This window comes from Flavobacterium oreochromis (assembly GCF_019565455.1).
Classification (GTDB): Bacteria; Bacteroidota; Bacteroidia; order Flavobacteriales; family Flavobacteriaceae; genus Flavobacterium; species Flavobacterium oreochromis.
This window is the reverse complement of record NZ_CP067377.1, coordinates 230687-1153432: the sequence shown is the minus strand read 5'-3', so window position 1 is coordinate 1153432 and position 922746 is coordinate 230687. Positions and strand designations below refer to the sequence as shown.

788 protein-coding genes, 19 tRNA genes, 1 other RNA gene, 111 pseudogenes and 2 riboswitches (2 of these 921 only partly in view) are annotated in these 922746 nt (G+C 30.5%); of the genes and pseudogenes, 482 read left to right on the top strand and 437 right to left on the bottom strand.

What is annotated here, in order from left to right:
• The 3 genes in view from JJC03_RS18680 to JJC03_RS05565 are tightly spaced (at most 48 nt apart) and all read left to right on the top strand, a layout consistent with a single transcriptional unit that may run on beyond the window.
• Window positions 1–321 carry the 3' portion of a hypothetical protein gene (locus JJC03_RS18680; RefSeq protein WP_309597756.1) on the top strand. It extends 51 nt beyond the left edge of the window, so only the last 321 of its 372 coding nucleotides appear in the window; its start codon lies beyond the left edge, outside the window; the stop codon is at window positions 319–321.
• Window positions 318–1226, top strand: coding sequence for an MATE family efflux transporter (locus JJC03_RS05570; RefSeq protein WP_309597755.1), 909 nt, complete (start codon window positions 318–320; stop codon window positions 1224–1226). The genes JJC03_RS18680 and JJC03_RS05570 overlap by 4 nt, the downstream gene beginning before the upstream one ends.
• Window positions 1227–1274: 48 nt before the next feature.
• On the top strand, window positions 1275–2450 hold the full coding sequence (locus JJC03_RS05565; protein ID WP_088400611.1) for a glycosyltransferase: 1176 nt from the start codon (window positions 1275–1277) through the stop codon (window positions 2448–2450).
• A 93-nt stretch (window positions 2451–2543) separates the two neighbouring features.
• On the opposite strand, the gene JJC03_RS05560 is transcribed toward JJC03_RS05565, so the two are convergent.
• The 3 genes and pseudogenes from JJC03_RS05560 to JJC03_RS05550 all read right to left on the bottom strand — a co-directional run bounded on the left by JJC03_RS05560 (window position 2544) and on the right by JJC03_RS05550 (window position 8292).
• Window positions 2544–4007: a glycoside hydrolase 5 family protein gene (locus tag JJC03_RS05560; protein WP_258932351.1), complete on the bottom strand. Its 1464-nt coding sequence runs from the start codon at window positions 4005–4007 to the stop codon at window positions 2544–2546.
• Window positions 3991–5208, bottom strand: a complete 1218-nt coding sequence (locus tag JJC03_RS05555; protein ID WP_235874156.1) for a hypothetical protein — start codon at window positions 5206–5208, stop codon at window positions 3991–3993. The genes JJC03_RS05560 and JJC03_RS05555 overlap by 17 nt, the downstream gene beginning before the upstream one ends.
• Window positions 5205–8292 (bottom strand): annotated as a pseudogene (locus tag JJC03_RS05550) (hypothetical protein). The gene JJC03_RS05555 and the pseudogene JJC03_RS05550 overlap by 4 nt, the downstream one beginning before the upstream one ends.
• A gap of 174 nt (window positions 8293–8466) precedes the next feature.
• Here JJC03_RS05550 and JJC03_RS05545 point away from each other — a divergent pair.
• Window positions 8467–9669: a glycosyltransferase gene (locus tag JJC03_RS05545; RefSeq protein WP_088400603.1), complete on the top strand. Its 1203-nt coding sequence runs from the start codon at window positions 8467–8469 to the stop codon at window positions 9667–9669.
• A 663-nt stretch (window positions 9670–10332) separates the two neighbouring features.
• Here JJC03_RS05545 and JJC03_RS05540 read toward each other — a convergent pair.
• From JJC03_RS05540 to dprA, 13 genes and pseudogenes are all read right to left on the bottom strand, one after another.
• Window positions 10333–11694 carry a hypothetical protein gene (locus JJC03_RS05540; protein WP_174647548.1) on the bottom strand — a complete coding sequence of 454 codons (1362 nt, stop codon included), beginning with the start codon at window positions 11692–11694 and terminating at the stop codon, window positions 10333–10335.
• Window positions 11695–13536: 1842 nt separating this feature from the next.
• Complete coding sequence (locus JJC03_RS17440) at window positions 13537–14070, bottom strand: class I SAM-dependent rRNA methyltransferase (RefSeq protein ID WP_258932587.1); 534 nt, start codon at window positions 14068–14070, stop codon at window positions 13537–13539.
• Window positions 13985–14704: a class I SAM-dependent rRNA methyltransferase gene (locus tag JJC03_RS17435; protein ID WP_258932348.1), complete on the bottom strand. Its 720-nt coding sequence runs from the start codon at window positions 14702–14704 to the stop codon at window positions 13985–13987. The genes JJC03_RS17440 and JJC03_RS17435 overlap by 86 nt, the downstream gene beginning before the upstream one ends.
• 76 nt (window positions 14705–14780) lie before the next feature.
• Window positions 14781–17489 (bottom strand): M4 family metallopeptidase, encoded by a 2709-nt coding sequence (locus JJC03_RS05530; protein ID WP_235874155.1) that lies wholly within the window; start codon window positions 17487–17489, stop codon window positions 14781–14783.
• Between the two features lie 173 nt (window positions 17490–17662).
• Entirely contained in the window at window positions 17663–18316 is a 654-nt protein-coding gene (locus tag JJC03_RS05525) for a CoA transferase subunit B (RefSeq protein WP_088400332.1), read from the bottom strand.
• Between the two features lie 38 nt (window positions 18317–18354).
• Window positions 18355–19052 (bottom strand): annotated as a pseudogene (locus tag JJC03_RS05520) (CoA transferase subunit A).
• An 8-nt stretch (window positions 19053–19060) separates the two neighbouring features.
• The gene (locus tag JJC03_RS05515) at window positions 19061–21394 is read right to left on the bottom strand and encodes a penicillin-binding protein 1A (RefSeq protein ID WP_088400328.1); all 2334 of its coding nucleotides are present in this window, start codon (window positions 21392–21394) and stop codon (window positions 19061–19063) included.
• 2 nt (window positions 21395–21396) lie between these two features.
• A complete protein-coding gene (locus JJC03_RS17430) occupies window positions 21397–22125 on the bottom strand; it encodes a gliding motility lipoprotein GldH (protein ID WP_508623375.1) in 729 nt (242 codons plus the stop codon).
• A 23-nt stretch (window positions 22126–22148) separates the two neighbouring features.
• Window positions 22149–23262 (bottom strand): annotated as a pseudogene (locus tag JJC03_RS17425) (PSP1 domain-containing protein); the annotation flags it as partial.
• Window positions 23263–23435: 173 nt separating this feature from the next.
• The gene (locus JJC03_RS05505; protein WP_088400322.1) at window positions 23436–23666 is read right to left on the bottom strand and encodes a ferredoxin; all 231 of its coding nucleotides are present in this window, start codon (window positions 23664–23666) and stop codon (window positions 23436–23438) included.
• A pseudogene (locus JJC03_RS05500) lies at window positions 23666–24906 on the bottom strand (peptidase U32 family protein). The gene JJC03_RS05505 and the pseudogene JJC03_RS05500 overlap by 1 nt, the downstream one beginning before the upstream one ends.
• Entirely contained in the window at window positions 24906–26276 is a 1371-nt protein-coding gene (gene trhO, locus JJC03_RS05495; protein ID WP_088444822.1) for an oxygen-dependent tRNA uridine(34) hydroxylase TrhO, read from the bottom strand. The pseudogene JJC03_RS05500 and the gene trhO overlap by 1 nt, the downstream one beginning before the upstream one ends.
• A 77-nt stretch (window positions 26277–26353) precedes the next feature.
• Window positions 26354–27454, bottom strand: a complete 1101-nt coding sequence (gene dprA / locus JJC03_RS05490) for a DNA-processing protein DprA (protein ID WP_088400316.1) — start codon at window positions 27452–27454, stop codon at window positions 26354–26356.
• Window positions 27455–27663: 209 nt separating this feature from the next.
• On the opposite strand from dprA, the gene JJC03_RS05485 reads away from it, so the two are divergent.
• Both JJC03_RS05485 and JJC03_RS05480 read left to right on the top strand, forming a co-directional pair.
• Entirely contained in the window at window positions 27664–28623 is a 960-nt protein-coding gene (locus JJC03_RS05485; RefSeq protein WP_088400314.1) for an HU domain-containing protein, read from the top strand.
• 82 nt (window positions 28624–28705) lie between these two features.
• On the top strand, window positions 28706–29218 hold the full coding sequence (locus JJC03_RS05480; protein WP_088400312.1) for an acyl-CoA thioesterase: 513 nt from the start codon (window positions 28706–28708) through the stop codon (window positions 29216–29218).
• 47 nt (window positions 29219–29265) lie between these two features.
• Here JJC03_RS05480 and JJC03_RS05475 read toward each other — a convergent pair.
• From JJC03_RS05475 to JJC03_RS05460, 4 genes and pseudogenes are all read right to left on the bottom strand, one after another.
• Window positions 29266–31167: pseudogene (locus JJC03_RS05475) on the bottom strand (S9 family peptidase).
• A gap of 86 nt (window positions 31168–31253) precedes the next feature.
• Window positions 31254–32159: a DMT family transporter gene (locus JJC03_RS05470; protein WP_235874153.1), complete on the bottom strand. Its 906-nt coding sequence runs from the start codon at window positions 32157–32159 to the stop codon at window positions 31254–31256.
• Window positions 32159–32980 (bottom strand): Rossmann-fold NAD(P)-binding domain-containing protein, encoded by an 822-nt coding sequence (locus JJC03_RS05465; protein ID WP_088400306.1) that lies wholly within the window; start codon window positions 32978–32980, stop codon window positions 32159–32161. The genes JJC03_RS05470 and JJC03_RS05465 overlap by 1 nt, the downstream gene beginning before the upstream one ends.
• Before the next feature lie 3 nt (window positions 32981–32983).
• Window positions 32984–33331: a hypothetical protein gene (locus tag JJC03_RS05460; RefSeq protein WP_088400304.1), complete on the bottom strand. Its 348-nt coding sequence runs from the start codon at window positions 33329–33331 to the stop codon at window positions 32984–32986.
• Between the two features lie 710 nt (window positions 33332–34041).
• On the opposite strand from JJC03_RS05460, the pseudogene JJC03_RS05455 reads away from it, so the two are divergent.
• A pseudogene (locus JJC03_RS05455) lies at window positions 34042–34375 on the top strand (single-stranded DNA-binding protein).
• Between the two features lie 77 nt (window positions 34376–34452).
• Here JJC03_RS05455 and JJC03_RS05450 read toward each other — a convergent pair.
• The 11 genes from JJC03_RS05450 to JJC03_RS05405 all read right to left on the bottom strand — a co-directional run bounded on the left by JJC03_RS05450 (window position 34453) and on the right by JJC03_RS05405 (window position 48395).
• The gene (locus JJC03_RS05450; protein ID WP_088400300.1) at window positions 34453–35313 is read right to left on the bottom strand and encodes a carboxypeptidase-like regulatory domain-containing protein; all 861 of its coding nucleotides are present in this window, start codon (window positions 35311–35313) and stop codon (window positions 34453–34455) included.
• Window positions 35314–35753: 440 nt separating this feature from the next.
• The gene (locus JJC03_RS05445) at window positions 35754–36842 is read right to left on the bottom strand and encodes an SH3 domain-containing protein (protein ID WP_165764256.1); all 1089 of its coding nucleotides are present in this window, start codon (window positions 36840–36842) and stop codon (window positions 35754–35756) included.
• Window positions 36843–36877: 35 nt separating this feature from the next.
• Window positions 36878–38611 carry a glycoside hydrolase family 19 protein gene (locus JJC03_RS05440; RefSeq protein ID WP_235874152.1) on the bottom strand — a complete coding sequence of 578 codons (1734 nt, stop codon included), beginning with the start codon at window positions 38609–38611 and terminating at the stop codon, window positions 36878–36880.
• Window positions 38590–39174, bottom strand: coding sequence for a hypothetical protein (locus JJC03_RS05435; protein WP_235874151.1), 585 nt, complete (start codon window positions 39172–39174; stop codon window positions 38590–38592). The genes JJC03_RS05440 and JJC03_RS05435 overlap by 22 nt, the downstream gene beginning before the upstream one ends.
• A gap of 18 nt (window positions 39175–39192) precedes the next feature.
• Window positions 39193–39990, bottom strand: a complete 798-nt coding sequence (locus JJC03_RS05430; RefSeq protein ID WP_088400386.1) for a PAAR-like protein — start codon at window positions 39988–39990, stop codon at window positions 39193–39195.
• Window positions 39991–40036: 46 nt separating this feature from the next.
• The gene (locus JJC03_RS05425; RefSeq protein WP_235874150.1) at window positions 40037–40834 is read right to left on the bottom strand and encodes a hypothetical protein; all 798 of its coding nucleotides are present in this window, start codon (window positions 40832–40834) and stop codon (window positions 40037–40039) included.
• Window positions 40789–41073 (bottom strand): LysM peptidoglycan-binding domain-containing protein, encoded by a 285-nt coding sequence (locus JJC03_RS05420; RefSeq protein ID WP_235874149.1) that lies wholly within the window; start codon window positions 41071–41073, stop codon window positions 40789–40791. Before JJC03_RS05420 ends, JJC03_RS05425 begins: the two co-directional genes overlap by 46 nt.
• 810 nt (window positions 41074–41883) lie before the next feature.
• On the bottom strand, window positions 41884–42201 hold the full coding sequence (locus tag JJC03_RS18675) for a hypothetical protein (protein WP_309597754.1): 318 nt from the start codon (window positions 42199–42201) through the stop codon (window positions 41884–41886).
• Window positions 42202–42338: 137 nt separating this feature from the next.
• Window positions 42339–46265: a type II CRISPR RNA-guided endonuclease Cas9 gene (gene cas9, locus JJC03_RS05415; RefSeq protein WP_309597753.1), complete on the bottom strand. Its 3927-nt coding sequence runs from the start codon at window positions 46263–46265 to the stop codon at window positions 42339–42341.
• 154 nt (window positions 46266–46419) lie between these two features.
• On the bottom strand, window positions 46420–47913 hold the full coding sequence (locus JJC03_RS05410; protein ID WP_235874148.1) for a GH3 family acyl-acid amido synthetase: 1494 nt from the start codon (window positions 47911–47913) through the stop codon (window positions 46420–46422).
• Window positions 47913–48395, bottom strand: coding sequence for a peptidase (locus tag JJC03_RS05405; protein ID WP_088400394.1), 483 nt, complete (start codon window positions 48393–48395; stop codon window positions 47913–47915). The genes JJC03_RS05410 and JJC03_RS05405 overlap by 1 nt, the downstream gene beginning before the upstream one ends.
• Before the next feature lie 149 nt (window positions 48396–48544).
• On the opposite strand from JJC03_RS05405, the gene tatA reads away from it, so the two are divergent.
• Genes tatA through JJC03_RS17415 form a run of 3 tightly spaced genes read left to right on the top strand, consistent with a single transcriptional unit; the run spans window position 48545 to window position 49203 of the window.
• Window positions 48545–48721: a twin-arginine translocase TatA/TatE family subunit gene (tatA, locus tag JJC03_RS05400; protein WP_088400396.1), complete on the top strand. Its 177-nt coding sequence runs from the start codon at window positions 48545–48547 to the stop codon at window positions 48719–48721.
• A gap of 21 nt (window positions 48722–48742) precedes the next feature.
• A complete protein-coding gene (locus tag JJC03_RS17420; RefSeq protein ID WP_258932333.1) occupies window positions 48743–49000 on the top strand; it encodes an Lrp/AsnC family transcriptional regulator in 258 nt (85 codons plus the stop codon).
• Between the two features lie 5 nt (window positions 49001–49005).
• Window positions 49006–49203: an Lrp/AsnC ligand binding domain-containing protein gene (locus tag JJC03_RS17415; RefSeq protein ID WP_258932331.1), complete on the top strand. Its 198-nt coding sequence runs from the start codon at window positions 49006–49008 to the stop codon at window positions 49201–49203.
• Window position 49204: 1 nt separating this feature from the next.
• Here JJC03_RS17415 and argH read toward each other — a convergent pair.
• From argH to JJC03_RS05355, 8 genes and pseudogenes are all read right to left on the bottom strand, one after another.
• Window positions 49205–50507, bottom strand: a pseudogene (gene argH, locus JJC03_RS05390) (argininosuccinate lyase).
• A gap of 76 nt (window positions 50508–50583) precedes the next feature.
• Entirely contained in the window at window positions 50584–51669 is a 1086-nt protein-coding gene (locus tag JJC03_RS05385; protein WP_235874147.1) for a M20 family metallo-hydrolase, read from the bottom strand.
• A 3-nt stretch (window positions 51670–51672) separates the two neighbouring features.
• Window positions 51673–52446 carry an acetylglutamate kinase gene (gene argB, locus JJC03_RS05380; protein ID WP_103715247.1) on the bottom strand — a complete coding sequence of 258 codons (774 nt, stop codon included), beginning with the start codon at window positions 52444–52446 and terminating at the stop codon, window positions 51673–51675.
• 3 nt (window positions 52447–52449) lie between these two features.
• Window positions 52450–53397: an N-acetylornithine carbamoyltransferase gene (locus tag JJC03_RS05375; protein WP_088445273.1), complete on the bottom strand. Its 948-nt coding sequence runs from the start codon at window positions 53395–53397 to the stop codon at window positions 52450–52452.
• Between the two features lie 67 nt (window positions 53398–53464).
• Window positions 53465–54586: pseudogene (locus JJC03_RS05370) on the bottom strand (aspartate aminotransferase family protein).
• A gap of 32 nt (window positions 54587–54618) precedes the next feature.
• Complete coding sequence (argC, locus tag JJC03_RS05365; RefSeq protein ID WP_088400408.1) at window positions 54619–55578, bottom strand: N-acetyl-gamma-glutamyl-phosphate reductase; 960 nt, start codon at window positions 55576–55578, stop codon at window positions 54619–54621.
• Window positions 55579–55612: 34 nt separating this feature from the next.
• Window positions 55613–56818 (bottom strand): argininosuccinate synthase, encoded by a 1206-nt coding sequence (locus JJC03_RS05360; protein WP_088445274.1) that lies wholly within the window; start codon window positions 56816–56818, stop codon window positions 55613–55615.
• Window positions 56787–57359, bottom strand: coding sequence for an N-acetyltransferase (locus JJC03_RS05355; RefSeq protein WP_235819398.1), 573 nt, complete (start codon window positions 57357–57359; stop codon window positions 56787–56789). Before JJC03_RS05355 ends, JJC03_RS05360 begins: the two co-directional genes overlap by 32 nt.
• A gap of 637 nt (window positions 57360–57996) precedes the next feature.
• Here JJC03_RS05355 and JJC03_RS05350 point away from each other — a divergent pair.
• The 3 genes from JJC03_RS05350 to JJC03_RS05340 all read left to right on the top strand — a co-directional run bounded on the left by JJC03_RS05350 (window position 57997) and on the right by JJC03_RS05340 (window position 60421).
• Window positions 57997–58953: a CZB domain-containing protein gene (locus JJC03_RS05350; RefSeq protein ID WP_235874146.1), complete on the top strand. Its 957-nt coding sequence runs from the start codon at window positions 57997–57999 to the stop codon at window positions 58951–58953.
• Window positions 58954–59231: 278 nt separating this feature from the next.
• Complete coding sequence (locus JJC03_RS05345) at window positions 59232–59843, top strand: oligosaccharide flippase family protein (RefSeq protein WP_235874145.1); 612 nt, start codon at window positions 59232–59234, stop codon at window positions 59841–59843.
• Between the two features lie 263 nt (window positions 59844–60106).
• Entirely contained in the window at window positions 60107–60421 is a 315-nt protein-coding gene (locus JJC03_RS05340) for a hypothetical protein (RefSeq protein WP_235874144.1), read from the top strand.
• A 202-nt stretch (window positions 60422–60623) separates the two neighbouring features.
• Here the strand turns inward: JJC03_RS05340 and JJC03_RS05335 are convergent.
• Window positions 60624–62750 (bottom strand): annotated as a pseudogene (locus JJC03_RS05335) (Tex family protein).
• 127 nt (window positions 62751–62877) lie between these two features.
• Between JJC03_RS05335 and JJC03_RS05330 the strand changes: the two are divergent.
• Entirely contained in the window at window positions 62878–64203 is a 1326-nt protein-coding gene (locus JJC03_RS05330; RefSeq protein ID WP_235874143.1) for a hypothetical protein, read from the top strand.
• A gap of 36 nt (window positions 64204–64239) precedes the next feature.
• Here the strand turns inward: JJC03_RS05330 and JJC03_RS05325 are convergent, their stop codons facing one another.
• Window positions 64240–65151, bottom strand: a complete 912-nt coding sequence (locus tag JJC03_RS05325) for a DUF4249 domain-containing protein (RefSeq protein WP_088400368.1) — start codon at window positions 65149–65151, stop codon at window positions 64240–64242.
• Complete coding sequence (locus tag JJC03_RS05320; protein ID WP_235874142.1) at window positions 65063–67303, bottom strand: TonB-dependent receptor plug domain-containing protein; 2241 nt, start codon at window positions 67301–67303, stop codon at window positions 65063–65065. Before JJC03_RS05320 ends, JJC03_RS05325 begins: the two co-directional genes overlap by 89 nt.
• Before the next feature lie 92 nt (window positions 67304–67395).
• Between JJC03_RS05320 and JJC03_RS05315 the strand changes: the two genes are divergently transcribed.
• The gene (locus JJC03_RS05315) at window positions 67396–67656 is read left to right on the top strand and encodes a DUF1294 domain-containing protein (RefSeq protein WP_088400364.1); all 261 of its coding nucleotides are present in this window, start codon (window positions 67396–67398) and stop codon (window positions 67654–67656) included.
• On the opposite strand, the gene JJC03_RS19390 is transcribed toward JJC03_RS05315, so the two are convergent.
• Window positions 67569–67811 carry a hypothetical protein gene (locus tag JJC03_RS19390; RefSeq protein ID WP_445297850.1) on the bottom strand — a complete coding sequence of 81 codons (243 nt, stop codon included), beginning with the start codon at window positions 67809–67811 and terminating at the stop codon, window positions 67569–67571. The two genes, JJC03_RS05315 and JJC03_RS19390, sit on opposite strands and share 88 nt — an antisense overlap.
• Window positions 67812–68025: 214 nt before the next feature.
• On the opposite strand from JJC03_RS19390, the gene JJC03_RS05310 reads away from it, so the two are divergent.
• Together JJC03_RS05310 and JJC03_RS05305 are read left to right on the top strand one after the other, a co-directional pair.
• A complete protein-coding gene (locus JJC03_RS05310; protein ID WP_258932320.1) occupies window positions 68026–69012 on the top strand; it encodes an SPFH domain-containing protein in 987 nt (328 codons plus the stop codon).
• A gap of 244 nt (window positions 69013–69256) precedes the next feature.
• Window positions 69257–70447 carry a TIM44-like domain-containing protein gene (locus JJC03_RS05305; protein ID WP_235874141.1) on the top strand — a complete coding sequence of 397 codons (1191 nt, stop codon included), beginning with the start codon at window positions 69257–69259 and terminating at the stop codon, window positions 70445–70447.
• Window positions 70448–70540: 93 nt separating this feature from the next.
• Here JJC03_RS05305 and JJC03_RS05300 read toward each other — a convergent pair.
• Window positions 70541–71586, bottom strand: a pseudogene (locus tag JJC03_RS05300) (hypothetical protein).
• A 96-nt stretch (window positions 71587–71682) separates the two neighbouring features.
• Between JJC03_RS05300 and JJC03_RS05295 the strand changes: the two are divergent.
• Complete coding sequence (locus JJC03_RS05295; protein ID WP_088400356.1) at window positions 71683–72285, top strand: trimeric intracellular cation channel family protein; 603 nt, start codon at window positions 71683–71685, stop codon at window positions 72283–72285.
• Window positions 72286–72355: 70 nt separating this feature from the next.
• On the opposite strand, the gene JJC03_RS05290 is transcribed toward JJC03_RS05295, so the two are convergent.
• Both JJC03_RS05290 and JJC03_RS05285 read right to left on the bottom strand, forming a co-directional pair.
• Window positions 72356–73270 (bottom strand): cation diffusion facilitator family transporter, encoded by a 915-nt coding sequence (locus JJC03_RS05290; protein WP_088400354.1) that lies wholly within the window; start codon window positions 73268–73270, stop codon window positions 72356–72358.
• A gap of 91 nt (window positions 73271–73361) precedes the next feature.
• Window positions 73362–73793, bottom strand: a complete 432-nt coding sequence (locus tag JJC03_RS05285; RefSeq protein ID WP_088400352.1) for an RpiB/LacA/LacB family sugar-phosphate isomerase — start codon at window positions 73791–73793, stop codon at window positions 73362–73364.
• An 810-nt stretch (window positions 73794–74603) separates the two neighbouring features.
• Here JJC03_RS05285 and rnr point away from each other — a divergent pair.
• From rnr to JJC03_RS05260, 5 genes and pseudogenes are all read left to right on the top strand, one after another.
• Window positions 74604–76785, top strand: a pseudogene (rnr, locus tag JJC03_RS05280) (ribonuclease R).
• Window positions 76786–76824: 39 nt separating this feature from the next.
• Entirely contained in the window at window positions 76825–77508 is a 684-nt protein-coding gene (locus tag JJC03_RS05275; RefSeq protein ID WP_088445240.1) for a head GIN domain-containing protein, read from the top strand.
• 114 nt (window positions 77509–77622) lie between these two features.
• Complete coding sequence (locus JJC03_RS05270) at window positions 77623–78309, top strand: LysE family translocator (protein ID WP_088400346.1); 687 nt, start codon at window positions 77623–77625, stop codon at window positions 78307–78309.
• A gap of 99 nt (window positions 78310–78408) precedes the next feature.
• On the top strand, window positions 78409–79074 hold the full coding sequence (locus JJC03_RS05265; RefSeq protein WP_088400344.1) for a GldM family protein: 666 nt from the start codon (window positions 78409–78411) through the stop codon (window positions 79072–79074).
• Between the two features lie 147 nt (window positions 79075–79221).
• Window positions 79222–79309 (top strand) — tRNA-Ser (locus tag JJC03_RS05260).
• A 245-nt stretch (window positions 79310–79554) separates the two neighbouring features.
• Here JJC03_RS05260 and JJC03_RS05255 read toward each other — a convergent pair.
• Together JJC03_RS05255 and folB are read right to left on the bottom strand one after the other, a co-directional pair.
• Window positions 79555–79625, bottom strand: a tRNA-Cys gene (locus JJC03_RS05255).
• A 57-nt stretch (window positions 79626–79682) separates the two neighbouring features.
• The gene (folB, locus tag JJC03_RS05250) at window positions 79683–80039 is read right to left on the bottom strand and encodes a dihydroneopterin aldolase (protein WP_088400342.1); all 357 of its coding nucleotides are present in this window, start codon (window positions 80037–80039) and stop codon (window positions 79683–79685) included.
• Window positions 80040–80147: 108 nt separating this feature from the next.
• On the opposite strand from folB, the gene JJC03_RS05245 reads away from it, so the two are divergent.
• Both JJC03_RS05245 and JJC03_RS05240 read left to right on the top strand, forming a co-directional pair.
• A complete protein-coding gene (locus JJC03_RS05245) occupies window positions 80148–81827 on the top strand; it encodes a glutamine--tRNA ligase/YqeY domain fusion protein (protein WP_088400340.1) in 1680 nt (559 codons plus the stop codon).
• An 85-nt stretch (window positions 81828–81912) separates the two neighbouring features.
• Window positions 81913–82671 carry a T9SS type A sorting domain-containing protein gene (locus tag JJC03_RS05240; protein WP_088400338.1) on the top strand — a complete coding sequence of 253 codons (759 nt, stop codon included), beginning with the start codon at window positions 81913–81915 and terminating at the stop codon, window positions 82669–82671.
• Window positions 82672–83401: 730 nt separating this feature from the next.
• On the opposite strand, the gene JJC03_RS05235 is transcribed toward JJC03_RS05240, so the two are convergent.
• Window positions 83402–84388 (bottom strand): SPFH domain-containing protein, encoded by a 987-nt coding sequence (locus tag JJC03_RS05235; protein ID WP_088400984.1) that lies wholly within the window; start codon window positions 84386–84388, stop codon window positions 83402–83404.
• Between the two features lie 106 nt (window positions 84389–84494).
• Here JJC03_RS05235 and JJC03_RS05230 point away from each other — a divergent pair, with 106 nt between their 5' ends.
• Window positions 84495–85154 (top strand): hypothetical protein, encoded by a 660-nt coding sequence (locus JJC03_RS05230; RefSeq protein WP_088400986.1) that lies wholly within the window; start codon window positions 84495–84497, stop codon window positions 85152–85154.
• Window positions 85155–85197: 43 nt separating this feature from the next.
• Here the strand turns inward: JJC03_RS05230 and gltX are convergent, their stop codons facing one another.
• On the bottom strand, window positions 85198–86700 hold the full coding sequence (gltX, locus tag JJC03_RS05225; RefSeq protein ID WP_235874140.1) for a glutamate--tRNA ligase: 1503 nt from the start codon (window positions 86698–86700) through the stop codon (window positions 85198–85200).
• Between the two features lie 167 nt (window positions 86701–86867).
• Between gltX and JJC03_RS05220 the strand changes: the two genes are divergently transcribed.
• From JJC03_RS05220 to JJC03_RS05205, 4 genes are all read left to right on the top strand, one after another.
• Window positions 86868–90227 (top strand): DUF4175 family protein, encoded by a 3360-nt coding sequence (locus JJC03_RS05220; protein WP_088400988.1) that lies wholly within the window; start codon window positions 86868–86870, stop codon window positions 90225–90227.
• Window positions 90214–90636 (top strand): rRNA maturation RNase YbeY, encoded by a 423-nt coding sequence (gene ybeY / locus JJC03_RS05215; protein WP_088400990.1) that lies wholly within the window; start codon window positions 90214–90216, stop codon window positions 90634–90636. Before JJC03_RS05220 ends, ybeY begins: the two co-directional genes overlap by 14 nt.
• 137 nt (window positions 90637–90773) lie before the next feature.
• Window positions 90774–92645 (top strand): tRNA uridine-5-carboxymethylaminomethyl(34) synthesis enzyme MnmG, encoded by a 1872-nt coding sequence (gene mnmG, locus JJC03_RS05210; RefSeq protein WP_235874139.1) that lies wholly within the window; start codon window positions 90774–90776, stop codon window positions 92643–92645.
• Window positions 92646–92737: 92 nt separating this feature from the next.
• Window positions 92738–93589 (top strand): class I SAM-dependent methyltransferase, encoded by an 852-nt coding sequence (locus JJC03_RS05205; protein ID WP_088400994.1) that lies wholly within the window; start codon window positions 92738–92740, stop codon window positions 93587–93589.
• Window positions 93590–93762: 173 nt separating this feature from the next.
• Here the strand turns inward: JJC03_RS05205 and JJC03_RS05200 are convergent, their stop codons facing one another.
• Window positions 93763–94026, bottom strand: coding sequence for a hypothetical protein (locus tag JJC03_RS05200; protein WP_235874138.1), 264 nt, complete (start codon window positions 94024–94026; stop codon window positions 93763–93765).
• A gap of 1805 nt (window positions 94027–95831) precedes the next feature.
• Between JJC03_RS05200 and JJC03_RS05195 the strand changes: the two genes are divergently transcribed.
• Complete coding sequence (locus JJC03_RS05195; RefSeq protein WP_235874137.1) at window positions 95832–96455, top strand: OmpH/Skp family outer membrane protein; 624 nt, start codon at window positions 95832–95834, stop codon at window positions 96453–96455.
• A 4-nt stretch (window positions 96456–96459) separates the two neighbouring features.
• Here JJC03_RS05195 and JJC03_RS05190 read toward each other — a convergent pair whose 3' ends face one another.
• Both JJC03_RS05190 and JJC03_RS05185 read right to left on the bottom strand, forming a co-directional pair.
• The gene (locus JJC03_RS05190) at window positions 96460–96843 is read right to left on the bottom strand and encodes a DoxX family protein (RefSeq protein ID WP_088401116.1); all 384 of its coding nucleotides are present in this window, start codon (window positions 96841–96843) and stop codon (window positions 96460–96462) included.
• Window positions 96844–96847: 4 nt separating this feature from the next.
• The gene (locus JJC03_RS05185; protein WP_088401114.1) at window positions 96848–97996 is read right to left on the bottom strand and encodes a DNA polymerase III subunit; all 1149 of its coding nucleotides are present in this window, start codon (window positions 97994–97996) and stop codon (window positions 96848–96850) included.
• A 599-nt stretch (window positions 97997–98595) separates the two neighbouring features.
• Here JJC03_RS05185 and JJC03_RS05180 point away from each other — a divergent pair.
• From JJC03_RS05180 to JJC03_RS05130, 12 genes are all read left to right on the top strand, one after another.
• Complete coding sequence (locus JJC03_RS05180) at window positions 98596–99033, top strand: hypothetical protein (protein WP_103715644.1); 438 nt, start codon at window positions 98596–98598, stop codon at window positions 99031–99033.
• 72 nt (window positions 99034–99105) lie between these two features.
• Entirely contained in the window at window positions 99106–100005 is a 900-nt protein-coding gene (locus JJC03_RS05175) for a beta-helix domain-containing protein (RefSeq protein WP_309597752.1), read from the top strand.
• Window positions 100006–100046: 41 nt separating this feature from the next.
• Entirely contained in the window at window positions 100047–100388 is a 342-nt protein-coding gene (locus tag JJC03_RS18670; RefSeq protein ID WP_309597751.1) for a hypothetical protein, read from the top strand.
• 97 nt (window positions 100389–100485) lie between these two features.
• Entirely contained in the window at window positions 100486–101496 is a 1011-nt protein-coding gene (locus JJC03_RS05170; protein ID WP_235874136.1) for a hypothetical protein, read from the top strand.
• Between the two features lie 136 nt (window positions 101497–101632).
• On the top strand, window positions 101633–101965 hold the full coding sequence (locus JJC03_RS05165) for a T9SS type B sorting domain-containing protein (RefSeq protein WP_235874135.1): 333 nt from the start codon (window positions 101633–101635) through the stop codon (window positions 101963–101965).
• A gap of 17 nt (window positions 101966–101982) precedes the next feature.
• Complete coding sequence (locus tag JJC03_RS05160) at window positions 101983–106053, top strand: PorP/SprF family type IX secretion system membrane protein (RefSeq protein WP_235874134.1); 4071 nt, start codon at window positions 101983–101985, stop codon at window positions 106051–106053.
• Between the two features lie 95 nt (window positions 106054–106148).
• The gene (locus JJC03_RS05155; protein WP_235874133.1) at window positions 106149–106736 is read left to right on the top strand and encodes a hypothetical protein; all 588 of its coding nucleotides are present in this window, start codon (window positions 106149–106151) and stop codon (window positions 106734–106736) included.
• Window positions 106720–120432, top strand: coding sequence for a T9SS type B sorting domain-containing protein (locus JJC03_RS05150; RefSeq protein ID WP_235874132.1), 13713 nt, complete (start codon window positions 106720–106722; stop codon window positions 120430–120432). Before JJC03_RS05155 ends, JJC03_RS05150 begins: the two co-directional genes overlap by 17 nt.
• 15 nt (window positions 120433–120447) lie before the next feature.
• On the top strand, window positions 120448–121440 hold the full coding sequence (locus JJC03_RS05145) for a PorP/SprF family type IX secretion system membrane protein (protein ID WP_088397491.1): 993 nt from the start codon (window positions 120448–120450) through the stop codon (window positions 121438–121440).
• Between the two features lie 102 nt (window positions 121441–121542).
• A complete protein-coding gene (locus JJC03_RS05140) occupies window positions 121543–122730 on the top strand; it encodes a phosphoglycerate kinase (protein ID WP_088397490.1) in 1188 nt (395 codons plus the stop codon).
• Between the two features lie 103 nt (window positions 122731–122833).
• On the top strand, window positions 122834–124879 hold the full coding sequence (locus JJC03_RS05135) for a LysM peptidoglycan-binding domain-containing protein (RefSeq protein ID WP_235874131.1): 2046 nt from the start codon (window positions 122834–122836) through the stop codon (window positions 124877–124879).
• Window positions 124880–124928: 49 nt separating this feature from the next.
• Window positions 124929–125384 (top strand): GNAT family N-acetyltransferase, encoded by a 456-nt coding sequence (locus JJC03_RS05130; RefSeq protein WP_088397488.1) that lies wholly within the window; start codon window positions 124929–124931, stop codon window positions 125382–125384.
• Window positions 125385–125423: 39 nt separating this feature from the next.
• On the opposite strand, the pseudogene JJC03_RS05125 reads toward JJC03_RS05130, so the two are convergent.
• The 4 genes and pseudogenes from JJC03_RS05125 to JJC03_RS05110 all read right to left on the bottom strand — a co-directional run bounded on the left by JJC03_RS05125 (window position 125424) and on the right by JJC03_RS05110 (window position 130171).
• Window positions 125424–127055, bottom strand: a pseudogene (locus JJC03_RS05125) (S41 family peptidase).
• Between the two features lie 153 nt (window positions 127056–127208).
• Complete coding sequence (gene mtgA / locus JJC03_RS05120; RefSeq protein ID WP_309597785.1) at window positions 127209–127856, bottom strand: monofunctional biosynthetic peptidoglycan transglycosylase; 648 nt, start codon at window positions 127854–127856, stop codon at window positions 127209–127211.
• Between the two features lie 60 nt (window positions 127857–127916).
• Window positions 127917–129029 (bottom strand): NAD(P)/FAD-dependent oxidoreductase, encoded by a 1113-nt coding sequence (locus tag JJC03_RS05115; RefSeq protein WP_088397485.1) that lies wholly within the window; start codon window positions 129027–129029, stop codon window positions 127917–127919.
• Complete coding sequence (locus JJC03_RS05110; protein WP_235874129.1) at window positions 129020–130171, bottom strand: sensor histidine kinase; 1152 nt, start codon at window positions 130169–130171, stop codon at window positions 129020–129022. Before JJC03_RS05110 ends, JJC03_RS05115 begins: the two co-directional genes overlap by 10 nt.
• Before the next feature lie 95 nt (window positions 130172–130266).
• Here JJC03_RS05110 and JJC03_RS05105 point away from each other — a divergent pair, with 95 nt between their 5' ends.
• From JJC03_RS05105 to aat, 3 genes are all read left to right on the top strand, one after another.
• Window positions 130267–131139, top strand: coding sequence for a flavin reductase family protein (locus JJC03_RS05105; protein ID WP_088444261.1), 873 nt, complete (start codon window positions 130267–130269; stop codon window positions 131137–131139).
• A 15-nt stretch (window positions 131140–131154) separates the two neighbouring features.
• Complete coding sequence (locus JJC03_RS05100; RefSeq protein ID WP_088397482.1) at window positions 131155–131544, top strand: DUF3127 domain-containing protein; 390 nt, start codon at window positions 131155–131157, stop codon at window positions 131542–131544.
• A 101-nt stretch (window positions 131545–131645) separates the two neighbouring features.
• Window positions 131646–132287 carry a leucyl/phenylalanyl-tRNA--protein transferase gene (gene aat, locus JJC03_RS05095; RefSeq protein ID WP_088397481.1) on the top strand — a complete coding sequence of 214 codons (642 nt, stop codon included), beginning with the start codon at window positions 131646–131648 and terminating at the stop codon, window positions 132285–132287.
• Between the two features lie 10 nt (window positions 132288–132297).
• On the opposite strand, the gene JJC03_RS05090 is transcribed toward aat, so the two are convergent.
• The 10 genes from JJC03_RS05090 to JJC03_RS05045 form a co-directional block, all read right to left on the bottom strand.
• Window positions 132298–133008 carry a HesA/MoeB/ThiF family protein gene (locus tag JJC03_RS05090; RefSeq protein WP_235874128.1) on the bottom strand — a complete coding sequence of 237 codons (711 nt, stop codon included), beginning with the start codon at window positions 133006–133008 and terminating at the stop codon, window positions 132298–132300.
• A 127-nt stretch (window positions 133009–133135) separates the two neighbouring features.
• The gene (gene thiH / locus JJC03_RS05085) at window positions 133136–134257 is read right to left on the bottom strand and encodes a 2-iminoacetate synthase ThiH (RefSeq protein ID WP_088444259.1); all 1122 of its coding nucleotides are present in this window, start codon (window positions 134255–134257) and stop codon (window positions 133136–133138) included.
• A gap of 53 nt (window positions 134258–134310) precedes the next feature.
• Window positions 134311–135069: a thiazole synthase gene (locus tag JJC03_RS05080; RefSeq protein ID WP_165782018.1), complete on the bottom strand. Its 759-nt coding sequence runs from the start codon at window positions 135067–135069 to the stop codon at window positions 134311–134313.
• Window positions 135062–135694, bottom strand: coding sequence for a thiamine phosphate synthase (locus JJC03_RS05075; RefSeq protein ID WP_103714311.1), 633 nt, complete (start codon window positions 135692–135694; stop codon window positions 135062–135064). The genes JJC03_RS05080 and JJC03_RS05075 overlap by 8 nt, the downstream gene beginning before the upstream one ends.
• Complete coding sequence (locus JJC03_RS05070; RefSeq protein ID WP_235874127.1) at window positions 135684–136436, bottom strand: hydroxymethylpyrimidine/phosphomethylpyrimidine kinase; 753 nt, start codon at window positions 136434–136436, stop codon at window positions 135684–135686. The genes JJC03_RS05075 and JJC03_RS05070 overlap by 11 nt, the downstream gene beginning before the upstream one ends.
• Window positions 136403–136975: a thiamine phosphate synthase gene (locus JJC03_RS05065; RefSeq protein ID WP_088397476.1), complete on the bottom strand. Its 573-nt coding sequence runs from the start codon at window positions 136973–136975 to the stop codon at window positions 136403–136405. The genes JJC03_RS05070 and JJC03_RS05065 overlap by 34 nt, the downstream gene beginning before the upstream one ends.
• A gap of 336 nt (window positions 136976–137311) precedes the next feature.
• Window positions 137312–139126: a phosphomethylpyrimidine synthase ThiC gene (gene thiC / locus JJC03_RS05060; protein ID WP_235874126.1), complete on the bottom strand. Its 1815-nt coding sequence runs from the start codon at window positions 139124–139126 to the stop codon at window positions 137312–137314.
• 72 nt (window positions 139127–139198) lie between these two features.
• Window positions 139199–139405, bottom strand: coding sequence for a sulfur carrier protein ThiS (gene thiS, locus JJC03_RS05055; RefSeq protein WP_235874125.1), 207 nt, complete (start codon window positions 139403–139405; stop codon window positions 139199–139201).
• A 56-nt stretch (window positions 139406–139461) separates the two neighbouring features.
• A riboswitch (TPP riboswitch) is annotated at window positions 139462–139556 on the bottom strand.
• Window positions 139557–139606: 50 nt separating this feature from the next.
• Window positions 139607–139852: a VF530 family protein gene (locus JJC03_RS05050; protein WP_165624149.1), complete on the bottom strand. Its 246-nt coding sequence runs from the start codon at window positions 139850–139852 to the stop codon at window positions 139607–139609.
• A gap of 32 nt (window positions 139853–139884) precedes the next feature.
• Window positions 139885–140442 (bottom strand): DNA-3-methyladenine glycosylase I, encoded by a 558-nt coding sequence (locus tag JJC03_RS05045; protein ID WP_088397473.1) that lies wholly within the window; start codon window positions 140440–140442, stop codon window positions 139885–139887.
• Between the two features lie 146 nt (window positions 140443–140588).
• Here JJC03_RS05045 and JJC03_RS18665 point away from each other — a divergent pair, with 146 nt between their 5' ends.
• Both JJC03_RS18665 and JJC03_RS18660 read left to right on the top strand, forming a co-directional pair.
• Window positions 140589–140822, top strand: coding sequence for a hypothetical protein (locus JJC03_RS18665; protein ID WP_309597750.1), 234 nt, complete (start codon window positions 140589–140591; stop codon window positions 140820–140822).
• Between the two features lie 35 nt (window positions 140823–140857).
• Window positions 140858–141214, top strand: a complete 357-nt coding sequence (locus JJC03_RS18660) for a thioredoxin family protein (protein ID WP_309597784.1) — start codon at window positions 140858–140860, stop codon at window positions 141212–141214.
• A gap of 55 nt (window positions 141215–141269) precedes the next feature.
• Here the strand turns inward: JJC03_RS18660 and truB are convergent, their stop codons facing one another.
• The 4 genes and pseudogenes from truB to JJC03_RS05020 all read right to left on the bottom strand — a co-directional run bounded on the left by truB (window position 141270) and on the right by JJC03_RS05020 (window position 143992).
• The gene (truB, locus tag JJC03_RS05035) at window positions 141270–141971 is read right to left on the bottom strand and encodes a tRNA pseudouridine(55) synthase TruB (protein ID WP_088397471.1); all 702 of its coding nucleotides are present in this window, start codon (window positions 141969–141971) and stop codon (window positions 141270–141272) included.
• Between the two features lie 4 nt (window positions 141972–141975).
• Window positions 141976–142784 (bottom strand): annotated as a pseudogene (locus JJC03_RS05030) (undecaprenyl-diphosphate phosphatase).
• Window positions 142785–142855: 71 nt separating this feature from the next.
• Window positions 142856–143080, bottom strand: coding sequence for a DUF3098 domain-containing protein (locus JJC03_RS05025; RefSeq protein ID WP_088397469.1), 225 nt, complete (start codon window positions 143078–143080; stop codon window positions 142856–142858).
• A gap of 35 nt (window positions 143081–143115) precedes the next feature.
• A pseudogene (locus JJC03_RS05020) lies at window positions 143116–143992 on the bottom strand (cell division protein FtsX).
• Between the two features lie 120 nt (window positions 143993–144112).
• Here JJC03_RS05020 and JJC03_RS05015 point away from each other — a divergent pair.
• The 5 genes from JJC03_RS05015 (at window position 144113) to JJC03_RS04995 (ending at window position 150877) form a co-directional block, all read left to right on the top strand.
• Complete coding sequence (locus JJC03_RS05015) at window positions 144113–145114, top strand: phosphatase PAP2 family protein (protein ID WP_088397467.1); 1002 nt, start codon at window positions 144113–144115, stop codon at window positions 145112–145114.
• Between the two features lie 9 nt (window positions 145115–145123).
• Window positions 145124–145879, top strand: coding sequence for a phosphatase PAP2 family protein (locus JJC03_RS05010; RefSeq protein ID WP_088397466.1), 756 nt, complete (start codon window positions 145124–145126; stop codon window positions 145877–145879).
• Window positions 145880–145948: 69 nt separating this feature from the next.
• Window positions 145949–148810 carry a leucine--tRNA ligase gene (gene leuS / locus JJC03_RS05005; protein ID WP_088397465.1) on the top strand — a complete coding sequence of 954 codons (2862 nt, stop codon included), beginning with the start codon at window positions 145949–145951 and terminating at the stop codon, window positions 148808–148810.
• Window positions 148811–149218: 408 nt separating this feature from the next.
• Entirely contained in the window at window positions 149219–149941 is a 723-nt protein-coding gene (locus JJC03_RS05000) for an alpha/beta hydrolase (protein ID WP_235874124.1), read from the top strand.
• Between the two features lie 237 nt (window positions 149942–150178).
• Window positions 150179–150877 (top strand): zinc metallopeptidase, encoded by a 699-nt coding sequence (locus JJC03_RS04995; RefSeq protein WP_235874123.1) that lies wholly within the window; start codon window positions 150179–150181, stop codon window positions 150875–150877.
• Between the two features lie 82 nt (window positions 150878–150959).
• Here the strand turns inward: JJC03_RS04995 and JJC03_RS04990 are convergent, their stop codons facing one another.
• Together JJC03_RS04990 and JJC03_RS04985 are read right to left on the bottom strand one after the other, a co-directional pair.
• Window positions 150960–151430 carry an Lrp/AsnC family transcriptional regulator gene (locus tag JJC03_RS04990; protein WP_088397462.1) on the bottom strand — a complete coding sequence of 157 codons (471 nt, stop codon included), beginning with the start codon at window positions 151428–151430 and terminating at the stop codon, window positions 150960–150962.
• Between the two features lie 143 nt (window positions 151431–151573).
• Entirely contained in the window at window positions 151574–152926 is a 1353-nt protein-coding gene (locus tag JJC03_RS04985; RefSeq protein WP_235874122.1) for a saccharopine dehydrogenase family protein, read from the bottom strand.
• Between the two features lie 119 nt (window positions 152927–153045).
• Between JJC03_RS04985 and JJC03_RS04980 the strand changes: the two genes are divergently transcribed.
• Together JJC03_RS04980 and pckA are read left to right on the top strand one after the other, a co-directional pair.
• The gene (locus JJC03_RS04980) at window positions 153046–153432 is read left to right on the top strand and encodes a DUF423 domain-containing protein (protein WP_103714295.1); all 387 of its coding nucleotides are present in this window, start codon (window positions 153046–153048) and stop codon (window positions 153430–153432) included.
• Window positions 153433–153499: 67 nt separating this feature from the next.
• Window positions 153500–155125, top strand: coding sequence for a phosphoenolpyruvate carboxykinase (ATP) (gene pckA, locus JJC03_RS04975; RefSeq protein WP_088444247.1), 1626 nt, complete (start codon window positions 153500–153502; stop codon window positions 155123–155125).
• A 62-nt stretch (window positions 155126–155187) separates the two neighbouring features.
• On the opposite strand, the gene dusB is transcribed toward pckA, so the two are convergent.
• Window positions 155188–156174 (bottom strand): tRNA dihydrouridine synthase DusB, encoded by a 987-nt coding sequence (gene dusB, locus JJC03_RS04970; RefSeq protein WP_088397458.1) that lies wholly within the window; start codon window positions 156172–156174, stop codon window positions 155188–155190.
• Between the two features lie 166 nt (window positions 156175–156340).
• On the opposite strand from dusB, the pseudogene lepA reads away from it, so the two are divergent.
• Window positions 156341–158136 (top strand): annotated as a pseudogene (gene lepA / locus JJC03_RS04965) (translation elongation factor 4).
• 747 nt (window positions 158137–158883) lie between these two features.
• On the opposite strand, the pseudogene JJC03_RS04960 reads toward lepA, so the two are convergent.
• The 3 genes and pseudogenes from JJC03_RS04960 to uvrC all read right to left on the bottom strand — a co-directional run bounded on the left by JJC03_RS04960 (window position 158884) and on the right by uvrC (window position 164459).
• Window positions 158884–160328: pseudogene (locus tag JJC03_RS04960) on the bottom strand (amino acid permease).
• A 97-nt stretch (window positions 160329–160425) separates the two neighbouring features.
• Window positions 160426–162666: a patatin-like phospholipase family protein gene (locus tag JJC03_RS04955; protein ID WP_088444246.1), complete on the bottom strand. Its 2241-nt coding sequence runs from the start codon at window positions 162664–162666 to the stop codon at window positions 160426–160428.
• Window positions 162667–162670: 4 nt separating this feature from the next.
• Window positions 162671–164459: pseudogene (gene uvrC, locus JJC03_RS04950) on the bottom strand (excinuclease ABC subunit UvrC).
• A 718-nt stretch (window positions 164460–165177) separates the two neighbouring features.
• Here uvrC and JJC03_RS04945 point away from each other — a divergent pair.
• Window positions 165178–165745 (top strand): annotated as a pseudogene (locus JJC03_RS04945) (5-formyltetrahydrofolate cyclo-ligase).
• Between the two features lie 25 nt (window positions 165746–165770).
• Here the strand turns inward: JJC03_RS04945 and JJC03_RS04940 are convergent.
• The gene (locus JJC03_RS04940) at window positions 165771–166376 is read right to left on the bottom strand and encodes a superoxide dismutase (protein ID WP_103714291.1); all 606 of its coding nucleotides are present in this window, start codon (window positions 166374–166376) and stop codon (window positions 165771–165773) included.
• 164 nt (window positions 166377–166540) lie between these two features.
• Between JJC03_RS04940 and JJC03_RS04935 the strand changes: the two genes are divergently transcribed.
• The 6 genes and pseudogenes from JJC03_RS04935 (at window position 166541) to JJC03_RS18650 (ending at window position 175283) form a co-directional block, all read left to right on the top strand.
• Window positions 166541–168640, top strand: a complete 2100-nt coding sequence (locus JJC03_RS04935) for a UvrD-helicase domain-containing protein (protein WP_309597749.1) — start codon at window positions 166541–166543, stop codon at window positions 168638–168640.
• Window positions 168637–169698: a 3'-5' exonuclease gene (locus JJC03_RS18655; protein WP_309597748.1), complete on the top strand. Its 1062-nt coding sequence runs from the start codon at window positions 168637–168639 to the stop codon at window positions 169696–169698. Before JJC03_RS04935 ends, JJC03_RS18655 begins: the two co-directional genes overlap by 4 nt.
• 141 nt (window positions 169699–169839) lie before the next feature.
• A pseudogene (kbl, locus tag JJC03_RS04930) lies at window positions 169840–170954 on the top strand (glycine C-acetyltransferase).
• 105 nt (window positions 170955–171059) lie between these two features.
• A complete protein-coding gene (locus JJC03_RS04925) occupies window positions 171060–172466 on the top strand; it encodes an OmpA family protein (RefSeq protein WP_088397450.1) in 1407 nt (468 codons plus the stop codon).
• A 61-nt stretch (window positions 172467–172527) separates the two neighbouring features.
• Window positions 172528–174324, top strand: a complete 1797-nt coding sequence (locus tag JJC03_RS04920; RefSeq protein ID WP_309597747.1) for a hypothetical protein — start codon at window positions 172528–172530, stop codon at window positions 174322–174324.
• Window positions 174325–174374: 50 nt separating this feature from the next.
• A complete protein-coding gene (locus JJC03_RS18650) occupies window positions 174375–175283 on the top strand; it encodes a RecB family exonuclease (RefSeq protein WP_309597746.1) in 909 nt (302 codons plus the stop codon).
• A 6-nt stretch (window positions 175284–175289) separates the two neighbouring features.
• Here JJC03_RS18650 and JJC03_RS04915 read toward each other — a convergent pair whose 3' ends face one another.
• The 4 genes and pseudogenes from JJC03_RS04915 to JJC03_RS19470 all read right to left on the bottom strand — a co-directional run bounded on the left by JJC03_RS04915 (window position 175290) and on the right by JJC03_RS19470 (window position 179166).
• Window positions 175290–176063: an alpha/beta fold hydrolase gene (locus JJC03_RS04915; RefSeq protein WP_235874120.1), complete on the bottom strand. Its 774-nt coding sequence runs from the start codon at window positions 176061–176063 to the stop codon at window positions 175290–175292.
• Window positions 176064–176099: 36 nt separating this feature from the next.
• A pseudogene (locus tag JJC03_RS04910) lies at window positions 176100–177070 on the bottom strand (DUF2891 domain-containing protein).
• Window positions 177071–177362: 292 nt separating this feature from the next.
• Window positions 177363–178656, bottom strand: a pseudogene (locus JJC03_RS04905) (aminopeptidase P family protein).
• An 87-nt stretch (window positions 178657–178743) separates the two neighbouring features.
• Window positions 178744–179166 carry a Crp/Fnr family transcriptional regulator gene (locus JJC03_RS19470; RefSeq protein ID WP_508623374.1) on the bottom strand — a complete coding sequence of 141 codons (423 nt, stop codon included), beginning with the start codon at window positions 179164–179166 and terminating at the stop codon, window positions 178744–178746.
• A 235-nt stretch (window positions 179167–179401) separates the two neighbouring features.
• Between JJC03_RS19470 and JJC03_RS17400 the strand changes: the two genes are divergently transcribed.
• The 14 genes and pseudogenes from JJC03_RS17400 to JJC03_RS04840 all read left to right on the top strand — a co-directional run bounded on the left by JJC03_RS17400 (window position 179402) and on the right by JJC03_RS04840 (window position 191828).
• Window positions 179402–180676, top strand: coding sequence for a WD40/YVTN/BNR-like repeat-containing protein (locus tag JJC03_RS17400; RefSeq protein WP_258932281.1), 1275 nt, complete (start codon window positions 179402–179404; stop codon window positions 180674–180676).
• Window positions 180677–180732: 56 nt separating this feature from the next.
• Window positions 180733–182064 carry a VPS10 domain-containing protein gene (locus JJC03_RS17395; protein WP_258932279.1) on the top strand — a complete coding sequence of 444 codons (1332 nt, stop codon included), beginning with the start codon at window positions 180733–180735 and terminating at the stop codon, window positions 182062–182064.
• Between the two features lie 156 nt (window positions 182065–182220).
• Window positions 182221–183050, top strand: a pseudogene (locus JJC03_RS04890) (succinate dehydrogenase cytochrome b subunit).
• A gap of 18 nt (window positions 183051–183068) precedes the next feature.
• Window positions 183069–185078, top strand: a complete 2010-nt coding sequence (locus tag JJC03_RS04885; protein ID WP_088397442.1) for a fumarate reductase/succinate dehydrogenase flavoprotein subunit — start codon at window positions 183069–183071, stop codon at window positions 185076–185078.
• Between the two features lie 87 nt (window positions 185079–185165).
• Window positions 185166–185927 carry a succinate dehydrogenase/fumarate reductase iron-sulfur subunit gene (locus JJC03_RS04880; protein WP_088397441.1) on the top strand — a complete coding sequence of 254 codons (762 nt, stop codon included), beginning with the start codon at window positions 185166–185168 and terminating at the stop codon, window positions 185925–185927.
• 87 nt (window positions 185928–186014) lie between these two features.
• Entirely contained in the window at window positions 186015–186407 is a 393-nt protein-coding gene (locus JJC03_RS04875) for a thioredoxin family protein (RefSeq protein ID WP_309597745.1), read from the top strand.
• Between the two features lie 146 nt (window positions 186408–186553).
• Complete coding sequence (locus tag JJC03_RS04870) at window positions 186554–187267, top strand: hypothetical protein (RefSeq protein ID WP_088397439.1); 714 nt, start codon at window positions 186554–186556, stop codon at window positions 187265–187267.
• Window positions 187268–187425: 158 nt separating this feature from the next.
• Window positions 187426–188064 carry a hypothetical protein gene (locus JJC03_RS04865; protein ID WP_235874119.1) on the top strand — a complete coding sequence of 213 codons (639 nt, stop codon included), beginning with the start codon at window positions 187426–187428 and terminating at the stop codon, window positions 188062–188064.
• Between the two features lie 107 nt (window positions 188065–188171).
• Window positions 188172–188735: a hypothetical protein gene (locus tag JJC03_RS04860; protein ID WP_088397437.1), complete on the top strand. Its 564-nt coding sequence runs from the start codon at window positions 188172–188174 to the stop codon at window positions 188733–188735.
• Between the two features lie 37 nt (window positions 188736–188772).
• A complete protein-coding gene (locus JJC03_RS17390) occupies window positions 188773–189027 on the top strand; it encodes a hypothetical protein (RefSeq protein WP_258932274.1) in 255 nt (84 codons plus the stop codon).
• 247 nt (window positions 189028–189274) lie between these two features.
• Complete coding sequence (locus JJC03_RS17385) at window positions 189275–189934, top strand: tetratricopeptide repeat protein (protein ID WP_258932272.1); 660 nt, start codon at window positions 189275–189277, stop codon at window positions 189932–189934.
• A 3-nt stretch (window positions 189935–189937) separates the two neighbouring features.
• Window positions 189938–190579 carry a hypothetical protein gene (locus tag JJC03_RS04850; protein ID WP_235874118.1) on the top strand — a complete coding sequence of 214 codons (642 nt, stop codon included), beginning with the start codon at window positions 189938–189940 and terminating at the stop codon, window positions 190577–190579.
• Complete coding sequence (locus JJC03_RS04845) at window positions 190573–191040, top strand: polysaccharide deacetylase family protein (RefSeq protein WP_235874117.1); 468 nt, start codon at window positions 190573–190575, stop codon at window positions 191038–191040. The genes JJC03_RS04850 and JJC03_RS04845 overlap by 7 nt, the downstream gene beginning before the upstream one ends.
• 23 nt (window positions 191041–191063) lie before the next feature.
• On the top strand, window positions 191064–191828 hold the full coding sequence (locus JJC03_RS04840; RefSeq protein ID WP_088444235.1) for a nitrilase family protein: 765 nt from the start codon (window positions 191064–191066) through the stop codon (window positions 191826–191828).
• A gap of 210 nt (window positions 191829–192038) precedes the next feature.
• Here the strand turns inward: JJC03_RS04840 and JJC03_RS04835 are convergent, their stop codons facing one another.
• Both JJC03_RS04835 and JJC03_RS04830 read right to left on the bottom strand, forming a co-directional pair.
• Window positions 192039–193637, bottom strand: coding sequence for an Ig-like domain-containing domain (locus JJC03_RS04835; protein WP_205729675.1), 1599 nt, complete (start codon window positions 193635–193637; stop codon window positions 192039–192041).
• 87 nt (window positions 193638–193724) lie between these two features.
• Window positions 193725–194408: a ComF family protein gene (locus tag JJC03_RS04830; protein ID WP_235819314.1), complete on the bottom strand. Its 684-nt coding sequence runs from the start codon at window positions 194406–194408 to the stop codon at window positions 193725–193727.
• A 68-nt stretch (window positions 194409–194476) separates the two neighbouring features.
• Between JJC03_RS04830 and JJC03_RS04825 the strand changes: the two genes are divergently transcribed.
• Both JJC03_RS04825 and JJC03_RS04820 read left to right on the top strand, forming a co-directional pair.
• Entirely contained in the window at window positions 194477–194761 is a 285-nt protein-coding gene (locus tag JJC03_RS04825) for a hypothetical protein (protein ID WP_235874116.1), read from the top strand.
• A gap of 510 nt (window positions 194762–195271) precedes the next feature.
• Window positions 195272–196814, top strand: a pseudogene (locus JJC03_RS04820) (glycine--tRNA ligase).
• Between the two features lie 374 nt (window positions 196815–197188).
• Here the strand turns inward: JJC03_RS04820 and thiL are convergent.
• The 13 genes from thiL to JJC03_RS17380 all read right to left on the bottom strand — a co-directional run bounded on the left by thiL (window position 197189) and on the right by JJC03_RS17380 (window position 208964).
• Window positions 197189–198235: a thiamine-phosphate kinase gene (gene thiL, locus JJC03_RS04815; RefSeq protein ID WP_088397430.1), complete on the bottom strand. Its 1047-nt coding sequence runs from the start codon at window positions 198233–198235 to the stop codon at window positions 197189–197191.
• 108 nt (window positions 198236–198343) lie between these two features.
• On the bottom strand, window positions 198344–198676 hold the full coding sequence (locus tag JJC03_RS04810) for a hypothetical protein (protein ID WP_088397429.1): 333 nt from the start codon (window positions 198674–198676) through the stop codon (window positions 198344–198346).
• Window positions 198677–198694: 18 nt separating this feature from the next.
• Entirely contained in the window at window positions 198695–199024 is a 330-nt protein-coding gene (locus tag JJC03_RS04805; RefSeq protein WP_258932585.1) for a hypothetical protein, read from the bottom strand.
• A 218-nt stretch (window positions 199025–199242) separates the two neighbouring features.
• Entirely contained in the window at window positions 199243–199551 is a 309-nt protein-coding gene (locus JJC03_RS04800; protein ID WP_235874115.1) for a hypothetical protein, read from the bottom strand.
• A gap of 3 nt (window positions 199552–199554) precedes the next feature.
• Entirely contained in the window at window positions 199555–200382 is an 828-nt protein-coding gene (locus JJC03_RS04795; RefSeq protein ID WP_235874114.1) for an RHS repeat domain-containing protein, read from the bottom strand.
• A 133-nt stretch (window positions 200383–200515) separates the two neighbouring features.
• Window positions 200516–201094: a DUF6939 family protein gene (locus JJC03_RS04790; protein WP_103715730.1), complete on the bottom strand. Its 579-nt coding sequence runs from the start codon at window positions 201092–201094 to the stop codon at window positions 200516–200518.
• A 307-nt stretch (window positions 201095–201401) separates the two neighbouring features.
• Window positions 201402–202070, bottom strand: a complete 669-nt coding sequence (locus tag JJC03_RS04785) for an RHS repeat-associated core domain-containing protein (protein WP_235874113.1) — start codon at window positions 202068–202070, stop codon at window positions 201402–201404.
• Window positions 202071–203639: 1569 nt separating this feature from the next.
• On the bottom strand, window positions 203640–204365 hold the full coding sequence (locus tag JJC03_RS04780) for a hypothetical protein (protein WP_235874088.1): 726 nt from the start codon (window positions 204363–204365) through the stop codon (window positions 203640–203642).
• Window positions 204366–204455: 90 nt separating this feature from the next.
• Window positions 204456–204977, bottom strand: a complete 522-nt coding sequence (locus tag JJC03_RS04775; RefSeq protein WP_235874093.1) for a tyrosine-type recombinase/integrase — start codon at window positions 204975–204977, stop codon at window positions 204456–204458.
• Between the two features lie 176 nt (window positions 204978–205153).
• On the bottom strand, window positions 205154–205396 hold the full coding sequence (locus tag JJC03_RS04770; RefSeq protein ID WP_235874092.1) for a hypothetical protein: 243 nt from the start codon (window positions 205394–205396) through the stop codon (window positions 205154–205156).
• Window positions 205347–205583 carry a hypothetical protein gene (locus JJC03_RS04765; RefSeq protein WP_235874086.1) on the bottom strand — a complete coding sequence of 79 codons (237 nt, stop codon included), beginning with the start codon at window positions 205581–205583 and terminating at the stop codon, window positions 205347–205349. The genes JJC03_RS04770 and JJC03_RS04765 overlap by 50 nt, the downstream gene beginning before the upstream one ends.
• Before the next feature lie 10 nt (window positions 205584–205593).
• A complete protein-coding gene (locus tag JJC03_RS04760; RefSeq protein ID WP_235874085.1) occupies window positions 205594–206415 on the bottom strand; it encodes a tyrosine-type recombinase/integrase in 822 nt (273 codons plus the stop codon).
• A gap of 95 nt (window positions 206416–206510) precedes the next feature.
• Entirely contained in the window at window positions 206511–208964 is a 2454-nt protein-coding gene (locus JJC03_RS17380) for a CHC2 zinc finger domain-containing protein (protein WP_258932250.1), read from the bottom strand.
• 143 nt (window positions 208965–209107) lie between these two features.
• On the opposite strand from JJC03_RS17380, the gene JJC03_RS04740 reads away from it, so the two are divergent.
• A complete protein-coding gene (locus JJC03_RS04740; RefSeq protein WP_235874084.1) occupies window positions 209108–209467 on the top strand; it encodes a helix-turn-helix domain-containing protein in 360 nt (119 codons plus the stop codon).
• Window positions 209468–209593: 126 nt separating this feature from the next.
• On the opposite strand, the gene JJC03_RS04735 is transcribed toward JJC03_RS04740, so the two are convergent.
• The 13 genes and pseudogenes from JJC03_RS04735 to JJC03_RS04675 all read right to left on the bottom strand — a co-directional run bounded on the left by JJC03_RS04735 (window position 209594) and on the right by JJC03_RS04675 (window position 217360).
• Window positions 209594–210061: an imm11 family protein gene (locus tag JJC03_RS04735; protein WP_235874112.1), complete on the bottom strand. Its 468-nt coding sequence runs from the start codon at window positions 210059–210061 to the stop codon at window positions 209594–209596.
• Window positions 210062–210071: 10 nt separating this feature from the next.
• Complete coding sequence (locus JJC03_RS04730) at window positions 210072–210434, bottom strand: AHH domain-containing protein (RefSeq protein WP_235874111.1); 363 nt, start codon at window positions 210432–210434, stop codon at window positions 210072–210074.
• A gap of 18 nt (window positions 210435–210452) precedes the next feature.
• A pseudogene (locus tag JJC03_RS04725) lies at window positions 210453–210578 on the bottom strand (RHS repeat-associated core domain-containing protein); the annotation flags it as partial.
• Between the two features lie 109 nt (window positions 210579–210687).
• The gene (locus JJC03_RS04720) at window positions 210688–210858 is read right to left on the bottom strand and encodes a hypothetical protein (protein ID WP_235874110.1); all 171 of its coding nucleotides are present in this window, start codon (window positions 210856–210858) and stop codon (window positions 210688–210690) included.
• A 134-nt stretch (window positions 210859–210992) separates the two neighbouring features.
• Window positions 210993–211616, bottom strand: coding sequence for a hypothetical protein (locus JJC03_RS04715; protein ID WP_235874109.1), 624 nt, complete (start codon window positions 211614–211616; stop codon window positions 210993–210995).
• A 6-nt stretch (window positions 211617–211622) separates the two neighbouring features.
• On the bottom strand, window positions 211623–212117 hold the full coding sequence (locus JJC03_RS04710; RefSeq protein ID WP_235874108.1) for a hypothetical protein: 495 nt from the start codon (window positions 212115–212117) through the stop codon (window positions 211623–211625).
• Between the two features lie 858 nt (window positions 212118–212975).
• The gene (locus JJC03_RS04705; RefSeq protein WP_235874101.1) at window positions 212976–213170 is read right to left on the bottom strand and encodes a hypothetical protein; all 195 of its coding nucleotides are present in this window, start codon (window positions 213168–213170) and stop codon (window positions 212976–212978) included.
• A 53-nt stretch (window positions 213171–213223) separates the two neighbouring features.
• Complete coding sequence (locus JJC03_RS04700; RefSeq protein ID WP_235874100.1) at window positions 213224–214039, bottom strand: tyrosine-type recombinase/integrase; 816 nt, start codon at window positions 214037–214039, stop codon at window positions 213224–213226.
• 2 nt (window positions 214040–214041) lie between these two features.
• Window positions 214042–214302 (bottom strand): tyrosine-type recombinase/integrase, encoded by a 261-nt coding sequence (locus JJC03_RS04695; RefSeq protein ID WP_235874099.1) that lies wholly within the window; start codon window positions 214300–214302, stop codon window positions 214042–214044.
• A complete protein-coding gene (locus JJC03_RS04690) occupies window positions 214262–214495 on the bottom strand; it encodes a tyrosine-type recombinase/integrase (protein ID WP_258932583.1) in 234 nt (77 codons plus the stop codon). Before JJC03_RS04690 ends, JJC03_RS04695 begins: the two co-directional genes overlap by 41 nt.
• Before the next feature lie 38 nt (window positions 214496–214533).
• The gene (locus JJC03_RS04685; RefSeq protein WP_235874098.1) at window positions 214534–214869 is read right to left on the bottom strand and encodes a site-specific integrase; all 336 of its coding nucleotides are present in this window, start codon (window positions 214867–214869) and stop codon (window positions 214534–214536) included.
• Between the two features lie 327 nt (window positions 214870–215196).
• Window positions 215197–216831, bottom strand: coding sequence for an MTBMA_p00010-related P-loop-containing protein (locus JJC03_RS04680; protein ID WP_235874107.1), 1635 nt, complete (start codon window positions 216829–216831; stop codon window positions 215197–215199).
• A gap of 76 nt (window positions 216832–216907) precedes the next feature.
• A complete protein-coding gene (locus JJC03_RS04675) occupies window positions 216908–217360 on the bottom strand; it encodes a CHC2 zinc finger domain-containing protein (RefSeq protein WP_235874106.1) in 453 nt (150 codons plus the stop codon).
• A gap of 157 nt (window positions 217361–217517) precedes the next feature.
• Between JJC03_RS04675 and JJC03_RS04670 the strand changes: the two genes are divergently transcribed.
• On the top strand, window positions 217518–217847 hold the full coding sequence (locus tag JJC03_RS04670; protein WP_235874105.1) for a helix-turn-helix domain-containing protein: 330 nt from the start codon (window positions 217518–217520) through the stop codon (window positions 217845–217847).
• 141 nt (window positions 217848–217988) lie between these two features.
• Here JJC03_RS04670 and JJC03_RS04665 read toward each other — a convergent pair whose 3' ends face one another.
• From JJC03_RS04665 to JJC03_RS04600, 13 genes are all read right to left on the bottom strand, one after another.
• On the bottom strand, window positions 217989–218423 hold the full coding sequence (locus tag JJC03_RS04665; RefSeq protein WP_235874104.1) for a hypothetical protein: 435 nt from the start codon (window positions 218421–218423) through the stop codon (window positions 217989–217991).
• Between the two features lie 19 nt (window positions 218424–218442).
• Window positions 218443–218994, bottom strand: coding sequence for an RHS repeat domain-containing protein (locus JJC03_RS04660; RefSeq protein WP_309597783.1), 552 nt, complete (start codon window positions 218992–218994; stop codon window positions 218443–218445).
• An 86-nt stretch (window positions 218995–219080) separates the two neighbouring features.
• Window positions 219081–219575 carry a hypothetical protein gene (locus tag JJC03_RS04655; RefSeq protein WP_235874103.1) on the bottom strand — a complete coding sequence of 165 codons (495 nt, stop codon included), beginning with the start codon at window positions 219573–219575 and terminating at the stop codon, window positions 219081–219083.
• A gap of 1 nt (window position 219576) precedes the next feature.
• Entirely contained in the window at window positions 219577–220080 is a 504-nt protein-coding gene (locus JJC03_RS04650) for a hypothetical protein (protein WP_235874102.1), read from the bottom strand.
• Between the two features lie 858 nt (window positions 220081–220938).
• Entirely contained in the window at window positions 220939–221133 is a 195-nt protein-coding gene (locus JJC03_RS04645; RefSeq protein WP_235874101.1) for a hypothetical protein, read from the bottom strand.
• Between the two features lie 53 nt (window positions 221134–221186).
• The gene (locus JJC03_RS04640) at window positions 221187–222002 is read right to left on the bottom strand and encodes a tyrosine-type recombinase/integrase (protein WP_235874100.1); all 816 of its coding nucleotides are present in this window, start codon (window positions 222000–222002) and stop codon (window positions 221187–221189) included.
• 2 nt (window positions 222003–222004) lie between these two features.
• Complete coding sequence (locus JJC03_RS04635) at window positions 222005–222265, bottom strand: tyrosine-type recombinase/integrase (RefSeq protein ID WP_235874099.1); 261 nt, start codon at window positions 222263–222265, stop codon at window positions 222005–222007.
• Window positions 222225–222458, bottom strand: coding sequence for a tyrosine-type recombinase/integrase (locus tag JJC03_RS04630; RefSeq protein ID WP_258932583.1), 234 nt, complete (start codon window positions 222456–222458; stop codon window positions 222225–222227). The genes JJC03_RS04635 and JJC03_RS04630 overlap by 41 nt, the downstream gene beginning before the upstream one ends.
• A 38-nt stretch (window positions 222459–222496) precedes the next feature.
• Window positions 222497–222832, bottom strand: a complete 336-nt coding sequence (locus JJC03_RS04625) for a site-specific integrase (RefSeq protein ID WP_235874098.1) — start codon at window positions 222830–222832, stop codon at window positions 222497–222499.
• Between the two features lie 121 nt (window positions 222833–222953).
• Window positions 222954–223442 (bottom strand): hypothetical protein, encoded by a 489-nt coding sequence (locus JJC03_RS04620; protein WP_235874097.1) that lies wholly within the window; start codon window positions 223440–223442, stop codon window positions 222954–222956.
• 25 nt (window positions 223443–223467) lie between these two features.
• The gene (locus JJC03_RS04615; protein ID WP_235874096.1) at window positions 223468–225327 is read right to left on the bottom strand and encodes an MTBMA_p00010-related P-loop-containing protein; all 1860 of its coding nucleotides are present in this window, start codon (window positions 225325–225327) and stop codon (window positions 223468–223470) included.
• A gap of 818 nt (window positions 225328–226145) precedes the next feature.
• Window positions 226146–226388 carry a hypothetical protein gene (locus JJC03_RS04605; RefSeq protein ID WP_235874095.1) on the bottom strand — a complete coding sequence of 81 codons (243 nt, stop codon included), beginning with the start codon at window positions 226386–226388 and terminating at the stop codon, window positions 226146–226148.
• A 19-nt stretch (window positions 226389–226407) separates the two neighbouring features.
• Window positions 226408–227025 carry an RHS repeat domain-containing protein gene (locus JJC03_RS04600; RefSeq protein ID WP_235874094.1) on the bottom strand — a complete coding sequence of 206 codons (618 nt, stop codon included), beginning with the start codon at window positions 227023–227025 and terminating at the stop codon, window positions 226408–226410.
• A 780-nt stretch (window positions 227026–227805) separates the two neighbouring features.
• On the opposite strand from JJC03_RS04600, the gene JJC03_RS04595 reads away from it, so the two are divergent.
• Entirely contained in the window at window positions 227806–228213 is a 408-nt protein-coding gene (locus JJC03_RS04595) for a hypothetical protein (RefSeq protein WP_235874089.1), read from the top strand.
• Window positions 228214–228595: 382 nt separating this feature from the next.
• Here JJC03_RS04595 and JJC03_RS04590 read toward each other — a convergent pair whose 3' ends face one another.
• The 6 genes and pseudogenes from JJC03_RS04590 to JJC03_RS17375 form a co-directional block, all read right to left on the bottom strand.
• Complete coding sequence (locus JJC03_RS04590; RefSeq protein ID WP_235874088.1) at window positions 228596–229321, bottom strand: hypothetical protein; 726 nt, start codon at window positions 229319–229321, stop codon at window positions 228596–228598.
• Between the two features lie 90 nt (window positions 229322–229411).
• The gene (locus tag JJC03_RS04585; protein WP_235874093.1) at window positions 229412–229933 is read right to left on the bottom strand and encodes a tyrosine-type recombinase/integrase; all 522 of its coding nucleotides are present in this window, start codon (window positions 229931–229933) and stop codon (window positions 229412–229414) included.
• A gap of 175 nt (window positions 229934–230108) precedes the next feature.
• Complete coding sequence (locus JJC03_RS04580) at window positions 230109–230351, bottom strand: hypothetical protein (protein ID WP_235874092.1); 243 nt, start codon at window positions 230349–230351, stop codon at window positions 230109–230111.
• Window positions 230302–230538, bottom strand: coding sequence for a hypothetical protein (locus JJC03_RS04575; RefSeq protein WP_235874086.1), 237 nt, complete (start codon window positions 230536–230538; stop codon window positions 230302–230304). The genes JJC03_RS04580 and JJC03_RS04575 overlap by 50 nt, the downstream gene beginning before the upstream one ends.
• Window positions 230539–230548: 10 nt before the next feature.
• Window positions 230549–231369: pseudogene (locus JJC03_RS04565) on the bottom strand (tyrosine-type recombinase/integrase).
• A gap of 95 nt (window positions 231370–231464) precedes the next feature.
• Complete coding sequence (locus JJC03_RS17375; RefSeq protein ID WP_258932250.1) at window positions 231465–233918, bottom strand: CHC2 zinc finger domain-containing protein; 2454 nt, start codon at window positions 233916–233918, stop codon at window positions 231465–231467.
• Window positions 233919–234061: 143 nt separating this feature from the next.
• Between JJC03_RS17375 and JJC03_RS04545 the strand changes: the two genes are divergently transcribed.
• Window positions 234062–234421 carry a helix-turn-helix domain-containing protein gene (locus JJC03_RS04545; RefSeq protein WP_235874084.1) on the top strand — a complete coding sequence of 120 codons (360 nt, stop codon included), beginning with the start codon at window positions 234062–234064 and terminating at the stop codon, window positions 234419–234421.
• A 31-nt stretch (window positions 234422–234452) separates the two neighbouring features.
• Here the strand turns inward: JJC03_RS04545 and JJC03_RS04540 are convergent, their stop codons facing one another.
• Together JJC03_RS04540 and JJC03_RS04535 are read right to left on the bottom strand one after the other, a co-directional pair.
• Window positions 234453–235016, bottom strand: coding sequence for an Imm43 family immunity protein (locus JJC03_RS04540; protein WP_235874083.1), 564 nt, complete (start codon window positions 235014–235016; stop codon window positions 234453–234455).
• A gap of 10 nt (window positions 235017–235026) precedes the next feature.
• Window positions 235027–235692 (bottom strand): AHH domain-containing protein, encoded by a 666-nt coding sequence (locus JJC03_RS04535; RefSeq protein WP_235874090.1) that lies wholly within the window; start codon window positions 235690–235692, stop codon window positions 235027–235029.
• Window positions 235693–236472: 780 nt separating this feature from the next.
• Here JJC03_RS04535 and JJC03_RS04530 point away from each other — a divergent pair.
• Window positions 236473–236880, top strand: coding sequence for a hypothetical protein (locus JJC03_RS04530; protein WP_235874089.1), 408 nt, complete (start codon window positions 236473–236475; stop codon window positions 236878–236880).
• A 382-nt stretch (window positions 236881–237262) separates the two neighbouring features.
• On the opposite strand, the gene JJC03_RS04525 is transcribed toward JJC03_RS04530, so the two are convergent.
• From JJC03_RS04525 to JJC03_RS17370, 5 genes are all read right to left on the bottom strand, one after another.
• Window positions 237263–237988, bottom strand: a complete 726-nt coding sequence (locus JJC03_RS04525) for a hypothetical protein (RefSeq protein ID WP_235874088.1) — start codon at window positions 237986–237988, stop codon at window positions 237263–237265.
• Window positions 237989–238078: 90 nt separating this feature from the next.
• Window positions 238079–239017, bottom strand: a complete 939-nt coding sequence (locus tag JJC03_RS04520) for a tyrosine-type recombinase/integrase (protein ID WP_235874087.1) — start codon at window positions 239015–239017, stop codon at window positions 238079–238081.
• Window positions 238968–239204 carry a hypothetical protein gene (locus JJC03_RS04515; RefSeq protein ID WP_235874086.1) on the bottom strand — a complete coding sequence of 79 codons (237 nt, stop codon included), beginning with the start codon at window positions 239202–239204 and terminating at the stop codon, window positions 238968–238970. Before JJC03_RS04515 ends, JJC03_RS04520 begins: the two co-directional genes overlap by 50 nt.
• 10 nt (window positions 239205–239214) lie before the next feature.
• Entirely contained in the window at window positions 239215–240036 is an 822-nt protein-coding gene (locus JJC03_RS04510) for a tyrosine-type recombinase/integrase (protein WP_235874085.1), read from the bottom strand.
• 95 nt (window positions 240037–240131) lie between these two features.
• Window positions 240132–242585 carry a CHC2 zinc finger domain-containing protein gene (locus JJC03_RS17370; protein ID WP_258932250.1) on the bottom strand — a complete coding sequence of 818 codons (2454 nt, stop codon included), beginning with the start codon at window positions 242583–242585 and terminating at the stop codon, window positions 240132–240134.
• A 143-nt stretch (window positions 242586–242728) separates the two neighbouring features.
• Here JJC03_RS17370 and JJC03_RS04490 point away from each other — a divergent pair, with 143 nt between their 5' ends.
• Window positions 242729–243088, top strand: a complete 360-nt coding sequence (locus tag JJC03_RS04490) for a helix-turn-helix domain-containing protein (RefSeq protein ID WP_235874084.1) — start codon at window positions 242729–242731, stop codon at window positions 243086–243088.
• Window positions 243089–243119: 31 nt separating this feature from the next.
• Here the strand turns inward: JJC03_RS04490 and JJC03_RS04485 are convergent, their stop codons facing one another.
• From JJC03_RS04485 to JJC03_RS04445, 10 genes and pseudogenes are all read right to left on the bottom strand, one after another.
• Entirely contained in the window at window positions 243120–243683 is a 564-nt protein-coding gene (locus JJC03_RS04485; RefSeq protein ID WP_235874083.1) for an Imm43 family immunity protein, read from the bottom strand.
• A 10-nt stretch (window positions 243684–243693) separates the two neighbouring features.
• Entirely contained in the window at window positions 243694–244203 is a 510-nt protein-coding gene (locus tag JJC03_RS04480; RefSeq protein WP_235874082.1) for an AHH domain-containing protein, read from the bottom strand.
• Between the two features lie 1105 nt (window positions 244204–245308).
• Window positions 245309–246043, bottom strand: coding sequence for a hypothetical protein (locus JJC03_RS04475; protein WP_235874081.1), 735 nt, complete (start codon window positions 246041–246043; stop codon window positions 245309–245311).
• A 129-nt stretch (window positions 246044–246172) separates the two neighbouring features.
• Window positions 246173–246367 carry a hypothetical protein gene (locus JJC03_RS04470; RefSeq protein ID WP_235874075.1) on the bottom strand — a complete coding sequence of 65 codons (195 nt, stop codon included), beginning with the start codon at window positions 246365–246367 and terminating at the stop codon, window positions 246173–246175.
• 53 nt (window positions 246368–246420) lie between these two features.
• Window positions 246421–247236, bottom strand: a complete 816-nt coding sequence (locus tag JJC03_RS04465) for a tyrosine-type recombinase/integrase (protein ID WP_235874074.1) — start codon at window positions 247234–247236, stop codon at window positions 246421–246423.
• 2 nt (window positions 247237–247238) lie between these two features.
• Entirely contained in the window at window positions 247239–247556 is a 318-nt protein-coding gene (locus JJC03_RS04460) for a tyrosine-type recombinase/integrase (RefSeq protein ID WP_374226244.1), read from the bottom strand.
• Window positions 247557–247599: 43 nt separating this feature from the next.
• Window positions 247600–247692, bottom strand: a pseudogene (locus tag JJC03_RS19095) (hypothetical protein); the annotation flags it as partial.
• Between the two features lie 38 nt (window positions 247693–247730).
• Window positions 247731–248066 carry a site-specific integrase gene (locus JJC03_RS04455; protein WP_235874080.1) on the bottom strand — a complete coding sequence of 112 codons (336 nt, stop codon included), beginning with the start codon at window positions 248064–248066 and terminating at the stop codon, window positions 247731–247733.
• Between the two features lie 123 nt (window positions 248067–248189).
• Window positions 248190–249704 carry an MTBMA_p00010-related P-loop-containing protein gene (locus JJC03_RS04450; RefSeq protein WP_508623373.1) on the bottom strand — a complete coding sequence of 505 codons (1515 nt, stop codon included), beginning with the start codon at window positions 249702–249704 and terminating at the stop codon, window positions 248190–248192.
• A gap of 44 nt (window positions 249705–249748) precedes the next feature.
• Window positions 249749–250600, bottom strand: a complete 852-nt coding sequence (locus JJC03_RS04445) for a CHC2 zinc finger domain-containing protein (protein ID WP_235874072.1) — start codon at window positions 250598–250600, stop codon at window positions 249749–249751.
• A 161-nt stretch (window positions 250601–250761) separates the two neighbouring features.
• Here JJC03_RS04445 and JJC03_RS04440 point away from each other — a divergent pair, with 161 nt between their 5' ends.
• From JJC03_RS04440 to JJC03_RS04430, 3 genes are all read left to right on the top strand, one after another.
• Window positions 250762–251097: a helix-turn-helix domain-containing protein gene (locus tag JJC03_RS04440; RefSeq protein WP_235874071.1), complete on the top strand. Its 336-nt coding sequence runs from the start codon at window positions 250762–250764 to the stop codon at window positions 251095–251097.
• A 34-nt stretch (window positions 251098–251131) separates the two neighbouring features.
• On the top strand, window positions 251132–251326 hold the full coding sequence (locus JJC03_RS04435) for a hypothetical protein (protein ID WP_235874079.1): 195 nt from the start codon (window positions 251132–251134) through the stop codon (window positions 251324–251326).
• A 71-nt stretch (window positions 251327–251397) separates the two neighbouring features.
• On the top strand, window positions 251398–251799 hold the full coding sequence (locus JJC03_RS04430) for a hypothetical protein (protein ID WP_235874069.1): 402 nt from the start codon (window positions 251398–251400) through the stop codon (window positions 251797–251799).
• 97 nt (window positions 251800–251896) lie between these two features.
• Here the strand turns inward: JJC03_RS04430 and JJC03_RS04425 are convergent, their stop codons facing one another.
• The 10 genes from JJC03_RS04425 to JJC03_RS04380 all read right to left on the bottom strand — a co-directional run bounded on the left by JJC03_RS04425 (window position 251897) and on the right by JJC03_RS04380 (window position 259450).
• Window positions 251897–252130 (bottom strand): DUF2158 domain-containing protein, encoded by a 234-nt coding sequence (locus JJC03_RS04425; RefSeq protein WP_235874068.1) that lies wholly within the window; start codon window positions 252128–252130, stop codon window positions 251897–251899.
• Between the two features lie 74 nt (window positions 252131–252204).
• On the bottom strand, window positions 252205–252537 hold the full coding sequence (locus JJC03_RS04420; RefSeq protein ID WP_127823429.1) for a hypothetical protein: 333 nt from the start codon (window positions 252535–252537) through the stop codon (window positions 252205–252207).
• Between the two features lie 6 nt (window positions 252538–252543).
• Window positions 252544–253050 carry a hypothetical protein gene (locus JJC03_RS04415; protein ID WP_235874078.1) on the bottom strand — a complete coding sequence of 169 codons (507 nt, stop codon included), beginning with the start codon at window positions 253048–253050 and terminating at the stop codon, window positions 252544–252546.
• A 1107-nt stretch (window positions 253051–254157) separates the two neighbouring features.
• Window positions 254158–254769 carry a hypothetical protein gene (locus tag JJC03_RS04410; protein ID WP_235874077.1) on the bottom strand — a complete coding sequence of 204 codons (612 nt, stop codon included), beginning with the start codon at window positions 254767–254769 and terminating at the stop codon, window positions 254158–254160.
• On the bottom strand, window positions 254753–254893 hold the full coding sequence (locus JJC03_RS04405) for a hypothetical protein (RefSeq protein ID WP_235874076.1): 141 nt from the start codon (window positions 254891–254893) through the stop codon (window positions 254753–254755). The genes JJC03_RS04410 and JJC03_RS04405 overlap by 17 nt, the downstream gene beginning before the upstream one ends.
• Before the next feature lie 129 nt (window positions 254894–255022).
• Window positions 255023–255217, bottom strand: a complete 195-nt coding sequence (locus JJC03_RS04400; RefSeq protein ID WP_235874075.1) for a hypothetical protein — start codon at window positions 255215–255217, stop codon at window positions 255023–255025.
• Between the two features lie 53 nt (window positions 255218–255270).
• Complete coding sequence (locus JJC03_RS04395) at window positions 255271–256086, bottom strand: tyrosine-type recombinase/integrase (RefSeq protein ID WP_235874074.1); 816 nt, start codon at window positions 256084–256086, stop codon at window positions 255271–255273.
• 2 nt (window positions 256087–256088) lie between these two features.
• Window positions 256089–256916, bottom strand: coding sequence for a tyrosine-type recombinase/integrase (locus tag JJC03_RS04390; protein ID WP_235874073.1), 828 nt, complete (start codon window positions 256914–256916; stop codon window positions 256089–256091).
• Between the two features lie 123 nt (window positions 256917–257039).
• Entirely contained in the window at window positions 257040–258554 is a 1515-nt protein-coding gene (locus JJC03_RS04385; protein WP_508623373.1) for an MTBMA_p00010-related P-loop-containing protein, read from the bottom strand.
• A gap of 44 nt (window positions 258555–258598) precedes the next feature.
• Complete coding sequence (locus JJC03_RS04380) at window positions 258599–259450, bottom strand: CHC2 zinc finger domain-containing protein (RefSeq protein WP_235874072.1); 852 nt, start codon at window positions 259448–259450, stop codon at window positions 258599–258601.
• Window positions 259451–259611: 161 nt separating this feature from the next.
• Here JJC03_RS04380 and JJC03_RS04375 point away from each other — a divergent pair, with 161 nt between their 5' ends.
• Genes JJC03_RS04375 through JJC03_RS04365 form a run of 3 tightly spaced genes read left to right on the top strand, consistent with a single transcriptional unit; the run spans window position 259612 to window position 260650 of the window.
• Window positions 259612–259947, top strand: coding sequence for a helix-turn-helix domain-containing protein (locus JJC03_RS04375; protein WP_235874071.1), 336 nt, complete (start codon window positions 259612–259614; stop codon window positions 259945–259947).
• Between the two features lie 34 nt (window positions 259948–259981).
• The gene (locus tag JJC03_RS04370; protein WP_235874070.1) at window positions 259982–260188 is read left to right on the top strand and encodes a hypothetical protein; all 207 of its coding nucleotides are present in this window, start codon (window positions 259982–259984) and stop codon (window positions 260186–260188) included.
• A 60-nt stretch (window positions 260189–260248) separates the two neighbouring features.
• The gene (locus JJC03_RS04365) at window positions 260249–260650 is read left to right on the top strand and encodes a hypothetical protein (RefSeq protein ID WP_235874069.1); all 402 of its coding nucleotides are present in this window, start codon (window positions 260249–260251) and stop codon (window positions 260648–260650) included.
• 97 nt (window positions 260651–260747) lie between these two features.
• Here the strand turns inward: JJC03_RS04365 and JJC03_RS04360 are convergent, their stop codons facing one another.
• The 13 genes from JJC03_RS04360 to tssD (JJC03_RS04300) all read right to left on the bottom strand — a co-directional run bounded on the left by JJC03_RS04360 (window position 260748) and on the right by tssD (JJC03_RS04300) (window position 271617).
• Window positions 260748–260981, bottom strand: coding sequence for a DUF2158 domain-containing protein (locus JJC03_RS04360; RefSeq protein WP_235874068.1), 234 nt, complete (start codon window positions 260979–260981; stop codon window positions 260748–260750).
• Window positions 260982–261055: 74 nt separating this feature from the next.
• Window positions 261056–261388, bottom strand: a complete 333-nt coding sequence (locus JJC03_RS04355; protein WP_127823429.1) for a hypothetical protein — start codon at window positions 261386–261388, stop codon at window positions 261056–261058.
• Window positions 261389–261394: 6 nt separating this feature from the next.
• The gene (locus tag JJC03_RS04350) at window positions 261395–263257 is read right to left on the bottom strand and encodes an RHS repeat domain-containing protein (protein ID WP_309597744.1); all 1863 of its coding nucleotides are present in this window, start codon (window positions 263255–263257) and stop codon (window positions 261395–261397) included.
• Entirely contained in the window at window positions 263178–263726 is a 549-nt protein-coding gene (locus JJC03_RS17365; protein ID WP_508623372.1) for an RHS repeat domain-containing protein, read from the bottom strand. The genes JJC03_RS04350 and JJC03_RS17365 overlap by 80 nt, the downstream gene beginning before the upstream one ends.
• Before the next feature lie 242 nt (window positions 263727–263968).
• Window positions 263969–265705: a DUF6531 domain-containing protein gene (locus JJC03_RS04340; RefSeq protein ID WP_235874067.1), complete on the bottom strand. Its 1737-nt coding sequence runs from the start codon at window positions 265703–265705 to the stop codon at window positions 263969–263971.
• A complete protein-coding gene (locus JJC03_RS04335; RefSeq protein ID WP_235874066.1) occupies window positions 265692–266285 on the bottom strand; it encodes a hypothetical protein in 594 nt (197 codons plus the stop codon). Before JJC03_RS04335 ends, JJC03_RS04340 begins: the two co-directional genes overlap by 14 nt.
• Window positions 266216–266644, bottom strand: coding sequence for a hypothetical protein (locus tag JJC03_RS04330; RefSeq protein WP_235874065.1), 429 nt, complete (start codon window positions 266642–266644; stop codon window positions 266216–266218). Before JJC03_RS04330 ends, JJC03_RS04335 begins: the two co-directional genes overlap by 70 nt.
• Window positions 266645–266669: 25 nt before the next feature.
• Window positions 266670–267020, bottom strand: coding sequence for a hypothetical protein (locus JJC03_RS04325; RefSeq protein ID WP_235874064.1), 351 nt, complete (start codon window positions 267018–267020; stop codon window positions 266670–266672).
• A 6-nt stretch (window positions 267021–267026) separates the two neighbouring features.
• Entirely contained in the window at window positions 267027–269111 is a 2085-nt protein-coding gene (locus tag JJC03_RS04320) for a type VI secretion system Vgr family protein (protein ID WP_235874063.1), read from the bottom strand.
• 51 nt (window positions 269112–269162) lie between these two features.
• Window positions 269163–269549 (bottom strand): type VI secretion system tube protein TssD, encoded by a 387-nt coding sequence (tssD, locus tag JJC03_RS04315; RefSeq protein ID WP_088397406.1) that lies wholly within the window; start codon window positions 269547–269549, stop codon window positions 269163–269165.
• Between the two features lie 11 nt (window positions 269550–269560).
• Entirely contained in the window at window positions 269561–270271 is a 711-nt protein-coding gene (locus JJC03_RS04310; protein ID WP_235874062.1) for a hypothetical protein, read from the bottom strand.
• The gene (locus JJC03_RS04305) at window positions 270268–270951 is read right to left on the bottom strand and encodes a hypothetical protein (RefSeq protein ID WP_088397404.1); all 684 of its coding nucleotides are present in this window, start codon (window positions 270949–270951) and stop codon (window positions 270268–270270) included. The genes JJC03_RS04310 and JJC03_RS04305 overlap by 4 nt, the downstream gene beginning before the upstream one ends.
• A 279-nt stretch (window positions 270952–271230) precedes the next feature.
• The gene (gene tssD, locus JJC03_RS04300; RefSeq protein ID WP_088397403.1) at window positions 271231–271617 is read right to left on the bottom strand and encodes a type VI secretion system tube protein TssD; all 387 of its coding nucleotides are present in this window, start codon (window positions 271615–271617) and stop codon (window positions 271231–271233) included.
• A gap of 943 nt (window positions 271618–272560) precedes the next feature.
• Between tssD (JJC03_RS04300) and JJC03_RS04295 the strand changes: the two genes are divergently transcribed.
• From JJC03_RS04295 to JJC03_RS04280, 4 genes are all read left to right on the top strand, one after another.
• On the top strand, window positions 272561–273655 hold the full coding sequence (locus JJC03_RS04295) for a site-specific integrase (RefSeq protein WP_235874061.1): 1095 nt from the start codon (window positions 272561–272563) through the stop codon (window positions 273653–273655).
• A 346-nt stretch (window positions 273656–274001) separates the two neighbouring features.
• Window positions 274002–275066 carry a hypothetical protein gene (locus JJC03_RS04290; RefSeq protein ID WP_235874060.1) on the top strand — a complete coding sequence of 355 codons (1065 nt, stop codon included), beginning with the start codon at window positions 274002–274004 and terminating at the stop codon, window positions 275064–275066.
• A gap of 165 nt (window positions 275067–275231) precedes the next feature.
• On the top strand, window positions 275232–275534 hold the full coding sequence (locus JJC03_RS04285) for a helix-turn-helix transcriptional regulator (RefSeq protein ID WP_235874059.1): 303 nt from the start codon (window positions 275232–275234) through the stop codon (window positions 275532–275534).
• Between the two features lie 103 nt (window positions 275535–275637).
• On the top strand, window positions 275638–277071 hold the full coding sequence (locus JJC03_RS04280; RefSeq protein ID WP_235874058.1) for a hypothetical protein: 1434 nt from the start codon (window positions 275638–275640) through the stop codon (window positions 277069–277071).
• A 42-nt stretch (window positions 277072–277113) separates the two neighbouring features.
• On the opposite strand, the gene JJC03_RS04275 is transcribed toward JJC03_RS04280, so the two are convergent.
• The 7 genes from JJC03_RS04275 to JJC03_RS04245 form a co-directional block, all read right to left on the bottom strand.
• A complete protein-coding gene (locus JJC03_RS04275) occupies window positions 277114–277548 on the bottom strand; it encodes a hypothetical protein (RefSeq protein WP_235874057.1) in 435 nt (144 codons plus the stop codon).
• A 12-nt stretch (window positions 277549–277560) separates the two neighbouring features.
• Entirely contained in the window at window positions 277561–277959 is a 399-nt protein-coding gene (locus JJC03_RS04270; RefSeq protein ID WP_235874056.1) for a hypothetical protein, read from the bottom strand.
• Window positions 277960–278050: 91 nt separating this feature from the next.
• Window positions 278051–278449 (bottom strand): FEKKY domain-containing protein, encoded by a 399-nt coding sequence (locus tag JJC03_RS04265; protein WP_235874055.1) that lies wholly within the window; start codon window positions 278447–278449, stop codon window positions 278051–278053.
• Between the two features lie 11 nt (window positions 278450–278460).
• Window positions 278461–279021 (bottom strand): S1 family peptidase, encoded by a 561-nt coding sequence (locus JJC03_RS04260; protein ID WP_235874054.1) that lies wholly within the window; start codon window positions 279019–279021, stop codon window positions 278461–278463.
• A 10-nt stretch (window positions 279022–279031) separates the two neighbouring features.
• Complete coding sequence (locus JJC03_RS04255) at window positions 279032–279538, bottom strand: serine protease (RefSeq protein ID WP_235874053.1); 507 nt, start codon at window positions 279536–279538, stop codon at window positions 279032–279034.
• A gap of 7 nt (window positions 279539–279545) precedes the next feature.
• A complete protein-coding gene (locus JJC03_RS04250) occupies window positions 279546–279902 on the bottom strand; it encodes a hypothetical protein (protein WP_235874052.1) in 357 nt (118 codons plus the stop codon).
• A gap of 34 nt (window positions 279903–279936) precedes the next feature.
• Window positions 279937–280332, bottom strand: coding sequence for a hypothetical protein (locus tag JJC03_RS04245; RefSeq protein ID WP_235874051.1), 396 nt, complete (start codon window positions 280330–280332; stop codon window positions 279937–279939).
• Window positions 280333–280488: 156 nt separating this feature from the next.
• On the opposite strand from JJC03_RS04245, the gene JJC03_RS04240 reads away from it, so the two are divergent.
• The gene (locus JJC03_RS04240) at window positions 280489–280710 is read left to right on the top strand and encodes a helix-turn-helix domain-containing protein (protein ID WP_240601641.1); all 222 of its coding nucleotides are present in this window, start codon (window positions 280489–280491) and stop codon (window positions 280708–280710) included.
• Window positions 280711–281001: 291 nt separating this feature from the next.
• Here JJC03_RS04240 and JJC03_RS04235 read toward each other — a convergent pair.
• Window positions 281002–281083 (bottom strand) — tRNA-Leu (locus JJC03_RS04235).
• A gap of 186 nt (window positions 281084–281269) precedes the next feature.
• Here JJC03_RS04235 and JJC03_RS04230 point away from each other — a divergent pair.
• Window positions 281270–282658: a dipeptidase gene (locus JJC03_RS04230; protein WP_235874050.1), complete on the top strand. Its 1389-nt coding sequence runs from the start codon at window positions 281270–281272 to the stop codon at window positions 282656–282658.
• A 148-nt stretch (window positions 282659–282806) separates the two neighbouring features.
• Here JJC03_RS04230 and JJC03_RS04225 read toward each other — a convergent pair whose 3' ends face one another.
• Complete coding sequence (locus tag JJC03_RS04225; protein WP_309597782.1) at window positions 282807–284720, bottom strand: TonB-dependent receptor plug domain-containing protein; 1914 nt, start codon at window positions 284718–284720, stop codon at window positions 282807–282809.
• Between the two features lie 80 nt (window positions 284721–284800).
• On the bottom strand, window positions 284801–285064 hold the full coding sequence (locus JJC03_RS04220) for a hypothetical protein (protein WP_235874049.1): 264 nt from the start codon (window positions 285062–285064) through the stop codon (window positions 284801–284803).
• Window positions 285065–285158: 94 nt separating this feature from the next.
• On the opposite strand from JJC03_RS04220, the gene JJC03_RS04215 reads away from it, so the two are divergent.
• The 3 genes and pseudogenes from JJC03_RS04215 to JJC03_RS04205 all read left to right on the top strand — a co-directional run bounded on the left by JJC03_RS04215 (window position 285159) and on the right by JJC03_RS04205 (window position 288079).
• Window positions 285159–285812 carry a metal-dependent transcriptional regulator gene (locus JJC03_RS04215; RefSeq protein ID WP_088397400.1) on the top strand — a complete coding sequence of 218 codons (654 nt, stop codon included), beginning with the start codon at window positions 285159–285161 and terminating at the stop codon, window positions 285810–285812.
• A gap of 2 nt (window positions 285813–285814) precedes the next feature.
• Window positions 285815–287687 (top strand): annotated as a pseudogene (locus JJC03_RS04210) (Nramp family divalent metal transporter).
• 29 nt (window positions 287688–287716) lie between these two features.
• Window positions 287717–288079, top strand: coding sequence for a hypothetical protein (locus JJC03_RS04205; RefSeq protein WP_235874048.1), 363 nt, complete (start codon window positions 287717–287719; stop codon window positions 288077–288079).
• Window positions 288080–288427: 348 nt separating this feature from the next.
• Here the strand turns inward: JJC03_RS04205 and JJC03_RS19385 are convergent.
• From JJC03_RS19385 to hemA, 16 genes and pseudogenes are all read right to left on the bottom strand, one after another.
• Window positions 288428–289006: pseudogene (locus JJC03_RS19385) on the bottom strand (transposase); the annotation flags it as partial.
• Window positions 289007–289403: 397 nt separating this feature from the next.
• A complete protein-coding gene (feoB, locus tag JJC03_RS04195) occupies window positions 289404–291497 on the bottom strand; it encodes a ferrous iron transport protein B (RefSeq protein ID WP_088397395.1) in 2094 nt (697 codons plus the stop codon).
• Window positions 291497–291733 carry a FeoA family protein gene (locus JJC03_RS04190; RefSeq protein WP_088397394.1) on the bottom strand — a complete coding sequence of 79 codons (237 nt, stop codon included), beginning with the start codon at window positions 291731–291733 and terminating at the stop codon, window positions 291497–291499. The genes feoB and JJC03_RS04190 overlap by 1 nt, the downstream gene beginning before the upstream one ends.
• Before the next feature lie 158 nt (window positions 291734–291891).
• Window positions 291892–293330: pseudogene (locus JJC03_RS04185) on the bottom strand (spore maturation protein).
• 55 nt (window positions 293331–293385) lie between these two features.
• On the bottom strand, window positions 293386–293880 hold the full coding sequence (locus JJC03_RS04180; protein ID WP_235874047.1) for a hypothetical protein: 495 nt from the start codon (window positions 293878–293880) through the stop codon (window positions 293386–293388).
• 130 nt (window positions 293881–294010) lie between these two features.
• The gene (locus tag JJC03_RS04175) at window positions 294011–294724 is read right to left on the bottom strand and encodes a 3'-5' exonuclease (protein ID WP_088397391.1); all 714 of its coding nucleotides are present in this window, start codon (window positions 294722–294724) and stop codon (window positions 294011–294013) included.
• Between the two features lie 67 nt (window positions 294725–294791).
• Entirely contained in the window at window positions 294792–295262 is a 471-nt protein-coding gene (locus JJC03_RS04170) for a methylated-DNA--[protein]-cysteine S-methyltransferase (protein ID WP_235874046.1), read from the bottom strand.
• A gap of 87 nt (window positions 295263–295349) precedes the next feature.
• Window positions 295350–295730: a c-type cytochrome gene (locus JJC03_RS04165; protein WP_088397389.1), complete on the bottom strand. Its 381-nt coding sequence runs from the start codon at window positions 295728–295730 to the stop codon at window positions 295350–295352.
• Window positions 295731–295926: 196 nt separating this feature from the next.
• Window positions 295927–296925, bottom strand: coding sequence for a porphobilinogen synthase (gene hemB, locus JJC03_RS04160; RefSeq protein ID WP_235874045.1), 999 nt, complete (start codon window positions 296923–296925; stop codon window positions 295927–295929).
• A gap of 17 nt (window positions 296926–296942) precedes the next feature.
• Complete coding sequence (locus JJC03_RS04155) at window positions 296943–297977, bottom strand: DUF4421 family protein (protein ID WP_088397387.1); 1035 nt, start codon at window positions 297975–297977, stop codon at window positions 296943–296945.
• 1 nt (window position 297978) lies between these two features.
• On the bottom strand, window positions 297979–298884 hold the full coding sequence (hemF, locus tag JJC03_RS04150; protein WP_088444205.1) for an oxygen-dependent coproporphyrinogen oxidase: 906 nt from the start codon (window positions 298882–298884) through the stop codon (window positions 297979–297981).
• A gap of 67 nt (window positions 298885–298951) precedes the next feature.
• Window positions 298952–299539, bottom strand: coding sequence for a DUF3575 domain-containing protein (locus JJC03_RS04145; RefSeq protein ID WP_235874044.1), 588 nt, complete (start codon window positions 299537–299539; stop codon window positions 298952–298954).
• A 284-nt stretch (window positions 299540–299823) separates the two neighbouring features.
• Window positions 299824–300849 (bottom strand): uroporphyrinogen decarboxylase, encoded by a 1026-nt coding sequence (gene hemE, locus JJC03_RS04140; protein WP_088397384.1) that lies wholly within the window; start codon window positions 300847–300849, stop codon window positions 299824–299826.
• 60 nt (window positions 300850–300909) lie between these two features.
• Complete coding sequence (locus tag JJC03_RS04135) at window positions 300910–301584, bottom strand: uroporphyrinogen-III synthase (RefSeq protein WP_088397383.1); 675 nt, start codon at window positions 301582–301584, stop codon at window positions 300910–300912.
• 3 nt (window positions 301585–301587) lie between these two features.
• Window positions 301588–302514: a hydroxymethylbilane synthase gene (hemC, locus tag JJC03_RS04130; RefSeq protein ID WP_088397382.1), complete on the bottom strand. Its 927-nt coding sequence runs from the start codon at window positions 302512–302514 to the stop codon at window positions 301588–301590.
• Between the two features lie 298 nt (window positions 302515–302812).
• Entirely contained in the window at window positions 302813–304060 is a 1248-nt protein-coding gene (gene hemA / locus JJC03_RS04125; protein WP_088397381.1) for a glutamyl-tRNA reductase, read from the bottom strand.
• 229 nt (window positions 304061–304289) lie between these two features.
• Here hemA and JJC03_RS04120 point away from each other — a divergent pair, with 229 nt between their 5' ends.
• The 6 genes and pseudogenes from JJC03_RS04120 (at window position 304290) to JJC03_RS04095 (ending at window position 310270) form a co-directional block, all read left to right on the top strand.
• Window positions 304290–305156: an AraC family transcriptional regulator gene (locus JJC03_RS04120; RefSeq protein WP_088397380.1), complete on the top strand. Its 867-nt coding sequence runs from the start codon at window positions 304290–304292 to the stop codon at window positions 305154–305156.
• A 71-nt stretch (window positions 305157–305227) separates the two neighbouring features.
• Window positions 305228–306237 (top strand): annotated as a pseudogene (gene hemH, locus JJC03_RS04115) (ferrochelatase).
• 125 nt (window positions 306238–306362) lie between these two features.
• Window positions 306363–306911 (top strand): CopD family protein, encoded by a 549-nt coding sequence (locus JJC03_RS04110; protein ID WP_088444204.1) that lies wholly within the window; start codon window positions 306363–306365, stop codon window positions 306909–306911.
• Window positions 306911–308388, top strand: a pseudogene (locus JJC03_RS04105) (sensor histidine kinase). The gene JJC03_RS04110 and the pseudogene JJC03_RS04105 overlap by 1 nt, the downstream one beginning before the upstream one ends.
• Before the next feature lie 4 nt (window positions 308389–308392).
• The gene (locus JJC03_RS04100) at window positions 308393–309175 is read left to right on the top strand and encodes an enoyl-CoA hydratase/isomerase family protein (protein ID WP_088397377.1); all 783 of its coding nucleotides are present in this window, start codon (window positions 308393–308395) and stop codon (window positions 309173–309175) included.
• 321 nt (window positions 309176–309496) lie between these two features.
• The gene (locus JJC03_RS04095; RefSeq protein WP_235874043.1) at window positions 309497–310270 is read left to right on the top strand and encodes a T9SS-dependent choice-of-anchor J family protein; all 774 of its coding nucleotides are present in this window, start codon (window positions 309497–309499) and stop codon (window positions 310268–310270) included.
• A gap of 99 nt (window positions 310271–310369) precedes the next feature.
• On the opposite strand, the gene JJC03_RS04090 is transcribed toward JJC03_RS04095, so the two are convergent.
• The 13 genes from JJC03_RS04090 to JJC03_RS04040 form a co-directional block, all read right to left on the bottom strand.
• Window positions 310370–311014, bottom strand: coding sequence for an HD domain-containing protein (locus JJC03_RS04090; protein WP_088444202.1), 645 nt, complete (start codon window positions 311012–311014; stop codon window positions 310370–310372).
• 215 nt (window positions 311015–311229) lie between these two features.
• The gene (locus tag JJC03_RS04085) at window positions 311230–312231 is read right to left on the bottom strand and encodes an acyl-ACP desaturase (RefSeq protein WP_235874042.1); all 1002 of its coding nucleotides are present in this window, start codon (window positions 312229–312231) and stop codon (window positions 311230–311232) included.
• 14 nt (window positions 312232–312245) lie between these two features.
• Window positions 312246–312977, bottom strand: coding sequence for a lysophospholipid acyltransferase family protein (locus tag JJC03_RS04080; protein WP_088397373.1), 732 nt, complete (start codon window positions 312975–312977; stop codon window positions 312246–312248).
• Between the two features lie 183 nt (window positions 312978–313160).
• Window positions 313161–313571: a BrxA/BrxB family bacilliredoxin gene (locus tag JJC03_RS04075; protein ID WP_088397372.1), complete on the bottom strand. Its 411-nt coding sequence runs from the start codon at window positions 313569–313571 to the stop codon at window positions 313161–313163.
• A gap of 86 nt (window positions 313572–313657) precedes the next feature.
• The gene (locus tag JJC03_RS04070) at window positions 313658–314872 is read right to left on the bottom strand and encodes a murein hydrolase activator EnvC family protein (protein ID WP_088397371.1); all 1215 of its coding nucleotides are present in this window, start codon (window positions 314870–314872) and stop codon (window positions 313658–313660) included.
• A 14-nt stretch (window positions 314873–314886) separates the two neighbouring features.
• Window positions 314887–315672 (bottom strand): lipoprotein insertase outer membrane protein LolB1, encoded by a 786-nt coding sequence (gene lolB1 / locus JJC03_RS04065; RefSeq protein WP_088397370.1) that lies wholly within the window; start codon window positions 315670–315672, stop codon window positions 314887–314889.
• The gene (locus JJC03_RS04060) at window positions 315669–316580 is read right to left on the bottom strand and encodes a tetratricopeptide repeat protein (RefSeq protein ID WP_258932205.1); all 912 of its coding nucleotides are present in this window, start codon (window positions 316578–316580) and stop codon (window positions 315669–315671) included. The genes lolB1 and JJC03_RS04060 overlap by 4 nt, the downstream gene beginning before the upstream one ends.
• Before the next feature lie 59 nt (window positions 316581–316639).
• On the bottom strand, window positions 316640–317014 hold the full coding sequence (locus tag JJC03_RS17350) for a tetratricopeptide repeat protein (RefSeq protein WP_258932202.1): 375 nt from the start codon (window positions 317012–317014) through the stop codon (window positions 316640–316642).
• Between the two features lie 148 nt (window positions 317015–317162).
• Entirely contained in the window at window positions 317163–318173 is a 1011-nt protein-coding gene (locus JJC03_RS04055; RefSeq protein WP_088397368.1) for a sugar phosphate nucleotidyltransferase, read from the bottom strand.
• Between the two features lie 118 nt (window positions 318174–318291).
• Window positions 318292–318726 (bottom strand): dUTP diphosphatase, encoded by a 435-nt coding sequence (gene dut / locus JJC03_RS04050; protein WP_088397367.1) that lies wholly within the window; start codon window positions 318724–318726, stop codon window positions 318292–318294.
• 112 nt (window positions 318727–318838) lie between these two features.
• Window positions 318839–319777, bottom strand: a complete 939-nt coding sequence (locus tag JJC03_RS18645; protein ID WP_374226259.1) for a lipopolysaccharide biosynthesis protein — start codon at window positions 319775–319777, stop codon at window positions 318839–318841.
• Window positions 319778–319848: 71 nt separating this feature from the next.
• Window positions 319849–320172 carry an oligosaccharide flippase family protein gene (locus tag JJC03_RS18640; protein ID WP_309597742.1) on the bottom strand — a complete coding sequence of 108 codons (324 nt, stop codon included), beginning with the start codon at window positions 320170–320172 and terminating at the stop codon, window positions 319849–319851.
• Between the two features lie 77 nt (window positions 320173–320249).
• Window positions 320250–320732, bottom strand: a complete 483-nt coding sequence (locus JJC03_RS04040) for a hypothetical protein (RefSeq protein WP_123867127.1) — start codon at window positions 320730–320732, stop codon at window positions 320250–320252.
• Between the two features lie 384 nt (window positions 320733–321116).
• On the opposite strand from JJC03_RS04040, the pseudogene serS reads away from it, so the two are divergent.
• The 7 genes and pseudogenes from serS to JJC03_RS04010 all read left to right on the top strand — a co-directional run bounded on the left by serS (window position 321117) and on the right by JJC03_RS04010 (window position 328027).
• A pseudogene (gene serS, locus JJC03_RS04035) lies at window positions 321117–322387 on the top strand (serine--tRNA ligase).
• Between the two features lie 76 nt (window positions 322388–322463).
• Window positions 322464–323483, top strand: coding sequence for a tetratricopeptide repeat protein (locus JJC03_RS18635; RefSeq protein ID WP_309597741.1), 1020 nt, complete (start codon window positions 322464–322466; stop codon window positions 323481–323483).
• Between the two features lie 8 nt (window positions 323484–323491).
• Complete coding sequence (locus tag JJC03_RS18630) at window positions 323492–324304, top strand: tetratricopeptide repeat protein (protein WP_309597740.1); 813 nt, start codon at window positions 323492–323494, stop codon at window positions 324302–324304.
• Window positions 324305–324393: 89 nt separating this feature from the next.
• Window positions 324394–324705, top strand: coding sequence for a DUF4286 family protein (locus tag JJC03_RS04025; RefSeq protein WP_088397362.1), 312 nt, complete (start codon window positions 324394–324396; stop codon window positions 324703–324705).
• A 202-nt stretch (window positions 324706–324907) separates the two neighbouring features.
• Window positions 324908–325687, top strand: a complete 780-nt coding sequence (gene rsmA, locus JJC03_RS04020; protein ID WP_088397361.1) for a 16S rRNA (adenine(1518)-N(6)/adenine(1519)-N(6))-dimethyltransferase RsmA — start codon at window positions 324908–324910, stop codon at window positions 325685–325687.
• Window positions 325677–327028, top strand: a pseudogene (mgtE, locus tag JJC03_RS04015) (magnesium transporter). Before rsmA ends, mgtE begins: the two are co-directional and overlap by 11 nt.
• 30 nt (window positions 327029–327058) lie before the next feature.
• Window positions 327059–328027, top strand: coding sequence for a 2-hydroxyacid dehydrogenase (locus JJC03_RS04010; RefSeq protein WP_235874041.1), 969 nt, complete (start codon window positions 327059–327061; stop codon window positions 328025–328027).
• A gap of 132 nt (window positions 328028–328159) precedes the next feature.
• Here the strand turns inward: JJC03_RS04010 and JJC03_RS04005 are convergent, their stop codons facing one another.
• Window positions 328160–330442, bottom strand: a complete 2283-nt coding sequence (locus JJC03_RS04005; protein ID WP_235874040.1) for a TonB-dependent receptor — start codon at window positions 330440–330442, stop codon at window positions 328160–328162.
• Between the two features lie 315 nt (window positions 330443–330757).
• Between JJC03_RS04005 and JJC03_RS04000 the strand changes: the two genes are divergently transcribed.
• Entirely contained in the window at window positions 330758–331756 is a 999-nt protein-coding gene (locus JJC03_RS04000) for a phosphatidylinositol-specific phospholipase C domain-containing protein (RefSeq protein ID WP_088397357.1), read from the top strand.
• Window positions 331757–331787: 31 nt separating this feature from the next.
• Here the strand turns inward: JJC03_RS04000 and JJC03_RS03995 are convergent, their stop codons facing one another.
• The 4 genes and pseudogenes from JJC03_RS03995 to JJC03_RS03980 all read right to left on the bottom strand — a co-directional run bounded on the left by JJC03_RS03995 (window position 331788) and on the right by JJC03_RS03980 (window position 338025).
• The gene (locus JJC03_RS03995; protein WP_088397356.1) at window positions 331788–332549 is read right to left on the bottom strand and encodes a UDP-2,3-diacylglucosamine diphosphatase; all 762 of its coding nucleotides are present in this window, start codon (window positions 332547–332549) and stop codon (window positions 331788–331790) included.
• 26 nt (window positions 332550–332575) lie between these two features.
• Window positions 332576–333790 (bottom strand): TCR/Tet family MFS transporter, encoded by a 1215-nt coding sequence (locus tag JJC03_RS03990; protein ID WP_103714262.1) that lies wholly within the window; start codon window positions 333788–333790, stop codon window positions 332576–332578.
• A 171-nt stretch (window positions 333791–333961) separates the two neighbouring features.
• Window positions 333962–335173 (bottom strand): annotated as a pseudogene (odhB, locus tag JJC03_RS03985) (2-oxoglutarate dehydrogenase complex dihydrolipoyllysine-residue succinyltransferase).
• Window positions 335174–335262: 89 nt separating this feature from the next.
• On the bottom strand, window positions 335263–338025 hold the full coding sequence (locus JJC03_RS03980; protein WP_088444191.1) for a 2-oxoglutarate dehydrogenase E1 component: 2763 nt from the start codon (window positions 338023–338025) through the stop codon (window positions 335263–335265).
• Between the two features lie 137 nt (window positions 338026–338162).
• On the opposite strand from JJC03_RS03980, the gene JJC03_RS03975 reads away from it, so the two are divergent.
• Window positions 338163–338684 (top strand): hypothetical protein, encoded by a 522-nt coding sequence (locus JJC03_RS03975; protein ID WP_088397352.1) that lies wholly within the window; start codon window positions 338163–338165, stop codon window positions 338682–338684.
• A gap of 206 nt (window positions 338685–338890) precedes the next feature.
• Here the strand turns inward: JJC03_RS03975 and JJC03_RS03970 are convergent, their stop codons facing one another.
• The 3 genes from JJC03_RS03970 to JJC03_RS03960 form a co-directional block, all read right to left on the bottom strand.
• A complete protein-coding gene (locus JJC03_RS03970) occupies window positions 338891–339697 on the bottom strand; it encodes a DUF8428 domain-containing protein (protein ID WP_088397351.1) in 807 nt (268 codons plus the stop codon).
• 86 nt (window positions 339698–339783) lie between these two features.
• Window positions 339784–340335 carry an MFS transporter gene (locus JJC03_RS03965; protein WP_258932580.1) on the bottom strand — a complete coding sequence of 184 codons (552 nt, stop codon included), beginning with the start codon at window positions 340333–340335 and terminating at the stop codon, window positions 339784–339786.
• Window positions 340336–340355: 20 nt separating this feature from the next.
• Window positions 340356–340775 (bottom strand): MFS transporter, encoded by a 420-nt coding sequence (locus tag JJC03_RS03960; protein ID WP_258932579.1) that lies wholly within the window; start codon window positions 340773–340775, stop codon window positions 340356–340358.
• 493 nt (window positions 340776–341268) lie between these two features.
• Between JJC03_RS03960 and JJC03_RS03955 the strand changes: the two genes are divergently transcribed.
• Window positions 341269–342588: an alkaline phosphatase D family protein gene (locus tag JJC03_RS03955; protein ID WP_235874039.1), complete on the top strand. Its 1320-nt coding sequence runs from the start codon at window positions 341269–341271 to the stop codon at window positions 342586–342588.
• A 4-nt stretch (window positions 342589–342592) separates the two neighbouring features.
• Here the strand turns inward: JJC03_RS03955 and JJC03_RS03950 are convergent, their stop codons facing one another.
• Window positions 342593–342943: a hypothetical protein gene (locus tag JJC03_RS03950; RefSeq protein WP_088444190.1), complete on the bottom strand. Its 351-nt coding sequence runs from the start codon at window positions 342941–342943 to the stop codon at window positions 342593–342595.
• Between the two features lie 69 nt (window positions 342944–343012).
• Window positions 343013–343988 (bottom strand): annotated as a pseudogene (locus JJC03_RS03945) (polyprenyl synthetase family protein).
• A 189-nt stretch (window positions 343989–344177) separates the two neighbouring features.
• Between JJC03_RS03945 and JJC03_RS03940 the strand changes: the two are divergent.
• The 5 genes from JJC03_RS03940 to JJC03_RS03920 all read left to right on the top strand — a co-directional run bounded on the left by JJC03_RS03940 (window position 344178) and on the right by JJC03_RS03920 (window position 351589).
• Window positions 344178–344957 (top strand): SDR family NAD(P)-dependent oxidoreductase, encoded by a 780-nt coding sequence (locus JJC03_RS03940; protein ID WP_088397347.1) that lies wholly within the window; start codon window positions 344178–344180, stop codon window positions 344955–344957.
• Between the two features lies 1 nt (window position 344958).
• On the top strand, window positions 344959–345555 hold the full coding sequence (locus JJC03_RS03935; RefSeq protein WP_088397346.1) for a TetR/AcrR family transcriptional regulator: 597 nt from the start codon (window positions 344959–344961) through the stop codon (window positions 345553–345555).
• A 66-nt stretch (window positions 345556–345621) separates the two neighbouring features.
• Complete coding sequence (locus JJC03_RS03930; RefSeq protein ID WP_258932191.1) at window positions 345622–346878, top strand: TolC family protein; 1257 nt, start codon at window positions 345622–345624, stop codon at window positions 346876–346878.
• 18 nt (window positions 346879–346896) lie between these two features.
• Window positions 346897–348036 (top strand): efflux RND transporter periplasmic adaptor subunit, encoded by a 1140-nt coding sequence (locus JJC03_RS03925; protein WP_088397344.1) that lies wholly within the window; start codon window positions 346897–346899, stop codon window positions 348034–348036.
• Between the two features lie 91 nt (window positions 348037–348127).
• The gene (locus JJC03_RS03920) at window positions 348128–351589 is read left to right on the top strand and encodes an efflux RND transporter permease subunit (RefSeq protein ID WP_235874038.1); all 3462 of its coding nucleotides are present in this window, start codon (window positions 348128–348130) and stop codon (window positions 351587–351589) included.
• A 162-nt stretch (window positions 351590–351751) separates the two neighbouring features.
• On the opposite strand, the gene JJC03_RS03915 is transcribed toward JJC03_RS03920, so the two are convergent.
• From JJC03_RS03915 to JJC03_RS19080, 5 genes are all read right to left on the bottom strand, one after another.
• The gene (locus tag JJC03_RS03915) at window positions 351752–352699 is read right to left on the bottom strand and encodes a type II secretion system F family protein (protein ID WP_258932578.1); all 948 of its coding nucleotides are present in this window, start codon (window positions 352697–352699) and stop codon (window positions 351752–351754) included.
• 175 nt (window positions 352700–352874) lie between these two features.
• Window positions 352875–353354 (bottom strand): hypothetical protein, encoded by a 480-nt coding sequence (locus JJC03_RS03910; protein ID WP_088444187.1) that lies wholly within the window; start codon window positions 353352–353354, stop codon window positions 352875–352877.
• Entirely contained in the window at window positions 353341–353685 is a 345-nt protein-coding gene (locus JJC03_RS03905) for a hypothetical protein (RefSeq protein ID WP_088444186.1), read from the bottom strand. Before JJC03_RS03905 ends, JJC03_RS03910 begins: the two co-directional genes overlap by 14 nt.
• A complete protein-coding gene (locus JJC03_RS03900; protein ID WP_088397339.1) occupies window positions 353660–354874 on the bottom strand; it encodes a hypothetical protein in 1215 nt (404 codons plus the stop codon). Before JJC03_RS03900 ends, JJC03_RS03905 begins: the two co-directional genes overlap by 26 nt.
• A gap of 177 nt (window positions 354875–355051) precedes the next feature.
• The gene (locus tag JJC03_RS19080; protein ID WP_374226258.1) at window positions 355052–355282 is read right to left on the bottom strand and encodes a toxin-antitoxin system YwqK family antitoxin; all 231 of its coding nucleotides are present in this window, start codon (window positions 355280–355282) and stop codon (window positions 355052–355054) included.
• A 289-nt stretch (window positions 355283–355571) separates the two neighbouring features.
• Here JJC03_RS19080 and JJC03_RS17345 point away from each other — a divergent pair, with 289 nt between their 5' ends.
• From JJC03_RS17345 to JJC03_RS03820, 14 genes are all read left to right on the top strand, one after another.
• Window positions 355572–357185, top strand: a complete 1614-nt coding sequence (locus JJC03_RS17345; RefSeq protein WP_258932186.1) for a hypothetical protein — start codon at window positions 355572–355574, stop codon at window positions 357183–357185.
• A gap of 265 nt (window positions 357186–357450) precedes the next feature.
• On the top strand, window positions 357451–357738 hold the full coding sequence (locus tag JJC03_RS03880) for an OmpH family outer membrane protein (RefSeq protein ID WP_235874335.1): 288 nt from the start codon (window positions 357451–357453) through the stop codon (window positions 357736–357738).
• Complete coding sequence (locus JJC03_RS03875) at window positions 357722–358330, top strand: hypothetical protein (protein WP_088397336.1); 609 nt, start codon at window positions 357722–357724, stop codon at window positions 358328–358330. Before JJC03_RS03880 ends, JJC03_RS03875 begins: the two co-directional genes overlap by 17 nt.
• On the top strand, window positions 358327–360126 hold the full coding sequence (locus JJC03_RS03870) for a hypothetical protein (RefSeq protein WP_235874036.1): 1800 nt from the start codon (window positions 358327–358329) through the stop codon (window positions 360124–360126). The genes JJC03_RS03875 and JJC03_RS03870 overlap by 4 nt, the downstream gene beginning before the upstream one ends.
• A gap of 688 nt (window positions 360127–360814) precedes the next feature.
• Window positions 360815–363907 (top strand): hypothetical protein, encoded by a 3093-nt coding sequence (locus tag JJC03_RS03865; protein WP_235874035.1) that lies wholly within the window; start codon window positions 360815–360817, stop codon window positions 363905–363907.
• A gap of 30 nt (window positions 363908–363937) precedes the next feature.
• Window positions 363938–365311, top strand: a complete 1374-nt coding sequence (locus tag JJC03_RS03860) for a leucine-rich repeat domain-containing protein (protein ID WP_235874034.1) — start codon at window positions 363938–363940, stop codon at window positions 365309–365311.
• Between the two features lie 8 nt (window positions 365312–365319).
• Entirely contained in the window at window positions 365320–366600 is a 1281-nt protein-coding gene (locus JJC03_RS03855) for an immunoglobulin domain-containing protein (protein ID WP_235874033.1), read from the top strand.
• 88 nt (window positions 366601–366688) lie between these two features.
• Window positions 366689–368821, top strand: a complete 2133-nt coding sequence (locus JJC03_RS03850) for a hypothetical protein (protein WP_235874032.1) — start codon at window positions 366689–366691, stop codon at window positions 368819–368821.
• A gap of 16 nt (window positions 368822–368837) precedes the next feature.
• On the top strand, window positions 368838–369530 hold the full coding sequence (locus JJC03_RS03845; protein WP_123895728.1) for a LolA3 family protein: 693 nt from the start codon (window positions 368838–368840) through the stop codon (window positions 369528–369530).
• 12 nt (window positions 369531–369542) lie between these two features.
• A complete protein-coding gene (locus JJC03_RS03840) occupies window positions 369543–378164 on the top strand; it encodes an RHS repeat domain-containing protein (protein ID WP_235874031.1) in 8622 nt (2873 codons plus the stop codon).
• Window positions 378148–378828 (top strand): 3-coathanger stack domain-containing protein, encoded by a 681-nt coding sequence (locus JJC03_RS03835; RefSeq protein ID WP_235874030.1) that lies wholly within the window; start codon window positions 378148–378150, stop codon window positions 378826–378828. The genes JJC03_RS03840 and JJC03_RS03835 overlap by 17 nt, the downstream gene beginning before the upstream one ends.
• Window positions 378803–379141, top strand: coding sequence for a hypothetical protein (locus tag JJC03_RS03830; protein WP_235874029.1), 339 nt, complete (start codon window positions 378803–378805; stop codon window positions 379139–379141). Before JJC03_RS03835 ends, JJC03_RS03830 begins: the two co-directional genes overlap by 26 nt.
• Window positions 379111–380895, top strand: a complete 1785-nt coding sequence (locus JJC03_RS03825) for a thrombospondin type 3 repeat-containing protein (RefSeq protein ID WP_235874028.1) — start codon at window positions 379111–379113, stop codon at window positions 380893–380895. Before JJC03_RS03830 ends, JJC03_RS03825 begins: the two co-directional genes overlap by 31 nt.
• Window positions 380896–380898: 3 nt before the next feature.
• Complete coding sequence (locus JJC03_RS03820) at window positions 380899–381360, top strand: hypothetical protein (RefSeq protein WP_235874027.1); 462 nt, start codon at window positions 380899–380901, stop codon at window positions 381358–381360.
• A 42-nt stretch (window positions 381361–381402) separates the two neighbouring features.
• Here the strand turns inward: JJC03_RS03820 and JJC03_RS03815 are convergent, their stop codons facing one another.
• Window positions 381403–381594, bottom strand: a complete 192-nt coding sequence (locus JJC03_RS03815; protein ID WP_235874410.1) for a hypothetical protein — start codon at window positions 381592–381594, stop codon at window positions 381403–381405.
• 309 nt (window positions 381595–381903) lie between these two features.
• Here JJC03_RS03815 and JJC03_RS03810 point away from each other — a divergent pair, with 309 nt between their 5' ends.
• From JJC03_RS03810 to JJC03_RS03780, 7 genes are all read left to right on the top strand, one after another.
• A complete protein-coding gene (locus JJC03_RS03810) occupies window positions 381904–382686 on the top strand; it encodes an MTBMA_p00010-related P-loop-containing protein (RefSeq protein ID WP_235874026.1) in 783 nt (260 codons plus the stop codon).
• 20 nt (window positions 382687–382706) lie between these two features.
• Entirely contained in the window at window positions 382707–383489 is a 783-nt protein-coding gene (locus tag JJC03_RS03805; protein ID WP_235874025.1) for a hypothetical protein, read from the top strand.
• Between the two features lie 465 nt (window positions 383490–383954).
• Window positions 383955–384467 (top strand): tyrosine-type recombinase/integrase, encoded by a 513-nt coding sequence (locus JJC03_RS03800; RefSeq protein WP_235874334.1) that lies wholly within the window; start codon window positions 383955–383957, stop codon window positions 384465–384467.
• A complete protein-coding gene (locus JJC03_RS18625; protein ID WP_235874014.1) occupies window positions 384358–384630 on the top strand; it encodes a tyrosine-type recombinase/integrase in 273 nt (90 codons plus the stop codon). The genes JJC03_RS03800 and JJC03_RS18625 overlap by 110 nt, the downstream gene beginning before the upstream one ends.
• Window positions 384623–385432 carry a tyrosine-type recombinase/integrase gene (locus tag JJC03_RS03790; RefSeq protein ID WP_235874024.1) on the top strand — a complete coding sequence of 270 codons (810 nt, stop codon included), beginning with the start codon at window positions 384623–384625 and terminating at the stop codon, window positions 385430–385432. The genes JJC03_RS18625 and JJC03_RS03790 overlap by 8 nt, the downstream gene beginning before the upstream one ends.
• 1212 nt (window positions 385433–386644) lie before the next feature.
• Entirely contained in the window at window positions 386645–387688 is a 1044-nt protein-coding gene (locus tag JJC03_RS03785) for an RHS repeat domain-containing protein (RefSeq protein WP_258932576.1), read from the top strand.
• Window positions 387685–388194, top strand: coding sequence for an Imm42 family immunity protein (locus JJC03_RS03780; protein ID WP_235874022.1), 510 nt, complete (start codon window positions 387685–387687; stop codon window positions 388192–388194). Before JJC03_RS03785 ends, JJC03_RS03780 begins: the two co-directional genes overlap by 4 nt.
• Window positions 388195–388320: 126 nt before the next feature.
• On the opposite strand, the gene JJC03_RS03775 is transcribed toward JJC03_RS03780, so the two are convergent.
• Complete coding sequence (locus tag JJC03_RS03775) at window positions 388321–388680, bottom strand: helix-turn-helix domain-containing protein (RefSeq protein ID WP_235874021.1); 360 nt, start codon at window positions 388678–388680, stop codon at window positions 388321–388323.
• A gap of 141 nt (window positions 388681–388821) precedes the next feature.
• Here JJC03_RS03775 and JJC03_RS03770 point away from each other — a divergent pair, with 141 nt between their 5' ends.
• The 4 genes from JJC03_RS03770 to JJC03_RS03755 all read left to right on the top strand — a co-directional run bounded on the left by JJC03_RS03770 (window position 388822) and on the right by JJC03_RS03755 (window position 390518).
• Complete coding sequence (locus JJC03_RS03770) at window positions 388822–389394, top strand: hypothetical protein (protein ID WP_258932166.1); 573 nt, start codon at window positions 388822–388824, stop codon at window positions 389392–389394.
• A 205-nt stretch (window positions 389395–389599) separates the two neighbouring features.
• Window positions 389600–389965 carry a helix-turn-helix domain-containing protein gene (locus JJC03_RS03765; RefSeq protein ID WP_103714222.1) on the top strand — a complete coding sequence of 122 codons (366 nt, stop codon included), beginning with the start codon at window positions 389600–389602 and terminating at the stop codon, window positions 389963–389965.
• Window positions 389966–389975: 10 nt separating this feature from the next.
• The gene (locus tag JJC03_RS03760) at window positions 389976–390221 is read left to right on the top strand and encodes a hypothetical protein (protein WP_103714224.1); all 246 of its coding nucleotides are present in this window, start codon (window positions 389976–389978) and stop codon (window positions 390219–390221) included.
• 3 nt (window positions 390222–390224) lie between these two features.
• Entirely contained in the window at window positions 390225–390518 is a 294-nt protein-coding gene (locus JJC03_RS03755; protein WP_235874020.1) for a type II toxin-antitoxin system RelE/ParE family toxin, read from the top strand.
• Between the two features lie 120 nt (window positions 390519–390638).
• On the opposite strand, the gene JJC03_RS03750 is transcribed toward JJC03_RS03755, so the two are convergent.
• Entirely contained in the window at window positions 390639–391127 is a 489-nt protein-coding gene (locus JJC03_RS03750) for a hypothetical protein (protein ID WP_235874019.1), read from the bottom strand.
• Window positions 391128–391139: 12 nt separating this feature from the next.
• Entirely contained in the window at window positions 391140–392105 is a 966-nt protein-coding gene (locus JJC03_RS03745) for an RHS repeat domain-containing protein (protein ID WP_235874333.1), read from the bottom strand.
• Window positions 392106–393051: 946 nt separating this feature from the next.
• On the opposite strand from JJC03_RS03745, the gene JJC03_RS03740 reads away from it, so the two are divergent.
• Entirely contained in the window at window positions 393052–394200 is a 1149-nt protein-coding gene (locus tag JJC03_RS03740; RefSeq protein WP_235873494.1) for an IS4 family transposase, read from the top strand.
• A gap of 20 nt (window positions 394201–394220) precedes the next feature.
• Here JJC03_RS03740 and JJC03_RS03735 read toward each other — a convergent pair whose 3' ends face one another.
• The gene (locus JJC03_RS03735; RefSeq protein ID WP_235874332.1) at window positions 394221–395390 is read right to left on the bottom strand and encodes an IS256 family transposase; all 1170 of its coding nucleotides are present in this window, start codon (window positions 395388–395390) and stop codon (window positions 394221–394223) included.
• Between the two features lie 1383 nt (window positions 395391–396773).
• Between JJC03_RS03735 and JJC03_RS03730 the strand changes: the two genes are divergently transcribed.
• Together JJC03_RS03730 and JJC03_RS03725 are read left to right on the top strand one after the other, a co-directional pair.
• Window positions 396774–397835 carry an RHS repeat-associated core domain-containing protein gene (locus JJC03_RS03730; protein ID WP_235874331.1) on the top strand — a complete coding sequence of 354 codons (1062 nt, stop codon included), beginning with the start codon at window positions 396774–396776 and terminating at the stop codon, window positions 397833–397835.
• 3 nt (window positions 397836–397838) lie between these two features.
• Window positions 397839–398123 carry a hypothetical protein gene (locus JJC03_RS03725; protein ID WP_235874018.1) on the top strand — a complete coding sequence of 95 codons (285 nt, stop codon included), beginning with the start codon at window positions 397839–397841 and terminating at the stop codon, window positions 398121–398123.
• Window positions 398124–398306: 183 nt separating this feature from the next.
• Here the strand turns inward: JJC03_RS03725 and JJC03_RS03720 are convergent, their stop codons facing one another.
• Both JJC03_RS03720 and JJC03_RS03715 read right to left on the bottom strand, forming a co-directional pair.
• Complete coding sequence (locus tag JJC03_RS03720) at window positions 398307–399305, bottom strand: IS110 family RNA-guided transposase (RefSeq protein WP_235873460.1); 999 nt, start codon at window positions 399303–399305, stop codon at window positions 398307–398309.
• Window positions 399306–399688: 383 nt separating this feature from the next.
• The gene (locus JJC03_RS03715) at window positions 399689–400036 is read right to left on the bottom strand and encodes a helix-turn-helix domain-containing protein (RefSeq protein ID WP_235874017.1); all 348 of its coding nucleotides are present in this window, start codon (window positions 400034–400036) and stop codon (window positions 399689–399691) included.
• A gap of 347 nt (window positions 400037–400383) precedes the next feature.
• On the opposite strand from JJC03_RS03715, the gene JJC03_RS03710 reads away from it, so the two are divergent.
• From JJC03_RS03710 to JJC03_RS03690, 5 genes are all read left to right on the top strand, one after another.
• Window positions 400384–400572: a hypothetical protein gene (locus tag JJC03_RS03710; RefSeq protein ID WP_235874016.1), complete on the top strand. Its 189-nt coding sequence runs from the start codon at window positions 400384–400386 to the stop codon at window positions 400570–400572.
• 74 nt (window positions 400573–400646) lie between these two features.
• Window positions 400647–401582 (top strand): MTBMA_p00010-related P-loop-containing protein, encoded by a 936-nt coding sequence (locus JJC03_RS03705; protein WP_235874012.1) that lies wholly within the window; start codon window positions 400647–400649, stop codon window positions 401580–401582.
• A gap of 285 nt (window positions 401583–401867) precedes the next feature.
• Window positions 401868–402743, top strand: coding sequence for a tyrosine-type recombinase/integrase (locus JJC03_RS03700; RefSeq protein ID WP_235874015.1), 876 nt, complete (start codon window positions 401868–401870; stop codon window positions 402741–402743).
• On the top strand, window positions 402634–402906 hold the full coding sequence (locus tag JJC03_RS18620; RefSeq protein ID WP_235874014.1) for a tyrosine-type recombinase/integrase: 273 nt from the start codon (window positions 402634–402636) through the stop codon (window positions 402904–402906). Before JJC03_RS03700 ends, JJC03_RS18620 begins: the two co-directional genes overlap by 110 nt.
• A complete protein-coding gene (locus JJC03_RS03690; protein ID WP_235874008.1) occupies window positions 402899–403675 on the top strand; it encodes a tyrosine-type recombinase/integrase in 777 nt (258 codons plus the stop codon). Before JJC03_RS18620 ends, JJC03_RS03690 begins: the two co-directional genes overlap by 8 nt.
• A 62-nt stretch (window positions 403676–403737) precedes the next feature.
• Here JJC03_RS03690 and JJC03_RS03685 read toward each other — a convergent pair whose 3' ends face one another.
• The 4 genes from JJC03_RS03685 to JJC03_RS03670 all read right to left on the bottom strand — a co-directional run bounded on the left by JJC03_RS03685 (window position 403738) and on the right by JJC03_RS03670 (window position 407574).
• The gene (locus JJC03_RS03685; protein ID WP_088401338.1) at window positions 403738–404940 is read right to left on the bottom strand and encodes an IS256 family transposase; all 1203 of its coding nucleotides are present in this window, start codon (window positions 404938–404940) and stop codon (window positions 403738–403740) included.
• A gap of 319 nt (window positions 404941–405259) precedes the next feature.
• On the bottom strand, window positions 405260–406090 hold the full coding sequence (locus JJC03_RS03680; RefSeq protein ID WP_235874013.1) for a tyrosine-type recombinase/integrase: 831 nt from the start codon (window positions 406088–406090) through the stop codon (window positions 405260–405262).
• 285 nt (window positions 406091–406375) lie between these two features.
• Entirely contained in the window at window positions 406376–407311 is a 936-nt protein-coding gene (locus tag JJC03_RS03675) for an MTBMA_p00010-related P-loop-containing protein (RefSeq protein WP_235874012.1), read from the bottom strand.
• A 26-nt stretch (window positions 407312–407337) separates the two neighbouring features.
• On the bottom strand, window positions 407338–407574 hold the full coding sequence (locus tag JJC03_RS03670; RefSeq protein WP_235874011.1) for a hypothetical protein: 237 nt from the start codon (window positions 407572–407574) through the stop codon (window positions 407338–407340).
• Window positions 407575–407916: 342 nt separating this feature from the next.
• Here JJC03_RS03670 and JJC03_RS03665 point away from each other — a divergent pair, with 342 nt between their 5' ends.
• Complete coding sequence (locus tag JJC03_RS03665) at window positions 407917–408255, top strand: helix-turn-helix domain-containing protein (RefSeq protein ID WP_088400566.1); 339 nt, start codon at window positions 407917–407919, stop codon at window positions 408253–408255.
• Window positions 408256–408626: 371 nt separating this feature from the next.
• Here JJC03_RS03665 and JJC03_RS03660 read toward each other — a convergent pair whose 3' ends face one another.
• From JJC03_RS03660 to JJC03_RS03625, 8 genes and pseudogenes are all read right to left on the bottom strand, one after another.
• Complete coding sequence (locus JJC03_RS03660) at window positions 408627–409484, bottom strand: hypothetical protein (RefSeq protein ID WP_235874010.1); 858 nt, start codon at window positions 409482–409484, stop codon at window positions 408627–408629.
• Between the two features lie 78 nt (window positions 409485–409562).
• Complete coding sequence (locus tag JJC03_RS03655) at window positions 409563–409898, bottom strand: hypothetical protein (RefSeq protein WP_235874009.1); 336 nt, start codon at window positions 409896–409898, stop codon at window positions 409563–409565.
• 264 nt (window positions 409899–410162) lie between these two features.
• Window positions 410163–410591: a DUF6896 domain-containing protein gene (locus JJC03_RS03650; protein WP_088400572.1), complete on the bottom strand. Its 429-nt coding sequence runs from the start codon at window positions 410589–410591 to the stop codon at window positions 410163–410165.
• A gap of 2 nt (window positions 410592–410593) precedes the next feature.
• Window positions 410594–411517 (bottom strand): annotated as a pseudogene (locus JJC03_RS03645) (ParB N-terminal domain-containing protein); the annotation flags it as partial.
• A 1173-nt stretch (window positions 411518–412690) separates the two neighbouring features.
• Window positions 412691–413467, bottom strand: coding sequence for a tyrosine-type recombinase/integrase (locus JJC03_RS03640; RefSeq protein ID WP_235874008.1), 777 nt, complete (start codon window positions 413465–413467; stop codon window positions 412691–412693).
• Complete coding sequence (locus JJC03_RS03635) at window positions 413460–414503, bottom strand: tyrosine-type recombinase/integrase (RefSeq protein ID WP_235874007.1); 1044 nt, start codon at window positions 414501–414503, stop codon at window positions 413460–413462. The genes JJC03_RS03640 and JJC03_RS03635 overlap by 8 nt, the downstream gene beginning before the upstream one ends.
• A gap of 18 nt (window positions 414504–414521) precedes the next feature.
• Window positions 414522–415652 carry an MTBMA_p00010-related P-loop-containing protein gene (locus tag JJC03_RS03630; protein WP_235874006.1) on the bottom strand — a complete coding sequence of 377 codons (1131 nt, stop codon included), beginning with the start codon at window positions 415650–415652 and terminating at the stop codon, window positions 414522–414524.
• A 16-nt stretch (window positions 415653–415668) separates the two neighbouring features.
• Window positions 415669–416106 (bottom strand): hypothetical protein, encoded by a 438-nt coding sequence (locus JJC03_RS03625; RefSeq protein ID WP_235874005.1) that lies wholly within the window; start codon window positions 416104–416106, stop codon window positions 415669–415671.
• Window positions 416107–416257: 151 nt separating this feature from the next.
• Between JJC03_RS03625 and JJC03_RS03620 the strand changes: the two genes are divergently transcribed.
• The gene (locus JJC03_RS03620) at window positions 416258–416596 is read left to right on the top strand and encodes a helix-turn-helix domain-containing protein (protein ID WP_088400566.1); all 339 of its coding nucleotides are present in this window, start codon (window positions 416258–416260) and stop codon (window positions 416594–416596) included.
• Window positions 416597–416710: 114 nt separating this feature from the next.
• Here JJC03_RS03620 and JJC03_RS03615 read toward each other — a convergent pair whose 3' ends face one another.
• The 3 genes and pseudogenes from JJC03_RS03615 to JJC03_RS03605 all read right to left on the bottom strand — a co-directional run.
• The gene (locus tag JJC03_RS03615) at window positions 416711–417859 is read right to left on the bottom strand and encodes an IS4 family transposase (protein WP_235874004.1); all 1149 of its coding nucleotides are present in this window, start codon (window positions 417857–417859) and stop codon (window positions 416711–416713) included.
• 122 nt (window positions 417860–417981) lie between these two features.
• Window positions 417982–418500, bottom strand: a complete 519-nt coding sequence (locus tag JJC03_RS03610; protein WP_088444179.1) for a hypothetical protein — start codon at window positions 418498–418500, stop codon at window positions 417982–417984.
• Window positions 418501–418502: 2 nt separating this feature from the next.
• Window positions 418503–419552, bottom strand: a pseudogene (locus JJC03_RS03605) (RHS repeat-associated core domain-containing protein); the annotation flags it as partial.
• A gap of 185 nt (window positions 419553–419737) precedes the next feature.
• Here JJC03_RS03605 and JJC03_RS03600 point away from each other — a divergent pair.
• Genes JJC03_RS03600 through JJC03_RS03590 form a run of 3 tightly spaced genes read left to right on the top strand, consistent with a single transcriptional unit; the run spans window position 419738 to window position 420778 of the window.
• On the top strand, window positions 419738–420364 hold the full coding sequence (locus tag JJC03_RS03600) for a site-specific integrase (protein ID WP_235874002.1): 627 nt from the start codon (window positions 419738–419740) through the stop codon (window positions 420362–420364).
• A gap of 10 nt (window positions 420365–420374) precedes the next feature.
• Complete coding sequence (locus tag JJC03_RS03595) at window positions 420375–420593, top strand: hypothetical protein (protein WP_235874001.1); 219 nt, start codon at window positions 420375–420377, stop codon at window positions 420591–420593.
• Entirely contained in the window at window positions 420590–420778 is a 189-nt protein-coding gene (locus JJC03_RS03590) for a hypothetical protein (RefSeq protein ID WP_235874000.1), read from the top strand. The genes JJC03_RS03595 and JJC03_RS03590 overlap by 4 nt, the downstream gene beginning before the upstream one ends.
• 412 nt (window positions 420779–421190) lie before the next feature.
• Here JJC03_RS03590 and JJC03_RS03585 read toward each other — a convergent pair whose 3' ends face one another.
• The 52 genes and pseudogenes from JJC03_RS03585 to JJC03_RS17295 all read right to left on the bottom strand — a co-directional run bounded on the left by JJC03_RS03585 (window position 421191) and on the right by JJC03_RS17295 (window position 462283).
• Window positions 421191–421364 (bottom strand): hypothetical protein, encoded by a 174-nt coding sequence (locus tag JJC03_RS03585; protein ID WP_235873999.1) that lies wholly within the window; start codon window positions 421362–421364, stop codon window positions 421191–421193.
• Window positions 421365–421367: 3 nt separating this feature from the next.
• Window positions 421368–422327 carry a fibronectin type III domain-containing protein gene (locus JJC03_RS03580; protein ID WP_088400580.1) on the bottom strand — a complete coding sequence of 320 codons (960 nt, stop codon included), beginning with the start codon at window positions 422325–422327 and terminating at the stop codon, window positions 421368–421370.
• Window positions 422314–422835: a hypothetical protein gene (locus JJC03_RS03575; protein ID WP_088400582.1), complete on the bottom strand. Its 522-nt coding sequence runs from the start codon at window positions 422833–422835 to the stop codon at window positions 422314–422316. Before JJC03_RS03575 ends, JJC03_RS03580 begins: the two co-directional genes overlap by 14 nt.
• Before the next feature lie 15 nt (window positions 422836–422850).
• Window positions 422851–423873, bottom strand: coding sequence for a hypothetical protein (locus tag JJC03_RS03570; RefSeq protein WP_235873998.1), 1023 nt, complete (start codon window positions 423871–423873; stop codon window positions 422851–422853).
• A gap of 131 nt (window positions 423874–424004) precedes the next feature.
• Window positions 424005–424139 (bottom strand): annotated as a pseudogene (locus JJC03_RS17330) (secretin GspD/PilQ domain-containing protein); the annotation flags it as partial.
• A gap of 106 nt (window positions 424140–424245) precedes the next feature.
• Window positions 424246–425367, bottom strand: coding sequence for a type II secretion system protein GspD (locus JJC03_RS17325; RefSeq protein ID WP_258932153.1), 1122 nt, complete (start codon window positions 425365–425367; stop codon window positions 424246–424248).
• Between the two features lie 182 nt (window positions 425368–425549).
• Window positions 425550–425933, bottom strand: a complete 384-nt coding sequence (locus tag JJC03_RS17320; RefSeq protein WP_258932151.1) for a hypothetical protein — start codon at window positions 425931–425933, stop codon at window positions 425550–425552.
• A gap of 6 nt (window positions 425934–425939) precedes the next feature.
• Window positions 425940–427349, bottom strand: a complete 1410-nt coding sequence (locus JJC03_RS03560) for a GspE/PulE family protein (protein ID WP_088400588.1) — start codon at window positions 427347–427349, stop codon at window positions 425940–425942.
• Between the two features lie 485 nt (window positions 427350–427834).
• The gene (locus JJC03_RS17315; protein ID WP_258932149.1) at window positions 427835–428554 is read right to left on the bottom strand and encodes a type IV pilin protein; all 720 of its coding nucleotides are present in this window, start codon (window positions 428552–428554) and stop codon (window positions 427835–427837) included.
• Between the two features lie 132 nt (window positions 428555–428686).
• Window positions 428687–429094, bottom strand: coding sequence for a hypothetical protein (locus JJC03_RS03550; protein ID WP_235873997.1), 408 nt, complete (start codon window positions 429092–429094; stop codon window positions 428687–428689).
• Window positions 429095–429278: 184 nt separating this feature from the next.
• A complete protein-coding gene (locus JJC03_RS03545; RefSeq protein WP_235873996.1) occupies window positions 429279–429704 on the bottom strand; it encodes a hypothetical protein in 426 nt (141 codons plus the stop codon).
• Between the two features lie 186 nt (window positions 429705–429890).
• A complete protein-coding gene (locus JJC03_RS03540) occupies window positions 429891–430061 on the bottom strand; it encodes a hypothetical protein (RefSeq protein WP_165782045.1) in 171 nt (56 codons plus the stop codon).
• Between the two features lie 144 nt (window positions 430062–430205).
• Window positions 430206–430790 (bottom strand): hypothetical protein, encoded by a 585-nt coding sequence (locus JJC03_RS03535; RefSeq protein ID WP_103715390.1) that lies wholly within the window; start codon window positions 430788–430790, stop codon window positions 430206–430208.
• Window positions 430791–430879: 89 nt separating this feature from the next.
• A pseudogene (locus JJC03_RS19075) lies at window positions 430880–431140 on the bottom strand (peptidase associated/transthyretin-like domain-containing protein); the annotation flags it as partial.
• Window positions 431141–431304: 164 nt separating this feature from the next.
• Window positions 431305–431751, bottom strand: coding sequence for a hypothetical protein (locus JJC03_RS03525; protein ID WP_123895767.1), 447 nt, complete (start codon window positions 431749–431751; stop codon window positions 431305–431307).
• 181 nt (window positions 431752–431932) lie between these two features.
• Window positions 431933–432427: a hypothetical protein gene (locus JJC03_RS03520; RefSeq protein ID WP_088400597.1), complete on the bottom strand. Its 495-nt coding sequence runs from the start codon at window positions 432425–432427 to the stop codon at window positions 431933–431935.
• Window positions 432427–432561 (bottom strand): hypothetical protein, encoded by a 135-nt coding sequence (locus JJC03_RS17310; protein ID WP_258932141.1) that lies wholly within the window; start codon window positions 432559–432561, stop codon window positions 432427–432429. Before JJC03_RS17310 ends, JJC03_RS03520 begins: the two co-directional genes overlap by 1 nt.
• A 5-nt stretch (window positions 432562–432566) precedes the next feature.
• Window positions 432567–434225 carry a hypothetical protein gene (locus tag JJC03_RS03515; protein ID WP_235873995.1) on the bottom strand — a complete coding sequence of 553 codons (1659 nt, stop codon included), beginning with the start codon at window positions 434223–434225 and terminating at the stop codon, window positions 432567–432569.
• On the bottom strand, window positions 434204–434596 hold the full coding sequence (locus JJC03_RS03510; RefSeq protein WP_235873994.1) for a hypothetical protein: 393 nt from the start codon (window positions 434594–434596) through the stop codon (window positions 434204–434206). Before JJC03_RS03510 ends, JJC03_RS03515 begins: the two co-directional genes overlap by 22 nt.
• Window positions 434597–434601: 5 nt before the next feature.
• Entirely contained in the window at window positions 434602–434934 is a 333-nt protein-coding gene (locus JJC03_RS03505) for a hypothetical protein (RefSeq protein ID WP_235873993.1), read from the bottom strand.
• A gap of 4 nt (window positions 434935–434938) precedes the next feature.
• Window positions 434939–435319, bottom strand: coding sequence for a hypothetical protein (locus tag JJC03_RS03500; protein ID WP_235873992.1), 381 nt, complete (start codon window positions 435317–435319; stop codon window positions 434939–434941).
• Between the two features lie 180 nt (window positions 435320–435499).
• Window positions 435500–436792 carry an OmpA family protein gene (locus JJC03_RS03495; RefSeq protein ID WP_235873991.1) on the bottom strand — a complete coding sequence of 431 codons (1293 nt, stop codon included), beginning with the start codon at window positions 436790–436792 and terminating at the stop codon, window positions 435500–435502.
• Between the two features lie 13 nt (window positions 436793–436805).
• Window positions 436806–437333 (bottom strand): hypothetical protein, encoded by a 528-nt coding sequence (locus tag JJC03_RS03490; RefSeq protein ID WP_088401166.1) that lies wholly within the window; start codon window positions 437331–437333, stop codon window positions 436806–436808.
• A gap of 101 nt (window positions 437334–437434) precedes the next feature.
• Complete coding sequence (locus JJC03_RS03485) at window positions 437435–438505, bottom strand: hypothetical protein (protein WP_235873990.1); 1071 nt, start codon at window positions 438503–438505, stop codon at window positions 437435–437437.
• A gap of 57 nt (window positions 438506–438562) precedes the next feature.
• Window positions 438563–438826, bottom strand: coding sequence for a hypothetical protein (locus JJC03_RS03480; RefSeq protein WP_235873989.1), 264 nt, complete (start codon window positions 438824–438826; stop codon window positions 438563–438565).
• Between the two features lie 6 nt (window positions 438827–438832).
• The gene (locus JJC03_RS03475) at window positions 438833–439300 is read right to left on the bottom strand and encodes a lipoprotein (RefSeq protein WP_235873988.1); all 468 of its coding nucleotides are present in this window, start codon (window positions 439298–439300) and stop codon (window positions 438833–438835) included.
• Window positions 439242–441125, bottom strand: a complete 1884-nt coding sequence (locus tag JJC03_RS03470) for a DUF2207 domain-containing protein (protein ID WP_235873987.1) — start codon at window positions 441123–441125, stop codon at window positions 439242–439244. The genes JJC03_RS03475 and JJC03_RS03470 overlap by 59 nt, the downstream gene beginning before the upstream one ends.
• A gap of 12 nt (window positions 441126–441137) precedes the next feature.
• Window positions 441138–441686 carry a LemA family protein gene (locus JJC03_RS03465; protein ID WP_088445415.1) on the bottom strand — a complete coding sequence of 183 codons (549 nt, stop codon included), beginning with the start codon at window positions 441684–441686 and terminating at the stop codon, window positions 441138–441140.
• Between the two features lie 160 nt (window positions 441687–441846).
• Entirely contained in the window at window positions 441847–442125 is a 279-nt protein-coding gene (locus tag JJC03_RS03460; RefSeq protein WP_235873986.1) for a hypothetical protein, read from the bottom strand.
• A 176-nt stretch (window positions 442126–442301) separates the two neighbouring features.
• The gene (locus tag JJC03_RS03455; protein WP_235873985.1) at window positions 442302–442619 is read right to left on the bottom strand and encodes a hypothetical protein; all 318 of its coding nucleotides are present in this window, start codon (window positions 442617–442619) and stop codon (window positions 442302–442304) included.
• Between the two features lie 286 nt (window positions 442620–442905).
• Window positions 442906–443199: a hypothetical protein gene (locus JJC03_RS03450; RefSeq protein ID WP_235873984.1), complete on the bottom strand. Its 294-nt coding sequence runs from the start codon at window positions 443197–443199 to the stop codon at window positions 442906–442908.
• A 7-nt stretch (window positions 443200–443206) separates the two neighbouring features.
• Complete coding sequence (locus tag JJC03_RS03445; protein WP_235873983.1) at window positions 443207–444484, bottom strand: hypothetical protein; 1278 nt, start codon at window positions 444482–444484, stop codon at window positions 443207–443209.
• Window positions 444485–444681: 197 nt separating this feature from the next.
• Window positions 444682–445440 (bottom strand): LemA family protein, encoded by a 759-nt coding sequence (locus tag JJC03_RS03440; protein WP_258932130.1) that lies wholly within the window; start codon window positions 445438–445440, stop codon window positions 444682–444684.
• A gap of 227 nt (window positions 445441–445667) precedes the next feature.
• A complete protein-coding gene (locus JJC03_RS03435; protein WP_235873982.1) occupies window positions 445668–446585 on the bottom strand; it encodes a hypothetical protein in 918 nt (305 codons plus the stop codon).
• A 35-nt stretch (window positions 446586–446620) separates the two neighbouring features.
• Window positions 446621–447703 (bottom strand): hypothetical protein, encoded by a 1083-nt coding sequence (locus tag JJC03_RS03430; protein ID WP_235873981.1) that lies wholly within the window; start codon window positions 447701–447703, stop codon window positions 446621–446623.
• Window positions 447704–447722: 19 nt separating this feature from the next.
• Complete coding sequence (locus JJC03_RS03425; protein ID WP_235873980.1) at window positions 447723–448391, bottom strand: hypothetical protein; 669 nt, start codon at window positions 448389–448391, stop codon at window positions 447723–447725.
• A gap of 11 nt (window positions 448392–448402) precedes the next feature.
• On the bottom strand, window positions 448403–449542 hold the full coding sequence (locus tag JJC03_RS03420) for an OmpA family protein (protein WP_235873979.1): 1140 nt from the start codon (window positions 449540–449542) through the stop codon (window positions 448403–448405).
• Window positions 449543–449697: 155 nt separating this feature from the next.
• Window positions 449698–450417, bottom strand: a complete 720-nt coding sequence (locus JJC03_RS03415) for a hypothetical protein (RefSeq protein ID WP_235873978.1) — start codon at window positions 450415–450417, stop codon at window positions 449698–449700.
• A gap of 5 nt (window positions 450418–450422) precedes the next feature.
• Window positions 450423–450914: a DUF4280 domain-containing protein gene (locus JJC03_RS03410; protein ID WP_088444452.1), complete on the bottom strand. Its 492-nt coding sequence runs from the start codon at window positions 450912–450914 to the stop codon at window positions 450423–450425.
• 27 nt (window positions 450915–450941) lie between these two features.
• Window positions 450942–451508, bottom strand: a complete 567-nt coding sequence (locus JJC03_RS03405) for a hypothetical protein (protein ID WP_235873977.1) — start codon at window positions 451506–451508, stop codon at window positions 450942–450944.
• Window positions 451469–452101: a LysM peptidoglycan-binding domain-containing protein gene (locus JJC03_RS03400; protein WP_235873976.1), complete on the bottom strand. Its 633-nt coding sequence runs from the start codon at window positions 452099–452101 to the stop codon at window positions 451469–451471. Before JJC03_RS03400 ends, JJC03_RS03405 begins: the two co-directional genes overlap by 40 nt.
• Window positions 452102–452216: 115 nt before the next feature.
• Window positions 452217–452723, bottom strand: a complete 507-nt coding sequence (locus tag JJC03_RS03395; RefSeq protein ID WP_235873975.1) for a hypothetical protein — start codon at window positions 452721–452723, stop codon at window positions 452217–452219.
• A 701-nt stretch (window positions 452724–453424) separates the two neighbouring features.
• Window positions 453425–453928 carry a type VI secretion system baseplate subunit TssF gene (locus tag JJC03_RS03390; protein ID WP_235873974.1) on the bottom strand — a complete coding sequence of 168 codons (504 nt, stop codon included), beginning with the start codon at window positions 453926–453928 and terminating at the stop codon, window positions 453425–453427.
• A 31-nt stretch (window positions 453929–453959) separates the two neighbouring features.
• On the bottom strand, window positions 453960–454391 hold the full coding sequence (locus JJC03_RS03385) for a GPW/gp25 family protein (RefSeq protein WP_088397720.1): 432 nt from the start codon (window positions 454389–454391) through the stop codon (window positions 453960–453962).
• A 307-nt stretch (window positions 454392–454698) separates the two neighbouring features.
• Window positions 454699–455085, bottom strand: coding sequence for a hypothetical protein (locus tag JJC03_RS17305; RefSeq protein WP_258932129.1), 387 nt, complete (start codon window positions 455083–455085; stop codon window positions 454699–454701).
• The gene (locus JJC03_RS03375; protein ID WP_088397718.1) at window positions 455085–455606 is read right to left on the bottom strand and encodes a hypothetical protein; all 522 of its coding nucleotides are present in this window, start codon (window positions 455604–455606) and stop codon (window positions 455085–455087) included. The genes JJC03_RS17305 and JJC03_RS03375 overlap by 1 nt, the downstream gene beginning before the upstream one ends.
• 18 nt (window positions 455607–455624) lie before the next feature.
• A complete protein-coding gene (locus tag JJC03_RS17300) occupies window positions 455625–455852 on the bottom strand; it encodes a hypothetical protein (RefSeq protein WP_258932127.1) in 228 nt (75 codons plus the stop codon).
• Between the two features lie 289 nt (window positions 455853–456141).
• Window positions 456142–457299: a hypothetical protein gene (locus tag JJC03_RS03365; protein WP_088397717.1), complete on the bottom strand. Its 1158-nt coding sequence runs from the start codon at window positions 457297–457299 to the stop codon at window positions 456142–456144.
• 195 nt (window positions 457300–457494) lie between these two features.
• Window positions 457495–458858, bottom strand: a pseudogene (locus JJC03_RS03360) (DUF5458 family protein).
• Window positions 458859–458869: 11 nt separating this feature from the next.
• Window positions 458870–459319 (bottom strand): hypothetical protein, encoded by a 450-nt coding sequence (locus JJC03_RS03355; protein WP_088397715.1) that lies wholly within the window; start codon window positions 459317–459319, stop codon window positions 458870–458872.
• 13 nt (window positions 459320–459332) lie between these two features.
• Window positions 459333–461801 carry an AAA family ATPase gene (locus JJC03_RS03350; protein ID WP_088397714.1) on the bottom strand — a complete coding sequence of 823 codons (2469 nt, stop codon included), beginning with the start codon at window positions 461799–461801 and terminating at the stop codon, window positions 459333–459335.
• A 50-nt stretch (window positions 461802–461851) separates the two neighbouring features.
• Window positions 461852–462283, bottom strand: a complete 432-nt coding sequence (locus JJC03_RS17295; RefSeq protein ID WP_258932124.1) for a hypothetical protein — start codon at window positions 462281–462283, stop codon at window positions 461852–461854.
• 868 nt (window positions 462284–463151) lie between these two features.
• Here JJC03_RS17295 and JJC03_RS03340 point away from each other — a divergent pair.
• The 6 genes and pseudogenes from JJC03_RS03340 to JJC03_RS03315 all read left to right on the top strand — a co-directional run bounded on the left by JJC03_RS03340 (window position 463152) and on the right by JJC03_RS03315 (window position 466512).
• Window positions 463152–463649, top strand: a complete 498-nt coding sequence (locus JJC03_RS03340; protein WP_258932123.1) for a C40 family peptidase — start codon at window positions 463152–463154, stop codon at window positions 463647–463649.
• Between the two features lie 5 nt (window positions 463650–463654).
• A complete protein-coding gene (locus JJC03_RS03335) occupies window positions 463655–464059 on the top strand; it encodes a hypothetical protein (RefSeq protein ID WP_235873973.1) in 405 nt (134 codons plus the stop codon).
• Between the two features lie 52 nt (window positions 464060–464111).
• Window positions 464112–464585 carry a hypothetical protein gene (locus tag JJC03_RS03330; protein WP_235873972.1) on the top strand — a complete coding sequence of 158 codons (474 nt, stop codon included), beginning with the start codon at window positions 464112–464114 and terminating at the stop codon, window positions 464583–464585.
• A gap of 3 nt (window positions 464586–464588) precedes the next feature.
• Window positions 464589–465593: pseudogene (locus JJC03_RS19070) on the top strand (TssN family type VI secretion system protein).
• A gap of 4 nt (window positions 465594–465597) precedes the next feature.
• A complete protein-coding gene (locus tag JJC03_RS03320) occupies window positions 465598–465834 on the top strand; it encodes a hypothetical protein (protein WP_088397712.1) in 237 nt (78 codons plus the stop codon).
• A gap of 15 nt (window positions 465835–465849) precedes the next feature.
• The gene (locus JJC03_RS03315; RefSeq protein ID WP_258932119.1) at window positions 465850–466512 is read left to right on the top strand and encodes a DUF2931 family protein; all 663 of its coding nucleotides are present in this window, start codon (window positions 465850–465852) and stop codon (window positions 466510–466512) included.
• Window positions 466513–466711: 199 nt separating this feature from the next.
• Here the strand turns inward: JJC03_RS03315 and JJC03_RS18615 are convergent, their stop codons facing one another.
• Both JJC03_RS18615 and JJC03_RS03305 read right to left on the bottom strand, forming a co-directional pair.
• Window positions 466712–470035 carry a PA domain-containing protein gene (locus tag JJC03_RS18615; protein WP_235873971.1) on the bottom strand — a complete coding sequence of 1108 codons (3324 nt, stop codon included), beginning with the start codon at window positions 470033–470035 and terminating at the stop codon, window positions 466712–466714.
• 137 nt (window positions 470036–470172) lie between these two features.
• Complete coding sequence (locus JJC03_RS03305; RefSeq protein WP_103715206.1) at window positions 470173–470934, bottom strand: lysophospholipid acyltransferase family protein; 762 nt, start codon at window positions 470932–470934, stop codon at window positions 470173–470175.
• A 72-nt stretch (window positions 470935–471006) separates the two neighbouring features.
• Between JJC03_RS03305 and trpS the strand changes: the two are divergent.
• From trpS to JJC03_RS03280, 5 genes and pseudogenes are all read left to right on the top strand, one after another.
• Window positions 471007–471977 (top strand): annotated as a pseudogene (gene trpS, locus JJC03_RS03300) (tryptophan--tRNA ligase).
• A gap of 333 nt (window positions 471978–472310) precedes the next feature.
• Window positions 472311–473077 (top strand): annotated as a pseudogene (locus JJC03_RS03295) (DUF3108 domain-containing protein).
• An 18-nt stretch (window positions 473078–473095) separates the two neighbouring features.
• Complete coding sequence (locus JJC03_RS03290) at window positions 473096–474019, top strand: tryptophan 2,3-dioxygenase family protein (RefSeq protein WP_088397708.1); 924 nt, start codon at window positions 473096–473098, stop codon at window positions 474017–474019.
• 86 nt (window positions 474020–474105) lie between these two features.
• Window positions 474106–475746 (top strand): glucose-6-phosphate isomerase, encoded by a 1641-nt coding sequence (gene pgi, locus JJC03_RS03285; RefSeq protein WP_235873970.1) that lies wholly within the window; start codon window positions 474106–474108, stop codon window positions 475744–475746.
• 117 nt (window positions 475747–475863) lie between these two features.
• Window positions 475864–478668, top strand: coding sequence for a TonB-dependent receptor (locus JJC03_RS03280; RefSeq protein ID WP_235873969.1), 2805 nt, complete (start codon window positions 475864–475866; stop codon window positions 478666–478668).
• Between the two features lie 321 nt (window positions 478669–478989).
• Here the strand turns inward: JJC03_RS03280 and JJC03_RS03275 are convergent, their stop codons facing one another.
• The 5 genes from JJC03_RS03275 to ruvC all read right to left on the bottom strand — a co-directional run bounded on the left by JJC03_RS03275 (window position 478990) and on the right by ruvC (window position 482352).
• The gene (locus JJC03_RS03275; protein WP_088397705.1) at window positions 478990–479355 is read right to left on the bottom strand and encodes an MmcQ/YjbR family DNA-binding protein; all 366 of its coding nucleotides are present in this window, start codon (window positions 479353–479355) and stop codon (window positions 478990–478992) included.
• Window positions 479356–479390: 35 nt separating this feature from the next.
• Window positions 479391–479786, bottom strand: a complete 396-nt coding sequence (locus JJC03_RS03270; RefSeq protein WP_088397704.1) for a GNAT family N-acetyltransferase — start codon at window positions 479784–479786, stop codon at window positions 479391–479393.
• A 17-nt stretch (window positions 479787–479803) separates the two neighbouring features.
• The gene (locus tag JJC03_RS03265) at window positions 479804–480547 is read right to left on the bottom strand and encodes a cyclase family protein (protein ID WP_235873968.1); all 744 of its coding nucleotides are present in this window, start codon (window positions 480545–480547) and stop codon (window positions 479804–479806) included.
• A gap of 50 nt (window positions 480548–480597) precedes the next feature.
• Window positions 480598–481731: a radical SAM family heme chaperone HemW gene (gene hemW / locus JJC03_RS03260; protein ID WP_088444442.1), complete on the bottom strand. Its 1134-nt coding sequence runs from the start codon at window positions 481729–481731 to the stop codon at window positions 480598–480600.
• Between the two features lie 66 nt (window positions 481732–481797).
• The gene (ruvC, locus tag JJC03_RS03255; RefSeq protein WP_235874330.1) at window positions 481798–482352 is read right to left on the bottom strand and encodes a crossover junction endodeoxyribonuclease RuvC; all 555 of its coding nucleotides are present in this window, start codon (window positions 482350–482352) and stop codon (window positions 481798–481800) included.
• A gap of 53 nt (window positions 482353–482405) precedes the next feature.
• Between ruvC and JJC03_RS03250 the strand changes: the two are divergent.
• Together JJC03_RS03250 and JJC03_RS03245 are read left to right on the top strand one after the other, a co-directional pair.
• Window positions 482406–483361 (top strand): annotated as a pseudogene (locus JJC03_RS03250) (hypothetical protein).
• Window positions 483361–484263: a glycosyltransferase gene (locus JJC03_RS03245; RefSeq protein ID WP_309597737.1), complete on the top strand. Its 903-nt coding sequence runs from the start codon at window positions 483361–483363 to the stop codon at window positions 484261–484263. Before JJC03_RS03250 ends, JJC03_RS03245 begins: the two are co-directional and overlap by 1 nt.
• A 211-nt stretch (window positions 484264–484474) precedes the next feature.
• On the opposite strand, the gene JJC03_RS03240 is transcribed toward JJC03_RS03245, so the two are convergent.
• Window positions 484475–484951 (bottom strand): hypothetical protein, encoded by a 477-nt coding sequence (locus tag JJC03_RS03240; protein ID WP_235873967.1) that lies wholly within the window; start codon window positions 484949–484951, stop codon window positions 484475–484477.
• Between the two features lie 56 nt (window positions 484952–485007).
• On the opposite strand from JJC03_RS03240, the gene JJC03_RS03235 reads away from it, so the two are divergent.
• A complete protein-coding gene (locus tag JJC03_RS03235) occupies window positions 485008–485505 on the top strand; it encodes a DUF456 domain-containing protein (protein WP_235873966.1) in 498 nt (165 codons plus the stop codon).
• 111 nt (window positions 485506–485616) lie between these two features.
• Here JJC03_RS03235 and pth read toward each other — a convergent pair whose 3' ends face one another.
• The 3 genes from pth to JJC03_RS03220 form a co-directional block, all read right to left on the bottom strand.
• The gene (pth, locus tag JJC03_RS03230; RefSeq protein WP_088397697.1) at window positions 485617–486183 is read right to left on the bottom strand and encodes an aminoacyl-tRNA hydrolase; all 567 of its coding nucleotides are present in this window, start codon (window positions 486181–486183) and stop codon (window positions 485617–485619) included.
• A 93-nt stretch (window positions 486184–486276) separates the two neighbouring features.
• Entirely contained in the window at window positions 486277–486885 is a 609-nt protein-coding gene (locus JJC03_RS03225) for a 50S ribosomal protein L25/general stress protein Ctc (RefSeq protein WP_088397696.1), read from the bottom strand.
• A 32-nt stretch (window positions 486886–486917) separates the two neighbouring features.
• Window positions 486918–487859: a ribose-phosphate pyrophosphokinase gene (locus JJC03_RS03220; protein WP_088397695.1), complete on the bottom strand. Its 942-nt coding sequence runs from the start codon at window positions 487857–487859 to the stop codon at window positions 486918–486920.
• Between the two features lie 195 nt (window positions 487860–488054).
• On the opposite strand from JJC03_RS03220, the gene JJC03_RS03215 reads away from it, so the two are divergent.
• Window positions 488055–488134, top strand: a tRNA-Leu gene (locus tag JJC03_RS03215).
• 416 nt (window positions 488135–488550) lie between these two features.
• Window positions 488551–488724, top strand: coding sequence for a hypothetical protein (locus tag JJC03_RS17265; protein WP_258932118.1), 174 nt, complete (start codon window positions 488551–488553; stop codon window positions 488722–488724).
• Window positions 488725–488800: 76 nt separating this feature from the next.
• Here the strand turns inward: JJC03_RS17265 and JJC03_RS17260 are convergent, their stop codons facing one another.
• Entirely contained in the window at window positions 488801–489328 is a 528-nt protein-coding gene (locus tag JJC03_RS17260) for a DUF3078 domain-containing protein (RefSeq protein WP_258932117.1), read from the bottom strand.
• A 55-nt stretch (window positions 489329–489383) separates the two neighbouring features.
• Window positions 489384–489457: transfer RNA gene (locus JJC03_RS03205), tRNA-Ala, on the bottom strand.
• 59 nt (window positions 489458–489516) lie between these two features.
• Between JJC03_RS03205 and JJC03_RS03200 the strand changes: the two genes are divergently transcribed.
• On the top strand, window positions 489517–489849 hold the full coding sequence (locus tag JJC03_RS03200; protein ID WP_088397693.1) for a 2Fe-2S iron-sulfur cluster-binding family protein: 333 nt from the start codon (window positions 489517–489519) through the stop codon (window positions 489847–489849).
• Window positions 489850–489930: 81 nt separating this feature from the next.
• Here the strand turns inward: JJC03_RS03200 and JJC03_RS03195 are convergent, their stop codons facing one another.
• The 4 genes and pseudogenes from JJC03_RS03195 to rbfA form a co-directional block, all read right to left on the bottom strand.
• A complete protein-coding gene (locus JJC03_RS03195) occupies window positions 489931–490704 on the bottom strand; it encodes a DUF3050 domain-containing protein (RefSeq protein ID WP_088397692.1) in 774 nt (257 codons plus the stop codon).
• 80 nt (window positions 490705–490784) lie between these two features.
• A complete protein-coding gene (locus JJC03_RS03190; RefSeq protein ID WP_088444439.1) occupies window positions 490785–491963 on the bottom strand; it encodes an acyl-CoA dehydrogenase family protein in 1179 nt (392 codons plus the stop codon).
• 496 nt (window positions 491964–492459) lie between these two features.
• Window positions 492460–493668 (bottom strand): annotated as a pseudogene (locus tag JJC03_RS03185) (ABC transporter permease).
• Window positions 493669–493672: 4 nt separating this feature from the next.
• A complete protein-coding gene (gene rbfA / locus JJC03_RS03180; RefSeq protein WP_088397689.1) occupies window positions 493673–494065 on the bottom strand; it encodes a 30S ribosome-binding factor RbfA in 393 nt (130 codons plus the stop codon).
• 84 nt (window positions 494066–494149) lie between these two features.
• On the opposite strand from rbfA, the gene mce reads away from it, so the two are divergent.
• From mce to bioB, 8 genes and pseudogenes are all read left to right on the top strand, one after another.
• Window positions 494150–494554 carry a methylmalonyl-CoA epimerase gene (mce, locus tag JJC03_RS03175; RefSeq protein ID WP_088397688.1) on the top strand — a complete coding sequence of 135 codons (405 nt, stop codon included), beginning with the start codon at window positions 494150–494152 and terminating at the stop codon, window positions 494552–494554.
• Between the two features lie 87 nt (window positions 494555–494641).
• A tRNA-Ile gene (locus tag JJC03_RS03170) sits at window positions 494642–494715 on the top strand.
• Between the two features lie 239 nt (window positions 494716–494954).
• Window positions 494955–499493, top strand: a complete 4539-nt coding sequence (dnaE, locus tag JJC03_RS03165; protein ID WP_103714461.1) for a DNA polymerase III subunit alpha — start codon at window positions 494955–494957, stop codon at window positions 499491–499493.
• 215 nt (window positions 499494–499708) lie between these two features.
• The gene (locus tag JJC03_RS03160) at window positions 499709–501478 is read left to right on the top strand and encodes a M43 family zinc metalloprotease (protein ID WP_235873965.1); all 1770 of its coding nucleotides are present in this window, start codon (window positions 499709–499711) and stop codon (window positions 501476–501478) included.
• A gap of 61 nt (window positions 501479–501539) precedes the next feature.
• The gene (locus tag JJC03_RS03155; RefSeq protein WP_235873964.1) at window positions 501540–502460 is read left to right on the top strand and encodes a bifunctional riboflavin kinase/FAD synthetase; all 921 of its coding nucleotides are present in this window, start codon (window positions 501540–501542) and stop codon (window positions 502458–502460) included.
• A 237-nt stretch (window positions 502461–502697) separates the two neighbouring features.
• Window positions 502698–503374 (top strand): annotated as a pseudogene (gene aqpZ, locus JJC03_RS03150) (aquaporin Z).
• Between the two features lie 291 nt (window positions 503375–503665).
• Window positions 503666–504646: a porin gene (locus JJC03_RS03145; RefSeq protein ID WP_235819331.1), complete on the top strand. Its 981-nt coding sequence runs from the start codon at window positions 503666–503668 to the stop codon at window positions 504644–504646.
• A gap of 106 nt (window positions 504647–504752) precedes the next feature.
• A complete protein-coding gene (gene bioB / locus JJC03_RS03140) occupies window positions 504753–505835 on the top strand; it encodes a biotin synthase BioB (RefSeq protein WP_088397650.1) in 1083 nt (360 codons plus the stop codon).
• A gap of 292 nt (window positions 505836–506127) precedes the next feature.
• Here the strand turns inward: bioB and recA are convergent, their stop codons facing one another.
• The 3 genes and pseudogenes from recA to greA all read right to left on the bottom strand — a co-directional run bounded on the left by recA (window position 506128) and on the right by greA (window position 508035).
• Entirely contained in the window at window positions 506128–507132 is a 1005-nt protein-coding gene (recA, locus tag JJC03_RS03135; protein ID WP_014166107.1) for a recombinase RecA, read from the bottom strand.
• A gap of 25 nt (window positions 507133–507157) precedes the next feature.
• A pseudogene (locus tag JJC03_RS03130) lies at window positions 507158–507546 on the bottom strand (HIT family protein).
• 12 nt (window positions 507547–507558) lie between these two features.
• Window positions 507559–508035, bottom strand: a complete 477-nt coding sequence (greA, locus tag JJC03_RS03125; RefSeq protein ID WP_235874329.1) for a transcription elongation factor GreA — start codon at window positions 508033–508035, stop codon at window positions 507559–507561.
• Window positions 508036–508191: 156 nt separating this feature from the next.
• Here greA and JJC03_RS03120 point away from each other — a divergent pair, with 156 nt between their 5' ends.
• The 3 genes and pseudogenes from JJC03_RS03120 (at window position 508192) to hppD (ending at window position 511238) form a co-directional block, all read left to right on the top strand.
• Complete coding sequence (locus JJC03_RS03120; protein WP_088444436.1) at window positions 508192–508617, top strand: Rieske (2Fe-2S) protein; 426 nt, start codon at window positions 508192–508194, stop codon at window positions 508615–508617.
• 190 nt (window positions 508618–508807) lie between these two features.
• A pseudogene (locus JJC03_RS03115) lies at window positions 508808–509964 on the top strand (homogentisate 1,2-dioxygenase).
• Window positions 509965–510076: 112 nt separating this feature from the next.
• Window positions 510077–511238, top strand: a pseudogene (gene hppD / locus JJC03_RS03110) (4-hydroxyphenylpyruvate dioxygenase).
• 70 nt (window positions 511239–511308) lie between these two features.
• Here the strand turns inward: hppD and JJC03_RS03105 are convergent.
• The 3 genes and pseudogenes from JJC03_RS03105 to JJC03_RS03095 all read right to left on the bottom strand — a co-directional run bounded on the left by JJC03_RS03105 (window position 511309) and on the right by JJC03_RS03095 (window position 513158).
• Entirely contained in the window at window positions 511309–512013 is a 705-nt protein-coding gene (locus JJC03_RS03105; RefSeq protein ID WP_088397643.1) for a tRNA1(Val) (adenine(37)-N6)-methyltransferase, read from the bottom strand.
• Between the two features lie 79 nt (window positions 512014–512092).
• Window positions 512093–512619, bottom strand: a pseudogene (gene rimM, locus JJC03_RS03100) (ribosome maturation factor RimM).
• A gap of 17 nt (window positions 512620–512636) precedes the next feature.
• Window positions 512637–513158, bottom strand: coding sequence for a 30S ribosomal protein S16 (locus tag JJC03_RS03095; RefSeq protein WP_088397641.1), 522 nt, complete (start codon window positions 513156–513158; stop codon window positions 512637–512639).
• 165 nt (window positions 513159–513323) lie between these two features.
• Between JJC03_RS03095 and JJC03_RS03090 the strand changes: the two genes are divergently transcribed.
• The 5 genes from JJC03_RS03090 to JJC03_RS03070 all read left to right on the top strand — a co-directional run bounded on the left by JJC03_RS03090 (window position 513324) and on the right by JJC03_RS03070 (window position 516763).
• Entirely contained in the window at window positions 513324–514013 is a 690-nt protein-coding gene (locus JJC03_RS03090) for a DUF6252 domain-containing protein (RefSeq protein WP_088397640.1), read from the top strand.
• A gap of 248 nt (window positions 514014–514261) precedes the next feature.
• The gene (locus JJC03_RS03085) at window positions 514262–515122 is read left to right on the top strand and encodes an outer membrane beta-barrel protein (RefSeq protein ID WP_088397724.1); all 861 of its coding nucleotides are present in this window, start codon (window positions 514262–514264) and stop codon (window positions 515120–515122) included.
• Between the two features lie 163 nt (window positions 515123–515285).
• The gene (gene trxA / locus JJC03_RS03080; RefSeq protein ID WP_088397639.1) at window positions 515286–515603 is read left to right on the top strand and encodes a thioredoxin; all 318 of its coding nucleotides are present in this window, start codon (window positions 515286–515288) and stop codon (window positions 515601–515603) included.
• A gap of 75 nt (window positions 515604–515678) precedes the next feature.
• Window positions 515679–516605, top strand: a complete 927-nt coding sequence (locus JJC03_RS03075; RefSeq protein WP_088444432.1) for a DUF58 domain-containing protein — start codon at window positions 515679–515681, stop codon at window positions 516603–516605.
• A gap of 84 nt (window positions 516606–516689) precedes the next feature.
• Window positions 516690–516763: transfer RNA gene (locus tag JJC03_RS03070), tRNA-Asp, on the top strand.
• A gap of 537 nt (window positions 516764–517300) precedes the next feature.
• Here the strand turns inward: JJC03_RS03070 and JJC03_RS03065 are convergent.
• A complete protein-coding gene (locus JJC03_RS03065; RefSeq protein ID WP_235873962.1) occupies window positions 517301–517873 on the bottom strand; it encodes a TlpA family protein disulfide reductase in 573 nt (190 codons plus the stop codon).
• 158 nt (window positions 517874–518031) lie between these two features.
• Complete coding sequence (locus tag JJC03_RS03060; protein ID WP_235873961.1) at window positions 518032–518280, bottom strand: hypothetical protein; 249 nt, start codon at window positions 518278–518280, stop codon at window positions 518032–518034.
• A 144-nt stretch (window positions 518281–518424) separates the two neighbouring features.
• Here JJC03_RS03060 and aspS point away from each other — a divergent pair.
• The 5 genes and pseudogenes from aspS (at window position 518425) to JJC03_RS03035 (ending at window position 522228) form a co-directional block, all read left to right on the top strand.
• A pseudogene (gene aspS, locus JJC03_RS03055) lies at window positions 518425–520180 on the top strand (aspartate--tRNA ligase).
• Between the two features lie 422 nt (window positions 520181–520602).
• A complete protein-coding gene (locus tag JJC03_RS03050) occupies window positions 520603–520767 on the top strand; it encodes a hypothetical protein (RefSeq protein WP_235873960.1) in 165 nt (54 codons plus the stop codon).
• Window positions 520768–520827: 60 nt separating this feature from the next.
• Window positions 520828–521382, top strand: a complete 555-nt coding sequence (locus JJC03_RS03045) for a Crp/Fnr family transcriptional regulator (protein WP_088397634.1) — start codon at window positions 520828–520830, stop codon at window positions 521380–521382.
• 29 nt (window positions 521383–521411) lie between these two features.
• Window positions 521412–521954: a DinB family protein gene (locus JJC03_RS03040; protein WP_088397633.1), complete on the top strand. Its 543-nt coding sequence runs from the start codon at window positions 521412–521414 to the stop codon at window positions 521952–521954.
• 76 nt (window positions 521955–522030) lie between these two features.
• Window positions 522031–522228, top strand: a complete 198-nt coding sequence (locus JJC03_RS03035) for a cold-shock protein (protein ID WP_014166123.1) — start codon at window positions 522031–522033, stop codon at window positions 522226–522228.
• A gap of 106 nt (window positions 522229–522334) precedes the next feature.
• Here the strand turns inward: JJC03_RS03035 and JJC03_RS03030 are convergent, their stop codons facing one another.
• Window positions 522335–522775 carry a nucleoside deaminase gene (locus JJC03_RS03030; protein WP_088397632.1) on the bottom strand — a complete coding sequence of 147 codons (441 nt, stop codon included), beginning with the start codon at window positions 522773–522775 and terminating at the stop codon, window positions 522335–522337.
• 152 nt (window positions 522776–522927) lie between these two features.
• Between JJC03_RS03030 and JJC03_RS03025 the strand changes: the two are divergent.
• Window positions 522928–524696 (top strand): annotated as a pseudogene (locus JJC03_RS03025) (1-deoxy-D-xylulose-5-phosphate synthase).
• Window positions 524697–524837: 141 nt separating this feature from the next.
• Here JJC03_RS03025 and JJC03_RS03020 read toward each other — a convergent pair.
• The 9 genes and pseudogenes from JJC03_RS03020 to JJC03_RS02990 all read right to left on the bottom strand — a co-directional run bounded on the left by JJC03_RS03020 (window position 524838) and on the right by JJC03_RS02990 (window position 534417).
• Window positions 524838–525851, bottom strand: coding sequence for a M36 family metallopeptidase (locus JJC03_RS03020; RefSeq protein WP_309597781.1), 1014 nt, complete (start codon window positions 525849–525851; stop codon window positions 524838–524840).
• A gap of 5 nt (window positions 525852–525856) precedes the next feature.
• On the bottom strand, window positions 525857–527566 hold the full coding sequence (locus JJC03_RS03015; protein WP_235873958.1) for a M36 family metallopeptidase: 1710 nt from the start codon (window positions 527564–527566) through the stop codon (window positions 525857–525859).
• 48 nt (window positions 527567–527614) lie between these two features.
• A pseudogene (gene dgt, locus JJC03_RS03010) lies at window positions 527615–528954 on the bottom strand (dGTP triphosphohydrolase).
• A gap of 53 nt (window positions 528955–529007) precedes the next feature.
• Window positions 529008–529298: pseudogene (locus JJC03_RS17255) on the bottom strand (GNAT family N-acetyltransferase); the annotation flags it as partial.
• Window positions 529299–529321: 23 nt separating this feature from the next.
• Window positions 529322–529450, bottom strand: coding sequence for a hypothetical protein (locus JJC03_RS17250; protein ID WP_258932115.1), 129 nt, complete (start codon window positions 529448–529450; stop codon window positions 529322–529324).
• A pseudogene (locus JJC03_RS17245) lies at window positions 529450–529673 on the bottom strand (hypothetical protein). Before JJC03_RS17245 ends, JJC03_RS17250 begins: the two are co-directional and overlap by 1 nt.
• Window positions 529674–529900: 227 nt before the next feature.
• Window positions 529901–532312, bottom strand: a complete 2412-nt coding sequence (locus JJC03_RS03000; protein WP_088397626.1) for a ribonucleoside-diphosphate reductase subunit alpha — start codon at window positions 532310–532312, stop codon at window positions 529901–529903.
• 140 nt (window positions 532313–532452) lie between these two features.
• Window positions 532453–533430 (bottom strand): ribonucleotide-diphosphate reductase subunit beta, encoded by a 978-nt coding sequence (locus JJC03_RS02995; protein ID WP_088397625.1) that lies wholly within the window; start codon window positions 533428–533430, stop codon window positions 532453–532455.
• 420 nt (window positions 533431–533850) lie between these two features.
• A complete protein-coding gene (locus tag JJC03_RS02990) occupies window positions 533851–534417 on the bottom strand; it encodes a DUF3109 family protein (RefSeq protein WP_088444426.1) in 567 nt (188 codons plus the stop codon).
• A gap of 115 nt (window positions 534418–534532) precedes the next feature.
• On the opposite strand from JJC03_RS02990, the gene JJC03_RS02985 reads away from it, so the two are divergent.
• The 3 genes from JJC03_RS02985 to JJC03_RS02975 are packed head-to-tail and all read left to right on the top strand — an operon-like array spanning window position 534533 to window position 535967.
• On the top strand, window positions 534533–535108 hold the full coding sequence (locus JJC03_RS02985; protein WP_088397623.1) for a MarC family protein: 576 nt from the start codon (window positions 534533–534535) through the stop codon (window positions 535106–535108).
• A 39-nt stretch (window positions 535109–535147) separates the two neighbouring features.
• Entirely contained in the window at window positions 535148–535351 is a 204-nt protein-coding gene (locus tag JJC03_RS02980) for a hypothetical protein (RefSeq protein ID WP_088397622.1), read from the top strand.
• A gap of 4 nt (window positions 535352–535355) precedes the next feature.
• On the top strand, window positions 535356–535967 hold the full coding sequence (locus tag JJC03_RS02975) for an FAD-dependent oxidoreductase (protein WP_103714453.1): 612 nt from the start codon (window positions 535356–535358) through the stop codon (window positions 535965–535967).
• Window positions 535968–536014: 47 nt separating this feature from the next.
• On the opposite strand, the gene JJC03_RS02970 is transcribed toward JJC03_RS02975, so the two are convergent.
• From JJC03_RS02970 to JJC03_RS18605, 4 genes are all read right to left on the bottom strand, one after another.
• Window positions 536015–536443, bottom strand: a complete 429-nt coding sequence (locus JJC03_RS02970) for a deoxycytidylate deaminase (protein WP_088397620.1) — start codon at window positions 536441–536443, stop codon at window positions 536015–536017.
• A gap of 1 nt (window position 536444) precedes the next feature.
• Window positions 536445–537038 (bottom strand): HupE/UreJ family protein, encoded by a 594-nt coding sequence (locus tag JJC03_RS02965; protein WP_088397619.1) that lies wholly within the window; start codon window positions 537036–537038, stop codon window positions 536445–536447.
• Window positions 537039–537697: 659 nt separating this feature from the next.
• Window positions 537698–538453: a universal stress protein gene (locus JJC03_RS02960; protein WP_309597736.1), complete on the bottom strand. Its 756-nt coding sequence runs from the start codon at window positions 538451–538453 to the stop codon at window positions 537698–537700.
• Window positions 538398–538523, bottom strand: coding sequence for a universal stress protein (locus tag JJC03_RS18605; RefSeq protein ID WP_309597735.1), 126 nt, complete (start codon window positions 538521–538523; stop codon window positions 538398–538400). The genes JJC03_RS02960 and JJC03_RS18605 overlap by 56 nt, the downstream gene beginning before the upstream one ends.
• 174 nt (window positions 538524–538697) lie before the next feature.
• Here JJC03_RS18605 and rimP point away from each other — a divergent pair, with 174 nt between their 5' ends.
• Genes rimP through infB form a run of 3 tightly spaced genes read left to right on the top strand, consistent with a single transcriptional unit; the run spans window position 538698 to window position 543388 of the window.
• A complete protein-coding gene (gene rimP / locus JJC03_RS02955; protein WP_088400520.1) occupies window positions 538698–539162 on the top strand; it encodes a ribosome assembly cofactor RimP in 465 nt (154 codons plus the stop codon).
• An 18-nt stretch (window positions 539163–539180) separates the two neighbouring features.
• Window positions 539181–540425 (top strand): transcription termination factor NusA, encoded by a 1245-nt coding sequence (nusA, locus tag JJC03_RS02950; RefSeq protein WP_088400518.1) that lies wholly within the window; start codon window positions 539181–539183, stop codon window positions 540423–540425.
• 47 nt (window positions 540426–540472) lie between these two features.
• Window positions 540473–543388, top strand: a complete 2916-nt coding sequence (gene infB / locus JJC03_RS02945) for a translation initiation factor IF-2 (protein WP_103714455.1) — start codon at window positions 540473–540475, stop codon at window positions 543386–543388.
• A 475-nt stretch (window positions 543389–543863) separates the two neighbouring features.
• Here the strand turns inward: infB and JJC03_RS02940 are convergent.
• Window positions 543864–545269 (bottom strand): annotated as a pseudogene (locus tag JJC03_RS02940) (APC family permease).
• Window positions 545270–545357: 88 nt separating this feature from the next.
• Here JJC03_RS02940 and ruvB point away from each other — a divergent pair.
• The 9 genes and pseudogenes from ruvB (at window position 545358) to remB (ending at window position 561238) form a co-directional block, all read left to right on the top strand.
• A complete protein-coding gene (gene ruvB, locus JJC03_RS02935) occupies window positions 545358–546380 on the top strand; it encodes a Holliday junction branch migration DNA helicase RuvB (RefSeq protein WP_088400512.1) in 1023 nt (340 codons plus the stop codon).
• A gap of 15 nt (window positions 546381–546395) precedes the next feature.
• Window positions 546396–547322: a tRNA epoxyqueuosine(34) reductase QueG gene (gene queG, locus JJC03_RS02930; RefSeq protein ID WP_235873957.1), complete on the top strand. Its 927-nt coding sequence runs from the start codon at window positions 546396–546398 to the stop codon at window positions 547320–547322.
• Between the two features lie 68 nt (window positions 547323–547390).
• Window positions 547391–549727: an NADP-dependent malic enzyme gene (locus tag JJC03_RS02925; protein WP_235873956.1), complete on the top strand. Its 2337-nt coding sequence runs from the start codon at window positions 547391–547393 to the stop codon at window positions 549725–549727.
• Between the two features lie 33 nt (window positions 549728–549760).
• Complete coding sequence (gene ruvA, locus JJC03_RS02920) at window positions 549761–550342, top strand: Holliday junction branch migration protein RuvA (protein WP_088400506.1); 582 nt, start codon at window positions 549761–549763, stop codon at window positions 550340–550342.
• A gap of 134 nt (window positions 550343–550476) precedes the next feature.
• Window positions 550477–557528, top strand: a pseudogene (sov, locus tag JJC03_RS02915) (T9SS outer membrane translocon Sov/SprA).
• Between the two features lie 67 nt (window positions 557529–557595).
• Window positions 557596–557976, top strand: coding sequence for a glycine cleavage system protein GcvH (gene gcvH / locus JJC03_RS02910; protein WP_088400502.1), 381 nt, complete (start codon window positions 557596–557598; stop codon window positions 557974–557976).
• A 16-nt stretch (window positions 557977–557992) separates the two neighbouring features.
• Window positions 557993–558403 carry a VanZ family protein gene (locus JJC03_RS02905; RefSeq protein WP_235873955.1) on the top strand — a complete coding sequence of 137 codons (411 nt, stop codon included), beginning with the start codon at window positions 557993–557995 and terminating at the stop codon, window positions 558401–558403.
• Window positions 558393–559136 (top strand): deoxyribose-phosphate aldolase, encoded by a 744-nt coding sequence (deoC, locus tag JJC03_RS02900; RefSeq protein WP_088400498.1) that lies wholly within the window; start codon window positions 558393–558395, stop codon window positions 559134–559136. The genes JJC03_RS02905 and deoC overlap by 11 nt, the downstream gene beginning before the upstream one ends.
• 11 nt (window positions 559137–559147) lie before the next feature.
• Window positions 559148–561238, top strand: coding sequence for a gliding motility outer membrane protein RemB (remB, locus tag JJC03_RS02895; protein ID WP_103714459.1), 2091 nt, complete (start codon window positions 559148–559150; stop codon window positions 561236–561238).
• A 297-nt stretch (window positions 561239–561535) separates the two neighbouring features.
• Here the strand turns inward: remB and JJC03_RS02890 are convergent, their stop codons facing one another.
• From JJC03_RS02890 to JJC03_RS02870, 5 genes are all read right to left on the bottom strand, one after another.
• Window positions 561536–563491 carry an OmpA family protein gene (locus tag JJC03_RS02890; protein WP_088445493.1) on the bottom strand — a complete coding sequence of 652 codons (1956 nt, stop codon included), beginning with the start codon at window positions 563489–563491 and terminating at the stop codon, window positions 561536–561538.
• 10 nt (window positions 563492–563501) lie between these two features.
• The gene (locus tag JJC03_RS02885) at window positions 563502–564416 is read right to left on the bottom strand and encodes a PorP/SprF family type IX secretion system membrane protein (RefSeq protein ID WP_088401289.1); all 915 of its coding nucleotides are present in this window, start codon (window positions 564414–564416) and stop codon (window positions 563502–563504) included.
• A gap of 54 nt (window positions 564417–564470) precedes the next feature.
• Window positions 564471–564896: a T9SS type B sorting domain-containing protein gene (locus JJC03_RS02880; RefSeq protein ID WP_258932113.1), complete on the bottom strand. Its 426-nt coding sequence runs from the start codon at window positions 564894–564896 to the stop codon at window positions 564471–564473.
• A gap of 118 nt (window positions 564897–565014) precedes the next feature.
• Entirely contained in the window at window positions 565015–568869 is a 3855-nt protein-coding gene (locus JJC03_RS02875; protein WP_235873954.1) for a beta strand repeat-containing protein, read from the bottom strand.
• The gene (locus tag JJC03_RS02870; RefSeq protein WP_235873953.1) at window positions 568851–570560 is read right to left on the bottom strand and encodes a GEVED domain-containing protein; all 1710 of its coding nucleotides are present in this window, start codon (window positions 570558–570560) and stop codon (window positions 568851–568853) included. The genes JJC03_RS02875 and JJC03_RS02870 overlap by 19 nt, the downstream gene beginning before the upstream one ends.
• Window positions 570561–570751: 191 nt before the next feature.
• Between JJC03_RS02870 and cyoE the strand changes: the two are divergent.
• The 8 genes and pseudogenes from cyoE to JJC03_RS02830 all read left to right on the top strand — a co-directional run bounded on the left by cyoE (window position 570752) and on the right by JJC03_RS02830 (window position 575905).
• A pseudogene (gene cyoE / locus JJC03_RS02865) lies at window positions 570752–571656 on the top strand (heme o synthase).
• Complete coding sequence (locus JJC03_RS02860) at window positions 571656–572237, top strand: cytochrome c oxidase subunit 3 (protein ID WP_088398817.1); 582 nt, start codon at window positions 571656–571658, stop codon at window positions 572235–572237. The pseudogene cyoE and the gene JJC03_RS02860 overlap by 1 nt, the downstream one beginning before the upstream one ends.
• A 43-nt stretch (window positions 572238–572280) precedes the next feature.
• Entirely contained in the window at window positions 572281–573258 is a 978-nt protein-coding gene (locus JJC03_RS02855) for a cytochrome c oxidase subunit 3 (protein ID WP_088445380.1), read from the top strand.
• A gap of 19 nt (window positions 573259–573277) precedes the next feature.
• Window positions 573278–573628, top strand: coding sequence for a cytochrome C oxidase subunit IV family protein (locus JJC03_RS02850; RefSeq protein ID WP_088398816.1), 351 nt, complete (start codon window positions 573278–573280; stop codon window positions 573626–573628).
• A gap of 75 nt (window positions 573629–573703) precedes the next feature.
• Complete coding sequence (locus JJC03_RS02845; RefSeq protein WP_235873952.1) at window positions 573704–574396, top strand: hypothetical protein; 693 nt, start codon at window positions 573704–573706, stop codon at window positions 574394–574396.
• Between the two features lie 2 nt (window positions 574397–574398).
• Window positions 574399–575082, top strand: a complete 684-nt coding sequence (locus tag JJC03_RS02840; protein ID WP_088445377.1) for an SCO family protein — start codon at window positions 574399–574401, stop codon at window positions 575080–575082.
• A 51-nt stretch (window positions 575083–575133) separates the two neighbouring features.
• The gene (locus tag JJC03_RS02835) at window positions 575134–575673 is read left to right on the top strand and encodes a DUF420 domain-containing protein (protein ID WP_088445378.1); all 540 of its coding nucleotides are present in this window, start codon (window positions 575134–575136) and stop codon (window positions 575671–575673) included.
• Window positions 575663–575905: a CAMCR motif-containing small membrane protein gene (locus tag JJC03_RS02830; RefSeq protein ID WP_088398812.1), complete on the top strand. Its 243-nt coding sequence runs from the start codon at window positions 575663–575665 to the stop codon at window positions 575903–575905. Before JJC03_RS02835 ends, JJC03_RS02830 begins: the two co-directional genes overlap by 11 nt.
• A 40-nt stretch (window positions 575906–575945) precedes the next feature.
• Here the strand turns inward: JJC03_RS02830 and JJC03_RS02825 are convergent, their stop codons facing one another.
• Window positions 575946–577343: a DUF4403 family protein gene (locus JJC03_RS02825; RefSeq protein WP_088398811.1), complete on the bottom strand. Its 1398-nt coding sequence runs from the start codon at window positions 577341–577343 to the stop codon at window positions 575946–575948.
• A 103-nt stretch (window positions 577344–577446) separates the two neighbouring features.
• Here JJC03_RS02825 and JJC03_RS02820 point away from each other — a divergent pair, with 103 nt between their 5' ends.
• The 3 genes and pseudogenes from JJC03_RS02820 (at window position 577447) to tsaB (ending at window position 581049) form a co-directional block, all read left to right on the top strand.
• On the top strand, window positions 577447–578874 hold the full coding sequence (locus JJC03_RS02820) for a TolC family protein (protein WP_088398810.1): 1428 nt from the start codon (window positions 577447–577449) through the stop codon (window positions 578872–578874).
• 84 nt (window positions 578875–578958) lie between these two features.
• Window positions 578959–580327: pseudogene (locus JJC03_RS02815) on the top strand (efflux RND transporter periplasmic adaptor subunit).
• Window positions 580328–580380: 53 nt separating this feature from the next.
• The gene (gene tsaB, locus JJC03_RS02810; RefSeq protein ID WP_088445379.1) at window positions 580381–581049 is read left to right on the top strand and encodes a tRNA (adenosine(37)-N6)-threonylcarbamoyltransferase complex dimerization subunit type 1 TsaB; all 669 of its coding nucleotides are present in this window, start codon (window positions 580381–580383) and stop codon (window positions 581047–581049) included.
• A 178-nt stretch (window positions 581050–581227) separates the two neighbouring features.
• On the opposite strand, the gene JJC03_RS02805 is transcribed toward tsaB, so the two are convergent.
• Together JJC03_RS02805 and JJC03_RS02800 are read right to left on the bottom strand one after the other, a co-directional pair.
• The gene (locus JJC03_RS02805; protein WP_088398807.1) at window positions 581228–581980 is read right to left on the bottom strand and encodes a mechanosensitive ion channel family protein; all 753 of its coding nucleotides are present in this window, start codon (window positions 581978–581980) and stop codon (window positions 581228–581230) included.
• A 326-nt stretch (window positions 581981–582306) separates the two neighbouring features.
• A complete protein-coding gene (locus JJC03_RS02800) occupies window positions 582307–583200 on the bottom strand; it encodes a NifU family protein (protein ID WP_088398806.1) in 894 nt (297 codons plus the stop codon).
• Window positions 583201–583394: 194 nt separating this feature from the next.
• Here JJC03_RS02800 and JJC03_RS02795 point away from each other — a divergent pair, with 194 nt between their 5' ends.
• On the top strand, window positions 583395–584381 hold the full coding sequence (locus JJC03_RS02795) for a PorP/SprF family type IX secretion system membrane protein (protein ID WP_088398805.1): 987 nt from the start codon (window positions 583395–583397) through the stop codon (window positions 584379–584381).
• A gap of 118 nt (window positions 584382–584499) precedes the next feature.
• Window positions 584500–585012 (top strand): gamma carbonic anhydrase family protein, encoded by a 513-nt coding sequence (locus JJC03_RS02790; protein WP_088398804.1) that lies wholly within the window; start codon window positions 584500–584502, stop codon window positions 585010–585012.
• Window positions 585013–585021: 9 nt separating this feature from the next.
• On the opposite strand, the pseudogene murI reads toward JJC03_RS02790, so the two are convergent.
• The 8 genes and pseudogenes from murI to JJC03_RS02750 all read right to left on the bottom strand — a co-directional run bounded on the left by murI (window position 585022) and on the right by JJC03_RS02750 (window position 593328).
• Window positions 585022–585800, bottom strand: a pseudogene (gene murI, locus JJC03_RS02785) (glutamate racemase).
• Between the two features lie 79 nt (window positions 585801–585879).
• Entirely contained in the window at window positions 585880–586368 is a 489-nt protein-coding gene (locus JJC03_RS02780; protein ID WP_235873951.1) for an OmpH/Skp family outer membrane protein, read from the bottom strand.
• A gap of 28 nt (window positions 586369–586396) precedes the next feature.
• Window positions 586397–586984 carry a hypothetical protein gene (locus tag JJC03_RS18590; protein ID WP_309597732.1) on the bottom strand — a complete coding sequence of 196 codons (588 nt, stop codon included), beginning with the start codon at window positions 586982–586984 and terminating at the stop codon, window positions 586397–586399.
• Window positions 586981–587436, bottom strand: coding sequence for an OmpH/Skp family outer membrane protein (locus JJC03_RS18585; protein WP_309597731.1), 456 nt, complete (start codon window positions 587434–587436; stop codon window positions 586981–586983). Before JJC03_RS18585 ends, JJC03_RS18590 begins: the two co-directional genes overlap by 4 nt.
• 64 nt (window positions 587437–587500) lie before the next feature.
• The gene (gene bamA, locus JJC03_RS02770) at window positions 587501–590812 is read right to left on the bottom strand and encodes an outer membrane protein assembly factor BamA (protein WP_258932110.1); all 3312 of its coding nucleotides are present in this window, start codon (window positions 590810–590812) and stop codon (window positions 587501–587503) included.
• Window positions 590813–590903: 91 nt separating this feature from the next.
• Window positions 590904–591587 (bottom strand): type IX secretion system protein PorG, encoded by a 684-nt coding sequence (porG, locus tag JJC03_RS02760; RefSeq protein ID WP_088398798.1) that lies wholly within the window; start codon window positions 591585–591587, stop codon window positions 590904–590906.
• A gap of 122 nt (window positions 591588–591709) precedes the next feature.
• Window positions 591710–592594 carry an NAD kinase gene (locus tag JJC03_RS02755; protein ID WP_088398797.1) on the bottom strand — a complete coding sequence of 295 codons (885 nt, stop codon included), beginning with the start codon at window positions 592592–592594 and terminating at the stop codon, window positions 591710–591712.
• 74 nt (window positions 592595–592668) lie between these two features.
• Window positions 592669–593328, bottom strand: a complete 660-nt coding sequence (locus tag JJC03_RS02750; RefSeq protein ID WP_088398796.1) for a CBS domain-containing protein — start codon at window positions 593326–593328, stop codon at window positions 592669–592671.
• Window positions 593329–593452: 124 nt separating this feature from the next.
• Here JJC03_RS02750 and JJC03_RS02745 point away from each other — a divergent pair, with 124 nt between their 5' ends.
• The 6 genes and pseudogenes from JJC03_RS02745 (at window position 593453) to clpX (ending at window position 599631) form a co-directional block, all read left to right on the top strand.
• Window positions 593453–594184, top strand: coding sequence for a pyridoxine 5'-phosphate synthase (locus tag JJC03_RS02745; RefSeq protein ID WP_235873950.1), 732 nt, complete (start codon window positions 593453–593455; stop codon window positions 594182–594184).
• Between the two features lie 619 nt (window positions 594185–594803).
• Complete coding sequence (locus JJC03_RS02740; protein WP_088445193.1) at window positions 594804–595601, top strand: alpha/beta fold hydrolase; 798 nt, start codon at window positions 594804–594806, stop codon at window positions 595599–595601.
• Between the two features lie 48 nt (window positions 595602–595649).
• Complete coding sequence (locus JJC03_RS02735) at window positions 595650–595988, top strand: phage holin family protein (protein ID WP_088398793.1); 339 nt, start codon at window positions 595650–595652, stop codon at window positions 595986–595988.
• 94 nt (window positions 595989–596082) lie between these two features.
• Window positions 596083–597407 (top strand): annotated as a pseudogene (gene tig / locus JJC03_RS02730) (trigger factor).
• 257 nt (window positions 597408–597664) lie between these two features.
• On the top strand, window positions 597665–598321 hold the full coding sequence (gene clpP / locus JJC03_RS02725; RefSeq protein WP_014165004.1) for an ATP-dependent Clp endopeptidase proteolytic subunit ClpP: 657 nt from the start codon (window positions 597665–597667) through the stop codon (window positions 598319–598321).
• An 80-nt stretch (window positions 598322–598401) separates the two neighbouring features.
• Window positions 598402–599631, top strand: a complete 1230-nt coding sequence (clpX, locus tag JJC03_RS02720; RefSeq protein ID WP_235873949.1) for an ATP-dependent Clp protease ATP-binding subunit ClpX — start codon at window positions 598402–598404, stop codon at window positions 599629–599631.
• A gap of 80 nt (window positions 599632–599711) precedes the next feature.
• Here clpX and JJC03_RS02715 read toward each other — a convergent pair whose 3' ends face one another.
• Window positions 599712–601223: a GH3 auxin-responsive promoter family protein gene (locus JJC03_RS02715; protein WP_088398790.1), complete on the bottom strand. Its 1512-nt coding sequence runs from the start codon at window positions 601221–601223 to the stop codon at window positions 599712–599714.
• 97 nt (window positions 601224–601320) lie between these two features.
• On the opposite strand from JJC03_RS02715, the gene JJC03_RS02710 reads away from it, so the two are divergent.
• Window positions 601321–602115, top strand: a complete 795-nt coding sequence (locus JJC03_RS02710) for a DUF2797 domain-containing protein (RefSeq protein WP_088398789.1) — start codon at window positions 601321–601323, stop codon at window positions 602113–602115.
• A gap of 201 nt (window positions 602116–602316) precedes the next feature.
• Here the strand turns inward: JJC03_RS02710 and JJC03_RS17240 are convergent, their stop codons facing one another.
• From JJC03_RS17240 to sppA, 4 genes and pseudogenes are all read right to left on the bottom strand, one after another.
• Window positions 602317–603198 (bottom strand): AsmA-like C-terminal region-containing protein, encoded by an 882-nt coding sequence (locus tag JJC03_RS17240; RefSeq protein ID WP_258932108.1) that lies wholly within the window; start codon window positions 603196–603198, stop codon window positions 602317–602319.
• 71 nt (window positions 603199–603269) lie between these two features.
• On the bottom strand, window positions 603270–604493 hold the full coding sequence (locus tag JJC03_RS17235) for an AsmA family protein (protein WP_258932107.1): 1224 nt from the start codon (window positions 604491–604493) through the stop codon (window positions 603270–603272).
• On the bottom strand, window positions 604490–604942 hold the full coding sequence (locus JJC03_RS17230; protein ID WP_258932106.1) for an AsmA family protein: 453 nt from the start codon (window positions 604940–604942) through the stop codon (window positions 604490–604492). The genes JJC03_RS17235 and JJC03_RS17230 overlap by 4 nt, the downstream gene beginning before the upstream one ends.
• A gap of 111 nt (window positions 604943–605053) precedes the next feature.
• Window positions 605054–606768, bottom strand: a pseudogene (gene sppA, locus JJC03_RS02700) (signal peptide peptidase SppA).
• 174 nt (window positions 606769–606942) lie between these two features.
• Here sppA and folK point away from each other — a divergent pair.
• On the top strand, window positions 606943–608079 hold the full coding sequence (folK, locus tag JJC03_RS02695) for a 2-amino-4-hydroxy-6-hydroxymethyldihydropteridine diphosphokinase (protein ID WP_088398785.1): 1137 nt from the start codon (window positions 606943–606945) through the stop codon (window positions 608077–608079).
• A 274-nt stretch (window positions 608080–608353) separates the two neighbouring features.
• Here folK and JJC03_RS02690 read toward each other — a convergent pair whose 3' ends face one another.
• A complete protein-coding gene (locus JJC03_RS02690; RefSeq protein ID WP_088445198.1) occupies window positions 608354–608887 on the bottom strand; it encodes an RNA methyltransferase in 534 nt (177 codons plus the stop codon).
• A 106-nt stretch (window positions 608888–608993) separates the two neighbouring features.
• Window positions 608994–609512 (bottom strand): DUF1573 domain-containing protein, encoded by a 519-nt coding sequence (locus JJC03_RS02685; RefSeq protein WP_088398783.1) that lies wholly within the window; start codon window positions 609510–609512, stop codon window positions 608994–608996.
• A 139-nt stretch (window positions 609513–609651) separates the two neighbouring features.
• On the opposite strand from JJC03_RS02685, the gene mutS reads away from it, so the two are divergent.
• The 6 genes from mutS (at window position 609652) to JJC03_RS02655 (ending at window position 612959) form a co-directional block, all read left to right on the top strand.
• On the top strand, window positions 609652–612237 hold the full coding sequence (gene mutS, locus JJC03_RS02680) for a DNA mismatch repair protein MutS (RefSeq protein WP_374226257.1): 2586 nt from the start codon (window positions 609652–609654) through the stop codon (window positions 612235–612237).
• 134 nt (window positions 612238–612371) lie between these two features.
• Window positions 612372–612444, top strand: a tRNA-Gly gene (locus tag JJC03_RS02675).
• Between the two features lie 18 nt (window positions 612445–612462).
• A tRNA-Leu gene (locus tag JJC03_RS02670) sits at window positions 612463–612546 on the top strand.
• Window positions 612547–612640: 94 nt separating this feature from the next.
• Window positions 612641–612724: transfer RNA gene (locus JJC03_RS02665), tRNA-Leu, on the top strand.
• 59 nt (window positions 612725–612783) lie between these two features.
• Window positions 612784–612856, top strand: a tRNA-Gly gene (locus tag JJC03_RS02660).
• A gap of 19 nt (window positions 612857–612875) precedes the next feature.
• A tRNA-Leu gene (locus JJC03_RS02655) sits at window positions 612876–612959 on the top strand.
• Window positions 612960–613214: 255 nt separating this feature from the next.
• Here JJC03_RS02655 and fbp read toward each other — a convergent pair.
• Window positions 613215–614225, bottom strand: a complete 1011-nt coding sequence (fbp, locus tag JJC03_RS02650) for a class 1 fructose-bisphosphatase (RefSeq protein ID WP_235873947.1) — start codon at window positions 614223–614225, stop codon at window positions 613215–613217.
• Window positions 614226–614526: 301 nt separating this feature from the next.
• Between fbp and JJC03_RS02645 the strand changes: the two genes are divergently transcribed.
• The 9 genes and pseudogenes from JJC03_RS02645 (at window position 614527) to JJC03_RS18560 (ending at window position 621094) form a co-directional block, all read left to right on the top strand.
• On the top strand, window positions 614527–615351 hold the full coding sequence (locus JJC03_RS02645) for a M48 family metalloprotease (RefSeq protein ID WP_088398781.1): 825 nt from the start codon (window positions 614527–614529) through the stop codon (window positions 615349–615351).
• Window positions 615351–615833, top strand: a complete 483-nt coding sequence (locus JJC03_RS02640; protein ID WP_088398780.1) for a GNAT family N-acetyltransferase — start codon at window positions 615351–615353, stop codon at window positions 615831–615833. Before JJC03_RS02645 ends, JJC03_RS02640 begins: the two co-directional genes overlap by 1 nt.
• A gap of 53 nt (window positions 615834–615886) precedes the next feature.
• On the top strand, window positions 615887–617140 hold the full coding sequence (locus JJC03_RS02635; RefSeq protein ID WP_088398779.1) for an aspartate kinase: 1254 nt from the start codon (window positions 615887–615889) through the stop codon (window positions 617138–617140).
• 626 nt (window positions 617141–617766) lie between these two features.
• Complete coding sequence (locus JJC03_RS18580; protein ID WP_309597730.1) at window positions 617767–618492, top strand: hypothetical protein; 726 nt, start codon at window positions 617767–617769, stop codon at window positions 618490–618492.
• Window positions 618456–618656, top strand: a pseudogene (locus JJC03_RS19465) (DUF8818 domain-containing protein); the annotation flags it as partial. The gene JJC03_RS18580 and the pseudogene JJC03_RS19465, both read left to right, overlap by 37 nt.
• A gap of 27 nt (window positions 618657–618683) precedes the next feature.
• On the top strand, window positions 618684–619214 hold the full coding sequence (locus JJC03_RS18575) for a hypothetical protein (protein WP_309597729.1): 531 nt from the start codon (window positions 618684–618686) through the stop codon (window positions 619212–619214).
• 181 nt (window positions 619215–619395) lie between these two features.
• On the top strand, window positions 619396–620010 hold the full coding sequence (locus JJC03_RS18570; protein ID WP_309597728.1) for a hypothetical protein: 615 nt from the start codon (window positions 619396–619398) through the stop codon (window positions 620008–620010).
• Window positions 620011–620036: 26 nt separating this feature from the next.
• On the top strand, window positions 620037–620633 hold the full coding sequence (locus JJC03_RS18565) for a hypothetical protein (protein WP_309597727.1): 597 nt from the start codon (window positions 620037–620039) through the stop codon (window positions 620631–620633).
• Entirely contained in the window at window positions 620621–621094 is a 474-nt protein-coding gene (locus JJC03_RS18560; protein ID WP_309597726.1) for a hypothetical protein, read from the top strand. Before JJC03_RS18565 ends, JJC03_RS18560 begins: the two co-directional genes overlap by 13 nt.
• Before the next feature lie 175 nt (window positions 621095–621269).
• Here JJC03_RS18560 and JJC03_RS02625 read toward each other — a convergent pair whose 3' ends face one another.
• A complete protein-coding gene (locus JJC03_RS02625; protein WP_088398777.1) occupies window positions 621270–621683 on the bottom strand; it encodes a hypothetical protein in 414 nt (137 codons plus the stop codon).
• Window positions 621684–621891: 208 nt separating this feature from the next.
• Complete coding sequence (locus JJC03_RS02620; protein ID WP_235873946.1) at window positions 621892–622410, bottom strand: helix-turn-helix domain-containing protein; 519 nt, start codon at window positions 622408–622410, stop codon at window positions 621892–621894.
• Window positions 622411–622798: 388 nt separating this feature from the next.
• On the opposite strand from JJC03_RS02620, the gene JJC03_RS02615 reads away from it, so the two are divergent.
• From JJC03_RS02615 to JJC03_RS02485, 27 genes are all read left to right on the top strand, one after another.
• The gene (locus JJC03_RS02615) at window positions 622799–622975 is read left to right on the top strand and encodes a hypothetical protein (RefSeq protein WP_235873945.1); all 177 of its coding nucleotides are present in this window, start codon (window positions 622799–622801) and stop codon (window positions 622973–622975) included.
• Between the two features lie 119 nt (window positions 622976–623094).
• Window positions 623095–623856 carry a hypothetical protein gene (locus tag JJC03_RS02610; protein WP_235873944.1) on the top strand — a complete coding sequence of 254 codons (762 nt, stop codon included), beginning with the start codon at window positions 623095–623097 and terminating at the stop codon, window positions 623854–623856.
• A gap of 24 nt (window positions 623857–623880) precedes the next feature.
• Entirely contained in the window at window positions 623881–624705 is an 825-nt protein-coding gene (locus tag JJC03_RS02605; protein WP_235873943.1) for a hypothetical protein, read from the top strand.
• 47 nt (window positions 624706–624752) lie between these two features.
• Window positions 624753–625229 carry a DUF4280 domain-containing protein gene (locus tag JJC03_RS02600; protein ID WP_088398818.1) on the top strand — a complete coding sequence of 159 codons (477 nt, stop codon included), beginning with the start codon at window positions 624753–624755 and terminating at the stop codon, window positions 625227–625229.
• A gap of 2 nt (window positions 625230–625231) precedes the next feature.
• Complete coding sequence (locus JJC03_RS02595) at window positions 625232–628069, top strand: hypothetical protein (protein ID WP_235873942.1); 2838 nt, start codon at window positions 625232–625234, stop codon at window positions 628067–628069.
• A gap of 235 nt (window positions 628070–628304) precedes the next feature.
• Window positions 628305–628463, top strand: a complete 159-nt coding sequence (locus JJC03_RS02590; protein ID WP_235873941.1) for a hypothetical protein — start codon at window positions 628305–628307, stop codon at window positions 628461–628463.
• 339 nt (window positions 628464–628802) lie between these two features.
• The gene (locus JJC03_RS02585; protein ID WP_235873940.1) at window positions 628803–629267 is read left to right on the top strand and encodes a hypothetical protein; all 465 of its coding nucleotides are present in this window, start codon (window positions 628803–628805) and stop codon (window positions 629265–629267) included.
• Window position 629268: 1 nt separating this feature from the next.
• The gene (locus tag JJC03_RS02580) at window positions 629269–630066 is read left to right on the top strand and encodes a hypothetical protein (protein ID WP_088398771.1); all 798 of its coding nucleotides are present in this window, start codon (window positions 629269–629271) and stop codon (window positions 630064–630066) included.
• 92 nt (window positions 630067–630158) lie between these two features.
• Window positions 630159–630350 (top strand): hypothetical protein, encoded by a 192-nt coding sequence (locus JJC03_RS02575; RefSeq protein ID WP_235873939.1) that lies wholly within the window; start codon window positions 630159–630161, stop codon window positions 630348–630350.
• A 159-nt stretch (window positions 630351–630509) separates the two neighbouring features.
• Window positions 630510–631433 carry a hypothetical protein gene (locus JJC03_RS02570; protein ID WP_235873938.1) on the top strand — a complete coding sequence of 308 codons (924 nt, stop codon included), beginning with the start codon at window positions 630510–630512 and terminating at the stop codon, window positions 631431–631433.
• Between the two features lie 121 nt (window positions 631434–631554).
• The gene (locus JJC03_RS02565) at window positions 631555–632778 is read left to right on the top strand and encodes a hypothetical protein (RefSeq protein ID WP_235873937.1); all 1224 of its coding nucleotides are present in this window, start codon (window positions 631555–631557) and stop codon (window positions 632776–632778) included.
• A gap of 117 nt (window positions 632779–632895) precedes the next feature.
• Window positions 632896–633399: a hypothetical protein gene (locus JJC03_RS02560; RefSeq protein WP_235873936.1), complete on the top strand. Its 504-nt coding sequence runs from the start codon at window positions 632896–632898 to the stop codon at window positions 633397–633399.
• Window positions 633380–633751, top strand: a complete 372-nt coding sequence (locus JJC03_RS02555) for a hypothetical protein (RefSeq protein WP_235873935.1) — start codon at window positions 633380–633382, stop codon at window positions 633749–633751. The genes JJC03_RS02560 and JJC03_RS02555 overlap by 20 nt, the downstream gene beginning before the upstream one ends.
• Entirely contained in the window at window positions 633739–633993 is a 255-nt protein-coding gene (locus tag JJC03_RS02550) for a hypothetical protein (RefSeq protein WP_235873934.1), read from the top strand. The genes JJC03_RS02555 and JJC03_RS02550 overlap by 13 nt, the downstream gene beginning before the upstream one ends.
• A 1-nt stretch (window position 633994) precedes the next feature.
• Window positions 633995–634792: a hypothetical protein gene (locus tag JJC03_RS02545; protein WP_088400290.1), complete on the top strand. Its 798-nt coding sequence runs from the start codon at window positions 633995–633997 to the stop codon at window positions 634790–634792.
• 92 nt (window positions 634793–634884) lie between these two features.
• The gene (locus tag JJC03_RS02540; protein ID WP_235873933.1) at window positions 634885–635892 is read left to right on the top strand and encodes a hypothetical protein; all 1008 of its coding nucleotides are present in this window, start codon (window positions 634885–634887) and stop codon (window positions 635890–635892) included.
• Between the two features lie 12 nt (window positions 635893–635904).
• Window positions 635905–636513, top strand: a complete 609-nt coding sequence (locus tag JJC03_RS02535) for a hypothetical protein (RefSeq protein WP_235873932.1) — start codon at window positions 635905–635907, stop codon at window positions 636511–636513.
• 4 nt (window positions 636514–636517) lie between these two features.
• Window positions 636518–637315, top strand: a complete 798-nt coding sequence (locus tag JJC03_RS02530) for a hypothetical protein (RefSeq protein ID WP_235873931.1) — start codon at window positions 636518–636520, stop codon at window positions 637313–637315.
• An 819-nt stretch (window positions 637316–638134) separates the two neighbouring features.
• Window positions 638135–638530, top strand: coding sequence for a hypothetical protein (locus JJC03_RS02525; protein ID WP_235873930.1), 396 nt, complete (start codon window positions 638135–638137; stop codon window positions 638528–638530).
• Between the two features lie 654 nt (window positions 638531–639184).
• The gene (locus tag JJC03_RS02520) at window positions 639185–639355 is read left to right on the top strand and encodes a hypothetical protein (RefSeq protein ID WP_165624188.1); all 171 of its coding nucleotides are present in this window, start codon (window positions 639185–639187) and stop codon (window positions 639353–639355) included.
• Window positions 639356–639576: 221 nt separating this feature from the next.
• Window positions 639577–639852, top strand: coding sequence for a hypothetical protein (locus JJC03_RS02515; RefSeq protein ID WP_235873929.1), 276 nt, complete (start codon window positions 639577–639579; stop codon window positions 639850–639852).
• 90 nt (window positions 639853–639942) lie between these two features.
• On the top strand, window positions 639943–640182 hold the full coding sequence (locus JJC03_RS02510; RefSeq protein WP_235873928.1) for a hypothetical protein: 240 nt from the start codon (window positions 639943–639945) through the stop codon (window positions 640180–640182).
• Window positions 640183–640207: 25 nt separating this feature from the next.
• Complete coding sequence (locus JJC03_RS02505) at window positions 640208–640420, top strand: hypothetical protein (protein WP_235873927.1); 213 nt, start codon at window positions 640208–640210, stop codon at window positions 640418–640420.
• Window positions 640383–640850, top strand: coding sequence for a hypothetical protein (locus JJC03_RS02500; protein WP_235873926.1), 468 nt, complete (start codon window positions 640383–640385; stop codon window positions 640848–640850). Before JJC03_RS02505 ends, JJC03_RS02500 begins: the two co-directional genes overlap by 38 nt.
• Window positions 640851–641024: 174 nt before the next feature.
• Window positions 641025–641981: a hypothetical protein gene (locus JJC03_RS02495; RefSeq protein WP_235873925.1), complete on the top strand. Its 957-nt coding sequence runs from the start codon at window positions 641025–641027 to the stop codon at window positions 641979–641981.
• A 115-nt stretch (window positions 641982–642096) separates the two neighbouring features.
• The gene (locus JJC03_RS02490; RefSeq protein WP_235873924.1) at window positions 642097–642510 is read left to right on the top strand and encodes a hypothetical protein; all 414 of its coding nucleotides are present in this window, start codon (window positions 642097–642099) and stop codon (window positions 642508–642510) included.
• A 159-nt stretch (window positions 642511–642669) separates the two neighbouring features.
• Window positions 642670–643593: a hypothetical protein gene (locus JJC03_RS02485; RefSeq protein ID WP_235873923.1), complete on the top strand. Its 924-nt coding sequence runs from the start codon at window positions 642670–642672 to the stop codon at window positions 643591–643593.
• A gap of 540 nt (window positions 643594–644133) precedes the next feature.
• Here the strand turns inward: JJC03_RS02485 and JJC03_RS02480 are convergent.
• Window positions 644134–648156, bottom strand: coding sequence for a LamG-like jellyroll fold domain-containing protein (locus JJC03_RS02480; protein ID WP_235873922.1), 4023 nt, complete (start codon window positions 648154–648156; stop codon window positions 644134–644136).
• Between the two features lie 137 nt (window positions 648157–648293).
• Between JJC03_RS02480 and JJC03_RS02475 the strand changes: the two genes are divergently transcribed.
• The 12 genes and pseudogenes from JJC03_RS02475 (at window position 648294) to JJC03_RS02425 (ending at window position 659428) form a co-directional block, all read left to right on the top strand.
• Window positions 648294–648683 (top strand): hypothetical protein, encoded by a 390-nt coding sequence (locus JJC03_RS02475; protein WP_258932104.1) that lies wholly within the window; start codon window positions 648294–648296, stop codon window positions 648681–648683.
• A 35-nt stretch (window positions 648684–648718) separates the two neighbouring features.
• Window positions 648719–648829 carry a hypothetical protein gene (locus JJC03_RS19065; RefSeq protein WP_374226243.1) on the top strand — a complete coding sequence of 37 codons (111 nt, stop codon included), beginning with the start codon at window positions 648719–648721 and terminating at the stop codon, window positions 648827–648829.
• A 148-nt stretch (window positions 648830–648977) separates the two neighbouring features.
• Complete coding sequence (locus tag JJC03_RS02470; RefSeq protein WP_088400276.1) at window positions 648978–650381, top strand: alpha-amylase family glycosyl hydrolase; 1404 nt, start codon at window positions 648978–648980, stop codon at window positions 650379–650381.
• A 31-nt stretch (window positions 650382–650412) separates the two neighbouring features.
• Window positions 650413–651075 carry a glycerophosphodiester phosphodiesterase gene (locus JJC03_RS02465; protein ID WP_088400274.1) on the top strand — a complete coding sequence of 221 codons (663 nt, stop codon included), beginning with the start codon at window positions 650413–650415 and terminating at the stop codon, window positions 651073–651075.
• The gene (locus tag JJC03_RS02460) at window positions 651072–652286 is read left to right on the top strand and encodes a BaiN/RdsA family NAD(P)/FAD-dependent oxidoreductase (protein ID WP_088400272.1); all 1215 of its coding nucleotides are present in this window, start codon (window positions 651072–651074) and stop codon (window positions 652284–652286) included. Before JJC03_RS02465 ends, JJC03_RS02460 begins: the two co-directional genes overlap by 4 nt.
• A 42-nt stretch (window positions 652287–652328) precedes the next feature.
• Window positions 652329–653407, top strand: a pseudogene (locus tag JJC03_RS02455) (diphosphomevalonate decarboxylase).
• Window positions 653408–653659: 252 nt separating this feature from the next.
• Window positions 653660–654598 (top strand): annotated as a pseudogene (locus JJC03_RS02450) (mevalonate kinase family protein).
• An 86-nt stretch (window positions 654599–654684) separates the two neighbouring features.
• Window positions 654685–655580 (top strand): annotated as a pseudogene (locus JJC03_RS02445) (geranylgeranylglycerol-phosphate geranylgeranyltransferase).
• A gap of 66 nt (window positions 655581–655646) precedes the next feature.
• Window positions 655647–656512, top strand: a pseudogene (locus tag JJC03_RS02440) (pseudouridine synthase).
• A 203-nt stretch (window positions 656513–656715) separates the two neighbouring features.
• Complete coding sequence (locus JJC03_RS02435) at window positions 656716–657159, top strand: AsmA family protein (protein ID WP_235873921.1); 444 nt, start codon at window positions 656716–656718, stop codon at window positions 657157–657159.
• Between the two features lie 104 nt (window positions 657160–657263).
• Entirely contained in the window at window positions 657264–659009 is a 1746-nt protein-coding gene (locus tag JJC03_RS02430) for a hypothetical protein (RefSeq protein ID WP_235873920.1), read from the top strand.
• Complete coding sequence (locus tag JJC03_RS02425; protein WP_235873919.1) at window positions 658955–659428, top strand: AsmA-like C-terminal region-containing protein; 474 nt, start codon at window positions 658955–658957, stop codon at window positions 659426–659428. The genes JJC03_RS02430 and JJC03_RS02425 overlap by 55 nt, the downstream gene beginning before the upstream one ends.
• Before the next feature lie 834 nt (window positions 659429–660262).
• Here the strand turns inward: JJC03_RS02425 and JJC03_RS02420 are convergent.
• Window positions 660263–661297, bottom strand: coding sequence for a hypothetical protein (locus JJC03_RS02420; RefSeq protein WP_123902205.1), 1035 nt, complete (start codon window positions 661295–661297; stop codon window positions 660263–660265).
• 375 nt (window positions 661298–661672) lie between these two features.
• On the opposite strand from JJC03_RS02420, the pseudogene JJC03_RS19380 reads away from it, so the two are divergent.
• Window positions 661673–661933, top strand: a pseudogene (locus tag JJC03_RS19380) (IS982 family transposase); the annotation flags it as partial.
• A 488-nt stretch (window positions 661934–662421) separates the two neighbouring features.
• On the opposite strand, the gene JJC03_RS02415 reads toward JJC03_RS19380, so the two are convergent.
• Complete coding sequence (locus JJC03_RS02415) at window positions 662422–663444, bottom strand: hypothetical protein (protein ID WP_123895814.1); 1023 nt, start codon at window positions 663442–663444, stop codon at window positions 662422–662424.
• Window positions 663445–664215: 771 nt separating this feature from the next.
• On the opposite strand from JJC03_RS02415, the pseudogene JJC03_RS02410 reads away from it, so the two are divergent.
• A pseudogene (locus JJC03_RS02410) lies at window positions 664216–664335 on the top strand (transposase); the annotation flags it as partial.
• A gap of 161 nt (window positions 664336–664496) precedes the next feature.
• Here the strand turns inward: JJC03_RS02410 and JJC03_RS02405 are convergent.
• Window positions 664497–664569 (bottom strand) — tRNA-Phe (locus JJC03_RS02405).
• Between the two features lie 36 nt (window positions 664570–664605).
• Window positions 664606–664678: transfer RNA gene (locus tag JJC03_RS02400), tRNA-Phe, on the bottom strand.
• A gap of 120 nt (window positions 664679–664798) precedes the next feature.
• Between JJC03_RS02400 and JJC03_RS02395 the strand changes: the two are divergent.
• From JJC03_RS02395 to JJC03_RS17225, 6 genes and pseudogenes are all read left to right on the top strand, one after another.
• Window positions 664799–665537, top strand: a pseudogene (locus JJC03_RS02395) (type III pantothenate kinase).
• Window positions 665538–665601: 64 nt separating this feature from the next.
• A pseudogene (gene bamG, locus JJC03_RS02390) lies at window positions 665602–666747 on the top strand (BamG family beta-barrel-assembly machinery protein); the annotation flags it as partial.
• Complete coding sequence (gene lptC / locus JJC03_RS02385; RefSeq protein WP_088401124.1) at window positions 666740–667294, top strand: LPS export ABC transporter periplasmic protein LptC; 555 nt, start codon at window positions 666740–666742, stop codon at window positions 667292–667294. The pseudogene bamG and the gene lptC, both read left to right, overlap by 8 nt.
• A 96-nt stretch (window positions 667295–667390) precedes the next feature.
• Entirely contained in the window at window positions 667391–667582 is a 192-nt protein-coding gene (locus JJC03_RS02380) for a hypothetical protein (RefSeq protein WP_165624190.1), read from the top strand.
• Window positions 667583–667681: 99 nt separating this feature from the next.
• Window positions 667682–669772 (top strand): peptidylprolyl isomerase, encoded by a 2091-nt coding sequence (locus tag JJC03_RS02375; RefSeq protein WP_088444891.1) that lies wholly within the window; start codon window positions 667682–667684, stop codon window positions 669770–669772.
• Window positions 669773–670187: 415 nt separating this feature from the next.
• Window positions 670188–670316 (top strand): hypothetical protein, encoded by a 129-nt coding sequence (locus JJC03_RS17225; protein ID WP_258932101.1) that lies wholly within the window; start codon window positions 670188–670190, stop codon window positions 670314–670316.
• A 279-nt stretch (window positions 670317–670595) separates the two neighbouring features.
• On the opposite strand, the gene JJC03_RS02370 is transcribed toward JJC03_RS17225, so the two are convergent.
• Together JJC03_RS02370 and JJC03_RS02365 are read right to left on the bottom strand one after the other, a co-directional pair.
• Complete coding sequence (locus JJC03_RS02370) at window positions 670596–670904, bottom strand: hypothetical protein (protein ID WP_235873917.1); 309 nt, start codon at window positions 670902–670904, stop codon at window positions 670596–670598.
• A 1282-nt stretch (window positions 670905–672186) separates the two neighbouring features.
• Window positions 672187–674356 (bottom strand): annotated as a pseudogene (locus tag JJC03_RS02365) (carboxy terminal-processing peptidase).
• A gap of 131 nt (window positions 674357–674487) precedes the next feature.
• Here JJC03_RS02365 and surE point away from each other — a divergent pair.
• The 5 genes and pseudogenes from surE (at window position 674488) to JJC03_RS02335 (ending at window position 678758) form a co-directional block, all read left to right on the top strand.
• Window positions 674488–675261: a 5'/3'-nucleotidase SurE gene (gene surE, locus JJC03_RS02360; protein ID WP_235873916.1), complete on the top strand. Its 774-nt coding sequence runs from the start codon at window positions 674488–674490 to the stop codon at window positions 675259–675261.
• Window positions 675254–675526, top strand: a complete 273-nt coding sequence (locus tag JJC03_RS02355) for a hypothetical protein (RefSeq protein ID WP_088399511.1) — start codon at window positions 675254–675256, stop codon at window positions 675524–675526. The genes surE and JJC03_RS02355 overlap by 8 nt, the downstream gene beginning before the upstream one ends.
• Window positions 675527–676646: pseudogene (gene lpxB, locus JJC03_RS02350) on the top strand (lipid-A-disaccharide synthase). It begins immediately after the preceding gene.
• Between the two features lie 81 nt (window positions 676647–676727).
• Window positions 676728–678526, top strand: a pseudogene (locus JJC03_RS19060) (ComEC/Rec2 family competence protein).
• Window positions 678513–678758: a hypothetical protein gene (locus tag JJC03_RS02335; RefSeq protein WP_235873912.1), complete on the top strand. Its 246-nt coding sequence runs from the start codon at window positions 678513–678515 to the stop codon at window positions 678756–678758. Before JJC03_RS19060 ends, JJC03_RS02335 begins: the two are co-directional and overlap by 14 nt.
• 15 nt (window positions 678759–678773) lie before the next feature.
• On the opposite strand, the gene JJC03_RS02330 is transcribed toward JJC03_RS02335, so the two are convergent.
• From JJC03_RS02330 to JJC03_RS02300, 7 genes and pseudogenes are all read right to left on the bottom strand, one after another.
• The gene (locus JJC03_RS02330; RefSeq protein ID WP_088399517.1) at window positions 678774–679280 is read right to left on the bottom strand and encodes a thioredoxin family protein; all 507 of its coding nucleotides are present in this window, start codon (window positions 679278–679280) and stop codon (window positions 678774–678776) included.
• Between the two features lie 4 nt (window positions 679281–679284).
• On the bottom strand, window positions 679285–679743 hold the full coding sequence (locus tag JJC03_RS02325; RefSeq protein WP_088399519.1) for a thioredoxin family protein: 459 nt from the start codon (window positions 679741–679743) through the stop codon (window positions 679285–679287).
• 51 nt (window positions 679744–679794) lie between these two features.
• The gene (locus tag JJC03_RS02320) at window positions 679795–681273 is read right to left on the bottom strand and encodes a peptide MFS transporter (protein ID WP_174647545.1); all 1479 of its coding nucleotides are present in this window, start codon (window positions 681271–681273) and stop codon (window positions 679795–679797) included.
• A 2-nt stretch (window positions 681274–681275) separates the two neighbouring features.
• The gene (locus tag JJC03_RS02315; RefSeq protein WP_235873911.1) at window positions 681276–682253 is read right to left on the bottom strand and encodes a PDDEXK nuclease domain-containing protein; all 978 of its coding nucleotides are present in this window, start codon (window positions 682251–682253) and stop codon (window positions 681276–681278) included.
• Window positions 682253–683905, bottom strand: coding sequence for a peptide MFS transporter (locus JJC03_RS02310; protein ID WP_235873910.1), 1653 nt, complete (start codon window positions 683903–683905; stop codon window positions 682253–682255). The genes JJC03_RS02315 and JJC03_RS02310 overlap by 1 nt, the downstream gene beginning before the upstream one ends.
• Before the next feature lie 162 nt (window positions 683906–684067).
• The gene (locus JJC03_RS02305) at window positions 684068–685624 is read right to left on the bottom strand and encodes a peptide MFS transporter (protein WP_088399527.1); all 1557 of its coding nucleotides are present in this window, start codon (window positions 685622–685624) and stop codon (window positions 684068–684070) included.
• Window positions 685625–685704: 80 nt separating this feature from the next.
• Window positions 685705–687875, bottom strand: a pseudogene (locus JJC03_RS02300) (S9 family peptidase).
• Between the two features lie 155 nt (window positions 687876–688030).
• On the opposite strand from JJC03_RS02300, the gene JJC03_RS02295 reads away from it, so the two are divergent.
• The 5 genes and pseudogenes from JJC03_RS02295 to JJC03_RS02275 all read left to right on the top strand — a co-directional run bounded on the left by JJC03_RS02295 (window position 688031) and on the right by JJC03_RS02275 (window position 691346).
• The gene (locus JJC03_RS02295) at window positions 688031–688270 is read left to right on the top strand and encodes a hypothetical protein (RefSeq protein ID WP_235873909.1); all 240 of its coding nucleotides are present in this window, start codon (window positions 688031–688033) and stop codon (window positions 688268–688270) included.
• Window positions 688254–688535, top strand: coding sequence for a type II toxin-antitoxin system RelE/ParE family toxin (locus JJC03_RS02290; protein WP_165624192.1), 282 nt, complete (start codon window positions 688254–688256; stop codon window positions 688533–688535). Before JJC03_RS02295 ends, JJC03_RS02290 begins: the two co-directional genes overlap by 17 nt.
• Before the next feature lie 21 nt (window positions 688536–688556).
• Window positions 688557–689874: pseudogene (locus tag JJC03_RS02285) on the top strand (hydroxymethylglutaryl-CoA reductase, degradative).
• Window positions 689875–690076: 202 nt separating this feature from the next.
• The gene (locus tag JJC03_RS02280) at window positions 690077–690418 is read left to right on the top strand and encodes a hypothetical protein (protein ID WP_235873908.1); all 342 of its coding nucleotides are present in this window, start codon (window positions 690077–690079) and stop codon (window positions 690416–690418) included.
• A 16-nt stretch (window positions 690419–690434) separates the two neighbouring features.
• On the top strand, window positions 690435–691346 hold the full coding sequence (locus JJC03_RS02275) for a GYDIA family GHMP kinase (protein WP_088444886.1): 912 nt from the start codon (window positions 690435–690437) through the stop codon (window positions 691344–691346).
• Here JJC03_RS02275 and JJC03_RS02270 read toward each other — a convergent pair.
• Window positions 691341–691607 (bottom strand): hypothetical protein, encoded by a 267-nt coding sequence (locus tag JJC03_RS02270; protein WP_235873907.1) that lies wholly within the window; start codon window positions 691605–691607, stop codon window positions 691341–691343. The two genes, JJC03_RS02275 and JJC03_RS02270, sit on opposite strands and share 6 nt — an antisense overlap.
• 88 nt (window positions 691608–691695) lie before the next feature.
• A complete protein-coding gene (locus tag JJC03_RS02265) occupies window positions 691696–691902 on the bottom strand; it encodes a hypothetical protein (protein WP_235873906.1) in 207 nt (68 codons plus the stop codon).
• A 74-nt stretch (window positions 691903–691976) separates the two neighbouring features.
• Here JJC03_RS02265 and JJC03_RS02260 point away from each other — a divergent pair, with 74 nt between their 5' ends.
• Window positions 691977–692603 carry a DNA/RNA non-specific endonuclease gene (locus JJC03_RS02260; protein WP_309597724.1) on the top strand — a complete coding sequence of 209 codons (627 nt, stop codon included), beginning with the start codon at window positions 691977–691979 and terminating at the stop codon, window positions 692601–692603.
• Window positions 692604–692762: 159 nt separating this feature from the next.
• Here JJC03_RS02260 and rodA read toward each other — a convergent pair whose 3' ends face one another.
• The 7 genes and pseudogenes from rodA to purH form a co-directional block, all read right to left on the bottom strand.
• Window positions 692763–694019 (bottom strand): rod shape-determining protein RodA, encoded by a 1257-nt coding sequence (gene rodA, locus JJC03_RS02255; protein WP_235873905.1) that lies wholly within the window; start codon window positions 694017–694019, stop codon window positions 692763–692765.
• Entirely contained in the window at window positions 694019–695968 is a 1950-nt protein-coding gene (gene mrdA, locus JJC03_RS02250) for a penicillin-binding protein 2 (RefSeq protein WP_088399543.1), read from the bottom strand. The genes rodA and mrdA overlap by 1 nt, the downstream gene beginning before the upstream one ends.
• 3 nt (window positions 695969–695971) lie before the next feature.
• Window positions 695972–696478 carry a rod shape-determining protein MreD gene (locus JJC03_RS02245; RefSeq protein ID WP_088399545.1) on the bottom strand — a complete coding sequence of 169 codons (507 nt, stop codon included), beginning with the start codon at window positions 696476–696478 and terminating at the stop codon, window positions 695972–695974.
• Window positions 696471–697301 (bottom strand): rod shape-determining protein MreC, encoded by an 831-nt coding sequence (mreC, locus tag JJC03_RS02240; protein ID WP_235873904.1) that lies wholly within the window; start codon window positions 697299–697301, stop codon window positions 696471–696473. The genes JJC03_RS02245 and mreC overlap by 8 nt, the downstream gene beginning before the upstream one ends.
• Window positions 697302–697364: 63 nt before the next feature.
• The gene (locus JJC03_RS02235; protein WP_014164948.1) at window positions 697365–698393 is read right to left on the bottom strand and encodes a rod shape-determining protein; all 1029 of its coding nucleotides are present in this window, start codon (window positions 698391–698393) and stop codon (window positions 697365–697367) included.
• Window positions 698394–698514: 121 nt separating this feature from the next.
• A pseudogene (locus JJC03_RS02230) lies at window positions 698515–699164 on the bottom strand (peroxiredoxin).
• A gap of 380 nt (window positions 699165–699544) precedes the next feature.
• Entirely contained in the window at window positions 699545–701077 is a 1533-nt protein-coding gene (gene purH, locus JJC03_RS02225; RefSeq protein ID WP_235873903.1) for a bifunctional phosphoribosylaminoimidazolecarboxamide formyltransferase/IMP cyclohydrolase, read from the bottom strand.
• Between the two features lie 111 nt (window positions 701078–701188).
• On the opposite strand from purH, the gene JJC03_RS02220 reads away from it, so the two are divergent.
• Complete coding sequence (locus tag JJC03_RS02220; RefSeq protein WP_088444882.1) at window positions 701189–702445, top strand: ABC transporter permease; 1257 nt, start codon at window positions 701189–701191, stop codon at window positions 702443–702445.
• A gap of 328 nt (window positions 702446–702773) precedes the next feature.
• Here JJC03_RS02220 and accD read toward each other — a convergent pair whose 3' ends face one another.
• From accD to JJC03_RS17210, 4 genes are all read right to left on the bottom strand, one after another.
• Window positions 702774–703628, bottom strand: coding sequence for an acetyl-CoA carboxylase, carboxyltransferase subunit beta (gene accD, locus JJC03_RS02215; protein WP_088399555.1), 855 nt, complete (start codon window positions 703626–703628; stop codon window positions 702774–702776).
• Window positions 703629–703711: 83 nt separating this feature from the next.
• Entirely contained in the window at window positions 703712–704779 is a 1068-nt protein-coding gene (fbaA, locus tag JJC03_RS02210; RefSeq protein WP_088399557.1) for a class II fructose-bisphosphate aldolase, read from the bottom strand.
• Window positions 704780–704819: 40 nt separating this feature from the next.
• Entirely contained in the window at window positions 704820–706511 is a 1692-nt protein-coding gene (gene tamL, locus JJC03_RS17215) for a translocation and assembly module lipoprotein TamL (RefSeq protein ID WP_445297852.1), read from the bottom strand.
• A 470-nt stretch (window positions 706512–706981) separates the two neighbouring features.
• Entirely contained in the window at window positions 706982–707383 is a 402-nt protein-coding gene (locus tag JJC03_RS17210) for a hypothetical protein (RefSeq protein ID WP_258932097.1), read from the bottom strand.
• A gap of 29 nt (window positions 707384–707412) precedes the next feature.
• Here JJC03_RS17210 and JJC03_RS02200 point away from each other — a divergent pair, with 29 nt between their 5' ends.
• Window positions 707413–708141, top strand: coding sequence for a TrmH family RNA methyltransferase (locus JJC03_RS02200; protein ID WP_088444881.1), 729 nt, complete (start codon window positions 707413–707415; stop codon window positions 708139–708141).
• On the opposite strand, the gene porT is transcribed toward JJC03_RS02200, so the two are convergent.
• The 11 genes and pseudogenes from porT to JJC03_RS02150 all read right to left on the bottom strand — a co-directional run bounded on the left by porT (window position 708138) and on the right by JJC03_RS02150 (window position 717620).
• Complete coding sequence (gene porT, locus JJC03_RS02195) at window positions 708138–708842, bottom strand: type IX secretion/gliding motility protein PorT/SprT (RefSeq protein ID WP_088399563.1); 705 nt, start codon at window positions 708840–708842, stop codon at window positions 708138–708140. The two genes, JJC03_RS02200 and porT, sit on opposite strands and share 4 nt — an antisense overlap.
• Before the next feature lie 3 nt (window positions 708843–708845).
• Window positions 708846–709575, bottom strand: a pseudogene (gene ubiE, locus JJC03_RS02190) (bifunctional demethylmenaquinone methyltransferase/2-methoxy-6-polyprenyl-1,4-benzoquinol methylase UbiE).
• A gap of 93 nt (window positions 709576–709668) precedes the next feature.
• Window positions 709669–710286, bottom strand: a pseudogene (locus tag JJC03_RS19375) (hypothetical protein).
• Window positions 710287–710678: 392 nt separating this feature from the next.
• Window positions 710679–710867: a hypothetical protein gene (locus JJC03_RS02185; protein ID WP_235873902.1), complete on the bottom strand. Its 189-nt coding sequence runs from the start codon at window positions 710865–710867 to the stop codon at window positions 710679–710681.
• 186 nt (window positions 710868–711053) lie between these two features.
• Window positions 711054–711203, bottom strand: a complete 150-nt coding sequence (locus tag JJC03_RS02180) for a phage baseplate assembly protein V (RefSeq protein ID WP_258932096.1) — start codon at window positions 711201–711203, stop codon at window positions 711054–711056.
• Between the two features lie 42 nt (window positions 711204–711245).
• Window positions 711246–711668: a type VI secretion system tube protein TssD gene (gene tssD / locus JJC03_RS02175; RefSeq protein ID WP_235873874.1), complete on the bottom strand. Its 423-nt coding sequence runs from the start codon at window positions 711666–711668 to the stop codon at window positions 711246–711248.
• A gap of 242 nt (window positions 711669–711910) precedes the next feature.
• Window positions 711911–712297, bottom strand: coding sequence for a type VI secretion system tube protein TssD (gene tssD / locus JJC03_RS02170; RefSeq protein WP_088401344.1), 387 nt, complete (start codon window positions 712295–712297; stop codon window positions 711911–711913).
• 496 nt (window positions 712298–712793) lie between these two features.
• The gene (locus JJC03_RS02165) at window positions 712794–713324 is read right to left on the bottom strand and encodes an inorganic diphosphatase (RefSeq protein WP_088400998.1); all 531 of its coding nucleotides are present in this window, start codon (window positions 713322–713324) and stop codon (window positions 712794–712796) included.
• Window positions 713325–713438: 114 nt separating this feature from the next.
• Window positions 713439–714047, bottom strand: coding sequence for a DNA-3-methyladenine glycosylase family protein (locus tag JJC03_RS02160; protein ID WP_088401000.1), 609 nt, complete (start codon window positions 714045–714047; stop codon window positions 713439–713441).
• A 2-nt stretch (window positions 714048–714049) separates the two neighbouring features.
• The gene (locus JJC03_RS02155; RefSeq protein WP_235873901.1) at window positions 714050–716551 is read right to left on the bottom strand and encodes a DUF5686 family protein; all 2502 of its coding nucleotides are present in this window, start codon (window positions 716549–716551) and stop codon (window positions 714050–714052) included.
• 88 nt (window positions 716552–716639) lie between these two features.
• Window positions 716640–717620 carry a pyruvate dehydrogenase complex E1 component subunit beta gene (locus tag JJC03_RS02150; protein WP_088401004.1) on the bottom strand — a complete coding sequence of 327 codons (981 nt, stop codon included), beginning with the start codon at window positions 717618–717620 and terminating at the stop codon, window positions 716640–716642.
• A gap of 181 nt (window positions 717621–717801) precedes the next feature.
• Here JJC03_RS02150 and JJC03_RS02145 point away from each other — a divergent pair, with 181 nt between their 5' ends.
• From JJC03_RS02145 to JJC03_RS02120, 6 genes are all read left to right on the top strand, one after another.
• Window positions 717802–718548 (top strand): electron transfer flavoprotein subunit beta/FixA family protein, encoded by a 747-nt coding sequence (locus JJC03_RS02145; RefSeq protein ID WP_088401006.1) that lies wholly within the window; start codon window positions 717802–717804, stop codon window positions 718546–718548.
• Between the two features lie 97 nt (window positions 718549–718645).
• A complete protein-coding gene (locus tag JJC03_RS02140; RefSeq protein ID WP_088401008.1) occupies window positions 718646–719614 on the top strand; it encodes an electron transfer flavoprotein subunit alpha/FixB family protein in 969 nt (322 codons plus the stop codon).
• A 106-nt stretch (window positions 719615–719720) separates the two neighbouring features.
• On the top strand, window positions 719721–720338 hold the full coding sequence (locus JJC03_RS02135) for a bifunctional nuclease family protein (RefSeq protein ID WP_088401010.1): 618 nt from the start codon (window positions 719721–719723) through the stop codon (window positions 720336–720338).
• Between the two features lie 79 nt (window positions 720339–720417).
• The gene (locus JJC03_RS02130) at window positions 720418–721242 is read left to right on the top strand and encodes a thymidylate synthase (protein ID WP_088401012.1); all 825 of its coding nucleotides are present in this window, start codon (window positions 720418–720420) and stop codon (window positions 721240–721242) included.
• A gap of 13 nt (window positions 721243–721255) precedes the next feature.
• Window positions 721256–721582, top strand: coding sequence for a 2TM domain-containing protein (locus JJC03_RS02125; protein WP_088401014.1), 327 nt, complete (start codon window positions 721256–721258; stop codon window positions 721580–721582).
• Window positions 721575–722069 (top strand): dihydrofolate reductase, encoded by a 495-nt coding sequence (locus JJC03_RS02120; RefSeq protein WP_235873900.1) that lies wholly within the window; start codon window positions 721575–721577, stop codon window positions 722067–722069. Before JJC03_RS02125 ends, JJC03_RS02120 begins: the two co-directional genes overlap by 8 nt.
• Window positions 722070–722316: 247 nt before the next feature.
• Here the strand turns inward: JJC03_RS02120 and JJC03_RS02115 are convergent, their stop codons facing one another.
• The 3 genes and pseudogenes from JJC03_RS02115 to metK form a co-directional block, all read right to left on the bottom strand.
• On the bottom strand, window positions 722317–722931 hold the full coding sequence (locus tag JJC03_RS02115) for a deoxynucleoside kinase (RefSeq protein ID WP_060383322.1): 615 nt from the start codon (window positions 722929–722931) through the stop codon (window positions 722317–722319).
• A complete protein-coding gene (locus JJC03_RS02110; RefSeq protein ID WP_103714429.1) occupies window positions 722931–723719 on the bottom strand; it encodes a hypothetical protein in 789 nt (262 codons plus the stop codon). Before JJC03_RS02110 ends, JJC03_RS02115 begins: the two co-directional genes overlap by 1 nt.
• Before the next feature lie 76 nt (window positions 723720–723795).
• Window positions 723796–725069, bottom strand: a pseudogene (gene metK, locus JJC03_RS02105) (methionine adenosyltransferase).
• Between the two features lie 559 nt (window positions 725070–725628).
• On the opposite strand from metK, the gene JJC03_RS02100 reads away from it, so the two are divergent.
• From JJC03_RS02100 to metF, 30 genes and pseudogenes are all read left to right on the top strand, one after another.
• A complete protein-coding gene (locus tag JJC03_RS02100) occupies window positions 725629–726798 on the top strand; it encodes a trans-sulfuration enzyme family protein (protein ID WP_088444643.1) in 1170 nt (389 codons plus the stop codon).
• A gap of 4 nt (window positions 726799–726802) precedes the next feature.
• The gene (locus tag JJC03_RS02095; RefSeq protein ID WP_235873899.1) at window positions 726803–727270 is read left to right on the top strand and encodes a hypothetical protein; all 468 of its coding nucleotides are present in this window, start codon (window positions 726803–726805) and stop codon (window positions 727268–727270) included.
• On the top strand, window positions 727267–728289 hold the full coding sequence (locus JJC03_RS02090; protein ID WP_235874326.1) for a PLP-dependent transferase: 1023 nt from the start codon (window positions 727267–727269) through the stop codon (window positions 728287–728289). The genes JJC03_RS02095 and JJC03_RS02090 overlap by 4 nt, the downstream gene beginning before the upstream one ends.
• Before the next feature lie 145 nt (window positions 728290–728434).
• The gene (locus tag JJC03_RS02085) at window positions 728435–728647 is read left to right on the top strand and encodes a hypothetical protein (RefSeq protein ID WP_235873898.1); all 213 of its coding nucleotides are present in this window, start codon (window positions 728435–728437) and stop codon (window positions 728645–728647) included.
• Between the two features lie 107 nt (window positions 728648–728754).
• The gene (locus JJC03_RS02080; RefSeq protein ID WP_235873897.1) at window positions 728755–729570 is read left to right on the top strand and encodes a hypothetical protein; all 816 of its coding nucleotides are present in this window, start codon (window positions 728755–728757) and stop codon (window positions 729568–729570) included.
• Between the two features lie 71 nt (window positions 729571–729641).
• Complete coding sequence (locus JJC03_RS02075; RefSeq protein WP_088398613.1) at window positions 729642–731084, top strand: glycosyltransferase family 2 protein; 1443 nt, start codon at window positions 729642–729644, stop codon at window positions 731082–731084.
• A gap of 12 nt (window positions 731085–731096) precedes the next feature.
• The gene (locus tag JJC03_RS02070; RefSeq protein ID WP_235873896.1) at window positions 731097–731342 is read left to right on the top strand and encodes a hypothetical protein; all 246 of its coding nucleotides are present in this window, start codon (window positions 731097–731099) and stop codon (window positions 731340–731342) included.
• A 62-nt stretch (window positions 731343–731404) separates the two neighbouring features.
• Entirely contained in the window at window positions 731405–732973 is a 1569-nt protein-coding gene (locus JJC03_RS02065; RefSeq protein WP_235873895.1) for a tetratricopeptide repeat protein, read from the top strand.
• Between the two features lie 126 nt (window positions 732974–733099).
• Complete coding sequence (locus JJC03_RS02060; RefSeq protein WP_235873894.1) at window positions 733100–733861, top strand: YaiO family outer membrane beta-barrel protein; 762 nt, start codon at window positions 733100–733102, stop codon at window positions 733859–733861.
• Between the two features lie 340 nt (window positions 733862–734201).
• A complete protein-coding gene (locus tag JJC03_RS02055; RefSeq protein WP_235873893.1) occupies window positions 734202–735950 on the top strand; it encodes a DUF4838 domain-containing protein in 1749 nt (582 codons plus the stop codon).
• Window positions 735951–736020: 70 nt separating this feature from the next.
• Window positions 736021–736572 (top strand): DUF1573 domain-containing protein, encoded by a 552-nt coding sequence (locus JJC03_RS02050; protein ID WP_103714423.1) that lies wholly within the window; start codon window positions 736021–736023, stop codon window positions 736570–736572.
• Window positions 736573–737018: 446 nt separating this feature from the next.
• Window positions 737019–737714: a phosphoadenylyl-sulfate reductase gene (locus JJC03_RS02045; RefSeq protein ID WP_235873892.1), complete on the top strand. Its 696-nt coding sequence runs from the start codon at window positions 737019–737021 to the stop codon at window positions 737712–737714.
• Between the two features lie 114 nt (window positions 737715–737828).
• The gene (cysD, locus tag JJC03_RS02040) at window positions 737829–738734 is read left to right on the top strand and encodes a sulfate adenylyltransferase subunit CysD (RefSeq protein ID WP_235873891.1); all 906 of its coding nucleotides are present in this window, start codon (window positions 737829–737831) and stop codon (window positions 738732–738734) included.
• 80 nt (window positions 738735–738814) lie between these two features.
• A complete protein-coding gene (locus tag JJC03_RS02035; RefSeq protein WP_235874325.1) occupies window positions 738815–740047 on the top strand; it encodes a sulfate adenylyltransferase subunit 1 in 1233 nt (410 codons plus the stop codon).
• A gap of 1 nt (window position 740048) precedes the next feature.
• Complete coding sequence (gene epsC, locus JJC03_RS02030; RefSeq protein WP_235873890.1) at window positions 740049–740864, top strand: serine O-acetyltransferase EpsC; 816 nt, start codon at window positions 740049–740051, stop codon at window positions 740862–740864.
• Window positions 740865–740986: 122 nt separating this feature from the next.
• Window positions 740987–741894, top strand: a pseudogene (gene cysK / locus JJC03_RS02025) (cysteine synthase A).
• Between the two features lie 113 nt (window positions 741895–742007).
• Window positions 742008–742862, top strand: a complete 855-nt coding sequence (gene cobA / locus JJC03_RS02020) for a uroporphyrinogen-III C-methyltransferase (RefSeq protein WP_258932095.1) — start codon at window positions 742008–742010, stop codon at window positions 742860–742862.
• The gene (locus JJC03_RS02015) at window positions 742852–743070 is read left to right on the top strand and encodes a hypothetical protein (protein WP_235873889.1); all 219 of its coding nucleotides are present in this window, start codon (window positions 742852–742854) and stop codon (window positions 743068–743070) included. The genes cobA and JJC03_RS02015 overlap by 11 nt, the downstream gene beginning before the upstream one ends.
• A 91-nt stretch (window positions 743071–743161) precedes the next feature.
• Window positions 743162–743986, top strand: a pseudogene (locus JJC03_RS17205) (flavodoxin domain-containing protein); the annotation flags it as partial.
• Between the two features lie 102 nt (window positions 743987–744088).
• Window positions 744089–744520, top strand: a complete 432-nt coding sequence (locus JJC03_RS17200) for a flavodoxin domain-containing protein (RefSeq protein WP_258932573.1) — start codon at window positions 744089–744091, stop codon at window positions 744518–744520.
• A 53-nt stretch (window positions 744521–744573) separates the two neighbouring features.
• Entirely contained in the window at window positions 744574–746217 is a 1644-nt protein-coding gene (locus JJC03_RS02005; RefSeq protein WP_235873887.1) for an NADPH-dependent assimilatory sulfite reductase hemoprotein subunit, read from the top strand.
• Between the two features lie 213 nt (window positions 746218–746430).
• On the top strand, window positions 746431–747150 hold the full coding sequence (locus tag JJC03_RS02000; protein ID WP_235874323.1) for a DUF2490 domain-containing protein: 720 nt from the start codon (window positions 746431–746433) through the stop codon (window positions 747148–747150).
• Between the two features lie 5 nt (window positions 747151–747155).
• Window positions 747156–747767, top strand: a complete 612-nt coding sequence (locus JJC03_RS17195) for a precorrin-2 dehydrogenase/sirohydrochlorin ferrochelatase family protein (protein WP_258932093.1) — start codon at window positions 747156–747158, stop codon at window positions 747765–747767.
• A gap of 29 nt (window positions 747768–747796) precedes the next feature.
• Window positions 747797–748633, top strand: a complete 837-nt coding sequence (locus tag JJC03_RS17190) for a sulfite exporter TauE/SafE family protein (protein WP_258932092.1) — start codon at window positions 747797–747799, stop codon at window positions 748631–748633.
• A 404-nt stretch (window positions 748634–749037) separates the two neighbouring features.
• Entirely contained in the window at window positions 749038–750033 is a 996-nt protein-coding gene (locus JJC03_RS01990) for an alpha/beta fold hydrolase (RefSeq protein ID WP_235873886.1), read from the top strand.
• Window positions 750021–752438 carry a bifunctional aspartate kinase/homoserine dehydrogenase I gene (thrA, locus tag JJC03_RS01985; protein ID WP_235873885.1) on the top strand — a complete coding sequence of 806 codons (2418 nt, stop codon included), beginning with the start codon at window positions 750021–750023 and terminating at the stop codon, window positions 752436–752438. The genes JJC03_RS01990 and thrA overlap by 13 nt, the downstream gene beginning before the upstream one ends.
• Window positions 752439–752573: 135 nt before the next feature.
• Window positions 752574–752678: riboswitch (SAM riboswitch) on the top strand.
• A gap of 64 nt (window positions 752679–752742) precedes the next feature.
• Entirely contained in the window at window positions 752743–753729 is a 987-nt protein-coding gene (locus tag JJC03_RS01980; protein ID WP_235873884.1) for a homocysteine S-methyltransferase family protein, read from the top strand.
• 27 nt (window positions 753730–753756) lie between these two features.
• Window positions 753757–754122 carry a four helix bundle protein gene (locus JJC03_RS01975; RefSeq protein WP_235873883.1) on the top strand — a complete coding sequence of 122 codons (366 nt, stop codon included), beginning with the start codon at window positions 753757–753759 and terminating at the stop codon, window positions 754120–754122.
• A complete protein-coding gene (locus tag JJC03_RS01970) occupies window positions 754112–757273 on the top strand; it encodes a vitamin B12 dependent-methionine synthase activation domain-containing protein (RefSeq protein ID WP_258932571.1) in 3162 nt (1053 codons plus the stop codon). The genes JJC03_RS01975 and JJC03_RS01970 overlap by 11 nt, the downstream gene beginning before the upstream one ends.
• A gap of 36 nt (window positions 757274–757309) precedes the next feature.
• On the top strand, window positions 757310–758266 hold the full coding sequence (gene metF / locus JJC03_RS01965) for a methylenetetrahydrofolate reductase [NAD(P)H] (protein WP_235873881.1): 957 nt from the start codon (window positions 757310–757312) through the stop codon (window positions 758264–758266).
• A gap of 66 nt (window positions 758267–758332) precedes the next feature.
• On the opposite strand, the gene JJC03_RS01960 is transcribed toward metF, so the two are convergent.
• Window positions 758333–759193: a hypothetical protein gene (locus JJC03_RS01960; protein WP_088398629.1), complete on the bottom strand. Its 861-nt coding sequence runs from the start codon at window positions 759191–759193 to the stop codon at window positions 758333–758335.
• Window positions 759194–759306: 113 nt separating this feature from the next.
• Here JJC03_RS01960 and JJC03_RS01955 point away from each other — a divergent pair, with 113 nt between their 5' ends.
• From JJC03_RS01955 to dnaG, 6 genes are all read left to right on the top strand, one after another.
• Window positions 759307–760287: a polyprenyl synthetase family protein gene (locus tag JJC03_RS01955; RefSeq protein ID WP_088444630.1), complete on the top strand. Its 981-nt coding sequence runs from the start codon at window positions 759307–759309 to the stop codon at window positions 760285–760287.
• A 92-nt stretch (window positions 760288–760379) separates the two neighbouring features.
• A complete protein-coding gene (locus JJC03_RS01950; protein ID WP_088398631.1) occupies window positions 760380–760946 on the top strand; it encodes an RNA polymerase sigma factor in 567 nt (188 codons plus the stop codon).
• Window positions 760927–761634: a hypothetical protein gene (locus JJC03_RS01945; protein WP_235873880.1), complete on the top strand. Its 708-nt coding sequence runs from the start codon at window positions 760927–760929 to the stop codon at window positions 761632–761634. Before JJC03_RS01950 ends, JJC03_RS01945 begins: the two co-directional genes overlap by 20 nt.
• Window positions 761635–761667: 33 nt before the next feature.
• On the top strand, window positions 761668–762474 hold the full coding sequence (locus tag JJC03_RS01940) for a hypothetical protein (protein ID WP_235873879.1): 807 nt from the start codon (window positions 761668–761670) through the stop codon (window positions 762472–762474).
• 373 nt (window positions 762475–762847) lie between these two features.
• The gene (locus tag JJC03_RS01935; protein WP_103714389.1) at window positions 762848–764086 is read left to right on the top strand and encodes a beta-helix domain-containing protein; all 1239 of its coding nucleotides are present in this window, start codon (window positions 762848–762850) and stop codon (window positions 764084–764086) included.
• A 115-nt stretch (window positions 764087–764201) separates the two neighbouring features.
• A complete protein-coding gene (dnaG, locus tag JJC03_RS01930; protein ID WP_235873878.1) occupies window positions 764202–766181 on the top strand; it encodes a DNA primase in 1980 nt (659 codons plus the stop codon).
• A 190-nt stretch (window positions 766182–766371) separates the two neighbouring features.
• On the opposite strand, the gene JJC03_RS01925 is transcribed toward dnaG, so the two are convergent.
• From JJC03_RS01925 to nadE, 3 genes are all read right to left on the bottom strand, one after another.
• A complete protein-coding gene (locus JJC03_RS01925; protein ID WP_088398636.1) occupies window positions 766372–767313 on the bottom strand; it encodes an NHL repeat-containing protein in 942 nt (313 codons plus the stop codon).
• Window positions 767314–767409: 96 nt separating this feature from the next.
• Window positions 767410–768039, bottom strand: a complete 630-nt coding sequence (locus JJC03_RS01920; RefSeq protein WP_088398637.1) for a response regulator transcription factor — start codon at window positions 768037–768039, stop codon at window positions 767410–767412.
• Window positions 768040–768136: 97 nt separating this feature from the next.
• A complete protein-coding gene (gene nadE / locus JJC03_RS01915; protein WP_088444628.1) occupies window positions 768137–768943 on the bottom strand; it encodes an NAD(+) synthase in 807 nt (268 codons plus the stop codon).
• 95 nt (window positions 768944–769038) lie between these two features.
• On the opposite strand from nadE, the pseudogene gldB reads away from it, so the two are divergent.
• A pseudogene (gldB, locus tag JJC03_RS01910) lies at window positions 769039–770006 on the top strand (gliding motility lipoprotein GldB).
• A 77-nt stretch (window positions 770007–770083) separates the two neighbouring features.
• Window positions 770084–770422 (top strand): gliding motility protein GldC, encoded by a 339-nt coding sequence (gene gldC, locus JJC03_RS01905; RefSeq protein ID WP_235873877.1) that lies wholly within the window; start codon window positions 770084–770086, stop codon window positions 770420–770422.
• A 38-nt stretch (window positions 770423–770460) separates the two neighbouring features.
• On the opposite strand, the pseudogene yihA reads toward gldC, so the two are convergent.
• The 4 genes and pseudogenes from yihA to JJC03_RS01885 all read right to left on the bottom strand — a co-directional run.
• A pseudogene (gene yihA, locus JJC03_RS01900) lies at window positions 770461–771077 on the bottom strand (ribosome biogenesis GTP-binding protein YihA/YsxC); the annotation flags it as partial.
• Between the two features lie 39 nt (window positions 771078–771116).
• A pseudogene (locus JJC03_RS01895) lies at window positions 771117–771883 on the bottom strand (alpha/beta fold hydrolase).
• 229 nt (window positions 771884–772112) lie between these two features.
• Window positions 772113–773387: an adenylosuccinate synthase gene (locus JJC03_RS01890; protein WP_088398661.1), complete on the bottom strand. Its 1275-nt coding sequence runs from the start codon at window positions 773385–773387 to the stop codon at window positions 772113–772115.
• A 19-nt stretch (window positions 773388–773406) separates the two neighbouring features.
• A complete protein-coding gene (locus JJC03_RS01885; protein WP_088398642.1) occupies window positions 773407–773865 on the bottom strand; it encodes a Fur family transcriptional regulator in 459 nt (152 codons plus the stop codon).
• A gap of 458 nt (window positions 773866–774323) precedes the next feature.
• On the opposite strand from JJC03_RS01885, the pseudogene mraZ reads away from it, so the two are divergent.
• From mraZ to JJC03_RS01810, 15 genes and pseudogenes are all read left to right on the top strand, one after another.
• Window positions 774324–774796: pseudogene (gene mraZ / locus JJC03_RS01880) on the top strand (division/cell wall cluster transcriptional repressor MraZ).
• Window positions 774771–775679, top strand: a complete 909-nt coding sequence (gene rsmH / locus JJC03_RS01875; RefSeq protein ID WP_174647542.1) for a 16S rRNA (cytosine(1402)-N(4))-methyltransferase RsmH — start codon at window positions 774771–774773, stop codon at window positions 775677–775679. Before mraZ ends, rsmH begins: the two are co-directional and overlap by 26 nt.
• 33 nt (window positions 775680–775712) lie before the next feature.
• A complete protein-coding gene (locus JJC03_RS01870; RefSeq protein ID WP_088398645.1) occupies window positions 775713–776054 on the top strand; it encodes an FtsL-like putative cell division protein in 342 nt (113 codons plus the stop codon).
• Window positions 776045–778045, top strand: coding sequence for a PASTA domain-containing penicillin-binding protein (locus JJC03_RS01865; RefSeq protein WP_235873876.1), 2001 nt, complete (start codon window positions 776045–776047; stop codon window positions 778043–778045). Before JJC03_RS01870 ends, JJC03_RS01865 begins: the two co-directional genes overlap by 10 nt.
• Before the next feature lie 52 nt (window positions 778046–778097).
• Window positions 778098–779558, top strand: a complete 1461-nt coding sequence (locus tag JJC03_RS01860; protein WP_088398647.1) for a UDP-N-acetylmuramoyl-L-alanyl-D-glutamate--2,6-diaminopimelate ligase — start codon at window positions 778098–778100, stop codon at window positions 779556–779558.
• 69 nt (window positions 779559–779627) lie between these two features.
• A complete protein-coding gene (gene mraY, locus JJC03_RS01855; protein WP_088398648.1) occupies window positions 779628–780857 on the top strand; it encodes a phospho-N-acetylmuramoyl-pentapeptide-transferase in 1230 nt (409 codons plus the stop codon).
• Between the two features lie 3 nt (window positions 780858–780860).
• Window positions 780861–782191 (top strand): annotated as a pseudogene (gene murD / locus JJC03_RS01850) (UDP-N-acetylmuramoyl-L-alanine--D-glutamate ligase).
• 49 nt (window positions 782192–782240) lie between these two features.
• A pseudogene (locus JJC03_RS01845) lies at window positions 782241–783535 on the top strand (FtsW/RodA/SpoVE family cell cycle protein).
• A gap of 67 nt (window positions 783536–783602) precedes the next feature.
• Window positions 783603–784696 (top strand): annotated as a pseudogene (gene murG, locus JJC03_RS01840) (undecaprenyldiphospho-muramoylpentapeptide beta-N-acetylglucosaminyltransferase).
• Window positions 784697–784784: 88 nt separating this feature from the next.
• Window positions 784785–786124, top strand: a pseudogene (gene murC, locus JJC03_RS01835) (UDP-N-acetylmuramate--L-alanine ligase).
• Window positions 786117–786838, top strand: a pseudogene (locus JJC03_RS19460) (cell division protein FtsQ/DivIB). The pseudogenes murC and JJC03_RS19460 overlap by 8 nt, the downstream one beginning before the upstream one ends.
• Window positions 786839–786844: 6 nt before the next feature.
• On the top strand, window positions 786845–788221 hold the full coding sequence (gene ftsA, locus JJC03_RS01825; protein ID WP_088398654.1) for a cell division protein FtsA: 1377 nt from the start codon (window positions 786845–786847) through the stop codon (window positions 788219–788221).
• Between the two features lie 47 nt (window positions 788222–788268).
• Window positions 788269–790353, top strand: coding sequence for a cell division protein FtsZ (gene ftsZ, locus JJC03_RS01820; RefSeq protein WP_235873875.1), 2085 nt, complete (start codon window positions 788269–788271; stop codon window positions 790351–790353).
• Between the two features lie 174 nt (window positions 790354–790527).
• Window positions 790528–790977 carry a GatB/YqeY domain-containing protein gene (locus JJC03_RS01815; RefSeq protein WP_088398656.1) on the top strand — a complete coding sequence of 150 codons (450 nt, stop codon included), beginning with the start codon at window positions 790528–790530 and terminating at the stop codon, window positions 790975–790977.
• 52 nt (window positions 790978–791029) lie between these two features.
• A tRNA-Arg gene (locus tag JJC03_RS01810) sits at window positions 791030–791102 on the top strand.
• A 398-nt stretch (window positions 791103–791500) separates the two neighbouring features.
• Here the strand turns inward: JJC03_RS01810 and JJC03_RS17185 are convergent.
• The 7 genes from JJC03_RS17185 to JJC03_RS01775 all read right to left on the bottom strand — a co-directional run bounded on the left by JJC03_RS17185 (window position 791501) and on the right by JJC03_RS01775 (window position 797369).
• Window positions 791501–791653 (bottom strand): hypothetical protein, encoded by a 153-nt coding sequence (locus tag JJC03_RS17185; protein WP_258932089.1) that lies wholly within the window; start codon window positions 791651–791653, stop codon window positions 791501–791503.
• Between the two features lie 42 nt (window positions 791654–791695).
• Window positions 791696–792118: a type VI secretion system tube protein TssD gene (tssD, locus tag JJC03_RS01800; RefSeq protein WP_235873874.1), complete on the bottom strand. Its 423-nt coding sequence runs from the start codon at window positions 792116–792118 to the stop codon at window positions 791696–791698.
• A gap of 242 nt (window positions 792119–792360) precedes the next feature.
• Window positions 792361–792747: a type VI secretion system tube protein TssD gene (gene tssD, locus JJC03_RS01795; RefSeq protein ID WP_088401344.1), complete on the bottom strand. Its 387-nt coding sequence runs from the start codon at window positions 792745–792747 to the stop codon at window positions 792361–792363.
• A gap of 481 nt (window positions 792748–793228) precedes the next feature.
• Window positions 793229–794092 carry a sigma-70 family RNA polymerase sigma factor gene (locus JJC03_RS01790; protein WP_014164868.1) on the bottom strand — a complete coding sequence of 288 codons (864 nt, stop codon included), beginning with the start codon at window positions 794090–794092 and terminating at the stop codon, window positions 793229–793231.
• Between the two features lie 121 nt (window positions 794093–794213).
• The gene (locus JJC03_RS01785) at window positions 794214–796265 is read right to left on the bottom strand and encodes a polyribonucleotide nucleotidyltransferase (RefSeq protein ID WP_374226242.1); all 2052 of its coding nucleotides are present in this window, start codon (window positions 796263–796265) and stop codon (window positions 794214–794216) included.
• Window positions 796266–796541: 276 nt separating this feature from the next.
• Window positions 796542–796811: a 30S ribosomal protein S15 gene (gene rpsO, locus JJC03_RS01780; protein WP_088398283.1), complete on the bottom strand. Its 270-nt coding sequence runs from the start codon at window positions 796809–796811 to the stop codon at window positions 796542–796544.
• Between the two features lie 102 nt (window positions 796812–796913).
• The gene (locus JJC03_RS01775; RefSeq protein ID WP_088398284.1) at window positions 796914–797369 is read right to left on the bottom strand and encodes an XrtF-associated fRMsr-like GAF protein; all 456 of its coding nucleotides are present in this window, start codon (window positions 797367–797369) and stop codon (window positions 796914–796916) included.
• Window positions 797370–797443: 74 nt separating this feature from the next.
• Between JJC03_RS01775 and xrtF the strand changes: the two genes are divergently transcribed.
• The 26 genes and pseudogenes from xrtF (at window position 797444) to JJC03_RS17160 (ending at window position 822187) form a co-directional block, all read left to right on the top strand.
• Window positions 797444–797980, top strand: a complete 537-nt coding sequence (xrtF, locus tag JJC03_RS01770; RefSeq protein ID WP_088398285.1) for an exosortase family protein XrtF — start codon at window positions 797444–797446, stop codon at window positions 797978–797980.
• Complete coding sequence (locus JJC03_RS01765; RefSeq protein ID WP_088398286.1) at window positions 797967–798404, top strand: exosortase F system-associated membrane protein; 438 nt, start codon at window positions 797967–797969, stop codon at window positions 798402–798404. The genes xrtF and JJC03_RS01765 overlap by 14 nt, the downstream gene beginning before the upstream one ends.
• Window positions 798405–798455: 51 nt before the next feature.
• Window positions 798456–798617 carry an HYC_CC_PP family protein gene (locus tag JJC03_RS19370; RefSeq protein WP_445297849.1) on the top strand — a complete coding sequence of 54 codons (162 nt, stop codon included), beginning with the start codon at window positions 798456–798458 and terminating at the stop codon, window positions 798615–798617.
• Window positions 798599–798859, top strand: a pseudogene (locus JJC03_RS01760) (HYC_CC_PP family protein); the annotation flags it as partial. The gene JJC03_RS19370 and the pseudogene JJC03_RS01760, both read left to right, overlap by 19 nt.
• A 93-nt stretch (window positions 798860–798952) precedes the next feature.
• Window positions 798953–800949 (top strand): annotated as a pseudogene (locus JJC03_RS01755) (TonB-dependent receptor plug domain-containing protein).
• Window positions 800950–800989: 40 nt separating this feature from the next.
• Entirely contained in the window at window positions 800990–801358 is a 369-nt protein-coding gene (locus JJC03_RS01750; RefSeq protein ID WP_088398289.1) for a heavy-metal-associated domain-containing protein, read from the top strand.
• 651 nt (window positions 801359–802009) lie between these two features.
• Entirely contained in the window at window positions 802010–802888 is an 879-nt protein-coding gene (locus JJC03_RS01745; protein ID WP_088398290.1) for a carbonic anhydrase family protein, read from the top strand.
• A gap of 398 nt (window positions 802889–803286) precedes the next feature.
• On the top strand, window positions 803287–803511 hold the full coding sequence (locus JJC03_RS01740; RefSeq protein WP_088398291.1) for a hypothetical protein: 225 nt from the start codon (window positions 803287–803289) through the stop codon (window positions 803509–803511).
• Window positions 803512–803570: 59 nt separating this feature from the next.
• Complete coding sequence (locus JJC03_RS01735) at window positions 803571–805172, top strand: SulP family inorganic anion transporter (RefSeq protein WP_088398292.1); 1602 nt, start codon at window positions 803571–803573, stop codon at window positions 805170–805172.
• Between the two features lie 2 nt (window positions 805173–805174).
• Window positions 805175–805858: a carbonic anhydrase family protein gene (locus JJC03_RS01730; protein WP_088398293.1), complete on the top strand. Its 684-nt coding sequence runs from the start codon at window positions 805175–805177 to the stop codon at window positions 805856–805858.
• Between the two features lie 4 nt (window positions 805859–805862).
• On the top strand, window positions 805863–806498 hold the full coding sequence (gene can / locus JJC03_RS01725) for a carbonate dehydratase (RefSeq protein ID WP_088398294.1): 636 nt from the start codon (window positions 805863–805865) through the stop codon (window positions 806496–806498).
• A gap of 84 nt (window positions 806499–806582) precedes the next feature.
• Window positions 806583–807259, top strand: a pseudogene (locus tag JJC03_RS01720) (DedA family protein).
• 56 nt (window positions 807260–807315) lie between these two features.
• Window positions 807316–807702 carry a hypothetical protein gene (locus JJC03_RS01715; RefSeq protein ID WP_235873872.1) on the top strand — a complete coding sequence of 129 codons (387 nt, stop codon included), beginning with the start codon at window positions 807316–807318 and terminating at the stop codon, window positions 807700–807702.
• Between the two features lie 61 nt (window positions 807703–807763).
• Window positions 807764–810252 (top strand): annotated as a pseudogene (locus JJC03_RS01710) (YbcC family protein).
• Window positions 810253–810528: 276 nt separating this feature from the next.
• Window positions 810529–810651, top strand: a complete 123-nt coding sequence (locus tag JJC03_RS17180; RefSeq protein ID WP_258932088.1) for a hypothetical protein — start codon at window positions 810529–810531, stop codon at window positions 810649–810651.
• Between the two features lie 68 nt (window positions 810652–810719).
• Window positions 810720–812132 carry a proton-conducting transporter transmembrane domain-containing protein gene (locus tag JJC03_RS01705; protein WP_258932087.1) on the top strand — a complete coding sequence of 471 codons (1413 nt, stop codon included), beginning with the start codon at window positions 810720–810722 and terminating at the stop codon, window positions 812130–812132.
• A 17-nt stretch (window positions 812133–812149) separates the two neighbouring features.
• Window positions 812150–813763 (top strand): SulP family inorganic anion transporter, encoded by a 1614-nt coding sequence (locus tag JJC03_RS01700; protein ID WP_235873871.1) that lies wholly within the window; start codon window positions 812150–812152, stop codon window positions 813761–813763.
• Between the two features lie 42 nt (window positions 813764–813805).
• Complete coding sequence (locus tag JJC03_RS01695) at window positions 813806–814573, top strand: DUF2490 domain-containing protein (protein WP_088444478.1); 768 nt, start codon at window positions 813806–813808, stop codon at window positions 814571–814573.
• Window positions 814574–814731: 158 nt separating this feature from the next.
• Complete coding sequence (locus JJC03_RS01690; RefSeq protein ID WP_235873870.1) at window positions 814732–814920, top strand: hypothetical protein; 189 nt, start codon at window positions 814732–814734, stop codon at window positions 814918–814920.
• Between the two features lie 5 nt (window positions 814921–814925).
• Window positions 814926–815891 (top strand): TolC family protein, encoded by a 966-nt coding sequence (locus JJC03_RS01685; protein ID WP_235873869.1) that lies wholly within the window; start codon window positions 814926–814928, stop codon window positions 815889–815891.
• A 12-nt stretch (window positions 815892–815903) separates the two neighbouring features.
• On the top strand, window positions 815904–816071 hold the full coding sequence (locus JJC03_RS17175; protein ID WP_258932086.1) for a hypothetical protein: 168 nt from the start codon (window positions 815904–815906) through the stop codon (window positions 816069–816071).
• Entirely contained in the window at window positions 816068–817000 is a 933-nt protein-coding gene (locus JJC03_RS01680) for an efflux RND transporter periplasmic adaptor subunit (protein WP_258932085.1), read from the top strand. Before JJC03_RS17175 ends, JJC03_RS01680 begins: the two co-directional genes overlap by 4 nt.
• Window positions 817000–817857 carry a carbohydrate porin gene (locus JJC03_RS17170; protein WP_258932084.1) on the top strand — a complete coding sequence of 286 codons (858 nt, stop codon included), beginning with the start codon at window positions 817000–817002 and terminating at the stop codon, window positions 817855–817857. The genes JJC03_RS01680 and JJC03_RS17170 overlap by 1 nt, the downstream gene beginning before the upstream one ends.
• Entirely contained in the window at window positions 817827–818339 is a 513-nt protein-coding gene (locus JJC03_RS17165) for a carbohydrate porin (protein ID WP_258932083.1), read from the top strand. The genes JJC03_RS17170 and JJC03_RS17165 overlap by 31 nt, the downstream gene beginning before the upstream one ends.
• A gap of 10 nt (window positions 818340–818349) precedes the next feature.
• A pseudogene (locus tag JJC03_RS01670) lies at window positions 818350–821447 on the top strand (efflux RND transporter permease subunit).
• 605 nt (window positions 821448–822052) lie between these two features.
• A complete protein-coding gene (locus JJC03_RS17160; protein ID WP_258932081.1) occupies window positions 822053–822187 on the top strand; it encodes a hypothetical protein in 135 nt (44 codons plus the stop codon).
• Window positions 822188–822225: 38 nt separating this feature from the next.
• Here the strand turns inward: JJC03_RS17160 and JJC03_RS01665 are convergent, their stop codons facing one another.
• Complete coding sequence (locus tag JJC03_RS01665; protein ID WP_103714637.1) at window positions 822226–823479, bottom strand: NAD(P)/FAD-dependent oxidoreductase; 1254 nt, start codon at window positions 823477–823479, stop codon at window positions 822226–822228.
• A 106-nt stretch (window positions 823480–823585) separates the two neighbouring features.
• On the opposite strand from JJC03_RS01665, the pseudogene flxA reads away from it, so the two are divergent.
• The 41 genes and pseudogenes from flxA (at window position 823586) to JJC03_RS01485 (ending at window position 856944) form a co-directional block, all read left to right on the top strand.
• Window positions 823586–825104: pseudogene (gene flxA / locus JJC03_RS01660) on the top strand (flexirubin biosynthesis tyrosine ammonia-lyase FlxA).
• Window positions 825105–826127: 1023 nt separating this feature from the next.
• Window positions 826128–826859 carry a flexirubin biosynthesis SDR family reductase FlxB gene (flxB, locus tag JJC03_RS01655; RefSeq protein WP_088398307.1) on the top strand — a complete coding sequence of 244 codons (732 nt, stop codon included), beginning with the start codon at window positions 826128–826130 and terminating at the stop codon, window positions 826857–826859.
• Window positions 826860–826878: 19 nt separating this feature from the next.
• The gene (locus tag JJC03_RS01650) at window positions 826879–828102 is read left to right on the top strand and encodes a beta-ketoacyl-[acyl-carrier-protein] synthase family protein (RefSeq protein ID WP_235873868.1); all 1224 of its coding nucleotides are present in this window, start codon (window positions 826879–826881) and stop codon (window positions 828100–828102) included.
• 1 nt (window position 828103) lies between these two features.
• Window positions 828104–828352 (top strand): acyl carrier protein, encoded by a 249-nt coding sequence (locus tag JJC03_RS01645; protein ID WP_088398309.1) that lies wholly within the window; start codon window positions 828104–828106, stop codon window positions 828350–828352.
• Between the two features lie 6 nt (window positions 828353–828358).
• Window positions 828359–829236, top strand: a pseudogene (locus JJC03_RS01640) (lysophospholipid acyltransferase family protein).
• Window positions 829237–829248: 12 nt separating this feature from the next.
• Window positions 829249–830146 (top strand): annotated as a pseudogene (locus JJC03_RS01635) (dialkylresorcinol condensing enzyme DarA).
• Between the two features lie 4 nt (window positions 830147–830150).
• Entirely contained in the window at window positions 830151–831284 is a 1134-nt protein-coding gene (gene darB / locus JJC03_RS01630; RefSeq protein WP_088398312.1) for a dialkylresorcinol biosynthesis protein DarB, read from the top strand.
• Complete coding sequence (locus JJC03_RS01625; protein ID WP_088444473.1) at window positions 831284–831730, top strand: hotdog family protein; 447 nt, start codon at window positions 831284–831286, stop codon at window positions 831728–831730. Before darB ends, JJC03_RS01625 begins: the two co-directional genes overlap by 1 nt.
• The gene (locus JJC03_RS01620; RefSeq protein WP_088398314.1) at window positions 831723–832184 is read left to right on the top strand and encodes a hotdog family protein; all 462 of its coding nucleotides are present in this window, start codon (window positions 831723–831725) and stop codon (window positions 832182–832184) included. The genes JJC03_RS01625 and JJC03_RS01620 overlap by 8 nt, the downstream gene beginning before the upstream one ends.
• Window positions 832185–832186: 2 nt before the next feature.
• Window positions 832187–832591: a flexirubin biosynthesis protein DarG gene (gene DarG / locus JJC03_RS01615; RefSeq protein ID WP_088398315.1), complete on the top strand. Its 405-nt coding sequence runs from the start codon at window positions 832187–832189 to the stop codon at window positions 832589–832591.
• On the top strand, window positions 832591–833571 hold the full coding sequence (gene darH / locus JJC03_RS01610; RefSeq protein WP_235873867.1) for a BtrH-related acyltransferase DarH: 981 nt from the start codon (window positions 832591–832593) through the stop codon (window positions 833569–833571). Before DarG ends, darH begins: the two co-directional genes overlap by 1 nt.
• A 20-nt stretch (window positions 833572–833591) precedes the next feature.
• A pseudogene (locus JJC03_RS01605) lies at window positions 833592–834346 on the top strand (ABC transporter ATP-binding protein).
• Window positions 834339–835619, top strand: coding sequence for an ABC transporter permease (locus JJC03_RS01600; RefSeq protein ID WP_088444469.1), 1281 nt, complete (start codon window positions 834339–834341; stop codon window positions 835617–835619). The pseudogene JJC03_RS01605 and the gene JJC03_RS01600 overlap by 8 nt, the downstream one beginning before the upstream one ends.
• Window positions 835594–836043 (top strand): acyl-CoA thioesterase, encoded by a 450-nt coding sequence (locus JJC03_RS01595; RefSeq protein WP_235873866.1) that lies wholly within the window; start codon window positions 835594–835596, stop codon window positions 836041–836043. Before JJC03_RS01600 ends, JJC03_RS01595 begins: the two co-directional genes overlap by 26 nt.
• A 1-nt stretch (window position 836044) precedes the next feature.
• A complete protein-coding gene (locus JJC03_RS01590) occupies window positions 836045–837160 on the top strand; it encodes a beta-ketoacyl-[acyl-carrier-protein] synthase family protein (RefSeq protein WP_235873865.1) in 1116 nt (371 codons plus the stop codon).
• Window positions 837161–837162: 2 nt separating this feature from the next.
• Complete coding sequence (locus tag JJC03_RS01585) at window positions 837163–837777, top strand: 3-oxoacyl-ACP synthase (protein ID WP_088444467.1); 615 nt, start codon at window positions 837163–837165, stop codon at window positions 837775–837777.
• A 1-nt stretch (window position 837778) separates the two neighbouring features.
• Entirely contained in the window at window positions 837779–838036 is a 258-nt protein-coding gene (locus JJC03_RS01580; RefSeq protein ID WP_088398322.1) for a phosphopantetheine-binding protein, read from the top strand.
• A gap of 78 nt (window positions 838037–838114) precedes the next feature.
• On the top strand, window positions 838115–839308 hold the full coding sequence (locus JJC03_RS01575) for a beta-ketoacyl-[acyl-carrier-protein] synthase family protein (protein ID WP_088398323.1): 1194 nt from the start codon (window positions 838115–838117) through the stop codon (window positions 839306–839308).
• A gap of 4 nt (window positions 839309–839312) precedes the next feature.
• Window positions 839313–839894 (top strand): beta-ketoacyl synthase chain length factor, encoded by a 582-nt coding sequence (locus tag JJC03_RS18540; protein WP_309597721.1) that lies wholly within the window; start codon window positions 839313–839315, stop codon window positions 839892–839894.
• A 145-nt stretch (window positions 839895–840039) separates the two neighbouring features.
• Window positions 840040–840372 (top strand): hypothetical protein, encoded by a 333-nt coding sequence (locus JJC03_RS18535; RefSeq protein ID WP_309597720.1) that lies wholly within the window; start codon window positions 840040–840042, stop codon window positions 840370–840372.
• Between the two features lie 35 nt (window positions 840373–840407).
• Window positions 840408–840872 (top strand): polysaccharide deacetylase family protein, encoded by a 465-nt coding sequence (locus tag JJC03_RS17155; RefSeq protein ID WP_258932079.1) that lies wholly within the window; start codon window positions 840408–840410, stop codon window positions 840870–840872.
• Between the two features lie 53 nt (window positions 840873–840925).
• Window positions 840926–841111, top strand: a complete 186-nt coding sequence (locus tag JJC03_RS17150; RefSeq protein ID WP_258932078.1) for a polysaccharide deacetylase family protein — start codon at window positions 840926–840928, stop codon at window positions 841109–841111.
• Window positions 841112–841126: 15 nt separating this feature from the next.
• Entirely contained in the window at window positions 841127–841750 is a 624-nt protein-coding gene (gene lolA2, locus JJC03_RS01560) for a flexirubin biosynthesis/transport protein LolA2 (protein WP_235873864.1), read from the top strand.
• The gene (gene lolB2, locus JJC03_RS01555; RefSeq protein WP_103714624.1) at window positions 841716–842348 is read left to right on the top strand and encodes a flexirubin biosynthesis protein LolB2; all 633 of its coding nucleotides are present in this window, start codon (window positions 841716–841718) and stop codon (window positions 842346–842348) included. Before lolA2 ends, lolB2 begins: the two co-directional genes overlap by 35 nt.
• A 5-nt stretch (window positions 842349–842353) precedes the next feature.
• A complete protein-coding gene (locus tag JJC03_RS01550; RefSeq protein WP_088398352.1) occupies window positions 842354–843019 on the top strand; it encodes an outer membrane beta-barrel protein in 666 nt (221 codons plus the stop codon).
• A 3-nt stretch (window positions 843020–843022) separates the two neighbouring features.
• Complete coding sequence (locus tag JJC03_RS01545; RefSeq protein WP_235873863.1) at window positions 843023–843394, top strand: ApeI family dehydratase; 372 nt, start codon at window positions 843023–843025, stop codon at window positions 843392–843394.
• 310 nt (window positions 843395–843704) lie between these two features.
• Window positions 843705–843953 carry a hypothetical protein gene (locus JJC03_RS01540; protein ID WP_235873862.1) on the top strand — a complete coding sequence of 83 codons (249 nt, stop codon included), beginning with the start codon at window positions 843705–843707 and terminating at the stop codon, window positions 843951–843953.
• Between the two features lies 1 nt (window position 843954).
• A pseudogene (locus JJC03_RS01535) lies at window positions 843955–845135 on the top strand (DUF2062 domain-containing protein).
• Window positions 845136–845378 carry a hypothetical protein gene (locus JJC03_RS17145; protein ID WP_258932077.1) on the top strand — a complete coding sequence of 81 codons (243 nt, stop codon included), beginning with the start codon at window positions 845136–845138 and terminating at the stop codon, window positions 845376–845378.
• Between the two features lie 29 nt (window positions 845379–845407).
• Window positions 845408–845701 (top strand): hypothetical protein, encoded by a 294-nt coding sequence (locus JJC03_RS17140; protein WP_258932076.1) that lies wholly within the window; start codon window positions 845408–845410, stop codon window positions 845699–845701.
• Window positions 845683–847584, top strand: a complete 1902-nt coding sequence (locus JJC03_RS17135) for an MMPL family transporter (protein ID WP_258932075.1) — start codon at window positions 845683–845685, stop codon at window positions 847582–847584. Before JJC03_RS17140 ends, JJC03_RS17135 begins: the two co-directional genes overlap by 19 nt.
• A 110-nt stretch (window positions 847585–847694) precedes the next feature.
• Complete coding sequence (locus tag JJC03_RS17130) at window positions 847695–848801, top strand: lysophospholipid acyltransferase family protein (protein ID WP_258932074.1); 1107 nt, start codon at window positions 847695–847697, stop codon at window positions 848799–848801.
• A gap of 6 nt (window positions 848802–848807) precedes the next feature.
• Window positions 848808–850328 (top strand): annotated as a pseudogene (locus JJC03_RS01525) (phytoene desaturase family protein); the annotation flags it as partial.
• A 34-nt stretch (window positions 850329–850362) separates the two neighbouring features.
• Window positions 850363–851979: a C45 family autoproteolytic acyltransferase/hydrolase gene (locus JJC03_RS01520; RefSeq protein WP_309597719.1), complete on the top strand. Its 1617-nt coding sequence runs from the start codon at window positions 850363–850365 to the stop codon at window positions 851977–851979.
• The gene (gene flxY / locus JJC03_RS01515; protein ID WP_088398333.1) at window positions 851976–853265 is read left to right on the top strand and encodes a flexirubin biosynthesis putative acyl-CoA ligase FlxY; all 1290 of its coding nucleotides are present in this window, start codon (window positions 851976–851978) and stop codon (window positions 853263–853265) included. Before JJC03_RS01520 ends, flxY begins: the two co-directional genes overlap by 4 nt.
• Before the next feature lie 3 nt (window positions 853266–853268).
• Window positions 853269–854080: pseudogene (locus JJC03_RS01510) on the top strand (SDR family NAD(P)-dependent oxidoreductase).
• 625 nt (window positions 854081–854705) lie between these two features.
• Window positions 854706–854939: a thioredoxin family protein gene (locus tag JJC03_RS01505; RefSeq protein ID WP_088398335.1), complete on the top strand. Its 234-nt coding sequence runs from the start codon at window positions 854706–854708 to the stop codon at window positions 854937–854939.
• A 66-nt stretch (window positions 854940–855005) separates the two neighbouring features.
• Entirely contained in the window at window positions 855006–855743 is a 738-nt protein-coding gene (locus JJC03_RS01500) for a hypothetical protein (protein WP_088444462.1), read from the top strand.
• Window positions 855744–855849: 106 nt separating this feature from the next.
• A complete protein-coding gene (locus JJC03_RS01495) occupies window positions 855850–856110 on the top strand; it encodes a DUF2024 family protein (protein ID WP_088398337.1) in 261 nt (86 codons plus the stop codon).
• Complete coding sequence (locus JJC03_RS01490) at window positions 856110–856466, top strand: gamma-glutamylcyclotransferase family protein (RefSeq protein ID WP_088398338.1); 357 nt, start codon at window positions 856110–856112, stop codon at window positions 856464–856466. The genes JJC03_RS01495 and JJC03_RS01490 overlap by 1 nt, the downstream gene beginning before the upstream one ends.
• A 79-nt stretch (window positions 856467–856545) precedes the next feature.
• Entirely contained in the window at window positions 856546–856944 is a 399-nt protein-coding gene (locus JJC03_RS01485) for a MarR family winged helix-turn-helix transcriptional regulator (protein ID WP_258932072.1), read from the top strand.
• A 294-nt stretch (window positions 856945–857238) separates the two neighbouring features.
• Here JJC03_RS01485 and JJC03_RS17120 read toward each other — a convergent pair.
• The 8 genes and pseudogenes from JJC03_RS17120 to miaB all read right to left on the bottom strand — a co-directional run.
• Window positions 857239–857589, bottom strand: a pseudogene (locus tag JJC03_RS17120) (transposase); the annotation flags it as partial.
• A gap of 114 nt (window positions 857590–857703) precedes the next feature.
• Complete coding sequence (gene groL / locus JJC03_RS01475) at window positions 857704–859335, bottom strand: chaperonin GroEL (RefSeq protein WP_088398340.1); 1632 nt, start codon at window positions 859333–859335, stop codon at window positions 857704–857706.
• An 88-nt stretch (window positions 859336–859423) separates the two neighbouring features.
• Window positions 859424–859699, bottom strand: coding sequence for a co-chaperone GroES (locus tag JJC03_RS01470; protein ID WP_014166401.1), 276 nt, complete (start codon window positions 859697–859699; stop codon window positions 859424–859426).
• Window positions 859700–859828: 129 nt separating this feature from the next.
• Window positions 859829–860212: a preprotein translocase subunit SecG gene (gene secG / locus JJC03_RS01465; protein ID WP_235873860.1), complete on the bottom strand. Its 384-nt coding sequence runs from the start codon at window positions 860210–860212 to the stop codon at window positions 859829–859831.
• A 3-nt stretch (window positions 860213–860215) separates the two neighbouring features.
• Window positions 860216–861397: a tetratricopeptide repeat protein gene (locus tag JJC03_RS01460; RefSeq protein WP_235873859.1), complete on the bottom strand. Its 1182-nt coding sequence runs from the start codon at window positions 861395–861397 to the stop codon at window positions 860216–860218.
• Between the two features lie 3 nt (window positions 861398–861400).
• Window positions 861401–861904 carry an LptE family protein gene (locus tag JJC03_RS01455; protein ID WP_088398343.1) on the bottom strand — a complete coding sequence of 168 codons (504 nt, stop codon included), beginning with the start codon at window positions 861902–861904 and terminating at the stop codon, window positions 861401–861403.
• Between the two features lie 71 nt (window positions 861905–861975).
• Complete coding sequence (locus tag JJC03_RS01450) at window positions 861976–863238, bottom strand: sigma-54 interaction domain-containing protein (RefSeq protein WP_088398344.1); 1263 nt, start codon at window positions 863236–863238, stop codon at window positions 861976–861978.
• 63 nt (window positions 863239–863301) lie between these two features.
• Window positions 863302–864750, bottom strand: coding sequence for a tRNA (N6-isopentenyl adenosine(37)-C2)-methylthiotransferase MiaB (miaB, locus tag JJC03_RS01445; RefSeq protein ID WP_088398345.1), 1449 nt, complete (start codon window positions 864748–864750; stop codon window positions 863302–863304).
• Between the two features lie 247 nt (window positions 864751–864997).
• Here miaB and topA point away from each other — a divergent pair, with 247 nt between their 5' ends.
• From topA to JJC03_RS01365, 17 genes and pseudogenes are all read left to right on the top strand, one after another.
• Window positions 864998–867511, top strand: coding sequence for a type I DNA topoisomerase (gene topA, locus JJC03_RS01440; RefSeq protein WP_235873858.1), 2514 nt, complete (start codon window positions 864998–865000; stop codon window positions 867509–867511).
• Window positions 867501–868645, top strand: a pseudogene (locus tag JJC03_RS01435) (formimidoylglutamase). Before topA ends, JJC03_RS01435 begins: the two are co-directional and overlap by 11 nt.
• A 107-nt stretch (window positions 868646–868752) precedes the next feature.
• A complete protein-coding gene (gene porK / locus JJC03_RS01430; protein WP_088398348.1) occupies window positions 868753–870138 on the top strand; it encodes a T9SS ring complex lipoprotein PorK/GldK in 1386 nt (461 codons plus the stop codon).
• Window positions 870139–870203: 65 nt separating this feature from the next.
• Window positions 870204–870839, top strand: coding sequence for a type IX secretion system motor protein PorL/GldL (porL, locus tag JJC03_RS01425; RefSeq protein ID WP_088398349.1), 636 nt, complete (start codon window positions 870204–870206; stop codon window positions 870837–870839).
• A 51-nt stretch (window positions 870840–870890) separates the two neighbouring features.
• Window positions 870891–872420, top strand: a complete 1530-nt coding sequence (gene porM / locus JJC03_RS01420) for a type IX secretion system motor protein PorM/GldM (protein WP_088398350.1) — start codon at window positions 870891–870893, stop codon at window positions 872418–872420.
• Window positions 872421–872468: 48 nt separating this feature from the next.
• Entirely contained in the window at window positions 872469–873464 is a 996-nt protein-coding gene (gene porN, locus JJC03_RS01415) for a type IX secretion system ring subunit PorN/GldN (protein WP_088398351.1), read from the top strand.
• A gap of 267 nt (window positions 873465–873731) precedes the next feature.
• On the top strand, window positions 873732–874787 hold the full coding sequence (locus JJC03_RS01410; protein WP_088400446.1) for an NAD(P)/FAD-dependent oxidoreductase: 1056 nt from the start codon (window positions 873732–873734) through the stop codon (window positions 874785–874787).
• Window positions 874788–874832: 45 nt separating this feature from the next.
• The gene (locus JJC03_RS17115; RefSeq protein WP_258932070.1) at window positions 874833–875093 is read left to right on the top strand and encodes a DUF3492 domain-containing protein; all 261 of its coding nucleotides are present in this window, start codon (window positions 874833–874835) and stop codon (window positions 875091–875093) included.
• Window positions 875094–875134: 41 nt separating this feature from the next.
• Window positions 875135–876295, top strand: coding sequence for a GT4 family glycosyltransferase PelF (gene pelF / locus JJC03_RS01405; protein ID WP_258932068.1), 1161 nt, complete (start codon window positions 875135–875137; stop codon window positions 876293–876295).
• Window positions 876292–876537: a hypothetical protein gene (locus tag JJC03_RS01400; RefSeq protein WP_235873857.1), complete on the top strand. Its 246-nt coding sequence runs from the start codon at window positions 876292–876294 to the stop codon at window positions 876535–876537. Before pelF ends, JJC03_RS01400 begins: the two co-directional genes overlap by 4 nt.
• A 364-nt stretch (window positions 876538–876901) precedes the next feature.
• Window positions 876902–877882 carry a hypothetical protein gene (locus JJC03_RS01395; RefSeq protein WP_235873856.1) on the top strand — a complete coding sequence of 327 codons (981 nt, stop codon included), beginning with the start codon at window positions 876902–876904 and terminating at the stop codon, window positions 877880–877882.
• Complete coding sequence (locus tag JJC03_RS01390) at window positions 877869–878594, top strand: endo alpha-1,4 polygalactosaminidase (RefSeq protein ID WP_235873855.1); 726 nt, start codon at window positions 877869–877871, stop codon at window positions 878592–878594. Before JJC03_RS01395 ends, JJC03_RS01390 begins: the two co-directional genes overlap by 14 nt.
• Before the next feature lie 59 nt (window positions 878595–878653).
• The gene (locus JJC03_RS01385) at window positions 878654–879640 is read left to right on the top strand and encodes a hypothetical protein (RefSeq protein WP_235873854.1); all 987 of its coding nucleotides are present in this window, start codon (window positions 878654–878656) and stop codon (window positions 879638–879640) included.
• Between the two features lie 28 nt (window positions 879641–879668).
• Entirely contained in the window at window positions 879669–879914 is a 246-nt protein-coding gene (locus tag JJC03_RS01380) for a hypothetical protein (RefSeq protein ID WP_235873853.1), read from the top strand.
• A 26-nt stretch (window positions 879915–879940) separates the two neighbouring features.
• Window positions 879941–880594, top strand: coding sequence for a hypothetical protein (locus tag JJC03_RS01375; protein ID WP_235873852.1), 654 nt, complete (start codon window positions 879941–879943; stop codon window positions 880592–880594).
• 7 nt (window positions 880595–880601) lie between these two features.
• A complete protein-coding gene (locus JJC03_RS01370; RefSeq protein WP_258932568.1) occupies window positions 880602–881615 on the top strand; it encodes a DUF2194 domain-containing protein in 1014 nt (337 codons plus the stop codon).
• Between the two features lie 16 nt (window positions 881616–881631).
• Window positions 881632–884364: a DUF2194 domain-containing protein gene (locus JJC03_RS01365; RefSeq protein WP_235873850.1), complete on the top strand. Its 2733-nt coding sequence runs from the start codon at window positions 881632–881634 to the stop codon at window positions 884362–884364.
• Between the two features lie 48 nt (window positions 884365–884412).
• Here JJC03_RS01365 and JJC03_RS01360 read toward each other — a convergent pair whose 3' ends face one another.
• Entirely contained in the window at window positions 884413–884805 is a 393-nt protein-coding gene (locus tag JJC03_RS01360; protein ID WP_088444458.1) for a DUF983 domain-containing protein, read from the bottom strand.
• Between the two features lie 67 nt (window positions 884806–884872).
• Here JJC03_RS01360 and abc-f point away from each other — a divergent pair.
• Window positions 884873–886805 (top strand): annotated as a pseudogene (gene abc-f / locus JJC03_RS01355) (ribosomal protection-like ABC-F family protein).
• Window positions 886806–886894: 89 nt separating this feature from the next.
• Here the strand turns inward: abc-f and JJC03_RS17110 are convergent.
• The 4 genes from JJC03_RS17110 to JJC03_RS01340 form a co-directional block, all read right to left on the bottom strand.
• Window positions 886895–887245, bottom strand: coding sequence for a hypothetical protein (locus tag JJC03_RS17110; RefSeq protein WP_258932065.1), 351 nt, complete (start codon window positions 887243–887245; stop codon window positions 886895–886897).
• Complete coding sequence (locus JJC03_RS01350) at window positions 887242–888042, bottom strand: hypothetical protein (RefSeq protein WP_258932064.1); 801 nt, start codon at window positions 888040–888042, stop codon at window positions 887242–887244. The genes JJC03_RS17110 and JJC03_RS01350 overlap by 4 nt, the downstream gene beginning before the upstream one ends.
• Window positions 888043–888103: 61 nt before the next feature.
• Window positions 888104–888580 carry a DUF1761 domain-containing protein gene (locus JJC03_RS01345; protein WP_088400428.1) on the bottom strand — a complete coding sequence of 159 codons (477 nt, stop codon included), beginning with the start codon at window positions 888578–888580 and terminating at the stop codon, window positions 888104–888106.
• 53 nt (window positions 888581–888633) lie between these two features.
• A complete protein-coding gene (locus JJC03_RS01340) occupies window positions 888634–889104 on the bottom strand; it encodes an Lrp/AsnC family transcriptional regulator (RefSeq protein WP_088400426.1) in 471 nt (156 codons plus the stop codon).
• Between the two features lie 206 nt (window positions 889105–889310).
• Here JJC03_RS01340 and JJC03_RS01335 point away from each other — a divergent pair, with 206 nt between their 5' ends.
• The 11 genes and pseudogenes from JJC03_RS01335 to JJC03_RS01290 all read left to right on the top strand — a co-directional run bounded on the left by JJC03_RS01335 (window position 889311) and on the right by JJC03_RS01290 (window position 898821).
• Window positions 889311–890129, top strand: a complete 819-nt coding sequence (locus JJC03_RS01335) for a DUF1338 domain-containing protein (protein WP_088400424.1) — start codon at window positions 889311–889313, stop codon at window positions 890127–890129.
• An 18-nt stretch (window positions 890130–890147) separates the two neighbouring features.
• Window positions 890148–891572 (top strand): hypothetical protein, encoded by a 1425-nt coding sequence (locus JJC03_RS01330; protein WP_123867140.1) that lies wholly within the window; start codon window positions 890148–890150, stop codon window positions 891570–891572.
• A 70-nt stretch (window positions 891573–891642) separates the two neighbouring features.
• Window positions 891643–893535, top strand: coding sequence for a phosphoglycerate dehydrogenase (gene serA / locus JJC03_RS01325; protein ID WP_235873849.1), 1893 nt, complete (start codon window positions 891643–891645; stop codon window positions 893533–893535).
• Between the two features lie 58 nt (window positions 893536–893593).
• Window positions 893594–896510, top strand: a pseudogene (locus JJC03_RS01320) (FAD-binding and (Fe-S)-binding domain-containing protein).
• Between the two features lie 221 nt (window positions 896511–896731).
• Entirely contained in the window at window positions 896732–897490 is a 759-nt protein-coding gene (locus JJC03_RS01315; protein WP_258932062.1) for a histidine decarboxylase, read from the top strand.
• A 68-nt stretch (window positions 897491–897558) separates the two neighbouring features.
• Window positions 897559–897849: a PLP-dependent aminotransferase family protein gene (locus JJC03_RS17105; protein WP_258932061.1), complete on the top strand. Its 291-nt coding sequence runs from the start codon at window positions 897559–897561 to the stop codon at window positions 897847–897849.
• A gap of 88 nt (window positions 897850–897937) precedes the next feature.
• Window positions 897938–898010, top strand: a tRNA-Met gene (locus JJC03_RS01310).
• 33 nt (window positions 898011–898043) lie between these two features.
• Window positions 898044–898116, top strand: a tRNA-Met gene (locus tag JJC03_RS01305).
• A 33-nt stretch (window positions 898117–898149) separates the two neighbouring features.
• Window positions 898150–898222, top strand: a tRNA-Met gene (locus JJC03_RS01300).
• A 33-nt stretch (window positions 898223–898255) separates the two neighbouring features.
• Window positions 898256–898328: transfer RNA gene (locus tag JJC03_RS01295), tRNA-Met, on the top strand.
• Window positions 898329–898375: 47 nt separating this feature from the next.
• A pseudogene (locus JJC03_RS01290) lies at window positions 898376–898821 on the top strand (KTSC domain-containing protein).
• Between the two features lie 132 nt (window positions 898822–898953).
• Here JJC03_RS01290 and JJC03_RS01285 read toward each other — a convergent pair.
• A complete protein-coding gene (locus tag JJC03_RS01285) occupies window positions 898954–900159 on the bottom strand; it encodes an NAD(P)-dependent oxidoreductase (RefSeq protein ID WP_088399745.1) in 1206 nt (401 codons plus the stop codon).
• A gap of 215 nt (window positions 900160–900374) precedes the next feature.
• Between JJC03_RS01285 and JJC03_RS17100 the strand changes: the two genes are divergently transcribed.
• The 3 genes from JJC03_RS17100 to ssrA all read left to right on the top strand — a co-directional run bounded on the left by JJC03_RS17100 (window position 900375) and on the right by ssrA (window position 902034).
• Entirely contained in the window at window positions 900375–900713 is a 339-nt protein-coding gene (locus tag JJC03_RS17100; RefSeq protein WP_258932060.1) for a hypothetical protein, read from the top strand.
• Window positions 900680–901579 carry a serine hydrolase domain-containing protein gene (locus tag JJC03_RS01280; RefSeq protein WP_309597776.1) on the top strand — a complete coding sequence of 300 codons (900 nt, stop codon included), beginning with the start codon at window positions 900680–900682 and terminating at the stop codon, window positions 901577–901579. Before JJC03_RS17100 ends, JJC03_RS01280 begins: the two co-directional genes overlap by 34 nt.
• Window positions 901580–901636: 57 nt before the next feature.
• Window positions 901637–902034: a transfer-messenger RNA gene (ssrA, locus tag JJC03_RS01275) on the top strand.
• A gap of 123 nt (window positions 902035–902157) precedes the next feature.
• On the opposite strand, the gene JJC03_RS01270 is transcribed toward ssrA, so the two are convergent.
• Window positions 902158–903006, bottom strand: a complete 849-nt coding sequence (locus JJC03_RS01270) for a hypothetical protein (RefSeq protein WP_235873848.1) — start codon at window positions 903004–903006, stop codon at window positions 902158–902160.
• A 317-nt stretch (window positions 903007–903323) separates the two neighbouring features.
• On the opposite strand from JJC03_RS01270, the gene JJC03_RS01265 reads away from it, so the two are divergent.
• From JJC03_RS01265 to JJC03_RS01210, 13 genes are all read left to right on the top strand, one after another.
• Window positions 903324–903470 carry a hypothetical protein gene (locus tag JJC03_RS01265; protein ID WP_235873847.1) on the top strand — a complete coding sequence of 49 codons (147 nt, stop codon included), beginning with the start codon at window positions 903324–903326 and terminating at the stop codon, window positions 903468–903470.
• Window positions 903471–903579: 109 nt separating this feature from the next.
• Window positions 903580–904212: a tetratricopeptide repeat protein gene (locus tag JJC03_RS01260; RefSeq protein WP_235873846.1), complete on the top strand. Its 633-nt coding sequence runs from the start codon at window positions 903580–903582 to the stop codon at window positions 904210–904212.
• On the top strand, window positions 904212–905039 hold the full coding sequence (locus JJC03_RS01255; protein ID WP_235873845.1) for a hypothetical protein: 828 nt from the start codon (window positions 904212–904214) through the stop codon (window positions 905037–905039). Before JJC03_RS01260 ends, JJC03_RS01255 begins: the two co-directional genes overlap by 1 nt.
• 5 nt (window positions 905040–905044) lie before the next feature.
• Window positions 905045–905266 (top strand): sensor histidine kinase, encoded by a 222-nt coding sequence (locus JJC03_RS01250; protein ID WP_235873844.1) that lies wholly within the window; start codon window positions 905045–905047, stop codon window positions 905264–905266.
• Between the two features lie 11 nt (window positions 905267–905277).
• Window positions 905278–905946 carry a response regulator gene (locus tag JJC03_RS01245; RefSeq protein ID WP_088399755.1) on the top strand — a complete coding sequence of 223 codons (669 nt, stop codon included), beginning with the start codon at window positions 905278–905280 and terminating at the stop codon, window positions 905944–905946.
• A 130-nt stretch (window positions 905947–906076) separates the two neighbouring features.
• Window positions 906077–906352, top strand: coding sequence for a hypothetical protein (locus JJC03_RS01240; protein WP_088399757.1), 276 nt, complete (start codon window positions 906077–906079; stop codon window positions 906350–906352).
• 231 nt (window positions 906353–906583) lie between these two features.
• Entirely contained in the window at window positions 906584–906844 is a 261-nt protein-coding gene (gene yidD, locus JJC03_RS01235) for a membrane protein insertion efficiency factor YidD (RefSeq protein ID WP_258932059.1), read from the top strand.
• Between the two features lie 35 nt (window positions 906845–906879).
• Entirely contained in the window at window positions 906880–907086 is a 207-nt protein-coding gene (locus JJC03_RS01230; protein ID WP_088399769.1) for a hypothetical protein, read from the top strand.
• Between the two features lie 8 nt (window positions 907087–907094).
• The gene (locus JJC03_RS18520) at window positions 907095–907289 is read left to right on the top strand and encodes a hypothetical protein (RefSeq protein ID WP_309597716.1); all 195 of its coding nucleotides are present in this window, start codon (window positions 907095–907097) and stop codon (window positions 907287–907289) included.
• A gap of 32 nt (window positions 907290–907321) precedes the next feature.
• Complete coding sequence (locus JJC03_RS01225) at window positions 907322–908152, top strand: type I restriction enzyme HsdR N-terminal domain-containing protein (protein ID WP_309597715.1); 831 nt, start codon at window positions 907322–907324, stop codon at window positions 908150–908152.
• A gap of 867 nt (window positions 908153–909019) precedes the next feature.
• Window positions 909020–909172: a hypothetical protein gene (locus JJC03_RS01220; RefSeq protein ID WP_235873843.1), complete on the top strand. Its 153-nt coding sequence runs from the start codon at window positions 909020–909022 to the stop codon at window positions 909170–909172.
• 340 nt (window positions 909173–909512) lie between these two features.
• Window positions 909513–909854: a hypothetical protein gene (locus JJC03_RS01215; protein WP_088399765.1), complete on the top strand. Its 342-nt coding sequence runs from the start codon at window positions 909513–909515 to the stop codon at window positions 909852–909854.
• A 233-nt stretch (window positions 909855–910087) separates the two neighbouring features.
• The gene (locus tag JJC03_RS01210; protein ID WP_088401338.1) at window positions 910088–911290 is read left to right on the top strand and encodes an IS256 family transposase; all 1203 of its coding nucleotides are present in this window, start codon (window positions 910088–910090) and stop codon (window positions 911288–911290) included.
• Between the two features lie 125 nt (window positions 911291–911415).
• Here the strand turns inward: JJC03_RS01210 and JJC03_RS01205 are convergent.
• Together JJC03_RS01205 and gcvP are read right to left on the bottom strand one after the other, a co-directional pair.
• Window positions 911416–912473, bottom strand: a pseudogene (locus JJC03_RS01205) (3-oxoacyl-ACP synthase III family protein).
• 206 nt (window positions 912474–912679) lie between these two features.
• Window positions 912680–915528 (bottom strand): annotated as a pseudogene (gene gcvP / locus JJC03_RS01200) (aminomethyl-transferring glycine dehydrogenase).
• 158 nt (window positions 915529–915686) lie between these two features.
• On the opposite strand from gcvP, the pseudogene JJC03_RS19365 reads away from it, so the two are divergent.
• Both JJC03_RS19365 and pbpC read left to right on the top strand, forming a co-directional pair.
• Window positions 915687–921402: pseudogene (locus tag JJC03_RS19365) on the top strand (alpha-2-macroglobulin family protein).
• A gap of 17 nt (window positions 921403–921419) precedes the next feature.
• Window positions 921420–922746 carry the 5' portion of a penicillin-binding protein 1C gene (gene pbpC / locus JJC03_RS01190; protein ID WP_235873842.1) on the top strand. The gene runs 1064 nt beyond the window's last position, so 1327 of the gene's 2391 nt are visible here — the first part of the coding sequence; the start codon lies at window positions 921420–921422; its stop codon lies beyond the right edge, outside the window.

Sequence of the window (922746 nt, the reverse complement as noted above, 5' to 3'; positions counted from 1 at the left end):
AAGGACAGGTACTTTATGTTTGTGATGCTTATTGTAAATTTAGGAAACTATTTTTATAACTTAGTTTTAGGAAGGATACTAGGACCTCAAATTTTTGCTGATACGGCAATTTTAATTACCCTTTTATTAGTTTTATCATTTATAGGTATGACTTTTCAAATTGCAACAACTAAGTTTACGGTTACTTTACAAGAAGGGGACCGTGATGCTTTGATCGTTTTCTTTAATAAAATTGCCATTTTTTTAGGTATTATAATAGGTCTTTCATTTTTTCTTTTTCAAAAAATCTACAAGAGCTATTTCAAACAGAAACAGCATTGATGTTTGTAATTTTTGGTTTTGCAATTCCTTTTTATTTTTTAATGAGTGTAAAACGAGGAATAGAGCAAGGTAAAAGTTATTTTTATAATTTATCTAAATCCTATTTATATGAAATGTTAAGTAGGTTAATCGTTACCTATGTATTCCTATTTGCTTTTCCAGAGATAGCGATATCAAATGTTGTAGCATTAGGTATTTTTATATCAATAATTTGTGGTTTATTCCCTTACAAAAAAATTGAATTAAAAAAATATTTTCAGATTACTAAAACATCATCTTGGATTTGTGAAGTACGGTTATTTTTTATAATAACTGCTTTTTATGAATTTACTCAAATTATTATTAATAATAGTGATATAATTTTAGTTAAGCATTATTTTCCAAATTATGAAGCGGGATTATATTCGTCAATTGCATTAATAGGTAGAGTCATTTATTTCGTCTCTTGGATGTTTATAATGCTCTTATTACCTAAGGTAATTTTATTAAAAAAGCAAGGAAAAGAAACAAGAGGTGTATTATTTAATTATGTTTTTTATATAATCATATTGTCCTTTTTAATCATAGTTTTTTCTGCTCTTTTTTCAAAAGAAATTTTATTAATAATGTTTGGACAAAAATATTTAGTAATCGCTTCTATCTTATGGAAATATGCCCTAGCTACTACGATTTTTGTTATTGCAAATCTTTTAACATATTACTATTTATCCATAAATAATTATATACCTGTTTTTATTTCGGCTTTTTTTGGATGTATTCAAGTTATATTAATTACTTTTTACCATCAATCTCTAAATCAAGTTGTCCATGTTCAGATAGTTACTATGCTTTTTTTACTATTATTTCAAGTGATTTATTCATTAGTTAGTGTTAAATTTAAAGTCATTAAATCAAATAATATATAAATATTTTTTATTAACACAAAGTGATTAAAAACTAAAGTAAAACAAACTATGAAACTAGCAGTTATAACATCTTTTCCTCCTAGTAAAGTTACGCTTAACGAATATGGCTATCATTTAGTGAAAAATTTTGTTCAAAAAGAGGAAGTTTCTGAACTAATCTTGATGTGTGATAAGACCAATGAAGCTAAACAGCTTGATTTTGATCATTATGAAAAAGTAAAAGTCAATGAATGTTGGTCATTTAATAGTTACAAAATTATTTTTACTATTTGTAAAGCTGTTATAACTAGTAAACCTGATGCTATTTTATTTAACCTCCAATTTGTAAAGTTTGGCGATAAGAAAATACCTGCTGCATTAGGATTATTATTACCTTTTATTTTACGAATATTAGGATTTAAAACAATGGTATTAATGCATAATATCTTAGAACAAGTAGATTTAGACACTGCTGGTTTTACAAAAAACAAATTGATGCAAAATATTTATAACGCCATAGGAAGTAGTTTAACTTTTTTTATTTTAAAATCAAATAAGGTTTCTGTTACTATAAATAAATATGTTGAAATCTTAAAATCTAAATATAAGGTAAATAATGTAATTTTAATCCCTCATGGTTCATTTGAAACTATCTCTAAACCTAATTTTGATTTACCGTCAGGACCAAGAAAAATAATGGCTTTTGGAAAATTTGGAACCTATAAAAAAGTTGAAATTTTAATTGAAGCTCTACAAGAAATTAGAAAAATCTATAATGACCCCATAGAAGTCGTAATTGCGGGTACTAACAGTCCTAATACACCAGGATATCTTGAAAATATTCAAAAAAAATATTCAGATATAAAAGGCCTAATTTTTACAGGTTATGTTCAGGAAAATGATGTAGAAAAAATTTTTACAGAAAGTACTGTAGTTGTTTTTCCTTATACATCAACTACTGGTAGTTCAGGAGTATTACATCAAGCCGGAAGTTATGGTAAAGCTGTTGTATTGCCTAATTTAGGAGATTTAGCTTTACTTATAGAAGAAGAAGGGTATAAAGGAGAGTTTTTTGAATCAGAGTCTGTTGAATCACTCACAAAAGCGATCCATAAAATTTTAAAAGATGATAACTATCGAAAAGAACTAGCATACAATAATTATAAGGTAGCTAGTACTTTAACAATGGATAAAATAGCTGATAAATATTTATATGAAATAAACCAATTAATTAATACTGTATAAAAAATTTAATGTGATAGGAATAAAAAAGAAGGTTTCTTTTTACCACTTTTATCAATAAAACCAAAGTTTTTTTGTTTATTTTCTATCCAAAACTTATTCCCAAAAAATAAAATCAGGCACAGTAGAAAAATCATAAAGAGTCCAAGAAATAAATGAAATATCGTTCCCCTTAAAATATTCTTGCATTTCTTTATGATATTTTGCCTGATTTTCTTTAGAATTACCAAACCAGTTCCAAAAATTTTTATTTGATGATAATCCAAATTCCTCCAATATTACAGGTTTGTTAACTGCTTTTACTAATCCATGATACGTTTTTAAAAAATTACTAGGATTATCATAATAATGAAAGGAAATAAAATCTACTTTATTTTTAAGTATTTCTGCAGACTCTCTATTAGAATAACCAATTGTTACCAAATGTTTTGTATCTAATTCTTTTATTAGATCAATCATATTTTCTAACCAAGGGATAACATTTTGTTTTTTTCTATTCTCAAAATCTAAATTAGGTTCATTTTTTATATCCCAAGCCAGAATATTTTCAAATTCAATACATTCCATAATAATTTTTTCAGCATGACGATGGGTTAATGTCCAGCTTTCAACGGAATAATCAGTATAAAAATCAAATAAGGTTACAATTACAAATAAATTATTGCTTTTTGCAATTTTTATAATTTGTTTTAACCTATCTAATCTATCTTTTTTTATTTCTGCTTTTCCAAAATCTTCATATGGAACAAAAATTCTAATTGTATTCAAATTAGCATTTTTTATAATTTTAAAGTCTTTTTTAATAGCTATAGAATCATATTTTTTTCCGTACATATCCCAAGGAGAATCTTTAGGATAGTAGTTAATCCCTTTTATTTTAAAAGGGATTCCTGATTTATAAATCTTTTTATTTTGAATAGTAAAAATTCCGTTCTCTTTTAGAATTTTATTTTCTGGCTCTTTCTTCATTTTTAGTAAATGCCTGACTCTCCAGTAACCATCTTCTAATAATAAGATCACTTTATACAAAGAGGTATCTTTAACTGAAGCAATAAATTTATCATTCTGATAAACATTTTGAAATTCAACAACATTTTTATCTGTTATAACAACTTGCTGTCCATCTTCGCTATAAAATTCTAATTTTAAATTATGTTTTAAAGTAGTATTATCTACTGTAATCTTTTGGGATCTATTTTCGCTTACTACTTTAATCAATTGATTGTAACTATTTTGAGTAAAATAATCAGCTAATCCTTCTTTTCTATTTTTATTTAAAGCGTTATTCCGTACATACCATGAAAATAAATAATGTTTTTCTATTTTCTTAACCGTTTGAGGTTCTATTTCTCTACCTTCATTTTCATTTTTTTCCCATGTAACTTTGGGAAGGTAAGTATTTATAGGTTCTTTATCTAAATGAAGCATAGTAGTCCTGTCTGCCCCTGAATTCATAAAGGCAATTATAGAACTTAATCCATATAATATTAATAAGTTGAGCAAAATAAAAGAGCTTATTAAAATGAAACGATAACTATTTTTATTATTTATAATTGGCATATAAAATTTTCTGTGTTTTTATTGTCTTCCCTAAAACGGATATCTCAAATGAATAGGCATCAGGCCTAAATTCCTCTTCTTGGAAATTAAAATTACTAATACCTTTAAAAGTATTTTCTATAATTTCTGCAACTAACTTATTTTTTCTATATACTTTAACTGTAACGGTAATTCCATCAGGAATTAATTGATGCATGTAACTTTTTATAGGTCCTACTTGTAAGTATCGATTACGAATAAAACTATAAGGTATCTCTGCTGTAATTTCCTTATAATTAATATTAATAACATTACTTTCTGCCATACCATCTACAAAAGCTTTTATTTTGTAGTTTTCTTTATGGTCAGGATGTAATATTTGAGCTGTAGCAATGCCATTTAAGGTATTTCCTTGTGTAGTAAGGTATGTCCCGTTTTGACTAGATATCAAAAAATTCACTTGTGTAGCATCACTAATTAAATTTCCATACTTATCTTTTATTATACTTGTATATAAACTTGTTATTTGATTTCCATCGGCAAAAGAATGTCTTCTTGAATAATTTATTAAAAAGTTAGTTGGAATATTTGGAAATATAATAGCTTCAAATTCTTTTGATATAGATGTTTTAACCATAGCTGATAAAAATATCTTACCGGACTTTGTTGGTGCAAATATATTTTTCCAAGCTATCAAGTTCTTTGTTAGCACTATATTATTTTGAATATTATCAAAGAAATTTTCTTTATAATTTACGCTTGTATTTGTTGGTAAAGGATTATCATAAATATCAGAGGGTATTGTAACAAACATTACAAAATGAGGAGGTCCTGCTAAAGTACTTGGAGGACCTAAATAAGATTCTAAAGGTTTTTGAGAAATAATAGAAGGGTAAATTTCAGTATTTCCTTTTAAGAGTACAACTTCATCATGTATAAGAAACCATGAAATATTTCCTGTTTTTTTTGTGTAAATTTCTGGTATTTCAAAATGTAATAAATGACCTTTTTTCTTTCCAGATAAAATTGTTTTTCCATATGAATGGTTAATAAAAAGTTGACTATTATCAGGAGCTATAAATTGAAAATAAAGCTTCTTACCTGCTTCACTTTTTATTATTGGATTAAGACATAAATATTTTTTAGTGGTATTATACCAATTAGTAAACCCACAAAATAGGACGAAAATAATGAAAACAAGAATATTTTTTTTTTGTTTCATAACCTTGGATTACCAATAAAGTTATTAAAATTAATTTTAATAAACGAAAATCCTTTTCCTTCTATTTTCTGCAGTTGATTTAATTCATTTCCATTATTTTTTTCAAAAACGGATCGAGCAATAGATTGATTTGAGATACCATTTATAAAACAGTTTTTAATATTTGAGTTAATAATTTTTATCTTAGTTAAATCTAATAATTTATAATCAAAATATTGTTTTCTTTGAATACGTATACCTTCATTTATAAAATTGTGATCTACATAAATGAGTTCTTTTTTATCATTATAATACGAAATGATTAATTCCGAAATTGTAACTTCCTGTGTTCCAAAGTTAAAAAGAGATCCTTTTATTCTTCCTTTTTCTTTTTCTAAATCATTTAATGCTACAGAATTATATAAATCAGTAGTAACAACATTCCCTTCTCCATGTAGATTAAAACTAACTGGTTTTGATTTAAAATATTTTGGTGAAAATTGATCCGGATTAAAAGTTTTAGGTTTAACGTCTGTATTTTTTAGCCAAGCAATTTCTTCAAATTCTATTTTAAAAGGAGTAGTTTCTTTAGGATTTAATTTATGTTTTATAGTGTATTTTGAATTAAAAGAAGCAACCATAATCTCCTCATGATCATATAGGTCTGCTTTTAAAATAACATCGGCTGGAACATTATCAATATTTTGAAGTTTTCCTATAATCTCAAATCGGTTATTTCTTTCTATAAGTGAAGCTGAAATTATTTCTAGGTCAGGTTGTCTTAAAACATCTTCGTGATAGGTTTGTTGAGTTGTTATTCTTCTTCGTCCTTGTTTATAAAATTCTGTTTGATTAGTACTAAAAAGTTCATCAGGAGGTATATCTGTATCTTTATTTTCGGGGATTATATACCACTTTCCATTTTTTTTATTCACAAAATGAATAAATGTTTTATAAATCATTTTTAAAGGAGTAACCCATTTTGTTTGTGCAATAACTTTAGCATTTTTAGGTCCTGTAAATACTGTATTAACTGCTATAGAATCTAGTTTTGCATATGAATTTATAATACCATCTCTTACAGAAATTTCAAGCATAAACTGTGAAAATGGATATCCTTTTTTAGGAAGTGTTAAATTATATGCTGCTCTAAAATCTTTATGATCTAGATCATTATAATATGATTTAACCACATTTTGAGGACTCAATTGTTTACCTATATCTCTATATAACAAGTATAAACTAATTAAAATGATTAAGGAAAGTAAAATTCCCCAATAGTGCAGGATAGATACTAACTTTTTATTAAATACATTATAATGTAATTTATACTCCTTAAAATTTGTTAAACTCTTATTATTCGTTTTTAAAGCTTGTATCCATATCATTTGTATGTTTAGCACAAAAGCAATAATGATAGTAATCATAGGTATAATACCCCACATTAGTTTTAAATAATTAGGAATATCATCTTTAGGTAAAATTTTTGAGAGGGGTTTTACGCTTATTTTCTCCCATACCATAATTCCATTTTCTAATAAACCTATTCTATGCCAACCACAGTAATAAAGTATGGGATCATAAAATTTATCATTTGAAAATATATATTTTAGATTATATTTTTCTGGAACAGTAAGAAATTGTTGCAAAGAACCAATACCTTCCAAACCTCTAAATTTAGAGTTTTCTAAACGTTCTACTGCTCTAGAGGTTAATTCTGGAAGACGTCTTGCAGAATGATAGTTTCCATCAACAGTCATTGCTCTCGTTAAGGTTGACAAATAAGCCATTTGATCACCGAAGCCTAATGGTAAAAATCGCCATTGATCATGTTGATCTTGATTTAAAAAATTTACAATGGGCTGCATGTCAATTTTTTTAGGCTGTAAGGGTCTTAAATTACTTAATGTAATGGTAAAAATTGCTAAAAAAATGATACCACCAGCATATAAACCTATAATAAATTTATGGTATACACTACCATATTTATTTTGTATAGCTTTTTTAAGATCTCCTTCAATTAGTCTATATATAAATTCACCAAACATAGGCAAACACATAATACTTGCCCAAAATGTAAATCGGTCTAGTGTTAAAATATTAAATGCGTTAGCACCTAAAATTTTAATTGGTAAAGGAGTTGTACCACCTGTCCCTAGTAAACTAAGCATTGCTAGTGAAAATCCAAAAAACAAATATCGTTTTGAATAGAATCTGTAAAAAACATAAGGTAAAACAAACAATAATATACCCCAAGGTATTACAAAAAGACTAATCCTGACGAAGTAACTTCAATAAAGTTATCTCGACTTCCGTGAGGAATTGGAACTTGGGTAATTGGATTCTTCTTAGAATTTATCCAATAAGGTAAAATACATATAATAATAAGTATAATAACACTTACACAAAATAAAATAATCCTTTTTAATAATTTAAACAGTGTCTTAAGAAAAAGTTTAATTTTAATTTCTTCAAATGATTGTGTTGATTCCCGCGCTTTATCAATAACAGTCATTCCTATAAGAGGGGCTATAAAGAAAACCATACCAAATATAGGAGTAACATGATGTGAACAAACTGTTACTGCTATTAATGATAACGCATTAAAATAATGTTTAATTTGCCCTCTTCTAATGTATAAATAAATTTCAGGTAAAGAGTGCATTAAAATTGAAATTCCAATTATACTCGGTAGTTGACCAAAAATATGCAAAGCTTCAACAAAAGAAGATGAAACTACTGCAATTATTGATGCGTATCCAGCCACAAATCTATTATTGGATATAAGTAATGAAAATCTATAAACACCAGTAATAAATAATACTACACCTACAATAGCAATTAAGAATAAGCTAAATTTTAAGTCTAATACAAAAGAAAGTAACCCGATACATTGATGAACTAATGGAGGATAACTCATTACATTAAAACCTGTATACCAACTATAATTCCAAGGTTCAAACCAATTTTGTGCATAGTGGTTACCAAAAAAAGGTGAATTAGTGCATCATAGGTATTCTCTAAAGTGAAAAATATTGCACTCCCATGAAAAATTACCCCAATTAAAAGAGCTGAAATAAGATATTTATTGGACGGTTCTCTCACATTATTATGAATAAAACTTGTATTGTAAATGTAATGGCAAAAATTAATTTTTAGAAATATTGCATCGTTATAAATTAACCATTCGTCGAAACAAATATTCGTATTTGTCTAAAATAGTAAAAATGAAGATTTATTAGACTTAATTTAGTACTATAATAAACTAAAAACATTAAAATGAAAAAAATATTAGCTATTGATGATCAACAATTAGTATTATTGTCTTTAGAGATGTATTTAACAGATTTAGGATTTGAAGTTCATACTTGTAATAATGTTCATGATGCTATTCAATTATATGATCATATTGAACCTGATTTAGTTATAGTAGACATGAATATGCCTGTACTTCCGTCTTCTATTTCTAATATGTCCAAAGAAGATGTTGAAAATAATGCTCATGGTCTTAAAATAGTTAAATATATTAAAATTGGTAGAAAAAGAAATACACCTGTTATCGTATTGTCAGGAAATACACAAGAAAATGTCATATTAGAAGGTTTTGATTTAGGGGCGGATGATTACTTAAAAAAACCTCTAAGTTTAAATGAAATAGGAGCACGTGTTAAAAAAATACTTGGAACTCCGAAAATATCGGAAAATATTGATCATCATAATCAATTTTTACAAGAAAAAAGTATAGGTGTTGTTATTCCTTGTTATAATGAAGAGCAACGATTGTTAAGCTCTGAATTTAAAAAATTTATTAAAACAAATTTAGGATATCATTTATGTTTTGTAAATGATGGAAGTACAGACAATACGTTAAAAGTATTAAATGAGTTATGCGAAGGAAATCAAAACAATATGAGTGTTTATAACTGCTCTAAAAATGGTGGGAAAGCAGAAGCAGTTCGTTTAGGAATGTTACATCTGACCTCATTAAATCAGTTTGATTACATAGGTTTTTTAGATGCTGATTTATCTACAGATTTCGCAGATTTTCACAAATTAGTTGATACAATAAAAAATTCAGAATATAAAATTGTTAGTGGTTCTAGAATAGATAGAATGGGGGCTGAAATTACAAAAGAATCCGCTAGAAAAATCATTTCAATGACGATAAATTTCATCATAAGAAAAACGCTCGGAATGGAATTTAGAGATACACAATGTGGTGCAAAAGTAATGAAACAAGAAATAATTGAAAAAACATTCCAAAAAAAATTTATCACCAAGTGGTTATTTGATGTAGAAATCTTTATGAGAATGAAAAAAATTTATGGAATAGAAAATGCTAAAAAAGTTATTTGTGAAGTACCTTTAAAAAGATGGATTCATATGGATGGATCTAAACTATCATTTAAAGATTCTTTTAAAATTGTTTTTCAATTAGGAAAAATAGCTTTTTACTATAGATTATTTCCCAGTAGTTTCTGATAAAAGTGAAATTATTAATAAAATATTAGACTAAATTGATTAAGAATGTTTTTTAGAAATTGTTTGTTTGCTTATTAAACGTAGATTTGCCTTGTCTTAAAACAATTGTGTACAACAATATACTTTTAAGACGAGGCAAATTACAAAACTTAAATACTTTTTAAGTTAGAGAATTTATGCTATAATATCCTAAAAAATCCCTATAATCAGAAATTATGTACATTATAATAATTTCGAAAATAAAAAATTTTCTAAGGACATAAATCAAGTTTATTCATCATGATCCAATTAAACAGGCTGCCAAAACTACTTTATAAATTTTGTCAATAAATGAAACTAAATATACTTATACGGTAAAATGTTAAAAGGAAAACTGGGAAAACTTACTTTTTTTTATTTTCTTTTAGAAATTTAAAAATGATTTATACAAATAATTCAATTAAAAAACTAAAAATACACTAAAACAAATTATCATTTCTTACGAATCAATTTTCAAAGATCTATATATTGAATATTTTTAAAAGCAACCAGAAAATGGTTAATATCAATCCAAAATTGGAAACTAATCCTCTATTAGTTCTTAGCTATACTTTAAAAAAGGGCTCGCCTTTAATTAAAAGTTAAACCCCTTTATTATAACTTACATACTTTTTAGTTTTGTATTTATTTATTTTTCACTTGTTTCTTAAATAAATTAATTTCTTCTTTTAATTGTTTTATCTGCTCTTTTTGTAATAGCAAATCCTTATACTGTTCATTTATTTTTTTATTTTGTTCAATAGAATATAATGTTAATTCTTCTATTTTTTGTAAAAGTTGTATTTGAAATTTTCCTACATTTACTCCTTCTTGTTTCATTTGCTTAGCTGAAGCAATTTCAGGTAAATGTTTTTTTTCTTTAATATGCTTTTCTACATCTTCTAAATTAGGAAGTTTATAAGCTTCATCAAAAACAAAATCTGCCGTAGGTGTTGTCGTTACTTTTATTTCTTTAACTTCTAATTTACCATTTAAAGCCGCATTACCATTATTTAAGATAAAAGCTTTTTCCCATTTCCAATCATTATTTATAGAAGGAGCAATATATAAAGATGTTCTACCATCATCTGGTGAGTGAAAAATCCAAGAATTAGAACCATTTGAAATAACATCATTCATAAGGGCATTACCACTTACTGTTAAACTTCCATTTAAATTCATATTTCCATTATCATGTAATATCATTCGTTGATTAGCGGTTGCCCAATTACTAGGATAATTCCAAAATTGTAAACTATTTCCATATGAACCTGTCATATTATAAATTCTCCATATTGCTCCTGGTTCAGTTTTAGAAGGATTATGAAAAGATAAAGCAGGCCCCTCTGAAGTAGAATAGCTAATTCCTATATTTCCTCCATCTACTTCTAATTTTTCTCTAGGATTTATAGTACCTAAACCTACATTTCCATTATCTTTTACTACTAATTTTTGATCTCTATAATCTCCTTTAGATACAACCCAACTATTACTATCTACATTTCCAAAAAACCAATTATTCTTACCATCTTCTAATTGTGTCTGAATACCTTGTGTATAGTTACCATTATTATTTTTTCTTTTTAAAAAAAGTGTAGGAGAATTATTTATTGCATATAAATCTTTAGCTATAAAATTTACCTCCGAATTATTTATATTACCTGTGTGATAAAATTGTTTCCATGAATTCCAAGTCATATTATCTCCATTCCTAGTTCTAAAAGAAATAGCATTACCTTCTGAATAATTCGTACTAATTTGACAATCATAGGCATTATTTAATCCTCCAAAACTTAAAAATGCACCTGGCCAAGGAGCTCCTGAACTTGGGTAAGCAAAGGTATAGCCATTCGTAAAATCATTCACATTACTAGGTGTTGTAACTGTAGTATTCCATTCACCATTAGATATAAATTCTAACTTTTTTGTCAACGTATTTTGAGGTGTTATAGTTTGAGAAAATGTTTTTATTGAAAAACAGAAAAAAAGAAATAAAATTTTTTTCATAATATTTAATTTTTATAATAGTCTTATTTATAGATATAAGATTTTCTTGATAGTATTTTCAATTTCAAAAATATCATATTTATTTGTTTTGTTTTTAAGATTCATTATAGAACTTATTTCTTACAGAGGTTTTTGCGTATAAGTGATTACCATAAAACATTGGTCAATTCATTATGTAAAGTAAAAAGTGCCTTTTAATTAGTTGAATCAGATAAGATTTATAAATTTATTTCGTATAGAGGCTGTACCTGACTATAACTTGCTCTTTCAATTTTAAAAATAATAAGAAGAGTTAGATTATAGCTCCAAAAACAATCGTGAAAGCATCTCTTTGAAGAGATATTGTTTTATATTTTTTGGTCATATAAATCGTAATTCATGTGCTTTTCATAACTCAAAACATCTTTTTAAGTAAGTATTTCTCTAGATAATGCTAAATTATTAGTAGCTTTCATTGATCATATTTAATTTCTTTTAATCCTGTTAACATCCCATTAATAAACGTCTAGATTTGTAAGCGTATATAACGAATCATATTAACCAATATCATGACTCGATTCCGTTTTAATAAGCATAAAAAACACTTTTTCTAAAGTTTCATCTTAAGAATTAGTAGTAGTTTGAGATTATAATTGATTTAAAATTCATTTATTGTCTCTATTGTTTTATTTTAAGGTAAATTTAAATATTTCATTTAACTATATGATTTAGAATTAAAAAAGTTGGCTGATAAAATACTATTTCTCATAGAATACTGTAATTCGCAATATTAGTATTTATCAAAATACTAATCCTATTATTTATTCATAGTGTTATTTTTTAAAAAACATTCAGATATTCTGACTATAACATTTTAAAATTATTATTATTAATTTTTACTTATTATATTAATCAATCATTTAAAGATAAAAACTTTTAAAAATTCATATTTCGAATAACCTTTGGAATAATTTTCAACTCATCTTTAATTTTATAATAAAAAAATAGAACTATTGGTATGATTATAAGTGAGTGATGAAGTACTAGTTTATAATCATCTCTCTTTCATTACACCTAGTAATATATTTTTAACACTTTATATTTTCTTATAGATTCAAGTTGATTTATATATCAAAAAAACCATATTTATTGCTTCTATTTATATAAGTATAATTCTTATATTTTTTTTTAATTCTAAACAATCTTTTACCATTTTAATTTTTCCCATCTCCTTAGAGAATACTAAATTCCAATAGAAATAATGTTATGAAATATATCAATTTGTGAATTTATATCTCTAACTTATTCTAAACTTATTACATTTTTAATATTAATTTTATTACTTAAATTGATTACATCATTTTTTAAATACCTATCTAGAATAGTTGCAGAAAGCTTAATTAACATATAATAATTAATACTTAAATTCATAACAGATGATAATTTTGTATTTATGCAAAATATTATGGATATCACTAGCAAAACTACCTTATAGTACTTTTATCTTTTGATCAAATGGGATTATTATACTAAATGGTTTAATACTTTCTTTATTTAGTTTTTTTGTGTAATCAAAAAGTGTACTGAATCAAATTTTAATTCATAATCTGGAACTTCAATATTTTTTTGAGGAACATTTTATTCATAAATCATTTCAGTAAATTCTCCATTTAGCTAAGAAGTTTTTTTACACAACTCCATCTTTAAGGTATCTATATTCATACTAAATTCTACCTTAACTATAAATTATTTCTTCTATTATGTTACAAAAGTATATTTAAAAATGCTAAAAATAAAACTTTAAAGATTTTTGCCTTCTTCAAAGTTTTATTTTTAAATACCTCTAAATAATAGCTATATAAATTACTCAACATACAATACCAGCCCTTTTAAATAATGTCCTTCAGGATGGTAGATATTAGTAGGATGATCAGGACCTTGACCTAATTTATGTAAAACTCGAATAGTTCTACCAGATTCTATAGCAGCAGCAGCTATAGTATTGTAAAACAATACATCATCTATAACTTGTGAACAAGAAAAAGTAAACAAGATTCCATTAGGAGCTAAAGCTTTTAACCCTGCTATATTTAATCGTTTATACGCTTGGGTTGCGGTATGTTTACTTTTTATACTTTTAGCAAAAGCAGGAGGATCTAATACAATCAGATCATATATTTGATGATTTTCTTTCATAAAATTAAATACATCATCTGCTACTGCTTGATGATTTGTATTTGAAAAATTTAATTCCATGTTTTTAGCAGCTAAATCAACAGCCTTTTGCGAAATATCAACTGAAGTTACTAGCTCAGCTCCTGATTTCATAGCATAAATTGAAAAACCTCCTGTATAGCAAAAAGTATTTAATACTTTTTTTCCCTTTTGAAAATTCAGCCAATAATTTTCGGTTATCTCGTTGGTCTAGAAAAAAACCTGTTTTTTGCCCTTCAACCCAATTTACAGAGAACATAATCTGATTTTCTTTTGCTACTGTTTCTGCTGTATTACCATATAAAAAGTAATCAGTCCCTATATTAGGAAGTGTCCCACTACTTTTACAATAGATCGTTTCACAATAGGTTGGAAAAGTGAATTGAATGGCTTTTGCTATTTTTTCTATTTGATAATAAATACCTGAAGAATGTGCTTGTAATACCCAATTATTATTATAAAAATCAATAATTAATCCAGGTATACCATCTCCTTCTCCATGAATAACACGAAAAGCATTTGTTACTTCGAAATCTAATAATTGAGTTCTTAAATTCCAAGCAGAAATAAGCTTTTTATTCCAAAAATCATCTGTAAATTCTTCTTGACCAAAAGTAAGTAATCGAACTACTATACTTCCTCTATCACTAAAATAGCCTATTCCAAGAGACTCATTTTTAGCATCAACAACTTCCACCATTTCGCCATCTGAAATTTCTTGGGATACACCATAGACAGCTCCACTAAATACCCATGGATGACGACGTAAGATTGATTTTTCTTTTCCTTGCTTTAAAATTACTTTTGGAAAACTCATGATTCTTTTTTTTGCAAATGTAATTATAAAAAAGAGACCGAAAAAATTCGGTCTCTCATATAATTTTGATTAAATCTTATTTTTTTGCAAACTTCTTAGATAATGTTTTTTGACCATCATTAATTTCAATCACATAAATACCTGCTGCTAAATCAGAAACATTAATTTCTTGATTTAATTTACCTGATTTTAAAGGTTGCCCCATTAAGTTATAAATTTGATATGAAACAGCTCTATTATCTAATACTGTTACATTCAATACTCCATTTGATGGATTTGGATAAAGTTCTATATTATAATTATTTGCTTCATCTGAAATTTCTGTACCAGAAGTAAGACTTGTAACTGGTGTAGAACCTACATTAACTGTATAATCTTCTACCTCGCCATAAGAGAATGTTTCACAAGCTGTAGAAGTAGATCCATATTTCATTTGAACTCTCATTCTAGTTTGTCCTGCTAAAGCTGTGGTAGGAACTGTAAAAGTACCTGTTAGATTTCCTGAACTAGAAGAAGAACCTGATGTTACTTTTTCTGTTGATTCAAATGTACCATTTTTATTATAATCAATCCATACAGACCAATACTCAGTATAGGCAATACCAGCAAAACCTGCACTAAATGTGATAGTATTAGAACCGTATGGTAGAGGTGCTACTTTAGCTGTAAAATCCCCATATCCTGCATTAGCAGTTGTTGTATTAGTCATACCATTTAATGCTACATAATCAATCCATTCATCTGCTTGACTAGATCCTTTAGATGCGCAATAAGAAACACTAGAGCCTGCTGAAGTAGTTACTGAAACGGCATTACTTGCTGCTGATAAATTACCTGCTGCATCTTTTGCTTTAACTGTAAAATTATAAGTAGTAGAAGCTGTTAAATTTGAAACAGTAGCACTAGTAGTAGCTGAAGATACTAAAAGAGTAGTACCATTATAGATATTATATCCTATAACCCCAACATTATCGGTAGAAGCTGTCCAAGATAAAGTAGTAGAAGTAGAAGTAGTACCTGAAGCTACTAAATTAGTTGGAGTAGTTGGAGCAGTAGTATCTGAAGTTCCTCCTGAATAAGCAGCTCCTATACCTACAGCATACCAAGCATTAGTGGTAGCAATAACTTCTGGTGATCCTGCACCATATAAATCAGTAGCTGCTTGAATAGCACCTGTTCTTGCATTAGCATAATTTGAATTAGATGATAAATATACACTTTCTGTTCTGAAAGCAATTTTCTCTGCTTTAGCAATAGTTATACCTGTTACGTTAAAAGCATTTCCTATATCATTAGTTCCTGATCCTCCAATAGATAATAAATAAAACCAGTAATTTAATACTCCTGAATTTGTATGTACACCTCCTGAATCACCTGTTCCTGAATACCAATTAGTTCCTTTATATGTATCAGGCTGCCCTTCAGAATTAGGATTACTCATAGATCTTAATGCAAGGTGACCTGATCTTCTTTCAATATCTTCACCGATTAACCAGATTTGTTTATTTACTTGCGAATAATTTTCAATACATGCTCCCCAAATATCAGAAAATCCTTCATTCATAGCTCCTGATTCATTTTGATAAACTAAATTTGATGTATTTGAACAAACAGCATGTCCAATTTCATGACCACATACATCTAGTGCTGTTAATGCGTCGAAATAAGTACCACTACCATCTCCGTATGTCATTCTACTTCCATCCCAATATGCGTTATCATAATTAGTACTATAATGAACGTAACTATTAATTTTAGCACCTGCATTATCATAACTATTTCTACCATGAACATTTTTCCAATAATCGTATGTTTTTTCTGCACCCCAATGAGCGTCTAGGGCAGCATTATCTTTATTGGTGTTATTATATTCTGTAGCGGTCCAATTATTATCTGCATCAGTAAAGTTTACTGCTGAAGCATAAGAAGTACCTTTTTTCATATTATATGTTTGAATACCATTTCCTCTTCCTGCTTCAGATAATATATAAGAAGATCCACTTAAAGATGTTTCTATACTTTGTGAACCACTATAACGAGTTGCAGCATTAGCTGTAACAAAAGCCATAGTATTTGTTTTAAACATATTTAAATAAGCTCCTTGTGATACTTTTTTACCATGGCTGTGCTCTCCTATATGTTTTATAGTAGCATTATAAAACAATATTTGACCATTTTGAGCGTCTACGTAAATATCTCCTCTACTTAAAGGTTTCGTAGCATAAATATCAAATTTATAAGCTAATTTAACCGTATTATCAATAGGTAACAAAACTAATTCTCCCTGAGGTTTAGTATATTTATTAGCATTTGCTTCTGCAAAATTATCCCATAAAAATTCTTGTGCTCCTAAATGTGTAATTGCTTTCTGTAAGGCAATATCAGCTTTTATAGATGGATTAATATCTATATCACCAATATTGTAATATTCACCATTCATTGAATTAACTCTACCATTTTTAGAATGTACTGAATAAGTTGCAAATTCAACTTTTATTCCTTTATGATATAATTGGTATTTATCATGAGAAAATCCTAAGTTATCAGAATCTGACTTCATTTTAGCAAAATCTTGATTAGTTCTTAATCCAAGTTGCTCTTTAAATAAAGTTTTAACATCAGATGTTTTATAAACAGATGATTGTCTGAATGAAATAAATGAGGGAGTGCCATTACTGCTTTTTTCTTTCACTCCTACATACCTATTACTTTCTTGAGCAACGGTTGATAACGTAACTAATGACAAAGCCATCATAGATGCTACGCTGTGTAATTGTTTTTTCATAGTTAATAGTTTGTTTTGTTGATAAAAATAATATTTTAATAAATTCAGTACTAATATAGTATTTTTTTTAAATAAAAAGTTTATTGTGAATTTTTTTAATTTTTATCAATAAAAAAAACAAAACATAAAAAAGCGATAGAATTTCTATCGCTTTAAAAAATAAATATTTTTTACTAAAATTCCATTTCTGGTATATCTCCTTCTATTATTAATTCTGCTTCTGTGGCTTTTATAATTTCATCAACTGTAACACCTGGAGCTCGTTCTAATAATTTAAATCCTTTATTTGTAATTTCTAAAACAGCTAATTCGGTTACTACTTTCTTTACGCATCCTACACCTGTTAAGGGTAAAGTACATTTTTTTAGAATTTTAGATTCTCCTGCTTTATTAACATGCATCATTGCTACAATAATATTTTCTGCAGAAGCTACTAAATCCATAGCCCCTCCCATTCCTTTAACCATTTTACCGGGTATTTTCCAGTTAGCAATGTCACCATTTTGTGCAACCTCCATAGCTCCTAAAATAGTTAAATCTACTTTCTGAGCACGAATCATTCCGAAACTAAAAGCTGAATCAAAAAAACTTGCTCCTGGTAAAGTTGTTATGGTTTGCTTTCCTGCATTAATAATATCAGCATCTTCTTCTCCTTCAAAAGGAAATGGTCCCATTCCTAAAACGCCATTTTCTGATTGGAACTCAACGGAAATATCTTCACGAACATAATTAGCTACTAAAGTTGGAATTCCGATTCCTAAATTTACATAATAACCGTCTTTAACTTCCTTAGCTATTCTTTTTGCTATATCTTCTTTTGACAACATAATTTTTTCTTTTGCTAAACAGTAATATTGAATATTGATTACTTATGACGAACTGTACGTTGTTCAATTCTTTTTTCAAAACTTTCACCTTGAAAAATACGATTAATCATAATTCCAGGAATGTGAATTTCGTTCGGATCTAATGTTCCTGCAGGAACGAGTTCTTCTACTTCTGCTATAGTAATTTTAGCAGCTCCTGCCATAGGTGCATTAAAATTACGAGCAGTACCTTTAAAAATTAGATTACCTGCTTCATCTCCCTTCCATGCTTTAACAATAGAGAAATCTGCATTAAAAGCGTGTTCTAAAATGTACATTTTACCATTAAATTCACGAACCTCTTTTCCTTCAGCCACTTCTGTTCCATAACCTGCTGGAGTAAAGAATGCAGGAATACCAGCTTGGGCAGCCCGACATTTTTCAGCTAAAGTACCCTGAGGTGTTAGTTCTACATCTAACTCACCTGAAAGCATCTGACGTTCAAACTCTGCATTTTCACCTACATAAGAGGAAATCATTTTTTTAATTTGACGTTTTTGTAGCAACAAGCCTAAACCAAAATCATCAACACCAGCATTATTAGAAATACAGGTTAAATTTTTAACTTCTTTTTTACAAGCTCTTGTATACTATTCTCAGGAATTCCGCATAGACCAAAACCACCTAACATGATAGTCATACCATCTTGTATTCCTTCTAAAGCTTCTTGTACGTTTTTTACTTTTCTAGATATCATAGTTGTGTTTATAATCCAAATTCATCTGTATTTTGTTCGTCCTCTGGTTTTACTCTTATAGAATCGTTAGCTGTGCTATCATTTTCTCTTCTTGAATGGGAAGGAGCACTATAACAGTCTACTTTAATTTTTAAATCACTTGGTTTTTCGAAAGCTTCTTTTGAAATATTTAAAGTTGGATCTGCATAACATTTTTTCATAAAAAGTCCCCAAATAGGTAATGCCATTGTAGCTCCTTGACCTGCTGCTAATGTTTTAAAATGAGCTGATCTATCTTCATTTCCAACCCAAACTCCAGTTGCTAAATTAGGTACCATACCGATAAACCATCCATCTGATTGATTTTGAGAAGTACCTGTTTTTCCCGCAATAGGATTAGTAAACATATAAGGGTATCCTGTTACCCTATTATATTTCCAACCTCCTCCTTGAGTACGTAAACGATCTCCTGAACCCGACTCTGTAACACCTTCTAATAATTTAATGACTGCATATGAAACATCTTTACTCAATACATCTTTAGATTCTAATTTAGGCTCAAAAATGACATTTCCATTTTTATCTTCTATTTTAGAAATTACTTGTGGTTTTAAATAGATACCTTGATTAGCAAAGGTACTGAATGCTGCTACCATATCACGAACTGTAATATCAACGGCCCCTAAAGCAATTGATGGTTGTGAAGGAATTTCTGTTTCTACACCTAATTTTCTTAATAAGGCAATTACAGCATCAGGACCTGTTTTGTCTATTAATTTAGCCGATACTGTATTAACTGAATTTGCTAATGCTCTTTTTAAGGTCATCATACCTCTATATTTTCTATCTGAATTTCGAGGCTCCCAATCTTCCGTTACGTTGTGTTTTCCTTTACGAATCATAAATGGTCCGTCTAAAATTGTATCGCAAGGGGACATACCTAATTGCTGTATAGCAGTTGCGTATACGAAAGGCTTAAATGTAGATCCCACCTGACGAGCTCCTAAACCTACGTGATCATACTGAAAATAACGATAATCTATCCCTCCTACCCAAGCTTTTACATGACCTGTTTGAGGTTCCATTGCCATTAAACCTGGTTGTAGGAAATGTTTATAATAACGAATTGAATCATAAGGTGTCATAACGGTATCACGATCTCCTTTCCAGGTGAATACGGTCATTTTTGTTTTTATATGGAACGATTTCTTTATATCGTCTTCTTCCATTCCATTATCAGATAATATTCTCCAACGTTCTGAATTTCGCATAGAACGATCCATAACTTTTTCAATTTCGGTATCTGTTATGTTAACAAAAGGAGCTGTTTTATTTTTCTTTTGCTCTATAAAAAATTCTTGTTGCAAATTAGCTAGGTGTTCTTTCATAGCTTCTTCAGCATATAATTGCATACGAGAATCAATAGTGGTATAAATTTTTAAACCGTCTGAATAAATATTATAATCAGACCCATCTTCTTTTTTATTTTCTTCTACCCATTTTTTCATATAATCACGAAGATATTCTCTAAAATAGGTAGCAGTTCCTTCATTGTATTTTTCAGGTGAGAAAGTTAATCTAATAGGTTTTGCTTGATAGTTTTCTTTTTGTGTAGTAGTCAAGAAACCATTTTTTTCCATTTGTTTTAATACAACATTACGGCGATCACGCACTTTTTCTTCCCTTTTTAATGGGTTAAATAAAGAAGGATTTTTTAACATTCCTACTAACATAGCTGATTCATCAACTGTAAGTTGTTTAGGTTCTTTTGCAAAATATACTTTAGCAGCTGAACGAATTCCTACTGCTGTATTTACAAAATCTACTTTATTAAGATACATGGCAATTATTTCGTTTTTCGTATATTGACGTTCTAAACGAATTGCAATAATCCATTCTTTTGCTTTTTGAATTAATCCTATAATTTTAAATTTAGAACGCTCTCCATGAAAAAGTAACTTAGCTAATTGTTGTGTTAGTGTAGATGCTCCTCCATCTGTACCTAACTTTAGAGCAGCACTCAAAGTTCTTTTTCCATCAATTCCTGAATGTTCATAAAAACGTTCATCTTCTGTAGCTACTAACGCATTGACTAAATGTTTCGGTAAATCTTCATATTTTACGGGTGTCCTATTTTCATTAAAAAATTTTCCAATAACAACACCATCTGATGAAATAATTTCAGTAGCTAGATTAGACTCTGGGTTTTCTAATTCTTCAAAGGATGGCATTGAGCCAAATAAGCCCCAAGAAGCAAAAAGGAAAAACAAAAAAACCCCTCCGAATGTGTAGAGAAAATATTTCCAAAATTTCTTTACATAAGGAGCATAATCTGGTTTGCGAGTATTTAATTTTTGAGTCATAGTTATTTATTTTCTTCTATTGATTCTATTCTAAAACCTAATTCAGTAACACCATTTAAATTTTCAATCCCTTTTAATTTTCCATTCTCACGCACTGCTTGTTGAATGGTCACTTTATATTTTCCTTTTTTAGGGAATATATAGTTTTCTTTATACCACAATTTGCTTTCTTTAACATCAGAAAAACCTTGTCCCATTAAAGTTCCATCTGGGTTTGCCATCTGATATTCTAATGTATCAACATATATTTTCCCTTTAGGTTGCTCTAATCTAACAATTAAAAATAGGTTACTAAATTCGTAATCATCATTATTACGTATATTAATAAATAAATTTAATGGTTTTTGAGAAGCATCCTGCTCAAACTCAAAACTGACCGCTTCTTTTTTAGGCCATCCATTTTCAAAGGTTTTATATTGGTCAAATACTTGTGATTTATCACAAGATACCAATGTGACTCCTAAAAGGAATCCGTACCAATTAGTTTTGATTATCTTTTTATCATTTCTATTTTTTGACCTATTGTTTTTGGGTCTCGGTCTATTGTTTCTAGATCTTTGCCCTTCCGCTTGGTTATTTTTATTCTGATCTCCTTTAGGAGGATTTACCACTTCTGATTTGGGTTTTAGAGTTTCTGGTTTAGGCTTATGCTCTTGTTTGGGCTTATTATTCTCAAAACGAGGTTTTACTGTCTTTTCTGTTTTATTTTCAACTGCTTTTTCAGCAGAAATAGTAGTAGAAGTACTTATTTTCTTTTTCTTATTCTTATTTTTTTTCTTAGGTTGATCAAAGCGGGTTAAACTATCTTGTCCCATTGCATTTTGAAATGTTTTTTCAACCGTTTCTTTTTCTTCTTCATAAACAAAATCTTCTAAAGTACCCACTTTTTTACCTTGTTTATTTAAAGCTAAAATTTCTTTTACTTCATTTACCTTAAGCATATGCCAAATAGCCATATTATCAGGATAAGCAAACCACATTAATTCTTTAAATATATCAATTTTTTGACAAGCAGCTTCTCCTCTATCTGTTTGTAGTTTAGTTTCCATATCTGGAAAATCTTTCAAAGCATCCATATAGGTATCTAGCTCATAATTTAAACAACATTTGAGTTTACCACATTGTCCTGCTAATTTTTGAGGGTTTAAAGAAAGTTGTTGATAACGAGCTGCTGAAGTATTTACACTTCTGAAATCAGTTAACCAAGTGGAACAACATAATTCACGACCACAAGAACCTACACCTCCTAAACGAGCTGCTTCTTGACGAAAACCTACTTGCTTCATTTCGATACGAATTTTAAATTCAGCTGCGTAGTCTTTAATTAATTGTCTGAAATCTACTCGATCGTTAGCTGTATAATAGAATGTAGCTTTAGACCCATCTCCCTGGAACTCAATATCTGATATTTTCATTTCTAGATTTAAAGCAATGGCTAGTTCACGAGCTCGAACTTGAATTCCTGCTTCTCTATTACGTGCTTCTTGCCAAATATCAATATCTTTTTGCGAAGCTTTTCGATAAATTTTTGGTATTTCACCTGTAGGATCTGTTCCTTTTTTCTTCATTTGTACTTTAACTAGTTCACCTGTTAAAGTAATGATTCCTACATCATGTCCTGGATTAGCTTCCGTAGCTACTATATCACCAATAGAAAGACTTAGTTTTTCAGGGTTTTTAAAAAATTCTTTTCTACCATTTTTAAAACGAACTTCTACACAGTCAAAAGGCTCTTGTCCTCCTGGAAGAGACATATTAGAAAGCCAATCAAAGACTGTTAATTTATTGCAGCTATCAGTGCCGCAAGTCCCATTATTTTTACACCCCTTAGGAGAACCTGAAGAAGTTGAACAATTACTACATGCCATAATCTTGAGTATATATTGGTCATCTCATTTTGAAGTGAGACTAGTACTGCCAATTTAGTTTTGTGTGTAAAGATACAATTTTTAAGTACCAAAAATCAAATGACATTTTCCAAAATAAAAAAACCTGTTGGATTTATAATTCAACAGGTTTTTACAAAGTTTATTTTTTATTTTTAGGTTTCTTTTACCGTAATGATATGTACTGGACAGGCTTTTTCTGCCAATTCGCATGCTTCAAAAATAGTATGATCATGTGATTTTAATGTATGAAAACCTTTTGTATCAATTGATTTTATTAGAACGGATTTTCCATCTTTTTTAGACATTTGAAATTGTGCTGGTGCAAACTCTACGCAATAATTACATCCAATACATTTATCTCTTTGCAAAGTTATGATAATCATTATGCTTCTACAATTTTATACAATTTATCTGATAGGCGTATTCTAAAAGGTAATTTAAATGTACAACTATCTCCTTTTGTTGCTTTATCAGCTAGCAAATCATTTACATACATTTCTTCAATAATCATTTCCTGAGCTCCAGTACTTGGTCCGGTTATTAAAATTTTATCTCCCTTTTTAATGTCGTAAGCTTCAATTTTAAATTCACCAATACTTGCTTTTGGAAAATAGTGCATTCCTTTTCCTACATATACTTTTTTTGCGTTGCATTACTTCCTGAATCTTTGCTCCATTCTCCTAATTTTTGACCTAAGTAATAACCGCTCCAAAAGCCACGATTATAAACAGTTTCTAATGCTTCCATCCAAGTATTTATTTTTTCCTTAGAAAAGGTTCCGTTATAATAAGCATCTATAGCTTCACGATATGTTCTCGTAACGGTTGCTACATATTCTGGAGCACGACCACGACCTTCTAATTTAAGCACCTTTATTCCTGAATCAATTACTTGATCTAAAAAATCTATTGTACATAAATCTTTTGGTGACATCATATACTCATTATCAATTTCGATTTCAAAACCTGATTCTTGATCAATAACAGTATATTTTTTACGACAATTTTGTTTACAAGCTCCTCTATTAGCAGAAGAATTATGGGAATGAAGGCTCAAGTAACATTTACCTGAAACCGCCATACACAAAGCGCCATGTCCAAAGATTTCAATTTCTACTAAATTACCACTTGGTCCTTTTATTTGTTCTTTCTCAATTAATTCAGTAATTTTTTTTACTTGACGTAAACTTAACTCACGAGATAAAACGATGGTATCTGCGAACATTGCATAGAACTTTACAGTTTCTATATTTGTAACATTCAACTGGGTTGAAATATGAACTTCCATACCAGCTGTTCTAGCTGTCATAATTACAGCTTGATCTGAAGCAATTACAGCTGTGATTCCTGCTTCTTTAGCTTTTGTTATTAATGTTTTGACGATTGATAAATCATGATCATAAATAATTGTATTCAATGTAAGATAGGTTCTTACATTTTTTTCTTGACAACGACGAGCAATTTCAGGTAAATCATCTAATATAAAATTTACAGTAGCACGAGCGCGCATGTTTAATTGCTCGACACCAAAATATATTGAATCACAACCATTATCTAAGGCGGCCTGCAAGGATTCAAAATTTCCTGCGGGTGCCATTAATTCTATTTTACCTGAACTTGTCATTATTTTATAATTTTATATAATTTATCTGATGGTCTCACTTTAAAAGGTACGTTCATCGTAATTTTATCACCTATTTTAGCAATAGAATTAGGTTCACCATTTACAAACATATTCTCTACTATAATTTCCTGATTACCGGTAGTTGGTCCTGAAATAAGAACTTTATCTCCTAAAACGATTTGATCTGCCTCAATTAAAAATTGTCCTACTTGTGTTTTTGAATAGTAATGATTACCTTTTCCTATTAATATTTTTTTAACTGCTATACGCTGTCTTATATTCTTAGATTTTTGATCATTTTCAGTCGCTTTTGCTAAAGATGTAGCAGTAAGTTCTCCTGATTTTTTAAATTTTAAGGCTTCTGATTTTCCTTTACGAAATATTTTATTACTGTTTTGAATTCCTTTTCTTAAAAGAACCTGTTCTTCTAGAGGTAAATGAGTTGTATCTAAACATTCTACTGAACAGCAATTTTCCATTTTTTGAGCACAATCATCACATTGGATAAACAATAAATGGCAGCTATCATTTGCACAATTTGTATGGTTATCACAAGGTGTGCCGCATTGATGACATTGTGCTATAATATCATCTGTAATTCTTTCTCCTAAACGATGATCGAAAACAAAATTTTTACCAATAAATTTACTTTCTAAACCGTGTTCTTTTATCTGACGTGCGTAATTTATAATACCACCTTCTAATTGGTATACATTTTTAAAGCCTTGGTGTTTAAAATATGCTGATGCTTTTTCACAACGTATTCCTCCTGTACAATACATTACTAAATTTTTATCTTCTTTAAAATCTTGTAATTGTTCATTTATAATAGGTAATGACTCGCGAAAGGTTTCTACATCAGGAGTAATAGCATTTCTAAAATGTCCTACTTCACTTTCATAATGATTTCTAAAATCAACTACAATCGTATTAGGGTCATCTAAAATTGTATTAAAATCTTTTGCATTTAAATGAATTCCTTTGTTAGTTACATCAAAAGAATCATCATTTAATCCGTCTGCTACAATTTTGTGGCGTACTTTAACTGTTAATTTAAGAAAAGAATGATCATCATGTTCAACCGCTACATTTATACGAATTCCTTTCATAAAGTCATAAGCTTCTAAAGTATTTCGAAAGGTTTCAAAATTTTCAGCGGGCACACTCATTTGAGCATTAATACCTTCATTAGCTACATAGACGCGTCCTAAAGCATCTAGTTTATTCCAAGCTAAAAATAAATCATTACGAAATTGTTGTGGATCTTGAATACGCGCATACTGGTAGAAAGAAATTGTCAAACGTTGTTTTCCTGCTTGATCAATTAATTCAGCTCTTTCTTCTGCGCTTAAGGTGTTATACAGTTGCATGCTATAAACTTTAAGTGAGATAACTAAACGTGTGATGAATTCTAAATGGAAGAATTCAATGGCAAAGGTATTGATTTTTAGATTATCTCAAAATATTTCCCAGGTAAAGACCGTATTACTCCTTTTAATTCCATATTAAGTAGTAAGGAAGATAATTTAAAAACTGTTAAATCAGAATCAATTGCAATACGATCTAAATGTTCCTTTCCTTGTTTTTGTAAATAATCAAAAATAGATTGTTCATCTTCTGTTAAATTAATAAAAAGTTGTTTTTGTATTGCTTTTGTTGATTTTTTCAAATCCCAATTTAAATGATAAACTAAATCCGCTGTATTTGTTAACAATTGTGCTTTGTTCGTCTTAATCAAATCATTACAGCCTTTACTATATTTATCAGTTACTCTTCCTGGAACAGCAAAAACTTCACGATGGTAATTATTAGCCATTTGAGCAGTTAGTAATGAACCACCTTGTTCCGCACTTTCAATAACTAAAGTGGCTTCTGAAATACCAGCAACTATTCGATTTCTTTTTACGAAGTTTTCTCTATCAGGATTGGTTGTACTAAAAAATTCCGTTATAAATCCTCCATTTTCTTCAACTTTTCGGATATATTTTTTATGAGGTTTAGGGTAAATCTGACTTAAACCATGTGCTAAAACAGCAATTGTTTGTAAGCCACATTCAATAGCACATTGATGAGCTGCTATATCGACTCCATAAGCAAATCCGCTTACAATAATGGGATTAAGAGGTGCTAAATCTTGAATGAATTTTCTACAAAAATCAATTCCTTGAGGTGTTACTTGCCGAGTACCAACAATACTAATGATTTTTGGATTCTCTAAATGAATATTTCCTGTTGTAAATAACAAAACGGGAGCATCATAGCATTCTTTTAATCTGGTTGGGTATAATGAATCTTGAAAATACCATACATTAATAGATTCTTTTAATAAGAATTTTAATTCTTTTTCAGCTTTGGTAAAGGAGTCAGATTTTTTTAAATTTTGTATTAAAAAACTTCCCACTCCCTCAATTTTAGCTAAATGAGTTGATCTTGTTTTAAAGACTTCTTCTGCTGATCCACAATTCAATATCAATCTTTTCGCTATAACGTCTCCTACTCCTTCAGTATTTAAAAGAGCTAAGGCATAAAATAAATCAGTATGTAACATGGCGTATAAATAATAATACTACAAGTTACATATTTTTTTAAATTGTTGATAACATTTGTTAATAAAATTTTTATTTTGGCTTGTAATTTATAATTTTGCTCCTAATTAAATCAGAAACCTTTTGAATTTACTTACTCAAATGCTTATGATTAAAAAGAGATAATTCTGATAGTTGTGGGGTTATCTTTGAAAAATATTATTAAAAATAGATGAATATCGAACACTATATATCCGAGTTACTTTATCGTTACCAATGTGTAATTGTACCTAATCTAGGGGCTTTTTTGACTGAAACTATAACAACTACTGTACAAGAAAATACAACTACTTTTTTTCCTCCTAAAAAAGTGGTTTCTTTTAATAGTTATATAAAAAATAATGATGGTTTATTAGCTAATCATATAGCCCTACAAGAAGGTATAAGTTATATAATGGCCGTTGCTAAATTAGATTCTTTAGTAAAAGAGTGGGAACAAAAGCTATTGAAACGTGAATTCATTATACTAAAAAACATTGGAATTCTGAAATATAATATTGAAAATCATATTGTATTTGAGGCTTTTGAACACACTAATTATTTAACCTCATCATTTGGACTCACGTCTTTAGTATCTCCTTCTATTAAGCGTGAAGTATTAAAATCTATAGTTCCTCAAGAAACTCTTCCAATACTGGAAGAGGAAGAACTAGAGGAAACAACACTTAGTATCATCCCTGAGAAGAAAAATCCTTTCAAGAATTTCTTAAAATATACAGCAATACTAACAGTGGGTGCAGGTGCAGGAACTTTTGGTTATTTAGGTTATCTTGAACAACAAGAACAGTCTAAATCAATACTAGTTCAAAAGGAAGTTCAAAAAGAAGTAGAAACGAAATTACAAGAAGCTACTTTTTTTATAGAAAACCCTGTTAATCTCAGTACTGAAAAAAAAACATTAGCTTTTCATTTAGTAGCAGGTTCTTTTAGAAGTTTATCAAATGCCGAACGTACAGTAAATGAATTAAAAGCTAAAGGTTTTTCTAAAGCTAAAATTATGCCACAAAATGAACAAGGCTTATTTCCAGTTTTTTATGGTAGTTATGCTACTTATACAGATGCTCAACATCAACTAACCACAATTCAAGAAAAAGATAACCCCGAAGCCTGGTTATTAATAAAAAATTTATAATTCACAAAAAAGCCTTCTAAAGTGAAGGCTTTTTTAATTTTTATATAATAAAAACATTATATCTTTGTAAAAAGTTTAAATTATGCATCCTAAATACCCTTCAGAATCTTTAACTGTTATTACCGACTTAGTATTACCTGGTGAAACTAATCCATTAAATAATTTATTTGGTGGTGAGCTTTTAGCTAGAATGGATCGTGCAGCGAGTATAGCTGCTAGAAGACATTCTAGAAGAATTACAGTTACTGCTTCTGTAAATCACGTTGCTTTTAATCGATCAATTCCTTTAGGAAGTGTTGTTACTATTGAAGCAAAAGTTTCTAGAGCTTTTAATTCTTCTATGGAAATATTTTTAGATGTATGGATTGAAGATCGTGAATCAGGTAATCGTACTAAAGCAAATGAGGCAATTTATACATTTGTAGCGGTAGATGAAACAGGCAGACCCGTTGAAGTTCCTCAAATAATACCTGAAACAGAAGAAGAAAAATCAAGATATGATGCGGCTCTAAGAAGAAAACAATTGAGTCTTGTTTTAGCTGGAAAAATGAAACCAGATGAGGCTACAGAATTAAAAGCTTTATTTATACATTAAAAACAAACGCCCAATAAGTTTTACTGGGCGTTTAATTTTTTATAAGATTACTTTAATAAATATTCTTCAATATATCTTATAACAGCTAAACGTTGAAAATCTACATTAGCTTTTTTACGAAAACCATGTCCTTCATCTTTTGCTTCTAAATACCAAACGATATTTCCTTGTTCTTTTAACTTATCACGCATTTGAGTAGCTTCGGATACAGGTACACGAGGATCATTTGTTCCCTGAATAATAAACATTGGTTTTTTAATTTTATTTGTATTATTCATAGGGGAAATTTTATCTAAAAATTCATACATTTTAGGATCCCTCTCATCACCATACTCTACACGACGTAAATCACGACGATAATCTTCTGTATTTTTTTAAAAAGTATTAAAATTAGAAATTCCAACGACATCTACACTGCAACGAATTCTATCAGCATAATGAAAGGCAGTAGCTAAAGTCATATAACCACCATAACTTCCTCCCATAATCATAATTCTATCTTTATCTAAATCTGGTTGTTGAGCAATCCAATCTAGAAGAGCTCCAATATCTTTAACAGAATCTTCTCTTAAAAAACCATTATCTTTGGCTAAATAGGTTTTTCCAAATCCTGATGATCCTCTAACGTTAGGATAAATCAAGGCTATCCCCATTTCATTTGTATAGTAATTATTTGCTCCCAAAAATGTTGCTAAAGATTGTCCTTCAGGACCACCGTGTATATTAATCATAACAGGTCTTTTTCCTGTAAATTTTTTTGAAGCAGGATAATAAAACCCTGAAATACTCATTCCATCAAAGCTTTTCCATTCAACCAGTTTAGGAGTAGACATATCTGATTTTTGCATTTCTCCTAATTCGCTTTCTGTCCAAGGTGTAATTTTACTTGTTTTTAAATTTAATTTATAGACATCTGAAGAAGAATTAGCGGTAGATTGTGAAAAGAAAATATTTTGATTATCATTAGCAAATTTTACTCCATTAATTAATCCTACAGGAAGATTAGGAATTATTCTAAATTGTTTAGTTCTAGTATCCATCAAATACAATTTATGTAATCCTCCTTCATTTGTCATAAAAACTAATTTCGTTTTATCTTGACTAAATTCATATGCTTCTATATCCCAAGGAATGATGCTAGTAAAATATGTAATTTTTTTTGTTTTAATATTAAATGTTGCTAAACGGCGAAATTCATTATCACGATCTGTTGTAAACAAAATTTCATCAGGATTATTTGAAAAACTTGGATTTGATTGTACAATTCCTTTATCAGTTCTATTGGTAATCTGCTCTATTTTATTAGTTGTTGTGTCGAATATCCAAACATGTGATTCATTAGCAGATATACTTTCAGTAATTAAAAGTTTTTTTCCATCTTCTGAAATATCTTCTATATTCCAACCTCCTCCTTTTACTTCTAGAACTAATTTTGTTGATGTGGAATTATTAGGATTCATATAATAAATATCACGATCAGCCCCATTTCGTTTGGTTGAAGAATAATAAAATCCTATTCCATTTTTTTCCCAAGTTACATTTCCGTTTTGAGAACGTCCTCCATCTGTTAATAAAGTTGACAGTCCTGTTTTTAAATCTAACTTATAGAGTTGTCCAAATTCGTTTCCTCCTATATCACGACTATAAATTAAATATTCTCCTTTAGTTGGTTCATAAGATGCACTAGAAATAGGTTCTTCAAAAAATGTAATTTGTTTTCGAGCACCTAAAGGTTGTATGATTTTATGTAATTGATTTGTTGAACCGAAACGAGTAGAAATTATTATCTCCTCTTTTATTGGATGTATTGCTAATAAACCTGCTCCTCTGGATTCAGTATATTTTTTTACTTTTTGAGCTAATTCTTTTGAGATGGATGAAATATTTTCAGTAATCAAGTTTTCATTAGGTAAAACTTGATTTTTTTTATCCTGTGCTATCGTGTTCATTACCAAAGGGAGTAATAACAACTGGAATGATAATTTTCTCATATTTTATAATGATTGATCTTTTTTAAAATTAATAATATGCTGTTTTATTTCGAGGTTTTTTTAATACCTTTATTGATCAAATAAATCCCAAGAATAACAATAACTACGCCTATTCCTAATGTAATTGTAAAGGGTTCATTAAAAATAATATCTCCTAATATTACAGCAACAATGGGATTTACATAAGCATAAATACTACTTATTTCAGTAGGTAAATGTTGTAATGCGTATACCAGTGCTATAAAAGTAGTAATGGAGCCAAATACAACTAAATAAACAATAGACCACCATGCTTGTGATGGTATTTGAAACAAACTAATAGAAGTTCCTGTAGCACCTGTATATGCAAATAGTAAAATACTAGAAATAAGCATTTGTAATCCTAAACTAAAATAAGGGTTAAAATTTTTTGCTTTCTTTTTAGTGTACATACTACCTATAGCCCAAGTAATAGTGGCTAAAACAGAAAGTAAAATCCCAAATTGAAAATCAGGTCTAATAAAATCAGCTAAATAATCAGAAAATACTACACATACTCCACTAAAACTTACTAATAATCCTAGAACAGCTAATTTTGATAATCGCTCACCATTAAAAAAACTGATAATGACTATCCATAACGGGAAAATAGCCCCAATTACGGCACCTAAGCCACTAGAAATATATTTTACTCCCCAGGTACTAAGTCCATTACTTAAAACAAAGTTTAAAACACTCAAGATTAAAATAGTACGCCACTGTTTTGCTTTAGGCCATGGCATCTTTTTAAACCAAAAATAACTTATATAAATAAAAGCTGCTATAAACTGTCTTATAGCTACTAATTGCAAAGCAGGCATTGCTTTTACTCCTTGTTTAGAGGCTAACCAAGTTGTACCAAAGAAAAAAGAAACCCATATAAGGGCTAAAACTGGTAATCCTAAGGATTGTATCTTTTGAATTAGTTTCATTAATAAAGATCTAGATTAAATTCATATGGTAATTTTTCTATTAATAAGGTAGAATCAATTATTTTACCTTGTGTATCTGAATTAACAAATTTCGGTATTTTTAAATTGTTTTGCACCGCTTTGTCTGTGTAGTATTCTTTTCGAGTGGGATGAAAAGGAGCTACAGCATTAAATACATTTCCCCATACTGTATTAGAATATATCATCTTCTCAATAATTTGTATACAATCTGTTTGAGAAATCAAATTTACTGCTGCTTCTGGATTTTCTAAATTTTCTTTTCCTGCTAAGTATATCACAGGGTGTCTATCTTCACCTATTAAACCTCCTAAACGCAAAATAGTTGTTTTAAATTTCTGATTTTTTTGTAATAATTGTTCTACTTTTAATAATTGTCGTCCTGCTTCGGTACTAGGAATAACAATATCTTTTTCAGTTATTGTAACCTTTTTAAAAGTATCTCCATACACAGAAATAGAACTTATAAAAAGTACTTTAGAAATATTAGAAGTTTCTATATAAGGAATAATTTTTTGAATTTTAGCAATAAAATTTTCATCATTATTTTTCCTTAACTTAGGTGGTATCATAATAATAAGAAGATCTGATTCTTTTAAAAATTCTGAAATGTTTTCTGTAACCCTATTCTCAAACAATTGAATTAAATAAGGTTGTATTTTCAATTTTTCTAAAACCTCTAGTTTATTTACAGATGTGGTAGAACCTTTTATTGATAGTCCTTTTAAAACTAGATTTTCAGCTAGTGGTAATCCTAACCAACCACAGCCTAATATTGAAATTGTGTTGTATTTATAAATCATTATTTAAGATTCTCTTTTAACTAAAATATAAAAATCATGATCAAGAACTCTATATCCTTGATCATATAAAAAATAATAAACATTACCTGTTTTAGTAGTATATATAGAAGTAAAATACTCAAATTCAAAGCCTTTACTCATTAATTTTGTCCTATTAATTTTCGTCTTACCTTCTAAATTAAGTTCACTTAATATCCTATAATTTTTCCGGAGTTTATTATTAATATTACGCATTAAATTAGTACTATCTTTATTCATTCGATTGTTATAAGCATTACGACAAGCATCACTACAAAATTTCTTATCTTCACGACCCATAAAATTTTCATTACATTCTAAACATTGTTTCATATCTACTCCTATTTTCTAATTATTTTTAGAGATATCTTCCTTAAAAAATTATTTAAAATATTAATTTATACTTTTCCAGAAACTTAATTCATTTAGAATCATTATCTTTTCTATATCTTGGGATAAATAAGAGGAAAATAGATATAAAAAATAATTTTCACATCTAATCCAGTTATTATACTATTATTAAGTTTCCCTTGATAATACAAAGCTTATTTTATACGGGTCGATGATTACAGTCCCATACATAATCCTATGCTTTTATAACAAGCATGTCTTCTATTAATCCTAATTTAAATCACATAAAACTATTTATAGGACTATCTGCGCAATAATATATTATTTATTTAATAATCTAACCAAGATGATAGCATCAATTTAGTTTCTCGATAGATAAATCAGAAGCCATTTTTTCTCATTGATGTGGAAAACTTTGAAAAATATCTTTATCCACCCTATTAACACTTCATTTGAAAGATTAGGATCAAAATATAATTGACATATGGAAAGTTTTAGTATTTCCAGTATTATATTTTTTTGAACATAAAGATATTAAAAAAAACATTTGTAAGCGACAACAAATAATTACAATCGATAATAAATAATTGATAACCGAATCATTATGAAAAACTTATACAAATTTGCAATGTTAAACAAATGAAACTAAACTGTTTTTAAAACTAATACAAATATTTAAAATTATAAACGCCATGAATACATTAAGAAACAAAGTACAATTAATTGGACACGTAGGACAAGAACCTGAGATTAAAATTCTTGAGGGAGGACGAAAATTAGCTAAACTAACATTAGCGACTAATGAAGTTTATTATAATGAAAATAAAGAAAAAAATTACTGATACACAATGGCATTATATTACTGCTTGGGGTAAAACAGCTGAAATCATTGAAAATTTTGTAACTAAAGGAAAAGAAATAATGGTAGAAGGAAAAATTACGTATAGAAATTGGGAAGACAAAAACGGAGAAAAACGTAATTCAACAGAAATCATCATAAATGAATTGTTGCTAATAGGAAAATAAGGCACTTCATTTTATGAAAATTCCTTACAATAGTAAACCATATAATCTTTAGTTATTGTAAGGAATTTTAATTATTTTTAATTTGTCAATATTAGGCTGATTGCGGGTTCAAAAACTCGACTTTTTGAAGTTGGATCTATTATTTTTTTAAATTCTTTATACCAAGTTCCTCCGTAATAAGTATAAGTAAAATCTTTTTCTACGAAATTATAAAAAAGTAAGGGAAAATAAATAGTTTGTGTTTTTAAGCTACCATCAATAGCTGTGGTATTTTTAATCCATTTATTTTTTTCTATTAGCAAACGTTCTACAGCAACAAATAGACCTTCTTTTGGAAATACTAAATTACGATCAGAAATATCAAAATAAGACTTACGACTTCCTTGTTTAACTTGAACAACTAAATCTTTAGTCAATAATTCTTCACCAGGTAATCCATCTGGTTTTACTGTATAAAAATGTATCTTCACACTAGCGGTTTCGATATTACTTTCTGTAAACAATCCAATTTTTTTTAAGTATCTATTTTTCTTCACCTTAGAATCATAAGGAAAATAAATAGCGTCTATTTTAGGTCCATTTTCAAATGCTTGAGCAATACCATTTGCCATGGATAATTCAAAAGTTCTAGTTTCTTTTTTATTAATGATAACTACTTCATTAAGTTGATAAGTGGTTGAAATCATTTGTACTGTTTGAATAGCAGAAGATGATAATATCTTTTTTTCATAACCTAAAGCTGAAAAAACAATCATTTTTTCTTCTTTTATAGGTAAATAAAAACTTCCGTCTTCATCCGTAGTTGCTCCTATTTTTTCATTTTGTACTCCAATATTTACATAAGGAATAGGATGATTATTAACATCTACTACTTTTCCTTTTATTTGAGCAGTAGCTATAGTTCCAATTAGGAAGAAGAGCTTAAAAATTTTATTCATAAATTAATTTATTGTATCAATAATTTACTGATAGATTTGATTCTTTTTAGGGATAAAAGTACAATTATCTTAGTCATAACATTATAAAAATGATTTTTAATGTGTTAATTATAAAATATACTTATTCCAAATCAAGATAAATTTTTGTTCTTTTTTATTAATTTTAGAATATTAAAATTATTAAATACAATTTTGAAGTTCCTATATATTAATAATTCATCTTTTTTATAATTCAAATTACAATTTATTCTATTAGTATTACTCTTTAGCTTTTCTAACCTATAAATTCCTAAAATTTTATACTATAAGAATTTTATGTTTTTTTATTCATGAAATATTCTAAAACCTCTAGCAGCTTGTTTTATTTACACAGTTTTTTTGTAGTGTTATCTATATTCTAACATATTTGATCTATAAAATAAAAACGGCAAAAGCCGTTTTTATTTTTTCTTTACAATTCTAGATTTGTGTATATAACCTTGTTCTCCTATTGTAGTTTCAATTAACCACCAATCTTTATCATTTTCATCTAAAATAAAAATTTCTGTTCCTGTATTAATTTTACCAATAATCTCTGAACTCGAACTTTTACCTTTTCTTAAATTTGTATAACCATCTTTATCATAAATTCTAAAAACTTCATTTTTAGAGTCCGAATCATATATTAAAGTAGAAAAATCTTTTAATTTTGAAAAATTATAGAAATCATTATTAATTAATAACTTTAAAAAAAATGGTTTTCTATTGAAATATGTATATAAAAAATCAGTATTACCAGACGTACATAATTCATTAAGCAAAAAAGCAATAACATATTCTTTTTTTTCATATTCATTTCCTTTTTCATCAATGGTATTGACAATATCTGGAATTGTATTAAAAAAATCACCTTCGATACTATCTGAAAATGAATTAATTCTTTGATTTTTATATTTTATTTCTCTTATCTTATTAATCATTGATTTTCTTAATATGTATTTTTGATCTTTATAATCAAAAATTAAATCATTTACATCTATTTTATTATTGAAATCAATTTTTTTAAATACAAATTCCAAAACTTCATCATCACCTATATAATCAAAATTTTTAACTAACGAAATTAATAGATCAGGCCTATGATTTTTAAGCCAATTAAAAGATACAGAATTATTATTGATTATGAATTGATTATAATGAAAAAGTAATTCACCTTCTATTTCTTCATTTTCTCCTTCTACATATATTAGACATTTGTCTTTTATAACTATTTCAGGCATCAAATCTTTTTGCAATACAATCACATTTCTGTATTTTTCAATATCCCAGCCATAAACTACTTTAATTCTTTCTATAAAAAATTTTAAATTTGGTTTAATAAATCCACGTTTTATTATTTTTTCTTCAATTAGAGAAGCATTTTTATTTATAAACTCTTCAAAATTTACTTGCATTTCTCCATCCTTAAAAGTATTATTTCTATATTCAATTTTTTGATTATTATCTTTTTCAACCATATCATTGTTGTTATTATTGTCTTTGCATGACATTATTACTATTGTAATTACTATTAAATTCAAAAAGTTTATAATATTCCTGTCCATTTTATTGTACCTATTTTGTTATTGTTCCATTGTTCTTCTTTAACTTTTCTCTCTTCTAGAATAATTCTTACCGGCTTATCATCCTTTAAGGGTAAATCATTTAAAATATTTAGTAATTTATTTACTATACTAGTATCTTTTCCAGTAACTGTTGTTAAACAACCAATCGCAAATTTAGGAGAATATTGATGAATCGCTACACCATCTCTATTTCCGTCTGGACCTTTTATTGATGGAGATTTTCCATCAGAACTGATATACATTTTATAACTTTGTCCTGGAGTAGCTGGTATTAAATAATATTCCCCAGGAGGGGTCTCATTTCCTGTTCCATATCTTTTATCAGAATGCTTTCCATATTTCTCCTTATCACCATGTGCATCTCTAGAAAGGAAAGTTGTAAAATCTGGATTAGGTAAATCCTCTTTTCTTTTTAATTTTTTAAATGTATCTAAAGTCATATTCAAATAAACGTCAGTTTTATAAACAAGCCAACTTGATATATATTTAGACCCTTTTCCTGAAATGAATATTACGGTTCCTTTTTCATTATTTTTATTTAAGGATTTTCCTAACCTACATTCATCAATTTTAAAAACTTCTGAAGTTGATCCGTCAAATATTTTTTTCTTTTCTTCGTGATTAGTAGAACATTTACCATCCCTCCCAGTAACACTCGTATTTTTACCAACTTTAGGGCAAATTTTATTTATAACATCTTTAGTTAAGTTTGATGAAGTATTTAAACTTTTCCACTTCCAAAATGCCATCGAAGACAAAACAGCAATAGAAACATTACTTACCACTAAATCAGGATTAGAAATTATATCAGCTCCTTCTTTCTTAGTATAAGTATTTGCATATTCATACGCAGATCTACCTGTTAGTTGTAACAATCCTTTCCCCCTAAAATTCCATCCATCATTCTCTTGACTATTACCCAATTCTTTACCTTTACTAAATTTATGGCTATATGCCCAGTTAGCAATTTTTTTCTGATTTTCTAAAGTTACTGCAGGGAGGGCAGGTTTTAATTCTTCTCTTCCCCATTTTTTAGCATTAATTTTACCTTCTTCACTTTGAAAAGCACTAAATTCTTTTATTAGTGATTTCCAATACCAATTAAAATTCTCTCCACTCTTCACATGTAATCCAGATCCAGATTCTATACGTGCTTGAGCAAAGAAATGTGCTTTGTTCCAGCAGGTATTCATATTTAATTCTTTCATATATTTTGAGTATATCGTAGCTACTTTTGTAAGAGTAGCTTGATCAGCATCTGTAAAAATTTGTTTTAATTCAATGGCTGTAATATCTTTATCGCAATTAGGACATTTGCCATCATTTCTTTTTTCTTCTTTTTTATTTACCTGATCGATTCCTACTAATACTGGACTTTTTTCTTTTGAAATTTGAACGGTATGGGGCTTATCTCTTTTAGCTTTTCCGAAGCTCTCTGCCCAATCCCACATTTCGCTAAAACCATCTGAAAGACTACTTAATAATCCTTTTTCTTCTTTTTTACTCGCTGGTTTTTGTTCTGCTGGTGAGCCTTTGGCTTTTTTTATTTGATGTGTACTAGAACTTGATGTTATTTCTCTTGGTGTGGAATGTGGATTTTTTATTTCTAGGTTTTCACTGGCATGTTTCTTTTTCTTATAATATTCTACTGTTACATAAAATTCTAGTTCTTTTATATCTGACTCCCCTTCCAAGGCTTTTTTATTAATGCTTGTGTAAGGGTAAATTCAGCTACTGCTTCTCCATATTTGTTTACTCTTGATTTTTTGGTATCTATTATTTTGTTTGAATCTTTATGCCCTGATCCTTTAGCATCGTCTTCCCATAGGGTAAATATTACTTCTTTATTCAACATATTGATACAATGAGCTTTTGCTCGTAGTTTTTCCGTAAAACTAAAAATATTACCTTTGTTATCATCTACGTAGTGTAAGTCTATTTTTCCTATTTTAGGGGTTCTATTCCCTTTTGGTTTTATTATTAATCCTCCTCCTTCGGGTTGATGTAGGTATCCTTCTAAACGATAGGTTTCTCCTATTGAGGCTTCACCAAAGGTAAAACTACTATCGCCTTTTTTCTTTATATGAGTAGTGGTAAATTGTCCATTACTTCTTTTCTTGAACAGTTCCCAAGTGACTTTTTCTGCTTGTCTTTCCGATGTAGGGGTAGTTGGATACCATTCTTCTATATGATAGGTATATTTTTCACCTACTATGGGAGATACGTTTCCAGACATTACTGAAACTCCTTTTTTCATAATAAATCTATTTTTTTATTACCAAGCTTCGTTACTATTGTTTGTGGTTTCTTCTTGATATTCTTCAAAATTTATAATAGGATTGTACAGATGTTGTTGACTTGGATTGGCTTTTGCAACATCTTCTTTACTGGTTTGACTTTCTTGACCATGTTTAAAAATGGTAATTTTACCTCCTGTACTACACATTAGTTCTGAAAGTTCAGTTACACACTTTTTATCTAAAATCTTTACTTTATCATAGGTTTTAGTCCATTTACCAGCTGCTGAAAAAGAACAAGGTAAATATCCTCCTGAGGTAGGTTTTAGTTTGCATTGACCAAAAGGTTGTGCTGGTGGATCTAATTGAAGGTCTTCTTCTGTTACAGCTAGATAATCTGATGAGCCTTCTGAATCGTTCCAATAGTGTTTTGTTTGGCTTGTAACTTTAAATGATGGAAATTGAAAGCCTTGATTACATTGACATTGGCCTTTTTGTACTACAAAATGTTTTCCTTCGTGTGGACTGGAAGTTGATGTTTGATTACTGCTCTCTGCCGTTTTTTTCTCTGATTCTTTCTTTAGCGTTTCTTCAACTTGGCTAACTGAAACCATATCAGTAGTATTAGATCTAATTTCTGAACTCTCTTGTTGTTTCATATAAGGAGGCTCGTTTGGTATGAGTAGTTCTTTTCCTTCAATAACTTGAGGTCCTAATAAATCATCTAGGCGACAATATAGGTTATGATATGCTCGAAGGTGGTCTCCATCTTTTACTCCAAATTTTTCTGCAACGGATGAAAAGGTATCTCCTTTTTGTACTATATATTTTTTCATATACAGACTTTATTTAGTTTAGTTTTTTCAGTGTTTTTAGTTTTTGTTAGCCTAGATTTAATGTATGTTTCATATAGACTACTTCATTATTTGATAGTATTACTTGACCTTGTGCTTTTATCAGTTCTTTGTTTTGTTTGGAAGTGTAATACGTTAGTTCTATTTCTGCTATCCAATCTGATGGGGTTTCTTCTTGAGTTTGTCTTGTTTCGTTAGGGTATTCAATAACTTTTCTTCGTAATATTTCTTGAAAGCTATTTCCTTCTATATAATTTGATTTGATTGTCGTTTTTATATAGTCTGAATTTTCAAAATCATATTGAGTGCTAAAATTACATTCTACATTATAGGAATTGGGATGAAAGTAGAAATAATCTTTTTTATCTTCTTGACTAAACCAACTCATATTAGGAAATAAAATTTGATATAATAATGTTGAACAGTAACTTTTTAGAAGTGTTTTTTTGTCTATTAAATTCCTCTCGAATTTATTAATATATTCTTGATTTATTTCTCCTGTATAATAATCTAATAGTGCTGATTTACTTTTTTTGAATCTAGCTATTATTGCTGAATGATTATTTATATCTATTATTTGCCCTTGTGGTCGTATGGTAAATTCTATTGGATAAATTGTTTTTATACAGGCTAATGATAGTAGAGTGATTTTATCTTCTGATAACTCATGGTCTTTTTTTCTAAAGGACACTATATAGCCGTTTTTATTGTCTATTATTTCTATATCAATACTGGAATGTATTGTAAAGGTGTCTGATGTAATTTCTTGAATTGTTTCTTCTACATCATATTGTTTTTTGTAAAAATTTTTAGGTAGGTAATACAAAGGTAAATTACTAAGAGGCTCTGTTTTTTTTCAAATTCTAGAAGCTTTTCAAGCTCTTCAATGGAGGGTAGTAGTATTTCTTCTATCCCTTTTAAATGATTATACTCTATTAGGTATTTTTTTTTACAATAGGTATTATGATGGCGTCTAAGTGCTTGATGGCTAATACCTATTTCTTTTGCTATTGATTCTAGCGTATCACCTTTTTTAACTTTGTATCTGGACCAATTGTTATTCATAGTTTCAAATATAAAAAATTAGACCTTAATTACACCTTGTGTTTTATTATTTTTTATTTATTTTATTTTCTAACATTTTCATAATAATTAAATATTTACCAACATAATTTATTAATTCTTATCAATATTAAGGTTTTATTGTTTTTTTAGCTTTTTAGATAATGTTTTTTTAGGAGGAGGATAAACTAACAATAAGAAAAGACAACCTTGTTAGGTTTTTTTATTTTGCTTTTTTATTGTTTTTTCTTATTTTTGTAGGAAATTACATGTGTTATTATGATTTTTTTAACAGATATTACAGTTGTAAATTGCTTTCAAATTTTTGTACCTTTGTGATATATCACAACTCGAAACCCTTTTAATCAGTTTTTTTATTTGTTGTGAATTGCTTTCAAATCTTGATATTTTCATAATGAATTATAATCTCTGTTAAGAGAGGAAATTGAAAATCAAAATACTTTTGATGTTTTTTAAAAAGTACAATTAAATTGGTTAATGAAGTTTTTTATTTTTTGGATAAGAACTTGATTGACCATTTTTTTGTTAATATTCTTTTTACGATTACTCTATTTTATCAAAAAACACTATTGTCTAAACTTTATTTCATCTTTTTATGAAATATTTAATATAATAAACATAACAGAAACAAAGGGTTTATAATTGATAATAAATATGGTTCGTATGTTTTTTTAATAAATTTTTAATTATAAAACTAAAGTTTTTATATTAACGGCTAGGACAAACAAAAAAATGTTTGTCCTTTCCTTTACTTTTACAGAGGTTAAACAATATAGATAAAATGTGAGGGCTTTATTTAGTTACTCTTGTTATGGTACCTAATCTATCTAATTTAAGTTTCCAACAGTTAGATTTAATTTGGATTCCTTCTATGGAATTTTCCATTTTATTAGAGGTTGTGAATTCCATTTTATTAATAATAGATGTTGCTACTTCTGCTTTAATAAAAAAGCATTGCTTTCCAGAAGAGCTTACCATTTTATAAATCCTATTAGTTTGTTGTTTTGTTAGATTTTTAAAATCAACAAGATCAGGATTTTCTACTTCTTCTAATGTAGGAACAAATACTAAATCTTGAGGAGATAAAGCAAAAACTAGAGTATTACCCATTTGATTTTTTTCGGAAACTGCTGGCAACCCTTGTTTTAAAGTTTCTAAAACGTCATTAAAGGGAATTGTTTCAAAATAGCGATTATTTTCTTGATCTTTATAAATAGCAAAAAACAGATTAGTTCCTTTTTCTGCTTCTACATATTTATTTTTTTATTTCCTTTAGTTCCTAAAGGAAATTTTACTCCTTCTTCATAAATACGTATTTTATAAATGGGTTTATGAGCAAAACCATCATTATATTGTTCGATAGTAGTGTTTAATTCTTCTATCCCTTCTGGTGAAAAAGCTAACTCAGGAGTTCCTTTATATTCTAAATAGTTTTTAAGTATTTTTTGAATTCCTGTATCTGTAATTTTTTCAATAGATTTTAAATCTACAGTGGTATCTAAAAATTTACGAGTTGCTGTTAAAATTTTTCCTTTTGCTGGTATTTTATAGGACAAATATACTTTTCCTGAAATGGTTTCTTTATGTAATGGTTTACGAATTGCCCAGTTATCTCCTTTAGTCTGTCTTATTTTTACTTTTTTCCCATTTTCATTATACTTTTCGTAATAATTTACTGTTTTGTTTATAATCCTTAAATTTTGTTTAAAGGAAGGAATAATAGATTCTAAAACTTCTTTAGTTTCTTTTGTAAAATCTTTCCAAGGTTTTATAAAAACCCAATTATAATTAGTTTGATCATGATCATTGTATTTTTTTTGACACAACTGTGCTCTTATCTCAAGACGTGATTTTTGAAATATTTCGCGGTAACATTGTTTATCTATTTTAATCTTTTTATTTTTTCCACCTTGTATATTCTGATTGTTCATATAATTAATATGATTACGAGTTATACAAGCTATTATGATTGCATCTAGTGCATGATGACGATGATCTAACTTTTTTTTATGAAATCCTTTTGCATATTGATCAGGTACAATAGGAATCATTTTTTGCTTTTGTTCACTATAAGTGGTAAATAAGTTAGTATTTGTTATACTGTTTAATCTGTCAAAACGATGAAGTAATAAATCGTTCCAAATATCATTAAGTTCCCAATCATTTTTAAGAGCTCTGATCATTTTTCCTGAAACAGATAGTACATTTATTGAGTTTAAACCATTATCTGTACCATCTTGTTTTCTTACTATTTTAGACAATAATTGCATAACATACTTACTTATGTAACGTGTGTCATTTAGTTGTCTTTCCACCATTTCTATAGGAAGCTCTTCTAGTAAAAGAGTTTTTCTTTTGGCTTTATTTTTTGCATAATAGGTATTAACAAAATTTAAATATTGTTCTGGACTTAATAATCTTATTGTTTTACCTTCTTGTAAAGTAATTTCTCTTATTTCATGATTGTTAATAAATTCATATCCTAATTGATTATTTTTTAATCTATTTATTTCTGTTTCGCATATTACTTTATTTGATAAGCTATCATCATAATATTTACTTCTAGGTATAATATGTTCTACTTCATAGTCAGAGGTAAATAGTTTACTTAAAGGAATGATTTGACCTGTATAAGGTGATTTATATTTTTCTTCTAGCCAGTGTACATAATATTGTAGTTGCTTTTTAGTAGGTTGGGCTATATTACTAATTTTAAGTATATCTTCATCTATGTCTATTCCTGAATTTAAAACACTTTCTTCAAATATTTTAAGAATTTCTTGATGCTTAAGAGCGTTAGGTCTGATATTTTCAATTCCTTGATTAAATAACTCTGTAAGAAGTGCTTTTATTCTGGTATTTGTTGATTCGTTTTTTATATTAGTACTTGATAATTTTCTACGTTTATCAATAGGATTTTTTAAGTCTTTTCCTAATTCAATATGTATTTCATTAAAAAAATCTTTTTCTCCTCCTCCTTTTTTTAACCATATATCTCTTACTACTCGAAGGGTTTCTGTTATTACTTGTTCTACAATAGGGTTTCTTAAAGCATGTTGCTTAAAGTTTTTTAGAAAAGTATCTATATCTTGAGGGGACTGCCATTTTTCAATTTCAGTACTTTCATTATGAGTATTATATACTATATATCCCGCTAACCAAAGGGGTAAGTTTTTAAAATCACTTTCTTTTGAAAAATGAATTGTTTTTTCTCTAACTAAAGTAGAAATGGTATTATCTTCTTCCCCATTAATTATAGATTGAATTTTTTGTTTTGTAGCTGTATCAATAGTATCATAATTCCAGTACTTGCCTACTCTCATTAATGGTAATAATTTATTGATTGCTTTTAAAGAATAAATAGCATAATCATTTTTAAAAGGGGGAATTCTTTTAAAACTATTAACAAAAAGCTTACTATCAATATTATTTTTTAGAGCAAATTTTATTAAAGCTTTTTCATATTGTTTTTTGTCTGTTACTGAATAAATAATATGCCAGAGATTATAAAGTTTTTCTTTGCTTAAGAAATTACTTTCAATATTATTAATCCTATCTAGTTTACTTTTTATCAAAAAATAAGTTTCTCCACAGGGATAGCTTTTTGATTCATCTTTTTCATGATCATATACATAATTCCAACGATATTCTTTTATCTTGATTTTAATTTGTTTTGGTTTTAAATCCGGAAATTTTGTTCTTATTAAATATTCTAAAATTCCTTTATGATCAATTTCTTTTTTATTCCATAAGAATTCAAAAAGATCTTCAAAATCTTTCTCATTAGTAAGAAAAAGATCAGTACAATTATCACTAGATAATTTTTCATATATCTTAAGATTTTTTATCCATTGCCATAACCGAAATTCTTGAAATAATGGATGAGATTTAGAAACTGCTGGAATAAATTCTGCAATTTTTTTACCTTCTTTTTTAAATATTCTACTTTCATAAGTACATTTCCCTATGTTATATTTTTGCGTTTTTAGAGGGCGTTGATAGTATAAAATATCATTAATAAATAAGTGGGCAATGTCTTTATTTTTAAGTATACTTTTATATATTTCATTTTTAGGATATAGTTCTTCTATACAAGCCTTATATAGTTTAGAATTATTAAGTTCTTTGTGATATTCTTTTTGTTTAGTAATAATCTGTTGAAGTTCTTCTTTATAAAAACTTCTATCAATGGTTCTTATAAAAGCTCCTTTTATTTTAAGATTTGGATTATTAAGTAAGGCATCATAAATATAAACTCCAAGGGTTTTCCCTGATGCTTGAATTTCATTTTCAGTTTTCTTTTTAAGTAGAGTCCAATCTCCTTCACTAGGAGCTCTAAAACTTCTTTTTTCTTTTCCTTCTCTGTCTTTTTTTATAGAGCCATCTTGATTTAAATCAGTAGTTACAATAAAATCTTTTACTTTTCCTTTCCAGTTAAATAAAGGTATTTTACTTTCTCGTCTATAAGTCCAACCGTTTTCTAAATTAATACTGTACCATATTTTATCATTTCCTTCTTTAGCTTCATCTGGTATAACTTCTATAACTTGTAAAGAATAATATTCTACTTTTTTATTAGGTATATTTTGTTCTTCTTCATCTCTTAATTGATTATATCCTCTTTTTTGATTAAATTGAAGTAATAACCAAGCTAATTCTTGTTTTTCTATTTTTTGATTTAAGGCTTTTTTTCTTAAATAATAAATAGTCCAATCGTATGGAATTTTTTTATTATCAGTATATAATTCAGGATGTTTTTCTTGAAATTCTTTTAGCATTTGAAGAAAAGAATTTTCAAATAAAAATTGATTTTTATTATATGCTAACTTAGGTTCTGTATTAGGTAGAAATTTACCAAAGTGCTTTTGAAAATCAATACTTTGAGCATAATGTTTAGGTAAAAAATCAAGTACATTTAAAACTCTATGTAAACGTTCTCTTCTTAATAAGAATCTTTGTATTAATTTACGTTTACTACGATAATCTGTACGTAGTGCTGTTTGTGTTTCAGTAATAACTCCTGAACCAAATTTATCTAAAATATCTTGGGGCATAGGAATGATCCTACTCCCTGCTGCTATAATTTTGCCTTTTTTATTTTCATAGTCTTTATTTACTAGAGCCCAACCAATAGAATTGGTGCCTATATCTAATCCTAAGTTAAATTTCCTCATTAGTTTATTTATTTATAACAATATTATTATAAAAAATAAACTAAAACTATTTTTTAAGATCGAAAAAATGTATATTCGTATAACAAAATTTGAAAGCAATTCACAATAAGGATTATTCCGTTGTGAAAACATTTAGGTTGCCTCTTGCCTATAATCAGGAGGCTTTTTTATTTAAAAAATCAGCAATCTTACGATCATTACTTAAACGCGGTAGTTTATTTTGCCCTCCTAACTTTCCTATTGACTTCATATAATCTTGAAAACCATTTTTTACAACCTTAGTAATAACAAGGTTTTTTAATACATTACCTGTAATCAAATCATCATAGTAAACATTTTGTTTACGCATAGCTTGATCAATTTTTAGAGCAAAATTTTCGATATCTAAAGGCTCATTTTCAAACTCAATAAACCATTCATGATAAGGTAATCCTTCTGTTGGATTAATTTGAGGTGCTACTGTAAATTCATTTATAGTAATAGTTGAGTCTTTCATGGCTTCTTCTAAAGCAGTTTCAACTTCTTTTCCTATAACATGTTCTCCAAAAGCTGAAATATAATGTTTAATTCTTCCTGTAACTATTATTCTATATGGGTTTAAGGAAGTAAATTGTACTGTATCACCAATATTGTATGCCCATAATCCAGCATTAGTAGATATAATTAAAACGTAATTTATATTAAGCTCTACTTCTCCAATTGTGTAACGACGTGGGTTAGGGTTGAAAAAATCGTCTGCTTTAATAAACTCATAAAAAATTCCTGAATTTAAAAGCAATAACATTCCTTTTTCTTTTTGTGAATCTTGATAAGCAAAAAATCCTTCTGAAGCTGGAAATAATTCTATAGAATCTACTTTACGACCTATTAAGTTTTCAAATTTTGCTCTATAAGGTTCATAATTTACACCTCCATAAATAAATAGGTTAAAATTTTTAAAAATATTACCAACTGGTTTTTTAGCTTTTTGAGAAAGTTTTTCAAAATACATTTGTACCCAAGAAGGAATTCCTGATATAACGGTCATATTTTCATTAATGGTTTCTTCTACAACTGTATTTACTTTCATTTCCCAATCTTCTATGCAATTAGTTTCCCAAGAAGGCATACGATTTTTCTGCAAATATTGAGGTACAAAATGAGCTACAATTCCAGAAAGTCTTCCTAGTTTTATTCCATTTTTTTCTTCTAAAATAGGACTTCCTTGTAAAAAAATCATTTTTCCATTAACAAAATGAGCTTTACCTGTTTCGTGTATATAACTCAAGATAGCATTTCGAGCGGCTTGAATATGAAATGGCATTGATTCTTTAGTTAATGGAATATATTTAGCACCTGAAGTAGTTCCAGATGTTTTAGCAAAATACAATGGTTTTCCTTTCCATAAAATATTAGCTTTCCCATTTATTACTTGATTTATATAAGGGCATAAAGCTTCATAATCACGTATTGGAACTTGTATGGCAAATTCTTGATAATTAGAAATTTTATCAAAATAATGATCTTTACCAAATTGAGTATCTTTAGCTTGTGCTAGTAACTGTTTAAATACTTTTTGTTGCGTTGCAATGGGATTCTGAACCCATTTTTGGGTTTTACGATGAATAATGGAAGCAAAGATTCTCGCTCCTATACTTTTAATAGACATTATTTACTATCTTTTTTTGCTGCTGCTTCTACTTGTTTGCGTAATTCTTTTTCTTCTTGAGAGACTTGCATATCATACTCAGAAGGATCCACATAATCTGAAGCTAAAATAGAATCTTTATTTACTTTAGCGTATTCTAAATCGCCTGTTAATACTTTTTTCACTGATTGGATGTACGCATCATTCTTTTTTATTTCAAAATCTAATGAATCTGATTTTAAACCTAATAGAAGTGCTTTTTCTTTTAATTCAGTAGATGAATATCCTGGTATATATTCTCTTAAAGTGGTAAAGGCAATAATATAGGTGGTGATTGAAATTAAAAAAATAGCTCCAATAGTTAGTAATAAAAAAACATTTAAAATAGTTAATTGAAGAGAAAATTGTTCTTCAAAAGTATCTTCATTTAAGATAATTAAACGTCTTTTTGTTATAATTTTATCAAGAAATTCTTTGCGGTTGAATTTTTTTAGTATCGCCATAAACTCAATTTATACGTATCACAAATATAGGAAATATAGACTTGTAGTTTAGTATATGAATAATAATTCGTTAAAAATTACATTTGAGTTTTTTCTTTATTATCTTTGCATAATAATTTAAATGCAATTTTTGCACAATTTTTAAGAATATGGGAAGATTAGGTCCAACTGAAATTATATTAATAATTGCAGCTTTGTTATTATTATTTGGCGGTAAAAAAATTCCTGAATTAATGAAAGGTTTAGGAAGTGGTTTGAATGAATTCAAAAAAGCTTCTAAGGGAGAAGAAACTGCTACGAAAAAAGAAGAAGAAACAAAAGAGTAAATAATATTGTACTTCCTTTTTATGGATAAAATAGACGCAAAAATTCTGAATATTTTACAACAAGATTGTACACTTTCTGTGAAAGATGTTGCGGCTATGGTTGGACTTTCTTATACTCCTACCTATGAGAGAATTAAGCATCTTGAAGAATCTGGAATTATAAAAAAAAGTGCCGTTATACTTAATCCTTCAAAAGTAGGTATAAAGCTTTTTGCTTATTGCAATATTACTCTAAAAAAACAATCTCGCGAGAATCTAAAAAATTCGAGGAAGAGGTAATGAAAATGCCTGAAATTCTTGAAGTGACGAGTCTTTCAGGCATTTATGATTATATGTTAAAAATAGCAACCACTGATATTGATGCTTATAATAATTTTGTTACAAATAAATTAGCTAATATCCCTAATATAGGTCAATATCATAGCAACATAGTGATGAGTATGGTAAAAAATGAAACAGCTTATTATTTGAAAGAAGATTAAATTATTTTTTTTCTATTTCTGATAAATTCTTTTTTATCATATCATTTTGTAAATTACCGATACTCCCTTCATGAGTATGTTTAAGTATTTTTCTATTGTGAATAAACACATTCTCTTCAACTTGTTTTGAAACAATTTTATAGGCTTCTCTAAATGGAATTCGGATAAAACTAATTCATTAACTGCTTCAACAGTAAATAGGTTTAAATATTTTTCATCTGATAAAATATCTTTTTTAATACTCATATTTTCTAACATTAACTGAAGCATGTCTAAACATTCTTTTAAATTTATAATAGCTGGAAATAAACACTCTTTCGTTAACTGCATATCTCTATGATAACCGGAAGGTAAATTATTAGTTAACAAAGTTAATTCATTAGGTAATGCTTGAATTCTATTACATTTTGCTCTGATTAATTCAAAAATATCTGGATTTTTTTATGGGGCATAATACTACTTCCTGTAGTTAATTCTTTAGGAAAAGAAATAAACCCAAAGTTTTGATTCATATATAAACATACATCCATAGAAAATTTTGTCAGTGTTGATGCTATACTTGATAAAGCAGTAGCGGTAACTTTTTCAATCTTTCCTCTTGTCATTTGTGCATAAACAACATTATAATTCATGGTTTCAAAATCAAGTAATGAGGTTGTAAAGGATCGGTTTAAAGGAAATGAAGATCCATAACCAGCTCCTGAACCTAATGGATTTTTATTTGCCATATAATATGCGGCAAGAATCAGTTCTAAATCATCTGATAGGCTTTCAGCATAAGCTCCAAACCATAACCCAAATGAAGAAGGCATTGCTAACTGAAAATGAGTATATCCTGGTAATAAATCATTTTTATGTTTCTCACTTAAATCAATTAAACTGTTAAATACAATTTCTATTTTTTGAACAATACATTTTATCTCTGATTTTATAAAGATTTTAATATCTAATAATGATTGGTCATTTCTGGAGCGTCCAGCATGGATTTTTTTCCCTACTTCTCCTTTCATTTTTGTTAATAATAACTCTACTTGTGAATGTACATCTTCTATTCCGTCTTCTATAAGAAAGGTTTTATTATGTACCGTTTTTAAAATTTCTTCTAATCCATCATGAGCTTCTTTTAACTCTGTATTATTTAACAATCCTATTTTATGTAACATAGAGGTATGTGCTATAGAACCTTTTATATCTGCTTCTGCTAAATATAAATCCCACACAGTATCTTGCCCTATCGTAAATTGTTCTACCATTTTTTCAATAGTAGTTTTTGTATCTTTATCTGTATTCTGCCAAAGTTTCATAACTATTTTTATTTCTGATAGTTCTACATTTTTTGTAGTTATTTTATTTTTTTAATACTTATTTATAAATAAAGTATTAATTCATAACAATTTCATGATTAGCTTTATTGTATTCTTCAAGCATCGCTATATAAATTTCAATCCCTTTATTTATTTCTTCTATGTAAATATATTCATTAGCTGTATGGGATCTTGCTGAATCACCGGGCCCCATTTTAAATGTAGGAAAACCATTCATAAGTGCTTGATCAGAAGTTGTTGGTGAAGCATAAACTTTTCTACCTAACATAATACCTGTTTGAACCATTGGGTGTTCTTTGGAAACAAAAGAAGGATTTAAACGTGTAGAACGTGGAATAACTTCAGAGGTTACATGTTGTTTTATTATAGTTAATGCTTCTTCATTCGTATATTCATCTGTTGTTCTAACATCTACTGTAAACAGACAAGTTTCAGGAACTACATTGTGTTGAAGGCCTGCATTAATAACAGTTACAGACATTTTTACTTTACCTAACATTTCTGATTGTTTTGGAAATTGAAATGTTTGAAACCATTGAATATCTTTCAATGCTTTATAAATAGCATTTTCTCCTTCATCTCTTGCGGCATGTCCTGATTTTCCATGCGCAATACAATCAATTACAAATAATCCTTTTTCTGCAATTGCTATATTCATTTTAGTAGGTTCACCTACTATACCAAAATGAATTTTACCTAATTCTGGTAAAACTATTTCAATTCCATTATTTCCAGATATTTCTTCTTCAGCTGTAGCAGCATAAATAAGATTAAATTTTAGGTCTTGTCTATCATAAAAATATACAAAACAAGCTGCTAGTGCAACTAAGGAACCTCCTGCATCATTACTTCCTAAACCATATAAAATACCATTTTTTATGTCTGGACTAAAAGGATTTTTTGTATAGTGTTTATTAGGCTTAACTGTATCATGATGTGAATTGAGTAAAATAGTTGGTTTTAAATGATTAAAATATTTATTTTTCACCCAAACATTGTGTAATAATCTATGAGTTGATATTCCTTTATGAATAAAAAATTCATCTAAAATATCCGCTGTATCATTCTCCTCTTTACTAAATGATTGTTTTTTAATTAGTTTTTGCAAAAGTTCTAAGGCTTCTTTTTGTAAATGTTCCATTTGTTATACTATTAAAGTTCCAATAAATGAGTCTCCTAGTTCACTGGCATAATCTGCATGACATATTGCTACCTGTATTGTTTTTAATTGAGTTGCTCTAAAAGCATTTTCTAATTTTGGAAGCATTCCTTTGGATATAATTTGTTTTTGTTTTAAATGATTGTACATGTCTTTATCTAAAACCTTCAGCCATGAGTTATCCTGTTTTGGATCAGTCAATACTCCTAACTTTTCAAAAGAAAATCTTAGATTTACTTCATTGTCTTCTGAGAGAGCTATGGCTATTTCTGTAGCTATAGTATCAGCATTAGTATTCAATAAATTACCCTTTCCATCATGAGTAATAGGACTAATAATGGGGACGAATCCTTTATTAATCAAACTTTTTAAAAATTCTATATTTACATTTTTTATATCACCTACCCAACCATAATCAATGTCTTGATGAGTTCTTTTAACTGACTGAATGATATTTGCATCTACACCGCTTAATCCAATAGCATTACAAGCATAAGATTGTAATTTAGCTACAATCGTTTTATTTACTAATCCAGCATAAATCATGGTTGTTATTTTTAAGGTTTGAACATCAGTAACTCGTCTACCATCAATTATTTTTTGTTGGATATTTAAATTCTCTGCTAAATGGGTTGCTAATTTTCCTCCTCCATGTATGAGTATTTTAGATCCTTTTAGTTTAGCAAAACGGTTAAGAAAATACTTTAATTTAGTATTGTCGTCAATTATGTTACCTCCTATTTTTATGATGTGTATCATATCTTAAAAATTTGTTTCCAGTATTTTTTTTAATACTATTTGTGCTGCATATACTCTATTTTGAGCTTGTTCCAAAATCAAAGAATTTTTACTATCTAAAACTTCATCTGATAATTCTACATTTCTTCTTACTGGTAAACAATGCATGATTTTTGCTGAATTAGTAACATTCAATTTTTGATTTGTTAACATCCAATTTTCTTGAACAGGTAATACTTTACCATAATTTGTATAGGATGACCAATTTTTCACATAGACAAAGTCAGCATCTTGTAATGCTCTTTCTTGATCATATTCTATTCTTGCACCTTTTGTAAATTCTTGACTTAATTCATAATCTTTAGGATGCGTAATTGTTAAATCATAACCACAGGCTAGTGTCCATTCAGCAAATGAATTAGCTACTACTTGTGGAATAGGCTTAATATGAGGAGCCCAAGTCAAAACTATTTTAGGCTTAATTTTATTTTTATGTTCTTGAATGGTCATCATATCAGCGAGACTTTGTAATGGATGTCGTGTAGCTGATTCTAAACTGACTATAGGAACTTTTGCGTACTGAATAAATTGATTAATAATTTTATCTTGATAATCTTCTTCTTTATTTTGAAGGTTTGGAAAACAACGGATCGCTAAAATATCACAATATAATCCCATTACTGTTGCTGCATCCTTTATGTGCTCTATTGTATTACCGTTCATAACTGCTCCTTCTTCGTATTCTAATGCCCAACTATCATTTGTAACATTAAGGAGCATTACTTCCATACCTAAATTTTGAGCTGCTTTTTGTGTGCTCATTCTAGTTCTTAAACTTGAATTAAAAAATAATAATCCAATTGTTTTATTCTTACCTATTGATAATTGTTTTGTATTATCCTTTAATTCAATTGCTTGATTTATTAAGGAAATAGGATCTTTTATATCGTGTATTGATGTAAAATGCTTCATTTTTTTATATTTTAAAATTTGATTTGTTTCTAATCTATTTTAAATATGAAACAAATGGTAAGGAATTTTAATTTAAAACAATTGATAAAGCCGTAATAAATAAGTCTAATTCGTTCTTTGTAATTGCTAGTGAAGGTAGTATTCGCAATGTATTTTTATTACTAGCTGTTCCTATAAAAATTTTAAACTCTTCTAATATTTTTTTCGTACTGCTGCGGAAGGTTCATAGAGTTCTATAGCTATCATTAATCCTATACCTCTTACTTCTTTTATTTTAGATATTTTTTTTAAATGCTCTTTCAAATACGCTCCCATTTCTTGTGCATTTAATAATAGTTTTTCTTTTTCAATTATTTCTAAAACAGCTAAACCAGCAGCACAAGCTAAATAATTTCCTCCAAAAGTAGTTCCTAACATTTCTTTTTAGGTTTGATTTCTGGGTTAATTAAAAGACCTGCTATTGGAAATCCGTTTCCCATTCCCTTTGCTACTGTAATAATATCAGGTTTAACATCAGTGTATTGATGTGCAAAAAACTTTCCTGTTCTACCATAACCTGACTGTATTTCATCTAATATTAATATGATCCCTAATTCTTTACATTTTTGTGCTACATGACTTAGAAAATATTTTTCTGGAATTTGTATTCCAGCTACTCCTTGAATTCCTTCTATAATAACACAACAAACTTGATCATTTACAGCATGGTCAAAAGCTATAATATCATTTAATGGTAAAAAAGTAATCTGATCATTTTCATTTACAGGTGCTACAATTGCTGGGTTATCTGTACAGGCAACTGCAAGTGAAGTTCTACCATGAAAGGACTCTTTAAAAGCAATAATCTTTTTGCGTTTATTATGGAATGAAGCTAATTTAAAAGCATTTTCATTTGCTTCTGCTCCTGAGTTACATAAAAACAATTGATAATCTGTATAACCTGATATCTTACCTAGTTTTTTAGCTAATTCTTTTTGTTGATTAATAATAATTGAATTAGAATAAAAACCTATTTTTTGTAATTGAGCTGTTAAAGATGAAACATAATAAGGGTGTGTATGTCCTACTGATATCACAGCATGACCTCCATACAAATCAAGATATTGATTTCCTTTTTATCCCATAAATTAGAACCTAATGCTTTAACAATTTCAATATCTGAAACGGAATATACATCAAACATATTCATTTCTATTAAATTTTCTTTCATTATTTACACAATTAAAATGCGCTTGGTTTTAATTTTAAACCTATTGTTTCAGGTAAACCAAACATTAAATTCATATTTTGTACTGCTTGACCTGAAGCTCCTTTTAATAAATTATCAATAACACTAACTATTAATAGGTTATCTTCATTTTTTTCTAGATATAACAAACATTTATTTGTGTTTACAACCTGCTTTAAATGACAGCCATTAGGTGTTAAAAACACAAATGCTTCATCTTTATATGTGCTCTCATATAATGCTTGTAAATCTGATAAAGCTTTATCAGATTTTAAGGTAATACAAGCCAAAATTCCTCTAGTAAAAGAACCTCGTTGCGGTAAAATATGCAGTCTTCCTGTATAATTTTTATAGAGTTGTAATAAACTTTGATTAATTTCTAATAAATGTTGATGCGTAAAAGCTTTATAAACAGATAAGTTATTTTGTCTCCAACTAAAATGTGATGTTTCTACTAATGACTGTCCTGCACCTGTTGAACCTGTTGTACAGGAAGCATATAAATCACCATGTAATAATTCTGATTTCGCTAATGGTAAAAGAGCTAATTGAATTGCCGTAGCAAAACAACCTGGATTAGCTATATAATTAGCTGTTTTAATACGTTCTTTATTTAATTCTGGTAAGCCATATACGAATGAATGTTTTCCATTAATTCTGTGATCTTGACTTAAATCAATAATTTTAACAGAAGAAGGGAACTGACTTACTAATTTTTCTGCTTCATTATGAGAAACGCATAAAAAGACAAGATCTATATCTGAATTAAAAGTATTTGAAAACTTTAAGTCTGTTTCACCAAAAAGATCATCATGTACATGATAAAGGAATTTATCAGCATTACTTTTACTATGTATAAATCTAATTTCTACATGTGGATGATTTATTAATAGTCTTAATAATTCCCCCGCTGTATAACCTGCTCCACCTATGATTCCAACTTTAATTTTCATTATCCTTTTAAAAACTGACTGGTCTATATATAATCTATCCTTTCTGATTGTCTTTCAGTACCTGATGGTATATTGAGGTTTGATTTCCAAATATTTTTGTAAATCCTTTTACATCTTCTCCACTCCATCCATTGTTAATTTCTCCATATGAACCAAATTTTTCGGACATTAAGTCAAATGGACTATTAATACCATTAAGTTCATAGCGATAATGATGTAATGTTATGTATACATCTCCTGTAACATTCTTTTGAGTATTTCTAAAAAAAACTTCTATATCTCGCATTGTTGGATCTAATATTTGACCTTCATGCAACCAGTTTCCATACCAATTTGCTAATTGTTCTTTCCAGAATAATTGCCATTTAGTTAATGTATGTTTTTCTAATAAATGATGTGCTTTTATAATTAGCTCAGGTGCTGCAGCTTCAAATCCGACTCTTCCTTTTATTCCTATAATTGTATCGCCTACATGAATATGTCTGCCTATTCCGAATGGTTGTGCAATTTGTTGTAAATATTCAATAGCAATTGATGGGTGTTCAAAACTAATAGTATTTACTGCTATTAGTTCTCCTTCTTTAAAAGTTAATATAATATCAGATGATTCTAGAGCTGAAACTGGTGTAGGCCAAGCTTCTTTGGGTAAATTTTGTGCTGAAGTCAAGGTTTCTTTTCCTCCCACGGAAGTTCCCCATAAACCTTTGTTTATACTGTATGCTGCTTTTTCAAAATTAAAACCTATACCATATGATTTTAAAAATTCAATCTCAGCTTCTCTACTTAATTTCTGATCTCTTATTGGAGTAATGATTTCAACATTTGGCAATAAATGATTAAAAATCATATCAAAACGTACTTGATCATTTCCTGCTCCTGTGCTTCCATGAGCTATTGTATCGATTCCCTTTTGAATTGCATATTCAGCAATACTTTTTGCTTGAATTGCTCTTTCAGCACTAACACTTAATGGGTATATAGCGTTTTTTAATATGTTTCCATAAATCAAATATTTTATGCAATCATCATAATATTCTCTACGAACATCTATACAGGTATAAGAAGAAGCGCCACATTGCAATGCTTTTTCTCTTAAAGATTCTATTTCTTTTTTATCAAAAGCACCTGTATTAACTGTTACTGCATGTACTTCATAATTTTTAACTTTAGTTAGATACACTGCGCAATACGTTGTATCTAACCCTCCACTATAAGCTAATACGATCTTCTTTTTTTGCATTTTTTTCTTTTTTTATATTATTATCATACAGCATAGCTGTACATAAACAATTTGTATAATCTTTATTTTTAAGAATTTCAAAATTGATGCAGCTTTCGCACCCTTTCCAAAATTTTTCATCAGTTGTAAGTTCTGAATATGTTACCGGCTCATAACCTAATTGAGAATTAATACGCATAACAGCTAAACCAGTAGTTAATCCAAAAATTTTTGAATTAGGATATTTTGCTTTAGATAATTGAAAAATTTTAGCCTTTATTTTTCGTGCTAATCCACTTTTACGAAATTTAGGAGAAACTATTAAACCTGAATTGGCTACATATTGTTGATTTTGCCAAGTTTCTATATAACAAAATCCAGCCCATTCCATATTATCTGATAATGCAATAACAGCTTTTCCTTCTAGAATTTTCTCTTCAATATATTCAGCTGATCGTTTAGCAATACCTGTACCTCTAACTTTAGCTGATGATTCCATTTCATTAGATATAATTTCAGCAAATTGAATATGGTTATTATTTGCAATTTGGATACTAAACATAGATTATTTTTTTTGCAAATATATAAATTAAAAGATACAATATCTTTAAAATAAATATATTTATAAACATTTTATCCTTATAGTAAAAATAAAAACAAATAATTATCTATACTTAAAACTATATGTAATTAATTACTCATATAAATTCTAAAATAAAAAGACCATGAGATAAAATAAATTGAAACACATATCTCATCTCGTTTTATTGTTTGCTTAACAGAATCATAACAATAAAAAAATATAACACAAGTGAATTAAAAAGATGTTTTCACTAATTTAATTAACAAAATAGAATGATAAAAAGGATAAAAAAGGTAATGTTTGAAAAAAATGAAATCAAATTTTGAAAAAGGAAAATATTTTTTAAAATTTGATTTTTTTCATTCGTTTTTCTTAAATTAAACGAATAGTAAACAAAAGATGATTTAAAATTACAATTTAAATTAAAAAATAAATATAAATTTAAACTATCAGCAGAATATCGTTAAAAATAAATAAATGGTTTTTTCTAGGAAATTTTGATTATAATAATAACAAATAACCTGTTTAATGAATTTATAATAAAACTAACTTGAAGATTTTAAGACAATATTTTTAATGATTATTTTTGTACTAAAAAACTAAATAATTACTTGATATGGAAATGAAAATTAGCTTTGAACAAGGACGTTTAGACCATTTAGGTTGGATGCACAAGATGAGAGATTTGTTAGACGGTAAAGTTGAATTAGCCGAAAGCGAAATTGTTTCACACTTACAATGCCGTTTAGGAAAATGGTATGAATCAGAAGGACGTGATGAATTTGGAGAATTAGAAGAACTTCAAAAATTTGATGTAAAACACATTAAACTTCATAAACTTGCTAAAGAAATTTATCTTGAAAATAAATTAGGCAATAAAGCAATCGCAGAAGAATTATTCATAGATCTTTCTAGTACTTCAGAAGAAATCGTAACACTTTTAAATGAAGCCGAAAATAAATTAAACATTGGTGTCACGAAAGTAGTAGAAAGAGAAATTCCAATAAAATTACTAGACGATGCCGCTCCTTGGGACAAAAGCAATACATTAGTAATAAAAATTTTACCTAATAGTGAGATTGAGTATGTAAACGCATTTTTTACAGAAGTATCAAGCTTTGAAAACAAAGACTTAATGGGTAAAAGCTTTAATTCAATACTTCATCCTGATATACCTAAATCTATTGAAAAACTAATACTTGAAGATAATAAAGCAGCTGAAAGGAATACTAAAATTTTAAAATTTGTTACCTATAATGGCAAATTTGTTTGGGCTATTGCTGACTTTATACCTACTATAGTTGATGATAAAACTACTGATATTACAGTAAAATTATCAGGAGTTAATAATGCTATTTTAGCTAAATTTATTATCCCTTTATATGAAGAGATCAGAATAATAGAAGCTAAAAAAGGAGAATCAGGTGGTATTCTATTTTTAAATAATTTCTTAGAAGAGCGCAATCGTACTATGGACGAATACATCCAAAATCTTATTATAACAGGACGCGACTCTATAAAAAGTGCTGAAAAAAGGACTTGGTTAGGTAAACTATTTAATTTCAGTCTGTAAATCATGTATTTTTTAGCCCCAAAGACCCTTAACAACAGTAGAAAGATAAAACTATACTGGTATTCTACAGCAAATTACTTAGGATTAATCCTAAGTATAATAGCTGGTTTTTTTCTATTTCCTAAATCTCTTAGTATATTAGGTGAAATTAAATATATAGAAACCATAGGTTATTTTGTTTTCCCCTTTTTTTCCTTTTTGGATTAGCACAAGGCTTAGTAAAATTTACACCTTATTTCGAGAAGTTCCATGTTCCTAAATTACATGGAATTTCTTTATTGATATCGGTTGGAATTTTTTCATTTTTTTTTATAGGCCTTTTCATAATAAATAAAGTTAAACCTTTTAATAATGTTACTTATTATGAATTTGGTCTTATCCTAGGTTTAATCTTAGCGTTAATAGATTTAACTAAAAGTGTATCTATTATTTATAATAAAGTAAGTTTTGTAATAATTCTAGAAAAAGTTATTCCTCGTTTATTTTTACCTATTCTTTTCTATTTAAACTATATAAAAGTTATTCCTAATAATGAACTTCTTTTACTTTATGTGATTTGTTATGCAGTGTTAACATTTATTATGCACTTTTATGTAACAAAAGAAACTACTACAAATTTCTCTCTAAAATATTATTTTTTATTTGAAAAAGTTAGTGTAAAAGACTTTTTTGAATATTGCTTCTTTAGTTTCTTAGGCTCTTTTGCTTTATTATTAATTAATAAGATTGATAACATTATCGTTCCTAGCTACTTGTCTATGAGTGAAAATGGTTTATATTCCATCTTAACAACCTTAGCTTCTATCATTTTTATGCATGCCACTGGTATAAACGCTATTTATGGTGTAGCTATTTCAAAGTTACTTTTAAAAAGAAAATCTATCTATTAAGCCGATTATATAAAAGTTCTACTTATCATGCCTCTTTTTATTCTTTAATATTTATAGGTATTATTTTAATTAGTTTACCTTATATAAAACATACACTGGATCCACAAAATCAGTTTTTAAATATAGAAACTATTGTTTGGATTTTATGTTTAGGGGCTTTTAGTAATGTAGCTACTGGTTTTAATAGTGAAATTATTGCTTATTCTAAATATTTTAAATTCAATTTACTAATTGTAGGTATTTTATTAATATTAAATTTAATTATGGTAATTTATTTTTTAAAATTTACAGCATTAGGTTTATTAGGTGTTGCAATCAGTTCTACTACTTCCATAGTATTATATAACATTTTTAAAACTTATTATGTTTATGTAAAATATAATATATTACCTTTTAGCAAAAGTTATTTACAGATGATTGGTTTAAATGCAATACTTTTTATAGGCATTTTAAACATTTCTTATCAAGAACAAACTCAATTAACAACATTTGCAGTATTATTTATTTACCTAGCTTTAAATATTATTTTTTACAGAATATTTAGAAGAAACCGTTTAAAACGTAAAGAAATCAAATAAAAAGAATATCTTAAAAGCCTGTAATATTATCATACTTTTACTAAAATTATTTAACTAAATAGGTAAAAAAGAGGCTATCCTAAACAGTATGCTTGTCATTTCGACCAGAGCAATAAAATCACATAATGTGATTATAAGACTCCTCCTTACGTCGGAGTGACAAACATGTTAGTTTTTTATTTTTTGAATAGCCTCTTGTTACTTATGATAAAATCATTGTCAACTGGATTCTCTTCCTAGCTTCATCTACCTCAACGATTTTTACTTGTACGTGTTGGTGGAGTTTTACTACTTCGTTTACATCAGCTACATAGCCTTCTTTCAATTGGGAGATATGAACCAATCCACTTTCTTTGATACCTATATCGACAAAACAACCAAAAGCCGTAATGTTATTCACTATACCTGGAAGAATCATTCCGCTGCGTACATCGGCGATGGTTTTTACATTCGGGTCAAATTCAAAAACTTTAGCCGCCTTTCTTGGATCCAATCCTGGTTTTAATAATTCTTTTAAAATATCTTTAATTCCTAAAATTCCCACATCAGGTGTGGTGTAATTTTCAGGTTTTATCTTATCTATTTTTTCTTTGTTGCCAATTAATTCGGCTACTTTTATTCCTAAATCTTTGGCCATTTTTTCGACCATTTTGTACGATTCTGGGTGTACTGCCGAATTATCTAATGGGTTTTTACCTTCTTTTATTCGGATAAAAGCCGCTGCTTGTTGGAAGGCTTTATCGCCTAAACGAGGTACTTTTTTTAACTGACTTCGTTCTTCAAAAGCACCATTTTCAGAACGATAGGCTACAATATTTTCTGCCATTTTTTCGCCTATTCCTGAAACATAACTCAACAACGATTTACTAGCTGTGTTGATATTAATCCCTACCGAGTTTACACAACGCACTACGGTGGTATCTAGTTCGTCTTTCAATTTGGTTTGATCCACATCGTGTTGGTACTGCCCTACTCCTATTGACTTGGGGTCAATTTTTACTAATTCAGCCAAGGGGTCCGATAATCTTCGTCCAATAGATACCGCACCACGAACGGTTACATCATAGTTAGGAAATTCGTCACGAGCAATTTTTGAGGCCGAATATACCGAAGCTCCCGCTTCTGAAACTACAAATACTTGTACGGGCTTATCGAACGCAATTTTTTTGATGAAAAATTCGGTTTCACGACTGGCAGTTCCGTTACCTATTGAGATGGCTTCTATGTTATAAGCATTGACCATCGATTTTATTTTTTTCATCGCCATTGCCGTTTCATTTTGAGGCGCATGCGGAAAAATAGTTTCGTTGTATAACAAATCGCCCTGCTCGTCCAGACACACTACTTTACAACCTGTTCTAAATCCTGGATCGATGGCTAAAATGCGTTTTTCTCCTAAAGGCGGAGCTAGTAATAACTGACTTAAATTTTGTGAAAAAACATCGATCGCTTTAATATCGGCTTTTTCTTTTTGCTTCCTGTAAGGTTTCGTTAGAAATGGCAGGTTCTAATAATCGCTTATACGAATCTTTAATAGCTAATTCAATATGTGGCGTAGTATCGTTATTTCCTTTAATAATATTATCTTCAATAAAATGGATGGCTTCTTCCTTTTCTATTTCAACATTCAATTTTACAAAACCTTCGGCTTCGGCACGTAACATGGCTAACAAACGGTGCGATGGTGCTTTTGTAATAGGTTCTGCCCAATCGAAATATTGACTGTACTTTTGGGCTTCGGGATCGTCTTTTTAGTCTTCACCACTTTTGTAGTAATTTCGGCTTTGCGCTGAAACATTCTACGTAAGTTTTTACGAATAAAGATATTTTCGTTAATCCACTCGGCTATAATATCACGAGCCCCTTGAAGTGCTTCTTCTTCATTGGCTACTTTATCATTCAAATACTTAGAAGCTAAAAATTCGATATCGTCATTACGTTGACTCATCATAATTTTTGCTAAAGGCTCTAAACCATTTTCACGAGCCACATCGGCTTTGGTTTTCTTTTTCTTTTTATAAGGCAAATATAAATCTTCAATTTCCTGAAGATCAAAACTGGCTTCTATCTTATGTTTCAATTCGGGAGTTAAAGCATTTTGTTCCTCTATCGATTTTAAAACACTTTCTTTACGTTTTACAATTTCGTCATATTGTTTATTAAGTTTTGCAATTTGTTCAATAACCACCTCATCAAGATTTCCTGTGGTATCTTTTCGATAACGGGCAATAAAAGGGATGGTACAATCTTGCGAAAGTAAATCTAGTGTATTTTGAATATTTTTTGCGGCAGTAGTAACCGTTTTACTAATAAATTCGATATTTGTCATTTTGAAAAAATAAGGTTGCTAAAATAACATCTTCAATACATATTAAAGAATTTTTTAATAGAATTTTTCTGATTAATTCTATGTAAATAATTAATTTTGTAAAAATTTTTAAAATAAACAATTTATTATGAAAAAACTATTTGTAGGGGTTTTAGCATTACAGTTTTTATTTTCATGTTCTAAAAATGAAGATGAAATCATAGCGGATGTAACACCTAACACTACCAATCTGCAAAATGCACCTTATTCAAGTCTTTCTTCTGAACAGCAAAAGTTAAAATTGGAAGATGAAGCAAAAACAACTTTACAGGAATTCGAAAAAACTAAAACTTCTTCTACAATTGAAGCGATTCGTAATTTAGATTTTCTTTTAAAATCAAATCCTATTGACCTTTCCAATGGAAAACTAGAAAATGGTTTAAATGAAATTTTAAATTTATCTGATGCGTATGGTATTTATACTTGGAACAATACGATGAAGAGATGGGATAAAACATTATCAAATGAAAATTTAGTCTTCAAATTTCCATCAAAAAAAATAGGTACAACTAATGATACTGAATTAATAGCTACATCTGTATCATCTAAAATTAAGATTAAAATCATAGATACACCTATAAAATACCAATGGGTATATAATACTAATGGTTATCCTCAACAAATGGTAATTACCCCAGAAGTATTTGATAATTTATACTTACCTCTTTCTGTAGAAGCTAAGATTAAGATTAATAATGTAGAAACTGGAACAATTTCTCTTAAAAATACATTTGGTACAATAAATGAAGTACCATTAACTTCTTCATTTAAATTAAATGTTAATGATGGATATTCTTTAGAAATTAATACAAACAAACAAGAAAAATCTACAGCTTCTGCTAAATTGTCTTATAACGGGAAAAATATATTAAGTTTTGATGCGAATAGTACTGCGCAAATAGATAAGTTACTAGCTGAACAAGATTTAGCTAGTTATTATGGTAAAGCAAATGTTTTTTATTCAATAATGGACAATTTTGTTATTTTAGGTGATGTAGATAATGAATCTTTAAAAAATGAACAAAATAAAATTAGACAAGATCTACCATATCCTAATTATTCTTCTAGTGATTATTATAAAAATTTAAATATTTATAATAAAACTAAAAGTCAATTACTTGAGAATGCATCTAACAAACACATCAAATTAGCTTTAGTTTCTAAAAAAGATAAAACTAAAATTGCTGATATTGTTTGGAAATCTGATTTTAAAAGAAGTACATTTCATCCCGTTATATGGGAAAATGGTCTATGGCAACCAAGTAATACTAAAGGTGAAAAAGTTGATTATTATAATGAAGTCATGTATTTAAAGTTTAATGATACTACATTAGTAGCCATGAATGTTTATTTTTCAACTGGTTTTGATTCTTTAAAAACTGAAATTAAAAATTTTATAAATGTTTTTAACTAATTAAAAAGGGAGGTTAAACCTCCCTTTTTATTTGTTTCATTTAGCTCTAATTAATTTTAAATCACTTCCATAACCTGCCCAAATACCAAATCCTCCCTTAATATTAGTTTTTAAATTAAAAACAGATGGGAATAAAGGATTTTGACCATTTAAAACATCATTTTGCCAACTATTCCAAAATTCATAAGTCTCTTTATTCATATTTTTAAGTTTGACTTCTATAATTTTATCTATTGGAAAATTAGTATCAGTATCTTTTTCAGGAAAAAATTTAATTCCTTTTAAAATATTAAGACTTACCTTTTCTCCTTTTAAAGAATTATCATCAATATTTCCATAGAGAGTTGGAACAAATAAAGAGTCTTTACCTCTAATACGAGTTGTTATTTGATAATAGTTTTTGTCTAAATCATCTGTAAATCCTATTACTAATTTACCTTTATTTTCATCTATTTTTTGAAAATCTAATGTTTGAATTAATACTGTTTTAGGGATTATAGTTTCGGCTGTTATAATCTGACCTTTATATTCTACTTTTAAATGGTATTTTTTTCCTATTTGACCTAATATTTCTTCCCCTACATATACAAAAGGAGGGTAATAACCTGGCATCATTTTAAGTCTCAAAATTTCTTGTTTATCATCTGTTGAAACGGTTACTTTTGCCGCTCGAATAAAATACTGATCAATAGTATTTAAATTCAAATTTACATTTATAGGGATACTTTTAGAAAGAACTACAAAAGCAGGTTCTTTTTCTTCTATTGAACCTTCTACTACAATTTTCATAGGAGCATTTGTAACATTTTTTTCTTCTTGACAACTTATTAAAAAGAAACAAATAATTACTCTTACAATATTAAAATTTGTAATACCAACTAACTGAAGGTAACATTCTATAAAATACTTTATCTTCTTTTTGGATTGAAATTTCTTGATCGCTCTCATTAAATTTTATATATTGAAAAATTGGATTTATATAGTTAAATAAATTATAGATACTCAATGATAATTTACTTTCTTTTGTTTTTTTTCTACTTAACCAATAATTAATTGAAAAATCAGTTCTAAAATAAGTTGGTAACTGAGCATTATTATATTCATTATATTCCTTTACAGGTACATTATTTATAAAATAAATTTGATTAGCAGAAGTAAAACGGTTGCCTGAACTCACAATTTGTGTTAAACCCAGACTTGTCTTAGAATTAATATCAAATGTTAACATCATATTCATATTATGCCTTCTATCATATTTTGAATAAAAAATTGCATCGTTATTAATTAATGGGAAATTTCTTAATGATCTACTCCATGTATAACTTAACCATCCTTTCCATTTTCCTACATCTTTTTTTAATATAAATTCATAACCATATGAATTTCCTCTTCCAAAATATAAATCTTTATCAAGACTCGCTGTTTCATTAAACTGAGATAAAGCAAAAGGATAAATAGTTAGGTTTTGCATAGCATTATAAAAAATACTCTGAGTAGAAGACCATTTTTTTGTAATAAAGATATTAGTACCTAAACTTATTTCAGTTGATATAGGTAAAGGAATAGTATGATTAACATGAGTCCAAAAATCTGTTGGAATACCTACACTAGAAGAAGTAACTAAATTAATATTTTGGGATTTTCGAGTTATAGTTAAAAAGTAATTAGTTCTATTTTCTCCAAACAAATAAAATCCTAACTTAGGTTCAAATGAAAATATTCCTTTTTCATTTTGGGGAATTAAATAATTAAATCTTAATGCTAATTTCATTTGTAAATCCGTAGTTAAATTAAAATTTAAATCTTCATACAAACTTAACTGACTAACAATACTATTAGGATAATTTCTATTGGGTAAAAGACCAAAATTATTTAAATTTAAATTATATGGAACAATCTTGTAAAAATTAAACATAAACCCTGTTTGTGTTTTAATTTTTTTAAAATTGTAAAAAAAAGTATTCTTAATTCCTATATCTGTTATACCTGTTTCTATATTAATCTTCAAATTACCTTGATTAATATCCATTCTATTTTGATTACCTGAAAAATAAAATTGTAAATAATATTTAGAATTTTCTGAAAAAATATGACTGAATTGACTGTTTAATAAATAATTACTCCAATTAATATTAATATTAGCAAATAAATCATCACTATTATATTTTAATTGATCCTTAGAATAAAACCAATCAAAAGTAAAAATAGACTTTGAATTAAAATTATGTAATACACTTAAGTTAATATCATCAAATTTATAATTTACATCGTTCTGAATTGTAAATAATTTTAGTATTTCATCAATATATGTTTTTCTAAAAGAAAAAGATACCTTGCTTTTTTGAAAAGGAAATTTTAAGTTAAATTGAGATGATAGTAACCCTATATTTCCACTAAATGTCTCTTTTTCAATTTTATGTAAATCAGGTTTTAAGATAATTGAAGCTCCTAATACATTACCAGTAGAAGAATTTAGATTTGTTTTATCATAAATTACATCACCTATATGGAAAGTATTATAAAATGGAAATATTCCAAAAAGATGAGCTGAACCATAAATGGGTACATCATTATATCTAAATATAGTTTGTCCAGCATCTCCGCCTCTAACATATAGATACCCATTTACATCACCAGAATTTTGTACACCAGGTGTTAATTGCAGTATTTTTGATATATCTGGAAGACCAGTCAAAGAAGGTAATTCAGAAAATTGGTTAATATTAAATTTTATATTTTCTTTATTTTGAATAATTATTTTTTTCTTTTTTTCTTCTGAAATTATCACTTCATTTATTTCCTTATTTCTCTTAACGTGTAGAGTAATTAGTTCATTTTTTTTAAAATCTAATTTTTGAATATATGTTGGAGTATCATTTATTAGGCATTTAATTTCAATAATTCCTTCTTCTGAAAATAAAGAAAAATAACCATCAGAATTAGTCTGAATAATTTGTTCTGTTATACCATTGTTAATAATTAATTTTGCATACAATGGATTGTTTATTTCATCTAATAAATATCCCTTTAGTTCATATTTAGTTTGAGTGAAACAAATTATACTTTTAAATAAAACAAAAAATGTGAAAATTTTTTTCAAAATACTGTAGATATAATTTTAAGACTCAAAGATAACTATCTATTTTTTTATTAACGACAGATTAAATCAAATCCTTATTTTTGGCATTTTTTATGAAATTTATACTCCTATATTTAGTTAGCATTAGCTCAGTAACATTTATACTCTTTGGTATAGATAAATTATTAGCAATCAAAAATAAAAGAAGAATTCCTGAAAAAGATTTATTAATTTTTAGCCTTATAGGTGGTGCATTAGGAGGGTTACTTGGTATGATTATATTTAATCACAAAATTTCTAAAGGAAGCTTTTTGTGGAAGTTTTTACTCGTTCTTGTAGCTACAATTTTTATAATTTTCTTTTTAATGAAATAGGTATATTTTGTTGTCAATAAAATATCATCAACCTGTTTTTTTATATTCAACGTTATTTTTTTGATAGGTAAATCGTTTTCATCTCCCCAAAATGGATCTTCAATTTCCTCTGTTATTAACTCTAACCTCGCCAAAACATAAAAAATAAATACCACTACTGTTATTATTTTTTAATTGTTACAAAATATTTTAATACTTTGTGATACAAAAGTGTTTAATTGTACACTTATACAGAACAATAAATAAAACAAATCATTATGGGAATATTTAATTTTTTTAAAAAATGAATTTATTGACATTATTGATTGGGTTGACGAATCAAATGAGCTAATTATTTGGAAGTTTCCACGCCACGATAATGAAATAAAAATGAATGCAAAACTTACAGTGCGTGAATCACAACAAGCTGTATTTTTAAATGAAGGTACTATTGCCGATGTTTATCAACCAGGTATGTACACATTGAGTACTCAAAACATGCCTATTTTGACCTCTTTAAAAGGGTGGAAATATGGTTTTGATAGTCCATTTAAAGCCGATGTATATTTTATAAACACACGCCAGTTTATAGATCAAAAATGGGGAACAAAAAATGCAATTACTATTGAAGACCCAAGATTTGGTTTTATTGAATTACGTGCCTTTGGTACATTTGCTTATAAAGTTATTGATGGGGGTAAATTCTTGAAAGAAGTTGCAGGAACAGGAACCTATTACACAACCGAAGAAATAAATGGGCAATTAAGAAGTTTAATGGTATCTAAATTCACCGCTTCTATAGGTTCAGGAAATTTGACTATCGAAAAATTTGCTGGAAATATCGAAGAACTTTCAAGAGAAGTTCAATTAAAATTAAATCAAGATTTTGCCGAATATGGTTTAGAAATTACTAAATTTTTAGTTGAAAACGTTTCGATGCCAGATAAGATTAAAGAAGAAATTTTTGAATATTCTAGATTAAATAAAATAGATATGCAAAAACTTACTCAATTTAAAGCGGCACAAAGTATCGAAACAGCAGCAGCTAATCCTAACATGTCTGGTATGGGTGTAGGTATGGGTGTAGGTATGGGTATGGGCAATGTTATTTCTAATGCTATGCTTAATTCAACTCCTGTACAAAATACCGCTACGCCACCTCCTATTCCAGTACAAATTTCATACTTTGTGGTAATCAATGGTCAACAAGCTGGACCTTTTGAAATAGAAGCTCTTAAAAACTTAGTGAGTACAAACCAATTAACAAGAGAAACATTAGTTTGGACAAATTCTATGGCTAACTGGACTGCTGCAGGAGCTGTGACCGAATTATCAAACTTGTTTGTAAATACTCCACCACCTTTACCTAATGTATGATGAAAAAAAATTTAAAACTACTCAAGAAAAATAGTTTTCTTCTCATAATTTTTATACTTACTATTACTGAAACTTATGCAAGATTAGGTGGTGGAGGTGGTAGATCTCGTTCTTCAAGTAGTTCAGGTGGAAGCCACTTTGGTAGTGGTCATTTTAGCGGTGGTCATTTTGACGGTGGCGGTGGCGGTGGCTCTCTTGATTATCGAATAATTCTTGTAATCATCGTTATTTATTTGATCTATCAATGGTATACAAAAAGAATGGTAAGAAGAGTATTTTTGATACCGAAGAAGATTTTCAAAATGATAATTACCAACCTAGACCTATACAAAACTTACCATTTCCTGAAGGTTTGAATGCACAAAAAGTTCGCACAGCCTTTTTAGAAATGCAAAAAGCTTGGCAAAATCAAGAATTATCTTCAGTAAGAAAATGGATGTCTGATGGTTTGTATCAAAAATTATCGGTGCAAATTAAAATGATGCAAAAATTGTCGCAGCACAACGTAATGGACAATATAAAAATTCAGAATATTTCAGTAGAAAATACTTTTACCTACAATGATTTCCAAATCGTTGATGTTAGAATTGATTTTGAATTAGATGATACTTTTTACTCAGACAAATTCAAATCGATGAAAGAATCTTATGAAGGTGATTATGCAATTGAGTATTATTCGTTTATTAAAAAAGGTAACTCCATACCTACTACCGATTTATATTCTGGTAATAACTGTCCTAATTGTGGTACTTTAATTACTAATGATTTAGGTGAAATTTCGCGTTGTCCAAGTTGTAAAACCTTAACTAATAATCCTACTTACGATTGGGTTTTATGTGAAATTACACAAGAAGAAAACTTTAATGAAGAAAGTCGATTAAATTATGATGAGACTCTAAAAGAGCTTTGTAAGTTTGATAATAATTTTAATATTCAATCTCTTGAGGACATTGCTTCAAATATTTGTATGCAAATTTTTGATGTATTAACTGGCGGTAAAGAAATAAAGTTAGAACGTTTTGCACATCAAAACTTAAAAGAAGAAATTCTTTCCTTAAAACAAAATTTTTTTAACAATGTTGTTTTTGAGCGTTTGTACTTAAAAGAAGTAACTACTAGATTTTATTCAAAAACAGCAGATAATAAAATAGAAGTTGATTTTTATGCCGAAGTATGTGGCAAAAGAGTTCGCCTAGAAAATGATACGTTAAAAGAAATTGATGATGATTTGACTATTTTTCCTATTACCTTATCATTGATAAAAGGAATATCGCAAGAAGCTTCAAAAAATAAAGAAGTTGTATATAGTTATGAATGTTCAAACTGTGGTGCGCCTTATGATGATACCACTCACGATACATGTAACTATTGCGAATCTGTAGTTGTAGATGAATCCAAAAATTGGGTTTTAAGCAAATTTGATTTATCGCTTTAAGTTTTATTCTAAAATTATAGAGGGTCCAAGAGTAAAAAATAAACACACAGTTTATTTTTTACTCTTGAACCCCTTATTTTATAATATCAAAAATTAAATTTTACTTTTATAATTTCGCTTAAGGAAAAAAAGAGCTGCCTCAATTACCTCTCCCATAGATTGTGCTTTTTTGAAATTGATATCTTTTGTGAAATCATAAATTTCTCCTTTTAGTTGGTTTAATTTTTCTAAAGAAGATAATTCTATCGATTTCATGGCTTTTAATAAATCATTCAATCTTTTTTCGGAGCCTACCATCCTTTTTACCATAACTGATCGTTCTTCATTTTTATATTGTTCAATAGAATTGTTTTCTAGTTTTTCTGAAACTAGTTTGCTAAACTGGTAGTTTTCTTTAAATAAATGTGGTTTATACAATTTGAAATCGCCTTCGTAACATTGTTGGTCAAAATCGATGGCTCTAATTTTAAAAACAATATGGTCATAATCGTAAATAGGAATCACTACAAAATTGTAGGAGCGCATATCGCCAAGTAAGCCTATAGTACATCGTTCATTAAACTTAACAAACTCTTTTGCTATTTGTGATTTTTCAGATTCAGTACAATTTTGTAGATGGTCTTTTAAAAACATATCTCCTGGAATACCTACTATATGTTCTTCTATTAAAGTATCTTTGAAAACTAGAAAATTAATTCGGTTAGGTGATAAAATATCTTCTAATTCTAAACCAAAAATGCGCGAAGCATCTGCTTTTTTAACATAAAAATGAGTGTAATTGTCATTGAGTATATTCCTTATTTTTACTCTAAAGGGTTTCGAATTTCCAAAAGTGCAAAAATCGATATGATCGACATTCAGGAATTGAATTTTACTTTCGTCACCATCAGCGTGTAAGAGTGTATAAATTTTCTTGAGACTGTAATCTATTTCTTTTTTTCGAATTCATTATAATACACTCTTACCCACAGGGTGTCTATTCCATTTGCATCATAAACCACTACTGATCCTTGAAAACGCAATAAATCGTCATAAAACACATTGGTTTTTGTGAGTCTTTTATATTTTTCTAAATAAAGATATAATAGATCATTAATAGGATAATATTGTTTCTTTAACAAAGGTTTTTGAGTTGTCATAGTTAAAAAATTAACAAATTTTTTCTACATTGTTATAAGTAAATATACTGCTATTTATTACAGAATTCGTCTATATCTTTGCAAAAAAATAAAGTTATGGATACTCTACAAATTTTCAGCTATACTGGAGTTTTTGTGTTTGCAGTTACAGGTGTTTTAAAGGCTAGAACTAAACGATTTGATATTTTTGGTGCCTCTGTATTAGCTTTTTGTATGGCATATGGTGGTGGAACACTAAGAGATTTACTAATAGGAATACGTCCTGTAAATTGGGTAAATGATAATGTAGCTATCGTAATAGTACTAACCTCTACGATTATAACATTTTTTTTTAAATTAAATTCAAGCTTAATAAAAAAGTTAATTTTTTGGATTGATGCCTTTGGTATTGGTTTATTCACAGTAGTAGGAATACAAGTAGCTTTAAGAAATTCTATTCCAACGGGTTATGCGTTAATCATGGGAATGATTACAGCTACATTTGGCGGTTTATTTTGTGATGTATTATGTAATAAAGTACCTGCTTTATTAAAACCAGGACAATTATATGCTACTGCTTGTCTTATAGGTGGTGGGCTTTATTTAATCATGATTAAATATCAATTACAAACCGAAACAAGTATGATTATAAGTGTATTAATTACAGCTTCTATTCGTATTTATGCTATTAGAAAAAAATTACAATTACCCGTAATTTAAAAATGTTTTCTAAAACAGTTTGTATAACTCGTTTTAAAAAACATTTTTAAATAAAATTAAGATTCTTATTTTAATCTTGTACTATAAATTCTTTAGGATCTTCTTTTTTATATTCTGGTTGAATATTAATATGATTTATACCAAAATTTTGAAAAAGAACAATTTCTATTTTATGAAGCAAATCATTAAACTCACTCATTTTTATATCTTCTGCACAATCTAAATGAGCTTCTAAATGTAATTCTTCTTCATTCAGATACCAGACATGTATATGATGTAATTTACCTACACCTGGAATCTTATGTACTTCTCTTACTATAGCTTTTATATCAATTTCTTCTGGTGTAAAAAGCATAAGCATTTTAGTTGAAGATTTAAAAAGATCAACACCTACGATAATTAAATAAATTGAAATCGATATAGTTAAAAGACTATCAACCCAAAACCAACTATAAAATTTCATTAATAAACCACCTACTAAAACTGCTATAGAAGCCATCATATCTGTTAATAAATGTAAGTAGGCTGATTTCATATTTAAATTATGCTTTGCATCTTTTTGTAATAACAAAACAGAAAGCCCATTAGCCACAATTCCTAGCAATGCTAGCCAAATAACTAATCCTGATTTTATCGGTTCTGGATGAAAAAAACGCTGAATTGCTTCAAAACCTAATAATAAGGCTACTATTAATAAAGTCATAGCATTTACAAAAGCAGCTATTAATTCGGCTCTTTTATACCCAAATGTATAATCTATAGATGCCTTTCTTCTAGATAATTTATGTGCTACATAACTAAAAAGTAATGATAAAACATCTGAAAAATTATGTAACGCATCTGATATTAATGCTAAACTTCCTGATAACAAACCTCCTATCGCTTGAGCTATAGTTATTAACATATTTAAAATAATAGAAAAAATTAAATTCTTCCCTTTTACTTCATGTTTATGAATATGAACGTGATGATGCGAGTGTGACATAATTTATAATTTTATTGACAAAAAAGTCATCTCTTCATTTAGAAGAAATGACATCAGAAAGAACATTATTAAATGTAACTATTTAAAAAAATTACTTACTAGCAATTTTCTTTACTCTATTTGCATGACGTCCTCCTTCAAAAGGAGTTTCTAAGAAAGTTTCTACCATAGCAACTACCTGAGGTATAGAAGTATAACGTGCTGGAATACTAATAATATTAGCATCATTATGCTGACGTGCTAGTTCTGCTATTTCTATATTCCAACATAAAGCACATCTTATATCTTGATGTTTATTAACAGTCATGGCAATTCCATTACCACTACCACATATTACAATACCAAAATCTGCTTTTTTACTTTCAACGTCATAAGCTACTGGATGCCCAAAATCAGGATAATCCACACTATCAAATGTATCAGTACCATGATTGATAACAGTATGTCCATTTGATTCTAAGTAATTAACAATTGCAGTTTTGTAATCTGGACCTGCATGGTCGTTTCCTATAGAAATAATCATAATAACTTAAGTATTGTTTTGTATACTGCAAAAATAAATAATAATACCTTATTTATATATTTCCTTTTAGCTATTTTAAAATAGTAATTAAATTAAATTCTCTTCATTTAATAAATCATAAAGATTATTTTATATTTAATAAATAATTAATTGAATATCAATTAATTACATAGTTATCAACAAGTAAGTTAATAATATAACTACTTTATATACAGTGTTTTAACTTTTAAAAAAAATACCCATTTTATAGTTGTTAACAATCTAAAATGAATAACTGAAAATCAAGCATTTAAAATTAAATTATATTTGTTAATAACTATTAAGAGAAAAATAAAACTTTTTTTGGAAGATTGCATTTTTTTCAAATTGAAAATTCATTTTAAATACACAAGGAAAGTTTTAGTAACTTTTGGAAAAAATATTCAATACTTATTTACAGTTATTAACAACAATTAACAATACAACTTTTCAAAAAAATGAATAAAAACACAAAAGTTAACAATTGTTAATAACTAAAGCTATCCTACTAAATTAGAAAGACTTAACTATCTAATAAGTTGTTAATATCACTGTATAAGTACACAAAACTCAATAAACAAAATAAAAAAAGAAAAGTTTTTAGCATTATTAACACACTATCATAACCATCAAATTTTATTTTTTAAAAAATCTTCTTTTTTATTTTTTTAGTTATTGTTAAAAACTCCTATGTTTTAATTCTAAATTTTATTTTTAAAATCTTATATCTTTTAATCTTAATCTCTCTATGAAAAAGATTTTGTATTTTTCAGCGATATTTAAAAATTGAAGATGAGTAAAAAGCCTAGAAGATTTAGTAAGGGAGTGCGAGACTTTTCCGGAAAAATTTTGAAGTTGCTTTCTAAGGAGCCTAATAAGCCATTTAACTATAAGCAGATTGCAGCTCGTTTAGATGTAGATGATACTAAAAGTCGAAATGAAATTATAAAAGATTTAAAAATTTTAGCCTCTAAAAAACAGATTTTAGAGATTGAGCCAGGTAAGTATATAGTTAAAGCTCAAAGTCAGGATTATTATGAAGGTATAATTGATATGACTTCCCGTAAAACCGCATATTTTATTTGCGAAGATTTTGAAGATGATGTATTTATACCTTTTGCTAATTTAAATCATGCTTTAGATGGCGATAAGGTAAAAGTGTATGTTTACAATCGTCGTCGTGGTAAAAGACCTGAAGCCGAAGTAATTGATATCATAGAGCGTGAACGTATTGAGTTTGTAGGAGTAATTGATATTCAAAAGAATTTTGCTTTTGTGACAACTGCTAACCCTAAAATGTATACCGATATTTTTATTCCAAAAGAAAAAAATTGGAGAAGCAAAAGATGGTGATGTTGTTTTAGTAAAAATAGAAGATTGGCCTAAAAAAGCTGATTCTCCGTTCGGAACTGTACTCAAAGTTTTAGGTCGCCCTGGAGAACATAATACTGAAATTCATGCTATTCTTGCAGAATACGGATTACCTTATGATTTCCCAATTGAAGTAGAAGCCTATGCTAAAAAATTAGATACCTCTATAACAGCTGAAGAAATCAGTAAACGTAGAGATATGCGTAATGTCTTAACTTTTACAATAGATCCTAAAGATGCTAAAGACTTTGATGATGCACTTTCTTTCCAAAAATTAGAGAATGGAAATTATGAAGTGGGAGTTCATATTGCTGATGTGTCTCACTATGTACAAGAAGGAACTATATTAGATGATGAAGCTTTCAAAAGAGCTACTTCAGTTTACTTAGTAGACCGTGTAGTTCCTATGTTGCCCGAAGTGTTGAGTAATTTTGCTTGTTCACTTCGTCCACATGAAGAAAAATATACCTTTTCAGCTATATTTGAAATTAATGAAAAAGCACAAGTTATCAATCAATGGTTTGGAAGAACAGTCATTTATTCTGATCAGCGTTTTGCATATGAAGAAGCACAACATATCATTGAAACTAAAGGAAATACTATTCCTATAGAAATTTCTTTGACAGGTTCTGAATATATCATAAGAGAAGATATTGTTCAAGCCACTTTAAAATTAGATGAATTAGCTAAAATATTAAGAAGAAATAGATTGAACCAAGGTGCAATTTCATTTGATAAAGTAGAAGTCAAATTTAAGTTAAATGAAAGTAATGAGCCTGTAGGAGTTTATTTCAAAGTGGCTAAAGATGCTAATCATCTTATTGAAGAATTTATGTTATTGGCTAATCGAAAAGTAGCTGAATTCATTGGAAAACAAAAGAAAACATTTGTGTATCGTATTCACGATGAACCTGATGAAAATAAACTGATGAACTTACAAGGTATTATTTCAAAATTTGGTTATAGTTTAAATTTTAAATCAAAGGAAACAATTTCTAAATCCTTGAATAATTTATTAGTTGATATTGTTGGTAAAAAAGAACAAAACATGGTTGATACACTTGCTATTCGTAGTATGAGTAAAGCCAAATATTCTACCGCTAACATTGGACATTATGGATTAGCTTTTGATTATTATTCACATTTTACATCTCCTATTCGTCGTTATCCAGATGTAATGGTACACCGTTTGTTACAACAATATTTAGATGGTGGAAAAAGTGCAGATGAAGAAACATATGAAGAAAAATGTGTACATTCTTCTAATATGGAAAATAGTGCTTCAAATGCTGAAAGAGATTCTATCAAGTATATGCAAGTCAAGTATATGCAAGATCATAGAGATCAGGAATTCCTTGGCGTAATTTCAGGTGTTACAGAATGGGGCATTTATGTTGAAATTATAGAAAATAAATGCGAAGGAATGATCCGTATCCGTGAAATAAAAGAGGACTATTATACCTTTGATGAAAAACAATATGCTTTAGTAGGACAAGTAACTAAAGACTTATTACAACTAGGAGATGAAGTTTGGGTAAAAGTGAAAAATGCAGATTTAGTTAAAAAACAATTAGATTATCATTTTATCCGTAGAAATGAATAATTATTTGAAAGTTTATGAGTTAACACTAATAAAAAGACAATGAAAAATCAATTTCTAATATTATCAATAGTATCTATTTTTTGGATAAATAGTAATGCACAAACAACAAAATCTTTAAGTGATTTTAGCAAAGTAACAGGATTTGACCAAATTGAAATTCATTTAATAAAATCAAATGAAAACAAAATTGAATTAAAAGGTACTAATTCAGAATCAGTAGAATTAGTTAACAAATCAGGTGAATTAAAAATACGTATGCCTTTTGGTAAAATATTAAAAGGGAATGATATTAAAGCAATTATTTATTTTAAAAATTTAGATGCAGTTGAAGCAAATGAAGGCAGTTTTATAAGCAGTAATACAACTTTGCAAACATCTATTTTTGATATTATAGCAAAAGAAGGTGGAAAAGTAGATTTAACTGTACAAGCTTCTAAAATAAACATTAAAACTTCTAGCGGAGCAGTAGTTACTTTAGCAGGAAAAACAGAAAATATAGACGCTGTATCTACAGCAGGAGGTATACTTAATGCTACTAATTGTCAAACACAACAAGCAACAGTAACTGTTAATGCTGGTGGACAAATAGATATTAAAGCTTATGATATTGTAGATGCTAAAGCACGTGCAGGAGGAAGTATTATTATATATGGAAAGCCTAAACAAGTAAATCAAAAAACTATTTTTGGTGGAAACATCATTGTACGTAAAGACAAAAATTAATAGTAACCATATTGATTAATAGATCTTTTGAAATAAAATTTTCTTAAAATCACTAAAAATTAGATTTTTTAAGAATATAGAATTAAATTGCCAATTCATTCTAGCAGTTAATTTATGTTACAATATATTTTAAGTAATGGAATTCCTTTAGGTATCTTCCTGAGCTTTATGATTGGTCCTGTATTTTTTGTATTATTAGAAACCAGTATAACTAAAGGATTTAGAGCCGCTTTATTTTTTGATTTAGGAGTTGTTCTCGGAGATATATTTTTTATAGGTTTGGCTTATTTAGGAAGTTATCGCTTGATTCAAAGTTTAAAAGATGATCCAGCATTATTTATTTTTGGAGGGATAGTTATGTTAGCATATGGAATTATTTCGTATGCTAAATTATATAAAGCTAGCAAAAACATTGAAGAAGATGAAGAAGTTGTAGATTTGATTAAAAAGAATTATTTCAGTTTATTCATAAAAGGTTTTCTTTTAAATTTTATTAACATAGGTGTTTTAGGATTTTGGTTATTGATTATTATAACCTTTGGTCCTCGTTTAGAAATGGATAGTTCAAATGTCTTCTGGTTTTTTACTACTGTTATAATTTCTTATTTAACTACTGATGTTTGTAAAATATTAGCAGCAAAACAATTACGTTCTAAACTAACTCCTGTTAATATTATAAAAATTAAAAAAGTAAGTGCTATATTATTAATAATTTTTGGCACTATATTATTAGCCCAAGGTTGGTTCCCCTCCGATAAACAATTTGTAAAAGATACAATAGAAAAAATAGAAAAAGAGTAATTGAAACATTACTCTTTTTTTAATTATACTAATAATAAAACTACTTATTTTAGTAACTTCATGCCAAATAAATAATGCCCTAATCTAAAATAAACTAACATGAAAAAATTATTACTTTTAATTCTTTTACCTTATGCTATTTATAGTCAAAATGATTCTATTAGTATATCAAAACCAAATCTTTCCTTAATAGGATTAAATAAATTAAATATTGTATACAAAGGAATTCCTAATCCCATATCTATTCAAGTAAAAGAATCAAAACCTTATAAAATTAAAGGAGAAGCACTTTTTCAAAGTCCAGATGGTAATTATACCCTTCAGCCTAAAAATGGCAAGGAAACGAAAGTATTTGTGGAAATTAATACATCTGATAGTACAAAAGTAATTGAAGAACATATTTTACGGGTAAAAGATTTACCATTGGCAGCTTTATTAGTTAATCAAAAAGGATGTATTAATAGTGATTGTGTTTTAGAAATTCCAACAAAAGAATTATTAAATGCTGAAATTACTTTTAAACTAATAGATTTCTTATTAGATTACAATATTACAGTTACAGGCTTTCGTTTACATTTAACTAATACGATAGGTGAATTTTTAGATAGTTTTGAGATTAAAGGTAATAAAATTCCAGCCGATGTATATCAAGCTATCCTAAATAAGGATAAGGCAACACTTATTCAAATTCATAAAATTACTTTCTTGTCAGATTTAAATCTAGCTATTTTAAAGACTCCTATGATAAAAATTAAAAAAGTTTAATTTTTTTTATCCTTATAATGTTCTATTTTTTAGATGCTTATAAAAAAACATTAATTATTTTTTAAATAAGATCGTAAAAGTAGTTTGCAAATATAAAAAACTGTCTTATATTTGCACTCGCAATACGGAAGTAAAGCGAAACATACTGGAGAAATGGCAGAGTGGTCGAATGCGGCAGTCTTGAAAACTGTTGACTGTAACAGGTCCGGGGGTTCGAATCCCTCTTTCTCCGCCAAAGGGTAAAAGGTCTGAGCAATCAGACCTTTTTTTATTTTATTATTCCCATAAAAAAACTCCTTGTTAGGGAGTTCGTTTATTTACTGCTTTATAAATTTTATTATCAGTTTTTAGAAAATTAATCTTTTGACCAATTGAATCATTTTCTAAATTTTTTAGGTTCTAACGTAGTAAAACTTAATCTATTATTAAATTTGAAATTATAAATAAAAAAAACCTCCCAAAATAATTGGAAGGTTTCAGAGGCATCGCCCGGATTCGAACCGGGGTAGACGGTTTTGCAGACCGGTGCCTAGCCGCTCGGCCACGACGCCATTGCGACTGCAAATATAGTGAAAAGTTTATATTTTAAAAGCCTTTGAGCTAAAAGTTTATCTTTTTTTTGTTATTAAAATAGTAACTTCTTGAACATCACCACCTATAGGTGGATTAATTTTTGCTACTTCTACGGTAACTTTTTCTACTAATAGAAGTTCTTTTAGTATTCTATCTATAATTCTTTGTGCTACATGTTCTAAAAGTTCTGATCGAATAGCCATTTCTTCTACTACTATTTTGTTTAAATGTACATAGTCTACAGTATCTACCAAACGATCACTTATAGCTGATTTTGATAAATCAGCTTCTATTTCTAAATCTACACGATAGTTACTACCTATTTTACTTTCTTCTATTAAACAACCATGATACGAATAGGTTCGTATGTTTTTTAACTTGATAATTCCCATTATTATGTAATTTAATGTTTTTTAATATTGCAAAGTTCAATGTTTATATGAAACTTTAAACACTAAACTTTAAACTTTTTTTTATCTTTGCTAAAAAGATAAAAAACAATGTCGAGTACAGAAAAATCATTGAATTTTATAGAACAAATCATTGAAGAAGACTTAAATAATGGTTTGTCTAATGATAAATTACGCTTTCGTTTTCCACCTGAACCTAATGGATACTTACATGTTGGACACGCAAGTGCTATTTGTTTAAATTTTGGATTAGGATTAGATTATAATGCGCCTGTAAATTTGCGTTTTGATGATACAAATCCTTCTAAAGAAGAGCAAGAATATGTAGATGCTATAAAGCGTGATGTAGAATGGCTTGGATTTAAATGGGATAAAGAATGTTACGCATCTGATTATTTTCAAGAATTATATGATTGGGCTATAGAATTGATAAAAAAGGGTAAAGCTTATGTTGATAACTTGTCATCCGAAGAAATGGCTAGATTAAAAGGCACACCTACGCAACCAGGTGAAAATAGCCCTAATAGAGATCGTTCTGTCGAAGAAAATTTAGATTTATTTACACGTATGAAAAACGGTGAATTTCCTAATGGTTCTTATGTTTTGCGTGCTAAAATTGATATGGCTTCTTCTAATATGTTAATGCGTGATCCTATCATGTATCGTATTATGCACGAACATCATCATCGTACTGGTAATCAATGGTGTATATATCCTATGTATGATTGGGCACATGGTGAAAGTGATTATATGGAACAAGTTTCTCATTCATTCTGTACATTAGAATTTTTACCTCATAGAGAATTATATGATTGGTTTCTAAACGCTATTTATGATAATTCGAAGGTAAGACCTAAGCAACGTGAATTTGCACGTAGAAATCTATCACATACAGTCGTTTCTAAGCGCAAACTATTACAATTAGTACAAGAAGGACATGTAACAGGTTGGGATGATCCTCGTATGAGTACCATTTCAGGTATGCGTCGTCGCGGTTATACACCAGAATCTATAAGAAATTTTGCTAAAACAATAGGTATTGCTAAACGAACTAATTTAATTGATGTTTCTTTATTAGAATTCTGTGTAAGAGAGGATTTAAATAAAACTGCACCTCGTGTTATGGCAGTTTTAGATCCTGTTAAATTAGTCATTACTAATTATCCAGAAGGACAAGAAGAATGGTTAGAAGCTGAAAATAATCCTGAAGAAGAAATCATGACTTATAGAAAAGTACCTTTTTCTAAAGTTTTATACATTGAAAGAGAGGATTTTAAAGAAGAAGCAGATAAAAAGTTTTTTCGTTTAAAATTAGATGGTGAAGTCCGACTTAAAAATGCCTATATCATTAAAGCAGAATCAGTAATAAAAGACGAAAATGGAAATATTACGGAAATTCATGCAACTTATGATCCTGATTCTCGTTCTGGAAGTGGTACAGAAGCTTCTAAGCGTAAAGTAAAGGGAACTATTCATTGGGTTTCTCAAACTCATGCAATACCAGCTGAAATACGTGTTTACGACCGTTTATTTACTCATGAAAGTCCTGATGGAAATAAAGAAGTTGATTTTAAAGAATTTATTAATCCTAATTCATTGCAAATCATTACAGGTTATCTTGAACCTAGCTTAGCAGATGTTAAGGAATTAGATCAGTTTCAGTTTCAACGTTTGGGCTATTTCTGCGTAGACAAAGATTCTTCTATGGAAAAATTAGTTTTTAATAAAACTGTAGGACTTAAAGATACATGGGCTAAGATTAGTGAATAAACCATGATGAAATTAAATTTTAAGCACTTGATGAATATCAAGTGTTTTTTTTATACATTTATATGTCAAATTAAAAAATTAGCCTATGAAAAAAATTACATTAGGACTTTTTAGTCTCTTATTTTATTGGAATTCTCAAGCAGCTATAGTAGTTCGTGATATTAATGATTTTACTTTTTCGTTAAATACTTTTGTTGATCTTGATTTTAATAATGATAATGTACCAGAATTCACCATGCAATATATGAACAATTCTGTCGAAAGTTTTTTTGATCCTAATATGGTAAACTTTGTTACTACAGGTACATTTGATTCAGGATATGGTTGGGATGTGATGAAATTTTTGAGTTTTGATACTACTATTTCAAGTTCTAGCATATTTGGTGCTCAAGCAGATGCTTATATAGATCCTTCATGGGCCAATCCTGTTGATTTTTTTCCTCAAGGTGATTCGTATATTGGTTGTAAGTTTAAATTAGCTAATAGTTGGCATTATGGCTGGATTTTAGTAAATAAAAATGGTAATACTATTACCTTAAAAAGTTATGCTTATAATGATGTAGCAGGACAAAGTATAAAAGCAGGTCAGTTAGATCTATTGTCAAATCAAGGATTTCAAATAGTTGATAATCAATTTTTTCCTAATCCAGCTAAAGAAATTGTTACCTCTAAAATTGGAAGTTCTATTAAATTAGTTACTTTAACCGATCTTACAGGTAAACATTTTCCTGTCTATTTTGATAACTCAAGTATTAATTTAGATCATCTACAAAAAGGAATGTATTTACTTGAAGTGACGTATGAACAAAATATAAAAAGTTTTACCAAGATCGTTAAAGAATAATTAAATAAAAAAGCCAGTAAATTATTTACTGGCTTTTTTATTTATAAAATACTTATAAGTATTTTATTTTTTATAAATTTTGTAAATAATAATTATTTTTTATAATTATTTCATAAATGATAAATTTGTGTGAAAAAATAAACTTTCATAATTTAAATTTTAGCTAATAAAAAAAAAGTCTGGTATGATTTTATCTCTTATTTATTAAAAATCCCTTAAAACCTTTTATTTTAATTTTTTTAAAAATCTATAAATAAAATTATATGTATTAATGAATTGCATAAATTTTATAAATTATAATTTTTTATTATTATTTTATTTTTAAAAATAATATTTATTTATAACATTAAGCTTTCATAATTTCAATTTTAGCTAATAAAAAAGAAGTCTGGTGTGGATTTATCTTTTATCTATTAAAAGTTTCTTAAAACCTTTTATTTAAGTTTTATTTGTTTTTTTATTTATAAAACCTTTTATTTTTTATTAAATTATAAATTTTTTAAATAATAAATTTTTATTATTTAAAAATGTATTTTAATAAATTTTATTTCTAAAATTGACTTTCATAATTTGATTTTTAGCTAATAAAAAAAAAGAATGAGGTTCTGTTATGTTTTACTTATAAAAAACCTTTTAAATGGATTTATTTGAAGTTTTTATTATTTTATAGTTACTAAATAAAAAAACCACCAATTTTTGATTGATGGTTTTAAAATGAGTTTTGAGTAAATTAAATTCTTTCAGGAGAATCATTATCTCCAAAATTTTCAGCTGGAAATATCTTTGTATTCTGTTCTTCTATTTTTCTTTTTGTACCTTTTTTCATTGCATCTGAAATTTGATTTGAAGCTGCAAAACTTGCTATCATATTATTAAGCATATCTGTTGCTGCTTGGGGTGAGTTGGGTAATAATATTAAATTACTATTCGCATCAGCTCCTACCGCTTGTAAAGTATCATAATGTTGTGTTACTACTATTAAAGCACTTGCTTCTTGTGAATTAATACCTACGTCATTTAGTTGATTAACGGATTCTACAAGACCACGCGCAATTTCACGACGCTGATCCGCAATACCTTGACCTTGTAAACGTTTACTTTCCGCTTCTGCTTTTGCTTTTGCTACAATTCTAATACGTTGTGCCTCTGCTTCATATTCAGCTGCTGTTTTCTCACGATCTGCTGCATTAATACGATTCATAGCATTTTTTACTTGTATATCAGGATCAATATCAGTTACTAAAGTATTAATTATATCATATCCATAAGTTGTCATTGCTTCATTTAATTCACGTTTTACAGCTACAGCAATATCATCTTTGCGAACAAAAACATCATCTAAAATAAGTTTAGGAACTTCTGCACGAACAACATCAAATACATATGAAGTAATTTGGTCGTGAGGATATTCTAATTTATAAAAAGCATCATATACTTTTTCTTGGATTACTTTGAATTGTACTGAAACTTTCATTTTAACAAATACATTATCTTTTGTTTTTGTTTCAATGACCACATCTAATTGTTGAATTCTTAAGTTTACACGACCAGCTATACGATCAATAATTGGAATTTTTAATTGTAAACCTGATTGTCGAATACTATTGAATTTTCCAAAGCGTTCTATCACTACAGCTGTTTGTTGTTTTACTGTAAAGAATGATGATACTAATAGGATAAATCCAAAAAATAAAATAATAATAAAAAATGCTCCCATAATGTATAAACGGATTAGTTTGTTTTATATAGGTTATACGCTAAAATATTTTAAATGTTACAAGTTATTATTAAAATAGATTCTTTACTTTAGTAAATAAAATATAATGATGATACGTGTTTTATTATTTATTCTTTTTATTAATTCTTCTTTATCCCATTCTCAATATAGAAAAAATGATGGTAATAGAATAGGGATTTCTGCAGGAATAACATATACAGATGTTTATACTTCTAATTTTAATACTAGACCAGAGTTAGGTTGGATAGCAGGTTTATCAGTACGTGGTAATTTTTATAATGATAAATGGAGCCTGATTTATGGGATGCAGTTTACCGATAGTAATTTTTCTATTGAATCAATTAATTCTAATTTTCAAGAAGAAAAAGTAACTTATAAATTGTCAGGTGCACAATTACGTATTTTAGGTAGTTATCATTTATTGAATGATAATTTAGCTTTTGATTTTGGTCCGGTTTTACAAGTGAATGGCAAACTAAAAATAGATGATCATTATAATTACAATAAGATTCTTAATAGTTCTTTATTAGCTTCTGAAATAATTAATATATCAAATGTAGGCGCTAATTTATATGTTGGTTTATCGGGTGGTAGTAAAATAATTAGAGCTAATTTATTTTATCAGTTAGCTTTAACTAATATGTTTAATAGGCTTAATAGAAATGAATTACTTGAAAAAAATAATAATATTAGTTTTAATGGTCATTTGAGTATGATAAGCACACAAATAACTTTTAATTTATAGTTGTTGTTAATAAGGGGGCAAAATTTTGCCCCCTTATTGTCTCTTAAATACTATGTATTGCTTTTTGAATTCTTTGAATAGTTTCCTCTTTTCCAAGTATTTCAACAATGTCAAATAAATGAGGTCCCATCATCTTCCCTACTAAACTTAAACGGAAGGGTTGCATTACCTTGCCCATTCCTATTTCATTTATAGTTAACCATTCTTTAACTATAGTTTCTATAGTAGTACTTGTAAAATCAGTTATACCTTCTAAAACTGTAATTAATTGTTTTAATAATTCAGGAGTATCTTCTTTCCAGTTTTTCAAACCTTTTTCATCATAACTTGAAGGTGCCAAAAAGAAATAGTCAGTCAAATCCCATAAATCAGTTACAAAATTGGCTCTTTCTTTATTTAAAGAAACAATGCGTGTCACATCAAGGGTAGTCGAAATGCCTTTGTTAATTAAAACTTCATTAAAACTTATAGCTAATTCTTCATCACTTTTCACTAATAAATACTGATGATTGAACCATTTATTTTTCTCAGGGTCAAACTTAGCACCTGATTTATTTACACGTGCTAAATCAAATTTATTGATTAGTTCTTCTAAAGAAAATAGTTCTTGTTCCGTTCCATCATTCCAACCTAATAGAGCTAAGAAATTCACAACTGCTTCTGGAAAAAATCCATTTTCACGGTATCCCATAGAGCTTGTATCTTCTGTTTTCCATTCTAGAGGAAATACAGGGAATCCCATTTTATCACCATCACGTTTTGATAATTTACCATTACCTACAGGTTTTAATATTAGAGGTAAGTGTGCAAATTCAGGAGCTTCCCAACCTAATGCTTGGTACAATAAAATATGCAGTGGTAATGAAGGTAACCATTCTTCACCACGTATTACATGTGAAGTTTCCATTAAGTGATCATCAACTATATTCGCCAAATGATATGTTGGCATTCCATCACTTTTGAATAATACTTTATCGTCTAATAAATTAGTATCAAATTTTATATCTCCTCGAATAATATCTTTTAATTCTAATATTTGATTAATAGGTGTTTTGAAACGTACAACAAAAGCTTCACCATTTTCAAGACGTTTTTTTACTTCTTCAGTTGTTAATGTTAGAGCATTATCTAAAGTTTCACGTACCGTATGATTATAGATAAATGTTTGACCATTTGCTTCTGCAGATTTTCTTAATTCATCTAATTTTTCAGGTGTATCAAAAGCATAATATGCAGAACCTGATTGAATTAATTGGTCTACATATTGTTTATATATTGCCTTACGTTCACTTTGGCGGTAAGGCCCAAACTTTTCATTCTTTCCTACCGTTTCATCAGGTGCTATTCCTAACCATTCTAACGCTTCAAAAATATAAGCTTCCGCTCCTGGTACAAAACGAGTTTGATCTGTATCTTCTATTCGTAAATAAAATGTACCATTGTGTTTTTTAGCAAATAAATAATTAAATAAGGCTGTTCTTACACCGCCTATATGTAAAGGTCCTGTTGGACTGGGTGCAAAACGCACTCTAACTGGCTTTGACATTTTTTTATTGTTTTTGTTATTTATTACATGAAGTATCATCTATTGATTAAGATGCAATGTATTGTGCAAAGATACATTATACTGCTTACATATTTGTTTGATTTTGAGTATTGCTATTGTATTTGATATTTTACTAACTTTATGGGTTATAATTAAAGTATTGAATTTTGGAATCAAAACAGCTCATATTCGTTAAATTAGAAAGTTTTATTAAAAAATATTATACTAATGAATTACTTCGTGGTAGCTTATTTTTTATTGGATTAGGTTTATTATATTTTTTATTTACTAGTTTTATTGAATATTTTTTGTGGTTACAACCCACAGGAAGAACCATATTATTTTGGTTATTTATCACTGTGGAATTGTTTTTACTTATTCGTTTTATAATAATACCATTATTTAAATTATTTAAACTTCAAAAAGGATTAAGCTATGAACAAGCATCATTTATAATAGGTAAACACTTTACTGAGGTAAATGATAAGTTAGTTAATTTCTTACAGTTAGTAAATAATTCAAATCAATCAGAATTACTATTAGCTTCTATAGATCAAAAAGCAAAAAGCTTGCAACCTATTCCTTTTGTGAATGCAATAGATTTTAGAAAAAATAAAAAGTATATTCCATTGGCTTTAATTCCTTTTCTTATTATTTTATTTTTTATGATTTCAGGAAAAGAAGAATATTTAGCACAAGGTATGCATCGTGTAGTTAATTATGATCAACATTTCTCTCCTCCTGCTCCATTTGAATTATTCATTAAAGATTCATTAATTACCCAACAAAATAAAGATTTTACTTTAACTGTTTTTTCTAAAGGTAAAGTAAATCCAGATAAAGCAATTATTGTTATAGGTAATGAACAATATTTTATGGAAAATACAGCAGCAGGTACTTTTCAATATACTTTTGAAAATCCTTTAGCTGATACTGATTTTTATATTCAATCAAATGAAGTAATAAGTAAGAATTATCATTTAAAAGTTAATTCAGTTCCAGCTATTACTCATTTTGAAATGCTATTAAATTTCCCTAACTATTTAGGTAAAAAACCAGAGTTAATAAGAGGTACTGGTAATGCAGTTATTCCTGAAGGGACTACTATTACTTGGAGTATTAAAGCTCAATCGACAGAAATAGTTCGTATGAATATCAATAATTCATTGAGTAGTTTTAATTTTAAAAATAATAACTTTATTTTTTCAAAAAAAATCAATCAAAATTCAGAATATCAAATAGTTACTTCAAATAAAGATGTAAAAGACTTCGAAAAACTCACATATTCTTTGAATGTTATTAAAGATCAGTATCCAAGTATAAAAATAGAAACGATTCCAGATAGTTTACATGTTTCTAAACCTTATTTAATTGGTCAAATTGCAGATGATTATGGTTTCCATCGTTTGAGTATTATATATTTTCCAAAAGATAAAATGAGTCAAGCAAAACGTGGAACACTATCTTTTAAACAAGGTATTTATGATAAATTTATTTTTAATTTTCCTGGTTCATTACCTATAGATAGAGGAGTTCAGTATGATTATTATTTTGAAATTTCTGATAATGATTTTTTAAATGGTTTTAAAACTTCTAAGTCTGCTGTATTTTCACACCGTGAGTCTACAGAAGAAGAAAAACAAGAAGAATTTTTACAACAACAAAACGATAATATTAATAGCCTTTCTAAATCTTTAAAATTACAGGATAAACAACAATTAGAATTAGAGAAAATAGAACAAGTGGGTAAAGAGAAAAAAGAACTGAATTATAAAGAACAACAAAAAATTAATGATTTTATAAAACGTCAAAAAGAACAAGAAGAATTATTAAAAAATTATTCTGAAAAAATAAAAGAAAATTTAGATCAATTTAAACCTACTTCTAAAGATCTTAAAAAAGAAGAATTAGAAAATCGCTTAGATAATGTGCAACAAGATTTAGATAAAAACAAGAAACTATTAGATGAATTAAAAAATCTAAATGAAAAATTACAGCATGAAGAATTATTTGATAAAATTGAAAAGTTTCAGCAAAAATCTAAGAATCAAACTAAAAGTTTAGAACAGTTAGTAGAATTGACTAAGCGTTATTATATTGAACAAAAAGCAAAGCAACTTGTAGATAAATTAGAAAAACTAGCAGATCAAGAAGAAGAATTATCTAATAATAAAGACAATAATGAAAAGGAACAGAATGAATTAAATTCTTCTTTTGATCGTTTACAAAAAGAATTAAATGATTTAGATAAAGAAAATAAAAAGCTAAAGAAACCTTTAAAAATACCTTCCGATATAGAAAAGCAGAATAGTATTGATAATGATATGAAGAATGCAAGCAATGAATTAAAAAATAAAAATAATGCTAAAGCTAGTACTAAACAAAAAAGTGCTGCTCGAAAAATGCGTCAGATGTCGCAATCAATAGAAAAAGATATGCAAGGTGGTGATAAAGAACAAATGAATGAAGATATTAAAATGCTTCGTCAAATTGTAGATAATCTACTTAGATTTTCATTTTCAGAAGAAAAATTAATGAATAATTTCAAGAGTATTAATGGAACATCTGCGTCATTTTCTAAATATATAAAGACACAACAAGATTTAAAAAATCAGTTTAAACATGTAGATGATAGTTTATTTACGATGTCATTACGTAATCCTAAAATAGGAGAAAAAGTTACAAAAGAAATAGGTACTATTTATTATAACTTAGATAAATCAATAGATTATTTTACAGAAAATCAACTTGCTCGCGGTGTTTCTAGTCAACAATATACATTTACTAGTGCTAATAATTTAGCTAATTTATTAGCAGATGTTTTAGATAATATGCAAATGTCTATGTCGGGATCAGGATCAGGTCAAGGTAATCCTAGTCCTGGAAAAGGAAAAGGTTCTGGTATGCAATTACCAGATATAATTATGAGACAAGAAGAGTTAGCTAAAAAAATGAGTAAAGATAAATCTAATAAACCTAGTTCATCAGGATCTTCTGGTAGTGGTGAAGGAAAAGAACCAAACGGAAATGGTAATAAATCAGGTGGTCAAGGAGGTTCTAGTTCTAAAGATGGTAATTCAAAACAAAATAATTCTAGTGAAACTAATGAGGGTAACGCACAAGATATTATAGATATTTTAAAGGAGCAACAGCAATTACGAGATGCTTTAGAAAAAGAATTACATAAACAAGGATTAGGTTCACAAGGGCAAAATGCTATAGAACAAATGAAACAATTAGAAAAGCAATTGATAACAAAAGGTTTCAATAAACAGTTGGTTCAAAAAGCATTAAATTTAAAATATGAACTATTAAAATTACAAGAAGCCGCTCAACAACAAAATCAAGATAATAAAAGAGAAGGAGTAACTAATAAAAAAGAATTTCAAAACTCCTCTCCTGCCCTACCGCAAAAGTTACAAGAATATTTAAATAGTATAGAAATATTAAATAGACAAAGCTTACCTTTGCGCTCGCAATTTAATAAACGTATTCAAGAATATTTTAAAAAAAATGATAAATTATAATTACGAAACTAATTTTTTGTTATCTAATGAAGTTGATTATACAGAATGGATTAAAACTGTTATCGAATCTGAAAATAAAGAATTAAATGAAATTAATTACATCTTTTGTAATGATGAATATCTATTAGAAATCAATAAGCAATATCTGGATCACGATTATTATACAGATGTTATTAGTTTTGATTACACAGAAAACAACTTAATCGCTGGTGATATTTTTATATCTATTGATCGTATAAAAGAGAATGCTATTGATTTAGGAGTATCTTTTGATGAAGAATTAAAACGCGTTATTATTCATGGTGTATTACATTATTGCGGGTATAAAGACAAAACTTCATCAGAAGAAGAATTAATGCGTTTAAAAGAAGATGAAAAAATAAAAATGTTTCACGTGAAACATAATTAATAATCTTAGTTCCACGTGAAACAAATTTTATTTGTTTCACGTGGAACTTTTTCTTTTTATTTTAAAGTGTTTCACGTGAAACACTTTAAAATAAAGAAAAAGTTTTATAAAAAAATGAATTATTTTAAAGATATATAATGTTTATAGAGAGTTATGATGTAATAGTAGTGGGTGCAGGACATGCTGGTTGTGAAGCAGCAGCAGCAGCAGCAAACTTAGGTTCTAGAACTTTGTTGATTACAATGAGTCTTCAGAATATAGCTCAGATGTCTTGTAATCCTGCTATGGGGGGAATTGCAAAAGGGCAAATTGTTCGTGAGATAGATGCTTTAGGTGGTTATTCAGGTATAGTGTCTGATAAGACTGCAATTCAATTTAAAATGTTAAATCAATCTAAAGGACCAGCTATGTGGTCCCCACGCTGCCAGAGTGATCGTATGCGTTTCTCAGAAGAATGGCGTTTAATGTTGGAACAAACACCTAATCTTGATTTTTATCAAGAAATGGTTGTAGGATTAATAACTGAAGGAGAAAATGTAATAGGAGTAAAAACAGCTATAGGTTTATCTATTTATGCTAAAACAGTTGTTTTAACTAATGGTACTTTTTTAAATGGTTTAATACATATTGGAGAGAAACAGTTTGGAGGAGGACGTGTTGGTGAAAGCGCATCTTATGGTATAACAGAAGATTTAGTTCGTTTAGGTTTTCAAGCAGGACGTATGAAAACAGGTACACCTCCACGTGTTGATGGACGTTCTTTAGATTATACTAAAATGCGTGTAGAACCAGGAGATTTAAATCCAGCTAAATTTTCTTTTTCAGATTACACGAAACCTTTAAAAAAACAACGTGATTGTTATATGACTTATACTTCTCCTTTAGTGCATGATTTATTGCGTGAAGGATTTGATCGTTCTCCTATGTTTAATGGTCGTATTAAATCTTTAGGTCCTCGTTATTGTCCTTCTATAGAAGATAAAATTAATCGTTTTGCTGATAAAGATCGTCATCAACTCTTTGTTGAACCAGAAGGATGGAATACTGTAGAAGTATATGTAAATGGATTTTCTACTTCACTTCCAGAAGATGTTCAGTTTAAAGCTTTGCGTTCAGTTGAAGGTTTTGAAAATGTAAAATTTTTTAGAGCAGGATATGCTATAGAGTATGATTACTTCCCTCCTACTCAGTTAAGGCATACTTTAGAAACAAAACTTATTTCTGGTTTGTATTTTGCAGGACAGATTAATGGGACTACAGGATATGAAGAAGCTGCTTCACAAGGTTTAATGGCTGGTATTAATGCCGCTTTAAAATCACAAGAAAGAGATCCTTTTACTTTAAAAAGAGATGAAGCTTATATAGGTGTTTTAATTGATGATTTGATTACAAAAGGTACAGAAGAACCTTATCGTATGTTTACTTCTCGTGCTGAATATAGAACTTTATTACGTCAAGATAATGCTGATTATCGTTTGACTCCTAAATCAAATGCAATAGGTTTAGCTAGTGAAGAACGATTAAAACGTATGGAGTATAAATTTAATCAAGCTGAAAAAATGGTTACTTTCTTTAGAGAAACTTCTGTTTCTATTAAAGAAGCTAATCCTGTTTTAGAAGCTAAGTTAAGCTCTCCTATTACTCAAGGTGATAAAATGTTTAAAATTTTTTCTCGTCCTCAAATACAAATGGAAGATATGATGAAATTTGAAAAAGTTAAAGAATACATTGCCTTAAGCGATTTAGATGAAGAAATAATAGAACAATCAGAAATACAAGTAAAGTATTCAGGTTATATAGAAAAAGAACGTGCAAATGCTGAAAAATTACACCGTTTAGAAAATATACGTATACCTGATACTTTTGATTATGATCAATTAAAATCTTTATCATATGAAGCACGTGAGAAATTAAAAAAGATTCGTCCTGTTACAATATCACAAGCATCAAGAATTAGTGGAGTATCGCCAAATGATATTTCTGTTATGTTAGTTTATATGGGAAGATAACCACCTTTAGAAATACACTAAAAGAATAATATGTTTCACGTGGAACTTTTAGAAATATATTATTCTAATTAAATTAAAGCTTTATTACACAAATGAATTTTTTAGAACAAAATAGTTATATAAAAGTGCAAGATCATTCCGTTTCTAATGAAAGTTTTGACTTGTTATTAGATCCCGAGACTGAATTATTAAAAACACATCCCCAGCCTTCTTTAGAACAATTGGGAGCTTATTATGAAAGTGAAGATTATATTTCGCATACAGATGGTAAACGTTCTTTTTTTGAACGTTTATATCATTTAGTAAAATCATATGCTTTAATTAAAAAAGTAGCTTTAATCAGTAGTATACATAAATCTAAAGGACTTCTTCTTGATATTGGAGCTGGTACAGGTGATTTTTTAGTTACAGCAAAAAATGCAGGTTGGATTACTAAAGGATTTGAGCCTAATCTTAATGCCCGCAATTTAGCTTTATCAAAAGGAATAGAATTAGTAAATGAAACTCAAGTAATTTCTGATCATTCTGTTGATCTTATTACAATGTGGCACGTTTTAGAGCATGTGCCAAATTTAGAAGAACAAATTCAAGAATTAAAACGTTTATTAAAACCTGATGGTACTTTAGTAATTGCAGTTCCAAATTATAAATCATACGATGCTCAATATTATGGGAAATTTTGGGCAGCTTATGATGTACCTAGACATTTATGGCATTTTTCTAAAAAAAGTATCGAAAAATTATTTAATAATCAAAAAATGAAAGTTACTCAAATTCATCCAATGATTTTTGATAGTTTTTATGTTTCACTTTTATCAGAGAAATATAAAAATGGAAAGATGAATTTTTTTAATGCTTTTTGGATTGGATTAAAATCAAATATTAAAGCAGGTGCTAAAAAAGAATTTTCTTCTCACATTTACATTATAAAGAATGACAATTAAAATATTTTACTGTAATATAAATAAAGCGAATCAATTTGATTCGCTTTATTATTTTCTATATATTTTTAATTTATATTTCCTCTTTTCTATTTTCTATAATTTTATTTAGTTTAAAAAACATATTATTAAAAGAAAACTTAAATTTCTTTTTACTATATTTTTATTTTGATATTTTACTTCTTACTTTTTGAGAAGTATTTTGAGAAGTATTTTGAGAAGTATTTTGAGAAGTATTTTGAGAAGTATTTTGAGAAGTATTTTGAGAAGTATTTTGAGAAGTATTTTGAGAAGTATTTTGAGAAGTATTTTGAGAAGTATTTTGAGAAGTATTTTGAGAAGTATTTTGAGAAGTATTTTGAGAAGTATTTTGAGAAGTATTTTGAGAAGTATTTTGAGAAGTATTTTGAGAAGTATTTTGAAAGTATTTTGAAAGTCATTTTGAGAAGTATTTTGAAAGTATTTTGAGAAGTATTTTGAAAGTATTTTGAGAAGTATTTTGAGAAGTATTTTGAGAAGTATTTTGAGAAGTATTTTGAGAAGTATTTTGAGAAGTATTTTGAGAAGTATTTTGAGAGTATTTTGAAAGTATTTTGAGAAGTATTTTGAGAAGTATTTTGAAAGTATTTTGAGAAGTATTTTGAGAAGTATTTTGAGAAGTATTTTGAGAAGTATTTTGAGAAGTATTTTGAGAAGTATTTTGAGAAGTATTTTGAGAAGTATTTTGAGAAGTATTTTGAGAAGTATTTTGAGAAGTATTTTGAGAAGTATTTTGAGAAGTATTTTGAGAAGTATTTTGAGAAGTATTTTGAGAAGTATTTTGAGAAGTATTTTGAGAAGTATTTTGAGAAGTATTTTGAGAAGTATTTTGAGAAGTATTTTGAGAAGTATTTTGAGAAGTATTTTGAGAAGTATTTTTGAGAAACTTCTCAAATTGAAAAAAATATTTCGATTTTTACTCAAAAAAACAAAAAAATTGAGTAAAAATCATTTTTTTTGTTTTTATATTGATTTTATTCTTCCCTTATTATTTTAAACTGATTTACTAATAGTTTTTATTTGTAGAAATTATTCTCGAAATGTTCCACGTGAAAATTGATTTTAGTTCTTACTAATTTATCCTTTAAAATATAACGATCCTTATTTGTTCCACGTGAAATTTTACATTTAAAAAATATTTTGATCAGAATTGACAATATTGATCATAGATTTTAATACATGATAATGTTATGCCTTCTCCCCTTTTCTATAAATCAGATAATTTTATTAATCATGCTTTATCAGAATAATTAATTTTTATAAAATCTTATGATTATTTTTATAGAGATTATAATTGTTAATTTAGATAAAACCGGTATAAAACTATTTTATAACAACATCTTAAAATATTTAATTTTTAGAATTAATAGATATAAATTCTTATTTCCTATTTATCAAATTTATTTTTGATTATGACTAATACTTTTCACATGTTTCACGTGGAATTTTTATTAATAAGCATTACTATATTGCTTTTATCTCTTTTGTTTTTTATTTAAAAAGCATTTAAATCTATTTTAAGAGACTTTTTATTATGTTTATATAAGATGTATTGGTTTGTTTTTAAAAACCTCTTAAAATAGCTTTATTTTAGTTTATTTTTATTTGTTTTTATTATGAAATAATAGTTTTAAATAAATTTTTTTATATTTAATAAAACATCATAAAACTTTAAAATATTTCACTTTAGTATTCATTGTAAATACTATATGATTTTTTAAATGTTTCACGTGAAAAAACTTAATTTGTTTTCAAAAAATATTTAATTGATATGTTTTATGGATTTAAAAAAATATATCATTTTTTTTATTTAGTCTTTTATCTTATTTCAGGGATCTTTATTTCTTATTTTTAGTATTACAAGATAAAATTTTAGAACAAATTTTATTCATAAAGCTTATTCTTGATTTTTAAATCATTTTTTATTTTATTTCTTTTTTAAAATACATTAGACTTGATTTAAGACATTATTTCTGTTTTTGCTATATATACTAGTGGTTTAAGAAAAAAACACTCTTAAAATAGATTTATTGAAGTCGTTTTTAATAAAAATTTATTATTAGACAGTTTGTTCAAATAATTTTTTATTATATTGATTTTATCTTTTATTTTTTGATGTTTTTTAATTATTAATTCATTTATTTTTTGTATCGGGTATTTTCGAATAAAAGTTTACTTTTACAAAAAATTATAAATTATAAATAGAATGAAAAAGCTTGTAATGATGGCGGTTGTTTTATCTGCCGTAGTAGCGTGTAATAAAACACCTGAAGCTAAAGAGGTAAAAACAGCTTATATTGACACTGTAAAACTTATGGAAGATTATACTGAAGCCAAAGAATTACAGGATAAATTCAAAACAAAAGGAGAAGTTAAAGGTCGTGAATTAGAGGTTGAAGCTAGAAAATTAGAAGCAGAAAAAGCTAATTTTCAACAAAACGCTATGGCTAAAGGACAAGCTTGGGCGCAACAAAAATATGCTGAATTACAGCAACGTTCACAACAATTAGCATATGCAGAACAAGCTATTGCACAACAATTACAAGCTGAAGGAGGTTCTAAACGTGATTCTGTAGTTGAAAAAGTACGTACCTTTATAAAAGATTACGGAAAGAAAAATGGTTATGATTACATATATGGTACAGGTGATGCAGCAAGTGTTTTATATGCAAAAGATAGTTATGATATAACGAAAGAAGTTTTAAAAGCTTTAAATGAAAAATATGCTTCCGAAGGAAAAAAAGCAGAAACAAAAAAGAATCTGATAATAAAGAAGTTAAAAAATAAAAAAAGGGCTGTTTCTAAATCTGAAACAGCCCTTTTTATATGATTTTCTATTGTAATAAATATAGACCCAGTACAGCAATTATAAAATAAATTGCAATAGTCCTTGCACCATCATAATCTTTGGCTATTCTTTGTCCAAAAAGAAGCATTAAAAGTGTTACACATGAAACAGCAGCACCATATTTTCCAAATGTTGTTCCTTCATTTACCAATAGTTCTATTCCACCTACAATACAAAGTATACCTGCTATAATTTCAAAAGCTAGTAGTATATTTAAAGAAATAGATACTTTACCATCAAAAATAGTATTCTTAAAATGATCTTTTAACCAATTTAAATTACCTTGATAATCAGTAAATTTATCATACCCTGATTGTAAAAAAGTAATAGCTAAAAAAGCTAAAATAAGTAAGCTAGCTAGGTTGTTCATAATCTTAATTTTTATGGATTAAACGTGTTAGTTTTATAGATAAATCAGTTAATATAATTTTGGAATTGCCATTTCGTTCAATATGATAAATAGCATCATTTAACTCCTTGTATATTTCATTTATATTACGTCCTGTGATAAAAGGAGCAAACTTCTTTAAATCAAATCCTTGTATACCTGATTCATAGTAAACTAAATCCCCTGCTTCATAATTTAATAAAAGAGCTTGACGAAATAATTCAATGCAATAAGTCAAGAATTTTTTTTGATTTTCTCTTCCTAATTTAGCAATTTCTTCGCTCCAGTTTATTAAGTCTTGTATTGCACTAGCATTACCTTTTGCTCTAAATGCAGCGCGAACCCAATTGACGAACCATTGTTCAAATGGAGCATCTTCATTTTGATGATGACTCAATTGTAAAGCCTTGTTATAATTACCCTGCGATTTATGAGCTATTTTCATAGCTTCTTTTTCTTCAATTCCTTCAAATTCAACTAGATGTCTTGAAATCGCAGATTCACTTAATTTTCCAAAATTTATTACTTGACACCTTGATCGAATCGTTTGTAATAAATCTTCCTCATTCTCTGTAATTAAAATAAAAAGAGTCTTATCTGTAGGTTCTTCAAGTAATTTTAATAATTTATTAGACGCTGCAACATTCATTTTATCAGCCATCCAAATAATTAAAATTTTATAACCTCCTTCATAAGACTTAAGAGCTAATGATTTTAAAATTTCAGAAGCATCTTCTACTCTAATTTCTCCTTGCTTATTCCCTACTCCTAATTTATCATACCAATCAAATAAACCACCATATGGTTTTTCTAGTAAAAATTCTCGCCAAAGTGGTAAAAAATCTAAACTTTTAGGTTTTGATTTTACATCTTCCGTTGTAACTGTTGGGTAAACAAAATGTAAATCAGGATGTGAAAAATGATCAAATTTTATATTGCAACTATCTATACCTCCCTGATTTTCAAAATCTTTATTTTGACACAATACGTATTGCGCATAAGCTATAGCCACTCTTAGTATACCACAACCCTCTGGTCCAACAAATAATTGTGCATGAGGAATTCTTCCATGACTTGCACTGGTTAATAAATGATTTTTTACATGCTGGTGTCCTACTATCTCTTTAAATAACATAAAAGCAAAAATAATTACTTATCCCTAAAATTTCACACATTCAACAAATTTTATACTCCATATTTTCCATCTCTTAGTACTAAAATTACTCCAATACATTTGATTTAAATAGATTTAACAGACATTATTAAATAAAATAGATCTCTTTTTATAAAAACTAATCAATTAAGTTCAAAAAACTCTAAAATGTCTAATTTTTAAAGTTACAGAATCATAAAAATAAAAGATTAAAACCAATTAAATCTAATTTTTTTAACATAGATTATCGTTATAAGTATATTCAATCTAAAATATTATTTACAAAATGTTATTTTTCAGTTATAATTAAAAAAAAATGTGAAACCCAATAAAAAAAATACTACATTTGTACTGATATAATTTGTATTTCTATTCACAATATTTACATAAGTTAAAAATATATTTTTTATGTTTAAATGAATTTTGGCACGCTTTTAGTATTATAGTTTAAAAATCAATGCATTTATTTTTAATTTACTTTTTTAATTTATTAACAAATTCAAATAAAGAATTGTTAATTCAATTTAAAAGTATATTTTTGAACAATTAGAACTTTAATAACTGAAATTAGAAGAATAACCATGAAGAAAATTATCTTTTTAAGCTTATTAATGCTTTTTGCAGTAGGAAATATAAACGCTCAAGCAAAAAAGCCAAAAAGTATCATCAGTACGAGTGGTGCGGCAATTAAAAAGTTCCATGAGAAAAGTGAATTAGATGGTATGCCCAAAGGACAACTTTTGGAATTATACAAAGAGCGAATCAGAGTTCTTGTTAATATATTACCTTACCTTGCTTTAACTAATAAACCAGGTATGACAATGCAAGATGTTGGTATTCCAGATACCTCTGATAATAATAGTGCATTGGATAAACAACAAGAAAACATTGTAGCCTTTGTTAATTCAACAATTGCTTTCCAATCAACAATGGTCCCTTATGCAGATAAAGGGAATTTAGTAGCCTCTATTCTCTATTATGAAAATATGTTACGCGAATTAAATCAGTTGTACGAATAATAATAATAATAAAATTATGATTAATAACAAAAAAATAGTATATTAGCATAAATTTCTAAAAAAATGACCCCCATGAAGAAATTGCTTAACTTAAAATGGATCGCTTTATTTGCAATAATGACTGCAAATGCACAGCAAGAAAAGGGAATAATAGGATCTTCTAACTGGTTAAATAACTGGACAGATTTTAAACCTTCAAAGACGGAATACAATGAGGCTACTGAAATTCTATATGGAAAAATCACAGCCAATAAAACATTGCAGAAAAGAAATACATACCTATTACAAGGACCTGTATACGTAACAGCTGGAGTAACTCTTACGATTGAACCCGGAACTATTATTAAAGGGGATTCTGAAACTAGCGGATCTTTAATTATATCTAAAGGTGCTAGATTGGAAGCAAATGGAACTGAAACAGATCCAATTGTATTTACCTCAAATAAACCAGTTAAAAAACCAGGTGATTGGGGAGGTATAGTAATCTTAAACGATGCACCAATTAATAAATTTGGAGGTGTTGCGTCTATGAATTATGATTTAGATCCAGCTCAGACAATATATGGTGGAACTAATCCAATGGCAAATTCAGGGGTATTAAGATTCTTAAGAATTGAATTCGCAGGTAAAAAAATAAAAGGATTTAAAAATTACAATGCTTTAACTTTAGCAGGGGTTGGTAATAAAACAGTAATTGAACATGTAATGACCAGCTTTTCCGCAGGAAATGGTATAGAAGTTTTGGGAGGTGATACAAATCTTAGAAACATGGTTACCTTACGCGTTTCTGGAGATGATTTTAAATTCAATCAAGGTGCGCAAGTTAAATTAGATAATTCTTTAGTTATAAGACATTCTTTATATTCAGGTGCTTCTAGAACACGATGCTTTAATGTTGTAAGCTACGATAAAAAGAAGAAGCTGATTTTTCAAAACCTTCAACCAATGTTGTTGCTACTAACTGTACTTTAGTTAATAACTCAGAAAGTTTTGATTTAGATTTAGCTAGTGGATTGGTAAAAGAAGGTGTATTTGTAGGCGCTAATACTTCCTTAAGCTTAAAAAGAAGTCTAATTTCAGGATTTGCTCCTGCAACAATTTTAGATAGTGAAATAAATCCTGAAGCTGGAGGATTGAAAAAAATAGGTTTTTCAGAGGTTTTCTTTAATAATTGCAAAGGAAATATATTTTTAGCTAATTCTTCTAATAATGACGATTTAGAAGATTTTTACGGAAACCCTCAATTCTTAAACCTATACGAAAAGACACCTAATACTGAGTTATTTATTAATCCAGTGGAGTCTAAGTCTCCAGATTTTAGATTAAAAGTGGGTAAATTTACTGCTGGCAAATAATTTATCTCTAGATTATAGTATTATAACTTTAAATCCATTGGCAGTAGATCTACCAGTGGATTTATTTAGTTTAAGGACCAATTTAATTTAGAAATGTATGAATCACACATTATTTCGTAATTTTTTTAATAAATATATTTTTATAATTCTCTTATTTTCTTTTATCCTAGAAAATAATGCTCAGACTTTTGTAAATGCTCCTACTAAAAATTTTCTAAATATTTGTGCTTCTTCTAAATTTAATGATTATTCAGTTAATTTTGATTTTAATGGTTTTAATCCAGAAAACACATTTACCTTAGAAATGTCTGATCCAGAAGGAGATTTTAATAAGTTAACCCCTATTACAATCCTTTCTTCTCAAGTTGCTACTAGTCCTGGAAGAATTCGTTTTAAAGTACCTGAAGATATCACTACAGCTGGAAAATTCTATAGGTTAAGAATAAAAACCTCTTCTCCAGCTTTAATAAGCTCTGCTACCCTACCCTTTAATGCTTATTTTTGGATTTATAACGATAAAATAACAATTTCAGATGATGGTACAGGGAATTTAAGTATTTGTGGAGGAAATGGCGTATTAGCTATAAGCGAAAAAGCCCCTTCCCCTTTACAATATAAACAACTACAATATATATGGAAAAAAGACGGTATTGTAATACCAAATGAAACAGGATCTAAATTAACTATAAATCAATCAGGTAAATATAGCGTACAGATAGATTATGGAAGTTGTAATAGTACCGTTGGATTTGTAGCATATTCACAAGAAGTAAATGTTTCTTTTACCAGTAATTCAGTTCCTTATTCAATAACATCAAGTCTAGGCACCGTTATTTGTCCTAGTAATCCAACTACCTTAAGTACAAGTCCAGGACAAACTTATCAATGGTACCGTGATCCAGAAGCTAATGGTAATTTTTCAAAAATTGATGGAGCTACCTCCTACACATTAAAGACAGCAGAACCAGGTGTTTATAAAGTGGTAATTAGTCCAGGTTCAGTTTGTGAATCTACTTCTACAAATACTATTACTCTCCAATCTACCAACTTTAATTTAGCAATAGATGCTAAATCAGTAAACTATTTAAAAAAAGGGGGAAACAATTAATATCAATACCAATACTACTGCTATAGCCCCAACTTACGAATGGTTTGTACCAGGAGGGACTGCACCTATTAGTACTGGTATTAATTTTTCAGTTACCAATGATGCAAATTTCAAAGAAGGCATATATAAATTGGTTGTGAAGCAAAATGATCCAAGTTGTACTTACACAAAAACAATACAATTTAAAATAATAGAAGGAGTAGAATCATTTAATATCCCAAATGTAATAAGTCCTAATGACGGTAATAATGTAAATGATACATGGATTTTACCAACAGAATATAAAAGTGATTTGATTGAAATACTAATTTTAGATAGCTATGGAAAAGAAGTTTTTAGAATGAAAAATTATGATGATTCTTGGCCTAGTACTACCATAGAATTCAAAGATGTAAATCCAATTTATTATTATATTATATCAAAAGATGGAAACCCTTTAAAAAAAGGTTCTCTAACCGTCTTAAAATAAATTATATATAAAAAACTATGAAATTAAAGAATTTTAGCATTTTCATAATTAGTTTAGTTACAGTAAAACTAACTGGTCAAACACCTTTAAATGGAGTTAGACCATTTGATGTTTTAGCTAAAAATTCTTTAAAATTTAATAAATACATTATTAACCCTTCATTTAGTCACGTTCGTGAAGACGAATCATTTATTAGTTTTTATAATAAAAGAAAATGGATTGGTTTTGAAAATTCAAGAACAGACTACTTCTTTAGTTTATCTAGTAAATTCCAAGATTCAAACGCTTACGGAATTGGAGTATTTCAAAACACTGAAAGTATTTATTCTACATTTGGAGTAGTAGGAAATTTTGCGAGAAATGTAGAAATTCTACAAGATTCAAATTTTACTTTTGGTTTAAATTTAGCCTATGTGAATAGTGGTATTAATTCAAGTAAAATTATAACTAATATTCCTGAATCTGTTCTAAATTCTTTAGCTAAGTACTCTTTAATTTCTATTAATCCAGGAGTTAATTTTGGAACAGGTTTTTTTGATATTGGTATAGTAGCAAATAACTTGTTTTATTACAATTTTAACCCATCTGGTGTAATACAAGGTAATCCAGCTAAAAATTTTGGATTACACGCTATGTATACAGGCTATATAGATCGTGATGGTATTTTTGAAAAAGCTAAATTTTCAGCTTTAGGTCGTGCTGAAATAGGTACAGGATATACAGGATTTGGAGCATCATTACTTTTAAATGCTCCAAAAGCAGGTTGGATTCAAGCAGGTTATGATAGTTTAAACGGTATTAATGCTGGTATTGGCTTTATATTAGCTAAAAGATTTTCAATTGGATATGGAATAGAAAAACCTTTAGCTAATTTTTCTAATTTTGGTTTATCTCATGAATTTACCTTAGCTTATAAACTAAGAGGTTATGGTGATTATGAAGATGAGCAACCTATTGTAAAAGCCAGTAATAAAACTAATCCTAAGTCTAATGATAAAGCAGTTGCTATTAAAAAGAAAAATCCACAAGAATTAGCTAAAGAAAGAGCTGCAGAATTAGCATTAAAGCAACAACAAGAAAAATTACGCTTAGAAGCAGAACGTTTAAGAAAAGAAAAAGAACTTGCAGAAGCTAAGGCTAAGGCAGAAGAAGCAGCTCGATTAAAAGCAGAACAGGATCGTTTAGCTGCTTTAAAAGCAAAAGAAGAAGCAGAAGCTAGAGCAAAAGCAGAGATGGAAGCTCGATTAAGAGCAGAACAAGATAAAAATAAAGCATTATCAGAAGCTGAGCGTCAACGTCAAGAACGTTTGGCTAATGAAGCAAGATTAAAAGCAGAAGCTGCAGCTAAGCTAAAAGCGGAACAAGAACGTTTAGCAAAAGAAAAAGCAGAGGCATTAGCACGTGAAAAATCAGAACAAGAACGTCTGGCTAAAGAAAGAGCAGAAGCCGCACGTTTAGCTAAGGAAAAAGCAGAAGTATCAACACGTGAAAAATCAGAACAAGAACGATTAGCTAAAGAGAAAGCAGAAGCTGCACGTTTAGCTAAGGAAAAATCGGATGCAGAAGCAAAAGCTAAAGCAGAAGCATTAGCACGTGAAAAATCAGAACAAGAGCGATTAGCTAAAGAGAAAGCAGAAGCTGCACGTTTAGCTAAGGAAAAATCGGATGCAGAAGCAAAAGCTAAAGCAGAAGCATTAGCACGTGAAAAATCAGAACAAGAGCGATTAGTTAAAGAGAAAGCAGAAGCTGCACGTTTAGCTAAGGAAAAATCGGATGCAGAAGCAAAAGCTAAAGCAGAAGCATTAGCACGTGAAAAATCAGAACAAGAGCGATTAGCTAAAGAGAAAGCAGAAGCTGCACGTTTAGCTAAGGAAAAATCGGATGCAGAAGCAAAAGCTAAAGCAGAAGCATTAGCACGTGAAAAATCAGAACAAGAGCGATTAGCTAAAGAGAAAGAGGAGGCTGCACGTTTAGCTAAGGAAAAATCGGATGCAGAAGCAAAAGCTAAAGCAGAAGCATTAGCACGTGAAAAATCAGAACAAGAGCGATTAGCTAAAGAGAAAGAGGAGGCTGCACGTTTAGCTAAGGAAAAATCGGATGCAGAAGCAAAAGCTAAAGCAGAAGCATTAGCACGTGAAAAATCAGAACAAGAGCGATTAGCTAAAGAGAAAGAGGAGGCTGCACGTTTAGCTAAGGAAAAATCGGATGCAGAAGCAAAAGCTAAAGCAGAAGCATTAGCACGTGAAAAATCAGAACAAGAACGATTAGCTAAAGAGAAAGAGGAGGCTGCGCGTTTAGCTAAGGAAAAATCGGATGCAGAAGCAAAAGCTAAAGCAGAAGCATTAGCACGTGAAAAATCAGAACAAGAGCGATTAGCTAAAGAGAAAGAGGAGGCTGCACGTTTAGCTAAGGAAAAATCGGATGCAGAAGCAAAAGCTAAAGCAGAAGCATTAGCACGTGAAAAGTCAGAACAAGAACGATTAGCTAAAGAGAAAGAGGAGGCTGCACGTTTAGCTAAGGAAAAATCGGATGCAGAAGCAAAAGCTAAAGCAGAAGCATTAGCACGTGAAAAATCAGAACAAGAGCGATTAGCTAAAGAGAAAGAGGAGGCTGCACGTTTAGCTAAGGAAAAATCGGATGCAGAAGCAAAAGCTAAAGCAGAAGCATTAGCACGTGAAAAGTCAGAACAAGAACGATTAGCTAAAGAGAAAGAGGAGGCTGCACGTTTAGCTAAGGAAAAATCGGATGCAGAAGCAAAAGCTAAAGCAGAAGCATTAGCACGTGAAAAATCAGAACAAGAACGATTAGCTAAAGAGAAAGAGGAGGCTGCACGTTTAGCTAAGGAAAAATCGGATGCAGAAGCAAAAGCTAAAGCAGAAGCATTAGCACGTGAAAAGTCAGAACAAGAACGATTAGCTAAAGAGAAAGAGGAGGCTGCACGTTTAGCTAAGGAAAAATCGGATGCAGAAGCAAAAGCTAAAGCAGAAGCATTAGCACGTGAAAAGTCAGAACAAGAACGATTAGCTAAAGAGAAAGAGGAGGCTGCACGTTTAGCTAAGGAAAAATCGGATGCAGAAGCAAAAGCTAAAGCAGAAGCATTAGCACGTGAAAAATCAGAACAAGAACGATTAGCTAAAGAGAAAGCAGAAGCTGCACGTTTAGCTAAGGAAAAATCGGATGCAGAAGAAGAAGCTCGTAGAGAGGCTTCTAAAACAGCAGAGGATAAAGAAATAGATAATTTATCAAACGTTATAGAAGATTCTCAAAAGTTACAAACAGAATCGATTAAAAAATTCCAAAGCATAGTAGTAGAAAAAGAAAAAGAATTAATAGCTATGCGTAAAGCAAATGATGATTCTGAAAAAGGAATTGTGGCTCCTGTTCAAGAAGTAGAATTCAAGAGTATGAGTCAAGCTAATAAAGCTATAGAATCATTAAAAAATGAAATAGCATTAAATATAAAACAACAAGATCAGTTTATTACAGAGTATCAGACTTTAGCTGCGGAGCGTTTGAAAAAAATACCCAATAAAAACGATGCTATAAATCAGTCTTATCTAAAAACAATAGAAAAATTAAAACAAGACAAAGCTAGATCAGAAGAAGAAAGTCGACAGTTAATTATTAAATTAGAGGATATCAAAACTCAAACTGAAATTGAAAAAAGACGTCGTATTAAGCGAGCAAATTTTGAGGATGCTTCCGCTAAATATCAAAAAGACCGTGCTACTTTGAGTCAAATTAAATCAAGTATAAAACCAACAGGTCAAATTTTTAAATCGAGTGATTTTGATTATGGAGACAGCGATCAGATTAATATGCAAATTGTTAAGAATGTAGCTAATGAAAAACCTGGTTTTTATATGGTATTAGCTACTCACAAAGATGAGACTAGAAGAGATGCTTTTATTAAAAAGGCGATTCAAGCAGGAGAAACTAATATTGATTTCTTCTATGATGTAAGTACAGGTACTTATTTCATCTATACTAAACACTATGATGAAATAAATGAAGCGGATGATGCTATGAAAAATAAAGGAGATAAACCTTATAATGATAAAATGGTGATCATTAAGATAGAAAAATAAATTTTTTAAATTTCTATACTATTTGTTAATTAAACAATTGATAAAACATAAAAATTATATAACTTTATAAGTTTTAAATAATAAACGAACGCCCTATGAGATCGACTTATTACTTATGTATTTTATTATTTTGGAGTTTAGGATTTCATCAGTCCTTTGCGCAAAATTTTAAGGATTTTTCTGCAATCAATCAAACAAATGGTTTTAATGCGGATATATTATTAATAGGAAATAATAATTTATCGGTAGATAAAACTTTACCATATAATGGCAGTGCTTATAATGATGATGTAAGTATGCAATATGTAGATATTGATACAGATAGAAATACTTATAACTCTAGTACTGCTAAGCTAACAATACCTGTAGCTTATCAAGCGTGTTATAAAGTTAAATATGCCGCATTATATTGGGCGGGAATTTATGAAAGTAGGGCTTTAGATATAACTAAAGTAAAGTTAAAGCTTCCAGGAGCTACTAATTATCAAGATATAGTAGGTAATCTTATTCATGATGGAGCTAGTATTGTTAATAAACCATATGCAGCTTATGCAGATATTACTAATTTATTGAATGGAGGAGGAGATGTTCAAGGTGATTATACTGTGGCCAATATTCCTTGTTCAACAGGTAAGGTTGTAGGGGGGTTACTCAGCAGGGTGGCATTTGTATATTATATATGAAAACCCTAATTTACCAGCTAAAAATATTACTTCTTTCAATGGATTCATCCAATTATATAATGGTATAAGTAAAGATAATCAAATAACTGTTAATGTTAATGGATTTAAAACTATACCTAATGGAAATGTAAATGCTTGGGTTGCATTTGGAGCATTAGAAGGAGATCAACAATTATCAGGTGATTTCTTTAAAATTAATAATGTACTTATGGAACCTCCTTTAAGGAAAATTAATCAATTTGTTGGTGATAATAGACAAAATTTCTTTAATAGTACTTTAACGGATCCTTTAGGTTCTTTACCAGGTAGAAATCCTAGTAGCAGTAATACATTAGGTTATGATGCGGGGATTTTTAAAGTGGCTAATCCTAGTAACTCCGTAATAAAAAATAATGATATAAGTGCTTCAATTAGTTTGGGTACGAATAGTGATCGATACTATGTTTTTTTTACAGCTTTTGCAGTTGATGTTATAGGTCCTAAAATTGTACTAAGAAAAAATGTAACGAATAATGCTGATCAAGATATTTCCAATCAAAGTGTTAATATATGTGATGAAATTAATTATAATATATATTTTGATAACATAGGTAATGATGATGCACAAGGTTTAGCCTCCCATAAGTATGGTACTAATTATGTATTATTAAAAGATATTCTTCCTCAAAATGTCAATTTACAGGATATTACATCTGATGATGTAAGATTAAATGCTGAAATTAAAAGAGAGGTAAATCCAGCTAATCCTAGGGAGTTATTTATTTACATTCCTAAAAAATATTTAATAAAAGATGCTCCAGAGTATTCTATAAAGATTAAAGTAAAAGTGGCTTGTTCTTGTCCTGAATTTACTGCAGCATGTTCAAATGAAATTAAAAACCAAGCTTTTGTTGAATACAGTGGTGTTATTAATAATATAGAAAATCATAACGATCCTAGTTATTCACAAATAGATCCCAATTGTTTAGTAGGTTCTACAAATTCTACAAACTTTATAGTCGGCTTAGATAAAAGTTGTAATTTTACAGAAGAAGTTTTTTATTGCGGTACTACAACAAAATTAAAAGCTGGAAATAATTATAAAAATTATGTTTGGACAGGTCCAGCAGGAGCAATTTTTCTTCCGAATAACACTAGTCAAGAAGTAGAAGTAAATTTACCAGGTACTTATACTGTAACAGGAACAGATCCTCTTTGTAGAACAATTGTTCAAACATTTAAAGTTAAACTTTATGGATCAGATCTTCAAAATCCTTTGATTAAATATGATAACAGTTTAAATCCAGTTCTATGTTCAGATTCAGGTGAAAGGATTCCTATTATTTACTTATGTGGTAAGAATGATAGTAAATTATTACAACCTAATATAACAGGTACTATAAAAGTAGAATGGCAATTATATGATGAAACAAAAGCAACTTGTGGTCCTTATAATCCTGTAACAAATTGTCCTGTAACAGATGATTTGTGTTGGACTAAAATAGTAGAAGCAAATGAATATACCGTTTCTAATGAAGGAAAATATAGACTGATTTTTACTTTTGTTGGGGGATGTACAAAAACTTTTTATTTTAATGTCTATAAAAATTTAACAGAAACAGAAGTTTCAGTACTACCTATTGTATGTGGTGCTCCTGGTTCTATAACAGTCACAAAACCGGTTAATAGTACAGGAAGATTTCAATTTCAATTGGTACAACCTAATGGAACATTAGGAGTTTGGACAACAAATCCTGTATTTCCAATATTAACAACAGGTAATTATTCTGTAAATGTAAAAGATACTACAGTTCCTGGTTCATGTCAAATTACTATTGATAATATTGGTGTACCTGCTAATAATATTGTAGTTTCGGCAACTGTTACTCAACCTAAATGTAATGGTGATTTAGGTTCTGTTAACCTAGGAGTATCAGGGGTAAATGGTCCTTATACTTATACTTTATATCAAGGTACAGATGCAACAGGATTAATTGTAGGTAGTTCAGTTACTACCACACAAGCATATAATATATTTGATAAATTAACTCCAGGCTTATCATATTATTGGATAGTTACTACTCCAAGTTGTACAAAAAATGGAACATTTGTTTTAACGAATCCAGATAAATTAATATTAAAACCTTCTTTGACCAAACCATTAACAGATTGTACGAATGGTGAAATTACAATATCTGCAACAGGAGGTACACCTCCATATTATTTCTATTTAAATAGTGCTCCCCCTGCCCCATTTTTAGCTACTAATGTTATTAGTGTTACTACACCAGGAATAAATACAATTACAGTATATGATGCTAATAATTGTACTCAAACAGAGCAGATTAATGTGGTAAAAGTACCAGCTCCAACGTATACCGTGAGTTATACAGACGTAAAATGTTACAATGATAATTCTGGAACAATTACATTTAATGTTACCAATGCAAATGGAAATACGTTAGCTTATAGTATTACTGGAGGTGCACCTTTTTCAAATAATCCATCATTTGCAAATTTGGCACCAGGCGTTTATACTCCTGTAATTCAATATACAATAGGCACTGCCATTTGTACAAAAACAGAACCTAATATTACAATTTCTCAACCAGCAACCCCATTAACTGCTTCGGGTGGTGTTATGGCATTAGCATGTAATACTACTGGAGGAACTGGTATCATACGTATTACTAATGTAGAAGGAGGAAAACCTTTTACAGGACCTTCGCCATATCAATATAATTTTGGTACTGGTTGGACTAACGTAAATCAAGCATCAGTGTTACCAGGTACTTATACTGTTTATGTTAGAGATGCTGCGGATTGCGTATTCCCTATGACAGTTACCTTAGATCCTATTCCACCAGATCCAACCATTAATTTATCAGCACCAGCATTTAATTGTAATGGTTCTGCAACTAGTACTGTGACAGTTAATAGTGGTTCTTCTGCTTATACATATACGTATTCAATTACACCTGCTTTAACTCCTCCACATGATCCTAATTCAAATGTTTTTCAAAATGTTCAATGTGGAAATTCAACTATAACGGTAAATTATAATTTAACAAATCCACCTACTTTTAGTAATTTATTAAAAGAAGATTTTGGTAATGGTGATGACACAACGTCACCAGGAATTAATTCTAATTATTGTTTTGAAAGACAAATAAACAACCCTGCTATTTATTGTAAAAAAAGTGCAACAATAGAAGATGGTGATTATAGTGTTACTGAAAGAATTGAAAATTTATATGGTGGTCTTTGGTATTCTTATAAAGATCATACAAGTAATGGAACAGTTAATAATGGTAGATTTTTAGCTGTAAATATTGGTGGTGCTGCAGGTGTTGGAGGTATTTTATATAGTAAGCCTATTAAAGATATAATTCCTAATCAAAATATTAGAGTATCTTTATGGGCGGGAAATATAATGTCTTCGACTTCAGGGCCAAGTTTTGCAGATCCTAATTTAACAATACAATTAATAAAGGATTTAGGTTTACCTACCCAAGCTGTAATTGCTACACAAAATACTGGAAGTGTTCCAAAAAATCAGCAATGGAATAAATATTTAATTCAATTAAATCCAGGTAATAACTCTAATTTAAGTTTTGTTATTCGATCTAATTTAGATGTTTTAAATGGTAATGACGTAGTAATAGATGATATAGAAGCATATCAAATGCCAATTACTTGTCTTACTACAAAAACTATTCCTGTTAATATTCCATGTGGACAAGCTTTTTCAGCTGAAATAACAGGACATAAAGATATAAGTTGTGCAGGATTAAATGATGCTACAATTACGATAGCTGCAAAAAATTTTAATACTGTTTCAGGCTATCAAGTTTCTATGAATAATGGTACTACTTGGACATCTTATAAAACATCTCCTGTAACAATAACTGTTCCAGCAACCGGATATCCAGGATTTGTATTAGTAAAATACGATTTGACTCCTGCTAATTCAGCATGTAGTTTTAATTTACCACAAGTTATAGTTGTACCAGCTCAGTTACAAGTACAAACTAATATAACTTCTGCTACTTGTACTACTGGAGCTATTGTGTCTGTAACAGCTAATGGTGGTACTCCTGCTTATCAATATCAATTAGAAACTCCTGCTGGTGTTCCTGTCTTAACTTATCAATCAAGTAATAAGTTTAATAATGTTGCACCAGGTAATTATGTAGTTCTAGTAAAAGATGCTAATGGATGTACAGAAAAAATAACAATTAATATTGGAATTGCTCCTAAGCCAACTATACAGGTATTAGCTACATCTGATTTTTGTTATGATGGAATTGATGCAGCTACTATAGCAGTAAGTGCATCAGGAGGTACTCCAGGTTATCAATATCAATTAGAGAATAATACAGGAACTGTTTTAATCCCTTTCCAAAATAGCGCTACTTTTTCAAATTTAACACCAGGAAGTTACATTGTAGTAGTTCGAGATACTTTTGGTTGTACAGCGGCTACATCTGTACAACAAATTAATTCGCAATTAACTGCGTCAGCTACTTTAATAAAAGATGCTGATTGTAATCCGTTGAATCCAAATGCAGAAATTATACTTACAGTTTCAAATGGTTATCCAAGTTATTCATACCAAGTAAGTACTGATGGAGGTATTAATTATATTCCAGCAACACCTACACCTATAGCAAGTTTACCTTTCAAATATGTAATACCTCCAGTTTCTGCTAATACTAATTATCAATTTTTAATAACCGATTTAAAAGGTTGTAAAGTAACTACTAATACCATAACTGTTAAAAAATTAGAACCTATAATAGCTAATCCTTCTACTGTAGCTGTAACTTGTAATGGAGCAGCAGATGGAAGTGTTACTTTTGCACCTACAGGTGGTGCTGGTGGTTATCAAATTAATTTTAATAATACAGGTTTTTCAAATCAAACTACCTATGCAAGTTTAGCACAAGGAACTTATAATTATATTATTAGAGATGTTAAGCAGTGTACCATTTCAGGATCTATTACAATTAATCAACCGGATGTTTTAAAGGCTACAGCGGTATTAAGTCCTAATTATACTTGTACAAGTAATGCAACCATTACAGTTACTGTATTGCCTAATGAAAGCGGTGCAGGTACGGTTGAGTATAGTAATAATAATGGTGTTACATGGCAAACAAGTAATATTTTTAATAATTTAACAGCTGGTACCTATACCATAGTAGTGCGAGATAAAAATGGTTGTCGTTTTACGATTAATCCTCCATTTGTAGTAGTTCCATTAACTCCTCCAACGGATTTAACGGTTACTCCTACTTCTTCCATGACTTGTCCTTCTAAAACTATTAATGTACAAGTTACAGTTACAGGAGGTAGCTCACCTATTCAATATGCTATAACAACACCAGTTGCATTTGCTGCAACAAATTCTACGGGGACCTTTACGAACTTACCTACAGGTACATACACTTTTGTCGTAACAGATGCAAAAGGTTGTAGTTATTCGGAAAACTATACTGTTAATCCATTACAAGATATGTCTATTTCTAATAGAGTTTTATCTCATGTAAAATGTTTAAAAGGAACTGAAGGATCAGCGGAAGTATCAGTTTCAAATTTTGGAGCAGGATATACTTACGTAGTGACTGGTCCTACTGCTTCTGTAGGTACCGGAACTACATCTCCTTTTGTATTAAATAATTTATCATCAGGTAATTATACGGTTGATGTTACTAATACTACTACAAAATGTAAGATAACAACTTCATTTGAAATTAAAACTCCTACAGTAGCATTAGATGCAACTTTAAAAGATGATCCTATTACTTGTCTAAAACAAGGAAGCATTATTGTTAATGCTACTGGAGGATGGGGAGGTTATACCTATACAATTAGTCCAGCTGTAGGTACTTTAACTGGTAATATATTTAGTAATTTACCTGCTAATAATTACACTGTAACTATTAAAGATGCTGGTGGATGCCAAGTTTCTAAGCAAATTATTTTAAATGATCCAACACGTCCTATGCTTACTTTAGCAGGAGGAACTGATTTTTGTTATGATAATAATGCAGCTTCTTTAGTTGTATCTGCTTCAGGTGGTGTTGCTCCTTATAGTTTTAGTTTAAATGGAGGTGCTTTTGTAGCTAGTAATACACCTACAAATAATCATACATTTAATGGCTTAATTCCGGGAACCTATACTGTATCTGTACAGGATGCTTATGGATGTACAAATGCAACATTATTTCAACAAACAATTAATAATCAGTTGAGCGCAACGATTACTTTAAACAAAGGATATGATTGTACTGTTACACCAGATGCTATTATAAGTGGTACCATTTCAAATGGTTATTTACCATATGGTAATTATGAAGTTAGTTATAATGGAGGTGTTTTTACTCCAGTAGGTACTATTACAGGTTCTACTTTTACATATCCCGTTTCTTTAGCTAATCCTGGTATTTATCAATTCCGTATTACAGATGCTAAGGGATGTATAACATCTACTAACATATTAGATATAAAAGCACGTTCTTTACCTAAATTATCATTAAATGTAACTAACCCAACTGTAAAATGTCATGGAGATGCTACAGGTGCTTTTACTTGGAGTGTTACAGATGGAACACCTGACTATACTATATCAGTTTTAAATACGACTACTGGAACTAATTATGGTACAAAAACAGCTGGTTTACCTGCTGGTGATTATTCAGTTACTGTTACAGATATAAAATCTTGTACAGATACTAAAACTTTTACTATTACAGAACCTCAATTGTTAGATTATACCACTAAAATAAATCCTATTACGTGTAATATTGCTACTAACACTTATAATCTAGGTTCTATATGTATAAATACTGATTTAGTAGGAGGAACATTACCTATTAAATTTACTTTAATTAATGCCTCAGGTGTACAAGTAGGTACTGATATAATTGTTAATTCTTTACCATTGGCTTCTACAGTTTGTTTCCCTAATATTGATTATGGAGTTTATACTGTAAAAGCAGTAGATCAAAATGATTGTTCAAAAGTAATTCCAAATCAAATTGTATCTAGTCCTCCTTCAGGTTTAACATTTAAATTTACAGGAGTGTCCACTTGTGCAACAGGTGCAAGTCTACAGGTAGATATTTCAGGAGGAATTATCGGACCAGGTACTTATCAATTTGGTATTGTTAATTTACCAGCAGCTCCATGGTCAAATACCCTTGTTAATTCTAATAATGGGCCTGCTTCTCATATTTTTAATGGATTAATTCCAGGAGCTAGTTATACTATTGTAGTATATGATACTACAACAGGATGTTATCATTTCCAAAAAGCTCCTGTTACACCTTCATTTATAAATCCTACCTTATCAGAGGTTATTAATAATGTAACTTGTAAAGGTGCTGCCGATGGAGCCATTAAATTTACTTTAGGTGGTTTAAGTACAGGAGTTACTCAGTTTTCGTATCAATTAATTAATGCTGCCACTAATTTAAATATAGGAGCACCTGTACTAATAAATGCACCTTTTGTTTATCCATATTCAATAAATCCTTTAGCACCAGGTTTATATAATATTTTGATACGTGAAATAAATGGAGCAAATGCAGGATGTGGAAAAACTTTTGGTCCTTATGAAATAAAAGAGTCTGCAACAGATTTAACTCTTAATTTAACAAGTAAAAATGATAATTGTAAAATAAATGCTGGTACTATTACAGCTGCTGCTTCAGGAGGAACAGGACCTTACTTGTATCAAGTATTTGTTGATTCTGGGGTAACTGGGGTAATAGATGGTACTGATCCAGTAATTACTGATCCTGCATTTATAAATTCTTTCAATAGTGCATCAAATGTATTTAATTTAGAAGGAGGAAAATATATAGTGTATGTAAAAGATGCTTATGGTTGTATTAAATTTAATTTTTCTACTGTTCTTCTAGATCCTGAACCCGTTATTGCATTAAATATAAATGATTTATGTGCGACTGAAGGAAATTTTGCTATCAACGTAGCACTTACAACTTCTGGTATTGCTCCTCATGTGTACAGTATAGATGGTGGGGTCTTTCAAGCAGAAACTGCACCGTTTACAATTTCTAATCTTTTTTCAGGTGTGCACACTGTTGAAGTAAAAGATAAAAATAATTGTACTAATAAGGTTACTGTTACAATTTTAAAACCTTTAAAAGCAATTGGAGATTTTACAGTACTTCCTAATTGTAGTTCAGCTACAGGTACAATTACTATTAAGGCAAATGACGGAAGTGGTAACTATAGCTATACACAAACGGTTCCTGTTGGTACTACCAATACTACAGGTATTTTTACAGGTGTGCCATCAGGTAATTATACTTTTGAAGTAACAGATCTTACAACGAATTGTAAGGTAGTTATTCCTGTAAATTTAGCACCTGCTAAGAATATTGTTTTTAAACAAGCAACGGTTACTAATACTAAATGTATTGGCAGCAATGATGGTAGTATCACTGTAAATCTAGATGCTACTAATACAGATGCACCATATCAATATAGTATTGCTCCTGATCCAAAAGGTGTAGGAGTACAAAATACAAATCTTTTTACAGGTTTACCTAAAGGTAATTATGTTATTACAGTAACTTCTGCAAGAGGTTGTAAGGATGTTCAAAATGTATTTGTAGATGAGCCTAGTCCTATTAATATTACAACAGCTGTTACTCAGTTTGCGTGTAATCCTACAAACGCTTATAATTCTGCTCAAATTAATGTAACAGCTGTTACAGGAGGTGCAGGAGGTATATTAGGTACAGCAGGATCAGGAGGTCTGTCAGTATATCCTATTTATGAGTTTGAACTTGGAGGAGTAGTTTTACAATCAGGAGCTAGTCCTGTGTTTAGCACTTTAAATACTGCTGGTGGTTCCTATACAGTAAGAGTTTTTGATTCTAATAATTGTGTAGGAACAAAAATAGTTGATATCAATCCTATTACACCATTGAGTGCTACCATAGTGAAAAATCAAGCAATTGATTGTACACAAAATGAAATTATAACTATTAATGCCTTAGGAGGTTCAGGTAATTATAATTATCAAGTAATTCCTTTTGGTGCTGTTAATGTAGTACCAGGACCAGCTGCTAATCAATTTACAATTAGTGCGGCAGGTTCATATACTTTTCAAGTAACAGATGCAACTACAGGATGTTTTATACAAATTGGACATCAAATAAATGTATTTAAAAATTTAACTGCAACTTTAGCACCTGGTGCAAGTGTAAAATGTTTTGGTGATACTACAGGTGGAACTTTATTATTAAATGTTCAAGGTTATTCAGGTCCTTATACTTATACTTTATATGATAATACTAATACAGTAGTTGTTGGTCATAATGCTATTGTAGTTGATAATACTATAACAAATCCTTTTACAATATCAGGATTACAAGCAGGTACTTATACAGTTAAGATTAAGGAAAATAACTTCCCGAAATGTGATATTACAACAGCTTCAGTTAGTGTGGGAACTCCTACAAAATTAGCGATAACTGCTACTGTAGATAAAAATGATAATTGTAATCCTTTAGCAGGTGTGATCAAAGTTTTAGGTAATAACGGAACTCCTTCTTATTCTTATATAGTTTCGTTAGCTACAGATCCTGCTCCTACTGCTGGATCTATAGGATGGACAACTTCTACAGTCTTTAATCGTGATGGAGGTAATTATATTGCCTATGTAAAAGATGATAATAATTGTATTGCACAAGTACCAGTTGCATTGCCTACGGATACAAATCCAGTGTTAACACTTCCAGCCTTTGCGAATGATCAATGTACTTCTAATGGTACTAATTATTTAGTGACTGCTACTAGTGTTGTAGATGGAGTAGCTCCTTATACTTATAGTATCACAAACTCAAAAGGTACTAGCTCATTTATAAAGATAGATGCACCTTATATATTTGATGGATTAGTTGTAGGAAACAATACTATAACTATAAAAGATGCTAATGGATGTACTGATAGTAAATCAATTACTGTATATTCTCCATTAAATATTAATCCTACTATAGTTGCACAACCTAGTTGTAATACTAATGATGGTAAAATCACACTTACTGCTGTTGGTGGATCAGGTAATTATCAATATGAGTATGGGGCTATAGTAAATACTACAGGTATATTTATAGGCTTACCATTTGGAAATCTAAACTTTACTGTTAAAGATTTAACTACAAATTGTCCAAAGATTATTACAGTTCAGTTAGAAAAGCCAGAGGATGTATTAGTAAAATCTATCGAACTTACTTCTGTTATTTGTAAAGGGGATAGTAATGGACTAATTACAGTAAATTTAGAACCAGCTCCATCTAATGGGAACCCTATTTATACATATGCCTTAGTTTTTCCTTCACAACAGACAAGATCAGCACAAACTGATAATGTCTTTAAAGGATTACCAGCGGGTAATTATACTGTTGAAATTACATCAGGTAGAAACTGTAAAACTACTAAATTGGTTACAATCTCTGAACCTGCTGTTATTACAGTACCTCCTCCTGTTGTTAATCAGTTTGCTTGTACACCAAATACAAATTCTGTTAATGCTGCCTCAATTACTATTAATGGAGTAACTGGTGGTTCAGGTAATTATGTAAATTATGAATTTATTTTAAATGGTAAACAAGTTTATTTTGGTTCGCAAAAAACGTATACAACAACTGATGCGACAGGTGGAAAATATACTATAAACGTATATGATGATAAAGGATGTAAAGGTACAGTTACAGCTGATGTACTTCCTTTTGTTAGTATTTCTGGACCTAATATTTTTGTAAATAATGGTATTACATGTAAAAATGGAGAAGACATTACAGTAACTGTTACTACTACAGGTGCACCAGTTCCTGTTTACAATTACAATGTGACTAATATACTAACAGGAGTATCGCTTACAAATACTACAGGTATCTTTACTAATTTAGGAATTGGTAATTATATGGTTACAGTTACTAATCCTGTAACTAATTGTAGTGTTCAAAAAATACATTATATAGCGGATCCAAATACTTTTAATATAAAATTAGCTAATATTAAAGATGTAACTTGTAAAGGAAGTTTTACTGGTAGTGTAGATGTCTCTATAGTAGATGCTATATTAAGTAATGGAGACCAAGCGGGTGAGTTTAATTATACTGTTACAAATAATATTACTGGATTTAATTTAGTAGGTACTAGTACTACAGCAGGTCCAGTAACGATAAATAAACTTTCTGCGGGTACTTATACTTTGAATGTTACTTTAGTTAATAAACCTAATTGTACTTTTTCTTCTAATTTTACTATTAATGAACCAGTTAATGAGCTTACTATTGCCACTACTGAAGGATTATTAACTTGTACACCAGGTAATGATGGTTCTATTAGTGTAGTTGCAACAGGTGGTTGGGGTAATTATACTTATGCTATATCGCCAGTTGAAGGACAACAATTAACTCCAGGTGTATTTACTGGGTTATCTGGTAATTCTGCTTATACCGTAACAGTTAAAGATGCTAATAATTGTAGTGTAAACAAAGTGGTTAATTTGTTAAAACCACTTATTATAGATGCTCCTAATATTGCACCTATACAATTACGTTGTTTTGGTGTAAACGATGGTGTAGTACAAGTGTTAGGTGTAACAGGTGGTTATAATGTTCCTAATGGATATAATTATACATTACATTATGTAAATCCTGTAGGTACCACTTTTGGACCTCAAACATCTAATACATTTACTAATTTAGCACCTGGACGTTATTACATTATCATTAATGATGCTTCTAATTGTCCATCTAGACAGTTATTCTTCGATGTATTACCTGCTAAAGAAATAAAAGCATCTTTATCATTAGTAGCTAACTCGCAAATTTGTGATACAAGTCAAGCTAGCTTAACACTTACTGCTACGGGAGGTACTGGTATATTTGAATATAGTAATTCCCTATCAGGACCATGGACACCTTTCGTTTCTCCGTTGAGATTAAACAATTTAGTTCCTGGTACATATAAGTATTATGTTCGTGATACAAATGCTTGTCAAGGAGTTGAAACAAATGGATATACAATTAGTGCTTTATCACCGTTTACAATTGATCCTATATTACCTATTAAAGTAAGTTGTTCATATGATAAAGCTAGAATCATTGCTCATGCAAACGGAGGACAAGGTAATTATACATTCGTTTTATTACCTGTAAATCAAGTCGTTGTTGCAAATAGTAAAAACGAAGGTATATTTGAGAATGTTCCAGTTGGAAACTATACAGTTCAAGTTAGAAGTGGTAATTGTACTTCTGTAAGTACTCCTGTATCTATTACGTCTCCAGCTGAGTTGAACTTTACGCTTAATGCAATTCAAACTACTTGTTCATATAATAGAGATGGAAAAATTGTAGTGAAATTAACTGGTATTGATAACCGTAAGTTACAATATTCAATTAGTTCGGCAGATGGTGTTCATACACATCAAGAAGTTTATACAGTTAGTGATGCTGATCTAGCGGCTGGAACTTTTACAATTAGTAATTTGAGACCAAGTACTTATGAGGTAAATGTATTTACAGTTTCTACTTCATGTCATCCACCAGTACAAACTATTCGTATTACAGCACCAGCTGAACTTAAAGCTACAGTTACAGGTATTGATGAAGTTTGTGCTAAGGAAAACAAAGGTGAAATTCATATTACAAATATTCAAGGTGGTACAGGACCTTATTATGTTACTAAAGAATATAAGATACATTATGATAACTCAAATCCACCAGTTGAAATTGATGATTCATACTATGAACCAATTAATAACTTAGATGGAGTAAACTCACATGTGTTTGATAATTTAGATGGTAAAAAATATTTAATTGCCATTAAAGATTCTGATGCTACAAATTGTAAGGCACCATATTTTATTACAATAGGCTCTGGAGACAGCTTCGAACCTTTGATTAATGTTACTTATCCTTGTAATCCATTGACAAATAAACCAATGGTGCGAATAGAAGTAATAAATAAATTAGGTCCTAAAGGTGCTTTTGTAGGTAATTATAAATTTAGTTTAGATAATTTAGCTTCTCAAACAAGTAATGTATTCTTATCTACTGATCCGAAATATATTAATCAGTTCTTAGCACCAGCATTTCATACCGTATTTGTTGAAGGTCCTAGCGGATGTCCAAATAATAATGTTCTTCCAACTCCGTTTATGGTAACTCCTTTAAACGAATTAGATGTTACATTAAGCATTTCTGGTCTTAATACAGCAATGGCAGTTGCAACAGGTGGTTCAGGTAATTATAAATATACATTCTTTGCAGATGGACAACAAATGCAATCAGGATCTAGTAACACTTTTATCTACTATCAACAGTATGAACAAATAAAAGTAATAGTTACAGATGATAGTGAATGTAATGATTCAGATGCTAAGCGTTTAACTTATATTCCAATTTGTATTCCTGATGTGATGACACCAGATGGAAACGGAGAAAATGATGACTGGGGTCCAGGTTGTGTTGATCCTATAGTTTATCCAAGATTAGTAACACATGTTTATGATCGTTACGGTCGTCTGATTGCGACACTGCCAGTTGGTGCAAGATGGAATGGAAAATATAATGGAAAAGAATTGCCTTCTGGTGATTACTGGTATGTTATAAAAGTAGATAATAATGATGGTAAAGAGTTTGTAGGTCACTTCACTCTTTATAGATAATTTAACTTTTGAGTTATGACAGTTCGTACACTATATAGTCAAACAAAGAAAGCTTTTACAATTCTAGCTTTTTCTATAGTATCCTCAGGTATTGCTCAGGAGTTACATTTACCTGCAGCTACTCAATATTTAGCAGACAATCCATTTGTTTTATCACCTACCTATGCTGGGATAGGTGATAATGCAAGGATTCGAGTTAATGGTTTTTTTCAATGGGTTGGTATAAAAGATTCACCTAACAATCAAGCAGCTTATTTTGATATGCGTATATTAGATCAATCAGGTATTGGTCTTCATGTTTACAATGATAGAAATGGGAATAGTCGCCAAATGGGAGCTAAAGTTTCATTTGCTCACCATATTATTTTAGATTATCCAAGTAAGCAATATCTTTCTTTTGGTATGTCCTATAATTATAATAATTTTAGACATGAAATTGAAAATTTTCAGACAAAAGATGGTAGTGTAAATAATGATCGCTTTATTAATAATAGCAACTTTGATGTTGGTTTTTTATATAGAAAAAATAAGTTTTATTTGAACTTTAATTTTAGTAACCTATTACCAAAAGATCTTCAAAAATTTCCGGTTTCACCAGAACCTAATCAATTGAGAAATTATCAACTCTATACAGGTTATGTTTTTAAAGGAAACCGTGATTCAAGAACCGAAATAGAACCTTCTGCTTATTTTCAATATTTTGAAAGTGATGGACGTTCCTCAACTGATGTCAATCTTAAGTATCGTTATATTGATTATCAACGTACAGGTTATTTTTGGTTAGGTGCAACTTATCGTTTCTTGAACGATCAACCTATGAAACCTTTATCTATAGGACCTATGATTGGGTTGAAAAAAGGAGGATTTTATGCGGGTTATGCTTATCAAATTACCACAAATGAATTATTAAATTATAATTCAGGTACACATATGATTACTTTAGGATGGGATTTCTTTCAAGGTATTAGTAATTGTCCTTGTACACAAAATTCTTTATCTGAAGACTAATATTTAAATTTTAAAAAATTAAGGCTAAAAAAACAGCTAGATTCTATATTTAGCCTTTTTTTAGCTTTTTTGTTTTATTTTTGTGTAAAAAAATACAACACGATGAAAACTATTTTTGATATTGATTTTAAAGATAAAAAAGCCTTAATTAGAGTTGATTTTAACGTGCCGTTAGATGAAAACTTTAATGTTACAGATACTACTCGTATTGAAGCTGCAAAGCCTACTATTGATAAAATTTTAAATGAAGGTGGTGCCGTTATCTTATTATCACATTTAGGAAGACCAAAAGGAGTACAAGATCAATTCTCTTTGAAACACATTGTATCTAGAACTGCTGAAATTTTAGGTAGACCTGTAACTTTTGCATCAGACTGTATAGGTTCTATTGCAGAAAATGCCGCAGCAAACGTTAAACCTGGTGATATTTTATTATTAGAAAATTTACGTTTTTATAAAGAAGAAGAAGAAGGAAATATTGAATTTTCTAAAAAATTAGCTTCTTTAGGTGATGTCTATGTAAATGATGCATTTGGTACAGCTCATAGAGCACATGCTTCTACAACTATAATAGCTCAATTTTTCCCTAATAATAAATGTTTTGGAGCTCTTTTAGCAAAAGAAATTGAAAGTTTAAATAAGGTTTTGAATAATAGTATAAAACCTGTGACAGCGGTGTTAGGAGGAAGTAAAGTATCTTCAAAGATAACAGTTATTGAAAATATTTTAGATAAAATTGATCATATGATTATTGGTGGAGGTATGACTTTTACCTTTATAAAAGCATTAGGTGGACAAATCGGTAATTCATTATGTGAAGATGATAAATTAGATTTAGCTCTTGAAATTCTTGAAAAAGCTAAATCAAAAGGAGTTCAAATTCATTTACCTGTTGATGTGTTGGCAGCTAATTCTTTTTCAAATACAGCAGATAAACAATTAGTAAATGTTAATATGATTCCTGATGGTTGGCTAGGTATGGATGTAGGACCTAAATCATTAGAGGCAATAAAAAATGTTATTCTAAATTCTAAAACTATTCTATGGAATGGTCCTTTAGGTGTTTTTGAAATGGATCATTTTGCAAACGGTACTATTGAATTAGGTAACTATATTGCAGAATCTACTCAAAATGGAGCTTTCTCTTTAGTAGGAGGTGGTGATAGTGTTGCTGCTGTAAAACAATTTGGTTTCGAACCTAAAATGAGTTATGTTTCAACAGGAGGTGGAGCAATGTTAGAGATGTTAGAAGGTAAAATTTTACCAGGAATTGCTGCTATATTAAATTAATTAAATTTTAACATTTTTTATTATTGTAAATCAAAATTAGGTTTTATGTTTGTAAATCTAATATAAATAGCTGGAAATAAGTTATTTAAATAAAATAAAGCTGATGATTAGAAAAAAACTTGCTCTCAATCTATTTTTACTGGTATCTGCTTTTGGAACTTATGCCCAAGATAAGATTCCTCAGGATTCTGTTTTAAAGCCTATTGTTAAAAGGTCTTATTTAGATTCTATTAAAAGTACTTTTGTAGTTAATGAAACTTTAGATTGTATTGATAATCAATATATAAAAGAATTATCAAATACTCAGGATATTTTTGACGGAATTGTTTCAGATATAAAAAATCTTGATTTAAATGCAAAAGTTGATTTTGATTTGCCAACAGATGTGTTTAAAGAAAGGTTGCGTTTATTAGATGAAAAATCTCCTTTTAATATAGAGTATAATCCTCAATTAGAAAATTTAGTTAAGAATTTTTTGAAAAACCGTAAGCGATCTTATGAACGTCTGATGGGTTTATCTCAATTTTATTTTCCTTTATTTGAAGAAGCAATGGCTCGTTATGACGTGCCTTTAGAAATAAAATACCTTTCAATAGTAGAATCTGCATTACGATCTAGTGCAGTATCAAGAGTAGGAGCTACAGGTTTGTGGCAGTTTATGTATGAAACAGGAAAACAATACGGTTTAAAAATTGACTCCTACATAGATGAACGTAAAGATACTTTTAAAGCTACTGATGCAGCCGCACGTTATATGCAAAGTATGTTTAAAATATTTGGAGATTGGGAACTTGTTTTAGCCTCTTATAATTCTGGTGCAGGAAATGTTAGTAAAGCCATTCGTCGTTCTGGTGGTTTCCAAAATTTTTGGAATATAAAGCACAAATTACCACGTGAAACGCAAAGTTATGTACCTGCCTTTTTAGCAACTATGTATATTTTTGAATATCACAAAGAACATGGTTTAGTACCTTATAAGCCCGTGGCAAAACATTTTGAAACAGATACAATTGCTTTAAAACGTAAGATAAGTTTTAAACAATTAGCTAGTTTATTAGATATGCCCGAGTCTGATATTGAATTTTTAAATCCTTCTTATAAAATGAAGGTTATTCCTTATGTTACAGGTAAGACTAATTTTGTTTGTTTACCAAAGAAGAAATTAGCAATTTTAGCCTCTAATGAAGAAAAAGTTTACGCTTATGTTGATCATATAGAAAGTAAAAGAGAAAAACCTTTTATAAGACAAATTAAACCGCGTATTATCAAAGAAATACTAGAAACTGAAAAAGTAGTTGAAGAAAGTTTAGTATCAAATAAAATTGAGACTAAAAAACCTTTGTTACAGAAACTTCATGTTGTAAGAAAAGGAGAAGATGCAAATGTACTAGCACAAAAATATAATGTGGCAGTTGCTGATATAAAAAGATGGAATCGATTGAGAGGTATTCACCTTTTAAGAGGATCAAAAATTAGAATTAAATACGATGAAACGAATACTATTGCAGCAAATACTGTTCAAGAGCCAGAAGAACGTAACCAAGTTGTATTAAATACACCAAGCAATACTTCAAAATTAAAAACACTCGATTTAGTTGTGCAAAAAGAATCAAAGGTTAAAAATGAATTAAATTCATCTAATAATGATACAGCTATTTCTGAACATATCGTTTTACAAGGAGAAACCCTTTATGGTATAGCTAAAAAGTATCATTTGTATGTATCTGATTTAAAAAAATGGAATCAAGTTGAAAGTGGATTAGTAACTCCAGGTGACGTTATAAAATTAGTTGAACCTAAACAAGAAGTTTTAGTTCAAATAGATTTATATACAGTAAAAAAAGGGGATAATTTTGGTAAAATAGCCAAAGCTTATGGTGTAACCGTTGATGAGTTATTGCAATGGAATGATAGAACATCAAAGGATATAAAAATAGGAGAACAATTAAAAATTGAAAAATCTATTGCCGCTAAGGTTGAATTACCTAAAAAGAAACTACCATTTGAAGAGCAAAAATTATATGTAGTTCAAAAAGGAGATTCCTTGTTTAAAATTTCTAAAAAATACAATACTACTGTTGCAGAGTTAAGAAAAAAGAATAATATAAAAGAAAATGATCTGCAACCAGGTATGAAAATAAAAATATAACATCAAAACAAGGACGCTTATGCGTCCTTGTTTTTTTAAACCAAAAAATATGCAAAAATTTAAAATAAAGCGTTTTAATGAGCTTTCTCTAGATGAATTATATAGTATCTTATTTTTGAGGTCAGAAGTGTTTGTAGTAGAACAAAATTGTGCTTATTTAGATATAGATAAGAAAGATTCAAAAGCAATTCATGTTTTAGGTTATATTAACGATGATTTAGCTAGTTATTGTCGTATGTTTAACGCAGGTGATTATTTTGAAGATTCTTCAATAGGTAGAGTAGTGGTCTCTCCTAAATATCGTAGTCTTAAGTTAGGTCATGAATTAATGAAAGTGGCTATTGATAGCTTAAAAACAACTTATAACCAGAAAAGTATTACAATATCTGCACAGGAATATTTAGTGAAATTTTACGAAACTCATGGTTTCGTACAAACATCAGAATCATATCTCGAAGACGATATACCTCATATAGAAATGAAAAGAAAAATAGAGGATGAATAAATTAATTATATATTTTACTTCATCCTCCATTACATTATTTCAATAATATTTTTTGTAGTCAACGGAATTGTTTAATAATTCCGTTGCTCTTTTATAACATTATTGTTTTTTGCATAGTATTGGTAAAGACCTTCTTTGTATTGATATCGTTTAATTAATTCATCTTTTATTAAATTAAGAATCTCAATTTTATTTTTATCTAATTCTATTTCATCTGTTTTTTGTAAAACTTGTTGTAAAGCTTCGTATTGAGATTTAATTTGAATATCTATTTTTTCTTTTTTAGCCTGTTCAAGAACTGTTTTAAGTGCTAAATCAGTTTTAGTGTCAAATGAAAATTTCTGTGTTTTTAAGTAATTTTTAAAATCAATAAAATCAGCATCTCCTAAATTAGGTATGGTACTACTCTGATTAGGGTTTTTATAATAGTATTGATTAGCATAAGTAAAAATGGCATCTCCTTTTACTAAAGCATCAGCAATAGTACTTGTTTTACTTTCTTCTAATTCAATATCAGGTTGAATACCTCCACCATCATATACTGTTCTACCTTTTCGAGTTTTAAATGCGTTATAATTTTTTGAATCAGTACGGGTGGCTTTACCATTGGCATCTTTTTTAGAATAATCCAGAGCTTGAATACAACGTCCTGAAGGTGTATAATATCTTGAAATCGTCACTTTTAGTTGTGTTCCATAAGTTAAATCAATAGGGCGTTGAACTAATCCTTTACCAAAACTTCTAGAACCTATTACAACAGCTCGATCTAAATCTTGTAAAGCACCTGATACAATTTCACTAGCGGATGCACTTTTACCATCTACAATAATTGCAAGCGGAATTTCTAAATCTACTGGTTGTTTAGAGGTTTTATAAACATTATTATGTTTTTCTATTTTAGACTTTGTAGTCACAATTATTTCACCAGCAGGCACAAATAAATTACAAATATTAACAGCTTCATGTAAAAGTCCGCCAGGATTACCCCTAAGATCTAATATAATTTGAGTAGCTCCTTGATCTTTTAGATTTTCTAATGCTTCACGTGTTTCACTTGAAGCTTTTGCGTTAAATTGTGATAGTACTATATAACCCGTTTTAGAATCAGCCATACCATAATAAGGAACCGCTTTTACATCTATTTCATCTAGAATTAATTGAGTTGTTTTAAGTTCACCATTTCTTTTGTATTGAATAGAAAGTTTTGTGTTCTTACTGCCTTTTAATAATTGCGATACATCTTCTTTAAAATCAGTTAGAATGACATCATTAATCTGAATGATTTCATCACCAGCTTTTAATCCTGCTTTATCGGCTGGATAGCCTTTATAAGGTTCGCGTATGTAGGTTTTACCGTCTTTTCGGGTTATCATGGCTCCTATACCTGTATATTCTCCTGTATTGTTTATTTTAAAACGAACAACATCTGCTTCATTAAAATAGACAGTGTATGGATCTAATTCTGCAAGCATACTCTTAATAGATTTATCTATTAATTCTGCAGGATTAGTTTGATCAACATAGTTCATGTTGACTGTTTTAAATAAGGTGGTGAAAATTTCAATCTGCTTTGCTATTTCAAAAAAATCTTCTTTAAAACTAGTTCCTAAAAACAAAAAGCCTCCAGCTAGTGTAGGTAAAACATATCTTTTTTTTTATGGATAGATTCATAGTGTACTGTTTACTAAATACTTTATAAGGCTATAGAAATTTATGGATTACTTATAAAGCTATAAAATAAATTTTGTAAAAAAATATTTTTAAATAAAAATTAAGAATTTAATTAAGAATTTAATTAATAATCTAAATTTCCTATGTGACGCATTACTCGAATTGTTTTATTTTTTCTTTTTCAACGTAGTTAGAAGATCCAACAGCTTTATACTTTCTTGGGCTTGGTAATATAGCTGCTATAGAGGCCGCTTCATATTTAGTTAAGCTTTTAGAACTTTTATGAAACCAATATTGACAAGCTGCTTCTGCCCCGTAAATCCCATTACCCATTTCTATACTATTCAAATATACTTCCATAATACGTTTTTTACCCCATATTAACTCTATTAAAACAGTATAATACGCTTCTAGAGCTTTACGAATGTAGCTACGTCCTTGCCATAAGAATACATTTTTAGCAGTTTGTTGTGAAATAGTGCTACCTCCTTTTAATTTTTTCCCTTTTAAATTTCCTTTAAATGCTTTATTCATGGCAGAAAAATCAAATCCGTTATGTTGAAGAAATAAGCCATCTTCACTGGATATAACCGCTTTTTGTAAATTTAAGGATAAATCATCAATAGGTACCCAATCATGTGAAAAGATAATTTCTTTTCCTTCTGATTTATTTTCTATAGCTCGTATTATCATTAAGGGGGTAAAAGGTACTGGTACATATTTAAACAAAAAAACAAGTACAAGTGAAATTATATTAAAATAAAGAAAACACTTCCATAAAAACAATTTCACTTTAGCCATAAAATTGGATGATTGATTTTTAGATTTTGTTTTCGTATTTGTATTTTTTTTTGTTGTCATTTATATTAAATCTGCTAATTCTTGTCCTATTAAACTTCCTATGGCAACGCCCATGCCTCCCATGCGTACACCACAATACACGTTAGTAGAAAGTGATTGTACAATTGGTTTTTTATGAGTACCTACTCCCATTATGCCACTCCATCGATGAGCTATGGTAAATTCTGTTTGCGGCAAAATTACAGTTTTTAATAATTCTTCCAATTTGTTTTGGATTAAAGCAGTTTGATCTAATGAAGTTGTCGTTTCGGTAATTAGGTCTAAATTTCGACCACCTCCTAATAAAATTCGATTATCAATATTCCTAAAATAGTAATATCCTTGATCTAAATGAAAGGTCCCCTTAATTAATAAATTAGGTATAGGATTTGTAATAAGTACTTGTGCTCTAGCTGGTTTTACTTGACCTTTGGTTAAGTTTTCAGCGAAGCCATTAGTTGCAAAAAGTAATTTTTTTGTTTTGAATGTATAATCCGCTAATTCAACTTCTACTTCATTTCCTATATCTTCATAATTTTTAACTGTTTGATTATTCAAGATTAATATTTGATTTTCATATGCTTTCTTTAGTAAAGCTTGCATCATATTACCTGTATTAATTTGCCCTTCAAACGGATTAAATATGCTAAATTCCTTTATATTCTTGAAATCAAATTGATCCAGTTGTTTTTGAAATACATCTGTTTTAAAAAAAGGACGAAAAAGATCGTTTATAAAAGACCTCTTTTCTAAGCATTCTTGGTAATTTGTATCATCTTGTGATAAAAATAACTCATAACCACCATATGGTTTGAAATCAATTGAAAGATCTCCTAAGTGTTTACGTAATAATTGTAATCCATTCCAACGTTTTTGTACTAATTGAATAACTTCTTCTTCTGTATGTGTTTTTAGATCGTCTAATATTTCGGATAAAGAGCCAAAACAAGCAAATCCTGCATTTTTTGTGCTGGCTCCTTCAGGTAATGTTCCTTTTTCTAGAACAAGGATTTTACTGTTAGGAAATCGTTCTCGTAAGCGTATGGCTGTGTGCAAACCAACAATTCCGCTGCCTACTACGGTAAAATCAACTGTTGTAAACCAATTTTTTATTTCCCAATAACTCAGATGCATTTTTTATAACTAATTTGAAAGGTAGTACCTTTATTAATTTCAGAATGTAAAACTTTTATTTTTCCTTTGTGGTATTCTTCCACTATCCGTTTAGTTAATGATAATCCAAGTCCCCAACCTCTTTTTTTTGTTGTAAAACCAGGTTCAAATATTTTTTTAAACAAATTTTTAGGAATACCCTTGCCAGTATCACTTATTTTAATTTTGATATAATCATCTTGATCTTCAATCATTATATCTATATAACCTCTTCCTTTCATGGCATCAATAGCATTTTTTACTAAATTTTCTATCGTCCAGCTGTGTAGTGTTGGGTTTATTTTTGTAAATATTAGTTGCTCAGTAGAAAAAAAATGAAATTTTACTTGTCCTTTAAACTGAGAAGCTAAATATTCATATACTAATTTAGTTTCTTCTATGATATTCTTATTTTCTAAAGATGGTTTAGAACCTATTTTTGAAAATCGATCGGTTATATTTTGAAGTCTAAAAAGATCTTTTTCAATTTCAGATACTATAGTTTCATCTACTTTGTCCGCTTTCATGATTTCAACCCAACCAATAAGTGATGATAGAGGTGTCCCAATTTGATGGGCTGTTTCTTTAGCCATACCAGCCCAGAGTTTACTTTCGGTAGAAATTTTATTGGTTCTATAATAGTTATAGACTAAAGCACTAAATAATACAATGATAGTGATCAGTGCAATAGGGTAGTATTTTAATTGATTCAATAAAGCAGAATCCATATAATATAAATAATGATGTTTTCCTTTATCGTATTCTATATCAATTTTATTATTAGCTTGTTTAAATTCTAATGCAAGATTTTTCCTATCCTTAGCATTTTTTACTAAATCTTCATCAATATTTCCAAAACTTAATATGCTATCATTCCCATCTAGGAGTATAGTAGGAATTGTGTTATTATTAGTTATTATCTGAAAAGGTAAATCTACCTCTGTTTGATCTGTTGCATTTTGTAGTGTTTTTTCAGCAGTAGCCCAAAGCTCCATTTTATTACGCTCTTCTTTTCTAAAAATTTGTATCAGAGTATAGGTATTCCATAGAATAAGGCTAATGATTAAGAATGAAAAACTTACTAATAGCCAACGAATAAAATTATTTTTATTGGTAAAATTCATATTTATATTTCAGAGTTTAAATATAATAAAAGTCTATTTCCTTTACTTTATTTTATAGCTTCTTTTCTTATTTTTGTTAAAAAACTGATTTATAAATGAAAAGTTTCATTCCTGCTGAATTATCAATACCACAAGTTCAGTCCTATTTACAAGGCGCTATTGCGCCAAGACCTATTGCATTTGCAAGTACAATCGATGCAGAAGGTAGACCTAACTTGTCTCCTTTTAGCTTTTTCAATGTTTTTAGTGCTAATCCGCCTATTTTAGTCTTTTCTCCAGCTAGAAGGGTAAGAGGAAATACTACCAAACATACATTAGAAAACGTATTAGAAACTAAGGAAGTAGTTATAAATGTTGTAAATTATGATATTGTACAACAAATGTCTCTTTCCAGTACAGAATATGCCGAAGGAATTAATGAATTTGAAAAGGCAGGTCTTACTGCTTTACCTTCTGATTTAGTAAAACCTTTTCGTGTTGCTGAATCACCAGTGCAATTTGAATGTAAGGTCAATGAAGTTATTGCGTTAGGAACAGAAGGAGGTGCAGGTAATTTAGTAATCTGTGAAGTAGTTAAAATACATATAGATGAAGCTATTTTAGATGAAAATGGAATAATTGATCAATATAAAATTGATTTAGTAGCTCGTTTAGGAGGTAATTGGTATTCACGTTCTAATAAAGGACTTTTTGAAGTTCCTAAACCTTTGATAACTTTAGGAATTGGAGTAGATGCTATTCCAAATTATATTAAAGAAGACCCATTTTTTACAGGAAATGATTTAGGTATGTTAGGAAATATAGAAGCTTTGCCAAACGAAGAAGAAATCGTTATCTTTGTCCACGAAAACAATTCAGTTAAAGAAGTTTTAAATACAAAAGATTCTTTAAAAATCAAGCAATTAGCAAAACTATATTTAGAAAATCAAGACATACTTTCAGCATGGAAAGTGCTGTTAGCAAAATAATTAATACAAGTTATCATGGAAGTTACAGGAAGAATTAAAGTCATTAACCCCACACAAGAAGTTAGTGCGTCTTTTAAGAAGAGAGAGTTAGTAATTACAACAGACGAGCAGTATCCACAGCATATCATGGTTGAGTTTACTCAAGCAAAAGTGGATGATTTGAATAATTTCCAAGTGGGAGAACAAGTAAAAGTATCAATTAATTTACGTGGTCGTGAGTGGATTAACCCTCAAGGTGAAGCAAAATATTTTAATACGATTCAGGGTTGGAGAATTGAAAGAGTACAACCAATGCAAGCAGCACAACCTGCTATGGGACAACAAATGCCTCCTATGCCAGCAGCTCAAGCATTTGAACCTGCACCAAGCTTTAATGAAGAAGAACACGACGATTTACCTTTTTAATCAAAAGCAAAGAAAAAAGATAAAAGAGTCATTCAGTATAAATATATTAGAATGACTCTTTCTTTTAAAAGGTTCTTTTTTCTTTCTTTTTTCTGAAAATCATGTATTTTATTACCAAAGAACTTTATTTTCCCTCTGTAGAAGAAACCTCTCCTGAAGGAGTCATTGCAATAGGGGGTGACTTATCTATAGATCGTTTATTATTAGCATATAGTAGTGGTATTTTTCCCTGGTTTGACGATGGAGACCCTATACTTTGGTGGTGTCCAGAGGAAAGAATGGTTTTATTTCCTGAAGAATACAAACCTTCTAAAAGCTTACGCAATATTATTAACAGAAATATTTTTACAATTACTTTTAATCATGCTTTTCGAGACGTATTGCTAAACTGTCAGCAGGTTTTTCGCCCTGGGCAAAATGGTACTTGGTTAAGTGACGAAATGATTGATGCTTATTGTAATTTACACGCATTAGGTAAAGCTCTTTCAGTAGAGGTATGGATTGATAATAAATTAGTAGGTGGCTTATATGGAGTAGATATGGGACATGTATTTTGTGGTGAAAGTATGTTTTCCCTAGTGAGTAATGCTTCTAAAATTGCTTTCAATGCCTTAGTTAATTATCTAAAACAAAATCATTATGACTTATTAGATTGTCAAGTATATAACGATCATTTGGCTAGTTTAGGATGTTATGAAATTTCTAGAGAAGAATTTTTGGGTATTTTGAAAAATAAATCTTAAAATAAAATTCCTAATAGCACAACACCGTTTGTTCCCAACGAAGCGTATTGTAAATCAGTAATTGGTTGGTCAACACAGGCAACCCTACAATCATTTTTAATGTTTCTTGCGCCATCATAGTACCTATAATTCCAGGTAGCGAACTCAGGACACCATTTAGAGAACAGTCGGGAACGTCTTCTGGATTAGGAGATTCAGGAAAAATATCACGAAGTTGCTTACTTCCTTGATGATTAAATACGGCTAATTGTCCTTCGAATCTAAAAATACTCCCATATACCAAAGGTTTTCCTAAGTTTACACAAGTGTCATTCACTAAGTAGCGTGTGGTAAAATTGTCGCAGCCATCTACAATAATGTCAAAGTTTTCAAATAATTGAGAAGCATTTTCAATCGTTAGCTTTTCCTTAAAAACTTGAATTTCAATTAAAGGATTCAATTTTTCAAGTACTGATTTTGCTTGTACTACCTTAGGTAAATCAATATCTGCTTCGGTGTAAAGGATTTGGCGGTGCAAATTATGCAATGCCACGGTATCAAAATCAACCACTCCTAGTGTTCCTACACCTGCGGTGCATAGGTATTGTAAAATAGGACAGCCTAACCCACCAGCGCCTATAACCAGCACTTTAGCATTTTTAATTTTTAATTGACCTACTTCACCTATTTCAGGTACAAGCAAGTGTTTCGAATAACGTAAATAATCGGATATCGTTAGCATAGGGATATGTCGCCCCTTTGGGGCTTATAAATATTTTACTCCTCTGGAGCTACTGTTATGAAAAAAATTAAATAACACATTCTAAATTCTAGTTTCGCATTTCTAACGTAATAAACCTGACAGGTTTTCAAGACCTGTTAGGTTTAAACCCTCTATCCCAGTCTTTCCATACTGGTTGGTAACCTTTAGCGCTTATTAATTTAGCAATTTCAGCAGCTGGTCGTTCATCGCTAATTTCAAATTGTTCCAAGGTTTGTGGATCAACGACATACCCCCCTGGATTGGTTTTAGAACCTGCACTCATTGTCGTTACTCCAATAGGAATGATATGATTACGAAAATGTTCGTTTTCGCGAGTAGAAATAGATATTTCAAGGTCTTCATTCCAGATACGGTAAGCACAAATGAGTTGGAGTAAATCTTTATCTTCCATAATAAAATTAGGTTCGATAATACCTTCGGCAGGTCGCAGGCGAGGAAATGAAACCGAATATTTACTTTTCCAATAGGTTTTTTGCAAGTAATCTATATGCAACGCATTAAAAAAGCTATCAACACGCCAGTCTTCTAACCCTAATAAAACACCCAATCCTATTTTATGAATTCCTGCTTTTCCTATTCGGTCTGGAGTTTCTAAACGAAAATCAAAATTTGATTTCTTTCCTTTAGGATGGTATTGTTTATACACTTCTTTATGATAGGTTTCTTGATAGACTAATACAGAATATACACCTGCTTGATGTAATTGCTCGTATTCTTCTTGTGAAAGGGGTTGTACTTCAACAGAAATGTTTGAAAAATCGTTTTTAATCACCTCAATGGCATTGAGAAAATAACCAATATGCACGGTATAATTAGCTTCGCCGGTAACAAGTAATACGTGATCATAGCCCATCGCTTTTAGGGCTTCAACTTCCTGTTTTATTTCAGCATCTGTAAGTGTTTTACGTTTTATTTTATTATCTAAACTAAAACCACAGTAAGTACAAATGTTTTGGCACTCATTACTTAAATACATTGGTGCATACAACTGTATCGTTTTACCAAAGCGTTTTTGTGTGAGATGGTTTGCCAGTTGTGCCATAGGTTCAAGATAATCTTGCGCTAAGGGTGATAAAAGCACTAGAAAATCATCGATGGTCCTTTTGGGTTTTCGCAAAACGTTTTCTATATCACGATGCGTTACCAAGGCGATTCGGTTGGCTATGTTTTCCCAAGAGTAGTTTTCAAATAGGGTTTTAAAGGTCATAAGCTAAGATTTTTAAACCTGACAGGTCTCCAAGACCTGACAGGTATAATGCGTTATAAAAACGACGTTAACGGACTAGAAGCTTCGGCTTGTGCCAGCGGGCTAGCTAATTGGGCTTCAAAAGCGCGACGACCCGCAATAACAGCTTCTTTAAATGCTTGTGCCATTGCTACAGGATTTCCAGCTACAGCTATAGCGGTGTTGACTAAAACGGCATCGGCTCCTAATTCCATCGCTTTGGCGGCATCGGATGGTGCGCCTATACCTGCATCGATAATGACAGGAACTTTACTTTGCTCGATGATAATTTCTAAGAAATCGACAGTTTTTAATCCTTTGTTACTTCCTATAGGCGAACCTAAAGGCATTACGGCACTGGTTCCAGCTTCCTCTAATAACTTGCATAACACGGGATCAGCGTGAATATAAGGATAGACCTCAAAACCTAGTTTAGCTAACTCTTCTGTAGCTTTAAGGGTTTCAATAGGATCTGGAAGTAAATATTTTGGATCAGGATGAATTTCTAGTTTCACTAGATTGGTTTCCATTGCTTCACGAGCTAATTGGGCTGCAAAAACAGCTTCTTTAGTATTTCTAGCTCCCGAGGTATTGGGTAATAATTGAATATGAGGATGATTGAGATGGGACAAAATCGCATCGGTATCGGTTTCAAAATCGACTCTTTTCAAAGCTACGGTCACTAATTGTGAAGCTGAAGCTAAAATAGCTTCTTCCATTACTTGACTAGAACCAAATTTTCCAGTGCCTACAAATAAGCGAGAAGTAAACGTGGTATTTCCTATTTTAAGCATAACTATACAATATTTCGTTGAGTTGTTTTATACATTTTAAGGGTTGGTTAGTTTCCATAATCATTCCCGAAACAGCTATTCCATATATTCCTGCCTCCATAAGAGGGGCTACATCTTCAAGTTGAATGCCTCCTATAGCAAAAATGGGTTTAATGGGTGTTGCATTCGATACTGCGTTGACGATATTTTTGTAACCTTCTAAGCCTAGCGTGGGGCTTAGTTTTTCTTTAGTGGTGGTAAATCGCAACGGACCTAGACCTACATAATCACATTTTTCAGTAAAACGTTGTTGTACATCTTCTAAGGTGTTTGCTGTACCCCCTATAATTTTAGTATTTCCTAATAAGTCACGTGCTTGATCAATGCTTCCATCAGTTAACCCTAAATGCAATCCGTGTGCATCAATTGCTTTAGCTATGGTAGAAAAATCATTTATGGTAAGTAGGGCTTGATAGGTTTCGGTAATTTTTTTGATTTGTTCGACTAGTCGAAATACTTCTATTTCAGGAACATTTTTATAACGTAATTGTATCCAACTAATGCCTGCATCCAAAGCTTTCTGAATTGAATTAAGCTGGTTTTCAGGTGTTGTTCCTTGTGATATAAATTGAATTTTAGGTAGCATAATAGGCTAATAATGTTTCGTTTGAGTTTAATGTTTGTTCAATAAATACTTTGGCATTTTGGCAACTTTCTGCTAATGAATGTCCTAAGCTTAATTGTGCCGTTATGGCCGATGATAAAATACAGCCTGAACCGTGTTTGGGATATATTTTGCTCGTTGAAGGTCTTAAAATAAGGGTTTCATCATCAATGATTAAATAATCAGTCCCTAGTTGGGAAGTATTATGTCCACCTTTCCATAAAACCGAAGTATGCTGTGCGAGTAGATATGCTTTTTCCTGAGGAGTACTAGCCTGAGGAACTAAGATTTTTAATTCGTTATGATTAGGAGTGATGAGGTCAATTTGTTGCAAAATAGTGGTTAAATACGTATCAATAACGGGTGTAAATTCATAATCTGCGGTGGCTCTTAAAACGGGATCCCAAACAATTTTTGCTTCTGGCCATAAACCTTTTATTGTTTTTAGATAGGTTTCTAATAGCTCTAAGCTGGGAATAATTCCAATTTTAACAGCTTGCACATCATATTGTTTTGCAAGATGAGTAAGACTATCGAGTATCCAAGAAGCTGACATCCACTCCATTTTTAGGAAACAATCTTCTGTTTGTATGGTATTGCCAGTAATGACGGCTAATCCATATACTTGATGCATTTCAAATGTTTTAACATCAGCTAGAACACCTGCTCCAGCCGAAGGATCAAAGCCTGCTAGGCTGAGTACGAAAGGACGATGTTTTGACATTTTTTCCATTGTTCTAAAGGGTTAGGGTGTAACCAAATTGCTCCTAGTAAAGCTATGGAGTCAAAATGTGGAAGTATTTCGGTTATATTTTTTTCTGAAATGCCACCTAATGCCACAAGCTGCGAGTTGAAGTTTGTTCGATTAGTAATTTGCTTCATAATTTCGGGGTTATGATAATTACTTTTTGAAAGACTGGGAAAAACAGGACTCAAAAAGGCATAATCATAAGCGGGATCGAGTTCATTGAATTCGGATATACTATGTGTTGAGGTCGATAAACTTTTGGTGGTTTGAAGAGGAATATTTCTATTTTGACTAGTTTGATGAATTCCTTTTAAATCGAAAGTTTCTAGCAATTCAGGATGATAAACCACACAAAACGGATGGAAATGTGCCTCTATTTGTTTGATATACTTTTCCGTTTCAAAAATATTTAATTGGGGTTTCCTGATATGAAAATGAGTTAACCCTGCTTCAAATAACTGATGCAGGGTTTGTATTTCATTTTCTAGGTTATGTTCTATGGATAGTAGAATCATTGGATTTTAATCATTAATAGAATATACTATTTCAACATCTAGTTTGTCACGCTGAGGAACGAAGCGTCTAATTGTTTGAATCTTCCTTGCGTCAGATTGACAAACGGTGTGCTCATTCGTTACGATAACAAGGCATTTGCTTTTAAAATTATTTTGAGAAATTTTGAATTTATAACCACAGATGCACAGATTTTACAAAAAATTCTAGTAAATTAATCATAAAATTATCCGCTTAGCGGAAATAAATATCAAAATTTATATTTTATGAGTTATTTTTAATCTGTGCATCTGTGGCAATTTTTTAAATGTGAATGCCGTGTTACGATAACTTACTTTTTACAAATAAATTTCTTTACCACTTTCAATAAACTCTTCTGATTTTGCTTTAAAACCTTCTTCTACAGCAGTGTCTCTAATTTCTTGAGATATTTTCATCGAACAGAATTTAGGGCCACACATAGAGCAGAAGTGTGCTACTTTAGCGGCATCAGCAGGTAATGTTTCATCGTGGAACTCTCGAGCTGTGTCTGGATCTAAAGCTAAATTGAATTGGTCTTCCCAACGGAATTCAAATCGTGCTTTACTTAAAGCATTGTCACGATATTGCGCACCAGGGTGCCCTTTAGCTAAATCGGCTGCGTGAGCAGCTATTTTATAGGTAATCACACCGTCTTTAACGTCTTTTTTATTAGGTAATCCTAAATGCTCTTTAGGGGTTACATAACATAACATAGCGCAACCGTACCAACCAATCATTGCGGCTCCAATTCCTGAGGTAATATGATCATAACCTGGTGCAATATCTGTAGTTAATGGTCCTAAGGTATAGAATGGTGCTTCTGAACAACACTCTAATTGCTTCTCCATATTTTCTTTAATAAGATGCATAGGCACGTGTCCTGGTCCTTCAATAAAAACTTGCACATCGTGTTTCCAAGCAATTTTTGTCAATTCTCCTAAGGTTTCTAATTCTGCAAATTGAGCAGCATCGTTCGCATCAGCAATAGACCCTGGTCGTAAACCATCGCCTAGTGAAAAAGCGACATCATATTGTTTTAAAATTTCGCAAATTTCTTCAAAATGGGTGTATAAGAAATTTTCTTTATGATGGAATAAGCACCATTTTGCCATTATAGAACCGCCTCTTGACACAATTCCTGTAACCCTATTAGCGGTTAGATGGATATAACGTAATAGAACTCCAGCGTGAATTGTGAAATAGGAAACCCCTTGTTCGCATTGTTCGATTAGGGTATCACGAAAAATTTCCCAAGTTAGATCTTCGGCCACCCCTTTTACTTTTTCTAAAGCTTGGTAAATAGGTACTGTTCCTATAGGCACTGGTGAGTTTCTAATAATCCATTCACGTGTTTCGTGTATATTTTTACCTGTGGATAAGTCCATAATGGTATCTGCACCCCAACGACAAGCCCAAACCGCTTTTTCTACTTCTTCTTCAATACTGGAAGTCACAGCGCTATTGCCTATATTAGCATTAATTTTTACTAAAAAGTTGCGTCCTATAATCATAGGTTCACTTTCGGGATGGTTGATATTATTAGGGATAACTGCTCTTCCTGCAGCAATTTCACTACGCACAAATTCGGCAGTAATTTTACCTTTTGGTGTTCTAGCTCCAAAACTTTCACCAGGATGTTGATGGCACATGGCCTTTTGTGCTGTTTCTAATTGTTCAATGCGTTGATTTTCACGTATTGCTATGTACTCCATTTCAGGTGTTATAATTCCTTGCTTTGCGTAATAAAGCTGCGTTACATTAGCACCTTCTTTGGCACGCATAGGTTGATGCAAATATTCAAAACGTAAATGATCTAATTTTTCATCGGCTAAACGTTGTTTACCATAATTAGAACTCAACTCCTCTAATATTTCTACATCTCCACGATCTAAAATCCATTGTTCACGTAAACGTGGTAATCCTTTGCGAACATCAATTTCGATACTAGTATCCGTATAAGCTCCAGATGTGTCATAAACAGTTACAGGCGGATTCTTTTCTATTTGTCCGTTTGTCAATTTTGTATCAGACAAAGTGATTTCGCGCATAGCCACTTGAATATTGTGTATTTCACCTTGAATATAGACCTTTTTCGAATTAGGAAATGGTGCTCTTGTTATTGTATTTTCCATATTTTTTTAGTTTAAAGTTGAAAGTTTCAGGTTTAAAGTTAGGATAACGTTGAACTTTAAACCTGAAACTAATTACCCTCCTTGAGTAGCTTTAATGATTATAATTTTTTGATTAGCGTTTACAGAAGTGTTCTCCCATTGTGATCTTGGGATTACTTGTTGGTCAATAGCGACTGCGATACCTTTTTGTTTATCCGGTAATTCTATATCGAGTAATTGTTGCACTGTGAGTGCTTCTTGCTCAAATATTTTTTTTTCTTGATTAATTGTAAGTTCCATTCCGTATTAGTTTTAGTACCTTAGGAATGGCTACACGCATAGTTAGTTTACTATACAAGAAGTCATTTACTTTTCCCTACGCTAGTATGAACTAGATCAGGTTCAAAGGGTAAAATCTCAGCCTGTCGTACAGACACCCCTAAAGTATTGCAAACTTATAAAATTATTTTGTGGTTTTATGTACTTGTATAAAAAAACAATTTATGAGTTAACGTAATCTGTGTTGTTTTTTAGCTTGGGCAATGTTTTTACATATAGTTCTTCTGTTTTTTTTCTCGCCCACTCGGTTTTACGTAAAAAAGTTAAACTTGATTTTACAGATGGGTTTTCTTTAAAGCATTTAATGTTGATTAGTTCAGCTAATGTATCAAAGCCATAAAAGGAAACTAATTCTTCTACTATTTTTTTTAAAGTAACACCGTGAAGTGGGTCGTTGTTTTTTATCATAATTTTAATTTAAAGATTTGTGAATGATGTAATTATTTTCTTTTCCAACAATCTTCCACGTGATCATTTACCATACCTGTTGCTTGCATATGTGCATACATTACGGTTGAACCCACAAACTTAAAACCACGTTTTTTTAAATCTTTGCTTAATTGGTCTGATATCTCTGAGGTAGCAGGAACATCTTTTAAGGTTTTAGGTTGATTGTCTATAGGTTTACCACCTACAAATCCCCAAATATATTTAGAAAAGCTTCCAAATTCTTCTTGCACTTTGATAAAGGCTTGTGCATTAGTTACCGTTGCTTTTATTTTGAGTTTATTACGAATAATTCCTGAATCTTGCATTAATAAATCCATTTTTTTCTGACTGTATTGGGCTATTTTTTCAAAATCAAAATTATTAAATGCTTTGCGGAAATTTTCTCGTTTTGACAGAATGGTATACCAACTTAATCCCGCTTGAAAAGTTTCTAAGATTAAAAATTCAAAAATTGTTTCGTCATCATAAACAGGTTTACCCCACTCATTATCATGGTAGTTACGATACAAGTCATCTTTTTCGCACCAAGTGCAACGATTTTTTTCCATATTATGTGATTTTTGTTACAAAAAAAGTACTTATTTATTTATAAATTTACGTTATAAGTATGGATATATATTAATATAATTTAATATTTTTATTAAAATATTGTAATTCAATAAATTTTAAACACACACAGAAACTATTAACTACTATGAAAAGAGAGATTATTCAAGGCCTATTAAACAGTTGTACTTATTCGGAGTATAGAAAGTCAGTTGCTGATTTATTAAATCAAGGTAGATCTTCAGGTAATGAACAGTCGGAGGATCATTTATATTATAGTCAATTGAATCAAACTCGTATGAACCGTCTGGATAAAACTTTACAGGTTCCAGAAGAAATTTTAGATAAATTAAAAAGTATTAAAAAGAATATACTTGGTTAGTTTTAGCCGAAGGATGGTGTGGTGATGTTGCTCAAATAGCTCCTATTTTATATAAAATAAGTTCTGTATCTGATAAGATTAATTTACGTTTTGTGTTTAGAGATGCTAATGATCCTTTAATGAATTGTTTTTTAACGAATGACGCGCGTGCTATACCTAAACTTATTATATTAGATAATGAAAATAATGAATTAAAAGGAACTTGGGGACCTAGACCTGAAGGAGCTACTAATTTAATTAAAAGTTATAAAGCGCAATACGGAGTAGTGGATCAAACAGCTAAGAAGGAGTTGCAACTTTGGTATTTACATGATAAAGGGAAAAGTACGATGGAGGAGTTAATATCTATTATGATGCGTATAGAAGAATTAGCAAGTCATAAAATAAATTAAGCGCTTCTGATAAAAAAAACGATTATAAAATAATATTCTATAATCGTTTTTTTGTTTAATTATTATTAGGAATTAATTCTGAAAAAGCATCAGGTGTTAGGGCTTCTTCTATTAAAAAAGAACCACTTTTTGTACGTCGTAAAGAGGTTAAATGTCCGCCAGATTGCAAAGCTTGTCCAAAATCATAAGCTAAAGAACGAATATAGGTACCTTTACTGCAACTAACTCTAAAGTCAATTTCAGGTAGTTCAATTCGTGTTATTTCGAATTCGTAGATCGTAGTTTTTCTTGCTTCAATTTCTATCTCTTCTCCAGCACGTGCATGTTCATATAAACGTTTACCATCTTTTTTTAACGCTGAAAAAACAGGAGGTTTTTGTTTAATTTCACCTATAAATTGCTTAACAGTTTCTGATATAAGTAAAGGTGTAATATGATCTATTGGAAAGGTTGCATTTATAGCAGTTTCTAAATCATAAGAAGGAGTTGTAGCTCCTAATTGTATAGTGCCGGTATACTCCTTTGTTTGCCCCATTAATTCAGGGATTTTTTTAGTGTATTTTCCAGTACAAACAATTAATAAACCTGTGGCTAATGGATCTAAAGTACCAGCATGACCAATTTTGAATTTTTTAGGTAGATCTAATCGATTTTTTAATACGTATTTTAGTTTATTAACAGCTTGAAAAGAACTCCATGTAAGAGGTTTGTCTATTACTAAAATTTGTCCGTTTAATATGTCTTCTTTTGTGTACAAAGTATTATTTATGAAAAGAAAAATAGATTAATAATAAAGTTCCAGTAATAATGCGGTACCAGCCCCAAGGTTTAAAACCATATTTTTTAATAATTCCTATAAAAAGTTTAATAGCTAGTATGGCTACTATGAAGGCAATAATGTTACCCACAATAAACATCGTGACTGTATCTTTTGATTGTAAGATTAATTCAAACCCTTTCATTTGACTATGTTCATAGGTTTTTAAAAATACTGAATAACAAGTTACAGCTAACATTGTAGGTACCGCTAGAAAGAAAGAAAACTCAGCTGCAACATGACGTGTGAGTCCTTGTTGCATACCTCCAATTATAGATGCTGCGCTTCTACTGGTACCTGGCATCATAGCTAAGCATTGCCAAAAACCAATAGTAACAGCTTTTTTTATAGAAATTTCTTCTTCCGAAGTAATTTGAGGATTTTGAAAAAATTGATCAATAAATAAAAGAATGATCCCCCTATTATTAGTATAAAAGCTATGGGAACAGGTTTTTCTAAAATAGCTTCTATTTTATCATCAAAAAGCTTGCCTAGTATCAAAGCGGGTACAACAGCTGCCGCTAACTTAATGTAAAAATTAAATTTAGTAAAATCAAAAAACTTTTTCCAGTATAGAAAAACAACTGCTAGAATAGCACCAAATTGTATTGAAACTTGAAAAAGTTTTACAAAATCATCATTTTGAATACCAAAAAAAGAGCTTGTAAAAATCATATGAGCGGTAGAAGAAACAGGTAAGTATTCTGTTAAACCTTCTACTATCGCAATTATAATTGCTTTAAGTAAATCCATGTGTATGAGTAATTAGTAAATCGTGATTAGTAAACAGTAAATCTTATCACTCTTCACTAATCACCCTTTATTTACTTTTTAAAAATTGAATAAATAACGACGCCAAAACCTGTTAAAACAACAGTTGGGGCTAATCTAATTCTTCTAAAGCTGAATATTTCAGGGTTGAAAACAGCAGGATCATCACTACCTCCGCCTGCCATCAGTATAAAGCCTAAAGCAATAATAGCAATACCTATAAGTAAAAATTTATAATTTACTTTTTCAAAAAGAAATTCGTGTTTTTTATCTTCCATAGAAAAATAGAATTCAAGGTTTTGAATTTAAAAAATTAATATAAATCGTCTGTTCTTAAATTTAAAAAACGTTGTGTAGCAAAGTAGGTGCTTAGCCATGTAATTAAAACGCCAATTCCAAATACGCTTAGCAAAATAATAATGATTGAAAACATATCATCAAACACCCCTAAAGTTGGCCAAATGGTATCTATATAAAATAATACTCCTAATAAACCTATGATAGCAACACCTGCTCCTATCATTCCCAGCTTTACACTTCGTAATATAAATGGTTTTCTGATAAATGCTTTAGTAGCTCCTACCATTTGCATAGTTTTGATGATAAAACGGTTAGCATAAATAGATAAACGTAGTGAACTATTAATTAATAAAACAGCTACTATAGTAAGAAAACCACTTATGATAAGGATCCACATGCTAGCTTTTTTAACATTTTCGTTAACCATTTTAACTAATTGTTTATCATAAAAAATATCAGCAACTAGAGGGTTTTCTCTTAGTTTGCGTTCAATCTTTGCTACGCTGTCATTTTCTACGTAATCTGCACGTAAGTGAATATCAAAAGAGTTTTTAAGAGGATTCATTCCTAAGAACTCTGTGAAATTCTCTCCTAACGTTTTTTCATGTTCTTTGGCAGCTTGCTCTTTTGAAATAAAAACATAATTTTTAGCAAACTTAGCTTCTTTAAGCATTTCTCCATATTTTGTTAAGGTAGTATCCTTAGCGTCGTCCTTAAAAAAAAACAGTCATAGTAATTCCTTCCTTGAAATCATTTGACAATTTTTTTGCATTAACGATAAATAATGCCAGTAATCCTAACATAAAAAGTACTAAACCTACACTTAGTACCACTGAAAAATACGATGTAATTAATCGACGTTTTTGAAACTTATCAAAAGATGAACTCATACAGTATATTTATTTGCGGTAAAAATAACAAAGATTTTCTTTATGTAAAGTTAATAACGCTCAAAGTTTCCACTTTCTTATAATAAATGTAAATTTGCACAAATCTTAAATAAAAAACAGTTGAGAAAAATAGCTTTTTACTATTGTTTGCTATTGAATATGGGGTTATTCAGTCAAATTAATGATACCTTAGTAGCAATCAAAACTGATAAAATTGAATCGCAAGATAAAACTCAGTCCTATGAAATTGACTTAAATACAACTCGAATTTATAATAAACCTCGGATTTTAGATGCTATTACTTTTTTACCAAAGGATTTTATAAATACAAGTAAAGATTTTGTTGCTAAAGATCATGGTTGGTATTTAGGAGGAGCCGTTGCAAGTACTGCTATGTTGGTTCCTTTTGATCAATCAATTACTAATTCATCACGTGAATTTTCTGATCGTATAGGGTTAAGTCCAAACAATATATATGGTAAATTCGGACCCTTACAGAATATTCCTAAAAATGTAGGGGCTGGTCTTTACTTAATAGGTAATGGTACCACCGTTATTTTATTAACGGCTGGGTTTACAACTTTTGGATTACTTAGTAATGATTACAGAGCTTTATCAACAGCAAGCGGACTAGTTGAAAGTTTAGCATTGTCAGGTGTATACGTTCAATTTTTGAAGCGAGTTACAGGACGTGAAAGCCCATTTATTGCACGTGAAAATGGTCATCCAGGAGGTGAATGGAATCCTTTTCCTAGTTTTCCAGCTTATGCAAAATCTACTCCACATTATGATGCTATGCCTTCAGGACATTTAACTACAATTATGTCTGCCTTAACTGTTATCACTACTAATTATCCAGATTATAAATGGATCAAGCCCGTTGGGTATACATTAATTGCTGGTATGTGTTTTCAAATGGTTCAAAGTGAGGTACATTGGATTTCAGATTATCCTTTAGCCTTATTAATAGGATATTTTTCTGGTAAAAATATTGCAAAAAGAAGGTTTAAAGACGTTAATAAAAATATAGGATTACAATTAAATAAACCTAAATATCAAATGAATGTAATAGGTGCTAATACAGGTGCTTTCAAAACATTAGGTTTATCAATTACTTTTTAAAAATAGATTATGAAAAAACAAAAATTGATTTATTTCTTATTAATTAGTTACCTATGTATCCTTTCTAGTTTTGCACAAGTAACAGACACAATACAACAAAAGAAGGCTAATAATCAAGATACTTTTCGTATAAAAAAAATGATTATTCCTACAACATTAATAGCTTCAGGTGTTATTTTGCGTAATCCTGCTTGGCGTGATCAGTTGCTTGATTTTAAAAATAGATTATTTGGAGAATCTTTTAGCACAAAAGTTGATGATTACATTCAATATGTACCTATTGTTCAAACCTTAGCAGGTAAAAGTATAGGTATTGAAAGCAAGCATGGCTATAAACAAATGATTACAAATCAAATAGTTTCTAATCTTATTAGTGCTGCGCTTGTACATGGACTAAAAAATTCTGTTGGAGACTTACGTCCTGATGGATCTGCTCGTAATTCGTTCCCTTCAGGACACGCATCAACTGCATTTACGAATGCTATGATTCAATATTTAGAATATAAAGATTCAAATACATTGTATGCTGCTTCTGGTTTTTTATTTGCAACTGCTACAGGAATTTTAAGAGTTGCTAATACACGTCATTGGCCAGGAGATGTTGCCGCAGGTGCAGGTATAGGAATGGCTTCTGCAATTATAGTACATTATTGGAGTCCTTTTAGATGGGATGAACGCAAAAAGGATAAAAGAATGAGCTATATAGCATACCCTATTTTAAATCAAAATACATATGGGTTAGGTTTTATCGGAAAGCTTGATTAATTCTTCTACCCTACTTTAAAAAGTTATTAAAAATCATTTGGAATTACAGCCAAATAAATAAAGATAAAAATGAAATATTTTCACAACGACATCGAAGCCAAATGGCGTAGCTACTGGGCAGATAATAAAACATTTGCTGCTTCTAATAATTCAGATAAGCCTAAATATTTTGTATTAGACATGTTTCCTTATCCATCTGGAGCTGGATTACATGTGGGGCATCCGCTGGGATATATCGCATCAGACATCGTAGCGCGTTACAAACGCCACCAAGGATTCAATGTACTCCATCCACAAGGTTACGATTCGTTTGGTTTACCAGCAGAGCAATATGCTATTCAAACAGGACAACATCCTGAAAAAACAACTCGCGAAAACATTACACGTTACCGCGAACAGTTAGACAAAATAGGCTTTTCATTTGATTGGGATCGTGAAGTTCGTACTTCAAATCCTGATTATTACAAATATACGCAATGGATTTTTATCCAATTATTCAACTCGTGGTACAATATTACTAGTGATAAAGCAGAAGATATTAGTACTCTGATTGCAATCTTTGAAAATGAAGGTAATGCAAATGTAGCTGCTGTTTGCGATGATGCTATTACGGTGTTTACGGCTGAGGAATGGAAATCATACACCAGCGAAGAACAGCAAAAAATCTTATTACAATATCGATTAACCTATTTGGCAGAAACTGAAGTAAACTGGTGTCCCGCTTTAGGAACGGTCTTGGCTAATGACGAAATCGTGAACGGTGTTTCAGAACGTGGAGGGCATCCTGTCATTCGTAAAAAAATGACCCAATGGTCTATGCGCATTTCTGCCTATGCCGAAAGATTATTACAAGGTTTAGAAACGATCGATTGGACAGAATCTTTAAAAGAATCACAACGTAACTGGATTGGAAAATCGGTGGGAGCTCACGTTGAATTTAAAATTCACAATTCGCACCCGAGCGACAGCGAACAGGCGAAGCAATTCACAATTCCTGTGTTTACCACTCGTCCTGACACTATTTTCGGAGTTACGTTTATGACGTTGGCACCAGAACACGAATTGGTGGAGCAAATTACCACTTCGGAACAAAAAGCTGCGGTAGAAGCTTATATTGAAGCTACTGCAAAACGTTCAGAAAGAGAGCGTATGGCAGATGTAAAAACGATTTCGGGTGTATTTACTGGTGCGTATGCGGAACATCCATTTACCAAAGAACCAATACCAGTGTGGATAGGTGATTATGTATTGGCTGGTTACGGAACAGGAGCCGTAATGGCAGTTCCTTGTGGTGACGAACGTGATTATGCGTTTGCAAATCATTTCCAAGGAACTTTGGGAATGAATCCTATAAAAAATATTTTCAACCAAGACATTTCAGAGGCAGCTTTTGCTGATAAAGAAGGCTTTGAATTAGTAAATTCAGATTTCTTAAACGGATTGGGTTACAAAGAAGGAACGAAAAAAGTAATTGCTGAGTTAGAGAAAATTGGAGTAGGAAAAGCTAAAGTAAATTACCGTTTACGCGATGCGGTTTTCTCACGTCAACGTTATTGGGGCGAGCCATTTCCAGTATATTATGTAAATGGTTTACCACAAATGATTGATGCTAAGTATTTACCCATTATTCTTCCAGAAGTCGAAAAATATTTACCTACCGAAGATGGACAACCACCATTAGGAAATGCTACAGTTTGGGCTTGGGACAGCGTTCAGTGTTCAGTGGTTAGCAATCAGTTGATTGATAACAAGACCATTTTTCCATTGGAATTAAACACTATGCCAGGATGGGCAGGATCGTCTTGGTACTGGATGCGTTATATGGATGCCCAAAACGAAGATGAATTTGCAAGCCAAGAAGCTTTAAAATATTGGGAAAATGTCGATTTATATATAGGGGGTAGTGAACACGCCACTGGTCACTTGTTGTATTCTCGTTTTTGGAATAAATTTTTAAAAGATAGAGGCTTTGCGCCTACTGAAGAACCATTCAAAAAATTGATTAATCAAGGAATGATTTTAGGGATGAGTGCTTTTGTGTATAGAAGTGAAGATTCTAAGACTTTATATTCTAAAGGATTAATTAAAGATAAAAATGTTCATCCTATTCACGTAGATTTATCTTGTATCAATGATATTACCAATGAGTTAGATATCGAAAAATTTAAAGCACATCCTTTATACAGTGATTATGCTAATGCTGAGTTTATTTTAGAAGATGGTAAGTACATTGTAGGTCGAGAAGTAGAAAAAATGTCGAAGTCGAAATACAATGTAGTCAACCCAGATGATATTTGCAATGAATACGGTGCAGATACCTTGCGTTTATACGAAATGTTCCTAGGTCCGTTAGAACAAGCGAAACCATGGAATACAGCAGGTATTACAGGTGTGTATGGTTTCTTGAAAAAATTATGGCGTTTATATTATGATGATAATGGAAGTATTATTACAGATGATGAGCCAACAATTGATATGTACAAATCATTACATAAAACCATCAAAAAAGTGACCGAGGATATTGAAAGCTTCTCATTCAACACATCGGTATCACAGTTTATGATTTGTGTCAATGAATTGTCACAACAAAAATGCCATCATAGAGCTATTTTAGAACCACTAGCGGTAATCATTTCACCTTACGCACCTCATATTGCAGAGGAATTATGGAGTACTTTAGGTCATAAAGGCTCTATTGCAACTGTAGATTTTCCTCAATTTCAAGCTAATTACTTAGTAGAAAGTACTAAAGAATATCCAGTTTCTTTTAATGGAAAGATGCGTTTTAAAATTGAATTACCTTTGGATTTAACTAAGGAGCAAATTGAAGAAATCATTATGAAAGATGAACGTACCCAAGCACAATTACAAGGGCATACTCCTAAAAATGTGATTATTGTTCCAGGGAAAATCATAAACTTAGTGAGATAAATTCCTTAGTTATTTTTCATTTTTATTAAGTAGAGAGAATAAATACATTGTTTAATTTAAATAGTATAATTTTTCTAGTACAATAATAAAGTATTAAATCTCAAATCCAATTCTTAGCTTTGTATATTTGAAGTGTTTAAAATTGAGATTTGAGATTTTTTTTGTAACATTTATTAGAATTTAAGTCTAATAAATATAAAAATATAAATACAAAAGATTCTACTTATAATTTTTGTATTAGTTTCATTAGTTGCTGATGCTCAAGGTTTTGTTGAAACTATAATTGAAATACCAATTAAGAAAGGGAAATTGATAGGTACTTTATGTTTACCAGATCAAAAGAAAAAATATCCTGTTGCTTTACTTATCTAAGGATCCGGTCCAACAGATAGGGAGGGTAATAATCCAATGATGAAAAATAATTCATTGAAATTTTTAGCACAAGAACTTGGAAAACGAGGAATTGCTTCTATTCGCAAAAGAGGAGTTGCTGTAAGTTTCATGATAGAAATAAAAGAAGATGAATTATTATTCGAAGATTTTATTTCAGATGCACAACAATGGGTTGAATTACTTAGGAAAGATAAGTGTTTTAATAGGGTAATAGTTATTGGTCATAGTGAAGGTTCTCTGATAGGAATGAATTTGTTAAATATAGATGAGTTCATTTCTCTTGCTGGTGCTGGACAATCAGCTGATTTAATGTTGAAAGAACAATTAAGTTCACAACCAATAATAGTTAAAGAAATGTGTTTCCCTATTATAGAAAAATTAAAAAACGGAGAACAAGTAGATAATGTAAATCCAATGTTAAAGACATTATTTAGAAAAAGTATCCAGCCTTATATGATTTCTTGGTTTAAATACAATCCACAAGAAGATATTAGAAAATTAAATATTCCTATTCTCATTCTTCAAGGAACTACGGATATTCAGATATCTGTAAAAGATGCAGATTTGTTGTCAGACTCTTATAAAACTTCAAAAAATGGAGTTATTGAAGGAATGAATCACGTTCTGAAAAAAGTAGGTTTAAATAAAGAAGAAAATATTGCTACTTACAATAATCCAGATTTACCCATTTCAGATGAGTTAGTTAATGTAATAATACACTTTCTTTTAGTAAAATAACTTTGGAAATATAAAATTTAGAGGTATCTTAATGTCTACTAAATAAACAGTAAATTGATAGATAAATTAATAATAAAGCCATTTTTTTTTAAAGATGATGGGATAATTTAAAAAGTTATTTCTTTGTTAACTGTAAAATAACCCAATTAATTAGTTTTGATATTGAATGTCAAATTGTCATTTTTAAGAATTGGTTTGAAATTTGTAGTTTTATTTAATTAAAATAAAGAAATTATTATGATAGGATATTATATTTTAATGGGAGGTATTGCTTTAGTAAGCTGGTTAGTAAGTAATCGTTTGCAAAGTAAATTTGATCATTATTCAAAAATACATTTACGAAACGGTATGAGTGGAGCTGAAATTGCTCAGAAAATGCTACAGGATCATGGAATATATGATGTAGAAGTAATCTCAACTCCAGGTCGATTAACGGATCATTACAACCCTGCTGATAAAACAGTTAATCTTTCAGAAGCTGTTTACAATCAGCGTAATGCGGCGGCGGCGGCGGTAGCAGCACACGAGGTAGGTCATGCAGTACAACACGCGCAAGCTTATAAATGGTTAACCATGCGTTCTAAGTTAGTTCCAATTCTTAACGTGTCATCTTCATTATCACAATGGTTGGTTATGGGGGGACTTATTTTAGGAATTGCTTCAAAAGGCTTATCTATTGGTTATGTAGTTGCTGTAATAGGTTTAGTACTGATGGCATTAGCAACAGCATTTTCTTTGATTACCTTACCTGTAGAATATGACGCAAGTAATCGAGCGTTGGCATGGTTGAAAAATAAAAATATGTTAGGTCAAGAAGAGTATGCTGGGGCAGAAGATGCCTTAAAATGGGCTGCTAGGACTTATTTAGTAGCAGCTATTGGTGCTGTCGCGTCTATGATTTATTGGGCGATGCAAGTCTTTGGCAGAAGAGATTAAATTTTAATAATATTGTACGTGCCTATAATGTCTTACAAGTGATTCATTTAAAATTACTTGTAAGACATTTTTTATATAGTACTTATAATTGAATTTGTCGTTCTATCTGTTGGTCTAATGAAATAAAAGTTTCTGTTCTAGAAACTCCTTCTATAGATTGAATTTTGCCATTTAATAGCTGCATTAAATGCTCATTATCACGACAAATCATTTTTATTAAAATACTCCAATTACCTGTTGTGTAATGACACTCTAATACTTCTGGTATTTTACGTAATTCTTTAACCGCTTCTGAATTTCGGGCAGCGCGATCAAGGTATATTCCCACAAAAGCCATAGTGCTATATCCTAAAACTTTTGTATTCACAATAAATTTAGAGCCTGAAATAACTTTTGCCTCCTCTAATTTCCGTAATCGTTGATGAATAGCTGCTCCTGAAATTCCTATTTTATTAGCAATTTGTAAAATAGGTTTACGAGCATCTTCCATTAAATAACGCAAGATTTCTTTATCTATACCGTCAATTTCAATCTGTAAGTGATTTATTCGCATTGGTTTAAAATTGAAATTTAAAATTAGTTTATTTTTAAATAAAATAAAAAAATATAGTTAAAATCATTCAGTTTTAAATGATAATTTATAAAAAAAATCACCCATTAAATAATGAGTGATTTTGAAATAAGTAGGTAGGTAGATTAATTATAACCTTTATATGGAACCGCTATTTCATTAAAAATAACACCATATTCCTCTAATTCTTTTAATATTGGAGTATAAACTTCTTTTTTAATAGGTAATTGTACTCCTGGTGTAGTAATATTGCCATTTAAGATTTGTAATGTTGCCATGGCTACAGGTAACCCTACTGTTTTTGCCATAGCAGTATAGGTTTGATCATCACCTATACAAACCATAGTAGCATCTATTTGTTTTCGTTCGCCATTTAATTCATAACCAAATTTATGATACATAACAATCATATCTTTATCATCGGGTTGTAGTGTCCAAGAATCTGTTAAGATTTTTTCTAAAGCTTGTGCTGGTGTAGCATTTTTAATGCCAAGTATTTTTTGATTACTAAATAAGTCTAATTCTACTAATTTATCCCACATTACATCATCTTGATCTATTTTTAATTGATGACGTAGTTTTATTTCAACTGAATCACTAGCATGATAAGGTAAAAATAAGTTTACAAATTCACGGTAACTCATATTATGAGAATCATCAATTATGTATGTGTCGTCTGTCATACCTAGTTGAACAAACATATCCCACGCTTTAGAATAGCCTACTCTGCGTATGGTTCCTCTATAAAGTGTTAAAGCATCATCTAAATTGTAAACACTTCTGTATTTTAAAGAATCACGATTAGCATATCCTTCAAAACGTCCGAATCCTTCAATTTCTAAGAATTCTGTTCTACGGAATAATTTATTGTAAGGGATGTATTTGTAAGTTCCTTCCTGAATAAATTTAGCAGCACCTCCTTGACCTGCTAATATCACATTTCTAGGAGCCCAAGTAAATTTGTAATTCCAAAGATTATTATCACTTTCTGGAGCTACTAATCCTCCACAAAATGATTCAAAAAGGATTATTTTACCTCCTTGATCGCGGATTTCATCCAATACTTTCATAGCACTCATATGATCTATACCTGGATCTAAGCCTACTTCGTTCATGAAAATTAAGCCATTTTCTTTCGCTTGATCATCTAAAGCTTGCATTGCATCGCTAATATATGAAGCGGTAACCATATGTTTTTTATACAATATACAATCTTTTGCTACTTCAATGTGCATATGAGCGGGAAGCATTGAAATTACTATGTCTGCTTTTTTAATTTCGGTTTGTCGTTGATCTGCATTATGAATATCTAAAGCAATAGGGGTAGCGTTTTTATGTCCTAATGTTTTACGTTGTGCTAATTCTAACGATAAATCACCTATAGTAAGATGTAAATTTTCACTTTCAGATTTTTCTAAAAGATATTTTATTAAAGAAGAAGCAGAACGACCTGCTCCAATGATTAGTACATTTCTCATTTTTGGTGTGATAAAAATAACACAAATGTAATCAAATGTTATTTTTTGAAAAACGAAATACACAAAATATATCGTTTTTTTCACTAATACTGTATTAAATTTGGAAAAAAATTAATATAATGGATAAGAAAATTCTATTAACGGCTTTGTTTTTTGGTGCAGTTTCAATTATTCTAGGAGCTTTTGGTGCACATGCCCTTAAAAAAGTTTTGAACTTAGATCAGTTGGCTTCTTTTGAAGTCGGGGTGCGTTATATGATGTACCATGCTTTGTTTTTATTGTTTTTAGGTACAACAAGTATTTTTTTACCAGAACAAAAGAATATGATTTTTAATTTGGTGGCATCAGGAACTTTGTTTTTCTCAGTGTCAATTTTTTTACTTTCAACCCAGTCTCTTACAGGTTTAAATTTAAAATTTTTAGGTCCAATTACACCTGTAGGAGGAGTATTGTTAATATCTGCTTGGATTATGGCTTTTTGTTACATTTTCACAAAAAAAAACTAAACTGTGAGTCTATTTAAATAATATTTATACTTTTGTCGTTAAAATTGAACACACACATCATAATTTTATGGAAGCATACACACCACCAACGAAAACGATTTCGTTAGAAAAATACGGAATTAGTGACGTTAAAGAAATTGTATATAATCCTACATACGAATTATTGTATCAGGAAGAATTAAGCCCTGAATTAGAAGGTTACGAAAGAGGGCAGTTAACTGAATTGGGGGCAGTTAATGTAATGACAGGTGAGTTTACTGGTCGTTCTCCTAAAGATAAATATATTGTTAAAGATGCAGTAACAGAAGACACAATTTGGTGGACTTCTGAAAAAGCTGTAAACGATAACAAGCCTATTAGCACAGACACTTGGAATGCTCTAAAGCAAAATACAGTTGAACAATTATCTGGGAAAAGACTTTTTGTAGTAGACACTTTTTGTGGTGCTAATGAAAATACAAGATTAAAAGTTCGTTTTATTGTAGAAGTAGCTTGGCAAGCACATTTTGTAAAAAATATGTTTATCCGTCCAACAGAGGAAGAATTAGCTAATTATGGTGAACCTGACTTTGTAGTAATGAACGCATCAAAACGTGGTTTTGCAGATTACAAAACACATGGTTTAAATTCTGAAGTTTATATTGCTTTTAACTTGACAGAAAAAATCCAGTTAATTGGAGGTACTTGGTATGGTGGAGAAATGAAAAAAGGTCTATTCTCGATGATGAATTACTATTTACCATTACAAGGGATGGCTTCTATGCACTGTTCAGCAAATAAAGGAAAAGATGGCGATGTTGCTGTGTTTTTTGGTTTGTCAGGAACAGGAAAGACAACTTTATCTACAGATCCTAAACGTGAATTAATAGGAGACGATGAACACGGATGGGATAATGACGGTGTATTTAACTTTGAAGGAGGTTGCTATGCGAAAACAATCGACTTAAGTAAAGAAAATGAGCCAGATATCTATGGAGCTATTAAGCGTGATGCTTTGTTAGAAAACGTAACGGTTGATGTAGACGGTAAAATTGATTTTAAAGATGGTTCTGTTACACAAAATACACGTGTTTCATATCCTATTTATCATATTAACAATATAGTAACGCCGGTTTCAAAAGCAGGTCATGCTACTAAAGTAATCTTCTTAACAGCAGATGCTTTTGGTGTAATGCCTCCTGTTTCTAAGTTAACTCCAGAGCAAACAAAATATTATTTCTTATCAGGATTTACCGCTAAGTTAGCAGGTACTGAAAGAGGTGTAACGCAACCAGAACCAACTTTTTCAGCTTGCTTCGGTAAGGCTTTCTTATCACTTCATCCTACTAAATATGGGGAAGAATTAGTTAAGAAAATGGAGCAACATAATGCTAAGGCATATATGGTAAATACAGGGTGGAATGGTACAGGTAAACGTATTTCTATTAAGGATACCCGTGCTATTATTGATGCTATTTTAGATGGATCAATAGAAAATGCAGAGACAGCTATGGTTCCTGTTTTTAATTTTAATATACCAACTTCTCTACCTAATGTAGATACTGCTATTTTGGATCCAAGAAATACTTATGTTGATGCGTCTGAATGGACTACAAAAGCAGAAGATCTTGCAGGAAGATTTATTAAAAACTTCGTTCAATATACAGATAATGAAGAAGGAGAACGTTTAGTACAAGCAGGTCCTCAATTATAATATATAAGGAGTTCTAAATATTATAAAAAAGGCTTTCCAATTGGAAAGCCTTTTTGTTTAAACTAATGATTTTTAGAATATTCTTGAATGATTTCTTCAAAAACAAGTAATAAATCTTGATACTTGTCAAATGTAACTAACTTGTTGCGATATTCCTTAAAATGAGGAATGCCTTTAAAATAGTTTGTGTAATGTCTACGCATTTCCACAATACCTACTCGTTCACCTTTCCATTCAATAGACCAAGTTAAGTGGTTTTTTGCTGCTTCTACTCGATCTATAATATTGGGTAAGGCTAGATTTTTACCAGTAGCAAAAAAATGTTTTATTTCATTAAAAATCCACGGATATCCTATGGCAGCACGTCCTATCATAATGCCATCCAATCCATAAGTGTTTTTGTATTCTAATGCTTTTTCTGCTGAGTCAATATCACCATTTCCAAAGATAGGGATCTTTATGCGAGGGTTATTTTTTACTCGAGCAATATGAGACCAATCAGAATGACCTTTATACATTTGGGCTCGAGTGCGACCATGAATTGTTAAGGCTTGAATACCTACATCTTGTAATCGTTCAGCTACTTCATCAATATTAATAGAGGAATCATCCCATCCTAATCGTGTTTTTACAGTTACTGGTAGATGAGTACTATTAACCACTGCTTTAGTTAAACGTACCATTAGTTCAACATCTTTTAACACGCCAGCTCCAGCTCCTTTGCATACTACTTTTTTTACAGGGCAACCAAAGTTGATATCTAGTAAATCAGGTTGGACAGTTTCAACTATCCTTGCGCTCATAGCCATAGCTTCCTCGTCTCCACCAAAAATTTGAATTCCCACAGGACGTTCGTAATCAAAAATATCCAATTTTTGACGGCTTTTAATAGCGTCTCGAATCAATCCTTCACTTGAAATGAATTCAGAATACATTAAATCAGCTCCGTGCATTTTGCATAAACGTCGAAATGGAGGATCACTTACATCTTCCATAGGAGCTAATAATAAAGGAAAGTCGGGTAATTCTATGTTGCCTATCTTAACCATTTTCTCTATTTTGGGACAAAATTACAATAAGATTTTAGAAATCAGATTTTAGAAATCAGATTTTTCGAACTTCTCGAATCAACATTCACTCATCGGCATTCTCCAATCAAAAACTTTAAACTATATTTGCACTTTAGAGAAATCTCTGTTTTAGTAAAATAAGAAGATGAAGAAAATTAGAAATTTTTGCATTATTGCTCATATTGACCATGGTAAAAGTACCTTGGCCGACCGTTTATTAGATGCAACACAAACTGTAACGGCTCGTGAAGCTCAAGCACAGTTGCTTGACAATATGGATTTAGAGCGTGAGCGTGGTATCACTATTAAGAGTCATGCTATTCAGATGGAATATAATTACAAAGGAGAACAATATATTTTAAATCTTATTGATACTCCTGGGCACGTAGATTTTTCTTATGAAGTATCACGTTCTATCGCAGCGTGTGAAGGAGCCTTGTTAATTGTCGATGCTGCACAAAGTATACAAGCTCAAACTATTTCTAATTTATATCTTGCATTAGAGAATGATTTAGAAATTATTCCAGTATTAAATAAAGTTGATTTACCAAGTGCTAATCCAGAAGAAGTAAGTGACGATATAGTAGAATTACTAGGTTGTAAATTAGAGGATATTATCCATGCTTCTGGAAAGACAGGATTTGGTGTAGATAAAATTTTAGAAGCTATTGTAGAACGTATTCCTGCACCAAAAGGAAATCCAGAAGAACCTTTACAGGCGTTAATCTTTGACTCAGTATATAATCCGTTTAGAGGTATTGAAGTAATTTTTCGAGTAAAAAACGGTGAAATTAAAAAGGACAAAAGATTAAATTCATGGCAACAGGTAATGAGTACTTTGCTGATGAAATTGGTACTTTAAAATTAAATCAAGTTCCTAAAAATGTTGTCTCAACAGGAGACGTAGGTTACTTAATTTCTGGTATAAAGGAAGCTAAAGAGGTTAAAGTAGGTGATACAATTACAGATGCTAAGATTCCTACTACGAATATGATTCATGGTTTTGAAGATGTAAAACCTATGGTTTTTGCTGGAATTTATCCAGTGGATACAGAAGATTATGAAGAGTTACGTGCTTCAATGGAAAAATTACAATTAAATGATGCTTCATTAGTATTTTCTCCAGAAAGTTCAGCTGCTTTAGGTTTTGGTTTCCGTTGTGGATTCTTGGGAATGCTACACATGGAAATTATTCAAGAACGTTTGGAGCGTGAATTTAATATGACTGTAATTACTACTGTACCCAACGTGTCATATTTAGCTTATACAAAAAAGGATCCTGAAACTCCTTTTATTGTAAATAATCCATCTGATTTACCTGAACCATCTAAATTAGATAGAGTAGAAGAACCATTTATAAAAGCAACTATTATTACTAAATCCGATTTCGTGGGTAATGTAATGAGTTTGTGTATTGAAAAAAGAGGTCAGATAACAAATCAAACTTATTTAACTCCAGAACGTGTTGAATTAAATTTTGATATGCCATTAGCTGAAATTGTTTTTGACTTCTATGATCGCTTAAAAACAGTTTCTAAAGGTTATGCTTCTTTTGATTATCATCCAATCGGAATGCGTACTTCAAAATTAGTTCGTTTAGATGTATTATTAAATGCACAAAACGTAGATGCTTTATCAGCTTTAATTCATGAGGATAATGCGTATCACATTGGTAAAAAAATGTGTGAAAAATTAAGAGAGTTAATACCTCGTCAGCAATTTGAAATCCCTATTCAAGCTGCCATTGGTGCTAAAATTATAGCACGTGAAACAATTAAAGCTTTACGTAAAGATGTTACTGCAAAATGTTATGGAGGGGATATTTCACGTAAGCGTAAATTACTTGAAAAACAAAAACAGGGTAAAAAACGCATGCGTCAAGTAGGGAATGTAGAAATTCCACAGTCAGCATTCATGGCAGTTTTAAAACTGAATGATTAACAAAGATAGATATATCATAGTATAGAGACTATCCTAAAATACATCGCCCCCAAAAGAGTTAGATACTATTTTGGGGGTATTTTTATGGGAAGAAAAGTTAAATACGATTATATATTTAAATTAGAGAATCTAGAATTAATTATAGTTAAGTATTACTCCCAATAGTATATTTTTAAACTAAAGGTTTTAAGTGCAATAAAAAAAGGTGTCTCTTTCTTCATGATATACCTTTTTAAAATTTAATATTTCTTATGGTTCAGTAGTTGTTAAGTGGTAGTTAGAATTTACTGATTTTCAAGTTGAGAGTATACCCTTTAAGCTTAAATGAAGCTTAAAATCGATGAGTAGTTATAAGCGTAAAAAGCGTAAATATGATAACTATTAATAAGAGAAGAATAATTTATTTTAGAAAATGAAGCTCCGCTATGAACTTGAATATTAAAAAAGTCACAAGCTTTGATTTAAGCGCAAGATGAATTTAAAAGGCTTAAGTAATAAGTGCAATTGTTGAAAATTTCTTTAGGATATTTAAATTTAATCTTTTTATATAAAAAGGATAGCAATATTGAGTAATTAAAAAGGGAATATAATCTATAAATACTAGAACAATTATAAAGATTCAAGTCTAATTTAAAAGGAATGAGCCCGATACAATATCGAGCTCATTATTATCAAAATTAAGTTTAAATTTGTCTAAACTTTTGGATAGTCTATTCGGATAGCCTCTTTTTTATTAATAAAGAAATTTTATTCGATATTAAGTTTACTATTTTTCTTGCCATACATAAAATAAATAATGATACCTAATGCCATCCAAATAACTAAACGCATCCAGCTTTCAAGAGGCAATGAATACATTAAATAAAGACAAACTAATATACCTGCTATTGGAACAAAAGGTACTAAAGGAGTTTTAAATGCTCTTGGAATTTCAGGCATCTTTTTACGCATTACTAATACACCTATGCAAACTAAAACGAATGCTAGTAACGTTCCTATGCTTACCATATGTCCTAAGTCAGATACAGGTACGAATCCAGCAAAAATACTAACAAAGATTAAGAAGAAAATATTTGTTTTCCATGGAGTTCTATATTTAGGGTGTATAGTACCGAAAAATTTTGGTAATAAACCATCGTTACTCATTGTGTAAAACACACGACTTTGTCCCATTAGCATAACTAACATTACTGAAGTATAGCCTGCTAATACAGCAACTATTAAGCCTGTTTGTAGGAAAGTATAAGGGGTTTTTGAAAAAGCAGTTGCAGCTGGTTTTGCATCTCCAGCAAATTCATAATATGGTACTAAACCAGTCATTACGTGTGCAAAAAGCACGTATAATATAGTGCAAACAATTAAAGATCCTAATATACCTATTGGCATTCCTTTTTGTGGATTTTTTGCTTCTTGTGCTGCTGTAGATACAGCGTCAAAACCTATAAAAGCAAAAAATACAGTTGCAGCACCAGCAGCAATACCTGACCATCCAAATTGTCCTTTAACGCCTGTGTTTTCTGGTATGTAAGGGGTGTAATTGGCAGGATTGATATAATTCCAGCCTAATACGATAAAAAGTATTACAACTGTAACTTTTAGAATAACTAAAAAATTATTTAGGTTAGCAGATTCTTTAGTACCTCTTATTAGTAGTAATGAAAGTATTGAGACAATAAAAACGGCAGGTAAATTAATAATTCCTCCTTCTATGATGGTACCATCACTTAATTTTAATGTTTCCCAAGGTGAACATATTAAATTATGAGGTAAATGAATTCCAAATTTATTTAATAACTCTAGGAAATATCTTGACCAACTTACTCCTACTGTTGCAGCACCCAAAGCGTATTCTAATACTAAATCCCAGCCAATAATCCAAGCCATGAATTCGCCCATAGTTGCATAAGAGTATGTATATGCACTTCCTGCAACTGGAATCATAGAAGCAAACTCTGCATAACACAATCCCGCAAAAGCACAACCAATTGCGGCTAAAACAAATGATAGAGTTACAGCTGGACCGGCATTTTCAGCAGCAGCAATACCTGTTAACGAAAATAATCCTGCTCCAATAATTGCTCCAATTCCTAAAGCAACTAAGGCTCCTGAAGATAGAGTTCTTTTTAGACCTTTTTCTGAATCAGAAGCTTCAGCTAATAAAATATCAATAGATTTTTTTTCCAAATAGACATAAAATTTAAAAGTTTGGTTTATATCGTTTCAAAAATAGCTTTTTTAGAAATAATAAACCAATAAAAATAAATTTTATAGAAATCTTTAACAAAAAAATTAAAAATAAAAGCCTACGCTGAAAAAAGTATAATGTCTAGTAGTTTCAGGAGACCATGAGTGTTTTACTTCAATTGGACCAATAAGCGTTTCTAATCCATATCCTATAGCATATCCAGTATAGTCAGGTTTTGTAAACCATTCACCATTGTCAAATATTTTTTTACCAATATTTGAAAAGTTGGCAGTAAAGTTAAGATGGTGTTTTTTGTAAAAAATATAATCACAACTAAGGCTCCCTTTTACATAGCTATCTCCACTCTTTGATAAGAAATCATATCCTAAAAATGGTTTAAAGTTTCCAAAGTGATGAAATCCGTAACCTCCTAATATAAAATCATTAATACTATTAAGTTTTTTGCCAATTGTAAATCCTCCTTCTGATTGAATTTTTATAGAAAAATGATTCCAAAAAGTTTTTACATATGCCATATCCGCCATGAATAATGAAGCTTTTTCAAAATCGTTTGAATAATTTGATGAATGAAAAATGCTGTTAATATCCCCAAAAAAGTACCAGCCTGATTTAGGAAAATATTTATTATCGAATGAATCGTATCTCATAAAACCAATAGCACTTAAATAGTGACTTTTATCTAACTGAGGTGGTAGATTACCTGTTGTGTTTGAGGTTATATTGATGTATTTATGTTCTACTCCGGCACCAATTAAAAATTTTTGAGCAAAAATCGTTTGTAAATATGCTTTGTTTGATAGTGATTTGTAATTAATTTCAATCAAATTTTTGTCTATATGATTCATTAATCTATTTCCTTTGAAATCTACTTCACTGTTTCTGGAAAATTGATCATAGTTTGATTTAAAGCCAAAACTCCAACGATATCCATTGTCAATGTAATAATCAAGGTTAAAACGAGTATTATCACCTAATATTAAATCTAAAGAGCCTACATCATTTTTAAATATTAAATTCTTTTGTGTGATATTAAATAGTATGCCTGATTTAAAAATATTATCATAATGTAAACCTAGTTTAAGATAGGTTTTAATAGGATTATCAACGACATTAATAATTAAATCATCTTTATCATTATTTTTTATAAATTGGTATGTAATAGAGTTGAAATTTTGTGTAGCATTTAGGTTGTTTAATCCTGAATGTAATTGATTATAGCTAATCTTACTTTCAGGAAGAAATCGTAATTTTCCTAAAAAATAACTTCTTGTGTAATTTTTAGAGCCTTCAATACCTATACCGTTTATATTAAGTATTTCTTCATTTTTATTATTAGAAGTATTGGAGGTGTTATTACTAAGTGATTTTAATTTTTCCCAATAAGGTTGACAAGCATCTACACCAGTTTGTATAATTTCTTTGCCTTCTTCAAAAGAAATAACGGAATAGGGGTTGATGTTAGGTTTGATATATATATCAATTAATTGTTTTTTCTTTTCAATATTTTGTAACGTACTAAAATTTGATATTTGAGATAGTATACCTGTTGCTCCACTAATATTATCAATGTCTTTTAAGTTGTCTTGTACATCTATTGCTATAATAATATCAGCTCCCATTTTTTTAACCTCTTCAACTGGGAAATTATTGGTTACCCCTCCATCTATATAAAAACGGTTTTCTATTTGTACAGGAGAGTATAAGGAAGGAAAAGCACCACTTGCAGATAAGCTTAATGGTAAGTTCCCTTTTTTTAAAACAACTTCTTCTCCTGTTTCTAAATCAGTTGCAATACATAAGAAGGGAATCTTTAATGAGCTAAAATTACTGATATGACGGTAGGGGTGAGTAAGTTTACTGATTAAATTAAAATTAAAAAGACCTTTTGACATTCCTTTAGGAACAGATATTTTAAATTTTTGAAAAGGAAGAGTCACTGCATATACCTCATTATTATATTTTTCATAAAAAGTCTGATTGTCCCTAGGTATTCTATCGCGTAAAATAGCATCAGGATCAGTATCACTAAAGATAGAATCAAGTTCGTGTGCTGTATAACCGCAAGCATATAATCCGCCTATAATAGCACCCATACTTGTACCTCCTATATAATCTATCTTAATTCCTGCTCGTTCAATTTCTTTTAATGCTCCAATATGCGCTAAGCCTTTAGCTCCACCACCACTTAAAACAAGGCCTATTTTTAGTTTCTTATTCGTTTCTTGTGCATTAAGAGTTGTATTGAAAAATATAATATAAATTATATACCATATACTAAAAGAGAATACGGTTGTTAAGCAACTAGTAGATTTTAGGCTAAACATATAGCTATTTTTTTGTATAAAATTCGTGAATTTTTTTTGCTTTTGAAAGACCTATAATATCAGAAATTTCTTTTTCCGTTGCTTCTTTAATTCTTTTTACACTTTTAAAATGTTTCAAAAGAGTTTCTCTTGTTTTTTCGCCTATTCCAGGAATTAGTTCTAATTCTGATTGTATTGCATTTTTACTACGTTTATCCCTATGAAAGGTAATGCCAAATCGGTGTGCTTCATTCCGTAAGTGCTGGATTGTTTTTAATGTTTCTGATTTTTTATCTAGATATAACGGAATTGAATCACCTGGATAAAAAATTTCTTCTAATTTTTTTGCAATACCTATTATTGCTATTTTACCTCTAAGACCTAAATCATCTAAACTTTTTAACGCAGAAGATAATTGACCTTTTCCCCCATCAATTACAATTAGTTGAGGTAAAGGTTCTTGTTCTTCTAGTAGTCTTTTATATCTTCTGTAAACAACTTCTTCCATAGAAGCAAAATCATTAGGACCTTCTACTGTTTTAATATTAAAATGACGATAATCTTTTTGCTAGGTTTTCCATTTTTAAATACTACACAAGCTGAAACAGGGTTTGTGCCTTGTATGTTAGAATTATCAAAACATTCTATATGACGAGGTTCTACACTTAAACGCAAGTCTTTCTGCATCTGAGCCATTAACCTATTAGTGTGTCTTTCTGGATCTACGATTTTAATTTGTTTTAATTGATCTAAGCGGTAATATTTAGCGTTACGTTCTGAAAGATCTAAAATTTGTTTTTTATCTCCTAATTTAGGAACTGTTACGGTAATTTTATCTCCTAAATTTATTTCAAATGGAGCAATAATTTCTTTCGCATTTAAATGAAAACGTTCGCGTAATTCAATGATGCCAAGTTCTAAAAGAGCTGAATCTGTTTCCTCTAATTTTTTCTTAATTTCCATAGTGTGAGATCTGACAATTGCACCATGTGATATTTGTAAAAAATTAATATAAGCCATTGTTTCATCAGAAATAATAGAAAAAACGTCTAAATGGGTAATTTTAGGATTTAAAATTGTTGACTTAGCTTGGTAGTTTTCTAGTACTTCTATTTTTTCCTTTACTTTTTGAGCTTCTTCGAACTCTAAATTCATAGCTAATTCTTGCATCATTTTTTTGAAGTCACGCAAAGAATCTTTAAAATTTCCCTTTAAAATTTCTCTAATGGCATCTATTTGCTGATGATAATGTGCTTGTGTTTCATATTCTTCACAAGGTCCTTTACAATTTCCTATATGATATTCAAGACAAACCTTAAACTTACCTGATCTGATATTTGATTGACTTAAATCATAAGTGCAAGTTCGTAATGGGTAGAGTTCTTTAATTAGTTCTAAAATAGTATTAACTGTCTTAAAACTTGTATACGGACCAAAATATTCAGATCCGTCTTTAATCATCCTTCTAGTAGGAAATATTCTTGGAAAAGCTTCATTTTTTATACAAATCCAAGGATATGTTTTGTCATCTTTTAAGTTAATATTATAACGAGGTTGTAGTTTTTTTATTAAATTATTCTCTAGTAATAAAGCATCTGTTTCTGTTGGAACTACTATGTGTTTTATTTCTGCAATTTTTTTACTAAAACATTAATTCTTGCAGTATCGTGTGTTTTAGTAAAATAAGAAGAAACGCGTTTTTTTAAATTTTTTGCTTTTCCTACATATAAAATCTTTCCTTCTTTATCAAAATATTGATAGACACCTGGTTGATCAGGTAAAGTTTGAATCTGAAGTTCAAGTGAAGAGTGCATGACTATTTATTTGTTTCAAATTTAAAAATTGTTTGGGATAAAGCTAAAACTAACATAAATCATTTTTATCTATTATTCTCATATTGATTTTAAATGACTTAAAAAAAGCAAATGATTATTTAGAAAAAGAAAACATAGGAAGAGAAACAAGATCATATAGAAAAAGCTCTAGAACAAAATGTAGATTTACGGTATCCTGCATCAAAACTAGATAATAAAGTTTTTTACAGTGAAGCCCTTTTTTAAAAGATACCCCTACACTGCAAGTTTATATTGCAACCCTGATAATATAGGTTGTCTTACTTTAAGAACATCAGAAAAGCGTTTAGTGAAACATAGTAATTAAAAGAAGTTTTAAAAGTATTAGCAGAAGATTTATTTAAGGTTCCATTAATGAGTATGATAGATATATAGCTACAGGAGGTGCTGAAGCTAATATTCAAGCTCTTTGAATGTGTAGGAATTATTTTATGAATAAAAAGGAGCTTCTCTTGTGTAGGACTGACTTGGTTATGTTAACAATTGGATTTACTAAATGTAAAATATTGCAGAGATCCCTTTATGAATACTCAGTTGATAGATGAAAGGTTAGTGAGAAAATAAGATTTAATATCATATGAAAATGATGAATTTAATCAATGGTACAAAATTGTAATCATGGATCATGTAGAAGTAGATCATTTGAATACATTTGTAATAGAATTTAAAAATAGTATGAATGATAAAATCTGAATTACGTTTAAAATACAAAACATTGCGTAAAGCACTTACTTTTGATGAAATTATGAATGATAGTTTAAATATAGCTAATCATTGTTTAGATCTGCCCATTTGGGAAAAAACCTATTTTCATCTTTTTTTTACCCATTGAAAAACAAAAAGAAATTAATACTGAATTCATTCTTCAGATTTTATCAGGTCGAGATAAAGAAGTAATTGTCTCTAAAACTGATTTTGAAACAAGAGAAATGACACATTATCTTTTGACTGATAATACACAGTTTCAAGTAAATGATTATGGTATTCCTGAACCAGTAGATGGTATAGAAGTGCCTGTTTCTAAATTAAATGTAGTTTTTGTTCCGCTATTAGCTTACGATAAAAAAGGTAATCGTGTAGGGTATGGAAAAGGGTTTTATGATCAATTTTTAGCAAGTTGTAAACCTGATACAGTTAAAATAGGTCTTTCTTATTTTGATCCAGAGGATTTAATATCTGATGTCAGTCCTAATGATATATTATTAGATTACTGTGTGACTCCTTATGGTGTAATACAATTTAAATAAAAAGTCCCAAACGGGACTTTTATTTTTATTTTGCTTCGTTATAACGTCTAGTAACTTCTTCCCAGTTAATTACGTTAAAAAATGCTTCCATATAATCAGGACGACGGTTTTGGTAATTTAAGTAATAAGCATGCTCCCATACATCCATTCCTAAGATTGGAGTACCACCACAACCTATACCAGGCATTAAAGTGTTATCTTGATTAGCGGTAGCACAAACCTCTAATTTACCTTCTTTTACACATAACCAAGCCCAACCTGAACCAAATTGAGTTGCTCCTGCTTTTGTAAAAGCTTCTTTGAAAGCAGCAAAACTTCCAAAAGCTGTATCTATAGCAGCTGCTAATTCCCCTGTTGGTTCTCCACCACCATTTGGAGACATTACAGTCCAGAATAAGTTATGATTGTAAAAACCACCTCCGTTATTACGGATAGCAGCTTTTGTCATATCTAAATTTTTTAGGATTTCTTCTATTGATTTACCTTCTAATTCAGTACCTGCAATTGCTGCGTTTAAATTAGTTGTGTAAGCATTATGGTGTTTTGTATGATGGATTTCCATAGTTCTCGCATCAATATGAGGTTCTAACGCGTCATAAGCATAAGGTAATTGCGGTAATTCAAATGCCATAATATTATTGTTTTAATAATTAATAAATGTGAATTCAAAATTAATCAATTAACTTTGGATAAGGAAATAGTTCTTGATTATTTCTCTATAAATATTTTGTAACTATTTGTTTTTGAGTTGTTTTTCAATTAGGGTAGGCGAAATATTCTTTTAATTTTTTTTTGATGGCTAAACAAAATTCCGCTTTTACCATATACAACGCATCAGCAGGAGCTGGTAAAACCTATACCTTGGTAAAAGAATATTTGAAAATTATTTTATTATCTCCAAAAGAAGATGCTTATCGAAATATTTTAGCGATAACATTTACTAATAAGGCAGTTCATGAAATGAAAAGTAGGATTGTAAATAGCCTTTTTGATTTTACGAATGATCATCCTGCTCCTAAAACGCTTGATTTAATGCAAGATATAGCAATTGATACGAGTTTAAGTTTGAATCAAATCACTACAAAAGCGCAGTCTATTATAAAAAACTTAATTCATAATTATGCTGCTTTTGATATTTCAACAATTGATAAGTTTACTCATAAAGTTATTCGCTCTTTTGCCATTGATTTAAACTTACCTATCACTTTTGAAGTTTCTCTAGATACTGATAATTTACTTCAAGAAGCTGTAGATGCCATAGTAGCACAAGCTGGTGATGATCCAGAAATTACTAAGCTATTAGTTGATTTTACTATGGAAAAAACAGACGATGATAAATCTTGGGATGTATCTAATGAAATTTTTAATACAGGAAAATTAATTACTAACGAGAATAATCGCGAAGAAATAGCCCTGTTAAAAGATAAGTCTATACAAGATTTTGTTATACTTCGTAATCGTTTGCTGGTAGAATGCCAATCTATTTTAGAAAAAACAAAAAAGCAAGCAACCACATTATTAGAATGGATTGAAAATCAAGGAATCGATTTAAAATCTTTTTCGGCTGGACATTTTCCAAAACATTTACAAGGGATAGCTGAAGGAAAATTTAACCCAAATAATAAAACTTATCACGAATTTGATGATATAAAAATTAATAAATCTGCTAAGGATAAATCACTCATAGAAACGTGTATACCTGAACTACTAAAAACTCTAGAAAGTATTTACAATCAATTTCAAAAGAAAGATTTATACGATGCGTTTTTAAAAAATATAACACCCTTATCTTTATTAAACACGGTTAGCAATCAGTTAAAAAATATACAGGAAGATCAACAAATTTTGTCTATTGCAGAATTTAATAAATTGATTAATGAACAAATTCAAAATCAACCCGCACCCTTTATATACGAACGTTTAGGTGAAAAATACAAGCATTTTTTTATTGATGAGTTTCAAGATACTTCGGAAATGCAATGGCAAAACTTGATTCCTTTGATCGATAATGCACTTTCAAGCGAAGATTTACAAGGAGTACGAGGATCTTTACTTTTAGTAGGTGATCCTAAACAATCTATTTATCGTTGGAGAGGAGGAAAAGCAGAACAATTTATTAGTCTTGCTAATCAAACTAATCCTTTTAGTAATAAAGATAAACAAGTTGTAGATTTAGATACGAATTATAGAAGCTGTGAAAATATTATCTATTTTAATAATGCCTTTTTTAAACAGTTATCTTCTAAATTTGAAGAAGCTTCCTATAAGGATTTATATGAAAACAAAAGTTTTCAAAAAACTAAAAATAAACAAGGAGGTTTTGTTTCTATTCATTTCTTACCAAAAGTAAATGAGCTTAATTTAAATGAAGAGGAGGAAATTTCGCAAGATGACTTATATTTAAAAAATACTTGGCAGACTATTTTAGAAATTCAACAAAAAGGATATTCATATAATGAAATCGTTATTTTAGTCAGAAGTAATAGTAAAGGAGTCTTGCTAGCTAACTATTTAACACAACAAGATATACCCGTCATTTCTTCGGAAAGTTTATTATTAGAAACTGCTTCTGAAGTTAAATTTCTATTAAGTATGTTGCGCTATCTTACTAATACAAAAGATCGAGAAGCATTAGCTTCTTCACTGTATTATTTAGCAATAGAATTTAATAGAGTAATACCTACTCATAATTTTATAGCAGAAGGAATAAATAAGCCAGATGAAGAAGCCTTACAAAAATGGCTTTTTGATTTTCAGATTACTATTGATTTTCAAAATATACGTCGAAAATCACTATATGAATTAGTAGAGCATTTAATCTTAAATGGTATCCCTACAGAAAAAAACAATGCTTATGTGCAATATTTTTTAGATATTGTATTAGAAAAGATGTGAAAAATCAGTTTTCAATACCTGATTTTCTTGATTATTGGGAAAAGACAGGGTTTAAGTTAAGTGTTCCTACTTCTGAGGGAGCTAATGCAATTCGTATTATGACTATACATAAATCAAAAGGATTAGAATTTCCTGTAGTTATTTTTCCTTTTGCTGATGAAAATTATAGTCGTAACAAACGTGAAAAAATTTGGTTAGATGCACCAAAAGAAGCTGTTGAGGTTGAAAAATTTTTAATTGATAAATCAAGTAAAGTAGCAAATTACGGTTCTGAAGCATTTGAAGTATATGAACAAAAATTACAAGAAGATTTATTAGACAATATTAATGTTTTATATGTTGCACTAACTCGGCCTGAAGAACAATTGTATATCATATCATCTTGGAAAGAACGTAATAAACAAGGAAATTTACCTAATACTTTGGCTTCTTTTTTTATAGAATATGTAGAATCTCAAAAAGAATTTGATCCAGAAAAGCAAACTTATTCTTTTGGTAATTCCGAACGTATATCGATACCGCATATTGTGAGTAATCCTGTAACAATTATCCCACCTGTAACAACTACAATTAATATAGATGCTATTAAAATTGCACAACGTGAAGCCATGATGTGGGGAAGTAAGCAATTAGAGGCAATAGAATTTGGGAATACATTGCATGAGATTTTATCCTATATAAAAACAAAAAATGATATAGAATTAGCTATTATTAAGGCTGTTGAAAATGGCTTGATTGTAAAGTCGCAAGAAAATGAAATCAGAATAACCTTAGATGAAATAGTAAGTCATCCTGATTTAGCCGTTTTTTTCTCTGAAAATGCGGTAGTATATAACGAAAGAGTAATTCTTAAAAAAGGGGAATCAAATCATATACCAGATCGAATAGTTGTAAATGAAACAAAAGCATACCTATTAGATTATAAAACAGGAACACCTAATCCTAAATATATCCAACAACTTGCAGATTACGAAAAAGCTCTCAGTGAAATGGGCTATCAAATTGAAAAAAAATCATTGGTTTATGTTGGTGAAAAGGTGGAAGTGGTAAATTTGTAAAACTTTAAAAATAGTATCTCAAGTCACTCAAAACTTAAAAACTTGAAATTTAGAACTTAAAAATATGTACGGAAACATTAAACAATTTTTAAAAGAAGAACTAGCATCTATTGAAGCTAATGGATTGTATAAAAAGAAAGAATCATTACTTCACCTCAAGGGGCAGAAATAAGAGTTAACGGAAAAACAGTTCTTAACTTTTGTGCTAATAATTATTTAGGATTATCATCACATCCTGAAGTAGTACAAGCAGCTAAAGATGCTTTGGATACACATGGGTTTGGTATGTCATCTGTTCGTTTTATCTGTGGAACACAAGATATACATAAAGATTTAGAAGCAGCTATTGCTAAATTTTACGGTACAGAAGATACTATTTTGTACGCAGCTGCTTTTGATGCAAATGGGGGTGTTTTTGAACCATTATTAGGAGAACAAGATTGCATAATTTCAGATAGTCTAAATCACGCTTCTATTATTGATGGAGTACGCTTGTGTAAAGCAGCGCGTTACCGTTATGAAAATAATAATATGGCTGATTTAGAGATACAGCTAAAAAAAGCAAATGAAGCAGGACATCGATTTAAATTAATTGTGACTGATGGTGTTTTTTCAATGGATGGATTAGTGGCCCCATTAGATAAAATATGTGATTTAGCAGAACAGTATGATGCTATGGTTATGGTTGATGAATGTCATGCAGCAGGTTTTATAGGTCAAACGGGTAAAGGAACTCTAGAAGCTAAAGGAGTAATGGGTCGTGTAGATATTATTACAGGTACTTTAGGAAAAGCCTTAGGAGGAGCAATGGGAGGTTATACAACAGCTAAAAAGAAATTATTGAAATTTTACGTCAACGTTCAAGACCATATTTGTTTTCAAATTCATTATCTCCAGCTATTGTAGGAGCTTCTTTAAAAGTTTTTGAATTATTAGAAAAAGATACTTCATTGCGTGATCAATTAGAATCAAACACCCATTATTTTAAAGAAGGAATGAAAAAAGCGGGATTTGATATCATAGATGGAGATTCTGCTATTGTACCAGTTATGTTATATGATGCTAAATTGTCACAAACAATGGCTGATAAATTACTAGAAGAAGGTATTTATGTTATCGGTTTCTTTTATCCAGTCGTACCTAAAGACAAAGCACGTATTAGAGTACAGTTATCAGCTGCACATACTAAAGAACACTTAGATAAGGCAATAGAAGCCTTTGTTAAAATAGGTAAAGAATTAAAAATAATAATGTAGAAAAATTACTAAAGAATGTATTTTTTTCGAAATAGATTTTGTAATTAGGTACCTATCTATTACATTTGCTGACAATAACGTATTGTAATCAAATAAAAATTTAGTATGAAACATGTTAACAAACTTTTTGTTTCTATGATGATGATTGCTGGTCTAGGTGCTAATGCACAGAGCAGTGATAATCCATGGGCAATATCATTCGGTGCGAATTCTGTAGACACTAGAACGAGTGCCGGACCAGAGGGTGCTTTCGATTCTAAGGAAGGTTTCTTAGATAAATTTGCTGGTTTTAGACATTTTGACAGAGACCAAAATATTATTCCATCTGTTTCTTATTTATCTGTTACTAGAAACGTAGGTGGAAACTGGTCGTTTGGAGTAATCGGATCTGTTAACAAAATCACGAAATATGCTTATGTTGATAGAAACCAAGCTATACAAGTTGCTAATCCAGATGTAATGTACTATGGAATTGATGGTAAAATTGGTTATAGCTTCAAAAACCTAATTGGAGTAAAATGGTTTGACCCATCTTTACACTTAGGTGGAGGATACACTTTCTTCGGAAAATCATCTGGAGGAAATGCAAATGCTGGAGCAGGATTAACTTTCTGGTTAACAGAACAAGTAGGTCTTTCTTTAAGCACTACGTACAAAAAATCTTTTGCTGATAGAGATAATGTTCCTTCAGTATTCCAAAACATGGCAGGTTTAACTTTCCAATTTGGAGGTAAAGATACTGATAATGACGGTATTTATGATAAATATGATGCTTGTCCAGATGTAGCTGGTTTAAAAGAATTTAATGGTTGTCCTGATACAGATAAAGACGGTATCCAAGATAAAGAAGATGCTTGTCCAGATGTAGCTGGTCCAAAAGAATTAAACGGTTGTCCAGATGCTGATGGAGATGGTATCGCTGATAAAGATGATGCTTGTCCAGAAGTTAAAGGTTTAGCTAACTTACAAGGTTGTCCAGATGCTGATGGTGACGGTGTAGCTGATAACAAAGATAAATGTCCTAATCAAGCAGGTCCTAGAGACAATGCAGGTTGTCCTTGGCCAGATACTGACGGTGACTCAGTTTTAGATAAAGATGACAAATGTCCTTCAGTTAAAGGTACTGTAGCTAATAACGGTTGTCCTGAAGTAAGTGAAGAAGTTGTTAAAAAATTAAACGACTATGCTAAAACTATCTTATTCGATACAGGTAAAGCTAGTTTCCAACAACAAACTTACCCAGTTTTAGAAGCTATGTCAGCTATCTTAAACGAGTACCCTAGTTCTAAATTCTCTATCGAAGGTCATACTGATAACGTAGGTAAAAAAGATAAAAACTTACAGTTATCTAAAGAAAGAGCTGCAGCTGTTAAAGCTTATTTAGAGTCTAAAGGTATTGCTGCTGATCGTTTAACTTCAGAAGGTTTTGGTGATACTAAACCAGTAGCTCCTAACACTACTAAAGCTAACAAAGCTTTAAACAGAAGAGTTGAAGTGAAATTAGTAAAATAATTTCTTTATAATATTCTTTAAAAACGCCTCAATTTTCGAGGCGTTTTTTTATTTTTAGCGCATGATTACTTTTCTTGATAAACTGACTCTTTTTCTATTTAATAATCATCCTAAAGATTTAGAAAATATTGTAATAGTGCTACCTAATAAAAGAGCAAGAGTTTTTTTATTAGATAAAATTAAACAACATTTTTCTCAATACGCTTTTGCACCTACTATTATTAGTATTGAAGAATTTATACAAGATTTAGCAGGAATTCGCCCTTTAGATAATATTGAATTATTATTTACTTTTTATGACGTTTATCTTGAAATAACCCCAATAGACGAGCAACAAGATTTTGAACAATTTTCTAATTGGGCTAAAATTCTTTTACAAGACTTTAATGAAATTGATCGTTATCTGATTAAACCTAACTATGTCTTTTCCTATTTAAAAGAAATTGAAGTACTTAAACGTTGGAATTTAGAACCTAACCAAAAAACAGAATTAATTCATAAGCAAATTTTGTTTTGGGAAAAAGTGCCTGATTATTATCAAATGTATTATCAAACCCTACTTTCAAAAGGAGTAGGATATCAAGGTTTGATCTATAAAGAAGCAGTTCAGAATTTAGAATTTTTTGCTCAACAATTAAAAGCCCAAAAATTAATTTTTGCTGGTTTCAATGCGCTCAACCAAGCAGAAGAAAAAATAATTCAACATTTAGTTGCTATTGATAAAGCAGAAATTCTTTGGGATATAGATCGTGTTTTCTTAAATGATCCACATCATGATGCAGGTCTCTTTATTCGTAGATTTAAAAGTCAGTGGGGGTATTATAAGAGTAATCCTTTAGAATGGATAGTAGATGAATTTTCCCAGAAAAAAAATATAGAAATCATCGGTTCATCAAAATCAATAGGACAGTCAAAAATTGTATCTAATATTATTCAGGATATATTAAAGACAGATTCTAATTCACTTAATAAAGTAGCTTTAGTCTTAGGTGATGAAAATTTGTTGGTACCTACTCTGCATTCATTACCCGAAGATGTTTTAAGTTTGAATATTACAATGGGATATTCTGCTCGAAATAATCCAATACAAATTTTATTAAGTAAACTCTTTAAAATGCACACTAATGCTATTAAGAGAAATCCTGTTAGTTATGTGTTTTATTATAAGGATATATTAGATGTGTTATCAAATCCTATTATTGAGAGTTTCGTGAATGCAAAAGATCTGATACAAATAATAAAAAAGAATAATCTTACTTTTATTACGCATGAACGGTTGATTTCATTACATCTTAATCCATCAGATTTGTTTGATTTATTATTTAAGCGATGGGATGAAAAAGCATTGGTTATTGCTCAACGACTAGGAGGTATATTATTGTATATAAAACAATGTCTTTCAGATAAGACACAAGAAGATAAAATTACTAAAACATTCTTGTATGCTATTTATAAAATAATTAATAAGCTCATATCATACTGTGAAAAAAATGATTTTGTAGAATCACCTGTAGCATTATATTCTATTTATAAACAAATAATTGATTTAGCTGAAGTTTCTTTTGAAGGAGAGCCTTTATCAGGTTTGCAAATAATGGGAGTGTTAGAAAGTCGTGTGCTAGATTTTGAAACAGTGATCATTACTTCTATGAATGAAGGCAAGTTTCCTGCTGGTAAATCAACTAATAGTTTTATTCCATATGATGTTAAAAGAGAAATAGGATTGCCTACATTTAAAGAGAAAGATGCTATTTATACATACCATTTTTATCATCTGCTTTTACGTGCTAAAAATATTTTTTTGATTTATAATACTGAAAATGAAGGTTTAGATGGAGGGGAAAAAGTCGATTTATAACACAATTACAAGTTGAAAAGCAACCTCAGCATGAATTGATTTTTAAGACTATGCAACCTGAAATACCTACTATTGCTTATGAACCAATACAGATTGAAAAATCAGAAGCAGTATCACAGCGATTATATGAAATTGCTTCTGTTAAAGGTTTTTCTCCATCTGCCCTAACAGCGTATATACGTAATCCTATACAGTTCTATTTTCAACGTGTTTTGTCAATCAGAGAAAGCGAAGAAGTAGAAGAAAATATAGCGTTAAATACATTAGGAACTATTATACATCAAACTTTAGAAGAATTATATAAACCTTATTTAGATAGGTATTTAACAGAAGATGTAATAGAACAAATGTTAAATTTTGTCGATGATGAGGTCTATAAGCAGTTTAAAGCGGTTTATAAAGATGGGGAAGTTAGGAAAGGAAAAAATTTATTAGCTTATGAAGTAGCTAAACGTAATATTTCTAATTTTCTTAAACAAGAAAAATCAAGTATAAGGGAAGGAGATGCAGTTAAAGTTTTAAAATTAGAAACCACATTATTAGTTGAGCTTCAAGATTCACGATTACCTTATACTGTTAAATTATCAGGTAATGTAGATCGAATAGAGCTACGAAATAATGTTGTAAGGATTATTGATTATAAAACAGGAAAAGTTGAGCCAAATAGCCTTAAAATAACTTCTTGGGACGGTTTGACGACCGATTTAAAAAATGAAAAGATCATTCAGTTACTTTGCTATGCTTTAATGTATCAAAAAGAAATGAATGATTTTCCTATGGAAGTGGGAATCATTTCGTTTAAAAATATGAAAGCTGGATTCATGCCTTTTGGATTTAAAGTAGATAAAGAACTGACTACACAAATCACAACAGAAATTCTTGAAAACTTTAAATCGGAGCTAATTCAATTGATTTTAGAAATTTTAAATACTGAAATAGACTTTATTGAAGTGGTTTAACATTTTTTAAAAAAAATCTATTAGAATTGTTTCTAAAATTTCTTTGTTTTCTATGTGACTCATATGACCGTCGGGTAGTGTAATTAATTCAGTTGCTGTTCCTTCAATTTGTTTGATCGTATCTTCATAATTCAAAATGCCATCTTTTTTTCCTAAAACAAGAAGTGTAGGATAAGATGCTGTTTGTAAAACCTTGACAAGATCTTTTCTTATCTTCATACCTTCTTGGCAAGCTATATAACCTTGTAAAGGCGTTTTGAGTGCTTCAGATTTTACTTGGTTGATTTCCTCTATAAGTTGGTCTCGATTATCTATACTAAATAAATTAGCTACTGAAATTTGTACCAATGAATTGTATTCTCTTTGTGCCATTTTGATGGCTCTATTACGGTTTAATTTCCGTTCATGGTCATCTGAATAAGCAGTAGAATTAAGTAAAACTAAGCCACTCATCATTTTAGGGTACTTTTCAGCAAATGCTAATGAAACATATCCCCCCATAGAATGACCTACAAAAACTCCTTTTTGTATATTTAAATTTGATAGTACCGCAAAAACAGCTTCTGCCATATTTTCCATAGTATGGATATAGCCAATACATTCCGTTTGTCCGTGACCTAGTAAGTCAATGCAAATTACTTGATATTTATTAGATAAAATATCTTTGTAGGAATTCCACATTGTTGAATTTTCTAAAAATCCGTGAAGTAAAATTATAGGCAAACCATCTCCATTAGAGGAGTAAGCAATTTGGGTGTTTTTATGGGTAATGAAATTCATATTGCAAAAGTAGCAAAGTACGGCTTATATTTATATCTACTCTGTTGAAAGAGCATAAATAGCAAAAGAGGCTAACCAATGCTCACCACCATATCCTCCTTCAAAAATTACTTTTAAAGATTTATCAATGAATTGATTAGCAGTCGTATTAAATCTTGATTTTAGTTGATTGTTATTAGATAATTTATGGGCAATTTTTTTCATATTCCATGCACGACTAAAAGATAAACCATCAAGGTGTACTATTTGATAATCATTTCTATCACTAACTGTTGGAGTTTGGCAAAGTCTTTCAATGCCTTCTTTTGTTAAATATTTCTTTAACCAAGTTTCATATTCTTTTACAGGAAGTATTCTCGTCATTAGGTCGGCAGCTTGTAGACTTGGTGAGAAAAAATCAGAACCATCAGGTTCCAAATAAGATGGAATTTTAATATTGTTTAAATAAAAATCATTACTCTTTTTATAATTAAATGTAAGAATTCATCTTCTTTGTTGTGATTTGCCCAGTCATAAGCAAAACATAATCCAAAAGCAGTGTTAGGATGAACACCTGTTCGATTAGGGTAAGTTTGTTTTGGTAAGTATTCTTTCCAAAGAGCTACTACTTTCTGAGTAAGAGGTTGCAATTCTTGATGCCATTTTTTTCCTAAATCATTATTCCAAGTACTTAGTTCTAAATCTAATTTTAAGAGCCAAGCCCAACCATACGTTCGTTCAAAGCTTTTGGAAGCAGTGTATTTTCCAAAATATTCTGATTCAATTTGAATTTTATCTTTTTGAAATGAGTTGTTTAATACTTTAATGATTTCTTCTTTGTTCTCAATTGCAGGGAAATCTTTTAAAAGTTTAATTAACATCCAATGTCCGTGTACACTACTGTGCCAGTCTAAACATCCATAAAAAGAAGGATGTAATTGTTTGGGTAATAAAACAGCATCTTTTTCAGAATCAGAAAGGTGATTAGTCTTATTTGGAAATTCAGTATTAATACAATGTAAGGGCATTTTGCTTAGTTTTAAAGCTAAATCTGATGTTAGTTTTTCTTGTGTATGAATAGAAAAATTAATTAAGTATAGAAATAAGATGCTTATTTTTTTCATTTTCTTGTTTAATCATTATTTAGTAAAGGTATAAAAGAGGCTGTCCTAAAAGTCAGTATGTTCATTTCGATCATAGGGAGAAATAACATGATGTTAGTTATGAGACTCCTCTCTGCTAGGAATGATAAACGATACGTTGATTTTTTACTTTTAGAACACTCTCTTTTAGCTTTTTCTATTTGGTTGTCTTTAAAAATTAAGCGTTCATCAAACTCTCAATTTCATCAACTTCAATAGGAATGTTTTTCATTAAATTAAAAGGTTCACCTGATGGTTGGATAATGACATCATCTTCTAATCGAATGCCAAAACCTTCTGCTGGGATATAAATACCTGGTTCAACTGTAAATACCATATTTGCTTGCATAGGTTCGTGTAACAAACCATAATCATGTGTGTCTAAGCCCATATGGTGTGAAGTTCCATGCATAAAATACTTTTTATAGGCAGGCCAATCTGGGTTTTCATTTTGTACGTCTGCTTTATCTAATAATCCTAGACCTAATAGTTCTGAAGTCATTATTTTGCCAACTTCTATGTGATATTCTTTCCATAAAGCACCTGGTACTAATAATTTAGTTGCCTCATTTTTTTACTTTTAAAACAGCATTGTATACTGCTTTTTGTCTTTCAGTGAAACGACCATTTACAGGAATTGTACGAGATAAGTCTGAAGAATAATTAGCGTATTCTGCCCCTACATCTAGTAATAATAAATCACCATCTTTACAAACTTGATTGTTTTCTATGTAGTGTAATACATTTGCATTAGCTCCTGAAGCAATAATTGGTGTATAAGCAAAACCTTTAGAACGGTTTCGTAAAAATTCGTGAGCAAATTCTGCTTCAATTTCATATTCAGTTACACCAGGTTTCACAAATCCTAATATACGACGAAATCCTTTTTCAGTAATGTTACAAGCAGTTTGAATTAATTCTAATTCAATAGAGTCTTTAAGAGAACGTAGTCTTTGTAAAATAGGATTTGATTTTTCAACTTTATGTGCTGGATATTCATTTTTCCACCATTTAATAAAACGATCTTCACGTGTTTCAGTTTCAACACTTGCGCGATAATGTTCGTTTGTATTGATATACATCGTATCAGCATACATCATAACCTCTTTTAGGATTTTATGAAAATCTTGTAACCAGTACACTGATTTAATTCCTGAAATTTCAAAAGCACGCTCTTTAGTTAGTTTTTCCCCTTCCCAAATAGCAATATGCTCATTAGTTTCTCTTAAAAATAAAATTTCTTTTAAGTGTTCATAAGGTGCATTAGGGAATAATAATAAGATGCTTTCTTCTTGATCTACACCTGATAAGAAAAGGATGTCGCGATGTTGTGCAAAAGGTAAAGTACTATCAGCGCTTACAGGATAAATGTCATTTGAATTAAAAACAGCTACTCCATTTGACTTCATTTGAGCCATAAAGTTTTTACGATTCTTGATGTATAAATCTCGGTTTATTGGTAAGTATTTCATTTGAATATTTTTTAGATACCCAAAAGTACTTAAACCATTTTTATTTATACGTAGCCAAATGGCGCTAATTTGTAATTCATTTATTACTTATTGAACAATACTTTTTCTAATTCTACTCATATGTCTATTTGAAATTCCTAAAAAAGAAGCTAGATAGTGCAAGGGAACCTCATTAAGTAACTTAGGTTCATTTTCTAAAAGTTTTTTATATCGTTCTTCAGGGGTTAATGCTAATAAATCAATTCTATAATCATCAATCAAACAACTTTGTCTTTCAATTAGATCATAATAAAATTGATTAAAATCAGGATTTTCATTTTTGAGTTTAATAAAGTCCTCTAAGGATATAATTAATAGTTCCGTATTTACTAGAGCCTTAATATGTTTTCGAGAACCAGTTTGTGTTAAAAAACTTTTTAATGAAGCAGTAAAAGTATTTTTTAAAGATAAATAAGTTGTTTTTTCTTCATGATCTATTTCTATTGCATGCTGTAAAATGCCTGAAGTAATAAAACAAAAATATTTACATACCTCATTTTGTTTTACAAAAAAGGCGTTCTTTTTAAAAACAATGGTCTAAAATGGTTTTCAAATTGTTTAATAACATCTGAAAAATCAATATCGTTCGTGCTAAGTAGCTTATTAGTTTTAACCATACACCGCAAAAAAGTTAAACTTATTGAAGTTGTAAATTTATAAAGGTTTATTGTATTATTTTTATCAAAATCTTAAATCCATTAAGTAAATGAAATGTTATACTCCTTTATTTTTGTTTTTTTCTGTCTTTTTTTCTGCCCAAACGAATAGTACTGAAGTTCAAAAATCATTGTTAGATAAGCAAGTATTAGAAAATACATCTTGGTTTAAATCATTAATTTTTCAAAATATTGGACCTACCATTATGGGTGGTCGTGTTGTAGATCTTGCCGTTAATCCGCAAAATCCAATGGAGTTTTATGTAGCATATGCTTCTGGAGGACTTTGGTATACAAACAATAATGGGAATTCTTTTGAGCCTATTTCAGATTCAGCACCAACTCAAAATTGTGGATCAGTAGCTGTTGATTGGAATTCAGGAACTATTTGGTTAGGTACAGGTGAAGCAAACTCCTCGCGCTCTTCGTATGCAGGTGTAGGTCTATTAAAATCTATAGATAAAGGAAAAACTTGGCAAAAGGTAGGTTTGTATGATTCACATCATATTAGTAAAATTATTATTAATCCAGATAATTCAAACGAAATTGTAGTAGGAGTTATTGGACATTTATATACTAAAAATCCAGAAAGAGGGGTTTTTAAGACAATAGATGGTGGAAAGACCTGGAAACATGCGCTATTTGTTAATGAAGAATCAGGTGTGATTGATTTAGTTTTTTCGCCAAATAATTTTTCTGTTCAATATGCTTCTGTTTGGCAACGTGATAGGAAAGGATGGAATTTTACAGGGAATGGTATGGCTTCTGGAATTTATAAAAGCATAGATGGAGGTACTACTTGGAATTCTGTAACTAATGGAGATAATGGTTTTCCTCATAATGAAGGAATAGGACGTATTGGGTTAGCTTCTTATGACGAAAAGATTATATATGCTATTTTAGATAATCAAAATAAAAGGACTAGTGTTCCTGAAGAAAAATCTAAAGATACTAATAGAATTTTCTCAGAGACGCATATTATTGGTCCAGAAATTTATAAAACAGAGGACGGAGGAAAGTCGTGGAAGAAAACACATCAAAAAAATATTGATGATCTGTTTTATACCTATGGTTATTATTTTGCTAATATCGCAGTAGATAAAAAAAATTCGAATAAAATTATTATAGGAGGAGTTCCATTAGTAATGTCAGAAGATGGAGGAAATACATTTAAAACAATTCAAGGAAATAATGTTCATGCAGATCATCATATAGTTTGGATTAACCCTAATAATTCAAATCATATTATTAATGGAAATGATGGAGGTGTTAATATTTCGTATGATGCGGGAAAAAATGGTTTAAGTGTAACAATCAAGCAGTAGGTCAATTTTATGCCGTAAATGTAGATGATCAAGAACCTTATAATATTTATGGAGGGTTGCAAGATAATGGTGTTTGGATAGGACCAAATAATTACAAGTATTCTGAGGAATGGCAACAAGATGGTAGATACCCTTATCAATTTTTAGTTGGTGGTGATGGTATGCAAGTTCAGATTGATAATAGAGATCCTAATGTAATTATTACAGGTTCGCAATTTGGGTACTATCAAAAAATGGATAGAGCTAAAAATAAATCAATAAATATTACACCTAAACCTGCCAAAGAAGAAAAACCTTATCGTTTTAATTGGCAAACCCCTATTTTATTGTCTTTTCATAATCAAGATATTTTGTACATGGGGTCTAATTTTTTACATCGATCAATGAATCAAGGTGAAACATGGCAAATAATCTCACCTGATTTAACTAAAGGTATTAGGGAAGGAAATATAGTTTTTGGAACTATAACCACATTATCGGAAAGTAAATTACAATTTGGATTACTTTATACGGGTAGTGATGATGGTTTGATACATATTTCAAAAGATGGAGGAGTTACTTGGAATAAAATATCAGATACCTTACCTCAAGATTTTTGGATAACAAGAGTAGTCGCTTCAGTTCATAAAAAAGAAAGAGTATATGCTGCTTTAAATGGATATAGAAACGATATATTTACTACAATGCTTTATGTTTCGGAAGATTATGGAAAGACCTGGAAATCAATTGCTTCAAATATGCCTAATAGCCCAGTAAATGTAATATTAGAAGATCATAATAATGAAGGTATTTTATATGTAGGTACTGACAACGGCTTGTATGTAACTTTAGATAGAGGCTTAAGTTGGCAAGATTTTATGTCAGGTATTCCTAAAGTTGCAGTACATGATTTAGTTCTACAAAAAAAAGTAAATGATTTAATTGTAGCTACACATGGTCGTTCTCTTTACAAAGTAAATGTTGAAAAATTGCAGAAAATCAATCCTGAAATAATAAAAAAAAATACCTTACTCTATGAATTAACACCGCTTAAACAAAATGAATATTGGGGAAGTACTCGAAGTATATGGACAGAGCCACTCGAACCTAAAATAGAATTCTGGTTTTATTCAAATAAAAATAGAAAAGTAAAATTGAAATTGCAGAATAGTATTGATCAAGTTGTTTTTAATCAAGAATTTGAAGCAATAAAAGGATTAAATAAATTAGATTATAATCTTGAATTATCATCTTCTGTAGTTGAAAAATGGAAGGAAAAAGATTCAAAAATTAAAATTGAAAAAGCTAAAAATAATAAGTTTTATTTACCTGTATCTAAATACAAATTAATGTTAGAATCAGAGGAAGGAAAAGAGGAAACAATTTTTGAAATAATTAGTTCGAAATAGTTTAATGTCTTGAATGGATTATTTTAGTTTTTTTCTTTCTTTTTAAGAACTTCCTTTTTATATTCATTATAAATAACATTTACTGGGTTGTATTTACCCCTAAATTCCTTTATTTTTGCTTGATTTTTTATAAAACTATACAATCAATCTAATACTATGGCAAAATCTGCACTTTTAAAGTCATCTATTGCAAAAAAATACTGGATGGCTCTTACAGGTTTATTTTTATGCTTGTTTTTGGCTGGTCATTTAGCGGGTAACTTACAGTTAATCTTTGGTGATGCGTTACAGTTTAATCAGTACGCATTATTTATGACTACCAATCCAGCAGTAAAAATACTTTCTTACTTAACTTATTTTTCAATCTTATTCCATGCTGTGGATGGGATTATGTTAACAATTCAAAACAAAAAGCACGTCCTGTAGCTTACGCTATGAGCAGTCCACAAAACAGTAGCTCATTAGCTTCAAGAAACATGGCCGTTCTAGGGACTTTAATTTTAGTTTTTATTGTAACACACATGGTGAATTTTTGGGCAAAAATGCATTTTTCTCAGATGCCATTGCAAACCATTACTGTTGAACAAATGGGTCAAAAAGCGGATTATATTATTGGAACACAACCAGGTCAGTTTTATCCAGCAGACAAAATGTTGTTAGAACAACAAGGAATGGAAATTAAAAATGGTAAAGATATTTACAATAAAATTGCAAATATTAAAGTAGGTGAAGGATATAAAGATTTACATAAAATTACTATTGAATTCTTTAAAAATCCAAGTTTTGGTTTAGTAGCTACTATTTTGTACGTGCTAGCTATGGGAGTGTTAGCTTTTCATCTATTACACGGATTCCAAAGCGCTTTTCAATCATTAGGAATTAATAATGGTTTTACACCAGCTATCAAAACATTCGGGAAATTATTCGCAATTATAGTTCCTTTATTGTTCGCAATTATTCCACTTTATATTCACTTTGTTAAATAATCAACTTACTATATAGATATGAAGTTAGATTCTAAAATACCTGAAGGTCACATTTCACAGAAATGGACTAATCACAAAAATAACTTAAAATTAGTTGCTCCTAATAACCGTCCAAAAATTGATGTAATCGTTGTTGGTACAGGTTTAGCAGGTGCTTCAGCTGCTGCTTCATTAGGAGAAATGGGATATAATGTAAAAGCATTTTGTTTCCAAGATTCACCACGTCGTGCGCACTCAATTGCAGCACAAGGAGGGGTGAATGCGGCTAAGAACTATCAAAATGACGGTGACTCAGTTTATCGTTTATTTTATGATACAATCAAAGGGGGTGACTACCGTGCTCGTGAGGCTAACGTACACCGTTTAGCAGAGGTTTCAGGTAACATCATCGACCAATGTGTGGCGCAAGGAGTTCCTTTTGCTCGCGAATACGGAGGTATGTTAGACAACCGTTCGTTTGGTGGTACGCAAGTACAACGTACGTTCTATGCGGCGGGTCAAACAGGACAACAATTATTATTAGGTGCTTATTCTGCCTTATCTCGTCAAATTGGTTTAGGACGTGTAAAAATGTACAACCGTCACGAGATGTTAGAATTAGTAAAAGTAGATGGTAAAGCTCGTGGTATCATTGCTCGTAATTTAATTACTGGAGAAATTGAAAGACATTCGGCACACGCTGTAATTATAGCTTCGGGTGGATATGGTAACGTATATTTCTTATCAACAAATGCAATGGGAAGTAACGTAACAGCTGCTTGGAAAATTCATAAACAAGGAGCACATTTTGCAAACCCTTGTTATGTACAAATTCACCCTACTTGTATTCCTGTTCACGGAACTAATCAATCTAAGTTAACGTTAATGTCAGAATCATTACGTAACTCAGGTCGTATTTGGGTGCCTAAAAAGATAGAAGATGCAGTAGCAATTCGTGAAGGTAAATTAAAACCAGTTCAAATTGCTGAAGAAGATAGAGATTATTTCTTAGAAAGAAGATACCCAGCTTTTGGTAACTTAGTACCTCGTGACGTAGCTTCTCGTGCGGCTAAAGAGCGTTGTGATGCTGGTTTTGGTATCGAAGCTAATGATACTAACGAAGGTGTTTACTTAGATTTCGCTTCTGAAGTAATTGCTAAAGGGAAACAAGCAGCTTATGCTAAAGGAAATCACAATCCTTCGCAAGAAGAAATTGTTACTTTAGGTAAAGCTTGGTTAGAAGAAAAATATGGTAACTTATTTACCATGTACCAAAAAATTACGGATGAGAATCCATATGAAACGCCAATGAAAATTTACCCCGCGGTTCACTATACAATGGGTGGCGTATGGGTTGATTATAACTTACAATCAACTATTCCAGGGTGTTTCGTTGCAGGTGAAGCTAACTTCTCTGATCACGGTGCAAACCGTCTAGGAGCTTCTGCTTTAATGCAAGGTTTAGCCGATGGATATTTCGTATTACCTTATACGGTTTCTAACTATTTAGCAGATGAAATCCGTACGGGTAAAATTTCGACAGATTCTCCTGAATTCGTTCAAGCTGAGAAAAATGTTAGAGATCAAATTAATGCTTTCTTAACTAATAATGGTTCTAAATCAGTGGATCATTTCCACAAACGTTTAGGAAACATTATGTGGAACAAAGTAGGTATGGGACGTAATGAAAAAGGATTGACAGAAGCTATCGCTGAAATTGATGCTTTACGTAAAGAGTTCTATGCTGATGTGTATGTTCCAGGTGCTGCTGATGAAATGAATACGGAATTAGAAAAAGCATTACGTGTAGCTGACTTTATGGAGTTAGGACAGTTAATGGCTATGGATGCTTTACAACGTAAGGAGTCTTGTGGAGGTCACTTCCGTGAAGAATATCAAGATGCAGAAGGTGAAACGTTACGTGATGACGAAAACTTCTCATTCGTAGGAGCTTGGGAATATCAAGGTGAAGACATCAACAAATCGGTATTACATAAAGAAGAGTTGAAATACGAATATATTAAGATTGCAGCTCGTAATTACAAGTAGTAAATAGTAAGTAGTGATAAGTAAAAAGTATTTGTGAATATGCGAATCACTCTTAACTGGTCACTAATCACTTAAAAAAATAAGATTATGGCATCTAAAAAGAATATCAATATAAAATTAAAAGTTTGGCGTCAGAAAAAAGCTTCTGACAAAGGACAAATGGTAGATTACTCATTAGATAATGTATCTACTGATAGTTCATTCTTAGAAATGATGGATCAGTTGAATGAACAATTGATTGCAGAAAAGAAAGAACCTGTTGCATTCGACCACGATTGTCGCGAAGGTATTTGTGGTATGTGTTCTATGTTTATCAACGGTCGCGCACATGGTCCTGATACAGGAATTACTACCTGTCAGTTACATATGCGTATGTTTAACGATGGTGATACTATTTATGTTGAACCATGGAGAAGTAAAGCTTTCCCTGTAATTAAAGATTTAGTTGTTGACAGAACAGCTTTCGACCGTATTCAACAAGCAGGCGGTTTCGTTTCAGTAAACACTTCTGGTAATACAATTGATGCAAATACTATTCCTGTTCCTAAAGTAGACGCTGATAAAGCATTTGAAGCAGCAGCTTGTATTGGTTGTGGTGCTTGTGTGGCTACTTGTAAAAACGGTTCTGCGATGTTATTCGTTGGTGCTAAAGTTTCGCAGTATGCCTTATTACCACAAGGTAAAGTAGAAGCGACACAACGTGTAATGAATATGGTCCGCCAAATGGATGAAGAAGGATTCGGTAACTGTACGAATACAGGAGCTTGTGAAATTGAATGTCCAAAAGGTATTTCATTAGAAAACATTGCTCGTATGAACAGTGAATACTTAAAAGCAAGTTTAAAATAATAGCTTTAACATAAGTATATAACCCTTTCAGTTGTTCTTGACTGGAAGGGTTTTCTTTTTTAGTATATTCACCTAAAATTTTTTAAGATGAAAAAAATAGTACTATGCTTACTTTTAATAGGTCAAGCTAGCTTTAGCCAAAATACGGACGAAAAAGCAGAAGCCAAAAAGAAAATAGAACAAGAAAAAGCTGTTTTAGCAAAACCATATATCGAAGAGGAAGACGCTTCCATGAAAGTAGCAGAGCTTTTAAAAACGGCACAAGCTTCTAATAAAAAACTCCTAATTCAAGTGGGCGGAAATTGGTGTATTTGGTGTTTACGACTTAATAATTTTATTCAGAAGACAGAAGAGTTAAAAAAGATTGTAGATACTAATTATATTTATTATCATTTAAATTGGTCTCCAAAAATAAAAATGAAAAGTTCTTTACCCATTATGAAAATCCTGGAGAAAAGAATGGGTATCCTGTTTTTATGATTCTTAATAAAACAGGAAAATTAATTCGCGTTCAAGAAACGGGTTCTTTAGAAGAAGGGAAAGGCTATAGTCTTGAAAAAGTTAAAAACTTTTTAGTCTCAAATATATCGAATTAAATAATCAGCGAAAAACTAAACCAACTTTGAATGAAATTAATACCACTTATTTTAAGCTGTCTGCTTTTTACTTTTCTCCATAGTTGTCAGGACAAGCAAACTTCTAAACTACAAACTCAAAATAATCAAAAACAGACTAATAAATTAAAAGTAAACGCAAAGCTTTTTTCTGACTTGTTAGAATTTATAAGTTATAACGATGACGGTGATTATATGCTGATCAACTTTAAGAAAGGTAATGATACTTTGACATTTGTTAATGAAAACAATGAGGATCGAAGTTTACTTCGTGGCGATATGGCGCAAGTGCAATGGATAAAAGATACCATTTATATTGCAGGCGATGGTGAAACTCCTGAGATTGCTGACTGGTTAGTTGGTTTCAAAAAAACTAAAGATGGTAATTTATCGAAGTTTAAAAAGACATATAAAAAAGAAATTAAATACCATTGGTTTAATGAAAATGAGTATTCACAAGATTATTTGGATGCTTTGTATGTATTGGTAGAATACTATATTGCCAATTCTAAAAATGAATTGTTAAAAATTCACCTTAAAGAAAATAGCGCTCTGGAATATTCTATTGAACAACAAGAAAGGGATGGTAAAAAGTTTACTGTTTTGGGTTTAGGTACCTCATTTGAAGGCAGAATGACCAAAATACAATGGTTGTATTATGAGGCCGAGAAAAATTTGCTTTACGAATACGATTTAGGTAATGATAGGCTTATGCTTTTTAAATAAATTAAACTTTACATATGAAATCGCCATAAACTAGAGGTTTGCGTATGCAAACACCCATGAATAAAAGCGATACCATATGTGATCTATAACAAATAAATTTTATACATGAAACAACTGAAAATAAACTTTATACTTTTTACACTATTTAGTATATTCGGTTGCAAAAAGAAATTGAACAAACAGCAAAAGAGGTAACTGCAACTAAAAGTTCAAAAAAAACCAAAAAAGAAGAGGTGTTTAAGCCTACTTTAAAAGATTTACAAAAATTTATTCCAGATGGGTATGAGATACAATATGATGCAGAAGGAGATTTGAATCAAGATAAAATTCCCGATTATGTTTGTGTTCTTAAACATGTTGAAGATTTTACTTCGCCTAGACCAACTTTAGTTTTTTTAGGGAATAAAGATAAAAGTATAAGACTCATGGCTAAATCTGATGTAGCTTTTCCATTAGAATATATCGATGGTGAGAATAAAAATTTCGAATATGAATATATACAGATAAAAGATCATAAATTGAGCATAGACGTTTCAGGTATGGGAGCCGCTGGGAGTTATACTTATGTTTATGAATTGGTTAACGAAAACTTATTTTTAGCATCTATACATAGTTTTGATCAAGGAGCTGGAGGTCAAACAGTTGTTAATTATGATGTTCTTAGGGGTAAATACGTGATTGAAAATACGAACACTATGGAAGATGATATGCCCACAGAAACGGAAAATATACAGAAGAAGTCTTTAAAACTAAAGTTTGAGGAAGTAAATCCCATTGAATTACTAATGCAAAATTAATAATCATCATCAATATGAAATCGCCATAAACTAGAAGTTTGCGTATGCAAACACCTATGAATAAAAGCGATACCATATGTGACTTATAACAAATAAATTTTACACATATGAAAATACTAATAGTTGCCTTTTTATTTGCTAGTTCCTTAAATGCTCAAGTATCCACAATAGTGAGTGGTTTTACCCAAAATTTGACCAAGAATGATCTTCCTTTTCAAGGCGATCGTAAAATGTATGCTATCGGTTTAAATGATAAGCTGACTGAAAATTTTTTAGTTGTGTCAAAAAATAAATCTGGAGCAGCAACAGATGAGCTTTATATTGAAAAATTCACAAAGACCAATCAGGGTTATGAAAAAACCTTTGCAACTAATTTTTCGCATCCTATAAACAAGTCGCTCGCCTTTGTAAATAACAGAATGAAATATAGCGATATTGATAAAGATGGAAATATGGAAATGTTACTTGTAATAGATGAAAATGAATCAGGTCCAGAAAGTCCATTGCAAAAAGTATGGGGGCTTATCATTTATAAAAATGAAGCGTATAAACTATGGACTACTGCTGACTCTGATTTTACTAAAACCAACTTTGATGAAAAGATGGCTAAACTGCCTGAAAACATCAAAACTAATCTTGTTGCGTTTTGGGATGAACTAGATAAGAAATGACTAAATGAAATCAAACAATTTAAATAAACTATACAAGATGAAAAAAGTACTTCTTTTGATTTTCTTCTTTACTACATCAATCGTTTTTTCACAAAATCCTAAAGAAATATTAGTATTAAGTGCTGTTGTAAAAGATAAAGTAATTCCTAATGCACAAGTCATTTTTCAAAAGAATGGTGAACCATCTATTCCTCTGTATACTAATGCTAGTGGGAAAGTCAGTATACCAGCCGAATATCAAGATAATACAGATCTAACCATTATTATTAAAAAGAAGGTTACTCTACTTTAGTTTCTAAATGTTCTTGTGGTGGGTTAACCTATGCAATAAGTCCAATTATGCAAGAACTGGATGGGATGCGAATAGTATTAAATTGGGGTACATTTCCTAGTGATTTAGACTCTCATCTTTCTTATCAAGGAGGTTATGTTTGTTATTATAAAAAGATGCTATTAATGCTAATTTAGATGTAGATGATATAGATAGCTACGGACCAGAAACTATTACTATAACTAAAAAGCAGGAGGGTAAGAAGTATGTGTATGCTATACATAATTTTTCTGATAAAGACCAATCAAATAATTCCGTTTTATCTTCTATAAGTAACGCTAAAGTATATGTGTATATAGGAAATACATTAGTAAGAACTTATAAACCACAACGTAATAGAAAAGGAACTGTTTGGATTCCATTTTTAATTGATGAAACAGGAAATTTAGTGGATGTAGATGATTATAAATATGCTAATTCTTGGGAGGCTGTTCGTGCTATTTTACGAGAATATCGTCCAACAGATACGGTCTATGAGGTGGATCAGTTGAGTATTCAAGAATCAAAAGAATTGAACAAAAAGGGAGAATTAACTTATCATAGCGGAGATTTAGAAGGTTCTGTAAATTTATATATAGCCGCCATAGATGCTAATCCTAGAAATGGTCAAGCATATAGTAATTTAGGTCTCTCTTTTCAAAAATTAGGAAGAGAAGCGGAAGCATTGTGGGCAAATAGAAAGGCAATTGAATTAGCTAATGGTATAAAGGCTCATATAATAAAAGCAAGTTCATATTACAATATAGCAAGAATTTATGAAGCTAAATCAAAATGGAATGAAGCTTTAAATTATTATAAATTAGCAAAATCATATAATGATAATCCTGCTTATGACAAAGGAATTGCTAGAGTTTCCGCAAAAAATTAACTAATGAAAAAAATTTATATTATATTGTTATGTATTAATTTAACCTCTTTAGCTCAAATAAAAGTTGCTAAGATTAATAGAAGTGTTTGGCCCTATCAAATACATTCAAAAACTGATTTTGATGTTGCCTCAAAAATGGAAATGCTTGTATTTTCTCAAACGTTAAATGAATTTATAAACGAAGATATTGATGTTTTAAAGAATCGTATTAAAACTAAAAGCTTTAATGAATTCTCTGTTCATGAGTGGGAGCGTAAAACACAAAATATACTATTAAATAATTTTAGAGACCTTTCAGATGAATCACTTTCTAAATATGTTTCAGTTAAAAAAAATATAGATTGGAATTATTTGAAAAATTACCAATTAGAAAAGAAAATACCAACTAGTTTAATTAAATGGTATGTGAAGTCACATGAATTTTATACATTATATTTACAAGAATTGTATAGACTAGCTGCATTATTTCCAAGAATAACGAGTGAAATAGAAGTATTAGATGAATTAGAAATTACAGGAAATTATCTAGGGCAAAAACAGTTTTTATTATCTTTTGATGATGGTCCAACGACTGTTAATGGTAATACAGATAAGACGATTCAAATGCTTGAAGAAAATAATTTAAAAGGAATTTTTTTGTGCTAGGTCAAAGTCTTCAAAAAAGACTTTCTAAATCAATATTTAATGATTTATATAAAGGACATCTTGTGGGTTCTCATGGATGGGAGCATCAATCACATCAATCATATGAGAATTGGCAAAAATCGATAGATGATACAGATGAGTTGATAAAAAGAAATTCTAATACTAAAATGATTTATTTTAGGCCGCCTTATGGTCAAAGAAATAAAAAGGTGATTCATTATTTAAAAACCATTAATTCTAAAGTAATGTTATGGAATTTAGATTCACAAGATTGGAATAGTACTATAACTGTAAATGAGATTGCAGATAGACAAATTACCCTTATGCTGTTATGGCGTAAAGGGATTTTGTTATTTCATGATGTACATCCAAAAGCATATAAAGCAGTTCCTTTAATCTATAATTATTTTAAAGAAGCACAAATTAATTGGGTAGATCCTAATAAATCTGATTTTAGATAATATAGTAATGAAATTTTATAAAAATGAAAATAGCCATTATTCAACCTGATTTAGTTTGGGAAAACCCTAGTTTAAATAGGCTTAATTTTGAACAAAAAATTAATTTAATTAAGGAAAAAGTTGATTTGATTGTTTTACCAGAAATGTTTACTACAGGTTTTACGATGAATCCATCAACAGTTGCCGAAACTATGGATGGTAAAACAATTACTTGGATGGTTTCTTTAGCAAAAAGCAAAAATACGGCCATAACAGGAAGTTTAATTATAACTGAAAATGGAAAGTATTATAATCGTATGATTTTTGTTTTTCCAAATGGAAAGATTCAAAAATATGATAAAAGACATTTATTTACTTTAGCAAAGGAAGAAGTTGTTTTTACATCAGGACAAGAAAAAGTAATTGTAGAGTATAATAATTGGAAGATTTGTTTGCAAATATGTTATGATTTACGTTTTCCTGTCTTCGTGCGTAATTTAGAAGATTATGATATGATAATTTATGTAGCAAGTTGGCCAGAACCAAGAGTTAATGCCTGGGATATATTATTACGTGCACGAGCAGTAGAAAACTTAGCATATGTTATTGGTGTTAATCGAGTAGGGATGGATGATAATCAGCTAAATTATGTAGGACATTCTCAAATTGTAGATTATTTGGGTAATTATGTGATTTCTCCTTTTGAAGAGGAAGTAGTTAAAATAATTGCCTTAGATAAAAAAGAACTGATCGAAACGCGTAAGCGATTAAATTTTTTAAATGATAAAGATTCCTTTCACTTATTTTAGAGGGTGATAAAGATTAAAATAATATTTTAAAACTGAAATATAAACTGTTGAGGCTGTCCTAAAAGTAAAAAATCAACACACAGTTTGTTACTCCTACGTAAGTAGGAGTTTCATAATCAGTACTATGCGATTTCTTCCTTTGGTCGAAATGAAAGATTGCGGACTTTTTGGACGGCCTCATAATTTAAAAGAAATTGGATAAATCTTTTGTTATTTTAAATCAATTTCCTGATTTACATCCCAATTTGCTCGAACATCAAGAGCTGTTGGGAACTGAAAAACCTCTTCTGGTTGTTTGTTTTCTAAAAAGGAGCCGCTATCCCATTGCCCGTTATTATTTAGATCGTAAATAATTCTAACATAGTACTTTTCAGGATCTATCAGGAGAAAATCTACATCATTAGTTGTTGGGCTAATCAATTGTTTATACATCACTTTCCCTTTCTGATTTGTAAGCTCTACAATAAGGGGGCTGTTTTTTTTATTTTTAAGTCGTATTTTTAGATTACCATAGTCTTCTAATTTTTTGGTTGAAAAATTGAATTTTAGAGTATCTTTATTTTTATTCCCAATATAATCTTCTATCGCGTCTGGTAATAAATTTAAATGGTATTTTTCATTTTCATTTTTTTCAAAATCTAATTCAAAACTTTGGGTATAATCTTTATATTTTGCTTTGAAAGGAACCTTTGTTTTGTCTCCTTTACTTAATATAATTTTATTAACATCCCATTTTTCAATAGGAGTTGATGAGTTAAGTATAAGATTTTCTTTTAAGTGTAAATAATTTATTTTAGCGTTAAGAGATAAAGTATCTTTTTTGAATTCTTTAAACTTTACAGTATAATGTTCTTGGTATTTGTCTTTTAATAATTCTAATTTAATGGAATCATTTTTTATGTAAGGTGTCCAAATATATAATGAATCTTTATCTTGAATTTTTGAAATACGAATAGGTATCTCATGACCTTTTTGTAGTGCTTTAATTTGTAAGTTTTGCGCATTTCCTTCATAGCCTAATGAAATTTTATTAGCAGAGGCTTGTACAGGTCTTTTAGATTTAAATTTTGGTTGTTCTTTGTATAACTCTAATTCAAAAATAGATTTATCAGGTATGTTAATTACTTGATCGTAAAAACCTATCTTATCCTTTTTAGGGTCGTATTTATAATTAGAAATTCCCTCTTTCAGAGCTATTAATTTGTATTTTCCAGCTTTAATATTTTCAATTTTGAATGTTGTACTACTGTCTAAAGTATTAGTAATATAGCGAGGTGTTTCTTTGTAAATCGTTGAATCATTATATTTTTCATTTACTTCGTATAACATTACATTTACAAAGTCTGGAGTCTTTTTTTCATAAGCATCTTTTATAATACCTTGTATAGATAATGAATCTAAATCTTTTCCAGTTGAAAAAACATACTTAAAATTCTTTAATTTGTTTCCTTCGTTATTATCTACAATACTTTCACCAAAATTAAAACTATAGGTAGTATTGGGTATTAATTCTTCGTTGAATTTTATTATTAATTGTTTGCTTACACCCCCTTGTGGTTGAATATTAGGTTGGTTTTTTAAAGGAGGTGATATAATCAAGTTTTTTTGTAAATCATTAATTTTTATGTATTCATCAAAAGTAATTCGGATGGTTTTTTCCTTAAAATCCGTTGAGAAATTTTTTGGATAACTACTAATTGTTTTAGGAGGAGTTATATCTTTATCGCCTCCTGTTATTGAGCCTCTTTTAGCACAACTGATTAGGCTTAAAGTAAAGAGTAATAATAAAATAAAAGATTTATTTTTCATTGGGATTAATTTTATGCTCATTAGATAATCAATATCTATAACGGCTGGGTATTAAATTTATTAGAACTACAAAATAACAACATTTATTTAAGATTGTGAAAAGGCCATAGTTACTATACTGATTTTTATTTTATCAGATTGTTGTAATACTTTAGCACATGCTTCTAGTGTGGCTCCTGTAGTCAAAACATCATCTACAAGAAGAAAATGGACTGGTTGATCCAGTTTTTCGAGTTTACTTATAAAATCGTTTGTTTTAAGGGTATTACGTTCGGCTCGTTTTTTCTTAGATTGACTTATTCCGTATTCTTCTCGAAATAATATGTTTTTGTTAATTGGAATTTTTAGCATTTCTGATAAGCTTTCACAGTAGGTGTCAATTTGATTGTATCCTCTTTCTTTAAGTTTTTTAGGATGTAAGGGGACTGGAATTATGTAGTTTATGTTTTTAAAAACAGAAAGACTTTTGAGGTGTTCAGCATGCCATTTGCCTAATAATTTTCCTATTTCAACATGGCCTTTGTATTTTAGATTATGGATTAGTTGTTGACCTATTCCTTCTTTATGATAATAAAACAAGGCAGAAACATGTTCAACGTCTATTCTTCCGAAAAATTTAATAGATGCTTCATTACTTTTTTTTGTCCACTGATAGGTTAGAGGTAATTCATGTCTACATTTAATACATATCGTTTCTTCTTTATAGCCTAATAAATTTTGGCATCCTAAACACAAATCAGGGAAAAATAAATTAATCAGTTTTTTTAGCATTTCGTCGATTTTTTTTTCTGTAATAAAATTATTAAAATACATTTGATTAGTAACAAAGTGAAATTAGAATGTTGTTAAGGGATTCATTAACAGCTTATAAAATGGTTTCTGTAGCACTACTTTCTATAACAGTTTCGTTGAGTGTTAAATGTTATCAAGTTGTCGAAGAAAATATAAAACTTCAAGAAGAAAAAGTTTTAGATAGGACAACTTATACTAATGATTTAAGTGAAATATTATTTCGATTTGATGCAGAAGTAAGGAAGAACAAAGAGTTAGTTGATAAACAAGTAAAACTTCAAAAAGAACTGGTGAAAGTAAAGAAGAAATCACCTAATTCTAGTAAATACTAATTTTATTAACTTGTTAAGGGTATTTTATGCTATAGCGTATATATCATAAATGAGTAGAATGGAAAGTTAGTTTTTATTGAGAATTTTTGATGATAAGTTAAGTAAAAATTAGAGAGTTATTTGCGCTATTTTTACCTGAAATGGTAATTTAAAATAGGAGCCAATGAGGTGCTAATTATACAGAACAATCTTTTATAAGCAAAAGGTTTAATAGTATAATAAGGTAATAATTCTTTAGTTTTTTCTTTTTTTAAAGGAAAACTAAATTAATCAGTCCAATGGAGTTTAGTTAAATAATTGAGTTTATACAATGAAGGTTAGATAAGTTTATATCTCTGTATCGCCTAAGATAAGATAAAAATATTAAATGATATCATAACACAATGCTTATTAAGGGAGTGATCTGATTGGTGATGTGGAGTTTATACTTAGATAACTTTTTTAAAATTGTTGATTATATAAGGGGAGAAAACGGATTTTTTAAATCCGTTTTTTTATTTTTGCAATACTATGGCAAAACAAGACGATTTATTTAAAAATGTTATTTCGCATGCAAAAGAATACGGATTTATATTTCCGTCTAGCGAAATTTATGATGGTTTGAGCGCTGTATATGATTATGCTCAAAACGGGGTAGAATTAAAAAGAATATTCGTGACTATTGGTGGAAATCAATGGTACAAATGCACGAAAATATTGTAGGGATAGATGCTGCTATTTTTATGCATCCAACCACTTGGAAAGCTTCAGGTCACGTAGATGCTTTTAATGATCCGTTGATTGATAACAAAGATTCTAAAAAAAGATATCGTGCAGATGTTTTAATTGAAGACTATTGCGAAAAATTAAATCAGAAAGCTCAGAAAGAAATTGAAAAAGCTAAATCTCGTTTTGGAGAAGCTTTTGATGAAGCTCAGTTTGTAGCAACTAATCCTAGAGTAATTGAATATTTATCTAAGAAAAAGAAATCTTAGAGCGTATGGCTCGTGGTTTAGATACAGGAGATTTAGCTGATGTTAAAGCTTTAATAGAAGAATTAGGAATTGCTTGTCCTGAATCTGGTTCAAAAAATTGGACTGAAGTACGTCAGTTCAATCTAATGTTCGGAACTAAATTAGGTGCTTCAGCTGATACCGCTATGGATTTATATTTACGTCCAGAAACAGCACAAGGAATTTTTGTGAATTTTTTAAACGTTCAGAAAACAGGACGAATGAAAGTACCTTTTGGTATTGCTCAGACAGGTAAAGCATTTCGTAATGAAATTGTAGCACGCCAATTTATTTTCCGTATGCGTGAGTTTGAACAAATGGAAATGCAATTTTTTGTGAAGCCAGGTGAGGAAATGAAATGGTATGAATACTGGAAAGAAACTCGTTTAAAATGGCATAAGTCTTTAGGATTAGGAGCTGAAAATTATCGTTATCATGATCATGAAAAATTAGCCCATTATGCTAATGCGGCTTGTGATATTGAATTTAATTTCCCTTTTGGTTTTAAAGAGTTAGAAGGAATTCATTCTCGCACGGATTTTGATTTAAAAGCACATGAACAACATTCAGGAAAAAAATTACAGTATTTTGATAACGAAGAAAATGCAAGTTATGTACCATATGTTGTAGAAACTTCTGTAGGTTTAGACAGAATGTTTTTAGCTGTTTTTTCAAAATCGTTACAAGAAGAAACATTAGAAGATGGATCTACACGTACTGTTTTGCGTTTACCTTCTGTCCTTGCACCTACAAAAGCAGCCGTTTTACCTTTAGTTAAAAAAGATGGTTTGCCAGAGTTAGCAAAAGAAATTATTGAAGACTTAAAATGGGAATTTAATGTGGCTTATGATGAAAAAGATGCAGTAGGTCGTCGTTATCGCCGTCAAGATGCTTTAGGAACTCCTTTCTGTATCACTGTTGATCATCAAACATTAGAAGACAAAACTGTTACAATACGTCATCGTGACTCTATGGCGCAAGATCGTGTAGCAATTGCAGATTTGAAAAACATTATTAGTAATGAAGTTTCAATGCGTAACTGGCTATTTAAAATGAAATAGGTGTTAAGTTTTTGAATGTTAGTTTTTAAGAACCCATCCAGATAGTTGCCTCTTACCTTTTATTGTGTTTTTAGGTTTATTTATTCAAAAAATAAACGTATACAACTACTTTAAATTAAACGAGAGGAACATAATATAATCAAATTCCCCCTTCTATTGAAATTATTCCAATAAAGGGGGAATTTATTATTAAAACGCTTTTTTTTTTTTTAAATAGACTGAAATACTCTTGTGTTTATTCTTTACTTCTTTCTATCTTTTAATTTTTTAAGAAGTAGAAAATTGATTTTTAATTGTTTGATTTTAAAAAAGATTGTCTAAAAAGGATCTGATTTTATTATGTTAGACAGTCTTTTTAATGGTATCACAATAGTTTATTCAGATAAGGCATTCCATCCTCTAGCTTTTAATTCAATTTTTGTATTAGCACGTGTCACTAAGTGTATCCCTTCTTCTTTAGGAACCATATGACCTATGACCGTAAAGTGTGGATTTCCTTTTAATTTATCATAATCATCCATTTTGATGGTAAATAATAATTCATAGTCTTCACCACCATTTAATGCTATTGTAGTGCTATCTATATTAAATTCTTCACATACATTAATAAATTGTGGATCTAATGGTAGTTTTTCTTCAAATAAATTACAACCAACTTGTGATTGTTTGCATAGGTGTAAAATTTCAGAAGATAAGCCGTCTGAAATATCAATCATGGAAGTTGGTTGTATACCTAATGCTTTTAAAATTTCAGGAATATCTTTTCTTGCTTCTGGTTTTAATTGACGTTCTACTAAATAAGCATATTCGTCTAAGTCTGGTTGGTTATTAGGATTTACTAAAAAAACTTGTTTTTCTCTTTCTAGTACTTGTAGCCCCATATAAGCAGCTCCTAAGTCGCCTGATACAATGAGTAAATCATTTGCATTGGCTCCATTTCTGTATACAATTTCCTTTTCTTCTGCTTCACCTAGGGCTGTTATAGATATAATTAGTCCTTTTTGAGATGAAGTTGTATCGCCTCCTATCACATCTACTCCGTATTGTTTAGCTGCTAAAGAAATGCCCGCGTATAATTCTTCTAATGCTTCTAAACTAAAGCGATTGGATATAGCAATGGATACTGTAATTTGAGTAGCCTTTGCATTCATGGCGTAAATATCAGATAAATTAACTATTACGGATTTGTAACCAAGATGTTTTAGGGGCATATAGGCTAAATCAAAATGAACTCCTTCAATTAATAAATCAGTTGAAACCACTGTTTGTTTAGAACCAAAATTCAACACAGCTGCATCATCTCCAATTCCTTTTAAAGTAGACGGGTTGGTAATTTCAAAATGTTGGGTCAAATGGTCTATTAATCCAAATTCTCCTAATTGACTTACACTTGTCCTTTGAGACATTTTATCTTCAATCATAACTTTTTAATTTACAAAACAAAGGTACAAACTAAAAGCGAATCCGGAAGTAATAGATTATATGTAAAAAATAAAGTGTTTTTTGCGTTGTTTTAAAAGTTGTAATTTTTATTTTATCTGATTTTTCCAATTTTGTACTCTATACTCTAATAAATCACGCCATTCATTACTATTACATTTAGAAACTAGTTTTTCATAATCATCTAAATTTATTTGATTAAAAAGAGATTCTATTAAATGTAAAAGTGTCCATTCTAAACCAAAACAACTTTCTTTAGGAAAAAGAGTTATTAATAATTCAGCTTCTTTTTTATTTAATGGTTTTTCTACTGAATTTAATTTATTTTCAAAATCTTCTATTACTGAATGATGAATGTCATCATCGTGATTAGGCATAACACCTAGATTTTTTAATTCTAAAACTTCTTTACGTGTCTTCATAAGACTTGATTAATTATTCTAAAGATTTATGATATTTATGAGGAGTTGTTGTTTAAAAGACATTTTAAAAGGTCTTCCTGAATCTGTCTTTTGGGTAGTTCTATCTTTAACACGATATGTTCTGGTTTTTATATGTTCATCGTTATGATTATCTTGAGCTATTGGGGTATGTTCTAAAGCATCTTGGGGTATTATAAGGTCTTGAGATAAATACAGTACTGTACTCGCATCATAATACCTAAATCGATTATAGTAAAGCCCGTCTAATTCTGGATCTTCATATTGCCCGAGTTGTCTAAAAGGAATGAACGTTTTTTCTCCTTTTAACTTGGTTATTTTTCCGTAAATATCATATTCTGCACTCCAAACAATTTCGCCTTGCTCGTTGTAAGCTTGGGCTGGTCGCTCTCCTAGCTTGTAATCAAATTCGTGTAATAGTACGTTGCCATCCCAAGAATATAAAATATTTCCAAAAATTAAAAGAACGTGTAAAAGCTGCCTTATGACAGCTTTTTTGATTTATTTTTTGGATACCAGCGAAGACGCTGGCACCAGCCGAGGGTTTTTTATTCCCATCTTTTTAAATTTGAATTTGAATAAAAAAAATCTATTTCATTTTGAGTGATTATTTTATTTTCGAATAAATAATCTAGTATTTCTTCAGCAATTTCTGAATCTTCTGCACAACCTGTATGATTAGCTAATAAATAAAGAGCTTCTCGAACTTTTTGATTATCTGAAAAATTATTTAAAATATAATCTTTTAGCTTATTTTTTATTCTCTTATTTTCATTGTAGTCATCCGTATTATCTTCAAAAAAAGCATTGTAATATTCCAATATTTCAGTTTCAATATTTTTAAGTATATCTTCCATATATTAATGACAAACTATTTTATAAGCACCTTTTGGTATTTCTCCTTCAATTAACACTTCAGCATCTTTAGTAGCATATCTTAATGCAGGCATATCTAATTTTTTACCTGTTTGTGGATTTATACCTCCAGAAACATCGTGTACTTTTGATGGATTAATTTTATCAGTATCTATTGCAATTATTGTGCTAGGATTCATTTTTCCTCTTTTAGGATTTGGCTTTCCATAAAAATCAGCTGTAGATTTCTTTTTAGTTGTTGAAATGTATTTTGTTTGTAAACTACCATCATCTATATGTTGTTGTATAGTATGTGTAGAATTTATGTTTTTTGGTTGTATTGCTTCGCCTGCTTTAGCAGAAGCTTCTTGTGCCCCGTTTAAAGCTCTATAAACGATTATTAGCCCAAAAGGATCAGTTTCCGTATTGGAATCATAAACATATCCATAAAAAGTTGGGTTATTTCCAAGTAAACCAATAGGGTCTTGACATATATATATTCCTGTTTCACAATCATACCAACGATACCTATTGTAATAAAGCCCGTCTAATTCTGGATCTTCATATTGCCCGAGTTGTCTAAAAGGAATGAACGTTTTTTCTCCTTGTAAATTACGAAGTTTTCCATAAATATCATAATCAGTTTGCCAAACTAATCTACCTTGCTGGTCATAAGATTGTACGGGTCTTCCTAAGTAGTCAGAAATGATACTAAATTGTTCTTCTCCCTGTATTTTGGCAGAGGGAACAAAGGTTCTTTCTTGATAGATCCAAGTAACTAAATCATCGACAGCTTCTTTTTGGCTGAGATAAACTTCTCCTAAATCATTCACAGAGGTTTGAGCTTCTTGCCCTTTTTTATACTCCCACTGATGTAAAAGAACGTTTCCATCCCAAAAAAATCAATATGTAAAAGAACTTTTTTAAAACGTAGTGGATACTGCAAAAGGAAATTAAATTTCTTTTCTAATTCCCATTTGTTTTGTTGGAACAATTAGGATAATTATCTTCTAAATATAGCTTAACTAAAAAAGCGTGTGAGATCGGTTTTAAAGAAAAAATATCTTCACTAGTTTCATAATCTAAAAGAAGTATAGGTTTATGAACTAGAATTTTTTTTAGTTCATTAATCTCATTTTTTAGCTTATTATCTAACACCCATTTATAAGAAGGTAAATAAATCATTTTTTTTGAATCAGAATAATTTAAAATCTCTTTTCCATTTACTCCTTTTTTGTGCCCCTTTATCTTTCCATATTTTCTTATAGTCCTTTTAATATTTTTCATATTTTCAATATCAAATTTAGTAGTATCAATATCGAATTTTTCAAAAACTTTTAATCCTTGCCAAATCCCTTCTACACTTTTAGAAAACTTACTTTCACTAAAGGGGATTGGTATATTTCCTAATGGATAAAATGGGCTGAATTTTATCCAAGGATTCTGAGAATTTGAAGTAATATCAATGATTTCAAAGTTTGGATACTTTGAAATTAATGTTTCCATCTTTTTTTTCTTACTTTCAATAAGTACTTGATTATTCATTATCAAACAATTTATTAGCTAGTTCACACAATTCTATACCATAATCTTCAAATATTTCATGTTCTTCTTCTGAATATTTTAAATTAGGAACAAAAAAATAATTACTAATATCAACAAACGATTGAGCTAATTTTTTAGGAACATTATCCTTGTCTTTATAATAATCTATTAAAAAAGAATACTTTTTTTTAATTCCTCATATTGAATTTTATTAACCCCATCCATATTTCTAATCGATGCAGGTATGGATGTATCACTTAATAAAGAATTGTATACAATTTCTATTGCTTCTTTTTCATTCATGGTTTTAATGGCATTTTATTTTATTTGCAGGAACATGTCCCTCTACTAATACTTCTTTGGAAGATGCTGAAAATTTGGCAGAAAGTCCACCAACTCCATTTGCTTTCGCTTTTTCAACGGTAGAAATATCAAATATATTTTTATTTCCTTTAACATCTGGAACTACATCATCGGTGTCAAAAGAAACCATTCTTTGACCTGGCTCTCTCCATTTTTCTAATGCCGAAGGATCTGTACTTGTTGATATAAATTGTGAGCCTTTATTTCTAGAACCACTAGAAACGTGACCATGGGTTGACATTCCTCTTCCAGGTTTTTTTGCATTTAGGCCTTTTGTAGGATCTTCATCAGGTCTTAACAATCTAAAGACTTCTATTAATCCAAAAATGTCTACCCAACTATTCGAATCGTGAACATACCCATACATGGTTGGGTTGTTGCCTTCGAGTCCGATAGGGTCTTGAGATAAATACAGTCCTGTACTCGGATCATAATACCTAAACCGGTTATAGTAAAGAGTTGCATCTACTTCACTTTTAGTGATTTGCCTACTAAGCTTTTGAATTGTTCCTACTTGCCTTTCACGTATAACAATACTTTTTTCTACGCTTCGCGCGTAGTTGCTCCAAGAAGTTAATAATAAAAGCGTTAATAATAGTTTTAGCAGTTTCATAGTTTCAAAAATAACCTATTTTTTTATTTCAGCTGAAAAAATGATAATTCAATTGAAAAAAACTAGGTTATCTGAATTTCAGATAACCTAGTAATTAATTATTTACGTTTTTGCCAGAAAGTAATTCTTGGTAAAATTTTCACAAAAAAATTTCCAATAGAATTAATTTTCTCATTTTTTAATGGAGCTAATATTATTGTCATTACTATAATAAACAATAAAATTTTTGACAATGGAGAATTCAAAATTTCGATAAACATATTTTTATTTTTAAAAATTAATATATCGGCAGGGTTTTGAACGTCAAAAACGGCTGCTTAGAAATTAACGCCTTATTTTTAAGGCTTTTACAAAATTCTGTAATTCTTAATTTTTAAAATAGGACAAGTTTTTTGAACTAAAAACTAAAAACGTAATATTAAAAACTGTACTTTATTCTCTCTATAGTTATTTTATTTCAGCTGAAAAAAAAATTGATTGGTTTTTTATTGGTGAAAAAAAGCAAGTACAAAACAGACTTAGAGTGTTTGCCTTTAGTGAGCTGGTTTCTTTAGTGATTTGGTGCGTATTTTTTTAAATCAAGTTTAGGAGGTGCGTTGGGTGGTGCGACTTGATTTAAAAAAATATGCAGGCAACCGAAGGGCGGCAGTAAGCGGAACTAATTTTTTAAAATTTTTGTGCAAAAAAACGAGCAAATAAGACTGTGAACCACTGTACACAGGCTTTTTGTGAAGTTTTTTAAACAAAGAATTTTAAAAATATAACTACTTTCCTAGTGCGGTGGCAGAAGCGTCGGCAGAGGGTGGGCGCGTTGGAGAGGGGCTATTTTACATAAATGCCAGTTATAGCTTTCAAGGCGAAGCGAACCCGCAGGGATTGAACTATAACTGCCAATTATGTAAATATAGCTTTGGGGCGGTTGTGGCGTTGGGAAGCGGTTGTTTTTTTGGTTTGGGGAAAAACAAGCGAGTAAAAAAGGCTTTTTTGTGTGCGAGGGTAGGTCCTTTCGCAAGCTCAGGATGACACAAAAAGCCTTTTTTTACTGGCTTGTTGCGGGGGAAAACAACGGCTATGAGGGTGGGGAAAAACCGGCGGAGGGTTGGGGAGCGTTGGACGGGTGGGCGCAAAAACGACTGCGAAGCAAACCGCTTTTAATTAATTTTGGGTTTAATTTAGATTATAAATAAAGGCGGTAGTAACCGCCTTTATTTATAACACCTGAAAACATATTTATAACACCTGAAAACATATTTATAACACCTTAAAATATATTTATAACATTTAAAACAGAACTTATAATACCTTAAAATATATTTATAACATTTAAAACAGAACTTATAACACCTTAAAATATATTTATAACATATAAAACAAAGTTTCTAATATCTAAAAATGTATTTATAACATTCAAAACAAAGTTTATAATATCTAAAAATGTATTTATAAGATTCAAAACAAAGTTTATAACACCTGAAAATATATTTATAACGCTTAAAACAAAATTTATAATACTTTAAAATATATTTATAACACTTAAAACAAAGTTTATAACATCTAGTAAAAACTGTGTTATTGTTGTGCTGGTTCAGGCTGTGTCGCTGATAACTTTTTGTTTTTTAATGTGGCTTGTATTTTTCTATAACTGAATAATTGTGCTTTTACAGGCTCTTCTTTAAATAATTTTGCTGAGATTTTAGCAACGCTTATTACATCATCGTAGATTTCATTAAAAAGAGTTACTGCTTCAAGAGTCATTACTTTTCGAGTTCCTTTAAAGGTTTCTTGTGTAACGTTTGCTTCTTTTAGTTTATCGGCATAAGTGGTTATATTGTATAATACTATTACATCGATTCCTTTTGCTGATAATTCATCACGTAAAGCATCTGTAAGGTTTGTTTTGAACTGATATAAGATTTGTACTAATCCTTCTTGAGAGCCTTTTTTATAAGAAGAAAAGCCTAATTGATTTAAGATTTCTAATTTTCTAACACTGTCTTTTTTAAAATCTTCAATGATTTGTATTTTAACTTCCGCTAAATCGTTTTCTGCCATTACTTGTATTGTTTCTAAAAACGAGGTAGCATTTCTTAAATCTTTTGCAGAGTCGATCCCTAAATGTTCCTCTAAAGCTTTACTTATTTTGTCTTGTAGATTGGAGAAAAATTCATCTGTCCAAGTTTTTCTTTTTTCTTGCAAATGACGTTTGTATAAGATTGCATTTTCAATTAAAGTCGAACAAGCGATAAGCATATCGACATCTTTACCACCATAATTTCTGGTTACTGTTGTACTCATATATTAATTTGTAAAATTTAACACTCTAAATGTAATTGATTTTTTAGATAGCCTAAAGTGATTTTAACATTATTTAAAGATACTCTAACCTTAAAACACGTGGTATTTTTCTATGGCATCTTGCAGGGATTCTATTTGAGTTTTTTTGTATTTATCAAAGCTTTGTAATTTTCGATGTCCTGTTTTGTATTGTACTGTTCTTATATCATATATTTTGAGCCAGTGTGCAATCCTACTTTGCCTTATTATTTTAAAATCTTCTAATTTGTAATAGGTTTTTATTTTCCTTTTTATACTCAATAACACCATTTTAAAACGTTCTTGCAGGGCATAGGGAAAAAGATAATCGCTTTGTAATTGCAAGAGGGTTACAATAGCAGGGCGGATGTTTTCTATATATTCTTGTAAGGCTACTATTTGCACGGCTTCTAAGGGTAAATTTCGAGGGTAAAATAAATCTTGTGTTTTTGATGGCACTTTTATAATAGCTTTTTGTAAATCGATGTCGCTTACTTTTAAATTTCCTATACTTCCCGCATCTAATGCCTGATAAATAACTAATCCTAAAATAACTTTGTTGCGTTTTGTATAAAGGTCAAACTGTCCTCTCATATGTCCCTTATCGGGGTAATTATAATAAATAGTATCTAGTTCTTCAACAGAAATAAATGTTTGTAATAAGGGGCGTTTTTCTACTTTTATTCTAAAGTTTTTTATAGGGTGGTCTTTCCTTTTTTTTTTGTTCGATAAGATAATAATAGTATTGTTCTAGGGTTTGTAAATGACGGTTAATGACTTGTATATGATATTTTGTTTTTTTTTACTTCTATCATTTTTAATATTTCTGAAGTGGTTAGTTTTTCTAATTTTTGACTGGCGTTGCAGAGTTTTTGCCAAGAGTTTAATTCCTTTAGTTTCATTTGTAAAGTGCCTTCTTTATACCTGTATTGTTGCTGTAAATAATCTATAAATGTTTTTGAGTTATAGGATTGTATTTGAGCAGAATTTTTGTAATAATTGATAGTTTTCATATTGTAAAATTTTAAGTTCATATTCTAAAAGGGTTATTTGCTCTTCAATGGTTTTTAAATCAATTCCCTTTTGTTTAAGTTCTAATAAGGTTATTTTTAATTCTAATTCTAAAAATTTTAATTCGTAGTAATCAGAGCCAATATGGATTTGTAGAATGTAAAATTCTAGGTCAAAAATAGTTTTCATAGTTTTTTGTTTATTGATTAAAATGAGTGTACCTGTGGGTACTGTCTAAACTGTTATGCCCTAAAAATTGGGCGATTTTTTCGAGTTGCATTCCCTGCTGTAGTAGATGTGTTGCGATGGAATGACGTAGTAAATGCGGGTAAACTCTTTTTGTAATACCTGCTTCTTTAGCGTATTTTTTTACTATTTTTTGAAGATAATGAGTGTTTGATTGCTCTTTGTAAACTCCTTTAAATAGATAATATTCGATGTGAAGCTTTAAGTAATTTCTAAGTATTTGTTTAGCGGTTTTATTAATGGGTACATACCGCTGATGTCCTGTTTTTGATCCTGCAATAAATACCAGGTTCTTTTTTAAATCGATGTCTTTTGTTTTAAGGTTTATCACCTCTGAGGCTCTAAGTCCTAAATGATACAAGCAAGTAAGTACTGCTTTGTGTGGTAAGTCTATAACGCAATCAAATAATTTTTGTACTTCCTTTACTGTTAGATACTCTATTTGTTTTCTTGTAAACTTATAATAGGGTACTTTGCAAGGTATGATAGGCTGTTTTTTGACAAATTCTAAGTAATTAAAGTATTTTTCTAAAGCTAGTATTACGCCGTTTAAAGTGGATTTACCGAGTTTTAATTTAGGATGGTTTTTATTGGGGCGGTTTTCGAGGTATTTAAAGTACTGGCTAAGTGTGCAGGGTTCTTTATTTTGATACTCTAAATATTCTTTTACATAAGCTATTGAGTGTTTTACGGTTTGTGTTTTATATCCTTTGAGTTGTAAATAATTTTTGTACTCCAAAAGATGTGCTACGATGATTTGATGATGTACGACCATATTGCTAACTGTTTTTTTTTGTGTTTTACGAACGCTAGGGTAAAAGGCATTGTAAAGTGTTGAAAATAAAAGGGTTTAAAAATTCTAGTGACCGTTTAGTGTTCGTTTGGTGGTTGTGAGTTACCGTTGTTGTTTTTCTTTTGTAGTTTTTCGACCTGTTCTTTAAAGTGTTGTTTGATTTGTTGACGCATTAAGTTGTTATTATCTAAGAATGATATTTTGTATTTAAAGCCTTTATTTGAGTGTCCGTACTGTCTTAAATATTCTAAACGTACCAGTTCATTAAGATAATGTTGTAATTGTGTTTTTTTAAATCCTGTTATTTCCATTGCTTCAAAACGATTAAATTCTCTATCCTTAAAAGCCTTTTTTAGTTTCTCAAAAAATTGTCTGCTACTGCCGTCTAACTCATCCATTTTTAAAATGACACTTTCAAAAAGTATGTCTATAGCTAAAATAATGTCTTGAATTTCTGTTACTAAAAAGCCGTTTATTACTTTTCGTTGATACTGATGTAATAGTGTAATTTGTTTTATAATTTTTTGGAACATATCGTTGAGCCTTCTAAGGTTGCGGACTCCTTTTGGTAAATCTATTTTACTGGCAAAGGGGTTTTGCACTTCATAATGTTTTAAATGTCTTACTACATCTTGTACCATATTTACGGCTTTTTGTTTTTCTTTTATATCTATTTCGCCCGCTATAATCTGATTTTGATACTTAATGATTCTCTGGGTTTGTTCTAAACTTTCATCGACTGCTATAATAAAACTGCGGTTCATATTATCCTCGTACACTTCGCCTTTTGTGGTGGCTGATAAACTGGCAAACTGTCCTTTTACTTCCTTTTTAGTAGATTTATTATTTCCTTTTTTATCTTTTAAACTTACCGAACTACTTAAATATTGATTAGAGATTAATTCCCTTAATGAATATAAAGCTTCCTCTTTTAATCCGTCTAAATCTTCGATAATGATAATTTTTCTAAACAAATCAAATTCGCCCCAGTTGTATAAACTACTTTCTGTAATTCTAGTAAATCGCAAAACATCTTCTTGAGGCATTAAATCAGCAATTACTTTAATCATATGCGATTTACCGCTTCCTGATGTTCCTTGTACAATACCGTGTAAGGGATTATTATTTAGATAACTCAATAAAATTAAAAACAGTAATAACCGTGCGGTTTCTTCTCCTACAATGCCTGCTTGACCAATTAAAAAATTTAGATTGTGTATAAGGTTTTTGTCTTTTAAAAATTCAACTACCGATAATACCTCAGAGGCTTTTATAATTAGTTTTTCATCGTTTTTGTTATTTGTTTTGTTTGTTTGAGGTTTAAGGTTTGCTTCGCCTGTTCGCTTTTCAAGCTCGGGTAAAGTTGGTTCAGATGAAGAAAAAGTTTTTTGTGTTTCTTGTATGTGGTCCTGGCTTGTTAGGGGTTTTCTGTTTTCTATTAATTCGATAAAGATTTCTTTTTCATAGGCTACTAAAAGGCTGTTGATGTCTTCGCCTTCAGGGGTTTCAACTTTTGTTATTTTGAGTTGTGGGTTTTGAGATATGAGTTCTTGAGCGTATTTTGCTGTCGCTGTGCTACCTGCTTTGTCTCCATCAAAGAAAAAAATTACTTCTTCTAAATGTTTTAAATTCTTTATTGCTTGTAAATGTTCGGGAGTGATTCCGTTTGTACCGTAACAAGAAAGTATAGAGTATTCTGTATTAAGTATTAAGACTTGTGTTAATGAAAGAGCATCAATGACGGCTTCGGTTAAAATGAGTTTTTTAGTTTCGGGTTTTGGATAATGAGGGTATAAACCTTGCCTACCTTTTAAATAAAAGTGTTTAGAGGTTGCCACGCTATCGCTCGCAATGACAATGGAACGAAAATAAAAAGATACGATTTCGTTTTTTGCATTACGCAGTGGAAAGGCTAAACATTTATTACCGAAAACTTGATAAGTAACTGCTTCGCCTGTTTGATTGTTTACTCTATTTAAAGGGCTTAACATTCCTACTTCTAAAGCATTTTGTATCATTTCTTGTTTTGCTAGAACAGGGTTAACTTCATTTTCAAACCGTCCTGCGTGGTGGAACTGTCCCGAGTTAAAGCCTACTAATCCCCTAGTTTCTAAAACACTGGATAAATTACGGCTATGTAAATAATCTCTAGCCGAACCGCTGAGATAGATTGATTTTACAAAGGTTTCAAATAACTTTTCTAAGAACTCCGTTTGCTTTTCTTGACTCATTGTTTTAATAACTTCACTTTGATGTATAATTTGTGGTTCTGCTACTTGTGCTAACTGTGTACATTTTTTTAAGGCATCGTGTTTTGATAGCTTTTCAAAATCTTGTACAAATTGTATTTGGTCGCCTTTTGCTCCGCAAGCGTGGCAGTTGTATAAATCTTTTTGCAAATTGACTTGTAAAGAGGCTGTTTTATCATCGTGGAAAGGACAACACAGCATTTTATTTTTATTGGGCTGTAAATTATAATAGCTTAATACTTGGCTTAAACTTAAGCGGGATTTTATGTCGTTGATTTGCATTTTTAAAGATGTTAATATTATTTTTTGTCTTTTATTACAACTAAGCAAAAATACAAAAGTTATACAATAAAACAACTATTTTTAAAATGTATTTTAAGATATTGTTTAATTTAATAATTTTGTTGTTGTTAACTGTATTATTTATGAGCTTAGGAGAACAAATAAAGAAAATGCGATTATTAAAAGGTTTATCACAAAAAGAGGTGGTTATGTCTGCAAATATCGAAAAAGCACAGTTTAGCCGAATTGAAAATGATAAGACTGACCCATCTTATTCAACACTGGAGAAAATTGCAAAAGCAATGAATTGTACTATGTCAGAGTTGTTTAGTACAAATGAAGATTTTAAAGATATTAATTCAATAGATAAATCTTTAATTGAAAAAGTTTCAATTATTGAAAACCTTGAAGAAGATGAAAAAAAAGGATTGTATTCTATTATTGATGGGTTATCAACAAAACAAAAGTTAAAACAAACTTTATCCAATGCGCTTAATCTATAAAAAATAAAGCCGTCTAAGACGGCTTTATTTTTTAAATATCTGTATAGATGGTGTGACCCTCTGGCACAAAATCAATTCCTTTTAAACCTGCATTTTCACAACGTTTTTTAAACTCTTCTGTAACTATTATATAAGATTTTTTTCTTCCATTCTTACTATAAGAAAATCTTTTAAAGAATTAGGTACTAAATGTAATTTCTTAATTGTCATAACATTTGCAGAACCATATTTTTTAATTTCAACTACAGATTTTTCCATATCCATACAAGGAGTTACTTGTATAACATTTAGAATAAAATAATCATTATTAGAGTTGTTATTTTTGTCTATAATTTTAACATTTATAAACTGTGTTTGTATATCTACTAAATCTTTGAATAAATCAACAAATCTTGAACTAACTAAAGGAGCATTATAAGTTGGTAAAATGTCGTAAGAAGAGAGATAATTGTCTATTTTATCAATATTGAATATTATTTCTTCTTTAGAATCTATTTTAATTCCTTTTTCAAATTCTCTAGGTTCAATGAGATTTTTTTCATCATAAAGAAAATATACATCTCTTTTGTAAAATTCTGATAGTTCGTAATACATAAATTTATTTTTAATGGCATTTTATTCGACCTTCCCTAAGACCTTTTCTTGTTTGATTTCTTAAATCTTCTATGGCGTCGGAATATTGTTTTTTACTCCAGCCTTCTGCTTGACCTATATCGTGAATATCTTTTAATTTTTGGTTTATATCAGCATTATACGCTTTATGTACGCTGTTCCAACCATTGTGTTGGCTTCTAGTCGGGTGTGTGCCTTGTTCTTTAGGTAAATAGATTAGATTACTAGGTTTATCGACATCAAAACCTGCTGCTTTTATTGCAGGGTGGTCAGCCATTGAACGAGGTATGACGTGATGATTTTGATAGCCTTCAATTTTTGGCATATTGTTATAATTCCAACCATTAGCAGGCATATTACTTAAACCTAAAGGGTCAACCCAACTATTAGAATCAGCTACATACGCATAAAGCGTTGGGTTATTGCCTTTAAGTCCAATCGGGTCTTGACTTAAATACAGTCCCGTACTCGCATCATAATACCTAAACCTATTATAGTAAAACCCTGTATTTACAGGGTTTTATTTTTGTTTTTACTCAAAGTCAGGAGACTTTATGGAGCTAGTTTTTCAATACCATATTGTTACAGTAGTAGTAACAAGAAATAGATTAAAACCCTCTTAAACTATTTTCAAATCCATTTCTTAAAGCTAGAGTTTCAAAATCTGCATTATTTTCTTTGACTTTTGTAGTATAATAAAAGTTTTTTAGTTTAAGCTTTGCTAATTCCCTTATAGTTTCATAATTAACTTTAGAATCAGTGATAGCAATTTTTTCCAAATTGTTAAGTTTTAATAAGCTATTAACATTTTCAAGATTTTTACTAGCTAACAGCTGAACCTTGATGATTTTAGTGCTTAATTCTGGTAAAACTTCAATGTTTGTTGAATTTAGTAGTAAAAACTCTAGGTTTTTTAGTTTAGATAAAAAGAAAAGTTGTTGATTTTTTTACAATTCAACAGAGTTAGAAAATTTAAATTTGGGAATATATAATCTATGCTCTCGTGGTTTTTTAAATCTTTGTTAATTTTTAAAAATTTCAATTGAATATTTTGTTTTAATTTACTTAAATCAACTGAGTCAATTGATAATTTTTCAAGTTTTAAACTTTCAATTAACTTATATTTATTAGAATTATCTAATTCATCAAATTCAATCTCTACTAACGATTGAAATTTATTAATAGCGTCCAAATTAATCTTTTTATTATAATTACCACTAATACTAAAACTTGATAAATCATCAATTTTTCTTAAATTAGAAATATCATTAAGCTCCTTAGATGAATTAACTAAAATTGATAATGAACTAATTGTTTGCAAATAATTGAAGACATCTAGATTTCTAACCAAATCAGAACTAGAATCTTTACTTGGATCACAAACTAATATTAGCTTAATATTAGAATCTTTAATTTTTTTATTCAAATATTCTAAGGACTCTTTCGGTAAACCTTTCTCAATTAAAACTAATTTTTTCTCTTTTATCAAATTTATATTTTCATCAATACCTTTTAAATCAAAATTATCTATTTTCATACTTTATTATTTACACATGCCTAAAGGTTTATAATGATCTTTAATTTTTTTATCAATTACATCTTCAAAATTATCTCCAAATGTATCTTTTAACCATTTTTCACCTAAATCTCTTCTATAAGTTTTCTTTTTGTTACTCATGTTAACAGGTCTTTGACCATTTGTCATTGGATTTAAATCTCCACTAGCTTCCATTATTTTCATTCTTTCATAAGTGATTTGTTCAACTCCTTGAGCAACATCAGTATTTGGAATCCCTTTAAAAATATCAGTTGCAGTAGTTTTGTTTCCATATCTTCCAGCTGCATTGTGTTTAGCTTTACCAACATATGTCTCCTTATTTCTAAGATAAACAGTTGATAGCCCAAAAACATCTGTCCAAACATTAGAATCGTGAACATACCCATACATGGTTGGGTTGTTGCCTTCGAGTCCGATAGGGTCTTGAGTCAGATAACCCCGCACCTCTTTTTGACCCGCTACAATACCCTTTTGAGCCATCGACAGACATCCTTTTGGCTCTCGTGGGTACGAGTTCCAAGGCATTAGCAATAGAATAAAAAGTAGTTTTAGTAGTTTCATTGTTTCAAAAATAGGGTAATTTTTTATTTCATCTGAAAAAAAAAAATTGTTTTTTGATCGATTAAACAAGGCAGGTACAAAACAGACTTTGAGTGTTTGCCCAAAGTCGGCGGGCATCTTTAGTTACCGTGAGCTTGTTTTTTTAAACGATTGCTGGAGGGTGCATATTGTTTTGGAATGGGGTATTTCTAAAGCAATCGTTTTAAAAAACGAGCCCTGCGGAGTTTACGGAGCAGTTAACACGAGCTCCTTTTTTAAATTTTTGTGATAAAAACCAAACAAAGAAGGATGGGAACCACTGTACCCAGACTTTTTGTGCAGGTTTTTGAACAAATAATTTAAAAATGCAAACTCTTGCGAAGCTCCTATTTTTGGGGTGGGAGCTTTGGGGAGGGGCTATTTTACATAAATGCCAGTTATAGCTTTCAAGGCGAAGCGAACCCGCAGGGCTTGAACTATAACTGCCAATTATGTAACATAGCTTTGGGAGCGGTTCGAGCGTTGGCAAGCGGTTGTTTTTTTGGTTTTGGCTGGCAAGCGAGTAAAAAAAGGCTTTTTTGTGTGCGAGGGGTTGGAAAAACAAAAAGCCTTTTTTTACTGGCTTGCAGGGGTGGAAAAACAACGGCTGTGAGGGTGGGGAAAACCGCTGGAGCGTTGGGGAGCGTTGGACGGGCGGGCGCAAATACGTCTGCGAAGCAAACCGCTTTTTTTATTTGGATAGGGATTTGTATAACGCCAAAAACAACCGACTAAAAAAATAGCCAGTTGTTTAAGGTGTTAAGAATCTTGTTTTTTCACAAGTCTGTGCTCTACTTTATCCCAAGTGTCTTGCACTTTTTTTATTTCTTCTACCATCATTTGGATGTTTTCTAAGACAAGGGTTATTTGATGGCTTTGTGTGAGGATTTGTGCAAATAACAGCAATTCTCTTTGTTGTTCCCAAGTACTGGAAGTTTCATTTTTGTTTGTCATAGTAAAAAATTTAAAAATTAATAATGAAGGCTTTAGGCTTCTTTACCTAAAGTTTATTGTAATGGATGCAAAAGATTGATTTTTGCTTTTAGTTCTTCGAACTGAGTTGTTTTGTATTGTTGTGTTGTTCCACTTATTTTGTGTCCTGCAAAGACTTGTACTACTCTTACATCGTGCTGTATTAATAAGTTTTTAATGACGCTTTGTCTTATTTTGAGTGGTGTAATTTGTTTTTCTTCTGGTCGGTTTTTATTGATGTGCTGGCTGATGTCATTCTCTCTATAGGCTTTATTAGTTCGGGTGGTAAATAAATAATCTTCTGGCTTTTTTTCTTTGATGTATTCTATATAATTGATGTATTCTGTACAGAGATAGATTTGATAGGCTTTTAGGGATAAAGTTCTGCTTTTTAGGGTAATTTCTGCTTTTTCGAGATCGATGTCTTTTACTTTGATGGCTATCAGTTCGCTAGTGGTTAGGGCTTGTTCTATAAGTAAACTCACCATTAGTTTTTTATGTTTTGGGGTTTGTTGGTAATATTCTTCTAATTGTTTGGTGGTGTATAAATTTTGGGTTTTTATGGTTTTGTCTATTTTATCTATTAAAATGAGTTTTTTGATAGGATGATCTTTTCTAATTCCACTAAATTGTAAATACCTATAATATACTTTGATGCTGTGGAGATGATTGGCTATTGTTCTGTATTTTTTGTTGCTTTCTCTAAGGATTTTAAGGTAACGTAATATGTCATTTAATGTAGCTTTTTCGTGATTAATGGTGTGTTCTTGGTACTTCTTGATGCAACAGTATAAACTTTTATGATTGGATGGACTAAAGTTGTTTTGGATATATTCTTTTAGAGTCATCATAATTATAATTTTTTGAGTTGGTATTTACTTATTCTTGTATATATTTCGGTAGTTTCCATTTGGGAGTGTCCTAAAAATGCTTGTACTTGTGGGAGCTGTACGCCGTTTTCTAGTAGATGTGTGGCGATGGAATGACGCAAACCGTGCAGGGTTATTTTTGCTTTTACACTGGCTTTTATCGCTAGTCTTTTTAGCATTATTAGAGCGGTATATCTTTTTAATCTAGTTCCTGCTTTGTTGTATAAAATGTGTTGATTTTTCATTGTGGTGTATTTTATGGTTTCTAAATAATTGATTAGGTCCTGGTTTATTTTTTTCACTCACTGGGATTACTCTGTATTTGTTGTTTTTGCCTTTTTGAACCGTTACTGTTTTTTGTTGAGTATCGATGTCTTTTACCGTGATTTGTTCCATTTCGAAGGCTCGAAGCCCACAGCCATAGCACAGGTGTAAAATGATAGTTTCCTGTAAGTTGGCTTTTGTATAGAGTTGTTTTATTTCTTGCTGAGTGAGTATTTCTCTTTCTGCTTTTGTAGCTTTAGGAAGTTGTAGCTCATAATAATTAAATGGATTTTTTTAATGAGTTTTTCTCTTTCTAAATAACTAAAATAGTGTTCTATACTTCTATAATATCCCTGTATCGTGTGGGTGTTTAATGCCTTTTGTTGATAATGATTGACGTATTTTTTTAGATCTGAGGGTTTGACTTGTTGGAGTTCTTTTTGAGTGATTCTTATAAAATGGTTGATGTTTCTTATTCGTTGTTCGACTGATAATTTATGGTAACCTAGTGTGAGTAATTCTTCTTTATACGATGCTTTGTTTATCATTGTCCTACACTGTTTTTTAAAATGATGCGCCGATTACTTTTGTTTGTTGTTTTACAGTGGTTTACACTTGTTTTATCGGCTCATTATAGGTATATTCTAGGCTCACTTTAGACTCATTTTACTACTCTTTTAACTTATCTAACATTGTTTGTAATTCTTCTTCGCTTAATGTTTTAAAGTTGTCCCAATGGGCTATTTTATATTGATTGCCTTTGCCCATTTTGCCTAATTTTGATAAATATTCACAAGATACTAAATCGGTTAAATATCGGTTTATTTGTGCTTTGCTTAGCGTGTAATGGTCTTTAATGTCGAAGCGTGTAAATTTTACATCTTCTTTTTTCTTATCTTCTTTTTAGCCTTTTTTTCTGCAAACTTTTTTAAGGATTCGTAAAAGGTTCTGACTTTCCCCTCCAGCTCGTCCATTTTTAATATAATGCTGTTTTTCATTAATAATAAACCATTGATAACATCCTCTTTCTCTGCGATTAATTGTCCTTGTGGGGTTTTGTTTCGTTGGTATTGATTCAGTAGTACTATTTGATTGATTACCCCCATAACGATGTCGTGCATTCGGGTGGGTTTGTGTACATTCTCGGGCAGTTCCACGAGGTTTGCATAAGGGTTTATGACTTCATAGACTTGTAATAATTTGATGCATTCTCTTAAAAACTGTCTTATTTTTTCTTGTTCTTCTTTGTTGATTTCGCCTTGATAGACTTTGTTTTTATACTCAATGATTCGTTTTGTTTGCTCCTTTGATTCATCGACCGATAACACTATAATTCTACTCATATTATCCTCGTAGAGTTCGCCTTTTGTGGTGGCTGATAAACTAGCAAAAGATACTTCTACGGCTTTTATTTTACCGTCGGCATTGCCTTTTTTGTCTTTGATAGAAGTCGAGGACGATAATTTTTTATTAGAGATCATTTCACGCACTGCCAGTAAAGCTTCTTCTTTTAGTCCGTCTAAATCTTCAAAAACTACCAACTTATACATAAACTCTCCATTTTTATAATTGTACAAACTGCTTTCTGTAACTCGGGTTAAATAAATCACATCTTCGGGCGGTATGAGTAATGCTATTTGTTTGATGGTGTGGGTTTTGCCACTTCCTGAGCTTCCCTGGTATAATACGTGTAAATTGTAATTCATTTTATAGGTAGTTGCCGTTACATATTGCAATAGCCTGTTATCTTCTTCTCCTACAATGCCTATTTTTCCTAGTAAATCATTGATATTGTGTAATAAATTAGGAGTTTTTAGTAAGTCGAGGGGTTTTGTTTTTGATTCAAAGTTTAAAGGTTTAAAGTTTAAAGTTGGTTCAACTGAAGAAATAATATTTTCGGGTAAAATTGTTTTGTCCTTAGTAATTACAGTCTTTCTTTTTTCCAATAGTTCCATAAAAATTTCTTTTTCATAAGCGACTAAAAGGCTGTTTACATCCTCATTTTCGGGGGGTTCTACTTTTGTTATTTTTAGTTTAACGTTTAAGGTTTGAAGTTCCTTTGTGTATTTTTCAATTGCTGTGCTTCCTGCTTTGTCTCCGTCAAAGAAAAATATAATTTCCTCCAGTTCTTTTAATTGGCTCACTGCCTCAGTGTGTTCTGGAGTTAAGCCGTTTGTACCATAGCACGCTAAAAGGCTATAATTATTGGTGATTTCGGGAATGTGTAAAAGGCTAGCACAATCAATAATAGCTTCAGTTAAAATAAGTTTTTTTGTTTCAGGTTTTGGATAATAGGGGTATAAGCCCTGACGATTTTTTAAATAAAAATGTTTGCCGTTTTTATCTTCAACATTTCTAAAATAATAACTTACTATTTGTCCTTTAGCATTACGCAAAGGAAAAGCAATGCTTTTTACTCCAAAAACTTGATAGGTTACTGCTTCGCCTGTTTGATTATTTACTCTATTTAAAGGGGTTAACATTCCTATTTCTAAAGCATCTTGTATCATTTCCTTTTTGCTTGTTCGGGGTTTGGTTCGTTTTCAAATCGTCCTGCGTGGTGGAACTGACCAGAGTTAAAGCCGACTAATCCTCTTTTTCTAGTAATGCCGTTAAGTTTCTGCTTTGTAAATAGTCTCTTGCTGGTTGACTTAAATAAGCTGATTTTATAAAGGTTTCGTATAGTTTTTCTAAAAATTCAATTCGTTTTTCTTGATCCATTGGTTTTGTGGTTATGGGTTGGTGTTTTATTTCGGGTGGATTCCCTGCAAGTGCTGTACATTTTATAAGGGCTTCGTGTTTGGTTAATTTCTCAAAGTCTTGCACAAATTGGATTTGGTCGCCTTTTGCTCCGCAAGCGTGGCATTTGTAAAAGTTCTTTTCTAAATTGACTTGTAAACTTGCTGTTTGTTCCCTTCCTCCAGTTCGGGATGACAGGTGAAAAGGACAAAATAACATTTTGTTTTTATTGGGCTGTAGATTGTAATGAGCTAGTACCTGGCTTAAACTTAAATTTTGTTTGATGTCGTTGATTTGCATTTTTAAAATTGTTGAAAAGTTTACTACTTCACTTATAAGTTACAAACTTAATCAATCAGTAATAAATAAACAAGATTTATTAATAATAAATATTACTTATAAATTGATTATATTTGCTAAACCTCTATTTATAGAGGATTTATATAACTTTTTGATTATGAATATTGGGAATAGAATAGCTGATTTAAGGAAAAAAAAGAATTTTTCTCGTGAAGATTTAGGAAAACTAGTAGGTACTAGTGGAGCTGTTATAGGAAGATATGAGAGAGAAGAAATTACACCTTCAGTAGAAATAGCTAATAAAATAGCACTTTCTTTAGGAGTTTCTTTAGATTATTTAGTAGGAAATGTAGAACTAGAACTCAATGATATTTTAATGGAAAAAGTAAAAGAAGTAAACAAGATGTCTGAAAAAGACAAAGATTATGTTTATACACTCATAGATGCCTTTATAGCAAGAAGTAAACTACAAACTATTTTAAAATAAAAAGCTGTCAATCGACAGCTTTTTTGTTTTATAATTTCTATCGTTTAAAAATTACCTATTTGTAAGCTTTTTATTTTTAAACACTTACCTTATAAGGGACACTTTTTTCTAAAAAGATCGTAGAAGTAGCACTGCTTTAGTTTAAATTTTATCAACATCGAATATTGATATTGAATTTAATGCATTATTTTCAAATGTTACATATATCCTATCATTTAAATATATTGAAGTCTCACTAGAAGTACTAAATCTTTTTGTAATATTCAAATTGTAATTTTTACAAAGTTTTTCGAAGTCACAAAGATTTATATTTTCAAAATCCTGATAATCTTCTATAAAAAAAGGATTTCTTGATTTATCATTTAAAAATAATTCACCTGAATGATTAAGATAAAAACTTATTAAAACTAATTCATCATCAAAAAACTTTAATTCTAAATTATTAAAACTAATATAATCTTCATCTTTTAGCTCATTAATAGAATTAAAAAAATTGATAATTTTATTTCTATGTTCACCAAGAGTTATATTGCCAAAAAATCCATTTTTTAAAAACTCAATCAAATTAATTTTCATATTTATTTACACATTTTTTTCAACGCTTTCTCAATTTTTTTACATCTCTAGCTCTATCAAGTCTTCCAAAGTTTTCAAATAAACTTATTTTTACTTCCCTAGCATTTTTTAATAATTTTTCACGCCAAGACTTATCATTTAACAATTTCTCTTCCGATTCTTTTATAGCTTTTTTAAGGGCAGGTGTATTAGCATCTTTACCAAAAGCTTCAATAAATGTAACTCTATCACCGTCAAGTGCTAATTTTAATTCTGTTTTACCATCACCAGCATAAAAATGTGGCCCTTTAGAAACTATATCTGGCTGAGTTGCTCCGTGAGGTAACCAAGGTACTCCTGCTAACCCAAAAATATCAATTTGAGTATTAGAATCAAAAGTATACCCATACATCGTTGGGTTGTTTCCGTGCAATCCAATGGGGTCTTGACTTATATACAATCCCGTACTCGCATCATAATACCTAAACCGGTTATAGTAAAGCCCGTCTAATTCTGGATCTTCATATTGCCCGAGTTGTCTAAAAGGAATAAAACTTCTATCCCCTGTAAACTTGGTTATTTTCCCGTAGATGTTGTATTTTGCTTCCCAAACAATTTCACCTTGTTCGTTGTAGGCTTGAGGAATTTGCGGAGCTGAGAAAATTTACGTTATTAGAATTATACCAATTGCAATTTTTTAATATAACTATCGACATCTTTCCATTTTGAAAGTAAATCTTGTTTTTTTCTTATCTTATGAACCTCAATTTTTTCAGCTATAATTTCAAACCAAAATTTATTATTATCAAAAACATAATGGTTGTATGTTTTTTTATCATATTTTTCCCAATTTAACTCTTGAGTATCTCTAAAGGAAATAATTTCTTTTAGCCAATTAGAATTTTGAATTTCATAAAAATAACCTTGAAAATTGTGATCAAAATCAATAGGATAAAGTTGAAGTTTTGTATATCTCTTATGTCTAATATCTAAAACATTTTTTAAGTGAAATAATCCAACAAATTGTTCATTTTTATGAATTCCATTTTTTATAAATTCTTTATTTAAGCATTTGAAAAATATTAATACTTCATCTCCAATTACTTGTAAATTTAAAGGAGTGTTAGGGTCAATCCAATAGTCTATTTCTATTAACTTTACTATTTCTTTCATTTTATTTACATTTTGGTAAATCACTTGTTCCAGTATTTGGAAGACCATTTCTTTTTAATCTAGAATTAAATTCTCTTAATTCATCTATATCAGTTACAAATTCTATAGGTATAATTTTAGACTTTCCTTTAATAGCAGTGTAAAGTCTACTGTTACCGTCTCTAACTACTAATTGACCTTTAACATTTACAACTCGGATTGGTTTCATATTTTCCATTATTGTATTACCTCCATTTGGTAAATTAGCTTCTTTAACTTGTTTAGCAAATTTATCAATATTAATTTTTCCATCTGGAGTGTCAAAATTTTTGTTTACACTTGTTTGAGAAAAATTAATGTCTTTTGGGTCTAAAAAGATTGGATCCAACCCAAAAAGATCTGTCCAACTATTCGAATCGTGAACATACCCATACAAAGTTGGGTTATTTCCCGCCAATCCAATGGGGTCTTGAGTCAGATAACCCCGCACCTCTTTTTGACCCGCTACAATACCCTTTTGAGCCATCGACAGACATCCTTTTGGCTCTCGTGGGTACGAGTTCCAAGGCATTAGCAATAGAATAAAAAGTAGTTTTAGTAGTTTCATTGTTTCAAAAATAGGGTAATTTTTTATTTCATCTGAAAAAAAAAAATTGTTTTTTGATCGATTAAACAAGGCAGGTACAAAACAGACTTTGAGTGTTTGCCCAAAGTCGGCGGGCATCTTTAGTTACCGTGAGCTTGTTTTTTTAAACGATTGCTGGAGGGTGCATATTGTTTTGGAATGGGGTATTTCTAAAGCAATCGTTTTAAAAAACGAGCCCTGCGGAGTTTACGGAGCAGTTAACACGAGCTCCTTTTTTAAATTTTTGTGATAAAAACCAAACAAAGAAGGATGGGAACCACTGTACCCAGACTTTTTGTGCAGGTTTTTGAACAAATAATTTAAAAATGCAAACTCTTGCGAAGCTCCTATTTTTGGGGTGGGAGCTTTGGGGAGGGGCTATTTTACATAAATGCCAGTTATAGCTTTCAAGGCGAAGCGAACCCGCAGGGCTTGAACTATAACTGCCAATTATGTAACATAGCTTTGGGAGCGGTTCGAGCGTTGGCAAGCGGTTGTTTTTTTGGTTTTGGCTGGCAAGCGAGTAAAAAAAGGCTTTTTTGTGTGCGAGGGGTTGGAAAAACAAAAAGCCTTTTTTTACTGGCTTGCAGGGGTGGAAAAACAACGGCTGTGAGGGTGGGGAAAACCGCTGGAGCGTTGGGGAGCGTTGGACGGGCGGGCGCAAATACGTCTGCGAAGCAAACCGCTTTTTTTATTTGGATAGGGATTTGTATAACGCCAAAAACAACCGACTAAAAAAATAGCCAGTTGTTTAAGGTGTTAAGAATCTTGTTTTTTCACAAGTCTGTGCTCTACTTTATCCCAAGTGTCTTGCACTTTTTTTATTTCTTCTACCATCATTTGGATGTTTTCTAAGACAAGGGTTATTTGATGGCTTTGTGTGAGGATTTGTGCAAATAACAGCAATTCTCTTTGTTGTTCCCAAGTACTGGAAGTTTCATTTTTGTTTGTCATAGTAAAAAATTTAAAAATTAATAATGAAGGCTTTAGGCTTCTTTACCTAAAGTTTATTGTAATGGATGCAAAAGATTGATTTTTGCTTTTAGTTCTTCGAACTGAGTTGTTTTGTATTGTTGTGTTGTTCCACTTATTTTGTGTCCTGCAAAGACTTGTACTACTCTTACATCGTGCTGTATTAATAAGTTTTTAATGACGCTTTGTCTTATTTTGAGTGGTGTAATTTGTTTTTCTTCTGGTCGGTTTTTATTGATGTGCTGGCTGATGTCATTCTCTCTATAGGCTTTATTAGTTCGGGTGGTAAATAAATAATCTTCTGGCTTTTTTTCTTTGATGTATTCTATATAATTGATGTATTCTGTACAGAGATAGATTTGATAGGCTTTTAGGGATAAAGTTCTGCTTTTTAGGGTAATTTCTGCTTTTTCGAGATCGATGTCTTTTACTTTGATGGCTATCAGTTCGCTAGTGGTTAGGGCTTGTTCTATAAGTAAACTCACCATTAGTTTTTTATGTTTTGGGGTTTGTTGGTAATATTCTTCTAATTGTTTGGTGGTGTATAAATTTTGGGTTTTTATGGTTTTGTCTATTTTATCTATTAAAATGAGTTTTTTGATAGGATGATCTTTTCTAATTCCACTAAATTGTAAATACCTATAATATACTTTGATGCTGTGGAGATGATTGGCTATTGTTCTGTATTTTTTGTTGCTTTCTCTAAGGATTTTAAGGTAACGTAATATGTCATTTAATGTAGCTTTTTCGTGATTAATGGTGTGTTCTTGGTACTTCTTGATGCAACAGTATAAACTTTTATGATTGGATGGACTAAAGTTGTTTTGGATATATTCTTTTAGAGTCATCATAATTATAATTTTTTGAGTTGGTATTTACTTATTCTTGTATATATTTCGGTAGTTTCCATTTGGGAGTGTCCTAAAAATGCTTGTACTTGTGGGAGCTGTACGCCGTTTTCTAGTAGATGTGTGGCGATGGAATGACGCAAACCGTGCAGGGTTATTTTTGCTTTTACACTGGCTTTTATCGCTAGTCTTTTTAGCATTATTAGAGCGGTATATCTTTTTAATCTAGTTCCTGCTTTGTTGTATAAAATGTGTTGATTTTTCATTGTGGTGTATTTTATGGTTTCTAAATAATTGATTAGGTCCTGGTTTATTTTTTTCACTCACTGGGATTACTCTGTATTTGTTGTTTTTGCCTTTTTGAACCGTTACTGTTTTTTGTTGAGTATCGATGTCTTTTACCGTGATTTGTTCCATTTCGAAGGCTCGAAGCCCACAGCCATAGCACAGGTGTAAAATGATAGTTTCCTGTAAGTTGGCTTTTGTATAGAGTTGTTTTATTTCTTGCTGAGTGAGTATTTCTCTTTCTGCTTTTGTAGCTTTAGGAAGTTGTAGCTCATAATAATTAAATGGATTTTTTTAATGAGTTTTTCTCTTTCTAAATAACTAAAATAGTGTTCTATACTTCTATAATATCCCTGTATCGTGTGGGTGTTTAATGCCTTTTGTTGATAATGATTGACGTATTTTTTTAGATCTGAGGGTTTGACTTGTTGGAGTTCTTTTTGAGTGATTCTTATAAAATGGTTGATGTTTCTTATTCGTTGTTCGACTGATAATTTATGGTAACCTAGTGTGAGTAATTCTTCTTTATACGATGCTTTGTTTATCATTGTCCTACACTGTTTTTTAAAATGATGCGCCGATTACTTTTGTTTGTTGTTTTACAGTGGTTTACACTTGTTTTATCGGCTCATTATAGGTATATTCTAGGCTCACTTTAGACTCATTTTACTACTCTTTTAACTTATCTAACATTGTTTGTAATTCTTCTTCGCTTAATGTTTTAAAGTTGTCCCAATGGGCTATTTTATATTGATTGCCTTTGCCCATTTTGCCTAATTTTGATAAATATTCACAAGATACTAAATCGGTTAAATATCGGTTTATTTGTGCTTTGCTTAGCGTGTAATGGTCTTTAATGTCGAAGCGTGTAAATTTTACATCTTCTTTTTTCTTATCTTCTTTTTTAGCCTTTTTTTCTGCAAACTTTTTTAAGGATTCGTAAAAGGTTCTGACTTTCCCCTCCAGCTCGTCCATTTTTAATATAATGCTGTTTTTCATTAATAATAAACCATTGATAACATCCTCTTTCTCTGCGATTAATTGTCCTTGTGGGGTTTTGTTTCGTTGGTATTGATTCAGTAGTACTATTTGATTGATTACCCCCATAACGATGTCGTGCATTCGGGTGGGTTTGTGTACATTCTCGGGCAGTTCCACGAGGTTTGCATAAGGGTTTATGACTTCATAGACTTGTAATAATTTGATGCATTCTCTTAAAAACTGTCTTATTTTTTTCTTGTTCTTCTTTGTTGATTTCGCCTTGATAGACTTTGTTTTTATACTCAATGATTCGTTTTGTTTGCTCCTTTGATTCATCGACCGATAACACTATAATTCTACTCATATTATCCTCGTAGAGTTCGCCTTTTGTGGTGGCTGATAAACTAGCAAAAGATACTTCTACGGCTTTTATTTTACCGTCGGCATTGCCTTTTTTGTCTTTGATAGAAGTCGAGGACGATAATTTTTTATTAGAGATCATTTCACGCACTGCCAGTAAAGCTTCTTCTTTTAGTCCGTCTAAATCTTCAAAAACTACCAACTTATACATAAACTCTCCATTTTTATAATTGTACAAACTGCTTTCTGTAACTCGGGTTAAATAAATCACATCTTCGGGCGGTATGAGTAATGCTATTTGTTTGATGGTGTGGGTTTTGCCACTTCCTGAGCTTCCCTGGTATAATACGTGTAAATTGTAATTCATTTTATAGGTAGTTGCCGTTACATATTGCAATAGCCTGTTATCTTCTTCTCCTACAATGCCTATTTTTCCTAGTAAATCATTGATATTGTGTAATAAATTAGGAGTTTTTAGTAAGTCGAGGGGTTTTGTTTTTGATTCAAAGTTTAAAGGTTTAAAGTTTAAAGTTGGTTCAACTGAAGAAATAATATTTTCGGGTAAAATTGTTTTGTCCTTAGTAATTACAGTCTTTCTTTTTTCCAATAGTTCCATAAAAATTTCTTTTTCATAAGCGACTAAAAGGCTGTTTACATCCTCATTTTCGGGGGGTTCTACTTTTGTTATTTTTAGTTTAACGTTTAAGGTTTGAAGTTCCTTTGTGTATTTTTCAATTGCTGTGCTTCCTGCTTTGTCTCCGTCAAAGAAAAATATAATTTCCTCCAGTTCTTTTAATTGGCTCACTGCCTCAGTGTGTTCTGGAGTTAAGCCGTTTGTACCATAGCACGCTAAAAGGCTATAATTATTGGTGATTTCGGGAATGTGTAAAAGGCTAGCACAATCAATAATAGCTTCAGTTAAAATAAGTTTTTTTGTTTCAGGTTTTGGATAATAGGGGTATAAGCCCTGACGATTTTTTAAATAAAAATGTTTGCCGTTTTTATCTTCAACATTTCTAAAATAATAACTTACTATTTGTCCTTTAGCATTACGCAAAGGAAAAGCAATGCTTTTTACTCCAAAAACTTGATAGGTTACTGCTTCGCCTGTTTGATTATTTACTCTATTTAAAGGGGTTAACATTCCTATTTCTAAAGCATCTTGTATCATTTCCTTTTTTGCTTGTTCGGGGTTTGGTTCGTTTTCAAATCGTCCTGCGTGGTGGAACTGACCAGAGTTAAAGCCGACTAATCCTCTTTTTTCTAGTAATGCCGTTAAGTTTCTGCTTTGTAAATAGTCTCTTGCTGGTTGACTTAAATAAGCTGATTTTATAAAGGTTTCGTATAGTTTTTCTAAAAATTCAATTCGTTTTTCTTGATCCATTGGTTTTGTGGTTATGGGTTGGTGTTTTATTTCGGGTGGATTCCCTGCAAGTGCTGTACATTTTATAAGGGCTTCGTGTTTGGTTAATTTCTCAAAGTCTTGCACAAATTGGATTTGGTCGCCTTTTGCTCCGCAAGCGTGGCATTTGTAAAAGTTCTTTTCTAAATTGACTTGTAAACTTGCTGTTTGTTCCCTTCCTCCAGTTCGGGATGACAGGTGAAAAGGACAAAATAACATTTTGTTTTTATTGGGCTGTAGATTGTAATGAGCTAGTACCTGGCTTAAACTTAAATTTTGTTTGATGTCGTTGATTTGCATTTTTAAAATTGTTGAAAAGTTTACTACTTCACTTATAAGTTACAAACTTAATCAATCAGTAATAAATAAACAAGATTTATTAATAATAAATATTACTTATAAATTGATTATATTTGCTAAACCTCTATTTATAGAGGATTTATATAACTTTTTGATTATGAATATTGGGAATAGAATAGCTGATTTAAGGAAAAAAAGAATTTTTCTCGTGAAGATTTAGGAAAACTAGTAGGTACTAGTGGAGCTGTTATAGGAAGATATGAGAGAGAAGAAATTACACCTTCAGTAGAAATAGCTAATAAAATAGCACTTTCTTTAGGAGTTTCTTTAGATTATTTAGTAGGAAATGTAGAACTAGAACTCAATGATATTTTAATGGAAAAAGTAAAAGAAGTAAACAAGATGTCTGAAAAAGACAAAGATTATGTTTATACACTCATAGATGCCTTTATAGCAAGAAGTAAACTACAAACTATTTTAAAATAAAAAGCTGTCAATCGACAGCTTTTTTGTTTTATAATTTCTATCGTTTAAAAATTACCTATTTGTAAGCTTTTTATTTTTAAACACTTACCTTATAAGGGACACTTTTTTCTAAAAAGATCGTAGAAGTAGCACTGCTTTAGTTTAAATTTTATCAACATCGAATATTGATATTGAATTTAATGCATTATTTTCAAATGTTACATATATCCTATCATTTAAATATATTGAAGTCTCACTAGAAGTACTAAATCTTTTTGTAATATTCAAATTGTAATTTTTACAAAGTTTTTCGAAGTCACAAAGATTTATATTTTCAAAATCCTGATAATCTTCTATAAAAAAGGATTTCTTGATTTATCATTTAAAAATAATTCACCTGAATGATTAAGATAAAAACTTATTAAAACTAATTCATCATCAAAAAACTTTAATTCTAAATTATTAAAACTAATATAATCTTCATCTTTTAGCTCATTAATAGAATTAAAAAAATTGATAATTTTATTTCTATGTTCACCAAGAGTTATATTGCCAAAAAATCCATTTTTTAAAAACTCAATCAAATTAATTTTCATATTTATTTACACATTTTTTTCAACGCTTTCTCAATTTTTTTACATCTCTAGCTCTATCAAGTCTTCCAAAGTTTTCAAATAAACTTATTTTTACTTCCCTAGCATTTTTTAATAATTTTTCACGCCAAGACTTATCATTTAACAATTTCTCTTCCGATTCTTTTATAGCTTTTTTAAGGGCAGGTGTATTAGCATCTTTACCAAAAGCTTCAATAAATGTAACTCTATCACCGTCAAGTGCTAATTTTAATTCTGTTTTACCATCACCAGCATAAAAATGTGGCCCTTTAGAAACTATATCTGGCTGAGTTGCTCCGTGAGGTAACCAAGGTACTCCTGCTAACCCAAAAATATCAATTTGAGTATTAGAATCAAAAGTATACCCATACATCGTTGGGTTGTTTCCGTGCAATCCAATGGGGTCTTGAGATAAATACAGTCCCGTACTGGCATCATAATACCTAAATCGATTATAGTAAAGAGTTGCATCTACTTCACTTTTAGTGATTTGCCTACTAAGCTTTTGAATTGTTCCTACTTGCCTTTCACGTATAACAATACTTTTTTCTACGCTTCGCGCGTAGTTGCTCCAAGAAGTTAATAATAAAAGCGTTAATAATAGTTTTAGCAGTTTCATAGTTTCAAAAATAACCTATTTTTTTATTTCAGCTGAAAAAATGATAATTCAATTGAAAAAAACTAGGTTATCTGAATTTCAGATAACCTAGTAATTAATTATTTACGTTTTTGCCAGAAAGTAATTCTTGGTAAAATTTTCACAAAAAAATTTCCAATAGAATTAATTTTCTCATTTTTTAATGGAGCTAATATTATTGTCATTACTATAATAAACAATAAAATTTTTGACAATGGAGAATTCAAAATTTCGATAAACATATTTTTATTTTTAAAAATTAATATATCGGCAGGGTTTTGAACGTCAAAAACGGCTGCTTAGAAATTAACGCCTTATTTTTAAGGCTTTTACAAAATTCTGTAATTCTTAATTTTTAAAATAGGACAAGTTTTTTGAACTAAAAACTAAAAACGTAATATTAAAAACTGTACTTTATTCTCTCTATAGTTATTTTATTTCAGCTGAAAAAAAAATTGATTGGTTTTTTATTGGTGAAAAAAAGCAAGTACAAAACAGACTTAGAGTGTTTGCCTTTAGTGAGCTGGTTTCTTTAGTGATTTGGTGCGTATTTTTTTAAATCAAGTTTAGGAGGTGCGTTGGGTGGTGCGACTTGATTTAAAAAAATATGCAGGCAACCGAAGGGCGGCAGTAAGCGGAACTAATTTTTTAAAATTTTTGTGCAAAAAAACGAGCAAATAAGACTGTGAACCACTGTACACAGGCTTTTTGTGAAGTTTTTTAAACAAAGAATTTTAAAAATATAACTACTTTCCTAGTGCGGTGGCAGAAGCGTCGGCAGAGGGTGGGCGCGTTGGAGAGGGGCTATTTTACATAAATGCCAGTTATAGCTTTCAAGGCGAAGCGAACCCGCAGGGATTGAACTATAACTGCCAATTATGTAAATATAGCTTTGGGGCGGTTGTGGCGTTGGGAAGCGGTTGTTTTTTTGGTTTGGGGAAAAACAAGCGAGTAAAAAAAGGCTTTTTTGTGTGCGAGGGTAGGTCCTTTCGCAAGCTCAGGATGACACAAAAAGCCTTTTTTTACTGGCTTGTTGCGGGGGAAAACAACGGCTATGAGGGTGGGGAAAAACCGGCGGAGGGTTGGGGAGCGTTGGACGGGTGGGCGCAAAAACGACTGCGAAGCAAACCGCTTTTAATTAATTTTGGGTTTAATTTAGATTATAAATAAAGGCGGTAGTAACCGCCTTTATTTATAACACCTGAAAACATATTTATAACACCTGAAAACATATTTATAACACCTTAAAATATATTTATAACATTTAAAACAGAACTTATAATACCTTAAAATATATTTATAACATTTAAAACAGAACTTATAACACCTTAAAATATATTTATAACATATAAAACAAAGTTTCTAATATCTAAAAATGTATTTATAACATTCAAAACAAAGTTTATAATATCTAAAAATGTATTTATAAGATTCAAAACAAAGTTTATAACACCTGAAAATATATTTATAACGCTTAAAACAAAATTTATAATACTTTAAAATATATTTATAACACTTAAAACAAAGTTTATAACATCTAGTAAAAACTGTGTTATTGTTGTGCTGGTTCAGGCTGTGTCGCTGATAACTTTTTGTTTTTTAATGTGGCTTGTATTTTTCTATAACTGAATAATTGTGCTTTTACAGGCTCTTCTTTAAATAATTTTGCTGAGATTTTAGCAACGCTTATTACATCATCGTAGATTTCATTAAAAAGAGTTACTGCTTCAAGAGTCATTACTTTTCGAGTTCCTTTAAAGGTTTCTTGTGTAACGTTTGCTTCTTTTAGTTTATCGGCATAAGTGGTTATATTGTATAATACTATTACATCGATTCCTTTTGCTGATAATTCATCACGTAAAGCATCTGTAAGGTTTGTTTTGAACTGATATAAGATTTGTACTAATCCTTCTTGAGAGCCTTTTTTATAAGAAGAAAAGCCTAATTGATTTAAGATTTCTAATTTTCTAACACTGTCTTTTTTAAAATCTTCAATGATTTGTATTTTAACTTCCGCTAAATCGTTTTCTGCCATTACTTGTATTGTTTCTAAAAACGAGGTAGCATTTCTTAAATCTTTTGCAGAGTCGATCCCTAAATGTTCCTCTAAAGCTTTACTTATTTTGTCTTGTAGATTGGAGAAAAATTCATCTGTCCAAGTTTTTCTTTTTTCTTGCAAATGACGTTTGTATAAGATTGCATTTTCAATTAAAGTCGAACAAGCGATAAGCATATCGACATCTTTACCACCATAATTTCTGGTTACTGTTGTACTCATATATTAATTTGTAAAATTTAACACTCTAAATGTAATTGATTTTTTAGATAGCCTAAAGTGATTTTAACATTATTTAAAGATACTCTAACCTTAAAACACGTGGTATTTTTCTATGGCATCTTGCAGGGATTCTATTTGAGTTTTTTTGTATTTATCAAAGCTTTGTAATTTTCGATGTCCTGTTTTGTATTGTACTGTTCTTATATCATATATTTTGAGCCAGTGTGCAATCCTACTTTGCCTTATTATTTTAAAATCTTCTAATTTGTAATAGGTTTTTATTTTCCTTTTTATACTCAATAACACCATTTTAAAACGTTCTTGCAGGGCATAGGGAAAAAGATAATCGCTTTGTAATTGCAAGAGGGTTACAATAGCAGGGCGGATGTTTTCTATATATTCTTGTAAGGCTACTATTTGCACGGCTTCTAAGGGTAAATTTCGAGGGTAAAATAAATCTTGTGTTTTTGATGGCACTTTTATAATAGCTTTTTGTAAATCGATGTCGCTTACTTTTAAATTTCCTATACTTCCCGCATCTAATGCCTGATAAATAACTAATCCTAAAATAACTTTGTTGCGTTTTGTATAAAGGTCAAACTGTCCTCTCATATGTCCCTTATCGGGGTAATTATAATAAATAGTATCTAGTTCTTCAACAGAAATAAATGTTTGTAATAAGGGGCGTTTTTCTACTTTTATTCTAAAGTTTTTTATAGGGTGGTCTTTCCTTTTTTTTTGTTCGATAAGATAATAATAGTATTGTTCTAGGGTTTGTAAATGACGGTTAATGACTTGTATATGATATTTTGTTTTTTTTTACTTCTATCATTTTTAATATTTCTGAAGTGGTTAGTTTTTCTAATTTTTGACTGGCGTTGCAGAGTTTTTGCCAAGAGTTTAATTCCTTTAGTTTCATTTGTAAAGTGCCTTCTTTATACCTGTATTGTTGCTGTAAATAATCTATAAATGTTTTTGAGTTATAGGATTGTATTTGAGCAGAATTTTTGTAATAATTGATAGTTTTCATATTGTAAAATTTTAAGTTCATATTCTAAAAGGGTTATTTGCTCTTCAATGGTTTTTAAATCAATTCCCTTTTGTTTAAGTTCTAATAAGGTTATTTTTAATTCTAATTCTAAAAATTTTAATTCGTAGTAATCAGAGCCAATATGGATTTGTAGAATGTAAAATTCTAGGTCAAAAATAGTTTTCATAGTTTTTTGTTTATTGATTAAAATGAGTGTACCTGTGGGTACTGTCTAAACTGTTATGCCCTAAAAATTGGGCGATTTTTTCGAGTTGCATTCCCTGCTGTAGTAGATGTGTTGCGATGGAATGACGTAGTAAATGCGGGTAAACTCTTTTTGTAATACCTGCTTCTTTAGCGTATTTTTTTACTATTTTTTGAAGATAATGAGTGTTTGATTGCTCTTTGTAAACTCCTTTAAATAGATAATATTCGATGTGAAGCTTTAAGTAATTTCTAAGTATTTGTTTAGCGGTTTTATTAATGGGTACATACCGCTGATGTCCTGTTTTTGATCCTGCAATAAATACCAGGTTCTTTTTAAATCGATGTCTTTTGTTTTAAGGTTTATCACCTCTGAGGCTCTAAGTCCTAAATGATACAAGCAAGTAAGTACTGCTTTGTGTGGTAAGTCTATAACGCAATCAAATAATTTTTGTACTTCCTTTACTGTTAGATACTCTATTTGTTTTCTTGTAAACTTATAATAGGGTACTTTGCAAGGTATGATAGGCTGTTTTTTGACAAATTCTAAGTAATTAAAGTATTTTTCTAAAGCTAGTATTACGCCGTTTAAAGTGGATTTACCGAGTTTTAATTTAGGATGGTTTTTATTGGGGCGGTTTTCGAGGTATTTAAAGTACTGGCTAAGTGTGCAGGGTTCTTTATTTTGATACTCTAAATATTCTTTTACATAAGCTATTGAGTGTTTTACGGTTTGTGTTTTATATCCTTTGAGTTGTAAATAATTTTTGTACTCCAAAAGATGTGCTACGATGATTTGATGATGTACGACCATATTGCTAACTGTTTTTTTTTGTGTTTTACGAACGCTAGGGTAAAAGGCATTGTAAAGTGTTGAAAATAAAAGGGTTTAAAAATTCTAGTGACCGTTTAGTGTTCGTTTGGTGGTTGTGAGTTACCGTTGTTGTTTTTCTTTTGTAGTTTTTCGACCTGTTCTTTAAAGTGTTGTTTGATTTGTTGACGCATTAAGTTGTTATTATCTAAGAATGATATTTTGTATTTAAAGCCTTTATTTGAGTGTCCGTACTGTCTTAAATATTCTAAACGTACCAGTTCATTAAGATAATGTTGTAATTGTGTTTTTTTAAATCCTGTTATTTCCATTGCTTCAAAACGATTAAATTCTCTATCCTTAAAAGCCTTTTTTAGTTTCTCAAAAAATTGTCTGCTACTGCCGTCTAACTCATCCATTTTTAAAATGACACTTTCAAAAAGTATGTCTATAGCTAAAATAATGTCTTGAATTTCTGTTACTAAAAAGCCGTTTATTACTTTTCGTTGATACTGATGTAATAGTGTAATTTGTTTTATAATTTTTTGGAACATATCGTTGAGCCTTCTAAGGTTGCGGACTCCTTTTGGTAAATCTATTTTACTGGCAAAGGGGTTTTGCACTTCATAATGTTTTAAATGTCTTACTACATCTTGTACCATATTTACGGCTTTTTGTTTTTCTTTTATATCTATTTCGCCCGCTATAATCTGATTTTGATACTTAATGATTCTCTGGGTTTGTTCTAAACTTTCATCGACTGCTATAATAAAACTGCGGTTCATATTATCCTCGTACACTTCGCCTTTTGTGGTGGCTGATAAACTGGCAAACTGTCCTTTTACTTCCTTTTTAGTAGATTTATTATTTCCTTTTTTATCTTTTAAACTTACCGAACTACTTAAATATTGATTAGAGATTAATTCCCTTAATGAATATAAAGCTTCCTCTTTTAATCCGTCTAAATCTTCGATAATGATAATTTTTCTAAACAAATCAAATTCGCCCCAGTTGTATAAACTACTTTCTGTAATTCTAGTAAATCGCAAAACATCTTCTTGAGGCATTAAATCAGCAATTACTTTAATCATATGCGATTTACCGCTTCCTGATGTTCCTTGTACAATACCGTGTAAGGGATTATTATTTAGATAACTCAATAAAATTAAAAACAGTAATAACCGTGCGGTTTCTTCTCCTACAATGCCTGCTTGACCAATTAAAAAATTTAGATTGTGTATAAGGTTTTTGTCTTTTAAAAATTCAACTACCGATAATACCTCAGAGGCTTTTATAATTAGTTTTTCATCGTTTTTGTTATTTGTTTTGTTTGTTTGAGGTTTAAGGTTTGCTTCGCCTGTTCGCTTTTCAAGCTCGGGTAAAGTTGGTTCAGATGAAGAAAAAGTTTTTTGTGTTTCTTGTATGTGGTCCTGGCTTGTTAGGGGTTTTCTGTTTTCTATTAATTCGATAAAGATTTCTTTTTCATAGGCTACTAAAAGGCTGTTGATGTCTTCGCCTTCAGGGGTTTCAACTTTTGTTATTTTGAGTTGTGGGTTTTGAGATATGAGTTCTTGAGCGTATTTTGCTGTCGCTGTGCTACCTGCTTTGTCTCCATCAAAGAAAAAAATTACTTCTTCTAAATGTTTTAAATTCTTTATTGCTTGTAAATGTTCGGGAGTGATTCCGTTTGTACCGTAACAAGAAAGTATAGAGTATTCTGTATTAAGTATTAAGACTTGTGTTAATGAAAGAGCATCAATGACGGCTTCGGTTAAAATGAGTTTTTTAGTTTCGGGTTTTGGATAATGAGGGTATAAACCTTGCCTACCTTTTAAATAAAAGTGTTTAGAGGTTGCCACGCTATCGCTCGCAATGACAATGGAACGAAAATAAAAAGATACGATTTCGTTTTTTGCATTACGCAGTGGAAAGGCTAAACATTTATTACCGAAAACTTGATAAGTAACTGCTTCGCCTGTTTGATTGTTTACTCTATTTAAAGGGCTTAACATTCCTACTTCTAAAGCATTTTGTATCATTTCTTGTTTTGCTAGAACAGGGTTAACTTCATTTTCAAACCGTCCTGCGTGGTGGAACTGTCCCGAGTTAAAGCCTACTAATCCCCTAGTTTCTAAAACACTGGATAAATTACGGCTATGTAAATAATCTCTAGCCGAACCGCTGAGATAGATTGATTTTACAAAGGTTTCAAATAACTTTTCTAAGAACTCCGTTTGCTTTTCTTGACTCATTGTTTTAATAACTTCACTTTGATGTATAATTTGTGGTTCTGCTACTTGTGCTAACTGTGTACATTTTTTTAAGGCATCGTGTTTTGATAGCTTTTCAAAATCTTGTACAAATTGTATTTGGTCGCCTTTTGCTCCGCAAGCGTGGCAGTTGTATAAATCTTTTTGCAAATTGACTTGTAAAGAGGCTGTTTTATCATCGTGGAAAGGACAACACAGCATTTTATTTTTATTGGGCTGTAAATTATAATAGCTTAATACTTGGCTTAAACTTAAGCGGGATTTTATGTCGTTGATTTGCATTTTTAAAGATGTTAATATTATTTTTTGTCTTTTATTACAACTAAGCAAAAATACAAAAGTTATACAATAAAACAACTATTTTTAAAATGTATTTTAAGATATTGTTTAATTTAATAATTTTGTTGTTGTTAACTGTATTATTTATGAGCTTAGGAGAACAAATAAAGAAAATGCGATTATTAAAAGGTTTATCACAAAAAGAGGTGGTTATGTCTGCAAATATCGAAAAAGCACAGTTTAGCCGAATTGAAAATGATAAGACTGACCCATCTTATTCAACACTGGAGAAAATTGCAAAAGCAATGAATTGTACTATGTCAGAGTTGTTTAGTACAAATGAAGATTTTAAAGATATTAATTCAATAGATAAATCTTTAATTGAAAAAGTTTCAATTATTGAAAACCTTGAAGAAGATGAAAAAAAAGGATTGTATTCTATTATTGATGGGTTATCAACAAAACAAAAGTTAAAACAAACTTTATCCAATGCGCTTAATCTATAAAAAATAAAGCCGTCTAAGACGGCTTTATTTTTTAAATATCTGTATAGATGGTGTGACCCTCTGGCACAAAATCAATTCCTTTTAAACCTGCATTTTCACAACGTTTTTTAAACTCTTCTGTAACTATTATATAAGATTTTTTTTCTTCCATTCTTACTATAAGAAAATCTTTTAAAGAATTAGGTACTAAATGTAATTTCTTAATTGTCATAACATTTGCAGAACCATATTTTTTAATTTCAACTACAGATTTTTCCATATCCATACAAGGAGTTACTTGTATAACATTTAGAATAAAATAATCATTATTAGAGTTGTTATTTTTGTCTATAATTTTAACATTTATAAACTGTGTTTGTATATCTACTAAATCTTTGAATAAATCAACAAATCTTGAACTAACTAAAGGAGCATTATAAGTTGGTAAAATGTCGTAAGAAGAGAGATAATTGTCTATTTTATCAATATTGAATATTATTTCTTCTTTAGAATCTATTTTAATTCCTTTTTCAAATTCTCTAGGTTCAATGAGATTTTTTTCATCATAAAGAAAATATACATCTCTTTTGTAAAATTCTGATAGTTCGTAATACATAAATTTATTTTTAATGGCATTTTATTCGACCTTCCCTAAGACCTTTTCTTGTTTGATTTCTTAAATCTTCTATGGCGTCGGAATATTGTTTTTTACTCCAGCCTTCTGCTTGACCTATATCGTGAATATCTTTTAATTTTTGGTTTATATCAGCATTATACGCTTTATGTACGCTGTTCCAACCATTGTGTTGGCTTCTAGTCGGGTGTGTGCCTTGTTCTTTAGGTAAATAGATTAGATTACTAGGTTTATCGACATCAAAACCTGCTGCTTTTATTGCAGGGTGGTCAGCCATTGAACGAGGTATGACGTGATGATTTTGATAGCCTTCAATTTTTGGCATATTGTTATAATTCCAACCATTAGCAGGCATATTACTTAAACCTAAAGGGTCAACCCAACTATTAGAATCAGCTACATACGCATAAAGCGTTGGGTTATTGCCTTTAAGTCCAATCGGGTCTTGACTTAAATACAGTCCCGTACTCGCATCATAATACCTAAACCTATTATAGTAAAGAGTTGCATCTACTTCACTTTTAGTGATTTGCCTACTAAGCTTTTGAATTGTTCCTACTTGCCTTTCACGTATAACAATACTTTTTTCTACGCTTCGCGCGTAGTTGCTCCAAGAAGTTAATAATAAAAGCGTTAATAATAGTTTTAGCAGTTTCATAGTTTCAAAAATAACCTATTTTTTTATTTCAGCTGAAAAAATGATAATTCAATTGAAAAAAACTAGGTTATCTGAATTTCAGATAACCTAGTAATTAATTATTTACGTTTTTGCCAGAAAGTAATTCTTGGTAAAATTTTCACAAAAAAATTTCCAATAGAATTAATTTTCTCATTTTTTAATGGAGCTAATATTATTGTCATTACTATAATAAACAATAAAATTTTTGACAATGGAGAATTCAAAATTTCGATAAACATATTTTTATTTTTAAAAATTAATATATCGGCAGGGTTTTGAACGTCAAAAACGGCTGCTTAGAAATTAACGCCTTATTTTTAAGGCTTTTACAAAATTCTGTAATTCTTAATTTTTAAAATAGGACAAGTTTTTTGAACTAAAAACTAAAAACGTAATATTAAAAACTGTACTTTATTCTCTCTATAGTTATTTTATTTCAGCTGAAAAAAAAATTGATTGGTTTTTTATTGGTGAAAAAAAGCAAGTACAAAACAGACTTAGAGTGTTTGCCTTTAGTGAGCTGGTTTCTTTAGTGATTTGGTGCGTATTTTTTTAAATCAAGTTTAGGAGGTGCGTTGGGTGGTGCGACTTGATTTAAAAAAATATGCAGGCAACCGAAGGGCGGCAGTAAGCGGAACTAATTTTTTAAAATTTTTGTGCAAAAAAACGAGCAAATAAGACTGTGAACCACTGTACACAGGCTTTTTGTGAAGTTTTTTAAACAAAGAATTTTAAAAATATAACTACTTTCCTAGTGCGGTGGCAGAAGCGTCGGCAGAGGGTGGGCGCGTTGGAGAGGGGCTATTTTACATAAATGCCAGTTATAGCTTTCAAGGCGAAGCGAACCCGCAGGGATTGAACTATAACTGCCAATTATGTAAATATAGCTTTGGGGCGGTTGTGGCGTTGGGAAGCGGTTGTTTTTTTGGTTTGGGGAAAAACAAGCGAGTAAAAAAAGGCTTTTTTGTGTGCGAGGGTAGGTCCTTTCGCAAGCTCAGGATGACACAAAAAGCCTTTTTTTACTGGCTTGTTGCGGGGGAAAACAACGGCTATGAGGGTGGGGAAAAACCGGCGGAGGGTTGGGGAGCGTTGGACGGGTGGGCGCAAAAACGACTGCGAAGCAAACCGCTTTTAATTAATTTTGGGTTTAATTTAGATTATAAATAAAGGCGGTAGTAACCGCCTTTATTTATAACACCTGAAAACATATTTATAACACCTGAAAACATATTTATAACACCTTAAAATATATTTATAACATTTAAAACAGAACTTATAATACCTTAAAATATATTTATAACATTTAAAACAGAACTTATAACACCTTAAAATATATTTATAACATATAAAACAAAGTTTCTAATATCTAAAAATGTATTTATAACATTCAAAACAAAGTTTATAATATCTAAAAATGTATTTATAAGATTCAAAACAAAGTTTATAACACCTGAAAATATATTTATAACGCTTAAAACAAAATTTATAATACTTTAAAATATATTTATAACACTTAAAACAAAGTTTATAACATCTAGTAAAAACTGTGTTATTGTTGTGCTGGTTCAGGCTGTGTCGCTGATAACTTTTTGTTTTTTAATGTGGCTTGTATTTTTCTATAACTGAATAATTGTGCTTTTACAGGCTCTTCTTTAAATAATTTTGCTGAGATTTTAGCAACGCTTATTACATCATCGTAGATTTCATTAAAAAGAGTTACTGCTTCAAGAGTCATTACTTTTCGAGTTCCTTTAAAGGTTTCTTGTGTAACGTTTGCTTCTTTTAGTTTATCGGCATAAGTGGTTATATTGTATAATACTATTACATCGATTCCTTTTGCTGATAATTCATCACGTAAAGCATCTGTAAGGTTTGTTTTGAACTGATATAAGATTTGTACTAATCCTTCTTGAGAGCCTTTTTTATAAGAAGAAAAGCCTAATTGATTTAAGATTTCTAATTTTCTAACACTGTCTTTTTTAAAATCTTCAATGATTTGTATTTTAACTTCCGCTAAATCGTTTTCTGCCATTACTTGTATTGTTTCTAAAAACGAGGTAGCATTTCTTAAATCTTTTGCAGAGTCGATCCCTAAATGTTCCTCTAAAGCTTTACTTATTTTGTCTTGTAGATTGGAGAAAAATTCATCTGTCCAAGTTTTTCTTTTTTCTTGCAAATGACGTTTGTATAAGATTGCATTTTCAATTAAAGTCGAACAAGCGATAAGCATATCGACATCTTTACCACCATAATTTCTGGTTACTGTTGTACTCATATATTAATTTGTAAAATTTAACACTCTAAATGTAATTGATTTTTTAGATAGCCTAAAGTGATTTTAACATTATTTAAAGATACTCTAACCTTAAAACACGTGGTATTTTTCTATGGCATCTTGCAGGGATTCTATTTGAGTTTTTTTGTATTTATCAAAGCTTTGTAATTTTCGATGTCCTGTTTTGTATTGTACTGTTCTTATATCATATATTTTGAGCCAGTGTGCAATCCTACTTTGCCTTATTATTTTAAAATCTTCTAATTTGTAATAGGTTTTTATTTTCCTTTTTATACTCAATAACACCATTTTAAAACGTTCTTGCAGGGCATAGGGAAAAAGATAATCGCTTTGTAATTGCAAGAGGGTTACAATAGCAGGGCGGATGTTTTCTATATATTCTTGTAAGGCTACTATTTGCACGGCTTCTAAGGGTAAATTTCGAGGGTAAAATAAATCTTGTGTTTTTGATGGCACTTTTATAATAGCTTTTTGTAAATCGATGTCGCTTACTTTTAAATTTCCTATACTTCCCGCATCTAATGCCTGATAAATAACTAATCCTAAAATAACTTTGTTGCGTTTTGTATAAAGGTCAAACTGTCCTCTCATATGTCCCTTATCGGGGTAATTATAATAAATAGTATCTAGTTCTTCAACAGAAATAAATGTTTGTAATAAGGGGCGTTTTTCTACTTTTATTCTAAAGTTTTTTATAGGGTGGTCTTTCCTTTTTTTTTGTTCGATAAGATAATAATAGTATTGTTCTAGGGTTTGTAAATGACGGTTAATGACTTGTATATGATATTTTGTTTTTTTTACTTCTATCATTTTTAATATTTCTGAAGTGGTTAGTTTTTCTAATTTTTGACTGGCGTTGCAGAGTTTTTGCCAAGAGTTTAATTCCTTTAGTTTCATTTGTAAAGTGCCTTCTTTATACCTGTATTGTTGCTGTAAATAATCTATAAATGTTTTTGAGTTATAGGATTGTATTTGAGCAGAATTTTTGTAATAATTGATAGTTTTCATATTGTAAAATTTTAAGTTCATATTCTAAAAGGGTTATTTGCTCTTCAATGGTTTTTAAATCAATTCCCTTTTGTTTAAGTTCTAATAAGGTTATTTTTAATTCTAATTCTAAAAATTTTAATTCGTAGTAATCAGAGCCAATATGGATTTGTAGAATGTAAAATTCTAGGTCAAAAATAGTTTTCATAGTTTTTTGTTTATTGATTAAAATGAGTGTACCTGTGGGTACTGTCTAAACTGTTATGCCCTAAAAATTGGGCGATTTTTTCGAGTTGCATTCCCTGCTGTAGTAGATGTGTTGCGATGGAATGACGTAGTAAATGCGGGTAAACTCTTTTTGTAATACCTGCTTCTTTAGCGTATTTTTTTACTATTTTTTGAAGATAATGAGTGTTTGATTGCTCTTTGTAAACTCCTTTAAATAGATAATATTCGATGTGAAGCTTTAAGTAATTTCTAAGTATTTGTTTAGCGGTTTTATTAATGGGTACATACCGCTGATGTCCTGTTTTTGATCCTGCAATAAATACCAGGTTCTTTTTTAAATCGATGTCTTTTGTTTTAAGGTTTATCACCTCTGAGGCTCTAAGTCCTAAATGATACAAGCAAGTAAGTACTGCTTTGTGTGGTAAGTCTATAACGCAATCAAATAATTTTTGTACTTCCTTTACTGTTAGATACTCTATTTGTTTTCTTGTAAACTTATAATAGGGTACTTTGCAAGGTATGATAGGCTGTTTTTTGACAAATTCTAAGTAATTAAAGTATTTTTCTAAAGCTAGTATTACGCCGTTTAAAGTGGATTTACCGAGTTTTAATTTAGGATGGTTTTTATTGGGGCGGTTTTCGAGGTATTTAAAGTACTGGCTAAGTGTGCAGGGTTCTTTATTTTGATACTCTAAATATTCTTTTACATAAGCTATTGAGTGTTTTACGGTTTGTGTTTTATATCCTTTGAGTTGTAAATAATTTTTGTACTCCAAAAGATGTGCTACGATGATTTGATGATGTACGACCATATTGCTAACTGTTTTTTTTTGTGTTTTACGAACGCTAGGGTAAAAGGCATTGTAAAGTGTTGAAAATAAAAGGGTTTAAAAATTCTAGTGACCGTTTAGTGTTCGTTTGGTGGTTGTGAGTTACCGTTGTTGTTTTTCTTTTGTAGTTTTTCGACCTGTTCTTTAAAGTGTTGTTTGATTTGTTGACGCATTAAGTTGTTATTATCTAAGAATGATATTTTGTATTTAAAGCCTTTATTTGAGTGTCCGTACTGTCTTAAATATTCTAAACGTACCAGTTCATTAAGATAATGTTGTAATTGTGTTTTTTTAAATCCTGTTATTTCCATTGCTTCAAAACGATTAAATTCTCTATCCTTAAAAGCCTTTTTTAGTTTCTCAAAAAATTGTCTGCTACTGCCGTCTAACTCATCCATTTTTAAAATGACACTTTCAAAAAGTATGTCTATAGCTAAAATAATGTCTTGAATTTCTGTTACTAAAAAGCCGTTTATTACTTTTCGTTGATACTGATGTAATAGTGTAATTTGTTTTATAATTTTTTGGAACATATCGTTGAGCCTTCTAAGGTTGCGGACTCCTTTTGGTAAATCTATTTTACTGGCAAAGGGGTTTTGCACTTCATAATGTTTTAAATGTCTTACTACATCTTGTACCATATTTACGGCTTTTTGTTTTTCTTTTATATCTATTTCGCCCGCTATAATCTGATTTTGATACTTAATGATTCTCTGGGTTTGTTCTAAACTTTCATCGACTGCTATAATAAAACTGCGGTTCATATTATCCTCGTACACTTCGCCTTTTGTGGTGGCTGATAAACTGGCAAACTGTCCTTTTACTTCCTTTTTAGTAGATTTATTATTTCCTTTTTTATCTTTTAAACTTACCGAACTACTTAAATATTGATTAGAGATTAATTCCCTTAATGAATATAAAGCTTCCTCTTTTAATCCGTCTAAATCTTCGATAATGATAATTTTTCTAAACAAATCAAATTCGCCCCAGTTGTATAAACTACTTTCTGTAATTCTAGTAAATCGCAAAACATCTTCTTGAGGCATTAAATCAGCAATTACTTTAATCATATGCGATTTACCGCTTCCTGATGTTCCTTGTACAATACCGTGTAAGGGATTATTATTTAGATAACTCAATAAAATTAAAAACAGTAATAACCGTGCGGTTTCTTCTCCTACAATGCCTGCTTGACCAATTAAAAAATTTAGATTGTGTATAAGGTTTTTGTCTTTTAAAAATTCAACTACCGATAATACCTCAGAGGCTTTTATAATTAGTTTTTCATCGTTTTTGTTATTTGTTTTGTTTGTTTGAGGTTTAAGGTTTGCTTCGCCTGTTCGCTTTTCAAGCTCGGGTAAAGTTGGTTCAGATGAAGAAAAAGTTTTTTGTGTTTCTTGTATGTGGTCCTGGCTTGTTAGGGGTTTTCTGTTTTCTATTAATTCGATAAAGATTTCTTTTTCATAGGCTACTAAAAGGCTGTTGATGTCTTCGCCTTCAGGGGTTTCAACTTTTGTTATTTTGAGTTGTGGGTTTTGAGATATGAGTTCTTGAGCGTATTTTGCTGTCGCTGTGCTACCTGCTTTGTCTCCATCAAAGAAAAAAATTACTTCTTCTAAATGTTTTAAATTCTTTATTGCTTGTAAATGTTCGGGAGTGATTCCGTTTGTACCGTAACAAGAAAGTATAGAGTATTCTGTATTAAGTATTAAGACTTGTGTTAATGAAAGAGCATCAATGACGGCTTCGGTTAAAATGAGTTTTTTAGTTTCGGGTTTTGGATAATGAGGGTATAAACCTTGCCTACCTTTTAAATAAAAGTGTTTAGAGGTTGCCACGCTATCGCTCGCAATGACAATGGAACGAAAATAAAAAGATACGATTTCGTTTTTTGCATTACGCAGTGGAAAGGCTAAACATTTATTACCGAAAACTTGATAAGTAACTGCTTCGCCTGTTTGATTGTTTACTCTATTTAAAGGGCTTAACATTCCTACTTCTAAAGCATTTTGTATCATTTCTTGTTTTGCTAGAACAGGGTTAACTTCATTTTCAAACCGTCCTGCGTGGTGGAACTGTCCCGAGTTAAAGCCTACTAATCCCCTAGTTTCTAAAACACTGGATAAATTACGGCTATGTAAATAATCTCTAGCCGAACCGCTGAGATAGATTGATTTTACAAAGGTTTCAAATAACTTTTCTAAGAACTCCGTTTGCTTTTCTTGACTCATTGTTTTAATAACTTCACTTTGATGTATAATTTGTGGTTCTGCTACTTGTGCTAACTGTGTACATTTTTTTAAGGCATCGTGTTTTGATAGCTTTTCAAAATCTTGTACAAATTGTATTTGGTCGCCTTTTGCTCCGCAAGCGTGGCAGTTGTATAAATCTTTTTGCAAATTGACTTGTAAAGAGGCTGTTTTATCATCGTGGAAAGGACAACACAGCATTTTATTTTTATTGGGCTGTAAATTATAATAGCTTAATACTTGGCTTAAACTTAAGCGGGATTTTATGTCGTTGATTTGCATTTTTAAAGATGTTAATATTATTTTTTGTCTTTTATTACAACTAAGCAAAAATACAAAAGTTATACAATAAAACAACTATTTTTAAAATGTATTTTAAGATATTGTTTAATTTAATAATTTTGTTGTTGTTAACTGTATTATTTATGAGCTTAGGAGAACAAATAAAGAAAATGCGATTATTAAAAGGTTTATCACAAAAAGAGGTGGTTATGTCTGCAAATATCGAAAAAGCACAGTTTAGCCGAATTGAAAATGATAAGACTGACCCATCTTATTCAACACTGGAGAAAATTGCAAAAGCAATGAATTGTACTATGTCAGAGTTGTTTAGTACAAATGAAGATTTTAAAGATATTAATTCAATAGATAAATCTTTAATTGAAAAAGTTTCAATTATTGAAAACCTTGAAGAAGATGAAAAAAAAGGATTGTATTCTATTATTGATGGGTTATCAACAAAACAAAAGTTAAAACAAACTTTATCCAATGCGCTTAATCTATAAAAAATAAAGCCGTCTAAGACGGCTTTATTTTTTAAATATCTGTATAGATGGTGTGACCCTCTGGCACAAAATCAATTCCTTTTAAACCTGCATTTTCACAACGTTTTTTAAACTCTTCTGTAACTATTATATAAGATTTTTTTTCTTCCATTCTTACTATAAGAAAATCTTTTAAAGAATTAGGTACTAAATGTAATTTCTTAATTGTCATAACATTTGCAGAACCATATTTTTTAATTTCAACTACAGATTTTTCCATATCCATACAAGGAGTTACTTGTATAACATTTAGAATAAAATAATCATTATTAGAGTTGTTATTTTTGTCTATAATTTTAACATTTATAAACTGTGTTTGTATATCTACTAAATCTTTGAATAAATCAACAAATCTTGAACTAACTAAAGGAGCATTATAAGTTGGTAAAATGTCGTAAGAAGAGAGATAATTGTCTATTTTATCAATATTGAATATTATTTCTTCTTTAGAATCTATTTTAATTCCTTTTTCAAATTCTCTAGGTTCAATGAGATTTTTTTCATCATAAAGAAAATATACATCTCTTTTGTAAAATTCTGATAGTTCGTAATACATAAATTTATTTTTAATGGCATTTTATTCGACCTTCCCTAAGACCTTTTCTTGTTTGATTTCTTAAATCTTCTATGGCGTCGGAATATTGTTTTTTACTCCAGCCTTCTGCTTGACCTATATCGTGAATATCTTTTAATTTTTGGTTTATATCAGCATTATACGCTTTATGTACGCTGTTCCAACCATTGTGTTGGCTTCTAGTCGGGTGTGTGCCTTGTTCTTTAGGTAAATAGATTAGATTACTAGGTTTATCGACATCAAAACCTGCTGCTTTTATTGCAGGGTGGTCAGCCATTGAACGAGGTATGACGTGATGATTTTGATAGCCTTCAATTTTTGGCATATTGTTATAATTCCAACCATTAGCAGGCATATTACTTAAACCTAAAGGGTCAACCCAACTATTAGAATCAGCTACATACGCATAAAGCGTTGGGTTATTGCCTTTAAGTCCAATCGGGTCTTGAGACAGATAATACTGCACCACTTTTTGCCCCTGTACAATACCCTTTTGAGCCATCGACAGACATCCTTTTGACTCTCGTGGGTACAAGTTCAAAGGTATCAGCAACAGGATAAAAAGCAGTTTTAGCAGTTTCATTATTTCAAAAATAGGGTAATTTTTTCTTCATCTGAAAAAAAAAATTGGATTGTTTTTTTATCGGTGAATAATGGCAGGTACAAAACTAACTTTGAGTGTTTTCCCAAGTGAGGGCAAGCATCTTTAGTCGGCTTGCCTTTGGTTTTTAAGGAGCAGTTTTGGTGGTGCGTGGGCTGGTGCGACTGCTCTTTAAAAACCAAAGCCTGCGGAGTTTACGGAGCAGTTAACACGAGCTACTTTTTTAAATTTTTGTGATAAAAACCAAACAAAGATGCGAGGCTAGAAGTCCGTAAGGCGAACTAGACGAGGATTTTGTGCAGGTTTTTGAACAAATAATTTAAAAATGCAAACTCTTGCGAAGCTCCTATTTTCGGGCGGGAGCGATGGAGAGGGGCTATTTTACATAAATGCCAGTTATAGATGCGAGGCGAAGCGTACCCTTTAGGGCGAGAACTATAACTGCCAATTATGTAACATAGCTTTGGGGGCGGTTTGAGGGATGGGAAGCGGTTGTTTTTTTGGTTGGGGGAAGACAAGCTAATAAAAAAAGGCTTTTTTGTGTGCGAGGGGTTGGGAAAACAAAAAGCCTTTTTTTATGGGCTTGTAGCGCGGGAAAAACAACGGCTGTGAGGGAGGGGAAAAACCGCCAGAGCGTTGGGGAGCGTTGGACGGGTGGGCGCAAATACGACTGCGAAGCAAACCGCTTTTAATTATTTGGAGTTAATTTGCATAGGCTTCTGGAAATTTGCATAGGCTAAGGTAAAGCTTGCATATATTACGAAAATATTTGCATAGGCTAAGATGATGTTTGCATATATCAAGGTAAAGCTTGCATAGGACAAGGTGGCATTTACATATATTAAGATAAAGTTTGCATAGGCTAAGATAAAGCTTGCATAGGACAAGGTGGCATTTACATATATCAAGATAAAGTTTGCATAGGTTATAAGTGAGTTTGCATATATCAAGATAAAATATACATAATGATTTTAAGAACGTATTAAAATAAAAAAACCTTGAAGAATCAAGGTTTTGGAGTGTTTTCTGTAGCTGCTGCTTTTCTTTGTGCACTTAAAGTTTTATTGATTTTTGAAAAACTAAAAAGATCCTTTTTAACTGGTTCTTCTTTGTAAAAATTACTGGCAATTTTAGCAACGCTTATTATTTCGTCATAAATTTCATTGAAAGCTTTTAAAGCATTTTCTGTAATTTCTTTACGAGTTCCTTTGAAAGTTTCTTGTGTAACATCGGCATTTTTTAAAGTATCTGCATAAGATGCTGTTTGTGTTAAAATACTTTCGGCAGTTCCTTTGCTTACTATTTCGTTTTTTAAATCATTGGTTAAGTTTGTTTTGAACTTATAAAGTAACTGTACTAAGGCTTCTTGGTCGCCTTTTTGAGCTTCTTTTAAATAGGTTGTAAATCCTAATTGAATAAGTATTTCATTTTGTTTTACAGGTTCTTTTTTAAAATCTTCAGCTATTTGTATTTTTACTTCAGCTAAATCTTTTAAGGCTTGTTTTTGGATAGATAACAGGGTTTGTGTAGCTCCTCTAAGGTTTTTTGCTGAGTCAATCCCTAAATGTTGCTCTAAGGCGTTATTAATGTTGTTTTGTAGATTAGTGAAAAAATCATCTGTCCAGTTACTTCTTTTAGATTGTAAAAAAGTTTTGTTTGCGATTGCATTTTCAATGATGGTTGAACAAGCCACCAACATATCAACATCTTTACCTCTGTACTTTCGTGTTTGTGTAGTCATTTTATTATATGTTTATTATCATTAAACACAAAAGTATATTTTATATTGTTAAGGAAAGTTTAAAAAAGAGTGTTTATATAACACCCAAAAACAACCAACTAAAATAATTAGCCAGTTGTTTAAGTGTTTTTAAGAGGTTTGTTGTTGCAATATTTCTCTTTCTACATTTTCCCAGGTGTTTTGGATTCTTTCTACACCCTTAGTTATCAGCTGGATGTTTTCTAAGATAATTGCTAATTGATGGCTTTGTGTGAGGATTTGTGCCATTAATAGGGCGTTTTTTTCCTGTTCCCACGTTCTGGGAGTTTCATTTTTGTTTGTCATAGTAAATAAATTAAAATTGTTAATTAAGGCTTCAGGTTTGTTTTTCCTAAAGTTTATTGTAGTGGATGCAAAAGGTTGATTTTTGCTTTTAGTTCTTCGAACTGCGTTGTTTTATATTGTTGTGTGGTACTGCTTATTTTGTGCCCTGCAAAGACTTGTACTACTCTTACATCGTGATGTCCTAATAAATTTTTAATGACGCTTTGCCTTATTATTAGTGGTGTAATTTGTTTTTCTTTAGGTCGGTTTTTATTGATGAGCTGGCTAATATCATTTTCTCTATAGGCTTTATTGGTTCGGGTGGTAAATAAATAATCTTCTTGCTTTTTTTCTTTGATGTATTCTATATAATTGATGTATTCTGTACAAAGATATATTTGATAGGCTTTTAGGGGTAGGGTTCTGTTTTTTATGGTGATTTCTGCTTTTTCTTGATTGATGTCTTTTACTTTGATGGCAATAAGTTCGCTAGTGGTCAGGGCTTGTTCTATGAGTAAACTAACCATTAGTTTTTTATGTTTAGGAGTTTGATTGTAATACTCTTCTAATTGTTTTGTGGAATATAGATTTTGGGTTTTTATGGTTTTGTCTATTTTATCTATTAAAATGAGTTTTTTGATAGGATGATCTTTTCTAATACCAATACATTGTAAATATCTATAATATACTTTGATGCTATGTAGATGATTAGCTATTGTTCTTTGTTTTTTGTTGCTTTCTCTAAGTATTTTTAAGTAACGTAATATGTCATTTAGTGTGGCTTTTTCGTGATTAATGGTATGCTCTTGGTACTTATTGATACAACAGTATAAACTTTTATGACTGGATGGGCTAAAGTGGTTTTGAATGTATTCTTTTAAAGTCATCATAATTATAATTTTTTGAGTTGATAGTTACTTATTCTAGTATATATTTCTGTGGTTTCCATTTGTGAGTGTCCTAAAAACGCTTGTACTTGTGGGAGTTGTACTCCGTTTTCTAGTAGATGAGTTGCGATGGAATGACGCAGACCGTGCAGGGTTATTTTTGCTTTTATATTGGCTTTTATAGCTAGTTTTTTTAGTATCATTAAAGCGGTATATCTTTTTAATGGGGTGCCTGCTTTGTTGTATAAAATGTTTTGATGTTTCATTGTGTTGTGTTTTATGGTTTCTAAATAATTGATTAGGTCCTGGTTTATTTTTTTCACTTAATGGAATGACTCTGTATTTATTGTTTTTACCTTTTTGAACGGTTACTGTTTTTTGAACTGTATCAATGTCTTTTAAGGTGATTTGTTCCATTTCGAAGGCTCGAAGCCCACAGCCATAACACAGATTTAAAATGATGGTTTCTTGTAAGTTGGCTTTTGTATAGAGTTGTTTTATTTCCTGTTGTGTGAGTATTTCTCTTTGTGTTTTTTTACTTTAGGGAGTTGTAGCTCATAATAATTAAATGGATTTTTTTTAATGAGTTGTTCTCTTTCTAAATAACTAAAATAGTGTTCTAAACTTCTATAATATCCTTGTATGGTGTGGCTAATTAATCCTTTGTTTTGATAATGTTTAACGTATTTTTCTATATCTGAAGGATTGACTTGGCAGATTTCTTTTTGGGTGATTCTTCTAAAATGGTTTATGTTTCTTATTCGTTGTTCGACTGATAATTTATGGTATCCTAGTATGAGTAATTCTTCTTTATACGATGCTTTATTTATCATTGTCCTACACTGTTTTTGATTATTTCCGACCGCTAGACTTTTTGTTTTGATTTACAGTGTTTTAATCTTTTCTAGCGACCGCTTTTGGAACTATTCCCGAACTATATCCGAACACTTTTACACTTACTTTAATTTATCTAACATCTTTTGTAATTGTTCTTCGCTTAATGTTTTGAAGTTGTCCCAATGTGCTATTTTATAACTATATCCTTTGTTTGAATGTCCTATTTTTAGTAAATATTCTGCTGATGATAATTGTTGTAAATAAGCGTTTATCTGTGTTTTACTCAGTAAAAAACAATCTTTTATATCAAACCTTGTAAATTTGATTTCTTCCCTTTTTTTATCGGCTTTCTTGGCTTTATCCTCGACAAACTTTTTAAGAGCTTCATAAAACAATCTAATTTTCCCCTCCAGTTCGTCCATTTTTAAAATAATACTGTCTTTCATTAATAATAAACCGTTTATAACATCCTCTTTCTCTGCGATTAATTGCCCTTGTGGGGTTTTGTTTCGTTGATACTGATTAAGCAGTACAATTTGATTGATTACGCCCATTACTATATCGTGCATCCGTGTGGGTTTGTGTACATTATCGGGCAACTCTACCAAGTTTGCATAAGGGTTTATGACTTCATAGACTTGTAATAATTTTATGCATTCTCTTAAAAACAACCGGGTTTGTTCCTGTTCTTGTTTGTTAATTTCGCCCTGATAGACTTTGTTTTTATACTCAATGATTCTTTTTGTTTGCTCCTTTGATTCATCGACCGATAACACTATAATTCTACTCATATTATCCTCGTAAAGTTCGCCTTTTGTGGTGGCTGATAAACTGGCAAAAGAAACTTCTACTTCTTTAATTTTACCATCAGCATTGCCTTTTTTGTCTTTTATAGAAGTCGAAGAAGATAATTTTTTATTAGAGATCATTTCACGCACTGCCATTAATGCTTCTTCTTTTAATCCGTCCATATCCTCAAAAACGACCAACTTATACATAAACTCTCCATTTTTATAATTGTACAAACTGCTTTCTGTTACTCTAGTTAAATAAATCACATCTTCGGGCGGTATGAGCAGAGATATTTGTTTGATGGTGTGGGTTTTGCCACTTCCAGAGCTTCCTTGATATAATACGTGTAAATTATAATTCATTTTGTAGGTGGTGGCTGTTACATATTGTAATAACCTGTTGTTTTCTTCTCCTACTATTCCAATTTTTCCAAGTAATTCATTGATGTTGTGGAGTAGGTTTGCTCCTTTTAAAAAGTCGAGGGGTTTTATTGTTAGATGATGGATGCTAGATGATGGGTGTTTTTTTGTGATGTTTTTTTCTCTTATGGGGTCTTGTTCTTTTGTTGTGGTGGCGATGTCTTCTATATTTTGGGATTTTTCAAGTAAATTTTCTTCAGATGAAAGTAAAACAGTCTTTCTTTTTTCTAATAATTCAATGAATATTTCTTTTTCGTAAGCTATTAAAAGGCTGTTGATGTCTTCGCCTTCAGGGGTTTCAACTTGGGTTAGTTTCAGGTTTAAAGTTTCAAGTTCTTGAGCGTATTTCGCTGTTGCTGTGCGACCTGCTTTGTCTCCATCAAAGAAAAATATAATTTCCTCCAGTTCTTTTAGGTTCTTGATTGCATTTAGGTGTTCGGGGGTTAAGCCATTTGTACCATAACACGCTAAAGCCCCCAGCCCCCAAAGGGGGAGTTAGGGTCGTTGAGTACCGTTAATAAACTGGCGCAATCAATAATGGCTTCAGTTAAGATTAGTTTTTTAGTTTCAGGTTTTGGGTAATGTGGGAATAATCCTTTTGATTCTTTTAAATAAAAATGTTTGTAGTTTTTTGTGTCGTCTGCTATACGATAATATAAGCCTGTGATTTGATTTTCTTGGTTTCTAAGGGCAAAGACAATAGATTTTAAACCAAATACATTATACGCCTTTTCGCCTGTTTTAGAGATTATATTTGATTCTGATAACAAACCAAATTCTAAACCCTGGGCGATTACTTCTTTACGTGCTTCTGCTGGATTAGATTCATTTTCAAACCTCCCTGCGTGGTGGAACTGCCCCGAGTTAAAACCGACTAATCCTCTTTTTTCTAATAATGCGGTTAAGTTTCTGCTATGTAAATACTCCTTTGCTGGCGGACTCATATACACCGCTTTTGTAAATGTATCGAAGATTTTTTCTAAAAATTCAATTCGTTTGTTCTCGTCCATTGGTTTTGTTATTACTGGTTTGATTTTATTTTCGGGTTGATTGTTTGCAAGAGCTGCACATTTTAAAAGAGCTTCGTGTTTGGTTATCCCGACGCTTCGGGATTCATAATCCTGCACAAACTGGATTTGGTCGCCTTTTGCTCCGCAGGCGTGGCATTTGTAAAAGTTCTTTTGTAAATTGACTTGTAAACTCGCTGTTTTGTCATCGTGGAATGGACAACATAGCATTTTGTTTTTGTTGGGCTGTAGGTTGTAATGTTGTAGTACCTGGCTTAAACTTAAATTTTGTTTGATGTCGTTGATTTGCATTTTTTAGATTGTTGAAAAAAGTTTTATATACCTTATTGAGTACAAAGATATATTATAAAATATATTCAACAAATTTTATAAGATTTTTATTTACCTAATAAAGTATTTATATTTGTATAATCCTTGAATAGTAAGAGTTTTTATACCTAAAAAGATATACAATGAGTAGTTTCGGTAAAAGATTAAGAGAATGTAGAGAAGTAAAAAATCTATCTCAAAAAGAGTTAGCTAATATTTTAAATACTTCTTATTCTGTGATTGGAAAATATGAAAGAGATGAAATGAATCCTTCTATTGATGTGGCTAAAAAACTAGCTACTATTTTAGATACTACTGTAGGGTATTTATTAGGAGAAAACCAACAAAGCGATTTATTTAAAGATCCTTTAATGCTCAAAAGATTTCAAGATATAGCAACGCTTCCAGATAAAGAAAGAGAATGTTTGCTTACTACCGTTGACCACTTTATCAAATCGGCTAAAATTAGCTTGATGTAGAAATTTAAAAACAAACAAACTAAATTCATTGACTATGATAAATTTTATAGCTTTAATATCGAGAAGTAGTGTTATTCCACCACGTCCTGAGTTAGATAAATCTTTTTTTACCTCTATAAGTATTTTATTGATTATAACAATCATTGGTTGTTATTATGAGTATAAGAAAAATAAAAAAGAGGAAGAAGATTTTGTAAAATACAAAGAAGATTTTTTTAAAAATTTCTAGAAAATAAATAACTCGTATAAAAAGATTCTTGCAGTAATAGGACGCAAAGTACTTTGTTAAATTTAACATTTATGTCTAGTGAAAATCACCAAAAAATATACGAAAAAATTTCAGAATTATTTAATATAAAGTTCAAAGTTCAACTTAAAGGAACAGAAATATATTTTACTCATTTGTACAGGGCAAAAGATTTGATAAATACTGATATTGAATTTTATTCTGTTACACTTTCTAATGGAAAAAAAATAACCTTTTTTGAAAAAGAAGATTTTTTAAAAGGTTTAATAATAAATGTAAAAGATGAAATAGATTTATTAAATAATGAGTACAGAAAGTTGGAGCAATTAGAAAAAAGTAGTGCTTTTATAGATGATTATGATTTATATATGCGTCACGAACATATAGGATATTGTGGAGATAAATTATTAAAACTCTTAAAAAAACTTAGAAACCTACAGAACAATACAAATTAAAAACAGAATTGATTTATATTCAGGTAGAAATAAAAGCTGGAGAAAACAAAACAAAAAAAGCTGTCGAAAATGACAGCTTTTTTTGTTTACATTAAGATTAATGAACCTCAGGAGCTAAATCTGAAAAGTTTTTTGACTTACCGTTTGTGGGTTGGCTTTCATCAATACATTTTTTTAAATGTATTTTTTCAACATTTAAACGGCGTAATTCATTATTAGCGAACCATTCACAACGTACAAAGGAATGAACATTATCAACTCCTAAAACCATCATTTTAACACTTCCTGTTTTAAATTCTACAATGTCTCCAATTTTAAAATCTTCTTCCATACTATTTATTTATTTGTTTATTTGTTTATTTATGCTAAACCACACGAAAGGATTCGTGCGGTAGCGGTGTAAAATTATTTTACTTGATTTTTCCAGTTTTCGACTCTAGAAATAAGTAAATCACGCCATTCTGAACTATTGCATTTTGAAATTAATTTTTCATACTCATCTAAATCAATTTGATTAAAAAGAGATTCGATTAAATGTAATAAAGTCCATTCTAAACCAAAACAACTTTCTCTAGGAAAAAGAGTAATTAATATTTCGGCTTCTTTTAGATTTAGGTTTTTTCCTAAAAAACCTAATTTGTTTTCAAAATCTTCTATTACTGAATCATCAACATCATCATCGTGATTAGGCATTACACCTATGTTTTTTAATTCTAAAACTTCTTTACGTATTTCCATATAATTTTATTTACAATCACTTAGTTTTAATTCTCCTTTTTTCAACATACCATTATTTTCATAAAACTCTATTAATTCTTCTAAAGATTTAGTGTATTTATTAGGAGCTATTTTTTGTACATCTATTATATCGTCTTTTAAAACATCTTTAAAGGGTCTTCCTAAATCTGCTTGTTTTGTCGCTCTACCTTTGGCACCATAAGTTCTTGTTTGTACGTGTTCGTCGTGAGGCATAACAATACAACCTCCTTCAGCTCTTGGCATATGTCCTAATGCATCTTGTGGCATATGATGGGGGGTTAGACCGTCTCCAGGTAATCCTGCTAAATCTTTATAAGGACCAACATCACCAACGTTTACAGGTGATGGCATAAGTCCAAAAATATCAACTTTTGCATTACTATCCTTCACATACCCATAAAACGTCGGGTTATTTCCTGCTAGTCCAATGGGGTCTTGTGACAGATAATACTGCACCACTTTTTGCCCCTGTACAATACCCTTTTGAGCCATCGACAGACATCCTTTTGACTCTCGTGGGTACAAGTTCAAAGGTATCAGCAACAGGATAAAAAGCAGTTTTAGCAGTTTCATTATTTCAAAAATAGGGTAATTTTTTCTTCATCTGAAAAAAAAAAATTGGATTGTTTTTTTATCGGTGAATAATGGCAGGTACAAAACTAACTTTGAGTGTTTTCCCAAGTGAGGGCAAGCATCTTTAGTCGGCTTGCCTTTGGTTTTTAAGGAGCAGTTTTGGTGGTGCGTGGGCTGGTGCGACTGCTCTTTAAAAACCAAAGCCTGCGGAGTTTACGGAGCAGTTAACACGAGCTACTTTTTTTAAATTTTTGTGATAAAAACCAAACAAAGATGCGAGGCTAGAAGTCCGTAAGGCGAACTAGACGAGGATTTTGTGCAGGTTTTTGAACAAATAATTTAAAAATGCAAACTCTTGCGAAGCTCCTATTTTCGGGCGGGAGCGATGGAGAGGGGCTATTTTACATAAATGCCAGTTATAGATGCGAGGCGAAGCGTACCCTTTAGGGCGAGAACTATAACTGCCAATTATGTAACATAGCTTTGGGGGCGGTTTGAGGGATGGGAAGCGGTTGTTTTTTTGGTTGGGGGAAGACAAGCTAATAAAAAAAGGCTTTTTTGTGTGCGAGGGGTTGGGAAAACAAAAAGCCTTTTTTTATGGGCTTGTAGCGCGGGAAAAACAACGGCTGTGAGGGAGGGGAAAAACCGCCAGAGCGTTGGGGAGCGTTGGACGGGTGGGCGCAAATACGACTGCGAAGCAAACCGCTTTTAATTATTTGGAGTTAATTTGCATAGGCTTCTGGAAATTTGCATAGGCTAAGGTAAAGCTTGCATATATTACGAAAATATTTGCATAGGCTAAGATGATGTTTGCATATATCAAGGTAAAGCTTGCATAGGACAAGGTGGCATTTACATATATTAAGATAAAGTTTGCATAGGCTAAGATAAAGCTTGCATAGGACAAGGTGGCATTTACATATATCAAGATAAAGTTTGCATAGGTTATAAGTGAGTTTGCATATATCAAGATAAAATATACATAATGATTTTAAGAACGTATTAAAATAAAAAAACCTTGAAGAATCAAGGTTTTGGAGTGTTTTCTGTAGCTGCTGCTTTTCTTTGTGCACTTAAAGTTTTATTGATTTTTGAAAAACTAAAAAGATCCTTTTTAACTGGTTCTTCTTTGTAAAAATTACTGGCAATTTTAGCAACGCTTATTATTTCGTCATAAATTTCATTGAAAGCTTTTAAAGCATTTTCTGTAATTTCTTTACGAGTTCCTTTGAAAGTTTCTTGTGTAACATCGGCATTTTTTAAAGTATCTGCATAAGATGCTGTTTGTGTTAAAATACTTTCGGCAGTTCCTTTGCTTACTATTTCGTTTTTTAAATCATTGGTTAAGTTTGTTTTGAACTTATAAAGTAACTGTACTAAGGCTTCTTGGTCGCCTTTTTGAGCTTCTTTTAAATAGGTTGTAAATCCTAATTGAATAAGTATTTCATTTTGTTTTACAGGTTCTTTTTTAAAATCTTCAGCTATTTGTATTTTTACTTCAGCTAAATCTTTTAAGGCTTGTTTTTGGATAGATAACAGGGTTTGTGTAGCTCCTCTAAGGTTTTTTGCTGAGTCAATCCCTAAATGTTGCTCTAAGGCGTTATTAATGTTGTTTTGTAGATTAGTGAAAAAAATCATCTGTCCAGTTACTTCTTTTAGATTGTAAAAAAGTTTTGTTTGCGATTGCATTTTCAATGATGGTTGAACAAGCCACCAACATATCAACATCTTTACCTCTGTACTTTCGTGTTTGTGTAGTCATTTTATTATATGTTTATTATCATTAAACACAAAAGTATATTTTATATTGTTAAGGAAAGTTTAAAAAAGAGTGTTTATATAACACCCAAAAACAACCAACTAAAATAATTAGCCAGTTGTTTAAGTGTTTTTAAGAGGTTTGTTGTTGCAATATTTCTCTTTCTACATTTTCCCAGGTGTTTTGGATTCTTTCTACACCCTTAGTTATCAGCTGGATGTTTTCTAAGATAATTGCTAATTGATGGCTTTGTGTGAGGATTTGTGCCATTAATAGGGCGTTTTTTTCCTGTTCCCACGTTCTGGGAGTTTCATTTTTGTTTGTCATAGTAAATAAATTAAAATTGTTAATTAAGGCTTCAGGTTTGTTTTTCCTAAAGTTTATTGTAGTGGATGCAAAAGGTTGATTTTTGCTTTTAGTTCTTCGAACTGCGTTGTTTTATATTGTTGTGTGGTACTGCTTATTTTGTGCCCTGCAAAGACTTGTACTACTCTTACATCGTGATGTCCTAATAAATTTTTAATGACGCTTTGCCTTATTATTAGTGGTGTAATTTGTTTTTCTTTAGGTCGGTTTTTATTGATGAGCTGGCTAATATCATTTTCTCTATAGGCTTTATTGGTTCGGGTGGTAAATAAATAATCTTCTTGCTTTTTTTCTTTGATGTATTCTATATAATTGATGTATTCTGTACAAAGATATATTTGATAGGCTTTTAGGGGTAGGGTTCTGTTTTTTATGGTGATTTCTGCTTTTTCTTGATTGATGTCTTTTACTTTGATGGCAATAAGTTCGCTAGTGGTCAGGGCTTGTTCTATGAGTAAACTAACCATTAGTTTTTTATGTTTAGGAGTTTGATTGTAATACTCTTCTAATTGTTTTGTGGAATATAGATTTTGGGTTTTTATGGTTTTGTCTATTTTATCTATTAAAATGAGTTTTTTGATAGGATGATCTTTTCTAATACCAATACATTGTAAATATCTATAATATACTTTGATGCTATGTAGATGATTAGCTATTGTTCTTTGTTTTTTGTTGCTTTCTCTAAGTATTTTTAAGTAACGTAATATGTCATTTAGTGTGGCTTTTTCGTGATTAATGGTATGCTCTTGGTACTTATTGATACAACAGTATAAACTTTTATGACTGGATGGGCTAAAGTGGTTTTGAATGTATTCTTTTAAAGTCATCATAATTATAATTTTTTGAGTTGATAGTTACTTATTCTAGTATATATTTCTGTGGTTTCCATTTGTGAGTGTCCTAAAAACGCTTGTACTTGTGGGAGTTGTACTCCGTTTTCTAGTAGATGAGTTGCGATGGAATGACGCAGACCGTGCAGGGTTATTTTTGCTTTTATATTGGCTTTTATAGCTAGTTTTTTTAGTATCATTAAAGCGGTATATCTTTTTAATGGGGTGCCTGCTTTGTTGTATAAAATGTTTTGATGTTTCATTGTGTTGTGTTTTATGGTTTCTAAATAATTGATTAGGTCCTGGTTTATTTTTTCACTTAATGGAATGACTCTGTATTTATTGTTTTTACCTTTTTGAACGGTTACTGTTTTTTGAACTGTATCAATGTCTTTTAAGGTGATTTGTTCCATTTCGAAGGCTCGAAGCCCACAGCCATAACACAGATTTAAAATGATGGTTTCTTGTAAGTTGGCTTTTGTATAGAGTTGTTTTATTTCCTGTTGTGTGAGTATTTCTCTTTGTGTTTTTTTTACTTTAGGGAGTTGTAGCTCATAATAATTAAATGGATTTTTTTTAATGAGTTGTTCTCTTTCTAAATAACTAAAATAGTGTTCTAAACTTCTATAATATCCTTGTATGGTGTGGCTAATTAATCCTTTGTTTTGATAATGTTTAACGTATTTTTCTATATCTGAAGGATTGACTTGGCAGATTTCTTTTTGGGTGATTCTTCTAAAATGGTTTATGTTTCTTATTCGTTGTTCGACTGATAATTTATGGTATCCTAGTATGAGTAATTCTTCTTTATACGATGCTTTATTTATCATTGTCCTACACTGTTTTTGATTATTTCCGACCGCTAGACTTTTTGTTTTGATTTACAGTGTTTTAATCTTTTCTAGCGACCGCTTTTGGAACTATTCCCGAACTATATCCGAACACTTTTACACTTACTTTAATTTATCTAACATCTTTTGTAATTGTTCTTCGCTTAATGTTTTGAAGTTGTCCCAATGTGCTATTTTATAACTATATCCTTTGTTTGAATGTCCTATTTTTAGTAAATATTCTGCTGATGATAATTGTTGTAAATAAGCGTTTATCTGTGTTTTACTCAGTAAAAAACAATCTTTTATATCAAACCTTGTAAATTTGATTTCTTCCCTTTTTTTATCGGCTTTCTTGGCTTTATCCTCGACAAACTTTTTAAGAGCTTCATAAAACAATCTAATTTTCCCCTCCAGTTCGTCCATTTTTAAAATAATACTGTCTTTCATTAATAATAAACCGTTTATAACATCCTCTTTCTCTGCGATTAATTGCCCTTGTGGGGTTTTGTTTCGTTGATACTGATTAAGCAGTACAATTTGATTGATTACGCCCATTACTATATCGTGCATCCGTGTGGGTTTGTGTACATTATCGGGCAACTCTACCAAGTTTGCATAAGGGTTTATGACTTCATAGACTTGTAATAATTTTATGCATTCTCTTAAAAACAACCGGGTTTGTTCCTGTTCTTGTTTGTTAATTTCGCCCTGATAGACTTTGTTTTTATACTCAATGATTCTTTTTGTTTGCTCCTTTGATTCATCGACCGATAACACTATAATTCTACTCATATTATCCTCGTAAAGTTCGCCTTTTGTGGTGGCTGATAAACTGGCAAAAGAAACTTCTACTTCTTTAATTTTACCATCAGCATTGCCTTTTTTGTCTTTTATAGAAGTCGAAGAAGATAATTTTTTATTAGAGATCATTTCACGCACTGCCATTAATGCTTCTTCTTTTAATCCGTCCATATCCTCAAAAACGACCAACTTATACATAAACTCTCCATTTTTATAATTGTACAAACTGCTTTCTGTTACTCTAGTTAAATAAATCACATCTTCGGGCGGTATGAGCAGAGATATTTGTTTGATGGTGTGGGTTTTGCCACTTCCAGAGCTTCCTTGATATAATACGTGTAAATTATAATTCATTTTGTAGGTGGTGGCTGTTACATATTGTAATAACCTGTTGTTTTCTTCTCCTACTATTCCAATTTTTCCAAGTAATTCATTGATGTTGTGGAGTAGGTTTGCTCCTTTTAAAAAGTCGAGGGGTTTTATTGTTAGATGATGGATGCTAGATGATGGGTGTTTTTTTGTGATGTTTTTTTCTCTTATGGGGTCTTGTTCTTTTGTTGTGGTGGCGATGTCTTCTATATTTTGGGATTTTTCAAGTAAATTTTCTTCAGATGAAAGTAAAACAGTCTTTCTTTTTTCTAATAATTCAATGAATATTTCTTTTTCGTAAGCTATTAAAAGGCTGTTGATGTCTTCGCCTTCAGGGGTTTCAACTTGGGTTAGTTTCAGGTTTAAAGTTTCAAGTTCTTGAGCGTATTTCGCTGTTGCTGTGCGACCTGCTTTGTCTCCATCAAAGAAAAATATAATTTCCTCCAGTTCTTTTAGGTTCTTGATTGCATTTAGGTGTTCGGGGGTTAAGCCATTTGTACCATAACACGCTAAAGCCCCCAGCCCCCAAAGGGGGAGTTAGGGTCGTTGAGTACCGTTAATAAACTGGCGCAATCAATAATGGCTTCAGTTAAGATTAGTTTTTTAGTTTCAGGTTTTGGGTAATGTGGGAATAATCCTTTTGATTCTTTTAAATAAAAATGTTTGTAGTTTTTTGTGTCGTCTGCTATACGATAATATAAGCCTGTGATTTGATTTTCTTGGTTTCTAAGGGCAAAGACAATAGATTTTAAACCAAATACATTATACGCCTTTTCGCCTGTTTTAGAGATTATATTTGATTCTGATAACAAACCAAATTCTAAACCCTGGGCGATTACTTCTTTACGTGCTTCTGCTGGATTAGATTCATTTTCAAACCTCCCTGCGTGGTGGAACTGCCCCGAGTTAAAACCGACTAATCCTCTTTTTTCTAATAATGCGGTTAAGTTTCTGCTATGTAAATACTCCTTTGCTGGCGGACTCATATACACCGCTTTTGTAAATGTATCGAAGATTTTTTCTAAAAATTCAATTCGTTTGTTCTCGTCCATTGGTTTTGTTATTACTGGTTTGATTTTATTTTCGGGTTGATTGTTTGCAAGAGCTGCACATTTTAAAAGAGCTTCGTGTTTGGTTATCCCGACGCTTCGGGATTCATAATCCTGCACAAACTGGATTTGGTCGCCTTTTGCTCCGCAGGCGTGGCATTTGTAAAAGTTCTTTTGTAAATTGACTTGTAAACTCGCTGTTTTGTCATCGTGGAATGGACAACATAGCATTTTGTTTTTGTTGGGCTGTAGGTTGTAATGTTGTAGTACCTGGCTTAAACTTAAATTTTGTTTGATGTCGTTGATTTGCATTTTTTAGATTGTTGAAAAAAGTTTTATATACCTTATTGAGTACAAAGATATATTATAAAATATATTCAACAAATTTTATAAGATTTTTATTTACCTAATAAAGTATTTATATTTGTATAATCCTTGAATAGTAAGAGTTTTTATACCTAAAAAGATATACAATGAGTAGTTTCGGTAAAAGATTAAGAGAATGTAGAGAAGTAAAAAATCTATCTCAAAAAGAGTTAGCTAATATTTTAAATACTTCTTATTCTGTGATTGGAAAATATGAAAGAGATGAAATGAATCCTTCTATTGATGTGGCTAAAAAACTAGCTACTATTTTAGATACTACTGTAGGGTATTTATTAGGAGAAAACCAACAAAGCGATTTATTTAAAGATCCTTTAATGCTCAAAAGATTTCAAGATATAGCAACGCTTCCAGATAAAGAAAGAGAATGTTTGCTTACTACCGTTGACCACTTTATCAAATCGGCTAAAATTAGCTTGATGTAGAAATTTAAAAACAAACAAACTAAATTCATTGACTATGATAAATTTTATAGCTTTAATATCGAGAAGTAGTGTTATTCCACCACGTCCTGAGTTAGATAAATCTTTTTTTACCTCTATAAGTATTTTATTGATTATAACAATCATTGGTTGTTATTATGAGTATAAGAAAAATAAAAAAGAGGAAGAAGATTTTGTAAAATACAAAGAAGATTTTTTTAAAAAATTTCTAGAAAATAAATAACTCGTATAAAAAGATTCTTGCAGTAATAGGACGCAAAGTACTTTGTTAAATTTAACATTTATGTCTAGTGAAAATCACCAAAAAATATACGAAAAAATTTCAGAATTATTTAATATAAAGTTCAAAGTTCAACTTAAAGGAACAGAAATATATTTTACTCATTTGTACAGGGCAAAAGATTTGATAAATACTGATATTGAATTTTATTCTGTTACACTTTCTAATGGAAAAAAAATAACCTTTTTTGAAAAAGAAGATTTTTTAAAAGGTTTAATAATAAATGTAAAAGATGAAATAGATTTATTAAATAATGAGTACAGAAAGTTGGAGCAATTAGAAAAAAGTAGTGCTTTTATAGATGATTATGATTTATATATGCGTCACGAACATATAGGATATTGTGGAGATAAATTATTAAAACTCTTAAAAAAACTTAGAAACCTACAGAACAATACAAATTAAAAACAGAATTGATTTATATTCAGGTAGAAATAAAAGCTGGAGAAAACAAAACAAAAAAAGCTGTCGAAAATGACAGCTTTTTTTGTTTACATTAAGATTAATGAACCTCAGGAGCTAAATCTGAAAAGTTTTTTGACTTACCGTTTGTGGGTTGGCTTTCATCAATACATTTTTTTAAATGTATTTTTTCAACATTTAAACGGCGTAATTCATTATTAGCGAACCATTCACAACGTACAAAGGAATGAACATTATCAACTCCTAAAACCATCATTTTAACACTTCCTGTTTTAAATTCTACAATGTCTCCAATTTTAAAATCTTCTTCCATACTATTTATTTATTTGTTTATTTGTTTATTTATGCTAAACCACACGAAAGGATTCGTGCGGTAGCGGTGTAAAATTATTTTACTTGATTTTTCCAGTTTTCGACTCTAGAAATAAGTAAATCACGCCATTCTGAACTATTGCATTTTGAAATTAATTTTTCATACTCATCTAAATCAATTTGATTAAAAAGAGATTCGATTAAATGTAATAAAGTCCATTCTAAACCAAAACAACTTTCTCTAGGAAAAAGAGTAATTAATATTTCGGCTTCTTTTAGATTTAGGTTTTTTCCTAAAAAACCTAATTTGTTTTCAAAATCTTCTATTACTGAATCATCAACATCATCATCGTGATTAGGCATTACACCTATGTTTTTTAATTCTAAAACTTCTTTACGTATTTCCATATAATTTTATTTACAATCACTTAGTTTTAATTCTCCTTTTTTCAACATACCATTATTTTCATAAAACTCTATTAATTCTTCTAAAGATTTAGTGTATTTATTAGGAGCTATTTTTTGTACATCTATTATATCGTCTTTTAAAACATCTTTAAAGGGTCTTCCTAAATCTGCTTGTTTTGTCGCTCTACCTTTGGCACCATAAGTTCTTGTTTGTACGTGTTCGTCGTGAGGCATAACAATACAACCTCCTTCAGCTCTTGGCATATGTCCTAATGCATCTTGTGGCATATGATGGGGGGTTAGACCGTCTCCAGGTAATCCTGCTAAATCTTTATAAGGACCAACATCACCAACGTTTACAGGTGATGGCATAAGTCCAAAAATATCAACTTTTGCATTACTATCCTTCACATACCCATAAAACGTCGGGTTATTTCCTGCTAGTCCAATGGGGTCTTGTCTTAAATACAGTCCCGTACTCGCATCATAATACCTAAACCTATTATAGTAAAGCCCGTCTAATTCTGGATCTTCATATTGCCCGAGTTGTCTAAAAGGAATGAACGTTTTTTCTCCTTGTAAATTACGAAGTTTTCCATAAATATCATAATCAGTTTGCCAAACTAATCTACCTTGCTGGTCATATGATTGTACGGGTCTTCCTAAGTAGTCAGAAATGATACTAAATTGTTCTTCTCCCTGTATTTTGGCAGAGGGAACAAAGGTTCTTTCTTGATAGATCCAAGTAACTAAATCATCGACAGCTTCTTTTTGGCTGAGATAAACTTCTCCTAAATCATTCACAGAGGTTTGAGCTTCTTGCCCTTTTTTATACTCCCACTGATGTAAAAGAACGTTTCCATCCCAAAGATAACGATTTGTTTTTTCATTATAAATCTTTTTTGTTCTTCTTCCTAAAGCGTCATATTCCATGGTTATAATTGTACCGTCTGGTTTTTTTACGCTTTTTAGCATACCATTGGCATACCAAGTATATTCCCAATCGCCTCGTTGCCATTGTTGGTTTGAAATTTCTTGTACTTCTTGTTGTTCTTTTAGTTTTGTATAGTTTTCTTTGTCTTCTTTAGTGTACTTTATATCAGTACGTAAGTAATAATCGAGTGTTTTGGGGTTGTTTTTTTCTTCATTTATTTCTTCTACAAAGAAGGAGAATTTTTTGGGTTTTTCTTTTTCTTGTTCTCGTTTTTGTAATTGTATTTGTGCTATGTTACGTTTGCTTTTTAAACGTAGGTTGCCTTCACTATCATATAGGTAGTGCCAGTTTTGGTCTTTTATGAGTTTACCTCCTTTGGCGTATATGCGGTCTTTTTTATCTTTAGTGTTGTAAAGATTACCTACTTCATCAGGTAGTTTGTAATCATAACTGCCGTCTTCGTATTGTGCTGAGGCTAGATTGCCAAAACTGTCATAAGCATAGTGTATATGTCCTCCTGTAATAGCATTAATTGTTTGTAGTAATCTATTGTTAGCATTCCAAGTGTAATTACGGTGATAAGTGTCTTTTTGTCCGCGTTGTACTTTTTGAGAGAGGGGTCTTCCAGCGGAGTCATACTGCATATTTATAATGAGTCCTCCTGTTATACTTCGTTCTATTTCTTGTCCTAGTGCATTGTGTTTTAATTGGGCTTCCCAAGCTTGTTTTTGTGCTTCTTTTAGAGCTTGTGTTTGTGCTGTAATTGTTTTTAGAAGGCCTTTTTTATCATAAGTGTTTTGTACTTCTGCTCCTAATGAGGAAGTCATTTTAATACGGTTTCCATTTCGGTCGTATTCAGATGTTATAACAAAGCCTTGGTCTTTTTTTAAAACCGCTGGTTTGAGTTTCTTTTGTAACTCGTCCCATTTTGTCACGTTCTAAAAGAATCGTAATGTCTTGGTTTTTAGCTTCTAGTAGTTGTCCTAGTTTGTTATAGGCAAAGGTTTCCCAAGTGCCATCATGATGTTGGGCTCTGATAATTCGTCCTAGAGCATCGTATTGATATTCAGTCCATTTGTTTTCGGGTTTTAGTGTTCGTACGACCCAACCGTTATTATTCCGTTCGTATCTTCGAGTAAGGGTGTCAAATCCTTCTTCTTGGGTAATATGTCCAGCTTTGTTTCTTGTAAAACGGTATTTTTCGTTGTGTTCATTGGTTATACTGACCAACTGTTCCATTTTGTCATAGTCAAAAAATACTTTGGTTTTATTTTGTTCTCGCATGCGGAGGCTTCCTAGTGGAGTGTACTCAAATTTTATGCTATGGTGTTGATCATTAGCTTCTATAACTTCGTCATAAGCATTGTAGGTTAGGGTTGTAAGGTTGTTGTCTGCTCCTTTAATAGTGGTTACTCTTCCTAAAATATCGTATGCAAATGTTTGTTGATTATTACCAGGGCTTTGTGTACTAATGACTTCTCCTTTGTAATTATAATTCCAAGTGGTAGCATTTCCTTGATTATCGGTAAAGGAGATGAGGTTGTGTTGTTGATCATACTGGAGTTTTGAACGGTTTCCTTCTTTGAAAATTTCAGAAAGAAGTCCTTTTTCATTGTAATCTAATTGGGTAATGCCGTTATCAGGTTCTATAATACTGTTGAGTAAATATTTTTTGTCTTTTTGTATGTATAAGTGGTTTGGTTGCCTTCAGGGTCTACAATAATAGATAGGCGTTGTTCTTTATCATACAAGTATAGGGTGGTGCTAGTATCTGGATATACAACACTCGTTTTGTTTCCAAAATCATCATAGGTATATCCCGTCATATAGCCTTCTGGGTCTATCTCACGATAGATTTCCATATATTCAGTATATTCAGTAAAATGGTTGTTGCCAAGAGGATCCGTAATTTGAGTTACCAGTTGATTGGGTTCATAATAATATGTTGTAATGGCTCCATTAGCATCTTTTACAAGGTTGTATCCTTTTTCTGGGAAATATTGTATCCAACCTTCTTGCCAGCCATCATCTCCCCATGTATGAACGCATTTAGCTCCTGTTTTTTTTCCGTCGTATTCCCAATAAAAAGATTGACCATTTCGATCTGTTTTTTCTACCATTAGGTGTCCTTCGTATTTTATATGAGTGCTTTTTTGTAAAGCATCAGTAATACGAATCATGTTTTGATCTTGATCATAGGAATAGGATACAAGAATGTCTTCGGTATTATCTTGTATAAGAGTTAGTTTAATAATGAGTCCTTGGTCATTATTGTAAACTTTTATTTTTCTTCCTGCACAGTCTTCTATCATGATAAGCTGATCGCTGCTTAGGTAGAGTTTTGTAGTAAAACCAGCTTTGTCTATAATTTGGGTAAGACGGTATTGGTCATAACCGTTATAACTATCAAAAATATAGGTAGTAAAGGTGGTATAGTCAAAGGCTTGATAATGGTTTTTAAAACGGGTTAGTTTTATTTTTTCTTGTCTTAAGTAAAAATCTTCTCCTTGATCAAGAAAAGGGAAAGTTACGATTCTACCGTCTTCCATTCTTAAGCCTATTATTTCAAGATCATAGTCTATTTCTATACATCTATCGTAATTACAGTGTACTCCATATCCGAGCCAACCATTGTACTCTGAATCAGAGTACCATTGTCTTTCCCATTTTATGGGTTGTGGAGAAGGGATTTCAAAATCAGTCCCTTCATAAATAATAGATCCGTTAACAAGATTAATGGGTTCAAACCCGTATTTACACAAAAAGTTTTTAAGTTTTCCTGGTTTTAAAAATTTGTTGTTAAGCTTGGAAATTCCCTTTTGTACTATTTTTCCTCCGTATTTTAATAAGTAACCAAATCCCATACTTGTAGCTAAATTCATAATCATAGCTTTAAAATCTGGAACATAGGGAGGGCCTACATTAACAGGTGCTCCAAAGGAAATAGGCAAGGATCCAGCTAGAGGCATAAATAAAGAAGGAACTAATGATTTCCAAGATTTACCAGGGGCTAATGATAAAGGCACTCCTATATCATTACAAGTCATTACAAAGAAGCCTTTAGGAGTAAATCTAGCACCTTCTGTATAGACGTTTTGTGAGCCAAAAAAATTCATAGACTCTCCCATTCTAATAGGTGCAGGAGGAACGGCTTTTACAAATAAACCTCCAAAAAGAGCAAAATGAAATAGCGGAATAATGACTCCTTGTGTAGTAGAGTTTGCTCTTTTAATTTTATTAACATGTACTGTGCTTCCTATATGGGGAATATAATCAAAAGGGTCAATAACAATACCAATATAGGGATGAAAGGGATTTCCCATTATAGTAAAATGTATATCGACTCCTAACACGAGTGTAAGATGATTACTAGCTAATAACATTTTTATTGTTTTTTATTGTTAAACGAGTTTGATTGATTGTTTTTTGCCATTCTTCTCCATATATTCTGAGCATTTGTTCTTCTGTTTCTTTGTAAAGTATATGATCTTTTATTGCCCATTGCTCTAAATAAATATCTGCAATAAATCCAAAATTTAAAGATTTTAGCATTTCATGATCTAATTTTATCCCACATTCGTATGCGTTTTTAACATGTAATTTATAGTTAGGCATATTAGAAGGTGTAGCAATCAGAAATAAATACAGGTAACCTTGAATTTGAGCAAAGTGCATATTTTTTTCTTTTGCTAAGTTTATTTGTTTTATAAAAGAATCTATCGCTTTTTCAGTTTCATTTTGAATGTTATATGTTGTTGCTTTCATAGTATAGAACTGTAGTAAAAGCATGGTGTTTTCTTCTTTTTCTTCACTTGAAAGAATTTGTATACCTTTATTAAGGAGCTTATCTATACTATTGTATTCAGAAAAATTGAGTAAAAAACCGGCATAGACTATATGCGCAGAAGCCCAAAGTGTTCTATTACCTGTAGATTGTGTAACGCTAAGTGTTTTTTTCCCCAATGACGTAGGTTTTCTATGTTTTTTTCTCCCGTTGCTTTTCCCATTTCCATTATACATTTTCTATATTCAACTTGTGGATCACTGGGGTTTCCTTGTGTCATTAGTTCGTTATATGCACTTGTCATATTTAAGGAAGGAATAATTATGTTTTTGCCCTTTTCCTTCGCTATTTTTAAGAATGATTCATAATCCTTTTTTTCATGTACATCAACTGTAAGTATTGTTACATCTTTTGGAAGTAATGGTAAAAAATATTCAAACCATTTTTCAAGTTCATTTTTATTAGAAATGTCTATGGGTTTTATTCCTAAATAAAAAGGAATATCAGGAACAAAACATTGTTTATAATCTTCAATCATTTTTGCTAGAAGAGTATGGCAATGATTACTTTTTTTTATCTAAAAGAGAAAATTCATTTTTAATATGTTCAAGATTTTTCCAGTCTAAAGAGGTATGAATTTGTTTTTCTTTTTCAAATTCTTCTATCCAATGCTGAATTAAGTGGTATGAAAAAGAATGTATATCATGAAAAGAAGTGAGCATAATATGAAAAACAGCTTGTAGAGTTCCATATTGAGAAGCTTCTAATTTTAAAAATCCTTCAATGATAGACATATCATCATTAGATGTAAGTATATTAATGTATTTGAAGTGATAGGGAATAACCTCTTCTTTCCATATTTTTTGAATTTTCCCAATTCTAATGGCAATTGGATTATGTTCGTTAGTTTGCATAGGATATTAATTAAGGTTTACAGTTCCTCCTTTTACGTTAGTTGTAGCAGAACCGTTTACATTAACGATTGTGGATTCTATAGCAACTTCTGTTTCTCCATTAATGCCTATTTTAGGTGCTTTTTCTTCAATAATTGAATCACTGTTTGTTTTGACGGATGTTGAACCTATTATTTCAGCTTCTTTTGTATCTATTTTTACTTTTACATCACCACTAATTACAATGGTGCCATCATGGGTCATTTTAATTTCAGCTCCACCACAGGTAAAGGTTATGCTAGTATTTGTGGTAAGTGTTGCGTTACCAGCACCGTCAAAGGTTAAATCAGCCCCTCCTTTATCTGTTAGGTTAACGCTTCCATCTTTGTCGTTCATGTGTAATTTGTTGCCGCTTGCTGTTTGTAGCCCTTTTATATGATTTCCTGCCCCTCCTTTTCCTGCGCTTGCCTTTCCGTTAAACATAGCTCCAAAAACAAAAGGTCTTTCAGCATTGCCGTTTTCAAATCCTACGACTACTTCTTCTCCTATTTCAGGTATAATGTGCATTCCTTTGCCTTTACCAGCATAGGGTGTTACAACTCTTAACCATGGAGTAGTTAATCCTTTTTTCTTTTGCCAAGGAAATTGTACTTTAATCATTCCTTGTGGGTTGTCATTTTGAACAACAATTGCCGCTTGTTCTTCGCAAGTAGGGAAGGAGTCTTCGTCAAAATAAGGAGAAATAAAAATATCGGGTATGCCTACAAAATCATTATAATATTCATTACCGTCATGATAATGAATGATTTCTGTAATACGGTAGGTTTCCATAGCTTTAGCGTTGATGTCTGATATTTTTGCTTTTCCACCAATTCTTAATTTTGGGTCACGGCTTCTACCTCTTATTAGCATTGTATGTTCTCTACTTTCTTTTTGACGGCGTGCCATTTCGTTTAAGTCCTTTTCTACTGTTTGTTGCGAAGTGGCATTAAATAGCATTTCGGCTTTTTTCTTAAATACTTTTTCTGATGCTTCTACTGCTACTTGTTGAAAGGGGTTGGTCTTTTTTTGAGTGCTATTTTTTAAAGAATCAGAATCTTTTTCCTTTATTTCAGCTGAAATACTATCATACGATAGGTATTTGAAATGTTGAGGTTTAATCATCATTTCAAATTCTATATCTATTAAATCGATGTTTTCTCCAAGTTCTATGGTTTCTTTAATTTCATTTCCGAAAATTAGACTTTCGCCATCGTAATAAAAATATTCACCATATCTGTGTGCGAGCCTTCTTATAAATTGGTAATCAGATTCTTTATACTGTACGCAATATGGTATAGGATAATCAGTGTTAATGTTTTTAGTTGATATAGATAATTCTCCGTTGTATTCGCTAAGAGCTTGTTTTATGATTTCGTCTAGCTTTTTATTCTCATAGCTTTGACAATCTTTGCCGTTTTCAAGAAGTATACTGGGTGAATATCCTGTAATATATAGTTTTCCGTATCCTCCTCCTTCGTCTTTTTTATTACGAATATTAGCAATTATTCCTGTAAATGTTTGAGTTATACTTCCAAAACGGTGAAAGTTAACACTGACTTTTTTGCCTAATATATTTTTTGAATTTTCCATTACATAACCTTCAAAACTATCTAAGGAGTCATCAGGTGTGGTAATAACAAAGCTATCGTGGTCGTTAGTAAATTGTTTTAACTCAACTTTGTAGGTGTTTTTTGCAAGAAAATCTTTTCCGTCTATGCTTAGTGTGCAATAAACTAAAGGACTGTCTTTGTCATTTAAAAAATCTTTAAATGTTTTTTTTGAGAAATATTTTTTTATGTCATCAGGATGATTTAATCGGCCAATAAAGCCGTTATTTGCACTCTGATTTTCAAAATCATTTGTTTTTGGATTGCTTAACTGTTGTCCTATGTTTTTAATTGTGTCTTTGTTTTCTATTATTTTATTAATAGCTGGATTGGATAATTGTTCAGAAGCTTTTTGGGTAACTTCTGATTCTACAGCTTTTGTAGAATGTTCTACAATTTGTGTTTTGATTTGGTCAAATCCATTTTGTGTTGGATTTTTTGGATCAGTATCTTTAAGTGGCATATGCTTAGTTTTTAGGGTTTAATAGATGTCTTTAATTTTAAAAGAAAGGGATTATCTCCAATTTTTATCATGTGATACACCGTTTACATCAAAATTTTTAGCAACGATGCGAATTGATATTTGTAAAGGTTCTTTGCTTTCTGATGTAAAATGTTCTTCAAAGTAAACACAGTAGCCTTTTTCAAACTGTAATTCTTGGAGTTTACTCATAGCATCTCTACGATAAAAAATTATCTTTCCATCTTTGGCTTTGTTATGATCTAGCATCCAGTCTAAGAAATCTGGTTTTCCAGTGCTTTCAATACGAATGGATATTTCACCTCCTTGTGGCATTCCTTGTGGTTTTCCTGTGTTGTCTATTGATTGTGTAAAATTGTACCTGCATTCTAAGATGTTGTACATGTTACCATCTAATTCTAATTTAGCTAAAAATGACATATGTTAATTTTTTAAAATTTTTGTGTTTTTGTTTGAATTAAGCTGTCTGATTTGTATTGATTACATAGTTTTTCTGTTGTTTTTCCTCCGTATTCAATTAAGTATTCGTAATGCCAGCCTTCCTTTTTTTTGTTTTTAAAGAGCCCTTCCCATATAAGAAGATTGTCTTTGTCATAGTATTTAATATAACCTGTTCCTGTTGCACCTAAAAAGGACTGGTAGATTTCTTTTCCATTTTGAGATAGTACTTTGTAATTATTAATAAAGCGTCCGTTTTTATCTGTTTCAAATTGTATATGTAATTTTCCTGTTGGATAAAAATCTTGTTGAATTCCCACTAAATTATCATTAGAGTAATTTCTATTCTCTATGATTTTTTGTGTTTTTAAATCGTAAATTTTGTAATTAATCAGATCTCCTTTTTCTGAATAAGTGCATTCTTCACTTATCTTATTTTGGTCTAATGGGTTGAAGTATTTTTTCCATTTTCCTACTTTTTTTCCATTAATTATTCTACCTTTTTCGGATGATTTGTTATCGTATTGAGAGATTTTAACAAAACCATTTTGTTTGATTTGTTCTAAGCTATCAATAGATAAGGATTCTTTTTTTTGTGTAAAAAGAGAATCTGTATATAGTTCTACTAGATATTTACTTTTGTCTTTTTTACAAGTTGTTATTAGTAAAATAACTAGAAAGAATATTATTTTATGTGTTTTCAAGGTCTAAAAAATTTGATGTTATCATTGTCTATTTCTCGACTTCCCCACCAAGTATCAGCGTCGCATTTTTCAGTTCCATTACCAGTAGCACCTCTTCCTGCTCCTCTTGAGCAAAACTCATCGTCTTCAAATAATTGTCCTCTGCGAACTTGTGTTACAATTTCTACATGGGTTCCTCCAAATGCTACGATATCTCCTCTTTGTACGTTTTCTTTTTTTACAGATTTAAGTTTTTCGCCATTCCATATTTGTCTAGCAGATAGATATTTTCCGTTTGATAGAATGTCGTAACCGGCCATAAATAAAGATTCTCCTACAAAAAGATTACAAGACCATTTAGCATCTTCTCCATAAAATACTACATAGTAGCCTGATTCCCATTTGTCATAGGCTTTTTTTAATGCGGAATAATCAGAATCTGTTACCTTTTTATCTTTATCAAATTTTGCTAATAGGAGTAAATACTTTCTTTGTGTTAGAACAAACCAAGAACTATCCATCCATTTTTTGCTAAAGCCATTAGCAGTTGAGGGAAAATGAAGGGGCTTTCTTTTGGCATTTGCTAATCCTCCATTTTTTGTTAAGAAATATCCTTTATTTTCATAAAAGTCTTTATAACTGTTCATTATAACTACATCATTAGCTATTTTTTCTGCTTCTTTAGCTATTTTTTCACTCATATCGTATAGGTATTTAAATTGTCTTGAGTGTAACTTTTGTTGTGAAATACTGTATTTTAAATGATGTTTTAAAAAAGAATGGTCTTAAAAGTTTACAATCTTGTCATTTGCCTTAGTTCAGCTACTTTGTTTTTAGTAGATTGAATGAAAGATACAAGGGCTTCGCCTATACAGGCGAAGCAAACTATGTCACATTGTAATTTATGTGAGTATTCCTTGTGTCTGAATGACAGATGGTGTGTTAGTTTGTGACTTTTGGGACACCTTCTTTTTTGTTGATTATACCCATTCGTTTTCGTAAGCACCAGTTCCTAGTTCAATTTTTTTAGCTGAAATAGTGAAGGTTTCAGTTAGAGGGTTTACGCCTGTAGAATCAAAGTTTTCTCTGAATTTTACTACATATGCTTCTGAAAATTTTAATTCTTTTAAAACAGCATCGCTATCTCTTTTGAAGAATTTTACGCTACCGTCTTTTCTTTCAAAAGAATTGGTCATCCACTCAAAGAAAGAAGTGTCTGCTGTTCCTTCAATAGTTAATTCAATTTTACCACCTCTAGTAACGGTAGAAGGTCTGCCTGTTGCATCAGTTTCTTGAAATAAAGCATAATTTACGTTTAGTACTGTGTACTCTTTTCCAGCTACTGATAGTTTAGTTTTAAATGCCATATGATAAAAAAATTAAAAAATTACAAAGGGATTGCATGCCCAAAAGGGACGCAAGAGAAATGGGTGAAAAATGACTCTGAATGTCAGCCTTGGTTTGAACCAACCAATTGTATAAAGACTATTTTTTACTTGAAGTATCATGTATATATATATTTATTTTTTTATTAATAATAACCACTTATGGAAACATATACGGATTAAATTTAACAAATAATTTTAAAACAAACAAATAATCTTTTAATTAAATTTAATATAGGCTTTTTTTAAAGAATATAAAAAGGTTGTTCGTTAAGTGAAATTACAGGGTTTTTATGTTAAAAAATGAATTAAAAAATATTTTTTAAGATTTTTTGGGTGATTATTGTTTTGAGTGTTTCAAACTGTGTATTAAGAAATTATTTTATGATATGATGTTAAGGGGTTTTGATGAATCTAAGTGCTGTTTTAAAGCTATTTTTTTAAATACGATGAATCAAGGAGGGAATTATTGTGTTTTGTAAAACCTTTTTGGTTAAAGTTTGTCTTGATTATTTGAGAAATAAAAAGGATTGGTGTTAAATAAAATATTGAATGGTCTATTTAGTTGATAATAGACTTATTCTGGTACAAAATAAAGGATGGATCTAGTGTTTGTATATTTTAATTTTTCTATAACTTTTATTTGGATTTGAAATGTAGATCAGTCTTTTGATTGGCTGTGTAAAAGGAATAAAAAAGCCCAAACTTTCGTTTGAGCTTTGTGCGGGTGATAGGAGTATAACCCTTAAATTTGCTTAAAATCAGATTATTCAAATTAACTCACAAAAACCCTTAAAACAAAAGACTTACAACAAATTAAATTTAATTAAACTAAAATACATTTAATCAAATTTCAAAAATTTAGGGGTAAAATTAGGGGTAAACATAAAAGAGATTTTACTATATTTGTTCAAACTCTCAGTTTATGGCATCAATCTTATTCAGACTAAAAAAATCAAATTCCGATTTCTCTTCTATCTATGTTAGATTCAAACAAGGTAAAGTTTTCGACACCGAAGCTAGTACTGGCTTAGAAACTCCTACCGACCGCTGGAGTAATTCAAAACAAGAAATTTTAAGTACTGTTTTAGTAAATTACAAAGACACAAACAAAAAATTAAGTGAGTTTAAAATCTATCTCAAAAACGAATACGAGAACACAAAAGTTAGCGATGAATCAATTATTATAAACAACAACTGGTTAAAATCGAAAATCAAATTATTTTTTAACCGTCAAAACTTAGATACCGAGGAAAAGAAAAAAATATTCTTTACCGAGTTTATTGATGATTTTATTATTGAATCAGAAACAAAAAGAAACCGATTAGGTAAGCCAATTGCAAAAAGAACGATACAACACTACAAAACCACTCTAAACAAAATCAATGATTTTCAAACTGAAGTAAACACCAAACTTAAAATTGTAGATATAAATTTAAAATTTCACACAAAGTTTATTGATTATCTTCAACAAAAACAACGTTTGAACAATAACACAATAGGAGGTTATATTGATGATGTAAAATTATTTTGCAACAATGCAGATAGGAAAGAAATTAAGATTTCTCACGAAGTAAAATCTACGGAATTTTATACCCCTACAAACTCCACAGAAGACATATATTTAAAAGAATTAGAAATAAACAACATATACAACTGTGTATTCGAAGCTGATTATTTAGACAATGCAAGAGATTGGTTTATAATTGGGTTAAGAACAGGGTTAAGAGTTTCAGATTTGCTAAATCTCGATAAAAGCGATATTGATGAAGATGATTTTATTAGTCTTACTACTAAAAAAACCGAATTCCCTGTAATTATACCTATTCACAACCAAGTAAAAAATATACTTTCTAAACGCAATGGGGATTTCCCTAGACAGATTAGTGACCAAAAATTTAATAAGTACATAAAAATTGTAGCGGAAAAGGCTGGAATAACTCAAATGGTTGAAGGCGCAAGAATAAACAAAATTGAAATTACCGAAAACAACAAAAAAGTAAAATACACAGAAAAGTAAGAAAGAAATACCCAAAATTTGAACTCATTTCAAGTCATACTTGCCGAAGAACCTTTGCTACCAATCTTTATGGAAAGTTAGACACTTTAACTATAATGAAAATCACAGGACACACCACAGAAAAACAATTCCTAAGCTATATAAAGATAACACCTAAAGAATATGCTAAGAAATTAAAAGCGCATTGGGAAAAAAACAACTATTCATAAGTATATAAGCTGATATTATTTTAATTTTATAAACCTATAGACTTAAATAAATTTACAAAATCATAAATAAAACCGATTTGAAAATCATTTTTTGAGTTACATAAATTTACCCTAAAACAATTTACAATTAAATTATAATGGGAGAAGCGGAAAGAACAGAAAAAATCAAAAGAAAATTGCATAATTATATTATTGGCGGCAATCAAGCAATCGTAAAGTTTGTTGCTGAGATCATTGGTGTTTCAAATTTTAAATATATAAAGTTATTAGAAAAAAAATATCTGAAAACTGACAAAATTGAAATAAAAGATTTGAATTTTTACAATGAAGAAGAAGTTCAAAAAACTGTTAAAGATATAGCCTATAATTATTTCCAGATAGAAAATATTGACAAATATTTCATTTCTAACTCCTTACCTTTTGGTAATGAATTAAGTCCATCTCATTGGGATTCAGACAATAATATTCTTGCTAAAAAAATGATTATGTTTTCAAAACTCGAATCTAATGAAAAAGAAAAATTATTGAAATTAGTTAAAAACTATAAATACGAAGGTAATTTTTCAGAAATAATTTATTATAACTTCAATGATAATGAATACATCAAAACCAATCTATTTTATTTTATTAGTGAAATCAAAAGGCAAGAAATTGACATTGAGTTTAGACTAAAACTTTTGTCTGAAACTATGAAAAAACTAAATCTTTCGATAATTAAAAATAATGAAGTAATTAATTCAAGAGCCTATAACTATAAGAAGAACATATCAAAAACCATAAACAAAACATTATTTTTTATTAAACAAAAAATTGAACTTGAATTGGAATTTTATATAAAAACTATTAATTCATCAAGTTTTTTAGGTTATACTGATGAAGTTGAACCAAGAGAATTTTTAATTGGAAGGCTAGTTGAAAATAAAACTGGAATAGAAAAATTTTTAAAACTTGAAAACAAATTGATTGCTAACAATTACCTATCAAAAGAAAAAAATAGATGGTACGGTAAGGCAAAAGATTTTATAGAATTTTATCAATTATGTGAAAATTCAAATATTTTCAACCCAATTTATAAAAGCAATTCTAAAGGAGTAAAGTATTTAAGAAAGCTATATAGGTTTGATGAAGGTCAAAGCATAGATAAAAAAAGTAAACGAGAAAAATATAATGCTACATCAAAAATTACTTATCATTCTTTTTAAATATACTTTAGTCCTCTTTTAGTCCCAATCTTATTTTTATAATACATTAAATTGACACATAATACATTAATATAAAGCTGTTTAAAGAATTATATGCAGTCCCGATTTTATAATAAAAATTAAAAAATAATAAAATTTGCATAAGAAATTTAAAATCAAATATTTATGCAAGAAAAAAACAATAAATTATTAGTTCAACTATCAGTTGGCGATTTACAACAATTAATTAAAGAAGCGGTAAAAGAAGAACTAAACAAGCTTACTGAAGTAATCAAACTAAAAAACCCTAAAGAATCGGTACAAGATTCAAATCTGCTTACAAAAAAGCAAACCGAAGAACTTCTAAAAGTTTCAGCAACAACTCTCTATTTATGGAATAGGGATAATGTACTCCCAAACAAAAAAATAGGTAATCGTGTTTATTACCTAAAAACAGATGTTTACAACAAACTAAACACTGTCGCATAACTACATTTTAGGCGTTTTCAGCCACTTTTTACAAACATTTTACACCAACCCTTTAGGCGATGTTTTTCATTGCCCAGGATAACTATTTTAAAAAACTAAACAAATGAAAAATTATAACATATTGAAACCAAAAAACTTAAATCTTGAAAATTTAACTAATCGCTTCAAACCAGATTTCAAATTCAATTTTGAAAAAGCATACTTAATCATTCATATAGTGTTACTATTAAGCAACAAGAAAAGCAACAATAAAAAAGTTGAATTACATTCAAAAATGCTTGAAAATCTTTTTGGCAAAGAATACCACAAGTATTTTAAATATTTCACAGAAAATTTTGGCGGTGCTGGCAATGTTTTAAACCGTTTCCCTTATTCAGAGAATCACTGTTTTAGCTATATTCTTCGTGAATATTTTTATCGGGACGGTTTCGAAATTTACACAATAAAAGATTATAGATTAATTAACAAATTCAAAAGTCAATTTCTAAAATTATCAACTAATGAAAACATCAGATTAGAGTATCATTTCTTATTAAAACATTTCAAAAGAAACAAGCTTACCGTCAAAAATCCACAATGCGCCATTGAGGAAAAACCTATTAAAGAACGAGAAAAATATTTAAAAAACGCCTTCGAAATCTTAAAAATAATGAATCAAGAATATACAGTAAAATTAAAAACACAAACCGACGGTAGAGTACATTCAAATATTACAAGGCTTTCAAAAATTTCACGAAAATATTTAATTCACGAAAATGAAAATTTAGTTGAAATTGATGTAAAATCCGCAGTTCCTTTTATTTTGTATCTAGCCTTACAGATGTATCTTAATCAGCATTTAAGCTATCTTAAAAATTTTCAATATAAAGATTCTTCTATCGTTTATATATTCGATGAAATCACGGGAGATATTGATAAAACAGAACTTAACAAGTTTGGCGTTGATGTAATCAGCGGTCAATTGTATCAAAATTTTATGAATCTAATTTTCGAGCCTTCTGTATATGAAAATGAAGGGTGTAATTTTGATAAAGTAATGCATTACTATCAAAAACAATTTCACAAAAAAAATAATCATTATTTTGACGGGGATTTGGTGGAACTAAAAGACTTTGTCAAAAGAAGAATGCTTTCAATGTTTTTTGCACCCAGTCATAAATACAAATTTGAACAAATTGCGTTTAAAAATCTTTATCCAACTATTTTAAAATTCATAAACGAATTTAAGGCGATAACACAACACAGTAAACTAGATGATTTGAAGTGGGAAAAACGAGATGCACACAAAAAGCTTTCGCATTTCTGCTTTCAATTTGAAGCAAAAGTAATGATTGATAATATAGCACGAGAATTTGACCTTAAACACAAAGGCAAAGTGCCTATTTACACATTACACGATTGTTTAATAACCACGCAAAGCAATGCCGAAGAATTACTAAGTTTTATGAAAAATAAGTTTAATCAGCTTTTTGGAGTCGCCCCTGCTTTATCATACGAAGTGCTAACAACAGGAAATACTTTAGGTAAGGCTTGTTAGATAATTAAAAACCCTCTTTACTAAACAAGAGGGTTCTTTTTACTATTTTTTAACATAATAGGCGTGTATCGATCCGCTTGACGAATTGATAAATTCTATTTTTGTTGCTGAAATTTTAGCAAACTCATAGGATGAAGTGGTAGGTGGTACAATTATACTCAATTTATATCGTACGTCTGAAATTTCTTGCTCAACCTTACATTCAACCCCAGAAGTACCATATAAACTTATAGCATTTTTAAAGGAATAACTTGTACCTACATTAAGACTTAGAAAATCATCAGTAGTAAACTGAAATCCAAGTCCATTATTTGGCATTCCACTCGTTCCTGTATCAAACATCCAGGTACCTTGTATCCAAGTAGGTGGGGTAATTTTATTTTTCACTAAACTGTTATCTGTTGCCTGAACTCCTCCCGTATCTTTTGAACAAGACAACATCAGACCAATAACACCAAAAAGAATAATTTTTTTCATTTGTTTAAGATTTTACTGTTTTTGATACCAAGACGAAAACAAAATCCAGTTTCCGCTATAATTACTAAAAGTTACTTTATTTCCTGAAATCACATAATCAGCGACAAAATCATTTGGTTTCAACCAGTCACTACCAGCACCTGAACGACTTGTAGCAACTCCTTTTATTTGTTTGCCATCAAGTGTAAAATTCCCTTTCATCACAACTGTTCCTGATTCTATTGTAAAATTAGAACCATTAAAAATTAATTTTGAACCGCCTGATAAATTTTGTAATCTCCAAACACCTTCAATAGCAGTCATTGTACTTCCATTAGTTAGAGGTTCTTGATTATTGTCTTTACTACACGAAACAATCAAGATAAAAAACAAAAACACAGGAATAAATATAATCGAAATTTTTTTTCTCATAATTACTTTAGTTTTTAAATAAAATTACAATTTTAAACCCTCTGTTTCTCAAAATATGTGAAACACGTTTGTTTATTTTTATTAAGTTTTTTTATTTAATACGATACGCCTTTTCAGCTTCTTTAGTAGCTTTTTCAATAATATCAGCACCAAATTTTTCTTGAAGTAATATTTTCATTTTTTCTGCGTAACAAGTGGTAAATTCTCTTACTATACAGCCTGTATAAACGGTTCTAATCCCGTATTTAGTAGTTAAATAGTCATCTGTAAACAAGGTTAATTTTTCATCCTTTGGTGTTATATAACCCCTAACAATATAGTAATAAATACCTTTGTTAAAATCCGTTACAGCATCTACTTTACCATTTTCACAGGTTAAACCCTCTGATTTACTAAAGAATTTTTTAGAATCCGTTTTTGTTTGAGCATTAACACTATAAAATGTAAAAAGAATTACAACTGTTAAAAATTTATAATATTGAGCTGTCATATTTTAAAGGGTTATTCTTCATAAAATTTTTTTAATTCATAAACTGGAACTCCAAAACTAAAACCTTGTGTATTTGATATTTTTGCAAAATTTACAGCTACTAAATTACCCCACTTATCAATTATAGGACTGCCACTTGAACCCTCTAAAGTTGGGATTGTGTACAATATTCTAACCCCATCAGATTCTTGACTTATTTTACCACTTGTAAATTGTGCTTTAATTCCTTGTTTTGTATTAGCAAGATTAAAGCCCCTATTAAATCCAATCATAAAAACATCTTCATTTATTTTAATAGGTTTTTTTATATCCCTTTCTTTAACTTCATCACCTATATTTGGATTATTATCCTTAAAATTAAAGATACTATTTAGTTGTTTATCAAATTTCTTGCTTTTAGTTTGAATTAAAGCCAAATCAATATCAGGGTTTTCAGAAGTTTTTACAACAACACATTCTTGTAAATCATCAAGTTCTGTTATGTGTGTATCATTATATGCAATTCCTAAACTTACAATTACTAACCTTGATGTTGTACTTTGAACATCAAAATCACTTAATTTATTATGCAAAGAAACCAAATCATTTTTTTTTGCTGTTTAGCCTATCAAATTCTTCAACAATGGTTTGTTTATCAGTTTCATAAAGATTACTTGAATTTTCAATATAGTAACTTTTAATTTTAGATATAGAATCGTTATACAGATTAACTTGTTCAGCTAAAGAACTCTTTAGGACATATGAAACCCTGTTAAGTTCAACTTTATACTCTTCATCCTTATTATTTACAACGTGATTGTTGGTTATAATTTCACCGTTTTTTGACACTACAAATCCAGTACCAGTAGAAAAAGATAAATTATTTAAAATTTCTTCTTTTGTGAAATATATTTTATCCTTTGAACTTGGTGAATAATATACAATTCCTAACTTATCTGTATCTATCTCATAATAAAATTGGCTAGCAATAAGAACCACACTGTTCTTATATTTTTCGAAGTTTTTCTCTGGAGAATCAGGTTCAATTTTCTTATTACAAGAAATAAAAAATAAACTCAGACTAAGCAATATTAAAATTCTTTTAATCATTGCACAACTATTTTGGTTGTTGAACAGTTCCATCTAACATCATTAAAGCGTTAATTTCTTTGCAATATTGATTATAGGTAGCTCTATTTATTTTTTTGTTGTAATAATAATTATACACCTCAAGATTATCAATCTTTTTATGGTCGCATATAAACCAAGCATTTACGTTTAATTGATATAGAGTATCAGGATTGTTTAAAACATCTTTAAGCAGAAGTATGTGTTCTGGTCGAGTTAGCCCTTTCAATACTTTAACACCTTTAAAGTTAATTACATCAAGTGTTCTTATTAAATCTGTAGTAGTAAACTCCTGACTCTGTGAATATGTATTAAGACAAAAAAATATCCCAAAAAATAAAATCATTCTTTTCATTACAAATAGTATTAGTTAAACAGTCTTAATTTTCTTCTCTTAATATGGAGTTTATAGCATCATACAAATCATTGATAACATAGTTAGTTTGTGAGTTTGACAATAAAGTATTACCGTTTATATTCACAGAACTAACATATTTATCAAATCTCCCTCTTATTCTTTCTTTTTTTTCATAATCATATTGAAGTTGATTAATTTTAAATCTGATATTGTTTATAGCATTAGATATTTTACTGTAATTATTATCATATCTTCTTTGCAATTCTGATTGAGCTTCAGAGCTTCTTATTGCATCAGTCATAAAATCAGATGGTTTTCCATAATCCATTGGCTTTCCGTATCCAAATTGCGAATAGCCTGCCTGTTTAAAAAAACAACAGAAAAAGAACAGGAAAAAAAATTGAGCTAGTTTTTTCATAAATAAAAGTTTAAGTTTTCAAGTTTACACTAAATATTTGAGCATTTATTACGGTTTTCCTCATTGAGAAAAATAATGATACAATTATACAAATATTTTATTAATTGTCACATTTATGTGACTGATTTTTATTTCTCTATTCAGCATTTTTAAACTGTGAAAGAGACAGAACAAATAGAGTATTTAAAAAAGCTAGGTGAACGTATTATAATACGACGCAAAGAATTAAATATATCTCAAGAAATACTTTCATTTGATGCCAATATCCCCAGAACTCAAATCGGCAGAATAGAACGAGGTGAAATAAACACAACAATAGGAAGTTTATTAAAAATCTGTCACGCTTTAAAAACGGACATAAAAAACATTTTACCCTAAACAATCAACCTCCACCCTCGTTTAGTGTTTATAACAATTATAATATAGGTCTAAAAGAAAAGAACAATATTAGCTTAAACTACTAACAGAAATTTTTATACACGGTAACATCAAAACCCTTCAGCTCCAAATTGGGGGCTATAAAATAGTATTCTGTACATACCCCCTATAAGATAGATTTAACAAGATTAAAATAGACTAACTACAAGAAAAAGGGGTAAAATTAGGGGTAAATATAAAATAAAAAAGACCTAAACGCTTGATTTAACAGCTATTTAAGTCTTTTTGTTGTGCGGGTGATAGGACTCGAACCTACACGTCTTGCGACACCAGATCCTAAGTCTGGCACGTCTACCAATTTCGCCACACCCGCAAATATTTGTCAACTTAGTTAGTGACTTATATTCTTGTTTGTGGGTGCAAATATACGCATATTTTTTAATTGACAAATATTTTTTTGTTTTTTTTCTTAAAAAAGAAATTGGCTAAATTTTAAAATTAGCTTTTGACTATTTGATGATGCAATTCGTATATTTGAATTTTACTTTACGAACTAAACATGGAAAATATTAAAGAATACGTTCAGAATAATAAGGAACGTTTTATTAACGAACTAATAGACTTGTTAAAAATTCCTTCAGTAAGTGCTGATAGTGCATATGCACAAGATGTGATTGATACTGCTAATGCTGTAAAGGTAGGTTTAGAAAATGCGGGGTGCGATTTTGTTGAACTTTGTGAAACGCCTGGTTATCCAATAGTATATGGTGAAAAAATCATAAATAAAGATTTGCCAACTGTTTTAGTGTACGGACATTATGATGTGCAACCTGCTGATCCAGTTGAATTATGGGACTCACCTCCATTTGAGCCTGTTATAAAAAAAACAGATTTACATCCTGAAGGTGCTATTTTTGCTCGTGGTGCTTGTGATGATAAAGGGCAAATGTATATGCATGTTAAAGCTTTTGAATATATGATTCAAAATAATTGTTTGCCATGCAATGTGAAATTTATGATAGAAGGAGAAGAGGAAGTAGGCTCTAAAAGTTTAAGTTGGTTTGTAGAGAGAAACCAAAATAAATTAGCTAATGATGTTATTTTAATTTCAGATACGGGTATGATTTCTAATGAGCAACCATCTATCACTACTGGATTAAGAGGTTTGAGCTATGTAGAAGTAGAAGTTACAGGGCCTAATAGAGATTTGCATTCAGGATTATATGGAGGGGCTGTTGCTAATCCTATTAATATTTTGACTAAAATGATAGCGTCTTTACATGATGAAAATAATCATATTACAATACCTGGTTTTTATGCTAAAGTTGAGGAACTTTCTAGTGAAGAAAGAGCTCAAATGGCGAAACGTCCTTTTAGTCAAGCTGCTTACAATAAAGCATTAGATATTGAAGAAGAGTATGGCGAAACAGGTTATACAACTAATGAAAGAAATTCTATTCGTCCTACACTTGATGTAAACGGTATTTGGGGTGGTTATATAGGTGAAGGAGCCAAAACGGTTATCGCAAGTAAGGCATATGCAAAAATATCTATGCGTTTAGTACCTAATCAAGATTGGGAAGAAATTACCAAGTTATTTCAAGATCATTTTGAAAGTATTGCTCCAAAATCTGTAAAAGTAAAAGTAACACCTCATCATGGAGGACAAGGTTATGTAACACCTATAGATAGTATAGGGTATCAAGCAGCTGCTAAAGCATATAGTGATTCGTTTGGTGTAGAGCCTATCCCTGTTCGATCAGGAGGAAGTATTCCTATTGTGGCTTTGTTTGAAAAAGAATTGAAGTCAAAAACAATTATGATGGGATTTGGATTAGATAGTGATGCTATTCATTCACCTAATGAACATTATGGGATCTTTAATTATTTAAAAGGTATTGAAACAATTCCTTTGTTTTATAAATATTTTGCGGAATTGAATAAGTAATTTCTGTAAATATGTCCTTTCACTTAATAAAAAGTGTTAAACTTTGTTTGAATGTGTTTAGGATACTTTTTTAGAGTAACCCCGTTTAGACTACTTTTGTTAAAACGGGGTTTTGTATTTTATTGAATAAAATAGTAAAGAATATGATTTAATTTATAGAATACCTAATTCCAATAAAACTTCTAATGCCTTGGTTAGGAGCATAGACGTAAGTAGGATCAAAAGTAAGTGCATAGGGATTTTTAGGGTTTGTTGTTGGATTTCCATTTGTATCATATTCAACACTTTTATTAAAAGGATCATCTGAACGAGCAATGATAAAAGGATTACCTTTATTAGGAGTCCAATTTAAAAGATTTTTGAGGCCTAAATAAATTTCTATATTTTTTAATTTATTTATAGTAAATTGTATATTCTGAATGCTGTATATGGGTGAATATGGTTTTCTTGGATCTAAATTGTTGAGTAATGGTAATTTCATTGGACCATATAAATTTCCTGTATAATCAATAGTGAAGTACCATTTAGGGATATTGTAAGATATTGACCATGTTCCTGATAAACGTTCAGTTAATAATTGTTGTTTTTTTATCCCATTTTCTGTTTTTGATACATCCATATAGGTAGCTCCTAGACTGACTTTTAATCCATTTCCTAAAATTATATCAAGATTAGAGCTTACCCCCTTTGATTCTGCAAAGCCTTCTATGTTTTTGTAAATAATAGATTGTGTATCTGTTTCGTAATCTGGTAAAATCGTGTTAGTGAAATAAGTGTACCAAAACGAATTTTCCCAACTGATAAAACAACCATTGTTTAAATGCCATTTTCGAAGAGTATTTATGTTTACATTATATGACTGTTCTGGTTTTAAGTTGTTTTCTATTATAACTTTTCTGGCTCCAGTTAAAGCAGAATGTTCTTCTGTGAATAGATTAACCACTCTAAATCCCGTTCCCGTATTTAGTCGTATTACACTAGTGTTGTTGGGTTTCCATTTGTAAGCAAAACGAGGGGTAAAGATATTTCCATGGTTTTTGTTGTAATCGTAACGTATGCCTAATAGTATATTATGATGATCGCTAAATTTTATTTCATCTTGTATAAAAGTACTTGAAATCCAATTTTTCTCTTCTATAACGGTGGCAGGTGTATTATCATCATAAAATTGATAGCGTGCAGCAAGGCCTAAAAGTAGATCATGTTTTGTAATATTTTTATTCCAAGTAAATTGCGTAAATCCAATATTTTGTTTTGCTAAATAATATCTTGTTCCATAAGCTGCATTTTGATTATGATGGGTGTATGAAAAGTTTATTTTCATGTTTTGAATTACAGGAAATTCATATATTCCTAAAATTTCATATCGTTTAGTATAAATGCTTTCCCCATAAATATTATTAGTTCCTCTGAAAGATTTGTTCCATTGCATTTCACCACCCCATCGATCTTCGTAAAAAAAACGTCCTGCAAAAGAAAGATGTTTTTTTGATTTTCTTTGAAAATTCCATTTTTGAAAAATCGAAACTCGATCTTGTAGTGTAAGATCTGTGAAAAAATCTTTGTTATTGTCAATAGGATTAGAAAAGTTAAAATAATTGGTTCCCGTTAGTATTGAAATGTTTTTATAGTTTAGTCGAAAACCAAGATCTAAATTAGCTTCACCCCAACTAGTTGTGAACCCATCGATTGATAGTGTTGGAACATTTTTTGGATTTTTTGTAATGATATTAATTAATCCTCCTACAGCTTCGCTACCATATAATGAGGAAGCAGGACCTTTAATAATCTCTATTTGATTAACTAATGAATTAGGTATTCCGGAAAGGCCATATACTGTAGAAAGTCCACTTACAATAGGCATTCCATCTATAAGTACTAATGTATAAGGACCTTCTAGTCCATTGATATGAATATCGCCTGTGTTGCAAATATTGCAGTTAAGTTGAGGACGAATTCCATTAATGTTTTGTAACCCTTCAAAAATATTAGAAACGGGGTTTTTCTTAAAAAAAGAAGGTTTAAATACTTCTACAGGTACTGCACTTTCTAATCGATTAATGGGTTTTAAAGTGCCTGTTATTGCAACTTCATCTAATGTGTACTGTTTTTCTTGTGTAGGGATTAGATCAATGGTTAATTTTACAGGTATGCTATCGCTAATTGTAATGTTTGTTTTAAATTTTTTATACTCTTTTTTGTAATTTCTATTTTATAATTCCCTTTTTCTAGTATAGGGGATTTGAAATAACCTTCTGAATTTGTTTCAATAATTTGTTTTTCGTTTATGCTGATTTTAGTAAAGGATAAGAAAATGTTTTCTGTGGTTAAAGTGCCTTCTATGTAAGTTTGAGAAAGGCTTGTTATGGAGTGGAAAAGTAATATTAGTAAATGTTTAAACTTCATTTTAAGTTTGTTTTAAAATAATTTTTAGTCAAAACTAAAAATTTTATTATCTAAATACAAAACTTATAGTTATATTTGTGTAAAATAAGTACAAATGACTCATTCTGAAGAGAATTATCTTAAAGTTATCTATCATTTAAATAGTGCTTCACATAAGGGAGTTAATACGAATGCGATCGCTTTAATGATGGAAACAAAAGCATCATCTGTAACTGATATGCTGAAAAAATTAGCTGAAAAAGAATTAGTAGATTATCAAAAATATCAAGGGGTTACTTTAACAGATAAAGGATTATATACCGCTAAGATGATTATTAGAAAACATCGTCTTTGGGAAGTTTTCTTAGTAAATAAATTAGGTTTTGCTTGGGACGAAGTTCATGAGTTAGCAGAAGAATTAGAACATATAAAATCCGAAAAATTAACAGATAAGTTAGATGAATTTTTAGATTTTCCTGCTTTTGATCCTCATGGGGATCCTATACCTGATGAAAAGGGAGAAATCAAGTGGATTCATAAACTACTTCTTAGTGAAGCGGAGTTGAAAACAGAATATCTTTTTGTAGGGGTTAAAAATTCGTCTGCTGAATTTTTGCAATATTTAGATAAACAAAACATATCATTAGGTTCTACTATTAGTATTATAAATAAAGAAGAATTTGATGCTTCTCTTTATATTAAAATAAATGATCAAAACTTGATGATTTCTAATAAAATAGCAGAAAATTTATTCATCAAACAAAAATAATCATGAGTAAATCATTAGAAGAAGTACATGAGAGTGTCTCAACACAAAATAAAGCGTCGTGGTTTAAACGCACTTTAGCCTTTTTAGGACCAGCTTACTTAATCAGTGTTGGATATATGGATCCGGGTAACTGGGCTACTGATTTAGCTGGAGGTAGTCAGTTTGGCTACAGTTTATTATGGGTTTTGTTAATGAGTAATTTAATGGCTTTATTATTACAAAGTCTTAGTGCAAGATTGGGTATTGTAACACAGCGCGATTTAGCACAGGCATCCCGTGAAACCTATTCACCCCTTGTTAACTTATTTTTATACATATTAGCAGAAATTGCTATAGCAGCTTGTGATTTAGCGGAAGTATTAGGAATGGCAATTGGTATCAATTTATTATTTGGACTTCCTTTGTTACAAGGTGTCATGATTACTGTTTTAGATACTTTTTTGTTGCTTTTTTTAATCAATAAAGGAATTCGTAAAATGGAAGCCTTTGTAATTACATTAGTTGCTATTATTGGAGCTTGTTTTGTTTTTGAAATGATGTTTGCACAACCTGAAATTGCAAAAGTGGCTAGCGGAATCATTCCCTCTATTCCTAATCAAACAGCTTTGTATATAGCAATTGGAATAATAGGGGCTACTGTTATGCCTCATAATTTATATCTTCATTCTTCTTTAGTACAAACACGTAAATTTGAACGAAGTAAAAAGGTATAAAACAAGCTATTAAGTATAATATTATAGACTCAACTATTGCATTAAATTTAGCTTTTTTTGTTAATGCTGCTATCCTGATTTTAGCTGCTGCTACATTTTATAAAAATGGACTTTATGAAGTAGCTGAAATACAAGATGCACATCAATTATTAGCTCCTATGTTAGGAACTAAATGGGCTGCTTCACTATTTGCTATCGCTTTAATAGCAGCAGGGCAGAGTTCAACCATTACAGGTACATTAGCTGGACAAATTGTAATGGAAGGTTATTTAAATTTACGTATTCAGCCTTGGGTACGACGTATTTTAACCCGATTAATAGCCATTGTGCCTGCTATAATTGTTATTAGTCTATTAGGTGAAAACATCACAGGTAAAATGCTTATTTTTAGTCAGGTTATTTTAAGTATGCAGTTAGGATTTGCTATTATCCCTTTAATTCATTTTGTAAGCGATCCAAATAAAATGAATGGTTTTGAAATAAATAAACTGACCCAAATTATAGCATGGATTATTGCATTAATTATTGTAGGGTTAAATGTAAAATTAGTTTATGGTGAAATACAAAGCTTGCTTGATATTTATGATAATGCTATTATTTTATGGTTAACGATTGTACCTATTAGTTTAGGATTTGGTCTATTACTTCTATATATTATAGTAAAACCTTTGTTTAAACCTGTATTTAATGAACATAAACATACTCCACATAAGGATAATATAATTGAATTTAATCCTAATAGTACTATTTCTAGGAAAAACATTGCTATTGCATTAGATTTTTCAAACGCAGATGAATTAGCATTAAATCACGCTATTGAATTAGGAGGAAAGGATGCAAATTATACCTTAATACACATTGTAGAGACAGTAGGAGCTATATTGTATGGAAAACATATTAAAGATCAGGAGACAAAAATTGATAAAAATTATTGAACATGTACCGTGATAATCTAATGCAATTAGGATATAAAGTAGAATCTCAGTTAGGGTTTGGAAAACCCACAAAAGCAATTGCAAACATTATTAATACGAATGAATTTGATATTTTAGTAATGGGAACACATGGGCATACAGGATATAAAGATATACTTTTTGGCACAACTGTTGATAAGTTAAGACATGCAATATCCATCCCACTGTACATTGTTAAAAACGAATAAGCAGACATATGAAAAAAACTTTAAATTTTTTGCTCTTCACAATAATCTTGGTTAGTTGTGGTAGCAATCGCTCTATTTCTCAAATAAATCAAAAAAGAGACCAATCAAAAGGGAATGAAATTGTTTTACAAAAAGTACTTAATGATTCAAGATGTCCACAAGGAGTGCAATGTATTTGGGAAGGTGAAGTGACGATACAGGTAGCTTATTTTGAAAAAGGACAGATGAAAGAAGAAAAGCAGTTTACTTTAAGACAAAATGATCAAGAAGAAGTGTTACAATGGTTTCGTTCACATTTACCCAAGTCTCAAAAAGTTTTACAAACAGTAAGTATTCTGCCTACTAAAGTAGAAGGAAAAAAATTAACTCACTGGAGTATGTTATCGTACTAGGTTATTAGTGGCATTTACAGTGATCATCACAAGAATTCTTTGGTTTTTTCTTACCAAAGAATTTTTTATATAGATAAAGTATAGCTAAAATAAGTAAGGAAAATGCTATTATTTCTTGTGTCATAATTTTAGATTTTAAAAAATAATACTACGGATAATATTGTATAATTAAAGCTAATAATCCTATAAATAAAGAGGAGAATAATATAAAGTATCATACAATGCAAATTTACTTTCAATATATTTTTTTAAAAAAACATATTGAAAATCATCTATAGAACATATGATAAAGATACAACTAATAGCGAATAAACTATATTTATTTAACTTTAGTTTGATATAAAATTGTTGAAAAAATATTAGTTGTTTTGTCTACAAAGTTATTTTTTAGTGAGGTTTTTTTCTCTGCAAAATTATAAGTAATTAGAGCTGAAAATATATTGTTGAGTAGTCTGTTTGAGAGCGTTTTTTTGAATACTCAACGTGAAAAATATTTTTTAAGCAGATATTTTTTCAATGATTGCTCTTTTTATAAGATGAAAAGGATCTTGAATTAGAGTTACTAATTTTGTTTTCATATTCTTTCTCAACTTGATTACAAGATGAATTCCGTTTTCAAAAAGTGATTGAAAAAGATCTTTAGATAAATATCCTTTATCTCTAAATAGTTTTCCGTGAAGTTTATTAATAAAACCTTTCATTTTTAGAGGATTTGCATTGTGTACATTTGCTGGAGTAAGCATAAAGTTTATAATTTCCCCACAATCGTTCGTTATAATATGGAGCTTGAAACCCAAGAACCAACTAACAGAGCATTCTTCTTTTATCAGATACTCTCAAAGGTGTAGAATCAATAAAAACTAATTCCTGTACAGTCTGCAAACTTTTTGTTTTTAAGTAAATCATCAGTAGAATAAAAAAAGTTGTAATTTTAGTTAGCGAAAGCATAAGTAAAAGTTTAGTTTTTATTTGATAGTCAGGTTTTTAAATATATTGTCTTTTGCTTTTTTTATACAACTATTTTATCATATTTATGTCGAACTTACGTAAAATATCAAATAATGGAGTTGAAAAATAAAAGTTAATTACATCACATTGGTTATTAATTAAAGGAGGAATAGTGTGCTGAATATGACATAATTTACTTCTTTTATTTTGGGAAAAGTCCGTGATTTTCTCTTTCATCAAAATTACAGAATTTTTGAATAGTCTTTCTTTTTTATTTGATGCTATACATTAGAAGGTAAACTTTTATTGTTCAAATAAACTAGGTATCGTTTGTGATGTAAGAGTTTTATAATAACCTATATATAAATTTTATTATTTATTTCAAAACTTGATAGGCGATGAAAGCTACTAAGTAGGCAAAACCCGACATAAAAAATAATTGTATTACCGGCCATTTCCAACCATTTGTTTCCTTTTTTGTAATTGCCAAGGTGCTTATACATTGCATAGCAAAAGCATAAAATAGGAGTAATGAAACGCCTGTTGCAGTATTAAATAATTTTTGACCTGTATTAGGGTTTATTTCTTCTGCTAAGCGGTTCTTAACGGTTGCTTCTTGATCTTCGGAATCTTCTATACTATAAATAGTAGCTAGGGTTCCTACAAATACTTCTCGCGCCGCAAATGAAGAAACAATAGCAATTCCTATTTTCCAATCATAACCTAAAGGTTTAATGATAGGTTCTATCCCTTTACCAATTTTTCCTATATATGAATTTTCAAGTTTATAGGAAGCAATTTCGCCTTCTAGGTCTTTTGTAGTTTTAGAATGTTCTGCTACAATCTTATCAGCATTCTTAAAGTTTTCTCCAGGTCCATATGAAGCTAAAAACCATAGAATAATAGATAATGCTAAAATAATTTTACCTGCTCCTAGAACAAAAGATTTTGTTTTTTCAATGACATTAATTGCTACATTTTTAAACATAGGCAATTTATAATTAGGCATTTCAATTACAAAATAAGAATTAGAACGGATATCTAAAGACTTATGTAAAATCCAAGCTGAAATTAATGCCATAAAAAAGCCAACTAAATACATGGCCATTAATGCAAATCCTTGCATATTAAAAATATATAAAATACGCTGATTAGGAACAATTATAGAAATAATAATAGCGTAAACGGGTAAACGAGCTGAACAGGTTGTGAATGGTGTTACTAGTATTGAAATTAATCGTTCTTTCCAGTTTTCAATATTTCGAGTAGCCATAATAGCAGGAATAGCACATGCAGTACCCGATATAAGGGGTACTACACTTTTTCCAGAAAGTCCAAATCTACGCATTAATTTATCCATAATAAAAACTACACGACTCATATAACCACTTTCTTCTAAAATGGAGATAAACATGAATAGAAAGGCTATTTGGGGAATAAAAATGATGATACCGCCTATTCCTGGAATAATACCTTGCGTAATTAAATCTGTTAAAACACCAGCAGGCATTTTAGAAGCTACCCAACTAGCTAAAGAAGTAAAACTATTATCAATAAAATCCATTGGAATGCTTGCCCAATCAAAAATAGATTGAAAAATAAGCATTAAAATAAAAAAGAAAATAAGGTAGCCCCAAACTTTGTGCATTAATACTCGATCTAAACGACTTCGTAAGTCTTTAGCTTGATTAATATCAATCTTTTGTCCTGTTTTAAGAGTTTGATTAATAAATTGATAGCGTTTAATAGTTTCTTTATGTTGAAGACGTTTTAATTGATCTTTAGATTTAGTGAAAGAAGGATCTGGTAATTCTTTACGATCTAAATTTACAAAATTTACATCTTGTGTTATTACTAACCATAATTTGTACAATAACTGGTTTGGGAAAGCTTTTCGTAAATCATTAAAATATTCTAGATCAATTTCTGAAGCATTTAAACAAGGTTCAGTAGGTAAGTTTTTATAATTTACAATTAAATCTTTTAGAGTATCTATTCCTTCTCCTTTGCGAGAACTTACTAAAGCAATTTTTGTTTTTAGTGTTTTTTCTAAATAGGGTATATCCAAAGAAATTCCTTTATAAGACATCCTATCAGCCATGTTAATAACTAAAATAGTAGGGATTTCTAAATCTTTAATTTGGGTGAAAAGTAAAAGATTTCTTTTTAAGTTTTCAACATCTGTTACAACTATTGCTACATCTGGATAATCTTTATCATTTTTGTTTAAAAGTAGTTCGATTACTACATTTTCATCTAGTGAACTTGCATTTAAACTATAAGTTCCAGGTAAATCAAGGATAGTAGCTTTTAGATTAGAAGCCAGTTTACATATTCCTACTTTTTTTTCGACTGTAATTCCTGGATAATTCCCAACTTGTTGATTTAATCCTGTTAATTGATTAAAAACGGAAGTTTTTCCTACATTAGGATTACCAATTAGAGCAATGTTAATATTACCAACTTTCATTAATCAATATCAAAAAGGGTTACTTGAATAGCATCTGCTGTTTCTTTTCGGATAGCTAAATGTGAGTCATTAACTAGTAAATACAAGGGGTCTCCTAAAGGGGCTACCTGTAATAATTGTACCTCATTACCTGGAAGACATCCCATTTCTAATAATTTTAATGGAACGCTATCAATATCAAAATCCTCAATTTTGGCTTTTTGACCTTGAGTTAGCTGGGATAGGTTGACTTTCACTTGTTTTATTTAGATTGAATTAAGATTGTAAAAGTAGGAAAATATATTGATCAATATACTACAAATATGATTTACTTCTAGTCATCTTTATTTAAAATAAAATTTTAAAAGTTATTTTATGAAAGATCACCATTATTTCATCGTCGTATCCCTTTATATTAAAAAAACCAACTTGCAACAAGAATTGCTGCTAATACGCATATAAAATCAACTAATAGCATTGTTCCTAATGTATAGCGTGTATTTTTGATATTAACAGAGCCAAAATATACTGCAATTACATAGAAAGTAGTTTCGGCACTGCATTGAAAAATACAAACTAAGCGTCCTGTAAAAGAATCAACTCCAGATGTTCTCATAGCATCTATCATAAATCCACGAGAACCACCTGAACTAAATGGACGTAACAGAGCAACAGGAAGACCCTCTGTAATTTCTTTTTGTACACCTATTTGTCCAAATAAGAAGCTAATGGTGTCACTTACAATTTCAAATAATCCACTATTTCTAAAGAAAGAAATAGCTACTAACATTCCCATAACATAAGGGAAAATTTTTACTCCTGTATTGAGTCCATTACGAGCGCCTTCAACAAAAGTGTCAAAAATAGTTGTATTAACTATAGTGAATTTCTTTTCATTGATAAAAGAAAAGATAAGAGTAAAGCCTATAATAGCAATCAGCATGATTCCTGATAAGTTGCCTGTAAAAGCATTTTTGCCAATCAAATCAAGTGTGTTAATGTAAAATAATAATCCAATAATAGCTCCTATCACACTCATTAATGCTGCTAATAAACCAGCACTTTTAAAATTTATACGTTGACGAATACCTACTATTAATAGAGCTGCTATTGTGCCAATAAAAGAGGTAATAATACAAGGTAGCATGACATCCGCTGGATTAGCCGCATTTTCAGCCGCTCTATATCCAATAATTGAAGTTGGTATAAGGGTAAGACCTGCTGCGTGTAGGCACATAAACATAATTTGTGCATCACTAGCTTTGTCTTTATCAGGATTTAAAGTTTGTAAACTCTCCATGGCCTTAAGTCCAAATGGAGTTGCAGCTGAATCTAATCCCAAAAAATTAGCTGCAAAATTTAGTGTCATATAAGATATAGATTCATGATTCTTAGGAATTGAAGGGAATACTTGTGCAAAAAGTGGACTTAATTTTTTAGCTAATTTTTCTGAAGCTCCTGAAATGATTAGTAACTCCATTAATCCACAGAAGAAAGCTAAATAAGCAATTAAAGGAAGTATTAAATCTATTAAACTGTTTTTGCAAGTAGGAAGTAATCCATCTGCTTTTGAATTCCACTATATAGTTTGACTGTTTTGTTTTTATAAACATAGGTAGTGTCAGCATTTAATGTGTCTTTATTAATGACCATTGTCATTTCAGGAGCTTTTTGAATACTATCAGCTACAAATTTTGGTATTTGATTTAAATATTTCTCAGAAATTAGTATAGGGTCATCTTTTTTTCCATTTAAAATATAATCAGTGCTATAGCTTCCTCCATTGAAGAGATTTACAACAATAAAAAAAATAGACGAAATAAAAATTACCAACCAAAATCTGCTTAAAACCATAATTCTTTATTTTAAATAACTAAAATAACTTTATAAAGGGTGTAAAAGTAGTAAATCAAAAAATATTTTCTGGATAAACTATAATTTTTCCGATATAGATAGGAGCATCAAAAGTAGTTTTTAATGCTGCTTTTGAGTTTAAAATATTTCGATAGCCAAAACCTACTCCTACTCCTAACCATTTCAATACTTTATAATTAGCTTGTCCAGAAATTTCATTTACATATAAAGGTATATTGGTATCTCGAACGATATCCTCATTTACTTCTCTAACAAAGCTAGGTTTTCCAAAACCTATTTGTTCTGTAACAAAACATTGCCATTTATGATTTTTATAAAAAATCCAATCAAGAAAAAGGCTTCCATACCAAAAGCTTACTTTATTATCATTAATTGTATGTGTTTTTTTATTGATATAAGTAATTTCTACAGGGGATAAGATAAAGGATGTTCCTAATCCAAATCGCAATTTATTCTTATATTGAAAACCTATTTTTGCGCCCAAAATAGAAATTTGAGTGCCTCTTAAACTGGAAAAACGATTATCCATTTGAAACGCAAATCGGTATTTTTTTCAACGCTAGAAGTTGTTTCTTGAGCATTTAAACCATAATGACTCAGTAGTAAACAGTATATGATAAAAAGGGCAAGCTTAAAACGCATATGGGAAAATTATGAGATTATACAATAAAAATTTCATCATCTATTAGTAAATCTTCTCCTCTTAATCGGAGAATAATTTGAGCAACTGCTATTACATCTTTTTCACAATAGTTTATAATTCTGTCGATGTCTTTTTCTACATAATATACTCTTGCAACATCACTACCATCTATATCTCCTTTGGGAGAAGGAATTCCTAAAACAGTTGTTAGTAATTTTAGGGATGTATAATGTTTGTAATCTCCAAATTTCCATAATTCTAATGTGTCCAAATGGGGTACTTCCCAAGGTTTTTTGCCAAAAAGATTTAATTTTTTGGGAATTGGAATATTATTAATAATCATTCTTCTAGCTATATAAGGAAAGTCAAATTCCTTAGCATTATGACCACATAGTAAATGTTGCGTATGGTTATAATGAGTATTTAATAAATTTGAAAAACCATTTAAAATTGTTATTTCATCACCCCAAAAACTAGTTACTCTAAATTGACGAATATCTTTTTTAAAAGTAAAATATCCAACAGAAATACATATAATTTTGCCAAATTCAGCCCAAATACCTGCTCGATTATAAAAATCTTCAGCTGTAAATTCATCTTTACGTTGATATTGCGTTTTGAGCCCATATAGTTCTTGACGTGTGGGATCTAAAGAAGAAAACGTTTCGTATTCGGGTACCGTTTCTATATCTAAAAATAAGATGTTTTCGAGCTGAAGTTTTTCTATCATATTACCGATTTTAACCGTCACTTACGAAAATAAAGAATTAGGATTAAAAACTAAAGAATTTTTAGAATTAAAATAAGATTTGCTGTTTAGAATTACTTTCGTGATCTAATAGCCATTTTTTACGCCATAAACCTCCAGCATATCCAGTAAGTGATCCATCAGTACCAATTACGCGATGGCAAGGGACAACAATCCAAAGCGGATTTTTACCATTAGCGGAAGCAACTGCGCGAATAGCTTTTACATCTCCAAGTTTTTTAGCTAAATCAAGGTATGAAATCGTTTTTCCAAATGGAATTTTAACTAGTTCTTGCCAGACTTTTTTTTGAAATTCTGTTCCTTTAGGGTTTAATTTAAAAGAAAAAAAATTTCTATTACCATCAAAATATTCTTTTAATTGGCTAACTGCTTCTTGAAGCTCTTCTGGAATTTCTTCTGATAAAATTCCTTCTGACAATACTGAAATTGTAGCAATACCATTTTCATCACCTTCTATTTTGGTAATACCTAGTGGTGAATGAATAAAGGCTGTTTTCATAAAAATTATTTAACCGCAAGATACACAAAGTTTTATCAAGATATACACTTTGTGAAAAACTTTAAGTATCTAACGGTTTAGCAGAAATTAAAAACTTAGTATATAAGCTTCTAATGCTTTTAGTTCTTCTTGAGGCATATTTTTTGTGATAGCAAAGTTAGCCTTCATAGTAGTATATTGACTCGGATCAACGATAGGTTCGCTTTTTTCTTGAAGAAAATCAACTATATTACCGTTTTTTTCTTTGTATAATTTAGCAATTTCTTTTAAAGAGGGGCCTACTGTTTTTATATCTGGTTTATGACATGTATAACAAACACCTTTGCCTTCAAAGATCTCTTTCCCTAAATCAGCAGGTTTTTGAATAGTTGTTTGGGCCATAGTGTCAGATTTGCCAAAAGTCTCCTGACTCTCTTTTTTACAAGAAAAGAAGAGTCCAATAAGTGATAATAATAAAAGCTTTTTCATATTTCGATAGAAATTATTTAAGGAAAAAGAGACTCTCCCAAAATAAAAAGTCAACGTGTCGTTTGTCACCCCAACTAAAGGAGGAGTCTCATAATAAACATTATGTGATTTGCTTTGTCTATTCAGACAGAACCTTAAGGTATTCCTTTGATCATAATGATAGATTAGAGAGATTTAGAACACTCTTTTCATTTAATTATTGTTTGTTTAATAAAATAGCGGCTTCTTTAGCAAAATATGTGGAAATTAGAGTAGCGCCAGCACGTTTGATACACATTAATTGCTCCATCATAATTTTATCATGATCCAACCAACCTTTTTCAGCGGCTGCTTTAATCATAGCATATTCTCCTGAAACATGAAATACAGAAACAGGAACATTGACTGCATTTTTAACTTCACGAACGATATCTAAGTAAGCAATTCCTGGTTTTACCATAACCATATCGGCTCCCTCTTCTACATCCCATAATGCTTCTTTTACTGCTTCTATACGATTTGCATAATCCATTTGATAGGTTTTTTTATCTTTAGGAACTACTACATTGGCTTCTTTTGGGGCACTATCTAATGCGTCACGGAAAGGACCATAAAAAGCAGAGGCATATTTAGCTGAATAACTCATAATGCCTACGTTATGATAGCCTGATTTGTCCAGACCTTCACGTAAGCGTAGTATACGTCCATCCATCATATCACTTGGTGCAACAAAATCTGCACCTGCTTCTGCATGTGAAATAGCCATTTTTACGAGTGCTTCATTAGTGGAATCGTTTGCTACATCCCCTTTTTCTATAATTCCGTCATGACCATAGATCGAATAAGGGTCTAATGCTACATCTGGCATTACAATCATATCAGGACATGCTTTTTTGATAGCACGAATGGCGTTTTGCATTAATCCATTAGGATTCCATGCTTCTTTACCTGTATTGTCTTTTAAATCATCATTTACTTTTACATAAATATTAACCGCTCTAATTCCTAACGCGTGTAATTCTTTTACCTCTTCTACGGTTAAATCTAATGTACGACGATAAATACCTGGCATAGAAGGAACTTCTATTTTAGTGTTTTCTCCTTCCATTATAAACATGGGAAACATGAAATCAGCAGGACTTAAGCTGGTTTCTCTGATAATACTTCGTATAGCTTCGTTTACTCTTAATCTTCTACCTCTGTGTATAGGGAACATATATTTTATTTTTTTAATTATATACCAAATTGGTTTTCTATCTTTTCAAATACTTTTTTTACTTTTTTTACTTCGTTGAAACGATAACCTATGAAAAATACAGAATTAAAATTAGAATTCATTATGTCAGCTATCACTTTACTGTCATATTGGTAATTCTTGTAATTAATTCGGATTCCTGAAAAGAAATTCTCATGGTTATAGCCTAGTGAAAAATTTAAGTCTAAATTGTAATTCCATTTAATTTTATTGTCAAATGAAATTGATTCTTGATTATTTGTGTAATAATTTTTGGAATCGTGAATTCCAATTCCAGGATGTAGTCCACCAGTAGCAAACCATGTTTTATTAATTACATAGTTATACATATAACCTAATTGGAAAATAAAATCTACTGATTTTATTCTTTCTAAATATTGATCAGTAGAGTTAGGGTTGTTTGTATATAAATTATTTATAAAATAGGTGAGTGAAGGCATAAAACTTCCTGCGCTTTTTATTTGTCTTTCTGTTTGAGATTCGTAAGCTCTGTATGAGAAATTATTATTCGTTATGTAAAAAGTTTTTCCTCCAATAGTATTTATTTCTAAATCATCAAATACTTCAATTGGATTTTGATTATCTGGGTTTCTTAAAGAAAATCCTTTAACTCTTTTGTAGGTAACTTCTTGTCTTAGCCGGTCAGAATAAAAGAATTTAAAACTTAAATCTAATGTTTTAGTGTTAGCTCTTTTATTATTTAACTCCGGTATAAAATCAGGTGAAAAAGAATAACTAATTCCTAAAAATTTATAATCAAAGGAAAAACGGAGTTTTAGTTTTTCATCAGGTGAAAAAATACTTTTTTTGTTGTCTGTATAGTTTAATTTAGGAATATAAAAATTGTCTACGTCAGAATTAATATCAACTTTAAAAATCATTTTGTCAAAATAATTAAGACGATAGTCTAAATTATACTTGTGAGATAAAGCATGCTTAATTTCTCCTTCTTTTTCTTGAGCAAGGGAAATAGGATAATATAGTAGTATTAAAACGTTTAACAAATTTCGCATATTACTCTAGCCAATCTATTGGTTTTGATAAGGTTTTTATCAATTTTTCTTCCTCGCTATTTACTTCTGGATGGTGATCATATACCCATTGTACATGAGGAGGTAAACTCATTAGGATACTTTCAATTCTACCATTAGTTTTTAAGCCGAATAAAGTGCCTTTATCGTGTACTAAATTAAATTCTACATAACGACCTCTACGAATTTCTTGCCAAGTACGGTTTGCTTGACTATAAGTTAAGTCTTTTCTTTTTTGAACAATTGGTAAATAAGCATTTAAAAAGCTGTTTCCAACTTCTGTAACGAAGTCGTACCAGTTTTCCATAGACATGGATTCAGTTGCTTTTAAGTAGTCAAAAAATAGTCCGCCTATACCTCGAGCTTCATTTCTATGTGTATTCCAGAAATAGTCATCACATTTTTTTTTATAATTAGGATAAAATTCTGGATTATGTTTGTCACAAGCTGTTTTGCATATTGTATGAAAATGAATAGCGTCTTCTTCAAATAGATAATAAGGTGTTAAATCTTGTCCTCCACCAAACCATTGATTGATGATGTTTCCGTTATCATCGTACATTTCAAAATAGCGCCAATTTGCATGAACAGTTGGAACCATTGGGTTTTTGGGATGTATTACTAAGCTTAATCCACAGGCAAAAAAATCAGCCTCTCCAACATTAAACATTTTTTGCATGGTATCAGGTAATTTTCCATAAACAGCGGAAATATTTACTCCTCCTTTTTCAAAAACATTTCCGTTTTCAATTACACGAGTACGACCACCACCGCCTTCAGGTCTATCCCATAAATCTTGATGGAATTTTGCTTTTCCATCTATATCTTCTAATCCTTTACAAATTTGGTCTTGAAGATTCTGTATGTATGTATAAAATCTATTTTTCATTAACTTTTAGTATTATCAGATATTTGATTTATGTATGCAAAATATTATTAAAGTTACTTGGTTTTTATTATTTTTTACCAAGTTTATAGCAAATCATAACACCTCCTCTATAAGGTAACCATTCACCGCTTTTATTAAAATTATCAGCTGTTTCGTATCGTTCGCCTGTTTCTAAATAATATCCTTTATAAAATCCTTGTTGTGAACCACCACCTACAAAAAGATCTATTGAAAAAGAATTATTGATAGGTACCTTAAAACCTATTGTTGCTCCTAATAGTAAACTATAACCTTCTTGATATTTTCCTGAATTTATATAGTTCCATTTTTGCATTTTATAACTTGATCCTCCAATATGTCCTCCTATGTAGAATCCTTTTTCAAGGGTGTTAAACTGATATCTTACTTCTGGAATGAAGATTATAAATTTTTGAGGAGCATTATTAACAGATTCCCATAAAGAAGTCATAACATCTGCTTGAAAAGTTAATTTTTGCCCTATTTTAGTTTCTATTCCTACTTGTGGTATTCCCACAATTGTGCTTATGTTTCCTTTAATTGTGGTTTGTGAATAAATATTTATGGCAAAAAAGTATATAAAATATTTTATATACTTTTTGAATTTTGTATCTATTTTGTTAGATAGTACTTGCATATTGTGCTGTTTTGTTTTGTGAATTTTTTTATAATTTTATTTCACAGTTATATTCTAATGGATTTAGAACTGTTTTATATATAATCTTATTAATAAAAAAATATTATTATATTATGAATAATACTAAAAATAGTTTTTCCTGTTTAGGAAGCTTAATCATTCTTGTTTTATATCTTTTATTTTAGAGCTCTAAAATAATGAGTCTTGTTATGAACGAGGATTGATTTTAATACTATATCCTATAGGGATTAACGCTATATTAGTTGTATTCTTATGTCTTTAGATTATTTTTGATATTCTTTTACCGCTTCTATAAATGCTTTTGCATGATCAACAGGAATATTAGGTAAAATACCATGACCTAAGTTTACAATGTATTTGTCTTTTCCAAATTCATCAATCATCTCGTGTACCATTTTTTTGATAGTAGGTATTGGAGATAATAATCGAGATGGATCAAAATTTCCTTGTAATGTAATGTTTCCTCCTGTTAAATAACGGGCATTTTTAGGTGAACAAGTCCAGTCTACACCTAGAGCGGATGCTTTTGATTTAGACATTTCGTTTAATGCAAACCAGCAACCTTTTCCAAAAACAATTACCTCTGTTATAGGAGCCAGTGCTTCTACAATTTGGTTAATGTATTTCCATGAGAATTCTTGATAATCTATAGGTGATAGCATACCTCCCCAAGAATCAAAAACTTGAATGGCATTACAACCATTAGCTACTTTTTCTTTTAGGTATAAAATGGTGGTATCTGTAATTTTTTGTAATAATGCATGGGCAGCTTCAGGTTGAGAAAAGCAAAATCCTTTGGCAGTATCATAACTTTTAGATCCTTTTCCTTCCACAGCATAACAAAAGATTGTCCAAGGAGATCCAGCAAAACCAATTAATGGAACTTCGTTATTTAGCATTTCTTTAGTTAGTTTGATAGCATCCATTACATAACCTAAAGATTCTTTGATTTCAGGTATATATACTTGATTTACTTGTTCTATCGAACGGATTGGATTAGGTATAATCGGACCAATATTATCTTTTAATTCTACATCAATTCCCATTGCTCTTGGGACTACTAGAATGTCAGAAAATAGAATCGCAGCATCAGGTTTTACTATGCGAATAGGTTGAACTGTTATTTCAGCTGCTAATTCAGGTGTTTCACAACGTGTGAAAAAATCATATTTATCTCGTAGTGCTCTGAATTCAGGTAAGTATCTTCCTGCTTGACGCATCATCCATACAGGTGGACGTTCTACGCTTTCTCCTTTTAATGCTCTTAGAAATAGGTCGTTTTTAATCATAAAATTTTATTTTGTGCTTAAGCTATAGGCTCTAAGCTTTTTTGTTTTTTTGTATATAGCCTAATATTTATGGCTAAAATAATTAATACACGTTGTAATTACATTTTCAATAGAGGGTTCATTAGCAATTATGATATTTTTAGTGAATCCTTCTAATGCTTTTGCTGTGGTTTTGCCAATACAGAAGCATGCTTCATTCGTAATTTTATTTTCTTTTAAATAACTTTCGACTCCTGATGGACTATAAAATAATATGCCATCTACTTTAGTTTTTACTTTTAGTGGTGTTAAAACTGTTTCGTATACCTCAATTTCTTTCAATATTATTTTAGCTTCTTTTAATTTTTTTGGTAAAGCATCTTGTCTCAAATTTCCACTAAAAAAAGTATAACTATGGTTTGGGTATTTTGAAGAGATTATTTCCGCTAATTCAGTAGCATAATTTGCGGTAGCTTCAACATTAAAACCTTGGTTTTGTAATAAAACTTTAGTTTTGTTTCCAACGCAAAAAATTCTCTTGTTTTTTATTTTTTCTACATTATTAAATTCTAAAATAGCTTTTACTGCATTTTGACTAGTGAAAAGTAGTATTTCTTCTAGTGTTTCAAAGGTAGCATGTTTCGGTCTGATTGAAATAAAATCAGCGTCAATGACTGATAATTTAGTATTTAATAAAAATTGCTTTTGACTAATAAGCAGTTTTTTTGTAGATACTATTCTGATGCTCTTGGTCACAAACTATTTCTTAAGTTTTTCTTTTATTTCTTTCATTAACTTATTACCACCATTTTCTAAAATTTCTTTAGCGCAATTCAAGCCTAATTTCTTCCATTCGGAAACATTAAAAGAACGTTCAATAGCTATTTTTTGCTGACCATCAATCGAAAATAAGGCTCCTTTAAAATCAATTTGGTCTGTCGTTTCATTATAATTTGCTAAAGCGCCAATAGGAGCAGTACAACCTCCTTCTAAAGTACGTAGGAACTGACGTTCGATATAAGTGCAAATTTCAGTTTCTATATGATTTAGTTCCGATAAGGCTTCTAAAGAAAATGTGTCTTCTCCCATAGCTACCACCATCATAGCTCCTTGTGCGGGTGCTGGAATCATCCAGTCTAAAGAAATTGTCGTTTCTGGTTTTAAATTTAAACGCTCTAGACCTGCTGATGCAAAAATAGCTCCAGCCCAATTATTGTCTTTTAATTTTTGAAGGCGTGTATTTACGTTTCCTCTTAAGTCAACTGTTTTGTTTTGTGGATATTTGTGTAGCCATTGTGCTTGACGGCGCAAACTTCCTGTAGCAATTGTAGTATGATTGTTTAAAAAATCGGTATTTCCTTTGTGAACTAAAATGTCAGCAGTATTAGCTCTTTCTAAAACAGCAGCTTGTACTATTCCTTGTGGTAAAGCAGTAGGAACATCTTTCATAGAATGTACAGCTATATCTACTTGACCAGATATCATTGCAATATCTAGTGTTTTAGTAAAAATTCCTGTAATTCCTAATTCATACAAGGGTTTATCTAAGATAATATCTCCTTGCGATTTTACTGCTACAATTTCTGTTTGATAGCCTAAATCATTTAATTGTTTTTCTACCGTGTGTGCTTGCCATAAGGCTAGTTCGCTATCACGAGTTCCGATTTTTATTTTCTTTTCCTTCATTCTTAATTTAATCATTAAGGAACTAATTTATTACTAGTAATTTTAGTTAATTCCTTTCTGATATTTTATATTCTAAGTAATTATTTTCACGATTACTTACTAATAAATTAACTCTTAGCTATTAAAACAAGTATATTATCTGTGTTTTGTTTAATGGCTTGTCATTACTTTATTTTAATTTTGTATTGTAAAATGTTCTAATTCAGTCTTTTTAGTTTCTGTAGAGAACCTAACAAAAATATGAGATAAATTTAGTAATTACCTTAATTTATTATAAAAAATAATGTTTTAAATCATTCTATCCGTTCAGTTGAAAAACTTTCTGAATCCAATCTACACTTTCATCAACTGAGGTGTTTTCATCTTTCAGGTGATTTGCAAAATGATTAGTTATTTTTTGAATAATTCGATTACTTATGATTTCTGCTTGTTCTTCATCAAAATTAGACATTTTTTTGCGTTGATACGCCATTTCTAATTCTTTTATTGATTGTAGTTTAGCTTTTAGGGCATGTATGGTTGGTGCATATTTACGACCTTTTGTCCAAGTGATGAATTCATCCTGAATTTCTTCAATTATAGCTTCTGCTTGTGGAATGAATTTTTTGCGATTCTCTAATGTTTCATCTGTAATTTGAGACAAATGATCCATGTGAATTAGTGTTACTCCTTCAATATCCTGAACGTTTTCGTTAACATTTTTAGGTATTGATAGATCTAGAATTAATAAGGGTTTTTTAAGATTTAAGATTGTCTTGTCAACTGTTGGATTTTGTGCTCCTGTCGCCACTACTAGAACGTCTGCTTTTTGAATTTCTTCTTGTAAATCAGCATAATCTTTTACAATTAAATCTAGTTTTTTTGCTAATTTTTCTGCTTTATCTTTTGTGCGGTTAATTAAGGTAATATGATCATGTTTACTATGTTTTACTAAATTTTCGCAAGTGTTTCGACCAATTTTTCCTGTGCCAAAAAGCAAAATATTTTTATCAGATATGTCCGGAACTGTTTTGAAGATATACTGAACAGATGCAAAAGAAACAGAAGTAGCTCCTGAAGATATCTCAGTTTCATTTTTTACACGTTTACTTGCCTGAATCACTGAATTTACTAAGCGTTCCATATAGGCATTTGCTATTTCGTATTCTTTAGATAAGACGAAAGCGTTTTTGATTTGTGAAATGATTTCGAAATCTCCTAAAATCTGACTATCTAAACCTGTTCCTACTCTGAATAAATGATTTATAGCTTCTTTGTTTTTATAGACATAAGCTACCTTTTGAAAGTCTTCAACGGTACCTTGGCTATTTTCGCAAAGTAATTTAATTAATTGGAATGGGTGTTGTGCAAACCCGTATATTTCAGTTCGGTTACAAGTAGAAGTAACGATTAAACTTTCCAAACCATCTTCTTTAGCCTGTTGGATTAATTTAGTTTTAGCCTGTTCATCTAAACTAAATTTTCCTCGCATTTCAGCATCTGCTTTTAGATAACTCAAACCAATTGCGTAAAAAGTGGCAGATTTTGAGGGAATATTCTGTGTCATTAAAATCCTAATCAAATTTTCTACAAACAAAAGTATTTAGTTTTGTTTTTCCAAAATAACGCTATAAGTACTTTTTGTATCGCTATAAGTTATTTTGATAGTCGATTTGAATTTTTAGCGATATTTGTCTTACTTTTGTTCTAGATAAGCTGTTTTTAAGGTTGTTGTATAGAATAATTCTAAATAATATATTCGTTTTGAAAAAGGAGCTGTATAAAAAAATGTCGCTATGGGTGCTACTGAAGAAATAAAAATGAATGATGAATTCGTTTTGTTAAGATTTCAGAATGATGCTGAAGAAGTTATGAAATATGAACGCCCAGTAAAGACAGGGTTAATTCAGTTTCATTTTGGTTTAAAAGGAAAAGGTAAATTTATTTTTAACAATGGTAGTTATACGATAGGATTAGAAGGAGAAAAATCTCTTTTATTCTATAACCCTGAAAAAGAACTTCCGTTGCATCTAGAAATAGAGCCTAAAACTTGGATTATCTCTATATTAATTTCAATTAAAAAATTTCATGGTTTGTTTACTACTGATGCAGATCATATCCCTTTTTTAAGTTTAGAAAATAGAGATAGAAAATATTATGGTGAAGAGAATATTACACCTTCTATGGCAATAGTTTTGAATCAGATGTTTCACTATAATTTAAACCCCACTATTAAAAATTTGTATTACAAAGGAAAAGGATATGAGCTCCTAAGTTTGTTTTTTAATAAAAATGAAGATCCTGATATTGAACAATGCCCTTTTTTAGTAGATGAAGAAAATGTGAAAAAACTGAAAAAAGCAAAAGAAATTATTATAGCTAATATGTCTGAACCACCAAGTTTAGAAGAATTAGCAGACCAAGTTGGTTTAAATTTAAAAAAATTAAAAACAGGATTTAAACAAATTTATGGAGAAACAGTTTATGGATTTCTATTTGATTATAAGATGGAATATGCTAGGAATTTATTAGATAGTGGATCTTATAACGTAAACGAAGTAGGTTTAAAAATAGGTTATAGTACAGCCAGTCATTTTATTGCAGCATTTAAGAAAAAGTTTGGTACCACACCTAAAAAGTATTTATTAGAAAAAGTAAATTAAAAATAGACCGTATAAATTGAAGTGTATAGCATAACTATACTTTTAAAACATTAAGTTTCAAAAAAATAAAAATGAGGGGAGTATTATTAGTAAATTTAGGTTCGCCTGACAGTACAGAAGTAAAAGATGTAAAAAAATATTTAGATCAATTTTTAATGGATGAGCGGGTAATTGACCTGCCTTATCTATTAAGAGCTTTTTTAGTAAAAGGAATTATATTAAATACACGACCAAAAAAATCTGCAGCAGCATATAAAAAATTTGGTGGGAAGAAGGATCTCCTCTAATTGTTCTAACGAAGCGTTTGCAAAAAAAAGTACAAGAACTTGTAAATATTCCAGTAGAGATTGCTATGCGTTACGGTAATCCTAGTATAGAATTAGGATTACAACAATTGCATGATAGAGGGGTAACAGAAGTATTACTTTTACCTTTGTACCCACAATTTGCTATGGCAACTACGGAGACAATTTTAGTTTTAGCAGAAGAGATTCGTAAGGATAAGTTTCCAACAATGACCTTTAAAACAGTACCTGCTTTTTATAAAAGAGAAAAATATATAGCTAATTTAGCTACTTCTATTAAAGAAGCTTTAGCTAATTTTAAAGCAGACCATATCTTGTTTTCTTATCATGGAGTGCCAGAGCGTCATATAAAAAAATCAGATATTACAAAATCACATTGTGCAATTGATGGTAAATGTTGTATAACTCCTTCTCCGGCACATGAGTTTTGTTATCGCCATCAGTGTTATGAAACAACGAGACAAGCTGCGGAAATATTGCAGTTAAAAGAAGGAAGTTATAGTACTTCTTTTCAATCTCGTTTAGGACGTGATCCTTGGTTACAACCTTATACAGATGCTACAATTGATGATTTAGCTGAAAAAGGAATTAAAAATTTAGCAGTTGTAACACCTGCTTTCGTTTCCGATTGTTTAGAAACATTAGAAGAAATAGGAATGGAAGCAGCTCATAGTTTTAAGGAACATGGAGGAGAAAATTTCTTAGCAGTAGCTTGTTTAAATGATCGCGATGATTGGGCGCAGACTGTAGCAAGTTGGATTCAAGAGTGGAATTGAAAAATGTGTGTTTTAATAAAAATACTTGATCTTGTATTTTGAGAGATATTTTATGATTTAGAGAATGAAGAGACTTAAATTTTGAGTGCTAATTTAGACCTGAAAATAATTAAAAACTTTGCAGAATGGAATTATATAACTATATAAAATCATTACATCTCATATTTGTAATTACTTGGTTTGCAGGATTGTTTTATGTTGTACGACTTTTCGTATATCATGCCGAAGCAAAAGAAAAAACAGAACCAGAACAAAGTATTCTAATTAAACAATATCAGTTGATGGAATACCGCTTGTGGTATATTATAACTTGGCCAAGTGCTATATTAGCAAGTATTTTTGCTTTTTGGATGTTACTGTTTACTGATGCTGGAAATGTATGGCTTACACAAGCATGGATGCATGTTAAATTAACTTTTGTTTTTCTTTTGTATTTGTACCATTTGAAATGTCATCAGATCTTTAGTCAATTACAAAAAAATGAAGTTAAAAGAAGTTCTACTTTTTTTAGACTATGGAATGAAGGAGCTACTATTATTTTATTCGCAGTTGTTTTTTTAGTAATTTTAAAAAATGCAATTAATTGGATATTTGGCGTAATAGGTATCATCCTTTTTTCTATACTTTTAATGTTAGGTTATAAGTTTTATAAAAATATACGAGAGAAAAAATAATGATAAATGTTTTCCTTAGGGGTAAAAATCTTTCTTTACGAGCAAGAATTTTTCTTGCTCTAATATTCATAACATTAATATCTTCTGTACTGATTGCATTAGTCTCAATACTCCATTTTCAGTATGAAAGCCAAGAATATCATAAAGAACGCTTATTACGTAAAGAAGAACAAATTAAGCAGCATATAGAGTATGTTTTAGAAACAACTCCCCATCCTTTAATAACAGCTAATTTAGCATCAATTTTTAAAGATAAGATATTTGAAATAGCAGATATTCACAATCTAGAAATTGATATCTATGACTTACAAGGACGCATGCTCATTAATTCAAGAGCACCTTTAATAGAAGGACAAATAACGATTAATATTTCAGATAATTTATTAGATAAAATTAAACATGCTGACAAAAATAGATTTATAGGAGAAGGAGAGGCTAGAGGAGATGTTTATAATTTTTCTTATAGTTATCTAATGGATCATATTGAAAAAAAACCAATTGGTATCATACGACTTCCGTATAAACAGGATGATAGTTATTATAAACAAGAAATAGAAAACTTTTTAGCCATATTTGGAAGCGTATATTTAGGAATGTTTTCATTAGCCATTTGGTTAGCTTTTTATTTGTCAAGGTATATTACTAAGTCCCTCGAAACGATTTCTCGTAGGCTTACAGAAACTAGTCTTACTGAAAAAAATAAAAAAATAGATCTAGTTACTCATAGCTCAGAAATAGATAAGCTTATTCAATCATATAATAAAATGATTGATGAACTTGAGGAAAGTGCTAATAAATTAGCGCAAAGTGAAAGAGAAGGAGCTTGGAGAGAAATGGCTAAACAAGTTGCTCATGAAATAAAAAACCCCTTGACCCCTATGCGATTAACCGTTCAAAGTTTTGAAATGCGCTTTAACGCTCAAGATCCTAATATTAAACAAAAAGTAGTTGATTTTTCTAAAACACTTATCCAACAAATAGATACAATGAGTGCTGTTGCCAATGCTTTTTCAAATTTTGCATCTATGCCTGCGCAGCAAAATGAAACACTAAATGTTGTTGATGTCGTAAGAATGGCACTAGATATTTTTAACGAAGATTATATAGAATATTATTCTAGTACAAAAGAAATTATTACTAAAATTGATAGAACTCAACTGATACGTATTATTACTAATCTAGTTAAAAATGCTATTCAATCTATACCAGAGGAACAAAAAGACAAGAAAATTTTAGTATCTGTAAAAAAGAACAAAATGATACAATTATTAGTGTATGTGATAATGGAAAAGGAATTGCTCCAGAAGATTTTGAGCGGATATTTGAACCAAAATTTACCACCAAAACAAGTGGTATGGGATTAGGATTAGCCATTATAAAAAATATAATTGAAAATTATCAAGGAAAGATTACTTTTGAATCTAAATTAAATAAAGGAACTACTTTTAAAGTATTACTGCCTATTATAAACCAATAACAACATGGAATTAAAAAATATTTTAGTTGAGCACGAAAAATTTACAGCTACAGTTACAATCAATCGACCAGAAAAGTTAAACGCATTAAATTCTGAGACTATTAAAGAATTACACTACTGGTTAAAAGAATTAGAGGGAAATCAAAATATAAGAACAATTATACTAACAGGGAGTGGTCAGAAAGCTTTTGTAGCAGGTGCAGATATATCTGAATTTGCTCATTTTTCAGAACAAGAAGGAGCTGAATTAGCTAGAAAAGGACAAGAATTATTATTTAATTTTATTGAAAATATGAAAACTCCTGTAATTGCTGCCGTAAACGGATTTGCATTAGGAGGAGGTTTAGAATTAGCAATGTCTTGCCATTTTCGCATTGCTTCTGATAATGCTAAAATGGGATTGCCAGAAACTTCATTAGGTGTTATTCCAGGATATGGAGGTACACAACGTTTAGCTCAATTAGTTGGTAAAGGACGTGCTATGGAAATGATTATGACAGCAGGTATGATAGAAGCTAAAACAGCAAAAGAATTTGGTTTAGTAAATCATGTAGTTTCTCAAGAAGAGTTATTTCCTACTTATATGGCAATAGCAGATAAAATACAACGTAATTCTCCAGTTGCAATAGGTAAAGCTATTGAAGCAGTAAATGCAAATTATAAAGATGGTGTAAATGGTTATGAAGTAGAAATTAAAAAATTTGGAGAATGTTTTGTTACTACTGATTTTAAAGAAGGAACAACCGCTTTTTTAGAAAAACGCAAACCTATTTTTGAAGGCAAATAATATTATACAATATTTTAGTTTTTCAGAAGAAGTGATTAAAACTAAAATTTAAATTTTTAGTATTACCAATCCCGTCTTGAGTATCCTTACTTAAGATGGGATTACTATTTTAACCCTAAAGACTCTTTTTTAGTTTCGCCTAAATATATTTTTTATTTAAGTTGATATAGGTCAACTTTTGTGTTTTTTATTTTTTATACTTTTGCACACTGAAAAAATATAATTAAGTTTTTTCTCTTATGAGATAATGTTTAATTCTTTAAGCCAACCAGCCCCCTTAATTATTTATAAATATTTTAAAGTAGATTGAAAATGAGAAAAATGATGATTTTATTCGTATTTGTGTTTATTCAGGCAAAGGCACAATTTAATGAAGGCTTTGAGAATCCTAGAGATTTTTGGGGTAAATGGGGTATAGTAGGAATAGGAAGTGATCGCCCTGATTGGAATATTATCAAAGATGGAAAATTTCCTAAAAATGGAGAGAGGTGTGCTATGATTTCTGGAAAATCAGGTCAGAAAGGAGAGAGTTATTTAATTACTCCACAAATAGAGGTAAAAGAAAATGTAACAGATGGCTTTTCATATTGGATAGCTTCATTATTTGATGAGATTGTACCTAAAAGATGTGTTTTAAAAGTTTCTGTAAAAGGAAAAGATATAGATGATTTTGAAGAGACATTATTAGTTGAAAATCTTGATAAAATACAATGGAAAAGAAGTACTATTGATTTAAAAAAATATATAGGTAAGAAGATTTACTTAGCATTCTATATGTCAGACTTAGGTAACGGTGTGATAAGAATAGATGATGTTGAAAATACTAGTTTATTAGCTATTTTAGATTCACCTACCTTTAATCATGAAGGATTTAAATTTTATCCTAATCCAACTAAGGATTATGTAAATTTTGCTTATACAGAACAACTTCAAAGTATTAGTATATGTAATTTACAAGGACAGAAAATGCAAACAAAAGAAGTAAACGGACTTACAGAGACTCTAGAAGTTTTAAATTATCCTCAAGGGGTATATATAGCAAAAGTTATTGATACAAAAGGATTCGAAAAGACAATTAAATTTGTTAAAAATTAAAATTAATATACTCTTGAATAATATCAGTTTATATTAGCAACTGATAAAAAAACGAAATGATTATCATTTCGTTTTTTTGTAGTAATAACTTAATAGATTTTATAATATTCCTTCCCACTCATTGTAAAACTGTCTTAAAAATTCTTCCATAAACGAGTGACGTTGTAAAGCAATTTTCTTTCCCGTATTAGTATTCATCTTATCCTTTAAGAGTAATAATTTCTCGTAAAAATGATTAATAGTAGGGGATGTTGTATTTTTATATTCCTCTTTACTCATGGTTAAATTAGGAGTAATAGCGGGATCATATAGCTTTCTGTTTTTAAAGCCACCGTAATTAAATGTTCTGGCTATTCCTATAGCGCCAATGGCATCTAGTCTATCTGCATCTTGAACTATAGCCAGTTCTTTAGAGTGAAAATTAGAAATAAAGTTCCCTCCTTTGAAAGAAATATTTTCTATTATTTTTACTACATGTTCAATAATATTATTGTCAACATTTTGCGATATAAGAAAATTACGGGCTATTTTTGGTCCTATGGTTTCATCCCCATTATGAAATTTACTGTCGGCTATATCATGTAATAAAGCTGCTAGATAAACAACTGTTTCATTACAGTCTTCTTCTTTAGCAATTAATTTTGTGTTTCTGTATACTCGTTCTATGTGAAACCAATCATGGCCTCCTTCTGCTTCTTCTAATTGATTTTTTACAAAATCAATCGTTTTTTCTATGATTTCCATTACTATTAGATATGTTAAAGAAAAAGATTGTCTAAAAATAACCTTAAACTTGTTATTTTGGATAGTTATAACGAATAGAAGAAGTTTGGTGTTTACTTCTATTGTATAATTTATTCTATTTATAATTAAAATTTTCTTATGTTTTCCTAAAACAAGAAAAAAGATGCGTTTGTAATTTTATAGATAATCTCTTTTAAGTTATATTATTAAGAATGTTAAACTTTTAAAGCTGGCTGTACCCATTTAAATAATTTTTCTTCGCTAGGAGTAATCATTCTTTCTGCTAATCGAGTCATTCTTGTCGGAAGTTTCATTAGATAATCACGTGCTTTTTCTGCTTCATCTGTGAGATTGGTGATTTTATCTATTTCCCATTTTTGGATTAATTTTTCCATGATTTCAATATAATCTGTAGCAGTATAGACTCCTATGCGTTGAGCTGATTCAGAAAATTTCTCAAATGCTGTTCCTATAGCTTCTCCAGATTCGCGAATAAGATTTGCAGGCATTGTTATCTTTTGTTTCATCATATATTGAAATGCTAACATCATTTCACTAGGGTCTATTTGAAAAATTCGATTAACAAAATCACTATATGCTAAGTGATGGCGCATTTCATCACCTGCAATTAGATTGCATAATTTAGCTAATTTTTTATCTCCAAATTGTTTAGCTAATTTAGAGACTCTCATATGAGAAATATAAGTAGCTAATTCTTGGAAACTAGTAAATACAAAATTTTTGTAAGGATCTCGGTCAGTACCTGGGTCAAAACCATCATTAATTAAGTGTTGGGTTGTGATCTCTACTTCTCGCATATTTACACGTCCAGACAAGTACAAATATTTGTTTAATAAGTCGCCATGACGGTTTTCTTCTCCAGTCCATTGACGAATCCATTTAGCCCAGCCATTGTCACCTGTGGTTCCTTTTTGTTGGACCCCTTCAACATCTAATAGCCATGATTCATAAGTTGGTAAGGCTTCTTCGGTAATTGTATCGCCTACTAATACCACCCAAAAGTCATAAGGTAAATCTTTTGCAATTTCTCTAAGTTCTGTAACTTCTTCGATAAAGTTATCTCCTTCAGAATTAGGTAATAAGTCACTTGGTTGCCAGATTTTTTCTACAGGGAGTAAATAGTTTTCTACAAAAGAATCTAAACTCTTTTCTAGATATTGCATAACCTCCAGACGGATATTATTTAATTTTTCCATAAGATTAGAATAATTTATTTTATGTGTTCTTTGATTATAGTTTCAGTTTTTTCAAATATTTCATCAAAACTAAAATCAGATATTTTTAGAGGAGGATGGATAATATGTTCAATATTACTGCCTAAACCTAGTGGAAATTGACCATAACGAGTCATTTTCCATGAGTTATTAATGGTTACAGGTAAAAAATAGGCATCAGGTGCGAATTTATAAAGCATTTTTAGCCCATTTATTGAAAAAGGTTTTGGAACTCCTGTTTTACTCCTTGTTCCTTCTGGAAATATTACAATAGCATAATTATTTTCATTAATATATTCAGCTACTCGTTTTATTTCAGGTAGGGCTTGTTTCGGGTCTTTTCTGTCTATTAGACCAGAGCCACCATGGCGTAAATTAAAAGAAACACTTGGAATTCCTTTTCCTAATTCTTTTTTGCTAATGAATTTAGGATGACATTTACGCAAAAACCATATAAAAGGAGGGATATCGTATAAACTTTGATGATTAGCTACTATAATAAGCGGTTTGTTTTTAGGAATGTTTTCAATTCCTTTTATTTTATAAGTAGTTCCTAAAATGTGAGTAGTTCTAACTAGAAAAGCATTTAGGATGGCTACACTCTTTTTGTGTGCATTGTATCCGAAGAATTTTAGACAAAACCATTGGATAGGATGGAAAATAAGTAAACAAAGAAAGAATGATATCCCGAATAGGATTGATAATGGATAAGATATAAGTTTTAGCATCTGTTTGTTGAATTTGACCAAAAACAATAGAGGTTGTCCGAAAAGCGAAAATCTGCGTTTAAATTGTTATTCTGACGAACGAATGAGTTTCATGAGTATATCTGATGTTTCTCTCTGATCTGAATAGCAAACTTGCGGACTTTTTGGTCAACCTCTTGTAAAAAAATAATGTTTTACGAATTTTTAGCAAAATTCGCTATAAGCATCTTTTAAGTTTTCAGCGATAATTTCTGCTGGGCGTCCTTCTATATGATGGCGTTCTAACATATGTACTAATTCACCATTTTTGAATAGAGCCATTGCTGGTGAAGAAGGAGGGAAAGGAAACATTTGTTCACGAGCAGCATCGACAGCTTCTTTATCAACGCCTGCGAAGACCGTAATTAATTGATTTGGTTTCTTTTCACCTGATAAACTCATTATGGCTCCTGGTCGAGCGTTACGAGCTGCACAACCACAAACAGAGTTTACTACAACGAGTGTTGTACCTGTCGCTGTAATGGCATTTTTTACATCATCTGCTGTATATAAATTTTGAAAACCGTTGCTAGTTAATTCTTCACGCATTGGTTTTACCATTTCTTCTGGATACATATTCTTTATATGTTAAAAGTTATTGTTTTGCAAAGTTACAAACTTTTCGATTGTAACCTTTTTATTTAATATGATTTTAATATTTCTTATAAACCTTTAATCCAAGATTGAGGGTTTAATTTTGTCGTGTTTTGATAAATATAAAATTTCAAAACTGCTTTTCCTGTAAAGCTATTAAAGTGAATACCTCCCAAGGTTTGTTTGGTACTTACTTTTTGTCCTTTACTAACATTTACTCCGCTAAGATTGGAATAAGAAGTTATATAGTCTCCATGTCTAATAACAACTGTTGCAGTTCCGTTAGCGGCCATTTGTACATCACTTACTTCTCCACCAAAAACAGCGCGAGCTTGTGATCCTTTTTCAGAAGAAATTTCAATTCCACTACTCTCAATCATAATAGAAGGTTCTAGAGGATGGGGCTGACGACCAAAACGTTTGGTTAAGGCTCCTTTTTCTACAGGCCAAGGTAATCGACCACGATTTGAACGAAAATCGTTTGCTAATTCTTTAGCTTCAGGTGTTAAAACAAAAGTTGTAGTATTTGTAGTGTTTCCCGCTTTTTTATTGGCTGCAGCAATAGCTTCACGTATTAAACGCTCTATTTGACGTTCAATGGCACGTGATTCTTTTTGTTTTTTACGAATTTCAGCAATGATCTTCTTTTTATCTTTCTTGATACTGCTTAATAATCTTTCTTGTTCTTGACGTTCTATTTCAAGATCTTTTTTTTCTTTTTCACTTACTGCAATTAATTTTTCTTTTTGCTTTTTTTGTGCTCCCAGTTTAGCGTTATAACTTTCTAAATCTTTTGTTTTACTTTTTATTTCTTCACCTTGCATTTTTCTGAAGCTTGAGTATTGCTTCATGTATTGCCCTCTTTTGTAAGCTTGTAAAAAATTATCAGCAGATAAAATAAACATAGCTCTACTTTGTTCAGAACGACTTTTGTATGATTTTTCAATCATTTCAGCATAATCTTCTTTTAAAACTTGTAAATCCTTTTTTAATTGGTTTACCTTTATTTGATTAATATACATACTATTTCCTAACACTTTTTTTTGTTTTTCTGTAGTACGAATTAATTTTAGTTGTAAATCGATTTTCTCTTTTTGTTGAGCTACAATTTTTGTTACATCTTTTTCTTTTTTCTTTTGCTCACCTAATAAACGTTCTTTTTGACGAATTTCTTCTTGAATTCTAGCTTTTTGCTCTTCTAATTTACGCTGTCTATCTTCTTCCTGTGACCAGACAATGATAGTGCTGAAAGTAAAAATAAAGGATAAGATGTATTTTAACATAATTTATTAATTCTTTAATTAATTTTTATTGGGTCATAACCCTTGGGTACACTATACGGGAATGTAAGTTCTTCATTAAATGAAACAGATTTATTTTGTATTACAATTTCTGTACTCTTATTACCCTGAATTGCAAAAATAGCAAGTTCCATTGGTAAAATAGCTTCCGAAGCTAAATTATAGTCTGCATAACGGACTATCATTTTTCGATCGGGTTCTATTTGCTTAATTTCTTGCTTGTTTAACCAAAAATGGTTAGAATCAAAAAGATAAGATTTTATAAAATTTCCTTCTGTAACTTCTTCTAGTTTCGGATTATTATTTTCTTTAGTCATAATGTATTTTCCTAGAAAAAGATCATCAATAGCCTTTCCTAAAAGTAAGTTTTGAATTTTTTGAAAGTTTAGTTCAGTTCCTAACCAATTACTTAGCATTTTGTAGTCTCCATCAAAAAACTTGCCTCCTATTTTTTCATAATATTTTACAGATGTAGGGGTTAGTAAAGCTTTTGCTCCTGTAAATCCTAGCATTTTTAATGTTATGAGTATTGTTTCATTTTTTTTAATACGAATATCAGCGGATACACTTAATGACTGCTTTTCATCTTTATAGTCTACATTTGACTTTATATACGCAGTTTTAAAATCTCTCTTTAGATTTTCATGGTTTATTATCACATTTTTTACAGTTTCTGTGATAATAGGAGTCTTGTTTTCTTGGGGAACAACAAGATTTTGTTTGGCTTTACAAGAAACTAATAATGATATTATACTTACTGTACTTATAATCCTTTTGATCATTTTGTTTTGTTTTTAATACTTGTTGCTTTTTTTTGCCATTCTTCTGCTTTTTTTGAATTGCCTAAAGCAACGGCAACTTCGCTCATGAGATTAAGAAAATTAATTTCTAAATTAGGATTTTCTACAACGTAATCTAGTCCAATTTCTAAAAAATCGTTAGCTTTTTTGTAATTTTTTATTTGAAAATTTCCTTTTCCTGCAAAGTAATAAAATTCAGGTTGATTAGGGAATAGATCAGAGTAGTCTGTAGCTATTTTTGACATTAAAGAATAGTCTTTTTTTTCATCACAAGAGATAAGGAGATATAAGGCAACTTCTACATCGTTTTTTTGAAGAATAATTGATTTTTCAAAATTTTTAATTGCTGAATCCCATTGCTTTTTTTTGAAGTAAAATTTGCCTACTTCTTTATATACATTAAATTCTGGATCTCCTTCAAAATATGAAATGGCTTTTGATAATTGATTTTCAAAAATTGGATTTTTAGAAACAAAAATTAAAAATTCATTGAACATTTTAATTTTAATTTTTTTGTCTATTTTTCTACTTTTTAGAACTGTTTCGAGTGTAGTAAAGGCTTCTAAATCTTTTCCTTCGTTTATCTGGTATTTAAATAGAAATACAGCAGCCCATTCTGAAGTAGGTATATTTTTTTGAAGTTTTTCAATAGTTTGCCTAGCTTTTTCTTCTTGATTTGTTTCAGAATATTTAGTAATTAAAGAAAGGTAATTTTCTTCATTTAGAGGGTCTGTTTCAATTGCTTTTTCTAAATCTGATTTATTTCCAGCATTAATATTTGTTTGTCTATTAATTTCTGTTCGATATTGATTTCTTCTTTCGGTTTTTCCTTCAGATTCATCTAATTCGTTAATCAATAATAAGGCTTTGTCAAATTGACGAGTATACATATACAAAGCAAGTAAATCTTCTTTGTATTTTTTATCTAGTGGTATGATTTTTTGTAAGGTTAATATTCCTTGATTGTAGTTTTTTGTATTGTAATAAACATCGTATAAATCAATCCAGTTCCATTTGTTTTTGGATCTATTTCTGTTGCTTTTTTATACGCTTCTTCAGCTGATAGATATTCCTTCTTGAAATAATAATTTTTACCTAATTCATGATAAATCACAGCATTATTAGGTTGGAGTTGTAAGCATTTTTCTAATTCAAAAATTGCTTTGTCATAATTTTCAATTCCTTTTTGTTTTAATGATTCATAAAACGCTTCTTCAAAAGTATCACTAGCAGATACAATATCTTCAGGGTTTGCTTGAGCTACTAGAGTGTATGTGCTGGCTGCTAATATGAAACAGGCCAGTTGGTATATTATTTTATTCATATGTTTAAATTTTACTTATAGTGTCAACATATGGTGTCGCCTCTTAATGCTTATAGATTATCAACTGTGAAAAATATTTATTATTGTTACAGTGGAAAAAAATGTTAAAAAAGACTGTCCGAAAATAGATCATTCGGACAGTCTTTTTTTACTCTAGTGTAGAATAATCGCCTATACTTATACTTTTGAAATTACCATCAAAAGTAGCATGGTTGCCAATCATGGCATTATCTAAGTTAGCATTGCGTAAATGAGCATGTGTTTGAACTAAACTGTTTTTGATTGTAACATTTGTTAAATGTGTTGATTTTCCTAATGATACATTAGGGCCTACAGTTGAGTTAGTTAATACTACATCTTCTCCAATAAAACAAGGAGGGATAATTGTAGTGTTTTCAATACGAGCAGAGCTAGCTATCATGTTTTCACCTTCTGCATGTAAAAAATTCAACATTCTGCTATTAGTTTCTACTGTTACGTTTTTATTTCCACAGTCCATCCATTCGTCAACTTTTCCAGGAACAAACTTCATTCCTTTATCCATCATTTGTTTAATACCATCATTGATCTGGTATTCGCCACCATGAATGATATTATTATCTAATACAGCTTGTAGTTCGTCTTTTAAGATGGCAATGTCTTTAAAATAATAGATTCCAATAACTGCTAGATCTGAAACGAAAGTTGAAGATTTTTCTACAAGTTCAATGATTTCATTTGATTCGTTCAATTTAATTACACCAAAAGCGTCTGGATTATCTACTTGTTTTACCCAAATTACACTATCAGCAGCTGTATCTAATGTAAAATCAGCTTTGAAAAGGGTATCAGCGTATGCAATAACAGTAGGTCCTGAAAGGGATTCTTTAGCACACATGATAGCATGTCCTGTACCTAATGCTTCATTTTGATAATAGATAGTTCCTTTTGCGCCCAAGTTTTCCGCTATAGCAACTAATTCTTCTTCTACTTTTTTACCAAAGCTCTCATGTATAATGAAGGCAATTTCTTCAATGTCTTGATTGATTACTTTAGCAATATCTTCTACTAAACGATGTACAATAGGTTTGCCAGCAATAGGAATTAATGGTTTAGGAACTGTAAGTGTATGCGGGCGAAGGCGTGAGCCACGACCTGCCATAGGTACAATAATTTTCATAATATTAGTCCCTTGTCCTTTAATATAAGGACTACTACAGGGAGAGTAGTTTTTAAAATTTATTTACTTTATTTAATACTCGATTTTTGGATTTTTATTTTTTCGAAAGTAATTAAGTTTATTTTAAACCTGTACTTCCAAAACCTCCTTCGCCTCTGTCTGTGTCAGAAAGTACTTCTACAGGATGCCAAAAAATACGTTCATGTTTAGCTATTACTAATTGAGCAATACGTTCACCATCTTCAATTTCAAAAAAATCATTTGATAAATTGACTAAAATGATGCCTATTTCACCACGATAATCAGCATCTATAGTTCCAGGAGAATTTAATACTGTAATCCCTTTTTTAAGAGCTAATCCACTTCTTGGTCTTATTTGTGCTTCATAACCTTGCGGTAGTTCTATAAATAAACCTGTTTTTATTAGTATTCTTCCAAGAGGGGGTATTGTTATTGATTCTTCTAAATTAGCCCTTAAATCCATTCCAGCTGATAAATCAGTTTCATAATGTGGTAGGGCATGTTTTGATTTATTTACAATTCTTATTTCCATACTTTCTATAGTAAGAGACTGTTTTAAACAGGCTCATCTTAAATTTATTTTCTTTTTATTATGTTTGTAATGACCTCCTTTTCATTTCTATAAATATAATATCCAAAGGTAATTAAGGCAAATATTCCAAAAATATAGCTTTTACGTAAAAAGGGATGTAAAATGATAAAGCGGATAATATAATGGCTACTCCTATATAATTTCTAATTTTATTGACTTCATAAGGTATTGGATATTTTTTTTGTCCTAAATAATAAGAGATAAACATCATACTTCCATAAGCAACGATAGTTGCAATAGCTGATCCATAATAGCTCATTGAAGGAACCAATAAAAAGTTACAAATTAAGGTTAGTAAAGCACCTGTTAATGATATAATTGCACCTATGTATGTTTTATCTGTTAATTTATACCATACGGATAAATTAGTGTATATTCCTAAACAGAAATTAGCTAAGACAATTAATGGTACTACCTTAATTGCATCCCAGTAAGCTGGATTAGGAACTAATGGTTGTTTTAAAATATCGATGAATACAATTACAAAAAGTAAAATAAAAGATCCTGAAATAACAAAATATTTAGTGATAGTAGCGTAAGTTTTAGGAGCATCTTCATTTTTAGCGTGGCTGAAGAAGAAAGGTTCTATCCCTAATGTATAGGCTGTACGAAATAAAACCATAAACATTCCTAATTTATAACAAGCAGAATAAGCACCAATATCAGATTTAGAAACGTGTAGTTTTTCTAATAAGATCTTGTCAAAATGTTCATTAATTGCAAAACCAATTCCTGCAAAAAGAATTGGTAAACCATATTGAATCATTTTAATCCATAATTCTTTATCAAAAGCACCTTCTCTTTTTATGTAATGATTAGATAACATTGCTAAAGTAAATAAACTAGCTAAAACGTTTGAAATAAATATATATCCTACTTGAAAATGTTCAAAGTAAAGGGTGCTTAGAGGATTTTCTTTTGAAATTAATGGTAGTATTAGTAAGAAAAAAATATTTAAGCCAAAATTAATAATCACATTTAAAATTTTAATAACGGCATATTGAGTTGATTTTTTTTCTGCACGTAATCTGGAAAAGGGAATAACTACTAAAGCGTCTAATACTAATATCCAAATAGTATAAGTGATATACTCTTTTTTACATTGATGAAATGTGCTATACTTTCCCTAAAAATTAAAGAAAAAGCTAGAAAAAAAATAGAAGACCAAAAAAGAGAAACTAATGATGTTTTAAAAACATTTTTCTTATTCTTTTCTTGATTATAAAATCTAAAAAATGCAGTTTCCATTCCATAGGATAATACTACATTGAAAAACACTAGATAAGCAAAAATTATAGAAACATCAGCAAATTCTGCTTTCGGTAATTTTTTTACATATAGAGGATTCAATAAAAAACTAATCATACGAGGTAAGACTGTAGCCAAACCGTAGATTAGTGTCTGCTTAAATAAACTTTTATAAATGCCCAAAACGGTTGTATTATTTTAAACTTGCAAAAATATTAATTTTTATCATTTTCATCTGTTCTAATAGAAGGATAAGCCAACATTTCTTTTTCTTTTACTTTTTTGATTTTGAAAAAGTAGGTGTTTCCTTTATAAGAGTATTCTAGAACAACTTCCTTAGGGCGAATAGATAAAGGGTGTTTTTTTATATTAGAATTTATTGTTTTTTCTTCTTCACCACGATTTTCTTCATTAGGATGCTCATTTGTATTTCCCTTGAAGCTGAATAAATATTCTTTTGAGTCTGTTTTATTCGGAATAGCTATTCTGTTTTGAAAATAAACTTTGATTAATTCAAGATCTTTTGGTAGTTCTTTTTGAAAATTAATATGAAGATCTGTGCCAGAACCACCTCCTTTTATACCCGCTACCCAAGATTGATAATAACATTCCTGAATGTTAAAAGGATGTCTTGTGTTTTTTTGAGAATAACTTAAAGAAGAAATCATGAGTAGTATAAGGTAGTGTTGTATTTTCATTTTTTAAATAGTTTTTATAGTTGAAATATTTAATAATAATTTCAATTTGCTTATTGTTTTTAGTATGTCTTTTAAATACAGGTAATTAAAAGGTTTAAATTTTTCATTTTTAACAAATATCTAAAACTTATCAAAATTATCAAAAAATATGCCAGATAACTTAATTTATTGGTTATTAAGTTCTGGTGTTAGATCCTAAATATAGTACTGGTTTTCTGAGTTTAATAGATTCTTGAGATATTAAATAAATCAAAAAAGAATTAAAAATTTTAATATGTCTATTAAAAGATTTTATGTTGAGTTATTTATTTCTGAAAAATAAATGTTTTAGATAAGGATAGGTATGATAGAATTTCTAAATTTGCGATTGTTAAAATTTATAGTATGTTACAAATAGCAGTTATTAGAGAAAACCAAGAAGCGGTAATCAAAGCTTTGGCAAAAAAAATATAGATGCCACAGCCATGATAGAAAATGTGGTAGCTCTTGACGAAAAACGTCGTGCTACTCAAGTTGAGTTAGATAATGTATTGGCGGAATCTAATAAACTGTCCAAAGAGATCGGAGCAATGATGAAAGCAGGTGAAAAAGCCAAGGCCGAAATCATTAAGGAAAAAACGACTCAGTTACGTGATCAAAGTAAAGAATTAACAGAAACCCTAAATGCTATTGCAGAGGAATTAACACAACAATTATATCAGTTACCAAATACTCCTGCTGAAATTGTTCCAGAAGGAAAAACAGCGGATGACAACTTAAATGTTTTTCAAGAAGGAGAAATTCCTGTATTACATGAAGAAGCTTTGCCTCATTGGGAATTAGCTAAAAAATATGATATAATTGATTTTGAATTAGGTACAAAAATTACAGGTGCAGGTTTTCCTGTTTATAAAGGAAAAGGAGCAAAATTACAACGCGCTTTAATTAATTATTTTATTGATAAAAATACAGAAGCAGGTTATCATGAAGTACAAGTGCCGCATTTAATTAATGAAGCATCAGGTTACGGAACAGGACAGTTACCTGATAAAGAAGGGCAAATGTATCATGTAGGGATTGATGATTTATATTTGATTCCAACTGCTGAAGTTCCAGTAACTAACTTATATCGTGACGTAATTTTACAAGAAAATGAAATGCCTGTAATGGTAACAGGTTACACTCCTTGTTTCCGTCGTGAAGCGGGTTCTTATGGTGCCCATGTACGAGGATTAAACCGTTTGCACCAGTTTGATAAAGTCGAAATTGTTCGTATTGAACACCCAGATAATTCTTACCTAGCTTTAGATGGTATGGTAGAACATGTAAAAGGAATCTTAAAAGAATTAAAATTACCATATCGTATTTTACGTTTATGTGGAGGAGATATGAGTTTTGCATCAGCATTAACGTATGATTTTGAAGTGTTTTCTACAGCTCAAGAGCGTTGGTTAGAAATATCATCAGTATCTAACTTTGAGACTTTCCAAGCTAATCGTTTAAAATTACGCTTTAAAGGAAAAGATGGTAAGACGCAATTAGCACATACTTTAAATGGTAGTTCGTTAGCATTACCACGTGTGTTAGCAGGAATTTTAGAAAATTATCAAACACCAGAAGGAATTATGATTCCTGAAGTATTGAGAAAATACACTGGTTTTGATATTATAGACTAAACTTTATAGCAAATTTATATAATGTACTAAAGTCACAAAATTATTGTAACTTTAGTACATTATTTTTTTAGATTAAATGAAGAAAATAATTCAAATAGTATTGTTTTGGCCTTTGTTAACTTTAGGTCAAGTATATACGGTGACACCTCCTCCTGGAGGAAATCCGCAAGTGGCTATGCCTCCAAATAATAATCCGAATGAATACCTAGCTCAAAATTATTTTGATCGAGGTGAGTTTGATAAAGCGGTTGTTATTTATGAAGAATTGCTAAAAAGACAACCAAATAATTATTCCTTTTTTCAAAAATTAGTTTTTTGCTATCAGCAATTAAAGCAGTTTGAAAAATCAGAAGTATTAATTCAAGAAAAGTTAAAAAAGACAAAATACCCTAATCTATATGTAGAATTGGGTTATAACTATCAACTTCAAAAAGAACAAGATTTAGCTGATAGAAATTATAAAATAGCGATTAGCAAGATAAATGAAAATCCTAATAATGTATACGGTATTGCACGTGAATTTGAACAAAAAGTATTACTTGGACAAGCAGTAGAAGCCTACACATTAGCACAAAAATTAAATTCAGAGGCTAATTTTGATTATCAAATAGCTTTGTTGCAAGGACAATTAGGAAACATTGACTTGATGATTGAATCATTAGTAGATTATGCTCATAAATTTCCTAATAACTTAGTATTAGTGCAAAACCAACTGAATCGTTTTTTAACAGAAGATCATACTAAAACTTTTGCCGATACCTTACGCAAATCATTACTATTACGAACTCAAAAGAATCAAGATTTATTTTGGAATGAGTTTATGAGTTGGTTTTTTATTAACCAAAAAGAATATAGTAAGGCTTTTATTCAAGAAAAGGCAATATATCGTCGTAATCCTGAAAGTTTTAATAACCTATTTAATTTAGCGCGATTAGCTTCGCAGGAAAAAGAAATAGATACAGAACGGGATATTTTAAACTTTATATTAGAACACGCTACGCAGTCTGATGTACAATTACAAGTTAATTATAGTTTGTTAAAAATAGATATTGATCGAGCAAAAAAGAAGAATACCCATCTATTACGGAAAGACTAAATAAACTTTTGATTGATTTTGGGGCAGGTTCTAATACTGTTAAACTTCAAGTTTTAAAAGCACATTTTGAAGCTTTTTATTTAGAACATTTTGAAAATGCTAAAACCATATTATTTAAAGCATTAGATCTGCCTTTAAATCAGTATGCTCTAGCAGATGTTAAGTTAGAGTTAGCAGATGTATTGCTTCTTGATGAAAAATTTAATCAAGCCATTATTTACTATGCTCAAGTAGAAGCAGAATTAGAAAATGATGAAATTGCACATGATGCAAATTTAAAAATGGCAAAAGCGAGTTATTATAAAGGTGATTTTGAATGGGCTAAAAAACAATTTGAAATTCTGAAATCATCTACTTCTCAACTTATTGCAAATGATGCAATGGAATTATTTTTACTTATATCAGATAATACAGTAGAAGATTCTACTCAAGTAGCTTTAAAGAAATTTGCAAGAGCAGATTATTTAGCTTACCAAAATAAGCAAGCAGATGCTTTAGAAGCTTTTAAGAAAATTCTTTTAGAGCACAAAGGTGAAAGTATTGAGGATGATGTTTTGTTGAAAATAGGAGAATTATATCAAAATAAAGAACAATATACAGAAGCATTAAACAGTTATCAGCAAATTATTGATAAACATTCAGAAGAAATCTATATAGATGAAGCTTTGTTTTTTAGTGCAGAAATTTTTAGAAAATTTCTTCAGCAACCAGATAAAGCAAAGGAGTTTTATGAAAAAATTATACTCAATCATCCAGATAGCATTTATTTTGTAGAAGCACAGATGTACTACCGTAAATTAAGAGGGGACCGTAATTTATAAAAGGAGGCCAAGCCTTAAATTAGTTTTCATTATCTTTGCATAAGTAAACTTTTATGTTTTTAAACTTAATAATTCTATAAAAAAATACAATGATTATATATAATGTTACTGTGAATATTCATGAGAGTGTTCATGATCAATGGTTAAACTGGATGCAAAACAAGCATATTGCAGATGTTTTAGGTACGGGTAAATTTATTTCTGCAAGATTAGTTAAAGTGTTGGTAGAAGAAGATATGGGAGGTGTTACCTACGCTGTCCAGTATTTAGCCGAAAACAAAGAAAAATTACAGAGTTACTATGACAATGATGCAGAGCGTATGCGTAAAGAAGGAAATGAATTATTTGGAGATAAGCTTTTAGCCTTTAGAACAGAGCTAGAAGTTGTTTCAGAGTATTAAAAAAGAATAACTTCTAGTCAGGAATAATAAAAATCCAAAATTTTAGAATAAGTAAGTAGGATCTTTTATCATTAGTTAATCGTTCTGAAAAACTAGTGGATTTTACAAAAAAATAAAAAGAAATAACTAGGAGAGGTCTTATCCGGATTTGTGAAGCTTTGTGGAACTCTCTGTGTAAGACCATCAACTTTTAACCAAAAGCATGGATAAAGTAAGAGCAAAAAAACACCTAGGACAGCATTTTCTAAATGATGAAAATATAGCTGGTAAAATAGCTGATGCACTGACATTAGAAGGTTATAATAAAGTACTAGAAATTGGTCCAGGTATGGGAGTATTAACCAAATATCTCCTTGATAAACCAATTGATACTTATGTAATTGAAATAGATACAGAATCAGTTGAATATCTTAAGACACACTATTTAAAATTATCAAATAAAATCCTATCAGAAGATTTTTTAAGATATGATTTAACAAAGGTTTTTGGGAATGAGTCTTTAGCCATTATTGGAAATTTTCCTTATAATATTTCTTCTCAAATCGTTTTTAAAGTATTAGAAATGCGTAATCAAATTCCTGAATTTGCAGGAATGTTTCAAAAAGAAGTTGCTGAACGTATTTGCGAGAAAAAAGGAAGTAAAACATATGGTATCTTATCTGTATTAACGCAAGCTTTTTATGAGACAGAGTATTTATTCACTGTTTCAGAATTTGTATTTACACCTCCTCCTAAAGTAAAATCAGGTGTTATGCGTATGCGCCGTAAAGAAGATTATCATTTACCTTGTAATGAAAAGTTGTTTTTCAATGTAGTAAAAACTGCGTTTAACCAAAGAAGAAAGACCCTAAGAAATAGTTTAAAATCATTTAATCTCTCGGACCATTTAAGACAAGATAGTATCTTTGACCTCCGTCCAGAACAAATATCAGTAGAGCAATTTATAGAACTCACTCAAAAAATTCAAGCAGATGGAGTTTAAAATTACCCCAGAATTCATCGCTCAGATAGAGCATTTAGTAAATGAAAATCGAGCACAAGAATTAGAAAACCTGTTGCAAGATATTCACTTTGCAGACATTGCTGAAATTTTAGATGAATTAGATGAATACGGGGCTAATTATGTTTTTAAAATATTAGATTCAGAAAAAACAGCTGATGCCCTTTTAGAGTTAGATGATGAGGTTCGTATAAAAATTCTTAAAAACCTTTCTGCGAAAGAAATTGCAGAAGAAATTGATGAATTAGATACAGATGATGCAGCTGATATTATTGCAGAACTACCACAGTCTAAAAAAGAAGAAGTAATCCTTGAATTAGAAGATGTTGAACATGCTAAGGATATCGTAGAATTACTCCGTTATGATGAAGATACTGCAGGTGGTTTGATGGGGAAAGAATTGGTGAAAGTAAATGAAAATTGGAATGTGCTTACTTGCGTTAAAGAAATGCGTATGCAAGCAGAACATGTTACTCGAGTACATTCTATTTATGTAGTAGATGATGAAGATCGACTCAAAGGAAGACTTTCATTAAAAGATTTACTAACAACTTCTACTAAAACACCTATTAGTGAAGTTTACATAAAAAAAGTAGATTATGTAAAGGTAGATACGATGGATACAGAAGTAGCACGGATCATGCAAAAATATGATTTAGAAGCTATACCAGTCGTAGATGAAATGGGACGTTTAGTAGGACGTATAACTATTGATGATATCGTAGACGTAATTAAAGAAGAAGCGGATAAGGATTATCAGATGGCAGCTGGTATTTCACAAGATGTGGAGGCAGATGATAGTATTTTAGAGCTTACACGAGCTCGTTTGCCATGGTTAGTTTTAGCTTTGTTAGGAGGATTTGTTAGTGTTCGTGTACTAGGTTTGTTTGAACCTGCTATGAAAGAACATCCTCAATTATTCTTTTTACACCTTTAATTGCCGCTATGGGAGGGAACGTAGGTGTACAATCATCAGCTATTATTGTACAGGGTTTAGCTAATAACTCTATAAGCGGTACAATTTTACAACGTTTATTAAAAGAGCTATCCTTAAGTCTACTAAATGGTTTGATACTTTCTACTATTTTGTTATTAGGAAGTTATTATTTATTAGGTTTTGAAATTCATATAGGATTAACTGTGACTACTGCTTTATTGTCTGTTATTGTTATTGCTTCCTTAATAGGGACTTTTATTCCTATTGTGTTAAATAAAAATGGAGTAGACCCGGCACTGGCTACCGGACCCTTTATTACAACAAGTAATGATATTTTAGGGATTTTAATCTATTTTACAATTGCTCGTTTGATTTTAGGTTTTTAAATTCCTTATATTTGAGAAAAGCTTATAAAATTGGAACATCAAAATATTAAAATACTACATATAGATAGTAACCATCCTTTATTAAAATCACAATTAGAAAATGCTGGTTTTCAAAATTATGATGATTTTATTTCATCAAAGGAACAAATAGAGGAGATAATTCATGAGTATCATGGCATTGTCATTCGTAGTCGGTTTAAGATTGATAAAACTTTTTTAGACAAAGCATCTCAGTTACGATTCATTGCACGTGTAGGAGCAGGATTAGAGAGTATTGATTGTGATTATGCCCAAGCTAAAGGAATTCACTTAATTGCGGCCCCAGAGGGAAATCGTAATGCAGTAGGAGAACATGCTCTAGGAATGCTTCTTTCTCTTTTTAATAATTTAAATAAAGCTGATATAGAAGTTAAAACAGGATTATGGAGTAGAGAAGCTAATCGTGGACATGAATTAGATGGTAAAACGGTGGGTATTATTGGATATGGAAATATGGGGAAATCTTTTGCAAAAAAACTAAGAGGTTTTGATGTAAAAGTATTATGTTACGACATCCTTCCAAATATTGGAGATCAAAATGCGCTACAAGTAGATCTGCAAGAATTTCAAAGAAGAGTAGATGTAGTAAGTTTGCATACACCTTGGACTCCTCAAACAGATAAGATGGTGAATTCTTCTTTTATTAACGCGTTTAGTAACCCCTTTTGGTTAATTAATACTGCCAGAGGTAAAAGTGTGGTTACAACGGATCTGGTTAAAGCTTTAAAAGAAAAGAAAATTTTAGGTGCAGGTTTGGATGTTTTAGAATATGAAAAGCTCTCTTTTGAAACGCTCTTTGATGGTCAAAAACCCGTAGCATTAGACTATCTACTGAATGCCTCTAATGTTTTATTAACTCCTCATATTGCAGGCTGGACTTTTGAAAGTAAAGAAAAATTAGCCCAAACAATCGTAGATAAAATTAAGAAGTTATATTTAATTAATGATATTAAAAGTTAAAAAGGGGCTTATTCCTTTGTTTAAAAATTTTATATGATTTAAAATAAAAGTATTGTGAACCTGATATACGAAATTTATTTTAATCGTTGAATGATTTATATATTTTGTATACCAAGCTCACTTTAACTACTTCTAAAATTTAAGTGTTATACCTGTTAGGAAATTTCTGCCTGCCTGTGGATAATAGAAATTTTCAGTTATAGCTGGGTTATTAGAACCTTGAGGACGGCTATAGTAGCTGTAAGTATAACCGTTTGATTCATATAGCTTATTAAAAATATTGTTAATTAGTAAATTAAAGCTGATTTCAGCAAAATTTTTAGGTTTTAAGATATATAGAATACTTAAATTGCTATTTTGATAATTGTTTAATTTTTTGTTTTCTGATGAAGTGTTATCTAAATATTGTTTTCCTACATATTTTTGTATGCAGGCAATACTTAGGTTTTTAGTAGGATAAAAAGTAACCGTTGCCCCTCCTATTATACTAGGAGAAAATGAAATATCTGTATTTTCATATTTTGTTATTTGTGTTGAGTGAATTTCATTTCCATTTAGATCGTATTCTGTTGAAGGAACAGAATAATCAAATGATTTGATCTTGTTTCTACTTTTTGTAATATTAAAATCTAATTTTAAAAACTTAACAGGTTGAATACTCGCCTCTACTTCAACTCCTATACGGTGACTTTTATCAACATTTTCGCGAATTGCGTCACCAACTTCATCTAATGCACCTGTTAGTACGAGTTGATTATTATAGTGCATGTAGTAGCCATTTAAATTAATTTGTGCTATTTTATTTTTAAATCGATAACCTAATTCATAATCTAATAATTGTTCTGATTTAGGTTCAATAGGATTTTTTGTTAAATCATTACGGTTAGGTTCTTTATTTGCAACAGCAAAAGAGCTATATACATGATGATTTTTATGAATAGCAAAATTTATACCTCCTTTTGGATTAAAAAATTCATATGTTTTTTTAATATCTAGTGGTTTTAAATCACTACTTAATCCACTCGTAATATAATCTATACGACGTGCTTGAATATCTAAGAATAATTGTAATTTATAAAAGAATGTGTAGTCTGCTTTAGCATATACAGAGAAATCTTCTTTCTTACTTAATGATTTGTAATAATTCATATTAGTAACAGGAAGGTCTATATATTTATGTTTGATTAATTCTCCAAAATGAATTCCATCATATTGATTGTATCCACCGCCTAGGCTACCATTAAAATTGGTTGTGTTATAATTTAAAGCATAAACCACTGCATAGAAATCATTGTCAAGCCATTTTCTGCGTACCACATCTGATTTACTATTTCCATTTATATAATCAGGGAAATATTTTTTAAGTTTTTGGTCTGCCTTAAATTCTTCATAATAGCCTTTTCCTTTTGTAAAATTTCCAGAAATGGTTCCTTTTAAATGTTCGCTAAACTGATGTGTTAGGTGTAATTGATAATGCGTTTGTTCGTAATTGTCTACTTGATTATCATATAGATAATGGTTAAATGTTCTTGTGGAATTTAATAAGTTGTCTATTTCAGCAGGGGTAAAATCATTTCGATTAATAAATGCTTTTATTTCTGTTAAATCGCCATTTAATACTGATTCAGGTGTTCCATTCCATGATTGGTACGTAATTTCTTTTCCTCCAAAAACTAAGGCTTTTACAGCGGTTTGTTTACCAATAAAACCAGCTTCGGTATAGAAAGATTTAAGATCAGAAGAAGCACGATCAATATAACCATTACTCCCTATTTTAGATAAACGACCTTCGGCATAAAAACCATTTTTTATACCTGATCCAAAAGTAATATTGTGTTTACGTGTATTAAACGAACCGATGCTATGCGAAGTGGTTGCATACCCGTTGACAGCAGGTGTAAGCGTACGTAAGTTTAAGCTAGCACCAAAAGCACCTGCACCATTGGTTGAAGTTCCTGCCCCTCGTTGTAATTGGATATTTTGAACCGAAGTAGCAAAGTCAGGCATATTTACCCAAAAGGTACCTTGGCTTTCAGCGTCATTATATGGGATACCGTTAATGGTTACATTTATACGAGTAGCATCACTACCTCTTATCCTTAATCCTGTATATCCTACACCAGCACCAGCATCTGAAGTAGCAACTACAGATGTCATTTGATCTAGTAAAATAGGTAGATCCTGTCCTAAATTATTTCGCTCTAAAGCTTCTTTTTTTATATCTGAAAAGGCAAAAGGAGATTTTTTACTTAAGCGAGTAGAGGCTACTTTAATTTCTTCTAATGCGTTCATTTTTGTAGAATCAGTTACTTTTTTTTCTTGACCTAGTATAGTATTTAAAGGCATTAGAATAAATGTACTCAAAATGATTTTTGAAAGTAATTGATGAGTTTGATTGTGATTTGAATTTTTCATTCGTTACAAATTGTTACGAATAAAAGGGGTCATTATTCATTAGAATTAATAAATCAGCTAACTTAATATTTTAGCTATAAGTTGTACTTTTATATTTCCCTTGACAGCATTACCCGTCTAGGTTCATTGGGTATAATCTCAGCCTTGTCTGATTTTTTTAGAAGAAACAAAGCACCCCTTTTTGAGACGGTATAAAGATACTTTAATAATTAAAAACATCAAATTTATATTTATAACAAATTGTTTATTTTGTGTTTTTTATGTTTAAATTTGATAATTAATGCTAAATTGCAACTTAATTTAACCTATTTATTTATGAGAAAAATTTTACTTAACATCGCTTTTTTAGCTTTTTTACAATCTTGTAGTTTGGATTCTTTGTCCCCAACATCTGATTTAAATGTAAATAGAGAAACATTTCAAAATAGACAATTTGCTAGTGTTGCAAAAGATAATTGGATGGCTGTGATAAGATCAAATACTCCTTTGTCTAAATTGTCTATTCCTGGAACACATGATTCAATGTCTATTAATAATTGGACCTTTAGTACTAATCAATATGGTAGTATAAAGGATCAGTTAAGAGCAGGAGCAAGAATTTTTGATTTACGTTTTAACTATCAAAATGGTCAATTTCTAGGATATCATGGTATAGTGAGTTTGAATATAACTTTAGATCAAGTCATGTCAACTTTTGAAGAATTTTTAAAAGGACATCCTAATGAAGCTATTATTGTTATTCTTAAAAAAGAAAACGGAGGTGATAAATCCGCATGGGTTGATTATTTTGATACACGAATGAATGAATATGAGTCTAAAGGATTAGTGAAAAAAAACTGGAATACAAATACTTTATTAGGAGATTGTAGAGGTAAGGTTTTACCTTTATCTAGAGAAACTTATACAAATTCTACTTTTGTTCAAGGATGGTCTGGAAATCCTAATTTTTCTAATGGGAATTTAGTCGGAGCTAATAGTTATAATCCTTTTATGATTTCTGATTTTTATACTGTAAATACGATCTTGCCAGTTTCTATAGATTATAAATTTGATCGTATTATTGAAAATATTGCTCGTTCTAATACTGATTCAAATTCTATAAAAAATGGCTACTTAACATATTGTTCTGGTGCTAGCGCTTTTGCTTATCCAGTAGCTGTAGCAGATCGAATTAATCTAAGGGTAGCAAATTATATCCAAAATAATAATCTAAAATCATGTGGCTGGCTTATGATGGATTTTATTAATTCAGAAAAAGGAAATAAATTGTCTGAAAATTGTATAAGTGTATCCGTTAAAAATTTCTCTAATTAATGTTTAAAAAACTAAATAGGTAAAAGCCTATTTAGTTTTCATATTTTTTTAATTCAAAAGAGGTTCCATCATAAACTCCATAAGTAAAATAACCAATCCAATCCCCTAAATTTACATAGAGAGAATCATTTTTTAGAGGGATTTTCATTGGTAAGTGACGATGACCAAATATGAAAAAATTATAATGTTTATCTTCTAATTTTCGTTTAGCATATTGAATTAACCATTCGTTTTCTTCACCCAAAAATTTTACATCTTCGGCACCCGATATCATTTTGTTTTTTACCGAAAGATATTGCGCTAGTTTAACCCCTACATCGGGGTGTAACCATCGGAATAGCCATTTAGAAAAAGGATTGGTAAACACTTTTTTCATGCGTTTATAGCCTTTGTCACCAGGACCTAAACCATCGCCATGCCCTATTAAAAAAGTTTTGTCATTAAATGTGAATTCTTTAGTGGTGTGGTAAACCGGGATGTTAAGTTCTTTTTCAAAATAATCACGCATCCATAAGTCATGATTGCCTACAAAAAAATAGATAGGAATACCACTATCTCGTATTTCGGCTAATTTGCCCAATACGCGTACAAAACCTTTAGGGACTACGGTTTTATATTCAAACCAAAAATCAAATAAATCACCCAATAAAAAAATAGCTGCAGCATCATTTTTTATTTCTTCTAACCAAGCTACAAATTTTTGTTCACGAGGAAAACTAGTTTCTGGAGTAGGAGCACCCAAATGTTGGTCACTCGCAAAATATATTTTTTTATGAGAATTCAACTTATACATGTTGTTGTTTTAGGCAAAATTACTATTTAATGATGTTTCTTCAAAGAAACATAAGCTAATAAAGTACTTAATAACATCCCCATTCCACCTAAAATAAAGGGAGCACCTGCAAAAATAAAAGGGGCTTCGTTATGAGTGAAATAATAGAATACGGTTGACATCAAAGGCGGACCAATGATAGACGAAGCACTTATTAAACTGGTTAAAATACCTTGGATTTCGCCTTGCTCATTAGCTGGAACTTGTGAGGCAATCACCGCTTGTAAAGCAGGGCCTGCGATACCACCCAAGCAATAAGGAATTAAAAAAACGAACATCATCCAGCTTTCTGTGGCTAAACCAAATAAGAACATGCCTAATGTATATAGAGCCATTCCTATATAAATGCTTTTTATATTACCAATTTTAGGGTTAATCCAGCGGATTAGACCTCCTTGGACTAATGTTACTAATATCCCAATAACACCCAATGAGATACCTACCATTTTTTCATTCCAATTAAGTTGATACATGGTAAAATAACTCCAATTGCTTTGAACTGCGTGTGAAGCGGTATGGAGTAAAAAAACAGCTATTACTAATCCAATTAGTTTAGGGTATTTTTTTAAGTTTAAAAAAGTCCCAACAGGATTTGCTCTTTTAAGATCAAATTTTCTTCTGTTTGATGTTGCTAATGATTCTGGTAAAATAAAATAGCCGTATAAGAAATTGATTAAGCATAAAATAGCTGCTGCATAAAAAGGAATTCGTGCTCCATATTGTCCTAATACCCCTCCTATTACTGGACCTATGATAAAGCCTAAACCAAAAGCAGCACCAATCATTCCAAAATTTTTAGCCCGATTTTCTTCTGTGCTTATATCCGCTATATAAGCAGATGCTGTGGTAATGCTAGCGCCTGTAATACCCGCCAAGATACGTCCAATGAATAACCAGGTTATACTGGGAGCAAATGCTAAAAGCAAATAATCTAGTGAAAAACCAAATAACGAAAGTAGCAAAACAGGTCTTCTGCCATATTTATCGCTTAATCCACCTATTAGCGGGGCAAATAAGAATTGTGTTAAAGCATAAGAAAATGTTAGCCAGCCTCCATATTTTGCAGCCTCGCTAACTGATCCGTGAATTAATTCTTGGATTAATTTTGGAACTACAGGAATAATGATCCCTAATCCGATTACATCAATTAGTAACGTAATAAAAATAAAACTGATAGCAGCTTGTTTTTTAGTTTCTTTCATATGTGTAAAATTTATTTGTTATAGGTCACATATGTTATCGCTTTTATTGATTGGAGTTTGCATGCGCAAACCACGAGTTTATGGCGATTTCATAGAACAAATAAACAAAAAAATCCCAAACTCTTTTAAAGTTTGGGATTTGTATTTTAAAATTGCTTCTTATGGCAATGATTATAATTCCAATGCTTTTCTTGGATTACCTCCCATTAAAATTTCAGTTGGGTTTTCAAGTGCTTCTTTTACTGCTACCAAGAAACCTACTGATTCACGACCGATCAATAATACGGTGATCGTATGATAACGCTACAAACATTACGGGAGCAATAACAATTTGACCGTTTTTAACAATTGCTCTGTCTACCACATTGTGCATTCCTAAGATACCTGATTGTGGAGGGTTGATGATAGGTGTAGATAACATAGAACCGAATACACCACCATTGGAGATCGTAAATGTTCCACCTGTCATTTCATCCACTGTAATTTGACCATCACGAGCGCGGATCGCTAAACGTTTAATTTCAGCTTCAACACCACGGAATGTAAGGTTTTCGGCATTACGCATTACAGGTACCATTAAACCTTTGGGTCCTGAAACTGCAACTGAAATATCACAAAAATCGAAAGACACTTTTTCTTGTCCATCAATCATTGAATTTACATCTGGATATAATTGTAAAGCACGTGTAACAGCTTTAGTAAAGAAAGACATGAATCCTAAACCTACTCCGTGTTTGTTTTTGAATTCATCTTTATATTGATCGCGTAAAGAGTAAATAGCACTCATGTCTACTTCATTAAAAGTAGTTAGCATGGCAGTTTCATTTTTAGCCATTACAAGACGTTCTGCTACTTTACGACGTAACATAGATAATTTAGTTCTTTGAGAACCACGAGAACCACCAGTAGGTGTACCCATAGAAGCTTTTGCATTTAAAGCATCTTCGGTAGTAATGCGACCAGCTTTGCCTGTACCATTTACAGTTGCTGGGTCTATATCTTTTTCTGCTAATATTTTTTTAGCTGCTGGCGAAGCTGAACCCGTTGCATAGGTAGTTGTTGGAGTTGGAGCTGCTTTAGGCGCTTCCACTTTTGGTGCTTCTTCTTTTTCTCTGCTACAGGAGCTGTACCACCTTCTGGTTTAGTGGCACTAGTATCAATCAAACATACAACTGAACCTACAGCCACAGTGTCTCCCTCTTCTGCTTTTAGGGTGATAATACCACTCATTTCAGCAGGTAATTCTAATGTTGCCTTATCTGAATCAACTTCAGCAATCGCCTGGTCTTTTTCAACATAATCTCCATCTTGAACTAACCAAGTGGCAATTTCTACTTCTTTGATAGATTCCCCTGGCGAAGGGACTTTCATTTCTAAAATCATATCTTAAATGTTGTTTAAAGTTTGATTTGTTTAAAGTTTCAAGTTGATGACCTTTAACTTGAAACTTGAAACTTTAAACTAAATTATTATTAATTAATTAAATTTTTATCAAAAACCATTGCAATAGCATCTGCATGACGTTTTTTAGAGCGTGTATAACTTCCAGATGCTGGAGCACTATATACTTTAGGTGACGCTACACGGAATTTTACTTCGTTGAAATTCATTAGCATAAAACCGTATGCTCCCATATTTCTTGGCTCTTCTTGTGCCCAAACGTAATCTGTTGCATTTGGATACGAAGCAATAATTGACTTTAATTGTTCTACAGGTAATGGGAATAATTGTTCAATTCTAATTAAAGCTACATCGTTTCTTCCTTGTGCCTCTCTCTCTGCTTTTAGATCGTAATAGAATTTACCTGTACAGAAAACTAATGTTTTAACATCGGTAGGGTTCACGTTAGGATCGTTAATTACCTCTTGGAAGTTTCCTGTTGTAAATTCTTCTATTGAAGAAACCGCTTCTGGATGACGTAATAAGCTCTTAGGTGTAAATACCATTAAAGGTTTACGATAGTTTGTTAACATCTGTCTTCTTAGTAAATGGAAAAAGTTTGCAGGTGTTGTACAGTCAGCAACGAACATGTTTTGTTCTGAGCATAGTTGTAAATAACGCTCCATACGTGCGGATGAGTGTTCTGCACCTTGGTTTTCATAACCATGAGGCATTAGCATAACTAAACCATTTTGGTTATTCCATTTATCTTCTGCAGCAGAAATGTATTGGTCAATCATGATTTGAGCACCATTAGAGAAATCTCCAAATTGTGCTTCCCAAATAGTAAGTGTTTTAGGAGATGCCATAGCATATCCATAATCAAAACCTACTACACCATATTCTGATAATAACGAATTATAAGCGTTAAAGTATCCTTTTTTGTTAGGAATATTATTTAATAAGACTATTTCTTCTTCTGTGTCTTCAGTTTTTACAACAGCATGGCGATGTGAAAAAGTACCACGTTCAACATCTTGACCTGATATACGAACATTGTATCCTTCAGTTAGTAAAGAACCATAGGCAAGCATCTCTCCCATAGCCCAATCTAGCTTGTCGTCTTCAAAATACATTTTTTTACGATCATTGATCAATTTTTGTATTTTGCTGATATATTTTTTATCAGAAGGTAATTCTGTAATAATTTTTGCTATATTATCTAACTCTTCTTTAGATACACCCGTGTTAACTTTTTGAAGCATTTTAGCCTTGTCAGCTTTTGCAAAACCAATCCATTCATCTTGCATAAAAGATTCAATTACTGTAAGAGTTTCTTCTCTTGAAGCGCTAAGATTTTCGTCTAATTTTGCTTTATATGTTTCTTCAATTTCTTTTAAATATGCAGTTGAAATGAGTCCTTGTTCAACTAGTTTTGCTCCATATAAATCTCTTACATTTTTATGTTTAGATAAAGATTTATAAAGCATTGGTTGTGTAAAACGAGGTTCATCTCCTTCGTTATGCCCATATTTTCGATAGCCTAAGATGTCAATATAGACATCTGCCCCAAATTGCATACGGTATTCTAATGCGAATAGAATTGCTTTTACAACAGCTTCTGGATCATCAGCGTTTACATGTATAACAGGTGCTGAATTTAGTTTGGCTATATCCGTACAGTAAGTTGATGATCTAGAATCAGTATAGTTAGTGGTGAAACCAACTTGGTTGTTGATTACTACGTGTAGCGTACCTTGCGTTTTATAACCATCTAGATGCTCCATTTGTGCAATTTCGTATACTAGACCTTGTCCAGAAACGGCGGCATCACCATGTACAATTACAGGTAAAACTTTATTAGGTTGTGAGGGGTAAAAACGATCTTGTTTAGAACGTGTAATGCCTTCTACTACAGCGCCTACTGTTTCTAAGTGTGATGGGTTAGGAACTAAATTAATATTGATCTTTTTACCTGTTCTTGTTGTTTTGTGTGTTGTAATACCTAGGTGGTATTTTACATCACCATCAAAATGATCATCATCGACATAATCTTTGCCGTCAAATTCGCTAAAAATATTTTTTGTTGGTTTGTCAAAAACATTTGCCAAAACGTTCAGACGACCACGATGTGCCATACCTAATACTAGTTGTTCTACTCCCAATTGAGCGGCTTCTTCTATTAAAAAATCAAAAGCCGGAACTACGACTTCATTACCTTCTAGTGAGAAACGTTTTTGTCCTACATATTTGGTGTGTAAGAAGTTTTCAAATGATACAGCTTCGTTGAGTTTTTCAATGATAAGTTTTTTCTTGTCATTGCTTACTTCGTTAGCCATTGCATTAATTTTTTGCTCAATCCAAGCTTGTGTTTTAGTGTCTCGAATATATTTATACTCAAAAGCAATTGATTGGCAATATAGTTTTTTCAATAGTGTAATTAAATCAGCTAGAGTAGTAGGGTTGCCTGTAATTAGTGAACTAGTTTGAAAAACGGTTTGTAAATCAGCATTTACTAATCCGAAATTTTCGATTTCAAGAGAAGGAGTGTATGTTCTTCTGTTTCGTACAGGGTTAGTATCTGCAAACAGATGTCCGTTGGTACGATAAGCTTCAATTAACTGTACTACTTTAAGTTCTTTCTGAATTTTTTCAGTTAATTCAGCTTGATTCATTGATCCTGCATTTGGATGATTGCTTTCAATTACTCCATTTGAGAATTCGTTAGCAAAGTCAAATCCTTGAAAAAAAGCCCTCCATGAAGGTTCAATACTATCAGGATTAACTAAATATTGATCATATAAATCGGCAAAAAAAGCCGTATGTGCTGCGTTTAAAAAGGAAAACCTATCCATATTTCTGTCTAATGACAATTTTTGGTTAAAAAATTATTGCAAAAGTATAAACTTTTGCTTTAAACTAATCAATAAAACAGTACTTTTATATGATTAATTTTTAATTCTTTAAAATATATATCTAAAATTAGAGTCTAATGATAAAAAATGTATTTTTTTTTAGTTTTTTTTTGTTTTCATCTACCTTTCAAGCTCAAGATTCAACATCGAGTTCTAATGTAAGTGATTTTTGGGATCATGTACGTTTTGGAGGAGGTGTGGGTTTTAGTATGGGAAATAGTTTTACTAATATTTCGGTTTCTCCTACTATGTACTATAATTTTGATGATCAGACAAGTATTGGAGTTGGACTTAATACTAGTTATATTAAAAACTCTGGGAAATTTACTTCTTTTGTTTATGGATTAACGGGCAGCGTCTTATATAATCCTGTTGAAAGTTTACAATTTTCTGCAGATGTAGAGCAGTTACGGGTAAATTTAGATTATAATACAAATTTAGGTCAGCGTTCTGATGATTTTTGGAATACAGCTCTATTTTTAGGGGTGGGTTATAGTGTTAATAATATTACAGGAGGTATACGTTATAATCTCCTTTTTAGGGATACTGATAGATTATATACATCCGCATGGATGCCCTTTATTCGGATAGTATTTTGATAGATAGGAAGATATAAAAGTATTCGTTATAAATATTTAATTTGGAAGAGAATTTTTTCTGATGTGTTTTATGTTAATAGAAAGCATGCCTAAGTCTTTTCAAGTAAATGACTTAGGTAGCCTACTTATTAATTAATAAATATTATTGAAAGTGGATTTACTTATTTTCTGAATTTTTAAAATATTTTCAATAATTATTTTTTGTTTTAATTCATTTCGAAGCTATTGCTTAGTATTAGATTGGCAGCATCATAAACTTTTAGTTGATATACGCCTGGTGTTAAATTTTTTAGAGGAATTATTTTCTCAATTTTAAGGGCTTTGTTTTGATAATGAACTACGGAAATAGCTGTATAATCTTCTATTCTTTCACCTGTTGTGGTAGTTTCATTGTATGTTATTAGATCATTATTAGGATCAAATAATTGGAAATAAAATGTTTTATTTTGAGGGGTGACTAGCTCGTTTTCACTAATTAAAAAGCTAATCTTAATTAAGTTTGTCTTGTTTGCTTTGTCTGTTTGAGTAATTTCACCAGATGATTTTATTCTAAAAGTATTCATTTCTAAATTAGAAAAACTTAGTTTAGAGGCTTTGCTTAATTTTTCGTCAACTAATTGTAGTTTTTTGTTTAGATTTAGGTTGTTTGTGTTTAAATCTTCATTTGTTTTTTTGATATTTTTAAGCTCTGTGTTAGAGGCGATTAATTCATTTTCAGTGCTGTCTATTCTTTTCTTATATCGTTCTATCTCGTTCATAAGATAGCCAATTCTTAATTCTAGGTTTTTTGATTCAATTTTATATTTAGTAATTTCAGATGGATCGTAATTTCCATTTTTAACTTTAGCTAAAAGTTGATCTACTTTTTTTCTTTCTTCTAGTAGTTCTTTGTTCAGATGCCCTTTTTTTGCAATTGTGTTTTCTAATGCCAGTTTTACTTTTTCAAGGTCATTTGTTAATTCTGCTTTTTCACTTCTTAATGAAATAATAATACCCTTAGAATGAGCTGACATTTTATAAATATAAACTAAACAGCTTAATAAAAGAAGGGACAGTAGAGTGATAATAATTTTAAAACTTTTATTATTTATAGAGGTTGTCATGATATTACTGTTTGGTTAAATGAAGGGGCTTGGTTTAGGTTTTTATCTAGTTTGAAATAGATATAAATTCCTAAAATTCCAATGAGAACCATAAAAATCCAGTTAGCATTAAAACTATATTTTTCAATGATGCTGAAACTTAGTTTTGAGCTTAATATTTGAGCAAAACTAAAACTCATAGAATATAATGCCATATATTTACCTTCTTGACCTGGTGTAGCTTTGTTAAATGCAAAAGTGTTAGCAAAAGAGAAGATTAAAATTTGTCCTAAGGTTATTAATCCAATACTGAGTATTAATAAAAAAATCCACTTTGCAAAAATTAAGAAGAAAAAGCCTAATGTCATGAAGAGACTTCCTATTTGAAATATTTTTGTATTTTTGATTTTGGTTTTTTCAAGATATCCTATAATGGGCATTTCAAAGAGAAAAATGAGCAAACCATTTAAAGATAATAGTAGCCCTATTTGCATTTCACTAAAATTAAATTTTGATGAGTTGTATACTGGCAAAGTTGTAAAAAGTTGGAAAAAGAGTAAGGCTGTAATAAAGGAGCCTAATAGGAAAATTACAAAATTAGAATCACTGAATATAGAATTTTTGTGTTTATGTGTTCTTTTAATTGTTCTACTCTTTTGGCGTAAATGTCAATTTTTGTTTCATCAATTAAAAATAAGAATAGAATTACAGCTATCACACAGCTGATTCCGTCTATCCAAAATAATGGATCATAATTGTTATTAGCAATTAGTACTCCTCCAATGATGGGACCTGTAAACATGCCTAAGTTAGTTGCTAATCTTATAAGGGTAAGAGAACGGGTTCGATTAGAGAAATTGCTAAAGCATCCAATAGCAACATAAACAGCTGGTTTGTACATATCAGCTATAGCTGTTAAAAAGAATAGACCGATGCTTATTTCTATAAAGTCATATAGAAACATTAATGAGATGAATCCAAAACCTACTAATAATAAGCTGGAAAGGATTACGGTATAAAATCCTATTTTATCTGTTAATTTGCCTCCTATCCAGTTTCCTAAAAAGAACCAATACCTATAGAACTCATAAGCCAGCCTACTTCCTGAAGAGTAAAAGAGAAGCCTTTGTGTAAATAATTACTTAAAAAGGCATAACCATAGCTCCTGCTCTGTTGATATAAGTAATGAGCGTAAGAATCCAAATTTCTTTGGGAAAACCTCTGAAGTTATCCAAATAGGTGATTTTTTTTTCATATGATGTAGATTTAGGGGAAATCTTGGGCTAAGTTAGTTAAACCTGATTTTTTTGATGGTTTTTTCTTTTTGTTTTAACAAAATATACGGTAAAACCGTAATGAATTGTATTGTGTTTCTTTACTCAAATAATATTTGTTATTTTTGTAATATACAATCTTCAATAGGTAAGCTAACTTTTAATATACGTTTTAGAAAGGTATATTAGTTATAAAGAATAGCTTTAATAAAATTAAATCTATTTTAAATGAAAAAAATTATTTCTTTTTTCTTTTTGATTCAGGCCTTTTCATTGTTTGCACAAAGAGAAATGTTACAATCAGGTCCTATGGTGGGCTATTGTGAAATGACAGAAGCTGTAATATGGTTACAGACTACAACTAATGCTAGTGTAAAATTGGAATATTTTGATGTTTCTACTCCTGCAAAAAAAATGTTTTCGGATGTATACAATACGAAAAAAGAATCAGGGTATACTTGTCATGTTGTTTTAGATAAATTAGAACAAGGGAAGAAGTATGCTTACCAAGTTTATATAGATAATAAGCTAATAAAACTGCCTTATCCAACTACTTTTGAATCTAAAAAATTATGGCAATGGAGAGAAAAAGCTCCAGATTTTACAGTTGCTTTTGGTAGTTGTGTTTATATTAATCAGCCTGAAGTTGATAGACCAGGAAAGCCTTATGGTAGTAACTATAATGTGTTTACAAGTATAGCAGCTAAAAAGCCTGATATTATGTTATGGGGAGGAGATAATATTTATTTACGCGAAGTTGATGAAAGTTTATCGGGTCTTTATTTTCGTTATACTCATACCAGAAGTACTAAAGAAATTCAACCTTTATTAGCTAGTACCCAAAATTATGCTATCTGGGATGATCATGATTTTGGACCTAATGATGGAGATAGAAGTTTAAATTATAAGATTCATACTCAAAAAGCGTTCAAGAATTTTTGGGCTAATAAATCATATGGTTTAGATCCTTTAGAAACTCAAGGAATTTATTCTACCTTTAATTGGGGTGATGCACAGTTCTTTTTGTTAGATAATCGTTATTTTAAATCGCCTAATGATCGTAAAACTGGAGATAGGACTTTATTAGGTAAAGAACAGTTAGAATGGTTAATAGATGCTTTGTCTTCTTCTAAAGCTACTTTTAAAATTATTGTAGTAGGTGGTCAGGTGATTAATTCTGCCGCAAAATTTGAAAATTATGCAACTTATCCTCAAGAAAGAGAATATTTGCTTAATGAGATTGCTAAGAATGATGTTAAAGGTGTTTTATTCTTAACAGGAGATCGTCATTTTGCTGAATTGTCTATGTTAAAACGTGGAGGTAATTATCCTCTGTATGATTGGACTGTTTCTCCATTAACTTCAAATCCTTCTAATTCAGGATTAAAAGAGGAAAATAAAAATCGTGTAGAAGGAAGCGTCTTTGTACAACATAATTTTGGTTTGCTATCTTTTACTGGAGATAAAGAGGATAGACAGGTTAAATTATCTTTATTTGATCATGAAGGAAAAGAATTGTGGAATAAAGTGATAACTAAAAAGAGTTAGGATATTAATATAAATTTCTATACCATACTTTTTGCCATTCTCTTTTTAAAATGAGATAACTTACTTGCTCGGCGAGTTCAATTAAATTGAAACCGTCGAGCTTTTTTATTTCTTCTTCATTTACATCAATAATATATAAGAGATTTAAATATTCGTTAAACTTATTCTGAATTAATTGATGAATCTTTTCATGTAATTGGAGTTTTAAATCAATGGGAGTTATTTCTAAGGAGAAGTCTAAAAAATCGTTAGCTAAAGTAAAGTCTTTGTTTAATTGTTCAATGAGTTTTACATAGAGCTTCTCCTTCTGTGCTTCAGATAGTAGTAGATTCGTATCTTTTGGCGCGATGAACATATTTGAGATAATTATTTAATAAGATAGAAAATTTAATGATTTCAATTCTTTTTTTCTTCTTATCTGCTTTTATACATTTCTACTCATTAAATTTTCGCCAAATGTTTTTAAAATATTTTTTTTATCTTCACTAATATTAATTTTTTCCAGTGTACTAAAGGCTTTAAGCGTATATTCTTTAATAGCTTCTTGTGTAGCTGTACTAGCTCCTGTTGAATTAAAAAAGTTTTTTACGGTTTCAATTTTATCTGTATTGTCATTTGGTTGTATAGAATATAACTGTTGTAGTTGTTTTTTATCTTCTATAGAAGCAAATTCTAATGCTTTTATATAGAGATATGTTTTTTTATTTTCTATAATATCGCCTCCTACTTGTTTTCCAAATGTTAAAGGATTTCCAAAGGCATCTAAATAATCATCTTGGAGTTGGAATGCAATTCCTAGATTTAAACCAAATTCATAAATTAAATTTGCATTTTCGGAAGAAGTTTCGGCTACTATAGCTCCCATTTTTAGTGCAGCACCTACTAACACAGCAGTTTTATATTCAATCATTTTAAGATATTCACTAATGGTTACAACTTCTCTAGTTTCAAAATCTACATCGTATTGTTGTCCTTCGCATACTTCAAGTGCTGTTTTACTGAATAATTGAGCTAATTTTTTTAAAAATACTAGGTTCATAATTTTCAAAGTATTGGTAAGCTAATATGAGCATAGCATCACCAGAAAGGATACCTGTATTAATATTCCATTTTTCATGTACCGTTTCGTTACCTCTTCTTAAAGGAGCATTATCCATAATATCATCATGAACCAATGAAAAGTTATGAAAAACTTCCACTGCTGTAGCTGCTGAAAGAGCTTTTATATAGGAGGTGTCAAAGATCTCAGCCGCCATTAATGTTAGTACAGGACGTATTCTTTTTCCTCCTAAAGATAGGATGTATTGTATGGGATTGTACAAATTTAATGGGTCTTTCTTGACTGATAAGTCCTCAAAATGTTTAGTAATAATATTTTGATAGCTACTAATTGCTTGCATTTTAAATTTTTGCTAAAATAATTTAAAAGTTGAGAACGCCAAGTTGAATTAAATGTTAAAAAAAACAAAAAAACAAGGAAACTTTTAAAGTATTTAAAGTTTCCTGTATATATTTGCCTGACTTTTAAAAGTATAGATTTAATAATAAAGAACAATAAGGATTTTTAGTTTATTTGAAAATAAATGAAGATGAAAAAAACGATTTTAATTACAGGAGCTTCAAGTGGTATTGGATTGGAATTGGCTAAAATTCATGCCGAAGAGGGAAATGATTTAGTACTTGTAGCTAGAAATGGACAGCGATTAGATGATTTAAAAATAGAATTAAAAGCTAGAAATAATATTAGAGTTTATACTATTTCTGAAGATTTATCAAAAAGAGGTGCTGCTTTAAATGTTTATAATGAAGTTAAAAAATATGGTTTAACGATAGATTATTTGATCAATAATGCAGGTTTTGGAGATTTTGGTTTATTTACAAAATCAAGCTGGGATAAGACAGATCAAATGATTCAATTAAATATAACGGCTTTAACACAATTTACTCATATTTTTCTAAAAGACATGGTACAGCGTAAAAGTGGAAAGATTATGAATGTAGCTTCTACAGCAGCTTTTCAGCCAGGTCCTTTAATGGCTGTTTACTACGCAACAAAATCATATGTTTTGCATTTTACAGAAGCTATAGCTAATGAAGTAGAAGGAACAGGTGTTACGATAACAGCTCTATGTCCTGGTGCAACAGAAAGCGGTTTTCAATCAATGGCAGATATGGAGGATAGTAAGTTAGTAAAAAACAAAAAATTACCAACATCGCGCGAAGTTGCTTTGTATGGTCATCAAGCTATGCTAAGAGGGGATACTGTAGCCATACATGGTATTAAAAATGCTTTGCTAGCTAATACTGTTCGATTTACACCTAGAAAATGGGTTACAAAAATTACTCGATTTATTCAAGAAACAGCATGATATGAAAAATAGAATTATTTCTAAGGCAACTGATATGTTCTTGAAATTAGGTTTCAAAAGTGTAACAATGGATGATATTGCTGCTGAAATGGGGATTTCTAAGAAGACCATTTATAAGTTTTTTAATAATAAAGAATCTTTAATAAGAGAATCCACTTTTGTTATTCATGATAAAATACATTTAGTTATAGATGAAATTCTTGCTAAAAATTATAATGCAATAGAAGAAAATTTTGAAATACGTAGACTATTTAAAGAAATGTTTCAATCTTATGATAATTCACCTGTATATCAATTAAAAAAGCATTATCCTGAGATATACAATAAATTGATGGAAAGTGAGATAGAAGATTGTAATGAAATGTTTGGACAAAATATTCAAAAAGGAATTGCAGAAGGACTCTATAGAAAAGAGGTGTATATACCCGCTTATATACAATTTTATTATACGCTAATATTTACTATTAATGAGAACACTCAATTTGAAAGTGATGCACTAAAACTGGAACTAGAAGCGTTAGAGTACCATACCAGAGCACTTGCTACGCCTAAGGGTATAAAAGAATTAGAAAAACAATTACTGAAATATAATAATTAAATGAGAAATTGGCATAGACTTTTATTAACGATATTTTTCTAGGGCAAAATTATGCTCAAGAAAAAAATGAACTATTCATTTAGTTTAAATCAAGCTGTAGATTACGCAACAAAAAATAATTATACAGCTATTAATGCAAATAGAGATATAGAAGTAGCTCAAAAAAAGAAGTGGGAGACAACAACTATTGGATTACCTCAAATTAATGCAAATGTTGGTTATCAAAACAATTTTAAAATAGCTACAAATGTGATTAGTTTTAATGGAATACCTGCTACCTTACAATTTGGCCAGTATAACGCCATGGATGCAAAAATTACATTAAGTCAATTAATCTTTGACGGTTCCTATTTAGTAGGTTTAGAATCAGCTAAAACATATTTAAAGATTTCGCAGCATGCTAAAGTTAAAACAGAACAAGAAATACGAGAAATAACTACAAAAGCCTATGGAGATGTTTTGTTAGCCCAAGAAAGTATCATGATTGTAGAACGAAACAAAGTTATACTTGAAAAAACATTAAATGATACAAAACAAATATATAAAAACGGCTTTGTTGAAGAAGAATCAGTAGAGCGTTTACAAATTACATTATCAGAAATTAATAGCTCCTTAGATTACGCAAAGCGTATGGAAGTAATAGCAACTAATATGTTAAAACTTTTAATGGGGATTGATATTGATCAGACAATTCAATTAACTGATAAACTAGATACATTAGCATCACAAAATATAGATTTAGCGGTTTTATCACAAACTTTTGATAGTAAAAACTCAGTAGATTATCAGATTAATAATAATCTAGTAGAAGCTAATAGATTGTTGTTAAAATTAGAGAAAAGTAAAGCATTGCCTTCTTTAGGAGCTCAAGTAAATTTTGGGGCTAATACTTTTGGTAATAGTTTTACTATGTTTAATGCCGATCAAAAATGGTATGATTATTCTACCCTTTCAGTTGGGTTAAATATTCCATTATTCAGCTCATTTGGTAGACAGGCTAAAGCACATCAAGCAAAAATAGCATTTGAACAAGCTAAGACTAAATTAGCTGAAACCGAGCAAAAATTAAAACTTCAATATCAAAAAGCAAAGAGTGATTTTGAATATAGTGTAGCACAATATGGTAATGCAAAAAATACCTTGCGTTTATCAGAAAGAATTGAAAATAAGCAAAGTGTTAAATTTAAAGAAGGTTTATCTACTAGTTTTGAATTTACAGAAGCACAGCGTCAGTTATATGGTTCACAACAAGCTTATTTACAATCTATGGTAGATGTTATCACTAAAAGAGCTGCTTTAGAAAAAATATTATTAAAGAACTAAAATTATATACAATCACAAATGAAAAAAATATTTATACTAACCATCAATACATTACTTCTTGTTTCTTGTGGGAGTAAAGAGAAATCAGCGACTATTGATTCCTTAATAGAAAGCAAAAATTTAGTAGAAATAAAAAATAAAAGAGCCAGTCTTCAGGCTGATTTAGCAAAATTAGATGAAGTTTTAGCAACTTTAGAAAAGAAAGTAGACGAAGCATTAGTGCAGACCATTAGTGTAAAGGATACTGTTTTTAATCACTATGTTGAAATTCAAGGAAATGTAGATACGCAACAAAATGTGTTAATTCAACCCGAAATGCCTGGTACTCTTGTTAATTTAAATATAAAAGCAGGTCAATCAGTTGGTAAAGGGCAAATTTTAGGTAGAATAGATGATGCAGGGATGAGTCAACAATTAGCAAGTATTCAAACACAATATGAATTAGCTAAAACTACTTATGAACGTCAAAAACGTTTATGGGATCAAAAAATTGGCTCTGAAATACAATACTTACAAGCACAAACCCAAATGATAAGTTTGTCAAAGTCTATTAATCAAATAAAAGCACAAATTGCAAAAACAATTATCCGCGCTCCATTTAGTGGTGTAATAGATGAAGTATTTGTAGAGAGAGGACAAGTAGTATCAGCTAGTCAGCAAGGTTTAATGCGTATTGTAAATTTAAGTCAAATGTACGTTAGAACAGAAGTGCCAGAAATGTATTTGCCAAGAGTAAAAAGAGGAACATCTGTAGTTGTAAATATAGCATCGATAAACAAAAATAGCATAGGGAAAGTACGTCAAGTAGCAAAAACAATAAACCCTGCTAACAGAAGCTTTACAGTTAAAATAGATGTTCCTAATCCAGATGAATTATTAAGACCTAATCAAGTAGCTAAATTAAAAATTATGGATTATTCAAATCCATCTGTAATAGCTATTCCAACAAATATAATTCAGAAAGATGGAAAAGGTAATAACTATGTTTATAAAGTTGTTACTGGTCAAAAAGGAGATAAAATAGCTGAAAAAGTGGTAGTTAAAATAGGACAAACAGCTAATAATTATACAGAGATTCTTTCTGGTTTAAATCAAAATGATGTAGTAGTTTCAGAAGGAGCAAGTATGATTTCAGAAGGGATGAAATTAACCTTTTAATTTTTAGAATGAGTTATAACAAAATTTAATATTAACTAATTTCCTATTGACCCCTAATAGGAATTCCCCTTTTGGGGTTAGGGGGACCAATATGTCACATAATCAAAAAGAATTTAGTATATCTAGTTGGGCAGTCGATAACAGAGTGACCGTCTATATATTTACCTTAATAGTTGTAATTACAGGTATATATGCCTATATAACTATGCCTCGTGAAGATTTTCCAGAGGTTATAGAAAATAAAATTTATATATCTTCTGTATTTCCTGGAAATTCAGCGAAAGACGTTGAAAAACTGGTAATAAAACCCTTAGAGGATGAAATAAAAAATATTAGTGGTGTCAATAAAGTCACATCTGATTCATATCAAGATTATGGTATGATTGTAGTTGAATTTGATGATAATATTACTACTGATCAGGGTAAAGCCTTGATTAAAGATAAAGTAGATGTTTCTAAAGCGAACGTAAACTGGCCTGTATTAGATAACGGAGGTAAAGTAGAACCCAGTGTATTTAGCTTAAATATTTCAGAAGAAATACCTATTTTAAATATTAATTTGAGAGGGAATTATACAACTCAACAATTAAAAAAATATGGAAAATATCTCGAAGAAGAAATTAAAAGGATTCCAGAAATAAAAAAAGTAGATATATTAGGTGTTGATACTAAAGAAGTTGAGATTGCAATAGATGTCTATAAAATGAATGCCGCTCAAGTTAGCTTTGATGATATAGCAAACGCTGTTAGGTATGAAAATATGTCTCTTTCAGGAGGAAATTTGGTTTCCCAAGGAATTCGTAACAATATTAGAATAACAGGAGAAATAACCAATCCTGTAGAATTAGAAAACATTATTGTAAAAACCTTTGGAGGAGCTGTTTATTTAAAAGATATTGCAACTATTACTTTTAAAGAAAAAGAAAAAACCACTTTTGCAAGAGAAAAAAGAGAAGAAGTTGTAATGCTTAACGTAAAAAAACGTTCTGGGCAAAATATGATTTCAGCTATAGAAAAAGTAAAAGAAGTTATTAATAAAGCAAAAGAAACCGTTTTACCTAAAGATTTAGAAATTAGTTTAACAAATGACCAATCTTCTAAAGTAGAACATAAAGTAGAAGAGCTTTCAAACCATATTATTTTTGGAATAATATTAGTTATGGTTGTTTTAATGTTTACAATGGGATTACGTAATTCATTGTTTGTTGGAGCAGCTATTCCTTTATCAATATTTATAGCTTTTACAATTCTTCAAGGAGTAGGAGTTACTATGAATACGATGGTATTATTTGGTCTTGTAATGGGCTTAGGTATGTTAGTTGATGATGGTATAGTTGTGGTCGATAATGTCTTTGCAAATATGCAAAAAGGAATGCCTCGAGTTCAAGCTTCTAAAATAGGTATTGGAGAAATTGCTTGGCCCGTAATTTCTTCAACTGCAACTACCCTTATGGCCTTTTTACCTTTTGCATTATGGCCTGGTACTATGGGAAAATTTATGATGTATTTTCCATTAACCCTGTCTGTAACATTAGGAGCTTCATTATTTGTAGCTATGGTTACTAATGCTGCTATGACAGGAGGTTCTATGGATATTGTAGACAGAAATATATCTTTTAAATCACTTAAGAATAATACGAAAATATTTTTAATTCTGGGTGTTGTTTTTATAGCCATAGGATATTCTTTTGATGTAAAAATAGCAAAGGCAATAGGACATATTTCATTAATTGCAATTGCATTAATGTGGTTATATTATAAAAAACTATTTCAATGGACTCAGGATTTTCAACATAGTTTCTTTCCTCGAATGGAAGAAAGATACAAAGAAATGTTGGCAAACATTTTAACAGGAAAAAGAGCATGGAAAGCATTTGGAATAATTGTGATGATGTTATTTTTCTCTTTTATATTAGTAGGTGTTTTTCCAAGAAAAGTACTTTTCTTCCCTAATAACACTCCTAATCAGGTAATAGCATATATTGAATACCCACAAGGGACCTCTATTGATAAGACTAATAGAGCTACAGATTATGTTGAAAAACAAATTTTATCTGTTTTAGATAAGTATGTAGACTCAGATACCAAAGAAAATTACCTTGCTAATTCAGTTATTGCACAAGTTGGGGTAGGAGCTACTAACCCTCAAATAGATCTTGGAGTACAGTCAGAAACACCACATAAAGGAAAAGTAACAATTAATTTTTCTGAGTTTAAATTTAGAAGAGGGGTTAATACTTCTGATGTAATGGAAGAAATTAGATTAAAAATCAGAACAATTCCAGGAGCTTCAGTAACAGTTGAAAAAGATGCAGCAGGACCACCTGCTGGTTATCCTATTAGTATAGAATTAACAGGTACTGATTATGATTTGATGTTAAAAGAAGCAGATAAAATGATTGCCTTTTTAAACACAAAAAATATACCTGGAGTTGAAAAACTAAAAGTAGATATAAACAAAGAAAGTCCAGAGTTATCTGTTAAAATTGATAGAGTGAATGCTGGAAGTTTAGGAGCTTCTACAGGTATGACTGGTTTTACTCTTCGTCGTGCTGTATACGGTCAAGAAATTTCAACATACAAAGAAGGAGATGATAAATATAATATAGTAATGCGCTTACAAGATGAACAACGTAAAAATGAGAGCACATTATTTAACCAACCTTTAACTTATAGAAATCCTAATACAGGGCAGATTATGCAAGTTCCTATTGCTGCTGTATCAAATGTTGAAAAAACAAAGACATATAATCAAATTAAAAGAAAAAATTATAGACGTATTATGACTGTTTACTCTAATATTCTAACAGGGTATAACGGAAATGAAATTACAAAAGTAATAGCAAATGAGTTAAAGAACTATAAACTTCCAAGTGATATAACTTATGGTTTTTCTGGAGTACAGGAAGAACAAGGTAAAAATCAAAACTTTTTGTTCTTTGCCCTATTCTTAGCTTTAGCAGGTATTACAACTATTATTGTTTTACAATTTAATTCTATTTCTAAAACTTTAGTAATTATGTTTACTGTCTTATTAAGTTTTAGTGGTGTTTTTTATGGTTATGTAATTGCTCGAATGGATTTTGTTGTGCTTATGACCATGATGGGGATTATTTCGTTAGCAGGTATTGTTGTGAAAAATGGTATTGTATTAATGGACTTTTTTGTATTACTAATGGATAAAAAAGTAGAAGATAACGGATTAGAAACTCATGATGATTTGACATTAGAACAAATAAAAGAGGTTATTATAGAGTCAGGAAAATCTCGTTTACGTCCTGTATTGTTAACCGCATTAACCGCTGTATTAGGATTGATACCATTAGCAATTGGATTAAATTTTGATTTCTTTGGATTAATTACAGATCTCAATCCGCACTTGTATATGGGAGGGGATAATGTAATTTTCTGGGGACCTCTTGCTTGGACTATTATTTTTGGTTTGACTTATGCAACTGTCTTAACATTAGTAATGGTGCCCGTAATGTTTTATTTAGTTAAACGTATTAAATACTGGTTAAGAGATAAAAAATTAAAAAGTGAATTAAAATAAAATAAAAAAGACTGTCTCAAAAGTTTATTTTCTATTGGGTTATTTTTTAAAACAGGAATCTTTTAAGATTTAATTTTACCAAATTAGGAATATAAAGAATTTTGAGATAGTCTTCTAAAACAAATTGTTGTTTTTATATAAGTTTTTTAAACTAAAGTTTTTTTAATTCTTAATAATTTTACTTAAATCAAACATAGGCGCATACATAGAAATCATAATTACCCCTACAACAATTCCAATGATGATAATTAGTAAAGGTTCAAGGATAACACCAATCATTTTAGTTTGGTGGTTAATTTCCTCATTGTATTGTTCTGTTAATTTTTCAAACATTGAATCGAGTTGATTAACTTGTTCCGACACTTCTATCATAGAAACCAACTTATTTTCAAAAATGTGATGTTTTCTTAAGCTCTCACTTAAGGATGCTCCTTTTGTTATATCATTTTTTATACTATCAATAGCACTTGCAATAGGATAGTAATCAACCATTTTTTGAGTTAAACTCAAGGAATTTAATAAAGTAGTTTTTGATGTTATGAGTAAACTCATTGCTTGACAGAAACGAGATAAATAGATTTTTTGAATTAAATTACCAAAATAAGGTGTTTTGATAATGATATTTGCAGTAGTTGCCTTGTAATTATTGTTGTTTTTAAGTGAATAATGAAGGATTGTTGAAAATACTAGGAGTAAGATAAAACCTGTAAAAAATTTCTCAGAATTGTGAGATAAACTGATGATCAATTGCGTACTTTTAGGTAATTCATTACCAAATTGACGAAATACAGAACTGAACATTGGAACCACTTTATTAAGCATAAAATAAAGTACTAGAAAAGTTACAATCAATACGATTATGGGATACGTAAGTACTGAAATTATTTGCCGCTTCATTTGGATTTTTCTATTAAAATATTTTTGAAGCTCAACTAAAACATCTTCTAATTTTTTTGTTTCCTCACCAATTTGCACACTATAAAATTCGTAAGTTGAAAACTGATTTGCTTCTTTCATAGACTCATAAATACTTTTACCTTCACTCACTTTATTTTTTATACTTTTTATGAGTTCTTTTTCAAGTTGATTTGTTGATTGATTGCTCAATATTTCTAATGATTTTTTAAAATCTACTCCAGATTTTAGTAATAAAGCTAATTCTCGATAAAAGTTTTCTTTCTTTTTATCTGAAAATTTTTTTCTAAAAAAAATGTAAAATTGATCTGACTCAACTTACTATCATTAGCTTTAGTTTTATTATAGGTATTTAGATCTAAACTCATTTCTAAAATTTCTTTTCTATTAGTTGATTAGGAAATAGTTGTTTGTAAAAAGCTAATTTTACGGGTATACTATCTGAGTTGATTTGTATTTTTAGCTTTTGAAAGACTAAATGCTCTGATTTGCTTTTTACTGTATCCATTTGATAATGCAACGGTTGGATATAAAAGGTGTCTATGAAATCTTTATTAAATCGGATTATTTTGCTTTCTTCAAACAGATAATCTAGCTGTTCTCCTGTGTAATTATTAAAGTGTAAACGATTATCTGTAAGATTTAAGTGGTCTGAATCAAAAATATCTTTATTTATAGAATAGGTAAGCCTATTTAAATCATTCGTTTTTAAGTTCTGTCTTTTGTAATCTAATAATCTATCAGAAATAATGTTGAAAATTACAAAAGTAATGCTTATGATTATTGAAGCTATAACCATTGCGATTATAGCTTCAATAATCGAAAAAGCATTTAATTTATTGATCTTCATTTTGTAAGAGATAAAAATTTTGTTTTAATTTAAACTTGCTACTGTCTTTAAAGTTTATCTTTACCTTTTTAAGATTTTTATCCATGTAACTAAATTCTATTTGGAAAGTATCAAGTGTTACTATAGAATCCTCATTTAATTGTAACTCATAAAAGAGTTCATTCATTTGGTTTTGTGTACAGTAAAATTTAGGTGATGTTTTTGGAGTAAATACCATTGACAAAACTAAGGTTGTGGCATACAAGCTTATAGAAATAATACAAAGTGCAATTACGGACTCTAATAAAGAGGTAGCCTTAATACAGCTATTTAACTTTTTTAATAATTCCATATGACGTAGTGGTATTATTGAATAAAGGAACTCCTATATAATAGGAAGGTTTTTTATAAAGATTTATTGTTGCGTTTCCTATCAGATTATCATAAATAGCAGATTGTGTTTGATGAAATACTTTGTTAGCATAAAGAGAGCCATATAAGGTAGCTTGAAAATCGACTTTGCCTGTGCAGTATATATCACCAATAATGAGTGTGTTTTTATGAACAGAAATACTATTTTTACTAATATCTTCTAATTGATTTCCAAAGAGGATAATAGAACCTAATATTTTAGAGTTCTCTTTAATCGTTATAGAAGATTCGGCAGGGACTTCGTTTTTTATACAAACTACAGACGGATAGGTAAGGAATACATTTGATTCAATAATTATTTTATTTGAAGCAAAGGCTTGGAGCGTACCTTTGAAACCTTTACAAAGCGTTATTTTTGGAGCCATAAGTATTACATCCTCTAACGTGTTATTAGCTTCTATTCTGATTGAATCTTTGTTCGTTAAAATCAGATTACCCTTGTAGGTTGCTCCAGTAATTGTAGATGGAACATTCACTTCTTTAGTTGTTGATACGAATGAGTTGTAATAGTATTTTTTGTTATCTTGATCAAATGAATTTAACGTTGTTTTTATTGTTTTTTGATTGTTAAATAAAGTATTAAACTGTGATTGGAGTGGAGGTAAATTGAATGAAGATAGTCTTTTTTTTTCGTTTATTTTTAAATTACTAGGTTGGTTAATTAGGTAAGCTGTTTCAATGTTAGGTGAAGGAATTGCGCAATCCCCATCAATGAAAACATTACCTGTATAAGATAGTTTTTGACTAAAATTGGAGACATATAAAGCTGTTTTGTTTTTTGTATAGCTTCCAACAAGATGAGTGGAGCTAACCGTATCGTTTTTAAAAATAGATTGAGCGCTTAATACAGTAAAAAGACCGTGGACTTGTGTGTGAAAGGAATGTTGGTAAATTATTGGTTCATCGACTTCATAAACCTCATTTTTTAGTTTTTCTCCTAGAGCAAAATTAACTAAAGATTGGTTTTGGATAAGTAAATTTTCTTTTAAATTGTAATGTTGATTTAATAAAGTATACAGGTTGTTGAAATAAAGTAGTGCCCCACAAATAATGGAAATAAGTAAACAAATATAAATAGCATAAAGCAGGCTATGGGCTTTTACGTTCATTTGATTTTGCTTTAGCGAATTTAGAAAACAATCTTTTAAAAAAACTTACTTTTTTAGATACATCAGTATCTTTATTGTTTTTTTCTCTTTTACTTTTCTTTTCTTGAGTTATCACTACCTCTCCATTTTTATATTTTAATGTGTCTTTCTTTTCATAGTTAATCCATACACCATTTTTTACATTTTTTTGAAGGTACCTATTTCTATAACGTTTCCCTCTGTATTGTAGTAGATTGATTTGCCTCTTTTTAATCCCTTACTCCATTTTGAAACAGTGGCAAGTTTTCCATTTTCATACCAAGTTTTCCAAGTGCCCACTCGTAACCCCTTTTTAAATGTGCCTTGTTCTGCTAGTTGATTACTGTGATAAAACTTTTTGTATTCACCCTGAAGTAATTCACCTGCAATACCTGACTGAGTGGTATGTATCGTGCCGCCTTTAAACCAAACATAATCTTTGTTGAGTTTAGGAGTAATCTCTTTTTTAGGGTATAAAATTCATAACGAAAATCTTTATCAGAAATTCTTTTTATGTTAAAAGGGATTTCTTGTAAAGAGAGGAAGCTAATTAGGATAGATATGATAGATATTTTTTAAAAAGCATGTTTAAAGATATTTTATCTAGAAATGAATGCAAAAATACAAACTTGGGTTGTATTATTTGTACTTAAATACTTACTTTTGCAAAAAAATAAATATGTGGGGTAAGTTATTAAGGTCTTTATTCTTATTGTTAAGTTTTTCATCTATAGCCCAGACCATTACAGATATTCAAATACAAAACGCAAGAGCTACGGGTTATGCTATAATAGCGGCAAAAAATCCTGGAGTTAGATTTTCTGTTATGGTGATTCCATGGGATAAAGAGAAGACTCTTGAGCAGAATGCTAATAATCAAATTAATCCTTATTGGCATGCACAGTGTGCCGTTAAAGGGAACTATTTTGACCAGCCTTTTGACGGAGCCAATTTTTCAGCTTATAGTTCTGTAGTAACGAGTCAAGAAGAATTTGATTTGTATAAAAGTACTGGAACACAATGGTGGATTGTTTGTTCTACTTTACCTGCTTTTAGTGTAGGTGCAGGTGAGTCTTTTTCAACTGCGTATACCATAACATCTTATTCACCTTTATTAACCTTAAAAAGAGATACGAATACTGGTGGATATATTCAAGGAATTCAGTCTAAATTAGCCGATGGTACTAATAATTGGTATTTTGGAAATTGGGATGCAGATAAATGGGTAGTTTCTAAAGGTGATTATTCAAAGCCATTATTTATGATTCGAGATAATGGAAATATTGGAATAGGTTCAAATGATTTTTTTCAAAAATTAAATATTAATGGAGGAATTGGTTTTACTAATTTTAATTCTTTCGATAAAAAGTTATACTCGCCGGATGATGGGACTTTAGAATGGATGACACATGATTGGGCAGCGATGCCAGCTTTTGCTGTTAGCCATCAAGGGAATAAAAGAATATTGTTGTCAGTTAAAGGAAACTCTTATATTAATACAAATGGGAATGTAGGTATAGGAACAGCCACACCATTAGCAACTTTGGATGTAAATGGTAATGGAATTTTTAATCAAAGAGATTCAGATTATACTCATATTAGATTAGGACATAATATTAATGATAATATTATTTCTGATAATTCAAGCTCAAAATATTATGGAGGGGGCTATTTTTTTAGAGTTCATAATGAAACAATACCACATAAATATATAGACGCTTTGTTTCTAGGAGAAAATGGTAATATTGGAGTCGGAGCTAAAGCATTGAACCATAAATTTGAGGTGAGTGGAAATGCTTCTATAAATGGAATATTATTTGTTCAAGGTGCTGACTTAAAATTAGGAATGGGAGATGGAAGAGATCAAGGGACTCTAGTTGAACAAAGAGCACTAGTTCATGGTAGTACTGATCAGTTGTGGGTTAACTATGGTGGTGATTTTGAGGGAGGAACTAAAATAGGTAACGGAATAATTCTAAAAAATAGTGGGGATTCTGCTTTTCAAGGTAAGATAGAAGCCAAAGAGCTTAAAGTGACCACAACGCCTACGGCTGACTTTGTTTTTGATGAAAGATATGATTTGCCAAAGCTCGAAACCGTTGAAAAACATATTAAGGAGAAAAAACACTTACCTGAAGTTGCATCAGCAAAAGAAATGGAAAAGAATGGTGTAAATGTTGGTGATTTTCAAATCAAACTTTTACAAAAAATAGAAGAGCTGACATTATATGTTATTGAACAGAATAAAAAGATACAAGCATTGCAAACCGAAATAAAAGAATTAAAAAAATAAATGGATTTAAATACTATAAAAACTAAACTTTCATTTTTAAAAGGATATCTTTCACAGTCAAATTACTTAAATTTTATTTTACTAATTCTAGCCGTTTTAAGCTGTTTTTTAATCCTATTTTTCAACACCTTTTTGTTACCCAAGAGGTGGTTTATGTTGATAACGTAAAACTATTTGATGGTTTCAATATGACTAAAGAGATGAAACAAATAGGAGAGAAAGATTTTAATAAAAAAGAAAGGTCCTAGATTCTTTATATTTTTTAATACAATCTCCAACTATTCAAAAAAATCATAAAGAACAACTTTTAAAGACTTTTATACCACTAAAAGAGGAGTTTGAAAATTTCAACCAAAGTTTTGGTCAAACAGAATCCGCTAAGATTTGGAAAAGAATAGACTCTTATATTAAGGAATATTCGAAAGAAAAAGGATATAAAATGGTTTTAGGTTCTTTTAATGGTGACCGAACAGTCCTTTATAGTGATGAATCTATAAATATAACACCTGAGTTAATAACTTATATAAATAAAAGATATGAAGGTAAAAAATAATGTAAATATAATTTTTGTCTTTCTAGCTTTATTTGTTATTTCTTGTGATAAGAAGAAGAATAGTAACGATATTGAAATTAGAACTCGGTATTTCAATTTAGAAAATCAAGGTTGGAAATCAAAGAATATAATTCAGAATATTGAGGGTACTTTATTTTCAGCTACTGAAGTGCCCATACAATATTATCTTTTAAAAAATAAGGGCACTGTAAATCTTAAAGAAGTAGATTCTATTTATGAAAAAAATAAATTTGAGAGAATAATTGAGTTTCAATTTCAGGATGAAGAAGAAAAAAATTTACTGGAAGGTAAAGATAAAAAGACACAAATAGTAGATGAAGATTTAGTCAAGTATCTTTCATTTGATATACAAAAAGATTTTGTGGTGGTGAATCAAAAAAGAGATACTATACCTTGTTCAGGAGTTTTATATGAAAGAACTTATAAAATAACGCCATATAATAAAATATTACTTTTCTTTTCAGGAATAAATCCAAATGACAGGATACAATTAATATATAAAGACAATTTATTCCTAAAAGGAAATATAAAATTTCAATTTAAAGAAAATTACACTCCTATAGCCTTATGATGATTAAATCGATTAGAGAAAGTAGAGTCACCAAAGTTTTTGTTTGGTATTTGATGATTTTGTTTTTTTTAGAATCCACAAACTCATTAAGCATTTACGCTTTAACCAATGGTCCTAAACAACCTGAATTTGAATCATTCACTCCTATTAGTGCATCAGAAATGGTTGACTTATCTAGTGGTGATCTAAATTATAATATTCCTATTATGGATGTAGGAGGTTACCCTATTAATTTAGCTTATAATACTGGTATTACAATGGATCAAGAAGCTTCTTGGGTAGGTCTAGGATGGGATTTGAGCGCAGGTCAAATTGCTCGAAATATGCGAGGTATTCCAGATGATTTTAATGGAGATGGAATTACCTATGAAAACAGTATGAAAGATAACATAACTGTTGGGGGAAATTTTAATATGTTTTTATCTCCATTTGGTTTTGCTGAAAACGGAGATCCTAATTCAGGTCTTAAAGTTAATACTGGAATTGACGTTAAATATAATAATTATGACGGTGTTACTTTTTCTTGTAGTAAAGGAATTTCTTATGCGGCTCATAATGGTATGACGGTTGGTGTTCAAATGAATTCTTCAATTGACGAAGGGGTCTCTATTTCACCGTCTATTTCTTATAGTCATAAAATTAATAACACTCATGACAAGGATAACTCTTTAGGCGCTAGTCTTGGCTGTACATATAACAGTCGTAAAGGTATGGAAAACATGTCGTTATCTATTTCTTCTAGTAGAAAAGGTGATGATAGTTTTAAAAAAGATAAAAATAAAAATGAAATTGCAGGTTCACGAAGACATAACTCTTCCTCAAACACCTTATTTGGGAGTAGTTACTCTTTTGTAAACAGCTCGTATACACCTACTAAGCGGCTAGGAATGAGAACCTCTAGTTATGATTTTAATTTCAACTTAGAGACATCGCTTTGGGGTTTAGATCCAGGTTTTAAAATTGGCGGGTATAAAACGGTACAAGGCTTGCGTGATTCTGAAAAGTACAAAACGATGCGCAGTTTTGGTTATGAGAATACACATAGAGCCAGTATAGTGGATGTTTTAGATTTTAATAGAGAAAAAGATAGAACTATAACGCCATATGCTACCTTGCTACCGCAAACTAATTATACGTATGATCAATACAGTATACAAGGTCACGGAGTTTCAGGAAGTTTTAGACCCTTTAGAGGCAAGGTAGGTTTTGTTCATGATAACTTTGTAGCTGACGTTAGTGAAGCCTTTAACTTGGGGCTAGAAGTAGGTCCTGGTGCCAGTACACATATAGGATTTAACGAGCGTAGTATCGATGCGTATAGTTATACTAGGCTATGGCGCAATAATGCCTTGTCGCGTTTTGCGATTGATAAAAGCAATGAGCTTGACTTTGAAGAGGTTTATTTTAAGGGATTAGGTTCTCTAAGTGTTGACAAAGATAAAAAATTATTTGAGGAACATTTGGGGTCTTATAAAGCTATTCGTTTTAACCTTACTGGTGAGGAAATGGACAGAAATATCTCTTCAGAGTACTATTGTTTTGATGGTTACGGGAGGGTGAATAATATCACCTCTTCCACAAGTGTTTTAGCTAGAAATAGTAGGGTTAGACGAAACCAGGCCATACAAAAAATTACGGGAGAGGAAGTTGCTAAATACGGCTATGCGGAAACAAGAAATCCATATGCAAAAAAACACCATACGGCTCAGTACAGAGTCACAAATGTAGGAGGAGAATGTTATGTATATGGTAAAGCACTTTATAATATTACAAAAAAGAAACGTCATTTGATATGAGTGGAGGCACTCCTGACTGCAATAGTGGATTAATTGACTATTTACCAGGTTCAGATAACTCAGCTTCAAATTCTAGAGATGGTGATCAGTATTTTAACAGAATTACTACACCTGCATATGCACACACCTATCTGTTAACTTCAATATTATCTTCAGATTATCAAGATTTAAAAAATGATGGTGCTACTGATGACGATTTAGGTAGTTATACTAAGATAGAGTATGCTAATCCTAACCTTAACACCTATAAGTGGCGTATTCCTTATGGTAAAAACAAAGCTAATTTTGATGCCGGTTTATTTTCGCACCCTAAAGATGATAAGGCCAGTTATACTTATGGAGAAAAAGAATTAGCTTATGTAAAAAAAATAGAAACGAAAACCCATGTCGCAATTTTTGAAATTTCACAACGAAAAGATAATTATGGGGTTTTAGATGAAAATGGAGGCTTTAATTCTGAGTCAATGTCTTATAAGTTGGATAAGATAAAGTTGTATTCAAAGGCAGAATATAACAAAGATGGAGATAATGCAATCCCAATTAAAATTGCTCATTTTGAATATGATTACTCTTTGTGTCCAGGGGTAGAAAATAATTCGGGATCTAAAAAACTAGATGCTAATGAAATCGAAAATCAAGGCGGTAAATTAACCCTAAAAAAGTATTTTTTACTTATAGAAATTCTAATATGGGTGAATTTACTCCATATTCGTTTGAATACGCTAATAATAAAAGTTACGACATGCGCTCTTATGACATGTGGTCAAATTATAAAAAATCGAATGACGGAATTGAATGTAATCCAATTACTAGTCCATTAACCAATGCTGAATTCGGTTATGTAGAACAGAACCAAGCCAAAGCTGATGAAAATACTTCAGCGTGGACATTAAATAGAGTCCATTTACCTTCAGGTGGGGTTATTCAAGTAGCTTACGAAAGTGATGATTATAGATATGTTCAGAATAAGGAGGCTATGCAAATGTTTAAAGTTATTGGCTGTGGCGATGATACTTTCAGAAATACCCTTTTTAAACCTACGCTCACTTCATCTAAATATATCTATGTACAGTTAGACAAACCCGTAACGAATGAGGATGAATTTAGGAACAAATACATCCGTAATTTGATTAATCAACCCTTGTATTTTAGATTTTTACTCAATATGAGTAACCCTAATCCTTTACCTGGTGCTACTACTGATCAGAAATACGACTTTGTTACTGGCTATGCAATGTTATCCGGACAATTTAAAGTAAATAGTAGTAACCCAAGCATTGTAGCTATTGGTTTAAAAAAACAAGACTTAAACGTGTCTAAAGATGATGATGACGGTGTTAACCCCATTACAAAAGCAGGATACTTTTTTGGCAGAAATAATCTTCACAAATTAGTTTTTAGCTTGACTAATAATATGGATAACACAGGTGTGAAAGATATAATTATCAATTTGTTAGGAACTTTAGCTACTCAAAACGATATTTTTAGTAGTCCTAATCGTAAGTTAAAAAATAATGATATTGCATCATCATTTATTCCTAACAAATCGTGGGTTCGATTAATGCATCCTGACAATAAAAAGCTAGGTGGAGGATGTCGTGTAAAAGAAATACGTTTATATGATAACTGGGATGTAATGACCAAAAATGACAATAATGATAATTATTCTCAATTCTATGGACAACAATATAGTTATAAAGATAAAGAAGGCTTTTCGAGTGGCGTGGCCAGCTATGAACCTCTTGGGTCTAAAGAAAATCCATTAATTACACCTATTTGGGATGAAAATAACCCTGGAGCTTTATTAAGTCCTGAAGAACAACAAAATTATACTGAGGGACCTGTAGGTGAATCTTTTTTTCCTTCCCCTAGAATTACTTACAGTAGAGTTGAAGTGAAAAATTTGCCTAGAGAAGAAAAACGCGATGCCGTTGCCTATCAAGTAAAAAAACATGCAACGGGGAAAGTAGTTACCGAATTTTTTACAACTAAAGATTATCCTACAACAGTGAGCTTTACGCCCATAGCTTCACAATATGATAAGACTCCAGTTTTAGCTAGTTTACTTAGTATAGAAACTAAAGATCATTTGACCTTATCACAAGGCTTTACGGTGCATACTAATGATATGGATGGCAAAATGAAATCGCAAAGAGTATATCCTGAAGGTGATTCGCAGGCCATTTCAGGCATGGACTATATTTATTACAATAATGATACTGCTACTGTAAATAGTCAAGAAGGGTTATTAAATAACCAAGTAACTACCATTGACAAAAATGGTACCATTGGATCAAATATAGTGGGTGTTGATTATGATGTTGTCAATGATTTTAGAGAAAATGCAACTATAACAGAAAATACAGGTATTGCTTTTAATACAGAAGGTTTACCATTAGCTATTGTTTATATAATAGTTCCAACTCCTATACCCTCTTACTCGCGTCATGAAACCGTTCTTAAAACGGCTGCTACAACTAAAGTGATTCATTCGTCAGGGATTTTAAGAGAGACTATAGCCTATGATTTAGGCTCGACAGTTTCAACTAAAAATTTAGCCTTTGATGCTGAAACAGGAGAGGTCTTGGTTACCCAAACAGTCAATGAATATAATGACAATTATTATACGCTAAATTACCCTGCTTATTGGAATTATAAAACCATGGGGCAAGCCATCACTAATTTGAATATTAGTTGTAATGTAGCCCTACTAAATGGCTCTAAAGACAATTATACTTTTACTCGAAACTTGAATGCTAGTAAGTTTTTAGTAGATGGCGACCTAGTTTTTGTGAATTGTAAAACAATTAATGATCCTGATAGTTACCCAGAATCTTTTAAAGCATGGGTAGTGAATGTTAAAGAAAATGGTAGTTTTGACCTAATTGATAGTAAAGGGATAAAAATAAACGATACGCGTTTACTTACTGGAAGCATAAAGGTAATTCAATCTGCTTACAAAAATCTTCAAACAAGCAGCATGGCTAGCGTAACCTCAATGATTAATCCTTTAGCCACTGGAAGAACAAACTTGACTGGAATATTTGATTCAGATTCTTGGGGTGCCTATCGTATTATCAATGCCTCGGCGATTGAGTATAGTAATGTTTGGCCAGGGCCTTGTGAATCAGGGATGCCCTTAGTAAGTTATGATAGTAATAACAATATGGAGTTTGAATATAATAAAAAATATAATCAAAACCAAAACCCTGTAGATAGAAGAAAACGAACCTATAATCCGTATTTATATAATATACTAGGAAACTGGAGAGCTAACAAATCGTATGCGTATCTAACAGGAAGAAACACAGCAGCCACAAAAACCACACCTAGAATATCGGGTTATTTTAATGATTTTCATCCTTTTTATCAATGGGATATCAAAAATAATAAATGGGTGATCAATAGAGAAAAATGGCAATATGCCTCTGAAGTTAGTTTGTACAACAACCATGGGCAAGAAATAGAAAATAAAGATGCCTTAGAGCGACATTCTGCTGCACTATTTGGATATAATTACAAACTTCCTCTCGCGGTAGGCTCGAACACTAAGTACAGTGAATTAGGTTTTGACAATTTTGAAGATTATGATCAGGATAACAAAGCACTGGATACTAAATCGCATTTTAATTTTCAAAATGCCTTAAAGGAAAATGTCAACTACATTTCTAGTAAACATTCGCATTCTGGCAGAAAGAGTTTAAGAGTAGCTCCTATAGCTACTGCCAAAATAGAAAGAAAGATCAAGACGTGTAGCTCGATTAGCACAATTAAGAAATAAGTCAAAATAGTAATGACGAATTATTTGAAAATGAAATTAATTAAAAAAATAATATTTTGTATTCTAATACTTTGTGTTAGTAATAGCATGCTGGCTCAGGAATTAACAGATAGTGAAATTGGGCTAGATGTGGAACGCCTAACCCCAAAACTTCAAGAAAGACGTATTATGCGGTCAGAAGTTATTGAGCAAAAAGAAAAAAATAAAGAAAAGATAACTAGTCAATATGAAGAGAAAAATTCGACTAATATAGCGGATAAACTATCAACAGTTGAAGATATTCCAGAAAGTGAAAAAAAAGCTTTGTTAGCATTTTATATTGCGACTGGTGGTGACAAATGGAATAACACGATCGGAAATAAAGGAAAATGGGATTTTAATACACCAGTGACCAGTTGGACTTCGGATGGAAGAGGGTGGTATGGAATTGATGTATTCAATGGACATGTTACTAACATTAGCTTTACAACTGATAATAATTTAAATGGGGCTGTTATTGACTTGTCTGCTTTAACAGAATTAGCAAGTATAAAATTATCTTATAATCCTAAATTAGGTGGTAATATTAATTTTATTGCAAATAATTATAAGTTACATACTATTCATTTTAGACATAATGGCTTGTTTGGGGATTTATCATCAATTACAAACTTGACTAATTTAGTTTTTTTTGTAAATACTTTTAATAAAATTGGTGGTGAAATTCCTATGGAAATATCGAAGTTAGAAAAATTAAATCACTTAGTGATTTCAAATACACAAATATCTGGAGGATTATCCCATTTAGGCTTATTAACTTCTTTAGATACATTAGAATTCTTTGATAATGAAAAAAATAATAAAATAACAGATCCTGATTATAATAATAAGGAAATTCCTAGTAATTTCTCGAATTTGATTAACCTTAGATATTTAAATTTAGGATCTAATGGTTTAGCAAGAAATTTACAGGTTATTGGTTCTTTAAAAAAATTGAAAGGACTAGTAATATCCGCAAACAATTTTAAAGGTTCTTTACCTGATTCATTTTTAAAACTTTCAGATTTAGAAGGGGTATTATTAAGTCAAAATGGTTTTACAGATATTAACAATCTAAAAAATTCAAACAAAATTTCTCTTTTGTTATGTGATCATAATAAACTTACAGCTTTTCCTGATTTTATAGGGAATTTTCTTAATTTAAGAAGGTTTTTGTTAAATGATAATGAGATTTCTGGTTTTTTGCCTGCTACCTATTTAAATATTGTTAATGTGTTAGGTGAATTTAATGTTCAAGGAAATAAACTTAGATTTATTGATTTAGTAGATTCAGTTTCTTTTTTAAGCGTAATTCTTTTTCTTATAACTACCAAGCGAAAACTGATTCTCCAAAAACAGAAAATAAAGCGCAAGGACAATCGCTGACATTAACCATGAGTGAAGACTATCCTAATCGTGTTGATTCTCAAGACACTTTCCAGTGGTATAAAAATGGTATTGCTATTAGTGGAGCTACTTCAAGGAGCTACACCATAAACTCATTAACCTTGGCAGATGCTGGTATTTATACATGTAAATCATTCCATACCACAACTAGTAATCCCCCAGCTACTATTGATATGTCTCCTTTAATTTTAGAAAGACACCCTATAACTTTAAACGTGACTCCATGTAGTAACACAACACCAATTAAAGGTGAAATTTTATCCCATTCTTTTTCGAATCAATGTGATATAGATTTATTTACGTTCAAAAGGGAAGGCATTGATAGTTTCGATTATGAAAAGACTTGGTCCGTTAGAACAGCAGATGGATTTCTTTTACCTACTTATCCAGAAAGGGCTGATTACATCGTTTTGAATGAAGAACTTAGAAAGTATAAGCAGTTCATCGTTGAACTTACAGTTACTGATAAAACTAATCCATGTAGGATAGCAAAATTTATTTACAACTACAAGGAACCTGTATGCATAAATTCATGTTCTGTAAAAGGAACTCTAAGATTTGAAGACTGTATTCAAATTAGTCGTACAGAAAAAATAAAGGATTCAAGAGACTGTAATTATGTTTGTGGTCCTAGAACAGTTTATTTAGTTAAAGATACTAGTGAACCCATATATAAGAATTCAATACTAACGTGGATTCAGAAAGATCCTCAAGGAAATATTATCGCAAGTTTAGATGATAATGGTGAATATCGAATGCCACTCACCTTTACCACTGTAGGTAACAACACTGTTGAACTGGTAATTACGAATGCTGATGGTTGTAAATCGGTTATAGGTCCTATTGTTGTACCCGTAATTGCTTGCCCTGATTGTGAAGTGAATTTTAATTTTAATTTTAAATTGCCTTCCTATTCGGGTAGTGTTTTATCAAATAAAGAAAGGGAAGAATTAGCGAATGGATTAATTGACTTTGTTAATGCCAATATGGGTAAAAAATTATACTTAACTACCTATGACGATGTTTCAACTGGGGCAAGAGCTACTGCAATTCAAAAGAATTTTAAAACAGCTATACCACCAGCTTTTACCAATACTTCAAATGAAACCCAAGCTAGTGACTTGTTGCGTTTTCAAGCTACGCCTTATAATGATACTTTTAAAAATATCATAAGCAGTACTGATCCAACTTATCCTGGGATACTTGCTAATCCCTTGATTACAAAAAAATGGATGTTTCTTTTTTGTTATCAGCGAAGAGAATTTTAGCGATATAGCAGCGTTACAATCTGCTTACCAACAGTTGCTTAATTCTAATAAAACCAAAAAAATATTTTTTATTTTACTTTATGATGGTGTGTATAAAAATACGGCTACAAATTCAAACTTGACTTCTGATGAATTTGTATCAAAAATTATAGGTAGACCAGCCGTTTTTTATAATGGCTATAGGTCAGTTTCAAACTCTGATTTTATTGTTTTTTTTGGAGCTAGAAGAGAAATGTCTTACAAGAGTGAGTTTACTGAATTTTTAAAATATGCTTACAAAGAATCTTTGCAAACTGCTTGTGTTACTGAATCATGTACGACAAAAAACCCCAATACTCCAGTAATTAAACAATTTTTTATTGGAATGGTTAATCATTTAAAGAAAAATGGAGCCAATGTGAACAATGGTTACCCAAAAGACTTAGATGAAAAAGACTTTTTTAAAGAAAATGACATATATGCATATCCAGGAGCTGAGTTTAATGCTTTAATGCCTTATATAACAGATAATGCTCCAAAAATTTATAATTACAAAGTAATAAAAAACGGAACTAATAATACGGTAAGTTTTAGTTTTTCTGAGAAGGAAGTAATACAAGATGGAGCAGAAGCTCTTAACCAAGATGTGTATATAGAACTGGGTGCATTAGATTTTGCTTCTCTAGAAGATATGACTGATATTGATTTGAGTAGTTACTTGAAACCCGATGCTTATGTTAATCAAGCTAGAGCTACATTTGGAAATACCGAAGTTAAAATAACATTTCGTCATATTGATTTTTGTAAGGATATCTATTGTAAAAAACATGTAGCGGTTGTGGTAGATGAATCGGGTTCTATTTCTGAGCAAGATGCTGAAAATGTTAAATATGCACTTAGAAAATTAGTCCAGAACCAAGCTTTTGACAATGATAAATACGGTTCGAATGTTGAAATCTCATTTATTGGACTATCTGACCAAGATGATGACATAAGAGAAGATCATGTTATTGATCAAGGTAGAATAAATAAAGACTTAATTCAAAGTGACAATAGTCCTTACTACAACTGGATAAATAAATATAGAAAAACTTATTTTGAAAAAAGAACAGGTGTGTCTCGCAATTCTGATTATTGGAACAGTGGTTTAAGAAAAGCATTGGAGTTAAGTACAAAACCAGATATTGTTTTATTAATAACCGATGGTTGCCAAACAGCAAATTTAGTAAAGCTTCAAGAGACTATGAAAGGCTTTGATAATCACCAAATAAACAAAGGGAAAACGACTACAAAGCTACCTCATTTATTTGTTATGGGGATAGAAGATGGATTTTATGTAGATGCCGAAACTGATTTAGCTTCTCCGTCAAGTAAATTCATTGCTCCAGAACTGGATCCAAATCAAAATCCAGAATTAAGTAAAAAAGCAGTTATTGAAAACACTGATGCCCTAGCAACAAATCCAAGTAGTACGAGTATTACCCAATATTTAAAAAAATCATTACGCTTTTTATTAGGCTATGGATTTGATGCCAATAATAAGCCGATTTTTCCGTATGCTTACGCTAATAATTTTAGCTATGATACATTTGATAAAACAATGACCGACTATTATGCTTCAAAAGATTTTGATTTCATTGTAGAAGGCGATTATTATTTGTCAAACGGATTGAGATCTGATAATGACATTGCTAAGGTAACCTGTGGTCCTTATCGCAAAAAAGATGTTTGTGATAATTGTATTACTTTTAATCTGGAACCTGAAAAATCGTATATTCTTAGTGCTTGGGTAAAAGAAGAGGTGACTAATCAAATACTTACCTATCTTAATCCAGGAATCAGTATAAAATACCTTGATGGAGCTAGAAATCCGATGTGTGAGGACAATTTTGAACCTACAGGTGATATAATAGAAGGTTGGCAACGAATTTTTAAGCGTTTTACCGTACCTCCTAAACCGGGTAATTGTAGTCCTTCAGGTCTTGCTCCTACTTATATCTCGATTGAATTAGTCAACAAAGGAGCTAATCCTGTTTATTTTGATGATATTCGAATTCATCCTATAGATGGATCTATGAAATCATATATCTATGATCCTATTACGTTAAAACTTATGTCAGAATTAGACGAGAATAATTATGGTACTTATTATGAATATGATAATGAAGGAGGACTAGTTAGGGTAAAAAGGAAACGGCAAGAGGAGTTAAAACTATTCAGGAAACTCGATCGAGTAGTGTAATAAAAAAATAAGAAGTATGAAAAAAAGTTTGATAATACTGTTATTTTTTTGTCAAGGGATGCGTTCGCAGAATGCAGAGGCCATCCTCAAGAAAGCAACCAGTTGTTTTGAACAAAACAAATCCATTTCATTCGTATCCAAATATCAACTGTTTAAAACCTATACTTCAAAAGAAGTTATAGAGTATTATGTGGGGGCTTTTAAGAAAAGTGGGAATGAGATTTATCAAAAGATAGGAAATACCGAATTTATTCAGTCAAATAATAAATCGCTAAAGATTATTAATAAAGAAAAAACCATGGTATATTCTGCAAACGTGGCTGCTTTGAATCAGAATGCTTTTGATCTAAAATTGTTAGAAAAAACATATAAGGTAAAAACCGCCATTGATCGTAAAGATTACTGGGAGATAGAATTAGAATCCAAACAATTTACCAGTGTTATTTATGGCAAGATAGTACTTTGGATCACTAAAAATTATACATTGAAAAAACAATTGTTTTATTATAGTATTGCTGTTGATTTTTCAAAAAAGCATAATAAAAATGATCTAGAAATGCCACGGCTAGAAGTAGATATTCAAGATGTTAATCTAAATGCATCCATACCTAAAAACATTTTTGATATGTCTAGTTACGTAGCTGTTTTAGGTAGTACAATAAAACCTATAGGGAAGTATTCAAAATATAAAGTTATAGTTCAAAAATAATAGAGCCTCGATATGATTAAATTTAAAGGACTGATTACCACAATACTCTTTTTTGTTTGTTCTTTTGTTTTGGCACAAAACGAACAGCATTTTAGTAATGAACTAAAAGGTAGTCAAGTAGCGGTGTCTAATCAACCACAGTTAATGGTGCAAGACCCGTATTTTAACGATCTAAACAATAATTCAGTACCATCTGCTCCAAGTGATCCTAACAGTTCACTTATTTCTAAATATACTACCCTGAATCCTTCAGTGGCGATTTATTTTGGATGTAATGACGCTAATGTAACGCGTAATGCATACACTAAAAAATTTAAATGTGAGGTAGAACTAAAAGTAGAGTATTTCGAGCCAAAAAACTCAACTATACTCAAAAGTTTACCTAATGTTAAACTACTTATAGAACATGATAATGTTACCGATGGAAAACTGCTGAATGATTTGGCCGTGCATACTATACAAGGTGCATATAATGTTCAAGTAACAATTGTAAAGGTTACTTATTATGATATGGCAGGAAATGTAACCACAAATCCAGAAATACTTAATAATGAACTGGTTTATTTAAAATTATCCTATCAAGCGGATCGTTATTACAATATTGCAGGAACAACCCTAACCTTAACTTCTGACTTAGTTAGCTACAGTGGTACAACACCCCAAATTACTACAAGCTCTGGAACGGCTGGTACTGCAGACGAATTACAGGTAAGCTGGACCTATTCCAACGCTATTACTAGTTTAGGTAAGCCATTAGAATATGAATTAGAGTGGACTTGGGTAGACAACTATAAAACAGGAGGTAAGTTAGCTAAAAACGAAATTTATTTTAGCGAACAGGATTTTAAATGGAATTCTACACGCATTCAAACCAAAGAGAATTTTTACCGAATACCATTGTTATTTAATAAAGGTTACCTGATATATCGTGTGCGCCCTGTAGGTAGATTTTTATCGGATACTTCGAAGAACTATTATGGTTATTGGACAACTTCAACCCCAAATGCCACGGCTGAAAATTTTAAAACAATTGCCGATTGGCCTCATGTTTTAGAAATAGATATAGCCCACGAAGAATCTAATAAAAACTGGCAGTATCAAGCTTCTTATGCGGAAAATGGTAAGAAAAAAGATGTTGTTAGTTATTTTGATGGCAGTTTACGCAATCGTCAAACTGTAACTAGAGTAAACACAAATAACTTAACAATTGCAGGCGAGGTAATTTATGATACCCAAGGAAGAGCTGCTGTAGAAGTGCTTCCATCTCCAGTATTTAGTTCTAAAATCAAATATTTTGACAAGTTAAATCTTAATGATAATGGAACTACTATATATAACCATCGTAGTTTTGATTGGGATAAGGTAGATAGAATAGATAAAACTTGTGAACCTATAAAATCAACTGGTATGGCAGATACCTCCGGTGCAAGTAAATATTATTCTCCTAATAATGCTGGAGCAACTTTGAATACACTAATTCCTGATGCACAAAAATTTCCATTTTCTCAAACGGTATATACTAATGATAATACAGGTAGAATTAAGAGTAAATCAGGTGTAGGACCTGATCATCAAATTGGTTCTTCACATGAAATGATTTATTCGTATGATACTCCAAGTCAAGAGGAACTCAATAGATTGTTTGGATACAAAGTTGGAGATGCTAAACGCTACAAAAAAAATACAGTTACAGATCCTAATGGTCAAGTAAGTATAAGTTATATTGATCCTAAAGGAAAGACAATTGCTACCGCTTTATCTATGGATAGGCCAAGTAATTTTGATGCTCTTCTTGAAGAAGCAACTGATACTTTACATAAAGAAACTAAAGAAAATTTACTTATTAATAATAGGGTAAGCTCTAATGGGGATTTTTCAATACAAAATAATACCATTATCAGTTACAAAGCAAAAACAGTAAGCAAAAATGGTGAATTTAAATTAGTCTATTCTTTGGATAATCCTAAAAAATCCTTTGTACCTGAGACATGTTTTTCACAGTCATATCCATTTGTATATAAATTGAAAATGAGTCTTACGGATGCATGTAATAACCAATTAATGGATTCCAATTGGCTCACAAAAACGATAGGTGAAGAGGCTTATGGGGTTACAGCTACTAACGCGCCACTCTCTTTTGGTAATCCAACTACCCCTTTTACTACCATTAAATTAATCAAAGGGGATTATAAAATTTCTAAAGAATTAGTAGTAGATAAAGAGGTTCTTAATCGCTATGCTGATGATTATGTACGTAAAATATCTGATCCAAAAAATCCTTGTTTCCCTAAAGTTGATTTACATGATACAGTAGTATTAACTCAAAATTGTAACACGACTTGCGTAACTTGTGAAAATAGTTTAATGCAAAATAATTTGAATCAAACAGATTATACTAATTTTAAAGCATTAATAAATGGTTTTCTTACCGTACCTCCAACCATAAATAAAGATTTATTTAATACAGCATCCTATATAACTTCTAGAAATAGTTATATTACTACAGGGAAACTGAATTTTATTATCAAAAAACTCACACAGCAATTTCCAGGAATTGTTTTTAGTTATTCTACAGGGAGTAGTCCTGCTTTAGTGGCAACTGGACCTAATGTAGTTATGAACGAAATACAGACTTACGAAGAGTTATACAAAATTGAATTTGAAGCATTATTAAATACCTGTAGAAGTTTATGTAGACCAGAATTACAAACTTGTGATGTAAATTTACCAATCTTACTAAAAGATCTTGTTCCTACTGGTCAGTATGGTTATTATCAAGCTACTAACGTAAATACAGCTAGTTTTAATTCTAGTGTATTTAATGATAAAAACGGATTTAATTATAAAGGAGTCATAAACCGTACTATTATCGTTCCTAATGCGAATAATAAAAAAGACATGGATGGAAAACCAACAACAACAACTGTCGAGTTTAATCCTATTTCTTGGAGATACCCTGAAAATGATCATTATAGAGATGCAAATGGGAAAATTTCTAAAATAAAAGTAAGAAAAATTGGTCATGGTGAATATAGTCCAGCCATTTTGGATGAAAGCAAATATTATAAAGAAGATATAGATACTGAATTTGAAGTAGAACCTCAAGATTTAGCTAATATTGACGACTTCATGAAATATTGGCAAAATAGTTGGGCTAATGCGCTATTGTATCATCACCCAGAATATCACTATTATAATTACTTTAAAGAATTTTGTAAAGTAGATCCTATTACTGGTAACACCTCTGATGACTTTGATAGATTGCTGACAAAATCGGACACATTTGATATTAATTTGTTCAACCAAATTATTACTCAAGCTACAGATCCATATTATACTTTAAACTACAATCTTGATTATGATACAGCCAAGGTGTATAGAACAAAGCTTATGGAGGAAGCTTTAAAAGGTAATTATGAAGGGTTAAAGCTTAAAGATTCTAATGGTAATTTGATTTCTTTGAATATGTTAGGGGCGGCTATTTATACTCAAGTGTTCTCTAACGGTATGACTTCTCAAAATTCGATCAAAGAATTTTTAGCTGCTTGTAAAAGTTTTAACCCAAATGCTGAACTAGTAAATCTGTACTTTAAGACCGTAGATACCGATCCCAAATCAATTAATTATAAAAGACAAGCCAAAATTTGGAAAACTTTTATAAATAATTATATCGGCTTTAAAAACAAAACCAAGACTGTTTTTTCTCACATCTATGCGAAACAACGTAATGGTTACAATGGATGTATTGGCAATATAGATGATACAGAAGACTATCGAAATGTATTTAGAAAGTATAGTACATTTGAGGGTATCATCAAGGCAATCGATGTAAAAACTATAAAAACACCAAGTTTTACAGAAGCTATTTGTAGTACCGCACTTACTAACCCTAACGACAACTTAGTAAAAGATAAAACAAAGCGATTCATCTCGTCCGATTATGGCTATAATGCTGGTATTGATGATGCGTTAATCAGTGCAAACGTTACAACTGACGCATCAAGTGCTTATTACATGCAAACAGGAAAATGCCCACTACTAAATGATGTAGAAACCTTGTTAAATGGTATGATTGATAAAGATTTATCACCTACAGGTTTGTTAGTGCCTTCCAACTCTGGAATAGAATTAAGTAGCATGCCTAACCTTACTAAAAGATTGTATGAAGGATTTATTGGAGCTTCAAATCTAATTACTCCTTTCTCTAATCCAAACCCTTTATACATTACCTCAACTAATTTACCAACTCAAAATAAGTTGACAATTTCAGTAGGTAGTGTTTTAGATAACACTACAAAAATGGCTCTTGCCCTTAGTATTGCTCCAGGAACTAGCAATAATATTACCCCTATTTCAGGGTGCAATTCTTCTAATATAGTGCCTTTGACTCTGGATAACTACAATGTTGCATACACAATTAAAAAGTTTAAAAATATTGTATTTAATCGTAAAGATTCAAGCGGGCTAAGTTATTTTACTATTGTTGCAGAGGTAGAACGAGTATTTCCTTCTGGTGTCTCTGATAGTTGCAAATTTCCTGAAGATATCATTTTCAATGGTACAACTAAAGCTCCTATTGGCGATTGTCAATTTGACAATAATTCCGCAACAGGATTAAGTACTAGTAATCAAACTGATGCTGGAACTGGTTGTCCAAATAAGTATCGTTTTGAAAAGGCAATAGTTAAATTGTTTAATGATTTGCTAAGCAATAGAAATACGACTACGCCAATTGCGTTAAAAAATAATGTGGTTTATAACCAGTCTATTATTCCTGAGCTTATTAAAGATGTTAAAGATTCTAGTGATAATTATACTGCTACTTGGTCTTATAGTAACACGAGTAATACTTATGCGATTAATTTAAATAGTATCCCAGTAGTTCAATTCAATTTTTCGGGGTCTAGCACAGTGCCAACCAATGTTAGAATAACAGGGCTTTCGATAGGCGTTCAACTAATTAATGGAGCGGCTATCCCTACATTTAATGGTTTGGTTTTAAGTTATTTAGATGAAAGTAATATTGTTAGATCTGTCAATGGTACCATTAACTCTTTAGACTATGATTGTCAGTGTAAAAAAGTAGTGAGTAAGAAAGATGAATTAGCAGTAAATTTTTTAAAATTAATTAATCAAATTTGGCCTATACGAAACGAAGACTATATTTATCAACAACCAGCATATCCTACTTTAGACTATCCAAATCCAAGTATTCAAAATACTTTGGACAGGATACAACCTGTTATTAATACGCCTAATATTACTATAGGAGGACTACAAATCCTTGATAATACGAATACGGGTACAGGAGGATTTCAATCTTATTTGCAATTTGATTTTGCGGGTGCTACTCTTTTGGTAAATAGATTTTTAAAAAGAGATACCAACCTCAAATGTGGATTTTATTTGGATTTAGGAAATTGTGCTAACAATAAAATTTGTGACAGAAAATCATTAGATTATATCACTTCTTTTTCGAATTTTGAATTTACAAGTATAGTGCCTAATGGAGAATCTACTTTTAAAGTAAAAGTAAATTATAAAGCCCATCGACAAGAAATACCAAATCCTAGCGGAGGATTAGGATCAGTATTTATTAATGTACCTGCTGGTAGTTTTTATACTACAGGTTCTATTTTTTGTCTAAAAAGCATGTGTCCAGAAGAAGAAACTTTAGTATCTAATGTCGCGGGGCTTTTTACGGGTTTAATTAATGAATTTAATAAAGAAGGAAAACTCATTGGAGCAAGTGTTCAAATTGCAGATGGCTTCCATTTAAGTTCATTAGATAATATAAAACCATACTCTATCTATAAAGAAGTAGTAAGTCCAATTAATATATATAATTTTTCTGCTTCTCAAAATAATAATGAAATGCAAATGCAATTTAATTTTGGCACAATAGACAATCATTCTTGCAAAGCATTATTAACGGTTAATAAAACTAACTTAATTGATTTAGATAGCACTTCTGGTCTTACCAATGTAGTATTTACAAATAGTGATTTAACACAATTTACCGCTTCAATTATTAATAGTAAAGGTTTACTCTTTCCAGCTAAAGGAAGCATAACTTGTTTGACAATCTCTAATTGTTATGCCGATGTGGTTGTACCTTGTGATACCTGTATTCCTGAAGTTGTAACCCCTGTAAATCCTATAAATGCTTGGAAGCGATATCAAGATGGGATGATAACCATTTTTGGAAACACTCCAGATCCTGTAGATATAAAATATGATCGTTATTATGGTGCAAACTACCACTATATATCCGATTCTTATATTTATTATCTAAACAAAGTAAAAGTATTTACACCCACTTTTACTAAAAGTAGCGCCTTGTATATTTCTATTGGTCAATTTGGTTCTTCTAAGCTTAACTATGGCTATAGTGGTACCAATGCTGCCATAGACAGTTATATAACCTATTTAAATGGACGCTTAAATAATACAATTCCTGGAACAGAAACCTATACTTGGATAGAGTTTATTGACAAAATATATACAATACAAAATAAAATTTGTCCTCCAGCACCACTTACACCTTACTTTGGTGATATGCCAGCAGTAACTATTGTTGAACCTTGTGATGTATTCAATGCTAATGTAACTGCCACTTATAATGCTATTTTCACTCAAGCGCAGATTAAAGATAAACGTGAAAAATTTATCCAAAACTATCTAAAAGAAGCCCTAAAAGTAACCGAGAATTTTTCCCAAATTAGTTATGATAAAGAATATCAATATACGCTATATTATTATGATCAAGCAGGTAACCTTATACAAACAGTTCCACCCCAAGGCGTAAATAGGATGAACAACCTTACTGATGCAGAGCATAAAGCTATTAATACTATACGTGAGGCTACTACACCTGGAGATCATATGAGAGAAGATGAAGGGAATAATGCTAGAGTTGCTCCTGAACATGGATTAAAAACGCAATATAAATACAATAGTTTAAATCAATTAATATGGCAAAAAACACCAGATGGTGGAGAAACTCGTTTTGCGTATGATAAATTAGGAAGAATTATAGCATCGCAAAATGCTAAACAAAAGCCTCTAAATTATTTCAGTTATACTAAATATGACGGTATTGGGCGAATAATTGAAGCAGGAGAAATACATGCGGATGATAAGTATTTGATTACTGACAATGGTAAATTGACAGAAAAATCAAATCCAAACCCAGTAGATCAATTTAATGAAACTTTATATAGCAAATTTGAAGTAACCCGTACTAAATATGATCAAACACCAGGAACAGCTATTACTTTCAATACGCCAGCAGAAAATATGTTTAAGCGTGTGGCTGCCGTTTTCTATTATGATCAATATCCTGGAGATAAAAATGAATTGAATTATAAAAATGCGATTTATTACAACTACGATATTCACGGCAATGTTAGTGAATTAGTAAATCATAGTAATGATCTAGGTTTGGATAATTATGAGGGAAATCAGGGTGTTAAAAGAGTAGTTTATGACTATGATTTAATTAGTGGAAATGTTAATAAAGTTACCTATCAACCTAAAGCACCAGACCAGTTTATACATCAATACACCTATGATGCGGATAATCGTATACAAGAAGTAAAAACTAGTAAAGATGGCGTAATTTGGGAAAGAGATGCTAGTTATAAATATTATGATCATGGACCATTGGCGCGTACCGAAATTGGAGATAAAAAAGTACAAGGGCTAGATTATCTTTATACCTTACAAGGTTGGTTAAAAACTGTAAATGGAGAATCTGCTAGTAGCGATCCAGGAAAAGATGGTTTAGATGTGGCACAAGATGCCTTCAGTTTTGCCTTAAATTATTATAAAGGCGATTATAAGTCAGCAGGTGGAACTACTTTAGATAAGACAATATTTAATTATAGTAGAGGAGCCCGCGCTATGGAGAACAATAAAGATCTCTATAATGGAAATATCAAAGAAATGGTTACTACATTAACAGATCATAACCAAAAACCTGTTGCTGCTGCATATAATCATTACAGTTATGATCAACTGAATAGGATAACTGGATTTACTAGTGAGTTGTTATTTGATGCTAAAAAAACTTTAACTGGGACTTATAGTTATGATAAAAATGGTAATATAAATACGGCAAGACTAGAAGCATTAAAACGGGATAACTCGGTGAAATTAATGGATGATTTTACCTATAGATACAAGCCAGGAACGAATCAACTAGATCATGTTGAAGATATAGTAGCTCCAGGTGAATTTGATGTGGATATTGATAATCAAAAAGAAGGGAATTATCAATATGACGCTATAGGACAGCTTACTAAAGATATAGGAGAAAACATTAAAAATATAGAATGGCGTGTAGATGGTAAAGTAAAATCTATAACTAAAGACGATGGTAAAGTAATTAGCTTTGAATATGATGGTTTAGGAAATCGTATTGCTAAGTTAGTAAAAGAAAATAAAGTTCTTACTAAAACGAATTATTCAAGAGATGCTCAAGGCAATGTTCTTGCTGTATACGAACAAAAAGAAGCTGTTAAAAACACAACTGCTACACAAAATAACTTATATTTAAATAGCTATAATGTAACTGTTGGCACCAAATTAGAAAAAAGCTTGCAATGTCATTTATGTGTCGCAAGATCATAACCCTTCTGTAATATCAGGTACAGCTAATGTGACTTTCGAAGCAACAAATGAAGTGAGTCTATTACCTGGTTTTGAAGCAAAACAAGGGGCTTCTTTCGTAGCGCGTATTTCGTCAGTATGTATTCCTAGTACCAATGACTCCTATACGCTCAAGGAGCACCATATATATGGTAGTAGTCATTTAGGAATTGAAAATACAGATTTGAGTTTTAATAGAATTACTGCTAATCCCTTATTAAAAAAGGCTAAGTTTGATCCTCTTGAGTTAGTGAGTAAAACAACAATTCAAAATATAGATTTAAAACCTATTCCAGAGCCTAAAGGGATAAAAATGGGAACTGATAGTAGCTTGGGTTGGAATACAAATCCTTCTGAATTTGTTGACTTTTTTAACGGATTAGGCTCTGCTACTAATCAGATAAATATAGGTTTTAACTTAAAAATTAATGATATACCTAATACATCTAATATTCCTAAAACTTATAATATTATAACCTTACAAGGTGAAAACTTACAGGGTTATGGTAATTGGAATAACGGAGGTAGGTACTTTAGAAGTGCTTTTGAGGTAGCTGTAGAAAAATCGGCTAATTTATACTACCCAACTATTACAATGTACAGATATGTAAGACATTACTATGATGGGGGGGAGAAGACATTATAACGGTTATAAGAATTTCTTAAGGACTACTACTTATAAACTCAAAAAAGGGATTCCAGAGAATGAATGGAACTATAATTTAGAATTTAAAAATGAGAAAGGGGATTATTTACCTTTATTAGTATTAAATGGCAATGAATATAAAATGTCTGATTTTACATTCTCAGACAATGAAGTGTCTAGTCATGGTATAGAAATTGGAGTAAAAGGAAACCGACAGGCTCCTATTACCTATAGATTTTTGATGAATATTACAAAAACTATATTGGAAAATCATATGCCTTATTGGGTTATTGGGATAACTCCAATCTTTTAGAAATCAAAAGAGATGCCTTACCAGCAGATATTTGTGATATTACATATGCGGTTAATAAAAATTATTGTGGTGCAAAAGATACTTCGTGCGAACAAATTTTTACCTTCGATGGTCAAATGGATTTGTTTTCTAATAACAAGTTAAAATTAACAGGAAATGTACAACCAAGTGCCGACGGTTATTGTGGCCCAGGACCAAAAGATTCAGACGGTGATGCGGTTTTAGATGCAAACGATAACTGTCCTTACACCTTTAACCCAGATCAAAAAGATTCAGATGAAGATGGTGTTGGCGATGTATGTGATAATTGTTTGAAACAAAAAAATACGGATCAAAAAGATACCGATAACGACGGTGTAGGAGACACATGTGACAATTGTATTTCAAAACCTAACTTTGATCAAACAGATTCAGATAAGGATGGAATAGGTGATGTATGTGACAATTGTGCAAAAACAGCCAATAAAGATCAAAAAGACACCAATGGAAATGGAATAGGTGATGTATGTGAAGGATATGACCAAGGTGCAGGCCCGTTACCTGAGCTGGGCAATCGTAACGATTATTTTAGAAAGGTAGGAGACAAAAACTATGAGTTATCAAATCATTTAGGTAACGTTCTTGAAGTAATTACTGATAGAAAATTAGCTACTACTGATTCTAATAGTCCGTTTACTTTTACTCCTGATGTAACAAGTTATAATGATTATTATCCTTTTGGTTCGCTCGTGCCTAACCGCCATGGTAGCTCAAAACCAAATGGTTATCGTTATGGATTCCAAGGACAGGAAAGGGATGACGAGTTGAAAGGGGAAGGTAATTCTTTGAATTATACGTTTAGAATGCATGATCCACGTGTGGGAAGGTTTTTTGCTGTTGACCCTTTAGAAAGTAGATATCCTTGGAATTCTCCTTATGCTTTTAGTGAAAATGATGTAATCTCATCCGTTGAATTAGAGGGATTGGAGAAGTGGAAAATAGTTGATAACAAAGTGGTATATGCAGGTCCTGCGATTAAAGGTTATGATTCCGAAGAAGCTGCGAAAGCTGTTTTGGTAAGACGACAACTAGTTCAAAATTCTTATCAAGGTCCAGTATTTACACAGGACAATAGAACTTACTCTCAAAGAGCTGCTCATGAAAGAGCTGTAAGGACTCAAATGTCAAGCGATGCTTTTAATAATCAAGTTTATGAAACTCCAAGTTTAATGCTTGCTCAAGGAGTTCTTATTGGGTTACAAGAAGCGCCTGCGGTAATTAGTGGTGAGATCATTGTTGACAAGGTAGCAAAATCTTTAAAAGCCATTAAAGCTATTCGACATTCTAAAATGGCAGCGAGTGCTAGTAGTAAAATTGAAAATGCTGCTTATCATGGAATGGAGTTTTTGGATGATTTTGCAAGAATAAAACCTCCTATTAATCTAAATACTGCAGAAATTTCTAATATTGATAATTTAGTTAATAGTGCTGAAAGGATTGTGACTGGTAAGACTACTAGAGGAGTGCAGGCATTGGCAAAAAAAATAGGTAGAGGAGACGAAGCATATAAAGGATTAAAAGCTACGCAAAAACAGGCAAATGCTATTATTGATGATGTAATGAGCTCAAAAGATAAGATTGTAGTTCCTACAAGAAATCAACAAGGGATTGAAGTTATAGATTATTATAATCCTAATACAAAACAAGGAGTAAGAATGATTCAAGAAACTGGGGAGTTCGATACTTTTATAAATTATAACCCAAAGAAAAGTTAAATCATGAAAGAATCAATTAATTTGGAAGATTATATAGGTTTAAGTATTAAAAAATGCTATAGACTCTTTTATGAAGAATTTTCCGAATCTGTTCCTGATTATCTAAAACATCAAGAGACAGATGGTTCTTTATGTCTAATTTTTTCAAATAATGAAGTTATAGAAATAACTCCACTTACAGAAGATTTTTCAATAAATGTTAAGAAATTAAATATTGATTATATTTTAGATTGTAAAGAGTTAAAAGATGTGTCAAATAATGATTTTTGGAAAAAATATATAAATAAGAAAATAGAATTAATAGAATTATTATCAAATGGAATCCAAATTAAATTTTATGATTCAAATAAAATTGAAATATTATATCTTTCTGAAACAGAATATACATTTGATAGCTTAATTATTAGAGAAAAACCACCGCTACCGCCCGAATCCTTTCGGGTGGTCAAAGAGAGTAAAAAATAAAAGGTTATAAAGAACACGCTTACGGGCGTGTTTTTTTGTGGGTTATAAGTTTGCAAGGTTTTGCAAATTATCTTTTAATTTTTTCTTAGCTAGAGCCATATCAATAAGTTTTAATAAAGCTTGTTTTTCTTCTTCTTCGAGAGAATCTAAAATTTTCACTTTTTCAAGTAATGGTAAATTAACTACTTCAATATCATCACTTTTAAAAAACTCAATCAAGGGCACATTAAACACACTAGCTATTTTTTTCTAATGTAGGTATGGTAGGCATTACTTTACCGTTTTCAATCAAAGAGTATTGTCCTTGTGGTATTCCTACACTAATAGAAATCTCTTTTGAGAAAGCTTTTTTGACTTTCTTAATCGTTGTATATTCTCTGCTATAATAGAGTTGGTAGTACTCATATACTTTAAATTATAGTTCAAAACTAATAATTAAGATTAAAATATACAACAAAGAATAATTTTGTTTGTATTTTATATATTTTTAAATATGTATTTGTAATGATTTAAAATATATGTTTAAACGTAAAAAATATATTTATGCAAAACAATTTCAACACCACCAACCACTACCACTACCTCTACGAAACCAAACACCTCAAAATATCCATATTAGGAGGAATTAGGTTCAATAATTTAGAAGCCTTACGAGTAACACTCGGCATACAAAAAGTAAAGTCAGAACAAGTTTTAAGACAAAACATTGATTTATACAATGACACCAGTATAGAGAAATTGACTAGGAAAGTAGCGGAAAGATTAGAAATAGGCACCACCATAGTAAGACGAGATTTAGACAGCTTAACCAATGAACTAGAAAACTACAGACTGCAAGAAGTAGAAAACCAAGGCAAACAATACCAAAAGCAAGTAAAAGTACTCACAGAAAAGGAAATCAAACAAGCAAAGGAATTTTTAGCACAAGAAAATTTAATAGCAAATACACAAGAATTAATTGGTAAAAGCGGAGTAATCGGAGAAGAAATCAACCGCTTGTTAATGTACTTAATCTTTACCTCAAGAAAAACCAACAATCCATTACATTGTATATCATTAGGTAGTAGCGGAGCAGGAAAAACACATTTACAGTCAAAAGTCGCAGAACTCATCCCCGAAGAAGATAAAATAGAAATGACCGTTTTATCAGCCAATGCCTTTTATTACTTCAATAGAACAGAACTACAAAACAAACTAATCTTAATCGAAGATTTAGACGGAGCAGAGAGTGTATTGTATCCACTTCGAGAACTACAATCAAAGAAAAAAATCACAAAAACGTTGTTCATAAAGACAAAAAAGGCACTACTCAAACCATCCATTTAACGGTGGAAGGTCCTGTAAGTGTGAGTGGTTGTACTACACAAGAAAGCATCTACGAGGATAATAGTAATCGAAGTTTTTTATTATACATCGATGAAAGCCAGGAGCAGGATGAAAAAATTATGTTCTACCAGCGTGCCGTGTCAGCAGGACAAATCAATTATGAAGAAGAAATACAAACTAAAATGTTACTTCAAAATGCACAAAGACTACTCAAAACCATAACGGTAAGAAATCCTTTTGCAATGCACTTAACACTCCCTCAATCTGTATTTAAACCAAGAAGAACCAACGCTCATTATTTACAATTTATAGAAGCCATTACCTTTTACAAACAATACCAAAAGTTCCACCATATCGACAAAGAAACAGGAGAGGAATACATAGAAACATCAGTAGAGGACATACAAAAAGCCAACGAACTCATTAAAGAAGTATTACTTAGAAAAAGCGATAGTTTATCAGGAGCGTGCAGAAACCATTTAGAAAACCTAAAAGAATATTTAAATCAAAGTAACCAAACCCAATTTTCCAATAGCGAAATAAGAAGAAATTTAAGAGTAAAAGAAACCACACTTAGACGATACAACACACAATTATTACTAGAAAACTACATTAGAAAAGTAAAGAATAAAGTAGGTAAATCAAATTGTTATGAAGTAGTAAATATAGATGAATACAAAGACTTGAAAGACTTAATAAATAAAGCATTACAAGATTGTATGACACAAATACAACTCGCCAACTCGCCACAAACTAACCTTACTCAAAAAACGAAGTCAATAAAAACAAAATCAACTAGTTAAGTGTAAGAAGTAAAAATAATCCAAAAAATAACATACACCAAAAAATAATTATTAACCATAAACAAAATTCCCCCTTTGGGGGTTAGGGGGCTTATGAAAAATTTAGTATTAAAAACGAAAGCTATCGAGAAATACACAAGGATTTTAAAAACTGGTTAGACATACTGGGTTATGCCGAGAGTACACAAAAAAGTTTACCCAATCACCTCAAAGAGTTTTTTCATTACTTGGAAGAATATAACATCAATCAAATAAGCTTAATTACAGTACAAAATATAAAAGACTACTACGAATATTTAAAAAAAAAGAGACAATCAAACAAGAGATGGAGGACTCTATAAAGCCTATCTAAACAAGCACATACAAGCCTTATTTAAGTTTAACGATTATCTAAAAGAACACAGTGCCAAAGCTTTACCGATACATCTAAAGCGAGAAGAATAAAGCCAAAGAGACAGTTTACAAATCCTCACCCAAGAAGAAATCAAACAATTATTTAAAGCCACCAATAACAGTAATGGGCAGGAAAGAATTAGAAAAAGGGACAAAGTGATACTGGTATTGTTATACAGTTGCGGACTACGAAGAAACGAAGCCATAAACCTTGAAATCAAAGATATTCTATTCGATAAAGAACGGATTTATGTTAGAAAAGGAAAGAATTATAAAGAAAGATATGTGCCAATAAACCAGTACAATCTGAAAATTATTGAAGAATACATTTACGACTTTAGACCAACTTTTTACAATTATAAACAAACCGAATATCTATTAATCAATTACAGAGGGACACAGTTATTAGGACAAACACTATGCAACAGATTAAGAGCCATAGAAAAAGCAAGCGGTATTAGGGAAAGCCCCTCCTATGGAGGGGTTGGGGAGGCTCACACCGCATATACTACGCCACTCAATAGCAACGCATTTACTCGAAAAAGGTGCCAACATCGAAACCATCAGTCAATTTTTAGGGCATAGTTCTTTAGAAAGCACACAAATTTATACCCACTTATTAGAAGATAAATCAAAAGAAAAAGGCAATGAACAACTTCATACATTACTTAGAGAAAAACGGCTACAGCAACAAGAGTTTTCCAATATTCCAAAGGGCTATCGCTCGCCTAGATATATGGATGAATAATTTTGGAACTACTAAAGAAAGCATAGATTACAAAACATTCTTAAAATACATCGAACAGCTTAAAAAAACAGGAATAAAAACCAACACTTTACAAAGCTACATTGGGAACTTAAAAATATACTTCAACTACTTACAAGAAGAAAATTACAGAGTAGATAATCCAATAGAAACAATCAACATCAAAGGAAAAGTAAAAACAGTACTAGGACATTTATTAACAGCAGACGAGTTAGAGGATTTATATTATAGTTACGAAACTACAGCCAATGATCTAGCCAGAAAACGAAACAAAATTATTATAGGATTATTGGTTTATCAAGGTTTACACACCAAGGAATTACAACACTTAAAAGAAGAACACGTAGAACTTTACAAAGGCAAAATACACATTCCACAAACCACAAAAACCAACGCAAGAACATTAGAATTAAAACCGTGGCAACTAATGGAAATGATGGAGTATATACAACAAATCCGCCCCAACCTGTCATTGCGAGGAACGAAGCAATCTCTTAAAAACCAACAGCCAACAACTGATAATTTATTTTTTTCAAGCTACGGAAATACGAACATCAGCAACGTATTAAAAAAGTTAAGCGATGAACTAAAACTAATCAATTACAATTATCAAAATGCTATCCAAATTAGAAATAGCGTGATAGTAAACTGGCTTAAAATCCACAACTTAAGAAAAACACAATATCTTGCAGGACATAGATATATCAGCAGTACAGAAAGGTATCAGCAAGACAATTTAGAAGAACTTCACGAAATGATAAACACTTTTCACCCAATCAAATAATCTTCCAAAGAAAGGCAATCAAGCGGTCTCCCTCCGGTCGTTCTCTTTGTTCCGCTCGGCTGTTCCAGTCGTTCGTTCCTCTCTCCGTTCCACAGTCCACAAGCAAACCAGTATATAAAACCACTCCGAAAAAAGAGCCGTTTTATATACTGGTTCGCTTGTCCTCGTCTTCACACGTTCACTTCCATCGGTCGTCGGGGCTATTACATCTGCAAGACCGCAAAAACTCCGCAAGCTACGTTTTGCCGTCTTTTGCATCTGTCGCCCCTTGTTAATATGGCGGTTGCTCCCTGTACTCTCAGTACGCCCTGCAAGGTGTGGCAGAGCCACTAGCCGAATATTTTGTAACGCTTCGCTATACTTCAGGGCTATGCTTTCAGCACACTGCGCCACATTGCTCCTCGTCGTGCCTCCTCGTCCGCATTCCGTGTCGCAGGCTTCGGTACATTGCCGCAACACCGCCACATCGCTCCTCGGTAAGTAAAAAGGCTTTTTTATACCACTAAACGCATAACGCCTTTTTACTTCCCTGCGGTGCTTGGGGGTGTTAATGTAGAACCGCAAAACTGCTCCGCAAGCTCCGCAGGGCTCATTTTTAAAGAAGATTGCCTTTTAATGTGTATCGTTCCATAAGAGAATTAACCGACTGGCAATCTTCTTTAAAAATCGAGCTACGGTTGACTAAAGAACCTGCCGACTACAAGCAAACACTCAAAGACTGTTTTGTACCTGCCTTGTTTAACCGATTAAAAAAACGATTTAAAGCATTACGATTGATAAAAAAGAAATTAAAGAAACTGTATAGCTATTTTAGTAAAATCATCAAAAACTGTATAGCTATTTTAGTACAATTATTTTTTAAGGATTATATATGGATGTCCCGTAGATGTCCCGAGGATAAGCCCACCATATTCCCACTAGAGCCGACTTTTTTCTCATCGATATAAAAAGGATATAAGCAAGATGTCTTATAGCAGAAAGTACCCACAAATACCAATATCACGCATTTATAAGCTATTTAAGCAACGATTGTCTTTTTTATACCAAACAATACTGCATATGTGTAAAAACGTTATCTTTGAGGACATATATAAGTAAACGTTCTTTTAAAATAGTGACTTTAGTAGGTAATAAGGCAAGCAGGAAAATTTTTTTTACTGGTTTTGTCAGAAAAGACATACCCAAAGTAGTGGCAACCCTAGTAAAAAACGCATAAATTATTATCCTTTTGGCCAGTTGGTGCCTAATAGACACGGTAGCTCAGAATCATATCGTTACGGCTTCCAAGGTCAGGAAAAAGATGATGAGTTAAAAGGGGAAGGGAACTCACTCAACTATACTTTTAGAATGCACGATCCACGAGTGGGTAGGTTTTTTGCGGTTGATCCGTTGGAAGAAAATTTCCCTTGGAATTCTCCATATGCATTTAGTTGTAATAGGGTTATTGATATGTTAGAACTTGAGGGAGCTGAAACTAAAGATGTAGCAGATGCTTTGGTTACGACAAAAAATGCAGTAGAACTTTCAAAATTCACATATGATGACGCTATTAAAATGGTGTCAAAAACAGCGAATAAAACTCCAAAATCTGGTTGGACCAATTTTCTTAAAGGTTTAGGTTTAGCTACTTCTTTACTAAGTGATTATATGAGTCCAAATTTTGGAAGGACAAGTGAAATTACAGAGAGGTATATAAAGTTTGATTATGGTACATTGAAAATTACTGAGCGACCAAGTGGAACATCTTTCTTATTTACACCTATTAATAGTAAAGATAAAGCATACAATCCAAGTCCTCTTGAAGTTTTCACAAATGATCCTTCAAAATTAGATGATAGTTATTTAGCAGGAGTTATACAAAGAGTCAATGATGGAAAAGCTAGATATTCTGATCAAAACTATTTAAAGGAAGCAATTAAAAGGCACAGTGCTCTTAAATCAGAAGATGGCGGATATCTTATATATGAAAATCCGGGTCATCATGATCCTAGTGGAGGTAGGTTGCCATATAATTCTTCAAAAAGCGTTCTTCCAAAAAATCATGAAAATTTGTGGTTAGAGAGTAAAGCCGATCCAAAGAATGAAAATGTTAGATGGACAAAAGAAGGAAAAGGAAAAAAAGCAATTTATCATCGCTTCCAATCAGATGGGAATGGAAATTGGCATTGGAATGGATCAACAGATGGTAGGACAAAAGGAGGACAACCTAGACAAATACCAATAGACCAAGTGCCTAATCAAATACAGAAATCATGAAATTAATTGGAAATAAAGAAGAGTTTGCTGTTCAATATGAAATAACCGACAAACAAAATTGGATGGGATATTCGAAGGTTTGGTTTGGAGACAACCCTATTGGTACAGATGAAGATATTATCTATATAAAAGGATATTTAATTAAAGGACTTGAAAAAATAGGCAATTCGTATGATATTGACATGGATTATGACTACGAAAAAGAGACACTTTTTAAGAAGTTAGAACAACGATTAAAAAATTCTAATGATGATCAAATAAGAAAATATTTAGTAATATTTGGCACTTTTTGTGATGATTTTACTATATTTTCATTTCTTATTGAAGATGAGATAAATATTATTTGGAAATTAAATTCGAATGACACTCCATTTACAGATTTGAGTAATTTAGACTTATCTGTTAATCATTTTAAAATTAAAAAAACTTCATATTTAGAAAAATTAAGAGCAATTAAATTAGGAATGTTTCCAGATGGAGCAGGAACCCAGCTCTCCGAAGTGTGAGCCAAAATTTTAAGATGCTTCTGCTACGCAAACGTCCCCCGCTACCGCCCGAATCCTTTCGGGTGGTCAAAGAGTAAAAAATAAAAGGATATAAAGAACACGCTTACGGGCGTGTTTTTTTGTGGGTTATAAGTTTGCTAGGTTTTGCAAATTATCTTTAAGTTTTTTCTTTGTAATCAAAGAATCTATAAGTGTATAAATAGATTTTTTTTCATCTTCATTGAGAGAATCCAAGTGTTGTAGTTTTTCAATCAATGTTTTATCGTAGGTGTTTACATCATCAAAAATTTCATCAGCTCTAAAGAGTTCAGATAATGTAACATTTAAAGCATTAGCAATTTTATTTATAGTACCAAAAGAAGGGTCGGTTTTACCGCCTTCAATACGGCTGTATTGTGGTTGTGGCATATCTAGTAGTCCTGCTAGTTCTTTTTGTGAAAGTCCTTTAGCTTCTCTTACTTTTTTGAGTGTATCTCCTAAATTCATTGAAATATACTTTATTAGTTAACAAATGTATGTTTTAACAACTTATAAAGCAATATCGGTTTGAAAATATTTATTTAATATATCTTATATGTTATATTTTAATATATTTGCGGTTATAACTTATATAGCAAATAATATTTTATGCAAAACAATCTCAACACATCAAGCCCCAACCACTACATCTACGAAACCAAACACCTAAAAATCTCCATATTAGGCGGTATCAGGTTCAACAATTTAGAAGCTCTACGAGTAACATTAGGAATACAAAAAGTAAAAACAGAGCAAGTTTTAAGACAGAATATTGATTTATACAACGACACAAGTATAGAAAAACTAACCAGAAAAGTAGCCGAGCGACTAGAAATAGGTACTACCATCGTAAGACGAGATTTAGATCAGTTAACCAACGAACTGGAAAACTACAGATTACAGGAAGTAGAAAACCAAAACAAACAATACGAAAAACAAGTAAAAGTATTAACTGAAAAAGAAATCAAACAAGCAAAGGAATTTTTAGCACAAGAAAATTTAATTGAACAAACACAGGAATTAATAGGGAAAAGCGGAGTAATCGGAGAAGAAATCAACCGCTTGTTAATGTACTTAATCTTTACCAGCAGGAAAACCAACAATCCGTTACATTGTATCTCTTTGGGAAGTTCGGGAGCAGGAAAAACACATTTACAAAGTAAAGTCGCAGAACTCACCTGATACCGCCTAATATGGCTATTTTTAAGTGTTTGGTTTCGTAGAGGTAGTGGTTGGGGTTTGATGTGTTGAGATTTGACATATATAAAAATATTTGTGGTTAATTTAACAACTCCAAAAATAAATAAAAGTTTTTATTAAAGAAACTTATTTGTTTTTATTTTTGATACAATTTGCAAAATATAGCTATTTTAAATACTTTTGAGCTATGGATTTAGCAGAGAACATAAAAAACATACGAGAACAAAAAAAACTCAAGCAAATTGAGGTTGCCAATCATATTGGCGTAGACAAGTCGGCTTATAGCAAGATTGAAAAAGGGATGAGAAGTTTAGCTGTAGAAGAGCTACAAAAAATGGCACAACTTTTTGAAATGACTACCGACCAAATAATTAACTTTGACGGTGGTATCCCGCAAGAGATTACCATAGAAGATAAAACAGAAGTTGAACAAATTAAACTTATTCAACAACTGGAAGAAGAAGACAAGCAAACTATCTTCAAATTAGTAGATAAAATGCTTACTAATAAGAAATTCAAAGATTTCTTCGCTAAAAATATAGCCACACTTTAATTGTAAAAAGATGAACGCACAGCAATTACAAAACGATAAATTACACATCATTAACTGGATTACCGAGTTACAAGACGATTCTTTAGTAGAAAAAATAAAAGAGTTAATGCGTAGTTCTAAAGAAACCTTTTTAACTAACGAGCAAAAAACCGCTATCGACCAAGCTTTTGAATCGATGCAACTAAAAGGAACAAGTTCACACAATACCGTAATGGAAGAAACTAAAAAACGTTTTCCTCATTTATACAACCGATAAACGATGAGAAAAATTCTATGGTCTGAACCTGCTAAACTAGATTATTGGGACAATATTGATTACCTACAACGTGAATGGACACTAGCCGAAGTATATACTTTTATGGATAAAACCACCGAAGTTTTAGAATTATTAGCCAAAGAAAATCTAAATTTTAAACCTACCAATTACAAAGATACTTTTCAAGTACCTATAGTAAAACAAATTACACTTTACTACTACATAAACCAAAACAACGATATTGAACTCCTTCGTTTTTGGAATAATTATCAAAATCCTAATAGATTAACTTTATAAAACAACAAAACCAGCTGTGATGCTGGTTTTGTGTTTATTAAGGGACGCTTTTTGCTAAAATTATCGTGGAAATTACAGTGCTTCCATCTGGTAGGATTTAGGAGCGGTGCTCGGTTCTTATTAATTCTTCTCTATATCCATTTTCCAGTTTTTATTTAATGGAATCACTTTATAATTTAGAGACTCATCAATATTCAGGTAGTTGTGTTCACAAAAACGATACACATAATAATATTGCCTAGACGATGTTGAATTAATCTCAAAAAATAACTCATATGGAAATTTATTTTCCTGACAAGGATTATTATTATAAATATTCACAAGTCTAATATTTGTATTTTTTAATATAGTCTTTAGTGAAGAATCATAGTAAATATTATTTTTTTGATAATTTTTATCACTTAAAATCACTTTGACATTCTCATTTTTAGTAAAATATTTTGAGGCTATATAAGCGATAGAATTATCAAATTTACTGGAATTTTTGTTGAAATTATCAACATTGTTTTTTTCAATTTGTTTTTCATCTCTATCACAAGAAACAAGAAAAGATATGAACCCAAAAACTATACCGTATATAAATACTTTTTTATTTATCTTCTCTAACATCTTTCCAGTCTCCTAAATTATCTGATGGTTCATAATCTTGCTTTTCTCCTCCTTTTTAAGATGTTCTTGATATTCATCTTTATAATATTCAAAAGCTCTTTTTCTTTCAGTTTTATCAACTTTTAAAACTTTTTCCTTATTTCTCCCCGCCGTTATAGCCTTTTGCTCGTGGGGTTCATCATTTCTTCCTCGAGTTTCTAATTCAGCAATCGTATTTGCATCCAAAATAACTCCCGCTTCTTCCAAAATCATACCCCATAAATAATTCCCTACTTCGTTAGCATTATATGCAACACCGTCAATACCTATTAAACTATTTTCATCTATACCCATTAAATCATAAATACTATTTTTAAAATCTAGTAATTTAGATTTAGATTTCCAAGGACTAGCATTAGATTCGTGAATAACAGTTTGTTCTTTACTGTCAGTACCTCCAAAAACTTCAAAAACAAAATCAGCATAACCCAAAATTGCAGACAAATCTTTGTCATTTAAAGTCTTTATCCCACTGAAGTTTCCATTAAAATCATCTTTTCTACCTCTGTCTCTTCCTGTAGTAGTTTCATAACTATTGGCTCTATATTTATTACCATTAACTACCATAAATATCACTTCATTTCTTCTTTTAGTATTGTTGATAGTTAAATCAGCTCCTATGATTTTCATTTTAGAACTACCCCTAATAGTTTGATAGGAAAAAGTGGTTACCGCTTCTTCTAATCCTTCTAGTTCCCTGTACTGTATAGGTTTGTTACCACTAAAACTATATGGCGAATAATGAGGATATTCTTTTGTCAACGGGTCAACAGCAAAAAACCTTCCCACCCTTGGGTCGTGTCCTCTATAAGTGAAGTTTATGTAGTTCCCTTCACCTTTTAACTCGTCATCTTTTTCCTGTCCTTGGAAGCCGTAACGGTAGTCTTTACTGTATCCGTGCCTATTAGGAACGAGCGAACCAAAAGGATAATAATTTATGCGTTTTTTACTAGGGTTACCACTACTTTGGGTATGTCTTTTCTGACAAAATCGTTAAAAAATTTTTCCGCTTGCCTTACCTCTAACTACAACTGTTTTTTTAAAGAACGTCTTGTATTGCTACATTCCAAATATATAAAAATCCGTTTATTTATCCTTTATCCATTGGCAAGTATTTACTATTCTTCGAGTGTTTACCTGTAGTTTACAGGTACTTTAGCCTTATGGTGCTCGATTTTTTTGAAAGAAAAAAAAAAAGAGAGTTTCATTTTTAAGAAAAAGCCTCTTTGGCTTTCTTCTAAAAAAATGAGCAAACAACCGAAGGGCGTTAGTCTGCGTAACGTTTAACACCCCCAAGCACCGCAGGGAAGTAAAAAAGGCGTTAGGCGATTAGTGGTATAAAAAAGCCTTTTTACTTACCGAGGAGCGAAGTGGCGGTGTTGTGGCAATGTACCGAAGCCTGCGACACGGGATGCGGACGAGGAGGAACGACGAGGAGCAATGTGGCGCAGTGTGCTGAAAGCATAGCCCTGAAGCGTAACGCAGTGGAGCAAATCTATTTCGGCGTAGCTTCGCTACACCTTGCAGGGCGTACTGAGAGTACAGGGAGCAACCGCCACAACACGGCGAGCGTTGGACGTGTTCCTTGATTTAGGTGAAGCGAAGCGGAACACACTAAAAACTATAACGGACAAAATAGCGAAGCGTGAACGACGCAGAGAGTGTGTGCAAGGAAGAACGAGAACGGAGCTTGTAAAAGCGACTGGAAGTGATGACTGGAACAAAGCGAGCCAGGAGTGAACACCTATTGATGGCTCTACATTGGAAGATTATTTGATTGGATGAAAGACACTATCCTACAAAGTGTGTAAGTTAAAAAGTTTAGGCTTGGATTTTATAATCATAAGTGTTCGAAACCTTAAATTTTATAATTTTACAAGAAACTATGCAAGTTTCGGAAGTGTTAAATTATATTCCAAAAGAGGAATTAGAAAGATTATCATTAAAGTACAAGGTTGATTACCAAGTTAAAAAGCTCAATGGGCAAACGATGTTTCAACTTTTACTTTTTTCAATGCTAAATGTAAAAAATAATAGCCTGAGGGTTATGGAGGAATTTTATCATTCATTAGCATTTAAAAGTATTGCAAACAATAGTTTTGACGGAGTAAAATACAATTCGATAAGAGACCGATTAGTTACTATAAATCCGTGTTATTTCGAAGCAATTTTCAAAAGTTGCTTGAAACAATTTCAAAATAAATATCTTAATAAAAAGCACAACATCATTGCTTTCGACTCTACTTTAGTCAGTATTTCTTCTAAATTATTTGAAGAAGGAATGCAGATTAACAAACAAGGAGATAAAAGATTTGTGAAATTTAGTATGGCTTTTTCGAATGTTCCTATACACTCAAAGATATTTACAGAACAAGCTTTCGTTTCTGAAGATTTTGCTTTAAAAGATTTGATAAATGAATGTCCCCTAAGTCCAGAAAATATATTGGTCTTTGACCGCGGACTTCAGGCAAGAAGTGCATTTGAAAGTTTTAATAACCAGAATTTTATTTTTGTTACTCGTCTTAATAATTATACTCGATTTGATATAGTTGAGGAATTTAAAATAGTTCAAAACGAAACAGAAAGATTATATATTGAAAGAGATTTGAAGGTCATATTGTTTGATAAACGAAATAAAAAAACAACTTCATTTTTAAGGTTAATCATTGCAAGAGAAAAGGAAAGTAATGAAATATTCTATTTTTTAAGTAATAGTAATGACCTGACTTCTAAAGAGATTGTCGATATTTACAAAAAGCGATGGGAGATTGAAGTGTTTTTTAAATTTATAAAACAAAACTTAAACTTTAGTCATTTGATTTCTAGGAATCTAAACGGAATAAAGGTTGTTATGTATATGACTTTGATAATGGCGATCCTTTTGACAGTTTATAAAAAACTAAACAATCTAAAAGGGTACAAAATACCAAAACTAAAATTTGCTAACGAGTTAGAAGTATTAATCATCAAAGATATTGTGGAAAAATGCGGTGGAAACCCAAATCAAGTTGAGGATATTTTCAAACCAAAATAGGGTTTCGAACACTTATGATTTTATAATCTGAGCCTTTTTTCAAATATAAGATTAAATTGGTTTAAAACAATACCCCAATTTTGTATTGGCATCGACCATTTTTTAGTTGCTTCTTTTAAGGCAAGGTAAACCGATTTTATTACCGCCTCATCTGTTGGAAACGACATTTTGTTTTTGGTGTACTTGCGAATTTTCCCATTAAGATTTTCAATTAAATTTGTGGTATAAATAATTTTGCGGATTTCTAACGGGAAGTCAAAAAAGATGGTTAATTCGTCCCAATTTTCCCTCCAAGATTTGATAGCATATCCATATTTAGATTCCCATTTTTGAGCAAAATCTTCTAGAGCTAACTCGGCGGCTTGTTTTGTTGGTGCTGTATAGACTAGTTTCATGTCGGTTGTAAATTGCTTTTTATCTTTCCATACGACATATCTACAAGCATTTCTTATTTGGTGAACCACACAAATCTGTGTTTGTGATTCAGGAAAAACAGAACGTATGGTTTGAGTAAATCCGTTTAAATTATCGGTAGCCGTTATTAAAATATCTTCCACTCCGCGGGCTTTTAAATCGGTTAAAACACTCATCCAGAAGCTTGAACTTTCATTCTTACCTAACCACATACCAAGAACTTCTTTTCGTCCTTCATGATTAAGTCCTACTGCTAAATAGATAGTTTTATTGATTACTTTTGAGTTTTCACGAACTTTGAAAACAATTCCATCCATCCAAACAATTAAGTAAACTTCATCTAATGGTCTGTTTTGCCAGGTTACTATCTCACTTGCTACTGCATTAGTAATTCTTGAAATGGTAGAAGTTGAAATGTCAAAATTATACATTTCTTTGATTTGCTCTTCAATATCACTAACACTCATTCCTTTAGCATAAAATGAAATGATAACATTCTCTAAACCATCAATAATATTATGTCTTTTAGGGACTAAAACAGGTTCAAAACTACCTTCTCTATCTCTTGGGACTTTAATTTGATCTTCTCCAAAGGAAGTCTTAATCTTCTTGGTTCCATGACCATTACGATAATTGCCGTCAGAGGTTTTTTGATGTTTTTCGGTATCTAAGTGAGCATCTAGTTCGGCATTGAGCATGTGTTCTACTGCTCGTTTATGCATTTGCTTAAAAAAGGAAGATAAATCTTCTCCATTTTTAAAGGATTTAAAAAAAATCCTTGTTGTTTAATAAGTCTTCTTTGTCTATCATAACTATGTAAATATATAAAACGTTAAAAAGTTATTTCCGAAAAATTTTAGCTCTTTTAAGCGAGCTAATTTTTCAGAATAACTTTTTAACTTACACAGTTTGTGTTATACTGCCAAGAAAAGCAATCAAGCGGTCTCCCTCCAGTCGTTCTCTTTGTTCCGCTCGGCTGTTCCAGTCGTTCAGTTTGCTTCGTACCTCGCAATGACTGCTCTCCGTTGCACAGTCCACAAGCAAACCAGTATATAAAACCACTCTGATTGCTTCGTGCCTCGCAAGAGCCGTTTTATATACTGGTTCGCTTGTCCTCGTCTTCACACGTTCACTTCCATCGGTCGTCGGGGCTATTACATCTGCAAGACCGCTCCCCACGCACCATCCAACGCCAAGCCGTCTTTGCATCTGTCGCCCCTTGTTAATATGGCGGTTGCTCCCTGTACTCTCAGTACGCCCTGCAAGGTGTAGCAAAGCTACGCCGAAATAGATTTGCTCCACTGCGTTACGCTTCAGGGCTATGCTTTCAGCACACTGCGACACATTGCTCCTCGTCGTTCCTCCTCGTCCGCATCCCGTGTCGCAGGCTTCGGTACATTGCCGCAACACCGCCACATCGCTCCTCGGTAAGTAAAAAGGCTTTTTTATACCACTAAACGCATAACGCCTTTTTACTTCCCTGCGGTGCTTGGGGGTGTTAATGTAGAACCGCAAAACTGCTCCGCAAGCTCCGCAGGGCTCATTTTTAAAGAAGATTGCCTTTTAATGTGTATCGTTCCATAAGAGAATTAACCGAATGGCAATCTTCTTTAAAAATCGAGCTACGGTTGACTAAAGAACCTGCCGACTACAAGAAAACACTCAAAGACTGTTTTGTACCTGCCTTGTTTAACCGATTAAAAAAACGATTTAAAGCATTACGATTGATAAAAAGAAATTAAAGAAACTGTATAGCTATTTTAGTAAAATCATCAAAAACTGTATAGCTATTTTAGTGCAATTATTTTTTAAGGATTATATATGGATGTCCCGTAGATGTCCCGAGGATAAGCCCACCATATTCCCACTAGAGCCGACTTTTTCTCATCGATATAAAAAAATATAAGCAAGATGTCTTATAGCAGAAAGTACCCACGAATACCAATATCACGCATTTATAAGCCATTTAAGCAACGATTGTCTTTTTTATATCAAACAATACTGTATATATGTAAAAACGTTATCTTTGAGGACATATATAAGTAAACGTTCTTTTAAAATAGTGACTTTAGTAGGTAGTAAGGCAAGCAGGAAAATTTTTTTACTGGTTTTGTCAGAAAAGACATACCCAAAGTAGTGGCAACCCTAGTAAAAAACGCATAAATTATTATCCTTTTGGTTCGCTCATTCCAAACCGCCACGGCTCAAGCACAGCTTACCGTTACGGCTTCCAAGGACAAGAAAAAGATGACGAGTTAAAAGGGGAAGGGAATTCTTTAAATTATACTTTTAGAATGCACGACCCAAGAGTGGGTAGGTTTTTTGCTACTGACCCCCTTGAAAAAAAGTTTCCTTTTTATTCACCATATCAATTTAGTTCAAACAGTCCAATATCAGCTGTTGAGTTAGAGGGATTGGAAACAAGTGATAATAAAAATAAAAATGAAACTAAAGAACTTTCTGCAGGAGAAAATATGCTAGTGACTTTCTTTAAGTTTTTAAATACTATTTCTACAGTTACTGGTAATAATAAATATGATAATAATACAGGTGACGGATATATAGCTAACTCATTGACGGGAAGTGTTAAAGGTCTTACAGATATTTCTTTATTTGCCTTGGGAACTTATGATCTTGCAAAAAATGGAATTGGAGGAACTAGTGTAGATGATCAAATTGATTTTTCTCTCAGTAATCCTTTGAAAAACTTATCTTTTAGTGGATTAAAGAAGCCTTCATTTGGTAATTTTAATTTAAAGTTTCCGAAAATTTTTAATACAACTTTGAGCAAACTTTCTAAATTAACATTAGATGGTTGGGAAAGAGCTATGGGAGGTGGAAGAGCTTGGGGGAGAGTTGACGGAGAACAAATAGGTTTTTATACTTTTTCATTTAAAAAGGGATTGCAAATTGACTTGAATATTCCTAAACGACTACAGGGATTAGGATATGGTTCTAAATTTTTCTCAGAAGCTCTTAAAGAAACTGAAGCAGAAATGTTTACAGCAACTTGGGTTAGAAGTTCAATATATGAAAGCACAACTTCAACTGGGTCTTCTGTAAATTTAACAAGATATGAAGCTGCATTGAAGAATGGTGCTACTCAAGAACAAGCTGCGTTTAAAACTTGGTCGGGTCAGCAAGCTGCTAAGCACGGTTTTAAAAGTGTGACTGTAAGAGAAATAGAAAATGGTATAGAAGCAACATTTACGAGACAATAAATTATGCTTAAAAAAGTTAAAATATATAATGTTTTTAGAGACTTAAATCATAATGACAGGCTAATATTAGCTTGTAAGATTGTTGATGGTGTTATTGAAATTGGCGATACACTTTTAACTAAGTCTGGACAAATGATAAAAATAATAGATGTAGAATTAAACCCCTCATATAATGAAGCTAATTTGATTATAAATTCAAATACACTTGATAAAAAAAATATAAAACTAAGTGAATTAATTAATAAAGAGATAAAGATTTGTTCAGATGACTTCAATACCCCCAGCTAGTCCAAGCGTCTCTAAATAATCGAGTTCGATAACTATGGTTTTTCCAAATAATAATTGTTAAACTTTTCGATTATTTTTTGCGAATAATTCAATAACTTTATCTTGAAAAAACACAATAAGTCTTGCGAAGGGTAAGGAGTTTTTTACTTCTTACCTTTCAAAAGAAAATTTATATGTTTTTGATTAAGCTGCTTTTCTTTCGTATAGCTTATTATCTCTTACACAGGCGCAAATTCGGTGTACTAATTTGTTCCTAATATTATTTATTACTAGCATTTTGTTTTTGCCTTCAGCTACTTTTCTTTCAAAATACTCTTTGAGTTCACCTTTTGCTGAAATACAAGAAAGCGCACACATATGCAACTGTTTTTTGAGTGTTTTATTAGCCATATAATGGACTTTGGGTTTTGCTCTTACACTTTTTCCAGAGCTGTATTCAAAAGGTACCACACCGCAATAACAAGCTAATTGCCTTGGGTTTTCATACATTGTGAACTCATTGGTAAAACAAATCAACAACAAAGCGGTTATTTTTCCAACTCCAACAACTGAAGTTGCTTTTTCATATAAATTAGAAAGTTTTTCATCATCTTCGATGACTTTATCCAATTCTTTTTCAATGTTTTTTAAATCTTTCTCTATTCCTTGAATGGTTGTTTTGGAATATTTTTCATTTAGCTTAGCCAGTTCTGGCTCAAAACTTTTGAGTTCATTGGTGTTTTTAACTAACAAGGCTTTGGTTTTTACCAAATGATCTCTAAGAGTCAGTAACTTTCTAATTTTATCAATTACTTTTCTTGGTGGTTGATAAAACTGGGCTTCTTCTTGATTTTTCATCGCATAATAGGCTATTCTTCCAGCATCTATTTTGTAATTCTTACCTCTTTGAACTCCTAAACTGCGAATAATTTTTAAAGACATTTCAACCCAAACAGAGAACTCTTTATCAAGCAAATGGGGGATAATTATTTTGCCATATAAACCTGTATGTTCAAGGCAAACTAAGGTGTTTTTCGCATTAGATTGATTGGATTTCAACCAAGCTATCAATTCTTTTAAACCTTTGCTATCATTAGTAAACTGATTGTGAATGCTGTTGTTTTTATCACCATTCAAAATCACTACTGCATCAAAATATTCTTTTGACACGTCGATTCCTAGAAAATTACTAAATTTACTCATAGAAAAAGATTTTAAAATTAGCAACCAAGTTATTGAATCTTCTATCCAAGCCTTGATAATAGTCCTTTATGACTGAATAACTATTTGATGCTGATTCAATAAAACTGACAAAGTCCTGATCGAGGGATAAGCCTAAAATCTTTGCGGCGCGAATGGTTTACTTTGTCAGTTTTGGTTGTTATTAAATTTACGAATTTTTCAAAGAACAAATCTAAAAGGCTAGTTCGAGCTTCCAGCTCGGACAGACAAAGAGAGTAAAAAATAAAAGGATATAAAGAACACGCTTACGGGCGTGTTTTTTTGTGGGTTATAAATACTGTTTTTATAACTTAAAATACATATTTACAAGGCTAAAAATATGTATTAAAAGGTAAAAAAAATTTTTAAGAAAGTTGTTTTTGTATATCTTTTTGAAAAACAAAGGCTTTAAGCATAGTTTTGATACTACTTATCTCTTCTTGATTTAAATACTGGATTTTATGAAAAAGTTGTAATAGTTCATCATCATTAATCTTGTTATTTATAATTTGCTCATTAGAACCATAAATCAAGGCATCTGTAGAAACCTCTAGAGCATCAGCAATCTTTTTGGCAACATCAATAGTTGGCGAAGTTAAATTACGTTCGTATCGTGAGATATGAGTGGCGTGAACATCAATCATTTTAGCTAAATCTCCTTGTGAAATATCTTTATCCGAACGTATTTTTTTTAGGTTATCTCCAAATGACATAAGTGTACTGTTAATAGGTTTAAATAACAAAAATGCTTTACAAAAGTAGTTATTTATAGACAAAAAATATATCGTGTTGAAAAATATAAACAATTAGTATATTTTTATATAAACAAAAAATATATATTTGTAGTCAAATATGATTATTTAAAACTTATGAACAATTTAAACACCACCAACCCCAACCACTACATTTTTGAAACCAAACACTTAAAAATAGCCATTTAGACGGTATCAGATTCAACAATTTAGAAGCCTTACGAGTAACATTAGGAATACAAAAACTAAAAAGCGAACAAGTTCTAAGGCAGAATATAGATTTATACAACGACACCAGTATAGAGAAATTGACTAGAAAAGTAGCAGAGCGATTAGAAATAGGCACCACCATAGTAAGACGGGATTTAGACAGCTTAACCAACGAACTGGAAAATTACAGATTACAAGAAGTAGAAAGAACAGTCGAAAGTCAAAAGTCGAAAGTCAAAAGTTTAACTGAGAAAGAGATTAAACAAGCAAAGGAATTTTTAGCATAAGAAAATTTAATAGCAAATACACAAGAATTAATTGGAAAAGCGGAGTAATCGGAGAAGAAATCAACCGCTTGTTAATGTACTTAATCTTTACCTCAAGAAAAACCAACAATCCGTTACATTGTATAAGTCTTGGAAGTAGCGGAATAGGAAAAACACATTTACAGTCAAAAGTCGCAGAACTCATCCCCGAAGAAGATAAAATAGAAATGACCGTTTTAAGTGCAAACGCCTTTTATTACTTCAATCGTACGGAATTACAAAACAAACTGATTTTAATTGAAGATTTAGACGGAGCAGAAAGTGTACTCTATCCACTTCGTGAATTACAATCAAAGAAAAAAATTACCAAAACATTAGTACATAAAGATCAAAAAGGCACTACTCAAACCATCCATTTAACGGTGGAAGGTCCTGTAAGTGTGAGTGGTTGTACTACACAAGAAAGCATCTACGAGGATAATAGTAATCGAAGTTTTTTATTATACATCGATGAAAGCCAGGAGCAGGATGAAAAAATTATGTTCTACCAGCGTGCCGTGTCAGCAGGACAAATCAATTATGAAGAAGAAATACAAACTAAAATGTTACTTCAAAATGCACAAAGACTACTCAAAACCATAACGGTAAGAAATCCTTTTGCAATGCACTTAACACTTCCTCAATCCGTCTTTAAACCTCGAAGAACCAACGCCCATTATTTACAATTTATAGAAGCCATTACCTTTTACAAACAATACCAAAAGTTCCACCACATCGACAAAGAAACAGGAGAGGAATATATAGAAACATCAGTAGAAGATATACAAGAAGCCAACGAACTCATCAAAGAAGTGTTACTTAGAAAAAGCGATAGTTTATCAGGAGCGTGCAGAAACCATTTAGAAAACCTAAAAGAATATTTAAATCAAAGTAATCAAACTCAATTTTCCAATAGCGAAATAAGAAGAAATTTAAGAGTAAAAGAAACCACACTTAGACGATACAACACACAATTATTACTAGAAAACTAGATTAGAAAAGTAAAGAATAAAGTAGGTAAATCAAATTGTTATGAAGTAGTAAATATAGATGAATACAAAGACTTGAAAGACTTAATAAATAAAGCATTACAAGATTGTATGACACAAATACAACTCGCCAACTCGCCACAAACTAACCTTACTCAAAAAACGAAGTCAATCAAAATAAAATCAACTAGTTAAGTGTAAAAAGTAAAAATAATCCAAAAAATAACATACACCAAAAAATAATTATTAACCATAAACAAAATTCCCCCTTTTGGGGTTAGGGGGCTTATGAAACAACTACACTTAAAAAACGAAAGCTATCGAGAAATACACAAGGATTTTAAAAACTGGTTGGATATATTAGGTTATGCGGAGAGTACACAAAAAAGTTTACCCAATCACCTCAAAGAGTTTTTTTATTACTTGGAAGAATACCAAATCAATCTAATAAATGTACAAACAATAAAAAACTACTATCATCATCTAAAAACCCGAAACAATCAAACCCGAGACGGAGGACTTTCCAACACCTATCTCAACAAGCACATACAAGCACTCATCAAATTGAACGACTACCTCAAAGCACACAACGCCAAACCACTTCCCATACATCTAAAACGAGAGGAATACAACCAAAGAGACTCTTTACAAATCCTCACCCAAGAAGAAATTAAACAATTATTTAAAGCTACAGAATACAGTAATGAACAGGAGCGAATTAGAAAAAGAGACAAAGTGATACTGGTATTGTTATACAGTTGTGGACTACGACGAAATGAAGCGATAAACCTTGAAATCAAAGATATATTATTCGACAAAGAACGAATTTATGTTAGAAAAGGAAAAAACTATAAAGAAAGATATGTGCCAATCAACGATTACAATTTAAAGATTATTGAAGAATACATTTACGACTTTAGACCAACTTTTTACAATTATAAACAAACCGAATATCTATTAATCAATTACAGAGGGACACAGTTATTAGGACAAACACTATGCAACAGATTAAGAGCCATAGAAAAAGCAAGCGGTATTAGGGAAAGCCCCTCCTATGGAGGGGTTGGGGAGGCTCACACCGCATATACTACGCCACTCAATAGCAACGCATTTACTCGAAAAAGGTGCCAACATCGAAACCATCAGTCAATTTTTAGGGCATAGTTCTTTAGAAAGCACACAAATTTATACCCACTTATTAGAAGATAAATCAAAAGAAAAAGGCAATGAACAACTTCATACATTACTTAGAGAAAAACGGCTACAGCAACAAGAGTTTTCCAATATTCCAAAGGGCTATCGCTCGCCTAGATATATGGATGAATAATTTTGGAACTACTAAAGAAAGCATAGATTACAAAACATTCTTAAAATACATCGAACAGCTTAAAAAAACAGGAATAAAAACCAACACTTTACAAAGCTACATTGGGAACTTAAAAATATACTTCAACTACTTACAAGAAGAAAATTACAGAGTAGATAATCCAATAGAAACAATCAACATCAAAGGAAAAGTAAAAACAGTACTAGGACATTTATTAACAGCAGACGAGTTAGAGGATTTATATTATAGTTACGAAACTACAGCCAATGATCTAGCCAGAAAACGAAACAAAATTATTATAGGATTATTGGTTTATCAAGGTTTACACACCAAGGAATTACAACACTTAAAAGAAGAACACGTAGAACTTTACAAAGGCAAAATACACATTCCACAAACCACAAAAACCAACGCAAGAACATTAGAATTAAAACCGTGGCAACTAATGGAATTTATGGAGTATATACAACAAATAAGACCACAGATTGTACCTAAACACGAAGAAAATTTATTTACAAGTAATTATGGTAACACTAACATCAGCAATGTTTTAAAAAAGTTAAGTGATGAATTAAAGCTAATCAATTACAATTATCAAAATGCAATCCAAATCAGAAATAGTGTGATAGTAAACTGGCTTAAAATCCACAACTTAAGAAAAACCCAATATCTTGCAGGACATCGTTACATCAGCTCAACAGAAAGGTATCAGCAAGACAACTTGGAAGAACTTCACGAAATGATAAACACTTTTCATCCAATCAAATAATCTTCCAAAGAAAAGGACACTATCCTACAAAGTGTGTAAGTTAAAAAGTTTAGGCTTGGATTTTATAATCTGAGCCTTTTTTCAAATATAAGATTAAATTGGTTTAAAACAATACCCCAATTTTGTATTGGCATCGACCATTTTTTAGTTGCTTCTTTTAAGGCAAGGTAAACCGATTTTATTACCGCCTCATCTGTTGGAAACGACATTTTGTTTTTGGTGTACTTGCGAATTTTCCCATTAAGATTTTCAATTAAATTTGTGGTATAAATAATTTTGCGGATTTCTAACGGGAAGTCAAAAAAGATGGTTAATTCGTCCCAATTTTCCCTCCAAGATTTGATAGCATATCCATATTTAGATTCCCATTTTTGAGCAAAATCTTCTAGAGCTAACTCGGCGGCTTGTTTTGTTGGTGCTGTATAGACTAGTTTCATGTCGGTTGTAAATTGCTTTTTATCTTTCCATACGACATATCTACAAGCATTTCTTATTTGGTGAACCACACAAATCTGTGTTTGTGATTCAGGAAAAACAGAACGTATGGTTTGAGTAAATCCGTTTAAATTATCGGTAGCCGTTATTAAAATATCTTCCACTCCGCGGGCTTTTAAATCGGTTAAAACACTCATCCAGAAGCTTGAACTTTCATTCTTACCTAACCACATACCAAGAACTTCTTTTCGTCCTTCATGATTAAGTCCTACTGCTAAATAGATAGTTTTATTGATTACTTTTGAGTTTTCACGAACTTTGAAAACAATTCCATCCATCCAAACAATTAAGTAAACTTCATCTAATGGTCTGTTTTGCCAGGTTACTATCTCACTTGCTACTGCATTAGTAATTCTTGAAATGGTAGAAGTTGAAATGTCAAAATTATACATTTCTTTGATTTGCTCTTCAATATCACTAACACTCATTCCTTTAGCATAAAATGAAATGATAACATTCTCTAAACCATCAATAATATTATGTCTTTTAGGGACTAAAACAGGTTCAAAACTACCTTCTCTATCTCTTGGGACTTTAATTTGATCTTCTCCAAAGGAAGTCTTAATCTTCTTGGTTCCATGACCATTACGATAATTGCCGTCAGAGGTTTTTTGATGTTTTTCGGTATCTAAGTGAGCATCTAGTTCGGCATTGAGCATGTGTTCTACTGCTCGTTTATGCATTTGCTTAAAAAAGGAAGATAAATCTTCTCCATTTTTAAAGGATTTAAAAAAATCCTTGTTGTTTAATAAGTCTTCTTTGTCTATCATAACTATGTAAATATATAAAACGTTAAAAAGTTATTTCCGAAAAATTTTAGCTCTTTTAAGCGAGCTAATTTTTCAGAATAACTTTTTAACTTACACAGTTTGTGTTATACTGCCGGATGAAAAGTGTTTATCATTTCGTGAAGTTCTTCTAAATTGTCTTGTTGGTAGCGTTCTGTACTGCTGATATATCTATGTCCTGCTAGATATTGGGTTTTTCGAAGATTGTTTGATTTGAGCCAGTTTACTATTACACTGTTTCTGATTTGGATTGCGTTTTGATAATTGTAGTTGATTAGCTTTAATTCATCACTTAGCTTTTTTAATACGTTGCTGATGTTTGTATTTCCATAACTTGATGTAAATAGAGCTTCCCCAACCCCTCCACAGGAGGGGCTTTCCTAATACCGCTTGCTTTTTCTATGGCTCTTAATCTGTTGCATAGTGTTTGTCCTAATAACTGTATCCCTCTGTAATTGATTAATAGATATTCGGTTTGTTTATAATTGTAAAAAGTTGGTCTAAAGTCGTAAATGTATTCTTCAATAATCTTTAAATTGTAATCGTTGATTGGCACATATCTTTCTTTATAGTTTTTTCCTTTTCTAACATAAATTCGTTCTTTGTCGAATAATATATCTTTGATTTCAAGGTTTATCGCTTCATTTCGTCGTAGTCCACAACTGTATAATAACACTAAAATTACTTTATCTCTTTTTCTAATTCGCTCCTGTTCATTACTGTATTCTGTAGCTTTAAATAATTGTTTAATTTCTTCTTGGGTGAGGATTTGTAAAGAGTCTCTTTGGTTGTATTCCTCTCGTTTTAGATGTATGGGAAGTGGTTTGGCGTTGTGTGCTTTGAGGTAGTCGTTCAATTTGATGAGTGCTTGTATGTGCTTGTTGAGATAGGTGTTGGAAAGTCCTCCGTCTCGGGTTTGATTGTTTCGGGTTTTTAGATGATGATAGTAGTTTTTTATTGTTTGTACATTTATTAGATTGATTTGGTATTCTTCCAAGTAATAAAAAAACTCTTTGAGGTGATTGGGTAAACTTTTTTGTGTACTCTCCGCATAACCTAATATATCCAACCAGTTTTTAAAATCCTTGTGTATTTCTCGATAGCTTTCGTTTTTTAAGTGTAGTTGTTTCATAAGCCCCCTAACCCCAAAAGGGGGAATTTTGTTTATGGTTAATAATTATTTTTTGGTGTATGTTATTTTTTGGATTATTTTTACTTTTTACACTTAACTAGTTGATTTTATTTTGATTGACTTCGTTTTTTGAGTAAGGTTAGTTTGTGGCGAGTTGGCGAGTTGTATTTGTGTCATACAATCTTGTAATGCTTTATTTATTAAGTCTTTCAAGTCTTTGTATTCATCTATATTTACTACTTCATAACAATTTGATTTACCTACTTTATTCTTTACTTTTCTAATCTAGTTTTCTAGTAATAATTGTGTGTTGTATCGTCTAAGTGTGGTTTCTTTTACTCTTAAATTTCTTCTTATTTCGCTATTGGAAAATTGAGTTTGATTACTTTGATTTAAATATTCTTTTAGGTTTTCTAAATGGTTTCTGCACGCTCCTGATAAACTATCGCTTTTTCTAAGTAACACTTCTTTGATGAGTTCGTTGGCTTCTTGTATATCTTCTACTGATGTTTCTATATATTCCTCTCCTGTTTCTTTGTCGATGTGGTGGAACTTTTGGTATTGTTTGTAAAAGGTAATGGCTTCTATAAATTGTAAATAATGGGCGTTGGTTCTTCGAGGTTTAAAGACGGATTGAGGAAGTGTTAAGTGCATTGCAAAAGGATTTCTTACCGTTATGGTTTTGAGTAGTCTTTGTGCATTTTGAAGTAACATTTTAGTTTGTATTTCTTCTTCATAATTGATTTGTCCTGCTGACACGGCACGCTGGTAGAACATAATTTTTTCATCCTGCTCCTGGCTTTCATCGATGTATAATAAAAAACTTCGATTACTATTATCCTCGTAGATGCTTTCTTGTGTAGTACAACCACTCACACTTACAGGACCTTCCACCGTTAAATGGATGGTTTGAGTAGTGCCTTTTTGATCTTTATGTACTAATGTTTTGGTAATTTTTTTCTTTGATTGTAATTCACGAAGTGGATAGAGTACACTTTCTGCTCCGTCTAAATCTTCAATTAAAATCAGTTTGTTTTGTAATTCCGTACGATTGAAGTAATAAAAGGCGTTTGCACTTAAAACGGTCATTTCTATTTTATCTTCTTCGGGGATGAGTTCTGCGACTTTTGACTGTAAATGTGTTTTTCCTATTCCGCTACTTCCAAGACTTATACAATGTAACGGATTGTTGGTTTTTCTTGAGGTAAAGATTAAGTACATTAACAAGCGGTTGATTTCTTCTCCGATTACTCCGCTTTTCCAATTAATTCTTGTGTATTTGCTATTAAATTTTCTTGTGCTAAAAATTCCTTTGCTTGTTTAATCTCTTTCTCAGTTAAACTTTTGACTTTCGACTTTTGACTTTCGACTGTTCTTTCTACTTCTTGTAATCTGTAATTTTCCAGTTCGTTGGTTAAGCTGTCTAAATCCCGTCTTACTATGGTGGTGCCTATTTCTAATCGCTCTGCTACTTTTCTAGTCAATTTCTCTATACTGGTGTCGTTGTATAAATCTATATTCTGCCTTAGAACTTGTTCGCTTTTTAGTTTTTGTATTCCTAATGTTACTCGTAAGGCTTCTAAATTGTTGAATCTGATACCGTCTAAATGGCTATTTTTAAGTGTTTGGTTTCGTAGAGGTAGTGGTTGGGATTAGATGTGTTGAGATTTGACATATTTTGTATAATTATTTATTATCTGCGTAATATTTTCAGCAATATTAGGTAATATTATACAATCAGTCAAGTATTATTTTATTTTTTTATTACAATAAATGATTACTTTTGCAGAACATAATACGATTAACCCCTTATTTTATTACATATTATGAAGTTTGGCGAAAAAATAACACAATTAAAAAAAGCTAAAAACCTTTCACAGATTGCACTTGCTGATGCAACTGGTATTTCTAGAGATGCAATTTCTAAATACGAACGTGGTGATGCTATACCATCAGTTGAGTATGCAAAACGTATAGCTGATGTTTTAGGTGTTTCTTTGGATTATTTAGCAGGAGAAGAAGATAAAGAAGAAGTTTTAGATAATGAAGCAGTAAAAAGAATCAAAGAAATTCAAAAATTACCTCAAGCTGAAAAAGAAAAAATATACTCTGTGGTAGATGCTTTAATTCGTGACCATAAAACTAAAAAAGCTTACTCCTCATAACAACCCACAAAAAAACACGCCCGTAAGCGTGTTCTTATATCCTTTTATTTTACTTAACATACTGTGTGTCCTACTGTTGTGGGCACAGAATGCAATTCTGCGCTAACGATACCGCATATCTGCGCGATCGGGTTTATTAGATAATATATGCGTGTTTCAGAATTTTAAGATATAGTAAAAAGCAGTAGCAATTATTTATAAAATTGCTACTGCTTTTAGTTAATATTATAAAACTTCAGTAAATAGATTTACTTAATCTGACCACTCGAAAGATTCGAGCGGTAGCGGGGATTCGGGCGGGAGTGGTGACGCTTTTTGCTAAAATTATTGTGGAAAGTGCACGGTTGCTCTTACTTAGCTTCTTATACATTTTAAAATTGATGAATCAAAAAAACATAATTATTATCATAGAAATTTAAACTTAGGTAAATATTGTTATAAATAAAATTTAGCTCTGAAAAATTGGGTTGAATATTATTTCCCCAGTTATAATGATAAGTTTCTCTATAATATATTTTCTCTTTTTTATTAATAAATTTGAAAGAATAAAAATCTTTAAAATAGTAAGTTTGGCATTGAGATAAATCAGTATTTTCTATGTACTCCTGAATACTTTTAAATTCCAAACAATATGAATTAGTATTTACTTTTTTAATCTCGAATTCCAAGGGTTTGATTTCTTTTTCAACAGCTATTAAATAATATTTTTTTTTAGATTTAATTAAAAAGTGCCTACTAATCTTATTGTTATTTTCATGAAATGAAATTTTAATCAATTTAAAAGTATTAGAATCAATTTTAACATCAGACTCATTAACCAAATACTTTTTGTCTTGTTTGTAATAAATAGTATCCATATGTAGAAGCCTTTTCTTAGATTTATCAAAGAAAGATAATTTAGTCATTTCCTGATTTTCGTATTTTGTTTCAACATAAAAATTTGTATTTGATTTACTTTTGTTGATTGGCTCTAACTTTTGAATATTAAAATCTTCGCCAATTATAACATGCTCATTTTGTCTAATACATGAGAGAAATAAAAAAACAAATAATAATATAGTTATTTTATGATTTTTTTCATCTGGCTTCTTTGTTGATGGCGTTATAGTAACAGGAGTTTCTTTTTTTTCTTCTACAGGTTTGTGTTTTACATCTAAAGTTGAAGAAGGATTACCAAAAACATTAATTTTTAAATTACCATAATTTTGGTTTAAAACTCCACTAGGCAAAGCTGTAGACCATTTACCTGCGCCTTTTTTTGTCCTTCATCTGCTACTTTTTTAGCTGTATCATCAATTACTTTTGCTTTAACCGCTTTTTTTTGCAATATTCACGGATTCTTTAGCTGTCTTATCCACTTTTTTAGAATATTTTGCAATTCTTTCTGCACTTTCACCATTTTTCACTTTGTTAATGAATTTTTTTGACTGCTCAGCGAGTTTTTTATTCGACTTTGCCAAATCTTTCATTAAATCACCGGCTCTATCACCAAGTCCAAACTCATATAGTGTTGATATTGCTGAACTTAAAAGAACATTTCCATAATCTTCTTTCATTTTTGCAAAGCTAAAATTCCCATCATCATCATCATATTTTCCTGAAACTACATTCTTCATAATTTCACTAGTTGTATTTTTAATCATACTAGCGGTCATCTTACCTATTGTAGATCTTCCGATTCTTGCAAGTCTAGCAGCAGTTTGTGTCCCAGATGGCAAAAAAACCGAGACTGCGGTTGATTAACCCCTTCATAAGTAGCTCCTTTCCAATTAACTTTCTTGAAAGCAGTTGTCGCATCGTCTCCTTTTACAAGATTTGTCATAAAATCAAGACCAACTTCAACTCCAAAAGCAACAACCCCTTCAAAAATTGCGGTAATAGGATCTTTACCATCAGGATCTTGGTTGTTAAGAATTACTTTGTGTTATTTCTGCATCATCTGATAATTGATAAATCCCTGTCTTTTTACCACCTATTTCCTCCAATGACAAAAATTTTTTTTCTACAAGTAAAGAGAGTTCTTTTGATACATACTCCATATCATAACATTTCTTTTTATGTATAGGATGAGAATTTACAAACTGAAAAAATTTCCATAAAGAAAATTTAATTTCATTTCTTGTTAAAAGTGTAACATCATATTCACATAATATGTTATCTTTTTTTAAAGTACACCCTGAACCATGATAATAATAACTGTACTCATTAATAAAACCAATTTTATCAAATAAGACTCCAGCCTTACGCCAAGGATTAATCCTAAGCTGATATTTAGCCATTAGTTTTTGCTCAAAATCTCTAATCATTTGAACATAATCATCTAATATCTCTTTCATATTTAAAACATACCATCTAATATCTGTTGAACTTTATCTGGAAATCTTTTGTAGGCTTCTTCTAAACCATATTCTATAGCATCCAAAGATTTTTGGGCTATTTTAGCAGCTTCAACTCTATGATGCCCATCTAGTATATATCTTTTACCTTTATAAACGAAGACCTCAATTGACTCTACAGCATCAAAAATATTTTTTGATTTTAATCTCTCTACTAAGGCAGCAATACGTTCCGAACTTTGAGCTGCTTTACCTGCAATTTGCTCAGTACTTACCAATGTTTGTAATGTTTTACTAGAATATTGAGTAAATTTAATAAGTCCACCACCACCAATAAATTCTAGACCTCCAGCACCACCCGTTGCTTTAAATCTAACAAATCTTACTGCATAACCATCATCATTTACTTCATATTCACGACCGTCTTTTTCTGCGATTCTTAGTCTAGTAATGTCTAATTTATTCCACCAATAATCATCTGAATATCTAGATGTTATAGGTTTGTCAAATAAAGGCTTTTTAGGTTTAAAATCAACAAAGTCTTTTTTTAGATCTCTTTTAGATTCCTTTTTAGTTCGTGTAGTTTCAATTACTACTTCAGCTAATATAATAGGTTTTTCATTAGACCCTTTACCTGACTCAAATCCAGTTTTATTCTGTTGCTTATCTTTCGTAGGTGAAGATTCTAAACCTTCTAATTCAACCATATCAATTACCCTGTTTTCACTAAATGCATATGGAGAGTTCCACGGATATATTACTTCAAGAGGATCCGTTGCAAAAAACCTTCCCACCCTAGGGTCGTGCATTCTAAAGGTATAGTTGAGCGAGTTTCCTTCCCCTTTAATTTGGTCATCTTTTTCTTGTCCTTGGAATCCGTAACGGTAGTCTTTACTGTATCCGTGCCTATTAGGAACGAGTGAACCAAAAGGGTCAAAACTACTGCGTTTTTTTGCTGGGTGTTCGTTAGTTTAGGTATACTTTTTCCTGAACTTCAGTTCAATTTTTTTAAGAACGTCTCCTTTTCATCTGCATTACTGCTCAAAAATAAGTCTTTTTAGTGTTAGTTGTATTCTTTAGTGTAAAAAAGTTATTTGTGGCTCATATCACCTATAAATGCGTGATATTGGTATTTATGAGTGCTTTCTGCTATAAAACATCTTGCATATATCCTTTTTACATCCATAAGAAAAAGTGGGCTCAAGTGGGCTCAAGTGGGCTCAAGTGGGCTCAAGTGGGCTTATCGTGGGCTTATCGTGGGCTTATCCTCGGGACATCTACGAGACATCCTCGGCTAAAATATAAATCGTTTTTATCATCGGTTAAACAAGGCAAGTACAAAACAGTCTTCGAGTGTTTGCCTGTAGTCGGCAGGTTCTTTAGTCAACCGTAGCTCGATTTTTAAAGAAGATTGCCATTCGGTTAATTCTCTTATGGAACGATACACATTAAAAGGCAATCTTCTTTAAAAATGAGCCCTGCGGAGCTTGCGGAGCAGTTTTGCGGTTCTACATTAACACCCCCAAGCACCGCAGGGAAGTAAAAAAGGCGTTAGGCGATTAGTGGTATAAAAAAGCCTTTTTACTTACCGAGGAGCGAAGTGGCGGTGTTGTGGCAATGTACCGAAGCCTGCGACACGGGATGCGGACGAGGAGGAACGACGAGGAGCAATGTGGCGCAGTGTGCTGAAAGCATAGCCCTGAAGCGTAACGCAGTGGAGCAAATCTATTTCGGCGTAGCTTCGCTACACCTTGCAGGGCGTACTGAGAGTACAGGGAGCAACCGCCATATTAACAAGGGGCGACAGATGCAAAGACGGCTTGGCGTTGGATGGTGCGTGGGGAGCGGTCTTGCAGATGTAGTAGCCCCGACGAGCGCAGGAAGTGAACGTGTGAAGACGAGGACAAGCGAACCAGTATATAAAACGGCTCTTGCGAGGCACGAAGCAATCAGAGTGGTTTTATATACTGGTTTGCTTGTGGACTGTGCAACGGAGAGCAGTCATTGCGAGGTACGAAGCAAACTGAACGACTGGAACAGCCGAGCGGAACAAAGAGAACGACCGGAGGGAGACCGCTTGATTGCTTTTCTTTGGAAGATTATTTGATTGGATGAAAAGTGTTTATCATTTCGTGAAGTTCTTCCAAGTTGTCTTGCTGATACCTTTCTGTTGAGCTGATGTAACGATGTCCTGCAAGATATTGGGTTTTTCTTAAGTTGTGGATTTTAAGCCAGTTTACTATCACACTATTTCTGATTTGGATTGCATTTTGATAATTGTAATTGATTAGCTTTAATTCATCACTTAACTTTTTTAAAACATTGCTGATGTTAGTGTTACCATAATTACTTGTAAATAAATTTTCTTCGTGTTTAGGTACAATCTGTGGTCTTATTTGTTGTATATACTCCATAAATTCCATTAGTTGCCACGGTTTTAATTCTAATGTTCTTGCGTTGGTTTTTGTGGTTTGTGGAATGTGTATTTTGCCTTTGTAAAGTTCTACGTGTTCTTCTTTTAAGTGTTGTAATTCCTTGGTGTGTAAACCTTGATAAACCAATAATCCTATAATAATTTTGTTTCGTTTTCTGGCTAGATCATTGGCTGTAGTTTCGTAACTATAATATAAATCCTCTAACTCGTCTGCTGTTAATAAATGTCCTAGTACTGTTTTTACTTTTCCTTTGATGTTGATTGTTTCTATTGGATTATCTACTCTGTAATTTTCTTCTTGTAAGTAGTTGAAGTATATTTTTAAGTTCCCAATGTAGCTTTGTAAAGTGTTGGTTTTTATTCCTGTTTTTTTAAGCTGTTCGATGTATTTTAAGAATGTTTTGTAATCTATGCTTTCTTTAGTAGTTCCAAAATTATTCATCCATATATCTAGGCGAGCGATAGCCCTTTGGAATACTGGAAAACTCTTGGTGCTGTAGCTGTTTTTCTCTAAGTAATGTGTGAAGTTGTTCATTGCCTTTTTCTTTTGATTTATCTTCTAATAAGTGAGTATAAATTTGTGTGCTTTCTAAACTGCTATGTCCTAAAAATTGACTGATAGTTTCGATGTTGGCTCCTTTTTCGAGTAAATGCGTTGCTATTGAGTGGCGTAGTATATGTGGCGTTATTTGCTTTTTTATAATGCTTTTATCTTGTGTAGTAGTTGCTATTTCGTTTAATCTGTTGGATAAACTTTGCCCTTGTAATGGTTTGCCTCGATAGTTAATTAATAGATATTCTGTTTGTTTGTAGTTGTAAAATGCTGGTCTATAATCGTAAATGTATTCTTCTATAATTTTTAAATTGTACTGGTTTATGGGTACATAGCGTTCTTTATAGTTTTTCCCTTTCTTTACAAAAATTCGTTCTTTGTCAAACAAGATGTCCTTAATTTTTAGATTAATAACTTCGTTTCTTCTAAGTCCGCAACTATACAATAACACTAAAATTACTTTATCTCGCTTGCGTATTCTTTCCTGTTCATTACTGTATTCTGTTGCTTTAAATAATAGTTTGATTTCTTCTTGGGTAAGTATTTGTAAACTATCTCTTTGACTGTATTCTTCTCTTTTTAAATGTATGGGTAAGGCTTTGGCGTTGTGTTCTTTTAGGTAATCGTTGAACTTAAATAGTGCTTGTATGTGTTTGTTTAAGTACGCTTTAGATAATCCGCCTTCTCTTACTTGACTCTCTCTTGTTTTTAGATGGCTGTAGTAGTCTTTTATAATCTGAACATTAATTAAACTAATTTGATTGATATTTTCGTTTTCCAAGTAATGTAAAAACTCTCGTAGGTGACTGGGTAAGTTTTTTATAGTGCTATCGCTATAACCGAGTATGTCTAACCAGTTTTCAAAATCCTGTACTATAGCTTTATAACTTTCATTTTTTATAGGGGTATATACTGTTTTTTGCATCCTGATAATTTTTTAGGTTTAACTTGCTGATTTTGTTGGTTTTGTTCTCGCCACTTTGGGGTGGTTAGTTGTAGGCGTTGTGGCGGCATCGAGTCGATGCAGACAATCATTTAAAGCGTTGTTTATTAATCGCTTAAGGTCTTGGTATTCTTCGGGATTACTGATTTCATAGGCATAGGCTTTTGTAGTTTTGTTTTGTACTTTCTTGATGTAGTTTTCTAATAATAGTTGATTGTTATATCTTCTGAGTGTGGTTTCTTTTACTCTTAAATTTCTTCTGATTTCACTATTGGTAAACTGGGTTTGATTTTGTTTTTTAAGGTATTCTTTTAGATTTTCAAGGTGATTTCTACACGCTCCGCTCAAACTGTCGCTTTTTCTAAGCAATACTTCTTTTATCAGTTCGTTGGCTTCTTGTATGTCTTCTATGCTGGTTTCTATATATTCTTCGCCTGTTGCTGTGTCGATATGATGGAACTTTTGGTATTGTTTGTAAAAAGTGATAGCTTCTATAAATTGTAAATAATGGGCGTTGGTTCTTCGTGGTTTAAACACTGCCACGGGCAGAGCGAGATACATTGCGTAAGGATTTCTTACTGTTATCGTTTTTAATAATCGTTGACAGTTTTGAAGTAGTATTTTAGCTTTTAGTTCTTCTTCTTGGTTTATATCGCCTGCGGAGGCTCTCCGCTGATAGGTCATAATTTTATTATCCTGCTCGTGGCTTTCATCAATGTATAATAAAAAACTTCGGTTACTATTATCTTCGTAGATGCTTTCCTGTGTGGTGCATCCGCTAACGCATACAGGACCTTCCACAGTTAAGTGCATTGTTTTAGTAGTGCCTTTTTGGTCTTTGTGGACTACTGTTTTTGTGATTTTCTTTTTAGATTGTAGTTCACGAAGTGGATAGAGTACGCTTTCTGCTCCGTCTAAATCTTCTATTAAAATGAGCTTATGACATAATTCGGTACGATTAAAATAATAAAACGCATTGGGACTTAAAACCGTCATTTCTATTTTGTCTTCCTCGGGTATCAGCTCTGATACTTTGCTTTGCAAATGGGTTTTTCCTGCTCCCGAACTCCCCAGTGATATACATTGTAACGGATTATTGGTTTTTCTACTGGTAAAAATTAAGTACATCATTAAACGATTTAGTTCCTCACCAATTACCCCCCGATATTCCTATAAGCTCATTGGTTTTTGCTAATAAATTTTCTTGTGCTAAAAATTCCTTTGCTTCTTTGATTTCTTTTTCAGTTAATACTTTTACTTGCTTTTGGTATTGTTTGCCTTGTTGTTCAACTTCTTGTAATCGGTAAGTTTCCAGTTCATTGGTTAATGCTTCTAAATCTCTTCTTACGATTGTTGTGCCTATTTCTAATCGTTCGGCTACTTTTCTAGTGAGTTTCTCAATGCTTGTATCATTGTATAAATCGATGTTTTGTCTTAAAACTTGTTCTGACTTTAGTTTTTGGATTCCGAGTGTTACTCGCAAGGCTTCTAAATTGTTAAACCTGATACCGCCTAATATGGATATTTTTAAGTGTTTGGTTTCAAAAATGTAGTGGTTGGGATTAGATGTGTTGAGATTTGACATATTTTGTATAATTATTTATTATCTGCGTAATATTTTCAGCAATATTAGGTAATATTATACAATCAGTCAAGTATTATTTTATTTTTTTATTACAATAAATGATTACTTTTGCAGAACATAATACGATTAACCCCTTATTTTATTACATATTATGAAGTTTGGCGAAAAAATAACACAATTAAAAAAAGCTAAAAACCTTTCACAGATTGCACTTGCTGATGCAACTGGTATTTCTAGAGATGCAATTTCTAAATACGAACGTGGTGATGCTATACCATCAGTTGAGTATGCAAAACGTATAGCTGATGTTTTAGGTGTTTCTTTGGATTATTTAGCAGGAGAAGAAGATAAAGAAGAAGTTTTAGATAATGAAGCAGTAAAAAGAATCAAAGAAATTCAAAAATTACCTCAAGCTGAAAAAGAAAAAATATACTCTGTGGTAGATGCTTTAATTCGTGACCATAAAACTAAAAAAGCTTACTCCTCATAACAACCCACAAAAAAACACGCCCGTAAGCGTGTTCTTATATCCTTTTATTTTATTTAACATACTGTGTGTCCTACTGTTGTGGGCACAGAATGCAATTCATAAGTGTTCGAAACCCTATTTTGGTTTGAAAATATCCTCAACTTGATTTGGGTTTCCACCGCATTTTTCCACAATATCTTTGATGATTAATACTTCTAACTCGTTAGCAAATTTTAGTTTTGGTATTTTGTACCCTTTTAGATTGTTTAGTTTTTTATAAACAGTCAAAAGTATTGCTGTAATTAATGTCATATACATTACAACTCTAATCCCGTTTGTATTTCTAGACATTAAATGACTAAAATTCAAATTCTGTTTGATAAATTTAAAAAACACTTCAATCTCCCATCGCTTTTTGTAAATATCGACAATCTCTTTAGAAGTCAGGTCATTACTATTACTTAAAAAATAGAATATTTCATTACTTTCCTTTTCTCTTGCAATGATTAACCTTAAAAATGAAGTTGTTTTTTTATTTCGTTTATCAAACAATATGATCTTCAAATCTCTTTCAATATATAATCTTTCTGTTTCGTTTTGAACTATTTTAAATTCCTCAACTATATCAAATCGAGTATAATTATTAAGACGAGTAACAAAAATAAAATTCTGGTTATTAAAACTTTCAAATGCACTTCTTGCCTGAAGTCCGCGGTCAAAGACCAATATATTTTCTGGACTTAGGGGACATTCATTTATCAAATCTTTTAAAGCAAAATCTTCAGAAACGAAAGCTTGTTCTGTAAATATCTTTGAGTGTATAGGAACATTCGAAAAAGCCATACTAAATTTCACAAATCTTTTATCTCCTTGTTTGTTAATCTGCATTCCTTCTTCAAATAATTTAGAAGAAATACTGACTAAAGTAGAGTCGAAAGCAATGATGTTGTGCTTTTTATTAAGATATTTATTTTGAAATTGTTTCAAGCAACTTTTGAAAATTGCTTCGAAATAACACGGATTTATAGTAACTAATCGGTCTCTTATCGAATTGTATTTTACTCCGTCAAAACTATTGTTTGCAATACTTTTAAATGCTAATGAATGATAAAATTCCTCCATAACCCTCAGGCTATTATTTTTTACATTTAGCATTGAAAAAAGTAAAAGTTGAAACATCGTTTGCCCATTGAGCTTTTTAACTTGGTAATCAACCTTGTACTTTAATGATAATCTTTCTAATTCCTCTTTTGGAATATAATTTAACACTTCCGAAACTTGCATAGTTTCTTGTAAAATTATAAAATTTAAGGTTTCGAACACTTATGTTTGCAAAATCGCACTAACGTTTACGCTAAGACTCACTTTATGACATTCCCGCGACTACGGGTTATTACGATATTTTTTTATATCTTGATTAAGTTCTGACCTCCATAAAATTTCATTATTGAATCAAATTTTTGAATGTTTTTTTTGTAAAATTTCTCAATTTTATCTATTATCCCTTTTGGTTCATTTAATTTTATTAATGTAATTTCTTTATTAGACTTATTCAATGTTGCAAAAAAGCCTGATTTTACAAAATAAAGAATAGCCCCTCTGGGATGCTTTGTTATATTTACAATATTCTCAAAATCAATATTAGCTTCATTTTCATAGTTATATTTTATTGTAATTATAGTCGTTGGCATTTCCCAAGCATATCTAATTTTTTCATTTTCATATTTACTTTCAAATTTTATTGATATGACTTTAACATTTTTAACAAAAATCATAGTGTCATTTTTAACTCTAAAAAGATTATTAAAATCTTCTACTAAAATTGTTTTTTCTATTATTTTCGTTTTTTTAAAAATAACATAATCAAGTGTTTGAGCTCCTAAAAACTGAAAAGTAAAAGTCAAAATTATTAAATAAAACTTCATTTTTATTTATCTATTAAATTACCCCCAACTACATTTGATCCTGCAGGAATATAATTAGAACCTCCATTTGTTCCATCAAAACCGTGCCCATCTAAATAAAATAGACCTTGAATATTACCTAAAGAATCATAATCGTAGCCTGTAAATATAATACTATGACCTGCACCTCTAAAGCTGTTTTCAAAAGCGTCTGGTCTAAACCATAATTGCAGAGGAGCTCCAATTTGTAAAGTACCATTCCAAATATCTTCACTTGTAACTTTAGTAGCTAAACCTTTATTTATGAGTGGAGCGGCAACACCAAAACCAAGATTTTTACCAGAATTTGTAGACATAACACTAAAATCAGGTGTACCCATCTTAAGATTTATAGCGTCTTTTCCTTTTAATTTTTTATAAGCACTATTGATTCTATATGCAGTAGAGGCATAGCAAACTCCTCCTGGATTTAGTATTTCATCGGATGTATTGTATGTGTTTTTTACTAAAGCTCTCGTTTCTTCATTTGTACTTGCTGAGTAAGGCATTTCTTTATCAGGAGATTGAATAGGTAAGTTTTTATAGAAATTAATAAGACTTATTCCCCATTTGGTTTCATCTGTTTGCTGTTCTGACCTATTACCTGTTTCGCTCCATCCATTTGAACCATAAAACAGATGTGAATCCAAATCGTAATAATCAGCCCCAGCAATGTTTACTGTAGAAACATTATTTTTAACTATTCCATTTCCTAAATCTAAATTAGACGTACCATCATCATTTTTAGTAACACTTGTTGAAGAAATATTAGGATTTGTAGTAGATAAATACTCTAGCCCCTCTAACTCAATGCCGTCCATTACTCTATTCTCACTAAAAGCATAAGGTGAATTATGAGGATATTTGGCTGTAAGTGGATCAACAGCAAAAAACCTTCCCACCCTTGGGTCGTGCATTCTAAAAGTATAATTTAAAGAATTCCCTTCCCCTTTAATTTGGTCATCTTTTTCTTGTCCTTGGAATCCGTAACGGTAGTCTTTACTGTATCCGTGGCGGTTAGGCACGAGCGAACCAAAAGGATAGTAATCATTTCTTTTTAAATCCTTTTGAAATAAAGAGCTTACACATTTTTAAAAAATGTAAATATTACCATATTGGGTAAAAAATGACATTTTTTCGCTGTATTTTTGCATAAAATTTGATGTTAAAATAAGAACATATTTTATTCAAATATAAGAAATATTTTTGTATTAACTATATGAAAAAAACTCAAGAATTAATTCCTCTTTTTAAACAATTTATTCGCGATTCTGAAAATGGTAAACGTTTAAAGAAAAACGGTGAGCGAATTAAAGCTTCGTCGGTGGAGAGCTATCGTTGGGTACTACAAAACCTTGTTCAATTTAGCACTGAAAACTCTTTTGAGTTGAGGATTTGTAGTATTTTAAAAATGAATGCAAGGGAGTTGAAATCGGAAAAAAATTATTGGAAAAAGTTTTATACTAACTTCACAGAGTTTATGTATAAAAAAGGATGTTATGATAATTATGTAGGGAATAATATAAAAATCATTCGTGTTTTTTTTAATTGGTTAAAGGAGGAAAAAGATATTTATACAGGTGATTTTCATAAGAAGTTTTATGTCAGAAAAGAGCAGGTAGATATTTTAGTTTTAAGTCCTGAACAACTTAAGTTTTTAATTCACGATAAGGAGTTTGAAAAGCAGTTGACAGCTAGTCAACTCAAACTTAAAGATATATTTGTATTTGGCTGTACTACGGGTTTGCGTTTTTCGGATATGTTTGCGCTAACGAGTAAAAATTTTGAAAAAACAAATGATGAGTGGTACTTAAAACTTAAATCGCAAAAAAAAAAAAACGTATAGTTTTATTAAGTTGCCAACTTATGCTTCTGCTATTTATTTAAAATATACACCTACTAAAGCCAATTTGCCAGTATTTGGTGAAAAATGGTTAAGCAATTTTAATCGTTCTCTTAAGCGTATTGGTGAGATGGCGGGTTGGACTGCTAACGTAGAAATATCAAGGGAAAAACAAGGGAAAGCTAAAAAAGTACCCGCTAAAAAGGGAAGGAACGATTTTGTGATAATATGAGTTCGCATATGATGCGTAGAACAGCTATTACTACGATGCTTATTTTAGGTATGCCTGAATTATTGGTTCGTAAAATTAGTGGACATAGCCATAATAGTGCCTCTTTTCATCGATATGTACATTATGCACAGGTTTATCTGGATAGAGAGATAGAAAAAGTGCATCAAAAATTAGAAAACTATTAGGTAGTACAACAATACTATTCTCTTTTTAAGAGCAGTCATAGTTAGAATCTGTTCATTCTAGATTATCTATTTTTATAGATTACGGCTTTTCTTTTTTCAAAACGTACTTCTATTGAATCACGATAAATTTTGATAATGCTGACTCCTTGGCAATCGGCATTAGTTCGTGTTTTATATAATTGATTGTTTATTTTTAATAAAATTAATTCTTCAGCTTTTTCTTTTGATTTAATAAAACCATAGTATTTAACCTCTGGAAAAGGTGTTTCTGTTTTTACTGGTTTTAGTACTGGTTTTGGTTTATTGATTATTTTTGGGATATTAGGGAGGGGTATTATTGGTTCTGTAATTACATCAGGACCAGGTGTGGGTGAAATATTTTTTTTTAGAAATGGATCTGAAGTAAGAGTACTTAATACAAAAGGATCTTTTTTATAGTTTTAGGTAAAGTTATATTAGCTAGATTTTCAGATAAGTCTAATTGTGTATTTTCATGAAAGAAATGTCCAATGTATTTATAAGCTACAGTTCCCCATAGTCCTAACACTGTAAGTAGAAGAAGGATATTAATTTTCTTTTTTCCCATAAGTTAGTTTATCGTTAATTTGTATGTATTGCTATAAATGCTAATATTTCCTGCTTTATCTTTTGCTCTAACACGCCAATAGTAGTCACCAGGTGTATTGAAAGATCGTTGGAAGTTATTAGCAGTTGTAGTAGAAGTTTGTAATATCGTATTAAAACTATTGTCTGTAGAAAAATCAATATTAAAACTTTCTATAGTAGACTTAATGATGCCAGAATCAGGTTCTATACTCCAAGAAAAGGAAATGTTAGTATTAATGTTATATTTACTATTGTTAGTAGGTAATACATTTTGAGGTTGATTAGGGATTGTGGTGTCGACATAAAAAAATCTGTTAGAAAAAGGAGTTTCGCTAAAAGAGTTGAGCCCTTTAATTTTCCATTCATATTTTCCATCTTTTTCAAGTATAGATGAGTTCATTGCAAATGTATTATTACTAATACCAGTTTGTTCAAGTACAATATTGTTAGCATTTGTTATATTTATTATTTGTAAAGTATAGGAACTGATAGCATTAAGTGTTTGCCAACTCAAATTGAATGTTTTACTATTAGTATAAAATTCATTTGTAGGACTTAATAAAACAATTTGTTGTTTGCTTAAATCATTAGAAAGACTAATTTTAAAACTAGTAAGATTTGTGAATTGAGAATAATAAGCTAAATTTTCTCCTCTCATTTTCCATTTATAAAGACCTTCTGGTAGTGATATATTTAGATTGCTTTTTTTAGTAATAGTGTCTTTTATAAGGAGATCTTTATTGTTGAAAACTTGTAGGTGATAGTTTTCAACACCTTTTAGTTTTTCCCATTGAAAATTTATAACATTACTTTCAATTCTTTCACCTTCTTTTGGATAGATTGTAATTAGAGATTCGTTTGATAAATCTTTCTCTAATATATCCTCACAAGAAAAAAAAGTGAAGATAAATAATAAAGTAATGTATATGTTAAATGCCTTCATAATTTTGAAATATTAATTTTAAATGTAGTTTTTCTTCTTGATCATTTTTTACGGTGGTATAAAATTGTAAACTGATTATTTTAGAGGTTTCAAATTGTTTTTCAAAGTTATAAATCGTATTTAAAAGTTGATTAGTATTAGCTGTTAAATCAATAATGTGAGTGACAATATCAAAACTTTCATCTTGAAAATGATGAATAGGTTGTATGTGGTCAATAGTTACATCGGGATGATTTTGTGCAATAAATTGTATAATTTCTTGTTGAATTTGTTCTTTTGGTAATCCTCCTTTACCCAATATTTGATCTAATGTAGATACATCTTCTTTTATTTTATTGAGTTGAAGTGACTTTTTTGTAAATTCTTCTTTTTTATTAATTAATAAGTTGTATTCTTTATATGAAGCAATTAGTTGACTGAATGAACGTTTGTAAGCGGTTATCAGTAGTAAGAAAAATACAACGATGAGTGCGCTGAATTTTTGTTTATAGTTATATTGATTAAACATTTTAGAGTACGATCTTTATTTCAAAATGGGAAATGTTTTTTTGTCTTTTTTTAAACTTATGATCTCAAATTTTTTGATCCAATTAAGTTTTCGTATTTCATTCAGCCAATTATTAAAGTGAAATTCATCTTGGGTTTGTCCTTTTATAAAGATTGTTTTAGGGGTTAAAAGAATTTTTTTTTCGGGTTTTATTTCTTTATCTATTGGAAAATAACTAAGCTCATTTAGTTTAATATTATTCGGTACTGTACAAAATATGTCATGTGTTAAATGACTGATATAAGTATTAGATGTTAAACCAGATTCATTTAGTATTATTAATTGTTGTTTTCTTTTTTTATCTAATTCTTGTAGTTTTTTATAAGATTGATTAGAGTAGAGGTTTTGTAAATTGAGGTCTGTATTTTTAGCTCCGTAGTATTGTATTAGTGAATAACTGATAAGTAATAATAAAAAAACACTAACAAGCATGATAATTCCTAATTTGTTAAAGGCTTGTTTGTAAATGATTTCTTCTATATTAATTTTTTTGTGTTGTGTTTTTTGAATAGTTTCATGTTGTAAATAAAAATGAAGTCCAGCAGCATATAACGGGATATGAGTATGTTGAATTTCGTCTGTTCCTATTTTTATTAAGCTATTTTTTTCAGTTTTTTCAAAATGTATTAATTGTTGTTCTTCCCACTCGAGTTTTAAATCACCAGAACTAAATTCTTTTGATGAAATAAAATCTTTGAGCAGAGCACCTAAAAAGTTTCCTATGTATAAATCAAGTACTTCATAATTCTTTTCTTTAAATAGTTCTAAGTATTCGTCTACCAGATTATTTCGACAAAAACCAATAAATTGATTTTCGTGATTGTTATAAGTAGTATGATAAATAGAGTTTTGATCTACTGTTTTTAGCCAATTTAGATCTTCGTAATTATTTGTGTCTATTTTTTTATGTAATACACCTTTTCCATCTATAGTTAATAAAATAGGAGTTTTAGTATCAATAGTATTCAATAGTTTGTCTAAAGAATCAAACTTTCTCATGGAGAGTATATTAATTTTACTCCTTTTTTTATGTAAAGATAAAAGAAGCCATGACTCCTTTTTATCCTGACGTAAAATACCAATGATGTTAAGTTTATTGAATGTTATTATTTTAGATAAATATTGTAGCATTAGTAGACCACTGTTGGTTTAATAAAAATGTGTAATTTAGAGTCAGTTTTAGCTTTTTTTCTACTACTAAAGAGCCATTTTAGAATAGGAATTCTAGAAATTAAAGGTACGCCAGAACCTGAATTTTCTTTTTTAGTTCGTCTAAGCCTCCCAAAAGTATCATTTCCCCATTTTTAATACGAACTAAAGATTCAAATTTCTGAGTAGCTTTGCCTGGAGGTGCGTTTTCACCTGCTCGTCCTAAAAAGAACTTTTTTCAACAGCTACTGTTAGCGTTACGTTTTCGTCAGTAGAAACAAAAGGTTTTATTGAAACGCTTAAATTAGCATCAGTAGATTTCCAAGTGCCTGATTGTAAAATATCATTGCCTATGTTGTTGTTTATTAAACGATTATTTTGTTCAAAATAGTAACTAGTTTCGCCTATTGCTAGTTTTGCTTCATGACCACTTATAGTCGCTATTTTAGGAGTAGATTCAATACGTACGATTGAATTGTTTTCAAGTAGTTTTAAGTTAGAATAAAAATTCTGTGTTACTTTCCCTATTTTAAATAGACCAAATCCATTAAAGGCTTCTATTAAACTATTTATAGAAGTACTGTTTAGACTCATATCTGTTGTAGGGTATAAGTTTCCAGATGTTATAGGAGGAGTTTGTCCTTTTGCAAGTAAGCCTGCTTTAAATCCTGTTTGTATGTCATAACCTTTATTATATTGAGCTATTATGACTTCTATTTGAACCATGGGAACTATTTTGTCTATTTGTTTTAAATAAATACGGAGTTCTTCAATGGCATTTTTAGAACCTGATACAATAAGACTATTGAGTTCAAGGAATTCTTTTATTTCAAGTTTTTCAGAAAAGATTCTGGGAAGTGATTGTTGTACTAATTCTATTGAACGGTTTTCTAGTTGGATAATTTCAGTAGCTCTTAGTCCTTCTGTTATTTGTTCTCCAATAAGGTAAAGATTGTCTTGTTTTTTATAGGTATATTTCTTCCCTTTAAAAAGATGGTTCAATAATTGGTCAAAAGAAATGTGTTCCGCAACAAGGGTTGCTTTCTCATTTTCAGGTTTGTTATACATAAAATAGTTAATATGTAACTTTTCAGCTGCTTCAGTTAGTAAATCATTAGCATCAGCAGTTTCAGCATTAATATTTAAAAAACCTGTTTTGTCAAGTGACACATCATAATATCCAGGTACACCTCTATTAGCCTTAATCTGTTTTGTTCTATTTTGTATATTCGAATAGCTTCCTGTTGAATTAAGATTATTTGTATGTTGCTCTTTATTTTTTTCTACATAATAAAAACCATTTTCATCTTTAGTGCTAATTAAATCATTTGATTTAGCTATCATTTCTATAACCTGATCGAATGGGCGATTCAGTATGTAGGATGAAATTTTTAGATTTTTAGTATCAGGAGCTAGAACAATGTTTTTTCCTGATTTGTCTATAATGGCTTTAGTTACAGCGGGTAGTGAATCATTTTCTAATTTTACAGATAAAAAATCGTTTTCAGCATTATAGGAAACATCAATTAGTTTAGGTAGTTTTTTTCAACTACTTTTAATTCTTTTCGTTTTTTGAAGGTAATAATATTGTTTAAAAAACCAACTTCAAGGTCAAATTTTTGTACTAAATGTAAGAAAACATCTTTTACTGTAACATCATAAAAATTATTGACGATGGGTTGATTTAAGTCTTGATCAACATCTACATTTAATTGATGTTCTTGCGCTATAGCTGTAATAAAATCGCTTAACGCAAGTCCAGAAACATCTATTTTCAAAGTTTCATTTATTCCTTTCTTTTGTTTAGAAAGTTCTTCAAATTTATTACTCAAAAAATTGATGTCTTGTTGAGCTAATGATAAATTAGCAAATAATAAACCTATAATTAAGTAGGTAACTTTTTTAATCATTTTGAATTAAATCGATATTAAAATTGAATAAATTTCATCTAATGAAGTTTCACCATCGGCTAAAACTTGAAAAGCTTTGCCTGCTAAAGATTTATGTTTTTTATCTTTACTGAAAAAATCATTGATGTTATTGTTTTTGATGGCTTTAGAAAGAGTAAAATCTATTGGTATTACTTCGTATATAGCTCGTCTTCCTTTGTAACCTGTGTGATAACATTGGTTGCATCCTACGGGTTTGTAGTAGCTTTCTATTGGAAAAGGAAATTCGTAATCTACTGGAAAGTCATCAAGATTTACTTTTATTTCGGTTTTGCAAATATTGCAGAGTTTTCGTACAAGTCGTTGAGCAACAGATAGATTTAAAGTTTCAGAAATAAGATAAGCTGGTACTCCCATATCTACAAGTCTAGATATAGTACCAATGGCTGAGTTAGTATGTATAGTAGATAAAACAAGATGTCCTGTTAACGATGCTCTTATGGCCATTAAGGCAGTTTCAGAATCTCTAATTTCTCCTAGCATAATAACATCTGGGTCCTGTCTTAAAAAGGATTTGAGAGCAGAAGCAAAAGTTAAGCCAATATCCTCTTTGAGCTGTACTTGGTTAATACCTTTTAGAGTGTATTCAATAGGATCTTCTACTGTTACTATATTTCTATGTGTATCATTAAGTAATTTTAATGAAGCATAAAGAGTGGTCGTTTTTCCTGATCCTGTAGGACCACTTATTAAAATAATTCCATTTGGTTTTTTTACTGCTTCTAAATAATTTTTTAATTCTTCTTCTTCAAATCCTAATGTAGCGATATCTATATTTGAAGCGTCTTGCCCTAAAAGACGCATTACTATTTTTTCTCCAAATAAAGTAGGAAGTATTGATACACGTATATCAAAAGAATCATTAGTAATCCGACCATCTTGTGGTAACCTTTTTTCTGTTATATTTAATTTAGCTTTGATTTTTATCTTATTAACTAATTCGAGATAATTGTTTTTTTCTACTTTGTATCGTTCGATTAAGTTACCATCAATACGAAATCTAATTCTAGCAGTATCTTCATAAACTTCAAAATGAATATCACTACTTTTTAATGATTTTGCTTCTTCTAGTAGCGATTCTAAGAAATCATTTTTTTCTACATCAAGTGATTTTTTTCTTTGATTTACTCTTTCTTTACGATAATAAGAAGAAAGAGCTATTTCTATCTCTTCTGTGTTGGTTTCAATTATCTGGATTGTCTTACCTGTAAGAAGTTCTAGTTCTTCAATTAATTCTCCTTTTAGTTTGGTTTTTGAGTCTATATATAATTCTAATAATCCTTCTTCTACTCTTTTGGGGATGATTCTGTAATGATTAGCCATGTCGGTAGAAATAGCTAATAGGGCTTCGCTATTTGTTATAATGGTTTGCCTCATTGTATAAGTGACAATTTAGAATAATTAAAAAAGAAATCTGTTAGTAGAATAACTATTAAGAGAATAGCCGAAAAACCAGCTAATGGGATTTGTTTGTTATTACTTTTTTCTAATACAAGAAATTTTAGTAAAATAGAAAAAATCATAGAACCTATAAAATAAAAAATAAAATTCTTTTGATCAAATAGTAAGCTTGTTGAGAAAAAATAAAGAAAATCACCTAGTCCGAAATAGTGTATAAATGGATTTTGAATTGCTTTATTTTTTACACTCATGTAAGAAAAAAGTAGTAAGAAAACTAGAAAAAAATATAGACTATTAGTTAAAGATATTGTGAATTTTATACTTTTATTTAAGGGAATTAATACAAAACTTAAACCATATAAAAAGATGGGGAGTAAAATATGGATATGCCTATACTTCCAATCCTGTATAAAAATAAGGAAGAGCACAAAAATTATACTTAGAAATAAAATGACACTCACTTATTCTTTTGTTAATTCAGTTAAAGTTTTACTATGGTTAATTTCCCAAGTGTTAAAAGTACCATCTCCATCCATGTCAGAAACGGCCGTAGCTCTAGCTGTAAATGATTCAGGTGATGATTCTATAATTTCAACTCGATATATAGCTTGTCCCCCTTCATCTATAGTTTTTTCTTGTTCAAAACCTAATTCTTGTAAATTACCTGAATATTTTGAATAACGGTAGAAGTAACTTTTTTCCAGTCCGTATATTTGATTTAGCATAGCTTGAGCTTCAATTGACTTGGCTTGACTAATAACAGAAGTTTGATTGGGTAATACCATTAACAGCAATATACCAATTATACATAATACAATAAGTATTTCTGTTAAAGAATAGGCTTGTATCATACCTTTCTTTACTATATTAAAAGCTTTTTTTTCATAATTATATGTGAGAATCGGCGCAAAAATAAGAATTGTTTTGATATTGGTATGAAATATTAAATCCAATTCAATATTACTTTGTTCCTTTGTATTTGGACTTTTAAATTGAAGTGGTTGAGAACCATCTTTTTTTATTAGTCTAACTAATTTTCCATACCCCATTATTTCAAGTTTTAGTTCACTCTCTATCAGTGGTTCTACTTCTAGTTTCTGATTAAATAAATTAAGCGCACTATTAAGAAAATCGTTTTTTCGGTCTTGATTAAAATAAAAAGCTTGTTCTTGTAATTTCATTTTATCTTTTGAAATTTCTAAGAATCTTGAAGCATTATGCTCTTTAAGTAAAATATGAATTTGTCTATAGCAAAATAAAACTTCTTTAAATAAATTCTGTTTATCGACTTTACTTAAATCGATAGAATTTTGCTAACCCTCTAAAATGAACGGCAATTCCACTTCAATTTCTGTTTTTATTTCAAAATATGGATAATTTATGTTTTCACTTAAGCCGTCCCAAGGAGATTCAATTTTTGGGTGAAAAGGAACTCTTGTAGCCTTGATGTTGTCAATTTCTGAAACATAAAAATCAATCCCCAAATATGAATTATCTTCTGTTAATCTTTTTTCTCCATATTTAGGATACATCTTTCCAACAACTGTGTATTTTCCACTTTGTAATAGTAAATGATTAATAGGAGGCAAGGAGCTTCCTCTTTGTGAACCCTTTGTTTGTTCTCCTTTCCAATCGTCAACTAAAACATCATTAACATATATTTCTGTTTGGCAGAATGAATTTATACTTAATTGGTAATATGGTTTTTTAAATTTTTCCATAATTTTTTAATTTAAAAATATGTTTTATCAAAATAATATTCTGAACTTTCTAATACTTTTTCTTCTAATTTAAAATTTGATTTCCACCAACCAACTTCACCCTCTATTTCCCCTGATATAACTACACCTGAGAATTTAAGGACTTTTTGTGTGTAAAATCTACCTTTATCATCTGTGTTTAGGATTAAATAGCCTCCAAAATATGAATCTCCCTGTAATCTAGCGGCAGGTTTAAAATCGATAATAGTATTTGATGAACTTTTGTTGAATTTCCCCCAATCTCTACAGCTAACAAAATAGTAACTCCCATTTTGCCTCCTATAGTTGTTTTTCCATCATTTTTAATAGTGCCGTCTATTATTTTAAGAGCTTCTAATTCTCCATAGAATGTGGCTGTAAATGTAACTGAACTTCCCAGTTTATCTAAACTTTGTCTAAATTTATTAATTAATCTTGCTGCCGCAGGATTTCCTGTTAAACCATAGGAAGCAGCGGCAATAGCACAACCAATAATATCAATAACAATACCTGCTCCAATAATTGGTTTCAATCCAAGATTTAATTCCCCATTAGTAGTTACTTGTAATTTGTTTATGTTACTTCTTTCCAAATACCATTTCCCTACAAATGCTATTTTTGGATACCTTACATCAAGACTAGCTGGAGTAGCTGTGTTTTTTGCTGTACTTTGAGCAAAATTTATTACATCTTGTAAGATATTAATTCCCTTTGAAAAAATCTTAATAAAAGGGTTTAGCCGGTCTGAAAATTCATTCGTAAAGTTTCTTTTATGTTTTTAATTATCCCATTCAGCCGAAAGACCTAAACCTAATGAAATAGGAATCTTACCATTTTTTTCTATTTGCCATCTTTTATAACCAGCTTCTCTAGCTTTTTCTTGATGTTTGGCATAGATATTACCTGCGGGCATATTTGCTGCCTTATAATTTGATACATTAATTAACATTTCAAATGCTAGCTCCCACTTAATATCAGGAAATACATTTACTAAAATTGCATTATTTCCTTCACTTGAAAAATATCTACAAGAATGTATAAAAACATAATATGGATTTGATGCCTCATTCCAAGTTAAAATATTATAACGTGGTCAAATATAATTTAAGGGATTTAAGTTATATTCGCTCAATGTAGAATGCACAGGAATCTGTATTTTATCCCCATTTTGAATTTTTGCAGCGGGATAAGCAGGGGAGGTAACTTTTATTTTTTTAGTATGCTTGTCTTTGGTTTTAAAACAGGATTTGGTTTCAAAACCTTTTACTTCTAGCAGTATATTTTTATCCGAGCTAGACGCGATGGTTTCATACACTATGGTTTGCGCATTATGCCCTTCAAAAGTAAACGATACATCTACACGACGGTTGTGTATATAATCAAATTCGTCTTTGTATTTTATGTTGTCTCTGCCTTGTTTGTCATCGGTAGCATTTACTTCGCCTTTGCCTATAGATAGAATACGATCGGCTTTTAAACCACCATCTAAGGCTAATTTCTCTAAATCAGCAAAACTTCTTGTTCTAGTTTTTATAATAGGTTTATTAGGTTGAATTACCGTTGTAGGAATATCATCCCAAGGACATTCCGTAACCCAATGAGCGTTATCTCGCATTCCTTTTAAAGCCTGTTTGCAATCAAGCCCATTGGTTCCTCCATCTTTTAAATCTACTCGCAAGGTGACATCAATACGTTTTGTTTTTTTATTTATTTTAACATCTACCCAGTCAACTTCTTTATGAGTAGTTTCAAATTCATTTTTTCGTATTATTGAACTTTCTCTAAAAAAATGGTGTCATTTCTTTTATTTAAGAACCTATATTCCATTTTTTCTCCATGTTGCGACCAAGCTGTAATAGCAGTATCTGATTTATATCCATTAAGTAAGAAAATTAAATCAGTAATAGCTTCGGTATCATTTTTAATTTTAAAATAACCATTACTATCTGTAAAAGCTTGTTTTGAATTTTTAACAAAATTTTCCTTTACAAGAACTTTTGAAAGTGGTTCTTTTGTTGACTTATCATAAACGTATCCACTATAATCATTATTAAAATTTTCACAATTAGTACATACTAATGTAAATAGAAATAAAAAAAATTCATTGTATTTTTATTTTTGTTAGCCAAATTAACCCTAATGCATCTTTTTCATGTGCTGCAATCCTATTTCTTTGATTGTAGTTTAGCCAATCAATAATATGGCATTAAATCAATTTCTCCCGTTTTAGGGTATGTAGTTGCATTTGAATTACTATTCTGAAAAACTGAGTTAACAGTATTTTTATGTCCGTAGGAATAAAAAGTTCCACCATATTTTTTTAAAATTTCATGACCTATTTCATGTGCTGCTGTTTCTTTAAACTCAATATCTTCATTCAAATCATCTCGGTATCTCCAATTTTTTTTCTTATAAAACTCATACCAATCTAGAGAATATATATATCCAACATTATAGCATATTGCTTGTCTTGAAATTACATTTCCAGCTACAGTCATAGGATCTTTTATTGATCCAGGGTTACCTGATCTCATCCAATTCCCATTTGTATTGTATATAAGTTCCATAGTTCCAATAGCATTTTCTTTTTTATTTATAGTATTCATATAAACTTCATATGATACACCACTGATTTTCACATCTTTTGAAACTTTATGATTTTTATTTCTTCCCCAATGGGAATTTAAACCATCTAAGACTAATTTCTCTAAATCAGCAAAACTTTTAGTTCTTTGTTTTATAATAGGTTTATTGAGATTATATCACTTACTATAATCTTTTCTGGCTGGTATTCTATTATACTTTGTGAGAGGGGGACTATCACCTTATTATAATATTATTGCTTTGCTTTGTTATTGTTATCTCTCTTTTATTTTTTTCGAATTTAAAATCTTTTTCAAAATTTACTTTATCCCAAGACTTTAAAATATGTTTAGTACTATCTAAAATTTTCAAATTAAATTCTTGTGGCAACAATTGAGGTTTTTCTAAAATACCCGAAAGCTCAAAATCTAAATGATTACTATAGCTTTTTATTCCTCCTAGTTCAATAGTATCTTTAAGAAAATAATTATTTGTTTCTAAATATTTATATTTTTTCAATTCCTGAATTTCGTTGTTCGAAAAACTAAAATTCAGGATAATGTATATATTAGATTCTGTATTATTCTCAATACTTAGCAAACTTGCATATTCGTTTATTCCAGCTTCTTCTTTTGTTATTGGCTTTAAGAAAAAACTATAATAGAAAATAAAAAAAAGAACTGAACCTAATGCGATTATTGAAAATATCGTAATTATATATATTTTTTTCATTATGAAATCTTTATTTTAGTTAGCCATATTAATATCATTATATCTTTTTCTGTTGCTATACTTCTTTCCTCTATTTTTGGTACAAAAATTCTTTTACCTGTAGTTTTATCAAATTCATAATTATAATATTTCATCAAATCTATTTCTCCAGTGTTTGGGTAGTATTCTCCAGATGTTTCTGGCATATTATCTTTTTAAAATAATCTGAAAATGTTTCGTTTCCTTTAACAGGCTTTACATCTTGTGGTAAAAGATATGAACTTCCCTTGTGTTGCCAAGAATAAGTCATACCTCCATAAGCTTTCAAAATAGAATGTCCTATTTCATGTCCAGAGGTATGCTTATATTCTAATTCAGCGTGTAATGAATTTATGTATCCCCAACCATTAGAATATTTTAAAAAACCCTCATTGTAGTATATTCTTCCAAATACTCCTGGATTTCCTGATCTTCCCCAACTATTATTAGTATTATAAATTAGATCTATTGAAACCATTGTTTTTTCCGTGGTATTTTTTGAATTAACATAAACTTCATATGATTCGCCATTAATTTTCACATCTTTTGCAACAGTATGATTTTTATTTCTTCCCCAATGGTAATTTAAACCATCTATAGCTAATTTCTCTAAATCGGCAAAACTTTTAGTTCTTTGTTTTATAATAGGTTTGTTAGGTTGAATTGCCGTTGCAGGAATATCATCCCAAGGACATTCCGTAACCCAATGAGCGTTATCTCGCATTCCTTTTAAAACCTGTTTGCAATCAAGCCCGTTGGCACCTCCATCTTTTAAATCTACTCGCAAGGTGACATCAATACGTTTTGTCTTTTTATTTATTTTAACATCTACCCAGTCAACTTCTTTACGAGTAGTTTCAAATGCTACTTCAATTCTTTTTCGTTCAATCCCCTTTGAGGCAGTTATTCTGGCAGTTAGTTTTTTGTTGTCAAAAATTGTACTGTCAAAAATTTCATTAGTATCAAAACCATCCCAATGAATTATATATTCACCTACTTTTGTGTAATTTTCATATGACTCGGCATACTCCTTCAAAATACTTGCTATATCAAATGCTTTTATTGGTTTTGAAGGATCAAATTTAGGCGTAGAATTTTTGACCTCTAACAGCATCATTGGTTTTTTTGGTGCTTTAACAACTATTGGTGCAAGATAATTCATTTGATAAATTACTTTTCTGTTTTCATCTAAAATTTCAAAATTCAAAGAATCTAAATCGCCTCGTGTAAGTTTATATTTGAAACTAAAATAAGGATTTTCATAATTATTATTGAAATCTAAAATACCTAATGGAACAAGTGTTTTTTCAGATTTATCAACTTCAAAAGTAATATTAAAAGAATGTGGATTTGAATAATCCTTTGTGTTTATGGTGGGTTTCCCTATTTTAAGAGCCGTTGTATTAGTAGGCTTTTCAATATTGATACTAACAACTTCCTTTTTTATTTTTAGGTATTCGGCGTGGTTTTGTTCTTCTTGGCTGTTTACAATATATTGCCCTTTAAGATTTTTGACTTTTACATAAAACTCTTCTGTTTCTTGTATATTAAAAACGGCTCCCATCCATAGGGTAGTGTTAGGGATTTTTAAACATACTTTCCCATCATTTACTTCTACATCTACTATGGTTCTAATTGCTTTATCCTTTAGGAGTATATCTTGGTTATAGACTTCTATCGTAAGTTTATCGCCGTTTAATCCTTCAGTTTCTAAGTATAAATAAATAGTATCTCCATATTTTATGGGGGTACCGTTGGCTATATTTTGTCCATTAGGCAATTTTCGCCATTCTGCTTTTGTAATTTTAGGGGGCAATATCCTCTAAAACCTATTTTTGCAATACTGGATTTTTGTATATCTTCTATACTTACTTGAGCATAATAGAGGTAGCTACCACATAATTTTTTGGGTAAACTTATTGAAAATTGAGTATTTGGAGCAGAAGGAAATTGTTGTATGATGTTTTTTTCTTTATCTAGCCATTGCCATTTGCGTTTATTTTGTTTTTCTTTTGGGGTGGTATCAGGTTGCCATTCTGTAATGTCAAATTTTACTTTTTCATTTGCAGGGATTACCATTACTGAGGGAGTAGATAATTTACTATAATATTCTCCACTTATTTGGTTTAGTTTTTTAGGCCCTTTACTCATATTCATTAAATTATTGTTATATCAGCTCCTTCATTATATATTTTAATTTTAAGAGTTTGTTTTCCTGATTTTAAAATATTTGCATTAAAGGGAATAAGGGAAGAAAATCCTCCTCTTTCAAATAAATTTATAAAAGGCAACTCGTTTCCGATTAATTCAACAAGACAACCACCTTTGTCAATTTGAATTGAGTATGATGGTTTAGTTTTAAATTTATTAATTGTTTCAACAATTTCTGCATTTGTATTCATAGATTTTTCTTTAGTTTCAATTTTTTTCTTTTGAGAATAATTACAAGAAAGTATTATCAATAATAATATTAAGTTAATTTTTTTCATTTTATTATATAATATAAGTTATATCGGGAGTAAATCCTATGATTGTAAATGGTTTTTTAATTTGAGTTTTAGATTTTTCAAATTGTCCCTTAATTATTAAAACTATTCTTATCCCAGAAAAATCAGTTTTATGCTGTAAAAAAATACCTTTACTATCTTTACCTAATGTTGCCGAGGGTTCTATATATGATTCTGCTTGTCCTGAAGCTTCGAGCTTATAATCAGCCTCAAAAAATATTGCGTAAAATTTACCCGAGGCTTTGACTGTTAACTCTAACCTTAAACCTAACTTCCCTTTTAAATCAATATTAAATTTTTCAAAATTAAAGTTAAATACTTCAAAAGTTGAGTTTATTTCGCCAAAGGCAGTTAGATTGAATATCACTTCTGCACCTGATATTTTTGTCCCGACATCTAAAACTTTTATAATTTGACCAGCAACAGGAATTAATTCTACATAGAATAGTAAATCCAGTACACCTTCAGCTTTAATTAAAGGAGTAAAACCAACTTTTAAACTTCCTATTGTTTCAATTATATTAGGATGCTTCTCATTGTAGTCGAGTCACCAAGATCCTGTTACCGAAATAGTTGGATAGTAAAATTTTAGAGTGACGGGCTTCCTACTTACTTTATTAAGTATTCTCTGTGCATAAGTGCCTTTTTTTACTTTTTTTAAATTTGTAGCTTCATCTGCCCATTCTTTTATTTTTACAAAAATTCCTAAAAAATTCCGTATAGTTTGTAAATATTTTGAACTAAATTCAATTTCCTCAGGATTTGTCTTTCTGTTAATTGTACCTTTGAGACTTAATCCAAAATAAATTTCTGATTTACCTGTAGAGGTTAGTAAATATCTATTATAACCTGCTTTTTGTGCACTTTTGTTATGATTTTTTGCTTGTGCCCCAGGTTTCATATTCGTGTATCTTTCTTCCATTGGTAAATCTGATCCGAATTCAAATTCTAATTCCCATTTTATATCAGGAAAAACCTTAATCAAAATCACACTATTTTGTTCATTAGAAAAATACCTGCACGAGTGAACAAAAACATTATAAGGATTAGACGATTCATCAAGAATAAGTGCATTATACGTAGGCCATATATAATTCAATGGGGCGGGACTCCAAGCTTCCAAAGTAGAATGCACAGGAATCTGTATTTTATCCCCATTTTGCACTTTTGCAGCAGAGTAAGCAGGGGAGGTAACTTTTATTTTTTTAGTATGCTTGTCTTTGGTCTTAAAACACGATTTGGTTTCAAAACCTTTTACTTCTAGCAGTATATTTTTATCCGAGCTAGGCGCGATGGTTTCATACACTATGGTTTGCGCATTATGCCCTTCAAAAGTAAACGATACATCTACACGACGGTTGTGAATATAATCAAATTCGTCTTTGTATTTTATGTTATCTCTGCCTTGTTTGTCATCGGTAGCATTTACTTCGCCTTTGCCTATAGATAGAATACGATCGGCTTTTAAACCACCATCTAAGAAGAATTTTTTTACTGCATCACTTCGGCGTTGCGATAAGCCGTTGTTGTAATTCTGTTTTCCTATTACACAAGCAAAACCTTCTAGTTGAATGCCTGAATGCGGATGCTCTAATAAAAAGTTTAATACATTTTGTAATGCCTGTTTGCTTTTTTCATCTATTACATCTACATCAAACTTAAAATAGATTGAAGTAGTTACTTTTTCAACTGTCCTTTTTGCACTTTTTAATCCCTTACCATTATCAAACACTTTTACGGTACTAGTGGAGGCTTTGCCGTCTTTAGTTTCAGTTTCAGTAATAGCAATTTCGTCAAATTTACAAGGTTCGTAACGGTTTAGTTTAACAGTCGTTTTCACACTATAATAAATCTTACAAAAGATTCTTAATTATTTTAAAGCTTTTATATAATGTTGCAACTGAAACTAAAAGAATGAACACGAAGAAAAATATATTAGTGATGTTTATTTCAAAAAAATCATCTTTTATTGCATCATAAATTATATTTAAAGTTTTTCCTATTTTTTGTTTTTTTGAAATGCTATTTTTTGCTTCTTTAATTATTTTAACCTTATTATTGTCATAAAACTCTATAACTGGGTAATAATCTATAGTTTCGTAATATTCGCTAGATCTGTTTTTATGATCACGAATATTGTAGGCTTTATGAGGGTTGTTTTTTATGATTGTAGCTTTGTAAATTTTTCCCGAATATAAAGTGTCAATATCCTTAATTGTATAAAATGTTGAAAAATATGCAATTATAAACAAAAATGAATAACCGATTCCCGAGATTAAAATATCAGAGACTGCATATTCTTGCTCCTTTCTTTCATATAGGTATGCAACTAATATCGAAAAAATTATTATTCCTATAATTATTTTAAAGGTTGTATTCATTTTTAGGGTTATTTTTTACTAAAAAATAAAAAGTACAGTATTGTCTTGTAGTATTTGATTATTCTTGCTCAAAGGAAATTTTGAATGGGAGATTATTATATTTACTTGACAGAAATTGCTACGGGAATATGAATTATCTTTGATATCACTTTCTTTTTACTAGGAGCATACAGATACACCTTCTTTAAATTATCGTCTGCTCTCACAATGCATACGTGTTCTTTTTCCAGTTTAAGTTTAGAATCATTAATACCAAAGGTGGAATATTTTTTAATAAATTCTACATAATTTAAACCTTGGTTGTTTCTAAATTTTTCATAAATGCTTTTGGGTACTTCGATTGTATTATAGTTTTGACTTATACCTTCTAAATAAAAATCAAATTCATTTTCTATAGTAGCATCTTTTTCGAAATGAAAAACATCTCCATCAAATTCTATAAGTTTAATTTTTGCATTATCAATAGTTATGTTTTTTCCTATATCTTCTTTAGTGAATTCTTCAATTTCATATTCGGTAGGTAAAGATACTTCAATGTCTATAAAACCATTTATTTTGAAAAACTCAAATTTACCCATACTCATAGTTTCAAAACCAATTCCTTCAAGCACTTTTCCGTTTTTTTCTTCAAGCCCTCCTAAATTGATTTTTAAGAAATCAGAGTCTAAAACTATTTTTTCGTTTTTTTCATTAATCAATTCATATTTTGAAATTTTGGCATTAATTAAATCTAATCCAGATTTTTCTGTAGTTATATGGTCTTTTTCCTTGTATTCTTTCATCTGTGATTTTGTAAAATTATTTACCAAACCACTTAAACGAATACTATTAGCAGGGGTCAATTGATCATCTGAATAATTATCAGCCATTGGTGTTATAGTACTCGCTATTTCATTTAAAATTGAATTTGCTTTTTCCTCAGAATAGGCATTATCCCAAGGATGTTTTTTATCAGTTGATTTTATTGTTGTTGATTTTTTAATTTCTTTGGTTGTTGTTTTTTTATAAACCAAATAGTCTGAAAATTTTTGTTTAGAAAAATCATCATCAGAATACTTTATTTCTTCACTTATTAAGTTGGGATAGGATTTTTTTTCTGAGCAAAATGAGAACAAGTTGCTTAGTAGGACTAAATAGAAAATACTATAATATCTTTTGCTTATTTTTTGCATAATTATCTTATTTTTTAAAATTTATGGTATGTGCCAAGTTTTATAAAATTGTATTGCTTATTTTTTCATAAATTCTCCACCATATCCAAGATTACTAATAAAGTCTATCCATACTTTATCTTTAAAAACAAATAAAATATTATACGGGTCTGTTTTGTCATTTTTTTGAAAATAATAATAATAGATGCCACTATTGTTTAGCCAAAAGCAACTTTTAATAGATTCTAAATTATATTCACTTTTAATTGTACCTAATTTAACTCCTAGATTTTTTCGTAAAAAGTTCAAGTCTGTTTGATTACCAAAATCAATTTGAATCATTCCTATTTAATTATTAGTCTCATTATAATGGATAATAGTGTTTTTGCTTACTTGAGCTAATTTTTCTTTTCCTAATATAAGGAGAGAATTACTAGTAGTCTCAAATTTTTTATATTCAAATGATGTCATTGCATCTGTATCTTGATTGTCCTTCAAATTTAATTTTACAGATTTTAATATATCTGTTATTGTTTCATTAAATTTTAAATTTAATAAGTCGAAACCGTTAGTAGAACTATTTGCTTCTTGCTTTTCTATATTTTCCTCCTTCAATTTAGCTTTTTTTGTTTCAAAATTACATGATGTTAAAACTAAAGCTATTGTTATAATTAAAGTTATTTTTTTCATATTAAGTCTTTTATTCGTTTTTGAAATAGATTGTTGAACTTTAGCTTTTATAATTTCTAACAATATATTACCAACCACCACCGCCGCCGCCGCCGCCACCGCCACCACTACTTCCACTACTACCACTGCTCCATGAAGACCCGCTACTACTTGAACTTGATTGGGTTTGTGATGAATTATTGAGGGAAGAATTAAAGGTGGGGCTAAAATTAGATATAGCAAAAGGTTTGTCTCCTTTGTACCAATTGGGTTCATATTGTGCTTGTTCAAGTACAGTAACAAAATTTTTACCCCATATATCTTCTATTCCTAGAGCAATCGCATAAGGTAATAATTCTTCAAATAATTGTGGGGTGAGTTTTGGAGGATTCAGTGCTTGCAAACTATTTTTCTCTGCTGTCTCTAAATACATTTTAAAACCTTTGATGCGTTCTTGAGCCTCATTACCCAAATTTGTGTATTTACCTATTGAAAAAGCATATATTACATAACAAATAAAAACTAATCCAATAATAGCAATTTGATAACTTTTAAGAAATGGAATTGTCATTATTAACACTCCAAAAGAAAAAAAGTATATGAAAAAACCAAAACCATAAACTAATATTTTTGAGGGGGTACTTAAATTTTTAAGACTTATAAAATAATAGCAAAATGATCCCAAAATAATTAATCCCAAGTAAAATATGTTGTTTGTTTCTCCTTTTGCGACTAACCAAACATAAGTTAAACTAGATAAAATGAATAATAGAAAACCATTAAAGCTCAATTTACGGTTAGATATATAATAATCTGTTAGATTAATTTGTTCTCTAACTTTCAAATCCCAATTATTATTCATTTTTTGAAAAGTACTTGTATTTTGCTTATCAACAATTATTTTTTCCTTTCCCTTTGTTTTTTCTAGAATGATAGTTTCTTCAATGGATAAATCATAGCTTTCACGATTTAATACTTCTATCTCATATTTTTCTGAATTTACAAATATTCCACTTTCAGTTTTTGAATTAATTTTAATTTTCTTTTTTATTGCCAAATTTATCATTGATGCCATAAATGATTTTTGGCTAGTTTTGCCTTCTAATACATAACTCAAAATAGCTGGAGACCAATTAAAAGGGGGTCTGAATTCTGGTATTGGTGTTTTTTTTCTTAGGTCTTTTCCGTTCTTTTTCCAGTTTAAAAAATAAAAAAGCAAAGTACCTAAGGCAAACAATAACGTCCAAAAATAGTGTTTAATACTATTAAAGAAACTTATTGCTTCTAATTCCTTTTCAGGAGCAATGACTATATTTTTTGGAAAAGCAGCGGCAACAGTAAAACCTTCGCCTTGATTTAAAAATTGTGATTTGAATGTAATTGTATTTTTGTCAATAAAGTAATCACATTGACTTTCTTTAGAACCTTTTATTCCCGTATAACAATGAGCATTATTGAATCTATCATTTGTATTGGGAAGGATGATTTTACAAGAAGTATTTTGAATAGGAAAATCCCATTCATTTCCTGTTACATTCCAATACAATTCGTCATACTGCTCAAAAAAACCTATTTGATAAGGAATTGTATATACAATTTGATATTCATACACTCCGCTATCTAAAGTAACATTCTTGTTACCAATGTATATATACCAATTATTTCTGTCTTTATCTGTAAAATAATTTTCATTGTGATTGTCCTTCAAGACTGTTTTTAAATTATAATCAATTTTTATATCTGTTCCATATTTGTCCTCTCTATACAAGGGAAGAATACGTTTAATTCCATGTTGAATTTTTTCTCCTAAACACTGAACTTTTATTTTTTCTGTTACTTGTATTAGACCTGAATGTTCGATTTGGATTTCAACATCATAATTAATAATTCTTTCTTGAGCTTTAGTGGGTAAAGTGAAGAAAATAAATAAAAAAACAATAGAAATTGCTGATTTGATTTTTATGAAAGACATCGTTAATAGATACTAAAATTTAACAACAGGTACCTCTCTCTTGAAAGTATCTTCTAAAACCCAAAAAGGAATAGTTTTAAATCCAATAATTTTTGCCACTAGTACATTAGGAAAAGTTTGGATGCTGGTATTAAAATCTCTAACGGTAGCATTATAATAACGAATAGAACGTTCAATATCTGTTTCTAAATTAGATAGTTCTGCTTGCAAAGATTGAAAATTTGCACTTGCTTTGAGGTCAGGATAACTTTCTGCTAAAGCAAAAACTTTTACCAATTCTTGACTAATCTGCTTTTCGATATTATTCTTTTCATTAGCATCTGTTGTAATAGCTTTATTTCTGAGAGTGACTATACTTTCTAAAGTTGTTTTTTCATAGGAAGTGTACCCTTTTATTGTCTCAATAAGATTAGGTATTAAATCAGAACGCTTTTTTAGCATAACATCAATAGCGCTAAAAGCTTCACTTGTTAAATTTTTATTTACTATTAATTTGTTGTAAATAAAAATTAACAACAAAACTAAAAGAACAACTAGAATTAAACTTATAATTAATGACATATTTTTTTATTGGTTATAAATCAAAATTAATATTGTTAGACTATTTATTAAACATTCTTTCCTGAAAAATGGTTCATAAAATAAACTCAGAATTAAGGTGTTTCTTTTGTAGTTTTTATATTGTTTAAAATTTAGAAAATGAGTTAGATTATTTATGGTATTAAATGATTTCAAAATCTGTTTTCCCTTGTGGCATATAAAAATACATCATAAGTTCAAGTTCTTCATGTGTTTTTTGATTAATTAACTTTAAGGCATTTTTACCGTCTAATCTTTTCAAACAAACTAGTTTATTTTTTGCAGAGTATTCTAAAACTTCAGTTCCAGTTAATTTTTGGGGTTTAAATCCTGATTTAAAATCATCAATTAAATTATCAATTTTTTGTTGAGCTTCATTTTTGTTGAGATACATACAAATGGCTAAATTATCAAATTTCATTTTGAGTAATTTTTTTAATTTGTCATATTGTTCTTCATTTATAATTTGTATAATCTCATTATATCTTGAAACAATTTCCTTTTTTAAATCAATATTTAAATCTTTTAAATTTTTAGAATTTTGCCAAGCGTCTAGTTTATATGATACATTAGAATTAAAAATACTCGAATTCTTAATTACTGGAATTCCTTTTTTACAGGAATAGTTTGATGTTCTTGAAATTGATTTAAATATTTAAAATCACCTGAACTAACATCAAACTCAATTACTTTATACCTCACATAAGCTTCCTTGTGTAATTCTTTTTCTCCTTTTAATGGATACATTGTTATTTCAATAATTTGTTCTCCTTTTTCAAGAATTCCATTATTGATAGGAATATCTGAAGCTATCTGACCTTCAACATTAAGTGAGAAAATTTCAACATCGTTAATTTTTATGGTGAAATAGCACATTACCGCGCTACAATCTAATTCATAATAATATTGTGTCATTTTATTTTGGATAGGTTAAGTTAAAAGTATCGAGTATAGTAAAAACATTTTTATCTTCAGAATTTTCTACTCTAATACCTTTCTTTAAAAAGGAAAAAGTTGTTTGAGTATAAGATTGATTTTTTTGTTAAATTCTTCTTTTTGTTTCAATATTATCCAAGCTTCTTTTGAATCCCAAAAATACGCATTGGAATTAGGGTCTTTTCTAATATCAGGAGCGCCATATATTTTTTTAAATAATTTAAAAGTTCCGTTCCTTTCTCGTTATTCAAATTTAATTCAACTCCTAAAAAATATTTTTCGAATATTCACTAACCAAAACCCATATTTGATTTTCTCCATAAGGATATCCATCTTTAACTTTAAATGAATTTAGAGATACATCGCCAAACTTTAAATTATCTAGTTCGACAGAAGTATAGGATTTAAAACCATATTCAGATGTAGTTGTTTTTTCATAATTAGAAAGTGTATTTTCTATCTTTATGGTCGAATTAAATTTTATTTTTTCTAAATCATTTCTATTAGAACATGATAGAATCATAAGTATTAAAGGAATCCATAATATATTTTTTTTCATAACTGTCTTAATTTTTTATTAATGGAATATTTGCATCTATGTTAAATAAATCTTCTAAACTTTTTATTACATCAAAAGGTGGAATAATTCCTTTATATGTACCTTCTGCAATTACATATTTACCTTCTCGTTCAGTTTCTACTTTAGCATATTTCGCACCTATCGCGCCACTTAATACAATAATATACTCTGCATCCATACCATCAAACCCCAAAGTTGGTCTGTAATATAGACCTTTATCGTCATATTTTATTCCGTGTCCAAAGGTAACTGATGCTGACGCTGATGCTGATGCTTCAAAATATGCTTTAACTTTTATAACTACAATAGCAGCTTCTCCTTTAATTTTTATTCCTACTTTTAATTCAACTTTTAATTTACTTTCTGCTTTAAGATTGAAATCTGAACCAGATTTTTTGCCTGCTGTATTAAACTTAAAATTTGTATCAAAACTAATAGTGTTTGAAATTATCAAATCCATATAAATATCTACACTAGCATTAAAGCCTTTTTCGTCAGTTCCAAATTTAATACCTTGTTTTAATTTTCCTTTAATTTCATTATACAATTTCATCACACCAGGTGCAGCTGTACCACCACTTAAAGCCCCCGTGACACCATAAATTATTGCTCCCAATAAATCAATAGTTATATTTAATCCTATTAAAGGGGCTGCTTTAAGTCCAATTAAAACATCTGTACCAAGTAACTGTTGATTATCTTCAGGTTTAGCTAAAAGCCAATTTCCATATAATTCTAAATTAGGAGGCTTAACTTCAAATGTTATAGGTACACCTTTTGGGGATATAGATCTAAATGTGCCTTTTGTAACATTTGTGATTCCATCTGCCATATTACCAACAGAAGCAAAAATGTCATAAAGTTTTTTAAATTTAGTTTCGTATTCCTTCTTTAATTCTGCCTTTTGTTTATTTTCATTCCATTTAGCTTCAATGCTAAAACCAAACGATACATCTTTTTGTTTCCATCTTCTTTCGGCTCCAATTTTTCCCGCTTTCTCTTGAAGTTTTTTGTGATCTTGTGGACTTGCATTCATCCATTTTACACTCAAATCATTAGTAAGATTAAGAAAAAACTTTAAATTCCAAACTATATCTGGAAAAACTTTGATTAGTAGTACATTATTTCCCTCACTAGAAAAATACCTACATGAGTGAATAAATACAAGATAATGTATGGCAGATTCTTCCCATTTAAAGGCATTGTAACGAGACCATATATAATTTAATGGGGCTGGATTCCACCACTCTAATGAAGAATGCACAGGAATCTGTATTTTATCCCCATTTTGCAGTTTTGTATATCAATCCCGTTTAGACTATCAATTTTTAAATTTTTCAGTCCATTTTAAAATTCTCCCATAATTTACTATTACAAATAAACTATAAACTGTAATCATAGTGATCCAAACGGCAAACATTTTTATGCCTGAAAGTCCAATAAACAAAAACGAAATTTGAGTTACAAACCCAATAATCCAGCAAATGCACATTGAGGAGACAAAAAAATAAAAAAAGGATTGAAAACATTTTGCAACTTTATATTTCTAAATATAAAACCAACAAGACTCAATAATGCGATACATAATGGAATGCCAAAGGTAGTGCCAAAAACCATCATTTCTGGTTTTTCAGAAATAAGTTTTAAAAAGTTGATAATATTAGAATTGAACTCCATCGTATTTTTTTCGGCTTCAGAGATTTGTAAAAGCGATTTTTCTTTGTAAAATAAAATTCTTGCCATGATAAAACTAGGAAACTCATGAATGCCAATATTGTACATATTGATACTTTCATTAAAAAATTCTCTCCTATCGGCAATGGCATTTTCTATTTCTGAGACTCGTGTTTGAAGACTTAAAAAATTACCATTGGTTTTTAGTTCAGGATAATTTTCTGAAACTGCAAAAATAGATTTCATGGTTTTATCCATATCGTTGGCTAGCCTTATTTTATTATTAAAATTACTCGAATTTAAAAAATCTGTTCGCAAACGAGTCAAATTTTCTAAAACCGATTCTTCGTATCGCATTGATTCTTTGAGTACGTTAATCAAATTGGGGATTTCATCGGCACGTTGTTTTAAAATCACATCGATATTGACAAAAGCCTTTTCGACATTAAATTTTAGCATTACTAGTTTATTGTAGGCAGAAATTATTGTAGCTATAACAACAATAACAAGAACAGCAATAATAATATAAGAGAGTATTGGGTTCATTTTTTTTATTTTTTAAGGATATATCTTTTTAATCAAATCACTAAAACTTTTTACACCTTGTAATGGATTTATAAACTGAGGTTTACCAACCATAATATGATTGTCTTTTATTTCTATGGGGGTTATCAGAATTAAAGCTATCAAAAGTGCAAATACCGCACTAAAACGGTTAAAGGAGTTGCGTAATGGCTTGGAATTGTTATACTGCTCTAATTTATCTACAGGCGTTATGGCAAAAACTTTTTGATCGATTCGTACACAAATGTTGGCACATTGTTTTCTAGAGATGCTTTTCCAATAAGCAACATCTCATCATTGGGTTTTAATAAATATTGGGTGTGTCGCTTACCTCTAGTAGTATATTGTTCGTCTACTTTTAGCCAAACCAATTCCAAATTTTCGGGGTTTACCGCTATAACTCCTGTTTCGTCTTCGATATAAAACGGGTTACATACTTGATTTGTAAAAATAGTTGAGTAAGAATCTCTTCCTTCACTATCGGTAGTGCAGTCTTCAATTTCATAATAAAAACCAATACAATCTTTGTCTTTCAAAGGCGACTTGAGTAGCTCTTTTGCTTTTAACTTGCCTCGTACTTCTGCCAATCCCATTGCCACCGTATGTATTTTGGAAGTAGGCAAAATGGCTTGGTATTTTAAAAATCTATTTTTATTGCTAGGCAAAAAAGCCATTACAATAATAGCTAGAAAAACAATCACAAAAGTGTAAATACCCAAAAACGAAAAAACACCAAAAACAACAATAGACAGAATTAATGACAACACTTTTTGCCATTTTGGTTTAGGCTTGATGTTGTATTTAATATTGAATTTTTCTTTTTCTATTTTGTCTTCCCTGCTTTGTACTATAGCCGAATGCACCATCCCAATAATAGCCATAACAAATACTGAAATAGCTATCAAAATAAAAATAAAAGAAACAGCATTGCGATATATTAATGCCGTAATGCCTATTAGTAAAGGATTAACTAAAAAACAAATCCATTTTGGTTTCAAATTAATATCCCACAATGTCATGAGTATAACAGTATGAAATATAGCTATAAAACAGCTAAAAATTATCATCATAATGATTTGTCCATTAGCTATTTCATTGTTGAAAAAAGTGGCTAGTAATTCATTCATTTTTTTTATTTAGAAGTTGTATTTTATTTACCATACTATATAACTGTCAAATTATCACCCTTTTTCTTTCTCTGGAAACGAAAATCTAAAAAGATTATATCATCGTCATTTTTTTTGTTTTTTAATCTTATTATTCCTTCTCCATCTGCTTTATGTAAAAGCATAGCTAATTTTCCATAACCTTGATATTCCAATTGAAAAGTTTCTTCAAAAAGGGGTTCTAGTTCATATTCATCACCTGCTATCAGTTTTATGAACTCTTCTTGTCTTAACTTTTTTTCATTCTCACTATAATAAAGGCAAGAAGTTATTAAATCCTCACGTTCTTTTACAATATTCAAATACTGATTTATGTCTTTGTTTTTTATGATTTCATAAATTAATTTATATTGCTCATATAACTCTTTCTTTATGTCTATTTTATCCTTTTTTTCTTCCTTTTTAAGGTCAACTGACTTTCTCCATCCATCGAAATTGAAACTTACATTTGCATTAAATACTCTACTCCATTGATAGATAGGTAATCCTTCAAACTTTTCAGGGGTTTTTTCAATATATTGTCCTTCATAACCAACTTGATTATCATGATCCCATTTTTCAATCCATTGTTTTTTTAATTGGTCAATATGAATACCATTGTTTTGGTTCATATCTTCGTAATACTTAATTGTTTTTAAATTTCGATCTTTAAATGATGAAAAAGTCAGGTTCACATAACCCTCTCTTCCAAAAAGTTGTTTCCCAAATCTAGGATACATTATTACTTTTACTTCATGCTTACCACTCGTTAATAGAAGTTGATTTATATCATAATCTCCTGTAACACCCCCACCATTTTTTGTAACATCTCCCATCAGTTTAAACAATAAAACATCATCTACAAAAATCTCAAATTGACATTCCATATTGTCAATATAAATTCTATTAGTAATCTTTTCTTGAGTAGAAATGTTGCTTTGAATAGGATATTCTTTCATAGTTTTATTTTTTTCAATATTTTTTGTTCTGTTCTTCCAAAAAAACTCTTTTTCTTTCATTTTCTTAGTAATTTTTGAAGAAACTTCTTCTTTACATGACGTAAAACAGCAAATTAGAAATAGTATTATTATTTTTTTCATTTTAATGTTTAATTTAGATTTACCAACCACCATTTTTAGGATCTATAAAATATTTTTTAGGTAGATCTGGAACATCAGCCTTTAAGAAAGGTTCATCTTTATTACCAAATTTTAACATTCTTTTAAAGCCACCTACCACAATTTCTGCTTCGAAAGTGAGAATCAAACCTGAAAAACCTAATTCTGGTTTCCAGTAAAATCCTCTATCATCTGAATCTACTTTGATTTTTGCTGCAAAATAAGCTTTTGCTACAGCTTCTGCTCTTAATTTTACTTGTACTTCCATTATCAAGCTCTTCATTTTAACACTAAAATGTATCTTAAATTTAATTTCAATACCCATTTCAGCTCCTAAATCAAAGGTTCCTCCTTTTACAATTCCAGTTAGACTATTAATTTCTATGGCATTGAAATCAAAAACTAATTTTCCATAAAATTTAGCTTCAAAAATTATCCCACCATTTAGAGCGCTTAAAGTTAATTCCGAAGAAGCAACCATAGCTGCTACAAATGGATGTAAACGACTGCCTACAGCTAAAAGATCAATGACAAATTCTGCCCCAATCAAAGGATCGGCTTTAAAATTTAACTTTCCAACAGTGGCTACTTTATTTGAGTATTTACCTGTCCCTCTCTCCAAATACCAATCAATATTTGCATTCAGTGCTGGTGATTGGACTTCGAACATAAAAGGTGGTTTTAATGGACTCTTTTTGTAGCTCCACCAATAGTATTTTTAACTTTATCAGCTATTTCTTTATATTTAATGAAGATATCAAGTATGCTTCTTATTCTTTTTGCAAATTCAGCACCTACTTCAAAGTTTTGTTTTTCATTATCCCATTTTGCTACCAGTTTTAATTCAAATTTAGTTAACATTTCTGGGCTATTAGCAATTTTTTTGCTCTCTTTCCCAGCCCCTACTGCTTTTGATTGTGCTTCTCGATCTTTTCTGATTATTTTAGTTACTTTTTGATCTTTAGGATTATTTCTACTGTATTCAGGAAGATTGCTGTGAGTATAGGCAAAAGGATGTTCCCAGTTAAATGAAAATTCAAGATTCCATTTTATATCAGGAAAAACCTTAATCAAAATCACACTATTTTGTTCATTAGAAAAATACCTACATGAGTGAACAAAAACATTATAAGGATTAGACGATTCATCTCGAATAAGCACGTTATACTTTGGCCATATATAATTCAATGGGGCGGGACTCCAAGCTTCCAAAGTAGAATGCACAGGAATCTGTATTTTATCCCCATTTTGCACTTTTGCAGCGGGATAAGCAGGGGAGGTCACTTTTATTTTTTTAATATGCTTGTCTTTGGTTTTAAAACAAGATTTGGTTTCAAAGCCATTTACTTCTAGCAGTATATTTTTATCCGAGCTAGGCGCAATGGTTTCATACACTATGGTTTGCGCATTATGCCCTTCAAAAGTAAACGATACATCTACACGACGGTTGTGAATATAATCAAATTCGTCTTTGTATTTTATGTTATCTCTGCCTTGTTTGTCATCGGTAGCATTTACTTCGCCTTTGCCTATAGATAGAATACGATCCGCTTTTAAACCCCCATCTAAGAAGAATTTTTTTACCGCATCACTTCGGCGTTGCGATAAGCCGTTGTTGTAATTCTGTTTTCCTATTACACAAGCATAACCTTCTAGTCGAATGCCTGAATGCGGATGCTCTAATAAAAAGTTTAATACATTTTGTAATGCCTGTTTGCTTTTTTCATCTACTACATCTACATCAAACTTAAAAAAGATAGAAGTGGTTACTTTTTGAATTGCTCCTTTGGCACTTTTTAATCCTTTACCATTGTCAAACACTTTTACGGTACTAGTGGAGACTTTACCATCTTTAGTTTCAGTTTCAGTAATAGCAATTTCTTCAAATTTACAAGGTTCGTAACGGTTTAGTTTAACAGTCGTTTCACCTATTTTATAAGCCGTTGTATTAGTAGGCTTTTCAATATTGGTGCTAACTATTTCCTTTTTATTTTTAGGTATTCGGCGTGGTCTTGTTCTTCTTTGCTGTTTATAATATATTGCCCTCTTGCATTTTTTATTTTAACATAAAATTCTTCTTCCTCCTGTATATTACTAACTGCCCCCATCCATAGGGTAGTGTTAGGGATTTTTAAACATACTTTCCCATCATTAACTTCTACGCCTACAATGGTTCTAATTATTTTGTCTGTAAAGAGTGTGTCTTGGTTATAGACTTCTACCGTAAGTTTTTCTCCGTTTAATCCTTCGGTTTCTAAGTATAAATAAATAGTATCTCCATATTTTATGGGGGTACCGTTGGCTATATTTTGTCCATTAGGCAATTTTCGCCATTCTGCTTTTGTAATTTTAGGGGGGCAATATCCTCTAAAACCTATTTTTGCAATACTGGATTTTTGTATATCTTCTATACTTACTTGAGCATAATAGAGGTAGCTACCACATAATTTTTTGGGTAAACTTATTGAAAATTGAGTATTTGGAGCAGAAGGAAATTGTTGTATGATGTTTTTTTCTTTATCTAGCCATTGCCATTTGCGTTTATTTTGTTTTTCTTTTGGGGTGGTATCAGGTTGCCATTCTGTAATGTCAAATTTTACTTTTTCATTTGCAGGGATTACCATTACTGAGGGAGTAGATAATTTACTATAATATTCTCCACTTATTTGGTTTAGTTTTTTAGGCCCTTTACTCATATTCATTAAATTATTGTTATATCAGCTCCTTCATGATTTAAAGGTTCTTTATTTAATTTATCTATTCTTATTAGGGGATTTATTTGACGTATAACATCTTTATTAGCATTTTTGAAATTTTGTTGACTTGCTTCTGTTCGTTGTCCATGGTCTATAATTTCAATGCACGGTGAACCTGCTATAGCGCATACTGCTTTGCTGTTTTCTAGAATAATGTTTCCGCCATTACTTAAGGTTACTTTTTTATAAAAGTCTTTCCATTCTGTTATCACGGGTTTGCATGGTGGTGGTGGATTCCCCATTTTAGGACAGTTGCCAAAGGTGTTTTTTTCTAAAGTAGCACCGCCTATTTCTTTTGTGCTTACTATAAGTTTTTTAGTACCATCTTTATCATTAGCATATTCTTTTTGATGGGAAAGGACTTTAATTTTATCAGTAGTTTGACCAAACTGACATTTACATACAGCACCTTGCACCACAACGTGTTTTTCAGCCATAGTTTTGTTTTTTAGTTTTGTTTGTTTTTATTCAAAAAGACTTTTCCAAAATCCTTTTTTCTTATTGTTTGTTGTTTCTGAGTCTAATAATAGGTTTGAATGATTATGAATATAAGGCTTTTCTTTGCCTGAAATATCTGATATGACAACGGAAATTTTCTTTGTTTTTTCTAAAGAAATACTACATTCTAAATATATAGATTCAGGTATAGAACTGTTAGGATCTAAAAAAGCTTTCAGAAAAAAATTACCTGTAGCTTTTTCAGTATCTCGATTTTCTTCAAAGGGATAATGATTTTCATTGATAAAATCAATTTTACTTCGTGGATCATTTAGTACTCCTTTGAAATTTATGTTAACTAAATTATATTCATCTAAATAGGGGACTATATCTGCTTCTATTTTATAAATAGGTTCGTTAGCATTCTCTATAATTGGAAAAGAAATTTCTCTTTCTGTTTTAAATTTTTCTTGGTATTCAAAACAATAGCCAAGGAAAAGGGTTCGTAGGAAATAATCCTGAAACATATAAGAATTAATTTTATTCTGATTTTCTAATAGGTTTTCAAATTCTTGTAAGTATTCTTCAACCATTTTTCCTTGAAATTCTTTAAAAATTTCTTTTTAATGATATTCCAACGCCTTGGATAAGTATTGCATTTTGCAACCTGTTCCCAATTTCCTTTTTCGTCTACCATTAGGTGCATGGGATATAATACCTTGGATGTTTCGTAAGCAAGGGTATGAACTATGCTATTTACTTCCTCTTCGTTAATAAAAGGTTTTGAAATATCATTTATTTCAAAAATATGGCAATCTTCAAATTTTTGAATCCATTTTACGGATTTCTCATATTTGATTTCATTTTTATCTTCTCCGTCTTCAATGGTAATTATTACACCGTATTTTGAAAAACTTTTAGTAGGAATATAAAATAAGCTGTTATTGTAAGAAAAGGGGACTTGTTTTTTTACTCTTGTTGTATGAAAAGTTTTCTGTTCATTTGCATGTTTGTCAAATATTATAAGTTTTTTTTGATGGGTAATATCCTTTTCTAATAAATCATCATGAAGGCAATAGGTGTTATGATGCCATTTTAATGCTTCTTTACTGATACCTAATTCTTTTGCTACAGATTCTAGTGTATCTCCTTTTTTAACTTTATATGTAGGCCAAGTGAAACTCATAAATTAAAGAGTGTTTAGAGTATAAGGATAAACATTTGATGAAGCTTTTTTTAGATTGATTAAAAAACTATCACATAAGTATTCCCATTCTGACTCTTTTAGTATTTCGGTAACTTCAGTATTTCGGTATAGGTATATATCTATAGTTCTTGCAAATCCTTCTTTTGTAGAACTTTCTTTTTTGTTCCTTTTTTATTTCAATTTTTGTAATTGTATTTTTAAAATGGTTTAGCCCATAAGCTTTGATGTCAGCTATTGTAACGATTCTTCCGCGGGTTAATAGAGAGTTTCTGTATTCTAATATTTTATCTTTTGTTGATAATCCTTTTCTGCCACCTACGGTTGGAGTTATTAACATTATATTCTTTTCTAATAACATAGTTCCAGCTTCTTCTAAGGATAGAACGGATCCTATTTTTATGTCGTTTGCTTCATCTCCTAATGTGGTCCAATAAGCTATGTTACAAAAGAAACCTGTTTCGTCCTTTGAGGAAGCATTAACAGTTAAATAAGGATTGTTAGGTCTTTCAAAATGTTTTTCTTTTGATAATTGGTATAATGCAGCAACATTTTGATTGATTTGCTTTAAAGTTTCTTTAGTAGCATCATTTCCTATACTCATAAAAGATGCTGTTTCATCTTTAATAAGTTCTAAGAGTTGTTGTAAAAGATCAGAAGCTCTTCTTTGATCAAAACGAGAAACGCCACCTCGTCTAAGGGTAATGGTTCCTGATTTAGTATCATCGTAATTTTTTAGATCATATCTGTAACCCTCATCATTTGATACGTGGTCTAAATCTAAGAAAAACTCATCGGAGTCTATAGGGATTATATTTAGAGCACCTGTTACTCTATGAGAGGCTTTAGAAATTCTTTTGTTTACAACAGGTAAACAATTAAGTGTTATTGATACATTTTCTAATACATCATTACCAATGGTTTCAGTTAATTCAACTCGTAACCATATGATTGATTTGTCATTTTCTAGCTGGTGATTTACAAAATATTGTTGAAATAAAGTATCAGAACCTGTTTTTTCTACTTGGTTTATAGTACCATTTAAGGTGAAAAAATTAGGTAAATAAAAATTGTTAATTCTATTATTTATTTGGTCTAGATTAGAATAGTTTTTGCGAACTATATTTTCAAAATTAAAGGATTCTTCTGTAGCATTGTATCCTTCATTAAAGGTAAACTCTTGATTTCCGAAATATATTTTTGCTTGTCGTAAGTAATAAAAAAAGAAGTCCTTTTGATAACTATTATTTATGTTTACATAAAATGTAGGGTTTATAATATTTTCAGTATCAGAGCATTTTAGCCCTATCCATAATTCTCCTTTAGGGATAAAATTATCAGCGGTACTAATAATATCGTTAAAAAATAAATTATCAATTTTTTTAAAGAATTTCCATAGGCAAGGTATTCTACTTTTGCTGTGGTTAAGGTTGTTTCTATTGTGGGACCAAAAAAGACATCTTTGTGTAAAATTTCGGTTGGATTATAAATATTTGTAATTTTTTTACTCCCTTTAAATCGGTTGTATTTAGATATTTTTATGTTGTTTTCTGTTGGGAAAACTTGTACAATAGCACTAGAAGGAGTAACACCGGATACTTCTTCAGGAAACATTAGGTCTAATACTCTTTCAATTATTCTTGATCTAGAATCTTCTAAATCAGTATTTAATTTTTCTAGTTCTGAAGCACAAGCAGTTAGTAGTAATCCAACAATGGGGTCAAAAGAAGATTCCGTTTGTAATTCATTAAAGCCCCATAGTCTAGATGCTTTTCTTAAAATACGATCTTTTATACGTTCTTGGTTCATAGAATTTTAGTTTAGAATGAAAGAAGAGAGATTAATATGATAAGGGACCAACGAAAAAGGAACTTTGAAATAAAAAAGGTCTATTGGTTTCAAAAACTTGCCCTTTAATACTAAAAGAAACACATTTTTTAATTCTTTTTCGACTTATATTTCCAATGTTTTTATCTGATATAACAATATCAACATCCTCTAGGGCTAATCTTTTTTCATAAGTTGAAATTGCTTTTTTTAAAGTGTTTATAATAGTTTCTTTCAGTATATTATCACTTTTTAAAATGTCAAAGTCCATTTCCCAAATTTCTGTTCCATAATCATCATTAAATTTACATTCTCCAAATGAAGTAGTTGCTATTAAGAAAATGTGTTGAGCTATTGATGTATCGATGCTGATGTTAACTGCATCTTGTTTTTTTATAATTGCGTCAAAATCAATAGGTATTTTACAATAAGAACCTCTAATCATGGTTATAGATAAATTAATTTTTGAATGCTTCCATTTTCGTTTACTTCCATTTCTTTAGGGATTTTATTTCGCCTAATTATTTTTAACTCTACTTTAGGAGTAAGCTTAAGAAATTTTTCTCTATAAAGAATATCTCCAATAAAACTTTTACCATCATTATTATCTACAATAATAAAGTATTGGCTATTTTCTGGGATTTTAATTTGATTGATATTACCAGAAAATAGGTATACTTTTTCAGAATTATTAAATTGATAAATTAAGCTATCATGGGAAATATTTCTGTATTTTGAAATAGAAAGGGTTTCTATTTCGTCTGTAGGTTCGTAAGGAATATTTTCATACAGAAAAGAGGTTTTGTCAAAATTTTTGAAACCAAAAAAAGATAAAAATCCTTTTTAGTATTTTTTTTAACAAAACTAAAGATATCCCGTGTTACTTGATAAGCGGTAGTTTCGTTTGTTTTATCATCACTTACAATCATTTTATAGGTAGGAATTTCTACATTATGATTGTCAATGATCAAAGAAATTTTTCCAACTTCTAGATCAGATATTGTTAAAGAAATTTTATGAGTTCTAAGCCCTGAGTCTGTTTTTGAAACTCTCGCCATTTCTCCTTTTCCTCCATAAAAAGGGGATCCAGGATTGTCCGTCATTCCTAGAGATAAATTAAGTTCTGGTATTGGACTCATTATTTCTTTATTTTATATGTTTTTAAACAAATTAAATCTTTAATAATCTCTGTATTTTGAGATTTGTTTAATAAGATTTCATAATTTTTATGAACGGTAAAAACTTTTATACCACTTAACTCTAGACTTGTTAATTTTTTAAAAGTTCTTCTACTGAGTTGATGAATAAAAATACCATCACAATTTATGGGGAAATGATTTTTTAAATGGATCACATCCCCATTTTTGAAATTAAAGTCAAATATTTTTTTTTCTTCAATGCAAACGCTGTTATCATGTATTTTAAAGTACATAAAAATTTTACGTTTACGTTTTCCAAATTGTAATGTAGTAAATATACCATTACTGTTATTTACTATTAAGAGTATGGGATTAGGACTGGCAAAAAAACGACCGTCTAATTTTTGTCTAGTTTGTGTAATTTGACAACTATCTATTACTTTGTTTTTTACATTGTCTTGAGCAACACAATAAAAACTTATTATGTAAAAACATAGAAATAATTTTTTTAAAATATTCATCGTTATGCTTTTAAGTGTTTATTCTGCTTGTTGATAGATTTGTCTACAAACTTCTAAATCGCGTTTCATTTTGTCATATTCATCTTTTAGCGTTTTGTTTATAGTACTCAAACTATCCATTAGTTTGTGATTAGTTGCTAATTGTTTAACTTGTTTTTTTGCATCAATTAGGTCTTTAAATGCAATAATTGTGTTATTATACATTATTTTGTTCTTTAATGTATCTTTAGGCAATTGATTATACATTTCTGCTAATAATGAAAGTGCCAGTTTTTCGTTAAAGAAGTCGTTTTGACCTGGTGCATTTATAGAGTCTACAGTGGTTTTGACTTTTTCAAGTTGAAAAGAAAATTTATTTTGAATTTCAATTTCTTTTTTAGTTTAAAGTTCTCTGTTTTTAATAACTCATTTTCTCTGAAAGGGAAATAAGTATTAAATAAAAGAGCTGACATAAAAACAGTTACGCTTATTACAAAAAATAGTACAAAAGATACAAACGCCTTAGAACGTTCTTTTTATTAAGTATTTCCATGGTTTAATCTGCTAAAAAACTTTTACTTCTTTTTCCATACAATAGGCTATCTCTTTCTTCCGTAATTTCAGATACGAAAATGCTTCCATCTCGTTTTTTACCTATGTAATCTAATCGGCTTAGAGAGGATAAGAGATTTTCAAAAACATCCATAAATTTGTGGATTTTTGAAACACTTACGTCAATTTGATTGTGGTTATAATTGTTGTTTATAAGTTCTAAGAAAATGTTTTCAAAAGTTCCTTGATTAACATTACACCAATCTGCAAAATAGTTTAGTAATTCTTCTTTTCCTGCTCCAGATTTTGAATCAAATAGGTTTTTAAGAGTTCTAGCTAAACCAATAACGGATAGTAACATTTCTGCAGGTGCTTTGTGTATTCCTAACCATCTGGTTTTATTAATTTCTACACCTAAGTAATCTAATATTTTATCTGTTACTAATAACATCATTATAGCTAACTCATTTGCTTGTTTTTTAGAATTAATCTTTTGAGCAATTTGTATAGAAAATATTTCTACTTGTCCATAAAAACGGTTGATCTCATCATATAATTCTTGTAGTCTTTTATGACTTCCTACATATACTGATGGAGGAATATAAGAGTTGTCTATTTTTGATTCATATGAGTTTACTAATACTTTTCCTATGATTAAAAAGTTTCCTCCTAATCCTGTATCATTTATTAGTTCGTTTTCAGGAATGAGACTTAATAAATATTCAGGTTTTGTAAAAGGATATCGTGGTGGATTTTCTTCAGGATCAGAATCACCAAATGGTATTCTCTTAAAGTAATTAACAGAAATACAAACCCACAATTTTAAACTCTCATCACCTTTAATTTCATAAGAGGCTTCTAAATAAGAAGAATTCGTATTAACGGTTTCGCTTCTATCATCTATTTCAATTCTTGAACCATTAGGTGTTATGGCATGGCATTCTTGAACTTGCACTCTTAATGACTTATGACTATCAACCATTAGGTTTAATTTGATAGGATTGTTAGAAGGTAATAAACCATAAGATATAAGTGATGTATGTAAACCTACAGCATCTTTTATGGAATCATTAATGAAGTTTTGAATCGAATTAAAGTGATTTTTGTTTATTTTCATTCCGTCAATCCAATTGACAGGGAAATAATTTAGTTTTTCTATCATTATTTTTGTGTTTTTGATTTTTTTAAATTAAAAACTTTGCTGAGCTAATTCAAAAAATACAAATAGAAGCTAATAAAAAATACAGGAAAAAGAATAAATGATAGTATATATAAAAATCAAATAGAATTTAGATTGTATTTTTTATTGACCTATAAAAACAACCGTTTCTTTTAGAAACGGTTGTTTAATTAGTTTTTATTTTTGTTCATACTCAGTATCCCATTCATTTCCATCATCTCCTTTATGGCCATCCATTTTAATAAGGAAGTTTTTAGCAGGGAAATATGGTTTCATATGGATATCTAAATGAATTCTATCTTTTTGTATAGGGTCTTGTTCAAATCTTTTTACTTCAAAGTTTTCAATTAGTTTTCCAGGTCCACTTATTGAATCTAAGAAACGAACAATTTGTCCCATAATTTCTTTACGAGTTACAGCTGTAAAGTTTTCAAAAGCTCTTCTGTTTAAGAAGTCCATTAATACTTTTGTAACGTAATCAAAAACTCTAACTACAGAGTATGTTTGTAATCCTAAATTATCACCATTAAAAAGTGTTTTTGCAGAAAAAGCCATAACTTTTCCATATTCGTTTACCATTGGGATTAATCCTAGGCTTTCTAAATTAGCAATCTCACTCTTTTTTAAATCAAATTTTACTCCATCAACTTCGTTAATGCCTCCATATTTTTACCTGCTGTTACTTGAGACATTAATGTTTTATATATTTTTCCTGCTAAGGCAGCTGAAGGAGCAACGTATAAGTCTTCGGTTTCTTGAATTTCTTCAAATCTACCTCTACCAACAAGCCAGTTACAAGTCATTAAAACATTTGAACGGTAAATTTCACCACCTGTTAAGTAGGCTTGGTCAAACATTTCCATTACATCATCTGGTTCATCCAAATGTTCAAAGTCAGTAACTAACATTACTTTGTTTTCATGTGCTATCTTAGCCCATTTTTCTACTACTTTATTAGAACCTAAATAACCAGGGATTACTAAAATACCATAATTGTTTTTTAAGTCTAAACGATCATAGTTATTAACTAATTCTGCATGAATTGTATCTATAAATCGAGTGTTATCTAGATCTTTTAATTGTTCTAAATCAGAATTTATAATTGTAACATTTTTTACTTTATCAGTTTCAGTATTTTTGTAGAATAGAGCTATCGTACGATAGTTTGTTTCTAATTCTTTAGTAACTTCTACTGCTCTTGATAAGTTTTTCTTTAGTAAATCTTCTGCTTCTTTTCTTTTGTCTTCGCAGTTAGAAACCATGTCTGTTACACTTGTTCCTTCTGAAAGTACATCAGCCCAGAGTTTAAGCGTTTTCTTTAAAGATTCTCTTTCTTTTTCTTTATCCTTTTCTGTAAGGAAAATTTTTCTTCTTGCTTTTCTATCTGGATTTAAATTTTGTGCTCCTTCAATGGTTGTTTCTAATAGATCAAAACCACCGAATTTTGCTAACTTTTCTAGGCTACTTTCTAAATTAGCCTGTCCCTTCTTTTGTTCTAAAACTGTACTGTCAACGTATTGACTTTCTTTATTTTGTGCCATTAGTAGTTAGTTTATTTGTTTTCTTCTAATTCTTTAATAAGAGATTGTAATGAATCTAATAATGATTTTTTTGCATCAGGGTCTTCTAATGCTCCTTTTAAGATTTTATTACTTTTTAGTTGTTTAATGATTTTTTGATATTGATCTTTTTCTGTTTCTAGACCAGTCAAAAAGTTACTTTGTTGAGTAATTCCTTTTACACCAAAATCACCAAGGTTGGTAAAACTTAAATTTTCCATTTTGGTAGAACCATCTAAATTTTCAAAATCAACCTTTATTTCTGGTTTAAAATGTTCAAAAACCTTTTCAACGGTTGTTAATCCTTCTACTAGTTCTGGTTTTACAGGACTTTCAGCTGTTAATTTTTGAGCAATAATAGTTTTGTTTTGAGGGATTTCGCTTATTGCTTCGTTTGCGTCTAATGGTACTTCATTACCACCAATTCCATGATTTGATAACATAATACTTAATTTATTAGTTTAACTCTATATTTAATTTGATTTTTTCCCAAAATAATTCTCCATTTTTTAATGAAATTTTTACAGTATCCCCTTCATTATATTCCATTGCAACTATTTTTTTTGCTAAAGGTCTTCTGAGCTTTCCTCTTATAATTCCTTTTAGCGGACGTGCTCCATACTTTGCATCATATCCTTGTTCAGCAAGGAATTCTTTAACTTCTTGACTTACGATTAAATTAATATGAATGCTTTTTGCTAAGTCTATTAATTCCTTTTTTAAATGAATTTCAAATATTTTTAATGCGTTTTCTTTACTAATAGGTCTGAAAGGAATTGATTCTGTTAATCGTCCTAAAAATTCAGGTCTAAAATATCGACTCATAATTTCAAGTAATTTTGAATTGGTAGGTATCTCGTCTTTTTGAAAAGATTCTACAATAAAATCAGATCCAATGTTTGAAGTAAACAGGATAATAGCATTCGAGAAATCTCCTTCTTTACCTAATCTATCATGTAATTTTCCTTCATCCATTAATTGAAGAAAGACATCAAAAACGGAACTGTGTGCTTTTTCTATTTCATCAAACAGGACTATAGAATAGGGCTTTTGTCTGATTTTATTTACTAATAGTCCTCCTTCTTCATATCCAACGTAACCTGGAGGAGCACCATATAGTAAAGCTGCTGAATGTTCTTCTTTAAATTCAGACATGTCAAAACGAATGATAGCGTTTTCATCTTGAAAGAGAAATTCAGCTAATGATTTCGCCAGTTCTGTTTTTCCTGTTCCTGTAGGACCTAAAAAGAAGAATGAGCCAATGGGTTGTCCTGCTTTACTTAAGCCAGAACGAGATTCTAATATGGCTTCTGAAACAATACTAATTGCATGATCTTGTCCAACAACACGTTTGGACAGAATGTTTTCCATGTCATTTAATTTTTGTTTTTCCTCATCTTTTAATTTTCCTATAGGAATATTTGTTTTTTGTGAGATGATAAGCGCTAAATCCAGTTGTGTAATATGTGTTCTTTTTTCTCTAGCTATTTTTTCAAGAGTTTCAATATATTCACGACAAAATTTTACTATTTCTTCTATTATTTCAAAATGAAGATCCTTAATGATGATGTCATTATTTGAAGTGGTATAGAGAAAATGGGTTTTAGTTAATAAATCATTTAAAAACCATTCTGCTTTTAGCTTTAATTCATCTTCGTCTACTTCTCCAATATTGTCTTCAATATTTTTGATTTCATTAAGTAAATGCTCTCTTTCGTTTATAAAAGTATCGCCAGTAGTTTTAAGTACAGACATAGTATGATCTATTAAGTCTATTGCAGATGCAGGAAGACTTTTTTCTTTCATATATCGTTTTGAAAAGCGGATGGCTTCTTTTATAGTAGGATCGTCTATTGTAATTCCGTGATGTTTTTGGTAATCTCGTAATGTTTGTTTTAACATCCTGAAGTGTGTTTCATCTTCTTTTTCCTCTAACTTAATAACTTCAAACATGCCTGATAAGGCTTGTTCTTTTTCAATTTTTTTAGTATATTCTTCTATTGTTGAGGTAGCAAGGATTGTAAGTCCTTTAGATAATTCACTTTTTAATAAGTTTACTATGTTTGTGTCTGAGCCATTGCCTCCAAAGAGAGAATGAAATTCTTCTATTATTAAAATTGATTTAGGGATTTGTTTAAGTTCTTGAGCAATATTTTTTATTCTATCTTCTATTTCTCCTTTATAGGAAGCACCTGCGACTAAAGCTCCCATGTCAAGTTCGAAAATTTCAATTTTAGATAACAAATCAGGTACCTGATTAAGCAGTACTTTTTGAACAAATCCTTCTATTAAAGATGTTTTTCCAATACCAGAATCTCCAAGTACAATTACATTTTGTTTGCTATATCTACAAAGAATTTCGGTAATATTATTTATCTCTAGATCTCTACCTATTAATAATTCTGTTTTATTTTTTGATTTAACTTGATGGTTTTTGTCTATGCAATATTTGTGTAAAAATCCATTTTTACTGATGGATTGTGTGCTTTTTGTAATAGTATTGAAATTATCTTTTAATAAATCATTTCTTGTTATAGGAAAAGATTTCATTTTTTCAAAGCTAAATGCTACACCTGGCGTAGTAATAGCAGCCATTACGTGTAATAAAGTTATTTCATCTTCTCTTAATTCTTCTCTTATAGAATCTGCTTCAGCAAAAATTTCATCTATGATTTCATCTGGTTCACAATAATATTGATGTGTAGATTTTGGAGATTCTTCAATTTTAACTTCAGCCCATTCTTCAATATAATATACATCAATTCCCAGAGATTCTAATTGTTTAAGTAATGATAAGTCTCTATTAAGGATTGCTTTAAGTAAATGTGCTCCATTAAAATGAGAGTTTAAATTATCTCTTCCTATTTTTTGAGCAATATCTATAGCTTTGTTGACCTCTGTATTGTATGTAATTTCTTGGTTCATTTTTAGTTTTGTCTATTTAGTTTCGTTTATTATTAAAAATAAATGGTTTGTTACTCCTTAACCCAAATCATCCATTTTTTTGTTTTGTATTTAATGTTAATATTCTGAATACAGTTATTACTTTCATGTCTATTTAACTGTAAGAATGTTATTTTTATTTGTTTTCCAGAAATAGATTTACATAATTCTGAGAAAGACATCACATTATCATCATTTACAACAACTGGAATTTCAAAATTTCCACATAAATACTCTTTAAAATCATCTTTTGTTTTTGCTTGAGCTGCTACTTGTTTTAGTAACAGTTGAAATTGTTCGTTAGAGATTTCGCTTGTTTTTGTTTTTTCGCTTAATTCTTTGTGACTATCGTGTTTTGGTGATACAGGAATATATCCTAACATATCTTCTAGAGGGTCTTTTTTAGCCATTCCTCTTGGAAGGGAAAAGGTAGAATGAGGTTTTTCATATTCATATGATTCCATGTCTATTTTTTGTTTGGCCACGATGACTTTAGGTGCAACATAGATGATTTTAGTTGCAATATGTTCTAGATCTCCATTTACGATTAAGGTAATTTTTTTTTCTCCTGTTGTTTTAAATTTATAGGATACATTTTGTCCTACAGCATCTAAAGAGGTAGTTTCTCCAAAACTCCATTCCCAAGATTCACCGCCATTTTTGTCACCACTAAAACGAACAACTTCACCTAAGAAAGCAACGTTTGGGGCTTTTATTATTGGGAGATAGCCTGTTTGTTGCCCAACATTTGTAATTTTTATTAGTTTTTCATAGTAACAACTCCCGTTTACAATGAGTTTAACTAAATAATCTCCCTCTTTTTGTACTTGTGAAATGTTCTTTGGCGATTGTCAACCGTTGTACTATCTCCAAAATTCCATTCCCAGCTTGAAGCTCCTTTTGTATTGTCAAAAAATTCGACTACCTCATTAGGCTTAAACTCATCAGCGGTAATTAGAAAATTACCGTTGCTGCAATCTATATGGCGAGAATATTTAAATAGGAATATTCCAAAGCCTAAAAGGATTAAAAGTCCAAAACCTAAAAAAATTCTTATATCGATTTTGGTTAAAAAATTAAATTTGTTAAAAAATCGTCTCACTCTAATTGGAAATAAATAATTGTTTGAACAGCCTGTTACAAATATAGTTTTTTTATTTAAAAATTTTTATTTTTGTGAAAAAGATCTGATGAAAATTATTAAAAATATTCGAAACCTATTGGTAGCATGTCTTTTGTGTTCATGTTCATCAAAGCAATATCTAAAATATATTCCTTATCAATATTCCTTTCAAGAAGTTATAAAACAAAAAAAAAAGTGAATTAAGTAAGTTGACAAACGAAGTTGTTATAGATGACAATGAAGATAATCTGAAGGATGAAGATTTAAAGCTAAAGGAAAAGTACTCTATCATTTTAGGGGTCATGCCTAAAGAAATTAAAAATTATGAATTGTATTCATATGTAGACAAATGGGTAGGCACCCCTTACAAAAAAGGGGTCTTAGATTTTAAAAAGGGAGCTGATTGCTCATTTTTTGCGCAAACTCTTTACAGTGAAGTTTATGATGAGGTATTACCCAAAGATCCAGCAGGTATGTTTAGATCTAAATTAATACAACTTTTTACAGGTAGAACCTATTTGCAAGAAGGAGATTTAATATTTTTTAGATATGATAAAGACCATCCTATTTCAGATGTAGGCATCTATTTAAAAAATGATAGAATTATAGCTTGTACAGCTGATGGTCTTGATATTTATAATTTTAATGACAAATATTTTCAGTTGCGATTTGTTTCTGCTGGAAGATTAGTTAAATCAAAAAAATAAATTATATGACTCATTTAAATGAAATTTTGAGTTTGATTAGAAATATTAAATCAGATATTCGAGCCGAAGTAATAGTAAATGATTTATTAGCTAATGGAATTATTTCTGATAATCAATTTATTATTCAAAAAGAAAGCCAATTTTCAAGAGCCTATAGGCGTGATATATTAGAGGTCGATATAAAAGACTTTAACCTAGATAAAAGAGAATATTTAAATTTTACTTTATCAAGAGACAGTCTGTATGATTTAATGCCAGAAGGAGTTTTTCATCAATCAAAAAATGAATACCCTGATAAAGGTGTTAATAAGATGATTAGTGAATATCAAACTCAAAAAAAGAAGAAAAAGCAGCTCGTGCTTTCTTTCAACCATTTGAAAATGAATTTTTGCATATGGAGTTTCTCTTGAAGATTTTGAAACTAATTTTCTTTTAGAACTAAACAATCCATCTGTTTCAGATTTGTTTTATCAATTCTGGGGAATTACTGACGAAATACCAGATTATTTAGCTTCTAAACTCATACATTTCTTACCTTATACTTACCAAATAGTAGGAAATATAGGTTTAGCTACGGACTTATTATCTTTTTTTCTTAACGAGAAAGTAGCTATTATAAACAAAGGCTCTCAACAATATTCTGATGAAAAATTAGCTATTTCATTAGGAGATGCTCAATTAGGTATAGATTTTATATCAGGGGTAGAATATGATGATTATTCACTACACCTAGAAGTTCAGATAGGACCTCTTAAGAATTCCTCCTTTTTAGATTATATTTTAGATGGAAAAATAAAAAAATTTTTAGATCTCTATTATGAATATTTTTTTCCAATGGAGACAGATCTTCAAACTCATATATTAATTCCTGATGATCAACAAAATTTTGAATTTACAAACAAAAACACAATTCTCGGATACAACACAATTATTTAACAAATGAGAAAATATTTTATCAATCTTATCGAACTAAAATTATTGTCAGCAATTATTATTGCAATAGCTGTTTGTACAATACTAACCATGATTTTTATTCAAAAAACACCAGGTTTTAAAGAAAAATATAAAACTAAATTTATAATTTATGAGTTATCAGTCGCTCTAGTTTATGTTATTATTACCTTCCTAGGATTTAATAATTTATTAGGAAATAATGCTATGAACTGTTTTATATTTTATCAAGTATCCTCATTATTACTAGGCGTTTTACATGTTTATCTGTATAAAAATTATTTTAACAAATTCGAAAAAAAGTGAAGTATGGTTTGTTTATTTCTTTATACTCATAACCGTTACCTATTCATTTTTTAGCTTTGCCATAACTCACACATTTTTAAATGGACCGGATTTATTATATCTGATGTCTAGTCATTTTATTTTATTTTTCATACCTCAACTGATTTATGACACATTTAATTTAGGTATGATAATACCTGCAAAAGTTTATAAAACTTGGCAATTTCCTGTTAATTATAAAGAAATAGCAGGAGTAAATGATTCTGAAATGAGAGATCTAGTAGTCATTACTTTTTTAATTAAAAAGAACATGGAGATCAGAAATATAGACAGTACAGAGCTAAAGGACCAACAAGGCTAGATTTTGGACGTTTGTTTTACAACTTTGTTTTAGATTATAATGCTAAACATGAAGAGGATCCTATTGAAATTCAAGATGAAAATGGTCTTTATAGCTGGGTCTTCTTTTTTCAAACAAAATGGTATGAATCATCTAAATATATAGATCCCAATCATACTCTTTATATGAATACAATTACAGAAAATGCAGTTATAATTTGTATGAGAACAGATGAAATTGTACTAGATAAAAATGAAAATACTTATAATGAGGATGATCTAGAATACCAATATGATAGAGATAAGGATAATAAAAGAATTGGTAAAGGAGATAAAAAAGAAGTAGATCAGATGGAAACAATAAGCTAAAAAAATGACCAGACAATATGAAATTTATGAAATTAAGCCCAATACTATTAGGTTACAACAACTAGCTAAAATACTACAACGATCACCTGAAGAACTCAGGTGGTTTCACAATAATTATTGTCCATTAAGTGATCTAATAGATCCTGAAATACAATCTCATGTAAAAGAAATTTATATCCCTATTCTAGGGACAAAAACTCATTTCTATGCTGAAAATAAAATAAATAAACCTGTTTTATGATAAGGTTATGATCGAATGGAGCGTAATGGTAGTATTACACATGAAACTTATGATGTTCTAACAGTAGGAGCTGCACCGGGTGGCTGCATTGTGGTTTGGCTATCAGGAAGTAATAATCGTACAGAAATTTGTCGTTTGCAAGCAAAAGAAACGTTTGTAGATAAGAATGATTTTTTAGGTTTTGTAGATAAAACGGAGAGCCAACAAAAATTTTTGGATGATTTGTATAAAATAACAGTTCCTGATAGTATTAAAGGGGTAATAGCTAAAAGAGGGATACCGTATGGTTTGTGGGATCAGTATAGAGAGAAATTTAAATATCGTTTTCTTTTAATGTCCTATGATCAAAAAGATAAATTTACTCACAATTATTATTTGTATTATAATGGAGAAGCAGATGAGTTATTACAAAAAGTATTAGATAAACAAGAATATACGGAAAAAGGAATTCCTTATACATGTAATTTTATATTTACAAAATATAGTACTGAAATTGTTTTCAATGATCAAGAAATGCTTGATGTATTTGGGAAGTTCAAGATGAAATACCCAAATAAACCTATAGATTTGGTAATAAGTCCCACCTTTATGTACAATGATATGAAAATTTCGGTCAAATGTGCAACAGAATCAATTCCACTGACAAAGTATAAAGTAGTGGGCGTGTGGGGAGGATAAAATATATTAGAAATCCCTTATGAAAAAAAGGTTTATTTTATATTTAAAATATTAAGTTTTTTAGATATAATGTTAATAAAAATATAGATCACTATGAATCTGCTTTTTAGTTTTATGAAAAAGGGATTAAGACTGATGCCCGATTTTAATATAAGATAAGGGGACAAAAGCCCCCTTATCTGTTTAATTATTAATTAGTTTACTCAATTATAATTTTTTCAGTTTCTTCAAAATTATCCCCAGACATTTTTAAGATATAATTACCAGGAGCTAAGTTTGATAAATCTAATTCACTAGTATTGTTGTTAACTATAGTTAAGTTTTCTAAAACCATTTTACCAGTAATATCAAACACTTCGATTTTGGTATTCCCGTAATTATTTGAAGAAGTTAATTTTATATTTCCTTCAGAAACTGTAGGGTAAACTTTAATAGTATTTGTTTTTTCTACAATTGATTCAGATGTTTTTGCGCCTGCAGCAGCTGTAAGGCTACCTGAAAATACACCGCGACCATAGGTGGCAGCATATACTTTATAAGTATTAGGTGCTGTTGGAGAATTTGCTTGAAGATCTAAATCTGTAACTTTTACATTTCTCATTCCGTTATAAGCTTGTTTCCAAATAAGTGCTTGATCAGTAGTAGCTGTATTACTAAAATTATTAGCATACCAAACCCCTAAATCAGTACCAATCATGATTTCAGCAGCATTTAATGGGTTTTGTAAGATTGCTTTAACAGGTAAATCAGGTAAATTACCATCTAATTGATACCAATTAGCACCTCCATTTGGTGTATACCAAATATTATTTACACCGTAGTTGTGCATCGTTAAGAAGATTTGGTTGTCGTTAGCGCCAAATTCTATATCTGATACACTGCCTACAAAACTAGCACCACTTATGTTAGACCATACAGAAGCAGATCCGTTAGCTCCAGTAACTTTTAATAGTTTACCATTCATAGTTCCTATATACAAAGTAGTAGGGGTGCCTTTACCTGTTGCTAAAGCGGTTGCATAGCTTGTTAATAAAGCATTCGATAAATTAGTTCTAGCTACTTGTGTGTTGCCTTTAATGTTAGAATATCTTCTTACTTGATATGTGCCATTTAAAGTAAAATCAGAATATGCAATATCATTGGTAGAATCAAGAGTCATAGCTGGATAAAATAAACCTGCTCCAGTAGTATTATCACTTAAAGTTTTAGTTGTAGTGCTTCCTACATTTCTAAGAATCATACTATCATTATTTACATAATTTGTAATATAATACTTATCAGAACCTTGATCAAATAATGGTTTACCTCCATCACCTCCTTGAACTCTAAAAGTGTTATTAACACCAGCAGAAGCTCCTAAAGTAGAATTAGCAGCAGTTGAAGAGCCTGAGTAATATTGTGTGCCATTATCCTGAGCACCTGCTACAAAAAAATCTCCTGCAGCTCCTGTAACTCCATTTGGCATTACTGCTACTCCTACAAATTGAGTAACATTAAATCCTGTGTTTCTAGTAGTGGCAGGAGTAGTAGTACTAGCTACATTACTTGTATAGTATACACCGCCATCGTTACCAAAAAGTGCTACACTGCTATTGCCTGGTTTGAAAACCATTGCGTGTTGATCAGAATGCACATTAGTGGTCCAATTAGAAATAGCATTCCATGTTACAGAAGGACCAGTAGCATTAGCTGTTCTATAAAGATCAATTCCTCCTACATATAAGATTTTATCATCTACAGGGTCAGACTCTATCATCATATCATAAAAAGCCTGTTGTCCAGTAAATCCGTAAGTAGTTTCGCGTGTTTCATTTCCAGCTGGTAATGATAAGATGGTTGGTGCTGTACTGAATCCATTTGTTGTTAAAGCTAATTGTACTTCTACTTGCGTTGTAGTGCTTGGATTATCTTTTAATTGAGATAATACATAGATTTTATCTGGAGTGGTATTAGAAGCTTCGATCTCTACACGTTTTCCTCCTCCTTCAGCTACTACTGTATGACGTAAGTTAAAGGTAGTTCCATTATCGGTTGATTGAAATACTCTACCACCACCATCTCCATAAGTCCAGCTATCAGTAGATGAAACCCAAATATCTCCATCTGTGCCTAATTCAATGTCGTTAGGACAAGTAGGGTGTCCTGCTGTTGAAGTAGGTAGGCTTAATTTAGTCCATGTGCTGCCGCCATTAATAGATTTGTATAAACCAAAGTTAGAAGCATCAAACAAAGTGCCATTCCGAGAATCAGAGTATTGTCCATCTCCCATAGCAGCATAAATTTCAGAAATACCTCCATTGTTCTTAACTACAATGTCATTCACAAATTGAACACCTGAAACTTCTAATCCAGAAAATTCAAGAGGTCCGGAAGGTTTCATGGTTCCTGTTAAATTGGCTAGGTTGGCTATTAATAAATCACCATCTTCTTTGGAAATCATAATACTAGGAATCGTACCCGTAACAGCGGCATCTTCTGACATATTAAATACAGCGCCTCCTGCTGCATTATTCATTATAATAACTCCAATAGCGCCTGCATTTTGAGCAATAACTGCTTTTGATTCGAATGAGCAAGTGCCTCTTCTTATCAAAACAATTTTGCCTGCATAATTTTGAGTTGTTGCAGTGCAAGCATCGTCTGTAGGTGCTACACCATCATCCATTAGCACAATTGGTGCTGTAAAACTATTGTTAATAGCCCCACCTGGCCATGTAGCAGAGCCTGTTGAATAGGTTCTTATTGTAGCAGCAGCAGAAGGCGCAATAATTTCAAGATTTTGTAAATTTCTTACGGTTGATGATACTGCGCCACCTCCATAAACTCTAGTCCATGTAGCACCTCTGTCTGTTGTTTTCCAAATTCCATTACCATTTACATCTCCAAAAACATAAGATTCTCCTGTGCCTACATACCATGTATTACTATTGTTAGGGTCTATTGCGATGTTTTGAACGTTTACATGCTCAGGGAAAGTGTCAATTTTTGTCCATGAAGAAGTGGAGCTTGAAATATTAGTATTTTTCCACAATCCTCCACTAACTCCTCCAGCTACCACTGTGTTTCCAGAGGCATCTCCTGGGTCAAAAATAATTGCTCTTGTGCGACCACCTACATTATTAGGTCCGCGTTCTGTCCAGTTATTTGTTGTGGCATCTCCTGGTATGCGTTGAGCTATAGCCTGTTGGCGTGCTTTTTCTAAATCTTTTCGTATTACTTCAATATTTTCGTTAGTTGGTCTTCCTAAGTTAGGATTCATTGTTAGTAGCCATTCTTGTTCATTATACTTATTAGGAGGAAGACCTTCCTCTTTTCTCTGTTGTTTAGATAAAAAAAATGATTTATTAATTTTGTTGTTAGCTAAAAAATATTCGTGTTTTTTTCTAAGGATTTTAGCTTCTTTTTTAGATAGTTTTTTGTTCGCTTGTGTTTCTTTTAGTGTACTTACATCGTTAGAATGCTGCGAATAGCCTACGGCCACACCAAACAAAAGAAAGAAACTGGGTAGTATTCTTTTTTTCATATTTAGTTGTTTTTTGGGTTAATACTTGCCAAATATATAGATATTTGTGTAATAAAAGAAACTATGTTTTGAAAAAAACACTTTTTTTTATTGAAAATTAAATTTTATTATGATGTAGAATCTAGAAGTGTTTTATTTTACTTCATTGAATGTTTCATATAAGTAGGGTCTGATATTAATTCGTTGATAATTAGATTTCTAGATTTATCTTTAATTATTTTTTTGTCATCATGTACCATTCCTTCTGTTTTTACAAAAGGTAAAAACTTTACTCTCAAACGGCCTGGTCTACCACTGAAGAAAGTGTAAGAAAAAAGAGTTTTATTATCGTAAAATACCATAGGAACTATTGTTAGTTGATGATCAATAGCAATGTTAAAAGCTCCACTTTTAAACTCGTCTAAAATTACACTTTCGTCATCAGGTACTTTTCCTTCAGGAAAAATACAAATGCTTAAGCCTTGTTTAATCCTTGCTTTAGCCCTTTCGTATACTTCTGATCGACTTCGTATGCTTTCACGGTCTACCATGATGGCGGCTCTTTTGTAGAAAAAGCCAAATATTGGGATTTTTACTAATTCTTTTTTCCCTACAAATACAAATGGATTTTTTACAACGGCAAGCATTAACATAACATCTGTCATTGAGGTATGGTTTGCTATGAACATGTAACTATGATTTGGAAGTACATTTTGTTCGTCTTTTATCGTATAATAAAAACCCATTCCATAAAGAACAATTTTAGCCCATAAGCGTGCCATTTTAAAAAAATAAGGATACCAAGAATCTTTTGTAAGTGATAAAGTTAAAAAAGGAGACATGATAATGATAGGTACTAAAACTAATATGTAGAACCATAAACGCCAGATACACCAGAAAAGGATTTTGAACATTCGCATAACCGTTATTATTTACTTTAAATATGAATCAAAAAAAATTACCTTTGCGAAAATATCATTTTTAAATTTATAATGGCAAAAATATTAACTGGAGTACAAAGTACAGGAACTCCTCATTTAGGAAACCTTTTAGGCGCGATTATACCTGCCATAGAAATGGCCAATCAGCCGGAAAACGAGTCTTTTTATTTATAGCAGATTTGCATTCTGTAACACAGATAAAGGAAGGAGACGTTTTGAAGAATAATACTTATAGTACAGCGGCTGCTTGGCTAGCTTGTGGGTTAGATATTGATAAGGTAGTTTTCTATCGCCAGAGTGATGTTCCTCAGGTTACGGAGTTGACATGGTATTTAAGTTGTTTTTTTCCATTTCAAAGATTAACTTTAGCTCATTCCTTTAAAGATAAAGCGGATAGATTAGATGATGTAAATGCAGGTTTGTTTACTTATCCAATGCTTATGGCTGCTGATATTTTAGCTTATGATGCAGAAATTGTTCCTGTAGGAAAAGATCAATTACAACATTTAGAAATAACACGTGATGTAGCCTCACGTTTTAATCATCAAATGGGGGAGACTTTTGTTTTACCACAAGCTAAAACTGCTGAAGACACAATGTTAATACCAGGTACTGATGGAGAAAAAATGAGTAAGTCACGTAATAATACCATTAATATCTTTTTAGACGACAAGGCATTGCTTAAGCAAATAAAAACTATTCAAACAGATAGTACGCCACTTGAAGAACCTAAAAATCCTGAGACCTGTAACGTATTTGCCTTGTATAAATTGTTAGCAACAGAAGAACAAACAGCGTTATTAAAAGAAAAATACTTAGCAGGTAATTTTGGATTTGGACATGCTAAACAGGCATTGTATGAATTAATTGTTGAACGTTTTGCAAAAGAAAGAGAACGTTATAATTATTATATCAATAATTTAGAAGAACTAGATAAAGTATTAAAAATAGGTGCAGAAAAAGCATCTTTAATAGCTAATGATGTAGTGAAAAGAGTTCGGATAAAGCTTGGTTTTGAATAATTAGTGAAAAATAGAATTTATTTTAAAAAAATATTATTAAAAAAGCTTTTTTAGTGAATAATATTTAAAAATAAACCTTAAAAAAGTCTTAATTTTGATAAAAATTTGTTAAAGTCGATTTTTTATTGTCTTTTTATAAAAAATCAACATATCTTTGTCATATGAATTCGAGGGGTGGTTCCCTCTGAACTTAATAAATTTTCATAATTTATAGTTTTTTGGTTGGTTAATAACATAAAAACTCAGTCATTTTCTGATTGGGTTTTTTTGTTTTTTATTACTTTTGGAATAAAAATTGCACGGTTTGAATATTCAAACTATCAATATATGAAAATGAAAAACAAAATTCTATTATTCCTAGCCGTTTTAGGATTATCATCATTTCAGATTTTAGAACAAAAAGATGAAGCTTTTAGTGTAGGTGAATGGTTGAAGTATAGAATTCACTACGGTATAGTTAATGCAGGTTATGCAACTTTGGAACTAAAAGATGCCGTACGAAATAATCGAAAATGTTTTTATGCAGTAGGACATGGGTATACTACTGGTATGTCCCGTTTCTTTTTAAAGTTGAAGATCATTATCAAAGTATCTTTGATCAAGAAACAACAAAGCCTTATCAATATGTAAGAAAAATTAATGAAGGAGGGTATACAAAAGATCAAGAAGGTTTTTTTAATCAAGCTAATAATACAATTCTAGTTAAAGATTACAAGAATAAAACAGAGAAAAATTTGTCTGTTACAGAAAATGTACAAGATATTGTTTCTTCGTTTTATTACCTGAGGAATCACCCTAAAGCAAGCAAACTGGCTGTAGGTGAATCAATTTTTATTGATATGTTTTTTGATGATGAAATTTATAAATTTAAAATGCGTTTCTTAGGTAGAGAAACCATTGATACAAAATTTGGAAACGTCAAAACTTTAATTTTTAGACCATTAGTACAACATGGTAGAGTTTTTAAAGAAGAAGAGAGTCTAACCGTTTGGGTTAGTGATGATGAAAATAAAATACCATTACGAATTAAGGCAAGCCTAGCAGTAGGTTCATTAAAAGCTGATTTAGATAGTTTTAAAGGACTGAAAAATCCTTTTTAGTTACAAAAAATTAATAAAATGAATGATTACTCTAATTTAGTAAGTAAAATTGATCAAAAATACCAATCATTAGATCAAAAGACAGAAGCCTATTTAGAAGGGCTTCTTTGGTCTAAACCCATTACATACTGGGATTATATACAAACAGATGCTTTGTTAAGCCTTCAAAATCAGCGCACTATATTTCCAGATGAAAACGTTTTTATAATGTATCATCAAGTAAATGAACTCTTGTTTAAAATGATTTTATGGGAAATAAAACAGGTTTCATATACTCAAGAGCTCACAACTCAGTTTTTTACTGATAGACTTATGCGTATTAGTCGATATTTTGATATGTTAACTACATCATTTACTATAATGGGAGAAGGTATGGAAGTGGAACAATATATGAAATTTCGACATACTCTTACTCCTGCTAGTGGTTTCCAAAGTGCTCAATATCGTATGATTGAATTCTGTTCAACAGATTTGATTAACTTAATTGATTATCGTTATAGATCAACGATTGATCAAAATACTCCTTATACCCACGCATTTGAACATTTATATTGGCAGGCTGCTGGTAAAAATTACGAAACAGGAGAAAAATCCTATTTCTTAAAACAATTTGAAGAAAAGTATAAAAAAGAATTTCTTCAGATTATGGAAGAATATAATAACATTAATTTATGGCGTAAGTTTAAACAATTACCAATTGAAGATCAACAAAATCCTGAATTAATTCAAGCTATGCGTCATTACGATTATACAGTAAACATTACTTGGGTTATGGGGCATTATCGTGCTGCTCAAAAATACATAGATAATGGTAAGGGTAATGGAGAGGCAACTGGTGGAAGTGATTGGAAAAAATACATGCATCCGCGCTATCAACGTCGTATTTTCTTTCCCGAATTATGGTCTGAAGAAGAACTAACAAATTGGGGAGAAAAAGTATAATAGCCATTGATTTTTTAAAATATTTTATTTAAAAACCAAAGTTGAGAATTTTAATCTCAACTTTTAAATATAACTTATATATAAATATGACTTTCCCCTCAGTAAATCCTACTAAAACTAATGCTTGGAATGAATTAAAAGATCATTTTGTTCAAATGCAAAATGTTTCTATGAAAAAACTATTTGATGAAGACCTAGACCGAGTAAAAAAATTTCATATTGAATGGGATCAATTTCTTTTGGATTATTCAAAAAATAAAATTAATCAAACGACTATATCCTTATTGCTAGACTTAGCTCAAGAATGTGGTTTAAAAGAAGCCATCAGTTTACAATTTTTAGGAGAAAAAATTAATAAAACTGAAAATAGAGCCGTACTACATACAGCATTAAGAGCTCCTAAAACAACAGAACTATATTTAGACCGTCAAAATATAGTTGAACAGGTATGGGAAGTAAAAGAAAAAATAAAATTTTTTTCAGATGAAATAATTCTCGGAAAAAGAAAAGGTTATACAGGTAAACCATTTACAGATATTGTAAATATAGGTATTGGAGGATCTGATTTAGGACCTGCTATGGTGACAGAGGCTTTAGCATATTATAAAAATCATCTTAAAATTCATTTTATTTCCAATATAGATGGAGATCATTCAGTTGAAATTTTAAATAAATTAGATCCAGAAACAACTTTATTTATTATTGTCTCTAAAACATTTACAACACAAGAAACCCTTGGGAATGCTTTTGTTGCAAAGAAATGGTTTTTGGAAAAAGCAGAAGAAAAATTTATAAAAAATCATTTCGTCGCTGTTTCAAGTGAAATACAAAAAACAGTAGAATTTGGAATAGATCCTGATAATATTTTTCCAATTTGGGATTGGGTAGGAGGTCGATTTTCATTGTGGGGGGCAGTCGGGCTTTCTATTGCTTTAGGGATAGGTTATGATCAATACGAAGAATTATTACTAGGTGCTCATAAGATGGATGTGCATTTTAGAGACACTCCTTTTGAATATAATATTCCAGTTATCATGGGGCTTATAAGTGTCTGGTATACTAATTTTTTTGGTTCTGAGACAGAAGTAATTATTCCTTATACTCAATATTTGCAAAAACTAGCTTCTTACCTTCAACAAGGAATTATGGAAAGTAATGGTAAAAATGTAAGTCGTCTAGGGAATTTTGTGGATTATCAAACAGGAACAATAATTTGGGGAGAACCTGGAACAAATTCACAACATGCTTTTTTTCAGCTTATTCATCAAGGAACTAGATTAATTCCAGCTGATTTTATAGGTTTTAAAAAAGCATTACATGGTAATAGAGATCACCATCAGAAACTAATGGCTAATTTCTTTGCACAGACTGAAGCTTTGTTAAATGGAAAAAATGAAGAGCAGGTTTTAGATGAATTTGAAAGAAAGAATTTAGATAAAAATAAACAACAAGAATTATTGCCATATAAAATATTTCAAGGAAATAAGCCAACGAATACTTTGTTAATAAACCAACTCACTCCAGAAACATTAGGTAGTTTAATTGCTTTATATGAACATAAAATTTATGTGCAAGGAATTATTTGGAATATTTTTAGTTATGATCAATGGGGAGTAGAATTAGGTAAAGAATTAGCTAATAAAATTTTAGAAGAATTTAAAACAAATGATTTCTCACATCATGATTCTTCTACTTATTTTTTGTTAAATAAATTTGTTAAAGACTAAGTTTGTGTGAAAAAAAGTGTAAAACATTGTTTTATAGGTGAAAAAAACAGTTTTTCCTTATTTGTATGTTAAAGTTTTTTTAAAAATTAACATTATCTTAACATTAGCTAGTTAAATATGTTTGAATTTTGTAGCATCACTTTTAAATCTAAAAACACAACAAATGAAGAAAATGAAAAATTGGGTTTTAGTGACAATGATGTTTGTTTGTGCTTCCTTTTTGCACAAAATAAAATCATGGGAACTATCCAAGATGAGACTGGACCATTACCAGGAGCAAATGTGGTCCTTGAAGGCACAAGGCAAAATGTATCATCAGCTTTTGATGGTGGATTTTTGATAGAAACTAAAAGCACGAAAGGAAATCTATTAATCACTTATTTAGGCTTTGAAACAAAGAGAGTATCCTTTTCAGTTTCTAATGGCGTAGCTGATTTAGGTGTTATATTATTAAAAGACAAAGGGAATGTATTAGGAGAAGTTGTAATTAAATCTACTGTAGTAGACGTTGCAAAAGATCGTAAAACACCTGTAGCTGTTTCAACAATTAAAGCGGCTGAAATTAGAGAAAAACTGGGGACCAAAGAATTTCCTGAAATATTAGCAACAACTCCGTCTGTATATGCAACTAAGTCAGGAGGAGGTTATGGTGATTCTCGAGTGAATATTAGAGGGTTTGATCAGAAGAATATTGCAATAATGATTAATGGGGTGCCTGTTAATGATATGGAAAACGGTTTGGTTTTCTGGAGTAACTGGGCTGGTTTGTCAGATGTAACTACAGCTATGCAAGTACAAAGAGGTTTAGGGTCTTCAAAATTAGCAATATCTTCCGTAGGAGGAACTATTAACGTTGTTACTAGGACAGCGGATGCTAAACAAGGAGGAACTTTATCAGCAACTATTGCAAATAATGATCATATAAAAACTTTAGCGTCTTATTCAACTGGAAAATTAGAAAATGGATTGTCTGCTTCGATTTTGTTAAGTAATACTCAAGGGAATGGGTATGTTAATGGAACTAAATATTCAGGGCAAAATTATTTTATAGGATTGGGCTATGATATTAATGATAAACAAAGTGTACAATTTACATTCACAGGAGCTCCACAGTGGCATAATCAAAGAAATTTTGCCAATACTATTGCTGATTATATAAAATATAGTTCAGATGGAGAGCCAAATATCAGATATAATTCAGATTGGGGTTATTTAAATGGGAAAGAGTATTCTTGGGCAACTAATTATTATCATAAACCGGTAGCTTCGCTTAATTATGATATTAAGTTTAATGATAAAATTAGATTGTCTTCTGTTTTTTATGGTTCTTGGGGACGTGGTGCAGGTTCAGGATTTACAGGTAAAACACCTACAACCTTTAAAACAGCAGATGGTTTAGTTCCATTTAATGATTTTGTGGCTTTTAATAGAGGGCAGTATGACCCTTCTAAAGGAGAATCTGTAACAACTATAAGTGGACCTCAAATTTCACCAGTACTGAATGGTCAGTATCAAGGTTTATATTTAACTGATAGAACTACAGGATTTACGAAAAGAGCTAATGTTAATTCGCATGATTGGTATGGTGCTGTAATAAATTTAAACACGAGGTTAAATAAAACTTTAACTTTAGATTTTGGCTTAGATGCAAGAACTTATATAGGTTATCATTTTAGGAATATTGTTGATTTACTGGGAGCAGATGGTTTTAAGGATAATAGGGATATAAATAATCCAAATAGAACTTTATTTCAAACATATTCAGTAAAACCTTCTTTTAATCCATGGAGTAATGTAAAGGATCAAGAGAGGGTAGAGTATAACAATGATGGACATGTTAGATGGTATGGTGCGTTTACACAATTAGAGTATTCAAATGATAGATTGACAGCATTTTTTCAAGGTGCTGTATCACAACAAGGTTTTAAGCGTGTAGATACATTTACATATAAAGAATCAGATCCTTTGTATTCGACTGGTTATAAAAATTTATTAGGGGGTAATATTAAAGGAGGTTTAAATTTTAATATTAATGAAAAAATGAATGTTTTTATTAATTCAGGATATTATTCAAAACAGCCTTTTTTTAATGCAGTTTATCCTAATAATTTATCAGTAGTTGCAGGAAATCTGACAAATGAGAAAATTTTTGGATTAGAAGGAGGATATGGATTTAAGTCTAGAATCTTTAATGCTAATTTAAATATATATTATACTAGTTGGAAAGATCGTTTTCAAAGACAGTCAGATGCTGATAAATCTAATATAGGTGGTTACTATAATTTTGGAGGTATTCAGCAAGTACATAAAGGAGTTGAATTAGAGGCTACTCTTAAACCATTTGATAAGTTAACCATTAACTTAATGGGATCTGTTGGTGATTGGAGATATAAAAATAATATTACAAGTGATCGTTTTGATGCTGATAATAATTTAATTTCAGGAGGGAAGCCAGAAACCTTGTATTTGGATAACTTAAAAGTAGGAGATGTTGCCCAGACAACAGCTAGTGTAGGTGCAAATTATGAAATTGTAAAAGGTCTAAAAGTTGATGCTACTTATTTATACGCGGATAAATTGTATGCTAGTATAGACCCAACAAAATTTAAAGATGTTACTAATAAAGGAACATTGCAATTACCTAGTTATGGATTGTTAGATGCAGGTTTCTCATTTAAAACTTATAGAGTAAAAAATAGCAATGATTATTTTAATTTTAGATTAAATATAAACAATGTTTTAAATACAGTTTATATTGCTGAATCTAGAACTAATATTTTTGCTGATGATCAAATACTTAATGCTCCGGTAGGTACAACTTATGCAAATACTAATAATTTGTATAAAGGATTAGCTAATGGTAATCAAGTTTTCTTTGGCTTTGGTAGAACATGGAACTTTACGTTCTCATATAACTTCTAATAAGCTATATTTTTCTAAAAATAAAGAAAGCTGTCCAAAATATATTGCCCTAAATAGTGTTAACTTTTGAGGGCAATATAATAGGATGGCTTTTTGTTTTATTAGCAAATAGTTTTTATTCCTTTTTTCTTACATAACCTCTTTAGGTTGGATCTATTAGATGTGTTTTTTGTTATATTTAAGGGGCTTTTTATTATCTTCCTTGATTGGGTGTCTGTGGTTTTACTTAATGTTTAGTATTAAGTCTATAGCTGAAAATAAGCAGATTTATCGTGGATTTTGATAATGCGTATTGATAGAGTTTTTGTTTTATAAAAAAGATCAGTAATTGAAAATTTCTAATTGTGTCTTTTTAGGTAAACTTTTAAGTATTAAATCATAAGAATGATTAATAAGTTCTAAAATCATTTTATTAGGGACATCAATGTTGTACTTAATGGTATTCCAATGTTTTTTGTTCATGTGGTAGCCTGGTATTATAGCTTCGTATTCACTGCGTAATTCTTGTGCTTTTTCAGGATCACATTTTAAGTTTAGAGAAGGTGTTCCGTTTTCCCATTCCTGTAAAGAAGTTAAACAAAAAATTTTGCCCCCAACTTTAAAAACTAAAATATCATCATCAAAAGGGAAATGTTCAGTTACTCCTTTTTTAGAAAGACAATAATCATATAATTGTTGGATATTCATTTTAATACTTTTAATAGAGTAGTAAAGAAATAACTTTATATTTTTTCCATCATCCGTTCTGGATATCTTAATTTTGTAAAACCAAATTTTTCATATAAAAAATGAGCATCGCGAGTAGCTAAACGCCAAATTTTAATGGGTTGTAATTTTGGTTCTTCTAACATAGCTTTTATTAATATAGAAGAATAACCATTGCCACGATAGTTTTCAGTAATAAATACGTCCATTACATAGGCAAATACTACAAAATCTGTAATTACACGAGCAAATCCTATTTGTTTTCTATCTAAATACAGTCCAAAACATACTGAATGATCTATCGTCATTTGAACCTCCTCTCTTGTTCGTGGGGCAGACCAATAAATGTCCTTTAAGAAATTTTCAATGAATGAAATATCCAGTTGAGTTTTATCTGTTGAAATTTCTAACATTATAGTTTCTTTATAGATTAGCTTTTTGCGTATAGAATAGGTTTACTCGGGCTTGCATCATTTTCAAAAGATGCTATCTGTAAATTTAATAAATATATTCCATCAGGAATACTGTCATCCACAAAAATCATTTCAGTGATAGTGGAATCTAAACGAGCATCAGAGTTTAATATATTTATATCTTTAACATTCCAAAATGCTTTATGAGCTAAAAGTCTTCCTTCATCTTTTTCTCTATCTATACTGGGTAAATCAATTAGTAAATGTTTTATTCCTATTTCTCTTAAATAGATAGCAGCTTCCTCACTTAAATAAGGAGGATTGGTATGTGAGTATTTTTTCGATTTTTTATCTGTTGTATTAGGTAAAGTACGAATAATAACGGCATCAGTTATGGTTAGTGACGTAAAAGAATCTTTAGTAATTATCCAATCTTCTCCTTGTTGTTTTGGTTGTATAGAAATGACTTCAGCTACAAAGAAGAATTTTTTTAAACATTCATTGATACTGTAAAAATCGTTTGTAATATGCCCTAAACATTCAGTGTGTGTGCCATGTCCATGTGGATTGAAAAAAATATTATTAAAATTAATAGAACTTCCGTGAGAGACTTTGCCAGTCCAATCGTCAAAACGAACAGGTTCAATAATAGGTTTATTTATATACCAAGAAATGGGGTTTTTATCAGTATTTGATAATGGGAGTGAAATATCAAGTGGTCGAGATAAGTCAAAGGTTAAATTATCTAGGGTTGCTTTCATTTTTATATTATTTTAATCACAAAGAATTACCCAAAGTTTTTGCGGTTAGGCTAAATCAAATTTAAAAAAAATAAATCGCTAGCAATTCCATCACAAAAGAATTTTCCTTTACGAGTCGTTTTTAAAATATTATTATTTATTTCTAATTGTTTATTATTAATAAAAGATTCTGCGTTTCTTAATAGATAATCAAGGTAGTTGCTTCCAAATTCTTTTTCTATTCGTTCTAAAGATACTCCCCAAATCGTTCGTAGCCCAGTCATGATATATTCATTATAACGGTCAGTGGTTGTCAGAGTTTCGATTTCATTTGGTAATTTGTTTTCTTGAATTGATTTTATATAAAGAGGATTGTTTGCGATATTCCAACTTCTATTTATTCCATTATAACTGTGTGCTGATGGACCAATGCCAATATATTTTTTACCTAACCAGTAAGCTGAATTATTTTTTGAAAAGTAGTCTTTTTTGCCAAAATTAGATAATTCATAATGGATAAAGTCATTTTTTTCTAAAGTATCAACTAGAAGTAAAAACTGCTCGTGGGCAATTCCTTCGTCAGGAGAAGGAATTTTGCCCACTTGAATGAACTTATCTAAGGCTGTTTTAGGTTCTATTGTTAAAGCATAACTCGAAATATGTGGAATGTTTAAATCTAATAAGTCTTGAATATTTTGTAGCCATATTTCATTAGTTAAACCAGGAATGCCATAAATTAAATCTACAGAAATATTATCAAAATAGTGATTAGCTAACTCTAAACACTTTTTTGCTTCATTTGCATTATGTGCTCGATTCATGAGTTGTAAATCTGCTTCGCGAAAAGATTGTATACCAATGGAAAGACGATTTACTTGATTGTTTACTAATTCGATGATTGTATTTTCGTCTAAATCATCAGGATTAGCCTCTACAGTAATTTCAGGATTGTTGATGATATTATAATTTTTATATATTTCATCAATCAAAAATTTTAAATCTGAAATTTGTAATATTGAAGGGGTTCCACCACCAAAATAAATAGTTTCAACGATTTCATCTTTGAATTCGTTTTTTCTCATATTAATTTCTTTTGCTAATGCTTGTACCATTTCATCTTTTTTCTTCATTGAAGTTGAAAAATGAAAATCACAGTAGTAACAAGCTTGTTTGCAGAAGGGAATGTGAATGTAAATTCCTGACATATTTTAAGTTTGAAGTCATACTTACCGTTTTCAGTTAGATTAGACAATTACTAAGACTGAAAACTATTATTTTTTAATTCTTGATTCATTTTGTTTAATAAAAGCATCCCATCCGCTATATTGTTTTCCTAAATCAACGCGACTAGAATTAAAAAAATGGCAAACAGCTGCAGCTAAACCATCGGTTGAGTCAAGATTTTTAGGGAGTTCTTTTAGTTTTAAAAGCTGTTGGAGCATTTTTGCAACCTGCTCTTTACTGGCATTACCATTTCCTGTAATGGCCATTTTTATTTTTTTAGGTTCATACTCTGTAATCGGGATTTGGCGAGATAAACCGGCAGCCATAGCTACTCCTTGCGCCCGACCTAATTTTAGCATAGATTGTACGTTTTTACCAAAGAAAGGTGCTTCAATAGCAATTTCATCAGGATGATAAGTATCAATAAGTTCAATAGTACGTTCGAAAATTTTTTGAAGTTTTAAATAATGATTATCATATTTACCTAGCAATAATTCATTCAGTTGAATAAACTCCATTTTTTTATTGATTACTTTTATTAATCCAAATCCCATTATAGTAGTTCCTGGGTCTATACCTAAAATTATTTTTTCGTTTACCAAAATTTTTGTTTCAAGTTTTAAATTCAAGTGCAAAGTTTTGTTACTTTGCTCCAATGCAAAAATCAATCAACAAATCTAAACAATTCTTAACACTTCTACTTAAGCTAATTATAATAGGAGGTGCTTTTTATTTTATTTATGAGAGGTTATCAAATGAATCAGCGATGGATTTTGATCGCTTTAGAAAAGAAATTCTTTCAAAGCAACCTTGGTACGTTATAGTTTTTATTTTATTGCTATCTGTTTTAAATCGTTTTTTAGAAATTTTAAAATGGAAAAATTTAGTTCAAGTGGTAAAACATATTTCAGTAGCAGAATCTACTAAACAGGTTTTAGGGGCTTTGACTCTAGCTTTATTTACTCCTAATGGTATAGGAGAGTACGCAGGAAAGGCATTGTTTTTTGAGAAAAATCAAGCGAAACAAATTATTTTTCTCAATTTAATTTGTAATGGAGTTCAATTGCTTTTAACCGTGTTTTTTGGAGTATGTGGGTTATTGTATTTAAATACTCGTTTCCCTATTATCAGTTCTAAGATCGTTTTATTCTTTTTTGGAATTTTAGTATTTTTAATCCTAGTAGGTATAGTTTTTAAAAAAGTTAGGATAGGTAATTATTCAGTTGGAAAAATAATTTATAAATTAAATCAGATTCCTAAAAGTATACATAAAAAAATATCTTTTTAGGTATGTTACGCTATTTTACATTTTCACATCAATATTATTTTTTATTCCTAATCTTTGATGTTAATTTACCTTATTTATTATTAATGAGCCTTATTACATCAGTTTATTTTTTAGCATCATCTTTACCTTCTTTTCAGTTTTTAGATTTCGCAGTAAAAGGCAGTGTAGCCGTATTTTTCTTTGGTTTATTAGATGTTAATGAATGGATTGTGCTTTTTATTAGTACTTTAATGTGGATTTTAAATACTGTTTTGCCTGTAATTATAGGGAGTTATTTTGTTTTAAATTTTAAATTAATAAAACCTGAAATAAAAGGAAAATAATGGAAGTTTTTATATTGATTATTTATTTGATTTTAATTGGATATAGTGTCAATATTCTTTGGTTGTGTATTGGTATTACAAAGGTTGAAGGCTTTTCATCTAAGGAATGTAATCCAAAAACAAAATTTTCAATCATTGTTCCTTTTAGAAATGAAAACAAAAATTTAATTGATTTATTAGCTTCATTTCAAGAATTAAGTTATCCAAGCAATTTATTTGAAGTAATTTTAGTTGATGATGATTCAGATAATAGATTTGAAATTTTTGAAACTCAATTTAAAATTTCTATAATTAATAATATTAGAAAATCAAATTCTCCTAAAAAGGATGCTATTAATACAGCTGTTATGGTAGCTCAAAATGATTGGATAATTACAACGGATGCCGATTGTAAAGTCAATAAGAATTGGCTATCCGTTTATGATGCTTTTATTCAAGAAAATAAGCCTAAAATGGTTGTTTCTGGAGTACTCTTTAATCCTGTTAAGAATTTTTTACAAAATTTTCAGTATTTAGATTTGTTAAGTTTACAAGGAACTACCATAGGAAGTTTTGGGAATAAACAAGGTTTTTTGTGTAATGGAGCTAATTTTTGTTATCAGCGATCTTTTTTTAAAGAATTAAAAGGGTTTGAAGGGAATGATAAGATTGCTAGTGGAGATGATGTTTTTTTACTTCAAAAAGCAATTAAAAAGGATTTAAACAATGTGTTTTTTCTTAGAAATCAATTAGCAACAGTTTATACTAAACCTGAACCTACATTAAAGAGATTGTTTAATCAGCGGGTGAGATGGGCTAGTAAAACAGGTAATTATCAATCTATTTATAGTAAACAGTTGGGGCTTTTTGTCTTTTTAATTAATTTTTCTCTAGTGTTTCTGGTTAGTAGCTTTCTTTTTTAAAATTTGAAAAAGAACTTCTGATTATTGTTTTTTCTATTAAATTCCTAGTTGATTATATTCTTTTTCGATTGTCTTCTCAATATTTTAAAAGTCCTTTAAAATATTTAACCCTTTCAATTTTTTTATATGCCTTTTTTAGCTCATTTGTTGTAATTTATTCTTTGTTTGGAACATATGATTGGAAAGGGAGAACTTTTAAGAAATAAAAGTATTATTTTAATTTAATCGGGATGAAAAATTCTGATTTAACCTTCATACCTCTTTTAATGGCAGGTTCGATTGTAGGGAAATCTACTAATTTAGAACGTAGAATACTATCAGTGTATTCAGGGTCTAGTGCGCTAGAAGGTAAAACAGTTGAAAAATCTACTTTAGAATTTGGATAAATAACAACTTTTATCTTTAAAGAATCTAATCTTGGTAATAGTGTTTTAACAGTATCAGTTGCTATTTTTTCATAAATATTTTTAGTTAGTACCTGAAAAAAGCATTCCTTTTTTAGTTCTTTATCTGCTATAGATTCACATTCAGTTATAGAAGGGTATTCATCTACTGTGCTCCAATTTATTTTGCTTAATTCTTTTTTTAAAAGATCCTCTTTGTTAGGTTCTTTTTTTTCAAAATATTGGCAGCTCACCATAGAAAGTGAGACTATTAGAAGAAATAAATTATTTTTTATGAAGTTCATTATGTCAGATTCTTTTTACTCTTTACATTTATCAGACAAAAATAATAAAATATTTTATGGATTTAGTACTGGTAATTATTGGTTTTTTATGTGTTTTAATTGGTGTTGTTGGTAGTGTCTTACCCGCTTTACCTGGGCCTGGTTTAAGTTGGCTTGGTTTACTTTTGTTATATCTTACTAAAGTTATTCCTAATAATTACTGGTTTTTAAGTATTACATTTTTAATTACGATTCTGATTATAGGTCTTGATTATTTTATTCCAGCGCAAGGAGCAAAGTATTTTGGAGGATCTAAATATGGTATTTGGGGAACTAATATTGGATTAATTATTGGGATTTTTATTCCTCCTATTGGTTTTTTAATTGGTCCTTTTATTGGAGCTTATGTTGGTGAATTATTTTTTGATCCTCAAAATCATTCAAGAGCGTTTAAAGCTGCATTAGGAGCATTTATAGGTTTTATTACTTCTACATTAATTAAATTAATTGTTTGTGTAGGGTATTTAGTTTGGTTTGTCTCTGTTGTTTGGATTTATAAAGATCAATTAGTATGAAAAAGCGAACTTTTAAAACTCGTTTTTATTCTTTAGAACAATTTTTAATATGCTATACGTTCGTGATGATGAAATTGTTTTGTACTGAGGAATTTTAACGAGTTTTTATTTTTATTTACCATTAAAAGAGGTCATGGTATTTTCTAATCCAGCTAGAGCGAAAGATTCAACTGCGGCAGCAGATTGTTCTAAGCGTTCAGTTAACTTTTCTTTTTCTTCTTCACCCCATTCGCCTAATACGTAATCTACCTGTTTTCCTTTTTTAAAATCATCACTTATTCCAAATCGGAATCTAGGGTAGTCAGTTGAATTAAGTAATAATTGTATGTTTTTCAAGCCATTATGTCCCCCATCACTCCCTTTAGGTTTTATACGTAAAGTTCCAAAAGGTAAATTTAAATCATCAGTAATTATAAGAATATTCTCTTTTTCAATTTTTTCTTTATCCATCCAATATTGAACTGCTTTACCGCTTAAATTCATGTAAGTATTAGGTTTCAGTAGAAAAAGGGTTCTTCCTTTTAACTTTATTTCTGCCATTGTGCCTAGCTTTACTGTGGTAAACTCAGTGTTGTGTTTTTTAGCTAAGAAATCAACTACTTTAAAACCTATATTGTGACGTGTATTAACATATTCTGAACCTATGTTGCCTAAGCCTACTATTAAAAATTTTTTCATTTGATGATAACTAAATGTGTTTTTGAAAAAGGGATGTCGTGAATAAAAAAGTGCTCACAATTGTGAGCACTTTTACAAAATATTTCAAGAAAATTATTTTTTCTTTCCTTTTGCTCCTTTTTCTGCTTTTGCAGCTTCTTGAGCAGCTTTCATAGCAGCACGTGAAATTCTTACTTGACACACTACAGTATTATCTGGATGTAAGAATTTGTAAGTATCTGTGTGTAATTTAGTAATATATAATTTATTACCCATTTCTAACTCAGAAATGTCAGTTTCAATAAAGTCTGGTAAATTAGCAGGTAAAGCTTTAACTTTTAATTTACGTTGGTTAAGACGTAATACACCACCTGCCATAACTCCTTTCGAGTTACCAACAACTTTTACAGGAATTTCCATAGTTACTTCTTTGTTGTCAAATAACTGGTAGAAGTCAATATGTAAAATTTTATCTGTTACTGGGTGTACTTGGATGTCTTGTAGTACAGCGTTAAAAGTTTTGCCATTTTCTAATTCAATCACAACAGTGTGTGCATTAGGAGTGTAAACCAAGTTTTTGAACGCTTTTTCTTCAGCAGCGAAGTGTACTGGTTGATCTCCTCCGTATAACACGCAAGGAACCATTCCAGCATTACGTAAGGTTTTAGTAGACACTTTACCTACGCTTTCTCTTTCAGATCCTTTAATTGTAATCGATTTCATTTAAAAAAAATATAAAAAATTAATAATATAATTTACATAATAAATTTGCTGCTAATTGAATTGTTAGAATGTACCATACGCATTACATCAGCAAACAATTCAGTACAGCTCACAACTTTAATTTTTGTTGATTCTCTTTTTAGCGGTATTGAATCCGTTACAATCAACTCTGTTAGGCTTGAATTTTCAATTTTTTCTATTGCATTTCCAGATAAAATTGCATGAGTGCATACAGCGCGTACACTCAAAGCGCCTTTCTCTAACATTAAATCAGCTGCCTTAGCTAGTGTTCCTCCTGTATCAACCATATCGTCAACAAGAATTACATTTCGCCCTTTTACTTCACCAATTAGTTCCATTGATTCAATAACATTAGCCGCCTTTCTTTGTTTGTAACAAATTACGACATCTGAACTTAGGAATTTAGAATAAGCATAAGCCCTTTTTGATCCACCCATGTCAGGAGATGCTATTGTTAAATTTTCTAGACCTAATGATTGAACATAAGGTAGGAAAACAGTAGAAGCGAATAAATGATCTACTGGTTTTTCAAAGAACCCTTGGATCTGATCAGCATGTAAATCCATAGTCATGATTCGTGTGGCTCCTGCACTTTCAAGTAACTTAGCTACTAGTTTAGCTCCTATGGGAACTCTTGGTTTGTCTTTTCTGTCTTGTCGAGCCCAACCAAAATAAGGTATTACAGCTGTTATGTGTCTTGCTGAAGCTCTTTTGGCAGCGTCAATCATCAACAAAAGTTCCATTAAATTGTCAGAACTAGGGAATGTTGAACATACAATGAAGACTCGTAATCCTCTTATTGATTCCTCAAAAGAAGGTTGGAATTCACCATCACTATAATGTGAGAACGTTACTTTTCCTAGCTTGACACCGTATTTCTCGGCAATTTTCTCAGCTAGGTATACACTTTGCGAACAAGCAAATATTTTTGCTTCCGGCTCTAAATGTGGCATTAGGTTGTTTTTTTATATCAATCAAATAACTCCTTTTGTGAAAGGATTAATTTAATCGATTATAGTTAGTTATGTGTTGTGTTGCTTTTAATGCGCTGCAAATTTAGAAATTAAAATCAACTTGAATACATAAATTTTGATATTTTTTATGAATATTCATTTTTTTGTTTACATTTGCACTCACAATTTCGAAATGCCCGGATGGCGGAATTGGTAGACGCGCACGACTCAAACTCGTGTTCTACGGAGTGTGGGTTCGATTCCCACTCCGGGTACTAAGTAAAAAGTCCTAAATATTTAGGACTTTTTTTTAGTTAAAACGCTTTTTTGTTGACTTTTGAAGATCTCCTCAGATGGTTTTGTGATCTATTTTGTTTATTGAGTAAGTTGATTGCTTATGGTTAATCAGTTTTAAAAAGAATAATTTAATCCAATACCTATTAATTGTTTGAATTGTATTTTAGCTCCAGAAGTGATTAGCTGGCCATTTATCTCATTTTTAGTTTTAACATCATCATCATATAATACATTTGTATTAATGTTAGCAGATACATATTGATTGATAATGAAGTCAAATTGTAATTGCCAATTTACATCTATATTTCCAAAATTGTTTAAGTAGTCTGAGTATAAGTTAATTCTGTTTTCTAAGTAGATGTTTTGGTATATTTCATCTTTATGAAAAGTACTTATGAGTACTCCAATTTCATTGCGATATTTTTTCCCTTTTTCTACTCCAAAAGCACCTTCATTTGCAAGGTCTGAATTAAAAACAAAAGTAGATTTTTCAGTTAGAGGGGATAAATATATTTTGAAGTTTTGTTCTTTATTAATGTATTCTGTTCCAATACCTATGAATAAATAAGCTGGCGCAAAAAGACTAGAAATGGGTTTTTCAAAATTTGGATGCTTGTAACCGTTTGCAAACTGGGTATTGAAATTTAATTTGGCTGAATAGTGCCAATTAGAAATACTGTCTTTTTGAATCCAAAGGTAGAGTTAATGAGAAAAACATCCTCTGTTTTTCTTATGGGATAGCCGTCTTGTTTATTTATTCCGTAACGAAATAATAATTCGTTATACCATTTCAAATTTTTATGTCGGAATACTCTTTTGAAATCACCTTTAAGTAAGCCCGAAATAGAGTTGTTGCCTCCTGCATTCCAGTTAATAAAACTTATTTGATTGACTTCTAGTGTAATTTTGTTTTGCCTTTTCCAGTGTGTGATAGTGTCAGGTAGTGTTGTTGTAATACTTTGGGAGTAAGTTTTTAATAAACAGAATAAAAATAAAATAAGGAATTGGTTATTTTTCATTTTATTGTGAGATAAAAAAAACGCCCCTAGCGAGAGACGTTCTTGGTTTTTGGTTTTGGTTAATTTAGTGGAGAATATCGGAGTCGAACCGATGACCCCTGCGTGCAAGGCAGTCGGTCTAGCTAGCTGAGCTAATCCCTCAATCTTTGTCAAATATATTGTTTTTTTTCTTTTTAAAAAATATTTTAAAAAATATGTTAAAGTTTAGTGGAGAATACCGGGTTCGAACCGGTCGCCTCTACGCTGCCAGCGTAGCGCTCTAGCCAAATGAGCTAATCCCCCAAAGTTTTGTCAAATTTAATTTTTTTCTGTAAATATCTGTATTTTTGTGAAAAAAAAATATGTCTAAAGATATTACAATAAAAATAACGGATAGAGAAGGTGTTACGCATGAAGTTCAAGCTCCAACAGATATGAATATGAATATTATGGAGTTGGTTCGTGCTTATGAATTAGCACCTGAAGGTACTATAGGTATTTGTGGTGGCATGGCTATGTGTGCTTCTTGCCAATGTTATGTCTTGAATGATGTTGAATTATTTGAAAAAAATCAAGATGAAGAAGCGATGCTTTGGGAAGCTTTAAATGTAAAAGAGAATAGTCGTTTAGGATGTCAAATACCAATAACTCCAGAAATAGATGGGTTAGAGATTGAACTGGCTCCAGCAGAATAAGTGTTGTTACTGTCCGAAAAAAACTTTATTAATATTTTTTAGGGGTAATTAAATTTAATTTTTTCGGACAGTTAGCTGGTCTTATTGTATGGAATCAATAGATTCTTCAATTGCATTCCATAGTTGAATGCGCTTTTCTAAGGCTTCAATTGCAATTTTTTCCATTTCATTCCATTTCTCTTGATCATCATTTGCTAAATATTCAATCATCTTCATAGCCATTGGACCATGTTCGTCTCCATCAAGTTCTATATGACGTTCGAAGTAATAAATTAGCTTTGAAAAATCTTTTTCAGGGAATGATTCTTTAAAATTTTTTAAGATAGCGGTAAACATACTAGGAATCAAATCTTCTCTTCCGAAAGTAAAAGCACTTGCTATTTCGTGGGGTTGTCCTTTTTCTATTACTTTGAAGGTAAAAGTTAAAAAATCTTTTATAGCTTTTCCTAGTTCGCTTTGATTGATGCTTACAAAAATATTTCGGGTTTCGTCTACGTTTTTTAAAAAGCTTTTAATTTCATTAGTAGAAGCTCCGCAGTCCTGCATGGCTTCTAAATACATTTCGTAGTGGCTTAAGCGCTTACCGTCTAAAGCTAAGTCTGATTCTTCTGCTAGTACGATTTCATTTATTAGATAGCGTGTTTCGGGATTAGGGGAGGCTTTCCACGGGGTGCTAGTGCAGGTTAATTGATTTTGAAGTGCTTTTAATAAAGACATAAAATCCCAAACTGCGTAAATATGATGTTCTAGGAATATGTTGAGCGATTCTAATGTTTTGATTTTTGGGTATAAGGGGTGATTTAATAATATATCCTTTTGTGTTTGGATATTTTTATGGATAGATTCTATACTCATTATTTAAAGAAATTTCGACAAAAATAATAAATGCCTCTTTAAAAGGAGAGGCATTCATATCATTTTTATTTATTTGTGTATTATTTAAAGGCTGGAAAGCCTGTTACATCCATACCTGTAATTAACAGATGGATGTCGTGTGTTCCTTCGTATGTTACTACTGACTCTAAGTTCATCATATGTCGCATAATAGAATATTCGCCTGTAATACCCATTCCTCCTAACATTTGACGTGCATCGCGAGCGATTGTTAGTGCCATGTCAACATTATTTCTTTTCGCCATAGATATTTGGGCAGATGTAGCTCTTCCTTCATTGCGTAATACGCCTAGTCTCCAAGTAAGAAGTTGTGCTTTTGTGATTTCTGTAATCATTTCAGCGAGCTTCTTTTGTTGTAATTGCGTGGCTCCAATTGGTTTGTCAAACTGGATACGTTCTTTTGAGTAGCGCAAAGCTGTGTCATAACAATCCATAGCAGCTCCAATTGCTCCCCATGCTATTCCGTATCGGGCTGAGTCAAGGCAACCAAGAGGGGCACCTAGACCTGATTTTCCTGGTAGTAAATTTTTTTTAGGGACTTTTACGTTATCAAATATAAGTTCACCTGTTGCTGATGCACGTAGTGACCATTTGTTGTGTGTTTCAGGTGTGCTAAAGCCTTCCATGCCACGTTCGACAATTAATCCATGAATGCGTCCTTCTTCGTTTTTTGCCCAAACCACAGCAATTTGTGCAAATGGTGCATTTGAAATCCACATTTTAGCGCCATTTAAAAGATAGTGATCTCCCATATCTTTAAAATTGGTTACCATTCCGCTAGGATTTGATCCATAATCAGGTTCTGTTAATCCAAAGCACCCCATCCATTCGCCTGTAGCTAATTTGGGTAAATATTTTTCACGTTGTTCTTCAGAACCATATTTCCAAATAGGGTACATTACTAATGAGGATTGTACAGAGGAAGTAGAGCGTACACCTGAATCTCCTCTTTCAATTTCTTGCATTATTAAACCGTATGAAATCTGATCTAGTCCAGCTCCTCCATATTCAACAGGTATGTAAGGTCCAAATCCACCAATTTCTCCTAATCCTTTAATGATTTGATTAGGGAATTCAGCACGTTGTGCATATTCTTCAATAATAGGTGATATTTCTTTTTTTACCCATGTACGAGCGGCATCACGTACAAGTTTGTGTTCCTCTGTTAATAAGTCGTCTAATAGATAGTAATCAGGTGATTGAAATAAATCTGGTTTCATATGGTTTGTTTTTATAATAAAAAATAAAGATGATAAAAATATTTATTAAATCATATTTTTTAAAAACACGATTTAACAAAATTAGATAAAGATTTTTATTCAACAACTGATAAATGTTATGAATCAGATAAATAATTTATTTCAGGATTTTATAGGTTTAATTATTTCTGTTTTGTTTGAATTTTTTGTGTTTAGTGTCTCTTTGAAATATTCTTGCTAGAAATTTGATTACGCTTTAGTAGGTTGTTTTAAATGGAGAGATTTTTAATTATAAGTTGAAAAGTTTAGTTGAATTGAATAGGTTTTGATTGATTCTGTTTAATTCGATCATTATTTTTTAAAGGAAAAAAGAAGATTGCTGAGTTTTAGTGTTTGTGTTTATTTTCGAGATTATTTTTTATGGCTTGTTTTTTTTGTTCTAATTCTTCGGATCTGTGTTTTGTTTTTATTTAGATAGGAAAGATAAAGATGCTTTAAATTAATTTTGTTAGAAATATTAAATATTGTGGTTTAGTAGATTTTTTGTTACTCTGCTGCCAGCAATAAAAGAGGCTGTAAAGCCTAAAATCATAATAGTAGCAAAAACTATTAGAATGTTTGTGGCTTCTATTTTGACAGGGTAAGGTAGTGATTCGGTTATTGTTATTAGGCTAAATTGGTCTTGTATTAAGATTAATATAAAGCCTAGTGCGATACCTAATATGCCTCCGATGAAAGTTATTAAACTTCCTTGTAATAAGAATATTATTTGAATGTTTTTGATGGTAGTGCCTAGATTTAGAAGGGTTTGGAGGTTGTTCTTTTTTTCAAGAATCATCATAATGATAGCGCCTGCTAAAGTAAAAAGGGTCATGATGATAACTAATGTGAAAATGAGGTAGATAGCTGTATTTTCAGTATTTAACATTTTATGTAAGCTATCATTAAGTTGTGTTCTGTTTTTTATGACTACTTTATTTTTAAATATTTTAGTTAAATCAGAGATGATGATGTCTTCATTGGCTAGACTATCTGTTTTTATTTCTATTGCAGATACTTCATTTTTTTTTATATTCCAATAAATCTTGAGTTAGTCTTAAGTCTGTATAAACATACTTTGCATCTAAATCATCATTAATAGAGTATATTCCTACAGGTATTAGATTGGATTTGTTAAAAGCAGTTTCAGGATTTGTAATGGTTCCTTTTCCAGGTCTCGGTACATAAATTTCAAGAGTGTTGTTTAAATCAAAAAGACCTAATGATAATTTATTTGCAATAACATTTCCCATAACAACTTGAGGGGTTTCAGGAACTAGCCATTGACCTTGATAGATTGCTTTTTGGATTTTGTTGACCTGATTAAACTGATTATCTACGCCTTTGATTTCGGCAACATGTTCTTTTCCTTTATACATGAAAAGAACCTTCTCTTCAATGATATTGCTGTAAAACTTAATTCCTTTTAGCTTTTTTAATTTATCAAGTTGTTGGCTATTAACTGTGATGATTTTGCCTTTTTAGGAAAGATTTTTAAATCAGGATCAAAGTTATTGCTAAAAGATAGACTGAACTCTTTTAGTCCACTAAAAACAGAGAGTACAACAAATAATGACATAGATCCAATGATTATTCCTACTGAGGCTATGCGGCTAATAATGTTTATTGCATTGTTTTTGCTGCCAGTGCGTAAATATCGTTGCGCTATGTAAAAAGGGAAGTACAATTGCTTAAGATTTCTTTCTTTTATCTAATAAATTAGGGTTTTCTATTGGGTTGTCTTTTCCTGATAAAGCATTATCTATCTTTTCAATGTAGTCTAAACTGTCATCAATGTAGAAAAGTAGATTAGGAACGCGACGCAGTTGTTGTTTTACACGTTGTGCTAAATCGTGTTTAATAAGGGGAGTGTTTGATTTTACAGCTTCTAAAATTTCTTCTGCTTTATCTTGTGGGAAAATGCTAAGAAATACTTTTGCAATTGATAAATCAGTAGTGACACTCACTTTTGAAACAGATATAACAAGATTTGAAATTCCATTTTTACGTACCTCTCCTTGTAAAATATCTACTAAATCTTTTTGTAAAACGTTTCCTATTTTTTTCTGTCTATTAGTCTCCATGCTGCAAACATACAATTTTTTGTAATTAGTGTTGCTATTTTGAGTTTCTCAAATGATATATTTGTCTAAATAAATAATTTGGTAATGAAAAAAATTGAACACATAGGAATTGCAGTAAAAAGTTTAGAAGAATCTAATAAGATTTTTGAATTACTTTTTGGGCAGCCTGCATATAAAGAAGAATTTGTCGAAAGTGAAGGTGTTAAAACATCTTTTTTTATGAATGGTCCTAATAAAATAGAACTTTTAGAAGCTACTCATTCAGAAAGTCCTATTGCAAAATTTATTGAAAAGAAGGGGGAAGGGATCCATCATATTGCTTTTGATGTTGAAAATATACTACTAGAAATAGAAAGATTGAAAAAAAATGGATTTATTGTTTTGAACGAAATTCCTAAGAAAGGTGCTGATAATAAATTAGTTGCTTTCTTACATCCTAAGAGTACTAATGGGGTATTGATCGAATTGTGTCAAGAAATTGAAAAATAATTTTGCAGAATTAAAAAAATGTCTTAATATTGCAACCGCAAACAGAGAGCAACTCTGAGCAAATAAAAAAGTTTACTTAGGTAAATTGGTCCTATAGCTCAGTTGGTTAGAGCACCTGACTCATAATCAGGTGGTCCCTGGTTCGAGCCCAGGTGGGACCACTAGTAAAATCAAAGCCTTACAGAAATGTGAGGCTTTTTTATTTTATAAAATTTTATATTCTTTGTTTTACACTAGTTAGTTAGGCTTAAAACCTGAATAACGAATCAATAATCATCCTTCCTATTAAATTATTTGATTTCTTCCTTTCTAAAATGTATTTTTGGAAATTCTCTTTTCAGATTTAAATTCTGAAAAATTACTATGGAAAAGAGTTATTAAAATTTCGAATTTTGCATCTATGTATTTAATTTTTGATACTGAAACTACAGGTTTACCACGTAGTTGGTCTGCCCCTATTACTGATACAGATAATTGGCCACGTTGTATACAAATAGCTTGGCAGTTGCACGATGAAATGGGGCAACTCATAGAACACCAAGATTATCTTGTGAAGCCAGAGGGATTTAATATTCCTTATGATGCGGAGAGAGTTCATGGTATTTCTACTGAATTAGCCATGGAACAGGGGGTTAGTTTACAAGAGGTATTAGATAAATTTAATATAGCTCTTTCAAAAGCAAAATATGTTGTTGGTCAAAACGTTGGCTTTGATGTTAATATAATGGGATGTGAGTTTTATAGAGGAGGAGTTACTTCTGCTTTATCACAAATGCCTGTTTTAGACACTTGTACTGAAACTACAGCAGAATTATTGAAATTACCAGGAGGACGTGGAGGGAGGTATAAATTACCAACACTTACTGAATTGCATCAGTTCCTCTTTGGGGAACCTTTTGCAGAAGCTCATAATGCTACTGCTGACGTAGAAGCTACAACTCGTTGTTTTCTTGAACTCATTAAAAGAGAAGTCTTTACAGAAGAAGAATTAGATGTTCCAGAGGAATATTATATGCGTTTCCGCCAAAATAATCCTCAAGAAATTAAACTAATTGGTTTAAAGCATATCAATTTAAAGTCTGCTTCTGATGAAATTAGAAATAGATTAAATAAAATACAGCAAGAAGGAGGAGGTACAGCTGTTTCGGAAGAAGCAATTAAAAGTTTAGAACACGCTGTGTATGCACATTTGCATAATCATACTCAGTTTTCCGTCTTACAATCTACAATTTCTATTCCTGCTATCGTAAATGCAGCAGCTAAAAGTAAAATGACTGCAGTAGCTATGACTGATGTAGGAAACATGATGGGAGCCTTTCAGTTTGTAAGTGCTGTCTTAAATCATAATAAATCTGCTAAATCTAAAAATGAAGCTAGTATAGAAAAAGGAGAAACGCCCTCTGAAGTTGAAATTAAACCCATCGTGGGGGGAGAATTCTTTGTTTGTAACAATCATAAAGATAAATCAGTCAAAGATAATGGATATCAAGTCGTATTCTTAGCTAAAAATAAGAATGGTTACCATAATTTAGCAAAAATGGCATCTATTGCCTATACAGAGGGGTTTTATTACGTACCTAGAATAGATCGAAACATAGTAGAACAATATAAAGAAGATATTATAGTTCTATCGGGTAATTTATACGGAGAAATACCTAGTAAAATTCTTAATGTTGGTGAAAACCAAGCAGAAGAAGCACTTTTGTGGTGGAAATCACAATTTGGAGATGATTTTTATCTCGAAATAATGCGTCATAATCAAGAAGATGAAAATCGCGTTAATCAGACTTTAACACAGTTTGCTCATAAACATCAAGTTAAATTGATAGCAACTAATAATACTTATTATGTTGCTAAGGAAGATGCTAATGCTCACGATATTTTATTGTGTGTAAAAGAAGGAGAAAAACAAGCTACACCTATTGGAAGGGGGCGTGGTTATCGTTATGGACTTCCTAATCAAGAATATTATTTTAAAACGCAAGAAGAAATGAAACATCTTTTTGCTGATTTGCCAGAGGCTATTGTTAATATTCAAGAAATTATAAACAAAATAGAAGTTTATTCCTTATATCGAGATGTACTATTACCTAAATTTGATATTCCTGAAGAGTTTTTAGTAGCAGAAGACAATCAAGATGGAGGTAAAAGAGGAGAAAATAAATATTTACGTTATCTTACATACGAAGGAGCTCGTAAGAGATACCCAGAAATTGCTGATGAATCAATAAATTTAACTAAAACGAATGAAATTAAAGAACGTTTAGATTTTGAATTATTAACAATAGAAAAAACGGGATATCCAGGTTATTTCTTAATTGTTCAAGATTTCATTGCTGCTGCAAGGCAAATGGGCGTTTCTGTTGGTCCTGGTCGTGGTTCTGCTGCAGGTTCAGCAGTTGCTTATTGTTTAGGAATTACAAACATAGATCCAATTCAATATGATTTGCTTTTTGAGCGTTTCCTGAATCCAGATCGTGTATCCATGCCCGATATTGATATTGATTTTGATGATGAAGGACGAGGAGATGTAATGCAGTATGTTATTGATAAGTACGGAGCTAACCAAGTAGCACAAATCATTACATATGGTAAAATGGCAACAAAATCTGCCATACGAGATACTGCTAGGGTGTTGGATTTACCCTTATTTGAAGCAGATAAAATTGCAAAACTAATTCCAGCTATGATGCCTTCTAAGTGGAATCTTGCTCGATTTTTAAAAGAAGAAGAGGGAGAAGTTAAAAAAGCACTCAAATCCTCTGAGGAATTTGATCGAGTAAAAGAGTTAATAAGTATAGCGAATGAAGGTGATTTAGCAGGAGAGACCATTCAGCAAGCCAAGGTTTTGGAAGGTTCTATGCGTAATACAGGGATACATGCTTGTGGAGTTATTATTACACCAGATGATATTACTAATTTCGTTCCTGTAACTACCGCTAAAGATTCAGACTTATATGTTACTCAGTTTGATAACTCAGTAGCAGAAAGTGCAGGTCTATTAAAAATGGACTTTTTGGGTCTGAAGACCTTAACTCTAATAAAAGATACAGTTAAGCTAGTAAAATATCGTTTGGGAATAGAATTAGATCCTGATAATTTTCCTATTGATGATGTAAAAACTTACGAACTTTTTCAACGAGGAGAAACAGTTGGAGTATTCCAATATGAATCACCCGGTATGCAAAAATACATGAAGGATTTAAAACCAACTGTTTTTGCTGATTTAATTGCCATGAATGCCTTGTATCGCCCAGGGCCTCTAGAATATATTCCTTCCTTTGTTCGAAGAAAAAATGGAATTGAAGAAATAACATATGATTTAGATGCTTGCGAAGAATATTTAGCAGAAACGTATGGAATTACCGTGTATCAGGAACAAGTAATGCTTCTTTCTCAAAAATTAGCAAACTTCTCTAAAGGTGATGCTGACGTTCTTCGTAAAGCAATGGGGAAAAAACAAAAGGATGTACTAGATAAAATGAAATCTAAATTCATAGATCAAGCAATGGCTAATGGTCATGATGCTCAGAAATTAGATAAAATCTGGACTGACTGGGAAGCTTTTGCAAGTTATGCATTTAATAAATCACACTCCACCTGTTATGCTTGGGTAGCATATCAGACAGCTTATCTTAAAGCGCATTATCCAGCTGAATACATGGCAGCCGTTCTTTCTAATAACATGAATGATATTAAACAAGTATCTTTTTTTATGGAAGAATGCAGGCGTATGGGATTAGAGGTTTTAGGACCTGATGTCAATGAGTCGTTTTATAAATTTACAGTAAATGAAAATTATGCTATTCGATTCGGGATGGGGGCAATTAAAGGGGTTGGAGAAGGAGCGGTAAACACCATTATTGAAAATAGAAAAGAAAGTAAATACAAATCAATTTTTGATTTAGCCAAACGAATAGATTTAAGAGCAGCAAACAAAAAAGCATTTGAGAATCTTGCACTTTCAGGAGGATTTGATTGTTTTGAAAATACTCATAGAGCTCAATATTTTCATCATGAAGGTGATAATATCTGGTTTTTAGAAAAAGCCATGAAATATGGTGCCAAAATGCAAGAAAATGAAAATTCTTCTCAAGTAAGTCTATTCGGCGATACGACAGAAGTTCAAATACCAGAACCTACAGTTCCTCCTTGTGAAGAATGGCATACCATGGAAAAATTAGCAAGGGAAAAAGAAGTAGTAGGAATTTATATTTCAGGGCATCCACTTGATGATTATAAATATGAAATGAAATATTTCTGTAATACTCGTTTAGAACAGTTGTCTTATTTAGAGCAATTAGTAGGGAAAAATATTTCGTTAGGAGGTATGGTTAGTAATGTTCAACACAGAACTGCTAAAAATGGTAAAGGTTGGGCAACATTTAATTTAGAAGGATATGATGAAACATATGAGTTTAGAATTTTTGATGAAGAATATTTAAGATTTCGTCATTATTTAGTTCAAAATCAATTCGTTTATTTTAAATTGAATGTAAAAGAAGGTTGGACAAATCGTGAAACAGGTAAAAAGTCAGATCCTAGAATCCAATTTATGGATGGGAAAATGCTTGCAGATGTTCTACCAACTTATGCTAAAAAAATGACCATTTTATTTTCTATATATGAAATAAAAGAAGACTTAGTAAATAATTTGTATAATTTATTTGTAGATAATAAAGGAGATCATCAGGTAACGTTTGAAGTTATGGAGCTAGAAAAAATTAAAAAACAATTAGAAATTGATAGTGCCCCTATTGAAGACAGTCAAAACGATGATATAGAAAATGGAGAAATTGAGGTAGAGATACCAGAAGAGAAAGAGGAAATAATTATTAAAAATATGTTATCTATGCCAAGTCGTAAGATAAAAATAAAAATTTCTTCTGAACTGTTACAAGAAATGGAAAATATGCAAATAAATTTTAAAATTGCATAGATAAAATTTAATAAGTTCGTATTTTTATAAACAGTATTTAATTAATATGAAAATAATAAATAAGTCCATAATCTATCTATTAATTCTCTTCATCTCATTTACCCTAAAAGGACAAAACAATGAAGAAGGAAAAGTAATTAGATGCTCTACTGTAGAGTACGAACAATATTTGCAAAAAAATATCCTAAAAGAGCTACTTTAGCTCAATTTGAAAAATGGTTAAATCCATTAATAGAAAGGCAGAAAAAAATAAATCAGTATTAAACGGAATTATTACAATCCCCATAGTTGTACATATTATACATTCTGGACAAGATGTAGGACAGGCTCCTAATATTGATGATCGACAAGTTCTTTCTCAAATAGAAATCTTAAATAACGATTTTAGGGAAAAAATAAATACACCAGGCTATAATAACCATCCTAGTGGAGTTGATTTAGAAATTCAATTTGCCTTAGCACAAGTAGATCCTGTAGGTAACCCAACCAATGGTATTGAGCGAGTATATTATAATCATTCAAAATGGTCTGAAGACGATGTTAATAATATTGTAAAACCAGAAACATTCTGGGATACATCATTATATTTAAATGTTTGGGTAGTTGATTTTGAAAAATCTGGATTGTTAGGAAATGCACAATTTCCAAGCGTAGCAAATGTACCAGGATTAAATCAAAATGGAGGTCCTGATGATACAGATGGAATTGTAATTAATTATTTAAATTTTGGTTCTAGAGAAAATTATCCCAATGGAATTTACGGAGGATTTTCCTTTGATAAAGGGAGAACTGTTACTCATGAAGTAGGACATTGGCTTGGATTAAGACATATATGGGGTGATGCCTATTGTGGAGATGATTTTTGTGCTGATACTCCACAAGCTCATAATGCCAATTTAGGATGCCCTAAAATTTTAAATTGCCTTGAGACAGGAGATGAAATGGTTCAGAATTATATGGATTATACAGATGATGCCTGTATGAATATTTTTACACAAAATCAGAAAGATAGAATTCGAACCATATTAGAAAACTCGCCTAGAAGAAGGACTATAGTAAGCTCAGAAAAAGAAAAATCTATATTATTATTGGTTAATGATGCTGAGGTAAAAATCGAAAAACAGTTCACAGGAATTACTAATTTATGTATTAATGAGCCTAGAAAAATATCAATAATTAATAGAGGAATTAATGATGTTAATAGCACTTTAATAAAGTATCGTTTTAATGAGGGGACTGTAAAAGAAATTAATTGGAAAGGAACATTAACACCTAATCAGTATGCCCTTATTTCTATTCCTGAAATAGGAGTTGAAAATGATATCTTAAACGTAGAGATAGTACAGATAAATGGGGTGACAGATGCCAGGGGCTCAAATAATTTTGCTAAAGTTAAAATTATTAATACAGCTCAAGCAGAAGCTTTCTTTTATGACGAAGTAAGCTTTGAGCTACAGTTAGATAACAAAGGATCAAATATTACATGGGGATTATCAAATAGCTTAGGTGAAATACTTCATTCTGGCGGACCTTATAGTGATAATGATCCAGCTCTTATTCAAGAAAAATGGACTTTACGTGATAAAGAATGTTATACTTTTGTTATAAAAGATACAAATAAAGATGGATTATGTTGTGATAATGGAGAGGGGTATTATAAAATAGGTTATAAAGAAAATATCATAATTAGAGAAGGAAGATTTTCAGAATCAAGTATAAAAGGATTTAGAATAAAATATTTAGATGACCAAATTATTATAGCACCTAACCCAGTTCATGATCAACTATACTATTTGTTTGGAAGTAAAGTAGGTACAAGTGGCATAGGCAAAATTTTTGACCTAACAGGTAAGCTAATAAAAGAATTCAAGGTAGAAAAGAACGTTACAAATTCAGAAGATGTTAGTTATCTATCATCTGGATTCTATTTGTTTCAAATAATAACAGAAAGTAATTCAAGTTCTATAATTTTTGTGAAAAAATAAAGAGAGGAGATAGCCTCTCTTTTTATTATTTCATTAAATTTGCTCACCAAAATTACAAAAGGTGAAAGTAATTAGCGATTTATCAAATGTTCAATTTTCTAAAAGAACTATTGTAACTATAGGAACTTTTGATGGGGTGCATTTAGGGCATCAAAAAATTATTAAGAAATTACAATCAAATGCTAATGAATTTAATGAAACCGTTGTAATTACTTTTACAAATCATCCAAGAACTTTTCTTAAAACAGATTCTCCTGTTAAACTACTAAGTACCAATGCAGAAAAAATTGAATTGTTAGAAAAATTAGAAGTAGATAACTTATTGTTTCTAGAATTTAATGAAGCGTTATCCAATTTATCTGGAGAAGAGTTTGTTAAAAATATCCTAGTTGATAAATTAAATATTCAAAAAATTATTATAGGGTACGATCATAAATTTGGTAAGAATCGCTCTTCAGATATTCATGATTTAATTCGATTTGGTGGGAAATATAATTTCGATGTAGAACAAATATCAGCAGAGGAATTAAATGAAATAACCATTAGTTCTACTAAAATAAGACAATTTATAAAAGAAGGTTCTATATCATTAGCTAATCAATACCTTGGAAATCCATATAGCTTTAGAGGAAAGGTCGTTAAAGGAAATCAAATAGGAAGAACTATAGATTTTCCTACTGCTAATATTGAAATAGATTCTCCTTTAAAATTACTTCCTAAAGGAGGTGTGTATGTCGTAGAAGTACTTCTGAAAAATAATCTTTATAAAGGAATGATGAATATTGGAAATCGACCTACGATTAATGGACAATTTCTTACTATAGAAATACATTTGTTTGACTGTGATTTTGAGTTTTATGACGAAAACTTAACCGTTATTTTATATCATTATCTTAGAGAAGAACAAAAATTTGACTCATTACACGCCCTTAAAAAGCAATTAGAAGAAGATAAACAACAAGCTATTCTTAAAAAAAATTAAACAATTTTGGTTTTTTGTTAAAACATTTCCCTTTATTTCTTTAAAAATACAATTCTTCACATAGTGTTGTTTTTTTCTTGAATCGTATCTTTTATTATTATTACTTTTGCAGCCGTTTTATTAAAGCTGCAGTTATTAATATTACAAAAAATTTTTTAAATTCAATTGGAGATCAGATACCAGAAAAAACGAGGCGTAACCGAAAAGCCATAAGAGTAGGGTGTTTTATATAGTATTATGAAGAAAAATATAGCAGAATTTATAGGTACATTTTGGCTAGTATTAGGAGGTTGTGGAACTGCAATATTTGCTGCAAAATTTGGAACTGTTGGAGTTGGGTTAACAGGTGTTTCTCTTGCTTTTGGATTGACAGTGTTAACAATTGCGTATTCATTTGGTCATATTTCGGGAGCTCATCTAAATCCAGCTGTTACAATTGGTCTTTGGGCTGGAGGTAGAATCAAAGCAAAAGAAATTTTACCTTATGTAATTTCTCAAATTGCAGGAGCATTATTTGCAGCAGCTGTCCTTTATGTAATCGTAACAGGAAATGGAAGTGTAATTGGTGATTTTGCCGCAAATGGTTATGGTGAACATTCCCCAGGAAAATATAGTATGTTAGCAGCTATATTAACAGAGTTTGTTATGACTTTTATGTTTTTGTTGATAATTCTAGGGGCTACAGATGAAAGAGCTAACACAGGATTTGCAGGAATAGCAATTGGTTTAGCTTTAACTCTTATTCATTTAATAAGTATTCCTGTTACAAATACCTCAGTAAATCCAGCAAGAAGTATTAGTCAAGCGGTATTTGTTGGAGATTGGGCTATTTCACAGCTTTGGCTTTTTGTAGTAGTTCCCGTAGTTGCTTCTTTTTAGCAGGTTCTGTTTATAAGTATTTTAAAGCAGACTAAAATATTAATAAGGAATTATAGGTAGATATTAATGATTGTTTAAGATACAATAGATCTCTTATGTTCCTTTTACTAAGTTATAATGCCTATTTTTATTAGTAGAAATCGTTTTTAAATTTTTTTAAAATATAGATTTAACTAATAAAAATAATATTTCAAATGTTTAAAATTTATTTTTGAGTTATTTATGATAAAAAAAAATACAAAATCGAGGCTAATAAAAGTATATAGTTTTCTTTTTCTTTTTCCCCAATATCAAAAGCTTTTTCTCAAAACGATACCATAAAAAAAATGACAGTTAGTGCTTATGGAGAATTGTATTATAGTTACGATTTTTCTAAGCCTGCAAATCATGATAAACCTAATTTCGTATATAGTCATAAAAGACATGATGAAGTTAATTTTAACCTACTATTATTAAAACTAAATTACAAAGATCAGAACATCAGAGCTAATCTAGGACTAATGGGAGGGAATTACGCAACCTACAATTTGAGTGCTGAACCTACTTGGGCACAATTCATTTACGAAGCAAATGTAGGAGCAAGATTATCTAAAACAAGTAATTTGTGGTTAGATGCTGGTGTTTTGCCCTCCCACATAGGTTTTGGAAGTGCTATTGGAGCAGATTGTTGGACATTGACAAGAAGTTTGATTACAGAAGGATCTCCTTACTATGAAGCTGGAGTTAGGCTATCTTATCAATCACCAAATGAGAAAATTTATTTAGCTGCTTTATATTTAAATGGTTGGCAAAGAATTAAAAAACCAGATTTTATTCAAAGACCATCTTTTGGAGGGCAAATAACTTTTAAACCTAATAAGAAAATACTATTCAATTACAGTAATTTTATTGGTACTGATCAAGCAGACAGTATAAAAGCAATTAGAACCTTTCATAATTTATACATGCAATATGAACCAACTACTAAATTTGGGTTGATTGCTGGATTTGATATTGGATCAGATAAATATGATAAAACAAACTATGGAACTTGGTATGGGCCAATATTAATGGTGAAGAGTCAAATTAATAGAAAAATAACTACTGCATTTAGAGCGGAATATTATAATGATAGAAAGCAAATTATAGTTCCAACCAGTACACCAAATGGTTTTCAAGTGTTAGGATTTTCTTCTAATTTAGATTATGATCTTACTGAAAAACTCAAATTTCGATTTGAAGCTAAAGCATATAATTCAAAAGATCGTATATTTAATAATGATAATAATAACTATTCTGTAACGACAAGTTTAATATTCAGGACCTAACTATAAATAGTGTTAAATTAATTATATTCTGATCGTATAAAAGTTGTTTTATTACCACCTTTATATTAAACGAATTGTGTATTTTTGACCCTTAAATAATCTATTTATGAGTATTACAAGACATAATTGGACTAAAGAAGAAATTATCGAAATATACAATCAGCCTTTGATGGACTTACTTTATCATGCTGCTACTATTCATAGAGAGTATCATGATCCTAATACAGTTCAGGTTTCAACACTATTGTCAATAAAAACAGGTGGTTGTCCAGAAGATTGTGGTTATTGCCCTCAAGCAGCACGTTATCATACTGATGTTGAAGGTAATGATTTAATGAGTGTTAGTCAAGTAAAGGCACAGGCTTTAAGAGCAAAAGAATCCGGTTCCTCAAGAGTTTGTATGGGAGCAGCATGGAGAAATGTGAAAGATGGGCCTGAATTTGATCAAGTTTTAGAAATGGTGAGAACCATTAATAAATTAGATATGGAAGTTTGTTGTACATTAGGAATGCTTACCGAAAATCAAGCACAAAGATTAGCAGAAGCAGGTTTGTACGCATATAACCATAATTTAGATACTTCTGAAGATTATTATAAAGAAGTAATTTCAACACGTGGTTTCGAAGATCGTATTAAAACAATTGAAAATGTACGTAAAACAAATGTAACCGTTTGTAGCGGAGGGATTATAGGTATGGGAGAAAGTATAGAGGATAGAGCAGGAATGTTAGTTGCTCTGTCTACTTTAAATCCTCAGCCTGAATCAGTTCCTATTAATGCTTTAGTGGCAGTAGAAGGAACACCTATGGAAAATGAAAAACCAGTTGAAATTTGGGAAATGATCAGAATGGTGGCTACAACAAGAATTGTAATGCCAGAAACACAGGTTAGGCTTTCAGCAGGTAGAACCCAAATGTCAAGAGAAGGACAAGCTATGTGTTTCTTTGCTGGAGCAAATTCAATCTTTGCAGGTGATAAATTACTAACGACTCCTAATCCAGATGTAAATGAGGATATGAAGATGTTTGACTTGTTAGGATTAAATCCTCAAAAACCTTTTATCAAACTAATGCAACCCAAGACAGTGGAGGCATGTGATTCTGAATATGAATCTTTAGGAGAAAAACCTAAATGGTCTAGACCAGGACACCAAATAGAACGTAATTTGGCAGTTTCAAATAAGAAATAAAGAAAAAAAGCTCCTAATAAATTTTAGGAGCTTTTTTTAATCTTTTTTCTAAAAAAGTAAGTTGATAACAGTAATGCAAAAAAAACTAAAACTAATAAATATTCATCTATTGGAACACCTCCAGGAGGTATTATATTTTTGATGGAGGTGGAGGTGCTGGTGCAACAGCTAAAATAGATTCTGTTGCTAATATTATAACCAATAGAAAAGCGTTGTATTGATTTTTTTCTTTCATATATCGTAAATATATAAAAAAAAATAAGTTGCAAAATTATTTGCAACTTATTGTAAATTAATTTTCTAAGTTCTTAATTAGCTCTTTTATTTTGATTTCCAATTCTTCCGCTAATTCTGGATTATCCTTTATTAAAGATTTTACAGAATCACGTCCTTGGCCAAGTTTTGTTTCACCATAACTAAACCAAGAACCTGATTTTTTTATAACTTCAAATTCAACAGCTAAATCTAGTATTTCTCCTGTTTTTGAAACTCCTTCTCCATACATAATATCAAATTCTGCAGTTTTAAAAGGAGGAGCCACTTTATTTTTAACTATTTTAACTTTAGTTCTATTACCTAATACATTTTCACCATCTTTAATTTGCGAAGAACGACGAATATCTAGACGTACTGACGCATAGAATTTAAGCGCATTACCACCTGTAGTTGTTTCAGGATTTCCAAACATTACACCTATCTTATCGCGAAGCTGATTGATGAAAAATACAGTACAATTAGTTTTGCTAATAGTAGCTGTTAATTTACGTAATGCTTGTGACATTAGACGGGCATGTAATCCCATCTTAGAATCGCCCATATCTCCTTCAATTTCACTTTTGGGAGTAAGTGCGGCAACAGAGTCTATTACTACAATATCTACAGCTCCAGATCGAATTAAACTTTCTGCAATTTCTAAGGCTTGCTCACCATTATCAGGTTGTGAAATGATCAGGTTATCAATATCTATCCCTAATTTTTCGGCATAAAAACGATCAAAAGCATGTTCTGCATCTATAAAAGCAGCAATTCCGCCAGCCTTTTGAGCTTCTGCTATAGCATGTAGTGTAAGGGTAGTTTTACCTGATGATTCAGGTCCAAATATTTCAATGATACGCCCTTTTGGGTAACCACCAACTCCTAAAGCAAGATCAACTCCAAGAGACCCTGAAGAAATAACTTCTACTTCTTCTATTGCTTTGTCTCCCATTTTCATCACGGTACCTTTCCCGTATGCTTTATCTAATTTATCTAAAGTAAGCTGTAAAGCTTTTAGTTTAGCTTCTTTTTCTGAACTCATTTTTTTGAATTTACAGTGTTAAATATTATAAATGCTTTGTAATAGCTTCAACAATTTCTTTGAATTCTTCGTCAGATAGTTTTACCTTATTAGTAAAACGAGCGTCATCCATTATGTTTAGAGGAATTAAGTGTACATGAGCATGAGGAACTTCTAGACCAATAACGGTCATACCTACTCGCTTACAAGGAATCGCTTTTTCAATTGCAGTAGCAATTTTTTTTGAAAAAACCATTAAGCCTAAGTAGAGCTCGTTATCCATTTCAAAAATCTTGTTAACCTCTTTTTAGGGATGCAAAGTGTGTGTCCTTTAGCATTTGGATTTACATCTAAAAAAGCTAAATATTGATCATCTTCTGCTATTTTGTAGCAAGGAATTTCCCCATTTATAATTTTTGTAAAAATAGAAGCCATTGTAATATATGATTAGTCTCTAGTAATTTCTAAAACTTCAAATTTCAAAACACCATTTGGTACTTTGATCTCGGCAATCTCACCTACTGATTTTCCAAGTAAACCTTTTCCTATTGGGGAGGTAACAGAAATTTTATTTTTCTTTAAATCTGCCTCGCTTTCTGCAACTAACTGGTAAGTTAGCTCCATTCCATTAGCTTGGTTTTTTATTTTAACGTTAGATAAAACTAATACTTTTGATAAATCTAACTGAGATTCATCAATTAGGCGAGCATTTGCATATAGCTCTTCCATTTTTGCAATTTTCATCTCTAAAAGACCTTGTGCTTCTTTAGCAGCATCATATTCGGCATTTTCTGATAAATCACCTTTATCACGAGCCTCTGCAATAGCTTCAGATGCTTTTGGACGTTCTACAGATTTTAAATATTCTAATTCTTCTTTTAACTTTTTTAATCCTTCTGCTGTATAATAAGATACTTTATTCATAACATCATTGTATTGTATAAATAGAAAAAATCCCATTGTAGCGGGATTTCTCGCAAAGATACTATTTTTTATTCAGTTAGTAATTTAATTGATTGATTCAACGTTATACAAATGTAAATAATTTAAATTTGTTGCAAAAAAAATCAAATAAAAAGGATGAAAAAATATTTTTTAATAATTATTTTAATCTTTGTTTTTGCATGTGATAAGAACAATGTTGTTAATAATACAAATCCTTATTTAGGGAACAATAATTTTTCAATAGATATAAACCTTTCTTTGCCTTCTTATAATAAGCTTAATTATCCAGGTGCTCCTTTGCTTATCACTATTCCTGGAGTTGGTATTCAAGGTGTTATTGTTATGAGAACAGGTGCGTCAGGAGATTTTGTTGCTTGGGAAGCAAGTTGTCCTATTCAGTATCCAACCAATTGTTCAAAATTAACTATAAAAGGAATTAATGCACAATGTACGTGTGATAATAATGAGTTTAATTTGTATACAGGAGATGGAGGTAAACAATATCCTCTGAAAAGATATAATGTTGAAAATTTAAACGGAGTACTTAGAATTTATAATTAATTTTTTTTTACCACTTTTTTTTCGAAATTTGTAAGGTATGAAGTTTATATTTGAAGATTTATTAGCTTATTTGAAGTTTTTTATAAAAAGAAACCCCGAATGAGTTTTAATGTGAAGTTAGTTTTTAATTGTTGGGTTTTATAATTAAAAATATATTTTTTAAAATGGTCTAATTAACACATTATATGCAATGCCTATATATCACAAATTAGGAAAAATTCCTCATAAGCGTCATATACAATTTCGTAAAGAAAATGGCGATTTATATTACGAACAACTTTTTGGAACTATTGGATTTGACGGTATGTCAACTAATATGTATCATGAGTACAGACCTACTATGGTAAAACAAATAAAGGGGCAGTATTCCGTAGCACCTAAGATTGCAAAAGCAAATAATATTCAATCTTATCGTTTGCGAGGTTTTCAAGTGCCTCCTCAAGATGATTTTTTAGAAAGTAGGAAAATTGTTTTAACAAATTCAGATTGTCATATTGTTCTGGCAGCCCCTAGAAAATCTACGACAGATTATTTTTATAAAAATACTGATTCTGATGAAGTTATCTTTATTCATAAAGGAACTGGTAAATTAAGAACCATGTTAGGTAATCTAGATTTTAAATATGGTGATTATTTAGTTATTCCTAGAGGTATGATATATAAAATAGACTTTGATACCGAAGAGAATCGTTTGTTTATTGTAGAATCTAGAAGACCTGTATATACTCCAAAACAATATAGAAATTGGTTTGGTCAATTATTAGAGCATTCTCCTTTTTGTGAACGAGATATTCGTAGACCTGAAGAATTAGAAAGTCATAATAAAAAGGTGATTTTTTAATTAAAATTAAAAAGAAGGATGAAATTTTTGACGTAATATATGCTTCGCATCCATTTGATGTTGTAGGGTATGATGGTTATAATTATCCATATGCTTTTTCTATTCATGATTTTGAGCCAATAACAGGACGTATACATTTACCACCTCCAATACATCAGACGTTTGAAACAGATGCTTTTGTTATCTGTTCATTTGTTCCAAGATTATATGATTACCATCCACAGTCTATTCCTGCTCCATATAATCATAGTAATATAGATGCAGATGAAGTTTTGTATTATGTTGATGGTGATTTTATGAGTCGTAACGATATAGAGGCTGGTCATATATCATTGCATCCAGCAGGTATACCACATGGTCCTCATCCTGGAGCTGCTGAAAGGAGTATAGGTAAAAAAGAAACCTTAGAATTAGCTGTAATGGTTGATACATTTAAGCCTTTAATGGTTACAGAAGAAGCTATGCAAATTGCAGATGATAAATATTACCAGTCCTGGTTAGAATAAAGTTTAAGTAACTAATAAAATTAAATAATAAAAATATTAGCGTTCTTTCAAAATTTATATTTAAATAGGATAGTAAATTTAATAGAATGACTATAAGTATAATATAAAAAATATGGCACAAGAATTAAAATCAGTAGAATACGGATTAGAAAAAATATTTGAAGGAGCTCAAGATTTTCTTCCAATTTTAGGTACAGATTATGTAGAGTTGTATGTAGGGAATGCGAAACAAGCAGCTCATTTTTACAAAACGGCTTTCGGTTTTCAGTCTTTAGCATATGCAGGTTTAGAAACAGGTGTAAAAGATCGTGCATCTTATGTGTTAAAACAAGATAAAATTCGTTTAGTCTTAACCACCGCTTTAAATAGTAATTCCCCTATTGGAGAACACGTAAAAAAACATGGAGATGGTGTTAAAGTAATTGCTCTTTGGGTAGAAGATGCTCACTCTGCATTTGAAGAAACAACTAAAAGAGGAGCAAAGCCATATTTTGAACCTGTTGTTGAAAAAGATGAAAATGGAGAAGTTGTTCGTGCAGGGATTTATGGTGCTTATGGAGAAACGGTTTTTGTTTTTGTGGAAAGAAAAAATTATAACGGAGTTTTTATGCCAGGATATAATGAATGGAAATCAGATTATAATCCAGAGCCAGTAGGGTTAAAATATATAGATCATATGGTCGGAAATACAGGATGGAATCGTATGAATGAGGCTGTAAAATGGTTTGAAGACGTTATGGGGTTTGTTAATTTTCTTTCTTTTGATGATAAGCAAATTACTACTGAATATTCAGCATTGATGTCTAAAGTTATGTCAAATGGAAATGGTAGGATAAAGTTCCCTATAAATGAGCCAGCTCACGGTAAAAAACGTTCTCAAATTGAAGAGTATTTAGATTTTTATGAAGATGAAGGAGTGCAGCATATTGCAGTTGCTACTGATGATATTATTAAAACAGTTGCTGATATGCGTGCAAGAGGAGTAGAGTTTTTAACCACGCCTCCGCAAGCTTATTATGATGCAATTCGAGCGATTAAAAGATCATATGTCTAAATTTAAAGAAGATATTAATGAGCTTCAGAAATTAGGAATTATGATTGATGCTGATGAAGAAGGGTACTTGTTGCAAATATTTACTAGACCTGTTGAAGATCGTCCAACTCTGTTTTTTGAAATAATTCAAAGAATGGGAGCGAAAGGATTTGGAGCAGGTAATTTTAAAGCCTTATTTGAGTCTATTGAAAGAGAACAAATGTTAAGAGGTACTTTGTAGTTAGTAATATTCTTTAAAATAAAAGCAGAGGTTGTTTTTTATATCTCTGCTTTTGTTTATTGTAGCAGTATTACATTTTTAAATAGAAATCTTGAGTTAACTGACTGTATTTTTCAGTGTAATTATGCCTTGAATATTCTATTATTAATTCATCTATTATTGGTTCTTGTTCAATACGTGTGAAAGCTATTAAACTTCTTTTTATTTCGGATTTAGGAGTTCCTTTTACTCGTGTAATTTGTAGGGGGTATAATGAGCGTTCTAAGCATAGAGTTTTGATTTTACTTTCTTCTGAAAAAGGAATAATAAGAGAGAAAATACCATGATCTGAAAGAAAAAAATCAGCGGCTTCAATTAATTCCTCAAAAGGGAGAGCATCTTCAAAACGAGCTCTGTCGCGAGACTCCTCATTGCTTTTATAATCAGTAGTATAGAATGGAGGGTTTGATACAATTAGGTCATATTCTTCGTCTACTTCATCTACAAACTCATCTAGTCCAGCATGATAGCAATAAAGGCGATCATTCCAACGAGAATGTTCGAAATTGTCTACACATTGCTCATAAGCATCGTCGTCTATTTCTAGAGCGTCTATTTGCTCTGCTTTTGAACGTTGTGCTAACATGAGGGCTATTAATCCAGTGCCACTACCTATGTCTAAAATAGAATAAGGGTTGTTGAAAATAGGTGTCCAAGCACCTAATAAAACGCCATCTGTGCCTACTTTCATAGCGCAACGATCTTGTTTAATCCTAAATTGTTTAAACTCAAACATGATTAGATATTGTATAAAAAAAGATTGCAGGTTGCTACAATCTCTTAAAGGTATAATCTGAAAAAAATTATTGAAAATTTTATTTTAAATAAAGATCAACCAGTCCTTCCGGAGTGTTTAAAGTGATAGTTTTATCGTTTCGATTTAATTCTACGATAAATTCGTCTATCATTGGAACTAAAATTTCAATATCCTCTTTTTGATTTCAAAAAGAGGTTGAGCTGCGCTATCATTAATAGCTACTATGTTGCCAATATAGCCTAGACGTTGATCTAAGACTTTATATCCTATTACTTCATGGTAGTAAAACTTATTACCTTCTAAAGTAGGTAACATAGATAAAGGTAAGTAAACTTCTTTGCCTATTATTTCATTAGCTTCTTCTTCAGAGTTTATATCTTCAAATTTTACTTTCAAAAAGGTGCCTTTATGGAGCTGTGTTTTCTCTATAAAAAAAGGAACCAAGTCTTTGTTGGTCACAACAAAGACTGATTCCAAATCTTCATACATTTCAGGCTCATCTGTATCTAAGTAGATCAAGACCTCGCCCTTGAAACTAAATTTTTTAGCGATTTTACCTAAATAGAAACAATCATCTTTACGCATAAGATCGCTAATTATAATTAAGCTTCAGTTTCTTCGTTGTTAGTTTCTTCTACAACTGGTGCTTCTTCCGTAGTTTCAGCAGCTTTAGCAGCTTCTGCTTGAGCAGCCATACGTTTTTCGTTAGCCTCTTTTTCAGCTTTTAACGCATCAGCTTTAGCATCAGCTTTAGACTTAGCTAAACCATCTTTTTTAGCGTTAACTTTAGCCGCTTTTTCTTCTACCCAAGCTGTGAATTTAGCTTCTGCTTGTTCAGGAGTTAATGCACCTTTACGAACACCACCTTCTAAATGGTGTTTCAATAAAGCACCTTTGTAAGAAAGAATCGCTCTTGCAGTATCAGTAGGTTGAGCACCGTTGAATAACCATGTTACAGCTTGATCAACGTTTAAGTCGATAGTTGCAGGGTTAGTGTTTGGATTGTAAGTTCCTATTTTTTCTAAGAATTTACCATCTCTTTTTGAGCGTGAATCCGCCGCTACAATCCAGTAAAAAGGTTTTCCTTTTTTACCATGTCTTTGTAATCTAATTCTAACTGGCATAATTAATTGGATTAAATTGAGGTTCCCGACCTCGGTTATTTAAGGCTGCAAATATACAGATTATTTTGGTTTTCAAAGCTCTAAAAAAAAAATGTTTTCTTTTTGAAAATAGATCAATACATATTGAATTAATATCTGTTACTTTTGTGTTTTATAAAATTGAAAATGAGAAATATTACATGCCTTTTTTTGCTTTCATTGTTTGGAATCTCTTGTCAAGACGATGTTGCTTTTAATGATCCTGCGTTTCAAGTTACTATAGGTAATAGTTTGTGGAAAGCGAATAGTAAAATAGCTAAAATAAATTCCGCAGGAATATTGACTTTGGAAGGGAATTCGTCTACTCATAATTTGAAACTTCAAATTAATAATAGTGAAGTAGGGACTTATCCATTAGGTACAATTAATCAAAATGGAATAGTTATTTATACAGGTGTTGGTCAAAATACAGAAAGTTTTTCTACAGGAATAGGGAAAGGACCTGTTAGTCAAATGGAAGTTGTTAATAGAGGTACAGGATATCTTGCTGGAAATATAGTGAGTGTTTCAGGAGGATCGGGTAGTGGGTTGAAGGTGAATATAGAAGTAGATTCAAAAGGTCTGATTTCTGAAGTTGTTTTGGCAAATCCTGGAAAAGATTATAAAGTAGGGGATTTAGTTACTGTTAATGGCGGTAATAATGATGCTCAACTTAAAATTGATCGAATAGCTAATAGTGGTGGTCAAATTGTTATTACTGAAAATACAGGGGTAACTATTTCTGGTACTTTTACATTTACAGCTTTTAGTACTAGTTCAGGTTTAACTATAACTGGTAAGGAAGGTGTTTTTTATAAAATTCCTCTTTCAAAATAAAATTTGTATATTAGTATTGTTAAGTAGTTAAGTAGGATTTTTTTGAACTATCAAACTAAATGATTATTAAATACTTAAAACAATTAAGGTTTTTTGTTTAGGGTTTTTTGAATAAATTGTTTTTATAAAACGTTTTTTAGAATATATTTGCTATTAAATAACATTTGTTGTTGGTTTTTGTTTGTAATATCACAACAGATGATTTTTGGGATTTCCAAAATTATGTAATTAACTTAATTATTAAAGAAATGATTAAAAAATTTATGTTATTAGGAGCAGTAGTTTTGTCATTAACTACTAATGCTCAAGATTCAAAAAGAGGATTTTATTTGAAAGCAGGAGGATCTTATTTTATTCAAACGGTTCCAACTAATTTTCCAGTAGTTAACGGGTATGCTCCAGTAAGTGAGTCAAATGTTAATGGTGTTAAAACAACAAGATTAATTTCAGGATCTTTTGGTGAAGGTTTTAGAACTAATTTAACTGGAGGTTTTCGTTTTACAGAGCGTTTAGGCGTTGAAATGGGAGTTCATTATTATCAGAGTAATGCTAAAACAATGTTTGAAAGAGAGACAATAGTAGGTCCTGCTTATTATAATTTAAGTGGAAAAGGTACTGTTAGAGCATTAGATTTATCTCCTTCATTAGTATTATATCTAGGAGAAGTAAATAAGTTTGAGCCTTATACTAAAGTAGGTGTTATAGTTCCTGTTTATGGTCATTTAACAATTGAAACTAAAGGAGTTGGGAATATTCCTAATAATCCACAGATTAATAGAACAGATGTAGTAAAACCTCAACCAACATTAGGCTTTATGGCAACAGTTGGTACATCGTATAAAATTACTAATAATTTATCTGCATTTGCGGAAGTTGAATATCGTAATTTTACAGTAAAAGGGAAAAACAAAGAAGTTACTGTTTTTGATGTTAATGGTGTAAATGTGTTACCAAGTTTGCCTTATTCAGAAACACATTCTAATTACGTTGATACATTAGACGCTAGTTCTAATACAGGAACTAATACTTCTATAGCAAAAGATGAATTAGCTTCTTATGTTAGTATCAGTGGTGTTGGTTTGTCATTAGGTATGCGTTACAATTTCTAGTTAATTATGGTCTTTAAAAAAAAGAGCTACTTTTAAAGTAGCTCTTTTTTTTTGAATGATTTCTATTTATTTTAGTTATAGGGTTATTTTAATTAATAATATTGAAGTGTGTTTGTAATTAAAATAAAGTATTAAATTTGTGTAACAATTAAAAAGATAGAACATGGCATTAGCAATTACAGATGCTACATTTGATGAAGTAGTATTACAATCAGACAAACCAGTTTTAGTAGATTTTTGGGCAACTTGGTGTGGGCCTTGTCGTATGGTAGGTCCCGTTATTGATGAGATTGCAACAGAGTATGAAGGGAAAGCAGTAATTGGTAAGGTAGATGTAGATGCCAATCAAGAATTTGCTGCAAAGTATGGTGTACGTAATATTCCTACTGTTTTAATTTTTCAAAATGGAGAAGTGGTAGGTCGTCAAGTAGGTGTAGCACCCAAAGATGCTTATACTAAAGCAATTGATGCTTTATTATAATAAAATATTAAGAGAGTATTTAAAAGGTCTAACAAATGTTAGGCCTTTTTTTGTGATATTCTGTATATTTGAGTTATGAATTTAGAAACTCAAATAAAAACTATCTCTAGTTTTCAGCATTTAGAACTCTTAGCTAATCAGATAGTAGAGGGATTTATATCAGGTATGCATAAATCCCCTTTTCATGGTTTTTCAGCTGAATTTGCAGAACATAAAATATATAATTCAGGAGAAAGTACTAAGCATATAGATTGGAAGTTATATGCTAAAACAGATCGATTGTATACAAAGCGTTATGAAGAGGAAACGAATTTGCGTTGTCATTTAATTCTAGATAATTCTTCTTCTATGCACTATCCATTGCTTAAAAAAGATCAGTTGTTTTATCAGAATAAAATAGGTTTTTCTGTTTTAGCATCTGCTGTTTTGATGAATTTGTTAAAGAGACAACGTGATGCTGTAGGGTTAAGTGTTTATTCAGATCATTATGAATATTATGCGCCAGAAAAAGGAAGTGAACGACATCATAGGATGTTATTAGATAGATTAGAGCGTCTTTTGATAGATAAACGCGCTTATAAAAAGACAGATACTATTAAATATCTTCATCAGATTGCTGAAAAATTACATAAGCGCTCTATGGTTGTACTTTTTACAGATATGTTTCAGATAGAAGACGAAGATCGTTTATTTAAGGCATTGCAACATTTAAAATATAATAAGCACAAAGTGGTGGTTTTTCACGTGATTGATTATAAAACGGAATTTAATTTAAGTTTTGATAATCATCCTAGAAAATTTGTTGACTTAGAAACAAATGAAGAGGTTAATTTGTTTGGAGAAGGAATGGGCGAGCAATATCAAAAAATGATGACTTCATATTTTGAAAGAATACAAAATACTTGTTCTATGTATAAGATAAAATATGTTCCTGTTTCTATTGAAGGAAAATTTGAAAAAATAATGACATCTTATTTGGTTGAAAAGCAGGGGTTTATTTGATTTGATTTAAAAAAATAAAAAAAGACTGTTTTTTTCTTGTAAAACAAAAAAACAGTTGTATATTTGCACCGCAATAACGCACAAGGTTTGGTAGTTCAGTTGGTTAGAATACATGCCTGTCACGCATGGGGTCGCGGGTTCGAGTCCCGTCCAGACCGCGAAATTGGGATATTTTTTAGAAGCGCTCTTCGGAGCGCTTTTTTGCCCAAAAAAGATTTTAAAATTAGTTGTGTTGTTTAGTTCCGAGTAAAATCGGAATGGTTTAGTAGTTAGACCAATGAAAAGCTTTCCGTTTAGGGGAGCTTTTTTTATTATAACACCTTAAGGAAGGTCTGTTTTTGGGGATCAATACGGATCAATACCAAAAGTTGTGGAGGAACTCAAATTACGCATATAAATTAGTTAGTCTAAAAAGGAAGAATTCTATATTTCTCACTTCTCTAAATTTACTTCTAAATGCTTTTATTTTTGCATTGAAAGATTCAAGGTGTTCTAAAAATATGTAGTTTGCCATTTTAACCAAAGGTAGAAACCAAGAATTCTGCTTGAATAGGTGAAACAAATTACATAATATTAATTATGGAATCCTCCTTTGGCTAGAGTGACAAGTAATGTGTTGAATTTTTACTTTTAGACAGCCTTGTTATAGTTAAAAAAGTTTTAATCGTTTGATAGAGGTCTAATAAACTTTCTTTTTATTTTATAAGATTATTAAAAATGTTTTTTATTTCTTCAGAGGAAGGTCTTGGAGCATCAATATTTATGATTTTTCCATCTGGATCTATCAATATAAATCTAGGTATTCCATTAACAATATATGCTTTTATAAAATCAGAATTCCAATCTTGATCAGCTATTAATTGAGTTCCTCCTAATTGTTTTTCTGTTACAAATTTTTTCCATTTATCATGGTCTTTTTGTGAATCAATAGAAATACTAACAAATTCAATATTCTTACCATGAAAATGCTTCTCTAATTTTTTTAAATATGGTATTTCAGCACGACAAGGACCACACCAAGTGGCCCAAATATCAATATATACATATTTTCCTCTAAAGTTTTCAAGTTTTGTTGTTCCTCCTTTGTGGTTTTCATAATTAAATGTGGGAGAAATAGTGCCATTTAATTTTTTTAATTTAAGAGATTCTTTAATGTATTCTAACATTTCTTTTAATTCTGACTCAGTGTGTTTTTTAAATGAAATAATAAAAGGTTTGGGTAAGTCGTTTGTTATTAAAGAAAAAGCTGTTTCTTTTATTTTGTTCATTTTAGCAAGTAACTCATTTTCGTTAGAAGAATTTGTTAAGTCTTCATAATAATTATCATCTTGAGCTGCTAATTTTTTTGCTAGGAAATTATTTTCTTTGGCATTTGTTCCTGTGTAAACTAATGATTTTTTAAAATTATTATAATCTGATATGCCGGTTAAATGATGATCTTTTTTAAGTAAACTTCAGTGTGTTTGTCAGCCAGTTTTAATATGTAAAAACCTTCTTTTGCTGCTAATTTAGATTTAAAATCTCCATTTTTATCAGCAATAATCCACTTGGAAAAATCATGATTTATAACTAATAAAGAATCAGTAGGGCTGTTTTTTACTTTAAAAGTAAGGTTCATTTGAGCCTGAAACGTAATACTTGTTAGTGTAAGTATTCCTAAAAAATATTTTTTCATTGTATGAATTTTTGAAATTTAATTGTTAACTACACAAAAATATTTTTTTGTTTACGAGTAGGTTTAAAAATAATGTTAATTTGTGAGTGAAGTAAAAAGAAAATATCTTATAAAATAGTATTTTTGCATTCAAATTTTATAGCAATGTTTAGAAGTCATACTTGTGGCGAATTAAATGCGTCACATATCAACACAGAAGTGACCCTTGCAGGATGGGTTCAAAAATCACGTGATAAAGGTTTTATGATATGGCTTGATTTACGTGATCGTTACGGAATTACTCAGTTGATTTTTGACGAAAGCCGTACTGATAAGTCGGTAATGGAGTTAGCTAAAACGTTAGGTCGTGAATTTGTTGTTCAAATCAAAGGAACTGTAATTGAACGCGAATCTAAAAATCCTAATATAGCTACAGGTGATATTGAAATCTTGGTAAAAGAACTAACGGTTTTAAATCAAGCACAATTACCTCCATTTACTATTGAAGATTATACAGATGGAGGGGAGGAATTGCGTATGAAATATCGTTATCTAGATATTCGTCGTAATCCAGTAAAAAATAGCTTATTATTTCGTCACCGTGTCGCTATGGAAGTAAGGAATTATTTATCAAATCAAGGCTTCTGTGAAGTAGAAACTCCTTATTTGATTAAATCTACTCCAGAAGGGGCTCGTGATTTCGTAGTGCCTTCACGTATGAATCCTGGTCAGTTTTATGCGTTGCCACAATCACCGCAAACATTCAAACAATTGTTGATGGTAGGTGGAATGGATAAATATTTTCAAATCGTGAAGTGTTTCCGTGATGAAGATTTAAGAGCTGATCGTCAGCCTGAATTTACGCAAATAGATTGTGAAATGGCATTTGTAGAGCAAGAAGATATTTTAAATATGTTCGAAGGGCTAACACGCCATTTGTTAAAAAGAAGTAAAAGGAATAGAAGTAGATAAATTTCCTAGAATTACTTATGACTATGCAATGAAAACGTATGGTAATGATAAACCAGATATTCGTTTTGGAATGGAGTTTGGGGAATTAAATGAGATAGCACAACATAAAGAATTTAGCGTTTTTAACTCTGCAGAATTAGTGGTAGGTATTGCAGTACCAGGTGGAGCTTCATTTACTCGTAAAGAAATTGATGCTTGGATTGAATGGGTAAAACGTCCACAAGTAGGAGCATCAGGTATGGTATACTGTAAATGTGAAGCTGATGGTACATTTAAATCTTCTGTAGATAAATTCTATGATCAAGAAGATTTGAAAAAATGGGCGGAAGCTACTAAGGCTAATGCAGGTGATATTATTTTTATATTATCAGGGTCGGCAAATAAAACACGTGCACAATTAAGTGCATTACGTATGGAATTAGCAAATAAAATGGGATTACGTAAACCAGATGAGTTTGCCCCATTGTGGGTAGTAGACTTTCCATTGTTAGAATGGGATGAAGAAAACAGTCGTTACCATGCTATGCATCACCCATTTACATCGCCAAAACCAGAAGATATTCACTTAATAGAAACGGAGCCAGGGAAAATTAGAGCTAATGCGTATGATATGGTATTAAATGGAAATGAAATAGGAGGAGGTTCTATTCGTATTCATGATAAAGAATTACAAGCAAAAATGTTTGAATTGCTAGGGTTTACTAAAGAAGAAGCGGAAAACCAGTTTGGGTTTTTAATGAATGCTTTTCAATATGGAGCACCACCACACGGAGGTTTAGCATTTGGTTTAGATCGTTTAGTAGCTATTTTAGGAGGACAAGAAACGATTCGTGATTTTATAGCATTCCCTAAAAATAATTCAGGACGTGATGTAATGATCGATGCGCCTTCAGTTTTAGACGATAAGCAGTTGGAAGAATTGTATATTAAGGCTAATCTTATTAACTAATGCCATTTTTGTAGGTTAACATAAACTTAAAAGAAGATTTATGAAAGCTAAACTAACATTACTTTTACTTTTATTATTCTCTTTTTCTTTCAAAGCTCAGGAAAAGCAAGTTGTTAATAAGATAATTTCTTTTTACAAAAAAGAGAAATTGAATTAGCTAAAAAAAATGGGGCAAGTTTAGATTATGAGAAAAGTCTCAAAGGAAAGCGAAAATTTGTACTTCGTGAAATTGATCTAAACAATGATAATAAAAAAGATTATTTCGTTTTTTTTAATGAAGATTGTGGAAATGGAGGTTGTTCTGCTTTAGTGTTAGATTCTAAACTAAACGTTAGAGGAAATTTTACTTTAGTTGGTTTACCCATTATAGTAAAAAAGAACAAATAAATGGGTGGAATACACTAAATATTGAATCAAAAGGTATGCGTAAAGTTATATTTAATCCTGTTGCAAAAAGATATGGAGCATTAGGAATTGCTAATGAAAAACTTCTTACAAAGCCTTATGAAAAAGTGAAAGGAGATCAAATTATACTTGAATTGCCAGATAGTGAGACCTATAGTAGCTTAAAATCTTTTATGTATTAAATGTAATTTCTGTTTTTTTAAATGCTATTAAAGTCAAATGTGTTTTGAAATAGTTTATTCATGCAAAATCAACTTTATCAAATTTTTAAAGAGCACGAACTTTTTGAAAAAAGTATAGAGTTAAAGCGTAATGACTTTTTAGTAGAAAAAGAAATTATTGATACTAATATATACTTTATTGAAGACGGAAGCCTAAAAATTTCCGTCTTTAATAAACATGAACAAATTATTCGTTTTGGATATAAAAATAACTTTATCGTTACTTTAGATTCCTTTATTTCTGAAAAACCTACTGAATTTTATATTCAAGCCATTAAAAAAACGACTGTTTTAGTTACTTCTAAACTAAGATTTCAAAAATTTATACAAGCTGATATTCTACACTTTCAATTATGGAATAGAATATTAGAAGACTTAATTCTTCAACAAATAGAAAGAGAGAAAGATTTGCTTTTAACTACTTCTAAAGAACGCTATTTAAAAGTTTTGAAACGCAATCCGAATGTTTTTCAGGAAATTCCACATAAACTAATTGCTAATTACCTAAGGATGTCACCTGAAACCTTATCAAGATTAAAAAGTCTTGATGTATATCAAGAAAAATTAGAAGAATAAATAGGAGATTTGTAGTAATTATAATTACTATGAAAACAACTACTATCAATTTAATTAATGAGTTAAAGGAACAAGTTCAAGATCATATAAATTATGTTTTAATTTTAAAAAGACAAGAGCTGTATTTTTTACAACATCGAAATTCAAAGACTTCTTGGAATATTTTAGAATGTTTAGAACATTTAAATCTTTATGAAGACTATTATTTACCTGAAATAGAAAGAATAATTTCTAAAAGTACCTCTAAACCTAAAATAAATTATACTTCAGGTTGGTTGGGAAATTATTTTGCAAACAGTATGTTAGTTGCTAAAGGGATAAGTAAAATCAAAACTTTTAAAGATAAAAACCCTCTAGGAATATCCTTAGATATATCTACAATTGATAGGTTTTTAGAACATCAAAATCAACTATTACATTTATTAGAGAGGGCAAAAGAAGTAAATCTTGAAAGAGAAAGGATAAAGATTAGTATAGTTCCTTGGTTAACGATACAATTAGGTGATATTTTTCGTTTTATTGTCAATCATGATGAGCGCCATATTGCTCAGGCTCAAAAAATAAATCCATAAACTTTTGAATATAAGACTTTGATATCTCGGTAAAAAGTCTATCTTTGATAATTATTAATTTTTTATTTTTTTTAAAATGCTAACAGGCAAAGTGAAATTTTTTGTAGAGTCTAAAGGTTTTGGATTCATTACAAACGACGAGACTGGATCAGACATCTTTGTTCACATTACTGCAACAGGTGGTAAAGAACTTAAAGAAGGACAAAAAGTTTCGTACAACGAAGAAGACGGACGTAAAGGTAAAGTAGCTACTAATGTAGTTGTTATCGAATAATATATATTATTTTAGATTACCGAATGTTACACCGCTCCTTTCGGGGCGGTTTTTTATTGTCTGTTTTTAAAAAAATACTGTACTAAGAAGTGCGTAAGTTATAATTTTATCTCTTTTTTTTAAAAAAATCTTTCATTAAACGAGTGCATTCATCTTTCATAATATCCGATACGACTAATGTCTTAGGATGTAATTTAGCTCCCATTGTTTTATATCCTCTTTGTTCGTCAGATGCTCCATAAACAATTTTTGAAATTTGGCTCCAATATAGGGCACCTGCACACATCTGACAAGGTTCTAGTGTAACATATAAAGTACAACCTTTTAGATATTTTCCTCCTAAAAAATTTGCAGAAGCAGTTATAGCTTGCATTTCAGCATGTGCTGTAACATCATTTAGCATTTCAGTAAGATTATGACTTCGTGCAATCACCCGATTGTCTACAACAATTACAGCTCCAACAGGGATTTCACCTTTGTTAAAAGCTATCTCTGCCTCTTGTAAAGCTTTTTTCATAAAATATTCGTCAGTAAATATGTTTTCCATAAAAGCAAAAATACAATTTTGTAATGATTTTTATCTAGAGCTACTAAAGTTGTGATCATAACCTCTTGAAGTGTTAAAGCTTATCTAAATATTGTACTAGAAGATTTGATGGAATTAAAATAATTTATTTTAAAAACTTAACTTTGCTTTTTATGAAAAGTAAAATGTTAGAATCAATATATTCTCCTTCAGATTTAAAAAAAATAAAAATTTCACAATTACCTTTATTAGCAAAAGAATTGCGTGATTTTATAATTACCATTATTTCACAAAAAGAAGGTCATTTAGGAGCAAGCTTAGGAGTGGTTGAATTAACAATTGCTTTGCATTATGTTTTTAATACTCCGGAAGATTTATTAGTTTGGGATGTTGGACATCAGGCCTATGGACATAAGATTCTAACAGGAAGGAAAGATTTATTTCATACTAACCGAGATCTGAATGGTATTTCAGGTTTTCCTAAACGTTCTGAAAGTGAGTATGATGCTTTTGGAGTAGGTCATTCTTCTACTTCTATTTCTGCAATCCTAGGAATGGCTATGGCTTCTAAAATAAAAGGAGATATAGATAGACAGCATATAGCTGTCATTGGTGATGCTTCTATAGTTTCAGGAATGGCTTTTGAAGCATTAAATCATGCAGGTGATACAGATGCTAATATTTTAGTTGTATTGAATGATAATGCTATAGGTATTGATCCCAGTGTAGGGGCTTTGAAAGAGTATTTAACATCTATAAAAGAAGGAAAACTCCATACTGAAAATAATATATTTAGAGCTTTAAATTTTGATTATTCAGGTCCTATTGATGGACATGATATTGAATTGTTGATTTCTGAATTTGAACGATTAAAAAAAATAAAAGGACCTAAGATCCTACACGTAATAACGACGAAAGGGAAAGGATTACAATTAGCAGAACAAAATCAGGTAAAATATCATGCGCCAGGTAAGTTTGATCCTGAAACAGGTAAAATATATCCAAAAGAAGAAGAAGGATTACCTCCTAAATTTCAAGATGTTTTTGGGAAAACATTGGTAGCGTTAGCTAAAAATAATGATAGAATTATAGGAGTAACTCCAGCTATGCCATCAGGTAGTTCAATGAAATTTATGATGGAAGCTTTTCCAAAACGTGCTTTTGATGTAGGTATTGCCGAGCAACATGCAGTAACCTTTTCCGCAGGTATGGCAACACAAGGGATGATTGTTTTTTGTAATGTATATTCTACTTTTTTACAAAGAGCGTATGATCAAGTTATTCATGATGTAGCGTTGCAAAAGCTGCCCCTTATTTTTTGTCTAGATAGAGCAGGTTTTGTAGGAGAGGATGGGGCAACTCATCATGGTTTATATGATATTGCATATTTAAGTTGTATTCCTGATCTTATCGTTGCGGCACCCCTAAATGAGATAGAACTCCGAATATGATGTATACTTTTCAATTAACTCTTGATAAACCTGTAACCATTCGTTATCCAAGAGGTAGAGGATTTATTGAAAATTGGGAACTGCCATTTGAAAAGATAGCAATTGGGAAAGCACTACAATTACGTAAAGGGAGAAAAGTAGCCGTTTTATCTACAGGAACTATTGGTAATAATGTAATGAAAGCTTTTGATAAGTTAGAGACAGCTTTTTTTTCATATTATCATTTCCCCTTTGTTAAGCCTTTAGATGAGGTTGTTTTGCATGAGATAGCACAAAATTATACTCAAATTATTACCGTTGAAGAAGGGTGCCTTAATGGAGGATTTGGATCCCTTGTAAGTTCATTTTTTTTAGAAAATAATTATTTAATTCCTATAAAGAAAATAGGAGTGCCAGACGAATTTATAGAGCAGGGTACAGTTCTTGAATTACATAAAATAAGTAGAATTGATTCAGAAAGTCTCTGTGAGTTATTTAAATTATATATGTAAAGAAACGGTTTAAAAAGTTTATGAGTTTTTCGGCGAAACTAAAAAAATATAAAGTTTTATATAGAAATGAATACTTTTTATATTTTAAATGTAAATTTATTCTCAACTTTTTAAACAGTTTCTCTATTTTGTAAATTTAAATTATTCTAGTACTATTTTTTTAGTTAAGTGAACGTTTTGACTTTTTAGATTAAGGATGTAAAATCCCTTTTGTAAATAATTTAAGTCTATTAATTCTAATTCATTACTATTGTTAATATCTCTAGAATAAACAATTCGTCCGTTAATGTCATTAATTTTTAATGTTAAATCAGTCATCGTTCGGTCGAAAGAAATATTTATAAAACCATTATTGGAAGGGTTAGGATAAACATTAATTAAGTTGTTTGAAATAAAATTTTCATTATTTAAAACAATATCAGGAGGGAGGTCTGTGTGTAAAGAAGTTGGGTTGTCTTTTATTCCTTGAACACCGGTATTACTTGTACCTGATGAAGCGCTATAACCTACTCCTCTTCTGGAAAATACTTTCCAAATTAATTCATAATCTTGACCTCCAGTTGTTGCCCGATCTGCGGCTAAAATAGCATCTCTACCAGTAATAAAACTTGGTGAACAGCCATCAATTTTAATCGCATCTAGTACAATTTTCATTACTTTATTATTTCCACCTGTACCATTGTAAATGTTACTGTCATAACCATATTTGTTAATGTAAGCCCATGTTAAATCCCATAAAATAGTAGCCCAAACGCTTCCAATAGCATGAACGTTAATTTTTTCTTCTTTATCAGTTGGATCTAAATACCACATTTTATTTAAATCTGCATATGTATAAGGATTAATAGACATATTTGTTGTATAAGGGTATTTTCTAATGCCTTTACCATTAGTTAATTGGTTTGTTGTGAAAGTTCCAATGGCTTTTAAATCAGTTCCTTTGTCTTGAGGTTTTATTTGCATCATTAACCAAAACCAGTCAGACCATCCTTCTCCCATTTGTTCGGAACTATTTAAACAATTGCCTGAAAGTCTTGTTGATATTCCATGTCCATATTCATGTGCTATGATACCATTATCAAAATCACCATCAGCGTAGATATACGAATTTGTATTCTCAAATACTACATTAACATTATTTTCTGTTTTTAATATTTGGACTAGCTGATCCCCTTCTTTTTAGATAAACCAATAACTGGGATCGTAATATTTGGATCTCCACCACCAATTTCTAAAGGCAATGTATTATTTACAATTATTAGAGCTTTTGCGCCAGCGTTTTGTGCTGCTATAGCTTTTGAAGAAAAACTACAATTACCTCTTCTGACAACAGCAATTTTATTTGTTAATACATTTTTTGGAATAGAACATCCATCGTATATATCAGGATTTATCCCGTCATGAAATAAAATAAGTTCTCCAGATAGATTTGTAGGTGTTATAGGTAATTCAATATGTCCAGAAGTAAAATCATTATCTATGGCCTCAAATGTGGTTCCTGATAATGTACCACTAGTAATTTGTACTTTTATTGGTGCAATGTGTTTCCATAAGTACATTTGCATTTTGGGATTATAACCATCAGTAGGAGTAGAAAAATTAGCATTATTATAGGAGGGGTTAAGATTCATGGAGTTATCTTGTGATTGAGCTAAAACATAATCTCCTTGTAATCCGCCACGGCCATAATTTTTATCTTGAAAATTTTTATTTCTTTCATCAAATCCATACTGATACCACAAATCATGCATGATATTATTCATGTAAAATAAGTTTGTAGTAGCTGCATTAATTTCATTTATAGGACTAGCTGATAAGCCTGAATAGGAATATTGAAAGCTTAAATCTGGATATATTCCTGAAGAGGAATTTGTATAAGTAGTAACAGTGTTTGTTAATGGATCTGAATTAGTTGTGTCTGAATAAGCAAAAACATTATTACCTCTAGTGTAATTAAAAATAGTTGAATTGTCAATAGTTAAATTGTTAATAGTTGAATTGTTATTATGCCATCCGTTAGGGGAAGCAGCAACAGTTAGCGGAGCTAATGCCTTAGAAGATTGAGGATTTGTAACAATTGTTCTTCCATCTGTACTTGTTGGAAATGCTTCCTTATAATGATTAGGGCTTTCATAATTCCAAGGTATGACTTTGTAGTTCGTTGTACCATGTGTTAAGGAAGATAAATTTTGAATATTTTCTTCTTTAAATAAAAAGGAAGAATTAGTTGTTGTATGATTGTGTTCTTTGTTAAACGAGCATTTTAAAGTATTATTAGATTTTTTTATGATGTTTCCTGTTTCAGCATCTATAAAAATATTCCATAAATCATTCTCACCATTACTAGAATAATATTCAAAAAAATAAGTGAGTTTTAATTCGTTTTTATCAGTTAAAAAATAAACTAATTGATTATTGATATTTTGAGTGTTACTAGAAGTGTCCTCTGCTTTAAATTTATTGTTTTCTACCTTGTTTAATCTGTAGTTTGATAGGATATCATTTGTTGATGCTAAAGCTTTTATTAGAGCAGTATTAAAATCTATTTTTTGGATTCTTTTATTTGTGTTATCTGTTAAGTTTTGAATAGGTTTTAACTTACCTGAAACTTTTCCTGTCCTATCAATTAAAAAATTAGAATCAAGATTATAGATCGGGATGCCGTTTTGTGTCTGTTTTACGTGACAAACAGTATGGTTACTGGTTGTAGTAAATTCATCAGATATAATTAGATTGTCAATTTCATTTTGACTAATTTTTGAATTGGATAAATTTTCCTTTAGATATTTTTTTATTAAATCAATGTTGTTTTGACTAAACGAAATACTTGAGAATAATAAAAATAATAAAAAGGGGTATTTTTTAATCATAGTTTAGAGTTTTGGTTAAGTATTAAGTAGGATTTATTTGTAATAAAATTAATTTTTTGTTGAAATCATTTTGCTATACAATAAGGCATTTCCATCTGTAAGCATAGATACAAAATGACAAATATGTAACAAGCGTTCGTATAGGGTTTCTTTTTCTATATTGTGCTTTTCAGGAAGTATTTTTAATAAAAGTTTATCAAAATTTGTTTCAACACCTTCAAATTTGTTATTATAAGCTGTAATAAATTTGTCTAGTAAATTATTAATGATTTGGTAACCATTAATTTCTTTTTCAATTACTTCTTTACTTTGATAAATGTTTTTAATACTCAAATTGATAATATCATTCATTTGAGCTTTATATTTTGATTTATCTGTTAAGGCATGAGGAAATTTACCTTGAAGAATTAATTCTTCATTTTCAATGAAAATATTAACAGCATCATTTATTAGACTACCTATTGCCAGAGCGCGTAAATAACTAATTCGATCTTCTTTTGTAGTTAACGCATTGTATTTAGAGGTATCAATAGAATCTTTGACCAGTTTAATTAAATATTCTAAAGCATAATCTTCTGATACGAGACCGAGGTTTATTCCATCTTCAAAATCTATGATGGTATAACAAATATCATCGGCAGCTTCAACAAGATAGGCTAAAGGATGGCGTTCGTATCCTATGTCAGTACCTGATTTGCTAGGTATTAATCCTAATTCATCAGCTATTTCCTTAAAAAAAACTTTGTCCTGCTGAAAGAAACCATATTTTTTATCCGAAATATTAGGGGTAGGTTTTTTAGGAAGACTTTCTTTAGGGTATTTTGTAAATGCACCCAAAGTAGCATATGTTAATCGTAAACTTCCCTCTACACCTGGGCGAGAACTTGTTAATACAGAAAAGCCATTTGCATTTCCTTCAAAGTCTATTAAATCTTGCCATTCTTTATTAGTTAATTGATCTTTGAATTTTTGTCCATTACCAATGGAAAAATATTCACCAATTGCTTTCTCTCCTGAATGACCAAAAGGAGGATTTCCTATATCGTGTGCTAGAGCTGCAGCTGCTACGATTGCACCAAAATCATTAGCTTGATAGCCGTGTACTTCTTTTAAATAAGGATATTTTTCAAGTATTTTTTTCCAACTAAACGACCTAATGAACGACCTACAACTGAAACTTCTAAACTATGGGTTAATCGGGTATGAACAAAGTCTGTTTTGGATAGAGGGATGACTTGTGTTTTATCCTGTAGGCTCCTAAATGCAGCTGAAAAAATTACTCTATCGTAATCCACTTCAAAACCTAGTCGGGTTTCATCTTGTTCCGTACGTAGCCGTTTGCTAGTGTCACCTTGGCGTTTTAGAGATAAAAGTTGTTCCCAGTTCATCATTGGAATTTAGAATTTAAATATTAATTTTAAAATGTTTGGATATAGAAAAATTACTTTTCTTTTTTCATGCAAATACTGTTTTCTATACCTATGTATTGCCCATAATTAGGAATTAGATAATAACCAGATTTGTTATAGAGTGCAATTGCTTTTTTTAATTTAGGGGAAGTTTCTAAAATAAAATCTTTATAATCATATTCGTTTGCCCATTTTTCTATTTCATTAAGAATAAGTGTTGCTATTCCTTTTCCGCGTTTATCAGGGTGGACAAACATACGTTTTATTTCTGCTGTTTTTTGATCATATTTTTTAAAGCCTCCGCAGCCTACAGCTTGTTCGTTTTGATAGACAACTAAAACGTGTTCTAGATATTTATTGTTGTAATGTGAAAAAAATCTTTCTGATCACCGTCAATATCTTCTAAATATTCATCAAATAATCTGATTAAGTTTTTAAAATCTGTATTGTCAGAATTGGTACGTATAAGTTCCATTACTTATTATTTGCTAGAAAAAATAATTTTGATTTTTTAGGGTATTTTTCAAGGCTTTTATTACTTGGATTATCAATAACTGTTTTTATGTTTATTTCATCACCCACTTTAAAGTTTGCTATTGTGTATTGATAATCTAAAAGATATTCGCCGCAAAAAAATTTCCCTCATTATCTTTTTCAATGATGCCAGTGTAAATTCCTTTGTTTTTTTCTTTTGCCATAATTTTTGTTTTAGAGCGCAAAGGTACAAATTGCTTTGTAGAGAATTGAATACTTGATTAAAATCTGATTCAGATTAATGCTAAAAGTTTTAATATTAATTGGGTGATAAGTAAAAATGGAATCAGAATATTTATTTAAATAATGTGAAATAATGTGAGGTTTTAAAAAATAAACAGCTGTCTAATAAAGGCAGCTGTTTATGTTAATAATTTTAGATCTGTATTTATTAAGAACCACACATTTCGCAATCTTCAGGTTCTGCATTACGAGAACGCTCAATCATGGCTCTAAATTCTTCTGCTGTCATTTCACCTTCCGGTGTAACTAATTCTGCTTCTTTATTAGGTACTGTTGTAAGTTCTGTTTTCTTTTCGTTATTTAATGTAAATTTAATAGCATCTACTGCTGCTTTGGTGCGTAAGTAATACATGCCTGTTTTTAAGCCTGATTTCCAAGCATAGAAATGCATTGATGTTAACTTAGCAAAGGTTGCACCTTCCATAAAGAGGTTTAATGATTGTGATTGGTCGATGAAATAACCACGTTGACGAGACATATCAATAATATCTTTCATGGACATCTCCCAAACAGTTTTATATAAGTCTTTTAACTCTTGTGGAATACGGTCAATATTTTGTACTGAACCATTGTGGCGCATTATTTCTTGTTTTAAATCTTCGTTCCATAAGCCACATTTCACTAAATCTTCTAATAAATGTTTATTTACAACGATAAACTCGCCAGAAAGTACACGACGTGTATAAATGTTTGAAGTATAAGGTTCAAAGGCTTCGTTATTTCCAAGAATTTGTGATGTAGAAGCGGTAGGCATTGGAGCCATTAACAAAGAGTTGCGTACGCCATATTGCATTACTTCTTTTCGTAATGATGCCCAGTCCCAGCGGCCTGATAAATCTTCATCTGTTATTCCCCAAAGATTGTATTGGAATTGTCCTTCAGATATAGGAGAACCTTTGAAGGTAGAATAAGGACCTTCTTCTTTTGCTATTTCCATAGAAGCTTCTACAGCTGCAAAATACATGGTTTCGAAGATTTCTTGATTTAGCTTTTTTGCTTCGTCGCTTGTGAAAGGCATACGTAACATAATAAAAGCATCTGCTAGACCTTGTACTCCTAATCCTACTGGACGGTGGCGCATATTTGAGTTTTCGGCTTCTTTAACCGGATAATAATTTCTGTCGATTACTTTGTTGAGGTTACGAGTAACACGTTTTGTTACCTTGTATAATAACTCGTGGTTAAATTTTTCTTCTTCCACAAACATAGGTAATGATAAAGATGCTAAGTTACATACTGCAATTTCATCTGCAGAAGTATACTCCATAATTTCTGTACATAAATTTGAAGAACGAATTGTTCCTAAATTTTTTTGATTAGACTTACGATTGGCAGCATCTTTATATAGCATATAAGGAGTTCCTGTTTCTATTTGAGATTCTAGGATTTTTTCCCATAGTTCACGTGCTTTAATTGTTTTACGTCCACGACCTTCGTTTTCATATTGAGTATATAAAGCTTCAAATTCCTCGCCGTATACATCATATAAACCAGGACATTCATTAGGACACATTAATGTCCATTTGTCATCAGATTCTACACGTTTCATGAATAAATCAGAAGTCCACATGGCATAGAATAAATCACGAGCACGCATTTCTTCCTTGCCATGATTTTTCTTTAGATCTAAGAAATCCATAATGTCAGCATGCCAAGTTTCAATGTAAATAGCAAAACTTCCTTTTCGTTTTCCTCCTCCTTGATCTACATAACGAGCTGTGTCATTGAAAACGCGTAACATTGGTACAATTCCGTTAGAAGTGCCATTCGTTCCTCTGATATAAGATCCAGTTGCACGTACGTTGTGGATTGATAAACCAATACCTCCAGCAGATTGTGAGATTTTAGCAGTTTGTTTTAATGTATCATAAATCCCATCAATACTGTCATCTTGCATTGCTAAAAGAAAGCACGAAGACATTTGAGGTTTGGGTGTTCCAGCATTGAAAAGCGTTGGAGTCGCATGTGTGAAGAACTTTTTAGACATCAATTCGTAAGTTTCAATTGCTGATTCTAAATCGTTTAAGTGAATTCCAACAGCAACACGCATTAGCATATGTTGTGGGCGTTCAGCTATCTTTCCGTTAATTTTAAGTAAATAAGAACGTTCTAAGGTTTTGAATCCAAAATAATCGTAATTAAAATCACGATTGTAAATTACATGTGAATCTAGAAAAGCTGAATTTTCCATGATTACTTTATGTACTTCATCAGAGATAAGGGGTGCTTCTTTACCTGTGCGTGGGCTTACATAGTGAAACATATCGTTCATTGTTTCAGAAAACGATTTTTTTGTGTTTTTATGTAAGTTAGAAATGGCAATTCTAGCAGCTAATTGTGCATAATCAGGATGTGTAACGGTCATGGCTGCTGCGGTTTCTGCAGCTAAATTATCTAATTCAGAAGTAGTTACTCCATCATATAAACCTTCAATTACTCGCATGGCAACTTTTACTGCATCTACCATGTCATTTAAGCCATAGCACAGCTTTTTAATTCTGTCTGTAATTTTGTCAAACATTACGGGTTCTTTATGCCCATCTCTTTTTACTACGTACATAGTTTTGTTTTTTCTTTTTGAAAATAAAAAATCCCTTCTTTATTTTCTTGTTAATAATATGATTTATCAAACACCAGTCTCCCGACTATTACTATGGGTGTTTTGTAACTCGATCGTTTTTTTAGTTAATCAAGTATATGTTAAAAATCAGCATCTAATGAAAATTTATTTGCCTCTTCTTCATTGTTCATTACTCCTGCTTTTTGGTATTCTGCAACACGCTTTTCAAAGAAATTAGTTTTTCCTTGTAATGAAATCATATCCATGAAGTCAAATGGATTAGTAGAGTTGAAAACTTTAGCACAACCTAGTTCAACTAATAATCTATCAGCTACGAATTCTAGGTATTGTGTCATTAAAATAGCATTCATTCCTATTAGAGAAACAGGAAGTGATTCAGTTATAAATTCACGTTCTATATTTAAAGCGTCTACTATAATTTCTGAAATTCTTTCTTTGGAAACTTTATTTACTAAATGATGATTGTGTAAATGGACTGCAAAATCACAGTGTACACCTTCATCACGAGATATTAATTCGTTTGAAAAGGTGAGTCCAGGCATTAAACCTCGCTTTTTTAACCAATAGATCGAACAGAATGCTCCCGAAAAAAAGATTCCTTCCACTGCAGCAAAAGCTATTAATCTTTCTGCGAATGAATCTGATTCTATCCAGCGTAATGCCCATTGTGCTTTTTTCTTGATAGCAGGAAAGACCTCAATTGCATGAAATAATTGATCTTTTTCTGTGTCATCCTTTACATAAGTATCAATTAGCAATGAATATGTTTCACTATGGATGTTTTCCATCATGATTTGAAAACCATAGAAGAATTTAGCTTCCGGGTATTGAACTTCATTTACAAAATTTTCTGCAAGATTTTCGTTTACGATTCCATCAGATGCAGCAAAAAAAGCTAAAATATGTTTAATGAAATATTTTTCATCCTCACTTAATTTTGTATTCCAATCTGTCAAATCTTGATGTAAGTCTATTTCTTCTGCTGTCCAGAAGCTTGCTTCCATTTTTTTATACCATTCCCAAATATCATGATGTTTGATAGGGAAAATGACAAAACGGTCTTTATTTTCTTGTAAAATGGGTTCAATAATAGCCATGTTTATACCTGAAATTATAGTTTAAAATTAATTCGAATAATCTATGTGTAATTGGGGACTACAAAGATTCAAATTTAGACTCAGAAATGAAAGAATAGTTATTCACATTTCAGAGGAGTTTTTAACAAAAGATACGATTGTAAGTTATTCTGTATTAAAAAGTTAAATCTTTGAAAATTAAATATTTACGTTTTTTAAAAAGTTAAACCCTTATAAAATAAAGGGTTTTAGAGGGCTTTAATATGTCTGCTTTTTTTACAAATATTAACAAATTTATCTGATCTACTTGTGTTGTAAATGATTAGCTTTTTAAGGAATGAAAAAGGCTTTTTGTTGGGGTGATATAATGTGTTTTTTGAGCTCTTTATTGTTGATGATTTTTTTCTAGCTTAAAAGAAAATTATTAGTAGAGTCTTTTGTTTATTTGTAGTATTCGCGTGCTACGATTTCAAGTTCTTCATACCATTCAGCTCCAAATCTTCTTATTAAAGCTTCTTTTACGAATTTATAGATAGGTACCTTGAGTTCTTTTCCTAGAGAGCAAGCTTCAGAACATATGTCCCAACGATCATAGTTGACCGCTTGAAAACTTGTAAATTCTTTTATCCTTATTGGGTAAAGATGGCAAGAAACAGGTTTCTTCCAATCTATTAAACCTTGATTGTAGGCTTCTTCTATGCCACATAAAGCATTTCCGTCTTTAAAAATAACATAGGCACAGTCTTTATTGTCTATTAGTGGTGTTCCTAGTTCATTATCTTTGTCTTTAACCCATGTGCCTTGGTTTTTTATAGCTTCAACCCCTTCTGGTTTGAGTAAGTGTTCTATTTTAGGATAAATAGCTTCTAAGATTGGTAATTCTTCTTCTAATAGAGGAGCTCCAGAATCTCCATCAATACAGCAAGCCCCTTTACAAGCAGTTAGATTGCATACGAATTCTTTTTCTAAAATGTCTTCTGAGACGATTGTTTTACCAATTTGAAACATGTGATTTTGTTTTGAGTGCTGCAAAATTACAAATAAGAAACAATAATTAGGTTTGTAGTTTTGTTAATTGTTTGAAATTAGTATATTCGAAAATATTTGTTAAATGGTATAAGTTATGAATTTTGATTGGAAAGAAGTGTTAACTGTAGGGATGGTTTTATTTGCAGTTATTGATATTATGGGGTCAATTCCTATAATTGTGGATTTACGAAATAAAATAGGACATATTCATGCTGAACGTGCTAGTTTTGTTTCAGGCTTGATTATGATTATGTTTCTTTTTGTGGGAGAAGGGATGTTGAAATTTATAGGTGTAGATGTTAAATCCTTTGCTGTTGCGGGAGCTATTGTTTTGTTTTTTCTTGCATTGGAGATGATATTAGGGATTAGTATTTATAAAGATGAAGAACCTAAGACGGCAAGTATTGTTCCGTTAGCATTTCCATTAATTGCAGGTGCTGGTACTATGACAACATTGTTATCTTTACGATCAGAGTATCAGTCAATCAATATAGTAGTGGCTATCTTGTTTAATATAATAATTGTGTATGCTGTTTTAAAGCTGTCAGGTAAAATAGAAGAGTTGCTTGGACCAACAGGATTAGGGGTAGTACGAAAAGTTTTTGGTGTTGTATTGTTGGCAATAGCTGTTAAATTATTTGCTGCTAATGTTAAAGGCTTGTTTGTTTAGGTTGAAAAAATGTAATTTTGTCTCTTAAAAAGGAAAAGAATGAAAATTTTTACTTATATAATTTTAGTATTGGGAGTTGTGTTGATTGGTGTAAATGTTACAATGCTTAATCTTGAAGATTTATTTAAAGGAGATAGTTTAGTTGCATTAATAGGGATATTGGCAGTATTGTGCGCTATAGTTATCTTGCTGATTTTTAATCTTTCAAAGTCAATTGAACATAAGTTGAAAAATCAATCATAATATTATGTTTGATGTATTAATTGTGGGAGGGGGAGTTTCAGGAGTGTCCTGTGCTATGATTTTAGGTTCTGCTCAAAATAAACATTTTGTAAAAGGTAAAAGAATAGGAATTCTTACACATCAAAAAATATCTTCTTTACAAGAAGCTGTTTTTTATAACGCATACGGAGTGCCGGCTGGTAAATTAGGAGCTGATTTGTTAATTGAATCTCTAGATCAGTTAAAAAATACTTATGAGCATATTGTGCAAATTCCAGATGAAAAAGTTTTTAAAATACAGTCTGTTGATGGTGGTTTTGAAGTGATGACTAATAAAAGTGTTTTTCATTCTAAAATAGTTGTTATTGGGGTTGGCGCTTCTAACTTATTTGATATTCAAGGCTTGAATGAATATGTTGAGCCACATCAGAAATCACTTCCTGAAAAAAAACGGATTCAATTGAAAAATATTGATTATAAAGTGAAGGATGGAGTATATGTTTGTGGTACACTTTCAGGGCATAGAAGTCAGTTGGCAATAGCTGCTGGGAGTGGGGCAGCAGTAGCAACTGAAATATTAGTTTTATGGAACCAAGGAGTGGAAACACATAGTCATGATGGGGTGAAGAAAAAATAAGAATCTTATTATTTAGTAGTTGTTTTTTTGCAACTACTTTTTTTTTATTACGAATCTAAATTTATAATTTGTTGTACTGTTACTCCTGCTTTTTCTAAGAAAACTAAGCCTGAATCATCTTTATATTTCTCATGGTATACTACTCTTCTTATGCCTGCTTGATGGATTAATTTAGAGCATTCTTTGCATGGTGAAAGTGTGATATAAAGAGTAGCTTCATTGCACGACTGAGTTGAGTTGGCAACTTTTAATATTGCATTTGCTTCTGCATGAAGAACATACCAGTGTGTTAAGTTGTTTTCGTCTTCACAACAATTATCAAACCCAGAAGGAGTGCCATTGTATCCATCTGAAATAATCATTCTATCTCTTACTATAATTGCTCCTACTTGTTTTCTTTTGCAGTAGGAAAGTTTACTCCACTCTCTAGCTAAGCGTAGGTAAGCAGTGTCATATTTACTAAGTTTTTCTTCCATTTTATCTGTGCCAAATAGGACTTTGTATGATTAGTGGTGTTACAACTCCTATTATGAAAGAAGACATAACTAAGGTCCAATCTCTTTTTGAGAAACGAAAAACAGATTGAATTATAAAGGAAATTATTAGTACTACAAATACGACAATTATTTGCGCACTTTCAATCCCAAGTGCAAATTCAGCAAGAGGTAGTATTTTGTCAGATTTATTTCCAGGTAATAAGGTTTTGAAATAATTTGAAAAACCTAGACCATGTATTATTCCAAATAGTAGAGTTACAATAGCTATTAATGTTATGCTTTCCTTTTTTGAACTTTTTCCAGCTGTAAAGAGATTGAAAAGCGCTACAATTAAGATTGTAATGGGGATTAAAAATTCAACTAAATTCTCTTTAATATATATAATGCCAAATACAGAAAGTATTAATGAAATAGAATGTCCTAGCGTAAATAAGCTTACAAGTGTTAGCCATTTTTTCCAGTCATTAAAAGAATAAGGGATGGTCATTCCAATAAGGAATAGTATATGGTCATAAGCATTGATATTCAATACGTGTTTTAAACCAATTTCAAAATATAACCAAAATTCTTGCATATAGTAGGATTAAAGAGTTTCAAACTTACAAATTTTTTAGTAATGATTGTATTTTATTCTTCAGGTTTATGGATATAACGTTTTGAAAGATGTTGTTGTTTGGTTGGATTTTAGAAAACAGAAACTATAGATGTCTTGTTTTAGAATTGTTTAGTGTTGAATTTAAGCTAACAATAAAGGATCTTTCCTTCTTATAATTTGTAACTATTGCCTGTGTAGGGATAAATAAAACCGAAAGGATTTTTTGGATGAGTTAACATGATGCTGTGAATTCTAGTTCAAATGTCAAGAAGCGTTAGGGGATTTATGAGGTATATACTCAAATTATTTGCATGTTTAATGGGGTGTTATTTGGTGTAAAAAGAAGAGCATGTGTTATAATCTAAAATAGAAAGGTAATTTAGCTGAATTTTTTTAGTCTTCGATTTCGGTCTTGCAAATATTAGTTGTATCGTTTATTCTTTTGTTTTAAAATTTTTGTGTATTAGATACAAGAGCTAGATAAGTTCAAGATGGAAGAGGCTGTCCTAAAAGTCCGCAATCTTGTTCATTTCGACCAAAGGGAGAAGTTACATAGTATTGATTATGAGACTCCTACTTCCGTCGGAGTGACAAACTGTGTGTTGATTTTTTACTTTTAGGACAGCCTCTTGATAATCTTATATTTTAAAGGTTATAACTGGTTTTTTTGCGTGATTTACTAGGCTTTCACTGATGCTGCCATTTAAAAAATGAGCTAAACCTTTTCTTCCATGTGTGCACATCCCTAATAAATCTGCATTTAAATCGTTAGCAATGTTTAATATACCAGCTTCCACATTAACATCGTTGTATATGTGAGTTTCATATTTGTTAATTTTGAATCCGCTAACAAAATCGCTCATCAGTTTTCGTGCATTTTGTGTAGAGCGAAAGTTGTTAGGTGTATTAATATTTACAAGGTGTAAGGTTGCCTCAAATTCGTTTGCAAAACGAACCACATTTTCAAAAGGTTTTTTGATTTCATCTGAAAAATCTGACGCAAATATGAAATGATTTACTTTGAAATTTGGATCATCTTCTTTGATTACTAAAACAGGTATATGGGAATTTCTAACTACTTTTTCAGTATTTGATCCTACAAACATTTCTTTAATTCCACTCGCTCCGTGTGATCCCATGATTACAAGATCAAAATTATTACTTTGTATTGTTTTTATGATGCCTTCAAAAGGATGGTCTATCTGAATTATTTTTGAAGTTTCTATTCCATCTAGATACTCTTCGTCTAATAAGTCATCCATTCTGTTTGTTATAGCATTTTTGAAAAAGATGATTTCTGGAATATCATGACCGTGTGTAACGGTGTCATTCCCTTGATTAGGTAACTCTAATAAGTGTGCTAAACATATTTCTGCATTGTGTTTTTTTTGCAAATTGAGCAGCAACTTTAAGAGCATATTCTGCATGTTGAGAAAAATCGGTTGGGACTAAAATTCGTTTCATAATGAGGTTATTGTTTAATGGTTTGTTTTTTCTTAATCAGTTACATAAAGATAAGAAATTTTTTAAGAAATATCAATGGGTTCGTAAAATTAAAAAAAAATGTATATTTGTGCCGTTATTTAGAAGTTAAACATTAAATAATGAGGCACGCATCGCGTGCCTCTTTTTATACCAATGACATTTAAAGAAAAAGTAGGGCAGTTGTTAAATCAAACTTTGGAAGAATTTCCAGATCTTTTTTTAATTGATTTAACTATAACTGATAGTAATAAAATTATCGTAACTTTAGATGGCGATAATGGAGTGCAATTGCAAGATTGTGTAAACGTAAGTAGAGCAGTAGAAAATAGCCTTGATAGAGAAGAACAAGATTTTGCATTAGAAGTCGCTTCTGCAGGAATATCTGCTCCCTTAACAAGGGTTCGTCAGTTCAAGAAAAATGTAGGACGCACCTTAAAATTAAAAACTGTAGAAAAAGTGTATGAAGCACTTTTAATAGAAGCAGATGAAGAGGGGGTTACGCTAGAATGGAGTGCTCGTGAACCCAAAAAAATAGGAAAAGGAAAAGAAACTGTTGTTCACAATGAAAAAATACAATATGGCAATATTGTGGAAGCAGTAGTTACAATTATATTTTAAAACAAATCAAAGAGTTGTATGGAGAATTTAGCATTAATCGAATCGTTTTCAGAATTTAAAGATAATAAATCTATCGATCGTGTTACATTAATGGCTATTTTGGAAGATGTGTTTAGAAGTGCATTGAAGAAAAAATACGGGTCCGATGAAAATTTTGATATCATTATTAATCCTGATAAAGGAGATATGGAAATTTGGAGACGTCGCGTTATCGTAGCAGATGAAGATTTAGATTTCGAAAATGAGGAAATTACGCTCACAGAGGCTCGCAGAATAGAACCAGACTTTGAAATAGGAGAAGAAGTGTCTGAAGAAGTGAAGTTAATTGACTTAGGAAGAAGAGCAATCTTAGCTTTACGTCAAAACTTAATTTCAAAAATTCATGAACACGATAGTACTAATTTGTACAAACAATTCAAAGATTTAATTGGTGATATATATACAGCAGAGGTACATCATGTGCGTCCTAAAGCCGTAATACTAGTTGATGATGAAGGAAATGAAATTGTATTACCAAAAGAAAAACAAATACCATCTGACTTCTTTAGAAAAGGAGATAATGTTCGTGGAGTTATAGAAAATGTTGAGTTAAAGGGAAATAAACCACAAATCATCATGTCTAGAACTTCTGAAAAATTCTTAGAAAAATTATTTGAACAAGAGATTCCAGAAGTATTTGATGGGTTAATTTCTATTAAAAAGGTAGTTCGTATTCCTGGAGAAAAAGCTAAAGTAGCTGTAGATTCTTATGATGATAGAATTGATCCAGTAGGTGCCTGCGTAGGAATGAAAGGTTCTCGTATTCATGGAATTGTACGTGAATTAGGTAATGAAAATATTGATGTAATTAATTATACAAACAATACACAGCTGTTTATTACTAGAGCATTAAGTCCAGCAAAAGTTTCTTCAATTAAGATAGATGAAGAAAAGAAAGCTGCTGAGGTATACTTAAAATTAGAAGAAGTATCAAAAGCAATTGGTCGTGGTGGTCATAATATTAAATTAGCTGGTATGTTAACAGGTTATGAATTAGATGTAATTCGTGAAGGAAACACTCAAGACGATGAGGATGATGTTGAGTTAACAGAATTTGCTGATGAAATTGATGGATGGATCATTGATGAGTTTGCAAAAGTAGGTCTTGATACTGCTCGCAGTATTTTAAGTCAAGAAGTAGAAGACTTAGTACGTCGTACTGATTTAGAAGAGGAAACGATTCTTGAGGTAATCAAGATTTTAAAAGAAGAATTTGAAGATTAATCCCTTTTTAATCCACAAAAAAATAAAAAAAACCATAAATAAAATTTATGTCTGAAGGAACAATAAGAATAAACAAAGTATTAAGAGAATTTAATATATCTCTTGAGAGAGCTGTTGATTTTTTAAAGGATAAAGGTTTTATAATAGAATCTAATCCCAATACTAAAATCACAGAGGAGATATATGGCATTCTATCTAATCAATTTGCTGGAGATAAAGGTAACAAAGATGCTTCTAAGGAGGTTGGCGAAGAAAAACGTAAAGAAAAAGAAGCATTACGTTTAGAACGCGAACATGAATTAGAGCAAAAACGCATTGAAGAAGAGCGTGCGCGTCAGGAAGTTATCAAAGCAAAAGCAGCCGCTTTATCAGGTCCTAAAAAGGTAGGGAAAATAGACTTAAATCCTAAGCCTGTTGTAAAACCTGAGATTGAAGCTCCAAAAGTAGAGATAGAGCAGCCTGTTGAAAAAGAAGTTTCTAAGCCAATAGTAGAAGAAAAGGTAGTAGAAAAAATAGAGCCTAAACAAGAAAGACCAGTAGAGGTAAAAATTAAACCTGTAGTGGTGCCTCCTGTAGAGAAAAAGGTAGAAAAAGTAGTGGAAAAAGTAATAGTAAAACCACAAGTAAAAGAGGTTAAACCTGTAGTTGAGCAAAAAGTAGAAACTAAAGCTGACAAACCTGCAACAAGTCCTTCAGTTGAAGCAGGTCAAGTAGTTGAAGAACGCTACGAAACTCAATACCAAAAATTATCAGGAGCTACTTTTACAGGTCAGAAAATTGACTTATCTCAATTTGAAAAGCCTAAAAAGAAAAAAGAAGACTCAAGACCAAACCAAGGTGGAAATAACAATCACCAAGGAGGGGATGCTAATAAAAAGAAACGCAACCGAATTCCTTCTAAGCCTAATAACCAATCTAATAGACCAGATGGTAATAATAATAATAATAATAATGGTCAAGGAAATAGAGGGAATCATAACCAAGGTGGTGGAAATCATGGCGGGAATAAAGGTGGAAATAAATTTAATAAAAAAGCCCCTGTCGTAAAGGTTGAACCAACAGAAGAAGAAGTAAAAAATCAAATAAAAGAAACGTTAGAAAGATTACAAGGAAAAGGTAATAAGTCTAAGGCAGCTAAATATCGTCGTGATAAACGTGACTCACACAGAGAACGTAATGAAGCTGAGTTAGCTGCACAAGAAGAAGGTAGCAAAGTACTAAAAGTTACAGAATTCGTAACAGTAGGTGAAATTGCTACAATGATGGATGTGCCAATTACCAAAGTTATAGGAACTTGTATGTCTTTAGGAATCATGGTAACAATGAATCAGCGTCTAGATGCTGAGACTTTAACAATTGTTGCAGATGAATTTGGTTATGAAGTACAGTTTACAACCGCTGATATTGAAGAAGCTATTGAAATTGTAGAAGATAAACCGGAAGATCTTAAACAACGCGCTCCAATTGTAACTGTAATGGGGCACGTAGATCACGGTAAAACATCCTTGTTAGACTACATTCGTAAGACAAATGTTATCGCAGGTGAATCAGGAGGTATTACACAACATATTGGAGCATATGGTGTTGAGTTAGAAAATGGGCAAGAAATTACTTTCTTAGATACACCAGGACACGAAGCGTTTACTGCTATGCGTGCTCGTGGTGCACAAGTAACTGATATTGCTATTATTGTGGTGGCTGCTGATGATGATATCATGCCACAAACAAAAGAAGCTATCAGCCATGCACAAGCTGCTGGAGTTCCAATTATATTTGCAATCAATAAAATTGATAAACCAACCGCTAACCCAGATAAAATTAAAGAAAAATTAGCTGCCATGAATTTCCTTGTTGAAGAATGGGGAGGTAAATATCAATCACATGATATTTCAGCTAAAATGGGTATTGGAGTAAAAGAATTACTTGAAAAAGTATTATTAGAAGCTGAAATTTTAGAATTAAAAGCTAATCCAGATAAACCAGCAGTTGGTACCGTTGTAGAAGCATTTTTAGATAAAGGTCGTGGTTATGTATCTACTATTCTAGTTCAAGCTGGGACATTGAAAATTGGTGATTATGTCTTAGCAGGTAAGCATCATGGTAAGATCCGTGCTATGCAAGATGAGCGCGGTCATAATGTCAAAGAAGCAGGACCATCAACACCAGTTTCCATTTTAGGTTTAGATGGTGCACCTACGGCAGGTGATAAGTTTAATGTGTTTGAAGATGAAAGAGAAGCGAAACAAATTGCAGCTAAACGTACTCAATTATTACGTGAACAATCTGTACGTACACAACGTCATATTACATTAGATGAAATTGGACGACGTATTGCTTTAGGACAATTTAAAGAATTAAATATTATATTAAAAGGAGATGTGGATGGTTCAGTAGAGGCATTATCAGATTCATTCTCTAAATTATCAACAGAAGAAATTCAAATTAATATTATTCATAAAGGAGTAGGAGCTATTACAGAATCAGATGTAATGTTAGCTTCTGCATCAGATGCAATTATTATAGGATTTAACGTTCGCCCTCAAGGTAATGCAAAATCATTAGCTGAAAAAGAAGAAATCGATATCCGTCATTATTCAATCATTTATGCTGCTATTGATGACTTACGTGATGCAATGGAAGGAATGTTATCTCCTGAGTTTAAAGAAGAGATTACAGGTACAGCCGAAATTCGTGAACTATTTAAGATATCTAAAGTAGGTACTATTGCAGGATGTATGGTTACAGATGGTAAAATATTCCGTTCTAATAAAATCCGCTTAATTCGCGAAGGCGTTGTAATTTACACAGGTGAATTAGTAGCTTTAAAACGTTTTAAAGATGATGTAAAAGAAGTTTCTAAAGGATACGATTGTGGTATGCAAATTAAAGGTTACAACGATATTCAAGAATACGATGTAATTGAAGGATTCACGACAGTAGAAGTTAAGAAGAAACTAAAATAATAGTAGAAGAAATTCATAAAAAAACCTCGATCATCGAGGTTTTTTTATGAATTATATTTTATAAAATTTATCTCAAAAAGTATAAAGTTAGATTAATAGTTACAAAAAACTTTATAATAAGCAGAAAAGATGTAACCTAAACGTGTTTGTATATCTTTCTTCATATCCTTTTTTCTGTCTGAAACTAGAATTGAATTAATCTATTTATTTGTTGGATTAAGAGTATTCCGCATAAATGGCTAAAGCTGATATATTTATTTTCTCTTGCTTTATATGATTATCTATAAGAATTCTAGGAACTATTCATGTTTAATGTAAAAAGAGGCTGTCCTAAAAGTAAAAAATCAACACACAGTTTGTCACTCTGATGTAAGGAAGAGTCTCATAATCAGTACTATTTGATTTCTCCCTTTGGTGGAAATGACAAGATTGCGGACTTTTTGGACAGCCTCTTTTTGTTATATAAACTATGGACCTATTCCTTTCCTTTTGTTAGGTAATAAATAGGAATGCCACCTAACATAATTAAAACTCCCCAGCCACAAGTACTTGTACGGTCTATTAAAAGCATAATGCAAATAGCTAATGATACAATAATGTAAAGAGCTGGTAAAATAGGATAGCCAAAAGCTCTATATGGTCTGTTTATTTCAGGTTTTTTAATTCTTAAAATAAAAATACCCAAGATTGTTAATATATAAAAAATAATTACGATAATCATCACAAAATCTAATAAGTCACCATACTTACCAGTTAAACATAATAAAGATGCCCATATACACTGTATCCATAGCCCCCAACCAGGAACAGAAGCTTTGTTTAATTCAGCAGCTTTTTTAAAGAATAAACCATCTTTAGCCATTGTGTAATATACACGTGATCCCGCCATGATTAAACCATTATTACAACCAAATGTTGAAATCATAATCATCACCGCAATAATAATGGTTCCTGTTGATCCAAAAATATGTTCAGAAGCAACTACAGCTACTCGGTCTGATGGAGCAAAAGCCATTTCGTTCAAAGGCATAACGGCTAAATACATTATGTTTGCCAATATATAAATAATACTTACGATTAGTGTGCCTAAAAAGAGACTTAGACCTACGTTACGTTCAGGATTTCTTATTTCACCTGAAATGAAAGTTACCCCATTCCAAGCATCACTAGAAAATAAAGAACCAACCATAGAGGCTGCTATGGCTGATAATAAAGTATATCCTCCAATTGAAATCCAACTATCCGTGTCTTTGCTGAAAGATTGGGCTGTCCATGAGTTTGTCCAGTTAGCATCCCAAATATCACTTTTAAAAGCTAATAAAAAGCCAAAAATAATTAATCCAAATAAAGAAGTAATTTTTGTTATTGTGAAAATTTTCTGAATTATCTTTCCATTTTTACACCTTTACTATTAATATAAGTAAGTATGATAATTGTAATGATTGAAACTATTTGGGCTACGCTTAATTTAAAATGAGGAGAATCAATTATAAAATTATTTTCACTAAAACTAGGAATAAGGTAGGCTGCAAATTTAGAGAAGGCTACACCAACCGCTGCAATAGTTCCTGTTTGTATAACAGCAAAGAAACTCCAACCATATAAAAATGCAATTAATTTATTATAAGCTTCCTTTAAATATACATATTGTCCTCCTGCTTGTGGAAACATAGCACTTAGTTCACCATAGCTGACAGCCGCTGTCATTGTTATAATTGCAGATATGCCCCATATAGCGATTAGCCATCCAGCACTACCTATGTTACGGATAATATTTGCACTAACAATGAATATACCTGATCCAATCATAGAGCCTACAACAAGTAGTGTTCCATCTAGTAAACCTAATTCTTTTTTAAATTGTTGTGTTTCTTCTTTCATAGTTTTTGGTTTGATGTGCTAATATATGTTTTTTTATTTATTGATGAGCTAGTGCATAATTCACAAAACAAACTTTTATCTTTGTAAAATGAATGAAAATTTGAATCCTAATAAAGAACGTTTCACACCACAAGAGATGGATGTTGAACGTGCCTTGCGCCCGTTAAGTTTTGAAGATTTTACAGGGCAGGATCAGGTATTAGAAAATTTGAGAGTATTTGTTAAGGCAGCTAATTTAAGAGGTGATGCTTTAGATCACACTCTTTTTCATGGACCACCAGGTTTAGGTAAAACAACCTTGGCTAATATCTTAGCTAATGAACTAGGAGTTGGAATTAAAATTACCTCTGGACCTGTTTTGGATAAGCCCGGTGATTTGGCTGGTTTACTTACAAATTTAGAAGAACGTGATATTTTGTTTATAGATGAAATTCACCGCTTAAGCCCAGTAGTTGAAGAATACTTGTATTCTGCTATGGAGGATTATAAGATTGATATTATGATTGAAAGTGGACCTAATGCACGATCTGTTCAGATAGGACTCAATCCATTTACTTTAGTAGGAGCTACCACTCGTTCAGGATTACTTACATCTCCCATGAGAGCCCGTTTTGGAATTCAATCAAGATTACAATATTATAATACCGAATTGTTAACAACTATTGTTCAACGTAGTGCTTCTATTTTAGGAACTCCTATTTCTATGGAAGCCGCAATTGAAGTTGCAGGAAGAAGTCGTGGTACACCTCGTATTGCTAATGCTTTATTAAGAAGAGTTCGTGATTTTGCCCAAATAAAAGGAAATGGGACTATAGATATAGAAATAGCTAGATATTCTTTAAAGGCTTTGAATGTAGATGCTCATGGATTAGATGAAATGGATAATAAAATATTAACAACTATTATTGATAAATTTAAAGGGGGGCCTGTAGGAATTAGCACATTGGCTACAGCTGTATCGGATAGTGGTGAAACCATAGAAGAAGTTTATGAACCATTTCTTATTCAGGAAGGATTTATTGTTAGAACTCCTAGAGGTCGAGAAGTAACAGAAAAAGCATATAAACATTTAGGGCGTACACGTACAGGTTCACAAGGCGAACTGTTTTAATTATTTATTTCTATTTTGATTAATAATAAAGAAAAATATACGCAATTGATTAAATCCGAGTCATTAAGGCTCGGTTTTCTTTCTTGTGGGATTTCTAGAGCTGATTTTTTAGAATCAGAAGCGCCTCGTTTAGAAAAATGGTTAAAAAAAAATAGACATGGTCAGATGAGCTATATGGAAAACCATTTTGATAAGCGATTAGATCCCCGTTTGTTAGTTGAAGGAGCAAAAAGTGTTATTTCCCTAATAATGAATTATTATCCTTCAGAAATACAAAATCAAGAGGCTTATAAAATTTCAAAATATGCCTATGGGCAGGATTATCATTTCGTAATAAAGGATAAATTAAAAGATCTGCTTCGTTTTATTCAAACAGAAATTGGAGAAATTGATGGTCGAGTTTTTGTAGATTCAGCACCCGTTTTAGACAAGGCTTGGGCTGCTAAAAGTGGGTTGGGATGGATTGGTAAAAATAGTAATTTAATAACAAAACAAGTAGGTTCTTTTTATTTCATAGCTGAAATTATTTTAGATTTAGAGTTAGAATACGATGTGCCTACCACAGATCATTGTGGGAAATGTACAGCATGTATGGATGCTTGTCCTACACAAGCGATTATACAGCCCTATGTTGTAGATGGGAGTAAGTGTATTTCCTATTTTACGATAGAGCTAAAAGATCAAATACCACAAGAAATGAAAGGTAAATTTGATGATTGGATGTTTGGTTGTGATGTTTGTCAAGATGTGTGTCCTTGGAATCGTTTTGCAAAACCGAACACAATAGATGCTTTTACCCCTAATCCTGATTTAATACATTTTACTAAAGACGATTGGAGAGAAATTACAGAAGAGGTGTTTAAAAAAATATTTAAAAACTCAGCTGTAAAACGGACTAAATTAGAAGGATTACAAAGGAATATTCTATTTTTAAACGATTAATTTAGTTAAAAAATTTCATTCTTTTACATCAACACCTATCTTTGCCAGTTCATTAAAAGGCAAAAAATATGTCAGACGATAAAAGAAGAAGAGAAGCTCTATTGTACCACGCAAAACCACAGCCTGGTAAAATTAAAGTTGTTCCTACTAAAAAATATGCTACCCAACGTGATTTGTCTTTAGCGTATTCCCCAGGTGTAGCGGAACCTTGTATTGAAATTTCTAAAGATATAGATAAAGTTTATAAATATACAGCTAAAGGTAATTTAGTAGCTGTAATTTCTAATGGTACAGCTGTTTTAGGTCTTGGTGATATAGGACCAGAAGCATCTAAACCAGTAATGGAAGGGAAAGCTTTATTATTTAAAATTTTCTCTGATATTGATGTTTTTGATATTGAAGTAGATGCTACTGATATTGATAAATTTGTAAATACCGTAAAAGCTATAGCACCTACTTTTGGAGGAATTAACTTAGAAGATATAAAAGCTCCAGAATCTTTTGAAATAGAAAGACGCTTAGTAGAGGAACTTAATATACCTGTGATGCATGATGATCAGCATGGTACAGCTATTATTTCATCAGCAGCCTTACTAAATGCCCTAGAATTAGCAGGAAAAGATATTGAAAAAATTAAATTAGTAGTTTCAGGAGCTGGTTCAGCAGCATTAGCTTGTGCTAATTTATATGTGGCATTAGGAGTTAAAGTTGAAAATATCTTTATGTTTGATGTAAACGGGTTGTTAGTATCAAGTAGAGGAGATATCTCAGATCTTCAAAAGAAATATGCTAAAAATATGCCTATTCAAACATTAGCAGAAGTTATAGTAGGTGCAGATATGTTTTTAGGCCTATCAGCAGGCAATGTTTTGAAACCAGAAATGTTACTAACGATGGCAGATAATCCAATTGTTTTTGCAATGGCAAATCCAGTGCCTGAAATAGATTACAATCTTGCTGTTAGTACTCGTGAAGATATTATTATGGCTACAGGACGTTCAGATTACCCTAATCAAGTAAATAACGTTTTAGGTTTTCCTTATATTTTCCGTGGAGCACTTGATGTAAGAGCAACAAAAATTAATGAAGCCATGAAAATGGCAGCTGTAAAAGCATTAGCTTGTTTAGCAAAACAACCTGTGCCAGAACAAGTAAATGTTGCGTATGGAGAAACTAAATTAGTTTTTGGGCGTGATTATATTATTCCAAAACCATTTGACCCTCGATTAATAGCAGAAGTCGCCCCAGCAGTAGCAAAAGCAGCAATAGAAAGCGGAGTAGCTCAACAACCTATTACTGATTGGGATAAATATCGTAATGAATTATTAGATAGACTAGGTTCTGATAATAAAATGGTGCGTATGTTAGCCAACCGTGCTAAAACTAATCCTAAAAAAGTAGTTTTTGCAGAGGCAGATCATCTAGATGTGCTAAAAGCAGCACAAATTGTGTTTGAAGAAGGAATAGGTATTCCTGTTTTGTTAGGTAATAAAGAAATTATCTTAGAATTAAAAGAAGAATTAGGTTTTGATGCAGAAGTTGAAATTATTGATCCTAAAACAAAAGAAGAAGAAGAACGTAAAAATAGATTTGCTCAAAAATATTGGGAAACACGTCGTAGAAGGGGAATTACTCTTTTAGATGCTCAAAAATGGATGCGTGAACGCAACTATTTTGCTGCTATGATGATTAATGAAGGTGAGGCAGATGCACTAGTTACAGGATATTCTAGAAGTTATCCTTCTGTTGTAAAACCTATAATGGAACTAATAGGGAAAGCAGCAGGTGTAAGTAGAATAGCTACAACGAACTTAATGATGACAGCTAGAGGTCCTATGTTTTTAGCAGATACAGCTATTAATCCCAATCCAACTGCTGAAGATTTAGCTAAAATTACACTTATGACTGCTCGAACAGTTAAATTGTTTGGAATGGAACCCGTAATGGCTATGGTGTCATTTTCTAACTTTGGATCCTCAAAAGATAGTAGCGCATCTAAAGTCCGTGAAGCAGTAGAATATTTACATACTAATCATCCTGATTTAATTGTTGATGGCGAAATTCAAACAGATTTTGCTTTAAATTCAGAAATGTTAAAAAGTAAGTTTCCTTTCTCTAAATTAGCAGGACAAAAAGTAAATACACTTGTTTTTCCTAATTTAGAATCAGCTAATATTACCTATAAAATGTTGAAAGAATTGTATAAAGTAGAGTCTATAGGACCTATAATGTTAGGTTTAAATAAACCAGTACATATCTTTCAATTAGGAGCTAGTGTTGAAGAAATGGTAAACATGGCAACCATAGCGGTTATAGATGCTCAAGAAAAAGAAAAAGACATAGAACTCAAAAATAAGTCCTTATGTTTTTTGATGTACTTAAGATTAAATAGTTCTGCTCAATAAAATTACTATATTTGAAGGAATAATAAAAAGAGCATGATTGCACACATACAAGGAAAATTAGTAGAAAAAAACCCTACCGACGTTGTAATTGATTGCAACGGGGTAGGGTATTTAATTCATATATCTTTACATACATATGGTTTATTACCATCTAATGATTTTGTAAAATTATACACTTATTTACAAGTAAAAGAAGATAGTCATTCTTTATATGGATTTATGGAAAAATCAGAAAGAGAAATATTTAAATTACTTATTTCTGTTTCAGGTATTGGTGCTAATACAGCACGAACAATGCTTTCTTCGTTAGAACCAAAACAAATTATAAATGCGTTGGCTTCTGAAAATGTGTCCACTATTCAATCTATTAAAGGAATAGGTATTAAAACAGCTCAAAGAGCCATAATTGAATTAAAAGATAAAGTGTTAAAAATCTATGAAATAGATGAAGTTTCATTGATTCCAAACAATACAAATAAGGATGAAGCGTTATCTGCTTTAGAAGTGCTTGGTTTTGTTAGAAAATCTGCTGAGAAAGTAGTTGAAAAAATTATTGCTTCTACACCAGAAGCTACTGTAGAAAATATTATAAAACAAGCTTTAAAAAATTTATAAACATTGAAAAATAATTTTTTTCCCCATTCAATTTATTATTTAAAAACAGTTTTTATATACTGTTTTTCTTTGTTTTTAATACACTCTATTCTCAGGAAGTAAAAGATACTTTAAAAGGATATCAAAAAGGTAAAATGGAATTACCAAATCCCCAAAGTATTTTAGAAGCTTATACATATGATCCTGTAACTGATCGATATATTTATACAAAATCATTTGAAGGATTTACAATAGATTATCCAGTAGTATTAACGCCTGAAGAATATCAGAAGTTAATAAAAAAAGAAGCTATACATAAATATTTTAAAGAAAAAGCAGATGCAGTAGCTGGGCAAAAGAAAAATTCAGAAGAAAAGAAGAAAGATTTATTACCTCGTTATTATATCCGATCAGGACTTTTTGAATCTATTTTTGGAAGTAATACAATTGATATTAAACCCACCGGAAGTGTAGAGGTAGATTTAGGAATTCGTTATTCTAAACAAGATAATCCTGCTTTTTCACCCCGAAACAGAAGTAATTTTAATTTTGATTTCGATCAGCGCATTAGTATGAGCTTAATGGGGCAAGTTGGTACTCGTCTTCGCGTAAACGTTAATTACGATACAGAGTCAACTTTTGCTTTTCAAAATCTAATAAAGTTGCAATACACACCTACGGAAGATGATATACTTCAAAAAATTGAGGTAGGAAATGTTAGTATGCCGTTGAGTAATAGTCTGATTAGAGGAGCCCAAAGCTTATTCGGTTTTAAAACAGAATTAAAATTTGGAAGAACTACTTTTACAGGTGTCTTCTCTGAACAAAAATCACAAACTAGAACAGTAACTGCCCAAGGAGGAGGCTTGATACAAGATTTTAGTTTATTTGCTTTAGATTATGATGCTGATCGTCATTTTTTCTTATCACAATTTTTTAGAAATAATTATGATCGCGCATTAGAAACTTATCCCGTAATTAATTCAAGAACACAAATTACCCGTTTAGAAGTTTGGGTTACTAATAGACAAAATAGAATTACTACTGGAGTAGAAGGAAATAATATCCGTAATATAGTAGCTCTTTCAGATTTAGGAGAAGCAGAAAGCAGTAAATTACAAGGAAATGAAATAGTAGGTTTAAATCCAATCCCTGCTGATTTCTTTAAAGTTTCACCTGATACACCTGTAGATAATGCAAATAATGGTTTTAATCCTAAAAAGATAGGAGAGGCAGGTAATTTGTTAAATGATGCTATACGAGATGTTTCTAATGTATCAACAGGTTTTAATGGTTTAAACGTAAAAGAAGGAGTTGATTATTCTAAGCTAGAAAATGCGCGTAAACTGAATTCTAATGAATATACTTATCATCCACAACTCGGATATATTTCATTAAATCAACGTTTGACAAATGACGAAGTATTAGCTGTTGCTTATCAATATACAGAAGGAAATAAAGTGTATCAAGTAGGAGAATTTGGGAATGATGGCGTTACTTCATCAACAACAGGAACTAATGATATACCTATTACAAAAGCTTTGGTTTTAAAGCTATTAAAGCCTAATTTAAATAATATAGATAAACCCATTTGGAACCTGATGATGAAAAATATTTATCAAATCCCAGGTGCTTATCAGTTAGAAAAATCAGATTTTAAATTTAATATACTATATACAGATCCTTCACCTGTAAATTATATTACATTAGGAACCCCTTTACCTTTAAGAGGCGATTTTTCTAATGTTCCTTTACTTAAAGTATTTGATTTAGATAAATTAGATTTTTATAATGATCCTAAAGGAGGTGATGGCTTTTTTGATTTTTTACCAGGATTAACAATAGATACTCAAAATGGACGCGTTATATTTACTAAAGTAGAACCTTTTGGAAAATCATTATTTGAAAAATTAGTTTCAAATAATGTTGCTGAAAATTATAATGATGAAAATTCTTATAATTCAAATCAAAAGAAATACGTTTATACTAGTTTATATAAAAAAACACAGGCTGCTGCTTTACAGAATAGTGAGAAAAATAAATTTCAATTAAAAGGTAAATTTAAGTCTACAGGAGGAGATGGTATTTCTTTAGGAGCGGTTAATGTTCCTAGAGGTTCTGTTGTTGTAACAGCTGGTGGAAGAGTTTTACAAGAAGGTGTAGACTATACCGTAAATTACCAAGCGGGACGTGTTCAAATTTTAGATCCCTCATTACAAGCTTCAGGTACACCAATTCAGGTTTCCGTTGAAAATAATTCTATGTTTGGTCAACAAACTAGACGTTATATGGGATTTAATATTGAACATAAAATTTCCGATAAGTTTCAAATAAATGGAACTTTAATTAATATGTCTGAACGTCCTTTTACTCAAAAAACAAATTATGGACAAGAATCTGTGAATAATACTATGTTTGGTATTAATGGTAATTTTTCTACAGAAGTACCATTTTTTACTAGATTAGTTAATAAACTTCCTAATATTGATACGGACGTGCCTTCTAATTTCTCTTTTAGAGGAGAATTAGCTTATTTGATGCCTGGGACATCTAAAATAGATCGTTTTAATGGAGAGTCAACAGTCTATGTAGATGATTTTGAAGGATCACAATCAACTATTGATATGAGAGCTCCTCAGTCATGGAGTTTAGCTAGTATTCCAGATGAATTTCAAGATAAAACAAGTGCTAGTGATTTAAGTTACGGATTTAATAGAGCTAAATTATCTTGGTATAGTATTGACCCTATATTTTACACAAATCAAAGACCTTCGGGAATAACAGATAATGATGTAGCTAAGTATAATACAAGAAGAATTTATATGGATGAGCTGTATCCGCAAACCAGTATCGCCATAGGAGATTCAAGAGTTGTAAATACTTTGGATTTAACTTATTATCCTAAAGAAAGGGGCCCTTATAATTTTAACCCAGCTGCATTAAATAATGAAATGCCAAATCCTACAAAATCTTTTGCGGGTATTATGCGTCCTATTACAACTACTAATTTTGAACAAGCTAATGTTGAATATGTTCAGTTTTGGTTACTTGACCCATATTATGAAAATATTAATGGTGTTTCTCCAGCTAATACAGGGAAAATTTCAATTCATTTAGGAGAAGTGTCAGAGGATATTTTGAAAGATGGTAAAAAAATGTACGAAAATGGATTACCAGGATTAGGTTCAGTTCAAAAAACAATACCTTCTAAGTGGGGTAAAGTCCCAGCTAATCAATCTCTTATTTATACTTTTGATGCAGATAATAATAATAGAACCTTGCAAGATGTAGGACTCAATGGGTTAAGCGATGTAGAAGAACGAGTACAGTTCCCTAATTTTGCAAATCAAGAAGACCCTGCTATGGATAATTATCAGTATTACTTAAATACTTCAGGAGGAATTGTTGATCGATATAAAAAATACAACGGAACAGAAAAAAACTCACCTGTAGATGTTACAGATACTAATAGAGGAAACTCTACAATTCCAGATGTTGAAGATATTAATAGAGATAATACTATGAATACAGTTGAAGGGTATTATAAATTTGAAATTGATGTAAAACCAAATGCTAAATCGGGTGATAAATACGTAGTGAGTGAACGTATTGTAAAGGATGTAGATTTTGGAAATGGAGAAAAAAAGAATGCACGTTGGATACAGTATAAAATTCCAATTTCAGAAGGAATCCCTGTTGGGGGAATATCAGATACCCGCTCTATCCGATTTATGCGTATGTTGGTTAATGGTTTTGATGATCAAATTACCTTACGTTTTGGAGCTTTAGACTTAGTTAGAGGAGAATGGAGACGCTATACAGGTCAATTAACAAGCGTTGTTGGTTCAAATACTAATTTTGAGGTGCAAAGCATTAATATAGAGGAAAATGCTCAACGACTACCAATTCCTTATGTTTTGCCTCCTAATGTACAACGAGAGCAAATTAATAACAATAATACAATTGTTAAACAAAATGAGCAATCCCTAGTTTTACGTGTAGGTTCTGCAAATGATGAATCTAAAGGTTTAGTAGACGGTGAGTCAAAAGCTGTATTCAAAAATGTGAGTGTTGATATGCGTCAATACAATCGTATAAAGATGTTTTTGCATGCAGAATCTTTAGTTGAAAATGATTTAAAAGATAAAACCTTAAGTGCATTTCTTCGTTTTGGAAATGATTTTACTAATAATTTTTATGAAATTGAAGTACCATTAAAAGTAACTCCCTTCCGACAAGGTGCAGCAGATGTTGTTTGGCCTGCAGAAAACGAAATTAACTTGGCACTTTCTGCTTTAGGTAAGCTAAAATTAGAAAGTTTTAAGGCAGATCCTCAATTTATAGATTCTGAAGATAAATCGTATGTTAGAGAAGCAGTTGTGTATGATAGTGGTGCAACAATAGGCATGAAGATTCGAGTAAAAGGAAATCCTAATATAGGATATGTTCGTACGCTGATGGTGGGATTAAAAAATCCTAAAGATATTGATAAAAAACAATTACGAGGAGAAGTTTGGTTTAATGAATTGCGTTTAGCCGAAATGGATCAGTCAGGAGGAATGGCAGCTGTTGCAAGCTTAGATACAAATATGGCTGATTTTTTAACCCTTTCTGCTACAGGTCGTATGGGGACTATTGGTTTTGGTTCTATTGAACAAAAGCCAAATGAGAGAAGTCGAGAGGATATGTGGCAATATGATCTTGTAACAAATGTTAGTTTGGGTAAATTATTACCTAAAAAATGGGGTGTTAATTTACCATTTAATTATGCGGTAGGAGAACAGACTATTACACCAGAATACGATCCGTTATATCAAGACTTAAAATTAAAAGATGTTTTAGCAGTAGCTCAAACAGAACAAGAAAAAGACGCTATCAGAAAAAGAGCCGAAAATTTTACTAAAAGAAAAAGTATTAATTTTATTGGTGTAAAAAAGAACGTTCACCAGAGCAAAAACCCCATATTTATGATGTTGAAAATCTAACACTTTCGTATTCTTATAACGAAATGAGACATCGTGATTTTGAAGTTCAAAATGTTTTAGATCAACAAATACGTACAAGTGCTGATTATGCCTATACCTTTAAAGCAAAAACAATTGAGCCCTTTAAGCAAACATCTTTTATGAAAAAAAGTGCTTATTGGAAATTATTGAGTGATTTAAATTTTAATTTATTACCATCTAATATTAACTTTAGTTCATCTATATTACGTCAATTTAATAAGCAAGAATTTCGTCAAGTTGATCAAAGCATAGTAGCAGGCGTTGAACCACTATACCGTAGAAACTATTTATTTAATTATAATTATGGATTTAATTTTAATCTTACACGTTCATTAAAAATAAATTATACAGCTACTACAGGTAACATTATAAGGAACAATAATATTATTAGTCAAAATAATGCAGATTTTCAAAAACCAGAGTATACTGTCTGGGATGATTTTTGGAATATTGGAGAACCTAATCAACATAATCAACAAATTACAGCTAATTATACTTTACCTATAGAAAAAATTCCTGTTTTTTCTTTTATTAAATCAGATTATACCTATACAGGGAATTATTCTTGGAATAGAGGTTCAGATGCAATGAGAAATTTTTATCCAGATAAATTAGCTAATCCAAACTTAGTTTACGATCTAGGTAATACTATTCAAAATGCAAATACGCATAAATTAAATACAAGCTTTTCAATGACTAATTTCTATAAATATATAGGATTAGTTAAGTTTTCAGAAAGAAGCAAACAACCAGTTAAGCCAGTTGTACCTGTAACAGCACCTAAACCTGGAGAAAAAATAGTTGCAAAACCAAAAGAAAAAATAGCAAAACAAAATATTTTTTTAGATGGACTAATAGGAGTTGTTACTGCTATTAAAAATATACAAGTAAATTATTCAGAGACTAATGGTACTTCATTACCCGGATATTTACCAACCATAGGGTTTTTAGGTTCTTCCAGACCTTCATTAGGTTTTGTTTTCGGAATGCAAGACGAAGTGCGTTTTGAAGCAGCTAAAAATGGTTGGCTAACAAATTATGATAAGTTTAATCAGAATTTTACTAAAGTAAATACTAAACAATTACAAGCAAATGCTAAATTAGAACCATTTGCTGATTTAACTATTGATTTAGTGGCGGATCGTACTATTTCTAATAATTATACCGAACAATATACAGTTACAGATGGGAATTATAATTCATTATCTCCTTATTATACAGGTAATTATTCAATTAGTACATTAATGATAGGTACAGCTTTTGCTGCAAGTGATGAAAATGGTTCTAAGGCTTTTGACGCATTTCGAAATAGTAGAAGAGAAATTGCAGAACGCTTAGCTCAACAACGTGTTTCTTATGATCCGCTATATGATCCTTCTAAACTTGATTCTGATGGATTCCCTAAAGGATACGGTAAAAATAGTCAACAAGTGTTATTACCTGCATTTCTAGCAGCCTATACTTCAGATTTTAGAAATTCATCAAACGTTCCTTTAAGTTTTAATAGAATATTTCCATTGCCTAATTGGAATATTAAATATACTGGTTTGATGCGTTATAAATTTTTTAAAGACCGTTTTAGAAGTTTTAGTATACAACATGCTTATAAGTCTGCTTATACCTTAAATTCATATCGTTCAAATCTTGAATATGATAAAAATCCTAATGGAGTTGATGTGTCTGGAAATTATTATAGTTCTACTCTTATTGGTAATGTAAATTTAACAGAACAGTTTAGTCCATTATTGCGATTAGATATTCAAATGAAAAACTCACTGAAATTTATAGGAGAGGTGAAAAAAGACCGAACATTATCTTTGAGCTTTGATAATAATTTAGTTACAGAGTTAAAAGGGCAAGAATATATATTTGGTATAGGATATCGTATTAAAGATGTAGCCATCCGTTCACGATTAGCGGATAATAATACAGGTATCGTGAAAAGTGATATTAATTTACGTGGAGATATTTCGTTTAGAAATAATAAAACGATCGTAAGAAATATAGATTATAATAACAATCAATTAGGAGGAGGACAGAATATTATAACAGCTAAGATTTCTGGAGATTATAAATTTTCCTCTAATCTGACCACCTTGTTTTATTTTGATTATAATTTTAATAGAGCGGTCATTTCTACTTCTTTCCCTATTACAAATATTAGAGCAGGTTTTACTTTGCGTTATACATTGGGGAATTAATTTTTGAAAATATGATTTTGATATTATTTTAATAATTATACTTTTGTATTATAAATAATAAAAAACAATGAACATACCAACTAATTTAAAGTACACTAAAGATCACGAATGGGTGAGTGTTGAAGGAGATATCGCTACAGTAGGAATTACAGATTTTGCTCAAAAAGAGCTTGGAGATATCGTATATGTAGAAGTTGACACTTTAGATCAAACACTTGCTAAAGATGAAGTTTTTGGAACAGTAGAGGCAGTAAAAACAGTTTCTGATTTGTTTTTACCATTATCTGGAGAAATCGTTGAATTCAATGAAGAATTAGAATCTAATCCTGAGTTAGTAAATTCAGATCCTTATGGAGCTGCTTGGATGATTAAAGTGAAAATTTCAGATGTTTCCGAAATAGAAGGATTATTGTCAAGTGAAGATTATAAAAATCTTATTGGAGCCTAAAAGAAAATTTATTTGGTTGGCTTTATGTTGGACTTCTTTAATTCTTTTTTTAAGTTTTAAAGCACCAACATTAAATCCTAAATATACTTTTCCAAATGAAGACAAGGTAGTGCATTTTGTATTCTACTTTGTCTTTGTTTTTTTATGGATGAAGTATATAGTACTAACACAATGTTTGAGTTTAAAGAAAATGACGTTTTTAATAACGTTTGTAGCTATAGTATTCAGTATCTTAGTTGAGATAGGACAAGAATTCTTGACAACTAATCGCTTTGCTGAAATTAAAGATGTTATAGCAAACAGTTTAGGAGCTATAACATCCGCTATCCTCTTCTATCGTTTTTTAAAAAATAAAATGATTAAAAGCAGTTTGTGCTTAATTAAGATTTTTTATTTTTATCGCAAAATAAAAAAATATGAATGTTAGAGAATATTTAGATTCTACCTACTTAAAAAAGGCAGAACAAGCAGGAGTTTCAGACGAAGAAAATACAAATAAAGTTGTTGAAACTATTCAAGAAGCTATAAAAGAACATTTTAAACTAGTAATGATCCGTCCAGAGTATGTAAGTACAGCTCGAAAAATGATTGATGAACAAAATTCAGAGGTACTAATAGGAACCGTTATTGATTTTCCTTTTGGAACAGCTTCAATAGCTTCAAAAATTGAAGAAGCTAAGATAGCAATTCAAAATGGAGTTGATGAATTAGATTATGTTATAAATTATGAAGCCTTTAAAAAAGGTGAAGTAGAATTAATAAGACAAGAAGCTATTCAATGTACTCAGTTAGGACTTTCAAATAATAAAGTAGTTAAATTTATTATTGAAGTAGCTGCTTTGACAGATGAACATATCACCCAAATTTCGAGTTTAATACGAAATACTATTGTTGAAAATTTTAATGAATCTGATTTTCATAAAATTTTTGTAAAATCTTCTACAGGTTTTTATCCTACTGTTGATGGAAAGCCAAATGGGGCAACAGTTCATACCATAAAATTAATGTTAGCAAGCTCATCTCCTCTTCCCGTAAAAGCAGCTGGTGGAGTTCGTAATATTGAAGAGGCAAATATAATGATTGATTTAGGGGTAGAACGAATAGGAACTTCCGCAGCTAAGGCAATAGTTGATGGACTATCTACAACAGGTGTTTATTAATAAGTTTACGAATGAGAATTTTATTTGCTCTTTTATTTGTAATTACTTCTAGTTTAGCACAAGAAATTAAACGCGAGAAATTTCCTGTGTTTTCTGAATGTGCGCAGAGTTCTGAAGCAGAACTAGAAAAATGTTTTCATTTTCAATTAGAAGATTTTATATATAAAAATTTTAAAATGCCTTCACAATTAGCAACGGATACCTCTTCAGGTAAGGTAATTACACTATTTGAAGTTGATGCTGAAGGTCATTTTAAAATAATTTATGTAGACGCTTTATATCCTGAATTAATTACAGAAACTAAAAGAGTTTTTAATTCTTTACCTACCATAGAACCTGCTACTTATAATGGTAGTCCAACCTATTCTAAGTATACCTTTACCATGGTTTACCCTTTTTTAAATAATAAATCTTTAGAAAAAAAGGAAGAAAATAAAATAGTTGCTAATATCTCTAAAGAGATTTCACCAGAATTAGAAAATGTAGAAAAGGAATATCAAAGGTTTAATAATCCACAGTTTAAAAGTTATTTAAACATTCCATTTTCACATAGCTATTATGCTAATTTTGATCGTTATATGAATCAAATGGGAACTAATAGTCATACAGCATCTAAGCCTTTTAGTTATAAAGAAGTTGGAAAGTATTATGATTTCGAGCGAGCAAATCAGAAGCTTTTGATAAATAAAAAAAGCTGGTGGGGACGTAAACTATTTAATGAAAATCTAGTTGCTATACAAGGAAAAGATTACTGGTTTACATTAAATCCAATTTGGGATTTACGTTTAGGTAAAACATCACCTGAAAAATCAGGTTATACTTATAATAATACCCGTGCTATACAACTACAAGGAGCTATAGGTGAAAATTGGACTTTTACTTCTTCTATTTTTGAAAGCCAAGGCTTTTTTGCAGATTATTATAATCGTTTAGCTATTTCTCAAAAATCATCAGGAGGCAATCCAGCTATAATTCCAGGAATAGGAATTGCAAAAGAATTTAAAGGAAATCAATTTGATTTTCCTTCCGCAGATGCTATTATTACTTACACTTCTTCAGATCATTTGAATGTACAATTAGGTTACAGTCGAAATTTTATTGGTGATGGTTATCGTTCTTTATTAGAGGGTGATGCCGCTAGTCCATATCCATTTGTAAAAATTAATACCAGTTTTTGGAAAATTAAGTATACCAATACCTACATGTGGTTAAAGGATGTTCGTCCAGAAGTTACCGCTGAAAAAACCTATGCTACAAAATATATGGCAAATCATTATTTAAGTTGGAATGCTTCTAAACGATTAAATATTGGTTTTTTTGAATCCGTTGTTTGGTCTAATACAAACAATAGAGGGTTTGATGTGAATTTTGTAAATCCTATTATATTTTACCGTTCTGTAGAATTTGCTTCTTCCTCAAAAAGTGGTAATGCAGCAATAGGCTTAACAGCTAAATATAAATGGACAAATTGTTTTAATACATATGGGCAATTATTAATTGATGAATTTGCTGTAAGTGATGTTTTTGGAGGTGAAAATAGTTGGCGTAATAAAATGGCATATCAATTAGGAGGTAAATATTATAACGCTTTTGGAGTAACCAATTTATCTTTGCAAGCTGAGATTAATATCGTACGTCCTTATGTTTATTCTCATAGCGAAGTAATTACTAATTATGGACATAATAATCAAAGTATGGGGCATAACTGGGGATCAAATCTAAATGAGTTAGTTGCTATTGCTCGTTACACACGAGGACGTTTGTTTGCAGAAGCAAAGCTTAACTATGGTATACGTGGTTTAGATTTTGATTCTCTAACTGATAAGAAAAATTATGGCTCTAATATTTATAAAGATTATGATTTAGATCGTTCTGGAGATAAAGGTGTTGTTGTTGGTCAAGGTAATAAAACGAAAGTAGCAATAGCAGACTTAAATGTTGGGTTTTTAGTTAATCCAAGTACAAATTTAAAACTATTTGCTAATTTTATATATCGTTCATTTAAGCCTGCTGTAAATACGCCTCAAATTTATAACGAAAATACAACTTGGATATCTTTAGGATTACGTTCTGATGTATTTAATTGGTACTTTGATTATTAAAAAGATTTAAATAATATAATATTATTTATGTTTAAATTATAACTCTATTTTCGAATTAAAACAATTATTCTTGATTTTTTAAATATTATATTGTAAGCTTAGATTGTTTAAAAATAAAGAGGCTGTCCCAAAAGTGAAAAATCCATATCTCTGTCACTTCAACTGAAAGAGGAGTTGGGCTAATTAATAGTACTTGCTTTGCCTATTTATGTGAGTCCTCAAGTCTCACTTTGGTTGAAATGAAAAGATTGCAGACTTTTAGGACATTCTCTTGTTTTCTATTAAACAAAAATTTTATTACATTTTTACGATAATAAACTCGCTTCTTCTGTTAGCTTGATGTTGTTCTTCTGTACAAGAAGATTCGTTTGTAGGTTCGCAAGCACAGTTGTTTACTAACTGTGATTCTCCATAACCACGTCCTGTTAAACGATCTTTGGCTATGCCATTTTTAACTAACCAAGCCATTGTTTCTTTTGCTCTACGATCAGAAAGTTTAGCATTATATGCTGCTGTTTGACGACAATCTGTATGGGATCTAACATCTACTTTCATCGTTGGATATTGTTTCATTACTTCTAATATTTTTGCTAGCTCTACTGCTGCATCAGAACGAATAAATGATTTATCTAAATCAAAATAAATGATTTTAATATCAAATATTTTTGCTAGATCTGAACCTTCTTTTATTACTCGTACTTTTTTAGCTGTATCTATTGGCAAGTTGGTTTTTCCTGTTTTGTTTGGAATATCAACTGATTTTTCTTTTGTTTCATATTCGTCTTTCTCTGCTCTTACGTAATATTTTTTACCAGCAGGTACTTTCTTGAAATCATAAAGGCCTTTTTCATCTGCTAAAACTTTTCCAATTTCATTAAATTTATCATCATACAAGGTTACGGTAGCTCCTGGAATTATTTCTCCTGTTTCTGAATTTGTAACTATTCCTGCTAACTCATGTTGAATCTCTAAATTTAAAGGGGATTTTTCTATGAAGCTATAAATATCATCTAGACCTTTTCCTCCTGTACGATTTGAAGAGAAGAATCCTTTTCCTTTTTCGTCTATAATAAAAGCAAAGTCATCCATAGGACCATTTATTGGGGATCCAATGTTTACTAAATTAGATGCCATTCCTTTTTCATCTAATTGTGTAGCATAAATATCTAGGCCTCCTAGTCCTTGTTGACCATCAGTTGAATAATATAATACTCCTTTTTCTGTTATAAAAGGAAATGTTTCTCTTGATTCTGTATTAATTCCACTTCCTAAATTAACAGGGGTTCCATAACTATTTTCTCCTAAAATAGCTACTTTGAACAAATCTGATTGTCCATAAGTCCCTGGCATATTGGATGCAAAATACAGAGTCTTTTCATCTGGTGATAATGCTGGATGGGCTACGCTATATTGATCGCTATTAAAAGGTAATTCAACTACATTTACCCATTCTCCTTTGGAGTTTAAGTTCGCACGATATATTTTTAAGTTTACTACTTTGTTATCGTCTTTTCCTACTTTGCCTTCATTAAAATTATTACGGGTAAAGTAAACCGTCTTTAAATCTTTGGTAAAAACGGGTGAATCTTCATGGTATTTTGAGTTGATTGCTTTTGAGAAACGTACTGCTTTGAGTAGATCATCTGCTGTTTCATTTTTATCAGCAATATATAAATTGGTAAATGAATTCCCTGTCCATTTTGCTCGGGTTTTAAAAAGACCTATAGAGTCTCGGGTTGAAGCAAATAAAACTTTATCTCCATAAAATGCTGTCCCATAATCTGAAGACTTTCCATTAACACTTACTGCTTTTATCTCAAAACGTCCTGAATTCTTTGCTATAATATTTTTATAATCTTTTTGATTGTTAAAGATATTAGCTCGTGTATCTTTTGATGTTAATTGATAAAATCTATTCATATACTCATCTGCTTTTTTATAATCTTCTAATGATTTTAGCGTTTGAGCATAACGATAATAGTATTCTGCTTCTATTGTTTCACCTAAGGCGAATAATTCAGTATACCATTTATTAGCTTCTATGAATTTAGCATTGTAATAATATGAATCACCTAAACGTTGAAATAACTCTTTTGATTTATATCCTTTTTGAGCTACTTTTAAGTAGGTATCAATTGCATCGACGTATGCTAAACCATTATAGTGATTACCTGCTTTTATGATCTTTCTCTCTTGTGCATATCCATTATGCAAAGACAATCCTAATACGGTAAATAAAATTATTTTTTTCATAATAATAGTTTTAGAAGAAACGTGGGGCTACCACTTTTTCTACACGTTTAAACAATTCATAACGTAAAAATATTTCATGAGAACCAGAATTAAAGTTCCCTAATCGGGTAACATCACGATCATAGGCATATCCTATTAACCAAGAATCGTTAATCTGAAATCCTGCCATAGCACTCCATGCTGCACTCCAACGATAGGCTGCTCCCAATGAAAATTTTTCATTAAACCAAAAATTACCTGACAAATCAACTTGTAAAGGGGCTCCATTTACGTATTTTATCATAGTGGATGGCTTAAATTGTACTTCGCTGCTTAAACGAAATACGTGTCCTGCTATTAAATGCGGGTGCATACGCTCACTTGCTACGTATTGAACATCATTGTCATAATATTTTTGTTCTAAGATAAACGGTATAGATAAACCTACATAGCTCTTATCACTATACCAAAATGCTCCAGCTCCTATATTAGGAAAAAAGCGATTATCTACATTTTGTCTTAACAAACCATCTGTTACGTTATGAATCTTGGTTTTATTAAAATCAACACTGAAAAAATTTGCTGTCCCTTTTAACCCAAAAGACAATTTAGATCTCTCTGAGGTATCAATATTATAGCTTAAGTCTACTGATATTGCATTTTCATCTGAAGGTCCTATTTTATCGTTTATAACACTTACTCCTAATCCCATTTTATTATTAAGACCTAAAGGGGTACTTAGTGCAACTGTATTTGTCTGCGGTGCGCCTTCTAAACCTACCCATTGTGAACGGTGCATTACTAATGCACTAAAACAACCTCGGGTACCTGCATAACCAGGATTTACATTAGCAGTGTTATACATATATTGGGTGTACTGTGCTTCTTGTTGAGCAAAACCAGATCCACTTATTAAAAGTAGTAAATATATAATTCTCTTTTTCATATGATACTCTTTTTTAAACATCCTCCGCCTTTACAACGGAGGAATGTTAATTCTCTATCTATTGATATATAAATAACCTGCTTTTTCTTTGGTTACCCCTTCTGCATTAACATATTTGAACATATAATAATACGTCCCTTCTGGTAATTGCTCTAACTGATTAATCGTAACTCTTCCTGTAGATATTCCTCGGAATGCACGGTCATTATTGTTATAACCAATTGCCTCATAAACTAATACTCCCCAACGGTTATAAACCTCTACAGTATTATTAGGAAACTTATCTATACCATCTATCAAGAAAATATCATTATAACCATCTCCATTGGGAGTCATATGGTTATAAATTACAATCTCATCTCCTTTCTCTGGCTCAACTTGTATTGTTACTGTTGCTTTATCACATATGTTTTGAAAAGGATTAAGCATACAAATCGTATATCCTATACTGTATTCACCTGAAGGTGTCCCAGGAGGCACTATTACATATCCATTAGCATTGATATACGGTACTGATTGTCCAGACCAAATTGGAACAGTTAAAGTTACGTTATTTAATGCCGCTTGTGCTCCATTGGCTAAATCAATACCATTACCGTTATTTGAAAAAAATAGACCCTACTATCCCTCCTATACTTCCATTTGTAGTCACAAAAGTGTCATTTTGAGCATTGATACTTGGAGAAATAACTAGTATATTAGAATTAACGTTGCTACAGTTTGTTGGATTATTAATCTCACAAATGGTGTAATTAACGGTGTAAGTTCCCGAAGGAGTATTGGCTGGTATGCTAACTGTTCCGTCTGGATTTACTATTAGTCCTGATCCTGTAGGTACTGTAGAAGCTGTTATTTTTACATTGCCTGGTGCTGTACCTATGGTAACATTTACTCCATTTAATGTATCATTTGCTGTTAATGGTGCAGTAGTTCCTCCTGCAAGGCCGTTAATAGGAGCTGTTGTTTCGGTTACCGCTATAATAGTTGGATTGCTAACTAGTATATTAGAATTAACGTTGCTACAGTTTGTTGGATTATTAATCTCACAAATGGTGTAATTAACGGTGTAAGTTCCTGAAGGAGTATTGGCTGGTATGCTAACTGTTCCGTCTGGATTTACTATTAGTCCTGATCCTGTAGGTACTGTAGAAGCTGTTATTTTTACATTGCCTGGTGCTGTACCTATGGTAACATTTACTCCATTTAATGTATCATTTGCTGTTAATGGTGCAGTAGTTCCTCCTGCAAGGCCGTTAATAGGAGCTGTTGTTTCGGTTACCGCTATAATAGTTGGATTGCTAACTAGTATATTAGAATTAACGTTGCTACAGTTTGTTGGATTATTAATCTCACAAATGGTGTAATTAACGGTGTAAGTTCCTGAAGGAGTATTGGCTGGTATGCTAACTGTTCCGTCTGGATTTACTATTAGTCCTGATCCTGTAGGTACTGTAGAAGCTGTTATTTTTACATTGCCTGGTGCTGTACCTATGGTAACATTTACTCCATTTAATGTATCATTTGCTGTTAATGGTGCAGTAGTTCCTCCTGCAAGGCCGTTAATAGGAGCTGTTGTTTCGGTTACCGCTATAATAGTTGGATTGCTAACTAGTATATTAGAATTAACGTTGCTACAGTTTGTTGGATTATTAATCTCACAAATGGTGTAATTAATGGTGTAAGTTCCTGAAGGAGTATTGGCTGGTATGCTAACTGTTCCGTCTGGATTTACTATTAGTCCTGATCCTGTAGGTACTGTAGAAGCTGTTATTTTTACATTGCCTGGTGCTGTACCTATGGTAACATTTACTCCATTTAATGTATCATTTGCTGTTAATGGTGCAGTAGTTCCTCCTGCAAGGCCGTTAATAGGAGCTGTTGTTTCGGTTACCGCTATAATAGTTGGATTGCTAACTAGTATATTAGAATTAACGTTGCTACAGTTTGTTGGATTATTAATCTCACAAATGGTGTAATTAACGGTGTAAGTTCCTGAAGGAGTATTGGCTGGTATGCTAACTGTTCCGTCTGGATTTACTATTAGTCCTGATCCTGTAGGTACTGTAGAAGCTGTTATTTTTACATTGCCTGGTGCTGTACCTATGGTAACATTTACTCCATTTAATGTATCATTTGCTGTTAATGGTGCAGTAGTTCCTCCTGCAAGGCCGTTAATAGGAGCTGTTGTTTCGGTTACCGCTATAATAGTTGGATTGCTAACTAGTATATTAGAATTAACGTTGCTACAGTTTGTTGGATTATTAATCTCACAAATGGTGTAATTAACGGTGTAAGTTCCTGAAGGAGTATTGGCTGGTATGCTAACTGTTCCGTCTGGATTTACTATTAGTCCTGATCCTGTAGGTACTGTAGAAGCTGTTATTTTTACATTGCCTGGTGCTGTACCTATGGTAACATTTACTCCATTTAATGTATCATTTGCTGTTAATGGTGCAGTAGTTCCTCCTGCAAGGCCGTTAATAGGAGCTGTTGTTTCGGTTACCGCTATAATAGTTGGATTGCTAACTAGTATATTAGAATTAACGTTGCTACAGTTTGTTGGATTATTAATCTCACAAATGGTGTAATTAACGGTGTAAGTTCCTGAAGGAGTATTGGCTGGTATGCTAACTGTTCCGTCTGGATTTACTATTAGTCCTGATCCTGTAGGTACTGTAGAAGCTGTTATTTTTACATTGCCTGGTGCTGTACCTATGGTAACATTTACTCCATTTAATGTATCATTTGCTGTTAATGGTGCAGTAGTTCCTCCTGCAAGGCCGTTAATAGGAGCTGTTGTTTCGGTTACCGCTATAATAGTTGGATTGCTAACTAGTATATTAGAATTAACGTTGCTACAGTTTGTTGGATTATTAATCTCACAAATGGTGTAATTAATGGTGTAAGTTCCTGAAGGAGTATTGGCTGGTATGCTAACTGTTCCGTCTGGATTTACTATTAGTCCTGATCCTGTAGGTACTGTAGAAGCTGTTATTTTTACATTGCCTGGTGCTGTACCTATGGTAACATTTACTCCATTTAATGTATCATTTGCTGTTAATGGTGCAGTAGTTCCTCCTGCAAGGCCGTTAATAGGAGCTGTTGTTTCGGTTACCGCTATAATAGTTGGATTGCTAACTAGTATATTAGAATTAACGTTGCTACAGTTTGTTGGATTATTAATCTCACAAATGGTGTAATTAACGGTGTAAGTTCCTGAAGGAGTATTGGCTGGTATGCTAACTGTTCCGTCTGGATTTACTATTAGTCCTGATCCTGTAGGTACTGTAGAAGCTGTTATTTTTACATTGCCTGGTGCTGTACCTATGGTAACATTTACTCCATTTAATGTATCATTTGCTGTTAATGGTGCAGTAGTTCCTCCTGCAAGGCCGTTAATAGGAGCTGTTGTTTCGGTTACCGCTATAATAGTTGGATTGCTAACTAGTATATTAGAATTAACGTTGCTACAGTTTGTTGGATTATTAATCTCACAAATGGTGTAATTAACGGTGTAAGTTCCTGAAGGAGTATTGGCTGGTATGCTAACTGTTCCGTCTGGATTTACTATTAGTCCTGATCCTGTAGGTACTGTAGAAGCTGTTATTTTTACATTGCCTGGTGCTGTACCTATGGTAACATTTACTCCATTTAATGTATCATTTGCTGTTAATGGTGCAGTAGTTCCTCCTGCAAGGCCGTTAATAGGAGCTGTTGTTTCGGTTACCGCTATAATAGTTGGATTGCTAACTAGTATATTAGAATTAACGTTGCTACAGTTTGTTGGATTATTAATCTCACAAATGGTGTAATTAATGGTGTAAGTTCCTGAAGGAGTATTGGCTGGTATGCTAACTGTTCCGTCTGGATTTACTATTAGTCCTGATCCTGTAGGTACTGTAGAAGCTGTTATTTTTACATTGCCTGGTGCTGTACCTATGGTAACATTTACTCCATTTAATGTATCATTTGCTGTTAATGGTGCAGTAGTTCCTCCTGCAAGGCCGTTAATAGGAGCTGTTGTTTCGGTTACCGCTATAATAGTTGGATTGCTAACTAGTATATTAGAATTAACGTTGCTACAGTTTGTTGGATTATTAATCTCACAAATGGTGTAATTAACGGTGTAAGTTCCTGAAGGAGTATTGGCTGGTATGCTAACTGTTCCGTCTGGATTTACTATTAGTCCTGATCCTGTAGGTACTGTAGAAGCTGTTATTTTTACATTGCCTGGTGCTGTACCTATGGTAACATTTACTCCATTTAATGTATCATTTGCTGTTAATGGTGCAGTAGTTCCTCCTGCAAGGCCGTTAATAGGAGCTGTTGTTTCGGTTACGGCACATATAGAATTGTTTATAGTTATATTTATTGATTGAATAGAAGAACACCCCGCAGCATTAGTAACCACAAAACTATAATTAGTATTAGGATTTAGAGCCGTAAAAACCACATTTGTTCCCGTTCCCGATATAGAATTCCCCCAGGCGAAGCCGTTACAGTCCAAGTACCCGAGGCAGGCAAACCACTTAATGCCACACTTCCCGTACCCATGGCACAACTAGGTTGTGTAATAGCACCTATAATTGGAGCTGTAGGTAGAGGGTTTACTATTACATTTGTTGAGTCAGATATACTACAACCTCCTGGCGTAGTAACAGTCAAGGTATAAATACCATTATGATTAGTATTACTGTTCGTTATTACTGGATTTTGTTGATTGGATGTAAATCCATTTGGTCCTGTCCAATTGTAATTAAGCATTCCAGAGATAGCCGAAAAATTTATTGTAGAGCCTACGCAACTATTAAGAGGATTGGTTGTTAAAGTTGTTTTATAGATATTTATCCAATGATCTTCTACCTCTCCATCAGCAGCAAATCCAGAAGGAGGTAGGTTTTGAGTTGTGGATAGTCTTAGTCTAGCATAATAACTATTACCTGAAGTTAAACCATTTATTGAATTTAGGGGAATGCTCATATTTCCATTTGTTCCTGAAGGTACTGAAATGCTAGCATTTTCATTGTTATCAAAAAGACCATTAGAATTGGCATCTATCCATAAATTTAAATAAGCTAGATTACCAGTAGTATTTTTTACAAATATTGTTCCACTACAAGTAGACCAATTAATATCTTGTATTCCATCTTCATCATCAATTCCAGTGATGTCATCTGTATTAGGGTCGTTGCCTGTTGCTACAGGATTATATGCGCTTTCTACATCTATGTTATTTCCAAGTGTTAAATTAGGACTTATAAAAGATCCCTTTTGTATGTCTAATATATTGGTAGTTGTTGTTAAAGTGTTTTGACTGGGAGAGATAAAAGTTCCACCTTGTATCGAGTTATTTACGATATGAGTAGCTTTTCCATATGAATTTGGGGCATCTGAAAAATCAAGGTCTTCTAAAAATCCTATACCAAAGTGTTGTCCTCCACCTCCTTTTACTTGAGCATCTATATAAGGAACATCTTCGGCAATTAGTAAGGCATCACCTCTACTATCTCCAGAGCCAGGGTTTGTCACTTTTATAGTTTTTCCTGAGTTTGAGACATCTAATCTTATAGATGTATTAGCCCAGTTGTTATTTTTAACGTATTTATCCATGTATCTTACAGTTCCTGAAGGTACTGTGAGTTGATAATATTCATTTGTGCTTGCTAGAGTTTCTGTTCCTCCAATGACAAAAGCTGCTACATTACCTGATATGCCATTAGGATAATTGGCTGTGATGGTAATTCTAAAAGTTGAAGTGCAGGCATTGCAGCCATTATTTATACCTACAATATTACCTGCTCCCGTATTACCACCGATATTACCATATCCGTCAGGAAAATTATTTCCAGAATAATCGTAAGACTTACTAGATTTAGGAGTGCCTGTAACATTTGATATTGTGGCTTGGTAAATAACTCCAGCAGGAGAAGTGAAAGTTTTTGTGACACCATTAACAATTAAGTCGCCAGCAACCCCATCTTTATTTAGATCCCAATTTAACCAAAATATCCGATCTTTATAAAGTCCGCTACCAGTAGTCGCTTTATCAGCATCTGGAACTTGTGCAAATGCTATACTATTAAAAAAGCAACTTAAAAATAATAGTATTAAGTGTGTTTGTCTTTGAAAATTTGGGGTTTTCATTTTTTTGGTTTTTTAATTATAAAGTTAATAGTTTTTTTTGTATAACTATTGTGAAGAGGAGTTTTTGTGCTTCTTATACATTAATAATAAGGTAATTACACCCTTGTTTAAGTTTTTAAATTAAAAATAAATTAGATTTTTATACTTTTAAACTAAAGTGTATCTTTGTCGCAATTTTTAAAATTTTTACTTTGAGTACTACTCATAAAACATTTTTGTTGTTAAGGACTTTTTTAATTGATTTCAAAGAGATAACAAAAGCAGGTTTGGCTGTTAGTGTTGTTTTTTCTTCCGTGGCTGGTTTTATGCTAGGAGTAAACGAAATTAACCAAGATACAATCATTACTCTTTTTATGTTAGCAATAGGAGGGTACTGTATGGTTGGAGCATCTAATGCGTATAATCAAATTATTGAGAAGGATTTAGATGCGTTGATGGATCGTACAAAAAACAGACCTATTCCATCGGGAAGGATGACTGTTAATAAGGCTTTTTTTATAGCTACCATTCTAGCTGTTTTAGGAGTTGTGATTCTATATAATATTAATGAAAAATCAGCCATGTTTGGTGCGATTTCAATTTTTTTATATACGAGTATATACACCCCTATGAAAACAAAAACTCCTCTCTCTGTTTTTGTAGGTGCTTTTCCAGGAGCAATTCCTTTTATGTTAGGGTGGGTTGCTGCTACTAATCATTTTGGTATTGAAGCAGGGACTTTATTTTTAATTCAGTTTTTTTGGCAGTTTCCTCATTTTTGGTCTATAGGTTGGTTCTTGTTTGATGATTATAAGAAAGGTGGTTTTTTTATGTTGCCAACAGGAAATCGTGATAAATCAACGGCTATGCAAACTATATTATATACAATTTGGTTGGTTGTAGCTTCTATTTTGCCTAGTTTTGGTTATACTGGGCAGTTGTATTTGTCTGGTTTTTCAGCGTTATTAGTTTTAGTAATGGGGGGTGGATGTTATTATATGCGGTAAAATTATATCAACAACAAACCGTAAAAGCAGCCAAGAGTTTAATGTTAGTGAGTGTAACCTATATCTCATTATTACAAATAGTATATGTTTTAGATAAATTTTTAAGATAATGGAAGTTATTACTATAGAAGAAGAAAAACAAAAACAAGTTCGTTCATACAAGTTGATCCTGTTATTTGGGATGTTAAGTATGTTTATGATGTTTGCAGGACTTACAAGTGCTTATTTGGTAAGTGCTTCTCGTAAAGATTGGGTACATGATATGATTTTACCTCCTGCCTTTATGGTTAGTACTGTTGTAATTATTTTAAGTAGTATAACAATTCATTTGGCTAAATTAGCTATACGCAAAGATAATCGTTCTAGAACTTCTTTCTATTTAGGTTTAACATTAGTTTTAGGGTTAGTGTTTGTCTTTTCACAATTTGTTGGGTTTAGTCAAATTATTGCAATGGGGTATTATTTTACAGGAAGTGAAAGTACAGTAACCACTTCATTCTTGTATATGTTGACTTTGTTGCACTTAGCTCACCTTTTTGCAGGTGTAATTTCATTATTAATTATAATTTATAATCATTATAAACAAAAGTATAATTCTACTCAAACCGCTGGAATAGAGCTTGGTGCGATGTTTTGGCACTTTTTAGATTTTCTTTGGGTATATTTGTTTCTGTTTTTATATTTCGTATAAAAAATAAAAAATGTAAATTTGACAACTTTTTAAAATGAATTCTATGGCAACGACAGTTACTACGAGTACTGAAGGTAAAGTTTGGGGCGGCGGAAACGAGCCTATGAAAGCAAGCTATGGTAAAATGATGATGTGGTTCTTCATCGTTTCAGATGCTTTAACTTTCTCTGGATTCCTTGCTTCTTACGGTTTTTCAAGATTTAAATTTATTGAAACTTGGCCTTTGGCCGATGAAGTGTTTACTCACTTCCCATTCATGCATGGAGTACCTGCTCCAATGTATTATGTAGCATTGATGACTTTTATCTTAATTTTTTCATCTGTAACGATGGTGTTAGCCGTTGATGCAGGTCACCAAATGAAAAAAGATAAAGTAGCAATCTATATGTTCCTTACCATTATTGGAGGTTTAATCTTCGTTGGTTCTCAGGCGTGGGAATGGAAGAACTTTATCAAAGGTGAGTATGGTGCGATAGAAACTAAAGGGGGATCAATTTTACAATTTGTTGATAAAAATGGTAAGCGTGTGGCTCTACATGATTTTGCTGCTAATTTACCAGAAGAAAGAATGCAACACACGCGCAATCAAGGTTTATGGTTTGTAGATGAACCTGCATTACCTTCTGTATCTGTTGCAGAAGTGGTAGAAGGTTTTAAGGCAAATCCTGATTTGTTAATCCGTTCTGAAAAAGTAAACCCAGAAACTAAACAAAAAATTGTTTTAACTCGTGAAGAATCTTTAAAAAGATTAGAAGGAGCTAAGTCAGTAGTTGAAGGAGCTAACTTAAAGCAAAATGAATATGGTAATAAGCTATTTGCTGACTTCTTTTTCTTTATTACAGGATTCCATGGTTTCCACGTATTTTCAGGTGTGGTTATCAATATTATTATCTTCTTTAATGTATTATTAGGTACTTATCAAAGAAGAGGGAGCTATGAAATGGTTGAAAAAGTAGGTTTATACTGGCACTTTGTAGATTTAGTTTGGGTGTTTGTATTTACATTCTTCTACTTAGTATAATAAAAAAGTAAGATTGATTATGGCACACACACACGAATCGAACGCAGGAAAAATTTGGAAAGTTTTTGGAATACTTTCTCTTATAACAATTATAGAAGTGGTCTTAGGTATTTATAAACCTCATGCACTTTATTTTACAAATCTTTTAGGTACAAATTTACTTAATTGGATCTTCATTATCTTAACAGTAGCTAAAGCATACGGGATTATGTGGTCGTTTATGCACCTTGAAGGAGAAGTTTCTTCTTTACGTTGGTCTATAGTAGCACCATTAGTATTCTTAATCATATATTTAGTTTTTATCTTATTAGTTGAGGCTGATTATGTATTTGAGGTGTTCAAAAATTCAACGATAAAGTGGAATTTTTAACAACATATTAATTCATAAAGAATCCCGATTTACGTCGGGATTTTTTTATTTTTGTACCTCACAAAATTCTTTTTTATGAAGAAAAAAATAATCCTTATAGTATTATTGGTCTTTCCAATTGTCATTTATCTGATTTTTGCTTCAGCTACTCATAATCAGCTGTTTTTGCCTACTATTTCAAAAAATAATCTTGATTTGCCTAAATGGGAATCCTTAGATAAGAAACCTGTAACATTAATCAATAAAATAACTGTTTTAGGTTTTTTAGGTGATGATATTAAAGGAATTCAAGGAAATGTTTTTAATCTTAATCAGAAAATTTATGATAAGTACGTCGGATTTAAAGATTTTCAAGTTGTTTTTTTAGCAGTTGAAGGAACTCAAAATGAAGTTAAAGAATTATTTGATAAATTAGCTGGATTTACAGAAAACATGTCAGCTTATCACGTGGTTTTTGCTTCTAAACCAGCAATTCAAAGCTATTATGATTCATTTAAATTAAGAGGTAAATTGAATAATAATTTTGCTACTTCTGAAGTTCTGATTTTAGATAAAGATATAAACCACAGAGGGCGTATAGGAAAAAATAAAGAAGGGGTAGAAGAATATAGAGAAAGTTATAATACTACTTCAGCTGCTGACTTACATAATGAAATGACAGATGATATAAAAATACTTTTAAGAGAATATCGTCTAGCTTTAAAGAGAAACAAAAATAAAGAGAATTTTCATTTACATGAAAAAAATAATAATACAAGAATTAATTAGGTATGAAGAATAGATCATATATAGGAGTTAGTTTTATTGTTTTAGTTTTCGGAATCATTTTTATTCCTAAGATTATAAAAAGGATTAAAGAAGGAGAAATTGTAAAAGGAGATCGCTTAAGTACTCTAGTTGATCAAGGAGCTGGAAAAAGTGATTTGTTTACAGTAGGACGAGCACCTAAATTTTCTTTAACGAATCAAGAAGGAAAGATAATTACAAATAATACATACAAAGGAAAGGTCTTTGTTTTAGAATTTTTCTTTACTACTTGCCCTACTATTTGCCCTATTATGAATCGTAATATGAAAATAGTACAAGATAGTTTTGCTTCTAATGCTAATTTTGGTATTGCATCTATTACTATTAATCCTGATACAGATACTCAAAAAGTTTTAAAAGATCATTCAGAAAGTTTAAATTTAAAAGGAATGAATTGGCACTTTTTAACAGGTAACCAAGAAAAGATATATGATTTAGCACAAAAAGGATTTAACCTGTATGTAGGAAAAAATAAAAAAGTCAGTGGAGGATTTGAACATTCAGGCATGTTTGCATTAATTGATAAAGAAGGAAATATACGTTGTCGTAAAGATAATTACGGAAATCCTATAGTTTATTACGATGGATTAAAACCAGAAGGAATTAAGCAAATTAAGCAAGATATATCAAAATTATTAGCTGAATAATATGAAATAAATTTAAGAGTAATAACAGTTTCAATTTCAAGAATAAAGAGTATGAAAAATAGTATAGAGAAGAAGTATAATATAGGAATTACGATTTTGTCAGTTGCTATTCCTTTAGTGGTAGCTTTATTGTTTAAAGTTAAATTAAAAGACTTTGGATTTGATGTGAAACCGCTGACTTTCTTACCTTCAATTTATGCAACAATTAATGGTTTGACTGCAATTCTTCTTATTTGGGCTGTCATAGCAATAAAAAAAGGAAATCGAATTTTACATGAACGACTAATAAAATCAGCAATAGCCTGTTCTGTAGCTTTTTTAGGAATGTATGTTGCGTATCATATGACATCTGAAGCTACACCTTATGGAGGTACTGGGATTATGAAAGCGATTTATTTCTTTATTTTAATTACACATGTTGTTTTGTCAATAGGTATTATTCCAATTGTTTTGGTAACATATGTAAGAGCATTAACAGGTAATTTTGATGGACATAAATTAATTGCAAAATGGGCATTTCCTTTATGGTTATATGTTGCAGTAACAGGTGTAATAGTTTATTTAATGATTTCTCCTTACTATGCAAGTTAAAAAACAAAAAATAAAAGTTAAAAACATTCTAATACTTATAGCTTATTGTTTGCTACCTATAGCTTCGCAAGCACAATGCGCTATGTGTCGTGCATCATTAGAGAGTACAGGGAATGTAGAGCAAGCAGAAGCAATAAATGACGGTATTGTATACTTAATGGCAATACCTTACATATTAGTTGGTTTAGCAGGATATTATGTTTATAAACTATATAAAAAAAAGAAAAGTTAGCAATTTTGTTAACTTTTCTTTTTAGGATAATTTACCTCATTTATTGTAAACCATTAACTTCTATTTTTAAGTTGCCTGTTATAGTTAAAAAACCTAAAATAGATTCGTTAGTAAGTTCTACCCTGTCAAAATCTATATGTGTTAATTTTCCATTTATATATACACCTTGCATAGGAGAATAATTGTTTAAATATTGCATTATACTCTTCTTACCTTCTTCTAGGTTAGAAGCAATAGAATATCTACAGTTTGCTTTTAGTTTTTGAATAATAGCACTTTGGAACAGCCAATTAGCAGTTTTGATCAATCTGCTTTTAGTCTCTAAAGCATAATCTAAGTCATCAAAATAAAACTCTTTTTTTTCTGAATCATATTTTGGAAAACCAGCTAAATAAATTCGCCCATTTAAACTCCCTAAGAGATCTAGTGCAATAATCATTTTTCCATGTTTATGCCAAATAGAAACATTTTGGATGCTTATTTTTCGGTTTCCTGAACTGAATTCTTTACCTTTAAAGTTCGCATTTATTAATCTTGAAGCATCATTATAAGTAGATAATGCAACTAGAGAAGCTGTTATTTTATTAGGTAGTTGTTCTGTACTTTTTAAAATGAGTTTATTTTTGTCAAATAAATTTTTAGGTTTTTGGCCAACTAAAGATTCTATTTGGCATTTTAATCCTACATTTAAACTGATCTTGTTCTCTTCTAAGAGAGCTTGGGTTGAATGTATTTCTTGTGGATTAATGCGTAGCCAAGTTTCATAATTTTTATTCATTTCTATCGGTTCACTTGCTTTTTGCATTAGATCAGAAATTTGTTTTTTGAAATCTAGAGATTTAGCAATTGCATCATCCAAGCTTTTTTCTATTTTGTTTTTAAAGTATTTTAATGCAGGATTAATTAAATACGTAATTTTTATATCTTTTCCAGCTATACTAACAGTTGGGCTTTCATTCCAATTAATACTTTCTAGTTGTGTTTGTGTGTTTACTTGCCAATTAGTTAAGTTAACATTACTTAGTAAATTTATAGTGGCATTTAGATTAAATTCTCGTGTATCATACAGGTCAATCCCTAATAAAGAAGTTCCATATTTTACTTTCGCCCAAACTTTTAAAGGAACAATAGTTTGAAGTTTATGATCTTTTTCACTCATTATAACAGGATTGTTTTTCCAAATTTTAACCATGATTTTATCATCGTCTAAATTATTGTCTTCATATATTAAGCCTGTGAGGGCTTTATTCGTTTGGTTTTCTATATCTTTTACCGTAAGTTGAATAGGAAAATTAATATAAGATAAATGAGTAGGGTAATTAATCGGTAAAGCAGTATCAGCCTCTGGTTGCATTAATTCTATTTTTTGAGTGGAGGAACAATTTATTAATGGAATACTAGAAGTTATAATTAAAAAAAAATAGGATAGTTTTTTCATATGATAATGATTTTGTCACAAAAATAAAATTATTTTTAGACAGATTGTAACAAAGAGATTTTTTGAGAGTCTAATCTTATAAAGAATTGAATAAACTAGAATAATGAAAAATATATTCCACATACTTGTCTTTTTAATATTTATAGGATTTAGTGCTAAGGGGCAAGAAAAAAAGTGGACTTTAAAAGAATGTATAAATCACGCATTAGTGAATAATATTGCGGTACAGCAGTCTTCCTTAGATGTAGATATAGCTACTGTTAATAAAAAAATTGCATTTGGTAGATTTCTACCATCTTTAAATGGAAGTTTATCTCATTCCTGGAACATAGGGCTAAATCAGAATATAATTACTGGTTTACTAGAAAATCAAACGAATCAATTTACTTCAGCAGGTATATCATTAGGTATTGATATTTATAGAGGATTACAATATCAAAATCAATTAAGAAAATCAAATTTATCAAAGATCGCATCAGAATATCAGTTAACTAAAATAAAAGAAGATATTTCGTTAAATATAGTAAATGCCTATCTCCAAATTTTATTTAATAAGGAAAGTTTAAAAGTACAAAAAGAACAACTAAGGTTAAGTAATGAACAAAAAAAGAGGACTACTGAATTAGTAAACGCAGGAGTAGTCCCAAGAGGAGATCTGTTAGATATAGATGCTACTATTGCAACTAATAATCAAAAATTAGTTAATGCAGAAAATGTTTTATTAATCTCAAAATTAAGTTTAGCTCAGTTATTACAATTAAAAGAATATGATATTTTTGATATTACTGATGCAGAAGTTGAAGCTAAATTAAGTACAGTTTTAGCAGAAACACCCAATGTCATTTTTAAGAAAGCTAAAGAAACACGTGTTGAATTAAAATTAGCACAGACAAATTTAGAAATAGCTCAAAAAGATATTGATATAGCAAAAGGTGCTTACCAGCCCAGTTTACAAGGTTTTTATAATGTAAATACTCGTGTTTCTTATGCAAAAAGAATAAAAGGATTTGAAATTGATCCACAAAATCCAATTAGAGAAATAGGTTTTGTAGAGTCAACAGGTGATTTAGTTGCCACGGTTAATAAAGTTCCTGTGTTAGGTGGTCCAACTCCTTTTTTTCAACAAATAGATAATAATAAAGGACATAGCTTTGGATTACAATTGAACATACCTATTTTTAATGGATTTACTGTAAGAAATAATGTAAACCGGTCTAAAATTATTTTCCAAAAATCTAAATTAACATTAGAACAGCAAATGTTAGATCTTCAACGAACAGTTTATACAGCGTATACAGATACAAGAGGAGCTCAAAAAGCCTATGAAGCAGCATTAGTTGTTTTACAAGCAAGACAAAAAGCAGTAAATTATGCAAAAGAACGTTATGAAGTAGGATTAATGAATGTTTTTGATTACAATCAATCGCAAACGCAGTTGGTTAATGCAGAATCAGATGTATTGCGTACTAAATATGATTATATTTTTAGAACTAAAATTTTAGAATTTTATTTTGGAATTCCAATCTTTTAAAATTCTAATGCTTATAAATAAAAGTTGAAGATGAACTAGCTCTATGATAAAATATTTTCTCTTTAATGTTAAATAATAAATTAAATGAAAGCAAAAACGAAATACATACTTATTAGTAGTGTTGTAATTCTGATAGTAGGATTAATAGGTTTGAAAAAAAAGGAGTGTTAGGAGATAATACTTCTGTAACAGAAGTAGAATGGCAAGAAGTTAAAGAACGTACTATTATAGAAACAGTATCGGCTACAGGGAAAATTCAGCCTGAAACAGAAGTTAAAATTTCATCTGAAATTTCAGGAGAAATTATCGAATTACCAGTTAAAGAAGGGCAGATGGTTCAAAAAGGAGATTTGTTAGCCAAAGTTAATCCACAATTATATTTGCAAGGAGTAAATCGGACACAGGCAGGACTGTCTAATACTAAAGCCAATCTGTCACAAGTAGAAGCCCAATATAAAGAAGCTAAAGCAAATTATGAACGGAATAAAAATTATATGATAAAGGTGTTATTTCAGGTGCTGAATGGGATAAATCATTAGCCGTTTTTGAAGGAGCAAAAGCAGCCAGACAAGCGGCTTATTTTAATGTAGAGAGTGCTACTGCTACAGTTAATGAATCCCGAGAAAGTTTGCGAAAATCAACTATTTATGCCCCTATGACTGGTACTGTTTCTAAATTAGCTGTAGAATTAGGTGAACGCGTATTAGGTACACAACAAATGGCTGGAACAGAGTTAATGAGAGTAGCTAATCTTGATAATATGGAAGTAGAAGTAGATGTTAATGAAAATGATATAGTGAAAATTGAAATAGGAGATCAGGCAAATGTTCAAGTTGATGCTTACCTCAAAAAAAAATTTAAAGGAATTGTAACGAGTATTTCTAATTCTGCTAATTCCGCCACTTCAGCAGATCAAGTTACTAATTTTAAAGTGAAAATTAAAATAATAAAAGAATCTTATGCTGATTTAATGAAAGGTAAATTAAATAATTATGCTCCTTTTCGTCCAGGTATGACCGCTACAGTTGATATTATTACTACTCGTAAAGAAAATATTATTGCAGTTCCTATAAGTGCTGTTGTTATGCGTACTGATACAACATCTTCAAAAAAAATATATTTAGAAAAAGAAGAGGAAGGTGATTTTCAGGAAAAAGAAGAGGAACCAATAAAAGAAGATAAACGATATGAATGTGTATTTGTAAAAAAGGGTGATAAAGTGCAATTAAAAGTTATTACTACTGGAATCCAAGATGATAATTATATAGAAGTTCTTTCTGGATTAAATAAAGGAGAAACGATTATTACAGGACCTTATACCATCGTTACAAAAGAATTAAATCCAGGTGATAAAGTGAAAAAAATATCAGGAGATAAAAAAGAAAGCAAAAAGAATAATTTGTTTAAAAATAGTTTGCTGTTTCCTACAGGGTTGAGTCATTTTTTTAAATGAATCAATCCTGTTTTTTTATGATTATTGTACTTTTGCAGGATATATAATTATCGATGACTTATATTTTACATTTAGAGACAGCTACTCGCAATTGCTCTGTATCCTTAGCTAAAGATGGCGAGTTAGTGGCAGTTCGTGAAATTGCAGAATCAGGATATACCCATGCAGAAAAATTACACGTTTTTATAGAAGAAGTTTTAAAAGAAGCTCAAATTCTACCAAACAATTTAACTGCAATAGCAGTCAGTCAAGGACCAGGTTCGTATACAGGTTTGAGAATTGGAGTTTCTGCTGCTAAAGGTTTGTGTTATGCTTTAAATATCCCGTTAATCGCGTTAGATACTTTAGAAATTTTATCTAAGCAAATAAAAATTTTAGACGGACTTATTGTGCCCATGATAGATGCTAGGCGTATGGAATGTTATACTGCCATTTTTTCTAAAGATTATGAACAAAAACGAAAAGTAGAATCTCAAATTATAGAATCTAATATATTTTCTGAGTTTCAAGAAACAATACATTTGTTAGGAGATGGAGCTTCTAAATGTAAAGAAGTACTCAATACAGATCAGTTTGTATATCATGATCAAGCAATTTTCCCTTCTTCTAAGGAAATGGTACAAGGTGCTTACCATAAATTTTTGAATAATGATTTTGTAGATGTAGCTTATTTTGAACCTTTTTATTTAAAAGAGTTTATGCTAAATACAAAACAATCTTAATTTGTAATACATAAAAATTAAAGTGTTCAAAAAGTGTAGAATAAATATTTAGTTTGTTTTCTCAATTTCAGTTATGCTTTCTTTAATTAAATGAACCAATAAAGTTAGATAACTAAATATTTACTTTTCGAACACTTTTATTTTTTATTTATATTGTATCTATAAAATAATTACTAAATTATAGGTTGTAAAGAGAATTTAATAGATCTGATTTTACAGCTACACCATCACTGTTTTGCGTCCAAGCACGAACTAATAAGCTAAATGTTTCAGTCTCTATACTAGCTATAAAAATGTCCGGTTTAGGATCTTTTAAAATTAATGGATGATTTTGAACTAATACCTCTAGTTTTGACCTTGTATTTTTAATGTTCTCATTTATTGGAAAATTAAAAGTAAAATCATTTCTTGAGGTGCTTTTTTGAGAATGATTCTTTATTTTACCGTTTGAAAGTACACCATTTGGAATATATACAACTTGATTATTTCCCGTTGTTAGCTTAGTAGAAAAAATATGAATATCTTCTACTTTTCCTATTTCTCCTTGTACTTCTATTTTATCTCCAACTTTAAAAGGTTTGAATAAAATAATTAGAATACCCCCTGAAAAGTTGGAAAGAGATCCTTGTAATGATAGACCTACAGCTAATCCAGCAGCACCTAAAATAGCAACAAAAGAAGAAGTTTCTACTCCTAGTTTTGAAATAACAGCTATAAATACTAACCCTCTTATTGTCCAATAAATTAGATCTTCAAGAAATTCAACCAGTGTAATTTCTATATTTCGATTAATCAGTATTTTTTTTGTTGTTTTTGTAATAAATTTAGAAAGCCATATTCCTACAATAAAAATTAAAACAGCAGTTAATAAATTAATAGAATAGGTAATGGCATGTTCTTTTACTGTTTCTAGTGTGTCTATATTAATCATTTTATAAGTGTTTGGTAATAAAATTCTACTAAAAATAAGGTCTTAGGATTTAATTTTAGAAAATGATGAAAACTTTTAAAGAATCAGAAAAGTTATTTATATCTAAAATGAATACTATAGAAAAATTTTTTTCTCATCTTTTAGTTTTTGTTTACTAATAAGAATCTAGCACCTTTTATTAAAATTAGTTTATTTAATGGTGTTTTATGAGATAAAAAGGCAAAACACCTCAAGAAGAAGTGTTTTGTTTTTTATTTACAAAAACGAATGTATTTTCCCTTTTATTTAATAATGATTTAAAAGTATTTAAACAAATTATAAAAAAGTTATCCATTAAGGGCTTCAACTATTATTTCTTGATCATTAAGCATTTCTTTTAGCATGTTTTCAATGCCATTTTTTAATGTAAAAGTAGAAGAAGGGCAGCCACTACAAGCTCCTTGAAGAATTACTTTTACTGTTTTATCTGCTTCATTATAAGAATCGAATAATATATTTCCTCCATCAGAAGCTACTGCTGGTTTTATATATTCTTCAATTATGTTAATGATTTTTTGAGAAGTAACGTCTAAATTTTCAAAATTTGTTATTTGTTGTTTTTCTTGTTTTTGAGAAACAGTTATTTTTGTTTCATCTACCGCAATATTTCCGCTCTCTATAAATTCTTTAATAAAAGTTCGTAATTCGTTCGTTACCTCTTGCCATTCACTTACAGCATATTTAGTAATAGAAACATAATTTTCATCTATGAAAATCTCTTTTACATAAGGGAAATTAAATAATGCTTTTGCTAGGGGAGAAGCTCCAGTTTCATCTATATTTTTACATTCCACAATTTGTTTAGTTAGCATTCTGCTTGCTACAAATTTCATTACAGAAGGATTAGGCGTACTTTCTGCATAAACGGTTACAGCAACTTTTTTAATTTCTTTTTCAATAATAACAGGACCGCCCGCATTAACATAATTTTCAAGTTGTTCTGCTACATCCTGTTTTACATCATTCCATTCTACTATACTGAATTTTTCGATAGCAATAAAATTTCCTGAAATATAAACTGTTTTTACAAAAGGTAAATAAAATAACTGTTTTGCTAGAGGTGAATCAGCACATTCATCTACATTTTTGAATTCAAAACTTTGATTTGGGCAAATGAAATATGAAAATTCAAATTTTAAAATAGAAGGATTTGAAGTTTCTTTTATCGTAATTAGTTTCATGAGTATAAAGTATAAATTGTTCTTTGAAATCAAAAGAAAAAATATGTATGCAAATTTACTAAAGAAGTTTAGGATAAAGTAAGAGATTGAGGAAAGTTATAAGAATTTTAACGAAAAAAAAGGAATTGTATTATGCTACTATTTTCCAGTAGTTCAAAATAGTTTAACTTTGAGAGCTCATATTAAAAGTAAAAATGAAGTATTTATCACTTGTATTCGCATTTGTAAGTTTGTCCTTGTATGGTCAGGTTGATATACCTGTATATTCTGATTATTTAACAGATAATTATTATTTAATACACCCATCAATGGCAGGAGCTGCTAGTTGTGCAAAAATTAGAGCTACAGCTAGGAAACAATGGTTTGGAGTTGACAAAGCACCCGCTTTACAGACTATAAGTGTTAATGGTAATGTAGATCAAGATGGTAAATCAGGGGTTGGACTTATTTTATTTAATGACCGTAATGGTAATCATTCTAATAGAGGTTTTAAGGCAACATACGCACATCATATTTTATTTTCTAGAAATGATATTGATTTAAACCGTTTGTCTTTTGGAGTAAATCTAGGAGTGAATCAATTACAGTTAGATGAAACAGAATTTGGATCCTCTTTTGATCCTATAGTGAGTGGAGGAGTGCAAAGTGCAAGTTATTATAATATTGATTTTGGAGCTTCGTATAATTTTCTTGATTTTTATGCGCACGCAACTGTGAAAAATGCAGTTTTTAAAAGCAGAAATATTTATACAGATATAGAGTCAAGTAACCTTCGAAAATATGTTATTAATTCAGGTTATATTTTTGGAAATCGTGATAAAATATTGTACGAACCTTCTATTATGTTTCAATTTACAGAGTTAACGAAAGAAAGAAGTTTAGACGTAAATATCAAAGCATATAAAAATATGGACTTCGGTAAACTTTGGGCAGGATTATCTTATAGAAACAGCCTTGATGGTTCTCAATATATAAATAATGGATTTGTAGAAAAGCAACGTTTACAATATTTGACACCTATTGTAGGAGTTAATTATAAAAAGTTTATGTTAGCCTATAATTATACTTATGTCATAGGAGATGTAAAATTTGACAGGGCTGGTTTTCATCAATTAACTTTAGGTTTTGATTTTGGTTGTAAACGTGAAAAATATGATTGTAATTGTCCTTCTGTAAATTAATATGAGGATGTCCAAAAAGTTTATAATATAATGCCCATATTATATGGGACTCACTTTTGTGAAAAAATAAAAGTGCGTTAAATTTTTACTTTTCGGACCTCTTTTATCTTTATAAAATATGTTAGTAAAAGCAGTTAATGGTAAAAGCCCATCAATTCCTGAAGATTGTTATGTGGCAGAAAATGCTACTATTGTTGGAGATGTGGTTTTTGGAAAAGAATGCAGTGTATGGTTTAATGCCGTAGTTAGAGGAGATGTACACTCGATCCGAATAGGTAATAAAGTCAATATTCAAGATGGTGCTGTAGTACACTGTACCTATTTAAAACATCCCACAGAAATTGGGAATAATGTTTCTATTGGCCATAAAGCTATTGTGCATGGTTGTACTATAAAAGATAACGTTTTGATTGGTATGGGAGCAATTGTTATGGACGGTTGTGTTATTGAAAGTAACTCAATCATAGCAGCCGGTTCTGTAGTAACGCAAAATACAACCGTTGAATCAGGTGCTATTTACGCTGGAATACCTGCTAAAAAAGTAAAAGATATCAATCAGAGTGATTTTGCTGGAGAGATTGAACGTATTTCTAATAATTATGTTATGTATTCAAGTTGGTTTAAAGAATAATAATTATTATTAAAAGTTTAATTCAAAAATATTTTCATCAAAGTCTAGAATTGACTTTAAAACACGGGTATCACTATTTGAATAAAAAATAGTGGTGCCTTTTTTTTCTTGTGTATTCATTATTTGATGTTGTTCTAAAATTAATTTAGTCTGTTTTGCAACTGCTAATCCTGAATCAATGATTTTAATAGATGTAGGAATTATTTTTTTATTTCAGGGATTAAGTAAGGGTAGTGGCTACATCCTAATACTAAATAGTCTATGCCTGCTTTAATCATTGGGTCTAAATAGGAATATAATAACCCTCTCATTTCTTCAGATTCAATTTTACCATCTTCTATTAGTTCAACCAGACCATGTCCAACTTGTTCCATAATTCTAACATTAGTATAGTTTTTTAGTTGACGATTAAAAAGTTCGCTATTTAAAGTGCCTTTAGTTGCTAAGATTCCAATAGTTTTGGTTTCGCTAAGAGTTGCAGCTGGTTTTATAGCGGGTTCAATACCAATAAAAGGGATGTCATATTTAGCTCTCATTTCTTTTATGGCATTAGTAGTAGCGGTATTGCAAGCTACAACAATTAGTTTGCATTTTTGTTGTAGTAAAAAATCAACATTTTTAAAACATAGTTGGATGATTTCTTCTTTTGTTTTTTTGCCATAAGGCGCATTTTTGCTATCAGCTAGATAAATTGTGTTTTCATTAGGTAATAAGTGATGTACTTCTTTCCATATTGAAGTACCACCAATTCCTGAATCAAAAAGGCCTATGGGATTTGTGTTAGTCATAAAACAAAAATAAAAAAAAACTGCCTTGAAGAAAACAACAAGACAGTTTTTAGTAATTTATTTTGATGAAATTAGAATTTTAATTCTTTTTCACATCTTCAAATAAGTTTGGTCCATCTGCTAAGATTAAAGCAGAAGAATCCATTACATATTGGAATCCTTTCGCGCGTGCTACTTTAATTACAGCTGCTTTTGCTTTTTCCATAATAGGTTTTACAATTTCTGTTTCTTTGTCAGAAATTTGTTTTTGAGCATTGTCACGATATTGTTGGATTCTTTGTCCCATATCTTGCATTTCTTTAGCTCTTTTTTCATTTTCAGCATCACCAGCAGTTTGAGCTTCACTTTCGTATTTTTTCATTTTAGTTTGGTATTCAGTTACCATCTTTGAATACTCAGCATCTAAAGTTTTGCTTAAAGTTTCTAACTGTGCTTTAGCAGCAGTCATTTCGGGCATTTTTGAAAGTAATTGCTGAACATCAATATGAGCTGTTTTTGATTGCGCATTCATTCCGCTGATACCTAAAAACATTACAGTCGCAATTAATAAAGATTTCAATTGTTTCATCATCTAAAGTGTTTAGTATAGTTAAAAATTAATTAGTACTCTTTTTTTCTTTTGCTTTCTCTTCTTGAGCTTTGCGTTGAGCTTCTTTTTCTTCTAGAATTTTTTTCTTTCTTTCCTCTAACGCTTTTTTCCTTTCTTCAAGGTTTTTTTTATTTTTTTCTATTAATTCTTGCTTTGCCGTTTCGCGTACAATTCGAATAGAGTCTTGATTTATTTTTTTATCTTCTCTTTTATTAAAACTAACCGTTTGTGCATTCGGTATATTGCTGGTTTGAGGAAGATTATTGCTTGTAGGGGAATCAATAGTTGTGCCAGTTTTTTTAGCTTCTTGTTCCTCTAACTGTTTTTTCTTTTTTTCTTCATATTCTTTTCTTTTTTTCTCAGTCTCTAAACGTCTAGATTCTAATATTTGTTCACGACGAGATCTTTTTTCATCTAATATTTTTTTTCGCTCTGCAAGGCTTGGGTTTTCAGAAACATCATCTTCTTTTGCCTCTTTTTCCTCTAGAGCTTTTTGTTGTTTTTTGCTTAGTTCTTCTCTTTTTTCGGCTCTAGTTATAACTCGAACAATTTGGTCGCTAAGATCAAACCTTTTTGCAGAGAATAGCATAGTCATTTGTGCAGAAGATTTATCAAATATATAATCGTATTGTTTTTTTCAGCTAAATCCTGAACTGCATTAAATACTTGATCTTGTACTGGTTTTAGGATAGCTTCTTTTTGCAATGCTAAATCACCTCTTGATCCAAAACGTTTTTGTTGATAATCTAATAATTGGTTTTCTTGAAACTTAATTTCTTCTTCTCTTTCTTTAATTAGCTCTTTCGTTAGTAAAGCGCTTTCGCTTTTTAAAGCATCTTTAAGTTTATTAATAGCATTTTTTTTAGTTTCAATATCTTGTTTCCATTTTTGTGCTTTCTCTTCTAATTGAGAAGAAGCTTCTTTATAATCAGGTGTGTTTTCTAGGATATATTCCATGTCAATATACCCAATTTTTAGACCTGTTTTGGTCTGTCCTATTATATTGGTTATGGTAAACAACCCTAATATTAAGAAGATTCTTTTCATATTTTTTTAATTTTCACAAGCTATTAACTTATATATTTGATATTATAGATAACGTCAAATATAATTAAAATTGTTGTCCTATGATAAAATGTGTTTGCCAGCCTGATTTTGTTCCCCCTATATTAATAGGGTCAAATCCATGAGCAAAATCAATTCCTAAAAGACCAAATGCAGGCATGAAAACACGCAGACCAACACCAGCAGAACGTTTTAAAGCGAATGGATTATATGATTTAAATCCTTCAAAAGCCGCTCCAGCTTCTACAAAAGCCATCATGTATATAGATGCTGCTTGTTTTAATGTAATTGGGTAGCGCAATTCTAATGAAAATTTATTAAATGCAGTACCTCCTATTTGTTGACCTGCTCTATCTCCTTGCGTAATAGTAGGAGTTAATGAGTTATTAGGATAACCTCTTAACTGGATTGTTTCTCTACCATCCATGGCAAAATTAGCTAAACCATCACCGCCTAAATAAAAACGTTCAAAGGGAACTAGACCTCTTTTATTATTATAAGCTCCCATAAAACCAAACTCTCCTAGTGTGCGTAGTGTTAGTTTTTCATATATCTTAGAAAACCATTCTGCTTTCACTTTTATCTTGTAATATTCTAACCAATTAAATTTTTGTTGATCTACTTTAGCAGGATCTGCAGACGCTTCTTCAATAGAATTAGCTTTTGTTAATACACCATTATTGTTGATTAGTGGATCTCCTACATTATATGTTTCAGAAGAAGTTGTAGCGTATAATTTATTTTCTGGTAAATTTCCAAGATTTTGATAATCTACTCCATTGAAGTATGAATAAGGGGGTGTAAGTTTAGCGGTTACACTAAATTCAGAACCATGTGTAGGGAATATGGGATTTACGCCTTTATTGTTACGGGTTAATCCAATAGTATACGATAGGTTTCTAGAAGTACCATTACCAAATGTAAACAATCCAATATTATAATTGTTTAAATCATAATGTTGGTATGTAACTGCTTGTGAAAGGACAAAGTAGTCATCTGGAAACTGTAATCTCTTAGCGATACCTACAGAAGCTGTGAAAATATTGAAACTTCTTGATCTATCTACGCTATTACTTATAAAGTTATTTGAAAATTGTTTACTGTATGATAACGAGCCTGAAAATTGAACTGGTTTTTTACCTCCAAACCAAGGTTCTGCAAATGAAAAACTATAAGTTTGAAAGTATGAACTTGCTTGTAAACGTAAAGACAGCTTTTGTCCATCTCCCATAGGAAGCGGTCTATAAGCATTTTTCTTGAAGATGTTACTTAGAGCAAAATTGTTAAATGATAATCCTAAAGTACCAATGAAACCTCCTCCACCGTAACCACCTTGTAGTTCAATTTGACTTGCTCCTTTTTCAGCAACGTGGTATTTGATATCTACAGTACCACCTGCTGGATCCACATTTTCAAAATCTGGTTTTATAGCTTCTGCATCAAAAAAGCCTAATTGCCCAATTTCACGGATTGTTCTTACTAAATTTTCTTTACTATAGACTTCTCCTGGTTTGGTTCTTAATTCACGATAAATTACTTTATCATTTGTTTTGTCATTACCTACTACTGATATCTTGTTGAAATGAGCTAAAGGCCCCTCTACAATTCTAATGTCTAAGTCAATTTGATTATTTTCTGTCTTAACTTCAACAGGGTTAATGTTTGAAAATAAGTAACCGTTGTTTTGGTACAAATTGGTTATATCGTCTCCGTCAGGCTGTGTTTTGTCTGCAATTCTTTTGTCTAATAAAACGCTGTTATACACATCTCCTTTTCTAATTCCTAAATATTTTGATAAAATTTGGTCGTTATAAACTGTATTTCCTGTAAAGTTGATGTCACCAAAATAATATTTTTTACCTTCTTCAAGATTGATTTTTATGGAAACCTTATTTGTTTTAGGATTGTATACAACAGTATCTGATTTTATTCTCGCATCACGATAACCGTTTTCTTTATACTTACTGATTAATAAATTTAAATCATCTTTGTATTTATCTCTTTTAAATTTCATTGATTTTAATTTCAAGAAATTCATTAGGCTTATATGACGAGTATCCTTCATCGAACGAAGTAAAATGCCTTTTTTTAGCTCATCATTACCTATTAGCTCTATATCTTTAATACGAACTTTTTTTCCTCTGTCTACATTTACTACCATATTTACATGATTTATCGTAGTAGTGTCTTCCACAGTGCTTATGTTTACTTTTGTATTGAAATAACCTTCTTTTTTATATTTATTCTCAATATAATATTTTGTTGTAGTTAAAAGGTTTTCATTTACTATTTTTTCAGAAGTAAGTCCATTATCTTTAATTAAAGATTCCTGTGCTCCTTTTTTAACACCAATAATTTTAACATTGTTAAGTTTTGGTAATTCATTTAGATTTAGTTCAAGAGAAATACTATCTCCTTCTATTTTATCTACATAGAAGTTGACATTGTTGTATAGCCCTAGTTTCCACAGTTTTTTAATGGAATTACTAATTTCCTCTCCAGGGACTGTTATAGTTTGTCCTTTTGATAGACCAGTAAACGTAACAATTGTTTGTTCGTTATAGGTAACTTTACCTGTTACATTTACTTTTTTTAGTACATATGATTTACCATTTTCAATGGTTAGTCTTTCTTGTGCTTTTACGTTTATAGTAATACTTGTAAATGCAATGAGCAGCATAAATTGTATGCTGCTTTTAACTCGTGTAAAATTATTTAACTTGCTCACTTGTTTTTCCAAATCTACGTTCTCTTTTTGATAGCTAATGAGGGCTTCATATAAATCTTTTTCACTAAAATCAGGCCATAACACATCCGTAAAATAAAATTCAGCATATGCTATCTGCCAAAGTAAAAAATTACTGATTCTATGTTCGCCACTTGTTCGTATTACTAAATCTACTTCTGGTAAATCATGTGTGTAAAGATGATTATTAAAAATTGATTCGTCAATACTCTCAATTGAAATTATATTATTTTTAACTTTATCAGATATTTTTTTAACAGCATTTAAGATTTCTTCGCGCGAACCATAACTTAATGCTAAGGTTAGCGTCATTTGGTTATTATTTTTAGTTTTTTCAATTACTTCTAGTAGTTCTTTACGTACATTATTAGGAAGTGAATCTAAATTACCTATACTGTTTAGTTTAATATTGTGTTTGATAAAAGTATCTAGTTCTTTTTTTAAAGAAGATACGAGTATTTTCATTAATGTTTCTACTTCTAGTTTTGGGCGATTCCAATTTTCAGTAGAAAAGGTATAAAGAGTTAAGTTTTTAATGCCTAATTTAACACAAGTTTCTACTGTAACACGTACAGATTTTGTGCCGTTTTCGTGACCGAAAACGCGAAGCATTCCTTTTGTTTTGCCCAACGGCCATTTCCATCCATGATAATGGCAAGATGTTGTGGTAAGTTGTCTTTGTTTATTTTATCTATTAAATTCATTAATTCTTACAATAACAAGGATTTTTTCCGAAAGTATAAGTTAAAGTTGCACCAGTAAAAGTGTACCAATCATTGCTGTTAGTGTTTCCAAAGGAAAAATTCTTCATAGTATCATCTTTAGGTAAACTTCCGTCTAGATCATCAATAAAAGTATAGTGAAAACTGGTTTCTAATCCTAAGATTAGACTGTTTGTTAATTTCATCTTTATGCCTGCCGTCATGGGGATAGCAAATGACCAAGAATTCTCTTTTGAAGAGACGTTATCATTCTTGAAGTATAAATTTCTATAGTTAAAAAAACTTAATCCAGAATGAATATAAGGTGTAAGAATAAAGTTGTTATCGTGGAGGTTAAAATCAAAAAAATTAAATTCTAAACCTGCTGATAATTCAGATATTTTATTTTGAAAAGAATAACCGCGTTCTTTTCTTGCTGATTGGTCTGAACTAGAGTCATCACCGCTAATCGTACTTGTTATAGCAGAAAAACGCCAAGCATGTCTTTTACTTTTATTCCATTTGTAAATAACACCAAAGGTAGGATCTTTCGGTGATACAAACAGGGTGCTTCCAATATCACCAACGTAGTTACTGCCCCCTCCAAAAACACCTATTTCGTGTAATTGAGCGTGGTTTTGACTGAAAGTCAAAATAAGCAGGAGAATGTGTGCTAACTTTTTCATTTTTATAATAGGTTGCAAATATAGTAATTATGAACACTCCACAAAGTGAATTGTCGATTTGTTAGTTTTAATTTGTAAACTTATTTATTAACGAAAAAGTTTGTTTGCTAGTATTTTAGGTCTTAATTTCTCCTATCTTCACCAAATAGTAGTTTTTTTCTTAATGTTTTTAAAAAGCTTTCTTCTGTTATTTCTACCATTTTGATTTTAAAAGCTGTTTTTTTAATTGTTAAGATACTTTCATTCTTAACAGAATTAATTCTTGAATCTAATGAAACTAAATAGTTTTCTTCTCGACCTGTTACTTTTAATTTTAATACAGTAGTGTCAGGAATAACCATTGGTCTAGCATTTAAATTATGTGGAGCAATAGGTGTAATTACAAAACTTTCTGTTTCTGGTGTTAAAATGGGACCACCGCAACTTAAGGAGTAACCAGTAGAACCAGTAGGAGTAGATATAATTAATCCGTCTGCCCAATAAGATGTTAGATATTCATCATTTAGATAGGTTTCTATGGTTATCATAGAGGTGGTATCTTTACGACTTATTGTAATTTCGTTCATAGCAAAATTTATATCTTCTAATGAACTTAATGAGGGCGAGCAACTTACACTAAGAAGTGTTCTTTCTGAAACAGTATATTTTTTTTCCAGTACGAGTGCTAAGAATTTTTCAATATTTTCTTGTTGAACATTTGCTAGAAAACCTAATCTACCAGCATTTATTCCTAAGATAGGAATTCCAGAATCTCTAACAAATGTAGCGGCTCTAAGAAAAGTGCCATCTCCCCCTACACTGAGTACCATATCGTAAGAAATATCTAAATCAGTATGTCGGTCAAATGTTTCTACAGGGTTTGTAATAATCTGATTGTCTTGAAGAATTTTTAAGAAATTAGCCTCAATCGAAAAGAGTATTGCGTTTGTTTTAAGAAAATGAATTAATCTTTCTATGATAGGTGCAGTTGTGTTTTGATAATACTGACCGTAAATGGCTACTTTCATGGTTTTGTTTCTGTTTCGGTAAAAAGCAATTAATATTTAAGCACCAAAATTTTTGATGAATCGTAATGTTATGATTAAATATTTAGGTATTTGTCTAAATAATCAGAGCGTTCTTTAAGTGTTTTTAAATGTTCGTCTTCTTGATGTTCTGATATGATTTCGTAATCATAACGGCGGAATGTTTGAATAATATCGTTAAGGCTGCCTTCTCCTAATTTTAATGTAATTTGAATTTTTTCTGTATCTGAATTTGAAATGAAAGCACCTAGTAATTTTCCATTATTACCTTCTACTATCTGTGCAATTTGACTAAAAGAGTAATCATTTATCCCTTTTTCAATGATTATAATTCCTCCTAATTCACGAAGAAAAGGAGTTTCGTTAAACACGCGTATTACATCTTCTAACTCATAATATCCGATGTATTGATTGTTTAAATCTAATACAGGAATAATATTCGTTTCATTTTTCGCAAAATCATCTAAGACATCTAATAATACGGAGTTGCTTCTGGTAAAGAAAGTTTCAAAAGTGTGTCGGTATTCAGCTAAATTTTTACTAAAATCAAATCCATCAACATCTTCTGCTGATACATTGCCTATAAAAATACCATTTTCAACTATAGGAAAATGCGAAAATGGATAATCCGTAAAAAAATCCTGTGCTGTAGCTACCTCTTCGTTAATGTCTAGTGGAGCAAAGTCATGGTTAATATAGTCTATTAGTGTATTCATTTATAAATAATGTCGTTTAAAAATATTTCTGAATTATTATTTAATTGCAAAATAATTAAAAAATTACATAAGACCCGTGCGTAAGTTTGTATTTTTGTTGTCTTTTATAAAAATATGTTTTTAAATGACTCAAAATAATTGTAAACTCAGTGTAAACATAAATAAGATTGCTACGTTGCGTAATTCGCGTGGGGGTAATACACCTAATGTGATAGAAGCGGCAAAACGTATTCAGAACTTTGGAGCGGAAGGTATCACAATACATCCAAGACCTGATGAGCGTCATATTAGGTATCAAGATGCACGTGATTTAAAAGAAGTGGTCTATACGGAATATAATATAGAGGGAAATCCACAACATAATTTTATAGATTTAGTTTTAGAATGTAAACCTACACAGGTAACATTAGTTCCTGATGCAATTGGAGCATTAACTTCTAATGCGGGTTGGGATACCATCACACATCAAACTTATTTAAAAGATGTCATTGCTGAGTTTCAACGCAACGGAATTAGAACTTCTATTTTTGTGGATCCAGTGTTAAAGATGATTGAAGGTGCTAAGGAAACAGGAACTGATAGAATTGAGCTATACACCGAAAGTTTTGCTCACGAATACAGTTTAGGGAACAAAGAGGGGATTTTGCCTTATGTGGCATCTGCTAAATTGGCAAATGAATTAGGTTTAGGGGTTAATGCTGGTCATGATTTAAGCTTAGATAATATTGCGTTTTTTAATCAAAATATCCCTGGCTTACTAGAAGTGTCTATTGGTCACGCTTTAATTTCAGAATCCTTGTATCTAGGCTTAGAGAATGTCGTAAATATGTATTTGAGGAAGTTGAAGTTGGTCTAATTGTAAAATATAAAAAATAAATTTCAATTTTTAGTTCTAATATTATAGCCAATATTAAATTTTGAAATATGTTTGAAAATGGTTGTTAAGTCTTTTTTAGCCATATGTTTTGCTGGCTGTTCATCTGTGATAACTAGATCTGAACAGATAACGATTTAAATGCTAAAATAGATTATAAAGAACTATATGTTTCTAGAGATATACTGTTTTTACTTTATAAAAAATATAAAAATCAAATTACGGTAGATTTAATCAAGTTTAATGAAAATAAAACGGTTCAAACATCAATAAAATATTTTTATTTAGAGGAGAAATCCGATCAGCTAAATAATTTTGATTTTATCAAATGACTTCATAGTTTTACTTTTTATAATTTTATTGTAAAAGAAAATTAATTATTAAAAGTTCCTCAAAATGTGAAAGAATATTCCTTGATTTTGCTACTCCATCAAGTGTAAAAGTTAGTGAAGAATTTAAAATAAAAGGAGATACACTTTGTAGGATTAAAAAAAATAGTAAGAATTTCCGAAAAAATATATATTAAACACATCATTGATAAATAATCATTTTGAGAATTTTAGAAGGAAGTGCTTGTGAATAATATACCAAAAAAAAGTATATGAATACAGAATTACATAGTAATATAATAAATTCAATAGCAGAATTAAAAGGTCAGTTAGTTGTCATTCACGGCTTCCTAGGGATGTCTGATAACTGGAAAACTTTGGCGGCACAATATGCTGAGCAAGGTTTTGAAGTTCACGCTTTAGACATGCGTAATCATGGAAAGAGTTTTCATACCTCTGATTGGAGTTATAGCGGTATGGTGCAAGATGTCGTTAATTATTGTAAACAATATAATTTATCAGATATTTCTGTAATTGGTCATTCAATGGGAGGGAAAGTTGCCATGCTATTAGCTACTACTTGTCCTGATTTGGTTGAAAGGTTAATTGTTGCAGATATTGGACCAAAGTATTATGCTCCCCATCATCAAACTATTTTAGAAGCATTAAATGCAGTAGATTTTTCTATAAAACCATCACGTACAGATGTTGAAACAATTCTTTCTAAATTTATAACGGATTTCGGTACACGTCAGTTTTTGTTGAAGAATTTGTACTGGGTAGAACCGGGGCAATTAGGTTTTCGATTTAATTTAAAAGTATTTACTCAAAACACTTCAGTTATAGGCGAGGCATTACCATTTGAAAATCATTATGATAAAAAAACCTTGTTTTTGCGTGGCGATCAATCAGACTATATTTTAGATAGTGATTTTGAAACCATTTATCACCATTTTCCAAATGCTGATATTCAAAGTGTCTCTCAAGCAGGTCATTGGTTGCATGCAGAAAATCCAAAAGACTTTTTAGAAAAAACCCTTTGTTTTCTGAATAGTTCTACTGCTAGTTAAAGTAGTGTCCTTTTTATATTTAAATTAATATTTTAAATTCTATAAAAAATGAAATTATTACAAAGATTATTAATCTCGACTTTAATTGTAATAGCCCTTTCTTATTTTGTAAAAGGTGTACGAGTTGATGAAATTACCATTGCTGTTAAAGTAGCTGTTGTTCTGGCATTATTAAATACTTTTCTAAAACCTGTATTGGTTTTTTTTACTTTTCCTATTACCGTTTTTACATTAGGTATTTTTTTGTTAGTTATTAACGCAGGTATGGTGCTCTTATGTACTCGGTTAGTAGACGGGTTTGTAGTTGAATCATTTAGTGCTGCTTTTATTTTTAGTATCTTAATGTCTATTTCACAATGGGTCTTATATAAGTTTATAAAAGACTAAAAATTAGTAAGTTGATTTTAATTAAATAAAATTTGTTGGGTGGTATAAATTATGTAATTTTGCCACCCAATTTTAGTACGTAAAAACATATATAATGAATATTACAAAAACCAATATCGATGCGTTGAACGCAGTGGTAACTGTAGAAGTTGCAAAGAATGATTATGCTGAAAAGGTAGAGAAAGTTTTGCAAAACTACCGCAAAAATGCGAACATACCAGGTTTCCGTAAAGGTCAAGTACCTATGTCTTTAGTACAAAAACAATACGGTAAAGCAGTTTTAGCTGAAGAGGTAAATAAGTTAATTCAAGAAGGTTTAAATAAATTTTTAGTAGAAGAAAAATTGGATATCTTAGGAAATCCACTTCCTAAATTTACTGAAGAATTCAACTGGGATGCTGATGATTTCAAATTTGAATTTGAATTAGGTTTAGCTCCTGAGTTTGATGTGAAATTAGAAGGGTCTGAATTAACATACTATACTATAGTAGCAGATGATAAGTTGTTAGATGAACAAGTTGTTAGAATTCAAAAACAATTTGGAAAAATGTCTTCTAAAGAAGAAATAGCTAAAGAAGATGATATTCGTGGTACTTTCGTAAACGAAGAAAAGGGAATTAATAAACCCGCTCAGATTACATTAGATATTTTTGAAAACAAAGCAGTTGCAGAATCTTTCATCGGTAAAAAAGCAGGAGAAGTAGTAGCTGTTCCTACAAAAGGACTATTTAATGATGATCATAAATTAATGGATTATTTAGGTTTAGGTCATGATGATGTTCACGGTTTAGATATTACAGTTGATTTTAAAATTGAAGAAGTAACCACAACAGAACCAGCTGAATTAAATCAAGAATTATTTGATAAATTATTCGGAGAAGGAAATGTAACTTCAGTAGATGGTTTAAAAACTAAAATTAAAGAAGATGCTGAAAAAACGTTTGCTCAACAAGCAGATCAAAAGTTTTATAATGATGCAACAGAATATTTAATTAACAATCACCAAGTTGAATTGCCAGCTGAATTTTTAAAAAGATGGATTCAAACAGTTGGAGAAACTCCACTAACAGCTGAACAAGCAGAAGTTGAGTATGCTCGTTCTGAAAACGGGTTACGTTATCAATTAATTGAAAGTAAAATTATTACTTCCAATAATTTACAAGTAACTTTTGATGATCTTAAAGCATATGCTAGTGATATTATCAAAAGCAAATGGCACAATTTGGTCAATTAGATCCATCTCAAGAAGATGTAGATAACATTGTGAGTCGTGTAATGACTAATCAAGATGAAGTACGTCGTTTGTCAGAACAAGTAATGAGCGAAAGATTATTAAATGTGTTTAAAGAAAAATTAAATACGTCTACTAAAGAAGTTACTTATGATGAATTCATTAAAGCAATGTATGGTGAAATCTAATTAGTGAAAAATCATATATTTTCTTGAAAAAGAATATTATTAAAGTAATAAATAAAAAGAATTTACTGTTGTAAACTTTTTAAATTTTCTTCAAGAGAAATCATAAAAAATATGTAAGTTTGAGCGTCAAATAAAATATTTGACGCTTTTTTATTGACAAACTGTCATTAAAAATAAAAAGGTCTAAAAATTGCAATTCGTTTAATCTGTTTAGAGAAGGATAGCTTTAAACTTTTAAACTTTTAAACTAATTATAAATGAATTACGGTAAAGAATTTAAAAAATATGCTACTAAGCATCATGGAGTAAATAGTATGTATTACGATAAAATCGTAAGTAGTATGACTCCTTATGTAATTGAAGAACGTCAGTTGAATATCTCTCAATTAGATGTGTTTTCACGTTTAATGATGGATAGAATCATCTTTATGGGAACCGGAGTAGATGATTATATGGCAAATATTATTCAAGCACAATTATTGTTTTTAGAAAGCGTTGATGCTTCTAAAGATATTCAAATATATATTAACTCTCCAGGAGGAAGTGTATACGCAGGTTTAGGAATTTATGACACAATGCAATTTGTAAAACCTGATGTGGCTACTATTTGTACAGGTATGGCTGCCTCTATGGGAGCTGTTCTTTTATGTGCAGGTGCAGAAGGAAAACGTTCTGCTTTACCACATTCAAGAGTTATGATTCATCAACCATCTGGTGGCGCACAAGGAGTAGCTACTGATATGGAAATTAATTTAAAAGAAATGTTGAAATTAAAAGATGAATTATACCAAATTATCTCACATCATTCAAAACAACCTTTCGAAAAAGTATACAAAGACTCTGAACGTGACTATTGGATGAAAGCTGATGAAGCAAAAGAATACGGAATGATTGATGAAGTTTTAAGAAGATAATTGTAAGTCGAAAGTCAAAAATTATGAAGTTAAAAAGTAAGACTTTATGATATTAGACATTACGACATTAGACTTAAATAATGGCAAAAGAAATTTTAGAATGTTCCTTCTGTGGAAGGAGAAAGCCTGAAACAAATTTATTAATTGCAGGGATTGACGCTCATATATGTGATCATTGTATTGAGCAAGCACACGGAATTGTTTTAGAAGAATTAAAGGCTAATGGTTTATCTAAGGTAACAGATTTAGTTTTACAAAAGCCAAAAGATATTAGAGCTTTTTTAGATAAATATGTTATAGGACAAGATCAAACCAAAAAAGTCATTTCCGTTGCTGTGTATAACCACTATAAACGTTTAATGCAGTTAGATCACGGAGATGATATTGAAATTGAAAAGTCTAACATTATTATGGTAGGTCAAACAGGTACTGGAAAAACTCTAGTAGCTAAGACAATTGCTAAAATGTTAGATGTTCCATTAGCAATAGTGGATGCAACAGTATTAACAGAAGCAGGTTATGTTGGAGAAGATGTTGAAAGCATTTTAACCCGCTTATTACAAGCCGCAGATTATGATGTTGCAAAAGCTGAACGAGGTATCGTATTTATTGATGAGATTGATAAAATTGCTCGTAAAAGCGATAATCCTTCTATTACACGTGATGTTTCAGGAGAAGGAGTACAACAAGCAATGTTAAAGCTGTTAGAAGGAACAGTAGTAAATGTTCCGCCTAAAGGAGGGCGTAAACACCCAGATCAAAAGTTTGTAGAAGTTAATACAAAAGATATATTATTTATAGCAGGAGGTGCTTTTGATGGTATAGAACGTATTATTTCAAAACGATTGAATCGTCAGGCTATGGGATTTGGAGCTTCTAAGGAAACAGATAAAATAGATGAAACAAATCTATTACAATACGTAATTCCAAAAGATATCAAAGATTTTGGTTTAATACCTGAAATTATTGGTCGCTTGCCAGTACTGACTCATATGGATCCTTTAGATAAAGCCACATTACGAGCAATATTAACAGAGCCTAAGAATGCTTTAATTAAGCAATATAAGAAGTTGTTTGTTATGGATGAGATTGAATTTGAAATTACAGACGAAGCATTAGATTATATTGTAGATAAAGCTTTAGAATATAAATTAGGTGCTCGTGGTTTACGTTCATTATGTGAAGCAATCTTAACTGATGCTATGTATGAAATACCAAGTTCTGATGAAAAAGAGTTAAAGGTAGATAAGGAGTATGTAGAAGTAGCTCTTAATAAAAACCTACTAAAACGTCTAGAAATAGCATCGTAAAATTAAAAAATAAGCTGTCCGAAAAGAAAACACTACCTTTTTAACGAAAGAATAGTTGGTAATTTTTTTGGACAGTTTTTTTATTGCATTTGTAAAAGATAATCTAAATACTCACGAGAGTTTGATAAGCGAGGTACTTTATTTTGTCCTCCTAACTTCCCCTTTTCTTTTAACCAATCATAAAATAGGTTTTCACGAGCTATATTTACTTTTAAAGGATTTAGTGTCATGTTGTTGTAGCGTTTAGCTTCATAATCAGAATTTAATGATTGTATTGTTTCGTCTAAAATTTCGCTAAACCTTTCAATACATTCAGGTTGTATCTTAAATTCAATGATCCATTCATGTGCCCCTTTTTCTTTTCCATTCATAAAAATAGGTGCAACGGTATAGTCTTTTACCTCGCAATTAGTGAGTTGACATGTTTTAGCAAGAGCTTTATCAGTATTTTCTACCATTAATTCTTCACCGAAAACATTAATGTGATGTTTTGTTCGACCAGTAATACGAATTCGATAAGGAGATAAAGAAGTAAACCGAACGGTGTCACCAATTAGGTAGCGCCACAAACCAGCGTTAGTTGTAATTAAAACAGCATAGTTCTTATAGAGTTCAACTTCTGCTAAACGGATCACTTTTTGATTTGGAGTAGCAAATGTGTCCATAGGTATAAATTCATAAAAAATACCATAATCCAGCATTAGTAGTAAATCACTTGAGTTATTAAGATCTTGTATGGCAAAAAAACCTTCTGATGCATTATAAATTTCGTAGTATTTAAAATCAGTCTTTGGAAGTATTTTTTTGTATTGTTCCCTATAAGGTTCAAAACTTACACCACCGTGAAAATATACTTCTAGATTAGGCCATATATCAAGCAGATTGTTTTTACCTGTTTCTTCCATAAGTTTATTAAGTAAAACCATCATCCAAGAAGGAACCCCTGCAAAACTTGTTACATTCTCTATCTTAGTTTCGTTAACGATTGCTAGTAGTTTTGTTTCCCATTCGCTCATTAGAGAAGTTTTATTTGAAGGGGTGCTACTAAATTCAGCCCAAAAGGGCATATTGTCAATCAGGATAGCTGACAAGTCTCCAAAAAAAGTATTGTTGTCTTCATATAGCTGTTTACTACCTCCTAAACGAAGACTTTTGCCTGTAAAAAGCTGAGAATTTTCGTTATTGTTAAGGTACATACAAAGCAAATCTTTACTGCCTTTATAGTGGCAGTTTTCAAGAGCTTCATTACTTACAGGTATAAATTTACTTTTTGCATTAGTTGTTCCACTCGATTTAGCAAACCATTTAATGGGTTGGTGCCAAAAAACATTTTGTTCTCCTTTTCGTGTACGTTCAATCAAGGGTTCTAAATCTTCATAGTGTGAAATAGGAACTCTTTCTTGAAAAGTGTGATACGTTTTTATAGATTGAAAATCATAAGTTTTACCTACTATCGTATTTTCCGATTGACGTATTAAGCTCATCAATAGTTCTTCCTGTACTTCATTTGGGTACTTTAAAAAAAGTTCTATTTGATGGATACGTTGTTTTAAAACCCAAGAGGCAATAGAATTTATAATAGGTAAAGGCATTATAATTGTAGATTTTGAATTTTGAATTTTGAATTATAACTTTACGCTAAAATAAAAAATAAATTGATTATCTAATATCTAAAATCAAAAATCTATTATGACTTTTCAAGGTGTACTTACTAAAATGCAAACAGAGTTTGTCAATCCCATCGAATATTATTTAGTTTTTGAAAATTCTTTTTTAAATCTTAATCAGTTATTAGGGAAATCAATAGCGTTTTTACATCTTGGTTATCAATGTTTAGAGTGTGGTAAGGAAAAGAAAATTTTTAGGCAAGGCTTTTGTTATGACTGTTTTATGGCGAGTGCTTCTGCTGGAGATTGGATTATGAAGCCTGAATTAAGCAAAGCTCATTTAGATATTGAAGACCGTGATTTAGAATATGAGAAAAAAGTTCAATTACAGCCCCATATAGTATATTTAGCTCTATCTAGTGAAGTTAAAGTAGGTGTGACAAGAAAAACACAGGTCCCTACTCGATGGATTGATCAAGGAGCTGTAGAAGCTGTTCCAATTGTTGAGGTTCCTAATCGCTATTTAGCAGGGATTACTGAAGTAGCTTTGAAAGAAATGTATGCAGATAAGACAAATTGGCAACGTATGTTGAAAAATGAAGTGCCCGAAGTAGATTTAATTCATCAACGGAATAATTTGCAGTCCGTATTGCCACAAGAAGTGCAAGAGTATTACACACCTTTTGTAGAAAAATCATATAAGTTTCAATACCCCGTTTTAGAATATCCTAAGAAGGTGGTGAGTTTGAATTTAGAAAAAACACCACATTATACAGGTGTTTTAAAAGGTATTAAAGGGCAGTATTTAATATTTGAAGACAATACTGTTTTTAATATTAGAACCTATGAAGGTTATGTAGTAAAGATTAATCTTTAAGTTTTATTATTGTACATATAAAGAGGGTGTCCTAAAAGTGAAAAATCAATATATTATTTGTCACTTTAAAGAGAGAAAGAGGTATCACATAATTAATATTATGTGATTTGCTTTGTCTATTCAGACAGAGTCCTCCATCTCCTTATTGGTCGAAATAACGATTTCAAACTTATAGGACACCCTCTTGATTGTTAGGAAGGTTTATTTTCTTCTGCCAAAAAGACCTTCTAGAACTTGGTTAGCAGTGTTTTTTATAGCTTCCTTTTTAGGATCTTTTGCAGATGTTGAATCTTTACCTTTTTTATTTCCTCCTAAAATATTGCTAAGAGCATCTACGCCTTGATTTAAATATTTATCTTTTTGTGATTTAGCAATTTGTAGAGCTAAGTTAGTACTGGCTTGTTTTAAGTCTGTAGTTACTTTTGGCGATTTAAAATTACCTGTCATTAGTGCATTAATAGGAACGCTTTCAATTCTAGAAGCTTCATTAGGACTTAATTTAGCTAATAACTTATTAACATCACCACCTAAGTATTTTGCAGGTACATCTAATTTGATATTGTAATTCATGTTTTGATCAAAACCATGTGTGCCACCTACTTCTGCTACTATATCTTGGTATTTTATTTTAAAAGGTTTTACTACTACACGTCCCTTGTCAAAAGCTAAATTAGCTTTAATATCATTTAGGTTTATTTTTTTGATATCTAAAAACTTTAGTTGAGACCCTAATGCGGTTAGCATTTGCGAATTGTTAGCGTTTATTGAAGTTGAAAGTAATTGCCCTAATAGATCGCCTGTTAAAGTTTTAATATCTGGAGTTAATTCAATAGCGTCTAAATTACCATTTAATTTGATAGTAGAATTAAGTTTTCCAGTAACAGCTCCAGCTATGGGTGCAATAGTTTTTAAAAAGTCTAATTGGGTAAAAGATTGTCCAATATCTACTTTGTCTAGATTTAAGTTCATATTGAAGGTAGGGATGCTACCTTTTGTAGATACAAGTCCGTTAAACCCAATTATACCATTAAAAAGATCTGTTCTTACATTTTGTAATGAAACAGCTTCATTTTTAATCATCATTTTACCTGATACATTTTTTAGTGTAAGGTTGTCATATACAACGGTATTCGCCTTAGCATTAATTGTACAGTCTAAAAATGCAGGTATTTTAACAGCTTCTTTTTTTGTTTTTTGCTAGGAGTACTTTCTTCACTGCTAGTGTTGCTTGAACTAGGCTTGCTTGTTGTATTAGCGGAACTAGGTGTCATGAAATCTGCAACATATAATTGATTAGCTCCCATATTAAAATTACCTTTTAAGGTTTGTTTTCTAAATAAAAAGCCATAAAAGTTTTCTAATATACCATTTACCTTTAAGTCAGAATTACCTGTTTTCATGTCTAGCTGATTTAATTTAATCTGACTATTATTGAAGTTAACTTCTGCTAGTTTTATTTGTACAGGTTTAGCCATTTCAGGACCTGTATAATTAAATCCTGTTAAATGTAAAGTACCTGCATTTTTAATTTTCTCATACTCATTCTTTTCAACGGCTTGCATATTAAACTCAGTTGTAATATTAGCTTTTAAAATACCAGAAAGAGGTTTGTCTATTTTTACCGGATACGCTTTTGTAAAATTTCCAAGATTAATAGTTCCTTTTAAAGCAGCGTTAACATATGGGTTAGTTGCTACGTTTTTAATAGAAGCTTTTGCATTAAAAACATCTTGATCTATTTGAAAAGATAGTTGATCAAGATTTACATAAGTATCATTTAGAGCCCCACTGTCGTTAATTATTTTAGTGTCAATTATAATGTTTCGTACTGATTTTGGAAGTTGGGGATACTGAAATGACGCATTGTTAGAGGCTATGGCTATATTAAAAGTAGGAATTATATTTTCTTTTAGTTTTCCTTTTACTTTTCCATTTATTGTAAAATCACCAGAAGTTTTTACAGTTTCCAGATTGCCAGCATATTGAGCAGGAACAAGTCCTAAGAAGTTTTTAAAGGAAGAAGTAGGTGTTCTAAAACTTAAATCGTAAAGTTGTTCCCCTTGTAGCATTTGTACAAAACCATTAAATTCAAGAGGAAGTTCATTTATCTTCGCTTTATTTTCTTTAAAAGTATATTTGTTAGCAGATAGATCGATTCCTAATACAGCATCCAGTGTAATAACTACATTATTCATATAGTTCATTTTATCCATATCAAGAGAAACTTTAGCAGCAGATTGAGTATCTAAATCTAGTTTTTGAGAGCCAAAATCACCTTTTCCGCTATGTTGAATACTGTCTAAAACCATTTTAATTTTTGAACGCTCATCATAGTATTTAAAACGGAAGTTTTCAACAGCATAATTTTGAATGTTCATTGAAAAAGGTTCACTTTTTTCAGTAGTAGAAGAAGGTTCGTTCGTTTTTTTGCGATATCAAAATTACCTTTACCATCCTTATTAAAAAGGATATTTGCTAATCCATTTTTAATAGTAATAGCTTCTAATGACATAGGCTCTTTTTTGTCTTTCCAGAGTTCAGCTACGGACATTTTTAAATTTAATTCGTCAAATGCCACAAGTGTATCTCCTTCGAAAGGAGCATGGTTAATGATGATGAATTTTTCTAGGGAAATGGTAGCTTTTGGGAAACTTTTAAATAAACTTATATCCGCATCAGCAAAAGATACTTTTGCGTTTAGATTTTCATTAATGGTTTCTTGAATTTTGGTCTTTATCGTATCTTTAAAAAATAATGGAATGCAGGCTAAAACTCCAACTATAACTAGTAAGGACGCTCCAATACCTATAAAAATTTTCTTTTTCATTTTATAATCTTTTTGAAATTTTATGTTGTAAAACTATTTTTGTTTATAGTTTACCAACAAAAATACATAAAAAAATCCGCTTTAGTATTAAAACGGATTTTCTATAAAGTGTTAATTTATTTTTAATTCATAAGGGAGTATCAATTGCATTCCTTTCCGATTATTCATTCTTTTTATTTGGTTAACCATTTCTAAACCTTCTTCTCCTATTTGTTCTTTTAAGAGGTTTTCACGAGTTTTAAAGAAGCTCATGAAACCATTTTTCTCTAATTCGTCAAAGAAATTTTTTTCAAATTCAGGGTATGATATTGTGCTATAATCTTTAGCTTTTGAAATATTAGCGGCATAGGTTATTGCATCATCTAATCCTCCAATTTTGTCGATTAATCCTATTTTAAGAGCATCAGTTCCACTCCAAACACGACCTTGAGCGATAGCATCTACTTGTGCAAAAGTCATTTTACGTCCAGTAGCTACTCGGTTTACAAAAGTTTTATAAATATTTTCTACACCTTCTTGTGTGAAATTTTTAAAATCAGGATCTATTGGTTCAAAAACGCTGTATCCAGACGCGTTTTTATGTGTTTCTACTGTTTCAGTATTAATACCATAACGCTTACTTATTTCAGAAAGGTTCGGTAGCATACCAAAAACACCAATAGAGCCTGTAATAGTATTTGCTTCTGCAAAAATCTTATTAGCATTACACGCTATGTAATATCCGCCAGATGCTGCTAGATTTCCCATAGATACGATTACGGGTTTGACTTTCTTAGTTAATTCTATTTCTCTCCAAATTAAATCAGAAGTTAAAGCACTTCCTCCAGGACTATTAATGCGTAATACGATAGCTTTTATGTCTTTATCTTCACGAGCTTCTTTTAGTGATCTTTTCATAGAACCTTCGCCTACAGTATTTAGGTCTCCTTCTCCAGAACCTATTTCGCCTTGTGCATAAATAATAGCAATTTTTTCACCTAAAGCAAACTCTTGATTGTTTACTAATTCTTTTGAGTAATCCAAAATATTAACGGTATTGTAGTCTTCATCATCTGCCACTTTTAGTCTTTTTTTAATGTCTTGATGGTATATATCTTCATATGCTACAATATCCACTAACTTATTGTTTTTAGCTAACTCAGGCGTACGCGCTAATAAATCTGTAGCAATCCTATTTAACTCTGTTATAGATATATTTCTTGATTTAGATATGTCCTGAATGATAGTAGTCCAAATAGAATTTAGAAAAGTACTGATTTGCTCACGATTTTCTGGGCTCATTGTGTTTGTTAAGAAAGGTTCAACAGCACTTTTGTATTTTCCATGTCGAATCACTTCCATTTTAATACCCGTTTTATCTTGAAAGTCTTTAAAGTACATAATTTCGCTAGATAAACCTTTGAAATCTAAATCTCCTACAGGATTTAAATAAACTGTATTCGCAATAGAATTTAGGTAGTATTCTTTTTGAGAATAAACATTACCATAAGCTAATATGAACTTTCCAGACTTTTTAAAATCTTCAAGTTGGTCTCTAAGGGCTTTAATTTGAGCAACACCTAAATGAAGTGTATTGTTTAAAATAGAAATTCCTTTTATTCTACTGTCTTTTTAGCTTCTTCAATGGCATTTAATATATCCGTTAAGCCTTCTCCTTTTCCTTTTTCATTTAAAAAAGGCATGTCTTCATAGTTAAATTTTCCAGCATAGTCCTCAGATATTTTTTCTAAATTCAATACCAGTACAGAATTGTCTTCAATTTCAATTTTTTCTTTTCCGCCAGCTACTAGACTACCAAGGATAATAATTCCTAAAAAGCTAATAATACAAAATATAAAAAGTCCAATTATGCTTGCTAATACATTTTTAAAAAATTCATTGCTTTATTTTTTTATAGATTAGTGTTTAAAATATTAAAAAAGTTACACGAAAAAATAAGTTATTAACACAGATGCAAATATACTTCTATTCTCCAAATCTTTTTAGTTACTTTGCCAAGCATGGGAGTACAAAAAAAAGTCATATTATCTTTAGGAAGTAATCAAGGGGATAAACTTGCTCATATAACGGCTTGTATACAGTTGATTCATAATAAGATTGGATTGGTTTTACAGGTTTCAAAGTTATATGAAACGCCTGCTTGGGGGTTTGAAAGTGATCCTTTTTATAATTGTGCAGTTCTTATTCATACCTCTTTTACGCCAGAACAAGTCTTAAGGAAAATTGCAGGTATAGAAAAAGAGATAGGGCGTCAAAAGAAAAAAGAAGTAGGATATGAAGCCCGTATAATTGATATTGATATCATAGCTTTTGACGATCAGATTTTAAACACTGAAAACTTAATTATTCCACATCCACATATGCAGAACAGACGTTTTGTTCTGTATCCTATGAATGATCTTGGGGTAGAATGGGTACATCCTGTTTTATATAAAGATGTAGATCGTTTATTATTAGATTGTCCTGATACAAGTTCCTGTCAAGTAGTCGAAGAATTAACAGCACCTATTAAGCAATTTGATGTAGATAAGTTAAACTATATTGCTATAGAAGGAAATATTGGAGCAGGTAAAACTACTTTAGCTTCTAAAATAGCAGCTGATTTTAATGCTAAGCTAGTTTTAGAACGGTTTGCTGATAACCCCTTTTTACCAAAATTTTATAGAGATCAAGGACGTTATGCTTTTCCATTAGAAATGTCTTTTTTAGCAGATCGTTATCAGCAGTTAGCAGATGATTTGTCTCAATTTGATCTTTTCGCAGATTTTGTAGTAGCGGATTATCATATCTTTAAATCCTTAATTTTTGCAAAGGTAACTTTGCAAGGAGATGAGTTTCGCTTATATAAAACCTTGTTTGATATTATTTACAAAGAAATGCCCAAACCAGATCTATACGTATATTTATATCAAAATACAGAAAGATTACTAAAAAATATTAAAAAAAGAGGTCGTAGTTACGAACAAGAAATACCCGCTGAATATTTAGACAAGATTAATAAAGGATATTTAGACTATATAAAAACTCAATTAGGATTGAATGTTTTAGTAATTGATGTCTCTGATCTTGATTTCGTAAAACGACAGGAAGATTATGTAACCATACTGCAAAAAATACAAGAAAAGCTAAATTGTTAGCGTAAATATATTTAAAAATAAGAGAGGCAAAAAAGGCGTGAATTAACCTTTATTTAGTTTCTGGTTCTATTAATCGTTTTAAAGAGGCTGTCCTAAAAGTAAGTATGCTTGTCATTTTAATCAGAGGGAGAAGTTATAGGGTGTTGATTATGTGTTTCTCCTTTACATTAGAGTAATAAACGATACGTTGATTTTTTACTTTTAGGACATCTTCAGGTAAAAATTAGGGTCCTTGATTTTAAAGTTTGTGTTTAAATCTTTTTAGGCCGTTTTTTTATTTTTGATTCAGTTTGCAGAATAAATCCCAAATTACGATACCAGTGCTCACTGAAATATTTAAAGAGTGTTTTGTTCCCAATTGAGGAATTTCAATTGCGCCATGGCAAAGTTTTACTGCTTCTTGATTTACACCAAAAACTTCATTTCCAAAAACCAAAGCATATTTTTTATTTTCATTTGGTTTAAACTGGTCTAGGAATATTGCCTTTTCAACTTGCTCAATTGCATAGACCTCTACCTCTTCATTTTTAAGATTTTGAATTACCTCTAATACGTCTTTTTGATATTCCCAAGAAACAGTGTCAGTTGCGCCTAATGCTGTTTTATGAATTTCTTTATTAGGTGGTGTAGCTGTAATTCCGCATAAGTAAATTTTTTCAATCAAAAAAGCATCGCTTGTTCTGAATACAGATCCTATATTGTGTAAGCTTCGTATGTCATCTAATATAATAATTAGAGGTGTTTTTTTTGCTTCTTTAAACTCTTGTATTGTTTTGCGTTCTAATTCGCTATTCTCAATTTTTCTCATATCACAAATTTATATTTCTTTAGATACTAAATAAAAATGAAATTTATTTAGTGTTATAAAAAAACCCTCCTTTAGGAGGGTTTTTATACATCTTTTAAAAGTTTAATTACTGAACAGTTGGGCCTGTTGGTTTAGCATCTAGAGGGCTCGTTGGTGTAGGTTTAGCAACAACGTTACCTGTTATGTGTAATACTTTTGTAGGGTTGTCTTTCATATTAGTAGTAACGGTTACTGATTTATTGATAGCTCCTACTCGGTTTGTATCATATTTAACACCAATTACAGCTTTTGCTCCAGGAGCAATAGGTTCTTTAGGAAAAGAAGGAACAGTACATCCGCAAGATCCTTGAGCATTTGAAATAATTAAAGGTTCGTTACCATTGTTTACAATAACAAATTCTCTTTTTCCGTCAGCACCTTGTTCAATTGTACCGTAGTCTATCGTTTCTTTTTCTACATACATACCAGGACCTGATACTTTCGTGATCTCAAACTTTGCTTCTTCAACTTTTTTAGTTACTTCCATTTTAGCTTTTGAAGCTGCTTTTTTTGCTTTTTCTTGAGCAGTAGCAGATAAATTTCCTAAAAATACTATTGTTGCTACTGTTAGTATTGCCTTTTTCATAATTGACTTGTAATTAGTTATACACAAATGTAAAAATATTTGATCAAATATTACGCCAAAATAAGTAAATTCGTCGCGATTAATCAAAAATTTTAACGTTTTGTCAGTAAAAGTTAAAGCACCTAAGGAAACCCCTTTAATGAAACAATATAATGAGATTAAGGCTAAATATCCAGATGCTTGTTTGTTGTTTAGAGTGGGCGATTTTTATGAAACCTTTGGAGATGATGCTGTTCGTACAGCTCGTATTTTAGGAATCACCTTGACTAAAAGGGGAAGTGGTACAGAGAGTGAAACAGCCTTAGCTGGTTTTCCTCACCACTCATTAAATACTTATTTACCTAAATTAGTAAAAGCAGGTCTTCGTGTTGCTATTTGTGATCAGTTAGAAGATCCTAAAATGACTAAAACTATTGTTAAGCGTGGGGTTACAGAATTAGTAACTCCTGGAGTTTCTATGAATGATGAAGTGTTAGTTTCTAAATCTAATAACTTCTTAGCTTCTATTTATTTCGGTAAAAAACAATTAGGAGTAGCCTTTTTAGATGTTTCAACGGGTGAATTTTTAACTTCGGAAGGGAATGCTGATTATGTAGATAAATTATTGCAAAATTTTAATCCAAGTGAAATTTTAGTTCCCAAACAAAATAAAAAAGAGTTTGTTGAAATTTTTGGTGAAAACTTTCATGCTTTTTACCTTGAAGATTGGGTGTATAAAGAAGATTATGCAACGGAAAGTCTCGTTAATCATTTTCAAACAAACTCCTTGAAAGGTTTTGGAATAGAAGAGTTAGAACATGGTATTATTGCTTTCGGAGCTATTTTGTATTATTTGTCTGAAACACAACATAATAAAATTCAACATATAACCTCTATTCATCGTATTGCTGAAGATGCTTATGTTTGGATGGATCGTTTTACAATTCGTAATTTAGAATTATATCATAGTTATAATCCTAATGCGGTAACTTTATTAGATGTAATTGATCGTACACTTTCTCCTATGGGAGGGCGTTTGTTAAAACGATGGTTGGCGCTTCCTTTAAAAGATATTAATAAGATTAGAGGGCGTCATGAAGTAGTACGTTATTTTAAAGATAATCAGGATATTTTATATCAAGTACAACACCAGATTAAGCAGATATCGGATTTAGAGCGATTGATTTCAAAAGTAGCAGCTGGAAGAATTTCGCCAAGAGAATTGGTTTATTTAAAAGAATCGTTAGATGCTATTGAGCCTATAAAAGCAGTAGCGTTAAAAAGTACTCAGGAAGCGGTGAAAGTAATAGGAGACAGTCTTCATGCTTGTGAGTTGTTAAGAGAAAAAATAGCCAATACACTTAATTCAGATGCACCTGTAGCAATTAATAAAGGGAATGCCATTGCGTCAGGAGTAAATGCAGAATTAGATGAATTGCGCAATATTTCTAATTCAGGCAAAGAGTTTTTAGAAGCAATTGAAAAAAGAGAGTCTGAAAATACAGGTATTCCTTCCTTGAAAATTTCTTTTAATAATGTTTTTGGATATTATATAGAGGTTCGTAATACTCATAAAGATAAAGTGCCTTCTGAATGGATTCGAAAGCAAACATTGGTAAACGCAGAACGATACATAACAGAAGAGTTAAAAGAATACGAGTCAAAAATATTAGGTGCTGAAGAGAAAATTCATCAATTAGAGGTTTCTTTATTTGAACAATTAATTGTTTGGGTTTCAACTTATATCAAGCCTGTTCAACATAATGCTAATCTAATTGCACAATTAGATTGTCTAGCTTCTTTTGCGCAGCAAGCTATCGAAAATAATTATGTATGCCCAGAAATAGATGATACTTATGTGTTAGATATAAAAAATGGACGTCATCCTGTTATTGAAAAACAACTGCCTATAGGGGTTCCGTATATAGCAAATGATGTGTATTTAGATCGAAGTGTGCAGCAGATTATTATGATTACTGGACCTAATATGTCAGGTAAGTCGGCTATATTAAGGCAAACGGCTCTTATTGTTTTATTAGCACAAATGGGAAGTTTTGTGCCTGCTGAAGCGGTTACCATGGGAGTAGTAGATAAAATTTTTACACGGGTAGGAGCGAGTGATAATATATCAATGGGAGAGTCTACATTTATGGTTGAAATGAATGAAACAGCGTCTATATTAAATAATATATCAGATAGAAGTTTAGTTTTGTTAGATGAAATAGGGCGTGGAACCAGTACGTATGATGGTGTGTCTATTGCGTGGGCTATTGCAGAGTTTTTACATGAAAACCCAGCGCAACCTAAAACGCTTTTTGCTACTCATTATCATGAATTAAATGAGATGACTGAAACATTAACTCGAATTCAAAATTATAATGTATCAGTAAAAGAATTAAAAGATACTGTTTTGTTTATACGTAAACTAGAAAAAGGAGGAAGCGCGCATAGTTTTGGTATTCACGTAGCCAAGATGGCTGGTATGCCACAAACTGTAATACAAAAAGCTGGTAAAATTTTAAAAAAATTAGAAAAGAATCATTCCGCTGAGGTTTTAAATGGTAGAGTTCCACAAGAAGGATTAGCAAATCAAGAAGACGAAATGCAATTAAGTTTCTTTAATTTAGATGATCCTTTGTTAGAAGAAATAAAAGAAGAGATCTTAAATTTAGATATCAATACCCTGACACCAGTAGAAGCTTTAATGAAGTTAAATGAAATCAAACGGATGATAGCTAAAAAATAGTTCTTTAAAGAATTGAAATTGAAATATTTGAAAAAAAGTTTTTATTTTTTTTATTCAAGTGCTTGCAAATACTGATTCTTGTTGTATATTTGCACTCGCAATACGGAAGTAAAGCAAAGTTCTTTAGAGATAATGCGAAAATAGCTCAGTTGGTAGAGCGCAACCTTGCCAAGGTTGAGGTCGCGGGTTCGAACCCCGTTTTTCGCTCTATTACTAGAATAGTATGCTCGAGTGGTGGAATTGGTAGACACGCTGGACTTAAAATCCAGTGAACATTAGTTCGTGCGGGTTCAAGTCCCGCCTTGAGTACAAAGCTTCTTACTCAGTAAGAAGCTTTTTTTAACAAGCATTTTACAGTGCTTAAAAATACGTTCATGATTATATAAGCTTTTAAAAAAAATACGCTCGAGTGGTGGAATTGGTAGACACGCTGGACTTAAAATCCAGTGAACATTAGTTCGTGCGGGTTCAAGTCCCGCCTTGAGTACAAAGCTTTCTTACTGAAAGATTTTTTAATCTGCTTATGCCTATAATAGTACTGAATTTGCGAAAATAGCTCAGTTGGTAGAGCGCAACCTTGCCAAGGTTGAGGTCGCGGGTTCGAACCCCGTTTTTCGCTCTATAACTAAAAATATAATGCTCGAGTGGTGGAATTGGTAGACACGCTGGACTTAAAATCCAGTGAACATTAGTTCGTGCGGGTTCAAGTCCCGCCTTGAGTACAAAGCTTCTTACTTAGTAAGGAGCTTTTTTTTGGATTAATTTTTTGGATCACCTTTTAGGTAAAATAAAAAAGAGTGTCTAAAAAGTTCTAAACTTATTATTTAATTTCGTTTATTGGCTTTACTCTAGTTGACTAAAGCCTGCTTACCCGAGTAGGTAGCGTAAATTTACTACTATTAAATATAAGAAGACTCCTTCTTGCGTTGGAGTAACAAATAACCTGTTTGTTTTTTACCTTTTAGACACTCTTATTTTTATTGCTGATTTATTTTCATAAATTCTTCTGCCTTGTCAACCATGTTGTAACTTCCGCAAAAGAAAGGGACTCTTTGGTGTAACTCAGTAGGGGCAATTTCCATTATTCTTCTATAACCATCAGATGCTTTTCCGCCTGCTTGCTCTGTGATAAATGCCATAGGATTGCACTCATATAATAGTCTTAGTTTTCCATTAGGGGCTTTAGAGCTAGGAGGATACATATAAATACCTCCTTTAATCATGTTTCGGTGAAAATCAGCTACTAAACTACCAATGTAACGAGAAGTATAAGGGCGATCAGCCTCTTCTTTTTGGCAGTATTTTAAATAATCTTTTACGCCTTGAGGGAAGTGAACGTAGTTACCTTCGTTAATAGAATAAATCTTTCCATCTTTTGAAAATTGCATATTTGGATGTGAAAGATAAAAAGTACCTATTGCAGGATTTAGTGTAAAACCGTTTACGCCATTTCCTGTTGTATAGACAAGCATCGTAGAAGTACCGTAAATAACATATCCAGCAGCAACTTGATTTATACCAGGTTGTAAGAAATCTTCTAGTTGAACGGGTGTGCCTACTGGTGTAATTCTTCTGTATACAGAAAAAATAGTTCCAACAGATACATTTACGTCTATATTAGAAGATCCGTCTAAAGGATCCATAAGGACAACATATTTGTTATTGTGGCTGTTATCTGCTCCTGAAATAGTAATAAAGTCATCGTTCTCTTCGCTTGCTATTCCGCAAACAATTTCTCTATTAATTAGTGTTTGAATGAATACTTCATTAGCATATACATCCAGTTTTTGTTGGTCTTCTCCTTGTATATTTGTTTCACCTGCTGCTCCTACAATGTCTACTAATCCAGCTTGTGTTACTTTATGATTGACTACTTTAGCAGCTAAACGTATTGAGTTGATGATTCTTGAGAGCTCTCCTGAAGAATATTGAAAATCATTTTGTTTTTCTATAATAAATTCGCCAAGGGTTCTGTTGCGTTCTTCCATAATTATTATGCAGTTAGTATTGCAAAGATGGGATTTATTTTTTAAAAATAAAGTAACCTGTATCATGTAAGTCGTAATCTTTGAATAAAATAGATAGAGAATTTAAATTATTGTTATAATATAAAGGAATCAAAGGTTGTTTTTTATGTCTTTATATTCTTTGTGTCGCCTCCTTATGGTTGTTTTTGTTTTAAAAATTGTAGAAAATTTTTATTCTGTGAAGTTGTTTAAAATAAATTATACTTCTCTTATCTTTGTTCGTGGCAGTATGCTTGTTATAACTAAATAAAATTAAAATAACATGAAAAAAATACAATTGGCAGTAGGTTTATTGGCTTTAATGCCTTTCACAATGAGTGCTCAAATTAATTTAGGAGAAAAAGCTTTGGGTGCTTTGCAAAAAGGAGTAGCAGGTTTTACATTTTCTGATGCAGATGCGGCTCAATTATCTAAAGCATCTGTTGACAAGATGGATAAAGAAAATCCTATTGCTGGTCCTAAAGATCCTTATACATTACGATTAAATAAGTTGTTTGGTAAGCATAAAACAGAAAGCGGATTAACCCTTAATTTTAAAGTGTATAAAGTAAAAGAGGTAAATGCTTTTGCTTGTGCTGATGGTAGTGTTCGTGTTTTTCAAGGTTTGTTAGATGCTATGGATGATAATGAAGTATTGGCCGTAATAGGACATGAAATAGGACATGTTGTAAATCATGATACAAGAGATGCTATTCGTGCGGCTTATCAAAAAGAAGCTTTAGTAGATGCAGTAGGTTCGCAAGTAAAAGAAGTGGCTGCGGTAAGTGAAAGTACTTTGGGGAAAATAGGGAGTGCAATGGTAGATAGTCGTCATAGTCAAAAACAAGAATCAGAAGCAGATATGTTTTCATATGAATTTATGAAAAAGCATGGATATAATGTAAATGCTGTTGAATCAGCTTTTACGGTATTAGCTGGTTTAAGTCAGGGAGCTGATTCTAATTTTATGTCAAGAATCTTAAGTTCGCATCCTGATCCAAAAGATCGTGCAGAAAAAGCTAAGCAAAGAGCGGAATCAGAAGGTCTTTACAAACCATATGTTCGTCAGTTAAAAAAATCATCTGCACCTGCTAAAAAGAAAAAATAATGAAAGATTTTATTATTCGTAGAGGTACAGCTGATGATATGGGACAAGTTTTGCTCCTTATTAAAGAATTAGCATTATTTGAAAAAGAACCTGAAGCTGTAGTAGTAACAGAAGCAGATTTGATTCGTGATGGTTTTGGACCCAATCCTTTGTTTCATACTTTTTTAGCTGAATTAGATGGGGTAATAGTAGGGGTGGCTCTTTATTACTATCGTTATTCTACTTGGAAAGGAAAAACAATTCATCTAGAAGACTTAATCGTTACTCAAAACATGAGAGGAACAGGTATTGGAATAGCCTTGTATAAAGAAATAATGAAGCAAGGAGATTTAGATGGTGTTAGACGTATTGAGTGGAATGTTTTAGATTGGAATACAAATGCGATTGATTTTTATGAAAAATCAGGCGCAAGAGTACTCAATGATTGGCGCGTTGTACAAATGGATGAAAGTGGATTAGATAATTTTTTAAATAATAAATAATCATCAAGATTTAATAAATCAAGGTTTTTTAAAGTCTTGAAAAAAAGTGTGATATGAAAATATTCAAATTTGGTGGTGCATCAGTTAAAGATGCAGCGGGCGTAAAAAATGTTTTTGATGTACTTCAAAAAGTGGGGTACGAAGAGGTGTTGCTGGTGGTGTCTGCTATGGGTAAGACAACGAATGCCTTAGAAGAAGTGATAAAAAATTACTTTGAAAAATCACCTCAATTAAATCCTTCTATTCAAGAAGTTAAAAAATATCATCATCAAATACTATTCGATTTATTTGATGATGAAAATCATGACGTTTTTTACGATGTAAATGAGCACTTTGCTGATTTTGAATATTTTATAAGAAGTAATAAATCACCTAATTACAGTTATGTTTATGATCAAATTGTAAGTTTTGGAGAAATTCTATCTACTACCATTGTATCGCATTATATGAATTTTAAAGGAATCCAGTCACAGTGGATTGATGTACGTAATTATATCAAAACAGATGCAAATTATCGTGATGCAAATGTAGATTGGGAAAAAACACAAAAAGCAATTTCTAAAATAGCTAAAAAGAAACAATTATTTGTTACACAAGGGTTTTTAGGTTCTGACGAAAATGGTTTTACAACTACTTTAGGACGCGAAGGATCTGATTATACAGCTGCAATTTTTGCTTATTGTTTAAATGCAGAAAGCGTTACTATCTGGAAAGATGTTCCTGGTGTTATGAATGCTGACCCTCGTTATTTTGAAAATACAAATTTACTAAATCAAATTTCGTATAGAGAAGCTATTGAATTAGCATTTTATGGCGCTAGTGTCATTCATCCTAAAACATTACAACCATTACAGCGAAAAGAAATTCCTTTGTATGTAAAATCTTTTGTAAATCCATTATTGGCAGGAACCAGTGTGTCAAAAGGACAAGATCTTGAGCCCAAGATGCCTTGTTTTATAGTAAAAAAAGATCAAATATTACTTTCGTTATCTTCAATAGATTTTTCTTTTATTATGGAAGAAAATATCAGTGAAATCTTTGCTTTGCTTCATAAGTACAAACTTAAAGTAAGTCTTATTCAAAATTCTGCTATTAGTTTCTCGGTTTGCGTAGAAGATAAATACAACCATTTTCAGGAAATAGTAAAAGTACTTTCAAAGAAATTTAAAGTTACATATAACGAAAGAGTATCATTGTACACCGTTCGACATTTTGATCAAAACGCGGTAAACACAGTTGAAAATAATAAAACAGTGTTAGTTAGACAAATGAGTCGCGAAACATTGCAGGTAGTTACTAAAGAATAATTGTGATTTAATAAAAAAATAAAATAATACGAGCATTAAAGAAGCTGTCAAAAAGTAGAAAACGAATACTTAGTTTGTTTCTCTCATATTAAGAGATGATACAAACCATAATAAAAAATCACATAATCTGTATGGTGTGATTTTAGTGTGTAGGTTTTCAAACTTTTAGACAGTTTTTTTATTGCATAATTTGTTAAAAATCATTTTAATAAGACGCTTTTAAAAGCCTATGATCTTCTCTGTTTTACTAAAGTAAAGATCGAAGGACGTTGCTTATTTAGGTAAAGCAAAGTTCCGTGTGATAATTGTCTCATGCCTCCTTATGTTAGAGTAACAAAAAGTGTTTTGGTTTGCGTTTTTTGAGCATCTTCTAAATTTAATTAGATGAATAAAAAAAAGGGGTTTTATATGACAAAATGCTAAGATTTAAAAAAAGGCTGGTGGTATTGTTCTCTTGCTAGACAGATACAGTATAAGTTTATTTTTTAGTTTTTCTTATCTAAATAGTTTTTCAATAATTGCAATATCTTTGACCGATCTGAGTTAATAGAAATATGTTGCAAAGTCAAATCCGCTTTCTTATCTGCTTGTTGTGTTTTCCTGTTTTATTGAAAGCACAAGAGACTTTGTATAGACACAAAAAGATACCTGTACAAAAACAGATCATATTTATAGATAGTACCAGTATTAATCCGTCTTATTTTGTATTGTACGATAAAAATAAGATCAAGATAGACTCTACACTCTATAAGGTTGATTTTGTAAAGGGAACTGTTCAATTAGATTCTACTCTTAAAAGATTGGATAGCATTCATATAGATTATTTAAAATACCCTAGTTTTCTTACGAAAACTTATTCTTATTATGATGTAAATCGCTTAATTTCTTCTTCTAGTGCAGGAAGTCTTTATAAATCAGAAAACAATACTTTAAATTTATTTAAACCTTTTGATGGATTAGAAACATCTGGAAGTATCACACGGGGTCTTACAATAGGAAATAATCAAAATGCAACGGTAAACTCTAATTTAGATTTACAAATTATAGGAAAACTATCTGATAAAGTAAGCGTTAGAGCCTCTTTACAAGATAATAACATTCCGTTGCAAAACGGAGGCTATTCACAGCGATTAGATGAGTTTGATCAGGTATTTGTAGAGCTATTTTCAGATAAGTGGTCAGTACGTGGAGGCGATTTGTTTTTAGAAAATAGAAAATCACGTTTTTTAAATTTTAATAAAAAGTACAAGGAGTTTCTGTACGAGTTCATTTTGGAAAAACAGTTACTAATACTGAAACATTTCTTTCGGGTGCTATTGTTCGAGGGCAATATGCAAAGAGTACTTTTATAGGACAAGAAGGAAATCAAGGGCCTTATAAACTTCGCGGACCTAATGGCGAATTATATGTACTGGTTATTTCAGGATCTGAACGAGTATATGTAAACGGTAATTTATTAGAAAGAGGAGAAAATAAACAATATGTTATTGATTACAATGCTGGGGAGGTTACCTTTACTTCCTTGTTTCCTATAAATTCTGAAATGCGAATTGTAGTAGAATACCAGTTTTCAGAAAGAAGTTTTACGCGTTTTGTTACTTATGCAGGAGCTATTCATCAAGATAATAAGTGGCATTTAGGAGGTTTTGTTTATTCTGAAAACGATGTTAAGAATCAGCCTTTGCAACAAAGCTTATCTTCTGATCAGATTAAAATTTTAGCAGAAGCAGGTGATAATTCTGAATTAATGAACGCTTCATCTGCTGTCATAGAACCCTATACTGATAAGAAAATTTTATACAAAAAAGAAAAGATAGGAACCACTGTCATATATGTATTTTCAAATAATCCAAAAGAAGAATTGTACCAAGTTAAGTTTTCTTTAATAGGAAAAAATAAAGGAGATTATATCATAAAGGCTACTGTAGCTAATGGTCGTATTTATGAATATAAACCGCCTATTGCTGGAATTAAACAAGGCGAATATGAGCCCATTATACGACTAATTGCTCCTACAAAATTACAAATAGCTACATTATTAGGGGGTACAAACCGTCTGATAAAACAGCTATAGATTTTGAATTAGCTGTAAGTAATCATGATCTAAATTTGTTTTCAGATATAGATGATCAGAACAACAAAGGGTTAGCAGGGAAAATAAATTATAATCAAAAAATAATTGCTAAAAAAACTGGGAGCTTAGTTCATTAAATACTATTCAGTTTATTCAAAAAGAGTACAAAGCGGTTGAGCGTTTGTTTTCTATTGAGTTTGATCGTGATTGGAATTTAAAAGAACAATTGGGTAATCAACGATTGATAGCAGCTGCTTTATTACTAGATTGGTCTAAAAAAACAAGATGGAACTATCAGTTTGAAAACTTAAATTTTTCAGAGAGTTTTGCTGGTAATAGACATCTTTTGTCTGGTATTCATCAGTCTTCACGATGGTTTGTTAAACAACAAGGCAGTTTAATGAATAGTGAAAATAAAGAATTAACGTCGCAATTTATTCGTAATCAAGTTCAGTTAAAATACAAAGTACATACGAATTGGATAGGAGCTAACCAACGGTTTGAAAATAATCAAGAAATGACTAAAGCAACGATGAAATTAACAAGTTTAAGTCAACGCTTTACAGAATGGGGAGGCTTTATAGGAAGAGGCGATTCAACTAAGGTGTATGCAGAAATGGGTATGTTTTATCGTTTGAATGACTCTTTGCAATCAGGCGTGTTAAAACGGGTAAACCATTCGACTTCTTATTATATAAACTCAAAACTGATCCAGAATAACGAAGCAGATCTTTCGTTTTCTGTTAATTATCGCAAATTGTTTTTTGAAGGAAATAAAAAAATGAATCTTCTTTAAATTCAAGATTACTTTATAATCAGCGATTGCTAAAGGGGTTTATTCAATACGGATTAAGTTATGAAACCCTTTCAGGGAGTATCCCTCAACAAGAATTTAACTTTATTGAGGTTGAACCTACAAAAGGAGTGTATGCTTGGAATGATTATAATAAAAACGGAATACAAGAACTTCAAGAGTTTGAAATTGCACAATTTCCAGATCAAGCTAAGTATATAAAGGTTTTTTTACCTAATCAAAAATTTATTAAAACACATCAAAATAAATTTTCGCAATCTATTACGCTTAATCCTTTTGCTTGGACAGAAACAAAAGGATATCGGAAAATAATATCTTATTTTTATAATCAAACTAGTTTTTTAATTGATAAAAAAGTTAAGAAAGAAGGAGATCATTTTGATTTAAATCCTTTTGCTTCTTCAAAAGATCCGTTATTAGGGCTTACCTCTAGTGTACGAAATAGCTTGTTTTATAATAGAGGAAAACAACACCATTCCGTAATCTATCATTTTACTTCTAATCAATTAAAAAATTTACTCGTAACAGATGAAATAAAAATACTAATACAAGCCATCAGGTCTCGTATATTCATTTATTTAAAAAATATTGGTTGTTTAACTTAAACGGGAGTATTACTAAAAATGATGTGTATTCCGTTAGTTATGCCAGTAAAAATTTTCAATTATTAGAAAAACAATTAGAAATTAAGCTGGGCTATTTGTTTTCAAAAAATACTAGTATTGATTTGTTTTATGCGTTACAGAAGAAAAACAATAAAATGGGAGAATTAGAACGTTTGCATCAAGACCGTTTAGGAGTTTCTTTTAATCTAGCTACATCAAAAGGTTTTGTGATGAATGGTGAGTTAGCGTATATTAACAATGGTTTTGAGGGCAATTCTTTTTCTCCTGTAAGTTTTCAGATGTTAGAAGGATTACAGGTTAATAAAAATGTAACCTGGCGTATGTTATTACAAAAAAATATTACCCAATATTTAGATATTAATTTAAATTATCAAGGAAGAAAAAGTGAAACATCCCAGATTATTCATACCGGTAATGTTCAGTTACGTGCTTTTTTTTAGATGAAAGGGTAAAAAAACCAGAAGGAAGCTAATAAGTAAAAATCAATGCTCTGTTTGTCACCCCGACGCAGGGAGGAGTCTCATAATCTATATTATATGATGGTTCCTCCCTCTGGTCGAAATGAATAAAATTGCGGACTTTTAGAACTGCCGCCTTTTAATAGACTAAGCTTCTTTACTGGCTAAGACTTGTTCTTTTTTGGGTAACTAAAAGAATAAAAGCATTTATTTCTTCTAGTTCTTTTGTTAGTCGTTCTACATCTAATTCTTTTTGTAATAAGGCTACAGCGCCGTAATTAATTTTACGGTCTTCTAATAAAAATTTCTTGTATTCTAGTTTTTTTAGCTTTTTTAAATTTTCCTCCTTAATACTTCCTATAGGTAGGGTAGGAATTAGCGCATTTAATGTAGCAATTTGTGAGTTTACAGATTGTAATTCCGTATCAATACTCAGCGAAGTACTTAGATAATTTTTAGTTAATTTTACTTCGTTTAATTTTTTTAATTCAAGATTTTCTTTTTCGTTTTTAACCCATGCTAAAATAGCATCGCAATCTGATACCTGTGTTAGTTTTTCAATTGTGTACATCGTGACTAAAATTTTAAAGTTAATGTTGTTATACTTTCAAAATTCAAGCCATAATGATTTGATTTTTAATTGTTTATATTTTTTTTAACAAAAAAAGATTTTAATAATAAAAATAAGTTAAAGTACATATTATTTATTCGTTAGTTGCGTTTATAAGTTCTTTTAGCTGTAAAATAAAAAGATCATTATTTTTAGTTGTACTTGTTTTTTACTGTTTATTTTTTGACTTCCCTTTTTTAAGATACCTTAAACTTTGTTTTAGTAGTAAAATTTCTGTTTCTAGTTGAAACTGTTTTATTACGTTGTTTTTTTCTAATTTCTTTTCAGCTTTTAATTGTAGAATTGATCCAAAGTCTTTGTTTGATTCTATTTGGGTTGTAAAATCAGCTACTGTTTGTAGTGCTAAGGCTTTTTGGTAATTTTTTTTAATCTTTTTTAAAGTACGTTTAGCTTGTAGTAGTTGCAATTGTTGTTTTTCAATTGTTGTTTGTAACCATGTTAAGCATTCAGAAGGAACCATTTCTTGCTCTATCGTCTTTTCGTTCGTTCGTTCTTGTGCTGTTTTTACAAAATGAATTAATGAACTTAGTTGTATCAGAGCAGCGGTAGGAAGCTCTCTTTTTCCACCCTCGTACATAGAATACAAAGAAACAGAAATGTTTAAAAATTTTGCAATTTGTTCTTGTGTAACACCTAGGTATTCTCTTGCATATTTTCTAGCCTTCATATTAAAAATATTTGAGCACAATAAAGTAAAAAAATAAATACGCTACAAAGTTGTGTGGAAAAATTTTTTTCAAAAAAAACTACACAACTTTGTGTGGAAAAAAAATTTTTAAAAAAACTACACAACTTTGTGCGGAAAAAAATTTTCAAAAAAAAACTACACAACTTTGTGTGGAAAAAAATTTTTCAAAAAAACTACACAACTTAACGCCCTGTTGATTCATTCAAAAAAAGTTGGGCTGTTCTTACCTAAAACTGGATTATAAAAAAGACCACTCTGATTATTTTTTTTATGTAAACAGGTGTGTAAAAAACATTTTTCTAAAAAAATAAATTATTTTGTTGTTATTTAGCGTTTAATTAGTTTATTTTAACTAAACAAGGTTTTTATGAGTAATAAAATTCGTTTAAAAAACAACACACTTCAGGCTCATTTAGATTTTATGAATCCCCGTGTTTATGCTGTTTCTGTAAAATATTTTGATGATAAAAACCCTATGCCCACTAAAAGGATTGATTATGAGGCCGAAATTATCATAACGTCTAATCAAGGGGGTATTTACTAGATGTTTTTAAGAGAGCCGTATGGTTTGATCAGCACGAACCTGATCTGATTAGCGAACAGATTTCTAATGAGCTTTCTCAATCCCTTTATCCAGTACAAGTAAGAGTTGATCCTCAAAAGATGCGCTTAATAGAATATACGAATTATAATCAAATTGTGAATAGATGGTATAGAAATAAAGGAAAAGTTACGACCCGCTATGCTAGTAAAATCCTATCTGATTTTTATTCTCATTTTGAAAAAAACCTTGAAAATAGAAGTGAATTAGAAAGGAGTATGGAGTATGATGTATTCTGGAATTTTCTTTTTCATCCTAATTATATAGATTATGGAAACGAACATAGTGTAAAAACAGATTTTTATCTTGCAATTATACCGTATCAATACCCCATACAATTTAAAGGAATACAAACAATTGATACACATATTACAAATTCTGATACGGTTCGTATTGATTTTAAATCAGATGAAATGCTGGCAGCTCCTTATTTTATACAAGAAGCACTTAAAAACAAACAAGAAGGTCCTTTTTATATGCAGCTTGAGGTAGCGTATTACCTAGATGTATATTCTCTTTTTCCAGTATATATTAGAGCTAATTTTAATGTTTATACAAAAAACGCTCAAGGAATTGTAACGGTTATAAAACGAGTAGAATTTAGTCAGTATCAACAGAATGTAGAACGGAATAAAAAACCACAACAAAAAGCTCAAACTTCTTTTTTAGTAGAAGAAAAAGAGGAGGACCAAGATCATGAAATTTATAAAACATACAAAGGCCAAAATTATACTCATGAGCAATGGTTAAAATTTGAAGAAGAACAATATAAGATTTATAAAGAAAAACAAAAGAAAAGAAGCTTTTGGGATTTTTGGGAGTAATCTTTTCTAAAATTTTTAAAAAATATGAATGCAGTCCAAATATTAAAAACCCTACACGAATTTTTGAGTTATGATTATGATTCCTCTATTAAAAAAGACTCTTATCATGGCCAATTCGAAATATATCGTATGGGTGAATTTAGTAAACTTACCTACAATCCTATTCTGAATTTTCTCTTATTTAGAGATGAAAGAGGGAATGAATGGATTTATACAGATAAAACAGGCGTAAACTATTTTTTTAAAGAATTTGATTCTCAATTATTCATTCCTTCAGGAAGTACGATTTATGGGAGTAACAGATCAATCAAGCATACTCAAACGGCAGAAGAAATCTTTCATTTAGCAATCCAGTATTTTGTTCCCTATATAAGAACTCCTATCTATATACCGGTTATGTTTCCTAAAAAAATTTATGAGGAGCCTCTTATTGAGCTATTCAGTCCAATATGTGAGTACCGATATACAATTCCCATATTGATTTTGTACACTGAATCAGAACCTAATTTTTTAGATTATTGTGTAGAAATCATGAATAAAGATTGCTCTGTGTCTTTTTCAGAAAGTTATAGTAATGAATGTGCTGTCAGTTTTGTAGATGAAAAAGGAAATAAATGGCTTTATACGGATAGTGAAAAACGAAACTTTGTAAGAATAAAAAACGGGGGGCATGAATTAGAGTATTATGAAAGAGGGATTCAATATTATAATGAAAACAATACTTACATCATTTTTACGAATAGTAAAGAAGAAGTGTATGAAAAAGCATTTGCGTACTTTTCTACCTTTATAAAAAACAAAAAACATAGAAAATATAAAATAAACTTTTCTTATATATCAAATAATTGATTATTTTTAACCTATTATCAAATAAAAAACTAAAACTAAAACTAAAAATGGCATTAAAAGAAATGATTGTTCAAGGAGCGGTATGTAAATGCAACTTTGGGACCACTCCAGACAAATTAAAAGTTCTTACTCAGAGTAAGCATTATCTAAATGATCATCAAGGAGCTAGTAAATTAGCGGCTACTGATCAAGACAAAGGAACTACGTTTGAGAAAAACACCTTTGGTTCGTGCAAGAAGCAAAATAACAATCCTTGTAGCGCTGTTGTAACAGAGTGGAGCGGATATTATAAAAAAATAGCGCTGAGCCCTTTAGGAGGCCATCCGCTTTTAGAAGACAGTAAGGCTACCTGTCCTATAGGAGGAAAAGATTGTATAACAATTTTAAAAAGCGGACAGGTGGCAGAACCCTCAAAACAAAATTTTAAAAATGCAGATCCAGAATTACTCTCTCATATACTCCCCTTGATAAATATGAAGAAATTTGAGCAAAAACAGCCCTATAGTCATATGAAAACAGTATAACGATGACAAAGATTATAGGTTGTAAATTTGATCGAGATGAAATAGTAATTTACAGACACAAAAAAGAAATTATAGATGCCCATACTCAAAAACTATTAGAAGAAGAAAGAAAAAAAGTTCGTAAAGATGATGTTGTAGTGGTTGATATGGGATATACAAACCACGCTACATTTTATTTAGATGCCTCTTGTTTTGAGAATGAAGCCCTGGTACCTAATAGTAAATGGGCTGTAGTATATCAAGATGCTTTTGCAGAAGCCCAGATACAACACAAAACCATACCATCATCACTATGGGCTTTAAATGAAGGCCGTGTTCCTATAGATTATTTAGGAATGAAAAGGCATTATAAAATAGGAAATAGCCTTACGGTTAAGCTATTAGAAAATAGCCAATCAGTGTATTACTACGGTTATATCCAAAAAGTAATTGTTTTTACAGACCGTCCAGAAGAAGGATTTAGTTTTAGCATAATTCCCGTATCAAGACCACGAATTAGTTTTGCCTATTTTGAAAATAGTGAAAAAAATTGGAGGTACGGAGAAATAGTGAACCTTTCTATTCATTATCATAATTTATGTACAACAAATCATGATACACTCTTTTCACAAGTTTTTATAGTAGAAGCAAACGAAGCTAATGCTGCAATAAAAGCAGAAGAAGGAGACGATATAGATTTAGAAAGCTTAAAAGAATCAAGCGTTTGGCAAAGTGGAGAATTTAAGATGGCCCAAGTAGATAAAAAAGCAACAGGCTTTAATAGTCGAATTCCCTTTAGCGTTCTGATAGACTATGAAAAATGGAGAAAAGGAGAAGCAAAAGAAAAAACATTTTCCCTTATAGTAGTAGTGTACCGTACAGAATACCCTTATAATATAAAGAGCGAAAAAGTAGTTTCATTTCGAAATTTTATAACAAATCCCACAAAAGATCTTTATCAATACAATCCAGAAACCTTATCCTTAAAAGATATAAATATAAAAGAAGACGCTATATCTAGTAGGATTGTTGTTCAAAAAGATTTTATGAGCGAGATTTTAGCTAAAAGAGAAATAGAAGTGAACAATATGATACAATATGTAGGGGATATAGCATATAATAGGAAAGAATATGATCCTTGCGGATATTCAAAAATAACAATAAAAGATGAAGACGATGATGAAAGAGAGGCGCTGGTTATTTTTGATGAAAACAACATTCCGGCCCCAAAAGATCAGACCGAAAAAATATTTGGGATAATTGCAGGAGATAAAAGAAAAAAGATATCCATTACAATAGATCAGCTAAAAAACAAAAGAGTATTTTGTCATGGATTGTTGTTGGAAGCAGGAGAAGATCATAGTAAACAAAAAAATGTTTTTCAAGTAGATAAAGTATATACTGCTAAAAAAATAAGAGATAAAAACAATCACGAGATCTATCTTGAAAAAAAAGACCACACCCATCAAGAGCAATTAAAAAAGTCAAATAGTCCTATTACTAAAGAAAATAAAGAAGATTATGATGTCATAAGAACAGATAATAGTTATAATCCATCAGCAGTTCAGGGTTGGCAAGAAGGGCTTGATTATAAATTTGAAGGAGCTAATCAACTGGTTATTATGCCAAGTTATATTTATAATAAAACGATCCTAGAAAATATACCAACGACTATTTCGAGTTCATTAGGTAAAGAAGCACTTAACACCTTATGGTTATTTAATTATTTTATATTAAAAGAAGATTTAGCTCAAACTTATTTTCTTCCTATATCCACTTGTCGTTACCCTAATCAATTAGCTAAAATAAAAGTATATCCGGATATAGAGTGGGAGGTTGCATTTTTGATTACTGTAGGTACAGGGTATTCAGGGAATATTAGATACTCTAGAAGAAGAATGAATGGCTATCATCAAAATTTTGGGTTCCGATACCTGGTCGATGAATTAAATATTAATGCTACAAAAACATCTAATCTAGGATGGAGTTTAAAGGCAAAAGCTGCTGAAAACAGTAAAGAACATGAAGTATCATTAGAAGGTATTAAAAAAGTTATGGATACTGCTGTGGAAGCATTTAATGTTACAAGGAAATATTTAGAAATGTTTAATCCAGATAATAATGATGGAACGCCTAGCCTTGCACAATCTAGACGAGTAATAGATATAGATTTTGAAATAGATCCTCCTAATATTGGTTTTGCTTTAGGATGGAAGTTTGATAAAGCAAGTAATGATGAAATAGTTCCTATATATACAGGAGGATTAAGAGCTGATCCTTTAATAGGATTAACAATATCTGTTGACTTAGTTCCATTAGTTAGGTTAATTCCTTATGTAGGATCTGCTGTAGATTGGCTTATAAAAGTAATAACTAGAATTACAAGATCTGATGTGTACATTACGTTTGAAAGTTCAATGGCAGTATCAGGCGATTTAAGTCTTTCATATAATAAAATAGATGGTTTTAAGAATAAAGGAAAGCAAATAATGAAGGTTACTCCGCAAGTTACTATTAAAACAGGATGTAAGAGTAAAGATATCATAGTAATTCCATCCGTTACAAGAGGGGGGATTAAATATCCTGAACAAGAGGTTGAAAAATGGCAAGTGCAAGGAAGCGTAGCTACTTCTTTTGTCTTTGAAAAAGAATGGGGATATAATAAAAATAAAAAGATGAATTATGAACGTTCTAAAGTAAAGTTTGATGGTGCAAAAGTAACTTTTATTGTTAACAACATAATTGATAGAAGAAGAATTGATTATAAGATGGTATATCAAGAGAGTTTCGTACTAATTCCTCCATCAGATGATAATGATCCAATTTATGATTCCAATGAGGTATATATAAAAACAAATTAAATAATATGAAAACTATCTTAATCAATATTTTTTGTTTGATAATTTTTAGTTGTAATTCTCAAAATAAAAAGAATCAATACCAAAGTGATAAAAATGCAGAATATTTTCAACTAAATAATATAAAAGATTCTTTATTGTCAAAAGCTGAGTATACAACTACTCAATATAAAAAGAATTTAATTTATATAGAATTAACTACCCTGAGAAATTTCCAGTTCAATTTGATAGAGAAAAAATGCTATTCGATTATATTGTTATTTGGGAAGAAAAAAATAATAAAGAAATTGTTCTAATAGAATTTGAAGGAGATATAGATGCTCTGAACAATAATAAAATAAATGATCTTTTAACCAAGAATTTCCAAAAAATTGATTTGGATAGTAAAAAAGATTAAAAGAATTTATTGAAGATCCAACTGTATTTTTTTATCATAAAAATGACTTATTTAAATCAAATGATGTGTATGTTTTTATGGAAACAATCAATTTCAAAGACAAAAAAGAAAAAAATAGAATAAACTTATACTTCTATAAATATCCTTTTGATAGATTTTTGTTAGAGCAAAATTTAATTAACGGTAGAATAATTGACAAATGAAAAACATTATTTTTTTAATAAATTATTGTTTATTATTTATGAGTAGTTGTAATTCTCAAAATAAAGAAAATCCAAAAAAATTGGTAATGGAGCTTTTCGTTTAGAAAAGATTACGTTTAAAGAAAATAAAGATACTTTGTTCTCTAAGGTAAATCCAATTTTAGAATCGAATAAATATAGTAACATAGATATTTATTTTATTGAATCCGATCAAGAAGTAACAATGATTGGAAATGAATTTTTAGACTTCTCAAGAATGGATTGGTATATAAATAAGTATGAAAGGGAAATAATTGCATTGGATATTTTTAGCTCTAAACTTCCTAGTAGAAATTATGAAAATGTTTTGAATTTTTTAGGGGAAAATTTTGAAAAGAAAGATTTAACAAATTATAAAATATTTGATACAAGTAAAAAAATATTAAAGGCTTACACTAATACTTATTTATTTAAAAGTAATGATAAATATATATTAATTGATTATACCATTTTTGAAAAAAATAGAGATAGTGATAATTTTAGAATAAGAATTTATAAATATCCTTTTGATAAAAATTTGATTAAAGAAAATTTAATAGATAAGTTAATTTTAAATAATTGAAATGTATAAACATCCTTTTTATCTTGCAGAAATTCAAATAAGAAATTGCCAAGTTCAGTTATTGATTAATGATGTGCCTTGTTTTGACTCTTATAAAGAAGGAGGAACAGCCGTAGACTGGCCAATTAATGAATATATATTAAGTTCAGGAAAGCAATTTTATACTATCCATGCTAATTGTTTTGAAAACGAGAGTGCAATTAGTAAGTATGCTTCTATTGATTTCAAAATAACAGTTAGAGACGCTTTTGACTTTTCTATTCCAAAGCAAACAATAAAACAACATTTTAAAATTTCTTTTGAAGAAAAAGAGACTCAAATGTATAGTACTGGAAGTTTTTTTGAAGTTGAAATTCCTTATACTTTAGAAGGTTGGAGTAATTCTTTCAGTTTTTCAGATTATGTAAACGGAAACAATGCAATAAAACAAAGACTATTTAAAGAACTTAAAGAGTATTACGAACTCTTTTATCAAATTATAAAAGAAAGAGATATAGATAAGTATAACTTATTAAATGCGGAACGTTTTGAAGAAATAACCACCGCTTTTTATCTTACAAAAGAAGAAAAAGAGAGCAGGAAAAAGACTATACTAAATTCTTCAAGACAAGACGTACACAAAATAGATTTTTCTAACTATTTATTAAAATTTTATGGAAATAAAGATCAAATAGTAGGGATAAAAATAAAAGATCAACCATGTGGTTTTGTATTTGAAAATGAAGAAGGTATGATAATCACAGAATTAGCTCTTTTTCATCAGAAGGATAATGAAAGTAAGCTTTCTTTAATAAGATAACAAACTTATTTCTTCTTATATCCACTTGTCGTTACCCTAATCAACTAGCTAAAATAAAAGTATATCCGGATATAGAGTGGGAGGTTGCATTTTTGATTACTACAGGTACGGGGTATTCAGGGAATATTAGATACTCTAGAAGAAGAATGAATGGCTATCATCAAAATTTTGGGTTCCGATACCTGGTCGATGAATTAAATATTAATGCTACAAAAACATCTAATCTAGGATGGAGTTTAAAGGCAAAAGTTGCTGAAAACAGTAAAGAACATGAAGTATCATAAAATTTAATGGACTTGATGCTAAAATTATTGTAAAATTTAGTGCAAAAAGTGAAGCTAATGGGGATCCTGAAGACCCAGAAGAAAAAGTTTACTATATCAAATCAATTATAGACTCAAAAGACCCATGGAAAATAGATGTTTTATAAAAAGATAGGAATAATGATCTTACTTATAACCTCATTATTATCTAATTGCCAACAAAATAATACCAACCCGAAAAAAGAACAGATGCAAACTATTATACCTAAAGAAAAACAGATTACCTACGCAGTACACATTAATGCTATGACCCCTTATGAATTATATTTAGATGATATTCTTATAGACTTTTTTTATCGAGACAATATGAATACCACCGTAGAACTAAATCCCTATCTATTAGAAAACGGAACGCACAAGTTAAAAATAAGATACCTTCCACCAACAGATAGTCCAGATGGATTTTTAAATCCTAAAGACATTATTTTTAATAAAGATGCTAAGTGGGATTTATATTTTGTTAAACTTAACAAAGATCCTAATGTTCCATTAGGTTACACGAATGAAATAGATTATGGGAGTAGTGAATTAAAAATAATAGCTCCCCCTACTAAACTGCCTTTTTGGGAGCAAGAATGGGATTTAGACATAAAAGATTTACCTTATAAATTAAAAGGTTGGAGCGAAAGTGAAGATTTATCTAAAATGGATAAAGATCTTTTAGAAAAAGAAGTTTTGAAAAAATATAATGAACTAAAAGATCTTTTGAATTTAGGAAAAATTGATGATTATTTGAATTTAGGGAAAAATAAAAATTATGAATTAGATATATGCACATATACAACTGAGGAACAATCAAAGATTGATTATCAGGATAATTTGGAACTTATGTCTAAACTTTGTTTTAATAATATGCAACCTATTAATGATTATGTACTAAAATTATACGCTAACGGACGTTTAGTTACATTAGAGAGACCTAGAGGAGAATATAAAAATTGGTCTGCTCTGATGAGTAAAACACCAGAAGGTAGGGTTACAGACTGGGGAGTGAGATTGCACAAGCCTAAAGGATCAGATCATTTTGAAATTATCAGAAAATAGCAAAAAGTATTCAAAATAATAATGATAAGGAAGGAATGGATACCGTGTAAAAGTCTTGATCTTGTAGGGTTGGCAAGAAGGGCTTGATTATAAATTTGAAGGAGCTAATCAACTGGTTATTATGCCAAGTTATATTTATAATAAAACGATCCTAGAAAATATACCAACGACTATTTCGAGTTCATTAGGAAAAGAAGCACTTAACACCTTATGGTTATTTAATTATTTTATATTAAAAGAAGATTTAGCTCAAACTTATTTTCTTCCTATATCCACTTGTCGTTACCCTAATCAACTAGCTAAAATAAAAGTATATCCGGATATAGAGTGGGAGGTTGCATTTTTGATTACTACAGGTACGGGGTATTCAGGGAATATTAGATATGAACGAAAGAGATTAAACAGTATTCATAAAGGATATAAGTTTAAATATCTAAAAGATGATTTACAGATAGGAGTTACTAAATCCTCTACTATTGGTTACTCTATTATGGGAAAATGTATTGTAAATGAAGAGGAACATTCATTAGGTTTTGAAGGAATACAGAAATCTGTTGATTTACTTGTTTCTACATTTAATGCGTGTAAAGAAATTCTAGAAGTATTGAATCCAGAAGGTATAAATGTGAATGAAAGCAATGCAGTAAGTAAGAAAGTTATAAAAATTGATTTTGCTATTGATCCTCCAAATATAGGTTTTGCGTTGAGTAAAAAGTTTGGAGAAGCCAGTAATAAAAGAATTGTACCTATTTATAAAGGAGGATTTCGTGCGGATCCTTTTATAGGAATAACAATTAGTGTAGACTTAGTTCAAGTGTTGGGAAATACTAATTTAATAGGAAAAATAATATTATGGATTATTGATAAAATTAAATATTTGACAAAATCTGAAATTTATATAACATTTGAGGCAGGTTTATCTGTAAAATTTGATTTTAAATTATCATATAATTTAGTTGATGGTTTTGATAAGAATGGGAATGCTGAACAGGAAATAATAGTAGAAGTACCAATAAGTATAAAGGCAGGATGTAAAAGTGAAGATGTTGTTATTATTCCTGCTGTAACAAAAGGAGGTCGAACATATCCAGAACATGAGGAACAAAAATGGGAAGTAGAAGGAGATTTAAGTACAACATTTACTTTTACAAAAACATATGGTTATGACCAAAATAAACAATATGAAAAATCGAAGGGCATTTGGAATTCTGCAGAAATTACAATTAGTTGTTATGAATTAGTAACATCTAAAATTATTCGTTCACCTGTAAAAAGTGATAAGTTTAAATTATTTGATGAAAAAACATTATTTGACAATCCTAAAACTTATGTAGATGAAAATTAATTTGATATTTATTTTTTTTATCTTAAATGCTTTTTATCCTTGTAGAGCTCAGGAAAGAGCAATAGCATGTAAAAATAAATTTGATTTAAATTCTATTAATTTTAAAAAGAAAAAGAATTGAATAAAATTTTTAGATTAGAGGTAGGTTCTTATGGAACTCACTTTACAAAAAATAAAGAATGGTTAATAAATAAAAATGATATACGTGGATATATATATAGATTAAAAGATACTAGTACTTGTATTAGTTTTTTTAATGAGAAAATAATAGCTAATCGTGATTACACCATTTATTTAGATTTGACTAAAAAGATATATGCTTATTCTTTGCAAGCTAAAGGTGTTGAACGTATTGAAAATAATATAAATCAATACATGACATTCTATAAAAAATATCTGTCAACTAATTTGAGTGAAAATGAATCAAAGAAACTTTTTCAAAATTTTCCTGGAAATGAGAAAATTTTAAAGTTTGATTTTCCAGATAAAATAGTAATGATTAATTATATAAACAATGATAATTATCCAAATAGTTTAATAATTAGAGTATTGACAAAGAATACTTTAGAAGAAGAATCTTATAACATAATAGATCAAGAATATGAAATTTACATTCAATAATTTTTTTTTAATATTTTCTATACTTTTCTTATCAAACTGTCAAAGTCAACAAAACAAAAAATATATAGGTCTAAAATACGGGAGTTTTGATATAGATAAGTTAACCTTTACAGAAAATATAGATACATTATTTTCAAAAATTCCTCATGTTGAAATTCTAAAAGATATAAATGGGAGAAAAATGAGAGTATTTAGGGTTAAACCAATAGCTCAAGATAAAAAATTGTTTAAATATTTCAATATTGAAGATGGAGATACGGAGTTTTATATTGATGACAAAAATGAGTTAGTTAGAGCTTATGATATGATAAGAACAACAAAAAAGGATCTGAAGAATTTATGGAAGAAATAAGAAAAAAATATTCTTCTTATGAAATTAAATCAGATAAAAATAAATATATCGATGATATTTTTATAGGGATAATAAATTCTAAATTAATATATGTAACTAAAACCTGTGTTACAGAAGGAACTTATAAAGGAGAATGTAGTATTATATATAATATTTGTAAATATCCTCAAAAAGATAAAGATATTATTAGTTTTATGTCTTTATATGTTATTAATGTAGAAAATTTACTAAAAAACAAGTAAAATGCAACATAATTTTAATAATCCTATTTACGAAATTTCTATAAATTCAAGAGAGTGTGCAATAGTTTTAAGAGTTAATGATATACCTTGTTTTTCAAATTTTAATAAAGGAGGAATGGCTGTAGATTGGCCAATCAATCCTAACATATTACGTTCAGGAAAGCAATCTTTTTTGTTAGAAATATTTCCTTATGAAAAGGAAATACTAATAAATAATAAAGCATTTGTAGAATTAAAAATAGCGGTGAGAGACAAGTTTGATAATTCAAAATCAAAAATTTTACTTTTAGAGGTAGAACCTGTATGTTTTTCAAAGCAAAAAGAAAATATTCAATATTATAAGATATTTGATGTATTTGATGCTCAAGTTCCTTATGTGAATGAGGGATGGATTAATTCAATGTATATTTTAGAAGAAAAAAAAGAAAATTTAATAAAAGAGATTGATATATTTTATGATGAACTTTATCATATTTTTAAAACTTCAGACATAGAAAATTATAAACTTAAAATATCAGAAAGATATTCTGAATTGTGTAACTCATTTTATTTATCTTCTTTAGAAATGAAAAGAAGGGAAGTTTCATTTATACCAAAATTTAAAGGCATTATTAAAAGAGATAATATTGAAAAATATGATCTAAATTTTTATGGTAATGGTAGAGTAGTAGGTATAAATATTCCTTTTGAACCCGTGGCTTTAAAATTTTCATCAAACGATGAGGAAGATAATATAATATATGAACAAGCATTATTTCATCGTAAAAAGAATGAAAGTAAGCTTTCTTTAATAAGATAACAAACTTATTTCTTCCTATATCCACTTGTCGTTACCCTAATCAATTAGCTAGAATAGAAGTATATCCGGATATAGAGTGGGAGGTTGCATTTTTGATTACTACAGGTACGGGGTATTCAGGGAATATTAGATACTCTGGAAGAAGAATGAATGGCTATCATCAAAATTTTGGGTTCCGATACCTGGTCGATGAATTAAATATTAATGCTACAAAAACATCTAATCTAGGATGGAGTTTAAAGGCAAAAGCTGCTGAAAACAGTAAAGAACATGAAGTATCATTAGAAGGTATTAAAAAAGTTATGGATACTGCTGTGGAAGCATTTAATGTTACAAGGAAATATTTAGAAATGTTTAATCCAGATAATAATGATGGAACGCCTAGCCTTGCACAATCTAGACGAGTAATAGATATAGATTTTGAAATAGATCCTCCTAATATTGGTTTTGCTTTAGGATGGAAGTTTGATAAAGCAAGTAATGATGAAATAGTTCCTATATATACAGGAGGATTAAGAGCTGATCCTTTAATAGGATTAACAATATCTGTTGACTTAGTTCCATTAGTTAGGTTAATTCCTTATGTAGGATCTGCTGTAGATTGGCTTATAAAAGTAATAACTAGAATTACAAGATCTGATGTGTACATTACGTTTGAAAGTTCAATGGCAGTATCAGGCGATTTAAGCCTTTCATATAATAAAATAGATGGTTTTAAGAATAAAGGAAAGCAAATAATGAAGGTTACTCCGCAAGTTACTATTAAAACAGGATGTAAGAGTAAAGATATCATAGTAATTCCATCCGTTACAAGAGGGGGGATTAAATATCCTGAACAAGAGGTTGAAAAATGGCAAGTGCAAGGAAGCGTAGCTACTTCTTTTGTCTTTGAAAAAGAATGGGGATATGATTTAGATGTTGGTAAATACTATGAAGAATCTAATGTTAAATTTAATGGAGCTAAAATGACAATTACTGTAAGTGAATTAATTAATAATCGTAGAATAGATTTTAAAGCATTTAAGCAGGAAACATTCGAATTAATACCTCCAGATTCTGAAAATGTTGGGCTTTATACCTCTGGAAAAATATACATATAAAAATAAAAAATTATGAGGATAATAATAGGAATTATATGTTTTTTATATATAAGTGATTGTAAATCACAGTATCAAGAAAATTTGAAGTATTTAGAAAAAAAATCTAATCCTTTTTATATAGATAAAATAACTTTTAAAGAAAATAAAGATACTTTGTTTTCCTCAGTTACCTATATATTAGCTAATATCAATAATAAGGTTAATTTATATAATATTGATTTTCCTGAAAATATTTTAACTAATATAGGAAGTATAAATTTAAGGTTTGATTATATGCAATTTTGGGTAAATCAAAAAACGGATAATTTAATTTTTTTAGAATTACAAGCAGATTCAAATGAAAAAATGAATGAAGATATTATAAAAAATTTTGATAAAAATTTTAAAAGGGTTGAATTGACGGATAAAAAAATATTAGATAAAGAGATTAAAGATATCAATACTTTTATGTATCATAAACGTTATTTGTTTAAATCTTCAGATATTTATTTTTACTTGGATACGATAACATTTAAAGATAAAAAAGAAGAAGGAAGAATTCATCTATATGTGTACAAGTATCCTTTTGATAGTATTTTAATAGAACTAAATCAGATAAATCATAAAATCATAAATCAATAAACTTATGTATAAACATCCTTTTTATCTTGCAGAAATTCAAATAAGAAATTGCCAGGTTCAGTTATTGATTAATGATGTGCCTTGTTTTGACTCTTATAAAGAAGGAGGAACAGCCGTAGACTGGCCAATTAATGAATATATATTAAGTTCAGGAAAGCAATTTTATACTATCCATGCTAATTGTTTTGAAAACGAGAGTGCAATTAGTAAGTATGCTTCTATTGATTTCAAAATAACGGTTAGAGACGCTTTTGACTTTTCTATTCCAAAGCAAACAATAAAACAACATTTTAAAATTTCTTTTGAAGAAAAAGAGACTCAAATGTATAGTACTGGAAGTTTTTTTGAAGTTGAAATTCCTTATACTTTAGAAGGTTGGAGTAATTCTTTCAGTTTTTCAGATTATGTAAACGGAAACAATGCAATAAAACAAAGACTATTTAAAGAACTTAAAGAGTATTACGAACTCTTTTATCAAATTATAAAAGAAAGAGATATAGATAAGTATAACTTATTAAATGCGGAACGTTTTGAAGAAATAACCACCGCTTTTTATCTTACAAAAGAAGAAAAAGAGAGCAGGAAAAAGACTATACTAAATTCTTCAAGACAAGACGTACACAAAATAGATTTTTCTAACTATTTATTAAAATTTTATGGAAACAAAGAACAAATAGTAGGGATAAAAATAAAAGATCAACCATGTGGTTTTGTATTTGAAAATGAAGAAGGTATGATAATCACAGAATTAGCTCTTTTTCATCAGAAGGATAATGAAAGCAAGCTTTCTTTAATAAGATAACAAACTTATTTCTTCTTATATCCACTTGTCGTTATCCTAAATGAACTGGTTAAGTTACGGGTATTTCCTAATATTAGATGGGTATTAAATTTTAATTATAATATAGAAACACCTATTTATTATAAATCAAGTGCCGCATTAGAAACATATTATAGTGGATTTCATGAACAGACTGATGCTGTTACATCTAGTAATAAAAAACGAAAAGACCTGCAAGATAAAAATGTTACAAATATTTTACAACCCTATGTAGGGAGTAAAACCAGTTTTAAAATATTTAGAAATGAAAACAATTATGCACATTGTCTTTTTTATTTTTTTAGCATTGACTTGTTGTCATAATAAAAAAAATGATGAGACTAAAAAAAGTAAAAAAATGAATCAATTAAAAAAGAATATTTCTTAAATCACAAATTTGGAAATCTTACGTATCAAATTTACATTAATGACTTATTAATAGCTAACTCTTATAATGGAAATGGAATTCCAGGACCTTATGAAATAAATCCATATCTTTTTTCTTCTGGAATCCAAAAACTTCGAATAAAAATTTCAGCTCCAAGTGAATTAGGAAAAGAATATTTAAGCCCCAAAGATATTGAGAATCTGGAAAAAAAAACTTTTATTTCACTATTAGAAAATGAAAATTTTGATGATATAAGAATAATAAAAGAAATTAATTTTCAATCAATAAAAGAAAAACAATCTTTTATTGAACAGGAATGGACATTTGAGGTAGATATTACAAACAAAGTTAATAATTTAGATAAATCTCAAAATCTGACGACAATTGATAAAGAAAAATTAAGAAAAGATGTAGTGAATAAATATGAAGAACTTAAACAGTTGTTGAATGAAGGTAATGGAACAGCATTTATTAATGAACTTAACCGTCCACTAAGTGTTGTTTTTAAAAGCGAATATATGTCAGAAGAAGAACAATTAGAATATAAAAAGAATTTAGAAAAGTACTTCAATTCTCATAAAGGAATTATGAATTCCATTTCTAATTTTACTATAAGAATAATGGGAAATGGAAAAGCCATAGCATTAGAGTATGCAACTGGTAAATATAAAGGATTAGGAATATTGTCGTCCAAGGATATTCAACACAAAACCTTAAATAAAAATTACATTATCCTACATAAACCAATAGATGCTGATAAGTTTGAAATATTTAGATATAACTGTTCTTATACAGCTCTTTTGGAGTAACTAGAGAGATTTAGAGAGAACAATCGAAAAGCTTATAGAATTATCAGTAAAGTTAGCTATTCTTGCTTCATATAAATACTAGTTTTTTCGTTGATACTAAAGCCGTAGTAAAAATAATATAGACCCAGAAGATAGAAATAATTCAGGTGTTTTTTCTTTTCTGTGATTATTCTGAAAGTATAGTTTCAAACATTAATTTTACTTCCAAGATGATTCAGAAGGAAGTTTACCTGCTGTTTATCCCAGATTACGCATTAGAATAAATCTGAATTTTACAAATATTTTTTTGATAAAAATCAAATAACAAACGATATATTTATTTGAAAATATTCAATAAAACATGATTTTTTATAAAAATTCCAAAATCAGTTTTATTGAAAATTTTCTAACGCGTAATTTGGGTTTATGAGTCCGAAACGAATGTGAAATATAATTTTGTAAATCAAAAATTTAATTTTAATGGAGGGTTAGAAGGAAAAATATTAGGAGAAATTGAGATAAGTTTAGCTGTTAGATTTGTATCTAAAAAAAGAGTAGAAGTAAAGCCGGAGAGAGATGAACATAGTTATTACAGAAATTGGAGCAGGTGTTCAAGCATCGTCATATATTTGATTAAAATGTCCATTTAATTTAAATAAGGATCAAAATTTAGATATGGATTTTTTCTTTTTAGGAATAATAGAATTAAAAATTTGGTTTAAAGCCAGTATTAATGATAAAAATTATAATGCTCCCTTAATTTCAAAAGATAGTGTAGGTAAAATAAGAACATTCGGGTTACAATTATACCGTTCAATTAAAACAGGAAAATTAGAGGTTTATTAATTTAAGAAGTAATTATAAACAGAATAATAATAGCTGCCCCCATCATAGTTTTTAAATTGAAGCTTTTGGGGGCATTTTAAATCTTTAGATTTAGTTTCTTGGGCATCTAATGTTTTAGTGGTGGGCGTGTAGAGTTAGATTATGAGTTATATTTTGAGCTTAAAGCAGAAATTAAATTAGTAGGAGCAGGATCTAAAGATGGAGAAACAAAACTAGCTCATATGACTTATAATTTTACAGATCAAAAATATAAGGGAGATATTGCTTTACAAGGGTATTTGGAGAGAAAGTTAGTTCTGAGTTCTAGCTTTCAGTATAAAGTTTTGATAGAAAAGAGTAAGCAGATTTCCTTGAAAGAAGATGGAGAAAAAAGAAGAAGGTTATTTGAAAAGGGAATATTGGTTGAAGGAAAGATGATTGTTACTTTAACTTTAAGCGGAAAATTTGGTGAAAAAAATAATTGGGATTTAGAGTTTTATTTTCAGGATTTACTTTAAATATAAAAATTAAAGCAGGAGGTTTTAATAAAGAAGAAAGAGATTTAGAAATAGCTCCTCATATTGATAAAAAAATAAACATATTTTAGGATGTTAGGAAAGTTAAATAATATAATAATATTTATAACTCAAGATATATTTACTGGTTATCAAAATAATAAAGAGAAAATAGATTTTATGTTAAATAACAATAAAATTAGAATTCAAGAGCAAGGGAAATTATATGGAATGGAATTTAATATAAAAGTTCCATGTGAAATTAGAGTTAATGATATGATTATTAGTAAGAATCTTATATCAGGAGCGATAGGTCCAGAATTAATAAATTAATATATGTAAATCGGGGGTGCAAAAAGTGAGTATAAAAGTAACGCATCCATATTTTGCAAAAGGAGGTGAATTTGATGATTTTACATTAAAGTCAATCTTTAGTGGAGCTGCAATACAAACTATAGAACCCAATACAAACTATAATGTTAAATTGGTTAAGCCTTTGACATTTCCTCTAATTAATAAAAAGGTTTCAAAATTTGAATATAAATGGACTTTTGATGCTAATGTTCCATAATATATTAAAAAGTAGGGATGAAGCACAAGATTTATCAGATATTGATAAAGTTGAATTAAAAAAACAAGTTATAGAAAAGTATAGAGAATTATGGAATTTACTACAATCAGGTAATGTAGAAGAGTTTCTAAAAGAAATTAATAGTTCAAATAGTGATTATTTTAAGAGTAATTATTATGATGAAAACAAACAAACTGAGTATATTGAAAATTTGAAAAAATTCTATACAAGTCATAAAGGAGCAATGGTTTCTATGGATGATTCTGAATTAATAATTTTAGCTAACGGAAAAGGAGTAGCTTTAGAACAAATAGGACAATTCAGAGGTTTTGGTCTTTTAATGGCAAGAGGGGCACTTCAAAATAGTTTATTTACTAATTATATAACTTTAATTAAGTCAAAAAAACGAATGATTTTAAAATTTAATTAATTCTGAATATATAAAATATTGATTTAGTGTGTTTTATTTTTATTTCTTTTGTTTTTTTGGAGTGACTTTGAAAGTATGGGCTAAATTTGGTTTTAATAATGGTAAATCAGAAGAAATTGATATGATTCTAGAAGCAAAAGCCACTATATACATATTAAAATAAATTTTAAACAAGTGAAAAATATAACATTTTATTTTCTTTTAATAACTTCTTTAATGAATTCTCAAAAGATTAAGAAACAAATTATTAAATCAGAAGAAATGGAAATGATAAATAAAATATCCAAAGAAAAACAGATTACCTACGCAGTACACGTTAATGCTATGACCCCTTATGAATTATATTTAGATGATATTTTAATTGATCGTTTCTATTATGATAATGTAAGTAATACTATAGAACTTAATCCTTATCTTTTAGAAAATGGGAAACATAAATTGAAAATCAAATATTTGCCTACTGTAAGTGATATTTTTACGAAAGAAGGTCTTCTAGATCCTAGAGATATTTATATAAATGAAAATATTCGTTGGCGTATATATTTTGTTAAACTTAACAAAGATCCTAATGTTCCATTAGGCTACACTAATGAAATAGATTATGGGAGTAGTGAACTAAAAATAATAGCTCCCCCTACTAAACTGCCTTTTTGGGAGCAAGAATGGGATTTAGACATAAAAGATTTACCTTATAAATTAAAAGGTTGGAGCGAAAGTGAAGATTTATCTAAAATGGATAAAGATCTTTTAGAAAAAGAAGTTTTGAAAAAATATAATGAACTAAAAGATCTTTTGAATTTAGGAAAAATTGATGATTATTTGAATTTAGGGAAAAATAAAAATTATGAATTAGATATATGCACATATACAACTGAGGAACAATCAAAGATTGATTATCAGAATAATAAATTAAAAATGTCAAAATTATGTGTTGGAAATATGCAACCTATTAATGATTATGTACTAAAATTATACGCTAACGGACGTTTAGTTACATTAGAGAGACCTAGAGGGGAATATAAAAATTGGTCTGCTCTGATGAGTAAAACACCAGAAGGTAGGGTTACAGGTTGGGGAGTGAAATTACACAAGCCTAAAGGATCAGATCATTTTGAAATTATCAGAAAATAGCAAAAAGCATTCAAAATAATAACGAAGGAATGGATACCGTGTAAAAGTCTTGATCTTGTAGGGTTGGCAAGAAGGGCTTGATTATAAATTTGAAGGAGCTAATCAACTGGTTATTATGCCAAGTTATATTTATAATAAAACGATCCTAGAAAATATACCAACGACTATTTCGAGTTCATTAGGAAAAGAAGCACTTAACACCTTATGGTTATTTAATTATTTTATATTAAAAGAAGATTTAGCTCAAACTTATTTTCTTCCTATATCCACTTGTCGTTACCCTAATCAATTAGCTAAAATAAAAGTATATCCGGATATAGAGTGGGAGGTTGCATTTTTGATTACTGTAGGTACAGGGTATTCAGGGAATATTAGATACTCTAGAAGAAGAATGAATGGCTATCATCAAAATTTTGGGTTCCGATACCTGGTCGATGAATTAAATATTAATGCTACAAAAACATCTAATCTAGGATGGAGTTTAAAGGCAAAAGCTGCTGAAAACAGTAAAGAACATGAAGTATCATAAAATTTAATGGACTTGATACTAAAATTATTGTAAAATTTAGTGCAAAAAATAAAACTAATGGAGATCCTGAAGACCCAGAAGAAAAAGTTTACTATATCAAATCAATTATAGACTCAAAAGCCCCATGGAAAATAGATGTTTTATAAAAAGATAGGAATAATGATCTTACTTATAACCTCATTATTATCTAATTGCCAACAAAATAATACGAACCCGAAAAAAGAACAGATGCAAACTATTATACCTAAAGAAAAACAGATTACCTACGCAGTACACATTAATGCTATGACCCCTTATGAATTATATTTAGATGATATTCTTATAGACTTTTTTTATCGAGACAATATGAATACCACCGTAGAACTAAATCCCTATCTATTAGAAAACGGAACGCACAAGTTAAAAATAAGATACCTTCCACCAACAGATAGTCCAGATGGATTTTTAAATCCTAAAGACATTATTTTTAATAAAGATGCTAAGTGGGATTTATATTTTGTTAAACTTAACAAAGATCCTAATGTTCCATTAGGTTACACTAATGAAATAGATTATGGGAGTAGTGAATTAAAAATAATAGCTCCCCCTACTAAACTGCCTTTTTGGGAGCAAGAATGGGATTTAGACATAAAAGATTTACCTTATAAATTAAAAGGTTGGAGCGAAAGTGAAGATTTATCTAAAATGGATAAAGATCTTTTAGAAAAAGAGGTCGTTACTTTTTTTGATAATCAACGCAATTTATTAAATGAAGGTAAAATTGAAGAATATTTGAATTTAGGGAAAAATAAAAATTATGAATTAGATATATGCACATATACAACTGAGGAACAATCAAAGATTGATTATCAGGATAATTTAGAACTTATGTCTAAACTTTGTTTTAATAATATGCAACCAATAAACAATTATGAAGTGCGATTATTTGCTAATGGAAAACTTATTACATTGCTAATACCTACTGGGAAATTTAAAAACTGGTCTGCTTTAATGAGTATAACACCTAAAGGAAGAAATAATTATTATCGTATTTTACTTCATAAACCAAGAGGTTTAAATCATTTTGAAATTATCAGAAAATAGCAAAAAGCATTCAAAATAATAACGAAGGAATGGATACCGTGTAAAAGTCTTGATCTTGTAGGGTTGGCAAGAAGGGCTTGATTATAAATTTGAAGGAGCTAATCAACTGGTTATTATGCCAAGTTATATTTATAATAAAACGATCCTAGAAAATATACCAACGACTATTTCGAGTTCATTAGGAAAAGAAGCACTTAACACCTTATGGTTATTTAATTATTTTATATCGTAATATCTCACTAACTGTATAAGTAGAAAAAAAGTGGCTGTCCAAAAAGCCGCAATCTTGTCATTTGACTTCGTCCAGTCGATCAAAGGGAGCCCCGAGAGCTCCGCTCGAACAGGAAAATTACATAGTGCTGATTATAAGATTCCTCCTTGTGTAGGAGTGACAAACGGTGTCTTGATTTTTTACCTTTAGGGCGGCCTCTGTTTTTAATTTTACACAGTCTTATGAAAAAGACATGATTCTAAAAGTGTATATGTTAAAAAAATGAGGTTGACTAGAATTTAAGTCAACCTCGTTTTTATACTTGTAGATTAATTAATAATTAACTTATTATTGTAAATTCGATCGTTGGTTTCAATTCGATAAAAATAAACTCCTTTTTTAATATTGTTATCTATGCTGATTTTATTATCATCAAGATGTTTTTTTATAATTAACTTACCATTAATATCATAAAGAGTAAAAGTTAATCCAGAATTAATTCCTTCAATAATTAGTTGTTCACCAACGACTGTTGGGTTAGGGTAAACGGTTAGATTTTTTTGAAGATCTAATGAGTTTGTTTCTAATGATCCAGAACTACCTATATGCAATTGATTTGATTGATTGATAGATGTTCCTGGGAAAGTTATAGTTTGCCCATTTAGAGCTGTTGCCATTGCAGATTGTGTCCAACTAGATTGTAAATGTCCGTTATTATTTCTTTTAAAAAGAATTAGATTAGAAGGATTTAAGTTAGAAACATTAAATAATGGCGTTAAATTTATAGATGAAAGTCCAGAGAAAGAACTATTAGTGCCATAATTGTCTAAAATCCAGTACTCATTTCCAATTAATTCAGTAGTTGGAGGTTCATTTGGTATTACATTTAATTTAGATACAATTACTTTTCCATTAGGTACTTGTCCAGTAAAGTTAAGAGTAGCATTGGTGGTTGTAAAATTATAAGAACCCGTTGTATTGATAGTTAATAATTGGCTGGTTCCAATAGCTACAGGAGCAGTAGATGTAGGAAATAGTATCGTACTAGAAATATTTAAGTTATTTGAATTTATTTTGTCATAAAGTAATCCATTATTTGTAGTATTGTTAAACTGATAGTAAGCAATTAAATTAGGATCGGTAACTTTTTCTTTAATTAAATGCCTACTTAAATAGATTTCATCATCTGTTAAAGCTCTATTCCAAAAAGTAAATTCTTCCATTTGACCTTTAAAGGTTCTGTCATTTCTACCATAATCTTTACCTAAGATTATTTTGTTTAGAATAGTAGAAGCAAAACTACCTGTTATAGACCAATTTTTATCATTTAAGAAGATTGTTATTTTAGTAGGAGTAATTCTGAAGGCAATAAAGCTCCATTGATCAGCAGGAGCGTATAAACCTGTAGAAGAGTTATAATATCCATCTTTAAAATGAAAGCCTATTTCGTTATTAGCACTTCTAAAGTTTAGTAAAGTTTTTTGTTTGTCACCAAAACAAGCAATTCCAGCCCAAGCAACTTGAGTTCCATTAGGTTTTATCCAACCACTAAAAGTTAAGTCTGTTACAGCGGGATAATTTATTTCATTAGAAGTAATAGATTGAGTGTCTGTATTCATTTCTAAAACTTGCTTTGAAGCATTTTCAATATCACAGATAGAAGGTAAAACCTCAATCATATTTTGTACCGTTTTAGTACTACTACGCCCATCTGCATCTGTTATTGTTAAGGTAACGTTGAAAAGTCCAGGTGTAGAATAGGTTACTAAAGGATTTCGAACAGAAGTTGAAGAAACATTGCTTGCGCCTGGGAAATTCCAATTCCATTGTGCTCCTGTGTGGTTTAATACTGAATAATCATCAAATTGAATAATCGTTTTACTACAATCAACAGACTTGTTTGCTACCATAGGTTGTGCAACAGGTGCACTTTTTTCAAAAAGAGGTGATTTCCAAAAACCTCGTCTAGAACTGATTCTTAGCTCATTGTTTTTATAAAAAGGTTTAGCACCTATTAATCGTAAACCTAATGGTAGTCCTGTACTAAATAGTTCCCAATCAGGCATATTAGAATTTCTATAGTAAATTTTGTTTGTCCCCGCTACTGCAAAATATACTCCGTCATTAGTGCCTAACTGAGGAGCTATAGAATAACAGCCTAAATTTTGAATAGAAGGAGTAGTTAAGTTGATCCAAGTATTTCCTAAATCTATAGATTTAAAAGCTTTTCCAGAACCTCCTCCAAATCCTATGAAAAGAGTATTATTTTCGTTTATACTAAAATATAATCGTGCATCTGTATTAGGAAGACTAATTGAGCTCCAGTTTTGACCTCCATCTAGTGTTTTCCATAGCTTAGCGGCAGAGGCTTCTCTGGTAACTACAAACATTATATTAGGATCTAATCTGGATACTTCTACTGTATAGGTTTTGTCTGTACTAATTCCAAATTCTTTTAATAACGTAAACGAAGCTCCTCCATCTATACTTTTCCATAATTTATTGTCTTTTGTTAAATACATATGATTATAGTATCTAGGATCATAAGTTATTTGTCCTCTTACGTCTGGAAAAATAGACTCGTTAGGAAACATGCTTAGTCCATTAGTCCACTGTACTGGAGTAGCAAAGTCTTTTGATATTTTATAGGCTGCAATATCAGAATGATACACTTTTAAATTATCACCTAAAGACACATAACCAGTTGAGGATTCTCCTCCTCCTAAGGCAATAAATTTTCCATCACCATAATTTGCATGATACACAGCATTTCCGTTATGATAACGACCTGCGGTTAATACATCTTCATTCCATCCTTGACCAAATCCCCAGTTGTCAGAAGAAATAATCCCTTTATTTAATCCCTTTAAAATATTTAAATTACTATCATATAAGTCTACACCACCATCTGTGGCCACAAAAACATCATTTCCATTTATTAAAATATCTTGATGGTCAGGATGACGATAAAAAGGAGTACAATTATCACAAGCGTATCCTCCCCATCGAGTATAGGTTTTTCCTCCATTTTCACTTTTAAAAAGATTAAGCATTCCCATTAAAAATTTATTAGGATCTGTATCTGATACATCAATAGCTAAATTGTAGAACCCTTGATCATAAGAACCACCGTTTGTTGTAAAACTAGAAAAACACCAGTGATCAGCATTATAAGGACCTCCTGGATTGTTATTAGGAATTCCATCATTGTTTTGATCATAGGGTAAAGACCAGTTCTCTCCCGCATCATCACTTCTATATAAACCTACAAAATTAACATCGGTTGTATAGTTTTCTACATTTCCTAGCATGGCTACATAAATCCTATTTCCATCAGCATTTGTTACCCCCATTCTAGCCCCACCTATACTACTAGTACTCGTAGGAGTAAACCATCCTTGTTTTTTTAATGTAAAAGTGTTTCCAGAATCAGTTGATTTATAAAATTCAGTTAATTTAAGCGTATTGTTTGATTTTAATAAGAAAACAGTGCTAGCATCATTAGTTTTAAATTTTACATCCCAACAAGTTTCCGTAAAAACCTGTGTCCAAGTCGTTCCGCCATTTGTAGACTTATACAGTCCTTTATTTCCAGCAGCAAAAACTAATTGATTATTTGCTGAACTAATAGCAAATTCATAAATTCCTAAACCACTAACGTTTAGTACAGAATTCCAAGAATTACCACCGTCAGTTGATTTGTAAATTCTGGAACTAGATGCTACAAAAACATTGTTTTCATTAGTAGGATCTACTTCTACACATGATACATCATCATTAAAATAATCTCCCCCAATTAAAAACCAATTTTCTCCTTTATCTGTGCTTTTAAATGTACCGCTTGTTTCTGTAACGCAGAATAAAACATTAGGATTTGATACAGATTGTGCAACAGAATATACATTTGCTTGATGTGATTCTGTTTTAGTCCCTCCATTATTAAAAGTATTTATAGGGCCTATTGGAGTCCAGTTAGCAGCATTTATACTTTTATTACTGTTAAGTCTCTCTTCCTTCTTTTCGACCATATTATCTCTTTGTACAATATCTCCTTTTTCATTTATCCAGTTATTTGTATATACATAATGAATGAAATGTTTGTAATTTTGAGTATGTATTGTTTTAACAAAATCATGTTTCTTATAGTATAGGTTGTATTCCTTTTCTATTTCATAAACATTGGGCGTTTCTCCGTACATAAGTTGTATCCATTTAGGATCGTCTTTTTGTATTGGAATTATAGATTTAAATAAATAAGGAAATTTAGGCTTAGGCTCGTAAAAATTATTATTTTGCGAGTAGCTTAAATTTGCTAAGATGAGAAATAAAATAAAATGTAATTTTTGTTTCATAGTTTTTGTAGATTTGAAAAAAATAAAATATTTTGTGTTTGATAAAAAAATAAATAAAAATTAATGCAAATTTAAAAAAAAATTAAAATTTTGTTAAAATCAGTTTTTATAATGATTCTAAATATTAAATAAGTGCTATGAAAAAAATAATCATGTTGTCTTTGATGTTTGTATTATCAAACACGTTTGCTCAAGAAGTAGAGACTAAAATTAAAAAATCAAGCAAAACAAAAGCTGTATCAGAAAAATTAGAGAAAGTAAAAGAAACAGCTAAAGTTGAACGAGAAAAAGCAAAGGCAGAAAAAGAAGCTGCAAAAGCAGAAAAAGAAGCTGCAAAGGCAGAGAAAGAGGCTGCAAAAGCAGAAAAAGAAGCAGCAAAAGCAGAGAAAGAAAGTAAGATTGCAGCAAAAGCTAAGAAACTAGATGCGAAAGTTAAAGATGAAGCTGATAAAGCAAAATCGAAGGCTAAAAAAGCAAAAGAAGAACTAGAGGCTAAATCATTAAAACCTGCTAAAAAGAAAGAGTAACAACGGAAAAAGCAACGCTAAATACTAAAGATCAAGTGGTTGGTAAATACAAAGATCGTCAGGTTTACCAAGGCCCTAGAGGAGGTAAGTATTACATTAATAAAAATGGGAATAAAACCTATATAGACGATGAACAATTAAAATAAAGTATGTAAACCCTGTTATAAAAAAACAGGGTTTTTTTATAACTTAGAATTTTAATAGAATTTTTTCGACAAATTCATTATATTTCTTTTGTATGATTAATTTTGTAACGTTTTAACTTGATGATTCAGATTGCTGGGTATTGTGGGGATGAAAAGTTTTATCGTTTATTTAGGAGCATTCCTTTTATTAATAGCTTGTAAGCAAGAAGCTGAAAAAATTATTATTCCTAAAAACGTATCAACGTGTTTAGATCCTAAAATAACGGAAGACGCAATTGTTTATCAAGTGGATATTAGAAATTATTCCGCTGAAGGAACATTTAATGCCTTTACTGAAGATATACCCAAACTAAAATCAATAGGCATTAAAATTATTTGGTTAATGCCTATTCAAGAAATTGGGAAACTAAAAAGAAGAGCAACTTCTACCACTACTATCGAAGAAATAAAAGATCCTATTACAAGACAAAAAATACAAGGAAATCCTTATGCTATAAAGGATTATAAAAAAATACATTCGAATTACGGTTCTAATTCAGATCTGAAAAGGTTAATTAAAACAGCACATACTAATGGTATGTATGTTGTACTAGATTGGGCTGCTAATCATACCGCTTGGGACCATAACTGGATTACTTCACATCCTGAATTTTATGCAAAAAATAAAGAAGGAATGCTATTTGCACCTTATGATTGGATAGATGTTGTACAACTAAATTATGCTTCTGCTGATTTGCATTTTGCTATGATAAACGAAATGAAATATTGGGTAGAAGAATTTAATATTGATGGTTTTCGATGTCAGGTAGCATCTGAGGTACCCACTGTTTTTTGGGAACGAGCAGTGCAAGAATTAAAAAAAATAAAATCAGTTCTAATGATAGCTGAGGCAGAAAAAGAAGGACTGTTAAAAAATGCTTTTGATATACAATATGCTTGGGAAGCACATCATATTTTAAATAGTATAGCTCAGGCTAAAATGAATGTTTTAGATCTTGATCGTTATTTGAAAAATGAAGCAAAAAATTTTCCAAAAGATAAAATGCGGCTGTATTTTATTAGTAACTACGATGAAAATATTTGGAATGATACAGAATATAATCGAATGGGAAAAGCTGTTGAGGTAATGACGGCCGTTACTTATGTTCTGAATGGTATTCCGTTAGTTTATAATGGTCAAGAATACGATTCTAATAAACGTTTTCGTCCTTATCAAAAAGATACATTACAGCATCAAGAAGGTAAAATGATGCAGATTTATAAAAAACTAAGAATTTTAAAAAGCACCCATTCATTTTTACACACAGGAAAAAAGTCAGCTTCCTATCTTCGAATTAACACAAATGATGATCGCGTTTTTTGGATGTGTAAAAGAGAAAAAAATAATAAAAAACTCTTTTTTGTAGCAAATTTATCCAATAAAGAACAAAAGCTTATATGGCCTATTTCAGGACATTTTAACGCGTTTATTGAAAATAAATCAATAGAAATAAAGAGTAAAACAGTAACTAATTTTGCTCCTTGGGAATATAAAATTTTAATAAGTGAATAAAATTCACGAAATTTAACCTATACCTTCAAGTATGTTAAAAATAGGTCATAGAGGAGCAAAAGGACATGTAGCCGAAAACACATTAGAATCATTTTTGAAAGCTTTTGAATTGGGAGCTGATGGTATTGAACTAGACGTACACCTTTCTGCTGATGGTGAGGTCGTTATAATTCATGATGCAACGGTTGATAGAACCATAAAAAATGCGTCAGGATATATACGTGACTTTACTGTGCAAGATTGTGCTAAAGTAGGGATTCCAACCTTAGTAGCGGTTTTTCATATTTTACCAGAAGAAGCTTTTCTTAATATAGAAATAAAAGACATATTTGTCACTGAAAGAGTCGTGTATGAAATAGAAAAATTTGTAAGACTTGGAGAAATTCAATACAAAAGTATATTAGTATCTTCTTTTCATTGGCAAGTATTAAAACAAATACAACAGATAAATCCTAGCATACTTTTAGGAGTATTAGCAGATGAAAAACCATATGAAGCATTAGAATTTGCAAAAACTATAAATGCTTTTTCAATTAATTTGTGGTTTAAACAAATAACGGATGATTTATTACAATTAGCGCATCGTAATCAAATTCAAGTTCATGCCTATACTGTAAATTCTCCAGAAGATATTATTTTTGTCAAAAAAATGGGAGTCGATGCAATTATTACCGATTACCCTGATAGAGTATGATAGTAAATTACGATGTGGTAGTAGTAGGAGGTGGAGCCTCTGGTTTTTTTTCAGCAATTAATATAGCCGAACAGTTTCCTCAATTAAAAATAGCTATTTTAGAAAGAGGAAAAGAAGTATTGTCTAAAGTGCGTGTTTCAGGAGGAGGACGTTGTAATGTAACACATGCTTGTTTTGTACCAAACGATTTAGTGAAATTTTATCCTCGTGGAGAAAAAGAGTTAAAAGGACCTTTTAATCAGTTTTGTAGTGGTGATACAATAGAGTGGTTTGAAAAGCATGGTGTAATATTAAAAATTGAAGAAGACGGGAGGATGTTTCCTATAACAGATAGTTCACAAACTATAATAGATTGTTTTCTATCTGCCACTAAAAAATTAAAAATAGACGTTTTTACAAGTCATAGCGTACAAGAAATTTTTCAAGGAGAAAATTATTGGAAAATAACAACAAATCAAAATGTTTTTAAAACGACTAAACTAATTATGACTACAGGAAGTAATCCAAAAATGTGGGATTTACTTCAAGATTTAGGGCATACAATTATAAAACCAGTTCCCTCTTTATTTACTTTTAATATAAAAGATGAACGTATTAAAGATTTAATGGGAGTTTCCGCACACGCATCTGTACGAGTAAAGGGAACAAAATTAAGAGCATCAGGGCCTTTGTTAATAACCCATTGGGGATTAAGTGGTCCTGGTATATTGCGCCTTTCAGCTTGGGGTGCAAGAACATTATTTGATTTAAATTATCGTTTTGTTTTACAAGTAAATTGGTTGAATGATCTTGATTTTGATACTGTTTTAGAAGATTTAAAAGAAATTAAAGAAGAAAACTTAAAACGTTCAATGAATAAATTTTGCCCGTTTGATTTTCCTAAACGATTATGGGAAAGTTTACTAAAAGCATCGTCTATTCAACCAGATGCAAAATGGGCTGACGTATCGAAAAAACAGCTTATTGATTTAGTTGAACAACTTACCCAAGCAACATTTGTTGTAAATGGGAAAAGTACTTTTAAAGAAGAATTTGTTACCGCAGGTGGAATTGATCTAAAAGAAGTTAACTTTAAAACAATGGAAAGCAAACGCTTTAAAAATCTTTATTTTGCAGGTGAAGTTTTGAATATAGATGCTATAACAGGTGGGTTTAATTTTCAAAATGCCTGGACAGGCGGCTTTATTATTGCTAAAAATTTAGAATTTTAGTTTGTATATAAAACGTATCTTTGCCGCTTAAAAAAATAAAATATGTTTTCTGAAAAGGACTTTGTCGTGTCGGATTATTCGATATCATTCACTGAAGGAGATTTTCAATGGAGTGCTCCAAGTAATATAGCATTAGTTAAATATTGGGGAAAAATGGGGAAACAATTACCCGCAAATCCATCGGTGAGTTTTACTCTTAATAATTGTAAAACGATCACAAAACTCTCATTTGTTAAAAAAGAAAAACAAGATTCCTTTTCTTTTGATTTCTTTTTTGAAGGAAGCCCTAAAGAAACATTCAAACCTAAAATTGAAAATTTTTTTGAAAGGATTATTAACTATTGTCCTTATCTAAAAGAATTTCATTTTACAATAGATACTACTAATACATTTCCTCATAGTTCGGGTATAGCTTCTTCTGCATCAGGAATGGCAGCATTAGCAATGAACGTTATGAGTTTAGAAAAATTAATTAATCCCTCTATCTCTGATGCCTATTTTTTTCAAAAAGCTTCTTTTTAGCTAGATTAGGATCAGGAAGTGCTTGTAGAAGTATAAAAGGGGAAGCCGTAATTTGGGGCGAACATCTAAATACTCCTATGAGTTCAAATTTGTATGGAATTGAGCTTAATACCTTACATGAATGTTTTAATAATTATCAAGATACCATACTACTCGTTGATAAAGGAGAAAAACAAGTGTCTAGTACAGTTGGTCATGATTTAATGCACGGACACCCGTTTGCTACACAACGTTTTGCTCAAGCACACGAAAATTTAACCGCTATTAAACAAGCTCTTGCTAGTGGCGATTTAGATAACTTTATAAAAATTGTAGAAAGTGAAGCTCTGACTTTACACGCTATGATGATGACTTCTATGCCCTATTTTATTTTGATGAAACCTAATACATTAGAAATAATTAATAAAATTTGGAGCTTTAGATCATCAACCGGTGTACCTGTTTGTTTTACACTTGATGCGGGAGCAAATGTACATGTTTTGTATCCTGAAAATGTGAAAGAACAAGTTTTAGAATTTATTAACAACGAATTGGTAGTATATTGCCAAAATGGTCAATATATTTGCGATCAAATTGGTGTAGGTGCCATATCAATTTAATTCGTATATTTATATACTCTTTCGTTTAGATAAATGTTTAAAGGAAAAGTTAAGGATGAGGTAAGAAATAACTAGTTGTAAATCAGTTGTTTTTTACCATGTGATGATCGAGCCAATAACGGTTTCTTATTGTAAAAAATAAGGAAATCTATAGAAACTAAGAAGATAAGTATTCTATAAAAAAATAAGGTTTAAAAAGTTTTTACAGTAACTATTTTAATACAATACAACGAAATAAAAAGATAGCCCAAAATGAAAGGACCCCTTTTTACTCAAAGATTTTATTATTCGGTGAATACGGAATTATTAAAGATTCAAAAGGATTAGCTATTCCTTATAATTTTTATAATGGTGCACTTAAGATAGATGGTAGTGCATCTCCAGAGGCATTACAGTCTAATGAAAGTTTAAAGAAATTTGCAGTTTATTTAAAAGAGTTGGCAGAGGAACAACCTAATTTGGTTACCTTTACTATTAGTGCTTTAGAGCAAGATGTTCTTAACGGTATGTATTTTGACTCAAGTATTCCACAAGGATACGGAGTAGGTAGTAGTGGTGCTCTAGTAGCCGCCATTTATGATAAATATGCTGATAACAAAATAACCGTTTTGGAAAACTTAACAAAAGAAAAACTATTGCAGCTAAAAAGTATTTTTTCACAAATGGAATCTTTCTTTCATGGAAAAAGTTCTGGTCTAGATCCTTTAAATAGTTATTTAAGTCTTCCAATACTCATTAACTCACAGGATAATATAGAAGCAACAGGTATTCCTACTCAGAGTGTTACAGGTAAAGGAGCTGTGTTCTTATTAGATTCAGGAATAGTAGGAGAAACAGCACCTATGGTAAGTATTTTTATGGAAAAACTAAAAAGAAGAAGGATTTCGTAAAATGTTAAAATCCCAGTTTATTAAATATACAGATGCCTGTGTGGAAAACTTCTTAAAAGGAGATGTAAAATCACTCTTTACTAATACAAAAGAACTGTCAAAAGTAGTTTTGAGTAACTTTAAGCCTATGATTCCTGAACAATTTCATAATGTTTGGCAAAAAGGAATAGAAACGAATGACTATTATTTAAAATTATGTGGTTCTGGAGGAGGAGGGTATATCCTAGGATTTACAGAAGACCTTGAAAAAGCTAAAACAGCTTTAAAAGATTATAAGCTAGAAGTTGTTTATCAATTTTAGTTTGATATTGAGTTAGGAGTGAATTAAACTCAGTACTTTTAGCGATTCAATATTCAAACAGAATAAATGTTAACGCGTAAAACAAAATTTTTTTATTAAAAATCGTAAGCTTAATTTCGGTTATTCGAGGGTATAATATAGCCATCATTGTGTTGGCACAATATTTTGCCTCCATCTTTATTCTAGCCCCTGAAAAAAGGGCTTTAGATCTTTTGTTAGACTGGCGTTTGTTTGTATTAGTTTTTGTATCTGCTTTAGTTATTGCTTCAGGTTATATAATTAATAATTTTTACGATTCTGAAAAAGATTTAATTAATAGACCTAATAAGTCAATGTTAGATCGTTTAGTAAGCCAAAAAACAAAATTACAAGTCTATTTTATATTAAATTTTTTAGCAACAGCTCTAGCCTTTACCATTTCTTTACGCGCCTCTTTTTTTTATGCAGTATATATATTTTTAATTTGGTTCTATTCTCATAAATTAAAAAAGTATTCAATTATTGGTAATCTTACAGCCTCCTTACTTACCGTTCTACCTTTTTTGGAATATTACTTTATTTTAAAAACTTCTATGCCGTTATTTTTGCGCATGCCTCTTTTTTATTGTTGTTAATTTTGATTAGAGAAATGATTAAAGATCTTGAAAATATTAAAGGGGATTTTGCAACTAATTATCAAACAATCCCAGTGCGTTTTGGTGAAAAAATATCAAAATACATTATTACCATTTTAGTCTTTTTAACTATTATTCCTATTTATATTCTTATTGAAAAATTTAATGTTGGTTATATGGAAGTTTATTTCTATATAAGTATGATCGTTCTAATATTTTTTATATTACAATTGTGGAAATCTTCTCAACACACTGATTATGTCCATTTACATGCAGTTATGAAAATTTTAATTGTAGCGGGTGTTTTTAGTATTATTTTGATTGATCCACTAGTTCTAATTCATAGTAAAAATTTATTTAACAGTTAAATATTTCTATATATAGAATTTAAAATTCTAATTTACTGACTATCTTTGCCAAAAAATATAGTCGCGATGATAAAAGGAAGAGGAAATAATAAGAGATCAAACACTAAACCTACTTTTGGTAAACGAGAAGGAGGGGATGCTAAACCAAATTTTAAAAAATCAAATTTTACAAAAGGCAAACCTAAATTTGAAAGAAAACCCAAAAAAGTAACCTCGCTAGAGGAGGAAGAGATCCGCTTAAATAAGTATATTTCTAATTCTGGAGTTTGCTCAAGACGCGATGCAGATATTTATATCCAGTCTGGAAATGTAAAAGTTAATGGCGAAGTAGTTACCGAAATGGGATATAAGGTAAAAGCAGGCGATGTTGTAAACTTTGATGGAAGTGTTATATCTCCTGAAAAAAAGAATATATCTTATTAAATAAACCTAAAGGATTTACTACATCAAAAGAAGAAGATCTAAATGCAAACAATGTTCTTGATTTAGTGCGTGGTATTACTAAAGCTAAATTAGAACCTGTTGGACGTATGGATAAAACTACTACAGGTTTGTTATTGTTTACTAACGATACTGATATGGTTCGTAAGTTTACACTGCCTAATCAGCGCTCTCCTAAAATTTATCAAATTACTTTAGATCGCAATTTAAAATACGAAGATTTAGAAAAGGTACAAAAAGGATTATATGTTAATGACTATAAAATAATAGTAGACGATGTATCTTATATAGAAAACGCACCTAAATCAGAAATAGGATTACAAATAAAAACAGCTAACGTAAAAATAGTTCGTTCAATATTCGAATCATTAGAATATAATGTTTTAAAAGTAGATCGTGTTGCGTTTGCCGGATTAACAAAAAAGAACTTACCACGTGGAAACTGGAGATTTTTGACAAATCAAGAAATAATTAATTTAAAGAATATATAGGTTGAGGCTGTCCTAAAAGTAAAAAATCAACACATAGTTTGTTACTCCTACGCAAGGAGGAGTTTCATAATCAGTACTATGCGATTTGTTTCGCCTGTTCGATCGGAGTTCTCGGGTCCCCCTTTGGTTGACTAGAGCAAAGCGACTGGACGAAGTCAAATGACAAGATTACGGACTTTTTGGACAGCCTCTTGAATAAATGTATGCTACAGTATATTAAAAAGTTTAAATGGTTGCTTGGAGGACTATTATTTATTGTTTTAGTAATAATTAGTTTGCCATTCTTATTCCCCAATTTTATTACTCAAAAAGTAAAAGAGTATGCTAATGAACACATAAAAGGAAATATTAATTTTTCGGATGCTAATCTTTCCATTATTGAGCATTTTCCCGCGTTAACACTGTCCTTTAATGATTTTCAATTAACAGGAGCTGCTCCATTTGAACAAATTAATCTGATAAAATCAGATGAAATCGCATTTGGTATTGATGTTCAGGAACTTATAAAAGGGAAAATACACATCAATAAATTATTTTTAGATAATGCAGAAATCAATGTTTTAGTTGATAAACAAGGGCATGCTAATTATAATGTTTACGAAAGTAAAACAGATGATCAGACAAATAAAAAGAAGATACCTCTATAGAGCTAAAATTAATAGCTATTAAAAACGCTCATATAAAATATCATGATGCCTCTGCACAAGTAGCTGTTGATGCGTTAGGTTTTGATTATTTTGGAAATGGAAGTTTGAAAAATCAAATTTTTGAAATTAAAACCAAAGCAAGTATTGAAGCATTTGATTTTGAATTTAAAGGAGAACAATACCTTAAAAATAAAAAAGTAAATGCAGATTTAATTACACAAGTTAATACCCAGTCTTTAGCATTTGTTTTTCAACAAGATAATTTAATGATTAATAAATTACCTGTAGATTTTACAGGGAATTTTGATTTCTTACCTAATGGTTATAGAATGAATTTTTTGGTTAAAACCCAAAATAGTAATTTAGAAGATATTTTTACAGCTTTACCTCCAAAGTTAATCACTTGGATGGAAAAAACAACCCTGAAAGGGACTACAGATGCGGTTCTTTCTTTAAAAGGAGATTTTATTACGGATGAAAATAAAAAGCCTAATATGAAGCTTGATTTGAATCTTAAAGATGGATTCATTCAATACGATGGAGCACCTTTCCCTTTGGAGAAATTTAATACAGATTTACATGTTGAATTACCTCAATTAAATCCGGAACTATTATCAGTAAAAATTCCAGTTATCCGTTTTGGAATAGGAAAGGGATATTTGAAAGGAAAACTTGAAACAGTAGGGCTTTCTAAGCCTATCATAAATGCTAATTTAGATACTGATTTAGACTTAAATTATTTAAACCAAGCGGTTGGTTTTCTTCCTGGTTATGAATTAAAAGGAGATCTTAAAACACGCTTAGATGTAAAAGGTATGTTAGATGCTAAACAGAATAAATTGCCTTTAACAAAAGCTTTTTGTAAATTAAAAGATGGCTATTTAAAAACACCGTTTTATCCTAATCCTATTCAAAAAATAAATGCCGTAGTAGATCTAAATGTTAAAAATAACTTACAAACAACACAAGTTATTCTAAAGCCTCTACGGTTCTTTTTTGAAGGCCAACCTTTAACTGTTAAAGCCAATATTAGTGATATGACTAATGCAAACTATCAAGTTAGTGCTAATGGTGGAATAGACTTTGGAAAAATTTATAAAGTATTTGGTGTGAAAGGATACACCCTAGAAGGGTTTGCTCAAGGGGCTATTTATCTAAAAGGGAAACAGAGTGATGCTCAAGCAGGACGTTATAATAAATTAATTAATAAAGGGCAGTTTTATTTAAGAAACGTTCGAACTACTTCTGAATATTTACCATTGCCATTTTATATTGTCAAAGGAGTTTTTGCTTTTAATAATGATCAATTACAATTTAAAAATTTTAATGCTAAATACGGTCATAGTATTCTTAAATTTAATGGATATGTGCAAAATGTTGTAAACTTTTTAACACATGATAAAGGAATCTTGAAAGGACAGTTTCAATTACAAACTCCTTATTTAAATGTTAATGAATGGATGATGCCTATAGCTAATAATTCTAATAATACGTCTTCAAATAAAGAGGTAAAAGGGGTTGTTATGCTTCCTAAAAATTTAGATTTAGATTTTCAAGCAGCAGTAGATAGAATTTTATTTGATGATTTAAATATTAAATGTTTGCAAGGAAAAACCAAGTTGAAAAATGGTGAAATCACAATAGCAAATGGATCTTGTTTAGTGATTGATAGTCCTGTGTCATTTGCAGGTAATTATAAAGCAAAGAATGCTAAAAGAGCTCAATTTGGAATGGATTTGTCAGTAGAAGAGTTTGATGTAAAAAAGCGTATAAGGAAGTTAAGTTGTTTAGGGAAATGGCAAGTGCTGCTGCTAATGCAGAAGGGATTATTTCGTTGCAATATCAGTTGAAAGGATTTTTAAATGATGATATGTTTCCTGTCTTTCCTTCTCTACAAGGAGGAGGTGTCGTAGGGGTAAAAAAAGTTAAATTAAATGGGTTTAAATTGCTTAAAGCAGTCAGTAATTCAACAGGACATAGTGGTATTGATTCAGGAGAAGTAAATGATTTTGAAATAAAAACATGTATTCAGAATAATTTAATGGAAATTGATCGTTTTAAATTTAAAATAGCAGGTTTCCGCCCGCGTATAGAAGGAACTACTAGTTTAGATGGTAAACTTGCTTTAAAAATGCGTCTTGGATTACCTCCAATGGGAATAATTGGAATTCCTCTAAAAATAGAAGGAACAAAAGATAAACCAAAAGTACGGTTAGGGTCAAAAGTAAATGAATTAGAAAGCGAACAATACAAGGAACAAGGGGATTAATCCCCTTTTTATATAAAGAATAAGATAAACTCTATCTCATTATTGACGGAAGTTTTATAAAATAATAAAAACAGTATATAAATAGTTGATTTTTAAAACAAATACCAAACTTTTACTTTCACTAAAGAATTAGAATTACTTTTTATTTCTAACGGAGAAATTAAATAATTTTAATAAAGGAAAAGCATATTAGAAAATCAAATTTTATCCTTTGATAAATAATTACAAATCAAGCTCTTTTTTATATTTCTGGATATAGAAATTTTAAAACATTTTATTTTGAATGCGTAAGTAAATTTTTGATAAAAGAGTTTTTAAATTTGATGACTTGTAAAAGAAAGGTTTAGTGGGTTGTGCTGATCTTTATTTTATGATTCTGCTCTCCACTTAGAATATCTGGTAAAGAAGAAGAATTGAATAGCATAAAAATATTTAAATACTACCAAGAGCTGAAAACCTCTTGGTTAATTCTTAGGTTCCAAGCTTCATGTTGTAATTAATAATTATGCTGGTGGAATACTTTTTAGTAAAGCTATTGAAAATGTTAGGTTTTATTAATGAACTTTATGAGGTATTGTTTGGAAATAAAGGGATGTTAGTTTGAAATTTTTTCAATCACTTTTTTCTAACGAAATTTATCTTGTATTTTGGGGCAATTTTATTTTAAATTCATGTTGAATTGCTATACCAACCTAGAATGATTTTAATAAAAAAACGAGTTAGATATAGCTGTATCTAACTCGTTGTTATGTTAAAATAAAATTTAAAATTGTCTAAAATTTTCGGAAATCTAATTCCTTTCTTTTTGATATTTTCTTAGATGGTTAATAAATGTTAATTACCTACAAAAATGGACGTAATCGTAGTGTTTTTAGTTCCATCAGTTAAAGAAGTAGGCACGCCATTTTTCCAGATTTTAGGAGTCGAAATCCCGTTATCAGATGATTCATTTCCAGCAACGTATATATCTGAACCAGCTACATATATTGATTCAGCATTGCTGTTTTTAGTTTCATTGCTCAAAGAGGTAGCTGTTCCATTTTTCCAAATTTTAGCAATTGCTATATTTTTGTCATTATGTTCATAGCCAGTAACATATATATCTGAACCAGCTATGTATATAGATTTGGTATAGCTTCTTTTAGTTCCATCAGTCAAAGAAGTAGGTTTGTTGTTTTTCCAAATTTTAGCAATTGTCGTATTATTATCATTAGATTCCTCACCAACAACATATACGTCTGAACCGGTTACACATATTGAGTTAGCATGCGCATCTTTAGTTCCGTCAGTCAAAGAAGTAGCTATGCCATTTTTCCAAATTTTAGCAACACTTATTTGTCCGTTAGATTCATTCCCAGCTACATATACATCTGAACCAGCTACATATATTGAGGTAGCATAGGCTTGTTTAGTTCCATCGGTTAAAGAAGTAGGTACACCATTTTTCCAAATTTTAGCAACTGGTATACCATTATCATTAGATTCCGCACCAGCAGCGTATACGTCTGAACCAGCTACATATATTGAGGTAGCATAGGCATGTTTAGTTCCGCTAGTTAAAGAAGTAGGTTTGCCATTTTTCCAAATTTTAGCAACTGGTATGCCATTATCATTAAATTCCATGCCAGCTACATAAACATCTGAACCAGCTACATATATTGAACTAGCAAATCCGTCTTTAGTTCCATCAGTTAACGAAGTGGGTACACCATTTTTCCATAATTTAGCAACACTTATTTGTCCGCTAAGTTCAGTACCTACTACAAATACATTTTTAGGAGATTCTGGCTGTTGAGGGGTGTTAACTACTTCTTCTTTATTACAAGAAAAAAGGATTGACAAAGCTGATAAATAAATAAGTTTTTTCATATTCATATTCGTATTCATTATTATTATTCAAATGTAAGGGAAATATTAGTCTAAGTTTGGGTTGAAAAAGTTAAAGAAAACAAAAAAAACTATTTTTGTTTTCTAAAATTAACTTAAATAGGAGGTTCTTTTGTTTGTCTTTTTAAGTTGTTTTCTATTTTTTAAACTTAAGGATGAAGGATTTTTTTGATTTAAAGAGATTTATATTCATTCTAATCATAAAAAATATCGTAATCATAAATTAAACTCAGAAGTAGTTTTTTAAGTCTGATGATGTTTAATAACGTGAGTTCTATATAAATATGATAAAATAGTTGTATAAAAAAGCAAAAGGAGTATATTTAAATGGTTGATTGTTAAATGAATAGAGCGCTTTTGCTTTCGCTAACTAAAATTACAACTATTTTTTATTCTATTGATGATTTTGTAAAGATTTTGTTCCTAACTGAGAAAATCAAATGATTTCTAATGGAAAAAAACATTAGAAAATCGAGTTTATCTCTTTCAGAAATAATTGCAAATCAAGCTCTTTTTTATATTTCTGGATATAGAAATTTTAAAACATTTTATTTTGAATGCGTAAGTAAATTTTTGATAAAAGAGTTTTTAAATTTGATGACTTGTAAAAGAAAGGTTTAGTGGGTTGTGCTGATCTTTATTTTATGATTCTGCTCTCCATTTAGAATATCTGGTAAAAGAAGAATTGAATAGCATAAAAATATTTAAATACTACCAAGAGTTGAAAACCTCTTGGTTAATTCTTAGGTTCCAAGCTTCATGTTGTAATTAATAATTATGCTGGTGGAATACTTTTTAGTAAAGCTATTGAAAATGTTAGGTTTTATTAATGAACTTTATGAGGTATTGTTTGGAAATAAAGGATTGTTAGTTTGAAATTTTTTCAATCACTTTTTTCTAACGAAATTTATCTTGTATTTTGGAGCAATTTTATTTTAAATTCATGTTGAATTGCTATTCCAACCTAGAATAATTTTAATAAAAAAACGAGTTAGATATAGCTGTATCTAACTCGTTGTTATGTTAAAATAAAATTTAAAATTGTCTAAAATTTTCGGAAATCTAATTCCTTTCTTTTTGATATTTTCTCAGATGGTTAATAAATGTTAATTACCTACAAAAATGGACATAATCGTAGCGTTTTTAGTTCCATCAGTTAAAGAAGTAGGTACGCCATTTTTCCAGATTTTAGGAATTCTTACACGAGCATCGTTAATTTCCTCTCCAGCTACATATACATCTGAACCAACTACGTATATTGAGTTGGTATATACTTCTTTAGTTCCGTCAGTCAAAGAAGTAGGTATGCCATTTTTCCAAACTTTAGCAATAGTTGCTAATCCATTAACGCGTTCATATCCAGACGCATATACATCTGAGCCGGCTACATATATTGATTTAATATACGTGTTTTTAGTTTCGCCAGTTAAAGAAGTAGCTATGCCGTTTTTCCAAATTTTAGCAACGTTAGACTCTATTCCAGCTACGTATACATCTGAACCGACTACATATACTGAGTTAGCATACGCGTCTTTAGTTCCGTCAGTCAAAGAAGTAGCTATACCGTTTTTCCAAATTTTAGCAATTCCCATATTTTTATCGTTACGCTCATAACCAGCAACATAAACGTTTGATTGGACTACGCATACTGAGCTTGCTGATGAATTTTCAGTTCCATCGGTTAAAGAAGTAGGTACGCCATTTTTCCAAATTTTAGCAACTCTAATATCGTTATCATTAAATTCATATCCAGCTACATATACATTTGAACCAGCTACATATATTGAAGAAGCATAGGCAGGTTTAGTTCCATCTGTTAAAGAAGTAGATTTGCCATTTTTCCAAACTTTAGGAATATATACATTTCCGTTCGATTCATTCCCGGCTACATATACATCTGAACCAGCTACATATATTGAGGTAGCATCGGCTTTTTTAGTTCCATCGGTTAATGAAGTGGGTACGCCATTTTTCCATAATTTAGCAACACTTATTTGTCCGTTAAGTTCCTCGCCTACTGCAAATATATTTTTAGGGGATTCTGGCTGTTGGGGAGTGTTAACTACTACTTCTTCTTTATTACAAGAAAAAAGGATTGACAAAGCTGATAAATAAATAAGTTTTTTCATATTCATATTCGTATTCATTATTATTATTCAAATGTAAGGGAAATATTAGTCTAAGTTTGGGTTGAAAAAGTTAAAGAAAACAAAAAAACTATTTTTGTTTTCTAAAATTAACTTAAATAGGAGGTTCTTTTGTTTGTCTTTTTAAGTTGTTTTTTGTTTTTTAAACTTAAGGATGAAGGATTTTTTTGATTTAAAGAGATTTATATTCATTCTAATCATAAAAAATATCGTAATCATAAATTAAATTCAGAAGTAGTTTTTTAAGTCTGATGATATTCAATAAGAGGTTTTTAGTAATTAGGCTTTCTTTGTGGAAAGGCATGGGTGATTTAGGCGTTTGAGGCTTTTAAAAAAATCAATAGACAGGCTCTGAATTTAATGACTATAATGCTATTGCTGTATTTTGTGATATAAATATTAGAAATTTAAAATGTCAATATGAGGATTCTTTTAAGTAAAATTATAAAAAGGAGTTAGTTAAAATATAGAAAGGATGATTCCTCTTTTTGAAAATATAGATAAGTCTTTGTTGTTGCGCGAATTATTTTCTTTGTTTAAAGGAGGGCTACTGAGTTAAAATAAATAGCTAAAGCTAGCAATGTGATAGTGCTAGGAACAATAAAAGTAGAAGTTGTACTGGAATTATTAATAGAGTCTTTCTAAAAACAACTAAAATTAGTGACTGAAATAAGCTGTAGGTATGGTAATAAATAAGCGATTAAACGTTAAAAAATGTTTGTTAAAATAAATGTTACTTTTAAAATTAGTTTTAGAAGTACTAACGCTTCAGCAGAATCTTTCAATGCAAAAATAAAAGCTTTTAGAAGTAAATTTAGAGGAGTGAGAAGTATAGAATTCTTCCTTTTTAGACTAACTAATTTATATGCGTAATTTTAACTAATCCACAGAAATATGACTTGATCCCAAATTTATATGCGTAATTTTAACTAATCCACAGAAATATGACTTGATCCTAGAAAGTAAACAGGAAGAGTAGGGAATGTGTGATTTTTTTAAAATAAAAAAACCACTATGAAATAGTGGTTTTAATGTGGTACCTCCAGGAATCGAACCAGGGACACACGGATTTTCAGTCCGTTGCTCTACCAACTGAGCTAAGGTACCAGTAATTTTTTTGAACGTTAATCATCTTCTGATTTGTGGTACCTCCAGGAATCGAACCAGGGACACACGGATTTTCAGTCCGTTGCTCTACCAACTGAGCTAAGGTACCATTTCTTAAAGCGTTGTTGCTTATCGAATGCGGATGCAAATATAAGAGCTTTTTTCATTTGTGCAAAACATTTTTTTGAAAAAAATCTATTTATATCTTTGTCCATAATTTAAAAAAGTCATGATTTTAGCAGTAGATATAGGAAATACAAGAGTTAAAGTGGCTGTTTTTGAGAAGGATACACTTTTAGATCTTTTTTCATTTTCACTTGAAAAAATTTTATTTGAAATCGAAAAAATTTTCAAAAATACCCCTTATGCAAGGATTTGGTCCTTTCTTCAGTTGGGAAATTAGAAAAAAAGAAATTGAATGGCTTCAAAAACGCTTTAAAGTGGTTCAGATTTCTCAAAAAAGTAATTTTCCTTTCATTAATGAATATGCAACACCTAATACATTAGGGGTTGATCGTATGGTTTTAGCCGCAGGTGCTGTTTTGCAATTCCCATCTCAAAATAGATTAATTATTGATGTAGGAACTTGTATTACATACGATTTTGTAGATGCACAAAATGTTTATTATGGAGGAGCTATTTCTCCAGGGTTTAGACTTCGTTATGCCTCTATGCACAATTATACCGCTAAGTTGCCTTTGTTAGAACTAACAGACCCAGAAAACCTAATAGGTAATTCAACAATTGCCTCAATGCACTCAGGTGTTGTTAATGGTTTGAGCTTTGAAATTGATGGGTATATAAATGAATTAATAAAAGAGAAAGAAAAAATTATCATAATTTTAACGGGAGGAGATGCTAATTTTTTGGCTAAACGATTAAAAAATACCATATTTGCCAATGCAAATTTTTTATTAGAAAGTTTGAATCGTATATACCAATACCAAATACAATGTATAGAAAAATAATTTTAGGAGCTTTTTCTTCCTTTTTACTTTACAGAATGCTGCTCAAACAGGTTCGGCCTCATTTTATTCATCTTATGGTCTTGGTGAGACTAAGTTTGCTAATTCGGTTGAAAATCGCTCAATGGCAGGAATGGGGGTAGTTATGGATAGTATTCATATTAATTTTCAAAACCCAGCAGGTTTATCCGTTATGAAGTTGACTTCGTTAGCTATGGGAGGCGCTTTTTCTAAAGTAACATTTAGAAATACTTCTGTAGAAGAAAAAGCACAACGTGTTACTTTTGATTATCTTACAGCCGCCTTTCCTTTAACTAATAAGTTAGGGGTAGGAGTAGGATTGTATGCCAACTCTTATGTTGGTTATAAAATTAATTCTAAAGTAGATTTAAATACTCGTAATCTAGAAGGGTTTGGAGGTATGAATAGGGCTTATGTGGCATTAGGGTATAAAATTACACCTAAATTTAGCCTAGGAGCAGAGTTTGATTATGATTTTGGGATTATTCAGAAAAATATAATTTATGCTTATGATACAGATGTTAATGCAACATTTGAACGCTCAAAATATGAAGTAAGAGGAGGGAATATAAAATTAGGAGGTTTTTATAAAACAAAAATTTCTCAATATGATTTCGTTACATCTGGAACAGTTGATTTGCCATTAGGCTTACGAGTTGAAGAGTTAAAAACGAAAGGATTAATTTCTACTGTTACTGCATCTGAAATTAGTTTTGGAGTTGATCAAAAAAATTCGTTTCGAAATAATAGACACCAATTTACATTTGGGTCTACTTTCGGGATAGATAAAAAATGGACTATTGCTTTTGAGTCTTCATTTGCAACAAAAGGCGATATAGAGTTAGATGATAATAAGTCTTTAGTAGGAGAAGAAAAAGCAAAGATTGCTATAGGAGGATATTATATTCCTAAATACAATGCTTTTTCAGGTTATTTAAACCGAGTGGTATACCGCGGTGGTCTTCGTTATGAAAACGTAGGTATTGTTGCTAAAGGAGAATCTATAAAAGATAAAGCAATAACTCTAGGAGTAGGTTTGCCATTAGGAGGTACTTTTTCGAATGTTAATATTGGGTTCGAATATGGACAAAAAGGAACTACTGCATCTGATTTAGTTAAAGAAAATTATATGAATTTTTCTATAGGATTATCGTTTAATGATAGATGGTTTGTAAAACGTAGATATGATTAGTCTTATTCAAAAAAAAAATATCTTTAAAGTGTTGCTGTTTTTAATAGCTTCACTTTTTTTTGTGGCTTGTGAGAATAGTATAAATGAAGTTCGTAAAATTAATATTACATCAATTAATCCTGTAGGAGAAATTGAAAATTTTAATCTAAAATATACAGATTCTGGTAAGATAAAAGCTGTTTTAATTTCACCCAAAATGCTAGATTATACGACAGCAGAGTTTCCGTTTAATGAGTTTCCTGATGGATTAAATTTAGCTGTTTATGATGAAAAGGGAAACAAGAGCTTAGTGACATCTAAATATGCAATAATCTATAGTAAAACCAATTTAATAGAACTGGATCAAAATGTAGTTATAACAACCCATGATGGGAAACGTTTAGAAACAGAACAGTTGTATTATGATCAAAAAAAGGAATGGTTTTTTACACAAAAGCCATTTAGATTTACTAATAATGGAAGTGTTATTAGTGGCGTAGGAATTGATTTTAGTAAAGATTTTAGTTTTCTAGATACCCAGAATATACAAGGAACCTATAACTTATAATAAAAAAAATAATCAAGATCAGATTTAAACATATTTTGTTTGATAATGCTGATCTAAAACTATGATTTTAAAAATTATAAAATAAATACTGAACTTATGAAATACATGAAATACACTCAATATGCTTATTTGATAGCTGCTGCTTTCTTATTTTATGACGCATTTACAAAAATAAATTTAGGAAATGATATGCCCTATTTAAGCCTGTTTTTAGGATTAGGAGCTATTGGTATGTTTTTCTTTAGAAGAAATTTCGCTAAGAAATTTGAAGAGAAAGATAATAATTAGAAAAAAAACAAAGTTTGAACCAAAATAAAAGCGAACTTATTTTATTATTTCATAGATAGTTGTATTTTCGCCAACTGAATTAAAAAATTAAGATGTAAAATGGCAGTTTTATCAAAAATTAGACAGCGTTCTCTATTGGTAGCCGGTATTGTAGGTTTGTCATTACTTGCATTCGTAGTAGGTGCCCTAATTGAAAATGGATCTTCTATGTTCAATTCAAGAAATGCAGGTACTATAAACGGTGTAGATATTACTTTTGAGGATTTTAGAAATAAAGTAGATGCTTTACAAAAAAATCAGCAAGGAGTTTCATTTACACAGGCAGGTAATAGTATTTGGGAACAGGAAATTAGAAGAGTTTTATTAGAAGATCAATTTGAAAAAACAGGATTAAGAATTGGAGATGATCAATTAATTAATGTAATTAAAGAAGATCCACAGTTTTCACAAAATCCTCAGTTCTTAAATGCAGCTGGTAAATTTGATAAAACAAAATTCAATGAGTTTTTAAACTCTATGAAAAAACAGCCTGAATCATGGAACCAATGGTTGAATTATGAAAAATCAGTAGCTCAATTTGCAAAAGAACAAATGTATAATTCGATGATTAAAGGGGCTTATTATACTACACAAGCGGAAGGTAAATTTAATTATGAGTTAGAAAATAATAAAGTTACTTTTAACCTAGTCTCAGTTCCTTATTCAACAGTAGAAGATAAAAAAGTTGAGTTAACGGACGACGAAATTATTTCTTATATGAAGAAAAACGAGAAGAAGTACGAAGCAGAACCTTCTCGTGAGTTAGAGTACGTTGTAATTGAAGACAAGCCATCAGCTGCTGATGAAAAAGCTGTTAAAGACAAAGTAAATGCTTTAATGAATGCTTCAGTAGTATATAACGCGAAAACAGGTAAAAATGATACTGTAGCAGGATTCCGTAATACATCTAATGTGATTGAATTTGTAAATACTAATTCTGATATTAAATATGATTCTACTTATATTGCTAAAAAAGATTTACCAGTAGATCATGCAGAAGCTTTATTTAATACAGCTCCTGGTGCAACTTATGGACCTTATATTTTTGGTCAGTACTATTGTATTTCTAAAGCTATGGGAAAAAAAGCAGGAATTAATGCTAAAGCTAGCCATATATTATTATCATTTAAAGGTTCAGCAGGACCACAAGCTAATAGAACTAAAGAAGAAGCAAAAGCAAAAGCAACTGCTTTGTTAGCACAAGCACAAGCAAATCCAAGTTCTTTTGCTATGTTAGCAATGACTAATTCTGATGATAATTCTAAGCAACAAGGGGGCGATTTAGGTTATTTCTCAAAAGGACAAATGACTAAAAATTTCGAAAATTTTGTGTATGGAAATCCAGTTGGAAAAATAGGTTTAGTTGAAACGGAATTTGGTTACCATGTAATTCAAGTAACAGATAAGCAAGATGGAATACGCTTGGCTACTATTGCTCAAAAAATACTTCCTTCAGAAGCTACAAGCGATGCTGCGTTTACTAAGGCATCTAAATTTGAAATTTTAGCCAATGAAAAAGGGTTTGATAATGCAGTAAAGGCAGAAAAATTAACCGTTGCTCCAGCAGCAAGAGTGTTTGCTTTAGATGAAAATATTCCTGGTGTAGGAGCACAGAGAGAAATTGTACGTTGGGCATTTTCAGCTGATAAAAATGATGTTAAACGTTTTCAGACTCCAAATGCTCATGTTATCGTGAAATTAAAATCTATCAATGATTCAGGGTTAATGTCTATTGAAGAAGCTAAAAATGCTTTTGGATATAAATTAAGAAACGAGAAAAAAGTGAAAATGATTGAAGACAAAATGAAAGGAGCTACTTTAGAAGCTGTGGCTAAAGCAACAGGTTCGCCAGTTAAAGAAGCAAAAGATGTATCTGCAGCAGGATCTTTCATTGAATCAATAGGTCCAGAACCAAAAGTAGTAGGTGAAGCTTTTTCATTAAAGCAAGGAGTAGTGTCGCCAACAATTGCTGGTAATTCTGGAGTATTTAAAATAAAAGTGATAGGTTCTAAAAAAGCAGCTCCATCAAAAGATTTTAAAGAGATCATAGCACGTTTAGGAGTACAATCAAAAAGTTCTTCAGCAGCTAGGTTACTTTTCTTATTAAAACGTGATGCTAAAATTGAAGATAATAGAGCACAGTTTAATTAATTAGCTCTAAAATATTATACAAAAGAGGCTGTTCTAAATTTTTAGAACAGCCTCTTTTGTATAATATTTATTTTTTGAAATTAAGAGAAAGATTCTAAAAAGAATAATAGCTATAACACCTTTTTTATGGGCTATAAATGATTCTGTTTTAAAGCCAAATATTCAGTGTTTTTTTTATAAAAACTCCTACAGTTATTTCTAAATGATAATTTAAAAGATTTGAAACAGTATTTAAAATAGTTGTTTTGGGATAATAATACAAAATGAATATAATCTTTCGTAAAAAGCAAAATGTGTAAAAATCTATTTGTTTTTTATTGCAATTTAATGCTATTCTCTAAAATCTTATATGGACTCAAATTATTAGATCATGGAATACGGATGGTAAAGTGAGCTAGCTGTAAAAGTTGATTTTTTGATTGGAAGATACGAATTCATATTAGACAGTTGGATTATTATAAATGAAAGATCAGTAATTATGGTAAATGGAAGAACTACTACAATGATTGAAAAGTATTATCTGGTAGATCGTCATTTGAGATAATTTATGCGTTTAAAGTAAATAAAAAGTGCTATAGGATAAGTTGTTTTATAAGTAAGGAAACAATATCGTATAAGCTATTTAATAAAAGGTTCATGCTTATAAAGTTAATGAAAAGTATAATATTTACTTAATTCGCAATCTGGAGTATATATAAAAAACCTCTAAGAACTTTTATTTTTTATAAAAAAACTTCTTAGAGGTATCTAAACTGGGTATAACTTATTCTCTACTTTTATCTTAAAATCAAATAAGCTATATTAATTATTGAAAATAATTTAATTATAATTTTGTGAATGTTATTGAAGTATCAGCACTCAATACAATAGAAGATAAATCTTTTGCTATGTCTAATCTTACAGATGTACCATGATTACCAGTTCCGAATATTAATATTTTTTTTAATTCGTTTAAAAGTTGATTTTCTTCAGGGTTACTAAAAACGAATTTGCGAGCTTTAGATAAAAAATAGACATCAGATTTTCCACCAACCGGAATATGCATTACTTCTGCATCATCAAAAAGAAAATATTCTTTACTATCAGCGGCAGATGTTATGCTTATTTTTGAAGTGTCCCCAAAACGGTTCATTATTCTTAATTTTAGATTTCCTTCTTTATTATAATAAACCTTACCAAATACGTCTTCACTTACTCTTTGTGAATTTATTTTTACTGATTCAACTGATTTTGTTTCGTTTACTTCATCTTTTGAACATGAGAATAATGAAGAAGCTACTAATAAGCTTAAAAAATTTTTTTCATTTGTTTTAAATTTAAATTAATAATAATTAGTTTTTAAAGAAAGCCATTTCTTATGAGGGGTGTCTCTTGAAAAAAAGAAATAACTTGTTACTTTATTTTTTTAATAAAAACTAAAAAAGGTATAGTTTTTGGAGGTTATCATGGTTCTGCAGAATCTCTTAGTTGCACCCGTTTAAGTTTTAAATAACTTCCTTGTAACTGATACAAATATATGGTATTAATTTGTTTTATAAAACAATAAATTAAAAAAATGTGCATTTTTATTAATTTATAACTTAATGTGTTTATTTTTTATTCATATGTATTTTTTTTAACAAATTTATTTTTGTATTTTTTAAGGTCTGTTGGGAAAATTAAATTCACATAAAAATCAACGACTTAGAAAGGTGAATTTTATTATTGGAAGAAAGGTTTTTATATTTTCTTCTTCTAAAAATCTTGTGTTTAATAATATAAATGGGGTGTTATTTGTGGTTTTAATCTTCTTTTTATAGTAAGATATGGGAAATTCTTATAATCCTTCAGTAAAGAACTAAAAGTGATAATTGGAGTAAAATATAGTCCCCCTTTTGTCTTCTAGTTAGTTTTAATAAACTCTATTTAATATTCTTGGTAATAATTTATGAATAGTCTTTCTTTATGTGTGCTTTAGATTGTTCATAAAAATAATAATGTCTAAGAATAGACATCGTATTATGTAATAATGATTAAAGCTGTTTTGAATGACTTCTAATCTATTTGCGTAGTATCGTCTAAGAATGAATATTTTGTTTGATTAGTCTGGATGAATTTAGGGGTAGTTTTTAATTTTTAAAATAGTAGAAGGATTATGTAAATAATTGTTTTTACATGTTGTATTGAAAAAAGATGAAATATGAGAGAATGGCTTAATAGTCATGCTAAAAAAATATAAATACATAGATTGTTGTTTTTGTAAATATGCTGTAAAAAGACTGTTTTTTTGTTTTTAAATGGGTATTTATATTTTGAATAGGATTGAAAAAATAAAAAGGAGTAGAAAAATTAATTCTCTACTCCTTTAATAATTTTAAAAAACTCCTTTCGATTCCCTTCTCAGGAAGGGCTCTCTTCGTTTGTTAAATATTGCTTTATGATTTTACAACTAGCTTTGGTTTTTTTGCTGTAGTTCCTTTGTTAAATGTAGGGCTTTTGATTTCACTTAATACGTTAACAGCTTCATCTATATAAGCATCTTTTGAAATAGCATCAAACCAATCTTTGCGTTTTTGAGCAAAATTAGGATCTTTTTAATTAACTCATTTTCATCAGCTAAATGGTTTATGTTTAAGCTGTTTTTATATTTTGTTATTTCTTTGAATTTTTTAGTTGCTTCTTCTATATTTTTTTGTTCAGTAATGAATTTGTCCATTTTTAAGCTAACTGTGCTTTCATCTTTTCGGTCGTTAATCCATTTAGCATTTTGGTCTATTAACTTGAATTGTGGATTTTCTATAACTCTTTTTTGACTATTAGCTACTACGCTAGCAAAATTACTTATGCTATTTGTTTCTTGATAATTAGCAGGGTCAATTTTATCCCATTGTAATGCTTTCTTTTCATCTCTTTCACCTATTTTAATATAGGTATAACGATCAGGGAAAACAACATCACTTGTAACGCCTTCTAATTGAGTAGAACCACCATTTACTCTATAGAATTTTTGAGTAGTAGTTTTTAGAGCTCCCATGTTGAAATTGAAATTAAACTTTGTTTTTAATTGATTTAAATCAAAAACATTTTGAACAGTTCCTTTTCCAAAAGATTGTTTACTACCTAGGATGATACCTCTTTTATAATCTTGTATAGCCGCTGCAAATATTTCAGAAGCTGAGGCTGAAAAATTATTTTGTAGTACAACTAATGGGCCATTCCATTGTACTTTGTTATTATGGTCAGATAAAACATCTTTTTTATGTCCAGATGATTTAACCTGTACAACAGGACCTTGATCAATAAATAATCCTGTTATGTCAACTACTGTTTTGAGTGATCCGCCTCCATTATCACGTAAATCCATTACAATTCCTTCTACACCTGCTTTTTTTAGTTTTAATACTTCTGCTTCAACATCTTTAGCAGCATCACGATTATCATCATTTTCAAAATCTATATAGAATTTTGGTAAATGGATTAAACCAAATTTTCTTCCATTTTTTTCAATGATGCTTGACTTAGCATAAGTTTCTTCTATTTCAACAATATCACGAACTAAACGTATTACTTTTATAGTACCGTCAGTCTTTTTTACAGTTAAACGCACTTCTGTGCCTTTGGGACCTTTTATTTTTTTGACAACATCATCAAGTCGCATTCCAACTACATCAACAGGTTCTCCATTACCTTGTGCAACTTTCAGTACAATATCTCCTGGTTCTAATTCTTTGTTTTTCCAAGCAGGTCCTCCAGATATTAATTCTGATATTTCTGTATTGTCATTTTTCTTTTGTAAGCGAGCACCAATTCCTTCTAGCTTACCACTCATACTGATGTCGAATTTTTCTTTTTCTTCAGGAGCAAAGTAAAAAGTATGTGGGTCAAACTGTGTTACAATTGAATTTAAATAAACTTCAAACCAATCTTCACGATCTAAATCACTAACAAAATCAAAATAATCATCAAGATTTTTTATAGCAGCTTCCCTTGATTCTTTTTCTAGCTGATCAAATGGTTTAACTACATAGTTGGGATCTTTTGCTTTTTTTTCATCTTCTAGCTTCTCTTTATCTACTATAGATGCTAGAGTTGAAAGCTTGATTTGCAATCGCCATCTGTTTTTTAATTCGTTATAGTTTTTTGAAAATTCAATTTTGTCTGAATCAATATTTATAGATTCATCTAAATTAAAATTAAAAGGTTTATCATTTAATGCTCTGTAAATTACTTTAGCTTCATTCATTCTTTTTGTAGACGTTCGTATACAAGATTAAAAAAACTCAAGTTTCGAGCCTGTATCATATCATCAATTTCATATTCGAAATTTTTAAATTCGCGAATATCTGATTCAATGAAAAAACGTTTAGAAGGATCTAAGGCATCAATGAAATTTTCAAATACATTCTTAGAAAAATTGTCATTGATAGTAGCAGGATTGTAATGATAAACTTCTAATACGCTTACAATTGCGTCTAGTAGAATTCGATCCTTTTCTGGGTCCTCAGTTTTAAATTTGGGTTTAAAACTCCATAATACAGCTGATACTGCTACGATGAGCAGTAGTAATTTGTAATTCTTTTTCATAAATGTCCAGATTGTATCCATATCTAATACTAAAATACATAAAAAATTATGCTAATGTAAAGTTGATGCTATAATTTTTTGTTAAAGCTACAAAATTAGTTAGAACAATTTAAATTCCTTATTTTAGCAAGACTTTTTTATGATTTAATTAAATGAAAAAACCACTTATATTAGTAACTAATGATGACGGGATTACAGCTCCTGGTATTCGAAAATTGATAGAGATAGTTAAAGAAATTGGAAATGTAGTTGTAGTTGCTCCTGATAGTCCTCAAAGCGGAATGGGACACGCTATTACTGTAAATAGTACTTTGTACCTTAATAAAATATCTGCTGATGGGGCAGAGGTATTAGAATATACAACTTCAGGAACCCCTTCAGACTGTGTTAAAATGGCAAAGCATGAAATAATTAAAGATTCAATTGATTTATGTGTGTCAGGAATTAATCATGGATCTAATTCTGCTATTAATGTTATTTATTCAGGTACCATGAGTGCAGTTATAGAGGCTGGAATTGAGGGTATTCCTTCTATTGGCTTTTCTTTGTGTGATTTTTCTTGGGATGCTGATTTTAGCGCTGTTAAACCTTATGTGGTAAGAATTATTCAACAAGTTTTAGAAAAAGGATTACCTAAAGGAGTCGTTCTAAATGTTAATTTTCCGAAATTAGCAGCTTCTGATATAAAAGGTATTAAAATAGGACGTCAAGCAAAAGCAAAATGGGCTGAAAAATTTGATAAAAGACAATCTCCTTTTGGAAAAGATTATTATTGGTTAGCAGGTGAATTTGTATGTGAAGATGTAGGTCAAGATACAGATGAATGGGCTTTAGCTAATGGATACGTTTCTATTGTTCCTATTCAGTTTGATTTAACAGCTTATCACGCAATTCAAGAACTTAATAATTGGAAGTGGGATGAATAAGATAGAGCTTTTAAAAGGTACTTTGCTGGGTTTTTTAGCAACTTTTATAGGTGTTTTTTTATTTTTTAAACTTTTTACTAGTTATAGTTTTAGTGATGGAATTACTCAAATGAAGACACTAGGTTTTTTAGGTAAAATAATTACTCTAGGAGCAATGCTTAATATGGTAGTTTTTTTTGGATTATTAAAAATAAATAAAGAATTGATGGCAAGAGGTGTAGTTTTAGCTACAATTATTCTGGCTGTTATTACACTTTTTATATAGATGAAATATTATATTATAGCGGGTGAGGCTTCTGGTGATCTACATGGAGCTAATTTAATGAAAGCACTTTATTCTGAAGATCCTAATGCTGAAATTCGTTTTTGGGGAGGAGATTTAATGCAAGCAGTAGGAGGTGTTTTGGTAAAACATTATAGAGATCTCGCTTTTATGGGATTTGTAGAAGTTGTAATGAATCTGAACACAATATTTAAAAATCTTAAATTGTGTAAAACAGATATTTCTGATTTTAAGCCAGATGCTATTATTTTTATTGATTATCCAGGATTTAATATGAGAATCGCTAAATGGGCAAAAGGATTGGGGGTGCCCACTCATTATTATATTTCGCCTCAAATATGGGCCTGGAAAGAAAATAGAATTCATGCCATAAAACGAGATGTAGATCATATGTATGTAATCCTGCCTTTTGAAAAGGATTTTTATGAGAATAAACATCATTACAAAGTTCATTTTGTAGGACATCCATTATTAGATGCCATTAAAAATAAAGTCCCAACAAACGAAGCTTCATTTAGAAAAGAATTTAATCTGTCATCAAAACCAATTATTGCACTTTTACCAGGAAGTCGAAAACAAGAAATTACGAAAATGCTTTCTGAAATGTTAAGCGTCGTTAAATATTTTCCACACTATCAATTTGTAATAGCAGGAGCTCCGAGTCAAGATTTTGCCTTTTATGAGCAATTTATAGATCAACAATCTATTCAGTTTATTTCTAATAGAACCTACGATTTACTTAGTATTTCACATGCCGCTTTAGTAACTTCAGGAACAGCTACTTTGGAAACAGCATTGTTTAAAATACCAGAAGTTGTCTTGTATAAAGGGAGTGCTATTTCATATCAAATAGCTAAGCGTATTATTACTCTAAAATATATATCTTTAGTAAATCTCATTATGGATGCTCCTGTAGTAGCAGAATTAATACAAAATGAATGTAATAGAGAGAGAATTAAACAGGAATTAGAAAAAATTTTAGAAGGTAGTGGTAGAGACGAAATGCTAGCATCTTATGATCGTTTAGAAACTATTCTAGGAGGTAGTGGTGCAAGTAAAAAAGACAGCCCAGTTAATTGTGCAAAATAGTTCTAAAACATAGGATTATAACCTTTGATATGAGGTATATGTTAACCTATATTATCTCTTCTGATAAAGAAAATTAATTTAACTATTATTTGAAATGAAACTTTATCAATTTCCATTAATAAAATCAGTTTTTTGGTTGATTATGGGAATTATATTGTTTCATTTTTTTAGGTTTAATTTTATTGCTATAACTTTTGCTTGGATCATTTTGATCTTAAGTAGTTTAATTCTTTCCGTTGTTTTTTCTAAAAATCAAAAAGGACAACTAGAAGCATCAATTCTTATTTCTTTAGTTTTTGCAATTAGTGGGATTTTTATTTCTATGCTTCACGAAGACACATTTAGATTAACTCATTTTACTCATTTTAATAGTTATAATAAAAAAGTTTATATAAAAGCAGAAGTTTATGAACGTTTAAAAAACACTGTGAGTAGAGATCGATATGTGATTTCTATTCAGTCTATAAATCAGAAAAAGAGTTCAGGTAAAGTGATTCTAAATATAAGGAAGAATAAGCATGAAAAGAGAGGGTTAACAGTCGGCTCCGTGTTGTTAATAAAAGGAGAGATACGCCCAATTCAATCAATTATTAATCCAGGACAATTTGATTATGCTGCTTATCTGAAAACAAAAAATATATATGGGCAATTATATATTGCGCAACAAGATTTTAAAAAGATAAAAGTAACCGTAAAATCTCTTAAATATTATACAGCACAATTTAGAGATCGAATTGTCAATAAATTGAGAAATGATGGTTTTCCTGAAAAAGAATTAGCTGTTTTAACAGCATTAATTATTGGTCAACAACAAGAACTAGATCCTGATTTAATAAAAGCATATCAATATGCAGGTGTTGTGCATATGCTTTCAATATCAGGATTACATGTAGGAATTCTTTATCTTTTATTAGATTTTATTTTTCTTCTTTTTTGAAAGATAAAAGATATAAGTTATTAAAATTGTTTTTTGTCTTATTAGGATTGTGGGGATTTGCTTTTGTAGCAGGTTTGGCCGCATCAGTTGTGCGATCAACAGTTATGTTTAGTATGTTGGCAATTGGTTCAAGTTTTAACAAACAAGTTAATGTGTATAATACACTTGCCGCTTCTATATTGTTAATTTTAATCGTACAGCCATTCTTTTTATTTGATATTGGATTTCAACTTAGTTATTTAGCTGTTGGTTTTATTATAAGTTTACAGCCTGTTTTAATTAAACTTTGGAATCCTAAGAATAAAATTCTTATCTTCTTTTGGAACTTATTTATAGTTTCATTAGTTGCTCAAGTAGGAACACTACCATTAAGTTTGTATTATTTTCATCAAATTCCAGGCTTGTTTTTTGTTGCAAATCTTTTAACCATACCTCTTTTAGAGTATATAATAATGCCTTTAGGGGTATTAGTTGTTTTATTAGCTTCTTTAGATTATACGTTTTATGGATTAGTTAAAATTTTAGTAGAAACAATTCAAATTATGAATTCTATTATAGAGAGGATTGCTTCTTTTCAAAATTTTATATGGGAAACAATTCCTTTTTCGATTGATTTAATGCTTTTTAGTTATGCTATTATTATAATATTTTTTGTTTGGATACAAAGACCTAGATTTAAAGTGCTAATTACTTTTTTTAGTTTCTTGTTATTATTTCAGTTTACTTTATTATTTAAAAAAATAGAGGCTTCAAATCAGGAAAAACTTATCGTTTTTCATTTACCTGGTCAGAGATTAATTGGCTTTGCTAAAGGAAGAACCACCTTTGTGTATTTTAATACTCTAATGAATAAAGGTAATTATATAGAGCGTTTATTGAAGGATTATGAAGTTCAATCATTTAATTCAACTATAGAAAAGAAAAAAAGAGCAAGACGTTTTTTTGATTTCGGGTAAAAAAGTATTACTTATTGATTCAGATAGTTTTATGTTAAATAAGAAAAATGTAGATTTTTTGATTCTTTCAAATTCTCCTAAAATAAATTTAGAACGAATATTAATGCAATATACTCCCAAAAAAGTTATTATTGACGGTTCTAATTTTAAGAGTTATATAAAACGTTTTGAAGAAACCTGTATAAAAGGAAAATCCCTTTCCATAACACGTTTGAAAAGGGATCTTGTATAATTAATTGAGTAAGAATTATTTTTTTAATTTTTTATTAGATATATAATTACTAATAATCTTATTAGCACCATCTAACCATACTTTTGGACCTCCTGCCACATAGCCAGAACTTCCTAGTTGTTGAAAGTTTATTTTTCCTTCTTTTTCTTGGGCTTGTACAAACCATACAGTTGGATAGCCTTGAACTTGAAATAATTGTTGTAATTGTGTATTTTGAGTTTTTAACTCAGTGGTTTGTTCTGTTCTTCTAGGAAAATCTAATTCTACTAAAATTACATTTTCTTTTGCCCATTTTTCAAATTCTGGAGTTTTAAAAACTTCTTTTTGTAAGCGAATACACCATCCACACCAATCACTACCTGTAAAGAAGAAAAATAAAGGCTTATCTTGTTTTTTTGCTAATGCTACAGCTTTTTTGACATCAGTATGCCACTCTAGATTAGAATCTTCTGCAGGTTTTAAAATAAAACTCATAATGAAGAATGATAAAAGTGTAGCAAAAAATATTTTAGTAATTTTCATATCATTAGTTTTTTAAGATTCGTAATAATTCAGTAGGATCCTTAGCTCCTTCAATTACTTCTTTTATATTGCCTCGAATATCTAATATGTAGAGAGTAGGATAGCTTGGGACTTTTAAGTATTTAGTTAATTCATGAGTGCTATTTCTTCCTTTTCGTTCAGGATCATAATTAGGGTTGTCAAAAGAATTTCCCATATAATTTACTCTTGAATTTCCTTCTGCATTAAATTTAACAGCATAATAATTTCGGTTAATGTATTCTACCACGTCAGCATCTTGAAAAGTACCTTTGTCCATCATTTTAGATGGAGCATGCCAATCTGTATAAACATTTAAGAAAATAGGTTTAGGAGCTCTTTTTTGTTTTGCTAAAGCATCATCAAGAGATAACCAATTGATATCTTGGGCATACAAACTAAAACTGCTAATGGTAAATAATAATATGAGTAAAGTTTTGTTCATGTTTATTTTTTTTAGTTTCCTAACCTCAAAAATAATGCCGAATTTATAAAATTATTTTACATCTTGCATTAGTTTTCTAATTAATGGTGAAATAAGAATTAAAATTACACCTGCTACTAAAGCATATAGGGCTAATGTATAATATCCATCTGTATAAGATTGTAATTTTGATACTAATGTAGTTCCCGTATTAGATTGAGAAATTTCGGCACCTAATTTCCCAGCTGCTAATTGACCAAATGCACTAGCTAAAAACCATAATCCCATCATCATGCCAAATAGCCTTTTAGGTGATAATTTTGTAATGATAGACATCCCTATCGGACCTAAACAGAGCTCGCCTATAGTAGTAATGAAATAAGCAAAGGTGAAAATGTTTAAAGAGGTAATTCCATTAGTATTAGCAAAAAACTTTGTTGAATAAAAAAGATAAAAAGAAGCAGAAAGGAATAAAAACCCAATTCCAAATTTTATAAGCGTGTTAGGTTCTAGTTTTCTTTTTGCCAATCCTAACCATAACAACCCTATAAGAGGACTTAAAACTATAACAAAAAAAGTGTTAGAGCTGTTGTTTACTACATTAGGGTCTATCGTAAAACCAAGTAGATTATTATTTAAATTGTCTTTAGCAAATAAGGATAAAGAACCTCCGCTTTGTTCATATATAGCATTAAAAAGGAAGTAGAAAAAAATAAATGAAAACGCTGCAATAAGTTTCTTTTTTGCACTTGAATCACTAAGATTTATTAATTCGTAGATGAAATACCCGATAGCTACGATTCCAATTGTGTACATGAAATAATCCGTGTAATTCGTATTGATTACCATACTGTAAATAAAAGGGATACTTACTAATGAGCCTAAATACACTACTATTTCTCTTACCCTTCTTTTGCTTTCTGGAAGCGCTAAAAGTGGCGAATCGCCTATAGGCCCTAAATGTTTTTTAGTAAACAAGAAGGTAACTAACCCTGCAATCATAACAATAGCAGCCGCTAAAAAGCACAGTGTCCATGAATGATATTTACCCAAATAAATACAAAGTGCACCCCCTAAAAGACCTCCAATATTGATACCTGCATAGAACATACCATATCCAGCATCTCTTCGTGGATCCTTTTCATCATAAAGTTCGCCTACCATAGACGAAATATTAGGTTTAAAAAATCCTGTGCCTATAATAGAAAAAGAAATACCATAGTAGAACATTTGTTGTGGAGAAAAGGCAATAAGCAGATTTCCTAAAATCATTACAATACCTCCAAAGAAAAGTGATTTCTTAAAACCTAGAACTTTGTCAGCAAAAATTCCGCCAATAAAAGTGAAAGCATAAACAAAAGCCTGTATTGCTCCGTACTGCAAATTGGCCGCATCATCTTTGAGTAATAATTGATCGACCATAAAAAAGGTAAGCACTCCACGCATACCATAAAAGCAAAAACGCTCCCACATTTCTACTGTAAACAAATACCACAATTGTTTAGGATATTTGCCTTTAAAATTTTGAATTTCTTCTATTGTTGTTGACATAGTTATTTATTTAATTCAAATCGAATACGATCCTGATTAATAATATCTTTTAAATCTTCCTCTTTTGGCATATACAACATATATTGGCTTGCAAATAGATTATTTTTATCATTTAGTACCGAATATTTAACTATTGTTTCATCTTTTTCGGCACACAATAAAATTCCTATAGTGGGATTATCGCCTTCACCTCTTTTCAAATCGTCATACATCCTGACATACATATCCATTTGTCCAATATCCTGATGGGAAAGCTTGTCGGTTTTTAAATCAATTATTACAAAACATTTTAAAAGATAATTGTAAAATACTAAATCGATATAAAAATCGGAAGTATCTGTAATAATATGTTGTTGACGCGCTACAAATGCAAATCCTTTTCCAAACTCTAATAAGAATTTTTGAATATGATCTATAATTGCAGTTTCTATTTGAAATTCCGAATTTTTCGTATCTGAAGACAATCCTAAAAATTCAAAAATATAAGGATCCTTTAAAACCGAATGTATAGTATCTTGTTCAGTTTCTTTAGGAACAGCAAGTGTTCTCTCAAAAGTTAATGTTTTTATTTGACGTTCTAATTGTCGAGAATTCCAACCATTCGCAACTGATTCTTTTAAGTAGAATATTCTTTTCTCCTCATTTTCAATCTTAGAAAGTAGTCTATAATGTGTCCAACTCAATTCTTGACGCAATGCGTCAAGTTTTTGGAAAGCCAAATAGAACTTACGCATGTTGGTAAGATTGGTATAATCAAACCCTTTTCCAAATTCAAGTGTTAATTGTTGCGAAACATTCTTTAACAAAGCAGTTCCATATAGTGCACGAGCATTCCCATTTTGCTCTTCTTCAACGATTATTCTTCCAATATGCGAATATGTTTCTAATAAAACTGTATTAACAGCACGAAATACTCGCTCTCGAGATTGTGCAATAACATCTCGGATAGATTGGAAGAATATTTCGTTGGACAAACTCATTAATTAATTCCTTTTTCTTTCATCACAGCATTAAGTCTTTTTAGGATAGATAATCCTAATCCAGTTGCAAATAATAAAAGTATCATATTCACAATAAAGAAATTTGCTTTATTTTCATAGTCATACCACATACTTGCTAACACCCCTGAAAGTTTATTTCCTATTGATATAGACAAGAAAAAACCTCCCATCATTAAAGCTGTAAGTCTTGGCGGTGCTAATTTAGAAACTATCGATAATCCCATAGGAGATAAACAAAGTTCTCCAATTGTAATAACCCCATAAGTTCCCACTAACCACAATGGAGAGACTTTTACAGCACCATTGCTACCTGCATATACAGCAGCTACCATGACTAAACATGACAAAGCAGAAATGAATAAACCTAAAACAATTTTAGAAGGTGTACTAGGTTCTTTTCCTTTACGACGTAGCATAAGAAAGAAACCAACAACTACTGGAGTCAACAATATAATCCATCCTGGATTAATCGATTGAAACAATTCAGTATTGATTAATGAAATTTTTTGCTCTGGATTTTTTTCAAGTTCAGCTAGTTTAGCTGGTGCTTCATTTTTAAAATATACATCTTTCCCTTGAACTTTAATAGCTTCGCCATTTTTATCCTTTTCAGCTTGAAACTGGTTGTCATATTGTTGTACTTCTTTCGTAGTATAATCTTTTTGATCTACTAAATAAATAGATGATAAAGTATTTTCTGTAGTACCCGTAACTTGTCTGTCTGTGTAATAATTTGCCCAGCGTGTTAAAGCAGTACCATTTTGTTTAAACACAGCCCAAAACAACATTCCTACAGCAAAAATAGCTAATAAAGCTCCTAAAGGGCGTTTGTCTTCAGTAGTAGCTTTTACATATAAACCAACATAGAAAATAATTACTGGAATACAAGCAAAAATGAATGCATCAGTTGAATCTGATTTAAAAATATTGCCAGGAATCATCCAACCAATAGCTCCACAGATAATAGCAGGTAAAAACACTTTTCCTAAAATACTAACTAAAGAAATATCACCTTCCTGAACGGGTTTAGTCACATTGGCATGCTCCAAATGCTTTCTACCTAAAGTAAAAATGAATAAACCAACAAACATACCTATACCTGCAGTGATGAAGGCAGCACTCCATCCATACTGATTACGCATGAATGCCGCAATAATGTTACATAAAAAGGCGCCGATGTTAATCCCCATATAGAAAATATTATATCCAGCATCTTTATTAGCTTTGTATTTTTCATCAAAATAAAGATTCCCAACTAGTGTAGAAATACTAGGTTTGAAGAAACCATTACCTATAACAATTAAAGCCATGGAAATATAAAAAGTGGTAAGATTATGAAAACCCAACCCTATATAACCTAATCCCATTAAGGTACCTCCTAAATATACTGATTTAAAATAGCCCAAATAACGATCGGCCATATAACCTCCTAAGAAAGGAGTAAGATAAGTTAAGGCAATAAAACTACCAAAAATATCATCTGCTTGCTTGTCACTAAATGCTAAACCGCCCGTTGTAGTAGGGTCAATCATATACAAGACAAAGATTCCAATGATAAGATAATAACCAAAACGCTCCCACATTTCAGTAAAAAATAAAAAAAGTAATCCTTTTGGGTGTTTGTTTTTCATATGTGTGAAATTTATTTTTTATAAGTCACATATAGTATCGCTTTTATTCATAGGTGTTTGCATACGCAAACTTCCTATTTATGGCGATTTCATGTGAATAATATTAAAAAAAGCCTGTAACAATTTAGTTACAGGCTTGAAAGATATAAAATATTTTAAGAATTATCTATTTTCTACTGATAAGTCAATTCCTTCTTTATGATCTTCGTGCATCATTTTTTGTAACCAAGAACTTAATATAAATAAAATCCCTGCTGCTACACCTGTCATAACGATGAACAACATAAAGAATTCATACAAGTTAGTAATTTGGAATCCTAAGAATGAAGGATCAGCGGTTGGGATAGTCCCGTCTTCTAAAGGTAAGAATTTACCTGATGCGTCTTTAGCTGGTGGAATTAAGGCTGATAAAGTACCTGCAAATTTGTTAGCGGCTGCATTAGCTAAAAACCAAGTTCCCATTAATAAAGAAGATAAACGTAATGGCGCTAATTTAGAAACCATTGATAAACCAATAGGAGATAAACATAATTCCCCAATAGAGTGAATAATGTATAATCCAATTAACCACCACATCGATACTTTTTCATCCATTCCAAGTCCCTTAACTGCAATAGCAATTACGCCATATCCTAAAGCAACAAGTGCTAAACCAATAGCCATTTTTTTAGGTGAAGAAGGTTCTGCATTACGTTTGTACAAGAATCCCCAAACGATTGACATAACGGGAGCTAATAAAATTACCGCTAATGGGTTTACCGATTGGAAGTATGAAGCAGGCATTTCCCAACCGAATAAGTTACGATTAGTTTGTCTATCTGCGAATAATGTTAAAGAAGCTCCTGCTTGTTCAAAAGCACCCCAGAAAAAGATTACGAAGAAAGCTAAAATGAAAATTACTAAGATTCTATTTCTTTCAATATTGCTTAAGCTTTTGTCTGTTAAGATGATTAAAGGCATAACAACCATCGAGCCGTAAATGAAATATCCGATAACATCAGTATCAGTGCTAAATAATTGTTTGAAGTTAAGCATGAAGAATACGATTCCAATAGAACCTATGATGTATAAGATGTTTTTTAAGTCTAATTGTTTAACAGGAAGACCTATTTCTTTACCTTCTTCTGAAACTAAGAATTTTTTCTGGAATAAAGCAAAGAAAATTAAACTCATTACCATACCAATGCACGCTGCTAAGAATCCCCATTTGAAATCCATAGAACCACAAACTAAAGGCGAAAAGAAAGCTCCCAAGTTAATCCCCATATAAAATATAGTAAATGCACTATCAATACGACGGTCATTTGCTGGATAAAGCTGACCTACCATTGTTGAAATATTTGGTTTGAAAAAACCATTACCAATAATAATAGCAGTAAGCCCTAACCACATTAAAGCTACTCCACCGTCAGCTCCTGTAGTAGCACTCAAAAACATGAAAAACTGACCAATAGCCATCAATAAACCACCAATCATGATACTTCTTCTGTTTCCTAAGAATTTATCACAAAGATATCCTCCTAAAAGAGGAGTTAAATATACAAGACCTGTATAACTTCCATAAATTTCAGATGCTTCTGCATCTTTCATTAATAAAATTTTTGTCATAAATAGAATGAAAATTGCTCTCATTCCGTAGTAACTGAATCGTTCCCACATTTCTGTAAAGAACAAGAAGTACAGTCCTTTAGGATGTCCTTGTTTTACTGTTTCGCTCATTTTAAATTTATTTAATTTTGGTTTTGGTTATTGTTTTATGCTTGCTAAGTTTAAAAAATCTGATAAGCAAATTATTTAATCTATAATTTTTCTTTAATAAAATTCGTCATTTTAGTATATAATTGTAAACGTGTTTTTCCCCCATAAATGCCGTGGTTTTTATCAGGGTAAATAGCCCAGTCAAATTGTTTGTTGGCTTGTACTAAAGCTTCTATCATTTTCATCGTATTTTGCACATGTACATTATCATCTGCTGTGCCGTGAATTAATAAAAAGTTACCTTTCAATTTACTCACATGTGTAATAGGCGAATTAGCATCATATCCAGTAGCGTTTTCTTGTGGTGTTTGCATATAGCGTTCAGTATAAATACTGTCATAGTACCTCCAAGATGTTACTGGAGCAACTGCTATAGCAGTTTTAAATACATCAGCTCCTTGAAAAATACAATTTGATGCCATAAAGCCACCAAATGACCAGCCAAATATACCAATTCTTGTTTTATCTACATATGGATAGTTGCCTATTACTTTAGCTGCATCTATTTGATCTATTACTTCATATTTTCCTAATTCTTTGTAAGTGCATTTTTTGAATTCTGATCCTTTAAAACCTGTACCACGTCCGTCTACACAAATTACAATGTAACCTTGTTGCGCTAGCATCATGAACCAATAATCATTTGTGTTGTTCCATTGATTCGCTACCTGTTGTGAGCCAGGACCTGAATATTGAAACATAAATACAGGATATTTTTTGTTAGGATCAAAATCTTTTGGTTTAATCATCCAAGTATTTAATTTATATCCCTTTTCTGTAATTAATTCAGAAAAATCTTTTAATGGTAAATTATAAGAGGTTAGTTTTTCTTCTAATTTTTCGTTAGAAGTAATGATTTTAATTTCTTTACCTGTTTTAGAATCATTTAAAGTGTATTTCGGAGCATTTTTAGCGCTTGAAAAGGAATTAATAAAGTATTCGAAGTTAGGACTGAAAGTTGCTGTATTTGTTCCTATTTGAGTAGTTAAACGTTTTTTATTACTTCCGTCAATCTTTATGCTATACACGTCACGGTTAATAGAACCATTTTCAACTGATTGATAGTAAATTATTCCATTTTTTTCATCAAAACCATAGTAATTAGTTACTTCCCAAGGCCCTTTTGTTATTTGTTTTTTTAATGTGCCTATTTTGTCATAATGATAAATATGATTAAAACCATCTTTTTCAGAAGTCCAAATAAAACTATTGTCTTTTAGAAAAGTTAAATTATCCGTAACATCCACATATGCTTTGTTCTGCTCATTAAGAACGACTTTAGTTGCTCCTGAATTTCCATCAATGAATAATAAGTCTAAATTGTTTTGATGGCGATTTAAAACTTGTGCACTTAATATATTCGTTTCATGAGTCCACTTGATGCGAGCAATGTAAAAATCAGTATAATTATCTAAATTAATTTTTGTAGTTATTCCTGTTTTTAGATCATAGATGTGTAAAGATACAAAGGCATTCTTTTCACCTGCTTTTGGGTATTTAAAAACAGATTGTGAAGGGTATAAACCTTCATTGTATAAATCCATAGAAAATTGAGGTACATCCGTTTCATCAAAACGAATAAAACCTATTTTGTCAGAACCTAAATTCCAATCATAAGCTCTTACAAAAGCAAATTCTTCTTCATATACCCAATCCGTTACCCCATTAATAATGCTATTTTTTTTACCATCAGTAGTAATTTGAGTATGCTTTTTTGAAGCAATGTCATACACATATAAGTTATTCTGGTAAGCGTACGCTACTTTAGATCCGTCAGGAGAAAAAGTAGGTTCTTGTACTTTATAGTCAGCTAATTTTGTTAATGATTTTGATGTAGTGTCATAAATAAAATAATCAGCTACAAAAGAATGACGGAAAATTTGATCGCTATTATTAGCAATTAATATTTTTTTTCGTCTTTATTAAAAATATAAGAATCAATTCCATCTAATTGAGTAAAGTCTTTACTATCAATTAGAGTACTTACCTTGTTTAAGGTTGCAAAGTCATATAAATTGATTTGTGAAGATTTAGAAGTTCTATCAAAATCTAAAACAGTGTATTGATTACTGTTTTTCATTGCTTCTAAAGCAGTCATACTCTGGGTCCTAAAAGCCCCAGACCATATTTCTTCTAAAGATATTTGTTTTTGAGCTATCGTTGAAAATGATACTAAAAACAGTACTAAAACGGACGTAATTTTATTTTTCATTTTTTAGTTGATGTAAAAAATTGCCCAATTTTAGTGAAAAAAACTAAACAATGATGTATTTTTTTGTTAAAAGCAATTTAATGACGCATTTCAAGGGGAGTTCTGACTCCCATATTTTTAGTTTTTATTACTTTTGTACATTAAAGCAACTTGTTATGGAAACCATAAAAATAGAATTTAACTCAAGAATCAAAGAAAAATTGATGGAATTCTTGAATAGTTTCTCAAAAACTGAAATCAATATTATTGAAGAGGACGAACAATTCTTAAAAACAAAGAAACGCGTGCAGGAATCCTATGAAAAGTTGAAAAGTGGAAAAACTAAAACCTACACTTTAGACGAACTTGATTCCATGCTTGAAGAAACAATTTCTAAATATGAAAATAGAGATTAGTTTTGAATTCTATGAATTATTAAACGAACAAGTTGCCTATATTGCTAAGGACAAACCACAAGCAGCAAGAAAATTTAAAATAGATTTAATAAAATCTATCAAAAAGGATTTAAAAAACCCTTACAGTTATAAGAAATCAATTTACTTTGACAACGAAAATATCAGAGACTATATATTTAAAGGTTACACTATAGTTTATTCAATTGATACGGAATCCAACAATGTATCTGTTTTTGAATTTATCAAGTATATGGAATCTTTATAAAAATTACAAAGCCACAGAATAATGACTAAAGCAGTTAGCGGGTTTTCAAAATTATCGAAAGAAGAAAAAATCAATTGGATTGTTGAAACCCATTTTTCAAATACACAAGAAGCCAAAAACATCATCAAACAATATTGGAATGATGATGCTAGTTTGCAAAAATTACATGATGAGTTTATTGAAAACACGATAACCAACTTTTACTTGCCTTTAGGTGTTGCACCTAATTTTACAATTAATGGAAAAAACTATACTATTCCTTTTGCAGTGGAAGAAAGTAGTGTAGTGGCTGCTGCAAGTAAATCGGCTAAATTTTGGGGAACGCGTGGTGGTTTTAAAACAACCATCGTTAATACTGAAAAAAATTGGTCAGGTTCACTTTATTTATAAAGGGGATAAGCAAAAACTAACAACTTTTTTCAACACCGTTAAACCAAAATTCTTCACTGAAACCGAAAGCATTACTAAAAACATGCAAAAACGTGGTGGCGGAATTTTAGATATAACGCTTCGTGATAAAACTGCTGATTTAGAAAACTATTATCAGTTGCATGCCACTTTTGAAACCAAAGATTCAATGGGGGCTAATTTTATCAATTCGTGTTTAGAGCAATTTGCAAAAACTTTAAAAGAAGAAGTCTTAGCTTTTGAATTATTTACAGAAGAAGAAAAAAACATCACAGTAGTGATGAGTATTTTGTCTAATTATGTTCCTAATTGTTTGGTACGCGCAGAGGTTTCTTGTAAAATAGAAGAATTAGCTGAAAAACACATAGAAAACCCTCATGAATTTGCTGAAAAATTTGTGCAAGCCGTTCGCATAGCCGAAATTGAACCCTATCGCGCTGTAACTCATAACAAGGGTATTATGAACGGAATTGATGCCGTGGTAATAGCAACAGGAAACGATTTTAGAGCGGTAGAAGCAGGTGTTCATGCCTATGCTTCGAAAAACGGACAATATTCCAGCCTATCGCATGCTAAAATTGAAAATGGCATTTTCACGTTTTGGATGGAAATCCCTTTAGCGTTAGGTACTGTAGGAGGATTAACTAGTTTACATCCGTTAGTAAAAGTTGCACTTGAAATGCTCGAAAAACCATCAGCTCAAGAGTTAATGCAAGTAGTTGCCGTAGCAGGTTTGGCACAAAATTTTGCCGCTTTACGCAGTTTAACCACTACTGGTATTCAACAAGGGCATATGAAAATGCACTTAATGAATATTTTAAATCAGTTTAATGCAAACGATGAAGAGCGCAAACAAGTAGTGAAACACTTCGAAAAAAATACCGTTACGCATAGTGCTGTGGTGGACTATTTAGCAGAAATTAGAAAATAATGAAATACTTTTCGATACTAGTTTTGCTTTTTTTTACCTCTGTTGCTTTTTCACAAGATGGATTTTACTATTTGAAAAAGGCACATAATAGATATAAAAAGGAAAATACAATCAATCTTTATATTATCTAAATCAAGCTGAAAATTCTGATTTTGGTTTTTGTGGAAATGCATGGGAAACTTCTGAGGGTGAAATAAAAATCTTGAGAGCTCGCATATATGACGCAAGGAAAGAATATGATAAAGCTCTACGTGAAATTATTCATTTTAAAGGTTGTAGTCTTGGAGCAGATTGTTCAACAGCTGATTATTTAAAAGTTCAGATTTTGATTCATAAATATGGAAAGGATAGGATTTCAAATATTTTTAATTCTGAAACTAGTTTTATCAGATGTTATGACTTGAATTCTTATATCACTCTGAAAATAAAGGAGATAAATGAAGTTTTCACATTTTATCCTATGGGAATTTATGATTTTAAAAATGAGAATTATCCATTTAATGAATTTATTAAAAAATTAGAGTTTTATAAACTAATAGAGTGAAGCAAAATCAAATAGCATGAAACAAACTTTTTATAGTAATGGTAAACTCTTGATTACAGGTGAATATGTAGTTTTAGATGGTGCACAGGCTTTAGCTTTACCTACTAAATTTGGTCAAAATTTGGTTGTGGAAGAAGGTTTACCTAACACATTTGAATGGGTTAGTTATGATAGTGATGGAAGTATCTGGTTTGAAAGTGTTTTTAGTTTTGATGATGTTTTCAATAAAAAAAAATATATTGACAATAAAATTCAGACTACATTAATAGAGATACTTCATCATGCTTATCTTTTAAATGAAAAATTGTTACAATCTAACTTTGGGTATAAAGTGTCTACAAAGCTAACTTTTCCTAAATTTTGGGGATTAGGGACTTCTTCTACTCTTATTAATAATATAGCACAGTGGTTAAGTATAGATGCTTACACCTTATTAATAAAAAGTTTTGGAGGGAGTGGTTATGACGTAGCTTGTGCTCAATATAATACCCCCATTCTCTATCAATTGATAAAGGGAGAACCTGATGTTATTCCAGTAGATTTTTATCCTAATTTTACTAATCAACTCTATTTTGTTTATTTAAATCAAAAGCAAAATAGTCGTACTGCAATAGCAAATTATTATAAAAAATCAGGGAATATACAGGAAGTAATGTCAACTGTTAATAAATTAACACAAGAAGTGCTAAAAACTAATAGAGTAGAGGAATTTTCTCAATTATTAGAATTACATGAAAAGGAAATGAGTAAGATTTTGGAGACACAAACTGTTCAGGAAATTCTTTTTTCAGATTTTGGAGGGATAGTTAAAAGTTTGGGGGCTTGGGGAGGTGATTTTGTTTTAGTAATTTCAAAAGAAAACCCTTCATCTTATTTTTTAGATAAAGGGTATTCAGTAGTATTATCTTATCAGGATATGATTTTATAGTTTTTCCAATTCATGTTCAGCTTTCTTGACTTTCTTATCTTGGTTAGCTGCTTTTTCACGCATTTTTTCTATTTTTTTAGTCCATTTTTCAATGTCTACTGGGGATAATTTTCCTTTTTGGTTAAGTTTATCAAATTTTTTTTGTTCTTTTTCAATATCTTGGTAGAGGTTTTCTTGCTTATTTCGTGCTTTTGCCAAATCTTTTTTAGCCTCTTCTATTTTTTTTCGTTCTTTTTCAGCTTTTTCAAGCTGTTTTTCCATCTTTTTTTATCTTTTTCTAATTGCTCTATTTTGCGTTGTTCTTCTTTAATTCGATCAGCTTCTGCTTCTTTTTCAGCTTTTTCAGCCTTTAGAGCTTTTTCTTTTCTTTTGCTATTTTTTTAGCTTCTTTTTCGGCTATTTTTTGAGCATGTAGTTCACTTGCTTTTACCTTAGAAATAGAATCCTCTTTTTTTAGAATTAATTGTTTTTCAGTTTCAGATAGTATGTTTTCTTGTGCTTGAATTCCTAAACATGTAAGAATAAATACTCCTGAATAAATAAATTTTAAGTTCATAATGATTTTTTTAGAATTAGGTCCTATTTTATTTATTTAGGGTTATTAAATTTACAAATATTATTTTAAAAAATATGAAGACACGATTTTTAATTACTTTTTTATTATTTGAATTTCTAATTTTAAGTTGTAAAAAGGAAGAGAAATTAGAAGTACATAATTTACTAAATAAAGAAGATAATTCGAGCTTTTTATTGCCAACATCGAAAACAGGTCAAGTTATACATCATAAATATTATACTCTTTCATATAGTGAAAAGGATGAACAAGCTGAATGGGTAGCATATCAATTAAAACGTGAAGATGTGGTACATATAAATCATAAAAGACCTTATTTTGTAAATGATCCAATGGTAAAAAGTGGATCTGCTAATTGGAAAAATTATATTCGTTCAGGATATGATCGTGGACATTTATGCCCTGCAGGAGATAGAAGGTTTTCAAAGAATGCTTTTGAAGAAACATTTTATACTTCTAATATTACACCTCAAAAAAATAATTTTAATGCAGGAATATGGAATCGTTTGGAACAAAAAACGCGTTATTGGGCAAAAAAATATGATGGATTATATGTTATCACAGGAGGGGTTTTATCTGGTAAACTAAAACATATAGGAAGAGAAAATGTTACAGTACCTGATTATTTTTATAAAATAATATTAAATAAAAAGGCCCTCAATACAAAAGTATTGCTTTTTTAATTCCCCATCAAGATTCAGGTCGACCACTTTATGAATTCGTTGTTTCAATTAATGAAATAGAAGACCTAACAGGAATTGATTTTTTTCCAAAGCTTTCAAATGAATTGGAAGAGACTATAGAAAAAAGTAAAACTTATAAAGAGTGGTGTTTTTAAATAATTACCACTCATTTACTTTGTTAGCGTCCATTTTCAAGAAAATAAAGAGTAAGATAGTAAAAGCCCATAAACTAGAACCTCCATATGATAGGAAAGGTAGAGGAACTCCGATAGTAGGGAAGATACCAATAACCATAGCTATATTTACAAAAAAGTGAGTGAATAATACGGATGCAACTCCATACCCATAAATACGACTAAATTTTGTACGTTGGTTTTCTGCTAAGTATAAAATGCGGAGTAATAATCCAGCAAATAAGAGTACCACTACGGTTGATCCAACGAAGCCCCATTCTTCCCCAACAGTCGTGAAAATATAATCAGTGTGCTGTTCAGGGACAAAGTTACCTTTTGTTTGAGTACCTTCTAACCAGCCTTTTCCTAATAAACCTCCAGAACCAATAGCTATTTCAGATTGGTTTGTATTGTAGCCTATTCCTGTTAAATCAACTTCTTTTCCTAAAAGGATGTTAAAACGGTCTCGATGATGTTGTTGGAATACATTTTCAAAAACATAGTTTACAGATATGCTAAAGCCTGCCATTAGTAAAAAAACAATTGAGCTAGCGACTATATTTCTTTTTACTGGTTTTGATTTGTAAAAATGAAGAATTACTCCTATTAATGAAATTAAGACTACGTATTGTGGTTTTAGTAATAGTGACATAATAAAAAGTATAACTGCGCCTACGCCACTCCATAAATACCAAGAAGGTAAGCCTTCTCTATTAAGTACAAAAATCATTGTAATAAATATAAGCGCACTACCTGCGTCTGGTTGTAGCATAATAAGACCTACAGGAATAAAAAGAATGGCTAATCCTAATAATTGATGGTTGAAATTTTTTAAATTAATTTGACTATCACTTAAAAATTTAGCTAATGCTAAAGCAGTGGCTGATTTAGCAAACTCAGAGGGCTGTAGTGTAAATGAACCTATAGCATACCAACATCTTTGTCCAGCAATAGTTTTACCTGCTACAAATAATCCTATTAGGGCTAATAATGAAATTCCGTAGAGTACACTTGAAAAACGTTCGTAAAACTTAGCTTCAATGGATAGGACTACTATAATTACAAAAACAGTAAATGCAATGAATATTAATTGTTTGCCATAGTTTTGAGTGATATCAAAAATATAATTAGAATCAGGAGTTACATCAGCTGAATAGATGTTAGCCCATCCAATTAGTACTAAGAGGATATAAATTAATACTGTAATCCAGTCAATATTTTTTCCAACACTTTGATTTTTCATTAATTTGTTTTTGTAGCTGGGTTAGTAGTTTTTTCTAATGAATCAAGTTTCTGTTTTGCTTTGATTCTATTTAAGGAATCTTTTCGTAACCTAATTCTGTACATAGAATCAATATATTTTCTAGTGAATTTATTGTATTGATGTTGAAGGCTCCTATTAATAATGTTTTCTTCTCTAAATTTGTTGGTGATTTTTCCTTTTAAATATTTTTCAATCATTAGAGAAGTGATTGGTCCAGCAATAGTAGCTCCATAACCTCCATTTTCAACAAAAACAGCAATGGCAATTTTAGGATTGTTTTTAGGAGCAAAAGCAACGAATATAGAGTGATCTTCTAATTGAACTTTCTTTCCATTTATTCGAGTAAAATTTTCTGCAGTACCTGTTTTTCCACAGATTTCAATTCCTTCTATACCTAGAAAATAAGCAGTACCAGTTTTAAATACTTCGGCTAATCCTTCAATTACAGGAGGGAAATGTTTTTTGTTTATAGTTGTTGTATGTTTAGTCCTAAATTTAGCATCAATTTGTTGTCCTTTAATTTTTTTAATAATATGAGGTGTGTAGTAATAACCTCTATTAGCAATCGTTGCCATCATATTAGCTAGTTGAATAGGGGTCATAAGTATTTCACCTTGTCCAATGGAATTAGAAACAATCATGGTTGATTTTAAACTTCCATTAGGGTAGTAGCGTTCGTATGTTTTAGAGTTGGGGATATTTCCTTTTCTTCCTGTAGGTAGATCATATCCCATGAATTGTCCTAATCCAAAACTTTTTAGATGATCACTCCAATAATCCACTCCTTTAGAAGCATTAGGAAACGCTCCAAGGGTTCTTAAATAAGCAGTTCCAAAGTACGCATTACATGATTTTGCAATTCCCATATGCAATTTTCTAACGCCACCTCCACAATGACAACGCATAAATCTACGACCATAGCTGAATCCATGGTGGCATCCAACAGCTGTTTCTGTGTTTATTGCGCCTGATTGTAGCCCAACTAAAGCAGTTAAGATTTTAAAAGGGGATCCAGGAGGATATTCCGCTAATAAACTTCTGTCATATAGGGGTTTTGCTAATGAATCATTGTATAATTTTGTGTAATTCCTTGAACGCTGACGACCGACTAAAATAGCAGGGTCATAGGTAGGAGCTGTAACCAAACATAAAATTTCACCTGTTTTAGGTTCGATTGCAATGATTCCACCTCTTTTGTTTTTCATTAAAAGTTCTCCATATTCTTGAAGCTTTGAATCAATAGTTAAGGTGATATCTTTACCTTGAATTGCTATGGTATCGTATTTGCCTTCTTTATAAAGTCCTATTTCACGGTTGAATCGATCGCGTTGAATGTGTTTTACCCCTTTTTGACCTCGAAGAATTTCTTCATACATTTCTTCTACTCCTTGTTTGCCTAATAAATCACCACTTTTATAATAAGGATTTTTGGCTATTTTAGATTCGTTAGCCTGTGTTATAAAACCAAAAATATTAGCTCCGTGGTGAAATTGATAGTCTCTTAAAGAACGTTTCTGAATATAAAAACCATCAAACTTTCGTTCTTTTTCTTGAAAGGCAGCATATTCCATTTTGTTCAACTGTCCCATGAAAACAGAAGGTAGAAGAGGGGAGTATATAACGGCTTTTTCTAATCGTTTAAGAAAGTCTTGTTTTGTAATGTTTAACAGTTTACAAAATTCAATAGTATCTAGTTTTTTTACTTCTCTAGGAACAACCATGATATCATAAGAAGGTTGGTTAGCTACGAGTAAATTGCCATTACGATCGTATATATATCCTCTTTCTGGATAATCATATTTAATTTTAATAGATATATTTTCTGATTTTAGTTTCAGTTCATCATCTATTACTTGTAAATAAAAAAGCCTTGCTATAATCAGTATAGCAGCAGTTATGACCATACCTGGTAAAAGAAGCTTTCTCATTTTTTAATGTTTACTAGGCTTAAATAAATAAATGAATATGATGCTTACTATTAATGTAAATAGAGAAGCACACAATGTACGTATAAGAGCATCAAGCATAAAGATAAATTTAAAAAATTCGAGTGTAAATAAAACTATGTGATGCGTTATAATAGAAATTAGAATGAAGGTGAATCGTTCTGGAGATAAACGGTCATTTATTCGTATTGTTTGGTATTCATAACTTAATCCGAATGCAAATTTAAAAAAACTAGGTCTTAAATAAGCTAATACTAAGCAAGCGGTAGCATGAACACCTCCTGAATTTTCAAAATAATCTACAGAAAGACCTAATAAAAAGCTGCTTACTAGTAGTCCTGCTTGATTCGTGTTAACAGGGTATAATAGTATAAATAGGATGTAAGGAAAAGGGTTGATAAAACCAAATAAATTTATTTTGTTGAAAACAACTACCTGAACCGCAACGAGCAGTATAAAACGAACTATATTTGATATTAGTGTACTATTCATCTTTTTTTACTGTTTCAGCTTCCAGTTTATTAATTTCAATGGCATCTTTGTTTTTAATTATGTACACATGGTTTAGATTGGTCATATCTGTAAATAAGCGAACATCTAGGGTGTAATAATTGGTTTCTGTATCCATATAGATACGGTCAATAATACCTACTGGTATGTTTTCGGGAAAAATAGTTGAGCGACCACCTGTTACGATAGTATCTCCTTTTTTTACACTAGCTAATCGAGGTATTTCAATTAGTTGCGCATAACCTGCATTTTTTGCTTTCCAGATTAAAGAACCAAAATGATTTGTTCTTTTAACTTTAGCATTTATTTTAGATTTTAAATTTAATACACTAATTACAGTAGCGTAATTAGGAGATGTTTTTTCAATGACCCCTACTATACCTTCGCTACTAATAACTCCCATGTCTGGTTTTACTCCTTTTATGGATCCAGAATTAATGGTTAGATAATTTTCAGTTTTATTGTAGGAATTATTGACAACTTTAGATTGTATAACATCAAGTTTGTCATATCCTTTAACAGAATCTTTTGGTAGGGTTAAGGTACTATCTTTTTTATTGAAGAGTAATGTTCTTAGATAGGCATTCTCCTTTGCTAATTTATCATTTTGATCTTGTAAACTGAAATAAGTTTCTACTTCATTTACTTTTTCATAGACATTTCCCGTAACTGCATTGGCAGAATTTACCATTTGACTTCTGTGATAGGAATGCGATTGAATGGTAAGCGTTAACGAAATTACCAAAAGCAGCAAAAACAGCAATCGGTTGCTGTTTTTTATGATGAAATTTAGAATTTGCTGCATCGTAAAATAATAGTAAAGGTTGTTATACTATGTTAAGCTTTTAATAAAATAAGATATCAGATCTTATTTTATTAAAATGCTACGAAATCTATTTAAGTTTTTAAGAGTCATACCTGTTCCTCTAACTACAGCTCTTAAAGGATCTTCTGCAATAAAAACGGGTAAATCTGTTTTTTGTGAAATACGTTTATCTAATCCTCTTAACATAGAGCCACCTCCTGCTAAATAAATACCTGTGTTGTATATATCTGCTGCTAACTCTGGAGGAGTTTGTGATAAAGTTTCCATAATAGCATCTTCAATACGTTGAATAGATTTATCAAGAGCCTTAGCTATTTCACGATATGAAACCTCTACTTGTTTAGGTTTACCTGTTAATAAATCACGACCTTGGACAGACATGTCATCAGGTGGTGAGTCTAAGTTTTCTATAGCTGCTCCTATTTCAATTTTTATCTTTTCAGCAGTAGTTTCTCCTACGAAAAGGTTGTGTTGTGTACGCATGTAATAGATGATGTCATTAGTAAATACGTCACCCGCAATTTTTACTGATTTATCGCAAACAATACCTCCTAATGCAATTACAGCAATTTCAGTTGTCCCTCCTCCTATATCTACAATCATGTTTCCTTTTGGTTGCATGATATCTAAGCCAATACCTATAGCAGCAGCCATTGGCTCGTGTATTAAGTATACTTCTTTACCATTTACACGTTCTGCAGATTCTTTTACTGCGCGCATTTCTACTTCTGTTATTCCTGATGGGATACAAATTACCATACGTAGAGCAGGAGTGAATAATTTTTTTTGTAATGCAGGAATGCTTCTAATGAGCATTTTAATCATTTGCTCGGAAGCATCAAAGTCTGCAATAACACCATCTTTTAAAGGACGGATTGTTTTTATATTTTCGTGGGTTTTCCCTTGCATCATATTAGCTTCTTTGCCTACAGCAATAATTTTGCCAGATATGCGGTCACGTGCTACTATGGAAGGACTATCGATAACAACTTTATCGTTGTGTATAATTAGCGTGTTTGCGGTACCAAGGTCAATTGCGATGTCCTCAGTCATAAAATCAAAAAATCCCATATTTCCTTTTAAGGGTTACTCAGTTTTTATAGAATATACTAAGTTGCAAAAGTATGAAAATATTTTGGTTAATATGAAAATAAAAAATGCGTTAAAAAATTTTTTAACGCATTTTTTATTTTTAGTTAGAGAATTGTTTGCTTAGTAATCGTGATAAGTATTTAGCTGTACTAATTCTGTCATTTTTGAAAGTTTCTTTCCCTTTTTCCCAGTTTGCAGGACAAACTTCACCTGTTTCTTGTATGCTCGTATAACCATCTATTAATCGCATGAATTCTAATACGTTTCTACCTAGTGACATGTTATTTAAACTTTGGTGAAATACAATTCCATTTTCGTTTATTAAATAGGTAGCTCTATAGCTAATGTTGTCATTTAAAGTAACTTCGTAATTGTTTTCTGTGCTTTTTTTGCCGTCTAATATTCCTAATATACTTGAAAGATTTCTGTTAGAATCGGAGATTAATGGATAAGTGATTCCTTTGATTCCTCCTTCGGTAGCATCTGTTTGTAACCAAGCATCGTGTGTTTCTGTTGTATCACATGATGCACCAAATAATAATACATTTCTTTCTTCAAGTTCTTTACATAGTTCCTGAAAAGCAAATAATTCAGTAGGGCATACATATGTGAAATCTTTTGGGTAGAAAAATAGTAATATTTTTTTATTTTCTTTTTTGCTAGTTCAAATAAGTTCACTTCTGATATACCTTTATTTTTTTGAATTGTTTTTACGGTAATACTTGGGAATTCTTTGTCAATTAATATCATAGTTAATCTAGTTTTAAAATTTAAAAGTATTAATGTTATTTTGTTTTATTGTTTGAGTGGATAAATTAGGAATACTTGAAGTATATACTTTTATGAAGTATAAACTTTGCTTTTTTTGGTGTTTGTGGTTTGTCATATTAGTTGTTTTGCTTTCATTACTAATATGTAAGTATGTGCTAAGGAATCAAATGGTATGATTTCTTAGACTAAGAAAAGTATAAGGAGTATTTAGGGTGTTGCAAAATTAGTTTATATGTGGGAAATAATTTGCATTTATAGTTACATATATTGTTAGTAAAAAGTTAAAGTTACTATTTAAAAGAAAACACCTTGCTGATTTTAATCAACAAGGTGTTAAAAGTATGTTTTTAATGTTTATTTTAATGTTTAAAATGCCTTATGCTAGTAAATACCATAGACATACTTTTTTCGTTGCAGTAGTTAATGCTTAGTTCGTCCTTTATTGATCCGCCAGGTTGAATAACGGAATTAATACCTGCATTATTTGCTATTTCTACGCAATCAGGAAACGGGAAAAAAGCATCGCTAGCCATTACTGCGCCTTCTAAATTGAAGTTGAAAGATTTTGCTTTTTCTATTGCTTGGCGTAAGGCATCTACACGTGAAGTTTGTCCTGTTCCAGAAGCATATAGTTGTTGGTTTTTAGCTAAAACAATAGTATTTGATTTAGTGTGTTTGCAAATTTTCGAAGCAAATAATAAATCCTCTATTTCTTGTTCAGTTGGGGTAGATTTTGTTACTGTTTTTAAAATGTCATGAGAATCAGTTACTAAGTCTTTGTCTTGAACTAAAATTCCATTTAGACAGGTTCTAATGGTAGTGTTTGGTAGTTCTACTTCTTTTTGAATTAGGATGATTCTGTTTTTCTTTTCTTTAAGAATTTCTATTGCTTCGTTGTCATAAGTTGGAGCTATGATTACTTCGCAAAAAAGGTTGTTGATTTCTTTTGCGGTTGCTAAATCAATTCTATTGTTAGCAATTAATACTCCTCCAAAAGCGGAAATAGGGTCTCCTGAAAGAGCATCTAAATAAGCTTCTTTCATTGTAGGACGAGTGGCTACTCCACATGCGTTATTATGTTTTAAGATAGCAAATGTAGGTGCGTCATTTTTGAATTCAGATATTAAATTTACAGCAGCATCTACATCTAATAAATTGTTGTAAGAGAGCTCTTTTCCGTTTAATTTATCAAACATTTTATTCAGATCTCCAAAGAAAAAACCTTTTTGATGAGGGTTTTCTCCATAACGTAATGCTTCTCCTTTTGTTTCGCTGATCTTTAAAACTGTTTCTTCATGATTATTGTTAAAATAATTGAAGATGGCTGAGTCATAATGTGAGGAAATATTGAAAGCTTTAGTCGCAAAAATTTTGCGTTGTTCTAAAGTGGTAGTTCCGTTTTGATTAGTGATGAGTTCTAATAATAAACTATATTCGTTAACTGATGGAATAATTACAGTATCTTTAAAATTTTTAGCTCCCGCTCTTATTAATGAGATTCCTCCTATGTCAATTTTTTCAATAATATCAGCCTCACTAGCTCCTGAAGCAACCGTTTTTTCAAAAGGATATAAGTCTACTATCACTAAGTCAATCTGTGGGATTTCGTATTCTTGCATTTGAGCTACGTCATTTGGGTTATCTTGACGGTTTAAGATACCTCCAAAAACCTTTGGGTGTAGGGTTTTAACACGTCCACCTAAAATTGAAGGATAATCAGTAACTTCTTCTACAGGTACAACAGGTATTCCTAAGTTTAAGATGAATTCTTCAGTCCCCCCTGTTGAGTAAATCACTACATTTTGTTCGTGAAGTTTTTTTACAATAGGTTCAAGACCAGTCTTGTCGAACACTGAGATCAATGCCGATTGAATTGTTTTAGTAGTATTCATTGTGTTGTTGTTATTAAAGGTGCAAAAATAGTTTTTTTTAAGGGCTATTCAAAATAAGATTTTTAGAATTGTAACAAAAGCTAAGATCTTAGTACCAATAAGAAAAAAGTCATGATTATATATCTGCGATTGCTTCAAGAAAGTTTTAGATTTGCTATCAGTGCATTACGTAATAATAAGTTACGAACTTTACTTTCTTTGTTAGGTGTTACTATAGGGATATTTTCTATTATAACTATTTTGTCAGCAGTAGATTCTTTAGATCGAAAAATAAAAAATGATGTAGGTAGTTTAGATAATAGTGCTATATACTTGTTTAAATATTCTTTTTCTCCTACAGATGTTCCCGATTGGAAAATAGAGCAGTTTCCTAAAGTGACTTATGATGAGTATCGTTTTCTGAAAGATAGTAAGTCTAAAATTCAAGTTGTTTGTTATCAGTATTTTACAAATAGAGAGCATGTTAAATTTGAAGATAAATCCATGAGTAATGTTGGTGTTGTACCTTGTACTTATGAGTATATAGATATTAATAAATTAGATTTTGCAGAAGGACGTTTTTTTAATGAGCAAGAATCTAATTCAGGTGCTAATGAAGTAGTGATTGGAGCTGAAGTTGCAGAAGCACTTTTTAATAGAGTTTCAGCAGTTGGGAAACAAATTAGATTATATGGACAACGTTTTAAAGTGCTTGGGGTTTTGAAAAAAGTTGGGAATCGTATGATTGATTTTGGAGAGAATCCTGATGGAAGTGTGTATGTTAATTTAAATAAAGTGCGTACTCTTTATGGCGATAATAATGTGAAGTTTATGCCTGTTATTATGATTAAGCCTATTGAAGGAGTTGGAGAGGAAGAGATAAAAGCCGAAATTATTCAAAAAATGAGAGGTTATAGAGGTTTGACTTATGGACAACTTAATAATTTTTTTCTGAATTTTTTAAAAGGAGCTACAGATATGTTGGATGAATTAATATCTCAAATGAATTTGATAGGATCCATTATAGCTGGTTTTTCGTTATTGGTTGGAGGTTTTGGTATTGCTAATATTATGTTTGTGTCAGTAAAAGAACGTACCAATTTAATAGGTATACAGAAATCGTTAGGAGCTAAAAATCATTTTATTTTATTACAGTTTCTTTTTGAATCAATTGTTTTGTGTTTAATAGGGGGAGGGGTAGGAATTGTATTAGTGTGGTTAGTAGCTTTTGGTTTAACAAATATCTTGGATTTTGATTTTGTTCTTAGTTTTTCAAATATTGCTTACGGAACATTTTTAGCTATTCTTATTGGTTTAATAGCGGGTATATTACCTGCTATTTCAGCTTCAAGATTAGATCCTGTGGAGGCAATTAGGAGTGGGATGTAGTTATTATTGTTTATAGGAAAAGGAAGTAGAATAAAAATAGTTTTTTAAAGATTATATTAACAAGCAACTTATTTTAGAATATAAATTATTGATATCTAAAATATGTATGTTAAATAGAGGAGGCGTTTTTAATTGAAAAGTATAATAAGTGGCTTTTTTAAAATAAAGAAGTGAATGTAGAAGAGGTGGTCCTAAAAGAAAGCCAGTAGTATGCTTATTATCATTTTGATCAGATAGAGAAATCGCATGATTTTGATTGTGAGACTTCTCTTTGCGTTCTAGTGACAAAGGATACGTTGATTTTTGCTTTTAGGACACCTTCTTTGTATTATCTTACTTCCTGATTCAGGATTAAATCAATATAAAGATTAATTTTATTTTTAAGATCCTTTCTGTGTGAAATAAAGTCTAAGAATCCATGATCTAATACAAATTCAGCTGTTTGAAATCCTTCTGGTAAATCTTTGCCTGTTGTGTCTCGTACAACACGAGGACCAGCAAAACCAATCAAGGCTCCGGGTTCAGCTATATTGATATCTCCCAACATGGCATATGATGCAGTAGTTCCTCCTGTTGTAGGGTCTGTACATAATGAAATGTAAGGGATTTTAGCTTCGGCTAATTGGGCTAATTTAGCGGATGTTTTGGCTAATTGCATAAGAGAATAAGCTGCTTCCATCATACGAGCTCCTCCTGATTTTGAAATCATAACGAAAGGTACTTTGTTTTTGATGGAGTAGTCAATACCTCGTGCAATTTTTTCACCAACAACAGCCCCCATAGAACCCCCAATGAAGGCAAAGTCCATACAACAAACTACTAAGTCTTTTCCTTTGGATTTTCCTACACCTGTACGTACGGCATCTTTGAGTTGAGTTTTTTTAATTGTATCAACTAAACGGTCTGAATATTTTTTAGAATCAACAAAATTTAAAGGATCTTTTGCTGTCATATTAGCATCTAATTCTGTAAATTCATTGTCGTCAAATAATATTTGAAAATATTCTGCACTTCCTATGCGTACATGGAAATCGTCTTCAGGGCTTACCCATAAGTTTCTAGCTAACTCATCAGCATCTACAATCTTTCCTGTAGGAGACTTGTACCATAAACCTTTAGGTACATCCATTTTTGCTTCAGTAGGAGTTGTGATCCCTTTTTCTTTTCTTTTAAACCAAGCCATAATTTTAGTCGAAAGTTAAAAGTCAAAAGTTAAAAGTTGAATAGATCTAAGACTATTTAGATTTTCAACTTTTGAGCTTAAGACTATAAAGTGTTTACGTTATTTAAATCGGCAAAAGCCTGCTCTAATCTTTTATTGAAAGTGATTTCTCCTTCGCGAACCCATTTACGAGGGTCATAATGTTTTTTATTTGGTGCATCAGCTCCTTCTGGATTGCCTATTTGTGTTCTTAAATAGTCAATTTTAGAATTCATATAATCTCTAACTCCTTCTGTAAAGGCAAACTGTAAGTCTGTATCAATGTTCATTTTAATCACACCATAGGAAATAGCTTCTCTTATTTCTTCTAATGTAGAACCTGATCCTCCATGAAAAACAAAATCTACAGGGTTAGATTCTGTATTGAATTTGTTTTGAACATATTCTTGTGAGTTTTTAAGGATTTTTGGAGTTAATTTTACATTTCCAGGCTTATATACTCCATGTACGTTTCCAAAAGCAGCAGCAATAGTAAAGCGAGGAGATATTTTCATTAATTCTTCATATGCGTATGCTACTTCTTCTGGTTGTGTATAAAGTTTTGAGCTATCTACATGTGAGTTGTCTACACCATCTTCTTCACCACCTGTAATCCCTAATTCTATTTCAAGTGTCATGCCCATTTTACTCATTCTAGCCAAATATTCTTTACATATTTCTATGTTTTCTTCTATAGGCTCTTCTGATAAGTCTATCATATGTGATGAAAATAAAGGTTTACCCGTTTCTTCAAAATGTTTTTCAGAAGCATCTAATAAACCATCAATCCAAGGAAGTAAGTTTTTAGCGCAGTGATCTGTATGTAATATAACTGTTGCACCATAAGCTTCTGCTAATGTATGAATGTGTTTAGCTCCTGCTACAGCTCCTAAAATAGCAGCTTGTTGTCCATCGTTAGAAAGTCCTTTTCCTGCATTATATGCGGCACCTCCGTTAGAAAATTGAATAATTACAGGAGCCTTTAATTTGGCAGCTGTTTCAAGGGTTCCGTTAATAGTACTTGATCCTACTACGTTTACTGCTGGTAATGCAAATCCTTTTTCTTTTGCATAATTAAAAATTTCTTGAACTTGATCGCCAGTTGCTACGCCAGATTTTATGTTGTGTGTCATTTGTTTGTTTTTTAAAAGATGGACAAAATTACAAATTTATTTAGAATGGATAATTAATGCCTATATTAAATTGAGATTTATTTATATTGAATTCTGTAAACCACCTGCTTCCTTGATCTAAACTAGGAGAATATGTTTTGAATCCCCAGTCTAGTCTTAATACAAAAAAACTAAAATCATAACGATAGCCTATTCCTGTTCCTAAGGCTAACCCCTCTAAAGAGTGCAAGTTTTTAAAAACCTTTTTTTCATCTATTTCATATGCTTTTCCAATATTAGCATTCCAAATGTTGCCACAATCAGCAAATAAAGCAGCATTATGCTGTCCCAAGATATTAAAACGAATTTCAGTGTTAAAGGCTAATTTCATATTTGCCTCATTAAAGTCATTTATTGTATTTGAATTTCCAGGACCTAAACTGTATGATTGCCAAGCTCTATTGTCATTAGCGCCTCCCGCAAAATAACTTCGTGTAAAAGGTATTGAGTTTGAATTACCGTAAGGAACAGCTAGCCCTCCAAAAGCTCTAAAAGCTACGGATATTTCATTTCTTAAGTCCCAATGTTTAATGTATTCTAATTCTCCTTTTAAATATTGTGAATATTCGAGGCCTAGCACATTACGGTTTCCATTAGGACTTTTAGGTCTTTTGCTTATATCTGCTATAAAAGACATAATATTTCCAGCTGATTCAAATTTAGTTTTAATGCTATAAAAATCCTTATCAGAAATATCAGTTTGAGATGTTTTATTATAACTAATGTTGCTAGATAGTATTAAGTTGTTTTCCGTTAACCTTTTTTTTCTTTCTGATATACTTTGAATTATAAGAAAATGGTCTGGATTCTTATTTAATTCTGGGTAATAACCATCCATAGCATATCTCATGAACAGATCAGCACCACCTTCTTCAATTGATAAATTGTTTTGACTGTCTAATAATTCAGACTTTTTATTGTATAGCTTTGCAAGTGCATTTAATTGGTCATAACTTGATGTATAGACATTGAAATAGTTGTTAATGTTAATGTTTTTTATATACTGTAAATTAGCTAAATCTAGTTTAAAACTAGTTTTTTGTGAAGGAGACCAGTTGTAATTTATAGCTCCTGTAATACTTTCTTTGTCTAAACCAATATTGAGTTGTTTCGAAAAACCAGCCCTTATAAGGGTACTCGGAAACATATATTTGGGGATAATGTTTTTTGTATTTAGAGGGAAAAAGATTCTGGGAAATGATAATTTTAGATCAGCACCATATTCTTGTATATTGAAAAATAATTTTTTGGGATTGGCAAAGTCTTTAGAAGATCCTAAATTTCCTTTTATTCCTATTTCTAAAATTTCTGCTCCTCTAAAAATGTTGTTTATAAGGACAGATGTGTTTCCTGTAATACCAACATCTTGAATGTTAGAATGAGTAAAATCCGCACTTGCTCTGAAACTAAAGCGATCTTTAGGGATCAGTGTAATTTCTGTTGTAAGAGTTTTATCTTTAGGATTTTCAATAAAATTAATGTTAGGAAAATTGAATACTCGTAAATTACTGATAGATCGTAATGTTTGAGTTCTGTTAAAATCACTAAACAGACTGTCTTTTTGTATGAAAATAGCGTCTGTTATAGCTTTGGGGCGATGTCTTATTTTTTCATTACTATACAAATTATAGTTTTTATAATTTGCACTATCTTTAGGTATAACTACAAAAGTACCTTTTTTAGATTTGTTTATAATGTTAATATTTATTTTGCCTATTTTTTTAATTTCATAAGGTTTTATAATTGTAGAATCCCCTTTTTAATTTTACGATCATTAATTTTTATGATTACTGGTATTTTGTATGTGGCTGTGTCAATTTCAAATTCAATGTTTTGTTGTTGAAAATTGTATATACCATTGTTTTTAAAATACTGAGTTAATCTATTAATTTCGTTACTAAAGTCACTTTCTTTATATTGTTTACCTTGTTTTATATATGATTTTGTAACTGCTTTTTTGTATAAAGAGTCAATGGATCTATTTGTTATATTAGTATGAATAGTGTCTAAGATATAAGGTTTTCCTTTTTTACAAAATATTCAATATTAGCTTTTTTATTTGCTAAGTAGTTGATTTTGTAAGAAGACTTTGCATGTAGATATCCTTGGTTTTGATACCATGCTTCAATATTTTTGCATTTCTGATAGTTTTTAGTGAATCAACTAGTACAGGAGGTTCTCCTGTTTTTTTAAAAAGTTGTGAAGTCCTGAATATAAAAAAGATTTACCAAGTCTATGTACCTGTTTTTCAGATAACCATTTAGATAACCTTTTGTATTTTTTAGGATTATCTAATATGTTTTTTTTAAATAGAGAATCTGTATGTTCTTTTGCTAAATTATATAACTGTAATCGGAGATTAAAGCCTAAAATGGAGGTGTTGGGCTGTTGATTTATTTGTTCAATAATTCCATCTTCATTAGTTTTAAATTTGACACCGTCAACATCTAAGGAGTTCTTAATCAACAAGTATCTGTTAGTAGGAACTTTTTTTACCGTGCTACATGCGGTATAAAGTGCTGCTAATAGAATAATTATTGATATTTTTGTAAGGATTTTGTTCAAATCAGAAAAATTAATTCAAAAATACATTTATGCTTACCAAAAACCAAATAAAACTTATTTCTAGTTTGCATCAAAAAAAATATAGGAAAGAATATGGCTTATTTTTAGCGGAAGGAGTAAAGGTTATTAGGGAGCTTTTAGATTCTAAATTTGAATTAGAGCATCTGTATATGACTGAAGAATTGTTTTATGATTTGTCTCCTGAATTTAAGACTTTAGTGTCTCCTGTTGAATTAAATAAGATCAGTGCTTTAACTACAGCTAATAATTGTGTGGCATTATTTAAAATACCTAAAGATAGAGTGCTAAAAGATCAAGGGCTTATTGTTGCTTTAGATGATGTTAGAGATCCAGGTAATTTAGGTACGATAATTAGACTTTGTGATTGGTTTGGTATTTCGCAAGTTGTATGTACTAAGGAAACAGTTGATTTGTATAATCCTAAGGTTATACAGGCTACTATGGGATCTATAGGTAGAGTAGATGTACACTATGTTGATCTAGAATTGTTTTTGAAAGCTACAGATCTTCCTATATATGGCACTTTTATGGATGGTGAAAATATCTATCATCAGATACTTCCTAAAAAAGGTGTAATTATTTTAGGTAATGAGGCAAACGGTATTTCTCAGAGAATTGAGAATAGGGTTACTTATAAAATAGCAATACCTCAATTTGGTGATTTGCAAAAAACGGAAAGTTTAAATGTAGCAACAGCTACAGCAATAGTTTTAAGCGAATTTAAAAGAGGCTTTTAGTGAAAAGCAAAGTTTATAAAGATACCACGAGTGCTCATACTGTCAATGTTTCCTGTCCAAGGACTGTTAGGATTGTTGTCAGGGATCATTTCATTATTAAATCCAAAAACACCTCGTATAGAAGGTGAAAATTTGAAATATTCAAGATAAATGTCAATACCAGCACCTAGCTCGTAGTTATTGGTTTGTTTAATCATTCTAAAACGGTTGGCCGAATTGTCATCAGTAGACTCAGCATTGCTAGATAGATTAATAGATCTAGAGACACCACCTACAATGTAAGGTTTTATATTACCTGTGCGTTTTGATGAAAATTTTAAAAGAAGGGGAAAGTGAATGTAAGTTGATTTTGCTTCTCTCAGTTCATCACGAGCCTCTTTCATGTTAGGAAAATGAAGGTTTCTTTGTCCATAATGTAATCCGGGTTCAAAGCGTAAATCAATATACTCATGTAGTCTTAAGTTAGTTATAAGTCCTACATTGAAACCTGTTTGGCTATCTACAATAACATCTTGTCCATTGCTTTTCTTATTGATTTTAAAATCATAATTGTTAAAACCTAGAAAGAAACCAAAGTGAACTCGTTGTTTGTCAAAATTCGCTAAGTTAATTAATGGCTTTTTCGCAAACATGTGTTTTGTGAAAGGCGATTGTCCTAAAATTGGCAATGTAAATAATAATATTATTACGTATTTTTTCATTTTTTATTTTTTTGAAGCAGAATAAATTGTTGCAACACCCATAGTTTGTGGGGAGTGCTTTACATCTATAAACCCAATTTTTTGTAAAATATTGTTTAAAGCTTTTCCATAAGGAAAAATAGATGCTGAATCTGCTAAATAACGATAAGCTACTTTGTCTTTAGAGAAAATAGTTCCAATTATAGGCATGATCATTTGAGTGTAAAAACGATACCCTTGTTTGAAAGGAAATCTTTCAGGAACTGAGGTTTCTAAAATAACAAAGATTCCCCCTGGTTTTAATACTCTAAGGATCTCGGAAAGACCTTTTTCTAAATTCTCAAAATTTCTAATTCCAAAACTTACGGTTATAGCATCAAAACTATTATCTTCAAAAGGAATATTTTCGGAATCTCCTAGTATTAGTTCAATTTGTTTAGATAATCCTTTTTTTCTATTTTTTCGCGTCCTACTTCTAGCATTCCAGCTGAAATATCTAAACCAATTATTTTTTCAGCTTGTGTATCTTTCATTAGAATTGCCAAGTCACCAGTTCCAGTAGCTATGTCAAGAACCTTTTTAGGATGAATTGATCCAACTAATTTTACGATTCTTTTTCGCCATTGCACATCTATTCCAAATGAGATTACACGATTTAAACGATCGTATTCATGTGAAATCGTATCAAACATTTTAGATACTTGTTCTTTTTGCTTGAATTAGAATTTTTATAAGGTTTTGTGCTAATTGACATAAAAAAATATTTGAAGCAAATATAAAATTTAATTTTGAATGAGGAATAAGGTTCTTAAATGGATAAAAAAGTATTCTTACCCGTAGCGCATTATTAAATTAGATTAATTTTTAGATTGTTAATGTTTCTATTAAAAACGAATCTGTTCAAATATTGTAAGCTGTTAAGGTTGTTATTTTAGAAAGAATCTTTGTTTTGAATTCTAGGAAAGTTTTAGCATAATTCCTTCTTATTTATGAATTGATTACAATTCTGAAAATACCTTTAATAGAACAAACCTCATGTAATTTATATCTGTAATAATGTAAGTTCTGAGAGGTATAAAACCCTTTGTTGGGAAGTGCATAATCTTCTTCTTTTCCTTGAAGAACGAGATATTTTACAGACCTCTAAGGGGATATTAACAATAATAAAATGACTTTCAAATTCGTTAAATTTTTCAATCATCTTAATTCTGATTTTTTCAATGTAAGCAAATAATTATCGTTTTCTTCTGTTATATACACTACGTTCTATTTTAGAACTAATATCAAGTTTTTGTGTTTTTCTAAATAATTGATTTTTAGGCTCTATAGGTTTATGTTTGCCTAAAATGATCAAACTAACGATCACAATGTTAGAAAGTTTCGGTTTTTATGGGTTTAAAATAGAAATTATCAGTTTTTGTAATTTCACAAGAATTAATTCGTCATTTTCTTGTAAGTTGCTCATTGTTGTAATAGACTGGTCATCATTATAACTTAATATTTTTTAGTGTTATGAGCAACTTTTTTATAATGCACTACGGGTTAACATTATAAATGGATACCCTCATAAGATCAAATTTCTATCAAAAACTCCATTTTGTTCAACCCAGAGATTATGTATTAGGAATTTCCTTTGTCAAGTCAAATAGTAATACGTGTTCACCTATTGTGATGCCTTGGTTGTGCAGATAGTCTGCCATACCTGCTGTACAAGCTCTGCCTTCACTATTGGATACTAAAAATACTTCTTGCTCGCCTAGCTCTTTGGTTATTTCTACAAAATTCTCTTTAGCGAATTTTTTACCCGTATCAAAACGGCCTTTTTAAATTCATATAAAAGTCTTTATTATATGAATATTAAAGTATAGGGAAAGAGTATGTTTTAACATTAGTATTATGTCTTTCATTTTTTAAACAATTAGCTGAAACTTCAATGATTAAGCTATCAATACATTTTTTCTCTTTTAATGAATTTATTCGTTTACTTAATGTATTTACATATTTGATTATATTTTCTTCGTTTGAAGCAATTTTTTTATTTTCCAAGAGGCTGTCCTAAAAGTAAAAAATCAACACACAGTTTGTCTCTCCAACGGAAGGAGGAGTTTCATAATCAGTATTATGTGATTTAGCCTGTTCGAGCGGAACTCTTGGGTCTCCCTTTGATCGACTAGAGCAAAGCGACTGGACGAAGTCAAATGACAAGATTGCGGACTTTTTGGACAGCCTCGTTCAGATCCACAGTTTTTGATTCTTTTTTTCTTGCCAAGGAAATTGTACGCGTACTCTACCCATTCTTATAGGGTTGTTGTGATCTACTACATATGCGGTTTGTTCTTGGCAGTTAGAATGGATGTTGTCGTCAAAATAAGGTGGGTCCACATATCAGGGATTTCTACAAATTAGCTGTAATAATCGTTTCCGTTATGAAAATGGTTGATTTCTATGGTTAATTAGTTTATTCTTTCCATTTTTTTCGTGAGTGGCATCATTCAGTGTAAAGCGTTTAGCCATGAGTCGCATTGCAATTTGTAGGGGCTCGTCGCTTTTAGCATCAAAATGTTCTGAAAAAGAAACGCAATAGGCTTTTTCAAAGCTTAATTCTTGTAATTTGCTCATGGCATCTCTTCGAAAGAATATGATGGTTCCATTTTTAGTTTGGCTATGATCAAGCATCCATTGAAGTAAGTTTGATTTTCCATTGCTTTCTATTCGAATGCTGATTTCTCCTCCTTGAGGCATACCTTCTGGTTTTCCTGTGGCATCTATTTCTTGTGTAAAATGATAATCACAACTTAAGATATTGTAAATATTGCCGTCTAGTTCTAATTTTGCTAAAAATGACATAGGTTAATTTTTTATGATGTTGTTATTTAAAATAAAAAAAGAGGCTGTCTAAAAAGTCCGCAATTTTGCCATTTAAGATCGTTTAGCTGTTTTGCTTTAGTTGACCAAGGGAAACTCAAGGGCTACGTTTAAGTAAACGAAGCAAATCGCATAATAGAGATATGGAACTTTTCTTGGGTTTGCATGACAAAAGGTGCGTTTGTTTTACTTCTCGGACACCCTCTTTTTGTTTACTTAGTTAATTATACCCACTCGTTTTCGTAAGCACCGTTTCCTAATTCAATTTTTTTAGCTGAAATAGTGAAGGTTTCAGTTAGAGGGTTTACGCCTGTAGAATCAAAGTTTTCTCTGAATTTTACTACATATGCTTCTGAAAATTTTAATTCTTTTAAAACAGCATCGCTATCTCTTTTGAAGAATTTTACGCTACCGTCTTTTCTTTCAAAAGAATTGGTCATCCACTCAAAGAAAGAAGTGTCTGCTGTTCCTTCAATAGTTAATTCAATTTTACCACCTCTAGTAACGGTAGAGGGTCTACCTGTTGCATCAGTTTCTTGAAATAAACCATAATTTACGTTTAGTACAGTGTACTCTTTTCCAGCTACTGATAGTTTTGATTTAAATGACATAATATAAAAATTTAAAAAAAATTACATAACAATAGTATGTCCATAAGGTGTATGGAGGTGTATTTAAAAAAATAATTTTGGAATGAATCAGGGGATATCCCTTTTTTAATTCTTTAAAAGTGAAGTGTCATAGCCTATTTATTTTTGAATAATAACAACCAATTATGGAAATACAACTAAATCAAATATAAAACATATTTTTAATAAAAACAAATGTTTTGTTAAAAAAAACATGTAAAATAATTTTATTGAGGTAAGTTTAAGAATACTTGTTTTTAATAAGCTCTATGTTTTGTTTAATGTTAGATTTTTTGGGTAAAATAAGTTTGTAGATAGATTTTGTTACTAATAGAGTCGTAATTAAAGGTTGGATTACTTCAACTATAATGAAAGTTATATTAGTTATAATAAAAAAGCGAAATTTCTTAAGAAATTTCGCTTATAAATATTTATATAGGTATGATTGAAAACCTTTATTCTAAAAAAAGAAGAAGTGTTATTTTATGCTAAATAATCCTTCTGGTTTATTTTCTAGAGAATTAAAACGATCAATACATTCTTTTATAATTCTTTGAGCTTCTGTTATATCTCCCCATCCTTGAACATCTACCTCTTTGTTTTCTAAATCTTTATAAACTTCAAAAAAGTGTTCAATTTCTTTTAATAAATGAGGGTTTATATCTGATAAATCATTTAGTTTATTCCAGATAGGGTCAGAAATAGGGACACAAATAATTTTTTCATCTGATCCTTTGTCATCTGCCATATGAAAAACCCCAATAGGTTTAACTTCTACAACACAACCAGGAAATGTAGGTTTAGTAACTAAAACTAAAACATCTAGAGGGTCGCCATCTAAAGCTAAAGTTTCAGGAATAAAACCGTAATCAGCAGGATACATCATAGAAGAATATAACATACGGTCAAAACGCATTCTTTTTAGATCAAAATCATATTCATATTTATTTCGGCTTCCTCTAGGGATTTCCACTAATACGTCAAACGTAGTGATTTTATCAGTAGTCATTATTTTATATATTTAATTTTGAGGGTGCAAAGGTACGTTAAAATTTGGAATATGGAAATTTGAAATGGCAGTTTTTAAATAAATAGTGCTTTATTATTGTTGAAAACGAGTTGGTTAGTAATCATATGTTATTTTTCTGCCTCGTTTTTGAAGGTAATAATGCCATAATAAAAAAGAAGCATAGCTCCTGTAAGGTGACCAGTTTTGAGTATATAGAATGATTTCTTCTTTTGTTTTTAATTCTAATAATTCTTTAAGGGTGTTTATTATAGCTATATCACCTATAGGCAGAACATCTGGTTTGTTTAGGCTGAACATTAGATAGATATCAATCGTCCAATGTCCAATTCCTTTTAACTTGATTAGTTCGTTTCTAACACTTTCGGCTGGTTTAGTTGATAATGTCTCTAGATCTATTTTTTTAGTTGAAATTGCTTCTGCTAAGTGGTTAATATATGTTGATTTTTGTCTGCTAACTCCACAATTTCTAAAATCTTCTTCTGGAGTATTTAGTAAGTTTTCAGGGGTGATTTCTTTAAATTTTTCTTTTAATCTTAAGAAAGTTGCTTTGGCTGAATCTACAGATACTTGTTGCTCTAATATTAATAGAACTAATGTTTGAAAACCTTCGGGTCTAGAGGGTATCATTTCAGGCAAACCATATAGGTCTATGATTTGCCTGAAAATTATATCTTTTTCTTTTAGATACTCAAAAGCTAACATTTTTAAAATTCAGGGAAGAAACCAAAACGCACTCCAAAAGTAGGAGGGATCCCTCCATTAATATCGTTAAAAGCGGAACGCCAAATGAAGTCTATCCTTATAGGTTTGAAATTGCCTAAACCTATATTTTCAATCCCAAAACCGTATTCTGAATAGCCATTAGTTGGTGCATTATAATTGATAGATGAATGGTTAATTGATTTGTTGCTTTGTGAAATACTACCCCAAATTGTTTTATAGAATAAAACTTCTCTTAGTTTTAGTTTTTTTAGTAAAGGAATTCTGTTGAATATATAACCATTAAAATGATGTTCAAATCGTATGGAAAAATATTGGTCTGTTACTAAATCATAATAGTCTAATAATGAAAAAGAATTAGGAGAGATAGAATAAGCTTGATTTACAACGATTGGAGTTAATAAATTTAGAGGTAGTTTTTGAAAGACTTTAGCACCTTCTAATGTGGTTCTTAATACCCCAAAATTGCTTAACTGTAATGGTTTTTCGTATAGTAATTGGATTTTATCATAATTATATTGACCATTAAAAACTCCTTTTAGACCATGGGTGTATTTAAGAGCTAAAGAGCTATATAATCTTCCTGTGTAGGTTTGATCAACTCCAAATCCGTATACGTCTCGTTTAGGGGTGTAAAAGATGCCGCAACTAACGGCAAAATCAGTTAATGTGTTTTTAATTTCTCCATTATAGTCATATGCTATTGAGAAACGGTCATTACTCGCGGATTTCATGTCTCGATGAACGAAACTCAAATTGAACTTTAAGTTGTTGTGTGGTTGATAATCAGTGCTAAATACACTTTTTTCTACATTTGTTAAACTATAGTTTTCTCCTCTAGCAATAATTACATTAGTGCTTGGTCCTGTGGCAATAAGTTCAGATTCTTCTAAACCAATACTGCTTAATTGTAAATTGTCTTTTAAGAAACCTAATCCTAGTGTTATGCGAGGATTGGTGTTAATTAAATAACGGGTGCTTAGTCCAAATTTTATAGCGTGGTCTAATGTACCGTATGCCATGTACCCGTTTACCCTGAATAGATCATTAGGGTTTGTAAAAGTTCTAAAACCAGCTTTTAGTCTGATTCCTTCAACATTGTTATTTGAAAAGGTTTGATATAAAGAACCGTATTGAATGTTTTTGAAGACAGTAAAGTAGCCAGAAGTAAGTATTGTAATTAAGTTGGTTACTCGTCTTATTCTTTTGTTATTACCTAAGTCGGTAATGATTTTTCTAGTGTTGTTTATTCCCGCTTCACGTGTAGTAAGCTGTTTCCAGTAGTCATCTCCTTTTTCAAATTGATTTGCTAATGTTTGTACTTCAATTGTATCATAAAAATTAGGTGCTAGTTCTTGATTGAAAATATAATCAGAGTATAATATGTTTTTTTTCAAATACATTCCTTTTTCTCCGTCTTCTTTTGAGAAAAAAGTAAAATCACCTTCATAAGTTTCTCGTTCAGGTAGGTATACGTCGTTGTCTTGTATAGTGTAAATTTTCTCAATTGAAAGATTTCTTACAAAATTTAGATTTACTTTAGGATTATTGCGAAGATACATCTCTGTAATTGCAAAATTTTTATCGCTTACTTTAAAAGATCCTTGAAAAAGTAAGTCTTGATTGTTTCTAGGGAAATAAAAGATTTCATAGATTTTTTTATTTCCATCTTGAATGCTGTCTTTTAAAACATACTCATATTGGCTATATCCGCGTACTGATAGTGGACTCACGAATGCTTTGTTGAGTATAACTACATCATCATCATATACATCAAATGGCTTAATGAAATTACCTATTTTTTCCATCATAAAGCCTTTGTCTGCTAGACCTGTAGTTCGTTCGCCTTCCGTAACTTCTTTGAATTTGTTTCTTATGTTGTCACCATAAATTTTTTCATTAGTTTCTCTTAAATATGTTGGTATTATATAATTAGGCTGATTCTTTTTTTGTTCAGCGATTTTTATTACACTATCGTAATGATTACCTAAGACTCTTTTTAAGAAAACGCTGTCTAAATTACTCAATCCATTAGCTATTGAAGTGTATTTAGTATATTGATATGATTTAGAAGCTAATAAACCATTTTTCTTTTTGTTTTTCCAGATTTGTTGTAAGATTTTGTAAGCAGGATTTTCTTCTTTTTTTAAGTGTTTTTTAGGTTTGGCTACTACTACAACCTCTTTTAGTTGCTTTGTTGTAGACATCACTACTTTTAAATTATTTATGATAGATGTATTTAATTCTACTTCTGTATCTTCAAAGCCTGTATACTTAACAATAATTGCCTTGTAGTCATTTGTAGATTCAATTTTAAAAACTCCATTTACATCAGAAGAAATACCGGTTTTGCTGCCTTTAAAATAGATATTTGCAAAAGGAAGTGGTAAATTTTGATCGTCGTATATTGTACCACTAACTTTTGTTTGTGCGTTTATAAATAATGTAAAAAACAATATTATAAAAAAACTAATCTTTTTTTGCATATTCTTAAAAATTGATATATACTAACAATAAAGCTCCATCGTTTTTCAAAGATGGAGCTTTATAATAGATAACATGTATATATAGTTATTATTTATATAATACTTTCCTAACCGCTTTAATAACATCTTGCGCGTTTGGTAACCATTCTTTTAATAAAGTAGGAGAGAAAGGAGCTGGTGTGTCAGCAGTTGTAATCCTTTGAATAGGAGCGTCTAAATAGTCAAATGCTCTTTCTTGAACTATATAAGTAATTTCAGAAGCTACTGAAGCGAAAGGCCAAGCTTCTTCTAAGACTACCAATCTATTTGTTTTTCTGACAGAATTTAGAATAGCATCATAATCCATAGGTCGAACTGTACGTAAATCAATAATTTCTACAGAAATTCCTTCTTTTGCTAGTTCATCAGCTGCTATGTAAGCCTCTTTAATGATTTTACCAAATGAAACAATAGTCACATCAGTTCCTTCTCGTTTGATATCAGCTACTCCAATAGGAATCGTATATTCTCCTTCAGGTACTTCTCCTTTGTCACCGTACATTTGTTCTGACTCCATGAAAATAATAGGGTCATTATCTCGTATAGCGGACTTTAAAAGACCTTTTGCGTCATAAGGGGTTGATGGAACAACTACTTTTAATCCAGGGCAATTTGCAAACCAATTTTCAAAAGCTTGTGAATGTGTAGCGGCTAACTGACCAGCAGAAGCTGAAGGTCCCCTGAAAACCATGGGCATAGGAAACTGTCCTGCACTCATCTGTCTCATTTTTGCAGCGTTATTAATAACCTGATCAATAGCACCAACAAGACAAAAATTAAATGTCATATATTCTACAATTGGGCGACAACCGTTCATTGCACTACCTACTGCTATTCCCGAAAAACCCATTTCGGCAATTGGAGTGTCTACAACGCGTCTAGGACCAAACTCGTCTAACATTCCTTTTGAAGCTTTATATGCTCCATTATATTCAGCCACTTCTTCTCCCATTAAATACACCGACTCATCACGACGCATCTCCTCACTCATGGCTTCACAAATGGCTTCTCTAAACTGTATCGTTCTCATAAAATTTTCTTAGATTCTACAAAATGAATCGCAAAAATATAAAAAATTAAACCATCATCAATGAAATTAAAAGAGAAACTAATTAAAAAAGTGATAAAAAATTATTATGCGCGCATAATAATTGTATGTATATTTTAGTTATATTTGTAATTCTATAAATTTTAAACCAATTTGATTAACAATGAAAATATTAGTTTGCATCAGTCACGTACCTGATACTACTTCAAAAATTAATTTTACCAATGGTGATTCAGAATTTGACACTAATGGTGTGCAATATGTAATTAATCCTAATGATGAGTTTGGATTAACTAGAGCAGTAATGTTTCAAGAACAACAAGGGGCTACAGTTACTGTGGTAAATGTTGGAGAAGCAGATACAGAACCAACTTTAAGAAAAGCATTAGCCATTGGGGCAAATGATGCAATTCGTGTAAATGCGAAACCTACAGATGGCTTATTTGTTGCAAAACAATTAGCAGAAGTAATTAAAAATGGGGGGTTTGATTTGATTATTGCAGGAAAAGAATCGTTAGATTATAACGGTGGGATGGTTCCAGGTATGACAGCTGGTTTACTAGGGTATAATTTTATTAATTCTTGTATTGACTTAAAAGTAGAAGGTGATACTGTAACAGCTGCTCGTGAAATTGATGGAGGGAAAGAAATTGTTACTACAGCATTACCTCTTATTGTTGGTGGGCAAAAAGGCTTAGTAGAAGAAAAAGATTTACGTATTCCAAATATGCGTGGAATTATGACTGCTAGAACAAAACCTCTTAATGTAGTAGAGCCTGTAGGGGCAGAAGTTGCTACACAAGCAGTTAAATTTGAAAAACCTGCACCTAAGCAAGAAGTGAAATTAGTAAGTCCAGATAATATAGACGAATTAATCAACTTATTACACAACGAAGCAAAAGTAATCTAATCCATCAAAAGTTGAAAGTAAAAAGTCAAAAGGTAGTTTCTAACAAGTTTCCTATAAGACTTTAGACTTTATAATTTATGACTTAAAATAAAATCTTATGTCAATTTTAATATACGCAGAATCAGCCGAAGGAAAATTCAAAAAAGTAGCATTTGAATTAGCTTCATATGCAAAAAAAATCGCAGAATCTACAGGAACTACAGTTACGGCATTAACTATTAATGCTGGTGATGTTTCGGAATTAGGAAAATATGGGGTAGATAAAGTGTTAAAAGTATCTAGTGATAAACTAAATAATTTTAATGCTAAAGCCTATGCAGATGTAATAAAACAAGCGGCAGAAAAAGAAAGTTCAAAAGTTGTAGTGTTATCTTCTACTACAGATTCTTTATACTTAGCACCACTTGTTGCTGTAAATTTAAATGCTGGTTATGCTTCAAATGTAGTAGCTTTACCAGTAAGTACTTCTCCTTTTCAGGTTAAGAGAAATGCTTTTTCAAATAAAGCTTTTAATGTGACACAAATTGATACTGATGTAAAAGTATTAGCTATTGCAAAAAACAGTTTTGGAATACTAGAAGTAGCAAGTTCTGCTGCTGCTGAAGATTTTGCTCCTGCTATTTCTGATGCAGATTTTGGTGTACAGACTCAATCAGTAGAAAAAGGATCTGGTAAAGTTACGATTGCTGATGCAGATGTTGTTGTTTCAGGTGGTCGTGGATTAAAAGGTCCAGAAAATTGGGGAATGATAGAAGAGTTAGCATCAGTGTTAGGTGCTGCAACAGCATGTTCTAAACCTGTTTCTGATTTAGGATGGAGACCTCATAGTGAGCACGTTGGACAAACAGGTAAGCCAGTTGCTACTAACTTATATATTGCTGTTGGTATTTCAGGAGCAATTCAACATATTGCTGGGATCAACTCATCTAAAGTAAAAGTTGCTATTAATTCTGATCCAGAAGCGCCTTTCTTTAAGGTTGCAGATTATGGTATTGTAGGAGATGCTTTTCAAGTAGTTCCAGTTTTAATAGAAAAATTAAAATCGTTTAAAGCGCAAAACTCATAATTTACTTATTTAAAATAATCCTAAAAAGAGCCATATTATGGCTCTTTTTTTATTAACAGTACAAAGTTTTTTGTTACTTTGCAGGATATATTCACAGCCAAAAAAAATGAGTTTAGTCAGACTATCTATAAAAGGAATTTCATATAGCCAAACGCAAAATGGAGCTTATGCTTTGATTTTAAATGAGGTAGAGGGAGATAGAAAATTGCCTATTGTTATTGGAGCTTTTGAAGCACAGTCAATCGCGATAGCTTTAGAAAAAGAAATTCGTCCACCGAGGCCTCTTACACATGATTTGTTTAAAAATTTTGCAGATCGATTTGATATAATCGTTAAACAAGTTATTATACACAAATTAGTAGATGGCGTTTTTTACTCAAGTATGATTTGTGAGCGTGATAAAATTGAAGAAATTATTGATGCTAGAACTTCTGATGCTATAGCATTAGCATTACGGTTTGATGCGCCAATTTTTACTTATAAAAATATTTTAGATAAAGCAGGTATTTATTTAAGTACTTCTTCAGAAGAAAATATAACATCTGATGAAGATATTCTTTCAGCACCAGAAACGTTTGGAGTTTCACAAGAAGATGATAAAGCATCTGCTTATTCAAAGTTGAGTTTAGCAGAGTTAAATGATCTTATGGAACAGGCTGTTGTAGATGAAGATTATGAAAAAGCAGCTAAGATTCGTGATGAAATAAATAAAAGAGAGCTGTAATTAATAGCTTTTTATTCAATAAGAAGGTATAATGAATTCTTTTTATGATTTACTATTTTAAAGCTTAAAAGCGATAATAATGAAGCAATATTTAGATTTAGTTAAACATGTTTTAGAAAACGGAAATCAAAAAGGAGATAGAACTGGAACAGGTACTAAAAGTGTTTTTGGTTATCAAATGCGTTTTGATTTAAGTCAAGGATTTCCCATGGTAACTACGAAAAAGCTACATCTAAAATCTATAATTTATGAACTTCTTTGGTTTTTAAAAGGGGATACTAATATCCAATATTTAAATGAAAATGGAGTGCGTATTTGGAATGAATGGGCTGATAAAAATGGGGATTTAGGTCCTGTTTATGGTGATCAGTGGCGTAATTGGAATGGTGAAGAAATAGATCAAATAGTAGATTTAATAGAAACTTTAAAGAGAAGTCCAAATAGTAGAAGAATGTTAGTTTCTGCGTGGAATCCTTCTGTGTTGCCTGATGACAAAAAAACATTTGCAGAAAATGTAGCTAATGGGAAAGCGGCCTTGCCTCCTTGTCACGCATTTTTTCAGTTTTATGTAGCAGATGGAAAATTATCTTGTCAGTTATATCAGAGAAGCGCAGATATCTTTTTAGGAGTCCCTTTTAATATTGCTTCATATGCTTTATTAACCATGATGATTGCTCAAGTATGTGATTTGCAAATAGGAGACTTTATTCATACTTTTGGGGATGCTCATATTTATAATAATCATTTAGAGCAGTTAAAATTACAGTTATCACGTGATCCACGTCCATTGCCTAAAATGATTTTGAATCAGCAAATTAAAAATATTTTTGATTTCAAATTTGAGGATTTTACATTAATAGATTACGATCCTCATCCGCATATTAAAGGAGAAGTAGCAATTTAAAAAAACTTTTTAGATGGATATTAATCAACAAGAATTATACGAGTATGCTCGCTTGCGGATTAAGCAAAAAAGACGACTATACTTTCATTTTGTCATATGGTTTACTGCTAGTTTATTTCTCTTATTTGCTAATTATATTCTAAACACATTTCCTAGTTTTAATTGGTCAATTTGGGTTATATCAATTTGGGCTCTTTTTTTTATTTTGCATTTTATTCGTGTTTTTATAACAGAACGGTTTATGAATAAAAAATGGGAGCGAGAACAAATTGAGAAATTAGTTTTTAAACAACAGCGTAAATTAGAACAACTTCAAAAAGATATTCAAAAAAATGCCTAGAAAAATCATATTAATTGCTGCTGCCGGTCAAAATAATGAATTAGGTAAAAACAATGACTTGCTATGGCATTTACCAGATGATTTTAAACATTTTAAAGCATTGACAACTGGACATTATATTGTAATGGGGCGAAAAACTTTTGAAAGCTTTCCAAAACCACTTCCTAATAGAACACATGTAATTGTTACGCATTCTGAAAGGTATTCTGCTCCAGAAAGTTGTCTTGTTGTGGTTGGTATTCAAAAAGCATTAGAAGTTTGTCCTATAGATCAAGATGTCTATATAATAGGAGGAGGTGAAATTTATAAACAGTTTATAGATTTAGCAGATCAAATAGAATTGACTAGAGTACATGGTTGTTTTGAAGCAGATACGTTTTTTCCTAATATTAATAATACTCAATGGGTGCTTAAAAACTCTATTTTTCATCCTAAGGATGAAAAGCACGCATATTCTTTTACTATTGAACGGTATGTTAGAAAATGAGTGATCTTCAATATTTTTAAAATAAACTGTTATAGCTATTAATAATTTTTTTGTTATGGTATAAATAAAACAGTTGACTTAACTGAACTTGAGCTAACTCTGTGCCTAAGTAGTTTAATATATTTCTTGAAAATTTCTCTATTTATATGAAAATTGATAAAAGTAAAAAAATCAGAATAAAACAATCTGTCTTATTCTGATTTCTAATTGTTTGTCTTTTAATAATAAAAGAGTGCTCTATTGGAATTTAGAATAATCCATTAATCTTTGCGTCAATTTTATTAATAATCATACCTAAATCTTCTGGATTGTCTACAAAATTAATATTGTCAACATCAATTATTAAGAGATTTCCTTTGTTGTATGTCTGAATCCATGCTTCGTATCGTTCATTTAATCTGCTTAGATAGTCAATTGAAATTGAATTTTCATAATCACGTCCGCGTTTGTGAATTTGTCCAACCAAATTAGGAATTGAGCTTCTTAGGTAAATTAGTAAATCAGGTGGTCCAACTAGATTTTCCATTAATTCGAATAAAGAAGTGTAGTTTTCAAAATCACGATTGCTCATTAGTCCCATAGCATGTAAGTTAGGAGCAAAGATATGAGCGTCTTCATAAATGGTTCTGTCTTGAATGATTTTTTTGCCACTTTCTCTAATTTTTAAAATTTGACGAAAACGACTGTTCAAAAAGTAAATTTGAAGATTGAAACTCCATCTGTCCATGGAATGGTAAAAGTCATCTAAGTAAGGATTTTCATCTACATCTTCAAAATGTGGTTCCCATTTGAAATGTTTAGATAGAAGTCTGGTTAATGTGGTTTTTCCAGCTCCTATATTTCCAGCAACTGCTATATGCATTAGGGTAAAATAATTTTATAATTGGTAATTCCTTGAGGTGTAAAAATAGCTAAATTTTGGTTTTTGTAATAGAAACTTATAAATGAATTTTGAATATTATCAATTAAAAATGGTTTTTGGTTTTTTATATCAAAAATAAAAAGACTTGTATTTGTTTGATATACAATGTGTTTTTCTTCGTTTATTGATATTTTATCGTATTTAGGTAATTTGGTTATGAAGGTTTTTTTTCCAAAAATATCACACTGATAAAAATTGTTTTCTATATCTGTCCAAAAGAAATAATTAAAAGTGGAATAATAATTTTTAATGGGTTTTTCGAAAATAACTCCAATTAATGAGGTTGTGTTTCTTGTGTAATTATAGCGCAATAATTGTTGGTTGTTTTCGTCAAATAGCCAATAATTATTTAAACTAGATGTTCCAATGGCACCTATTGTAATTGAGTTAATATTATTAAAATCTAATTTTTGTACTTCATTTAATTGATTGTCTAGAGCGATAATAGTATTGAAGTTTTTGAAAAAAATAAGAATTCTTAACGGATTTTGTAAGTCAATTTTAGATATTTTTCCTAATTGAACATTTTTGTATTGGTATTGTTCAGAATCTTTAGATTTGAATAAAGTGTTGTCTTTAGTGTAGTATATAAAGCCTGTATTGTCCTCTCCAATATATTCATCTGCTTCTATTGGTTTAAAACTTATTAATGAAGTTGTAATATTAGGGATTTGGGAAAATATGAGTGGATTTGATAGTAATATTAATATGGATAAAAAATGTTTCATGAAAGAAAGGTATAAAAATAAAAAGAGCCTTGCAATAATTATTTGTAAGGCTCTTTTTGAATTATATTTATCTGAATTATAAATTAAAAGCTGTCTTTATTTTATCTACAAAGTCTAGTTTTTCCCAAGTAAATAATTCAATCTCTATTTCTTTAACTTCTCCAGCAGGAGAAACGAAACGTTTCTTTATTACCTCATTTTTACGTCCCATGTGTCCGTAAGCAGCTGTTTCGGAATAAATCGGGGTTCTTAGTTTTAAACGCTGTTCAATTGCGTATGGTCTTAAATCGAATAACTCATTTACTTTTTCAGAAATTTGAACATCTGTTAAACCGTTTTTAGCAGTTCCGTATGTATTTATGTAAACGTTACAAGGTTTAGCAACACCAATAGCATATGAAACTTGTACCAAAACTTCATCAGCTATGCCAGCAGCTACTAAGTTCTTAGCGATATGACGTGTTGCATAAGCTGCTGAACGATCTACTTTTGAAGGGTCTTTTCCTGAGAAAGCACCACCACCATGAGCTCCCTTGCCTCCGTAAGTGTCTACAATGATTTTTCTACCAGTTAATCCAGTATCACCATGAGGACCACCAATTACAAATTTACCAGTAGGGTTAATGTGGTATTCAATTTTGTCGTTAAATAAGTGTGCGTATTGTGGGTATTTAGTAATAATACGTGGAATCAAAATTTCAATAATATCTTTTTGATTTTAGCTAACATTTCTACTTCTTCAGCAAAATCATCATGTTGTGTAGAAATTACGATAGCATCAATACGTACGGGTTTGTTGTTGTCATCGTACTCTAAAGTAACTTGTGACTTAGCATCAGGGCGTAGATAAGTAATAGCTGAATTTTCTCTGCGTAATTCAGCTAATTCCTGTAATAATTTATGTGACAAGTCTAATGCTAATGGCATATAGTCTTGTGTTTCGTTAGTTGCATAGCCAAACATGATGCCTTGGTCACCTGCTCCTTGTGCATTTGCTTTGGTTTCAAAGTCTGCCTCAGCTGTAATTCTATCTACACCGCGATTGATGTCGTCAGATTGTTCGTGAATAGCAGATAAAACACCACAAGAATTAGCTTCAAACATATATTCGCTTTTAGTGTAGCCAATTTTTTTGATTACTTCACGAGCTATGCTTTGAACATCTAAATAAGTTTTTGATTTTACTTCTCCAGCTAAAATCACTTGTCCTGTTGTAACTAAGGTTTCACATGCTACTTTTGATGCTGGGTCAAAAGCTAAAAAGTTGTCAATTAATGCGTCGCTGATTTGATCAGCTATCTTGTCAGGGTGTCCTTCACTCACTGATTCTGACGTAAATAAATAAGCCATATACTAGTTTTTATTGTCTATGTTAGCGAGGAAAACATTTGCAAGGATTGCCTAAAGAGTAGTAGTACTGCTTTAGCATTTTTTATCCTGAATTTTAAACTAATTATTTAATTTATGTTTTTTATCTTCAGAAAGAGGTTGCAATCAGTTCAAATTTTTCCTCTTAAATTTTGTTATGCAAATGTATGAAAGGAAATTGAATTCCAAATGATTATTAACTTTTTTTTGATTCAACTGTGGTTTTGGAAAAACCTTGTTTTGTAGTTTTTTAATTTGCTTGTCTTTTTTGATTTAGAATTTATTTTGTTTTATTTGTTTTTTTGTAATAAAATTTAGAAAAATAAACTGTTTATTTTATTTTAAAAGAATATTGATCTAATTTTGTCCTGTTTTTGATTTTAAATGAAAAAGTGTTTAAATAAATATATGATGTGTATGATGGGAACCAGTTTCTCCAGAGTTACTATTGTATGAAATTTAAAAATGACAACAGTGCCTCTGCAAATGCAGAGGCTTTTTTTTGAATCAATTTTTGCAATACAATTTTACAATATAGGATATGGAAATAGAAACCTTATTAGCAAATCTCACTCAATATAGTGGGATTAAAGATGCTTATGGAGCAACACATTTGCCCATTTATAATACGGCTACTTTTGATTATAAGCGTCAAGATGATAGTACTGTTTTGTATGATTATTCAAGGACAGATAATCCTACGAGAAATGCCTTAGAAACTATTTTTACAAAAGCTGAAAACGGATATGGCGCAATCTGCACAAGTACAGGTATTGCGGCAATTACTTTATTATTTGAAACCGTATTAAAATCAGGCGATAAAGTGTTAGTAGAAAGAGATTGTTATGGAGGGACTTATAGACTATTAAATATTTTATCAGAAAAAAATAATATTAAAACATTTTATGCTGATTTTACGAATATAGGAGAACTTGAAAATATCTTAATTCATAATAAAATTGCATTGATTTTATGTGAATCACCCACCAATCCAGGTTTGAAGATTGTGGATATAACAGCTATTTCCATTTTGTCAAAAAAGTATAATGTAGTTTTTGCTGTTGATAATAGTATGGCAACGTTTGTTGCTCAAAAACCACTAGAGTTAGGAGCTGATTTTTCAGTTTTTTCAGCTACTAAATACATTTCAGGACATGGAGCATGTGTGGCAGGAGTGATTGTTGCTAGAAATGAACTTTGGTATCAGAAATTGCATTATTATGCTAATGCCCAGGGATTTACACAAAGTCCATTTGATGTTTTTTTAGTCTCCTTAGGGTTGCCTACATTAACTTCAAGAATGAAGACGCAAGAGGAAAGTGCTTTTTATATGGCTCAGGAATTAGTAAAGTTTCCAGAAGTAAAATCAGTTAAGTTTCCAGGTTTACCATCTCATCCCCAGTATGATTTAGTAAAAAGGCAAATGAAAATAATTCCTGCAATCATAACGGTTGATTTTGAAGATCAAATTATAGCAGAATCAATTATTAAAAAAACAAAACTATTTGGAGAAAAAGTTTCCTTTGGAACGGTTGATTCAAGAGCTGAAATTCCAGCGAAAATGAGTCATGCCACCTATTCAGAAGAAGATTTAGAAAAAATAGGATTAACAAGGGCTACCGTTAGATTCTCTATAGGTTTAGAAAATAGACAAGATTTAATACAAGACATCAAGCAAGCAATTGCTTGTACAACTTTTAAAAATTGCTAAATTTATGAGTGATTATTTAAAACATATTCCTTGTGGAGAATCTATACCGTTTAATAATCCACATGCCGTTTCAGTTAGTTTGCCAACTATTCAAGATGTAATTGGCTATGAAGAAGGAAATGAAGAAATAGTAGGAAAGATGCAATCAGGTTATCCTCGATTTTTTAGGAATAAATTAGTTCAACAATTGGTTGATTATGTTAAGAAAGAAAATAAAATAACCGACGATTATTACATCTTACCTATTTCTTCTTATAAAGCGTATAAAATACTTTGTCATCTTATATCTGAAAAATTAGATTTTATTCAATTGCTAGATTGTGTTTTTGTGCTAATAAAAGCTGATAGATGTTTATATGAAACTGTAAAAGGACATATTCGGAATGCAGGGTTAATTATAAGCTCTCGACAAGCAGAAAGAGTTTTGTTATACTTGGGGTTTATTAGGTCTATTTATAAAGAAAAAGAATAGAATTATTAGAAGCTAATAATACTATTTATAAAGTTTTAAGTCAAGCATACGGTGTAACTAATGATAATATATTACTAACGAATTCAGGAGCTAATGCTGTATTTTCAGTTTGTGAAGCTATAATTCAATCTGGGATTTCTGAAGAGAAAGATTGTGTAGTGCAATTAGGCTGGTTATATTTAGATACGATGGAAGTAATTCAGAAAAGAAGTTTAAATAGTTATTGGCAAGTAGACGTGTATGATTTAGAAACTTTAGATTTTTGGTTAAATGAAAATCATAAAAGAGTTTCTTTATTAGTAACAGAAGTAGTTTCTAATCCCAAATTAGATTGTGTAGATGTAAAAAAACTTTACTCTATATGTAATAAATATAAGATAAAATTGTTGTTAGATATAACACTTATTACTCCATTTAATTTTAAAGTTTTAGAATATTGTGATATAGCTGTTGAAAGTCTATCAAAATTTGCTTGTGGAAATGGAGATGTACTGATGGGGGCTATTGTATCTAAAAATATAGGTTTGTTAAATAAAATTAAACGCTATATTATAGAACCTTTTCAGGGAGAGATAGAAAGATTAGGAGTTGAAATAATAGATTATGAAAATAGAGTAGAAAAAATATCTTTATCAACACAAACTTTAATTGATTTTTTTAATAATGAACCAAAAGTAAAAGAAGTATTAAGTGTTAGAAGTTTTAAATCCTATGAAAACTATAAGAAAATCGCTGTTTCAAATAGAATTCCAGGGTTGATATCTATAGTGGTTGATAAAAAACTTTCAGATTATTATGATTTTTTAGAAATTCCTAAAGGTCCCAGTTTAGGTACAGAGTTTACTTTGGTAATGCCTTACGTGTATTTGGCGCATTATGATTTATTAAAAACAGAAGAAGGGATGGATTATTTGTTAGTAAATGGATTAGAGCCTGAGTTGTTGAGAATTTCGGTTGGATTAGAGATAATTGAGGATATACTTGTTAAATTTAACAAAATGTTTACAATTGTAAGTTAATAAATAGTTAAATAAAAGTTAAAAAAAAATACAGGAAAATATTTTTCTTCAATAAACGTTGTCAAAACAGTCAAATCTAGTGTTTTGTTTAAAATGTCTAGGTTTTATTAGGCAGAATGATAACTAAAAATATAATATCAATCAAATGGAGAGAATTATTTTTGTTTTAAAAGATTGTTATTTTTCAATTTCAGAATTACCACCTGTATTACAATTAGCAATAGTTTTAAGTTTTGTTTTTATTTGTGTTTATGCTATAACTTTTTTGAATCTAGTGTATTTAAACTGGGAGAAAAAAACAGTAGCAATTCAAAAAAAGACACTTAATCTGATTTATTTACAAAAAATAAAGAAATAGTATATTCTCCAAAAGAATATACATTAGAAGATATTAAGCTTGTTTTTGAAAATAAAAAAGAATTTAAAAAATCACATAAACTATTAATTACAGAAACTATTATTGAATTGATAGATGAAGATCAAGTGTATGATTTACATAACTTTAATGAGGTTTTGTATTTCTTTGATTTAAAGTCTTTTTGGGAAGAAAGATTATTAAAAGGAAACCTCAAGACGAAGTTAGAAGGACTTTCCCAAATTATAAAATTAAGATTAACTATATCTGAATCTGTAATTATTTCCTTAGTTTATGATAAAAATGAAGCCCTACGTAAAAAAGCAAGAAAAGCTTATATATATTTGAGTAAACACGATCCATTTCGTTTTTTTAATGAAGACTTTGATAGTGAATTTACAGAATGGGATAAAATACAAATTCATGAAATTCTTTTAAAAAGATCAAAAGAGTTTATTCCTAATTTTGCTCAGTGGATTACTAGAACAGAAAATATAGATTTAAAATGCTTTTTTATATATGAGACCTCTTTTTATAAGCAGCAAGATAATCTACCCTTTTTATTAACGCTTTTAACACAAACTACAAATTCTAAAGTTCGAAAAGCTTTGATAGAAGCAATAGGTATTCTTCAAAATAATAATATAGAAGACGCTTTAATTGCAAATTATGATTTTGAACCTATATCTGTTCAGCATAGTATCATAAAAACAGTTACAGAAACCAAGCCCGAAAAAGGATTAGAGTTTTTAAAATCAGCTTTTTATAAAACTTTTGATACTAACTTGAAAATCACAATAGGAAGAGCCATTTATAATTATGATAATAAAGGGGCTAATCTAATTGATGAAATGGAATCTGAGATTAATGATGGTTTTGAAAACTTAATTTTCAAACATATTAAAAACCCATTAATAAAAGTTTAACCCTTTTCAAAAACTTTAAAATTTAATATTAACTGTATGTCAAAAAACTTACGGGAACTATAACTATAACTATGGCTGATATTTTTCAAAACGTAATTTTTCTTTATGCCTCAATGCTTACCATAATATATTTTATACTCATTATTTATGGATATAAAGAAATAAAAAAATACAAAGAAAACCAGAGCAAAGAAATGGATGAAAATTTCTTAAAAACACCCTTTGCTCCAGGAATTTCTATTGTAGCACCTGCATATAATGAAGAGATGACTATAATTGATAATGTTCACTCCATGCTTACTTTAAATTATCCAAAGTTTGAAGTAGTCATTGTTAATGATGGGAGCAAGGATAAAACATTAGATCTATTAATAGAAAATTTTGAGTTAGTAGAAACCCCTTTTGCTTATGTAGAAAAGATAAAAACAAAACCATTAAAAAGAATTTTAAAATCTACAAATCCTGCATATTCAAAATTAACAGTCGTAGATAAAGTAAATGGAGGGACTAAAGCAGATGCTTCTAATGCAGGTATAAACGCTTCTAGTTATCCCTATTTTTTGTGTACTGATGTAGATTGTATATTGTCTCGTGATGCACTTATTAAAATGATTAAACCTATTTTAATTAATAAAACACAAGTTATAGGAGTAGGAGCTACCTTACGTATGGCTAATAGTTGCGTTATTCAAAATGGAGTTGTTACCCAAGTCAAAGTACCTAATAGAATAATTCCTCTTTTTCAAGAAGTAGAGTATTTAAGAAGTTATCTAATAGGAAAAATGGGATGGTCTAGGATAAATGCTATTGGGAATATTTCTGGAGGATTAGGCATGTTTGATAAATCTGTAGTGATTGCTGCTGGAGGATATGATCCCTCATCACATGCAGAAGATATGGATTTAACCACTCGTATTATAGGATATATGTGTAATTTTAACAAAGACTATAAAATTGTTCAAATACCTGATACTTGTTGTTGGACAGAAGGTCCTCCTAATATTAAAATATTAAATAGACAAAGGACAAGATGGGCTCGTGGATTATTACAAATATTTACTGTTCATAGAAAATACCTTTTTAATCCAAAGTATAAACAATTAGGAATGATTACTTTACCTTATACTTTGTTTTTTGAGTTTTCCGCACCACTTATAGAATTAGTAGGATATTTGTATACTCTATACCTTTTAATAACAAGAGGAATAAATATATACACTGCAAGTATAATGCTAACTTTTGTTTACCTATTTGGAATATGTCTTTCATTAATAACTATTTATTTAGATAAACTAGTACAAGAACAATATAGAACTTTCAATGAATATTTAAAATTATGTTTTTTTACTTTAGTAGAACCTTTTATTTACCATCCTCTTATTGTTTTTTACAGCCTGAAAGGATATGTAGATTTCCTATCTCGTAAAAAATTTGAATGGGGTCAAATGACACGTCAAGGTTTTGCCCAAAATAAAACAACAGTTGTTAATCCAGAAAATCAAGAAGTTCAATAAACGTATAAAAAAATGTTATCAAAAAAATACCTCTTATTATTAGTTTTTTTTCTTTCAATATATTCTATAAATGCTCAAGATACAATGGAAGATTATGCTATTATGGCAAAAAAATATTTTAAAAAACAAGAATGGCAAAAAGCTAAAGAAATTATTGAAGAAGGATTAAGACAAGATGATACAGATTCTAATTTAAGAATGTTATTAGGTAGATACTATTATGTTAAAAAGATTTTCAAAATGCTCGTTATCAATTAGTCAAATCATTACAATATGATAAAACGAATTTTGATGCAAAGCATTTACTTGTAAATGTAGAAATGAACTCCAAACATTATTCTAGTGCTATTTGTTATATAAATGAATTATTAGAAGTAAATCCCTATTGGAAACAATTATGGTTAAAAAAAATAGAAATATACAGATTACAAGGGAATATAACAGAAACCACTAGAATGCTAAGACGCTTAAATCAAATATATCCAGAAGACGAAGGTGTTCAGAAAGATTATATATATAATACACAACAAGAAATAACACGTCTTAAAAAAGAAGGAAAGTTTAATGAAGCTGTTACCTTAGCAGAAGAATTGGCAAAAATAGATAATAAACAAGCGGATATTTATGTAGATATAATAAATAGCTTATTAACAGCAGGAGACAAAGAAAAAGCTCTTTTATATGCTGAAAAAGGAATTCAAAAATTTCCAGAAAATAAAATCTATATCACTAAAAAAGTAGCCATCTTATCAGAGATGAATAGAAATGCAGAAGCATTAGAGTTTTTAAAAAGAAAAATGTCAAAAAAATCAGATTCTCAACTTCAGAAAAGTTATGATGAACTAGTAGTAGAATCAGCAAGAATACAAAGTAATAATGATCCTTATACACTATATGGTAAAATTTTAGAGAAAAACCCAAAGGACGAAGAAGCATTAACCTATTTGCTAAATAATGCGATAAGTAAAGGCTACTATAATGACGCACTTGATTTTATAGCAAAAGCAAAAAAAATAAAAGGAGAAACAAAAGAACTGTTGTCAAAAGAATATTTCGTATACAAACAATTAGGAAACGAATCTAAATCAAATCAATTACTACAAAAATTATATGCCAAGTTTCCAAATGATTCTGATGTTAAAGATGATTTTATAGCTTTTCAGTATAATACAGCTAAACAGCTTATGTTAGAAGGAAATCATCTTGAAGCAATTGATTTATTACAGAAGATTTCAAATCAAAGAAAACAAAATGATTATTATGAACCCGCTAAACTAGGTTTGTTCCAATGTTATTTAAAAACAGGATTATATGATAAAGCTCTCGTTATTATTAATGAGTTTTTAAAAGAAAAACCAAATGATGATTCTAGAAATTTAAAAAAAATAAATGCACTTGTAGCTTCAGAAGATTATACAAATGCTTTTGACATGTATCTAGAACTTATCGAAAAATCAACTGAACCTAAAAAAACTATTTATGCAAATGGTTTTGAAGAAGAAGGTTTAGCCTTTATCAAAAAAGCAATAGAAGAGCAAAATATAGACGAAGCATATGATGTTGTAAAGAAGATACTTCTGGTAAAGCCTAATAGTAAATTAGGGTTACAATATGCTATCAGTCTTTCGTATCAGATGAAAGATGATGTAGCAATGCTAGACGCAGCTAAAGAAGCCACAACAAGATATCCAGATAACTTACAGTTTAAAGTAAAATTAGCTGAATCATATACAGCCCAAAAGAAATATGATAATGCAATTCAACTTGTAAGTCCGCTTTTAGAAAGATTTCCTCATAATAAATCATTAGTAAATATATATTCACAAAATGCTCATTTTAAATCAAAAGAATTCATTAAGAAAAAGAAAATGATGCAGCATTACAATTAGTAAATTCAGCATTGCATTTTGATAAAGACAACAAAGAATTAAAGTATGATAAAGGATTACTATTAGAAACAAAAAAAAGTTTTTGATTCAGCTTATTATTATCAAAAACAATACGAACCATCTCTAATGGAATTACCAGATTTTAGAAGACATTTAGCAGTATTAGAAAATAAAACTTTTAAAAATGAAATAGGAGTTTACCATTTAAGAAGTAGAATCCAAGGAAGTCAAGAATTTTCATCTATCTCTACAATGGAATATATGTATAAGGGAAATAAAAATACATATACTTTTCGATTAAATTATTCAGGTAGAGATGAAGGGGCAGGTATTCAGCCCATAGTTGAATGGTATCATCCATTTAATAATAAATTTTATGCTAAGTTAAATCTTGGATACGGAACTAAATATTTTGCTAAAATACAAACACAATTATCATTATATAAAACCTTTGGTAATGATTATGAACTAGAATTAGGATTAGGTTTCAGACAATTACCAGATCAGATTAATATGATTCAAGGAGGTATAGGATTCTCAAAAGATTGGCAATCTATATGGTGGAATATAAAAGCAGGTATTTTTTCTATAGATAATACAATGTTTTATAACTGTAGTACAGATGCAAGATTTTATGTCTTTAACGAAAAAAGAAGTTGTTTACAAGTTGTAGGTTCAGTTGGTACAGTTTCTGATTTACAATCATTAAATTTTAACTTATATAATACTTGGAATGCTTTTAATACAATGGTAGGAGCAGGGCCCAAATATATGATAAATTCACATTTTACAATTGGACTACTAGGTAGTTGGAACACAATAAAAATATCCGAAAAAAATTATACAAACATGTATAATTTATATTTTCAAACTCAAATTTCATTTTAGCATCATTTTCTCATAACAGACTATATATTATGAAAGAAATATTTGCATTCTATATAACTATTGCTAAGCTCTGTTTAGCAATAGTTGTCTTTTTTGTATCATGTGGTTGCTCTTTAAAATCATCTATTGAATCACAAGACGTCAAATTATATTCTGATAAATATAAGATCATATTTGATTATAATACCAAATTAACAAAAATAGAAAAAGACTACTTCTATCATGAGTTTAAAAAAGATCTTCAATTCCTGAAATAATTTCTCAAGATAAAAATATAAAAGGTTTATTAATAAAAGTAACTCTGTCTCCAACTCATTCGTATGATTATCAAATAAAAATATTGGGAAATAATGAAATTCAGTTGATTGCAAATTCAGATAAAAATTTAAAATGGTTGTTTAACCAATTTTTAAAAAAATTAAGTATCCAAGACGATCGAATTAGAACACAAGACTTATTACCAGCTATTATATCAATAAAAGAAAGTCAAGTTAATTTCTCATTTGAATACAGAGAACCTCATTTTAATCCTGTTTTACAACCAGATGCAGACATAAAATACAACTCTAATAATGTTGAAAATGATTGGGGAATTTGGGGACATAATTTAGGTAAATTGTTTGCTAATCAAGATGATCCTAAAACTTTTGCTTTAGTTCAAAACAAAAGAAATAATTTACAAATATGTTTCTCTTCTGATGCTAGCTATAACATTATAAAAAATTATATAGTAGATAATTTTGGATTTTATAGTGATAAAAAATATTCATTTATGATTATCCCTAATGATAACAAACTAGTTTGTCTAGATTCTAAATGCAAACATTTAGGTAATACAAGCTATAATGCAACTCCTGCTGTTATCTACTTAATCGAAAAATTAGCAAAACAATTTCCTCAGTATAATTTTTTTACAACAGCGTATCTTACAACAGAAACACCTCCAGAAAAACATCTTTCAAAAAATGTAGGAGTAATGATTAGCACCATTGATTTTCCAAAAAATGTACATTTTGAAAATAAATCAGAAGTAATAAAATTTGAAGAAAAACTATTAAAATGGAAACAAAAGGCAGATACAGTTTATTTGTGGGATTATGCTTCTAATTTTGATGATTACCTTACACCATATCCGTTTTTTTATCGTTTACAAAAACAATTAGAGTACTTTAAAAAAATGGGAATAAAAGGAGTATTCATTAATGGGAGTGGTTATGATTATACCAGTTTTCAAGAACTAAAATCATTTGTAATCTCTTCATTGTTATTAGATTGTAATTTAAAAATAGAAGATTTAGTAAAAGGATATTTTAAACAAGAATTCCCTCAAAATCATGAGTTATTATCAGAATACTATTTAGAGTTTGAAAAATTAGCAGAAAAAGAAAATTACCCTTGTTATATTTATGATAAAGGAACAAAAAATCTAGACTCTTCAACCTTTATTGTTTTTTATAAAAAATTAGCTAAATCAATTGATTCAACTCAAATTAAAGAAAGATCTAAATTAAAAGAATTATTAATAGGCTTGAGTTTTACATATTTAGAAATTTTATTAGAAAATGGAAATCAAAACAATGGTTATTATACCATAGAAAATAACACAATTAATATAAAACCAGAAGTAATAGAAGTATATAGTAAATTAAAACAACATTTAAATTATCAAGATTTTAAAAATTTTAAAGAAGAAGATGGTTCTATTCAAGCTTTTTTAAAAGAATTTGAAGAAAAAATCATAAAGAGTAAACATCCATTAAATAAATTATACGGGAAAAAAATAGAAGTACTTTCAAAGCTAGATGAAGATTATACAAATATAAACGTTCTAAATGACAACTCAGAAGGCTTCATATCAGACTATCATCATGGATGGCTTTTGACAAGCCAAGAAGATTTAGCTGTTAGACTTTCCAGTATAGAAGTTAATAACGCGACTCTAAAAGTAAGTTTTTTAAATAATCCAGATTTAAAAATTTTTCTACCAACGAAAGTTCAAGTGTATAAAAATGGAGCTTTATATGCGGAATTAACAGATACCTCTGATTCTAAAAAGAAAAAAGAATTGGAGTTTTTATCACAAAAATAACAATTCTTCAAAAAGATAATATAGAAATAAAAGTAATAACTAATGCCCAAAACAAAAAAAACAGCTTGTGATGAAATACAATTATTTTAATCTTTTAACAACATCTTCATTTCAAAAAAACGTATCCATTTTTTTATCTCTTTTATTTTTTATTAGCTGTGAAAAAGAAGGTCAAGCAACAACTATTGAAGTAAAAGATCCCCAAAGACATTATTTTCCAATAGCTCAAGGAGAAAAACTTCATATTGTATATCCTATAAAAAATAGCGGGAAAAATTTGTTAGAAATAAAAGAAATTCAAACTTCATGCGGATGTATTATTGTTGATGATTCTAATATAAAAAATATAGTGCCCCAATCCACAGGCTACTTACATTTTGAATATGATACTAATAAAAATACAGGTTATGTTCAACATCAAATTTATGTTTATGGTAACTTTCTTCCAAATAATAAAATAGAACTAAATTTTGATACTCATGTAGTGCCAAGTAGTTTACATTCAAAAGATTATGAAGAACTTTATAAAGAAATTCAAAATTCTAATACAGATGTAGAAAAACTGAATTATGGATTAGAGAGACAAAAGAACTATTATGTTGGTGATAAACCAGAAGAATAATATTATTTTTCGGTAATATGTAGATATTTTAGATAAAATGTAATTAAATCTTTTTAATTGCTTAAAAGATTATTAAAATATGATTAGCTCTTTTATTATAAAAAATAACCTATTATATTTGTCTTGTAATTATGAAACGAAATAGAAAAAATATCAACTGTTGTATCTGCTGCTCAAATTCTTGAGGGGTAGATTTGTTGTATATATAAATAAAAGCAATAATTAAAACTCCTCACCATCGTGAGGAGTTTTTTTTGAAATAAAGTAAATAATAAAATGAAAAATAATAAAAACATAATAATAAAATTTAACGCAAATACTGCTTCTTGCTGTTGTTGTTGCCAACTTCGGTGGGAGGACTGTATTGTGTAAATTAATCTTTGGTTGTATTTATAATTGTGCGGGCCTCTTGAATTTCAAGAGGTCCTTTTATTTTAAAAAACGTTATGACAGAACAAATAAAAAACTTTTTAAACTATTCAAATGACTTAGGTGAAAGCCTTCGTTTTTTAAGTGAAAATTTTACAGGTAAGATTGTTTTTTCGACCAGTTTCGGTATCGAAGATCAAGTAATCACAAATGAAATTTTTACCCATAAAATCAAAAATATCGAGGTATTTACTTTAGATACAGGAAGGTTGTTTACAGAAACGTATGCGGTTTGGGATAAAACCACTTTGCAATATGGAAACAAAATAAAAGCGTATTATCCTGAAGCTTCTGCAATAGAGAATTATGTAAATGAAAATGGGATTAACGGATTTTATGCTAGTGTTGAAAATAGAAAACAATGTTGTCATATTCGTAAAGTAGCCCCTTTAAACCGTGCTTTAGAAGGAGCAAATCTATGGATAACAGGGCTTCGTGCAGAACAATCACAAAACCGTCAAAACGTGCAATTAGTTGAATGGGATCAACATCTAAAGCTATACAAATACAACCCATTGCTCCACTGGACACTCGATGAAGTAGTGAATTATTTAAAACAAAATGGAGTTCCTTACAATACGCTACACGACAAAGGATATGTAAGTATAGGTTGTGCACCTTGTACCAGAGCCATCAAAGAAGGAGAAGATTTTAGAGCAGGTCGATGGTGGTGGGAAGATCAATCAAAAAAAGAATGCGGATTACATAAATAAGAATGTTAGAAATTGGTTTCAAGTTTCAAGTTGTTGGATGAAAATTATAAATAACAACTAATATGTATAAACCTGAAACTTGAAACGAAAAAAACTTGAAACAAATAAAAAAATATGAGCAATACTACAGATTACTTAGAACAATTAGAAAACGAAGCCATTTACATACTTCGTGAAACAGCAGCACAGTTTGAAAAACCAGCCTTGTTATTTTCGGGAGGAAAAGATTCTATTGTATTAATTCATTTAGCCTTAAAAGCCTTTCGTCCAGGGAAATTTCCTTTCCCATTAGTACATATCGATACAGGACATAACTTTCCTGAAGCTTTAGAATTCCGTGATAAGTTGGTAACACAAATTGGAGAAAAACTAATTGTAGGAAGTGTAGAAGATAGTATCAAAAAATACAACTTGAAAGAAACTGCGGGTCGTTTTCCTTCTCGCAATGCTTTACAAACCTACAGTTTATTAGATACCATTCAAGAAAATGAATTTGATGCTTGTATAGGAGGTGCTAGACGTGATGAAGAAAAAGCAAGAGCAAAAGAAAGAATATTTTCTGTAAGAGATGATTTCGGGGCTTGGGATCCTAAATTGCAAAGACCCGAATTATGGAATATCTTAAATGGAAAAATCCAAAAAGGACACAACGTGAGAGTTTTCCCCATTAGCAACTGGACGGAATTAGATGTATGGAATTACATCAAGAAATATAATATCGAGTTACCAAGTTTATATTTTGCCCACGACAGAGAGTGTATTGTCCACCAGGACAAATTGGTGGCAACTTCAGCATTCATTCAGCCACAAGAAGGAGACCAAGTGGTGATAGAAAAAGTGCGTTACAGAACCGTAGGAGATATGACGTGTACCGCAGCAGTTCCTTCACACGCAGCAACGATTGACGATATTATAGAAGATATCATTCAAACGAGAATCAGCGAAAGAGGACAAACAAGACTAGACGACCAACTTTCTGAAGCCGCAATGGAAGACAGAAAAAAACAAGGATATTTTTAAAGTTAGAATTTAGAAACTAGAATTTAAAAGAAGAAGGAAACTTGAAACCTGAAACTTTTGAACTTGAAATAAAAAATAAAATGAACACATTACGATTTATAACAGCAGGAAATGTAGATGACGGTAAAAGTACTTTAATAGGAAGACTTTTATATGATTCTGACAGCATACATACAGACCAATTAGGAGTTTTACAAAAACAAACCAAACAAGAAGGAGTTGATATCGATTTGTCTTTAATCACAGACGGACTTCGTGCCGAAAGAGAGCAAGGAATCACGATTGATGTAGCGTATAAATATTTTTCAACCTCAAAAAGAAAATTTATTATCGCTGATGCACCTGGACACGAGCAGTATACCCGCAATATGATTACAGGAGCTTCAAATTCTGATTTAATCATCATTTTAGTAGATGCTCGCAAAGGAATAACCGAACAAACAAGACGTCACGCTAGCATTGGTTCTTTAATGGGAATTAAAAAAGCAATTATTGCCATCAACAAAATTGACTTGTTGAATTATTCCGAAGAGACTTTTACTAAAATTCAAGCCGATTTTGAGCAAATTAAATCAGAGTTACATTATAACGAAATTATCTACATCCCTGTAAGTGCATTGGTTGGAGATAACGTCGTAAACACTTCTGAAAATACACCGTGGTATAACGGAAAATCAATCTTAGAAACCTTAGAAAGTGTTGCAATTGAATCTACCGATGATTTACCTTCTCGTTTTCAAGTGCAATGGGTTATCCGTCCAAAAGATGAAGCCAACCACGATTATAGAGGCTATGCAGGACCCGTATTGAGCGGTAACTATAAAGTAGGAGATAAGGTAAAAGTATTTCCAGCCAATATTGAAACCACAATCACAAAGATTGAAAAAAATCAAAAGGAAGTAGAACAAGTCTTTGCAGGCGACAATGTGGTATTGCATTTTGATAATAATATAGATATAAGTCGGGGTGATACTATCGTTTTAAATAATCAACTGCCTAGAGAAGCCAACCAAATTGATACGTGGGTGTCTTGGTTAGATAACTCCGATTTGCAAGTAGGAAAAACCTATTTACTTCAACATAGATTCAAAACCGTTCGTGTAAAAATCCAACAAGTAAATAGAAAATGGAATGTTAATGAGTGGCAATTTACTGAGGCAGATACAGTAAAATTAAACGACATCGCTCAAATCAATCTACGTACTAACCAATATTTGTTTTTTGATTCATTTACTCAAAATTCAAAATCGGGGAACGCTATTTTAATAGATGAAACGACTAATAATACCGTTGGGGCTTTAATGTTTTTATAAGATGTCATACTCAATTTACATTAAGAATCAAGAAAGAGCAAAAAACCCCATCAACAAAAATCAAGTTGAAAGATGGGTAGATGATTTAATCAATTGGTTGTTTGATATCAATCAGGAATACAACAACTATCGCTTCTTTCAAAATAAAGAAAAGTTGCTTCAAATAAAATTGCAAGATATACTCGCAAAAACGGTTGAAGATACCAATCAAATTGTGGTGTATGCCAACTTTTTCTTCGAACAAATAGAAGATTTACATTACGTTCTTTTAAATGATTTAGAAACGATTGTCAATTTTGACCCAGCGGCAAAATCTAAAGAAGAGGTTTTGGTTGCTTATCCAGGATTTTTTGCCATCACGGCGTATAGAATTGCTAACGTGTTTTGGAAACTAAACGTACCCGTAATTCCTAGAGTGATTTCTGAATATGTGCACAGTCGAACAGGAATTGATATCCATCCAGGTGCAGAAATAGGAGAAAATTTCTTTATTGATCACGGAACTGGAATAGTAATAGGTGAAACCACAAGAATAGGCAAAAATGTAAAAATCTATCAAGGAGTAACACTAGGTGCATTATCAGTTTCAAAAGAAGCTGCAACTGCACAAAGACATCCAACCATAGAAGACAATGTAACTATTTATGCTAATGCAACCATTTTAGGAGGAAAAACTACAATTGGAGCAAATTCGGTGATTGGAGGCAATGTTTGGTTAACCCATTCGGTACCTGAAAACTCTTTGGTCTATCACAAAAGCGAAATAGAAATCAAATCAAAAAGCGAGTTCCCAGAGCCGCTTAATTATGTGATTTAGTGAGTTTAGTAAAAAGTGATTAGTAATTAGTGAAAAGGTAAACGGAAAACTTGAAACTTGAAACAAATAAAATGAAAATGGTTTAAACAAAACTTTAAACCTTAAACTTTAAACTTAAAAAGATGAAAACAAATAATATCTTAGATACCATAGGAAATACTCCAGTAGTAAAAATTAATAAATTATACGGAAACAAAAACGTATTTATCAAATTAGAAAGAACAAATCCAGGAAACAGTATCAAAGATCGTATTGCTTTAGCAATGATTGAAGATGCAGAAGCAAAAGGATTATTAAAACCAGACAGCGTAATTATAGAGCCTACCTCTGGAAATACGGGGATAGGTTTAGCATTAGTAGCTGCTGTAAAAGGATATAAAGTAATCCTTGTAATGCCAGAATCAATGAGTGTAGAAAGACGTAAGTTGATGGAAATTTACGGTGCCGAATTTGATCTAACTCCTCGTGAAAAAGGGATGAAAGGAGCCATCGAACGTGCTGCCGAACTAGTATCGCAAACGCCAAATGCTTGGTCGCCTTCACAATTTGCTAACCAAGCCAATGTTGAAGTACACAAAAGAACAACTGCTCAAGAAATTCTAGCCGATTTCCCTGATGGATTAGATTACATCATCACAGGTGTTGGAACAGGCGGACATATTACTGGGGTAGCTTCAGTACTAAAAGAAAAATATCCAAACCTTAAAGTAATAGCGGTAGAACCAGAATTATCACCCGTATTAAGCGGTGGTAGTCCGTCACCACACCCATTACAAGGGATTGGAGCAGGTTTTGTACCAGAAATTTACCAAGCTGGTTTAATCGATGAGGTTATTCAAGTAAGCAAAGATGATGCTTTTGAATACGCCAGAAATATCGCTAAAAAGAAGGGATTTTGGTAGGGATTTCCACGGGTGCTTCCTTAGCTGCAGTAGCAAAAAAAGCGGCAACTTTACCTGACGATGCCACTATCTTAACCTTTAACTACGATACTGGAGAGCGATACCTTTCAATCGAAGGATTGTTTTAATTCATTTAGACCTAACAGGTTTTCAAAATCTGTTAGGTCTGTAATAGAGAGATTAGTTTAATCAATAAAATTTAGCCAAAACCTAACAGGTTTAACTCTCAATCGGGTCAAAAATGGCTCGACAGGGACAACTCATACCTAAAACAATGGAAAGAAGTATAAAAAATAGAGGAAAAGTAATTTTAGCAGGTGCAGGACCAGGTGATCCTGAACTGATTAGTTTAAAAGCTTTGAAATACTTACAAAAAGCAGATGTAGTCTTGACTGACCGACTAGTATCGCCTGAACTTATTGAGGAATATGCACGCAAAGATGCCGAAATTGTGTATGTGGGTAAACAATGTTCTAAAGGAGTTTGGACACCACAGCAAGATATCAACGAACTAATTGTTCTTTTTGCACAACAAGGAAAATTAGTACTTCGCCTTAAAGGAGGAGATTCTACTCTGTTTTCAAATATTTTAGACGAATTACAAGTACTAGTTGAAAATGAAATTCCATACGAAATTGTTCCAGGGATTTCGGCTGCCTTTGGCGCTGCGGCTTATACAGGAATGCCATTAACGGCTCGTGGCTATTCTCGCGGACTCCGCTTTCTTACCTTGTATGAGTTGGAACACGTAGAAAGTCAACAATGGACCGATTGGGCAACCACAAATGACACACTCGTTTTTTATATGAGTGGTCAAAAACTAAATGTTTTAGCTCAAAAGTTAATGGAACAAAATATTGACCCTGAAAAAGGAGTTGCGGTCATCCAACAAGCGACTACACCTAATCAAAAAACTAATGTTTTTTCGTTTAAAGATATATTGAATAATACACTACCACAATTTGCTTATGTACCCACTTTAATTGTAGTAGGAAGTGTAGTGAATTTACACCAACAATATGCTTGGTTCGAAGAAAAAACAATCACTGAATCTTATTTCGATAATCATAAAACTATCTATCAAAATGCTATCTGAAACTAAAAACAATTTACTCCAACAATTGGTGCAAAATGCAACCAATGAAGAGCTTATCTATGCTAAAGGATTTTTGGCAGGTTATTTAGCCAAAAACTTCGGAATCAAGACAGCTGGAGCAGTACCTACAAATCAAAACGCATTGGCAGCTGTAGCCGTTAAACCCTTAATTGTATATGGGACCGAAACAGGAAATTCAAAAAAGTAGCTTCGCAAATCCAAGCCACTTTCAAAAAGAATAAAATTCAAGCTAAAAGTGTTGATGTAGCACAATTTGATATAGCAAAACTAAAAAAGAAACTCTAGTTTTATTTGTAGTAAGTACCCAAGGCGAAGGAGAATTTCCTCAAAACGCCGTTGGTTTTTACGAAGCATTAAAAGCCTCCACAGAAAAATTAGATACGGTATCTTTTGCCGTTTTTGGATTAGGAGATTCCTCATACCCATTGTTTTGTAATGCAGGGGTGTTATTAGATGAGGTTTTAGCCGAAAAAGGTGCAAAACGCTTACTTCCTTTAGTAAAAGCGGATGTAGATTATGCGAGTTTAATCCCTACTTGGGAAGCTGATTTACAAAATGCTTTTGGGGCTGCTACAACTTCAATACTAGCGGAAGTGAAATCAACGGTTGCAACAACATCGCACAAACAAAATTTTACGGGACAAATTTCGCATAAAATTGTGTTGAATGATAAAGGTTCGAATAAAGAAACCTATCATATTGAAATCACACCTAATGAAGAAGTTATTTACGAACCAGGCGATGCTTTAGGATTAATTCCGAAAAACAATGAAGTGGAATTGCTAGCTATTGCAGGACATTTTGGTGTAACCGATACGACTTTACTTCAAAATAAAAACATTCGTGGGTTATCTAAAAAATCATTAGAAGCTATCGGGAAAGTTTTAGAAATAGCGATTGAAGAAGATAAAGCCGATTTAGTGGATGTACTTAAAAAGTACCAACCTAAAAACGGAAAATTAGAAGATGTAGTAGCTATTTTACATCCTATTGCACCTCGTTTATATTCAATTTCATCAGCACACAAAGCACACGATGGTCAAGTACATTTAACAGTCAATTTGAATTCTTTTAAAGTGGGTGACCAAATAAAAACGGGATTAACTTCTCAGTTTTTAGCCGATTTTCCTTTGGATACCAACTATGATTTCTATATCCATAAAAACAACAACTTCCGTTTACCTGCAGAAGATACCGATGTGATTATGATAGGACCAGGTACAGGAATTGCTCCTTTCAGAAGTTTCTTGGCACACCGTGATGCAACAGGCACCGAAGGTAAAAACTGGTTATTCTTTGGAGAACAACATTTTGCCTTAGACTTCTATTACCAGACCGAGGTTCAGGAATGGTTAACCACAGGAGTATTAACCAAATTAAGTACGGCATTTTCTAGAGATCAAGAACGTAAAATTTACGTCCAAGATCGTATCAAAGAAAATGCAAGTCAGTTTAATGAATGGTTAGAAAACGGAGCTTCTATCTATATCTGCGGACAAAAAGACCCAATGAGCAAAGATGTTGAAAACACCATTATTGAAGTAATCGCTTCCCAAAGAAACATCTCAGTAGAAAAAGCAAAAGAAGTGTTAGACCAATTAGAAGAACAAGGAAAATATCAAAAAGACGTGTATTAATAGGATACCTGACAGGTTTTAAAAACCTGTCAGGTGTAAACAACAGTAAAAAAATGAGCGAGAAATTATCACCAGTAGAATATATAAAAATCAATAGCGACGGATTAAGAGGAACGCTAAAAGAAAGTATCGATATCGATAACCACACCGGAAATGTACGACCAGACGATGAAACATTAGTAAAGTTTCACGGAATGTATGTGCAAGACGATAGGGACAGACGTGCGGAAAGAGCTGCTAAAAAATTAGACAAATTATATTCCTTTATGATTCGTTTGCGCATTCCAGGCGGTGCGATCAATGCCGAAAAATGGATAGCACTACACAATATATCGGAACAATACGGAACAGGAACTTTAAAAATTACTACCCGTCAAACCGTACAGTTACACGGATTATTAAAACACGAATTACGTCCGACCATTCAAGGATTTAACTTGGCACAGTTGGATTCTATTGCTGCGTGTGGTGACGTAAACCGTAACGTAATTGCTAGTTCTCACCCGCAATTATCTCCATTACACGCCCAAATCCACGCCTATGCCGATAAAATTTCAACGCTATTGTTGCCTAAAACACAAGCCTATTATGAAGTATTTATCGATGGAGAAAAAATTTACGAACGCTCCGCAGAAGCCGATCCGTTATATGAAAACAGATACTTGCCACGTAAATTCAAAATTGCCATTGCGATTCCGCCTAGTAACGATGTCGATTTATTTACCAATGACTTGGGTTTAATTGCCATTATTGAAAATAATGAATTAAAAGGATTTAATATCGTAGTGGGTGGCGGATTAGGAACTACACACGGAAATGCGTCGACTTATCCGCGATTAGGAGATGTTTTAGGATTTACAGATACCGAAGAAAAAACTCTTAAAGCTGTGTATGAAGTGCTTACAGTACAACGTGATTTTGGAAACCGAGTAGAAAGAAAATTATCTCGTTTGAAATATACCGTTGATAAAATGACGGTAGAAGGTTTCAAAGCCGAATTAGAAAAACGTATCGGATTCCAATTAGAGCCAGCGCGATCTTACAAGTTTACTGAGCGTAATGATCGTTATGGTTGGGAGCAAAGCGCAGACAAGCAATGGTATTATACCCTTTTTGTAGAGCACGGAGTGGTAAAACCAGAACAAAAAGCTTTCTTGTTTGAATTGGCAGAACTAAACGTAAGCAACTTCATTTTTACAGGAAATCAAAACCTGATTTTAGGAGAAATTTTAGAAGCTAACAAAGTTAAAGTAGAAGCCTTATTAGAAAAATATGAAATCGAAAAAAACGTAAGTAATATTCGTAAAAGCTCAATGGCGTGTGTGGCAATGCCTACGTGTCCATTAGCATTAGCCGAAGCACAACGTTATTTACCTGTTTTAGTAACTAAAATAGAACCACTTTTGGCTAAACACGGATTGTCAGAAGAGGAATTAACCATCCGTATGACGGGTTGTCCTAACGGTTGTGGTCGTCCGTATGTAGCTGAACTAGGATTTATTGGTACAGGACCAGAACAATATAATTTTATGTTAGGAGGCGATCGTTATGGCTTACGATTAAATAAGCTATACAAAGAAAAACAAACCGAAGCTCAAATTTTAGAAGAAATAGATGTGCTATTAGGTCGCTATACGCAAGAAAAACAAGAAGGTGAAACTTTTGGCGATTATACGAATCGAGTGATAGTAAATTAGTTTTTCAGGAGGCTGTCCAAAAAGTAAAAATTAACACACAGTTTGTCACTCCGACGCAAGGAGGAGTCTCATAATTAGTATTATGTGATTTCTCCCTTTGGTCGAAATGACAAGATTGCGAACTTTTAGGACAGTCTCTAAATAAAACAAAGACTTCGTGAAACTTTGAGAAAAAACTTTGTGTGACTTCGTGTAACAAAAAATGAAAAAAATATCATCCTACTGTATCTAATAACATTATCAATACAAGCGCAAAAGAAAATAGATTATCAACAATTAATTTGGTACGGCTATTATAATCAGTTAAAAATTAATTCGAATTGGACAGTATTTAGCGAAATTCAAGAAAGACATTTTATTCAACCTTTTGCCCAACACCAATTGGTTTTTAGAGCCAATGTAGAGCGGAAACTAGTTGAGAATATTAATGGCTCTGTAGGAATGACATATTTTTTACAAAGCCCTAATAATCCTGAAGCTACAAGTAAATTAATAGTTCCAGAATTGCGACCAGACATAGGCTTCTCCTCAAAGAAAAAATACAAAGGATTTGGAGTAAATCATCGGTATAAGTTAGAAGCACGATTTTTTCATCAAACTGATGGGGACGAATTAAGAGGAGGATTTGTATTTTCAAACCTCCGATTTAGATACCTGTTAGGCTTCGATTTTCCTTTAGTTACAAAAGCCGATAAAGAGGTATTGGTTTTTAAGTTGAAAGACGAAGTTATGTTTAATACAGGTGGGAGTATTGTAAAAAATGTTTTCGACCAAAATAGGATATATGCAGCACTAAATTATAGAATAAATAAAGATTTTGCCGTTGAAGCAGGTTATATGAATTGGTTTCAACAAAAAAATACAGGAGACGAATTTTATGATAGAGATATTATTCGTTTTTCTGTTTATCACAACATCGATTTAAGTAAATAAGAATTATGGATAGTAATACACTTTTTCCCATTTTTTTAAAAACAGAAAGTAAGCGATTCCTTATTGTAGGAGGTGGTAATGTGGCACTTGAAAAAACCGAAACCTTACTACGTCAAAATCCTACTATTTCTATTAAGCTAGTAGGGAAAGAAATTTTTGATACCACATTGGCAAAAATTAAAAACGAACCTTCAGTACAATATGAAGAACGAGCTTTTGAAGAATCAGATTTAGAAAATATTGATTTTGTAATTGTCACGACAAATGATAAAGAAGTAAATGAAATAATTAAGAAGCTTGCTAACCAAAGACAAATTTTAGTCAATGCAGCAGACCAACCTGAATTATGTGACTTTTATTTAGGCTCAATAGTAAATAAAGGAAATATGAAAATTGCGATTTCTACCAATGGGAAATCGCCTGTGTTAGCCCGAAGAATGCGAGAGTTTTTTACAGATGTGATTCCTGATTCTATTGAAGAAAATTTAGATAGTTTGAATGTCTTACGCGATTCTATTAAAGGTGATTTTCAACAAAAGTTAGAACTGCTAAACCAAGCTACTGAAGCACTCGATCCTAAAAAGAGAAAAAAGCAAAAAAGAAATACCAACGTTTAGCTTTTCAATTGTCGATAGTGTTTTTTGCCGTGTTTTTAGGTTACGGATTTTCTGGTATTGTGTCTATTCACCAAATGATTTCATTTACAAGCGAAATTCCTAGTGCTTTTTATATTATGTTAGCAGTAGGTTTTTTTGCCCAACTGGTAGATGGAGCAGTAGGTTTAGGTTACGGTCTAACTTGTTCTACGAGTATGATGTTATTCGGAATCAGTCCCAAAGCCATAAGTGGGAGCATTCATACAGCAGAAATGTTTTCGAGTGGTATTAGTGGGTTTTCTCACTACCGATTTGGTAATGTTAATAAAAAACTGTTATTCTGGTTGGCTGTGCCAGGAGTTGTAGGGGCTATAGGTGGTGCTTTATTGTTAGTGTACTTAGGTGACAAATACGAAAAAGAAACCTATTTGTTATTATCCATTTATACTTTAATAATGGGAATTAACTTATTCCGATTGGCTTTACGTAGAAAATCAATTGTGCGTAAGAAAAGTGTAGCAACAGGGTTTTTAGGATTTTCAGGTGGATTTTTAGATTCCTTTGGTGGTGGTGGTTGGGGGCCTATCGTAACTTCTACTTTATTGTCCTTAGGGAAAAAGTCGAAATATGTTATAGGAACTGTGAGTATGGCAGAGTTTTTTGTTACTCTTGCAGCATCCATCACCTTTTTTATTTCTATAGGAGTAAGTCATTGGTTTATTATTGCGGGATTAATAATTGGAGGTTCTATTGCTGCACCTTTGGCTGCTAAGTTAGTGGGTAAAGTGCCTCAGCGTAAAGCTTTATTTCTGGTGGCGCTATTGGTAACTATTTGGAGTATTAAAACAATGATATCTAAAGCTCATATATTGGATTATTTTGTTTAAATATATCAAATTCAAAAAGTTGAATAAAATATTTTCTAAAAAATGCTCTTTCTGAGTTTTTTATTCTGCTTTAAAGATTTGTGATGGTTTAATATTTTGCTTTAACTTCATTTTTATAGTAAAATTTAGAAAAATAATCTAAAAATTTTATTTTAAAAGAAATTAATTCTAGTTTTGTTACCGTTGAAATCAGCTAGATGTTGCTAAAATAGATATAAGAAAATGATAAAAAATAGAGTGATAGTTATGATGAGAACTTTGATGGGTATGCTTATGTGTGCCTCGGAACGCTATTGCCAAAATCAATCGAGTTAATTTTTTAATAACTTAATAGTTGAGCCCTTTTGGTAATATGCCGAAAGGGTTTTTTTATTGGAATTTATAAAACTTCTTTAGTCAAAAATATGAATGATTGCTATCAAATAGACTTGTTTAATTTCAAGTTGTCTTCAGGGAAAATACTTCCTTTTTTACCGCTACTGTATCAATCTTTTGGACAAAGAATAGGAACAGCTCCAGTGGTTTTGATTAATCACGCCTTGACAGGAAATTCTAATGTTGCTGGTGAGGTAGGTTGGTGGAAACAATTGGTGGGATTTAATCAAACTATCGATTTGAATGCCTTTTCGGTAATCGCTTTCAATATTCCAGGGAATGGATATAATGGAAGTCCTTTAGTAGATAATTATCAGGATTTTACAACACAAGATATAGCTCGAATTTTTTGGGAAGGCTTATTTACTTTAGGAATTAATGAGTTGTTTGCCGTGGTTGGTGGAAGTTTAGGCGGAGGAATTGCTTGGGAAATGGCTTTTTTACAACCTAAAGCTATTCAATTTCTAATTCCAATTGCGTCTAATTGGAAAGCAAACGATTGGCTCATTGCAAATGTTTTGGTTCAAGAAAATATTTTAAATAACTCTTCATCTCCTATTAAAGATGCACGTGCACACGCTATGTTACTCTATCGAACACCTGAATCTTTAAATCAAAAATTTGAAAATGCAAAAGTTTCAGAAGATGAATATAAAGTCGAAAACTGGTTAAACTATCACGGAGAAACATTGAAAAATCGCTTTCAATTGAAATCGTATTTATTGATGAATCATTTGCTTAAAACGATTGGTGAAAATTTGTCAATGCAGGATATGGAAGCCTTTTTGGAAACCACAACCGCTCAAATTTGTCAGGTGTGTATTGGATCCGATTATCTATTTACAGCTAATGATAACAGAGAATTACATAATAAATTTTCAAAGCAATACAAAAAAATGCAATTGTTCGAGATGCAATCCATTCACGGGCACGATGCTTTTTTGATGGAATATGAACAACTCAACACAATTTTAAAATCAATTTTTACAAACACAACAAAAGAAATAGAATTATGCAAATCTTAAAGTTTGGAGGGAAATCCCTCAGTAATGGTTCAGGAATAGAACAAGTAGTGGCAATCATCGCTAAGAAATATTTTGCCAATCAAAAAATAGCAGTAGTTGTATCAGCACGTGCTAATGCCACCGATGAGTTGATTCAAATTTTGGAAGTAGCCAAACAAGGAAGTGATTATTCAAAATTATGGAATGCTTTTAAGGTATATCAAGTAGCTGGTAGTCAATTAAACTTCGAAAATGATTTTGAAGTATTAGAAAAATTATTTGAGGGGGTTCGTTTATTGACTGATTATAGTGATAAAGTTAAAGATTTGATTCTTTCCTATGGAGAAATACTTTCAGCTAAATATCTAACAAATTTATTGATTCAAAAAGGTATTCAAGCTGAATTTGTTGATGCTCGTGAGGTAATTGTTACCGATGATACTTTCGGGAATGCACAACCTATCGATGTGATTTCACGTGCAAAAGTACAGGAACGTTTTGCTGAAAATGATGAGGGAGTTAAAATAGTAACAGGTTTTATTGGTGCGACTCAAAAAGGAGAAACCACCACTTTAGGACGCAACGGAAGTAATTTTACAGCTTCTTTATTGGCGAATTATTTAACTGTAGAGGAATTTCAAAACTACACTCACGTGGATGGGATTTATACAGCAGATCCTAATTTGGTAAGCGATGCACAGAAAATAAAATCCTTGTCATTTGCTGAAGCGAATGAATTGGCAAATTTTGGAGCCACCATATTACACGCCAAGACGATTATTCCTTTGGTAGAGAAGAAAATCCCGTTGCGAATCTTGAATACTTTTAATCCTGATAATGAGGGAACACTTATTACTGCCGAACAAACTTCGGAAGGAATAAAATCGTTAACTGTTTTGAATGAGGTAGCTTTAGTGAATTTTGAAGGAAGAGGTTTATTAGGGAAAGTTGGAGTCGATGCCCGAATTTTTAAAACTTTAGCAGCTAATCAAATTAGCGTGAGTATTATTTCGCAAGGGTCTTCGGAAAGAGGGATTGGTGTGGTGGTGAGTGCAAGTCGTTCGCAAGATGCGCTGGAATGTCTCAAGAAAGAATTTGAAAATGATTTTTATTCAAAAGATGTGAGTTCAATTTCAGTGCGTGAAGATATAGCGGTAATTTCCATCATTGGTCAGGATTTGAGTACCTTTCATAAACCCTATTCATCCTTAATTAAAAACAAAATTGTTCCAATACTTTTTAATAATACGACGACTGGTAAAAATGTGAGTTTGGTTATTGAAAAGGCAGAACTCAAACGGGCTTTGAATGTAATTCACGGGGAAATTTTTGGAGCTTTAAAAAAAGTAAACATCGCTGTTTTTGGTCACGGAACTGTGGGAGGGACTTTAATTAACCAAATTTTAGATTCTAAATCTAATATTGAAAAACGAAAAGGAATCAAGTTAAATGTTTTTGCAATTTCTAATTCACGTACAGCGATAGTAAATAGAAACGGAATTGGAAACAATTGGAAGCAATTAATCAATGAAAGTACCGCTTCTTTTAGTATTAATGAAGTAATTTCTTTTGCAAAAGAAAATCATTTAGAAAACTTAATAGTGGTTGATAATACAGCAAATAAAGAATTTGTGTTACATTATGAAACTTTTATAAAAAATGGTTTTGATGTGGTTTCTTCTAACAAAGTGGCTAATACGTTGTCGTATGATTTTTATAAAAAACTTAGAAAAATATTGCAAGAAAATCAAAAGAATTACTTGTATGAAACCAATGTGGGTGCGGGATTGCCACTTATTGATACAATTAAATTACTGCATTTATCTGGGGAAAACATCACTAAAATAAAAGGAGTGTTTTCTGGTACGTTGAGTTATATTTTTAATCATTTTTCGGTAGAAGATATAAAATTCAGTGCGGTTTTAAGTGAAGCGATGGCTAATGGCTATACAGAACCTGATCCGCGTGAAGATTTATGTGGAAATGATGTAGCTAGAAAGTTGTTAATCTTAGCTCGTGAGTTGGATTTACAAAATGAATTTGAAGAAATATCCATTCAAAATTTGATTCCAGAGACTTTACGTGAAATAACCACAACCGAGTTTTTAAATAGTCTGGAAAAATTGGACGACTATTATCAGTCAACTAAAGATTCACAGGAAAAAGGAAATGTCCTGCGTTATGTTGGGGAGTTGTCTGGCGATTTACAACAAGATAAAGGAGTTTTGGAAGTGAAATTAGTGTCTGTACCCGAAAACTCGGCTTTAGGACAATTAAAAGGTTCCGATTCTATTTTTGAAATCTATACCGAGTCATACGGAGAACGTCCCATAGTGATTCAAGGCGCTGGAGCAGGGGCAGAAGTAACTGCTCGAGGAGTTTTTGGGGATATTTTGCGCTTGGCAGATAAAGGAGATTTGTTTTAGAGATAGAATTTAAAACTAGTAAATAATGTTTTTGTAGATTTTATTTAATTTTAAATATTGCTTTTTAGAATTATTTAGGAAAATTTTTATGCAAGCATAATTCTTAATATTTTTGCAGAGTTCATAAGTTTATTGTTGTTATCACGAAAGCGGGAGGGAATAGACCCTGTGAACGCTTAGCAACCCTACACTTGTAGAAGGTGCTGCATTCTACCTCGCCATAGGCGGGAAAGATAACCCAGAGTATAACTCTCCTTTCTGATAACATATGTTTTTTTATGACCTTAGTTTAAGGTGTTTTTTTATGTCCAATATTCAAGAAATTTTAAAAGAAAGAATCCTTGTTCTAGACGGAGCAATGGGTACAATGTTGCAACGATACAAATTCGAGGAAGAAGATTTTAGAGGTGAACGCTTCAAAGATTTTCCACATCCGCTTAAGGGGAATAATGATTTATTGTCTATTACCCAACCTGAAGCCGTGAAAGAAGTGCATCGTTTGTATTTTCAAGCGGGTGCCGATATAGTGGAAACGAATACCTTTTCTGGAACAACCATTGGTATGGCCGATTATCATATGGAAGATTTGGTTTACGAACTAAATTACCAATCGGCGAAAATTGCTCGCGAAGTAGCTGATGAGTTTACTGATAAACATCGATTTGTTGCAGGTTCAATTGGACCAACAAATCGTACGGCTTCTATGTCACCCGATGTAAATGATCCAGGGTATAGAGCCGTAACTTTTGATGACTTGAAAATAGCCTATCGTCAGCAAGTGGAGGCGTTGATAGATGGAGGTGCTGATATTCTTTTGGTGGAAACTATTTTTGATACACTAAATGCGAAAGCAGCTTTGTTTGCTATTGAGGAGGTTAAAGAAGAAAGAGGATTGGATACTCCAGTAATGGTTTCGGGTACGATTACAGATGCTTCAGGAAGAACACTTTCTGGTCAAACCGTAGAAGCATTTCTGATTTCTATAGCTCACATCCCTTTGTTAAGCGTAGGTTTTAATTGTGCTTTAGGAGCCGATCAGTTAAAGCCTTACCTAAAAAGATTAGCGCATAATACCCAATTGAATGTTTCAGCACATCCTAATGCGGGTTTACCCAATGCATTTGGACAATATGATGAAACACCGGAACAAACACAAAAGTTGATTAGAGAATATTTAGAAGAAAATTTAGTCAATATTATAGGAGGTTGTTGCGGAACAACACCAGAACATATCAAATTAATCGCTGAAGTAGCAGCAGAATTCAAACCAAGAATGGTTGTTGATTGTTAGTTTTTGGTTATTAGATAATAAAATATTATGAAATATACAGATTTAGAAGTTTGGATTGAAGCTAGAAAATTGACAAATATTGTTTATGATATGACTAAAGTGTTTCCAAAAGAAGAACTCTACAGTTTAACTAATCAAATTAGAAGAAGTGCTGTCTCAATCCCTTCAAATATTGCAGAAGGCTGTGGAAGACAATCTTCTAAAGAGACAATTTACTTTTTACATATTTCTAGAGGTTCATTATATGAATTAGAAACTCAATTTTATTTAGCATTAGATCAAAAATATATTTCAAAATTAGATTTTGAAGTAATTTCAAAGCAAGTTGAAACTTGTAAAAAATTAATAAATGGATTTATCAATTATTATAAAAAATTTGATTATGAGTTTTGATAAGACCAGCAACCAAAAACCAATAACCAAAATCCGATTACAACTTTCAGGATTAGAGCCTCTATTTGTTAATGAAGAATCTATTTTCGTTAATGTAGGCGAACGTACCAATGTAACGGGTTCACGTAAATTCCTTCGATTAATTAAAGAAGAAAAATACGATGAAGCACTCGATATTGCTCGTGCTCAAGTTGAAGGCGGAGCACAAATCATTGACGTGAATATGGATGAAGGAATGTTAGATGGTGTTTATGCTATGACTAAATTCCTAAATCTTATTGCAGCAGAACCAGATATAGCTCGTGTTCCTGTTATGATTGATAGTTCCAAATGGGAAATTATCGAGGCAGGTCTTAAAGTGATTCAAGGGAAAGGTGTAGTGAATTCTATTTCTTTGAAAGAAGGAGAAGAAACATTCATACATCACGCAAAATTGATTAAACGCTATGGTGCTGCTGTTATTGTAATGGCATTTGATGAGGTTGGGCAGGCAGATACTTATGAACGTCGAATAGAAATTTGTAAGCGTTCTTATGATGTTTTAGTTCAAAAAGTAGGCTTTCCAGCTGAAGACATCATCTTTGATCCCAATATTTTTCCAGTAGCCACAGGGATGGAAGAGCATCGTCGTAATGCAATAGATTTCTTTTTAGCTACAAAATGGATCCGTGAAAACTTACCGTATGCCAATATTTCGGGTGGTGTAAGTAATGTGTCGTTCTCGTTTAGAGGAAATGATAAAGTTCGGGAGGCGATGCATTCTGCCTTTTTATACCACGCAATCAATCACGGAATGACAATGGGAATCGTAAATCCAGAAATGCTGGAGATTTACGACGAAATTGACAAAGAATTATTAGAATATGTAGAAGACGTACTTCTTGACAGACGTGATGATGCTACCGAAAGATTGTTGGCATTTGCCGAAAATTTAAAAGGAGATGTAAAATCTAATGAAAAAGCTGTAGCCGAGTGGCGTAATGGTTCAGTTCAAGAACGTTTAACGCATTCTCTGGTGAAAGGATTAGACGAATTTATTGAAATAGATGTTGAAGAAGCACGCCAACAAGTTGCTCGACCTATTGAAGTAATCGAAAACCACTTAATGAACGGAATGAATGTCGTTGGAGATTTATTCGGAAGCGGGAAGATGTTCTTGCCACAAGTGGTAAAATCCGCTCGTGTAATGAAAAAAGCGGTAGCTTATCTTTTACCTTACATAGAAGCCTCAAAACGCCCCCCAGCCCCCAAAGGGGGAGTTAAAACCGCACAACATTGGCAAACTGCAAATCCATACAATTATGGATTGTTAAAGCAATTTGCTAAAGAAATGAGAAATAAACCTACAGAAGCAGAAAAGGTTTTATGGCAAGCTTTGTCTGGTAAACAATTAGAAGGCTTTAAATTTAGAAGACAACATATTATAGGAGATTATATAGCCGATTTTGTTTGTTTAAAAGAAAATTTAATCATTGAAGTTGATGGTTTGATTCATCAATTACCTGATAAAATTGTGAGAGATGAAGAACGAACGAATTGGTTAAGGTCTGAAGGCTATCACGTAATTCGATTTACTAATGAAGAGGTTTTATTTCAATTGGATAAAGTTCTCAAAGAAATTCACGCATCGTTAATAGCTCCCCCTTCGGGGGGCGGGGGGGCTGGAAAAGTCTTGATGGCAACTGTAAAAGGGGATGTACACGATATTGGTAAAAATATTGTTTCGGTGGTTTTAGCGTGTAACAATTTTGAAATTATCGATTTAGGGGTAATGGTGCCACCTGAAAAAATTATAGAAACAGCTGTAAAAGAAAATGTTGATATCATTGGATTAAGCGGATTAATTACTCCTTCGTTAGACGAGATGGTTTATTTGGCTAAAGAATTAGATAAATTGAATATCAAAATTCCAGTAATGATTGGTGGAGCAACAACTTCGCGTGCGCATACTGCCGTGAAAATTGCACCCGAATATCAATCGACGGTTGTTCACGTGAATGATGCATCGAGAGCAGTGACAGTGGCGTCTAATTTATTGCAAGAGGAAGTTAAAGAGGAGTTTGCTAAATCGTTACGTGCCGAATATGATAATTTACGCGAAGGGTATTTGAGTAGAGGAAGAGAGAAAAACTTTTTGTCTATAGCTGATGCTCGTAAAAATAAATTCCAAATTGACTGGAATAATTACCAACCTTTAAAACCAAATTTTACAGGAGTGAAACAAGTTGATGTTGATTTAGATGTGTTAGTGCCTTATATCGACTGGACACCATTCTTTCAATCTTGGGAATTGTATGGTAAATATCCAGCTATTTTAACAGATGAAGTAGTTGGTGAACAAGCAACTAATTTGTTTTTAGATGCTCAAAATATGTTGGAAAAAATAATTTCCGAAAAATGGTTTTCAGCCAAAGGGATTTTAGGAATTTTTCCTGCGAATACAGTCAATGATGATGATATTGAGGTTTTAGAAACAACAAACAACAAACAACAAACAACAAACTTCTTAACTCTTCGACAACAATCCCAAAAAACAGCTGGTGCACCTAATATTGCTTTAGCCGATTTTGTGGCTCCAAAAGAAACAGGTATCCAAGATTATATGGGGTGTTTTTGTGTGACAACAGGTTTTGGTGTAGATGAAAAAGCAAAAGAATACGAAACCAATTTGGATGATTATAATTCAATTTTGGTAAAAGCTTTGGGTGACCGTTTTGCAGAAGCTTTTGCTGAATATTTGCACGAAAGAGTGCGTAAAGAAATTTGGGGTTATGCTTCAGATGAAAATTTGACCAATGAAGAATTAATCAAAGAAACCTATAAAGGAATTCGACCAGCGCCTGGTTATCCTGCTTGTCCAGACCATCTTGAAAAACCAACAATTTGGAAGTTATTAGATGTAGAAAATCAAATAGGAGTAAAGCTTACTGAAAGTATGGCTATGTGGCCAGCCGCTTCCGTTTCTGGGTATTATTTTGCCAATCCTCAAAGTAAATATTTCGGACTAGGAAAAATAAAACAAGACCAAGTAGAAGATTACGCAAAAAGAAGAAATATAAGTATAGAAAAAGCGACTAAGTGGCTTGCCCCCTCCATCTCCCCGAAGGGGGAGGGAAGTAGCCTTGTGAATAAAAGCCTATTGACCCCCTAATAGGAGTTCCCCCTTTGGGGGATAGGGGGCTGAATTATGAAAGTAACAGAGCATATAGAAAAAGCAAAAGGGAAAACTCAATTTTCCTTCGAAATATTACCTCCTTTAAAAGGACAAAACATTCAATGTATTTTTGACGGAATTGATCCATTAATGGAATTCAATCCTCCTTTTATAGATGTAACCTATCATCGTGAAGAATACGAGTATAAAGAATTACAAAACGGATTGTTGCAAAAGAAAATTGTAAAAAAGCGTCCAGGAACGGTTGGTATATGTGCGGGTATTCAAAATAAATACAATGTAGATGCTATTCCTCATATTCTTTGTGGTGGATTTACTAAAGAAGATACAGAAAACCTTCTGATAGATTTAGATTTCTTAGGGATTGATAATGTGGTTGCCCTTCGTGGTGATGCGGTTAAAAGCGAAATTTATTTCAAACCTGAAAAAGAAGGTAATGCGTATGCATCAGAATTAGTTTCTCAAATCAGTAATTTAAATAAAGGAATTTACTTGGATTCTGATTTGCAAAACACCAATACAACCGATTTTTGTATAGGAGTAGCGGGTTATCCCGAAAAACATATGGAAGCACCAAGTATGGATAGCGATATTCATTTTATGAAACAAAAAATTAAAAACGGAGCGGATTATATCATTACGCAAATGTTTTTTGATAACCAGAAGTTTTTTGAATATGTCGAAAAATGCCGAAATGCAGGAATCACTGTGCCTATTATTCCGGGATTAAAACCCATTGCGACTAAGAAACAGCTGAATTTAATTCCGCATCGCTTTAAAGTGGATTTGCCAGACGATTTAGTTATGGCAGTTGTAAAAGCTAAAGATAACGAAGCGGTGAAGCAAATAGGTATCGAATGGTGTATTCAACAGAGTAAAGAATTAGTAAAGGCAGGAGTCCCATTTTTACACTATTATTCTATGGGGAAAGCCGAGAATATTAAAGCGATAGCTGAGGAGGTTTTCTAAAGACTAAAGTAAAAAGGAGAAATTCAATTATCGAATTTCTCCTTTTGGGAACTAAACAAACTGGATTTATTTTCTAAGTATGATTGAATAATTGATGCCGTTTATAGTTAAAGAGGCTTTGTTGTCACATTCTCCATTTCCAAAATCTAGAGTAGCAGCTGTTTTATCTAATTTTGTATAACTAATAATTCCCTTAACAATAAAAGGACAATTTACTTTTACAATTAAAGGTGATGTGATATTAGCAGATCTTACAGTTCCGCTAGGGAAAACAGTTTCCCAACTTCCTGTGATTTGATAAACATTGTCAGATAAATCAGGAGTTCCTTGTCCTTCAATAATCTCTCTTGTTTTAGCTCCTGTTATTTTTAAGATTTTACCATTTTCTAAAGTAACTGTTAGGTTTAAGTCAATTTTAAAAATTAAATGTTCGTTAAGATTTGCGGTGGATATACCTTTTGTAATCGTAATTGATCTTGTTCCTTCTACTTTTATATCATTGTGAGAAAAGTTTTCAAAAGTATATGTAAGAGTGTGCGAAGTAGCTTTAGGTTGATAGGTAAATTTAATAATTATTTTACCTTTTAAAATATTGCCGTTTGGCATAGTACAACCAGTTGTTCCAAAATCAACTGTTTTTGTAAGTATTTGTCCAGCAGTATAAGGTCCTTGTGGAGATATGCTTACAAGAGCGCAAGCTGGCGTTTGTTTTTCTACTGATGTAGTTCTTGCTGATAGGTTCAATTCTCCTAATTGTTCAAGTACTACACTTGAGAGATCTTCAACAGCAGCATCTGTTTTTACAGAAGCAGACATGTCGTCTTGAGTAACTTCAGGAGTGTATACGTTTTCATTGGTGTCTTTATTACAACCAGTTAGTAATGTAAAAGTGCTAAATAAAGCAATAATAAAATTTCTAGTTCTCATAATCAAAGGTTTTAGGGTTTATGGGTTAGACTAAAATAATAAAAAAGGTTTAATTTAGGTCTTATAAAAAATCTTTTTTTCATATATGAAATTATTATACCTTTGAAACCCTGATGGATATTACTTCTCAAATAAAACAACCGATACTTCAGGAAATGGAAATTTTTGAAAAAAAGTTCCATTCCTCTATGTCTTCCAAAGTAGCATTATTAAATAGAATTACTTATTATATTGTTAATAGAAAAGGGAAGCAAATGCGTCCTATGTTTGTTTTTCTAACTGCTAAAATGATTTCAGAAGGGGCTGTTTTGGAAAGGACATATAGAGGAGCATTAGTAATTGAGTTGATTCACACAGCTACTTTGGTTCATGATGACGTTGTAGATGACAGTAATCGTCGCCGTGGCTTTTTTTCGATTAATGCGCTTTGGAAAAATAAAATAGCAGTTTTAGTTGGGGATTATTTATTGTCAAAAGGATTATTGCTATCTATAGATAATGGCGATTTTGATTTGCTTAAAATAATTTCAGTAGCAGTTCGAGAAATGAGCGAAGGAGAACTACTACAGATTGAAAAAGCCCGTCGTTTAGATATAACAGAAGAAATTTATTACGAAATTATTAGACAAAAGACCGCTACCCTTATTGCGGCTTGTTGTTCATTAGCCGCTTGCTCAGTTAAGCCAGATGATACAGAATTAACAGAAAGAATGCGGAAATTTGGTGAGCTTATAGGTATGGCTTTTCAAATAAAAGATGATCTTTTTGATTATTCTGAAGAGGCTATTGGTAAACCAACAGGAATTGATATTAAAGAACAAAAAATGACACTCCCACTCATTTATGTGCTTAATACATGTACTTCAAAAGAAAAAAGTTGGTTGATTAATTCTATTAAAAATCATAATAAGGATAAAAAGCGTGTAAAGGAAGTTATAACATTTGTAAAAGAAAACAAAGGCCTTGCATATGCTGAAAAAAAGATGATTGAATTCCAACAAGAAGCACTTATGTTGCTTACAGACTTCCCTGAATCTGATTATAAAAAAGCTTTAGTTTTAATGGTAAATTATGTAATTGAAAGAAAAAAATAATTTTTTTAGATTACATGCAACCTTTTTTTATTCTTTGTCGTCTTTACATATAGATGGCAAAAGAATCATTATTGTTTGTATAAAACCAAAGAGTGAAAGTAATCAATTTACATCAAGACGAAAGAAAAATTATAGAAGAAGCGCTGAAACAAAATAAACAAGCACAGCATCAAATCTATTCAAAATTTGCACCTAAGATGTTAGGAGTCTGTCGTCAGTATGTTAAAGATTTACAACAAGCAGAAGATGTAATGATTACGGCTTTTATGAAAGTTTTTATAAATCTTAAAAGTTTTGAATATAAAGGAAGCTTTGAAGGATGGATAAGGAGGATAATGATTAATGAATGTATTTCATTTCTTCGAGTTCAAAAAGATGTAAAATTTTTAGAAGATGAAAATATAATAGAAGAAATACATAATAACATTGAAGATAAATTATCCGTAGAAGCTATTCAGTTTTTAATAGATAAATTACCAGTAAGATACAAGATGATATTTAATTTATATGTAATAGAAGGATATAAACATCAAGAAATAGCAAAAATGTTAGGGATTACAGAAGGAACTTCAAAATCTCAATTGTCAAGAGCGCGAGAAATATTGCAAAATCAACTCCAAAAAAATAAAAGCTACCGTAATGGAACTCAATCAATTTGAAAAACAAACTCAAGAACAATTCCGTTCTAGGGAAATTCAACCTAGTACAGAAGCTTGGAGTCAATTAGATACAATGCTTTCTACTGTTGAGATAAAGCCAAAAGTGTATAAATGGCAATATTATATGTTAAATATAGTGGCTATGTTTTTACTAATGATAGCGCTATTTTATTGGTTTGATCAATCTAATACTTTGAAGAATCAAAAACAAATTGCAAATAATTATGAATTAAGATCCATTTTAAAGAAACCACATAAAGAAATATTTTCTTTATTTAACAAGAATGAAAGAACGTTAGGAATGATAGATAATTCTATCGAATCAGAAGGATATTCTAAAAATAAGAAGCTATTAAATAAAAAACTTCAAAAAAAAGTTTTTAATCTGCAAAAACATAGTGAAAAAATACAAGAGGTGTCATGTCAGAATCTAAAATATGAAGGTGATGATTTCATAGTTTCTAAAGATGATGTTTTAGTAAATAAAGAAATAGTTATAAATACATCTCAAATAATATATAAAAACAAAACGAAAGAGATAAAAACAGAACTGAAAATAGATCCTAATGTTTTGTTAGATCAAGTCGATGGAGAAATAAAATTAACTTTTAGACAAAAAATGATTAAAGCCCTATCTAAGAACTTAAAAGAAGCAAAAGAATCTATAGCAAGTAGAAATAAAGAATAAAAATTAAATCAATCATTATCAAAAAACAACAGTATGAAACATTATCTTATTCATTTTAGTCTTCTAGTTTTAACTTCGTTTATGAAGTTAAGTGGACAAGAGACTTTTGAAAACCGTGCAAAACAAATAGCGTTACAAATAGAAACAATTGCACAAGAAGAAAAGGAAAAGTTAAAAGAACAAGTAGAAAAGATTAATCAAGATTTCTTAAAAGGAACTTTATCAAAAGAAGAAGCTGATCAAAATAAATTAAAATTAGCTCAAGAAACTGCTCATACAATAGAAAAAAGGACCGTTATTGAAGAAAACAAACTTACAGCATTAGTGAGAGAAAAAGTTGAAGGAAGAATACAAATTTTGGATACTTTGCAAAAAAAGAAAAAAATAGGTATACATTGGAATAAGAAAAAAATGGATAGTATAGGTTATTCAGAAAGAAGACATACAACCCAATTTGTATTTGTTGCTGGAGTAAATAATTTAGTGACTAATAATTCAATAAATGGATCTGATTTTAGATATTGGGGATCTCATTTTTATGAATGGGGATTTTCAATGAATAGTCGTATATTAAAAACAAATAATTTATTGCATTTTAAACACGGTATTTCATTTCAATATAATAATTTAAGACCAACGAATAATCGTTTTTTTGTAGAAGAAGGAGATCAAACGACTCTTAGAGCTTTTCCTAAACCAATAAATGATTCAAGATTTAAAGTTGTTAATCTAGTTTTTCCTATGTATTTAGAATTAGATTTTTCAAAATCACCTATGATTAATGGGAAAAAATATTTTCATACTCATAAAAGTTTTCGTTTAGGAGTAGGAGGTTTTTAGGATTTAATTTAAAAACAAAACAATATATAGAATATAACGAAAATAATCACTCCTATGTTTTAGAAGAAAAAGGGAATTTTAATGTAAATAAATTTGTATATGGTTTAGGAGCTTATTTTGGATATAAAGAAATTAGTTTGTACTTAAAATATGACTTAAATCCGCTTTTTAAAGACAATTCTATTTCTCAAAATAATACATCTTTAGGCATACGATTTGATTTTAATTAATCTTTTGGTATAGTTATTGAGAATATTTTAGGTACAAAACAGCTTTTAATTGTTTTTTAACAATTCTTTCTTCTAGAAGGGTTGCTTATTTATAAACTAAAAAGTAGCTTTGTCCCAATTTTTTATAAATCAAACCCCCAACAATGAAAAAAAAGTTATTAGGCATACTACTATTAGTATTTGCTTCTGGACAAGCACAAAATGCACAAGGAATTTATGGAGATTTTAATTGGTTTAATAATTGGACTAATTTTAAACCTAAAACGCAAGATTATGCAGCTCCAAGTAGAATATTAAATGGAGAAATTTCAGAAAACACAACCCTTAAAAAAGGGACGTATCTTATAATGGGGTCCGTATATGTTGCTAATGGAGCTACTCTTACTTTAGAACCAGGAGTTGTTATGCGTGGTGACTTTGATTCTAATGGAACTTTAATCGTTACTAAAGGATCTAAAATAAAGGCAGAAGGAACAGAAACAGATCCTATTGTTTTTACTTCTAGTAAAGGAACTTCTGATAGAAAACCTGGTGATTGGGGAGGTATTATTATTTATGGAGATGCACCAGTTAATCGTTATGGAGGTATTGTTTCTTCTATTTACGATCCAAATCCTAAATACAACCTTTTTGGAGGTAATAATGAAAATGGTGATTCAGGAGTTTTAAAATATGTTCGTATAGAATTTGCAGGGAAAAAACTGAATGAAAAAACAATGCTAAATGGGTTGACTTTAGGAGCTGTAGGCAAAAAAACAAAAATTGAATATGTACAGATCAGTATGACTAAGGATGATGGATTAGAAATTGTTGGAGGTGTTTTTGATATGAATAATATTATTTCGTTTCAAAATGCAGATGATGATTTTGATTTTTCAATGGGAGCTATTTGTACTATGAGTAATTCTGTAGCAATTCGTAACCCTTATATTTCAGATAATACTCGCTCAAGAGTTATGGAAATAGATACGTATGATAAATTAGAAAATTATGATCCTACTCGTAAAAAAACAGTAGTTAAGCTTAATAATGTAACAATGGTTAGTAACGAGGATAATGCTATGGGATTAGTAAAAGAAGCTATTTCAGTAAGAACAGATTCTTTTGTTGAAATTAATAAATGCGTAGTTTCGGGCTTTGCTAGTGTAATTGCAGCTGATGATAAGTATTTGGAAAAAGAAAATTACAAACAAATAAAAATAGCTAATACGATAATAAATAACTGTACTGAAGTTATTACAAATGAAAATTTAGTAAAAGCAGAAGAAGAAACAGACTGGTTTATGTCTAAGGATAAAGCAAATAGCATTACAAAAATTACGAATATTAATATGTTTAAAAGTAATGATGTTCGAAAAAAACCAGATTTTAGGTTGAAATAAAGAAAATACCCATTTTGTACTGCCCCCAAAAAGTTAGACACTATTTGGGGGTATTTTTTATTTCAACCTAAACGTCTTTTTAAAGTTGTATATTTGACCTTTTTAAGTATTAGTTGTGATTTCTAAAAATACAATAGAAACAGTTTTTGAAACTGCTCGAGTAGAGGAGGTAATAGGTGATTTTGTTCAGTTAAAAAGAGCAGGTACTAATTTAAAAGGATTAAGTCCCTTTTCTGATGAAAAATCGCCTTCTTTTATGGTTTCTCCAGTGAAACAAATTTGGAAAGATTTTAGTTCAGGTAAAGGAGGTAATGCGGTTACTTTTTTAATGGAGCATGAACATTTTTCATATCCAGAAGCTATTAGGTATTTAGCTAAAAAATACAATATAGAAATTGAAGAGACAGAACAATCTACAGAAGAAGTAGCTGTGGCAAATGAAAAAGAAAGTATGTATCTAGTTTCTGAATTTGCCCAAAAATTTTTTCAAAATGCCATGATTAATACTGATGAAGGGCAAGCTATAGGGCTTTCTTATTTTAAAGAACGAGGATTTACTTTAGAAACCATTAAAAAATTCGGATTAGGATTTTCACCTGAAGGGTGGGATGTTTTTACAAAAGAAGCTTTAGGGAAAGGATATAAATTAGAATTTTTAGAAAAAACAGGGCTTACAATAGCTAAAGAAGATGGTAGACATTTTGATCGTTTTAAAGGGAGAGTTATGTTTCCTATTCAAAGTATGTCTGGACGTGTTTTAGGTTTTGGAGGGCGTATTTTAACGAATGATAAAAAGGTCGCAAAATATGTTAACTCACCTGAAAGTGAAATTTACCATAAGTCTAAAGTTTTATATGGTATTTATTATGCAAAACAAGCCATAGCTAAGCAAGATAATTGTTATTTATGTGAAGGATATACAGATGTAATCCAAATGCACCAAGCAGGAATAGAAAATGTAGTAGCATCATCTGGTACAGCCTTAACTCCAGATCAAATTCGTTTGATTAATCGATTGACCAAAAATGTTACAGTTCTTTTTGATGGTGATGCAGCTGGTTTAAGAGCTTCCATTAGAGGTATTGATTTAATTTTAGAGGAAGGGATGAATGTAAAAGTTTGTACTTTTCCAGATGGAGACGATCCTGATAGTTTTGCTAAAAAAACATCTCATGATGATTTATTACGCTATCTAGATGAAAATGCAATGGATTTTATTCAGTTTAAAGCTTCTCTTCTTATGAAAGAAGCTAAAAATGATCCTATTAAAAAAGCAGATCTAATCCGTGATATGGTAATTAGTATAGCTAAAATACCAGACCGAATTAAACGAGAAGTATACATACAAGAATGCTCGCGTATTATGGATATTTCTGAAGAAGTATTGTTTAATACATTAGCTCAATTAGTTCAAAAAGATATAATAGAATCTGGAAAAAAATTAAAACAAGAGCAAAAAGCATTTACAGTTGTAAAAAATGAAGATTCATCTGCTAAATCAAAAATAGATGTTCAATATCAATTAGAACGTAAGATTATAGAAATTTTACTACTTTATGGTAACGCAGAAGAAGAATTTACTGATTATCTGTATAAAGCTACTCCAGAAGGTGAATTAAAAGAAATAAAAGAACTTAATACATACAAAGTGTACCAGCGAATTTATTTAAGTCTCCAAGAAGATGAAGTAGAGCTGGCAAATCCTCTTTTTAGAGCAATCTATAATGAGGTAATGAATTATTATCATCAAAATGAAAAATTTGAAATAGAACATTTTCTTATGCAGCTAACTCCTGAATTAGCACAAGAAGTTACCTCTATTTTAATGGAAGATGAAAAAATGAGTTTACATAATTGGGAGGTTAAATTGATTTATGTTAAGTTAAAAGACCAAACAATTGGTCAATATGCAACAGAAACAATTTTGAGTTTACGATGGTTTTTGGTAAATAAACTTATAGAAGAAGTAAAAGGTCAATTATCGCCAGATCCACAGGCTGATAACTCTGAAATTTTGTATATGGTAATGGATTATTCAAAATTAGTAGGTAATTTTTCTAGTAAATTGGGACGTGTTATGTCTCGTTATTCTTAGTATGATGCTTCAATTTTGTAGTAATAAAAAGAGGAAGGTGTCCTAGAAGTTGTAATCTTGTTATTTCAATCAAAGGGAGGGATTACATGATTATTGATTATGAAATATCTTTTTCGGTTAGAATCAGAAATGATATGTTGATTTTTCTACTTTTTGGACCACTTCCTCTTTTTTTAGATGTTTTTAAAAATTAAAATTTAACTATGTAAATTGCTCCTTCTCCCATTGCTGGTATCAAAAGATAATTGTTATAACTGCTGATATCAGCAGGACCATTTAAATATTTTTTTCCAATTTTACTGGTAAGATCCACTTGTTCGCTTTTTTGAGTAGTTAAGTTATATTTAAAGATAGAACCTACTTCATTAGAACCATTATAGTCTTTTCCCCAATCAGATAAATACATTTCATTATTGATGAAGGTTATACCATCTAAACCTCCTGTAGCCATTGGACTATTAGTAGCATCAGTATTATTTTTAGAGGTTAAGTCTAATTTTTTTAATGATAACCCTGCTTTAAAAGCGCAATTCCATAATATGTTATCTGTTAAAAATAAGCCATTTGCTAAACTGTTTTCTCCTATTTTTTCTTTTGTTTTTTCTTTTAGATTAATCTTGTAAATACCACCATTATTAGTAATACTTGTATATAAAGTATTATTGTCATTTCCTTTTACAAGATCATTTAGTCCTGTACCTCCATTAGCAGTTAGGTCAATTCCAAGATCATTAAAAGAAATACGATCTATTAATTCTCCCGTATTAATGTCAATTCCTTTTAGTTCATCAATATCGTTAACCCATAAAGTAGAACCTATTAAAACACTTCCTTTTGGGGCGTTTAAAACTGTTTTGCTAATGTTTTTTGAAATTAGTTTGCCATTAATATCTACTTTCGTAATCATTCCATCTCCGTCTTTTACGTGAGGAGCTAGTTGAGATCCGATATCTGAGATGTAAAAATATTCTTTACCATCAAAAAGGATACTTTCAGGATGGTTAAATTGTACTGGTAATTTTCCTGTTAAAAATGTAATTTCATTACTAGGGGTTGGAGTATCATTTTCTTTTGAGCACCCTATTAATAATGCACTTCCTATAAGGGAGGAAAGTAAAAAACTCTTTTTCATAATAATCTTTTTTAATTAAAGCAAAGTTACGAATAAGAGTTTTTTAAAGTTTTTTGTTATCGTTCAAAAAGTTATTCTAAAAGTTCAGTTTCAGAACTAAACAATTTCTAAAGTTTTTGCTTTGTTAACAAGATCTACAAGATTAGTCACGTTTAATTTTGCCAATAAACGGAGTTTGTAAGTACTAATTGTTTTTTCATTTAAATTTAAAGCTTCAGCTATTTCCTTATTCTTTTTGCCATTTGATAAATATCGTAAAACTTCAATTTCTCTACTTGATAGTTTTCTGTACAATTGTTCTGGCTTAGATTGTTTTGATATCAAAGCTATATTACGTTTTACAGCATCGCTAAATACAACGGCTCCTCTGTTTACTTTTATAATTGTTGAAGCAAGAACTTCTAGTTTTTCGGATTTTTCAACAAATGAAGAAACTCCGGCTTTTATTGCATTAGGTGCATACACCTGCTCATTTAAATTAGAAAATAAGACGATTTTAAGTTTTCGATAATTTTGTAATAAATTTTTAATACTATTAATGCTATTTAACCCATTTAGCTCCATGTCCATGACTAAAATGTCTACTTCTTTACGTTTCAGCATCTCCTCAATCATGTCAAAGTTATCCACTATTCCTACTAATGTAATATCAGAATGCTCTTTGAAATATGATTTGATACCATAATGAACCACAGGATGATTATCCGCAAGACCTATCTTTATCATACATTATTTGTTTAAAATTGTGTAAGTACAAAATTACAAATAAAAATATAAAGGCTTGATTATCAGTTGTAGAAAATGTTGTACACTTTTGTAGAAATTATTTAAGATCTTGAGGGATTACGCATACAGGTATAGGATTTATTTTGTGTTGATTGATTGTGTTTAAATGTAAATATATTGTAAAAACTTCTTTTTCTCTGCCTTCAAAATCATCGTTAGTTTTACCTCTTTCTAATTGCTCCATTGCCCATTCTAATTCGCTATAGTTGGCTCCTAGTTGATCTTCATCACTCCTATCATCACCAAATAATCCATCTGTAGGTTTTGCATTTAGGATAGATTCGGGTACTTTTACATAAGAAGCTAAAGCACGTACATCACTTTTTAATAAGTCAGCTATAGGGCTTATATCTACACCACCATCCCCATATTTTGTAAAAAAGCCCACTCCAAAATCTTCTACCTTATTACCAGTTCCTGCTACTAACAAATTGTTTAATCCCGCCAAGTAGTATAGTGATACCATTCGTAAACGAGAACGAGTATTGGCTAAAGCTAAATGAAGCTTGTCCTCATTTTCAGATGTTGGTACTTCCTTTTTAAAGGTTTCAAAAACAGGTGTTAAATCTACTCTAGTGTCTGATACATTGGGAAATCTTACTTTTAATTGATTGATGTGTTCATATGCTCTATTTACATGGCTTTCTGCTTGGTGTATAGGCATCTCTACGCATAAGGTAGTAAGTCCTGTTTGCGCACATAATGTAGAGGTTAAAGCAGAATCTATTCCACCTGAAATACCAACTACAAAGCCTTTTACTCTTGCTTTTTCAGCATATTCTTTTAGCCAGTTAACAATGTGTTCATTTACTTTTTCTACATTTAAAGTGCTTATTTTTTGCATAACGATGATAGTATTAAAAACGGATGTATATTTGCAAAAATAATAAAATTACTGATAAACCGTTTTTAGGTTACCTTAATAGAATTCATAGCAAAATGAAAAAATATAGTGTATTAGTTGTATTAGTTCTTTCTGTTTTTTCTTGTAAAAAAATGAGAAAGTACAAGATCAAGCAGAAGAAATGAGTTTAAATATTGTGGTGGATCGTTATGATAAGGCTTTTTTTGAGTCAAAACCTTCTGAGTTACCTGTTTTAAAGCAGAAATACCCATTTTTCTTTCCTCTTCAAGTAGATGAACAGTTTTTAGCAGACAAGATGATTAATCCCCAGTGGAGAGCATTGTATAAAGAAGTAGAGAAAAAGTATGATAATTTTGATATTGAAAAGAAAAATATTGAAACTCTTTTTAAATACATAAAATACTATTTTCCTAAAACAAAAGTACCTAAAGTGTATACTGTTATTCAGGATATGGATCCAGATTATAAAGTAATTTATGCCCCTGATAAAAATATGTTAATTATTTCATTAGAATTGTATTTAGGTAAATCACATCGTTTTTATCAATATCCTGATTTTTTGAAAAAGACATTTGAACCAGCTCAAATGATGCCTGATGTCGTAGACGCATTTGCTTTGTATAAAGTAAAACCTCCTACAGATCGAGATTTCTTATCACAAATAATTTATGAAGGTAAAAAATTATATTTGAAAGATGTTTTATTGCCTAAAACTTCAGATGAGGATAAGATAGCTTATACTACAGAAGAATTAAAATGGTGCGAAGAGAATGATGAAAATATTTGGCGATTTATGATAGACCAAAAAATGTTATATGATACAAATCCTATGTTGGTTCAAAAATTAATAGCACCAGCTCCTTTTTCTAAATTTGGACTAGATAGCGATAATCAAACGCCAGCTAGAATAGGAACGTGGATTGGATGGCAAATTGTACGAGCATATATGGAACAAAATAACGATACTCCTCTTCAAAAAATGCTTGTTATGGATGCTAAAGAATTGTTTAAAAAATCAAGATATAAACCAGTAAAAAATTAATAATAATTATAGGGAGTAAACTGTAAGAAAAATGTTAGTACTTATTATTTATTTCTTATTATCTAAAGCGATAAAAAATGGCAATAACAAAAACATCTAATATTAATTTTAAGATTTCGTTAGACGAAAATCATGTTCCTGAAAAATTGCATTGGACAGCAACAGATGGAGGGGTGCAAAATGAAGAAGCAAAGGCCTTAATGTTAAATATTTGGGATAGTAAAGCTAAAGAAACTATGCGTATTGATTTGTGGACAAAAGATATGCCTGTAGATGAAATGAAGGTGTTCTTTCATCAAACTTTAGTAGCTATGGCAGATACTTATGAAAGAGCTACAGCTGATGAAAAAATGAGTGCTACTATGCGTGATTTTTGCGATTATTTCGCAGAGAAATTAGAATTGAAAAAACAATAAAAAAGTCGCTTTAAGAAAGCGACTTTTTTATTGCTATAAAAATCTTCATTGCTTTTAAATACATCTTGGTTTACTCCATCAATAAATTCTAATACACTATCACGACCAGTGTTTTCTAATGAAGAAGTGATGAAGTGTTGAGGCATTTCTTCCCAATTATTAGCTAATAAAGCTTTTCTGTATGCTGCCACATGTTGTTCTGCTTTTCCTTTGCTTATTTTATCTGCTTTTGTAAAGATAATGCAAAAAGGAATACCTGTTTCACCTAAATAAGTTATAAACTCTAAATCAATTTTTTGTGCTTCATGACGTATATCTATTAAGACAAATGCACAAATTAATTGTTCTCGTTTTTCAAAATAATCAGTAATGAATTTTTGAAAAACTTCTTTTGTCTTTTTGAAACTCTCGCATAGCCATATCCTGGTAAATCAACTAAAAACCAGTTATTATTAATTTTGAAATGATTTATTAATTGAGTTTTGCCTGGCTTTGAAGAAGTTTTTGCTAAATTTCTATGATTAGTTAGCATGTTTATTAAGGAAGACTTTCCTACGTTAGATCTTCCTATAAATGCGTATTCAGGTAAACGTTCTTGTGGACATTTACTAACACTAGAGTTGCTTATAATAAATTCAGCTGTATTAATTTTCATATATATAAAATAATTCCCCTCTTGTGAAGGGGAAAGTTATTATTTATGTTCTGCTTTTGTTTCTAACCACTCTTCAAGAATTCTGTTGAACTCATCAGGGTGTTCCATCATGGCGGCATGACCGCATTTGTCTATCCAGTATAAAGTAGAATTAGGTAATAACTTATGGAATTCTTCTGCTACTTCTGGAGGTGTTACTTTATCTTGTTTTCCCCAAATAATTCCTGTAGGAACATGCATTTTTGGTAAATCTTTAGCCATATTATGGCGAATAGCACTTTTGGCAATTGTGAGGGTTTTTAAAAGTTTAATTCGGTCATTTACCGTTGCGTATACCTCATCTACAATTTCTTTTGTAGCAACATTAGGATCGTAAAATACATCTTCTGATTTTTTCTTAATATATTCGTAATCTCCGCGTTTAGGATAACTTTCGCCCATAGCACTTTCATATAAACCTGAGCTACCTGTAATTACTAATCCTGATACTTTTTCGGGAAATAGTTTTGTGAAATATAGAGCGATATGCCCCCTAATGAGTTTCCAACAAGAACAACTCGATCAAAACCTTTATGGTTGATAAAGTTTTTAAGATATACTGCAAATGCTTTTACGTTTGTTTTTAATATATTTTGTGTATATAAGGGTAATTCTGGTATTACAACTTTATATCCTTTATTGGGAAAATATCCGGCAACTCCACCAAAATTACTTAGACCTCCCATTAATCCATGTAAGATTACGATTGGAGTCCCTTCCCCTGCTTCGAAATATTTGTACTTACCGTCTTCTATTAAGTGCTTCACTTTATTAATTCGTTTTTATACGACAAATATAGTGGTTAAAAATGAAAAAATAATTTTTATTGTTTTTTTGTGGATAAACTAACTTCTATAAGTTTGAAGTTAAGTTTGTTTGTAATTGTAATTATGAGTGCTGAATTAAAACTACCTTATTTTGTATTAAATGTTTTTATTGTCTGTAGTCGTTTTTTAAAAAAAAGCTATCTCAATTAAAGAGATAGCTTTTGTATTTTTAGGATTTAATAATTGTCTGTTTCCTGTCTGGACCAACAGATATAATCATGATAGGAACTTCTAATTCTTTTTCAATGAATCCTATATAGTCTTTTAATTCATTAGGTAGCTCTTCAAAGGTATTCATTCCTGTTAAGTCGGCTTTCCATCCTTTAAATTCAGTATAAATAGGGGTAAGGTTTTCTTCTTCAATAGAAAAAGGTAAATGTTTTAGGGTTTCTCCTTTGTAATTATAAGCAGTGCAAACTTTTAATGTTTCAAATCCAGAAAGAACATCGCCTTTCATCATCATTAATTGTGTTACTCCGTTTATTTGAATTGCATATTTTAGGGCTACTAAATCGAGCCATCCGCAACGTCTAGCACGACCTGTTACAGAACCAAATTCATTGCCGACTTTTGCCATAGTTTCGCCATCTGTGCCAAAATCTTCTGTAGGGAATGGTCCAGAGCCTACGCGAGTAGTGTAGGCTTTAAAAATGCCAAATACATCTTTTATTTTGTTAGGAGCAATCCCTAAACCTGTACAAGCTCCAGCAGCAGTAGTATTAGACGAGGTTACAAAAGGATACGTTCCAAAGTCAACATCTAATAAAGAACCTTGTGCTCCTTCACAAAGAATGGATTTGCCTTCTTTTTGAGCTTTTGCTAAAAACTCTTCACTGTCAATAAAAGTTAGTTTTTTTAATCCTTCTATGGCTTCAAAAAACTCTTTTTCCATTTCAGGAAGATTGTATTGAATGTTTACATCGTAAAATTTAATCATTTCTTCATGCTTGTTAGCTAGAGAACGATATTTTTCGATAAAATCAGACATTTCAATATCTCCAACTCTTAAACCATTGCGTCCTGTTTTATCCATATAAGTAGGGCCAATTCCTTTTAAAGTAGAGCCAATTTTAGCTTTTCCTTTAGCTGTTTCAGAAGCAGCGTCTAATAAGCGATGCGTAGGTAAAATTAGATGAGCTTTTCTTGAAATTAATAATTTAGACTTAATGTCCATGTTGAATTTTTCAAGTCCTTCAATTTCTTTTTGAAAAACAACAGGATCAATAACAACACCATTTCCAATGATATTGATTGAGTTTTTATGAAAAATACCAGATGGAATTGTACGTAAAACATGTTTAATTCCATCAAATTCAAGTGTATGTCCCGCATTTGGGCCTCCTTGAAAACGAGCTATAATATCGTATTTAGAGGTTAGCACATCGACAATTTTTCCTTTGCCTTCATCACCCCATTGTAATCCTAGTAGTAAGTCTACAGTCATTGTGTTGTTGTTTGTAATTTTAAGAATTTTTCTTTTTAGTAGCGTAGAAATATAATGAATGATTTTGGATTTCAATTCCAAATAAATCTTCCATAGTTTGTTTGATAGTTTGTATTCGTGGATCGCAAAATTCAATTACCTCTCCTGTGTCTGTCATTATAATATGATCATGCTGCTTGTCAAAATAAGACTTTTCATAATGTGCTTGATTTTGACCAAACTGATGTTTGCGAACTAATCCACAATCTAATAATAACTCAATAGTATTATAAAGTGTAGCTCGAGATACACGATAATTTTTATTCTTCATTTTAATATAAAGATTTTCTATATCAAAATGTTCAGAGCTGTCATATATCTCCTGAAGAATTGCATATCGTTCAGGTGTTTTTCGATGTCCATTCTTTTCTAAGTAACTAGTAAAAACATTTTTTACTGTCTCTTGGTGGCTATTATTGTCAGATGTAACTTGTGTCATAACGTCACAAAGATAAAATTTTTATTTAGATTGTAAATAATAATGATTTTTTACTTTATGAGTATTCAATTGTTGAAAAAAATGATCCTTATTGAAAAGCTTTAAAAGAGCCTTTTTTATTTATTACTCCTTATAAATATATTAATACTTAAAGTAAGAGAAATATGTTTGCTGATAAAAGTAGGTGTCTAGGTTTGATGATTATTGTAGTTTATTAGTAAATATTTTTGGGTAGGTTGATTCTTGATTTTTAAAGTACGAGGTGTTTCGAGCTTTATTTGTTGTTTTTGCATTGTCTTTTTGTGAAAAAGATAAAAATAAAGAACAAAGATTATGTCTTTTTAGTTTTGTCATGTATTTCTTATAAAATTAAAACTTATCAACAAAGTGGTATTTTGTGGTAAAATGTGGTAAAAATATTTCTATCTTTGTCTTTGTACAGTACAAAGTGTAACTCCTTGAATACCATTATAGGAACATATGAATGTAAAGCAGATACAAAGGGCAGGTTGATGTTACCGGTTGCCTTGAAGGCTCAATTGACTTCTTCTTTGACAGAAGGATTCGTATTAAAGCGTTCTGTTTTTCAACAATGTTTAGAATTGTATCCAATGAGTGAATGGAATGCAATGATGCAAAAAATCAACAAGTTAAATCGTTTTGTGAAAAAAATAATGATTTTATTCGGCGATTTACTGCGGGAGTTAAAGTGGTAGAGATTGATGCTACAGGGCGCTTATTAATACCTAAAGATTTAGCAACTTTTGCAAATATTACAAATAATATAGTCTTGTCTTCAGCTGTTACTATATTGGAAATTTGGGATAAAGAGTTGTATGAAAAAGCTATTGATGATTCAGTAATGGATTTTGCTGATTTAGCTGAAGAAGTAATGGGAGATTTAAATTTTGATGACAATGGAATATCATAATCCGGTTTTATTAAAAGAAACGGTTGATGGTTTGAATATCAAACCGGATGGAGTGTATGTAGATGTAACTTTTGGAGGCGGAGGTCATTCAAGAGAGATATTATCTCGTTTAGGACCTAATGGGAAATTGTTTGCTTTTGATCAAGATGAAGATGCTTGGGTTAATGAAATAGAAGATTCAAGATTTGTTTTGATTAAAGAAAATTTTCGGTATATAAAAAACTTTTTGCGTTTTCAAAATGTTCGAAAAGTTGATGGGATTTTAGCAGATTTAGGAGTGTCCTCTCATCAATTTGATGTGCCAGAACGTGGTTTTTCAACTCGTTTTGATGGAGCACTTGATATGAGAATGAGCCAAAAAAATGAATTGAGTGCTTATACCGTAGTTAACGAATATGATGATATTAATTTACGTCGTATCTTTTTAGAATATGGTGAATTAAAAAATGCAGCTGCTTTAGCTAGAACTATTATAGAAGCTAGAGATACAGAGCGTATTGTTAATACAGAAGATTTAAAACAAGTTTTATCAAAACATCTGCCAGGACACAAGGCTAATAAAATTCTAGCTCAAATTTATCAAGCTATACGTATTGAAGTAAATCAAGAGATGGAAGTTTTAAAAGAGTTTTTAGAACAATCATTAGATATCCTAAACGTAGGAGGAAGATTAAGTGTAATTTCCTATCATTCATTAGAAGATCGGTTGGTAAAACGATTTGTAAAAAATGGAATGTTTGAAGGAGAGCCAGAACGAGATATGTTTGGAAGATTTGAAGTGCCAATGAAAGCAATTGGTAAATTAATTATTCCAACAGATGAAGAAATAAAAGTAAATAATAGAGCTCGAAGTGCAAAACTTCGTATTGCTGAAAAATTATAATACTAAATATTGCCTTTACTATTATAATTAAATATGAAGAACAAAATTTTTAATATACTAAAAGCACGCTATCTTTTAAACGAAGATGCAGCAAAGAATTGGATTTTTATTCTTTTCCTATTAGTACTAGCTATTATAATGATTGCGAATACACATAGTTATGAGAAAAAAGTTTTTCGTATAGCAGAATTAAATAATGAGGTAAAAGAATTAAGATCAGAGTTTGTAGACAGGAGATCTGAATTAATGAAAATAAAAATGGAGTCCAATGTAGCTGCTCAAATGGCAAGATTACAAATTGTACCTTCATCAGTTCCTCCTAAAAAAATAAAAGTAGCAAAAGAAAAGACAGCTTGGGAAAAGCTATGGCAGTAATAAATAGAAATATATTAAATCGTATTTATGGGGTGGCGTTACTAATATTAGTAATGTCGTCTGCTGTTGCTGTAAAATTAAGTAATATTCAATGGGTTGAAGGGACTTACTATAGACAATTAGCTAAAGAACGAACAATTAAAAATTTTGTGATTCCAGCGAATAGGGGGAATGTGTATTCCTCAGATGGAAGTCTTTTAGCTACCTCTATTCCTGAATATACTATACGTTTTGATGCTTTAGCACCTTCTCAAGAAAACTTTGATAAACATATTAGATCACTAGCTGATTCATTAGCCCCTATGTTAAGAAAATCAAGTAGTTCCTTACTAAATGATTTTAGAAAAGCAAGAGCTAATAAAAATCGTTATATGTTAGTTGCTCGTAAATTAAGCTATACAGAACATGCTAAAATAAAAGGTTTTCCTTTATTAAATTTAGGAGCCTATAAAGGTGGTATTATTATAGAACAACAAACTGTTAGAGAACACCCAATTGGGAAAATTGCGGAAAGAACTATAGGTTATGAGCGATTTAATGATGGAGGAAGTCTTACTCGCGTAGGTATTGAAGGAGCTTTTGGAAAGTATTTAAAAGGAAAAGACGGACAAGTTTTAAAACAAAAAATAGCAAAAGGACAATGGAAACCCATTCGTGATAATAATGAAGTAGAACCTATTGATGGTTATGATATAGTTTCTACTATTGATGTTTATATTCAAGATATTGCCCACCATGCATTGTTAAAACAATTAGAATTATACGAGGCGGAACATGGTTGTGCCGTTGTTATGGAAACTAAAACAGGAGATATCAAAGCGATCTCAAATTTAGGAAGAGCAAAAGACGGATCATATTATGAAACCATTAATTACGCTGTAGCAGAATCTCATGAGCCAGGTTCTACATTCAAATTAGTTGATGTTTTAGCATTATTAGAAGATAAAAAAATAGATACTAGCAAAATATACAATACTTATGGAGGAGTAGTTGTATATAGAGGGAGAAAAGTAAAAGATTCTCATGATGGAGGATATGGTAAAATTTCATTTGCTAGAGGTTTTGAGCTTTCTTCTAATACTGTTTTAGTTCAGGCTGTTTATGAAAATTATAAAGATAATCCGCAACAATTTGTTGATCATATTAATTATTTAGGATTAAACACATCTTTGGGTTTACCTTTTAAAGGAGAAGGAAAACCTAGAATACCACAGCCAAGAAAAGGAAATTGGAGCGGTATTTCTCTTCCGTGGATGGCATTTGGTTATGGTGTTTCGGTTACTCCTCTACAAACACTGACACTGTATAATGCGGTAGCTAATAATGGTATAATGGTTAAACCTAAGTTTGTTCAAGAAGTAAAAGAATGGAATAAGGTTATTAAAAAGTTTGATACAGAAGTAATAAACTCTAAAATTTGTTCAAATTCAACACTTTTAAAAGTAAAAGCTATGTTGAAAAATGTAGTAAAAAGAGGAACAGCTTCTAAACTATACTCAAAAGATTTTTCTATGGCAGGGAAAACAGGAACCGCTCAAATAGATTATCATAAAGGCGATACACAAATGTATTACGCTTCTTCCTTTGCAGGATATTTTCCAGCTGAAGATCCACAATACTCTTGTATAGTTGTTATTCATAAACCCAATACTTCTAGCAATAACTATTATGGTGCTGATGTGGCAGGTCCAGTTTTTAAAAGAATAGCACAGAAAGTCTTTACAGATGTTCCCTCTACCGATGAGATAAAATCATTAAAGAGGAAAGTTAATAAACAAGAAAAAAGTTATTTAGCGTACAATGAAAAATTAAATAAAAAACCAGTATATGTGCCGAATACTAAAGGAATGCCCGGAATGGACGCAGTAGCTTTGTTAGAGAATTTAGGAATGAAAGTACGGGTGAGTGGATTTGGTAAAGTAAAAAAACAATCCATTCAAGCAGGTGAACTTATTAGAAAAAATAAAGTTATAGTGTTAGAATTGTCATAAATGAAATGTGTTAACATTTTATCGTCCAATTAATAAGGAATAGTAAAATAGGATGAATTTAAAAGATTTATTATATAAAGTAGCTATAGAAGCAGTTTGCGGATCTACAACAGTAACTGTAAACCAAATTCAGTTTGATTCTCGTAAGATAGAATCGGATGATGTTTTTGTGGCAATTCGTGGGACTTTGTCAGATGGACATCAATATATAAACAAAGCAATTAGTTTAGGAGCTTCCGTAATAGTTTGTGAAGAATACCCTCAAACTTGTTTAGAAAATATTACCTATGTTAAAGTAATAGATACAAATAGTGCATTAGCTCAATTAGCTAATAATTTTTATGGAACACCATCACATAAATTAACTTTAGTTGGAGTTACAGGTACTAATGGTAAGACTACAATTGCTTCTCTTTTGTATCAAATGTTTAAAAAAGCAGGATACAAAGTAGGGTTATTATCAACTGTTAAAATTATGGTTGATCAAGTTGAATATAAAGCTACTCACACTACACCTGATTCACTTACCTTGAACTATTATTTAAATGAAATGGTTGTGAATGGTTGTGAATACTGTTTTATGGAAGTAAGTTCTCATGGTGTACACCAAAAAAGAACAGAAGGTTTGCGTTTTGCAGGGGGTGTGTTTACTAACTTATCTCATGATCATTTAGATTATCATCCTACGTTCGCAGAATATCGGGATGTGAAAAAATCATTTTTTGATCATTTGCCTAAAACGGCTTTTGCATTAACTAATATTGATGATAAAAATGGAGCTGTAATGTTGCAAAATACACAAGCAAAGAAGAGAACCTATGCTTTAAAAACGTATGCTGATTACAAAGCCGTTATATTAGAAAATCAATTAACAGGACTCCAATTAAAAATTAATAATCAAGATGTTTGGACACGTTTAATAGGTACTTTTAATGCTTACAATCTATTAGCTATCTACGGAGTAGCCGTTGAACTTGGAATAGATAAAATAGAAGCATTGCGCTTATTATCTGAATTAGAAAGCGTTTCGGGTAGGTTTCAATTTATTGTTTCCAAGCAAAAGATTACAGCCATAGTAGATTATGCTCATACACCAGATGCTTTAGAAAATGTATTAAATACTATTAATGATATTAGAACAAAAAACGAACAACTAATTACGATTGTAGGATGTGGAGGAGATAGAGATAGAACAAAGCGTCCTGTTATGGCACAAATTGCAACAGAAATGAGTTCTAAAGCAATTTTAACTTCAGACAATCCTCGCACTGAAAACCCACAGGCTATTATTGACGAAATGGAAGCAGGTATAAGTGCTGAAAATTTTAAAAAATATTTATCCATAGTAGATCGAAAGCAAGCTATAAAAACAGCTTGTCAAATGGCAGAAAGTGGTGATATTATATTAATAGCAGGGAAAGGACATGAAACATATCAAGAAATTAATGGAGTACGTCATGATTTTGATGATATGAAAACAGTTAAAGAATTATTAGAACAACTGAATAAATAATAATAATGATTTAAGATTAATGACTTCTGAACACAGAAATCTAAAATCTAAAATCTAAAATTTAAAAATATGTTATACTATTTATTTGAATATTTAGATAAAGTTCAAGATGTACCAGGAACAGGAGTTTTCCAATACATTACCTTTAGATCAGCATTGGCCATTATTATGTCTTTGTTATTATCTACTATTTATGGTAAAAAAGTAATTAGTTATTTAAGACGTTTACAAATTGGAGAAACAGTTCGTGAATTAGGATTAGAAGGTCAAACTCAAAAAGCAGGAACACCTACTATGGGAGGAATCATTATCATTTTTTCTACCTTAATACCTGTACTCTTATTTGCAAGATTAGATAACATTTATGTTATATTACTAATAGTTTCCATGCTATGGATGGGATTAATAGGTTTTTTAGATGATTACATTAAAGTGTTCAAAAAAGATAAAGAAGGATTAAAAGGAATCTTTAAAGTAATTGGACAAGTAGGGCTAGGATTATTTGTTGGAGCTGTTCTGTATTTTCACCCACAAGTAACCGTTCGAAAAGAAATGGCACATACAAAAATAGAAATAGATGCTTCTGAGAATACCATTAAACCGATGATGATTGAAGAAAAATCAACAGCTACCACCATTCCATTTTTTAAGAATAATGAGTTTGATTATGCAGAAGTATTATCTTTTATGGGAGAAGGCTATCAAGATTATGCTTGGTTAATCTTTATACCAGTAGTTATTTTCATTATTACAGCTGTTTCAAATGGAGCTAACCTGACAGATGGTATTGATGGATTAGCAGCAGGTACTTCCGCTATATCAGTAATAGCATTAGGTGTATTTACCTTTGTTTCAGGAAATATTATTTTTTCTAAATATTTAAACATAATGTTTATTCCCCATTCAGGAGAAATGACCGTTTTTATAGCTGCTTTTATAGGATCTTTGGTTGGCTTTTTGTGGTATAATAGTTTTCCAGCTGCCGTTTTTATGGGAGACACAGGAAGTTTAACAATAGGAGGAGTAATAGCCGTATTAGCAATTGCTGTTCGTAAAGAAATGTTAATCCCTGTTATTTGTGGGATATTTTTAGCTGAAAATTTATCAGTAGTTATACAGGTAGCTTATTTTAAATATACTAAAAAGAAATATGGAGAAGGACGTCGTATCTTCCTAATGTCCCCTTTACATCACCATTATCAAAAAAAAGGATATCATGAAAGTAAAATTGTTACCCGTTTTTGGATTGTGGGAATTTTATTAACTATTGTTTCTGTTGTAACTCTAAAATTAAGATAATCTATGAGACTAGTCGTTTTAGGAGGAGGAGAAAGTGGAGTAGGTACCGCCATTCTAGGTAAAAAAGAGGATATGAAGTATTTGTATCTGATTTTGGGAAAATGAAAGACACCTACAAAGAAGTATTATCATTGCATAAAATCAAGTTTGAAGATGAAAAACATACAGAAGAATTGATTTTGAATGCTGATGTAGTAATGAAAAGTCCAGGTATTCCAGATAAAGCACCCATTGTAAAAAAATTAATAGAAAAAAAAGTACCCGTACTTTCTGAAATAGAATTTACTAATCAGTTTACAAAAGCTATAACAGTAGGGATTACAGGTAGTAATGGAAAAACGACCACCACAATGCTAACATATCACCTCTTAAAACAAGGAGGTCTTAATGTAGGGCTTGCAGGAAACATAGGTAAAAGTTTCGCCTGGCAAGTAGCTGACGATAAATTTGATACCTATGTTTTAGAGTTAAGTAGCTTTCAGTTAGATGGAGTTGAAACGTATAAACCCCATATCGCTATTATAACAAACATTAGCCCAGATCATTTAGATCGTTACGAATATAAATACGAAAATTATATTGCCTCAAAGTTTAGAATAACAATGAATCAAACAGAACAGGATTATTTGATTTATGATGCAGATGATGAAGCTATAATTAATTGGTTGTCAAGTAACTCGACCAAAGCAAAATTAATTCCGTTCTCAATTTCTAAAAAGTTAGATTTTGGAGCCTACTTAGAAAATAATGTAATAAAATTCAATATAACAAACGAAATATTTGATATGCCAATCAACGAAATATCTTTAGAAGGAAAACATAATGTTAAAAACGCTATGGCAGCAGCAACCGTTGCACAGTTATTAAAAATTAGAAAGTCAACTATTCGTGAAAGTTTATCAGACTTTCAAGCAGTTGAACATCGTCTTGAAAAAGTATTAAAAATTAATAATGTTCAATATATAAATGATTCTAAAGCTACTAATGTAAACGCAGCATTTTTTGCTCTAGATAGTATATCTACACCAACCGTGTGGATAGTAGGAGGTGTTGATAAAGGAAATGATTATACCGAACTTTTACCATTAGTAAATGAAAAAGTAAAAGCAATTATTTGTTTAGGAGTAGATAATAAAAAAATAATTGAATCGTTTGGAGATATTGTAGATGAAATCCTAGAGGCAGGTTCTATGGCAGAAGCTGTAAAGCAAGCATACCGTTTAGCAGAAAAAGGAGATACCGTTTTATTATCACCTGCTTGTGCAAGTTTTGACCTATTTGAGAATTACGAGGATAGAGGACGTCAATTTAAACAAGCCGTTCAGAATTTATAAATATTATTCACAATTAAGTTTCTGAACTATTAAACTACTAAAGTAAAATATGAAAAAATTACTACATAATCTAAAAGGAGATAAAGTCATTTGGGCATTCGTTGCGCTTTTGGCCTTATTTTCTTTTATGCCCGTATATAGCGCAAGTAGTAATTTAGCCTATCTAGGTAGAGGTACAGGAAATACCCTAGGTTATTTACTTAAACATTTTATGCACTTAGGACTAGGTTTCGCTATTATGTATGGTTCTCATAAAGTACCTTATCATTATTTCAGAAATTTATCAATGGTTCTCTTGCCTTTCGTCTGGTTAATGTTAATTTATACCTTATTTAAGGGAACCGTTATTGATGGTGCTAATGCCAGTAGATGGATACAATTGCCAGGAGGAATATCATTTCAGCCATCTGCCTTAGCAGCTATGGTACTCTATATGTATGTGGCACGTTATTTGTCTAAGACAGATATTGAAGAAATGACCTTTCAAAAATCATTTATATCGTTGTGGATCCCTGTATTTGTTACCGTAGGGTTAATATTTCCAGCGAACTTTTCTACCGCTGCACTTATTTTTTCGATGGTACTAATGATTACTTTCGTAGGACAATATCCTATAAAAAATAGTGCTATTATTATAGGAATGGGAATTGGAGCAGCATTATTTTTTATAATTTTAGTAAAAGCTTTTCCAGACGCTTTTCCAAACCGTGTAGATACTTGGATGAGTCGTATTGAAAATTTTATATCGGATAAATCAGATCCAGATGAAGATTATCAAATTGAAAAAGCCAAAACAGCTATAGCAACAGGAGGAATTTATGGTCTTGGTCCAGGTAAGAGTGTGCAACGTAATTTCCTTCCACAATCGTCTTCTGACTTTATTTTTGCAATTATTATAGAAGAATTTGGTTTAATAGGTGGTTTTGCTATTATTTTCTTATATCTGATGCTCTTTGTTCGTTTTGTTATTGCATCATATAAAGCCCCTACATTATTTGGTAAACTCATAGTCGCAGGTCTAGGATTTCCTATTATTTTTCAAGCTTTTATAAATATGGGAGTAGCAGTAGAATTGTTGCCTACAACAGGTCAGACTTTACCACTCATTAGTAGTGGGGGAACCTCTATTTGGATGACATGCGCTGCCATTGGTATTATCTTGAATGTAACTAAAAAGAAGAAGAAATAGTACAAGAAAAAGAAGAAAGAGAAGAAAGAGAAGCAGCTTTACAACGAATTATAGACAGAGAAATTGAAGAGCAAAATAAATTAGATCAAGAAGTGAATGGAGATTATTCAATAGAAGAGAAGAATAACCCAATGAATGCAGTTCTAAATAAATAATATAGTTTTTCTCTTAATCTATAAAAAAAAACGTATAAAAAAAATTAGATTCAAAGCCAAAATAGAAATGAAACAAAATCCAAAATTCATAATCAGTGGAGGAGGCACAGGAGGACATATTTATCCTGCTATTGCTATTGCTAACGAGATTAAATCACGTTATCAACAAGCTGATATATTATTTGTAGGAGCCAGTGATAAAATGGAAATGCAAAAAGTTCCTCAGGCAGGGTATCCAATAAAAGGATTATGGATTGCAGGTATTCAAAGAAAATTGACTTTTCAAAATGCAATGTTTCCATTAAAGTTAGTATCAAGTTTAATAAAATCATTTATGATTATACGAAGCTTTAAACCAGATGTAGTTATAGGAACAGGAGGCTTTGCTAGTGGGGCACTATTAAAAGTAGCTTCTATTTTAGGTGTTCCAACACTTATTCAAGAACAAAATTCCTATCCAGGAATTACTAATAAATTATTGAGTAAAAAAGCTAAAAAAATTTGTGTAGCATATGAAAATTTGGAACGATTTTTTCCAAATAAAAATATAGTTCTTACAGGTAATCCTATACGCCAAGATTTAATTTCTGTTGATAGTAAAAAGAAGAAGCTTTAGCTTATTTTAAATTAGATCCTTCCAAAAGAACCTTACTTGTTTTAGGAGGAAGCTTAGGAGCCAGAAGAATCAATCAATTAGTAGCAAAAGAACTAGATTGGTTATTAGAGCAAGGATTGCAAATAATATGGCAGTGTGGAAAATTATATTTTGAAGAATACAAACATTTTAATCAGAAAAAAGGAGTACAACTACTTTCTTTTATTGATCGAATGGATTTAGTGTATGCAGCAGCAGATATAGTTATTTCACGTTCAGGGGCCTCATCCGTTTCTGAATTATGTTTGGTAGGTAAACCGGTAGTTTTTATACCATCACCAAATGTAGCCGAAGATCATCAAACAAAAAATGCCCAAGCTATAGTAGATAAAAAAGGGGCAATTCTCATTAAAGAAAATGAAATAGATAATCAGTTTCAGATAGTTTTTAAAACTATTTTAGATGATAAAACAAAACAAGAAGATCTAAGCAAAAATATAAAAGCTCTAGCACGGCCTAATGCAACTAAGCAAATTGTAGATGAAATAATAAAATTAGTTGTATAACAAATTAAACTTTAAAATTAATGAAAAAGATTCAACTCATAAACTTAAGCTCAAGTTTCAAGTTGAAAATTGAAAATTGAATTTAAGAATGAACTTAGAACAGATACATAACGTTTATTTTATAGGGGTAGGAGGCATTGGTATGAGTGCCTTAGCTCGTTATTTTAAATATATAGGAAAAGAAGTAATGGGGTATGATAAGACCTCTACAATGCTAACTAATGATTTAATTGCAAATGGTATTAATATTCATTTCGAAGATAATATTAGTTATATTCCAGATTTTTGTACGCCAGAAAATACCCTAGTTGTTTATACTCCTGCTATTAAACAACTTTCAGAATGGGATTATTTTAAGGAAAAAGGGTTTACGATAAAAAAGCGAGCTGAAGTTTTAGGGATCATTACAAAAGACACCTTTTGTTTTGCTGTAGCAGGTACACATGGTAAAACTACTACTTCAAGTATTTTAGGTCATATTTTATATGAAAGTGGTTTAGATGTCACAGCCTTTTTAGGAGGTATAGTAGAGAATTATAATTCTAATTTAATTGGATCAGGAAAAACAATTACTGTCGTTGAAGCAGATGAATTTGATAGATCTTTTTACATTTGCACCCCAATATCGCTTGCGTAACTTCAATGGACGCAGATCATTTAGATATTTATGGAGATGACGCTTCTATAAAAGCCACTTTCAATGAATTTGCAGCAAAAGTTCAAGATAAAGATAATTTGTTTGTAATCAATGATCTACCTTTAGAAGGTGTAACCGTGGGCGTAAATGATGATTCTCAATATGTAGCACATAATGTGAGAATTGTTGACGGATGGTACATTTTTGATGTTAAAACACCAACTGAGCAAATTAGAGATATAAAATTTGGATTGCCAGGGAAACATAATTTAACGAATGCTTTATTAGCCTTTGCTATGGCGCGTACATATGGTACACCAATAGATTCTATTGTTAATGCTTTGGCAACATTTAAAGGGGTAAAACGTCGTTTTTCTTTTCAAATTCGCAAGCCAAGTTTTGTGTATATAGATGATTATGCTCACCATCCAACAGAAATTAATGCTGTACATCAAGCAGTGCGTGAGTTGTATCCAGATAAAAAAGTGTTGGCTGTTTTTCAACCACACTTGTTTAGTAGAACAAAAGATTTTGTAGATGATTTTGCAAAAAGTTTAGCACAATTTGATGAAGTGCTTTTAATGGAAATCTATCCAGCTAGAGAGTTACCTATGCCAGGAGTAACCTCAAAGTGGTTGTTAGATAAAATTGAAAATAAGAATAAAAAATTAGTACAAAAAGAAGAACTAATAAGTCTGCTAGAATTGTCAGATGCTCCAGTAATTGTTACTATTGGAGCAGGAGATGTAGGCGAAATGGTTCCAGAAATAAAGAAGGCATTAGATGCGTAAAAATTGGTTAATAAATATTCAACTAATAGTCATTTTTGGGTTTATGATTTTCTTATATTCTTTTGCATCAAAAAGAAATGATTCTAGGAAAATTATGAAAACTCAAGTGGAAATTGTGGATAAAAATAACCCCTTTTTAACACCTGAAACGGTTAATAACTTGTTGATAGAAAATTTTGGTGGTTCTTTTTCAGTGGCAAAAGAAGAGTTAGATTTGAACGCTATAGAAGCCTCCATAAACAAACATAAACTAGTTGAAAAATCAGAAGTTTATGTTAGTGTAGATGGAAAGCTTAAAGCTGTAGTTACTCAAAAGACCCCAATCGCTCGAGTTTTTGATTATGACAACTCTTATTATATTGATTATAAAGGAGGTAAGATGCCATTGTCTGGCAATTTTAGTGCGCGTGTACCATTAGTTTATGGTACCACGCAAAATTCTTATAGCAAGGATTTTGTAACATTACTAAAAATGATACATGATGATGAATTTTTGAAAAAAATATTATCGGAATGCAGATAAAACCAGATGGAAGTGTAATAATGAAGAATAGAAACTATAGTTATGATATAATTTTCGGGAGAACTATTTATATGGAACGGAAATTTAATAACTATAAAGCTTTTTTTCAAAAAGCAGTGCAGGATACAATTTTAGGTTCATATAAAACTATTAATCTAAAATTTATCAAACAAGTGGTATGCACAAAATAAAAGAGTATGGAAAGAGATAATATAGCAGTAGGACTTGATATAGGTACGACTAAAATCGTAGCTATGTTAGGTAAGAAAAATGAATATGGTAAGCTTGAAATTTTAGGTGTAGGAAAGTCTAAAAGTCTCGGTGTGGCTCGTGGGGTAGTAAATAATATTACTCAAACCATCCAGTCTATACAAGAGGCTGTTTCTTTAGCAGAAAAAGATTCAGGCTATAAAATAAAAGATGTAGTCGTAGGTATTGCAGGGCAACACATCCGTAGTATTCAGCATAGTGACTATATATCAAGACCTAATGCTGAAGAAGTAATTAGTGAAAAAGATATTAATCTGCTCATTGGGCAGGTTCAAAAATTACCTATGTTACCAGGTGAAGAAATAATTCATGTACTACCTCAAGAATTTAAAATTGATGGACAAGAAGGAATTAAAGAACCAATAGGTATGTATGGAGGACGTTTAGAGGCTAGTTTTCATGTAGTATTAGGACAAGCTTCCTCTATTCGTAATGTAGGACGTTGTATAAAAAGCGCAGGTTTAGATTTGTCGGGGTTAACGTTAGAACCGTTATCTTCGGCTGATGCCGTTTTAAGTCAAGAAGAAAAAGAAGCAGGAGTAGCTCTAATTGATATAGGAGGAGGTACTACTGATTTGGCTATTTTTAAAGACGGTATCATTCGTCATACGGCCGTCGTTCCATTTGGAGGAAATGTAATAACAGAAGATATAAAAGAAGGGTGTTCAATAATTGAAAAACAAGCAGAATTGTTAAAGACAAAATTTGGATCTGCTTGGCCAGGAGAAAATAAAGATAACGAAATTGTTTCTATTCCTGGATTGAGAGGACGAGAGCCAAAAGAAATTTCATTAAAAAATCTTTCTAAAATTATTCATGCACGCGTTGTGGAAATTATAGAACAAATTTATAGCGAAATTAGATCATACGGACATGATGACCCAAGAAAAAAACTAATTGCAGGAATCGTTTTAACAGGAGGAGGATCCCAGTTAAAACATATTAAACAATTAGTTGAATACATAACAGGAATGGATACCCGTATAGGTTATCCAAATGAGCATTTAGCAGGAAGTTCAGGTGAAGAAATTTCAAGCCCATTATATGCTACTGCTGTAGGTTTAGTTATGAATAGTATTCGTAACAACACAATGAGTGCTATTCCTCAGGAGGATTATATTCCTGAACCTATTTTGGTTCAAAAACCAACTGAAGAAGAACAAAAAGTTATAGAAGAAGAGTTGAAAAAAGAAATTGAGGAAGCCCAAATCCCTGAATCAAAATCAACTGAAAAAACGATTCGTCGTTCCTTCTTTGATAAATATATAGATAAAATTAAAGATTTTTTAGATAATGCCGAGTAATCGTTTATTATCAATAATAAAACAAGAAAATATAAATACCAAATAGTATGGAAAGCAACTCAGGATTTGGAAGTATCTCATTTGATTTGCCTAAAACGCAAACCAATGTGATAAAAGTAATTGGTGTTGGAGGTGGTGGTAGTAACGCTATTAACCACATGTATAAACAAGGAATCAAAGGTGTTGATTTTATTGTGTGTAATACAGATTCTCAAGCTTTACAGAATAGTAATGTTCCTCATCGTATTCAGTTAGGTGCTAATCTAACAGAAGGTTTAGGTGCAGGTGCAAATCCTGAAGTAGGGCATCAAGCCGCTTTGGAAAGTATTGAGGATATCGAAAAAATGTTAGATACTAACACTAAGATGGTTTTTATCACGGCAGGTATGGGCGGTGGTACTGGTACAGGTGCTGCGCCAGTCATTGCTCAATTGGCTAAAGAAAAAGATATCTTGACTGTTGGTATAGTAACAATTCCTTTTCAGTTTGAAGGTAAAGTCCGTTCAGAACAAGCTTTATTAGGAGTTGAAAAATTAAGAAAACAAGTAGATTCACTTATTGTTATTAATAATAATAAACTTCGTGAAGTATATGGTAATTTAGGTTTTAAGGCAGGGTTCTCTAAGGCAGATGAAGTATTAGCTACGGCCTCAAGAGGTATTGCAGAAGTAATTACTCATCACTATACTCAAAATATTGACTTAAAAGATGCTAAAACAGTATTATCTAATAGTGGTACAGCTATTATGGGATCTGCTACAGCTGAAGGAGAGCATAGGGCTAAAGAAGCTATTGTAGCAGCTTTAGATTCACCATTATTAAATGATAATAAAATCACGGGTGCTAAAAACGTTTTGTTGCTTATCGTTTCAGGTGCTAACGAAATTACTATTGATGAAATAGGAGAAATCAATGATTATATTCAAGAAGAAGCAGGTTATAATGCTAATATAATCATGGGGGTAGGAGAAGATGAAGAACTTGGAGATAAAATTTCTGTCACGGTTATTGCAACTGGATTTTGTATAGAACAGCAGGCAGGTTTTGTAAATACGGAACCTAAAAGAATAATTCATGCCTTAGAAGATGAACAAAAATTAGTGCAAAATTTAACACAAAAATTTGAAGCTCAGGGTTTTGATTTTAATACAGTTATTACACCTTCTGAACCAGTAGTTCCAGTAGTTCCAACAATAGTACCTCCTGTAGATACAAGAGTTGTTTATACTTTAGAAGATGAAACGCCTAATAACTTAACATCATCTATTCCTGCTCAAAATGATTTTCAACAACCAGTAGTACAGCAGCCAGTAGCCATACAGAAACAACCCGTAACCGCACAACAACCCCTTGTGATACAACCAGTAGTTTCAAATTTAGACTTAGTTCCTACTTCTGAATTTATCAAAAACTTAGATGTTACTTTTGAAATAGTTTCACCTAAGCAAGTTGTTGCAAATGAATTTTTTATTACAACTCCAGAAGCTAAAGCAATGGAAGTAATAGCTCCAGAGGTGGTATCTGTACAGGATCCCGTAGCATTTACTTTTGATTTACCTGTAGCTAGAAAGGAAACAATGACAACTACTACCAGTGCTACAGAAAAAACAGTTTTTGATTTGACAGACGAAATTAAAGATATAAAAGTTAATCAAGCTGTTCAGTTTGTACCTATGACCGAGGTGTCACAAGATGGAATTATTCGCCATTCTTTAGAAGAATATATGGAAAATGAAAATCCATTTTTTCAGACTAAAAAAGTAGAGCCTGTAGTAGAAAATATTCCGGAGGAGTTAAATATTACAATGAAGCAAACAGAAGAGCCTGTTGTAGAACAAAATTTTAGTTTAGCTTCTAATGAAATTTCTCCAGTAGAAATGTCTATTGAAGAATCATTACGTTTAAGAGCAGAGGAACGTCGTCGTAAAATGAAAGAATTTAATTATAAATTTCATAATAACGCATCTCGTGTAGATGAGTACGAAAAAGTACCAGCTTACAAAAGAATGGGATTAGATGTAACAAACAATCCAATTCAGAATAATCAATCAAGAATGTCTTTAGGATTAGACAGTAATGATGAAATACAATTGCGTTCTAATAATTCTTTTTTACATGATAATGTAGATTAATTAAAATAAAAATGCTCTTATGTTACCCGAAAAATTTAATGATTTTTCGGGTTATTTTTTTAATTTCGCAGTTCTTCTGTTTTCAATTGAAATAAGGAAAGTAAAATCTAAATTAATAAGTATTAATAAGTATAGTTTTTTACATCTAAAAGCTATATTCAAAAACAAAGAAACATGAGTTTATCAGCAAAAATTATGGATGAAATGAAAAATGCTATGAAAGCTAAAGATTCAGTAGCATTAGAAGCTTTAAGAGCTATTAAGTCTGCTATTTTATTAGCGCAGACAGAAAGTGGGGCTAAAGAAGAAATTTCAGCTGATGATGAAATAAAATTATTGCAACGTTTAGTAAAACAACGTAAAGATTCGGCTGCTATTTATACAGAACAAAATCGTCCTGATTTAGCTGAGCCAGAATTAGCACAAGTAACAGTTATTGAAAAGTTTTTACCTGCTCAATTATCTGAAGAAGAAGTAGAAGCTGCTGTAGCTAAAATTATTCAAGAAGGAGGTTTTTCTGGAATGGCTGCTATGGGACAAGTAATGGGGCAAGCTTCTAAAGGTTTAGCAGGACAAGCTGATGGTAAAACCATTTCTAATGTAGTGAAAAAGCTTTTAGCATAATCTTTTTATTAGTAAAAACACTTACTTATAATTAATTGTTTTTGCTAAAAAGGGCTCTATAGTTCAATTGGATAGAATATCAGATTCCGGTTCTGACGATTTGGGTTCGAATCCCAATGGAGTCACTATAATATACTATTGTAAAATAAAGGGTATATATGCCTGTTTTATCAGTAAAAATCTATTTTAAAACACCTTATATGGCACTGTTTTAAAAAGGTATAATAAGAAAAGGCATTTTTAGGTGTATTAATATTAATGTTTTCTTGTTCGTATCTATTCCCGCTCGGGTCTTCTATGAAAACGCAACCTTGGGCATCATTTAGGATTATTTTTGTTCCAGATCGGGTATTAATGATTTTTTGATCATTATTTAGGGAATGGTACCCGCTGGTTTCGCTTCCGTTGTAATGAGTATCTAATACAAACGATTTTTCTGCATTGCCGTTCTCAAATCCTACGAGGACTTCGCCTATTTCAGGGATGAAATGAAAGCCTTTGCCGGCTCCTGACTAGGGTTGTGTCAAGCCAATCCACGGGAGGTGATTCTTTTTTCTTGCCAAGGAAATTGTACGCGTACTCTACCCATTCTTATAGGGTTGTTGTGATCTACTACATATGCGATTTGTTCTTGGCGGTTAGGATAGATATTGTCGTCAAAATAAGGTGGATCCACATATCAGGGATTTCTACAAATTGGCTGTAATAATCGTTTCCGTTATGAAAATGGTTGATTTCTATGGTTAATTAGTTTATTCTTTCCATTTTTTTCGTGAGTGGCATCATTGAGTGTAAAGCGTTTAGCCATGAGTCGCATTGCAATTTGTAGGGGCTCGTCGCTTTTAGCATCAAAATGTTCTGAAAAAGAAACGCAATAGGCTTTTTCAAAGCTTAATTCTTGTAATTTGCTCATGGCATCTCTTCGAAAGAATATGATGGTTCCATTTTTAGTTTGGCTATGATCAAGCATCCATTGAAGTAAGTTTGATTTTCCATTGCTTTCTATTCGAATGCTGATTTCTCCTCCTTGAGGCATACCTTCTGGTTTTCCTGTGGCATCTATTTCTTGTGTAAAATGATAATCACAACTTAAGATATTGTAAATATTGCCGTCTAGTTCTAATTTTGCTAAAAATGACATAGGTTAATTTTTTATGATGTTGTTATTTAAAATAAAAAAAGAGGCTGTCTAAAAAGTCCGCAATTTTGCCATTTAAGATCGTTTAGCTGTTTTGCTTTAGTTGACCAAGGGAAACTCAAGGGCTACGTTTAAGTAAACGAAGTAAATCGCATAATAGAGATATGGAACTTTTCTTGGGTTTGCATGACAAAAGGTGCGTTTGTTTTACTTCTCGGACACCCTCTTTTTGTTTACTTAGTTAATTATACCCACTCGTTTTCGTAAGCACCGTTTCCTAATTCAATTTTTTTAGCTGAAATAGTGAAGGTTTCAGTTAGAGGGTTTACGCCTGTAGAATCAAAGTTTTCTCTGAATTTTACTACATATGCTTCTGAAAATTTTAATTCTTTTAAAACAGCATCGCTATCTCTTTTGAAGAATTTTACGCTACCGTCTTTTCTTTCAAAAGAATTGGTCATCCACTCAAAGAAAGAAGTGTCTGCTGTTCCTTCAATAGTTAATTCAATTTTACCACCTCTAGTAACGGTAGAGGGTCTACCTGTTGCATCAGTTTCTTGAAATAAACCATAATTTACGTTTAGTACAGTGTACTCTTTTCCAGCTACTGATAGTTTTGATTTAAATGACATAATATAAAAATTTAAAAAAAATTACATAACAATAGTATGTCCATAAGGTGTATGGAGGTGTATTTAAAAAAATAATTTTGGAATGAATCAGGGGATATCCCTTTTTTAATTCTTTAAAAGTGAAGTGTCATAGCCTATTTATTTTTGAATAATAACAACCAATTATGGAAATACAACTAAATCAAATATAAAACATATTTTTAATAAAAACAAATGTTTTGTTAAAAAAAAATATATTTAATTATGTTTTTCATGTAATGAAAGGTTTACTGGGTGTGGTTTTTGTGTAATAAACAAGAGGTTGTGTGTTTTTAGATTCTGTTTTTTAAATTTTTATAAAAAAATAAAACTCCGGTAATCAGCCGGAGTTTCAATCATCAATCAAAAAACGAACAGTCTTAGACTGTTGTTACTGTATATAATTTTTTAAATTATAGCTTTTAAGAAGAAGTAAAGTTAACAAATTTTAGAAAAAGTTAACTTATCCTAGATAAGTTTTTAAAATTTTACTTCTAGAAGTGTGTTTTAATCTCCTGATGGCTTTTTCTTTAATCTGACGTACACGTTCACGGGTTAGATCAAAAGTCTCTCCGATTTCTTCTAAAGTCATAGGATGTTGATCTCCTAATCCAAAGTATAAGCGAACTACATCTGCTTCACGAGGAGTTAATGTTTCTAAAGAGCGTTCAATTTCGGTACGTAATGATTCGTGAATTAGTTCTCTATCAGGATTTGGAGATTCACCAGAGCGTAATACATCGTATAAGTTAGAATCTTCACCTTCAACGAGAGGAGCATCCATTGACAAGTGACGTCCTGAGTTTTTCATAGACTCTTTTACATCGTTTACGGTCATGTCTAATTCTGCTGCTATTTCTTCGGCAGACGGAGCGCGTTCATTAGATTGTTCCAGTAAAGCGTACATTTTGTTGATCTTATTAATAGATCCAATTTTGTTTAGTGGAAGACGTACAATACGAGATTGTTCTGCTAAAGCTTGTAAAATAGACTGACGAATCCACCATACAGCATATGAAATAAATTTAAAACCACGCGTTTCATCGAAACGTTGAGCTGCTTTAATCAAACCTAAATTTCCTTCATTAATTAAATCGGGTAAGGTTAATCCTTGATTTTGGTATTGTTTTGCTACGGATACTACGAAACGTAAGTTCGCTTTTGTTAATTTTTCTAAGGCTCTTTGATCACCTGCTTTGATGCGTTGTGCTAATTCCACTTCTTCATCAGCAGTAATTAAATCTACTTTGCCAATTTCTTGTAGGTATTTGTCTAGGGAAGCAGTTTCACGATTGGTTACCTGCTTAGTAATTTTGAGCTGTCTCATTTAAAAATCTCCTTGCTTTTTAAAAGTTGTATTGGTTATACGTAACGCATTGATAAAAAGTTACAAAAAAATAAAAAAACCTCGATTTTTTTCGAGGTTTTAGCTATTTGAATTAATAAAATTAATTAACCTTGAGGGTTTGTTTTTTTATCTTCTTTTTTTTCTTCGCGAGGAGGGCGAGGAAGTAATTGTTTTCTTGAAACTTTTTCTTTTTGTTTTTAGGGTCAATACCTAAATATTTTACCATAAAGACATCTCCTAAATTGATTACATCACTAGGTTTTTCAGTACGTTCCCAGGCTAATTCAGAAACGTGTAATAATACTTCGTTTCCAGGTGCTTTTGTGTATTCTACTACAGCGCCAAAATCAAGCATTTTAGTTACTTTAACCTCGTAAGCTTCTCCTAACTGAGGTTTGAATACCATCGCTTCAATTTTAGCTAATACAGCTTCTATTCCTGTTTGGTTAGTTCCTAAAATTTCTACTATACCCTTGTCGCCTTCTTCTGTTAATACGATTGTAGTCTCGGTTACTTTTTGTAACTCTTGGATGTTTTTACCACCTGGTCCAATAAATGCTCCGATCATATTTGCAGGTATAGAGCTCATTACAATTTTAGGAGCTTTTGGTTTAACATTAGCTCTTGGTTCTGCAATAGTTTCTATGATTTTGTTTAATATGTGCATACGTCCATCACGAGCTTGAGCTAATGCTTGTTCCATGATGTCATAGCGTAAACCTTCAATTTTAATGTCCATTTGGCAAGCTGTTATACCATCAGCAGTACCTGTTACTTTGAAATCCATATCTCCTAGGTGGTCTTCATCTCCTAAGATATCAGATAAAACTGCAAAATTTTCTCCATCAGTAATTAGCCCCATAGCAATACCAGAAACTGGTTTTACCATTTGTACGCCAGCATCCATTAATGCCAGTGTTCCAGAACATACTGTTGCCATTGAAGAAGAACCGTTTGATTCTAATACTTCTGATACAACACGAATAGTGTAAGGGCAATCAGCGGGTATCATGTTTTTAAGTGCACGTTGAGCCAAGTTTCCATGTCCAATTTCGCGACGTGAAGTTCCTCTTAATGGTTTTGCTTCACCTGTAGAGAAAGGAGGGAAGTTGTAGTGTAAGTAAAAACGTTCTTCTCCTTGTTCTGAAGGTAAATCAATTACGTTTGCTTCTCTAGATGTTCCCAGTGTTACAGTAGCTAAGGCTTGTGTTTCGCCACGAGTAAAGATTGCTGAACCATGAGCGGAAGGTAAATAATCGATTTCAGACCAAATAGGGCGTATTTCAGTTGTTTTACGACCGTCTAAACGAATTCCTTGTTCAAGAATTACGTTGCGTACGGCTGCTTTTTGTGTCTTGTAGATATAGCGACTTACTAATTCTTTTAAATCTTCATTTTCGGTATACTCTTCTTCAGAAAATAAAGCTTTTACATCTTCTGAAATAGTGGCAAATTTTTCGCCTCTTTCATGTTTTGCTGATGCTTCTTGAGCTACCGCGTAAAATTTGTCATAACAAGCTTCTTTTACTTTGTTGTAAACGGCTTCGTCATTTTTTTCTGCTTCGTATTCACGATATGTAAGGGAGCCAATAGCTGTACGAAGTCTTTCTTGTGCTTCAATTTGTGTTTTAATAGCTTCATGTGCAAATTTGATAGCTTCTATCATTTCGGCTTCTGAAATTTCTTTCATTTCGCCTTCCACCATACAAACAGAGTCTTTAGAAGCTCCAATCATCATGTCGATGTCAGATTTCTCAAGTTGTGTTTTATTAGGGTTAATGATGAGTTTACCATCTACACGACCTACACGAACTTCTGATATAAAGTTGTAAAAAGGTATGTCTGAAACAGCTAATGATGCTGATGCTGCTAAACCTGTTAGAGCATCTGGCATAACATCTTCATCATGAGACATTAGTTGAATCATGATTTGTGTTTCAGCATGGTAGTCATCTGGAAATAGAGGGCGTAAAACGCGGTCTACTAATCGCATAGTTAATACTTCGCTGTCACTAGGACGTGCTTCTCTTTTAAAGAAACCTCCAGGAAAACGACCTGCTGCTGCAAATTTTTCACGATAATCTACTGTTAAAGGTAGAAAATCAACTCCTGGGTTAGCTGTTCTAGCAGAAACAGCTGTTGCTAAAAGCATAGCATCGCCCATTCGCACAACTACAGACCCATCGGCTTGTTTGGCTAATTTCCGGTTTCGATTGTGATGGTTCTTCCGTCTCCTAAGTCGATAACCTCTTGAAATACTTTTGGGATCATAAAATCTTTTTTTGTTAAATTAAACAATGGGTTCTAGTTGTGTTGTTGTTGTTGTGTTGTTGTGTGTAGTTGCTTGAAACCCAATGAAAAACCAAACTTTTGTTTTAAATGTATTAAAAAATAAAAAGAGGCGCGCGGGCACCTCTTTTCATCTGGATTATTTTCTGATGTTTAATTCTTTGATAATCGCACGATATCTGTTGATATCCTTGTTTTTTAGGTAGTCAAGAAGAGCTCTTCTTTTTCCTACTAACTTTACTAATGAGCGCTCAGTGTTGTAATCGTGGCGATTTCTTTTTAAGTGCTCAGTTAAGTGGTTAATTCTGAAAGTAAATAAAGCTATTTGTCCTTCTGCTGATCCAGTGTTTTCAGCTTTTCCTCCGTGTTGAGTGAAGATTTCAGCTTTTTTCTCTTTTGATAAATACATGCTAATATTATTTAAATGATTATTATGCAGATTGAGATTTTCTCAATACGGACGCAAAGTTAAAAATAATTATGAATTATAAATTATGAAATATAAATTATTTTAAAAAAGTTTAGCAACTTCTGAATTTACAAATTCTAAAAATCGTTCATCTTTTTCTGTAAAAGGATCTAGTATGTGACTATCAATGTCTATTTGACCAATATTGATACCATTTACAAATAATGGTACAACAATTTCGGATTTTACAGTAAAACTACAAGCAATGTAATTGTCCTGTGCTTGTACATCAGGTACAACAAAGTTTGTGTTAGATTCTGCTACTTGCCCGCAAATTCCTTTGCCAAAAGGTATAACTGTATGGTCTGTTTCAGCTCCTACATAGGGGCCTAAATGCAAAGTACGTGTTTCATGATTAGCAAAGTAAAATCCTACCCAGTTATAGTATGAGATGCGCTCTTCTAATAATTGACAGATATTTAATAATTTTTCATCTTTGGATAATGAATTGTTAGTTGTAATAGATATGATTTGTGGTTTTAAATTTTCAAATTCCATAATCTTTAAGTTTTTTGCAAATGTAAATTACTTGTTTTTTTTAAATTATATAAATTTGTTAAAAAAATGATTAATTGAAAACTCTCTTAAAACAATACCGCCCCTTTTTCCTTTTTTTAGGAAAGTTTTTTTTCTCTTATTTGATACTTGCAATGCTTTATAGGTTATATTTATCAAGTTTTGTAAATCAAGTAGATGGATTTACTAGAAATGTGTCTTATGCAACAGAAGCTATACTTGTTTTTTTTGGACAAAAAGTAAATATTATAGAAGATACTTTTAATCAACAATACCAATTACATCTTAATGGGAAATATTTAGCACGTATTATAGAAGGGTGTAATTCTATAAGTATTATTGTTCTTTTTCAAGCTTTTATAATAGCTTTTTCAACAACTTTCAAGCAGACAACAATATTTTTGCTATTTGGGAGTTTCTTTATTTATGTGTTAAATCTCTTTAGAATAGCTTTATTAGTTGTTCTTTATGATCTTTATCCTCAATATGAACATTTTTTACATGGTGTCTTATTCCCTCTTATGATTTATGGAGTGGTTTGTTTACTTTGGACGTATTGGGTGAAAAAATATTCAGATTATGTTTCAAAATAAATTTAAAATTATATTTGGTATTTTATCAATAATAGGATTGATTCTGATTAGGAATTATGAGCTGATTTTATTTTATGATCCTTTTAATGAGTATTTTAGAGGAATGTTTCATGGTCTGTTATATCCAAAATATGACATGTTTAAGCTTTTGTTTAATTGGTTAGTTCGTTATGGATTAAATACATTATTAAGTTTGGTTATTCTCTATGCGTTGTTTCAAGAATTATCAATAATAAAAATTTCAATTGTTTTATATATACTGTTTTTAATCGTTTTGATCTTTTTGATTTTTTTACTTTTAGAGTTTTGTGATGAAAGCTATGTAATGACTCTGTTTTATATACGTCGATTTTTAATTCATCCTTTGTTTTTAATATTATTTATTCCTGCGTTTTATTATCAAATAAAAAATTCAAAAAATTAATTAAAAACTTGTAGTATATAACTGAATAGAAATATCGTTATATTTGTCCCAATGAGACTCCGTAATATTGTAAATACATGTTTGGCGTTGCTTGTATTAATCTCAAATACAGGATTAGCAATTAATGTGCATTATTGCGGGGAAGTGATAGCTGCTATTACTTTTGATAATCTTAAAAAGATAGTTCTTCAAGCTGTTGTGGGAATAAAATAGTGCTAGAAGATTCTTGTTGTAAAGATAAAAAGGTAGAAATCAAGAACAGTACTTCAGAAAATGTTTTAATCAAATCATTTGAGCTTAAATTACCTGTTTTTATACCAAAAGATGAGTTAGAACTGGTGTTTAATGATTATGCAATGGATAAGATTATAGTGGATAATCTGCCCGCCTATTACTGTAATACTCATGCACCACCATTTTATAAATTATATTCTCAATTGTTATTTTACGCCTAAATTAATTAGTCATATCTATTTTGGAGGATTTTCCGAAAAAGGAGTGTTTTACTAATTAATTTTAAGATGAAAGTCATTTATATATGTGTATTTATGCTCATTAGTACTTTGCTATTTGGGCAGAGGTTGGATAGTTTAAAAACAATAACAATCCAATCTAAGCGTGATAAAATAGAAAAATCTTTATTAAAGGCAACTAATACTACTGTTTTATCAAGTAAAGAATTGCTAAAAGCAGCTTGCTGTAATTTAGCAGAGAGTTTTGAAACGAATCCTAGTATTGATGTTAACTATTCAGATGCGTTAACGGGTACTAAACAGATAAAAATGCTGGGATTAACTTCTCCTTATTTACTGATAGCTGAAGAAAATATACCTTCTGTTCGGGGGCTTCACAAGTATTTGGTATGTCTTTTACTCCTGGTACATGGATAGAAAGTATTCAAGTAACTAAAGGAGCAGGAAGTGTAATTAATGGTTATGAAAGTATTTCAGGGCAAATTAATACAGAATTATTAAAACCAATCAAAGAGCTTGCAAGCTTGAATTCACTTCGTTCAAGTTCTTTCTATTTAAACTTTTATGGTTCTACTGATTCCCGTTTTGAATTAAATACACATCTTTCTGAAAAGATAGGTTCTAAATGGGGGACTATGCTGCTAGTTCATAGCAATATGCGCGTTTCAAAAAAAGATATGAACGGAGATGGTTTTTTAGATAATCCATTAGGTCGTCAAATAAATCTGATGAACCGTTGGCAGTATTCTAATCCAGAAACAGGTTGGGTTGGTTTTTTGAATTTTCGTTATATGAAAGATGAAAAACAAACAGGACAAATGTTTTTTAATCCCGTAACAGATAAATTGAGTGGAAAAGTATGGGGTTCCGAGATTAATACAGATCGAATTGATTTTTCGTCAAAAATTGGGTATGTTTGGAAAGAAGCTCCCTATCAGAGTATTGGTTTTCAAAATGCATTTACCATACATGATCAAAATTCTTATTTTGGATTAAAAACTTATACTATAAAACAAAATAGTTTTTATTCTAACCTAATATTTAATTCTATTATTCATAATACAATGAATAAATTTAGTACAGGTTTGAATTTTACGTTAGATCATTATAATGAATTTGTTTTAGGAGAAGATGTAAGTAGGAAGGATAATGGAATAGGAGCCTTTTTTGAATATACCTATGATAATACAGATAATTTTAGTGTTATTTTTGGAGGTCGTGTAGATTATCATAATCGGTTAGGTTTTTTTATTACTCCTCGTATTCATGCTCGTTATAATCCTTGGAAGGATGCAGTGTTAAGGATCTCAGCAGGAAGAGGAAAACGTGCTGCAAATATTTTTGCAGAAAATCAAGTCCTTTTTGCAAGTAATAGAAAATTTGTTGTATTAAATAATCTAGGTAAAATTTATGGTCTTGATCCGGAAATTGCTTGGAATTATGGTGTTGGATTTCTGCAAAAATTTAAAATTTTTAGTATGAATGCTGATGCTTCACTTGATTTTTATCGTACAGATTTTCAAAATCAAGTTGTTGTAGATATTTTGCAATCATATCAAGAGGTTTCTTTTTATAATTTAATAGGTAATTCGTTCGCTAATAGTTTTCAAATAGAATTTAATGTTGAAATTGTTAAGCAGCTCAATTTACGTTCAGCATATAAATTTTATGATGTTAAAACAGATTATTATTTAGGTAGATATCAACATCCTTTGCAGGCAAAACATCGTTTCTTTTCTAATATAGAATATGCAACGCATATGAGTAAAAAAGGAAAACAATGGCGTTTTGATTTTACTTTAAATTGGATTGGCAATCAGCAATTGTCTAATACTAATGCTGAATTACCAGAGTTTTCACCCAATTTTATTTTGATGAATTCTCAAGTATCACGTACTTTTTCTTCTGCATTTGAAGTTTATGCAGGTGTAGAGAATTTAGGGAATTATAGACAACAAAAAGCGATCATAGGTTCAGAAAATCCGTTTGGAACAAATTTTGATAGTTCTGTTGTGTATGCGCCTATTTTTGGTCAAATGATTTATGCTGGTTTGCGTTTTAAAGTGAAGTAATTTTAGTTAAGGTTTTTGTTTAATAATAAAATATAAAAAAATGAAAAATATAGTTCTGGTATTAGTATTATTTATAAGTGTTTTTGGTTTTGCTCAAGAAAAAATAGTAGGATCTGAATTTATTGGAGTTAAAAAAAATAAAAATGCAAAATATAATATAGAAGTAAATGGAAATTGTGAAATGTGTAAAAAACGAATTGAAAGAGCTGCTTTTTCAATTTCAGGAGTAAAAATGGCACAGTATGATATTGAAGGAAAAATGTTGCATTTAGTTTTAAATGAAGAAAAATGCACATTATTAGATGTTGAAAAAGCAATTGGGAAAATAGGGCACGATACTAAAAATGTAAAAGCAATTCAAGAAGATTATGAAAAACTTCACGGTTGTTGTAGATATGAACGAAATTAATGAGATATTATAGGTTATATATTCTTGTAAATAGAATGTTTTTCCTAACAGTCCTTTTTCATCAGAAGTCTTTTTGAAAATAGAGCTTTTGTTTCAAAAAATAGATCCCTTTTCATTCGTCAGCTAGAGCTTAGTATTGATAGGAGAAGAGGGATTTTTTTTGAATGGTATTTTTAATTTTAGAATTATTTTAATTGAAGTGCCTTGTTTATCTGTATTAGATTGGTTGAATACATTTAAGACTTCTATTATTGTGTGAAAAATAATTAGAAAATGGTATTTAATTAAAGTTTTATCCTGTGAAATTGAGGTGTTTTTTGGACACAAATATGTTTTATAGGAATTATTTTTTAAACTACTCTTTTATGGATTATGTTTTTGTTGGAAAAAACGGTTGGTTAAAGGTAATTTTGTGTTATGTGTGAAAAAAAGTGTTATTATTTGTGTTTTTTCATAAAAAAATGTGAATAATAAGTATTTATGTCTTTTTGTTTGTAATTATTGATAGTTTTGCGGTTTTATTTTTGATGAAAAAGCATTATTAAAATAAATGGACTATTCTCTAAAAAAAATATAAAGGTATAGTAAAAATAAATCACTAATAGAAATAATATCAAATAAAAACTACTTAAAAACTAAAATTATATTAAAATGAAGACAAACAAGTTTTATTTTTTAGAAATTCAAGAATCTGTTCGTAAATCAACTATGGCGTTTTTTATGGCCATATCTGTTCAAGGGTTACTCATTTCCTGTAGTGTTGATAATAATGACTATGTTACGGATTTAGACAAAGGTACTGATTCATCAGTTAATTCAATGAAATATCCTACGGACTTAATTAGTACTCCTATTTTTACAGCTAATTTTCCTCAGTTTGTAGTAGCATCTCAGACTCCTATTGATATTCAGACTTCAAATGTAAATTCAGTAAATAGAAGTGATTTAGAGATTCATTATGGTAGAATGACTTTAAGTGAAATTACAAATCATGCTAATGAAGAGTTGAAAATTCATCTTAATAAGACAGATACAGATAATAATTACATTGTTGTCAGTAAGAAAAAATATAATTTGGTCAATATACATTTTCATTATAATAGCGAACATAAAATTGATGGAGAATACAGTAAAATGGAAATTCATCTTGTAAATAAATCAGCAGATAATTCGTATGCTGTTTTAGGAGTTTTGGTAGAATTAGGATCTGTAAATTCAACTATTCAAAAGTTGTTTGAGAATTCTCCAACTCAAGCTGATCAGGTAAATTCTCCTAATATTTCGTTATCTATTCCGGGAATTTTGCCTGAAGATATAAATAAAATTTATTCTTATAGTGGGTCTCTTACGACACCGAATTTTGGTGCAAATTCTAATGTTACAAACGGAGGTCCTGTGACTTGGTTTGTGTTTAAGTCTAAACAAGAAGTTTCCTCTTCTCAATTTGATTTCTATAAATCAATTTATACTAGACCTAATTTTAGGAATATTCAACCGTTAAATAAGAGGAAAGTATATCTTATGAAGTAAAAAATGATAGTATAGATAAAATTTTGTTTTTCCTTTATCGCTTTAAAACAAGAGAATCTATTTTTAGCTGTTAATATAATAAAAAACAGATATTATGACATAACTTAATATCTGTTTTTGTGTTTTATAAACTCCAGTTTGGTTAATATTCTTCCCTATAGGTTTAATAAATTCCTATGATAAATATAGTAAATGACTTGTTTACTGTTTTGTCTAAACAAAGAAAATTATATAGTAAGAAGATGTGTTATACATAAAAGGTTCTATATTTTTTGTTAAAAAACTTTATCATTATTTGTTCTCAGATATTAAAATGTTAACTTCGTCTAATGAAGTTTTTAACAAGCATATTGTTGTTTTCTTTTCTTTCTTTTCAATTTCTGCCAAGTATTATAATTTTGATAGAGAATGAAAAAGAGAGTAAAGTCTCTTGGTTATTGCTTGAAGAAGACAATGAAGATTCAAAAGAAACAAAAGAAGTTAAAATGGAATTTCTTTTTGTTTCCCTTACAAATGAGTTAGTAATTCTTACTAAAAAGGAGAGAACAAACAATTCTATTTATTTGTTAAAAGATTATTTAGCTCATTTATTACTTCACTATACACCTCCAAAATTAGTTTAAATCATTTTGATGATGAGTGCTTTTGTGCTCATATTTTTATGGATTTAAATTAAATTAGGATGACAAAAAAAGTAAATATTTTTGGAAACCTTGGTTCTGATTTGCCAGCAGGACTTGTGGTTTTTTTAGTTGCATTACCTTTGTGTTTAGGTATTGCATTAGCTTCTGGAGCGCCTCTTTTTGCAGGTATTATTTCAGGAGTAGTAGGTGGGATAGTAGTAGGGTATTTAAGTAATTCACATTTGTCTGTTTCTGGCCCCGCTGCTGGACTTACAGCAATTATCCTAACTGCAAAAACAGATTTAGGAGGTTTTAATGTTTTTTTATTAGCGGTTTTTATTGCAGGTCTTATTCAAATAATTTTAGGATTCTTAAAAGCAGGAGCCATTTCTAATTACTTTCCTAATAATGTAATTGAAGGGATGTTAGGAGGTATAGGTGTTATTATTTTTTTAAAACAATTGCCTCACGCTTTTGGTTATGATAAAGATTACGAGGGAGATCTCGCTTTTTTACAGCCTGATGGGGAAAATACTTTTTCAGAATTGTTTTCTGTTATAGGAAACATACATTTAGGAGCTACTCTAATAGCCGTTATTTCGTTGCTTATTTTGATTTTGTGGCCCAAGATCTCTTTTTTAAAAAAATTAAAATTACTTCCTCCCGCTTTAGTAGCTGTATTAGTAGGGATTATATTGAATTATATTTTTGTAATATCAGAATCTCCCTTAGCCGTTCTAGATGGTCATTTGGTAAAATTACCTGTGCCTAAGTCATTTGGAGAGTTTAAAGATAGTTTTATATTACCTGATTTCTCACAATTTACTAATCAAAAAGTTTGGATGGTAGGTGTTACAATTGCCGTTGTAGCTTCTATAGAAACCTTATTGTGTATAGAAGCGGCTGATCGGATGGATAAGCATAAACGCTATACAGATACTAATAATGAGTTAAAGGCACAAGGAATTGGCAATCTTGTTAGTGCGCTTTTAGGAGGATTACCTATGACTTCTGTAGTAGTCCGTACAACGGCTAATGCTGATGCAGGAGCTCAAACTAAAATGGCTGCTATTTTTCACGGTGTTTTATTAATTGTTTGTGCTATTCTAATTCCCTCTATTTTGAATATGATTCCATTGGCAACATTAGCTGCTGTGTTACTCCTAGTAGGGTACAAGTTAGCAAATCCTAAAGTCATTAAACATTTTTATGAAAGAGGGAAATATCAATTCATACCTTTTATTGCGACTATGATTTGTGTTGTATTTACAGATTTATTAAAAGGAGTTGCATTAGGTTTAGTTATAAGCATCATTTTTATTTTAAAAGGGAATATGCAACGAGCATATAATTTTAGAAGAGAAAATTATACTGAAGGAGATCTTATTCATATTGATTTAGCACAAGAAGTTTCCTTTTTAAACAAAGCAGCTATTAAAGTTTCTCTTGCTTCCATTCCTGAAAATTCTTCTGTAGTTATTAATGCTTCTGATACTGTTTATATAGCACATGATGTATTAGATTTGATTAAAGAGTTTAAAAATATCAGAGCTAAAGAAGAAAACATTCAAGTAAAGCTAGTTGGTTTTAAAGAAGGATATGAACTAGAAAATACAGGAGAAGAAGATAAGCATATTTATGTGAAACATAGCATTAAATAGTAATGAGAACTCTAAATAAAGAAATACAAGCTCAAATAAGTCCTAATAAAGCATTAGAAATATTAAAAGAAGGAAATGAACGATTTGTAAATAATTTAAAACTTCATAGAAATTTATTAGAACAGGTTAATGATACACGGGACGGACAATGGCCCTTTGCAACTATTTTAAGTTGTATAGATAGTCGTACTTCTGCCGAGTTAATTTTTGATCAAGGTTTAGGTGATGTTTTTTCTGTGAGAATTGCAGGAAATGTTGTTAATACTGATATTTTAGGAAGTATGGAGTTTGCTTGTAAAATAGCAGGTTCTAAACTAATAGTGGTTCTAGGCCATAGTAAATGCGGGGCTGTAAAAGGAGCTTGTGATCATGTGGAAATGGGAAATTTAACTGAATTACTCTCTAAATTACAGCCAGCTGTTTATGAAGAACAAACAACAAAAGAAAATAGAACTTCTAAGAATAGTGAATTTGTTGAAAATGTAGCGCAGATTAATGTAAAGAGAACGGTGAAATCCATTCTACAAAAGAGTTATATTTTAAAACAGATGGTTGAAAATGGAGAAATAGGAATTGTAGGAGCAATGTATAATATAGAAACTGGTTTGGTAGAATTTTATAAAGACTGCATTTTTATCAAATCAGATTTAGAGGTTAATTTTAATCTAAAAGAATTAATTAAATAAGAAAATGAGTGATTTTTATAAAAGTTTACTAGATAATAATAAAAAATGGGTAGATACAAAATTAAATCAAGACCCTAATTTCTTTAAAGACTTAGCCCAAGGACAAAATCCGCCTTTATTGTGGATAGGGTGTTCGGATAGTCGAGTGCCTGCTAATGAAATTACAGGTACAAAAGCAGGAGAAGTTTTTGTTCATCGTAATATAGCTAATATGGTAGTACATACAGATATGAATATGTTGAGCGTATTAGATTATGCGGTTAATGTATTAAAAGTACGTCATGTGATTGTCTGTGGTCATTATGGATGTGGAGGAGTAAAAGCAGCTATGGGAAATAGTTCTTTTGGTGTCATAGATAACTGGATTAGACATATTAAAGATATTTATCGTTTTAACAAAGAAAAACTTAACTCTATAGAAAATGAAGAAGAGCGGTTTAATAAATTTGTAGAACTAAATGTTAAGGAACAAGTTCTAAATTTAGCCAAAACTTCAATTGTACAAACAGCCTGGAAAAATGGACAGGAGTTATATTTACATGGTTGGGTATATGGTTTAAATTCAGGATATGTAACTGATTTGCAAGTTAACTTTTCTTCTAATTCTGATTTACATGAAATGTATCAATTAGATGTTTAATCATTTTATGATTAATTTAATGAATAAAATAAGGGTGATTGTACTAAAAATAGTACCTTCGCCCTTTTAAAGGTTTAAAGTTTTATGAAAGATTTCAATTGGTTGCAATTATTAAATCCTGAATTCTATATTTTATTGGAGTTTGGTGGAATTAAAATAGGATTAATTGTAGTTTTATTTATTGTTTTTGCGGAAACAGGATTATTAGCGGGTTTCTTTTTACCAGGTGATAGCTTACTTTTCCTTGCAGGAATTTATAGCGAAACATTGATGAGTCAAATTTCTTTAGGAAATGATTTTATGAATGTTACTGTTTTTGCTTTCTTAGTTGGACTTATGGGAGTTATAGGGAACATGGCAGGCTATTGGTTTGGTGCTAAAAGTGGAAATTATTTATACAATCAAAAAGATACATTCTTTTTAAGAAAAAATATTTATATCAAGCGAAAGATTTTTTTGATAAATATGGTAATCGTGCAATTGTATTTGCCCGTTTCTTGCCAATTGTTAGAACATTTGCACCTGTAGTAGCTGGAATCGTTCAAATGGATAAAAAGAAATTTATGTTTTATAATATAGTAGGGTCTTTTTTATGGGCTTTTTCCATGATTTTTGCAGGCCATTATCTTCACGCTTTGTTTTTACAAAGCTTTGGGATTGATTTAAAACATTACATAGAAATTATAGTAATAGCAATCGTAGCCTTTACTACATTTCCTGTTTTATGGAAAATATTTAAAAAGAAAGCACATATTGAATAAAAAATTGCATAAGTTTGTTTGCTATAAAATTAAGCTAACGAAATCGGATGTTTAAATTGTTAAATAATAAAATAGCTTTTGAAAAAAGAGGATGTTTTTCATTTCTCTTAGCCATTTTATTGTTGTTTTCGATTTCTGGAAAAAGTTACTGTAATGTAGAGAGTTTTTCAAAAATTCCAGTAAAAATAGAAAAGGAGAGTCCAGCTAAATCTAAGATCCTCTCTATTAATCAAAATCTAGATGATGAAGATGAAGAATTAGCAGAACTTGATCTTGAAGATGATAGTATAGAAGAGTTTATTTCGTCTAAAGATTTTGTTTTTGCCCTTCAATTACTTTTATTTAAAAAATCTTTAAACATAATTGGTTATAAGAGTTTAAGACTTATCTATAACCAGCCTCTTTACATACTCTACTGTAATTGGAAGTATGATCTAGTTTAATTAATTCCCTAAATGATGTATTTACATCAAAAATGAGGTATTAATTAAATATTTCCCCAAAATGAATTTAACGAATCAGCAATTCGTGGAGCATGATGTACTTCACGAGTTATCGCATTATTTGCCTGCACAAAATCCGTTAAAAGACTTTGTGCATCATAATACTTTGCATGCGTTTCAAAAACAATCTTTTTCGATGCTTTGCATCAAGCTTCCGTAGTATTTGGATATAAAACCTATTTGTCATTGGCAGAATTCAGAGCGAAATATGCTAATGGTGAAATACCTAAAGCAATTTTAGATAAAGTATTGTACGAACGCAAGCTAGAATATTCTTATCAATTATGGCAACACAAAGTATTAAACGAGATATATGATGAATCTTTGTCTTCTAAAATAGGTCGTGTTCGTTCTTTATGGAAACAGCACTATGCTATGAATTTGGATAAAGCAACGCATGGTATCTTATTTAGAGTATTGTGTAGTTATTTAGATCAAGGAATTTCAGTTTGGTCTTTTCCAGTTCATGATAAAGGTTTTTTAGCCTCTATAAGAGAGTTAGATAAAAATGGAATTACAGGATTCTTTAAGACACCAAGAGCAAAAGCATTATTGCAAAAAGAGGTGAGCATAGAAGAATTATTACATATTGTTGTAGGTAATGAAGCCTATTATACACACTACTTATTTGATCAACAGTTTTCACATCCAGGATGGAGTGGAATGGTTGCAACATTAGAGCAGAATCCCGTTTCATTATTAGCTAAAAAAACTATTACATTACAAGAACTGATTAAGTTTGAACTGTTATTAGAAATAGATGTTTTAGATCAAAAATTCGGTGAAAATTGGAAACCCATTGCTCATAATTTACATGAAGTACCCGAAAATATTTTTTCTGTTCCAGAATATTCAGAATATTTTGAAGTATTATCTATATGGCAAGAGGCTTTTGAATGGAGCTTTTATAATCAAGCGCTATTAGGAATACAACAAACCAATGCAGAAATGATGCGTAAGGAGCAAACTAGTTTTCAGGCAATGTTTTGTATGGATGATAGAGAGTGCTCGCTTAGACGATATATAGAAGAAGAAGATTCTAATGCGCAAACTTTTGGTACAGCAGCATTTTTTAATTTTGAGTTTTTTTATCAGCCTATAGAAGGTAAATTTTTTACAAAACTTTGCCCTGCTCCAGTAACACCAAAATATTTGGTAAAAGAATTACCAAGAAAGAAAAAACATGCTACGGATCTTCATTATCATAAACATACTCATTCCTTATTGTTTGGTTGGTTAATTAGCCAGTCATTAGGCTTTGCATCAGCTTTTAAATTATTCTTAAATATTTTTAAACCTGCAATAACGCCTGCAACTTCGGCTTCTTTTAAACACTTGAATAAAAAATCACAATTAGTGATTGAAAATGAAAATGGTTTACAACAAGATGGATTACAAGTAGGCTTTACAGTAGAAGAAATGACTACTCGTGTAGAAGGATTGTTTAGATCTATAGGGCTTGTAAAAGATTTTGCCCCTATAGTTTATGTAGTAGGGCATGGAGCTACTAGTGTAAATAATACACATTTTGCAGGTTATGATTGTGGTGCTTGTAGTGGAAGACCTAGTTCTGTAAATGCTAAAGTATTATGTTTTGCCGCTAACCATCCAGAAGTAAGAGCTCTTTTGTTAAAAAAGGGTATAAATATTCCAAATACAACTCAGTTCTTACCAGCATTGCATGATACAACTCGTGACGAAATTGAGTTTTATGATGAGAAAATATTGACGGAAACGAATTTATTAATCCACACTAAAAATAAGAAAACCTTTGAAAGAGCTTTAGATAAAAATGCGGTAGAACGTTCTCGTCGTTTTGAAATTATTACTAAATCGGATGACTTAAAGAAAGTACATGAGTCTGTTAAACTCCGTTCTGTTTCTTTGTTTGAACCACGTCCGGAATTAAATCATGCTACTAATGCTATGTGTATAGTAGGGAGGAGAACAGTCTCTGAACAATTGTTCTTAGATAGACGTTCTTTTCTTAATTCATTTGATTATCAAGTAGACCCTAAGGGCGATTATTTGGCTGGTATATTAAATGCAGTAGCACCAGTAGGAGGTGGTATTAATCTAGAGTATTATTTTTCTAGAGTAGATAATCACAAATTAGGAGCTGGTTCTAAACTACCTCATAATGTCATGGGGTTAATAGGAGTTGCTAACGGTATTGATGGAGATTTACGTCCTGGATTACCTAATCAAATGATAGAAGTACACGATCCTGTTCGATTATTAGTAATAGTTGAACATTTTCCAGAAGTAGTTCAGTATGCTATTACTAAAAATCCAGCAACTTATGAATGGTTTTATAACGAATGGGTTAATCTAGTTGTATTTCATCCAGAAACTAAACAACTTTTTCGATTTGTTAAAGGAAACTTTGAGTTGTATAAACCAATAGAAGTAACACTAGGAAATATTGATAATATACTTCAATACACACAAACTAGTATGGATAATTTGAAAGTGGGTATCATTAAATAAAAGCTAAGGATATGTGGAATGAAATTTTAATAGCATTTGTGTTAATTCCTTTTGCTGGTTTTTTTATTAGTTTTTGGTTACCTGAAAAAAAGAATCGTGGTTATCTCGGACTGCTTTAAGTACAGTTTTAATTCAATTATTAGCGTTAACTATATTTTTATTTTATTGGGGACTAAAAGGAGCAAAACCTTTCAATCTTTTTGAGGTTAGCTTGGTGAAAACAAATCATTATGAGTTTTTTATAGATTTCTTTTTGACAAAGTAACAGCAGTTTACTTGTTTGTAGGTGCCCTTTTAATTTCTATGGTTACTACTTACAGTCGTTATTATTTGCACAGAGAAAAAGGATATAAACGTTTTTTTATGACTGTTTTATTTTTCTTTTTGGGTATAATTTAGCTGTTTTATCAGGAAATTTTGAAACTTTATTTATAGGATGGGAAATTATCGGGATTTCATCTTTTTTATTGATTGCATTTTATAGAGAACGTTATTTGCCTGTAAAGAATGCGTTTAAGGTATTTTCTATTTATCGTATTGGAGATGTTGGTTTATTGTTAGCTATGTGGGCAAGTCATCATTTATTCCATGAGAATATTACCTTTATGAAGATGCACAATTATGAGTTAGTAAGTGAACATCTTCAAACGCATTCGTTTATTGGTGTTTTTATTGGCTTATGTTTAGTATGTGCAGCCGCTGTTAAATCAGCTCAGGTTCCTTTTTCCTCTTGGTTACCTCGTGCAATGGAAGGACCTACACCATCAAGTGCAATTTTTTATGGATCTTTATCTGTACATTTAGGTGTATTCTTAATGTTACGCACACATCCTTTTTGGGAGCATCAAACTTCATTGCGAATTGCTATTGTTGTAATGGGAGTATTGACTAGTTTGGTAGCAACTTTTATGGCTCGCGTACAATCTTCTGTTAAAAGTCAGATCGCATATAGTTCTATTTCTCAAATAGGATTGATTTTTATAGAAATAGCACTTGGTTTTGATAATTTAGCTCTATTACATTTTGCAGGTAATGCTTTTTTAAGAACATATCAGCTTTTAGTTTCCCCTTCAGTTGTAAGTTATTTAATAAGAGAGCAATTTTACCATTATGAACCAGTAGAGCATACATTTGAAGACTCTTTGCCAAAACGATTAGAATATGCGCTTTATATATTAAGTGTAAAGGAGTTTAACCTAGAAAAAATAGTAAACTTCTTTTTATGGAAACCTCTTAAGTCTATAGGTAAACTTTTAAATTTCTTAAATCTTAAAAGAACATTTATTCTTTTTGTGCCAGTTTATATAGGAGGTATATTATTATTAAATAGTCAATCGAGATTATCTGATCAAATAAATCATAGACTACCTGAATTTTTTGCTTTTATTGGTTTAATATCTGTTTTTAAATCATTTTCAGAACGAAAAAGCCCTTTTGTAGCTTGGGTTTTGATAATATTTAATCATTTTTGGATTGTTTTGGCCATTTTATTTAATGAAAAAGTTGATTTATATGAAGTTTCTTTATATCTCACAGGAATTATAATTGCTGGAGTTTTAGGCTATATAGCACTTCTGAAGTTAAATAAAATAGAAAATGAAACATCATTAAATCAATATTTAGGACATGTATATGAACATCCTAAATTTGCATTCTTCTTTTTAGTTGCAGCTCTTGGTGTAACAGGATTCCCTATTACAACAACTTTTATAGGTGAAGACCTTTTGTTTAGTCATATAGAAAGTGATCAGGTTGTACTAGCTTTTTTTATAGCTAGTAGCTTCGTAGTGTCTGGAATTGCGGGTATTCGTATTTATACTCGTTTGTTTTTAGGACCTCACATAAAAACCTATCATGAATTACCGTATAAATCTTCTTAGAAATAAAAAAATATAGTATGAGCAAAAATAAATTAAATATTCCAGCTGATGGATTAGCTGGATTAAAAGAAAATTTTTCTTCTGATGCATTATCAGGATTCTTAGTGTTTCTGTTAGCGTTACCATTAAGTATGGGGATTGCTCAAGTATCTGATTTTCAACCTATATATGGTCTTGTGACTGCTATGGTTGGAGGTGTGTTAGTGTCTTTAGTTGCAGGGTCAAAATTAACAATTAAAGGACCAGCTGCAGGATTAATAGTCATTGTAGCAGGTGCTGTAGCTGAGTTTGGTGGTGGAGAACAAGGTTGGAAATACGCATTAGGAGCAATTGTAGTAGCAGGTGTATTACAAGTAGTATTTGGAGTTTTAAAATTTGGAAAATTAAGTGATTTCTTTCCTTTGTCTGCTGTACATGGTATGTTAGCTGCTATTGGATTAATAATTATGAGTAAACAAATACACGTTTTACTAGGTCAAAATCCATTAACAGAAGAAAGAAAACCTATGGTAGAACCACTAGAATTATTAAGTGCTATTCCACATACTTTAATGAACCCTAATGTAACAGCAATGCTTGTAGGTTTAGTAAGTTTAGTAATTGTTTTTGGATGGCCTATGATTAAGCATCCATTAGTTAAAAAAATACCCGCAGCTTTAGTGGTGTTAGTAGTAGCAATACCTCTTTCATTTGCACTTGGTTTACAAAATATACTAGATGATAAAGGAACTCCCAAATATTTGGTACATTTTGGGAAAGGTTTATTAGATACTTTAGCAATAAATGTAAGTTTTGGTGGTTTATCACAGATAGGAATCTTTGTAAAATACGTTATTATGTTTGCTTTAGTAGGTAGTTTAGAAGCTTTACTAACTGTAAAAGCTATTGATATGATGGATCCTTTTAAACGAAAATCAGATTATAATAAAGATTTAATTGCAGTTGGTTTAGGTAATATAGTAGCAGGCGTTTTAGGAGGGTTACCTATGATCTCTGAGGTTGCCCGTTCTTCGGCGAATGTAAATAACGGAGGTAAGACCCGTTGGGCTAACTTTTTTCATGGATTTTTTATTTTAATTTTCTTACTTTTAGCCGTTAAGTTTAGTGATTTGATTCCTAAACCAGCTTTAGCAGCAATGTTAATAGGGGTAGGATATAAATTAGCGCATCCAAAAGAGTTTATTCATACTTTCGAAATAGGAAAAGAACAATTAGCTATTTTCTTAACGACTATTGTATTTACTCTTGCTACTGATTTATTGATAGGAATAGGGGCTGGTATGTTATTAAAAATGATTATACATGCTATAAACGGTACGCCTATATCTTCATTCTTTAAAGCTCCAACAGAAGTTTCTTTTGAAGGGAATGATTATTATGTTAAGATAAGTAAAGCAGCTGTTTTTACTAATTTCCTTGGGATTAAAAGAAAATTAGAAGAAATTCCTACAGGCTTTAATATCACCATTGATTTAAAAGGAACAAAATTGGTAGACCATTCCGTTATGGAAAGTTTAGAACATTTTAAACATGATTACGAAGCGCATGATAATAGTACAGTAATTATTAAAGGTTTAGAAAATCATAAGCCCTTGTCAAGTCATAAATTAGCAACACAAATTAGCAAATGATTTCATAAAATCTTATTTTCATAAAGCATATAAAAAGACACAATGAAGTTTAATTTAAAAAAAATAGGGGTACTACTAGTACTCCTATTTATAACCATAGGAACAGCTACCCAAGCTCAAACAATAAATCATAACAAGGATATTTGGTTTCATTATATGGGTAAAAATATGTTAAATAAAAAAATATCTTTTACTTTAGAAGCAACCATGCGTTATGCTAATGGATTTGATGAAAAACAGCAATATTTTATTCGTCCTTCAATTGATTATCATTTTCATAAAAACTTTATAGGAAGTATTGGTTATTCACATTATAATACTTATGTGTATGGTGAAACTCCTATAAATAAAACAGATACACCTGAAGATCATATCTGGATACAAGGAACTTATGTTTTAAATAGTGGTGATTTTAAATTTACAAATCGGTTACGTGATGAATATCGTTTAGTAGGGATTCCTATAAAAAATACAGATGGGAATTATGAAATTGATCATTATGACTATAGAAATCGTTTGCGTTATATGTTTGTAATAAATTATCCATTAGTTAAAGATGATAATGGGAAGTCTAAGCTGTTCTTAAATGTTGGAGATGAGGCTTTTATAAATATAGGAGTAAAAGACGCTAAAACACTATTTCAACAAAATAGAATAATTGCAGGATTTGGTTATAATCTAAATTCACATCATCAAATACAATTAAATTATATTCATCAAAACAATTGGAATTTAGGAAATACAATTCAAGAAAATAATCCAACGGTTAGAATTTCCTATTTAACAAATTTTGATTGGTACAATAAATAAAAGATTTTTAAGTTATTTATTGCGATAAAATAAAAGACTTATATTTTACAAAAAAAATAAAAAATGTTAAATAAAATATTAAGAGGTTTTTTTTGTGTGTTGTTTTCAGTCCTATTTATTCACAAAAAGCACTCAGATTAGAAGATTGTGAATTAGCATTGAAAAAAAATAATTTACAATTAATTGCTCAACAGTATAATATTGACGCTTCTAAGGCACAAATTATACAAGCAAAAATATGGCAGCAGCCCATAGTTTCAGGTGAATTAAATTTTTATAATCCAGAAAAAGAAAAATTTTTGATGCAGGAGCAGCGGGGCAAAAAGCATTTGCAATCCAGCAATTAATTTACATGGGAGGTAAAAAACGAAATGAAGTAGCCTTTGCTAAATCTAATGCAGAATTAGCTGAAATACAATTTCAGCAGGTACTCTTAAGTTTAAAACATCAATTAGCACAAAATTTTTGTAGTATTTATTTTGATAATCAAAAAATTAAAGTTCTTGTTTCTCAAATAGAGAAATTAGAATTTTTGTTAGACGTTTACAATACACAAGCTCAAAAAGGCAACATAGCTCTAAAAGACGTGGTAAGACTTCAGACATTATTATTAAGTCTTAGAAATGAAAAAAACGTAATAGCTAAAGATATTATTATTAGTCAACAAAATCTTTCATTTATTACAGGTATTCCAGAGGTTATAGATCCTGTTTTAAACGAAAAAGAACTTTTAGCTAATTATACAAGTACATTGCTTACAAAAGATGATATGAAAGCTAAGCTATTAGAACATAACCCTGAATATTTATGGACTAAAAAAATGAGTGAAAGTCAAGCACTTTATTTGAAATGGCAACAGTCACTTAATACACCAGATGTAACGCTTGGAGGAGCATACGATCAATCAGGAGGAGCTTTTAAAAATCAAATAAATCTTACCTTTGCAGTCCCTCTGCCATTATGGAAACAAAACAAAGGAAACATTGCCCTTGCTAAAGCACAGCTAGAACAGAGTAAAAATAATTTAGAACTTAAAAGGCAGGAATTAGAAACTAATTTAGCAACCGCTTATTTAGTTTGGCAACAGCAATTGCAGCAATATAGTGGAATTACAAATAATATGACATCAGATCTAGAAAAAGTATATGAAGGAATATTGTCTAATTTTCAAAAGAGAAATATAAACCTTCTTGAGTTTACAGACTTTTTGGAAAGCTATAATCAAGCCGTTATACAGCAAAATGAGATTAAAAAACAATGGATTATGTCAGGATTAGACCTTAATTATATTACCAATGTTGAAATATTTAAACATTAATTAATTTTTGAAATGAGAAAAATATTGAAAGATAATCTATTAGTTGCAACTGTTTTATTTGCAATTATGTTTGTGTCTTGTAAAGAGGAAGCTAAAAAGGAACAAAAAGAAACAGGTATTGTTTTAACTGATAAAATGCTTCAGACTACTCAAACAAAGGTGATTAAAAAGAACAATTGAAAAATGAAATTCAATTTTTTGGAAAAATTACAGCGGATAATAACAAATTTATAGAAGTATATCCAGTAGTAGGAGGAAATGTGACAAAAGTATATGTTCAATTAGGAGATTATGTTCAAAAAGGACAATTATTAGCAACAATTAAGAGTACCTCAGTTGCAGGATTTCAAAAAGATTATGATGATGCAAAAAATGAAGTAGTTGTAGCAAAAAGTAATTTAAAAGCGGCTCAAGAAATGTACGAAGGTAAATTAAATACTGAGCGTGATGTTTTAGAAGCTAAGAGTGCTTACAATAAAGCCTTAGCTCAATTAAAAAGAAGTCAAGAAACGAATACAATTTATCAAGTGCATGCGGGATCAATTTTTGAAGTTCGCGCTCCTATTGCAGGATTTATTACTCAAAAATCTATTAATGAAAACACGCTTTTACGTGATGATAAAACAGATAATATTTTTGATATAGCTCAAATTAATAAAGTATGGGCAATTGCAAATATTAATGAAAGTGATATTGAATTAGTTAAAGTTGGTGAAAACGCAGAAGTAACAACCTTGAGTTATCCTGATAAAAAATTTTATGGAAAGGTTGATAAAATTTTTAACATAATTAATCCAGAAACAAAAGCGATGAGTGCTCAAATAGTACTAGATAATCCAAAATTTTTATTAAAACCAGAAATGCGCGCTAATATCGTATTGTCTTATAAAGAAAATGATTATATGTTAGCAGTCCCTTCGAATGCCGTTATATTTGATAAAAGTAAAAACTTTGTAATGATCTTTAAATCCCGTTCTAATATTGAAACACGTCAGGTAGAAGTTTTTAGACAAGTAGGGAATGTAACATTTATTTCTGCTGGACTGAATGAAGGAGAAAAGGTTATCACTAATAACCAATTATTAATTTACGACGCTTTAAACGACTAATGAAAAAAATAATTTATATAACAGTAATCCTATTTGCATTACAAGGTTTTGCACAAGTTAATGATACCATCAATCACCGAAAAGGATTTACTATTCACGCACAAACTACGGTAATAAATCAAACGAAAGCAGGGTATAAAGCACCTTATTCTGGGGATAATAGTTTGACTTTAGAGAATGAAAGTAAAACTTCTATTACAGGAACATTATATTTAGGAGCAAAATTATGGAAAGGAGCAAGTATTTATCTTAATCCTGAAATAGCAGGAGGGTCAGGACTTAGCGAAGCCTTAGGTTTAGGAGGTGCTACAAATGGAGAAACATTTAGGATAGGTAATCCAGAACCCAAAATCTATGTAGCAAGAATGTTTTTTAAACAAATATTCGATCTAAATAGAGGAGAACATAAGAAAGATATTCAAAATTATTTTCATAATCACAGTGATTTTAATCAATTAGATGAATATGTACCCAATAACTATTTTGCATTTACCATTGGAAAAGTCAGTCTTGCTGATTTTTTTGATGATAATCGCTATAGCCATGATGCACGTACCCAGTTTATGAATTGGGGTTTAATGGCCAATGGAGCTTGGGATTATGCAGCTAATACACGTGGGTATACACCGGCAGTTGTTTTAGAATACATAACGCCTAAACATGAGTTGCGTTATGGAACAGCTTTATTACCTCTGGCAGCAAATGGTAATGATATGAATTGGAATTACCCTAAATCTTCTTCTCATAATTTAGAATATACCTATAAATTTAACTTTAATAAAAGGCCAGGAGCCATTAGAGCCCTTACTTTTTTAATGCAACTTATATGGGAGATTATCAAAAAAGTATCCTTTTAAATCCTATCAGTCCAGATACAAAAAATGTAAGAACATATGGAGGAACAAAATATGGATTTGGTTTAAATGCAGAACAAGAACTAGCTGATGATTTAGGTGTTTTTGCTCGTTTTAGTTGGAACGATGGAAAATATGAAACATGGGCATTTACTGAAATAGACAGAAGTTTTAGTTTAGGAGGTGTTTTAAATGGGAACCGTTGGAATAGAAAAAGTGATGTTTTAGGTTTCGCCTATTTAGTTAATGGATTATCAAAACCTCATCAAAATTATCTTAAATCAGGAGGAAAAGGATTTATGTTAGGAGATGGTTATTTAAATTATACTCCAGAGCACATTGTAGAAACTTATTATTCCGCTGAGTTAGTCAAAAATCAGATGTATTTAACAGGTACTTATCAATTTATAGTAAATCCTGGTTATAATGCAGATAGACAAGGACCCATAAATGTCTTTTCCGTTAGAGTACATTGCCGAATTTAAAAAATAAATTATGAACAAATTCATAAAAAATATAATAGCTTTTTCCATAAAGAATAAGCCTTTTACTTTTTTTTGGGTAGCAGTACTCGTTATATCAGGTTTTGTTGCCTTTAAAAATATGCCTATTGAAGCATTTCCAGACGTTACAAATACACAAATTATTATCGTAACAGAATGGAATGGACGCAGTGCAGAAGAGATTGAACGTTTTGTAACTACCCCTATCGAAATCTCTATGAATTCGGTGCAAAAGAAAACCAGCGTTCGAAGCATTACTATGTTTGGACTTTCAGTGATTAAAATCATTTTCGAAGATGATGTAGAAGACTTTTTTGCACGACAACAAGTAAATAATCAGCTTCGAAATGTTTCTTTGCCAGATGGAGTAACCCCTGATGTTCAGCCTCCTTATGGACCTACAGGTGAAATTTTTAGATACACACTTCAAAGTAAAAATAGGGATAGTAAAGAACTGTTAACATTACAAAATTGGGTTATTGATAGACAGCTAAGAGCCGTTCCTGGTGTTGCAGACTTAGTAGCCTTTGGGGGACAAGAAAAAACATATGAAATAAGTGTAGACCCAAATAGATTAGCAAAGTATGGTGTCACACCGTTGCAAGTATATGAAGCTGTAACTGAAAGTAATATTAATGTCGGAGGTGATGTTATTGAAAAAAATGGTCAAGCTTATGTAGTTCGTGGAGTTGGTCTATTAGGAAGTATTCAAGATATAGAGAATATCATAGTAGATGATGCTGGAGGCAATCCAATTTTAGTTAAAAACCTTGCTGATGTTCATGAAAGTGCAATGCCTCGTGTAGGACAAGTTGGATTAAATAGTAATGACGATGCCGTAGAAGGAATTGTGGTTATGAGAAAAGGTGAAAATCCAAAAGAAGTTTTAGAACGAGTAAAAGCTAAAATAGAAGAATTAAACACTTCTATTTTGCCTAAAGATGTAAAAATGGTGACTTTTTATGATCGAGATAACCTTATGAATTTTACTACAGAAACAGTAATGCACAATATGTTTGAAGGTATCATTTTTGTGACCGTTATTGTGTTTCTTTTCATGGCCGATTGGCGCACGACAGTTACCGTTTCAATTATTATCCCTTTATCCCTTCTGTTTGCATTCTTATGTTTGAAATTAAAAGGAATGAGTGCCAATTTACTATCATTAGGAGCAGTTGATTTTGGAATTATTATAGATGGAGCCGTCGTAATGGTGGAAGGTATCTTTGTGACTCTAGATCATCTTGCACATAAAAAGGAATGGATAAATTTAATAAGTTAGCAAAAGGGAAAATTATTAAACAAACAGGAACTACACTTGGTAAGGCTATTTTCTTTTCAAAACTTATCATTATTACGGCTTTGCTTCCTATTTTTGCTTTTCAAAAAGTAGAAGGAAAAATGTTTTCTCCTTTAGCTTATACATTAGGTTTTGCATTATTAGGAGCTTTAATTTTTACCCTTACACTCGTTCCTGTACTATGTCATATCTTTTTAAATAAAAATGTTAAAGAAAAACACAATCCATTTGTTAATTTTTGGGATAACTTAGTTCAAAAAGGATTTAGTTGGACCTTTGCAAATAAAAGGATTACTTTAATCATTTCAGGAACATTAATAGCGATAATTCTTTTTTCAGCTAAGTTTATGGGGACAGAATTCCTACCTCAATTAAATGAAGGAGCATTGTGGGTAGAAGCAAAATTTCCGATGAGTCAAAGTTTAACAGAAACAGTTAAAAGAACTGCTGTCTTAAGGAAAGAATTGCAAAAATTTCCAGAAGTGAATGGTGTTTTAAGTCAAGTAGGACGTAGTAATGATGGAACAGATCCTAGTGGGTTCTATTATGTGCAAATGCAGGTAAATTTAAAACCAAAAGAGGAATGGAAAAGAAAAATTTCTATGGATGATTTGGTTCGTGAAATGGATAAAAACTTATCACAATATCAAGGTATAGGATTTAATTATTCTCAGCCAATTATTGATAATGTAGCAGAAAGTGTAGCAGGGATTAATGCCTCTAATGCCGTAAAAATTTATGGTGAAAATTTAGAAGAATTAGATAGGCTTGCCAATCAAGTAATTGCTAATATAAAAAATGTAGAAGGAATAAAAGATGTAGGAATTCTTCGTAATGTAGGACAACCTGAAGTTAGTGTTATTTTAGATCGTGATAAAATGGCTGCTTATGGAGTTAAAATTTCTGACGCTCAAGCCGTTTTAGAAATGGCTTTTGGAGGAAAAACGGCTACTGAAAAATATGAAGGAGAAAGAAAGTTTGATGTACGGGTTCGTTATTTAAAAGAATACCGAAAAGATGAAAAAGATATGAGTAATCTTTTAGTGCCAACTCTTAATGGAAGTAAAATACCAATTAAAGAATTTGCGAAAATTAAAAAGATTACAGGACCAGCATTTATTTATCGTGATAATACCAAACGTTTTATTGGAGTTAAGTTTTCAGTTAGAGATCGTGATTTAGGAAGTACAATAGCCGAAGCACAACGAAATGTAGCTAAATTAAAATTACCTACAGGATATAGTATAGGATGGACAGGAGAATTTGAAAACCAAGTACGAGCTACAACTCGTTTGGGGCAGATGGTGCCTATTAGTTTAGTAGGAATATTTGTTTTATTATTCATTATGTTTGGAAATATAAAAGATTCCTTATTAGTATTAGCTAATGTACCCTTTGCTATTATTGGAGGAATTTTAGCACTCCATATAACAGGTATGAATTTTGGAATTTCAGGAGGTGTTGGATTTATAGCCTTATTTGGAATTTGTATTCAAAACGGGGTTATATTAATATCAGAATTCCACCAAAATATAAAAGAAAAAATGAAAATTGAAGATGCCATTTTAAAGGGAGTCAAAATGCGAACAAGACCTGTAGTAATGACGGCTTTAATGGCTTCCATTGGATTGTTACCAGCTGCAATCAGTACAGGTATAGGCTCCGAAAGTCAAAAACCTTTAGCAATTGTAATCATTGGAGGTTTAATAACAGCCACAGTGTTGACTTTATTAGTTTTTCCTATTATATTTTGGGTTTTCAATAGAGTTAAACAAAATCCAATTACGTAATTGTAATTTTTTATGTAATTTAATGTAAAAGCCTATTCTAGAATTTATAGAATAGGCTTTTACGTTTATTACTTATAATCTAAAGATACCATTGTAATTGTTTAGAATGTTAATACAACATGTTTGCTTACATGTATTCTAAAAAAATGATAATCTATGAGAAAAAGAATTTTACTATTTGTATCTTTTTTGTAATAATATCCTTTTTACAAGAAATTAAGATTGCTAAAAAAACTGTTTTTCTAAAAGATGAAGCAGGATTAAATGTATAATTTGATTACGCTAATCTAAAATTATTAAAGGAAATTTAATAGAAAGTCAATATACAGCTAATCGTTCTGCTGAATTAAATGAGAAAAATAGAGAGGGAGATATTTGGAAAAAAAGAGAACAATCAAGATAGAGAGTTTGGAACCCTAAATTTATTCAATTAGTTAATGAAGTTTTGAAAAAAATGATCAAAAATTATATGTTAGCGAAAGTCTTTGTTAAAAGTATACTTTGTTAAGACAAGTAGGCCGGATTTATTCAGGATGGTATGTTTATATGATGTAAACTAACTACTACTCTAAAAAATTATTGAGACAGCTAATAAAAATAATGTTTTGGTTGAAGTAAGAAGTGAATATGCTCCTAGAAATAAAATGGTTAGTAACTTTACAAATGAATCACATATTGGTGAAGGATTTGCTAAAATAGGTAAATCATTTGCTAAATTAATTTTGAAAGATTTAAAATAGTACTTAAAGAACGAATATTAAAAAATCCCAAGTTATACTTAGGATTTTCCTTTAGCTTCTTCCTCCATTTTTAGTAGGTGCGCCATGTTTTTTATAACGCTATCATGTTTTTTTACGAAAGAATTCGTTTCATCCCAAACATAGCCTGCTAAAACAGCACATATTTTCTTTTTAACATCAGGGTTTTCAGGTTGATGGAAGAATAAAGTTTGAAGATTTCCTGTATACCACTCCTTTACATACGTTGTAAAGACATCAATTCCTGATCGCATATATTGGGTAAATTCAATTTCCCAGTCAATCTTTTCCCCTTTTAACTGTCGGTGAACTAATTTAGCAGATAGCATACCAGATTCAGTAGCAAATGCCACACCAGATGAAAATACAGGATCTAAGAATTCTGAACTATTACCTGTTAAAGCAAAACCATCACCGTACATCTTTTTTACAGATCTTGAATAATTTTCTAGTTTTACAGGTTCAAATAAGAAATCGACACCTCCAAAACGTTGAATATAATAATCTGATTTCTGAATTGCGTTTTTTAAAGCTTCCGCAGTATCATTATTTTTAGATAATGAATTGATAAATGAAGTAGGACCCACTATACCTACACTTGTGTTCCCATTAGAAAAAGGAATAACCCAAAGCCATACCTCTGTTTCTAAAATATCAAACGAAATAAGCGTGCCTTCTTCTCCTTCAGGTCTATTAATATCCTTAACATGTGTGAATATAGATGAATGAGGATCTAGCTTAGAAGGCGTATCCAAGTCTAATAAACGAGGTAATACTCTGCCATATCCACTAGAATCAATTATAAATTTAGCATGAATTTCTTTCGTTTCTCCATTTTTATCTTTTACTGTTGTTATAGAATTAGAACCATCAAATTTTACATCTAATACCTCCGTTTCGAACTCTAAATCAATTCCCTTTCGGATAACTTCTTCTGCTAAAGTATTGTCAAAATCAGCACGAGGTACTTGCCAAGTCCAATCCCATCCCTTACCATGTTTGATACTAAAGTCAAAAACACATATTTCTTCCCCTCTTATGAATCGAGCACCTAATTTTTTTTCAAAATTCATGGAATCTAATGCCGGAAAAAGTCCACTCTCATAAAAATGATCCATTACTCTAGGGATTAAACTTTCACCTACTACTAATCTTGGAAATTTGGTTTTTTCGACCACTTTTACACTTGTTCCGTTATTGTGTAAATAAGATGCTGATACACAGCCAGAAGGTCCAGCGCCGATTACTAAAACGTCTACAAATTCTTGTTTCATATTTGCTTTTTTCTTTATGAGAATGTATTAACTTTGCACCTTCAAAAATAAATACATAATATCAAATAAAAAAGATATTAATCAATTGTTATAAAAATTAGTTTGGATGGGAGTTATACAAGAATATTTAAAGCTCGAAGAATTCATTTCCATAGTGTTTAAAAATCAAAATGTAGAGATTAGTCAAGAAGTATTGAGCAGAGTTGAAGAAAGTTTTGAGTTTTTAAAAAAATTTTCAGAAAATAAAATAATCTATGGTGTAAATACAGGTTTTGGTCCTATGGCACAATATCGTATAAAAGACCAAGATAGATTGCAGCTTCAGTATAACTTGATAAGAAGCCATTCATCAGGTACAGGTAACCCCCTAAACCCAGTCAATGTAAAATCAGCTATCTTAGCAAGATTGAATACGTTGTCATTAGGGAATTCAGGGGTTCATCCTTCTGTTATTAATCTAATGAAAGAATTTATTAATAGAGATATAACACCATTAATTTTTGAACATGGAGGAGTAGGAGCTAGTGGAGATTTAGTGCAGTTAGCTCATTTAGCACTAACCTTAATAGGTGAAGGAGAAGTTTTTTATAAAGGCCAAAGAAAAACGACTAAAGAAGTTTTAGAGGTAGAGGGATTAGAACCTATTAAAGTTGAATTGCGCGAAGGATTAGCATTAATGAATGGTACCTCTGTTATGACCGGTATTGGAATTGTTAATGTGTATAATGCACAAAAAGCTTTGGATTGGTCAGTAAAAATAGCAAGTGCAATAAATGAAATAGTGCAAGCTTATGACGACCATTTATCTGCTGAACTAAATAATACTAAACATCATTATGGTCAGCAAGAAATTGCAAAAATGATGCGTGAACATCTAAAAGATAGTACGTTAGTCCGTAAGCGAGAAGAACATCTCTATAATGGTGAAAATAATGAAGAAGTATTCAAAGAAAAAGTACAAGAATATTATTCATTACGTTGCGTTCCTCAAATTTTAGGTCCAGTCTTAGATACAATAAAAAAATACAGCTAAGGTTTTAGAAAATGAAATTAATTCAGCAAATGATAACCCTATAATAGATGTAAAAAATAAGCATGTATACCATGGAGGTAATTTTCACGGTGATTATATTTCCCTAGAAATGGATAAATTGAAGATTGTAGTTGCTAAAATGACTATGCTTGCAGAAAGACAATTGAATTACTTATTAAATTCTAAGATTAATGAATTATTACCACCATTTGTTAATTTAGGTACATTAGGATTTAATTTTGGAATGCAAGGAGTTCAATTTACTGCAGTATCTACTACCGCAGAGTCACAGACTTTGTCAAATCCAATGTATGTTCATAGTATTCCGAACAATAATGATAATCAAGATATTGTTTCCATGGGAACAAATTCAGCTGTAATGGCAGGTAAGGTAATTGAAAATGCTTTTGAGGTATTAGCTATCGAAATGATTACTATTGTTCAAGCAATTGATTCATTAGGTTATGCAGCTCAAGTATCCTCTTCTACTCGTAAATTTTATGATGAAGTTCGTACAATTGTACCAACTTTTAAAGACGATATGGTGATGTATCCATATGTCCAAAAAATAAAAGATTATCTAATGCAATAAATCATTGAAGAGAGATTTTTTTGTTAATAATTAGCTCTACTTAGAGAAAACAAAAAGTTTAGTTTTATTAAAAGAGATGAACAAGTTGTTATATAATCAAAATATAAAAAACAAGAAATTTTGTTGAAAAATTAATACTTGTTTAGATAAAAAAATAATCAGGATTTGTTCGTCTGAGAGGAAAAGTACTCATGAGTCTTACCTGAGCGAGTTTAAAAAATAATAACGATATCTGTATTGTAGCTAAGGAGGATCAATAGATGAATAAGGATAATCTTTGTTTAAGCTTGTGAAATAAAATCTTTTTGATTTTGAACAAGGAGTATTTTTATAATGCAAGGAAAGTATTTCTGAACTCAAATTATGATAATGTTCTTTTTTGTGGATAACTTGCTCGTCTTAAAATTAGAGATTTATGAAGTGTTATAAATCAGAATGGCAAAGAAGTTGTAGCAGTCGGTTATAATGGAATAAGTGCTTTTTTAAAAGTAATTTTTTATAGGCTAGGCAATAAGATAAATTCGGATTAGTCAAAGAGTATCAAGTTTATGTTTCTAGAAGATATTATTAAAATAATATGGATCATGATCAGGTTACAATGGTTAGAGAAAAACTAAAATGGGTTATATAAATATAAAACCTAAATATGAGAAAGTACGCCATTTTTGGGAAGTTTAGCGACTGTAAAAAAATAAAGGGTTGTGGGATATATAACGATAATGGAAATGAAAACATCAACCTATTTATACAAATACTGGATGTTTTAGTTCTGATGCTTTAGCTTATGTATAAGAGTTAAAAGAGGAGATTGTAGATTAAAAAAGAAAAGTCATAATCTCTTTTAAGTTTAAAATAACTTTTGGATAGAATTTTAATGCAAATAAAAGAGATTTATTCAAAGCCTTCTCAAGTAAGATGTTTTAATGAATAGGGTTTTCAGACTAAAGAAGGAAAGTTGTTTACAGACAAAAGGTACGATTAAGGACAAGTATTTCTAAAATAAATAAACTTAAAAAATAAGTTATGAAGTGTGTATTAGTCACAGGAGGTTCAAGAGGAATAGGAAGTGCTATTTGTAAAAAAATAGCAGCTGAAAAAAAATACCATATCTTAATTAACTATCAAGGAAATAAACAAGCTGCTCTTACTACTTTAAAAGAAGTTCAGGATTTAGGAGCTACTGGTGAAATTATAAAGTTTAATGTTGGAGATCATGCCGAAGTAACACAAGTTTTGACAGAATGGCAAGAAGCTAATCCTGAAGCTATTGTGGAAGTAATTGTAAATAATGCAGGAATTACTCGAGATGGATTATTTATGTGGATGACACCCGAAGATTGGAATAATGTTATTAATACTAGTTTAAACGGTTTTTATAATGTTACAAATTTCTTTATTCAAAAGATGTTGCGTAATAAATATGGACGTATCATTAATATGGTCTCTGTTTCAGGAGTAAAAGGAACAGCAGGACAAACTAATTATTCAGCCGCAAAAGGAGCTGTTGTAGCTGCTACAAAAGCATTAGCACAAGAAGTAGCTAAACGAAATATAACAGTTAATGCAGTGGCACCGGGCTTTATTCGTACAGATATGACAGGTGATTTGGATGAAAAAGAATTAATTAAAATGATTCCTGCTAATCGTTTTGGAGAAGCAGAAGAAGTAGCCGCTTTGGTAAGTTTTCTAGCTTCTAAAAATGCAGGATACATTACAGGAGAAGTCATAAATATTAATGGAGGTATTTATTCTTAATAACAGCTTATAGATAAAAATGGATAGAAGAGTAGTTATAACAGGTATGGGGATTTACTCTTGTTTAGGTACTTCTTTAGAAGAAGTTCGAGAATCATTATATCAAGGGAAATCAGGTATTATTTTTGATGCAGAAAGAAAAGAATTTGGTTTTCAATCAGCACTTACAGGAATGGTTCCTAATCCAGAATTGAAAACACTATTAAACAGACGTCAGAGAATTAGTATAGGGCAAGAAACAGAATTTGCATATATGGCTACTATAGATGCTTTAAAAAATGCAAATATAGATGATGCCTTTTTTGATAAAAATGAAGTAGGTATTCTTTATGGTAATGATAGTGTTTCTAAAGCAGTAATTGATGCTACAGACATTGTAAGAGAAAAAAAGGATACCGCTTTAATCGGTTCTGGAGCTATATTCAAATCAATGAATTCTACTGTCACAATGAATCTAGCTACTATTTTTAGATTAAGAGGTGTGAATATGACCATTAGTGCTGCTTGTGCAAGCGGTTCGCATTCAGTAGGTCTTGGTTTTCATTTAATTAAAAGTGGATTACAAGATATTATTATTTGTGGAGGAGCTCAAGAAATAAATAAATATAGTATGGCTAGTTTTGATGGATTAGGTGTTTTCTCTCCAAGAGAAGAAAATCCAGCTAAAGCTTCTAGACCATTCGATAAAAATAGAGACGGATTAGTTCCTAGTGGTGGTGGAGCTACGTTAATATTAGAAAGTTATGAATCTGCTATAAAAAGAGGAGCTCCTATTATTGCCGAAGTAGTAGGTTATGGTTTTTCCTCTAATGGAGGACATATTTCTACACCTAATGTAGAGGGACCTTCAACCGCTATGCGTAGAGCCTTAGAACAAGCAGGTTTGGTAGCAGATCAAATAGAATATATAAATGCACATGCAACTTCTACTCCTTTAGGAGATGCAAATGAAGCAAAAGCAATTTATGAAGTATTTGGAAACAAACCATTTGTAAGCTCAACTAAGTCCATGACAGGACACGAATGCTGGATGGCTGGTGCTAGTGAACTAATTTATTCTACCTTAATGATGCAGCATGATTTCATTGCACCCAATATTAATTTTGAAGAGCCAGATGAAGATTCAGTCAAGTTAAATATAGCAAAAGAAACTATAAATAAAAAATTTGACTTATATTTGTCAAATTCATTTGGGTTCGGTGGAACAAATTCCGCTGTTATAGTTAAGAAATTTAAGGGATAAAATGGAATCAACAATTATTTTAGAAAAAATTAATGAAATTTTAGTAGATGAATTTGAAGTAGATGGAGAGGCTATTTCACCAGAAGCAAATTTAAAAGAAACATTGGGTTTAGATAGTTTAGATTATGTAGATCTAGTTGTTTCAATTGAAGCAAGTTTTGGTGTTAAATTAGTAGAAGCTGATTTTGCTGGAGTTAATACTTTTCAGGATTTCTATAATTTAATTGAAACAAAAATAGCACAAAAATAATTACTTATGAGCCAATGGGATGGTAAATCCAAAGGGACTCTTTTAGGATATAAAATTTTTGTGTTTTGTATAAAAAAGCTCGGAATTCGAACTGCTTATCTAGTTCTTTTTTTCGTAGCTTTTTATTATTTTCTTACACAATTTAAATCTAATAGAGCTGTTTTTTACTATTTACATCATCGCCAAAAACAAAATAAATTAAAGGCTTTTTTAAATGTTTATAAGAGTTATTTTGTTTTTGGACAAACGTTAATTGATAAAGTAGCCATTTCTGCTGGTCTACGAGATAAATTTACCTATGAGTTTGATGGAATAGAAATTTTAAAACAATTATTAGCAGAAAAAAAGGAGGGGTGCTTATAAGTGCCCATGTTGGTAATTTTGAAATAGCAGAGCATTTCTTTGGAGAAATAGATCTAGAATGTCAAATTAATTTAGTAACAACTGATTTAGAACATTCCGTTATCAAGCAATATTTAGAGTCTGTTACACAAAAACCATCTGTAAAATTTATTATTGTACGAGATGATTTGTCTCATATATTTGAAATTAATCAAGCACTAGCTAATAATGAATTAATCTGTTTTACAGGCGATCGTTATTTTGAAGGAACTAAATGCTTTGAACAAGAATTCTTAGGAGAAAAAGCACTATTTCCAGCCGGACCATTTTTAATAGCATCTAGATTAAAAGCTCCAGTAGTTTTTGTTTACGTAATGAAAGAACCAAAATTACATTACCATCTGTATGCAAGAAAAGCTATTGTGAAACAAAGAGATGAGAAAGGATTATTAAGAGCTTATACAGAAAATGTAGAAGGAATACTTAAAAAATATCCATTACAATGGTTTAATTATTTTGATTTTTGGAAAACTAAATTCTAGCTATATATAAAAGTGAAAAAAATTTTAGTAGTACATTTTAGTCAGTCTGGACAATTAACAGAGATTATTAACAACATTACAGCCCCATTAATAAGTGCTCAAGATGTTCAAGTTAATTATTATAATATAGCCATAGAAAAAGAATTTCCTTTTCCTTGGAATAAAACAGCTTTTTTTGATGCTTTCCCCGAATCATTTTTGCAAATCCCCTATTTATTAAAAGATTCTCAAAATACAATTTTACATCAAAAATATGATTTAGTTATTCTGGGATATCAAGTTTGGTACTTAAGCCCATCTATCCCTATAAACTCCTTTTTAAAGAGTAACGTAGCAAAAGAATTACTTAAAGACACTCCTGTTGTAACTGTTATAGGAGCAAGAAATATGTGGGCTTTAGCACAAGAAAAAGTCAAAAAACAGTTAAAACAATTAGGTGCTGTTTTAAAAGGAAATATTGTTTTAGTAGATCGTAATATTAATCATATTAGCGTTATTACAATTGTTCAATGGATGTTTTCAGGTAAAAAGAAAAATATCTTGGAATTTTTCCTAAGCCTGGTGTTTCTCAAAATGAAATTCAAAATTCAGATAAATTTGGCACAGTTATATTATCTTTTTTAAAAGATAATAGCCTTAATCTACAAGAAGAATTAATAAAAAATCAGGCTGTTGAAATCCGTCCATTTTTAATTGAAATGGACCAGAAAGCAAATAAAATGTTTGAAATTTGGTCTAATTTTATTATAAAAAGAAAAAAACTAGACCCTTTTGGTTAAAAGTATTTAATTATTATTTATTTATAGCTATTTGGTTAATTTCACCGTTAGTATATTTGATATATTTGTTAAAACGCCCATTTATAAATACTAAAATTAAAAAACTAAAATCCTATTATCAAGGAGTATAAATATATGTTTGACGTTTACATTACTCGATCTGGAAAATTTTTACCAAATGATCCTATATCAAATGAAGATATGGAAACTTATTTGGGATTAATAGATAACAAAACCTCTAAAGCCCGTCGTATTATTTTGCGAAATAACGGAATTACTTCACGTTATTATGCTCTTGATTCAGAAGGAAAGCCTACTCATTCTAATGCTGATTTAACACAAAAAGCAATTGAAGGACTTCTAGATGATCAGTTTGATCTTAATGCCATCCAACTTTTATCTTGTGGGACTTCTACACCAGATCATTTATTACCATCGCATGCTGCTATGGTACACGGATTATTAAAGAATAAACCATTAGAAATTAACTCTTCCTCTGGTGTTTGCAATGCAGGTATGATAGCCTTAAAATTTGCCTTTATGTCTATAAAATCAGGCAATACCACAAATGCAATAGCTACAGGCTCAGAAAGAGTTTCTACTTGGATGTTAGCAGATCGATTTGAAAACGAAATCGTTAACCTTAAAAAATTAGAAGAACAACCAATAATAGCCTTTAAAAAAGATTTTTTACGTTGGATGTTGTCGGATGGAGCAGGTGCCTTTTTACTAGAAAATAAACCTAGAGGAGAATATTCTTTAAAAATTGAATGGATGGAATCCTATTCGTATGCTCATGAGTTAGAAGCTTGTATGTATGCAGGAGGAGATAAAAATGAAGACGGTTCTATTAAACCATGGAGTGATTATCCAACAAATGAATGGTTGGAGCAATCTGTTTTCTCTATTAAACAAGATGTTAAGTTATTAGATGCACAGATATTAGTAAAAGGGGCATTAAGTATGAAAGATGCTCTTGATAAAAATAAAGTAAAATCAAATCAAATTACTTATTTCTTACCCCATGTATCCTCTCATTATTTTGTTAAAGGATTGGCAGAAGAATTACAAAAAATAGGAGTTAGCGTTCCAATTGAAAATTGGTTTATGAATCTTCATAAAGTAGGAAATGTAGGCTCAGCTTCTATTTATTTAATGTTAGAAGAATTAATGAATTCAGGACAATTAAAAAAAGGAGATACCATCTTGTTATCAGTGCCTGAAAGTGGAAGATTTTCATATTCATATGCTTATTTAACCGTTTGCTAATGATTACTACTCAATTTCCAATAGTAGATAAAAATTTTGTGGAAAATTTAATACCACAAAAATACCCTTTTGTGATGATTGATAAGTTAATAAGGTATCAAGAAGGAAATGTAATTGCAGGATTAACAATAACAGTAGATAATATTTTTACCCAAAATAATATCTTTCAAGAATCTGGTTTAATAGAGCATATGGCTCAATCAGTAGCGCTTTATACAGGGTACCAATATTTTTTAAAAAAGGAGTCAGCTCCTACTGGGTATATAGGTTCTATAAATGGAATTAATATTTTAAAACTGCCTGAGTTGAAAGAAGAAATAATAACAGAAGTTGTTATTTTGCAGGAATTTATGGGAGTAACACTAGTAGAAATCACATCTACCATAGACGGTCAAGTAATAGCTACTGGTAAGATGAAAACAGTAATAGCAGGATCAAATGAATAATATAGAGGAAGTAATTGAAATTCAAAACTTTTTGCCACATAGAGCCCCTATGTTAATGGTAGATTATATCCTCAATTTGTCAGAAACAACTGTGAAAACTATTTTTGAAATAAAATCAGATAATGTTTTTATACAAAATGCTCTTTTTGTAGAAGCAGGAATGGTTGAGAATGCTGCACAAACCTGTTCAGCTATTGTAGGACAAACTTTTTTTGTTGATGAAAATCAGCAAATAAAAGAAAATGTAAAAGTGATAGGTTTTATTAGTGGAATAAAAAAAATACAATTATTCGACCTGCCTAGAGTAGGTCAGACGATTATTACCGAAGCCCAGCTAAAATCTCGTTTTGATAGTGATGGTTATTGTATTTGTACAATGGATTGTAAATCCTATAGTGATGATATCCAGCTTTTAGAAGCTGAAATTAACTTATTTATTCAGCAAACTGATTAATAATGAAAAAAGAAGAAGTGCCTCAAGATAAAAGCAATCTTTCTAAACACAATATGAAAGAACTTTGCTATGCAGTAGACCAAGATGGATCTTATACTACCGCTTTAAGTACTGGTTGGGAACCTAAAACTATTGCACTCGAGCATTCCATAGAAGATATTAAAGAACGAGTTGAAGAGGCTAACAAAGCCGTTAAAGAAGGAACTCAAAGTCCAATTGTATATTTTATGGAACTTCACAAAATGGATTGGGTTACACTTGCTGGTTATGTTGACATGTGGACTTGGCGAGTAAAACGACATGCAAAACCATCTGTTTTTAAAAAATTAACCATCAAGCAGTTACAGCGTTATGCAGATGCTTTTGAAATAACAGTTGAAGAATTAAAAACTTTTAGAGGGATATAATGGAGATTCTTTTTACACATCATCAATCGGCTCATTGTGAAAATGGTGTAGCATCTAATTTACTAAAGTTTAATGGGATTAATTTAAGTGAACCCATGGTTTTTGGTATTGGCTCAGGTTTATTCTTCTTTTATTTCCCTATGTTAAAAGTGAATCATGCACCTGCTATTAGTTATAGACCAATGCCTGGAAGTATTTTTAATAAAGCAGCTAAAAGATTAGGAATAAAGGTAAAGAGAACTCGTTTTTCAACCTCTAAAAAAGCACAAGAAGCACTAGATCTTAATTTAAAAAATAATATTCCTACTGGATTACAAGTAGGGGTATATAATTTAACTTACTTCCCTGATGAATATCGTTTTCATTTTAATGCCCATAACCTAGTGGTATATGGAAAAGAAGATCAGACATATTTAATTAGTGACCCCGTTATGGAAACAGTCACAACTTTAAGTGAAAAAGAGTTAGAAAAAGTACGCTTTTCAAAAGGAGCTTTGGCTCCTAAAGGGCACATGTATTATCCCATAAACATACCTACTCAATTACATTTAGAATCAGCAATAGTAAAAGGAATTAAGAATACTTGCAAAGATATGTTAGCACCATTACCACTTATAGGAGTTGCAGGTATGCGTCGTTTAGCTAAGCATATTCGAATATGGCCGAGTAAAAGAGGAGTAAAAGTTACTAATCATTACTTAGCCCAAATGGTACGTATGCAAGAAGAAATTGGTACAGGAGGTGGTGGATTTCGATTCATTTATGCAGCATTTTTACAAGAAGCTTCCCTTATTTTAAATAATCCGTCGTTAGCAGAATTATCAGTTCAGATGACAACTATAGGAGATAAATGGAGAGATTTTGCAGTAATGGCAGCAAGAGTTTACAAAAAAAGAAGCAATCAACATGATGTATACAATGCTTTGGCTGATGAATTAGAATCATTAGCTCAGCTAGAAGAAAATTTTTTTAAAAATTAAAAAAGCAGTGTAATTCATAAATGAATAACAATATCATACATATTACCAAGCTTTATAAACAATATAAAGGAACTGATTTTTTTCAGTAAATGATCTAAATTTATCAATTACCGAAAATGATGTTTTTGGACTTTTAGGGCCTAATGGAGCAGGTAAAACAACCTTAATTTCAATGCTATGTGGTTTAGTAAAACCCACTTCAGGTACTTTTAGTATTGATGGATTAACCTATTCAAATGATGCTAGAAAAATTAAGCAACGTATAGGGGTAGTACCACAAGAATATGCCTTGTATCCAACCTTAACAGCTCGTGAAAACTTATTATATTTTGGGAGTATGTTAGGACTGAAAGGAAATGAGCTTAAAACAAAAGTAGACGCGTTATTAGAACATCTCGGTTTGTTGAAGTTTGCACACAAACGTGTTGAAACCTTTTCAGGAGGTATGAAAAGAAGAGTTAATTTGATAGCTGGTATTTTGCATAATCCTAAAGTGCTATTTTTAGATGAACCTACTGTGGGAGTTGATGTACAGTCTAAAAATGTTATTATAAATTTTTTAAAAGAGTTAAACGAAAAGGGAACCACTATCATTTACACCTCTCACCATTTGACCGAAGCACAAGATTTTTGTAATAAAATTGCAATTATAGATAAAGGTACAATTTTTGCAGAAGGAACACCTCATGAATTAATCCAAAAAACACCAGGAGCCTATAATTTAGAAGATGTTTTTATTGCTTTAACAGGAAAAGAATTAAGAGACAATGCATAAACTTTGGATGTCTATATACAAAGAAATAATTTTACTAAAACGTGATTTTGGCGGTTTAGTAATCTTATTTGTAATGCCTTTAGTATTAATTGTTACGATTACACTCATTCAAAATGAGGCATTTAAAACTGTTTCAGATGCTAAAATTCCTATCTTATTAGTAGATTCAGATCATGGAACTATCGCTAAAACTATAATTAAAAGTTTAGGCAAAAATGGCGTTTTAGAAGTAATAACTCAAAGAGAAGGGCATCAATTAAATGAAGAAAAAGCTAAGGAACTAGTTTTTCAAGGAAAATATCAATTAGCAATAGTAGTCCCAAAAAACCTAAGTAAAGATTTACAAGCTAAGGTAAAGCAGAATGTAGAAAAAATACTCAATAGTTTTGGAGTAGCAGAGGAATCAGATATACAAAATCAAAAAAATATTAATTCAAAAGAAATTAAATTATATTTTGATCCTGCTTCACAATTAAGTTTCAAAAATAGTATAAAAAATGCCATTGATAAAATGGTAGCAACTATTGAAAATCAAACCATTTATGCTTCTTTTCAAGAACAAATGGGAGAAAATGATCAAACTATCTTTCAACAAAAAAGCTTTATTACATACAAAGAAATAATCCCAAGAATAAATAACAAAGAATTAATTCCTAATTCCGTACAACATAATGTTCCTGCTTGGACATTGTTTGCAATATTTTTCATAGTAGTTCCTTTATCAATCAATATAGTAAAAGAAAAAAATCAAGGAACATTTATAAGATTAATTACAAATCCAGTTTCCTATAGTACCGTTATATTAGGAAAAACTATTACTTATTTAATTATTTGCATTATTCAATTTTGGTTGATGATGCTTGTAGGTCTATATATATTTCCTTATTTAGGATTACCTCAATTAGATATAAGTGGTCGTTTCTTATTAATGAATCTCGTTGCGATTTCTGCAGGTTTAGCAGCAATAGGATTTGGAATTTTACTCGGAACTATTGCTACTACACAAGAACAGTCAGCACCATTTGGAGCTACTTCAGTAGTTATTTTAGCAGCTATAGGAGGTGTTTGGGTTCCAGTTTTTGCTATGCCTAAAATAATGCAATATGTGTCCTATATTTCACCTATGAATTGGGGATTAAATGCTTTTTATGATGTGCTTTTGAGAAATACAGGATTATGGTCTATTCTACCTAATTTAATTCTTTTGGTATTATTTTTTGTTTTAACTATTACGATAGCTATTGTTTATGATAAAAAGAAAAGAGCTGTGTAAAGAAATTTCAGAGCTAACCGTAGCTCATGATATACGGATTCGATTTAATGAGACAGATCCATTAGGAATCGTCTGGCACGGATATTATATTACTTATTTTGAGGATGGAAGAGAAGCCTTCGGTCGTCAGCATGGAATTTCTTATTTAGATGTTCAAGCTAATGGTTACACAACACCTATCGTAAAATCATCATGTGAACATAAATTATCATTACGATACGGAGATGTGGCTAGAATAGAAACAACCTTTGTTGATACCCCAGCAGCCAAAATGATTTTTAGATATAAAATTTTTGATAACAATAATACTATCGTTTGTACAGGAGAAACAGTACAAGTTTTTCTTGATACTAATGGAGATTTATCATTAAGTCTTCCTTCTTTTTTTGAGGATTGGAAACGAAAATGTGGTTTAATAGAATAAAATGAAACGTTGTTATATAACAAGAACCAATTGCATTACCCCCTTAGGTAATTCCGTCGCTAAAAATTGGTTAGCTATACAGTCTGGCCAATCTGGTATAAAAAAACATTCTAAATTTGGAATGTTAAAAGGTTTCTACGCAGCCATTATACCAGATCACTTTGTGGATCAGACAATAGAAGTCACTTCTAAAATTGAACGTATCTTGATTCAAGTATTACAACCCATTTTAGACGTAAATAAAATAACAGAAAAAACCGCTTTGATTTTTTCTACAACAAAAGGAGATATTATTCAATTAAAAGACCCTTTAAATAATATTAGTAATGCTTTTTTGAGTACTTTGGCGAAAAAAACAGCTGATTTTTTTGGTTTTCAAACAGAACCTATAGTTGTTTCTAATGCTTGTGTTTCTGGAATATTAGCTATTTCCGTCGCAAAACGCCTTATACAAGGAGGCTTATATGACAACGCATATATAGTAGCAGCAGATGAAGTTACTGAATTTGTGTTATCAGGATTTAATTCCTTTCAAGCAATGAGCGATCTGCCATGTAAACCATATGATGCTCATAGAACAGGTGTAACATTAGGAGAAGCAGCAGCAGCAGTTTATATGACCTCTTTAAAAGAAGAAGTACAAACAAATGATTTTGAAGTACTAGGAGAAGGAGCTATAAACGATGCCAATCATATATCAGGACCTTCTCGTACAGGAGAAGGACTTTATAGAAGTATAGCGTCTGCATTAAAAGAAGCAGCTATTATAAATAGTTCTGTAGATCTTATTTCTGCTCATGGAACAGCAACCCCTTACAATGATGAAATGGAAGCAATTGCGTTTAATCGACTAGGTTTGCAAAATAAACCTATAAATAGCTTAAAAGGATATTATGGTCATACATTAGGAGCTTCAGGACTATTAGAAACAGTAATGACTCTTGAAAGCGCTAAACATAATATATTAATAGTTTCAAAAGGATACGAAACGTGTGGTGTAAGTCAGCCTATTAATATTATTAGTGAGCCATTAGAGATGCCTGTTGATATCATATTAAAAACAGCATCAGGTTTTGGTGGATGTAATACCGCTGTAGTTTTTAAAAAAATAAAGTAATTTTGGAGTCTAAATTATACATAAATGAAGTTTGTACGATTACATCAGAAGCATTGGTTGTAAACGGACAAACCCTAATGATTAACGATCAAAGCTCGTTTGTAGAATTTGCAAAAAAAATCTATAAAAAATATGAAGTAAATTATCCTAAATTTTTTAAAATGGATAATTTAAGTAAGTTAGCTTTTCTCGCATCTGAAATGATTTTAGGAAACAAACTTGAAAATGATGAACAAACTAATATCGCTATTGTTTTTGCAAATCAATCAGCAAGCTTAGATACAGATGTTAAATATCAAGCATCTATTATGGATCAAGAAAAATATTTTCCTAGTCCAGCTGTTTTTGTTTATACTTTACCTAATATATGTATAGGAGAGATAAGTATTAAACATAAACTAAATTCAGAAAATGCTTTTTTTGTTTTTGATCAATTTCAAGCATCATTTATGTACACATATGCAGAACAACTCATAAAAACAGGAAAAGCAGATAAAGTACTCTGTGGATGGGTAGAATTATTTCAGGAAAACTACAAAGCAGTAGTTTATTTAGTTGATAAAAATAACAAAGGTGTTGCGCACCAAATTGAGAATATAAATCAAATTTTTAATTAAAATGGAAGCATTAAAAGGAGAACTAAAAGCTAAGATTATTGAAGTATTAAACTTAGAAGATATAGCGATAGAAGATATTCAAGATAACGATCCTTTATTCGGAGATGGTTTAGGTCTAGATTCAATTGACGCATTAGAATTAATTGTTTTGCTAGATAAAGAATATGGGATAAAATTGACAGATCCTAAAGAAGGTAAAACTATTTTTGCTTCAGTAGAAACAATGGCCGAATTTATTGCAAAGAATAGAACAAAATAATTTCTTAGGCTGTTTGAATTCGTTTTGAACAGCCTTTTTTAAGCTTCTTTTTAATCAATCATAATAACTTTTGTTTAAATGAAAATTGCTATAACAGGTATGGGGATAATCTCTTCTATAGGAAATACCGTAGAAGAAAATTATCAAGCACTTTTAAATAAAAAAACAGGGATTTCTCAAATTGAAAATTTTGATACTTTTCATAAAGAAGTGATCAAAGTAGGTGAAATAAAATTGAGCAATGAACAATTATCTAAAATGTTAGGCTTGCCTGAAGATAATAATTTTTCTCGTACAGCCATGCTAGGTGCTTACGCTGCTAAAGAAGCAATTCAAAACGCAAATATTTTAGATGTTAATGCGTACAAAACTGGTCTTATTTCAGCAACTAGCGTAGGAGGTATGGATATGACTGAAAGATATTATTATGAATATTTTGAAAATCCAGCATTGTGGCAGTATATAAAAGCACATGATGCAGGGCATTCAACTCATAAAATAGCAGATTATATTGGACTAAAAGGATTTGTTTCTACTGTAAGTACAGCTTGTTCGTCAGCAGCAAATGCTATCATGTTAGGAGCTCGTATGATTGCGTCAGGTCAATTAGATCGTGTTATTGTAGGAGGTACAGATGCTATGTCAAAATTTACAATAAATGGTTTTAAAACACTTATGATCCTTTCTGATACCTATAATACTCCTTTTGATGATCAACGAAAAGGATTAAACTTAGGAGAAGCAGCAGCTTTTATTGTCTTAGAATCAGATAAATTAATAGAAAAAACAGGTAAGCAAGTTCTAGCTTATCTAACAGGATTTGGTAATGCGAATGATGCTTATCACCAAACCGCTTCTTCTGAAAATGGAGAAGGGGCTTTTTTAGCCATGCAAAAAGCGTTTAAAATAGCAGACATTCAACCAGATAAGATTGACTATATAAACGTACATGGTACAGCCACTCCTAATAATGATTTATCAGAAGGTAGAGCAATAATAAGAGCTTTTGAAGGATATCATATACCAGAATTTAGTTCTACTAAAGCTTTTACAGGACATACATTAGCAGCAGCAGCAGCTATTGAAGCTGTATATAGCATTCTTGCCCTTCAAAAAAATAAAGTATTCCCAAATTTAAATTTTAAAACCCCAATGAAAGAATTTGATTTAATTCCTCAAACGGAATTAAAAGACAAAGAAATTAATTATGTTTTATCAAACTCATTTGGTTTTGGAGGAAATTGTTCAACCCTGATTTTTTCAAAAAAATAACGAAATGAAAACCTGTTATATAAATGGTATAGGAAGTGTTTCAGCCCAAAAAACATATGAAGGCAACTTTTTAACTGAAATAGCAATTGATGAAAATCAAAATGTGTTATTTGCAGTCCAGCCCTCCTATAAAGAAATGATCCCTCCTGCAATGATTAGAAGGATGGCAAAAGGAGTAAAAATGGGAATTTATGCTTCTAATAAAGCTCTAGAAGAGGCAGAAGTTACTTGTCCTGACGCAATTATTACAGGAACAGGTATGGGATGTATAGAAGATTCCGAAAAATTCTTAAAAGCAATTATTGATAATCAAGAACAATTCTTAACACCAACCTCATTTATTCAATCTACCCACAACACAGTGGCGGGGCAAATAGCTTTAGGGTTACAATGCAAAAGTTATAATTTTACTTATGTTAATGGGGCAATATCGTTTGAAACGGCTCTATTAGATGGAAAAATGCAAATTGAAACAGGAGAAGCACAGTCTGTTCTAGTGGGAGGAGTAGATGAAACCTCATCTCATACATTAGATCTCTTTAAGCTAGTAAATATCATAAAAAAGAAGAAGAAAAACCCTTTTTAATAAAGAAATCAAAAACAAGCGGTGTTGTTTTTAGTGAAGGAGCTTCTTTTTTACCCTTTCAAATGAATACAAAAAGTCAACCTATGCAAGGTTAGAAGCTATAACGATACAAAACACCTTAGATGAAGAAAAAGTTCAAGATTTTGTGAACGAATTTATTTTACAACAAAAATTAACTTTAGATGCTATTGATATTGTAATTTTAGGATATAATGGTGATGTAAATTATGATAGGTTTTATGATAACATAGCTTCTTTATTCTACTCTACATCACAGTTGTATTACAAAAATGTATCAGGTGAATACAATACAGCCTCAGCTTTTGGTTTATGGATAGCCTCTCAATTAATTAAAAAACAATTTGTTCCTGAAATTATTCAATGGAATGATATAAAACCTACGTCCTTCAAACGAGTGTTATTATATAATCAATATCAAGGAAGAGATCATAGTTTATTACTACTTTCACAATGTTAAAACATAAATATATTAGCTTTTTATTCTTTCTTTTAATGTCACTATTCATATATTGGCAATTATCATGGTGGGCTTATATTATTTTACTACTAATACACCTTGGGGTTACTACTTGGGGGGTGTTTGATGTACGATTGAAATATTTTATGCCAATTATCAATAATTTCGGAACGAATGAAAAAGCAATAGCGCTAACTTTTGATGATGGACCGACAGAATTTACTCCCCAAGTACTAGATCTATTGAAACAATATCAAATGAAAGCTACTTTTTTTTGTATTGGCAAACAATTAGAACAATATCCAGAAATAGCAGAAAGAATTGTAGCAGAAGGACATTTAATAGCAAATCATACCTATTCACATTCAAATCAAACAGGTTTTTGGGGAAAGAAAAAATTATTAGAAGAGTTTAGTAAGACTGATCAACTACTAGAAAGAATTACCCAAAAAAAAAATAAATTTTTAGACCTCCTTTTGGCGTTACTAACCCGCATATAGCAGGAGCAGTTCGTGAGAAAAAATATCAAGTTATAGGATGGAGTATTCGCTCTTTGGATACCGTTATAGAAGACGAAAATTTAATTTTTGATAGGATTACTTCTAAATTAACAAAAGGGAAAATTATATTACTTCACGATATTTCACAAAAAACTATAAATATTTTGGCACGATTGTTGTTATTGTTGAAGCAAAATGAATATGTAACCCTTACTATAGAGGAATTTCAAAAGCAATAATTATAAAAAAGTATAATGATAAAAGAAAATATACTACTAGTATTAGCTTGCTTGTTCTTTCAGCTCTCTTGGGCGCAAGAACAAAGAATGACAGATTCAGAAGTTGTAAATTTTAAGAGTTTAGTAGAAAAAGAAAATAAAAATATTAAAACAATAAAAACAGATTTTGTACAATATAAACATTTAGATTTTTTGTCAAAAGATATTGAAAGTACAGGGAAGATGTATTTTAAGTTGTCTAATCTATTAAATTGGCAATATAATAAACCATACCAGTATAGTATTGTTTTTAAAAACAATAAGGTTTTTATAAACGATCAAGGTAAAAAGAGTACAGTTGATGGGAAACTGTTTGAGAAAATTAATAAAATGATTATTGGTAGTATAAGTGGAAATATGTTTGATGATAAAGAATTTATAATTTCTTACTTTAAAACAAAAGACGCTTACGTAGTAAAATTAGTATCAAAAACAAATCAAGTAAAAAAGTACATCAAGCAAATTGAATTAACATTTGAGAAAGAAGATCCAAGTGTTTCTCAAGTAAAATTGATAGAACCTTCTGAAGATTTTACAAAGATAATATTTAAAAACAAGCAAGTGAATGCAAAGTTTAGTGACGAAGTTTTTGATAATTAGTGTGCTAACCCTTTTTTTTCAAAGTTGTAAGCTATATGAGCCTCTTTCAGATGGGAAAGTACAATTAAACGAACAAATAGTTGTAAATCCATATTTTGCTAATCCTGATTTGGATTATGTGTACAAAGCCCAAATAGAGGTCTATGGACATGATTTAAGTGGATTGTTAGTAGTTAAAAAGATAACAGAAAACACTCATAGAGTAGTCATGACTACTGATTTTGGAAATAAATTAATAGATTTTACTATTAATCAACATAACACAAAAGTTAATTATGTAGTAGAAGATCTAAATAAAAAAATTATATTAAAAATATTAGCTAATGATCTTAAATTATTGATTCAAGAAAAATATATAGCTAAAATAGAAAGAAAGAATGCTGAGGTAAAGGTTTTAGAAGTTGATGAAGAGGCAGTAAAAAATTATTTCTATTTTAAAAATGATACAAATCAATTAATTAAAATAATACAATCCTCTAAGAGGAAGGCAAAATTTGCAATAACTTTTGAATCTAAAATTACTAATTTTGCTGAACAAATTTTTTTAGAACACTATAATTTAAATATAAATATAAAATTAAAACAAATAATTAAATAATGAATATGAAAAGAATATTTGTAGCATTAGCTTTATTTTTAGCAGGCGTAAGTGGCGTTCAAGCCCAAGTAACTTTCAATCCTATCGTACGTGGAGGATTAAATGTATCACGTTTTACAAATGGAGAACCAGATTATCAATATACATATGATTACAATGCTGCTGGACAAGCTGTTAAAATTCAAAGTGAGAATCTTTTCTCCTCAACAACAAACTTTTATGTAGGTCTTGCAGGTGCATTAAAATTTAATAAACTTTATACTTTACAGCCAGAGCTTAACTATTCAGCACAAGGAACTAGAGCAAAATTATTTTATAATCCTTTTACTAACGCGGTAGAATACGGAGATTTAAAAGTTTCTTATCTTGGAGCTCAAGTTATAAATAAATTTAATTTTAAAAAGTTTAACGTACATGTAGGTCCTGGATTAGATTTCATTACAAGTAAAAACTTTAAAGTTGAAAATGATGTAGATTTAACACTTTCTTTAGGTGCGGGGTATGATATTACCAAAAATTTTGGTGTAGAAGCTAGATTTAAAGTAGGAGTAGCTCCTGTTCTTCAAACAACACATTATTCATACTCAGGAAACTCTAGCTATTCAAAAACTGAAAATCATACAAATGCACTTTTCTCTTTTGGAGCCTATTATAAATTTGATATAAAATAATAAATGCTTTTAAACGATTTTTATAGTGTTAATCAGTTAGATCAATTAGCAGACAATAAGTATCTAGTAAAAGTGATTTTAAACCCACTTCATGCTATTTTTAAAGGACATTTTCCAGGAAATCCAGTAACTCCAGGAGTTTGTATGATGCAAATCATTAAAGAACTTTTAGAGAAAATTTTAGATACTGAATTGCGAATGATAAGCTCTTCAAATGTTAAATTTATGGCTATCATTAATCCAGAAATAAATCCTGAACTCGTTTTAGAATTAGATCTATCAGGAGATTTAGATTCCGAAATAAAGGTAAAAAATACAACAAAGTTTAGTGATACTGTTGCATTAAAATTGACAAACACATATCGTAAAGCTTAAAATAAATTTTTATCGACTTAAGTTTAGTTTGTATTTTTGCAAACTACTTAAGTCGTTTTTTATTTTAATAAAAATTCTATGAACTCGATCCTGATTTTTTTATTAGTTTTTTTACTCTGTTATTTCAGAATACTTTGGATTTGCGTAATCAATATGAATATGCCTCGAAATCAAAAAATAATACTGAAAAATTTTATGAATTGATTCAAAAGTAAATGGAGATTCCCCCGTTATTATAGCTTATAAGGGAGCTGCTATTTTATTAAAATCACGTTTTGTAACCAATAAAGAAGAGCGTAAAGAACAATTTATGTTAGGTGTAAAAACAGTTGAACAAGCAGTAGCTAAGGATGCAAATAGTGTAGAGATTCGTTTAATCAGATTAAGCATTCAGGAACATACCCCTAAATTTTTAAAGTATAAAAGTAATATTGAAGAAGATAAAAAAATTATATTACTGGGATTTAACAAACAAAATTCAGGGTTGAAAGAATATATTCAAAGGTATGTGTTTCAATCTAAGGTGTTTACAGATTTTGAAAAATCTAAATTAAATTAAGATGAACATAAATTTATCCCTATCTGAGCGTATAGATAATTTAAAATTGTGTGTTATTATTCCAACATACAATAATCAAAAGACACTCAAGAGAGTGATAGATGGAGTCTTAAACATAACTCCAAAACTTATTGTTGTAAACGATGGTTCTACAGATAGTACGCAATCTATTCTAGAAGCTTATAAAGAAACTATTACAGTAGTACATTTGCCAAAAAACAAAGGGAAAGGAAATGCTTTAAAAAAAGGATTTAGAAAAGCATTAGAATTAGGTTTTGATTATTCTATAACAATTGATTCAGATGGACAACATTATCCAGAAGATATTGAAGTTTTTATAAAAGCATTAGAGCAGTCAAGTCAGCCAGTTCTATTTATTGGAAGCCGAAATATGAATCATGATTCAGTGCCCAAAAAAAGTAGTTTTGGTAATCAATTTTCTAGTTTTTGGTTTTGGTTTGAAACAGGTATTCAGTTAAATGATACCCAATCAGGTTATAGATTATATCCTCTTTATGCTATTCCTGAAAAATTTTTTACTAACAAATTTGAATTTGAAATAGAAATCATTGTTCGCACAGCATGGAAAGGTATTGCTGTAAAGAATGTTCCAATTCAAGTTTTATATGATCCAGCAGAAAGGGTTTCTCATTTTAGACCGTTTATTGATTTTACTCGTATTAGTATTTTAAATACAATCTTAGTTTTAATCCTTTTTATATATATCAAGCCTAGGGATTTTTTACGAAATTTTAAAAAAAAAAGTTTTAAAACATTTTTGAAAGAAGATTTTTTTCTACTCAAGATTCCGTTGCTAAAAAATCACAATCTATAGCATTAGGCGTTTTTTGTGGTATCGCTCCTTTTTGGGGATTTCAAACAGCCATTGTTATTACTATTGCAGTATTATTCAAGTTAAATAAAACATTAGCTTTTGCTTTTTCAAATGTTAGCATTCCTCCTATGATTCCTATAATTATTTATGGTTCATTAAAAATAGGAAGCTTTTTTGTAGAAAAAGAAATGCCTTTTCATATAGTTAATACTTTTGATTTTTCACAACTAAAAGAACACCTTTTTCAATACCTTGTAGGAAGTTTTATTCTAGCATTCATAATGGCTTTTATTTTTGGAGCTGGAAGTTATTTAGTACTTTCGTATCGGGACAATAATAGGGTATAAATGCATCTTTTTTTTATTAAAATTCATGAATTCATTCAAAAGAATCGGATTCTGACTCTTTTGTTATTACTGTTAGTACTCATAACAGTAGGTTTTTTTGCTTTTCAAATAAAATTTGAAGAAGATATCACACGAATTTTGCCAAAAAATAATAAAGGAGATATAACATCTAAAGTTATTAAGCAATTAAAATTTGCAGATAAGATTACGGTTATTATTGAAAAAGAAAAAAAGGATCTGTAGAAGATTTAACTCAAGCAGCTAACACTTTTATGGACAGTATTCACTTAATACAGCCTTATATAAAAACAGTACAAGGAACTGTAGCTCAAGAAAATGTTCAACAAGTTTTTGAATTTGTTTATCAAAATCTTCCTTTGTTTTTAGAAGAAAACGATTATAAATTAATCAAACGAAAAACGCAATCAGACAGCATAAAAGTATTGGTTGAAAATAATTATAAATCATTAATTAGTCCATCTGGACTCATTACTCGTGATTTTATAGTAAAAGATCCATTAGGTATTAGTTTTGTTGGATTAAAAAAATGCAAGAACTCGCCATAGGAGACGAGTTCATTATCAAAGAAGGATATTTATTAACTAGAGATCAATCTAAACTACTATTGTTTATTAATCCTCAATACGGAGGAAGTGAAACAGATAAAAATACTCAGTTTGTTGCTTTATTAAAAACAATACAATCCGTTGTAAACAAAGAATTTAAAGGAAAAGTACAACTATCTTATTTTGGTTCTCCAATAATAGCAGTAGCTAATGCTAATCAAATAAAATCTGATATCATTACTACCGTTCTCTTATCTATGGGAACACTTATATTAATTTTGATTTTATTTTTTAGGAAAATTACAATTCCTATTATAATCTTTATCCCTACTATTTTTGGAGTAGTATTTGCTATTGCTAGCCTTTATTTTTTAAGAGATACTATTTCAGCAATTTCATTAAGTGTAGGAGCCGTTTTGTTAGGAGTAACCATTGATTACTCGCTTCATATAATGACACATTATAGGCATAATGCAGATGTAAAACAATTGTATAAAGATACCACTAAACCATTAATAATGAGTAGCTCTACAACAGCAGTTGCTTTTTTATGTTTATTATTTGTAAAATCAGACGCATTAAAAGACTTAGGTATATTTGCTTCTATAAGCGTTATAATATCTGCTTTATTCTCATTAATTATTATTCCTCATTTATATAAACCCCAAAATGATGGATTATCTCACGCGGGAATATTAGATAAACTATCAAAAATACCTTTTGAGAAAAATAAGTTTTTGATTATAGGAACTTTTATATTGCTTTTTGTTAGTTGTTTCACATTTAATAAAGTTACATTTAACAATAATTTAGGAGATCTAAATTTTATTCCAGATGAAATAAGGCAAACAGAAAAAAAATTAGCAGCTTCTACTAGCTTAACCTCAAAAGCCATTTATGTAGTAGCATATGGTACAAATGAGGAGCAAGCCATTGAAGCTAATGCACGATTAAATGATTTTTTAGTTCAGCAAAAGAATCAAAAAAATATTTATAATTATAGTTCATTAGCTGGTTTATTACCTTCAGAGTCAGAACAAATTAATAAGATAAAAAAATGGGAATCTTTTTGGACAAATTCAATTTGTAAAAAAGTAGAAACAGAATTAATTCAAAATGGTAAACGTTTTGGATTTAAACAGGATACTCATGAGGTATTTTATCATACCATTCGTTCTAATAAGTCAATACTTCGATTACAAGATTTGAAGCAATTCCTTCCTGATCTAACAGATGAATATGTTTCTAATTCACCTAATTGGTATACTATAGCTACAATAGTAAAGTTAGATGAAAAACACAAAGAAAAATTAATTAGATCATTTGAACATTTTAAAAATATTGTGGTTATAGATCGTCAACAGTTAAATGAAACTTTTTTAGGAAAACTCAGAGATGATTTTAACAACTTAATTAATTACTCCTTAATAGCAGTAATCTTTATTTTATTTATATTCTTTAAGCGTATAGAGTTAGTTTTAGTCAGTTTATTGCCTATTACTGCTACTGGTTTTGTTACTGCAGGTTTAATGGGACTTTTTAATATTCCACTAAATATATTTAGTACGATAGTTTGTACCTTAATTTTTGGTCATGGAGTAGATTTTACTATTTTTATGACAAGTGCTCTTCAAAAAGAATACACAACAGGTAAAGATGAAATGCCTGCTTATCGTGTTTCTATTATTTTAGCAGCTCTAACAACCATTTTAGCTATTGGAGCTTTAGTTTTTGCTAAACATCCAGCATTAGTTTCTATTTCTTCTGTTTCCTTATTAGGTGTAATTAGTGCATTATTAATAACATTTGTTTTTTATCCAATCATTTTTAAATGGTTGTTTTTTAATCGTCCTAAAAAGGAAAAATCCCGGTTCGATTATTAACTGTTATCATTTCAATAATAGCCTTAACATATTATGCTCTTGGTGGAATTTTATTATCTACATTAGGTAGATTTTTAATGAGTATTTTACCTTTAAAAAAAGAGAGTAAAATGATGTGTTTTAGAAAGATAATGGTACTATTTTTTAGGTCAGTCTTAAACATAAATCCTATTGTCAAAAAGAAAGTTATAAATCCTCATAAAATAGACTTTAGCAAGCAAGCAATTGTTATAGCTAATCACGTATCTGTTTTAGATACTTTAGCTTTTGGAATGTTAACTCATAAGATTGTTTATTTAGTAAATGATTGGGTATACAAATCCCCTATTTTTGGTAAAGCGGTTAAAGCAATGGGATATTACCCTGTTTCTAAAGGAATAGAAGGAGGAATTGAACACTTACGAGAGAAGATTAAGCAAGGATACTCATTGATGATTTTTCCAGAAGGAACTCGTTCTACTGATAATCTTATAAAACGTTTTCATAAAGGAGCTTTTTATTTAGCACAAGAATTTGAATTAGATATTTTACCTGTTTATTTACATGGAAATACAGAAACATCTCCAAAAGGGGATTTTATGATTCATAATGAGAGTATTACAATAGTGGTGGGTAATTATATTTCATATCAAGATAAAAATTTTGGAGAAAATTATATTACTAGAACTAAAAAGATAAATAAATTTTTTAGAGAACAATTTGATACAATTCGACACAAATTGGAAACTGAAGAATTTTTTAAAAAAAAGGTCGTTGATGGATATTTATATAAAGAAGAAGAAGTTTATCAAAGTGTTTTAAATGACTTTTATTTGAACAAAAAGAATTATTATACTTTATTTACAAATATATCAGATGATGCCAAAATCTTACATTTTGCTAATGATTATGGTCAATTAAATGCTATACTTACTTTACAATATCCTAAACGTAAAATACAAACTTTTGTTTATACTTTAGAAAATTTAGAAATTGCTTCTACAAATTATTTGAATAGAATAAGAAATATTGAATACCTTAATTATCAGGATATTTTAAAGCCTTATGATTGTTTATTTATTTCAACTACATGTTTTTCTGAAAATGATTTACGTCCTCATTTTAAGAATGTAAATGAAGTAGTCTTGTTTCAGGCAGATTTATACATTGATTCTCTTTTAAAAAATGGATTTGAACTTTTGTATGAAAAAGATAAAGTTAAAACTTTTAAAAAGTAACTAGGTGAAAAAAAATATGATGTTGTTATTGTAGGGAGTGGGCTAGGAGGCTTAGTTTCTGCAATTATCTTAGCTAAAGAAGGCAAAAAGGTTTGTGTTTTAGAGAAGAATAATCAATATGGTGGCAATTTGCAAACTTTTGTACGAGATAAAACGATTTTTGATACAGGAATCCATTATATAGGAGGTTTATCTAAAGGGCAAAATCTATATAGCTATTTTAAGTATATTGAAATAATGGATCAGCTGAAATTAAAAAAGATGGAAATGAATGCCTATGATTATATCACTTTTGATAATGATCCTAATGAATATCCTCATGCTCAAGGATATGATAATTTTATAAAACAACTCCTCCCTTTTTTCCCAAAAGAAGAAAATGCTTTAAAAGAATATTGCCAAAAATTACAATATACCTGTGATTTATTTCCTTTATACAATTTAAAAATTGGGGAAGGCTATCAACAAGAAATTTTATCTATAAATGCACAACAATATTTTGAAAAACTAACATCAAATGATAAGTTAAAGGCTGTTTTAGCAGGATCAAATTTTCTTTATGCTGGTGTACCTCACAAAACCCCTTTTTACGTACATGCTTTATCTATAAATTCTTATATGCAAAGTGCATGGAGATGTATTAATGGAGGAAGTCAGATAACCAAGCAATTAATAAAGGTAATTCGTAAATACGGAGGAGAAGTTTTTAAGTATCGTGAAGTAAACGGATTTAAAGTAGAAGAAGGAAAGGTTATGTCTGCCTTTACAAAAAGTGGAGAAGAATATTTCGGTGAAATTTTTATTTCTAATATTGAACCTAAAACTACATTAAAATTAATTGGAGAGCAGTATTTTAGAAAATCTTATTTTAAAAGAATTCAAGATTTAGAGGTACAAATAGCTCCTTTTAGTATTTATATTGTTTTTAAACCAGAAACATTTCCTTATTTAAATCATAATTATTATCATTTTAAAGATTACACTCGTATTTGGCAAGCTACTACTTATACCCAAGAATCTTGGCCAGAAAGTTATATGTTATCTATGAATATTGCTTCAGATGGTCAAAAATGGGCGGAAAGTCTTACCGCTATTACCTATATGCGTTTTGAAGAAGTACAACAATGGAGTGAGACTCATAATACAGTTTCTCAAACAGAGGAACGAGGACAAGCATATGAAGTATTTAAAAATAATAAAATTGAAATTTTTTTAAATGAAATAGAGAAAAAATTTCCAAATATTCGATCTTGTATTAAATCCGTTTATGCCTCTACACCGTTATCATACAGAGATTATATAGGTGGACAGAACGGAAATCTTTATGGTTATATAAAAGATTCTAATAATCCTATGTTAACTTTTATCTCACCTAAGACTAAAATTGAGAATTTATACCTTACAGGACAAAGTATTCATATGCACGGAGTATTAGGAGTAACTATAGGTGCTATTGCAACCTGTTCAGAAATAATAGGAGGAGAATATTTAGTTAATAAAATAAATACAGAAATTTCAAATGAATAGATTAAGGGAATACATATTTTTTATTTTCTTTTTTTTGATTTTTTATTCATGCGGAATTAATAAATCGGTTCACCATCTACCATTAAATCTCCCTAAAAAATCAGACAAGGTTAGCGTAATTCATGTTTCTGATACATTAATCATACATAAGCAAGGTTATTTAGTAAAGAATCCTCATAAAATTTGGGAACTTCATGTTAAAGGAACTCCTTCTCAGTTAGGTCTACTCTCAGGGGCCTTAGCCGAAAAATTAATTAAAAAACAAGAGCGAATTTTTTTTAATAAGCTGGCAGAAATAATACCTTCTACGTTTAGACAAAAATTATTACGTACAGTTTTAAAATGGTACAATAGAAAACTTTATTTAAATGTAAAAGAAGAATATAAAACCGAAATATATGGATTGTCTCAATATTCTGATACAACATTTAATTATGTAGCTTCCCCTTATTTAAGAAGTTTGTACTTACATGGAGCCCATGATATAGGACATGCTATGCAAGATTTAGCCTTAGTAGGGTGTAGTTCATTAGCAGTTTGGGGAGATAAAACAGAAGATGGTCAGTTGTTAATAGGTAGAAATTTAGATTTTTATGCTGGCGATGATTTTGCAAAAGACAAGTTAATCACTTTCGTTAATCCAGAACAAGGAATTCCTTTTGTAAGTGTTAGTTGGGCAGGTATGATAGGGGTATTTTCTGGTATGAATAAAGAGGGGTTAACAGTTACAATAAATGCTGCAAAATCTAAAATTCCATTAGCAGCTAAAACACCTATTTCATTACTTACTAGAGAAATACTACAATATGCTACAACTATTGAGGAAGCTGTAAAAATTGCTAAAGAAAAAGCTGTTTTCGTATCAGAATCTATTTTGGTAAGTAGTGCTAAAGATAAAAAAGCCGTAGTAATAGAAGTATCACCTAATAATTTTGGTATATATAACGTAGAAAATGCGAATAGTTTAGTTTGTTCTAATCATTTTCAAAGTTCAGCTTATCAGAATGATAAAAGAAATAACAAACATATTAGAGAAAGTCATTCTTTGTATCGTATGCAGAGAATGCAAGAATTAATAGCAAATCAAGATAAGATAACACCATATAAAATGGCTGAAATTCTTAGAAATAAAGAAGGATTAAAAGGAATATCCATAGGTTACGGAAATGAAAAATCAATTAATCAACTTCTCTCACATCATGCTGTTATTTTTAAACCTGAAAGTAGAATTATGTGGATTTCTACGAATCCTTATCAGTTGGGGGAATTTATAGCATATGATTTAAATAAAGTTTTTGATCAACAAAATCAGAAAGAGGCTAATTTACCTGAATTAACAATTCCTAAAGACTCATTTTTAGAATCAGAAGCTTATCGTAATTATGAGTTATATAGAAAGTATGATCAACTAATTAATAACGCAATTAATGGTGATCAACTTTTAGAATCTAATTTTATTAAGAAATATCAAGACCTAAATCCTAATTTATGGTCTGTTTATTATAAAATAGGAATATATCAATATAAACATCGGCTTTATAAAGAAGCATTATATAATTTTGAAAAAGCATTAACTTTAGAAATTACAACCCTAGTAGATAAAAATAAAGTTCAAAAATATTTAAGAAAAACTAAAGAAAAATTATCATGATACCAGAAATAGAAAAACAATCTTCTCATGAAATTAAAGTATTTCAAGAGCAAAAATTAAAAGAGTTGCTGGTATATTTAAATACACATTCGGCTTATTATAAAAAAGCCTTTGCTCACTACAAAATAGATTTACAAAGTATACAAACCTTAGAAGATCTACAAAAATTACCGTTAACGTCAAAAACTAATTTACAACTATATAATGATGACTTTTTTTGTGTGCCTAGGTATAAAATAATTGATTATGCCACTACTTCAGGCACATTAGGAAGTCCTGTTACCTTTGGTTTAACTGACTTAGATCTAGATCGATTAGCATATAATGAAGCCATATCTTTTGCTTGTGCTGGTATAAAAGAAGGAGATGTTGTACAATTAATGACTACCATGGATCGTCGCTTTATGGCTGGATTAGCCTATTTTATGGGATTACGCAAATTAAAAGCAGGTGTCATTAGGGTAGGAGCAGGAATTCCTGAATTACAATGGGATTCTATCTTAAAATATCATCCAAAATACCTAATTGCAGTACCCTCTTTTCTCTTAAAAATGATTGAGTATGCAGAAAAACAAGGGATTGATTATCAGAATTCTAGTGTAAAAGGGGTAATTTGTATTGGGGAATCATTAAGAAATCAGGATTTTTCTCCTTCGCTTTTAACCCAAAAAATTACTGAAAAATGGGGCATACACTTATATTCAACATATGCTTCTACTGAAATGAGTACTGCATTTACAGAATGTCAGCAGCAAAAAGGAGGACATCATCATCCAGAATTAATTATTACAGAAGTACTAGATGAATTAAATAATCCTGTTGCTGAAGGTCAATCAGGTGAATTGGTTATAACAACGCTAGGAGTAGAAGGAATGCCTCTATTACGTTTTCAAACAGGAGATATTGTCCAACTCCATACACAACCTTGTGCTTGTGGAAGAAATACTCATAGAGTAGGACCAGTTCTAGGAAGAAAACAGCATATGATAAAATATAAAGGAACAACTTTATATCCACCTGCAATGCATGATTTAATGACTTGTTTTTCAGCTATTAAAAATCATTTAATTGAAATTTCTACAAATGATCTTGGGACTGATGAAATTTTAATTAAAATAGCATCAACTGATACAACAGAGCAATTTTTGACAGAAGTAAAAGATCATTTTAGAGCTAAATTAAGAGTATCTCCTAAAATTGAAGTTTTATCTACAGAAGAATTGCAAAAAATAATTTTTCCACCTACTAGTCGTAAACCCATTACATTAATTGATAAACGAAGTTAAAAAATGAATACTATTTTAATAACAGGAGCTTCCAGTGGAATAGGGGCTGCAACAGCAAGATATTTTGCACAAAATGGATGGCACGTTATTGCCACCATGATTTGCTTAGAACAAGGAAAAGAAATCGTTACTTTGCCAAATGTAAGTAGTTATCTTCTAGATGTAACAAGTACCGAAAGTATTGAAAAGGCAAAAAAGAAATTCTTGAAAACCATTCTGTTATTAATGTTATTATAAATAATGCAGGTGTTGGTTATCGTTCTTTTGTTGAATTTTCAGAAGATCAAAGCATAGACAAGATTGTAGATATAAATTGGCTAGGTTGTGTAAAAGTTTGTCGCGCCTTCATACCTGTTTTTAGAAAGCAAGGTTTTGGACATTTTATAAACGTTACATCCATTGCAGGTCTTGTTAACCTTCCTTTAGGGAGCTTTTATCATTCCACAAAATGTGCTGTCGAAAGCTTTTCAGAATGTATGGCTTATGAATTATTTAATTTTGGAATTGGGGTGAGTACCGTACAATTTGGAAACGCACCAACATCTTTTCAAAAAAATGTAGTAAAAAGCCATGTAACAGGAATACTTGTTTATGATAATTTAATGGATAAAATTTCAAGTTTATTATTAAAAAAGCAATCTAAAAATACAAACTTGATAGACGATGTAGTAACTACGTTTTTTAAAATAGCGACTAGACCACGTGTGAAATTTACACGTTATACTGTGGGTTTTGATGCTAAGTTTATGCGTAATTTTCGCGTATTTGTAGGTTATAAAGCTTTTAATGCAATTATTAGAAAACAAGTATTGTAATAAACAATACCCCCCCTCTTATATCCAATTTAAATAGTAATTATCAATATTCTTTTGTATCTAAAAACTATTTAACACTAAAAATATACTTTAATCCAATAGGAGGGGAAATCTTATAATTTAAAATTCTTCGATTTCTCCATTTAATTAAATGGTAATATTCAAAAAAGAAGATTTTTTGTAATAATATAAACAATAACCTTCCATACAAGTTTGTATATAAAACTAAATCGTTTCTTTTCGCTAATTTTAATAAAAGTTTTATTAGAAACAGTATAAAAGATGTTTCTATTTTTTATTCTTTATTTAAATTATTATAATCAAAGTACTTTTGAATAATATTCCAAATACAAAATTACATTTTAGAAGAAGAGCATAATAAAAAAGCTATTTTCTTAGAGTGTAAACCTATTTTTTTTAAATATATAACTATTCATACAATTTAATTTTAGATATATAAAAATTATATCCCCTCTTTAAATACAACGAATTTTGTTCCTCTAGGGTATTATAGCGCTATTTTTATATCATACTTTTTAAAAATAAAATAAAAAATAATTTGTTTAGTTAGGAATCCTAATTATATTTGTACCAGCAATAGTGCTAAGAATTTAATTTAAATAAAATGGAAAAGTCAATTTTTTATCATGCAGGTTGTCCTGTTTGTATTAGTGTAGAACATGATATTGTAAATCTTATTGGAGAAAATAATGTAGAGATTGTACATCTTGGTGAAGATCGTAGTCGTATTGAAGAAGCAGAAAGGAGAGGAGTAAAGTCAGTTCCAGCTTTGCTTACAACAAATGGAAATGTACTTCATATAAATTTTGGTGCTACTCTAACTGATGTGAAAGGTTAAAAAAAATAACGTACGTTGTTAGGATTCCTATTTAATAATTTTTTAAATAAATTAAATCGTATTAAAATGAAAAACTTATTTATTTCTTTTAGTTTTTCCCTTTTTACACTTTATGGTTTTGCTTGTGATAAATGTGGAAAATATGATAACGATAATTTTAAAATTCAAAAGGTTAGTGTAAAGCATTCAGAGGAAATAGGTGCTACTATTTGGGAAATTACCGTTAAAGGACAAGCAGGAAAAACGACTCCTATACCAACGGGTCAACTTAATGGAGCGCCTGTTTTAGGATATGTATTCCCTACAACTTTAAAATCAACTGATGTAGGATTTGGTCAGACAGAAGGTATTGTGGCTTTAGCTTTAACTTCTCACCCTGATTTTGATGATACACCATTATGGGATGAAAATTCTGATCATAATTTTCAAAATGATGGAATAGTTTGGCATCCACACTGGGTTGTTTTAAATGAAGATAAACGAGTTCAAGGAGGATTATCAGTTAAAGAGTTTGATCCTAAAGATAAAACAGTTGTTTTACCTTCAACTAATCCAGGAATGCCCATGTATATGGATTCGCCAGGTTTTCAAGTAGTAACAAAAGGAAATACTATTAGAGTAATCGTTCCAGATTATAGGATAAATAATAAAATAAATTTTTCTTATGATGGTGTGACAGCTTATATGCAAGTAAAAGCTAATAATGAAGGTAATCATGAAGGGGGAGATAAACCTATGCTAGGCGTTTATAAAGTATATGCTATAGCTAGTGGGAAATTATCGTTACCATTTAAAGTTAAATAGTTTTTTTGCTTTACAAGGTTGCCAGTTCTAATCTTGTAAAGCTTTTAATGATAATTATTTACTTTACTTTTTTATATATAAAAAATTAACCTAATAAAAAAATAAAATGAAAGTAGCAGTTTGGGATACTTATGTAACAAAAAAAAATGGGGATATTATGCATTTTGATATAATTGCTCCTATAGAAATGATTGATAAAGAAAATATTTATGATTATGGGAAAGAATATTTGAAAACAAAAGGCCAAGAAGGACAAAATTTAACGTCAGAGGAATGTAAGTTTTGTCATGTAGAATCACTTCAGCCTAAATGGGAAGAAGAAATAAATAAAAAAGGTTATTTTATAATAGAAATAGAAAATTGTTAATGAAAGATACAGCCCATTTACTTTTCTCTTATGGAACCTTACAATTAGAAAAAGTTCAACTTGAAAATTATGGAAGAATTTTAGAAGGTAAACATGATGTATTAAAAGGTTATAAAATTGAGAAAATACAAATAACAGATAAAGAAGTATTAGCTAAAAGTGAACTCGAATACCATCCAATAGCTGTAAAATCTATAAATAAAGCAGATTTTATTCAAGGAGTTATATTTCAAATATCCTCTTTAGAATTAGAAAAAACGGATCAATATGAAGTGGATCAATATTCTAGAGTATTAGAGACATTTGAATCAGGAAGAAAAGCCTGGATCTATATACAAGAGGATTGCAAAATATGATTATTTCGTATAAAATATTTAGAAGTCACTTTGTTAAATTGAAATTCTATTTTTTATAACATAATATATTTCAAGATAGATGAAATATTCAGTATTCAATTTAAATGATCAGAACCAGAAAATTGAAAGTCGTATAATAGTTGCTTTAGAACGTATTTCACAAGCATTTAGGGTATTACTTTGGAAAGAAAGCAAAGAGAATTCTCTTAGTCCTATTCAGATTCAAATTTTAATTTTTATATGTTTTCATTCAAAAGAAAAATGTAAAATAACCTATTTAGCAGAAGAGTTTAATATGACTAAATCAACAATAAGTGATAGTGTAAAAATATTAATAACAAAAGGATTAATAGAAAAAAAAAGTAATTTAGTAGATACCAGAAGTTTTTGGCTTGTATTAACAGAAGAGGGGTATAAAATTGCTTTAAAAGCATCCTTTTTGCTTCTTTTATACAAAATAGTATGGAAGATTTGTTAGAAGAACAGAAAGAAATACTACTTAGTAGTCTGTTAAAATTAATTTATAATCTAAATAAAGCGAATATAATATCAATTCAAAGAATGTGTTTTACATGTTCGTTTTATACCATAAATAATAAGTCACATTATTGTACATTAATGAATCTTAAGATAATAGATTCTGAAATTAGAATAGATTGTTTAGATCATAAACTAGCTAAATAGGCTTGAGATAATTATCATAAAAAGAGACTACCCCAAAAAGTGTGTAAGTTATAATAATAGAGTTTGACTTTTTAATTAAAGTTGCCCCCTTTTTTTCAATTATAGTTAAGAACTGATTGAAAATTAATTCCAATTAAATATTGGTATTGACCATGTTTTAGTTACTTCTCTTAAAGCCAAATATACAGATTTTAAACAGCTTCATCTGTAGGGAACCATAATTTCTTTTTAGTATATTTTGGGGTTTTATCATTGAGATTTTCGATTAGGTTAGAGGTGTAAATCATTTTCCTAATTTCTATTGGGAAGTCAAAAAAACAGTGAGTTCTTCCCAGTTTTCTTTCCAAGATTTTATGGCATAAGGATATTTATAATTTCATTTATTAGCAAAATCTGCCAAAGCTCTTTTGTCAGTTTGTTTAGTTCGAGCGTTATAAATCGGTAGTCTCTCACTGACTGTGTTGAATATAAAAAAATAATGGGGTTTTAAAACCCCATTATTTTTTTATATTCATATGCTTTATAGTGTAGTACCCTATAGTTTTTTTTAGAATTACATCATACCTGGCATTCCTCCACCCATTGGCATTCCTCCAGCTGGAGTTTCTTCTTTAATATCAATTAAAGCACACTCAGTAGTTAAAATCATACCAGCTACAGAAGCTGCATTTTCTAACGCTACACGAGTTACTTTTTTAGGGTCAATGATTCCAGCTTCAAGCATGTCTACATATTCATCTGTTTTAGCATTATAACCAAAGTTGTCTTTTCCTTCGCTTACTTTTGCTACAATTACAGAACCTTCTAAGCCAGCATTCTCAACGATAGTACGTAATGGAGCTTCTATAGCACGAGAAACAATTTGAATACCCGTTGTTTCATCAGCATTATCCGCTTTAACCTCAGTTAATACTGATTTAGCTCTTAATAAAGCTACCCCACCACCAGCAACGATACCTTCTTCTACAGCTGCACGAGTAGCGTGTAAAGCATCATCAACACGGTCTTTTTTCTCTTTCATTTCTACTTCAGAAGCAGCGCCAACGTATAATACGGCTACACCACCAGCTAATTTAGCTAAACGCTCTTGTAATTTTTCACGATCGTAGTCAGAAGTAGTAGACTCCATTTGTGCTTTGATTTGGTTAACACGATTTTTAATCATTTCATTGTCACCAGCACCGTTTACAATTGTAGTATTGTCTTTGTCAATTGATACTTTTTCTGCTGTACCTAGCATCTCTAAAGTAGCATTTTCTAAAGTATATCCGCTTTCTTCAGATATAACTGTACCTCCAGTTAAAATAGCAATGTCTTCTAACATGGCTTTTCTTCTATCGCCAAAACCAGGGGCTTTTACTGCGGCAATTTTTAATGCTCCACGTAATTTGTTTACTACTAAAGTAGATAAAGCTTCACCATCTACATCTTCAGCAATAATTAATAGTGGTTTTGAAGATTGTGCTACAGGTTCAAGAATAGGTAATAATTCTTTTAATGAAGAAACTTTTTTGTCATATAATAAAATGTAAGGTCTTTCTAATTCAACCTCCATTTTTTCAGTATTTGTAACGAAGTATGGAGACAAATAACCTCTGTCAAACTGCATACCTTCTACTACATCCACATATGTATCAGTTCCTTTTGCTTCTTCTACCGTAATTACACCTTCTTTACCTACTTTACCGAAAGCTGTTGCAATTAAATCACCAATGACATCATCATTGTTTGCTGAAATTGAAGCTACTTGTTTGATTTTGTCAGTAGAAGAACCTACTTCTTTAGCTTGTTTACCTAAATCAGTAACAATCGCTTCAACTGCTTTGTCTATACCACGTTTCAAATCCATTGGGTTAGCACCAGCAGCTACGTTTTTTAAACCTTCTTTTACAATTGCTTGGGCTAATACTGTAGCAGTAGTAGTGCCATCACCAGCTAAATCGTTAGTTTTAGAAGCTACTTCTTTAACCATTTGTGCTCCCATATTCTCTAGAGTATCTTTTAGCTCTACTTCTTTCGCTACAGAAACACCATCTTTTGTTACATGAGGAGCTCCAAACGATTTAGAAATAATTACATTACGTCCTTTAGGTCCTAAAGTTACTTTAACTGCATTTGCTAATGCGTCAACACCGCGTTTTAAACCGTCACGTGCTTCAATATCAAATTTTATATCTTTTGCCATTTTAATTTTTTTAATGATTAGTGATTAGTAATAAGTGAATAGCTTTCATTTTTTGCTTTTTATTCTTCACTAGTTACTTTTTACTCATTTAGATAATTGCAAGAATGTCTTCTTCTCGCATGATTAAATAATCTTTACCTTCAAATTTTAAATCAGTTCCAGCATATTTTCCATATAAAACAGTATCGCCAACTTGAACTGTCATAGGTTGGTCTTTTTTTCCGTTTCCTACAGCTACCACAATTCCTTTTTGAGGTTTTTCTTTAGCTGTATCAGGGATAATGATACCAGAAGCTGTTTGTGTTTCGGCAGCAGCTGGCTCCACGATAACACGGTCTGAAAGTGGTTTAATGTTTAATGCCATAATTATTTTGGATTTTTATTGTTGTTAATTTTTGAGACTAGTTTGACAGAAATTATGCCAAGTTATAAAAGCTGTCAAAATTGCAAAATTATAGAAAAACTAAAATGCCAGCTCTGACAGGCTGGCATTTTAATATATTTTATTTTGGATTATTTTTTTCTCTTCTGTAGCAGGTTTAGTTGGAGTAGCGGGAGTAGCCGTTTTGCTGTCACTACCTGGAGTAGCTGGAATTGCAGCAGGTAAAGCTGACTCATCAATTAGTTTAGAACCAGTATCGCTATTCGTTCCATTAAAACTTAAGCTAGACAATAAGATAAGTACTAATAAAGCTCCTGCTAAATACCAAGTTGATTTATCTAAGAAATCTGTTGTTTTTTGAACACCTCCCATCATTTGTGAACTACCAAAAGTTGAAGATAATCCTCCTCCCTTAGGGTTTTGCACCATAATAACTACCACTAATAAAAAACAAACTATAGTGATTAATACTAAGAAAATTGTAAATGTACTCATTGTTTATCTATTGTTATTTTGTTGTAAATCTTTTATATCCAAAATTCTGTCTGCAAATAAACTACTTTTTTCTGGATATTTCAAAATTAAAATTTCATAAGCTTGTATTGCTTTTGTATATTTTTTTTGCTCTAAATAAATTTTTGCTAAAGTTTCAGTCATTAAATAGGGACTGTCATTCTTTTTAGTGATATAGTTTGGAACAGGAATATTATCTTTTGGAGGTGAAATTTTCGGATTATTGTGAATGAATTTATCAATCAAATCCATTTTTGAATTTATATCTTTTTCCGTTTTTTCTGTTATCTCTAATTCTTTGCTTGTTAGGGAAGAAGTTGTTGTAGAAATATCTTTAATTTGATTTTCTTCAACTGTTCTCACTACAGATTCTTGATTTTCTATGATAATATTGTTTTCAGACCTTTCAATAGGAGTTGTTTTAGATAAAAGAAGCCATTCTTGAAATGAAAGTGTTTTATTATCATCTAGTATGATAGGTTTATCGAGATAAATTTCTATTTCTTGTTTTTGCTCTAAATCAATGGTGTCCTCTAACCAAGAGATTCTTTCTCTAATTGAAGGATTAGGAGATGTAGGAATTTCAATGTTATTACTAGATTGAGATGATTCTGTTATGGATGACAAAATAGATTTTTCTAAAGGATTTTCTAATGAAATAGATTCTTCTATAATAATGTTTTCTGTTTGATTGTCTGTTGTTTCATTCGCTATAATAATAGAATTTAATACAGAAAGTTCTAACTTTTCTTCATCTGAGATGCTATTTTGTATTTCTGCTTCTTTAGGAAGGTCTAGGTCTATGATGTCTTCTGGTAGTTCAATCTCCTTAGTGATACTTTCTACTGCTGTTGGAATTTCGTTTATTTCATTAATGGTTTCAAAAACATCTTTGACTGATATGTTTTTTGTGAAATCTAGTTCTTGAGCGAAATTTTTGTTAGTAATAAAATCAAAAAGTACCGTTCTGTCAATTGTGTGAGCAGCTGTAAGTTTTAAAGCAGTATTATACTTAAAGTTGTCTTGAATGTGTAACCCTTTTAAGTAAAGGCTTCTAGCGCTTTGAAAATAAGGGTATTCTTTTAATACAGACTCTAGATCACTACATTGCAAATGAGTAATTGTATTAGGGCTGTTTAATAAAGAGGTAAGTTCTGTTGTATTCATAAATTACCATTTAGCTAATGTTTCATTAAACATGTCTTGCGTAATTCTTTCAAATATTTCATCTAAAGCTGTTTGTAATTTACCTCCTGTTAATTGTTCTGCTGCGGGGTAATCATAATAAAAAGAAAACTTCTTTTCAAAATTTTCTCCTGATTTATTCTTGTTTGAAAATCGGAGATTGATTGTAATTGAAAGTCTGTTTTGTGCAGCAGTTAGATTAGCAGTAGCGGTCATAGGACTTATACGGTAATCTACTATTTCTCCTTCATATACTAAATCACCATTTGTACTGGTTAGATTCAAGTTTGTTTGATTTTGAATTAAATCTTGTAATCGTAAGGTAAATTTTCTCTCAATTCCAGGTTCGATAAGTTCTGAAACATTTTGAAATGTATTTACTTGAAATGTTTTAGCGTCTATCTTACCAGTTCCTGTAAAGTTATAGATGCCACAGGAAGATAGTGTTAGTAGGGAAAAGAGAAAAAGTATATGTTTTAATTGTTTCATAATATTGATAATGAGTATCTATTTTCAAAAATAGAGTTTTTGTATAAACGTTTTTGATAAAATATTAAAAATTATAAATCAAATTGTTTAATTTTTCGATATAAGGTTCTTTCTGATATACCTAATTCGTCAGCAGCAGCTTTTCGTTTGCCTTTATTTCGTTCTAGGGCTTTTTTAATTAACTCAATTTCTTTTTGATCTAATCGTAATGAATCCTCCTCTTCTTCAATAGTATGAGCAAAGATATAATTGCTGTCATCATCTTCATCTTCAAACTCATCCTGTATATGTGTCGTGTTAGCGATAGGTTGAAGTGTTGTTTCTTCCTCAAAGTATGGATTTGTTTCTTCTTTTTGACCATAAATACGCTGAATCAGCCCTTTGTTAGCTTCTTGTACTTTAGAGCTTCCGTTTTGCATTAATTCTAGAGTCAATTTCTTAAGATCGTTTAGGTCTGCTTTCATGTCAAAAAGAATTTTGTATAAAATTTCTCTTTCTGATGAAAAATCGCTTTCTGATTTTTGACCTACAATTTGAGGTAAATTACTTCCTTCGTTAGGGATATAAGACATTAGAGTATTAACAGAAATATCTCGATTCGTTTCTAAAACAGATATTTGTTCAGCTACGTTACGTAATTGACGAATATTACCACCCCATCTGTATTTTAATAAGTATTGTATAGCATTGTCTTCTAATTTTATAGGAGGCATTTTGTATTTTTGAGCAAAATCAGAAGCAAATTTTCTGAATAGTAAATGGATATCTTCTTTTCGTTCGCGTAATGCAGGAAGTCCTATTTCAACTGTGCTTAAACGATAATAAAGATCCTCTCTGAATTTACCTTTAGAAATAGCTTCTTGCATATTAACATTAGTAGCAGCAACAATTCTTACATTTGTTTTTTGTACCTGAGAAGAACCTACTTTTATAAATTCGCCATTTTCTAATACACGCAGTAGACGAACTTGTGTTGTTAATGGTAATTCGCCTACTTCATCTAAGAAAATCGTTCCTCCATCAGCTACTTCAAAATAGCCTTCGCGAGTATTAGTAGCACCTGTAAAAGCTCCTTTTTCATGACCAAATAGTTCAGAATCTATTGTGCCTTCAGGTATAGCACCACAGTTTACAGCGATGTATTTTCCATGTTTTCGATGAGATAAGGCATGTATGATTTTAGGAATACTTTCTTTACCTACTCCACTTTCACCAATAACTAATACAGAAATATCAGTCGGAGCTACTTGAATAGCTTTTTCAAGAGCTCGATTTAATTTCGGATCGTTACCAATGATCTCAAATCGTTGTTTTATGGTTTGAACAGATTCCATTTACTTTAATTCTAAAAGTTAAAAGCCTAAAGAAATATTTTTGAATTTATTTTTTTGACCGATTTATTGCATAATCTCAGAATAGCCTACGGCTTCACCTATCAAAGTAGCAGCAGTACAATCCGTAATTTTGACTAAAACGAAATCTCCAGATTTATAATTCTCTTTAGGGAAAACGACAACTGTATTTTGAGAGTTTCTTCCGCTCCAATGTTGATCCGAACGTTTTGAATCTTTTTCAACTAGAACCTCTACTATTTGTCCTATGAAGCGTTGAGTACGTTGTAAGCCTAACTTTTGTTGTAAATCAATAATTTCATTTAGACGACGTTTTTTAACTTCCTCTGGAATATCATCTTCCATTTTACGAGCCGCTAAAGTTCCTGGTCTTTCAGAATAAGCAAACATGAATCCGAAATCATATTTACAATGTTCCATTAAACTTAAAGTGTCTTGGTGGTCTTCTTCTGTTTCTGTAGGAAAACCAGCTATCATATCTTGTGATAAAGAAATTTCAGGTATGATTTCATAAATTTTGTCAACAAGTGTTAAATATTCTTCACGGGTATGCTGGCGATTCATTTCTTTTAAAATACGTGTGCTTCCTGATTGTACAGGTAAGTGAATATATTTACAGATGTTATGGTGTTTTGCCATTGTTTCAATTACTTCTAAGTGCATATCCTGTGGATTAGAAGTAGAAAAACGAAATCGCATTTTAGGAAATTTATTTGCACACATATCTAGTAATTGTGCAAAGTCAACAGCAGTCGCTTTTTGTATCTCGCTCGCTTTGTCGAAATCCTTTTTTAAACCGCCTCCATACCAAAGGTAGCTATCTACATTTTGACCTAATAAAGTAACTTCTTTATATCCTTTGTTCCATAAATCTTGGATTTCTTCTATGATACTTTGTGGTTCACGACTACGTTCGCGACCACGGGTAAAAGGAACCACACAAAACGTACACATATTATCACATCCACGTGTGATCGAAACAAACGCATTTACCCCATTACTATTTAAGCGAACTGGTTGAATGTCTCCATAGGTCTCCTCTTTAGACAAGATAACATTAATAGCATCTCTACCTTCCTCTACTTCGCTTAATAAATTTGGAATATCTTTATAGGCATCTGGTCCTACAACTAAGTCTACAATTTTTTCTTCTTCTAGGAATTTTTCTTTTAAACGTTCTGCCATACAGCCTAAAACACCTACTTTCATAGTAGGATTTATTTTTTTGATGGCATTATATTGTTCTAAACGTTTACGGACGGTTTGCTCAGCTTTATCTCTAATGGAGCAAGTGTTTACTAAAACTAAATCAGCTTCTTCAAGATTTTGTGTTGTATTATATCCTTGTTCCGTTAAGATAGAGGCTACAATTTCACTATCCGAAAAGTTCATTTGACATCCATAACTCTCTATGAACATCTTTTTTGTATTTTGCTGGTTCTGTTCTAAAACCAAGCTTGTTCCTTGTTTGTTTTCGTCAATTACCTTTTCCATAAAAACGCTTTCGTATTTTTGAGATTGCAAAGATAATACTAAATTTTTTATTCTGACAAGATGTCATATTTGTTTAGTTGAAAGTTTTGGAAATATTTTATATTATTTTTGTTTAAGTTGGGTGGGGTAGTACTAATGTATTGTTTATTTATGTTTAGAGGAAAAGTATTTCTTAGGAATATTATAACGGTATAAAAATGGGATTTAAAAAAAACTTCTACTTTTGCCGAAGAAATAAACGTTACAAATGGCAAAGAATTTAGTAATCGTAGAGTCGCCTGCAAAGGCGAAAACTATAGAAAAATTTTTAGGAAAAGACTTTCAAGTTGAATCAAGTTTTGGGCATATAGCCGATTTACCTTCAAAAGAAATGGGGGTAGATATAGAAAATAAGTTCAAACCTAAATATGAAGTTTCTTCTGATAAGAAAGCTTTAGTGAAAAAACTAAAGGATTTGTCTAAAACTGCTGAAATGGTTTGGTTGGCATCCGATGAAGACCGCGAGGGAGAGGCGATTGCATGGCACTTAGCGGAAGAGTTAAAATTAGACCAATCTAAGACAAAACGCATCGTCTTTCATGAAATTACAAAAACAGCTATTCAAAAAGCAATAGAGAATCCAAGGACTATTAATTATGATTTAGTTAATGCACAACAGGCTCGTCGTGTCTTAGATCGTTTAGTAGGATATGAATTATCACCTGTTTTATGGAAAAAGGTTAAAAGTGGTTTGTCTGCGGGACGTGTTCAATCCGTTTCCGTACGTTTAATTGTAGAACGTGAGCGTGAGATTCAAAACTTTAAATCTGAAGCAACGTATAGTATTTCAGCTGAATTTGCTAATCAACAAGGAAAAACGTTTAAAGCAAAACTCCCTAAAAACTTTGCAACAAAGGAAGATGCTGAGAAGTTTTTACAACAAAATATAGGTTCTAACTATAAAGTTTCGGATCTAGAAACAAAGCCTACTAAAAAGTCACCAGCCGCACCCTTTACTACTTCAACTTTACAACAGGAAGCCGCTCGTAAATTGTATATGCCTGTAGGAATTACTATGCAAGTAGCACAACGTTTGTATGAAGCAGGATTAATTACCTATATGAGAACGGATAGTGTAAATCTATCTCAAGAAGCAATGGGGGCTGCACAAGCTGAAATTTCTAATTATTACGGAGCTGAATTTAGTCAACCTCGTAATTATGCTACTAAATCTAAAGGTGCTCAAGAGGCTCACGAAGCTATTCGTCCTACTGACATGGCACGTCATACAGTTGATTTAGATAGAGATCAGTCCCGTTTATACGATTTGATCTGGAAACGTACTATTGCTTCACAGATGAGTGATGCACAACTAGAACGTACTAATGTAAAAATTCAAGCTCATAATCATCAGGAAATTTTTGTAGCTACAGGAGAAGTTATCAAGTTTGAAGGTTTCTTAAAAGTATACTTAGAAGGAAATGATGATGAAGATGAAAAAGAAGAAGGTATGTTGCCTGCTCTGAAAGTAAATGAAGCTTTAAAAAATAATTATATTACCGCTATTGAACGTTTTTCAAGACCATCTGCTCGTTATACAGAGGCTTCTTTAGTGAAAAAACTTGAAGAATTAGGAATTGGTCGTCCATCTACTTATGCACCTACTATTTCAACTATTATTAACAGAAATTATGTTGAAAAAGGAAATTTTGAAGGAGCTGAACGTAGATATAATCAATTAACATTAAGAAATGAGCAAATAAAGGCAGAAATTTTGTCAGAAAATGTGGGATCTGATAAAGGAAAATTAGTGCCAACAGATATTGGAACAATTGTAAATGATTTTCTAGTTAAAAACTTTGAAACCATTTTAGATTATAACTTTACAGCAAAGGTGGAACAAGATTTTGATGAAATTGCTGTAGGAAATAAAGAATGGGAAAATATGATGGATGATTTTTATAAACATTTTCATCCAAATGTTCAAGATGTTGAAAAAAATGCTGAACGTGAAAGTGGCGAAAGAATTTTAGGAGTTGATCCTAAAACAGGTAAACCAGTTTCAGTTCGTTTAGGTAAATTTGGACCTATGGTTCAAATAGGAAATGCTGATGATGAGGCTAAACAGTTTGCCAGTTTGCGAACTGAACAAAATATAGGAACTGTTAGTTTAGAAGAAGCTTTAGATCTATTTTTATTACCTAAAATGTTAGGAGAATATAATGGTGAAGAAATAGAAGTGAATAATGGAAGATTTGGTCCTTATGTAAGATTTGGAAAGACCTTTATATCATTACCTAAAGGCGAAGACCCATTAGATGTAACACTAGACAGAGCAAAACAACTAATCGACGAAAAAAATAAAGCAGATGCTCCTATAGGTCAATATCAAGGGATCGATGTTCAAAAAGGAGTAGGACGTTTTGGACCATTTATAAAATGGAATGGAATGTTTATTAATGTTAATAAAAAATATAATTTTGATCATCTCTCTTCTTCTGATATAACAGAGTTAATAGAAGATAAATTACAAAAAGAAAGTGAAAAAATAATTCATAATTGGGAAATAGAAGGTATCCGAGTTGAAAAAGCCAGATGGGGGCGTTCAGTAATTCTAAAAGGAAAAATTAAGATTGAGCTCTCTAAAGATGTAGATGCTTCTAAGTTAACTTTGGAAAAAGTTCAAGAAATGATTGACGCAAAAGCACCTGCAAAAAAAGCTGCAACAAAAAAACGACACCTAAAAAAACAACAGTCAAAAAAAGTAAATAATGGTGTTTGATTTTTTAAAGCCTTTAGAAGTTGATTTCTTGATTGATGTTCATAATTTTTCCGAAGCTACACTTGGTAGAAAAATTCGGTTTAATACACATCAAGAATTTCCTGATTTAACAGATGTATCCATTGCTGTTGTTGGTGTTTTAGAAGAGAGAGGGAGTAAAAACAACAACGATAATCTGGATTTGCTGCCAATAAGAAGGTCTTTTTATTCCTTATATCCCGGTAATTGGAATATTAATATTGCTGACTTAGGAGATATTGTAGGAGGAGAAAGTATAGAAGATACTTATTTTGTTCTCAAAGAATTAATAGAACAATTGGTTAAGAATAATATTATTCCAATTATCATCGGAGGTTCTCAAGATTTAACTTATGCTATGTATCGAGGTTATGATAGGCTAGAGCAGATGGTTAACGTTGTAACGATAGATAGTCAATTTGATTTTGCTAGAGATAATGGCTGTTTAGCTGATTCCTTTCTAACGAAGATGATTGTTGATGAACCTAATAATCTCTTTAATTATAGTAATATTGGCTATCAAACCTATTTTAATTCACAAGAAGAAATTGATTTGGTAGAAAAATTATATTTTGATGCCTATCGTCTAGGAGAAGTAGCGCATGATCCTACCATTACAGAGCCTGTTTTAAGAGATGCTGATTTAGTTTCTATTGATATGAGGTCTGTTATGTCGTCTAATTCAGGTAATTTTACTGATTTTATGCCCAATGGATTTTCAGGAAAAGAAATTTGTGCTTTTTCAAGATATGCAGGAATTAGTGATAAAGTAACCTCTTTTGGTGTTTTTAATCATCAATATACTAGTTCTGAATCAGTATTAATTGCTCAAGTAATTTGGTATTTTATAGAAGGATATCACTATCGATCTAATGAATATCCATTTGGAACAAAAAGTAATTTTATTAAATATATTGTACCTTTAGAAGAAGAACTTATTTTTTATAAGAGCGATAAAACAGGTCGTTGGTGGATAGAAATACCTTTTTGTCGAATTCTTATAATAAACTTAAAAAAATTACGTTACTTCCTTGTACCTATGATGATTATTTAGATGCTTGTGAAGGAGTAGTGCCTGAAAGATGGTGGAAAGCACAAAGAAAAAATTTGTTGTAGAAAATTTTTTTTGTAAGTTTTTTTAACGTTTTTTTGGTAATTAGGAAATAAATAGATAGGTTTACATTCTTAAAGTAGAAGTGAATACATACATAACCCAAATTTATATGAAGAAGTTCATTTTATCAGCAGTACTTGTTATGTTTTTATACAGCTGCGGTTCAAAAGACAATGGCCAGCTTGTTGGTGTTAAGGGAAAGGCTTGGCATCCTGAGAAACCTTATGGGATGACATTGGTTCCAGGAGGGTCTTTTATTATGGGTAAATCAGATGACGATTTAGCTAATGTTCAAGATGCACCAACAAAAACAGTAACTGTACGTTCATTTTATATGGATGAAACTGAAATATCAAACAGTGAGTATCGTCAGTTCGTACATTGGGTGAGAGACTCTATTGTTAGAACAAAGTTGGCAATAGCGGCTGATGAGTTAGGTCAGAAGAATGACGGAAAAAAATCCTCAAAAGGAGGTAGTATAGCAGATTATGCTTTTTTAGATGCTGATACAACTAAAATGTCAGTTTATGATAAGTATATGTATGATAACTATTATAGTATCGGTACAGGAGATGATCCATACTCAGGAAGAAAATTAAATAAGAAAATTCCAATCAAATGGAAAACTAGTGAATATCCTGATGCTTATTATGCAGAAGTAATGGATTCTATGTATATTCCTGCAGAAGAAGCTTTCAATGGTTTGAGAACATTACGTTCTGAAAACTTAAAATTCAAGTATACTTGGATGGATATTCAAGCAGCAGCTAAAGCTAAAGTAGGTAAGCGTAAAGAATTTATCAAACAAGAAGAGGTAACTATCTATCCTGATACAACAGTATGGATTAAAGACTTCGCTTATTCTTATAATGAACCAATGCACAATGATTATTTTTGGCATCAAGCTTATGGCGATTACCCTGTAGTAGGAGTTTCTTGGAAACAAGCAAAAGCTTTTTGTGCGTGGAGAACCTTATACCATAACGGAGCAAGAAAAAGATCTCATAAAGATAATGTAAGTGCTTATCGTTTACCGACAGAAGCTGAATGGGAATATGCAGCTCGTGGAGGTCTAGAATCAGGAACCTATCCTTGGGGAGGACCTTATGCGAAAAATGATAGAGGGTGCTATTTAGCTAACTTTAAACCATCTCGTGGAGATTATGCAGCTGATCAAGCTTTATATACTGTTGAAGTTGATGCGTATGAACCAAATGATTATGGTTTGTACAATATGGCAGGTAACGTAGCGGAATGGACAGACTCTTCTTATGATCCAACAGCTTATGAATTTTTGTCTACAATGAATCCAAATGTTTCGGAACAAAAAAATATGCGTAAAGTAACACGTGGAGGTTCTTGGAAAGATGTAGCGTATTTCTTACAGGTAAGTACTCGTGATTTTGAATATGCAGATTCAGCTAGAAGTTACATAGGTTTCCGTACTATTCAAGATTATATGGGTACAGAATCAACAGGTAACGCATCAAAATAAGATTTTTTAATACATTTATTTTATACCACAATCATAATTATTTAACTTAACTAAAATTTATTATTATGGCAATTTTATCACCTAGAGTAATGAACTTCGCATACGGGTTTGGTGCGGCAGTAGTAATCGTTGGAGCTTTATTTAAATTAATGCACTGGCCAGGGGCAAGCGTTATGCTTATTGCTGGTTTAGGTACAGAAGCTTTAATATTTGGTTTATCTGCATTTGAAACACCAGCTCAAGAGTTAGATTGGACTTTAGTTTATCCTGAATTAGCAGGAGGACAGCCAGCTGCTAAGAGAGTGAAAAAAGAAGAACCAGTTGAAGCACAAGGTGTATTATCTCAAAAATTAGATGCTATGCTAAAAGAAGCAAAAATTGATGGTGAATTAATGGCTAGCTTAGGAAATAGTATCAAAAACTTCGAAGGAGCTGCTAAAAATATGGCACCTACAGTAGACGCTATTGCTGGACAAAAGAAATATGCAGATGAAATGTTAGCAGCTGCTAATAACATGGCTTCTTTAAACAATTTATACAAGTCACAGTTAGAAAGTGCTTCACGTAATGCAGAGGCAAACCAAGAAATTGCAGAAAATGCAGCTAAATTAAAAGAACAAATGCAGTCTATGACAACAAATATCGCTACATTAAATAGCGTATATGGAGGTATGTTGTCTGCTATGAGTAATAGAGGATAATCTTCATGTCTTTCTAATATAATTATTTAATAACTAAAAAATTCTAAAAGAATGGCAGGAGGTAATTTAAGTCCTAGACAGAAGATGGTAAACCTTATGTATTTGGTTTTCGTCGCTATGTTGGCAATGAATATGTCAAAAGAAGTCCTTTCAGCATTTGGTTTAATGAACGAAAGATTTGAAGGGTCTAATCAATCAGCAAAGTCTACTAATGAGCAAATGTTAGCTTCTCTTGATCAGAAAGCTACAGAGGCAAAAGGAGAATTTGCAATGGCAGCAGCAACAGCTCACAAAGTAGAAGCTGCTTCAAATAAATTTTATTCATTCATAGATGGTATAAAAGCAGATATAACAAAAGATGTCGCTTTGGAAAATGGTAAGTTGCCATATGAGGCTATGGATAAAGGTGATAAGTTAGATGAGACGTGGTTTCAAGGAGAAAATTATACTCCTAAAGGAAAAGCAGTCGTTGATGCTATTGAAACGTACAAATCAGATTTAAAAAACGCATTAGGATCAGAGAAAAAATATGCTCATATTTTAAATGAAGTTTTAAATAAATTTGATACTAAAGATGTGGTAAAAACAGATGGTTCTAAAGATAAATTTTTAAATTATCATTTCAAGGGATTTCCCTCTATCGCTTCTTTAGCTAAATTATCAGCTTGGCAAAATGATGCTAAAAAAGCAGAATCTGACGTAATTAGTGCAGCTTTAGGTAAGGCAGCAGTACAGGCAGCATCTTATAGTAATTACCAAGCAATTGTAGTATTAGAAAAGAATGCTTATTTCCAAGGAGAACAAGTTAAAGGAAAAGTAGTGTTAGGTCGTTATGATGAAAATACTAAGCCAACTTCTTTTCAAGGTCCTGGACGTTTAGAAAATGGTCAAGCGGTTATATCAACTACTGCTGGTGGAGTAGGTGAGCAAAATATTAATGGTCAGTTTACATTCTTAGAGGATGGGAAAACAATTCCATTAAAATTCGCAGGAACTTATGTAGTTGTACCTCGTCCTAACTCTGCTACAATTTCAGCAGATAAGATGAATGTAGTTTACCGTGGTGTACCTAACCCAATTTCAATTTCTTTTGCTGGTGTAGCTGATAATAATGTAAACGCATCAGCTCCTGGTATGACTAAAACAGGAAATGGTAAATATATTTTAAAACCAGGTCCTGGTACATCATTAATGATTAATGTAAGTGCAAAGTTACCTGATGGTAAAGTTGTTTCTGATAAAAAAGAATTTCGAATCAAAGGTTTACCAGCTCCTACAGGAAAAGTTCGTGGAGAAGTTTCTGCAAAAGGTTCTAAATCTAACCTAGAAGTATGTACTGTAACTGCTGAGATGGAAGATTTTGACTTTCCAGTAGATGTACGTGTTACACAATTTAATGTTAAAGTTCCAGGCCAACCAACAATAGTAGTTACTGGTAATAAAATGGATGGTAGAGCAAAAGCAGCTATCCAAAAAGCACAAAGAGGAGACGTAGTAGTAATTTCTGAGATCAAAGCATCTTTCTCAGGTATTGATCAAGTTGCTAAACGTGTATCATCTTGTACTTATGAAGTACAATAATAATTGCATAAATTTCGTTTAATTTTTAAACGCCTCAAATAGAAAAGTATGAATTGGAGAAATTTAGTATTAGCATTTTTTGTTAGTGGAAGTATATCAACTTTCGCTCAATCAAATTTGTTGAATGCAAAAAAACCTCAAGAAATTGGTTTAAAATCTGCAGCTCAACAGACTAAGGATAATGATAAACCTTTAGACTACGGTTATGTAGACGATAGAGATATCTTGATGTCTAAAAAAGTATGGGAAATAATAGACTTAGATGAGCGTATTAACTTTTCTTTGTATTATCCAATTGACACAATTAGTATAGGTTCTGATCGTCGTTCCCTTTACGATGTTTTAGTAAAGGGTATAAAGTCAGGAAAGATTACTGAAGTGTATGGAGATAGTTATTTTAGAGAAAAGAAAACTTTAAAAGATATTACCGCTTCGCTTACTAAGATAGATACTACTGATGCAGGTCGTGAAGAGATGAATTCAGATATCAATGCTTATAGAAGCAGAACAGTAGAAGTTCCTGTATATGAAGGTACTGGTAAAAAACGTAAAAAAGTAGGAGTTGAAACAAAAGTGGTTCCTGCTTCAAAATTTATCTCTCCTGAATATATTAACAAAACAGACTTAGCATCTATTGATGTTTCTGATTATAGAATAGTTGGATTATGGTATTTTGATAAAAGACAATCTGATTTACGTTATCGTATTTTAGGAATTTGTCCAGTTATACCAGATGTTTACACTATGGGGAAATCAGAAGAAGAAAAAGATTATATCGATCTATTCTGGGTATTTTATCCAGATGCAAGAGAAATATTACATGAAGCTAAAGCTTTTAATGAAAAGAATTCTTCTATGCCTATCTCTTTTGATCACTTATTAAATTCAAGAAGATTTAACTCAGTTATCTATAAAGAAGAAAATATTTATAATGACCGTGATATATCTAAGTATATGAAAGATAACTCTTTAATGCAGTTAATAGAAGCACAAAGAGTAAAGGATAAAATCCGTGATTTCGAACAAGATATGTGGACTTATTAATAGTAAATTTCTCCAATTACATAATAAAAACTCCTGCCTACTTAAGGTAGGAGTTTTTTATTTATCCTATATTTTAATAAACATTTTTTCTTTTTATTATTTATGTAGAATTAAATTTGAATATTTATTACTATTAAACACTAAAATAAATGTTAAATTTATTACCTATTTATTTTATTTATGTGCTAAAAAAATGTTTATGTGACTATAAGTTATATAAAATGTTAAAACTTATTTTTAAAATAAGAGTTTTTTTATCTTTGTACCATGATTGATTATTTAATTGTTGGTTCAGGTATAGCGGGTATTAGTTTTGCAGAAATAGCAAAGAGCAATGGAAAATCAATAAGGGTTTTGGAAGATTTTTCTACAAATTCTTCTAGAATCGCAGGAGGTCTTTATAATCCTGTTATACTAAAAAGGTTTAGTGAAGTTTGGAAAGCAAAGGAACAAATAGATAGTAGTATACCTTTTTTAAATGCACTTCAAGTTAAATTAAAAACTAATTTCGTATTTCCTATACCTGTTTTTAGAAAATTTGCTTCAATAGAGGAACAGAACAATTGGTTCCAAGCTTGTGATAAACCTAATCTGTCTCCATTTCTTTCTCCCAAAATTATACATAAAAAGTATGAATCAATTACTTCTGATTTTGGTTTCGGAGAGGTTTTGTCCACTGGTTATCTTGAAATTTCTTCATTAATTGATGCTTATATTAATTATTTAAAAGCTGAAGATAGTTTTATTAATGAACGATTTGATTATAAATCTATTGAGTTTTTTGAAGAATATCTAGTTTATAAAGGAATGTCTTATAAAAATATAATTTTTGCAGAAGGGTTTGGATTAGTGAATAATCCTTTTTTTAATGACCTCCCTTTGGATGGAACTAAGGGAGAATTATTAATAATTAAAGCTCCAAATTTAAAATTAGATGTAGTTTTAAAATCAAGTATTTTTATCCTGCCAATAGGAAATTCCTTATTTAAGGTTGGTGCTACCTATAATTGGGAAGATAAAACAGATACTCCAACAGAAGAAGGTAAAAATGAATTGATCAATAATTTAAAAGAATTAATTGATTGTGATTTTGAAATTGTTCAACATTTTGCAGGAGTTAGACCTACTGTAAAAGATAGAAGACCTTTATTAGGAACCCATCCTGTTTATAAAAGGTTGCATATTTTAAATGGATTAGGGACAAGAGGTGTTATGTTAGGGCCTTGGTTAGCACATAATCTGTTTAATTTTCTTGAAAAAGGAGTAGAGTTAGATAGAAATATTTCTACAGAAAGATTTCGTAAAAAAAAATTACTTTCATAGCCTGAAAACAAACTAAACTTTTTTATGTCCAAACCGAGTATCCTTATGGCTTTAGAAGGAACTTATCCTTTTCATGGAGGAGGTGTGTCAACTTGGGCGCATATATTATGTAATAAAATCAATAAATTTAATTTTAAGATTTATTCCGTAAATGCTTTCTACGAAACTAAGCCTAAATATGTATTAAATGAGTCAATTTTAGAAGTTGTTCAAGTTCCCATTTGGTATGCACTTGAACCAAAAGAAGTTATTCGGTTTGAAGATACATATTATGATTTTATTCTAAAAAAGAATATCTCTTCTTAGAAGATCTTGAAATTAAATTTATTCCTCTTTTTAAAAGACTTTTGGCATGTATCTATTCTGAGCATATTGATGCAAATGAATTGATCGAAGTTTTTATCGGAATGTGGTATTTTTTTCAAGATAATGATTATAAACTGGTATTTAAAAATGAAAAAATATGGGACACTTTCAAGCAAGAAGTAGTGACCTATACAGAATATTATGGGATAAAAGAGATCTCACTCCTAGATTTAACATATGCAATGCGTTGGATCTATCATTTTTTATTACCTATTTCTATTGATTTTCCAGAAACAGATATTATTCATTTAACTATTTCTAGTTTTATAGTTTTGCCAGCCATAGTACAAAAATATCTTTATGGTACACCAATTTTATTAACAGAGCATGGAGTATATATACGTGAAAGAATTTTAGCCATTAGCCAGTCAGAAAGTTCTTATTTTTTGAAAGATTTTTTAATCCGTTTATCAGAGTGTTCTGCTAGAGCTTCTTATCATCAATCTGATATTATCATGTCAGTTAATAAATTTAACTTTAAATGGGAGTTAATGTATGGTGCTGAACAAGATAAATTAAGAGTAGTTTATAATGGAATTGATCATTTACGTTTCAAACCTCTAGAAAAACCAAAGGAATTTAAAGATATCCCAACCGTAGTTGCTATGGCCAGGATTTTTGAGTTAAAAGATATTTTGACAATGATTAAATCCTGTAGAGTAGTAGCAGACGTATTGCCAAATGTACAATATAGAGTGCATGGAGAAAATGATGCAGTTCCAGAATATACGTCAAAATGTTTAAAACTAATTGAAGAATTAGGGCTAGAAAAAAACTTTTTCTTTTTAGGACCTAATCCTAAACCAGAAGCTGTATTTTGCGAAGGGGATATATCTATTTTGACTTCTATATCAGAAGGATTCCCCTATACTATTATTGAATCTATGAGTTGTGGCATACCTGTTGTATCTACTGATGTAGGTGGTGTAGCAGAAGCCCTAAATGAAGAATGTGGTATATTATGTAAGCCTAAAGATCCAGAAGATATAGGAAGAGCTGTATTAAAGTTGCTACAAGATCATCCTTTAAGAGAAAATATGAAGATTGCTTGTAGAAAGAGAGTAGAAGATTATTTTACAATAGATAAGTTTATTGATCAGTACGAAGAAATATATCAAGAACTATTAGATATGAAAAAATGATAGAGGTAGAATTAAAAAATGATAAAGTAGAACAACTTGTTTTTTTAGTTCAAAAGCGAGTGGGGAAACCTATGAGTGTAAACGTTACGCAGGCAATAATAGAATCTTTTGGGATTCGTGAAATTGACGTGCAGAATGACTATGGTTTTCCATCAATAGCTAATCTTTCACAAGTAGTATATAAAAAACTATTAAAAAGATACAGTGATAAAGTTTTGGTTGAAAAAAAGAATCAATTTTAATTAAGTTATCAAAAGAAGAAGTCAAAGATTTTTTTAAAGATTATTTAATAGGTATATTCTATGTTTTCCCTATTTTCTTTCAAGTTTTTTGTGTTGTAGTTTTTGGTTATTCATTGTGGGTCTATTCTGATTTTAATATTTTACAATCTACTTCGGTAGTTATAGGAGTTATTTCCAGTTTGGTGCTAACAGGGGGAGTTGTAACTGTAATCAGTAAACAAATTTCTTTTTATTGGAATCATAAAAACAATAAAATGGTTTTTCAAACTACTGTATATTTAATGAAAACAGGGTTTAAATTATTGTTTTTTGTAAACGCTATATTTGTTTTATCTTCCTTTTGTTAGAATTTTTTGCCTTTGAAATGGCTATTCTGAGTGGGATATATTCTATTTTTATAGGAGGTATGTTACTTATGATAGCTCCTTTATATGTGTTTAAAGAACGAATTGTAATTCCAATCGTTATTATAGTAGGTTCTGCTTTTTCATTAGGACTAAAAGTCTTTACACCATTGTATATTTATTTTACTCATTGGATTGGATTAGGACTTGTTGTAGTAATTTTATGGCTATATTTAATTCGGTTTTTTAAAAAGCATAACGCTTTTGATCCTAGTTATTCTACGAAAGAAGTAAAAAGTGAATTTATTATTTATAATAATTACATGTATTTCTTTTATGGTATGTTGTTTTTCTTATATGTCTTTTTAGATCGAATTATAGCTTGGTCAGTACATGAAAAAGAACGATTTTTATATTTCATTTTTTTTGAGAAAGACTATGAAATAGGAATGGATATAGCGTTACTTACCTATCTTTTAGTTGCTGGTGTTTTTGAATTTGGGATTGTTAGATTTGCTAAATTATTAGATAGATTACAGTCAGAAGTTACCTTAGATACTATACAAAATTATGGTAAAGGCTTTATTGATACTTATTTAGGTAACTTTTTGTTACTCGTCTTGACAAGTTGTGTCGCTTTTATAATAGAATTATTTATATTATATTCACCTCATGGGTATGATGCTTTTTTTGAAATAAAATTGAATAGTATAAATAAACAAGTTTGTATAATAGGTTCTTTAGGATATTTTTTCTTTTCTTGTTCTGTATTAAATGTTTTACATTTTTTTACTTTAGGACAACCTCAAATTCCTCTCAAAAGTATTTTATATTCTTTTGTAATTAATATGGTTTTTGGATTGTTTTTTAGTAGGTTTTTTTCTTATGATCTGAGTGTTGTAGGATTTTTAATGGGCAATTTATTTTTTATGTTATTTACGTCCTATCATTTGTATAATTTTTTTAAAAAAATGGATTATTATTATTATGCGTCATTTTAAACTCATTATGTTGTTTCTTTGTTTTTCTTTGAATGCTCATTCAAAGACCAAATTTTTAGTTTGTTATGGTAAATTTGATGTAACAAAGGTTTCTGGTTATGATCTATTAATTGTAGAATCAGCTCATTTTACATACAATGAAGTCTCATATTTAAAGAGACACAATAAAAAAGTTATTGCTTACATAAGTTTAGGTGAAATTAATGAAGATGCTAAAGATTATAAATTATTAAAAAGTGTTGTAAGTGAGAAAAATACAGATTGGAATAGTTATTATTTAGATATTGGTTCGTCAAAAATCCAAAAAGTATTAAAAAGCCGAATACAAAATATTTTTTATATGGGATATGATGGTCTTTTTTTAGATAATATAGATAATTATACTGAATATGGTGTACAACGTAATTTACAGGATGATTTAGTCGCATTTATAAAGGATATCAAAAGAGAATATCCAACCAAAGTTTTAGTCCAAAATGCAGGTCTAGATTTAGTAAGAGTATTATATCGTCAAATTGATTACGTTCTCATAGAATCAGTGTATACAGACTATGATTTTAAAGAAAAAAAATACTTAATAAGAAATAACGAAAGTTTTTCAGAGCGTTTAGGTAGTCTAAAACAAGCAATTAATAGATATAAAATAAAACCGTTATTACTAGAATATGCTGTTGATGAAGGTCAGATAAAAAAAAATAAGAAAAAGAATTAAATCGCAAAATATGACTTACAGTATATCGGAAATTTCCTTGCAAAAAATAAAAGATTAGTATGAATGTTTACACAGCTATAGGGGTAGGAATACTAAAAATTTTAATCATTGTCTTAATTATTTTATTCACAACACGTAAATACGTGTTATTGCGTCGTGATTTTAATTTTTTATTAGACTGTATTATTAGAAAATATTTTGAGTATCTAAGTTTACTCATTGTAATTTTATTTATAACGATTAACTTAGAAATATATGATGGACTAGTTGTTACAGGCTTACTCGTAGTTGTTGGACTATGTGACTATTTACGTATTGTAAATCCTATAAAGTTACCAAGTATTATCGCTAATAAATTCAAACGACGATTGCTTTTAGTTTTGAAAAAAGTAGAAAGTAACCAGTTTAACTGGAAAGTTGTTTTTTCAAATGCGCATCTACAGATAGAAAGGAGAAATGTATATATTATCTCCTCTCTCTTGTTTTTGTTATTTTCAATTTGTCTTATATCTTTTTATTTTATAAAATTTGACCATTATCTCTTTTCAAGTAATTGGTTTGATACACTTGAAAAAATAAAAGCAAAAGATGGATCTAAATGGTTTACTGAAGAAATTAACCCAGAAGGGGTATATGCTTTTGTTAGTTTTCTTTCTCATATAACAAACTCTTCATTAGAAATAAGTATATACATATATTCTATATTTCAATTATTGTCAATGACAATTGTGGTGTTTTGGTTTATTCAAAAAATAACAAAATCAATGATTATTATTCCAATATTTGTAACAGTTTATTATATTCTAGGATTCACATTTTTACCTTCTGATATTACAAACTTTTATCAGAGTTGTTCTCTTTTACTATCTTTTACATTGATTTTGCCATTAGTTATTTATATGACTAAATTAAAAATGTTACCATATACAAAGTATGAACAATATTTTAAGTTTTTAATAGCCTTTATTGCTATAGGACTTCTAGACTTATATGCTTTTCTTTTTTATTGCCTTTTTAGTAGTTTTTTTAGTAATCGTATATTTTAAAAAGAATAAATCATCAGTAGTACTTCAAATGTATATTCTTTCATTGATTATTATTATTTCTATTTATAGTTCTTTTCTGATTACGCATCAAGAAAGGTTTAATGATATTTTGAGAAGAACTTTAATAGATGTAGAATTATCATTTTCAAATCCTTTTATAAGAATAGAAGTAGATAGATTAATATTTTATTATCAGATTATATTTATAATAGGCTTTATATTAAATTTATTATCTGCTATTTTTTTAAAAAAGGATGGAGAAAAAAAGTATTAGTCTTTTTGTTTGTAACAGCTATTTATTTGTTAACTCAAGTAGATAATGAATGGATAGATAAAGATTTGTTATTTAAAGTTTTATCTGTTTTTATACCAATTTTAATGGGTATAAACATAGCTATTGTATTAGATTTTATTAAATTATTTTCAAAAAATAGATACCACATATACCAAGGAGGTTTTGTTGTGCTTTTTTCAATATTCATTTTTGCTTATTTACAAAAGAATGTTTTGTTTTTACCTATGAATGAGACTAAAAAATTACACCAGAATATTCTAGCAGTTAACGAAGAGATTTTAAGAAATTATTTAGATAGAACCTATGCAGTAGTTAATAAAAATGAATATTTTAACTTAAGTAGTGGAAGACGTTATTTTTTAACTTATGACGATTTTTTAGGTTCGCGTTATCTTAAAGTAGATTATATTTATGCTAAAAATATAAAAAGAAATAAATTCTTAATTAAACATCCCGAATTTATTTTGCCCTCTAGTGTGTTTGTGTTTAAATACGAAAGTGTTGAGTATAAAGAATTAAATGTTAAATTATTAGATAGGTTAAAACGTTTAAGATTAAGAGGTAGAAAAATTAAAAAAATATTTGATAGCAATCAATTAAAGGTATATGAAATCATCAATAAACCGTTTTCAAGTCAAATTTCCAATATGGTTTTTTAAAATTTTGATGTTTTGTTTATTCTCTTCCATATTGTTTAATTGTAATAGTGTAGATTCTCTTTATAGATTAAAAAATGATTATTTAAGAAATAGACAGCAGCAAGATTTATTATCAGCATATGAATCATCAAGCTTGAGTAGAAAGCCCGTCGTAGAGTATATATTAGATTCAAAAGATGATCTCTCTATGACCTATTATGAACATTTTAGAAAATTATGTGATTATACAAAAATACCTTTTAATTTTAAAATAGTAGATAGGTTCAATGAACAGTTAAAAATTGAAAATTCAGCTAGAGTATTAGTTATTAATGATACAAAAAGATTAAGTAATCAAACTATACCTGTCTTATTAAAATTTGTTAGTGCGGGAGGAACCCTGATCTTTCCTAATATAGGAGAAGATCAACGTTTTATGTATTTTTGGGGAATGCGTTATGATTCGGATTTGAGCTATGATATTGAGACTAAAGGAATGTCTATAAATGCCTCTCCTTTGGGAGGTAAAAGACAAATTAATCTTTATAGTGATACTAAACATTTTGCTTTCGCTAAATCTAATTTTAAGTCTGATTTAAGAGTTACCATATGGTCTGATAGCCAGATGACTATGCCTATACTATTGGAAAATAATATAGGTTTTGGTAAAGTAATTTGTTGCAATACTTCTAAAATGTTTGAAAAACGAGATAGAGGATTGTTGTTTACTTTTTTATTAAAAGGATTGTCGGGTATCCCATATCCTTTGGCTAATACAAGTACCGTATTTTTAGATGACTTTCCTTCTCCGTTGTATGATGTCAAACAAGAGCCTATCAAAACAGAGTACAACTTAACTATGAATGAGTTCGTATATAAAAAATGGTGGCCTGATATGAAAAAAATAGCCGATAAATACGGTATAAAATATACCGCATTACTTGCCTTTGATTATGACGATATTCGGCATGCCCCTTTTCATTTAAACAATGGGACTTTGCCAAAATGCAAGGAAAAGGAGAAACTAAAAAGGAACTTCTAATTACTTAACACATGATTTGCTTAACGGTAATCATGAATTAGGATTTCATGGTTATAACCACGTTTCATTATTAAAAGAAGAGTGGGAAGATCCAGAAGATATATTTTTTTCATTAAAAGCTACTAAGAAAAAATGGCTAGTTAATAATTTTGGAGATTTTCCAGTTACATATGTACCTCCTTCGAATTATATAGATGCTTATGGAATAGTAGAATTAAAAAAAGGAATGCCCTCTCTAAAATATTTCTCAAGTTTGTATTTAGGAGATAAAAAAGAAGGAGGAGATAGAGAATTTGACTTTGAACCCTGTCATAAAGATTTATTTGATTATCCTAGAATATCCAGTGGTTTTTATTTTAATGATGAAAAATATTATAATATTTTTTCTACCTATTTGTATACAGGAGTTTGGACCCATTTCGTCCATCCAGATGATGTTTTTCAAATAGGTAATACAAAAGAAAAGAAAAAGAAAAAATATCATTATGAATTAAGGAATGATCTCGGGTTAAATTGGAAAAAAGGGAAGAAAACGCTCTATAGTTGTTTTGATGATTTTTTAACTGAATTTAAAGATTTAAATCCTCAAAGTGATTTTTATACAGTAAAAGATGCTGCGCCTATCGTTATGAAATGGAGAGGATCTAAATACCGTCATTCAATCATAGGTGAAAAATATATTGTTACTGAAGAAACAGATTTTTTTAATGAAAAAGGAAATACTTGGGGAGTCTTTTTTGACGATTTGAGTCAAAAAAATAAAGAAGAATTAGTTAACCAATCAAAGAATTATCACATAGCTGATTTTATGGGAGGGAAATTAGTTTCTCTCAAATCTAATAATAAATTAGCTTTTACGCTTGAAAAAAAGATAATTGAAGATGATTTAATTTTTAATAAAATACTAGAAGAATATAAACTGTTTGAAAAAAACAGAGGGCTTTTTCTAGCAGGTAAACTAGGTGGTTTTACTACTGAAGATTATTTGAAAAAAATAGAAGAAGAAAAAAGACATTTGTTAGCCTTAATGATGAGTCAGCCTAAAATTAATTATGCTATTTGGAATAAATATGCTACTTATATGTCATGGGATAATAAAGGAGATGATGTTTGGGTATTATTAGAAAAACATTGTGATAAATATCCTTCAAAACATAACGTTAATTATTCATTTGAATTATCAAACATATTAGGTTATTCTTCAGAAGAATTACATACAAAATGGATATGTAATCAATATCAATGGAATAATGAAAAATTATCAGTGTTAAAAGATTACTTATCTATAATTACACCTTCTGAAGATCATGATGAAATAAGAAAAGTATTATTTAAAATATTTCAATTAGAACCTAATTGCGAAAATCAAGAAGCTTATGTTTACCATGCTCTTGTATATGCAAAAGAAGAAGCTTTTAAATATTTAAAAACATTAGATCCAGCTACATCTTATTTTAATGAAAATTTAGTTTCAGATATTAGTTGGAGTTATGTTAATGAAGATGAAGATTATCAAAATGCTATTAATTGGTCAGAATTTACCCCTTTAATAGGAGCTGATACTCGTCTGTCATGGATGTTTGAGTTAAGACAATATGTAGAACTTGAACAATTTTACCGTAAATATGTAAGCGAAAATCCAAATGATGAAGCTATTAAGCAAAAAATGTTTCAGATATATGAAGTTCTAGGTAAATATGATGAAGCATGTGGTGTCCTATTACAAATAAAAGATCAGAAAATATTTCAAGAAATAAAAGAACATTTAAATCAACAAATTGTTTATTTTGATATTGAAACACAAGAAGAATTAATCCGTAAATACCCTACTATTTTTACAGCTATCAATAGAGAAAAAATAGAAATGAAAATAAAAGATCTATACGGTGATTATTTAGATGCAAATTCAAGTTTAAGTTATTTTATAAATAAGAAAACAAATTTTAGAAATTATTTAAAGTATGGTCATTTTGATAAGCAAAGAAACTCTCATGATTTCTTCCTTAAACATAAAGAATTATATAGTGTAGATCAAGCATCAGATAATAAAATAGCAACCATTTTAGAACTCGCTTATGAGTTTAAAAGAAAGCAACCTGATCAGATTGATAAGTTTTTTTATACTTATGGATTAGGATTAGAAAAAGATTTAAGTGGGGAATTATATTATAATGCAAAAGCAGGGGCAAATTATATAACAACTAAATACAACGTAAGTACCAGTCTAGAATATTTCCCAGCTAATTATTGGGAAGCATATAAAGATAATATATACCAATTACAATGGAATGGAGCCTATAATAAATATTTTAAGTTTTTAGAGGTAGATTCTTATTTTGTAACAGATTATTATCCAAATATTTCAAATGTTAATTTTACTTTAAGTTCAAAACTAAAATCAGCATCAAATCGAGAGAAAAATTTTAAAGTAGTTCCGTATTTAGAAGGATTTTGTCAATTTTCAAATATTGACGAAAAAGTAAAAGTTCTCCCTGTTTATTTAATTAAAAATAGATATTTTGGAGGAGCAGGTATAGAAGCAAACCTAGGAGATGATTATTCTAAATTTAAATTATATGCTTCGGGAGCTTATTATTTTGATTCTTTTGAGGATAATTTTATGAGTTTTAGAATGAATTCTCATTATAAAGTATTTAAAAATAGTTATTTGAAATTTTCACTTGATATGAACTTTAAGTCTAAATATAACTTTAATACTTTTGGATTGGGATATAAATATTTATTTTAAATCAACCGTTTGTTCACAGCTTGCTGTGAACAAACGATTAATAAGCGTTTATTTTTTTGAATTTAATTGCCAATTTTTATCATAGGAAACAAAGAAGCTAATCCAAATGTTTCGAGAAAGCCTCATGATAACAGGCATAAAGAGAACGAGCGTTAAGCTAATGCCTATAAAGGCCGTTTTTAAGCTTGTTTTTAAAAAAACGTAACAAATAATAAATGCTGCAACCCCAAATGCAACGCCCAGGGCATAACTGACATACATTGAACCATAAAAAAATGAAGGTTCCATTGAGTACTGTAATCCACAGTGAGAGCAATGTTCATTCATTTTGATTGTATACTTTGGGTTAAACAGGTTGCTTGATTTATACATGCTTTCTTGTTGACATTTAGGACAACTTCCTGTTAAAATGCTATTGATTTTCAATCCTTTTTTTAACATTTGCAAAAATTTTTTTCTCAAAGGTAGTTTTTTTACGCTTTTGAATATATAATTTAATTAACAATTTATGCTAAATATTCACAATTTATCAATTTCTTTTGGAGGGACTTTTTTATTTGAAGAAATAACCTTTAGATTAGGAGCCGGAGATCGCGTCGGATTAGTAGGAAAAAATGGAGCAGGGAAATCCACTCTCTTGAAAATTCTTTCAGGTGATTTTAAACCTGATTCAGGAGATATTGCCACAGAAAAAGATATTCAAATTGGTTTTTTACGTCAAGATATTGACTTTGTGAAAGGCAGAACCGTATTAGAAGAAGCCTATATGGCCTTTGAAGATATAAAACGGACTGAATTTGAGATAGATAGAATTAATCAAGAACTAACCATACGAACAGATTATGAGAGTCAATCCTATACTGAGTTAATTGAAAAACTCAGTGATTTACAACATCGTTATGAAATTTTAGGAGGTTATAGTTATGTAGGGCAAGCAGAACGTGTATTGTTAGGACTAGGCTTTAAACGAGAGGACTTTAATAGTCAAACAGATACCTTTTCAGGAGGTTGGCGCATGCGTATAGAATTGGCAAAATTGTTACTGCAAACGAATGATATTTTACTGTTAGATGAACCTACCAACCATTTAGATATAGAAAGTATCATTTGGTTAGAAAGTTTTTTAAAAACATTTCCAGGAGTCGTTGTTATTGTATCACATGATAAAATGTTTTTAGACAATGTGACTAATCGAACCATTGAAATTTCCCTAGGTAAAGCCTATGATTTTAACAAACCCTATACGGAGTATTTAGTTTTAAGAGAAGAGATCCGCGAAAAACAGTTAGCTACTCAAAAAAATCAACAAAAGAAAATTGAAGAAACCCAAAAACTAATTGATCGTTTCAGATATAGTGCCACTAAATCATCGATGGCACAATCACTCATAAAAAAATTAGATAAAGTAGAACGTATTGAAGTAGATGAAGATGATAATTCCGTTATGAATATTTCATTTCCCATTTCAGTAGTTCCAGGACGTGTAGTAGTAGAAGCTGATAACGTAACTAAATCATATGGGGAAAAAACAATTTTAAAAGATATATCATTAAACATTGAACGAGGTAGTAAAATTGCATTTGTAGGTCAAAATGGACAAGGAAAATCTACCTTTATAAAAGCTATTGTCAATGAGTTTTCTTTTGAAGGAGCTATAAAATTAGGACATAATGTACAACTAGGCTATTTTGCACAAAATCAAGCAGAATATTTAGATGGAGACAAAACTCTTTTAGATACTATGATTGATGCTGCAACTGATTCTAATCGCTCTAAAGTACGAGATATGTTAGGTGCTTTTTTATTCCGAGGAGATGATGTAGAAAAAAAGGTTAAAGTTCTTTCTGGAGGTGAAAGAAATCGATTAGCTCTCTGTAAATTATTATTACAACCTTTTAATGTTCTAGTAATGGATGAGCCGACCAATCACCTAGATATTAAATCTAAAAATGTATTAAAAGCAGCCTTACAAAAGTTTGAAGGAACACTGTTATTAGTTTCCCATGATCGTGACTTTCTACAAGGGATGGCTAATACCGTGTACGAGTTTAAAGATCAAAAAATAAAAGAATATTTAGGAGATATTAATTTCTTCTTAGAACAACGTAATGTTGATAACTTTCGTGAGGTAGAGAAAAAGATACAACTCAAATTTCAAAAGAAGGGATAAATAATACCCCATCAAATTTAAAATCTGAACCTAAAAATTTGAGTTATGAAGAACAAAAAGCCAAAAAAGCATTGCAAAATAAATTATCAAAGATAGAAAGTCAGATACAAGAATTAGAAAAACAAATTCAAAAAGATGACTTAGCCCTAGCTGAAAATTATGAGAAACTATCACAAGACACTTCTTTTTTACAGCCTATGAAAAAAAGAAAAAGGACCTAGATAAGTTTATGGAAGATTGGGAAAACGTACAGTTAGAATTGGAAAACTAGTTTTTAGTGATCAGTGATTATTTTAGGTATTTAGATTATTGATAAAATAAAATTCAATTTAAATCTGTTATTTAAAATTTGATCACTGATCACGATTTAAACGGATGTCTTTCCTTCCATATTACAGTAGGTTCTAAACCAGTAAAAATTTTATGGATATATTTATTGATGAATTTGTTCCTATGATAAATAAAACCAGACATTACAACAGGTTTTGCCCCTATAGAACTTTTAATTTCTAAAGCTGTTCGGCCGAATATGATTTTTTTGAATTTATTTTCAATACCAAATTCAGTCATGTTATATAACATATTTAGATATAACATATTATCTTTTTGTATCTGTTCATCATAGCCTAAGAAATAAGTCTCTAATAGTTCACCATTTAAAAGAAGAGTGTGAAAACCAACTAATCTATTATTTAAAAAATAACCTGTCAACTTAAATCGATCACCACATTCTTTTTAAAAGTAGAAAAATGATGTTTTGATAAGAAAAAAGTATTGAAAGGAGCATTTTTAGCTACATAGAAGTAGAGTTCATAAATTCTCTTTTCATGTATTTTAATCTCTTCTAATGATAATTCCTGCGTTACAATTTCATTCAATTTTTTGCGAGAACGTTTGTATTGGTCTCGATATTTTTTTGAAAAAGCAGCTATATAATCTTCTTTTGTTCTCCATGCTGAATTTAATTCAAAAATCATATTGGGTTGAATATTAAATTCAAAAATGTTTTTGAAATAATGTTTTTTTAATTCCTCACTGCAATCTTCATAAAAATCTTTAAAAGTAACAATATGTATGTTGATTTTTTGTTTTTTAAAATCATTAATTAAATCATTAGCACATTCTTGAAGAATCTGGCTAATAGATGAAAAATCCATTTTTTTGCAAAACGCATACCCATTTTGCCCCGTAATCATGTTATTGCCAATGAATAATACATTAGAAGCAAAATGACGTAATAAGAAATTTCTAGTATAAACTCTAAGACATTTGTCACGATCGCCAAAAGAAGATAACTTTTCTGATTCAATATATTGAGCTAAAGCTACTCCTATATGTTGATTATTTTCATAAATAGCAATATAAAAACATTGCATGTTAATCGGAGAAGAATCTGCTAAAACTGATAAATAAGATGTTTGTAAAAAAGCATTATCCTTAGCTATCATATTCCATGTAGCAGGAAGCTCTTTGATTGTTTGGTGTATAGTAAATGTAATTGATTCCAAAATAAAAAAATAATCGCCTTAAATATAAGGCGATTGTTTTATAAATAAATGTTAATGTTTTTTATTGCCATCCGCAAATTATAGCTCCCATAATACCTAATGATAGAATCCAATAACCAGCATTGATAGCAATGTATTTCCATGATTTTTGTTCAAATAAACTATTAATGGCAATGATTGGTAAGGCGAAAAAAATACCAAGCATACTCCCATGTAAAGCACCATGTTTAAACGATAAAAATCTGCCATGATGTATTTTTAAAAAATCAATTAATGCTGCGTCATTTGCATTTCCTCCAGCTGCTTGCATAGCACCGATTTCGTGGTTTACAGCAGGGGCAATTATGAACGATAAAAGAAATGAATAAAAAAGAGTTAAACTAAATATTTTTATCATATTCCCTTTTTTCATTTTCTCTTCCGTTATTCCCGCTTCTAGCATCCAAATAGTACCAAATATTTTTGGATTGTACCAAATAAAGCCTGTTAACAAGGTTACTAATGAAGCTACAATAATAGATAAAACGTTAATGTGCATATCCCTTTTTTTATAGTTTGGTAATCAAATATATAAAAAATATTCACAAATAATTACAGTATAGGCATCTCTTTTTCAAAAGCAGATCCAAAAGAAATAAACGAATCAGTACTTCCAACACCTTCTATAACGTGAATTTTTTCGTATAAAATTTTTCTAAATTCCTCATTATTTGTGGCTACAATTTTTAAGAATAAAGCATATTTCCCTGATACAAAATGACATTCTACTACTTCTGGAATTTCTTTTAGTTTTTCCGCAATTGAATAAGAATAACGAGCTTCTTTAGTAGCAATGCCTGTATAAGTAATTGTTTCATATCCCATAGCTTTTGCATCAAGCTTAATAGAAAAACCTTTTATTATACCCGCTTCTTGCATTTTCTTAATTCGTTGATGAACTAATGAATTTGATATATTTAATTCTTTAGCTAATTCAGAATAAGCAAAACGACCATCTAAACTAAGTTTTTGAATAATTTTTTTATTGATATAATCTATTATTTTGTTCAATCCTTTTGCCATTTTAAAAATTTTTAAAAATTGCTATATCCCTGAAAATGTAAAAAATAAAAATATTGATTTTTTGGTTCTTTTATATTCTTTTTAAAATGTTAAATTGATATTGTTTTGTCTCTATAAAAGTCAAATTTTAATAAATTTACTTTCATGTTGTAAATATACTTATAAATACACTAATTTTGTGTCACATTAAAAAAGAAAACAACACTATGGATAAAGATCAATTATTGTCAAAATTATGGGAGCAATACATCGCTATTACTCCATCTGCTGAAAAAATTCACACATTATTAGCTACTGAGGGAGAAGTGATTGGTAATGATCATATTGCTATTCGTACATATGATGATAAGCGAGTTGATATTTCAGTTTTAGAAAAACCATTTTTAAAAGCAGGTTATGAACCAAAAGGTGAGTATGTTTTTGAGTCAAAAAAATTATTTGCTAAACACTACGAACATACTACAGATAAAAGTGCTCCACGTGTTTTTATCTCACAATTAGAATTAGCTAAGTGTTCGGAGTCTTTACAAAAAACGGTAAAAGAAACTTTAGACGCTTGTGATCAGTCTGTATTTGAAAAAGAAGATTTGATTTTAAGCGGTGCTGTTTGGAATAACTCGTCTTATGCTACTTATTCTACTTTATTAGAAGAGTCAGAATACGCTGCTTGGATGTATATTTATGGTTTCCGTGCTAATCACTTTACAATTAATGTAAATGCACTAACAAAATTCCCAACATTACAGTCTTTAAATCAATTTTTAAAAGATAATGGATGGAAATTAAACGCTTCAGGTGGTGAAATTAAAGGAACTCCAGCAGAATTGTTAGAACAGTCAAGTACATTAGCAGATTTGTATACTGTAAATTTTAATGAAGGAGCAAAAGAAATACCTTCTTGTTATTATGAATTTGCCTTACGTTATCCAATGGCTAACGGAGAATTATATTCAGGATTTATTGCGGCTTCAGCAGATAAAATTTTTGAAAGTACAGATGTAAAACTTCAAAATGAAACAAAGTAAGTTTTATAATAAAAATTAATGCAGAGTTCTCTTGTGAAAATAAGAGAACTCTTTTTGTTTTATGAGTTTATGAAAAAAAAATGGTTATTATACTTTTTTTCGTTTTTTACCTCTTACGCCCAAGATATAAAAATAGAAAATCATTTTGTCTCAATTCAAGGTAAAAAAGTAGCAATTCTAAAAGAAGTAAGTTATAGAACTAAATATGAACTTTTTGATTTGAATGAAAACCTTTTAATGAGGGCTAAAGTAGTTAATTGTAGAAACTGTAAAGAATCTAATCAGATTGATATTGAATTGACCAATGCAAATTTTACTAGTTTTACTAAAATTAATACCCTGGAAACCTCTTTTAGTAGATCTAAAGAATTATTAAAAGCACTCTATGAAAGAAAAATTTTAGACGAAAACGGAGTTTATCCAGATAATATTAATTCAGTTAATTTACAACTAAGAACAGATTCTTCAGAACCACTTATTAGTGATGAAGTTAAGGGTGAATTCAATCGACAAGATATAAAAATAAAAGGAAAAGATTTGTATTTTAAGGGTCTGCCTATAGGACGTTTTCAAACAATTCCTTCATCGTTTTCTTTTAGTCAAGGAAAAATATCCTTTATCAAAAATATTTTATATGATTTAGATGATAATTATATAGCTGCTTATTGTCAGTTAGACATAAATGATAAAGAATCAAACTTTAGAGATCCTTTGCTATCAGATGCGTTTCAATGGGATAGATTAATTTTAAGAAACGGAAAGACGTTTATTTATGATGACTTGTCAACAGATAAAATTTATCAATTCTTAGCAGAAAAAGCCATAGCAGAAGGTTATAAGCTAGAGCATGATATAAAAAAAATTGCCGATTTAGATTATTTTGATAAAAACGCTGCATCAATTTTAAAAATTAATGAAAGAAATGATGATGTTTTTTTTGCAATATACGATAATCATAAAGGAGTGGGAAGTTTTAAAACTATACATGAACTCAGCAATAGTTTAAATTTTAAAGAAGGTAAGGATAATTTTTTCTTTAAATCATATCAAAATGATATAGCAGATCTTATAATTCATGGGTATAATGGTATGAGAATAACTTTAGATAATTATTTTGCAATCCGAGATTATATTGCTTTTGGTGTTGAAAATTCAGATGTTTTAGAAAAAATAGAGTCATTAGAAAGTGTTTTAGATGATAAAAAGGAAACTTTTGAATTCAGAGAAATCCTATTTGAAAATAAAAAATATATTATAGCAAAAAACCAATTTTGTTTTTTTATAAAAGATAAAAATAAGTCAAGAGGCTTGCGTTTGTCTTCTGATAAAGAACAAGCGGCTAAAAATCTTAAACAATACCTAGCGATAAATGATTCATTGTTAAATTTTAATTTTAAGTCGTTAGAGTCCTTAATTTTACTTTTGAAAAAAAATAGCGAATAGATCAGTTTTTCAATTTGATAAACTAAATTTATTTTCCAAAATTATTTAAGTCTATCCAATCTATTGTAGCATGAACACAACGAAAACATTTATTTTTGATTTTGATAGCACTTTCATTCAGGTAGAAGCCTTAGATGAATTGTCAGTCATTGTGCATGGAAAAACTAATGCAGCACAAAAAATCTTATCTGCTATACAAGAAATTACAAATCTTGGTATGGAAGGAAAAATTACCCTTAAAGAATCTTTATTTAAAAGAATTCAATTGTTACAAGCACATCGAGACCATTTAGAAGAATTAATTAAAGAACTAAAAGGTAAAATATCAACATCTGTTATTCGTAATAAAAATTTTTTTAAACTTCATAAAGAAGAAGTATATATAATCTCAAATGGATTTAAAGAAATCATAGTGCCCATTGTTCAAGAGTTTGGTATAAAACCTCAAAATGTACTAGCAAATACATTTGAGTTTGATCATCAGGGAAATATAGTAGGATTTGATCAAAAAGATGAATTGTGTGAAAATAAAGGAAAAGCCCTAAAAATACAATCTTTAAATTTTGAAGGAGAAGTTATCATGATTGGTGATGGTTATACAGATTATCAAACTTTACAATATGGCGTTGTTTCAAAGTTTTATGCGTTTACAGAAAATGTACGTCGACAAGTTGTTTTAGATTTAGCAGAAAAAATAGCACCATCATTAGACGAAATTTTATATGACTTATCTTATAAAGCATCTGTATCATACCCTAAAAACAGAATACAAGTTCTACTTTTAGAAAATATTCATCCAGATGCAGTTGCTCAATTTGAAAAAGAAGGTTATCAAGTAACTAGTTTAAAAGGCTCGTTATCAGAAGAAGAACTGTCTGAACAGATAAAGGACGTGTCTATATTAGGAATTCGATCTAAAACAATAGTTACTGAGCAAGTATTAAAAAATGCTAATAAATTACATGCAATTGGCACCTTCTGCATAGGTACAAATCAAGTAGACCTACAAGTCTGTAGTCAAAAAGGAATAGCCGTTTTTAATGCTCCTTATAGTAATACACGTTCAGTAGTAGAATTAGCTATAGGTGAAATGATTATGTTAATGCGAGCTACGTTTGAAAAAAGTCAAAAAATGCACCAGGGTATTTGGGATAAATCAGCCAATGGGAGTGTAGAAATTAGAGGAAAAAAACTAGGTATCGTAGGTTATGGTAGTATTGGCTCGCAACTTTCTATCCTAGCCGAGGCATTAGGAATGCAAGTGTATTTTTATGATGTAGTAGATAAACTAGCTTTAGGGAATGCTAAAAAATGCGCATCCTTACAAGAATTATTAGCTCTAGCAGATGTTATTTCTTTGCATGTTGATGGGAGGGAAAATAATCAACAATTGATTGCTGCAAACGAATTTAATTTGATGAAAAATGGAGTAGTCTTCTTAAATTTGTCCCGTGGACATATAGTGGATATGGATGCCCTAATTACTAATTTAGATAATGGTAAAATAAAAGGGACAGCTATAGACGTATTTCCGTATGAGCCTAAAAATAATGATGAGATTTTTGTTTCAGCTTTACGAGGTAGACATAATGTTATTTTAACACCTCATATAGGAGGAAGTACTGAAGAAGCACAGCATGATATAGGACATTACGTGTCTGGAAAAATTATACAATATATTAATACAGGTACTACTTTTGGAAGTGTTAACCTTCCAGAGATTCAATTGCCTGAATTTGATAATGCCCATCGAGTAATGCACATACATGAAAATGTGAAAGGAATATTAGCTCAAATTAATACAATATTATCCAATGCAAATTGTAATATTTTAGGGCAATATTTAAAAACAAATGAACAAATAGGTTATGTAATTACTGATATAGATAGTTTTTACGATCCAGATTTAGAAAAACAATTAAAAATGATTCCCAATACAATACGCTATAGAATTTTGTATTAATCATTTTAGAAATAGAGAAAAATTAAAAATTCTGTTTAAAAAGGATTAAAAAGTGAACATGAAATTAGATGTTTTAGCACAATCATTACAAGGAAAATTATATCATGATAAAACCATGCGTACGCTGTATGCTACAGATGCCAGCGCTTATCGTGAAATGCCTATGGCCGTTGCAGTGCCAGAATCAAAAGAAGACATAAAAAGATAATTGATTTTGCTCGTACGAACCAATTAAGCGTTATACCACGTGCAGCAGGAACTTCTTTAGCAGGCCAAGTTGTCGGGCAAGGTATTGTTGTAGATATATCACAAAAATTTACCTCGATACTAAGTGTTAATAAAGAAGAGAAATCGACTTGGGTGCAACCAGGAGTTATTCGAGACGAACTTAATTTACATCTAAAAAAATATGGTTTGTTTTTTGGTCCAGAAACCTCTACTAGTAATCGTTGTATGATTGGAGGGATGGTCGGTAATAATGCCTGTGGGGCTCGTTCAGTAGTATATGGGTCAACTAGAGAACATTTATTAGAAATCAAAGGCTTTTTGGCTGATGGAAATGAAGTTACTTTTGGCGAATTAACCAATGATGAGTTTGAGGCTAAATGTCAAGGTAAAAATGTAGTAAGCGAATTAGAGCAAAAATTTACCTGCAAGCTAAAGAAATACTTTCTAATCCTGCAAATCAAGAACTATTTAATGCCAATTACCCAAAAAAAACAATTCCAAGACGTAATACAGGTTATGCTTTAGATTTGTTAGCCGATACAGCACCTTTTGGTGATTTTCAAGAAAAATTTAATTTCTGTAAATTGATTGCAGGTTCAGAAGGAACTTTGTTCTTTTCAACTGAAATTAAATTAAATTTAGTAGACGCATTAAAACCTAAAGCGGGTTTAGTTTGCGTACATTGTAATAGTATCAATGAGTCTTTAAAAGCTAATTTAATTGCACTGCAATATCAGCCAGACAGCGTCGAATTAATTGATCATTATATTTTAGATTGTACAAAAGAAAATATAGAACAGAGTAAAAATCGTTTCTTTGTTCAAGGGGATCCAAAAGCCATTTTAGTAGTAGAGTTTCTTCGTGATACGGTGGAAGAAATTGAAGAAGTTGCTCAAAAAATGGAAGCACAAATGCGTGCGGCTGGCTTAGGGTATCATTTCCCAATTGTTTATGGAGAAGATACCAATAAAGTGTGGAATCTTCGTAAGGCAGGTCTAGGACTTTTATCTAATATTCCTGGTGATGCTAAAGCGGTTGCTGTAATTGAAGATACAGCAGTAGCAGTAGAAGACTTACCTGATTTTATAGAAGAATTTAATAAAACACTAGAACGTAGGAGTCTTTATTGTGTACATTATGCACATGCAGCTACAGGTGAATTACATTTGCGTCCTATTATCGATTTAAAAACATCAGAAGGAACAGCTATGTTTCGAACGATTGCAACAGATATAGCTCATTTGGTGAAAAAATACAAAGGATCCTTAAGTGGAGAACATGGGGATGGTCGTTTGCGAGGTGAATTTATTCCATTTATGTTAGGAGAAGAAATTTATCAAATGTTTATTCAAGTAAAAAATACATGGGATCCATGGAATGTTTTTAATCCAGGGAAGATTGTAAATACACCTCCTATGGATACATCACTTCGTTATCAAGCAGGACAAGTAACCCCTATGCCTGAAACTTATTTTGATTTTTCAGATTTAAATGGATTTGTACGTTCAGCTGAAATGTGTAATGGTTCTGGTGATTGTCGTAAAACAGAGAAAAGTGGAGGGACTATGTGTCCTAGTTATATGGCTACTCGTAATGAAAAACATACAACAAGAGCAAGAGCTAATATTTTACGTGAAACAATCACACATTCTAATCAAATAAACCCATTTAATCATGACGAAATACTAGATGTTTTAGATCTCTGCCTAAGCTGTAAAGGTTGTAAATCGGAATGCCCTTCTAATGTAGATATGGCTAAATTAAAAGCAGAAGCTTTACAGCACTATTACGATGCAAATGGAGTAAAATTTCGTTCCAAATTAATAGGACATACACCTCGAGTAAATAAATTATTTGAAAATATGCCTTTTTTGTATAACTTGTCAACAAAAGGAATTTTAGGAACACTAGTTAAAAAGGCAACAGGATTTGCAACAGAACGTTCTCTTCCTGAAATGAATAAGATAACCTTTGAAAAATGGATCGCTAAATTTAATCAAGAAGGAAACTTTAATAATGGAGAAATTTATTTGTATAGTGATGAGTTTTTAAATTATTTTGATGTAACTATAGGACAAACAGCTGTTAAACTATTAAATAAATTAGGGTATAAGGTTCTAGTTCCATCAATAGGAATGAGTGGTAGAACCTATCTCTCAAAAGGAATGATAAAGATAGCTAGAGAAATTGCAGAGAAAAATGTAGAAAAAGTATTTCAGTTCTTGCCAAAAGATGCTGTTTTAGTAGGAATAGAACCATCTGCCATTCTTACATTTAGAGACGAATATCCTGATTTATGTCGTGGAGAATTAAAAAATAAAGCAAAACAAATAGCTAAACGTACTTTTTTGATGGAAGAATTTTTAGCACAAGAAATTGAAAAAGGAAAAATTACTTCTAATAGTTTTACAGATAAAGAAGAACGTGTAAGGATGCACGGACATTGTTTTCAAAAAGCACTTTCATCATTAGTGCCATTAAAACAGATTTTGTCATTACCTAGAAATTATACAGTACTTAATATACCAAGTGGTTGTTGTGGTATGGCAGGGTCGTTTGGGTATGAAAAAGAACATTATGAAATTTCAATGAATATAGGAGAATTAGTCTTATTTCCTACAATTCGTCAAGAAGCAAAGGAAACTATTATTTCTGCTTCAGGAACTAGTTGCCGTCATCAAATTGCAGATGGCACAGGAAGGGAAGCACAACATCCTGTAGAGATTTTGTATAATGCGTTGAAATAAAATTAGTTTTTAATAATTAAAATTTAAAACTCGAATTGATTCTAATAGTTGAATTGATTCGAGTTTTTTTTTAGCTGAAATTTAATAAAGGTCTTTTGTTTTTAAAATATTTTTTTAGTTTTAATTTTTGTTTGATATTATTTTTTTAGATTATATTTCTAAATAAATAGTTTTTTATAAAAATATAATCTAATATTCTTATTTTTGCTAAAAAAACAAATATGAGTAATCCCAATTTAAAAGTCTCTCAGCAGTTACAACAATTATTATCTCAAGTAGAAGATCGTACAAAGTATTTCTTAGGGTATCCTGTTTCTAAAGATTTCGATTATTCTGAATTACTTCCCTTTTTGCAATTTCCAATGAATAACCTAGGAGATCCATTTGTGAAATCAACTTATCAAGTAGATTCGCGTGAGATGGAACGAGAAGTAGTGCATTTTTTTGCGAAACTTTTTAGAGCAAATCCAGATAACGTTTGGGGATATGTAACTAATGGCGGATCAGAAGGAAACTTATATGGATTGTATGTGGCTAGAGAATTGTATCCTAATGCTATGGTTTATTTTTCAGAAGATACACATTATAGTATTCAGAAAAATGTAACCCTTCTTAATATGGAATATGTTATAGTTCGTTCACAAGAAAATGGTGAAATAGACTATAATGATTTAAAAGAAGCTATTCGTTATAATAGACACCGTCCGGTAGTAGTCGTGGCAAATATTGGTACTACAATGACAGAAGCTAAAGATCATATTCCAACAATCAAGCAGATAGTTGCTGACATGGCTATTGAAAAGTATTATGTGCATGCTGATGCTGCTTTAGCAGGTGGATTTGCACCCTTTGTGGAGCCTCGTCCTGCTTTTGATTTTGTAGATGGTTGTGATAGTATTTCTGTAAGTGGTCATAAATTTATAGGATCACCTATGCCATCAGGAGTGGTAGTCGTAAAAAAGAAAATCGAGATAGAATAGCTAGGAAGATTGCGTATATAGGATCTTCAGATGCTACTATTACAGGATCTAGAAATGGGCATAGCCCTTTGTTTTTATGGTATGCAATTAAAAAATTAGGATTAGAGGGCTTTGCTTCTCGTGCACAACATAGTTTAAGAGTAGCAGCTTACGCAGAACAACGATTAAATGAAATAGGGGTGAAAGCTTGGCGTAATCCAAATGCTATTACAGTGGTTTTTCCTTCGCCTTCTGTTGAGGTTTGTGCAAAATGGCAATTGGCAACAGAGAAAGGATATTCACATATTATTTGTATGCCTAATGTTACTTTAGAGCAAATAGATGAGTTTATTTTAGATATTTTAAATTTAAAATCCTGATTTTTAGTTTGTCATGAATAAATTGAATTAAAAAAACTAAAATAGCTTGTAGATATAAATAAACGGTGTATATTTGCACTCGAAATAGCGCGGGATAGAGCAGTAGGCAGCTCGTCGGGCTCATAACCCGAAGGTCACAGGTTCGAGTCCTGTTCCCGCTACTAAGTTACATGCTGAAAAAACAAATCGCATAGCGCGGGATAGAGCAGTAGGCAGCTCGTCGGGCTCATAACCCGAAGGTCACAGGTTCGAGTCCTGTTCCCGCTACTAAGTTACATGCTGAAAAAACAAATCGCACAGCGCGGGATAGAGCAGTAGGCAGCTCGTCGGGCTCATAACCCGAAGGTCACAGGTTCGAGTCCTGTTCCCGCTACTAAGTTACATACTGAAAAAACAAATCGCACAGCGCGGGATAGAGCAGTAGGCAGCTCGTCGGGCTCATAACCCGAAGGTCACAGGTTCGAGTCCTGTTCCCGCTACTAAGTAAGCCAATCACTTTTGATTGGCTTTTTTTATTCTCAAAAGTATGAAAAGAGTAGTAGAGTATAGGAAATTATTAGAAGTTGATAAGAATGTTACCTTAAAGGAGCTTAAGAATATTTATCGTAATGCGATGAAAGAGACGCATCCAGATAAGTTCGCAAATGATGAAGAAGGGCGTGTTTTAGCAGAAGAAAGAAGTAAAGAGATTATCAATGCGTACCATTTTTTAGTTAGCATTGCTAATGAAACACTTGAAAAAAACTTTCCGAATATCAAGAGATGATTGCAAATTCTCCTATAATTGATTTTTATCTTGAAAAACAAGTTTTATTTGTTACCTATCTCAATGGGTTAATTTATGAATATATAGGTGTTCCTAAGAATGTTTATATAAAAATGATTAATGCGGAGTCTCCTAATCGATTTGCTAAGAGACATATTTACGGACAATATATTTATCGTAAATCAGGAGAAGGAGTGTCTGTTTAGTGTGAGTTATAAAAAAAGGGACTGTACAAACTTTTGCACTGTCCCTTTTTTGATAGAATATTTTGCGTGCCTGTCGAAGATTACTTTCAATAAGTAATTCTTGTAGAGTAGGCTCATTTTAGGGTATTCTTTTTATTCTTTGCCTTCTATGTAATTTTGTAAGTATTCAAATTTAGGAGTTAGCTTGCCATTTTTGCAAATAGTTGCTCTTTCTAATATTTGGTCTGCATCATTATTGTAAAATGATGGTATAACATGTTCGAAGAATGTTTTTCCAAATCCCTCGCTAGCGTCTTTAGGAAGTTCGCAAGGAAGATTGTCAACGGCCATTACGGCTATAGCACGTGGGTCTTCAAAGTGAATTTCACGATGTTCGTTTGGAAGATAACCATAAATAGGTTCTGCAATTGTTGAAGCTCTAAGGGTGCAAGCTATAGGGCCATCTACATCACATGAGATGTCAGCAACTACCTTTATTTTATTATCAGGTGCTTTTAGCATCTCTCTTGTAAGTATATAAGGGGCATTGTTGCCGTAAAAATGTCCAGCCATAAAGATATCCGCTACTTTAGTGAAACGTTCAAAATTAGATTCGTATTCTTCAGGATGAGTATAAAAATCTTTTTTGTCAAAAGGGTTTCCGTCTTTTCTGCTGTTATAGTCTTCTAAATCTATATGGGTATATACAGGTCGGTCATATGACTTGTTTAAGAAATCTTCAATGCTAACTTTTTTCATTTTCATAGCATCAAGCATTTCTTTTGCTCCTAAACCTACTTTACCGTGTCCGGTTAAAACTATTTTAATAGGAGGGAGAGTAATTCTTTTTAATCGTTCTATTAAATCCTGTTGATCTTTTAAAGTTTCTGCTTTTGCAATATTGTATAAATCATACTTTAAGCCAAAAGCTCTAATTCCATTATAAGCACCTACTATTCCTGCATAACGTCCAAAACCAATTAGGCGTTTATTGTTACTATCTACTATTGTTTCATGGTCTATTAATCGGATGTTTTTTTCTAAACAAGCAATTAATAAATTACGGTTGTAAGGTTGCTTTTTTATAGTATGCGAAAAAAAGAAATAAGTCTTGTTAGGTATTAAAGCTTCTACAGGTACTTCTTTTACGCCTATTAGAATATCGCAATCCGTTAAATCTGTATCTATCGAAATTCCTAAGCTACTGTATTCTTCGTCTTTAAATACACGAATATCAGAAGTTTCAACTTCAAAATTGGCTTCTGGAAAGGTTGCTTTAACTTTAAGTAATTCTTGTGGTGAAAAAACAACACGTCTATCAGGTGGGTTTTTCCTCTCTTTGATAATGCCAAATTTCATCTGTTTAGTAGTTTTAAAAGGATGGTTTTATAACGTAAGAGTTTAAATTTGTTGCAAATATAACATTAAAAAGTATTATACAATTTTAAAAAGACTTGTTTTTATGAAAAGTATGCCCGTTTGGTTATATTTGCCGCCCGTTTTGTGTGAAATGGATAGCAGAAAGCTCAAAAAGTAATGAATTTTAAAATGGAAATTGTTTTCGAAAATTAGTTATGAAATTAGTCAAGGTTTTAGTATATAGTATAGTTGTTCCATGTTTGTTCTTTAACTGTGCTGACAAAAAAACTAAAATAAAAACAAAGGAAGAGTATAAAATTGGAAAAATTTATACGATGAAACCTTATCAAGAAGAATTGTCAGATGTTGATTCAAAAGAGTTGAAGAAGGTCCAGGATAGTATGGATTACTTATATAATAAAGAGTTCTTTAGTAATGATTTTTCAGGCAGTATTTTAGTTGCTAAAAATGGAAAAATCTTATACGAAAAGTATAGTGGTATGAGTAATTTCGAAAAAAAATACCTATTACAGGTAATACACCTCTTCATATAGCCTCTGTTAGTAAAGTCTTAACAGCTACGGCAACACTTTTGTTGATAGATTCTAACCTTTTGAAGTTAGATCAAAAAGTAAATACCATTTTAAAAGATTTTCCATATGATGATATAACAATTCGAATGTTGTTAAATCATAGAAGTGGTTTGAGAAATTACAGTTACTTTATAGAAGATAAAGGCGTTTGGGAGAGAGGTAAAATATTACATAATAGTGATTTAGTTTCAGTTATGAAAAATGGGAAAATAGGTTTAGAATTCAAGCCTGATGCTCGTTTTAGTTATTGTAATACCAACTATGCGTTATTAGCACTAATTATAGAGAAAATTTCTAAAATGGATTATCGAACAGCTATGAATAAAATGATTTTTCAGCCATTAGGTATGAAAAACACCTATGTTTTTGATTTAACTAAACATGCTGATACCGCTAGTTGCTCATATAAAGGAAATTATATAAAATACCCTTTAAATCATTTAGATGATATTTATGGAGATAAAAATATATATTCTACAGCCCGAGATTTGTTGAAATTTGATAGGGCTACCTATAATTCTGATTTTTTGAATAAGAAATTACTAGCCGAAGTTTATAAAGGGTATAGTTATGAAGCAAGAGGAATTCGTAATTATGGTTTAGGAATTCGATTATTGGAATGGAAAGATGGTAAACAAATGTTTTATCATAATGGATGGTGGCACGGTAATACTTCTGCTTATATAACATTGAAAAAAGAAAAAGTAACCTTAATCGCTTTGTCAAATAAATATACACGTAAAGCTTATTATTTAAAATTGGCAACAGGTCTTTTTGGAGATTATCCTTTTCATATACATAAAAAAGGAGATGAATTAGTAGAGTGATTTATTTCGGAATGATTTTGTATTTTGCAAAAAGTTCTTAATTTTGTATCGCTAATTGGGGTCGACTGGTTTTGACAGCGAGTGGAATTGATTAGTAAGCATGTCGAGCCAAGTATGGTAGGCTCGGAAATATCTGCTATACGAACTTTAAACGGCGAAAATAATTACGCTTTAGCTGCTTAATCCGAAGATTAGTACGATTTGCCTAGTTCCTACAAGGTAGGAAAGCTAGATTCTCCTCAAAAGCCTTGGTTTATGGCGGTTGGTAAAGGGGAACCGTAAAAGTAAACCTAGAAAAGGTAATGCTTTAAATCCTTTTTGACATTTATAAAGCTAAGCTAAAAGTGGTCGTTTTCAACCTTGCTTTTAGTCGAAAATATAAGTGAAAACTAAGCATGTAGAAAGCTCTTTGATTGCTTGTTTGGACCCGAGTTCGATTCTCGGCGACTCCACAATGTAAAGCTCAAATCAAACTAAAAGTCCATAGATCTTATGATTTATGGACTTTTTTGTATTTGGAATAAAAAATGTATAAACTTTTAAGATATTTTTTCAGAAGATATATTTTAATAAATTACTTACTTATTTCTGTTTCTACTATTATTTAATTTTAGATATTTATTGATTATATATCGAGTAATAGCTTTTAGGGGCTTATTAGAAACAGGATGATGACCAGGAGCATTAAAAATTTCTATATGCTTATCGTTTATTTTGCAATACCAAATTATAGCTTTACCATTTTTAAAATAAGTAGTAGTATCTGTAGGCTCAATTTTTCTTAAATGAAGTAAATTTTCATCATAAGGAATTTTAAAATTTAAGTCTGTAAAACTGTTTGCTTCCGTATCACAACTTACTTCTATGTATTTTTTTTCTTTCCATATTAGACAAGAATTGTTTTGAATGGAAAATAAATAAACTAAAGAAGCTATACTAATAGGTAATATGGCAGCTAAAAGTATTATTATGCTCTTTTTTTTATAAAATAGATTTCTAAATAAAGATATTTCTTCAGCCTTATCTACTATCTTTTGTTTACTGTTTTTTTGAGCTAAAACTGTACTATGTTCTTCTCTATAACTTGAAATGCTTCCGTTTTTTAAAAAATCACCTAAAGGGCGAGGCTTAAAATCTACAAGTACTGCCATTATATCTAAAATATCTTGACTAGGATTAACCGTTTTTCCGTTAAAAAAATTACAAACTGGACGAAACTTATCATTGTCAAAGTTGGGCAAACCATAAAATAACTCAAGAACTTCTTGGTCTTTTTTAGAAAGTCCATTTTGCTTTAAAATCTTGCAATAATCATTAAGTAAAGCAGGTGAAGGTTTAGAAAGATAACCAGAAAAAGCACCTTTCTTTTCAATTTCATATTTCTCTTTTATACCCTTAATATAATCTTTATAAGTAATTGTTTTCATAGACTTTTCGGAATTATTTGGAATTCTATTGAACAACTGTAATTCTTCGGAATTATCGGAATTACATAGCTAAACCCCAGTCAAAACAATGCAACTTTGCTTCAGATTTAGTTCTTGTTCTATTTCGCGATAAGAACAAATGTACAAAACTACTTCTAAAAAAGTGTAGCTAAACAGATTGGCTTTTTTTATTCCGGGAAGTGTATTAAAACCTTTCTGTATTAGCGCACTCAACTTCCCAATAACAAGCTGCAAAGCGATTCAAAAGAATCTATTCGAGCAGCTAAGCATTGTATAATTTTTTTAAAGCATTCATTATGAAAAAGTTGTTTTATATGGCTATTGGGATAGCTATGGTTTCTTGTGAGAAAGAAAGTTTAGAGAAGAATATTACTTCAAAAAATGAACTTTTTAAAAAGAGAATACTCTTTTGTTTAAAAAAGAATAGATACGATTATGGATAAAAAGAGATGATAATTGAAACTAACCTAGGTGATGATCTTGTACCTATTAAACCACCAAAATAATAAAATTTAATTTTTTATTTTTAAATTCGGGGAAAGAATCAGTTTTATGAGTCATTCCCCGTTTTTTTTATTATTACTAGTTCTATTTTTGGGCTGTAAAGAGCATAATTCTAAAACGATAGAAAAAGTTAAAAAAAATGCAATAGCTCTTAAGTTTCAAAGTAAAGGTGATTATAATTATAATCAAAAAAAATTTGATAGTGCATTTTATTATTATAATAGAGCTAAGAACATATTTGAAAATGATAATACTATCAATCATGTTACTTATTGTAGTATTCAAATGGCTAGTATTCAGCAAGTATATGATGATTTTTTTGGGAGTGAAACAACGCTTATTGAAATTTTACCTTATTTGAATAGAGATAATTCTTATAGATCTGCTGTAAATAATTTATTAGGTATTGCAGCTAAAGAAATGAAGAATTATGATCAAGCTTTAGATTACTATAGTAAAACATACCAGTTAGCTGATGATTCAATTACTAAGGTTGTGGCTTTAAATAACATTGCAAATGTTAATATTCAAACGGGTAATTATACAAGAGCTGTGGCAATATTAGAGTCATTTATAAATGAAAAATTTTTAGACGCATTTCCTTTAAGGAAAGCAATATACATAGATAATTTAGGTTATGCTTATTTTAAAAAAAATGAAATAAAAAAGGAGAAAAGTTAATGCGTCAATCATTAAATTTAAAATTAAAAAATCATGATTCGTATGGAGCTATTGAAAGCTATTTACATCTTGCAGAATTATATTTAAAAAAATATCCCAAAAGAGCTAGTTTTTATGAAAAAAAAGCCTATATAAATGCAACAATTTATAAAAGTATAAATGAAAGATTAGAATCATTATTGTTTTTAATTAAATCAACAAAAAAACAAGATTATGCACTTCAATACGCTATTTTAAATGACAGTATCACAAATGTTAGAAATTCAGCAAAAAATCAATTTGCTAAAATTAAGTATGATGCTAAAGTAACGGAAGAGGAAAATTTAAAACTTAAAAATTCTCAAATTCAAACAGAGCTTGAACTTCAAAAAAGCGAAAATGAAAAAGATTTTTGGTTAGTTTTAGTGGTTTTGTTAGTTAGTTTTGTGTTGTTTTTGTTTAATTATTTCAAAAATAAAAATCGGCAAGAAAAACAAAAAGCGACTTACTTTACTGAAACCAGAATAGCCAAAAAAATCCACGATGAATTGGCAAACGATGTTTTTCAAACCATATCCTATATAGAAACTAAATCAATTGATGAACCACAACACAAAGAAGAACTAATTAATCTGTTAGATAATATTTATCAAAGGTCAAGAAATATCTCTAAGGAAAATGAATCAATAGAAACAGGAGAATATTTTAATGATGCTCTCATTGCTATGATCAATAGTTATAAAACCAACCAATGTAATGTAATCATAAAAAAAGACGAAACCATAAATTGGCAAAATTTACTCGCAATAAAAAGATTACTATTTTTAGAGTACTTCAGGAACTTTTAATCAATATGAAAAAACACAGTCAAGCAACAATAGTTTTGGTAAGCTTTGCCAGTGGGAAAAATGATATAAACATAGACTATTCAGACAACGGAAAAGGATTAGATTTAGAAAAAATTAAAAAAAGTGGATTGTCAAATGTGGAAAACCGTATTAAAAATATCAACGGTAAAATTACTTTTGATTCATTAGGAAAAGGTTTGAAAACTAAAATTAATATCCCAAAATAATCTATTGTAAAATGTTTAAAAAAGTACTAGTAGTTGACGATATTGATTTAAATAATATTGCAACCGAACAAGCATTGAAAAAATTACATATTTCAGTCGTAGAATATGTGAAATATTGTGATGATGCACTATTGAAATTTAAAAAAGCACAAAATGAAAAAGCTCCTTACGATTTATTAATTACCGATTTATCCTTTAAAGCAGATCATCGAGATGCTAAATTAACGTCAGGAGAACAATTAATTGCAGAAATAAAAAAGTCATTTCCTCTAACTAAGATTATTGCTTTTTCAATTGATGATAGACCACATCGTATTAAGAGATTAATGAATGAGCAAAATATAGAAGCCTATGTTTTAAAGCACCGGAACACCGCTAATGAACTTTTAACTGCTATTAATAAAATATGGGAAGGCAAAGAAAAATATTTATCTCCTTCTTTACAATTAGTTCTCCAAGATAAATCAACTGCCGAAATTGATGATTATGACATTCAGTTGTTAACACAATTAGCACTAGGAATCCCTCAAGAAAATATGGAGGCAAAATTCAAACAATTAGGTATTTCCCCTAATAGCAAAAGTACCATCGAAAAACGTATTGCCAAGCTTAAAGATTATTTTCAAGCTAACAACACCATTCACTTAGTGGCTATCGCAAAGGATATGGGCATAGTTTAAAATTTTTACCAAGTCTATAGTCAAGTCTGTAATTCATTTTACAGACTTTTTTATGCTTTACGGTTTCCCGTAAGGAATTGGTTTTTATTGAAAGTAAGTTTGGGTGTTATTAATTATTAAAGTTATAAATATGGGATACAAAGCATTGGTAACATTAGATTTACCTAACGTTACAACAGAGCAAAGAAAAAATTTCTATGAAGTTTTAATTAAGGAAGGATGGAACAAAATTAATGATTTGGATACTGCTTGGAAAGTTATTTTTCAAGATGGAGGCACAAGAAATGGAGCAATAACCATAATTGTCAGTCACATTAAAAAAGCAAAAGAAATAAGTAAGGCTTCAAGAGTTAATTATGCACTTCAAATTGATTTGAATGATTTAGTAATAGATAAAATAGTATAAATGGAATATAAAGTAGTACCATTTGTAGCCTCTTTAGACCCTAAAAAGGAACTTCAGGAAACGTAGCAAACCAATTAGAAAATCTAATTAATGATTTTTCTAGTCAAGGTTGGAAGTATGTTCGTTTAGAAAGTGTCACCACATTTGTAAACCCAGAAACTGGTTGTTTTGGATTAGGAGCGAAACCTGGTTACATAACAACTAGACAAATGATAGTATTTGAAAGGTAGTATGAAGTACTTAATTCTTTTAATCATCCGTGTGTATTGGATTACTAAACCAAAGCATAGTAAACCTAAATGTATCTTCAAAAAATCTTGTTCAAAGTATGTGTATGAAGAAACTTTTAGGCACGGATTTTTAAAAGGATTGAAGGCATTCTATTTCAGATACAAAAATTGCCGAAATGGATTTGAAGTTTTTAAAAATCCAATCACAAATAATATTCAAATGCTACTTCCTTCTGGAAATCTAATTGAAGAAAAGAAATAGCTAATAGATTAATAATCAATTTGAAAATAAACAAGATGAAAAGTTATTATGTAAATAAAAACGCGCAAGCTAATGGTGATCATGAAGTACATGAATCTGGTTATTTATTTCTGCCAAGTGTTGAAAATAGAATTTATATCGGAGAATTCAACAACTGTCAGAAAGCTGTCAAAGAAGCTAAAAAACACTACACTAAAGTTAACGGATGCTACTATTGCAGCAATCCTTGTAATACTAAATAAGATTAGCTATGGAACTTCAAACACAACTCAAACAACTTTCTGAGAAAATAAACCAACTCAAGGACAAAATCGAAACCGAAGAATCTACAAAACACGCTTTTGTGCTTCCTTTTATTAACATATTAGGTTACGATACTTTTAATCCAACTGAAGTGGTGCCAGAATTCACTGCAGACATTGGTATTAAAAAGGAGAAAAAGTAGATTATGCAATCATTCAAGATTCTGAACCTATAATGATAATTGAGTGTAAAAATTGGAAAGAAAATCTTTCTGTACACGGTTCTCAATTATTTAGATATTTTCACGTAAGTAAAACTCGTTTTGCACTATTAACTAATGGAATTCAATATCAGTTTTTTACCGATTTGGACGAAAAAAACAAAATGGATGAAAAGCCATTTTTTGAATTTGATATTTCTAATTTAAAAGACAGTGCCATAAATGAAATAGCTAAATTCCATAAATCTAATTTTGATGTCAACAAAATCCTTGACAATGCAAGTACATTAAAATTTATCAAGGAAATTAGAAAACAAATAGATGTAGAAATTGGCAATCCTACTCCCGAATTTGTTCGCCTTTTCGCCTCAAGAGTTTATAATGGCAGACTAACCGAAAAAGTGATGGAAGAATTTACGGAATTAGTACAAAAAGCCTTTGGACAATTAATTGGAGAAAAAATAAATGAAAGGTTGCATTTTGCTCTTAATAAAGAAGTTATTATCCAAGAAAAAGATCAAATAGAAGAAGTTGAGAAAAATAAAATATATACTTCTGAAGAAGAACTTGATGCCTATCGTATAGTAGTAGCTATTTTAAGAAGAAAATTGCCTACACATCGAATAGTTTATAGAGACACTCAATCTTATTTTGGAATCTTATTGGATGATAATAATCGTAAGCCTCTATGTCGTTTACATCTTAATGGAAATAAGAAGTATATAGGACTGTTTAATAGTGATAAAAATGAAAATAGAAAACCTATAACATCTATTGATGATATTTACAATTTTGAGATGGAGTTATTGGATACTGTTAGTTTGTACGAAATGGTCGAAATTTGAAACTCATAAAAGTCTCATGTAGAAAATTTTATACCCACTAAAATTTTGAAAAACTTGAAAGGGATAACGTATTATAGTGCCTTTACTTTAAGAGGAATATGAATCAAATTTATCTACTTTAAGGTGATTTTGTAATAAATAGTGATAGTTTTTAAATATTAGATGTTTATAAGGAAATATGTAATTGGAGTTTATCTACTTATGAAGTGTATAGTGTTAGTGATGAACAATTAGATAATTTTGTTACTTCTTCATACACGCTACTTACTAAAATAAAAGAAACTATTTTCTTATTTCTTGTTGATGTTACGGTTTTCCGTAAGGAAACATTTTTTAGTCATAGTAATTTTATAAGAAAAAAACTATGGTTAAAAAGATACTAATCTTTTATGTTTCTATAATACTTTATAATTGTAAAGGACAGGTAGAAAAAGAAGTAAATAAAGAAGGAGTAAAAAGAATTTTGTTGCGGTTAGTCAAAAGATTAACCCTGAAGATATTAAAACTATTTCAGTAGAAGAAGCAAAAACTTTTTATAAAGCGACAGAGTGTAAATATGAGTATAGAACAGGAAAATATAATGAATATAAATATAATTATAATGTAAAAGGATATGATAAAGAAGGTAATCAAGTTACAGGTAATATTGATATAGAAGGGAAGTATGGAGCAGGTATAATTATGACTGTTAAAAAAGAGGAGATTAACATTCAAGTAGAGTGGATTGGTTATGGGAAACTTCAAGCTGTAGATGATAAAGGTAATGAATATGAGTTAGAAGTAGAATGACTTCTGTTTTATCCTTATAACATATTGATTATTTATAAACTAGTAAAATCTTATAAAAAATAATCCAAATCTAAAAAAATGAAAAGAGTCATTTATGTAAGTATTTTTGTTTTACTAACTGGATTTAGTAAAAAGAAACAAATGTTTTTATTTGCGGAAGTAAAGGGGCAAAAAAATATCACTATGGAGAAGATTGCAGAGGTCTTAATGCTTGTAAACATGAGATTATAAAAATTTCTTTAAGAGAAGCAAACGAATATGGTTTAACCTTATGTGGTTGGGAAGATTAGAAATTTTTTAGGGTAGTGTCTATTTTCCTACTTACATAGTTTATGTTATAGTGGCTTTATGATATAATTCTTTGTTTTAATTTAATGTTAATTGTAAAATAGTATAAATTTTATTTTTTTTCATTTTTATTGTGAATTTTTCAGAAAACATCGATGTCTTTTGAATGGTTTTAAAATTTAAATAAATAAGGATTTAAATGTAAGTTAAGCTTCTGTAAATCTGTTTTTTATGAAATTTCTTGTTGTAATTTTGTCTTGTAAACAAATAGAAAAAAGAAATCATGAAAAAATTAATTAATCTATTAGTCGTTATTTCAGCTTTATTAAGTTCTGAATTAGTAATCGCAAAAGTTTTTAAAGTAGATGAAGATCTACCAAAAGCAACAAAAGTTATAACAGAAGTGACAAAAAATGCGTTAAAAGATATTGAAATAGAAAAAGAAAGTGTTGCTTATGTGTTGTTTACGATCAATTCTGATAATGAATTAGTTGTGTTAGATGTTAAAAATTCTGATAAAAATGTACGTCAAATAATAAAATCTGCATTGAATTTTAAATCTTTAGAAGAAGCTAGTTTAGTAGCAGGGAAAACCTATGGTGTAATTGTTAGATTAAAACAATAGAGATCAATTGTTTTTAAAAGGCTATTCGGAAAGGGTAAAACGTAGAACTATGTCTAAATAGGTTGAAAAAGCAGTGCTCTTGGTAACTCTATTTGATCTATTGAAAGTAATTTTTTTAAGGCAGTATAACACAAACTGTGTAAGTTAAAAAGTTATTCTGAAAAATTAGCTCGCTTAAAAGAGCTAAAATTTTTCGGAAATAACTTTTTAACGTTTTATATATTTACATAGTTATGATAGACAAAGAAGACTTATTAAACAACAAGGATTTTTTTAAATCCTTTAAAAATGGAGAAGATTTATCTTCCTTTTTTAAGCAAATGCATAAACGAGCAGTAGAACACATGCTCAATGCCGAACTAGATGCTCACTTAGATACCGAAAAACATCAAAAAACCTCTGACGGCAATTATCGTAATGGTCATGGAACCAAGAAGATTAAGACTTCCTTTGGAGAAGATCAAATTAAAGTCCCAAGAGATAGAGAAGGTAGTTTTGAACCTGTTTTAGTCCCTAAAAGACATAATATTATTGATGGTTTAGAGAATGTTATCATTTCATTTTATGCTAAAGGAATGAGTGTTAGTGATATTGAAGAGCAAATCAAAGAAATGTATAATTTTGACATTTCAACTTCTACCATTTCAAGAATTACTAATGCAGTAGCAAGTGAGATAGTAACCTGGCAAAACAGACCATTAGATGAAGTTTACTTAATTGTTTGGATGGATGGAATTGTTTTCAAAGTTCGTGAAAACTCAAAAGTAATCAATAAAACTATCTATTTAGCAGTAGGACTTAATCATGAAGGACGAAAAGAAGTTCTTGGTATGTGGTTAGGTAAGAATGAAAGTTCAAGCTTCTGGATGAGTGTTTTAACCGATTTAAAAGCCCGCGGAGTGGAAGATATTTTAATAACGGCTACCGATAATTTAAACGGATTTACTCAAACCATACGTTCTGTTTTTCCTGAATCACAAACACAGATTTGTGTGGTTCACCAAATAAGAAATGCTTGTAGATATGTCGTATGGAAAGATAAAAAGCAATTTACAACCGACATGAAACTAGTCTATACAGCACCAACAAAACAAGCCGCCGAGTTAGCTCTAGAAGATTTTGCTCAAAAATGGGAATCTAAATATGGATATGCTATCAAATCTTGGAGGGAAAATTGGGACGAATTAACCATCTTTTTTGACTTCCCGTTAGAAATCCGCAAAATTATTTATACCACAAATTTAATTGAAAATCTTAATGGGAAAATTCGCAAGTACACCAAAAACAAAATGTCGTTTCCAACAGATGAGGCGGTAATAAAATCGGTTTACCTTGCCTTAAAAGAAGCAACTAAAAAATGGTCGATGCCAATACAAAATTGGGGTATTGTTTTAAACCAATTTAATCTTATATTTGAAAAAAGGCTCAGATTATAAAATCCAAGCCTAAACTTTTTAACTTACACACTTTGTAGGATAGTGTCTTTTTAAAGGAATTATTATAATAGAGTTATACAAGTACAGTTTTCTTATGTTTTTCGAATAGCCTCTTTTAATATTACTTAATATTTATATACAATAGCATTGATATGCATTCCAGCACCAACGGAAGCAAAAATAATAATATCTCCTTTGTTGATTTCTTGGTTTTGGATCTGTCCTTTAATAATTAAATCAAATAAAGTAGGAACAGTTGCTACACTTGAATTACCTAATTTGTGAATACTCATTGGCATAATGCCTTCTGGAGGTGTTTGTTTATATTGTTTGTAAAAACGTTGAATAATAGCTTCATCCATTTTTTCATTCGCTTGATGAATTAAGATTTTTTTACTTCATTTATATCAATGCCACTTTTGTATAAACATTCTTTCATTGCTTTTGGGACATTGTTTAAAGCGAACTCATAAATTTTTCGCCCTTGCATTTTAATGTAGCGTACATTTGGGTCGTGTTCTTTGTTAAAAGAATTTCCAAAATATAAATAATAGGCTTCATCATAAGTATAACTCGCTGACTCATGTGCTAAAATTCCGCCTTCTTCTTCTGAAAGTTCTATTACAGTTGCGCCGGCTCCATCTGAATAAATCATACTGTCACGGTCGTGTAGATCTACTACTCGTGATAAAGTTTCAGCACCTATTACTAAACATTTTTTAGCCATTCCTGCCTGAATAAAGGCTTTTGCTTGAATAACACCTTCAATCCATCCAGGACAGCCAAAAAGCATGTCATAGGCTACACATTTAGGATTTTTAATGCGTAAGTCATGTTTTACACGTGTAGCTAAACTCGGTAAAATATCTGTTTGTATAGCTGCATGCTTTACATTTCCAAAATTGTGAGCAAAAATGATATAATCTAAAGTTTCAGGGTCAATTCCTGCATCTTCAATAGCGTGTTTAGCAGCTATAGTTCCAATATCAGAAGTTAGTAGATGATTCGTTACATATCTGCGTTCTTCAATTCCTGTAATGTCATGAAATTTTTCAGTAATGGTTTCATTAGGTAAGGGAAAGGGGCTGCCATCATCATTTAAAAAAACGTGTTTAGCAAAATCTAAATTAGTTACTATTTCGGTTGGGATATAACTTCCTGAACCCGTAATTCTTATATTCATGTTTTGGGGTTTAAAAGAAACTAATTTAGTTAAACTAATGACTGGTTTTGTGAAAATTTTTCAAAGAGTATGATTTTTATGAAATTCATATTAAAACTCTTTTTTAATTTCTATATATCTGTTTAAAATACTTTTTTTTGCATTCTAGCTAAAAAAACAACCTTCTCAAAAGAGAAGGTTGTTTTTAAATTATAAAATATTTTGTTTTAGTTTTCAATATACGCTTCAATTGGAGCACAAGAACAAACTAAATTTCTATCGCCATATGCATCGTCTATACGACGAACAGAAGGCCAGAATTTATTTTCTATAATATATTCCAACGGATAAGCAGCTTTTTCTCTTGAGTACGGTAAATCCCAAGAATCTGCTGTTAACATAGCTAAAGTATGTGGTGCATTTTTTAATGGATTGTTAGTATTGTCTGCTGTGGCTTCTGCAATTTCTTTACGGATAGAAATCATCGCATCACAAAAACGATCTAATTCCGCTAAATCTTCTGACTCGGTTGGTTCCACCATTAATGTACCAGCTACAGGGAAAGATACAGTAGGAGCATGGAAGCCATAGTCCATTAAACGTTTAGCAATATCACCTACTTCAATTCCATTTTGTTTAAATTCACGACAATCTAGAATCATTTCGTGAGCAGCACGTCCCATTTCTCCAGAGTATAAAACGGGGTAATGTTCTTCTAAACGAGCTTTCATGTAATTTGCGTTTAGAATAGCATGTTGTGTAGAAGCTTTCAAGCCTTCTGCTCCTAACATAGTTATATATCCGTATGAAATTAAACATACTAAAGCAGATCCGTATGGTGCAGCCGAAATTGCTGTTATAGCATTTTTACCTCCAGTTGCTACAATAGGGTTAGTAGGTAAAAAGTCAACTAATTTTTCGTTTACACAAATTGGTCCTACACCAGGTCCACCGCCACCATGAGGAATAGCAAAGGTTTTGTGTAAGTTTAAGTGACAAACGTCAGCACCAATTGTAGCAGGGTTTGTTAAGCCAACTTGTGCATTCATATTAGCACCATCCATATATACCAATCCGCCATTTTCGTGGATTAAGTTAGTGATCTCAATAATTGAAGATTCATACACACCGTGAGTAGATGGATAAGTAACCATTAAACAAGATAAGTTGTCTTTATGTTCAATAGCTCTTGCTTTTAAATCTTCAACGTCTATATTTCCTTCTGGTGTCGTTTTAGTAACAATAATTTTCATTCCTGCCATTGCTGCAGAAGCAGGATTGGTTCCGTGAGCAGATGATGGAATCAAACATACATTACGGTGACCTTCGCCACAAGAAATGTGGTAAGCACGAATAGCCATTAAACCTGCATATTCACCTTGAGCACCTGAGTTTGGTTGTAAAGATGTACCTTTGAAACCCGTAACTACATTCAATTGCTCTTCTAATTTCTTTAACATAGTTAAATAACCTTGTACTTGTTCGGTTGGAGCAAATGGGTGGATGTTATTCCAGTTTGGTAATGAAAGAGGTAACATCTCAGCCGCAGCATTTAATTTCATGGTACAAGAGCCTAAAGAAATCATAGAGTGATTTAGTGATAAATCTTTACGCTCTAATTTTTTGATATAACGCATCAACTGACTTTCTGAATGATGGTTGTTGAAAACATCGTGTTGTAAGAAAGTAGAGATTCTGATTAAGTTAGATGGGATATGGTTTTCAGTAGCTAATTCTGAAACGTGAATAGCGGATTTACCTGTTGCTTCAGCAAAGATTGAAAGAATAATATTGATGTCTGCAATAGAAGTAGTTTCGTTAAATGAAATTGAAACACAACTTTCATTTGGATAGAAGAAGTTAAATTCATTCTTCTCTGCAATTTCTCTTACTTTGTTTGCATCTGCTTTTACTAAAAGTGTATCAAAGAAAGAAGAGTTTACTTGATTAATGCCTAATGAAGCTAAGGCTTTTGAAGTAGTCACCGCGCTTGCGTGAACTTTGTCAGCAATGTATTGTAATCCTTTTGGTCCATGATATACAGCATACATACCTGCCATAACTGCTAATAAAACTTGAGCTGTACAAATATTTGAAGTTGCTTTTTCACGTTTAATATGTTGCTCACGTGTACCTAATGCCATACGTAAAGCGCGGTTTCCGTTTACATCAACGGAAACACCGATGATTCTTCCTGGCATTGAACGTTTGTATTCTTCTTTAGTGGCAAAGAAACCGGCGTGAGGGCCTCCAAATCCCATTGGGATTCCAAAACGTTGGGTAGTTCCTACCACAACAGCAGCACCTAACTCACCTGGAGATGTTAGTTTAGCTAATGATAAAATATCAGCAGCAACCGCTACTTTAATTTCGTTTTCAGCAGCTTTTGCTATAAAACTTCCATAGTCATATACTTGACCGTATTTTCCTGGGTATTGTAAAATTGCTCCAAAGAAATCCGATGAAAAGTCAAAAGTTTCGTGATTACCTACTACTAATTCAATATTTAAAGGAGTAGCTCGGGTTATTAAAATAGATAAAGTTTGAGGTAAAATTTCTTCTGAAACGAAGAATTTGTTAGTGTTTTTTTCTTTTGATCACGTGTTCTAACATCAAAAAGAAGTGTCATTGCTTCAGCTGCAGCAGTTCCTTCATCTAATAAAGAAGCATTTGCAATTTCCATCCCTGTTAATTCAATAATAGTAGTTTGGAAATTTAATAAAGCTTCTAAACGACCTTGTGCTATTTCAGCTTGATAAGGAGTATAAGCAGTGTACCATCCTGGGTTTTCAAAAATATTTCTTTGTATTACTGGTGGAACAATTGCTGGATGATAGCCCATTCCAATATATGATTTGAAAACTTTGTTTTTAGCTCCTAATTGAGTAATATGAGTTAAATATTCATATTCAGTCATTGGAGCGTCTAATTTAATGTCTTCTTTTAAACGAATTCCATCTGGAAAAGTTTCGTACAATAATTGGTCAATGTCGTTTACACCAATTGTTTTAAACATGTGTTGAAGGTCTTCTTGTCTTGGACCTATGTGTCTTAAAGCAAATGCATCTGTTCTCATTCAATCAAAAAATAATGTGTTGTTTTGAGTGCTTCAAAATTACTATTATTTAACAATATTTGTAGGTGTTTAACGAAATTAATTTTTCTGTTATATTTATACATTAAATCTTCTACATTTACGTTACTTAATCTAAAAAATAAACAATTTAAAAAAATATGAAATTATCTAGGTTTCTTGTCTTATTCTATGTACTTCTATTTCAGTTTTCCTGTTCTAAAAAAGCATCTGATTTTAATTCTAATTTTGGATTATTTAGAGCGTATATTTCAGCTTTTACATCAGGATTTGTTTCTGTTAAGTCTGATATTCGAGTTCAATTAGCTTTTAATAACCCCGCTTGGAAAGTAAACCAAGAATTAGATAGTGATTTGTTTGATATTTCACCCAGCGTAAGTGGGAAAGTAATAGCACTTTCGTCTAATACAGTAGCTTTTGTTCCTAAAGAAAAACTAGATCAAAATACTTTATATCAAGTAAGTTTAAATTTAGGAAAAATAAAAGAAGTCCCAAAAGAATTAGAAGAGTTTAAATTTTCTTTAAAAACAATTAAACAAGATTTTGTCGTGAAAACAGATGAATTACAATCATCTGATAAAGAAATGTATTATTTACTAGGAACAGTTAAAACCGCAGATGTAGCTGATTTTAATGATGTTGAAGATTTATTGGAGTGTGCTCAAGATGGAGATGATTTAGATATAGTTTTTGATAAAGAAGAGAGTACTAATACTGAATTTAAGTATCGTGTAGAAGGTATCAAGCGTTTTGATCAGGCAAGTGAAATAGTGTTAGAATGGGATGGAGATGAAATTGATGCCGAAAATGCCGGAAAAACAAAATTATCTATACCTGCAAAGAATGACTTTAAAGTAATGACTATTAAGATAGGTGATGAAAATAATCAATCTTTGTTAATTAATTTTTCAGATCCTTTAAAAAAAGATCAAGACTTTAGTGGCTTGGTAAATATTCAAAATACAAATGGGGTAAAATATGCAACAATAGGAAATGTTCTAAAGGTATTTTTTAATAATTATAAACCTGAAAAAGAAAAAGTAATTGTAGCAGAGCCTGTTAAAGAATCAGTTATAGAAGTAGAACAAAATGTAGATACTACAGCTACTTCTATTGATTCAGCTGTAGCTGCTGTTCAAGAAGAAGTAGAAGATTCGGCAACCACCGTTTCCTCTTCAGAAGAAAATCAAGAATCATATATTGAAGAAGAATCTGAATCAGAGACAGAAGAAATTCAAACAACAGAGTTAAATGGATCTAGATTAGTTGAAATTTTTCAAGGTATTAAAAATATTTATGGAGATGAATTAAAGAAAAGTTATTCTAAAACAATAGACTTTGAATCTATAAAGCCAGCTATAAAATTAATTAAAAATGGGACAATCTTACCAAGTTCTAGCAATTTACAAATAAACTTTGAAGCTGCAAATTTGAAAAAAGTAGATGTTAAAATTTATAAGATATATGAAAGTAATATCTTACAGTTTTTACAAGATAATGAATTAAATGGTAATAGAAATTTACGAAAAGTTAGTCAACCAATAGCCAAAACAACACTTGAGTTAAAACAAAATGAACTCTTAGATTATACGAAATGGAATACTTATGCTCTTGATTTATCAAAAATTATAGAATCAGAACCAGGATGTATCTATAGAGTAGAGTTTTCATTTAAGAAAGCTCACGCTTTATACAAATGTTCTGGAGATAATGAAGAAATAGTAGAGGAAGAAGAAATAGATGAAGATGATGTAAATTACAGTGGGGAAGATTATGATTATTATTACGAAGAAGATTATGAATGGTTACAAAGTCAAGATCCTTGTACAGATTATTATTATAACAATACAAAAGTTTCAACGAATATTTTAGCTACTGATTTAGGTGTTATCGCTAAAAGAGGGAATAATAAAAGTGTAACCATAGCAGTAAGTAATCTTGTATCAACAGAGCCTGTAAGTGGTGCAACAGTAGATTTATACAGCTATCAGCAACAAAAAATAGCTACAACAACTACGGATGGTGATGGAATTGCAAAATTTGACTTAAAGAAATTTGCTTATTTTGCCATAGTAAAACAAGATAAAAATACTACTTATGTAAAACTTGATGACGAGTTGTCTTTATCTTTGAGTAATTTTGATGTTGCAGGAGAAACATTACAAAAAGGATTAAAAGGATATATTTACGGAGAAAGAGGTGTATGGCGTCCTGGAGACTCTATTCATTTGTCATTTGTTTTTAATGACAACGCTAATAAAATTCCTGTAAATCATCCAATTAAATTTAGGTTTAATGATCCAACAGGCAAAACCGTTTATCAATATATTCATAAAACAAATGAAGACAATCATTATCGTTTTGATTTAGCAACTAGTGCTTCTGCTCCAACAGGAAATTGGGAAGCCATGATAAGCATAGGAGGCGCTAATTTTTATAAAAGCGTAAAAATTGAAACAATAAAACCTAATCGATTAAAAATTAAAAATAGCTTTAATAAAGGTATTCTTTCTGCTTCAATAAAAAATAAAAATACCATAAAAGTAACTTGGATGCATGGTGCTGTTGCTAAAGATTTAAAAGCAGAAGTCCAAGCAAAATTCTCTCAACAAGTGACTACTTTTAGTGGTTATTCAAACTATGTTTTTGATGATCCTACAAGAACTTTTTCAACAGAAGAAATAAATATTTTTTCAGGAAAGATTAATCAACAAGGTCTTGCAAGTTTCTCAATAGATCCTACTCTACAAGGTCAAGCACCAGGAATGCTAAATGCCGCTTTCATTACTAAAGTATATGAAAATGGAGGTGATGTAAGCACAGATGTAAGTAGCGTGAAGTATTCTCCTTATCCAACTTATGTAGGTATTAAAGTTCCTGAACCTAATAAATATGGATTATTAGAAACAGGTAAAAATAATCGCTACGAATTTATTACCCTAAACGAAAATGGCCAACCTAAACCTATTAGAGGATTACAAGTTAGGGTATATAAAATAGACTCTAGATGGTGGTGGGATGAATCTTCTGATAATTTGTCTAACTATAGTACTAGTACTTCCACTACAGCTTACAAATCATATGTAATTAATACAGATGCATCAGGACGTGGTGAGGTGATTTTTTCAGTTCCAGAAAATGATTGGGGGCGTTATTTAGTGAGAGCCATTGATCCTAATGATGGACATGCTACAGGGAATACCGTATTTTTAGATTATCCTTATTGGTCGGAACGTTCGAAAAATTCCGATGGAAAAGAAGCAACTATGCTCCGTTTTTCAACAAATAAAAAGGAATATAATGTAGGTGAAACAGCTAAAATATTCTTTCCTTCAAGTGAAGGCGGTCGTGCTCTAATTTCTATTGAAAATGGTTCAAGAGTAGTAAAAACTTTTTGGGAAAAAAACTTCAGGAGGCGAAACACAGGTGGATTTAGATATAACACCGGATATGGCTCCAAATGTATATATCAATATTACCATGCTGCGGCCACACGCTTCAACTAAAAATGATGCACCTATTCGTATGTATGGTTTAGTACCTATTAGTGTAGTGGATAAAGAAACTGTGTTGAAACCAAAAATTACAATGCCTGATGTAATTAAACCAGAAAGTACAGTAAATGTTAAAGTAAGTGAAGAAAAGGGGTTGCCTATGACGTATACCATTGCCGTTGTAGATGAAGGTTTGTTAGACTTAACTCGTTTTAAAACTCCTAATGCTTGGGATAGTTTTTATGCTCGCGAAGCTTTAGGTGTTCGTACTTGGGATATTTATGATAATGTTATTGGAGCCTACGGTGGTCGAGTGAATCAAATTTTTAGTATAGGAGGTGATGCCGAAAAAGGTGGTGCTAATGCGAAAAAAGCAAATCGCTTTAAACCTGTTGTAATGTATTTTGGTCCCTATAAAATAGGGGGCGGTGATTCTAAAACTCACCAAATTAAATTACCAAAATATATAGGTTCTGTAAAAACGATGGTCGTTGCAGCAAATGCCGAAAAAGGTGCTTATGGAATGGCCGAAAAAGTTACAGCTGTTAAAAGTCCTTTGATGGTTCTAGCATCTTTGCCAAGAAAAATTTCTCCATCAGAAAAAGTGACGCTGCCGGTTACTGTTTTTGCTACCGAAAAAAATATTAAAAATGTAACTGTTCATGTAAAGACAAATAATTCTGTTAAAATAATTAGTAGTGCTACTCAAAAATTAAGTTTCACTTCTCCTGATGAAAAAATGGCCTATTTCGATTTAAGCGTTGGAAATACTACAGGGATAGGTAAAATAGAAGTTATTGCAACTTCAGGTAACCAAAAATCAGTGTATGAGGTTGAGGTGGATGTAATGAATCCTAATCCTGTCACTACTTTAACTTCAGATGCGGTTTTAGGAGCGAATAGTCAAAAAGTGCTTTCTTGGAAATCTTTTGGAGTAGTAGGAAGTAATAAAGCTGTTATAGAAATTTCATCTATTCCAACAGTTGATTTTGGAAGACGTTTAGATTATCTTATCCAATATCCTCATGGTTGTGTTGAGCAAACAACTTCTTCTGTATTTCCTCAATTATATTTAACAGAGGTAATTGACTTAGATCCAATAAGAAAACAATCTATTCAAAAAAATGTAACCAAAGGAATTGCTAAATTATCAAGTTTCCAACTTGCAAATGGTGGAGTCGCTTACTGGGAAGGAGGAAACACTCCTGATGACTGGGGAACAAGTTATGCAGGACATTTTATGATTGAGGCCGAGAAAAAAGGTTATGCTTTACCAGTAAACTTTAAATCTAAGTGGATTGCATACCAACAAAAAATTGCGAAACAATGGAGAATGGAAAATGATTATAATACTGATCTTAATCAATCGTATCGCTTATACACATTGGCATTAGCCGATGCTCCTGATTTAGCCTCTATGAATCGTTTACGTGAAACAAAGGGAATTTCTAATGAAACAAAACTTCGTTTAGCGGCTACTTATGCCCTTGTCAAACAGTCTAGTGCGGCAAATGAATTAGTATTGCGAAGTAATATTGACGATACAAAATCTAGTTATTACTATAGTTATGGTTCTTCTGATAGAAATAGAGCGATGACTCTAGAAACCTTAATTTTGTTGAATCAAAAACAAAAAGCATTTAAAACAGCAGTAACTTTAGCTAGAAATCTTTCGTCTAATACTTGGATGAGTACTCAAACCACTGCCTATGCTTTATGTGCCATGGCGAAGTTTGCCAAATTCAATGGAGGTAAAGGAATTAATGTGCAAGTAACAAACACTGGAAAAACAGTAGCTATAAACTCCACAAAACCTATTGCACAAAGAACCATTTTAACGGAAGCAGGAATAGGTAAAGTAAGTATTAAAAATACTAAAAATAATACCTTATTCATCAGAATTATTACAAGCGAAATTTTACCTGTAGGTCAAGAAAAAGTAGCTTCTAATAATGTTACAGCGTCTGTAGTATTTAAAGATAGAAAAGGAAAGGTAGTTAATGTGTCTAAAATCGCTCAAGGTACCGAACTAATTGCCGAAGTAGTTCTTAGAAACAAACGCACTGAATATGTTCCAAATATTGCACTTACGCAAATATTGCCTTCTGGTTTTGAAATTGTGAATACCCGTTATACCGACTTTGGTAATGCCACAGAAAATGTTGTAGATAATATTGATATCCGTGATGATAGAGCCAATTATTATTTTGGATTAAAATCTGGAGAAACAAGAGTGTTCAAAATGCTGATTAATGCGTCTTATCTTGGGAATTATTATCTTCCAGGTGTGCAATGCGAAGCTATGTATGATAATACTTTCATAGCTCGTACCAAAGGGCAGTGGGTTCAGATTGTGAAGTAAAGGTTTCTAAATATAATATGTTTCCAAATCTAAAAGACCTGACAGGTTTTAAAAACCTGTCGGGTTTAAAAATAAAATCTTGGATAATTAACAACAAAAAGAAATCCATCATAGGATTTGTACTTCTTGTTGTTTACTATTTTTCCTTACCACGAACACTATTCTCAGAACCTTATTCAACGGTTATAGAAAGTAGTACAAGTGAATTATTAGGAGCAAAAATTGCAACCGATGGACAATGGCGATTTCCTGAACAAGATACTATTCCAGAAAAATTCAAGCAATGTGTAGTCTATTTTGAAGACGAACACTTTTACCATCATTTTGGGTTTAATCCTGTAGCAATGGTCAAGGCTGTTAAACAAAATAGAACTGCGGGTAAAGTTGTTCGCGGAGGAAGTACAATTACTCAACAAGTTATTCGGCTAGCAAGGAAAAATAAGAAACGTACGTATTTTGAAAAAATAATTGAAATAATTTTAGCTACTCGATTAGAATTTAGATATTCTAAAGAACGTATTCTTGAATTGTATGCAGCACACGCTCCTTTTGGAGGAAATGTAGTAGGCCTCGAAATGGCTTCTTGGCGCTATTTTGGGGTACAACCTCACCAATTATCTTGGGCAGAAAGTGCTACACTTGCGGTATTGCCTAACTCTCCAAGATTGATTTATCCAGGAAAGAATCAGCAACAATTATTAATGAAACGTAATCGTTTGCTAAAAAAGTTGCTTGATAATAAAGTTATTGATAAAATGACTTTCGATCTTTCTTTGACTGAGCCTTTGCCTCAAAAACCATACAATTTACCTCAAATAGCTCCGCATTTATTGCAAAAAATAGCCAAAGAAAATCCTGAGCAAAAAATTGTAACAACCATAGATATTTCTCTTCAAAACCGAGTAAACCAAATTGTAAGTCAATATTACAGTCAGTATAATCAAAATGAAGTTCATAATATGGCTGTAATCGTTTTGGATGTAAAAAATAGAAATGTGCTAAGTTATGTGGGGAATACACCCACAGATGTAAATCATGATAAAGATGTAGATATTATTACCGCCCCTCGTAGTACAGGTAGTGTGTTGAAACCATTACTTTTTGCATCGATGCTTGACGAAGGGGAGATACTACCAAACACCTTAGTGGCTGATATACCAACTCAAATTTCTGGTTATATGCCGCAAAATTTTAATTTAACGTTTGATGGAGCAGTCCCAGCGCAACGCGCTTTGTCAAGATCCTTAAATATTCCTGCCGTTTTAATGCTCCAAGATCACGGAGTCCATAAATTTTATGAAACTTTAAAACAATATCACCTTAAAAACATCAATAAACATCCAG

Bases quoted from the DNA above. Each gene is read 5' to 3' on its own strand.
- epsC (WP_235873890.1), top strand. From the start codon at position 740,049: ATGTCATACTCAATTTACATTAAGAATCAAGAAAGAGCAAAAAACCCC.
- JJC03_RS03460 (WP_235873986.1), bottom strand. From the start codon at position 442,125: ATGAAATTTGATAATTTAGCCATTTGTATGTATCTCAACAAAAATGAA.
- JJC03_RS05515 (WP_088400328.1), bottom strand. From the start codon at position 21,394: ATGACTCAAAAATTAAATACTCGCAAACCAGATTATGCTCCTTATGTA.
- JJC03_RS04490 (WP_235874084.1), top strand. From the start codon at position 242,729: ATGAGCTTAGGAGAACAAATAAAGAAAATGCGATTATTAAAAGGTTTA.
- JJC03_RS01990 (WP_235873886.1), top strand. From the start codon at position 749,038: ATGAATGATTGCTATCAAATAGACTTGTTTAATTTCAAGTTGTCTTCA.
- JJC03_RS03590 (WP_235874000.1), top strand. From the start codon at position 420,590: ATGAGTTCGCATATGATGCGTAGAACAGCTATTACTACGATGCTTATT.
- JJC03_RS01315 (WP_258932062.1), top strand. From the start codon at position 896,732: ATGAGTAATCCCAATTTAAAAGTCTCTCAGCAGTTACAACAATTATTA.
- JJC03_RS04340 (WP_235874067.1), bottom strand. From the start codon at position 265,705: ATGTTATTAGCTAGTAATCATCTTACACTCGTGTTAGGAGTCGATATA.
- JJC03_RS04850 (WP_235874118.1), top strand. From the start codon at position 189,938: ATGAAAAAAATTTATATTATATTGTTATGTATTAATTTAACCTCTTTA.
- dprA (WP_088400316.1), bottom strand. From the start codon at position 27,454: ATGTTACATACTGATTTATTTTATGCCTTAGCTCTTTTAAATACTGAA.
- tssD (WP_235873874.1), bottom strand. From the start codon at position 711,668: ATGTCATTTTTAGCAAAATTAGAACTAGACGGCAATATTTACAATATC.
- JJC03_RS02270 (WP_235873907.1), bottom strand. From the start codon at position 691,607: ATGGAAAAACAGCTTGAAAAAGCTGAAAAAGAACGAAAAAAAATAGAA.
- JJC03_RS03355 (WP_088397715.1), bottom strand. From the start codon at position 459,319: ATGTTATCAAATCATGGAATTGGTGGTAATGAAGTACCATTAGACGCA.
- ruvA (WP_088400506.1), top strand. From the start codon at position 549,761: ATGATTGCACACATACAAGGAAAATTAGTAGAAAAAAACCCTACCGAC.
- JJC03_RS01250 (WP_235873844.1), top strand. From the start codon at position 905,045: ATGAAAAAACACAGTCAAGCAACAATAGTTTTGGTAAGCTTTGCCAGT.
- tsaB (WP_088445379.1), top strand. From the start codon at position 580,381: ATGACTTATATTTTACATTTAGAGACAGCTACTCGCAATTGCTCTGTA.
- bioB (WP_088397650.1), top strand. From the start codon at position 504,753: ATGAGTATTACAAGACATAATTGGACTAAAGAAGAAATTATCGAAATA.
- JJC03_RS04535 (WP_235874090.1), bottom strand. From the start codon at position 235,692: ATGAAACTGCTAAAACTATTATTAACGCTTTTATTATTAACTTCTTGG.
- JJC03_RS04165 (WP_088397389.1), bottom strand. From the start codon at position 295,730: ATGAAAAAGCTTTTATTATTATCACTTATTGGACTCTTCTTTTCTTGT.
- JJC03_RS05310 (WP_258932320.1), top strand. From the start codon at position 68,026: ATGAATGCAAAACTTACAGTGCGTGAATCACAACAAGCTGTATTTTTA.
- thrA (WP_235873885.1), top strand. From the start codon at position 750,021: ATGCAAATCTTAAAGTTTGGAGGGAAATCCCTCAGTAATGGTTCAGGA.
- JJC03_RS03480 (WP_235873989.1), bottom strand. From the start codon at position 438,826: ATGATTCAAATTGATTTTGGTAATCAAACAGACTTGAACTTTTTACGA.
- JJC03_RS05230 (WP_088400986.1), top strand. From the start codon at position 84,495: ATGATGATACGTGTTTTATTATTTATTCTTTTTATTAATTCTTCTTTA.
- JJC03_RS17235 (WP_258932107.1), bottom strand. From the start codon at position 604,493: ATGAACATTCAAAATTATGCTGTTGAAAACTTCCGTTTTAAATACTAT.
- JJC03_RS01620 (WP_088398314.1), top strand. From the start codon at position 831,723: ATGAATAATATAGAGGAAGTAATTGAAATTCAAAACTTTTTGCCACAT.
- tssD (WP_088397406.1), bottom strand. From the start codon at position 269,549: ATGTCATTTTTAGCTAAATTAGAATTAGATGGTAACATGTACAACATC.
- lolB1 (WP_088397370.1), bottom strand. From the start codon at position 315,672: ATGATCAAAAGGATTATAAGTACAGTAAGTATAATATCATTATTAGTT.
- JJC03_RS02125 (WP_088401014.1), top strand. From the start codon at position 721,256: ATGGATATTAATCAACAAGAATTATACGAGTATGCTCGCTTGCGGATT.
- JJC03_RS05305 (WP_235874141.1), top strand. From the start codon at position 69,257: ATGGTATACAAAAAGAATGGTAAGAAGAGTATTTTTGATACCGAAGAA.
- JJC03_RS03520 (WP_088400597.1), bottom strand. From the start codon at position 432,427: ATGAAAAAAATATATATAATTACGATATTTTCAATAATCGCATTAGGT.
- JJC03_RS01920 (WP_088398637.1), bottom strand. From the start codon at position 768,039: ATGATAAAGATAGGTCTTGCGGATAATCATCCTGTGGTTCATTATGGT.
- JJC03_RS02855 (WP_088445380.1), top strand. From the start codon at position 572,281: ATGGCAACGACAGTTACTACGAGTACTGAAGGTAAAGTTTGGGGCGGC.
- gcvH (WP_088400502.1), top strand. From the start codon at position 557,596: ATGAACATACCAACTAATTTAAAGTACACTAAAGATCACGAATGGGTG.
- JJC03_RS03350 (WP_088397714.1), bottom strand. From the start codon at position 461,801: ATGAACCAAGAAATTACATACAATACAGAGGTCAACAAAGCTATAGAT.
- porN (WP_088398351.1), top strand. From the start codon at position 872,469: ATGAATTGGAGAAATTTAGTATTAGCATTTTTTGTTAGTGGAAGTATA.
- lolB2 (WP_103714624.1), top strand. From the start codon at position 841,716: ATGCAAAGTTTAGTGACGAAGTTTTTGATAATTAGTGTGCTAACCCTT.
- JJC03_RS03900 (WP_088397339.1), bottom strand. From the start codon at position 354,874: ATGAACGTAAAAGCCCATAGCCTGCTTTATGCTATTTATATTTGTTTA.
- JJC03_RS02060 (WP_235873894.1), top strand. From the start codon at position 733,100: ATGGAATTACCAGATTTTAGAAGACATTTAGCAGTATTAGAAAATAAA.
- tatA (WP_088400396.1), top strand. From the start codon at position 48,545: ATGGGAAGATTAGGTCCAACTGAAATTATATTAATAATTGCAGCTTTG.
- JJC03_RS17265 (WP_258932118.1), top strand. From the start codon at position 488,551: ATGAGTACTCCAATTTCATTGCGATATTTTTTCCCTTTTTCTACTCCA.
- JJC03_RS04070 (WP_088397371.1), bottom strand. From the start codon at position 314,872: ATGTTAAAATACATCTTATCCTTTATTTTTACTTTCAGCACTATCATT.
- JJC03_RS01945 (WP_235873880.1), top strand. From the start codon at position 760,927: ATGGAACTCAATCAATTTGAAAAACAAACTCAAGAACAATTCCGTTCT.
- JJC03_RS01735 (WP_088398292.1), top strand. From the start codon at position 803,571: ATGACAAAAAAAGTAAATATTTTTGGAAACCTTGGTTCTGATTTGCCA.
- JJC03_RS02435 (WP_235873921.1), top strand. From the start codon at position 656,716: ATGCTACAGTATATTAAAAAGTTTAAATGGTTGCTTGGAGGACTATTA.
- JJC03_RS02320 (WP_174647545.1), bottom strand. From the start codon at position 681,273: ATGTCAACAACAATAGAAGAAATTCAAAATTTTAAAGGCAAATATCCT.
- JJC03_RS05195 (WP_235874137.1), top strand. From the start codon at position 95,832: ATGAAAAAGCTTGTAATGATGGCGGTTGTTTTATCTGCCGTAGTAGCG.
- gltX (WP_235874140.1), bottom strand. From the start codon at position 86,700: ATGTCAAAGCCAGTTAGAGTGCGTTTTGCACCCAGTCCAACAGGACCT.
- JJC03_RS01490 (WP_088398338.1), top strand. From the start codon at position 856,110: ATGAAAGATACAGCCCATTTACTTTTCTCTTATGGAACCTTACAATTA.
- JJC03_RS04635 (WP_235874099.1), bottom strand. From the start codon at position 222,265: ATGAAAAATCAACACATTTTATACAACAAAGCAGGAACTAGATTAAAA.
- JJC03_RS04880 (WP_088397441.1), top strand. From the start codon at position 185,166: ATGGCATCTAAAAAGAATATCAATATAAAATTAAAAGTTTGGCGTCAG.
- JJC03_RS03855 (WP_235874033.1), top strand. From the start codon at position 365,320: ATGAGTGAAGACTATCCTAATCGTGTTGATTCTCAAGACACTTTCCAG.
- JJC03_RS03820 (WP_235874027.1), top strand. From the start codon at position 380,899: ATGAAAGAATCAATTAATTTGGAAGATTATATAGGTTTAAGTATTAAA.
- JJC03_RS04480 (WP_235874082.1), bottom strand. From the start codon at position 244,203: ATGGCTCAAAAGGGTATTGTACAGGGGCAAAAAGTGGTGCAGTATTAT.
- JJC03_RS02555 (WP_235873935.1), top strand. From the start codon at position 633,380: ATGAAATTTACATTCAATAATTTTTTTTTAATATTTTCTATACTTTTC.
- lptC (WP_088401124.1), top strand. From the start codon at position 666,740: ATGATTAGTCTTATTCAAAAAAAAAATATCTTTAAAGTGTTGCTGTTT.
- miaB (WP_088398345.1), bottom strand. From the start codon at position 864,750: ATGGAAAAGGTAATTGACGAAAACAAACAAGGAACAAGCTTGGTTTTA.
- accD (WP_088399555.1), bottom strand. From the start codon at position 703,628: ATGGCTTGGTTTAAAAGAAAAGAAAAAGGGATCACAACTCCTACTGAA.
- JJC03_RS03680 (WP_235874013.1), bottom strand. From the start codon at position 406,090: ATGAAACAACTACACTTAAAAAACGAAAGCTATCGAGAAATACACAAG.
- ftsZ (WP_235873875.1), top strand. From the start codon at position 788,269: ATGGAAAGCAACTCAGGATTTGGAAGTATCTCATTTGATTTGCCTAAA.
- hemB (WP_235874045.1), bottom strand. From the start codon at position 296,925: ATGTTCCCTATACACAGAGGTAGAAGATTAAGAGTAAACGAAGCTATA.
- JJC03_RS04325 (WP_235874064.1), bottom strand. From the start codon at position 267,020: ATGCAAACTAACGAACATAATCCAATTGCCATTAGAATTGGGAAAATT.
- JJC03_RS03685 (WP_088401338.1), bottom strand. From the start codon at position 404,940: ATGATAGACAAAGAAGACTTATTAAACAACAAGGATTTTTTTAAATCC.
- JJC03_RS02535 (WP_235873932.1), top strand. From the start codon at position 635,905: ATGAGGATAATAATAGGAATTATATGTTTTTTATATATAAGTGATTGT.
- JJC03_RS01545 (WP_235873863.1), top strand. From the start codon at position 843,023: ATGCTTTTAAACGATTTTTATAGTGTTAATCAGTTAGATCAATTAGCA.
- JJC03_RS02245 (WP_088399545.1), bottom strand. From the start codon at position 696,478: ATGAATAGTACACTAATATCAAATATAGTTCGTTTTATACTGCTCGTT.
- tssD (WP_088401344.1), bottom strand. From the start codon at position 712,297: ATGTCATTTAAATCAAAACTATCAGTAGCTGGAAAAGAGTACACTGTA.
- JJC03_RS02485 (WP_235873923.1), top strand. From the start codon at position 642,670: ATGATCTTACTTATAACCTCATTATTATCTAATTGCCAACAAAATAAT.
- JJC03_RS05115 (WP_088397485.1), bottom strand. From the start codon at position 129,029: ATGCATCTGAGTTATTGGGAAATAAAAAATTGGTTTACAACAGTTGAT.
- porM (WP_088398350.1), top strand. From the start codon at position 870,891: ATGGCAGGAGGTAATTTAAGTCCTAGACAGAAGATGGTAAACCTTATG.
- JJC03_RS03200 (WP_088397693.1), top strand. From the start codon at position 489,517: ATGTCTAAAGATATTACAATAAAAATAACGGATAGAGAAGGTGTTACG.
- JJC03_RS03750 (WP_235874019.1), bottom strand. From the start codon at position 391,127: ATGTTAGAGAAGATAAATAAAAAAGTATTTATATACGGTATAGTTTTT.
- JJC03_RS04485 (WP_235874083.1), bottom strand. From the start codon at position 243,683: ATGTATTACGAACTATCAGAATTTTACAAAAGAGATGTATATTTTCTT.
- JJC03_RS05075 (WP_103714311.1), bottom strand. From the start codon at position 135,694: ATGCTACCTAAAATTCAATTTATATCACAAGGAACAACACCTGAAAAC.
- JJC03_RS02685 (WP_088398783.1), bottom strand. From the start codon at position 609,512: ATGAAAAAGGCAATACTAACAGTAGCAACAATAGTATTTTTAGGAAAT.
- JJC03_RS01360 (WP_088444458.1), bottom strand. From the start codon at position 884,805: ATGTTAAAAAAAGGATTGAAAATCAATAGCATTTTAACAGGAAGTTGT.
- JJC03_RS04670 (WP_235874105.1), top strand. From the start codon at position 217,518: ATGAATATTGGGAATAGAATAGCTGATTTAAGGAAAAAAAAGAATTTT.
- JJC03_RS02780 (WP_235873951.1), bottom strand. From the start codon at position 586,368: ATGAAACAATTGAAATCTTTATTAATTGCGACTGTAATGTTTTTAGGT.
- JJC03_RS01955 (WP_088444630.1), top strand. From the start codon at position 759,307: ATGGATATTACTTCTCAAATAAAACAACCGATACTTCAGGAAATGGAA.
- JJC03_RS04655 (WP_235874103.1), bottom strand. From the start codon at position 219,575: ATGAAAGAAATAGTAAAGTTAATAGAAATAGACTATTGGATTGACCCT.
- JJC03_RS04790 (WP_103715730.1), bottom strand. From the start codon at position 201,094: ATGAATAATCAAGTACTTATTGAAAGTAAGAAAAAAAAGATGGAAACA.
- JJC03_RS03910 (WP_088444187.1), bottom strand. From the start codon at position 353,354: ATGAAGATCAATAAATTAAATGCTTTTTCGATTATTGAAGCTATAATC.
- JJC03_RS02860 (WP_088398817.1), top strand. From the start codon at position 571,656: ATGGAAGTTATTACTATAGAAGAAGAAAAACAAAAACAAGTTCGTTCA.
- JJC03_RS05460 (WP_088400304.1), bottom strand. From the start codon at position 33,331: ATGAAACAATGTTTAGAATGTAATGAAAATTTTATGGGTCGTGAAGAT.
- pgi (WP_235873970.1), top strand. From the start codon at position 474,106: ATGACTTTCCCCTCAGTAAATCCTACTAAAACTAATGCTTGGAATGAA.
- JJC03_RS03225 (WP_088397696.1), bottom strand. From the start codon at position 486,885: ATGAAATCGATTACAATTAAAGGATCTGAAAGAGAAAGCGTAGGTAAA.
- JJC03_RS03410 (WP_088444452.1), bottom strand. From the start codon at position 450,914: ATGGCTGAAAAACACGTTGTGGTGCAAGGTGCTGTATGTAAATGTCAG.
- JJC03_RS04735 (WP_235874112.1), bottom strand. From the start codon at position 210,061: ATGTATTACGAACTATCAGAATTTTACAAAAGAGATGTATATTTTCTT.
- JJC03_RS04215 (WP_088397400.1), top strand. From the start codon at position 285,159: ATGACTCATTCTGAAGAGAATTATCTTAAAGTTATCTATCATTTAAAT.
- JJC03_RS01625 (WP_088444473.1), top strand. From the start codon at position 831,284: ATGATTACTACTCAATTTCCAATAGTAGATAAAAATTTTGTGGAAAAT.
- JJC03_RS01210 (WP_088401338.1), top strand. From the start codon at position 910,088: ATGATAGACAAAGAAGACTTATTAAACAACAAGGATTTTTTTAAATCC.
- JJC03_RS18650 (WP_309597746.1), top strand. From the start codon at position 174,375: ATGCAACCTGAAATACCTACTATTGCTTATGAACCAATACAGATTGAA.
- JJC03_RS04405 (WP_235874076.1), bottom strand. From the start codon at position 254,893: ATGACTACACAAACACGAAAGTACAGAGGTAAAGATGTTGATATGTTG.
- JJC03_RS05325 (WP_088400368.1), bottom strand. From the start codon at position 65,151: ATGAGAGCGATCAAGAAATTTCAATCCAAAAAGAAGATAAAGTATTTT.
- JJC03_RS02050 (WP_103714423.1), top strand. From the start codon at position 736,021: ATGAAATACAATTATTTTAATCTTTTAACAACATCTTCATTTCAAAAA.
- JJC03_RS03955 (WP_235874039.1), top strand. From the start codon at position 341,269: ATGAAAAAAATTATTTCTTTTTTCTTTTTGATTCAGGCCTTTTCATTG.
- JJC03_RS01260 (WP_235873846.1), top strand. From the start codon at position 903,580: ATGAGTCATTCCCCGTTTTTTTTATTATTACTAGTTCTATTTTTGGGC.
- JJC03_RS03485 (WP_235873990.1), bottom strand. From the start codon at position 438,505: ATGCAAAAAATAAGCAAAAGATATTATAGTATTTTCTATTTAGTCCTA.
- aat (WP_088397481.1), top strand. From the start codon at position 131,646: ATGTATTTTATTACCAAAGAACTTTATTTTCCCTCTGTAGAAGAAACC.
- hemF (WP_088444205.1), bottom strand. From the start codon at position 298,884: ATGAAAAATAGATTTTATACATACATACAGAATCTTCAAGACCAAATT.
- JJC03_RS03195 (WP_088397692.1), bottom strand. From the start codon at position 490,704: ATGAGTATAGAATCTATCCATAAAAATATCCAAACACAAAAGGATATA.
- purH (WP_235873903.1), bottom strand. From the start codon at position 701,077: ATGAATACTACTAAAACAATTCAATCGGCATTGATCTCAGTGTTCGAC.
- hemW (WP_088444442.1), bottom strand. From the start codon at position 481,731: ATGTCAGGAATTTACATTCACATTCCCTTCTGCAAACAAGCTTGTTAC.
- JJC03_RS17350 (WP_258932202.1), bottom strand. From the start codon at position 317,014: ATGAATAAAATAATATACCAACTGGCCTGTTTCATATTAGCAGCCAGC.
- JJC03_RS01255 (WP_235873845.1), top strand. From the start codon at position 904,212: ATGCGTCAATCATTAAATTTAAAATTAAAAAATCATGATTCGTATGGA.
- JJC03_RS05330 (WP_235874143.1), top strand. From the start codon at position 62,878: ATGAAAAAACTATTTGTAGGGGTTTTAGCATTACAGTTTTTATTTTCA.
- fbp (WP_235873947.1), bottom strand. From the start codon at position 614,225: ATGGAAGAACGCAACAGAACCCTTGGCGAATTTATTATAGAAAAACAA.
- JJC03_RS02065 (WP_235873895.1), top strand. From the start codon at position 731,405: ATGAACTCCAAACATTATTCTAGTGCTATTTGTTATATAAATGAATTA.
- JJC03_RS01960 (WP_088398629.1), bottom strand. From the start codon at position 759,193: ATGAGAACTAGAAATTTTATTATTGCTTTATTTAGCACTTTTACATTA.
- JJC03_RS02325 (WP_088399519.1), bottom strand. From the start codon at position 679,743: ATGAACAAAACTTTACTCATATTATTATTTACCATTAGCAGTTTTAGT.
- JJC03_RS03840 (WP_235874031.1), top strand. From the start codon at position 369,543: ATGATTAAATTTAAAGGACTGATTACCACAATACTCTTTTTTGTTTGT.
- JJC03_RS04700 (WP_235874100.1), bottom strand. From the start codon at position 214,039: ATGATGACTCTAAAAGAATATATCCAAAACAACTTTAGTCCATCCAAT.
- JJC03_RS04040 (WP_123867127.1), bottom strand. From the start codon at position 320,732: ATGAAAATACAACACTACCTTATACTACTCATGATTTCTTCTTTAAGT.
- JJC03_RS03570 (WP_235873998.1), bottom strand. From the start codon at position 423,873: ATGAGAAAGTTTGATTCTTTAGACAAACTATTGAATACTATTGATACT.
- JJC03_RS18540 (WP_309597721.1), top strand. From the start codon at position 839,313: ATGAAAACCTGTTATATAAATGGTATAGGAAGTGTTTCAGCCCAAAAA.
- darH (WP_235873867.1), top strand. From the start codon at position 832,591: ATGGAGATTCTTTTTACACATCATCAATCGGCTCATTGTGAAAATGGT.
- JJC03_RS01970 (WP_258932571.1), top strand. From the start codon at position 754,112: ATGAGTTTTGATAAGACCAGCAACCAAAAACCAATAACCAAAATCCGA.
- JJC03_RS04515 (WP_235874086.1), bottom strand. From the start codon at position 239,204: ATGAAAACTATTTTTGACCTAGAATTTTACATTCTACAAATCCATATT.
- JJC03_RS02120 (WP_235873900.1), top strand. From the start codon at position 721,575: ATGCCTAGAAAAATCATATTAATTGCTGCTGCCGGTCAAAATAATGAA.
- JJC03_RS01470 (WP_014166401.1), bottom strand. From the start codon at position 859,699: ATGGCATTAAACATTAAACCACTTTCAGACCGTGTTATCGTGGAGCCA.
- JJC03_RS03575 (WP_088400582.1), bottom strand. From the start codon at position 422,835: ATGTTTAATCAATATAACTATAAACAAAAATTCAGCGCACTCATCGTT.
- JJC03_RS02745 (WP_235873950.1), top strand. From the start codon at position 593,453: ATGACTCAAAATAATTGTAAACTCAGTGTAAACATAAATAAGATTGCT.
- topA (WP_235873858.1), top strand. From the start codon at position 864,998: ATGGCAAAGAATTTAGTAATCGTAGAGTCGCCTGCAAAGGCGAAAACT.
- argB (WP_103715247.1), bottom strand. From the start codon at position 52,446: ATGATACACATCATAAAAATAGGAGGTAACATAATTGACGACAATACT.
- JJC03_RS05450 (WP_088400300.1), bottom strand. From the start codon at position 35,313: ATGAATAAAATTTTTAAGCTCTTCTTCCTAATTGGAACTATAGCTACT.
- JJC03_RS01485 (WP_258932072.1), top strand. From the start codon at position 856,546: ATGAAATATTCAGTATTCAATTTAAATGATCAGAACCAGAAAATTGAA.
- JJC03_RS05560 (WP_258932351.1), bottom strand. From the start codon at position 4,007: ATGCCAATTATAAATAATAAAAATAGTTATCGTTTCATTTTAATAAGC.
- JJC03_RS04575 (WP_235874086.1), bottom strand. From the start codon at position 230,538: ATGAAAACTATTTTTGACCTAGAATTTTACATTCTACAAATCCATATT.
- JJC03_RS05375 (WP_088445273.1), bottom strand. From the start codon at position 53,397: ATGAAGCATTTTACATCAATACACGATATAAAAGATCCTATTTCCTTA.
- JJC03_RS17240 (WP_258932108.1), bottom strand. From the start codon at position 603,198: ATGATGATTAAAAATGAAGCTGTTTCATTACAAAATGTAAGAACAGAT.
- JJC03_RS04740 (WP_235874084.1), top strand. From the start codon at position 209,108: ATGAGCTTAGGAGAACAAATAAAGAAAATGCGATTATTAAAAGGTTTA.
- JJC03_RS05545 (WP_088400603.1), top strand. From the start codon at position 8,467: ATGAAAAAAATATTAGCTATTGATGATCAACAATTAGTATTATTGTCT.
- JJC03_RS04835 (WP_205729675.1), bottom strand. From the start codon at position 193,637: ATGAAAAATAAATCTTTTATTTTATTATTACTCTTTACTTTAAGCCTA.
- JJC03_RS04840 (WP_088444235.1), top strand. From the start codon at position 191,064: ATGAAAATAGCCATTATTCAACCTGATTTAGTTTGGGAAAACCCTAGT.
- JJC03_RS03510 (WP_235873994.1), bottom strand. From the start codon at position 434,596: ATGAGTAAAGGGCCTAAAAAACTAAACCAAATAAGTGGAGAATATTAT.
- JJC03_RS05110 (WP_235874129.1), bottom strand. From the start codon at position 130,171: ATGAATTTTACCAATAAAAATAATTTTATTCGTTGGCTATTAGTAAGT.
- JJC03_RS02600 (WP_088398818.1), top strand. From the start codon at position 624,753: ATGGCATTAAAAGAAATGATTGTTCAAGGAGCGGTATGTAAATGCAAC.
- JJC03_RS04545 (WP_235874084.1), top strand. From the start codon at position 234,062: ATGAGCTTAGGAGAACAAATAAAGAAAATGCGATTATTAAAAGGTTTA.
- JJC03_RS05090 (WP_235874128.1), bottom strand. From the start codon at position 133,008: ATGCTAACGATATCCGATTATTTACGTTATTCGAAACACTTGCTTGTA.
- JJC03_RS01335 (WP_088400424.1), top strand. From the start codon at position 889,311: ATGGATAAAGATCAATTATTGTCAAAATTATGGGAGCAATACATCGCT.
- JJC03_RS01265 (WP_235873847.1), top strand. From the start codon at position 903,324: ATGAAAAAGTTGTTTTATATGGCTATTGGGATAGCTATGGTTTCTTGT.
- JJC03_RS03675 (WP_235874012.1), bottom strand. From the start codon at position 407,311: ATGTACTTAATCTTTACCTCAAGAAAAACCAACAATCCGTTACATTGT.
- JJC03_RS04605 (WP_235874095.1), bottom strand. From the start codon at position 226,388: ATGAAAATTAATTTGATTGAGTTTTTAAAAAATGGATTTTTTGGCAAT.
- JJC03_RS04780 (WP_235874088.1), bottom strand. From the start codon at position 204,365: ATGAGTACAACAGTAACCAGAAATTATGGTGGTAAAGATGTCGATATG.
- JJC03_RS05135 (WP_235874131.1), top strand. From the start codon at position 122,834: ATGATTAGAAAAAAACTTGCTCTCAATCTATTTTTACTGGTATCTGCT.
- JJC03_RS03935 (WP_088397346.1), top strand. From the start codon at position 344,959: ATGAAAAATAGAATTATTTCTAAGGCAACTGATATGTTCTTGAAATTA.
- JJC03_RS18615 (WP_235873971.1), bottom strand. From the start codon at position 470,035: ATGAAAAAAAGAATACTACCCAGTTTCTTTCTTTTGTTTGGTGTGGCC.
- nusA (WP_088400518.1), top strand. From the start codon at position 539,181: ATGGAGAATTTAGCATTAATCGAATCGTTTTCAGAATTTAAAGATAAT.
- argC (WP_088400408.1), bottom strand. From the start codon at position 55,578: ATGAAAATTAAAGTTGGAATCATAGGTGGAGCAGGTTATACAGCGGGG.
- JJC03_RS05235 (WP_088400984.1), bottom strand. From the start codon at position 84,388: ATGGGAGCATTTTTTATTATTATTTTATTTTTTGGATTTATCCTATTA.
- JJC03_RS03630 (WP_235874006.1), bottom strand. From the start codon at position 415,652: ATGATGTACTTAATTTTTACCAGTAGAAAAACCAATAATCCGTTACAA.
- JJC03_RS04290 (WP_235874060.1), top strand. From the start codon at position 274,002: ATGGGAGAAGCGGAAAGAACAGAAAAAATCAAAAGAAAATTGCATAAT.
- JJC03_RS01345 (WP_088400428.1), bottom strand. From the start codon at position 888,580: ATGCACATTAACGTTTTATCTATTATTGTAGCTTCATTAGTAACCTTG.
- JJC03_RS04000 (WP_088397357.1), top strand. From the start codon at position 330,758: ATGAGAAAAATTTTACTTAACATCGCTTTTTTAGCTTTTTTACAATCT.
- JJC03_RS03715 (WP_235874017.1), bottom strand. From the start codon at position 400,036: ATGTCATTTGGAGATAACCTAAAAAAAATACGTTCGGATAAAGATATT.
- JJC03_RS05140 (WP_088397490.1), top strand. From the start codon at position 121,543: ATGAAAACTATTTTTGATATTGATTTTAAAGATAAAAAAGCCTTAATT.
- JJC03_RS04295 (WP_235874061.1), top strand. From the start codon at position 272,561: ATGGCATCAATCTTATTCAGACTAAAAAAATCAAATTCCGATTTCTCT.
- JJC03_RS04860 (WP_088397437.1), top strand. From the start codon at position 188,172: ATGAAAATACTAATAGTTGCCTTTTTATTTGCTAGTTCCTTAAATGCT.
- JJC03_RS04760 (WP_235874085.1), bottom strand. From the start codon at position 206,415: ATGGTCGTACATCATCAAATCATCGTAGCACATCTTTTGGAGTACAAA.
- JJC03_RS03425 (WP_235873980.1), bottom strand. From the start codon at position 448,391: ATGTTCGAAGTCCAATCACCAGCACTGAATGCAAATATTGATTGGTAT.
- JJC03_RS17140 (WP_258932076.1), top strand. From the start codon at position 845,408: ATGGACAGTATTCACTTAATACAGCCTTATATAAAAACAGTACAAGGA.
- JJC03_RS04980 (WP_103714295.1), top strand. From the start codon at position 153,046: ATGGATAAGAAAATTCTATTAACGGCTTTGTTTTTTGGTGCAGTTTCA.
- mtgA (WP_309597785.1), bottom strand. From the start codon at position 127,856: ATGGCTAAAGTGAAATTGTTTTTATGGAAGTGTTTTCTTTATTTTAAT.
- flxB (WP_088398307.1), top strand. From the start codon at position 826,128: ATGAAGTGTGTATTAGTCACAGGAGGTTCAAGAGGAATAGGAAGTGCT.
- JJC03_RS04025 (WP_088397362.1), top strand. From the start codon at position 324,394: ATGATTATATATAATGTTACTGTGAATATTCATGAGAGTGTTCATGAT.
- folK (WP_088398785.1), top strand. From the start codon at position 606,943: ATGGGAGTACAAAAAAAAGTCATATTATCTTTAGGAAGTAATCAAGGG.
- JJC03_RS03810 (WP_235874026.1), top strand. From the start codon at position 381,904: ATGCAAAACAATTTCAACACCACCAACCACTACCACTACCTCTACGAA.
- JJC03_RS03000 (WP_088397626.1), bottom strand. From the start codon at position 532,312: ATGTACGTAGTAAAAAGAGATGGGCATAAAGAACCCGTAATGTTTGAC.
- rodA (WP_235873905.1), bottom strand. From the start codon at position 694,019: ATGAAAAATCAAAGTGTTGGAAAAAATATTGACTGGATTACAGTATTA.
- JJC03_RS01410 (WP_088400446.1), top strand. From the start codon at position 873,732: ATGATTGATTATTTAATTGTTGGTTCAGGTATAGCGGGTATTAGTTTT.
- JJC03_RS02265 (WP_235873906.1), bottom strand. From the start codon at position 691,902: ATGAACTTAAAATTTATTTATTCAGGAGTATTTATTCTTACATGTTTA.
- JJC03_RS02220 (WP_088444882.1), top strand. From the start codon at position 701,189: ATGATTATATATCTGCGATTGCTTCAAGAAAGTTTTAGATTTGCTATC.
- JJC03_RS03335 (WP_235873973.1), top strand. From the start codon at position 463,655: ATGACTCATTTAAATGAAATTTTGAGTTTGATTAGAAATATTAAATCA.
- JJC03_RS03580 (WP_088400580.1), bottom strand. From the start codon at position 422,327: ATGAAGGCATTTAACATATACATTACTTTATTATTTATCTTCACTTTT.
- JJC03_RS02715 (WP_088398790.1), bottom strand. From the start codon at position 601,223: ATGCCTTTACCTATTATAAATTCTATTGCCTCTTGGGTTTTAAAACAA.
- JJC03_RS04445 (WP_235874072.1), bottom strand. From the start codon at position 250,600: ATGCAAATCAACGACATCAAACAAAATTTAAGTTTAAGCCAGGTACTA.
- JJC03_RS02370 (WP_235873917.1), bottom strand. From the start codon at position 670,904: ATGAACCGTTTTGGGGACACTTCAAAAATAAGCATAACATCTGCCGCT.
- JJC03_RS02115 (WP_060383322.1), bottom strand. From the start codon at position 722,931: ATGCATATAGCAGTTGCTGGAAATATAGGAGCTGGAAAAACCACATTA.
- JJC03_RS04430 (WP_235874069.1), top strand. From the start codon at position 251,398: ATGTCTAGTGAAAATCACCAAAAAATATACGAAAAAATTTCAGAATTA.
- porG (WP_088398798.1), bottom strand. From the start codon at position 591,587: ATGAAAAAGTTAGCACACATTCTCCTGCTTATTTTGACTTTCAGTCAA.
- JJC03_RS02330 (WP_088399517.1), bottom strand. From the start codon at position 679,280: ATGAAAATTACTAAAATATTTTTTGCTACACTTTTATCATTCTTCATT.
- JJC03_RS05045 (WP_088397473.1), bottom strand. From the start codon at position 140,442: ATGGAAAAAAATCGTTGCACTTGGTGCGAAAAAGATGACTTGTATCGT.
- JJC03_RS01750 (WP_088398289.1), top strand. From the start codon at position 800,990: ATGAAAAATATAGTTCTGGTATTAGTATTATTTATAAGTGTTTTTGGT.
- JJC03_RS02085 (WP_235873898.1), top strand. From the start codon at position 728,435: ATGGAGAGAATTATTTTTGTTTTAAAAGATTGTTATTTTTCAATTTCA.
- JJC03_RS02640 (WP_088398780.1), top strand. From the start codon at position 615,351: ATGAAAGATTTTATTATTCGTAGAGGTACAGCTGATGATATGGGACAA.
- JJC03_RS04440 (WP_235874071.1), top strand. From the start codon at position 250,762: ATGAGTAGTTTCGGTAAAAGATTAAGAGAATGTAGAGAAGTAAAAAAT.
- JJC03_RS04935 (WP_309597749.1), top strand. From the start codon at position 166,541: ATGGCTAAACAAAATTCCGCTTTTACCATATACAACGCATCAGCAGGA.
- JJC03_RS04220 (WP_235874049.1), bottom strand. From the start codon at position 285,064: ATGAAGTTTAAACATTTACTAATATTACTTTTCCACTCCATAACAAGC.
- thiL (WP_088397430.1), bottom strand. From the start codon at position 198,235: ATGATTGAAGATAAAATGTCTCAAAGGACAAGTGTAAGTCAATTAGGA.
- JJC03_RS03585 (WP_235873999.1), bottom strand. From the start codon at position 421,364: ATGGGAAAAAAGAAAATTAATATCCTTCTTCTACTTACAGTGTTAGGA.
- JJC03_RS03975 (WP_088397352.1), top strand. From the start codon at position 338,163: ATGATAAAAAATGTATTTTTTTTTAGTTTTTTTTTGTTTTCATCTACC.
- JJC03_RS01540 (WP_235873862.1), top strand. From the start codon at position 843,705: ATGTTAGGTGTAAAAACAGTTGAACAAGCAGTAGCTAAGGATGCAAAT.
- JJC03_RS05240 (WP_088400338.1), top strand. From the start codon at position 81,913: ATGAAAAAAATTACATTAGGACTTTTTAGTCTCTTATTTTATTGGAAT.
- JJC03_RS02635 (WP_088398779.1), top strand. From the start codon at position 615,887: ATGAAAATATTCAAATTTGGTGGTGCATCAGTTAAAGATGCAGCGGGC.
- dut (WP_088397367.1), bottom strand. From the start codon at position 318,726: ATGGAAATAAGAATTGTAAATAAATCAAAACATGCCCTACCACATTAT.
- mce (WP_088397688.1), top strand. From the start codon at position 494,150: ATGAAAAAAATTGAACACATAGGAATTGCAGTAAAAAGTTTAGAAGAA.
- JJC03_RS02510 (WP_235873928.1), top strand. From the start codon at position 639,943: ATGTTAGGAAAGTTAAATAATATAATAATATTTATAACTCAAGATATA.
- JJC03_RS03015 (WP_235873958.1), bottom strand. From the start codon at position 527,566: ATGATTAAAAAATACCCCTTTTTATTATTTTTATTATTCTCAAGTATT.
- secG (WP_235873860.1), bottom strand. From the start codon at position 860,212: ATGAGTACATTTACAATTTTCTTAGTATTAATCACTATAGTTTGTTTT.
- JJC03_RS04830 (WP_235819314.1), bottom strand. From the start codon at position 194,408: ATGCTAAAAAAACTGATTAATTTATTTTTCCCTGATTTGTGTTTAGGA.
- JJC03_RS02315 (WP_235873911.1), bottom strand. From the start codon at position 682,253: ATGAGTTTGTCCAACGAAATATTCTTCCAATCTATCCGAGATGTTATT.
- JJC03_RS04800 (WP_235874115.1), bottom strand. From the start codon at position 199,551: ATGGAAGATATACTTAAAAATATTGAAACTGAAATATTGGAATATTAC.
- JJC03_RS03275 (WP_088397705.1), bottom strand. From the start codon at position 479,355: ATGAATATCCAACAATTATATGATTATTGTCTTTCTAAAAAAGGAGTA.
- JJC03_RS05190 (WP_088401116.1), bottom strand. From the start codon at position 96,843: ATGAACAACCTAGCTAGCTTACTTATTTTAGCTTTTTTAGCTATTACT.
- JJC03_RS02835 (WP_088445378.1), top strand. From the start codon at position 575,134: ATGAAAAATAGTATAGAGAAGAAGTATAATATAGGAATTACGATTTTG.
- JJC03_RS03550 (WP_235873997.1), bottom strand. From the start codon at position 429,094: ATGGAAAAATTTAAAAAACCATATTACCAATTAAGTATAAATTCATTC.
- JJC03_RS17145 (WP_258932077.1), top strand. From the start codon at position 845,136: ATGCATCTTTTTTTTATTAAAATTCATGAATTCATTCAAAAGAATCGG.
- JJC03_RS02610 (WP_235873944.1), top strand. From the start codon at position 623,095: ATGCGCTTAATAGAATATACGAATTATAATCAAATTGTGAATAGATGG.
- JJC03_RS05275 (WP_088445240.1), top strand. From the start codon at position 76,825: ATGAAAAATCAATTTCTAATATTATCAATAGTATCTATTTTTTGGATA.
- JJC03_RS02155 (WP_235873901.1), bottom strand. From the start codon at position 716,551: ATGCAAAAAAAGATTAGTTTTTTTATAATATTGTTTTTTACATTATTT.
- JJC03_RS04155 (WP_088397387.1), bottom strand. From the start codon at position 297,977: ATGCGAAATTTGTTAAACGTTTTAATACTACTATATTATCCTATTTCC.
- JJC03_RS02420 (WP_123902205.1), bottom strand. From the start codon at position 661,297: ATGAAAAAACTTATTTATTTATCAGCTTTGTCAATCCTTTTTTCTTGT.
- JJC03_RS03090 (WP_088397640.1), top strand. From the start codon at position 513,324: ATGAGAAATATTACATGCCTTTTTTTGCTTTCATTGTTTGGAATCTCT.
- JJC03_RS03920 (WP_235874038.1), top strand. From the start codon at position 348,128: ATGTCACATAATCAAAAAGAATTTAGTATATCTAGTTGGGCAGTCGAT.
- JJC03_RS01890 (WP_088398661.1), bottom strand. From the start codon at position 773,387: ATGACTGTAGACTTACTACTAGGATTACAATGGGGTGATGAAGGCAAA.
- clpX (WP_235873949.1), top strand. From the start codon at position 598,402: ATGGCAAAAGAAATTTTAGAATGTTCCTTCTGTGGAAGGAGAAAGCCT.
- JJC03_RS05050 (WP_165624149.1), bottom strand. From the start codon at position 139,852: ATGATAAAAAACAACGACCCACTTCACGGTGTTACTTTAAAAAAAATA.
- JJC03_RS04275 (WP_235874057.1), bottom strand. From the start codon at position 277,548: ATGAAAAAAATTATTCTTTTTGGTGTTATTGGTCTGATGTTGTCTTGT.
- JJC03_RS04390 (WP_235874073.1), bottom strand. From the start codon at position 256,916: ATGATAAATAAAGCATCGTATAAAGAAGAATTACTCATACTAGGATAC.
- JJC03_RS03755 (WP_235874020.1), top strand. From the start codon at position 390,225: ATGAGAAAAATTCTATGGTCTGAACCTGCTAAACTAGATTATTGGGAC.
- JJC03_RS02470 (WP_088400276.1), top strand. From the start codon at position 648,978: ATGAAAAGTTTTATCGTTTATTTAGGAGCATTCCTTTTATTAATAGCT.
- JJC03_RS01745 (WP_088398290.1), top strand. From the start codon at position 802,010: ATGAAGACAAACAAGTTTTATTTTTTAGAAATTCAAGAATCTGTTCGT.
- JJC03_RS02165 (WP_088400998.1), bottom strand. From the start codon at position 713,324: ATGACTACTGATAAAATCACTACGTTTGACGTATTAGTGGAAATCCCT.
- JJC03_RS04005 (WP_235874040.1), bottom strand. From the start codon at position 330,442: ATGAAAAATTCAAATCACAATCAAACTCATCAATTACTTTCAAAAATC.
- clpP (WP_014165004.1), top strand. From the start codon at position 597,665: ATGAATTACGGTAAAGAATTTAAAAAATATGCTACTAAGCATCATGGA.
- JJC03_RS03615 (WP_235874004.1), bottom strand. From the start codon at position 417,859: ATGCAAGTTTCGGAAGTGTTAAATTATATTCCAAAAGAGGAATTAGAA.
- JJC03_RS02310 (WP_235873910.1), bottom strand. From the start codon at position 683,905: ATGAAAAACAAACACCCAAAAGGATTACTTTTTTTATTTTTTACTGAA.
- mraY (WP_088398648.1), top strand. From the start codon at position 779,628: ATGTTATACTATTTATTTGAATATTTAGATAAAGTTCAAGATGTACCA.
- JJC03_RS05285 (WP_088400352.1), bottom strand. From the start codon at position 73,793: ATGATTATTTCTATAGGAAACGACCATGCAGGTCCAGATTACAAAACT.
- JJC03_RS02820 (WP_088398810.1), top strand. From the start codon at position 577,447: ATGAAAAATATATTCCACATACTTGTCTTTTTAATATTTATAGGATTT.
- JJC03_RS01455 (WP_088398343.1), bottom strand. From the start codon at position 861,904: ATGAAACAATTAAAACATATACTTTTTCTCTTTTCCCTACTAACACTA.
- JJC03_RS01575 (WP_088398323.1), top strand. From the start codon at position 838,115: ATGAAAATTGCTATAACAGGTATGGGGATAATCTCTTCTATAGGAAAT.
- JJC03_RS18665 (WP_309597750.1), top strand. From the start codon at position 140,589: ATGAAAAGAGAGATTATTCAAGGCCTATTAAACAGTTGTACTTATTCG.
- JJC03_RS05080 (WP_165782018.1), bottom strand. From the start codon at position 135,069: ATGCTTAAAATAGGAAATACCACGTTTACTTCTCGCTTATTTGTAGGC.
- JJC03_RS02740 (WP_088445193.1), top strand. From the start codon at position 594,804: ATGAATACAGAATTACATAGTAATATAATAAATTCAATAGCAGAATTA.
- JJC03_RS03765 (WP_103714222.1), top strand. From the start codon at position 389,600: ATGGATTTAGCAGAGAACATAAAAAACATACGAGAACAAAAAAAACTC.
- JJC03_RS02075 (WP_088398613.1), top strand. From the start codon at position 729,642: ATGGCTGATATTTTTCAAAACGTAATTTTTCTTTATGCCTCAATGCTT.
- JJC03_RS04510 (WP_235874085.1), bottom strand. From the start codon at position 240,036: ATGGTCGTACATCATCAAATCATCGTAGCACATCTTTTGGAGTACAAA.
- JJC03_RS03075 (WP_088444432.1), top strand. From the start codon at position 515,679: ATGAATTTAGAAACTCAAATAAAAACTATCTCTAGTTTTCAGCATTTA.
- JJC03_RS01270 (WP_235873848.1), bottom strand. From the start codon at position 903,006: ATGAAAACAATTACTTATAAAGATTATATTAAGGGTATAAAAGAGAAA.
- mrdA (WP_088399543.1), bottom strand. From the start codon at position 695,968: ATGAGAAAGCTTCTTTTACCAGGTATGGTCATAACTGCTGCTATACTG.
- JJC03_RS03600 (WP_235874002.1), top strand. From the start codon at position 419,738: ATGAAAAAAACTCAAGAATTAATTCCTCTTTTTAAACAATTTATTCGC.
- JJC03_RS04940 (WP_103714291.1), bottom strand. From the start codon at position 166,376: ATGGCATTTGAATTACCGCAATTACCTTATGCTTATGACGCGTTAGAA.
- JJC03_RS03435 (WP_235873982.1), bottom strand. From the start codon at position 446,585: ATGAATGAATTACTAGCCACTTTTTTCAACAATGAAATAGCTAATGGA.
- JJC03_RS04810 (WP_088397429.1), bottom strand. From the start codon at position 198,676: ATGAAGACACGTAAAGAAGTTTTAGAATTAAAAAATCTAGGTGTTATG.
- JJC03_RS04305 (WP_088397404.1), bottom strand. From the start codon at position 270,951: ATGAGTGAAAAAATAGCTAAAGAAGCAGAAAAAATAGCTAATGATGTA.
- JJC03_RS02545 (WP_088400290.1), top strand. From the start codon at position 633,995: ATGCAACATAATTTTAATAATCCTATTTACGAAATTTCTATAAATTCA.
- JJC03_RS03540 (WP_165782045.1), bottom strand. From the start codon at position 430,061: ATGTTAATTAATGTATCAAATTATAAGGCAGCAAATATGCCCGCAGGT.
- JJC03_RS04145 (WP_235874044.1), bottom strand. From the start codon at position 299,539: ATGCAAGTACTATCTAACAAAATAGATACAAAATTCAAAAAGTATATA.
- JJC03_RS05405 (WP_088400394.1), bottom strand. From the start codon at position 48,395: ATGGCGATACTAAAAAAATTCAACCGCAAAGAATTTCTTGATAAAATT.
- JJC03_RS02990 (WP_088444426.1), bottom strand. From the start codon at position 534,417: ATGTTTCAAATTGGTAAAACAATCGTCTCAGAAGACATTTTAGAAAAA.
- JJC03_RS01220 (WP_235873843.1), top strand. From the start codon at position 909,020: ATGAAAAGAGTCATTTATGTAAGTATTTTTGTTTTACTAACTGGATTT.
- JJC03_RS05025 (WP_088397469.1), bottom strand. From the start codon at position 143,080: ATGGAAGATAAAAAACACGAATTTCTTTTTGAAAAAGTAAATTATAAA.
- JJC03_RS01975 (WP_235873883.1), top strand. From the start codon at position 753,757: ATGAAATATACAGATTTAGAAGTTTGGATTGAAGCTAGAAAATTGACA.
- JJC03_RS04170 (WP_235874046.1), bottom strand. From the start codon at position 295,262: ATGAAAACAGCCTTTATTCATTCACCACTAGGTATTACCAAAATAGAA.
- JJC03_RS02870 (WP_235873953.1), bottom strand. From the start codon at position 570,560: ATGAAAACCCCAAATTTTCAAAGACAAACACACTTAATACTATTATTT.
- JJC03_RS01400 (WP_235873857.1), top strand. From the start codon at position 876,292: ATGATAGAGGTAGAATTAAAAAATGATAAAGTAGAACAACTTGTTTTT.
- JJC03_RS03160 (WP_235873965.1), top strand. From the start codon at position 499,709: ATGGTTAAATCCATTAATAGAAAGGCAGAAAAAAATAAATCAGTATTA.
- JJC03_RS03235 (WP_235873966.1), top strand. From the start codon at position 485,008: ATGGATTTAGTACTGGTAATTATTGGTTTTTTATGTGTTTTAATTGGT.
- JJC03_RS01650 (WP_235873868.1), top strand. From the start codon at position 826,879: ATGGATAGAAGAGTAGTTATAACAGGTATGGGGATTTACTCTTGTTTA.
- JJC03_RS03940 (WP_088397347.1), top strand. From the start codon at position 344,178: ATGAAAAAAACGATTTTAATTACAGGAGCTTCAAGTGGTATTGGATTG.
- JJC03_RS03120 (WP_088444436.1), top strand. From the start codon at position 508,192: ATGAAAAAATATTTTTTAATAATTATTTTAATCTTTGTTTTTGCATGT.
- JJC03_RS04685 (WP_235874098.1), bottom strand. From the start codon at position 214,869: ATGATAAACAAAGCATCGTATAAAGAAGAATTACTCACACTAGGTTAC.
- thiH (WP_088444259.1), bottom strand. From the start codon at position 134,257: ATGACCTTTAAAACCCTATTTGAAAACTACTCTTGGGAAAACATAGCC.
- JJC03_RS04765 (WP_235874086.1), bottom strand. From the start codon at position 205,583: ATGAAAACTATTTTTGACCTAGAATTTTACATTCTACAAATCCATATT.
- JJC03_RS18605 (WP_309597735.1), bottom strand. From the start codon at position 538,523: ATGAAACGAATTTTAGTCCCAACCGATTTTTCTCAACATGCAGAATAT.
- JJC03_RS18585 (WP_309597731.1), bottom strand. From the start codon at position 587,436: ATGAAAAGAATCTTCTTAATATTAGGGTTGTTTACCATAACCAATATA.
- JJC03_RS03035 (WP_014166123.1), top strand. From the start codon at position 522,031: ATGCTAACAGGCAAAGTGAAATTTTTTGTAGAGTCTAAAGGTTTTGGA.
- JJC03_RS03085 (WP_088397724.1), top strand. From the start codon at position 514,262: ATGATTAAAAAATTTATGTTATTAGGAGCAGTAGTTTTGTCATTAACT.
- JJC03_RS03305 (WP_103715206.1), bottom strand. From the start codon at position 470,934: ATGCGAATGTTCAAAATCCTTTTCTGGTGTATCTGGCGTTTATGGTTC.
- greA (WP_235874329.1), bottom strand. From the start codon at position 508,035: ATGAATAAAGTATCTTATTATACAGCAGAAGGATTAAAAAAGTTAAAA.
- JJC03_RS02135 (WP_088401010.1), top strand. From the start codon at position 719,721: ATGAGTTTAGTCAGACTATCTATAAAAGGAATTTCATATAGCCAAACG.
- rbfA (WP_088397689.1), bottom strand. From the start codon at position 494,065: ATGGAGACTAATAGACAGAAAAAAATAGGAAACGTTTTACAAAAAGAT.
- JJC03_RS02690 (WP_088445198.1), bottom strand. From the start codon at position 608,887: ATGAGAAAAATTGAGAATAGCGAATTAGAACGCAAAACAATACAAGAG.
- JJC03_RS03470 (WP_235873987.1), bottom strand. From the start codon at position 441,125: ATGTCTTTCATAAAAATCAAATCAGCAATTTCTATTGTTTTTTTATTT.
- JJC03_RS17230 (WP_258932106.1), bottom strand. From the start codon at position 604,942: ATGAAAAAGAAAATTTTTATAGGTATTGGAGCGTCCTTACTAGTTATA.
- JJC03_RS05100 (WP_088397482.1), top strand. From the start codon at position 131,155: ATGGAAGTTACAGGAAGAATTAAAGTCATTAACCCCACACAAGAAGTT.
- JJC03_RS04230 (WP_235874050.1), top strand. From the start codon at position 281,270: ATGGAAAATATTAAAGAATACGTTCAGAATAATAAGGAACGTTTTATT.
- JJC03_RS01925 (WP_088398636.1), bottom strand. From the start codon at position 767,313: ATGAAAAAGAGTTTTTTACTTTCCTCCCTTATAGGAAGTGCATTATTA.
- tssD (WP_088397403.1), bottom strand. From the start codon at position 271,617: ATGGCATTTAAAACTAAACTATCAGTAGCTGGAAAAGAGTACACAGTA.
- JJC03_RS05245 (WP_088400340.1), top strand. From the start codon at position 80,148: ATGTCGAGTACAGAAAAATCATTGAATTTTATAGAACAAATCATTGAA.
- JJC03_RS02755 (WP_088398797.1), bottom strand. From the start codon at position 592,594: ATGAAAGTAGCCATTTACGGTCAGTATTATCAAAACACAACTGCACCT.
- JJC03_RS04470 (WP_235874075.1), bottom strand. From the start codon at position 246,367: ATGACAAACAAAAATGAAACTCCCAGAACGTGGGAACAGGAAAAAAAC.
- JJC03_RS04265 (WP_235874055.1), bottom strand. From the start codon at position 278,449: ATGACAGCTCAATATTATAAATTTTTAACAGTTGTAATTCTTTTTACA.
- JJC03_RS04075 (WP_088397372.1), bottom strand. From the start codon at position 313,571: ATGTATCCAGAAGAAATGGTAAAACCAATGCGTGAAGAATTAACTAGC.
- JJC03_RS01285 (WP_088399745.1), bottom strand. From the start codon at position 900,159: ATGAAATTTGGCATTATCAAAGAGAGGAAAAACCCACCTGATAGACGT.
- JJC03_RS04520 (WP_235874087.1), bottom strand. From the start codon at position 239,017: ATGAAAACTATCAATTATTACAAAAATTCTGCTCAAATACAATCCTAT.
- JJC03_RS05465 (WP_088400306.1), bottom strand. From the start codon at position 32,980: ATGATTTATAAATACAACACAATTTCAATATTAGGCTGTGGTTGGTTA.
- JJC03_RS02380 (WP_165624190.1), top strand. From the start codon at position 667,391: ATGAAATACATGAAATACACTCAATATGCTTATTTGATAGCTGCTGCT.
- JJC03_RS05155 (WP_235874133.1), top strand. From the start codon at position 106,149: ATGAGATCGACTTATTACTTATGTATTTTATTATTTTGGAGTTTAGGA.
- JJC03_RS05420 (WP_235874149.1), bottom strand. From the start codon at position 41,073: ATGAATAACAATTGGTCCAGATACAAAGTTAAAAAAGGTGATACGCTA.
- tssD (WP_235873874.1), bottom strand. From the start codon at position 792,118: ATGTCATTTTTAGCAAAATTAGAACTAGACGGCAATATTTACAATATC.
- JJC03_RS01245 (WP_088399755.1), top strand. From the start codon at position 905,278: ATGTTTAAAAAAGTACTAGTAGTTGACGATATTGATTTAAATAATATT.
- JJC03_RS04875 (WP_309597745.1), top strand. From the start codon at position 186,015: ATGAAAAAAATAGTACTATGCTTACTTTTAATAGGTCAAGCTAGCTTT.
- JJC03_RS01460 (WP_235873859.1), bottom strand. From the start codon at position 861,397: ATGAATACAACAGAACTTACCTCTTTATTAAACAGCCCTAATACAATT.
- JJC03_RS17315 (WP_258932149.1), bottom strand. From the start codon at position 428,554: ATGAAATTACAAGAACAAGCTTTTTATTTTAATCAAGACCGAAAAAAC.
- JJC03_RS02480 (WP_235873922.1), bottom strand. From the start codon at position 648,156: ATGAAACAAAAATTACATTTTATTTTATTTCTCATCTTAGCAAATTTA.
- JJC03_RS05315 (WP_088400364.1), top strand. From the start codon at position 67,396: ATGAAATTTATACTCCTATATTTAGTTAGCATTAGCTCAGTAACATTT.
- JJC03_RS02590 (WP_235873941.1), top strand. From the start codon at position 628,305: ATGCTATTCGATTATATTGTTATTTGGGAAGAAAAAAATAATAAAGAA.
- JJC03_RS04270 (WP_235874056.1), bottom strand. From the start codon at position 277,959: ATGAGAAAAAAAATTTCGATTATATTTATTCCTGTGTTTTTGTTTTTT.
- JJC03_RS02625 (WP_088398777.1), bottom strand. From the start codon at position 621,683: ATGTACACAATTGAAAAACTAACACAGGTATCAGATTGCGATGCTATT.
- JJC03_RS02925 (WP_235873956.1), top strand. From the start codon at position 547,391: ATGTCAGACGATAAAAGAAGAAGAGAAGCTCTATTGTACCACGCAAAA.
- JJC03_RS18575 (WP_309597729.1), top strand. From the start codon at position 618,684: ATGCGAATTGTAGTAGAATACCAGTTTTCAGAAAGAAGTTTTACGCGT.
- JJC03_RS02995 (WP_088397625.1), bottom strand. From the start codon at position 533,430: ATGGCTATTATTGAACCCATTTTACAAGAAAATAAAGACCGTTTTGTC.
- JJC03_RS04255 (WP_235874053.1), bottom strand. From the start codon at position 279,538: ATGATTAAAAGAATTTTAATATTGCTTAGTCTGAGTTTATTTTTTATT.
- JJC03_RS03440 (WP_258932130.1), bottom strand. From the start codon at position 445,440: ATGAACCCAATACTCTCTTATATTATTATTGCTGTTCTTGTTATTGTT.
- JJC03_RS02840 (WP_088445377.1), top strand. From the start codon at position 574,399: ATGAAGAATAGATCATATATAGGAGTTAGTTTTATTGTTTTAGTTTTC.
- JJC03_RS02100 (WP_088444643.1), top strand. From the start codon at position 725,629: ATGGAAATAGAAACCTTATTAGCAAATCTCACTCAATATAGTGGGATT.
- JJC03_RS05265 (WP_088400344.1), top strand. From the start codon at position 78,409: ATGAAAAAATTATTACTTTTAATTCTTTTACCTTATGCTATTTATAGT.
- dusB (WP_088397458.1), bottom strand. From the start codon at position 156,174: ATGGTTAAGATAGGCAACATAGAATTACCCGACTTTCCTTTATTATTA.
- JJC03_RS03930 (WP_258932191.1), top strand. From the start codon at position 345,622: ATGAACTATTCATTTAGTTTAAATCAAGCTGTAGATTACGCAACAAAA.
- cobA (WP_258932095.1), top strand. From the start codon at position 742,008: ATGGCTCGACAGGGACAACTCATACCTAAAACAATGGAAAGAAGTATA.
- JJC03_RS02275 (WP_088444886.1), top strand. From the start codon at position 690,435: ATGAAACAAACTTTTTATAGTAATGGTAAACTCTTGATTACAGGTGAA.
- JJC03_RS04540 (WP_235874083.1), bottom strand. From the start codon at position 235,016: ATGTATTACGAACTATCAGAATTTTACAAAAGAGATGTATATTTTCTT.
- JJC03_RS03065 (WP_235873962.1), bottom strand. From the start codon at position 517,873: ATGAACAAAATAAAAGAAACAGCTTTTTCTTTAATAACAAACGACTTA.
- JJC03_RS03040 (WP_088397633.1), top strand. From the start codon at position 521,412: ATGAAAACAACTACTATCAATTTAATTAATGAGTTAAAGGAACAAGTT.
- JJC03_RS17175 (WP_258932086.1), top strand. From the start codon at position 815,904: ATGAGAAAAATATTGAAAGATAATCTATTAGTTGCAACTGTTTTATTT.
- JJC03_RS03465 (WP_088445415.1), bottom strand. From the start codon at position 441,686: ATGTCATTAATTATAAGTTTAATTCTAGTTGTTCTTTTAGTTTTGTTG.
- JJC03_RS02800 (WP_088398806.1), bottom strand. From the start codon at position 583,200: ATGAAACTAATTACGATAAAAGAAACTTCAAATCCTTCTATTTTAAAA.
- JJC03_RS04110 (WP_088444204.1), top strand. From the start codon at position 306,363: ATGGAATTATATAACTATATAAAATCATTACATCTCATATTTGTAATT.
- JJC03_RS03315 (WP_258932119.1), top strand. From the start codon at position 465,850: ATGGAGCGTAATGGTAGTATTACACATGAAACTTATGATGTTCTAACA.
- gldC (WP_235873877.1), top strand. From the start codon at position 770,084: ATGGCAATAACAAAAACATCTAATATTAATTTTAAGATTTCGTTAGAC.
- JJC03_RS03690 (WP_235874008.1), top strand. From the start codon at position 402,899: ATGAATAATTTTGGAACTACTAAAGAAAGCATAGATTACAAAACATTC.
- JJC03_RS01865 (WP_235873876.1), top strand. From the start codon at position 776,045: ATGGCAGTAATAAATAGAAATATATTAAATCGTATTTATGGGGTGGCG.
- JJC03_RS02130 (WP_088401012.1), top strand. From the start codon at position 720,418: ATGAAGCAATATTTAGATTTAGTTAAACATGTTTTAGAAAACGGAAAT.
- JJC03_RS04330 (WP_235874065.1), bottom strand. From the start codon at position 266,644: ATGATTGAAGATTATAAACAATGTTTTGTTCCTGATATTCCTTTTTAT.
- ybeY (WP_088400990.1), top strand. From the start codon at position 90,214: ATGATAAATTATAATTACGAAACTAATTTTTTGTTATCTAATGAAGTT.
- JJC03_RS01240 (WP_088399757.1), top strand. From the start codon at position 906,077: ATGGGATACAAAGCATTGGTAACATTAGATTTACCTAACGTTACAACA.
- JJC03_RS01580 (WP_088398322.1), top strand. From the start codon at position 837,779: ATGGAAGCATTAAAAGGAGAACTAAAAGCTAAGATTATTGAAGTATTA.
- JJC03_RS05565 (WP_088400611.1), top strand. From the start codon at position 1,275: ATGAAACTAGCAGTTATAACATCTTTTCCTCCTAGTAAAGTTACGCTT.
- JJC03_RS05065 (WP_088397476.1), bottom strand. From the start codon at position 136,975: ATGATTCTACTATCCATAGAACATAACCTAGAAAATGAAATACAAACC.
- ruvB (WP_088400512.1), top strand. From the start codon at position 545,358: ATGAATGAAAATTTGAATCCTAATAAAGAACGTTTCACACCACAAGAG.
- infB (WP_103714455.1), top strand. From the start codon at position 540,473: ATGTCTGAAGGAACAATAAGAATAAACAAAGTATTAAGAGAATTTAAT.
- JJC03_RS05410 (WP_235874148.1), bottom strand. From the start codon at position 47,913: ATGTCTATTAAAAGTATAGGAGCGAGAATCTTTGCTTCCATTATTCAT.
- leuS (WP_088397465.1), top strand. From the start codon at position 145,949: ATGAAATATTTTCACAACGACATCGAAGCCAAATGGCGTAGCTACTGG.
- JJC03_RS04615 (WP_235874096.1), bottom strand. From the start codon at position 225,327: ATGCAAATCAACGACATCAAACAAAATTTAAGTTTAAGCCAGGTACTA.
- JJC03_RS02200 (WP_088444881.1), top strand. From the start codon at position 707,413: ATGCTTACCAAAAACCAAATAAAACTTATTTCTAGTTTGCATCAAAAA.
- JJC03_RS02595 (WP_235873942.1), top strand. From the start codon at position 625,232: ATGACAAAGATTATAGGTTGTAAATTTGATCGAGATGAAATAGTAATT.
- JJC03_RS02970 (WP_088397620.1), bottom strand. From the start codon at position 536,443: ATGGAAGAAAAACTTAGTAAATATGACACTGCTTACCTACGCTTAGCT.
- JJC03_RS03775 (WP_235874021.1), bottom strand. From the start codon at position 388,680: ATGAATTTAGGAGATACACTCAAAAAAGTAAGAGAAGCTAAAGGACTT.
- JJC03_RS03970 (WP_088397351.1), bottom strand. From the start codon at position 339,697: ATGTCAGCTCATTCTAAGGGTATTATTATTTCATTAAGAAGTGAAAAA.
- JJC03_RS05360 (WP_088445274.1), bottom strand. From the start codon at position 56,818: ATGCAAAAAAAGAAGATCGTATTAGCTTATAGTGGAGGGTTAGATACA.
- JJC03_RS01815 (WP_088398656.1), top strand. From the start codon at position 790,528: ATGAGTTTATCAGCAAAAATTATGGATGAAATGAAAAATGCTATGAAA.
- JJC03_RS03655 (WP_235874009.1), bottom strand. From the start codon at position 409,898: ATGATTAAAAATACAACTAGTGAAATTATGAAGAATGTAGTTTCAGGA.
- JJC03_RS01730 (WP_088398293.1), top strand. From the start codon at position 805,175: ATGAGAACTCTAAATAAAGAAATACAAGCTCAAATAAGTCCTAATAAA.
- JJC03_RS03870 (WP_235874036.1), top strand. From the start codon at position 358,327: ATGATGATTAAATCGATTAGAGAAAGTAGAGTCACCAAAGTTTTTGTT.
- JJC03_RS01685 (WP_235873869.1), top strand. From the start codon at position 814,926: ATGGGAGGTAAAAAACGAAATGAAGTAGCCTTTGCTAAATCTAATGCA.
- JJC03_RS17310 (WP_258932141.1), bottom strand. From the start codon at position 432,561: ATGAAATATTATAATTATGAATTTGATAAAACTACAGGTAAAAGAATT.
- JJC03_RS01870 (WP_088398645.1), top strand. From the start codon at position 775,713: ATGAAGAACAAAATTTTTAATATACTAAAAGCACGCTATCTTTTAAAC.
- JJC03_RS01230 (WP_088399769.1), top strand. From the start codon at position 906,880: ATGAAAAGTTATTATGTAAATAAAAACGCGCAAGCTAATGGTGATCAT.
- JJC03_RS17320 (WP_258932151.1), bottom strand. From the start codon at position 425,933: ATGATTAAAAAAGTTACCTACTTAATTATAGGTTTATTATTTGCTAAT.
- tssD (WP_088401344.1), bottom strand. From the start codon at position 792,747: ATGTCATTTAAATCAAAACTATCAGTAGCTGGAAAAGAGTACACTGTA.
- mutS (WP_374226257.1), top strand. From the start codon at position 609,652: ATGAAACAATATAATGAGATTAAGGCTAAATATCCAGATGCTTGTTTG.
- JJC03_RS04590 (WP_235874088.1), bottom strand. From the start codon at position 229,321: ATGAGTACAACAGTAACCAGAAATTATGGTGGTAAAGATGTCGATATG.
- JJC03_RS04645 (WP_235874101.1), bottom strand. From the start codon at position 221,133: ATGACAAACAAAAATGAAACTTCCAGTACTTGGGAACAACAAAGAGAA.
- JJC03_RS02890 (WP_088445493.1), bottom strand. From the start codon at position 563,491: ATGAAAAAAATAATTTTATTTACCGTATTAGGATTGTCTTTGCATAAT.
- JJC03_RS01550 (WP_088398352.1), top strand. From the start codon at position 842,354: ATGAAAAGAATATTTGTAGCATTAGCTTTATTTTTAGCAGGCGTAAGT.
- JJC03_RS01215 (WP_088399765.1), top strand. From the start codon at position 909,513: ATGAAAAAATTAATTAATCTATTAGTCGTTATTTCAGCTTTATTAAGT.
- JJC03_RS04245 (WP_235874051.1), bottom strand. From the start codon at position 280,332: ATGAAAAAACTAGCTCAATTTTTTTTCCTGTTCTTTTTCTGTTGTTTT.
- JJC03_RS04435 (WP_235874079.1), top strand. From the start codon at position 251,132: ATGATAAATTTTATAGCTTTAATATCGAGAAGTAGTGTTATTCCACCA.
- JJC03_RS03620 (WP_088400566.1), top strand. From the start codon at position 416,258: ATGAAGTTTGGCGAAAAAATAACACAATTAAAAAAAGCTAAAAACCTT.
- JJC03_RS17305 (WP_258932129.1), bottom strand. From the start codon at position 455,085: ATGAGTCCAATACCAGAACTTAATTTATCTCTAGGAATGACGGACAAT.
- JJC03_RS18635 (WP_309597741.1), top strand. From the start codon at position 322,464: ATGAAGAAAATAATTCAAATAGTATTGTTTTGGCCTTTGTTAACTTTA.
- JJC03_RS03845 (WP_123895728.1), top strand. From the start codon at position 368,838: ATGAAAAAAAGTTTGATAATACTGTTATTTTTTTGTCAAGGGATGCGT.
- JJC03_RS05160 (WP_235874134.1), top strand. From the start codon at position 101,983: ATGAAATTAAAGAATTTTAGCATTTTCATAATTAGTTTAGTTACAGTA.
- DarG (WP_088398315.1), top strand. From the start codon at position 832,187: ATGAAAAAAGAAGAAGTGCCTCAAGATAAAAGCAATCTTTCTAAACAC.
- JJC03_RS03925 (WP_088397344.1), top strand. From the start codon at position 346,897: ATGAAAAAAATATTTATACTAACCATCAATACATTACTTCTTGTTTCT.
- JJC03_RS01450 (WP_088398344.1), bottom strand. From the start codon at position 863,238: ATGGAATCTGTTCAAACCATAAAACAACGATTTGAGATCATTGGTAAC.
- JJC03_RS03375 (WP_088397718.1), bottom strand. From the start codon at position 455,606: ATGAATATTTTAAAAAAATTATTTCTATGTTTTTACATAATAAGTTTT.
- JJC03_RS02375 (WP_088444891.1), top strand. From the start codon at position 667,682: ATGGCAGTTTTATCAAAAATTAGACAGCGTTCTCTATTGGTAGCCGGT.
- JJC03_RS03990 (WP_103714262.1), bottom strand. From the start codon at position 333,790: ATGAAAGAAACTAAAAAACAAGCTGCTATCAGTTTTATTTTTATTACG.
- JJC03_RS03875 (WP_088397336.1), top strand. From the start codon at position 357,722: ATGAAGGTAAAAAATAATGTAAATATAATTTTTGTCTTTCTAGCTTTA.
- JJC03_RS04985 (WP_235874122.1), bottom strand. From the start codon at position 152,926: ATGAGAAATGTACTAATCATTGGAGCAGGTCGTTCTGCTTCTTCTTTA.
- JJC03_RS17435 (WP_258932348.1), bottom strand. From the start codon at position 14,704: ATGAGTTTTCCAAAAGTAATTTTAAAGCAAGGAAAAGAAAAATCAATC.
- JJC03_RS02710 (WP_088398789.1), top strand. From the start codon at position 601,321: ATGACTTTTCAAGGTGTACTTACTAAAATGCAAACAGAGTTTGTCAAT.
- JJC03_RS05445 (WP_165764256.1), bottom strand. From the start codon at position 36,842: ATGTCATGCAAAGACAATAATAACAACAATGATATGGTTGAAAAAGAT.
- JJC03_RS04415 (WP_235874078.1), bottom strand. From the start codon at position 253,050: ATGGCTCAAAAGGGTATTGTACAGGGGCAAAAAGTGGTGCAGTATTAT.
- ftsA (WP_088398654.1), top strand. From the start codon at position 786,845: ATGGAAAGAGATAATATAGCAGTAGGACTTGATATAGGTACGACTAAA.
- trxA (WP_088397639.1), top strand. From the start codon at position 515,286: ATGGCATTAGCAATTACAGATGCTACATTTGATGAAGTAGTATTACAA.
- JJC03_RS03405 (WP_235873977.1), bottom strand. From the start codon at position 451,508: ATGGTTGAAGAATACTTACAAGAATTTGAAAACCTATTAGAAAATCAG.
- JJC03_RS01390 (WP_235873855.1), top strand. From the start codon at position 877,869: ATGCGTCATTTTAAACTCATTATGTTGTTTCTTTGTTTTTCTTTGAAT.
- JJC03_RS04680 (WP_235874107.1), bottom strand. From the start codon at position 216,831: ATGATACAAGATGCTTTAGAAATAGGAATGTTAACCCCTTTAAATAGA.
- mreC (WP_235873904.1), bottom strand. From the start codon at position 697,301: ATGCAGCAAATTCTAAATTTCATCATAAAAAACAGCAACCGATTGCTG.
- JJC03_RS03045 (WP_088397634.1), top strand. From the start codon at position 520,828: ATGCAAAATCAACTTTATCAAATTTTTAAAGAGCACGAACTTTTTGAA.
- JJC03_RS17115 (WP_258932070.1), top strand. From the start codon at position 874,833: ATGGCTTTAGAAGGAACTTATCCTTTTCATGGAGGAGGTGTGTCAACT.
- JJC03_RS04080 (WP_088397373.1), bottom strand. From the start codon at position 312,977: ATGCTAAAACTTATATCTTATCCATTATCAATCCTATTCGGGATATCA.
- cysD (WP_235873891.1), top strand. From the start codon at position 737,829: ATGAGCAATACTACAGATTACTTAGAACAATTAGAAAACGAAGCCATT.
- JJC03_RS04870 (WP_088397439.1), top strand. From the start codon at position 186,554: ATGAAATTAATACCACTTATTTTAAGCTGTCTGCTTTTTACTTTTCTC.
- JJC03_RS05205 (WP_088400994.1), top strand. From the start codon at position 92,738: ATGAATTTTTTAGAACAAAATAGTTATATAAAAGTGCAAGATCATTCC.
- JJC03_RS04730 (WP_235874111.1), bottom strand. From the start codon at position 210,434: ATGCCTGCTAATGGTTGGAATTATAACAATATGCCAAAAATTGAAGGC.
- JJC03_RS04420 (WP_127823429.1), bottom strand. From the start codon at position 252,537: ATGGAAATACGTAAAGAAGTTTTAGAATTAAAAAACATAGGTGTAATG.
- porK (WP_088398348.1), top strand. From the start codon at position 868,753: ATGAAGAAGTTCATTTTATCAGCAGTACTTGTTATGTTTTTATACAGC.
- JJC03_RS17300 (WP_258932127.1), bottom strand. From the start codon at position 455,852: ATGTATAATCAATTGCCTAAAGATACATTAAAGAACAAAATAATGTAT.
- JJC03_RS02550 (WP_235873934.1), top strand. From the start codon at position 633,739: ATGGAAGAAATAAGAAAAAAATATTCTTCTTATGAAATTAAATCAGAT.
- JJC03_RS02830 (WP_088398812.1), top strand. From the start codon at position 575,663: ATGCAAGTTAAAAAACAAAAAATAAAAGTTAAAAACATTCTAATACTT.
- JJC03_RS04885 (WP_088397442.1), top strand. From the start codon at position 183,069: ATGAAGTTAGATTCTAAAATACCTGAAGGTCACATTTCACAGAAATGG.
- JJC03_RS02290 (WP_165624192.1), top strand. From the start codon at position 688,254: ATGAAAATAGAGATTAGTTTTGAATTCTATGAATTATTAAACGAACAA.
- JJC03_RS02885 (WP_088401289.1), bottom strand. From the start codon at position 564,416: ATGAAAAAGAGAATTATATATTTACTACTTTTAATAAGTGGATCTGGT.
- JJC03_RS04715 (WP_235874109.1), bottom strand. From the start codon at position 211,616: ATGAAAATAGATAATTTTGATTTAAAAGGTATTGATGAAAATATAAAT.
- JJC03_RS01665 (WP_103714637.1), bottom strand. From the start codon at position 823,479: ATGAAACAAGAATTTGTAGACGTTTTAGTAATCGGCGCTGGACCTTCT.
- JJC03_RS03095 (WP_088397641.1), bottom strand. From the start codon at position 513,158: ATGCCAGTTAGAATTAGATTACAAAGACATGGTAAAAAAGGAAAACCT.
- JJC03_RS02425 (WP_235873919.1), top strand. From the start codon at position 658,955: ATGGCAAGTGCTGCTGCTAATGCAGAAGGGATTATTTCGTTGCAATAT.
- JJC03_RS03905 (WP_088444186.1), bottom strand. From the start codon at position 353,685: ATGGAATTATTAAAAAAGTTAAATAGCTGTATTAAGGCTACCTCTTTA.
- JJC03_RS17400 (WP_258932281.1), top strand. From the start codon at position 179,402: ATGAAATGTTATACTCCTTTATTTTTGTTTTTTTCTGTCTTTTTTTCT.
- JJC03_RS04280 (WP_235874058.1), top strand. From the start codon at position 275,638: ATGAAAAATTATAACATATTGAAACCAAAAAACTTAAATCTTGAAAAT.
- JJC03_RS04695 (WP_235874099.1), bottom strand. From the start codon at position 214,302: ATGAAAAATCAACACATTTTATACAACAAAGCAGGAACTAGATTAAAA.
- porL (WP_088398349.1), top strand. From the start codon at position 870,204: ATGGCAATTTTATCACCTAGAGTAATGAACTTCGCATACGGGTTTGGT.
- JJC03_RS17325 (WP_258932153.1), bottom strand. From the start codon at position 425,367: ATGATAGCTAAATCAAATGATTTAATTAGCACTAAAGATGAAAATGGT.
- JJC03_RS03625 (WP_235874005.1), bottom strand. From the start codon at position 416,106: ATGTCAAATCTCAACACATCTAATCCCAACCACTACATTTTTGAAACC.
- JJC03_RS02790 (WP_088398804.1), top strand. From the start codon at position 584,500: ATGTTAGTAAAAGCAGTTAATGGTAAAAGCCCATCAATTCCTGAAGAT.
- serA (WP_235873849.1), top strand. From the start codon at position 891,643: ATGAACACAACGAAAACATTTATTTTTGATTTTGATAGCACTTTCATT.
- JJC03_RS01695 (WP_088444478.1), top strand. From the start codon at position 813,806: ATGAAGTTTAATTTAAAAAAAATAGGGGTACTACTAGTACTCCTATTT.
- JJC03_RS03980 (WP_088444191.1), bottom strand. From the start codon at position 338,025: ATGGATAGGTTTTCCTTTTTAAACGCAGCACATACGGCTTTTTTTGCC.
- JJC03_RS02845 (WP_235873952.1), top strand. From the start codon at position 573,704: ATGAAGAAAAAAATAATCCTTATAGTATTATTGGTCTTTCCAATTGTC.
- JJC03_RS03280 (WP_235873969.1), top strand. From the start codon at position 475,864: ATGTTTGAATTTTGTAGCATCACTTTTAAATCTAAAAACACAACAAAT.
- JJC03_RS05105 (WP_088444261.1), top strand. From the start codon at position 130,267: ATGAAAAGTTTCATTCCTGCTGAATTATCAATACCACAAGTTCAGTCC.
- porT (WP_088399563.1), bottom strand. From the start codon at position 708,842: ATGAAAAAATACGTAATAATATTATTATTTACATTGCCAATTTTAGGA.
- JJC03_RS17135 (WP_258932075.1), top strand. From the start codon at position 845,683: ATGCAAGAACTCGCCATAGGAGACGAGTTCATTATCAAAGAAGGATAT.
- hemE (WP_088397384.1), bottom strand. From the start codon at position 300,849: ATGATTAAAAACGACCTATTTCTAAGAGCATTAAAAGGAGAAAGCGTA.
- JJC03_RS01595 (WP_235873866.1), top strand. From the start codon at position 835,594: ATGATAAAAAGAAAAGAGCTGTGTAAAGAAATTTCAGAGCTAACCGTA.
- JJC03_RS05555 (WP_235874156.1), bottom strand. From the start codon at position 5,208: ATGAAACAAAAAAAAAATATTCTTGTTTTCATTATTTTCGTCCTATTT.
- JJC03_RS03060 (WP_235873961.1), bottom strand. From the start codon at position 518,280: ATGAAAAAATATTTTTTAGGAATACTTACACTAACAAGTATTACGTTT.
- JJC03_RS03635 (WP_235874007.1), bottom strand. From the start codon at position 414,503: ATGCAAAAAACAGTATATACCCCTATAAAAAATGAAAGTTATAAAGCT.
- JJC03_RS01330 (WP_123867140.1), top strand. From the start codon at position 890,148: ATGCAGAGTTCTCTTGTGAAAATAAGAGAACTCTTTTTGTTTTATGAG.
- JJC03_RS04640 (WP_235874100.1), bottom strand. From the start codon at position 222,002: ATGATGACTCTAAAAGAATATATCCAAAACAACTTTAGTCCATCCAAT.
- JJC03_RS02095 (WP_235873899.1), top strand. From the start codon at position 726,803: ATGAGTGATTATTTAAAACATATTCCTTGTGGAGAATCTATACCGTTT.
- JJC03_RS02260 (WP_309597724.1), top strand. From the start codon at position 691,977: ATGAAGACACGATTTTTAATTACTTTTTTATTATTTGAATTTCTAATT.
- JJC03_RS04370 (WP_235874070.1), top strand. From the start codon at position 259,982: ATGATAAATTTTATAGCTTTAATATCGAGAAGTAGTGTTATTCCACCA.
- recA (WP_014166107.1), bottom strand. From the start codon at position 507,132: ATGAGTTCAGAAAAAGAAGCTAAACTAAAAGCTTTACAGCTTACTTTA.
- JJC03_RS01225 (WP_309597715.1), top strand. From the start codon at position 907,322: ATGATAATTGAGTGTAAAAATTGGAAAGAAAATCTTTCTGTACACGGT.
- thiS (WP_235874125.1), bottom strand. From the start codon at position 139,405: ATGGAACTTACAATTAATCAAGAAAAAAAAATATTTGAGCAAGAAGCA.
- JJC03_RS03560 (WP_088400588.1), bottom strand. From the start codon at position 427,349: ATGAGGCAAACCATTATAACAAATAGCGAAGCCCTATTAGCTATTTCT.
- JJC03_RS04090 (WP_088444202.1), bottom strand. From the start codon at position 311,014: ATGGAAATCATAGAAAAAACGATTGATTTTGTAAAAAATCAATTAGAA.
- JJC03_RS04375 (WP_235874071.1), top strand. From the start codon at position 259,612: ATGAGTAGTTTCGGTAAAAGATTAAGAGAATGTAGAGAAGTAAAAAAT.
- JJC03_RS03860 (WP_235874034.1), top strand. From the start codon at position 363,938: ATGAAATTAATTAAAAAAATAATATTTTGTATTCTAATACTTTGTGTT.
- JJC03_RS02150 (WP_088401004.1), bottom strand. From the start codon at position 717,620: ATGAGAACGATACAGTTTAGAGAAGCCATTTGTGAAGCCATGAGTGAG.
- JJC03_RS04455 (WP_235874080.1), bottom strand. From the start codon at position 248,066: ATGATAAATAAAGCATCGTATAAAGAAGAATTACTCATACTAGGATAC.
- thiC (WP_235874126.1), bottom strand. From the start codon at position 139,126: ATGGAAAATACAATAACAAGAGCACCATTTCCTAATTCGAAAAAGGTC.
- JJC03_RS04925 (WP_088397450.1), top strand. From the start codon at position 171,060: ATGAAACATGTTAACAAACTTTTTGTTTCTATGATGATGATTGCTGGT.
- JJC03_RS01380 (WP_235873853.1), top strand. From the start codon at position 879,669: ATGTATATTCTTTCATTGATTATTATTATTTCTATTTATAGTTCTTTT.
- remB (WP_103714459.1), top strand. From the start codon at position 559,148: ATGAGAATTTTATTTGCTCTTTTATTTGTAATTACTTCTAGTTTAGCA.
- JJC03_RS17200 (WP_258932573.1), top strand. From the start codon at position 744,089: ATGATAGGACCAGGTACAGGAATTGCTCCTTTCAGAAGTTTCTTGGCA.
- JJC03_RS04100 (WP_088397377.1), top strand. From the start codon at position 308,393: ATGGAATTAAAAAATATTTTAGTTGAGCACGAAAAATTTACAGCTACA.
- JJC03_RS03790 (WP_235874024.1), top strand. From the start codon at position 384,623: ATGAATAATTTTGGAACTACTAAAGAAAGCATAGATTACAAAACATTC.
- deoC (WP_088400498.1), top strand. From the start codon at position 558,393: ATGAATGTTAGAGAATATTTAGATTCTACCTACTTAAAAAAGGCAGAA.
- JJC03_RS04710 (WP_235874108.1), bottom strand. From the start codon at position 212,117: ATGGCTCAAAAGGGTATTGTAGCGGGTCAAAAAGAGGTGCGGGGTTAT.
- JJC03_RS02475 (WP_258932104.1), top strand. From the start codon at position 648,294: ATGAAAAAAATAATCATGTTGTCTTTGATGTTTGTATTATCAAACACG.
- JJC03_RS01495 (WP_088398337.1), top strand. From the start codon at position 855,850: ATGAAAGTAGCAGTTTGGGATACTTATGTAACAAAAAAAAATGGGGAT.
- JJC03_RS04060 (WP_258932205.1), bottom strand. From the start codon at position 316,580: ATGTATACTCGTCAATTTGACAAAGCCTTATTATTGATTAACGAATTA.
- JJC03_RS05290 (WP_088400354.1), bottom strand. From the start codon at position 73,270: ATGTCACACTCGCATCATCACGTTCATATTCATAAACATGAAGTAAAA.
- JJC03_RS03865 (WP_235874035.1), top strand. From the start codon at position 360,815: ATGGGTGAATTTACTCCATATTCGTTTGAATACGCTAATAATAAAAGT.
- JJC03_RS02140 (WP_088401008.1), top strand. From the start codon at position 718,646: ATGTCAATTTTAATATACGCAGAATCAGCCGAAGGAAAATTCAAAAAA.
- JJC03_RS02305 (WP_088399527.1), bottom strand. From the start codon at position 685,624: ATGAGCGAAACAGTAAAACAAGGACATCCTAAAGGACTGTACTTCTTG.
- JJC03_RS05000 (WP_235874124.1), top strand. From the start codon at position 149,219: ATGATGAAAAATAATTCATTGAAATTTTTAGCACAAGAACTTGGAAAA.
- JJC03_RS04355 (WP_127823429.1), bottom strand. From the start codon at position 261,388: ATGGAAATACGTAAAGAAGTTTTAGAATTAAAAAACATAGGTGTAATG.
- JJC03_RS17295 (WP_258932124.1), bottom strand. From the start codon at position 462,283: ATGGAATCATATGAATATGAAAAACCTCATTCTACCTTTTCCCTTCCA.
- flxY (WP_088398333.1), top strand. From the start codon at position 851,976: ATGATACCAGAAATAGAAAAACAATCTTCTCATGAAATTAAAGTATTT.
- surE (WP_235873916.1), top strand. From the start codon at position 674,488: ATGAAAAAACCACTTATATTAGTAACTAATGATGACGGGATTACAGCT.
- trhO (WP_088444822.1), bottom strand. From the start codon at position 26,276: ATGCAACTGTATAACACCTTAAGCGCAGAAGAAAGAGCTGAATTAATT.
- fbaA (WP_088399557.1), bottom strand. From the start codon at position 704,779: ATGACACACAACATAAAATCTGGCGTAGCAACTGGCGATCAAGTTCAA.
- groL (WP_088398340.1), bottom strand. From the start codon at position 859,335: ATGGCAAAAGATATAAAATTTGATATTGAAGCACGTGACGGTTTAAAA.
- JJC03_RS03700 (WP_235874015.1), top strand. From the start codon at position 401,868: ATGAAACAACTACACTTAAAAAACGAAAGCTATCGAGAAATACACAAG.
- JJC03_RS05530 (WP_235874155.1), bottom strand. From the start codon at position 17,489: ATGAAAAAACAATTACACAGCGTAGCATCTATGATGGCTTTGTCATTA.
- JJC03_RS04175 (WP_088397391.1), bottom strand. From the start codon at position 294,724: ATGATAGAAAAACTTCAGCTCGAAAACATCTTATTTTTAGATATAGAA.
- JJC03_RS04920 (WP_309597747.1), top strand. From the start codon at position 172,528: ATGATTACTTTTCTTGATAAACTGACTCTTTTTCTATTTAATAATCAT.
- rsmA (WP_088397361.1), top strand. From the start codon at position 324,908: ATGGATAAAGTAAGAGCAAAAAAACACCTAGGACAGCATTTTCTAAAT.
- JJC03_RS05470 (WP_235874153.1), bottom strand. From the start codon at position 32,159: ATGAAACTAATTCAAAAGATACAATCCTTAGGATTACCAGTTTTAGCC.
- JJC03_RS04580 (WP_235874092.1), bottom strand. From the start codon at position 230,351: ATGAAAACTATCAATTATTACAAAAATTCTGCTCAAATACAATCCTAT.
- JJC03_RS03455 (WP_235873985.1), bottom strand. From the start codon at position 442,619: ATGACACAATATTATTATGAATTAGATTGTAGCGCGGTAATGTGCTAT.
- JJC03_RS05200 (WP_235874138.1), bottom strand. From the start codon at position 94,026: ATGACTTTCAAAATACTTTCAAAATACTTCTCAAAATACTTCTCAAAA.
- JJC03_RS18520 (WP_309597716.1), top strand. From the start codon at position 907,095: ATGGAACTTCAAACACAACTCAAACAACTTTCTGAGAAAATAAACCAA.
- JJC03_RS05180 (WP_103715644.1), top strand. From the start codon at position 98,596: ATGAAGAAAATTATCTTTTTAAGCTTATTAATGCTTTTTGCAGTAGGA.
- hemC (WP_088397382.1), bottom strand. From the start codon at position 302,514: ATGAAGGAAAAGAAAATAAAAATCGGAACTCGTGATAGCGAACTAGCC.
- JJC03_RS03390 (WP_235873974.1), bottom strand. From the start codon at position 453,928: ATGAACCAAGAACGTATAAAAGATCGTATTTTAAGAAAAGCATCTAGA.
- JJC03_RS05355 (WP_235819398.1), bottom strand. From the start codon at position 57,359: ATGTTTAGTATCCAAATTGCAAATAATAACCATATTCAATTTGCTGAA.
- JJC03_RS05480 (WP_088400312.1), top strand. From the start codon at position 28,706: ATGCATCCTAAATACCCTTCAGAATCTTTAACTGTTATTACCGACTTA.
- dnaE (WP_103714461.1), top strand. From the start codon at position 494,955: ATGTATTTAATTTTTGATACTGAAACTACAGGTTTACCACGTAGTTGG.
- hemA (WP_088397381.1), bottom strand. From the start codon at position 304,060: ATGACACAGAATATTCCCTCAAAATCTGCCACTTTTTACGCAATTGGT.
- JJC03_RS01645 (WP_088398309.1), top strand. From the start codon at position 828,104: ATGGAATCAACAATTATTTTAGAAAAAATTAATGAAATTTTAGTAGAT.
- JJC03_RS01935 (WP_103714389.1), top strand. From the start codon at position 762,848: ATGAAAAAAAAGTTATTAGGCATACTACTATTAGTATTTGCTTCTGGA.
- JJC03_RS04915 (WP_235874120.1), bottom strand. From the start codon at position 176,063: ATGAATTTCATTACCCATAAAAACACCCAAATTGCTTACTCCTCTAAT.
- JJC03_RS03190 (WP_088444439.1), bottom strand. From the start codon at position 491,963: ATGAAACCAGATTTATTTCAATCACCTGATTACTATCTATTAGACGAC.
- JJC03_RS17370 (WP_258932250.1), bottom strand. From the start codon at position 242,585: ATGCAAATCAACGACATAAAATCCCGCTTAAGTTTAAGCCAAGTATTA.
- JJC03_RS03270 (WP_088397704.1), bottom strand. From the start codon at position 479,786: ATGTTAGAAATTTCAACAGATAAAACTCAACTGGATATTTCATTCATT.
- JJC03_RS01885 (WP_088398642.1), bottom strand. From the start codon at position 773,865: ATGACACAAGTTACATCTGACAATAATAGCCACCAAGAGACAGTAAAA.
- bamA (WP_258932110.1), bottom strand. From the start codon at position 590,812: ATGCTTCGCGTTTTCGGTCACGAAAACGGCACAAAATCTGTACGTGTT.
- JJC03_RS02750 (WP_088398796.1), bottom strand. From the start codon at position 593,328: ATGAATACACTAATAGACTATATTAACCATGACTTTGCTCCACTAGAC.
- JJC03_RS04825 (WP_235874116.1), top strand. From the start codon at position 194,477: ATGTTGTTAAGGGATTCATTAACAGCTTATAAAATGGTTTCTGTAGCA.
- JJC03_RS17375 (WP_258932250.1), bottom strand. From the start codon at position 233,918: ATGCAAATCAACGACATAAAATCCCGCTTAAGTTTAAGCCAAGTATTA.
- JJC03_RS03665 (WP_088400566.1), top strand. From the start codon at position 407,917: ATGAAGTTTGGCGAAAAAATAACACAATTAAAAAAAGCTAAAAACCTT.
- nadE (WP_088444628.1), bottom strand. From the start codon at position 768,943: ATGCAAAAAATAAGCACTTTAAATGTAGAAAAAGTAAATGAACACATT.
- JJC03_RS04955 (WP_088444246.1), bottom strand. From the start codon at position 162,666: ATGTTTAGCCTAAAATCTACTAGTTGCTTAACAACCGTATTCTCTTTT.
- JJC03_RS03770 (WP_258932166.1), top strand. From the start codon at position 388,822: ATGCAAAACAATCTCAACACATCAAGCCCCAACCACTACATCTACGAA.
- JJC03_RS03740 (WP_235873494.1), top strand. From the start codon at position 393,052: ATGCAAGTTTCGGAAGTGTTAAATTATATTCCAAAAGAGGAATTAGAA.
- JJC03_RS02570 (WP_235873938.1), top strand. From the start codon at position 630,510: ATGATCTTACTTATAACCTCATTATTATCTAATTGCCAACAAAATAAT.
- JJC03_RS02520 (WP_165624188.1), top strand. From the start codon at position 639,185: ATGGATTTTTTCTTTTTAGGAATAATAGAATTAAAAATTTGGTTTAAA.
- JJC03_RS02620 (WP_235873946.1), bottom strand. From the start codon at position 622,410: ATGAAGGCTAGAAAATATGCAAGAGAATACCTAGGTGTTACACAAGAA.
- JJC03_RS02850 (WP_088398816.1), top strand. From the start codon at position 573,278: ATGGCACACACACACGAATCGAACGCAGGAAAAATTTGGAAAGTTTTT.
- JJC03_RS03610 (WP_088444179.1), bottom strand. From the start codon at position 418,500: ATGAAGTTTTATTTAATAATTTTGACTTTTACTTTTCAGTTTTTAGGA.
- JJC03_RS03240 (WP_235873967.1), bottom strand. From the start codon at position 484,951: ATGAACTTCATAAAAAATAATTTATTTCTTCTAATAGTCTCACTTTCT.
- JJC03_RS02070 (WP_235873896.1), top strand. From the start codon at position 731,097: ATGTTATCAAAAAAATACCTCTTATTATTAGTTTTTTTTCTTTCAATA.
- JJC03_RS17155 (WP_258932079.1), top strand. From the start codon at position 840,408: ATGTCACTATTCATATATTGGCAATTATCATGGTGGGCTTATATTATT.
- cas9 (WP_309597753.1), bottom strand. From the start codon at position 46,265: ATGAGGAAATTTAACTTAGGATTAGATATAGGCACCAATTCTATTGGT.
- JJC03_RS04650 (WP_235874102.1), bottom strand. From the start codon at position 220,080: ATGGCTCAAAAGGGTATTGTAGCGGGTCAAAAAGAGGTGCGGGGTTAT.
- JJC03_RS05145 (WP_088397491.1), top strand. From the start codon at position 120,448: ATGACAGTTCGTACACTATATAGTCAAACAAAGAAAGCTTTTACAATT.
- JJC03_RS02015 (WP_235873889.1), top strand. From the start codon at position 742,852: ATGCTATCTGAAACTAAAAACAATTTACTCCAACAATTGGTGCAAAAT.
- JJC03_RS05010 (WP_088397466.1), top strand. From the start codon at position 145,124: ATGAAAAAACAAAAATTGATTTATTTCTTATTAATTAGTTACCTATGT.
- JJC03_RS05540 (WP_174647548.1), bottom strand. From the start codon at position 11,694: ATGAAAAAAATTTTATTTCTTTTTTTCTGTTTTTCAATAAAAACATTT.
- JJC03_RS01765 (WP_088398286.1), top strand. From the start codon at position 797,967: ATGTTTCAAAATAAATTTAAAATTATATTTGGTATTTTATCAATAATA.
- JJC03_RS03760 (WP_103714224.1), top strand. From the start codon at position 389,976: ATGAACGCACAGCAATTACAAAACGATAAATTACACATCATTAACTGG.
- JJC03_RS04395 (WP_235874074.1), bottom strand. From the start codon at position 256,086: ATGATGACTTTAAAAGAATACATTCAAAACCACTTTAGCCCATCCAGT.
- JJC03_RS03395 (WP_235873975.1), bottom strand. From the start codon at position 452,723: ATGAGTATAGGAAATGATGCTACTAAAGAAACTTTAAAGCAAATCAAT.
- JJC03_RS01590 (WP_235873865.1), top strand. From the start codon at position 836,045: ATGAAACGTTGTTATATAACAAGAACCAATTGCATTACCCCCTTAGGT.
- JJC03_RS05525 (WP_088400332.1), bottom strand. From the start codon at position 18,316: ATGTTGTCAAAAGAAGATATAGCAAAAAGAATAGCTAAGGAAGTTAAA.
- JJC03_RS04095 (WP_235874043.1), top strand. From the start codon at position 309,497: ATGATGATTTTATTCGTATTTGTGTTTATTCAGGCAAAGGCACAATTT.
- JJC03_RS18625 (WP_235874014.1), top strand. From the start codon at position 384,358: ATGGAGGGGTTGGGGAGGCTCACACCGCATATACTACGCCACTCAATA.
- JJC03_RS02825 (WP_088398811.1), bottom strand. From the start codon at position 577,343: ATGAAAAAACTATCCTATTTTTTTTTAATTATAACTTCTAGTATTCCA.
- darB (WP_088398312.1), top strand. From the start codon at position 830,151: ATGTTTGACGTTTACATTACTCGATCTGGAAAATTTTTACCAAATGAT.
- folB (WP_088400342.1), bottom strand. From the start codon at position 80,039: ATGGGAATTATCAAGTTAAAAAACATACGAACCTATTCGTATCATGGT.
- JJC03_RS03220 (WP_088397695.1), bottom strand. From the start codon at position 487,859: ATGCCACATTTAGAGCCGGAAGCAAAAATATTTGCTTGTTCGCAAAGT.
- JJC03_RS17415 (WP_258932331.1), top strand. From the start codon at position 49,006: ATGCCTGAAATTCTTGAAGTGACGAGTCTTTCAGGCATTTATGATTAT.
- JJC03_RS04525 (WP_235874088.1), bottom strand. From the start codon at position 237,988: ATGAGTACAACAGTAACCAGAAATTATGGTGGTAAAGATGTCGATATG.
- JJC03_RS01860 (WP_088398647.1), top strand. From the start codon at position 778,098: ATGAATTTAAAAGATTTATTATATAAAGTAGCTATAGAAGCAGTTTGC.
- JJC03_RS02160 (WP_088401000.1), bottom strand. From the start codon at position 714,047: ATGTTAGCTTTTGAGTATCTAAAAGAAAAAGATATAATTTTCAGGCAA.
- JJC03_RS03145 (WP_235819331.1), top strand. From the start codon at position 503,666: ATGACAGTTAGTGCTTATGGAGAATTGTATTATAGTTACGATTTTTCT.
- JJC03_RS02795 (WP_088398805.1), top strand. From the start codon at position 583,395: ATGAAGTATTTATCACTTGTATTCGCATTTGTAAGTTTGTCCTTGTAT.
- JJC03_RS04120 (WP_088397380.1), top strand. From the start codon at position 304,290: ATGGGTGCTACTGAAGAAATAAAAATGAATGATGAATTCGTTTTGTTA.
- mnmG (WP_235874139.1), top strand. From the start codon at position 90,774: ATGTTTATAGAGAGTTATGATGTAATAGTAGTGGGTGCAGGACATGCT.
- JJC03_RS01980 (WP_235873884.1), top strand. From the start codon at position 752,743: ATGTCCAATATTCAAGAAATTTTAAAAGAAAGAATCCTTGTTCTAGAC.
- JJC03_RS02460 (WP_088400272.1), top strand. From the start codon at position 651,072: ATGATAGTAAATTACGATGTGGTAGTAGTAGGAGGTGGAGCCTCTGGT.
- JJC03_RS04380 (WP_235874072.1), bottom strand. From the start codon at position 259,450: ATGCAAATCAACGACATCAAACAAAATTTAAGTTTAAGCCAGGTACTA.
- JJC03_RS01340 (WP_088400426.1), bottom strand. From the start codon at position 889,104: ATGGCAAAAGGATTGAACAAAATAATAGATTATATCAATAAAAAAATT.
- JJC03_RS02565 (WP_235873937.1), top strand. From the start codon at position 631,555: ATGCCAAGTTATATTTATAATAAAACGATCCTAGAAAATATACCAACG.
- JJC03_RS03430 (WP_235873981.1), bottom strand. From the start codon at position 447,703: ATGAAAAAAATAATAATACTATTTCTAATTTGCTGTTTTACGTCATGT.
- JJC03_RS04465 (WP_235874074.1), bottom strand. From the start codon at position 247,236: ATGATGACTTTAAAAGAATACATTCAAAACCACTTTAGCCCATCCAGT.
- JJC03_RS05170 (WP_235874136.1), top strand. From the start codon at position 100,486: ATGAATCACACATTATTTCGTAATTTTTTTAATAAATATATTTTTATA.
- JJC03_RS04585 (WP_235874093.1), bottom strand. From the start codon at position 229,933: ATGAGAGGACAGTTTGACCTTTATACAAAACGCAACAAAGTTATTTTA.
- JJC03_RS03385 (WP_088397720.1), bottom strand. From the start codon at position 454,391: ATGATTAGAGGTTCTTATTGTAAAATACCTATTGATTTTGACGCAATT.
- JJC03_RS02515 (WP_235873929.1), top strand. From the start codon at position 639,577: ATGACTTATAATTTTACAGATCAAAAATATAAGGGAGATATTGCTTTA.
- JJC03_RS01385 (WP_235873854.1), top strand. From the start codon at position 878,654: ATGAATGTTTACACAGCTATAGGGGTAGGAATACTAAAAATTTTAATC.
- JJC03_RS18620 (WP_235874014.1), top strand. From the start codon at position 402,634: ATGGAGGGGTTGGGGAGGCTCACACCGCATATACTACGCCACTCAATA.
- JJC03_RS04400 (WP_235874075.1), bottom strand. From the start codon at position 255,217: ATGACAAACAAAAATGAAACTCCCAGAACGTGGGAACAGGAAAAAAAC.
- JJC03_RS02415 (WP_123895814.1), bottom strand. From the start codon at position 663,444: ATGAAAAAACTTATTTATTTATCAGCTTTGTCAATCCTTTTTTCTTGT.
- JJC03_RS04625 (WP_235874098.1), bottom strand. From the start codon at position 222,832: ATGATAAACAAAGCATCGTATAAAGAAGAATTACTCACACTAGGTTAC.
- JJC03_RS02035 (WP_235874325.1), top strand. From the start codon at position 738,815: ATGAACACATTACGATTTATAACAGCAGGAAATGTAGATGACGGTAAA.
- JJC03_RS03030 (WP_088397632.1), bottom strand. From the start codon at position 522,775: ATGGAAAACATATTTACTGACGAATATTTTATGAAAAAAGCTTTACAA.
- rpsO (WP_088398283.1), bottom strand. From the start codon at position 796,811: ATGTATTTATCAAAAGAGAAAAAAGCTGAAATCTTCACTCAACACGGA.
- lolA2 (WP_235873864.1), top strand. From the start codon at position 841,127: ATGATAAAAGAAAATATACTACTAGTATTAGCTTGCTTGTTCTTTCAG.
- JJC03_RS03245 (WP_309597737.1), top strand. From the start codon at position 483,361: ATGGAAGTTTTTATATTGATTATTTATTTGATTTTAATTGGATATAGT.
- JJC03_RS04785 (WP_235874113.1), bottom strand. From the start codon at position 202,070: ATGAAACTGCTAAAACTATTATTAACGCTTTTATTATTAACTTCTTGG.
- JJC03_RS03320 (WP_088397712.1), top strand. From the start codon at position 465,598: ATGACCAGACAATATGAAATTTATGAAATTAAGCCCAATACTATTAGG.
- JJC03_RS02975 (WP_103714453.1), top strand. From the start codon at position 535,356: ATGTTTGATGTATTAATTGTGGGAGGGGGAGTTTCAGGAGTGTCCTGT.
- JJC03_RS02615 (WP_235873945.1), top strand. From the start codon at position 622,799: ATGAGTAATAAAATTCGTTTAAAAAACAACACACTTCAGGCTCATTTA.
- JJC03_RS03365 (WP_088397717.1), bottom strand. From the start codon at position 457,299: ATGATAGAAAAACTAAATTATTTCCCTGTCAATTGGATTGACGGAATG.
- JJC03_RS05350 (WP_235874146.1), top strand. From the start codon at position 57,997: ATGGAAATGAAAATTAGCTTTGAACAAGGACGTTTAGACCATTTAGGT.
- pckA (WP_088444247.1), top strand. From the start codon at position 153,500: ATGGAAGCATACACACCACCAACGAAAACGATTTCGTTAGAAAAATAC.
- metF (WP_235873881.1), top strand. From the start codon at position 757,310: ATGAAAGTAACAGAGCATATAGAAAAAGCAAAAGGGAAAACTCAATTT.
- JJC03_RS02355 (WP_088399511.1), top strand. From the start codon at position 675,254: ATGAATAAGATAGAGCTTTTAAAAGGTACTTTGCTGGGTTTTTTAGCA.
- JJC03_RS17380 (WP_258932250.1), bottom strand. From the start codon at position 208,964: ATGCAAATCAACGACATAAAATCCCGCTTAAGTTTAAGCCAAGTATTA.
- JJC03_RS05340 (WP_235874144.1), top strand. From the start codon at position 60,107: ATGGTAATTTATTTTTTAAAATTTACAGCATTAGGTTTATTAGGTGTT.
- can (WP_088398294.1), top strand. From the start codon at position 805,863: ATGAGTGATTTTTATAAAAGTTTACTAGATAATAATAAAAAATGGGTA.
- JJC03_RS04360 (WP_235874068.1), bottom strand. From the start codon at position 260,981: ATGGAAGAAGATTTTAAAATTGGAGACATTGTAGAATTTAAAACAGGA.
- JJC03_RS04285 (WP_235874059.1), top strand. From the start codon at position 275,232: ATGCAAGAAAAAAACAATAAATTATTAGTTCAACTATCAGTTGGCGAT.
- JJC03_RS18675 (WP_309597754.1), bottom strand. From the start codon at position 42,201: ATGGGTAATACTCTAGTTTTTGCTTTATCTCCTCAAGATTTAGTATTT.
- JJC03_RS05295 (WP_088400356.1), top strand. From the start codon at position 71,683: ATGGATACTCTACAAATTTTCAGCTATACTGGAGTTTTTGTGTTTGCA.
- JJC03_RS01775 (WP_088398284.1), bottom strand. From the start codon at position 797,369: ATGGAATTTGAAAATTTAAAACCACAAATCATATCTATTACAACTAAC.
- JJC03_RS03400 (WP_235873976.1), bottom strand. From the start codon at position 452,101: ATGAGTTTCACTTGGCCTACATATAAAGTTAAAAAAGGAGATACACTA.
- JJC03_RS01790 (WP_014164868.1), bottom strand. From the start codon at position 794,092: ATGAGACAGCTCAAAATTACTAAGCAGGTAACCAATCGTGAAACTGCT.
- JJC03_RS02530 (WP_235873931.1), top strand. From the start codon at position 636,518: ATGTATAAACATCCTTTTTATCTTGCAGAAATTCAAATAAGAAATTGC.
- JJC03_RS03780 (WP_235874022.1), top strand. From the start codon at position 387,685: ATGAAATTAATTGGAAATAAAGAAGAGTTTGCTGTTCAATATGAAATA.
- JJC03_RS18590 (WP_309597732.1), bottom strand. From the start codon at position 586,984: ATGACTATGCTATTCTCTGCAAAAAGGTTTGATCTTAGCGACCAAATT.
- JJC03_RS03705 (WP_235874012.1), top strand. From the start codon at position 400,647: ATGTACTTAATCTTTACCTCAAGAAAAACCAACAATCCGTTACATTGT.
- JJC03_RS03950 (WP_088444190.1), bottom strand. From the start codon at position 342,943: ATGTTCATCGCGCCAAAAGATACGAATCTACTACTATCTGAAGCACAG.
- JJC03_RS17420 (WP_258932333.1), top strand. From the start codon at position 48,743: ATGGATAAAATAGACGCAAAAATTCTGAATATTTTACAACAAGATTGT.
- JJC03_RS05175 (WP_309597752.1), top strand. From the start codon at position 99,106: ATGAAGAAATTGCTTAACTTAAAATGGATCGCTTTATTTGCAATAATG.
- JJC03_RS03050 (WP_235873960.1), top strand. From the start codon at position 520,603: ATGCGTAAAGTTATATTTAATCCTGTTGCAAAAAGATATGGAGCATTA.
- JJC03_RS04600 (WP_235874094.1), bottom strand. From the start codon at position 227,025: ATGAAACTGCTAAAACTATTATTAACGCTTTTATTATTAACTTCTTGG.
- JJC03_RS05385 (WP_235874147.1), bottom strand. From the start codon at position 51,669: ATGGAACATTTACAAAAAGAAGCCTTAGAACTTTTGCAAAAACTAATT.
- JJC03_RS03450 (WP_235873984.1), bottom strand. From the start codon at position 443,199: ATGAAAAAAAATATATTATGGATTCCTTTAATACTTATGATTCTATCA.
- JJC03_RS04775 (WP_235874093.1), bottom strand. From the start codon at position 204,977: ATGAGAGGACAGTTTGACCTTTATACAAAACGCAACAAAGTTATTTTA.
- JJC03_RS04365 (WP_235874069.1), top strand. From the start codon at position 260,249: ATGTCTAGTGAAAATCACCAAAAAATATACGAAAAAATTTCAGAATTA.
- JJC03_RS03415 (WP_235873978.1), bottom strand. From the start codon at position 450,417: ATGAGTAAAGGGCCTAAAAAACTAAACCAAATAAGTGGAGAATATTAT.
- JJC03_RS01940 (WP_235873879.1), top strand. From the start codon at position 761,668: ATGAAACATTATCTTATTCATTTTAGTCTTCTAGTTTTAACTTCGTTT.
- JJC03_RS05505 (WP_088400322.1), bottom strand. From the start codon at position 23,666: ATGATTATCATAACTTTGCAAAGAGATAAATGTATTGGATGTAATTAT.
- JJC03_RS03640 (WP_235874008.1), bottom strand. From the start codon at position 413,467: ATGAATAATTTTGGAACTACTAAAGAAAGCATAGATTACAAAACATTC.
- JJC03_RS03650 (WP_088400572.1), bottom strand. From the start codon at position 410,591: ATGAAAGAGATATTAGATGATTATGTTCAAATGATTAGAGATTTTGAG.
- JJC03_RS17170 (WP_258932084.1), top strand. From the start codon at position 817,000: ATGAAAAAAATAATTTATATAACAGTAATCCTATTTGCATTACAAGGT.
- feoB (WP_088397395.1), bottom strand. From the start codon at position 291,497: ATGAAAGTTGGTAATATTAACATTGCTCTAATTGGTAATCCTAATGTA.
- JJC03_RS04055 (WP_088397368.1), bottom strand. From the start codon at position 318,173: ATGAAAATTATTGTACCTATGGCAGGTCGTGGCTCACGCCTTCGCCCG.
- JJC03_RS17130 (WP_258932074.1), top strand. From the start codon at position 847,695: ATGATGTGTTTTAGAAAGATAATGGTACTATTTTTTAGGTCAGTCTTA.
- JJC03_RS02985 (WP_088397623.1), top strand. From the start codon at position 534,533: ATGAATTTTGATTGGAAAGAAGTGTTAACTGTAGGGATGGTTTTATTT.
- JJC03_RS04665 (WP_235874104.1), bottom strand. From the start codon at position 218,423: ATGAAAATTAATTTGATTGAGTTTTTAAAAAATGGATTTTTTGGCAAT.
- JJC03_RS01600 (WP_088444469.1), top strand. From the start codon at position 834,339: ATGCATAAACTTTGGATGTCTATATACAAAGAAATAATTTTACTAAAA.
- JJC03_RS04990 (WP_088397462.1), bottom strand. From the start codon at position 151,430: ATGCGAATAAATCACTTACAGATTGAAATTGACGGTATAGATAAAGAA.
- JJC03_RS01505 (WP_088398335.1), top strand. From the start codon at position 854,706: ATGGAAAAGTCAATTTTTTATCATGCAGGTTGTCCTGTTTGTATTAGT.
- yidD (WP_258932059.1), top strand. From the start codon at position 906,584: ATGAAGTACTTAATTCTTTTAATCATCCGTGTGTATTGGATTACTAAA.
- JJC03_RS04675 (WP_235874106.1), bottom strand. From the start codon at position 217,360: ATGCAAATCAACGACATCAAACAAAATTTAAGTTTAAGCCAGGTACTA.
- JJC03_RS04180 (WP_235874047.1), bottom strand. From the start codon at position 293,880: ATGGATAATCGTTTTTCCAGTTTAAGAGGCACTCAAATTTCTATTTTG.
- JJC03_RS05430 (WP_088400386.1), bottom strand. From the start codon at position 39,990: ATGAAAAAATATATAGTACAAAAAGGAGATACCTTTTCATCCGTTGCA.
- JJC03_RS04705 (WP_235874101.1), bottom strand. From the start codon at position 213,170: ATGACAAACAAAAATGAAACTTCCAGTACTTGGGAACAACAAAGAGAA.
- JJC03_RS03505 (WP_235873993.1), bottom strand. From the start codon at position 434,934: ATGAAAAAAATTAACTTAATATTATTATTGATAATACTTTCTTGTAAT.
- JJC03_RS02490 (WP_235873924.1), top strand. From the start codon at position 642,097: ATGCCAAGTTATATTTATAATAAAACGATCCTAGAAAATATACCAACG.
- JJC03_RS03830 (WP_235874029.1), top strand. From the start codon at position 378,803: ATGATGGGGGGGAGAAGACATTATAACGGTTATAAGAATTTCTTAAGG.
- JJC03_RS17250 (WP_258932115.1), bottom strand. From the start codon at position 529,450: ATGGAACTTATACGTACCAATTCTGACAATACAGATTTTAAAAACTTA.
- JJC03_RS17345 (WP_258932186.1), top strand. From the start codon at position 355,572: ATGTGGGGTAAGTTATTAAGGTCTTTATTCTTATTGTTAAGTTTTTCA.
- JJC03_RS01700 (WP_235873871.1), top strand. From the start codon at position 812,150: ATGAGCAAAAATAAATTAAATATTCCAGCTGATGGATTAGCTGGATTA.
- JJC03_RS03490 (WP_088401166.1), bottom strand. From the start codon at position 437,333: ATGAATACAACCTTTAAAATAATTATAGGAATAATAATTTTTTCGATA.
- JJC03_RS01370 (WP_258932568.1), top strand. From the start codon at position 880,602: ATGTTTTGTTTATTCTCTTCCATATTGTTTAATTGTAATAGTGTAGAT.
- JJC03_RS04250 (WP_235874052.1), bottom strand. From the start codon at position 279,902: ATGATTTTATTTTTTGGGATATTTTTTTGTCTTAATACATATTCACAG.
- JJC03_RS01500 (WP_088444462.1), top strand. From the start codon at position 855,006: ATGAAAAACTTATTTATTTCTTTTAGTTTTTCCCTTTTTACACTTTAT.
- JJC03_RS02605 (WP_235873943.1), top strand. From the start codon at position 623,881: ATGAATGCAGTCCAAATATTAAAAACCCTACACGAATTTTTGAGTTAT.
- JJC03_RS04410 (WP_235874077.1), bottom strand. From the start codon at position 254,769: ATGATTTTTTTCACTAATCTACAAAACAACATTAATAACGCCTTAGAG.
- JJC03_RS02110 (WP_103714429.1), bottom strand. From the start codon at position 723,719: ATGAAACATTTTTTATCCATATTAATATTACTATCAAATCCACTCATA.
- JJC03_RS02735 (WP_088398793.1), top strand. From the start codon at position 595,650: ATGAAATTATTACAAAGATTATTAATCTCGACTTTAATTGTAATAGCC.
- JJC03_RS02580 (WP_088398771.1), top strand. From the start codon at position 629,269: ATGTATAAACATCCTTTTTATCTTGCAGAAATTCAAATAAGAAATTGC.
- JJC03_RS02295 (WP_235873909.1), top strand. From the start codon at position 688,031: ATGGAAACCATAAAAATAGAATTTAACTCAAGAATCAAAGAAAAATTG.
- JJC03_RS02235 (WP_014164948.1), bottom strand. From the start codon at position 698,393: ATGGGATTTTTTGATTTTATGACTGAGGACATCGCAATTGACCTTGGT.
- JJC03_RS19370 (WP_445297849.1), top strand. From the start codon at position 798,456: ATGAGACTCCGTAATATTGTAAATACATGTTTGGCGTTGCTTGTATTA.
- JJC03_RS03720 (WP_235873460.1), bottom strand. From the start codon at position 399,305: ATGAGTAAATTTAGTAATTTTCTAGGAATCGACGTGTCAAAAGAATAT.
- JJC03_RS05130 (WP_088397488.1), top strand. From the start codon at position 124,929: ATGCAAAAATTTAAAATAAAGCGTTTTAATGAGCTTTCTCTAGATGAA.
- JJC03_RS03265 (WP_235873968.1), bottom strand. From the start codon at position 480,547: ATGAAAGCAACCCTAGATAATTTAACCTTTGACTTATCTCGACCACTT.
- JJC03_RS05485 (WP_088400314.1), top strand. From the start codon at position 27,664: ATGAATATCGAACACTATATATCCGAGTTACTTTATCGTTACCAATGT.
- JJC03_RS04475 (WP_235874081.1), bottom strand. From the start codon at position 246,043: ATGACTACACAAACACGAAAGTACAGAGGTAAAGATGTTGATATGTTG.
- JJC03_RS02965 (WP_088397619.1), bottom strand. From the start codon at position 537,038: ATGCAAGAATTTTGGTTATATTTTGAAATTGGTTTAAAACACGTATTG.
- JJC03_RS05070 (WP_235874127.1), bottom strand. From the start codon at position 136,436: ATGTCAAAACATCGTCCTTTCGTACTCAGCCTAGCAGGCTTTGATCCT.
- JJC03_RS02645 (WP_088398781.1), top strand. From the start codon at position 614,527: ATGAAAAAAATACAATTGGCAGTAGGTTTATTGGCTTTAATGCCTTTC.
- pth (WP_088397697.1), bottom strand. From the start codon at position 486,183: ATGAAAAAATTTTTAATAGTAGGCTTAGGCAACATAGGTTCAGAATAT.
- JJC03_RS04320 (WP_235874063.1), bottom strand. From the start codon at position 269,111: ATGCCACTTAAAGATACTGATCCAAAAAATCCAACACAAAATGGATTT.
- JJC03_RS05185 (WP_088401114.1), bottom strand. From the start codon at position 97,996: ATGTTATTTAAAGAGATAGTAGGACACCAGCATGTAAAAAATCATTTA.
- JJC03_RS02045 (WP_235873892.1), top strand. From the start codon at position 737,019: ATGACAGAACAAATAAAAAACTTTTTAAACTATTCAAATGACTTAGGT.
- JJC03_RS03290 (WP_088397708.1), top strand. From the start codon at position 473,096: ATGAATGATTACTCTAATTTAGTAAGTAAAATTGATCAAAAATACCAA.
- JJC03_RS01395 (WP_235873856.1), top strand. From the start codon at position 876,902: ATGGCTATTCTGAGTGGGATATATTCTATTTTTATAGGAGGTATGTTA.
- JJC03_RS02005 (WP_235873887.1), top strand. From the start codon at position 744,574: ATGAGCGAGAAATTATCACCAGTAGAATATATAAAAATCAATAGCGAC.
- JJC03_RS05435 (WP_235874151.1), bottom strand. From the start codon at position 39,174: ATGAAAAAAGGAGTTTCAGTAATGTCTGGAAACGTATCTCCCATAGTA.
- JJC03_RS03995 (WP_088397356.1), bottom strand. From the start codon at position 332,549: ATGTATAAGTTGAATTCTCATAAAAAAATATATTTTGCGAGTGACCAA.
- JJC03_RS17390 (WP_258932274.1), top strand. From the start codon at position 188,773: ATGAAAAAAGTACTTCTTTTGATTTTCTTCTTTACTACATCAATCGTT.
- JJC03_RS01785 (WP_374226242.1), bottom strand. From the start codon at position 796,265: ATGCTTTTAGCAACAGCTGTTTCTGCTAGAACAGCTAACCCAGGAGTT.
- JJC03_RS04085 (WP_235874042.1), bottom strand. From the start codon at position 312,231: ATGGAAAAATTAAATAATATCCGTCTGGAGGTTATGCAATATCTAGAA.
- rimP (WP_088400520.1), top strand. From the start codon at position 538,698: ATGACATTTAAAGAAAAAGTAGGGCAGTTGTTAAATCAAACTTTGGAA.
- JJC03_RS04770 (WP_235874092.1), bottom strand. From the start codon at position 205,396: ATGAAAACTATCAATTATTACAAAAATTCTGCTCAAATACAATCCTAT.
- JJC03_RS02465 (WP_088400274.1), top strand. From the start codon at position 650,413: ATGTTAAAAATAGGTCATAGAGGAGCAAAAGGACATGTAGCCGAAAAC.
- JJC03_RS05270 (WP_088400346.1), top strand. From the start codon at position 77,623: ATGTTACAATATATTTTAAGTAATGGAATTCCTTTAGGTATCTTCCTG.
- JJC03_RS02145 (WP_088401006.1), top strand. From the start codon at position 717,802: ATGAAAATATTAGTTTGCATCAGTCACGTACCTGATACTACTTCAAAA.
- JJC03_RS17195 (WP_258932093.1), top strand. From the start codon at position 747,156: ATGGATAGTAATACACTTTTTCCCATTTTTTTAAAAACAGAAAGTAAG.
- JJC03_RS02805 (WP_088398807.1), bottom strand. From the start codon at position 581,980: ATGATTAATATAGACACACTAGAAACAGTAAAAGAACATGCCATTACC.
- JJC03_RS03105 (WP_088397643.1), bottom strand. From the start codon at position 512,013: ATGTTTGAGTTTAAACAATTTAGGATTAAACAAGATCGTTGCGCTATG.
- JJC03_RS17100 (WP_258932060.1), top strand. From the start codon at position 900,375: ATGAAATTAGTCAAGGTTTTAGTATATAGTATAGTTGTTCCATGTTTG.
- JJC03_RS03725 (WP_235874018.1), top strand. From the start codon at position 397,839: ATGCTTAAAAAAGTTAAAATATATAATGTTTTTAGAGACTTAAATCAT.
- JJC03_RS17165 (WP_258932083.1), top strand. From the start codon at position 817,827: ATGGGAGATTATCAAAAAAGTATCCTTTTAAATCCTATCAGTCCAGAT.
- JJC03_RS02980 (WP_088397622.1), top strand. From the start codon at position 535,148: ATGAAAATTTTTACTTATATAATTTTAGTATTGGGAGTTGTGTTGATT.
- JJC03_RS04995 (WP_235874123.1), top strand. From the start codon at position 150,179: ATGATAGGATATTATATTTTAATGGGAGGTATTGCTTTAGTAAGCTGG.
- JJC03_RS04425 (WP_235874068.1), bottom strand. From the start codon at position 252,130: ATGGAAGAAGATTTTAAAATTGGAGACATTGTAGAATTTAAAACAGGA.